General features: G+C 37.2%; 799 protein-coding genes, 26 tRNA genes, 3 rRNA genes, 1 other RNA gene and 15 pseudogenes (1 of these 844 only partly in view). 352 read left to right on the top strand and 492 right to left on the bottom strand.

Going from position 1 to position 805,261, the window contains the following annotated elements:
- Positions 1-961, top strand: a 961-nt coding sequence (locus tag CVT18_RS05425) for a hypothetical protein (protein WP_159071490.1), incomplete at its 5' end; no start/stop codon positions are given.
- Positions 962-1,081: 120 nt separating this feature from the next.
- Here CVT18_RS05425 and CVT18_RS05420 read toward each other — a convergent pair.
- From CVT18_RS05420 to CVT18_RS05400, 5 genes are read right to left on the bottom strand one after another with little or no spacing between them, the layout of a single operon-like run.
- A complete protein-coding gene (locus tag CVT18_RS05420; RefSeq protein ID WP_103629075.1) occupies positions 1,082-2,224 on the bottom strand; it encodes a GIY-YIG nuclease family protein in 1,143 nt (380 codons plus the stop codon).
- The gene (locus CVT18_RS05415) at positions 2,217-4,136 is read right to left on the bottom strand and encodes a DEAD/DEAH box helicase (protein ID WP_103629076.1); all 1,920 of its coding nucleotides are present in this window, start codon (positions 4,134-4,136) and stop codon (positions 2,217-2,219) included. The genes CVT18_RS05420 and CVT18_RS05415 overlap by 8 nt, the downstream gene beginning before the upstream one ends.
- Positions 4,129-6,849, bottom strand: a complete 2,721-nt coding sequence (locus CVT18_RS05410) for a class I SAM-dependent DNA methyltransferase (protein ID WP_107824310.1) — start codon at positions 6,847-6,849, stop codon at positions 4,129-4,131. The genes CVT18_RS05415 and CVT18_RS05410 overlap by 8 nt, the downstream gene beginning before the upstream one ends.
- A gap of 3 nt (positions 6,850-6,852) precedes the next feature.
- Positions 6,853-7,320 (bottom strand): type II toxin-antitoxin system VapC family toxin, encoded by a 468-nt coding sequence (locus tag CVT18_RS05405; RefSeq protein ID WP_103629078.1) that lies wholly within the window; start codon positions 7,318-7,320, stop codon positions 6,853-6,855.
- Positions 7,310-7,528, bottom strand: coding sequence for a hypothetical protein (locus CVT18_RS05400; RefSeq protein WP_103629079.1), 219 nt, complete (start codon positions 7,526-7,528; stop codon positions 7,310-7,312). The genes CVT18_RS05405 and CVT18_RS05400 overlap by 11 nt, the downstream gene beginning before the upstream one ends.
- A gap of 631 nt (positions 7,529-8,159) precedes the next feature.
- Between CVT18_RS05400 and CVT18_RS05395 the strand changes: the two genes are divergently transcribed.
- Positions 8,160-8,978, top strand: coding sequence for a Fic family protein (locus CVT18_RS05395; RefSeq protein ID WP_234410280.1), 819 nt, complete (start codon positions 8,160-8,162; stop codon positions 8,976-8,978).
- 272 nt (positions 8,979-9,250) lie between these two features.
- On the opposite strand, the gene CVT18_RS05390 is transcribed toward CVT18_RS05395, so the two are convergent.
- The 4 genes from CVT18_RS05390 to CVT18_RS05375 all read right to left on the bottom strand — a co-directional run bounded on the left by CVT18_RS05390 (position 9,251) and on the right by CVT18_RS05375 (position 14,217).
- Positions 9,251-11,266, bottom strand: coding sequence for an AAA family ATPase (locus CVT18_RS05390; protein ID WP_103629080.1), 2,016 nt, complete (start codon positions 11,264-11,266; stop codon positions 9,251-9,253).
- 140 nt (positions 11,267-11,406) lie between these two features.
- Entirely contained in the window at positions 11,407-12,681 is a 1,275-nt protein-coding gene (locus CVT18_RS05385; protein ID WP_103629081.1) for a DUF2130 domain-containing protein, read from the bottom strand.
- A 42-nt stretch (positions 12,682-12,723) separates the two neighbouring features.
- A complete protein-coding gene (locus CVT18_RS05380) occupies positions 12,724-13,620 on the bottom strand; it encodes a hypothetical protein (RefSeq protein ID WP_107824309.1) in 897 nt (298 codons plus the stop codon).
- A gap of 9 nt (positions 13,621-13,629) precedes the next feature.
- A complete protein-coding gene (locus CVT18_RS05375) occupies positions 13,630-14,217 on the bottom strand; it encodes a hypothetical protein (RefSeq protein WP_103629083.1) in 588 nt (195 codons plus the stop codon).
- A gap of 134 nt (positions 14,218-14,351) precedes the next feature.
- Between CVT18_RS05375 and CVT18_RS05370 the strand changes: the two genes are divergently transcribed.
- Positions 14,352-15,149 carry an agmatine deiminase family protein gene (locus CVT18_RS05370; protein WP_103629084.1) on the top strand — a complete coding sequence of 266 codons (798 nt, stop codon included), beginning with the start codon at positions 14,352-14,354 and terminating at the stop codon, positions 15,147-15,149.
- Between the two features lie 16 nt (positions 15,150-15,165).
- On the opposite strand, the gene CVT18_RS05365 is transcribed toward CVT18_RS05370, so the two are convergent.
- The gene (locus tag CVT18_RS05365) at positions 15,166-15,918 is read right to left on the bottom strand and encodes a hypothetical protein (protein WP_103629085.1); all 753 of its coding nucleotides are present in this window, start codon (positions 15,916-15,918) and stop codon (positions 15,166-15,168) included.
- A 104-nt stretch (positions 15,919-16,022) separates the two neighbouring features.
- On the opposite strand from CVT18_RS05365, the gene CVT18_RS05360 reads away from it, so the two are divergent.
- The 4 genes from CVT18_RS05360 to CVT18_RS05345 are packed head-to-tail and all read left to right on the top strand — an operon-like array spanning position 16,023 to position 18,760.
- On the top strand, positions 16,023-16,844 hold the full coding sequence (locus CVT18_RS05360) for an SIR2 family NAD-dependent protein deacylase (RefSeq protein WP_107824308.1): 822 nt from the start codon (positions 16,023-16,025) through the stop codon (positions 16,842-16,844).
- Between the two features lie 53 nt (positions 16,845-16,897).
- Entirely contained in the window at positions 16,898-17,815 is a 918-nt protein-coding gene (locus CVT18_RS05355) for a helix-turn-helix transcriptional regulator (RefSeq protein ID WP_103629087.1), read from the top strand.
- Between the two features lie 59 nt (positions 17,816-17,874).
- The gene (locus tag CVT18_RS05350) at positions 17,875-18,192 is read left to right on the top strand and encodes a hypothetical protein (protein ID WP_103629088.1); all 318 of its coding nucleotides are present in this window, start codon (positions 17,875-17,877) and stop codon (positions 18,190-18,192) included.
- Entirely contained in the window at positions 18,185-18,760 is a 576-nt protein-coding gene (locus CVT18_RS05345; protein ID WP_103629089.1) for a metallophosphoesterase family protein, read from the top strand. Before CVT18_RS05350 ends, CVT18_RS05345 begins: the two co-directional genes overlap by 8 nt.
- On the opposite strand, the gene CVT18_RS05340 is transcribed toward CVT18_RS05345, so the two are convergent.
- The 5 genes from CVT18_RS05340 to CVT18_RS05320 form a co-directional block, all read right to left on the bottom strand.
- The gene (locus CVT18_RS05340) at positions 18,742-19,074 is read right to left on the bottom strand and encodes a hypothetical protein (RefSeq protein ID WP_103629090.1); all 333 of its coding nucleotides are present in this window, start codon (positions 19,072-19,074) and stop codon (positions 18,742-18,744) included. The two genes, CVT18_RS05345 and CVT18_RS05340, sit on opposite strands and share 19 nt — an antisense overlap.
- Positions 19,075-19,256: 182 nt before the next feature.
- On the bottom strand, positions 19,257-20,468 hold the full coding sequence (locus CVT18_RS05335; RefSeq protein ID WP_107824307.1) for a PD-(D/E)XK nuclease family protein: 1,212 nt from the start codon (positions 20,466-20,468) through the stop codon (positions 19,257-19,259).
- Positions 20,469-20,524: 56 nt separating this feature from the next.
- On the bottom strand, positions 20,525-22,003 hold the full coding sequence (locus tag CVT18_RS05330) for a DUF2779 domain-containing protein (RefSeq protein WP_107824306.1): 1,479 nt from the start codon (positions 22,001-22,003) through the stop codon (positions 20,525-20,527).
- Entirely contained in the window at positions 22,000-24,084 is a 2,085-nt protein-coding gene (locus tag CVT18_RS05325; protein ID WP_103629093.1) for a DUF262 domain-containing protein, read from the bottom strand. The genes CVT18_RS05330 and CVT18_RS05325 overlap by 4 nt, the downstream gene beginning before the upstream one ends.
- Positions 24,074-25,849 carry a DUF262 domain-containing protein gene (locus CVT18_RS05320; RefSeq protein ID WP_103629094.1) on the bottom strand — a complete coding sequence of 592 codons (1,776 nt, stop codon included), beginning with the start codon at positions 25,847-25,849 and terminating at the stop codon, positions 24,074-24,076. The genes CVT18_RS05325 and CVT18_RS05320 overlap by 11 nt, the downstream gene beginning before the upstream one ends.
- Before the next feature lie 133 nt (positions 25,850-25,982).
- On the opposite strand from CVT18_RS05320, the gene CVT18_RS05315 reads away from it, so the two are divergent.
- Together CVT18_RS05315 and CVT18_RS05310 are read left to right on the top strand one after the other, a co-directional pair.
- Positions 25,983-26,213: a hypothetical protein gene (locus CVT18_RS05315; RefSeq protein ID WP_107824305.1), complete on the top strand. Its 231-nt coding sequence runs from the start codon at positions 25,983-25,985 to the stop codon at positions 26,211-26,213.
- 313 nt (positions 26,214-26,526) lie between these two features.
- Positions 26,527-26,886 carry a hypothetical protein gene (locus CVT18_RS05310; RefSeq protein ID WP_103629096.1) on the top strand — a complete coding sequence of 120 codons (360 nt, stop codon included), beginning with the start codon at positions 26,527-26,529 and terminating at the stop codon, positions 26,884-26,886.
- Positions 26,887-27,097: 211 nt separating this feature from the next.
- Here CVT18_RS05310 and CVT18_RS05305 read toward each other — a convergent pair whose 3' ends face one another.
- The 16 genes from CVT18_RS05305 to aroQ form a co-directional block, all read right to left on the bottom strand.
- Positions 27,098-27,973: a hypothetical protein gene (locus tag CVT18_RS05305; protein ID WP_103629097.1), complete on the bottom strand. Its 876-nt coding sequence runs from the start codon at positions 27,971-27,973 to the stop codon at positions 27,098-27,100.
- On the bottom strand, positions 27,966-28,643 hold the full coding sequence (locus tag CVT18_RS05300; protein WP_103629098.1) for a relaxase/mobilization nuclease domain-containing protein: 678 nt from the start codon (positions 28,641-28,643) through the stop codon (positions 27,966-27,968). Before CVT18_RS05300 ends, CVT18_RS05305 begins: the two co-directional genes overlap by 8 nt.
- Positions 28,644-28,645: 2 nt before the next feature.
- On the bottom strand, positions 28,646-28,963 hold the full coding sequence (locus CVT18_RS05295; protein WP_103629099.1) for a plasmid mobilization protein: 318 nt from the start codon (positions 28,961-28,963) through the stop codon (positions 28,646-28,648).
- Positions 28,963-29,217: a helix-turn-helix transcriptional regulator gene (locus tag CVT18_RS05290; protein WP_103629100.1), complete on the bottom strand. Its 255-nt coding sequence runs from the start codon at positions 29,215-29,217 to the stop codon at positions 28,963-28,965. Before CVT18_RS05290 ends, CVT18_RS05295 begins: the two co-directional genes overlap by 1 nt.
- Positions 29,218-29,544: 327 nt before the next feature.
- Positions 29,545-29,619, bottom strand: a tRNA-Asn gene (locus CVT18_RS05285).
- Positions 29,620-29,731: 112 nt separating this feature from the next.
- Positions 29,732-30,754, bottom strand: coding sequence for a tRNA 2-thiouridine(34) synthase MnmA (gene mnmA / locus CVT18_RS05280; protein WP_087576724.1), 1,023 nt, complete (start codon positions 30,752-30,754; stop codon positions 29,732-29,734).
- Positions 30,755-30,802: 48 nt separating this feature from the next.
- The gene (locus tag CVT18_RS05275) at positions 30,803-31,396 is read right to left on the bottom strand and encodes a TIGR00730 family Rossman fold protein (protein ID WP_107788241.1); all 594 of its coding nucleotides are present in this window, start codon (positions 31,394-31,396) and stop codon (positions 30,803-30,805) included.
- Positions 31,396-32,244 (bottom strand): flagellar motor switch protein FliY, encoded by an 849-nt coding sequence (fliY, locus tag CVT18_RS05270; protein WP_103629102.1) that lies wholly within the window; start codon positions 32,242-32,244, stop codon positions 31,396-31,398. The genes CVT18_RS05275 and fliY overlap by 1 nt, the downstream gene beginning before the upstream one ends.
- On the bottom strand, positions 32,234-33,337 hold the full coding sequence (gene fliM, locus CVT18_RS05265) for a flagellar motor switch protein FliM (protein WP_103629103.1): 1,104 nt from the start codon (positions 33,335-33,337) through the stop codon (positions 32,234-32,236). The genes fliY and fliM overlap by 11 nt, the downstream gene beginning before the upstream one ends.
- Positions 33,337-34,041 (bottom strand): RNA polymerase sigma factor FliA, encoded by a 705-nt coding sequence (locus CVT18_RS05260; protein ID WP_103629104.1) that lies wholly within the window; start codon positions 34,039-34,041, stop codon positions 33,337-33,339. Before CVT18_RS05260 ends, fliM begins: the two co-directional genes overlap by 1 nt.
- Positions 34,013-34,357, bottom strand: coding sequence for a hypothetical protein (locus CVT18_RS05255; RefSeq protein ID WP_021090750.1), 345 nt, complete (start codon positions 34,355-34,357; stop codon positions 34,013-34,015). Before CVT18_RS05255 ends, CVT18_RS05260 begins: the two co-directional genes overlap by 29 nt.
- Positions 34,358-34,370: 13 nt before the next feature.
- Complete coding sequence (locus tag CVT18_RS05250; protein ID WP_021090665.1) at positions 34,371-35,237, bottom strand: P-loop NTPase; 867 nt, start codon at positions 35,235-35,237, stop codon at positions 34,371-34,373.
- Entirely contained in the window at positions 35,230-36,588 is a 1,359-nt protein-coding gene (gene flhF, locus CVT18_RS05245; RefSeq protein WP_103629105.1) for a flagellar biosynthesis protein FlhF, read from the bottom strand. The genes CVT18_RS05250 and flhF overlap by 8 nt, the downstream gene beginning before the upstream one ends.
- 9 nt (positions 36,589-36,597) lie before the next feature.
- The gene (gene folK, locus CVT18_RS05240) at positions 36,598-37,074 is read right to left on the bottom strand and encodes a 2-amino-4-hydroxy-6-hydroxymethyldihydropteridine diphosphokinase (protein ID WP_107824304.1); all 477 of its coding nucleotides are present in this window, start codon (positions 37,072-37,074) and stop codon (positions 36,598-36,600) included.
- Positions 37,071-38,096: a M24 family metallopeptidase gene (locus CVT18_RS05235; protein WP_107824303.1), complete on the bottom strand. Its 1,026-nt coding sequence runs from the start codon at positions 38,094-38,096 to the stop codon at positions 37,071-37,073. The genes folK and CVT18_RS05235 overlap by 4 nt, the downstream gene beginning before the upstream one ends.
- The gene (gene aroQ, locus CVT18_RS05230; RefSeq protein WP_004317604.1) at positions 38,093-38,572 is read right to left on the bottom strand and encodes a type II 3-dehydroquinate dehydratase; all 480 of its coding nucleotides are present in this window, start codon (positions 38,570-38,572) and stop codon (positions 38,093-38,095) included. Before aroQ ends, CVT18_RS05235 begins: the two co-directional genes overlap by 4 nt.
- 85 nt (positions 38,573-38,657) lie before the next feature.
- Here aroQ and CVT18_RS05225 point away from each other — a divergent pair, with 85 nt between their 5' ends.
- Together CVT18_RS05225 and sppA are read left to right on the top strand one after the other, a co-directional pair.
- Positions 38,658-39,875, top strand: a complete 1,218-nt coding sequence (locus CVT18_RS05225) for a metal-dependent hydrolase (protein WP_107824302.1) — start codon at positions 38,658-38,660, stop codon at positions 39,873-39,875.
- Positions 39,863-40,726 (top strand): signal peptide peptidase SppA, encoded by an 864-nt coding sequence (gene sppA / locus CVT18_RS05220; RefSeq protein WP_103629108.1) that lies wholly within the window; start codon positions 39,863-39,865, stop codon positions 40,724-40,726. The genes CVT18_RS05225 and sppA overlap by 13 nt, the downstream gene beginning before the upstream one ends.
- Positions 40,727-40,773: 47 nt before the next feature.
- On the opposite strand, the gene CVT18_RS05215 is transcribed toward sppA, so the two are convergent.
- The 3 genes from CVT18_RS05215 to CVT18_RS05205 form a co-directional block, all read right to left on the bottom strand.
- Positions 40,774-41,670 (bottom strand): glutamate--tRNA ligase family protein, encoded by an 897-nt coding sequence (locus CVT18_RS05215; RefSeq protein ID WP_103629109.1) that lies wholly within the window; start codon positions 41,668-41,670, stop codon positions 40,774-40,776.
- A complete protein-coding gene (locus CVT18_RS05210; RefSeq protein ID WP_009294719.1) occupies positions 41,648-41,893 on the bottom strand; it encodes an RNA recognition motif domain-containing protein in 246 nt (81 codons plus the stop codon). The genes CVT18_RS05215 and CVT18_RS05210 overlap by 23 nt, the downstream gene beginning before the upstream one ends.
- Positions 41,894-42,116: 223 nt before the next feature.
- Complete coding sequence (locus CVT18_RS05205) at positions 42,117-42,668, bottom strand: DJ-1 family glyoxalase III (protein ID WP_103629110.1); 552 nt, start codon at positions 42,666-42,668, stop codon at positions 42,117-42,119.
- 84 nt (positions 42,669-42,752) lie between these two features.
- Between CVT18_RS05205 and CVT18_RS10660 the strand changes: the two genes are divergently transcribed.
- The gene (locus CVT18_RS10660) at positions 42,753-43,010 is read left to right on the top strand and encodes a SelT/SelW/SelH family (seleno)protein (RefSeq protein ID WP_265094534.1); all 258 of its coding nucleotides are present in this window, start codon (positions 42,753-42,755) and stop codon (positions 43,008-43,010) included.
- A 339-nt stretch (positions 43,011-43,349) separates the two neighbouring features.
- Here the strand turns inward: CVT18_RS10660 and efp are convergent, their stop codons facing one another.
- The 8 genes from efp to pheS form a co-directional block, all read right to left on the bottom strand.
- Complete coding sequence (efp, locus tag CVT18_RS05195; RefSeq protein WP_103629111.1) at positions 43,350-43,916, bottom strand: elongation factor P; 567 nt, start codon at positions 43,914-43,916, stop codon at positions 43,350-43,352.
- 18 nt (positions 43,917-43,934) lie between these two features.
- Complete coding sequence (serA, locus tag CVT18_RS05190) at positions 43,935-45,515, bottom strand: phosphoglycerate dehydrogenase (RefSeq protein ID WP_234410291.1); 1,581 nt, start codon at positions 45,513-45,515, stop codon at positions 43,935-43,937.
- Positions 45,509-45,937, bottom strand: coding sequence for a hypothetical protein (locus tag CVT18_RS05185; protein WP_234410279.1), 429 nt, complete (start codon positions 45,935-45,937; stop codon positions 45,509-45,511). The genes serA and CVT18_RS05185 overlap by 7 nt, the downstream gene beginning before the upstream one ends.
- A gap of 59 nt (positions 45,938-45,996) precedes the next feature.
- Positions 45,997-47,673 carry a 30S ribosomal protein S1 gene (locus tag CVT18_RS05180; RefSeq protein WP_103629114.1) on the bottom strand — a complete coding sequence of 559 codons (1,677 nt, stop codon included), beginning with the start codon at positions 47,671-47,673 and terminating at the stop codon, positions 45,997-45,999.
- A gap of 80 nt (positions 47,674-47,753) precedes the next feature.
- Positions 47,754-48,578 carry a 4-hydroxy-3-methylbut-2-enyl diphosphate reductase gene (locus CVT18_RS05175; protein WP_103604474.1) on the bottom strand — a complete coding sequence of 275 codons (825 nt, stop codon included), beginning with the start codon at positions 48,576-48,578 and terminating at the stop codon, positions 47,754-47,756.
- The gene (gene aroA / locus CVT18_RS05170; RefSeq protein ID WP_103629115.1) at positions 48,568-49,845 is read right to left on the bottom strand and encodes a 3-phosphoshikimate 1-carboxyvinyltransferase; all 1,278 of its coding nucleotides are present in this window, start codon (positions 49,843-49,845) and stop codon (positions 48,568-48,570) included. Before aroA ends, CVT18_RS05175 begins: the two co-directional genes overlap by 11 nt.
- Positions 49,842-52,178, bottom strand: coding sequence for a phenylalanine--tRNA ligase subunit beta (gene pheT, locus CVT18_RS05165; protein ID WP_103629116.1), 2,337 nt, complete (start codon positions 52,176-52,178; stop codon positions 49,842-49,844). The genes aroA and pheT overlap by 4 nt, the downstream gene beginning before the upstream one ends.
- Positions 52,175-53,170 carry a phenylalanine--tRNA ligase subunit alpha gene (gene pheS, locus CVT18_RS05160; protein ID WP_085657680.1) on the bottom strand — a complete coding sequence of 332 codons (996 nt, stop codon included), beginning with the start codon at positions 53,168-53,170 and terminating at the stop codon, positions 52,175-52,177. Before pheS ends, pheT begins: the two co-directional genes overlap by 4 nt.
- A gap of 118 nt (positions 53,171-53,288) precedes the next feature.
- Here pheS and CVT18_RS05155 point away from each other — a divergent pair, with 118 nt between their 5' ends.
- Positions 53,289-53,642: a histidine triad nucleotide-binding protein gene (locus tag CVT18_RS05155; protein WP_021091047.1), complete on the top strand. Its 354-nt coding sequence runs from the start codon at positions 53,289-53,291 to the stop codon at positions 53,640-53,642.
- A 40-nt stretch (positions 53,643-53,682) separates the two neighbouring features.
- Here the strand turns inward: CVT18_RS05155 and CVT18_RS10780 are convergent, their stop codons facing one another.
- The 3 genes and pseudogenes from CVT18_RS10780 to argH form a co-directional block, all read right to left on the bottom strand.
- Positions 53,683-53,991 carry a CZB domain-containing protein gene (locus CVT18_RS10780; protein WP_374048490.1) on the bottom strand — a complete coding sequence of 103 codons (309 nt, stop codon included), beginning with the start codon at positions 53,989-53,991 and terminating at the stop codon, positions 53,683-53,685.
- A 69-nt stretch (positions 53,992-54,060) separates the two neighbouring features.
- Positions 54,061-54,354 (bottom strand): annotated as a pseudogene (locus CVT18_RS10775) (methyl-accepting chemotaxis protein); the annotation flags it as partial.
- Between the two features lie 445 nt (positions 54,355-54,799).
- A complete protein-coding gene (argH, locus tag CVT18_RS05145; protein WP_103629118.1) occupies positions 54,800-56,212 on the bottom strand; it encodes an argininosuccinate lyase in 1,413 nt (470 codons plus the stop codon).
- Between the two features lie 205 nt (positions 56,213-56,417).
- On the opposite strand from argH, the gene CVT18_RS05140 reads away from it, so the two are divergent.
- On the top strand, positions 56,418-56,807 hold the full coding sequence (locus tag CVT18_RS05140) for a hypothetical protein (RefSeq protein ID WP_103629119.1): 390 nt from the start codon (positions 56,418-56,420) through the stop codon (positions 56,805-56,807).
- A gap of 2 nt (positions 56,808-56,809) precedes the next feature.
- Here the strand turns inward: CVT18_RS05140 and CVT18_RS05135 are convergent, their stop codons facing one another.
- Genes CVT18_RS05135 through CVT18_RS05120 form a run of 4 tightly spaced genes read right to left on the bottom strand, consistent with a single transcriptional unit; the run spans position 56,810 to position 60,286 of the window.
- Positions 56,810-57,349, bottom strand: a complete 540-nt coding sequence (locus CVT18_RS05135; RefSeq protein WP_103629120.1) for an oxidoreductase — start codon at positions 57,347-57,349, stop codon at positions 56,810-56,812.
- 3 nt (positions 57,350-57,352) lie between these two features.
- Positions 57,353-59,530: a heavy metal translocating P-type ATPase gene (locus tag CVT18_RS05130; protein WP_103629121.1), complete on the bottom strand. Its 2,178-nt coding sequence runs from the start codon at positions 59,528-59,530 to the stop codon at positions 57,353-57,355.
- A gap of 1 nt (position 59,531) precedes the next feature.
- Positions 59,532-59,735, bottom strand: coding sequence for a heavy-metal-associated domain-containing protein (locus CVT18_RS05125; RefSeq protein ID WP_087579699.1), 204 nt, complete (start codon positions 59,733-59,735; stop codon positions 59,532-59,534).
- On the bottom strand, positions 59,732-60,286 hold the full coding sequence (locus CVT18_RS05120) for a GNAT family N-acetyltransferase (RefSeq protein ID WP_103629122.1): 555 nt from the start codon (positions 60,284-60,286) through the stop codon (positions 59,732-59,734). The genes CVT18_RS05125 and CVT18_RS05120 overlap by 4 nt, the downstream gene beginning before the upstream one ends.
- A 150-nt stretch (positions 60,287-60,436) precedes the next feature.
- On the opposite strand from CVT18_RS05120, the gene CVT18_RS05115 reads away from it, so the two are divergent.
- Genes CVT18_RS05115 through CVT18_RS05105 form a run of 3 tightly spaced genes read left to right on the top strand, consistent with a single transcriptional unit; the run spans position 60,437 to position 63,017 of the window.
- Positions 60,437-61,144, top strand: a complete 708-nt coding sequence (locus tag CVT18_RS05115) for a YebC/PmpR family DNA-binding transcriptional regulator (protein WP_103629123.1) — start codon at positions 60,437-60,439, stop codon at positions 61,142-61,144.
- A gap of 11 nt (positions 61,145-61,155) precedes the next feature.
- Positions 61,156-61,650 carry a peptidylprolyl isomerase gene (locus CVT18_RS05110; RefSeq protein WP_103629124.1) on the top strand — a complete coding sequence of 165 codons (495 nt, stop codon included), beginning with the start codon at positions 61,156-61,158 and terminating at the stop codon, positions 61,648-61,650.
- Positions 61,651-61,661: 11 nt separating this feature from the next.
- A complete protein-coding gene (locus CVT18_RS05105) occupies positions 61,662-63,017 on the top strand; it encodes a cation:dicarboxylate symporter family transporter (protein WP_103559637.1) in 1,356 nt (451 codons plus the stop codon).
- Positions 63,018-63,359: 342 nt separating this feature from the next.
- Here CVT18_RS05105 and pckA read toward each other — a convergent pair whose 3' ends face one another.
- The 7 genes from pckA to CVT18_RS05070 form a co-directional block, all read right to left on the bottom strand.
- A complete protein-coding gene (gene pckA, locus CVT18_RS05100; RefSeq protein WP_180999686.1) occupies positions 63,360-64,934 on the bottom strand; it encodes a phosphoenolpyruvate carboxykinase (ATP) in 1,575 nt (524 codons plus the stop codon).
- Positions 64,935-65,040: 106 nt separating this feature from the next.
- Complete coding sequence (locus CVT18_RS05095; RefSeq protein WP_103629126.1) at positions 65,041-66,843, bottom strand: biotin/lipoyl-containing protein; 1,803 nt, start codon at positions 66,841-66,843, stop codon at positions 65,041-65,043.
- 122 nt (positions 66,844-66,965) lie between these two features.
- A complete protein-coding gene (locus CVT18_RS05090; protein WP_054196248.1) occupies positions 66,966-68,354 on the bottom strand; it encodes a TRAP transporter large permease in 1,389 nt (462 codons plus the stop codon).
- Positions 68,354-68,863 carry a TRAP transporter small permease subunit gene (locus tag CVT18_RS05085; protein ID WP_087579692.1) on the bottom strand — a complete coding sequence of 170 codons (510 nt, stop codon included), beginning with the start codon at positions 68,861-68,863 and terminating at the stop codon, positions 68,354-68,356. The genes CVT18_RS05090 and CVT18_RS05085 overlap by 1 nt, the downstream gene beginning before the upstream one ends.
- A gap of 9 nt (positions 68,864-68,872) precedes the next feature.
- On the bottom strand, positions 68,873-70,213 hold the full coding sequence (locus CVT18_RS05080; protein ID WP_107824301.1) for a sodium-dependent transporter: 1,341 nt from the start codon (positions 70,211-70,213) through the stop codon (positions 68,873-68,875).
- Entirely contained in the window at positions 70,213-71,544 is a 1,332-nt protein-coding gene (locus tag CVT18_RS05075; protein ID WP_107824300.1) for a sodium-dependent transporter, read from the bottom strand. Before CVT18_RS05075 ends, CVT18_RS05080 begins: the two co-directional genes overlap by 1 nt.
- On the bottom strand, positions 71,541-72,887 hold the full coding sequence (locus CVT18_RS05070) for a sodium-dependent transporter (RefSeq protein WP_107824299.1): 1,347 nt from the start codon (positions 72,885-72,887) through the stop codon (positions 71,541-71,543). The genes CVT18_RS05075 and CVT18_RS05070 overlap by 4 nt, the downstream gene beginning before the upstream one ends.
- Positions 72,888-73,092: 205 nt before the next feature.
- Here CVT18_RS05070 and CVT18_RS05065 point away from each other — a divergent pair, with 205 nt between their 5' ends.
- From CVT18_RS05065 to CVT18_RS05055, 3 genes are all read left to right on the top strand, one after another.
- Positions 73,093-73,395, top strand: coding sequence for a F0F1 ATP synthase subunit C (locus CVT18_RS05065; RefSeq protein ID WP_004317263.1), 303 nt, complete (start codon positions 73,093-73,095; stop codon positions 73,393-73,395).
- A 46-nt stretch (positions 73,396-73,441) separates the two neighbouring features.
- Positions 73,442-73,526: transfer RNA gene (locus CVT18_RS05060), tRNA-Leu, on the top strand.
- Between the two features lie 55 nt (positions 73,527-73,581).
- Complete coding sequence (locus CVT18_RS05055; RefSeq protein WP_103629130.1) at positions 73,582-74,445, top strand: VIT1/CCC1 transporter family protein; 864 nt, start codon at positions 73,582-73,584, stop codon at positions 74,443-74,445.
- Here CVT18_RS05055 and ribD read toward each other — a convergent pair.
- The 11 genes from ribD to CVT18_RS05000 form a co-directional block, all read right to left on the bottom strand.
- Positions 74,442-75,503, bottom strand: a complete 1,062-nt coding sequence (gene ribD / locus CVT18_RS05050; protein ID WP_103629131.1) for a bifunctional diaminohydroxyphosphoribosylaminopyrimidine deaminase/5-amino-6-(5-phosphoribosylamino)uracil reductase RibD — start codon at positions 75,501-75,503, stop codon at positions 74,442-74,444. The genes CVT18_RS05055 and ribD overlap by 4 nt on opposite strands.
- Before the next feature lie 51 nt (positions 75,504-75,554).
- Complete coding sequence (locus tag CVT18_RS05045) at positions 75,555-77,204, bottom strand: formate--tetrahydrofolate ligase (protein WP_103629132.1); 1,650 nt, start codon at positions 77,202-77,204, stop codon at positions 75,555-75,557.
- Position 77,205: 1 nt separating this feature from the next.
- A complete protein-coding gene (gene rimP / locus CVT18_RS05040) occupies positions 77,206-77,622 on the bottom strand; it encodes a ribosome maturation factor RimP (RefSeq protein WP_103629133.1) in 417 nt (138 codons plus the stop codon).
- A complete protein-coding gene (gene rbfA / locus CVT18_RS05035; protein ID WP_084108756.1) occupies positions 77,615-77,980 on the bottom strand; it encodes a 30S ribosome-binding factor RbfA in 366 nt (121 codons plus the stop codon). Before rbfA ends, rimP begins: the two co-directional genes overlap by 8 nt.
- The gene (gene infB, locus CVT18_RS05030) at positions 77,977-80,625 is read right to left on the bottom strand and encodes a translation initiation factor IF-2 (protein ID WP_107824298.1); all 2,649 of its coding nucleotides are present in this window, start codon (positions 80,623-80,625) and stop codon (positions 77,977-77,979) included. The genes rbfA and infB overlap by 4 nt, the downstream gene beginning before the upstream one ends.
- Positions 80,612-80,866: a hypothetical protein gene (locus CVT18_RS05025; protein WP_084108762.1), complete on the bottom strand. Its 255-nt coding sequence runs from the start codon at positions 80,864-80,866 to the stop codon at positions 80,612-80,614. Before CVT18_RS05025 ends, infB begins: the two co-directional genes overlap by 14 nt.
- Positions 80,867-80,887: 21 nt before the next feature.
- A complete protein-coding gene (gene thrB, locus CVT18_RS05020; protein ID WP_107824297.1) occupies positions 80,888-81,772 on the bottom strand; it encodes a homoserine kinase in 885 nt (294 codons plus the stop codon).
- Between the two features lie 8 nt (positions 81,773-81,780).
- Positions 81,781-82,182 carry a glycoprotease gene (locus CVT18_RS05015; RefSeq protein ID WP_103629137.1) on the bottom strand — a complete coding sequence of 134 codons (402 nt, stop codon included), beginning with the start codon at positions 82,180-82,182 and terminating at the stop codon, positions 81,781-81,783.
- Between the two features lie 41 nt (positions 82,183-82,223).
- Positions 82,224-83,108 (bottom strand): UDP-3-O-acyl-N-acetylglucosamine deacetylase, encoded by an 885-nt coding sequence (lpxC, locus tag CVT18_RS05010; protein ID WP_084041565.1) that lies wholly within the window; start codon positions 83,106-83,108, stop codon positions 82,224-82,226.
- 61 nt (positions 83,109-83,169) lie between these two features.
- Positions 83,170-84,540, bottom strand: a complete 1,371-nt coding sequence (locus CVT18_RS05005; RefSeq protein ID WP_103629138.1) for a M23 family metallopeptidase — start codon at positions 84,538-84,540, stop codon at positions 83,170-83,172.
- A 61-nt stretch (positions 84,541-84,601) separates the two neighbouring features.
- Positions 84,602-85,432: a prephenate dehydrogenase gene (locus tag CVT18_RS05000; protein ID WP_103629139.1), complete on the bottom strand. Its 831-nt coding sequence runs from the start codon at positions 85,430-85,432 to the stop codon at positions 84,602-84,604.
- A gap of 89 nt (positions 85,433-85,521) precedes the next feature.
- Here CVT18_RS05000 and bamA point away from each other — a divergent pair, with 89 nt between their 5' ends.
- The 7 genes from bamA (at position 85,522) to recO (ending at position 92,189) form a co-directional block, all read left to right on the top strand.
- Positions 85,522-87,777, top strand: coding sequence for an outer membrane protein assembly factor BamA (gene bamA / locus CVT18_RS04995; protein WP_103604258.1), 2,256 nt, complete (start codon positions 85,522-85,524; stop codon positions 87,775-87,777).
- A gap of 129 nt (positions 87,778-87,906) precedes the next feature.
- Entirely contained in the window at positions 87,907-88,821 is a 915-nt protein-coding gene (gene accD, locus CVT18_RS04990; RefSeq protein ID WP_103629216.1) for an acetyl-CoA carboxylase, carboxyltransferase subunit beta, read from the top strand.
- A 2-nt stretch (positions 88,822-88,823) separates the two neighbouring features.
- Positions 88,824-89,279 carry a 23S rRNA (pseudouridine(1915)-N(3))-methyltransferase RlmH gene (locus CVT18_RS04985; protein ID WP_084041273.1) on the top strand — a complete coding sequence of 152 codons (456 nt, stop codon included), beginning with the start codon at positions 88,824-88,826 and terminating at the stop codon, positions 89,277-89,279.
- A 10-nt stretch (positions 89,280-89,289) separates the two neighbouring features.
- Positions 89,290-89,646, top strand: coding sequence for an RNA polymerase-binding protein DksA (gene dksA, locus CVT18_RS04980; protein WP_035167251.1), 357 nt, complete (start codon positions 89,290-89,292; stop codon positions 89,644-89,646).
- Positions 89,647-89,655: 9 nt separating this feature from the next.
- The gene (locus CVT18_RS04975; protein ID WP_107769706.1) at positions 89,656-90,654 is read left to right on the top strand and encodes a uroporphyrinogen III synthase HEM4; all 999 of its coding nucleotides are present in this window, start codon (positions 89,656-89,658) and stop codon (positions 90,652-90,654) included.
- Positions 90,651-91,574: a tRNA dihydrouridine synthase gene (locus CVT18_RS04970; protein WP_103629141.1), complete on the top strand. Its 924-nt coding sequence runs from the start codon at positions 90,651-90,653 to the stop codon at positions 91,572-91,574. The genes CVT18_RS04975 and CVT18_RS04970 overlap by 4 nt, the downstream gene beginning before the upstream one ends.
- Complete coding sequence (gene recO, locus CVT18_RS04965; RefSeq protein ID WP_103629142.1) at positions 91,575-92,189, top strand: recombination protein RecO; 615 nt, start codon at positions 91,575-91,577, stop codon at positions 92,187-92,189.
- Between the two features lie 230 nt (positions 92,190-92,419).
- Here the strand turns inward: recO and CVT18_RS04960 are convergent, their stop codons facing one another.
- From CVT18_RS04960 to CVT18_RS04830, 27 genes are all read right to left on the bottom strand, one after another.
- A complete protein-coding gene (locus CVT18_RS04960) occupies positions 92,420-93,178 on the bottom strand; it encodes a tRNA 2-thiocytidine biosynthesis TtcA family protein (protein ID WP_103625008.1) in 759 nt (252 codons plus the stop codon).
- Complete coding sequence (locus tag CVT18_RS04955; RefSeq protein ID WP_107824296.1) at positions 93,175-93,858, bottom strand: 5'-methylthioadenosine/adenosylhomocysteine nucleosidase; 684 nt, start codon at positions 93,856-93,858, stop codon at positions 93,175-93,177. Before CVT18_RS04955 ends, CVT18_RS04960 begins: the two co-directional genes overlap by 4 nt.
- Positions 93,855-94,784 carry an ACP S-malonyltransferase gene (gene fabD, locus CVT18_RS04950; RefSeq protein ID WP_103629144.1) on the bottom strand — a complete coding sequence of 310 codons (930 nt, stop codon included), beginning with the start codon at positions 94,782-94,784 and terminating at the stop codon, positions 93,855-93,857. The genes CVT18_RS04955 and fabD overlap by 4 nt, the downstream gene beginning before the upstream one ends.
- Before the next feature lie 9 nt (positions 94,785-94,793).
- On the bottom strand, positions 94,794-95,384 hold the full coding sequence (locus tag CVT18_RS04945; RefSeq protein ID WP_223155480.1) for an FKBP-type peptidyl-prolyl cis-trans isomerase: 591 nt from the start codon (positions 95,382-95,384) through the stop codon (positions 94,794-94,796).
- A 56-nt stretch (positions 95,385-95,440) separates the two neighbouring features.
- Positions 95,441-96,283, bottom strand: a complete 843-nt coding sequence (locus CVT18_RS04940; protein WP_103629145.1) for a tetratricopeptide repeat protein — start codon at positions 96,281-96,283, stop codon at positions 95,441-95,443.
- Positions 96,284-96,300: 17 nt separating this feature from the next.
- On the bottom strand, positions 96,301-96,807 hold the full coding sequence (locus CVT18_RS04935; protein ID WP_107824295.1) for an OmpA family protein: 507 nt from the start codon (positions 96,805-96,807) through the stop codon (positions 96,301-96,303).
- A gap of 64 nt (positions 96,808-96,871) precedes the next feature.
- The gene (gene tolB, locus CVT18_RS04930) at positions 96,872-98,128 is read right to left on the bottom strand and encodes a Tol-Pal system protein TolB (RefSeq protein WP_103629146.1); all 1,257 of its coding nucleotides are present in this window, start codon (positions 98,126-98,128) and stop codon (positions 96,872-96,874) included.
- A 24-nt stretch (positions 98,129-98,152) separates the two neighbouring features.
- Positions 98,153-99,085, bottom strand: a complete 933-nt coding sequence (locus CVT18_RS04925; RefSeq protein WP_103629147.1) for a TonB C-terminal domain-containing protein — start codon at positions 99,083-99,085, stop codon at positions 98,153-98,155.
- Between the two features lies 1 nt (position 99,086).
- The gene (locus CVT18_RS04920; protein ID WP_021090535.1) at positions 99,087-99,485 is read right to left on the bottom strand and encodes a biopolymer transporter ExbD; all 399 of its coding nucleotides are present in this window, start codon (positions 99,483-99,485) and stop codon (positions 99,087-99,089) included.
- Entirely contained in the window at positions 99,486-100,070 is a 585-nt protein-coding gene (locus CVT18_RS04915) for a MotA/TolQ/ExbB proton channel family protein (RefSeq protein ID WP_051288435.1), read from the bottom strand.
- Positions 100,071-100,460 carry an ATP synthase F1 subunit epsilon gene (atpC, locus tag CVT18_RS04910; RefSeq protein ID WP_103629148.1) on the bottom strand — a complete coding sequence of 130 codons (390 nt, stop codon included), beginning with the start codon at positions 100,458-100,460 and terminating at the stop codon, positions 100,071-100,073.
- A gap of 18 nt (positions 100,461-100,478) precedes the next feature.
- The gene (gene atpD, locus CVT18_RS04905; RefSeq protein WP_002939420.1) at positions 100,479-101,876 is read right to left on the bottom strand and encodes a F0F1 ATP synthase subunit beta; all 1,398 of its coding nucleotides are present in this window, start codon (positions 101,874-101,876) and stop codon (positions 100,479-100,481) included.
- An 11-nt stretch (positions 101,877-101,887) separates the two neighbouring features.
- Positions 101,888-102,775, bottom strand: coding sequence for an ATP synthase F1 subunit gamma (gene atpG, locus CVT18_RS04900; RefSeq protein WP_103588936.1), 888 nt, complete (start codon positions 102,773-102,775; stop codon positions 101,888-101,890).
- Positions 102,776-102,784: 9 nt separating this feature from the next.
- Positions 102,785-104,302, bottom strand: a complete 1,518-nt coding sequence (atpA, locus tag CVT18_RS04895; RefSeq protein ID WP_107824294.1) for a F0F1 ATP synthase subunit alpha — start codon at positions 104,300-104,302, stop codon at positions 102,785-102,787.
- A 14-nt stretch (positions 104,303-104,316) separates the two neighbouring features.
- Complete coding sequence (locus CVT18_RS04890; RefSeq protein WP_087582694.1) at positions 104,317-104,847, bottom strand: F0F1 ATP synthase subunit delta; 531 nt, start codon at positions 104,845-104,847, stop codon at positions 104,317-104,319.
- The gene (locus CVT18_RS04885) at positions 104,847-105,359 is read right to left on the bottom strand and encodes a F0F1 ATP synthase subunit B (RefSeq protein ID WP_107824293.1); all 513 of its coding nucleotides are present in this window, start codon (positions 105,357-105,359) and stop codon (positions 104,847-104,849) included. The genes CVT18_RS04890 and CVT18_RS04885 overlap by 1 nt, the downstream gene beginning before the upstream one ends.
- Before the next feature lie 9 nt (positions 105,360-105,368).
- Positions 105,369-105,791, bottom strand: a complete 423-nt coding sequence (locus CVT18_RS04880; protein WP_107698148.1) for a FoF1 ATP synthase subunit B' — start codon at positions 105,789-105,791, stop codon at positions 105,369-105,371.
- A gap of 95 nt (positions 105,792-105,886) precedes the next feature.
- Entirely contained in the window at positions 105,887-106,747 is an 861-nt protein-coding gene (locus CVT18_RS04875) for a ParB/RepB/Spo0J family partition protein (protein WP_103592959.1), read from the bottom strand.
- A 15-nt stretch (positions 106,748-106,762) separates the two neighbouring features.
- The gene (locus CVT18_RS04870) at positions 106,763-107,545 is read right to left on the bottom strand and encodes a ParA family protein (RefSeq protein WP_021090449.1); all 783 of its coding nucleotides are present in this window, start codon (positions 107,543-107,545) and stop codon (positions 106,763-106,765) included.
- Complete coding sequence (locus tag CVT18_RS04865; RefSeq protein WP_103629151.1) at positions 107,542-108,177, bottom strand: biotin--[acetyl-CoA-carboxylase] ligase; 636 nt, start codon at positions 108,175-108,177, stop codon at positions 107,542-107,544. The genes CVT18_RS04870 and CVT18_RS04865 overlap by 4 nt, the downstream gene beginning before the upstream one ends.
- Before the next feature lies 1 nt (position 108,178).
- Positions 108,179-108,967: a bifunctional hydroxymethylpyrimidine kinase/phosphomethylpyrimidine kinase gene (gene thiD / locus CVT18_RS04860; protein WP_103629152.1), complete on the bottom strand. Its 789-nt coding sequence runs from the start codon at positions 108,965-108,967 to the stop codon at positions 108,179-108,181.
- A 16-nt stretch (positions 108,968-108,983) separates the two neighbouring features.
- Positions 108,984-109,889, bottom strand: coding sequence for a methionyl-tRNA formyltransferase (fmt, locus tag CVT18_RS04855; protein WP_103629153.1), 906 nt, complete (start codon positions 109,887-109,889; stop codon positions 108,984-108,986).
- 16 nt (positions 109,890-109,905) lie between these two features.
- Positions 109,906-110,241, bottom strand: a complete 336-nt coding sequence (locus tag CVT18_RS04850) for a GDP-mannose dehydrogenase (RefSeq protein WP_103629154.1) — start codon at positions 110,239-110,241, stop codon at positions 109,906-109,908.
- Positions 110,242-110,287: 46 nt separating this feature from the next.
- The gene (gene obgE, locus CVT18_RS04845; protein WP_103629155.1) at positions 110,288-111,346 is read right to left on the bottom strand and encodes a GTPase ObgE; all 1,059 of its coding nucleotides are present in this window, start codon (positions 111,344-111,346) and stop codon (positions 110,288-110,290) included.
- 224 nt (positions 111,347-111,570) lie between these two features.
- The gene (rpmA, locus tag CVT18_RS04840; protein ID WP_002942569.1) at positions 111,571-111,828 is read right to left on the bottom strand and encodes a 50S ribosomal protein L27; all 258 of its coding nucleotides are present in this window, start codon (positions 111,826-111,828) and stop codon (positions 111,571-111,573) included.
- Positions 111,829-111,839: 11 nt separating this feature from the next.
- Positions 111,840-112,154 carry a 50S ribosomal protein L21 gene (gene rplU / locus CVT18_RS04835; protein ID WP_107824292.1) on the bottom strand — a complete coding sequence of 105 codons (315 nt, stop codon included), beginning with the start codon at positions 112,152-112,154 and terminating at the stop codon, positions 111,840-111,842.
- A 107-nt stretch (positions 112,155-112,261) separates the two neighbouring features.
- Positions 112,262-113,224 (bottom strand): hypothetical protein, encoded by a 963-nt coding sequence (locus tag CVT18_RS04830; protein ID WP_103629156.1) that lies wholly within the window; start codon positions 113,222-113,224, stop codon positions 112,262-112,264.
- Between the two features lie 132 nt (positions 113,225-113,356).
- Between CVT18_RS04830 and flhB the strand changes: the two genes are divergently transcribed.
- A complete protein-coding gene (flhB, locus tag CVT18_RS04825) occupies positions 113,357-114,430 on the top strand; it encodes a flagellar biosynthesis protein FlhB (RefSeq protein ID WP_103629217.1) in 1,074 nt (357 codons plus the stop codon).
- A 53-nt stretch (positions 114,431-114,483) separates the two neighbouring features.
- Here the strand turns inward: flhB and CVT18_RS04820 are convergent, their stop codons facing one another.
- From CVT18_RS04820 to CVT18_RS04790, 7 genes are all read right to left on the bottom strand, one after another.
- Positions 114,484-116,151 (bottom strand): anaerobic C4-dicarboxylate transporter, encoded by a 1,668-nt coding sequence (locus CVT18_RS04820; protein ID WP_084108861.1) that lies wholly within the window; start codon positions 116,149-116,151, stop codon positions 114,484-114,486.
- 348 nt (positions 116,152-116,499) lie between these two features.
- Positions 116,500-116,575: transfer RNA gene (locus tag CVT18_RS04815), tRNA-Phe, on the bottom strand.
- Positions 116,576-116,737: 162 nt separating this feature from the next.
- Positions 116,738-117,514, bottom strand: coding sequence for an energy transducer TonB (locus tag CVT18_RS04810; protein WP_084108863.1), 777 nt, complete (start codon positions 117,512-117,514; stop codon positions 116,738-116,740).
- Positions 117,489-117,872 (bottom strand): TonB system transport protein ExbD, encoded by a 384-nt coding sequence (exbD, locus tag CVT18_RS04805; RefSeq protein ID WP_072593836.1) that lies wholly within the window; start codon positions 117,870-117,872, stop codon positions 117,489-117,491. Before exbD ends, CVT18_RS04810 begins: the two co-directional genes overlap by 26 nt.
- Positions 117,859-118,287, bottom strand: coding sequence for a TonB-system energizer ExbB (exbB, locus tag CVT18_RS04800; RefSeq protein WP_054196205.1), 429 nt, complete (start codon positions 118,285-118,287; stop codon positions 117,859-117,861). Before exbB ends, exbD begins: the two co-directional genes overlap by 14 nt.
- Before the next feature lie 135 nt (positions 118,288-118,422).
- Positions 118,423-119,367, bottom strand: coding sequence for a lipopolysaccharide heptosyltransferase II (gene waaF / locus CVT18_RS04795; RefSeq protein WP_103629157.1), 945 nt, complete (start codon positions 119,365-119,367; stop codon positions 118,423-118,425).
- Positions 119,364-120,407 (bottom strand): glycosyltransferase family 4 protein, encoded by a 1,044-nt coding sequence (locus CVT18_RS04790; protein ID WP_103629158.1) that lies wholly within the window; start codon positions 120,405-120,407, stop codon positions 119,364-119,366. The genes waaF and CVT18_RS04790 overlap by 4 nt, the downstream gene beginning before the upstream one ends.
- A gap of 119 nt (positions 120,408-120,526) precedes the next feature.
- Between CVT18_RS04790 and polA the strand changes: the two genes are divergently transcribed.
- Complete coding sequence (polA, locus tag CVT18_RS04785) at positions 120,527-123,163, top strand: DNA polymerase I (protein ID WP_103629159.1); 2,637 nt, start codon at positions 120,527-120,529, stop codon at positions 123,161-123,163.
- 75 nt (positions 123,164-123,238) lie between these two features.
- On the opposite strand, the gene CVT18_RS04780 is transcribed toward polA, so the two are convergent.
- The 14 genes from CVT18_RS04780 to ileS all read right to left on the bottom strand — a co-directional run bounded on the left by CVT18_RS04780 (position 123,239) and on the right by ileS (position 139,535).
- On the bottom strand, positions 123,239-123,637 hold the full coding sequence (locus CVT18_RS04780) for a DUF2809 domain-containing protein (protein ID WP_103629160.1): 399 nt from the start codon (positions 123,635-123,637) through the stop codon (positions 123,239-123,241).
- A gap of 380 nt (positions 123,638-124,017) precedes the next feature.
- Positions 124,018-125,106 (bottom strand): succinyl-diaminopimelate desuccinylase, encoded by a 1,089-nt coding sequence (dapE, locus tag CVT18_RS04775; protein WP_103629161.1) that lies wholly within the window; start codon positions 125,104-125,106, stop codon positions 124,018-124,020.
- An 8-nt stretch (positions 125,107-125,114) separates the two neighbouring features.
- Positions 125,115-127,028, bottom strand: a complete 1,914-nt coding sequence (locus CVT18_RS04770; RefSeq protein ID WP_107824291.1) for an EAL domain-containing protein — start codon at positions 127,026-127,028, stop codon at positions 125,115-125,117.
- 75 nt (positions 127,029-127,103) lie between these two features.
- Positions 127,104-129,308: an endonuclease MutS2 gene (locus CVT18_RS04765; RefSeq protein WP_107824290.1), complete on the bottom strand. Its 2,205-nt coding sequence runs from the start codon at positions 129,306-129,308 to the stop codon at positions 127,104-127,106.
- Complete coding sequence (locus CVT18_RS04760; RefSeq protein ID WP_107824289.1) at positions 129,305-129,649, bottom strand: hypothetical protein; 345 nt, start codon at positions 129,647-129,649, stop codon at positions 129,305-129,307. Before CVT18_RS04760 ends, CVT18_RS04765 begins: the two co-directional genes overlap by 4 nt.
- Complete coding sequence (locus CVT18_RS04755; protein ID WP_103629165.1) at positions 129,643-129,960, bottom strand: hypothetical protein; 318 nt, start codon at positions 129,958-129,960, stop codon at positions 129,643-129,645. Before CVT18_RS04755 ends, CVT18_RS04760 begins: the two co-directional genes overlap by 7 nt.
- A complete protein-coding gene (gene murC / locus CVT18_RS04750) occupies positions 129,960-131,267 on the bottom strand; it encodes a UDP-N-acetylmuramate--L-alanine ligase (RefSeq protein ID WP_103629218.1) in 1,308 nt (435 codons plus the stop codon). Before murC ends, CVT18_RS04755 begins: the two co-directional genes overlap by 1 nt.
- A gap of 85 nt (positions 131,268-131,352) precedes the next feature.
- Positions 131,353-131,706 carry an MmcQ/YjbR family DNA-binding protein gene (locus tag CVT18_RS04745; protein WP_103629166.1) on the bottom strand — a complete coding sequence of 118 codons (354 nt, stop codon included), beginning with the start codon at positions 131,704-131,706 and terminating at the stop codon, positions 131,353-131,355.
- Between the two features lie 73 nt (positions 131,707-131,779).
- Complete coding sequence (locus CVT18_RS04740; RefSeq protein WP_103629219.1) at positions 131,780-132,574, bottom strand: carbon-nitrogen hydrolase family protein; 795 nt, start codon at positions 132,572-132,574, stop codon at positions 131,780-131,782.
- A complete protein-coding gene (gene xseB, locus CVT18_RS04735) occupies positions 132,567-132,758 on the bottom strand; it encodes an exodeoxyribonuclease VII small subunit (protein ID WP_004317712.1) in 192 nt (63 codons plus the stop codon). Before xseB ends, CVT18_RS04740 begins: the two co-directional genes overlap by 8 nt.
- A gap of 3 nt (positions 132,759-132,761) precedes the next feature.
- Positions 132,762-133,868: a homoserine O-acetyltransferase MetX gene (metX, locus tag CVT18_RS04730; RefSeq protein ID WP_103629167.1), complete on the bottom strand. Its 1,107-nt coding sequence runs from the start codon at positions 133,866-133,868 to the stop codon at positions 132,762-132,764.
- Entirely contained in the window at positions 133,868-135,316 is a 1,449-nt protein-coding gene (guaB, locus tag CVT18_RS04725; protein WP_103629168.1) for an IMP dehydrogenase, read from the bottom strand. The genes metX and guaB overlap by 1 nt, the downstream gene beginning before the upstream one ends.
- Positions 135,317-135,320: 4 nt before the next feature.
- Entirely contained in the window at positions 135,321-136,679 is a 1,359-nt protein-coding gene (gatA, locus tag CVT18_RS04720) for an Asp-tRNA(Asn)/Glu-tRNA(Gln) amidotransferase subunit GatA (protein WP_107824288.1), read from the bottom strand.
- 99 nt (positions 136,680-136,778) lie between these two features.
- Positions 136,779-139,535 (bottom strand): isoleucine--tRNA ligase, encoded by a 2,757-nt coding sequence (gene ileS / locus CVT18_RS04715; protein ID WP_107824287.1) that lies wholly within the window; start codon positions 139,533-139,535, stop codon positions 136,779-136,781.
- A 95-nt stretch (positions 139,536-139,630) separates the two neighbouring features.
- Here ileS and CVT18_RS04710 point away from each other — a divergent pair, with 95 nt between their 5' ends.
- From CVT18_RS04710 to CVT18_RS04705, 3 genes are all read left to right on the top strand, one after another.
- Positions 139,631-140,728 (top strand): CinA family protein, encoded by a 1,098-nt coding sequence (locus CVT18_RS04710; protein WP_103629171.1) that lies wholly within the window; start codon positions 139,631-139,633, stop codon positions 140,726-140,728.
- An 89-nt stretch (positions 140,729-140,817) separates the two neighbouring features.
- Positions 140,818-141,054, top strand: coding sequence for a hypothetical protein (locus CVT18_RS10485; protein ID WP_234410277.1), 237 nt, complete (start codon positions 140,818-140,820; stop codon positions 141,052-141,054).
- The gene (locus CVT18_RS04705) at positions 141,018-142,067 is read left to right on the top strand and encodes a polysaccharide lyase family 1 protein (protein ID WP_234410276.1); all 1,050 of its coding nucleotides are present in this window, start codon (positions 141,018-141,020) and stop codon (positions 142,065-142,067) included. Before CVT18_RS10485 ends, CVT18_RS04705 begins: the two co-directional genes overlap by 37 nt.
- A 48-nt stretch (positions 142,068-142,115) precedes the next feature.
- Here the strand turns inward: CVT18_RS04705 and CVT18_RS04700 are convergent, their stop codons facing one another.
- The 15 genes and pseudogenes from CVT18_RS04700 to CVT18_RS04630 form a co-directional block, all read right to left on the bottom strand.
- The gene (locus tag CVT18_RS04700) at positions 142,116-142,670 is read right to left on the bottom strand and encodes a hypothetical protein (RefSeq protein ID WP_199907359.1); all 555 of its coding nucleotides are present in this window, start codon (positions 142,668-142,670) and stop codon (positions 142,116-142,118) included.
- 32 nt (positions 142,671-142,702) lie between these two features.
- The gene (locus CVT18_RS04695; RefSeq protein ID WP_103629172.1) at positions 142,703-142,966 is read right to left on the bottom strand and encodes a hypothetical protein; all 264 of its coding nucleotides are present in this window, start codon (positions 142,964-142,966) and stop codon (positions 142,703-142,705) included.
- Complete coding sequence (locus tag CVT18_RS04690; protein WP_103629173.1) at positions 142,947-143,627, bottom strand: ABC transporter substrate-binding protein; 681 nt, start codon at positions 143,625-143,627, stop codon at positions 142,947-142,949. Before CVT18_RS04690 ends, CVT18_RS04695 begins: the two co-directional genes overlap by 20 nt.
- A 66-nt stretch (positions 143,628-143,693) precedes the next feature.
- Positions 143,694-144,548 carry a TPM domain-containing protein gene (locus CVT18_RS04685; RefSeq protein ID WP_159071489.1) on the bottom strand — a complete coding sequence of 285 codons (855 nt, stop codon included), beginning with the start codon at positions 144,546-144,548 and terminating at the stop codon, positions 143,694-143,696.
- A complete protein-coding gene (locus CVT18_RS04680; protein ID WP_103629175.1) occupies positions 144,548-145,141 on the bottom strand; it encodes a LemA family protein in 594 nt (197 codons plus the stop codon). The genes CVT18_RS04685 and CVT18_RS04680 overlap by 1 nt, the downstream gene beginning before the upstream one ends.
- Positions 145,142-145,241: 100 nt before the next feature.
- Positions 145,242-150,272, bottom strand: a complete 5,031-nt coding sequence (locus CVT18_RS04675; protein WP_107824285.1) for a retention module-containing protein — start codon at positions 150,270-150,272, stop codon at positions 145,242-145,244.
- 454 nt (positions 150,273-150,726) lie between these two features.
- Positions 150,727-150,817 (bottom strand) — tRNA-Ser (locus CVT18_RS04670).
- A 106-nt stretch (positions 150,818-150,923) separates the two neighbouring features.
- A pseudogene (locus CVT18_RS04665) lies at positions 150,924-151,113 on the bottom strand (helix-hairpin-helix domain-containing protein).
- Between the two features lie 152 nt (positions 151,114-151,265).
- Entirely contained in the window at positions 151,266-151,946 is a 681-nt protein-coding gene (gene pyrF / locus CVT18_RS04660; protein WP_103629177.1) for an orotidine-5'-phosphate decarboxylase, read from the bottom strand.
- Positions 151,943-152,338: a transcription antitermination factor NusB gene (nusB, locus tag CVT18_RS04655; RefSeq protein ID WP_087585156.1), complete on the bottom strand. Its 396-nt coding sequence runs from the start codon at positions 152,336-152,338 to the stop codon at positions 151,943-151,945. Before nusB ends, pyrF begins: the two co-directional genes overlap by 4 nt.
- A 1-nt stretch (position 152,339) precedes the next feature.
- Positions 152,340-152,810, bottom strand: coding sequence for a 6,7-dimethyl-8-ribityllumazine synthase (gene ribH / locus CVT18_RS04650; RefSeq protein ID WP_021090940.1), 471 nt, complete (start codon positions 152,808-152,810; stop codon positions 152,340-152,342).
- Between the two features lie 10 nt (positions 152,811-152,820).
- The gene (locus tag CVT18_RS04645; protein WP_103629178.1) at positions 152,821-153,144 is read right to left on the bottom strand and encodes a DMT family transporter; all 324 of its coding nucleotides are present in this window, start codon (positions 153,142-153,144) and stop codon (positions 152,821-152,823) included.
- Positions 153,141-153,470, bottom strand: a complete 330-nt coding sequence (locus tag CVT18_RS04640) for a DMT family transporter (RefSeq protein ID WP_103629179.1) — start codon at positions 153,468-153,470, stop codon at positions 153,141-153,143. Before CVT18_RS04640 ends, CVT18_RS04645 begins: the two co-directional genes overlap by 4 nt.
- A complete protein-coding gene (kdsA, locus tag CVT18_RS04635; protein ID WP_103629180.1) occupies positions 153,460-154,266 on the bottom strand; it encodes a 3-deoxy-8-phosphooctulonate synthase in 807 nt (268 codons plus the stop codon). Before kdsA ends, CVT18_RS04640 begins: the two co-directional genes overlap by 11 nt.
- A gap of 10 nt (positions 154,267-154,276) precedes the next feature.
- Entirely contained in the window at positions 154,277-155,167 is an 891-nt protein-coding gene (locus CVT18_RS04630; protein WP_103629181.1) for a DMT family transporter, read from the bottom strand.
- A 152-nt stretch (positions 155,168-155,319) separates the two neighbouring features.
- Between CVT18_RS04630 and der the strand changes: the two genes are divergently transcribed.
- From der to CVT18_RS04600, 6 genes are all read left to right on the top strand, one after another.
- Positions 155,320-156,708, top strand: coding sequence for a ribosome biogenesis GTPase Der (gene der, locus CVT18_RS04625; protein ID WP_107824284.1), 1,389 nt, complete (start codon positions 155,320-155,322; stop codon positions 156,706-156,708).
- Positions 156,689-157,210, top strand: coding sequence for a shikimate kinase (locus CVT18_RS04620; protein ID WP_103629183.1), 522 nt, complete (start codon positions 156,689-156,691; stop codon positions 157,208-157,210). The genes der and CVT18_RS04620 overlap by 20 nt, the downstream gene beginning before the upstream one ends.
- A 561-nt stretch (positions 157,211-157,771) precedes the next feature.
- Entirely contained in the window at positions 157,772-158,734 is a 963-nt protein-coding gene (gene trpS / locus CVT18_RS04615; RefSeq protein WP_103629184.1) for a tryptophan--tRNA ligase, read from the top strand.
- Positions 158,735-158,746: 12 nt separating this feature from the next.
- Positions 158,747-159,187: a hypothetical protein gene (locus CVT18_RS04610; protein WP_021090475.1), complete on the top strand. Its 441-nt coding sequence runs from the start codon at positions 158,747-158,749 to the stop codon at positions 159,185-159,187.
- A 9-nt stretch (positions 159,188-159,196) separates the two neighbouring features.
- Positions 159,197-160,441 (top strand): serine--tRNA ligase, encoded by a 1,245-nt coding sequence (gene serS, locus CVT18_RS04605; RefSeq protein WP_103629185.1) that lies wholly within the window; start codon positions 159,197-159,199, stop codon positions 160,439-160,441.
- Positions 160,441-162,813, top strand: a complete 2,373-nt coding sequence (locus CVT18_RS04600; RefSeq protein ID WP_103629186.1) for a tetratricopeptide repeat protein — start codon at positions 160,441-160,443, stop codon at positions 162,811-162,813. Before serS ends, CVT18_RS04600 begins: the two co-directional genes overlap by 1 nt.
- 49 nt (positions 162,814-162,862) lie before the next feature.
- On the opposite strand, the gene CVT18_RS04595 is transcribed toward CVT18_RS04600, so the two are convergent.
- The 16 genes and pseudogenes from CVT18_RS04595 to selA all read right to left on the bottom strand — a co-directional run bounded on the left by CVT18_RS04595 (position 162,863) and on the right by selA (position 180,506).
- Positions 162,863-164,110, bottom strand: a complete 1,248-nt coding sequence (locus CVT18_RS04595; protein ID WP_103629187.1) for a DUF2920 family protein — start codon at positions 164,108-164,110, stop codon at positions 162,863-162,865.
- Positions 164,111-164,139: 29 nt separating this feature from the next.
- Positions 164,140-164,718, bottom strand: coding sequence for a hypothetical protein (locus tag CVT18_RS04590; RefSeq protein ID WP_103629188.1), 579 nt, complete (start codon positions 164,716-164,718; stop codon positions 164,140-164,142).
- An 8-nt stretch (positions 164,719-164,726) separates the two neighbouring features.
- Positions 164,727-165,221, bottom strand: coding sequence for a TlpA family protein disulfide reductase (locus tag CVT18_RS04585; protein ID WP_021090806.1), 495 nt, complete (start codon positions 165,219-165,221; stop codon positions 164,727-164,729).
- The gene (locus CVT18_RS04580) at positions 165,211-165,900 is read right to left on the bottom strand and encodes an ABC transporter ATP-binding protein (RefSeq protein ID WP_054196145.1); all 690 of its coding nucleotides are present in this window, start codon (positions 165,898-165,900) and stop codon (positions 165,211-165,213) included. Before CVT18_RS04580 ends, CVT18_RS04585 begins: the two co-directional genes overlap by 11 nt.
- A gap of 1 nt (position 165,901) precedes the next feature.
- The gene (locus tag CVT18_RS04575; protein WP_103629189.1) at positions 165,902-167,044 is read right to left on the bottom strand and encodes an ABC transporter permease; all 1,143 of its coding nucleotides are present in this window, start codon (positions 167,042-167,044) and stop codon (positions 165,902-165,904) included.
- Positions 167,031-168,323 (bottom strand): ABC transporter permease, encoded by a 1,293-nt coding sequence (locus CVT18_RS04570; protein WP_103629190.1) that lies wholly within the window; start codon positions 168,321-168,323, stop codon positions 167,031-167,033. Before CVT18_RS04570 ends, CVT18_RS04575 begins: the two co-directional genes overlap by 14 nt.
- On the bottom strand, positions 168,320-169,699 hold the full coding sequence (locus CVT18_RS04565; RefSeq protein WP_103629191.1) for a Fe-S-containing protein: 1,380 nt from the start codon (positions 169,697-169,699) through the stop codon (positions 168,320-168,322). The genes CVT18_RS04570 and CVT18_RS04565 overlap by 4 nt, the downstream gene beginning before the upstream one ends.
- Positions 169,700-169,749: 50 nt before the next feature.
- Positions 169,750-170,271: an iron transporter gene (locus tag CVT18_RS04560; protein WP_103629192.1), complete on the bottom strand. Its 522-nt coding sequence runs from the start codon at positions 170,269-170,271 to the stop codon at positions 169,750-169,752.
- Positions 170,272-170,291: 20 nt separating this feature from the next.
- Positions 170,292-172,232, bottom strand: a complete 1,941-nt coding sequence (locus CVT18_RS04555) for an FTR1 family iron permease (protein ID WP_107824283.1) — start codon at positions 172,230-172,232, stop codon at positions 170,292-170,294.
- A 269-nt stretch (positions 172,233-172,501) separates the two neighbouring features.
- Positions 172,502-173,062 (bottom strand): formate dehydrogenase FDH3 subunit beta, encoded by a 561-nt coding sequence (fdh3B, locus tag CVT18_RS04550; protein ID WP_103629194.1) that lies wholly within the window; start codon positions 173,060-173,062, stop codon positions 172,502-172,504.
- A gap of 11 nt (positions 173,063-173,073) precedes the next feature.
- The gene (locus CVT18_RS04545) at positions 173,074-175,728 is read right to left on the bottom strand and encodes a formate dehydrogenase subunit alpha (RefSeq protein ID WP_234410290.1); all 2,655 of its coding nucleotides are present in this window, start codon (positions 175,726-175,728) and stop codon (positions 173,074-173,076) included.
- Between the two features lie 60 nt (positions 175,729-175,788).
- Positions 175,789-175,983: pseudogene (locus tag CVT18_RS10770) on the bottom strand (hypothetical protein); the annotation flags it as partial.
- 77 nt (positions 175,984-176,060) lie between these two features.
- Entirely contained in the window at positions 176,061-176,267 is a 207-nt protein-coding gene (locus tag CVT18_RS04535; protein ID WP_009294906.1) for a twin-arginine translocation signal domain-containing protein, read from the bottom strand.
- A gap of 302 nt (positions 176,268-176,569) precedes the next feature.
- Positions 176,570-177,310 (bottom strand): thioredoxin domain-containing protein, encoded by a 741-nt coding sequence (locus CVT18_RS04530; protein WP_107686256.1) that lies wholly within the window; start codon positions 177,308-177,310, stop codon positions 176,570-176,572.
- Between the two features lie 53 nt (positions 177,311-177,363).
- On the bottom strand, positions 177,364-179,184 hold the full coding sequence (gene selB / locus CVT18_RS04525; RefSeq protein WP_107824281.1) for a selenocysteine-specific translation elongation factor: 1,821 nt from the start codon (positions 179,182-179,184) through the stop codon (positions 177,364-177,366).
- Complete coding sequence (gene selA, locus CVT18_RS04520) at positions 179,181-180,506, bottom strand: L-seryl-tRNA(Sec) selenium transferase (RefSeq protein ID WP_107824280.1); 1,326 nt, start codon at positions 180,504-180,506, stop codon at positions 179,181-179,183. The genes selB and selA overlap by 4 nt, the downstream gene beginning before the upstream one ends.
- Positions 180,507-180,660: 154 nt before the next feature.
- Here selA and CVT18_RS04515 point away from each other — a divergent pair, with 154 nt between their 5' ends.
- From CVT18_RS04515 to CVT18_RS04505, 3 genes are all read left to right on the top strand, one after another.
- The gene (locus CVT18_RS04515; RefSeq protein WP_107824279.1) at positions 180,661-182,334 is read left to right on the top strand and encodes a 4Fe-4S binding protein; all 1,674 of its coding nucleotides are present in this window, start codon (positions 180,661-180,663) and stop codon (positions 182,332-182,334) included.
- Positions 182,327-183,040 carry a molecular chaperone gene (locus CVT18_RS04510; protein ID WP_107824278.1) on the top strand — a complete coding sequence of 238 codons (714 nt, stop codon included), beginning with the start codon at positions 182,327-182,329 and terminating at the stop codon, positions 183,038-183,040. Before CVT18_RS04515 ends, CVT18_RS04510 begins: the two co-directional genes overlap by 8 nt.
- A 125-nt stretch (positions 183,041-183,165) precedes the next feature.
- Entirely contained in the window at positions 183,166-183,798 is a 633-nt protein-coding gene (locus CVT18_RS04505) for a DUF6803 family protein (protein ID WP_072593896.1), read from the top strand.
- Positions 183,799-183,829: 31 nt separating this feature from the next.
- Here CVT18_RS04505 and CVT18_RS04500 read toward each other — a convergent pair whose 3' ends face one another.
- From CVT18_RS04500 to gltX, 6 genes are all read right to left on the bottom strand, one after another.
- Entirely contained in the window at positions 183,830-184,519 is a 690-nt protein-coding gene (locus CVT18_RS04500; protein WP_103629200.1) for an MqnA/MqnD/SBP family protein, read from the bottom strand.
- Positions 184,516-184,788, bottom strand: a complete 273-nt coding sequence (locus CVT18_RS04495) for a barstar family protein (RefSeq protein ID WP_103629201.1) — start codon at positions 184,786-184,788, stop codon at positions 184,516-184,518. The genes CVT18_RS04500 and CVT18_RS04495 overlap by 4 nt, the downstream gene beginning before the upstream one ends.
- On the bottom strand, positions 184,785-185,291 hold the full coding sequence (locus CVT18_RS04490) for a ribonuclease domain-containing protein (protein ID WP_103629202.1): 507 nt from the start codon (positions 185,289-185,291) through the stop codon (positions 184,785-184,787). The genes CVT18_RS04495 and CVT18_RS04490 overlap by 4 nt, the downstream gene beginning before the upstream one ends.
- 9 nt (positions 185,292-185,300) lie before the next feature.
- Positions 185,301-185,927 carry a uracil phosphoribosyltransferase gene (upp, locus tag CVT18_RS04485; protein ID WP_103629203.1) on the bottom strand — a complete coding sequence of 209 codons (627 nt, stop codon included), beginning with the start codon at positions 185,925-185,927 and terminating at the stop codon, positions 185,301-185,303.
- Positions 185,928-186,011: 84 nt separating this feature from the next.
- Positions 186,012-187,265, bottom strand: a complete 1,254-nt coding sequence (locus tag CVT18_RS04480; protein WP_087585442.1) for a malic enzyme-like NAD(P)-binding protein — start codon at positions 187,263-187,265, stop codon at positions 186,012-186,014.
- Positions 187,262-188,641: a glutamate--tRNA ligase gene (gene gltX, locus CVT18_RS04475; RefSeq protein WP_107824319.1), complete on the bottom strand. Its 1,380-nt coding sequence runs from the start codon at positions 188,639-188,641 to the stop codon at positions 187,262-187,264. Before gltX ends, CVT18_RS04480 begins: the two co-directional genes overlap by 4 nt.
- A 70-nt stretch (positions 188,642-188,711) precedes the next feature.
- Here gltX and CVT18_RS04470 point away from each other — a divergent pair, with 70 nt between their 5' ends.
- Positions 188,712-189,542 (top strand): peptidylprolyl isomerase, encoded by an 831-nt coding sequence (locus CVT18_RS04470; protein WP_103629204.1) that lies wholly within the window; start codon positions 188,712-188,714, stop codon positions 189,540-189,542.
- Positions 189,543-189,629: 87 nt separating this feature from the next.
- Here the strand turns inward: CVT18_RS04470 and CVT18_RS04465 are convergent, their stop codons facing one another.
- Complete coding sequence (locus CVT18_RS04465) at positions 189,630-191,726, bottom strand: TonB-dependent receptor (protein WP_103629205.1); 2,097 nt, start codon at positions 191,724-191,726, stop codon at positions 189,630-189,632.
- A 293-nt stretch (positions 191,727-192,019) separates the two neighbouring features.
- Positions 192,020-193,078 (bottom strand): YedE family putative selenium transporter, encoded by a 1,059-nt coding sequence (gene yedE / locus CVT18_RS04460; protein ID WP_103629206.1) that lies wholly within the window; start codon positions 193,076-193,078, stop codon positions 192,020-192,022.
- Between the two features lie 135 nt (positions 193,079-193,213).
- On the opposite strand from yedE, the gene CVT18_RS04455 reads away from it, so the two are divergent.
- Both CVT18_RS04455 and CVT18_RS04450 read left to right on the top strand, forming a co-directional pair.
- A complete protein-coding gene (locus CVT18_RS04455; RefSeq protein ID WP_103629207.1) occupies positions 193,214-194,413 on the top strand; it encodes a molybdopterin molybdotransferase MoeA in 1,200 nt (399 codons plus the stop codon).
- A 17-nt stretch (positions 194,414-194,430) separates the two neighbouring features.
- Positions 194,431-195,432, top strand: coding sequence for a TerC/Alx family metal homeostasis membrane protein (locus CVT18_RS04450; RefSeq protein WP_103629208.1), 1,002 nt, complete (start codon positions 194,431-194,433; stop codon positions 195,430-195,432).
- Positions 195,433-195,552: 120 nt separating this feature from the next.
- On the opposite strand, the gene CVT18_RS04445 is transcribed toward CVT18_RS04450, so the two are convergent.
- The 9 genes from CVT18_RS04445 to CVT18_RS04405 all read right to left on the bottom strand — a co-directional run bounded on the left by CVT18_RS04445 (position 195,553) and on the right by CVT18_RS04405 (position 206,326).
- Positions 195,553-196,116, bottom strand: coding sequence for a MotE family protein (locus CVT18_RS04445; RefSeq protein WP_103629209.1), 564 nt, complete (start codon positions 196,114-196,116; stop codon positions 195,553-195,555).
- Entirely contained in the window at positions 196,116-196,538 is a 423-nt protein-coding gene (locus CVT18_RS04440) for a flagellar export protein FliJ (protein ID WP_103579631.1), read from the bottom strand. Before CVT18_RS04440 ends, CVT18_RS04445 begins: the two co-directional genes overlap by 1 nt.
- On the bottom strand, positions 196,535-197,785 hold the full coding sequence (locus tag CVT18_RS04435) for an adenylosuccinate synthase (protein ID WP_103629210.1): 1,251 nt from the start codon (positions 197,783-197,785) through the stop codon (positions 196,535-196,537). Before CVT18_RS04435 ends, CVT18_RS04440 begins: the two co-directional genes overlap by 4 nt.
- Before the next feature lie 2 nt (positions 197,786-197,787).
- Complete coding sequence (locus tag CVT18_RS04430; RefSeq protein ID WP_087576583.1) at positions 197,788-198,654, bottom strand: ATP phosphoribosyltransferase regulatory subunit; 867 nt, start codon at positions 198,652-198,654, stop codon at positions 197,788-197,790.
- Positions 198,654-202,739: a diguanylate cyclase domain-containing protein gene (locus tag CVT18_RS04425; RefSeq protein WP_107824277.1), complete on the bottom strand. Its 4,086-nt coding sequence runs from the start codon at positions 202,737-202,739 to the stop codon at positions 198,654-198,656. Before CVT18_RS04425 ends, CVT18_RS04430 begins: the two co-directional genes overlap by 1 nt.
- 147 nt (positions 202,740-202,886) lie before the next feature.
- On the bottom strand, positions 202,887-203,516 hold the full coding sequence (locus CVT18_RS04420; protein ID WP_103629212.1) for an NAD(P)H-dependent oxidoreductase: 630 nt from the start codon (positions 203,514-203,516) through the stop codon (positions 202,887-202,889).
- A 93-nt stretch (positions 203,517-203,609) separates the two neighbouring features.
- Entirely contained in the window at positions 203,610-204,632 is a 1,023-nt protein-coding gene (gene selD / locus CVT18_RS04415; RefSeq protein WP_413784328.1) for a selenide, water dikinase SelD, read from the bottom strand.
- Positions 204,629-205,228 carry a sulfurtransferase-like selenium metabolism protein YedF gene (gene yedF, locus CVT18_RS04410; protein WP_107824276.1) on the bottom strand — a complete coding sequence of 200 codons (600 nt, stop codon included), beginning with the start codon at positions 205,226-205,228 and terminating at the stop codon, positions 204,629-204,631. The genes selD and yedF overlap by 4 nt, the downstream gene beginning before the upstream one ends.
- 150 nt (positions 205,229-205,378) lie before the next feature.
- Positions 205,379-206,326, bottom strand: a complete 948-nt coding sequence (locus CVT18_RS04405; protein ID WP_103629214.1) for a formate dehydrogenase subunit gamma — start codon at positions 206,324-206,326, stop codon at positions 205,379-205,381.
- A gap of 461 nt (positions 206,327-206,787) precedes the next feature.
- Here CVT18_RS04405 and CVT18_RS04400 point away from each other — a divergent pair, with 461 nt between their 5' ends.
- Complete coding sequence (locus CVT18_RS04400; RefSeq protein WP_258032931.1) at positions 206,788-207,264, top strand: DJ-1/PfpI family protein; 477 nt, start codon at positions 206,788-206,790, stop codon at positions 207,262-207,264.
- A gap of 314 nt (positions 207,265-207,578) precedes the next feature.
- Here the strand turns inward: CVT18_RS04400 and nspC are convergent, their stop codons facing one another.
- Positions 207,579-208,718, bottom strand: coding sequence for a carboxynorspermidine decarboxylase (gene nspC, locus CVT18_RS04395; RefSeq protein WP_107824275.1), 1,140 nt, complete (start codon positions 208,716-208,718; stop codon positions 207,579-207,581).
- Positions 208,719-208,801: 83 nt separating this feature from the next.
- Here nspC and CVT18_RS04390 point away from each other — a divergent pair, with 83 nt between their 5' ends.
- The 9 genes from CVT18_RS04390 (at position 208,802) to CVT18_RS04350 (ending at position 216,220) form a co-directional block, all read left to right on the top strand.
- Positions 208,802-209,023 (top strand): MoaD/ThiS family protein, encoded by a 222-nt coding sequence (locus CVT18_RS04390; RefSeq protein ID WP_107824274.1) that lies wholly within the window; start codon positions 208,802-208,804, stop codon positions 209,021-209,023.
- 1 nt (position 209,024) lies between these two features.
- Positions 209,025-209,459, top strand: coding sequence for a molybdopterin synthase catalytic subunit (locus tag CVT18_RS04385; protein ID WP_084041651.1), 435 nt, complete (start codon positions 209,025-209,027; stop codon positions 209,457-209,459).
- 11 nt (positions 209,460-209,470) lie between these two features.
- Complete coding sequence (locus CVT18_RS04380; protein WP_107824273.1) at positions 209,471-209,932, top strand: molybdate transport repressor; 462 nt, start codon at positions 209,471-209,473, stop codon at positions 209,930-209,932.
- A gap of 218 nt (positions 209,933-210,150) precedes the next feature.
- Positions 210,151-212,004, top strand: a complete 1,854-nt coding sequence (locus CVT18_RS04375) for a TonB-dependent receptor domain-containing protein (protein ID WP_107824272.1) — start codon at positions 210,151-210,153, stop codon at positions 212,002-212,004.
- A gap of 11 nt (positions 212,005-212,015) precedes the next feature.
- Entirely contained in the window at positions 212,016-212,981 is a 966-nt protein-coding gene (locus tag CVT18_RS04370) for an ABC transporter substrate-binding protein (protein ID WP_103629035.1), read from the top strand.
- Positions 212,978-213,775 (top strand): ABC transporter permease, encoded by a 798-nt coding sequence (locus CVT18_RS04365; protein ID WP_103629034.1) that lies wholly within the window; start codon positions 212,978-212,980, stop codon positions 213,773-213,775. Before CVT18_RS04370 ends, CVT18_RS04365 begins: the two co-directional genes overlap by 4 nt.
- On the top strand, positions 213,775-214,464 hold the full coding sequence (locus CVT18_RS04360) for an ABC transporter ATP-binding protein (protein ID WP_103629040.1): 690 nt from the start codon (positions 213,775-213,777) through the stop codon (positions 214,462-214,464). The genes CVT18_RS04365 and CVT18_RS04360 overlap by 1 nt, the downstream gene beginning before the upstream one ends.
- Positions 214,457-215,563 (top strand): NnrS family protein, encoded by a 1,107-nt coding sequence (locus tag CVT18_RS04355; protein ID WP_103629041.1) that lies wholly within the window; start codon positions 214,457-214,459, stop codon positions 215,561-215,563. Before CVT18_RS04360 ends, CVT18_RS04355 begins: the two co-directional genes overlap by 8 nt.
- Positions 215,564-215,674: 111 nt before the next feature.
- Positions 215,675-216,220 (top strand): hypothetical protein, encoded by a 546-nt coding sequence (locus tag CVT18_RS04350; protein ID WP_087585424.1) that lies wholly within the window; start codon positions 215,675-215,677, stop codon positions 216,218-216,220.
- Positions 216,221-216,685: 465 nt separating this feature from the next.
- On the opposite strand, the gene CVT18_RS10765 is transcribed toward CVT18_RS04350, so the two are convergent.
- The 3 genes from CVT18_RS10765 to CVT18_RS04335 form a co-directional block, all read right to left on the bottom strand.
- Positions 216,686-217,132, bottom strand: a complete 447-nt coding sequence (locus tag CVT18_RS10765; RefSeq protein WP_258032909.1) for an MFS transporter — start codon at positions 217,130-217,132, stop codon at positions 216,686-216,688.
- Entirely contained in the window at positions 217,096-217,740 is a 645-nt protein-coding gene (locus CVT18_RS10290; RefSeq protein ID WP_234410273.1) for an MFS transporter, read from the bottom strand. Before CVT18_RS10290 ends, CVT18_RS10765 begins: the two co-directional genes overlap by 37 nt.
- Before the next feature lie 649 nt (positions 217,741-218,389).
- Entirely contained in the window at positions 218,390-219,601 is a 1,212-nt protein-coding gene (locus CVT18_RS04335; RefSeq protein WP_103629033.1) for a saccharopine dehydrogenase family protein, read from the bottom strand.
- Positions 219,602-220,258: 657 nt separating this feature from the next.
- Between CVT18_RS04335 and CVT18_RS04330 the strand changes: the two genes are divergently transcribed.
- Positions 220,259-220,705 (top strand): hypothetical protein, encoded by a 447-nt coding sequence (locus tag CVT18_RS04330; protein WP_199907357.1) that lies wholly within the window; start codon positions 220,259-220,261, stop codon positions 220,703-220,705.
- 63 nt (positions 220,706-220,768) lie between these two features.
- Positions 220,769-221,491 carry a tetratricopeptide repeat protein gene (locus CVT18_RS04325; RefSeq protein ID WP_103629032.1) on the top strand — a complete coding sequence of 241 codons (723 nt, stop codon included), beginning with the start codon at positions 220,769-220,771 and terminating at the stop codon, positions 221,489-221,491.
- Here the strand turns inward: CVT18_RS04325 and CVT18_RS04320 are convergent.
- Entirely contained in the window at positions 221,484-222,125 is a 642-nt protein-coding gene (locus tag CVT18_RS04320) for a non-canonical purine NTP pyrophosphatase (protein ID WP_103629031.1), read from the bottom strand. The two genes, CVT18_RS04325 and CVT18_RS04320, sit on opposite strands and share 8 nt — an antisense overlap.
- Before the next feature lie 113 nt (positions 222,126-222,238).
- Here CVT18_RS04320 and CVT18_RS04315 point away from each other — a divergent pair, with 113 nt between their 5' ends.
- The gene (locus tag CVT18_RS04315; protein WP_103592820.1) at positions 222,239-223,540 is read left to right on the top strand and encodes an MFS transporter; all 1,302 of its coding nucleotides are present in this window, start codon (positions 222,239-222,241) and stop codon (positions 223,538-223,540) included.
- Positions 223,537-224,673 carry an NAD(P)/FAD-dependent oxidoreductase gene (locus CVT18_RS04310; RefSeq protein ID WP_103629030.1) on the top strand — a complete coding sequence of 379 codons (1,137 nt, stop codon included), beginning with the start codon at positions 223,537-223,539 and terminating at the stop codon, positions 224,671-224,673. The genes CVT18_RS04315 and CVT18_RS04310 overlap by 4 nt, the downstream gene beginning before the upstream one ends.
- A 247-nt stretch (positions 224,674-224,920) precedes the next feature.
- Here CVT18_RS04310 and CVT18_RS04305 read toward each other — a convergent pair whose 3' ends face one another.
- From CVT18_RS04305 to CVT18_RS04280, 6 genes are all read right to left on the bottom strand, one after another.
- Positions 224,921-225,559, bottom strand: a complete 639-nt coding sequence (locus CVT18_RS04305) for an HAD family hydrolase (RefSeq protein WP_103629029.1) — start codon at positions 225,557-225,559, stop codon at positions 224,921-224,923.
- Between the two features lie 74 nt (positions 225,560-225,633).
- Positions 225,634-226,650, bottom strand: a complete 1,017-nt coding sequence (locus CVT18_RS04300; protein WP_103629028.1) for an OmpA family protein — start codon at positions 226,648-226,650, stop codon at positions 225,634-225,636.
- Positions 226,651-226,803: 153 nt separating this feature from the next.
- On the bottom strand, positions 226,804-227,193 hold the full coding sequence (gene rpsI / locus CVT18_RS04295; RefSeq protein ID WP_021084780.1) for a 30S ribosomal protein S9: 390 nt from the start codon (positions 227,191-227,193) through the stop codon (positions 226,804-226,806).
- Positions 227,194-227,195: 2 nt separating this feature from the next.
- Positions 227,196-227,624, bottom strand: coding sequence for a 50S ribosomal protein L13 (rplM, locus tag CVT18_RS04290; protein ID WP_002939292.1), 429 nt, complete (start codon positions 227,622-227,624; stop codon positions 227,196-227,198).
- 80 nt (positions 227,625-227,704) lie between these two features.
- Positions 227,705-230,524: a RecB-like helicase gene (locus tag CVT18_RS04285; RefSeq protein WP_103629027.1), complete on the bottom strand. Its 2,820-nt coding sequence runs from the start codon at positions 230,522-230,524 to the stop codon at positions 227,705-227,707.
- Positions 230,521-232,866: a PD-(D/E)XK nuclease family protein gene (locus tag CVT18_RS04280; RefSeq protein WP_103629026.1), complete on the bottom strand. Its 2,346-nt coding sequence runs from the start codon at positions 232,864-232,866 to the stop codon at positions 230,521-230,523. Before CVT18_RS04280 ends, CVT18_RS04285 begins: the two co-directional genes overlap by 4 nt.
- A gap of 151 nt (positions 232,867-233,017) precedes the next feature.
- On the opposite strand from CVT18_RS04280, the gene CVT18_RS04275 reads away from it, so the two are divergent.
- Positions 233,018-233,605 (top strand): flavin reductase, encoded by a 588-nt coding sequence (locus CVT18_RS04275; protein ID WP_103629025.1) that lies wholly within the window; start codon positions 233,018-233,020, stop codon positions 233,603-233,605.
- A gap of 123 nt (positions 233,606-233,728) precedes the next feature.
- Here CVT18_RS04275 and CVT18_RS04270 read toward each other — a convergent pair whose 3' ends face one another.
- The 14 genes from CVT18_RS04270 to CVT18_RS04205 form a co-directional block, all read right to left on the bottom strand.
- Positions 233,729-234,199, bottom strand: coding sequence for a FixH family protein (locus CVT18_RS04270; RefSeq protein ID WP_103629024.1), 471 nt, complete (start codon positions 234,197-234,199; stop codon positions 233,729-233,731).
- Positions 234,192-234,761, bottom strand: coding sequence for a hypothetical protein (locus CVT18_RS04265; RefSeq protein ID WP_103629023.1), 570 nt, complete (start codon positions 234,759-234,761; stop codon positions 234,192-234,194). Before CVT18_RS04265 ends, CVT18_RS04270 begins: the two co-directional genes overlap by 8 nt.
- A gap of 106 nt (positions 234,762-234,867) precedes the next feature.
- On the bottom strand, positions 234,868-235,080 hold the full coding sequence (locus tag CVT18_RS04260; protein ID WP_103629022.1) for a DUF4006 family protein: 213 nt from the start codon (positions 235,078-235,080) through the stop codon (positions 234,868-234,870).
- Positions 235,080-235,943 (bottom strand): cbb3-type cytochrome c oxidase N-terminal domain-containing protein, encoded by an 864-nt coding sequence (locus tag CVT18_RS04255; protein WP_107824271.1) that lies wholly within the window; start codon positions 235,941-235,943, stop codon positions 235,080-235,082. Before CVT18_RS04255 ends, CVT18_RS04260 begins: the two co-directional genes overlap by 1 nt.
- A complete protein-coding gene (locus CVT18_RS04250; protein WP_021090915.1) occupies positions 235,931-236,140 on the bottom strand; it encodes a cytochrome c oxidase, cbb3-type, CcoQ subunit in 210 nt (69 codons plus the stop codon). Before CVT18_RS04250 ends, CVT18_RS04255 begins: the two co-directional genes overlap by 13 nt.
- 9 nt (positions 236,141-236,149) lie before the next feature.
- Positions 236,150-236,815, bottom strand: coding sequence for a cytochrome-c oxidase, cbb3-type subunit II (ccoO, locus tag CVT18_RS04245; RefSeq protein ID WP_084041629.1), 666 nt, complete (start codon positions 236,813-236,815; stop codon positions 236,150-236,152).
- A complete protein-coding gene (gene ccoN / locus CVT18_RS04240) occupies positions 236,815-238,302 on the bottom strand; it encodes a cytochrome-c oxidase, cbb3-type subunit I (RefSeq protein ID WP_107824270.1) in 1,488 nt (495 codons plus the stop codon). Before ccoN ends, ccoO begins: the two co-directional genes overlap by 1 nt.
- A gap of 92 nt (positions 238,303-238,394) precedes the next feature.
- Positions 238,395-239,078, bottom strand: coding sequence for a response regulator transcription factor (locus tag CVT18_RS04235; protein ID WP_021090989.1), 684 nt, complete (start codon positions 239,076-239,078; stop codon positions 238,395-238,397).
- An 80-nt stretch (positions 239,079-239,158) separates the two neighbouring features.
- Entirely contained in the window at positions 239,159-239,824 is a 666-nt protein-coding gene (locus CVT18_RS04230) for a sulfite exporter TauE/SafE family protein (RefSeq protein ID WP_234410272.1), read from the bottom strand.
- A 1-nt stretch (position 239,825) separates the two neighbouring features.
- Positions 239,826-240,944: a glutamine-hydrolyzing carbamoyl-phosphate synthase small subunit gene (gene carA / locus CVT18_RS04225; protein ID WP_103629019.1), complete on the bottom strand. Its 1,119-nt coding sequence runs from the start codon at positions 240,942-240,944 to the stop codon at positions 239,826-239,828.
- Positions 240,944-241,495: a DUF507 family protein gene (locus tag CVT18_RS04220; RefSeq protein ID WP_103629018.1), complete on the bottom strand. Its 552-nt coding sequence runs from the start codon at positions 241,493-241,495 to the stop codon at positions 240,944-240,946. Before CVT18_RS04220 ends, carA begins: the two co-directional genes overlap by 1 nt.
- Positions 241,496-241,544: 49 nt before the next feature.
- Entirely contained in the window at positions 241,545-241,985 is a 441-nt protein-coding gene (locus CVT18_RS04215) for an isoleucyl-tRNA synthetase (RefSeq protein WP_103629017.1), read from the bottom strand.
- A 284-nt stretch (positions 241,986-242,269) separates the two neighbouring features.
- Positions 242,270-243,082, bottom strand: coding sequence for a DNA-methyltransferase (locus tag CVT18_RS04210; RefSeq protein WP_103629016.1), 813 nt, complete (start codon positions 243,080-243,082; stop codon positions 242,270-242,272).
- Positions 243,075-243,431: a DpnII family type II restriction endonuclease gene (locus CVT18_RS04205; RefSeq protein ID WP_103629015.1), complete on the bottom strand. Its 357-nt coding sequence runs from the start codon at positions 243,429-243,431 to the stop codon at positions 243,075-243,077. Before CVT18_RS04205 ends, CVT18_RS04210 begins: the two co-directional genes overlap by 8 nt.
- On the opposite strand from CVT18_RS04205, the gene CVT18_RS04200 reads away from it, so the two are divergent.
- Complete coding sequence (locus CVT18_RS04200) at positions 243,399-243,746, top strand: type II restriction endonuclease (RefSeq protein WP_234410271.1); 348 nt, start codon at positions 243,399-243,401, stop codon at positions 243,744-243,746. The two genes, CVT18_RS04205 and CVT18_RS04200, sit on opposite strands and share 33 nt — an antisense overlap.
- Here CVT18_RS04200 and CVT18_RS04195 read toward each other — a convergent pair.
- The 16 genes from CVT18_RS04195 to CVT18_RS04125 form a co-directional block, all read right to left on the bottom strand.
- Positions 243,702-243,896: a DpnII family type II restriction endonuclease gene (locus CVT18_RS04195; RefSeq protein ID WP_234410270.1), complete on the bottom strand. Its 195-nt coding sequence runs from the start codon at positions 243,894-243,896 to the stop codon at positions 243,702-243,704. The genes CVT18_RS04200 and CVT18_RS04195 overlap by 45 nt on opposite strands.
- A 7-nt stretch (positions 243,897-243,903) precedes the next feature.
- A complete protein-coding gene (locus tag CVT18_RS04190) occupies positions 243,904-244,095 on the bottom strand; it encodes a DpnD/PcfM family protein (RefSeq protein WP_103629014.1) in 192 nt (63 codons plus the stop codon).
- The gene (locus tag CVT18_RS10465) at positions 244,095-244,433 is read right to left on the bottom strand and encodes a hypothetical protein (RefSeq protein ID WP_234410269.1); all 339 of its coding nucleotides are present in this window, start codon (positions 244,431-244,433) and stop codon (positions 244,095-244,097) included. The genes CVT18_RS04190 and CVT18_RS10465 overlap by 1 nt, the downstream gene beginning before the upstream one ends.
- Positions 244,434-244,464: 31 nt before the next feature.
- Positions 244,465-244,809, bottom strand: coding sequence for a hypothetical protein (locus tag CVT18_RS10460; RefSeq protein ID WP_234410268.1), 345 nt, complete (start codon positions 244,807-244,809; stop codon positions 244,465-244,467).
- A complete protein-coding gene (carB, locus tag CVT18_RS04180; protein WP_103629013.1) occupies positions 244,806-248,066 on the bottom strand; it encodes a carbamoyl-phosphate synthase large subunit in 3,261 nt (1,086 codons plus the stop codon). Before carB ends, CVT18_RS10460 begins: the two co-directional genes overlap by 4 nt.
- Complete coding sequence (gene mreC / locus CVT18_RS04175) at positions 248,066-248,821, bottom strand: rod shape-determining protein MreC (protein WP_084109149.1); 756 nt, start codon at positions 248,819-248,821, stop codon at positions 248,066-248,068. Before mreC ends, carB begins: the two co-directional genes overlap by 1 nt.
- Complete coding sequence (locus CVT18_RS04170; RefSeq protein ID WP_103629012.1) at positions 248,811-249,848, bottom strand: rod shape-determining protein; 1,038 nt, start codon at positions 249,846-249,848, stop codon at positions 248,811-248,813. The genes mreC and CVT18_RS04170 overlap by 11 nt, the downstream gene beginning before the upstream one ends.
- Positions 249,849-249,857: 9 nt before the next feature.
- Positions 249,858-251,090, bottom strand: coding sequence for an ATP-dependent Clp protease ATP-binding subunit ClpX (clpX, locus tag CVT18_RS04165; protein WP_054196085.1), 1,233 nt, complete (start codon positions 251,088-251,090; stop codon positions 249,858-249,860).
- Entirely contained in the window at positions 251,090-251,878 is a 789-nt protein-coding gene (lpxA, locus tag CVT18_RS04160; RefSeq protein ID WP_103629011.1) for an acyl-ACP--UDP-N-acetylglucosamine O-acyltransferase, read from the bottom strand. The genes clpX and lpxA overlap by 1 nt, the downstream gene beginning before the upstream one ends.
- A gap of 26 nt (positions 251,879-251,904) precedes the next feature.
- A complete protein-coding gene (fabZ, locus tag CVT18_RS04155; RefSeq protein ID WP_004317884.1) occupies positions 251,905-252,351 on the bottom strand; it encodes a 3-hydroxyacyl-ACP dehydratase FabZ in 447 nt (148 codons plus the stop codon).
- Positions 252,352-252,501: 150 nt separating this feature from the next.
- Positions 252,502-253,575 carry an epoxyqueuosine reductase QueH gene (locus CVT18_RS04150; RefSeq protein ID WP_107824269.1) on the bottom strand — a complete coding sequence of 358 codons (1,074 nt, stop codon included), beginning with the start codon at positions 253,573-253,575 and terminating at the stop codon, positions 252,502-252,504.
- 26 nt (positions 253,576-253,601) lie between these two features.
- Positions 253,602-254,351, bottom strand: coding sequence for an ATP-binding cassette domain-containing protein (locus tag CVT18_RS04145; RefSeq protein ID WP_107824268.1), 750 nt, complete (start codon positions 254,349-254,351; stop codon positions 253,602-253,604).
- Positions 254,348-255,028 (bottom strand): ATP-binding cassette domain-containing protein, encoded by a 681-nt coding sequence (locus tag CVT18_RS04140; RefSeq protein ID WP_107824267.1) that lies wholly within the window; start codon positions 255,026-255,028, stop codon positions 254,348-254,350. Before CVT18_RS04140 ends, CVT18_RS04145 begins: the two co-directional genes overlap by 4 nt.
- Positions 255,025-255,825: an ABC transporter permease gene (locus CVT18_RS04135; protein WP_107824266.1), complete on the bottom strand. Its 801-nt coding sequence runs from the start codon at positions 255,823-255,825 to the stop codon at positions 255,025-255,027. The genes CVT18_RS04140 and CVT18_RS04135 overlap by 4 nt, the downstream gene beginning before the upstream one ends.
- Positions 255,822-256,772 carry an ABC transporter permease gene (locus CVT18_RS04130; RefSeq protein ID WP_234410267.1) on the bottom strand — a complete coding sequence of 317 codons (951 nt, stop codon included), beginning with the start codon at positions 256,770-256,772 and terminating at the stop codon, positions 255,822-255,824. Before CVT18_RS04130 ends, CVT18_RS04135 begins: the two co-directional genes overlap by 4 nt.
- On the bottom strand, positions 256,772-258,304 hold the full coding sequence (locus CVT18_RS04125; RefSeq protein ID WP_107824265.1) for an ABC transporter substrate-binding protein: 1,533 nt from the start codon (positions 258,302-258,304) through the stop codon (positions 256,772-256,774). The genes CVT18_RS04130 and CVT18_RS04125 overlap by 1 nt, the downstream gene beginning before the upstream one ends.
- Positions 258,305-258,476: 172 nt before the next feature.
- On the opposite strand from CVT18_RS04125, the gene CVT18_RS04120 reads away from it, so the two are divergent.
- Complete coding sequence (locus CVT18_RS04120; protein ID WP_107824264.1) at positions 258,477-261,785, top strand: DUF748 domain-containing protein; 3,309 nt, start codon at positions 258,477-258,479, stop codon at positions 261,783-261,785.
- Here the strand turns inward: CVT18_RS04120 and CVT18_RS04115 are convergent.
- The gene (locus CVT18_RS04115) at positions 261,782-262,186 is read right to left on the bottom strand and encodes a hypothetical protein (protein WP_103628306.1); all 405 of its coding nucleotides are present in this window, start codon (positions 262,184-262,186) and stop codon (positions 261,782-261,784) included. The two genes, CVT18_RS04120 and CVT18_RS04115, sit on opposite strands and share 4 nt — an antisense overlap.
- A 116-nt stretch (positions 262,187-262,302) precedes the next feature.
- Here CVT18_RS04115 and CVT18_RS04110 point away from each other — a divergent pair, with 116 nt between their 5' ends.
- The 8 genes from CVT18_RS04110 (at position 262,303) to CVT18_RS04075 (ending at position 267,614) form a co-directional block, all read left to right on the top strand.
- A complete protein-coding gene (locus tag CVT18_RS04110) occupies positions 262,303-262,506 on the top strand; it encodes a tautomerase family protein (RefSeq protein WP_021090801.1) in 204 nt (67 codons plus the stop codon).
- Positions 262,503-263,000 carry a thioredoxin-dependent thiol peroxidase gene (gene bcp / locus CVT18_RS04105; protein ID WP_103628307.1) on the top strand — a complete coding sequence of 166 codons (498 nt, stop codon included), beginning with the start codon at positions 262,503-262,505 and terminating at the stop codon, positions 262,998-263,000. Before CVT18_RS04110 ends, bcp begins: the two co-directional genes overlap by 4 nt.
- Before the next feature lie 9 nt (positions 263,001-263,009).
- On the top strand, positions 263,010-263,651 hold the full coding sequence (locus CVT18_RS04100) for a thiol:disulfide interchange protein DsbA/DsbL (RefSeq protein WP_103628308.1): 642 nt from the start codon (positions 263,010-263,012) through the stop codon (positions 263,649-263,651).
- Positions 263,652-263,755: 104 nt separating this feature from the next.
- Positions 263,756-264,670, top strand: a complete 915-nt coding sequence (locus tag CVT18_RS04095) for a branched-chain amino acid transaminase (RefSeq protein WP_103628309.1) — start codon at positions 263,756-263,758, stop codon at positions 264,668-264,670.
- A 17-nt stretch (positions 264,671-264,687) separates the two neighbouring features.
- Complete coding sequence (locus CVT18_RS04090; RefSeq protein WP_087586833.1) at positions 264,688-265,806, top strand: prohibitin family protein; 1,119 nt, start codon at positions 264,688-264,690, stop codon at positions 265,804-265,806.
- Between the two features lie 2 nt (positions 265,807-265,808).
- On the top strand, positions 265,809-266,543 hold the full coding sequence (gene hisIE, locus CVT18_RS04085) for a bifunctional phosphoribosyl-AMP cyclohydrolase/phosphoribosyl-ATP diphosphatase HisIE (RefSeq protein WP_103628310.1): 735 nt from the start codon (positions 265,809-265,811) through the stop codon (positions 266,541-266,543).
- Positions 266,533-267,063, top strand: a complete 531-nt coding sequence (locus tag CVT18_RS04080; RefSeq protein WP_087576542.1) for a DUF2393 family protein — start codon at positions 266,533-266,535, stop codon at positions 267,061-267,063. The genes hisIE and CVT18_RS04080 overlap by 11 nt, the downstream gene beginning before the upstream one ends.
- Entirely contained in the window at positions 267,063-267,614 is a 552-nt protein-coding gene (locus CVT18_RS04075; protein WP_021090969.1) for a DUF2393 family protein, read from the top strand. The genes CVT18_RS04080 and CVT18_RS04075 overlap by 1 nt, the downstream gene beginning before the upstream one ends.
- A gap of 120 nt (positions 267,615-267,734) precedes the next feature.
- Here CVT18_RS04075 and CVT18_RS04070 read toward each other — a convergent pair whose 3' ends face one another.
- The 24 genes from CVT18_RS04070 to mqnP form a co-directional block, all read right to left on the bottom strand.
- A complete protein-coding gene (locus CVT18_RS04070) occupies positions 267,735-268,394 on the bottom strand; it encodes a hypothetical protein (protein WP_103628311.1) in 660 nt (219 codons plus the stop codon).
- Positions 268,391-269,728: an amidophosphoribosyltransferase gene (gene purF, locus CVT18_RS04065; protein ID WP_103628312.1), complete on the bottom strand. Its 1,338-nt coding sequence runs from the start codon at positions 269,726-269,728 to the stop codon at positions 268,391-268,393. Before purF ends, CVT18_RS04070 begins: the two co-directional genes overlap by 4 nt.
- Before the next feature lie 107 nt (positions 269,729-269,835).
- Positions 269,836-270,054, bottom strand: coding sequence for a hypothetical protein (locus CVT18_RS04060; RefSeq protein WP_103628313.1), 219 nt, complete (start codon positions 270,052-270,054; stop codon positions 269,836-269,838).
- Complete coding sequence (dapB, locus tag CVT18_RS04055) at positions 270,047-270,817, bottom strand: 4-hydroxy-tetrahydrodipicolinate reductase (protein ID WP_103628314.1); 771 nt, start codon at positions 270,815-270,817, stop codon at positions 270,047-270,049. The genes CVT18_RS04060 and dapB overlap by 8 nt, the downstream gene beginning before the upstream one ends.
- A 146-nt stretch (positions 270,818-270,963) precedes the next feature.
- Positions 270,964-271,902: an NAD(P)/FAD-dependent oxidoreductase gene (locus CVT18_RS04050; RefSeq protein WP_103628315.1), complete on the bottom strand. Its 939-nt coding sequence runs from the start codon at positions 271,900-271,902 to the stop codon at positions 270,964-270,966.
- Positions 271,903-271,911: 9 nt separating this feature from the next.
- Positions 271,912-272,358, bottom strand: coding sequence for a hypothetical protein (locus tag CVT18_RS04045; protein WP_103594427.1), 447 nt, complete (start codon positions 272,356-272,358; stop codon positions 271,912-271,914).
- Positions 272,358-272,672, bottom strand: coding sequence for a thioredoxin (gene trxA / locus CVT18_RS04040; protein ID WP_012001054.1), 315 nt, complete (start codon positions 272,670-272,672; stop codon positions 272,358-272,360). Before trxA ends, CVT18_RS04045 begins: the two co-directional genes overlap by 1 nt.
- A gap of 72 nt (positions 272,673-272,744) precedes the next feature.
- Positions 272,745-273,086 (bottom strand): YraN family protein, encoded by a 342-nt coding sequence (locus tag CVT18_RS04035; protein WP_103628317.1) that lies wholly within the window; start codon positions 273,084-273,086, stop codon positions 272,745-272,747.
- Between the two features lies 1 nt (position 273,087).
- Positions 273,088-274,350 carry a homoserine dehydrogenase gene (locus CVT18_RS04030; RefSeq protein ID WP_103628318.1) on the bottom strand — a complete coding sequence of 421 codons (1,263 nt, stop codon included), beginning with the start codon at positions 274,348-274,350 and terminating at the stop codon, positions 273,088-273,090.
- On the bottom strand, positions 274,347-275,555 hold the full coding sequence (locus CVT18_RS04025; protein ID WP_084109200.1) for an LL-diaminopimelate aminotransferase: 1,209 nt from the start codon (positions 275,553-275,555) through the stop codon (positions 274,347-274,349). Before CVT18_RS04025 ends, CVT18_RS04030 begins: the two co-directional genes overlap by 4 nt.
- 9 nt (positions 275,556-275,564) lie before the next feature.
- Positions 275,565-276,347: a hypothetical protein gene (locus tag CVT18_RS04020; RefSeq protein ID WP_103628319.1), complete on the bottom strand. Its 783-nt coding sequence runs from the start codon at positions 276,345-276,347 to the stop codon at positions 275,565-275,567.
- Positions 276,341-277,282 (bottom strand): phosphatidylglycerophosphate synthase, encoded by a 942-nt coding sequence (locus CVT18_RS04015; RefSeq protein WP_103628320.1) that lies wholly within the window; start codon positions 277,280-277,282, stop codon positions 276,341-276,343. Before CVT18_RS04015 ends, CVT18_RS04020 begins: the two co-directional genes overlap by 7 nt.
- Positions 277,275-277,955 (bottom strand): 23S rRNA (guanosine(2251)-2'-O)-methyltransferase RlmB, encoded by a 681-nt coding sequence (rlmB, locus tag CVT18_RS04010; protein ID WP_103628321.1) that lies wholly within the window; start codon positions 277,953-277,955, stop codon positions 277,275-277,277. Before rlmB ends, CVT18_RS04015 begins: the two co-directional genes overlap by 8 nt.
- Positions 277,956-278,066: 111 nt before the next feature.
- A complete protein-coding gene (gene rsmI / locus CVT18_RS04005; RefSeq protein WP_103628322.1) occupies positions 278,067-278,882 on the bottom strand; it encodes a 16S rRNA (cytidine(1402)-2'-O)-methyltransferase in 816 nt (271 codons plus the stop codon).
- Positions 278,883-278,885: 3 nt separating this feature from the next.
- Positions 278,886-279,086 (bottom strand): 50S ribosomal protein L31, encoded by a 201-nt coding sequence (gene rpmE, locus CVT18_RS04000; protein WP_002942443.1) that lies wholly within the window; start codon positions 279,084-279,086, stop codon positions 278,886-278,888.
- An 83-nt stretch (positions 279,087-279,169) separates the two neighbouring features.
- On the bottom strand, positions 279,170-279,826 hold the full coding sequence (locus CVT18_RS03995) for a 16S rRNA (uracil(1498)-N(3))-methyltransferase (RefSeq protein WP_103628323.1): 657 nt from the start codon (positions 279,824-279,826) through the stop codon (positions 279,170-279,172).
- Complete coding sequence (locus CVT18_RS03990; protein ID WP_085657889.1) at positions 279,827-280,228, bottom strand: hypothetical protein; 402 nt, start codon at positions 280,226-280,228, stop codon at positions 279,827-279,829.
- Entirely contained in the window at positions 280,225-280,428 is a 204-nt protein-coding gene (locus CVT18_RS03985; RefSeq protein ID WP_085657890.1) for a hypothetical protein, read from the bottom strand. The genes CVT18_RS03990 and CVT18_RS03985 overlap by 4 nt, the downstream gene beginning before the upstream one ends.
- The gene (locus CVT18_RS03980; protein ID WP_103628324.1) at positions 280,428-281,009 is read right to left on the bottom strand and encodes a 6-pyruvoyl trahydropterin synthase family protein; all 582 of its coding nucleotides are present in this window, start codon (positions 281,007-281,009) and stop codon (positions 280,428-280,430) included. The genes CVT18_RS03985 and CVT18_RS03980 overlap by 1 nt, the downstream gene beginning before the upstream one ends.
- Positions 281,009-281,764, bottom strand: coding sequence for a 7-carboxy-7-deazaguanine synthase QueE (locus CVT18_RS03975; protein ID WP_107824263.1), 756 nt, complete (start codon positions 281,762-281,764; stop codon positions 281,009-281,011). The genes CVT18_RS03980 and CVT18_RS03975 overlap by 1 nt, the downstream gene beginning before the upstream one ends.
- Positions 281,764-282,732 carry a GTP 3',8-cyclase MoaA gene (gene moaA, locus CVT18_RS03970; RefSeq protein ID WP_103628326.1) on the bottom strand — a complete coding sequence of 323 codons (969 nt, stop codon included), beginning with the start codon at positions 282,730-282,732 and terminating at the stop codon, positions 281,764-281,766. Before moaA ends, CVT18_RS03975 begins: the two co-directional genes overlap by 1 nt.
- 138 nt (positions 282,733-282,870) lie before the next feature.
- Positions 282,871-283,377 carry a DUF6115 domain-containing protein gene (locus tag CVT18_RS03965; RefSeq protein ID WP_021091068.1) on the bottom strand — a complete coding sequence of 169 codons (507 nt, stop codon included), beginning with the start codon at positions 283,375-283,377 and terminating at the stop codon, positions 282,871-282,873.
- Between the two features lie 9 nt (positions 283,378-283,386).
- The gene (locus CVT18_RS03960; RefSeq protein ID WP_103628327.1) at positions 283,387-283,908 is read right to left on the bottom strand and encodes a hypothetical protein; all 522 of its coding nucleotides are present in this window, start codon (positions 283,906-283,908) and stop codon (positions 283,387-283,389) included.
- Positions 283,905-284,765 carry a menaquinone biosynthesis prenyltransferase MqnP gene (gene mqnP / locus CVT18_RS03955; protein ID WP_103628328.1) on the bottom strand — a complete coding sequence of 287 codons (861 nt, stop codon included), beginning with the start codon at positions 284,763-284,765 and terminating at the stop codon, positions 283,905-283,907. The genes CVT18_RS03960 and mqnP overlap by 4 nt, the downstream gene beginning before the upstream one ends.
- Before the next feature lie 105 nt (positions 284,766-284,870).
- Between mqnP and CVT18_RS03950 the strand changes: the two genes are divergently transcribed.
- Complete coding sequence (locus CVT18_RS03950) at positions 284,871-286,085, top strand: FAD-dependent oxidoreductase (protein WP_103628329.1); 1,215 nt, start codon at positions 284,871-284,873, stop codon at positions 286,083-286,085.
- Positions 286,086-286,087: 2 nt separating this feature from the next.
- A complete protein-coding gene (miaA, locus tag CVT18_RS03945) occupies positions 286,088-286,963 on the top strand; it encodes a tRNA (adenosine(37)-N6)-dimethylallyltransferase MiaA (protein WP_103628330.1) in 876 nt (291 codons plus the stop codon).
- Between the two features lie 30 nt (positions 286,964-286,993).
- Here the strand turns inward: miaA and CVT18_RS03940 are convergent, their stop codons facing one another.
- The 14 genes from CVT18_RS03940 to ccoG all read right to left on the bottom strand — a co-directional run bounded on the left by CVT18_RS03940 (position 286,994) and on the right by ccoG (position 307,917).
- A complete protein-coding gene (locus tag CVT18_RS03940) occupies positions 286,994-287,986 on the bottom strand; it encodes an iron-sulfur cluster assembly scaffold protein (protein ID WP_103628331.1) in 993 nt (330 codons plus the stop codon).
- Positions 287,987-288,003: 17 nt separating this feature from the next.
- Positions 288,004-289,194: a NifS family cysteine desulfurase gene (locus tag CVT18_RS03935; protein ID WP_107824262.1), complete on the bottom strand. Its 1,191-nt coding sequence runs from the start codon at positions 289,192-289,194 to the stop codon at positions 288,004-288,006.
- 414 nt (positions 289,195-289,608) lie between these two features.
- Positions 289,609-290,973, bottom strand: a complete 1,365-nt coding sequence (locus tag CVT18_RS03930) for a thioredoxin reductase (protein WP_103628332.1) — start codon at positions 290,971-290,973, stop codon at positions 289,609-289,611.
- 3 nt (positions 290,974-290,976) lie between these two features.
- Positions 290,977-294,762, bottom strand: a complete 3,786-nt coding sequence (locus CVT18_RS03925; RefSeq protein ID WP_107824261.1) for a hypothetical protein — start codon at positions 294,760-294,762, stop codon at positions 290,977-290,979.
- Between the two features lie 2 nt (positions 294,763-294,764).
- On the bottom strand, positions 294,765-298,265 hold the full coding sequence (locus tag CVT18_RS03920; RefSeq protein ID WP_107824260.1) for an Mbeg1-like protein: 3,501 nt from the start codon (positions 298,263-298,265) through the stop codon (positions 294,765-294,767).
- A complete protein-coding gene (locus CVT18_RS03915) occupies positions 298,266-298,925 on the bottom strand; it encodes a tRNA 2-selenouridine synthase (protein WP_107824259.1) in 660 nt (219 codons plus the stop codon). It abuts the gene before it with no gap.
- A 128-nt stretch (positions 298,926-299,053) separates the two neighbouring features.
- Positions 299,054-299,191, bottom strand: a complete 138-nt coding sequence (locus tag CVT18_RS03910) for a diadenosine tetraphosphate hydrolase (RefSeq protein ID WP_107824258.1) — start codon at positions 299,189-299,191, stop codon at positions 299,054-299,056.
- Positions 299,192-299,884 carry a tRNA 2-selenouridine synthase gene (locus CVT18_RS03905; protein WP_234410266.1) on the bottom strand — a complete coding sequence of 231 codons (693 nt, stop codon included), beginning with the start codon at positions 299,882-299,884 and terminating at the stop codon, positions 299,192-299,194.
- 27 nt (positions 299,885-299,911) lie between these two features.
- Positions 299,912-300,139 carry a hypothetical protein gene (locus CVT18_RS03900; protein WP_021090435.1) on the bottom strand — a complete coding sequence of 76 codons (228 nt, stop codon included), beginning with the start codon at positions 300,137-300,139 and terminating at the stop codon, positions 299,912-299,914.
- Between the two features lie 16 nt (positions 300,140-300,155).
- Positions 300,156-301,538 (bottom strand): efflux transporter outer membrane subunit, encoded by a 1,383-nt coding sequence (locus CVT18_RS03895; protein WP_103628336.1) that lies wholly within the window; start codon positions 301,536-301,538, stop codon positions 300,156-300,158.
- Positions 301,528-304,653: an efflux RND transporter permease subunit gene (locus CVT18_RS03890; RefSeq protein WP_107824257.1), complete on the bottom strand. Its 3,126-nt coding sequence runs from the start codon at positions 304,651-304,653 to the stop codon at positions 301,528-301,530. The genes CVT18_RS03895 and CVT18_RS03890 overlap by 11 nt, the downstream gene beginning before the upstream one ends.
- Positions 304,654-304,663: 10 nt before the next feature.
- Positions 304,664-305,824, bottom strand: a complete 1,161-nt coding sequence (locus CVT18_RS03885; protein WP_107824256.1) for an efflux RND transporter periplasmic adaptor subunit — start codon at positions 305,822-305,824, stop codon at positions 304,664-304,666.
- A 200-nt stretch (positions 305,825-306,024) separates the two neighbouring features.
- Complete coding sequence (locus CVT18_RS10735; protein WP_413784327.1) at positions 306,025-306,561, bottom strand: TetR/AcrR family transcriptional regulator; 537 nt, start codon at positions 306,559-306,561, stop codon at positions 306,025-306,027.
- Between the two features lie 30 nt (positions 306,562-306,591).
- A complete protein-coding gene (ccoG, locus tag CVT18_RS03875) occupies positions 306,592-307,917 on the bottom strand; it encodes a cytochrome c oxidase accessory protein CcoG (RefSeq protein WP_107824255.1) in 1,326 nt (441 codons plus the stop codon).
- 138 nt (positions 307,918-308,055) lie between these two features.
- Between ccoG and rpsU the strand changes: the two genes are divergently transcribed.
- The 26 genes from rpsU to CVT18_RS03745 all read left to right on the top strand — a co-directional run bounded on the left by rpsU (position 308,056) and on the right by CVT18_RS03745 (position 334,914).
- Positions 308,056-308,268 carry a 30S ribosomal protein S21 gene (gene rpsU, locus CVT18_RS03870; protein WP_009294994.1) on the top strand — a complete coding sequence of 71 codons (213 nt, stop codon included), beginning with the start codon at positions 308,056-308,058 and terminating at the stop codon, positions 308,266-308,268.
- Between the two features lie 103 nt (positions 308,269-308,371).
- Entirely contained in the window at positions 308,372-309,004 is a 633-nt protein-coding gene (locus tag CVT18_RS03865) for a DNA-binding protein (RefSeq protein ID WP_103628341.1), read from the top strand.
- On the top strand, positions 309,001-309,618 hold the full coding sequence (locus tag CVT18_RS03860; protein ID WP_087578236.1) for a UPF0323 family lipoprotein: 618 nt from the start codon (positions 309,001-309,003) through the stop codon (positions 309,616-309,618). The genes CVT18_RS03865 and CVT18_RS03860 overlap by 4 nt, the downstream gene beginning before the upstream one ends.
- Before the next feature lie 2 nt (positions 309,619-309,620).
- Positions 309,621-310,802 (top strand): glutathionylspermidine synthase family protein, encoded by a 1,182-nt coding sequence (locus tag CVT18_RS03855; protein WP_103628343.1) that lies wholly within the window; start codon positions 309,621-309,623, stop codon positions 310,800-310,802.
- A gap of 2 nt (positions 310,803-310,804) precedes the next feature.
- Complete coding sequence (locus CVT18_RS03850; protein WP_107824254.1) at positions 310,805-311,740, top strand: D-2-hydroxyacid dehydrogenase; 936 nt, start codon at positions 310,805-310,807, stop codon at positions 311,738-311,740.
- On the top strand, positions 311,740-312,498 hold the full coding sequence (locus CVT18_RS03845; RefSeq protein ID WP_103628345.1) for a hypothetical protein: 759 nt from the start codon (positions 311,740-311,742) through the stop codon (positions 312,496-312,498). Before CVT18_RS03850 ends, CVT18_RS03845 begins: the two co-directional genes overlap by 1 nt.
- Before the next feature lie 16 nt (positions 312,499-312,514).
- On the top strand, positions 312,515-313,012 hold the full coding sequence (locus CVT18_RS03840) for a YajQ family cyclic di-GMP-binding protein (RefSeq protein ID WP_021089472.1): 498 nt from the start codon (positions 312,515-312,517) through the stop codon (positions 313,010-313,012).
- Between the two features lie 313 nt (positions 313,013-313,325).
- The gene (locus CVT18_RS03835) at positions 313,326-314,117 is read left to right on the top strand and encodes a YegJ family protein (protein WP_103628346.1); all 792 of its coding nucleotides are present in this window, start codon (positions 313,326-313,328) and stop codon (positions 314,115-314,117) included.
- Positions 314,118-314,140: 23 nt separating this feature from the next.
- Entirely contained in the window at positions 314,141-315,820 is a 1,680-nt protein-coding gene (locus CVT18_RS03830) for a hypothetical protein (protein WP_103628347.1), read from the top strand.
- A 184-nt stretch (positions 315,821-316,004) separates the two neighbouring features.
- Positions 316,005-317,369, top strand: coding sequence for a coproporphyrinogen III oxidase family protein (locus CVT18_RS03825; RefSeq protein ID WP_103628348.1), 1,365 nt, complete (start codon positions 316,005-316,007; stop codon positions 317,367-317,369).
- Positions 317,369-319,003, top strand: coding sequence for a multidrug ABC transporter permease/ATP-binding protein (locus CVT18_RS03820; protein ID WP_103628349.1), 1,635 nt, complete (start codon positions 317,369-317,371; stop codon positions 319,001-319,003). Before CVT18_RS03825 ends, CVT18_RS03820 begins: the two co-directional genes overlap by 1 nt.
- 105 nt (positions 319,004-319,108) lie before the next feature.
- Entirely contained in the window at positions 319,109-319,498 is a 390-nt protein-coding gene (locus tag CVT18_RS03815) for an NAD(P)H-quinone oxidoreductase subunit 3 (protein ID WP_072593995.1), read from the top strand.
- Positions 319,480-319,992, top strand: coding sequence for a NuoB/complex I 20 kDa subunit family protein (locus CVT18_RS03810; protein ID WP_012001120.1), 513 nt, complete (start codon positions 319,480-319,482; stop codon positions 319,990-319,992). The genes CVT18_RS03815 and CVT18_RS03810 overlap by 19 nt, the downstream gene beginning before the upstream one ends.
- On the top strand, positions 319,989-320,747 hold the full coding sequence (locus CVT18_RS03805) for an NADH-quinone oxidoreductase subunit C (RefSeq protein WP_103628350.1): 759 nt from the start codon (positions 319,989-319,991) through the stop codon (positions 320,745-320,747). The genes CVT18_RS03810 and CVT18_RS03805 overlap by 4 nt, the downstream gene beginning before the upstream one ends.
- On the top strand, positions 320,744-321,973 hold the full coding sequence (gene nuoD, locus CVT18_RS03800) for an NADH dehydrogenase (quinone) subunit D (protein ID WP_103628351.1): 1,230 nt from the start codon (positions 320,744-320,746) through the stop codon (positions 321,971-321,973). The genes CVT18_RS03805 and nuoD overlap by 4 nt, the downstream gene beginning before the upstream one ends.
- On the top strand, positions 321,970-322,200 hold the full coding sequence (locus CVT18_RS03795; protein WP_103628352.1) for an NADH-ubiquinone oxidoreductase subunit E family protein: 231 nt from the start codon (positions 321,970-321,972) through the stop codon (positions 322,198-322,200). The genes nuoD and CVT18_RS03795 overlap by 4 nt, the downstream gene beginning before the upstream one ends.
- Positions 322,197-322,907: a hypothetical protein gene (locus CVT18_RS03790; protein ID WP_103628353.1), complete on the top strand. Its 711-nt coding sequence runs from the start codon at positions 322,197-322,199 to the stop codon at positions 322,905-322,907. The genes CVT18_RS03795 and CVT18_RS03790 overlap by 4 nt, the downstream gene beginning before the upstream one ends.
- Positions 322,904-325,204 (top strand): NADH-quinone oxidoreductase subunit G, encoded by a 2,301-nt coding sequence (locus tag CVT18_RS03785; RefSeq protein ID WP_103628354.1) that lies wholly within the window; start codon positions 322,904-322,906, stop codon positions 325,202-325,204. Before CVT18_RS03790 ends, CVT18_RS03785 begins: the two co-directional genes overlap by 4 nt.
- Positions 325,197-326,192, top strand: coding sequence for an NADH-quinone oxidoreductase subunit NuoH (nuoH, locus tag CVT18_RS03780; protein WP_021090442.1), 996 nt, complete (start codon positions 325,197-325,199; stop codon positions 326,190-326,192). Before CVT18_RS03785 ends, nuoH begins: the two co-directional genes overlap by 8 nt.
- A gap of 8 nt (positions 326,193-326,200) precedes the next feature.
- On the top strand, positions 326,201-326,848 hold the full coding sequence (gene nuoI / locus CVT18_RS03775) for an NADH-quinone oxidoreductase subunit NuoI (RefSeq protein WP_103628355.1): 648 nt from the start codon (positions 326,201-326,203) through the stop codon (positions 326,846-326,848).
- Positions 326,841-327,377, top strand: a complete 537-nt coding sequence (locus CVT18_RS03770) for an NADH-quinone oxidoreductase subunit J (protein WP_103628356.1) — start codon at positions 326,841-326,843, stop codon at positions 327,375-327,377. The genes nuoI and CVT18_RS03770 overlap by 8 nt, the downstream gene beginning before the upstream one ends.
- Positions 327,374-327,676, top strand: a complete 303-nt coding sequence (nuoK, locus tag CVT18_RS03765) for an NADH-quinone oxidoreductase subunit NuoK (protein WP_085657926.1) — start codon at positions 327,374-327,376, stop codon at positions 327,674-327,676. Before CVT18_RS03770 ends, nuoK begins: the two co-directional genes overlap by 4 nt.
- A gap of 3 nt (positions 327,677-327,679) precedes the next feature.
- Positions 327,680-329,518 carry an NADH-quinone oxidoreductase subunit L gene (gene nuoL, locus CVT18_RS03760; protein ID WP_103628357.1) on the top strand — a complete coding sequence of 613 codons (1,839 nt, stop codon included), beginning with the start codon at positions 327,680-327,682 and terminating at the stop codon, positions 329,516-329,518.
- Positions 329,518-331,029 (top strand): NADH-quinone oxidoreductase subunit M, encoded by a 1,512-nt coding sequence (locus CVT18_RS03755; protein WP_103628358.1) that lies wholly within the window; start codon positions 329,518-329,520, stop codon positions 331,027-331,029. The genes nuoL and CVT18_RS03755 overlap by 1 nt, the downstream gene beginning before the upstream one ends.
- Positions 331,026-332,516 (top strand): NADH-quinone oxidoreductase subunit NuoN, encoded by a 1,491-nt coding sequence (nuoN, locus tag CVT18_RS03750; RefSeq protein WP_103628359.1) that lies wholly within the window; start codon positions 331,026-331,028, stop codon positions 332,514-332,516. The genes CVT18_RS03755 and nuoN overlap by 4 nt, the downstream gene beginning before the upstream one ends.
- A 22-nt stretch (positions 332,517-332,538) precedes the next feature.
- Complete coding sequence (locus tag CVT18_RS03745) at positions 332,539-334,914, top strand: tetratricopeptide repeat protein (protein ID WP_103628360.1); 2,376 nt, start codon at positions 332,539-332,541, stop codon at positions 334,912-334,914.
- Positions 334,915-335,473: 559 nt separating this feature from the next.
- Here the strand turns inward: CVT18_RS03745 and CVT18_RS03740 are convergent.
- The 19 genes from CVT18_RS03740 to tig all read right to left on the bottom strand — a co-directional run bounded on the left by CVT18_RS03740 (position 335,474) and on the right by tig (position 344,775).
- Positions 335,474-335,548 (bottom strand) — tRNA-Glu (locus tag CVT18_RS03740).
- Positions 335,549-335,556: 8 nt separating this feature from the next.
- Positions 335,557-335,632, bottom strand: a tRNA-Lys gene (locus tag CVT18_RS03735).
- A 121-nt stretch (positions 335,633-335,753) separates the two neighbouring features.
- Positions 335,754-335,830 (bottom strand) — tRNA-Asp (locus tag CVT18_RS03730).
- 8 nt (positions 335,831-335,838) lie between these two features.
- Positions 335,839-335,914: transfer RNA gene (locus CVT18_RS03725), tRNA-Val, on the bottom strand.
- Between the two features lie 18 nt (positions 335,915-335,932).
- Positions 335,933-336,008: transfer RNA gene (locus tag CVT18_RS03720), tRNA-Glu, on the bottom strand.
- 12 nt (positions 336,009-336,020) lie between these two features.
- Positions 336,021-336,096, bottom strand: a tRNA-Lys gene (locus CVT18_RS03715).
- A gap of 137 nt (positions 336,097-336,233) precedes the next feature.
- Positions 336,234-336,318, bottom strand: a tRNA-Leu gene (locus CVT18_RS03710).
- Between the two features lie 15 nt (positions 336,319-336,333).
- A tRNA-Arg gene (locus CVT18_RS03705) sits at positions 336,334-336,410 on the bottom strand.
- 15 nt (positions 336,411-336,425) lie between these two features.
- Positions 336,426-336,502, bottom strand: a tRNA-Arg gene (locus CVT18_RS03700).
- Between the two features lie 6 nt (positions 336,503-336,508).
- Positions 336,509-336,585: transfer RNA gene (locus CVT18_RS03695), tRNA-His, on the bottom strand.
- A gap of 9 nt (positions 336,586-336,594) precedes the next feature.
- Positions 336,595-336,672: transfer RNA gene (locus CVT18_RS03690), tRNA-Pro, on the bottom strand.
- 425 nt (positions 336,673-337,097) lie between these two features.
- On the bottom strand, positions 337,098-337,820 hold the full coding sequence (locus CVT18_RS03685) for a TerC family protein (RefSeq protein ID WP_103628900.1): 723 nt from the start codon (positions 337,818-337,820) through the stop codon (positions 337,098-337,100).
- Positions 337,813-338,400: a phosphoribosylglycinamide formyltransferase gene (purN, locus tag CVT18_RS03680; RefSeq protein ID WP_103628899.1), complete on the bottom strand. Its 588-nt coding sequence runs from the start codon at positions 338,398-338,400 to the stop codon at positions 337,813-337,815. The genes CVT18_RS03685 and purN overlap by 8 nt, the downstream gene beginning before the upstream one ends.
- Positions 338,382-339,785, bottom strand: a complete 1,404-nt coding sequence (locus CVT18_RS03675) for an NAD(P)H-hydrate dehydratase (RefSeq protein WP_103628898.1) — start codon at positions 339,783-339,785, stop codon at positions 338,382-338,384. Before CVT18_RS03675 ends, purN begins: the two co-directional genes overlap by 19 nt.
- A 2-nt stretch (positions 339,786-339,787) precedes the next feature.
- Positions 339,788-341,293, bottom strand: coding sequence for a YifB family Mg chelatase-like AAA ATPase (locus CVT18_RS03670; RefSeq protein ID WP_103628897.1), 1,506 nt, complete (start codon positions 341,291-341,293; stop codon positions 339,788-339,790).
- Positions 341,290-341,808, bottom strand: coding sequence for a peptide deformylase (gene def / locus CVT18_RS03665; RefSeq protein WP_103628896.1), 519 nt, complete (start codon positions 341,806-341,808; stop codon positions 341,290-341,292). The genes CVT18_RS03670 and def overlap by 4 nt, the downstream gene beginning before the upstream one ends.
- Before the next feature lie 14 nt (positions 341,809-341,822).
- Entirely contained in the window at positions 341,823-342,845 is a 1,023-nt protein-coding gene (locus tag CVT18_RS03660; RefSeq protein ID WP_103628895.1) for a GGDEF domain-containing protein, read from the bottom strand.
- Positions 342,846-342,853: 8 nt separating this feature from the next.
- Positions 342,854-343,444: an ATP-dependent Clp endopeptidase proteolytic subunit ClpP gene (gene clpP / locus CVT18_RS03655; protein WP_103628894.1), complete on the bottom strand. Its 591-nt coding sequence runs from the start codon at positions 343,442-343,444 to the stop codon at positions 342,854-342,856.
- A complete protein-coding gene (gene tig, locus CVT18_RS03650) occupies positions 343,444-344,775 on the bottom strand; it encodes a trigger factor (RefSeq protein ID WP_103628893.1) in 1,332 nt (443 codons plus the stop codon). Before tig ends, clpP begins: the two co-directional genes overlap by 1 nt.
- A gap of 137 nt (positions 344,776-344,912) precedes the next feature.
- Between tig and folE the strand changes: the two genes are divergently transcribed.
- Positions 344,913-345,485: a GTP cyclohydrolase I FolE gene (gene folE / locus CVT18_RS03645; protein ID WP_103628892.1), complete on the top strand. Its 573-nt coding sequence runs from the start codon at positions 344,913-344,915 to the stop codon at positions 345,483-345,485.
- Positions 345,482-346,789 carry a flagellar protein export ATPase FliI gene (gene fliI / locus CVT18_RS03640; protein ID WP_103628891.1) on the top strand — a complete coding sequence of 436 codons (1,308 nt, stop codon included), beginning with the start codon at positions 345,482-345,484 and terminating at the stop codon, positions 346,787-346,789. Before folE ends, fliI begins: the two co-directional genes overlap by 4 nt.
- Positions 346,790-347,551: 762 nt before the next feature.
- Here the strand turns inward: fliI and CVT18_RS03635 are convergent.
- The 5 genes from CVT18_RS03635 to CVT18_RS03615 are packed head-to-tail and all read right to left on the bottom strand — an operon-like array spanning position 347,552 to position 353,518.
- A complete protein-coding gene (locus CVT18_RS03635) occupies positions 347,552-349,285 on the bottom strand; it encodes an ATP-binding protein (RefSeq protein WP_107824253.1) in 1,734 nt (577 codons plus the stop codon).
- The gene (locus CVT18_RS03630; protein ID WP_107824252.1) at positions 349,285-350,961 is read right to left on the bottom strand and encodes a fatty acid--CoA ligase; all 1,677 of its coding nucleotides are present in this window, start codon (positions 350,959-350,961) and stop codon (positions 349,285-349,287) included. The genes CVT18_RS03635 and CVT18_RS03630 overlap by 1 nt, the downstream gene beginning before the upstream one ends.
- A gap of 12 nt (positions 350,962-350,973) precedes the next feature.
- On the bottom strand, positions 350,974-352,203 hold the full coding sequence (locus CVT18_RS03625; protein ID WP_103628888.1) for an OmpP1/FadL family transporter: 1,230 nt from the start codon (positions 352,201-352,203) through the stop codon (positions 350,974-350,976).
- Positions 352,200-353,051: a deoxyribonuclease IV gene (gene nfo / locus CVT18_RS03620; RefSeq protein ID WP_103628887.1), complete on the bottom strand. Its 852-nt coding sequence runs from the start codon at positions 353,049-353,051 to the stop codon at positions 352,200-352,202. The genes CVT18_RS03625 and nfo overlap by 4 nt, the downstream gene beginning before the upstream one ends.
- Positions 353,048-353,518, bottom strand: coding sequence for a hypothetical protein (locus tag CVT18_RS03615; RefSeq protein WP_103628886.1), 471 nt, complete (start codon positions 353,516-353,518; stop codon positions 353,048-353,050). Before CVT18_RS03615 ends, nfo begins: the two co-directional genes overlap by 4 nt.
- A 68-nt stretch (positions 353,519-353,586) precedes the next feature.
- Between CVT18_RS03615 and CVT18_RS03610 the strand changes: the two genes are divergently transcribed.
- Positions 353,587-353,661, top strand: a tRNA-Glu gene (locus CVT18_RS03610).
- Positions 353,662-353,744: 83 nt separating this feature from the next.
- Here CVT18_RS03610 and CVT18_RS03605 read toward each other — a convergent pair.
- Positions 353,745-354,305: a manganese efflux pump MntP family protein gene (locus CVT18_RS03605; protein ID WP_103628885.1), complete on the bottom strand. Its 561-nt coding sequence runs from the start codon at positions 354,303-354,305 to the stop codon at positions 353,745-353,747.
- Positions 354,306-354,413: 108 nt separating this feature from the next.
- Between CVT18_RS03605 and CVT18_RS03600 the strand changes: the two genes are divergently transcribed.
- Entirely contained in the window at positions 354,414-355,163 is a 750-nt protein-coding gene (locus CVT18_RS03600) for a DUF4197 domain-containing protein (protein ID WP_103628884.1), read from the top strand.
- On the top strand, positions 355,160-356,035 hold the full coding sequence (locus CVT18_RS03595) for a DMT family transporter (RefSeq protein ID WP_107824251.1): 876 nt from the start codon (positions 355,160-355,162) through the stop codon (positions 356,033-356,035). Before CVT18_RS03600 ends, CVT18_RS03595 begins: the two co-directional genes overlap by 4 nt.
- A gap of 1 nt (position 356,036) precedes the next feature.
- Here CVT18_RS03595 and CVT18_RS03590 read toward each other — a convergent pair whose 3' ends face one another.
- Complete coding sequence (locus tag CVT18_RS03590) at positions 356,037-356,762, bottom strand: class I SAM-dependent methyltransferase (protein ID WP_107824250.1); 726 nt, start codon at positions 356,760-356,762, stop codon at positions 356,037-356,039.
- A gap of 46 nt (positions 356,763-356,808) precedes the next feature.
- On the opposite strand from CVT18_RS03590, the gene CVT18_RS03585 reads away from it, so the two are divergent.
- A complete protein-coding gene (locus tag CVT18_RS03585) occupies positions 356,809-357,201 on the top strand; it encodes an acyl-CoA thioesterase (protein WP_021090236.1) in 393 nt (130 codons plus the stop codon).
- On the opposite strand, the gene CVT18_RS03580 is transcribed toward CVT18_RS03585, so the two are convergent.
- The gene (locus CVT18_RS03580) at positions 357,192-357,551 is read right to left on the bottom strand and encodes a Fur family transcriptional regulator (protein ID WP_084109795.1); all 360 of its coding nucleotides are present in this window, start codon (positions 357,549-357,551) and stop codon (positions 357,192-357,194) included. The two genes, CVT18_RS03585 and CVT18_RS03580, sit on opposite strands and share 10 nt — an antisense overlap.
- A 147-nt stretch (positions 357,552-357,698) precedes the next feature.
- Here CVT18_RS03580 and CVT18_RS03575 point away from each other — a divergent pair, with 147 nt between their 5' ends.
- The 4 genes from CVT18_RS03575 to CVT18_RS03560 are packed head-to-tail and all read left to right on the top strand — an operon-like array spanning position 357,699 to position 361,733.
- Complete coding sequence (locus CVT18_RS03575; protein WP_107824249.1) at positions 357,699-358,634, top strand: metal ABC transporter solute-binding protein, Zn/Mn family; 936 nt, start codon at positions 357,699-357,701, stop codon at positions 358,632-358,634.
- Between the two features lie 3 nt (positions 358,635-358,637).
- Positions 358,638-360,143 (top strand): nickel/cobalt transporter, encoded by a 1,506-nt coding sequence (locus CVT18_RS03570; protein WP_107824248.1) that lies wholly within the window; start codon positions 358,638-358,640, stop codon positions 360,141-360,143.
- The gene (locus tag CVT18_RS03565) at positions 360,140-360,925 is read left to right on the top strand and encodes a metal ABC transporter ATP-binding protein (RefSeq protein ID WP_107824247.1); all 786 of its coding nucleotides are present in this window, start codon (positions 360,140-360,142) and stop codon (positions 360,923-360,925) included. Before CVT18_RS03570 ends, CVT18_RS03565 begins: the two co-directional genes overlap by 4 nt.
- A gap of 1 nt (position 360,926) precedes the next feature.
- The gene (locus CVT18_RS03560) at positions 360,927-361,733 is read left to right on the top strand and encodes a metal ABC transporter permease (protein ID WP_107824246.1); all 807 of its coding nucleotides are present in this window, start codon (positions 360,927-360,929) and stop codon (positions 361,731-361,733) included.
- Here CVT18_RS03560 and CVT18_RS03555 read toward each other — a convergent pair.
- Together CVT18_RS03555 and CVT18_RS03550 are read right to left on the bottom strand one after the other, a co-directional pair.
- A complete protein-coding gene (locus tag CVT18_RS03555) occupies positions 361,714-363,045 on the bottom strand; it encodes an MATE family efflux transporter (RefSeq protein ID WP_107824245.1) in 1,332 nt (443 codons plus the stop codon). The two genes, CVT18_RS03560 and CVT18_RS03555, sit on opposite strands and share 20 nt — an antisense overlap.
- Before the next feature lie 247 nt (positions 363,046-363,292).
- Positions 363,293-363,730 (bottom strand): type II secretion system protein, encoded by a 438-nt coding sequence (locus tag CVT18_RS03550; RefSeq protein ID WP_107824244.1) that lies wholly within the window; start codon positions 363,728-363,730, stop codon positions 363,293-363,295.
- 140 nt (positions 363,731-363,870) lie between these two features.
- On the opposite strand from CVT18_RS03550, the gene CVT18_RS03545 reads away from it, so the two are divergent.
- Together CVT18_RS03545 and CVT18_RS03540 are read left to right on the top strand one after the other, a co-directional pair.
- Positions 363,871-364,743: a cytochrome-c peroxidase gene (locus CVT18_RS03545; RefSeq protein ID WP_107824243.1), complete on the top strand. Its 873-nt coding sequence runs from the start codon at positions 363,871-363,873 to the stop codon at positions 364,741-364,743.
- Positions 364,733-367,153 (top strand): GGDEF domain-containing phosphodiesterase, encoded by a 2,421-nt coding sequence (locus tag CVT18_RS03540; RefSeq protein WP_107824242.1) that lies wholly within the window; start codon positions 364,733-364,735, stop codon positions 367,151-367,153. The genes CVT18_RS03545 and CVT18_RS03540 overlap by 11 nt, the downstream gene beginning before the upstream one ends.
- Positions 367,154-367,156: 3 nt before the next feature.
- On the opposite strand, the gene CVT18_RS03535 is transcribed toward CVT18_RS03540, so the two are convergent.
- A complete protein-coding gene (locus tag CVT18_RS03535) occupies positions 367,157-367,915 on the bottom strand; it encodes an exodeoxyribonuclease III (RefSeq protein ID WP_107824241.1) in 759 nt (252 codons plus the stop codon).
- A 53-nt stretch (positions 367,916-367,968) separates the two neighbouring features.
- Between CVT18_RS03535 and CVT18_RS03530 the strand changes: the two genes are divergently transcribed.
- Positions 367,969-368,334: a diacylglycerol kinase gene (locus CVT18_RS03530; protein WP_107824240.1), complete on the top strand. Its 366-nt coding sequence runs from the start codon at positions 367,969-367,971 to the stop codon at positions 368,332-368,334.
- A gap of 1 nt (position 368,335) precedes the next feature.
- Entirely contained in the window at positions 368,336-368,563 is a 228-nt protein-coding gene (locus CVT18_RS03525) for a replication/maintenance protein RepL (protein WP_087577237.1), read from the top strand.
- A gap of 27 nt (positions 368,564-368,590) precedes the next feature.
- Here the strand turns inward: CVT18_RS03525 and CVT18_RS03520 are convergent.
- The 4 genes and pseudogenes from CVT18_RS03520 to rpsT form a co-directional block, all read right to left on the bottom strand.
- Positions 368,591-368,828 (bottom strand): annotated as a pseudogene (locus CVT18_RS03520) (FAD-binding protein); the annotation flags it as partial.
- Positions 368,829-368,988: 160 nt separating this feature from the next.
- Positions 368,989-369,408, bottom strand: a complete 420-nt coding sequence (locus CVT18_RS03515) for a TOBE domain-containing protein (RefSeq protein WP_087578186.1) — start codon at positions 369,406-369,408, stop codon at positions 368,989-368,991.
- A gap of 343 nt (positions 369,409-369,751) precedes the next feature.
- Positions 369,752-370,819, bottom strand: a complete 1,068-nt coding sequence (prfA, locus tag CVT18_RS03510; RefSeq protein WP_103628977.1) for a peptide chain release factor 1 — start codon at positions 370,817-370,819, stop codon at positions 369,752-369,754.
- Positions 370,820-370,832: 13 nt separating this feature from the next.
- Positions 370,833-371,102, bottom strand: coding sequence for a 30S ribosomal protein S20 (gene rpsT, locus CVT18_RS03505; RefSeq protein WP_004317319.1), 270 nt, complete (start codon positions 371,100-371,102; stop codon positions 370,833-370,835).
- Between the two features lie 157 nt (positions 371,103-371,259).
- Between rpsT and glmM the strand changes: the two genes are divergently transcribed.
- The 6 genes from glmM (at position 371,260) to CVT18_RS03475 (ending at position 375,952) form a co-directional block, all read left to right on the top strand.
- A complete protein-coding gene (gene glmM / locus CVT18_RS03500) occupies positions 371,260-372,600 on the top strand; it encodes a phosphoglucosamine mutase (RefSeq protein ID WP_087585081.1) in 1,341 nt (446 codons plus the stop codon).
- Complete coding sequence (gene lspA / locus CVT18_RS03495) at positions 372,593-373,045, top strand: signal peptidase II (RefSeq protein WP_103628978.1); 453 nt, start codon at positions 372,593-372,595, stop codon at positions 373,043-373,045. The genes glmM and lspA overlap by 8 nt, the downstream gene beginning before the upstream one ends.
- The gene (locus tag CVT18_RS03490; protein ID WP_107691818.1) at positions 373,035-373,397 is read left to right on the top strand and encodes an NINE protein; all 363 of its coding nucleotides are present in this window, start codon (positions 373,035-373,037) and stop codon (positions 373,395-373,397) included. Before lspA ends, CVT18_RS03490 begins: the two co-directional genes overlap by 11 nt.
- A gap of 9 nt (positions 373,398-373,406) precedes the next feature.
- Positions 373,407-373,841, top strand: a complete 435-nt coding sequence (locus CVT18_RS03485) for a CopD family protein (protein WP_004317437.1) — start codon at positions 373,407-373,409, stop codon at positions 373,839-373,841.
- Positions 373,842-373,850: 9 nt separating this feature from the next.
- Positions 373,851-374,396, top strand: coding sequence for a hypothetical protein (locus CVT18_RS03480; protein WP_103648588.1), 546 nt, complete (start codon positions 373,851-373,853; stop codon positions 374,394-374,396).
- Between the two features lie 116 nt (positions 374,397-374,512).
- Positions 374,513-375,952, top strand: a complete 1,440-nt coding sequence (locus CVT18_RS03475; protein ID WP_054195976.1) for an acetyl-CoA carboxylase subunit A — start codon at positions 374,513-374,515, stop codon at positions 375,950-375,952.
- A gap of 239 nt (positions 375,953-376,191) precedes the next feature.
- Here the strand turns inward: CVT18_RS03475 and CVT18_RS10285 are convergent, their stop codons facing one another.
- Entirely contained in the window at positions 376,192-376,479 is a 288-nt protein-coding gene (locus CVT18_RS10285) for a PQQ-binding-like beta-propeller repeat protein (protein WP_178140545.1), read from the bottom strand.
- Between the two features lie 270 nt (positions 376,480-376,749).
- On the opposite strand from CVT18_RS10285, the gene CVT18_RS03465 reads away from it, so the two are divergent.
- Together CVT18_RS03465 and gdhA are read left to right on the top strand one after the other, a co-directional pair.
- Positions 376,750-377,337, top strand: coding sequence for an SMI1/KNR4 family protein (locus tag CVT18_RS03465; RefSeq protein WP_103628981.1), 588 nt, complete (start codon positions 376,750-376,752; stop codon positions 377,335-377,337).
- Between the two features lie 194 nt (positions 377,338-377,531).
- The gene (gdhA, locus tag CVT18_RS03460) at positions 377,532-378,890 is read left to right on the top strand and encodes an NADP-specific glutamate dehydrogenase (protein WP_107824239.1); all 1,359 of its coding nucleotides are present in this window, start codon (positions 377,532-377,534) and stop codon (positions 378,888-378,890) included.
- Between the two features lie 522 nt (positions 378,891-379,412).
- Here gdhA and infC read toward each other — a convergent pair.
- From infC to CVT18_RS03445, 3 genes are all read right to left on the bottom strand, one after another.
- Positions 379,413-379,931: a translation initiation factor IF-3 gene (infC, locus tag CVT18_RS03455; RefSeq protein ID WP_103628983.1), complete on the bottom strand. Its 519-nt coding sequence runs from the start codon at positions 379,929-379,931 to the stop codon at positions 379,413-379,415.
- Positions 379,928-381,748: a threonine--tRNA ligase gene (gene thrS, locus CVT18_RS03450; protein WP_107824238.1), complete on the bottom strand. Its 1,821-nt coding sequence runs from the start codon at positions 381,746-381,748 to the stop codon at positions 379,928-379,930. Before thrS ends, infC begins: the two co-directional genes overlap by 4 nt.
- Before the next feature lie 350 nt (positions 381,749-382,098).
- On the bottom strand, positions 382,099-382,665 hold the full coding sequence (locus CVT18_RS03445; RefSeq protein ID WP_103628985.1) for a YbaK/EbsC family protein: 567 nt from the start codon (positions 382,663-382,665) through the stop codon (positions 382,099-382,101).
- Between the two features lie 64 nt (positions 382,666-382,729).
- Here CVT18_RS03445 and ung point away from each other — a divergent pair, with 64 nt between their 5' ends.
- Positions 382,730-383,422 carry a uracil-DNA glycosylase gene (ung, locus tag CVT18_RS03440; protein ID WP_103628986.1) on the top strand — a complete coding sequence of 231 codons (693 nt, stop codon included), beginning with the start codon at positions 382,730-382,732 and terminating at the stop codon, positions 383,420-383,422.
- Position 383,423: 1 nt separating this feature from the next.
- On the opposite strand, the gene CVT18_RS03435 is transcribed toward ung, so the two are convergent.
- Positions 383,424-383,717, bottom strand: a complete 294-nt coding sequence (locus tag CVT18_RS03435; protein ID WP_103628987.1) for a hypothetical protein — start codon at positions 383,715-383,717, stop codon at positions 383,424-383,426.
- A gap of 80 nt (positions 383,718-383,797) precedes the next feature.
- On the opposite strand from CVT18_RS03435, the gene CVT18_RS03430 reads away from it, so the two are divergent.
- The 3 genes from CVT18_RS03430 (at position 383,798) to CVT18_RS03420 (ending at position 387,466) form a co-directional block, all read left to right on the top strand.
- On the top strand, positions 383,798-384,325 hold the full coding sequence (locus CVT18_RS03430) for a pyridoxamine 5'-phosphate oxidase family protein (protein WP_103628988.1): 528 nt from the start codon (positions 383,798-383,800) through the stop codon (positions 384,323-384,325).
- A gap of 28 nt (positions 384,326-384,353) precedes the next feature.
- Positions 384,354-385,520 carry a replication-associated recombination protein A gene (locus CVT18_RS03425; RefSeq protein WP_234410286.1) on the top strand — a complete coding sequence of 389 codons (1,167 nt, stop codon included), beginning with the start codon at positions 384,354-384,356 and terminating at the stop codon, positions 385,518-385,520.
- A 527-nt stretch (positions 385,521-386,047) separates the two neighbouring features.
- Positions 386,048-387,466, top strand: coding sequence for an alanine/glycine:cation symporter family protein (locus CVT18_RS03420; protein WP_103628990.1), 1,419 nt, complete (start codon positions 386,048-386,050; stop codon positions 387,464-387,466).
- Between the two features lie 74 nt (positions 387,467-387,540).
- Here the strand turns inward: CVT18_RS03420 and CVT18_RS03415 are convergent.
- From CVT18_RS03415 to CVT18_RS03305, 22 genes are all read right to left on the bottom strand, one after another.
- Positions 387,541-387,616: transfer RNA gene (locus CVT18_RS03415), tRNA-Val, on the bottom strand.
- A 569-nt stretch (positions 387,617-388,185) separates the two neighbouring features.
- Entirely contained in the window at positions 388,186-389,316 is a 1,131-nt protein-coding gene (locus tag CVT18_RS03410; RefSeq protein ID WP_103628991.1) for a glycosyltransferase family 4 protein, read from the bottom strand.
- 21 nt (positions 389,317-389,337) lie between these two features.
- A complete protein-coding gene (locus tag CVT18_RS03405) occupies positions 389,338-390,318 on the bottom strand; it encodes a glycosyltransferase family 2 protein (protein WP_103628992.1) in 981 nt (326 codons plus the stop codon).
- Between the two features lie 10 nt (positions 390,319-390,328).
- Positions 390,329-391,078: a glycosyltransferase gene (locus tag CVT18_RS03400; protein WP_159071488.1), complete on the bottom strand. Its 750-nt coding sequence runs from the start codon at positions 391,076-391,078 to the stop codon at positions 390,329-390,331.
- 12 nt (positions 391,079-391,090) lie between these two features.
- Positions 391,091-392,116, bottom strand: a complete 1,026-nt coding sequence (gene rfbB / locus CVT18_RS03395; RefSeq protein WP_103628994.1) for a dTDP-glucose 4,6-dehydratase — start codon at positions 392,114-392,116, stop codon at positions 391,091-391,093.
- Positions 392,113-392,988, bottom strand: a complete 876-nt coding sequence (gene rfbA, locus CVT18_RS03390; RefSeq protein WP_103628995.1) for a glucose-1-phosphate thymidylyltransferase RfbA — start codon at positions 392,986-392,988, stop codon at positions 392,113-392,115. Before rfbA ends, rfbB begins: the two co-directional genes overlap by 4 nt.
- Positions 392,985-394,070, bottom strand: coding sequence for a DegT/DnrJ/EryC1/StrS family aminotransferase (locus CVT18_RS03385; protein WP_103628996.1), 1,086 nt, complete (start codon positions 394,068-394,070; stop codon positions 392,985-392,987). Before CVT18_RS03385 ends, rfbA begins: the two co-directional genes overlap by 4 nt.
- A complete protein-coding gene (locus tag CVT18_RS03380) occupies positions 394,071-394,430 on the bottom strand; it encodes a sugar 3,4-ketoisomerase (RefSeq protein ID WP_103628997.1) in 360 nt (119 codons plus the stop codon).
- Positions 394,431-395,381 (bottom strand): glycosyl transferase, encoded by a 951-nt coding sequence (locus CVT18_RS03375; protein WP_103628998.1) that lies wholly within the window; start codon positions 395,379-395,381, stop codon positions 394,431-394,433.
- Complete coding sequence (locus CVT18_RS03370) at positions 395,381-396,175, bottom strand: TIGR04325 family methyltransferase (RefSeq protein WP_107824237.1); 795 nt, start codon at positions 396,173-396,175, stop codon at positions 395,381-395,383. The genes CVT18_RS03375 and CVT18_RS03370 overlap by 1 nt, the downstream gene beginning before the upstream one ends.
- Complete coding sequence (locus CVT18_RS03365) at positions 396,159-397,616, bottom strand: hypothetical protein (RefSeq protein WP_103629000.1); 1,458 nt, start codon at positions 397,614-397,616, stop codon at positions 396,159-396,161. The genes CVT18_RS03370 and CVT18_RS03365 overlap by 17 nt, the downstream gene beginning before the upstream one ends.
- Positions 397,589-398,305, bottom strand: a complete 717-nt coding sequence (locus tag CVT18_RS03360) for a cytidylyltransferase domain-containing protein (RefSeq protein WP_103629001.1) — start codon at positions 398,303-398,305, stop codon at positions 397,589-397,591. The genes CVT18_RS03365 and CVT18_RS03360 overlap by 28 nt, the downstream gene beginning before the upstream one ends.
- Entirely contained in the window at positions 398,302-399,225 is a 924-nt protein-coding gene (locus CVT18_RS03355) for an NAD-dependent epimerase/dehydratase family protein (RefSeq protein WP_159071487.1), read from the bottom strand. The genes CVT18_RS03360 and CVT18_RS03355 overlap by 4 nt, the downstream gene beginning before the upstream one ends.
- Complete coding sequence (locus tag CVT18_RS03350) at positions 399,218-399,868, bottom strand: hypothetical protein (protein WP_107824236.1); 651 nt, start codon at positions 399,866-399,868, stop codon at positions 399,218-399,220. Before CVT18_RS03350 ends, CVT18_RS03355 begins: the two co-directional genes overlap by 8 nt.
- On the bottom strand, positions 399,865-400,638 hold the full coding sequence (locus CVT18_RS03345) for an aldolase/citrate lyase family protein (protein WP_103629004.1): 774 nt from the start codon (positions 400,636-400,638) through the stop codon (positions 399,865-399,867). Before CVT18_RS03345 ends, CVT18_RS03350 begins: the two co-directional genes overlap by 4 nt.
- A 338-nt stretch (positions 400,639-400,976) precedes the next feature.
- On the bottom strand, positions 400,977-402,293 hold the full coding sequence (locus CVT18_RS03340; RefSeq protein ID WP_234410264.1) for a flippase: 1,317 nt from the start codon (positions 402,291-402,293) through the stop codon (positions 400,977-400,979).
- On the bottom strand, positions 402,283-403,338 hold the full coding sequence (locus CVT18_RS03335) for a GDP-L-fucose synthase family protein (protein WP_103628562.1): 1,056 nt from the start codon (positions 403,336-403,338) through the stop codon (positions 402,283-402,285). The genes CVT18_RS03340 and CVT18_RS03335 overlap by 11 nt, the downstream gene beginning before the upstream one ends.
- 3 nt (positions 403,339-403,341) lie before the next feature.
- Positions 403,342-404,484 carry a GDP-mannose 4,6-dehydratase gene (gene gmd / locus CVT18_RS03330; protein ID WP_103628561.1) on the bottom strand — a complete coding sequence of 381 codons (1,143 nt, stop codon included), beginning with the start codon at positions 404,482-404,484 and terminating at the stop codon, positions 403,342-403,344.
- Between the two features lie 3 nt (positions 404,485-404,487).
- Positions 404,488-405,858, bottom strand: coding sequence for a mannose-1-phosphate guanylyltransferase/mannose-6-phosphate isomerase (locus CVT18_RS03325; RefSeq protein ID WP_107824235.1), 1,371 nt, complete (start codon positions 405,856-405,858; stop codon positions 404,488-404,490).
- A 111-nt stretch (positions 405,859-405,969) separates the two neighbouring features.
- Complete coding sequence (locus CVT18_RS03320) at positions 405,970-406,857, bottom strand: DNA-binding protein (RefSeq protein WP_103628559.1); 888 nt, start codon at positions 406,855-406,857, stop codon at positions 405,970-405,972.
- Between the two features lie 66 nt (positions 406,858-406,923).
- Positions 406,924-409,197 carry a 5-methyltetrahydropteroyltriglutamate--homocysteine S-methyltransferase gene (metE, locus tag CVT18_RS03315; RefSeq protein ID WP_107824234.1) on the bottom strand — a complete coding sequence of 758 codons (2,274 nt, stop codon included), beginning with the start codon at positions 409,195-409,197 and terminating at the stop codon, positions 406,924-406,926.
- A 539-nt stretch (positions 409,198-409,736) separates the two neighbouring features.
- A complete protein-coding gene (locus tag CVT18_RS03305) occupies positions 409,737-411,233 on the bottom strand; it encodes a C69 family dipeptidase (RefSeq protein ID WP_103628557.1) in 1,497 nt (498 codons plus the stop codon).
- Positions 411,234-411,435: 202 nt separating this feature from the next.
- Between CVT18_RS03305 and rpmI the strand changes: the two genes are divergently transcribed.
- Both rpmI and rplT read left to right on the top strand, forming a co-directional pair.
- Positions 411,436-411,627: a 50S ribosomal protein L35 gene (gene rpmI, locus CVT18_RS03300; RefSeq protein WP_054195943.1), complete on the top strand. Its 192-nt coding sequence runs from the start codon at positions 411,436-411,438 to the stop codon at positions 411,625-411,627.
- A gap of 100 nt (positions 411,628-411,727) precedes the next feature.
- Positions 411,728-412,084 (top strand): 50S ribosomal protein L20, encoded by a 357-nt coding sequence (gene rplT, locus CVT18_RS03295; protein WP_009295119.1) that lies wholly within the window; start codon positions 411,728-411,730, stop codon positions 412,082-412,084.
- 236 nt (positions 412,085-412,320) lie between these two features.
- Here rplT and dapF read toward each other — a convergent pair whose 3' ends face one another.
- Both dapF and coaE read right to left on the bottom strand, forming a co-directional pair.
- Positions 412,321-413,064 carry a diaminopimelate epimerase gene (dapF, locus tag CVT18_RS03290; protein WP_103628556.1) on the bottom strand — a complete coding sequence of 248 codons (744 nt, stop codon included), beginning with the start codon at positions 413,062-413,064 and terminating at the stop codon, positions 412,321-412,323.
- A 47-nt stretch (positions 413,065-413,111) separates the two neighbouring features.
- Complete coding sequence (coaE, locus tag CVT18_RS03285) at positions 413,112-413,708, bottom strand: dephospho-CoA kinase (protein ID WP_103628555.1); 597 nt, start codon at positions 413,706-413,708, stop codon at positions 413,112-413,114.
- 80 nt (positions 413,709-413,788) lie between these two features.
- Here coaE and purM point away from each other — a divergent pair, with 80 nt between their 5' ends.
- Genes purM through CVT18_RS03270 form a run of 3 tightly spaced genes read left to right on the top strand, consistent with a single transcriptional unit; the run spans position 413,789 to position 415,453 of the window.
- A complete protein-coding gene (purM, locus tag CVT18_RS03280; protein ID WP_103628554.1) occupies positions 413,789-414,772 on the top strand; it encodes a phosphoribosylformylglycinamidine cyclo-ligase in 984 nt (327 codons plus the stop codon).
- Positions 414,772-415,029 carry a hypothetical protein gene (locus CVT18_RS03275; protein WP_103628553.1) on the top strand — a complete coding sequence of 86 codons (258 nt, stop codon included), beginning with the start codon at positions 414,772-414,774 and terminating at the stop codon, positions 415,027-415,029. Before purM ends, CVT18_RS03275 begins: the two co-directional genes overlap by 1 nt.
- Before the next feature lies 1 nt (position 415,030).
- The gene (locus tag CVT18_RS03270) at positions 415,031-415,453 is read left to right on the top strand and encodes an RDD family protein (RefSeq protein WP_103628552.1); all 423 of its coding nucleotides are present in this window, start codon (positions 415,031-415,033) and stop codon (positions 415,451-415,453) included.
- Positions 415,454-415,457: 4 nt separating this feature from the next.
- Here the strand turns inward: CVT18_RS03270 and CVT18_RS03265 are convergent, their stop codons facing one another.
- The 7 genes from CVT18_RS03265 to CVT18_RS03235 form a co-directional block, all read right to left on the bottom strand.
- Complete coding sequence (locus CVT18_RS03265; protein ID WP_084041757.1) at positions 415,458-416,192, bottom strand: hydroxymethylpyrimidine/phosphomethylpyrimidine kinase; 735 nt, start codon at positions 416,190-416,192, stop codon at positions 415,458-415,460.
- Between the two features lie 92 nt (positions 416,193-416,284).
- Positions 416,285-416,857, bottom strand: coding sequence for a hypothetical protein (locus CVT18_RS03260; RefSeq protein WP_103628551.1), 573 nt, complete (start codon positions 416,855-416,857; stop codon positions 416,285-416,287).
- 93 nt (positions 416,858-416,950) lie between these two features.
- Positions 416,951-417,631 (bottom strand): response regulator transcription factor, encoded by a 681-nt coding sequence (locus tag CVT18_RS03255; RefSeq protein ID WP_084109786.1) that lies wholly within the window; start codon positions 417,629-417,631, stop codon positions 416,951-416,953.
- A gap of 1 nt (position 417,632) precedes the next feature.
- Positions 417,633-419,282 carry a sensor histidine kinase gene (locus CVT18_RS03250; protein WP_107824233.1) on the bottom strand — a complete coding sequence of 550 codons (1,650 nt, stop codon included), beginning with the start codon at positions 419,280-419,282 and terminating at the stop codon, positions 417,633-417,635.
- 45 nt (positions 419,283-419,327) lie between these two features.
- On the bottom strand, positions 419,328-419,948 hold the full coding sequence (gene dsbI, locus CVT18_RS03245; RefSeq protein WP_107824232.1) for a protein-disulfide oxidoreductase DsbI: 621 nt from the start codon (positions 419,946-419,948) through the stop codon (positions 419,328-419,330).
- Positions 419,949-419,956: 8 nt separating this feature from the next.
- Positions 419,957-420,613: a thiol:disulfide interchange protein DsbA/DsbL gene (locus CVT18_RS03240; RefSeq protein ID WP_107824231.1), complete on the bottom strand. Its 657-nt coding sequence runs from the start codon at positions 420,611-420,613 to the stop codon at positions 419,957-419,959.
- A gap of 115 nt (positions 420,614-420,728) precedes the next feature.
- Positions 420,729-421,475: a carboxymuconolactone decarboxylase family protein gene (locus CVT18_RS03235; RefSeq protein WP_103628548.1), complete on the bottom strand. Its 747-nt coding sequence runs from the start codon at positions 421,473-421,475 to the stop codon at positions 420,729-420,731.
- 276 nt (positions 421,476-421,751) lie between these two features.
- Between CVT18_RS03235 and CVT18_RS03230 the strand changes: the two genes are divergently transcribed.
- On the top strand, positions 421,752-423,587 hold the full coding sequence (locus CVT18_RS03230) for an aryl-sulfate sulfotransferase (RefSeq protein ID WP_103628547.1): 1,836 nt from the start codon (positions 421,752-421,754) through the stop codon (positions 423,585-423,587).
- A gap of 141 nt (positions 423,588-423,728) precedes the next feature.
- Positions 423,729-424,685, top strand: a pseudogene (locus CVT18_RS10760) (ABC transporter substrate-binding protein).
- A 227-nt stretch (positions 424,686-424,912) separates the two neighbouring features.
- Here CVT18_RS10760 and CVT18_RS03220 read toward each other — a convergent pair.
- On the bottom strand, positions 424,913-429,055 hold the full coding sequence (locus tag CVT18_RS03220; protein WP_103628546.1) for a beta strand repeat-containing protein: 4,143 nt from the start codon (positions 429,053-429,055) through the stop codon (positions 424,913-424,915).
- Between the two features lie 270 nt (positions 429,056-429,325).
- Here CVT18_RS03220 and CVT18_RS03215 point away from each other — a divergent pair, with 270 nt between their 5' ends.
- The 4 genes from CVT18_RS03215 (at position 429,326) to CVT18_RS03200 (ending at position 434,245) form a co-directional block, all read left to right on the top strand.
- Entirely contained in the window at positions 429,326-431,407 is a 2,082-nt protein-coding gene (locus CVT18_RS03215; RefSeq protein WP_107824230.1) for a TonB-dependent receptor, read from the top strand.
- Positions 431,408-431,481: 74 nt separating this feature from the next.
- Positions 431,482-432,516 (top strand): ABC transporter substrate-binding protein, encoded by a 1,035-nt coding sequence (locus CVT18_RS03210; RefSeq protein WP_103628544.1) that lies wholly within the window; start codon positions 431,482-431,484, stop codon positions 432,514-432,516.
- The gene (locus tag CVT18_RS03205) at positions 432,516-433,478 is read left to right on the top strand and encodes a FecCD family ABC transporter permease (RefSeq protein WP_103628543.1); all 963 of its coding nucleotides are present in this window, start codon (positions 432,516-432,518) and stop codon (positions 433,476-433,478) included. Before CVT18_RS03210 ends, CVT18_RS03205 begins: the two co-directional genes overlap by 1 nt.
- Complete coding sequence (locus CVT18_RS03200; RefSeq protein WP_103628542.1) at positions 433,469-434,245, top strand: ABC transporter ATP-binding protein; 777 nt, start codon at positions 433,469-433,471, stop codon at positions 434,243-434,245. Before CVT18_RS03205 ends, CVT18_RS03200 begins: the two co-directional genes overlap by 10 nt.
- A gap of 200 nt (positions 434,246-434,445) precedes the next feature.
- On the opposite strand, the gene CVT18_RS03195 is transcribed toward CVT18_RS03200, so the two are convergent.
- From CVT18_RS03195 to CVT18_RS03090, 21 genes are all read right to left on the bottom strand, one after another.
- Positions 434,446-438,579 carry a retention module-containing protein gene (locus tag CVT18_RS03195; RefSeq protein ID WP_107824229.1) on the bottom strand — a complete coding sequence of 1,378 codons (4,134 nt, stop codon included), beginning with the start codon at positions 438,577-438,579 and terminating at the stop codon, positions 434,446-434,448.
- A gap of 238 nt (positions 438,580-438,817) precedes the next feature.
- A complete protein-coding gene (locus tag CVT18_RS03190) occupies positions 438,818-441,682 on the bottom strand; it encodes a type VI secretion system Vgr family protein (protein WP_180999669.1) in 2,865 nt (954 codons plus the stop codon).
- Positions 441,682-442,230, bottom strand: a complete 549-nt coding sequence (locus CVT18_RS03185; protein WP_234410263.1) for a hypothetical protein — start codon at positions 442,228-442,230, stop codon at positions 441,682-441,684. The genes CVT18_RS03190 and CVT18_RS03185 overlap by 1 nt, the downstream gene beginning before the upstream one ends.
- Positions 442,227-442,787 carry a hypothetical protein gene (locus tag CVT18_RS03180; RefSeq protein WP_234410262.1) on the bottom strand — a complete coding sequence of 187 codons (561 nt, stop codon included), beginning with the start codon at positions 442,785-442,787 and terminating at the stop codon, positions 442,227-442,229. The genes CVT18_RS03185 and CVT18_RS03180 overlap by 4 nt, the downstream gene beginning before the upstream one ends.
- Positions 442,784-443,338 carry a hypothetical protein gene (locus CVT18_RS03175; RefSeq protein ID WP_234410261.1) on the bottom strand — a complete coding sequence of 185 codons (555 nt, stop codon included), beginning with the start codon at positions 443,336-443,338 and terminating at the stop codon, positions 442,784-442,786. The genes CVT18_RS03180 and CVT18_RS03175 overlap by 4 nt, the downstream gene beginning before the upstream one ends.
- 113 nt (positions 443,339-443,451) lie before the next feature.
- Positions 443,452-443,973: an Hcp family type VI secretion system effector gene (locus tag CVT18_RS03170; RefSeq protein WP_054195925.1), complete on the bottom strand. Its 522-nt coding sequence runs from the start codon at positions 443,971-443,973 to the stop codon at positions 443,452-443,454.
- 65 nt (positions 443,974-444,038) lie between these two features.
- Positions 444,039-444,959: a hypothetical protein gene (locus tag CVT18_RS03165; RefSeq protein WP_085658348.1), complete on the bottom strand. Its 921-nt coding sequence runs from the start codon at positions 444,957-444,959 to the stop codon at positions 444,039-444,041.
- A gap of 9 nt (positions 444,960-444,968) precedes the next feature.
- Positions 444,969-448,457, bottom strand: a complete 3,489-nt coding sequence (tssM, locus tag CVT18_RS03160; RefSeq protein ID WP_107824228.1) for a type VI secretion system membrane subunit TssM — start codon at positions 448,455-448,457, stop codon at positions 444,969-444,971.
- A 78-nt stretch (positions 448,458-448,535) separates the two neighbouring features.
- Positions 448,536-449,432 carry a type VI secretion system baseplate subunit TssG gene (locus CVT18_RS03155; protein WP_103628536.1) on the bottom strand — a complete coding sequence of 299 codons (897 nt, stop codon included), beginning with the start codon at positions 449,430-449,432 and terminating at the stop codon, positions 448,536-448,538.
- Complete coding sequence (tssF, locus tag CVT18_RS03150; protein WP_103628535.1) at positions 449,429-451,147, bottom strand: type VI secretion system baseplate subunit TssF; 1,719 nt, start codon at positions 451,145-451,147, stop codon at positions 449,429-449,431. Before tssF ends, CVT18_RS03155 begins: the two co-directional genes overlap by 4 nt.
- A complete protein-coding gene (locus tag CVT18_RS03145; RefSeq protein ID WP_054195920.1) occupies positions 451,147-451,536 on the bottom strand; it encodes a hypothetical protein in 390 nt (129 codons plus the stop codon). The genes tssF and CVT18_RS03145 overlap by 1 nt, the downstream gene beginning before the upstream one ends.
- Before the next feature lie 7 nt (positions 451,537-451,543).
- Positions 451,544-452,992 (bottom strand): type VI secretion system contractile sheath large subunit, encoded by a 1,449-nt coding sequence (gene tssC, locus CVT18_RS03140; protein WP_103628534.1) that lies wholly within the window; start codon positions 452,990-452,992, stop codon positions 451,544-451,546.
- A gap of 2 nt (positions 452,993-452,994) precedes the next feature.
- Positions 452,995-453,480 carry a type VI secretion system contractile sheath small subunit gene (gene tssB, locus CVT18_RS03135; protein ID WP_103604109.1) on the bottom strand — a complete coding sequence of 162 codons (486 nt, stop codon included), beginning with the start codon at positions 453,478-453,480 and terminating at the stop codon, positions 452,995-452,997.
- A 78-nt stretch (positions 453,481-453,558) separates the two neighbouring features.
- On the bottom strand, positions 453,559-454,833 hold the full coding sequence (locus tag CVT18_RS03130; RefSeq protein ID WP_103628533.1) for a type VI secretion system domain-containing protein: 1,275 nt from the start codon (positions 454,831-454,833) through the stop codon (positions 453,559-453,561).
- A complete protein-coding gene (gene icmH / locus CVT18_RS03125) occupies positions 454,834-455,598 on the bottom strand; it encodes a type IVB secretion system protein IcmH/DotU (RefSeq protein ID WP_103628532.1) in 765 nt (254 codons plus the stop codon).
- An 8-nt stretch (positions 455,599-455,606) separates the two neighbouring features.
- Complete coding sequence (gene tssK, locus CVT18_RS03120) at positions 455,607-457,001, bottom strand: type VI secretion system baseplate subunit TssK (protein WP_103628569.1); 1,395 nt, start codon at positions 456,999-457,001, stop codon at positions 455,607-455,609.
- A gap of 1 nt (position 457,002) precedes the next feature.
- Positions 457,003-457,470 carry a type VI secretion system lipoprotein TssJ gene (tssJ, locus tag CVT18_RS03115; protein WP_054195914.1) on the bottom strand — a complete coding sequence of 156 codons (468 nt, stop codon included), beginning with the start codon at positions 457,468-457,470 and terminating at the stop codon, positions 457,003-457,005.
- Positions 457,471-457,991: 521 nt separating this feature from the next.
- Positions 457,992-458,114: a hypothetical protein gene (locus tag CVT18_RS10655; RefSeq protein ID WP_265094533.1), complete on the bottom strand. Its 123-nt coding sequence runs from the start codon at positions 458,112-458,114 to the stop codon at positions 457,992-457,994.
- 257 nt (positions 458,115-458,371) lie between these two features.
- Entirely contained in the window at positions 458,372-458,542 is a 171-nt protein-coding gene (locus CVT18_RS10185; protein ID WP_159071486.1) for a hypothetical protein, read from the bottom strand.
- 360 nt (positions 458,543-458,902) lie between these two features.
- On the bottom strand, positions 458,903-460,429 hold the full coding sequence (locus CVT18_RS03095; protein ID WP_107824227.1) for a hypothetical protein: 1,527 nt from the start codon (positions 460,427-460,429) through the stop codon (positions 458,903-458,905).
- Positions 460,430-460,488: 59 nt separating this feature from the next.
- A complete protein-coding gene (locus CVT18_RS03090) occupies positions 460,489-460,794 on the bottom strand; it encodes a hypothetical protein (RefSeq protein ID WP_103628527.1) in 306 nt (101 codons plus the stop codon).
- A 572-nt stretch (positions 460,795-461,366) separates the two neighbouring features.
- Here CVT18_RS03090 and CVT18_RS03085 point away from each other — a divergent pair.
- The 5 genes from CVT18_RS03085 (at position 461,367) to CVT18_RS03070 (ending at position 467,018) form a co-directional block, all read left to right on the top strand.
- Positions 461,367-463,508 (top strand): tyrosine-type recombinase/integrase, encoded by a 2,142-nt coding sequence (locus CVT18_RS03085; protein WP_103628526.1) that lies wholly within the window; start codon positions 461,367-461,369, stop codon positions 463,506-463,508.
- Positions 463,509-463,645: 137 nt separating this feature from the next.
- Complete coding sequence (locus CVT18_RS03080; protein ID WP_103628525.1) at positions 463,646-464,842, top strand: ATP-binding protein; 1,197 nt, start codon at positions 463,646-463,648, stop codon at positions 464,840-464,842.
- 346 nt (positions 464,843-465,188) lie between these two features.
- The gene (locus tag CVT18_RS10180; protein WP_155463265.1) at positions 465,189-465,356 is read left to right on the top strand and encodes a hypothetical protein; all 168 of its coding nucleotides are present in this window, start codon (positions 465,189-465,191) and stop codon (positions 465,354-465,356) included.
- A gap of 9 nt (positions 465,357-465,365) precedes the next feature.
- Entirely contained in the window at positions 465,366-466,121 is a 756-nt protein-coding gene (locus CVT18_RS03075; RefSeq protein WP_103628524.1) for a disulfide bond formation protein B, read from the top strand.
- 9 nt (positions 466,122-466,130) lie between these two features.
- Positions 466,131-467,018 (top strand): hypothetical protein, encoded by an 888-nt coding sequence (locus tag CVT18_RS03070; RefSeq protein WP_103628523.1) that lies wholly within the window; start codon positions 466,131-466,133, stop codon positions 467,016-467,018.
- A 26-nt stretch (positions 467,019-467,044) separates the two neighbouring features.
- Here the strand turns inward: CVT18_RS03070 and CVT18_RS03065 are convergent, their stop codons facing one another.
- The 8 genes from CVT18_RS03065 to CVT18_RS10280 all read right to left on the bottom strand — a co-directional run bounded on the left by CVT18_RS03065 (position 467,045) and on the right by CVT18_RS10280 (position 476,080).
- Positions 467,045-469,753 (bottom strand): ATP-dependent DNA helicase, encoded by a 2,709-nt coding sequence (locus tag CVT18_RS03065; protein WP_103628522.1) that lies wholly within the window; start codon positions 469,751-469,753, stop codon positions 467,045-467,047.
- 111 nt (positions 469,754-469,864) lie between these two features.
- Complete coding sequence (gene nrfD, locus CVT18_RS03060; RefSeq protein WP_103628521.1) at positions 469,865-470,752, bottom strand: NrfD/PsrC family molybdoenzyme membrane anchor subunit; 888 nt, start codon at positions 470,750-470,752, stop codon at positions 469,865-469,867.
- A gap of 10 nt (positions 470,753-470,762) precedes the next feature.
- Positions 470,763-471,401, bottom strand: coding sequence for a molecular chaperone (locus CVT18_RS03055; protein WP_054195903.1), 639 nt, complete (start codon positions 471,399-471,401; stop codon positions 470,763-470,765).
- Between the two features lie 10 nt (positions 471,402-471,411).
- Positions 471,412-471,963: a 4Fe-4S dicluster domain-containing protein gene (locus tag CVT18_RS03050; protein WP_012140509.1), complete on the bottom strand. Its 552-nt coding sequence runs from the start codon at positions 471,961-471,963 to the stop codon at positions 471,412-471,414.
- 11 nt (positions 471,964-471,974) lie between these two features.
- Positions 471,975-474,266, bottom strand: coding sequence for a molybdopterin-dependent oxidoreductase (locus CVT18_RS03045; RefSeq protein ID WP_084110003.1), 2,292 nt, complete (start codon positions 474,264-474,266; stop codon positions 471,975-471,977).
- Positions 474,267-474,288: 22 nt separating this feature from the next.
- A complete protein-coding gene (locus tag CVT18_RS03040) occupies positions 474,289-475,182 on the bottom strand; it encodes a hypothetical protein (protein ID WP_103628520.1) in 894 nt (297 codons plus the stop codon).
- A 10-nt stretch (positions 475,183-475,192) separates the two neighbouring features.
- The gene (locus tag CVT18_RS03035; protein WP_084110001.1) at positions 475,193-475,903 is read right to left on the bottom strand and encodes a disulfide bond formation protein B; all 711 of its coding nucleotides are present in this window, start codon (positions 475,901-475,903) and stop codon (positions 475,193-475,195) included.
- 9 nt (positions 475,904-475,912) lie between these two features.
- Positions 475,913-476,080, bottom strand: coding sequence for a hypothetical protein (locus tag CVT18_RS10280; protein WP_169748866.1), 168 nt, complete (start codon positions 476,078-476,080; stop codon positions 475,913-475,915).
- Positions 476,081-476,376: 296 nt separating this feature from the next.
- On the opposite strand from CVT18_RS10280, the gene CVT18_RS03030 reads away from it, so the two are divergent.
- Positions 476,377-477,525, top strand: a complete 1,149-nt coding sequence (locus CVT18_RS03030) for a hypothetical protein (RefSeq protein ID WP_103628519.1) — start codon at positions 476,377-476,379, stop codon at positions 477,523-477,525.
- A 2-nt stretch (positions 477,526-477,527) separates the two neighbouring features.
- On the opposite strand, the gene CVT18_RS03025 is transcribed toward CVT18_RS03030, so the two are convergent.
- Positions 477,528-478,124: an effector protein gene (locus CVT18_RS03025; protein ID WP_103628518.1), complete on the bottom strand. Its 597-nt coding sequence runs from the start codon at positions 478,122-478,124 to the stop codon at positions 477,528-477,530.
- A gap of 310 nt (positions 478,125-478,434) precedes the next feature.
- On the opposite strand from CVT18_RS03025, the pseudogene CVT18_RS03015 reads away from it, so the two are divergent.
- From CVT18_RS03015 to CVT18_RS03000, 3 genes and pseudogenes are all read left to right on the top strand, one after another.
- Positions 478,435-479,000, top strand: a pseudogene (locus CVT18_RS03015) (DUF4391 domain-containing protein).
- Positions 479,001-479,051: 51 nt separating this feature from the next.
- Positions 479,052-479,432: pseudogene (locus CVT18_RS10445) on the top strand (hypothetical protein).
- A gap of 303 nt (positions 479,433-479,735) precedes the next feature.
- Complete coding sequence (locus CVT18_RS03000) at positions 479,736-480,950, top strand: ATP-binding protein (protein WP_103628513.1); 1,215 nt, start codon at positions 479,736-479,738, stop codon at positions 480,948-480,950.
- A 42-nt stretch (positions 480,951-480,992) separates the two neighbouring features.
- Here CVT18_RS03000 and CVT18_RS02995 read toward each other — a convergent pair whose 3' ends face one another.
- From CVT18_RS02995 to CVT18_RS02975, 5 genes are all read right to left on the bottom strand, one after another.
- The gene (locus CVT18_RS02995; RefSeq protein WP_103628512.1) at positions 480,993-483,443 is read right to left on the bottom strand and encodes an aminotransferase; all 2,451 of its coding nucleotides are present in this window, start codon (positions 483,441-483,443) and stop codon (positions 480,993-480,995) included.
- Positions 483,433-483,795, bottom strand: a complete 363-nt coding sequence (gene mobC, locus CVT18_RS02990) for a plasmid mobilization relaxosome protein MobC (RefSeq protein WP_103628511.1) — start codon at positions 483,793-483,795, stop codon at positions 483,433-483,435. Before mobC ends, CVT18_RS02995 begins: the two co-directional genes overlap by 11 nt.
- A 156-nt stretch (positions 483,796-483,951) precedes the next feature.
- Entirely contained in the window at positions 483,952-484,494 is a 543-nt protein-coding gene (locus tag CVT18_RS02985; RefSeq protein WP_103628510.1) for a hypothetical protein, read from the bottom strand.
- A complete protein-coding gene (locus tag CVT18_RS02980; RefSeq protein ID WP_103628509.1) occupies positions 484,472-484,774 on the bottom strand; it encodes a hypothetical protein in 303 nt (100 codons plus the stop codon). The genes CVT18_RS02985 and CVT18_RS02980 overlap by 23 nt, the downstream gene beginning before the upstream one ends.
- A 629-nt stretch (positions 484,775-485,403) precedes the next feature.
- Positions 485,404-486,105 (bottom strand): IS1595 family transposase, encoded by a 702-nt coding sequence (locus CVT18_RS02975; RefSeq protein ID WP_103628508.1) that lies wholly within the window; start codon positions 486,103-486,105, stop codon positions 485,404-485,406.
- 788 nt (positions 486,106-486,893) lie between these two features.
- On the opposite strand from CVT18_RS02975, the gene CVT18_RS02970 reads away from it, so the two are divergent.
- The 5 genes from CVT18_RS02970 (at position 486,894) to CVT18_RS02950 (ending at position 491,622) form a co-directional block, all read left to right on the top strand.
- Entirely contained in the window at positions 486,894-488,675 is a 1,782-nt protein-coding gene (locus CVT18_RS02970; protein ID WP_107824226.1) for a site-specific integrase, read from the top strand.
- A gap of 82 nt (positions 488,676-488,757) precedes the next feature.
- Positions 488,758-489,009, top strand: coding sequence for a type II toxin-antitoxin system Phd/YefM family antitoxin (locus CVT18_RS02965; protein WP_009295321.1), 252 nt, complete (start codon positions 488,758-488,760; stop codon positions 489,007-489,009).
- Complete coding sequence (locus CVT18_RS02960) at positions 488,999-489,286, top strand: type II toxin-antitoxin system RelE family toxin (RefSeq protein WP_009295458.1); 288 nt, start codon at positions 488,999-489,001, stop codon at positions 489,284-489,286. Before CVT18_RS02965 ends, CVT18_RS02960 begins: the two co-directional genes overlap by 11 nt.
- Before the next feature lie 366 nt (positions 489,287-489,652).
- Positions 489,653-489,994 (top strand): plasmid mobilization protein, encoded by a 342-nt coding sequence (locus CVT18_RS02955; RefSeq protein WP_009295459.1) that lies wholly within the window; start codon positions 489,653-489,655, stop codon positions 489,992-489,994.
- Between the two features lie 35 nt (positions 489,995-490,029).
- Entirely contained in the window at positions 490,030-491,622 is a 1,593-nt protein-coding gene (locus CVT18_RS02950) for a relaxase/mobilization nuclease domain-containing protein (protein WP_009295460.1), read from the top strand.
- A gap of 667 nt (positions 491,623-492,289) precedes the next feature.
- Here CVT18_RS02950 and CVT18_RS02945 read toward each other — a convergent pair.
- The 6 genes and pseudogenes from CVT18_RS02945 to CVT18_RS02905 form a co-directional block, all read right to left on the bottom strand.
- Entirely contained in the window at positions 492,290-492,463 is a 174-nt protein-coding gene (locus CVT18_RS02945) for a transposon-encoded TnpW family protein (RefSeq protein ID WP_009295461.1), read from the bottom strand.
- A 61-nt stretch (positions 492,464-492,524) separates the two neighbouring features.
- Positions 492,525-493,341 (bottom strand): annotated as a pseudogene (locus CVT18_RS10755) (ATP-binding protein).
- Positions 493,342-493,560: 219 nt separating this feature from the next.
- Positions 493,561-493,905: a hypothetical protein gene (locus tag CVT18_RS10275; protein ID WP_009295465.1), complete on the bottom strand. Its 345-nt coding sequence runs from the start codon at positions 493,903-493,905 to the stop codon at positions 493,561-493,563.
- Between the two features lie 757 nt (positions 493,906-494,662).
- Positions 494,663-494,851 (bottom strand): annotated as a pseudogene (locus tag CVT18_RS10425) (DUF3847 domain-containing protein); the annotation flags it as partial.
- Between the two features lie 501 nt (positions 494,852-495,352).
- Complete coding sequence (locus CVT18_RS02910; protein ID WP_009295467.1) at positions 495,353-495,706, bottom strand: cupin domain-containing protein; 354 nt, start codon at positions 495,704-495,706, stop codon at positions 495,353-495,355.
- Positions 495,707-495,783: 77 nt separating this feature from the next.
- Positions 495,784-496,701, bottom strand: coding sequence for a type II restriction endonuclease (locus tag CVT18_RS02905; RefSeq protein ID WP_107824225.1), 918 nt, complete (start codon positions 496,699-496,701; stop codon positions 495,784-495,786).
- Between the two features lie 102 nt (positions 496,702-496,803).
- Here CVT18_RS02905 and dcm point away from each other — a divergent pair, with 102 nt between their 5' ends.
- A complete protein-coding gene (gene dcm / locus CVT18_RS02900; RefSeq protein WP_009495138.1) occupies positions 496,804-497,985 on the top strand; it encodes a DNA (cytosine-5-)-methyltransferase in 1,182 nt (393 codons plus the stop codon).
- A gap of 2 nt (positions 497,986-497,987) precedes the next feature.
- On the opposite strand, the pseudogene CVT18_RS10270 reads toward dcm, so the two are convergent.
- Positions 497,988-499,830 (bottom strand): annotated as a pseudogene (locus CVT18_RS10270) (DUF4368 domain-containing protein).
- Between the two features lie 74 nt (positions 499,831-499,904).
- Between CVT18_RS10270 and CVT18_RS02880 the strand changes: the two are divergent.
- Both CVT18_RS02880 and CVT18_RS02875 read left to right on the top strand, forming a co-directional pair.
- Positions 499,905-500,900: a Cj0814 family flagellar-dependent secreted protein gene (locus CVT18_RS02880; protein ID WP_234410260.1), complete on the top strand. Its 996-nt coding sequence runs from the start codon at positions 499,905-499,907 to the stop codon at positions 500,898-500,900.
- 115 nt (positions 500,901-501,015) lie between these two features.
- Positions 501,016-501,852, top strand: coding sequence for a polyribonucleotide nucleotidyltransferase (locus CVT18_RS02875; RefSeq protein ID WP_087584840.1), 837 nt, complete (start codon positions 501,016-501,018; stop codon positions 501,850-501,852).
- A gap of 81 nt (positions 501,853-501,933) precedes the next feature.
- Here the strand turns inward: CVT18_RS02875 and CVT18_RS02870 are convergent.
- The 14 genes and pseudogenes from CVT18_RS02870 to dnaG form a co-directional block, all read right to left on the bottom strand.
- Positions 501,934-502,736 (bottom strand): annotated as a pseudogene (locus tag CVT18_RS02870) (cell surface protein).
- A gap of 12 nt (positions 502,737-502,748) precedes the next feature.
- Positions 502,749-503,915: a Cj0814 family flagellar-dependent secreted protein gene (locus tag CVT18_RS02865; protein ID WP_107824223.1), complete on the bottom strand. Its 1,167-nt coding sequence runs from the start codon at positions 503,913-503,915 to the stop codon at positions 502,749-502,751.
- A 16-nt stretch (positions 503,916-503,931) separates the two neighbouring features.
- The gene (locus CVT18_RS02860) at positions 503,932-504,723 is read right to left on the bottom strand and encodes a cell surface protein (protein ID WP_413784326.1); all 792 of its coding nucleotides are present in this window, start codon (positions 504,721-504,723) and stop codon (positions 503,932-503,934) included.
- Between the two features lie 12 nt (positions 504,724-504,735).
- The gene (locus CVT18_RS02855; RefSeq protein ID WP_103607123.1) at positions 504,736-505,869 is read right to left on the bottom strand and encodes a Cj0814 family flagellar-dependent secreted protein; all 1,134 of its coding nucleotides are present in this window, start codon (positions 505,867-505,869) and stop codon (positions 504,736-504,738) included.
- Between the two features lie 91 nt (positions 505,870-505,960).
- Positions 505,961-507,715 carry a response regulator gene (locus CVT18_RS02850; protein WP_107824222.1) on the bottom strand — a complete coding sequence of 585 codons (1,755 nt, stop codon included), beginning with the start codon at positions 507,713-507,715 and terminating at the stop codon, positions 505,961-505,963.
- Positions 507,716-507,819: 104 nt separating this feature from the next.
- Entirely contained in the window at positions 507,820-508,971 is a 1,152-nt protein-coding gene (locus tag CVT18_RS02845) for a Cj0814 family flagellar-dependent secreted protein (RefSeq protein WP_107824221.1), read from the bottom strand.
- Positions 508,972-509,239: 268 nt separating this feature from the next.
- Positions 509,240-509,316, bottom strand: a tRNA-Met gene (locus tag CVT18_RS02840).
- A gap of 105 nt (positions 509,317-509,421) precedes the next feature.
- The gene (locus CVT18_RS02835; RefSeq protein WP_103628502.1) at positions 509,422-510,411 is read right to left on the bottom strand and encodes an argininosuccinate synthase domain-containing protein; all 990 of its coding nucleotides are present in this window, start codon (positions 510,409-510,411) and stop codon (positions 509,422-509,424) included.
- A 59-nt stretch (positions 510,412-510,470) separates the two neighbouring features.
- Entirely contained in the window at positions 510,471-511,694 is a 1,224-nt protein-coding gene (pepT, locus tag CVT18_RS02830; RefSeq protein WP_107824220.1) for a peptidase T, read from the bottom strand.
- An 11-nt stretch (positions 511,695-511,705) separates the two neighbouring features.
- On the bottom strand, positions 511,706-513,016 hold the full coding sequence (dcuC, locus tag CVT18_RS02825) for a C4-dicarboxylate transporter DcuC (protein WP_103628500.1): 1,311 nt from the start codon (positions 513,014-513,016) through the stop codon (positions 511,706-511,708).
- 14 nt (positions 513,017-513,030) lie between these two features.
- On the bottom strand, positions 513,031-513,729 hold the full coding sequence (gene pepE, locus CVT18_RS02820) for a dipeptidase PepE (RefSeq protein ID WP_087586487.1): 699 nt from the start codon (positions 513,727-513,729) through the stop codon (positions 513,031-513,033).
- Positions 513,726-515,045, bottom strand: a complete 1,320-nt coding sequence (locus CVT18_RS02815; protein WP_087586488.1) for an amidohydrolase — start codon at positions 515,043-515,045, stop codon at positions 513,726-513,728. The genes pepE and CVT18_RS02815 overlap by 4 nt, the downstream gene beginning before the upstream one ends.
- 10 nt (positions 515,046-515,055) lie before the next feature.
- Positions 515,056-516,291, bottom strand: a complete 1,236-nt coding sequence (locus tag CVT18_RS02810; protein WP_087586489.1) for a M20 family metallo-hydrolase — start codon at positions 516,289-516,291, stop codon at positions 515,056-515,058.
- A 104-nt stretch (positions 516,292-516,395) separates the two neighbouring features.
- Entirely contained in the window at positions 516,396-518,075 is a 1,680-nt protein-coding gene (gene dnaG, locus CVT18_RS02805; protein ID WP_107824315.1) for a DNA primase, read from the bottom strand.
- A 55-nt stretch (positions 518,076-518,130) separates the two neighbouring features.
- Here dnaG and CVT18_RS02800 point away from each other — a divergent pair, with 55 nt between their 5' ends.
- Genes CVT18_RS02800 through aroC form a run of 4 tightly spaced genes read left to right on the top strand, consistent with a single transcriptional unit; the run spans position 518,131 to position 521,318 of the window.
- The gene (locus CVT18_RS02800) at positions 518,131-519,162 is read left to right on the top strand and encodes a tetratricopeptide repeat protein (protein ID WP_234410259.1); all 1,032 of its coding nucleotides are present in this window, start codon (positions 518,131-518,133) and stop codon (positions 519,160-519,162) included.
- A complete protein-coding gene (gene rnhA, locus CVT18_RS02795) occupies positions 519,140-519,574 on the top strand; it encodes a ribonuclease HI (protein ID WP_107824218.1) in 435 nt (144 codons plus the stop codon). The genes CVT18_RS02800 and rnhA overlap by 23 nt, the downstream gene beginning before the upstream one ends.
- Positions 519,571-520,242: a ribonuclease III gene (rnc, locus tag CVT18_RS02790; RefSeq protein ID WP_107824217.1), complete on the top strand. Its 672-nt coding sequence runs from the start codon at positions 519,571-519,573 to the stop codon at positions 520,240-520,242. The genes rnhA and rnc overlap by 4 nt, the downstream gene beginning before the upstream one ends.
- Before the next feature lie 8 nt (positions 520,243-520,250).
- A complete protein-coding gene (gene aroC / locus CVT18_RS02785; RefSeq protein ID WP_107824216.1) occupies positions 520,251-521,318 on the top strand; it encodes a chorismate synthase in 1,068 nt (355 codons plus the stop codon).
- A 43-nt stretch (positions 521,319-521,361) separates the two neighbouring features.
- Here aroC and CVT18_RS02780 read toward each other — a convergent pair whose 3' ends face one another.
- Positions 521,362-521,988, bottom strand: a complete 627-nt coding sequence (locus CVT18_RS02780; protein ID WP_107824215.1) for an autotransporter outer membrane beta-barrel domain-containing protein — start codon at positions 521,986-521,988, stop codon at positions 521,362-521,364.
- Positions 521,931-522,113, bottom strand: a complete 183-nt coding sequence (locus tag CVT18_RS10165; protein ID WP_159071483.1) for a hypothetical protein — start codon at positions 522,111-522,113, stop codon at positions 521,931-521,933. The genes CVT18_RS02780 and CVT18_RS10165 overlap by 58 nt, the downstream gene beginning before the upstream one ends.
- A gap of 138 nt (positions 522,114-522,251) precedes the next feature.
- Between CVT18_RS10165 and CVT18_RS02775 the strand changes: the two genes are divergently transcribed.
- Together CVT18_RS02775 and CVT18_RS02770 are read left to right on the top strand one after the other, a co-directional pair.
- The gene (locus tag CVT18_RS02775; protein WP_107824214.1) at positions 522,252-523,514 is read left to right on the top strand and encodes a DNA repair protein; all 1,263 of its coding nucleotides are present in this window, start codon (positions 522,252-522,254) and stop codon (positions 523,512-523,514) included.
- Positions 523,504-523,812 carry a YolD-like family protein gene (locus CVT18_RS02770; RefSeq protein ID WP_234410258.1) on the top strand — a complete coding sequence of 103 codons (309 nt, stop codon included), beginning with the start codon at positions 523,504-523,506 and terminating at the stop codon, positions 523,810-523,812. Before CVT18_RS02775 ends, CVT18_RS02770 begins: the two co-directional genes overlap by 11 nt.
- Positions 523,813-523,843: 31 nt before the next feature.
- Here the strand turns inward: CVT18_RS02770 and CVT18_RS02765 are convergent, their stop codons facing one another.
- The 6 genes from CVT18_RS02765 to typA all read right to left on the bottom strand — a co-directional run bounded on the left by CVT18_RS02765 (position 523,844) and on the right by typA (position 531,602).
- Entirely contained in the window at positions 523,844-526,285 is a 2,442-nt protein-coding gene (locus tag CVT18_RS02765; RefSeq protein ID WP_107824213.1) for a molybdopterin-dependent oxidoreductase, read from the bottom strand.
- A 20-nt stretch (positions 526,286-526,305) separates the two neighbouring features.
- A complete protein-coding gene (locus CVT18_RS02760) occupies positions 526,306-526,875 on the bottom strand; it encodes a hypothetical protein (RefSeq protein ID WP_107824212.1) in 570 nt (189 codons plus the stop codon).
- A gap of 413 nt (positions 526,876-527,288) precedes the next feature.
- Positions 527,289-527,978 carry a tetratricopeptide repeat protein gene (locus tag CVT18_RS02755; protein WP_107824211.1) on the bottom strand — a complete coding sequence of 230 codons (690 nt, stop codon included), beginning with the start codon at positions 527,976-527,978 and terminating at the stop codon, positions 527,289-527,291.
- A gap of 20 nt (positions 527,979-527,998) precedes the next feature.
- Positions 527,999-528,913: a pyrroline-5-carboxylate reductase gene (gene proC, locus CVT18_RS02750; protein ID WP_107824210.1), complete on the bottom strand. Its 915-nt coding sequence runs from the start codon at positions 528,911-528,913 to the stop codon at positions 527,999-528,001.
- A complete protein-coding gene (locus CVT18_RS02745; RefSeq protein WP_107824209.1) occupies positions 528,910-529,539 on the bottom strand; it encodes a hypothetical protein in 630 nt (209 codons plus the stop codon). Before CVT18_RS02745 ends, proC begins: the two co-directional genes overlap by 4 nt.
- Positions 529,540-529,799: 260 nt before the next feature.
- Positions 529,800-531,602, bottom strand: coding sequence for a translational GTPase TypA (gene typA / locus CVT18_RS02740; RefSeq protein WP_107824208.1), 1,803 nt, complete (start codon positions 531,600-531,602; stop codon positions 529,800-529,802).
- A 161-nt stretch (positions 531,603-531,763) separates the two neighbouring features.
- On the opposite strand from typA, the gene CVT18_RS02735 reads away from it, so the two are divergent.
- Genes CVT18_RS02735 through CVT18_RS02725 form a run of 3 tightly spaced genes read left to right on the top strand, consistent with a single transcriptional unit; the run spans position 531,764 to position 535,487 of the window.
- Positions 531,764-533,164, top strand: a complete 1,401-nt coding sequence (locus CVT18_RS02735; protein WP_103628485.1) for a flagellar hook-length control protein FliK — start codon at positions 531,764-531,766, stop codon at positions 533,162-533,164.
- An 8-nt stretch (positions 533,165-533,172) separates the two neighbouring features.
- On the top strand, positions 533,173-533,880 hold the full coding sequence (locus CVT18_RS02730) for a flagellar basal body rod modification protein (RefSeq protein ID WP_107824207.1): 708 nt from the start codon (positions 533,173-533,175) through the stop codon (positions 533,878-533,880).
- A gap of 8 nt (positions 533,881-533,888) precedes the next feature.
- Positions 533,889-535,487, top strand: coding sequence for a flagellar hook protein FlgE (locus tag CVT18_RS02725; protein ID WP_103628566.1), 1,599 nt, complete (start codon positions 533,889-533,891; stop codon positions 535,485-535,487).
- A gap of 45 nt (positions 535,488-535,532) precedes the next feature.
- Here CVT18_RS02725 and CVT18_RS02720 read toward each other — a convergent pair whose 3' ends face one another.
- Entirely contained in the window at positions 535,533-535,958 is a 426-nt protein-coding gene (locus CVT18_RS02720; RefSeq protein ID WP_087586502.1) for a hypothetical protein, read from the bottom strand.
- Positions 535,959-536,070: 112 nt separating this feature from the next.
- Between CVT18_RS02720 and ffs the strand changes: the two genes are divergently transcribed.
- Positions 536,071-536,168: signal recognition particle sRNA small type (ffs, locus tag CVT18_RS02715), an RNA gene on the top strand.
- Here ffs and CVT18_RS02710 read toward each other — a convergent pair.
- The 5 genes from CVT18_RS02710 to dnaA form a co-directional block, all read right to left on the bottom strand.
- The gene (locus CVT18_RS02710; RefSeq protein WP_103628484.1) at positions 536,155-537,390 is read right to left on the bottom strand and encodes an HD domain-containing protein; all 1,236 of its coding nucleotides are present in this window, start codon (positions 537,388-537,390) and stop codon (positions 536,155-536,157) included. The two genes, ffs and CVT18_RS02710, sit on opposite strands and share 14 nt — an antisense overlap.
- Positions 537,390-538,004, bottom strand: a complete 615-nt coding sequence (gene queF, locus CVT18_RS02705) for a preQ(1) synthase (protein ID WP_234410257.1) — start codon at positions 538,002-538,004, stop codon at positions 537,390-537,392. Before queF ends, CVT18_RS02710 begins: the two co-directional genes overlap by 1 nt.
- Before the next feature lie 17 nt (positions 538,005-538,021).
- Positions 538,022-540,331: a DNA topoisomerase (ATP-hydrolyzing) subunit B gene (gyrB, locus tag CVT18_RS02700; protein ID WP_103628483.1), complete on the bottom strand. Its 2,310-nt coding sequence runs from the start codon at positions 540,329-540,331 to the stop codon at positions 538,022-538,024.
- A gap of 14 nt (positions 540,332-540,345) precedes the next feature.
- Complete coding sequence (gene dnaN, locus CVT18_RS02695; protein WP_103628482.1) at positions 540,346-541,419, bottom strand: DNA polymerase III subunit beta; 1,074 nt, start codon at positions 541,417-541,419, stop codon at positions 540,346-540,348.
- 154 nt (positions 541,420-541,573) lie between these two features.
- Complete coding sequence (dnaA, locus tag CVT18_RS02690) at positions 541,574-542,884, bottom strand: chromosomal replication initiator protein DnaA (protein ID WP_054195855.1); 1,311 nt, start codon at positions 542,882-542,884, stop codon at positions 541,574-541,576.
- Between the two features lie 122 nt (positions 542,885-543,006).
- Here dnaA and ruvC point away from each other — a divergent pair, with 122 nt between their 5' ends.
- The 4 genes from ruvC (at position 543,007) to CVT18_RS02670 (ending at position 545,951) form a co-directional block, all read left to right on the top strand.
- Positions 543,007-543,486 carry a crossover junction endodeoxyribonuclease RuvC gene (ruvC, locus tag CVT18_RS02685; RefSeq protein WP_180996827.1) on the top strand — a complete coding sequence of 160 codons (480 nt, stop codon included), beginning with the start codon at positions 543,007-543,009 and terminating at the stop codon, positions 543,484-543,486.
- Positions 543,487-543,503: 17 nt separating this feature from the next.
- Entirely contained in the window at positions 543,504-544,193 is a 690-nt protein-coding gene (locus tag CVT18_RS02680; protein WP_107824206.1) for an MOSC domain-containing protein, read from the top strand.
- Between the two features lie 134 nt (positions 544,194-544,327).
- On the top strand, positions 544,328-544,843 hold the full coding sequence (luxS, locus tag CVT18_RS02675) for an S-ribosylhomocysteine lyase (RefSeq protein WP_107824205.1): 516 nt from the start codon (positions 544,328-544,330) through the stop codon (positions 544,841-544,843).
- 1 nt (position 544,844) lies between these two features.
- On the top strand, positions 544,845-545,951 hold the full coding sequence (locus CVT18_RS02670) for a DNA adenine methylase (RefSeq protein WP_107824204.1): 1,107 nt from the start codon (positions 544,845-544,847) through the stop codon (positions 545,949-545,951).
- A gap of 52 nt (positions 545,952-546,003) precedes the next feature.
- On the opposite strand, the gene thyX is transcribed toward CVT18_RS02670, so the two are convergent.
- From thyX to CVT18_RS02655, 3 genes are all read right to left on the bottom strand, one after another.
- Positions 546,004-546,633 carry an FAD-dependent thymidylate synthase gene (thyX, locus tag CVT18_RS02665; protein ID WP_107824203.1) on the bottom strand — a complete coding sequence of 210 codons (630 nt, stop codon included), beginning with the start codon at positions 546,631-546,633 and terminating at the stop codon, positions 546,004-546,006.
- A 118-nt stretch (positions 546,634-546,751) separates the two neighbouring features.
- Positions 546,752-549,229 (bottom strand): flagellar hook protein FlgE, encoded by a 2,478-nt coding sequence (flgE, locus tag CVT18_RS02660; protein ID WP_107824202.1) that lies wholly within the window; start codon positions 549,227-549,229, stop codon positions 546,752-546,754.
- 121 nt (positions 549,230-549,350) lie between these two features.
- Entirely contained in the window at positions 549,351-550,718 is a 1,368-nt protein-coding gene (locus tag CVT18_RS02655; protein WP_107824201.1) for a Na+/H+ antiporter NhaC family protein, read from the bottom strand.
- A gap of 119 nt (positions 550,719-550,837) precedes the next feature.
- On the opposite strand from CVT18_RS02655, the gene pyrE reads away from it, so the two are divergent.
- The 15 genes from pyrE (at position 550,838) to CVT18_RS02580 (ending at position 566,491) form a co-directional block, all read left to right on the top strand.
- Positions 550,838-551,446: an orotate phosphoribosyltransferase gene (pyrE, locus tag CVT18_RS02650; RefSeq protein ID WP_107824200.1), complete on the top strand. Its 609-nt coding sequence runs from the start codon at positions 550,838-550,840 to the stop codon at positions 551,444-551,446.
- A gap of 244 nt (positions 551,447-551,690) precedes the next feature.
- Positions 551,691-552,380, top strand: a complete 690-nt coding sequence (locus CVT18_RS02645) for a response regulator transcription factor (protein ID WP_054197345.1) — start codon at positions 551,691-551,693, stop codon at positions 552,378-552,380.
- Complete coding sequence (locus CVT18_RS02640) at positions 552,370-553,797, top strand: DUF3365 domain-containing protein (RefSeq protein ID WP_107824199.1); 1,428 nt, start codon at positions 552,370-552,372, stop codon at positions 553,795-553,797. Before CVT18_RS02645 ends, CVT18_RS02640 begins: the two co-directional genes overlap by 11 nt.
- 96 nt (positions 553,798-553,893) lie before the next feature.
- A complete protein-coding gene (locus CVT18_RS02635; RefSeq protein WP_087578086.1) occupies positions 553,894-555,960 on the top strand; it encodes a multiheme c-type cytochrome in 2,067 nt (688 codons plus the stop codon).
- Between the two features lie 44 nt (positions 555,961-556,004).
- Positions 556,005-556,763 carry an FKBP-type peptidyl-prolyl cis-trans isomerase gene (locus CVT18_RS02630; RefSeq protein WP_072595292.1) on the top strand — a complete coding sequence of 253 codons (759 nt, stop codon included), beginning with the start codon at positions 556,005-556,007 and terminating at the stop codon, positions 556,761-556,763.
- A 20-nt stretch (positions 556,764-556,783) separates the two neighbouring features.
- Positions 556,784-557,455, top strand: a complete 672-nt coding sequence (locus CVT18_RS02625) for a 4Fe-4S dicluster domain-containing protein (RefSeq protein WP_021090331.1) — start codon at positions 556,784-556,786, stop codon at positions 557,453-557,455.
- Between the two features lies 1 nt (position 557,456).
- Complete coding sequence (nrfD, locus tag CVT18_RS02620) at positions 557,457-558,422, top strand: NrfD/PsrC family molybdoenzyme membrane anchor subunit (RefSeq protein ID WP_103628473.1); 966 nt, start codon at positions 557,457-557,459, stop codon at positions 558,420-558,422.
- Between the two features lie 14 nt (positions 558,423-558,436).
- Positions 558,437-561,052 carry a cytochrome c biogenesis protein gene (gene ccsA, locus CVT18_RS02615; RefSeq protein ID WP_103628472.1) on the top strand — a complete coding sequence of 872 codons (2,616 nt, stop codon included), beginning with the start codon at positions 558,437-558,439 and terminating at the stop codon, positions 561,050-561,052.
- Between the two features lie 8 nt (positions 561,053-561,060).
- Positions 561,061-561,885 (top strand): SEL1-like repeat protein, encoded by an 825-nt coding sequence (locus tag CVT18_RS02610; protein ID WP_103628471.1) that lies wholly within the window; start codon positions 561,061-561,063, stop codon positions 561,883-561,885.
- 77 nt (positions 561,886-561,962) lie between these two features.
- A complete protein-coding gene (locus CVT18_RS02605; RefSeq protein WP_103628470.1) occupies positions 561,963-563,084 on the top strand; it encodes a nitrous oxide reductase accessory protein NosL in 1,122 nt (373 codons plus the stop codon).
- Position 563,085: 1 nt separating this feature from the next.
- Positions 563,086-563,271, top strand: coding sequence for a hypothetical protein (locus CVT18_RS02600; protein WP_103628469.1), 186 nt, complete (start codon positions 563,086-563,088; stop codon positions 563,269-563,271).
- The gene (locus CVT18_RS02595) at positions 563,261-564,370 is read left to right on the top strand and encodes an ABC transporter permease (protein ID WP_103559505.1); all 1,110 of its coding nucleotides are present in this window, start codon (positions 563,261-563,263) and stop codon (positions 564,368-564,370) included. The genes CVT18_RS02600 and CVT18_RS02595 overlap by 11 nt, the downstream gene beginning before the upstream one ends.
- Positions 564,367-565,035, top strand: a complete 669-nt coding sequence (locus CVT18_RS02590) for an ABC transporter ATP-binding protein (RefSeq protein WP_103628468.1) — start codon at positions 564,367-564,369, stop codon at positions 565,033-565,035. Before CVT18_RS02595 ends, CVT18_RS02590 begins: the two co-directional genes overlap by 4 nt.
- Positions 565,032-565,985 carry a hypothetical protein gene (locus CVT18_RS02585; RefSeq protein ID WP_103628467.1) on the top strand — a complete coding sequence of 318 codons (954 nt, stop codon included), beginning with the start codon at positions 565,032-565,034 and terminating at the stop codon, positions 565,983-565,985. Before CVT18_RS02590 ends, CVT18_RS02585 begins: the two co-directional genes overlap by 4 nt.
- Positions 565,982-566,491, top strand: a complete 510-nt coding sequence (locus tag CVT18_RS02580) for a hypothetical protein (RefSeq protein WP_085658404.1) — start codon at positions 565,982-565,984, stop codon at positions 566,489-566,491. Before CVT18_RS02585 ends, CVT18_RS02580 begins: the two co-directional genes overlap by 4 nt.
- A gap of 64 nt (positions 566,492-566,555) precedes the next feature.
- Here CVT18_RS02580 and CVT18_RS02575 read toward each other — a convergent pair whose 3' ends face one another.
- The 5 genes from CVT18_RS02575 to rsmA all read right to left on the bottom strand — a co-directional run bounded on the left by CVT18_RS02575 (position 566,556) and on the right by rsmA (position 572,270).
- The gene (locus CVT18_RS02575) at positions 566,556-567,521 is read right to left on the bottom strand and encodes an SEL1-like repeat protein (protein ID WP_107824198.1); all 966 of its coding nucleotides are present in this window, start codon (positions 567,519-567,521) and stop codon (positions 566,556-566,558) included.
- A gap of 73 nt (positions 567,522-567,594) precedes the next feature.
- Positions 567,595-568,368, bottom strand: a complete 774-nt coding sequence (locus tag CVT18_RS02570; protein WP_103628465.1) for a pseudouridine synthase — start codon at positions 568,366-568,368, stop codon at positions 567,595-567,597.
- A 1-nt stretch (position 568,369) separates the two neighbouring features.
- Positions 568,370-569,323, bottom strand: a complete 954-nt coding sequence (locus CVT18_RS02565) for a KpsF/GutQ family sugar-phosphate isomerase (RefSeq protein WP_103628464.1) — start codon at positions 569,321-569,323, stop codon at positions 568,370-568,372.
- 9 nt (positions 569,324-569,332) lie between these two features.
- A complete protein-coding gene (locus CVT18_RS02560; protein ID WP_180999666.1) occupies positions 569,333-571,462 on the bottom strand; it encodes a ribonuclease J in 2,130 nt (709 codons plus the stop codon).
- Positions 571,428-572,270: a 16S rRNA (adenine(1518)-N(6)/adenine(1519)-N(6))-dimethyltransferase RsmA gene (gene rsmA, locus CVT18_RS02555; RefSeq protein ID WP_103628564.1), complete on the bottom strand. Its 843-nt coding sequence runs from the start codon at positions 572,268-572,270 to the stop codon at positions 571,428-571,430. The genes CVT18_RS02560 and rsmA overlap by 35 nt, the downstream gene beginning before the upstream one ends.
- A gap of 106 nt (positions 572,271-572,376) precedes the next feature.
- Between rsmA and CVT18_RS02550 the strand changes: the two genes are divergently transcribed.
- Genes CVT18_RS02550 through rlmN form a run of 4 tightly spaced genes read left to right on the top strand, consistent with a single transcriptional unit; the run spans position 572,377 to position 578,235 of the window.
- Positions 572,377-575,661 (top strand): DEAD/DEAH box helicase, encoded by a 3,285-nt coding sequence (locus CVT18_RS02550; RefSeq protein WP_103628463.1) that lies wholly within the window; start codon positions 572,377-572,379, stop codon positions 575,659-575,661.
- On the top strand, positions 575,658-576,413 hold the full coding sequence (gene hisF / locus CVT18_RS02545) for an imidazole glycerol phosphate synthase subunit HisF (protein WP_103628462.1): 756 nt from the start codon (positions 575,658-575,660) through the stop codon (positions 576,411-576,413). The genes CVT18_RS02550 and hisF overlap by 4 nt, the downstream gene beginning before the upstream one ends.
- Positions 576,413-577,093, top strand: coding sequence for a purine-nucleoside phosphorylase (locus CVT18_RS02540; RefSeq protein WP_103628461.1), 681 nt, complete (start codon positions 576,413-576,415; stop codon positions 577,091-577,093). The genes hisF and CVT18_RS02540 overlap by 1 nt, the downstream gene beginning before the upstream one ends.
- Positions 577,090-578,235, top strand: coding sequence for a 23S rRNA (adenine(2503)-C(2))-methyltransferase RlmN (gene rlmN / locus CVT18_RS02535; protein ID WP_103628460.1), 1,146 nt, complete (start codon positions 577,090-577,092; stop codon positions 578,233-578,235). Before CVT18_RS02540 ends, rlmN begins: the two co-directional genes overlap by 4 nt.
- Before the next feature lie 166 nt (positions 578,236-578,401).
- Here the strand turns inward: rlmN and CVT18_RS02530 are convergent, their stop codons facing one another.
- On the bottom strand, positions 578,402-578,767 hold the full coding sequence (locus tag CVT18_RS02530) for a hypothetical protein (protein ID WP_103628459.1): 366 nt from the start codon (positions 578,765-578,767) through the stop codon (positions 578,402-578,404).
- Between the two features lie 164 nt (positions 578,768-578,931).
- Between CVT18_RS02530 and CVT18_RS02525 the strand changes: the two genes are divergently transcribed.
- A complete protein-coding gene (locus tag CVT18_RS02525; protein ID WP_087581237.1) occupies positions 578,932-579,135 on the top strand; it encodes a transcriptional regulator in 204 nt (67 codons plus the stop codon).
- Here the strand turns inward: CVT18_RS02525 and CVT18_RS02520 are convergent.
- On the bottom strand, positions 579,122-580,042 hold the full coding sequence (locus CVT18_RS02520) for a pseudouridine synthase family protein (RefSeq protein ID WP_103628458.1): 921 nt from the start codon (positions 580,040-580,042) through the stop codon (positions 579,122-579,124). The genes CVT18_RS02525 and CVT18_RS02520 overlap by 14 nt on opposite strands.
- A gap of 184 nt (positions 580,043-580,226) precedes the next feature.
- Between CVT18_RS02520 and purB the strand changes: the two genes are divergently transcribed.
- The 16 genes and pseudogenes from purB (at position 580,227) to CVT18_RS02430 (ending at position 595,408) form a co-directional block, all read left to right on the top strand.
- On the top strand, positions 580,227-581,558 hold the full coding sequence (gene purB / locus CVT18_RS02515) for an adenylosuccinate lyase (protein WP_103628457.1): 1,332 nt from the start codon (positions 580,227-580,229) through the stop codon (positions 581,556-581,558).
- Between the two features lie 219 nt (positions 581,559-581,777).
- On the top strand, positions 581,778-584,153 hold the full coding sequence (locus tag CVT18_RS02510; protein WP_103629042.1) for a ribonucleoside-diphosphate reductase subunit alpha: 2,376 nt from the start codon (positions 581,778-581,780) through the stop codon (positions 584,151-584,153).
- 307 nt (positions 584,154-584,460) lie between these two features.
- Positions 584,461-584,781: a hypothetical protein gene (locus CVT18_RS02500; RefSeq protein ID WP_103629044.1), complete on the top strand. Its 321-nt coding sequence runs from the start codon at positions 584,461-584,463 to the stop codon at positions 584,779-584,781.
- 42 nt (positions 584,782-584,823) lie between these two features.
- Entirely contained in the window at positions 584,824-585,063 is a 240-nt protein-coding gene (locus CVT18_RS02495; protein WP_103629045.1) for a hypothetical protein, read from the top strand.
- Positions 585,064-585,304: 241 nt separating this feature from the next.
- Positions 585,305-587,587: pseudogene (locus tag CVT18_RS02490) on the top strand (ribonucleoside triphosphate reductase).
- A gap of 84 nt (positions 587,588-587,671) precedes the next feature.
- The gene (locus CVT18_RS02480; protein ID WP_103629047.1) at positions 587,672-588,346 is read left to right on the top strand and encodes an anaerobic ribonucleoside-triphosphate reductase activating protein; all 675 of its coding nucleotides are present in this window, start codon (positions 587,672-587,674) and stop codon (positions 588,344-588,346) included.
- 74 nt (positions 588,347-588,420) lie between these two features.
- Positions 588,421-589,566, top strand: a complete 1,146-nt coding sequence (locus tag CVT18_RS02475) for an iron-containing alcohol dehydrogenase (RefSeq protein ID WP_103629048.1) — start codon at positions 588,421-588,423, stop codon at positions 589,564-589,566.
- A 29-nt stretch (positions 589,567-589,595) separates the two neighbouring features.
- Complete coding sequence (locus CVT18_RS02470; RefSeq protein ID WP_103629049.1) at positions 589,596-590,237, top strand: NAD(P)H-binding protein; 642 nt, start codon at positions 589,596-589,598, stop codon at positions 590,235-590,237.
- Positions 590,234-591,004, top strand: a complete 771-nt coding sequence (locus tag CVT18_RS02465; protein ID WP_103629050.1) for an SDR family NAD(P)-dependent oxidoreductase — start codon at positions 590,234-590,236, stop codon at positions 591,002-591,004. Before CVT18_RS02470 ends, CVT18_RS02465 begins: the two co-directional genes overlap by 4 nt.
- Before the next feature lie 69 nt (positions 591,005-591,073).
- Entirely contained in the window at positions 591,074-592,510 is a 1,437-nt protein-coding gene (locus CVT18_RS02460) for a subtype B tannase (RefSeq protein ID WP_103629051.1), read from the top strand.
- Positions 592,511-592,525: 15 nt separating this feature from the next.
- Positions 592,526-593,206 carry a putative quinol monooxygenase gene (locus tag CVT18_RS02455; protein ID WP_103629052.1) on the top strand — a complete coding sequence of 227 codons (681 nt, stop codon included), beginning with the start codon at positions 592,526-592,528 and terminating at the stop codon, positions 593,204-593,206.
- Positions 593,207-593,354: 148 nt separating this feature from the next.
- A complete protein-coding gene (locus tag CVT18_RS10650) occupies positions 593,355-593,483 on the top strand; it encodes a hypothetical protein (RefSeq protein ID WP_258032912.1) in 129 nt (42 codons plus the stop codon).
- Between the two features lie 15 nt (positions 593,484-593,498).
- Positions 593,499-594,059, top strand: a complete 561-nt coding sequence (locus CVT18_RS02445; protein ID WP_103629053.1) for an NAD(P)H-dependent oxidoreductase — start codon at positions 593,499-593,501, stop codon at positions 594,057-594,059.
- Positions 594,056-594,280, top strand: coding sequence for a DUF2798 domain-containing protein (locus tag CVT18_RS02440; protein ID WP_103629054.1), 225 nt, complete (start codon positions 594,056-594,058; stop codon positions 594,278-594,280). The genes CVT18_RS02445 and CVT18_RS02440 overlap by 4 nt, the downstream gene beginning before the upstream one ends.
- Positions 594,281-594,373: 93 nt before the next feature.
- Positions 594,374-595,018, top strand: a complete 645-nt coding sequence (locus CVT18_RS02435) for a ferritin family protein (RefSeq protein ID WP_103600576.1) — start codon at positions 594,374-594,376, stop codon at positions 595,016-595,018.
- Positions 595,019-595,117: 99 nt separating this feature from the next.
- A complete protein-coding gene (locus CVT18_RS02430) occupies positions 595,118-595,408 on the top strand; it encodes a DUF5339 domain-containing protein (RefSeq protein WP_103629055.1) in 291 nt (96 codons plus the stop codon).
- Positions 595,409-595,437: 29 nt separating this feature from the next.
- On the opposite strand, the gene rmuC is transcribed toward CVT18_RS02430, so the two are convergent.
- Both rmuC and ilvD read right to left on the bottom strand, forming a co-directional pair.
- Positions 595,438-597,006 (bottom strand): DNA recombination protein RmuC, encoded by a 1,569-nt coding sequence (gene rmuC / locus CVT18_RS02425; RefSeq protein WP_103629056.1) that lies wholly within the window; start codon positions 597,004-597,006, stop codon positions 595,438-595,440.
- A gap of 80 nt (positions 597,007-597,086) precedes the next feature.
- A complete protein-coding gene (gene ilvD / locus CVT18_RS02420; protein WP_103624969.1) occupies positions 597,087-598,760 on the bottom strand; it encodes a dihydroxy-acid dehydratase in 1,674 nt (557 codons plus the stop codon).
- A gap of 243 nt (positions 598,761-599,003) precedes the next feature.
- On the opposite strand from ilvD, the gene CVT18_RS10160 reads away from it, so the two are divergent.
- Positions 599,004-599,207 carry a hypothetical protein gene (locus CVT18_RS10160; RefSeq protein WP_159071482.1) on the top strand — a complete coding sequence of 68 codons (204 nt, stop codon included), beginning with the start codon at positions 599,004-599,006 and terminating at the stop codon, positions 599,205-599,207.
- Positions 599,208-599,282: 75 nt separating this feature from the next.
- Positions 599,283-599,633 carry a hypothetical protein gene (locus CVT18_RS02415; RefSeq protein WP_087586550.1) on the top strand — a complete coding sequence of 117 codons (351 nt, stop codon included), beginning with the start codon at positions 599,283-599,285 and terminating at the stop codon, positions 599,631-599,633.
- A 35-nt stretch (positions 599,634-599,668) separates the two neighbouring features.
- Here the strand turns inward: CVT18_RS02415 and CVT18_RS02410 are convergent, their stop codons facing one another.
- The 4 genes from CVT18_RS02410 to CVT18_RS02395 form a co-directional block, all read right to left on the bottom strand.
- Positions 599,669-601,438 (bottom strand): aryl-sulfate sulfotransferase, encoded by a 1,770-nt coding sequence (locus CVT18_RS02410; RefSeq protein ID WP_107824197.1) that lies wholly within the window; start codon positions 601,436-601,438, stop codon positions 599,669-599,671.
- A gap of 265 nt (positions 601,439-601,703) precedes the next feature.
- Positions 601,704-602,828 carry a cytochrome d ubiquinol oxidase subunit II gene (locus tag CVT18_RS02405; RefSeq protein WP_107824196.1) on the bottom strand — a complete coding sequence of 375 codons (1,125 nt, stop codon included), beginning with the start codon at positions 602,826-602,828 and terminating at the stop codon, positions 601,704-601,706.
- Positions 602,821-604,356, bottom strand: a complete 1,536-nt coding sequence (locus tag CVT18_RS02400) for a cytochrome ubiquinol oxidase subunit I (protein ID WP_107824195.1) — start codon at positions 604,354-604,356, stop codon at positions 602,821-602,823. The genes CVT18_RS02405 and CVT18_RS02400 overlap by 8 nt, the downstream gene beginning before the upstream one ends.
- A 1-nt stretch (position 604,357) precedes the next feature.
- Complete coding sequence (locus CVT18_RS02395) at positions 604,358-604,573, bottom strand: DUF4492 domain-containing protein (RefSeq protein WP_021091886.1); 216 nt, start codon at positions 604,571-604,573, stop codon at positions 604,358-604,360.
- A 125-nt stretch (positions 604,574-604,698) separates the two neighbouring features.
- Here CVT18_RS02395 and CVT18_RS02390 point away from each other — a divergent pair, with 125 nt between their 5' ends.
- The 6 genes from CVT18_RS02390 (at position 604,699) to CVT18_RS02370 (ending at position 611,987) form a co-directional block, all read left to right on the top strand.
- Positions 604,699-606,333, top strand: a complete 1,635-nt coding sequence (locus CVT18_RS02390) for a CTP synthase (protein WP_107824194.1) — start codon at positions 604,699-604,701, stop codon at positions 606,331-606,333.
- A gap of 105 nt (positions 606,334-606,438) precedes the next feature.
- Positions 606,439-606,990 carry an NAD(P)H-dependent oxidoreductase gene (locus tag CVT18_RS02385; protein WP_107824193.1) on the top strand — a complete coding sequence of 184 codons (552 nt, stop codon included), beginning with the start codon at positions 606,439-606,441 and terminating at the stop codon, positions 606,988-606,990.
- Positions 606,991-607,229: 239 nt separating this feature from the next.
- Positions 607,230-607,352 (top strand): hypothetical protein, encoded by a 123-nt coding sequence (locus CVT18_RS10645; RefSeq protein ID WP_265094532.1) that lies wholly within the window; start codon positions 607,230-607,232, stop codon positions 607,350-607,352.
- On the top strand, positions 607,342-608,916 hold the full coding sequence (gene recJ / locus CVT18_RS02380; protein WP_107824192.1) for a single-stranded-DNA-specific exonuclease RecJ: 1,575 nt from the start codon (positions 607,342-607,344) through the stop codon (positions 608,914-608,916). The genes CVT18_RS10645 and recJ overlap by 11 nt, the downstream gene beginning before the upstream one ends.
- A 226-nt stretch (positions 608,917-609,142) precedes the next feature.
- Complete coding sequence (locus CVT18_RS02375) at positions 609,143-611,140, top strand: TonB-dependent receptor domain-containing protein (protein ID WP_107824191.1); 1,998 nt, start codon at positions 609,143-609,145, stop codon at positions 611,138-611,140.
- A gap of 262 nt (positions 611,141-611,402) precedes the next feature.
- The gene (locus CVT18_RS02370; RefSeq protein ID WP_107824190.1) at positions 611,403-611,987 is read left to right on the top strand and encodes a hypothetical protein; all 585 of its coding nucleotides are present in this window, start codon (positions 611,403-611,405) and stop codon (positions 611,985-611,987) included.
- A 36-nt stretch (positions 611,988-612,023) separates the two neighbouring features.
- On the opposite strand, the gene CVT18_RS02365 is transcribed toward CVT18_RS02370, so the two are convergent.
- The 6 genes from CVT18_RS02365 to CVT18_RS02340 all read right to left on the bottom strand — a co-directional run bounded on the left by CVT18_RS02365 (position 612,024) and on the right by CVT18_RS02340 (position 616,474).
- On the bottom strand, positions 612,024-612,656 hold the full coding sequence (locus CVT18_RS02365) for a protein-L-isoaspartate(D-aspartate) O-methyltransferase (RefSeq protein ID WP_103629066.1): 633 nt from the start codon (positions 612,654-612,656) through the stop codon (positions 612,024-612,026).
- A 60-nt stretch (positions 612,657-612,716) separates the two neighbouring features.
- The gene (locus CVT18_RS02360; RefSeq protein ID WP_103629067.1) at positions 612,717-613,484 is read right to left on the bottom strand and encodes a carbon-nitrogen hydrolase family protein; all 768 of its coding nucleotides are present in this window, start codon (positions 613,482-613,484) and stop codon (positions 612,717-612,719) included.
- Positions 613,485-613,973, bottom strand: a complete 489-nt coding sequence (locus CVT18_RS02355; protein ID WP_103629068.1) for a hypothetical protein — start codon at positions 613,971-613,973, stop codon at positions 613,485-613,487.
- A complete protein-coding gene (locus CVT18_RS02350; RefSeq protein WP_009494790.1) occupies positions 613,963-614,985 on the bottom strand; it encodes a ribonucleotide-diphosphate reductase subunit beta in 1,023 nt (340 codons plus the stop codon). Before CVT18_RS02350 ends, CVT18_RS02355 begins: the two co-directional genes overlap by 11 nt.
- Positions 614,986-615,056: 71 nt before the next feature.
- Entirely contained in the window at positions 615,057-616,181 is a 1,125-nt protein-coding gene (locus CVT18_RS02345) for a PepSY-associated TM helix domain-containing protein (protein ID WP_103629069.1), read from the bottom strand.
- A 217-nt stretch (positions 616,182-616,398) separates the two neighbouring features.
- A tRNA-Ala gene (locus tag CVT18_RS02340) sits at positions 616,399-616,474 on the bottom strand.
- Between the two features lie 106 nt (positions 616,475-616,580).
- Between CVT18_RS02340 and CVT18_RS02335 the strand changes: the two genes are divergently transcribed.
- The 5 genes from CVT18_RS02335 (at position 616,581) to CVT18_RS02320 (ending at position 617,167) form a co-directional block, all read left to right on the top strand.
- A tRNA-Gly gene (locus CVT18_RS02335) sits at positions 616,581-616,655 on the top strand.
- Between the two features lie 8 nt (positions 616,656-616,663).
- Positions 616,664-616,750 (top strand) — tRNA-Leu (locus CVT18_RS02330).
- Between the two features lie 6 nt (positions 616,751-616,756).
- Positions 616,757-616,830, top strand: a tRNA-Cys gene (locus CVT18_RS02325).
- A 33-nt stretch (positions 616,831-616,863) separates the two neighbouring features.
- Positions 616,864-617,019, top strand: a complete 156-nt coding sequence (locus CVT18_RS10265; protein ID WP_178140176.1) for a hypothetical protein — start codon at positions 616,864-616,866, stop codon at positions 617,017-617,019.
- Positions 617,020-617,077: 58 nt separating this feature from the next.
- Positions 617,078-617,167, top strand: a tRNA-Ser gene (locus tag CVT18_RS02320).
- Between the two features lie 524 nt (positions 617,168-617,691).
- On the opposite strand, the gene frr is transcribed toward CVT18_RS02320, so the two are convergent.
- The 5 genes from frr to CVT18_RS02295 all read right to left on the bottom strand — a co-directional run bounded on the left by frr (position 617,692) and on the right by CVT18_RS02295 (position 620,671).
- Entirely contained in the window at positions 617,692-618,249 is a 558-nt protein-coding gene (gene frr / locus CVT18_RS02315) for a ribosome recycling factor (RefSeq protein WP_103629388.1), read from the bottom strand.
- Positions 618,239-619,198, bottom strand: a complete 960-nt coding sequence (locus tag CVT18_RS02310; protein ID WP_021091141.1) for a polysaccharide deacetylase family protein — start codon at positions 619,196-619,198, stop codon at positions 618,239-618,241. The genes frr and CVT18_RS02310 overlap by 11 nt, the downstream gene beginning before the upstream one ends.
- Positions 619,199-619,200: 2 nt before the next feature.
- Positions 619,201-619,530: a preprotein translocase subunit SecG gene (gene secG / locus CVT18_RS02305; RefSeq protein ID WP_021091090.1), complete on the bottom strand. Its 330-nt coding sequence runs from the start codon at positions 619,528-619,530 to the stop codon at positions 619,201-619,203.
- 66 nt (positions 619,531-619,596) lie between these two features.
- Complete coding sequence (locus tag CVT18_RS02300) at positions 619,597-619,980, bottom strand: thiamine-phosphate pyrophosphorylase (protein WP_103629387.1); 384 nt, start codon at positions 619,978-619,980, stop codon at positions 619,597-619,599.
- On the bottom strand, positions 619,973-620,671 hold the full coding sequence (locus CVT18_RS02295) for a Bax inhibitor-1/YccA family protein (RefSeq protein WP_103600672.1): 699 nt from the start codon (positions 620,669-620,671) through the stop codon (positions 619,973-619,975). The genes CVT18_RS02300 and CVT18_RS02295 overlap by 8 nt, the downstream gene beginning before the upstream one ends.
- A 170-nt stretch (positions 620,672-620,841) precedes the next feature.
- Here CVT18_RS02295 and CVT18_RS02290 point away from each other — a divergent pair, with 170 nt between their 5' ends.
- Genes CVT18_RS02290 through CVT18_RS02275 form a run of 5 tightly spaced genes read left to right on the top strand, consistent with a single transcriptional unit; the run spans position 620,842 to position 625,663 of the window.
- Positions 620,842-621,486: a carbonic anhydrase gene (locus tag CVT18_RS02290; RefSeq protein ID WP_072595207.1), complete on the top strand. Its 645-nt coding sequence runs from the start codon at positions 620,842-620,844 to the stop codon at positions 621,484-621,486.
- The gene (locus CVT18_RS02285) at positions 621,479-623,323 is read left to right on the top strand and encodes a mechanosensitive ion channel family protein (protein ID WP_103629386.1); all 1,845 of its coding nucleotides are present in this window, start codon (positions 621,479-621,481) and stop codon (positions 623,321-623,323) included. Before CVT18_RS02290 ends, CVT18_RS02285 begins: the two co-directional genes overlap by 8 nt.
- A 10-nt stretch (positions 623,324-623,333) precedes the next feature.
- Positions 623,334-623,492: a hypothetical protein gene (locus CVT18_RS10260; RefSeq protein ID WP_021091126.1), complete on the top strand. Its 159-nt coding sequence runs from the start codon at positions 623,334-623,336 to the stop codon at positions 623,490-623,492.
- 46 nt (positions 623,493-623,538) lie between these two features.
- Positions 623,539-624,618, top strand: a complete 1,080-nt coding sequence (locus CVT18_RS02280) for a GGDEF domain-containing protein (protein ID WP_234410256.1) — start codon at positions 623,539-623,541, stop codon at positions 624,616-624,618.
- On the top strand, positions 624,611-625,663 hold the full coding sequence (locus CVT18_RS02275; protein ID WP_107824189.1) for a GGDEF domain-containing protein: 1,053 nt from the start codon (positions 624,611-624,613) through the stop codon (positions 625,661-625,663). Before CVT18_RS02280 ends, CVT18_RS02275 begins: the two co-directional genes overlap by 8 nt.
- A 25-nt stretch (positions 625,664-625,688) precedes the next feature.
- Here CVT18_RS02275 and CVT18_RS02270 read toward each other — a convergent pair whose 3' ends face one another.
- From CVT18_RS02270 to CVT18_RS02260, 3 genes are read right to left on the bottom strand one after another with little or no spacing between them, the layout of a single operon-like run.
- A complete protein-coding gene (locus CVT18_RS02270; protein ID WP_103629384.1) occupies positions 625,689-626,972 on the bottom strand; it encodes a TRAP transporter large permease in 1,284 nt (427 codons plus the stop codon).
- An 11-nt stretch (positions 626,973-626,983) separates the two neighbouring features.
- Positions 626,984-627,526, bottom strand: a complete 543-nt coding sequence (locus CVT18_RS02265; protein WP_103629383.1) for a TRAP transporter small permease — start codon at positions 627,524-627,526, stop codon at positions 626,984-626,986.
- Entirely contained in the window at positions 627,526-628,518 is a 993-nt protein-coding gene (locus tag CVT18_RS02260) for a DctP family TRAP transporter solute-binding subunit (RefSeq protein ID WP_103629382.1), read from the bottom strand. Before CVT18_RS02260 ends, CVT18_RS02265 begins: the two co-directional genes overlap by 1 nt.
- A gap of 441 nt (positions 628,519-628,959) precedes the next feature.
- On the opposite strand from CVT18_RS02260, the gene sodB reads away from it, so the two are divergent.
- Complete coding sequence (gene sodB, locus CVT18_RS02255) at positions 628,960-629,577, top strand: superoxide dismutase [Fe] (protein WP_107691603.1); 618 nt, start codon at positions 628,960-628,962, stop codon at positions 629,575-629,577.
- Between the two features lie 500 nt (positions 629,578-630,077).
- On the opposite strand, the gene CVT18_RS02250 is transcribed toward sodB, so the two are convergent.
- Positions 630,078-631,244: a MalY/PatB family protein gene (locus CVT18_RS02250; protein ID WP_103628659.1), complete on the bottom strand. Its 1,167-nt coding sequence runs from the start codon at positions 631,242-631,244 to the stop codon at positions 630,078-630,080.
- Positions 631,245-631,343: 99 nt separating this feature from the next.
- Here CVT18_RS02250 and CVT18_RS02245 point away from each other — a divergent pair, with 99 nt between their 5' ends.
- The 3 genes from CVT18_RS02245 to tpx all read left to right on the top strand — a co-directional run bounded on the left by CVT18_RS02245 (position 631,344) and on the right by tpx (position 633,697).
- Positions 631,344-631,799 carry a DIP1984 family protein gene (locus CVT18_RS02245; RefSeq protein ID WP_103628658.1) on the top strand — a complete coding sequence of 152 codons (456 nt, stop codon included), beginning with the start codon at positions 631,344-631,346 and terminating at the stop codon, positions 631,797-631,799.
- A gap of 216 nt (positions 631,800-632,015) precedes the next feature.
- Entirely contained in the window at positions 632,016-633,158 is a 1,143-nt protein-coding gene (locus CVT18_RS02240; RefSeq protein WP_103628657.1) for a trans-sulfuration enzyme family protein, read from the top strand.
- A gap of 14 nt (positions 633,159-633,172) precedes the next feature.
- Positions 633,173-633,697 carry a thiol peroxidase gene (gene tpx / locus CVT18_RS02235; protein ID WP_084109897.1) on the top strand — a complete coding sequence of 175 codons (525 nt, stop codon included), beginning with the start codon at positions 633,173-633,175 and terminating at the stop codon, positions 633,695-633,697.
- A gap of 45 nt (positions 633,698-633,742) precedes the next feature.
- Here the strand turns inward: tpx and CVT18_RS02230 are convergent, their stop codons facing one another.
- The 4 genes from CVT18_RS02230 to CVT18_RS02215 all read right to left on the bottom strand — a co-directional run bounded on the left by CVT18_RS02230 (position 633,743) and on the right by CVT18_RS02215 (position 639,343).
- Positions 633,743-634,294, bottom strand: a complete 552-nt coding sequence (locus tag CVT18_RS02230) for a ribonuclease HII (RefSeq protein ID WP_107824188.1) — start codon at positions 634,292-634,294, stop codon at positions 633,743-633,745.
- Positions 634,294-635,148: an S-adenosylmethionine tRNA ribosyltransferase gene (locus CVT18_RS02225; protein WP_107824187.1), complete on the bottom strand. Its 855-nt coding sequence runs from the start codon at positions 635,146-635,148 to the stop codon at positions 634,294-634,296. The genes CVT18_RS02230 and CVT18_RS02225 overlap by 1 nt, the downstream gene beginning before the upstream one ends.
- 78 nt (positions 635,149-635,226) lie before the next feature.
- A complete protein-coding gene (locus CVT18_RS02220) occupies positions 635,227-636,321 on the bottom strand; it encodes an ATP-binding protein (RefSeq protein WP_107824186.1) in 1,095 nt (364 codons plus the stop codon).
- Positions 636,284-639,343, bottom strand: coding sequence for an Eco57I restriction-modification methylase domain-containing protein (locus CVT18_RS02215; RefSeq protein ID WP_107824185.1), 3,060 nt, complete (start codon positions 639,341-639,343; stop codon positions 636,284-636,286). Before CVT18_RS02215 ends, CVT18_RS02220 begins: the two co-directional genes overlap by 38 nt.
- A gap of 257 nt (positions 639,344-639,600) precedes the next feature.
- Between CVT18_RS02215 and rpsJ the strand changes: the two genes are divergently transcribed.
- The 43 genes from rpsJ (at position 639,601) to CVT18_RS02000 (ending at position 665,856) form a co-directional block, all read left to right on the top strand.
- Positions 639,601-639,909 (top strand): 30S ribosomal protein S10, encoded by a 309-nt coding sequence (gene rpsJ, locus CVT18_RS02210; RefSeq protein WP_009295257.1) that lies wholly within the window; start codon positions 639,601-639,603, stop codon positions 639,907-639,909.
- A 20-nt stretch (positions 639,910-639,929) separates the two neighbouring features.
- The gene (rplC, locus tag CVT18_RS02205; RefSeq protein WP_002941563.1) at positions 639,930-640,508 is read left to right on the top strand and encodes a 50S ribosomal protein L3; all 579 of its coding nucleotides are present in this window, start codon (positions 639,930-639,932) and stop codon (positions 640,506-640,508) included.
- Entirely contained in the window at positions 640,505-641,119 is a 615-nt protein-coding gene (gene rplD, locus CVT18_RS02200; protein ID WP_012140561.1) for a 50S ribosomal protein L4, read from the top strand. Before rplC ends, rplD begins: the two co-directional genes overlap by 4 nt.
- Before the next feature lies 1 nt (position 641,120).
- On the top strand, positions 641,121-641,402 hold the full coding sequence (locus tag CVT18_RS02195; RefSeq protein ID WP_103628652.1) for a 50S ribosomal protein L23: 282 nt from the start codon (positions 641,121-641,123) through the stop codon (positions 641,400-641,402).
- A gap of 1 nt (position 641,403) precedes the next feature.
- On the top strand, positions 641,404-642,237 hold the full coding sequence (rplB, locus tag CVT18_RS02190; protein WP_103599323.1) for a 50S ribosomal protein L2: 834 nt from the start codon (positions 641,404-641,406) through the stop codon (positions 642,235-642,237).
- 2 nt (positions 642,238-642,239) lie between these two features.
- Positions 642,240-642,521, top strand: a complete 282-nt coding sequence (gene rpsS, locus CVT18_RS02185) for a 30S ribosomal protein S19 (protein WP_002941639.1) — start codon at positions 642,240-642,242, stop codon at positions 642,519-642,521.
- An 11-nt stretch (positions 642,522-642,532) separates the two neighbouring features.
- Positions 642,533-642,865 (top strand): 50S ribosomal protein L22, encoded by a 333-nt coding sequence (rplV, locus tag CVT18_RS02180; RefSeq protein ID WP_009295259.1) that lies wholly within the window; start codon positions 642,533-642,535, stop codon positions 642,863-642,865.
- Position 642,866: 1 nt separating this feature from the next.
- The gene (gene rpsC, locus CVT18_RS02175) at positions 642,867-643,565 is read left to right on the top strand and encodes a 30S ribosomal protein S3 (protein ID WP_002941650.1); all 699 of its coding nucleotides are present in this window, start codon (positions 642,867-642,869) and stop codon (positions 643,563-643,565) included.
- Between the two features lie 2 nt (positions 643,566-643,567).
- Positions 643,568-643,993 carry a 50S ribosomal protein L16 gene (gene rplP, locus CVT18_RS02170; protein WP_021091116.1) on the top strand — a complete coding sequence of 142 codons (426 nt, stop codon included), beginning with the start codon at positions 643,568-643,570 and terminating at the stop codon, positions 643,991-643,993.
- Positions 643,980-644,174, top strand: a complete 195-nt coding sequence (rpmC, locus tag CVT18_RS02165; RefSeq protein WP_002941625.1) for a 50S ribosomal protein L29 — start codon at positions 643,980-643,982, stop codon at positions 644,172-644,174. The genes rplP and rpmC overlap by 14 nt, the downstream gene beginning before the upstream one ends.
- A 1-nt stretch (position 644,175) precedes the next feature.
- Positions 644,176-644,427, top strand: coding sequence for a 30S ribosomal protein S17 (rpsQ, locus tag CVT18_RS02160; protein WP_021091107.1), 252 nt, complete (start codon positions 644,176-644,178; stop codon positions 644,425-644,427).
- Positions 644,427-644,795, top strand: a complete 369-nt coding sequence (rplN, locus tag CVT18_RS02155; RefSeq protein ID WP_021091075.1) for a 50S ribosomal protein L14 — start codon at positions 644,427-644,429, stop codon at positions 644,793-644,795. The genes rpsQ and rplN overlap by 1 nt, the downstream gene beginning before the upstream one ends.
- Positions 644,795-645,031, top strand: a complete 237-nt coding sequence (gene rplX / locus CVT18_RS02150) for a 50S ribosomal protein L24 (RefSeq protein ID WP_009295260.1) — start codon at positions 644,795-644,797, stop codon at positions 645,029-645,031. Before rplN ends, rplX begins: the two co-directional genes overlap by 1 nt.
- Before the next feature lie 5 nt (positions 645,032-645,036).
- On the top strand, positions 645,037-645,582 hold the full coding sequence (gene rplE / locus CVT18_RS02145; RefSeq protein ID WP_103628651.1) for a 50S ribosomal protein L5: 546 nt from the start codon (positions 645,037-645,039) through the stop codon (positions 645,580-645,582).
- Between the two features lies 1 nt (position 645,583).
- Complete coding sequence (locus CVT18_RS02140; RefSeq protein ID WP_002941532.1) at positions 645,584-645,769, top strand: type Z 30S ribosomal protein S14; 186 nt, start codon at positions 645,584-645,586, stop codon at positions 645,767-645,769.
- Between the two features lie 9 nt (positions 645,770-645,778).
- Positions 645,779-646,174 (top strand): 30S ribosomal protein S8, encoded by a 396-nt coding sequence (gene rpsH, locus CVT18_RS02135; protein WP_021091129.1) that lies wholly within the window; start codon positions 645,779-645,781, stop codon positions 646,172-646,174.
- A 193-nt stretch (positions 646,175-646,367) separates the two neighbouring features.
- Complete coding sequence (gene rplF, locus CVT18_RS02130) at positions 646,368-646,904, top strand: 50S ribosomal protein L6 (RefSeq protein WP_021091127.1); 537 nt, start codon at positions 646,368-646,370, stop codon at positions 646,902-646,904.
- Positions 646,905-646,914: 10 nt separating this feature from the next.
- Complete coding sequence (gene rplR, locus CVT18_RS02125; RefSeq protein WP_021091120.1) at positions 646,915-647,271, top strand: 50S ribosomal protein L18; 357 nt, start codon at positions 646,915-646,917, stop codon at positions 647,269-647,271.
- A gap of 15 nt (positions 647,272-647,286) precedes the next feature.
- A complete protein-coding gene (rpsE, locus tag CVT18_RS02120) occupies positions 647,287-647,730 on the top strand; it encodes a 30S ribosomal protein S5 (RefSeq protein WP_002941646.1) in 444 nt (147 codons plus the stop codon).
- Positions 647,731-647,745: 15 nt separating this feature from the next.
- The gene (rplO, locus tag CVT18_RS02115) at positions 647,746-648,147 is read left to right on the top strand and encodes a 50S ribosomal protein L15 (protein WP_021089212.1); all 402 of its coding nucleotides are present in this window, start codon (positions 647,746-647,748) and stop codon (positions 648,145-648,147) included.
- Positions 648,147-649,409, top strand: coding sequence for a preprotein translocase subunit SecY (secY, locus tag CVT18_RS02110; RefSeq protein WP_103628650.1), 1,263 nt, complete (start codon positions 648,147-648,149; stop codon positions 649,407-649,409). Before rplO ends, secY begins: the two co-directional genes overlap by 1 nt.
- Position 649,410: 1 nt before the next feature.
- Positions 649,411-650,169 (top strand): type I methionyl aminopeptidase, encoded by a 759-nt coding sequence (map, locus tag CVT18_RS02105; protein WP_103628649.1) that lies wholly within the window; start codon positions 649,411-649,413, stop codon positions 650,167-650,169.
- A 34-nt stretch (positions 650,170-650,203) separates the two neighbouring features.
- Positions 650,204-650,422 (top strand): translation initiation factor IF-1, encoded by a 219-nt coding sequence (gene infA, locus CVT18_RS02100; RefSeq protein WP_002848031.1) that lies wholly within the window; start codon positions 650,204-650,206, stop codon positions 650,420-650,422.
- Between the two features lie 189 nt (positions 650,423-650,611).
- On the top strand, positions 650,612-650,725 hold the full coding sequence (gene rpmJ / locus CVT18_RS02095; RefSeq protein ID WP_002941545.1) for a 50S ribosomal protein L36: 114 nt from the start codon (positions 650,612-650,614) through the stop codon (positions 650,723-650,725).
- Between the two features lie 3 nt (positions 650,726-650,728).
- Complete coding sequence (gene rpsM / locus CVT18_RS02090) at positions 650,729-651,097, top strand: 30S ribosomal protein S13 (RefSeq protein ID WP_002941610.1); 369 nt, start codon at positions 650,729-650,731, stop codon at positions 651,095-651,097.
- A 23-nt stretch (positions 651,098-651,120) separates the two neighbouring features.
- Positions 651,121-651,513, top strand: a complete 393-nt coding sequence (gene rpsK, locus CVT18_RS02085; RefSeq protein WP_021091081.1) for a 30S ribosomal protein S11 — start codon at positions 651,121-651,123, stop codon at positions 651,511-651,513.
- 25 nt (positions 651,514-651,538) lie between these two features.
- The gene (gene rpsD, locus CVT18_RS02080) at positions 651,539-652,165 is read left to right on the top strand and encodes a 30S ribosomal protein S4 (protein ID WP_103580103.1); all 627 of its coding nucleotides are present in this window, start codon (positions 651,539-651,541) and stop codon (positions 652,163-652,165) included.
- 14 nt (positions 652,166-652,179) lie between these two features.
- Positions 652,180-653,196 carry a DNA-directed RNA polymerase subunit alpha gene (locus CVT18_RS02075; RefSeq protein ID WP_103628648.1) on the top strand — a complete coding sequence of 339 codons (1,017 nt, stop codon included), beginning with the start codon at positions 652,180-652,182 and terminating at the stop codon, positions 653,194-653,196.
- Between the two features lie 11 nt (positions 653,197-653,207).
- Positions 653,208-653,564: a 50S ribosomal protein L17 gene (gene rplQ / locus CVT18_RS02070; protein WP_103628647.1), complete on the top strand. Its 357-nt coding sequence runs from the start codon at positions 653,208-653,210 to the stop codon at positions 653,562-653,564.
- Between the two features lie 279 nt (positions 653,565-653,843).
- Positions 653,844-654,845, top strand: a complete 1,002-nt coding sequence (locus tag CVT18_RS02065) for a hypothetical protein (protein ID WP_103628605.1) — start codon at positions 653,844-653,846, stop codon at positions 654,843-654,845.
- Between the two features lie 123 nt (positions 654,846-654,968).
- A complete protein-coding gene (locus CVT18_RS02060) occupies positions 654,969-655,577 on the top strand; it encodes a hypothetical protein (protein WP_103628604.1) in 609 nt (202 codons plus the stop codon).
- Positions 655,574-656,323, top strand: coding sequence for an ABC transporter permease (locus tag CVT18_RS02055; RefSeq protein ID WP_103628603.1), 750 nt, complete (start codon positions 655,574-655,576; stop codon positions 656,321-656,323). Before CVT18_RS02060 ends, CVT18_RS02055 begins: the two co-directional genes overlap by 4 nt.
- A complete protein-coding gene (locus CVT18_RS02050) occupies positions 656,320-657,012 on the top strand; it encodes an ABC transporter ATP-binding protein (protein ID WP_103628602.1) in 693 nt (230 codons plus the stop codon). The genes CVT18_RS02055 and CVT18_RS02050 overlap by 4 nt, the downstream gene beginning before the upstream one ends.
- A gap of 75 nt (positions 657,013-657,087) precedes the next feature.
- Positions 657,088-658,005, top strand: a complete 918-nt coding sequence (locus CVT18_RS02045; protein ID WP_103628601.1) for an NrtA/SsuA/CpmA family ABC transporter substrate-binding protein — start codon at positions 657,088-657,090, stop codon at positions 658,003-658,005.
- A 208-nt stretch (positions 658,006-658,213) separates the two neighbouring features.
- The gene (locus tag CVT18_RS02040) at positions 658,214-658,489 is read left to right on the top strand and encodes a NifU family protein (protein WP_103628600.1); all 276 of its coding nucleotides are present in this window, start codon (positions 658,214-658,216) and stop codon (positions 658,487-658,489) included.
- Positions 658,476-659,030, top strand: a complete 555-nt coding sequence (locus tag CVT18_RS02035; RefSeq protein WP_103628599.1) for a histidine kinase — start codon at positions 658,476-658,478, stop codon at positions 659,028-659,030. Before CVT18_RS02040 ends, CVT18_RS02035 begins: the two co-directional genes overlap by 14 nt.
- Complete coding sequence (locus tag CVT18_RS02030) at positions 659,008-660,291, top strand: UDP-N-acetylmuramoyl-L-alanyl-D-glutamate--2,6-diaminopimelate ligase (RefSeq protein ID WP_103628598.1); 1,284 nt, start codon at positions 659,008-659,010, stop codon at positions 660,289-660,291. Before CVT18_RS02035 ends, CVT18_RS02030 begins: the two co-directional genes overlap by 23 nt.
- A gap of 2 nt (positions 660,292-660,293) precedes the next feature.
- Positions 660,294-660,641, top strand: a complete 348-nt coding sequence (gene panD / locus CVT18_RS02025; protein ID WP_002941539.1) for an aspartate 1-decarboxylase — start codon at positions 660,294-660,296, stop codon at positions 660,639-660,641.
- A gap of 3 nt (positions 660,642-660,644) precedes the next feature.
- Positions 660,645-660,959 carry a YbaB/EbfC family nucleoid-associated protein gene (locus CVT18_RS02020; RefSeq protein WP_002941513.1) on the top strand — a complete coding sequence of 105 codons (315 nt, stop codon included), beginning with the start codon at positions 660,645-660,647 and terminating at the stop codon, positions 660,957-660,959.
- Positions 660,956-662,065: a PDZ domain-containing protein gene (locus tag CVT18_RS02015; protein WP_103628597.1), complete on the top strand. Its 1,110-nt coding sequence runs from the start codon at positions 660,956-660,958 to the stop codon at positions 662,063-662,065. The genes CVT18_RS02020 and CVT18_RS02015 overlap by 4 nt, the downstream gene beginning before the upstream one ends.
- Positions 662,062-662,961 carry a polyprenyl synthetase family protein gene (locus CVT18_RS02010; RefSeq protein WP_103628596.1) on the top strand — a complete coding sequence of 300 codons (900 nt, stop codon included), beginning with the start codon at positions 662,062-662,064 and terminating at the stop codon, positions 662,959-662,961. Before CVT18_RS02015 ends, CVT18_RS02010 begins: the two co-directional genes overlap by 4 nt.
- A gap of 132 nt (positions 662,962-663,093) precedes the next feature.
- Positions 663,094-665,004: a transketolase gene (gene tkt, locus CVT18_RS02005; protein ID WP_103628595.1), complete on the top strand. Its 1,911-nt coding sequence runs from the start codon at positions 663,094-663,096 to the stop codon at positions 665,002-665,004.
- Between the two features lie 57 nt (positions 665,005-665,061).
- Positions 665,062-665,856, top strand: coding sequence for an undecaprenyl-diphosphate phosphatase (locus tag CVT18_RS02000; protein WP_087577491.1), 795 nt, complete (start codon positions 665,062-665,064; stop codon positions 665,854-665,856).
- Between the two features lie 109 nt (positions 665,857-665,965).
- Here CVT18_RS02000 and CVT18_RS01995 read toward each other — a convergent pair whose 3' ends face one another.
- Genes CVT18_RS01995 through moaC form a run of 3 tightly spaced genes read right to left on the bottom strand, consistent with a single transcriptional unit; the run spans position 665,966 to position 667,932 of the window.
- Complete coding sequence (locus tag CVT18_RS01995) at positions 665,966-667,204, bottom strand: hypothetical protein (protein WP_107824184.1); 1,239 nt, start codon at positions 667,202-667,204, stop codon at positions 665,966-665,968.
- A 10-nt stretch (positions 667,205-667,214) separates the two neighbouring features.
- Complete coding sequence (locus CVT18_RS01990) at positions 667,215-667,481, bottom strand: DUF493 domain-containing protein (RefSeq protein ID WP_103628593.1); 267 nt, start codon at positions 667,479-667,481, stop codon at positions 667,215-667,217.
- Entirely contained in the window at positions 667,456-667,932 is a 477-nt protein-coding gene (moaC, locus tag CVT18_RS01985; protein ID WP_178140250.1) for a cyclic pyranopterin monophosphate synthase MoaC, read from the bottom strand. The genes CVT18_RS01990 and moaC overlap by 26 nt, the downstream gene beginning before the upstream one ends.
- Positions 667,933-668,348: 416 nt before the next feature.
- Between moaC and CVT18_RS01980 the strand changes: the two genes are divergently transcribed.
- The 14 genes and pseudogenes from CVT18_RS01980 to CVT18_RS01920 all read left to right on the top strand — a co-directional run bounded on the left by CVT18_RS01980 (position 668,349) and on the right by CVT18_RS01920 (position 682,677).
- Positions 668,349-669,167, top strand: a complete 819-nt coding sequence (locus tag CVT18_RS01980) for an ATP-dependent protease (RefSeq protein ID WP_103628591.1) — start codon at positions 668,349-668,351, stop codon at positions 669,165-669,167.
- Between the two features lie 12 nt (positions 669,168-669,179).
- Entirely contained in the window at positions 669,180-671,768 is a 2,589-nt protein-coding gene (gene nosZ / locus CVT18_RS01975) for a Sec-dependent nitrous-oxide reductase (protein WP_107824183.1), read from the top strand.
- 82 nt (positions 671,769-671,850) lie between these two features.
- Positions 671,851-672,606 (top strand): cytochrome C, encoded by a 756-nt coding sequence (locus CVT18_RS01970; protein WP_103628589.1) that lies wholly within the window; start codon positions 671,851-671,853, stop codon positions 672,604-672,606.
- The gene (locus CVT18_RS01965) at positions 672,599-673,855 is read left to right on the top strand and encodes a nitrous oxide reductase family maturation protein NosD (protein ID WP_103628588.1); all 1,257 of its coding nucleotides are present in this window, start codon (positions 672,599-672,601) and stop codon (positions 673,853-673,855) included. The genes CVT18_RS01970 and CVT18_RS01965 overlap by 8 nt, the downstream gene beginning before the upstream one ends.
- Positions 673,848-674,525, top strand: a complete 678-nt coding sequence (locus CVT18_RS01960) for a 4Fe-4S dicluster domain-containing protein (RefSeq protein WP_084041224.1) — start codon at positions 673,848-673,850, stop codon at positions 674,523-674,525. Before CVT18_RS01965 ends, CVT18_RS01960 begins: the two co-directional genes overlap by 8 nt.
- Positions 674,522-675,070, top strand: a complete 549-nt coding sequence (locus CVT18_RS01955) for a c-type cytochrome (RefSeq protein ID WP_103604539.1) — start codon at positions 674,522-674,524, stop codon at positions 675,068-675,070. The genes CVT18_RS01960 and CVT18_RS01955 overlap by 4 nt, the downstream gene beginning before the upstream one ends.
- A complete protein-coding gene (locus tag CVT18_RS01950) occupies positions 675,070-675,531 on the top strand; it encodes a c-type cytochrome (protein WP_084109871.1) in 462 nt (153 codons plus the stop codon). The genes CVT18_RS01955 and CVT18_RS01950 overlap by 1 nt, the downstream gene beginning before the upstream one ends.
- A gap of 2 nt (positions 675,532-675,533) precedes the next feature.
- On the top strand, positions 675,534-676,433 hold the full coding sequence (locus CVT18_RS01945) for a NapH/MauN family ferredoxin-type protein (RefSeq protein ID WP_085658493.1): 900 nt from the start codon (positions 675,534-675,536) through the stop codon (positions 676,431-676,433).
- Between the two features lie 9 nt (positions 676,434-676,442).
- Positions 676,443-677,096: an ABC transporter ATP-binding protein gene (locus CVT18_RS01940; RefSeq protein WP_103628587.1), complete on the top strand. Its 654-nt coding sequence runs from the start codon at positions 676,443-676,445 to the stop codon at positions 677,094-677,096.
- Positions 677,089-677,916 carry an ABC transporter permease gene (locus tag CVT18_RS01935; protein ID WP_103589143.1) on the top strand — a complete coding sequence of 276 codons (828 nt, stop codon included), beginning with the start codon at positions 677,089-677,091 and terminating at the stop codon, positions 677,914-677,916. Before CVT18_RS01940 ends, CVT18_RS01935 begins: the two co-directional genes overlap by 8 nt.
- Before the next feature lie 135 nt (positions 677,917-678,051).
- Positions 678,052-678,459, top strand: a complete 408-nt coding sequence (locus CVT18_RS01930; protein WP_103628586.1) for a tetratricopeptide repeat protein — start codon at positions 678,052-678,054, stop codon at positions 678,457-678,459.
- Between the two features lie 394 nt (positions 678,460-678,853).
- Positions 678,854-679,903, top strand: a pseudogene (locus tag CVT18_RS10255) (PepSY-associated TM helix domain-containing protein); the annotation flags it as partial.
- A gap of 69 nt (positions 679,904-679,972) precedes the next feature.
- Positions 679,973-682,048 (top strand): TonB-dependent siderophore receptor, encoded by a 2,076-nt coding sequence (locus tag CVT18_RS10250; protein ID WP_199907361.1) that lies wholly within the window; start codon positions 679,973-679,975, stop codon positions 682,046-682,048.
- 95 nt (positions 682,049-682,143) lie between these two features.
- Positions 682,144-682,677: a chemotaxis protein gene (locus CVT18_RS01920; protein WP_103628584.1), complete on the top strand. Its 534-nt coding sequence runs from the start codon at positions 682,144-682,146 to the stop codon at positions 682,675-682,677.
- 7 nt (positions 682,678-682,684) lie between these two features.
- On the opposite strand, the gene CVT18_RS01915 is transcribed toward CVT18_RS01920, so the two are convergent.
- Both CVT18_RS01915 and CVT18_RS10245 read right to left on the bottom strand, forming a co-directional pair.
- On the bottom strand, positions 682,685-682,897 hold the full coding sequence (locus tag CVT18_RS01915; protein WP_180999670.1) for a molybdopterin biosynthesis protein MoeB: 213 nt from the start codon (positions 682,895-682,897) through the stop codon (positions 682,685-682,687).
- Positions 682,897-683,460 (bottom strand): hypothetical protein, encoded by a 564-nt coding sequence (locus CVT18_RS10245; protein ID WP_180999672.1) that lies wholly within the window; start codon positions 683,458-683,460, stop codon positions 682,897-682,899. The genes CVT18_RS01915 and CVT18_RS10245 overlap by 1 nt, the downstream gene beginning before the upstream one ends.
- A gap of 105 nt (positions 683,461-683,565) precedes the next feature.
- Here CVT18_RS10245 and CVT18_RS10420 point away from each other — a divergent pair, with 105 nt between their 5' ends.
- The 3 genes from CVT18_RS10420 to CVT18_RS01895 are packed head-to-tail and all read left to right on the top strand — an operon-like array spanning position 683,566 to position 685,495.
- Positions 683,566-683,943 (top strand): FecCD family ABC transporter permease, encoded by a 378-nt coding sequence (locus CVT18_RS10420; protein ID WP_234410285.1) that lies wholly within the window; start codon positions 683,566-683,568, stop codon positions 683,941-683,943.
- 56 nt (positions 683,944-683,999) lie between these two features.
- Entirely contained in the window at positions 684,000-684,689 is a 690-nt protein-coding gene (locus CVT18_RS01900) for an ABC transporter ATP-binding protein (RefSeq protein ID WP_234410255.1), read from the top strand.
- Complete coding sequence (locus CVT18_RS01895) at positions 684,686-685,495, top strand: class I SAM-dependent methyltransferase (protein ID WP_103628581.1); 810 nt, start codon at positions 684,686-684,688, stop codon at positions 685,493-685,495. Before CVT18_RS01900 ends, CVT18_RS01895 begins: the two co-directional genes overlap by 4 nt.
- 293 nt (positions 685,496-685,788) lie before the next feature.
- Here the strand turns inward: CVT18_RS01895 and CVT18_RS01890 are convergent, their stop codons facing one another.
- The 32 genes from CVT18_RS01890 to CVT18_RS01745 all read right to left on the bottom strand — a co-directional run bounded on the left by CVT18_RS01890 (position 685,789) and on the right by CVT18_RS01745 (position 707,262).
- On the bottom strand, positions 685,789-686,442 hold the full coding sequence (locus CVT18_RS01890) for a hypothetical protein (protein WP_107824181.1): 654 nt from the start codon (positions 686,440-686,442) through the stop codon (positions 685,789-685,791).
- A 77-nt stretch (positions 686,443-686,519) separates the two neighbouring features.
- Entirely contained in the window at positions 686,520-687,065 is a 546-nt protein-coding gene (locus CVT18_RS01885; protein WP_107824180.1) for a hypothetical protein, read from the bottom strand.
- Positions 687,058-687,666, bottom strand: coding sequence for a hypothetical protein (locus tag CVT18_RS01880; RefSeq protein ID WP_103615272.1), 609 nt, complete (start codon positions 687,664-687,666; stop codon positions 687,058-687,060). Before CVT18_RS01880 ends, CVT18_RS01885 begins: the two co-directional genes overlap by 8 nt.
- Positions 687,667-687,676: 10 nt before the next feature.
- Complete coding sequence (locus tag CVT18_RS01875) at positions 687,677-688,231, bottom strand: putative peptidoglycan-binding domain-containing protein (protein ID WP_107824179.1); 555 nt, start codon at positions 688,229-688,231, stop codon at positions 687,677-687,679.
- Between the two features lie 10 nt (positions 688,232-688,241).
- Complete coding sequence (locus CVT18_RS01870) at positions 688,242-688,604, bottom strand: phage holin family protein (protein ID WP_107824178.1); 363 nt, start codon at positions 688,602-688,604, stop codon at positions 688,242-688,244.
- Positions 688,605-688,742: 138 nt separating this feature from the next.
- Complete coding sequence (locus CVT18_RS01865; RefSeq protein WP_159071481.1) at positions 688,743-688,952, bottom strand: hypothetical protein; 210 nt, start codon at positions 688,950-688,952, stop codon at positions 688,743-688,745.
- Positions 688,918-689,271 carry a hypothetical protein gene (locus tag CVT18_RS01860; RefSeq protein WP_107824176.1) on the bottom strand — a complete coding sequence of 118 codons (354 nt, stop codon included), beginning with the start codon at positions 689,269-689,271 and terminating at the stop codon, positions 688,918-688,920. The genes CVT18_RS01865 and CVT18_RS01860 overlap by 35 nt, the downstream gene beginning before the upstream one ends.
- Complete coding sequence (locus CVT18_RS01855) at positions 689,258-689,902, bottom strand: hypothetical protein (protein ID WP_107824175.1); 645 nt, start codon at positions 689,900-689,902, stop codon at positions 689,258-689,260. The genes CVT18_RS01860 and CVT18_RS01855 overlap by 14 nt, the downstream gene beginning before the upstream one ends.
- Positions 689,902-690,042 (bottom strand): hypothetical protein, encoded by a 141-nt coding sequence (locus CVT18_RS10240; RefSeq protein ID WP_178140373.1) that lies wholly within the window; start codon positions 690,040-690,042, stop codon positions 689,902-689,904. The genes CVT18_RS01855 and CVT18_RS10240 overlap by 1 nt, the downstream gene beginning before the upstream one ends.
- A complete protein-coding gene (locus CVT18_RS01850) occupies positions 690,039-690,305 on the bottom strand; it encodes a hypothetical protein (protein ID WP_107824174.1) in 267 nt (88 codons plus the stop codon). The genes CVT18_RS10240 and CVT18_RS01850 overlap by 4 nt, the downstream gene beginning before the upstream one ends.
- Positions 690,302-690,640: a hypothetical protein gene (locus tag CVT18_RS01845; protein ID WP_107824173.1), complete on the bottom strand. Its 339-nt coding sequence runs from the start codon at positions 690,638-690,640 to the stop codon at positions 690,302-690,304. The genes CVT18_RS01850 and CVT18_RS01845 overlap by 4 nt, the downstream gene beginning before the upstream one ends.
- A 14-nt stretch (positions 690,641-690,654) precedes the next feature.
- Complete coding sequence (locus CVT18_RS01840) at positions 690,655-691,932, bottom strand: gp53-like domain-containing protein (protein ID WP_107824172.1); 1,278 nt, start codon at positions 691,930-691,932, stop codon at positions 690,655-690,657.
- Positions 691,926-692,060, bottom strand: a complete 135-nt coding sequence (locus CVT18_RS10640) for a hypothetical protein (RefSeq protein WP_265094531.1) — start codon at positions 692,058-692,060, stop codon at positions 691,926-691,928. The genes CVT18_RS01840 and CVT18_RS10640 overlap by 7 nt, the downstream gene beginning before the upstream one ends.
- Positions 692,047-692,430: a hypothetical protein gene (locus tag CVT18_RS01835; protein ID WP_107824171.1), complete on the bottom strand. Its 384-nt coding sequence runs from the start codon at positions 692,428-692,430 to the stop codon at positions 692,047-692,049. Before CVT18_RS01835 ends, CVT18_RS10640 begins: the two co-directional genes overlap by 14 nt.
- A 2-nt stretch (positions 692,431-692,432) precedes the next feature.
- Positions 692,433-693,416 carry a DUF5309 family protein gene (locus CVT18_RS01830; protein WP_107824170.1) on the bottom strand — a complete coding sequence of 328 codons (984 nt, stop codon included), beginning with the start codon at positions 693,414-693,416 and terminating at the stop codon, positions 692,433-692,435.
- Positions 693,417-693,548: 132 nt separating this feature from the next.
- Positions 693,549-696,767 carry a hypothetical protein gene (locus CVT18_RS01825; RefSeq protein ID WP_107824169.1) on the bottom strand — a complete coding sequence of 1,073 codons (3,219 nt, stop codon included), beginning with the start codon at positions 696,765-696,767 and terminating at the stop codon, positions 693,549-693,551.
- A gap of 10 nt (positions 696,768-696,777) precedes the next feature.
- Complete coding sequence (locus tag CVT18_RS01820; RefSeq protein WP_107824168.1) at positions 696,778-698,007, bottom strand: hypothetical protein; 1,230 nt, start codon at positions 698,005-698,007, stop codon at positions 696,778-696,780.
- Between the two features lie 26 nt (positions 698,008-698,033).
- Positions 698,034-698,351 carry a hypothetical protein gene (locus tag CVT18_RS01815; protein WP_180998521.1) on the bottom strand — a complete coding sequence of 106 codons (318 nt, stop codon included), beginning with the start codon at positions 698,349-698,351 and terminating at the stop codon, positions 698,034-698,036.
- 11 nt (positions 698,352-698,362) lie between these two features.
- Positions 698,363-699,013: an HIT family hydrolase gene (locus CVT18_RS01810; protein WP_107824167.1), complete on the bottom strand. Its 651-nt coding sequence runs from the start codon at positions 699,011-699,013 to the stop codon at positions 698,363-698,365.
- A gap of 157 nt (positions 699,014-699,170) precedes the next feature.
- Positions 699,171-700,745, bottom strand: a complete 1,575-nt coding sequence (locus CVT18_RS01805; RefSeq protein ID WP_199907355.1) for a phage head-tail adapter protein — start codon at positions 700,743-700,745, stop codon at positions 699,171-699,173.
- Positions 700,732-701,031, bottom strand: a complete 300-nt coding sequence (locus CVT18_RS01800) for a helix-turn-helix domain-containing protein (protein ID WP_107824166.1) — start codon at positions 701,029-701,031, stop codon at positions 700,732-700,734. Before CVT18_RS01800 ends, CVT18_RS01805 begins: the two co-directional genes overlap by 14 nt.
- Positions 701,028-702,317, bottom strand: coding sequence for a phosphatase (locus CVT18_RS01795; protein WP_107824165.1), 1,290 nt, complete (start codon positions 702,315-702,317; stop codon positions 701,028-701,030). The genes CVT18_RS01800 and CVT18_RS01795 overlap by 4 nt, the downstream gene beginning before the upstream one ends.
- Positions 702,310-702,843: a hypothetical protein gene (locus CVT18_RS01790; RefSeq protein WP_107824164.1), complete on the bottom strand. Its 534-nt coding sequence runs from the start codon at positions 702,841-702,843 to the stop codon at positions 702,310-702,312. Before CVT18_RS01790 ends, CVT18_RS01795 begins: the two co-directional genes overlap by 8 nt.
- Positions 702,843-703,223 (bottom strand): DUF1064 domain-containing protein, encoded by a 381-nt coding sequence (locus CVT18_RS01785; RefSeq protein ID WP_107824163.1) that lies wholly within the window; start codon positions 703,221-703,223, stop codon positions 702,843-702,845. Before CVT18_RS01785 ends, CVT18_RS01790 begins: the two co-directional genes overlap by 1 nt.
- Positions 703,192-703,452 carry a hypothetical protein gene (locus CVT18_RS01780; RefSeq protein WP_107824162.1) on the bottom strand — a complete coding sequence of 87 codons (261 nt, stop codon included), beginning with the start codon at positions 703,450-703,452 and terminating at the stop codon, positions 703,192-703,194. The genes CVT18_RS01785 and CVT18_RS01780 overlap by 32 nt, the downstream gene beginning before the upstream one ends.
- Positions 703,452-703,754 (bottom strand): hypothetical protein, encoded by a 303-nt coding sequence (locus CVT18_RS01775; RefSeq protein ID WP_107824161.1) that lies wholly within the window; start codon positions 703,752-703,754, stop codon positions 703,452-703,454. The genes CVT18_RS01780 and CVT18_RS01775 overlap by 1 nt, the downstream gene beginning before the upstream one ends.
- The gene (locus tag CVT18_RS01770) at positions 703,751-704,419 is read right to left on the bottom strand and encodes a DNA-methyltransferase (protein ID WP_107824160.1); all 669 of its coding nucleotides are present in this window, start codon (positions 704,417-704,419) and stop codon (positions 703,751-703,753) included. The genes CVT18_RS01775 and CVT18_RS01770 overlap by 4 nt, the downstream gene beginning before the upstream one ends.
- On the bottom strand, positions 704,419-704,601 hold the full coding sequence (locus CVT18_RS01765; RefSeq protein ID WP_107824159.1) for a hypothetical protein: 183 nt from the start codon (positions 704,599-704,601) through the stop codon (positions 704,419-704,421). Before CVT18_RS01765 ends, CVT18_RS01770 begins: the two co-directional genes overlap by 1 nt.
- 1 nt (position 704,602) lies before the next feature.
- Positions 704,603-705,241 carry a hypothetical protein gene (locus tag CVT18_RS01760; protein WP_107824158.1) on the bottom strand — a complete coding sequence of 213 codons (639 nt, stop codon included), beginning with the start codon at positions 705,239-705,241 and terminating at the stop codon, positions 704,603-704,605.
- Entirely contained in the window at positions 705,238-706,077 is an 840-nt protein-coding gene (locus tag CVT18_RS01755; protein WP_107824157.1) for a phage replisome organizer N-terminal domain-containing protein, read from the bottom strand. Before CVT18_RS01755 ends, CVT18_RS01760 begins: the two co-directional genes overlap by 4 nt.
- Positions 706,078-706,902: a hypothetical protein gene (locus tag CVT18_RS01750; RefSeq protein WP_107824156.1), complete on the bottom strand. Its 825-nt coding sequence runs from the start codon at positions 706,900-706,902 to the stop codon at positions 706,078-706,080.
- Between the two features lie 90 nt (positions 706,903-706,992).
- Positions 706,993-707,262, bottom strand: a complete 270-nt coding sequence (locus tag CVT18_RS01745; protein WP_107824155.1) for a hypothetical protein — start codon at positions 707,260-707,262, stop codon at positions 706,993-706,995.
- A gap of 84 nt (positions 707,263-707,346) precedes the next feature.
- Here CVT18_RS01745 and CVT18_RS01740 point away from each other — a divergent pair, with 84 nt between their 5' ends.
- The gene (locus tag CVT18_RS01740; RefSeq protein WP_107824154.1) at positions 707,347-707,532 is read left to right on the top strand and encodes a hypothetical protein; all 186 of its coding nucleotides are present in this window, start codon (positions 707,347-707,349) and stop codon (positions 707,530-707,532) included.
- Here CVT18_RS01740 and CVT18_RS01735 read toward each other — a convergent pair.
- The gene (locus CVT18_RS01735; protein ID WP_107824153.1) at positions 707,529-707,744 is read right to left on the bottom strand and encodes a hypothetical protein; all 216 of its coding nucleotides are present in this window, start codon (positions 707,742-707,744) and stop codon (positions 707,529-707,531) included. The two genes, CVT18_RS01740 and CVT18_RS01735, sit on opposite strands and share 4 nt — an antisense overlap.
- Positions 707,745-708,058: 314 nt before the next feature.
- Between CVT18_RS01735 and CVT18_RS01725 the strand changes: the two genes are divergently transcribed.
- The 4 genes from CVT18_RS01725 to CVT18_RS01705 all read left to right on the top strand — a co-directional run bounded on the left by CVT18_RS01725 (position 708,059) and on the right by CVT18_RS01705 (position 710,953).
- Entirely contained in the window at positions 708,059-708,769 is a 711-nt protein-coding gene (locus CVT18_RS01725) for an XRE family transcriptional regulator (protein ID WP_107824151.1), read from the top strand.
- Between the two features lie 439 nt (positions 708,770-709,208).
- Positions 709,209-709,679, top strand: coding sequence for a Panacea domain-containing protein (locus CVT18_RS01715; RefSeq protein WP_107824150.1), 471 nt, complete (start codon positions 709,209-709,211; stop codon positions 709,677-709,679).
- A complete protein-coding gene (locus tag CVT18_RS01710) occupies positions 709,666-710,574 on the top strand; it encodes a hypothetical protein (protein WP_107824149.1) in 909 nt (302 codons plus the stop codon). The genes CVT18_RS01715 and CVT18_RS01710 overlap by 14 nt, the downstream gene beginning before the upstream one ends.
- Positions 710,492-710,953, top strand: a complete 462-nt coding sequence (locus CVT18_RS01705) for a thermonuclease family protein (protein ID WP_107824148.1) — start codon at positions 710,492-710,494, stop codon at positions 710,951-710,953. The genes CVT18_RS01710 and CVT18_RS01705 overlap by 83 nt, the downstream gene beginning before the upstream one ends.
- On the opposite strand, the gene CVT18_RS10415 is transcribed toward CVT18_RS01705, so the two are convergent.
- Positions 710,950-711,756 (bottom strand): sel1 repeat family protein, encoded by an 807-nt coding sequence (locus CVT18_RS10415; RefSeq protein WP_107824147.1) that lies wholly within the window; start codon positions 711,754-711,756, stop codon positions 710,950-710,952. The two genes, CVT18_RS01705 and CVT18_RS10415, sit on opposite strands and share 4 nt — an antisense overlap.
- Before the next feature lie 551 nt (positions 711,757-712,307).
- Here CVT18_RS10415 and CVT18_RS01695 point away from each other — a divergent pair.
- The 16 genes and pseudogenes from CVT18_RS01695 to CVT18_RS01620 all read left to right on the top strand — a co-directional run bounded on the left by CVT18_RS01695 (position 712,308) and on the right by CVT18_RS01620 (position 719,862).
- On the top strand, positions 712,308-712,655 hold the full coding sequence (locus CVT18_RS01695; RefSeq protein ID WP_107824146.1) for a hypothetical protein: 348 nt from the start codon (positions 712,308-712,310) through the stop codon (positions 712,653-712,655).
- Positions 712,656-712,717: 62 nt separating this feature from the next.
- Positions 712,718-713,524: a PD-(D/E)XK nuclease-like domain-containing protein gene (locus CVT18_RS01690; protein WP_107824145.1), complete on the top strand. Its 807-nt coding sequence runs from the start codon at positions 712,718-712,720 to the stop codon at positions 713,522-713,524.
- Between the two features lie 69 nt (positions 713,525-713,593).
- Positions 713,594-714,052 carry a hypothetical protein gene (locus tag CVT18_RS01685; RefSeq protein WP_107824144.1) on the top strand — a complete coding sequence of 153 codons (459 nt, stop codon included), beginning with the start codon at positions 713,594-713,596 and terminating at the stop codon, positions 714,050-714,052.
- Entirely contained in the window at positions 714,052-714,534 is a 483-nt protein-coding gene (locus CVT18_RS10410; protein WP_234410254.1) for a helix-turn-helix domain-containing protein, read from the top strand. The genes CVT18_RS01685 and CVT18_RS10410 overlap by 1 nt, the downstream gene beginning before the upstream one ends.
- Positions 714,535-714,677: 143 nt before the next feature.
- On the top strand, positions 714,678-715,418 hold the full coding sequence (locus CVT18_RS10230) for a hypothetical protein (RefSeq protein WP_199907354.1): 741 nt from the start codon (positions 714,678-714,680) through the stop codon (positions 715,416-715,418).
- A 4-nt stretch (positions 715,419-715,422) separates the two neighbouring features.
- On the top strand, positions 715,423-716,313 hold the full coding sequence (locus CVT18_RS10405) for a hypothetical protein (protein ID WP_234410253.1): 891 nt from the start codon (positions 715,423-715,425) through the stop codon (positions 716,311-716,313).
- A 1-nt stretch (position 716,314) separates the two neighbouring features.
- Positions 716,315-716,584, top strand: coding sequence for a hypothetical protein (locus CVT18_RS01665; RefSeq protein ID WP_107824143.1), 270 nt, complete (start codon positions 716,315-716,317; stop codon positions 716,582-716,584).
- Positions 716,577-717,050: pseudogene (ssb, locus tag CVT18_RS01660) on the top strand (single-stranded DNA-binding protein). The gene CVT18_RS01665 and the pseudogene ssb overlap by 8 nt, the downstream one beginning before the upstream one ends.
- Positions 717,051-717,059: 9 nt before the next feature.
- The gene (locus CVT18_RS01655) at positions 717,060-717,626 is read left to right on the top strand and encodes a hypothetical protein (RefSeq protein WP_107824142.1); all 567 of its coding nucleotides are present in this window, start codon (positions 717,060-717,062) and stop codon (positions 717,624-717,626) included.
- Complete coding sequence (locus CVT18_RS01650; protein WP_107824141.1) at positions 717,626-717,973, top strand: hypothetical protein; 348 nt, start codon at positions 717,626-717,628, stop codon at positions 717,971-717,973. The genes CVT18_RS01655 and CVT18_RS01650 overlap by 1 nt, the downstream gene beginning before the upstream one ends.
- 208 nt (positions 717,974-718,181) lie before the next feature.
- Complete coding sequence (locus tag CVT18_RS01645) at positions 718,182-718,421, top strand: hypothetical protein (protein ID WP_107824140.1); 240 nt, start codon at positions 718,182-718,184, stop codon at positions 718,419-718,421.
- The gene (locus CVT18_RS01640; RefSeq protein ID WP_107824139.1) at positions 718,418-718,795 is read left to right on the top strand and encodes a YopX family protein; all 378 of its coding nucleotides are present in this window, start codon (positions 718,418-718,420) and stop codon (positions 718,793-718,795) included. The genes CVT18_RS01645 and CVT18_RS01640 overlap by 4 nt, the downstream gene beginning before the upstream one ends.
- On the top strand, positions 718,792-718,995 hold the full coding sequence (locus tag CVT18_RS01635) for a hypothetical protein (protein ID WP_107824138.1): 204 nt from the start codon (positions 718,792-718,794) through the stop codon (positions 718,993-718,995). Before CVT18_RS01640 ends, CVT18_RS01635 begins: the two co-directional genes overlap by 4 nt.
- A 58-nt stretch (positions 718,996-719,053) precedes the next feature.
- Positions 719,054-719,236 (top strand): hypothetical protein, encoded by a 183-nt coding sequence (locus tag CVT18_RS01630; RefSeq protein WP_107824137.1) that lies wholly within the window; start codon positions 719,054-719,056, stop codon positions 719,234-719,236.
- Positions 719,233-719,649 carry a hypothetical protein gene (locus CVT18_RS01625; RefSeq protein WP_107824136.1) on the top strand — a complete coding sequence of 139 codons (417 nt, stop codon included), beginning with the start codon at positions 719,233-719,235 and terminating at the stop codon, positions 719,647-719,649. Before CVT18_RS01630 ends, CVT18_RS01625 begins: the two co-directional genes overlap by 4 nt.
- Positions 719,650-719,676: 27 nt before the next feature.
- Positions 719,677-719,862: a hypothetical protein gene (locus tag CVT18_RS01620; RefSeq protein WP_107824135.1), complete on the top strand. Its 186-nt coding sequence runs from the start codon at positions 719,677-719,679 to the stop codon at positions 719,860-719,862.
- Here CVT18_RS01620 and CVT18_RS01615 read toward each other — a convergent pair.
- From CVT18_RS01615 to CVT18_RS01595, 4 genes are all read right to left on the bottom strand, one after another.
- Entirely contained in the window at positions 719,836-721,026 is a 1,191-nt protein-coding gene (locus CVT18_RS01615; RefSeq protein ID WP_107824134.1) for a tyrosine-type recombinase/integrase, read from the bottom strand. The genes CVT18_RS01620 and CVT18_RS01615 overlap by 27 nt on opposite strands.
- Positions 721,027-721,235: 209 nt before the next feature.
- Positions 721,236-721,323 (bottom strand) — tRNA-Ser (locus CVT18_RS01610).
- Positions 721,324-721,788: 465 nt separating this feature from the next.
- Positions 721,789-722,643 carry a M48 family metallopeptidase gene (locus CVT18_RS01600; RefSeq protein ID WP_234410252.1) on the bottom strand — a complete coding sequence of 285 codons (855 nt, stop codon included), beginning with the start codon at positions 722,641-722,643 and terminating at the stop codon, positions 721,789-721,791.
- Positions 722,644-722,955: 312 nt separating this feature from the next.
- On the bottom strand, positions 722,956-723,924 hold the full coding sequence (locus tag CVT18_RS01595) for a putative transporter (RefSeq protein WP_103628580.1): 969 nt from the start codon (positions 723,922-723,924) through the stop codon (positions 722,956-722,958).
- A gap of 108 nt (positions 723,925-724,032) precedes the next feature.
- Between CVT18_RS01595 and CVT18_RS01590 the strand changes: the two genes are divergently transcribed.
- Positions 724,033-724,479 (top strand): DUF411 domain-containing protein, encoded by a 447-nt coding sequence (locus tag CVT18_RS01590; RefSeq protein ID WP_103628579.1) that lies wholly within the window; start codon positions 724,033-724,035, stop codon positions 724,477-724,479.
- A 44-nt stretch (positions 724,480-724,523) separates the two neighbouring features.
- Here the strand turns inward: CVT18_RS01590 and CVT18_RS01585 are convergent, their stop codons facing one another.
- Positions 724,524-725,837: a sodium-dependent transporter gene (locus CVT18_RS01585; RefSeq protein ID WP_103618680.1), complete on the bottom strand. Its 1,314-nt coding sequence runs from the start codon at positions 725,835-725,837 to the stop codon at positions 724,524-724,526.
- Positions 725,838-726,038: 201 nt separating this feature from the next.
- On the opposite strand from CVT18_RS01585, the gene CVT18_RS01580 reads away from it, so the two are divergent.
- The 3 genes from CVT18_RS01580 (at position 726,039) to CVT18_RS01570 (ending at position 729,010) form a co-directional block, all read left to right on the top strand.
- Complete coding sequence (locus CVT18_RS01580; protein ID WP_234410284.1) at positions 726,039-727,349, top strand: hemolysin family protein; 1,311 nt, start codon at positions 726,039-726,041, stop codon at positions 727,347-727,349.
- Positions 727,350-727,594: 245 nt separating this feature from the next.
- Entirely contained in the window at positions 727,595-728,440 is an 846-nt protein-coding gene (locus tag CVT18_RS01575) for a fumarate hydratase (RefSeq protein ID WP_103628577.1), read from the top strand.
- Positions 728,441-728,449: 9 nt separating this feature from the next.
- Entirely contained in the window at positions 728,450-729,010 is a 561-nt protein-coding gene (locus CVT18_RS01570; protein WP_084109801.1) for a Fe-S-containing hydro-lyase, read from the top strand.
- A gap of 32 nt (positions 729,011-729,042) precedes the next feature.
- Here the strand turns inward: CVT18_RS01570 and CVT18_RS01565 are convergent, their stop codons facing one another.
- Positions 729,043-729,516, bottom strand: a complete 474-nt coding sequence (locus tag CVT18_RS01565) for a cysteine permease (protein WP_103628576.1) — start codon at positions 729,514-729,516, stop codon at positions 729,043-729,045.
- Positions 729,517-729,612: 96 nt separating this feature from the next.
- Between CVT18_RS01565 and CVT18_RS01560 the strand changes: the two genes are divergently transcribed.
- The 7 genes from CVT18_RS01560 (at position 729,613) to CVT18_RS10750 (ending at position 736,346) form a co-directional block, all read left to right on the top strand.
- On the top strand, positions 729,613-729,987 hold the full coding sequence (locus tag CVT18_RS01560; RefSeq protein ID WP_103628575.1) for a RidA family protein: 375 nt from the start codon (positions 729,613-729,615) through the stop codon (positions 729,985-729,987).
- A gap of 447 nt (positions 729,988-730,434) precedes the next feature.
- A 16S ribosomal RNA gene (locus CVT18_RS01555) occupies positions 730,435-731,945 on the top strand.
- A 94-nt stretch (positions 731,946-732,039) separates the two neighbouring features.
- Positions 732,040-732,116, top strand: a tRNA-Ile gene (locus CVT18_RS01550).
- A 12-nt stretch (positions 732,117-732,128) separates the two neighbouring features.
- A tRNA-Ala gene (locus CVT18_RS01545) sits at positions 732,129-732,204 on the top strand.
- A gap of 327 nt (positions 732,205-732,531) precedes the next feature.
- A 23S ribosomal RNA gene (locus tag CVT18_RS01540) occupies positions 732,532-735,435 on the top strand.
- A 132-nt stretch (positions 735,436-735,567) separates the two neighbouring features.
- A 5S ribosomal RNA gene (rrf, locus tag CVT18_RS01535) occupies positions 735,568-735,686 on the top strand.
- Together the 16S, 23S and 5S rRNA genes with 2 tRNA genes alongside form the textbook arrangement of a ribosomal RNA operon.
- Before the next feature lie 216 nt (positions 735,687-735,902).
- Positions 735,903-736,346 carry a helix-hairpin-helix domain-containing protein gene (locus CVT18_RS10750; protein WP_103628976.1) on the top strand — a complete coding sequence of 148 codons (444 nt, stop codon included), beginning with the start codon at positions 735,903-735,905 and terminating at the stop codon, positions 736,344-736,346.
- A gap of 324 nt (positions 736,347-736,670) precedes the next feature.
- On the opposite strand, the gene truA is transcribed toward CVT18_RS10750, so the two are convergent.
- The 7 genes from truA to glmU are packed head-to-tail and all read right to left on the bottom strand — an operon-like array spanning position 736,671 to position 743,043.
- Positions 736,671-737,402, bottom strand: a complete 732-nt coding sequence (gene truA / locus CVT18_RS01525) for a tRNA pseudouridine(38-40) synthase TruA (RefSeq protein ID WP_103628361.1) — start codon at positions 737,400-737,402, stop codon at positions 736,671-736,673.
- The gene (locus tag CVT18_RS01520; protein ID WP_103628362.1) at positions 737,402-738,430 is read right to left on the bottom strand and encodes an LptF/LptG family permease; all 1,029 of its coding nucleotides are present in this window, start codon (positions 738,428-738,430) and stop codon (positions 737,402-737,404) included. Before CVT18_RS01520 ends, truA begins: the two co-directional genes overlap by 1 nt.
- Positions 738,423-739,211, bottom strand: coding sequence for a prepilin peptidase (locus CVT18_RS01515; RefSeq protein WP_103628439.1), 789 nt, complete (start codon positions 739,209-739,211; stop codon positions 738,423-738,425). The genes CVT18_RS01520 and CVT18_RS01515 overlap by 8 nt, the downstream gene beginning before the upstream one ends.
- Positions 739,212-739,218: 7 nt before the next feature.
- Positions 739,219-739,890 carry a polyprenyl diphosphate synthase gene (uppS, locus tag CVT18_RS01510; protein ID WP_103628363.1) on the bottom strand — a complete coding sequence of 224 codons (672 nt, stop codon included), beginning with the start codon at positions 739,888-739,890 and terminating at the stop codon, positions 739,219-739,221.
- Between the two features lie 3 nt (positions 739,891-739,893).
- Complete coding sequence (locus CVT18_RS01505; RefSeq protein WP_103628364.1) at positions 739,894-740,580, bottom strand: hypothetical protein; 687 nt, start codon at positions 740,578-740,580, stop codon at positions 739,894-739,896.
- Positions 740,577-741,749 carry a bifunctional phosphopantothenoylcysteine decarboxylase/phosphopantothenate--cysteine ligase CoaBC gene (gene coaBC, locus CVT18_RS01500; RefSeq protein ID WP_103628440.1) on the bottom strand — a complete coding sequence of 391 codons (1,173 nt, stop codon included), beginning with the start codon at positions 741,747-741,749 and terminating at the stop codon, positions 740,577-740,579. Before coaBC ends, CVT18_RS01505 begins: the two co-directional genes overlap by 4 nt.
- A complete protein-coding gene (glmU, locus tag CVT18_RS01495) occupies positions 741,736-743,043 on the bottom strand; it encodes a bifunctional UDP-N-acetylglucosamine diphosphorylase/glucosamine-1-phosphate N-acetyltransferase GlmU (RefSeq protein WP_103628365.1) in 1,308 nt (435 codons plus the stop codon). Before glmU ends, coaBC begins: the two co-directional genes overlap by 14 nt.
- A 136-nt stretch (positions 743,044-743,179) precedes the next feature.
- On the opposite strand from glmU, the gene CVT18_RS01490 reads away from it, so the two are divergent.
- The 8 genes from CVT18_RS01490 to CVT18_RS01455 are packed head-to-tail and all read left to right on the top strand — an operon-like array spanning position 743,180 to position 752,576.
- Positions 743,180-743,947, top strand: coding sequence for a motility protein A (locus CVT18_RS01490; protein WP_021091276.1), 768 nt, complete (start codon positions 743,180-743,182; stop codon positions 743,945-743,947).
- Positions 743,947-744,726 carry a flagellar motor protein MotB gene (locus CVT18_RS01485; protein ID WP_035167452.1) on the top strand — a complete coding sequence of 260 codons (780 nt, stop codon included), beginning with the start codon at positions 743,947-743,949 and terminating at the stop codon, positions 744,724-744,726. Before CVT18_RS01490 ends, CVT18_RS01485 begins: the two co-directional genes overlap by 1 nt.
- 11 nt (positions 744,727-744,737) lie before the next feature.
- Positions 744,738-745,460: a flagellar type III secretion system pore protein FliP gene (fliP, locus tag CVT18_RS01480; RefSeq protein WP_374048483.1), complete on the top strand. Its 723-nt coding sequence runs from the start codon at positions 744,738-744,740 to the stop codon at positions 745,458-745,460.
- Entirely contained in the window at positions 745,460-746,725 is a 1,266-nt protein-coding gene (locus tag CVT18_RS01475) for a TolC family protein (protein ID WP_107824133.1), read from the top strand. The genes fliP and CVT18_RS01475 overlap by 1 nt, the downstream gene beginning before the upstream one ends.
- Complete coding sequence (locus CVT18_RS01470; RefSeq protein ID WP_103628368.1) at positions 746,722-747,465, top strand: efflux RND transporter periplasmic adaptor subunit; 744 nt, start codon at positions 746,722-746,724, stop codon at positions 747,463-747,465. Before CVT18_RS01475 ends, CVT18_RS01470 begins: the two co-directional genes overlap by 4 nt.
- Positions 747,462-750,488: an efflux RND transporter permease subunit gene (locus CVT18_RS01465; protein WP_103628369.1), complete on the top strand. Its 3,027-nt coding sequence runs from the start codon at positions 747,462-747,464 to the stop codon at positions 750,486-750,488. Before CVT18_RS01470 ends, CVT18_RS01465 begins: the two co-directional genes overlap by 4 nt.
- A complete protein-coding gene (locus CVT18_RS01460) occupies positions 750,485-751,720 on the top strand; it encodes a TolC family protein (protein ID WP_107824132.1) in 1,236 nt (411 codons plus the stop codon). Before CVT18_RS01465 ends, CVT18_RS01460 begins: the two co-directional genes overlap by 4 nt.
- Complete coding sequence (locus tag CVT18_RS01455) at positions 751,713-752,576, top strand: EamA family transporter (protein WP_103628371.1); 864 nt, start codon at positions 751,713-751,715, stop codon at positions 752,574-752,576. Before CVT18_RS01460 ends, CVT18_RS01455 begins: the two co-directional genes overlap by 8 nt.
- Here the strand turns inward: CVT18_RS01455 and CVT18_RS01450 are convergent.
- The 7 genes from CVT18_RS01450 to CVT18_RS01420 all read right to left on the bottom strand — a co-directional run bounded on the left by CVT18_RS01450 (position 752,573) and on the right by CVT18_RS01420 (position 759,318).
- Positions 752,573-753,847, bottom strand: a complete 1,275-nt coding sequence (locus CVT18_RS01450; protein ID WP_103628372.1) for a ComEC/Rec2 family competence protein — start codon at positions 753,845-753,847, stop codon at positions 752,573-752,575. The genes CVT18_RS01455 and CVT18_RS01450 overlap by 4 nt on opposite strands.
- Positions 753,847-755,259: a replicative DNA helicase gene (locus CVT18_RS01445; RefSeq protein ID WP_072594392.1), complete on the bottom strand. Its 1,413-nt coding sequence runs from the start codon at positions 755,257-755,259 to the stop codon at positions 753,847-753,849. The genes CVT18_RS01450 and CVT18_RS01445 overlap by 1 nt, the downstream gene beginning before the upstream one ends.
- A gap of 10 nt (positions 755,260-755,269) precedes the next feature.
- A complete protein-coding gene (ispG, locus tag CVT18_RS01440) occupies positions 755,270-756,328 on the bottom strand; it encodes a flavodoxin-dependent (E)-4-hydroxy-3-methylbut-2-enyl-diphosphate synthase (protein ID WP_107824131.1) in 1,059 nt (352 codons plus the stop codon).
- A gap of 240 nt (positions 756,329-756,568) precedes the next feature.
- The gene (locus CVT18_RS01435) at positions 756,569-758,422 is read right to left on the bottom strand and encodes a primosomal protein N' (RefSeq protein WP_107824130.1); all 1,854 of its coding nucleotides are present in this window, start codon (positions 758,420-758,422) and stop codon (positions 756,569-756,571) included.
- Positions 758,422-758,838, bottom strand: a complete 417-nt coding sequence (locus tag CVT18_RS01430; RefSeq protein WP_103628375.1) for a type II secretion system protein — start codon at positions 758,836-758,838, stop codon at positions 758,422-758,424. Before CVT18_RS01430 ends, CVT18_RS01435 begins: the two co-directional genes overlap by 1 nt.
- Before the next feature lie 2 nt (positions 758,839-758,840).
- Entirely contained in the window at positions 758,841-759,071 is a 231-nt protein-coding gene (locus CVT18_RS01425) for a hypothetical protein (RefSeq protein WP_103628376.1), read from the bottom strand.
- A 13-nt stretch (positions 759,072-759,084) separates the two neighbouring features.
- The gene (locus CVT18_RS01420; protein ID WP_021091279.1) at positions 759,085-759,318 is read right to left on the bottom strand and encodes a cell division protein ZapB; all 234 of its coding nucleotides are present in this window, start codon (positions 759,316-759,318) and stop codon (positions 759,085-759,087) included.
- A 125-nt stretch (positions 759,319-759,443) separates the two neighbouring features.
- Here CVT18_RS01420 and uvrB point away from each other — a divergent pair, with 125 nt between their 5' ends.
- Positions 759,444-761,420 (top strand): excinuclease ABC subunit UvrB, encoded by a 1,977-nt coding sequence (uvrB, locus tag CVT18_RS01415; protein ID WP_103628377.1) that lies wholly within the window; start codon positions 759,444-759,446, stop codon positions 761,418-761,420.
- 177 nt (positions 761,421-761,597) lie between these two features.
- Here uvrB and CVT18_RS01410 read toward each other — a convergent pair whose 3' ends face one another.
- From CVT18_RS01410 to CVT18_RS01400, 3 genes are all read right to left on the bottom strand, one after another.
- Entirely contained in the window at positions 761,598-762,965 is a 1,368-nt protein-coding gene (locus CVT18_RS01410) for a hypothetical protein (RefSeq protein ID WP_103628378.1), read from the bottom strand.
- Positions 762,966-763,065: 100 nt separating this feature from the next.
- A complete protein-coding gene (locus CVT18_RS01405; RefSeq protein ID WP_103628379.1) occupies positions 763,066-764,223 on the bottom strand; it encodes an MFS transporter in 1,158 nt (385 codons plus the stop codon).
- On the bottom strand, positions 764,224-766,767 hold the full coding sequence (locus tag CVT18_RS01400; protein ID WP_103628380.1) for a tryptophanyl-tRNA synthetase: 2,544 nt from the start codon (positions 766,765-766,767) through the stop codon (positions 764,224-764,226).
- A 168-nt stretch (positions 766,768-766,935) separates the two neighbouring features.
- Between CVT18_RS01400 and groES the strand changes: the two genes are divergently transcribed.
- The 18 genes and pseudogenes from groES (at position 766,936) to CVT18_RS01310 (ending at position 783,803) form a co-directional block, all read left to right on the top strand.
- Positions 766,936-767,196 (top strand): co-chaperone GroES, encoded by a 261-nt coding sequence (gene groES / locus CVT18_RS01395; protein ID WP_103628381.1) that lies wholly within the window; start codon positions 766,936-766,938, stop codon positions 767,194-767,196.
- A 17-nt stretch (positions 767,197-767,213) separates the two neighbouring features.
- Positions 767,214-768,848 (top strand): chaperonin GroEL, encoded by a 1,635-nt coding sequence (gene groL, locus CVT18_RS01390; RefSeq protein ID WP_103628382.1) that lies wholly within the window; start codon positions 767,214-767,216, stop codon positions 768,846-768,848.
- A 133-nt stretch (positions 768,849-768,981) separates the two neighbouring features.
- Positions 768,982-770,382, top strand: coding sequence for a phosphomannomutase/phosphoglucomutase (locus tag CVT18_RS01385; RefSeq protein WP_107824129.1), 1,401 nt, complete (start codon positions 768,982-768,984; stop codon positions 770,380-770,382).
- A gap of 2 nt (positions 770,383-770,384) precedes the next feature.
- A pseudogene (locus CVT18_RS01380) lies at positions 770,385-771,726 on the top strand (mannose-1-phosphate guanylyltransferase/mannose-6-phosphate isomerase).
- Between the two features lie 32 nt (positions 771,727-771,758).
- A complete protein-coding gene (locus CVT18_RS01375; RefSeq protein ID WP_103628384.1) occupies positions 771,759-772,793 on the top strand; it encodes a GDP-mannose 4,6-dehydratase in 1,035 nt (344 codons plus the stop codon).
- Positions 772,794-772,812: 19 nt separating this feature from the next.
- Positions 772,813-773,835: a dehydrogenase gene (locus CVT18_RS01370; RefSeq protein ID WP_103628385.1), complete on the top strand. Its 1,023-nt coding sequence runs from the start codon at positions 772,813-772,815 to the stop codon at positions 773,833-773,835.
- Positions 773,823-774,419, top strand: a complete 597-nt coding sequence (locus CVT18_RS01365; RefSeq protein ID WP_103628386.1) for an SIS domain-containing protein — start codon at positions 773,823-773,825, stop codon at positions 774,417-774,419. The genes CVT18_RS01370 and CVT18_RS01365 overlap by 13 nt, the downstream gene beginning before the upstream one ends.
- A 2-nt stretch (positions 774,420-774,421) precedes the next feature.
- Positions 774,422-775,111 (top strand): nucleotidyltransferase family protein, encoded by a 690-nt coding sequence (locus tag CVT18_RS01360; RefSeq protein WP_103628387.1) that lies wholly within the window; start codon positions 774,422-774,424, stop codon positions 775,109-775,111.
- Entirely contained in the window at positions 775,101-775,631 is a 531-nt protein-coding gene (gmhB, locus tag CVT18_RS01355; protein ID WP_103628388.1) for a D-glycero-beta-D-manno-heptose 1,7-bisphosphate 7-phosphatase, read from the top strand. Before CVT18_RS01360 ends, gmhB begins: the two co-directional genes overlap by 11 nt.
- Complete coding sequence (locus CVT18_RS01350; protein WP_103628389.1) at positions 775,615-776,550, top strand: GDP-L-fucose synthase family protein; 936 nt, start codon at positions 775,615-775,617, stop codon at positions 776,548-776,550. Before gmhB ends, CVT18_RS01350 begins: the two co-directional genes overlap by 17 nt.
- A 3-nt stretch (positions 776,551-776,553) precedes the next feature.
- Positions 776,554-777,285 (top strand): hypothetical protein, encoded by a 732-nt coding sequence (locus tag CVT18_RS01345; RefSeq protein WP_107824128.1) that lies wholly within the window; start codon positions 776,554-776,556, stop codon positions 777,283-777,285.
- Between the two features lie 107 nt (positions 777,286-777,392).
- Complete coding sequence (locus CVT18_RS01340; protein ID WP_159071480.1) at positions 777,393-777,659, top strand: hypothetical protein; 267 nt, start codon at positions 777,393-777,395, stop codon at positions 777,657-777,659.
- Position 777,660: 1 nt separating this feature from the next.
- Complete coding sequence (locus CVT18_RS01335) at positions 777,661-778,623, top strand: NAD-dependent epimerase/dehydratase family protein (RefSeq protein WP_107824126.1); 963 nt, start codon at positions 777,661-777,663, stop codon at positions 778,621-778,623.
- On the top strand, positions 778,620-779,846 hold the full coding sequence (locus tag CVT18_RS01330; protein WP_103628392.1) for a hypothetical protein: 1,227 nt from the start codon (positions 778,620-778,622) through the stop codon (positions 779,844-779,846). The genes CVT18_RS01335 and CVT18_RS01330 overlap by 4 nt, the downstream gene beginning before the upstream one ends.
- Positions 779,843-780,637 carry an ABC transporter permease gene (locus CVT18_RS01325; RefSeq protein WP_103628393.1) on the top strand — a complete coding sequence of 265 codons (795 nt, stop codon included), beginning with the start codon at positions 779,843-779,845 and terminating at the stop codon, positions 780,635-780,637. Before CVT18_RS01330 ends, CVT18_RS01325 begins: the two co-directional genes overlap by 4 nt.
- Positions 780,634-781,368: an ABC transporter ATP-binding protein gene (locus CVT18_RS01320; RefSeq protein ID WP_103628394.1), complete on the top strand. Its 735-nt coding sequence runs from the start codon at positions 780,634-780,636 to the stop codon at positions 781,366-781,368. Before CVT18_RS01325 ends, CVT18_RS01320 begins: the two co-directional genes overlap by 4 nt.
- A gap of 15 nt (positions 781,369-781,383) precedes the next feature.
- Positions 781,384-782,502: a glycosyltransferase family 4 protein gene (locus CVT18_RS01315; RefSeq protein WP_103628441.1), complete on the top strand. Its 1,119-nt coding sequence runs from the start codon at positions 781,384-781,386 to the stop codon at positions 782,500-782,502.
- Entirely contained in the window at positions 782,499-783,803 is a 1,305-nt protein-coding gene (locus CVT18_RS01310) for a sugar transferase (protein WP_103628395.1), read from the top strand. The genes CVT18_RS01315 and CVT18_RS01310 overlap by 4 nt, the downstream gene beginning before the upstream one ends.
- Before the next feature lie 37 nt (positions 783,804-783,840).
- Here the strand turns inward: CVT18_RS01310 and CVT18_RS01305 are convergent, their stop codons facing one another.
- The 4 genes from CVT18_RS01305 to CVT18_RS01290 form a co-directional block, all read right to left on the bottom strand.
- Positions 783,841-784,701, bottom strand: a complete 861-nt coding sequence (locus CVT18_RS01305) for a cysteine ABC transporter substrate-binding protein (protein WP_107824125.1) — start codon at positions 784,699-784,701, stop codon at positions 783,841-783,843.
- Positions 784,702-784,794: 93 nt separating this feature from the next.
- Positions 784,795-785,532 (bottom strand): amino acid ABC transporter ATP-binding protein, encoded by a 738-nt coding sequence (locus CVT18_RS01300; RefSeq protein ID WP_103628396.1) that lies wholly within the window; start codon positions 785,530-785,532, stop codon positions 784,795-784,797.
- A 1-nt stretch (position 785,533) separates the two neighbouring features.
- On the bottom strand, positions 785,534-786,202 hold the full coding sequence (locus tag CVT18_RS01295; protein WP_103593871.1) for an amino acid ABC transporter permease: 669 nt from the start codon (positions 786,200-786,202) through the stop codon (positions 785,534-785,536).
- Positions 786,189-786,842 carry an amino acid ABC transporter permease gene (locus CVT18_RS01290; protein ID WP_103628397.1) on the bottom strand — a complete coding sequence of 218 codons (654 nt, stop codon included), beginning with the start codon at positions 786,840-786,842 and terminating at the stop codon, positions 786,189-786,191. Before CVT18_RS01290 ends, CVT18_RS01295 begins: the two co-directional genes overlap by 14 nt.
- Positions 786,843-786,952: 110 nt before the next feature.
- Here CVT18_RS01290 and CVT18_RS01285 point away from each other — a divergent pair, with 110 nt between their 5' ends.
- From CVT18_RS01285 to CVT18_RS01270, 4 genes are read left to right on the top strand one after another with little or no spacing between them, the layout of a single operon-like run.
- On the top strand, positions 786,953-787,198 hold the full coding sequence (locus CVT18_RS01285; RefSeq protein ID WP_103628398.1) for a CBU_0592 family membrane protein: 246 nt from the start codon (positions 786,953-786,955) through the stop codon (positions 787,196-787,198).
- Entirely contained in the window at positions 787,195-788,163 is a 969-nt protein-coding gene (locus CVT18_RS01280; RefSeq protein ID WP_103628399.1) for an agmatine deiminase family protein, read from the top strand. The genes CVT18_RS01285 and CVT18_RS01280 overlap by 4 nt, the downstream gene beginning before the upstream one ends.
- Positions 788,164-788,165: 2 nt before the next feature.
- Positions 788,166-789,092, top strand: coding sequence for a cation diffusion facilitator family transporter (locus CVT18_RS01275; RefSeq protein WP_103628400.1), 927 nt, complete (start codon positions 788,166-788,168; stop codon positions 789,090-789,092).
- 1 nt (position 789,093) lies between these two features.
- The gene (locus tag CVT18_RS01270) at positions 789,094-789,966 is read left to right on the top strand and encodes a carbon-nitrogen hydrolase (protein ID WP_103628401.1); all 873 of its coding nucleotides are present in this window, start codon (positions 789,094-789,096) and stop codon (positions 789,964-789,966) included.
- A 26-nt stretch (positions 789,967-789,992) separates the two neighbouring features.
- On the opposite strand, the gene CVT18_RS01265 is transcribed toward CVT18_RS01270, so the two are convergent.
- Genes CVT18_RS01265 through CVT18_RS01250 form a run of 4 tightly spaced genes read right to left on the bottom strand, consistent with a single transcriptional unit; the run spans position 789,993 to position 793,204 of the window.
- Positions 789,993-790,658: a phosphate ABC transporter ATP-binding protein gene (locus CVT18_RS01265; protein ID WP_103628402.1), complete on the bottom strand. Its 666-nt coding sequence runs from the start codon at positions 790,656-790,658 to the stop codon at positions 789,993-789,995.
- On the bottom strand, positions 790,627-791,484 hold the full coding sequence (locus CVT18_RS01260; protein WP_103628403.1) for a PstA family ABC transporter permease: 858 nt from the start codon (positions 791,482-791,484) through the stop codon (positions 790,627-790,629). Before CVT18_RS01260 ends, CVT18_RS01265 begins: the two co-directional genes overlap by 32 nt.
- Positions 791,471-792,328 (bottom strand): phosphate ABC transporter permease subunit PstC, encoded by an 858-nt coding sequence (pstC, locus tag CVT18_RS01255; RefSeq protein WP_103628404.1) that lies wholly within the window; start codon positions 792,326-792,328, stop codon positions 791,471-791,473. Before pstC ends, CVT18_RS01260 begins: the two co-directional genes overlap by 14 nt.
- 3 nt (positions 792,329-792,331) lie before the next feature.
- Positions 792,332-793,204 carry a phosphate ABC transporter substrate-binding protein gene (locus tag CVT18_RS01250; RefSeq protein ID WP_103628405.1) on the bottom strand — a complete coding sequence of 291 codons (873 nt, stop codon included), beginning with the start codon at positions 793,202-793,204 and terminating at the stop codon, positions 792,332-792,334.
- Between the two features lie 315 nt (positions 793,205-793,519).
- On the opposite strand from CVT18_RS01250, the gene CVT18_RS01245 reads away from it, so the two are divergent.
- Entirely contained in the window at positions 793,520-794,461 is a 942-nt protein-coding gene (locus CVT18_RS01245) for a TAXI family TRAP transporter solute-binding subunit (protein ID WP_103628406.1), read from the top strand.
- Between the two features lie 83 nt (positions 794,462-794,544).
- Positions 794,545-796,611: a TRAP transporter permease gene (locus CVT18_RS01240; RefSeq protein ID WP_103628407.1), complete on the top strand. Its 2,067-nt coding sequence runs from the start codon at positions 794,545-794,547 to the stop codon at positions 796,609-796,611.
- Between the two features lie 139 nt (positions 796,612-796,750).
- Here CVT18_RS01240 and CVT18_RS01235 read toward each other — a convergent pair whose 3' ends face one another.
- The 3 genes from CVT18_RS01235 to CVT18_RS01225 form a co-directional block, all read right to left on the bottom strand.
- Positions 796,751-797,236 (bottom strand): tetratricopeptide repeat protein, encoded by a 486-nt coding sequence (locus CVT18_RS01235; RefSeq protein ID WP_107824124.1) that lies wholly within the window; start codon positions 797,234-797,236, stop codon positions 796,751-796,753.
- A gap of 73 nt (positions 797,237-797,309) precedes the next feature.
- The gene (locus CVT18_RS01230) at positions 797,310-797,993 is read right to left on the bottom strand and encodes a SprT family zinc-dependent metalloprotease (protein ID WP_103628409.1); all 684 of its coding nucleotides are present in this window, start codon (positions 797,991-797,993) and stop codon (positions 797,310-797,312) included.
- Positions 797,948-799,267 carry an MATE family efflux transporter gene (locus tag CVT18_RS01225; protein WP_103628410.1) on the bottom strand — a complete coding sequence of 440 codons (1,320 nt, stop codon included), beginning with the start codon at positions 799,265-799,267 and terminating at the stop codon, positions 797,948-797,950. Before CVT18_RS01225 ends, CVT18_RS01230 begins: the two co-directional genes overlap by 46 nt.
- Before the next feature lie 102 nt (positions 799,268-799,369).
- Between CVT18_RS01225 and abc-f the strand changes: the two genes are divergently transcribed.
- From abc-f to CVT18_RS01205, 4 genes are all read left to right on the top strand, one after another.
- Positions 799,370-801,301 (top strand): ribosomal protection-like ABC-F family protein, encoded by a 1,932-nt coding sequence (gene abc-f, locus CVT18_RS01220; RefSeq protein WP_103628411.1) that lies wholly within the window; start codon positions 799,370-799,372, stop codon positions 801,299-801,301.
- Positions 801,302-801,344: 43 nt separating this feature from the next.
- Positions 801,345-802,862: a DKNYY domain-containing protein gene (locus CVT18_RS01215; protein WP_107824123.1), complete on the top strand. Its 1,518-nt coding sequence runs from the start codon at positions 801,345-801,347 to the stop codon at positions 802,860-802,862.
- Positions 802,859-804,304 carry a DKNYY domain-containing protein gene (locus CVT18_RS01210; RefSeq protein WP_103628413.1) on the top strand — a complete coding sequence of 482 codons (1,446 nt, stop codon included), beginning with the start codon at positions 802,859-802,861 and terminating at the stop codon, positions 804,302-804,304. The genes CVT18_RS01215 and CVT18_RS01210 overlap by 4 nt, the downstream gene beginning before the upstream one ends.
- Before the next feature lie 125 nt (positions 804,305-804,429).
- Positions 804,430-805,261: the 5' portion of a BCCT family transporter gene (locus CVT18_RS01205; RefSeq protein WP_107824122.1), read on the top strand. It continues 1,109 nt past the right edge of the window; 832 of the gene's 1,941 nt are visible here — the first part of the coding sequence; its start codon is at positions 804,430-804,432; the stop codon falls past the right edge of the window.

Genomic DNA, 805,261 nt, shown 5'->3' with positions numbered 1-805,261 from the left:
ATTTAGTATTTATAAAGACAATATTGGCGAATTTTCAAATGACTACCTTAAATTTTTAAATTTAAGTAAGGATGAAATTACCGAAAATACATATCAAGCCATCATGCTTCCGTTTATAGACAAAATTGGCAATAAAAATTTATCTGATGAAGTTAAACAAATTATCGTAAGATTAGTTGATATTTTACTTAAAGAAGCTCCCGATAATTATATAGACAATGTAGTGACGATATTGAGCTTAAACCAGCAAGATAGTGAAAAACTCAGATACATAGAGGCAAATTACGGGATAATAAAGGCGATATCTGAAAAAGAAAAATATATTAGTAGAATAGATTTTTTAAATAGATTATCAGAATTAGTAAACGGCAAGAAAAGTAGAGCAGTAAAAGAACGAACTATGCTTCATCATATTATAGATAAGTATCTTTGGATATTTGATGAAAAATTTGAAAATATTGATAGAGGCAACTTCGCTAGCGATGAATCATTGAAAAAGATATTAGAGAATGAGAAATTTTTTCATTTCGATTCTGACGAGCTCGAAAAAATTATAAGCAGTCATGATGTAAAGAAAATTCCAGACATATTCATTCCAATCTTCGCTAATGACACCATTTATATAATAGAACTTAAAAAGCCTGGCATTGCAATAAATCCAAAAATATTAGAAGAAGTTAGAACAAAATATGTTAGAACACTTAAAGAAATTAACAAAAAATATGACAATAGAACAAAAAAGAAAATATATGCAATTGCGGTATCGGATACAAAAAACGAAAACATTTATACTATAGGAAATATCGATAGCGATGGTTTTACGATAATACCTAAAAGTTGGGACGAGATTATTACCGATGCAAGATTAAGATGTAATGAAAAAATAGACATTTTAAACCATAAAATTCAAACTAGTAAGTGGAAGGATTTGGAAAGTTTTGTTTTGACACACAACCAATAAACTTACCATTTAATTCAATATCTATTTCATAAATATTAATATTCAATACGGCCACTCTATCAATTTTGATCTTGCACTCGCACCTACTACCAATCGCGCAGTATCAAGCCTTTTGCGCTATTACTGTATCTGCATTTTTAAAATAATATCGTTAATAGCCTCCTCAATTTCCTCTAGTTTTACCACAAACCACTCTTGCGGTTTTACTATTTTGCCGTTTGGAAGCGTTATTTCCGCTTGTAACTTTTTTTGGCTAAGCATATGATGTAAAGCGACTTCCAGTTTTTGAGGATTAAAGTTTTTCACTTCATATTCTCGTACTATTTCTACGGGGGCATACAAATAAGTCGGTTCGTTTTGAGCGTTAGCTATACGCTCCCTGATGCTGTTTTGAGCCGTTACGCCTATTTTGTATAAATTTTTTATATTTAAAATTTGCTCGTTATCGCTTAGGGATTTTAATACGTATATAAATCCAGTAGATACATCTTTGGCGCTATCGCTATTTGCCTCTACTCTATAAGAATCCGAGCGCCTAAATCCGGCCGCTAGAGAATTTAACCTCAAATCGGCATACGTTCCGTTTTCGTATATTACTTTAAGTTTGGAATTTTTTTGTCCGCTTTGTGACTTAAAGTCGTCGCTCTTGTCCTCTATATAAAGCATTACGCCTTTTAAGATAAAAATATCGCCCGCTTTAATGTCTTGCGAATTACCAACCGGTATAAGTTTTCTAGCGCCGGAGCTAATTTGCGAATGTATGCGAGAAAAAATTTTCTTATATTCGTCAAAATTTTCCATCCGCTTGGTTTGGGCATAGTCTTTCGGTTGTAGCCTTTTTTGCTTAGGTTTTTTGATGTCCGAAACGTCCAATAACGAATCTGCAAGATCGGGCAAGTCGATTATGTCTCCAAGACCGGCTAAAGCATCATCTAGGCTAGTAAAATCGTCTTTGAGCATAGTAGGGAGATTGTCGTCCCGCTCTAGCACTGTTCCTAAAAGGTTAAATTTATCCAGCGGTTTTAGCTCTTTGCATTTTTTAGGATCGCTTCGTATGCCCTCTAGCGCATTGTAAAGCTTCCTTTCATTGCTACCGATTTTGGCCTTTTGCGGCAAAGCGTTATTTTTTGAGATAAATTCGTTTATACTTTCGAATATTACTTCATCTTCGCTTGTCGGCTGAGATTTTTTTGGTGTCTCTTTTAAAATATCTACAAAAAACGGATCGTTTAAAATTTCGTCTATACTTTGATAGTTAGCCATCTTTTTGCTTCTTTTTCGTAGCTAATTTAGCTAATGCGTAAGCCAGCCTTCGCTCAAATTCATCCTGCGAATTTTTATCCGGCAAATGTCCGTTTTCATGGAAAAAGTCTTTTATTTTATTGGCCGCCACCAAAAGCTCCTCATCGGTTATCTCGATTTTTTGAGAGTCGATTACTCGCTGTATTATTTTTAGCGTAGGCGCATCTAGCTTTTTAGACATCATTTTATAGGCGTCTTGGAAAGGACACACGCTTTCTATTAAATTTATATCTAGCTCATCGACGAGGACGAATTTGCTAGCCAGCCTTATAAATTCTTTATTTCCGCTTGTAGTTTCAAATTTGGCATTTTTTAGCACGAGATCGGTTATGACGTGTTGTCTAACCTCGTCTATTTCGTTATCGCTTAAATTCGGATACGTCTTTTGTATAACTTTAGGGATTAGCAGGTTGTTTATTAGCTTAGGATCTTTGCCTGCCATCGCTCTTTGCACGTCGTTATCGCTTAGTATGCTAGCTCTTAGTTCGTGCAGATCGTTTTGGATGATCTCTTTTACTTTTGCCGTCGATGGTTCTTTTAAGCCTTTTATGTAGATATAATCCTTAGAGTCCCCTTTTTCGCTAGGGTTACGGCGAGGTTTAAATTTGATATCCGGCGCTAAAACCTGCTCCATTAACAAAGATGCCGAGATTGCTTTTAGCATAGTATTTACGCTACCTTTCGTCTCGTCTTCGCTGGCATCCGGACTTGCGATCAAATTCGTAAATTGAGCCCTAGTTTTGTTCGAGCTATCTCTCGTGCAGCGTCCGATTATCTGGACTACTTCTGTTAAAGAGCCGCGGTAACCGATAGTGAGCGCATGCTCGCACCAAGGCCAATCAAAGCCTTCCTTTGCCATATTTAGCGCTATTATTATGTCTAGGTCGTCAAGCTCTTTCATCTGCCTAAGATACGCCGAGACCTTTTCTCTATCCGCGTTATCTGTAACCAGATCGGCCACTTTTAATATTTTACCGTCGCTTCTTTTTACGTGATATATACCGTTTTCGTCGGCATACTCAAATTCACCTATTATGTCTATTATGCTATCTACTTCGTTGTATTTATCTTTGGTCGATTCGATGGAATTTACGCTGGGTATATGGATTATCGTCTTTTTATCTGTATCTAGCACCTCGTGTAAAGCGCTTAAATACTCGCCTTTATAGAAATGATAACCTATACCGAAGCTTTTTAGATATTCGTATCCGTTTAGTTGCTCGTAGTAGGTGTAGGTTACTTTTGCGAATTTATCCTCGTCCTCAGGCTCCAGTATCACGGCGCTGTCGCCCCTAAAGTAAGAGCCCGTCATTGCTATCACGTGAGCGTCTGAATTACGAAGTATATTTTTTAAAGCCTGTCCCAAAACCGAGCTATCCTCTGATGAGACGTGATGAAACTCGTCTATGGCTATGACGCAACCGTCAAATTTAGAGTCGCTTTTTATCTCTTCGTAGGCAAATCTAAACGTCGCGTGAGTGCAGATTAAAATTTCGTCGCTTGAGTTCATAAACTCCATAAACGCCTTTACTTTGCCTTTATCTCCGCCTGCCGTTACTAGGTTGTTTCTAGGCTCCACCGTCCAGTCGTAGTAAAATCCTCCGCTTTTTAAGTCGGTATTTTTAAAAGACGCTCCTATTGATTTTTCCGGCACCGCGACTATGACCTTTTTTATGCCCTGCCTGTGCAGTTTATCGAGCGCGACAAACATCAGGGCGCGAGATTTGCCCGATGCGGGCGGAGCTTTTATGAGTAGATACTCTTCGTTTCGCTTTTCATAAACTCTGCGCTGCATATCGCGCATACCAAGCATATCCGTGCTCTTACTAGAGCCGTTTTTATCGTAGTTTATATCGATTAAATTTTCACTCATTTTCCAGCTCCTCTATACGTTGTTTGTATAAATTTAAAAGCAGCGCCAGCCTCTCCTCGTCGTTTTTAAACTCGGCTCTTTGATAGATACTATCCACTAGCCTATCTAGGCGTTTATGTAAATTTAAAAGCTCTTCGTTCATAGGCTTTGGATTGTTTTCGGCTAGCGGCGAGCCGTAAAGACTAGCGAGCGAGCCGCCCAAAAAGTCTCTTTTGTCTAAAATTTCGCCCATTTGCTCTTCGAGATTTTCTTTCATCTGATCTGAAATTTCGGGCACGACGAAGGTATTATAAACCAAACTTGCCGAATATCTATAACGAGTTTCTAATTTTCCGCCGATAGCTCGCAGCCAAACCATATGCATGCGCGAGGACAAAATCCCCAAAAGCCAAATCGGCGCATCGTAGATGACGGCACAAGCATTAGATATAATTTCATCCTCGTACATTAACCCCATAGGAACATACAATCTATTTTCGGATGAAACGCGGGGAATAATGATGTGAATCATGTCCTTTTTTGAATCACCGCACTCCTCTTTTATTATTCTGGTAACAAAAAGATGGGGTTTGTCTGCGTATTTTTTGGTTTGTTTATCTGAACTTTTAAGACGATTTTGCCTAACCGCTTGTAGTCTGGGCTTTATAAATTCATGCTCTTGAAAATCTTTTATATTGTCATCCGTCAGCCAAATACAATATCTAGGAATTAAATTTAAGAGTTCATCGGAGCCAATATATCTTTTTAGAATTTTTGATATCTCTGGATATTTATTAATAACTTTAATGTATTCATCGTAATTTAAAAGCAAATTTCCGCCATCTATAGGTTTATTTCCGCCATACATTACAGGTAAATTTTTATTTATTTGAGTAGTGGTAAAATTTACGATGATATTTTGAGCATCTGCTAAATATGGATTAATATTCCTAGCTAAAATTTTCTCGCTACCGATAAAAATTGTTTTATCAAATTCGGTCTGCAAAGATTTTAATCCTACGACTATAACGGTTACGCCAGCATTGTGAGCTGCATTGTTTTGCCATTTAAATGAAGTATAGGCAAAACTAATTTCGGCAAAATTTAAAATTTCATTCCATAAATAGCCGACTTGTTCGCCTTGAGTGATTGAATTCGTACTAACGAAAGCCAAAAGAGAATTTGAATCCTCTATATACCTTGCCCCCAGATAAAACCACGCAGATATATAGTCTAATTCCCCTACACCATAAATATTTCCGAATACATATTTTATGTCAGACTTTTGACTCTTATCTTGTCGCCTCGCTCCAAGATACGGCGGATTGCCGAATACGAAAACCTCATCGTCTTTATTTTTCGGGCAAATTTCGTTCCAATCGACCCTTAAAGCGTTAGCGCAGGTTATACCGCCTATCTTTTGAAGCGGAAGGGTTTTGCGAATGAAATTCGGGATTTTACCGTTTAGTTCGGTATTCATCTGATGGTCGCTTATCCAAAGCGATAGTATCGCTACCTCATGAGCAAAATCGTCTATCTCTATGCCGTAAAACTGACTAAGCTGCACGATAGGATCAAAAAGCATTATTTGCTGATCTAACCTTATGATCTCTTCGTAAATTTCGATCTCCAGTCTCCTCATTTCTTTATAAGCGATGATTAAAAAGTTACCCGAACCGCAGGCTGGATCGAAAAATTTCATCCTGCCGATGCGAGAAAGTAGCTGTTTTAGCTTCGAAATTTTAGTTTCGTTTTTATAGCTTGACGATGAAATTTTGCGCAGTTCGTCTTTTAGTTTATCCAAAAACAGCGGCCTGATGACCTTCATGATATTCTCGACGCTGGTGTAGTGCATGCCTAAATTTTGACGCAAACTCTTGCTGGATGCAGTCTGGATCATAGAGCCTAAGATGTCGGGATTTATCTGCGACCAGTTAAGCATCGAGCCTGCCTCGATAATTAGCTTTTTGGCTTTTGTGGTAAAATTTAAACGCTGGTGAGGCGATGCAAAAAGATTGCCGTTTACGTACGGATACTTTTGCAGCCAAGCTGCATCGTCCACATTTTCCTTACGGGATAGTTTTTCAAAAATTTGAGCTATGGGCGCGTTTAGATCACTGCTAGCCACTTGCGCGAGCCTTTTTACATCGGAAGTAAAGGAGTCTTTTTCAAAAATGCCAGTATCCTCGGCAAATAGGCAAAATAAAAGCCTAATAAGAAATAAATTTAAAACCTTAGGGTCGATGTTTTTATTTGCCGCTGCTAGCTCGTCATAAACTCGTAAAAATCTACTTGCAGCCTTTTGATCAAGTGGATTCTCTTTATCGTATTCGACCTTTTCGACGCCCATTAACGGCAAGAAAAAATCAAAATACTTTGGCAAATCTGCAAAATTTATATCTAGCGTATCGCCTGTTTTGACGTCTTTTGCATTGATATTTTTAAAATCCGTTGCAAAGATAAATCTAGTAGAGTCGTTTACGCCGAGTTCTTCGGCGATATTTGCGAATGTTTCAAGCGTTTTACCGTGCGGCGAAACGGCAAAATAAATTTTGTTTTTAAGGTGCTTTACATTTTCTAGGTTTGAAAGATTACTCGTGCCTTGTTTTAGTTTTGAAATCGTGGCTTTAGGCAGTCCACAAAGAGATAAAAACTCGTATATAAAATTACTCTCGTTTAAATTTTCTACGATGCTTTGAAGCCTATCTTCGAATTCTAAATAATTATAACCCATAACTTATGCCTCTTGATAAGTTCTAATAAGCTTAATATCAATATCAGGAAAATTTTTATCGTTAGTTATTATAGCTTTACAATTATGTTTTAAGGCGCAGAAGTATTGGAGCGCATCTTCGTAGTCCGCGTCATTTTGAATACAATAATTTAACGCGGCTTCTCTTATGGTGTCACCTTCGCAAACAACCGTAAAAAGCTCTTTTTGTTTATGTAAATTTAAAATTTGGCTAGCAACTAGGCTTTTACTTATTTTTTGCCTATTCGTTAATATAAAAAATACGTTGGTTACGGTAGTCGTGTTTATGAATAGCTTTATGTCGGGATTGTTTTTTATAAGCTCGGCTATGTATATTTTAGTTTTTAATGCCAGCTTCGCGTCGCTTCTTATTTTATCATATGTAGTCGGCGTTTCATAATCGACCAAGATGTCTATTAAAGCATTAGTGTCCAAAAATACGTTATAAGACATATTTTTTAGCTCTTGCTTCTTCTAGTTCTTCAGGTTCGATGGGAATGTTTAATTTAACGCTACCGCATACGCTATTAAACGCTTCTAGCTTTTTATTGGTTATATTTTCTTCTTTTACCTTGATATCATTGCCTAGGCTTTTTAAAAATTCCTTAACCTTGGCGAGCACATCAGGTTTTTCTATGGATAGTTCCAGTTTGGCTAGCATATTAATCCTTTTAGACTTTTAATAATTATAGCATATTTCCACTTTTTAGCCTTGTGTATTTTTATATTACGGTAAAACACCTTAAAAGCATCAAGACATAGATAATTACAAAATCGTTTAGATAAGTAAAAGCCGCAAATGATATACTAAAATAGGATTTACAAACTGGTTCAATACCTCAAACAAAAAGCTAATGAGCAACTTTTTGGTTGAGGTATTGGCACGCCGATTACATAAAAATCAGCCGTTTAATTTTTTCTTAAATTAAGCTGATTTTTATAGTAGCCGCTAGGCTATTTGCCCGTCTGGCTAAGACCTTACTGCACTATCGTTTGAAGATGGTGCCAAAACTTACTTTATTAAACAAATAGGTTGTATAAGAATAAGTTTTTAAAGACTAAAATGTTTTTCTAGGAGACATACTCTATTTTTAGAAAAACATATTTTTGTCTTTTTATACTTTTGCAAAAAAGTAAACGTTTTAAGAACCAGAACAATGTATCATTTTTTAAAAAGCATAGTTAAAAAATAATGTAGAAAAATAAAAGTAGAAGCTTGGGTTACCCATCGGGTTACCTTTTAAAAGATTAAGTCTTGAAATACCGTATTTTAGGGAATTTGGTTGGTGCGGATGAAAGGACTTGAACTACGAAATCGCCTTAAAAAAAGCTACTCGCTTATAAAAAAAGATAATCTATTTTTAACTCGTCATATAATAGAGATTCAAAAACGCTTACAGCGTAGTAACGCCGGATTTCGCACCCAAAGTGGAACTATGCTTAAAAATCCCGCCACGGGCGAGATAAAACATATACCGCCGCAACACATAGACGATATAAATAGGTTGATGGCAAATTTAGAAAAGTACATAAACGACGACATGGACGATCTTGATCCGCTAATTAGACTAGTGGTGATCCACTATCAGTTTGAAACCATACATCCGTTTTATGGTGGAAACTGTAGAACCGGACGCATCATAAACGTCTTATATCTAACGCATAAAAAGCTTCTTGATCTACCGATTTTATACCTAAGCGCTTATATCATAAAAAATAAATCCAGATGCTACGAACTTTTAGAAAACGTAAGTAAAAACGGTGAGTGGAGTGCTTGGATAGAGTATATGCTAAACGACATAGAGCATACCGCAGAGGCGTCCGTCACGCTCATAAAAGAGATAGACGATGCCATAAGAGAATTTAGCGAGCTCTTGCAGGGAAAAGAGCGAGGCGTATATAGCAAAGATTTTGTGGAGTTACTTTTTTCATATCCATATACAAAGATAGAATCGGTGGAGAAAAAACTAAATATCTCTAGACAAACCGCTTCTAAATATCTTAAAATTTGCGAAAAATTAGGAGCGTTTAAATGCGTAAAGCTCGGGCTGATAAACTACTTTGTAAATTTAAGGTTATTTGAAATTTTAAAACGAGGCTTAATCTTATAGCTTTTTGATTTACTGATAATATATAAAATTTTCAATATTTTTAACATATTAAGATACCATCCAAAATCACACAGAAATATTTTGTGGTCATGATATAATTCTTGAATCGTATTTTTAATATTACCTTAAACGGATCAAAAAATAATCTATAACAAGCTTACAATTTGCACATACATGACAGCCACTATCAAAAAGCTATTTTCTATTTTTATCAGGGCGAGGATACTTTTTGTCTGACAAGTCAGACAAAAATACCTCGTTAGGGATAGTCCCTAAAACCCTATTTTCACGCTCTTTTCTTCATTTTTTAGTGCAACTTCAAGCTCAAGTCTATGGCAAAAGTCATCGCCATTTTTTATAGGTCTAAATTTAGCTTGTCTTCTCACACTGGCAAAGTCTCCAGGAGCTAACAAGCCTAGACTTGAGACCTTTTTGCTTGTATCTTCATCAAATTTGACTTTTAGCAGTGCGCACTCTTTTTTAAACAAATTTCGCGCTTGCTCTGGCAGCAAATACCCAAACTCAAGCTTTAGATCAAATCTTCTAAGACAGGCTTTATCTAGATTATCGATCAAATTCGTCGTAGCGATAAAGATGCCATCAAAGCTCTCCATTTGTACAAGCATCTCATTTACCTGAGTTATCTCCCAGCTTCTTGCAGCCATACTTCTATCTTGCAAAAAGCTATCTACTTCGTCAAAGACTAGCACAGCATGTTTTTCTTTGGCTTCTTTGAAGGCTAGTGCTATATTTTTTTCAGTCCATCCTACAAACATAGATAAAAGATCACTTCCTTTTTTAATAATGATTGGCTTTTTAAGACTTTTAGCGATAAATTTAGCGTAAGCACTTTTGCCAGTTCCAGGCACACCATAAAGACAAATTCTAGCATTTTTACTTATTTTTATGCCTTGCATTAGCTCGTTTAGATCGCAGTCCGAGTTTACAAAATTTGGATCGTAGCTACTTGGCAGATCATCTCTTGGATTGTAATCTCTTATCTCTTCGTAACCTTGTGCTTTTAAAGTGTTGTTTATTACTCGCTCAAAAGCTTTATTTTTGTCCTTTGTGTTTAAATTTGAGACTACTACGCTCGCATTGCTGATGAGTGCTGGAGCTATAAAGTCATTTTTGGCCAGCTTTTTTATGAGCTTATTGTCTATCAAATTTTCACTATATTTTTTTATGATCTTTGCTCTTACATCTTCAGTTGGTATGCCTATCTCTATGGCTAGGTTAAACCTTCTAACTACGGCCTCATCCATATCAAAAATATTATTTGTTATCCAGATGGTTGGCACCTCGTTATTTTCAAGAGATCTATTTATAAAGGCTTTACCATACTGTCGTTTTTCGTCATTATTTGTGTTAAATATATCCTCTGCTTCGTCATACATGAGCAAATTTGATCCAGCAGACAATACATTTTGTGCAAGACAATATGACCTTAGCCTTCTATCCTCAGTCGCATATCCGTACTCGTCATCATAAGCTACTTCATAAAGCTTTAAATTTAGCTCACTGGCTATCACTTTACTAAGCTCTGTTTTACCAGTTCCTGCTGAGCCATATAGGAGTACATTTACTCCTTTTTGCTTTTTGCTAATGGCGCTTTTTAGAAACGAGAGCAAAATTTTCACATCTTCTTTTATGTGTGGGTAGTTTTTTGTGGTCAAATTTGTCTTGTTGCATGGCTTTATCGCACTTTCAAATATCTCGTCCATGCTGTCGCATTTAACAAACAAATCACACATAAAGTTATTGTTTATGGCATCGATTTTATATCTTATTCTCTGTCCGCCATTATCTAGTCTTATGATCGATGTCTTGGCAAAAATTCCATCTTTTCTAAAAGCATTTTGAACATCAATAAAATTTAAATTTAATATCTTTGAGATGACTTTTATGGCTTGTATGTTATTTAACTCTCCTAGTGTATTGCAGGCATTAGAGACTACTTCATAGTTGTACATGATTGCGACAAATCTCAAAATATCTCTCTCGGTACTATTTAGACCTAAATTTTCTTGAAGTAAATTTAGGTTGTGTTCAAGATCTTTTAGCTCGCATGAAATTTGACTTTTTTCAAGAATTTCAAGTCTGTTTTTAAGATTTTGGATATCTTCTTCTTTAGGCTCTTTTGCCTCGATACCCAAAAACTCTAAGACATCGTCGTATCTGTCTTTTAATAATTCTTTTTCTCCTGCGAGATCAAAAATAGCACGAAGCACCCAAAGTGTCGTAAGCTCGTATATCTCACTATCTACGTAAAAATTATCTTTTTTCATGACAAGCTCCTTTTGCTTTTGTTTGGAGCTATTTTACTCAGCATAAAAGACATTTTTATGTCCATAATTATAAAAATTTGAGAAATTTGTTTTGAAAGGTGAATTTAAAAAGAGCGTTTTGAAATGCTCTTTATTTATTCCTACGTATCACCACCATATGGCAGCTCCAGAGCTTTTATATTTGCCACTGCTTTTCCAGCGATGCCCTTTATAGAGCCGTACATATTTATGGTGTTATCTAGTACCTTTTCGATCTGCTTCTCTCTTTGCTTCCATATCTTTTGCATCGCGCGCTTTTCACTATCTAGGTCGCTTTGCATGGTTGAAAATGCCTCTACTATCGCTTCTATTTGCATTTTAAATTCATTGCTGGTTAAAAAGTGACAGAGCAAGCTCATCTTGTCGCTTTTGTTCTCTTGCGCGATCAAGACGTGGTGTATCCTTATGAGTTGTTCCCTTAAAACAGCACTTAAGCCTTTAAATTCCTCAAAAGTGCAGACCCAAACCCCCTCATACAGCCCCATCCTTTGCATCTCGCTTGGCATCGCGTCAGTAACGATGACACCGATATCAGCGCCTTTTTCTCTCATGTCAGCCTTAAATTTCTCTATCCAAGACCTTTGGAATTCTTTTGTTCTCTTGCTTTCATAATATATCGTTCCACAGTTTTGAGACTCCCTTGTATGCACGATCTGTACGCAGTCAGCGCCTCTCGCACCTTTTTTGATCTCATCAATAGTATCAAATGGAAATTTCTCCCTAAGCCACTCTTCTATCGCGAGCTCCTGCACCTCACCTTGAAGCTGCATGCTGCCTTGCTCGGCCTTTCTTTGGGCTATTTGAAGTTGCTCTTGAAGCTGTTTTAGCTGTTCCTCTTTTTGTCTAAATTTAAGCTCATTTTGCTCATCTGCAGCCTTTTGTATCTTCTCTTTTTCTTCTTTTAGCTTTTCATTTAATGCCAGCTCAGCCTTTGCAGTTATGGCTGACTCCATCTCCTCTTTTTCTCTTTGAAGCTGCAAAATTTGGGCCTTTGCTACATTTAGCTCTTTTACTTGATTTGACTTCTCTTCAAGCTGTTTTTGTAAAAGTGCGACCGACTCATTTTGCTCATCAAGTATCTCTTTTCTCAGCTCATCTTGAAGTCTTGCTCTTTCCATTTTTAGCTGTATTTGCGTAGCTTTTTTGATCTCTTCCTCAAATTTCTCTTTTTGTTCTTGCAGCTGTTGCTCTTTTGCTCTTAAACTCTCAAAATAAGCCTCCTGTTCCTTTCTTTTAGCCTCAAGCTCAGCTTCAAGCTGCTTTTTTTGCGCTAGGTATTCACCTTTATATTTTCCCTCTAACTGATGATATAAAGCATCATTTATATCTATCTCACTCCCACAGTTTGGGCACTTTATTGTTGTTTGACTTGTCATACTTCATCTCCTTTTATGATCTTTATCTTATGGTATCTTACTTTAAATTTCATAGTATTCATCCCAGCAAAGCGCCATATCAACAGAGCCTATGCGCAGTATGTCTTTGATCTTATTGATATGTGTGTTGTTTTCAAAAGCTGCAAATAGATAGCAAAAATATGCCTTCTTATCAAAATAGACAGAGCTACCAAAATATTCATTACAGTTTTGCGTCCAACGGCTCTTTTTCTTGCTCATTTCGCCAGGGACGATAGGCTCATTGATGATAGCTATGAAATTGTCGTCATTTTCATCATAATCTGGATCGTCTTCGCACAAATAAAAGACCAAACGAAATTCCATAGCATAATCCTCGATAAATCCACCCTCAACCCTTGCTTTTAGCCGGTTTTCAAGCATTCTTGCATCTCTTATTAGGATATCTTGGTAGTTAGCTAGCGCTTTATTTATCTTTTCTATCTGCTCCCACTGATCTTTGTTGGCATCAGAGATATACTCTTCCCTCTCGCTGCACTCTAGCTTCTCCAGACAAAGATCTATAGGCGCATAGTCATACCATGAGCGAAGCTTGCCCTCCATCTTATCAATAGTCAAAATTTCATCCCAGCCAAGACTTGTGTGATCGTATAAGCAGTGGTAAAACCAGCAGTGCCACTCGCCAGACATCTCATGCGTTGGCCAGTTTTTAAATTCGTTTTGATTTTCCGTATAAAAGTAGTCATCTATGTGATTCATGAACCGCCCATATCGCATAAGAAGTTCGTCTTTTGAGTAAAAAGAGAGCAGTAGCTCACAAAAATGATCATATGCCTCTTTTATATCTTTTGCGCAGAGGTCTATCTGCTTTGCACGTGGCACGACACGGCGCTCAAGGTCATAGAGCCTTTCGTTTATGCTATTTAGCTTTCGCCTTTGTTCCTTTGCAAATTTTCCCATTTTTGTCCTTTAAAATTTAATCACTGCAACTTGTTCGTAAATTTCTTTATCAATAAATTTGCCATCCGTATCAAGCGAGTAGTTTTTGCCTAGAAAGTAGAGCTTAAAGCCAGTTATAGCTCCAAAAATAGGTAGAGTTTGCGTTTTTTGATAGTAGCTTTTAGTGATCTTTGAGATAGCTTTTAGCTGCTCGTCTAGTGCTTTAAAACAGAGCTCATCTAAAAACGGCGTTAGGCTGATATACCTTAGGTGTTGCGCCATAGCAAGAGCAAATATAGGCTCACCCTTGCGCTTAAAATCCGTATCTATGTAGATATATGAGCCTCTAAATTTTACTCGCTCGTTGTAGAGTTTTTGCACCTCGCCAAGCTCTGCGTCTATGTTAAGAGCAAAGTGCTTGCTAAGGGCTAGGATGAGCGTTTCTGAGCTATGTGCCCAGTCAAAGTGCCCCTTTGTGATAAACTCATCTAAGCTCTTTGCCGCCTCTAAATTTGCAAGTGCTCTTGTGAAATTTTGCTCTCTAACGTAGCCAAGTGCTTTTGAGAGCGCTTTTTTGTCGCTGTTTTGTGTGAGAATTTTAAGTTGCTCGTAGATCATTGATTATCCTTTTTTGATTTTTATCGCCGATACATTTTTTGCGATTTGTGAAATTATAGCTACTCAAATGGACAAAAAATGTCTAGAAATTTATTAGTAAAATTTCACAAAAACTATCAAATTTAGGAGCAAATATGCAGCCAACTATCCTACTTTCCGCGCTTTTGGCAAAGCACCACACCAAAACAGCCAAAAGCTTGCGCCAGATATTTGACAGATACGAGGTCAAATACGAGTTTTTAGAGACTAAAGACATCTGGACGAGGGACTTTATGCCGATTTTGCTTGATGATGGGCGCCTTATCTCTTATGACTACGATCCAGACTACCTAAAAGATGAAAAATATAGTCACCTAAGAACAAATATCCAGCCATTAAAAGAACATATAAATTTAGTCTTAGACGGCGGAAATTTCGTAAGGTTTGGAGGCAAAGCCATCATGACCGATAAAATTTTTAGAGAAAATCCCCTGAAAACAAAAGCCGAGATAGTGGAGATCATAAAGCAAAAATGCGTGCTAAATGAGCTTATAATCATACCAAGACAGCCATACGATATGCTAGGACACAGCGATGGCATGGTGAGGTGGATAGATGAAGATAGCGTGCTGGTAAATGACTTTTCAAATGAGAGCAAAAGCTTTAATGATAGGCTCACAAAAGCCCTTAAAAAGAGTGGCTTGGATGTGAAATTTATGAAGTACAAAGAGGGATTTTTCACTAAAAAGAGAGACTGGGGCGCTTACTTAAATTTTATTAAAATTAAGAATATTTTAATAGTTCCAATATACGGCATAGATGATGACGATATTGCGGTGGAGCAGATCAAGAAATTTTATAGCAGCTATAAAGTAGAGACGATAAATTTAAGCGAGATTATAGAGCTTGGCGGTGCACTACACTGCATAACGGCAGAGAAATTTGGGCGGTAGAGCTACCCGCCTTTTACTATTTTGTTGAATTCATTTCTTTATTAAAGTCTATTTTCCAAAATTCTTCATCTGATTTATATTCTATTTCTGCTTCACCAATATCTTTAAGCCTTTCATTCCAAACTTCTCTAATGCCTTCAGCAATAGGCTTAAATTCCATTGGCGAAAATTCATCGGTTTTTGCATTATTACACCAGTAACAAGCCATACAACAATTATCTTTACTATACTCCAAATTTGGCAGCATTCTATCTATCTCTAGCGTATATCCGCGTGTATCGCTTCTTTTGTTATTTAGCTTGCCGTTTTTGCCAAGCTCTTCGATCTGAGTTAGGCTTATGCCGCAATATGAGCAAGTTGTTTTATCAAGCATCTTATTAAATTCTTCTTCAGGAAAAATTATCTGAAACTCTTTTTCATATTCTTTCTCTAATTCTTCTAAAATTTTTGGAAAATCTTTGGATTTTTGAACAAAATATTGTCTTTGCTCGATCACCATGATGTTTAGCTCTTTGCCCTTATGCTTTATTTTGCTTTCATCGCTGTTTAGCTCTAGCTGGTAGTATCTGCTACTATATAAATTTGCCACTTCATTACTGATTTTAAAATCATTAAAATCCTTTTTTATAGTCTCAATATTACTTTCAACATAGTAATCCTTGTATTCTTTTTCATCCAAGTTATCCCAAGAAAAAGCATTGTCGAATAAAAATAGCTGAACTTTCGTTTTAAAGCTATCTTCCATCTTAGTTTTATATTTTTTTGTCATCTTCTCTCCTTCATAAAATTTTCACTATTTTACCAAAAGGGAGCGGACACAAAAATGTCTGATCAGTTCATTACAATTACCCAAATTTCTTTGAAAGGATCAAAATGCAAGAGAAAATAGACAGGATCAAAAAGATCATCGCAGATGCTGATGCGATCATCATCACAGCAGGTGCTGGTATGGGTGTGGATAGTGGATTGCCTGATTTTAGAGGAGATCTAGGTTTTTGGAAAGCCTATCCACTTTTAAGGGATAAAAATTTAAGCTTTGAAGATATGGCAAATCCGCAGTGGTTTTTTGATGATCCAAGGCTAGCTTGGGCATTTTACGGACACAGGCTAAATTTATACAAAAATACAGAGCCTCACGAGGGCTTTAGGCTGCTTTTAGATCTTGTAAAAAGTAAAAACGAAAACTACTTTGTCTATACCTCAAACGTCGATGGACACTTTGCCAAGGCTGGCTTTAACAAGGATAAAATTTACGAAGTTCATGGCTCGATCCATCACGCCCAGTGCATCCACAACGACGATGGGATGATATGGAGCATGTGTGAGAGTAGCGTAGAGGTCGATGAGGCTAAATTTATCGCTACAAAGATGCCAGTTTGCCCTGAGTGTGGCTGCGTAAGCCGTCCAAATATCATGATGTTTTACGATCATGAGTTTAACTCAAAAATAACCTTGGTACAGCACAAAAGATATGAAGCGTGGCTGGAGCAAAACAAAGATAGCCGCTTTGTCATCATAGAGCTGGGCGCTGGGCTTGCGGTGCCAACAATTAGAAATTTTGGCGAGAAATTCGTTAAACGATCAAAAAAAGCAACTCTTATCCGCATAAATCCAAGAGATAACTACATCTCAGAGTATATCGGCATAAGTCTAAAATGTAGCGCACTAGATGGCCTTAGGCAGATATTATGCTAGAAAAGACATCCTCTAGTCCTAATTTGGATATAATCCCCAAACTAGGAGGTCAAATGAAACCCATCATAACAAAACAAGAAAACAGCAAATTTGAACGCATAAATTTAATAGCCTTAAAGCTAAGAGAGAGGCCGCACACGATAAAAGAGCTAACAGCCATGCTTGGAGTGACCTCAAAGACTATCCAGCGCGACCTTTATGACACATTAAGAGAGTATGGCGCCGTCAAAAAGGGGCACTACTGGAGCCTAAATGACGAGGACGCGAGCGACGGACTAGACGGCGATGATAGAGTGGTGCTAAATATCCTTGATAACGTGGCAAAAAACATGGGCTCAAATTTTTATAGCAAAGCTCACGTGCTGCTAGAGCAAATTTCTCAGCAGCTAAACCACCCGATACTTACAAACATAAACAACGAAAAGCTAAGCGAGGATGACCTCATAAATTTTCAAGCGCTTGAGGATGCTATAAGAGAAAAAGCAGAGATAACATGCACGTATAACGGCTTTGAGTTTCTTGTAAAGCCTCTAAAGCTGGCACTTTTTGAGGGATTTTGGTATCTGCTATTACTTGATAGCAAAAAGGGCAATAAATTTAAGAAATTTCACCTAAAGAGCATAAAAGATATAAAGCATAGCGGGGATAAATTTGAACTAAGTAGCGAGCTAGATGAGCGTATAAAAGCGATGAACTCAGCGTGGGCAAACTTAGAAGCTCCAAAAACAGCAAGGCTATTACTAGCACCAGAAGTGGCAAAATACTTTGAGCGAAAGCCGCACGCAAAGCAGCGTATAACTGGCCAAGATAGCGACGGCTCAGTCGAGATAGAGATAGAATTTACTCATATGATGGAGATAAAACCGCTCATATACTACTACCTGCCATTTATCAAGGTGCTTGAGCCAAAAGAGCTAGCTAATAAAATAAGAGATGAAGTAGGAAGTTATTTTAAGGAAATAGATATTTAACAAGACAAGATACGTCCAAATTCTAGGCTAAAATATCTAAAATTTTTAAAGGAGTAACGATGGGTGTTATTATAGACTTGCACGATATAATGAAAATAATGTCTTATGATGGTAAGATAGATGGCTTTGTCGGGACTTTTAAAATATCTAAACTTAGCAACACAATAAATAAAAGATTAAAAAGCGTGATTTCAAAAGCTAATGCAATATTTATGCATGTTGAGATGAATGAGAACTTATCATTTGCTAGCATTGAAGAAATTACTAGTAAACTTTTTGAGCCTGAGCTAGATTTTATATTTATGACTAGTACAGACAACAATCTAGATACGGATACAGTTAGATTTAGCATATTGGCAACCGGTATAAATGAATAATCTAAAACTTTTTCACGCTAGCGATCTGCACTTTAATACTAGCTATTTTGACTATATTTTAGCCTTTCAAGACAAATTTGACATTTTTTGTTTTAGCGGTGATTTTTTATACAAAGAAAGTGCGCAAGAAAAAGAGCAAACTACTTTGTGGCTAAAAAACTTTAAAAAGCCAGTGTTTGTATGTTCTGGAAATCACGATACGCCAGCATCTTGGTTAAATTCCATAAGTACCATATACTCTGATGGCACCATAAAAACTATCAATGGTGTTAAATTTGGCTGCGTACCTTACTTGTGCGACGATCTGCTTGAATTTGCAGAGTGTGATATCTTACTGACCCACGTTCCTCCAGCAAAGACAAGTACGAGCATCAGCAAAAACGACAAGGATCACGGAGATATAGAGCTTGCAAGGCTTATCAAAAACAATCTTTTAAAGGCAAAGATCATCCTTTGTGGGCATATCCATGAGCCAAAATCTCACATAGACGTTTTAAAAGGAGTTAAAATTTACAACTCAGCAAGTAGTAGCACAAAAGAGCCATTTTATCAAGAGATAGAGCTATAGTTTTCTATCATTTTAGCCACCTCTTGATGCTCGTATGGCGTCATTTCTATATCTAAAATTTGCAAGCATATCTCTTTTATAAATTCGCTCTCACAGCCAAAGTCGTTTTTTAGATTTTGCAGTATAAATTTAGCCTCAGTAACAACATCATACGCATTATTTAATGCCTTAACGGCTTGCCTGTAAAAATCTTTTGACATCTCTGTGTTGCTATATTTCATAAAATTTGCGTTATTTACGTAGTCATAGCTTGACTTAGCCTGCGCCAAAAAAGAAAACTCATCATACTCTTGCCAAAGTTCTTGCTCACTCATTTTTGCTCCTATGTTTTATTGTAAATAAAAAAATGGACAAAATTTGTCTATAAAGTATCCTCATAGCAGCTTTTGGCATAGTTTAGGAATAGATAAAGTCAAGATCGGTCAACCAATCGCCAACTCTTTAAATTCGCATTAGCGATTGAGGCGACCCATCTATCCAAAAATAACTATTTGACCTATACTATAGCTAACTTAATGATTTCATCAGCCAATGACTCTAGCTTATCTTTCATTTTTACGAACTCTTCAGCTAGTTCAGCTTCGGTATACTTGTTTATAATTATCTCTCTCAAAAACTGAGTTTTGTTAAGCATTTTATATCTAGCAAATCTTTCGCCTACTTTCCACTCATTGGATAGAGATTCAACTTGTATATTGTCCACATATTCTTTTTTTATTCTCTTTGTATCATAAGCAAGTCCAATGTATGGATTTAAGAAATTTCCGCTATCAAATTCTAGTCTAAAATTTATAACACCATCCCAGCTATATTTATAAAAACTTATTGGCGAAAAAAGTCTTTTAGTCGTTTTAGCATCTCTTACCTCAATGCACCACTGATCTTGTGATAACATTTTTTTAAGTTCTGTTTTTACATTTGGCATAAATGTATTAATTTTATGTATATTAGCCATATCGAAGTATCTATTTCTTATATTATCGACCAGATCATAGTTCTCAAGTATTATTTCACGTATTTTTTTGGCATCCATCTCTACTCCTTTATAGGTTCCATAAATTTTTTCAATTACGTTTTTGTATTGCGATATCACAGCAGCTAAATTTGCCAAATTCCCAGCCTCATCAAGACATGAGTCAAGCCACTCCATTATCTCTTTATCATAAGAGATCGCCTTAAATTTAGCTACTTCATTGCTGTATTCATCTAATATTTTACTCTTGCTGATTTTTAGTCCATCCAAGCTGTAGTTGCTAGGCTCATGCTTATCTGGCGATAAAAATAGCACATAAATTTCAGCTTCGCCGCTGTTTTCTTTTTGGACGGTTTTTATATATCTTTTTATCTGAGCCTCTTGATCGCCAGCATTTAATTTATTTTCTAGGATGATATGTTTTGTGTCGTCAGTTATATAGATATCTATGTTTTCGTATTCTTTATAGACTTTTGCGCTTTGCGGATCTAGTCCAAAATTCTCTAGCCCACACGCCTTTATAAAAAGTTCCAAAAATAACTCTTTTTGGTAGTGCAATGAATTTGGATCAAGCAATGAGTAGATAAATCGTGAGTGCAAACGCACTTCGTCGTTTATATCCAGAAGTGATAAAAACAAGTTATAGTCGTTATTACCGCGTAGTTTTTTGATCTCTAGCTTGTCATTTAGGACTTTGATTTGCTTTAGCATAGATTCAAGTTTTTCTATATCCATACCTTTCTCCTTTAATTTTTAAAGCATTATAGCCGGCAAAACAGACACTTTTTTGTCTATTTTGCCACTTCACGCAGTTTTTCTAAAACCTTAACCATTGCTAATGTGTCTAGCTTGCAGTATGCCAAAAGTGCCTTTTTATAGGCGTTGCGCTCCTTGTCTGGCATATATGCCATAGCCTCATAGGCCTGCATCGCTTCGCCACCATGGTGGATCAAATTTAGATCCTTGTATGCCGACTCAAACTCAGGCACAAGTGCTGGTAAGACATATTTTATAGAGTAGCTGCCTTGCATCTTTGGGTGGTAGTAGCTTTTGCTAACAAATGGCGCCATGAGGTCTTTTATGTTGTCGTGGATAGCCATAAGCTCATTTGAAATTTGCGGATAGTTTGCGGCAAGACGCCTTATCACTCCTTTTTCAAAGCTCATATTAAAGGCTAGCACGCAGGCGTCCTGCGGGATAAATTTGATCAAAGTTAGCGCCAGCTCGTATCTAGGATCGGCTCCGGCCTCGGCCAGAAACTCGAAATGCTCTGAATTTCCATTGCCGTCATCTTTATGGATAGAAAACTGAAAAGGTATCTGCTCGTAAGGTCTAAGCCCTATAAACTCAGGCACGGCCTGCTGAAATGTCTCAAAGTCAAGGTGATAGAGCGGATAGCTAAGCGTATCTAGAAATTCTTTAATGGCACCTTTGTCTATGATCTGCTCCTTGGATAGTTCGGAGCGGATTTGGATCTGCTGGGAGGCGTTAAATTTATCTAGCTCTTTGATATCTTCAAATTTAACTATGCCGTTTTTATAAAGCTCGAATTTCTTATCGCTTCTTAGCCTAGATATGTCAAAGACGCTATACTCCGGTATGCCTCGCTGCTCGAGCCAGCAGTACTCCCAAGCATCGCAAGGATATGGGTTGGAGCACTGAACTCCGATATCAATCTCTGGTTCAACGTCTTTGCTAAGAATTTCATCAAATTTACTTAAAATTTGAGGGATATCTGCTTGCTTTTGCTTTACTTGCTCTGTTACATCTTCGGTATGAAAAAACTTCTCAAGCTCTAGCTTCTCGCCTCTTACGTAGCTGTTATCTATGTGGATGATATTTACGGCGCTCACCTTGTAGCCAAGCGAGCTAAGGACGTAGTACTGAATGCTTGCATCATCGATATAGACGTCTTTAACGGAGGTGCTGCTCTTTACTTCGTTGATGATAAGCTCGTCCTTGCCGATACGAAGGATATCGACCATCACAAGGATGCCGTCAAAGCAAAAAGTGGCCTCGTAGATGACCTTTGCGCCGTGCTCGATAAGCTCTTTCGTTTTTGCCATTTGTGCGTTAAAATCGCCGGTATACTCTATCCTCTCACCGCCGCCAAAAAGCTCACAGGCTAGCTCACCTACCGATGTGCCGGTGTCAAATACCGCTTGCGCGCCATCATCTGGAGCTTGCAAAACATCAGGCTTTTTCTTTTTAAGCCACAAGCTCTTTTCACACTGAAGACCACGAATGTAGAGGGATTTAGATAGTGTCATAATATGCTTCTTGCAATTTCGTATACTTTATCTACTATGGGTGGTAGCACATCCCTGTCTGGTAAGCACGGGTCAAATATTTCCCCTATTTGTTTGTCATCTATCATCCAGCAATATTTGTTGTCATTGGTTTGTATGAACGTAATTTTATTACCGTCTATTAAAACATAAGGAATTTCACCATAAGCCTTTACCCATTCATAATCCAATTTTTCATCGGACAAATTTTGAAACTGTTTTTGTAGCATTATAAATAAAGAATAGGTGTAATACTCTACATGATAGCTATTTGTAAGTTTTCCTGTTAAAACCCTAATCGTATAGCCATATGCCCATATCCAAAAATTCGTGCATTCTTTTAAAATTTCAGGATACTTTATAAAATAATATCCCCAATAATTTTTATCATTAAAATCCTCTATGATTTGTTTTAAATCTCTATCATCATCTAACAATTCTTTTAAATTTTCGTTCTTTTCTTTATCAAAAAATACACTTCGCCAGTTATCATCTTTTTCACGAGCGCTTGCATTAAAATTACAAAATGTAAAATAGCCACTATCTTTGCGTTCAGGCAGATAATCACCTTTTGCCAGCAATGCCCTTTGAAAAAAGAAGTTTTCCCTATCCTCTTTAAAAATCTCATCAAATTTCTTATAATACTCTTTAAATTTTTCTACATCATTTTCTGCAAAATCAATAAGAAACGTTAAATTTGAGCCAAGATACCAATGTTTTTCGCCTTTATTGATAGCGTCAACCCATCTTGGATCACTTTGCATAAGCTCTAATTTCTTTTTCTCTTGCCACCTGTAAAAATTGATTACTTTAAAACTTCCTGGCTGCTCGTTCTGAAAATCAGCTAATAGATCAAAAATATTCTCACTCTTGCATTTGTCGCAAATTTCATTTATAAACTCAAAAGTCTGTTTTAGATTTGAAATGCTATCTATATTAAAGTCTCTTGCTACATTTGAAGTTATCCTTTCATACTCTTTATAAAAATCTCCGCCAAGCTTTTTGGCTCCAAATTTTATCAAAAACATAGATAGTGCAAAAAATTTAGCCCTTGTTTCATAAGTAATATCTTTGCTGGTATCGGTAAAATTTTTAAGAAGCTCATAATTTGAAACTTCACACAACTCATCTAAAATTTTTATTACATTGTTTACATTATTTTCGTTACTGTTAAAAAACTCTAATGTGTCTAGTGTATCAAACTCATCAAAATCAAAATCTTTTGCCCCTTTTGTATCTTTTATATTAAGAACGGTAAAATTTGAAGCTACTCCTTTAAAAAATGCCATGTATCGTTTATCAACGCTACTCAAATCTACGTCTTCTTTATCACCGTCCTTTAATCCCCAAAACAAATCAAGCCACGCATTATCTAGCTTTGCTTTTATCTCTTGAGGTAGTTCTTTCTCAAATTCTGCTTTAAAATTTTCAAATTCACTTAGTAGCTTTCCTCTGGCATTCATTTTTATATATAGGTCATCTGTTAGCCCAAACTCTTTAAGCTCTAGAAAGCTAAATTTTATATTTTCGAGTCTGTCGTAAAAATTTGAATTTTTAAATTTATCGTGTATCGCGTCTAGCATCACGAGCATAGATTTTACGGTCGGATCATTTTCCCAAAATGGCATAAACCAGCTACTATCTTTTATATCCGGAGAGATTTCATCTTTGGTAAAATCAAGATCCTCAACCACTAGTTTTTCGCAAAATTCTCTGGAGCTACTTCTAGTCTCATAGGTAAAACCCTTTAAATACTCACAATCTTTCCTTTCTTTTTTGGCAAAGTACAAGTGCAACAAAAAAAGAGTAGTGAGGCGTTGCTGTCCGTCGATTGGTATAAATTTATCATCTTCTATGCTACCATAAACAAAATCTAAAAATAAATTTTCGTTATTATCTAATCTATTAAAAATCTCATCTAAAAATTTATCTCTTATAGTGGCTGCATCTTTTCTACCTTGCGCATAATCCCTTTGGATTATAGGTATTGAGATTTTTAGTTTATATGAATTCTGAACTTGAACTTCTCGAATATATTTATTAAAAATATCTTTAAATTTCATCATTTTTTCTCACAAAAAATTCTTCTAATGTTTCTATTATGGAATTTTTATAATCTTTTTGATCATCTTTGCTCCAAAAATATACATTGGATAGCTCCTTGCTGTAATACTTTAAAAATACATTTTTTGTACATATTGGTATAAATTCACCATTTTTATCCATCTCTATAATCTTTGCCCGTTTGTCAACAAACGGACCATTGCTTAAAGAGCTATTATTGCCAGCCGACAGTAGGGCCAAATTCTCTATTCCATGCATATTTACCATATCGCCAGATTTATTTAAAATTTCCATTTGAAGCTCGTCAAAGCGATTATTTTCATTACCTTTTATAAAAATATCGATCTTTTCTTTAAGATCACTTTCATAAATATATTTTTTTGAGTTTTCTAGCCACTCGTCCTGCGCTTTTTTGTCTTTTAGTCCTTTGTCGTTTTGGGCGTGTATATGCTCTAAACTCCATTTTTTACCATTGTATTCGTTAAATGAAAATCTAGTATGAGAGCCTTTACTATTTATAATGGTAGCTATATTAAAAAGTAGCAGTATCTTTTCTATATTTTTTTTATCTTTATCGTCGTCATAACTTAACCCACTAATATTATCTATTTTAATTTCTTCTTCTTTTAAGTTCAAGGAAAGTCTTAGATTGTTTTTTATTGTATCTTTTAAGAAATCTCTCAACTCGTTTTTAGTTTTATCTTTTGTGGCGTTGTATGTTTTTTCAATGCTTAATATATTAGACGCTACCAAAAATCCAACTAAATGATAGTATTCAATATCTTTAAACCAAAATTTAAACGTCAAAAATATCTTTTTTATATCGCCCCACAAACCTTCTTCTTTTTCTTTTACCCTGTTCGCAAGATGCAATAATCCACCCTTTTCTTTTGCTTCTTTTGCAAAATGCCTATATATCGCATATCTATCCGACTCTATGCTTTTTACTCTGGATAAAATTTCAAACAACAGTTCTATTCTGGCCGGATAGTCGTTTTTTGTTAAAAATTTAAAAAACTCGTCATCTTGCAATGCGTATTCTATCTCATCCCACTCTTTTGATATCTCTATTTGTTTTGTAATAATCTCATTTTCACTACACTCTTTTGGGAAGTTTCTAACATTTAAAAATAACGCCTTGATAAGCTCTGCGTTAGTAAGTGGAATTTTGCCACTGTTTAGTCTGGTGAATATCTTGACTTCGTCGTTTTCGCTATTTTCAACTTCATACCATATAAACTCGATATGTTTTTCATCTTCTGAATTTGTAAAAATCTCAAGCATCTTTCTCTTAGTGGTTTTCTTTTCTTTTATTTTTTCTTCAAACCAATTTTCTACTGCCTTATAAGCTTGATAAATATAAAAATAGTCTATATTTTCATTACTCTCATCTTGCGTTTTGATTGTGATTTCTTTCAGAAATTCTTGACTGCCTTCCCTTGTTTCGTAGTCAATGGCATAAATTTCATTTATGCCATTTTCCTCTTTTAAAAGATTTTCTAAATACCTTAATATAATAAAAATCGTAGTAAGCCTCTGCTGGCCGTCTATGACGTTATATTTATTGGTGTTAATATTTTTTTTAACAACTAGCGGCTGCAAACAATAAAATTTACCACTATTGGGATCTTGCATAAATTCAAGCAAATCATCTAGTAAATCTTTAACATTTCTCTCATCCCAACGGTAGCCTCTTTGATATGAGGGTACCGTGAAATTTATTTTTTTGTCTATTATGTCTCTAACTGATTTTTGAACTATCATTTTTCTCCTTTTATTCTTCTATATCGTCAAAGATATCTTTGCTTTTAACATCCTTTTACAAAAATTATATCAACAAAATAGGAATAAAAAATGTCTGCTTTTTACTTTAAAATTCATCCCAAAAGGAGTGATGATGAAAAAGATAAGGCAGATAAAAGAGCTATTTGAGGCTGGGAAAGAGAAGCAAGCAAAGGATATGCTTGGTCACTTATTAAACGACTCGACAAATCAATGCTTTGTCTGCACAAGATGGATATACCGCGCGATGTGTGGTAGGCCCAAAAACGGCATAACTGGTACAGCCGCTATATTTAAGCTCATGCAAAAAAAACAAAAGCGCCGAGGTATTTGGGCGAGTATATGAACTATAGAGGATGATCTTTTTTCACATATAGGCTTTCACAAATGGGCTCGTGAAGTTTTCAAAAAACTCATAAAAGCCGCCACAACAAAAGAAGAATTTTTCGTTGTAGCTGATGAGGCAGAAAAATATATCAAAAGCGAGATAAAACCGCTCTCATACTACAAAGAGATCGTGGACCAAATTTCAAAAAGCGAAGTGGTGAAAATAATCCCATTGTAAAACTCGAGCACAAGCTATTTAACTATTCTATAAGAGCTTCTATGAGAAGCTGGCAAACTTACGTCATCTGTAAAAATGCAAAGATAAAATTTGAGTGGTTTTAAGACCTGATGCTAAATTTGACGCTTATAATGGCTGTAGTATAGAAGAAAATATATGCTTGCATAAAATTGGCCTTTGGGATAGCAAGATCTACTTTGAAAAAGACACGCTAATATGCATAAAAATAGCAGAAATTTTTTATGAAAATGAAATTTTTGATAAGGCGAAAATCATGCTACTTCAAGCACTTGGCGTGACATATTATACTCGATATGGCGACACTTTTATAAAAAATGTCATAGCTGTTTTAAAAAGCACGGCACTAAAATTTAGCAGCGACAGGAAATTTATAAGAGAGGTTTTAAGACGCGTGCTAAGCCTTAGATATGAGCATCTTGAGAAAAAGAACTAGCGCAAGCGCTAAAAGAGCTTGAATGCTTTGAATACTGGGCACAAGATGAGAGCGATGAAAAAGAATATAGTGATTCTGGCTCACTTGACTATTTGCTGAAAAAACTAGATAAATAAAATTTAGTATTTATAAATAGATAGCTGATCTAATCATCGCGCCTATATTAGCATAGATAGATTAGGAGATAAAAAATTTATGTTTAATCTCCTAATTAAAAGTCAATCCCTATATCACAAATATCTCTCTGTTTTATCCTATTCGCATCCATTTGAATATCTTTTTGTGCACGACTTAATACATATCTTCTAGCGACTTCTTCAAATTCTCTAGTTGTATTATGTATTTCTCTTGAAAAAACGTCCGATTTTCGGATTCCTTCTGCAAGTTTGTTAATTGTATTTGTACATTCTCTAATTTTTGGGATAAAGAGCTTGTGTTGTTTGTTAATTGTGTTTGCAACTTGGCTAATTCGTTGTTTAACGAATCGTATTCCATTAATAGCTGCTTTAATAGAATCATAGTATCTTGCTCTTGCTTCTCTTTTTCTTCTAATTGCACCAACAATGTTTGCTCTAGTAGAGTCATTATCAAAAATCCTTTCGTTTAAAATAGTGTGTTTATAATTTATTGCTTGCCATTTGTATTTTGTTCTATATATGCTATCATTTGCTGATTTATTTGCTAAAGCCAGATCTTTTGCAGATATGGGATCCATATGTATATCAATACTAGTATTATTAGTACACCAATCAGTATCCAAGACATGGCTTCTAAAAACTTTGCTTCGCTTCGGCACTCTGCTAACCTGGACTTCAAGCCACTTATCTCGCTCTTGTATTTGTTTGTCGAGCTCTCTTTTGAGTCTTGCAAGCTCTTGATCTCGTTTTGATAAGCTTTGTTTGAATTTGATAATTCTAAATTCTCTTGATTCTTTTGATTTAAGATAGTCTGCAGATATAAAACTTCGTCCTGAAGCGTCGACATTCGCTTGTTCGTCTGCTCTATTTCTAAATTCCGTTGCTCTTGTTTCAGTTTTACCTCGGAGTTGCTCCAAGCTCTCAAAGTCTCTAAATTCCTCACTAAACATATCCCCCTTGAATCTTTTTGCTATTTGGTAACTTGACCGATATATAGTCTTTGCCTATTCTAGTTATATCTATGTCGCTACTTTTTAAAGCATTCAAGATGTCGTCTCTGCAAGTAAATTCTTGATTTATAAATTTCTCGGTTAGTATTTTTTCTAACTCTATGTAGTCTTTGATAACACCGATCTCTTTTCTTGAGCCTTGAAGCATATGGGCTTTTGCTGGATCTTTTGGATCGCTAAAGTTAAATTTGAAATTTGCAAGGTTTTGCCAAGCGTCTATTAAAGCTCTATCTTTTTTGTCATAATATGGATTAAAAGCCATTCCGCTTTCTAAATCAATTTTTGGTATGGCAAAATTTAACTCAAGCCGACCTTTATCGATATGTTGAACCCAAAGGATATTAAATCTCTCTTTGTATTCTCCAAAAAGCAACGTTTCAAATTCGTCTATGACCTTTTGCTTGATATCCAAATCAATGTCAGCTTCTTCAAAGCTCAAACAACCAATACAAAGTTTTTGTTTTTTAGTCATATTAGATACTATCTGTCTGGCAACCACTTCGCTACCTTTCAAAACGAATGCCGTCCCATCTTTCACTCTATGATTCAAAAGATAGTTGATACCAGCAACACTACCACCGTTTTTGTTTTTAAAGAATTTTGCTAACATGCTTAACTTCCTGGATTTTGCTTTTGCAGCATTAAGTCGTCTAATTTTTTATTAACGTCAACTATCTGTTTTAAAACGATACCGTCTATGGTTTTATGCATATTAGCATGCTTTGCGATTTGATTTAGGTTGTTGCCTATTTTTGCCACTTGAATTATCATTGCCTTATCAAATTTATGAATAGGTGGCTTAGCATTTATTGAAACATATCTTATATATGACGATTTATTTAGCCCAGATATTGAAGCATTTAGATTCACTTGATTAAGTTCATTATCATCAAGTCTTATAGTGAGTCTGTTCTTTTTGTTTTGCTTCATCATAAAACCTTTTGTCTTTGATTTGTTAAAAACTCAGCTATTGAAAGCAAAGGAAAAACTATCCTTGAATTTTTAGCATCACCTATTTTTATATATCTAGGCAAATTCCTGCCATCTTTGATGCGCAAGTCCAATGTTGAAAGTCCGATTCCAATCGCCTTGGCCGTTTGCTTTCGATCTAGAGCTTGCATAGCTGGAAATTGTCTTTCTAGACTTTGTAGTACTGTATTTAAAAACTCATTACTATCGAGCATAAAAATCCTTTTTGCTTTTACTACTAATTATACTAATTGAGGTATTTTTTCATCACAGAATGAGGTACTTTTAGAAATTCTTTATAAAATATAGCTCTTTAGGGCATTTTAGAGTGAATTAAAGTAAAATATTTTATGCTTTTTGACTACGGCTCTTTAAAAAATCAAAACAGTATATATAAAAATACATTAGAGTAAAATAGAGAATTTTAAAACATTAAACAAATCCGAGGGGAAATAAAGGGGAAAATTACAAAAAAATAATAAAACTTAAAGCTCTTGAAACATTGTAAAAATCGGGGTTTTAGAAGGATTTTTGAATATAAATGGCTCCGGATGCTGGGTTCGAACCAGCGACCAAGTGATTAACAGTCACCTACTCTACCGCTGAGCTAATCCGGAACACTTGAAAAGAGCTCGTATTATAGACGAAAAGATATGTTTTGTCAATAAATTTTAGCTTAATTTAGAAAAAATCGCACAGAGCCCAATAAATTTTTATAAAAGGCTAAAACTAGCCTTTTATAAATCCACTTGCAATAACCTTATCGCCATCATACATAACACAAAGCTGACCTTGCGCCACACCAAGTGCATTTTGATTTAGCGTTAGTTTTGCTGTTTTATTCTCTTTATCAACCTCAACAAAAGCATCAAGTTTAGGGCTTCTATATCTTATCTTGGTTTCGCACTCAAATTTATCTTTATCTATAAATAAATTTACGTTTTCAAGCTCGACTACCTTTTGAGCCAAGTCATCTTTTGTTCCTACGACGATCTCGTTTTTATCGGCATTTATCTTTATAACAAAATGTGGCTCATGGGCGCCAAAAACCTCAAAACCACGGCGCTTGCCGATAGTATAGTGCATATAGCCTTGGTGGCGACCGATTATTTTGCCGTCTTTATCAACTACGTTTCCTGGTAAATTTGTATTGTAATGCTTATTTAAAACTTCGATATAGGTATCTTCCACAAAGCAAATTTCACTACTTTCTGCCTGCGTAGCAAATTCTTCAAGCACTTTTACACTTCTTGCAAGCTCTTTTATATCTTTTTTAAATTTATCCCCAAGCGGGAAAATAACATCTTTTAATATCTCTTTTGGCACTTGGGCTAAAAAGTAGCTTTGATCCTTGCTAGGATCTTTTGCACATGTTATAAATCCATCAATAACTTGCACATAATGCCCAGTAGCAAGCTTCTCACAGCCATTTGCCTTTGCAAAATCAAGCAACGCACCAAGCTTTATAAATTTATTGCACAAAGCACAAGGGTTTGGCGTCTTGCCCTCTTTATAGAGCTTCACAAAAGGATCATAGACAAACTCGTTAAATTTATCTTGCAGATCCAAAATATGTACCTTTATGCCAAGATACTCGCCCACTTTTTTCACTTTTCTGATATTTTCTTCGTGATATCCTGGCTTTTGATGTAGCATCATATAGCAACCTTGCACTTCATGACCAGCTTCTTGCAGAAATTTAGCCGTCATAGTGCTATCTACACCACCGCTCATTGCGACCATTATTTTCATATTTTTTACCTCTTTGAAATTTAAAAGGGGATATTTTATATCTTATTTTTAAATAGCCAAAATTTCATTCACAATAAGCTCTAAATCATCGGTGATTTTGTATAAATTTATATCTTCTTTTTTTATTGTTTTTTGGCTAACTAGCGTATTTTTTATAAACTCATCAAGCCCTTGCCAAAATTCACTCCCAAAAAGAAAAATTTTTACTTTTTTGCTACCAACTTGAGCAAGTACTAAAATTTCAAAAAGTTCATCAAGAGTGCCAAAGCCGCCCGGAAATACGACAAATGCGACTGAACGATCGGTGAGTGCAAATTTTCTTGGGCTTAAATTTGAAAAGAGATATTTTGCCGTGACGTAAGGGTTTGTATTTTGTTCAAACGGAAGTCTCACATTTAGGGCTATGCTTGGCGATTTTGCACTATCAAACGCGCCCTTGTTTGCGGCTCTCATTATACCGTCCCCACCACCAGTTAAGATGGCATATCCTAGCTCGTTTAGTTTGTAAGCTAGCTCATAAGCCTTTTTGCAATAGAAATTTTCTTCGTCAAATCTAGCCGAGCCAAAGAAGGTAACATTTTTATTTTTATATTTTAAGACGTTTGGAAAATTTAAAAGATCACTAACTAATTCATTATTCATTATTTTAACTGTTGAAGCCTCTCGCGTTTTGAGCCTATCTGAGTGATCTGGATGCCAAAGTTTCCATCGATTATTACAACTTCACCAAGAGCTATTACCTTATCGCCGATCAAAATTTCAAGCGGATCGTTTGCTAATTGGTTTAACTCGATAACTGAGCCAATATCCATGGTAAGCACATCTTTTAAAAGCATTCTTTTTGAGCCGATACGAACACGAATAGGTAGCCTAACATCCATTATAAGCCCGATATTTCTCATCTCTTCAGCGCTAAAATCGCCCTTAGCTACGTGAGGAGTGCTCGCTGGTGCAGCTGGTGCTTCGGTCTTTGTTGGCTCAAAAAATTTCATCAACGAATGATCGCAAGCAAAACCGATATGCTCGCTTAAATCTTCGATTTTGACATTAAATAAAAATAACTTTTCATAAACACTAAAATCAAGCGAAGAATTTTCATCTAAAAAATTTACATTTATTACTTCAAAATTTATCTTTGGCATGCCCTTTTGAGCGCCCAAGGATGTACTAAAAGCACTAAAAAGATTTGAAAATATCTCTTTTGCGGCGTCAAGCTCATCACTACCTAAATTTTCATTCTTTGAAATTTCCTCTTCGCCCATCATCCATTCGCTAATGGCACTTATTAAAACCGGAGTGCATACTATCTCTGTTTTAGCATTGATGTCGCCACTTAAAGCAACGCTAGCCATTACCACTGGAGGCTTTATACCGTTTTGTGTTGGTGCATCAAATTCGTTTCTCTCACCAACCTCTGGAGCTCTACCTGTAAGCCCTTCGATAGTAGCTTTTAGTTCATTAGAAAATATATTAAAAAAATCATTCATCATCTTCGTCACTCTCTTCTTCTTCCATATTGCGTTCGTTGGCTTCATAGGCCATTAGTTTTGCTTTTCTCTCTTCTTCATATTTTTCTAGGATGTTTTTGATCTCATCTTTATCGGAGCGTATTAACTGCTCAATTCTTATAGATTTTCTAAATCTATGAAGTCCGACCTCAGCCAAGAAAACTTCTTTTTTATCTATACAAACGATCGCCTTATCATCAGCTCCTCTATCAAGCCTTAAAATATCGCCTTCTTTTAAATTTAAAAACTCATTGACACTAATGATCGATTTGCCAAGTATAGCTTCATATAAAATTTCTGCCCGTCCGATAAGTGTTTTTAGCTCTTTATTTCTACTTTTTTTTGCACTTGTTTCACCAAGCATAATGTCTCTGTTTGCAAGGCGTGAGAGTATCGGTTCAAGGTAGATAACCGGATAGCATAAATTTATCATACCGCTTGAGCCACCAACTATGATCTCCATAACGACCATGATGACGATCTCATTTTGAGAGACGATCTGTACGACATTTGGACTGCTCTCTTTGGCTTCCACATTTGGGTACATATCAGTTATCATTGACCAGCTCTCTTTTAGACGCTGCATGATCATTCTAAGCACCGCATCAAGCAAATTTACTTCAATGTCGGTTAGTTCTCTATTTGCCTCAAAATTTTCACCAGTTCCGCCAAGCAAACGATCTATCATAGGAAAGGCAATGCTTGGATTTATCTCCAAAACACAGTTTCCATCAAGCGGTTTTATAGAAAAGACGTTAAAGCTCGTTGGACTTGGCAAGCTCATTAAAAATTCGCCATAAGTCATCTGATCAACACTGTGAAGTCTGATCTCAACAATACTTCTCATAACACTAGAAATTTGACTAGCTAAATTTCTAGCAAGCTTATCATGGATGCCTTTTATCGCACGGAGTTGCTCTTTACTAACGCGGTTTGGACGCTTAAAATCATAAATAATAATCTGCTTTTGTTCGCCTTGCGATCTCTCTTCAACCTCGATGTTGCTCGTATCGCCATCTTCATCAACAACTTCAAGTAGCGCATCTATCTCTTCTTGACTTAAAATATCAGCCATTAAACCCCCAAGCTACGCCTGATACGATCAAGCAAACGTTTATGAATTTGTGAAATTCTACTCTCGCTGATATTCATGATCTGGCTTATCTCTTTTAAATTTAGCTCTTCATAATAATAAAGCTGAACCAACATCTGATCTCTTTCGTCAAAATCTTTTAAAGCTTCTTCTATTTTTAAAATAAGATCTTCTCTTTCAATGCTCTTTTCGACATCGCTTTGACCAATTAGCTCCATTTGCTCGTCTATTGGCAAAATAGTGATAATACCGCTAACGCCTCTTGCCTCTCTTATCTTCTCAATATCTTCATTAAGCTTTTCAGCCAAATATTCATCGCTTGGCTCTTCTTCATGCTCATTAAAGTAGTTATCTATCTCACTATTTATACTCTTTACAAGTTTTCTATCACTTCTGCTAACAACATCAAGCGTCCTTAGATAATCAAGCATAGATCCATAAATTCTCTTCTTGCCATACCCCCAAAAAGAGTCATTTTGCTCTTTGTCATACTTCCTACTAAGCTTTATCATCTCTTCAACGCCAATACTTATCAGATCATTTGCATCTATACTTGATGGCAAACGCTCCTTTAGTCTAAACGCCATTGCACGCAGTGCTGGCATATATTTTAAGACGATCTCGTCTTGTTCTTTTTTTATCGTGTTTTTATAAGCGTTAAGCTGCTTTTGCTTTAACTCGTGCATTTCGTTTACCAGAATCAAAATTTTCAGCAGTCATTTTTACCATAATATTTTCCATACGCTTTTCTCTAGTATTTAGCTCAGAGATGAGATAGTCTGCGATCTCTTCGTGTTTTTGTTTGTCAAAAATTTTAGTTAAAGCCCTTTTCACATCGATGTAGTTCATGATAACAATGTGAATTATAAGATAAAAAAACAAAGTAATAACTAGTGTATAAACTAGCATTTCGATAGGCTCACTCACCTTTAACAAGGTAAAAACTATACCTACAAAAAAACCACAAACCGTAAAAAATGCTATAAAATTTTCTGCACGCAAAGCTCAATCTCCATCAAAATTGTTCTATTAAACGCTTAAAGAAGCCCCCAAAGCTCCTGCTTTGCTCATCGTTAAGCACTTTTCGTTCCAACCTATAAAGCAAATTCGAAGCTATCTGTTTTATCTGAGCGCTAGGCTCAGCATAAGCAGCGTCGTCTGTAAAAAGCGTTCGTTGTTTTATACTTCTTGAAACATTCTTATCAGAAGCTACAAATCCTATAAGCTCTAAATTTAAGCTAGGCCCGATATTTGCATTAGCAACACGTTTGATATTTTCATAAATTCTAGTCGCTTCTGCCTCATTTTTTACCATATTTAAGAGCAAAAGCTCGCTATTTTTAAACCTTGAGACGATCTTTATGACAGCGTATGCATCAGTTATCGCCGCAGGATCAGGCACAGTTACCACTACTACCTCATCAGCCGCTTCTAAAAATAGCTGTGTGCTACCGCCTATGCCGGCTCCAGTATCGATGATCAAAAAATCAAGCTCATCAAGCTCGCTCGCCTCATCCAAAAACCTCTCAAATAAAAATTGATTGTTAAATTTCAAAATTTCATCACCGCTTTCGCCAGGAATGAGGATCAAATTTTTATTTATAGGTATCAAGATATCTTTTAGGCTGCACTCGCCTTTTAGCACGTGAAGTAAATTTTTACCCATTTTTACATTTAGGATGACATCAAGGTTTGCAAGGCCGATATCAGCGTCAAATAGCCCTACTTTGTAGCCATTTTTTGATAAAACATTTGCCAAATTTGCACTTATCGTACTCTTACCAACACCACCTTTGCCGCTAGTTATCGCAATAAAATGTGTATTTTTGCTCTTGCTTTGAGACTGGACTAAATTTTGTAACTTTTGCGCTTGATTATTCATCGCTAGCCTTTTGCTTTGTAAAGCCGTCAAACACGCACTCTACTAAAAATTCGCTCTTTGCCTCCACAAGATCATCAGGCACCTCTTGACCCACGCTAAAGTAGCTAACTGGCGTGTTTGTCTCATATATGAGCGAAAATACGTTGCCAAAAATTTTGGTCTCGTCAAATTTTGTGATTATTAAAGTATCGATCTCTAAAAATGAAAATCCATTATAAATTTCTATTAGATCCTCAACCTTTGAGCCAGCCGAAAGGACCAAATTTACATCAATCTTTGCACCGCTATGCTTTAAAAATTTATCAAGCCTTTCAAGTTTTTCTTTGTCATACTGCGAATTTCCAGTCGTATCAATAAGTATCACATCACAATAATTAAGCTGCTTTATAGCATTTTGAAAGTCATCTATCTCGATAACATCGAGAATAGGCAGCTTCATCATTTTAGCGTATTGAAATAGCTGTTCAACCGCTCCAATACGATATGTATCAAGCGTGATGATACCTGTTTTATAGCGTTTTTCATTGCCGTAAGCAAAACGAGCAGCTAGCTTTGCAAGAGTCGTAGTCTTACCAACTCCAGTTGGGCCAACTAGCATCATGATACGTTGTTTTTTATCGCTTGGCTCTTTTCTGCAAGGTAGCATATTTCGCAAAAGCGAATAAAAATATCTCTTTACAGCAGTTGGATTACTCTTCATTGAGACTGGTAAATTTTCAAGCGTCGTTTGCATGATAGCCTCTAAATGCTCATCTTTCATGCCACTTTGTTTTGCGAGTTTATAGATGCTAGCAAACTCTGGTGGGATCGAGAGATTGTTGCGATTTGGGGCTTTTTCGTCCCAGATCATGTCAGTTATCAGCCCTATTTTCTCGCTTAGCACGCTTACTTGCTTTGCTACGTCGTCTATTTTTTTATTCATGCCATTTGTGTTTGGCTCTTTGATCTCGTTCATATCGACATTTGCGATCGCACTTATCTCTTTTGCGACGTCTGAGATATTTAAAAGCACGCTCTCATTTGGATCATAAGGCTCAGGCGACGTCGTCTTTGCCTCAAATTTAGCAGGCTCTTCTTTTATCTCAAATTTTGGCTTAGCAGGTTCATAGTTTTTGCTAAATTTAGAGTAGGCATTCTCGTAGTTTATGGCTTTTGCATTAGGCTTTGGTGGTTGTTTAACATCGTCTTCTTCAACACTTACTAAAATCTCATAAAGCGGTTTTTTGTTTATAGTTTTTGCTTGAATTTGCTTTGTAGTAACTAGTATGGCCTTCTCGCCGCACGTCTCTTGAGCCTTTTTCAAAGCCTCGATAGTGCTCTCACCTGTAAAAGTATGAAATTTTGTAGCCATTTATATCCTTTAACCTCTCATAAGCCCTAGTGGCACGATCACGCTAAGCCTCTTATCGGCCCCTGGGTGCGGAACGATAAGGCGCGGCGTCTTATAGACTTTTTTACTAAAATACAAAATATCCAGATCAAGCGTGCGTGGCGCATTTTTAAACGTCCTCACGCGCTTAAATTTACTCTCATAATGCCCCAAAATTTTTAGCAAATTTCTAGGACTCACAGATGTTTGTAAATTTATAACAGCATTACTAAAGTCATCCTGCGCTTCGTAGCCAAACGCCGCATTTATAAGGATCGGCGAGACTTCAACTACGTGAAAACGCCTATCTTCATTAACCGCTCTTATAAATTTATCAAACCTCTTTGCGCTATCACCGATGTTGCCACCCATGCCAACTAGCGCCTCATACTTAAACTCATCTCTTTTTTGAAAAAAACTAGGGCAAAAACGGCTTTTTACGATCTTTCTTGCTCCAGCTAGCCTCATAAGATTTCGCACCCACCTTCTCTTGCGACCACGACGTCTTCGATGCGCACGCCAAATTCATTTTCTAGATAAATTCCAGGCTCCACACTAAAGACCATGCCCTCTTTTATGAGTGTTTCGCTCCTTGCTGAAATGACTGGAAGCTCGTGTATATCGACACCCACGCCGTGTCCTGTCGAGTGAAAAAAGGCCTTTTCATATCCAGCCTTTGCTATCACGCTTCTTGCTGCAATGTCTATCTCACACGCCCTAACGCCAGCTCTAGCGACCTTTATCGCAGCAGCCTGAGCCTCTTTTACTATCTCGTAAATTTCTTGCATCTTGGCGTTTTTAAATTTCTGCTCCTTTGAGAAGTTAAAATTTTCATCAAAGCAAGCAGTTCTGGTGCGATCAGAGCAGTAACGCTTAAATTTAACCCCAGCGTCAAGTAGCAATAAATCGCCCTTTTTTAAAATTTTATCTCCAGGCAGCGCATGAGCCTTTGCGGCATTTTCGTTTATCGCTACGATCGGATCAAAGCTAAGACCTAGCTCGTTTTTTTGCCTAAAGATGAGCGAGGCGTTGAAATGAAGCTCTTTTTCGCTCATCCCCTCGCCATTTTCACGCACAAATTTAGCAAATTCATCAAAGCATTTTGCCCCAAATTCGCTAGCCTTTTTTAAAATTTTTATCTCATCTTCGCTCTTGCAAATTCTCTTTAGCCTAGAGAAATTTGCCTTTGGCTTGAAATTTATCTTAAAACCCTTGCTAAGCGCGTTATACTCGCTTAAGCTTAGCTCATCAGGGTTAAAAACAAGGCTGTTTGGCTTCATCTTTCTTAAAAATGCCCTAACCTCGCTTATTAAATTTCTCTGCGCTAAAAGAACGACCACGCCTGCATTTACGCAGCTTTTTGCCTCAAAATAGTACCTCGCATCCGTAAAAAAGTATTTCACGCCATCAAGGCATAGCAAAAACTCATTATCGCAGCTATAACCGCACTCGTAAAATACGGCATTTTCGTCCTTTAAGATGAAATTCATTGTGCTTTTTGATTTGCTCTTACTGCTTTGATTTGCTCAAAAATTTGAAGCATGCCTATCATCGCCAAATGATAGCCAACTGGTCCAAAGCCCACGATCTGGCCTGCTGCAACTGGTGCGATGAGGCTTTTATGGCGGAATTCTTCTCTTCTATAAACGTTGCTGATATGCACCTCGATAACTGGCAGCGCAACCGCACTTAGTGCGTCACGGATAGCGATAGAGGTGTGAGTGTAAGCGGCTGGGTTTATGATGATGCCGTCAGCATCGCCCAAGCACTCTTGGATCTTATCGACTAGCTCGCCCTCAAGGTTGCTTTGAAAAAACTCGATCTCAACGTCATTTTGATCGGCAACGATCTTCATTTGAGAGTGGATATCCTCCATCTTCATAACGCCGTAAATTCCTGGCTCTCTAGCGCCAAGCATATTGATATTTGGGCCTTGGATAACCATTATTTTTAGCTTCTTATCCATGTCACTCCTTTTTGATTAAATAGCCCAAATTATACATTTTCGTTCCTAAATTTTCGCTACAATAACAAAAATTTAAGGCTCAAATGTGGAAATTTTAAAAGCAAAAAAGATCATCACTGGCGGAGAAAATCCAAAAATTTTAAGAAATTCTTGTGTCGTTATTGATGATGATAAAATTTTAGAAATTTTAAGCGAAAAAACAGCGATTGAGAAATTTAAAGGGGCGAAAATTTGCGACTTTGGTGATAGCGTGATCGCCCCAGCCTTTATAAATACGCACGTCCATTTGGAGTTTAGCTCAAATGTCAGCACTCTAAAGTACGGCGACTTCATAAAATGGCTTGGCTCTATCGTCGATAAAGGTGGCGAGCTAGCCAAAATAGACGCTAAAAAGGCGATGAATGAAGCTATAAATTCGATGCTAAAAAGTGGAGTTTGCACCGTTGGTGAGATTTCTAGTTTTGGCTCTGAGCTTGAAATTTTAGCCGCTAGCCCTTTAAAAGTCGTACTTTTTAGTGAAATTTTGGGCTCAAGCGAGCAGATGACTCACCAAAATTTGCAAAATTTCTTAGCTAAATTTGAAAAAACAAAGGGCTATAAAAGTAAAAATTTCACCCCAGCCATATCGCTGCACTCGCCCTACTCTGTGCACCCAAGGCTAGCCAAAGCCGCCCTTGAGATAGCTAAAAAAGACGATCTTCTTGTTAGCACGCACTTTTTAGAGAGCAAGGCTGAAAAGCAGTGGCTAGAGCACGGCAGCGGTGGCTTTAAAAAGCATCTTTTAAGATTTAGCCCTGATCCAAAGCCGATGTATGACGCGGAGGGCTATTTTGCGATGTTTCGTGAGATAAATACTCTATTTACGCACTGTGTTTATGTGAGCGATTTTGCTAAATTTAAGCCGCATCACAGCTTGACACACTGCGCGGTTTCAAACAGGTTGCTTGGCAAAAAGGCACTAAATTTAAAAGAAATTTTTAAAAACAACGTTAGCCTAAACATCGGCACAGACGGCCTTAGCTCAAATATCAGCCTAAATTTCTGGCATGAGCTAAGAGCCGCCCTATTTACCCATACAAGCCTTGATCTAAACGAGCTTGCCACGAGGCTTTTTGTCGCTGCAACACATGGGGGCGCAAAGGCGCTTAGGATAAATAACGGTGAGATAAAGGCAGGACGCGCAGCTGATATCGCAATCTATAGCGACCTAGAGTGCGATGACAGCGAGCTAATTTTGCAGCTCATACTTCACACAAATGAAGCCAAAAAACTATATATTGGAGGTAAAATTTGCAAATTTTAAGGCTTATTTTTAGAGGAATTTTGGGAATTTTTAAATTTATCAACAACTACTTTAAGGCGCTCATATTTTTACTGATCTTATTTTTCGTATTTGCGCCAGATGGTAAGATGAAAGAGCCAAATTTAGCCCGCATCGACATCACAGGCACGATAATGGACACAAGCGAAATTTTAGATGCGCTCGAAAAAGCAAGGCTGGATAACAACATCAAAGGCGTACTGCTCTACATCGACAGCCCAGGCGGCGCGCTAAGTCCAAGCGTGGAGCTAGCTATGGCAGTCAAGCGACTAAAAGAGAGTAAAAAAGTACTCGTATACGCAGCTGGCAACATGGCAAGTGGTAGCTACTACGCTGGCGTAAACGCCGACACTATCGTAGCAAACCCGGGTGCTTTCATCGGCTCCATTGGCGTCATCATGCAAGGGGCAAACATCGAAAATTTAGCCAAAAATTTAGGCGTGAGCGAGCAGGTAGTGAAGGCTGGCGAGTTTAAAGAGGCTGGCACCTTTATGAGGAGCTGGAGCAAGCAAGAGCGTGAGAGCTTGCAAGGGCTCGTAAATGACGCTTATATGCTCTTTGTAAGCGACGTGGCGGAGGCTAGAAATTTAGACATCAACAAAAAAGACGAGTGGGCAAACGCAAGGGTCTTTTTGGCGCACAATGCCCTAAAAATGGGGCTAATAGACAGCCTTGGTAGCTACATAGACGCTCAAAACGAGCTAGCAAAAATGAGCCTCGTAGATGAGCCCGTTTGGCAAGAAAAACCGCAGATCGAAAAGATAATGGAGAAATTTACAAAGCAAGGCATAAACTCGCTTTTTAACGCATTTTTCGAGACAAAGCTTAGATAATCAAAGCAAAGATCAGGGCGGGGACAAACTGCATATATAGTATAAATTTAGCTCATACTTTGCAAAAATTTTTTGGCTATATTTTTTAGCTTAAACTCATAAAGTAGATTTTGGATTTTGTCCGTTGATTTTATATCTAAACCAAGATCATTTGCTAAAATTTTGTAATAAATTTGCGGGCTATCTTTTAGATTAATTGGTGGTGATTTCGAGCTTTTTGAGAGCTTTTTATCATCTTTTAAAAGTAGCTTATGATGAATAAAATTAGCATTAAAAAATCCAAAATTTAGCCTTTTTGCAAGGTATCTTTGAGCTAGCGTGCAAGCCTTTAAATCCTCACCTCTAACAACCAAATTTATACCCATATCCTCGTCATCTATCACGCTTGCAAAGTTGTAAGCAGGAGTAAAATCTTTTTTGTAAATCACAAAATCGCCCATTTGCTCTGCCACAAGCTTACCAAGAGGATCACCCTCATCCACGCTTAGTCTAATAGCGGTCTTGTCTTTTATAAATTTTAGATTTTTATTTTTACAAATTTTAGTGTAAATGCCGTTTATGTAGGCATTTTTTGTAGTCCTTGAACATTCGCAGATATAAATTTCATTAAGCTTTTTTAGCACATTTTCATATCTTTGCGATCTCGTTTTAAAGCTAAAATTACGCTCAAAGTCACTTACACTAATTGGACCTTTATCGTATTCAAGCTCCAAAAATTCTAAAACATCAAAGATATTTTGAACAAATTCTTGTCGGTATCTACTAAGATCATAATCATCAATACGCAAGTGCAAAACGCCATTTGCCGAACGTGTCAAAAGATAAGTCAGGATGAAGTTATAAGCATTGCCAGCATGCAAAAACCCACTAGGCGTAGGAGCTATGCGGGATGCTATGCCACCATTTGGTGGCAAATAGTCATTAATCCCTTGGTCTGGCCTCATTTACCCTTAAAGTACGTCCGCCTAGTTCTTTTTCATTTAGTGCGTCTATAGCTTTTTGTCCCTCATTTGCATCGTCCATTTCAACAAAGCCAAAGCCTTTTGAGCGATCAGTTTCTCTATCTTTTACTATTTTTGCTCGCCTTACTTCACCAAATTGTGCAAAGGCTTCCTTTAATTCTGCCTCTGTCGTTCTATACGACAAATTTCCTACATAAATATTCACAGGAGTGTTCCTTAAAAAAATTACCGATTTATTCGGTTAGTGTGATAATAGCTAATTTTCGTCAAAAAGATGTAAAAAATCAAAAATTTATTATATTTTTTTGAAAAATATTCTTAAAAGCTACAAACTCGTATATATAGAGTTTTTATAACTATCACTAAACAAAATTTAATCTTAAGTTTAAAAAGAATAATTAAATAAAAAATTATTTTATCTTTATAAGCTATTTATAAAGTAAATCATTCTTTACTTTAAGATATACTTCATCGCCAAGTAAATTTTTAACTATAAAAAGTGCAAATTCCATTGAAAAAGCAGGACCCTTTGCTGTGATGATGTTTTGATCTTTTAGCACGTTTTTATCGCTCACGTAGCCCCTTTTATCACTTCTTACATTTTCTTCAAATCCTGGATAACAAACAAAATGATCTTTTAGCACACCAGCACTCTCAAGCACCATAGGAGCAGCACAAATGGCACAAATAAGCTTATTGCTTTTATCAAAATTTTGTAAGATTGCTTTGAGCCTTGTATCGTTTGCTAGATTGCTAGCTCCTGGAAGTCCGCCAGGAAGGACGATCGCATCGTAGTCTAGCTCTTTCATCTCGCGAAGTGTCACATCAGCTTTTACGCATATATTGTGACATCCTTTGATATTTACGTCATTTAACCCAACAATAGAAGCTATCACTCCAGCTCTACGTAAAACATCAACAGAAGTTAGTGCTTCTATCTCCTCAAATCCTTCAGCTAAAATCACAGCAACTTTTTTCATAAATTTATCCTTTCAAGTAATATGTTTTATTTGTTAAATAAAATTTTATATAATGTTGGCTTATTTCACAAGAAAGGACAGAGCATGCAAGTAAAAATTATTTACTGCAACTCTTGAAACTATCGTCCGGTAGCTTCTCGTGTAGAAGATGAAATAAAAGCGAACTTTAGTGATGCAAGAGTCGAAAAGGTTATAGGTGGCGGTGGAAATTTCATCGTCGAGGTTGATGGAGATGTTATATTTTCTAAGAAAGATCGCATCGGAAATGATGAAGCGAGATTTCCTCACGGTGAAGAGATCACAACTCTTATAAACAAACATCTTAAAGAAAAGTCGGCTTAATGCTAGCTACCGAGACGGGAAACCGTCTCGTTTTTCCCCTGTTTTTGACTTACGGTTCTACTATCCTAATATAAAATTTTATAGTTAAAACATTTGCTTATCTCGTTAAGAATTTTCATTATTTTATATATTTTTTGATTTTTGAAGATTTTATTAACTGATGTTTGATTATGTTTATTTTTTCGAGCATAAAAATTTTATGCATTCTATACTAGTGCTACTTAAAATTTTACAATGTATGAAATGAAGTTTTTGCTAAAGCCAATACTTTTTAAATAGTGACTTTAGCTAAGCATTGGGCTTACTAAACGTAAATTTAGCAAGAAAGATTAAGCTGCTTTATTTATTCGCACGTTCGATATACTCGCCGCGAACAGTATCCACACGGATAACCTCGCCCTCAAGTACGTGAAATGGTATCTGAACTACCGCACCACTCTCAAGTGTAGCTGGCTTTTTGCCGCCTTGTGTATCGCCCTTGAAATTTGGTGGAGTCTCAACTATCTTTAGCTCAACTACTTGAGGCACTTCAACACCGATCGCATTGCCATTGTGAAATAATATTTCAACCATCATGCCGTCGATCATCCATTTCTTAACGTCACCCACATCCTCATCGCTAATAGCAACTTGTTCATAAGTAACCGTATCCATAAATTGACAATATTCACCATCATCATAAAGATACTGCATCTCTTTTTCTTCAAGATGTGGTTGCTCGCACTTGTCACCTGCGTGAAAAGTCTTTTCAAGCACCTTTCCATCAATGAAAGATTTTATCCTTGCACGAACAAAAGCTGCACCTTTGCCCGGTTTTACGTGTTGATATTCTACGATTTTATAAGGAACACCGTCGATTTCTATCTTTAATCCCTTTTTTAGATCGCCCATTGAATATGAAGCCATTTTTTATCCTTTCAAAATTTATATAACTGCGTATTGAGCCCAAACGCAAGCTTCAAGCGCGTTTAATCTCTCTAGCGTTTCTGTTTTTATGTGTTCATCGACCAAGATAACCGCAAGCGCCATACCATGCTCATCTCTGCCAAGGCGGAAGTCTGCGATGTTTATCTTCTCATCAGCTAAAATTTTACTGATCTGAGCGATAACACCTGGTACGTCATGGTTTTTAAAGATGATCATCTTGCCTTTTGGCTTAAAGTCAGTCTTAAAGCCATTGATTGTCACGATGCGTTGCTGATTTTCACCAAACACCGTGCCGCCAACCGTTGCGATGCCTTTTTCGGTCGTGATGCGAACAGTGATTTTATTTTTAAAAATGCTATCACCACCAGCAATGGTTTCTGTCACTATGCCTTTTTCATCGCATAAAAATTTGGCATTTACGTAGTTTATCGCATCACCTAGACTCTCTTTTAGCGCGCCAACTATGGCAAATGTTAGCAGTGAATTTGCGTATTCGCTGATTTGACCGTGAGTTTCTATGCGGATAGCCTTGATAGCGCTTTTATTGATCTGTGCTGCAAGAAATGCCATCTTGCTTGTAAGCTCGATATAAGGCTCAACAAATGGCGGTAGATCTTCTGTTTTTATAGGTAAATTTAACGCATTTGGATAGCTTATACCGCGAGCTGCTAAAATAGCTTGCTCGACTGCCTCAACTGCGATATTTCGCTGTGATTCAAGTGTATTTGCTCCAAGGTGTGGGGTGACACTTACATTATTTAGATCAAGAAGTGGATGATCAGTTGCTGGCTCTTTTGTAAAAACATCAATACCGGCAAATGCTATCTTGCCACTTTTTAGTCCTTCATAAAGCGCTTCTTCGTTATAAAGACCACCTCTAGCGCAGTTTATAAGTCTTACGCCATCTTTCATTTTTGCGATCTCTTTGGCGCCGATTATATTTGTTGTCTCTTTAGTTTTTGGTGTATGTATCGTGATAAAATCACATGCTAAAATATCATCAAAATTTTTAGTATAAGTACCGCCCATATCGATAACTTTAGATGGATCAATATATGGATCATAAGCGATGATCTCCATACCAAAAGCTTTTGCACGAACAGCTACTCTCGAGCCAATATTTCCAAAGCCGATCACACCAAGCTTTTTCTTAAAAAGCTCAACCCCATACCATTTCTCACGCTTCCAGATTCTATCTAGCTTTAGATCATTATGAGCGTATTCAAGGGATCTAGCTGAAGCTAGCATATGCGCCATTGTTAGCTCAACTGCAGCAATAGTGTTTGCAGTTGGAACGTTCATAGCTATTATGCCACGCCTTGAGCATCCTTCTATATCGACATTATCTACACCAACACCAGCTCTAACAATAGCTTTTAGTTTTTTACCAGCATTTAAAAACGCCTCGTTTACTTCAGTTGAGCTTCTTGTTATAGCAACATCCGCCTCACCTAAAATTTTTAAAAGTTTATCTTTGGGAGTATTAACTGCGTCTATTACGTTTATATCTTGCTCTTTTTTTAAAAGTTCAAAACCTACTGGATGTATCGCATCGCAAACAATGATAGTTTTCATAATTTTACCTCTCTCACACTTGAGTGGATATCATAAACTCTTAGTTCTAAAATAATATTTTGTAGAAGCTTAGAGTCTTGAGTATTTAAAAATATCTGGCTTTTTGCACCATCTTTTACAACAGTAAAATCGACCTCACTTTTTCTTAAAGTCTGCATCAAACAAAACATTGAATAGATATCATTTTTATCTATCAAAAGCTCATATGCAGTAATCTTTGGCTTTTCTATTTTGGGTCGGTTGTATTCTATAAAAATTTCATTTACAGGCAGCACATAATCTTTTTTTCTAATAGTTGCTAGCTCACTCATCCAGTTGGTATTGCTGGTCGTGTTTTTGGTTAAATTTTGCTCATTTGTGATATTTTCTTCAGATATTTGGCTGAAATTTACACTTGCAAATTTAACAAGAGAAATTCCAACCAAACCCAATATTACAAATAGCAGGACAACTACTAATAAAAGTATGCGTCTGCCCATTTAAACTAAAGTAATTGTTCTTTTATAATATCGCCAAGTGTTACTTTATCGTCGTTATCATTGATCTCATTTAACACTTCACGCTCTTTTTGTTTTGCTAAACGGCGTATGCTAAGGCGAATTCTATTTTTCTTCTCATCGATAAATGCGATAGCTGCTTCGATCTCATCGCCAATCTTAAGTGTGCTAACATCTACACTACCTAGATCTTCTTTGCGAATCAGCGCATCAACGTTATCACCAAGCTCTACAAACACGCCAAAGTCTTTAATGTCACGAATCGTTCCTTTTACGATATCACCTACATTAAATTTATCAGCAAATGCTTGAACTGGACTTTGTTTTAGATCTTTTAGGCTGAGTGAAACTTTTTGTTCAGCGCTATCGATTTTAATGATTTTTACTTCAAGCTCGTCACCGGCTTTAAACATATCTTTGCATTTATCGTTTCTATCCCAAGACGCGTCTTCATTGTGCAATAAGCCCTCAACGCAACCCACTCTAACAAATGCACCAAAATTTGTGATAGTTGTCACAACGCCTTTAACAACATCACCCTCTTTAAATTTAGCTTTAAACTCATCAAATGGCTTTGGAAGTAAATTTTTAAGGCTTACTCTTAGGCGGTGCCCTTTAGCATCTATCTCAATAACCTCAACATCAATCTCTTGACCTTCATTGATGTGATCTTTTGGATTTTTGATATTTTTGTCCCATGAAATTTCAGATATATGTAAAAATCCTTCAATATCATTTCCAAGATCAACAAATGCGCCATAAGGCTCGATATTGCTAACTGTTACTTTGATAGTGTCACCAACTTCTAGCCCATCATTTATGATCTCTTCCCAAGGATCTGGAGTAGCTGCCTTGATAGATAGAGACAAGTGGCGTTTTTCGTTGTCATAGCTGATAACTTTAACTAAAACTTTATCGCCTTCTTTATATAGTGAGCTAGGATTTACTGGACCTTTGTAGCTTATCTCGCTGTAGTGAACAAGTCCGTCTACACCACCAACATCAACAAACATACCATAAGTTGTGATTTTTTTAACTGTGCCCTCTATAACGCTATCATTTTCTACTATGCTTGATAGAGCTTCTTTACGTTTTTTGCGGTCATCATCTAAAATTTTCTTTCTAGAGACAACTATGCTATTTTCTTCTTTATCAATTTTTATAACTCTTACTTTATATGTTTTACCAACTACGCCCTCAGCGTTTTTAAATCCACTGTGCGTTCTTGGTAAGAAAAATTCAACGCCATTTGCATCTTGAGTTATAAAGCCACCTTTATTTTTTCCAACTACTTTTACGTCGATTTCGCCAGAATTTTCAGGATCGTAAGCTTCGATGAAAGCTTTAACTTTCTCTTTTCTAAGTGCTTTTTTGTGCGACACTATAGGTCTTCCATTTCTTGATCCAGTTATTACAACTTTGATCGTATCGCCAACTTTATGTGTCAGGTTGCCGTTTGCATCAGTGATCTCAGAAACATTTAAAATACCTTCTGACTTCTTGCCAACATCGATTAAAACCTCATCGCCATTGATACTGACGATCTTTGCGTCACTATCTTCTTCAGTCTTTTTAAAAGACTCCTCTAACATCGCAGCAAAATCGATATCTTCGATATCTTCGTCTTTTGCTTTTCCTAATTGAACACTTTTGTTCACAGCCATCTTGATCCTTTAAATTTTATTATGCCAGTAGAGGCAAATTGGCTTATTATAGTTAATTGTGGCTTTAGCTAGGATAAATTTTATACTTTTTTGATTCTGTCAACGACTTTTTGTATGATCCAGTCAGGCGTACTTGCACCAGCACTTATGCCACACAAATTTTTGCCATCAAACCATGATTTTTCAAGCTCTTCTTCGCTTTCAATGAGGTAGCTATCTTCGCAGAAATTTTTAGATATTAGATAGAGTTGTTTTGTATTTGAGCTATTTTTTCCACCGATGATTATCATCACATCAGCTCTTTTTGCTAAATTTTTGGCGGCCTCTTGGTTTTCAAATGTTGCGTTGCAAATGGTATTAAAAACGCGTACCTCTTTTACGTGAAGCATAAGGTAGTTTGCGATCTGCATAAATTTCTCGACTTTTCTAGTCGTTTGGCTAACAAGTGCGACCTTTTGCTTAAATTTAATGCCCTCTAACTCGCTCTCATCAAGCACGACATAGACGTTACCCTTGGCATATGACTTCACGCCCTTTACCTCAGGGTGGTGTACGTCACCATAGATCACCACATCATAACCCTCTTCGCTCATTTTTTCACAAATTTGCTGTGGCTTTGTCACAAACGGGCAAGTTGCGTCGATTACTTTTATATCTGTCTTTTTTAGCTCTGCAAGGTCATTTTTAGTGATGCCATGAGTACGGATGATCGCCTTTTTCTCATCCTTTAGCTCGTCTATACCCTCAAGTGTTTTTACATTGTAGTTTTTCTCAAGCCTGTTTATCTCTTCGTTATTATGTATGAGTGGCCCAATGGTCGCAGCATCTCCTGCATTTTCAGCAATCTTTATCGCCCTTTTTACACCAAAGCAAAATCCATAACTACTAGCAAGCTCAATCTTCAACTCTAGCTCCCATTTTCTTTAAAATTTCAGCAAAATTTGGAAACGATGTGGCAATAAATTCGCTCTTTTCTATCTGCATGCCACATTTTAGTCCAAGTATGGCAAAGCTCATCGCGATCCTATGATCTCCGTGGCTATCTATCGTGGCAAATTTAGCCTCAGATCCATTTATAACAAAACCATCTTCAAGCTCGCTTGCCTCGATACCGCATGCTTTTAATGCATTTATCGTGACAGCTATCCTATCACTCTCTTTTACGCGAAGCTCTTTGGCATTTGTCAGCTTGCTTTGGCCTTTAGCGCAGGCAAATGCGATGGCTAAAGCTGGAGCTTCGTCGATGAGCCACGAGATATTTTCGCTAACTTCTACACCTTTTAAGTTTGGTGAGTATTTAACCTCGATATCACCGATATCTTCGTATTTGCTTGAGGTTTTGTGAAATTTTATCTCAGCACCCATTTTTTCTAAAATCCTGTAAGCTTCGATGCGAGTTTTATTTAGCAAGATATTTTTTAAAATGATATGCGAATTTGGGATGATTAAAGCTGCGACCGCAAAGAAAAATGCTGAACTTGGATCATTTGGCACGTCTATATCAAGTGGCGCAAGTGGAGCTTTCATCGGCTCTAAAGTGATCTCTAGGTCGTCACGCTTTATATCAGCTCCCATGCCAGCTAGCATACGCTCAGTATGATCTCTGCTTAGCTCTGGCTCACTAAATTTGCAGCCATTTGAGTAAAGAGCCGCCAGCAAAAGCGCACTTTTTACCTGAGCTGAGGCGATCTTGCTCTCAAAACTAAATCTTTCAAATTTTGTCCCTCTTATACAAAGAGGAGCGTTGTTTGCGTTGTTTGCACCATCTATCTTTGCACCCATATCGTTTAGAGGTTTTGCTATTCTAGCCATTGGACGTGAGTTTAAATATCTATCACCACTTAGCACGAAAAAGCCGTTCTGCGCGGCTAATAGTCCCATAAAAAGCCTCATTGCCGTACCTGAGTTGCCACACTCTAAAATTTCATTTGGCTCTTTTATCTTTTGTGGCGGCATGATCGCTATTTCAGAACCATTGTCCTCAACTTTTGCACCTAAAAGCTGGACTATTTTTAAGGTATTTAGTGTATCGCCTGCTCTTAGATAGTTTCTAACGCGAGATGGCTTATCGCTTAAAAGCGAAAAAATCGCACATCTATGCGAGATGGACTTATCCGCTGCGATGTCGTCAATAGTTAAATTTAGACTTTTTTCTAATGGATAAATTCTCATCTTATTCCGATATTTAGTTTCTCTTTTAGCTCGCTTAAAATTTTATCCATAAGTGCATTTATATCATCATCCTCAAGCGTTTTTTCCATATCTTGGAATGTAAATTTGAGACTAAGACTGATCGAGCCATTTAGCTTTGCATCTTTGTAGATATCAACTGGTAAAAATTCTTTTAGCTCTTTTAGATTTAGCCCTCTTATGCACTCATAAATTTGTCCAGCCTCGAAATTTTCAGGCACAATAAGGCTAAGATCCCTTGTTGTACTTTGAAATTTAGAGTAAGGCACTGCCAAAATTGGCTCAAATTTAAGCTTAGCAAAATCAATCTCGCAAACATATGTTCTTGGCAGATCTCTCTTTGCCTCAACTCTTGCGTCAACTCTACCGATATAGCCGATATTTTCGCCATTTTGATAGATGTGTGCTTGCTCGTATGGGCTAAGATATGAGATGCCCTGGCAAGGTTTTAGCTCAAATTTACCTATGACATTTTGCACCATCGATGCAAATGCGTAGAAATTTGCCTCCTCGCCTTTTGCACCGTTTATCAGTGTTGGCTCTTTTAAAAGTCCAGACACAACAAAGCCTAAATTTAAGCCTTGATTTGCGTCTTCATCAAAAACTTCTCCAAGTTCAAATAATCTAACTGAGCGTTTCGAGTTTTTGATATTTTTCTCGCTTGAGCTTAGAAGGTGATTAACAAGCGTCGGCCTAAGCGTGTTTAGCTCGTTGTTTATAGGATTTAATATCTTAACTTTGCATGGTTTAAAATTTAGCTCACTAAGCTCATCAAGGCTGTCAAATACGTAGTGCACGCTTTCAAAAAAGCCATTATCAGCTGCTCTACGCCTTAAATTTAGGGCGTTTTTATAGTCAAAATATGTCTTATTTAGCCTATTTTTCTCAGAGAAATTTAGTGGTTTTGAGGCGATATTATCTATGCCTATTATCCTTACGATCTCCTCGCAAACATCGTGAGAATTTACTATATCATGGCGAAATAACGGCACTTTTACGTTAAAGCTTTCTTGCTCAACATTTACTGCGATCTCAAAGCCAAGTTTCTTTAAAATTTTAACGACGTCATTTCTAGCAATATCTTGACCGATCATATTTTTAAGCTCAAAAAGAGAGATGCTTAGTGTTATAGGCTCGGTGTTTAAAAGCGACTGCTGTGAGCCAGCAAAGAGATTTAGAGTATCTTTAAAATTAGCAAGTCTTCTAAATAAATAATCCGCTCCATAAGCTAAATTTGGCTCGCTACCACGACTTGAGCGATAAATTTGATCACCCTTTGGTAAATTTTTATTTTCAAAAATAGCTTTTGAAACAACATCTGGCTTTACGTAGCTAGCTTCTACTAGGATCACTTTTGACTTCTCATCTACTCTTGCTGCGTCACTTTGGTAAATTCCAGCAATGCCTAAATTTTTATCCTCACAATAAACGACACATTCGCCATTTTCACCATTTTTTATATCAAAAACAGCCTTTTCACCTTCACTTACTAGTTTAGCGTGATCATAAGCTCTAAATAAAACACCCGTGCAAAATGTCGCGTATTCAAGCAGTCTCTCAACTAAATTTGTCTTTTGGCACTCTATTAATGCTAGACGCATGCGAGTTATTAGATTTTCATATAGTCCTTCTTTTAGCTCAAAAGCCTTATACAAAAATGACCCATTTACTTTATCCTCTGCTCGCACAGAAGCTATTCTGCCAATACCTAGTAAATTTTCGCTTTCATCGTCTTCGTGGCTATCTTTTATATTTAGATCAAGCGCTGCACAAATTTCTCTTGCGATGCCATGTAAATTTTGGCAATCGCCTCTGTTTGCTGTGACATCAACTTCGATTATCGTATCTTTAAATACCTCAAATTCACTAAGGCTTGTACCAAGTTTTAGCTTGCCGATGCTCTCATCAAGTGGTAAAATTCCATCATTCACCTTTGGAAGTCCCAGCTCACTTGAAGAGCAGATCATGCCACTTGACTCGATACCTCTTAGCTTTGCTTTTTTTATCTCAAGACCATTTGGCATAGTCGTACCAATAAGTGCAACTGGCACAAACTGGCCAGCTTCAACGTTTTTAGCCCCACACACGATCTGAAGCGTCTCTCCACCAACATCGACTTGACAAACGCTTAGCTTATCGGCATCTGGGTGCTTTTCTCTACTTTTTATGTAGCCAACCACAATACTCTTTGGTAAATTTATCTCTTTATAACTATCAACCTCTAGCCCAATAGAATTTAATGTCTTTGAAAGTGTCTCGCCACTAACCTCGCTAAGGTCGATCCACTCGTTTAACCAATGCTTTGAAATTATCATTTAAACTGCTCCAACAATCTTAAATCTCCCTCAAAAAGCGACCTTAGATCAGGCACTCTATGAAGCAACATCGCAAATCTCTCAACGCCAAGGCCAAAGGCATATCCGCTTACGTTTTTATAGCCAACCGCCTTAAATACGTTTGGATCGACGACGCCGCATCCAAGTACCTCAAGCCAAGTAGTCTGCTTGCACACTCTGCAGCCCTTGCCGTGGCAGAATATACAACTAATATCAACCTCTGCGCTAGGCTCCGTAAATGGAAAGAAGCTAGGGCGAAAACGCACTTCAACGTCGCCGAACATATGCTTTAAAAAGCCCTCAAGCATTGATTTTAAATTTGCAAAGCTAACTTTCTCAGCATCCTCCACCACAAGGCCCTCGACCTGGTGAAACATCGGTGTATGCGTTAAATCCATATCACGTCTAAAGACAGTACCTGGCGCTATCATGCGAATAGGCGGCTTTTGATTTAGCATAGTTCGCACCTGAACTGGACTCGTATGCGTCCTTAAAAGTCTAAAATCATCTAGGTAAAATGTATCTTGCATATCTCTTGCTGGGTGGTATTTTGGTAAATTTAGCGCCTCAAAGTTGTGAAAATCATCTTCTATTAGTGGTCCGGTCTCGAGCGAGAAATTTAGAGCCAAAAAGTATTCAATTATCTTATCCATCGTAGCCATCACAGGATGAAGTGCCCCGCTAGCAACAGGCTCATTAAATAGCGTGATATCAGCGGCCTCTTTTTTCATCTTGTTATCTATCTCTTGCTCGCTAAGCTCAGCCTTTTTAGCTTCTATTAGCGCGCCAAGCTCATCTCTTTGCTTGTTTAAATTTGCTGCAAATTCCTTTTTCTCATCTTCACCAAGCTCTTTTAGCTTTGCAAAGCCTTGCGCCAAGATGCCCTTTTTGCCAAAAATTTCTACCCTGACTTTTTCCAAATCATCAAGCGTTGAAATTTCATTTTTGATTTTATTAACGAAATCTTGCAATTTTTTGCCTTTATAAATTTTTGAGTCGATTTTATAGAAAAAGAGTTAAAATCAAGATAAAGAGCACGAAATTTAAGCACACTTTGATATAATTTTGCAAAATTTCAAAGGAGCTAAAATGACCATATTTGAAAAGATCGTAGCTGGTGAAATCCCTTGCAACAAAGTGCTTGAAAGCGAGAAATTTCTAGCTTTTAACGACATAAATCCAAAAGCACCGATCCACATCCTAATCATCCCAAAAAAACACTATAAAAATTTCCAAGAGATGGATCCGGTTTTAATGGGAGAGATGACTAAATTTATCCAAGAAGTGGCGACCTTAATGGGCGTTGATAAGAGCGGATACCGCCTCATCACAAACTGCGGTGAAAACGGCGGTCAAGAGGTTATGCATCTACATTTTCACCTGCTTGGTGGAGCGAAGCTTGGCTGGAGCGAAGGCGTAGCTGATCCACAAAGCACATTTTAATAACTTCTAAATCTTAGACTCAAAGCATGAGTCTAAGATTTTATTTTCTTGCAGACTTAATAGCTTCAAGCAACTCTTCAAAACCTACTTTACTTGAGTTTTCGACATCTTTTAATATTTCAACGCCAGGTAGATTTCCTTTATCTTTATCAGCAAAAATAACCATCGCTTTTTCTAGTCCATGATGAACATTTTCATGATGAGCTGCGATACTTGAGAGAATTTTGGCATCTTTTACAAGAGTATTTTTCACATCTTTTTCATACCATTTGCCAAATCTACACTCATGAACATCTTGAATTTTATTAAATTCATTTAAAAGCACGCCTCTATATCCATTTAGCTTCATATTTATATGATCTATTTTTCCATTGCTTACATAGACTTCATTTGTAACATTTAAGGCCTGATTTAGGATATTTTGCGTATTTGAGTTTACGCTTGAGATGTTTCCTTCAAATCCACCTAAAATTTTCATAGCATTTGCAGAAATTTTTGAGAAATTCTCACTCATTTCGATCATTGTATTCGCACTTTGCTTAAGTCCATTTATATTTACTTCTACTTCAAGTGTCGCTTTTTGGGTACGTTCAGCAAGCTTTCTAACCTCATCTGCCACGACAGCAAAACCTCGTCCATGCTCACCAGCACGGGCCGCCTCAATAGCAGCATTTAGAGCTAACAAATTTGTCTGATCTGAGATATCTTTAATAAGATTTATAATCTCAGCAATCGAATTTACGCTTCCATTAAGCGAAGAAGCGTCATTTGAAAGGTCATTGCTCATCTGGCTTACTTGCTCGATCGAGTTTAAAATCTCAGCCGTTTGCGACTTGAGTTCGCCCGTCTCTTTGAAAGTCTTTTCATTTAATCCGTTTATACTTTCAAGCATTTTTAGGTTTTCTTCCATTGTTAATTGCAAGAAATTTATACCATCTTGATAACTTGAAAGCAATAAATTTACAGCTTCTTGCTTATCCTTGGCTTGCTCTTTTGGCTCGCAAGTTTTAACGTTTTTTAGCTCATTTTTAAGTGCTAAAATTTCAGCCTTTAAAGCTTCATTTTCTCTTTGTAAAGCTTCATTTTTACTAGAAAGCTCTTTATTTTTGCCATCAAAAAACATTTTTCATCCTTTAAAATTTGTAGATTTTGCGTAATTATAACTCTTTTTTCTTAAGCCAGTAGTCTAAAATTTCTATCTGCTCATCAACGCTTTTATTTGCCGTGCCGCCTTTTGAAGTGCGAGCCTCTTTGGAAGCGTGCAGATCTAGAAATTTAATGGCATTTTCGTCCAAATTTTCATCGACACTTTTTAGCTGCTCTTCGTTTAGCTCACTTAGATCAAGCCCCAAGCTTTCAGCCTTTGCGACAGCTTTGCCGGTGATAAAGTGCGCCGTTCTAAATGGGATATTTTTCTCACGCACTAGATAGTCCGCCAGATCAGTTGCACTTAGATGCCCTGTTTTTGTCGCTTTTAACATATTTTTTTCATTAAATTTAGCCGTTTTTATCATCTCATTTAGGATAGTAGCCGAGCTTAAAATGGTCGCAACGCTACCAAAAACACCCTCTTTATCTTCTTGCATATCTTTATTGTAAGCAAGTGGCAAGCCCTTCATCGTAGTTAGCAACGCTACTAAATTTCCATTTACACGCCCAGTTTTGCCGCGTATGAGTTCAGCGACGTCTGGATTTTTCTTTTGAGGCATAATGGAGCTGCCCGTGCTATAAGCGTCACTAATGCTTACAAAGCCAAATTCCTGCGAGCTCCAGAGTATGAGCTCCTCGCAAAGTCTAGAAGCGTGCGTCATGAAAACGCTAATGTTAAATAAAATCTCCAGCGCATAGTCGCGGTCGCTCACGCTATCCATCGCATTTTGCGTGCAGCCTGCAAAGCCAAGCTCACTTGCAACGATACTCCTATCTATCTTGTGCGGCGTGCCTGCAAGGGCTGCTGAGCCAAGCGGACTTAGGTTGTTTCGCTCATACGAGCTGACAAATCGCTCAAAATCCCTCTTAAACATAAACGCGTATGCTAGCAAATGGTAGCTAAGGCTTACTGGCTGGGCGTGCTGAAGGTGCGTGTAGCCTGGCATTAGCGTATCTTTGTGGTTTTTGGCTAAATTTGTAAGCGTGGCGATGAGCTCTTTGATGAGTGAAGAAATTTCTAAATTTTTCTTCAAAACATAAAATTTAAAATCAAGCGCAACTTGGTCATTTCTACTTCTAGCTGTGTGCAGTCTGCCTCCAAGCTCGGCGCCGATGATCTGGCTAAGTCGCTTCTCAACTGCCATGTGTATATCTTCATCTTCTAACTTAAACTCAAATTTACCTGCTCTTATCTCAGATAAAACCTCATCAAGCCCCTTTATGATCGCCTCTGACTCATTTTTTTTCAAAATTCCACAAATTCCAAGCATCTTTGCGTGAGCCTTACTACCGGCAATATCTTCTTCAAAAAGATTTTTATCAAAATTTATAGAAGCATTAAATTCCTCAAGCAGCTTCGAGCTAGCCTCGCTAAATCTACCCTCCCACATCTTTTTATGTGCGTTTTCATCTTTTTTCATAGCTTTACCTTTGATTAGTTTTGCGTGATTTTAACAAAATAGCACTTAACTGGGTATTTTAACTATAAAGTTGCAAAAAAGTTATAAATATAATTTATCTTTAAGAATATAGAAATATAATTCAAAATATAACTTTTTAAAAACTATTTTAATTTTCTATTGAATATAGTTTAAAATAAAAATAATCTATAAGAGGAAGGATGATATGCAAATAGACGCAAATATGAACTCAAATATTTTTTATCATGATGGCTATACATCTATCTCTTCAAATAGCTCAAAAACAAGCATGCTAGTATCTTCCGGCTATGACAAGAAAGATATTGTTAGAAGCAATGAAGTACATGTAGAACAAAGAGAAGATGCTAAAATTTCCTCTATAATTATTAATAAAGCAAGTGCCATACAGTTACAAAAAGACTTAGAAAAATTACAAGATCAAAAGCTAGATATTTCGCATCAAATTTCAAGCATCCAAAGCCTAAAAGATCGTAATTCTATGCAAATGCTTCATTACTTAAATTTAGAGCAGTCAGTCATCCAAAATAACATTTTAAGCATTAAAACTCAAATGATAGAAATGGCACAGGCTTAAAACTAAGCCTTACCAATAATAGTTTCTAAAACTAGGCAAAAATCCTCTAAAAAATATCCCATTGATTTATAAAAATTGCTAGTTGCGTCTTTTTGGATATCTTTTGAAAGCTGTTTAGCATAAGGCAAGAAAAATGAGACACTAAAAGCTGCAAGAAGTTTCATAGACTCCTTAGATGCTTTGCTTTTTAAAATATTTGCTATTAAAATTAGCTGATTTGAGATGCTATCAACCTCGCCAATTTTTGGCTGAAAATTTATAGCCTTATAAAATTGAACTAGATCATCTTTTGCAGAAGAAAAATAGTAGCTTGCCTCAAATTTTGACTTTAAAATGACAAAATCGTCACATAAAGCAGCACTACTTTCATCTTTGATAAATTTGGCATAAAGCTCGTTACCTTTTTTATTTGTTTCGTTATTTGTCTGCGTTATCCACGCATTTGTCTTTTTGATACGCATAAAAGATGAAACATCCAAAATACCACTAAAATTTGCAGCAAGCGCAGCCGCTACAACGCTATAAAGTTCTCCAAGTTTCAAATTTTAATCCTTAAGTCGTAGATATCTAAGTCTAAGTGCGTTTAAAACAACAGTAACAGAGCTAAGACACATCGCCATTGAGCCATAAACTGGGCTTAAAAGTAGCCCAAAGACTGGATAAAATACGCCTGCAGCCACCGGGATACAAATCGCGTTATACATAAACGCCCAAAATAAATTTTCTTTTATGTTTGCCATAGTAGCATTTGCTAATCTAACTAGTCCAGTCACTCCACGCAAATCATTTTTAATAAGCACGATATCTCCAGCACCTTTTGCTATATCTGAGCCCGAGTTCATAGCGATACCAACACTTGCTTCTTTAAGTGATGGTGAGTCGTTTACGCCATCTCCAACAAAGATAACGCCACCATGATTTGTAAGCTCTTTTATCTCATTAAATTTATCTTCAGGCAGCATATTTGCGTGATATTTACTCACATTTAGCTTCTTGGCAATACTTGCAACCACCTTCTCATCATCGCCTGAAAGGATCACACTTTGTAAATTTAGACTTGTAAGCTCGTTTATAACATCGCTTGCCTCGTCTTTTAGCTCATCACTAAGCGTTAAAAAACCAACAAATTTTTTATTTATAGCACAAAGTATGACGCCGCTTCCATCGTTTGTAGCCTCTTTTATAGCGTTACTTTCATCCGGATTTAAACTTACTTCATTTTCCAAAAGCAGCTTTTCGTTTCCGATTATTATCTGATTATTCTCATCCTCATAGATGATGCCTTGCCCGACAACATTTTGAAATTTTCCATTTAGCTTTTGTAAATCTATACATTTTTGCTTTGCATATCTAACGATAGCTTTTGAGATGAGATGCTCACTTAAATTTTCAGCAGAAGCGATAAGAGCTAAATCTTGCTCGCTTAAATTTGAGCTTTTGACGCTGATTTGCCCTTTACTAAGTGTGCCGGTTTTGTCAAAAGCTACAAATTTAGCATCTTTTATTAGCTCTAAAACTTCTGGATTTTTTACTAAAATTCCAGCTTTTGCACCGCGTGCAAGCGAGCTTACTATTGCTATTGGCGTAGCAAGTCCAAGAGCGCATGGACATGAGATTATTAAAACGCAGATCGCGCTAGAGATCGCATAGGCGAAATTTCCACTAAAAATTATCCATATTAAAAATGTAAGAACTGAGGTCGCCACGACACTTGACACAAAGATGTTTGCTATCTTGTCAGCCAGCCGTCCGATAGGCATCTTTTTAGAGCTAGCGTCGCTTAGTAGGTTTAAAATTTGAGATAGCAAGCTCTCGTAAGAGCTCTTTGTCACCTTGACGCTTATGTAGCCATTTGTGTTTAGAGTGCCGGCAAATACGCCATCTCCCACCTCTTTATAAACTGGCAAGCTCTCTCCTGTAAGCATAGAAGCATCTATCTCAGCGCCACCTTGAACTATCACGCCATCACTTGGGATGTTGTAGCCATTTTTTACGATGACGATGTCGCCTACTTTTAGCTCATTTACATTTACCTCTTTACTATGTCCATCTGGCATGACCAAAAAGGCGGTTTTTGGAGAAATTTTAAGTAGCGTCTTTAGGTAGTCGCCTGCCTTTGCCTTTGAGCGCTCTTCAAGATACTTACCTAGCAAAACAAAGGCTATTATCATCGCTGCGCCCGAGACATAGACATTTTTTAGATCATCTGGGATGAAATCTGAAAAGATCACAGCAAAAAGCGAGTATAAAAATGCACTGCCGCTTCCAAGAGCTACAAGCACGTTCATATCGTAGTTTTTGTTTTTAACAGCCTCTATGGCGTGAGCAAAGAAGTCTTTGCCACTAAAAGCTAGCACCAAAAAGCCAAGCGCTAAAATGGCTAAATTTACAACCACGCTAGGCCTTACAAACATCTCAAGCGCCATGATGACCATGCTCGCTAGAAATGCAAATATAAATTTATTTCTGATCGCAGTTATATGCTCGTCTCTTTTGGCTTCAAATTCATCAATATTTGTCGCCACAAAATAGCCAAGCTTCTTTATCTTTTGCTCTAAAACTTCACGCACGCTAGCGTCTTTTAGGACAAATTCGCCGCTTGCATTTGCAAAATTTACATTTGCTTCAAGCACCCCATCTATCTTTTTAGAAACTTTCTCGATAGCGTTTGAGCAATTTACGCAGCTCATTCCCGCTATATTTAGCTTGACTTTTAAAGGCATATCAAAGCTCCTTTATAACGTCAAATCCAAGATCAGCCATTTCAGATTTAAATTTTTCAACTTCACTATCTTTAAGATCAACCCTAACTTGTCTTGGCTCTTTGCTAAGATCAACTTCTATCTTGCCAAAGTCATCTTCAAGTGCGTTTTTTATAGTGTTTGCGCAGTTTTGGCAGTGGATATTGTTTGCTTCAAATGTTTTCATATTATCTCCTTTATCATATGGTCGTATTCATGTAAATTTACAACTTTCTTGACATTAAATTTAAAACCCAAACTCTCGTAAAATTTACGAACTTTTGGCTTATTTGTATCTACTATTAATGAAACCTTTTTATGCCCTAGCTCTTTTGCCTTGACAAACGAATGCCTTATGAGCTCTTTTGCAAGCCCTTGGCCTCTAAAATTTTCATCAACAGCGATACTATCTATATAAAACTCATCGTCAAAACACTCTTTTTCTACCTTGTCATCTTTGCCAAGAGCCATTAAATGCTGTGAAATTTCTCTATCAAGTTGCTCCACGTCGCCACCAAAGTAAGCACACATAGCAGCTATAATTTCCTCGTTATGCTTATAAACAAAGACATTTTTATAGCTAAGTCTATTTGTCTCGCTTTTAAAAAATTTCTCTAAAATTTCATCGCTTTTTGTAGGATCGTCGTAGCCACTTAGCTTGTAGGCGATATCCTCCATCGCTAAATTTAGTAGTTTTATGCAGATTTTTGCATCTTGTTTTTGAGCATTTTTTATCATGGTATGATTATATGCCTTTAGCTTAAATTTTTACCAAATATTATTTTCAAATTTACAAATTAAACGCTTTGGCAGGCAAACTAAAAATGTTTTAAAAAAGTATAAAATTTTTTTAGTTATAATCCGTAAAAAATTTATTTAAGGATATTTATGGGACGAGCATTTGAGTACCGAAGAGCAGCAAAAGAAGCTAGATGGGATAAGATGAGTAAGGTATTTCCAAAACTTGCAAAGGCTATAACAGTAGCGGCAAAAGATGGCGGATGTGATCCGGATATGAACCCTAAACTTCGCGCAGCTATCGCAGCGGCAAAAGCTGAAAATATGCCAAAAGATAACATCGATGCAGCTATAAAAAGAGCAAATGGCAAAGATAGCGCCGATATTAAGACTATTTTTTATGACGGCAAAGCAGCTCACGGTGTACAGATCATCGTTGAGTGTGCGACCGACAATCCAACAAGAACGGTTGCCAATGTTAAAGCGATATTTAGCAAAAATGGTGGAGAAATTTTACCAAGTGGCAGCCTTAGCTTTATGTTTACAAGAAAGAGTGTTTTTGAGCTTGAAAAGCCAAGCGCAGATATCGAAGAGATCGAGCTTGAACTAATAGATTATGGTCTAAGCGATATCGAGGCTGACGATGAGACGTTATTTGTTTATGGCGATTACGCAAATTTTGGCACACTTCATGAAGGCATAGAGAAGCTAAATTTAGTAGTTAAAAAAGCTTCACTTCAATACTTACCAAATCAAACCGTGAATCTAAGCGAAGAGCAAATGCTTGAGGTTGAGAAACTTCTTGATAAGCTAGAAGACGATGATGACGTTCAAGCGGTTTATACAAATATCGAATAAAAGGGAAATACATGCGTTTTGATGAATTAAAAGTTTATGATATAAATTTAGATGAACTTAAAAAAGATAAATTTGTAGTTTTAGAGACAGACAAAGGCGATATCAGACTTGAACTTTTTGCCGAAGAAGCTCCACAAGCTGTCGCAAATTTTATCCATTTGATAAAATCAGGCTTTTATAATGGTCTAAATTTTCACAGAGTTATACCAAATTTTGTCATCCAAGGCGGTTGTCCAAATGGCACAGGTACAGGCGGTCCTGGCTGGAGAATAAAATGCGAATGCGACAACCAAAAGGTAAAACACGAGCGCGGTAGCCTAAGCATGGCTCACGCGGGGCGTGATACTGGCGGATCACAGTTTTTCATCTGTCATAGCAAACAACCTCATCTTGACGGCGTGCATACAGTCTTTGGAAAATGCGTTGATGAAGAGAGCCTAAAGGTGCTTGACGCTATAAGACAAGGCGATAAGATCATCTCTGCTAAGATCAGAGAAAGCCTATAAAGGGGAAATTTATGAATAATACTAAAAAGCAAGGAAATCTTGCTGTAAGATTATTTACCAATCTTGCCTTTTGGGTTGTGATCGGTATTGTTGGTGGCGTTATCGTTGGCATGGTCGCACCTGAGCTTGGTATAGCAAGCAAGCCAGGCATTGATTATTTTATAAAAGCACTTAAAATTTTGATTGGTCCTATTATCTTTTTAACGATCGTTTCAGGTATCGTTGGGCTCGAGAGTTTAAAAGATCTTGGGTCTATTGGATTAAAGGCATTTATCTATTTTGAGATAGTTAGCACACTTGCACTTGCTGTCGGTATCATCTTTGGCGAGACACTTCGTCCGGGACATGGTATGAATCTTGACTACACTCAGCTTGATGCCTCAAGTGTGGCTAAATTTACATCTCAAGCTGCAAATATGGACGCAAATAGCGGATTTGTAGCACATACACTTCATCTTTTAAGAGGTGCTGTGCCAGTAGATGATATTTTCCCTTACGTGCATATACTTGATCCATTTATAAAATCAAACACACTTCAAGTACTTTTCATGGCTATTATCGTTGCCATCGTACTTTCGCTGCTAGCTCATGATAAAAAACAAGCTTGCCTAAAGCCACTTGAATTTATTCAGCACTATGTCTTAAAACTTCTTAGTTGGCTTATGCTCTTTAGCCCAGTGGCTGCATTTTCAGCTATGGCTTATCTAATCGGCAAATTTGGTATCGGAACGCTTCTTGGCATGATGGAGCTTTTGGTTGTTATGGCACTTGCAAGTTGCTTTTTTATCTTTGTGGTGCTTGGCATTATTTGCTATTTTGCAAAAATCAATGTCTTTAAATTTATGCGTTTTATTTCAAAAGAGGTATTGGTAGTCTTTGCAACAAGCTCGAGCGAAACAGCTCTTGCGCCACTTATGCAAAAGCTAGAATCAGCTGGTATAAATAGAGGCGCAGTTGGACTTATCATCCCGACTGGCTACTCATTTAACCTTGACTGCACCAACATCTATCTAAGCTTAAGCGTTATCTTCTTAGCGCAAGCCTTCAACATCCCGCTAAGTTTTGAGCATCTAATAAGTATTCTAATCGTGCTAATGATCACAAGTAAAGGCGCAGTTGGCGTTACGGGATCTGGTTTTGTCGTCCTTGCAGGCACACTAAGTGCACTCCCAAGCACTGGCATACCAGTTGTCACCGTGGCTGTGCTACTTGGCGTTGATAAATTTATGTCAGAGATGCGTGCAGTTGGTAATCTCTGCGGTAACGCTGTTGGTTGCATGATAGTTTCTATCTGGGATAAAAAAGTCGATATGGATAAATTTAGATACGCACTAGATCATCCAGAGGAATTTCACTTTCACTCATAATATACATTTATAACTATAAGGGCAACTTTGCCCTTATTTTTTCTTTTTCCCCTAAATTTATGCAATCTATCTCCTACTCAAACCTATAAAAATTTTTAGAAAACAGTAGCACAATAAATGATATTTGATACTTGGTTCAAGCACAGAAAAAACTAGGCTAAGTGTAATAGGAAAATTTTATTAGTAACTCATATATTTGGCAATATCTAATATTTTGTTACTTAATAGAATAAATTTACAAATGTAACAATTGAACTTGGAATTTAGAAGAAAGATACTTTAATATCAAAAATGCCAACTAAAAAAACTAGCCTTGCAAAATTTTTTGCAAGGCTATGCAAATTAAGCCTTTGGACCAGCTTTAGCGTACTCAACGCCCTCTTTTACATCTTCGTAACGTTTGAAATTTTCAACAAACATTTTAGCGAGCTTATCACGTGAAGCGTTATACTCAGCCGGATGCGTCCATGTGTTTATAGGATTTAGTAGCTTTGTCTCGACGCCATCGAGCTCTTTTGGGATAGCGAAGTTAAATTTATCAAAATTTTCAAATTCACATTTTGTGATACTGCCATCAAGGATCGCATTTATGCAAGCACGTGTTGCTTTTATGCTCATACGCTTGCCAACGCCGTAAGCACCGCCGCTCCAGCCTGTATTTACAAGATAGACATTTACGCCGTGCTTATCTATCTTTTCGCCAAGCAATTTTGCATAGACAGTTGGATGAAGTGGCATAAATGGCTCGCCAAAGCAAGCGCTAAAAGTAGCGACTGGCTCAGTTATACCGCGCTCTGTGCCAGCAACTTTTGCTGTGTAGCCACTTAAGAAATAATACATCGCCTGCTCTTTTGTCAGCTTTGCAACTGGAGGGAGCACGCCAAAAGCGTCAGCACTTAAAAAGATGATATTTTTTGGATGACCAGCGCTTGAGCTTGGCTCGTAGTTGTCGATGTGATAGATCGGATAGCTCACGCGTGTGTTTTCAGTCTTTGAGCCATCTTTGTAATCAACCACGCCATTTTCGTCAGCCACGACATTTTCAAGTAGCGCATCACGCCTGATCGCTGCGTAAATTTCTGGTTCGCTACTTGGATCAAGGTTTATACATTTTGCGTAGCAGCCACCCTCAAAGTTAAACACGCCATCATCGTCCCAGCCATGCTCGTCATCTCCTATTAGCTTGCGTTTTGGATCGGTTGAAAGTGTCGTTTTACCAGTGCCAGATAGGCCAAAAAATAGCGCTGTATCACCTTTTTCGCCTACGTTTGCAGAGCAGTGCATGCTTAGCTTGCCCTCAAGTGGCAACCAGTAGTTCATCATAGAAAAAATACCTTTTTTCATCTCGCCACCATACCATGTGCCGCCGATCACTGCAACATTTTCCTCGACATTAAAGATAACAAAGACATCTGAATGTAGTCCATCAGCCTTGTAGTCCTCATTTTTTGTCTTACAAGCGTTATATACTACAAAATCAGGCTCAAATTTAGCTAGCTCTGCCTCACTTGGGCGGATAAACATATTTTTTACAAAATGTGCTTGCCACGCTACTTCGGTAACAAAACGGACTGATTTTTGGCTCTTTTTGCTAGCTCCACAAAATGCATCTTGGATGAAAATTTCTTTGCCACTTAGCTGCTCTTTTGCTTTTTTAAGAAGTTTATCAAATAGCTCTTTTGTAATAGGCTGATTTATCTTGCCCCAAGCGATATACTTCTGACTTGGATCTTGTTTGACAAAGTACTTATCTTTTGGGCTTCTTCCAGTAAAAATTCCCGTATCTACCATAAACGTGCCGTTGCTTGAAACCCTGCCCTCGTTATTTGTCTTTTCAAGCTCAAAAAGCTCGTCGTAGCTTAGATTGTGATTTATCTTTTTGATCTCTTTTAGACCTAGCTCGTCTAATTTATTTATCATGTTGTTTCCTTTAAAATTTTCATTTCTTTATAACTTCTGACCTAAAAGTCATCAAAATGTTAATCAAATTTCGCTTAACACTATCTTTTTAAAAGTGGCAAATTTATTTAAATTTAGCCACCACTTGATTGTTCGCGACGCTTTGACCTTTGCTAACTTCAATAGATCCTATCACACCATCTTTTGGGGCTTTGACCTCTATCTCCATCTTCATTGCTTCAAGCACGACTACAGCTTGCCCTTTTTTGACTTGATCGCCAGGACTTACTAAAATTTTATGCACAGCACCCGGCAAGCTAGCAACGATATCATTTTCAGTTGCACCTGCTGCTGCACTTTTAGTATTTTTTACGCTCTTGCCTTCAACTCCGGTGATTGATTTTACTTGGATGCCATCGTTAAAACCTTCGCTTACTTCGACATTGTAGCGGCTACCATTTACAACGACACTATATCTGCCACTTTGAGTTTGTCTGCCCTCGTTTGCTTTAGCATTTGGGTCGATCTTTCTAACATTTACTTTGGCTTCGCCTTTTAAGAATGCGATACCCTTTTCTTTACAAGCTGCTGCTATAAATATATTTTCTTCGGTAGTTTTTATATTGTTTTGCTTTAGAATTTCTTTTACGTGAGCAAGCGACTTACTCTCATCTTTATCAGCTATATCAACTGCGTGTTTTGTAGTTGGTTTTAAGCCTAGTTGCTCGCTTGCAAGCTTGATGATCTCTTTATCAGGCGTAACTGGTGTCTTGCCAAAGTAGCCAAGCACCATTTTACCGTATCCCTCAGCTATCTTTTTCCACTTGCCAAACATTACATTATTAAACGCTTGTTGGAAGTAAAACTGGCTAACAGGAGTCACTGAAGTACCGTATCCACCCTTTTGCACCACTTCACGCATCGCAAGGATAACCTCTGGAAATTTATCTAAGATGTTGTTATCTCTCATCATCTGGGTATTTGCTGTAAGCGCGCCACCAGGCATCGGTGAAAATGGTATGAGTGGGCTTACTTGTACGGCCTCAGGTGGCAAGAAATACTCTTTTAAGCAATCATTCAAAACGCTTTCATATTTTAAAATTTTCTCCACGTCAAGTCCGCCAAGATCGTAGTTTTTGCCTTTTACTGCGTGAAGCATAGTTAAGATATCTGGCTGACTTGTACCACCACTTACTGGGCTTGCGGCTAGATCTATTCCATCAACGCCGGCTTCAAGCGCTGCAAGATAGCAAGCCACACTTACGCCTGCTGTTTCATGTGTATGAAGTCTGATATGAGTTTTTTCTGGCAATAATTTTCTAGCCATTTTTATGGTTTCATAGACCTTTTGTGGGCTACTTGTGCCACTTGCATCTTTAAAGCAAACACTGTGATAAGGGATGTTTGCATCTAAAATTTCTCTTAAAATTTTCTCATAAAATTTAACATCATGTGCTCCCACACAGCCACTGGGCAGATCCATCATCGTAACAACAACTTCATGTTTTAGTCCGTGATGAGCGATCCTCTCGCCTGAATATTTTAAATTTTCAACGTCATTTAGTGCGTCAAAATTTCTAATGGTGGTGGTTCCATGTTTTTTGAAAAGCTTTGCGTGAAGGTCGATTAGCTCACGGCTGCCAGTATCAAGTGTGACGGTATTTACGCCCCTGCTTAGGGTTTGAAGATTTGCTTTTGGTCCTACGATGCTTCTAAATTTATCCATCATCGCAAAAGCGTCTTCATTTAGGTAAAAATAAAGGCTTTGAAATCTAGCCCCACCGCCAAATTCAAAATGCTCTATGCCAGCCTCTTTGGCTGCTTCAAGCGCAGGCAAAAAGTCATTCATAAGCACTCTAGCGCCATAAACTGACTGAAAGCCATCTCTAAAGGTCGTATCCATAACATCGATAAATTTCTTCGCCATCACCCACCTCATTAATTTTATAAATTTATTTAAAGAGTTCATAGAAAATGGCTAAATTGATTAGAAACTCAAATTAGCCATTTTGCTTGTTTTTTGGTATTTTACAACCAAAAACTTTTATATCATTTAAAAAGTGAGAGTAAGAAGTTTAATAATCCGCCGTGGCTCGCATCAAGCATTGGCTTTAATTCCATTAGAAAGACGCAGAAAAATACAAGTACAGCAAGCTGAATAAAAATATAAGGCACAACGCCTTTATAAATAGCAGTCGTTTTTATCTCAGCTGGTGCGACTGACCTTAGGAAAAATAAGCTAAAACCAAATGGCGGCGTCAAAAATGAAGTTTGTAAATTCATAGCAACTAAGATTGCTAGATAAATTGGATTTATACCAAGCTTTGCGGCTATTGGCACCAAGATAGGAAGCACAATGTATGAAATTTCAACAAAGTCGATAAAAAAGCCAAGTACAAAGATGACAACCATACTAAAAATGATAAAGCCCCACTTCTCGCCTGGCAAATTTGTCATAAATTTTTCAACAATCTCATCGCCACCAGTGTAACTAAATACCATAGAAAAGGCTGTCGCACCAACAAGTATGGCAAAGACAAGTGCTGTGGTTTTTACGCTTTCAGCCAATGCCTCTTTTATCATAGAAAATGAAAATGTCCTATAAAAAATAGCTAAAATAATGGCTCCGACGCAGCCAAAAGCTGAACTTTCAGTTGGTGTAGCGATACCTGCAAATATAGAACCCAATACGCAAATAACCAGTAAAAGTGGCGGAAAGATAGCGATTAGTGCTCTCATGATCTGCTTAAATTTACTAACACCGCTCTCATCTTTTACTACTGGTGCGGTATCTGGTTTCAAATAAGCAACAATCAAAATATAAATGATATAAACTGCTACTAGCGTGAGTCCTGGGATGATGGCTTGATGAAAAAGCTCACCAACTGGCACTGAAAATATATCACCCAAGATAATTAGCACGATAGAAGGTGGAATGATCTGTCCAAGCGTACCAGCGGCACATATAGTGCCACAACCTAGCGCTTGGTCGTATTTATACTTTAACATAACAGGTAAGCTTATAACGCCCATTGCAACGACACTTGCACCAACAACACCAGTTGAAGCTGCAAGAAGTGCTCCAACCAAGATAGTGCTAATAGCAATGCCTCCGCGAATTTCTCCAAAAAGCATACCCATACTCTCAAGTAGCCTCTCAGCTAGTTTTGACTTTTGAAGCACGACGCCCATAAATACAAAAAGTGGAACTGCTATAAAAATTCTACTCTCCATGATAGAGAAAATTCTATATGGCATGAAGTTAAACATATCTTTGAAAACTTCGATACTTCCAAGTAGCCCATCTCCGTCTCCAATACTCTCAACAATACTACCAATCATGCCAAATATCATAGAAACCGCACCAAAGGTAAAGGCTACTGGAAAGCCAATGCCTAGCATCAAAAGCGCAGCTATAAACATTATCAAACCAGCCATTATTCCCCCTTTTTAGCTTTTTTGTAAAGATTAAAATTTCTTATAAAAAAGCCAATCGCAAAAAATACAAGTAGATAAAAAGAAAAAGGAATAAGTGCTTTTATGATCCATCTGTGAGTAAGACCGCCTGGATCCGCACTAGCTTCAGCTGAAGTATAAGCATCACTCACAAATTCAAACGATAAATTTGAAACTAAAAGTGCAAATGGAATTACAAAAATAACAGTTCCTATCATATTTACAAGAGCTTTGTTCTTTGGTGAAAATTTAGCATAAAATATATCAACTCTAACGTGTGCATCTTCTTTTAATGCATAGCTCATACCAAGCAAAAATATCACAGCAAAAAAATGCCACTCAAGCTCCTGAAATGCAACGTTTCCATAAGAGAAAAAATATCTTGCCACAACGTTAAAAAAGACGTCTATTATCATCAAAGCCATAACAAACATGCAAATATAGCCGACTATATCGCCAACCTTATCAAAAAATTTCTCAACTTTTTGCATAAACAACCCTTAAAAAAACAATTTATTTATCATGATGATAAAGACGCAAACTGGCGCCACATATCTTAATAAAAAATACCACGCACTAAATACAAAGTCACTCATATATGGACTAAATAGCACATAAAGTGCCTCTCTTTTCATAAAATATCCAACAAATATCGCTCCACCTATACCACTAATTGGAAGCAGAACATTTGAAGCGGTAAAGTCAAGAAAATCAAAGAAATTTTTACCAAAGAGCATAAATTTGTCGCCAACATTTTCTATATTTGATAAAAGACATAAAAATCCTAATACAAAAACACCAGCTCCAACTATGCTAAGAGCTTTTATCCTGCTAATGCCATACTCTCTGATCAAGAAAAATACAAACGGCTCTACGATAGAGATAGCCGAAGTAATGCCAGCAAAGATAAGTGCAGCAAAAAATGCCACAGCTAAAATTTGACCTATCACACCAAGCTTTGCAAAGAGCGTTGGAAGCGAGATAAAGACAAGTCCTGGTCCTTGAGACGGCTCTGCGCCAAATTCAAATATAAATGTAAAGATAACAAGACCCATCATGATGGCTAAGACGATGTTTATAAAAACGATACTTAGCGTAGAAGTGGCTAAATTTGTATCATCGCTTAGGCTAGCTGAATATGTAATGATCGCTGCCATACCAAGAGATAGTGTCCAAAAAGCAAGCCCAAGAGCAAGCAAGAGCGAGTTAAATGAAATTTTGCTAAAGTCAGGAACAAGTAAAAACTCAGCCGATTTTGTAAAGCCATTCATCGTCATAGAAAAGATAAGCATGATTAAAACCATGATAAATAGGCTTGGCATCATCCAAACATTTAGCTTTTCAATACCACTTTTCACACCTTTTGAAAGGATAAAAAAGCAAGCTACAAATGCTATAACAAAATAAAGCGTCTGCTCGCCAAGACCATGTGTAAGAAGCTCGTTAAATATTACTTTTGAACTTTCTATATCGTTTGGAAGACCGGTAAAAGATAGTGTGAAATACTTAAAGACCCAGCCGATGATAACAATATAATAAGATGAGATTATAGCTGCGGTTACCATAGCTAAAATTCCAACTAGTTGCCATAAATTTTTATTTTTATCCGCCAACTTTCTAAAGGCATTTACACTATCGCTCTCACTAAGTTTGCCAATACTTAGCTCTGCCATAAAGATAGGTATGCCAACTAAAAACGTTATCAAAAGATATAAAATAACAAATGCCGATCCGCCATTTTCACCGACCATATATGGAAATTTCCACGCATTGCCAAGTCCAACAGCTGACCCTGCAACTGCTAAAACATAACCTATTTTAGAAAACTGTTCTTTTGCCATTATGCAATCTCCCTTACTAACACCACAAAAACTAGAACTGGTGCCACAAACCTTATTAAAAAATACCAAATTTTAAAAACAATCTCACCCATATAAGGCAAGAAAAGTTCTTTTAAAAGCTCAAATTTCATAAAGTACCCAACAAAAATGGCAAATATAATGCCACCAAGTGGGAGCATAATGTTTGAGCTAAGATAATCAAGCAAATCAAAAAAGCTCTTGCCAAAAAATGTAAGTGCTTCTTTAAAATCGCCAATGCCGCTTAATGCACATAAAATCCCTAAAAGATAAACTACGGCGCCGACAATAATAATTGATCTATTTCTACTAAATCCCAAGCTTTTATTTAAGAAAAATATAAATGGTTCAACTAGTGAAATAACCGATGTTATACCAGCAAAAAATAAAGATGTAAAAAATGCAAAAGCTAAGAAATTTCCAAGCAAACCAAGCTTTGCAAAAAGCGTTGGAAGCGAGATAAACGCTAACCCTGCGCCCTTTGATGGCTCTGAGCCAAATTCATAGGTGAATGTAAAAACTATAAGTCCGATAATCACACTAATAATTATATTTGCAAAGACTACATAAAGTGATGAAGTAAATAAATTTGTATCATTGCCTAGGCTTGATGAGTAAGTTAAAATGCAGCCAATGCCAATACACATCGTAAAAAAAGCTAACCCAAGAGCATTTAAGATAGCGCTTTGATCTATCTTTGAAAAATCAGGTACAAGTAAAAATTTAGCCGCCTCATCAAATCCATTCATGCCAAAAGAGTAGCCAAGCATAAGCAAAAGCAAAATAAAAAGCGCTGGAATAAGATATACATTTATACGTTCTATTCCACTTTTTATACCTTTTGTAAGTATAAAAAAGTAGGCAAAAAAAGCGATACTAAAGTATAAAATTTGCTCCTCTATGCCCTTTGAAGTAAAATTTACAAAAAGCGCTTCTGAGCTTGCCATATCTTTTGGAAGCTCACCAAGACTTAAGATAACGTATTTTAAAACCCAGCCGATAATGAGCGTATAAAAAGATGCGATGAATAACCCTGTCACCATCACAACACCAGCAAATTTCCAAGAATTTGCCCCCTTTGCAGCTAGACTTTTAAATGCCCCAACCGTATCAAGACGAGAAATTTTACCCATCGCCATCTCGGCAAAAAATATGCTAAGCCCAACGACAAAAGCAAAAAATAGATATATAAGTATAAACGCTGAACCACCATTACTACCGACCATATATGGAAATTTCCACGCATTACCAAGGCCAATAGCTGCTCCAATGATAGATAGAACAAAACCAACTTTACTAAATCTATCCATCATTTACCTGCTATTTGATAGATCATGATGGCACAAATTGCAACTGGAACGATGTATCTTAGAGTGAAGTACCAAATTTCAAAAAATACTTTTCCCATAAATTCACCAAAGAGTAGATATAGGCTCTCTTTTTTAAGTTTATAGCCAACAAAAAAACTAAAAATTATGGCACCTATTGGCATCATTATATTTGAAGTAAGAAAATCAAGTGCATCAAAGACTGGCTTACCAAAAATACTAAAGATATTAGCCGTCTGCGCATAATATGAAAAAATACAAAAAAGGCCTAAAATATAGACAAAAATTCCAATATAAACAAGAGCCATTTTGCGTGAAATTTCAAATTTTCTAACCAAATAATAAGCAAATGGTTCAATCATTGAAACAGCACTTGTAACACCAGCAAATAAAAGTGAAACAAAAAATGCGATGGCCATAATATTGCCAACTATCCCAAGCTTTGCAAAAAGCGTAACAAGCGAGATGAAAATAAGCCCTGGTCCACTTGCCGTACTATCAGCTCCATAAGCAAATATAAATGTAAAGACCACAAGTCCCATTATAATGCCTATTAATATGTTTATAAAGATGATAGAAAGCGTTGATTTTATAAGATTTGTCTGCTCCGGTAAATTTGCAGCGTATGTCGGTATGACGCCGACACCCATAGATAGCGAGAAGAACGCAAGTCCAAGAGCTTGCAAAACAACATCTGGCGTGATCGCACTAAAATTTGGCACAAATAAAAATTTAGCCGCCTTAACAAAGCCATCACCCATGCTAATTGCATAAAAAAGTATACAAACAAGCAGTATAAAAAGACCCGGCATCATCCAGATATTTAGCTTTTCAATGCCACTTTTCACACCTTTTGAAACAGCAAAAAATACCATTAAAAAAACCAAGCTAAAACAAACAATAGCACTACTTAAATCATTTGATAAAAGCGTATTAAACTGCGCTGCTGCTTCTTTAGTATCAGCCAAAAGTGGCGAAAAGCCAAGATAAATATACTTTAATATCCAGCCAATGACAACCATATAAAACGAAGCAATAAGTATCGCTCCTATCATAAAAAAGCCTGAAAGGGACCATATTTTTTTATGTTTTGGAGCAAGTTTATAAATGGAGCTTACAACGTCACTCTCACCAAGCTTACCAATGCTAAGCTCCGCTAAAAACGCTACAAAAGCGATAGCAAACGTGAGAAGTAAATATAAAATTATAAACGCTGAGCCACCATTGTTTCCTACCATTGTTGGAAATTTCCATGCATTACCAAGTCCAACAGCCGATCCTGCCATAGCAAGAACAAAGCCTATTTTTGAAAATTTTTCATTTATCATTGATTACCTGAGATTAAGAATAAATTAATTTTTTCAAAGATAACATAAAAAAACTTTTATTTTTCTAAGCCAAGAATTTTTTATGGGCAATTTAAATTTTTAGTGTTTTTATTTGAAACAAAGTTTTGTTTTTGTAATATTACGGCTCACAAAGTTTAAGTAGGGGACAGATCCGAAAGAGCTTTAAAATTTTAAAGGAGCAACGATGAAAAAGATCGTGTTTTTAATTCTTGGTCTTGCTGCATTTGCATTTGGCGCTGATGGCGAGATGATTAGATCATATTCAGTTATCGCTGGTGGTATTGGTCTTGGCCTTGCAGCCCTTGGTGGTGCTATTGGTATGGGTAATACAGCTGCTGCAACAATTAGCGGAACAGCTAGAAACCCAGGTGTTGGTAGCAAACTTATGACTACAATGTTTATCGCTCTTGCGATGATCGAAGCACAAGTTATCTACGCACTTGTTATTACACTTATTGTTCTTTACGCAAACCCAATGCTTGGCTAAGCGTAAAGCTTAAATTTAGCCCCTTTTTGGGGCTTTTACTCTTTTTGCGATCATGGTGGAATTGGTAGACACGCTATCTTGAGGGGGTAGTGCCGCTAGGTGTGCGAGTTCGAGTCTCGCTGATCGCACCATACTAATATTACACTTCAAAATCCAAAATCTTACAAAATTTAAAAAGGGGAATTTATGCTAGATAAAAAACGTGCTTTAAAACAGCTACAAAATGAAGCAGATGATACCGCTATCTATACGTTACTCGAAGCTAGTGAAAAAAATGAAGAAAATAAAAAAATACTTCGTAAATTAATCACTGAGGAAAAACGACATTATGCTTTTTGCCAAAAGATAACAGGTGAGAGCAGAAGTGCAAATTTATTCAAAGTCATTTTCTACACGATACTTGTTAAAATTTTTGGTACATCTTTTACTTTAAAATTTATGGAGTCACGTGAAGAAGACGCAGAGCAATTTTATCTTGGTATCGTTGATGAGTATCCTGAAGCTAAAGATATTTATGAAGAAGAAGTAAATCATGAAAACAATTTAATCTCTATGCTAAAAGACATAAAGCTCATAAATGCCGGCGGCATTGTTCTTGGTATGAATGACGCATTAGTTGAGTTAACTGGCACGCTAAGTGGCATCGCTCTAGCTTTTTCAAATACAAAATCAGTTGGTGCGACGGGCCTTATCATGGGTATTGCAGCTGCACTTTCCATGGCTGGCTCAGCATATCTTGAGTCAAAAGAAAATCCAAGCGACGAGATCAAACCGCTTACCTATTCGCTCTACACAGGTGGTTCTTACATCATAACAACGGCGTTTTTGATACTTCCATTTTTCATCTTTTCAAGTGGTGTTTACGCTGTCTTGTCGATGTTTTTCTTTGCCTTTGTTGCCATTATCACTTACAACTTTTACATAAGCGTGGCAAAAGAGCTTAAATTTTTACCAAGAGTGATTGAGATGTGTGTGATAACTTTTGGTGTTGCGATCATTTCGTTTGGTATTGGCTTTTTAGTCAAGCACTATTTTGGCTTAGATATTTAATCCAAAATTTCATACCAGGTGTAGCTATCGTCTCCAAAATTCCCACTAAATAGTGGCTTTAAATTTAGATCAAGGCTCAAGCTTTTACCATCCTTAAAATTTGAGCTTTGATAGATAAGTAGCCACTTTACATTTGCTAGCTTGCCCTCTTTTGCAAGTTTTAAAAACTCACCAGCCCCTTCAAACATGCAAAGTCCTTTTAGATTAAACTCTTTTTGAATGCTAACTTTGCGCCCTGACACGCTAAAAAGTGGTATTGTCCTATCAAATTTATCACTTCTTGAGTAGATTATGACATCTGGATTTTTGCCGCCACTTACTAGCCTACTATCAAGCTTTGGGCGATCAACTCGCACTGTGTTGCCGCCGATCACTAGCGTATCTATGACGCTTCTTAGTTTATGGACATGCGTGCGGCTAAGCTCATTTGTGATGATGCCACCACTTGCCACGCCATTTTTACTAAGAGCTATTTTTAAAAAACTAAATCCACCATTTTGATAGGCTAAAAATGGCTCAAGTAGCTTATCACAATGCTCTTTTAAAACGCCAAATTTAACTTTTATACCAGCGCTTTTAAGCAAATTACCACCGCCACTTGCTACCTTATTTTCATCGTAGCTACCTATTATCACCTCACTAAAACCAAGCTCTTTTAGTAAATTTGCACAAGGTGGCGTTTTGCCATGATGCGAGCAAGGTTCAAGAGTGACGTAGGCTTTTGCGTTTTTTAGTAAATTTGAGTGGTTGTTTAGTATAAATTCGTAAGTAAATTTTGGCTCTAAAAGGCTAAATTCGCCCTCTTTTATATTAGAGCTAAATTTATCGTTATAAGCTTTTATAAAATCTTTTTTAAATTTTTCACTTTTTTTGCAAAGTGAAAAAAATATCGCCGTTGGCTCAGCGTGCAAATATCCAGCCTTTTCATGGGCCTTACAAGACAGAATTTGCCAATTTTCATCAAGTATAAGGCATCCAACGGCTGGATTTGGATAGGTTAATATTTGAAATTTCCAAGCCTCGCTTAAAGCAAGATCCATGTAAAATTCGTCGTTCATCTATACCTCTTAAAAAAGATACTGGCGTTTGCCAGTATCTTTTTCATAAATTTACGACAAGCCGTCGATCTTGCCATCTGCGTCTATCTTCATATTGACCGCAGCTGGCACTTTTGGAAGTCCTGGCATCAGCATGATCTTACCGCAAACCGCGACGATAAAGCCAGCTCCCGTTCTAATATCAAGGTCTTTTACGCTAAATGTAAAACCCTTTGCTCTACCCAAAAGCTTCGCATCATCGCTAAATGAGTACTGCGTTTTTGCGATACAAACTGGCAAATGGCTTAAATTTAGCTCTTTTATCATCTCAAGTTTTTTAAGAGCGGCCTCTTCAAAGACTACCTCACCAGCTCCATAAATTTCCTTAGCGACTTTTTCTATTTTAGTTTTCGTATCATCACTCATCTCGTATGTGAAATTTATCTTGCTTGGCTTATCACACGCTTTTAAAACTAGCTCAGCAAGCTCAAGTGCACCTTTACCACCTTTTAAGAAATTCTCACAAACTGCCACTTCTACGCCAAGCTCACGGCAGTACTCTTTTACGAAATTTATTTCTTCATCAGTGTCAAAGCCAAATTTATTAAGCGCTACGACTACATTTTGTCCGAATTTGACTTTTAAATTTTCGATGTGTCCGCCAAGGTTTTCTATACCTTTTTTAAGGGCGTTCATATCTGGTTTTGTGATCTCATCTTTGTTGGCTTCACCGTTATATTTTAGCGATCTGATCGTACTTACAAGCACCACAGCGCTTGGCCTTATATCAGCGATCCTGCATTTTATATCTAAAAATTTCTCCGCACCAAGCTCCGAGCCAAAGCCGGCCTCAGTGATGACATAGTCTGCTAAATTTAGAGCTGTTTTTGTTGCGATGACGGAGTTGCAGCCGTGTGCGATGTTTGCAAATGGACCACCATGCACGAGCGTAGGTGTATGTTCAAGTGTTTGAAATAAATTTGGCTTGATCGCATCTTTTAAAAGTATACAAACAGCGTCTTCGCAGCCTAGATCACGTACATAGATAGGCTTTTTGTCGCTATCATAGGCGACCATGATGTTTGCCACGCGCTCTTTTAGATCAGAGAGGCTCGTAGCCAGACAAAGCACAGCCATAATCTCGCTTGCAGCAGTGATGTTAAAGCCATCTTCTCTTGGCACGCCGTCCGTTCTACCACCCTGTCCTACTGTGATAAATCTAAGCGCGCGATCATTCATATCCATACAGCGCTTCCATAAAATTTTCTCTATTTTGAGTGGGTTTTCTTGATAAAGACTATTGTCTATCATCGCCGAGATAAGATTATTTGCCGATGTTATAGCATGAAAATCGCCTGTAAAGTGTAAATTTAGATCTTCCATCGGCGCAAGCTGCGAGTAGCCGCCACCTGCTGCTCCACCCTTTATGCCAAAAACTGGTCCAAGAGATGGCTCGCGAAGTGCTAAACAAACCTTTTTATTAAGTGAATTTAGTGCGTCAGCTAGACCGATCGACATAGTCGTTTTGCCTTCGCCGTATGGGGTTGGGTTAGTCGCGGTGACTAAGATGAGCTTTGAGTTTGATGGCTCAAGTCTAGGGGAAATTTTAGCCTTAAATTTTCCGTAAAGCTCGAGCTCTTCTTCACTTAAGCCTAATCTTGCGGCAACTTTACTGATATGTTCTAGCTTTGTTTGATGAGTTATCTCAATGTCGCTTAGCATTTTACCACTCCAAATATGTTTTTGCTTTTTTTATCTCACTGATGTTGATCTCAAAAATCCCCTCTTCGTTTTCAACTACAATGTTCTCTTCATCTGCTTTTATGAGTCTTCCTGTAAATTTATCAGCCTCGGTTTGAACTTTCACAAGCTCGCCAACACTCGCTTTAAAATGAGACGGCTTACTAAGTTTTCTTTCAAGACCGGGTGAGCTAACCTCTAGGTTGTAGTCTCCACTAACTGGCGGGGTCACGTCAAAAATAGGTGAGAGCAGACGGCTTACTTTTTCGCAGTCATCAAGACTCACTCCGCCATTTTTTGTGATGTAAACTCTAAAAATAGCCCTGCCGTTTTCATTTGCGATCTCGCTGTCGTAAAGCTCGACGCCACATTCGCGTACTAGTTTGTCTAAATTATCCATTTTTGTTTAAATCCTTTGAAATTTTATCAAACAACTTATCCATATGGTTTTGATACTCTAATCTATCGTCAAATTTAAAGTGAAAATTTGGACATCTATACCAACCCTCAGCTGCCATGCAGTGGTTTTGCAAATGCCTACAAACTCGCTTTAAATGTCCCAAAATATACTCTTGTTCACGCTCATCAAAAGCCATTTTATCAAGATAAACAAAGGCGTCGTATCTGCCCTTTTTACATTCGACATCAGTGACACAAAGCCCCTTTAAAATACCATCTTCAAGAGTAGCTAGAGCCTCTGGAATGAGCTCTTTTAGCACACTCTCTGTTCTCATACGCTTTATTTCGTTAGCGTTCATAGAGTAGCTTTCTCCTTGACTTCTTTAAAGCTTTCGATATAGTCGTTTTCTCTGATGTCGTTGAAATTTTCGATACCAACGCCACACTCATAACCTTTAGCGACCTCTTTGACATCATCCTTGAAGCGTTTTAGTGAGCTTACTAAGCCCTCATAAACGACCACGCCTTCTCTAATAAGGCGAATTTTTGCACCTCTGTTTATTGTGCCCTCAGTGACGATACATCCAGCAATAGCACCAACTTTTGGTACATGGATCACTTGGCGAACCTGAGCTTGACCAAGCTGCTCTTCTCTGATGATCGGCGACATTAATCCACCCAAAATCGCCTTCACATCGTCAATTAAATTATAAATAACGTTATAAGTTTTAATCTCAACGCCACTCTCTTTTGCTTTTTCTTTTATCTCGCCAGTTGGCCTTATGTTAAAGCCAAGAATTACGCAGTCCTCACTCGCACTAGCAAGTGCCACGTCGCTCTGTGTGATGCCACCAACACCTGAGTGGATGACATTTACCCTGATCTCATCATTTGCTAGTTTTTCTAGACTTGCTTTTAGTGCCTCAAGTGAACCACCAACGTCAGCTTTGATGATGACTGGAAGCGTCTTTAACTCACCCTCAGCGATCTTAGCACTAAGCTCGTCAATACTAACTTTCGTGCTCTTACTAAGCTCTTTTTGGCGGATATATTCAGCCTTTTTCTGCGCGTATTCACGAGCCTCTTTGTCAGTTTTTACGCCTATTAATGTCTCGCCTGCCTCTGCTATCTCGCTAAGACCTACTATCACGCCACATTCACCTGGTTTTATATCTTGCAAAGGTTTACCTTGATCATCAAGTAAGCTTCTTATCTTTCCATACGCAACGCCAGCTACGACAGTATCCCCAACATGAAGCGTGCCATTTTCAACGATGATGGTAGCTACTGGACCACGGCCTTTTTGAAGTGAGCTCTCGATAACAGTTGCTTTTGCATTTGCCTTTGGATTTGCTTTTAGTTCTAAAAGATCAGCTTGTAAAAGTACGATCTCAAGTAGATCATCTATACCCATGCCTGTTTTTGCAGAGATTGGCACAAATTCATACTTTCCGCCCCACTCTGTTGGCATGATATCAAGCTCGGCAAGACCAGTCTTTACTAGGTCAGGATTTGCTGACTCTTTATCCATTTTATTTATAGCAATGATTATTGGTACGCCTGCAGCTTTTGCGTGACTAACCGCCTCTTTTGTTTGTGGTTTTACGCCGTCATCTGCTGCAACAACAATGATAACTATATCAGTTACACCAGCCCCTCTTGCACGCATAGCAGTAAACGCTTCATGACCTGGAGTGTCGATAAATGTGATATTTTTGCCGTTTTTGTTTACCATGTAAGCACCGACATGCTGAGTGATACCACCAGCCTCTCCTGCTGCTACACGTGATTTTCTTATGTAATCAAGCAATGAAGTTTTACCATGATCAACGTGACCCATGATGGTTATGACTGGTGCTCTTGGCTGGAGATTTTCATCGTCTTTTATCTCTTCTTCATAGGCTGCTACGTAGTCAAATTCTTTTTGATCGTCGATGATATTAACCTCTACATTAAACTCATCAGCCAAAATTTCTATCGCATCTTCATCCAAAAAGTCATTTTTTGTTGTCATCATACCAAGCATAAATAACTTACCTATGATCTCACTTGGCTGCTTATTTAGCTTTTCAGCAAATTCATAAACACGAATTTCTTTTGGAATATTTACAGACGTCACAGCTTCATTGTTTTGTTTATTTTCAGGCTTTTTGTGTTTTTTTCTAGCTCTTCTTTGAATACCACCTTCGCCAAATGAATTTATCGTATTGTTGACCGTAGTTCTCATAACATTTGGCTGTTTTGTCTTTTGAGCAGGTACTGGTGCTGGGGTTTTAAAGCTAAAATCAGGAAGAACAACTACATCTTCATCTTCTAGTACGATGTCACCAAAATCACTTCCGCCAAGCAGATCCATCTTCTGGGCGCTATCCTTTTTACTTGCAACAACTACTTTTTTATCTTTTTTCTTTTTCTTAGCTAAATTTTCATCATTTGCTGAAAACATACTTTTAAAATCGCTTATGTTAGCTATGCTTGGTTCAGGCTTTTTCTCTTCTTTTGTAGCAATTGGCGCTTCATAATCTTTTTTCTTTTTTACTATCACAAGACCACGTCTTTTTTGAGTCACATCAGCCAAACTCTCTTTTGGTCTTGGAGCTTCGACTTGTTTTTGCTCTACTTTGATTTCTTCTTTTTTAGGCTCAATTTTTTGTTTTTCTTCTAAAATTTGTGCCTCTTTCTTAGGCTCAGCTTTTACTGACTTTGACTCAGTTTTAGTAGTAGCTTTTTTAGGTTCGCTTTTTTGTTTTTCTTCTTTTTTTACTGACTCTTTTTCTACTTCTTTTTTAGGCTCTTTTTTTGATTTAGGTTCACTCTTTTTCTTTTTAAATTTATCTGGTATCACGCCAGTTTGAACATATTCATATATAGCTTCGGCCTCTTCAAGGCTAACTGCATTTGAGTGAGTTTTGACTTTTAATCCTAACTCTTGAGCTTTTTCTACTATCTCTTTACTTGGATAGCCAAGCTCGTTTGCGATCTCTGAAATCCTAACATTGCTCATTTAAGAGTATCTCCTTTAACTTCGGTGCATCACAAATAAAAGCACCTTTAGTTTGTTTATCAATTATTTTTTTTAAAATTTTTATATCTTTTTGTATACATTTGTCACACAAATAAAAGCTACGACCATTTCCTTTGCCATGCTCTAAATTTTTACCTACCAAGCGGTATCTTTTTAGCAAGCTCTGAGAAATTTTAATTTTACAAGCGACACATGTCCTTACAGGATTATTTTTGTTCATTATATCTTTTTAAACTTGTTTTTAGCTTTGCGTAATTTCGTATCCATCGTTATCAAATGAAAAAACCTCAACCCTAAAATCACCAAATTTACTCTTTAAAATATCTTGTAAATTTTTAGCATCATCTTTGTAAGCGATGTTTAAAAAGCTTGAACCTGAGCCTGAAAGCGTGCTCATTAAAGCACCATTTTCATAAGCTACTTTTCTAACTTCAAAAAGTTCTTCTAAAGCGTGCATTCTACGCTCTTCATGCATCAAATCTTTGCTTGCTATTTTTAAGAGATCATACTTTTTTTCATAAAAACAAGACGTTAAAAAAGCAGCATGAGATAAGTTATTTACACACTCTTTCATCGTATAGTTCTTTGGTAAAATTTGTCTTGACGAGGATGTACTCATTGGTTTATTTGGGATAACAACTACTGCTTTTATCTCGTCACTTAAATTTATTTTATTTGCGTAGACATTGCCATTTTTTACGATCGCGCTGATAAATCCGCCGTGAACTGCTGGCGAGATATTATCAGGATGGGTTTCATAGATGATAGCTTTATTTAAAACTGTATCTTTACTTGCCTTAAAGCCAGCCATTTCGTACGCTGAAGCAATGGCCCCAACGATAACAGCGGAGCTACTGCCAAGTCCCCTTGAAAATGGAATATTATTTTCAAAAACGACTCTAAAATTTCCATTTTTTCCAGTTAGCTCAAAAAAAATTTCATTAAAAATACTTAAGAATATATTATTTCTCTTTAAATTTACACTTCCACTGCCTTCGCCGTTTATCGACACTGAGCTAAATTTTGCTGGCTCGATTTTCACACTATTAAAAAGCTTCAAACTAAGCCCCAAAGCATCAAAACCAGGGCCCAAATTCGCACTTGTTGCAGGCACTAAGATATTCAAAATTTCTCCTAAACTGCTTGGATGATATAATCTGGAAGTGTATCTGAATTTAGTTTTAATTCATCTAAATTTAAAGGCAACCTAAATCCTACTGGCCCTACTTTTTCAAGTAAAATTTTGCCATCTTTTAAAATGAAGCTTAAATTTTTATTTGCTCTGATCGCTTGGCCTCCATTTAAGCTAAAGCCGCTAACCGCATAAAATTCGCAACCCTTTGCTAAAGAGAAAGTCTTTAAGATAACATAGGCCACCTTTAACCCCATAAAGCTTCCTGGCGTATTTGCATAGATAATTTTTGTGATATTAAATTTAGAGGATAAATTTTCTAAGATTTTTATCAAAGCTTCACTGACATGTTCATCAGTAGTAATTTCATCAAATTTTACGCCGTCTTTATAAACCCCAACCAAGAGCGGAGTCGATAAAGAGACAACTAAAATTTCAATACTTTCTATGCAAATACCTTTTGATACTCTTTTAGAAGTTCGCCATTTAAGGTTGCGATCTCGTAGTTTTTCTCATCGGCCATCAAAGCAAGAGTTAATTTGTGATTTAGATCATGACTTCCAGCAAATGCTGTATAATCGCCCAATAAAGGCGCCCCAAGCAAGCTCAAATCACCAATCGCATCTAAAATTTTGTGCCTTACAAACTCATTTTCAAATCTCAAACCTTCTGGATTTAGGATATGCGTATCATCGATTGCCACGGCATTATCAAGCGATGCACCAAGAGCTAAATTTTGAGCTTGCAAACGTTGTAAATCTTTCAAAAATCCAAAAGTTCTAGCACGAGCTATATTTTTTATAAATGAGCTTTTACTAAAATCAAAAACATATCTTTGTTCACCAATAACTGGATGATCAAATTTTATCGTATAGTCAAATTTTGGACTTCTTGAAGGTGAAGTTCGTACAAATTTAGAACCCTCAACAACCTCAACTTCACGTCTGACAAGAATTACTTTTTTGCCAGCATCAAGATATCTTATGCCAGCCTCATCAAGTAGCATACAAAAGCTTATTGCACTACCATCCATCACTGGAATTTCATTTGCATCAACAGAAATTCTAATATTATCAATGCCATAACCATTTATGGCTGACATTAGATGCTCAATCGTACTAATAAAGCCCTTTTCGTTGCCAACAACAGTTGCCATCTGCGTATTTATAACATTTTTAGGTTCAGCTTTAAAACTAATACCAAGATCTTCGCGGTGCAAAATAATGCCAGAATTTGCATCAAGAGGTTCTAGTATAAGTCTTATCGGCTCACCTTTATGAAGCCCTATACCAACGGTCTCAACGCGTCTTGCGATAGTAGTTTGTTTCAAGAATTTTCCTTATATTTTTAATCCGCTTATGATAGCACTAAAAAATCAATTTTGCAAATTTTTAGTTTTTATCTATCATCGCTTTTGCAGCATCTAAAACACTTGTGATATTGTCTTTTATCCACTTTTTATCCATCCATTGTTGAGGTCTTACCTCTTCGCCTTGGACTAAAATTCCAAAGTGAAGGTGATCACCAAGTGCAAGACCACTAGTTCCAGTAGTGCCTATTTGATCACCAGCCACCACCATATCGCCCTCTTTTACTCTAGTGCTTGAGCAGTGTCCATAAAGCGAATAAAGCCCAAATCCATGATCAATCACAATATTTAATCCATAAATTCCATTTTCAGATGCAAGTACGACACGGCCGGCATTGCTAGCTATTATAGGAGCTGCGGCCACACTTGCAAAGTCTATTCCCATATGCCATGATTCGCTTACTTGCTCGTTATTATATGTATAGTATCGGTGATCGGCGAAGTCAGCCACTTTTTTACCATTTCTTAGTGGATAAAATGGTGTCGCACTAAAGCCAGTTAACATCTCATCGCCAGGGTTTGTAGTAAGTGCTGTTATTTTTTCTTCGTTTGAATTTCTAAGCGTTTCATTGACAAATCTCATTTTCTCAAGCCTTGAAAGCGCGCTTGGATCTTTTGCATATTGATCAGTTAGATCAACTATCTTACCATCTAAAAATCTATCATTTAATGCAATAGTTGAAGTTTTATACTTTACATTTTCATAAAAATATCTAACATGAGACTTGCTTTCATTGCCTGCAAAGTCTCTTGCAATGACCTCAGCACTAAAATTTTCAACCTGAACTGGCCAAGCAACGAGTGCTGCATAAAAGCCCTCTTTATAAAATGGTACAGCCTTAAATTTTTTACCAAAATTTGTCTGGACATAGACCTCTTTTAGCTGATTATCAGTTGCCCTAAAGACCACAACCGCGCTACCACCTTTTGAGATAGAATAAGACTGCGAAAGCACGTAAAGATCAGGTTTTGAAGTATCAAGCACGACTTCAACTTTTTTGCTAGCTTTGTTGCCAGTAAAAAAGCTCCATTTACTGGTATCCACAGCCTCAATATTCATCTCATAAGTATCTTTTTGAGCAAAAAAGCCAGTCTTTGGGAAGGTCAAATTTACATCAAGCTCAGTACTTGGATTTTGTATGATTTGATTTAACAAATTTAGATCATTTTTCCCATCATTCATACTAATTCGTACAAATTTTATACCGCTATCATCTTTAAATTTGATATTCATTGGAGTTCTAAGATTCCAATAAACTTTATCAGCAACACCAATTATCGGCTCGTTTCGCTCAAAATCTTTTGACATCAAAGCATAGCCAAAACCACCGGCTAAAATTAAAATTAGTAAAAGCACAACAATACCAAAACCACCAATTCCACGTCTATACATATATTTTTACCTTAAATTTTATTTGCGAAATTTTACATTTAATCAATAAATTTTTAGTTAATTACAAAATTTCTCTTACAGCTCTAGCATCGCTCATCCAGGCAAAAAGTTCATCCCAGTGTTCATCTTTGATGAGATCTTTGCACAAATTTAGCTCTTTTTCAAACATATTTATGGCTTCAACAACATTATTTTTATTTTGCTTAAAGATATCGCTCCACATAAAAGGCGAGCTCTTTGCAACACGTATCATGCCCTTAAATGTAGGTCCACCTAGTGCCACAATATGCCTTTTATCCTCTTCTTTTAAAATCCCACTCGCAAGAGAAAATGCAATCGCATGAGGCAAATGCGAAATAAGACCCACGTGATGATCATGTTCTTTCGCACTCATAAAAATAATCTTCATGCCAAGGCAAGAAAATAGCTCAACGCTTCTTTTTACATGTTTTTCTGCGCTCTCAGCAAAGTCACAAACGATAACAGTTGCTCCTGTGTAAAGTGATTTGAAAGCAGCCTCTGGACCAGAATACTCAGTACCTGCCATTGGATGAGCTGGAATGAAATTTTTACGAATTTTTTCTGGTACTGCCTCGATGATCTTTTGTTTAGTTGAGCCAAAATCAATGATAGTTGTATCTTCGCTGATATCAGTTAAATTTTGCACGATGCTCACGATAGCCTCGACTGGTACAGCCAAAAAGATGATGTCACACTTCTTTTTCATCTCATCTATACTTAAAATTTCATGCACCAAGCCAAGCTCTAAGGCCTTTTTGCTATGATTTTCATCTTTGTCATATCCGCTAACACAAGAAATTAATTTTTCATCTTTTAATGCTAACCCAAGTGAGCCGCCCATAAGACCAAGTCCGATGATACCTATTTTCATAAAAAACCTTCAAAATTATAAAATTTAAATTTATTAAAAATAAAATATGATATTATACGCACTTATACTAAAACTCTAGGTTAAATTTAATGAAAAAGAAATTATTTTTATTAGCATTAGCTTTCAGTGGCCTAAGCGCACAAACAATCCAGTCAATAAATTTTAAAGGCCTAATTCACCTTTCGCCTGAAGTAGCAAGCCAAATAATGGGCCTAAAAGTCGGTCAGGATTTGACTCCAAAGCTTAGCGATAAGGCGATCACAAATTTATACAAACAAAATTATTTCGACGATATCTACATAGAAGATACAGGCAATGGCAATCTTTTAGTAGCTGTAAAAGAGAAGCCAAGTGTTGCGAGAGTCGATCTAAAAGGCGTCGTAACAAATGATAAAACTGCGATCGAGTCACTAATCAACATCAAACCAGGCAATATGTATGATGAGCTTACAATAGAAAAAACTAAAGAGAGAATTCGTCAGTATTATGAGTCAAAGGGTTATTTTGATACCGTTGTAGACGTAGAAAAACAACCAGTTGCAGATAACGACAGCTCACTTTTTATAACACTTAACATAAACCGTGGCGAAAATATGATAATCAAAAATGTAAATTTAGTCGGTGCAAAAGAGTTTGATTATGACGACATTGAGCCAGTAGTTGCAAATAAAAGTAGAGAATTTATGGGTTGGCTTTGGGGTAGAAATGACGGTAAAGTTAAACTTTTTGAGCTTGAAAATGATCCAGCAAGAATACAAGACAAATATTTCCAAAAAGGCTATTTAGACGCGACTATTTCGTCACCTTATTTAAATTCATCGTTTGATAATTACACAGCCGATCTTACTTATTATGTTCATGAGGGTGAGCCTTATAAGGTTTCAAATGTAAGCATTACAGCACCTGAGGAGCTAGAGCTTGATACTAAAAAGATTATAGATGACTTTAGGCTTGAGGCCGGTGATACGATGAACTCAGCAAGACTTCGCCAAGATATGAAAAAGCTCGATGATATGGTTGCTGATAAAGGTTATGCATTTGTAAAAGTCTATCCAAAGACTGATAAATTTGATGAAAATAAAACTGTCGATATTGACTACGAAGTCGATCCTGGTGAAAAAGTATATATAAGAAATGTTCAAATTTCAGGAAACGATAGGACTGTTGACCGCGTTGTAAGACGCGAACTTTATCTAACTGAAGGAAATTTATATAGTAGAACTGACCTTCAAGACTCAAAAGACGCACTAAAAAGAACAAGCTACTTTGATGATGTTGAGATAGAAGAAGATCCGGTTGATAAAAATACAGTTGATCTAAAAGTAAAAGTAAAAGAAGCCTCAACTGGCTCAATAAGCGGTGGTATCGGATACGGTAGCAGTGACGGACTACTACTAAACGCAGCACTTTCTGACACAAATATCTTTGGCTCTGGTCTTCAAGGACAAGTAAGCGTAGATAAGAGCGACAGAGAGCTTTCAGGTCAGATAAGTCTTACAAATCCAAGAATTTTTGACTCAGAGTATAGCCTTGGCGGAACACTTTACGCAAATGACTATGACTGGAGAACATATAAAGAGAGAAGCTATGGCTTTAGCACAACATTAGGTAGAAAACTAACTAGAAATTTAAGCGCATCGCTTACTTACAATATTGAGCAAAGCAAAATTACTTTAAAAGATGATGAACTAAGAGATATCAACACAAAAACTAAAAAAGAAATTTATAGAGAAGGTAAAGCTATAAAAAGCGCTATAACTCCAGCTTTAACATATAATAGCACTGATGATTATTACTTGCCAAGACGTGGCATCATAGCTGGCACATCATTTGAGATAGCTGGACTTGGTGGCGATATAGACTTTATCAAAAATCGCACAAATTTTAACTACTATCTAGGTCTTAGAGAATACATCGACTACGATCTTATCTTAAGATATAAAGCAAGCTTTGGCAAAATTTGGGAAAGAGGATATACTCCGATTAACGAAAGACTTTACCTTGGTGGCATAAGAAGCTTACGTGGTTACGAGAGCAGAACTGTATCTCCAAAGGTAAAATATAATGGCGACTACTACGAATACGGCGGCGAAACTTCATTTAATAATTCAGCTGAAATAAGCTTCCCTATAATAGATCGTGTCAAAATGCGTGGCGTTGTATTTTACGACTATGGTATGATCGGTGAAAATAGTCTAAATGAGATAAAAAGATCGTCAGTTGGTACTGGTATCGAGTGGATAACTCCTATTGGGCCACTTCAACTAATCTTTGCAAAAGCTCTTAAACCTAAAGAGGGCGACGATACAAATACATTTGAATTTACTATCGGAAGACGCTTCTAATAAGATACTTTAAAGGGGCTAACTTGCCCCTTTAAACCTCTACAAATAAACAAACTTTAAGTCATATAAGAAAAAGCAAGGCAAACATTAGATATAATCCCACAATTTTTAATATAAGTGGGTAAAAATATGAATTTCTCAGATATTTTTTCAAAGATAAGAAAAGCTCAACCTCGTCCAGAAGAAGCACCTACACACTGGGTAAAATGCGATAATTGTCACTCACTGATGTACTACAAAGAAGTTGAAGCTTGTTTTAATGTATGCCCAAAATGCGGCTATCATATGAGATTAAAAGCTACTGATCGTATAAATTTGATCTGTGATGAAGATAGCTTTGTAGAATTTGACGCGAATTTAAAGCCGGTAGATCCATTAAATTTTGTCGATAAAAAATCATACAAAAAAAGAATCACAGAAAATAAAGAAAAAACAGGACGCACAAGCTCAGTGATATGTGGCGAAGGCAAATGCGACGGACAAGAGATTCAGCTGGTTGTTTTTGACTTTGGCTTCATGGGCGGTTCGCTAGCTTCAGTTGAGGGTGAAAAGATCGTAAGAGCGATAAAACGAGCGATAGAAAAACGCCAAGCTTTAGTCATAGTGAGTGCTTCAGGCGGAGCTAGAATGCAAGAGAGTACATTTTCTTTGATGCAAATGTCAAAGACATCAGCTGCTTTAAAACTACTTGATGAAGCAAAATTACCTTATATCTCAATACTTACTGATCCGACAATGGGTGGCGTTAGTGCCTCTTTTGCTTGGCTTGGAGATCTAATAATCGCTGAACCTGGCGCTTTAATAGGCTTTGCTGGTCAAAGGGTCATCAAACAAACCATTGGTGCTGACCTTCCAGAGGGATTTCAAAGAGCTGAGTTTTTGTTAGAGCATGGCCTAATCGATGCTATTGTGCCAAGAAGCGAACATAAAAAATATATAAGCGATATGGTTAAATTTCTCACAAATAATAAGACAATACATCAAAAAGATAACCAAGATGAGAGTGGAAACAACTTTGAACTAAAGCTAAAAACCAAAGGCTAAATTTGGAAATTTCAGTTTTTAGCATTCAAAAATCATCACGTGACAACTTTGAAAACGAGATACAAGAATATATAAAAATGAGTGCAAAATTTGCCAAGATAAACGATAAAGTCTTTTTCAATGAAAAAATAGCAAAAGCTCAAAGTACTGGAAAAAGCGAAGCATTAAGAGCTTATGATGAAATTTATGAGCCAAATTTAAAAGGCTTTTGCGTAATGCTTGATGAAAATGGCTTGCAACTTGACAGCCAAGAATTCGCACAAATTTTAAACTCAAATTCACAAATTAACTTTTTCATAGGTGGAGCTTATGGCCTTAGCCAAAATTTAAAGAATAAAGCGCAAAAAATTGTAAGCTTAAGCAAGATGACGATGGCACATAAGGTTGCCAAGCTTGTACTTTTTGAGCAAATTTTTAGAGCACTTTGCATAAATGCAAACCACCCATATCACAAATAAAGGAATATAAATGACACAAACTGAGCTAAATTTTTTTAAAAAATTACTTGAAGAAAGAAAATTACAGATCAAAAAAAATATCTATGATTCATCTGTTGAAGTAAATGGCTTAAGAGATAGTGGTGTAAGCGATGAGTTTGATATAGCCTCGGTAAATACAGACCAGCTAATAGAGCATTCCATCTCGACGCAACAAAGAGCGGAGCTATCAGAAATAGATGAAGCACTAGAGAAGATAGCAAACAAAACTTATGGAATTTGTGATATGTGTGAAGAGGAGATCAGTATACCGCGACTAAAGGTAAAACCACATGCAAAATACTGCATAACTTGCCGTGAAATAATCGAAAAAACAGCAAAAAACTAAGGAGAAAACATGAAAACTAGAAAATTTCTCGTCTACTGCATAATCTACATAGTAGTTGTTGCAGGGCTTACTTATTCTCTTAATAGTTCTGATTACACATTTGAGCTTTTAGGCCAAACTATAACTTTGCCAATTGCTATTTGGGTCGCTCTTCCAGTAGCTGTTTTAGCACTTCTTGCCCTACTTCATATCGCTTATCATGGATATGCTTTTTATAGATATAAAAAATGGATCAAAAAAGATAGCCAGCTTTATAAAGACTTAGCCAAAGAGACGCTTCTTGGCTTTGAGAGCAACAAAGACTTCAAAACCGACACTTACAAGATCGCCTCACAGCTTACTCGTTCTATCTCACCAGTAGGCGAGCTTAAAGATGTCGGTGTAGATGATGCCGAGATAAACAATATCTTACAAACTATAAAAAGTATAAAAAATAAAGAGATCGTCGATCTAAAGAAATTTAGACTAGCAAAAGATAGCAAGTTGAATATCCTAAATGAGCTAAATAAAATCGAGCAACTACCTACTTATTATCTTGACATACTTAAAAATCAAGATCAAAACGAGAGCCTTAAAAAAGCTGCATTTGATAAACTCATAAAAGTAGCTTCTTTTAGCGAAATCAAAAGATTAAATTTTGAGCTAGCAAGTGAAGATATAATGCTTATTATTACCCGATTTGTAAATGACGAGATCGATCTAAGCAGTGATGAAATTTTTGATCTTTTAAACAACGTAAAAGTGACAAAAACTCAATACGACAAAGCAGCCATAATGCTTAAAAATAAGCTAAAACCAGATGCATTTATCGGCATATTTGAGAAGCTAAAAAGCATCCACGCTGACGCTGATGAGGCTTACGTATATGCGCTATTTGAGCTTCAGATGCTTGATAAAGTAAGAGAGGCTATCGAAGGTAGCGACCCAGATGAGTTTAAAGAGATAAAGGTCTTGCTGTTTTTACGAGATAACGGCAAAATGGTACCTAGCTCATTATTTTTTAAATGATAGACTTTAGTAAAAAGCCACTTTTCTTAGCGCCTCTTGCTGGCTTTTCTGACTTGCCACTAAGAAGCGTAGTTAAGAAATTTGGCTGCGATGTCACTGTTAGCGAAATGATCAGCGCAAATGCCTTGGTCTATGAGAGCAGTGACAAAACGCTTGAAATGCTTAAAAAATCCCCAAACGAAGAGCCCTACGTCGTTCAAATAGCTGGTAGCGATATAGAAAATATAAAAAAAGCCGTGCAGATAATCAATAAATTTGATGGAATTTATGGGCTGGATCTAAACTGCGGCTGCCCTGTGCCAAAGGTCGTTAGACAAGGTGCGGGATCGGCTTTGTTAAACGATCTTGACAAACTTCAAAATATAATCTCAGCCATAAAAAGCGTCTCAAACAAAGAGAGCCTAAGCGTTAAATTTAGACTTGGCTTTAACGATAAAAATGAAGAAAAAATCGCAAAGGCCTGCGAAGAAGCCGGCGCAGACTACATCGCAGTACATGGACGCACAAGAGCTGGCGGATATAGTGCAAAGGTTGATTACGAAGCGATTGCTAGAGTAAAGGCAAGCGTAAAAATCCCAGTCGTCGCAAATGGCGATATAAACGCACAAAATGCAGATGAAATTTTAAATTTCACAAAATGCGACGCCCTAATGATCGGTAGAGCAAGCATTGGCAATCCTTGGATATTTCACGAGATAAAGACCAAAACTAGCGTGGATAAGGCACTAAAGCAAGAGATCATACTGGCTCACTTTGACGCGATGATCGAGCACTACGGCGAGCACGGACTTTGCATATTTAGAAAGCACTTGCATCAATACAGCAAGGGCATCGACGGCGCAACAACCTTTAGAAACGATATAAATTTCATCAAAGACGTGACAGCGATGAGAGAGTGTATAAGGGAGTTTTTTGCCTAGATGCAAGGCTATATCCTGCGCGTGCAAAAGGTCAGAGATGAGGACCTTTTAGTCTTTGTGCTAACGCCAAATTTGCTTGTAAAGTCGTATAGATTTTTTGGCGCTCGCCACTCAAACATCATGACTGGCTACAAGATCGACTTTGAGCTAGAGCAAGAGGCAAAATTTCTACCAAAGCTTAGAAGCATACTTCATCTTGGATTTAAATGGCTGTTAGAGCGTGATAAACTTATCATTTGGCAGCAGTTCATGCGCCTACTTTATGATCATCTAAAAGAGGTCGAGCAGCTTGATGAAATTTATTTTAACGAGCTTGATCGCTGCGCCAAACAGATGCAGCTGCAAAATCCAAAACGCCTTATCATCGAAAGCTACGTCAAAATTTTAGAGTATGAAGGCAGGCTTCACAGCGAGCTTGAGTGCTTTATCTGCGATGAGGAGATAGAAAACGAGCTTTGCCTAACTCGTGGCTTTTTGCCCTCTCATAAGCACTGCCTTGATAGGAGCGAATTTGACACTAGCAAGATCAAAAATTTGTTTGATACAAAAAGCACGATCGAGCTAAATGACGATGAGATAAACCGCCTTTATAAAATTTTACTTGACGGGCTTTAAACTCTATTATGACTATTTTTTAAGCTTAAATTTTCTAAGTTATAAAATTCTAACCAGTAGTTTTTGTACTAAATGCATTTGTATTTATTGTATATTACACTTTTGATTTATGCACAAGTACAAAAATTTTATCGATTCATACATTTTTTATTTATTTTGATAAAAGCCAATTAAGATAGAAATATTTATAACTTGCTTCTTGGGATTAGTCCCAAGAAGCAAGTAAAATTTTACTCTTCACTACTACTATTGAGAGCAAAAAAAGTATCAGTATGGATATTTTCAAATGCTGCTTTTAGCGAAGTAAAAAGTTTTGGATTTTCTTTTTCTAAGGTTGCTAAAAGCTGTTTGGTTTCATATCTAGCATGTGGCATCTTCACGTCAAACCTCATTGCAGGACATGCTTCATCACCGATAACTCTTAATTCATTTTTGATAGCATTTTCGCGAAGCTGTCTCTCGCGAACGAAGATAAATGGCCTAATAACCGTGATGCCATTTTTTGCAATATATTTTGGAGCAAGCGTCCTTAGTGCACCATTATATGTAAAGTTCATAAAAAAGCTCTCCGCTGCATCGTCTAAATGATGAGCAATCGCAAGTTTATTAAAACCATGCTTTAAAGCGTAAGTATAAAGATAGCCTCTTCTCATACGAGAAAAGAAGCTACAAAAGCTAGAATTTTTACGGATTTTCTCTTTTGAAATTTCAAAAATTGAGCTATCTATTACTTCGTGCTCTATTCCGTGCTCATTGCAATGCTTCGTAAGATAAGCGTAGTCCTCACCCATGCCGTAGCTTAGTGTTACTGCTTTAAACTCAAATTTCTCAGGTGTAACGTTTTGGATATGCTTTAGTACGTGAGCTAGTGCGAGGCTATCTTTACCACCGCTAAGACCAAGCAAGATCTTATCTCCGCCCTCTATCATCTTGTATCTGGCGTTTGTCTGACCAACTTGCCTAAGAAGCCTTTTACTAAGCTCTATCATAAGCTTTCTACCATTTCAAGTATAAATTTTGCACTAACATTTGCTGAATCTTGCAAAAATTTATCAAAGTCAAACTCTGCTGCATCACCAGCTCCATCACTAATAGCTCTTAGTATAAAAAATGGCACGCCAAGTGTTTCGCAAACTAACGCAACGCTAGCGCCTTCCATCTCGGTAGCGCTCGCATTAAATATCTTTTTAATCCAAGCTTTCTTTTCATTATCGCAGATAAACTGATCTCCGGTCGCAATAATACCAGCGCTTAAGCTCATATCTTTTTTATCAGCTATCTTTTTTGCCAGTTCATTTAGCCCTTCATCACTTTTGACAAAAATACTTGTGCCTGGCACATAGCCATAAGGATGGCCAAAAGCCGTAATATCAAGATCATGTTGCACTAAGCTAGTAGCATAAAGCATATCGCCTATTTTTAAACTCTCATCAAGTGAGCCAGCTACGCCGGTAAAGAGCAATTTTGAGGCCTTAAATTTTTCTATCATCAAAGTTGCTGTTATAGCTGCATTTACTTTACCTATCTTTGAATAAGCAATGACTAGCTCTTTTCCTTTGTAGTTTACTAAGTAAAATTTATTATTTGCATATTGAACAGTTTTATATTCACCAACCATTTCAAGGATCGGTGTTATCTCCTCTTGCATAGCTCCAAGTATCGCTATCATCTCTCCTCCAAAATTTTCACAACTTCTTCAAGACTTGCCATATCAGTAATACTATAAGTTGGCTTTTCAGTAATTTTTTTATTGATGCCCTTTAACGTCGCAGCACCAAGCTCGATAAAACAATCAACATTATTTTCATAGTTTTTAATGCTCTGTTTATAGCAAACTGGTTTTATTAGCTGCTCTTTTAGTAGGACTAGTGCTTCGCTTTTATCAGTATAAATTTCAGCATTTACATTTGAGACAACTGGAGAAAAATTGGTAGCCAAAGTACTCTCAAGCTCGCTTGCTAGTCTAACACTAGCTGGCTCAAGTATCGGACAATGGCTTGCTACTGACATATTTAAAAGCATTGCTCTTTTTGCGCCAGCTTCTTTAAATTTTGCTTCATAGCTAGCAAGATCAGCTCTTACGCCAGCGACAACGATTTGTCCATCGCAGTTGTAGTTTGCAGCATAAATTTGTAAACCTTCTTCTCTTGCTTTTTTACAAATTTCTTCAACCACTTCATCACTAAGTCCAAGAACTACCATCATGCCAGCATCTTTGCCAACGCAGGCTTCTTGCATAAATTTACCACGTAAATTCACAAGCCTAATCGCATCAATAAAATTAAATGCTCCACTAACTGCAAGAGCGGTGAATTCTCCAAGTGAGTGCCCAAGACTAAATTCTGGTTTTTCTTTAATAAAATTTGAAAAAGCCAAATAAGTCATTAGCGAGTTTAAGACGATAGCTGGCTGAGTAAATTCTGTTTTATCTAACTTATCGTTTTGTGTAAATAAAAGCTCTTTGTAATCAATGCCAGTATCATTACAAGCATCATTTAAAAGTAATTTAGCAGTAGAAAAATTTTCGTAAAAGTCTTTTCCCATACCAATACTTTGCGAGCCTTGGCCCGCAAAAACAAAAGCAAATTTTTTCATTTTAGCTTCTTAGTGATGGTGATGTCCATGTCCACCGCAACCGCAACCGCCATCCTCATGACCGTGTCCATGACCTCCGCAGCACTCATGTTCATGCTCATGATCGTGACCACCACAACCGCAAGTATGAGCCCCAGCTACCATGCCTGTTGCTTTTTCATCTTCTGTCGCATCTCTAACTTCTAAAACTTCAACATTAAATAACAAATCTTTACCAGCATATGGGTGATTAAAATCAACTGTTACTTCGTCATCTTTGATCTCTTTAACAATAACACGAACGCTTGAGCCATCCTCATTTTGACCAAAAAGCTCCATTCCTTCATGTAAATCTATACCAGCAAATTGCTCTTTTGGTAACGACTGAATGGCTTCATTATTATATTCACCACAACCCTCTGCTGCCTTTACACTTATAGTTGCTCTTTCGCCTGATTTTAATTTGCTTACTTCTTCTTCAAGCTTTTCTATAATATGGCCATGCCCTGTTATAAATGAAATTTGGCCACCTTCTTGCATGTTTGACTCTAAAATTTCACCAGTGTTAGCATCTTTTAGTTCGTAAAACATAGTTATAACTTGATCTTTACTCACAATAATCTCCTTAGATTTAGTTTTTTGATTAATGTGGGATTATATCTAAAAAAGATTAAAATTTAGTTTCTATTGGGAGAGGCTTTGGCTTCTTTGCTATCTGGATAACCGACTTTTAAAGCCTTATAAAATCTATTTGCACTTTGCGTATCACCTATCTTATCAAAGCTTATAGCTGTGTGATATAGAAGTTTTGGTGTATAGTCAGCCTTATCTTCGTCCTGTATGCTTTTTTTGTAGTATTGTATAGCTGTGCTGTATGATTTTTGACTGTAAGCAACTTCACCTAAATAATAATTTGTTGCACCAGTTTTATAGCCTTTTTTATTTAAATATTCAAAATATTCAGCTGCTTCTGTGCTATTGCCAGAATTTAGAAGTTTAATGCCATCAGCCAAAATATCTTTATCGCTTTTTCCACTAAAATTTGAAGTTGGCTTACTTTGTTGTTTTGGATTTGCATTTTGCTTTGGTTGAGCAGCATTTTTATCCATTATTGCACCTAATTTATTTAAGGCAGCAGTAATATTTTTGTAGTTTTTGTCTTGTATATCTCTAGTTTCATCAACATAAGCCTTCAATGATGTCAAACTTACACCAGAATCACTTATGCCACCATTTACCTTCGTCTCTATATCATTTATTCTTTGCTCAAGCTTATTCATTCTAGCACTCATGCTCTCAATCAAGCTTTGCAAACCTTGAAGTTGTTCTAAAACATTATTCATATTCTCTTCAATATTTTGAACGCTTCGCTTATTATTTAAGGTAACTTTTTCATTATCAGTTAGACCATATGGATTCGCACTATCCATATTGCCTGCATCAAAAGCTGAAATCTCTTGGCCAGAGGTAATGGAGATAGTGGCTCCAATCAGAGCCACTACAATTATTTTTTTGTTCATTATTATTTAATTATAAATTATGGAAGTACTTTGAAATCTGCACGTCTATTTTGAGCATCGCAAGCTTTTGTTTTGTCTGTACAAACTGGATTGCTTTCTCCAAAACTAACTACAGCGATTCTATCAGCACTAACGCCATTTCTTACAAGAGCATCTTTAGCACTTTTAGCACGTTTTAAACCAAGAGCATAGTTATACTCATCTGTACCCCACTCATCGCAGTTACCTTCTACTTTTATAGAAAGAGCTTGAGCGTCAGCTTGGTTGAATACTGATGCATTTGAGCTAACAACACCTTGCTGATCAGCTTTTATGTTAAATTTATCAAAGTCGAAGTATACACTTTTAACTTGACTCTCGATATTAGCAATAAGAGCTGCTAATCTATCAGCATCGCTCATGCTACCTGAATTGTCTGCAGATTGATTTGAATTTGAATTCATATCAACTTCAGGGTTTTTTGAGCTACAACCGCTAAACAATAAAGTTGCAACTGCAACACTTGCTAGAACTACTTTTTTCATTCCTTATCCTTTTTTAGAAATTTGGTCGAATTATATCACAAAAATTTTAAATTTTATCAGAATATTACCAATCTATAGATTGAATTTTTCCTACTTTTAAAGGAAACTGAAAACTTCTGTTTTCATTTAACCTAACAACCCCTAGTGAACTTTGACCGCCAAGCTCTTTTATAAAGACGACACTTTGCCCATCGCTTGAGAATCTTGGATAATTATTTTTGCCATTTGCTGTAAGCTGGCGTATAAAATCCGTTTGAGTTGAAATTAGATATATATTAAAACTACCGCTTGCTTCCCTGCTTGAATAAACAACATAATTTTCAAATGTACTTACAGAGTTGTTATTTTTACCATGAAATACCATTTGTTCAACACTTCCGCCAGAAATCGCAGGAGTTGCAAAAACATTAGGATAACCAAGCCTATCTGATACAAAAACTATCTTACTATCATTATCTACAAAATTTCCATTTACATCTATACCTGGATAATTAGTAATCTGCGTCAAATTTTTACTATTTGTATTATAGATAAAGATATCTGGTTGATCTTTTGGCGCCATAGTTAATAAAATTTTACTTCCGTCCTTACTAACATCTGAGGCTATAAGCATGCCAATACTATCAATTATCTTTGTTTTTGTACCAGAATTTAGATCATATCTAAATAAAGTTGGCTTATTGCTTACATAAGATGTATAGTAAAATTTACTTTGATCAGCTCCAGCCCATTTAGGGAAAATATTTAGTCCACCACTTACTATGGTCTTTTGATATGTAAGTGTATAATCAGCAACTATGATAGAACTTTGGCGAGCTGAAGTATATTTTGAAAGAATAATAAATTTTTCCATCCAGCCAACTGGTGGTAAATTTAGTTCATTAGTAAGCTCAACTATACTTTTATGCGCTAAAAACGGATACTTTGCACCGTCTGGCATTGTATAAACCTTCTCATATCTTGTAGTTGCTGTCTTAGCGTTTATCAGTTTTACTCTTAAAGTAAGAGGCGAGCCCATAGAGCCTTCAAGAGCATATCTAAAGATAAGCTCGACGCCTTTATCACTCATTGTATTAGTGGTTGCATCTCCTTCATAGGTAGAAGGCACATGATCTTCGATTACTTCAAAATCGGAACTAACCTTTAGATCTCCTAGCATGATTTTAAAGAATTTATCTTTAAAAGCCATATCGCTAACAGCAGTTGTTGCATCTTGCAAAGCTATCTTTGGCAAGGCAATACCTTGATTTACAACAGATATCGTCGCATCAGCAGCATAAAGCCCTAAAGCAACGCATAAAAAAAGAAAAATTTTCTTCATCTCTACTCCATAATTTTATAAATTTTAGTTTATTTTATCTTCTAAATTTAAATTAAAAGTAGTGCTCTTGTCTGGATTGAAAGGAAATTTCTCCGTCGTAAGCTTTTCAAGACACTCTTTTACTTTTGCATTAAATTCTTCATTGTATGATAGCTCTAAAATTTCATAGCTAAAATTTCCACTTTGATCTATCATAACTTTAACTTTAGCCAAATTTGCAGAATCAGCCTTATAGCTTTGCCATCTTCTTTGAATTTGTTTTGTTATCGCACCCATTAGTGGATCGTAAGTACCGGTAGATTGTGATTTTGGAGCGGTTGGATTTTGATCTATCTTTAGGCTTTTTATAATATCACTAGCCTCTTTTGCAGCCTTTGAGCTAGAAGCCTCGCTCTTTTTACGGCTTTGCACTTTATTTTCAACCTTTTTTATACCATCATCTTTTTTAAGTTTTGTAGGGTCTATGTCACTAAAGAGATCTTTTATATTTGGCTCTTTGGGTTTTGGCTTTTCAACTGGCTTTGGTGTAGGCTTAGGCTCAGGTTTTGGCTCTGGTTTAACATCTTCTTTAGACTCTTCACTTGGTTTTGGGATTTCAGGCTTTGGTTCTGGTTTTGGTTCCTCTTTTGGAGGAGTTGGTAAGCTTGGCGTAGGCAATGGTTCATCTGGTACAACAGGCTTATTTGTAGTCTCTTGCTTATCTTCTTCAGATTCCTTTTTAGGTTCAGGCTTTGTCTCTTTAACTACTTCATCTGCTTGTTTTGGAGCTTTAATGGTTTGATCAACTTCTCTATCAACCATAACCACATCCATAATAGCATCTTTATCATCGGTATATTTTTTAGGAGGTTCTACAAAAAATGTAAGCTTTATAAATAAAATAAGTATAATAGTAACGTAAATACAAGACGCTACAAGAAACGAACTAAGCGTTGGAAATTTAACTTTATTTGACATCTTAACCGTTTGTCTCTAAAGCTACTTTATTAAAACCAGCACCTTTCAAAGTCTTTAATACAAACATAACATCATCGTATTTTAAATTTTTATCAGCTTTTATATAGATAGGCGAGGTTTTATCGTATTTTGTACTCATTAATGCGATATTATCGGGAAACTCAGCAAGGCTCATAGTACTCTGATCAACTCTAACTTGTCCTTGTGAATTTATGGATACTATAAGGTCTTTTTGCTTAGATGTTGAAGTTTTTGCCTTTGAACCATCCGGAAGAGTAATATCCTCTTGATATGTTATGGTTGGCATAGTAACCATTAAAATGGCTAGTAAAACAAGCATAATATCAACAAGAGGAGTTATATTTAGCTCTGGTGTCTCATCGGTAAATTTAACGGCCATTTATAGTATCTCATCATCTTTTTTAAGTGCTATCATAACATCAGCCTGACGCTCAATAACACTCATTAATTCATAAGCTTTTCTTTTTATGAGTAAATTAAATGTATATGCTGGGATGGCAACAAAAATTCCGCAACCAGTTGCAACAAGTGCCTCTGAAATAGCTGGAGCAATAATACCAAGTGATGAACCTCCACCATTTCCAAGCTGTGAAAATGTCTCTAAAATAGAAACAACGGTTCCAAAAAGACCGATAAAAGGCGAAGTAGATGCTATTACACTTAGCCACGTTAGTCCACTTGTAGCATTTTTCTCGGCTATGCTTATACATACATTTAGCTTTTCTCTTGAGATTCTTCCATTTGCACATTTTCTCAAAGACGAATCATTTGGAATATTTTTAGCACCCATAAGCAGTGCTTCAAGTGCATTTTGCTCACGTTTTTGCCAAGCTCCAATACCAGCCATTCTTGAAAAAAGAATTGTGAAACTAACTATAAAATATATTGACAGCCAAGTTAAAACAATAATTGTAATAAAACTACTTCTTTGAATGTAATTTAAAAATAAATCTATACCGCCCACTTATCTAGTTCTCACTACATTTTCCATTTTAGATATAGTTGCTGCAAAAACATTTGTGTCACTACTCATACTCTCTATCAAATTTCTAGCAGCTTCCAATGAATTTGCAAGCTCGCTTTCACTATCACCAGAGACGTAAACCGCACCGTCAGCAAGTATTACTACCTTACCTTCGTCAATCTTTGCATAGCCCCAGTTAATCGCAACAACATCATGTTTTTTATTTTTATGTTCTATATCTATAATACCTGCTTTTAAAAGAGATATTAATGAGGCATGGTTTGGTAAAACACCAAACTCACCCTCGCTACCTGGAAGCACTACACTGCTCACGTCATCATTAAATATCTGACCTTGAGGAGTTACGATCTCTAAATGTAATTTATCCATTACGCTTCCTTTTTAAATTTAAGCCTTAAGTTTCTCAGCTTTAGCTAAAGCCTCATCTATATTTCCAACCATATAAAATGCTGCTTCTGGTAAATGATCATATTTACCCTCTAAAATTCCCTTAAAGCCAGCTATATTTTCGTCAAGACTTACATATTTGCCAGGGCTACCTGTAAATACTTCAGCAACGAAGAAAGGCTGAGATAAAAATCTCTCTATCTTTCTTGCTCTATCAACTGTTAGCTTATCTTCTTCGCTAAGCTCGTCCATACCAAGGATAGCGATGATATCTTGAAGATCTTTATATTTTTGAAGCACAGCTTGAACGCCACGAGCTACCTTATAGTGATCTGCTCCTAAAATTTGAGGATCGAGCATTCTTGAAGTAGAATCAAGCGGATCAACAGCTGGATAGATACCTTTCTCTGCGATCGATCTGTTAAGAACTGTCGTAGCATCAAGGTGAGCAAAAACAGTAGCAGGAGCTGGATCCGTAAGGTCGTCAGCTGGAACGTAAACAGCTTGAACAGATGTAATCGAACCTTTTTTAGTTGATGTGATTCTCTCTTGGAATTTACCCATCTCACTTGCAAGAGTTGGTTGATAACCAACAGCTGATGGGATACGTCCAAGTAGAGCTGACATCTCTGCACCTGATTGAGAGAAACGGAATATGTTATCGATAAACATCAAAACGTCAAGTCCCATCTCATCACGGAAGTACTCAGCCATTGTAAGACCAGTTAGTGCGATACGGTTTCTTGCTCCTGGTGGCTCATTCATTTGACCATAGCACAAGGCAACTTTATCCAAAACATTACTTTCTTTCATTTCATGATAAAGGTCGTTTCCTTCACGAGTTCTCTCTCCAACACCAGCAAATACAGAATAACCGCTGTGTTTAAACGCAACGTTGTGGATAAGCTCCATAATAATAACCGTTTTACCAACACCAGCACCACCAAATAGGCCTACTTTACCACCCTTTGCGTAAGGAGCTAGAAGGTCAACTACTTTGATACCAGTTTCAAAAATTTCACTTTTCGTACTTTGCTCTTCAAATGGAGGAGGATCGCGGTGGATAGACCAATGCTTATCAAAATTTATACCCTCGCCCTCGTCGATCAAATCACCAACTACGTTAAAAATTCTACCTAGAACTTTTTCACCAACTGGCACACTAATAGGTGCACCAAGTGCTTTAGCCTCTAAGCCACGAGTCAAGCCCTCACTCATATCCATAGCGATCGTTCTGACTCTATTATCGCCTAGGTGAGCAGCAACTTCTAATATTAGTTTATGTTTCTTGCCCTCAACCTCAAAGAAAACTTCGATAGCTTCATTGATCTTTGGCAAGTAGTCATTAAAGTCAACATCGACCACAGGGCCCATAACTTGACTAATAACACCCTTCATTCATACTCCTTTTATTTCATTGATTCAACACCACTGATGATCTCAATAAGCTCAGTGGTAATAGACTCTTGTCTTGCTTTATTGTAAGCAAGATTTAACTGTTTAACGCGTTGTTTAGCATTGTTTGTTGCATTATCCATAGCTTGCATTCTAGCACTGTGCTCAGCCGCCAAAGAGTCAACTAAAGCATAATACATACTATACTCAAAATATTTATTGAGCAATTCATCCATGATCTTAGTATAATTGTCTTCTGGCTCAAATTCCATCAAAGAATTTGTCTCAACAGCAACTATCTTAGACGGCTCAATAGGCACAATATCATTTACCCTAATCTCTTGAGAAATCATATTTTTATAGCCATTGTGTATTAGCACGACTTTATCAGTTATGCCATTTGTAAAGTCATCAATGGCGTCTTTTATGATATTTTGAGCTTTTTCATATGTAGGAGAAGAGCTAGCTCCGACATAAGTCTCAAGTAGTTCAACGCCTTGGAAATTGAAAAATTCTATACCTTTTTTACCAACAGCTCTTAGTCTGACTTTGACCTTTTTTGCTTTTAGCTCATCAATCATGCGCCTAACTGTCTTTATAGTTTGGACATTAAAGCCACCGCAAAGCCCTTTATCAGCGGTAACAAATATAATATCAACCTTTTCTACACTCTTTGTTGTGTTAAAAAATTTACTCTCAGTCATAACTGAAGCATATTGATTGATCTTATAAGCTATCTCTGATAAAACCTCATTGATCTTAAGAGCGTAAACTCTAGAGTAGCGAGCAGCCTCTTCAGCTTTGCGAAGCTTTGCTGTAGAAACAAGCTTCATCGCACGTGTCGTCTTTTGAGTATTCTGGACGCTCTTAATCTTTCGTTTTATATCTTTTAAATTTGACATATCTTAGCCCTAGTTAGCAGCAAAAGTCGCTTTAAAATCTTTCAACGCTTTATGTAAAATTTCTTCTACTTCTTTATCAAGAACCTTTTTAGTTCTGATTTGCTCAAAAATTTCAGGGTATTTTGCCTCAATATATGGATATAGCTCAGCCTCAAATTTTGTTACATTTGCAGTTGCAACATCATCTAAATAACCCTTAGCACCAGCAAATATGATAATTACTTGATTCTCAACTGGAAGTGGAGAATATGGAGGTTGTTTTAGTACTTCAACCATCTTTTGACCACGCTCTAGTTGTTTTCTCGAACTCTCGTCAAGGTCGCTTGCAAATTGAGCAAACGCTTGTAGTTCGCGGTATTGAGCAAGGTCTAGTCTTAGTGTACCAGAAACTTGTTTAATAGCTTTTATTTGAGCCGCACCACCAACACGAGATACAGAAAGACCAACGTTGATCGCTGGACGGATACCTGAGTTAAATAGGTCACTCTCAAGGAAAATTTGACCATCTGTAATAGAAATAACATTTGTTGGGATATAAGCTGAAACGTCGCCCGCTTGAGTCTCGATAATAGGTAGAGCCGTTAAAGATCCCGCACCTAGTGCATCATTTAGCTTACTTGCTCTTTCTAGAAGTCTTGAGTGAAGATAGAAAACATCACCTGGATAAGCTTCACGGCCTGGTGGTCTTCTTAAGATCAAAGACATCTCGCGATAAGCAACCGCGTGTTTTGACAAGTCATCATAGATGATTAATGCGTGGCGAGAGTTATCTCTAAAATATTCACCCATTGTTACGCCAGCATATGGAGCAAGGTATTGAAGCGCGGCTGCGTCACTAGCACCAGCATTTACAACTATCGTATAGTCCATAGCGCCGTATTCTTCAAGTTTTTTAACGACTTGAGCAACGGTTGATTGTTTTTGGCCGATAGCTACATAGATACAAATAACATCTTGACCTTTTTGGTTTATGATAGTATCGATAGCAACTGTTGTTTTACCAGTTTGGCGGTCGCCAATGATTAGCTCTCTTTGACCTCTACCAATTGGCACAAGTGCGTCAATCGCTTTGATACCTGTTTGAAGTGGCTCATGAACGCTCTTTCTAGCCATAATACCTTTTGCTTTTTCTTCGACGAAGCGAGATTCGGTAGCTTCAATTGGGCCTTTTGCGTCGATTGGCTCACCTAGTGAATTTACAACACGGCCGATCAATGCGTCGCCAACTGGCACACGTAGAAGTTTTTTTAGTCTTTTTACAGAGCTTCCTTCTGTGATACCACTAGTTTTTCCAAGGATAACTATACCAACACTGCTCTCTTCAAGGTTAAGAGCCATACCCTTTTCGCCGCTTTCAAATTCAACCATCTCACCAGCCATAACGTTTTTCAAACCATAAACGTTAGCAACGCCATCAGCGACTGAGATGACTTTACCGGTCTCTTCCACATCAACACTTAAATCAAAATTTTCAATACGCTCTTTGATTATCGTGCTAATTTCGTCAGCTTTAATTTTTGCACTCACGCTTTCACTCCTTTTTAAATTGCTTTTAATATATATTCACTCATTTGACTTTTTAGTCTGTCGATAGAGAAATTTACCTCGACACCTAAATCATCTAACTCAACTTTTACACCGTTGTAATCGCTCTTTGAGCCATCAAGCTTAATCTTAGAGTTAAATTTCTTAGAGAAATTCTCTTCCAAAGCTTTTAGCTGCTCAGCGCTTAGATCAAAATTTCCAACAACCTCGCCGCGATATGTATTTTCAAGCAAAGATTGCTCTATCTTCATCTCATCTAGTATCGCAGGTATAAGCTCTAGCCTTTTGTTTGCACCAAGAAGCTTTATAAAATTTGCAAATTTAATATCTTGATTTTTAACCAAAGATAGTACAAATTCAACCTTTTGTGAAGCCTTTAGTGTCGGCAAACTTATAATGCTTTTAAATTTATCGCTAGCAAAAGCAGCAGCTAGCTCTGATAAATTTTCAACAAATGCATTAAGTTCATTGGACTTTACGTCGCTTAAGATCGCTTTTACGTATTTTTTAGCTACTACTTCATTCATTAGCTAACCTTTTTAAGTATGATATTTACAAGCTCTTTTTGATCGACTTTTAGGCTATCGCTTGAGAAAATGTCGCTCAAAATTTCATTTACAACGCCTTTTATCATCTTGCGCTCTTCAAATTCTTTTTGCTCTTTATAGCCTTTTTCGATATTTGCGATATCGTTTTGAGCCTCTTTTTTAACTTTAGCAGCTAAATTTACAGCCTCTTTTTTTGCGGTTTCGATTAGAGCATTTGCATTTTGCTTAGCCTCTTCTACACGTTTTAGAGCGTCATCTTTTTTAGCTTTTGACTCACGAAGCTTCTCTTGGATACTCTCAAGCTTATTTGCGATCCTATCGATCCTGCTTTGATAAAGAGCTTTTAGTGGCTTAGCAGCAAAATAGACCAAAATAGCAAAGAAAAGTAAGAAGTTTAGCGTTCTCTCGACTATGTCGTAGTTTGTTCCACCATGCTCGCTAGAGTATGCTAGAAATGGAAGTGCTAGAAAAAATAAAATTTTTATCTTCATAAAATTCCTTTAAATTTTAGAGAGCTTGGCATTTAAAGCCGCTCTAAGTTCAGGTAGTTTAGCTGATAGATCTGCCTTTAGGTTATCTTTTTGAGAGCTTAGAGCATTTAAAAATTCATTGTAATCAGCCTCTAAACTAGTTTTTACGGCATTTACTTCTTTTAAAGACTCTTCTTTTGCCAAATTTAAGGCTTCTTGCCTTATTTTATTGGCCTCAGTCCTTGCGTTTAATATAATCTCTTCAATCTCTTTTTCATGAACACTTAGATCACTTGCATTTTTACTAGTACTCTCTTCATCATTTTTTATAGAGGCATTTCTGTCATCTATAAATTTGAGCATTGGCTTATAAAGCAAGGAATTCAAAATAACGATCAATACCAAGAAAACGATAGCCGTTAAAAGCATCAATGGCACATCTATTTCTAACATCCACTCTCCTTATTTTATCATTAAGTTTTATTTAATATTCAAATTAAAGTCTGATTTTACAATAAATTACTAAAAATAAAAATAAATTTGTAATTCTATTTTAGCCTAGCAATAAATTCTTCCACCTGTGAAATATTATTAAATTCTAAAACTAGATTGCTAGATTTTACTTTTGCTTTTATCTTTAAATTTTTAAAAATTTCTTGTAAATTTGATAGTTTTTTACTCATTTCCTCAGAAATTTTTGGCTTTTTGTCTTTTATCTCTTCCTTATTTTTTATCTTTTTTACTAAAATTTCTGTGTCTCTAACGCTTAGCTTTTGACCAATTATCGTATCAACAACCATCTTTTCTTCTTCGGCGCTAAGTCCTACTATGACTTTAGCGTGACCTTGCGTTAGCTTATCTTCTTGTAAAAGTTTTTGCGTGTAGTCACTAAGAAGTAAAAGCCTCATCGTATTTGTTATTTGTGTTCTACTTTTATGAATAATATTTGCCAAGCCGTCTTGTGTGATCTTATACTCATTTATGAGCTCTTTATACGACTTTGCAAGTTCGATTGGGTTTAAATTTTCACGTTGAATATTTTCAATAAGTGCAAGCTCTCTTAAATTTTGAGACTTGATATCAGCGATGATCGCCTTTATCTTGCTTGCTCCGAGCATCTTTGTGGCGCGGTATCTGCGCTCACCGGCTATTAGCATATAACCATCATCTTTTTTGATAACAATTATTGGCTGGATCAGTCCGTGCCTTTTGATGCTAGCACTTAGCTCCTTTAAGGCTTCTTCGTCAAAATGCGTTCTTGGCTGGTATGGGTTTGGTAAAATTTCATCTATATTTATCTCTTCGACTATCTCAGAGTCGTTTAAATTTGCGATCTCTTTACTGTAGGCCTGCTCTACATCTTCAAGTATCGCGCTAAGACCGCGCCCTAATCCACCTTTTTTAGCCATTTTTTTCCTTATTTTTTAGTTTAAAATACAATATGCCAAATTTTGATACGCGATCGAGCCTGGTGATTTTATATCATAAAGTATCACTGGCTTGCCGAAACTTGGGCTTTCAGCAAGTTTCACATTTCTTGGAACGACCACAAATTCCTCTTTGCTGTCCTTACTCTTAAAGAGCTTATTTTCAAAATGCTGCTTTAAATTTGCAATTGTCTCTTTTGAGAGATTGTTTTGCGAGCTAAACATAGTCGGTAAAAAGCCCTTTATGTTAAGCTTTGGATTTATCGTTTTTTTGATGATCTTAACTGTATTTAGGATCTGCGCTAGTCCCTCAAGTGCATAAAATTCACATTGAATCGGGATAATAACGCTATCGCTTGCACTAAGAGCATTTATCGTGATGCTGCCAAGTGCCGGAGGGCTATCAATGATAATAAAATCATAGTCGTTTACAACTTCTGAAATTTTATTTTTAAGGATTAGCTTATAGTCCTTATTTTGATCGTTAAATTCTTGCTCGATGCCGACAAGTCCGATATTTGATGGAGCTAAAAAAAGTGTTGGGATCTCAGTTTTTAACACGATTTGCGAGAGCTTTTTTCTATCTGTTAATACGTGATAGATATTAAACTCATAGTCACTTCTACTAAAGCCAAGTCCGGTTGTCGCATTTGCCTGTGGATCGATGTCTATTAATAATACTTTTTTCTCAGCAACCGCCAGTGATGCGGCTAAATTTACGGCTGTTGTGGTCTTGCCAACGCCGCCTTTTTGATTAGCTATTGTTATTATCTCGCTCATCTTAAAGAATATACCTTTTCCCCATTTAGTAAGATCGCTCCATCATCGCAAATTTCAGCATCCTGAAGCGAAACAGCTCTATTTGCAATATGCGTAATAAAACCTTTTGACTTGCAAAAGTCTATCCTAAATTTGCTAAAAATTGGCTTCCATAAAATCTTTTTATCAAGCATACTAACAAAGCCCCAAACTAGCTCATCTACGCTAGTTTTTATATCCAAAATGCCCGCATTCTCGGGCGCACTTGTTAAATTTATTCCCATACCGCAGATGTAAATTTCATCCACTTTATTTGTCAAAGTGCCACCTATTTTACGCTCGTCCACGTAAAAATCATTTGGCCATTTTAGCCAACACTTTGAGCCAAGTTCGCTCAAAACTTCGCGCATCAGCATAGAAAAATATATCGAGATCGAGGGCGGAGGTATATCGCTTGGCAGCTCATCTTCGCTCATGCAAAAGGACATAAACAAATTTCCGCCAAGCCCCTCCCAGCTGTTACCGCGGCTGCCGATGCCTTTGGTTTGATTATACGCCACAACCATATGTGGAGGTTTTATCTCGCCGTTTTTTAGGGCCTCTATCAAAAATTCCTGTGTCGAGGGCAGACTTTGAAAAAACTCTACTTTCAAATCACACCTTAAATTTATAGAAGTGATTTACCGGATTTTGTCCACCGCCGATGATGACCGCGTTTTTGATAGCGTTAAAGATATAATCATGCGCATTTTTTACGCTCTCTTTTAGGCTTTGGCCATTTGCTAAATTTGAAGCGATCGCGCTTGATAGCGAGCAGCCTGAGCCGTGAGTTGCGGTCGTTTTTATACGCTCATCGCTAAAAATTTCATACTCGCTGCCATCATAAAATATATCAAGCGACTTGCCGTCAAGCTCGCCACATTTTAGATAGACGCTCTTTGTGCCAAATTTCAAAAGATCCTTGCAAGCCTCTTTTAGCTCACCCTCGCCTTTTAGCTCACGCTTTAAAATTTCGCGCGCTTCAAAGATATTTGGCGTGATCACGCTTGCAAGCGGGAAAAGCTCCTCCACGATCGCGTCTTTTGCAGCGCCCTCTAGCCAGATGTCGCCATTTTTACAGCTCATAACAGGATCAAGCACGACTGGCGGTAAATTTTTGATCTCTCTTAGCGTTTTTGCGACGCTTTTGATGATCTCAACGCTTGGGACAACGCCTATTTTTACCACATCAACTCTTATATCATCAAATATCGCCTTGATCTGGTCCTCGATGAGCTTAGTATCGACTAACTGCATACCAAATATGCCCTTTGTATTTTGAGCGGTGACCGCTGTGATCGCTCCCATCGCATATACGCCGTGTGCTATAAATACCTTTATATCAGCTAAAACTCCAGCTCCGCCACTTGGATCAACGCCTGCTATGCTTAGCGCATTTTTCATAACCGCTCCTTTAAATTTATTTTAATTCATCGCCAACGCTAAGGCGCTTACCATTTATATATGCTTTTGCGTTTGTTGGCTTTTTGCTTGGCTCTTGAAGCTCATAAATTTTGACTGCCCCACCCTTGCAAGCAACCACAACGTGATCTTTTTCTATACTTAAAATTTCTCCGCTTTTGCCACTTTTATCGCTTAGCTCAAGCGATAAAATTTTTAGCCCACTTGCCAAATAAAGCCCCGGCCAAGGTGTGAGCGCACGAAATTTATTATAAATTTGCCCCGCATCTTCATCAAAGCTAAAAAGCCCGTCGCTCTTGCTTATCTTTTTGCAGTGCGTGGCCTGCGCATCGTCTTGCTTTTGTGGCTTTAAATTTTCAAAATTTTTAAGCACTTTTACGATTAGCTCACCGCCAAGCTCGCCAAGCTCACTAAAAAGCTCGCTTGACATCTTCGTCTCGCAAGGCGTGTAGGCAAAATCAAGCATATCGCCCATGTCAAGCCCCGCATCCATCAGCATCGCCGTCACGCCCGTCTGCTTTTCGCCAGCTAGTAGCGCGCTTTGAATGGGGCTTGCGCCGCGGTATTTAGGCAGGATCGAGGCGTGTAAATTTATACAAGTCGCCACGTCAAGCACGCTTTGCGGCAAAATTTTACCGTATGCGGCAACCACGATAAATTTAGGCTCAAATGCCTTTAGCTCGGCAACAACCGCCTCATCTTTTAGTGTATTTGGAGTAAGGACAGGCACTCCTGCTAGCTCGTTTTGCGCGTAAATTTTTACCTCGCTTGGAGTTAAAATTTGCTTTCTACCAACCGGCTTATCAGGCTGAGTAAAGACTGCTTTTATATTAAAGCCAGCCTCTTTTAGATGCCTAAGTATCCTAACAGCATAATCAGGCGTCCCCATAAAAACTACATTCATCACTTTCCTTTAAATTTCAACGACTTTTATTTTGATCTACGTTTTTACTGCCAGTCAGCCAAGAGGCACATGGATCTTCTTGCCAGTCAATCTTTTGAAATATCAAACTTCCTAGCTCATTAATGCTAACTTTGCCACTACGATCAAGATCCAGCCTCTTAAATTCCTCACTAGTGCATAGATCTGGTGCTATTTTTAGCGCTGATGGCACTTTGCAGGACGTCCACTCATCTAAATTTAGCATGCCGTCACGATCTATGTCATTGTAATCCAAAAACATATATGCCGGATCCGCTGGATCACAGCTATATGCGCTAAAGTAAAATAGCATAATGTAAAAAAATTTCTTCATTTTATACTCTTAAAAATCTATGCCCAAAGCACTAAAAAGTTGCAACTCAAAGCTCATTTTTAAGTAGCTCAAGAAGTGCAAATTTAAGCTCGTCGATGTTCTCATTTGTCGCTGATGAGATCGGCAAAATAAAATATGGCTTTGAATGATCAAAGCTGAGTAAATCTTGTTTGTAGATAAATTTACCGTTTTGCTCTGGCTTTAGCTTTAAAAATTTCATAAATTCTTTTATATTTTCATCTAAATTTTCCGCCGCATCGACTCTGGTGATAGCGATAGCATAGTCCCTGCTAGCAAGTACGCTTGAAAATTTAGCGACTTCTTCTTTCAGCACACTAAACTGCTCGCTCATACCTCTATAGTTTGCTCCATCTATCATAAAAAGTAAAATTTTATTTCGCTCGATATGTTTTAGAAATTTAACGCCTAAACCGCGTCCATCGCTCGCCCCTTCGATGATACCAGGGATGTCAGCCATGACAAAGCCACTAAACTCATCGACCTCGACAAGTCCAAGCTTTGGCGTAAGCGTCGTAAATTCGTAGTTTGCGATCTGTGGTTTGGCATTTGATACTGTTGAAATAAGCGTTGATTTACCAACATTTGGAAAGCCCACCAAACCAACATCAGCAATGAGCTTTAACTCGAGCCTTACTTCAATGCTCTCTTCAGGCATGCCTTTTTGTGCGTATTCTGGAGCTTGATTGATAGAGCTTTTGAAGTGGAAATTTCCGAGTCCGCCTTTACCGCCCTTTAAAAATAGCGTCTTTTGACCCTCGCTAACTATATCACAGAGTAGTTCATTTGTCTGTGCGTCATAAACAGCTGTGCCAGGAGGGACTATGAGTTCTAAATTTTCGCCCTTTTTGCCGGTCATTCGCTTGCCCATGCCAGCTTCACCATTGCCAGCCTTCATGGCTCTTTTACCCTTATAATTTGCTAAAGTATGGGTATTGTTGTCACAAACAAAATAAACATCTCCGCCATCTCCGCCATCTCCGCCATCAGGACCGCCTAAAATGACGTGTTTTTCACGGCGAAAACTCACAGCTCCAGCTCCACCATGCCCCGAACTTAGAGTCAATCTTGCACTATCTATAAACATTTTTTACCTTAAATTTTTTATTTGGATTATATCCAACTTTACTGAAATTAAATCGTGATATCTTGATTAAAATAAAGCAAATATAAGTACCATGAAGCTCGAAATATAGAGTTGTGATTGATTTAAAATTTCTCTCAAACAGCTATTTGAAAAATTCTAAACACTAAATAAAAATTTTGATTTTTGAATAATTTTAAGAAAGAAAGGGGCGATTGCCCCTGAGATTATGCAGCTGGATAAACAGATACTTTTTTTCTGTTTTTATCAAGTCTTTCAAATTTTACAAAGCCATCAACTAATGCAAAAATAGTGTGATCTTTGCCAAGACCTACGTTATTTCCAGCGTGAGTTGCTGTTCCTCTTTGGCGGATGATTATATTTCCAGCACGAACGAACTCACCACCAAATTTCTTAACACCTAATCGGCGTCCGATACTATCACGGTTATTTTGGGTTGAACCTTGACCTTTTTTGTGTGCCATATCTTATCTCCTTAAGCTACGATACTTACGACTTTTACACGTGTAAATTGTCTTCTAAAGCCGCGTTTTAGTTTTGAGTCTTTACGTCTGCGTTTTTTGTAGATAACTACTTTTTTGTCTTTGCCTTCATTTACGACCTCAAGAACAACTTTTGCACCCTTCACAAATGGCGCACCTACCTTTACTTCGCCGTCATTTACAGCCAAAACTTCTGTAATCTCAACGGTTGATTTAGCTTCAGCACTAAAGTGATCTAGCTTAAGGTACTCGCCCTCGCCAACACGATATTGCTTACCGCCATGCTTAAATATAGCGTATTTTGACATACTCTACCTTTCTAAAATTTGGTAAGACCAAAAAGCACTTTTTTGCAAAAGATTTATGGAGCTTTGTTGGTTGTAAGGTGTGAATGTTAACTAAAAGTTTATAAATTCTACTTTAATGCCCCTGATTTTATGATCTCACCCACCAAATTTCTTATCATAGAGCTATGATCTAGGAAAAATGTTTTGTCATTTGGTAAATGTGGCTGATATATCAGTGTTTTGGCTGCTGGTGCGCTTAAGATCACATTTATCAGTTCAAATTCAGGTGGCAAAGTAAAATAGAGTTTTGGCTTAGGAATTTCATTTTGAAAGAGCCTTTGTGCGTAAAATTTACTGAAATTTTCGTTTTTTGGTAGCTTTATCTCTTTAAAGAGCTCAAATGGCAAAAAGTAGCGCGCTAGTGCGTGAAGTCCGTGAGCGAAGATGTAGAGGCGTTTTTCAAATTTAGGCGCCTCCGTCCTACCAAAAGTGGAGCAAAATTTCTGCAAATGCTCGCTCATAGCAGCCGTATCTTTTTCGTGTAGGGCGAGCATAAATTTAACCGCCTCTCTTTCGTTTGTTGGCTTTTTAGACTCTGCAAAAGTGCGGGCTTTTTCTAGGGCAGGGGCAAGTAAATTTTCATCTTGCCAAAGCATCGCTGTGAGCAGATCGTGCATGACGCATAGAAATTTATAGCCGTTTTTGCTAGGTGGCAGGTCTTTTGGAAAGATCCTCTCCATGCTATCTGTGTCGTCACAAGCGATAGCAAAAAACGCTGGTATGAGCTTCTCGCACTGATCGTATCCGCCGCTACATCCTGGGAGTAAATTCAGCTTAGCGTATTGAAAGATAAGATCATTTAGTGCCTCGGCGTCGCCCTCAGCTAGGCACTTTTCAAGGCAAAAGTCGTAACTTCTAGCTCTTGAAAAAGAGAGTGATCGTATGAGCTCACATAAAAAGTCGTATTCGTTTAAATTTTTCTCTTTTACCTCGGCGTAAATGCTTGCATACTCGTCTAAAAGTAGCTCTTCATCGCTTTTTGGTGGCTTTTTGGTTTTGAAAATGTTAAATAAGCTTTCTAAAAATGACATTTTGCGTCTCCTTATTTTTGCTAATTTTAGCCAAAAATGCCTAATTTTCCACGTGCAAAAAGGTGGCTTTGCGGATAGTTTAACCGCATTTTGGCTATAATCGCCCCAAATTTAAGCAAGCTTAGGATAAAGATGGCAGGCGAAGATCAGGAAAAAACCGAAGAAGCGACCCCCAAAAAGATAGAAGATGCCAAAAAGGATGGTAACGTCCCCAAAAGTCAGGACCTAGCTGGGTTCGTGACCCTTGTTATCGCTATTGGTGTACTGCTTGCGATGCTAAATTTTATGAAAGAACAGATCATCTCACTTTATATCTACTACTCAAAATTTATCGGTCAGCCACTGACCTTACCGACAGTGAAACTAATCGTCGTAAATACCTTTGCAAGGTCGCTTCTTATGATACTTCCAGTTTGTATCTGTGTGGCGATCGCTGGTGTCATCGCAAATGTAATGCAGTTTGGATTTATCTTTACCACAAAGCCTATAATGCCAAATTTTGGCAAAATAAATCCACTAAAGGGACTAAAAAATTTATTCTCGATGAAAAAAGTGATAGATAGCATCAAAATCGTGCTAAAAGTTAGCATCGTCTTTGGAGTTGGATTTTATTTTTTCTTGCAGTTTATAAAGGAGCTACCGCACACGCTCTTTTTTTCTATGTTTGATCAGCTTGCTTGGCTAAAAGAAAAGCTCATCATTCTTGTTAGTGTCATGCTTTTTATACTTTTTGTGATCGGACTTATCGACCTTCTAATTGTGCGTTTTCAATATTTTAAAGACCTTCGTATGAGCAAGCAAGAGATAAAAGATGAGTATAAGCAAATGGAAGGAGATCCTCAGGTAAAAGGCAGAATTCGTCAAGCGCAAATGCGTGCAGCCAAGCGTCGAATGATGCAAAATATCCCACAAGCTGACGTAGTCATCACAAACCCTACTCACTACGCCGTGGCGATAAGATATGATAAAAGTCGCGACGAGGCGCCGATAATACTTGCCAAAGGTGTTGATTTTTTAGCACTGCAAATCAAAAAAATAGCCGTTGAAAATGGCGTGCAAATTTATGAAAACCCACCACTCGCAAGAGAGCTTTATAAAATTTGTGAAGTCGATGATACGATACCAGCACATCTTTTTAGAGCCGTGGCCGAAGTGCTAAGCTTCGTTTATATGAGCAATAAACAAAAATTTAAAGATAAGCTTTGATAAATTCTGCTCTTGCCGCTAGAAATTACTAGCAGCAAGAGAGAATTTATCTATTATAGATATCCAAAAGCAGTTGCAAAAATATAGCCAAATATACAAGAGGATATAACACCAATAAGACCCGGAATGATAAAGCTGTGATTGATAACAAATTTACCAATATGTGTCGTACCACTTCTATCAAACTGAATAGCCGCAAGGTCGCTTGGATATGTTGGCAGGATGTAGTATCCGTAGCAAGCTGGCGCAAAAGCTAGAATGATAGCAGGATTAACATCGATATTTAATGCTAATGGCACAAAAGCAACCAAGGCTGCAGCTTGAGAATTTACAAATTTTGAGATAATCAAAAGCATAACCGCATAAGTCCAAGGGTGCTCTTTTACGATGCTTCCTAGCGCCTCCTTCATCATCGGAGTGTGTACTGCAAACATAGTCTCAGCCATCCAAGAGATACCAAAAACTGCAACAAGAGCAATCATACCTGATCTAAATATCTCGTTTTTACCGATCTTGCTAGCATCTGTTGGTGTAAAGATTAAGATGATAGCACCAGTTAAAAGCATGAAAATTTGGATAACATGAACCATGCTTAGGCTTTTTGAAGATGCTTGTTTGTTGCTTATATTGATGTAAGCACCTTGAAATTCTTCTTTTGCGCCTTTTTCATTTATATATGTTACTGCGCCATCAGCCGTACGAGTAAGAGTTTGATTTGCATCTTTGCCGATGATTTTGACTGATTGAGCTTTTTGATTAGCATTTAGCTTATCGTTTGCTACTTTTAGCTCAGCCGCCTCTGTTTGGATGCTAGCATCTTTTATTTTTAAGGTTTTTAAGACTTTTTGCTCAGTTGGAAGGTTGGCTATTACTTGAACGACTGTTGCGTCTTTGTAAGTAGTCCAGCTTGGGCGAAGATCTTTAAAATATCCAAGAAGCGCAACTACAAGGATAGAGCCTAAAAATATCCACATCGCAGCCCATTGATAGCCAGGAAGCTTTTTACCTAAAAGTGTCGCACTATCGCCATAAACATATTTTTTAAACTCAGGATCTTGAAGCTTTGTTTGAAATACTTCGTCTTTATCAAGATCTTTGCCTCTAAACCAGCTAAAAATTCCTACCGCCAAAACACCGCAAAATGTTGATGGAATTGTAATCTTTAAAAGATCTAAATATCCATCAAAGCCAGCTAGGTGAGTTTTAGCATTAATAAGAAAGCTTGTAAGAGTTACAACAGCAACTGAAACTGGGCTAGCGATGATACCCATTTGTGAAGCTATTGAGCTTGCTGCCATTGGTCGCTCTGGGCGGATACCATTTTTGATAGCGATATCATAAACGATAGGAAGCACGGTATAAACAACGTGTCCAGTACCGCATAAAATAGTAAGCGTACATGTTACAAATGGAGCCAAGATACTTACATACTTTGGATTTTTTCTAAGTATAGTTTCTGCTATTTGAAGCATAACATCAAGACCACCACTAGCTTGAAGCGTAGCACTTGCCACAACAACAGCGAGGATAGTTAGCATAACATCAATAGCTGGCTTACCAGGCTCGATATTAAATCCAAAAACGAGGACTATAAGACCGATACCGCCTAGCATACCAAGCGCGATACCGCCTTTTTTAGCTCCGTAGAACAAACAGATAAGGACGATGAGAAGCTGGATAACAAACTGCATGCCTTCACTTAAATTCATGAGAAAATCCATGAAACCTCCTAAGTTAATATAAATTTAATCAAGATTATATCTCTTATGGATTTAGATTAAACTTATATTTTAAGGATGATTTGATACAAATATAACATTTTGATTAATAAGGCTTATTTAGGATAAATTTTTACAAGATTGTCTTTTACAAAATTTTTATTTGATCTTGAAGATTTTGTTTGTCTTAGAATATATAAAATGAAAATAGCATTGTTATATTTTAAATTTATTAATAATAAAAATTTATTTAAATTTTATAAATAACCTAGAAAAATAGTATAAAAGCCTTGTAAATACGAAATTTAATAGAACCAAGAGAAAAATGATTGATGTTTAAGGAAAGGTTAATGGTGGTTAGAGGCAGAATCGAACTGCCGACACGCAGATTTTCAGTCTGCTGCTCTACCGACTGAGCTATCCAACCACTCGTTAAAGAAAGTCAGATTATACATGTTTAATATTTAAAGCAAGTTTAAAATACACACTTTTTTAAATAAAATAAGTTATGTTTTTCTATTTTGACTTGAAATATAAAAGAAATTCTACAAAACAGATAATAAATTACAAGCTTAAATAAGCTCGTAATTTATTTTAGTGTATATGAAATAGGAAAGCGCAGATAACGATCTTGTTTAGGCTTTGGAAACTCAGAACTTGCTCTTTGGATATTTTCTAAAGCACCATTATCAAGCGACTCAAAACCAGAGCTTTTACTAACTTTAAGTTCATCTATGCTGCCGTCTTGCTTGAGTAAAAACCTAACTTCTACAACTCCTTGATGTTTCATACGTCTAGCATTATTTGGGTAACTTTTATGCCTCTTAACTGCGATTATAACTTTCGTAAAATCTTCATCGCCTTGTGAATTTGATAAATTTAGCTCAGGTGTTACATTTTGAACTGGAGCTGCAGCGATAGACTTGTTATTGGCTGGCAAATTTGTATTTACACTAGCTGGCGGTACAATAGGCTGCACTGGCTGAGCAATTACCGGTTCAGGCTTAGGCTCTATTTTTTTCTCTTTTTTAGGCTCTACCTTTTTTATTTCACGCTTTGGTTTCTCCACCTTTTTAGGTTCAGGTTTTGGTTCTGGCTTTGGCTCAGGTTTTGGTGGCTCTGGCGGTGGTGGTGGAGCTGGTGGAGTTGGCTCTGGGATAAGCATTTGCTCCGCTATTTGAGGTGCTGAGACTTGTGGCACTGGAGTAAATGAATTAAGAGCTATTTTTATCGGTTTTTGCTCACCTATTTTTATCTCATCAAAATCATGTGAAAGCAAAAAATATACTGCTGCTCCATGCACTATAAGCGAAACAGCTAAGCCGCTGTAATTTGAAATTTTATTCAGAGATTGTTTGGATTGCAAAATTTTCGTGGCCCTTCTCTTTTAATATATCAATTACTTTGACAAAGCTATCAAATTTCGAATTTTTATCGCTTTTTAGTTCGATCAATGTCTTTATATCAACCGCATTTAGCTTATCTTTGAGTTCATTCTCAGAAATTTCTACATCATCTATAAAAAATTTATTATCCTTATCAATTACTACGCTTACCTTTTTATCGTCCTCTTTGCTTTGCTCAGCACTGTTTGCACTTGGAAGATCAATAGCTATCTTGCCTTGAGCAATAAAAGTCGAAATGCTAAGCACGATAGCAAGCAAAACAAGCATAATATCAATAAATGGGACAATATTTAGCCCATCTTTTTTATTTAGACGCATTTTCAGCCTTGTATCTATTTAGCATTACATCTACTTTTCTGACAAAACCATTGTAAATCATCAAAGTCGGTATCGCCACAAGTAGTCCAAAAGCAGTTGCTTTTAGCGCAAGAGAGAGGCCGACCATTATGCTTTTAGTATCGATTCCGCCTGCCATACCCATATCATAAAATGTGATCATAATTCCAGCAACTGTACCAAGAAGTCCTACATATGGTGCATTTGAGTAGATAATGTAAAGTGTGGTTAAATTTTTGGTTAGTGCCTCTTCAAGCGATTCGATACTTTTATAGCCTTTTATATCAACGCGTGAATAAAAAATAATACGCTCAATCGTATACCAAAGTACAAAAAAACTCATAATGCCTAAAATCGCAATAATTACATGATCAATGTGATGTTTAATTAGCTCCATAATACCTTCTTTAGTAAAAATTTTTGCGTGATTATAGCTATATTGATAACCAATGTCAAATATTTAGTAAAAATATAATCAAATAAAAACTAAAATTTTTAATTTTGTATGTATATATTTAATATTTTTAGAATTTCAAAAATTTAATTTCTTTCTTAATAGCTCTATTTCAGTGATGACTATTTCTGGCACAAGCTCCTTCATACAGGCATGTGTTTTTATAGGACATACTCGCTTCATACATGGCATACACTCTAAATTTAAATGCACTATCTTTGCGCTTTCATCTTGCCATGGGCTAGTCTCTTTAAATTTAGTCGGTCCAAAAAGAGCCACAAGTGGCACTTTATAAGCAGCTGCGATATGCATAGGACCACTATCATTTGTCAAAAAGATGCCATTTTTTATAGAGCCTATTAGTTCACAAAGCTCTTTTATACTCGTTTTTCCAGCTAAATTTTCACATTTCATACCATTTTGTAAGAGTATTTGCTCGATTTCATTGCAAATTTCAAGCTCAGCTTTTGAGCCAGTGATCTTCACATTAAATTCGTCTTTAAAATGAAGTGCAACATCTGCAAAATAGTGCGGGTACCACCTCTTGGCACTTCCGTAGCTAGCACCTGGATTTAGAACAAGAAGTTTTTGCTCGCTTTTTTGTGCATCATAGTAAATTTTTAGTTCGTTTGAAATTTCTTTTAAATTTAGGCTTTGCTTTATGAAATTTAGATATTTTTGTACCTGATGCAAGCCTTCACCACTCTTTTTAAAGCAAAATTTTTGCGTTGCTTTTAGAAAAAATAGCAAAAATTTACTAGCAAATGAGCTTCTAAAACTAATAGCAATATCAAATTTTCCAAGCTTGCTAGCTGTTTTTATAAGACTTAAATATCTTGAGTTTTGCTTTTTACTATCATCAATAACTACTTTTTCGCACTTTGGATGTGATTTATAAAGCTCGCAGGCCACATAAGAGCCAAAAAATACAATATGTTTAGCATTTTTACTTAAATTTTCTATCGCCCCGCTCGCCATCACAGCATCTCCAAGCCAAGTTGGAAGCTCTATAAACACTCTCACTTTTGCTCCAAATTTAGCACTTCGTTTATGATTTCAAGAGTTTTGCTTGCATTTTCTTCTATACTAAATTTTTGTGAAAGTAAAAATGACTTCTCTTGTAGCTCTCTCATCATGTCATTATCATTAAGCACCTGCTCCACTAGCTCCAGTATACTTTCATCATTTGGTTCACGCATGATAAAACGATTTTCTAAAATTTCAGCTGCCCCATTTTGAGCCGTTGTAAAGACAATGTTTTTAAAGCTAAGTGCCTCTAGAACGACATTTGAAAATGGCTCATAGTGTGTTGGAAATATAAAAATATCGCTTGCTTCATAAAATTTTGCAGTCATTTTTTGCTCGCCTGTAAAAAATGCCTTTATCTTTAGCTTTTTTGCTAGCTTCTTATATGAATTTAAATTTTTATCTTTGCCTACTATTAGCGCATTTACTGGCGTTTTTAGCTTTGAGACGAGAAGCAAAAAGTCCTTTGCTCCTTTTCTCTTAAAGCCATTTCCGACAAAAAGCACAATTGGTAAATTGTAATCGAGTCCAAATTCTTCGCATACGCTAAGTTTTGCTTCGCCCTTTTCCACTTTTTGTGGCAAATTTATACCATTATAAATAGTGACAATCTTCGACTCGTCGACACCATAGGCCGAAATGATTTGCTCTTTTATGTAGTTTGAATTTGCGATTATCTTTTTAGAATTTTTAAAGCAACGTTTTTCTAGATATGGATAGACAAAATTTAGAGGATTAACCCACCAAAATGGCTTTGTGGCACGATAAATTTTATGCACGCCGTCCCCTGCTCTATAAATATCTGCGCAGCTCACTCGCTCCAAGCTAAAATAAACTTCATCGCTTTGTTTCTGACGTTTTACCTGTGAGTTAAATCTCAAAGCCTTTTTCCATGATGAGATCCTAGCCTCTCCTAGATATGAGCGTATAGATGTGTCTATACCTACGTCTTTTAGGGCTTTGGTAAGCCTTCTTAAATAGCGTTCGGCACCACCGACTGCGTTTGGATTGATACGTAAAAAAACTATTTTTTTCATGACCTCAAAGCTTTTTATTTTTGTGATTTTTTATTTGCAATGTCCGCCATAATATCAAAAATTTTTATAAATCAGCCTATTTTTTGCCTAAATTTCATAAAATTACACAAAGGATAAAAATGAAAACACTTACGATTATTGACACTTTTGGTTTCTTTTTTAGGCTCTACTACGCCATGAGCGGACTTAAAAACAGAGAAGGCAAACCAAGCGGTATGATTAGTGGCTTTGCAAATTTTATAGCAAGCCTCAAAGATGAATACCAAAGCGACTATCTCATCTTCGCACTTGATAGCAAAGGTAAGACCTTACGTCACGAAATTTTAGGTGATTACAAAGCAAACAGAAACGAGCCTCCAGCTCAGCTAAAAGAGCAACTTCCAGTTTGCATAGATATGATAGAAAAAATGGGGCTTTACAGCCTTAGCCGTGAGGGCTACGAGGCCGATGACATCATCGCAAGTGCGGTTAAATTTTGCAAAGACAAAGATATATTTGTGCGAATAGTCACGCATGATAAAGACCTTTACCAACTTATAGAAGACGGCAAAGTGAGCATTTACAGCCCGCAAAGTAAGATCGATCATGATAGTGCAAGCTGCTTTGAAAAGTATGGCGTCTATCCAGCTCAGGTGAGGGACTTTTTAGCGATCGCAGGCGATAGCTCAGACAACATCCCAGGTGTCAAAGGTATCGGCGCAGTGGGAGCTAAGAAGCTTTTGGCCGAGTATGGCAGTTTAGAAGGGATCTATGAAAATTTAGCCCTTCTTAGAAACGAGCGCACCAAAAATATGCTAGCAGCCGCAAAAGAAGAAGCATTTTTGAGTAAAAAACTAGCCACGCTCTTTGATGATGCGATCACTTCACTTGATCTTGAGCACTCTAAATTTCCAGAGCAAAATCCTTTGATAAACATCTCAGAAATTTTAAAAGAGTACGATCTAAACAGGCTTCTTAAGAGCTTGCAAAAAGAAGAAAATGCTGAATTTAAGCTTGGCTTTAGAGCAAATTTACTACTTGATGAGGCAAGCATCGAAAAACTGCTCTCAAACGTCACGCCAGAGACCATCGTCGCCTTTGACACCGAGACCACGGGCGTTGATAGCAAGAGCGCAAAGATCGTTGGTTTTAGCTTTTGCTTTAACGACGAGGACGCCTACTACGTGCCGGTAGCTCACAACTACCTTGGTGTGCCGCAGCAAATCAGCCTAAAATTTGCCACTTGGGCGATAGAGCAAATTTATAAAGGCTGCGTGATCGGACAAAATTTAAAATATGACTTTGAGATAGTTAAAAATAACCTAGACCTAAATCCTCCAGCAAATTTTAAAGACACAATGATCCTTGCGTGGCTTAGCGATCCAAACTCAAGTGTGGGCATGGACGCGCTGGCAAAGAGGCTTTATGACTATGACACGATCAAATTTGAAGATGTGGTCAAAAAGGGGCAGACTTTTGGCGATGTGCCCCTAGAAAATGCCGCTAAATACGCGAGCGAGGATGCTTGGATAACGCTTAAATTTTATAAAACTTTTCAAAACACGCTTGATAAAAATTTACTAGCGCTTGCCGATACACACGAATTTCCTTTTATCCTCACGCTCTTTGACATGGAGCAAAACGGCATCAAGATAAATGAAGCAAAAATGCAAAAGCTCATCCTTGAAAACGACACCAAACTAAAGGCGCTAACAAGTGAAATTTACGAGCTAAGCGGTGAAAATTTCAACATAAACTCAGTAAAACAGCTTGGCGTCATACTTTTTGAGCATCTAAAGCTTCCAACGAAAAAGAAGACAAAAACAGGATATAGCACCGATGAGAGCGTGCTAGCTGAGCTCATAGACGCTCACCCAGTGATCGAGAAAATTTTAGCCTACAGAGAGCTATATAAACTACAAAGCACCTACTGCGAGCCACTTTTGGCACTTGCGAAAAAGGATGAGGGCTCGCGAATTTACACGAGCTTTTTGCAAACTGGCACAAGCACTGGCAGACTTTCAAGCAAAAATCCAAATTTACAAAATATCCCAGCTCGTGGTAGCCTCGCAAAGGACGTCAGAGAGTGCTTTGAGGCGCGCGAGGGCTATAGCTTTGTGGGGCTTGACTACAGCCAGATCGAGCTTAGGCTGCTAGCTCACTTTAGCCAAGATCCTGCGCTTCTTGAGGCGTTTAAAAATGACGAGGATATCCACGCAAGGACGGCTATTAGCATATTTGGCAGTAGTGATGGGCAAAATAGAGCCGTGGCGAAGAGCATAAATTTTGGCCTTATTTATGGCATGGGTTCAAGCAAGCTTGCCAATCAAGTAAATATCACAAGAGCCGAGGCAAAAGAGTATATAGAGCGCTATTTTAAGGCATTTGAGACGATCAAAGAGTTTTTAGAGGGGATAAAAATTTCAGCTAAAAACGACGGCTTTGTGCAGACGCTACTTGGCAGAAGGCGCTACTTTGACTTCAAAAGTGCCACACCTATGCAAATAGCTATGTTTGAGCGCGAAGCGGTAAATACGGTTTTTCAAGGCTCGGCAGCCGATCTAGTCAAGATGGCGATGGTAAAAGTTAGATCGAATTTAGATGAAAATGCAAAAATGCTGTTGCAGATACATGACGAGCTAATCTTTGAAGTAAAAGACGATTTTGCGCAGGAATTTGGCAGAGCGACACAAAAGACGATGGAGGAAATTTACACGCTAAATGTACCGCTTAAAACATCGCTAAATATCGCCAAAAACTGGGGTGAGCTAAAATAGATAGATAAATTTTGCTGGAGCTTTTAAGATGATTAGTTCCTGCTTTATACTTAAAAATAAAGTTGTAATTTATCACTATATCTTTGGACTTTTATACTTTTGCAGAAAGCAAATGACATCAATCAAATAAGCCAGCAAGCAGCCCAACGCGTAACATACGATGTCGCTAACGTCAAATGTTCCGCCAAAGACTATGCGTATTATTAAATTATGAATATCTAAAATTTCAAGTACTTTAAAGTATTGTAAAATTTCTATAGATAGCGAGAAGATAAATATTTTAAATGCTAAAATTTTTGGTGCAGTTTTAAATATAGCTCGTCCAAATGCGTAAAGCATCACCGTAACTAGTACATCACCCAAATAATGACGCACAAAGCCACCTTTAACAAAAGCTGCGATATAAATTTCGATTGCCAAAATCACGATTGCCAAGACTAAAAAGAACAATCTAGCTAGCAAACTATGTCTCATTTTCTCGTATTGAAAAGATTTGTATATTTTTCGTTTTACTTGCATTTTTTTATTTATTTGAAATTTTACTTTTTACAAATTAGAAATGATATCCATACCATCTTTAAAGCTAGGATTGTGCTGGATATATTTTTTCGCCCACAAACGTATTTATAACTTCTACCTTATGCTCATTAAAAAGAGCATTCCATTAGGTTTTACTTGAAATGGCTAAAACCCGGCTATTTCATAAATTGTAACAGATAATAGCAATATTGCCAAATAAAGAAAATTTCTTAATTTTAAAATTCTTTGACAAGAAATATCAATCAAAATAGCTTTTAAAAATATTTTTTAGACAATTAATAACTTTTTGGTTTAAAAATAATGAATTTTATGGATTAAAATTTTTCTATCAAATCTTTAAAAATTTCATAAAGTTTATTTACTTCACCAACACTAACTCGCTCATTTTTGGCGTGTATGCGGTCGTTTATGACGCCAAATTCTATCGCATCTACACCAAATTCAGCAAAGTGCCTTGCATCGCTCGTGCCGCCCTTTGTATTTAGAACCGGCGTGACTCCGGTGATCTTTTTGACAGAAGCTATTAAATTTTTTACGATTTTGCTATCTTTGTTTGTTAAAAATCTCTTTGAGCTTTGCTTTATACTAAGCTCGTAATCAAGCCCTTTTAAGACCTCTCTAAGATAGCTCTCAACGTCATTTACATCGGTTAAATTTGAGTTTCTCACATTAAACATTATGCTAAGCTCACTTGGAGTGACGTTGCAAACTTGTATGCCACCTCTGATATCAGTTACCACGATCTTGCTTGGGCTAAAAAACTCGCTCTCAGCGTCCATATCGTGATCAGCTATCTTATTTAAAAGTGGAGCTATCAAATTTACCGGATTTACACACTTTTCAGGATATGCCACGTGCCCTTGAATGCCCTTTATCACGATCTTGCCATTTATCGAGCCACGTCTACCAACTTTTATGCTATCGCCAAATTCTTTATCGCAAGTTGGCTCAGCCACTACGCAAAATTTTGGCAAATCATTTATTTCGCGTAAATATTCAAGTGCCAAAGGCGTTCCATATGTGCCATCGCCCTCTTCGTCGCTTGTTAATATGAGGCTTAGCTTCCCATCAAATTTTGCGTATTTAGCAGCGCAAACAAAAGCAGCCACGCCACTTTTCATATCCTGTGCGCCTCTTGCGTAGATGTAGCCATCTTTTTCTAGTGGAGTAAATGGCTCACTATCCCAGCCCTCACCTGGAGGTACGACATCAACGTGTCCAGCAAAAGCTAGATGCTCGCCGTCTCCATAAATTTTAGAAAGTATGAGATTTTTGGTGCCATTTTTTTCTATAAATTTCGCCTCAAAATCAGGTAAAAATTTAGCGATAAATTCTAAGCTTCCAGCATCATTAGGTGTGATAGAGCAAAAGCTTAAAAGCTCTTTTAAAAAGCTAATTACCACTAAGTGCCTTATGAGCCAGCACGCTCTGGTGCACCAAAGTAAAAGCCCTGGAACTCATCTACACCGATCTCTTTACAGATTTCAAATATCTCTTTTGAATGCACATATTCAGCAATAGTTTTTATACCAAGGTCTTTTGCAAATGCCACGATCGCACTTGCAATAGAGTGTGAATCTTTATTTATGTCTATATCTTTTATAATAGAGCCATCGATCTTCACGTAGTCAGGCTTAATCTTTATAATGTAAGAAAAATTTGAATATCCTGAGCCAAAATCATCAATAGCGATCTTTGCACCCATGCTTTTTACACGCTCGATAAAATTTGAAACTCTCTCTAAATTTTTAAGTTCTTCATCTTCAACGATCTCAAATACTACTCTACCAGCAACATTGTGCTTGTTCAATAAATTTAAAACAAGTGAGCTAACATCACCATCGATCATATCTCTACTGCTTAAATTTATAGAAAGTACTAAATTCTTATCCTCTACAAGCTGTTTAAAACACTTTACAATGAGTTGTTTCTCAAGATCAGCATAACGCTTAATACGCTTTGAGATATCTAAAAAGACATTTGGTGATATAACATCGCCTCTATCTAAAAGTCTTATCAAGCATTCGTATTTTACGGGTACCTTTTGGTCATTAACTATCGGCTGAAAATAAGGAACAATATTGTTATTTATAGTGGCGTATTGTATCAGTTTAGAGCGTTCTATTTGAGTTGCGTATTCCTCTTTTTGATTTAGCCCTTTAAAATAGCAAACATAGTCTTTATCTTGCTCTTTTGCTGTTTTTAATGCTATTGTTGCTTTTCTTAGTGTTTGATCACTATCAAGGGCAAAGCCTATTGTACTATGTATCTCGATACCTTCTATCTCCCTACCATCTTCATCGACTATACTTAGCATACGACCTTTAAAAATTTCTATCAAATCTTCAACCATATCTTCATATCTATCGATAAAGCTATCGCTATCTTCTACCAGAGCAAACCTATCTGCTTCTATGCAGTAAGCTTTCATATTCTCATTTTTGGCAAATTCACTGATCAAATCAGCCATTTTGACCAAAATCTGATCACATGCAAATTTACCGTAAAAGTCATTCATCTTGCCAAAATTGTCAATATCTATAAGCACTACTTTAGGATTTTCATAGCTATTAATATCACGCACCAATGCTGTTTTATTTAAAAGTCCAGTCATCGGATCGATATAAAGCTTTTCTCCAAGCTCTTCTATCTGTTTTTTAGTATCTGTTTTTAATGCGTTATAGTTATTTTTTTCTTTTATGTATTTGACCGCATACCATATACAAGTAGATAAAGCAACTATTGCACCAACGAAGCTTAAGATGAATGTTAAAGCCATATTGTTTAAAAGCCACTCAAAAAAGTACTCATCATGCGTGCCAGTAATACGCTGATCGACCTTTCCTTTAAAGCCTAATATATACTCTCCAACTGGCACAAACATACAAACTTGAGCGGCGTTTTCTGGCAAAATTTTTGACCAAAAATAATCTTTTTGGAAATTATGAGCAAAGATATTTCCACAGCTTTTATCGTTAAATTCTTGATTTATTATTCTTTTATCTGAAGACGCTACGACCTTGTATCCATTTTTATTATCATCCTTTAATAAAAGGACATCACCCATAGCGCTATCGTTAATGTAAGATTGAAAATTTGCGACATCATATTTGCTGACATTTTTGAAATAATCAACATATTGATATGTCAAATAATCAACTTTCTTTCGAAGATTAAAACCATTTTCAGCAGAAGCATTATTAAATTTAAAATAAAAAACTGCCAGGTTTTCGACTAAAAAAATACTTCCCAAAACAAACACTAAACCTATAATCGTTTTAGTGATATTTAGATTTTTACCCGTTTGCTCGTCCTTGTTACTCAAAAGTTACTTCCCTTATTTTGTGTACTTGTCCTGATTATATCAACCTTAAAATAAATTTTAACTTTTGGGAAAAAGTTAAAGCCTGACTATTTTAGCTCCATATCCGCCTTGATTTGCCGGTGCGTCAAAAAATTCTTTCACGCTTGGATGCTCTTTTAAGAAATTTTTGACAGCAAAGGCGAGCTTGCCAGTGCCGATGCCGTGAAATACGCTAACCTCATCAAACCCCATAACAAGACTATCTGAGATAAATTTATCAAGCTTTGCTATCGCCTCGTCAGCTCTCATGCCGTGCAGATCAAGCGAGAGTGAGGCCGTTTTTGGCTTATCGACACTTAAACTCACGCCACCTTTTTTAGGTAAGACTACTTCGTTGCCATTTTTTCTTAAAAGCTCAAGTGGCACGCGTAAATTTATACCATTTGATTCGATCGTTGCATCATTTTTTGAGATGCTTAAAACCGTGCCTTTGATATTTTCATACTTCACTCTATCACCTACTTTTAGGCTCTCGCGCTCAGTTTTTTTAGGCTTAACGATAGCAGCTTTTTTCTCATTTGCCACATTTAGCGCTCTTTGTTTGTCTTTTATATCCTTGAAATTTATAACCGCTTTTGCCGCATTTATCGCTTCAAAATACTCTTTTTCCAGGCGCGAAATAGTCGCATTTAGTTTGATCTCATTTTTCTCTTTTAGCTCTTTTTGCTCCTCAAGCAAGCGCTCCAGCCGCTCCTCTTTTGCCGTGACCTCTTTTATCCCCTCATCAAGCTTGGTTTGCAAATTTAGCGTCTTTGTGATGATCTCGTTTAAATTCTCTTTATCTTCGCCATAAATTTTCTTAGCCTGTGCCACTAAATTTTGAGATATGCCGTATCTTGCCGCCGTTTCAAAGGCATAAGACTTGCCGATCGTGCCTTTTAAAAACTCAAATTTTGGCCTTTGTGCCACCTCGTCGTAAAGTGCTGCCACTAGCTCAACCTCTGGGTTTTTAGCTAGCAACATCGCAAGGCGTTTGTGGTGGGTCGTGATGATCATTTTGATATCTTGGGTAATGAGTCGCTCTATCATAACACCATACAAGCTCGCAGCCTCTTCAAAGTCGGTGCCAAGCTCGATCTCATCGATGCCGATGATGATTGACTTTTTAGTAAAAAGCCTTGCAAAGTGCACCATCCTGCCAGCAAAGGTCGAGATGTCATTTTTTACGCTTTGCGGATCTTCGATAATGGCGTCAAATTCTTTAAAAGAGCCGATTGTTGAGCGGTTGGCGTCTATACGCATAGGTAGTAAATATTTTGCAAGTAGCGTGGCTGAGATGATTGATTTTAAAAGCATCGATTTACCGCCAGCATTTACGCCGGTTATTAAAAGTACCTTTTTGCTAAAGTCCACACTCACGCTTTTTGGGTTTTTTAGCGCCGGGTGGGCAAATTTCTCAAGCTTGATAACATGCGAGCTATTTGGCAAAACAAACTCATAGTCAAGCGACCTAGCCAAATTTACACGCGCCTGATATGCGTCAAACTGATCAAAAGCGTTATTTATAAATTTCAAAAAGAGCAGGCTCTTGTTCATCTGTAGGCTAAATTTCTTGCAGTGTTCAAAAATAATCTCCTCTTTTCTATCAAGCAGCTCGCTTTGCTCCTTTTTTAGGCGCTCGGTGTTTGCAGGTGCGACGTAGAAGTAGCCGCCTGAGCTTCTAGCGATCACGGTGCCTTTTAGGGCGTGATTAAAGCCGCCACGCACCAAAAGTGCCTCTTGCGAGTTGATGTAGTGCGTCTGGGTATCGACTAGATAGGGCGTGATATGCTTTGAGTAGATGAGCTTTTTAAGCTCGGCGTCGATCTGGCGTTTTTTCTCACTAAAAGCCTGCTTTATCGCGTGAAATCTCTCATCCACGCTGTCGCTAAACTCGCCGTTTTCATCAAAGCTGTTTGCCATCTGGCTCATCGCTTCAGGGATTTCAACTTTAGCTATCCACTCGCCAAGCCTGCCTTCAAATTTTTGCTTTTTTAGATATGAAAAGTATCTTATGATCTTTGCAAACTCGTAAATTTCGCTGATGTGAAGCACTGCTTGCTTGCTAAGTCTCATAAGCGTGTCATCAAGCTCTTTTATCTCATCAGGCGCCTTAAAATCATACTTTGAAAGCTCGCTAATGTTTTCAAAGTGGATTTTGCTGTCACCTTGTAAAAATAGCGGTTTTTGCCTTGCTAAAAAGGAGTTAAATTTATCCAGATACTCGCCTAGATCTAGCTTTAAAAATATCTCTTCAGTCATTGCTCACAACTTTTTATCGGCACGATGACGCCTGAGAGATCGCTAAATTCTCTTTTAGCCAAAAATGACGCCGTGCCAAATTCGTAGTTAAATTTCTCAGCGCTCACGTTGTATTCGCCACATTTTAGTGTTTTACCCTGCTTAAAATCGCTAACTAGCTTTGAGATGGCGTCCTCATTTTTTGATAAATTCTCTTCGTAAAAATAGACGCAAACAAGGATCGCTACAAGCACTGCGTTAACAAGCACTTTTATGCGTTTGCTGATCTTTTCATCTTTTATCGCCCAGATCGCCCCAAAAAGTAGCATCACACCGGCGATTATTATCAAATTTCTTACCATTTCACGCCTTTATACTTTGCGATGAGCTCTTTGTAAAGCTCAGCATGAGGCTTGATCTTTTCTAAAATTTCTGCCATAACCTCACTGATATCTTGTTTTTCAACTAGCAAGCAGACAGCCATATACGGGGCATTTGGCAGCATATCTTTTATCTGAGCGCTACTTAACTTTTGCTCCCTTGCAAGTGCGATCAAGATATCTTTTTTACCTAAATTTATGAGGCTTGAAATTTCATCCTCACTTAGCTCTTTTTCTTTTATCTCTTTTAAAATTTCATTTTCATCTTGGTGCTTGAAGTTACCTAGATCCATTAGTAGCCGCCTCTTAGATGCACGCTGATATCGCCCGCTCCAAAGCCAACTACGATGCCATCACTCAGGCGGTTTTTCACGCCAAATTCATCTGTAAATTCTATGCTCTCTTCAACCCTCTCGACCTTATCGGTAAAGATCGGGTTATACTCGCTAAATTCGCTCTTCATATCAACTTCGATCGGACTTTCTCCAGCTGCATAAACTGGCAAGATGACAAGCTCGTCAACGCCTTTAAAACACTCTTTAAAGCCAGGCAAATTTGTGCTAAGCCTTGTGTAGCGGTGCGGCTGAAATATTGCTGTGACACTGTTTATGCCTAAAATTTTGGCGTATTCAAAGACTGATTTTAGCGTCGCTTTTATCTCGGTTGGATGGTGTGCGTAGTCATCGATTAGGACGAAATTTTTATTTGCACTAAGGATGTCAAAACGCTTTTTGATGCCTTTAAAATTTAGTAAATTTTCTCTTATGTCTTTTAGAGGTGTCTCGTGCATCGCAGCAAGAATTGCCAAAGATGCGTCTATGGCGATGTGCTCACCCATGCCAAAGGCTTCAAATTTGCCTAAATTTTTAAGATTGAAGCTAGTGTATGGTTGATAGTCTCTTACAACCATCGTAAGCTCGGTGATGTCAGTGCTTGGAAAGAGTCTAATAGCATCAAGCTTAAGCGTGCTTAAAAACTCATCCTCAGCGTTTATCACTCTAACCTTTGCGCGCTCTAAAAAGCCCTTGTAGGCTGCGTAAAATTTAGCTAGATCGTAGTCGTAGTGCTCCATGTGCTCTGGCTCTGCGTTGGTGACGATGGCTAGATATGGGTTTGAGTTTAAGAAGCTCGAGTCGCTCTCATCTGCCTCAAATACGACGTTGTCGCTTTTAGCGTAGCGCATATTTGAGCCAAACTGCTTTGAGATGGCGCCAATAATCACTGATCCTTCAATGAGGCTTGCTAACATCGCAGAGGTTGTGCTCTTGCCGTGTGCGCCAGCAACTGCAAAAACGCACTTATCTTCAAGCACATAAGGTAAAATTTCTTTTCTTGAAAAGCACTTTATGCCCTTTCGTCTGGCCTCCACTAGCTCGATGTTATCCTCTTTTATCGCAGCTGAATAGACCACGAAGTCTTGGTCTTTTATCGCCTCTTTGCAGTGCGGCGTGATGACCTCGATGCCTTCATCTTTTAGCTCCAGTGTCGTTTTGCTCTCTTTGATGTCGCTGCCGCTTATCTTATGACCTTTTTCGTGTAAAAATCTAGCGATGGCTGAGATGCCGATGCCGCCGATACCGATGAAATGGACTTTTTTGATCTCGTTGTTTAGCTCTTGCAAATTTTATCCTTAAGTTTTTCGTGATTTTAACAAAAACTACTAAATTTAAGGCTGAAAATGGCTTTTATTTGCTTAAGGTAAAGCTTTCATCTATCAGATCAAAAACGGTTTTTTGTGAGATTTTGGAGTTTAAATTTACACTTATCCAGTGCTTTTTGTTCATGTGATAGGCTTTAAAAATTTGTTCCTCGTCAACTAGCACCATCGCTAGATCAGGGCTGCATTTTAGATTTAAAACATCGATCATTTCGTCACTTTCAAGGCCAAGCTTACTAACGCTTAACTGCATAAGTAGCGCAAACCACTTCTTGTCTTTCTTGTGACGAAAGACACTAAATTTTGGATATTTTGGGAAAATTTGCTCACCTAAAATGTCAAATTTCTCTTTTATATATCTCTCAACGTCACTTCGTTTCAAAATTTACTCCAAAATTCCTTTAAAGAGCACTCATTCTTGTTAAGCTCGCTTCCCGTCCAGTTACGGTCTTCTTTTATCTTTTAAATTTAGCCTCTATATGCATAAAGCCCCAAGTGCTTCTAGCCTCGCTAAGCTCCTTTTTGCTAAGCTCATCGATCATCATCTCTTCGTTCTTGCCGAGTTTATTTTTAACTTCACCAAACGGATTAATAAGCATCGAATCGCCGTAAAAGCTCCACTGCGTATCATCGCTCTTGTGGCTTCCTACGCGGTTTACGCGCAGCACGTAGACATTATTTGTAAAAGCTCTAACCTTTAAAAGCTCCTCCCAGCGCGCCTGCGAGAAAAATGTACAAGCCGTTGGCACGAGCACGATATCGACCTTTTTAGCGCTCATATACGCCCAGCACACATCAAAGTGCGCCTCATAGCCAAACATGACGCCGACCTTAAATTTATCATATGTAAAGACAGGCAAATTTAGCTCATCGCTTGTGTTATTAAAGAATTTCGCCTCATTCCAGTGAGCGTAAGGCATGAGAATTTGCTGATCATATAGCTTGACTTGTGTTGGGGTAAATTTAGCTAAACTTTTAAAAATTTCCTTACCTTTTAGATTTACAATGGGTGCAACGATATTTAGATCATACTTTTTTGCCATTGCAAAAAGAGCCTCTTTCTTGCGCTCGCTTTGCTCTTTTATAAGGCTTTTTGGCATGCTAATGAGCTCTTTAAAGAAGCTATTTAGCACATATTCACCAAGTACAACTAGCCTTGCGTTTTCGTCCGCACAAATTTTTAGGTAATAATCAAGCCTTGCCTCACTTAAAGGCTGAGTTGGTAGCTGAAGAGCACAAATTTTACTCATCATCCACCTGCTTTATGCTAAGTTTTGCATTTTCTAAAATTTCTCTTGCTTCATTTAAGAGCTTTTTGCCTTGTTCGTGCAGCTTTATGCTATTTTCTAAGCTCACATCATCTTTATTTAGATCATTTAAAATTTTATCTGCTAGGGCTAATTTTTCTTCAAAGCTTTGCTCTTTTTGCTCCATTTTCTATCCTTTTAATATATTTTTTATATATCCATCAAATTTTTCTATCTCGACCAAAAATGCGTCATGGCCGTAGTTACTATCTATCTCTACGAAATTTGTATTCTCTCCTCGCCCCATCTCACAAAGTGTGTCATAAATCTCTCTCATACAGCATGGCGGAAAGAGTAGATCGCCTTTGAAAGCGATTAGATGCAAGTTTGCTTTTATCGGCGCAAGGGCGTCTTTTAGGTTGTCATAGTGTCTTGTACAGTCAAAGATATTCATCATCTTTACGATATATAGGTAGCTTAGTGGATCAAACCTCTTTGGGAAGTTGTAACCGTTGTACTCCATGTAGCGATCTACCTGAAAACGTCCAGAAAGCTCGTAAAGGCCGTCAGTTTCTACGTAATTTCGTCCAAATTTCTCATCCATGCTATCAGGGCTTAAAAAGCTGATGTGCCCTGCCATCCTGCCGTAAGCCATACCCTTTAGCCCATTTTTTCTTATAAATTCTACGTCGTATTCGCCGTTTTTGAAATTTTCATCGTTTAAAATGGCTTCGATGGCGATTTTGTTAAAAGCTATCGCCCATGGCTTGGTCTGATAGGTACTTGCAAGCATTATGATATCCTGCGCAAATTCTGGAAACTCGATAGCGTAGCAAAGTGCTTGCATACCGCCAAGACTACCGCCGATCACAGCTCTTGCTCTTGTGATACCAAGCTCGTTAAATAGCCTCATCTGCGCCTTTACCACGTCACTTATGGCAAGGACTGGGAAATTTAGCCTATACTCTTTGCCGCTACTTCTATCAACACTTAGCGGCGAGGTCGAGCCAAAGCACGAGCCTAAGATATTTACGCAAATAACGTAAAATTTATCCGTATCGACCGCCTTTTTGCTGCCTATTAGCCCGTCCCACCAGCCAGCTTTCTCATCGCCTGCGTAGGTGCCAGCAGCGTGGTGCGAGCCAGTTAGGGCGTGGCAGATGACAATAACGTTGCTTTTATCGGCATTTAACGTGCCATAAGTCTCATAAATAAGCTTAAAATTTGATAGTATACGGCCACTCTCAAGATAGAGTGGCTCGTTAAATTTAATAGTTCTAGTCTGCAGGTCTAACACTAATTGACTTTGTAGTTTGGTGCCTCGTGAGTGATAACGACATCGTGGACGTGGCTCTCTTTTAGTCCTGCGCTTGTTATCTCGACAAATTCAGCTTTTTCTTGAAGAGTTGGGATATCTTTTGCGCCAACATAGCCCATAGCGCTTCTTAGGCCGCCTATTAGCTGATGTATCACATCTTTTATACTACCAGCAAATGGCACACGGCCCTCGATACCTTCAGGCACAAGCTTGTCTTGAGCGGTGCCCTCTTGGAAGTAGCGGTCTGAGCTGCCCTTTGTCATAGCACCGATCGATCCCATGCCACGGTAAACTTTGTACTGGCGACCTTGAAATGTTATAAGTTCGCCTGGACTCTCTTCGCAACCTGCTAGCAAGCTTCCTGCCATAACGCAAGCAGCACCTGCTGCAAGGGCTTTTGCCACGTCGCCTGAGTATTTTAAACCACCATCTGCGATAACTGGGATGCCATATTTTGCTGCTTCGCTTGCGCAGTCGTCAATCGCAGAAATTTGAGGCACACCAACACCAGCAACGATCCTTGTAGTGCAAATAGATCCAGGTCCGATACCCACTTTTATGCCGTCCGCTCCTGCTTCTGCTAGGTCTTTTACGGCCGCTGGGTTTGCGATATTGCCAGCTACGACGTCAACTTTAAAATTTGCCTTTATCTCTTTTAAAGTGTCGATGATACCCTTTGAGTGGCCGTGAGCTGAGTCGATGACTATTACGTCTATGCCAGCATCAACTAGTGCTTTAGCACGCTCTATCTGACCCACACCAATAGCCGCTGCTACGCGAAGTCTGCCGTAGCTATCTTTGTTTGCGTTTGGATACTCTTTACGTTTTTTTAGATCTTTTATGGTGATAAGCCCGTCAAGTCTGCCGTCTTTATCGACGATAGGCAGTTTTTCTACTCTATTTTGAGAGAAAATTTTCTCCGCATCATCAAGCGTGCAGCCCTTTGGTGCAGTTATAAGCGGTGCTTTTGTCATGCGGTCTTTTACCAAAGTGCTCATATTTGTCTCAAATCTAAGATCGCGGTTTGTTAAAATTCCTATTAATTTGCGGTCCTTATCTATAACTGGAACGCCTGAAATATGAAGATCAGCCATAAGGCTTAGAGCTTCAGCCACGGTCGCTTCTGGATTTATAAAGATAGGATCGATGATGACGCCACTTTCGCTTTTTTTAACGCGTTTGACCTCTTTTGCTTGGCTTTCGATGTCCATATTTTTGTGGATTACGCCGATACCGCCCAGCCTTGCCATCATGATAGCAGTTCTATGCTCAGTCACCGTATCCATCGCAGCAGAGACGATCGGGATATTTAGCGTGACGTTTTTGCTGATCCTGGTTTTGACATCAACTTGCTTTGGCAAAATTTCAGAGTATTGCGGCACAAGAAGCACATCCTCAAATGTTAAAGCTCTCTTTACTATCTTCATATTTTTATCCTTTTATTAAATTTTCTAGGCTCTTAGCACCATTTATCAAGGTCTGTTCGTCCCACGCTTTCGCGATAAGCTGGGCGCTCACGTTTAAATTTTGATCATCTTTGCCAACTGGCACAGAGATAGCTGGTAGGCCTGCTAAATTTACGCTAATCGTGTAGATGTCGCTTAAATAGGCTTGAAGTGGATCACTGTGAGCTCCAAATTTATAAGCTGTGCTTGGAGCAACTGGCATGAAAATGAGATCATTCTCTTCTAAAATTTTCTCGTACTGAGCTTTTATATGCGCTCTTGCTTTTTGCGCTTTGATGTAGTAAGCATCGTAATATCCGCTACTTAATACAAACGTACCAAGCAAAATTCTTCTTTTTACCTCTTCACCAAAGCCTTCAGAGCGTGAGTTTATATATAGCTCTTTTAAATTTCTAGCTTCTGCGCGTCTGCCGTATCTTACGCCATCATAGCGGCTTAAATTTGCGCTTGCTTCTGCGGTTGCTATTATATAGTAGGTTGCGACGTCGTATTTTGAGTCTTCAAAATTTGTGTAAGTTACGCTGTGGCCGTGTGATTTTAGCTTCTCGATCGCTAAATTTAAAGCAGCTTTTGTCTGTTCGCTTGCATTTTCAACATAGTTTTTAATGACGCAAATTTTTAGCTTCTTCTCGCTATCTATCTTGTCGCTAATGCTCGCAAAAGGCACATCTGCGCTCGTGCTATCTTTTGGGTCGTGTCCAGCGATAGCATCATATAAAATGGCTGCGTCTTCTACGTTTTGAGCGATCGGGCCTATCTGATCAAGGCTACTTGAGTATGCGCCAAGGCCGTATCTGCTCACTCTGCCATAAGTTGGCTTAAAACCTACGCATCCACAAAATGCCGCTGGTTGGCGGATCGAGCCACCAGTATCGCTACCAAGTGCAGCTACTGCAAGGCCAGCTGCGACTGCTGCTGCTGAGCCGCCACTACTGCCACCTGGTACGTGAGCGTGATTTAGTGGGTTTAGTGTTTTGCCGTAAAATGAGCTCTCAGTCGTGCTTCCCATCGCAAATTCGTCCATATTTGTGCGGCCAAATGGAGCTAAATTTTTGCCAAGTAGCTTCTCTATAACGGTTGCGTTATAAGGTGCTACGTAGCCTTGTAAAATTTTTGAAGCGCTTGTTACATTCCAGCCTTTTACTTGGATGTTGTCTTTTATAGCGATAGGTACGCCCTCGCCTAGTTTTGCGATCTCTAAATTTGCTAGCTGCTCGACATAAGCGCCAAGCTCTTTTTCTTTTATGATCTTTGCCTCAAGCTCAGCTCGTAAATTTTTTATCTCTTCAGCTGAAAATTTCAAAGCTTCTTTTAAAGTTACCACTATTTTTATCCTTTAAATTTATTAACCAAAAATATGCCAAACAAGCTAACAACGACCACCGCGGCGATCGTTGCGACTATGATAGTTGTGCTTACTGGCTCACTTAGCACTTATGACCTCTTCGCATCTTGGGCAAAGTGCATCTTCTTTGCTAGCGTTAAATTTCCAGCATCTTGGGCATTTGTGAAGGTTGCTTACTATGATCTTAAATTTATCGCCCTCTAACTCAAACTCGGCTAATGGCTCGCTATCATCATAAGCCCTGACCGAGCTTACCATGTAAAGATCGGCCACTTCGCGCTCGTCGTAGCTTGTGATGTTGTGGTTGGTGGTCTCTAGGCTTAGCTCTAGAGTTGATTTTATCTTCTTGTCTTTTTTAAGAACATCCACGATCTCGTTAAATTTCTCCCTGCTGGCAAAAAGCAGCTCATCTTCAAAGCTAAGGTCAAATTTGATTGGCTCATAGACTAGATCAAACGCGTCTTTTGCGTCGCCTTTGATGATCTTTGGAGCGTAGTCCATCACCTCATCGACGGTGTAAGTAAGCGTTGGAGCGATGAGTGGCAAAAGTGCCTTTGTGATGATCGCCATCGCACTTTGAGCTGATCTTCTTCTTGGGGCGTCTTTTGCGTCGCAGTAGAGTCTATCTTTGCAAACGTCAAGATATACGCCGCTAAGATCGGCTGATAGAAAATTTAAAAGGATGTTAAAGCCCTTTGAAAAGTCATAATTTTTAAAGCAAGCGCTCGCCTCGTCAAAGACCTTTTTAGCACGCGCTAATATCCATTTATCAAGGATATTAAACTCTGTATTTAGGCTCTCAAGATCATTTACGTTTGCTAGCAAGAAGCGGATCGTGTTGCGGATTTTGCGGTATTGCTCGCTGATTTGTTTTAATATATCTTCACTTATCTTTAAATCGCTTGAATAATCACTCATGCCAACCCAAAGGCGTAAAATTTCCACGCCGTGAGTCTTAGCCACGTCTTGTGGAGCGATGACGTTGCCCTTGCTCTTGCTCATTTTCTCGCCCTTGGCATCGACAGTAAAGCCGTGAGTTAGGATGCTCTCGTAAGGTGCGTGAGAATTTATAGCTGTGCTTACTAGAAGCGAGCTTTGAAACCAGCCGCGGTGCTGATCTGAGCCCTCTAGATACATGCTTGAAGGGTATTTGCCAGCGTCGTAGTTGTCGCTTTGCAAGACCGCATGCCATGTCGAGCCGCTATCAAACCAAACGTCAAGAATGTCCATCACTTTTTCTAAATTTTCAGCCTTGTATTTTGTGCCCTTTGGTAAAAGCTCATCTATGCTTAGCGCCCACCACGCATCAGCGCCTTTTTCCTTAAAAATACCTGCAATGTGGTCTAAAATTTCACTATCAAATATAACTTCTTTTGTCGCTTTATCTCTGAAAAACGCGATCGGCACACCCCAGTCACGCTGACGAGAGATACACCAGTCTGGGCGATTTTCTATCATTGAGCCTATTCTTTTTATGCCAACACTTGGATAAAATTTAACCTTTTCAAGCTCTTTTAGCGCTGTTTGTCTAAGTGTTTTTCCGCCTAGTTTAGCCTCGTCCATAGCTATAAACCACTGCTTTGTAGCTCTATAAATAACAGGCTTGTGCGTTCTCCAGCAGAATGGATAAGAGTGCCTAAATTTAGAGACGCTAAGCAAGCTTTTGCCAAGTAGCTCTAAAATTTTCTCATTTGCTTTAAAGATGTGCATACCGACAAACTCATCTACCACGTCACTTCTAAATAGTCCGTGATGTTTTATGCTCTCATCGTAGCAGCCACCATCATCAACTGGCATCAAAATTTCGCTAAAGCCATATTTTAAGCAGACGTAGTAGTCGTCCTCGCCGTGTCCTGGAGCTGTATGAACAAGTCCAGTACCACCATCCATCATGACGTGATCGCCTAGTAAAAATCGCGACTTTCTGCCGTTTAGCGGATTTATCGCGTGAGTGTTTTCAAGCAGGCTTGATTTAAACTCTTTTTTGACCTCGCCCTTGCTTAGGCCGCTCTCTACAACACTTTCTAGTAGTGGCTTTGCAAAGATCAAATTTTCAGCTGTTAGCACATAAATTTCATCTGGTTTTAGGCTTATGGCTTGATTTGCTGGGAGTGTCCAAGGCGTGGTCGTCCAGATGACAGCGCTTGCCTCTTTTACGCCAAGCTTTTCTAGCGCGTCGCTGTCAAGCTCAAATGCTACGTAAATAGAGTAGTCCTCTTTTTCCTCGTACTCGACCTCAGCTTCAGCTAGCGCCGATCTAGCTGCCCAGCTCCAATAAACTGGCTTGCTTCTTTCAACCAAAAGCCCCTTTTTAGCGATCTCGCAAAGTGCTTTGTAGATGTCAGCCTCAAACTCAAATTTCATCGTCATGTATGGATTTTCAAAGTCGCCGATGATGCCAAGGCTTTTAAACTCATTTCGCTGAATGTCTATAAATTCTCTCGCGTGCTGTCTGCAAAGCTCCCTGATCTCGACCTTGCTAAGCTCTTTTTTCTTATCACCAAGCTTAACTTCGACTTGTTGCTCGATCGGCAAGCCATGGCAGTCCCAGCCTGGCACGTAGCGGACGTTTTCGCCGTAAAAATAGTGCGTTTTTGTGATGATATCTTTTAAAATTTTATTTAACGCGTGGCCGATGTGAAGGTGGCCGTTCGCATACGGAGGGCCGTCGTGGATGTTGAAGTTTTTAACCGCTTTTTGGCGATTTTTCTTCATTTTTTCATAAACCTTGCGCTCTTCGTACCATGATTTTAGTCTTTGTGGTTCATTTTGTGGGAGATTTCCGCGCATCGGGAAATTTGTCTCTGGGAGTAAAAGTGTCTCTTTGTAGTCCATTTTTTACCTTGATTTTAAAATTTGCTAATTTTACACCTGTGCTGGTTAAATCACACTGAAAAATAGTATAATGGGGCAAAAAAAGGAGCTTAAAAATGAGACAAAGTATCTTGATAATAGGCGAAGATCTTGAGATAAATAGAGAATTTCTAAATTATATTTTTCAAAGTTATGAGGATCATTTTGGCGAGCTTGGAGTGGTCAGTTTTGCTCCAAAAAATAGCAAAGAGCTACCTTTTATAATCGAAAATTTATCAAAAAATTACGATTTTGTAAGCATTTTTGGCTCGGATGAAAATTTTGCCATCGCCGCAAAGATCGTAGCGACGCTAACTGGGGGCTCGCTCGAGCTAAAAGATAGCACGACACTTGCACTTAAAGATAGCTTAGACTACTCAAAAAATAGCTTTTTAGCTAGCCTAAATAACGCCCAGATAAATCTCATAAAAGCTAATCCAAATGAAGAGCTGGGCGAGTTTTTAGTCGAGTACGAGCCTGATTTTAGTTACTTTCATCTAATAGACATCGACGCTGATAGCGCGAGGATCCTTATGCTGCCGCTTGCTAAAACTTACGAGGTCGATATAACCCTTGCGCAGATCCTACCAAATTTAATACTAGTAAGAGCAAAAAGTAATAAATTTGGTCAGATCGAGAGCTTTTTGCAAGGGGTAAAAACGCTATTTTCGCAAAAATTTATCCCACAAAAAGATGTGATCAAATTTGTAGCAAAAAGGCTCATGCAAAATGGGCTTAAAATTTCATTTGCTGAGTCTTGCACGGCTGGGCTTGCCGCGGCTAAATTTGCAAGATATGGCGGCGTCTCAGCCAGCTTTGATGGCTCACTAGTAACCTACGCAAACCACATAAAGCACGAGTGGTTGGGCGTTGAGGATGAAATTTTAGAGACTTACGGAGCTGTGAGTGAGCCTTGCGTAAAAGCAATGGTAAAAGGTACGCTAAGTACGACAAATGCGGACTTTGCACTTGCCATTAGCGGCATCGCTGGACCAGGTGGTGGCACAGCTAGCAAGCCGGTTGGCACGGTCTACGTCGCAGCTGGTGACAGAAACGGCAACATCGAGGTTGAGAGGCTTCTTTTAAAAGGAGATCGCAACTACATAAGAGAGCAAAGCGTGCTAAGCGCCTATCTATGCCTACTTCGCCTAAAAAGCGAGATATTTTTCGCGTAAATTTTGCCTTTTTAAAAATTGCACTAAATTTAACGGCGATATTCGCAACAAAATATCAAGAATAAAAAGCCAAATTTAGGAGGCTAAAGATGTTTAAAAAGATATTGTTTCTAGCCGTTTCTTCGTTATTTGCATTTGGTGCTCTAGCTCAAGCAGGCGAGATAAAAGCAAGCGACTCGCCCTTTGGTTACGCTAGCATTGGTGCAGAGCAAAATTTTGGCGGATATGCCGGCAAAGAGAGTAAAGAAGTCGTTGTAAAAGATAGACAAGAGCTCGTAAAAACGCTCAAATGGGTGGTTACGTCATCTATGTGGATGGGCTCATAGACCTTAGCGAAGGCAAGATCCCACAAAATGGCAATAGCGATGGGCTGGATAAATTTATAAGTGAGATTAGCGGTGGCGAGTTTAGCTCTTATGCCAAATTTATGCAGGCTTACGGCGCTTCATGCCGTGCAAATTTAGATGGTTCGCAAGATCCAAAGTTAGCAGCACTTCGCAAAAATTTAGCCAACGAGTACAAAAAGCTCATCATAGTGCCGGTAGCTAGCAACACCACGATAATTGGCTTAGGCAAAAACTCAGGCATAAAAGGTGGCTCGCTTTTGTTAAAAAATGTCCAAAATATCGCAATCCGCAATATGAAGATCGAAGATGCTTTTAATCCATTTCCAGATATACAAAAAAATGACGGCTTTAATGCGCAATATGATGGCGTCAGCATAGAGTCAAGCAAAAACATCTGGGTAGATCACTGCCATTTTAAGGACACGGCCGAGCTTAGTCATGTGCATTTAGCAGGCGGAGAGCTTACCAAATGGCAGACTTACGACGGACTATGCGACATCAAGGGAGATAGTGCAGCTATCACGATCTCGCACAACATCTTTGAAAACCATGATAAAACGATGTTAATTGGCTCAAGAGACTCTGACGGCAGCAGCGAAACAAGGACTATAACGGTCGCTCATAACGTTTTTGACAGCTGCGCGCAACGCCTACCTATGGCACGCAATGCAAAGGTGCACGTCTATAACAACTTTTATGACTCAAAAGATGACTTCTATGACCAAAAATACGCCATTGGCGTGCGCTTTGACTCGCTAGTATACGCTCAAAACAACTACTTTACAAATGGCGTCAAAATAAGCTACAAGTGTAACAAAGGCACCATTTTTGAAAGCGGCAACATAGACCTTTCAAAAAAAGGCAGCGTTTGCGAAAAGCTAACCAAGCCGCCATTTGAGCCCCCATATAAATTTGAGCTCCTCAAAGCCTCAGACGTCCAAAACGAGGTAAATAAAAACGCCGGCACAGGCAAACTAGCCGTTATAATGTAAAAACCAAAGCCCCGAGCTAGACAAGCCACTTGGAGCCTGAAAATCAAACTAAATTTTTATATTTTTACAAGATAAAACGCTAGCACATAGCCCGTATATCAGCACGCAAAGGCTAACGCTTAATCCAAATACGCTAAGAGCCGCGGTCTGGCTAAAAGAAAGAGTAAAAAACGAGATAAAACTCGTGATAAATGCGCAAAATATCCCATAAATTCGCTCTTTTTCACTAAGGCTCTCATTTAGCGCAAATATTATGTAATCAATCCCAACAGCACTTGCAAGCATGAGTCCAAAGACACCAAAAATGCTTAAATTTACGCCAAAAATGGCAAAGATAAAGAGCGTAAGAAGCACCCTAAAGATGATGATGCCCATCACAAGTGCCGAGATAAGCGCACTAAAATAAACCCATAGCAGTAAAAAGGCGATCACAAGCGCTGCTATTTTTAGCTTTAGAGCAAGCTCTTTTGCCTGAGTTAGACTCTCATTTAGCGAATCAGCAAAATTTAGACTAAAAGCGTTGTGGCGCTTCAGCACCTCATCACTTTGCGCCCCTTTTACAAAGCCGCTCGCGTAAGCCACACTTGCATTTTCATCAAGCATAAATTTCTTAAAATCCTTCATTGATTTTAGAGCTAAAATTTCTTTTTTAAATTTTCGACTCCGATCTTTTCTTTTGAAATGGCTAAAACTGCGATATTTTCTTTATGAGAAAGACAGATTTTGCCTCGCATCTTTGCTTTAAATTTTAAGTAGCGAGATATTTTAAATGAGTTTTGTTTTATTAAATTTGGGTATTTTTTTACTCTTCTGCGATCTTTTTTATCTAGCATTTTTGGGCTAAATTTCTCACCACAAAAGCTGATAAAAAGATAAATTTCACCCCTTTTTATAGGCATTTAATCTCTTTTTATAATTTTCATCAAACTCTAAGGCTTTTTCAAACTCAGCAGTAAATGCTCTAAGGCAATCATTTTTTTGCTGATTTTCATCGCTAAATGATCTAATACGTGGCGTAAAAGTAATCTCATCTTTTCTAAAATCAACCTCTTTTAGATCAAAATTTAAATTACTAATTTTGCTATTTAAGATATGTAAGGCACATTTTCTTGGTCCAAAGATAAAATTTTGCCCGTTTAAAGGCTTTAGGCTTCTTACTAAAACGCCACCATAAAGCGATGGCTCGCTTTTAAAAGATATGTCAAAGCCAAAATTATGAAAGTAAATCTCTCCTGCCTCACACTGCCTTTTGTAGGTATTTGCGTCAAAACAAGTATAAATTTCAAGCTCGCTAAATTTATACTCTTTGCCAGAAACAATCAAAACTTTACTTTGCATAAGCTCGCATAAAAAACTCTGAAATTTATCGTCAAAAAACTCTTTAAAACCAGTAGTACCAACTATCTCTTGCTTTATATTTTTATCTAAAATTTTAAAGTTATTTTGTTTGAGCAGATCAAATTTTTCTTTATCAAAATGACTTTGCTCTAAAAATTTACTAAGCACTGCCACCAGATCAAATTTAGAAAAATGGCTTTTAAGCAACTCACCAGCTAGCATCTTTGCTCCTAAGTTTTTATATATTTTAAAGGGTTTGAGTTTTACAAACTAATCTTTGATGAAATTTTACCAACTGCCACTTGCTCCACCTCCGCCAAAACCGCCTCCGCCGCCACTAAAGCCACCACCTCTTGAACTGCTTGAATGGCCGTTGCCACTGCTATTTGAGTCTGATCTATCACGCCCGAAATCACTGTGTGTATTTTTGCTTTGAGTATTTTTTTTAAAGGCATTTTTTAAAATAATAAAAAATATTACAAACACAATGGCAAAGACAATGAAGTAATTTTGCACGCTAGAAAATTGCTCAAATACCGTAGATATCAGCCCTGCAAAACACGCGCTAAAGCCAACTCGCATAAAAAATTTACCTAAAAAGCCAGAGATAAAACACGAGATCATGCCAGCAAAAAAGGCAACTATTCCAAACGGTATCTCTTCTTCATCACTCTCGCTTTCAAATTCTTCGCCACTAGCTACCTTTATGATGGCTCTTATGCCCTCTATCACGCCACCGCCCATATCGCCTTGCTTAAATTTAGGCACTATCACATCATTTATGATCTGGCTTGATATAGCGTCAGTTAGCACACCTTCGAGTCCATAACCAACTTCTATACGTACTTTTCTATCGTTTGGAGCGATTATTAAAAGCACTCCGTTGTTGCTTTGTTTTTGTCCCAGCTTGTAGCCTCTAGCTACCTCAAGGGAGATCTCTTCTATGCTTTTATTTTCTAGTGATTTAAGCGTCACGATAGCAATTTGCGTCGTACTATTTTGCTCATAATTTTGCACCAAGCTTAAAAGCTCAGCTTTCTCATTTTTAGAGAAAATTTGAGCCTCATCATTTATCTGCTCGTTAAAATTTATGGCAAAACAAAAGCAAAATGTAAAAAATAAAAGAGCAAAAATTTTCTTCATCATTTCTCAAATGAAACTTTTGGATTTATCTTCTCTTCGTTACTTATTTCAAGATTTTGTTTTGGCTTTAGCTCGGGATAAAAAGTATTTGCTATAAATTTATTTGGAAAGCTTCTAAGGGCTACGTTATACTCTTTTACAGCTTCGATATAATCATGCATTGCTACGCTTATACGGTTTTGCGTACCTTCAAGCTGACTCTGAAGAGATAAGAAATTTTGATTTGCTTTTAGTTCTGGATAGTTCTCGCTAACTGCCATAAGCCTACCAAGCGCCAAGCCAAATGAGCTTTGTGCTGTCATAAATTCTTTCATCTTAGCTTCATCGCTAAGACCACTTGCATCAACGCTTACTTGCATGCTCTTGCTTCTAGCATTTGCCACATCTTCAAAAATTTTTTGCTCATGAGCTGCGTAGCCTTTTACAGTTTCAACTAAATTTGGCACAAGCTCAGCCCTTCTTTTATATTGATTTAACACCTGCGACCACTTTGCATTTACATTTTCATCAAGTGCAACAAATGAATTTATATACTTAAAAGCACCAAAAGCAAGTGCAGCGATAACTATAATAACGACTATTAAATTTTTCATATTTTCTCCTTTAAGGAGCAAATATTAGTAAAACAAGACTTAAAAAATAATGTGAGTTTGAGTTTGAAATGAGTGCGAATTTACGCACTCATTTTGGGGATTAAAGATCGGTTTGGATTTTGTCGTCTATTTGGATATGGATAGTTTTTCCATTTATTTGATCTATGCTTGAGTAGCCTTTAAATCCAGCAGTATCATATGAATGATCTTCAGTCCATTTATGAACTAGATCAACTTTTGTGATTTTATTGCCATTAGCATCAACATCACCACCTTTTATCTTGAGCACAGTGTCAGGATTATCAGTGATATCAAGGATGTTTTGTGCATTAAATTTGATCTTTGTTTCTCCTTTAAGCTCAAGGTTTTCAAAGCTTTCCACTTTTGAATCAAGATTAGCAATGCCTCTAAGATCAACTATTTGCTTATCAAACACCAAAGTATCATGACCTTCGCCACCTTTCATATCTTTACTTGCGTCAAATTTAACCGTATAGTTTTCAACGCCTATATGAAGTGGTTTATAAGGCTCGTAAGACTTAGACACTAAACCGTCCGAATCCGAGGTCTTAAGAGTAGCTTTGACTTCCAAATCATAAGCTGATCTAGCATTAATATCTAATGATTGCTCGAATACACCTTTTGTTATATCTTCAGCCGATAAAGTATGTGTTGCAGTCTTGGTTAATGCATGGGTGTCTGGATCAGTGTATTTAAACTCTACCGTATCTCCATTTCTGGCATCTTCATTAAGATAAACTTTAACCGTAGTAGATCTCTCACCACTTTCTGAGGTTTTTATATCTTTATTAAACATGATACCTCTTATAGCATCGATCTCAGCATGTGCCGTATCGCTTACTGTTTTGCTCTCACCAAATGTGTCAGTTAGAGTAACTTCAGCTTTTGTTTCTTTATCAACTGCGATAGTAGCATTGAGATCAAGTGGATTATCTCTATCAAGCGTTTGTTGAGAATTATCATCTAAATTTTTAAGTGTAATTTTTCCATTTACATCTTTTCCCATAACTTTATAATGTTTAGTTAAGATAGATCCGTTAGGATTTGTTATCTTGACATCTATCTTATCACCAGCTACAACACTTCCTGGGATAGAAACATGAACCTTTGAAATTTTACTACCTGACTCATCTCTTGAGATAATGCCATTATCATTTTTATCAGCAACTATGCTTACACTTAATCCCGCTTCACTTAAAGGTGCAAGTTTAGCTTTTGCTTCGCTGCTAGTTGTAGTCTCAGCACCATTTGTTATAGTAGCTACTGCACTAGTTTCACGACCTGGAAGCATAGCAACGCCAGGAATTTTTATAGTGTTATTTTCTAGTTCATGTGGAGTATGAGTAGTATCACTATCATCTGTTAATGAAATTTTACCATTAGCAGTTTTTGAAACTGTATAAGTTATGGTTCTAGACCCTGTTGTGCCATTAGCTTGAGGCTCTTTTATAGTTACTGCTATCTTATCACCATTTGTGACATTATGCGGCACCTGAACGCTTATAATTGTCTTTTTTATATCATTGTCCAAAATAGCTTCATCTCTGTCTATTACATTGTCTCTACTTGCATTATCTTCAACAAATTCAATCTTTAAATTTTTAGTATCTACTGACTCCAATGTAGCTTTAGCTGTCTTTGTTACTCCATTTATAGTAGCTTCAACCACTGCTGGATGATCTTTATCTATATGAACATTAGAAATTTTTAGTTTATTTCCTGGCTCAAGTGCAACAATGCTGCCACCCGCATCTTTTATAGTAACGTTTGTACCATCATTTGAAGCAACGGTATAAGTTTTCTCTGCCCCACCATTTACCTTAACTTTTATAGTATCGCCACTATTTACAGTGGTTGGGATTTGAAGTATTGCCGAAGTGGTATTTAAATTTCCATCCTTCATGGCTTCATCTCTACTTAGAACTCCGTTTCTATCTTTATCCTCATCAATAAATAGCCTAAAGCCTGTTCCAGAACCGCTACCTTGAGCATCAAGCGTAATATCGCTATTTGTCTCAACCTTATCAGCACCAGTATTATCAGTAACCTTGGCATTAATGATAGTCTTATGATCTTCTGTTAAGCCAAGTGTATATTTGACCACCTTATTGCCATCAGTATCATCGGTAATATCAAGCTCTTCACTACCATTTTTGGCTATTAATTTGCCGTTATTGTCTTTTACTATCTCATATGTCTTGGTCGTTTTATTATTTGGTGTGTCTTCGTTGTGTGACTCTACTATTAATTTATCACCTAAAACAAAATTTGAAGGAAGCTTGATAGTTGCTATAGTAGTCGCTCCAGTTGCCTCTGTGCTGCCCAAAATACCATCATTATTGGTATCTTTTTCAAAAGTTATCTCCATGTCTTCATGAAGCTTTTCAAGAGTATTATGATTTTGAGCTTCGGCCTTCTTGCCGCCACTTGCATCGGTGGTCTCAGTAGTTACATTGATGGTCTTGCCAGCAATGATCTCTACGCCAGGAATTTCTATCTCATTTTTATCACTTGCAGTTATAGAAGCATGAGTAGAAGTATCTTCTAGCATGATTTTACCGCTTGGGTCTCTACCTGTAACCTTATAAGTTTTAGGTGAAGTGCCATTATCTATTTTTACAGTTACCACATCGCCAGCTATAACGTTATTTGGCACTTTTACTACTACTGTCGTTTTATGTAGGTCGCCATCCGCGTCCTTGCTCTCTGCTCTCGTTAAAGATACGTTACGGTCAGCATCCTCTTTGAAATATACTGCCATATCGTTTATATTTGAGATAGTAACCGTGCTTGTATCTTCTGCATGCTGAATACCATCTTTATCTTTTATCTCGGCTGTTACTTTAGTTTCTAGACCAGTTGCTGTTTTAATGCCAGAAATTTTAAAGCTTCTACCATCTGTTTCTGTATCTATTTTATTGCCATCGCTATCTTTTACAAAGAACTTACCATTATTATCTTTTCCAATAGTGTATTTTATTTCTCTAGCAGTAGCTTCATTTGGCTCTTTTATAGTTACAGTTAGTTTATCTCCACTTACTGCATTTTTAGGAAGCTTTATAGTGACTGTTGTGCTATTAAGATCATGATCACTCATAGCTTGCTCTCTACTCATACTCCTAGTGCCATTAGCCTCTCCAAAGATAACTTCAGGTTTTTTTACATATTCTAAACTGGCCGATACTTCTGGCTCATTTATAGATGTATGTCTATTTGGATTTAAATTTGTAACTTTGGCCTTAATAGTCGTATCTTCTCCATGCTTTAGTTGGATACCAGAAACATTGATGATATATTGATTATCACTTGCTTTTATAGGCGTTAAAACATTAGAAGTTCCATTTTCTGTTACACTAGTCACAGCACCTTTACTATCCATATGTATAGTAAATTCTCTTGTATAAGTTTTAGATGGATTATTTACAGGATCATCAGGATCAGGTCCAGTAATAGTTAGCGTAAGCTTATCGCCATTATCAATTTTATTTGGCAGAGTAATCCTTGCTGTGGTTTTATTTACTTCATTGTCATCAGTACTTTCTTGTCTTGAAATTTCATGAAGAGTCTTTTCCTCTGGTAATGTCATTTCTAAATTTCTACCAATAGGCATTACACTATCTTGATCTGACTCTTCACTTTTTCGAACATTGTTTTTATCTACCACATGAACACTAGCTGATGTTCTTACATCTGGAAATATCGGAAGAGATGTATTTACCTTTTGATTATCAATCATCTCTTGTGTAAGAGAAATTTCTTTTGTTGTATCTTGCCTAGTTAATGGATCGGTATAAGTTATAACGATTTTATCGCCAATAACTACATCTTTTGGTAGAGTTATTTCTACTGTCGTACTTCTAAAGTCGTTATCTTGCTTATTTTCATTATCATATAGATAGATATTATCGTCTGTATCTTCAGTAAATTTCAAAGTCGGTTTTACATCAAGAGTAGTAGAGTCACTTGCAACTGCACTTCTCATCGTGTTTGTACTATCTGCTACGTAAGCTTCTACTTTTGAAGGCTTACCGTGCTCAACTGGCATATTACTTATCTTATATCCATTATCTATTATGTTTTGATCAATAGATACATTTTTAACCTCAGTTGTGCCATCAGGCTTTGTTAAAGTCACGTGAAGCACATCTCCGACAATCACATCTTTTACAGTTATAAGTACTGGAGTTTCATTTAATTTACCATCTTTAGCATTTTCAGTATATGTTAATAGATTATTATCAGGACTGTTATCTTCTGTAAATTTAACCTCTGGAGCACTAAAGCCACTTGAAGTTACGCTATCTTCACTTCTACCACTAATATTTCCTTGAAAATTTATAATAGTTGCATCAACTTTTGAAATTTTACCAGTCTGTATTGGTGCATCAAACTGATAACCATTGCTTATGATAGTTGGAGTGATAGGAATTGTTTTATTTTCAGTATTACCATCTGGCTTAGTTATAGTGATATTTAGTATATCTCCGGCCCTTACTGTGCCATCATTTGGAATTGTAATAAGAACTTTTGATGTATTTAAATTTGTATCGCGTGCATGCTCAACCCTACTTAAAGTACCATCGTTATTAAGATCGCTTATAAAAGTTACAAGAGGATTGCTTGGGATTATAGTATCATCTCCACCATTGTAACCGCTTATTGGGCTATCATATGATGCAAAAGCTCTGTTTGTATCACTTAAATTTCTATATGTTGCATTAATGTTTGAATAGTGTCCACCCTCAGCAAATTTAGCATCACTTAGGCTAACGCCATCTCCACCACCAGCAGCAGTGTTTCCACCAGCAGCAGTCTCTTCAAGTTTTGTTAAATCTCCACCATTTAAAATAGCATTTTGCAAATCACTAACATCTGCCAAGCCTTCCGCACCTATAGTACTTTGATTTAAAGCAAGTGTATCATTTCCTACGATCGTAATCTCTTTTCCATTATTTGAAACAATTGTTATTTTATCAGCGGCATCACTTGTCTTGATGCTCTCTCCCATATAAAGGATGTCACCTACTTTTAGCTCTCTCTCGTTTCCGTTTTGATCGATAGCGACCGCCTTGCCACTAATAAATTTTACTACTCCAGCTTCTTTAGCCAAGATTACTCCTTATTATTATTTTTTGTATTATTTAAATTTTTGCGTGATTATATACTATCTTTATAGGATATAACTTTATGTGAGAAATTTTATCTTTTAAGAAAAAAATATATTAATTAAATATATAAATTCCAAATGTCAATAGTTTGTAAAAAGCGAATTATAAGCTTTTATCAAAAAATAGCTTTTTGATTATCAATATAATTAATTAAGCAAAATATAATATTTTTTATAATAAAAACTTAATTTAAGATATTTTTAATTAGTTTGAAACAACAATATAACCGAAAAAATTATATTTTTTAAAAAATGTGTGATCACTATAAAATTTTTACTTATAGTTAAGTTTTACTAGGTAAGCAATTTTCTAACGCAGAAATAATTTAATTTTATATAAAGATATTCAAAAAATAATGTGAAATGATAATAAAAATTTATGATTATCTATAAGTAGTGGCGGACAGAGAGGGATTTGAACCCTCGAGCCCCGATTAAGAGCTGCACCCTTAGCAGGGGTGTGGTTTCAGCCACTCACCCATCTGTCCATAAAAAGAAATCGCATTATAATTGAAGGCCGCTGATATCTTGCTTAAATTTACATTTCGCAATTGCAGACCTTAGATAAAAAATCTAAAACAAAAATTTACAAATTTAGTCCTTCCAAAGCCACCATTTTAGCTTGGCTTTGTCTGGGTGTGGCATATTTACATAGTAGTAAACCATACGGTAAACATAGAGGATACACCTATAGCTGCCGCGTCCGAGCGCCTTTGTGCGCTCAAACATCTCGTCAGAATCTGCGCCATTTAGTAAAGCGATATCCTTAACCAAGTGCTAGTATATCTGCTTTAGTCGCCTAGCTAACATAGAGAATTTTCTTAAAATCACCCAGATTCGACTCTTCATCTCGCTTTGGCATCGTCTTTGTGTAACATTTTATAAAAAATTTACATAAAAGCTATGATTAAAATAACTTAATAACAAGCTCAAATATTAAATTTGCTCCAAAATTCGTTCACAAATTTCTCTTGGATTTACATTCTCATAAATCGGCCTACCAACAACGATAAAATCACTACCCTCTTGCTTTGCGCTCACTAAGTTTGCTACTCTTTTTTGATCTCCAGCGCTCTCGCCAAAAGGCCTAACACCAGGGCAAAGAGTGATAAATTTCTCATTTGTTACATCTTTGATGAGCTTGCTTTCAAAAACAGAACAGACCATTCCATCAAGCCCTGCTTCAAAACTCATCTGACTAAATTTTCTAACAGCTCTTACGATCGTATCGTTATAAACAGCGTCAAACTCGCTCTCACTAAAGCTAGTAAGTGCCGATACTGCGAGCACCAAAGGACGGCTTCCAAGACCAGCTAGCCTATCCATAACTGTTTTCATCGCACATTCACCAGCGCTAGCATGCACATTTATCATATCTACGCCGATTTTTGAGACTACTTCGGCCGCATCTGCCATCGTATTTGGGATATCATAGAGCTTTAGATCAAGGAAGATTTTAAAATTTCCAAGCCATTTTAGCTCTTCTATAAATTTTACTCCGTCCCTAAGATAGCTTCTAAGCCCTACTTTTAGCCAAAGATCAAGCCCTTTTAGCTCGCTAGCAAGGGCTAAGTTCTCTTCACGACTAGCCATATCAAGTGCGACACAGAGCCTCACAGATCGTCCTTTAGCTTATCAAGTACGCCATTTATAAATTTTGGCGCCTGATCACTTCCAAGTTCTTTCGCAAGCTCGATTGCTTCGTTTATGATGACAGCCTTATCAGTTTGGCTAAATTTCATCTCATAAAGCCCAAGTCTAAGAATGGCAAGCTCAGTCGCACCAACCTTGCTAAAATCGCCATCTTTTAGATATGGCTTTAAAATTTCATCTAGTTTTTCTTTGTTTGCGAGCACCTCTTTAAAAGTCTGCTGCGCCTCATGTTTACGCTCGTTTCTTATCTTTTTCTCTTCTAGAAATTCCTCTTCAAATGCAGCAGTTACCGGATTTATCTCATTTGAGTAGAGCAGCGAAACGACGGCCTGCCTAACCTGATGACGAGTCGCCATTTTACGCCTCCAAATTTTTATATAAGCTTAGCATCTCGATCACGCCCGTCATCGCTTCAAAGCCCTTATTTCCAGCCTTTGAGCCCGCTCGCTCGATGGCTTGCTCGATGCTATCAACTGTCAGCACGCCAAAGGTCACCGGTTTTCCGTATTTTAGCGTGACGTTTGCGATGCCCTTGGTGGTCTCGGCGCTAACGTAGTCAAAGTGAGGCGTAGAGCCGCGGATAACCGCTCCCACGCAGCAAACTGCGTCAAATTTACCGCTAGCTAGCGCCTTTTCAAGCGCCATCGGTATCTCAAACGCGCCCGGCACCAAAATGAGGCTCAAATTCGCCTCATCCCCGCCGTGACGCAAAAACGCGTCCCTCGCGCCCTCGACCAGCCTATCGGTGATGATATGATTAAATCTAGCACCCACTATAGCGACCTTTTCGCCGCCTTTTAGAGCCAAATTTCCTTCGATTATTTTCATGGTTTCTCCTTTAAATTATCTTTAACATTATCGCGCTTAGCGTTATTAGCGATAGATAAAACGCCTTTAGCGCGCTCATTTTTTCACCGTTAAAAATCACTCCGACGCCCACAGCTCCGATCGCTCCGATACCCGTCCAGATCGCGTACGCTACCGACATCGCCATCGCCTGCATTGCGTAGCTCAAAAGCCAGAGCGAAAGGGCGAAATTCGCGGTTAAAATCAAAAAATTCGCCGCCTTTTTCACGCCGACGCTTTTTTGAAATTTAGTTAGAAAAAACACGCCCAAAACCTCGCAGCACCCGGCCGCCAAAAGAGCTAAAACGTGCATCAAGATTTTAGCCTTTTTAGCCCCAGTACGCCGGCAACTAGCGTCGCTATGAAAAATAGCCGCAAAGCATCTGGCGCCTGGCCGCTTGAGGTGTATTCGCTAACGCTTTCGGCGACCACGATAAAAAACGCTCCAAATCCCACAAATACGGTATATGCGACGCTAACGGGCAAGTATTTCATAGCCTTCATAAACGATACGAAGCTAACGCAGACTAACGCGGCGGTAAGCGCGAATCCTACGGCGTTTTGGGCGTGTTTTAGCCCGTATGCCCAACCGCACTCGGCGACCGCGCCACCTAATACCCACAAAAAGCCCTTAGTTTGCATCGCCTAGGGCGTCTTTTATCTTAAAAATTTGAGCGATATTTGCGTCTAGCTCGTCCAAATTTAGCATATTCGGCCCGTCGCAAAGCGCCTCGCAAGGATTAATATGCGTCTCGTAGAAAAATCCGTCCACGCCTGCAGCCGCCGCGGCTCGCGCAAGATACGGCACGAATCTCGCGTCCCCGCCACTTTTTTCGCCCAAAGCCGACGGCATCTGCACGCTGTGAGTAGCGTCGAAAATCACGGGCGCAAATTCCCTCATCAGCACCAAATTTCGCATATCTACGACTAAATTCCCGTAGCCAAAGGTGCTGCCTCGCTCCGTTAGCCACACGCCGTTTTGTTTAGCAACCTCGTATCCCTCGCCGCTAATGCCCCTTGTTTCTAGCACTTTTTTGACCGAGTGTTTCATTGCAGACGCCGCTAAAAACTGCCCTTTTTTGATATTTACGACCGCTTTTGTTTTAGCCGCAGCTACGAGCAGATCGGTCTGACGGCACAAAAACGCCGGGATTTGCAGCACGTCGGCCACTTCTCCAACAGGCGCAGCCTGGTAGCTCTCGTGGATATCGGTTAAAATTTTAAAACCAAATTCCTTTTTGACCTTGGCTAAAATTTCGCACCCTTTTTCAAGTCCGGGCCCGCGAAACGAGCTTATACTCGTGCGATTTGCCTTATCAAAGCTTGATTTGAAATAAAAATCTATCCGCTTATCTTCGTTAAATTTAACCAGCCTTTTTGCCACGTCAAAAACGAGCTGCTCGCTTTCTATGACGCAAGGTCCTGCTATTAGTATCATTTTTTCTCCTTTATTTTTCTTTAACAACTAAAATTCCACTCACTATTACTAGCAAGATACCTAAAAGTGCCGTTTGATTTGGCAATACATCACCCATAAAATAGCCAATTATAAGCGTAAAAATGACGTCTGCGTAGCTAACTGCAGCGATCACTCCAGCCTTTTTGCCAACCGCAAACGCCTTTGTCATGTACGACTGAAAAAAATATCCGCTAAGCCCCATTAGCAAGATAAAAATAACGTTATACCAGCTTGGCATGCTAAATTTTGAAAACAAAAAATCAAGTGGCTCGTAGGTGAAAAATTCTGCCAAACCCATGCAAATAAGTGGCAAAAACGAGCCCCAAAGCATAAAACTTAACACTATAATATTTGTACCGTAACTCTTGTTTAGCTCCTTAACGCTCGTGTATGCGATCGCCGCACCAAGACCGCTCCAAACACCGATAATATCAGTCTTGCTTATGCCTAAATTTGGCTGGATAACAAGCAAAATTCCACCAAATCCCAAAAATACAGCAAACCAGCCAAGTGAGCTTAGACGCTCTTTGAAAATAAAAGCTGCGAGGATGGCTGTAAAGATTGGATTTGTCTTTTGAAATGTGAAAGCTGTGGCCAAATTTACATGAGCGACATTGTAAAAAAAAGCAAAAAGTGCGACCGTGCCCACAAAACCGCGAAACATCAGCAAAAAAAAGTGTCCGCCAGCTTGCTTAAATGGAAATCTATAAATGGCATAAATAACAATAAAAAGGCCTATTAAATTTCTAAAAAATACAACTTCGATAGATGGCATATCTTTGCTAAGATACTTTGCAAATGCGCCAGTAACGGCAAACATAAAGCAAGCAAATAGCATATAAAAAATGCCAAGATGCGAAATATAAAACTTTTTTAACATCACATGACCTTTAAATTTAAAGTAGCCATTTTAATGAAAAGTGGCTTAAATTTTGGTTGATTTTTTCTTTTATTTTGGCGCTTTTAAGCAAATTTTTATACTTTATATAAGTCAAAAATTTGTATAATCAGCCATCACGAAAAGGACAAAATTTGCAAAAAGTAATATTAGTAGGCAAGCCAAATGTCGGCAAAAGCTCACTTTTTAACCGCTTAGCTGGTCGTCGTATCGCTATAACAAGCGATGTTAGCGGCACGACAAGAGATACGAACAAAGCTAAGATCGAGGTTGAGGGTAAAGAGTGCATATTAATCGACAGTGGCGGCCTTGATGATAGTAGCGAGCTTTTTAAAAATGTAAAAGCAAAGACCTTGGCAGAGGCTAGAAATTCAGACGTCATCTTATACATGGTCGATGGCAAAATGATGCCAGATGACGAGGATAGAGCCATTTTTTACGAGCTTAGCAAGCTAAATTTACCAATCGCTCTAGTCATCAATAAAATAGACAGCAAAAAAGATGAGCAAAGGGAGTGGGAATTTGTAAGCTTTGGCGCTAAAAATTCCTTTGGAATTTCTGTAAGCCACAACACAGGCATAGATGAGCTTAGCATGTGGCTAGCAAAGCACTTAGAAAACAAAGTGCAGATAAAGGCCGATACAAGCGAAGATTTTGATGATTTTTTAGAAAACTATAACGACGAGGGCGAGTTAAGCGACGAGATAGACTATGAAAGCAAAAACATCAGAGTTGGTATCATAGGACGTGTAAATGTCGGCAAAAGCTCACTTCTAAACGCTCTTGTAAAGGAGAGTCGCGCCGTCGTTAGTGACGTGGCAGGCACTACGATCGATCCGGTCAATGAAATTTACGAGCATGATGGCAGAGTTTTTGAGTTTGTCGATACTGCTGGTATTAGAAAGCGTGGCAAGATCGAGGGCATCGAGAGATACGCACTAAATAGAACTGAGAAAATTTTAGAAGAGACGGACGTAGCGCTACTAGTGCTTGATAGCTCTGAGCCACTAACCGAGCTTGATGAGCGCATCGCTGGCATCGCCTCGAAATTTGAGCTTGGCGTCATCATCGTGCTAAACAAATGGGACAAAAGCAGCGAGGAATTTGACGAGCTTTGCAAAGAGATAAAAGATAGGTTTAAATTTTTAGCATATGCGCCGATCATCAGCGTTTCGGCTTTGGGCGGCAAAAGAGTGCATAAAATTTATCCACTTATTATTGAAATTTACAAAAACTACACCCAAAAAATCCAAACTTCAAAGCTAAATGAAGTGATCGGCGAAGCGACCAAAGCGCACCCACTGCCACGAGATAAAGGCAGGGTCGTGAAAATCTACTACGCAGTGCAGTTTAAGACAGCACCTATCATGATAGCGCTCATAATGAACCGCCCAAAGTGCCTGCACTTTAGCTACAAACGCTATTTAACAAACAAGCTTAGAGAGAGTTTTAATCTAACTGGCGTGCCTATCGTGCTAATCCCTAAAAAACGTGGAGAGAGTGATGAAGACAAAGAACAATAATATCGTTTTGATAGGGTTTATGGGTGTTGGCAAGGGCACAACCGCAAGGGCGCTAAGCAAAGCTTTAAAGACGATGAATCTTGACTGCGACGATCTTCTTGAGAGCTCACAAAACATGAAGATAAAAGCTATTTTTGATGAATTTGGCGAAGAGTATTTTAGGCAGCTTGAAAAGGATCTGGCTAAATTTCTAGCAACAAATGTCAAAAATGCAATCATCTCAACTGGCGGAGGCTTTGCGAAGGTTAAAAACTTAAACAAAATTGGTACCGTGATCTATCTAAAAGCTAGTTTTGATGCGATCATGCAAAGACTAAAAAATAGTAAAAATAGCGAGAAAAAACTTGCCAAACGTCCACTTTTAAGTGATCTAAAAAGAGCCAAGGCGTTACATCTGGAGCGAGAGGAGCTTTATGAGAAAAAGGCTGATTACATCGTCGAAGTCGAGGGTAAAACTCCAAAGCAAATCGTAAAAGAGATAAGGATGCTTTTAAAAATTTAGTTGTAAAGTGGTAAGGGCTGCTTGCAACGATAAATTTTAAGATCAGGCTAGATGGCTGTCTGGCGTGGTGTTAAAATTTGAAATGTTTGAGTTAAATTTAACGTTTTGTAGTTAGAAATTTTAGCGAAATTTTGAGATGAATTTGCTTTACTTTGCTAGAGCGCTAAAGCGGCAAATGTTGTGCAGTCAAATTTTAATCAAGACTAGGCATTTAGCCTTCCAAGCTAAATTTTAAGATCAAGTTGGATGCATAAAGTCTAACGTGATGTTAAAATTTAAACGTTTTGGCAAAGATTTTTTGTTTAGGCAAGGCGAAATTTTGTTTTTAAGCCGAGGCTAGAAATTTAGTCTGCGAGATAAATTTTAAGATTAGACTAGATAAAAGTATCTACTCTGATGTTAAAATTTAAAAAAAGCATTTTGGCGAAGTATCGTGAGATGATTTTGATAGTTGTGTAGAAATTTTAAGCCGAGGCTAGACACATAGTCTGCTGAAAGCTTAAAATTTCAAATCTCTATCAAAAGCGCTCGCGAGAAAAAGCCAAAATTTGAAAGGATAAGATGAGAGTATTAACCGGCCTCCAACCCTCCGGCAAACTACACCTTGGCAACTACTTTGCCTCGATAAAGCAGATGGTTGATATGCAAGAGCAAAATGAGATGTTTATGTTTATAGCAAACTACCACGCGATGACGAGCCTTAGCGAGGCCAAAGCCCTAAAGCAAAACACTTTTGAGGCTGCGTGTGCGTTTTTGGCACTTGGGATCGATCCAAATAAAAGCATATTTTGGGTGCAAAGTGACGTTAAAGACGTGCTTGAGCTTTACTGGGTGCTAAGCCAACACACGCCTATGGGCCTACTTGAGCGCGCGCATAGTTACAAAGATAAAGTCGCAAAAGGTCTTAGCTCGCACCACGGACTCTTTAGCTATCCAGTTTTGATGGCAGCTGACATTTTGCTTTATAACGCGCAGGTCGTACCCGTGGGCAAGGATCAGATCCAGCACGTAGAGATCGCTCGTGATATTGCGATAAAATTTAACAACGAGCATGGAGAAATTTTTACATTGCCTGAGGCGAAGATCGATGAAAATGTCGCCACCGTGCCTGGCACAAACGGCGAAAAGATGAGCAAAAGCTATGGCAACACTATTGACATCTTTGCCGATACTAAAACGCTTAAAAAGCAAATTTCTAGCATCGTGACAGATGGCACACCGCTTGAAGAACCAAAGCAGTGGCAAAACTGCAACGTCTATAATATCGCTAAGCTTTTCTTAGACGAGAGTGGGCAAAAAGAGCTTCAAGCTAGATATGAGCGTGGTGGCGAGGGTCATGGACACTTTAAAGCTTATCTAAACGAGCTTATTTGGGACTATTTTAAAGATGCGAGAGAGAAATTTGAACATTATCAAAATAATCCTGACGAAGTGTCTGGAATTTTAGAAATAGGAGCCAAAAAGGCAAGTAATGTTGCTCAAACAACGATAAAAAAAGTTCGTGAAGCAGTCGGAATTTATTAATAAAGGAAAAATATGCAAAATTTATATCCATACGCACAGATAGTTCATCTTTTTTGTGCAATCATCTTTGTTGGTTACCTCTTTTTTGATGTAATCATTTTTAAGGCAGCTTGTAAAAAAATGCCACCTGAGCTTGCTCAAAAGGCAAAACAGGCTATCGGTTCAGTTGCTATTAAGATAATGCCACTTTGCATCTTGCTTTTGGTATTAACTGGAGGCATGATGATGAGTAACTGGGTCGGATCAAAGGCTGGAGGCTACTTTGAGACAAATTTACAAATCATTTTTATGATCAAATTTTTCTTAGCAATGCTAATCGTAGCTGCGGTTATAACAAATTTGAGCTGCAAATTTATATTTAAACGTCCTAGCCCACTTGGCAACATTCACCCATTTGCGCTAACAGCGGCAGTTTTTATCGTACTTTTTGCAAAAGTTATGTTTATGGTTTAAGGATACGGAATGATTAATTTAAAACTACTCGAGACAAATTACGATGAATTTGTAAAAAAACTTGAGGGAAAAAATGTAAAAGCTGGGCTACTTGACGAGCTTTTACAAACTTTTAACGAGCTAAAACAAAAACGTAAAGCACTTGAAAATTTCCAAGCGATCCAAAATGCAAAGAGTAAAGAGCTTGGCATAAAGGCAAGAGCTGGCGAAGATGTAAGCGAGCTTAAAAATGAGCTAAATTTAAATAAAGCTGCACTTGCTGATGCTGATGATATCGTTAAACAATATGAAGAAAAGCTTGAGCAAATTTCATTTAACGTGCCAAATATCACCGATGATGACGTACCATTTGGTAAGGACGAGGATGATAATGTCTGCATCAAAACAGTGCTTGAGCCAACTAAATTTAACTTTACACCAAAAGAGCACTGGGAGTTAGGTGAGAGTCTTGGCTGGCTTGACTTTGAAAGGGGCGCAAAGCTCTCAGGATCTCGCTTTACCGTGCTTCGCGGCATGGGAGCAAGACTTAGTAGAGCGCTTGTTAATTACATGATCGACTTTAACAGCTCACGTGGCTTCGAGCTTGTAAATGTCCCTTATCTAGTAAGCTCAAACACACTTTTTGGCACCGGTCAGCTGCCTAAATTTGAAGAGGACCTTTACAAAGTGCGCGACGAAGACCTCTACCTCATCCCAACCAGCGAAGTACCTGTGACAAATTTATACAATGACACGATTATTGAGGCCGAGCAGTTACCTATAAAGATGACTTGCTACTCAGCATGCTTCCGCCAAGAGGCAGGCTCAGCAGGACGTGACACTAGAGGTATGATCCGCCAGCACCAGTTTGAAAAGGTCGAGCTAGTAAGTATCACAAGACCTGATCAAAGCGAAGACGTGCTAAATGAAATGGTAGCGTGCGCAAGCGATCTACTAACTAGCCTTGGGCTTCCTCACCGCCATATGCTTCTTTGCAGTGGCGACCTTGGCTTTAGCGCGGCAAAGACGATAGACCTTGAGGTTTGGCTACCTGGTCAAGGCAAATATAGAGAGATTAGCTCTATTTCCAATACTCGTGATTTTCAAGCAAGGCGTGCAAAAATTCGCTTTAAAGATGGTAAGAAAAATATGCTTGCAAATACGCTAAATGGCTCAAGTCTAGCTGTGGGTAGGACTCTTATTGCCATCATGGAAAACTACCAAAAAACAGATGGCACTATCGAAATTCCAGAAGTTCTTAAAAGGTATATGTAGTGGCTGAAGAAGAGGTTGTAGTTTTAAAACCACCTGGCGAGCAAGCAGAGCAAGAAGCGCCTGAAGAGGCAAAAGCCGAGGCACCTGAAGAGATCGTTTCACTTGAGAGTATCGCAAGTGAGGGTGTGCTGCAAGACGAGAGCATCCCAGAGCCAATCCCTGTAAAAAAGAGCAATAAAAAGCTCTTTATAATAGCAGGTGTGGTCACTCTAGTGTTTATCATCTTGATAGTGGTTTTGCTAGTTATCTTGCTAAAGAAAGACAAAAAAGAGAACATAGATGCTGCAAGTATCGTAAAAAATATAGAAAACAACTACCAAACGCAAAATTTTGGCGCTTCAAAGATCGATGAAATGATAAATAAAGCCAATCAGCTTTATGAGCGTGGCAATAAATTTGAGGCTCTAAAAATTTATGAAAACATAGCTGTTTATAACCAGTCTCTCTCAAACTACAACCTTGGCGTTTCGCAGATGAAACAAGAAAGATGTGATGAGGCGATTGTATCTTTTAATAAAGCAATAACCGATAGAGAAAACACAGCAGTTAGCGCCATAAACGCTGCTGTTTGCTCGCTCGAGCTAAATAATACTAAAAATTTTAACTACTACATAGGACTTGCTGATTCATTTTTGCAGTATGAAAACAACTCGCCACTTTATAGCTATTACTACGCGCTTATAAACTATTATAAAGGCAACTATTACGAGGCGCTTCAAGCACTTTCTCATCCAAATACTGCGGATTATAAAAATGAATATGCGTATTTAAGTGCAAAGATTTTATCACTTCTTGGAGATGATGAAAGAGCAATAGCCAAACTTGAGAGCCAAAAGGCATTTAAGGCCGACTTCACGCTAGCACAGCTCTATGCAAGACTTGGCAAATACGACAAGGCAAGGGATTATCTAACAAAAGCTTCTAAAAATACGCCAAATATCGATCTTATCAAGATGACTGAGGCGCTAATTGATCTAAAAACTGCTGACTACGGCGACGCGGCTGCATTTATCAAAGATGTTTACGACTACAATGCTTCTTTGCCAAGCAAAATTTACAAGATAAAAACGATACTAAAGCCTGATCTTTTTGATGTCAGCCTAGCTCAGGCACACTTTAGCGATGATATGTTTTTTGATAGAACAAGGCGCTATGAGACCCTTTTTTACTTCGCACCTTACAAGGTCTTTGATGCAAAACAGAGTATCGAGCAGATAAGAAAAGGTGGTGTTAGCGTCTTTTTAGATGACACCTCAGCGGCAAATGACTACCTTAGCCAAAGTGCGGCTGCTTCAAAAGTAAATGCAAAACTTAGCGAAGCTATCGCAAAAGCGCTAAGCTACCGCTTAAAAGAAGCAAATAAAGAGTTTGAAGAGCTAGCCAGCACTTATCCAAATCACTCTATCTTGCAATACAATCTCGCCTTAAGCTACGCTCAGCTTGGAAATTTTAGCCTTGCAGCAAAGCACTTCATAGCAAGCTATCATCAAGATGTAAATAACCATCTTGCAGGCATTTTTGGGGCGATTTGTCTAGATATAAATAGAAATTTAAACCCAAAACTCATTGAAGAGATCGGCGAAAATTTAGAAAACGATAAGAGCTTAAAGCCTGTAAATTTATATGCCTCACTTCTAAGTCTGGTTAGCGGTAACCAAAGTGCGATGATAAGATGGCTTGAAGAACCAAAAGAGCAGACAATGCTAAATTTAGCCTTTGATATCATCATCGCAAAAGTAACAAACAATGACGAACTAATGGCAAAGAAAGCTGATGAGCTACTAAAAATTTTGCCAAATGATATTATTGCAAATATCTTAAATTTCATCTCGAAAAACAAAGAGCAAAATGTCAAAGAGTATGCAAAAGCGATACAAATTCACTTTAATGGCAAGCAGCTTGATTCAAACGCTTTCTATCACGGTGCTGATATCATCAAAAAGCAATACATCAAGCTACTTCAAATTTCAGGCTTACTTACAAGAGAGCGTGATAAGTTAAGAGCCGAGCTAAAAAATGCTCCAAAGAATATAAATTTAATCCAAACTCTAGCCTATGTCGATATCTTTACAAACGACTTTGATGAGAGCTATAAACTTTATAATCAAGCAATCGATGAGTTTAAAGTAAATGACGCTAGCACATTGTTTTTAGCATCTGTGGCTGCAACAGGGGCTGGAAAAGTATCAAACGCGATCGCACTTTTAGAGCTAACAAAACTAAATGATGCTAGTGCTATCGAAAATAGAATAGCTCTTGGCCTAATGTATCAGCAGATAGATAATATAAAAGCAGCTCTTATACAATACAGCAAAATAGGAAATGTTAAGTATGAAAGCGAATTTTACGACTTTGAGATAGATAACGACTGATAAAAATTTAACTAGGCCTTTATGAGCCTAGTTTTAACTATTTTAAATACTAAGCAATATCTAAAATTTCAAGATTTATTTGATCTAAGACTTCACTAAATTTATAGATCGTATCACCGCATTTATACTCAATACTCTTGCTGCTCTTTTTATTTTTTTGAGATAAAATTTTCTCCATCATACTGGGAAGCTCTTTTTGTAAAAGTAGTTTATAAGACATCCCCATTCCATGCGTTAGAGACTTTATAAATTTGCCATCAACCTCGCTCCCATCTTTTATCATATGTAGTGTTGCGTCAAATTTAAGTTTCTTAAGAGCCTCGTAAAGCTCGATTTTATCCTTTGCTGGAGCTATTTCTTTATCGCAAATACAGTGATAGCTCACGTAAATTGGCTTTTTATAGCTGCTTTGAATATTTAAATGATCTAAATTTAGGATGTTTCTTATCTCCTCTCTTGCGTCAATAAAATAGTATGGTGATTTTTCATTAAGCGTCCAGTAGGTCTTATCAAAAAAATAAAGATATAAATTTTTATACAAAATGCCAGTACCAAAACAAAAATAGTTAGTAAAATCTATCTCTTTACCAAAGCCAATAAGACGCCATAAAAATATGGCATAAGAGCTATTATCTATCACGGCATCAACTAGCCATGGAGCGATCTTAGCACACATATGTGCCAGATATCCACCATGTGAGCTGCCTACCATTATCACTGGCAGATATTCAAATTTGGCATTATTTATATATTTTTTTGTGTAAAGCACAGCATTTAGCACATCCATTGCTTGCATAACGCCAAAATTTTGATATTCATTTTTTGTTGGCACCATCGTAATGCTAGCATTTAGTCTAAAATCAGCCGGCAAAATACCTCTCTCTTTTCGAATAGTAATCTCTTTGCTGAGAAATTTAAGTAGCAAATCAACCTTCTCGTGGCAATCGATACTTTTTAGATCAATTGGTAAATTTATACCTATACTTGATAGTTCTCTTGTTAAGATTTCGCGATCTATATCATCAAGTCCAAATTTCGCCCCAAGCTGTGGGCGGTTGCCTATGCAGTGATAATCCACGCTAATGCATGCAACATCATAAGTCTCTGCCATAGTCCGAATAAGATTAGCTCTATATCCAAGGTCAGAGTCTTCTCCAAGCCCAGGGATAATCACCAAAAGAGCTTTTGCATCCTTGGCATCGTCATAACAGGAATAAAAGGAGAGAGGAGAGCTTCTTTTTATACCAAGTTCAATATCATCACAAGATGAAATTTCATAGCTTCCATCAACTAGCATTTAAATCCTTTTAAATTTACTAATTTCTCCTATTTTTGCGAGACATTATAAAAAAAGCTAACGATCTGTTTTGCTAGGCGTTCTTTAAAAAACGGCCAGATGTAGCTTGGCGAATAGACATTGCCAGCTTGCATAAGCGAGATATTTGTTGCCTTTTCGCCACCATTTTTTGGACGCACTAGCACGCTTACTTGCATGTGATAAGTATAGCTATTCGTGCTAAAGTCATCATCATCGTAATAGCCAAATGGGAAAAACATCGAGTAGCCAAAGCCAAAGCTTGGTCTACCAAAGCCATATCCCATGCCCATTGAAAATCTAGGATCTCTTTTTATTATCCTAGAAAAGCTTTGCACATCGCCAAGGATGATGAAGTCGGCATTTTTGATATTTGGTTCGTTTCTAAAGCCAGCCTTTGCAAATTCGCTTAAAATTTCAGCATTTACATCTTGCCCGGTCGCACTATTTTTAAAATTTACATAAACGCTTTTGTTTGATTCATTAAGCGTAAAAAATATAGGCTCGCTCGTTTTGACTGAGATATTTGGAGTACTACTAGCACATCCAACAAAAAATACCGCCAAGACAAATAAAAAGAAATTTTTCATATTCACTCCTACAAGAGCGATCTTATAGCACTTTCAAGTACGCTTTTTGGCGTAAGACCGATAAATTTTGATCGCATCTTACCATCTTTATCAAAAAAATAGATAACTGGCACACCCATGACGCCACCAACTGCCTTACTAAAGTAATCAACTGAAACCTTGTCACTCGTAGTTTTAAAGGTGATGTTGTGCTCTTTTAAAAGCTCAATATCTTTATCAAAACCTTTACTAGGTCCTAAAACGCCAATGAATTGAACCTCTTTACCATACTCTTTTTCAAGCGTATTTAGATCAGGTATTGCGGCCTTGCACACTCCGCAGTCCGTACCAAAGAAAAATAGCATATATGGCTTATCGCCTATCTTTAGCCTCTTTTCTGTTGGAAAAAACTGCGTATCAATGCCGCTTGAGTCATTTAGCGTAATGTGATGCTTCTCATACTGCTTGACGCAGCCCATAACTAGGGCTGAGACTAGACATAAAAATAAAATTTTATATCTCATTTGGCACCTTTGGGTTTTCAATAGTGCGAATTTTTTCTAGCTTACCATGTCTTAGATATACGATCTTATCGCCATACTCGCCAAGATCAGGGTTGTGAGTTACTAGAAGAATGGTTTTGCCATCTTTTCTTAGCTTGCAAAATAGATCAAGTATAACTCTTTCATTTGCTTCATCAAGGTTACCAGTTGGCTCATCTGCTATTAAAATTTCAGGATCGTTTATGAGCGAGCGTGCGATACAAAGGCGTTGTTGCTCACCACCACTTAGCTGACTTGGTCTGTGTGTTAGTCTGTGAGAAAGACCAACTGCCTCAAGCGCTTTTTTAGCATCCTCTTCATCAACTGAGCTGTGATAGTACTGAGCGATCATCACATTTTCAAGTGCGCTAAGATATGGCACTAAGTGAAACTGCTGAAAAATAAGACCGATCTTTTCACGTCTAAATTTAAGTGTATCATCAGCATTTAGATTGCTCGCATCATCGCCACCGAGCATATAAGTACCACTACTTGGAGTATCCATTAGAGAAAGTATATTTACAAGCGTACTCTTACCACTACCACTTGGTCCCATTACGCTGACCCACTCACCTTTTTTAACCTCAAAATTTATATCATCAAGTGCTTTAACATCGCCAAAAATTTTACAAATATTTTTTAATTCTAGTGCATTTTGCATATCATTCTCCTCTTAATGTATCTGCCATTTTATTATTAAGTGCCCGTTTGATCGGATAAAATGCTGCGATCGCTGCAAATAAAAGCGATATTATCACAGCTACTGGGATGCTTAAAATTCTAAAATCAATACTAGAATCAAATATCGCATAACCTAAAATTTGAGCTAGTAAATATCCTAAAAATGCACCAACTAATGCTGAGATGAGTGCTGTCACAAATGTCTCAAAGCCAAATAGCTTTAGTACATCTTTTTTGCTTGCACCTATGGCTCTTAGAAGTGCGATCTCCTTTGAGCGAGAGAGCAAGATAGCACTAAGCGTTGTGTTTACGCACATTGAAGTAATGAGCAAAATAACAAGGCTAACAAGTGCCATTAAAAGCTTGATCTTCTCTAAGATGTAGCCCTCAGACTTTGAGACCTTTGCCACTGGTTTTGCAGCTATTTCTTCATTGCTTATAGTCTTTGCAAGCGATGTTATCTCATCAAAGTTACCAAGCACAACAGCTTCAGCATAGTTTATTTTGCCAGCTTTATTTGAAATTTTTTGAGCCAAAGATAGTGACGTGATCAAAAGCGCATCCTCTTTGTCACCACTTGCAACTACACCTTTTATCTTTACATTTATGCTCTCATTTGAGCCAATGGCACGAATTTCTATATCATCGCCTGCTTTAAAGCCAGCCTGACGAGCTAGATCGACGCCTATTAGCACGTTTTTATCGTCAAAATCGACATTTATCATCGTTCCATCTCTAACATCTAAAAATGGTTTAACTTTTTTTAGATTGCTAAATTTTGTTCCCATGACGATAGCGTTTGTTGGACCGATATTTGCCTGAGCAAAGAGATAACCGCTCTCACCAAGAAGCTTATCTTTTGGTACCTTAGCGATCATTTCATTGTAAGTTTTTTCACTCATATCATCGCTTGAGGTCATATCTTTTGGAGCAAAGATCATATTTGCGCCATAAGTTTTTAGCTCGCGTGAGACTTTAGAGTCAATGTCAAGATAGACATTAACAAACGCTGCACACACGCATGCTCCAAGCAAGATAGAGATCACGATGACCATTACTCTTGATGAGCCATTTTTTAAACTTTTATAAATTGTATTGTAAAAGAATTTGCTATTTGCGGTCATATAGCACCTCCGCAGGTAGTAAATTTATGACGTTTCTCATTGGCATTAGCGAGCCAACAACTGAGATAAGTAGGGCAAATGCCACGCTAATTGGTAGCACGATCCAAGCTATGCCTATGCCGTGTGAGAAGATAATGTAAGACATCACGTAGCTTAGCGCGTATCCTAAAAATGCTCCAGTGATACCTGCAAAAAAGGCAACCACAAGGCTCTCGCTCGCAAAAAGGGTGTAAATTTCAAAGTTACTTGCGCCTATGGCTTTTAAAAGACCGATCTCTTTTTTACGACGGTAAATTTCACTTGTCATTAGCGATGTTATGCCAATGGCTGAAACCACAAGAGCGATAATGCTAACAATGCCCATTAGGCTTTGGATTTTCTTTACTATGTTACTCTCAGCATCACTTACTTGAAGGCTTGCCTTTGCGCTAACGTTTGGTAAATTTTCTTCTATCTGAAATGCGATCGAGCCTGCGTAAGCCGAGCAATACCATTTGTCGTACTCTGCACTATCAAGGTTGTCTAAATTTCTTCTTGCTTTTAGCGATAGGTCATTTTCTGGGATTGTCATAGCTGATACTTCAGCCTTTGTGTATGAGTTTGCATGCCCAGAAAGATCTCCAGCAAGCTTTAGTGAGCCAACTAGCTTATGTGTCTCGTCACTAGCTCCTTTTAAAATTCCAACTATTTTAACCTCTCTTGTACCATTTTTGCCCACAAGACTAAGCTTGTCGCCAACCTTTAAATTTTTAGCCTTAGAAAGTTCTTCGCCAACTAAAATTTCATCCATACTTTCATCTTTTGGCCAAACACCCTCAACGCCCCAAAATCCATACAAACTCTTAACGCCTGTACTAAATTCTGGCTCATCTTTTAGACCGATATTTTTATCAAAATAGGTTCCTTCAAAGGCAAATTCAATTCCTTTTTCATCTTTAACTTTTGCCTCTAAAAACGGCGCAAAAGCAACGATATTGTTTCTCCAAAAGATCTCTTTTATCTTATAGATATCAGCCTCTGGAAGTAAATTTTGTGATTTTAGTGGGGTGAAATTTTTACCCTCGATCTCGATGCTTAGGCTCTCACCTCGTGGCAAAACAACGATATTTGAGCCATATCCTCTAAGCTCAGTTGCTACTTGATCACCGATTTTTAGCGTGATATTTAGCATGCAAGCTATCAAAAGAGCAGCTAGTAGTATGGTGATAAATGCCATCGTCTTTTGCACCTTTGAGCCCGTGATCGAGCTTTTTATCATTCTTAGTTGCATATTTTTCATTTTAACGTTCCATTTATTTCTACATATTTTTCTGGATTTGCTTCAAATTTCGCCTGAGTTTCGTTATTTTCAAAGAAATATGTGCGTCCGTAGTATAAATATGATCTTGACTCAAGATTGCTCACTTTTTTGCGACTAACTGGGTCAAGCACCATCTTTTCGACAACCTTACTAAAGAAATTTGCTCCATCTGTAATAGTTTTATAATCAACTATGATATTTTTGCCATCAAAGATAAATGGCATTGGTATCGGATTGCAACCACCCTCTTTGCCAACTGATGGCAAGAAAATTCTAACATTACAAGAGATACAAATAAGGTCATTTCCTCTTTTTATATAGCCCATATCGCCACATATCATGCATGAATCAAAGACGATAACAGGTGATACACGGTCGCTAAAGCGGTTTAATAAGAAAAATCTTATCTGTTTGCCCTCGTCTGTTATATAAGCAAATCTGTGAAGTTCATTATCTTTTAGCATATCAACATCAAATATAAATTTATCTCCCACTGGCTCAACCAAGACTGGCTCTGAAATTTCAGGTGGACGAGATGCGTAAAGATCATAATAGAGCGAAAATCCAAGTGCTATCAAAATACTACAAAATGCAAATTTTGCATTATCAGAAATATTTTCTCTAATGGCTTTTGTAAAGCGGTATTTGATAGAACCAAATTTATTTTTATCAATACTTTTTGGCATAAAGAAAAGTGCGGTGATGCATAAAAGTAAGATCACAAAGATATAAAAATAAGTACCAAATTCTGATACGTAAATACCTTTTGCACTAACAGATAGAATCTGAGAGTTTAACTCACTACTTATTTTTAAAGCCCCAGCACGTAAAAGCTCAAGCGCTGTCTGAGAACTTCTATCTATTAGTAAGAAAACTAAAGTGATAATAGCTAAAATTTTAGCTATTAATGGAGAAATGCTAGATTTTAAATTCGAAATAAAAAAGAATAAAAATACGAGCAAAATCATTGCAAATATCATTAGAAAGAAGCTAATGACCGAAAGCGTATCTAGTAGCTCACCACCAAATAGCGGGAATAACACACTGCTTGAACTATAGCCAAAGCCAAAGCCGATGCCTAAAATAAAAAACGTTACAATTTTTGCTATCTTAAGCTCAAGAAATATCCATAAAATGCTAATTAGTAGAAAAACTAGCGTCACTAAATCGATGAAAATTTTAAACTGATCATCTACAAGTGCGTGACGAACGACTTTAAAAATAAATATGCCAGCTACGACTCCAAAAAGTGACGGTAAAAAGAGTGTTTTTAAACTTTTATCCTTGTTATTTAAGGCAGCAAAAAGCGTAAATCCAAGGAGGGCTAAAAAGACCTGATAGAAATAAATTGACATAACTAAACCCTGTGAGAATTTTTTAAAAGGGGCGAGAACGCCCCTGGTGATTATTTAACAGGACCACCTGTCCATTGAAATTTATAAGTTGTTGTGAAAGGCTCAAACCATTTACCAACACCGCTCTCTTTGTCAGCGTGGCGACCAAAACCTTGTTTTTCTGGATTATCAATGTGGAATTTAAGCTCATAGTTGCCTACGCCTGTATCCATTTTTACGTTAGCACCGTAGTGTGGGCCATCGCTTGCAACCATTGGCATAAAGGTACCTTTTTTAACTTTGCCGTTATCAAGGTTTTTTAGCTCGTAGTTAATCTTTAGGTATGGGATCCACTCACCTTCGCCAAAGCCGTTTTTATTACCAGCAATAGCGTGTATGTCAGCTTCTAGGTGAAAATCAGCTAGGCTTGGAGCTAGGTCAATACCCTTTGGTTCCATGTCGATTGGTTGCAAATAAACTGCAGCTATCTCCATGCCATTAGCCTCTACAGGCTCGCCAATTGGGTGCTCTCCAGCAAGTGCAAAACCAGCTACTAGGCTAAGTGCTAGAGCTGAACTAAGAATTTTATTCATATTCTCTCCTTTAAATAAGATTAATTTTTATTTTGTTTTGATTTCATGATAACTATGCCTATAATTAGGGCAAGCACCATAATGATCTGAGGTACTAAGCTCTCATAATATGGCATAAGTCCTAGCCAGTCTCTCATCCAGTCAGGGAAGCTAAGTCCTTTTATGATAGTTGGGATGAAAATTTTACCCTCAACTAACTCACCAACGCCTTTGCCAACAAAGACGATCGACATGTAAAAGATGATCGCTGATGTAAATATAAAAAATGGTTTAATAGGAATTTTAACAGCAAAAATTTTAAATAAGAAATAGACTATCAAAAGAACGATAAGACCTACGACAAAGCCAGCTGCGATCATTGAGTAGCCAGCTGAGTCTTTTGCGTCAAAGATAAGTGCTTGATAAAATAGCACTGTCTCAGCGCCCTCTCTAAATACGGCTAAAAATACAGTCCACCAAAGCGCTGTACTTGAGCCACTTGAGATAGACTCAGATACATGTGATTTGATGTAGTCGTTCCATTTTTTAGCGCCAGCATTTGAAAGAAGCCAGAAACCAACATAAAATAGAAGTCCCACTGCAACAAGCATTGTGATGCCTTCCATAAGCTCTCTTTTTTGACCTGCTGCCTCGCCAAAGATGACGTTCATGATCCACGCCATAACAAAGCTTAAGATGACAGCCACGCCAACTGAACTATATACGACCTTACCCATAGCTTTTGCATTGCCAGTTTTTACAAGGTATGCAACGACGGCTGCAACGATGATAAGAGCTTCAAAGCCCTCTCTTAAGATGATAGTTAGCGCCCAGATAAATAGCGTCCAAGGTGAGCTTGAACCATTAGTTTTCTCAAGTGCGGCTGCTAGCTGAGATGACATTTTGCTTGCACTCTCTTCAAGTGTTTTTTCATCTGCGCCTGATTTCATAAGGGCTACGAGGTTGCCAAATGTAGCTTCGATAGCTGTTTTTAAATTTACATCTATTGCGCCTACTTTATTCTCCATGCCGCTACCTTCAAACTCATCAAAGTAGATGTCTTGGATATCGCCCATGGCTTTTTTTGCATCACCATTTTTATAAAGTGTGATAGCAGCTTGAATTTTGTCGTTTATGTTTTGAACGACTTTGGTATAATTTACACCACTATCTTCTTCAGAAGCTGCTTCTACATCGCTCATATCAACTTTTGCAAGTTTTGCAGTATCAGCTGGTAGTTTTGAGATTGCCTCATATGCTAGCTTTTTGATCTCATCTAGCTTAGTTTTAAAATCATCTTTGCTTATACCATTTGTGATGCCGCTGATCGCTTCGCCCATCTTTCTTTGGATATCAGAATCTATGCTTTTACCATTTTCTATATGCTGGCGAATAGCGATTTCAAGTTGAGTATTTCTGTAGTCTGTAAATTTAGCATCTTGGATAGCACTTTTAGCATCATCTTGCTTATCACTCTCATAGCTTGCTATTGCTTTATCTAGATCGGCTGATAAATTTGTAAATGCTACCTTCCACTCAGGGATAAATTTAGAAGTATCATAGTCAGTTGCAGCAGCTTGAGCTGGGCTGTCTGAATACTCACCAACTAGCCTATGTCCTTTTAAAATAACCGGTAGAACTTCAGCGATCTCGCTATTTATCTGGTCAATTCTTTTTTGAACATCATCAGGCGCTTCACCTGCTTTTATCGCCTTTCTGATCTCGCCAAACTGCTTCTCCATTGAGTAAGCTTTTTTCTGACCTAAATTTATTCTGATGCCAGCTTCGACATCTTCAAATAAGCCAAAATAAGCATTTTGAGTATCACTGACTGCTTGTTCAACATTGCCAGCTCTATACTCTGTTATTACTTTTTGTAGCGACTCTTTTATCTGAGCTGCGACCTGCTCATAGTCGTCATTTTTTGCCACGAGCCAAATAGGCAACAACATAATTAGTATAAATTTTAAGAATTTATTCATTAAATAAACCACCTGTGAGATTTTTTTGAAGTGAATATTACCAAGGCTTTACTTTGATTAAAATAAAAACGATTATCATAAAATAGAGCAAATTGAGATAATAAAGAGAAATTTGTCTTCAAATAGCCAATTTTAAATAGTTTTAGAAATTTTCTAATGTAAATTTAAAATTTATCTTTTGAATAAAAAATAGTAGCTTTATAAAATAATGAAAAGGTTTTTAAGTTTAAAATTTAGAATTTAAAGGAGAGCAAATGCTCTCCTTCTTGTTAGGCATTTAGCCCAGTGTTTCTTAGCATAACGCGTTTACGATATACATTTGAAACCTCAGCAGCGTCGCCAACTAAAAGCGCGTTTGTAGAACAGATAGCCGCACACATAGGCACTTTGCCCTCAGCCATTCTGTTTTGACCGTAAAGCTCTCTCTCCTCATGTGAGTTAGTTGGCTCTGGACCGCCTGCGCACATAGTACATTTATCCATTACGCCTTTTACGCCAAATGCCCCATCTTTAGGAAACTGTGGCGCACCAAATGGACAAGCATATAAGCAGTATCCACAGCCTATGCACTTGTTTTTATCGTGAAGCACGATGCCATCAGCTCTAATGTAGAAGCAATCAACCGGACAAACTTGCTCGCAAGGTGCATCGGTGCAGTGCTGACACGCGATAGTGGTTGAAACCTCTTTGCCCTCGATACCATCGTGAAGTGTGATAACCTTTCTTCTATAAATTCCTACTGGAAGCTCGTGAGCAGAAGAGCAAGCGACTTGACAACCAAAGCAGCTGATACATCTATTAGTATCTACAAAAAATTTCATTCTTGCCATCTTATCTCTCCTTACTCTTTACCTAAGGCGTCTCTCTCGCCATACTCGTGATAAAACGATGTTTTAAAGGTGTTCTCTTCAGCTTTTTCTATGCGGCAAAGACCTGCGTTAAACTCTGAAATTTGAGTAACTGGGTCAAATCCGTAGTTAGTAACTGTGTTAAAGCTCTCACCGATAACATAAGGCTTAGTGCCCTCTGGATAGCGAGCTGAAAGATCAACGCCTTGCATAATGCCAGCGAAGTTGTATGGCATACAAATTCTATCTGGAGTTACCATCTGGCTGTGATAGCATCTTACTTTGATCTTTGTGCCTTGTGGGCTGTGGATCCACATCATATCGCGGTCTTTTATGCCGTATTTTAAAGCTAGCTCTGGATTAACATTAGCAAACATTTCTGGCGTAATAGCTGATAGATATTTACTAGTTCTTTCGATCATACCAGCACCACTTAGGTTTACGACGCGTTGCGTACTAAATACGATAGGGAATTCTTTCGACCAATCTTTTGCTTGTTGCTCTGACTTAAACTTAGTAGAAACACGGAAATTTCTAGCTTGATCATCAAATGTCGGATACTTTTGAACAAGATCCCAGCGTGGTGAGTGAACAGGCTCTCTATGTTTTGGAATAGGATCGAGGAATTCCCAAACGATAGCTCTTGCCCTTGCATTACCATAAGGTACAACACCTTTTTCACGGCATTTTTCAAAGATAATACCACTATAATCCATACTCCAGCTTGGTCCCATCTTAGCTTTCTCTTCTTCAGTTAGAGTTATACCTAAGACTTTTTCTATATTCTCTTTTGTGATTTGTGGATAGCCACCTTTTATAGCTGAGCCAACAAGTGTTGTCTCTTCGCTAGCTAGCTGACTAACGCCATTATGTTCTAGTCCAAAGCGATTTCTAAAGCCTGAACCACCCTCAACATAAGGCTTGCTCATATCATATAGTATTGGTGTTCCAGGGTGTTTTTCATCCCATGCCGGCCATGGTTTACCGTAGTACTCGCCTTTGACTTCACCACCAATACCTATTAGCGTATCTGGATCAAATTTATCCCAGTTTGCTTGATGGCGTCTAAACATCTCGGCTGTTCTACCACCATAACCTATAGAATTTCCAATTCTAGCTATCTCATTTGTCGCATCATCAGGCCATACAAAATCATCTTTTACTTGTTTTATTTCATGATCTACGATACCCATTTTCATGCCTTTTACGTATTCATCGTAAAAGCCAAATTTCTTAGCAAATAGGAACATCACTTCGTGATCGCCCTTGCTCTCATAAAGTGGATCAACAACTTTTGTTCTCCATTGTCCTGAGCGGTTTGTAGCACTTAAGTGACCTTCATTTTCAAATGCAGTCGCTACTGGCAAGATATAAACACCATCTTTTCTGTCTGAAAGGATAGAAATTTCATTTACAAATGGCTCAGCTACAACGATCATATCTAGTTTTGAAGCTGCTTCTTGGATTTTAGCTAAGTGCGCCATAGATGTTAGACCAGTTCCTTGAACCCAAAGAACTCTTAATGCACCACTACTAAATGTATTCTCCTCTTTCAAGACGCCTTGCCACCATTTTGAAAGTGACCAGCCTTTTTCGTTTCTCCAGTTTCTATCTTCTGGATGTTTAGGATCGTGGTAATAATACTCTTCAAAGACTGTGTTTTTAACAGGAGTGCCGCCTTGTTTTGGCTCTTTTGTTGAGACCGCAAAGCGTTTAATAAATTCGTCATAATCAACGCCCCAGCCTTTGCAGTAATATTTCCATGTTGCATCAGTTAAGCCATAATACATTGGCAAGCTATCTGAAAGGTTACACATATCAGTTGAGCCTTGAACATTGTCGTGGCCACGAATGATATTACAGCCACCACCTGCTTTACCCATATTTCCTAGAATTAGTTGAAGGATAGGTAAAATTCTTGTATTTGATGTACCAACTGAGTGTTGAGTGATGCCAAGTGCCCAAACAACAGTACCTGGTTTTGTGTGAGCTAGAATGTCTGCAGCTTTTAGTAGCTTATCAACTGGTACTCCAGTAACATCAGATGTAACCTCTGGTGTCCAGTGCTCAGCCTCTTTTCTTATCTCATCAATACCGTAAGTTCTATTTTCTATAAATTCTTTATCTTCCCAACCATTTTTAAGAATGATATGAATAAGACCATAAACAAGCGCAATATCAGTTCCTGATCTTTGTCTCAAATAAAGATCAGCATGTGCAGCTGTCTTTGTAAAATTTGGATCAGCTACAATTATTTTTGCATTGTTTCTATCTTTTGCTTGTAAAGTGTGCTTCATGCCACCAACTGGGTTTGCCACAGCTGGGTTTGCTCCTATGATAAATATACATTTTGAGTTCGCAGCCATATCTCCAAAGTGGTTTGTCATCGCGCCATAACCCCAGGTATTCGCCACACCGGCGACTGTTGCGCTATGTCAAATTCTTGCTACGTGATCGTTACTGTTTGTACCCCAAAATGCACAAAATTTTCTAAAGTAGTAAGACTGTTCGTTGTTAAATTTAGCCGATCCTAAGAAAACAACACTATCAGGGCCATCTTCTTTACGGATCTGAAGCATCTTATCGCCGATCTCGTTTACAGCTTGATCCCATGAAATTCTTTGCCATTTACCATCAACTTTTTTCATAGGATATTTGATGCGTTGTTTGCTGTGTGTAAGATCGATCTGGTCGATACCTTTTGAGCAGTGTGAGCCCTGAGATATCGGATGATGCATCGCCATATCTTGACGAACCCAAACACCATCTTTTACCTCAGCCTCGATACCACAGCCTGCTGAGCAAATAGAACAAATCGTTCTAACCTTTTTTGAGCCAGGGAAAGGATTTTTTATCTCCTCATCACTTGCTTTTCTTATCGTTTCATTTTCTCCAAAAGCCATTGTGCTTCCAGCACCAAGTGCGGCTAGCTTTAAAAATGAACGTCTTCCTATACGTGCATCACTCATGGTTTTCTCCCTTAGTAAGCGATTTTATAGTAGGTTTCCCAGTTCTTGCTTTTTTTATAAAGCACCTCTTTTTTGTTTGACTTGCCAACGACGACACCATTGTCATCAGGAGCTAAGTCGTCACTAGTCACTTTTGCTACGGCTGAGACTGCGAGTACTCCGCCGGCAGCACCGACTTTTAGAGATTTTTTGAGAAAATCTCTTCTTGATCCTTGCATTTTTTCTCCTTAGCTCTCAAACTTAAAAATTTGAGAATTTGGTTTGATTGGTCTTCACAATTTGCAACTTTAGAAATTCTAAAATATTGCAAGGCCTATTTCAGGGCTTTTTATAGCCTAGATTTAAACTCTGCAAATTTAGCATAATTGCAAGATAATCAAAGTAAATATAAAGCTTTAATTAAATATGTTAAGTTATTGTTAAAAATATAAGAAAATATATTTAATATTTTAACTTTTATGAATTTTGAGAGAAAGGCTAATTTAAAGTATAAATTCTAGGGAGAGCTCCCTAGAAAAGATTATTTTAGATCACTTTTATTTATTATAAATGGCACTGATCTAACGCCAGCCGAGAAATATTTTTTTCGTAGAGTATCGATCTTGTCGCTCTCTTCTTTACTAACATTTTTTTCATCTACGTTATAATCTTCAGAAAAATACTTTCTTAAAATTTTAACCTTATCGCTATCACTTTTTGCATTTTTTATATCTTTATAGATCAAAGCACTTTTTTGCAAAGATGATAGTTCATGCACTGGAGTTAGGATGATTTCAACGTTATTGTCTTTTAATGTCGTTTCGATCTTTGCTAGCTCGGCTCTACAATATGGGCATTCAGGATCTGAAAACATAATAAGAGTTGGCTTTTTGCTATCATTGCCAAGAGTTATAACATTTGCTTTGTCTTCATTTTTATAAATTTTAGCTAGTGATTTTACTAAATCAAGTGCTGCTTTTTCTGCGATTACCTTTTTTTCTTCAGCCAAATAAGACTTTTGCTCCTTTAAATTTACAACATCAGGAAACATAAGATCGCCCTTAACAAAAGTCACATCTTCTTGAGACATATCTCCTTTGCTAAATTTTAAGCTTACTTTTTCTATATCATCTAAAATTTTAGTGCGTTCTACGACTTTTACATTAACACCATCGATATTTTGATTTTTAAAAACTTCTGAGTAAAAATCTTCTATTTGCTTATTGCTAGCTGCCATTAGGCTAGTTGCCGCTAATATTGAGGCCAAAACCACTTTTTTCATTTTTTTCCTTTTTAAAAATTTGGCGGATTATATTTGCTTTTTGTAAATAAATACTAACCACGAAAGACTCTATCATTTCCTTGCTTCATTATGTCACTCTCAAGGTCAAGTTGCTCAAGATAAGCGATTACATATTTTCTGCTTAAATTTAGTGCATCCTTGGCGTTTGTGACATTTACAAAGCCTTGATTTTTGATGATCTCTCTTAGCTTATCAAGTGCCATTTTTAGCGAATTTCTAGTGATGAAAAGGTTATGCTCCAGCCTTACAACTCTGCCCATTGCAGTTAGTTTTTTAAGGGCATTATCGCCACTTAGCCTATCTATTTCCAGCTCATCATATATATTATAAGGTGCCGTTGGAGCTAGCTTTCCGCTTTCTAAAATTTCATAAATTTTCTCTTCAAGCCTTACTTTTAGTTTGCTTATATCAACGCCTTTTTTTGTATAGACGCCATCATTTTTAGAGATTAAGTTTATACTTTCAAGCTCATCAAGTGCTTTTTGAGCCAAATTTTGACTAGCCCAAGCAAGCTTTAAGCTTATACTTTGAGCTGAGAAAACGGCAAATTCATTTTTCTCTATCATAAATTTAACCACAGACTTTATCCGCTCAACCGCGCTTAGATCGTAGATATTTAAAGCCTTTTCATCAACAAAGACGTTTGAGACTTTTTTGGCCACATTTACGGCCTCTTCGTGACTTAGTCCAAACCTTTGATAAGAAGAGATGATGCCAAAGCCATTTTTGTGAGCCTCTTTTAAGATAGAAAAGGCTCCAACAAAATCATGCTTTAAAAGTGCAGCCAAGAAGAGAATTTTACCAGCCTTTTTTAGTGGCTCAAGCACAGGATTTAGCACTCTGCCGCCACCTATCACACGAGCGTCTGATATGAGAACAAATGCCTCGTCAAATTTCAAAAACATATCGCTTTGAAATTTAAAGGTAACAAAGTAGCTATCATCTTTTTGGCTAAGGATTAGCACCTTTGCAGGCACATTTTTAGCTCCTACGCAAAAGGTTACGCTTTGCGAGTGGATGAGACTCTTAGCAGTTACGACCGCATCAACCTCTCTAAATCCCCTAAAATAGCCTTTTTTACTAAGCAACTGCCCCTTTTTTAGCTCATTAAGCTCAATGCCAGTTAGATTTAGCGCCACACGGCTGCTAACTCCTGCGCTATCTACGAATTTATCATGGCTTTGCACACTTCTTACTAGCACCTCTTTGCCAGCGTCATAGTTAAAAAGCTTCTCATTTTTACTAACGCTTCCCTCTATAACGGTGCCAGTTACAACATTTCCGATACCTTTTAGGCTAAAAACCCTATCGATGTAGTATCTAAAAACGCCCTCCTCATCGCGTTTTTTAGCTCTTAGCGTAAAGAGGTAGTTTCTAAGCTCATCTATACTTGCCTTATCCTTTATACTAACGGCAAAAATTTCTAAAATTTGCAGGTTTTTAAATTTAGAAATTTCATCTCTTATCTCTTTTTTTCTTAAATTTATAGTCACTTCATCTACGAGGTCACACTTAGTAAGTGCCACGATCAAAGACTTCACACCAAGAAGATTTAAAATTTCAAGGTGCTCCAAGCTTTGAGGCATAAGTCCGTCATTTGCCGCCACCACAAATAAACACGCGTCAAAGCCATATGCACCACTTATCATCGTTTTTATGAGATTTTCATGCCCTGGCACGTCGATAAACGCGATATTCTCATCATTTTTACTTAAATTTGAAAAGCTTAGATCGATCGTTATGCCACGCTTTTTCTCCTCTTCGAGATTGTCCCCCTCAAAGCCGTTTAGCTCCTTTATAAGTGCGGTTTTGCCGTGGTCGATATGTCCTGCTGTTCCTATTATTAAACTCATTTTTCTTCCGTTTCATTTATTATTTTTATTAGTTCATTTACATCTTCATCCAAAAGTGTTCTTAAATCAAGCAAAAATTTATCATTTTCTATACGGCCGATCACCTTTTTTTGCCTAAATTTCTGCTCATTTAAAACTGCATCTCCACTAACTGCCAAAGCCATACTTGGAATTTTTTTATTTGGCATCGCACCACCTCCTACAAAGGTTTGTGTACGAAGTATCTCAAGCGGGGTTTTTAAATTTTTATTTATAAAATTCGCTAAGTTTTCAAGCTCTTTTACGCTTTTGTAAAGTAGTTTTTGTGTTGTGATTAGCTCAAATTCTTTATTTAAATAAGCTTTCATGCTCTCAATCAAAAGCGAGATGATCACTTTATCTACGCGAAGCATTCTTAAAAGCTGATTTTTTCTAAGTTTTGCGATGAGCTCTTTTTTGCCAACAATGATGCCGCACTGCACCGCACCAAGCAGTTTATCACCGCTAAAGCTAACTAGCGAAACATCTTTTAAATTTTTTAGATCTGGCTCATTTTTGTCTAAGTTAAACGGCAAATTTCCATAAAATCCACTGCCAAGATCAAAATAATCTATCAAATTTTGCTCGCATGCCAATTTACTTAGTTCATTTGCTGTAACCTCTTCACTAAAGCCCACGATGTCAAAATTTGAGCGATGAACCTTTACAAGCATCGCCGTATTTTCACTAATTGCCTCTTCGTAGTCTTTTAGCTTAGTTTTGTTTGTCGTGCCAACTTCTTTCAAAAAGCAACCCGCATTTGCCATCACTTCAGGCACTCTAAAACTACCGCCGATCTCAACTAGCTCACCTCTGCTAACGACGACCTCCCTGCCCTTTGCAAAGGTGTTTAGCACTAAAAATACAGCGCTTGCGTTATTATTTACGACGATGGCGTCTTCAAAACCAAAAGCTCTTGCGATCATCTCACCGATATAGTCGTATCTGTTGCCACGGCTGCCTGTTTTTAGGTTGTATTCAAGGTTTGAATACCCTGTGATTACCGGAGTTGCACGGCTTAAAATTTCTTTATCTATGACGCTTCTAGCGAGGTTTGTGTGAATGGTCACACCGGTTAAATTTAGCACTCTTTGAAGGCTTGATTCATTAAATTTATGATATTCGTTTAGGATTAAATCTATTATTTCTTGCAACGCAAAATTTGCATTTTCATTTAAAATTTTAGCCCTAACTTCATTTAAAATTTGCCTTGCAAGCAATGTGACTAAATTTATATCAAATCCTGAAAATGCTTCGTTTTTTATGATCTTATCAACTTGTGGGATATCTCTTAAATCGCTCAATTCGTGCTCCTAGTAAGTTAGTTTTACCAAGCCGTGATTTTAACATAAAAAATATTATAAATTAAACCTTAGAGCAAAAAGGAACATATAAAATTCAGAGTCTATTAATCCCATTAATATTAAAATAAGCCTGTTTTTGATAATAGGAGAAATTATGAAAGAATTTGGCTTTTATAACGATTTTGACGATACTTTGATGTTAAATGAACAGATAGAAATAAATAACGAAAAGGAAGAATATTTAGTTTCTAACTCGCCAAAGCTTAAAGCAAACATTATCGCACCTGAGATAAATTTTTATCTAAAAAATACAACTGCAAGCGTATTAGAAAAAGCTAAAAATACACTTTTACTTTATGAAGCAAGAGCAACTGCATTTGACATGGCAAAGGATGTTGATTACGAAAAAGAAGTCGGAAAAAATGTCGTAATAGTAAGCAACTCAGGCCGTGAGGAACTAGCAAATTTATTAAAAGAAAATGGCTACAAAGTCATTGAATTAACGCATTTTGAAGTAAAATTTATTTATGGCGCAGCTGGCGAGCTTAGTGTTTTGATACTTAGGGCAAATGACGAATTTGAGGTCGATTGTGACTTTTTCTTGGTTGAAAATGCAAGGGATTATATGCTAAAGCAAAGCGGCTGTTATGAAATAGCTGGGCTAGAAGATGAAGCTGTGCTTAAAATGTTAAATGAAAAAACTCCAAAATTTAAGTACAAAAGCCTAACTCAATATGACTCTTCGATCTGCCAATATCATGAGCGAAGAAATGAAATTTGCGGACGCTGTGTCGATGTTTGTCCAACTGTAGCCATTTTAAAAGAAGACGAGACAAAGCATCTTATCTTTTCACAGATAGACTGTACAAACTGTGGAAACTGCATAAGCGTCTGCCCTAGCGGCGCACTTGATTATACTCTAATGCCACAAAGCTCATTTGCTGCTGTGGCAAAGCTTTATAAAGGCAAGATTGCACTCATTGTGCCAGAAGAGATAAATTTAGAAGATCTTAGTGTTAGCCTACCAGAAAATGTCCTACCTTTTGCCATTTCAGCTGCACATTTTCTAAGCCAAACGCACTTTTTGACACTTCTTCAAGAAAGCGGTGCAAGTGTGATTTTATTTAGCAAAACTCTTGGCAAAGGCGAAAAAGACGCCATTAGCATCTTAAATCAAATTTATGAGCTTAAATTTAAAGAGACGGCGATCTATCACGCCAAAGATAAAAATGAGCTTGAAGAATCGCTCAAAAAGGCAAAATTTATAGCTGACTCACAACACACAATAAACGAATATGCCTTGCCAAAAAGAGAAATTTTTGCAAAAAGGCTCGAGTTTTTAGTAGGTAGCGAAGATCTTGGCGTGGTAAAAAGCGGCGAGATGATAAGATACGGCGATGTCAAGATAAACACTGATAGCTGTACACTTTGTCTAAGTTGCGTTGGCGCTTGTAACGTAAGCGCGCTAGTGGCTGATAAAAAGACAAATTCGATTTTATTTAATCCAAGCGTCTGTACAGCTTGCGGATACTGCGAACTAAGCTGTGCTGAAAAAGATACCATAAGCCTTGAGGTTGGAAAAATTTCTCTTAAGCCTGAGTTTTTTACATATAATGAGCTGGCACGAGATGAGCTTTTTGCCTGTGTTGAGTGCGGAAAAGAGTTTGCGACTAAAAAAGCTGTCGAAAAGATCGCAACTATAATGCAACCAAGATTTGGCAACGATAGAGTTAAGATAAAAGCGCTTTACTGCTGTGCTGACTGTAAGGCCAAACTAATGGTTCAAGCCCAAATAAACGCGATGAAAGAGGATTTATTAAATGGATAAAAACATCATAAAAGCAAGATCATATTTTTACGAATTTCTAGCATATCCTATGTTTTTTTACACAAATGATGAGAAATTTTCAAGGTGGAAAGAGCAGTTAAGATACTTAAGCGCAAATCCTTTAAGCGAGGATAGTGATGCTGCGTTTAAAAATTTAGATAAATTTAGCTTTGAAGAATTTTCAAAAGAACAAAATGACGTTCTTTTTGGCTTTACAAATATCCCTTTAAGTGCCTCATTTTATGAAGAGGGCAGAGATAACGGCGCAGCTAGGCTTAGGGTTATTGAATGTTTAAAACTAAGCCCATATAGACGTGATAGCGAGCTTTGCAAAGATAGCGAGGACTACGTTGGATTTATATTTTTAGCGATGGCTACATTTTTAAAAGATGAGTTTGATGATGCAAAAAATATTAGCAATAAGCTCTTTGGCGAGACTTTAAATTTATTTGTAGATGAGTTTTATCAGCTACTTTCAGCTCACAAAGAGGCAAATTTCTTTAAATCATACATAGTCATTTTAAAAGACTTCATCGAGCTTGAGCGCTCTATACTAAACGTAGAAGCACCAGCTAAGCCAAAAGGCGATAGTGTCGCTATGGCGGCACTTAAGAAAGAACCATTTCAAAGCAAGATGCCAACAATCAAAACCAAACTTCATTGGGAAGAATTTTCTCCAGTCATCTCACACGAGTTTAAAGACTAGCTTAAATTTACTCTTAGCCAAGCTAGGAGTAAATTTAACATCCGCTTAAATTTGTTATCTTGATATTTTATAATTATTAGCAATTTGGCGTTAATCTTCTTTAAATTTTTTACAAAGGACTTACAATGGTAATGACACACTACATGGAGCTTTTATCGCTCAATCAACCTTACAATCTAATCCTCTTCATGGTGATACCTGTGGGGCTTACGGAGCTTTTAGTGGCGATGGAGTTTCTCACTATGTATCACATGGATAGCGGTAAAAATGCTGGCTATAAGGCTGTTGGCAAATTTGCTGGCATAGTGCTTGGGGTCTATTTTACAGCTCTTGTGATCTATTTTATGGCAAAAATTTATCCAAGTATAAAATGGCGTGGATATGCCGATGTCATCGCTGTCTACTCATATCTCATCAGCGTCATACCACTTCTTGGCATCGCGCTTTTAGAGCTAAATTTGATCTACAAAAACGCAAGCGAAAAGGCAAAGCTAAAGCTTCACTTTTTCCTACTCATATTTGCCTTGATCGTCGCACACGTCGCAATGATATTTGGCATGGTTGATCCTACCATAACTGGCTACAAGGCTGAAAACGGTGAGATGGGTATGCATATGAATATGCCAATGAACATGCCAGCAGATATGCCAATGCACGATCACCACAAGATGATGCAAAATATGGGTGAGATGCATATGAATATGATGATGCAAAATATGAGTGATGATAACTCAACTAATATGCACATGCATCACTAAATTTTATAGCTTCTTGGCAGCTGCTAAGAAGCTATAAAAATTTAATTCTTTTTGCTACTTTTAATAATCTATTTTCTTTAAAAAATTTTCTGAGTGATTTTTGCTCTTTTGCACCGATCTTGTAGCTTATAAATTTAAGATACCACTTGATATCTTGCTCACTTATGCCGCGACTTTTAGCATACTGGGCTAAGATATAGTTTGGGATCTTTATATTTTTTTGCAAAAATTTTGCGACCAATCTTTTATAAAATGAGCCATTTTTTACATATGAAAATCTACCAAAAACAAATGGCAAATTTGTCTTTTCGTACCAAATTTTACCAAGGTCGTAAAAGCACTCTTTGCCCTCACTTAGGTATGCCTTTAGTGCCCTGTCGCCTATGATCACCTCGCCATTTAGACGAAGCACCTTAGCTAGGGCGTTTGAGCTAGCAGAGGCAGGATCTGGCTTTGGGGCTGAGTTTTTGCGCACAAGCACGCTTTTTACATCGTTTTTGGCGACTATTCCAAAATTTAGCTTCTTTAAATTTGCCTTTTTACTAGCTATACTTGAGATCACCGCAGCGTCGATCTTTCTAGCATTTAGCGCCCTATTTAGCTTACTTGGCACGCCCTTTTTAAACTCGATCGCCTTTTTTATCTGAGAGCTTAGTGGGGCTGATTTTAAAAAAACGTGAAATGGGAGTAAATTTAGATAATCAATCTTTCCAAATATCATTTTTCATCTTTTACAAGCTCAAATTTAACTAGCTCATTTTCGTTGCACACATCGCGAAATAGCCGAATCAAGCTCTCTTTTGCACTATCATCCAAAAATTCTTCATTTTTTAGCTTTATAAGCGTTGGCTCATTTATCTCGCAAAGACAGTCAAAGAGTGCGTCTAAATTTCTACCGTAGTACTCTGGCAGGTCAAATTTCTTAGCAAAATACTCATGCATATTCTCTTTTTCAGCCATCTTTTTGGCATCTAAGATCACGATTTTCATTGCATCCTCTTTTCATAAAGCAGGTAAAAATGCTCGTAGTGGTCGGGCGTGTAGTAGATAAGTCCGTCGTTTGAGTATAAAATTCTCTCAGCGCCGCGCCTACCACCATTATAATTTACATCACACTCAAACCACTTTCTGCCATCAGCCTCTGGCAGCCTCTTTTCTCTGTTTGAAAATCTATCTCCGCCGATGCTTTTGCCACCGCTTATCTGCCATAAATTTCCGCTTTTTGCATCCCAGCCAAGATCGAGTGCCTCTTTTTTGGTTATGAAATTTTTTGGTAGCTTGTTAAATTTATAGATATAAAGAGCGACCTCATCTTTTGAGGTGTATGAGCCGTTTTCTACAAGATTTTGGCTCTTTTGCCCCTCTTTGTTTAGCTGCTCAAGTAAAATTTGAGCGTTTTTGTTTGCCTCGTCGCCATCTTTTGAAAAAAAGAAAGTACCGATGATGATAGCAATGACAAAGGCAACTAAAGCTGGCAAAAGTCTTTTATTCAAATTTAGCCCTTAAAGCGTGTTAAAAACTCTATCGCCAGCATCACCAAGACCAGGAACGATGTAGTTTTTCTCATTTAGTTTCTCATCGATCGAAGCTGTATAGACCTCGACGTCTGGGTAAATTTCACTAAATCTCTTTAGCCCCTCAGGAGCGGCAATGATAGAGATAAATTTGATCTCTTTAACGCCCTTTTCACGCAAGAATTTGACTGCGTCTATCGCCGTGCCACCAGTTGCAAACATAGGGTCGATTATGATCGCCATGCGCTCTTTTGCATCTTTTGGAAGCTTTGCGTAGAAAAACTCAGCCTTCGCTGTCTCTTCATTTCGCTGAAAGCCCAAAAAGCCCACGCTTGCATCTGGGATGATGGTAAAAACGCTATCAAGCATACCAAGAGCAGCCCTTAAAATGGGACATATCATAACTTTTGTAGTAAGTCTCTTTGCATCTGCCACCGCAACTGGAGTTTGGACTTTTACATCTTTTACTTTTAAATTTCTAGTCGCTTCAAAGATCATAAGATAACTGATCTCATCAACTAGCATACGAAACTGAAAAGGCTGGGTATTTTTATCACGTAGAATGGTTAATTTATGCTCGATCAGTGGGTGCGAGATGAGTTTAACGTTTTGCATTTTTTATCCTTAAATTTACTGTTTTTACAGGGTTTATCTTTACAAAATGCCAAAAAGAGTTTAGCCCAAAATTTGGGCTAAATTTTAAAATCCTTTTGCAAGTTTGGCTCTATAAGCCTCAACATCAAAATCTTTTACTCTCGCTACGCCATCTTCAACTGCAGCTTTCGCAACTGCTGGAGCGACTGCTGTTAGCACGCGTTTGTCAAATGGTTTTGGGATAATATACTCTTTGCCAAATTTTAGCTCACTAACGCCACTTGCCTTTAAAACTTCAGCTGGCACTGGCTCTTTTGCAAGTTGTGCAAGCGCTCTAGCTGCAGCCATTTTCATATTTTCAGTGATCTTTTTAGCTCTAACGTCAAGCGCACCTCTAAAGATAAAAGGGAAACCTAAAACATTATTTACTTGGTTAGGATAGTCGCTTCTGCCTGTACCCATCATTACGTCACTTCTTACAGCCTCAACATCCTCTGGATAAATTTCAGGCACTGGATTTGCCAAAGCAAAGATGATAGGCTCTTTATTCATTGACGCAACCATCTCTTTTGTAAGCACACCAGGCTTAGAAAGACCTAAAAACATATCAGCACCCCTCATCGCATCAGCTAGAGTTCTATCCTCAGTTTCAAGTGCAAACTCTACCTTTTCAGGCGTTAGGTCTGTTCTTTTTGAATGAATGACACCTTTACTATCTATCATCACGATGTGTTTTGCACCAAGTGCTTTATACATCTTCGCGCATGCAATGCCAGCTGCACCTGCGCCGCTAACTACGATTTTTATCTTTGAGATATCTTTGCCAGAAATTTCCATCGCATTTATCATGCCAGCGCTTGTTATCATCGCTGTGCCGTGCTGATCGTCGTGCATGACCGGGATATCGACTGCTTCTTGAAGCTTTCTCTCAATCTCAAAGCACTTTGGAGCACGGATATCTTCTAAATTTATACCACCAAATGTCGGAGCAAGAGCCTTGCAAATCTCAACGATCTTATCAGGATCATGCTCGTCTAGCTCGATGTCAAAGGCATCAACATTTGCAAATTTTTTAAATAAAACTGACTTTCCTTCCATAACTGGCTTACCAGCGATAGCACCGATGTCTCCAAGTCCAAGAACAGCCGTACCGTCAGTGATAACGGCTACTAGATTTGCTTTATTCGTATATTTATAAGCTAGTTCATTATCAGCTTCTATCTCTTTGCAAGGCTCTGCAACGCCAGGTGTATAGGCCATTGAAAGGTCTCTTGATGTTTCGCAAGGCGTCTTTACCTTTATCTCGATCTTACCGCCTATGTGGTAGTTTAGTGCTTCTTCTTTAGTTACATGTGTCATTTTTCTTCCTTTAATAAATTTTGTATTCTATTTTTCGTCTCGCTACTGCCTACTACTTCAAGCACTTCAAATATGCTTGGGCTAACACTTGAGCCAGTTAGCGCTATCCTTAGAGCCTGAGCTAGGTCTTTTAGCTTTAAGCCATTTTGCTCTAAAAATTTATTAGTTAGCTCCTCATAGCCCTTCACGTCGAGGTCACGGTCTAAAATTTGAGCAAATTTCGCCAAAATTTCTTTGCTATTTTCATTTATAAATTTAGCCCAAGCTTTCTCATCGTAGCTTTTTGGAGCGTTGATGATCGCATTTGCGCTGTTTGCCATCTCTATTAGCGTCTTTGATCTCTCACGGAGCGAATTTAGCAGTAGCTCACCCTTTACCAAAGCCTTAAAATCAACGCCAAACTCAAGCATATCGTGCGCTAGCCTCTCGTAAGGTAAAGTCTTAATGTAGTGAGAATTTAGCCAGTCAAGCTTTTGAGCGTTGTAAGTGCTTGAGCTTTTGTTGATATCGTTTGGATCGAAGTATTTAAGCATATCCTCAATAGTAAAAATCTCATCATCGCCGTGGCTCCAGCCAAGACGAACGAGAAAATTTAAGAGCGCTTCAGGCAGGTAGCCCATCTTTTTATACTCCATAACATCAGTTGCACCATGCCTTTTGCTAAGCTTTTTGCCATCCTCGCCGTTTATCATAGCGACGTGATAAAATTTTGGAACCTTAAAGCCAAGTGCCTCGTAAAGAACGATCTGTTTTGGGGTATTTGAGAGGTGGTCATCGCCGCGAATGACGTCTGTTACGCCCATTAGTGCGTCATCTATCACAACCGTGAAGTTATAAGTCGGTGTGCCGTCGCTTCTTGCGATGATGAAGTCATCTAAGATATCTTCAACCTTAAATTTAACCTCACCTTTTATGCCATCATGTATGACGATATCACCGCTAAGCGGGGCTTTTATACGGATGACTGGCTCAATGCCAGCTGGAGGCGTGCCAGTAAAATCTCTATATCTATTATCATATTTTGGGCGCTCTTTTCTAGCCTCTTGGCTGGCTCTAAGCTCCTCAAGCTCCTCTTTGCTCATATAGCATTTATATGCTTTGCCTTCTTCAAGTAGTTTTTTAACATACTCTTTGTAAAGATCAAACCTCTTTGACTGATATGTCACTTCGCCATCGTGATCTAGCTTGCACCAAGCAAATGCCTCTTTTATGGCTTGCGTGGCTTCTTCTGAGTTTCGTTTTAAGTCAGTATCTTCGATGCGAAGTAAAAATTTTCCATTATTAGCTCTTGCGTATAAATAATTATAAAGGGCTGTCCTAAGTCCGCCTATATGTAGGTATCCAGTAGGCGACGGAGCAAATCTAGTAACTATCATTTTGTGCCTTATTTTTATGTTATAATTGCCCAAAATTATATTTACTAAATACTTAAATAAAGGTTTTATTATGAAAAAAATGCTCTTTTTGGCTGCTGGCATGCTAAGTGCTTTAAATTTATATTCGGCTCAGATGATAAACGGTATCGCAGCTATTGTAGAGAACGAACCAATCACGCTTTATGAAGTTTATAGCTTGAAAGAGCAGCTAAGAGCTAGCGAACAAGATGCTTTAAATTTACTCATAAGAGATAGACTCGAAGATGCTCAGATAAAAAATTTAAACATTAGCGTAACGCCATTTGAGCTAAACGATAGAATCGAATCAATCGCAAAGCAAAATGGTATGACAAATTCGCAGTTTAGAAACTCTATCCAAGCCCAAGGCATGGACTTTTTGGAGTTTAAAAACAACATAGAAAAAAAGATGCTTCAAGAAAAGCTTTATAAAAGCATTTTGGCTGAAGCTGGCAAAAATGTAAATGAACAAAAAGCAAAGATGTATTTTGACGCTAATCCTGATAAATTTAAGGTCTTTAGCACCGCTAGAGTCGTAGTTTATAGAGCAAAAGATCCTGAGCTACTTGAGGCTCAAAAGACAAGTCCGAAGCTACTAGACGGCGTGCAAACACAAGAGGTTAGTTTGGACTATCAAAGCATAGATCCAAGGCTTGCTGCGATCATCTCAAGCACAAATAACGGTGACTACACACAGCCTTTGCAAGGGCCTGACAGCTTTGATATGTTTTTAGTAAAAGAGAAGATCGGCTCATACACTCCAAGCTTTGCAGATGTTAAGGATAATGTTATAAACGAGCTTTATCAAGGCGAGCAAGAAAAACTTATGGCTGATTATTTTGATAAACTCCGCGCAAAAGCAAAGATTCAAATTTTAAGATAACTTCTCTTAGCCGTCATTTGGCGGCTACATCTAATTCAAATTCTATACCACATTATTACACCGCTAAAGATAGCGGTGTAAATTTAGTTAAAACGTATAATGCATATTTATCATAAACGATCTCTCATCACCAGGTCTTGAGTCTGAACGCCAGTATTTTTTATTTAAGATATTATTTATTGCCAGTGTTATTTGAGCATGTTCACTAAAGTTATATCCAGCACTTGCATCAAGCCTTACAAAGCCTGGCAAGTGTTGATCGGTTACGCTTGTTTTATTTACTTGGTAACTATATCTTTTAGAGTACCCGGTTACGCCACTTTCGACATACCATTTATCATTTTTAGCATATCTTAAAAAAACATTGCCCTGCCAGTTAGTTGTATTGTTTAGACTAAGTTTTTCATTTAATGGATTTGACTTGTCATTTACTATAATGGCCCTCATATATCCAAGAGAGCTTCTAAGATATAAATTTTCATAAATTTGACCCAAGATATTTAGCTCTATACCACGGCTTCTCTCTTTACCACGCTGCGCCCAAGTATATGGATCATTTGTAGGATCTGGTCTATATCTTATATTATTATGCTCGATCTGAAATATCGCTAGGTTTGAGCTAAATCTATTATCAGCCCATGTGCTTTTTAAGCCGATTTCATATTGCTCGTTATTCTGCGGTTTTAGATCAAGCATTGTTGTATCGCCTATACTTATACCTATATTTCCACGACCACCATATGGTGCAAAGCTCTTTGAGTATGAGGCGTATGCGGTATGTTCTGGCAAAAAGTCCCACAGTAAGCCTACTCTTGGACTAAAAGAGTGCCCTTTGTAGCTATTTGTCATATCTGCAATATTTCTTGTTTTAAACTTATAAAAGTCAAACCTTCCACCAATAAGTAGCCTATATTTGTCATCTAAACTTATTAGATCTTCTAAAAACACTCCATTATTTATAGCTTTATGCTTATTATCAGTATTAAGTGGTATGTAGCCCACACTACCCCAACTTGATCTTGATGCATATGGATTTATAGTTACATTTTTTGCACTATCAAACCAAAGCCTCGGATGGCGAGTTTCTACGCTGTTGTCATATCCAAAAGTAAGATTATGCTTAAATCTTGTAAATTCAAGCTCTTTTGTAAGTGTTATAGCATTTGAGAGTGTGTCATTATCAGTTTGTTGTTTAGCATAGTTTTGCTTTAGTCTATTTCCGGGCATGATGGTGCCACTAAAATAATGGTCAAAATTTTGACTAGCTTTTCTATAACCAAAAACCCATTTTAAATTCATATCCTTTACTAACTCTGCATTTAGCTCGGTACGAAAGAAATGAAGCTTATCTTCAACAAAGTCTCCATCGTGAGAAAATCCCTTTGTATAGTCGATACCAAGCTTGTCATAGACACTTTTTGTTGGCATTCTATCAGGTACACGCCAAGCATTATCATATGTGTATTGCGCCTCAAAACTAACCGTTCCGCCATCATTTGTCACGACAACGCTTGGGCTTACCATAAAATTTTTATATTTTACGCCCTCTCTCCATGATTTTCCACGCTCCATATCAGTCGTTAGCCTTGCGGCTAGTTGATTATTTACTACGTGATTTATATCAACACCACCGCCATATCTACTCCAACTACCAACTCTTCCTGAAAGCTTATAAACAGGCATAAAATTTGCCTTTTTACTAACTAAATTTACAACCGCACCACCGTCACTTCTTCCATATAAGATCGAAGCTGGTCCTTTTAAAATTTCAACTCTCTCAACATTTGCTGTACTGCGCCTTATCTGGCCAGAGTCCCTAACACCATCTCTATATATATCACCGCCATCAACACTAAATCCTCTTATCTTAATGCTTTCGCCTCTCATATCATAGCCTGCATCAATACCAGCATTTCCTTCTAGGATACTTGAGAGATCATTTGTACCGTAGTTTCTGTTCTTTTGTATATCTATATTTTCGATAGTTTGTGGCGTCTCTTTGTTGCTGAGTCCATTTCTATTGATATCCGCACTATCATACGCGATATAACCTTTTAGGGTATTTTGCTCCGAGATACCTTCCACCTCGATAGTTGGTAAAATAACTGAATAATCACTGTTATTTGTATCTAAAGCCCACAGCGAGCTAAAGATCAGTGATGAAGCAAGTATACTAAACTTCATAGAATTCCTTTAGATAAAATTAAAATCGATATTCTATATCAAAATAGCTTAAAATATTTACGTTATATTGATACTTATTAAACTTTGCTAATTTATTGTTAAAATTTAGTTCGATTTGGAATTATCGTTTGCCATATCTTAAAACAAAATGCATTACTATTGCCGCTAAAAAATTTTAAGATTAAGGCTAGTATTTTAATGATCACATATCAACGCGAGCTCTTTAAACTTTTTGATGAGGTGATAGATATAAAAAGTGAGTAAATTTGACCGCAAAAGCAGCCAAATTTATATTATGCTTTTTTAGTAAAAACTCCGACATAAATAGCATAGATAAAGCCGATCACTACGGCATATGGAGCGTAAGGAGTGATGCCAGCTCCAGAGCTTGCAAGTATGAAGTTGTGGCTTATCGCAGCGCCTGCTCCCATACCTAAAACAAATACAGCTGAGCTTAAATTTCCAGCTCCCATTTGCACTAAATGTTTGCCTGGGCAGCCATAACTTAGGCTAAAGCAAAGACCAGCCAAGCTCATGCCAAGGAAATTCCAAAGGACATCATTATGAGCGATAGGTTGAGCTTCAAAGCCAAATTTATATTGTCCAAGAGCTAAATTTGTGATACTTGCAAAAACGATGATAGATACAATGCCATAAAACATTGAAAGATCACGCTCAAAAACTTTGCTAATCGCTCCAACTGAGCAAAATTTGCTTCTTTGCATAAAAATGCCAATAACAATGGCGCAAATAAGTGAGATAAGGATATTTGCATGCTGTGAGCCTGGGCCTTTTTCTGAGCTAAATAAAGCACCATTATCGCCAAGTTTTAAACCAAAGACAAGGGCTATTAAAAGCAAAATGGCAATGATTAATGGCAAAAACGCAACTGGCTTTGTCGTGGCATCATTTTCAGGTATGACGTAACCATTTTTTTTGAAAAATCGTCCAACAAAAACACCAGCAAATAGACCGACAAGACCAGCAATAGCAGTCATATCTCCGCCGCCAAGGCGCAAAAACGCTCTCCATGGACAACCCAAAAAGATAAGGCAACCAATCATAGCAAATACACCTAAGAAAAATCTAGAAAATGCCGCACTGCCAGATACTGGAGTGAAATTTCTACTCCAAAGCATACTTGCTAGAAAGCCTCCGATGATAAGCCCTAAAATTTCAGGCCTTAGATACTGTACCACTTTGGCTTGATGAAAGCCAAAAGCACCTACGCTATCCCTTAAAAAGCAAGCCGCACAAACGCCCATGTTTGCTGGGTTGCCAAAATAAACAAGCACTGGGCCAAGAATGCCAAGGCTCGCACCTGCGATGATGTAAAGCACTGTTTTATTCATGAATATTCCTGTGTATAGGGTAAAATCAAACTGATTTCTTAAACGACATTTTAATAATCATTAAATAAAACAAAGATTAATTTTTTTAAGAGCAAAGTAGATAAAATATGCAAAAATTTCATAAAAGGGATAAAAATGAAAGATTTTATGAGTTACGCAGATAGCCTAAAAATTCTAAAAGATACAATAAATGCGTGGGAAAAGGTCGAAAAAGTAGCCATCACGGACGCACTTGATAGAAATATCGCTTACGACGTGACAGCTGCTGAAAACTACCCAGCAAAGCCAGTTTCAGCGATGGATGGATACGCTTTTGCCTTCAAAGATGGTCTAAGTGAGCTTGAGCTTATCACAGACCTTCCAGCAGGTAGCGACAAAGGACTAGTCATAGAGGGTAGTAAATGCGTCAAAACTTTCACTGGCTCACTAATGAGCGAAGGCACTGATACTCTTGTGCCGGTAGAAAATGTCGAGGTTAGCGGCTCGAAAATAATCATCAAAAAAAGCGTACCAAAGGGTTTTGCTGTGCGCGAAGTAGGAGAAAGCTACAAAAAAGGTGAAATTTTGATCAAAAAAGGCACACGTCTAACCTACGCCGAGATAGCACTTCTTGCTGAGCTTGGTGTCTTTCACGTAAGCGTTTTCATACTCCCAAGAGTGGCAATACTTGCAACTGGTAGCGAGATAAAAGACCTTGGCGAACCTCTAGAAAATCCGGCACAAATTCACAGCTCAAATCACGTAGGCATCGCTATGCAGATACGCAAAATGGGCGCAGAGCCGATCCTTTGCGAGATCGTAAGAGATAAGGCCGAGCTTGTCGAAAAAGCGATCATAAACGCACTAAAATCAGCTGATATATTAGTGACGACTGGTGGCATAAGTATGGGGGACTATGACTTTGTAAAAGGCGCTTTAAATGAAAATTTTAGCCTTATCATCGAAGGTGCTGCCATAAAACCGGGTCGTCACATCAGAGTGGCAAAGTCAGGCGATAAATATATCTTTGCGCTGCCTGGATTTCCGTACTCGGCAATGGTTATGTGTGTGCTTTACGTGAGGGTCTTAATAAATGCGTGGTTTGGTCAAGAAGAGCCAAAGATCACGGCGATAATGGACGAAGACTATAAAAAACGCTCACCATTTTTAGAATTTACAGCTGTAAATTTAGAAAACCGTGAAGGAAAAAATTTTGTAAATCTAAATGGCAAAAAGCTTGGCAGTTCAGCGATCGTAAATAATTTAACAAACAAGGCCGCACTTTTAATGATCCCAATGGATAAAGAATTTCTAAAAAAAGGCGAGATAGTAGAAGTATTGATGATGCCTTGTTAAAATTTTAAGGATAAAAGTTGAACGCATTAGAAATTCAAACAATTATAGTTTTTCTGCTAATGGCATCACTTGCCTTTGGAATAGATCTTTTTGCTCATAAACATGATGAGAAAATTTCACTAAAACAAGCTGGTATTTGGTCTATTTTTTGGATAGGAGTTTCGGTACTTTTTGGCATATATTTATATTTTGAGCGAGGCAGTGAAATAGCAAGTCTTTATTTTGCAGGATATGCGCTAGAAAAGTCGCTCTCAGTAGATAACCTTTTTGTGATGATGGCGATTTTTTCATGGTTTAATATACCTGAAATTTATCGCCACAGAGTGCTTTATTTTGGCGTTATAGGAGCTATGATATTTAGGCTCATCTTTGTAGCCGTAGGTACGATGCTTTTTGCCATCTCGCCTTGGATGGAGCTAATATTTGCAGCAATAGTCGCATATAGTGCTGTAATGATGATAAAAAAAGATAAGTGTGATGAGGATATAAAAGATTATTCAAACCACATAGCTTATAGGGCAGTTTATCGCTTCTTTCCGGTTTTACCACAGCTTTTTGGACATAGTTTTTTTGTTAAATTTAGCGAAATTTCTAAGCAAATTCCAGATAGTCAAAAAACTACTCTTAACGATCAAATTTTAAGGCTAAAAGCCACTTGGATAGCAACACCATTATTTTTGTGTCTTTGCGTGATTGAGCTAAGCGATGTGATATTTGCTTTTGATAGCGTTCCGGCTGTCATTGCTGTGAGCAAAGATCCTGTGATTGTTTATTCAGCGATGATATTTGCGATACTTGGGCTAAGAACGCTTTATTTTGTGCTTGAAGCACTCAAAAATTTTTTAAAGTATTTAGAAATTTCTGTGATCGTGCTTTTATTTTTTATAGCAGTAAAGCTAGCTGTAAATGCGACTGCTAATATCTTTCATCATGGTTTTGAAATTTCTGCACAAATTAGCCTTTTTATCATTCTAGCTATTCTTGGAGTTGGGGTCGTAGCAAGTTTGGTTAAAAAATAGCCACCACAAAAGTATGCAAGCTAAAGTTAGGCAAGCTTAAAATTAAAAAATTATAAGCATAGTGCTTTATGTTTGGTGTCTAAATTCTTTAAAATTTTACTTGCTTGTGTAAAAGATTAATTACTGTATATTTATGCTACCAGCTGGAGTTGGCATATCGCCTTTTTCATCAGCAAATGGTGGCCCTTTTTGAAGCAAAGTGGTGATCTCGGATGCTACTTTTGGATCCATTTTTGCCATGATAGTAGATATCTTTTTGGCATCAAGAGCATAAAGTATGGTGGCCGCGTTTGATCTAGGCATTTTAGAGAGCACCTCAGCTGCCGCACCATCTTTCATCTTAGAATACGACTCATTGACTTTATCGCTAGTCATTGTGCGAAGTTCTTTTAAAATTTTCTCATTTTTGGCGACCACTTCATCGATCTCTTTGCGTTTTTGCTCGATTACTTTCATTGTCGCATTTAGGTCAGCTTCTTTTTTGGCAAGCTTTTTATTGTTTTCTTCATAGGCTGCTGCCGAGCTTGCGCGAAATACTTCTAAAGCTTGGCGCTGTTCATCTATGACCTCAAGTTCCTTCGAAATTTCTTCTTTTCTAGCTTCAAAAATTTGCGTACAATCAACTGGCACTTCAAAACAAAATGCAAAATTTAAAATAATGAAGAATAATAAAACCGCTCTCATTAAAACTCACTCTTAGTTGTAAATTTCATCACTGCAAACTCATCAAGCGCAAGTGCTTCGGCTTTTTGTATGCGTTTTATCTCTTTTTTAAACTCTTCTTTTTCTAGATATTTCATCTTTTCGTACTCTAAATTTGCATTTTTATATTTATGTTCGTAATGCGAAACCTCTTTTTTAGCTATTTCAAGGCTCTCTTTGCAGGCATTTAGCTCTTGCCTTGCTATCTTTATAAACTCTAAATTTTCCTTTAGCTCGCCTATATTGCCACTTTTTGGCAAGCAAAACTCCTCAAGCCTTGCTCTTAAATGTACTAAATTTTCTTCAAAATTTCTTACATTAAGCCTAGCAACGGCAAGCTTTGCCTCTACCTTATCCATCTCTTGTTTTTTTACGCGGACGATAGAGGTAAATTTGCTTTTCATCTAATGATCGTATCGCTTCTTTCAGGGCTTGTTGAGATATAGCCGATCTTTACGCCAGTTAGCTCTTCTATTCTCTCGATATAAGCTCTTGCATTTGCTGGCAAATCTTCATATTTGCTTATACCTTTTACGCTATCCCAGCCTGCAAGTTCTTCATAGATAGGAGTTGCATTTTCAAGATCTGTCGGCATATAATCGATAGTTTCACCATTATATTGATAAGCTTTGCAAATTTTTACCACTTCAAATCCATCAAGTACATCAAGTTTCATGAGCGCATAAGTATCTACACCATCGAGTCTTGAGGCATATTTTACACTCACAGCATCAAACCAGCCACAACGTCTGCGGCGACCTGTTGTTGTGCCAAATTCCTTACCGATATCGCACATCTTATCGCCACTTGTGCCTTTGTCTTCTGTTGGGAAAGGACCAAAGCCAACACGAGTCGTATATGCCTTTATGACGCCTATTACTTCACCGATTTCTTTTGGATTTAGTCCAAGACCTGTGCAAGCACCTGCACTTATGGTATTTGAGCTAGTTACGTATGGATATGTGCCATGGTCGATATCTAAAAGTGTGCCCTGAGCGCCTTCAAGTAGGACTTTTTTATCTTCATCTAGTGCTTTCCAAACTAAATTTGTAGTGTTTGCGATAAATGGAGCAAGCACCTCTTTATATCTTTTTAGCTCTTCAAGGAGCTCACTTTCAACAGGAATTTTTACACCAAGTGCGTCAAATACGCATTTGTTTGTCTCAAAATCATGCATCAAAGCATCACACAAACGCTCTGGCTCAAGTAGTTCGCCTACTCTGTGGCCACTTCTACTTATTTTATCAGCATAAGTTGGTCCTATGCCTTTGCCAGTCGTACCGATTGCTTTTTCGCCTTTTAGTCTCTCTTTTGCTTGATCGATTTGACTATGATAGCTTAGATTTAAATGTGCTTTATCGCTAATATAAAGTCTTCCTTCCAAATTTTCAAACTGAGCCATTTCGGTGATTAACACTTCTGGACAAACGACAACGCCATTGCCAATGATATTTATGATATTTTTATGCAAAATTCCGCTTGGAACAAGATGAAGCGCGTATCTAACGCCATCAACCCAGATCGTATGACCGGCATTATGGCCGCCCTGTGAGCGACAGATCATGTCATAGTTTAGTCCTAGCATATCAACTATCTTGCCTTTACCCTCATCACCCCATTGAACTCCAACTACTAAATCAGCCTTTCTCATTCTTACTTCCTTAAATTAATTTTTTCTTCTATCAATGCATCTGTATAAACAGCAAAGCCACTATTTATTTTTCCGTCTATTTCGTAGCTACCGCCACTTGCTATTATGCTGTTATTTCTTAAAAATCTAAAAAATAAACTATCGTAATATCTCATTTTCGAGTAATATAGCGGAACTATTCTTAAATTTTTATATTCTAAAGCACTGGCTAAATTTCTCAAATTTTCAAGCGGTTCTTTTAGCTTGCTTGGAGAAATTTTAATCACTTCATCCAGTTCATCAACTGACTTTAAAAGAGCAAGAGCACTTAGCCATGGAACATTTTGAGATAAAATTTTTTCCATTTGTCCATTTTCAAAAATTTCAATAGGCACGCTTAAAATTTCACAAATCACTCTTGGAATTTGTATATTGCTTACTTGCAAAAATGTATCCATTTTTAGCTCATCAATAAGCTTTGCAACGATATTGATACTTTTTAAAACATCATTTTCGCCAATTAGCTCAGCTCCAATTTGATAAATTTCTTGGCTTGGATAGCGAAAGACCGGCTGGATATAAAACCACCTTTTTGATTCGTTTGCTTTTAGCCTTCTAAGCACGATCCTTACAGTATCTACCGTACTATCGGCCCTTAGACTTATCTCGTGATTTAGACTGTCGCTAAAACGTAAAAGATTTGTAGCATCTACACTTAAATGTTGATGATATGAAAAAAATGGCGTTACGATCTCGCTAAAGCCTTCATTTTCTAAAATTTCACTAGCTTTTTGTTCGATCTGCCTCTTTAGCTTTGCGCTACTGGCAAAGTATAGCTTGCTTCCATTTGGGATTTCGTGCTCATAAACATTTAAAGCATTTTCATTCATTATTTGTTCGCTCCACTCAAATTTAGATCATTATCGCATAATAAAATTGCCTCATTAGCTAAATTTATTACGTTCTCTTTGTCTATTTTTACAAGGATCGTATCTAAAATTCCAGCTAATTTTTCATTTATTATTCTGATATCATCTACTTGATTTGCTATTTCGTCTTTTAATTTTTCGCTTACTTTTTCATCGCATTTAAGCAAATTTATCAAACGAGTCATAAGCTCTTTTGCACCTACTATTTTGCAAAGCATATTGTAGTTCTCATCATCTTGAAAATTTCTTACATTTAGCGGAGATGATAGAGTGAATTTAAATTTGAGCACATTATCCAGGCTAAGCTCTGGCGCAAAAAGTCGTCCTTGAAATCTACTAAAGCCAAATCCAACAAAAATTTCAAGCATGCTTTTATCTTCTAAATTTTTTATCATGACATCAAAATTAAATGTATCTGATACATACTTTATCATGCGCATGGTCTTTAGTGCTTCTACTGAATCAAAAATTTGTTTGCAAAACCTTTTATCTATATTAAATCTATTTGTTTTTAACATGCCTAAAGCTTCTACCGAGCCTGAATAAGACGCAAAATCATCAAGCGAAAAGCTAACGCCTAGCTCCTTATAAGCATCGATATATCTAACAACATCATCTAAATTTACACCACTTGCGGAGTCAACGATATCTATGATTAGCCCATTTGCATCTAGCTGCTCATCTTTTAAAAGCTTTTTAAATTTCTCAAAAAACTCAGAAGTCATTAGCTTTTTAATGCATAAATTTACTCTAACTTTTGCATTTATTCCCTCTTTTAGCCATACAGCCCTAGCTTTTAAAGCATCTTTTAGTGTAAATAGTGCGATAGCAACAACTGCTTTTGAGCCTTTTGCAAGCGGTAAGAAGTCTGATGGCCTTAATATCTTATCGCCATTTTTCCATCTAATAAATGCCTCAAAGCTGCTAACTTCCCCGCTTTTTATATCAATCTCAGGCTGATAAAGCAAGAACATCTCGCCAGCATCGATAGCTTCAATGATCTTTGAGTCATCTCTATATTCATTTTTAAAGTATGTATCTTTTTTAGAATTAAATACATAATATTTATTTTTTCCATTAAGCTTTGCTTGATACATAGCCCAATCAGCTCTTTCAATTAGATCATCAACGCTAAGCGCATCGCTACTTAAGCTAATACCAATACTTACGCTAAGTTTTTTCTCATCATCATCAATAGAAATTTTACTCTTAGCTACCCTTAAGATGTTTTCAGCAGTTTCGTAAATTTCTCCCAGATTTTCATAAGGCATAGCACCTATAAACTCATCTCCGCCTATTCTCGCAAATATTCCTTGTTTTGGAAAAATTTCATCTATTTTTTTTGAAATTTCTATTAGGATTTTATCACCTACTTGATGTCCGTATCCGTCATTTATCGATTTAAAATTATCAAAATCAACATAAAATGCTGCTATTTTTAAGCTTTTTTTCGCCTGTTTTAGCAGATTTTCTAGCTTATTAAAAAGTAAAAATCTATTTGGTAACCCAGTCAGCGTATCGTGATACGCGATAAATTCAAGATATTCTTTATTGTAGCAGTCATCATTTGCGCTTGAAGCTAACAAAATATATCCCTCTTGATCGCCAAACGCGTTTAAAAGCTTACTTATACTTATGACTTCGAGTCTATTTTTGCTTCGAACATCATGAATAAGACCTTGCCAAAAGCCAGTTATTTTAAGTGAATTTAAAATTTCATCTTTAATGTCTTTTAGTCCGTTTTTAAAATTTATTATATCTTTTGAGTAAATTTTCTCTATAAAATTTTTATCTCTAGAAATGTTAAGCGTATCGAAAAAAGCGTCATTAGCATCTATAATCCTAAACTCATCATCAAGCATGATAATTTGCTCTTTTGCGTATGAGAAAATTTTTGCTAAAAGATCTTGATAAGAAAAAAAGCTATTTTGCACACTAAGATCTTGCATTGTGCCCTTTATGACGCTTACTTCACCATCATAAAAAGCTATTGCTTTTGCTCTAATTCTTACATAAATAATCTCTTTGTCAGCCCTATAAAAACGCACTTCGCCATCATATACTTCACCTTTTTTTATAAGGTCAAAAAAGTCCTTAAAGCTTACAAATTCATCTACAAATATAGTTTTCGCACGTTCAAAATTTATACTCATATCCCCATTTAATGCATATCCGAGCGACTTGGCGATAGCATTTGGGATATAAAGGGTGTCGCTTTTTTTATCCCATGAAAAGACAAGCGCTTGGCTTGCCCAAAGTATGCTTTGAAAATATTTTAATTCAGCATCATATTTTTCTTGCAACTTTGCTATATCACTTAGGTCATTAAAAAAGTAGATGATTTTTTGCTCTTTGTCAGCACCATTACCTATAAATTTTACTTTTATCTTAAATGGCGTTTTGTTATTTTCATTTGTTTGCATATTGGCTACGAGATTTATCTCGCTATTTTTGCTACCTTTTTCAAAGAATTTTTTAGATTCATTAGAAACATTTACAGCAAACTCATCTAAACTTTCAGGGCTTATTAGATCTTTTAAATTTATAAGCTTCTTATCTTGCGGGACTTTAAAGACACTATCGATATTTTGCGTACTTCTTACGATAGAAAATGGATCGCTGCTTAATGCTTCTGCTATTACATTTGGCGATAAAAATGAATAATCATTTATTGCTTCGTTATCCTTTTTCGTAAATTTTCCATCGTCAAGCTCGTGTATAAGCATAAAATTTAGCCTAGAATCCCTTAGCTCGATCTGCGACTCTTGTAAAAATCCCTCTTTAGTGCCGCCATCTTTTGTTTTTAGCTTGATTTTAAAACTCATATCGCTATTTTGAGCATCTTGTTTCATTTGCATAAACAATGCAAAATCGCCATCTATTAAATCATTTAAATTTAGCTCTATAATCTCATCTTTTGTATAAGATAAAAATGCATTACTAGCATCAATAATATCGCCGCTATAAGCATCATAAACTACTATTTTCAAAAAGCTTTGTTCAAAAATATAGCCAAATCTGCTTTTGTATTCTTCTAGTCCGTCAGTTGCTTTTCTGGTTTCTATCTTTAGCTTATTTATTCCATTTTTTATATCTTCAAATTCTGTTAAATTAAGGCTTCGTCTTATCTCGTATTCATCGCCATCTAAAGTATCTCTTACCTCTTTTAAAGCTGGCATTATTCTATTTTTTATAAATTTTACATCTCTAACCCATAAAATTAAAGAAGATATAAAACAAAAGATTGATAGCCAAAATAACACAAACTGCATAAAGATGTGAAAATGCTTCGTTGAAGCGGTAATAACAAAAATTTTATACTCTGGCATATAGCTTATGAGATAAAAGCCCATATGGCTTAAAGAAAATATTATTTTATCCTCTTTAAACTCGTCGCCAAGACTTACATAAGGCAAAAACATCGATTCATCAAATTTTTTATAAAACTCATCTCTTGATAAATTTCCATATTTATCTACTAAATAAGCATAAGTTTTACTTTTATCATCGTAATCTACATTAGTGTAGTTTTGCAAAAATTTTATATCAATTTGAACTAAAATACTGCCTCCATTTTTTAGTCCATAAGATGCATAAATATCTTTAAAACGACTGTTTTTATAGACTCGATCTGATACTGTAAATTTCCCAGCATCTGTCTCGTTTAAACTAAGCCACGATAGATCCTTTTCAGCTATGTCATCAGCACCTAAAAATCTCTTTGAATAGATTAAATTTCTATTTTTATCAAAAACGTAAAAAGCTATATAAAGATCATTTTTTGTTGAATTTTTATCAAATAGCATATCACTAAGACCTGCTTCAACCATTTTTGATTTTAAAAATAGATCATTTTTTATTATAAAAAAGCTATTTGAGATTGATGATTTTATATTTGAATTAGTTGAGCTAAGGTCATACTTTATATCGTTCGTGCCAGCACAAACTACAAATAATGCTAAAAATATAAATGAGAGTAAAAGTAAAATAGACTTTGTATAAAACATTTTTACTATTTGAAGGCTGGTTTTTTGTTTCTCAAGCACGATAGACACCTCGTTAGTTTAGGTTTTGGCTCTGATTTTATCCCATTTTTACTTGATTTGGGTTTATAAAGGTAAGTATTTATTTAGAATTTATTGATTTATTTAAAATTGAGCCAAAAATTTATTTAAAATTTTGGCTCAAATATCTTAATAGATCCAAGTAACGATATCAGAAATTTCTCTACGAAGTTTTTTTGGTTGTGGATTTAGGCGGTAGCCAAATGGCACCATGATAGCCACTCTTTGAAAGCTCTCATCAAGCCCCAAAAGTTCATTTAAAGCGTGTCTGTCAAAGCCTTCTATCGGGCAACTATCAATGCCCAAACTTGCAGCTGCATTCATCATATTTGTGGCAATTATCATGCACTGCTCATGCGACCACTGAAATGTTAGCTCATCATCATTTTTAAAATTTGCTAGCAAAAAGTCATGATAAAATTTTTGCCTTGCAGCAATGGCTTCAGGATCTTTATTGGTATTTCTAGCGATCATTTTATTAACGTATGTGCTTCCAAATTTCACCTCTTTGATCTTAGCTAAAACGACAACTAAATGCGAGCAAGATGTGATTTGCGCTTGATTCCATGAAAAAGCTTTTATTTTTTCTCTAAGCTCTTTATTTTGAACGACTAAGATATCCCACTGCTCAAGACCGGTTGAGCTAGGGCTTAACCTACCAGCTTCTAGTATAAAATCAAACTCTCCAGCACTAATTTTTTTGCTTTCGTCAAAAACTTTGCAAGCATGACGAAATTTTAAAATTTCAAGATAATTCATCATCTCTCCTTTGTAGTTTTTGAAATTATAGAATGGTTAAGTAAATTAAAAGATTTCACTAACGCAATGAGATAGCATGCTATTTTTAAAAATTTATCTTAAAAATATACCAAACTCGCTCTTTGGCACCGCAGAGCCAACAATAGCCGAGCTTTCATAGCCTACTTCTTTTAAGCGTTTTACTACGAGCATCGCGTCCTTTTCGCCAACTGCGAGCAAAAGCCCACCTGAAGTTTGTGCGTCAAATAGTAAAATGTCAGCTTCTTTGTCTATAAAATGCTTTGCAAATTCGCGGTTTTTATAGCTTCCTTCTGGAATAATGCCCATATCTGCAAATTCCTTTGCGCTTGCAATGATTGGCACGTTTTTTTCATAAATTTCAAAACTGATATTTTCATTTAGCATTTCGCTTAAATGTCCCAAAAAGCCAAATCCAGTCACATCAGTGGCACCGTAGACTTTGATGCCATCAAGTGCTTTTAATGCATAAAAATTTAGCTGTGCCATGATAGTTGCAGCCTCTTTTATTTGCTCCATGCTTAATAAATCAGCCTTTATTGCTGTACTTAAAATACCGCTTCCAAGTGGCTTTGTAAGTATCAAAACATTGCCATTTATAGTTGTATTATTTGCCCAAAATTTATCAGGATGCACCCTTCCAGTAACGCTAAGCCCATAATACATCTGCTGTGTCTCGATCGTATGTCCGCCAACAATAATGCCACCACACTCTTTTACTTTATAGGCTCCGCCTTGCAAAATTTCTCCTAAAATTTCAGGTGCCAAGTTGCAGCTATCAAAACCTACGATATTTAGAGCATTTATCACCTCACCACCCATTGCAAAAACGTCGCTTAGGCTATTTGCAGCAGCGATTTGTCCGTAAATAAATGGATCATTTACCACAGGCGTTATAAAATCAAGCGTTTGAACAAGTGCAAGATCACTTGAAATTTTAAAAACACTCGCATCCTCATTAGAATTGGTGCTTGAGAGCAGATTTGGATGAGATAAATTTAAACTACTAATCGTTTTGTTTAGACCCGACGGGTCAAGCTTAGCAGCTCAACCAGCGGCTCTAACGAACTGCGTAAGCTTTTTATCGTGATAGATCATAGTTTGATTTGCTCGTGAGTTGAGAGTATGTCGATGATCTCATAAGCATTTGAAATTTCGCCAATCGCAAGATCACTTACTAGCTTATAAGCCTCCAAGCAACTTCCGCAGCTTAAAATTTTAACACCAGCAGCTTCAAGATCTTTAAGCGGCTTAAAGCTTGGGTGTGAGCGATTTGTTGTCATTTTCACAGCGTTATTTACGCAGATTATTATCTTTGGTTTTTTCTCGACTTGAAGAAAAGCTCCTAGGAATTTTGATAGTAAATTTATTCCCACTTCGCCACTTCCCGCGCGCTCTTCATTCAGATAGAGTACTTTATTATTTTTTGGTGTTATGTCGCAGACAAACTCATCAAAATTTATAAGCTCAAGCGCATTTTTGCCTTTTGTAGCTAAAATTTTAGTCTCGTTGCCATTGCTTTCTAGGCTAAATTCTATATTTTGATTTTTTAAAAATCTTGAAATATTTTCTTTTGGGGCTAGTGCATTTACCAAAATTTCTAAGCTTTCGCCTTCACTTAAACTATCAAGTGCATTTTTTGTCATTATGACTGGTTTTGGACACTCTAAATTTCTACAATCAATTGTTGTCATGATTTTCCTTTTGCAATTAGTATTTCAAACCTTGAAACTAGTTTGGATTATAGCCAAAAAAATATTAATTATTTTAAAAATTTTAATGTATAAATTTGAGATAAAAGAGAGCTTTGACCTCGCTTACTAGCAAGGTCAAAGTAAAGTTAATTATTTTAAATTTGTATAAGACTTTTCATAATCAGATACTGGAATTTTATTCTCTCTAACGAGCTCTTGATACCAGTAGTGATGAAGAACATAAACTTCTTCTTCCTCTTTATATCCAGTAATCATCGACCAAATAGCACCATGAATAGCAATAGCTGCCATATAAATATGAACTAAGAAAAATACTGCACATGCGATGCCAAGACAGTTATGGATAATTACGCTGTATCTTAAAAGATCAATTTGTGTAAGACCAAACCAAGAAGCAACTGCTGGCTCTTTGAAGTCTAAGAAATACATAATCGCGCCAGTAATTATCATAACGATACCACCAGGGATAGCGATCCAGTACCATGCTTTTTGACCAGCATTAAATTTACCAGCCGGAACAGGTCTCTTTTTCTTTGATAAATAGCCACCAACTATCATCATCCATCTGATATCATAAATTGCCGGAAGCATTCTCTTTGTCCAGGTAAATAACATAGGAAGCACAGAAACAGCAAAGATCACAGTTGCTATATCGTGCAAATATCTACAGAAACGCACAAATGTTCCACCGCCAAGCTCTGCACCCCACATAATGATGATACCAGTTGGCACTAAAATGATCCATGAGATAGCTGCCAAACCATGAGCTATACGTATGATCAATGAAAAAGCAAATACCTTTTTACCATCATGACTAAAATGTTTTGGTCCAATGATTAAAAAGTGTAATGCAAATGCTCCAATAACAGCCAAAATGATAGAAAGTGCTGCTATTGCAAAATAATCATTACCTTGGATAAAAGTAAATATCGGACCCCAGCTATGCTCATAAGGCTTGATATTTTCTATCCTCTGTGCTGCCCAAATGGTGCTGTCAAATTGATTGACGCCAGTTGGTCCCTCAATGGCCATTGCCGCAACAGACAATGTAAAAAGTAGAGTAAGAATTCTCGTCATTTTATTCCTTTATTTGCATAAAACTTAATGATTTGAGCTTTTAGTTAAATATGCTAAAATCACATAGTTATGCTGTTTTAGTTGTTATTATATCAGAGCTAATCACAAGTAAACCTTAGTAAAAAAAATTACTAATAATTTGATAAAATATATTTAAGTTTTGTTAATTTTTTACTAGAATATACCTAAAAATTTATTATCTAAATTTTAAAAACAATTTTCAGTTATCTCAATTTTTTAGATAAAAATTCTTTCAAAATTTATATTTTCCCCTTTATTTCTTAAAAATTTAAACTAAAATATCAAAGTATTTTTGAAATTTCTATCCAAAAGGCAGAGCGATGAATCTATTTTGTCTTCTTTTTGATGATTACGAGACACTTGATCTCATGGGTCCTGTAGAGTTTTTTAGCAAGAGTACCTGGAATAAATCTAAATTTTGTATCGTTTAATGGTAAGCAATAAAAAGTAAGCAAGGCTTTGAAGTAAAAACAAAAAAGCTGGTCACTTTACCAAAAAATAGTATTTTGCTGGTACCTGGTGGTCAGGGCACAAGGATTTTAGTAAAAGACAACGAGTTTATATCACATCTTAAAGAGTGTGTTTTGGCTTCAAAATTTTGCCTTAGTGTCTGCACTGGCTCAGCTTTGCTAGCTTGCACTGGAGTGCTTGATGGGCTAAAAGCCACATCAAATAAAAAGTCGTTTGAATGGGTAAAACAGTGCCGTGATGCCGTAAAATGGCAATCACACGCCAGGTGGGTAAAAGATGATAAATTCTACACCGCCTCAGGTGTAGCCGCTGGCATGGATATGGCTCTTGGCTTCATAAGTGACCATTTTGGTAAAGAATTAGCTCAAAATATTGCAAATGAAACCGAATACAACTGGCAAAAAAGCTCAAAGATAGATAAATTTGCCAAAATTTATGGGTATTAAATTTAAGGTGGCTTGTGACTTTTTGATAAAGTTAGAAATTTACTAAATTTAAAAAGGATAGTAAGCCAAGATAGCTTTACAAAAGTATTGAGCTAAATTTTATAGATAATAAATTTAAATCAGTTTGGAGTTCGTAATCGGGCTTTAAATTTGCCAAATTTAATTAATAAGTTTAAATTTTGAAAACGAAAATAGCTTCAAGATAAATTTTAAATTTAGGCAGCTCAAAGCCCTTTTAGCAAAATTTGCAAGGTAGATAAATTTGACCTATCTTAAATTTAAAAAGCCAAATTTACCTTCAAAAAAGCAAAATTCTAGTTCCTGCGCCTATACTCTTCGTAGTCTAGCTCGCGGATCATTTTTATCTCGCCATTTTCTTTTAAAAGAAGAAGATCAGGCAGTTTTATGCCGTTAAATGTCGTGTTTTTCACGATAGTGTAGTGAATTTGATCTTCAAAGATGACTCGGTCACCAATTTTTAGCTCGCTATCAAATTTATACTCCGCATCGTCCGCTTCAAGACCCACTATATCGCCAGCTAAGCAGGTATTACCACCAAATCTATAAGCAAATTTGCCATTTTTACTCTCACCTCTAACTGCTGGGCGGTAAGGCATGAGCACGGTATCAGGCATGTGCGCCTCGGCTGAGGTGTCAAGGATGGCGATATCTTTCTCGTTATGCACGATGTCAAGCACGCTACTTATCAAAAAGCCAGTCTGCCAGCCCACGGCCTCGCCAGGCTCCAGATAGACCTCTACGCCATATTTCTCGCGAAAGCGCCTAACTATCTTTATAAGTAGCTCCACATCGTAATCAGCCCTCGTGATGTGATGTCCTCCGCCCATGTTTATCCATTTCATCTTTGGGATAAACTCGCCAAATTTCTCCTCAAATGCCTCTAACACGGTCTGCAAGCTACTCGCACTCTCTTCGCAAAGCGCATGAAAATGAAGCCCAGTGATGCCATCAAGAAGCTCTGGCTTAAAATTTGCCCTTGTGATGCCAAGCCTGCTAAATTTACCGCATGGATTGTAGCTGTCAGTCGGTGCTAGCGAGACCTCTGGATTTATGCGCAAACCGCAGATGATGCCATTTTGCAGGGCAATACCCTTGAATTTTTGCCACTGAGCAAAAGAGTTAAATGTGATGTGCTTTGAAATTTTTAAAATTTCATCAAAGTCCTCGTCTTTAAAGGCTGGACTATACGTGTGGATCTCGCCTTTTACGTATTCGCTTGCAAATTTTGCCTCATGAAGCCCACTACAAGTCGCGCCGTCAAGATAAGAGCCAACCATATCCATCACGCCACTAAATGCAAAGCCCTTAAGTGCTACTAAAATTTTGGCACCGCTTTGTTCTTTGACATATTTTAAAAGCTCTAAATTTTTACGTACTTTTGCCTCTTCACAGACGTAGGCTGGGGTTTTTATGCTCTTTAAAATTTCGTTCATTTTTACTCGCTTTTTAAATTTTTAAATAAGTATATCTAAATTTATTTTTAAGTAAAATCAGCAAAAATCTCAAAGGATAAAACGTGATAGAGATCGAATTTCTTGGGCCTATCGGGCTTGAAAATATAAAAGTAGAGGCAAAAAATTTAGGTGAAGTAAAAGCAGCTTTAAGCGAGAAAGAAGAGCTTAAAAAATGGCTAAATATCTGTGCTGTGGCTGTAAATGACGAGATCGTAAGCGATATAAATTTTGCTCTTAAATCAGGTGATAAAATTTCTATTTTGCCACCAGTTTGTGGGGGCTAAGATGCAAATTTATAATGGAAGCTTAGATGTTCAAAGCATCACAAACGAGTGGTATGAACGCTTTAAAGATAAAAACTGCGGTGCGCTCATCACTTTTGTTGGAATCGTAAGAGAAGAAGGTGGTATTTCGGCGCTTAGCTTTGATATCTATGAGCCGATCCTTAAAAAATGGCTAGATGCTTGGCAAGAGCGAGCCAAAAAAGAAAATGCCTACGTACTCTTTGCTCACTCAAAAGGTGATGTGGCCGTACATACGAGCTCTTATGTAGCAGGCATTGTGAGCCCTCAAAGAAAAGTCGCGCTAAGGCTTATAAACGAGTTTGTCGAGGACTTTAAGGCAAATGCGCCGATCTGGAAATATGATGTGATAAATGGCGAGAGAATTTATGCAAAAGAGCGCAGCCAAGCGATAAATGGCGCTGGAATTTTAGCTTAAAAGGAAAAATGATGATAACAAAAGAGAGTAAAAAAGATGTTTTTTGGGCGCTTGCGTTTGGGCTTGGACTTTTTATATTTAGTATCGTTGGCTACTTTTATATATCTCTTGGCACAGTGTCTCTCTTTGGCATCATCATTGGCGCTCTCTCAGTGTTCTTTTGTGTTAGAAAAATTTTTCAAAACAACTTTTTACGTATTGAATATGATGGATTTATCATCACAAAAGGCTCAAAAAGTATAAAATTTTACTTTAAAGATATCGACGAAATCGCCATTAAAAGTTTTGGCGATAAGAAAAAAGTCGAAACTTTAAGCGTAAAATTTAAGAAAAACCGTCTTGATAGAGATGCTTGCTTTGGGTTAGTGCAACCACTTGGTGATGATTTGATCATCATTTTTGATAAATATGAACTCTCAAAATTTACCATTTCAAAAGAACTAAGAGATAGGCTTAATAATTTTAGAGCATAATTAAATCAACCTATGATTTAAAATTTTATACATTTTTCACATTAAATTTACACCATTTAGCTACTCTTGCAAAAATAAAATCAAGCATTTTATCTACAATAAGCTCGTAAATGTGGATTAAAAATTTAAAGGATGACTTACATCAACTTTTATAAAGGCTTTTGCTACTACAATTCTGATAAAAGAAATCATAATTATATCTTTAAAAAGGAGTTTACATGAGGCCCATTTTAAGCCTAGCAGTTCTTTCATCACTGCTTCTAGCAAATGAAGCAAATTTAGACGTTATAAAGCCTATTAGAGAATTTGTACCGCCACCAGTCATCACGCCAAACGTTGCACAAAGTGCCTTTGTGGAAAATCAATTTGACCGCACTCAAAGAGGCGAATACCCATTTGTTACAAATTTGCTTGATAACTCAGCTGATATGTTTCATATCTCGGCTGGAATGTATGGCAAAAGCTTTTACAATTCATCACTTTTTAAATATCGTGGCGCAAATTTTTACACCATCTTAAATGCAAATTTCACCAAAGCAAATAATTATAAAGATGGAAGTGGCAAAAGATGGAACTATGGCTACAATAGACAAGGTCAAAGCGCTATCTTAGGCTTCGTGCCAAATGATCTTAGCGAGCTTAGACTTACGTTTTTAAGGGATAATATCGATAAAGACAAGCAGCCAGAGCACGTGATGGATGCCTTTAAAACGACAAGAAAAGTTGGCAAGCTAAATATTAGATTAGGCGAAGAAGATCTTTCAAATACGCTAAATTTCGAATTTATCCTAAAAAAGGTTGAGCGAAAAGCTGATAATTTTCATCTAAGAGATGCCACCCAAAATGTAAAAGTGGATTTAAAGAGAAATATATTTGAGGCAAATTTAAAGTATGACGCTGACTTTGCAAGCTTTCACAATCAAATAGGCGCTGGCTTTGAAAAAGATAAACATGACGGCAAAAGATACATGAAGCAAGGCAATAACTGGGTCTTTAACGGATACAGATTTGCTGATGTTAGAAATGATAAATTTATGCTCTTTGACACACTTGCTTATAAATTTAATGAAGCAAACGAAGCTTCTCTTGCCTTAAAATATGAAGAGCAAAGAAGTAAATTAAATGGCATCGACACTAAATTTTTTGTGCAAAATCCGATCGCACCTAATACCACTCGCAAATTAATTCGCCAAATTTACGGTGAAGACGTAAGTGATAAGATCAAAAAAGACGCTTTTAGTGCAAGCCTAAAATATAAATTTACACCAAACGACAAGGATAGCTACTTTGCAAAGCTTGAGAGTTTGTCTCGTTTGCCAAGCAACATGGAGCGTTTCAATGCACTTTATGGTGCAGGCGATAATGGCTGGATAGCAAATCCAAATTTAGAACCAGAAAGACACAATAGAGCGGTTCTTGGCTTTAAATTTGGTAGTGAGTTTTACAAAGAGTATCTAAATTCGCTTCAAAACAAAGATGCTTTTAGCTTTGGAGGACATTTCATCGCTGATAGCGTTAAAAATTTGATCATTTTTGATAGACGCCACTCAAAAGCCCCAATGCCACTAAATAAAAATGCCGTCATCTCAAGAAACGTTGATGCAACGCTTTATAGTGTAAATTTCAATACAGAATATAGCTTTGCAAGGCACTTTGGCTTAAAAAGCTCACTTTACTACAACTACGGACAAAACAAAACCGATGGTAGGCCGCTTTATCAAATAAGGCCTTTTGAAGCAAATTTTGCATTTGACTACAAAGACTATGCAAGCTTTGGCAGCTATAATCTTGGCACCGCACTAAGGCTAGTTTCAAAGCAAACTAGAGGCGATTTTAGCAAGCAAAATGGCCTAGGTATCGACAAAAAAGAGGCTGCAAAAGGATTTGGTTTACTTGATCTTTATGGTGGTGTAGAGTTTAAAAATAAAGTTGGCATAAGATTTGGCGTAGCAAATTTATTTGACAAAGATTATGCAGAATTTATCAGCGGTGATCACGTAGCAGCACTTGATCCAGTAGTCGTTCATGCCCCTGGCAGGACATTTTTCATTAGCTTTCACAGCAGTTTTTAAAGGAGAAAAAGATGTTAGATAGAAGAAAATTTTTAGGACTTAGCACAGCTTTAGGCGTTAGCGCATTTGCACCAAATTTATTTGCAAAAGAGAGCTTTACTATGTGGGGCGCACCAGCGATCCCAAGCGTTATCATGGCAGTTGCTGCACTGCAAGGCGAGTTAAATAAAACTTATGATGTAAGTCTAAATATCTGGAAAACACCAGATCAGCTTCGTGCAGGTGTGGCTAGTGGAGATATCAAGGTTACGATGTCACCATCAAATGTAGCTGCAAATTTAAGAAACCAAGGGCTTGATTTTGCGATGTTAAATTTACTAACTCTTGGCGTTATGAACGCTATGGTCAAGGATGAAAAGATCAAAAATTTAGAGGATTTTGTAGGCAAAAAGCTTATCATGCCATTTCGAGGCGACATGCCTGATCTTGTTTTAAGAGCACTTTGCAAGAAGCGAGGCATAGACGTTAGCAAAATAGACATTACCTACACAGCAACACCGCCTGAGGCTCTGCTTTTATTTTTACAAAAAGATTTTGACATTTTAATAGTCCCACAACCTCTTGGTGAAGCGACTATTTTGCGTGGTAAAAAAGCAGGCGTTAGCGTGCATTACTCAGTTGATTTTCCAAAAATTTGGGGCGAGAGCTTTGGCACAAAACCGATAATCCCAATGGCAGGCATTATCGTAGAAAGAGGCTTTTACGAGAAAAACTTAAGTCTATTTGACACGCTTCATAGCGATCTTAAAAATGCACTTTCATGGATACTTGAAAATAAGCAAAGTGCAGCAAAGATAGGCTCAAGCTACTTGCCAGCTCCAGAAGTAGCACTTGCAAATGCTTTTGATAAGGCAAATCTAACAGTAACAAAAGCAAATGAACTACAAAATGAGATCATGGCATTTTTTGAAGAAATTTATCAGTTTAATCCAAAATTTCTAGGTGGCAAGATGCCAGATAAAGGTCTATTTTTATGATACTAATTGATGGCATCAAAAAAGATCGCTCAAGCTTTTTAAAAATAATTGACTATTTTTGGGGCGGATTTAGCGGATTTGCCGTAGTTTTTTTGATCTTAGCCATTTGGCAAGTGGGAAGCGAGTTTAGCTCCCCACTCTTGCTTCCGCCACCAAAAGATGTATTTTTAAAAGCCTGTGAAATTTTAAAAGATTACAAAAACAGCGAGATAAACATAACGCTTTGCAGATCACTGATCGGAGTTTGCTCGGCAACATTTTTTGGTATATTTTTAGGGCTAATAGCAGGTAGTTTTAAAAGTTTTGCAGCCTTTTTAAAGCCTGTTATCACCTTGCTTTTGTCAATGCCACCAATTATTTGGATAGTACTTGCTATTTTTTGGTTTGGATTTGGAAATTTTAGCACCGTTTTTACTATCTTTATAACCGTTTTACCGCTTACTTTTGCAAGCTCAGCAGTTGCTATGAGCAGTGTAGATGAGGAGCTAAAAGAGATGTTTGATGCTTATAATCTAGGAATTTTAAAAAAGATAAGACACCTTTATATCCCGCATCTTACGAGCTACATAATAAGCTCTATTAGCGTAGCTATCGCAATGGGCGTAAAGATAGTCATAATGGCTGAGCTACTAGGTGCAAATAACGGCATGGGAGCAAAGATAGCAAATGCAAGGGCAATGCTTGAAACAACCGAGGTAATGGCGTATGTTCTTTTAAGCATCACTCTTATCATGCTTTTTGAGTACCTCATAATTGAGCCACTAAAAATAGCTTTGATGCCTTGGAGAAGATGATGCTTGAGCTTAAAAATGTAGAGTATGAAATTTTAAGAGATAAGGTCGTAAGGAATTTTAGCCTAAACGTAAAAAGTGGCGAAGTAGTGACGCTTTTTGGACCATCTGGATGTGGTAAGACGACGATACTTCGGCTTATTAGCGGACTAAATGAGCCTAGAAAAGGAAAAATTTTTAATAACTTTAAAAAGACTACATACTTTTTTCAAGAAAATCGCCTACTTACATGGAAAAATGCTCTTGAAAATGTGCTTTTAGTTATGGATAAACCAGATGTTAACGCTGTTTTAGAGCTTTTTAAAAAGGTTGGATTAAGCCAAAAGGATACTTTAAAATACCCAAGTGAGCTAAGTGGCGGTATGAGGCAAAGAGTCGCTTTCGTAAGAGCGGTCGTGACAAAGCCTGATCTGCTTTTGATGGATGAGCCTTTTTCTGGACTTGATTATGATATGAAAGAAATTTTAATTGAAATTATTGGCCAAAGAGTAAGTGAAGGTATGAGTGTGGTTCTTGTCACACACGATAGAATGGAAGCTGTAAAGATGTCAAATAGAATTTATTTCTTATCAAGTAAAGGCGCAGTCATACAAAGAGAACTTGAAATAGACAAAGATTTCAAAGAGCGCGATTTTACGTTTATTAGCAAGATGATAGATGAAAATTTCAAAGGGCAAATTTATTATGATTAATAACTTTTTTACTCATCCTATGAGAATATTTTTCTTAATGAGCGCCGCCTGTGCGGTGCTTGGTGCTAGTGTGTTTTTTACTCCAACTGATTTTGTGAGTTTGCATAAATTTATATTTTTGCAACTTTTCTTAGCGCTTGCTTATGCTGGATTTTTGCTAACTGGACTAACTGATTGGACAAATTTTCAAGCATCTTTAAAAATACACGCCTATATATTATTTTCACTCTTTTTTACAAGCTTTATCTTGGCATTTTTTAGCCTATTTTTAGCACACTGCTTTATCGCTCTTTTTTGGCTATATTTGGTTTTGCTTTGTCTTTATATGATCTGGCAGGATAAAAACGATGATCAATTTGGCGTACTTGGTTTTTTATTTGGCATTCTAGGCTTTGAAATTTATTATCTAATAAGCGGCAACGAAAAATTTCTAAATTTACAAGTTTTTATCCACGTGATCGCTATCTTACTCATCTCCTACCGCGTTAGTGTTGTACTTGGAAAAGAAGCGCTAAAAAGAGAAAAAGGTATGGATGAAGCTGTTTTTGTGCCAAATTTTATCTATAAAAATATCGCTATTTGCTGCGTTTGTGCCTTTTTACTTTTAAATATATTTTTTGAAGCAAGCTTAGGTGTCTATTATGCTGCGATAGCTTGTGGAAGTGCGGTACTTGCAAAGCTTAAAGAATGGCACTATAAAGAGCTTTTTAGGCATAGTTTTGTGCTTTTATACTATTTTATGCAACTATTTTTAGCGGTTGGATTTTTAGGGATCGGCTTTAGCGGTATTTTTGAGCTCCATCTTGAAACAAATTTTATGCATCTAATAGCGATAAATGCAGTAATTTTTAGCGTAATGCTTATATTTAATGTCGCAGGACTTCGTCACAGCGGACAAGAGCTTGAGTTTTTACGCCTTAGTAAGGTTGCTTTTATTTTAGTTCTTTTAGCTGGCATTAGCAGAGGAATTTTGGCTTATTTTTGGAGTGGCTTTTATATTCATTTACCAGCAACACTCATAATAATTGCTTTTGTTTTTTGGCTCATAAATTTTTATGTGATCTTTAGAGATAACGATTTTAGCGATGATCCAGAGTAAAAAGATATTAAAAATTTATTCATTAATTAAAAAGAGTTTTTAAGTCTTTTTTGAAGTAAGTGGATATATAATTTGCGATATTTATTATCAATATTATAAAAAGGATTCTTTATGAACAAACTTACTTCTGTTGCTTTAGCAGCTTCATTTTTTGCAGTTTCAGCTCTTGCATTTAGCGTAGAAGGTGAACCAAAGGTAACATTTACTGGTTACAAGCTAGCAAATAAAACAGCCGTACCAGGTACTTTTAAAACAATAAATTTTAAAAGTCAAGAAAATGCAAATTTTGCTGATTTTTTAAAGAGCTTTGAATTTAAGCTTGAGCCAAAAGATATCGACACAAAGCTACCTGACCGCGATAAAAGGATTGGCATTATTTTCGATGGCAAGGCCGTAGATGGTAAGATCGTAGCAGTAAATGGCGATGATAAAGCCGGAGAAATGGATGTTGAGCTTAGCATAAATGGCAATTCAAAAATTTTTAAAACAAAATATGAAGTGCAAAATGGCAAGCTAATGGCAAAATTTTCGGTTGATCTTGTAAATGATTTGAAGCTAAATGAGAGCTTTGATAAATTTGCCGCTGCCGCCAAACCATTTCACGGCGGAAAGAGCTATCCAGATGTAGATGTTGGCTTTGAAGCAGTGATAAAATAACTTTCAAATTCGGCGCCAGTAAATTAGCTTGCGCCGAAGTTACCTCTTTATCCTAGTTTCTTATTTTGTGATACCGAAAAATCGAAGATGACGGATTTTTCATACAAAAAGGCGGCAAGAATGAGAAATTTTATTTTAAAGATATCGATGAAATCGGCATCCCCGAGATAGACGCCAAGCGCAAAATTAGTGTTTTTAATATAAAATTTAAAAAAGGTGGGCTAGCATACGACCTCATGCAGCCCACCGACGATGACGCCGTGATATACGACAAATACGAGCTATCCAAGCACGAGATTTTTAAAATTTAAAGCAGAAATTTGAGGCGCTAAGCGCGCAAAAAAAGCGAAAATAAGAAAAAGTAAAATTTGGCTAGGCCTGCCAGCGCTAAATTTGATTTTTGGCTTTGGCGACCGAAATTTTACGAATTTGACCAAAATTTGAGTCAAACCCGCAAGGCTAAATTTATTTATTAAAATACGCCGCGAGTGCGCTTAGCCAAACAAACAGAGCTATTATCCAAGACATCGTCCACGGCGTAGCCGCAGAAAACGCCGCAAGCATCGCCGAGGAGAGGATGCCGCTGCCGTATTGCAGCGAGCCGATGAGCGCAGCGGCCGAGCCCTTCATCTCCTGCGGCACACTATCAAGAGCGGCGGCATTGGAGCAAGAAGCTATAATGCCGTTCATGCTAAAAACGAAAAACATCGGGATTATCACGCTAAGAACACCGCCCGTTTTGAAAAACGCAAACGCAAACAGCACGCTGGCAGCAAGCGCGGCAACGAGCGTGGAGACTATGAGTAGGCGGTTTAACGCATAGCGCTTTACCAGCTTTTTGTTTACGAAACTTAGGGCCATGACGCCCACGATGTTTATGCCGAATAAAAATCCGTAGTATTTGCTAGGAATGCCGAAATAATCGATATAGACAAAGCCCGTGATAAAGGCATAGAAGACAATGCAAAAAACGTAGCGCTAAGCGTATAGCGCATAAATTTGGCATCTTGTAATAATCTTAGATAGTTTCTAAAAGACGATACAATGGGCTTTGTGGAGCGCTTTTGCGGCGGCAAGGTCTCCGGTAGAGAAAAAATCATCGCAAACATAACCGCGCTAGCTAGCGCCATCAGCCAAAATATCCCGTGCCAAGAGCCAAATTCCAGTATCGCGCCGCCCAATAACGGACCCGCTACCCAAGCTATCGCCATGATGATAACTAGCGTAGAGAGCATCTGTGCGGCCTGCGAGCTACCGAAAAGATCGCTGCATTTTACGACTTTGGCCAGGCTTAACATCGGTCCTACGCACGCGCCCACGGCCTGAAACACGCGCCAGAGCACTACGCTAGCCATATTGTCCGACATCGCGCATCCTACTGATCCGATCGCAAAGAGCGCCATACCGATGAAAAGCTGGATTTTACGCCCGGTCCTATCGCTGATAGGCCCCCATACGAGCTGCGCTATAGCAAAGCCGATCAAAAAGCCCGTTATCGTGAGCTCCGTATCGCCATGCAACTGCCGCTCCATCGTAGGAATAGCGGGCGATATACGTCCGTAGATAGCGATGTACACGCCATAAGCGCGCTTAGCACGACTAAAAAAGATAGTGAAGTTTTTGAAGAGTTTAAATTTTTCCTTTTGTTGTTATTTGAGTGGGCGCAGAGTTTGCGCGACTGGAGATTGGAAGCTTTAAATTTGCTCAAATTTGTTTTGATAAAATTGGCGCGATTATAGCTAAATTTAAACGTTTTTCGGTGTGGAAGCTTGGAATAAATTTGATGTAAAATTTGAATACTAGCGGTGCAAAATTTAAACTAGAAATTTAAATGCAGTAGAGCAAGGCGCAGTATTTTTTGCCTTAATCAAGACGGATTTAAATTTTACGACGGAAGCGTATATGAAATACGTGACCGAGTAAAATTTAAATGCAAGATTATAAGGCAAAGTATCGCGAGATGATTTTAAATGTTTTCTATGTCGCTATGCTCGTAGCTAAATAGAAGAAGTAAATTTCGTCCCAAGATTAAATTTAATAAAAATCAGGCAAAGTATTTTTCGCTTAGACGAGGCGGTTTTAAATTTTGTGACGGGAGTTACCGAGTGGGTAATGACCGAGCAAAATTTAAAACCAACGAAGTATAAGTAGAAAAAGACGAGCCTAAATTTAGACTTCGTATCTTTCTCCTGGTTTCATTTCGATTATCTCCCACGGCAAGCCCTGCTTATTTAGCTCGTCCATGAAAGGCTTGGCGTCGAAATTTTCCATATTAAAGACGCCTTTTCCGCTCCAGATGCCCTTTGCCACCATCATCGAGCCGATCATCGCAGGCACGCCCGTCGTGTAGCTCACGGCCTGCGCGCCCGTCTCGGCGTAGCAAGCCTCGTGGTCGCAGACGTTGTAGATATAGACTTGGCGCTCTTTACCGTCTTTTAAACCGCGGATAACGCAGCCGATGTTGGTTTTACCCTTCGTGCGAGGGCCTAGGCTTGCAGGATCTGGTAGCAAGGTCTTTAGAAACTGTATCGGAACTATTTTTACGCCGTTGTGCTCGACCTCGTCGATACGTAGCATGCCGACGTTTTCTAGACACTTCATGTGAGTTAGATAGCTCTGTCCAAAGGTCATAAAAAAGCGGATTCGCTTTAGCCCTTTGATGTTTTTTACTAAGCTTTCAAGCTCCTCGTGATAGAGCAGGTAGCTATCTTTGACGCCTACTTTCGGGTAGTCCCATTTGAACATTATTTCCATCGGCTCGGTCTCTTTCCACTTGCCGCGCTCCCAGTAGCAGCCTTTTGCGCTCACTTCGCGCAGGTTGATTTCGGGGTTGAAATTCGTCGCAAATGGATAGCCGTGATCGCCTGCGTTGCAGTCTAGGATGTCGATCTCGTGGATCTCGTCAAAGAGATTTTGCTGTGCGTAGGCGCAAAATACGTTCGTCACGCCCGGATCAAAGCCGCTTCCCAGCAGCGCCATCGTGTTTGCGGCTTTAAACTCGCCGTCCTTCGCCCACTGCAGCTTGTATTCAAATTTGGCGGTGTCGGGGTGCTCGTAGTTTGCGGTGTCGATGTAAGGTATGCCAGCCTTTACGCAAGCATCCATAAGAGTTAGGTCTTGATATGGCAGCGCGACATTTAGTAGCAAGTCAGCCTTTGTTTGTTTTATGAGCTCCACAACAGCCGCTGTATCGTCAGCGTCGATCTGCGCGGTTTTTATCTCTACGCCAAGGCGCTCTTTTATAAATTTAGCGATCGCGTCGCACTTGCTTTTGGTGCGGCTTGCAAGGGTGATCTTGCTAAAAACGTCCGCGTTCATCGCGCATTTTACGGTCGCGACTTGGCTCACGCCGCCCGCGCCTATGATTAAGATATTTGACATTTTGGCTCCTTTAAATTTTAATGATTTTAGCAAATTTAAGATGAATTTTAAGAGACGGGGTGCTATTAATTATAAAGTTGGCTATGGCCAGCACAAAGTCTAACAAGAAAGACAAAAAGCAGATAGCACTAACACAGATAAGTAGCATATCAATTGCCGGCGGCAGAAAATTAAATTTACCTCCTGACAACGCACGATGAATTTTCTCTCAGATTCTATTTTTTAGTTTGAGATGGGTTGTATAATAAATAAGCTTAAATTTTTTAGGTTTAATTTTGTCGCTAAAATTTGAGTGCCTAAATTTATTCTAAAGCGTACAACGATACATTATTAAGTTAGCTGTTTTGGGTATAATCAACATATTTAAATCTAGGAAAATATAGCAACCGATTTAAAAAACTTGGATGGATTAGCGCCTGGCTAGAGGACACAAAGAGAGATACCGATGATTGAAAATTGCAAGCAAAGACCGAATAAAAAAGAGGTAGAAGCATTAACTCTTTTTTATAATAGATTCTATTTTTTATATGATGAAATTTCTAATGAAAATTTTAAAACTCAAGAGCCATATACTTTAGATTTTATAGACTCAGAGAAGCATTTTCGGTATTTAAAGAGATTTCTAACTATGAACCAATTAAAGAATATTTAAAGTGGATGAAAAGAGGAGGACGACCCTTTTTTGAAGGATTGATTGCCGATGATCTATTTAGTTTTATTAGAAACCTCTTATTGCACTTTCCTATTTTTGACACATGGGATGAAGTATATATAAATAAAAGTCTTGCCACTTGGGATAAGGCTGGGCAAATAAATAAATTTCTCATCAAGGCAAAAGAATATAAAATTGATGATAAATCAGAGGTCAAATATAGAATATGGGAAGTAAAAAAGAAAAAAATGACTTATTTTTCTGTTAAATTTCCCAGTAAATACAATGAAATAACAAATATTTATCTAAAAGATATAATCGCAGAAGAGATGGGTATGAAATTTTGCATGGCGCTAATGAGGCAGATAATTAATACTCAAATCGAAAATCCAGAAGAAGACATAAAAATAATGTCACAAGTTTATTTGCCAAGAAACAATAATGATTTATGAGGCAATACTGAACAAAATTTGCTTTTAATCGCTACAATAGCGTGAAATTTTAAAGGAAAAAAGATGAAGAAAATTTTGCCATTTTTAGCGCCTATTTGCCTCTTTGCAAGTAGCTGTGACGAGCTAATACAAGAGAGTGTGAGAGAGTTTTATAAAAGCGATAGAAATTTGGAGAGAGCCATAAATTTAGCCGAGCAAGCGACTGATGTCTGCTTAAAAGAGGGCAACACCGAGCAGGCGATCACTTCGCTCATAAATAGCGCTAGCATTTGCATAGTAAATAAAGAGCCACAAAAGGCGTTAGAGCTCTCACAAAGAGCCCTAGAGCTTGCGGCAAACGTTAGCGACAAGCTGCTACTAGCTCGCTCTTATCACAGCCTAGGTGCGGCACAAAAGGCGCTAGGCAGATACGACGAAGCACTTGCTAATTTTCAAGAAGCTCTAAAAATTTATGACAACGCGCCAAATGCCCCAATGAACGACGAACTCATCTGTATAAAAGGCATCGCTAGCGCCTACTACCTAAAAAACGACTTTGACAAAGCCCACGAAAACCACCTTTTAGCGCTAAATTTACTTGATATCACGCCGGAGTTAAGTGGCAACGAGCTTGTGCGATCAGAGCTTTTAGTAGAGCTTGCTAACGACCTAGCAAAGCTTAATCAAAAGGACGAAGCTACCCAAAACTACAAAAAAGTGCTTGAAATTTTAAATGGAAAAGAGCAAAATCCTCGCGCACGGGATCTTTTAGAGCGAGCCAACAAAGGACTAAAAGAGCTTAACTAAAGTTTTTCTTTAGACTTTTTAGCACGAAATTTGCAAGCTCAAGTCCCTTTGAACGGTGAGAAATTTTAAGCTTCGTCTCATTATCTAGCTCGCCAAGCGTTTTAGTAAAGCCATCTGGGATAAAGAGCGCGTCGTAGCCAAAGCCATTTGTACCACGCTCCTCATCTATCGCTTTGCCATACATAAAGCCATGAGTTGTGTAGTCGCCAAATTTCGAGCTAATAGCGATACAGGCGGTGTAATGAGCTGGTGAGCTCTTTAAATTTAGCGCCTTTAGCTTACTAATTAGCTTTGCTCTATTGTTTGCGTCATTTGCGTTCTTGCCGCATACCTTGCCATTTTCATCAAGGTCAAAATAGCGCGCAGAGTAGATCCCGGGCTCGCCACCAAGTGCATCCACACTAATGCCACTATCATCGCTAAGAGCGATAAGCTCATTATCAAGCCCCTGCTCTTTAAGCTTTGCAAAGACAGCTCTTGACTTTATGAGCGCATTTTGCTGAAAAGTACTACCATCTTCAACGATCTCAAATGGCTTTACAACCTCGCTTAAGGCGTAAATTTCATAGCCTTTTAAAAACTCTTTTATCTCTTTTACTTTGTCTAAATTTGATGTCGCAAGCACAATCTTCATTGCAAGAGCTCCTTGATTTTTGGGCATATTTTACAAAAAAGTAGATTAAATTTTTAAATTTAAATTAGTGTTAAAATGATAAACTTAGTCCTTTTAAAAATAAGGAAAATTTTATGTTAAAAAGCGTTTTACCACTATCTTTTATCATAGCAAGCAGATTTTTAGGTCTTTTTATAGTTTTGCCAGTGCTTAGCCTTTATGCCTTAAATTTACGCGGAGCAAACGAGTTTTTAGTAGGGCTAATAGTAGGCGTCTATGCGATCTCACAGATGATATTTCAAGTGCCTTTTGGAGCGCTCTCGGATAGGATAGGACGCAAAAAAACATTAACGATCGGACTTTTGGTTTTTATCATCGGTTCAATAATTTGTGCACTTACAAGCGATATTTTTACCATGCTATTTGGTAGATTTTTACAAGGCGTAGGTGCTATCGGAGCAGTTGCAACTGCGATGATAAGTGACTATATAACAGAAGAAAAACGCTCAAAAGCTATGGCGATAATGGGTGCTTTTATAGGGCTTAGTTTCACACTTTCTATGGTGCTTGGGCCGCTTCTTGCCAAAGACTATGGACTTTCAAGCCTCTTTTACCTAAGTGCCGCTCTTAGCCTACTTTGCATTGTACTTCTTTACACCGTTGTGCCAAAAGAGATAAAAGTGAGTGCTAAAAGTGAAAAAGTACCATTTGGTAAGCTTTTTTTACAAAAAGACTACATGATCATAAATTTCACCTCTTTTATGCAAAAGATGCTAGCAAGCATCGCATTTTTGGTGATCCCTATCGTTTTGGTAAAAGAGTATGGCTATGAGAGTAGCGAGCTTTACAAGGTCTATACGCTTGGCGCCGTGCTTGGCTTTTTAGCTATGGGGTTAGCAGGCGCCCTTGGCGATGGTAAGGGACTTAGCAAGGTTATCTTGATAGCTGGCACGCTGCTTTTTGCTCTAACCTACACTATTTTTGCCATTAGTTTTACACTTTTTATCTTCGTTTTGGGAGTTGCTATATTTTTTATAGGATTTAACCTTCACGAGCCCATCATGCAATCAACCGCAACAAAATTTGTAAAATCCTCACAAAAAGGCTCAGCCCTTGGCGTATTTAATTCATTTGGCTATCTAGGAAGCTTTGTTGGAGGTGCATTTGGTGGGTATATCTTGCACGCCTTTGGCTTTAAAGTACTCGCCATCATCTGCGTGGTGCTTTGCGTGATCTGGCTTGTTTTGCTCTTTAGCCTAAGCGATCCAAGAATTTTTAAAAATATCTATCTAAGCCCTGAAGTAAGCTTAAATTTAGAGTCACTAAATAGCCAAAAAGGTGTAGTCGATTATTACAAAAACGAGAAAAATCAAGTAATCAAATTTGACTCTCGCCTAACAAGCGAGGCTGCTTTAAAAGAGAGTTTGAAGTTTTGATCTATGACATCATCATCATTGGCGCTGGTGCTAGCGGACTATTTTTAGGAGCAAATTTAAAGGGTAAAAAAATTGCCATCTTAGAAAAAAATAGTAGTGCTGGCAAAAAGATCCAAGCAAGCGGTGGTGGCAGATGTAACATCACAAACCGCTTTATAAGCGCTAAAAACTACCTTGGCGAGCAAAAATTTATAGAGGAAATTTTAAAAGTACTGACCCCAGATCAAGTTTTAAATTTTTTTAGCGAGCTTAGATTTAGTGAGCAAAAGCAAAATCAATTTTTTTGTGATAGCGGCGCAAAGAGCGTCTTGAGCGTACTTTTAAAAAGGCAAAATGCAGATATTTTTTACAACAAAGAAGTTCTTGGTGCTAAAAAAATAGATGAAATTTTTGAAATTTTAACAAAAGATGAGAAATTTAGAGCTAGAAATTTAGTCATCGCAAGTGGAGGATTAAGCTATAAAACCCTTGGCGCAAGCGATATTGGCTATAAAATAGCAAATGATTTTGGCATTGAAATCTTAGCTCTTGCACCTGCACTTGTTGGATTTAGCGTGCAAAAAGATGAGTTTTGGTTTAAAGAACTTAGTGGCGTCAGCCTAAACGCAGACGTAAAGATAAATAGCAAAAACGAGAGTCATAAATTTAGTGGCAATTTGCTTTTTACGCATAGGGGCATAAGCGGACCAGCGATACTAAATACCTCGCTATTTTGGCAAAAGGGGCGAATTTGCATAAATTTTTTGCCCAAATTTAGTGAGAAAAATTTAATAGATGGCAAAAAGCAGCTTAGCTCGGTTTTGCCCTTGCCAAAGAGATTTGTGCTAGAGTTCTTAAAAAATTTTGGCTTAAAAGATAGAGCCTTTTATGAATTTAATGACAATGAGAGACAAATCATAAAAAGGCTTTTTGCTTATGAATTTGCCCCAGCTGGGACATTCGGCTTTGAAAGAGCGGAAGTTACAAAAGGCGGCATAAAGATTGAATTTTTAGATGAAAATTTACAAGCTTCTAACGTTAATGGACTTTATTTTATTGGTGAAGTCTTGGAAATCACTGGCATGCTTGGCGGATATAACTTACATTTTGCATTTGCAAGCGCTCTAAAGGTGGCTAGGGTCTTAAATCTATGATCTCCTAGAAGTTTAGCTAACTTTTAGACAAATTTTCATATTTTAAATAAGATAGATTTACTATGAAAGTAGGCTTTTAAGAAAATCAATTTAAGTAATTTAGATGTTAAAAATTCATAATAAATACTTTAAAAAGATTTTGTACCAAACAAAGGTAATAAATTTTGGAGTAAATTTTATAGCCAAGCAAGCTAAACGTTATGTTGAATTTAATTTAAAATATAAGCAGTTTAGGAATATTAGATTATTAAACCTCTTTTATAAAGCTAACGGCTTCAAATGGGTTTGAGAAAATATGTTTACTAAATTTCTCCAAATCACTCTTTTGACCATATCCACAAGTTAGACCCACGCCTGTAATAAAAGCAGCTTGTGCAGCCATTAGATCCATAATGGTGTCACCTACCATAAATGCATTATTTTTATCTTTATTAAGTCTATCTAAAGCCAAATTTATTGGCTCTGGATTTGGTTTTGGATTAGTAACATCGTCTCTTCCAATAATAGTTTTTATATATTTCATAACTCCTAAATGCTCAAGCAAGATAATAGAAAATTTTGAAGTTTTAGTAGTAACTATACCTACATCAGCAAAGCTACTTGCCTCCTTCAATGCTTCATTTGCATAATCTAAGAGTACTGTCTCATCAAGATAAATTTTTTCGTAGCAAGCTTTATATTCTTTTATATAGCTATCAATTAAATTTTTGCTTGCACCAAGTCTTTCAAACATTATTTCAAGCGGATGACCAACCAAAGACTTTAATGCATTATGGTCTGGCTCTTTTTTACCATGGGATAAGAAAGCTCTATCAAATCCTTTTAAAATAGCAGAAGTTGAATCAATAAGCGTACCGTCCAAATCAAAAAGTATGGTTTTTTTCATCATTTTCTCCGTAGAAATAAAAAAGGGCCTAGCCGAAGCTAAGCCCCTAAAAGAAGTAACTTTAAATAATAAGATTATTTATTGAAAGTAGCTTCAACGCGTCTATTTTGTGCGCGACCTTCTTTAGTTTTGTTTGTAGCAATTGGTTTAAGCTCACCATAACCAACTGTTGAAATTTTATCCTCACTTACCCCATAACCAGCAAGAACATCAGCTACTGCTTTTGCTCTTTTTTCAGATAGTTTTTGGTTGTAAGCTTCTGCACCTACGCTATCAGTGTGACCAGCAAGTACAACTTTATAATCTGGGTGTTCGCCCATAAAGTCAGCTACTTTTTTGATCTCAGCTGCGTATTTTGGTCCAACTTTATAGCTATCAAATGCAAAGTTAACATCTAGATCTCTAAGAACGATAACTTTTTCACATCCTCTTTCATCAACAACCACGCCAGCTGGAGTATTAGGGCATTGATCTATATCATTTGGCACGCCATCATTATCATCATCAAGAACTGGAGTTGCTGCTGGAGCTGCTGCTGCAACTGGAGCTGCTGCCACAACTGGAGCTGCTTTTGAGTCAAGACCGATACCAAAGCCTAGTGAATAAAATAGGTTATGATCAGCATGTTCAAATTTGATAGCGTCTCTTGCTTCTGCTTTAAGAGCAAATCTATCAGTTACTTGATATCTTAAGCCAAAACCATATTGGCCAAAACCGCCATCTTCATTTTTAACAAAAATAGCTGGAACATCTTCATAACCAGCACCAACTAAGCCATATAGATTAACTGGTCCAAAATCAACTATATCTTTTACAAGATTTGCATGATATCTAAGGACTCTTCCTTCTCTTGTTAAGCTACCTGTTTTTTCTTTTGCTTTTTGAGTGTAATCAACACCAAGCTCTACTTGATCAAAGAAAAAATCTTCAAGATTTCTAGCAGCTCTAACACCAACGAAGTTGTGGTCTTTTACACGTAAATTTCCCTCTGGGTGAACGCCACCAATAGTTGGAGTAACTTCATAATTATATGCTGCGTTAGACGCAAAAACCGCTGTTGCGGCAACCATAGCTAAAGCAATCTTTTTCATATTTAGAATTCCTTTCTTAGGATTTATTTTAAAGTGGTTACATTTTAACTGAATAAAATTTAACCGACTCTAAATCATAATTTAATTAACAATGTAAATTTGAAATTTACACAACTTAAATTTTGCAAATGCAAAAGCACTTGCAAAAAATCATTAACGTTTAGAGAATTGTGGGCTTCTTCTAGCCTTTCTTCTACCAAATTTCTTACGTTCAACAACACGAGAATCTCTAGTTAGCAAGCCTTTTGGTTTAAGTGCTGCTCTAAAATCAGCATCCATGTCAGCTAAAGCACGTGAAATACCGTGTCTTAAAGCCTCAGCTTGTGCTGAATAACCACCACCTAAAGTTGTAGCTACTACATCTATTAAACTCTCTTGTTTAGTAACTAGAAGTGGCTGAATTACTTTAAGCTTTATAGCTTCATGTCCGCCAAGCCAAGTATTAAGATCCATACCATTTACTACGATTTTACCGCTTCCAGCTTTTATCCAAACCTTTGCTACGGCAGTTTTTCTTTTACCAGTTGCATAAACTTTTGCCATAATTATTTTCCTTCTTTTTTAGCTATTTGTGCCGTATGAGGATGCTCACTGCCAGCATAAACTTTTAGTTTTTTTATCATCTCTCTTCCAAGTTTAGTTTTTGGAAGCATTCCACGAACAGCTAATTTAAATAGTTTTTCTGGCTTATTTGCTATCAAATCGCCAAATTTCTCGCTCTTTACGCTGCCAAAGTATCCTGAGTGTCTGTGATAAAGTTTATCTTCAGCTTTGTTATTACCAGTAAATTCTACTTTTGAAGCATTTATGATGATAACATAGTCGCCACAATCTACGTTTGGCGTGAAGCATGGTTTGTTTTTGCCACGAAGTATAGTTGCTACCTCAGTTAGCAATCTACCAAAACGTTTACCAGCTGCATCAACAACGATCCAGTCTCGTTTAACTTCGTTTGGCTTTGTTATTTTTGTCATTTTCTTACCTTTGCCAAGTTAATTTTTGAGTTGTGATTGTATTTAAACAATGCTTTTATAAAGCTTAAATTAAGTAGTATTTAAACTTCAATATATGAAATTTTTCCATCAAGAGCATAGAAGATGACGGCAATTATACTATGCTTTGGATAAAATTTACTTAATGCCTCTTTGTATTCTTCAACTTGTTTTTTATTTTCCTCGATATTTTTATCGGTCGTTTTATAGTCAATCACACAAATTTCGTTCTCTTCAATACAAAATAAATCCATCTGTTTTAGTTCGTTTTTTACTTTAAATGGCTGTTCTTTGTAAATTTCTTTATCTATTATGCACTCTAGAAATTTTGGCTCATTTATTAGCATTTTTGCTCTTTTAAAGGCACCTTCAAGTCTATCAGGTGAGAGAAATTTATAAAATTTATTTAGCATTAAACTCTTGGCTTTTAAAAGCGAATTTTCATCAAATTTCTCACTCATCTCAAGCAAATAGTGAAACGCTAAGCCAAAATAGATTGCCTCTAAATTTTTACCGCTCGTTTTTTGCTCTCTTGCCTCTACCTCTTGCCTTTCTATCTTTAAAATTTCAGGCATTTTTTCATCTTTTTTTGCCTCTTTTTGCTCACCCTTGCTAGGTAAAATTTTACCAAAGCTAAACTCTTTTAGATCAAGATAGTCGTTTACTTCGCTTTTATCACTTCTAGTATAAAAAGAAAAAAAGCTAGGACTATTTCCACTTGGAGCAGCTTGTTTAATGATGATAAGCGACTTTGTGGCTCTTGTAAAGGCGACGTAAATTTTATTGATATTTTCTTGCTTCTCAAGCTCTCTCATTTGCTCTAACATACCAGCATACTCAGGGTCAAAATTTTCTCTACCTGAGATTTTACTTTTTACGATCCACTCGCCTTTTTCACTATATTCGGTTATAAAATTTGAATCGTTACCTCTACCCTTACTGATCATATCGCAAACTATAACGTGATCAAACTCGAGTCCTTTTGATTTATGAACAGTCATAATTTTCACACCATCACTGCTTTTAGGGCTAATTTTTGAGCTAAAATTTTCGAGATTAAATATAAAATCACTTAAATTTTTATAGCCACTGCTTAACTCAAAAAGCCTTAATATATCAACATCTGCTAGATTTATGCTCAAATTTTTGGCTAGATAAAATAAGCTCTTTGTCGCGCTATCCTCTGCTCTTATTTTTAATTTTTTAAAATTAGCATTTACAAGCGCTTTTACATTTTTTTCATAAATTTCTTCACCAAATAGACAAAATTTTACATACTCTATGATAGCTGCAACAAACGGCGTTCTCTTTAGCTCTAAAGTACTTTCGTTTACGCTCTTTATGCCCTCTTTACTAAATTCATCAGAAATGTGTGTTATGTCACTATTTTTCCAGCAAAGAACCGTTATATCACTTGGATTTACGCCAGATTTTATGAGATCATGTGTCTGAGAAAGGACATCGGCCACAATATCTTCGCTACCAAGCACACGAAGATATCCGTAGTCATCATCCTCTGTCTCAAAATATGGGCATTTGTCACTTACTTTATAGTCTAGCTCATCATCTTTTTTTGCTGGATTTTGAGGCACAAACTCAAGCCCATATCTATGATAAATTTCTTCAAAAATCGCATTGTTAAACTTCACCAAAGCTTTTAAACTTCGATAATTGCTTGGCAAATTTTCTATTTGAATTTGTTTAAAATCCTCCCCGAGCTTGTCAAAAAGCTCTTTTTTCCCACCTCTAAATTTATAGATACTTTGCTTTGTATCGCCCACATAAAAGAAGCTTCCAAGCCCATTTTGTCCATATCCAGATACGATCTCAGCGATGAGTGGTAAGATGATCTCATATTGGATCACGTTTGTATCTTGAAACTCATCAACCAAAAGATGATTTATCCGCCCATCAAGTCTAAAGTAAAGTGCGTCTTTTCTCAAATTCTCAACTAAAAGCTTAAAAACCAGTTTGTTTATATCGGCAAAACTTAGTGCATTTATCTCTTTATTTAACTCCAAATTTGAACGCTTGTAAATTTCCAAAAGCTTACTAAAGCCACTAAGCCTATATCTTTCAACATCCAAGATATAGTCTTTTATTGCCTCTTTTAGTTCATCAAAAAGCACATCAAGTTTAGGCTCGTAAATTTTACTAAAAGTGCGGTAATCTAGACTATCTCTTTCAAAAACCTTGTTTTTAAAAAGCTCGAATAAATTCTGCTCTTTAAATGTCTTTTTAGCTGTATCGCTAGCACCAGCTTGAGAGCAGATATGCTCATTTATCGCTTTTTGAGCGGCTCTTACTTTGCTGTCATCTGGATAATTCGCGCTAGTTTCTTTTAGTTCACCGCCAAAGCTTTCATAAAATTTTGCCAAAGTCTCTGAAAAGCTCGCCTCTTTTTGACTTGAGATGATCATCATCAATGCTAGTTCGCTAAGTAGATTTTGATCCCTACTCACCTCTTTTACAAATTTTTTCCACGAAAGATCTTGCAGGCTATCTCGCACGCTATAATCTGGACTAAGGCCTAAATTTTGGCTAAATTTCTTTAATATTCCAGAAAAAAATGCATCAAATGTATAAATTTTTAGCTCACTTTGCAAAAATGCTCCAAGCCTCTCATCTCGCCTTTTTATCACTTCATCCTGACTTAAACCAAGCTCTTCGCTAACCTTTTCAAGCTCACCTTTTTTATTTTGCAAATCCAAAAAAGTTGCGATTATCCGCTCTTTCATCTCATTTGCTGCTTTTTTTGTAAAAGTTAGAGCGATGATCTCATTTATATTTTCACCTCTAAGCACCAAAGCGATATAACGAACACTAAGAGCGAAAGTTTTTCCACTTCCTGCACTTGCTTTTAGGGCTAAAAAATCTTTCATAACTCTCTCCTACAAAGCATGGCATACTCGCAAAATTTACAAGCTCCGCTTTTTCTTTCAAAATTTATCTTGGTTTTGTTTATTTTTTTTAGATTTTCTATCTCAGTCTTTAGATCATCTACGCTCTTTTTTGAGCTAACTAGCGTTGGCTCGTTTTTTAGGGCATAATATGCACTTTTTGCATCGCTGCCATAAAGTGCCTCGTAAAAAGCAAGCTGAAGAGAATTTGCATTTGCATCGCCAGTTTTATAATCGAGTATAAAAGGCTCGCCATCGGGACCAGCATCGATCCTATCGATATATCCGTAAATTTGTACGCCACAAAAATCTCTTTTTACCTCTTTTTCACACTCCAACACCTTAAATCCTGCACTTAAACGATTGTTTTCAAATTTTTCATAATCTTTAAATTTCTGTGTCCAAATTTCAAGCTCAAGTGGCGAGAGATCCTGCTTTGCTAGCATTTTTTTAAATACAGAAAGATCAAAGATATTGTTTTGCCTGTAAAAATCGCTCATATAGTACTCATAAAGTGCCTTGTGGACGCTATTTCCTTGCTTTGATCCCGGCTCAGTTGCTATGCCTTTTGCAGGCCTTATGCCAGCTATCTTTGCGTAATAATACTTCCTTGGGCAAGTTAGAAATAAATTTAATGTTGAAAACGAAAGAGGTTTCTCAAAAAAATCATGCTCCAAAACGATCTCATCATCGCTTAAATTTAGGCTGGCATTGCCTTTTAAAAATAGTTTTAAATAGGCTTCATCGCTAAAATTTTTATCTTTTATAGTTCTAAAATTTTTTAAAAATCTCGAAGGAATACTCTCCTCATTTAAAACACAGCTTATGGCGACCTTTTTGGCATTGTTTATAAGACTTTCATAGTAAAATCTCTGCAAATTTTCACGCTCAAGGTAGCTTATAAGCCCAGCTTTTTGCCTCACTTTTGAGTTTAAAAACATCTCATTTGTGCTTCTTGCTGGGATGAAGTTATCATTAAAATCAACTATGATCACACCATCAAATTTCATTCCACGGCTCTCTAGCATGCCCATGACACTGATCTTTCCACCGCCCACATCATCGATACTAAGGCGCGAGATATTTAGCAAGAAAATTTCACTTAACTGCTTTAAGCTAAAGCCAAAATACCTGCATAAATTCTCAATCCTAAAAAGCTCAAGCGCAAGCTTCTCTTCGCATCTTGGCTCATTTTCAAGCGTTAAAAGCTCATCTATTAGCTCTTTAAATTTGCCAAATTCACACAGCTCAAAATAACTAGCCTTAAATTTCTCAAAAAGCTGCTCGCTAACACCAAATTCGCTTAAAATAAAGCCAAGCTCCTCGTAGCTTTCACACTTGCTTTGATCAAAAACCGGCCTTACCTCTTCGTTTATCGCTCTTGTAATGTAAAAAAGCGTCTCATAAAATTTTGTATTTTTAAAGCTCTCACCCATAGCGTAGTTAAAAATTTTATCTCTATCATGTAGCCTTAAAATTTCACTAAAACTCTCATCTGGTAATATAACAGCGATGTTTTCAGGCTTTATTCCATCACGCACAAACTCGCTCACCTTTGCCATAGCGTAGGCACATTGCAGGCTTCTAGTGGCAAATCGCTTTTCTAAGACTGGCTCAAATTTTTTGATATTTTCTAAGCAAATTAGCTCATTTGTCTTTAAATTTAGCTCATATTTTTTGTAATTTTCAATCTCACTAATAGCTGAAATTTGCTTTATTTTATTGATTAGCTTTGTGTTGAAAACACTAGTTTGAAAGATAATTTTTAGCGTAGTTAGCTTTGAGATTTTCTCTAAAATTTCCCACTCAAACTCGCTTAAAATTCCATCTATGTGCAGTAAAATTTCACTAAAGCTTTTGATGTAAGCTTCATTTACGTTATAAATTTTTGGCAAGGTTATATCATCATAGAGATTTTCTTGACCAAGCAAGCTCTCATACTCTTTTAAAACCGCTTCAAGTATGTCTAAATGTTCCTCAAAGTCAGCGTAAATATCGTTAAATTTAATCTCAGCAATACTCTTTTTACTAATAGATAGCTCTTTAAAAAATGAAAAAAGATAGTCATTATTTTTCAAAAATTCAAAAAACTCAGTTGGAATTTTAAGAACCGAGTTTGCCTTTTTGACACTGGCACAGGCTCTATTCATAAGCACTAAAGCATAGGTGCTATCAATCTCAAACCTACCATCTACATAAACTATCTTTTTATAAAACTCGGCAATGCTTAGGCTTTTTGGGATTAGCTCATCATTAAAACTTGCATTAAATTCACGAATCTTACGCGAGTTCGTAAAGACAAAAAGTTGGTTTAGGTTATGCATTTTTCTCTCTTAAATTTTTAAGCAATGATAGCTAAATGCTGATAAAAGAGCGCTTTTTACGCTTAGCCAAAGCTTTAAATTTTCATCTAAATACATTAAAATTTTAAGCCTTAAAGAGCCAAAAGCTACAATCACAAAAAAAGGAGCAAAAATGCATAAAGAGTTAAACAGACAAGGTTTTTACTACGGCTTTCCGGTTTTGCTAGCCACTACAAAAGATAAAAATGCAAACGATGATATCACGGTGCTTTCATCTTCTTGGACGTTAGGAAATACAGTAGTGCTTGGCATAGGCATTGAAAATCAAGGCTTTAAAAATATCAAAAACGGTTCAGATATCACGCTAAATTTATGTGATGAAAGCCTGCTAGAAGCTGTGCAAAAAATGGAAAAACTAACTGGTGATAGTGACGTGCCAGAAGAAAAAAAGAATCTTGGCTACACCTACGAGCACGATAAATTTAAGGTAGCAAATCTCAGCAAAGAACCTGGCATAAATGCAAAAACCGTCAGGATAAAAGAGTGTAAGATACAGATAGAAACGGTTGTAGAAAAGATAGAGTTAAAAGAGTGGTTTAGCATAGTTACTTGCAAGATTACAGGCATTTTTGTAGATGAAAATTTACTAAAAGATAAAAAGATAGATACGCAAAAATGGCATCCATTAATCTATAAATTTAAAGAATATGTCGGTACTTGTGAGCGTTTGGGATTAAATTTTGGATTTAAAGAGATTTGATTTATAGTTTTATTTGATAAAAACTTAGTATTTTGGTTTTAGATTTAGCTAAAAAGATTAGTTTATTAAAATTTAAACTCGGCTTTGAAATCTTTTCCAGATGCCAAAGCTGCGATTTTAAGATCATTTTGTGACATTAAGGTCAAATTTATAATACCTTGTATCATTAGTGTCACTTAGCCTTAAAAGTAGCTGCCATCTACCTTCTCTTAGACTTGTTTCTTCACTTACTAGATCATTTTCTTGCCATGAAGCTCTTAAAATTTTATTTTCTTTATTTGTCTGTGGGCGAGTAAGTAAAATTTCATATTTTAAAGCTGAAATTTCTCCTTTTTGGGGAGTTAGATGAAATTTAAACTTAGCATTTAGGGCATTAAAATTTGGCTCAAATTTTAGATCAAATTTCTCATCAAAGCGTTTTTCACTCTCTTTGATAAAGGTTATGTTTTCATCGACATTTTGGTAGCTTTGCATATAAGAGCTATCCATCTCGACTGGATGTTTCAGTGCTATGATGATCGTTACTGCGCAAGCGATAATGATAGCAATGAAGCTAAGCACGATAGCATAAGGCCAAAAGGTTTTTTTATCCATTTTTTACCTTTTTATAAAAGATAACAATTATAAAAAATGCAACCAAGCCATAGATGAAAAATCTTAAAAAATTTAACGTAGTTTTGTTTGAATTTCCAACACTACTTTCAAGCTGTAAATTTAAGTTAGATGCGATTTGTTCGGCAATATCAGCGTAGCCATTTAATATAGCAGCATTATAGACATCTTTACCATTTTTAGAAACTAAAATAGGAATTATCGTCCCTGATTCTGGATTTACACTTAAAATTTGTTCTTTATTAAAAAGTTTTGAAGTATTAGCATCGGCAAAAATTTCTACTTTCTTTTTATCTTTTATAAGCAGTAAAAAAGCATAAGGCGAGCTAAGGTTTTGCTCTTTAAAAAGAGCTTCTAGCTCACCATCTTTATATACGCCAACTACTAAATTTATATCGCTTTTTGCGTAAAGCTCACTGCCGATCTCATTTAGCTTTACACTTACTTTTTGGCTTAGAATTTCATCATTATTTACCACAAAATTTGCTCCCAAAGCCAAACTTTGTGAGAGCAAAAATATAAAAATGAGTATAAATTTTCTCACACCTAGCCTACAAAAAGGTGGTTTGATGTAAGCACTGACCACGCACAAATAGCTCCTGCAACAACTATTAGCAAGATTATGGCTTTTTCTATTATGCCTAGCATCACTACTCCTTTATAATGACATGTTTAGCGTTGTTAACGCTCTTCATCTCAATGCTACTTGCATCTTTTAATGAGTAAGGCTTGGTTGCTACATCTTTTTGCAAGCCAATACCAATATAAGTAAGTACGCCAAGGATAGATAGCAAAAGCAAAACTGCCACCAAATAACCGCTAATGCCATTTAAAGCAAAGATGTTTCTATTTTTATTTTCCATTATTCGCCCTTTGATAGCGATATGACATATTCGCCAACTGCTTTTTGTTGTATCTCGTTTAATCTGCCATCATTAAATTTAGGCATAACACCTATGTTGCCGCTTTTACCACGATTTAGTACATCCACTATAAACTCACTTGAACCATATTTACTAAGATCAGCCGACATACCATCCATGCCTTTGCCATCATCTCCGTGACAAGCTGCACAAGCTGCGTAAAGCTCTTTTCCCATAGCTACTAAATTTTCATTTTTTGTACTTTTTATAGCACTTATCTCTTTTGCAACATAAGCTGCGATAGCCTTTGCTCCATCAGCATCGGCTAGCCCTGCTGGCATCTCGCCCATAGGATAATCAAGCCCTTTTGAGCCATTTAGTATCGTATCAACTATTCCTTGTTCGCTACCCCAAATTTGTAAATTTGCAGCTTTGCCACCAATGCCATCGCCTGTGATGCCATGACATGCTGAGCATTGCACTAAAAATACGCTCTCTCCCATAGTATGAAGTGTTTCTTTGCTTGGGTTTGCATACTCTTTTTCAAATTTAGCGTTTGCTTCTTTTACCTCTTTATTATATTCACCGATTTGTGAGTAAGAATTTAGTGGATAACCAAGTAAATAATACCAAATTGCCCAAACAAGAGTTAGTAAAAAAACTACCGCCCAACCAAATGGAACTGGGTTTTTATACTCGCCTATCCCATCCCAGTTGTGCTCGCTAAGCTCTACGCTTTCATCTTTTTTAACTTTCATTTGACCAACATACTTGCCAGCTACAACGACAGTTAGTACGATAATTAAGATGGCACCTATTAACGCAAGTAAATTTATATTATCTTCTAAATTTAGCCATTGCATACGCTCTCCTTTGTAGCCTTTTGCTCTAAAATTTTACTACCGATCTCATCATCTAGGGCTAATCTTGAATACTTCTCATAATTTCTTCTACCTTGCTTTTCGCTTTTATAAAGATGAAAAAAATAAGCGTACAAAGTGATAGCTAAAAATGCTGTCAAAATAAAATAGCCATAAGCTTGAAGTTCTCTAATATCCATTATTAACTCCTATTTTAGGCTATTTAGATAGGCGATAAGTGCCACGATCTGGCGAATTTCACCCTTTGCAAAAGCACTTTTTACTTGCTCGTCTTTCATACTTTCAACGATACTTGCAGCCTGCTCTTTTACATTAGCATTTGCTTGCTCAAAAGTGCCAAGAGCTGGCATATCTTTCTCATCATAAGGTGTGTTAAAAACCTTTTTAACAGTTAGTGCTTCAGCGTAAGCGGTCTCTATGTCAGCATTTTTCTTAAATAAAAATGGATATGCCGGCATGATCGAGCCTGGCACAACAGAGGCTGGGTTTAACATATGATTTTCATGCCAATCTGTCGTTCTATAATTACCCACACGCATAAGATCTGGGCCCGTTCTTTTTGAACCCCAAAGATGAGGACGATCATAAGCAAATTCGCCGCTTAACGAGTACATGCCGTATCTATCAGTCTCTGCTTTAAACGGACGTATCATCTGTGAGTGGCAGGTGTTGCAACCATTTTGTATATATATATTTTTTCCAGCAAGCTCTAAAACTGTATAAGGTTTTGTACCCTCAAGTGGTCTAGCTCTATTTGCAAAATCAGGTAAAATTTCTACCACGCCAGCATAAGCTATGACGATAAAGACGCAAACTGCAAAAAAGAATGGATTTTTTTCTAACCAAGCAAACATCACATCACCTCCGCATTGGCTTTAGCACTACCCATAGGCGTTGCACTTTTTGGCTCTACCAAAATAGCTTTAGCAGAAGTTGATTTGTAGATATTGTAAGCAAACATCAAAAAGCCAATCAAATACAAAAGTCCGCCAATAGCTCTAATGTAATAATAAGGTATAAGCACTACAACAGTATCAATAAATGAGTAGAGTAAATTTCCATAGCTATCAGTTGCTCTCCACATCATGCCTTGCGTAATACCAGCAATCCACATCGAAGCAAAGTATAAAACGATACCTGTTGTTTGTATCCAAAATTGAGCTTCCATTAAGGATTTTGAATAAATTTCACGTTTAAAGACACGTGGTGTCATATGATAAAGTGCCGCCATAGTCATAAAACCAACCCAGCCAAGTGCGCCATCATGTACATGTCCTGGTACCCAGTCAGTATAGTGAGCTAGTGCATTTACAGATTTGATAGCCAAGATAGGGCCTTCAAGAGTTGAAAACATATAGAAAGTTGAAGCTAGAATCATAAATTTAATAAGCGGGCTCTCGCGAAGTTGTGTCCATTCGCCTTTCATTGTAAGAAGCATATTAATAGCTGAACCCCAAGAAGGTAAAATCAAAACAATAGAAAAAACCGAACCCATAGTCTGCATCCAATCAGGCACAGCAGTATATATTAGGTGGTGACCGCCAGCCCAAAGATATATAAACATAAGGCCCCAGAATGAAAATAACGAAAGCTTATAAGAAAATATTGGCTGTCCGCTCTCTTTTGGTAAGAAATAATAAATTTGGGCGATGATCGCTACTGTAAATACAAATGCAACTGCGTTGTGACCGTACCACCACTGAACCAAGGCATCGTTTGAGCCAGCATACATCGAAACTGAGTGTAGCCATGAGCCATATCCACTAACTAGTCTTGTTGGAATTTCCATGTTATTAAATAGATAAAGCATAGCAACGCCAAGAAATGTAGCAATGTAATACCAAACCGAGATATAAAGTGTTTTCTCGCGGCGTATACCAATAAGCCCAAATATACTTACACCCCAAAGCACCCAGACTACTACTACTGCAATATCTAGTGGCCATTCAAGCTCGGCATACTCCTTAGATGTACTCTCGCCCATAAAAAGCGTCACAACAGCCAAGATCATCACAAGCATATAAAGCCAAAAGTGAAGCTTACCAATAAACATCAAAAATGGCGACTCACTCATTGAGACCTTTAAAACACGCTGTCCAATATAGTACCAAGTAGAAAAAATACCTGAAAGCATAAAACCAAATATAATGCCATTGGTATGAAGAGGACGCAACCTTCCAAAGGCCGAATACTCACCTGCTATGTAGTTTAAATCTGGACAGGCAAGCTGAAAAGCCACTACTACGCCAATAGCCATGCCTACGATACCAAAAAATATCGTTGAGAACATAAATAGTTTTGCTACGCTATAGTCGTAGTGTAGCAACTGGGATGGTCGCATAAATTTTCCTCCTAGTTAAATTTATATTAATTTTCGGTTATTTTAGAGTAGAAAAACTATAAAAAGACTTAATTAATATAAATTCTCTTTTACTAGGAGAGTCTTCTATCTATTTTGTAACCAAGCCCAGGAACATTTTTTATAAAATTACTGCCGACTTTATCCCTGACACGTTTAACAAAGGTCCTAATAGCAGCCTCCGTCACGCTCTCGCCAACCCAAACAACATTTTTTATTTCATCATGAAGCACAAGCGTACCAAGTCTTTTTATGAGTAAAGATATAAATGCAAGCTCTTTTTTTGTAAGAGAAATTTCAACACCATCTCTGATAAGCACACGTTTTATTTTATTAAAACTATATCCATTTGTAACCTGAATAATATTTGCTGTTTCTATCTTATTTTTAGCGACATTTTCTAACGTAACTAAAAAATCATCAAGATCAATCGGCTTTAAAACGTATTTATCAATACCAACATCTATCGCTTTTAGAAGTGTTTCTTTTTCACTATTTGTACTAAAAACTATAATAGGTGTATCTTTTGAAATTTCTTTAATGCTTTTAGCCATATCAAGACCATTCATTATAGGCATAAAAACATCTGTTATAACCATATTTGGATTATATTTTTTAAATTTCTTAAGTCCTTCATCGCCATTTTGAGCAGTGATAACTTTTTCGAATTTATCTCGCATAACTTCTTGTACTATTTTTTTACCATCTCCCTCATTCTCAACGATAAGAACAGTTAGATTATTAAGAATCTTGCTCATTTATTCTTCCTTTTTGGTTATATTTATCAAACATCATAAATTTTGACGCAACTAACAATTATTTCTCTTATTTTTCTATCTTAAGCATTTGCTCTATATCCTAAAAATGATAGATAAATTCCATTTATTATCATTATGCTAGCTGAGATCTTAAACATTATGTCTTTAAATTTTTCATTTAAAATTCCAAATACAAAGCTAGCTAAAAGCATAGCTGGCAATGTACAAAGACCAAATACAAGCATTATAAAAACCGAATCAATAAAATTTGCACTTAAAATCCCAAGTGCCAAAAAATAATAAACCACACCACAAGGCAAAAAGCCATTTAAAAAACCAAGTAATAAAAAATTTGTTAAATTTTTCTTTTGAATCCTTGTTTTTGCAATTCTTGCTACAAAATTAAGCGCCTTTTGATTCTCTACAAATTTTAAAAGTTCACCCCTAAAAAGTAAGGCAATGCCGATAAACGCGATCATTAAGCCAACTATGAAAAATATCACGCCTCTTGCTTGCATGTTAAAGCTAATAACAGCTCCAAAGGCGCCAAGTAAAGCTCCTAAAACTATATAAGCAAAAATTCTAGCTAGACTATAAAGCGTACTTAGCATTAAAATTTCTATTTTATTCTTACCTTTAAAAAATAGAGTCTGTAAACTCAAAAATCCGCTGCACATACCTACACAATGACTAAAGCTACTTAAAAATGCAACTGAGATAATCATGTAAAGGTTTATGTTTTGCATCTTATAAAATTTCTAAAAACTGCTTAAATATATATTTGCTCTCGCTTGGACCGCCACTTGCTTCTGGGTGGTGCTGAACTGAAAAGATCGGATATTCTTTGTATCTCACACCTTCGATCGTGTTGTCAAATAAATTTCTATGCGTCACAACTGCTACTTCTGCGATACTTTCAGGTACGTTGTAGTTGTGATTTTGTGTTGTTATCTCGATCGCCTTTGTCTCTAAATTTAGCACTGGGTGATTTGCTCCATGCTGACCAAATTTAAGCTTATATGTCTCGTATCCAAAGGCGTTTGATAGTAGCTGATGTCCAAGACAAATGCCAAATATAGGTATCCTAGCCTCAATCATCTTTTTGATCTCGCCTATTTCAGCCTTTAAATTTTTTGGCTCACCAGGACCATTTGATAAGAATACCCCATTTATCTCGCCATTTTTAAATTTTTCTATCAAAATTTCAGCCTTAGTGTCGTGTGGCACGACAATGACTTCAAGACCAGTTTCACATAGCTCATTTAAGATATTTCTCTTTACACCAAAGTCAAAAACAGCTATCTTTTTACCAATACTTTTTAACGGCTTATATGACTTTAAATTTCTATCCCAAGCGCCTTTTTTATGTTCGTACTCGTCCATCGCACTAACTGTTTTTACGTAGTTTATATTTTCGATACGCCCACTACTCTCAAGCCTGCGTTTTAGCTCATCTTTATCACTTATTTGCGTTGAAATATAGGCCATAAGTGCGCCCTCGTCACGTAGCATCTTTGTTAAATACCTAGTATCAACGTCATAAACGCCAAATTTGCCCTGCTCTTCGAAAAATTTACCCAAAGATTTTTGCGAGCGGTAATTTGACGGAGTCTCGTTGTAGCTCCTCATTATGACGCCACTTGCGTGAATTCTAAGGCTCTCCATATCATCTTCATTTATACCTACTATGCCTATTTCTGGCATCGTAAAGACGATAAACTGACCAGCATAGCTTGGATCGCTCATGATCTCTTCATAGCCAGTCATCGAGGTATTAAAAACGAGCTCACCTGCACACTCACCATGAGCACCAAAAGCTTTTGCTTCTAAAAAAACACCATTTTCAATGTAGATATAAGCTTTCATTAAAGCATGCCTCTTTTTTTAAGCTCATCTTGATATAAACGCTCAAAGACAAGATCATATTCATCAGTTCCTGGAATTAGCTTATGTTTATAATTTTGTATCATTTCATAAACATCATCTTCTATCTTCTCATAGCTTTTTAAGTACTCGTCTATTGAGTTATAAATCACATTTTTTACACGATTTTCAGATACATTATAATCAACAAGACCACTCTTCCAAATAGTTTCAAGCACTTTGTGAGCGATATTACTAAATCTATCTTCGTGGGTTAAGATTACATTAAATTCGCCTGCAAGCTTCTTTTTAACGAGCCAAAACATATTTTTGCGGTCAATTTGCATAGTTTGCATCTCGTCTTCATTTTTCTCCAAAAGCTCATTTACTCGCTCATCTAAAGCTCTTTCTTTTTGAATATCGACTGTTAAAATTTCACTTGTTTTTGCTACGATTGGCTCAATGCCTTTATTTAGTCTTACGAAACCACAATTTAGAAGATCTATTGCTATTTTATGTGAAATATACGGAACGTGTGGGAGTTTTAAACGCATTTTAAACCTTTAAATTTTTATGCCATTTTAACTAAATAAAGGTAAAACTTTACTTTGAAATTTTAACGACTTTATTATTATCGCTTCTTAAAAAATAAATTTCTCTTCGTCCATCATAAAGTATCTTTCCATCAGTCTTTTGCTCATTTTCTAAATTTGATGAGATATCTAAAGATAGCGATTTGCTCATAAAATAATTCTCTCCTAAAGTGCGTCCAAAGTCAGGATACCAACTAAAAGCACAAACTATCAGCAAAACTAAATAAAAGGCTCTAAAAATTTTTCTAAAAGGCGCGTAAAAAAAGCAATACCCAAATATAAAAAATACTGGCAAAAGCCATAAGAAAGGCACGTTATCAACAAAAATAACATTAAAATACTCGTTTATGCCATAGTAAGAAAAGTAGTTGTTGTAAATTCCAACAAATAGCGTAAAAATAGGAGCAAGGACAAATATAATACCCGTAAAAAAAGCATTTAAAATTTTCATAATCTCTCCTTTGGGTGAGATTATATTAAACATAAGCTTTAATATTACTAGATTGATGAAAGCTAGACTAAAATTCAAAGCAAAATGCCATATATGGACATCTGTTGCTTCTAATAATACTTTAAAACAGTTTAGCTATAAGCTAAACTGTTTTAAATTTATTATTTTTTAGATAAATACTCTTGCAAGCTTTTTACCTCAAGTGCTTTGCCGGTTTGTACCGAGCTTAGCGACTTAGCAGCCGCTAGTGCTGCGCGGGTCGTTGTAAAGTAAGGTATCTAAATCTAGACAAATTTTAAGCTCTCAAGCATTTTTATATCACTAAATTTATCTCTAAAATTTATAAAATTTGCTTCTAGCTCAGCCTTTCGCTTAAGTGCAATATCTATAAATTCTTGCCCTTTTTCAATACCTACAAAATTTCTACCTAGTAAATTTGCAGCTATACCAGTTGTTGCAGAGCCTGCAAATGGATCACAAATGACACTATTTTCATTACTTGCCATCAAAATAAGCCTTATCAAAAGCGAAAGTGGTTTTTGTGTAGGATGCTTACCACATGCTTTCTCCCAAGGAGCAATCGCAGCAAAACTCCACACATCTTTCATCTGCTTATCTCCATTTATCCGCTTCATAAGCTCATAGTTAAAGATGTGTTTATGTCTCTCATCTTTTCTAGCCCAAATGATCTGCTCAGTACTATGCGTTAGATACCTACAGCTAAAATTCGGCGGCGGATTAGTCTTTTGCCAAGTGATGACGTTTAGGATTTTGTAGTCTAGTTTTTGCAGCGCCCGGCCGATCGAAAAAATATTGTGATACGTTCCGCTTATCATTACGCTGCCGTTGTCCGTGAGTGCATCTTTGGCAAGTGCTAGCCACTCGAGGTTAAATTTATCTATTTCGTCAATACCGTAGCTTTTGTCCCAATCACCTTTATTTACACTTACGATTTTTCCGCTTTGAATGCTAAGTCCATCATTTGAGAGAAAATACGGCGGGTCGGCAAAAATAAGGTCAAACTCTCCCTTAAATTTAGGCAAAATCTCAAAACAATCGCCTTTAAAAAGCTTAAAATCATCGGATAGCTTAAACATTTTTAAGCTCTTTTACGAAATAATGAAGCGTAGAAAGATTATAAATTTTAACGCTTTTGTATGCCTCTTCAAGCTTGTTTTTAGCGGCACACCAGCCCTGTCCGTCCGTTATCCAAATAAATTTATATCCGCCGCAAAGCGAGATTTTTTGCGCTATTTCGATGTAAGATCTTGCGACCTCGTTTAGCTTCGAGCCGCCCGTGCTATAAAAATTCGCCTCTATCAGATACGTTATGCCGTCCGCGGTTATAACGAAATCAAAAATCTTTTGATCGCTTCCTAAATTTAGAGCAAATTTTTTACTACTAACTTCGGTTTGAAAGCCGATATTTTCACTCTTTTTAAGCAAAGTAAAGAGTGCTTTGATACGCTAAATTTGCTCATAGCCGTTCGAGATAAAAATACGGATGTGGTCGCGACAAGCGGCGAATTAACAAAGCTGAAAGCGTATTTTGAAAGCCCCGATAAAATTTACGAGTTTTGTAAAGAAACCGGACTGGATAAAATTTTTATGGATGCAAAGATAAAAAATTTACACGATTACGTATTTGGCGTAGAAGTCGGACTCGATACGAACGCGCGAAAAAATCGAGGCGGCGTAAATTTCTCGCGAACGATTTCAGAGTATTTTAAGAGTGAAAATATCGGTTTTCAAATCTTTTGAACCGAGTAAAAAATCAAGCGTATGAAGCTTGATAGAAACGGCTTTTAGATTTTCGCCGCATTTGTTAAAGTCGGTAAAGTAGCCAAGGCTCGCGTTCGTCTTTCTAAGCGAGCGTAAAAAGTCGCTAAAATTCGTTAAATTCGGTTCCATAAAATCCCTATAATTTAGTTTTCGGCTCGTCCGCGATCGTCGTTTTAAAATCCGCACAAACGAAGTCCTCCGCACCTAAAACGATCTCGCTATTTTCGTAAGCCGCCCGGGCGATCTTACACGCTTCTTCTTTATTTTTCGCTTTAATAACGACTCTCTTCGCCGAGGTTTCGACGATCTCTACTTCAAATTCTTTCATTAAATTCCCATTTTAATAAATGCTTGCTCACTCTCTCTTTCAAGCTGCCTTAATATATCTTCATAACTAGCAAATTTTACCTTTTGAGCTATCTGCTCGTAGATGCTAGCCATCAAAACGCTTTCATACTCTCTTTGCCTCTTTTTATCTGCGATTATAAACACCCTAGTATTAAAGTCTTGAAGCTGAAAAAAATTGTTTAGTGAATTTTTAAAGTCTGTACTATGTTCAACTTCGTAAAATGAGTTTGGTAAATTTCTTTCGTTAAACCATATTGCATCTATTGTTTTTGCTCTTTTAACGATATCTTCATAACTAAATTTATATATCTCACTCAAGCTCGCAAGTTCGCAAAGTTTCTTATCTGATTTATAAAATTTTGTTCTTATCTTGAGCTGGGATGAATGTTTGAAAATGTCTTAAATTTCCTATCTCAACGATAACGCCTTGAAAATAAGAATGTGTAAATTTCTCATTTTGCTCACTCTTACTATCACCTGTTTTGGCTAAATTTTTATCTCTAAACTCACAAAGTTCCCAAAGTCCGGCTCTGATCTTATAAAATTCTTTATTAGTCTGCACTATCCGTCTTATACTAGCAAATGGAGTTTTGCTACCCCAAGTGCTAACGTCAGTTTTATGGTAAAGATCAAAAAGCGTTGTCATGCCACCAAGGCTAACTAACACTTCTACTACGCACTCTTTTTGGTTCATTTCTCGCTTAGATACTCTTGCAAGCTTTTTACCTCGAGTGCTTTACCAGTTTGAACCGCACTTAGGGACTTAGCAGCCGCTAGTGCTGCACGGATCGTTGTAAAATATGGAATTTTAAATCTAAGCACATTTTGGCGGATCTTTTTGCCATCATCCACGCTTGATTTTGTATCGCTTGTATTGATGACAAGTGCGATGTCGCCGTTTTTAAGCCTATCTTCGACATTTGGTCTGCCCTCACTTATCTTATAGACAAACTCAGCCTCCACGCCAGCTTCGCTTAAAATTTTATGCGTACCACCAGTTGCGATGACACTAAAACCAAGTGCTATTAGCTCTCTTGCAAGGTCTGGCGCATAAGATTTGTCGCCATCAGCCAGCGTTAAAAAGACCCTGCCCTTGCTTGGCAAAGTGTTGCTCGCAGCGATCTGGCTCTTTGCAAATGAGCTTGCAAAATCGTGGCTTATGCCCATTACCTCACCCGTACTCTTCATCTCAGGGCCAAGGATGAGATCGGCCCCACTTAGCTTGTTAAATGGCAATACACACTCTTTTACACAAATATGCGAACTTACGCGAGGTTTTAGGATGTCACCGTCCTCATAAACAACCCTGTAATCATCATAAAATTTGAGAGCCTCACGTAAATTTCCTTGCCACATGACTCTCGTAGCCACCTTTGCCATAGGCACGCCAGTAGCCTTGCTCACAAACGGCACAGTCCTACTCGCTCGAGGATTTACCTCTATCATATAAAGCTCGTTTTCATAGATGGCAAACTGGATATTCATAAGGCCAATAACGCCTAAATTTAGCGCGATATCTCTGGTTTGCTTCTCCACTTTTTTTATCATTTCATCACTTAAACTCATCGGTGGTAATATGCAAGCTGAGTCGCCAGAGTGAATTCCAGCCTCCTCGATGTGCTCCATTATCGCGCCAATATAGACCTCTTTGCCATCACATATCGCGTCTACGTCGAGCTCTTTTGCATCTTGTAAAAATTTATCAAGTAGTACTGGTGAGTGATTACTAACTTTGACCGCTTCGCTCATATACTCTTTTAGCTCGCTCTCGTTATGCACCCTTCTCATCGCCCTACCGCCTAGAACGTAGCTTGGGCGAACAAGCACTGGATAGCCGATAGTAGTGGCCTTTTGTAAGGCTTCTTCTAGGCTTGTGGCGGTGTCATTTTTAGGCTGAAGAACGCCAATTTTATTTATAAATTCGCTAAATTTCTTTCTATCTTCGGCCACGTCGATCACTCTTGCAGTTGTTCCGATGATCTTTGCGCCGATCACGCTTAGGCGTTTTGCAAATTTAAGCGGGGTTTGACCGCCAAAATGCACGATCACACCGTCTGGCTTTTCACGCTCAATGACTGATCTAACGTGCTCAAAATCAATCGGCTCAAAGTACAAGATATCGCTCGTATCGTAATCGGTTGAGACGGTTTCTGGGTTGCAGTTGTACATTATCGTTTTTACGCCAAGGTCTCTTAGGGCGTAGCTTGCATGCACGCAACAGTAGTCAAACTCTATGCCCTGTCCGATCCTATTTGGGCCGCCGCCTATTATCATCACCTTTTTAGCATCTTTTGCTAGCTCTTTTTTAGGAAATTTAGTGATATTTGTAGATGAATAGAGATACGGCGTTAGCGCCTTAAATTCGCCCGCACAAGTATCAACCTCGTTGTATTCAAGCTCGATGCCAAGCTTTTGCCTAGCAAAATAGATATCATTTTGACTAAGCTCAAGATCATCTTTTTCATTTATAAGCACAGCTATCATCTTGTCTGAAAAGCCCATGCTTTTAGCCTCTCGTAGCAGCTCTTCGTTGTTTAATATATCCATGTCGATCTTATCTTCAAATTTAACTATCTCGTAAATTTGCTCTAAAAACCAAGGATCGATCTTGCTAAACTCATGCACTTCAGCCACACTAAAGCCATCTCTAAAGGCTTGCGCTAGATATAAAATTCTCCTCTCATTTGCATTTCTGATGCCATAAATCAAAGCGTTTTTCTCTAAACTAAGGCTGTTAAATCCGCAAAGATCACGCTCTAAGCTGCAAAGCGCCTTTTGGATACTCTCTTTAAATGTCCTGCCAATGGCCATAACCTCGCCAACTGACTTCATCGCAGTGCCTAGATATGGGTTTGATCCTGGAAATTTCTCAAATGTAAAGCGTGGAATTTTTGTCACGATGTAGTCAATCACCGGCTCAAAGCTAGCAGGCGTGCCTGTGATGTCGTTTTTGATCTCATCTAGACTAAAACCAACTGCAAGCAGCGTCGCGACTTTTGCGATAGGATAGCCAGTAGCTTTACTTGCTAACGCTGAGCTGCGGCTTACGCGCGGGTTCATCTCGATAACGATCATGCGGCCACTTTTTGGGTCTATGGCAAACTGCACGTTGCTGCCACCAGTATCAACACCGATCTCACGAAGTATGGCAAAGCTAGCGTCACGCATAGCCTGATACTCTTTATCTGTGAGTGTGAGTGCTGGTGCGACCGTGATGCTATCACCTGTATGAACGCCCATTGGGTCAAAATTTTCGATCGAGCAGACGATGATGCAGTTATCGTTTCTATCTCTAATGACCTCCATCTCGTACTCTTTCCAGCCAAGCAAGCTCTCTTCTATCAAAATTTCATGTATCGGGCTTGCGTCAAGGCCGGTGTTGGCTAGCTCTTTAAACTCGTCCATATTATAAGCCACGCCACTTCCTGCGCCACCAAGCGTATAGCTAGCTCTTATGATGAGCGGAAAGCCTATCTCATTTGCTGCATTTAGCGCGTCGTCCATGTTATAAGCATATCTACTCTCAGGCAGATCCATACCGATCTTTTGCATGGTTGCTTTAAAAATTTGTCTATCTTCACCCTTTTTTATCGCTTCTGGGTTTGCACCAAGAAATTTCACATCCTTTAAAAGACCGCTCTCAAAGACCTCCATAGCAGCATTTAGTGCTACTTGACCACCCATCGTTGGTAAGATAGCATCTATTTTTTCTTTTTCGATGATCCTTAAAATACTATCTTTTGTGATCGGCTCAATATACGTTGCATCGGCAAAATTTGGGTCAGTCATGATGGTGGCTGGGTTTGAGTTGATAAGCACTACGCGGTATCCAAGCTCCTTTAGCGTCTTGGCTGCTTGCGTGCCTGAGTAGTCAAATTCGCAGGCTTGACCGATGACGATAGGTCCTGAGCCGATTAGCAAAATGGTATTTATATCTGTTCTTTTTGGCATTATTTTTCCTTTGTAACAACGTATAGGTAGTTTGGTATGTTTAGCTTTGCATAGGGCTCAACTATCACACTTTGATAGGAGCTCTCTTTTAAAATTTTACTCACGCGCCCTACTGGCACCCCACTAAAAAATATCCCGTCAAGCCCACTCGTAAAGACCTCGTCGCCCTCTTTTGGGCTGAGCCATTGTGGGATAAATTTCACCATTATTTGGCCTTGATTTCCATGCGCGACGCCTGGAATTTTGTCATTTCCTATATAAACCGCAAATATACTTTTTGGGTCATTTTGCAAGTAAGCTAGCGGCTTGCCATCTTTTGCGATGACGATACCAGCGCTATTTCCTTGATAGATGAGCCCGTAAATTTTATTTGGGTCGTATCCTTCAAACTCACTTATCCAAATTTTATTATAATCCCCGATATGCACGTAGCTAAGCCCTTTTACTAGCTTTACAGCTGGGGCGTAGGCAGTCGAGTTTTTATCTTTTAAAATTTGATTTAGCTCGTTCGCAAAAGTAGAAAGAAGCGTGGCTGAGCGCTCTAGCTCTTCATTTTGCGCTCTTAGTTTTTCTATCTCGCTAGCCTGCCTAAAATATTCGTTTATATAGTCTTTCACACTTTTAGCAAAATTGTCGTATGAATTTGTAGCATAGTTACTAAACCCGATAGAAAGATTACTTAAAATTTCTCCCTTAAAAACTGAGGCCGTAGCAAGCAATGCTATAAAAACAAAAAGAACAATCTTACTCTTCATTTGTCAGCTGTTGTAAAAGCCCAATCTCTTCAAGTGCCTTGCCCGTTCCTCTAGCAACCGCAAGGAGTGGCTCGTCAGCTACAAAAACTGGAAGTTTAACGATATCAGATAAAAATTTATCAAGTCCTCTAATAAGCGCTCCGCCGCCAGTTAGTACGATACCAGTCTCCACGATATCGCCAGCAAGATCAGGCGGCATCATCTCAAGCACGGTTTTAAGCGCATCTGCAATCTCTTTTAGTGGCTCTCTCATCGCCTCTCTCACATCTTCGCTTGTTAGCTCGACTCTACTTAAAAGACCACTTACCTGGTCGCGACCTTTTACCACTACGCTTAGCTCTTTTTCAAGCTGCACGGCAGAACCTACGGTGATCTTTATCTCCTCGCCTGTTCTCTCACCTATTAGTAAGTTATATTTCTCTTTTATATAATTAACAATGCTAATATCAATCTTATCGCCAGCTGTGCGGATTGATTTTGAAATAACTAGACCACCAAGCGAGACAACGCCTATCTCAGTCGTACCGCCACCGATATCAACTACTAGGTTACCTTGTGGCTCACGAACTGGTAAATTTGCGCCAATCGCTGCTGCCATAGGCTCTTCGATCAAAAATACTTCTCTTGCTCCAGCGCTTAAGGCACTTTCTCTAACGGCCTTTCTTTCGACCTGAGTTAGTCCATAAGGAACCGAGATGATGATCCTTGGGCGTAAAAAGCTTTTTCTTTTGTGTGTCTTTTCTATAAAATAGCGTATCATGCGCTCAGTCATATCAAAATCCGCAATAACACCATCTCTCATCGGCCTTATCGCCTCAATATCGCCTGGAGTTTTTCCTACCATCTCTTTTGCAGCATGTCCGACCGCTAAAATTTTTTGTTTGCCATATTTCTCACGCCTTACTGCAACAACAGAAGGTTCATTTATTATTATGCCTTTATCTTTTACCAAAACAAGTGTATTTGCCGTACCGAGATCTATGCCCATATCACTTGAGAAAAAACCTATAACCTGATCTAAAAACATCTATTTCCTTTACGCTATTTTCTTATCGTGCTTTATTAAAATTGGCTTTGCCTTATCTTTTACAGTCTCTTTTGAGATAACAATATCATACTCTTTTAACTCTGGCAGCTCATACATTATGTCCGTCATAAGCTCTTCCATTATACTTCTAAGCCCTCTAGCCCCGGTTTTTCGCTCGATAGCTAAACTTGCTATCTCTTCAAGTGCTTCATCATCAAATTTAAGTGTAGCACCGTCAATCGCACAAAGCTTTTGGTATTGTTTTAATATCGCATTTTTTGGCTCAGTTAAAATTTTTACCATGTCATCTTTTGTTATTTCATTTAAAGTGGCTACTACGTGAAGTCTGCCGATAAGCTCTGGAATGAGGCCATATTTTACAAGATCGTCTGGCTCAAGTAGGCTTAGTAAATTTTCTTTTTCATTTTTACCACGTTTTTCTTGGTTAAATCCAAGTACGTTTTTACCAACCCTTCTCTCGATAATATCAATAAGCCCGTCAAATGCACCGCCACAAACAAATAAAATATTTGTCGTATCTATCTGGATGAAGTCTTGGTTTGGATGTTTTCTGCCACCTTTTGGTGGGATATTTACAACACTTCCTTCAATGATCTTTAAAAGCGCTTGCTGTACACCTTCACCTGAAACATCCCTTGTAATGCTTCTATTTTCACTCATTCTAGCGATCTTATCAATCTCATCTACAAAAACAATGCCCTGCTCCGCCTTTTTCACGTCACCATTTGCAGCTTGTAAGAGCCTTGTTAGGATGTTTTCAACATCCTCACCGACATATCCAGCCTCAGTTAGGCTTGTGGCATCACAAATTGCGATAGGCACATCAAGAAATCTCGCTAAAGTTTGAGCCATCAACGTCTTTCCGCTTCCAGTTGGGCCAACAAGTAAGATGTTTGATTTTGAAATTTCAGTATCGTCTTTGATGTCGCTTTGTTTAAAAATTCTCTTATAGTGGTTATATACGCCGACGCTAAAGACCTTTTTAGCCCTATCTTGACCGATCACATAGTTATCAAGTACAGCTTTTAGCTCCTTTGGAGTGAGCTTTTGATACTCTATCGTTTCGTCGTTTTTACTCTCTTCTACGCTAGTATCTCCATGTATCATATCGTATGCAGCAGCGATACAATATTCGCATATATAGGCATTTCCTTCGATATCAGCGAGTAATCTTCTCTCAGCAGACTCTGCCTCTCCACAAAAATTACACTTTCTAGCCATTAATCTCTTCCTTTTGCAAGCGGAATTCCTCTTGTCGTTTCTAATATAAATTTACACATTTTTTTAACATTTTCATCGCTGGTTTTTGCGACTAGCTCGTTTGCTTGATCTTTTAGGCTAATGCCTTGATTAAACAAAAATTTATAAGCGCGAACTAGCTCCTCAACCTGCTCTTTATCAAATCTGCGTCTAATGCCAACTAAATTTAAACTTCTTATATAAGCTCTGTTGCCCTCAGCTAGGCAAAATGGCACTACGTCTTGGCTGAGCGCGCTTGCACCTGCGACCATGCAACTCTCGCCAACCCTAACAAACTGATGAATGGGCGTAAGACCGCCCACAACTGCGTAGTCGCCAAGCTCAACATGGCCTGCTAGAGTTGCGTTGTTTGCCAAAATGACGTTGTTACCGATGATACAGTCGTGTGCGATGTGAGAATACGCCATAATAAAGGCATTATCACCGATCCTTGTTATACCATCGCCTTTGTGCGTGCCTGAGTTTATCGTGCAAAACTCACGTATAGTTGCGTGCTCACCGATAATGACACCGGTATCGACCTCATCTTTATAACTGATATCTTGTGGTATGTCACCTACGATCGCATAGCTAAATACACGAGAGTTGTCGCCGATCTTAGTCTTGCCAAGCACCCTTGCGCCTTGCTTTATCGTGACGTTATTACCAAGGACTGCATCTTTGCTAACAAATGCGTAAGCCTCGATGTTTGCGTCATCTCCGATTATCGCTCCATCTTCTATTACAGCTGTTTTGTGGATGTTTTTCATTGTTTCTCTTTTTCTTAAGCAAAAGCCTATTTATCGACTATCATCGCTTTTAGTTCAGCCTCGGCGCATAGCACATCATCGACGTATGCTTTGCCCTCGAGCACCCAGATATTTCCTTTGTGTTTTAGCACGTTTAGTCTATACTCTAGCCTATCTCCAGGGCGGACTGGATGGCGAAATTTTGCTCCGTCTATGCTCATAAAATAGACTACTTTATTCTCGATACCAGCTTGATGCTCATCACTCATGCTCTTAAAAGCTAGCACGCCGCCAGCTTGTGCCATGCCTTCTATTATCATTACGCCAGGATATATCGGATGGCCCGGGAAGTGTCCCTGAAATATCGGCTCGCCAATGGTTACATTTTTATAAGCCACGATATTCTTAGCTGGCTCTAGCTCAACAACTCTATCTATAAGTAAAAATGGAAATCTATGTGGGAGAATTTTTTGAATTTCTACGACGTCTATCACGTTTTAGCCTTAGTAATGTAAATTTGTGGCGATTGTAACAAATTTATACTAAGAAAAAAATTATTAGCCTCTTTTAAAAATCTCTAAATTTCGCCTTATGTGGCAAAAATTTAATTCACTGCTTTAAGATAAATTTTATAAACTCGCCTTTTAGTCTAAAACCAAAATTTCTTCGCTATCGTTATAAAAAACAGCCTTTGCGTAAATTTCGTAGCTACCTTTTTTGACCTCGTCTAAGATAATGATAGGATTTTGCGAAAATTCTCCGCTTATCTCACGGCGAAATTTCATCTCAGCGCCAAGCTCAAGCGACCTTTTGCAAAGCTCATCAACGCTTTTAAATTTGCTGTTTGTAAATTTATTAAATCGACTTAAGCTCATAAAAACTACGCCCTCTTTTAGCTCATCGTCCATTTCGCAGGAATTTTCTACATTTAGCTTTAAATTTTCTCTTTTAAAGCCAGAGTAGAGTACAAAGTAGCTTGGTACCACAACTCCGCCAAATTTAACACTAGCGCGTAAAAGCCTGTAGTTTAAAAATCGCCTTCTAAAAAGATGAAATTTCTCACCTCTCGCCTCGCAAAGGCGCACCTTTTTGTAAAGCTCAAGCCTCGCTTCTATGCTGCCATAAAGCGCCCTTGCGTGCAGCTCGCTCATTAGCTCACTTTGGGGCAAATTTTGCGAGTCGCGCTGTTTTTTTAGCGCAAAGACGCAGCCACAGTAGTTTTGGTGATAGAGTTTGTCTTTTTTAGCGAGGATAAACTGCTCGCTTGTGCCGCCATTTTTTCTATAATCAACCGCAACCGCCTCTAAATTTGAGCCAGCCACCGCTTCATCAAGCGCCTTTTTAAGCTGAGAAAAGTCCTTTTTTGGGCTCATCAAAAGTGTCGTTGTGATCTTACTAAGCCCTAGCTCAAGCGCCTTTTTAGCAGAGTCTTTCATACGAAAGTCAAAGCAGTATTCGCACCGTTTGCCCTTTTCTGGCTCATCTTCAAGTCCCCTTGTGCCGCCAAGCCACGCTTCGTAGTCGTATTCGCCGCATATTAGCTTGATGCCTAGCTTCTCGCAGCTTCGCTTCACGTCCTCAAAACGCAGTAAAAACTCGCTATATGGATGTATGTTTGGATCGTAAAAATAGCCTACTATTCGTTCATTTGGATGATCTTTTCGTAGGCGTTTTAAAAAGTAGTGGCTATCGACCGAGCAGCAGATATGAACTAGCAAATTTGACCTTTTTTGCTTGCATTATATCAAAGATTATTTTTATAAATTTTTGCAGCATCGAGGTATTTTTTAAGGACATTTTGGCTTGTGAGATCTTCAAATTTACCCCACGCCACCTGCTTGCCAGCCTCGATTATTAGCACTTTTTGCGCTATCTTCATCGCACTTAAAATATCGTGCGTGATAAAAATAATGCTGATTTTTTCATCTAAGCTTAAAAGCAAATTTATGATCTTTTGCTTTGTTTCATTATCAAGCCCACTTGTTATCTCATCACAGATTAGGACTTTTGGCTTTGAAAGAAGTGCTAGCAGTATCCCGACTCTCGTCGCCTCGCCGCCACTTAGCTGAGATGGGAATTTTTCTAAAATTTCATCTTTTAAATTTAGATTTGCCAGAAGTTCTTTGAGCTCATTCTCACTAAAGCTAAGCTTAAGATATGACCTCACGTGAACGATCGCGGTTTTTACTTTTAGCGCTGGATTTAGGGCTTGCTTTTGATTTTGCAAGATATATCTGATGTCCTTTTTGAGCTCATTTTTATCCGTGATCTCCTCATCGTTTATGTAAATTTTGCCCCCACTTTTTGGCTCACTAAATGATATGAGCTTTGCAAGTGTGCTTTTGCCACTGCCACTTTGCCCCAAAATGGCTAAATTTTCGCCATCATCAAGCTCGCAACTTATCCCCTCCAAAAGATGCAGCACTTCAGCTCTAGCGTTAAAATGCTCCTTAAAGCTTAAACTTTTTGAGACGTTTTCAAGCCTGATTTTCACGCATTTTCCTTTAAATTTAACCGCCCATCTCTCATCTGCCAAATCTCATCACTAAGATAGCTTGTCAGCGCCTCATCGTGCGAGATAAAAATGACGTTCATCTTGCCTTTTAGGCTCTCTAAGATGCCTGCCACGTGGCTACCGCTAATGCTATCAAGTCCGCTTGTTATCTCGTCGCAGATTAAAATTTTTGGCCTCAGGCAAAGTGCAAGAGCTATCTGCACGCGACTCGCCTCACCACCACTTAGCTCGTATGAGTATTTGTGCCAGATGAGATTAGCATTACCCAGCCCAAACTCCCTAAAGTAAGCAAATGCAAGCTCTTTATTTGATTTATTATCGCCGCCAAGATAGGCGTTGAAGTGATCACCCACGTTTAAGAGCGGATGAAGGCTGGCGATAGAGTTTTGAAAAACGAGCGCGGCGACCTTTCTTCGGTGCTCTTTTAGCTCATTTTGACTAAGTTTTAAGATATTTTTTTTGCAAATGCTAAATTTATCCGCCCTCACTCTAAAATCGTCATCAAAAAGCCTTATTAGGCTCTTTGCAAAGAGCGATTTACCACTGCCACTAGCGCCCGTGATACCTATAAATTTACCCTCACTCATGCTAAAATCAAGCTCACGCAAAAGCCTCTTATCCTTATAAAGAACGTTTAAATTTTTAATCTCAATCATATTTTTATATTGCCATTTTTTGAATTTGACGTGATGATCGAGGTTGCAAGGATGAGCAAAAAGAGCGTCACGCCAGGGAAAAGCACCATCCACCAAGAGCCCAGAAAAAGCGCTTCTTTGCTCTCATTTAGCATGATGCCAAGGCTTATTTTATTTGCGTCACTACCCACGCCAAAAAAGCCAAGCGTGGCCTCCATGACGACTGCATTTATCGCGTTTATGCCAAAGATGCTAACTATTAGATGCTTTAAATTTGGCAAAATTTCAAAGCAAATAAGGCTAAATTTACCAGCTCCATTTATCACGGCTTGCTCGGCATAGTCGCACTTTTTATTAAGTCTAAAATTTTGCATAAAGACTTTTGCGCCCTGCATAAACGAGCAAATGGCGATGATAAAAGAGGTGATAAGTAGATCTCCACTACTAAATGAGCTAAAAAGCATGATAAAAACGATGTTTGGTATGCTTAAGAAGGCATCAAGTCCCTTGTCAAAAAGGCTCTCGCAAGCTTTACTATTGCTCGTGCCAAAATATGCGTAGATGAGCGAAAAAAGCGTCGTTAAAAAGCCAGCTAGCAGCAAGATAAGAAGCGAGTTTTTAAGCGCGCAGGCAACTCTTATGAGATTGTCCCTGCCTAGGATGTCAGTGCCAAAGATGTGCTCGCTACTTGGGGCTAAATTTACCGCCATAAAGTCAGTGAAATTTGGCTCGAATTTAGAAAAAAATGGCGTCACAAAGGCAAATGAGACAAGTGCCAAAAATACAAAGCAAGCTAGAAAAAATATGACTTTTCTCATAAATTTCTCTTATCTGCCAAAATAGCGAAAATTTTTGCTAGCAAATTTGCAAAAACGACAAAAACGGACGTTAGCAAAATGGTCGCAAGTGCGACTGGATAGTCTTTGGCGATGACTGCATCAAGGCTAAGCTTGCCTATGCCTGGAAATGAAAAAATGCTCTCAATGACGTATGAGCCAGCAAAAACGCCAGCTACAAGGGTTGCGAAATAATAAACTATATCGGTGCTTGCGTGCTTTATCGCAAAGAGATAAATTTTTCCACTGCCCAAGCCTCTAGCACGTGCCGTCTGGATAAAGTCAGCGTTTAGGCTTTGATTTAGCCTGTATCTTACAAATTTCATGTTTGCGCCAAGGTGTGGCAAGATGATGGCAAGAGTTGGTAAGATGATAAATTTAGCCCCTACTCCGCTAGATCCCAGCTCGTTTGCCCCAGAGCTTGGCAGCAAATTTAGATAGACACTAAAGATCGCTATTAGCACAAGGGCGATGTAAAAATGCGGCAATGAAGCCAGCAAAAACGAGCTAAAATTTATAAAGATGTCGGCAAATTTATTCTTATAAATGGCGCTTAAAAGCCCCAAGAAAAAGGACAGAATGGCTATTAAAACAAATGAGCATACAAATAAAAAAAGCGAGTTTATAAGCCTCTCTTTAATTAGCAGAGAGACGCTTGCTCCGCTTACAAAGCTCGTGCCAAAGTCGCCTGTGACAAAGTGAACCAGCCATCTAAAATACTGCACGAAAAAGTTATCTTTTAGCCCTAAATTTTTTAAAATTTGCTCTTTTATGGCTAAATTTACCGCCTCGCTCCTTGAAAACATCGCGTCAGTGATGTTTCCTGGCAAAAAATATATGAGCAAAAATAGAAAAAACGAGATAAAAAACAGCAATCCAAGACTTGAGATCGCTGTTTTTAAAATGGCTCTAGACAAAGTTTTTTCCACTATTTTACTTGCCACTCTCTTATATTCCATAAAAATCCAGCCCCATGGTGGCCTAAAATTTGCGTCTTTATGCCTGAAATTTTGTTGTTAAAGACGAGCGGATAGTCAAGATAGGCTATGAAAATGTAAGGTGGATTTTCAAAAAGTGCTTTTAGAAATTCTTTGTAGTATTTTTTTCTAAGCTCCACATCCTTTGTATATCTTGCATTTTTTAGGGCAAGATCGACATTTGCGTCTTTGTAGTGGTTAAAATTCCAGCCATTTTCATTTATGCTCACATCGGCAAATCCGCCAAAGATCCTGTATGTGTGAAAATCTGGGTCAAATGGGCTTCCCCAGCCAATAATAAAGCTATCAACCTCGCTTATGCTAAAGGCTGTTCTTGGCTTTGTGTAGGCTTTGGCTCTCACGCCAAATTTATTTAGCTCGCTGCTTAAAATTTTGGCTAGATTGACCCTTAAGATGTCGTTATTAAAGGCGTAGATGTCAAAGCTAAGCTCCTTGCCGTCCTTTTCAAAAAAGCCAGCCTTGTTTTTCTTAAAGCCGCTCTTTTCAAGCAGCTCCCTAGCCTTTTGCGGATTGTAGCTAAATTTAAACTCGCTGTCATTTGCAAAGCTTTTTTCTATCGGATTGTTCGCTACGCTTGCATATCCGTGAAATAAATTTTTAACTATCTCATCTTTATTTACCGCGTAGTTTAGGGCGATTCTTACATTTTTATCTTGAAAAAGAGGATCATTAAAGTTAAACATCAAAGCTCTATAGTCCGCACTTTTAAATTTAAGCAGGCTTAATTTTTTATCATCTTTTATGAAATTTACACCAGTTGGAGAAATGAGCGCAACGTCGATCTCACCGCTTTTAAGCCCAACGAGCCTTAAATTTTCATCAACAACAATTTTAAAAAATACCCTTTTTATCTTTGGCTCGCCCTTGTAAAATTTCTCATTTGCCACAAATTCCAAGCTCTCATCTTTTTTCCATTTTACAAGCTTGTATGCGCCAGTGCCAATGGGAGCGTCGTTAAATTTATCAGTTGCGATATCTTTGCCCTTTAAAATGTGCTCAGGCAAAACGCCAAAACTAAGCGCGTCAAGAAACGGCGGAAAAGGCTCTTTTAGCGTGATCTTTACCTTATAATCACCTAAAATTTCAACGCTTTTTACGACTTCATAGTTTGAGATAGCAGGCGCATTTAGCTTCTTATCTTGAGCCGCTTCAATGGTAAATTTCACATCTTTTGAGCTAAATTTTACCCCGTCATGCCAAAAGGCATCATCTCTTAGCTCAAAAACATACTCCAAGCCATCGTCGCTCACCTGCCAAGACTTCGCAAGCTCTGGCACAACGCGGCTATTTTCATCGTGGTTCGTAAGCCCCGAAAAAACGAGCGAAAGCGTAGGATCGTGATCCTCGTCATAGAGTGGATTTATACGAGGTGTTTGCTCCTCGATAGCGACTACAATGGCATTTTCATTTGCATAAGAAAGAGCACCGAACAACAAAAAAAAGACAAGCAAAATTTTCTTCATCACAATCCCCTTTGTTTAAAAATATTTCTGCATAGTAATACGAATCTTATAAAAGTGTTATTAAGCTAAATGTAAATTTATAGTATAGAAGTTTTAAATTTCTAACTATCTTTTAACCTTTTTTAAAGTAAAATCTCTCCCTATTTTAGATAACAACAAGGCAAATTTTACAATGAATAAAAATAAAAAAACAGCACTTATTTCAGCCATCTGCCTAGTTTCACTTTTAGTTATTTATACTCTTCTTGGATTTTTTGGAGTACCTTATGGCATTAAAAATATCGCTCCAAAATATCTAAAAGACTACAATGCAACGCTTTTTGTGGAAAGTGCTAAATTTAATCCTTTTACCTTCGAGCTAAATGCGACAAACGCTGAGCTAAACAGCACTTCGCCACTTTTTAGCACAAAGCAAATTGACGTCAAGCTAAAGCCATTTTCTATCTTTAAAAAATTAGTTGAAGTTGATATTTTTAGGCTTCAAGAGCCAAATGTCAAAATTTTAAGGGATAAAAATTCAAAATTTAACTTTAGCAATTTTATAAGCGACGATAACGCAACTACCGAAGATAACAGCACTAGCTCTATAAATTTTGCCTTAAATAACGCAAAAATCATCAAAGGCTCATTTTCATATAGCGATCAAAATTTAACAAATCCATTTAACGTAAATTTTGATGATATAAACTACGAGCTAAGCTCGCTAAATACTAAGAAAAATAGTGCAGGTAGCCATATCTTTGACTCAAACTCGACTCTAGCTCACAAGATCGATCTAAATGGCGATATCAAGCTAAATCCCTTAAAAATCGAGGGCAATATCAGCATAAAGAACTTTAGTATCGATCCAGTCGCGATTAGCTTTATCGATAATGACACACTAAATCTTAAAAATGCGGTCATAAATTTAGGAATAAATTACGCTTTAATTGCCGACGAGAACGCTACAAATATAAATTTAAAGGACAGCTTTTTAAATGTAAAATCACTAAGCATAGATGAGGGCAAAAATGAACTAAGCCTTGGTGAGCTAGAGCTTCCAAAATTTAATCTATCAAGTAAGATAGCAGACAAGATAGATGCTAAATTAGAGCTAAATACCATAAATTTAAGCTATGTGTCATTTAAAAATGCAATAACAGCAAGCTTAAAATCACTAAATTTAAACGATATTTCGCTTTTAGCAAATTTAAATGAAAAAAGTGAGCTAAACGCAACAGCTACGCTAAATAGCATAAATGCAAACGGCCTGAAAATAGACGAAACCAGTAAAAATTTAGTAAATCTAAAAGATATAAATGCCTCAAATTTAAATGCAAATTTAGCAAATAGCAAAACCACTCTAACGCTTGAAAAAATAGCGTTTGATGACATCAATGCCCCGCTTAGTAAAAATGCGAATGCAAATGTGACAGGGGCTAAATTCTCAAATATTAGCTTCACTCAAGATACTAATAAAAGCCTTGCAACTCTTGATGAGATTAGTATAAATGGTATAAATTTAAAGGCAAAAAATAAAGAGATTTTAGATATCGCTAATGTGCTTACAAAAACGATCAAATTTGATATTTTAAATATGGCTTTGAGTGCTGAGAATATCGATGTAAATAGACCAAAATTTAACTCAGAGTTAAATGATAGCGGCTTAAGCGTGATAAACCAGCTTGGACTTGGTGAGAAAGAGCCGGCAAAAACAGCTAATCATCGCACTAAAACTAAAAAAGAGAATACATCAGCTTCAAAAAGCAAAGAAAATGAGTTTAAATTTGATATAAAAAATATCAATGTAAATAATGCTAGTATCGCTTTGACGCATCTTTTTGAAGGCGAGAAAATCGCTCATAAATTTGATAATTTGTTTGTAAAAATAGCAAATTTAAGTAGCGATTTTAGTAAGCCATTTGACGCGAAAGTGGATATAAAAAGCTCGCAAAAGCTAAATTTGGACCTAACCTCAAAGATCAAACTTGAACCACTTGATATAACTGCTAAAATCAAACTTGAAGATAAAAATTTGCCAAAATATTTTGCCTACGCAAAGCCATTTTTAGAGGCAGATCTTTCAAGTGGAGAGATGAGTGCAAACGCCGAGCTTCACTATGCAAAAGATATAAAAGCAGATGCAAAACTTAGTGTAAAAGATATTAGATTAGATGATAAAAATAAAGAAGAGCTAATCGCGTTTAAAAGTTTAGAAGTGGATAAAATTTCACTTTTTAAAAATAATCTTGAAATTACTGGAGTTGCTTTAAATTCGCCGTTTATCAAGGCTCATCTAAGTAAAGAGCGCGAATTTAATCTAAGCAAAATCGTAAAAGAAGATAAAAATAAAGTTCAAAATGAGCAAAAAACCGAGAGCAAAAAGGTGGCTAGTAAAAAAGATGACGAGCTAAATTTTAGCATCAAAAATTTCTCACTTAACAACGGCGAGGTTGATTTTTCAGATGCGTCACTATTTATGCCATTTGCTACAAAAATTTCAAATCTAAATGGCAAGCTAACTGACATCGATAAAAAACGTCCAAGTTCTGGTGAGTTTAAAGGCATAGTTGGCAAAAATGGCTTTTCTCAGATTACAGCAAAATTATTTCCTTTTGAGCTAAAGCAAAATACCGATATTAAGCTTGATTTTAAAGATATCGATCTAATCGACATAACGCCATATAGCGGGCAATTTTTGGGCTATAAAATAAAAAAAGGCAAGTTAAATTTAAATCTAAATTATAGCGTTGTTGATTCAAAACTAAACGGCTCAAATCTTATAAATTTTGACACACCCACACTTGGAGAAAAGGTTGATTCAAAAGATGCTGTAAATTTGCCACTTTCGCTTGCTATATCGATATTAAGCGATCAAAATAATCAAATAAATATCGACCTACCAGTTGAAGGAAATTTAGACGATCCAGACTTTAAATATGGCGGTGTCATTTGGGCTGCTGTTAAAAAACTCTTTGCAGACATTACGTTAGCTCCGTTTAGATTTTTAGGTAATGCTCTAGGGCTTGGCAGCAAGGATCTTAGCTCTATTGATTTTCTTGCTGGAAGTAACGAGCTAATAAGCTCAGAAGCACCAAAAATAACTGATTTTATAAAGCTAACTAGTGCAAAGCCTATGATGAAACTTAGTATCACACCTACTTACTCTGAAATAGATGTGCTCTACTTTAAAGAAAAAAAGCTTGATCAAAAGATAAATCAAATAATCGCCTCAAGCGGTAAAGATTATATTACCGTATTAAATTCTCTCGTTCCAAGCGCTAAAGATAAAAGCGATAAAGCCTTAAGAGAAGAGGCAATAAAAGCTATCGAAACGGATAAGGAAAAGCTAATTGAGCTAGCAAATGAGCGTGCAAATGCAGTAAAAGAAGCACTCATAAAAGCTGGGCTTGAGGCTGGCCGCATAAATATAAACAATGCAACAAGCTCAGAGCCTAAACAAAACACCTACACAAGTGTGCTAATGGGAGTGGTGAACTAAATTTCATTTATCTCGCTGCTTCTTGCGTTGTAAACAAACCAACTAAGAAGCATGAGCATCATAAATGCGCCAAAAACTAGGCTTGCGTAAAAATATAAGCTAAAGCCTTCGCCTAGTAAATTTGCATTGTGAAGAGCGATCATAACGCCAGCAAGTGAAATTAAATATCCAATTAGCTTGATGATGAAAATTTTTGGATTTACAAGTATGAGTAAAAGCCCGCAAAGCATGACACCAATGGCTATTTGTAAATTTAAAATGTTAGCTTGAGCACTTGAGCCAAATGTCAAAAAACCAAGCAAAAATATGACTAAAACCATCAAAACAGCATAAACCGCTCTGTTTCGTCCAAAGCCGTACATAAAGCAAACAAAGCCTTTGTTATGTTTGTTGTAGTCCATTTTTCGCTCCTATGTAACAAGTTTTTGTATTTTAATGCCAAATTCTTAAATAAAGGCTTTAATCTGAAATTTCACTCATTTTGGCTAATATTTTGCATCTTAAAAAAGGAGCAAAAATGCCTTATGTTAATATTAAAATAGCAGGCCCAGAGCCGACAAAAGAGCAAAAAGATCAAGTTTTTAAAGAGGTGACTGAGACGCTTGTAAGAGTACTTGGCAAGAAAAAAGAGGCGGTGATGATTTTCATAGAAACTCACGATGCTAGCAACATCGGCGTAGGTGGCGAAAGCGTAGAAGATAAGAGAAAGGGGATAAAATGAGCGAATTTAGCAAAGCAGACATAGAAAGAAAGATAACGCTTGAAGTTGGCGACAAAGCGCCAGAGTTTGAAGCGCTAAATCAAGACGGTGTAAAGGTCGCATTAAAAGACTTTGTGGGCAAAAATGTAGTGCTTTACTTCTACCCAAAGGACAACACTCCAGGCTGCACGACTGAGGCTTGCGAATTTAGCGCAAACTACGATCAGTTTATCAAAAATGACACCATTATCATCGGCGTTAGTCCAGATAGCGTGAAGTCACATGTGGGTTTTATCGCAAAGCAAAATTTAAAGCACATCCTCTTAAGCGACGAGGATAAGGAAATTTCTAAACTCTATGGTGTTTGGCAGGTTAAGAAAAACTACGGCAAAGAGTATCTTGGCATCGTTAGAAGCACATTTGTGATCGGCAAAGACGGCAAGATAGTTAAAATTTACAAAAGCGTAAAAGCCAAAGATCACGCCGCAAAAGTGCTAGCTGATCTTGTAAAATAAGGAGCAAAAATGAAGCTTATAAAAATGCTAATTTTAAGTGCGTTTTTTGCGCTAAATTTATCAGCACTGACTGAAGGCGTGAAGTATCAAACTCTAACAAAACCGCTTAACGTACCTAAAAACTCGGTCGTTAAGGTCTTTAGCTACGACTGCCCACACTGCTATAAATTTGACCGAACGATTACAAAAAAGCTGATGTCAAAGCTTGAAGATGTGAAATTTATCCCATATCATCTAAGCACAAAAGGCAAGCTTGGTGAGACCGCGAGTAAAATTTTTGCTGCCCTTATATCGATAGATGAGGCAAATGGCACTGATCTACTAAGCGATGAGTCAAAATTTAAGCAAGCAAAATTTGCGATCTATAAAGCAAGACATGACGAGAAAGATGATTTTGATGATGGCAAAGACAAAGAGAGATTTATAAATTTAGCCCTTAAAGCAGCTCACGTGAGCAAGGACGACTACGAAAAAGCACTAAATAGCGACCGAGCAAAAGAGCTTTTAGACGCATGGTTCGCCTCTTATGATGTTGCTAGCATTAGCGGTGTGCCAGCTTTTGTAGTAAGCGGCAAATACTTAATAAATTTAAGCGCAGCTTCATCAATCGATGAGATGGCAAAGATCATACAAGAGCTTTTAGATAAGTAGTTTTGGCGGGTAATATCTGCAAATTTTGGTCTTAGAAATGTAAATTTAAAGCAATTTTAGATAAACTCAGACCAAAATTTCTAAGAAAAAAGAAAGGTTTAACAATGAATGCTTCAGAATTCATCTGGATGGATGGAAAATTAGTCAAATGGGACGATGCAAAAGTACACGTTCTAACTCACTCTTTGCACTACGCTAATGCCGTATTTGAAGGCACAAGAGCTTATAAAACAAAAAAAGGTCTAGCTATTTTTAGACTTCAAGATCACACAAAAAGACTTTTAAAATCAGCAAAAATGACTGTTTTAAATGTACCTTACACCGAGGAAGAGCTAGAAAAAGCACAAATAGAGCTTCTTCGTGCAAATAAATATAATGGCAATGTTTATATCCGCCCACTTATATTTTTAGGATACGGCGTAATGGGTGTAGCTCATACAAAAGCACCAGTGCAAACCGCTATCGCTTCATGGGAATGGGGTGCTTATCTTGGCGATGAAGGCCTAGAAAAAGGCATCAGAGTTAAAATTTCAAGCTTTGCCAAACTCGCACCTGCTGCTCAAATGAACAGGGCAAAAGCCAGCTCAAACTATTTAAGCTCACAAATGGCAAACTACGAGGCAAAAGAGGCTGGATACGACGAGGCACTACTTCTTGATAGTGAGGGCTTTGTGGCTGAAGGTCCAGGCGAGTGCTTCTTTATCGTTGAAAATGGCGTTTTAATCACTCCGCCAAACGACAACAGCCTACTTAGCATCACTCAAGATACAGTCATAAGACTTGCTCACGATCTTGACATCGAAGTAAGAAGAGAGCGCATCACAAGAGATCAGGCATACACAGCTGACGAGGCGTTTTTCACAGGCACAGCAGCTGAAGTAACACCGATAAATAGCATAGATAACCGCATAATCGGTAACGGCGCTAGAGGAGAAGTGACAAAGAGACTACAAAAAGCTTATTTTGACGTAGTTTATGGACTAAATAAAAAATATGAATCATTTTTAACATATATTTAAAATTTTAAAGGAACGAAATGCCCGCTGATTTAAACGATTATTTCAATAAAAAAAAGCCAGGTAATGACAACAGAGGCTCAGGTCAAAATAGCGACAAAGAGCCACCTTTTAAAAAGGATTTTAAAATGCCAAATCTACCAAGTGGTTTTGGTAAATTTGGAGCACTTGCCTACATTGTAATTGCAATTATTGCTATTTTTGCTATCACACAGCCATTTAAAGTGATTCACTCAGGTGAAGTTGGCATCAAGTCTACAGCAGGTAAATATGAGCCAAATCCTTTACAACCAGGCTTTCACTTCTTTTTACCTTTTATCCAAGACATCATCATCGTGGACACCAGAGTTAGGATCATAAACTATACTTCTGGCGAGGATATGGGCGAATCAATGCAAAAATCATATCAAGGCGTTGGCGCTGGAATTTTACGTAAAAATTCTATTTCAGTGCTTGATGCTAGAAATTTACCAGTTAGCATTGATATTACTGTGCAATACCGTTTAAATCCAGAAAACGCCCCTCAAACTATTGCCTCTTGGGGTCTTAGCTGGGAGAGCAAGATAGTTGATCCTGTCGTTCGTGACGTGGTTCGCAGTATCGCTGGTAAATATACAGCAGAAGAGCTTCCAACAAAGAGAAACGATCTAGCAAGACAAATCGATGATGGCATAAGAAAAGATATCGATTCTCAGCCAAATAAGCCAGTTGAGCTTTTAACAGTGCAGCTTCGTGAGATCATCTTGCCTTCAAAGGTAAAAGAGCAAATCGAGCGTGTTCAGATCGCAAAACAAGAAGCTGAAAGAACAAAATACGAAGTAGAAAGAGCAAATCAAGAAGCCTTAAAACAAGCTGCACTTGCAGAAGGTACCGCTAAAGCTGCGATCATTGAAGCAAAAGGTAAGGCTGATGCCATTAAAATCGAGGCTGACGCAACTGCGTATGCGAACAAAGAGGTTGCAAAAAGTGTCGATCAAAATCTACTAAATTTAAAGCAGATCGAGACGCAAAATAAATTTAACGAGGCTCTAAAAGAAAACAAAGATGCTAAAATTTTCTTAACACCTGGTGGAGCTGTGCCAAATATCTGGCTAGACGCAAAAGATAAAGCAAGAGCTAGCTCAGTAAGCGAGAAATAAAAATGAATAGCGTAATAAAAAGTATAGACTGGCAAAAAGTTGGTGGATTGCTTCCAGTAGTAGTTTGCGATCATGCCACAAATGAAGTTTTAATGCTTGCTTACATGAACGAAGAAGCATTAAATTTAAGTCTATCTAGCCGTTACGCTCACTATTTTTCACGCACTAAAAATAGAATTTGGAAAAAAGGCGAAGAAAGTGGCAACACTCAGGAGATAAAGGCTGCTTTTTTAGACTGCGACAACGATACTTTGCTTTTAAAGGTGATTCAAAACGGAGGCGCTTCTTGTCACACTGGAGCAAGGTCGTGCTTTTTTAATGAGATAAATTTGCATGACGGCAAAATTTTAGATACAAAAGTTGAAGTCAAAAAAATAAATTATGGTGTGCTTGATGAGCTTTACCATGTGATAGAAGATAGAAAGCTAAATGCTAACCCTGAAACTTCATATGTGGCAAGTCTTTTTAAAAAAGGCAAAAATCAAATTTTAAAGAAAGTTGGCGAAGAGGCTGGCGAATTTATAATGGCCGCAAAAGATCTTAGCTTTGCAGAAAACTCAAAGCAAGATGAGCAAAAAGCAAAAGATGATCTGATCTACGAAGCAGCCGATCTTTGCTTTCATGCACTTGTAGCACTTTCAGCCCATAATATCCATCCAGATGCTATAAAAAATGAACTTGCAAGGCGTTTTGGTATGAGCGGCATTGAAGAGAAAAGATCGCGAGATGTTAAATAGCATTAAGCACAACTTGCTTTTTGTATTGCAAAATGCAAAGCTCATTGATTTTCTAACCTATGGCTGGATATTTTTAGCATTTATACTAATTGTGCTTTTAGGAATTTTTATCGCGATAAAGTCGTGGTGGCAGATAGGATTTTTATTTATTTTGGCTGCTTTTTTCGGACTTTTTGTAGGTAATTACTACGCAAACAAATATATAAATGAAAATTTAAGACCAGTTAGCATAAGCAAAATAACCACCAAGCAGCTTCAATATGTTGATGCATTAATGGTTGATTTTAATATTACAAATAATTCAAATAATGCACTTAGTATCTGTAAAATCGAGCTTGACTTCTATCTAAGCTCAAGGCAAAATACGAAAGATTTTTTTAACTCGCTTAATCCATTTGCTAGAAAAAGAATCATCTTAAACGAGGAATTTTTGCCAAAGCAAAGCATTGAAGTTAAAGAATTTGTCAATGATTTCGCATTTATAGACTACAATATCTCTAAAAAAGTGGAGTGTTTTTGATGAGCTCAGCATATTTTACGATCGTTCATATTATCGTTCTTTTTGCGATCGCTCTGCTTTCTATTTTATTTCTTGTTCTCTCGCTTAGAGCTGAGCGAAAATTATTTTTATCACTATTTTTTACAAACATTCTAGTCTCAACCACACTTGCTGTTTTTTTGATGCTAGTGCTTGACAAATATACAAAAAAAGGCATGCTCGAAAATGTAAAAAGTGAGCGAATTTTGCGAAACGAGAGTATTGTTTTTAAGGGGCAAGTGAGAAACATCGGTAAATTTACAATTAGCAACTGCACACTGACAGTTAAACTAATCAATCAACCGCTAAATAAAAATGACCTTGGCGGTGAAGCATTTTTTAAGCCAAGTGGGCTTTCATTTTTCTCATGGGTTCTTGGCACAGATAAGGACGAGAGGCCAAATACAGTTGAATATAAATTTGATGTAGCCAAAAATTTACCAAAGCAAAAAAGCACACCATTTACCGTATATATGCCATATCCACCTTACTTTAAAAACGGTATGAATATCACAAAACTAAATTGCTACTAAGTCAAATTTAAAGCAAATTTTCACAAATTTCATAGGATAAAATGCTAAGTCTTAGTTTGATTTTATATTAATTTTTTCTTTTTAGTATCTGCAATGAACACTAATTTTTAAGATAAAGATTTAAAAAGTACAAAGTATATCAAGTAGCCTTCCCAATTTTTGTAGGTCATTTAAGAAAAGTTGCTTTGTCTTTTGCGTAAATTCTTTTGCTTCTTTTAGGGTTTTAGCCTCAGCTATATTATAAACAAACTCTTTTTTTAGGATCTTTGCACCTTTTTTATAAAAGAAATTTGCCTCTATTAAGCTTGTAAAAAAACTATCATCTCTTAAATAGTAGTTTGTTGCTACATTTACATGCACTGACTTTTGTAACAAAAAATCGCCACAAACACTATTTTGTGAGCTAAATTTAACGCTCTCAATCACATCAGGCCTTATCTCATAAAATTTTATCTCATTAGCTTTTTTTAAAGCCAGAATATCACTTGATTTATTTAAATTTATAGAGCTATTATTTACTTCAAGTACGTTTATAGTGCCTTTTGCAAGCGAATAAGCATTTAAAATTTTATCTTCTGCTAAAAAATTGACTACACCAAAAAATGGCACACTAGCATTTTGTTCTATAAAATTTTGAACGGTTTTTATTTGCAGCTGCTGTTTTGTGCCATTTATCTCATAGTAGCTTACGTAAATAGAAACGTCTTTTTTGCTTGGATTCTTTTGTGAGCAACCACTAAAAAATAGTACAACAAGCAAAAAAATGGCTAAATTTTTCACTTTATGAAATAGTCACCATCAAAGCTTACAAGCGAATATCTTCGCTCATTACCGATACTTTCTTTAAGTTCGTCTATACTTAAAAATTCTAAGCTATCTGCACCGATATATTCTCTTACTTCCTCTGCATTTTTTTTAGAGCTTATCAACTCTTCAAAGCTTGGCGTATCGATACCGTATCGCTCAGGGTATTTAAGCTCAGGGCATGCGACTCTAAAATGAATCTCTTTAGCGCCCGCATGTCTTAAAAGATCAACCACCTTTTTTGAAGTAGTACCGCGAACGATACTATCATCTATAACAACGATACTTTTACCTTTTAGAACCGACGACATCGGGTTAAGTTTTAGCTTGACTTTTAAATTTCTCATCTCTTGGCTTGGCTCGATGAAGGTTCTACCCACATAGTGGTTTCTGGTGATAGCTAGCTCAAAAGGGATCTTGCTCTCGTTTGCATATCCGAGCGCTGCTGGCACACCGCTATCTGGTACAGGTACGACGAAATCTGCTTTAATTTTGCCCTTCTTAGCTAGTACTTCACCCATTTTTTTTCTAACTTCATAGACACTTTTACCTTCTATCACGCTATCTGGACGTGCAAAATAGATATATTCAAATGCACAAATTCTAGGATCTGGATCATAAATTTGAATACTTTGAAACTCACTTTTTCCATGTTCAAAGACTATCATCTCACCAGGCCTAATATCTCTTATAAAGCTAGCCCCCACAAGATCAAAAGCACAAGTCTCGCTAGCTACGATATATCCACCATCTTTTAGCCTGCCAAGACTTAGTGGCCTAACACCCCATCGATCTCTTATAGCAAAGGTTTTATGGCGTGACTGGATAAGCAGACAATAAGCACCTTTTATCTTGTCAAGTGCTGCAATAATACGATCCTGCAAGTGTTCGCTATGGTTTCTTGCGATTAGATGGATGATATTTTCAGTATCCATATTTGTCTGAAATATCGCACCATCTTTAATAAGCTCATCTCTAACCTCATCTTTATTTACCAAATTTCCATTATGGACGATTGAAATTTGTCCCAAAGAGTAATTAGCGGCTATTGGCTGGGCATCACGACCCGAGTTTTTACCAGCCGTTGCATAGCGGTTGTGACCGATCGCCATATCGCCTTTTAGCGATCTTAAAATTTCTTCATTAAAAACCTCTGTAACCAGACCATTACCCTTGTGAGTAGAAATTTCTCCGTCATCACAAACACTAATACCGCTAGCCTCTTGACCGCGATGCTGCATAGAAAATAACGCATAATAGGCAGTCTTTGCTGCATCTTTAGAATTTATAATACCAACTATTGCACACATTTTTTTCCTTTAGTTTTCATCATCTTTGTAAATTTCAAGAACATTTTTATAGTTAAACTTGATCTCATCGCCAGCATTTAAATAGCCTTTTATAAATGGTTCATTGTCTAAAATACCGGTATACCGGTAAATTCGCCGTTATTTGTTTCGCTAACGACCACCCACATGCGCTCAACCTGAGCAATTTCATCATCTTCAAATCTAAATATAAGCTTTACTATATCGCCGGTTCTTAAATTTTGACGCTTTTCACGCTCTGGCAAGTAGAATTTATCACCAAATTCTAGCTTATAGCTTTCTATATCATCAAGCTCAAATTTAATCATCAAGCCCTAAACTATCGTCTATCGAGTAAAGGCCACTATTTTGATCTTTTAGCCAAATGGCAGCCCTGATCGCACCTTTTGAAAAGGTTGCCCTACTCGTTGCGGTGTGATTTAGCTCAATAAATTCGCCGTCATTATAAAAGCCAACCGTATGGCGACCGACTACATCGCCACCACGAAGCGCCACGACTGCGATCTCGTCCTTGCTTCTTTCGCCCACCATGCCAGCTCTACCAGTGACTAAAACATCTTTTAAATTTAAATCTCTTGCCTCAGCTACACTTCCTGCAAGTGTCATCGCAGTGCCACTTGGAGCATCTTTTTTATGCCTGTGGTGTTGCTCTACTATCTCTATGTCAAATTCTCTTAATGTTTTTGAAGCGATCCTTGCAAGGCGGTTTAGTACAGCTACGCCCAAACTCATATTTGTTGCGTAAAGAATAGGCATAGCTCCAGATGCTAAATGGAGTAAGTTTTTATCTTCGTCATTTAACCCGGTCGTACCGATAACTAGTGGTTTTGGATTAGTTCTAGCGTAGTTTAGCAGTGCTACTGTAGCCTCTTTTTGGCTAAAGTCGATTATCACATCGCATGCTTCAAAAAATTTAGCAAAGTCATTTGTCAAAAGTTCGTTACTTAAATTTTCAACCTGATTTTTTTGGCTAAAAGCAATGCTTAGAGTGGCATCTTTTTCATCTTTTAAACAAGAAATGATACTTTGAGCCATCTTTCCACTAGCACCATAAAGGCCTATTTTTACCAAAATTTATCCTTTGATTTTTGGTTGAAATTTAACATAAAATTTATTATAGATAGATTACAAACAGGCTTTAAAAATGCGTATAAAATCAAAATTTTAATAGAAAAAAGAAGAAAAATTTAGCCAAAAAATTTGGCTAAATTTTAGTATTAATGCAAGCTTTCTATGTAACTCATAGCACTAAGTGCAGCCACTGCGCCGTCACCTGCTGCTACAATGACTTGCTTTGGAGCGTCTTCTCTGATATCACCTGCTACAAAGAGTCCATTTAGGCTAGTTTGCATCTTAAGGTTTGTCTTAACCTGTCCACCATCAACCATCTCGCAGATAAATTTGCCATTTTCATCTTTTAAAATTTCGTTATTTACATTTAGTCCAACGAAAGTAAAAATTCCCGGCACATCAAGCACACGCTCGCCATTTTTGGTATCAAGCACGATCTTTGTGAGACCCATTTTATCGCCAAGTGCCTCTTTTATCGTCGCACTTGTTATGAACTCGATCTTTTCATTTTTTCTAGCTTTTTCAACCGTAGTTGGCGCCGCTCTAAATTCGTCACGTCTATGGATCAGATAGACTTTTGAGCAGATATTTGCTAGATAAAGTGCCTCTTCAACGGCTGTGTCGCCACCACCAAGAACAGCCACTTCTTTATTTTTGTAAAAAAAGCCATCGCATGTTGCGCATGTGCTAATACCTTTGCCAAAGAATTCATCCTCACCTTTAAAGCCAGCACGTCTTGGAGTAGATCCTGTAGCTACGATAACTGCCTTTGCCTGCTCACTCTTGCCGCCTTCAAGTAAAATTTCAAAGCTACCGTCACTATTTTTTCTAACACCAATGACATTTGCCCACTTGTGAACTAACCCAAATGCGCTGCACTGTTTCCACCAAGTGCTCATAAAGTCAAAGCCACTTTCGCCAGGGGCTTTTTGACCTGGGTAGTTTTCTATCTCTGAGCTAGAGGTGATCTGACCGCCAGGCTCGCCTTTTTCAAACATTACAACATTTTTTAGTCCGCCTCTAGTGGCGTAAAGTCCGGCGCTTAGTCCTGCTGGACCGCCTCCGATGATCGCTAAATCAAGCATAAATTTCCTTTATTCTAAAACATTTATGGGCGAATTTTGTTTATAAATTTCACCCCTTTGATGAACTATCTCAACACTACTTGGAAGCTTTGTGATGCTCAAATTTCGCATCAGCTCCAAGACTGTATTTATATCTGAGCTTATGTATTTTAGTGTCGAGTTTGACTCATATCTTTTTTGAAAGATATCGATTGCCACGACTGTTTCATTTTTGGTTGGTAAAATTTCGTCTAATTTTGATTGATTTGAACTGAAGATTAAAAGCGTGTATTTTGGCTCTTTTGGAGTGAAAATTTCGCTTTTTTCGTAGAAAACTAGCTTCGCAAAATCAACAAATTTATATTGTGAAAAACGATAGTTGCTATACGCAAATGCAGCCGCTATCATAGCTGCACCAAAAAATGAACCAAATATATATGTAAGAGGAAGTAGGCTTCCTCTTCTTTTTTCGCTCATTAAAGAAGCGAATTTAGTTTATCAGTTAAGGCTTGTTTTGACTGAGCACCGACCATTTGCTCAACTAGCTCGCCATTTTTGAAAAATAGTAATGTTGGGATAGATCTGATGCCAAACTCAACTGCAAGATCTTGCACTTCATCAGTGTTTACCTTGCAAATTTTTGCTTTGCCATCAAAGTCTTCAGCAAGCTCTTCGATCACTGGAGCTAGCATACGGCAAGGTCCGCACCATGGAGCCCAAAAGTCTACTAAAGCAACGCCTTCTTTTGTAACATCAAAATTTTCTTTTGTAAGTTCGATGTATTTTCCCATTTTTTCTCCTTATTTTTAAAATGTGGCAATTATACAAATTAAATTTAAATTTTATCTAAATAATAAATTTTATTATAAACTAATATTTTCTATCAGTTCTAAATCTTCATTTTTTATGACGAGTAAATCGACTTGAAAATCTCTATTTGGCTCATTTTTCATCATATAAAAATTTATAGTTTTTAAAATTTTCATATATTTTGCCTTGTTTAGCCTATACTCTACTTCGTATCCTCCGCTAGTTGCTTTTACCTCTATAAAGTGTAAAATTTTATCGCTACTTAGCGCGATGATGTCGATCTCACCAAATTTAGAGTGAAAATTTCTCTCTAAAATGACAAAACCAAGCTTTTGTAAAAATTTACACGCCCTATCTTCTGAGCTTTTGCCAAAGAGATACTCTTTTAACCCCAAGCTACTCCTCGATCCTCATCATAAATGGCTCTTCTTTTATATACTCTTGCTCTTTTAAAATTTCAATTGTCCTTCTTACATCAGCCTCAAGACTCGTATGTGTCGTAAAGAACAATACCGCAAATTCGCTCTCATCTTTTGGTTTTTGAAGTATGCTATCGATCGATAAGTTATTTTCGCTCATTAAATTTGTGATCTTTGCTAGCACACCCATTTTATCTTCGACTTTTAATCTAAAGTAATACTTTGTCTTTATCCTATCGCGGTCAAGTAGCTCAAGCGTATTTAATTCAAACGGCGCTTTATATCCAAGCATCGGCGATTTGCTATCTCTTGCGATGTCGATAAGATCGCTGATCACCGCGCTTGCCGTTGCATCGCCGCCAGCTCCAGGTCCATAGTACATCGTCTCGCCAACGACCTCGCCAACGACACTGATCGCATTTGTCACACCGCTTGCCTTTGCTATCATTTTATTTTGCGGTACAAGCGCTGGATGTACGCGTAGCTCGATTTTACCCTCGCTTTTTTTGGCAATTGCTAGAAGTTTTATAGAGTATTCGAAATCTTTTGCGAAAAATATATCTTCAGGTGTAATATTTTGAATACCTTCGATCAAAATATCCTCTGGATCGCCATGCACACCGTATGCGATACTTGCAAGGATTAGCAGCTTGTGAGCTGTGTCAAACCCACCCACGTCAAATGTTGGATCAGCCTCAGCGTATCCAAGCTCTTGCGCCTTTTTAAGCGCGTCTTTAAAATTTGAACCCTCATCCATCATCGAGGTTAGGATAAAGTTACTAGTTCCGTTGAGTATGCCATTTATACTAACGATATGGTTTGCGCTTAAGCCTTCTCTTAAGGCCCTAATGATCGGTATCCCACCGGCCACACTTGCTTCAAAGCCAAATGGTATATTTTTGGCTAAATTTTGCAAAGCATATCTGTGATAGGCAAGAAGTGCTTTGTTTGCGGTCACAACTGCTTTTTTTCGCTTTAAAATTTCACTCACAACCCTAAAAGGCTCTTCCACACCACCCATAAGTTCGACAAAAACATCGATATCATCGCGGTTTATAACGCTATTTATATCGTCAGTCAAAGGGATGCCAGCATTTCTTTTTTTATTTAAATTTCTGACCACTCCAATGACTGGTACGATCTCTTCGCCACTTCTTGCTGCGATTAGCTTTTTGTTTTTTAGTAAAATTTTTGCAACTGCCTCGCCAACGGTTCCAACGCCTAATATCGCTACATTCATTCAAATTCTTTCAAATATTTTTTTATATTTCTTGCTGCTTGTCTTATTCTATTTTCGTTTTCGATAAGAGCTAGACGTACATAGTCGTTTCCGCCCTCGCCAAAACCAATACCCGGACTAACTGCGACTGATGCCTTTGTAAGAAGCTGCTTTGAAAACTCAAGGCTGCCCAGATGACTAACTTTTGGTGGTAATTTCGCCCAGATAAACATACTAGAGCTTGGTTTTTTAAGCTCCCAACCAGCCTGAGCAAAGGCCTCTATCATCACATCTCTTCTTTTTTCATAAATTTGGCGTATCTCTTCAACGCAGCTTTGATCGCCGTCAAGTGCGACTGTAGCAGCCACCTGTATCGGCGTAAACATGCCGTAATCAACCCATGATTTTATCTTTTTAAGTGCTGCGCAAAGTCTTTTATTTCCACACATAAAGCCAACTCTCCAGCCAGCCATGTTATAGCTTTTTGAAAGTGTATAGCACTCGACTGCGACATCTTTTGCGCCATCTACTTCAAAGATACTTGGCGTTTTGTAGCCATCAAATGTAAGATCAGCGTAGGCGATGTCAGATATGACGTAAAATCTCTCTTGTTTTGCGATGCTTACAAGGCGCTCGTAAAAGCTCTTTTGCACTGTTACGGTCGTTGGATTGTGCGGGAAATTTACGACTACGTATTTTGGTTTTGGCGAGCTTGCGTGTATCGTCTGGATTAAATTTTCAAAAAATTTATTCTCATCTAGCTCAAATTTATCATTGTAGTGAAGTGGCATCTTTGCGACACTTCCACCAGCAAATAAAAACGCTTGCGTGTGTATCGGATAGGCAGGATCAGGCACGATAGCAACATCGCCTGGGTTTATCACGGCTTGAGCTAAGTGAACAAAACCCTCTTTGCTACCCATCGTGGCGACTGCTTCAGTGTCTGGGTCTAAATTTACGCCGTATTTTCTTTTATACCAGTTGCAAATGGCAAGGCGAAGCTTGTAAATTCCAGCACTGGCTGAGTAGCCGTGAGTCTTGTCCTTTTGCGCGCTTTCGCATAGTTTATCGACGATGTGCTGTGGTGTTCTGCCCTCAGGATTACCCATAGAAAAGTCGATGATGTCCTCGCCAGCTCTTCGTGCAGCCATTTTTATTGCATTTACTTCAGCAAAAACGTAGTTTGGCAAACGCTCAATTGTATTAAATCTTATCTCATCAAACACTGCTTACTCCTATTTTATAAGCTTGATAATTATCTCATTTTTTATATTATTTATATCAACATTATCGCTAATTAATGCGTATTTTGCGCCTATTGCTAAATTTATAGAAATGGCGGTTTTTGCTTGCTCCTCTTTTATAGAGTCAATCTGATTTAAATTTTTATCATAAATTCTAACAAGTGGCATCCATCTATTTGACTCTTTTGACACGATATCTAGACTACTTGCACCCTCAACATCAACAAAATAAGTACCACCGCTTTTTAAAAGTGGCGTCTCTTCATCAAAATTTACCTTTGTAGCCTTAAGAATCATATTCTGAGCATCTAAAAATATCTCTAAATTCCCATCAACTCTATCAAATCCTAAAATTTTAAAACCGCTTTGACTAAGTGCTAAGCTTAATAAGCTTGGATCTATTCCACCATTTTTTATGGCCGAAATTCCATAAGAAATTTTATCTCCATTTTTTAGAGAATTTATCCTTGAAATACTTATGTTGGCATCATCCAGAGTTGAATTTATTGATTTTACAAATAATGCAGAAGGAACCTTTTGCTCGCTTATAAATTTTAAATTCAAACTATTTGAACTAAATGAAATGCTATCGTAACTTGAGTTTTGTTTTAATCTTGATACTAGCTCATTGACATTGAGTGAGCCATTTTGGTCTAAATTTTCTAAAGAGATTTGCACATTTTCAACATTGCTTAAAGCACTTGCACTAGTTTGTAAGCTAAAAGCATAGGCAAATACACTAAAAGCGGTAAAAATCGCTATTTTTCTTACCAAGATTTGCCCTTGTTAAGTTCTACAAACTCATCATAGCTCACAAATTTCATCTCTCCATTTTCTACTAAAAATCTAGCTGGACGGCTTGGATTATATTTTGTCACCTTATCGCCGATCTTTAGCTCAATGTTGCCATTTCCACAAACTACGAGCTGTCTTTGGTCTAAATTTATATTTATGCTTTTACTTGTGTCGTTTGATACTTTTTGACCATTTTCAAGGTTAATGATACCTATCCAGACGCGTTGTTTTGGTGTAATGACCGCCTCATTTAGTGGCTTTGTAATATTTTGCTCTATCTTAGGAGCTGGCTGAGCTGCCATGCTTGGCTTCACAGCATTTTGCTCCATGTTTGCAGGACTTGTTGTCACATTTTGCTCAACTGGAGCTGAAATTTTTACGCTTGATATGTTTGCTTCTATTTTAGGGCTATTTTGAGAGATGGTGATATTTGTATCGATGATATTTTTCTTCACCTCATTTACTATGCTTGACTGCGAATAGTTCACGCTTTTATTCTCATCATTTAAAAACGATAAAAAATTCTCGATATATTTGTAAGCATCAAAATGATATGCCCCACCAGCGATAATAGCTAAAATGATAAGCCAAAATAAAAATCCAACGCCGCCAGTACCGCTTTGTTTTTGTATGGTAATATCTTTTGGAGTGTAAGATGAAATTTTTGGAGTAACTTTAGTTTTGTGACTCTCATCTGGAGTGTTTTCTTGCATAAAGGCATCGTATTCAGCGAGCAATTCGCTCAAATCAACATCATATTCACGTTGTAAAATTTTGGCATAGCCTCTAATGTTTAAACGTGATAATTTTTCAAAATTTTTATCAAAAATATATTGTAAAAATGTAGGCTCAATATGCGTTTTACGTGAAATTTCCTTTATACCTATCTCTTTTAAATTCTCTAATTCATTCATCTATCATCCTGTCACAAATTATTGCAAAAGCTGCACTTACATTTAAGGAGTCCCAGCCCTCTTTTAACTTTATACCGATACACTCATCGCACTTTGCCAGAGCCTTTTGCGGTATACCTTCGCCCTCTGAGCCCATCACCAAAGCTCTCTTACCAGCAAACTTCATCTCTTTTACGTTTTTGCCATTACTTGCTGTTGCATAAATTTTAAAACCAAATTGCTTTAGTTCATTTAACAAACTAAGTCCGTCTTCAAAAATCGCTATTGGTATCTCATAAGCAGCACCACTACTTGATCTTAAAACGCCTTGCATATTTATACTTTTTGCCACTATCACAAGACCTTCGCAGCCTAAAGCATAGGCACTTCTAGCGATAGCACCGATATTGCCAACGTCGCTTATGCCGTAAAGAATGGCGATAAAATTTAGCTTTTTAAGCTCAGCAATGTCTGAAAATTCAAACTCACTAACATTCGCTAAAAAACCTTGATGGTTTCCACCGCGAGCTAAAGACTGCGCTTTTTGATTATCCACGCGAATAATTTTTTTGCCTATGCCACAAATTTTAGAGAAGAGTTTTTTGTCACACTCTTTTGAGAGATATATCTCTTCTAATATCTGTGGTCGCTTGTTCAAAATATGTAAAAATAGTTGTTTTCCGTATATTATCATGGTAACTTATGGTAGCTAAAGTCAATTAAAATTTAACTTATTTTTGTATGTAACTAGAGTAAATTTTGCACTTTCGTTTTAGTGTCACTTAGTAGTTTTGTAGCCTATAATTTAAGCTTTTATAAGCTCATCATATATCTTTTTTACATCTTCTCCAGTTATTTTGTTAAGTAATTTTGCTTTTACTTTTGGGGCAAGATCAAGCGAAAGTATCTCATCTTTTGTGATATTTTGAGTGGCTGTTTTGTCACTTTTTGAGATGACGATTGCCCACTCTCCACTTAAATTTACCTTTTCTAAAATTTGAGCTAAATTTTGAGCCTTTTCTTTAAATTTAGTCTCAAATTTTTTTGTGGCCTCTTTTATGGTAAAAATTTCTCTCTCAGGTTCTAGATTTGCGATACTTTGTACTAAGCCTAGTATGCGTTTTGGGCTTTCGTAAATAACGGCTGGATAAGCTAAATTTAGAGCATTTTGGATAGCCAAAGACCTATCTCTACCAGTATTTGGCAAAAAGCCTAAAAAGACAAATTCCTTATCACAAAGTCCACTTGCGACCACACTTAAAAGTGCGGCATTTGCTCCACTTAAAATTTCATATTCGATGTTATTTTTTTGAGCGTATCTTACTAGACTTACTCCAGGATCGCTGATGCCTGGCATGCCAGCATCGCTCATGTAGGCTACATTTTTACTAAAAAAATCATCACTTAAATTTGTGAAAAAGTCATCTTCGTTATGAGTGTGAAGTGGGATAAATTTTGAAATATTTATACTTGCGTCAAAGCGTTCATTTAGCAAGTTTATAAGACTTTTGCAAACTCTTGTATCTTCGCAAATAGCTATCTCGCATTCACGCAAAATTCTAATCGCACGAAGCGAGATATCTTCTAAATTTCCTATTGGAGTAGGAATAAAGTAGAGCAAGGCTTATTTTTGAGCGTATTTTTTCTTAAATTTCTCAACACGGCCAGCACTGTCAACTATCTTTTCGCTGCCTGTGAAAAATGGGTGGCACTTGTCGCAAATGTCAATTCTGATCTCGCTTTTGTTTGACTTTGTTTTAAAAGTGTTTCCGCAAGCACAAGTTACAGTGCAATCTACGTATTCTGGATGGATATCTTTTTTCATCATTTTTCCTTTATTATTTTTGGGCTAATTATCTACATTAAAAGTTGCTGATTATATAAAAAGAAATCTAAAAATCAAATAAATTAAGCCAGGAATTTTGCAGCTACTGAGATAACCGCGGTCTGCGATCTTAAAATATTTTTTGTATTTAGGCCGTAGCTATTTTTAAATTTAGCCGTTTCTTCCTCACTAAATCCACCCTCTGGACCAATTATTAAAAGCTCGTCATCTTTTTTTTCATTTAAGCTTTTACCACCAAAATTTATAGCTGAGACATTTTTATAAACGCTCATTAGCTCGTCCAAATTTTTATAAATTTCAAACTCCATTAGCGATGTTCGTCCGCACTGCTCGCAGGAGAGAGCATTTATATAGCTTAGCCTTTCAATATCTATATTAAAATTTGCTTGAGAAAATTTAGTATAGACAAAAGCTATTTTACCAACGCCAAGTTCATTTAAAAATGGCAATGTCTTTTCTATCGTCTTTGGATCGACGATAGCCCAAGCGATCGTAAAGTCGAATTTTTGCTCGCCATTTGAGCTGGCAAAGACAAGACTTAAGCTCGCACTTCGCCTATCAATCTCATCAATTTCATAAATATACTCTTTAAAGTCTCGTAAATTTCTAACACTTATTCGCTCACCAGCTTGCATTCTTCTAGCTTTTAGGTGCAAAAAAGCTTCATTTACTATCTTTAAGCTTTCATTACCTGCATTTTTATCATATAAAAATTTCATCTAAATCCCTGCAACTACAACTAAAACAAGATCACAAAATCCCTTAATAAGGGCAAATTTTTTAAATTTTTCTAAATCGCCATTAGCTGCATAAATTTTTAATCTTTTAAAACCTATGGCACTAAGTGCGATTAAAATTATTAAGATAATTAACATTTTTATGGCATTAAATTTAAACTCATATCCGTAATACGCCCATAAAATAAGTCCGGTTAGCACAAGAAAACTAAGTAGCATATGATAAATCGGTAAAAAATATCTTATACGAAGTACATAGTTTTTACTATTGCTACTAAACTGAGTAAGTATTAAATAAAGTATATTACAGGCAACTAGTGCATAAAAAAATATCACATGAAAAGGCAAAGTGTATGCAAAAAGCGAGGAGAGATGTTCGTTCATTTCTTCTCTTTAGGAGACTCGTTCTCTTCGACGACTGGCTCAGGTGGGAGTTGTTCATCGATTGTGACATTTGCGTCTGGTTGAGCTATAGTCACGTCACTCGGTACTGGCTCGCTAACATCGTTTTTAGCCTCATCTTTATCTCCACAACCCGCAAATAGACCAGCTATAAATAAAAAAGAAGTTATAATTTTTTTCATCAAACGTCCTTTGGAATTTCTATTTTTAACCTATTTTTCATCTTCTCGAATAAATTTTTATCTTCCCACTCTTCTATGATAGCGTCTGAAAATTTGATCTCATCTAGCTTTATCTCGCCCATTTGCGCATTTACGGAGTCCTCTTTAAAGCACTGTGCATAGCCTGTATCAGTCTCATGCACGATAATGCTATGAAGCTTCACTTCACGCTCACCGTTATTCATCACGCTAAGTTCAAGCAGTCTTTCTATTAGTACAAAAAATATGCGGCAAAACTGCTCTGCACTTGGATTTAGCGGAATCTCGATCCATCTTGCCGAGTGCTTTTTTAGATCATTTTTATACTCGTCATTATCGCCTGAAAATATTGTTGTAGCGTGATCAAAACTATCAATGATCGTTTTTATATTTTGCTTCATCAAGCCAAAATCATAAACCATGCCGGCGTTATCAAGAAAATTTGAGCTAAGTAAAATTTCAGCCACATAGCTGTGCCCGTGGATGCTAGTCCTACAACGCTTTGAGCTACAAAATCTCACAATATGTGCATTTTCAAATCTAAAAAGCTTTCTAATAATCATCAAACACCTTCTTTATCGCCCCAAAGCCTGATGTGGATACGCTCTGAATAATTAAATCCATGCTTTATGGCAAATTCTGCTGTTTTTAAAGCATTTTCATTTAGCTCAGCTCTATTTGCTCCTATTGCCATACACCAAACTGGCAAATCCAATCTATTTTTTATATTTATAATCTCGTCCAACTCGCTTTTGTCAAAGTGCGAGAGGACAAATTTTAAAAAGCTGCTTCTTGCATTATTTTTAATAGCCAAAATAGCATCTAAATTTATGCGTTTTTGCTCGCTAACTCCGCTATTTACTAGCTTTACACCAAGTGCAAAGTGGCATTTTTTATAAATTTCATATTTAGCAAAATTAATTAAGATAGTGCCATTTGTCTCAAAATGCACTTCATAATCTTCAAGCAATTTCTTTACCAAATTTATAAAATTTTCATTTTCATGCCAGATGAGCGGCTCGCCACCGGTTAAAACAATGATCGGTTTTTGCATTAAGCCTTTGCATAGGTTGTCAACTATGCCTAAAATTTCATCTACACTGTAAATTTTATAATTAAAATGCCCTTTAAAAACAGCCCTTATGCTATCACATCCTAGTAAGCTTTCGCCAGTTTTTAAAGATTTTGTTTGCACGCCAAAGCCAGAGCAGTTTAAGTTGCAGCCTAAAAAGCGTAAAAATATGGCGAGTCTGCCTTGGTAAGCTCCCTCGCCTTGAATACTTAAAAACGCTTCAACTAGCTCTAGCTCTTTGCTCATCAACCACCAGTTTGATAAAAGGCACGCGAAGAGGTTTCATTGTTAGCACCTATCGCCCATTTGTTCTCTTTTGGCTTGTTTGCTAGTACTTGCCTTAAAACTTCACTTGCAGCTACGATATCACCTTTTTCAACCGCTTTTTTGATGCTAAGAGCCTCTTCAAAGTAAAGGCAAGGTATCAAAAGTCCCTCAGCACTTAGCCTGATGCGGTTGCAACTCTCGCAAAAGTCGTGCTTGTGCGGATCAATGATACCAAATTTATAACCATCATCAAGTCTATAAATAGACGCAGGCGCATTTGGTAGTTTTCCATCTTTCGTGACATTATATTTTTGTGAGATGATTTTTAAAATTTCATCGCTACTTAGCCCTTTTAAATCATCTTTTGCGTGTGAATTTTCCATATACTCAATAAATCTGATCTGAGAATCTCTAAATTTAGCAAACTCAAGCAAATTTATAAGCTCATCATCATTTACGCCTTTTAGTGCAACAGTATTGATTTTTACCTTTAACCCAGCATCATGGGCTGCTTCAAAGCCAGCTAGAACTTCGTGTAAAACGCTTTTTTGTGCGATAAATTTAGCCTTTTGCTCATTTAGTGTATCAAGCGACATATTTATGCGCTTTAGTCCAGCGTCTTTTAGCCTTTTGGCAAAGTGCGAAAGCATATAGCCATTTGTAGTAAGTGCTAGATCGATGTCTGGATTATAATCACTTATCATCTTTATAAAAACATCCAAATCCTTACGCACAAGCGGTTCGCCACCAGTGATTCTTATCTTTTTTATACCTTCGTCGATAGCCACTTTTACAAATAAAAATAGCTCCTCAAAGGTTAATAAATTCTCTCTTGGCGTCCAGCTAAATGGCGTTGTAGGCATACAATACCTACACCTAAAGTTGCAACGCTGAGTTACAGAAATCCTTAAATAATCAACAACCCGACCATATTTATCGATTAGCATAAAGCACCTTCTTAAGCTTGGTTAGAGCTTTTTATAATTTTTTCAATTATATGTTAAAAGATTTAAATCAAAATAAAAATTTAAGCCAATTCTTGTAGTTTAAGAGTAGATTAGTCTTTTTAAAATTAGCCTGTAAATTTAGGCTAATTTATGAAATTTAAGCACAAACTCGACTCGCCCCATTCCAACATGAAGGTCCTTTGCGATCATCGCTGCACTTTTTCCGTCTTTAAACATTTTTAAAATTTGCTCTTCTTCATTGATGACGCTTGGGGCGATTTTATTAATATCTCTTGTTCGCTCTTCAAGACTAACTATCCTATCTTTTTGCTCTGTTGCAAAATCATCAATTACTCGCTCAATGCTCTTAATCGCACGAATTATTGGCACAATTTTCTCATTTATTTGTAAATCAATATTTTCTTTTATCTGTTTTTTAAGTGGCTCATATTGTTCGCTATTTTTAAACGCCTCGCCCTCAAGCATTGAAATTTGCTTTTTTAGATTGAAATTTTCTTGCATAACGCTTTCTATCGCTCGCTCAAATCTCGCAAATTTTTTATTTGTCTCACTATCTTTTATCAACATCAAAGCTACTATTATCGCCAAAACGATACCAAAGCCTAAAAAAATATAAATTTCCATATTTTTCCTTTACGAATTCGCTCTCATTTCTCTTATCATTACACGCTCTCTAGCTGTTACGTAAGCGTTCCAATCGGCTTCATCCTCTTCATGCATATTTTCTATCTTTACTAAATTTTCACTAACAGCCCTTAAATAAAGGCTCAAATTTCTCTTTGGAAAGATAGGCATAGCAATCCTTGCGTAGTAAATTTCATCTTTTATAAATTTCTCTTCACTTATTTTGATGTGTGTAAAGCCGATTTCTTCGATACTCGTCCTCTCTTTTAGTGGCAAATATTGCTTATGTTCGTTTTTAATATAATCACTCAGAGCATCGACTTTTCTATGAAGCTCGATCAGTAAAGTTAATAAAACTTGATCGCTCTCTTTGGTTTCGCCACGCGATTTAGCTCGTTTTAGCCAAGCCCCAAGCGCATCCTCTTCACCCGGCAAGATGGAGTCAAACTCTCTTTTAAATTTCTCGCTTCCATCTTTATCAGACTCAAATTCCATATCAAGAGGTGCTTTAAACAGCTTAATCTCGCTCATAATACGCTAATCCAAACAAAGATAAAAAATAAAATTCCCAAATAACCATTTAATGTAAAAAATGCTCTATCTATCTTGCTAAAGTCGCGTCTTACGATCCTATGCTCAAAAAATAAAATAACGCCACTTACTAAAATTCCAAAAAAGGCCATCGCTCCAAGCCCAGCCGCCCAAGCAAAAAGTAGCCAAAATATAAAAGCCAAAGCGTGAAAAATGGCCGATAAAAAAAGTGTAGCCTTGTCGCCGTAAATAGCTGGTATGCTAAAGAGCTTATTTTCTTTATCAAATTTCATATCCTGAAGTGAATAAAGCAAGTCAAATCCAGCTACCCAAAATGTTACACCAAGGCAAAGTAGCACACTCCAAAGCGGTATAGCAGCGCTCACTGCGACTACGCCAGCGATGGGAGCAAGACCTAGGCTAAGGCCAAGCACCAAGTGTGCTAGCTCGCTAAAGCGTTTAAATAGCGAATATCCACCAAGAACAGCTAAAATAGGAAAACTTAGCCAAAATGCGAGCGAATTTATAAAATAAGCACATACGATAAAAATAAACGCATTTGCCACTATAAAAAGCTGCATATTGCTCCTACCGATACGACCATCAACGCTTGGGCGGCTTGCGGTTCGCGGATTTAGCTTATCGATATCTTCGTCTTTATATCTATTAAAAGCCATAGCAAAATTTCTAGCACTAACAGCGCAAAAAGTACCTAAGATAAGTAGTTTTAAGCCAAACCAAGCCGAGCCACTTTCTATCTTACTAGCAACTATCATCGCAACAAAAATAAAAGGCAAAGCAAAAACAGAATGCTTAAAAACGATAAGTTCAGCGATAATTTTTAATTTTTCTATCATTTGATAAATTTCCATTTTCTTTAAAAATGGTTGATTTTACACCATTTTGCTTTAAATTTGAATTTATATTATCATTACAAGATTAATTTAAAACAAAGGGTTATTATGGGCAAAATAGCGATTATTGGAGATAGTTTTAGTGCGTTATTTACGGCTTACGAATTAGCTAAAAAAGGTGAAGAAATTTTAATTATTAGCAACCAAAAAGATGATTTTACAAATGGAATTTTAGCAGCCTTTGGTACACACGCTCTTGCAAAAGATGGAGCGATATCTAGCTCGTTTATGGGGCTAGTTAGCAAAAAAAGCGAGCTTGATATAAGTATTTGCTTAAATGAAAATTTTAGAGCTTGGATGACAAATTTTACACTTAAATCAACCAAAGCTCACGACAAAAAGATGCAAATTTTGTTTTCAAAATTTGGTAGGAAAAGCTTTGAAATTTTAAGAGATTTAAACAACAAATATCCGCAGATAAATTTCGATGAGAGCGGCGTTTATCTACTTTTTAGCAATGACGAAAGCTTTAAAAAAAGGCTTGATGAGATAAAGGTTGCCCATAGCGAGCAAGAAATTTTAAGCATAGATAAAGAGCTTGCAAATTTTGGGCTAATAAATAAAAACATAAAAGGCGCTATAAATTTAGCCAACAACGCAAGTATTGATACAAATGAGCTCAAAAAAGCTTTGATAAATGAGTTAAATTCTCTCGGGGCAAAATTTATAAATGATGAAATTTATGAGCTAAAAACGCAAGGGCAAATAGTGCAAAAAGCTACCGGCAATAACGGAGAATATGAGGCCGATAACTTTGTGATTGCCTCAAAAAATTTAGAGCTTTCAAATAAACTAGGCACGAGCTTAAATGCGATTTTGGCTAAATTTTATACCATTGATCTTAGCCTAAATGAAGGGCAAATCCCTAAAAAACCAATCATTTTAAATGATTTATTTGCCAAAATTTATCCAACTAAAAATGGCGTTACAATTATTACAAATTTACAAGTCGGCGCTATCGATACGCTTGTTAAAACTGAAAAGATTAATGCATTTTTAAATGAGCTAAAGATACATCTTGGCATAAGCGAGCTAAAAGAGCCTAGTTTTAGGGCAAACTACGTGATTCTTAGCTCAAACGATAAGCCAGCTCTTGGACGCGATAACATATATAGTAACTTGATCTATAACCAAGCTTATGGACTAAATGAGCTTAGCTTTGCTCCGTATTTTGCTGGCGTTTTAGCAAGTCTTATAAAAGATAGCAAAAATAACGAGGAAAATGATGAAATTTTACTCTTTAGCTCGTTTTATGAGGGCTAGACTTGTTTAAAGAATTTGCAATAATTGGCACCACGGCAAGTGGCAAAAGCGATCTTGCATTTGAGCTTGCAAAGAAGCTTAACGGTGTCATCTTAAGTCTTGATTCGCTCGCACTTTATAAAGAGATAGATATCGCCAGCGCAAAGCCAAATAAAGAGCAGCTTGAAACTATAAAGCACTTTGGTGTAGATGAGATTTATCCTGATGAAGAATTTAGCGTTGGGGCATTTTTTGAAATTTATAAAAATGCAAAGGGTTTTGCACGCTTACAAGACTGCCCGCTCATCATTACAGGAGGCAGTGGCTTTTATCTAAAATCAATGCTTAGCGGACTTGCACCAGATGTGCCAAAATGTGAGCTAAATTTAAGCAATGAAGAAATTTACGAGTTAGCTGTAAAAATCGATCCTGAGTTTGCAAGCAAATTTAGCCAAAACGACTCTTATCGCCTCGAAAAATGGTATCAAATTTATAAATTTAGTAGCCAAATTCCAAGCATTTGGCTAAGAGAAAATACTAAAGAGAGCATCATAAAAAAGCTAGCAATATTTGAAATTTTATGGGATAAAGATGAGCTTAGAGAACGTATCAAAAAGAGAACAAAAGGCATGCTTGAGGCTGGGCTTATAGATGAGGCGAAATTTTTGTTTAATAAATACAAAAGTGAGCCAAAACCACTAAAATCAATAGGCTTAAAAGAGTGCAAGCAATTTTTAGATAAAGAAATTTCTCAAAACGAGCTTGAAGAGCTCATAGCTACGCACACGGCTCAGTTAGCAAAACGTCAGCGAACCTTTAATCGCTCACAGTTTGAAAAAAAATTTGTAGGTGATTTGAACCAAATTAGAAGTGAAATTTTAAAATTTTTAAGAGAATAAAAACTAGCCCACAAGGGCTAGTTAATAAAATCAAATAGGCATAACCCTAATTTTTGGACTTAAGCTCTCTTGTAAGACATTTTCAATCGCATAAAGAGTGCCAGTTGAGCCACTTGCACAGCCTGAGCAAGCACCAAGATAGCGTATATAAATATCAGTATTTTCGCCGTTATCATTTCTAATATCTAAAATTTCTAAATTTCCGCCATCCATCTCGAGCATTGGGCGAATTTCTTTATCTATGATAGACTCTACTGCCTTTAGCTGCCCTACCATCGTCATATTTTCAAAGCTAATGTCGCCTAAAGTATGATTTGCTTGAGCATTTGCCTGAGCTTCGATCTTCTCACGCTCCATCTCAGCCCTAGTATCACGCAAAATATCCACCAAATAATATTCTCTTTTTTCATGGCCACCAGGCTTTACACAAGACTTGCAAAATGCACCAGCTTTCGTGTATTGCGTGATCTCCTCAACTGTGTGAAGGTCATTTAGTCTTATCACTTCTTTAATCGTACCAAGGCTTACTCTCGCGCACTCGCAAACGATGATCTCATCTTCAAAATGCTCTGGGTCTATGCCTTTATAGCTTGCAGCTGCTGCTTTTATAACATCATATGCCATAACTGAGCAGTGCATCTTTTGAGGTGGGACTGCTGGCGTATCTGGATTGTCACGCATAGCCTTTTCTACATCAAGGTTTGTGATCTTGACTGCTTCATCGACTGTTTTGCCGATACAAAGCTCAGCCATCGTATCAGAGCTAGCTATCGCTGTGCCACAGCCAAAGCTTTTAAATTTAGCATCTATTATTTTGTCTGTCTTTTCATCAACAAGCCAGTATAGCCTAACCGCATCACCGCAGCTTTCTGCACCAAAGTCAGCCACAATAAGCTTTGCGTTTGCCTTTTTAGCATCTTCTTCGGTTATCTCTCCCATAAATTTAGGATTATTCATCCTGTCTTGCACTACCTTAGAATACTCATCCCAAATAGAGCCTCCGATCAAATTATTCTTTGCCATGTTATTTCCTTTAAATTTTATAATCCACTCTTATGCCATTCTGGGGCGTAGGCAAATGTGCTAGATATACCTCTTAGTCTATTTACTGCTTTTGTTATATGCTCGATCGCATAATCAATCTCTTCTTCTGTATTAAATCTAGAAAGAGATAATCTAAGTGCGGTGTGAGCCAGCTCCTTATCTGCCCCTATGGCCTCCATTATTGGGTTACTCTCTAATGTTTCACTTGCACATGCTGAGCCAGTTGAAGCTGCGATGCCAGCTTTGTTTAGATCCCAAAGCATCGCTTCGCCTTCAACGCCTTTTATAGAAGCTAAAATGGTATTTGGCACACGTTGTTCTTTTTTTCCTACAACGCTAACGTCAGGAATTTGTAAAATTGCATCTTCAAGCTTATCACGCAAACGGCGAACATGAGAGTGCTCATAATCCATAAATTTATTTGCCAGTTCAAGTGCTTTACCCATGCCGATGATACCAGGAACATCGAGCGTGCCACTTCTGCGTCCACCCATGTGCTCACCACCATGAAGTAAGCTACTTAGTGGCATGCTATTTTTTATAAATAGTGCTCCAACACCCTTTGGTCCGTGAAATTTATGCGCAGAAAAGCTTAAAAAATCAACATTAAGGTCTTGAACATTTATCTTTATCTTACCAACTGCTTGAACCGCATCCGTGTGGGATAAAGCTCCATATTCATGAGCAATACTAGCAAGCTCTTTTATAGGAAAGATCATGCCAGTTTCGTTATTTGCACTCATTATAGAAACAAGTGCTACATTCTCATCCATTACAGCTCTTAACTGTTCTGGAGTGACTATGCCATCGTTATTTACATCTAAAACAGTAAGCTCTACGCCATATTTTTCTAAAAATTTACAAGTCGCCAAAATAGCTGGATGCTCAACTGCGGTTGTTATGATACGCTTTTTCTCGCCAGTTGCTATTTTGTCAAAGTAGATACCTTTTACTACCCAGTTGTTGCTCTCAGTCGCGCATGAAGTAACAACGATATCATCGCTATCTTTTGCGTTTAGTCCGGTGTAGAGTTGATCTAGCGCTGTTCTTAAAGCTGGATGTGTTTCAGAGCCAAATTTATGAAGCGAATTTGGATTGCCGTATTTTTCACAAAAATATGGCTTCATAAGCTCAAAAGCTTCAGGATCAACCATTGTTGTAGCGTTATTGTCTAAATATACTCTCAAATTTAAAACCTTAATTAGGATAAAAAATATCCTTTTTATTTTTGATGGGATATTATAACAAAAAAGTTAAAAGCAAGTTTAAAAATATGCTTTAATTTTTTCAAAATTCAGCTCATTTTGATATTAAAATATATTGAAATTCTTTATCAAAATTTGTATAGATCGCTATTTGCGATTTTTCTTATAAAAAAGTCTAATTATCTCCTAAAATTAATTTATTTTTTTAAGTTAATAGTGCGACAAACATATTGCCTACGTGCATTATCTCTTTATAATTTTCTTCTAGTTTTTCATATTAGGTTTTATAAAGTTCTATTAGGCCGGTTATCATAGAGATGCCTATGTCCTTGATTGTAGTGGCTTAATATATTTATATTTGGCTCCGTTTAGAACCATAGATATTAAATTTATTATTTAATCCTTTATATTATGCTCTTTAGCATAGCTTAATATCTTTTGCCTAAGATCTTCAGGAAAGCTTTCTCTATACATTACTGGTATTAGAGGATTTAGCTTTTTATCTAATTTACCAGCTTCATATAGTCTTATTAGCTCTTCTGGAGTGTTATAGTATGGTGCATTAGGATAGCCCTCAGGTGGGGTTAGAGACATTATTTTAGCTTCTAGGAGGGTGGAGTCGATGTAGAGACTTAAGTCACGATCATCCCATGTGTTTGGAAAAGCATATTCATCAAATTTATCTTGGTAGAATTTTATTTCTTTATTTACGTAGTTCGCAAATTCTTCTCTTGTAGTCTCGTTTGCATCAAGGTCTCTAGGGTCTAGTAATTTGCCTTCGTCTTCTACTAATTTTCTTAAGTGTCTATGCATTGAACCAGAAGTGTTTTGCGCTATCCCACCCCTATTAAAATCCATCACGAAATAGTTTCCCACTATCTCATCAAGATAAGGCATCATACCATATTCATCTAGTGGAGGATTGCTGGCTACTTTTCTAAATTCTTTAGCCATTTGTAAATTTTTGTATAGACCTACTAGATAGGTAGAGTATTCAAACAAGTCTGCTAGTCCCGCTAAAGCTTCTTTTTTACCAAGCTGAGCTGATAGAAACATTGATTGATATGCTCTTGCTTTAAATCCTGCATAACCTAATCCAACCCCCCTTGAAAATCCAGCTGTATTTCCTAATACTCCAGCACATATATTCCACTCTGCTGCAAATAGTTCTGATTTTAGAGTTTTTCTATTAGCATTTATTTCATTATAAATTTCAGCATATTCAGGTTTAGTTAGTTTGCCTTTACTATCTACTCTAGCTATGGCATCATCTGGGATATCTATCATAGTACATTTTAGATTACTTCTTTTTACTAGATAGATATATCTATCTCTTTTATCTTTTAAACTTTCATAATATGCTTTTTCTGATTTAGTCCAAGGTGATAGTTTATTTGAGCTTGGTTTATAGCTAATATCTAGCCAAGGTTTAAATGATAGATAGTCTGTTTGACCTAAAGAGTTTGGTTTAGGGTTATAGTATAGTGGTTTATAGTTTTTATATGGAGATGAGTCTAGGATGGAGCGGGAGTCAAGGACTAATTTGGCTGCAAGATCTGGAGCTAGTTGTCTATTACTATCATGCTTTGCAACTATTAAATTTGTCTTTTTATCAAATTTTACCTCTCTACCGTTAAGTGCTATAACCGTATATGTATTATTGTTATCCATTAAATTTCCTTTATTTATTCTTTTATTTACTACTATTAGTGATATAGCTATTACTAAGATAGCTAAAGCTGCAAATACAATCTTTTTCATCTATTATCCTATGTAAAGACCATCTTCCATAACTATGGTGGTGGCTAGACGACCTACTAGGCGAGGGGGTATCACTTTATCCCCCTTATCCTCATTGTTTGTTTTACACCCCACGTATATCCCCTTTATGTTATTGTTGCCAATAGTATCAAGTGCTTCTACTAGATCTCTTGATAGGTTAGAGTGATTGTTTTCATCACTGGTGTTAAAGATTCCTTTTTTAAATAAATTTATGATTTTTACTGCTTCTTGATAAGAGTCTATTGCATACTTAACTTCGTCGCTTTCTGTTTGTAGAGTATTTCCTTTATATATCATATAAATTTCTTTCTCCTCTTTAACATCCAAATTTAACCCTCTTATCTCTACATCTGAGTTTGTATATCTACTTCTTGCATATTTAAAGTAGTTTGCATCTACTTCATTGCCAGCTCCTCTTAGTTCATCTAAACATAGATAAGCACTAAGGTTATTTAGTGCTAGCTTTGAAGCAAGGTTATGTGAGAGTTTACTTTGTTTATTGTTTATATCATAGTAGATAAATGAGCTATAGTCTAGTCCTCCACTACTTATATTAGCTCCTAGAAATAGTCTATTTAAATTTAGACTTATATAGTTTTGATAGATCATTACTGGATAGTAGCAATAGCTATTTGTACTATTTTTATCATAAGCTTCTTTTATAGACATAGGTTTATATGAGATATTATTTAGTGCGTAAGCTTCATTAAATTTATATGTATATCTTGTATGCATTATTTCGTTGTAGTTTTCTTCTAGTTTTTCATAGGATGTTTTCCAGAGTTCTATTAGTCCGGTTATCATAGAGATGCCTATGTCCTTACCAAGAGTTTTAGTATAGTCTTTGATTTCTTTTTTCATAAGCTCTACATCTCTTATATTAAAGCTATACGTGTATCTCATAAAAGTATATGTCGTTATCTCGCTGTAAGATATATTTAGTTTAAAATGTTCTATCGTTCTATAAAGCATAGAGGTATTTTGGGCTTGTAAAATTAAATTTAGCTTTGATCTTTGAAGTACTATATTTGTAGTTTTTAATCTTATGATATACAATAAATATTCATCTATTTGTTTAGTCTTTTTTGCACTAAATAGTTTTTTTATTAAATTTAATACTCCAAGCTCGTCTAAAAAGGCATCTTTTAATTTCTTTGCATCCCTTTCAAATATAAAAGAGCTAAGCATCTCATAAATTTTAGATATGCCATCTTCACTTGCAAAGCCTGCTATTGGGAATAATCCTTCAATGGCTGTTTTTACGAGTAAGGAGCTTACCTCTTTATCCATATCTCTATCATTATGATAAGCCTTATCTTCTAAGTCTATGGCTTTTTTTAAGACGTCTTTATCCTTAGAAGCTATCACTTCTTTTATCAAAGCTTTATCTTTCTTGCAGCTTTCATCTATATCATTGGCTTGCTCTATTAGAAGCTTCATTAGATCACTTTGTAAAGGATCTTTTATATTTGTACTTACACTACTATCATTTTCTTCCAAAAGTTCTTTTATGCTATATACATCCTTAGTATTTCCTGCGCCATCCATATAATCACTAATCTCTTCTATACATAGATACTCATTTTTGTTTAATCCACTACTTTTAGCACTATCTTTATAAAAGAATAATCTTATATCACTATCACCTAATTTTACAAGAGAATTTACATTTATAGTACTTATCTCTTCATCACCTATTTTTATATATTCACGAGAGTTTTTTATAGATTTTTTTAACAACTCTCCTGAATAGCTCTTAGTCATTATAAAGTAAGCCACGCCAAGGCAAAGTACTTCTAAAAGAGAGTAGTACGGAGTTGGCTGATCATCTAGCGCCTTCTTTACTAAATAGTCTATATCTTCTAACCCATTATACTCTTCTACCTCTTCTGTCTTATTGTAGTCATGCTCTTCAAATTTCATCCTGTCAATAACATTTTTATTAACCCTATCAAAGACTGCTTTAAATGCTATAGTTGATTTTTCCATATACTCTTTTTCACTCTCTTTTATCTTTTCCATATCATTTGGTTGCTTTGCATAAGCATTTATATGAGAGACATTTATATCGAAAAGCTCATCGTACTTTAATTTGTTTAATTGAAAATCATAAGCATCGCTACTATTTTCTTCTGTATAGCTTTCACTATATTTTTCTTTATTCTCTTCAATATTATCTATATAACTTTTTTCTATCCTTGCAAATGGAGATAAATTTAAAACAAGAGTTGATTTATCATTGTTTTGATCTATATCTATACTATATTTGCTATAGTCTTTTACTGGATTTAGAGTCTTTATGTCACTAAATTTTTGTTTTACCAGGTTACTACTTTTTGATCTATTTATATCGTCTTTTATAGTTTGATCAAGACTATTGCTAATAACTTCCTCTCTTAATCCTGCACTTGATCTAAAAGGAGAGTTTGAAAGAACGATGTAGTTTTTATTTAAATTTGAGAAGTCTTTACTATTCATCTCATCATTTACTGAGGTATTATTTTTATCGGATTTATCTGCTATTAGATTAGCTAACTTTATAGAGTTAAAATTTGAAGCGCAGATGAAATTTAGATTTGCATTTGTACTTTTTATCTCATCTTTTAATCTACTAAATAAGGTATCATCACTTGAGCCAAATCCTAAGTTTTTATTTATGATATCGTAAGAGCAAATATCTTTAGTATATTCAAACACTAATACATCATCTAAATATCCATATATGCTATATCCTTCATCTGTATTATAGTTTGTCTCTTTTTCGTTAATGCTATATTTAAAAGGGCGGTAGTCTAAATTTAAGTGAGTAAAGTCCAAGAAAAAACCAGATCTAGAATTTTTATCACTTTTAAACACCAAGACATTGCAGTTTGAACTTATATTTAAAGTATTTACGACAGAAGCAAACCTAGATGTAAAAAAACTTAGTATTGGTAAGGATACACCGTAAAATGCCCTATTGCTATCATATTCATGAATTGCATACGCCATCTTTCCAAGCTCATAAGCCATAAAACCAAGATTTGATTTTTTTATTATAGCCTTTGGATCGGTTATATCGACTAGACTTAATATAAAAAGAGCTATTTGTTTTATTATAAATTCTCCATTTTCCGAGCTTAGCTCTTTTAAATTTTTATCTAGCTCATCAAAACACTCTTTTATGCTTCTTTCAAATTTGGACTCATCCAATCCTTCACTAGCTATCAATGATTTAGCATCATTTAGTAGATCGTTTTTTAGAGTATTTAAACAATCTCTTAAAATATTTTTAGCCTCATTATAATTAGAAACAATAAGCTCAAACATATGATAAAAACTTGATGGTTTATCTTCTACTTCATTACCATCTTTTAGCAACTCTCTATCATGCTCATCTTGAGCTAAATCCAATATCTCTTGATTATGTATTTTTGTTTGTAAAGGAGTAAGCCCTTCTCTTAAATTTTCAAAGAATTTATCAATAGCACTTTTTTTATGAACTACTTTTACTAGAATGCCTTTATATTTAAACTCCCTTACTCTATTTAGTTTGCTATCTTTAAAGCTCTCTTTGTCTACATAAAAATCAGTTATTATTGATATGTCTTTATCTTTACCTTTACAATAAATAAGATCTGATACAATCTCCGCAATTATATTGCCAGAATATGAAGAGAGATAGTTTAAACTAGACGTATAAAGCGTCACGCTCTTTGCATCAGCTATGTACTCTTTTATCTTTTTTAAACTCTCTTCGCAAGAGTAGGTTATATTTATATCATTCATCGTTATGCCACCACTACTGTTTTAATTATATTTATATCATCGCTATATTCACTATCTAACCCATAAGCAAATTTTATACATACTGTTTTCGCCCTACTTGGCGTAATATAGATAAGATTGTTATCGTCGCTAATATCATCTACAAATTGAAAAAATCCTATTCCACTCTTAGGAAGCGTCATATCTTTATAGATAGGCTCAGTATATTTAGGGGTAATAAAAATAAAATTTTTATCCATAAGCGAGTATTTAAAGTTAAATGATGAGATACTAAATTTATCATCTCTAAATCGAGCCTTTAGATACTCTTTTAGCTTCTTATCTTTTATATCAGAGCCTTCGTCTAAATTTAGCTCCATCTCTTTAAATCCCTCTTGGTTTTTATATTCCACATCATTTAGCTTATATATACAAACAGCAAGATTATCTGTTTGATTAAGGGCTGATTTTATATGAAGCCTTATGTAGGCATTATTTAAATTTATATCTTTTATTATTTCGCTACTATCTTGCATACTAGGATTACTTAAACTATGCTCTAGTTTAAGTTTATTCTCTTTTTTTATGCACCTTAGCGAAGAGCCCGTGTTACTTAGGCAGTTTGGCACTAGATCTTGCATTACAGCGTAGTGATCATTCATGCTTTTTAAACTAAGTGCCGATCTTGGCACATAAGCTACTATGACGCATGGAATCCTAGCTGAACAGCCTACTATTGGCGAGTTTATAAAATCAACATCGAGTATCACGCCTTGATCGTCTGATCTTATGCTCCTGCCTGCCCTACTTTTTAAGATCACGTGACCACCATGTGGGCAAATGATAGTGTCATCCTCTATGACAGGGCATGAAGTCGCAGTGGATAAAATTTCTTTAAATTGATTATCTTTTTGTAAATTTTGCCTTTGATCTAAATTTGAAAGAGCCTCTTTAGTCTTTTTGCTCATTGGTTTTAGATTGATATTTAGACTCTTATTTAATAGTGAATAATTTAATATATTTGCTTGAGAATTTCTATAAGCAACATTTAGCCTTCCTATATCTTTATCCTCATCTCTTGGCTGATGAGTAAAATTTAGAGGTATATTCTCATCACTATTATATTTTTCGTCTTTAAAATAAAGTGGGTAATCCTCCTCTTCATTGGCTTTAGACAAAAGGGCAGAGTTTAGATATATTCTTTGATTCATATTTTTGCTATCTAGCTTAAATATCTCCTTTAATACCTCGACATCAACGATACTTTTATCTACTGCACTTACACTAAGAGTATCGTTATTTTTATAAAAGATACTTCCCACACTCTCATTCATAAGAGCTTTTATATCATCGGTTGCTACTTTATTGTTGTAAGCTACATCATCGTTATTTTGAGCAGATTTATTGTTAGCTATTACTATGGCTTCATCGCTAGAGCTTATATCCTTAGAGTCTATACTAGCCAAGAAATTTTCATTTTCTTTTAGCTTTGCTAGATCCGCATATTTTAGATTTATTATGCTCTTTAGCATATCTATTCTATCTTTTACGAAGATGCTAGCCTCTGCTATATCCACTCTATTATCTCGTAGTATCGTTATATTTTTATAGATATTTTTGCTATAAGAGAAGTATTTACCAAGCTCATTTACCTCTATCTTTTTTTCAAATACAAATAAATTTAAAGCACAAATAGCCACTAGCATATCTATATCGCCAGCTCTAGCATCGCTTACTATCTTTGTCGCATCTAGTTTATCTAGATCATCTATATCTAGTATCTTTACTAGATGTGCCTCTTTGTTGCTATTTTTATCTATGTTGCTACCTAAATTTTCTATTATATACCCGACCATATCTTGCTTAAAATTTTCATCACTAAATTTGCCATATTCATAAAAGAGATTTAAATAAGCATAAAAGATATATAAAGGCGTATCTAGCATAGAAGCATCACATATATCATCTATATTTACATCCAAATTTAACTTCGATCTTATGCATTTTAGTTTAAATTTAAGCGACTGGATATATTCATTTAGATAATCAAGTGCTTCAGCTATATCTTTGCCTTCTATTTTTGCTTCATTTTCTTTGTTTTCCAAGAGATAGCACAACATATATAAAACCAAAACGCTCTCTTTTAAAAAATGAGATCTAACCAATATATTCACCAAGTGTCTATTCTCAGTATTTTCATACTTTACTTCGCCAGTTGTATCTATGCCTAGCTTATAGCCTAGATCAGATATTACTGAAAAGGTAGGCTCTATCAAAACAGCTACATCTTTTGAAAAGCTATCTTCATCTCTATTTATACTTTGTTTAACGCTCTCTACGTGATGTATCTCTATGTCTATATCTTTTTCTTTGCTAGCTTTATTTATATTAGAGCTCACCTTTTTATCTGCAAGAGTCTTTTGAGCTTGTTCATTATTTTTAACTACATCTACATATTCATCTACGCTGCTCTTATCATCTTTAAAGCCAAACATACCTTTTATCTTATTAAAGACTGAGCCTACCATCTTTCCTATAAAGCCATCTTTGTCTATGACTCTTGCTATCCATCTTGCACCTTTTGCTATGGCTTTGGCTACAAAGCTAAGAAGCCTTAAGCTCCAAGTAAAAGCTGAAGCTAATATGCCACCATAAATTCCTGGAGCGTTATAAGTATAAAGTTCTTTTACTCCGCTATCTTTAAAGGTTACTGCATATATTTGAGCTAGATGACCTCCTAATGAGTGACCTGATAAAATGATGTCTTTAGCGGTGTTATCTAAGCCACTTAAGTTTTGACTATGAGAATTTATAGCTTCATGCATAGAGGATTGAAGTGATTTTAAAGCAGATATTTGCATAAGCGCTCTTGATGTGATGGCCATAAAGGCATCATCTAAGAGATCGTTTATTTTCATCTCTGTTCCTCTAAAGCCTATTATATAGTTTGACTTAAGAGTGTCATAAAATATAGTTGAGCTAAAACCTGATTTTTGATTAGGTATGTGCTTTACTAGCTCATAGCGATTAACAAATAGTTTTGTGCGAGGAGAGAGGGATTCAGGCTTATAAAAGATATAGGGTGGCTGATCCGGTACCAAAGCTATAAAATTTTTTACATCATTTTTGAGTTCAGTATCTTTTGTTTCTCCATTTGCCCCAACTGGTTTCTTTACTATTTTATCTGCCATAAATCTTGCTTCTATACAAAGAGCATAAGCGGTAAGGTCACCAAATTTTCTATTGTTTGTTTGTGATGTGTCTGTTTCATTGCTTATATCAATTTTATCACCCAAGGTAATATCATCTGCATATCTCCAAACAGGCTTTTTCTTTTCATTTTCTCTATAAGAATTTACAATGTTTTCAGGGACATTATCTTTACCAAATTTATCATAAAGCTCATCAAGTCCATTTCTTTCATTCTCAAATACATTATGAAGCATTGCATAACTTGCATCAGCTATATCAATATAGTCTTTAAAGCAATTTATTAGCTCTTTATTTGATTTTTTAGTTTGCACTTACTTGTCCTTGTTTGCTTTTATAAATTTGTTGTTTATTAGAATGAATTTGTTTCCACCGCTTACTGGAACTATACTTTTTTTACTAAAGCTTATTCCCATTCCTTCATCACCAAATAGTCCATATTTGGTACTATATGTTTCATAATAAACATCTATGCTTATAGGAACTATTTCTCCATTATCATCTACATATAATTTTCCTAAATCTAAATATGGTTTTTCTTTGTTAAAATTTTCTAAACCTATAAACTCAATTATTTTATTTATATAGACTTCAGAGATTTTAGCTTTTTTACTAGTTTGGTTTTCATAATATATCCAGCGAGTGTAGTATTTTTTACCATTTGAGAGGGTTTGATCCATTTTTGGATTATCGTAAAACTCTGTTTTTAAAATTTCTCTCATTTTTTGATTTCTTTCATTTTTATTAGGTATTGTCTTTATTCTCTCTAAAATTTCTTTTCTTTTACTATCTCTTATTTGTTCTTGTCTCTCTATCTCTTTCTCAAATTTCTCATCAAATATATATACTCCACCATATTGTTTAGCTAAGTTTTCTAGTTCAGAGTTACTTATCTTTTTGTTTGCTTGATTAGCTGAGCAAGCTATTAAGAATATACTTGTTAGAAGTAAGAGTGTTATAGCTAGAAATTTCATTGATTATCCTTTTATGTTTGAAATTTTAGTTTGGATATTTTATTGTTATTGTATTTATAATATTATTAATTTATTATGTGCTGTTTGGGGTTTATTAAAATTTATTTCAAGTATTTTTATAGCTTAGTTCATTTATTATAAAGCTCATCAAGTCCATTTCTTTCATTCTCAAATACATTATGAAGCATTGCATAACTTGCATCAGCTATATCAATATAGTCTTTAAAGCAATTTATTAGCTCTTTATTTGATTTTTTAGTTTGCACTTACTTGTCCTTGTTTGCTTTTATAAATTTGTTGTTTATTAGAATGAATTTGTTTCCACCGCTTACTGGAACTATACTTTTTTTACTAAAGCTTATTCCCATTCCTTCATCACCAAATAGTCCATAATCTGTTTTTACAATATAGTAATCAACTGTCATATCTATTACTTCGATATTGCCTTCTTTATCTATACAAAAATAACCTAGATCAAATCCTGGTTTATATTTGTTGTAATTATCTATACCTATAAAATTTATAACCTTTTCTTTGTATTGTGTTGGAATTTTTATCTTTTTTTTGGTTTGGTTTTCATAGTCTGTTGAATTTTCATAATATCTTTTACCATTTGAGAGGGTTTGAGGGAGTTTTTGATCCATGATTTCTAGATCAGCTCTTTTAAAATTTCTTTTGTTATTTCTAAAGAAATCATCCATATAATCGCTTCTTTCTTTTTCTCTTCTCTCTATCTCATCAACAAATTTTTGATTAAATATATATACTCCACCATATTGTTTAGCTAAGTTTTCTAGCTCAGAGTTACTTATCTTTTTGTTTGCTTGATTAGCTGAGCAAGCTATTAAGAATATACTTGTTAGAAGTAGTAATATAAATGCGGTAAATTTCATAAATAAATTTTTAAAATAAATAATCAAAAATCTAAGAATTTTACATAATGAAGTCAAGGAGTTCATCTAAGGATTTTGTCCTTAGATGAAAGATTAAGATTTTTTGATCGCTCTAATAGGAATAACAAATATTGCTGCGATCACATAAAAAGCAATACAAAAAACAGCCGCCATCATAAATATCTCACCGATATCATAAAAGCTTGACTCAAGCCTAAATGTATCCACGTAATTTATCGCAAACCATAATGCTACGCCAAGAGCGATAGCAAAAACGAAAAAACCCCAAGAAAACAAGAAATTTAATATCTTAGTTCCCAATTTCTCTCCTTTTTAATTATTTTTCTAACTTAAAACCGCCACCAAAAGCTCTATAAACTTCGACTGCACTATCGACCTCATCAAGCTTTGCTGAGACGTCTTGTAATTTTGCCTGAAGCAAATTTCTCTGTGCATCAAGAAGCTCTAAATGTCCAATATAGCCAGCATCATATTGCTCTTTAGCAAGCGAGTAAATTCTTTGTTGGGATTTTAGCAAATTTTTCACTTGTTCCAAAGAAATTTTTGCATTTTGCCTTGAAACAAGCGCATCTCTTACTTCGCCAAGAGCCGATTTTACCGCTGCTTCATAATTAACAGCGGCAATTTGTTCATTTGTTTTAGCCACTGCTACATTATTTTTTGTCCTACCAAAATCAAAAATTTTCTGTGCTAAAGAGCCCCCTATGCTCCATGTATTGGCATTTCCAACAAAGATATTTTCAAAATCAATACTTGAAAAGCCAAAAAGTCCAGTCAGTGAAATGCTTGGAAAATACTCAGCCCTTGCAACACCAACAAGAGCATTTGTAGCTTTTAAATCAGCCAGTGCCCTTGCTACATCGCTTCTTCTTAGCAAAATTTCAGAGCTAATGCCAGCACTTATCTCGGGAGAAGTTGGTAAATTTTGTGAGCTAGTAACAGCTCCATTTAAAATTTCATTATTACTTTTACCAGTCAAGATAGTTAGTGAGGTAATAGCCTTTGACTTTGCATTTAATATAGAAGTAAGATTGGTCTTAGCGCTTTCTACTGCTGCCTTACTTTGCAAATAAGTCATCTCATTTATACTTCCAAGATCAAGCTGTGTTTTGCGAAGCGCTAGTGTATCTTCATAAGTTTTTAGAGTCTCTCTTAGCACAGCTTCTTGCATATTTAATGAAACTAACGCAAAGTAGCTTTTTGCAACACTTGAGCTGATACTTAGTCTCGCGCTATCGTAGTCAAATTTGGTTGCATTTAGACTTTCTTCGGCTGCTGCTACATTATTTCTTACTCTACCCCAAAGATCAATCTCATAGTTTAATCCTAAATTTATATCTGATTTTCTATAACGAGTTTGTGGTTGTTTAGTATATGTTTCCCCGCTACTTTTTGCTTTTTCGTAGCCTATATTTAAATTTATACTAGGAAGCAAATCCGCCTCAGCTATGCCAAGGCTTGCTTTTGCTTTCTCTAAATTTAAATAAGCAACACGTAAATTTGTATTTTTCTCAAGCGCACTTTCAACTAGAGCATTTAAATTTTCATCGTTAAATTCTCTCCACCAAAGATCCCTTATATCGCTTGTCTCATAAGTGTAAGTAGATGTGAAATTTGTATCCACGTTTGGCATATCTGGACGAAATGAGCAACCAGCTAAAAACGCCGCCGTTATAAGTATAAACGCCTTATTTTTCATCTTTTTTTGCTCCCTTTTTCCAGTATTTCTCATTTAAATTTTCAAGCAAATAATAAAACATTGGCACAAAAAATATAGCTATCGTCGTAGAAGCGATCATACCACCAACCACGCCAGTTCCTAATGAGTGGCGAGATGCAGCGCCTGCGCCTGTGCTTATAACCATCGGGAAGACGCCAAGAGTAAATGCGATTGATGTCATTACAATTGGTCTAAAGCGAAGTCTAGCTGCATTTATCGCTGAGTCAAATATGCTCTTACCGCTATCACGCTCTTGCATTGCAAATTCTACGATCAAAATGGCATTTTTAGCCGCCAGACCAATAAGCAACAAGAGTCCGATCTCAAAGTAGATATCGTTTGTTAGCCCTCTTATCCAGACTGCTAGCAATGAGCCAAATACCGCAAATGGTACAGCTGTGATGACCGCAAGTGGAATGAGCCATCTTTCGTACTGAGCTGCAAGGATCAAAAAGACAAAGATCATACCAAAGATAAAGGCGACCGTGCCTGTTCCTTGAGAATTTACCTCTTGATACGCAGTTCCTGCCCAGCTTATAGCGTAGTCCTCGCTGCTTAGCGTGTCATTTACGACCTCTTGGATCGCCCTTATCGCATCACCTGATGTATAGCCAGTTTTTGGATCGCCCATGATCTTAGCTGATGGAAAGAGGTTAAATCTATCAACAATGTCAGGTCCGATCGTTCTTGTAAGTGTTGCTACTGAATTTAGTGGCACCATGCCGCCATCATATGAGCGGACGAAAATTTTTCTTAGATCCTCAGGATTATTTCTAAAACTTTCCTCAGCTCTTGCATATACTCGGTAAGATTTACCAGCAAGATTGAAGTCATTTATATAGTAAGAGCCAAAAGTAGCTGCTACCGTGCTAAAAATTTCGCTCTCACTTACACCAAATAATTTAGCTTTTTCTTTATCAACTGTTATCTTAAACTGACGATAATTTGTCTCAAGCGTGGTTCTGACATTTGTTAGTTCAGGCCTTGCATTGGCTATTGCTGATACTTTTCTAGCGTCTGCTTCTATCTCATTGTAGCTCTTGCCGCTTTTATTTTGCAGATACATCTCAAAGCCACCAGTCATTGAAAGACCCATAATAGGTGGTAAATTTACAACAAATGTCATTGAGTTTTTAGAGCTCCAAAGCATACCATTAAACTGGCCAGCCAATGTATCAGCTCCATTGTTAGCACCTTTTCTCTCACTCCAATCTTTTAGCTTTATAAAGCTAACGGCTGAATTTTCCCTAAGCGAGCTAGCTAGTATGTCATAACCTGCAAAAGCCATAGTGAACTCAACATTTGGATTGCTTAAAATGGCGTTGCTAATCGAGACTACTTCTTCTTTTGTCTTTAGCATATTTGTTGAAGGCGGAAGTGAGGTGATAACCATTAAGGCACCCTTGTCTTCTGAAGGCACAAGTCCTTTTGGCACAGCATCAAATAGCTTATAAGTGGCAAATCCTAAAATACCAATTACAATAAAGCTAATAATAATATGCCTTAAAATTTTAGCCACTCCAGCCGTAAAGAGTCTGGTGCTAAAGTCAAAGAAGTCGTTAAATTTCTGAACTATCCAAAATGGCTTACTCTCTTGTTTCTTAAGCATAACCGCACAAAGCGCTGGCGTAAGAGTAAGAGCAACAAAGCCTGAGATACAAACAGAAACAACAAGTGTTAGCGCAAATTGCTTTTGTATAACGCCAACAAAGCCCTCCATAAATGAAACTGGTACGAAAACCGCACAAAGTACGAGCACGATAGAGATGACTGGAGTTTGCACCTCTTCCATCGCCTTAAATGTGGCGTCTTTTACGCTTATATCTTTATCTTCATGTAAAATTCTCTCGACATTTTCTATGACGATAATAGCGTCATCTACGACGATACCGATGGCAAGGATCAGGGCAAAAAGCGTGATCAAATTTATACTAAAGCCCATCACATAAAGTCCGCCAAATGTACCTATGATAGAAACTGGCACAGCAAGCATTGGGATGATAGTTGCACGAAAACTTTTTAAGAAAAAGTACATTACGATTAAGACGAGTACCATCGCTTCAATAAAAGTTTTTATAACCTCATCAATTGAAACATCTATAAATTCTGTTGGATTGTAAGCTATGGTGTGCTCTAGGCCAACAGGATAAGTTTTCTTTAACTCGTTAAGCTTTTCTTTTACAGCATTTGCGGTAGCAAGAGCATTCGCATCGTTTTGTAAAAATAGCAAAAGAGGAATAACCGGTTTGCCGTTTAACATCGCGTCGTTAGCATAGCTAGCTGCTCCAAGCTCTATGGTAGCTACATCTTTTAGCTTCAATACTGATCCATCAGAACTTTTAATTATTATATCGCCAAACTGAGTTGCATTTTTAAGACGTCCATCGGTACGAACAGAATAAACATAAGGGTTGCCACCATCTGATGGCTGTTCGCCTATCTTGCCAGCAGCGTATTGTGAGTTTTGAATTTTTACTTGAGAAATGACGTCACTTGGAGTTAGTTTAAAATGAGCTAGTCTATCTGGCTTTAGCCAAATTCTCATAGAATACTCTTTAGTGCCTATCAATACTGTATCACCTATACCACTAACCCTTTTTATCTCATCAGCAATATTTAAATTTACATAGTTATATAGTTCAATCAAATCCATATTTGGATTTGTAAAGCCAACAACTTGAAGGATCGAACCACTTCTTTCACGCACTGTTACGCCCATATTTTGCACTTCTTGGGGCAATCTTGAGAGGGCGGCTTGCACGCGGTTATTTACATCGATCGTAGCTTGTTTTGACGATGAGCCGATCTTAAAATATACGCTTATATTCATAGTACCTGCTGAGCTTGATGTGCTTTGCATATAGAGCATATTTTCTACACCATTTATCTGATCTTCGATCGCACTTGCTACTGAGTCGGCGATAGTCTGCGCATCAGCACCGCTATATGTCGCACTTACAGAGACAGTAGGCGGAGTAAGACTTGGATACTCCTCTATAGGAAGCCCCTTGATACCCATAAAACCTGCTATAACTATGATGATAGATATAACAGTCGCAAATATCGGGCGGTTTATGAAAAATCTTGAAAACATCTATCTGCCTTTACTTGCTACTTGTAGCGTTTGCATCTTTGCCATTTATAAATTCCGCACTTAGGTCTTTATCAGTTTCAACTGGTGCACCAACTCCAATTTTAAGGAAATTATTAACGATTATCTTATCACCCTCTTCAAGGCCTTCAGTGACTGCTACCATATTTTTTGTTTGATATCCTATTTTTACATTTTTTTGGCTTACCTTGCCATCTTTTACAACCAAAACATAAGTGTTTGTAGCGCTTTGTTGAAGGGCAACTTGTGGGATGTTAAAGGCATTTTTTTGAACAAAGCCGCTCATCTTTATATGGCCAAACGCACCTGGTAAAATTTTACCCTCGTTGTTATCAAAGCTAGCCTTTGCTAAAACGCTACCAGTTGCGGTATTTACGACATTATCTATAAATGTCACCTTGCCAGTAAAATCTTCATTGTTTAAATTTAAAACAGCCTCGCTATTTAGTTGCTGCCAAGCGCCACTATCTAAATTTGCTTTTCTGCTTAGATTATCCACATCAGCGATATAAAATTCTGCTTCAATAGGATTTATTTTTGTAAGTCTTACAAGTTTTGTTTGGTTTGCTATGACAAGCGAGCCAACATCTACTTGATTATCGCCCACTACGCCATCAAATGGCGCTGTAATAGTCGTGTATCCTAGATCGATTTTTGCATTTTTTAAATTTGCTTTTGCACTTACTAAATTCGCATTTGCAATGTCATAGGCTGCAACTGCTGCGTCATAGTCTTTTTGAGAGACTGCATTTTTCTTATAAAGGGCAGAAATTCTTTTAAACTCGGTCTCGGCATTTTTCAAATTTGCATTTGCTACGCCAACAGAGGCATCAAGTGAGTCAAAGCTAGCTTGATATTTTTCTGGATCTATCAAAAATAACTTATCGCCCGCTTTTACTTTACTTCCTGGCCTAAAAAACTGCTTTATGATAGTTCCGCCAACTTTTGGATATATAATAACATCTTGACTACTTGTAGCCGTTGCGGTGTAATCAAAACTAATAGGTATGTCTGTTTTTTGTGCAGTAAAAATATCCACATGAGATAGCGGCATCTGGTGACCTGCTGCCGCTTTATTCTCTTTATTTTCAAAACAACCACTTAGAAATAAAACTGCAACCGAAAGCACAAGAGCACTTTTAAAAAGTGCCATAAAAACCTCTCTTAATTTTAAATTTTAATATCATATTTAGTTTTTGTAATAATTGTTACAAAAATTTAAAGTTCTCGATTCTATTAGAAAACAAATAAAAAGTCAATTTTATTTTTTACTAATTCCATCCAAAAACAACTCAACACACAAGCCAATATGCTTTTTACGCTCTCTTTCACTAAGCTTTGGTTCTTCATTTATCAAAAAAGCGAATCGTAGTAATAAGCCCCAATCACACTTTGTATAAAGTACTTTGCAGCAAATTTGGCTGAAAATTTTGAATCAAGTTTGGCTTTTACCTCATCTCTTTCAAAGAAATTTATAAGCACAAGATCGATCTTTTTTAAAATTTGATCCAAAAACGTCTTACCGAGTTTGCCACCATTTTTAGAACCCTCGCTCATCATTATCCTACCAAGAGAGATGTGTCTTTTGCTACAAGTAATAGAAAATATTATGGTTGCAAATTTGGTTAAAAATTCCTCCAAGCTGTGAGAAATTTTAAGATCTATTTTCTCATCGATCTCTTTTATAAGGCTATCTATCTCTTGCTCAACGATCGCCTCAAAAAGCCCCTCTTTGTTCTCAAAAAATGTATAAATGCTAGAAAGCGATCCACCACTTATCGCTACGATATCACTTAAGCTTGTCTTTTCGTATCCTTTTTCTAAAAATAGTTCAAGTGCTGTTTTTACGATAAGTTCGTATCTTTTTTTACCCTTTTCTGAGATCGCCATCTTATTTCCTGTTAAATTTTTGCCATTTTATCATCTTTTAGGATAGATAAAAGTACTTTGCCTTTGCACGCTGATAGCTGGCTCGTCAGTGGCGTAGGCTTTTATATTTATATGTTTTAAAAGATCTTTATCGCTTAAATTTTCATTTTTTGATTTTAATGTGACGATTACTCGTTGCTTTGCGCCAGCTTTTAATATAAATGGCTTATTTGGACGAGAAATTTCTATATTCTTATCATCTACTTCAAAGTAAAAGGCGTGCTCTTTATTTTGTGTGTTTTGCACCAAAAATACGTAAGAATTTTCGACTTCATTTTCACCTAAAATTTTATAAAGCTCGCTTGTTCTATTTATGTTTAAAAGCATGCTTTCTTTTTTGCCACTCATCAATACCCCAGCTGTCAAAACAATGCCCAAAATGACAAGGTAAGCAACCGTTCTAAAGCGTAAAATTTTGACTCTTTTTTGCTCTTTTATAGAATTTATACTTCTCCACTCAATAAGCGAGCTTTCATCAAAATGCTTCATCACTTTAGCGCAAGCATCGCTGCACTCTAGACAATTTATACATTCAAGCTGCATACCTTTTCTTATATCAATGTGCGTTGGGCATACTCTTACGCACGCCTCGCAGCCAGTACACAGCGCGCCTTCTTCTTTTGGCTTTTTAAATTTCTCTTTTCCGTTATAGATTACGCCGCCTCTTTTTTGATTGTAAATAACTTGGATAGTGTCGTTATCAAACATCACTGATTGCACCCTAGCGTAAGGACAGACATAAATGCAAAAATTTTCTTTTAAAATGATGACATCATAAACTAACCAAATAGCTATAACAAGCCAAAATGCAAGCAAAACTCCGTGCTCACTTGGCTCTTTTAAATAAGCAAAAAAATCAAGCGGTGGTACAAAATACCATAAAAAATTTGCCGAAATAACAAGAGCTAAAATACACCAAATTCCAACTGCTAAAGCACGCTTTAAAATTTGTCCTTTTGGCTCATTTTGTTTATTTTGGATATTTTTTCTAATCTTTAAAATTTTAGTTTGCAAAAGGTCACGAAATATCGTTCTAAAAATAGTTTGCGGACAGCTCCAACCACACCAAACACGCCCTGCAAGTGTCGTTAGAAAAAATATGCTTAAGAACAAAATGATAAACAAAAATGGCAATAAGTAAAGCTCTTGCATATCAAATTTTGTAAAAAAGAGATCAACTCTACTTTTATCAAAACTTAGCAAAAATAGCTGCGCATCATTTACTCTGATAAATGGTAAAACAAAGACAAATAGCGTAATACAGGCGAAAAAAATGTAACGCCTCTTGGCGTAGCTAAGATGAAAATCCTTTGACATAATAAGCCTTTTTTGAAATTTTATGATTATAAAGCTTATGGCATTAAAAGAGTTTTAAAAAAAAATAGTTAAAAGCTTAAATTTATGAAAATTAAACTATACTCACGGCTTATTTTAATCTGAAAGGTGGTGAGGACGTTGCCTGGTATTAAGGTACATCCTAACGAGTCATTTGACGAGGGTTACAGAAAGTTTAAGAAACAAACTGACCGTAACTTAGTAGTAACTGAAGCAAGAGCTAGACGCTTCTTTGAGCCTAAAACTGAGATCCGCAAAAAACAAAAAATTGCAGCTCGTAAGAAAATGCTTAAACGTCTTTATATGCTTAGACGCTATGAGTCAAGACTCTAAAACCAAGACAAAGAGGGCTTTGCTCTCTTTGTTTAACTCTTCTTTTAGCCTTATTTTTTTATAATCAAAGCAAATTTTTTATTTTATTTTAAACGGAAATTCGATGCAAAAGCTAGCTATAAACGAAGCTGCAGAAATTTTAGGCATAACAAAAGAAGCAGTCTATAATAGAATCCGCCGTGGTTCGATAAATACAGTCATTGAAAATGGCACAAAATTTGTCATCCTTGACGAGAAACCAAGTAGCGAAAAGGCCACAAAATCCACTCCAAAAAGTACAAAAACCAAATCCCAAAATGATGAGTTTGTAAATTATTTGCTAAATGAGTTAAGCGAGTTAAAGAGCTTAAATTTAAACTTGCAAGCTGATAAAGATAGGCTTTTTAAAGAAAAAGAGCAGATGCTAATCGAGCGAAAAAATGAGATTTTGCAAATTTATAAGGACAGGGATGAAAAGCTCATGCAGTTTCTAAATGCTATGCAAAGGCCACTTTTAGCACAAAAAAACGACGATATACCAAATAATGAAGCGATAGAGGCCGAGATAGAAAATGAGTCAAAATGGATAAATTTAAGTGAATTTTTAAAGGAGCTAAATCTAAAGCCAAAGGCAACGAAAAAGGCCAGTGAAAAGATAATAAAAGCGATACACCACTCAAAATTTATAAAATTTAAACGAGGCGTGATACTTGTTAGAAGACATAAAAATTTAAAAGAGTTGATAGGAGAGATATGAAACACATTAAAAAGATAGCTACTTATGCTGCAGTAGGCGGATTTGGTGCGATCGTTATGGCTGGCCTTGCTGGTTGTGGCAGTAATAATGGCGGTGATGAAAACGCACTAAATGAAGTTGCGCAAAAAAACGGTGCCTTTGTCATCATTGAAGAGAGTGCACCTGGCGTTTATAAAATTTTAGAAGAGTATCCAAGTACTGAAACTAGAGTCGTGTTAAAAGATATCAACGGCACTGAGCGTGTGCTAAGCAAAGACGAGATCGATAAACTCCTAGCTCAAGCAAACGCAAATATCGACAATGGCACTTCAAATTTAACAAAAACGAGTGACGCACAACTAAGTAGCGGTGGGCTAAGTCTTGGTGAGACGATACTTGCCTCAGCAGCCGGTGCGATACTTGGTAGCTGGATAGGTAGCAAGCTTTTTGGAAATCAAAATTTCCAAGCTACTCGTCAAAATTCTTACAAAAATCCAAGCGCATACACAAGAAGCGTTGATAGCTTTAATAAGCAAAAAGCAGCAAATTCTGCTGCAAGAAGTAGTGGTGGCAAGAGTGGATTTTTTGGTGGTGGCTCAAAATCAAGCTCTAGCTCATCAAGCTTTGGAGGCTAAAAATGATAAATTTAAGAAAAATCACTCCGTTAAATAACGAATTTATGGAAAAAATCGGCTTTGCGTGGCATACAGATAACGATAACAGCTCATATATCTCAGATGAGATCGTACAGGTGAAAGCAAGCGAGGCAGATGCTTATTATGAAGCAGCAAATGAGCTATACGATATGTATGTAAATGCTGCTCAGCACGTCATTGACAACAACCTTTTTCACGAGATAGGCATACCGTTTAATCTCGTTGATAGCATCAAAAAAAGCTGGGAAAATGACGTTCACTGGCATCTTTATGGTAGATTTGATCTTGCAGGTGGGCTTGATGGCAAGCCGATAAAACTGATTGAATTTAACGCCGACACGCCAACGGCAGTCTTTGAGACGGCGATCATCCAGTGGGCGATGCTAAAACTAAATCATATGGATGAAGCAGAACAATTTAATAACCTTTACGAAGCTCTAAAGCAAAATTTTAAACGCCTTATCACGCTTGGCGACGATAATGTAAATTTTGAGGATGTTTACGAAGGCTGGGGGATACTCTTTAGCTCTATCGCTGGTAGTATCGAGGATGAGCAAACCGTGAAATTACTACAATACATCGCAAAAGAGGCTGGATTTAAAACAGACTTTGCTTACGTTGATGAGGTCGTTTTTAACGATGATGAAGGGATTTTTAAAGGTGATGAAAATTTCGAGTACTGGTTTAAACTCGTGCCTTGGGAGAGCATAGCGATCGATGAGGGCGAGCTGGCACTCATACTATCAAATATCATCAAAAATCAAAAAGCCATCATAATTAATCCCGCCTACACGCTACTTTTCCAAAGTAAAGGGATATTAAAAATCCTTTGGGATCTTTATCCAAATCACCCGCTCTTGCTTGAGACCTCAAACGAGCCACTAAAAGGCAAAAAATATGTGAAAAAGCCGGTATTTGGTAGAGAAGGTGCAAACGTCTCTATATACGATGAAAACGGCGCACAAATAGCAAGCAGTGATGGCGAATACGACTCAAACAAAGCCATCTATCAAGAATTTTACGAGTTTAACCAAGATGAGAAGGGCGAGAGCTACCAAGCAGGCGTGTTTTACGCTTATGAGGCGTGTGCGCTTGGATATAGAAAGGGCGGCAAAATTTTAGATAACTACTCTAAATTTGTAGGACATTTCATTAAGGACTAAAGATGAAAATCGTTTGTTTAGACGCGGCCACGCTGGGAGAGAACGTAGATCTTAGTGTTTTTAAGAAATTTGGCGAGTTTATCAGCTATCAAAAAACAAAAAGCGAAGAGATCGTGCCTCGTCTAAAGGGCGTTGATGTGGTCATCACAAACAAGGTCATCATCGACAAAGCCGTGATGGAGGCGACAAATTTAAAGCTCATTTGTATAAGCGCAACTGGCATGAATAATGTCGATCTAGAGCATGCAAAAGTTAAAAATATAGCTGTTAAAAACGTCGCTGGCTACTCAACCGCAAGCGTCGTGCAACACACGTTTGCGATGCTTTTTGAGCTAACAAATCACATCAAATTTTATGACGAATACGTTAAAAGCGGTGAGTGGGTGAAGAGTGAAATTTTTACCTATCTTGGCGCAGATATCAGCGAGATCGCTGGCAAAGAATTTGGCATCATCGGACTTGGCGAGATAGGTCGTGGCGTGGCGGTAGTGGCGCGTGCATTTGGCGCAAATGTGAGCTATTACTCGACAAGCGGAGCAAATAAAAATAGCGAATTTAAGCAAAAAAGCTTAGATGAGCTACTAAGAAACAGCGACATCATCAGCATCCATGCACCGCTAAATGAAAAAACTAGAAATTTACTGGGCGCAAACGAGATAAATTTGCTAAAAGATGATGCGATAGTGCTAAATTTAGGACGCGGCGGCATAGTAGACGAAGTAGCGATGGCAAGAGCGATAGATGAGAGAAATTTACGCTTTGGTACGGATGTTTTAGAAAGCGAACCGATGAGCGAAAATAGCCCATTTTTAAATGTAAAAAACAAAGAAAATCTACTCATCACGCCGCACGTAGCATGGGGCAGCTTGGAGGCTAGAAAGACGCTCATCACAAAGATCGCGGCAAACATCGAAAATTTCATCAATGAGAGTAGATAATGGGCTATGATATAAGCTATCACGCCATTAGCGAAGACGAAATTTCAAAGTGGTACTTTAAGGCACTTGAGCTTACAAAAGCTGGTAAATTTGACGAGGTTTTAGCACTTGCTAGTAAGGCTGGCGTAGAGGAATTTTACGCGCAAAAGTACAAAGATACGCTAAGTGCTGCGTTGCAGTATAAAGACGATGAAATTTTTAACAAAACTCACGGCTTTTGTATCGCTGTCACGCAAGGATTTTTTAGAAAATATTTCTACACTAGGGGCACAGCGCTAAGCTCTTTGGCCCGGCAAAATGAGAAATTTAAAAACTACATTAGCAACTGGCGAAAAATTTTACCAAGTGAGTTTTTGGATAAATTTAGTGGCGAAATTTATAATGAGATCACCGAAAACTACTGTTGTGGCGCTTATGTAAACGCTAAAAGCGTAGCTAAACTAAAGGCTGACTATGAAGCAGGTGGTGAGATAAAAGATGCGATTGATGGCTTTTACGCTCAAAATTTACCTGCATTTTTAGATGCGCTAAACTACGCATGCGAGCTAGAAACAGGCCTGCTCGAGGCCACTGAGGTAGTGGAGCCAAATCCTCTTGATCTAAACAAATCAAACTCATATTCAAACCTCTTTAACTGCGATCCAAATGGGGCTATCATCTACGCACAGACCGCTGTGCAACAGATTAGCGAGGCGATAAAGCAAGAAGAGACTGGCAAAAAGTCACTTTTTGATAAGATCAAAGGGCTATTTAAATAAATTTGAAAGGATAAAAATGGCAACCGAACATAGCTTTGATATAAGTGCCGAGGTCGATATGATGGAGGTTAAAAACGCTCTTGAGACGGCGAAAAAAGAGATCGCGGCGAGATATGATTTTAAAGGACTTGCAGCTGAAGTTGAGCTAAACGAAAAAGAGAAATTTATCACGCTTCTTAGCTCAAGCGACAATAAGATCGATGCGCTAAAAGACATTGTGATCTCAAAGCTCATCAAGCGAAACATCCCGCCAGTAGCGATCACAGAAACAAAAAGAGAGCCAGCGAGCGGTGGAAATTTAAAGGCGACACTAAAGCTAAACGACACGCTTGATGGTGAAAACTCAAAAAAGATCACCAAAGCGATCAAAGACTCAAAGATCAAGGTGAGCGCACAGATCAGGGGCGAAGAGATCAGAGTGACAAGTAAAAGCATAGATGATCTGCAGGAGTGTATAAAGCTCGTTAGGGGGTTAAATTTAGAACTTCCGATAAGCTTTAAAAACCTAAAGTAACGGCCTCTCGTGAGTGCCCTTAAATGAGCTAGAAAAATTTTCACTCCGCAGGCTGTATGCCTAGCGCACGCTTATTTTTTCGTCGCAACATTTAAATCCATCTCACGACATTTTTGTTTAAATTTGAAGTTGGTAGGCTAAATTTTGAAATCATCACGTAACTTTTGGATTTAAAATTTTGTAGGATTTTGGGCTAAATTTGAGAAATTTCGCATAGTTTTTGTATTTAAAATTTGGCGTATTCGTGGATGAAATTTTGCCTTATCGTTTTATTTAAATTTGATCTATCTAAATTTAGAAATAAGGACAAAAAATGAGCTTTTTTAAGAAAATTCTCGGTAAACAAATCGATCTTGGCAAGCAAATGCCAATCTATTTTGTAAGTAGCGACGAAGACTATATGCAGCGTGCGTTTGAGCAGGCCAGAGAGAGCTTTAGATATTTTTGGCGTGAGGTTTACTGGGAGCGCCGCAGGATCGTACCTATGCTTGACTATGCAATGGTAAAAATTTGCTTTTTAGATGTCGTAAATGGCGAAGAAGTCGGAGAACACATGTGGGTAGACGATGTGGAATTTGACGGCGAAACGATATATGGCACGCTCGTAAATGAGCCAGATAGCGTGCAAAACGTAAAATTAGGCGACCAAATAAGCGCAAAGATAGACGAGATGAGTGACTGGCTCTTTTCGATAGATGGACGCGCATACGGCGGATTTAGCGTGCAGGCTATGCGCTCACGCATGCAAAAGAAAGAGCTAAAAGAGCACGATAAAGAGTGGGGGCTTGATTTTGGCGATTTTAACGATATTTTGGTAGTTTACGAGCAAAAAGAGCACCCTGAAAATTTGATAGAGCATCCAATGAGCAAAAATACATATGAGCAAGTAAAGCAATATATAAAAGAGCACCCAAATATGGTCACAGACGCTGATGAGTTTGGTTATACGCAGCTTCACAACGAGGCGATCGCTGGGAATTTAAATCTTGTAAATCTTTTGCTAGAAAACGGTGCTGATAAAAATGCCCAGACAAAAAGTGGCAAAACAGCAGCTGAATTTGCTGAGAATTTGGGCTGGAGCGAAATCGCAAAGGTGCTTAGCTAGTTAAATTTTTATAGGAGATAACTTTGAATTATCAAGATAATTTAAAACAGAAAGAAAATAATATTGCTAGGATAGACGAATTCATACTTTTTTTAAGAGAAACTTTTGAAAACTTGGATAAATATGATAATAAATACGGTCAGTTAATAGTTCTTTTAAACAAGGAAAAGAGATTATATAGTGGTTCGGATAAAGATGATCCTGATGTTTTTTATAAAAAACTAAGAGAAATAAAACATCAAATATATTCCAAAATATCCGAGATAAAAAATAGGATTAAATTTGATAATATAAACATTCATGAAGAACTAACTTTATCATATCAAGACCTAATATTAAAAGAAAATATATCCAATATAAAAAATAGTTTACAAAATAGCATTAACGATCAAAATTTTTTATCATTATCAAATTTACCAAAAAACAACGACGACAAAGACAAGGTAGAGGCAATTAAAAACTTTAAAGATTTTTGTAAGAGTCATTTTCCAGATTTTGAGTACTTGAAGTACAATATTTCAGACTTATTATCAGATTTAGAAAAGAACATTAAAGAAGGTGCAGAAAAAGAAAAATATACAAGAACAAAAATAGATCAATTGATATGTGAAATAAAAAATAAAATTTCAAATTCTAATTCTATAAGGGATTTAAAAGAGCAAGTAAAAATCACTGATAAGTATATTAATGATAAAAAAAATGAATTACTGAATAAGGATAGCATTAAAATAAAAAACAAACTACTTTCTAACGAACATTTTAAATATTATTTAACAAAATCTTTTGAAGAAAGAGGTACAAAAGACTATTTTAATGCTCTTTTAAAATTTCATCCATTGATACTATCTGGCATTAGCTTGGTTGGCATGATCTATTATTTTGCATATTTTGGATTTGAGTTGAAATATTTTCCTGATTTAGGTGGAGCAGATGTAGCATATGTTGGTGTATCATTATTTTTTATGCTAGCAACTATTTCTCTTTTCTTTATTTTGCCTTGTTTATGTTATCCAGGCTATCACAAGAAAGATATAGGATGGATATTTTTCTTTGGGCTTTCTTTGCTTCCTCTTTTTACATTGGTTTGTATGGCAACATTAAATACTATTATAAACAAATCACTTGACGTTTTATTTTGGTTTTCTTTGATAGGATCATTTATTTATTTGATTATTGTTATTTGCACAGATAAATTTACAACTTTCTCTTTATGTAAAGTTGCTATATTAATAATAATCTTTCCCGAAAATTTTAGTTTCAATGGATGGTTTTTTTCTTCAATAGTTGGACTTTATCTTATGACACTTGTATACTTTAAAGGTTTGGAATATTTTTATAACAATAATGACTTACTTCAGTTTGTAGTTGCTTTCATAATTGTAGTATTTGCAATTCTTTCTTGGTTTGTAACAAATGAATTCGCAAATAGGCTTGGCATAGCAAATGTTGAATATAAATATTTATCTATTGAAAAAAGTGCATTAGGGGCTTTGCCAAAAGGAATTTGTAAAAAAACAGAAAAAGATTTAATAAGAACTTATTATGACGCAAACGATATAAGTAATGTTGTAATACTTTATAACATCAAAGCATTATCGACTCTTGGTAAATTTTATTATTTAGAAGCAATAGGTTGTGAAAATAATGAGAAAATAAGATTTGAGCTAGATTCAAGCAAAATTATCTCAAGATCTAAGGAGTAGCTTCCTTAAGCTTTGGGGCTAAAATTTGATCGATATGTGAAATTTATAGATTTAAAAAATTAAAATTTATAGGCCAAATTTATCTGGCTAAGCTAAAATTTTCTTTAGCACAAGGCTAAATTTATTAAAAGTTAGCTATCCTAACGCATCAATTTAAAACCAAACTTATTTAAGGCGATTAGTTATGATCTTTAAAAATATTATCGAGAATTTTGCCGTAAATTACGCTCATAATTCTATTCAAAGATCACTATATAATGAATTTAATATAGACATTTTAACCACAACCTACACCAAAACTCCCAAAAAAGACAAAAAGTATATGCTCTACGCGCATGTACCATTTTGTCACACATTCTGTCCATATTGCTCGTTTCATAAGTACCACTATGAGCAAGAGCTTGCAAAAGCTTACTTTGAAAATTTACGTGAGGAGATGAGGCAGGTTAAAGAGGCTGGATTTGACTTTGATTCACTTTATGTTGGCGGTGGTACGACGCTTATAAATGAGCCTGAGCTTGAGAAAACGCTTAAGCTTGCAAAAGAGCTTTTTAGTATAGATGAAATTTCAGCAGAAAGCGATCCAAATCACATCTCACCCGAGAGTTTAGCTAGATTTGATGGATTAATTGATCGACTAAGCGTTGGCGTACAAAGCTTTGATGATGAAACGTTAAAAAGAGTTGGCAGATATGAAAAATTTGGCTCAGCCAAGGAGATAAAAAGAAAGCTTGAGCTCGCTCTTGGCAAAATTCCAGTCATTAGCCTTGATCTCATCTTTAACCTCCCAAATCAAACGAAAGAGCAGCTCATAAACGACATAAATACCGCAAAATCGATCTCTCCGCAACAAATCACCTTCTATCCGCTTATGAAATCAGAGCTAACAAGAGAGAATATAGCTCGCTCGCTTGGTGTTTCAAACGTAGATAATGAGCGTGAATTTTATGAGATAATCACTGAAGAATTTAGCAAAAGTAACTACAAACAAAGCAACGCTTGGGCATTTTCAAATGAAAAAAGTGCTGACCTTCGTGACGAATATGTTGGTTCAAATTTAGAGTATCTAGGCGTTGGTAGCGGGGCATTTAGCTTTCTTAACGGTGAGCTTGTAATAAACGCGTTTAATCTACTTGAATACGGCAAAAGGATAAAAAATAGACAAAGCCCAGTCATCGCAAAATGTGGTTTTAGCAAGAAAGAGCGACTTAAATACACGTTTTTAACAAGGCTTTTTGATGGCGGAGTTGATATTAAAAGATATAACGATGAAAATAACACAAACATTAACAAGGCCTTATTTATGGAGCTTAGCTTGCTTAAGCTTGTAAATGCGGTATACGAAGAAAATGGCATTATTAAACCGACATTTTTTGGCAAATATATCTGCATCGTGCTTATGCGTGATTTTTACGCTGGTATGGACAAAGTTCGTGCGATATTTAAAGATGACGCGAAGATAAAACGAAGCAAGGTGCTTCGTATAATGAGCGAAAACACTGAACAAAAGTATGAGCCAAATATCATTCAGCCACGAGCTGCGATGTAATGCTTGCAAATTTAATTAAAAAAAATATCTACCAAATTTCTAAAATAGTGTTATTAACACTCGTATTTAGCGGACTTGGTGTTTGGACCCTTTCATTTATAAATAATGAGCTTGTAAGCTTAAAGGAATTTGATCCAATTCTTGCGATTAAATTTATAGCAGTTTTACTTTTATTTTTTATAAGCGCCATCGCCGCAAATATATCGCTTACAAATTTTGGGCATAAATTTATCTACGAGCTAAGGTATCAAAGCGTAAAACAAATTTTAGACACGCCAAATAGCGTGATAAACGAGATCGGCAAAGCAAAGATCATAGCTAGCCTAAATAATGACATAAAAACGATCACATTTGCCTTTATGAGTGCTACTGGCTTTATACAAAGCCTAGTTTTTATCGTCTGTGCCAGCATCTACCTTTGTGTAATCGCTCCAAAAATTTTTATCTTTTTATCCGTTTGGATCGGTGCGACTCTTTTTATAAATACGCTTTTTATGAAAAAAATTCATCTTTATTTTAAGTATTCTAGAGTTCAAGATGACGCATTGCAAAAGCACTATGACGATATCGTAGAGGGGCATAGAGAGCTTAGTTTAAATAGAGTAAGGGCAAGTGTCTGCTTTGATGAGTTAAATTTTACAGGCGATAAAAAACGTCAAAATATGGTAAAGGCCGATATTTATCACGCATTAAGTGATAATTTCACGAACATTATGCTTCTTGGCTCAGTAGGACTTTGTGTATTTTTGTGCGTGGCATTTGACTGGGCGAGCCTGCAAACGGCACTAAGCATTAGCCTAACGATACTATTTTTAAGAGGCTCATTTATGAGTATGGTTGGCTCCATACCAGCTGCACTTAGCGCAAAAGTGAGTTTAGAAAAGATCATGAGCTTAAATCTAAATAAATTTAAGGAAGGCTTTAAATTTGATGATAGCCTAAGCGATAATTGGCAAAACATAAAACTAAAAGATATAAATTTCAACTACACTCACGGCAAATTTAGCCTAAAAGACGTAAATTTAGAGATCAAACGCGGTGAGATAACGTTTATCATCGGTAAAAATGGTAGTGGTAAAAGTACGCTTATAAATTTACTTTGCGGGCTAATACGCCCAAGTAGTGGCGAAATTTACCTTGATAGCACAAAGATAGATGAAAGAAATTTACAAAGTTATCAGGCAAAGATTAGCGCTATTTTTGCTGATTTTTATCTATTTTCGCAAACGCTCTCTCATAATGGCTTTGCTAGCCAAAGCGAAATAGACGAGCTTTTAGCCTTGCTTGAGATCGACAAAAAAGTAAGTGTCATAGATAATAAGCTTAGTACCACGCAACTCTCAACTGGCCAGCGAAAGCGTCTAAGTCTTTTAATAGCCATCTTAGAACACCGCTCTATCCTTATCCTAGATGAATGGGCAGCCGATCAAGATCCACTCTTTAAGCGAAAATTTTATAAAGAAATTTTGCCATTTTTACAAAATAAAGGCATAAGCATAATCGCTGTTAGCCACGATGATAGCTATTTTGATGTAGCAACTAGGATCATCTTGGTAAAAGATGGCTTTGTGCGTGAGCTAGACGAGAGCGAGCGAATAAGTGCTGCAAAAGATGCAGTTGAGAAGATAAAATAGGAGTAATTTTTACACAAAAGCACAATACTCACCCTACTCTTAAGCCGTTTCAAGCTCAAATAAATTTAAATTTAGTAGAATCTTAAAAATTAAAAAAGGCAAAGTATGTCACATTCAGAGCTTGAAAGTACCTATTTTGGTGCATTTATCATACTTTTACTAGCGACTTGTTCATTTTGTTTAATAACATTCTTATCTTCAAAAATAAGCAAAAAACTAGCCAACCGCAATACCGAGCGCTTAAAACTTGGCTTTTATGAGTGTGGTCCAACCACCGTAAAACAGCCAAATAAGATAAATATCCACTACTTTTTTTATGGAATTTTATTTATTTTGTTTGATGTTGAGGTCATTTTTATGTATCCGTGGGCGGTGGATTTTAGGCTACTTGGAATTTTTGGACTAATTGAAATGTTGCTTTTTGTGGCGATTTTACTTATCGGCTTTGCTTATGCTTGGCAAAAAGGAGTCTTTAAATGGCAAAGCATCAGATAAATTACGCTGCAAATGGTGGCTTGCCAGTCGTTTTAACAACCGTTGATAAGCTCGTGCAGTGGGGCAGGAGTAACTCACTTTGGGCGCTTAGCTACGGGCTTGCTTGCTGTGCGATCGAGATGATGGCAAGTGGCGCTAGCAGATATGACTTTGATAGATTTGGCACCATTTTTAGGGCTAGCCCAAGACACTCAGAAGTAATGATCATAGCTGGCACGCTAACTAAAAAACACGCTGAGTTTACAAGGCGTCTTTACGACCAGATGCCTGAGCCAAAGTGGGTCATCTCGATGGGTAGCTGTGCAAACACTGGCGGCATGTTTAATACCTACTCTACCGTTCAAGGTGTAGACCGCATAATACCAGTTGATATCTACATCCCAGGCTGTGCCCCGCGCCCAGAGACGCTTCAATACGCACTTATGATGCTTCAAAAAAAGATAAGAAAGCAAAGTGCATTTAGGGCGCAAAAGCCAAGGAAGCTTGAGATATGAGAGAGTATAAGCCAAAGAATGATCTGCAAAAAAAGCAGTATTACAAAGAAAAATTTTACATAGAAAAGCAGACGCCAAAAGATGAGGTAAGAGGTTCTAAATTTGATGAAGAGCTAGCTATCTTAGAGCAAAGCAGAGTAGAAATTTTATCTAGTTATGTGGAGTTTGATCAGCTTGTACTTTATATAAATTCTAGTAAAAACTACAAAACACTTGAGGTGTTAAAAAACTTTGGCTACGAGCAGCTTAGCGAGCTTGCTGCGGTCGATTTCATAAGTCAAAACGGTGGGTATGAGGTCTTTTATCAGCTTCTTAGTATCAGTAAAAATAGACGCACTCGCATAAAATGCTTTGTTAAAAAGGATGAAATGCTAAAAAGCGTTTGCGAGCTTTACAAAAGCGCAAACTGGGCTGAGCGCGAGATGTATGATTTAAGCGGCGTTCTCATTAAAGATCATCCAAATTTAAAGCGCCTCATCATGCCTGATGACTGGCACTCACACCCGCTCTTAAGGAGCTATCCGCTAGTGGGCGACGAGGCTGCTAAATGGTACGAGGTGGATAAAATTTTTGGAAGCGAGTTTAGAGAGCAAATTGGCGAAGAGAACCGCGATCCAGCTTATATTGAAGAGAAAGATACCTTTGGATTTTCAAGAGTATTTAACGAAGAGTACGAGTATCAAGAAGAAGGTGGCGTAAAATTTGTCAAAAAGGCTAAATTTAGCCAGAGCCAGATAGTAAAGGAAAGACCTTGAGCCAGTCACCAAACCGCTTAAAACCATTTTTTGAAAATTTAGAATTTGAGCAAAATGACGGCAAGATGATACTAAATTTTGGCCCACAACACCCAAGTGCTCATGGTCAGTTAAAGCTTGTGCTTGAGCTTGATGGCGAAAAGGTCGTGCGCGCTATGCCAGAGGTTGGCTTCATGCACCGAGGTGTTGAAAAGATGGCTGAAAATATGACCTATCAGGAATTTATCCCAGTAACTGATAGAGTGGACTACATCGCATCAAGTGCGAATAACTATGCATTTTGCGCGGCCGTGGAGAAGCTTTGTGCTATAGAAGTGCCTCGCCGTGCACAGATCATTAGAGTGATGCTTTTAGAGTTAAACCGCATTAGTTCGCACCTTTTATTTTTAGCCACGCACGCCCTTGACGTTGGGGCTATGAGCGTCTTTTTATACGCATTTAGAGAGCGTGAATACGTCCTTGATCTAATAGAAAAATACTGCGGCGCAAGACTAACACATAGCTCGATAAGGATCGGTGGTGTGCCGCTTGATCTGCCTGATGGCTGGTGCGAGGAGCTGCTTAAATTTTGTGAGAAATTTCCAAGCGACATCACGCTTTATGAAGATCTGCTAAGCGAAAATAGAATTTGGCAAGCAAGGCTTGTAGATGTGGGCGTAATTAGCAAAGAGCTAGCCCTTAGTAGCGGCTGTTCTGGCGTCATGCTAAGAGCGAGCGGCGTCGCACGTGATATCAGAAAAGAAGAGCCATATCTCATCTATGATGAGCTAGAATTTGACGTGCCTTATGCGACACACGGCGACTGCTACGCAAGGTATCTGCTTTACATGAAAGAGATGCGCGAGTGTGTAAAAATTTTAAAGCAGTGTGTTAGCAAGTATCAGACAAGTAGCCCCGCCATTATCGCTGATGCGCCAGATTACGTGAGCGCTTCAAAAGAGCAGATAATGAGCCAAAACTACTCGCTAATGCAGCATTTTGTGCTAATAACTCAGGGGCTAAAGCCTCCAAAAGGTGAAATTTACTTTGCTAGTGAGTCGCCAAAGGGAGAGCTTGGAATTTATATAAACTCAGACGGCAGCGCAAGCCCATATCGCCTAAAAATTCGCACGCCAAGCTTTTGGCACTGCGCTATTTATGAAGATTTATTGGTAGGCCAGTACATCGCTGACGTCGCTACGATCATAGGTAGCACAAATATCATCTTAGGTGAGGTCGACAGATGAGAAGGGTCGATCTTAGGCACTTAAAGAGTGAGTTTTTGAGCACTCTTGGTCAGCAAATAAAGGCTAGCGAACCTAATGAAGTGATTATATTTTTATTTGAGATAGGCGATTTTAGTGGTGTGACAAAGGCTGTAAATTTAGCCTATAATCTAAACTGCGAAGTGATGAACTCGCTTAAATTTAACCAAGTTGATTGGGTATTAACTATAAAAAAGGGCAAGATATGAAATTTAATGATTTAATAGCAGGTAAAAGCTTAAGCATTGCAAATTTACTAAGCTTGAGCGACAAAAATTTAGCAAAAAAGATAAAAGAATACGAGTTTAAGTACATTTCTTGCATCGAAGATAGCGAGCTTGGCGGCGAAAATTTAATCCGCTGCGAAATAGGCTCAATAAGCTACGTCTTAGCTCTTCTTTGCAAATACGCAAATTTATCTTGCGATGAGTTTTTTAGCGAGCTTGATGATGGGCTGATAAGTGGCGAGTGCAATGTTGGTGAAGAGGAATTTGAAGAGCTAGGCGAGTGGATAAAGGACGTTAAAAACATCGTTATTGATGATTCATTTTTTACTCATCCAGATAAAGATGCGATCTTTTGGCTACTTGAAATTTTAGGCAAAAATGTCGTTTTAGCTGGTGGTCGCAGGAAAGAATTTAATGATTATCACAAAATATACGAGCTAAAAGAGCTTGAAAATTTTGACGGAGCGGTCGTTTATCTAAACAAAAATGCAAGCGATGAGATCGTAGGTGGTGTGCAGTTTGGTATCGTAGCAAAGGCAAAAGATGGCGATACGCTAGAGCTTAAAGCAAAAGATTTTAGCGTGAAGGCAAAATTTAAACTAGACCATTCACTAAAAGGCACAGTTGCGATATTTGGCGCAAAAGAGTTTGATGGATACGCATTTAAACAAGTAGTAGTTAGTAAATGAAAATAAGCATAAATGATCAAATTTTAGAAGCAGATGAAGGCGAGAGCATCCTAAATATCGCAAGAGCAAATGGAATTTATATCCCAGCTCTTTGCTATCTTAGCGGCTGTTCACCAACTCTTGCTTGTAGGCTTTGCATGGTCGAGGCAAATGGCAAAGTAGTGTATAGCTGCAATGCCAAAGCAAAAGAGGATATGCAAATTTATACAAACACGCCAGAAATCGCTGCCGAGCGAAATGCGATCATGCAGACTTACTGCGTAAATCATCCGATTCAATGTGGCGTTTGTGACAAAAGTGGCGAATGCGAACTACAAAATTTAACCACGCGTCTAAAGGTAAATGAACAAAAATTTGCCATCGCTGACACGCACAAACCACATAAAAAATGGGGGCTAATCAACTACGATCCAGCTCTTTGCATAGTCTGCGAAAGATGTGTCACTGTTTGTAAAGATAGGATCGGTGAGAGTGCACTAAAGACCGTACCAAGGGGCGTTGAGGTACCAAAAGAGCTAAAAGAGAGTATGCCAAAAGATGCCTACGCAGTTTTTAGTAAGATGCAAAAAAGCTTAATAGGTCCAAGCGTGGGCGAGAGTCTTGACTGCTCATTTTGTGGCGAGTGTATCAGCGTTTGCCCTACTGGAGCGCTTATTAGTTCGCATTTTCAATATAGCACAAATATCTGGGAGCTAAACCATATACCAGCAGCAAATCCACATCAAAGCGATTGCGAGCTAATTTACTATGACGTAAAAGAAAAGAGTACTAGCGACAGAAGTAAGCAAATTTACCGCGTCAGCAATGATTTTACATTTGGCGAAATAAGTGGAGCAGCTAGGTTTGGTTATGACTTTCACAACGAGCTTGCCTGTAAAAATGAAGAGAAATTTGAAGAGATTGTTTTAAATATTAAAAATGGCGCGATCAAAAATATAAAATTTAATAGCTTTATCACGAACGAAGAGGCCCTTATTTTAGAGCGTTTAAGAGAGAAATTTGATCTAAATTTAATAAATAATGAGGCGCTAAATTATCAAAAATTTTTAAATAAATTTAGCGAATTTAGCGGGCTTAGCTCATATAATGCAGACTATGAAGATATTAAAAAAAGCGATTTTATCATCAGTGCTGGTAGTTTTTTAAGACACGAAAGCCCAGTGACAAGCTTTAAGTTAAATAACGCTTTAAAAATGAATAAAGCAGCTGGAATTTACTTTCATCACATAGCCGATGAGATCGTTAAAAAATATTCTAAAAATTTTATCTATGTAACGCATGAAGCTGGAAAATTAGAGCAAATTTTACTTTTTATACTTAAAAACTGGGGTAAAAATTTACCTAGCGCACTTACATCAAAACTTGAAAATTTTGATGAAAATTTTGGCTTAGATGTACCAGCTTTAAGTGAGGGCAAAAGCAAATTTACGCTCATTTTAGGAAGCGATTTTTACACGGATGAAAATGCGAATTTACTAGCAGCACTTACTGGAGTGATCGCAAGAGCTACGCCTTTTCGTGTGATGCTAATACCACCACGCACAAACTCACTTGGCGTTGCTAAAATTTGCACTCTTGCAAGCGAGAAAAAGCCTGGCAAGACGCTTGGCTATAACGAAAATGGCGAATTTAAATTTAGCATTTTTGAAGGCGATATCGATGCTAGCGCGCTAAATCAGCAAGAAGGCACATTTACAAGCATAAATAACGCCCTAGTGCCAACAAATGTGGCGATACCGCACAAAGGTTATTTTCTAAACGATATTGCAAACGCACTTGGACTAATGGCTAAAGATACGATTGATTACACGCCACTTTTGCCAAAAGAAAAAGGATATAGAGGCATTAAATTTGATGATTTAGAAAATTTTTACGCAAACAACGGCACAAGTCACAGAGGCTATAAGCTTGAAATTTCAAATTTCACACCAAATGATGATATAGAGCCACTTTTAAAAGAAAAAAATGAGCCAAATTTAAAAGATGGCGAAGCTCTAGTTAACCTTACAAATCCTATAAATTTGCCATCATTTTTTGCAAACTATGCCACACAAACAGCCAAAAGAGCTAAGCTTTATGCAAGTAGCGAATTTATGGCTAAATTTGAAATTTCACAAAATGAAGCAATTATTTTAGAAAAAGATGAGCATAAGCTTGCCATTTGCGTGGAGCTTGATAGCGAACTTGGCGGAGTCGCTGCGTATTTAGGCGATTATGACGATAAGCTTGATGTGGGGGTTATATTTAATGGCAAAAGCTACGCCGTAGTTAAAATTATAAAGGCAAGAGATGAGTGAAACACTATTTTTTGTGCTAAGCACTATCGTTAAAGCCGTGGTCATCTTAGCCGTCATGGCAAGCCTTGCAGGACTAGCAACTTATGCTGAGAGAAAGGTACTAGCCTACATGCAGCGCCGCGTGGGACCTGATATGGTTGGACCTGCTGGAATTTTACAGATAGTAGCTGACATGATAAAACTCTTTACAAAAGAGGACATCGTGCCAGCAAATACGAATAAATTTATCTTTTTAATAGCTCCACTAATATCAGCCATTGCCGCATTTGCAGCGCTTGCACCTGTGCCGTTTTTGCCTGAGTTTGAAATTTTTGGACATACATTACGTCCGATTCTCTCAGATATTAATGTTGGTATTTTATACATCGCTGGTGTTGCTTCAGTTTGCGTTTTCTCTCCACTTGCAGCAGGTCTTGCTAGCTATAATAAATTTGCACTAATTAGCGCGGCTCGTGCGGTCGTCTCACTTCTTAGTTTCGAAATAGTCGCTGGCATGGCTCTTTTAAGCGTCGTAATGGTAACTAGCTCACTCTCACTTGTGGATATAAACAACTATCAAAAAGGAATTTTTGGCTGGCTTATATTCAAGCAGCCCCTTGCCTTTTTGCTCTTTTTAATAGCAAGCTTCGTAGAGTGCAATAGAACGCCATTTTGCTTAACAGAAAACGAAACAGAGATAGTAGCAGGCTATGGCACCGAGTATAGTGGCATGAGATGGGCGATGTTTTTCATCGGCGAGTACACAAATATGATCGCTGCTAGCATCATCATTACGATTTTATTTTTAGGTGGATTTAACGAATTTTTATTTATCCCAGGTGCTTTGATGATCATCTTAAAATCAAGCATTGTCTTTTTCTTTTTTCTTTGGGTAAGGGCTTCATGGGCACATTTAAGAGTTGATCAGTTAAGTGCATTTTGCTGGAAAATTTTGCTTCCTCTTGGAATTTTAAATATCGTAGTCACTGGCTTTATGCTACTAATCTAAGGCGAAAAATGAGTGAGAAAAAATATATTTTAATAGATGAAAAGTTAAAGCCAAAGAGCACGTTTGATAAATTTAAGCACTTCATCGCTATCACATTTAAGCCTGATCTTTTGATCGGACTAAAAGTCACGATAAAGCAGATGCTCTTTAGCAAGTCACATACTTTAAAATACCCTATGCAAAAGATGGAGCTAAATGCTAGATATAGGGGCATTCATAAGCTTTTGAAATTTGTTGAAAGTGAAAATGAACGTTGCATTGGGTGCGGGCTATGTGAGAAAATTTGCGTTAGCAACTGCATTTCGATGAAGACTTCACTTGGCGAAGATGGGCGCAAAAAGGTCGCAAGCTACTCAATAAATTTAAGTAGATGCGTGTATTGTGGATTTTGCGCTGATGTTTGTCCTGAGCTTGCGATAGTTTGCGGACAAGAGTACGAAGTCGCTAGCAAGAGCAGGATTATATTTGGCACGAAAGATGAGTTTTTAACAAAAGATAAATTTTTAAAAGATCAAAGCGAATTTGAAGGCTATGGCGCACTTGGTAAAAATTCTGACAGCTTGGTCAAAAAGACTCCAAATGCATTTATAAGCGAGAGTGAAAATGAGACAAAAGTGGTGAGCGATATAAATTTAGAAGGGGCAAAAGATGTATGAGAGCTTTGCATTTTATCTTTTTAGTACCTTGATTTTGGTGAGCTTTTCTTTTAGCGTATTTTGTAAAAACGCATTAAACGCGGTCTCAGCTTTGGCTGCTGGCATGGTCTTTATCTCGGCTATATTTTTCTTGCTTGGAGCGGAGTTTTTGGGTGTAGTGCAGATAATAGTCTACACAGGTGCTGTGGTCGTTTTATACGCATTTGCAATGATGTTTTTTGATAGCAGCAAAGAGTGTGAACCAAAAAGTAACAAAAGGGCGAAGATTATTGTCTATCTTTTAAGTAGCTTTGTAGCACTGCTTTTGATATTTATATTTCTAGCGCCTATTTATAGCGTTAAGCTTGAGAGTTTAGATCCAGTGGTTAGTGAGCTTGGCAATATCGAGGCTATTGGAATTTTGCTTTTTAGCAAGTATTTGATCGCTTTTGAGATGTGTGCTGTAATGCTTCTTGTGGCAATGGTTGCTGGCATTATCTTGATACACAAAGACCTAAATACTCAAAATACGCTAGAGGAGATGCTATGATAGGACTTACTCACTACCTCATCCTTGCAAGTCTAGTCTTTGTCATAGGGCTAATTGGCATAATGCGAAGAAGAAATTTAATCATGCTATTTTTCTCAAGTGAAATTTTACTAAACTCGGCAAATATCGCACTCGCGGCTATCTCAAAATACCACTTTGATCTAACCGGGCAAATAGTTGCATTTTTTATAGTGGCTATCGCTGCTAGCGAGGTCGCCGTGGGGTTAGGGCTACTAGTGCTTTGGTACAAAAAGACTGGCAGCATTAGCCTAGATTCGATGACAAATATGAAAGGCTAAGAGATGACTTTATTTTGCATTTCACTATTTTTCCCACTTCTTAGCTTTATCATTTCTGGACTTTTTTCACATAACAGTAAAAATTTTTTACTTGGTATCTTTTGCTCACTTTTAATGATAATTAGCACAACCGCCTCACTCATGCTAACAGCTAGCCTTGGCATAGATGAACCGCTAAATTTATCACTAAAAGAATTTATAAATTTTGGCGGTCTGGATTTAAATTTTGGCTTCTATCTTGACGCCATTAGCCTTGTTATGCTTAGCACCGTTGGTATCGTGGCAAGCATCGTGCATATCTACTCGGTTGGCTATATGAAAGATGATGCAAGCTTTAACCGCTTTTTTAGTTATCTTGGGCTCTTTGTCTTTTGCATGAACGTCCTTGTCTCAAGCGATAACTTTATAGGGTTATTTATTGGCTGGGAGGGCGTTGGACTTTGCTCGTGGCTACTCATTGGCTTTTGGTATAAAAGGCCTAGTGCAAACGTCGCTGCAAACGAAGCCTTTATTATGAATAGAGTCGCTGATCTAGCCATGCTTGTTGGCATTTTTTATATATTTTATAGCTTTGGCTCACTTAAATTTAGCGAGGTTTTTAACGCTAGAAGCGACTTTTCTGGGCTAAATTTAGGCATCATTGCCACACTTCTTTTTATCGGTGCCATGGGCAAAAGCGCGCAGTTTCCATTTCACACCTGGCTCGCAAACGCTATGGAGGGGCCAACTCCAGTTTCTGCACTCATCCACGCAGCGACCATGGTAACAGCTGGCGTCTATCTAGTCGTGCGAGCAAATTTTATCTTTATAAATGCACCTGAAGTCTCGCACTTTATCGCTTACCTTGGCACATTTGTAGCGATATTTGCGGCTAGCATCGCGCTTGTGCATAATGACCTTAAAAAGATCATCGCTTACTCGACACTTTCGCAACTTGGCTATATGTTCGTAGCTGCTGGACTCGGCGCTTATAAGATCGCACTTTTTCACCTTGTCACGCACGCATTTTTTAAGTCGCTTCTCTTTTTATGCGCTGGTAACGTCATGCACGCGATGAATGATGAGCTAAATATCAAAAAAATGGGCGGACTTTATAAATTTATGAAGCCAACTGTGCTACTTTCTATCATCGCAAGCTGTGCGCTGGCTGGCTTTTATCCATTTGCTGGCTTTTTCTCTAAAGATAAAATTTTAGAGGTTGCTTTTAGTGAGAATAAATTTTTATGGATTATTTTACTCTTTGGTGCCGTACTTACGGCATTTTATAGCTTTAGGCTCGTTATGCTCGTCTTTTTTACAAAGCCAAAGAGCGAGAAACACGTGCATGAAGCTAAAAACTACATGCTAGCTGGCATGGCAGCGCTTGGTGTGCTCTCGATCATTAGCGGCTTTTTTTGGAGCAACTTTAGTGTATTTTTAGAAAAAAGCTTAAAAGATTTTCCACTAAATTTATCTCACGGCAGCGAAATTTTTTTACTTATTTTAACACTTGGTCTAGTGCTAACAAGTGCTGGCTTTGCTGTATTTGCCTATAAAAAAGAAATTTTTAAAGAGAACATTTGTGAGAGTAGAATTTATAAAATTTTGCAAAGTGCCTACTTTATCCCAAAATTTTATGAGAAATTTTTTATAAATGGCTACATTTTGATCTCACAAATTTGTAAAAAGATTGATGAGATTATAATCGATCGTAGTGTCGATCTAGTCGCAACAGCGCTAAATAAATTTGCATTTTTAGCAAATAAAATGCAAAGCGGCGACTTAAGCATCATGCTTAGATTTATGGTCGCAGGATTTGCCTTGCTTTTAAGCTTTATATTTTTATTAAACGGAGCCAAATAATGCTAAGTGTAATCATATTTTTCCCTGCAATAAGCGCAATACTTGGCTTTTTAATAGAAAATAAAAGCATAAAATTTTATGGAGCAAGCATCGCTCTCATAGAGCTTTTGCTAGCCATTTTTATCTGCGTCAATGTCGATTTTCAGGGTTATGACTTTGTTCTAACGCATCAAGTCCAGCTTATACAAAGCCTAAATATCAGCTATTTTGTCGGCATCGACACCATTTCGCTAGCACTTATCGTACTTAGTGCATTTATGAGTTTCATCTCTATCGCAGCCCTTAGCGATGATGGAAATTTAAAGCACCTTGTTATTAGCGTACTATTTTTAGAGAGCACGATGATGGGCGTCTTTAGCGCGCTTGATATGATCTTGTTTTACAGCTTTTGGGAGCTTAGCCTCATACCACTACTTTACATCATCGGCGCATTTGGTAGTAAAAATAGAATTTATGCTGCGATTAAATTTTTCATCTATACATTTTTAGGCTCTGTCTTTATGCTAGTAGCGATCATCTTTATCGGCTATTTGTGCTATCAAAAAAGTGGCGTCTTTAGCTTTAGCCTGCTTGACTGGTATAAGCTTGGTATCGGACAGAGCACTCAAATTTGGCTATTTTTAGCATTTTTCTTCGCCTTTGGTGTGAAAACTCCGCTATTTCCATTTCACACGTGGCTACCTTACGCACACGGACAGGCTCCGACTATCGGTTCAGTGCTACTTGCTAGCGTGCTTTTAAAGATGGGTACTTACGGCTTTGTGAGATTTTCACTTCCACTTTTTCCAGATGCGAGCCTGCTTTTAAGTGGCTTTGTCTGTGTCATAGCTATCATTATGATCATCCACGCAGCCCTTGTTGCCTACGCACAAAGCGACATGAAGCAAGTGATCGCTTATAGCTCCATTTCACACATGGGCGTCATCATGCTTGGCATCTTTTCACTAAATTTAATAGGCCTTGGTGGCTCAATATTTTTGATGATAAGCCATGGCATCGTAAGTGGTGCGCTATTTTTGTTAGTTGGTGTCATCTATGAGAGAGCTCACACAAAAGAAATTTGCGAATTTGGCGGCCTTGCTAAGGTTATGCCAAAGTATGCGCTTATATTTTTTATAGCAACGCTTGCAAGTATCGGTCTGCCGCTAACCATTGGCTTTGTGGGCGAGTTTTTGAGCCTGCTTGGCGTCTTTAAGCTAAACAAGCTCTTTGCGCTACTTGGTGGCTTTAGCATCATCGTGGGCGCTGTTTATATGCTAGTGCTTTATAAAAGGGTTTTTTTTGGCGAGTGTAAGGAGAAAAATTTAAGCCTTAAGGATCTAAATTTTAAAGAGTTAGCCGCTCTTGTGCCACTTTGCTTGCTCATAATCGCTCTTGGTGTTGCTCCAAATTTAATCCTAAAACCACTTGAGCCAAGCGTGCAAAATATCATAAGCAAAATGCAAACTAGAGCCGTAAATAGCGACACAAAGGATAAAATTTTATCTTTAAATGGTGGGAGCAAACTATGAACGAAATAGCCTTTTTAGATCTAAAAGAAATTTCTTTATCTTCAGTTGCTCCAATGCTTAGTATGATAATCTTTGCGCTTTTTATCTTAATCGTTGGCACCATAAAAAAAGATCTTTCAAGAAATTTCTACTGCGTATTTTGTATCATCGCAATATTTGTAAATTTGGGCCTAATACTTGATTTTAACGGTCTTAGCCTTAGCTTTTGGGATATGCTTTTGGTTGATGGCGTTTCGGTCATTTCTCAAGTCATTATCTTAATCGCCTCAGCCCTTTTTATCCCACTCGCACTTAGCACAAAAGAGTATTTTGAGTATAAAATTTACGAGTACTACGCGCTATTTTTGTTTATGATCGCTGGATTTTTGTTTATGGTGAGCTCAAACAACCTACTCATCATCTTTTTAGGTCTTGAGATCAGCTCGCTTTGCCTCTACACCCTAATCGCCCTTCACAACAAGGCAAAAAGCGTCGAGGCTGCTATCAAATACTTCGCGATGGGCTCGCTCTCAGCTGGCTTTTTTGCGATGGCAATAGCGATGTTTTATCTAGCGACAAACTCAATAGACATCGCTCGTATCGGCGTTGTGATAAAAGATCTTAGCCTAAATCAAAATTTGATCATCTTACTTGGCTGCGTTTTCATCGCCTCGGCCATTGGCTTTAAGCTCTCACTCATACCATTTCACACATGGATACCAGACGTTTATGAAGGCTCAAATGCCCCACTTGCTGGCTATATGTCGATCGTGCCAAAGGTGGCAGCTTTTATCGTCGCGTTAAGAATTTTCGCGATGCTTGAGGGCTCACAAATTTTGTGGATAAAAGATATGCTCTACATCATCGCCGTGCTTACGATGAGCCTTGCGAACATCATGGCGCTAGTGCAAAAAGACGTAAAAAGGATGCTTGCTTTTAGCTCAATAGCTCACGCTGGTGTCGTACTCTGTGCGCTTGTGGCAAATTCTCACGAGGCAAATGTCGCCTTATTTTTTTACTGGGTTATGTTTTTGTTTGCAAATTTGGGCGCATTTTCTATGCTTTGGGTGGCAAGGTGCGATGATGTCGTCTGCTGGGACAAGCGCTTTAAACACCCATTTGAGAAATTTTCAGGGCTTATAAAAATTTTACCAAGTTACGCCGTAATAATGGGAATTTTTATGATCGCCCTTGCTGGCATACCGCCTTTTAGCGTCTTTTGGGGCAAGATGGCGCTTATCTCATCGCTCATAAAATCTGATTACGTCGTGCTTGGCGTTATAATCATGATAAATTCTGCCATTGCGATTTATTACTATTTAAAGCTAATCGTCTTTATGTTTTTAAAAGAGCCGATCGTAAAAGATAAAAATCTCTACACCGCAAATATCTCGATGGCGCTAAAAGTAATTGTTGGCATTGCGGTAGCTGGAACGGCCTTTTCGTTTTTATTTTCTGGAGCTATTTTGGAATTTATTGAGCATTTTGTCTTTGCTTCAGGATTTTAGAAAATTTAACTATAATTGCGGCATGAAAAAGCTCTTAATTATTTTATTTTTTCCGCTTTATCTAACCGCTTTTAATCTTAGCCTAAATAGCGGCGCAAATGGTGATAAACCTTATAGCGTCCTTCAGCTAAGCGATGAGCAAGAATTTGAATGCGTGGAGCAAATTTTAGCTTACGACACCAAACGCTATGTCTGCATGCTTGATGATGAAATTTTGCCAAAAATTGAAGATACGACACTGCCATTAATGGATATAAAATATAAAAAGCAAGATGGCAAGCTTTTTATCGTCATAATGCCAAAAGCACCGTCAAAACTGCTAAATATAAAAACTGAGCTTTATAATAGCCAAAACGTACAAGATAGCCCAAGAACAACCATTTCAAAACACTTTAGCATCATTATAGATACTTCGCTCAGTGAAAATAGCAAGAGAAAGTCTGGGCTAAATTTTAAACCTGATTTTAAAGATATGCTAAATCCTAGTATTGGAGCGCTTGATCTTAACAAAGCCCCTATTGCTGGGCTTGATAGTAATGACATTGATATCTACATAAGCATAAAAAGAGCTTATGAAAAGGGCGCTTATGAAAATGTAGTAAAAGATACTCAAACAGCGATAAAAAGGCATCCAAATAGCCTTTTTTCAAGTGAATTTTTACTATTTCGTCTAAGGGCTCTTGATAAAATTTTTGAGACAAAAAATGAGTTTGAAGAGATCGAGTCAAAAGATATCGTAAGCGAAGGTAGGGCTTGGATCAGAAAATTCCCATCTGATGAAAACTATCCAGAAGTGCTATATCTAATCGCTAGAGCCTACCTAAAAGATAGCATCGCAAGTGATGCAAAATATATGCTTGATATCTTAAACGAAGAGCACACAAACTCAAAATTTACGAAACTTGCAGCACTTGATTATGCTGATTATCTCTACAAGATAGGCAGACAAAAAGAGGCCCTAAAAGACTATGAAAAAGTGCTTTACTCCACAAACGACATCGACCTTGCAAGTAGAGCAGCACTAAGCCTAGCTGATGCAAATATTGATAAAGAAAAATTTGATGAAGCAAAGAAATTTATACTAAAAATCGCAAATGCGAATGAAAAATTTTTTATGAACAACCCAACAAAGTCGATGAATCTTGCAACCACATTTGCCAGTAAAGATATGCCTGATGTGGCTGCTAAAATTTATGAAATCTTGATAAACAATAGCGATAGGACGAAAGATTTTTATGAAGTTGCTTTAAAAAATTTAGCACTAAATCTAGCCAAAACAAAAGATGAGAAAAAAGCATACGAATACTTAAATAGATATGAGACAGAGTTTAAATATGGTGATTATATCGATGAAGTCACCAAGGCAAAAGATGGTTTATTTTTTGAAGAAGAGGATAAAAATGCTACTGCACTTCATGCAAGATATAAAGAGCTAATTGAAAAATATGCTGGAACAAATATTAGCCAAAAGGCTTTAATAAGCGAGCTTGAGCTAGATATTAAAGAGCGTAAATTCTCCGATGCACTATCTTACAAAACCATGGCAAAAGATGGAAATTTAAGTAAGGCAATGGAGCTGATAAATGAGGCTGCGCTAGAGCTTACAAAAGAGTATTTTATAAAAGATGATTGCACGGCTGTTATAAATTTACTTGAAAACTACGATATAAATAAAATCTCATTACCACAATTTAAGCTCTTTAACTGCTATTACAGAACGGCCCGCTATAACGATGCACTTGAGCTTGCAAAAGCTCATGCAAAAGATGAAAATTTAGAAGATAGGGTCGAGTGGCTGGTAAATTTGAGCAAAATTTTATATAAAAACAAAGACTATGAGCATGCAATCATTGCTGCAAATGATGCGCTTTCACTTGGCTCATCAGTCGAATACTCAGATCCAACACCATCTCTTTTTGACAGGTTTTACTCATTGCTTGCATTAAAACGCTTTACGGAGGCGATCTCAACCATAAGCGCTATCGAGCAGCTAAGAGGCCAAGACTTTAAGATTATCGAAGCATATACAGCTATAAGTGACTACGCGATAAAAAGTAATGACTATGCCATAGCTACAACATATGCTAAAAAAGCTCTTGAGCTACAAACAAAAGCCAAAATAAATACATTTTCGCCAAAGATAAATTTTAACTACTCAGAAGCATTATTAAAGACAGATAACCTAAACGAGGCGCTTGACGAGGCGAAATTTATACTGAACATGAAGCTTGAGCCAGAAGACCGCTTACACGCTTTAAATTTGATAAGTGAAATTTATATAAGACAAAAGCAGTTTAAGTTGGCTAGGCCTTATTTAAATGAGTGCTCTGACTCAAATTTTATAAGCCCGTATAAAGATGCCTGCAAAGCTAAGCTTGATATGATAGGCAAAAACTAAAAGCAAAGAAATAGCTTGCTTGCTAAGTTTTATATTTGAGCTTAAATTTTAACCTTTATTTTTGCTATTTGAGTTGAGCTTTCTTTAATTACATATTTAATATCTTTTTACATTGCTACCAAATGCTCTTTATATTATAAAAAGAGCTATATTTTATCATAAGCCTTAATGTGTTTTTAATGCATGAGACCTGGTATGATCTTAAAATTTTAAGCATCTTTCTTTATTAACAAATGTAGGCTGTTTTACGTTTTATAAGCTTAAAAATTAAAAATGCTTAATAAGTTTTTTGTCCAATAGATCAAAGCAAAAACAATTTGCAATGCTCTGTAATTATGTTTGTATGATGTACTTTTATTATATTTATAAAGGTTTTTTAGCTTAATTGTAAAATAGCTTCTAAAATTTATCACTTACTACACGCTAATTAAACAACATTATAAAAATTAGTTTTTACATTTTAGTAGCAATTCGCTAAGCAAATAAGTACACATTTTTAAGAAATTTGCTATAAAAATTTCTGTGTAACAAATTAAAAAGAAAAAAGGATTAGAAAAAATGGTGACCCATACGAGACTCGAACTCGTGTTACCAACGTGAGAGGCTGGTGTCCTAACCGCTAGACGAATGGGCCAAAATGGATGGTGCCCCGTGTAGGCCTCGAACCTACGACCCCATCATTAAGAGTGATATGCTCTACCAACTGAGCTAACGAGGCAAGATTAAATAGTAATAATAAATCTTAAAGTGTTATCTTAGAACTTATAATCTTAAAATTTAATTTGACACTCAATAATGGGTGCTTTATTAGACACGACCTTAACCTAAGGTTTAATGGATGGCGCAGCGGACGGGGCTCGAACCCGCGACCTCCGCCGTGACAGGGCGGCATTCTAACCAACTGAACTACCGCTGCACCTAAAATGGTGGTCGCTATAAGACTCGAACTTATGACATCCACCTTGTAAGGGTGGCGCTCTACCAACTGAGCTAAGCGACCTAAAATTTAAAAAATATCTGGCGACCCTTAGAGGATTTGAACCTCTGTTTCTACACAGAGAAAGTAGAGTCCTGAGCCACTAGACGAAAGGGTCATAAACCCAAAATGGTGTCCTGCGTTGGATTCGAACCAACGGCCCCCTCATTAAAAGTGAGATGCTCTACCGACTGAGCTAGCAAGACATTTGCTTAGAAAAGAATTGAGATTATACAAAAAACATTATTACATGTCAAGAAACAATAAAAATATCTAATATTTTCTGCAATAAAGGCAAACTTTAATTTTAACAACATAAGGTTGTCTCAAATTATAAAAAGAATGGTGCGGATGAAAGGACTTGAACCTTCACGCCGTGGGGCACCAGATCCTAAGTCTGGCGTGTCTGCCAATTTCACCACATCCGCACAACAATAATAAAGTGGTACGCCCATCAGGATTCGAACCTGAGGCCTACGGCTTAGAAGGCCGTTGCTCTATCCAGCTGAGCTATGAGCGCATAAAGTATTTTAAGTGGCGCGCCCGATAGGAGTCGAACCCATAACCTACAGATCCGAAGTCTGTCGCTCTATCCAATTGAGCTACGAGCGCCCAAAATGGGGTGAGTGATGGGAATCGAACCCACGACCCTCAGGACCACAATCTGATGCTCTAACCGACTGAGCTACACTCACCATTTAACATGGTCGGGGTGAAAGGATTCGAACCTTCGGCCCTCTGGTCCCAAACCAGATGCGCTAACCAGACTGCGCTACACCCCGCCTGAGTCGTGTTTGTAAGTTTATGCCACTACCTCATTAAAAAGTCGTATTTTAACTTGTTTTTTTTATAAAGTCAATTAAAAAACACTTAAATTAATAGAAATTATATATAAAAAATAATTCAATCAAAAATATTAATTAATACTTCACCAAATACTTAATTTTTTACACAAACCATATTTTTTTGCTTCTCTATCTTATTGCTTAACCATAAAGTATGACCTTTATTTCAAGGATTTTAGTAGCTTGACAAGAATATTTTACACTAATATTACAACGGAATAAATATCAATCTATTATATATTATGCATTTTATGCTTATCAAAATTTTACCTTCAAATTTTAACAGATTTATCTTTTCGGGCTAGAATTTTTTGATTGACATTTTATCCATCATATCATTAGCTTTTCATCATCGTAAAATATTATTTAGCTAACATTTTCTTTTTAGCATAGATATTTATACTTTCCACTGCCAATGAAAATGCCATCGCAAAATAGATATATCCCTTTGGAATATGAAATCCTAATCCCTCAGCAACGAGCGTCATGCCTACAAGCACCAAAAATGCAAGTGCTAAAATTTTTATAGTCGGGTTATTATCTACAAAATTAGAAATACCTTTTGACGCTATCATCATTACGCCAACTGCTAAAATAACAGCTATGATCATTATCTCTATATGCTCAGCCATTCCAACAGCTGTGATAACACTATCAAGAGAAAAAACAATATCCAAAACAGCTATCTCACTTACAATAACCAAGAAATTTGCATGTGTTTTTTTACTATTTTTATGCTCTTCGCTTTCGCCAGAAACACTAGAATGTATTTCAAGAGTTGATTTCACAAGTAAAAATAGACCGCCTAGTATAAGTACCAAATCTCGGCCGCTTATGCTAAATTCCGCGATAGTAAAGAGTGGCTTCGTAAGCTTCATGATCCAAAACAATGAAAGTAAAAGTAAAATTCTAGTCACCATAGCTAGCCCTAGGCCGACAATCCTACCACTGCCGCGCTGCTGCGGAGGTAGTTTACCTACCAAAATAGCGATAAATATAATATTATCTATGCCTAAAACTATCTCTAAGCCAGTTAACGTAAGTAGTGATATCCACGCTTCTGGCGAACTAAACCATTCAAACATTTGCTTCCTTTGTTAAAATTTTTATTATGCTATCAGGCAAAATTTCATGCTCTATCGCATGGATTTTACTCTCCCAATCCTCTAAGCTCATACCATCTTCTCTTTCAAACGCTCTTTGTGCGATGAGTTTACCTCCGTCAAGCTCCTCGCTCACGTAGTGCACACTAACTCCGCCTATCATCATATCGCTCTCAAAGCTCTCTTTTATCGCATGAGCGCCTTTAAAAAGTGGCAATATAGAAGGATGTAAATTTATGGCTTTTATCTGCGATGTAAAAACAGGAGTTAATATCCTCATAAATCCAGCAAGCACCGTTAGTTCAGCGCCGCTTTTTAAAATTTGCTCCACAACTGCAGCGTCAAATTCTTCTCTATTTGCAAATTTGGCACTCTCTATTATCGTCGTATCAAGCCCAAATTTCTTAGCACGCTCTATGCCATATGCACCTGGCTTGTTGCAGATACAAAGGCAAACTTCGATTTTTATGCCATTAAAAATTTGATTATGAACTTTTTTAAGTATCGCTTCTAAATTTGAGCCACTACCGCTAAAAAGTACGGCTATTTTTTTTGTAAGCATTTTACTCCTTTTATAATGTCTGTTGGGCTAAGCGCATAGCTATTTTTTTTGAAATTTTTAAGGCTTAGTGCATGAGCTAGCGTAGCCGAGATGGCAGCACTCAGTGGCTCGTAGCCTTGAGCTAAAAGAGCAAGTATAAGTCCGCTTAGTACGTCACCACTGCCACCTTTTGCAAGTATATTTTTACCATAAGGCATAACAAAAATTTGCCCCTCTTTGGCGATTATAGTGTTTGCTCCTTTTAGCACAAGTACTGCCTTAAATTTCTCACTCCAAGACTTAGCGTAAGCAAATCTATTTTCTTGTAATGTTTTTACGTCGATATCTGCTATATTGCAAAGTCTTAAAAGTAAGCAAAATTCCTTTGGATGGGGCGTCAAAACACAGTTTTCATTTAGTAGATCAAGTACTTTTGCACTGTAAAAAATATCAGCGTCAAGCACTAGCTTTTTGTCCTTTAAAATTTGTGCATCAAGCTCTTCTATGCCCTTTTTGCCAAGCCCCATACCAACGGCTCCGGCATTCATTTTTTCGCTTATCTTGCTAGCTTGCATGATATGTGTTGGTAAATTTAAACCCTGCTCGTCTATCACGCTAACTAGCCCGGTCCCAAAGGCAAATGCTGCCTTTGCGCAAAGTTTGCTAGCTCCTATGTGCTCGCCAGATATGATAAATGCGTGGCCAAAGTCGCCCTTATTTACGCACTGATTTTTTCTATTTGGGAGCACAAGGTCGAATTTTTCAAGCAAGTAATAGCCGCTCTCGCATTCGTAGTTTTGCGCGCTTATGCCAAGACTAGCGACCTTTATCTTGCCAACAAAGTCTTTTGCAGCGTCACTATAAAGCCCAAGCTTTCTAGCTCCCATCGTGATAGTGGTGTCTGCTTTTACGCAAGCACCTAGCACCTTGCCATCGTTACTTAGTCCACTTGGCACGTCGCAAGCGATAGTGTAGATAGAGCTTTTGTTTATCTTTGAGATAAGCTCTATGTGATTTTCATCTAAATTTCTATTTAAGCCAGAGCCAAAAAGCCCGTCTATGACGCACTTTGCACCATTTAAACCATTTTCTACATCTTTACACTCACGCACGCCAGCAGATTTAGCTCGCTCAAGCTGCTTAATGGCTAGTGGCTTTAAATTCTGACTAGCTAAGATAAATTCGCATTCAAACTCGCCCTCAAGCATTCTTAACGTGCAAAGCACGTCAGCACCGTTATTCCCACCACCGCAAACGCCAAGCAATCTCTCGCCTTTTTTAAATTTTTTACGGATAAAAATTGCTACGGCTGCGGCTGCATTTTCCATTAAAATTTCTTCACTGAGGTCAAATTTCTCGCTCGCCCTCTCGTCTAAAATTCTTGTATCCAGATATAAATTTTTCATCTTTATGTCCTAAAACTAAGCGCCTCTAAGATGTGGGGCTTTAAAATTTGCTCACTCTCATCAAGGTCAGCGATACTTCTAGCCACTCTAAGTGTCCTTTTTATGCCTCTTTGAGAAAGATTGTACCTCGAGGCTGCCTTTTGTAAAATTTCTCTTGCTTCATTATCCAGTAGACAAAATTTTTCTACTTGTGCGTCATTTAGCTTGCCGTTTAGCTCATCTTGACCACGTTTTTTTTGAAAGATAAAGGCTTTTAAGACCATCTCACTCATCTGCTGTGAGCTCAAACTTGACCTATCATTTGGCGAACTCTCGTCCATAGCAACTTTTAAGTCAATGCGGTCAAGTACTGGAGCTGAAATTCTTGATTTATAGTTTTTTATCTCATTTTCGCTGCATTGACAATTTAGATTGTGAGAGAATAAATTTCCGCAAGGGCATGGATTTTGAGCTGCTACAAAGATAAATTTCGTTTCATAAGTCACTTTTGAATTTACTCTTGCAATGTGAATTTGATTGTCCTCTAGTGGCTCTCTCAGGCTTTCGATGACTTGCTTTGAAAAGTGAGGGAACTCATCAAAAAATAGTACTCCACCATTTGCAAGTGCGATCTCACCGATCTTTGCGACATTTGAGCCACCGCCAAAGATCGAGCTTTTTGTTGAAGTGTGATGGGGCGAGCGAAAGGCTCTAGTGCTTGTAAATTCACTATCTTGAAGGTTTAAAGAGCGGTAGGCGGCGGACTTTAGCACCTCTTCTAAGCTTTGTGGTGCCATGATGTAGACGAGGCGTTTTGCGCACATGCTTTTTCCGCTGCCTGGGCTGCCTTCAAATAAAATATTGTGCATGCCAACGGCTGCAATAACGCAGGCTCTTTTGGCTCTTTCTTGACCCAAAACGTCCTTAAAATCAAGCTCGAAGTTTAAATTTGGAACATATCTTTTGCCAGAAATTTCTATCACGTTTGAAAATAGCTCATGCGTAGCATTAAAATGTATGCTTTTTGCAAATTCTTCATCGCTAAAAAATCTAATCGCCTCTTTTAGAGTACTAACAGCATAAATCTCTAAATTTGGGATCATAGAAGCTTTTTGTGCTATCTCTTTTGGTACTAAGACTTTTACGTTTTTTACCTGCGTGCTTAAAAAAAGAAGAATCGAGAATAAATTTGCTGTGCTTTTTACGCTTCCATCAAGCCCAAGCTCACCAAAGACAAAAATTTTCTCTAAGCTTTTTGCCTTTTGAAGAGCTATAAGAATAGCGATAGCTAGGTCAAAATGTGAGCCACTCTTTGGTAGATCTGAAGGGGATAAATTAATGGTTATCTTTTGTGCTGGAAAAGAAAAATCAAGTGCTAGAAGTGCTGCTTTTACGCGTTCTGTACTCTCTTTGATACTTGTGCTTGCAAGCCCAACGATGCTAAAACCAGGAAGCCCACGAGAGAAGATAGACTCAACATCAATTATCTTTAGTCCATCGCCGTAAGTAGCACATCTTAGGGACTTCATGAAGCTTTTTCTTTTTTTTGCTTTTTGTATTCCTTATCAAATTTTTTACGTTTATTAAAGCCGATTTTTTCTATAAAAAGATGTCCGTCCAAATGATCATTTTCATGCTGAATAGCAATAGCCAAAAGCCCATCAGCCTTTAAACTTTGCTCTTTGCCAAAACGATCTTGATATTTGATGGCCACAACTTCATTTCTTTTTACATCTTCATAATATCCAGGCACGCTAAGGCAACCCTCTTGGTAGACGCACTCACCCTCACGTAACTCAAATTTTGGATTTATTATCTCGATTAGATTTTCTTTATCTTGCACGCCTTCTTCGTTAACTAAATTTATAATAAAAATTCTTTTTGCAACGCCTACTTGAATGGCAGCAAGACCGATGCCCTCTTTTGCTATCATCGTATCATACATATCATCGAGCAGCTTGTGAAGCTCTTCGTCGAAAATTTTAACTTCTTTAGAAATTTCGTAAAGCTTTTTATTTGGATAAGATAAAACCTCTAAGATCAAGCTCAAACTCCTACTTATTCACCCAAAAATATAGGCTGCTCATCATCTTGTGTTAGTATTAGTTGATCTAACGAGTAAGAGATTAATTCTTCAGCACTTCTTGTTTTTGTTATCATGCTTGAAACCACTTGGATATCAAGCTTGCACTCTTCACCATCAATCTTCCAAGGTATAGATGAAAGCATATTTAAAATTCTGCTACCGGCTTGTTTTGTGCCATTTTCATCAGTATATTTCATAACCATAGCAAAACAGCCATCACCGTAATGAGCTACTATATCACTTCTTCTAGAAGTTCTTAAAAGAAGCTGTGATATAGCTTTATACATATTGTTTCGCTCTTTTAAATTTTTAACACGATTTGTAAATCTATCTTTTGCTCTTACTAGTAAAAAAGATGCGTTATAGCCATATCTTTTAACGGCTTCTACTTCACTTTGCACTGTGGCTACTAGAAATTTTTTATTATAGACGTCATATGTCGTATCATAAATCGACTGCTCTTCAATAGATTTAAGCATCTTGGCTACTTCGTCATAGCTTACTTTAATGACATCAAGATGTTTATCCATAAGGCTGTTTAATTTTATTAGGTCATGATTAAATGCGCTTAAAACATTTTGAAGAGCTAGGATATTTGTATTGTTTTTGAGTGCATCCATACGCTTTTGCACTAGGCCTCTCATGATGCCTAAATTTTTATAGATTAGCACCACGGCTTGAAGCATACTTTTTATCTGGATAAATCCTTGCTTTATCTCTTTTTCAATAGAGATATTACTACCTGATGGTACTGAGATCTCGGAATTTATAACTATCATATCACCGATCTCTTTTCTAAATTCATCAGGCTGTCCATCAAGCATTTTCTCAAAATAAATAGAGTAATTGTTTGGCGTAGATGGAACATTATCGTCACTTAATTCATGCAAAACATTTTCTGAAAATCTGTAGATATCTACCTTTTCTTTTTCTAGAGTATGTTTTACTTCAACCGCTTTTTTCTTAGGGTCTGGTGCATTATCTATCTTTATCACTTTGGGCCTTATTTAAAACTTTTCTCCAAAATTTTATCAACAAGTCCGTACTCTTTGGCTTCGACCGAACTCATAAAGAAGTCACGTTCAGTATCTTTTACGATCTTACTTAGCTTCTGACCTGTATTTTTGGCCAAAATTCCATTTAAAATCTCTTTCATGCGCAAAATTTCACGAGCTTGTATCTCGATATCAGTCGCTTGTCCTCTAGCGCCGCCAAGGGGTTGGTGTATCATGATGCGAGAATTTGGCAATGCATATCTTTTACCTGGTGCGCCACAGCTTAGCAAAAATGCACCCATGCTAGCCGCTTGACCGATGCATATCGTGCAAACATCTGGCTTTATGTAGTTCATCGTGTCATAGATACTAAAGCCGCTTGTTATCACGCCACCTGGTGAGTTTATATATAGATAGATATCTTTATCTGGATCCTCAGCCTCTAAAAATAGCAGCTGAGCGACGATAGAAGCGGCCATGCCGTCTTCTATCTCACCACTTAGCATAACGATCCTGTCTTTTAAAAGACGGGAATATATATCATAGCTTCGCTCACCTCTACTAGTTCTTTCAACTACGACAGGAACGTAATAGCTCATTACTCGGCCTTCTCTTTTTTACTTGCTTTTTTTTCGTCTTTTTCTTTGTTGAAAAGCTCGCTAAATAGCTTCTCTTCGATCATTGACATCTTTATAGCTGGAAGCATGCCTTGGTTGCGGTACATATCAAGGTGTGCTTTTGGATCTTGACCGCTTCTATACGCCTCAAAATAGATCGCTTGAACAACCTCTTGATCGCTTACTTTCACGCCTCTTACGCGAGCTAGCTCATCAATAATGAAAGTTAAACGAACGCTATTTTCAGCGTCTTTTCTAAACTCGTCACGTTTTTTAGAAAGAGCATCTTTGTCCTCTCTAAATTTTTTCATATCATCTGGAGTAAATGAGCTCCATGCGTTTCTAAACTGCATATCAATCTCTTGCTCGACAATATTTTTTGGCACGTCAAATTTAAATTTCTCAACCGCAGCTTCAGCAAATTTTGGCTTAAGCTCATCATTTATAAGTTTATAAATTTTCTCTTGGCGGATTTGCTCTTTTATACGCTCATCAAGTAACTCTTCAGTTGGTTTTTCTTCATTTGGAAGTAGAGTTTTAAGCATCTCTTCATCTAGTTTTTCAGGAATTTTTCTCTCTTGAATTTCATGAAGTTTGACTTTAAAAACAGCATCTTTGCCAGCTAAATGTGCAGCGCCATAGTTTTCTGGGAATTTAACCTCGATATCTTTTTCGCCACCAGCTTTTATGCCTACCATACCATCTTCAAAGCCTGGGATAAATTGATTTGAGCCTATCTCAAGCACATAGTTTTCAGCCTTGCCACCATCAAATGCAACGCCATCAACAAAGCCTTCAAAGTCAAATTTAGCAAAATCGCCAACTTTTAGACCTCTTTTGCCATCAATTTTTTCAAGTGGAGCTATCATTTTTAGAAGTTCAGTTTTTTTCTCATCGATATCTTTTTTCAAAACACGTGGGTTTGAAAACTCAGGTATCAAACTCTCATAGCCGCTCACATCGACGCTTGGTTTAAATGAAACTGTTAGCTCAACATCGATCTTACCATCTTTTCTATCAAATTTTGAAACGATAGGCTCGCCGATAAGATCATCGTTTTTCTTGCCTGCTTGCTTTATAGTCTCATCAACAACATCTCTTAAGACATCTTGTTCAGCGTCGTTTGTTAGCTCTTTCTCGTAGCGTTTTAATACAACAGCAACTGGAACGTGACCTTGCCTAAAGCCATCTACTTTCATAGTTTTTGCTGCTTTTTTTGCTAGCTTTTCTACGCTAGACTTTATAGCATCTGCACTTATAGTCGTGCTAGCTAGGGTATTTACGCTATCTAGAGCTTTTGTTTTGATTTCCATCTAATTCCTTTATGAATACAAATTTTTAACCCAAAATATAGCAGAATTTTCCTTATTTCATTGTAAATTTGTAAATTTTTATAGATATAAAAGGCGTTTTAACGTAGAATCTAGCAATAAAATTATGGAGAAAATTTATGCAAGAGAGTTTTGAAAATTCGGTTAAAAATATGCTAACTATTATTGGTGAAGATCCAAACAGAGAGGGGCTTTTAAAAACTCCTGAGCGCGTTTATAAAGCTTTTAAATTTCTAACTAGCGGATACGATCAAGACCCAAAAGAGGTGCTTGGCGATGCGCTATTTACTAGCTCAAATAATGAAATGGTTCTCATGCGAAATATTGAGTTTTACAGTCTTTGCGAGCACCATTTGTTGCCTATTATTGGCCGAGTACATGTAGCGTACATCCCAAATGGCAAAGTCGTTGGCCTTAGTAAAATTCCTCGCATGGTAAATATATACGCAAGACGCCTTCAAATCCAAGAGCAGATGACCGAGCAGATCGCAAAGGCACTCGAGGACGTTATCGCTCCAAAAGGTGTTGGAGTAGTTGTTGAGGCTAGGCATATGTGCGTTGAGATGAGGGGTGTGCAAAAGATAAACTCAACCACTACGACCTCGGCTCTTAGGGGCTGCTTTATCAAAAACGCAGATACGAGACGAGAATTTTTCTCGCTTATAAATTCTCCTAGGGAAACGCATTTTTGAGCTTAGAACATATAAATTTAAAGCTTCAAGAGGGTGTGAAACTCTCAAACACCTTTGGCATCATAACTAAAATCACAGCTACGACTATCGAGATCACTGGACTTCGTCCAAGCATCGGCGACATCGTGCGTATAGTTGCAAAAGACAAAAGCAAAAACGGCCTTGGCATGGTTACGCAGATAAAGACAGATGGCGCTTATATCAGCCCATTTGGCTTTGTTGAGGGATTTAGGATAGGTGACTTTGTCTATGAAAGCGATCAAGGTATGAATATACCAGTTGGTCCAAATTTGCTTGGGCGCGTGGTTGATCCGTTTATGAAGCCAATAGACGGTAAAGGGTCGATTGATACGACTGAGTATGTGCCAATCATGAGAGCACCAATTGACGCTATGAAAAGGGGGCTTATAAACGAGCCTTTTAGCGTTGGGATAAAGACGATAGACGGGCTACTTACTTGTGGTAAAGGGCAAAAACTGGGAATTTTTGCAGGTTCAGGCGTAGGCAAATCAACCCTCATGGGCATGATCGTAAAAAATACGCTAGCTCCCATAAAAGTAGTCGCACTAATAGGCGAGCGTGGTCGCGAGGTGCCTGAATTTATCGAAAAAAACCTAGGCGGCGACCTGGAGGGCACGGTCATCATCGTAGCAACCAGTGATGATAGCTCGCTCATGCGAAAGTACGGCGCATTTTGCGCGATGAGCGTGGCTGAGTACTTCAAACAACAAGGCAATGACGTGCTTTTCATCATGGATAGCGTGACACGTTTTGCTATGGCACAGCGTGAGATCGGCCTTGCACTTGGCGAGCCACCGACCTCAAAGGGCTATCCACCAAGCTCACTCACACTTTTACCTCAACTAATGGAGCGCGCTGGCAAAGAGGAAGGCAAGGGCAGTATCACAGCGTTTTTCACCGTGCTAGTCGAGGGCGATGATATGAGCGATCCGATAGCTGACCAAAGCCGCTCTATCCTAGACGGCCACATCGTGCTAAGCCGCGAGCTAACGGACTTTGGCATCTACCCACCTATCAATATCCAAAACTCGGCCTCGCGTGTCATGGGAGATGTGACCAGTAAAGAGCACAAGCTAAATGCGATGAAATTTAAGCGTCTCTACTCGCTTTTAAAAGAAAATGAGGTCTTGCTTCGTATCGGCGCATATCAAAAGGGCAGCGACAAGGAGCTTGACCTTGCGATCTCAAAAAAAGAATTTATGGAAAATTTCTTAAAACAAAGCTCAGAAGAAGCCTTTGCGCTTGAAGAGGTCGAAGAGCTGCTTGATAAAATCAATCAGTAAATTTTTAAAACTTATAAGCCTTTTTACAAAATTTGGCTACTAAAAATATATCAATTTTTTATACTAATTGTTAAAGTGATCACGCATTACTTCTTTACTTCGGATGTAAAAATTGCGCTCAAAGACCTATAAATTTATATTTTCTAATCTCTTTTTTAATTTTAAAAAGTGCTACTATAAATATCATGAAAGAGAATTTGAAATTTATGAGGCTTTTTATTTTAGACTTCGTGAGACGGCTATTTTTGTATTACACAAAATGACAAGGTTTTAGTAAAACTCTTTCTAAAGTACCAAATGTACAAATATACATTCCAAGTAGCGGTCGCAGAGTGGGTAAATTCCAAAATTTGGGTCTTACAAAAACTGCGGTAGTAAATTTGAGACAAGCAAACAAGCTAAATTTATACTAAGTAATTATGTGCTGATATCTGTCTTGCTGTAAATTTTGGTAGCAATCATGGCGTAAATTTAACTATAAAAGCAAAATTTTACATTTAGATCAGTAATCTCTGACACTTTAAACTTCGCCTAGCAACTAAAAGTATATGCCATATAAGGTGTAAATTTTGGAAGAGCTTAAGAGCCAAGACCTATTTTTTCTCATCAAAGCTTGAGTTTAGCTCACACTTTCCCTAGCTTTGGCGGTGACAAACGTGCGAATTCTAACTAGATAAAAGCAGATTCCTCGCCAATGTCAGTGACTCTTGCTTATTTATATTTATTTAAATTTATACAAACAATAAAATCAAGAGAGAAGGCTTAAGAGCCAAATCCCATCTTTTTATCTTCGCCAAAGCTTGAGTTTAGCTCACGCTCTATCGTCATTTTGAAGTCCTCAAAGGTAAAAATCCCATCATCTTTTATAGCAACTTTTAGTGCAGTATTTTTTAGCGCGAGGACGATCTGCGCACCACTTAGGTTAAACTCAGCCAGCCTTTCTACGCTAAAGCCATCTTCAAAGCTCGCATTTTCAGGCAAAATTTTACGCCAAATGGCAAGCCTGCCGTTATAATCAGGCTTTTTAAACTCGATCTTATAGTCAAATCTTCTAGAAAACGCCACATCAAGGCTTTGTAAGAAATTTGTCGTTGCGATAAGCACGCCCTCAAAGCGCTCGATCTGCTCTAAAAAGATATTTTGCATTTGATTATGCATCTTTTCAGCCCCGCTCGAGCTCTCTACTCTTGTGCTTAAAAACTGATCGGCCTCGTTTAGTAAGAGCACTGGCTCGCTGCCACTTTTTTTGCAAATTTCTTTGTAAGTATCAAAAATTTTCCTTACATTTTGCTCGCTCTCGCCGACATATTTGCTTAAAATTTTTGAACAGTCAAAGCTTAAAATTTGCTTCTTTAGGCTCTTTGCAAGCCCAACGGCGCTCATCGTCTTACCAGTGCCAGGCTCGCCGTAAAAGATGATCTTAGCGTCTATGTTTTTTCTAGTTTTTATGCCCCAGCTGCTAAGTCTAGCAAGCACTTTTTTATCGACTTGCTTTAGTATCGTGCTTAAAAGCTGCTTTGTCTTTTCGTTTAGCACGACGTCTTCTAGGCTCGTTACTGGCTCAATGAGCTCAAAAATTTCTTGCTCTTTTACCAGGCTTTCGATCTTGATTTTCTTGCTATTTTTGTCATTTTTTGGGTGCATTATGCTTTGCAAAATTTCTTCATTTATAAAAAAGCTCTTGCTTACGTTGCCATAAGCGTTTAAAACCTCGTCGTAGTCGATTAGCGCGCCTTCGATGAGCCTTGAGCCCTCCTCTAAAAGAGTACGATTTTTGATGCGTTCAAGCTCGTCTTTGCTTATTAGCTCAACTAGCGTGTTTAGGTCGCGGCCATTTTCAAAATCTCCCGCGTACTCCTCTTTTAAAAGGGCTAAAAATATAATCTGCTCTTTTTCGTCAAGTGAGTTTTCTTTAAAAATTTGCTCTATCTTTAGGCTGATCTTGCTTAGTTTTACGCGCTCGTTGATTCGCTTTGTAAGCTCAGAAATTTGCTCATTTATGCGCTTTTTTGCATCACTTGAGCCATCGCCAAAAATAGCAGCCTTTGAGTAAAGCTCTACTTTTAAAAACTGATCTTTTAAATACTCCAAATGATCCTCATATGGCGTAAGCTCTGGTAAATTTATATCAGCGTTGCCATCTTCAAGAATTTTTAAAAATGTGGCTGATAGAGAAATTTCAGAATGAAGCAACGAAAGAAGTCCTTGAGCTGAAGCCCTTTGCGTGCTCTCAGGTATTTTAAAAAGACTATAATTTTGTACAATCCAACCGCTATCAAGCAAATTTTTTATAAATTTTAGATACAAAAGCTGCTTATCATTTTGCGTGCCAAAGACTGCTCCAAGTAGCTCAAAAACGCTCATATTAGCCGTTCCTTGCACATAAGCTTTACTTAGATATTTTAAAATTTCTCCCTCTTCATCGCCGCACTTTATCAGCTCGTAAATTTTACTTTTTTTGAGGTCCTGGTTTAAAAAATCAAGCAAGTATTTCACTAAAATTTATCCTTCATCTGCTCTATTTGCTCTTTTAATACACGTTTTAGCACCTTGCCAGTAGCATTTCTAGGCAACTCTTCGGCAAAATAGATACTCTTTGGTATCTTGAAATTCGCTAAATTTTTCTTCAAATGCTCTCTTACTGTTTTTTCATCAAGATCCATGCCCTCTTTTACTTGTATGAAAGCGACGACCTCTTCATCGGCATGTACGTCTTTTACGCCAATTACCGCTGTTGCTTCGGCTGCTTCAAGTTTGTAAATAACCTCTTCGATCTCACGTGGATAGATGTTAATGCCCTTTGATATGATAAGGTCTTTTTTACGATCAACGATATAGATAAAGCCCTCTTCATCGACTTTTCCAAGATCTCCGGTCTTTAACCAGCCGTTTATTATGGTCTCATCAGTGATGCTTGGCATACCATAGTAGCCTTGCATGACGCAGTCGCCCTTTATGATGATCTCACCGATCTGTCCAACTGGAAGCTCCATCATCTCATCATTTACGATCTTTACCTCATAGCCATCAAGCACAGGCCCTACACTTAAAAGCTTTTGTTTATCATATAAATTTGCAGCTACGACAGGTGAGCATTCGCTAAGTCCATATCCCTCAACAAGTGTTGCACGCGGAAATTTCACCCTAAAGTCATCTATCGTCTGCTTTGCAAGCGGAGCTGCACCACTTACAAATAATCTAATGCGGTTAAACCATCTAAAATACCAAGGAATTTTAGCCTTACCAATAGCTGTATAGATGGCTGGAATTCCTAAGAATACAGTTACACGCTTTAGCAAAGTTTGTTTTAACACATTTGAAAATGGGAATACCGACTTTACAAGAACCATCGAAGCACTCGCAAATATCGGAAGCAACACCATTGCAGTTAGCGTAAAACTATGAAACATCGGTAAAAAGACTATGAAACGATCGCTTTTTTTCACTATGAAACGTTCATGAGCTCCAATTAAATTTGAAAAGATATTTTTATAGCTTATCATCGCACCTTTTGGCTTGCCAGTAGTGCCTGAAGTGTAAATTATATGCATTAAGTCTTCTATTACCGGATACTTTGTGATACTAAGAGCGTATTTGTGATTTAGAGTTTCTATAAAATTTATGTTTTTAACAAGGCCATTATTTTCATAACCCTTACTCATATCCTCTTTTGAAATTTGAGGTGTTGAAGTAAGATACGCACTCTCGCCATACTCTTCGTCAGTGTCTATATATTCATCCTTTGAGGCACTTTGAAGTTTCTTTGGTATTGCTCCGATCCAGATTATCTTTCTTAAAATTTCAAGCTCATTTAATGCGATTAACTCTTTTGCAAGCGAGCTAGACGCAAAAAGCACCTTTGCACCGCAATCATTTATGATATATTCAAACTCGTTTGCTTTTAAAAAAGTATTCATAGGCACTGCGATACCGCCTATTGCAGTTATCGCAAGGTATGAGATGATAAATTCTTTCGAGTTTGTAACCGCCATAGCTACTTTATCACCAAATTTTACTCCAGCAAGTTGCAAATAAGCTGCCACTTTATCGACATTTTGCTTTAATTCGCGATATTTTAGCTTCTCTTTTTCTTCAAAAAGAACTACTTGATTTGGATTTTCCTTTGCTACTTTGGTTAAAATTTCATAAAAATTATTATAAGAGTATCGCATTATTGACCCTAACTAAAATGTATATTTAAAAGTCGTACCAAGAATTTGGATCGTACCAGTATCAAATTCCCCTGACATTTTTCCATTAGCTGTTGAAATACTTGTTGCACGCTTCTTATCACGGTGTTGATAAACATATCCAAGTGCTATTTCAAGATTTGGTGTAAATTTATAATTTACTCCAAAAGAATATACCTTAGATGTAGTATTTGGAAGCTCTAAGCCAGTATGCTTGCTACTTGTAATGTCTTCATCATAGGCAAAGCCAGCCATTAGCCTAAATTTTTCATTTACGTCATAGGCAAGACCTAGTCTATATGTATTCGTATCTTTTGCATTTTTAATGACTGGATCATCCATAAATCTTGCAAAAGCCGGATGCGAGTGAGCTGGACCTTTATCCATGTATTCAAAGTCATAGCCTTTAAATTTAGACCAATACGTCCTCTCAAAAGCTAGCAAAACGGTTAGATCACTAAATTTATATCCAGTTGCAAGTACAAGCTGAGCAGGAAGCGGGATCTCGACTTTTGTTTTGCCATGATAGCTTATAGGAGATAGCGCTCCGTTAAAATCAGCATCTGTATGGCCTTTAAGTTCTAAATTTACATTTGAGCGGTAAGTAACAGCAAAGCTCAAATCCTCAATAGGTCTATAAGTAAGCGCAACATTGTAGCCATAACCCATACCATCGCCTTTTATCTCTCTGTAGCCTATTCGTCCAAAGTCACTTGCTATCTTACCTTTGGTGTAAACACCTCTAGCACCAAGAGCAATGGCAAGTTTATCGTTTATGCGGTAAGCTACGGTTGGATTTAACTCAACAACTTGTAGCTTAAACCTTTTAGCGGTAAATGCAGTAGCTGGATCCTCCCATGATACACCAACAGCAGCAGGAACGGCAAGAGCTAAACCAAATTTCCAGTTTTCATAAATTTCTGGCGTTACAAAACTAAATGTACCAGCTAGCGAGTCAAATTTTTCTGATCTATAGCTTTTGCCACTATCACTTTTAAACTCAAGCTTATTTATATGAAACCAGCCAAGGGTACTTTCTATGTGATGGCGTCCATCTAAAAACATCATATTTGCAGGGTTAAAATACGCCGCATCAGCCCCAAAACTAAAGGCTACGTTACTAGCAGCAAGCCCTAAAGAATCAGCACTTTGCTCAGGGACCTTATAACCTCCAGCATTTAGCAAAGTAGATGCCATAATAATGCTTAATAGCGCTTTTTTCATAGTTTTTCCTTTTCGAAATTTCTTAGAATTTTTATCTCTTCTTCCCAAATACTCTCGTCAATCGTCTCTAATATTAAAGGAATTTCGCCTATTTTATCATCATTTATTATATTTTTAAAAGCACTAAATCCAAGCTCACCCTTGCCAAGACTCTCATGTCTATCTTTTTTCGAGCCAAGCCCAAATTTTGCATCATTTAAATGCATGCCAGATAAAAATTTATAGCCGATGATCGCATCAAATTCTCCCATCGTCTTATCGTAGGCCTCTTTACTTCTTAGATCATATCCAGCAGCAAATGCGTGACAGGTATCAAAGCAAACACCAACCCTACTCTCATCGTCTACTCGCTCTATCAAATAAGCAATCTGCTTAAAACTAAAGCCTAAATTTGAGCCTTGTGCAGCTGTATTTTCGATGACTAGCTTTACACCGCTTGTGCGTTTAAGTGCCACGTTCATGCAGTTTGTGATATTATCTAAGCACTCTTTTTCGCTTATTTGTTTTAGATGTGAGCCTGGATGAAAATTTAAAAGCTCTAGCCCAAGCTTACTGGCGCGATCTATCTCATCTATAAAGGCTTCAAGTGACTTTGCTCTTGCCTCCTCATCTGGATGGCCTAAATTTATCAAGTAACTGCTGTGTGGCAAAACATGCTTTGTGCTTATGCCAGAAATTTTTAGATTTTCTTTAAACTGCTCTATTTCGCTAGCACTTAGCTCTTTTGCATTCCACTGGCGTTGATTTTTTGTAAAAAGCGCAAAAGCATTTGCTCCTATTTTTGCAGCATTTAACGGAGCGTTAAACACGCCTCCAGCCGCACTTACGTGAGCTCCGATGTATCTCATTTTAACTCTTTTATTATAACTCTTATTTTGTTTTTGCTATCTATAAATTTGACGTAGTTGTCGCAAACCTCGTATTTTATAAAATATGAACTTAGATCTTGACTAAAACCACACTCCGTATTTATCAAGCCTTTGCCGTCGTAAATCTTTTCTTTTTGCAAAATTTCTTCAAAAAGGCTCTCATAATGCGGGGCTAGAAAAAATTTCTCATTAAACTCAGTCTTGTTAAAACAAGCGCTATTTATGCAAATTTTATCTCTTATGCTTATGTTTGCGGTGTTTACGCCAGAACTATAAATTTGCAAATTTAGCTCATTTTTATATTTATGGAAAAATCCAACGTCATTTATCTTGATCATCGGAGAAAATAAAGTAACTTGAAAAGCTTGTGAATTTTGCGGCGTTTTGGTAGCCACGCAACCTGTAAAAATAAAAACAGACAACAAAATAAATAAAATTTTTTTCAAAAATTTTTCCTTATTAATCTAAAATTAAGTATAAAAGAAATATAATCCCAACTTCATAACCGACATGTGGCCCATTCGTCTAGCGGTTAGGACATCGCCCTTTCACGGCGGTAACACGAGTTCGAGTCTCGTATGGGTCACCACTTCTAAAAATCAAAATCTTATCCATATAAGCTTTAAAATATAGTTAATCTTAAATATTATTTTTAATTGTTATTTTAAATTTTTATTGAACTGTGCCGTTCTCAATTAAATGCGTTATTAAAATTTTAAAACCTAGAAAAATTAATATCGCTCCTCCCAAAAAGAGCGCCTTTTTTTCTAAAATTTCACCCATAAATTTACCTATATAAAAAGCAATCAAACTTAATGCAAAGCAGACTACACCGATGATGAGCGAGCTTTGAAAGATATTTATCTCTTCAAAGCTAAGTGTGACGCCAACGGCAAGAGCGTCTATACTAGTGGCAAATGCCCCATACAAAATGGTCTTAAATCCTATCTTAAGATACTCACACTCCTCTTTGCTACAGGCTTCTTTAAACATTCTAAAACCAAGAAAGCAAAGTATAAAAAATGCAATGAAATGATCAACCGAGCTTATAAATTTTGCAAAACTAACACCTAAAAGATAGCCAAGAAGCGGCATAAGAAACTGAAAAAAACCAAGTATAAAAGCAATAAATAAAATTTTATTAAGAGCTAAATTTTTATACCTTGCGCCATTTGCCATATTTAGTGCCGCACTGTCCATACTAAGAGCGAAGCTAAGAAGTAAAAGTTGCATAGTCTTCCTTTAAAAAAGGGTAAATTCTAGTGCAAAAAGATTAAATTTATTTTAAGTGTTTAGATATTTTTTGTATGATTTTGCTTTAAATTTAAAAAAGGAGAGAAGATGAAAAGATCTCTTGTTATTCTTTGTGGCGCGCTTGCTTTAAATTTACAAGCCGCAAGCATGGACGATATGATAAATAAAGGCGTTAAAATCGCCACTCACGCATCAAGTGGCGACTATAAAAGCCTAGTTAGCGAGGCGCTAAATGCCGCTGTTAGCGAGCTTTCAAAAGATGGCTTTATAAACAATGCTACGGCCAAAATTCCACTTCCAAAAAGCCTTGAAATGGCATCAAATTTAGCCAAAAAAGTAGGTGGCGAGAAGTGGGCGCAGGACCTTAGCAAGTCGATAAACAACGCCGCGACCACAGCCGTACCAAAGGCTGCTGAAATTTTTAGCGAAAGCATAAAAAATATGAGCGAGGCTGATATCAAAAAGCTCTTTAATGGTGGCAGCGACAGCGTTACGAAGTATTTGCAGCAAAGCTCCAGCCAAAAGCTAAAGGCGGCATTTACTCCGATAATTGAAAAAATGATGAGCGAAAATAGCTTCGCGACTGCCTATAATGGGCTAAATTCTTTCATTGGTAGCTCAGCAAAAAATAATGAAACTATAAAATCAGTAAAGAGCCTAGCTAAAAATTTAGGTGCAAGTGAGTATGTGCCAGATGACGGCGAGGATCTAAACGCATATATCACAAGAAAGACGTTAGATGGGTTATTTAACATAATGAGCGAGAAAGAAAAGGGGCTAAGAAGCGGCTTTAGCCTAGATAGCGGCAAAAAGGTACTTGACTCGATCCTTAAATGAAAAATTTAAGCGCGCAAAACAAAGCCGACATCGCACTCATCGTAGTTGCCATCGTTTGGGGCACTACGTTTTTACCTATGGCAAACGCGCTAAAGACAAATGGCGTCTTTGTCATGCTCTTTTGCCGGTTTTTTCTCTCGGCTATCTTTATGGGACTTATAGCATTTAAATTTTCTAAAATTTTTGATAAAAAAAGTGTGGTTTATGGCACTATCCTTGGCGTAGTTCTCTTTGGCTCGTTTGTTGCTCAAACTTACGCTCTAAAGCTTACTTTTAGCTCAAGTGTTGCTTTTATTACAGGGCTTGAATGTGTGATTGTGCCTTTTATGACAGCACTCATTTTTAAAAATAAAATAACCGTTTTTGCTATTTTTGGTGCGCTTATTGCTATTTTTGGGCTTTGGCTTTTAAGTGGAGCCACTCTTACTTTAGGAGCTGGCGAGGCACTTGCCCTACTTTGTGCCATATTTTACGCACTTTACACGAGCTTAAATGGCCACTTTGTAAGAAAATGTGAGCTTTATTTGCTTGTATTTGTGGTATTTCTTACCGTCTCTTTACTCTCATTTATCTTTGCGTTTATTGAAGGTAGTGTGGTGCCAAATTACGATAGGGAATTTTTTATAGCAATTTTTATCACTGCATTTATTGGCACAATTTTTTGCTACTTTGTACAAACCATCGCTCAAAAATATACAACAGCCAGCAAAGCAGCTTTATTTTTCTGTCTTGAGCCAGTTTCTGCTGGCTTTATTGGCTATTTTTTCGCTGGTGAAAAGCTAACACTTATACAAATTTTTGGCGCGATCTTAATAATCTTTGGAGTTATCTTTAGCGAATTTGGTAAAAAATTTTCTCTAGGTCAAAACTAGCTTAAAAGACAAAAAGCTTCATCTGCGACTCTATCTTTTCATCTATAAATTCGCCATCAAATCTCTCTTTTAACATCGCTAAAACCGCCTTTTCATCGTAGTTTTTGGCTCCGTTTATCTCAAGGTGCCAGCAGATATTCTCAGCAGCTTCTTGCACACTTCGTCTTGCGATCCTTGTTTCGTTTAAAATTTCACTCTTATAAGCGATGCCTTGCTCATTTAGCCACGCTTCAAGCCTATTTACAACATTTTTTTGAGAGAGAGTGCGTCCAAATTTTTCAAAAAATGGCTCAATCAAATCAGAGCTTCTAGGCTTATCCCAGCCAAGATAGAGTTTTTGCTTTGCGATATTATGAAATTTAGCAAAATCTTCATCGCTAGCAATCGCTGGACTCATCGTGCAAATGGCGATATCAAAGCGCTTTGCGGGCTTAAATTCTCTCCACGAGCAAACCTCGCTAGTTAAATTTGTCACCCCAAATCTTTTAGCATCTTCATTTAAAATTTCTATCATATTTTTTGAGCTATCAATGCCAGTTATATTTTTTGCAGTTTTTGACAAAAATATCGTCCAAACACCGGTACCACAGCCTATATCAAGAATTTCTTTACCGCTAAAATCAACCCCCCAACACAAAGCTTTAGCAAAAATTTGTTGCTGAATAGCACTTACTTTGCCATCAAACCTTTGATAATTTGACGCCTTTTTATCCCATAAATTTTGCATTTTAGCTCCTTATTTTTGGTTATAATTCTAGCAAAAAAGGCCAGAAATGAAAGATTTTATTTACAAAGTAATAATCCCACCACAAGCCATAGATATGCACGGACATATGAACAATGTCTATTATTTCACGCTTATGCAAGAGGCTGCATTTGCGCACTCTGCAGCGGTTGGCGACACGGTCGAGGCGCAGTATAAAAGAGGCGAGATCTGGCTCATTAGAAAAAATGAAGCCAAATATATAAAAAGCGTAAAATTGATGGACGAGATAGAAATTCATACTTACACACAAGCTGAAGGCAAGGCGACTTCGTGTAGATATTTTGAGTTTAAAAAAGATGACGAGTTAATAGCAACTGGCAAGACCGAGTTTGTTTATGTTGATCTAAAAACAAATCGTCCAAAAGCCATTCCGGCTGAGATAATCGCTCTTTACTCGTGATCACACTCATCACAAACGCCTTTTATCACGGCACTTTTTATATTTTTAGCGACGTTTAGATGAGGCATATCGATGTTTGTGACTTTATGACAAACATCGCAGATAAAGTACGCTTTTGCCTCATTTGCTAGTTCGTAGTAGCTTTTATGATTATTTTCGGTTTTTATGACAAGGCCCTTTTTTTCAAAAATTTCTATGCTTCTATAAAAAGTGGTTTTATTTGCATTAAGGCTTTCTAAAATTTCATCATAGCTTAATGGAGTTTTGGCATTTTGCAAAATTTCAACGAGCTTTATGCGAAAAGTAGTTGCTTTGATACTATGCTCTTCTAAGAAATTTCTTGCATTCATCCTTGCCCTTTTTATTTTTTGTATATTAACGCTAAAAGTTTTAAATTTCATTTAAAAAGCACTATATTTAGGCTTTCGTTCTTTAAGTTGCAACCAAGTTGCAATTTGCTAAACTTCCGCAATATTTTTTCAAATAAAGGAGAGATGGTGAGAAAGATTTTTGTTTTTTTAGCAGTTTGCGCTTTGTCACTTTTTGCAAAGCCAGTTGTTACGACTAGTATATTGCCTACAAAATTTTTTGTTGAGCAAATCGCTGGTGATACACTAAGTGTAAATACAATGGTTGGCAAAGGTGCTGATCCGCACACTTATGAGCCAAAGCCAAAACAGATGAAGGAGCTTGAAAAGAGCGAGCTTTACTTTGCTATTGGCATTGAGTTTGAAGATACTTGGCTAGAGCGTTTTTCAAAATCTTTTAAAAATTTACACATTGTAAAAACACAAGAAGGTATCGAAAAGATAGCTATGAACGATGAACATGAGCATCATGAACACCATGAACATCATGAGCACAAGCATGAGGGTGAGCATAAACATGAGCATCACGAGCACCATGACCATGACCACGAAGCTGGCGAGCATCATCACCATCATCATGATGGCCTTGACCCACACATCTGGCTTGACCCTATCCTAGTAAAAACACAAGCTGATAACATAGCAAAGGCGCTAATAGAGAAATTCCCGCAAAATGCAAAGCTTTATGAGGAGAATTTGGCTAAATTTAAAGCTAGCCTTGACGAGCTTGATAGCTTTATCAAAAATACTCTAAAAGATGTTAAAACTCGCGAATTTATCGTATATCACCCATCTTGGGGATATTTTGCAAAACGCTATAACTTAGAGCAAATTGCCATCGAGATAGAGGGCAAAGAGCCAAAGCCAGCTGAGCTAAAAGAGCTCATCGAAGAGGCTAAAGAGCACGGCGTAAAGGTCATTTTTGTAGCTCCACAGTTTCCAACAAAGGCTGCGAATTTAGTGGCAAAAGAGACTGGCTCAAAGGTTATAAGCATTGATCAGCTACCGGAAAATTGGCTAGATGAGATGAAAAAAACAGCAGAAATTTTTGCTAAGAGTCTATAAAAGATGTTAGCACGCCTGATTGTCATTTGCTTCTTTGCTATAAATGCCTTCGGGTGTGCTCTTTGCTCGCTTTATAGCCCGACCGCTCACGTGAGCGTAAAATTTGACTCAAACGAAAACAATATCACTACAATTGCTTTTTCATGGACATTTTCACAAAATTTCTCAGAGCTTATGAGGCAAAATTTTGACCTAAATCAGGATGAAAAGATAGATGAAAGCGAGATCAAAAAGATCCGCTTAAATTTACTTGATTATCTTGTGCCAAGGCACTATTTAACGAATATTGAGTACTTTTACAAAGATGAAAATGCTACGAAGCTTGAGTTAAATTTAAAAAAGTATAAACTCTATTTTGATGAGGGTAGATTAAAATTTGATGTTAGTTTTAAGACAAATTTGCTTATCAAAGATGGCTTTGTGGTGTCTGTCGAAATGGACGATAAAGAGGGATATTTTAATTTTAAATTTACGCAAAACAACGCATTTTTGGTATCAGATCAGTTTTGGACGATACCAAATCCAAATGTAAATTTAATATTTTTTACATTTTCAAGTAAGGCTGCAGCCAAAGCTCATAACGAAAAACCTGCATTAAAAGAGCTTCTAAAAGAGCCAAACTCAGTAAATTTTGAAGATGAAAATTTAAGCCAGATCGATAAAATCGATGAAGCTAAGTTTGATCTTGTTTCAAAAACAAGTCTAAGCATGCTTGATAGATTAAAGCAAATTCTAAGAAATTTTGATCAAAAAAGTCCGCTAACCCTGCTATTTTTAGCGCTCATATCATTTGGTTATGGCTTTTTACACGCTGCATCTGCGGGACATGGCAAGGTGCTTACAAGCTCTTATTTTGCTGCAACTGGTGGAAGCTACGCCAAAGCCTTTTTCTTCTCTTTAAAGATCGGATTTTTACATGTTGTGGGCGCGTTTATTTTTGTGCTTGCTAGTTTTATGATATTACGTGAGATCAGTAGTGATCTGACAAAAGATACAGCAAGCGCTACGACAGCATTTTCTGGCGTTATTATCTTTTTTGTAGCGATTTTTATGCTTTATAAAAAGGTCAAAATTTATCTTTCAAGCAAAAAAGAGTTAAATAAATTTTATATTTTTAGCTCAAGTTTAAGCCAAAATTTGAGTAAAAATACAAAATTTACTAGCGACTGTGGCTGTAATATCTGTACTACAAAAAAACCAAAAAACAAAGAAGAATGGCTGGTTGCGGCTGCTGCAGCACTTATTCCTTGTCCTGGCACGATACTTGTCTTTGTGCTAGCAAATGAGCTAGGCAGCTATTTTGCAGGCGTTATAAGTGGCGTATTTATGGCGCTTGGCATGAGCGCAGTGATATTTTTAGCGGCTGTTTTTGGAGCCAAGATAAATGAGAGCACAAACATTAAGTTAAAAAAGTTTAAAATCTATGCCGAATTTATGGCTCTTAGCGTTATGCTTTGGCTTGGACTTTTTATTTTTACTACGACATTTACGCAAAAGAGTCTGTTTTGAAAGAAATTATAAAAATTAAAAATTTAAACTTTAGCTACGATAAGCAAGTGGTTTTAGAAGGTATCAATTTAGATTATAGTAGCGATGAGTTTTTAGCTATTATCGGTCCAAATGGTGGTGGCAAAAGTACGCTTTTAAAGCTTATCTTAGGACTACTTAAGCCTCAAAGTGGCGAGATAAAGCTCTTTGGGAAAGAGCCAAGCGAAGTCAGTAAATTTATAGGTTATGTGCCTCAAAATTTCCTATCAAATCAAAGCTTTCCGATGATGGTTTTAGAAGTAGTTTTAATGGGGCTAATCGATAAAAAAATTTTTGGTTTTTATTCGCGAGATGAGAAACGAATGGCTCTTGCCGCCCTTGAGAAAGTTGGCATGAAAGAATTTGCAAACGCTAGAATTGGTGAGCTAAGTGGCGGGCAAAGACAGCGTGTATATATCGCAAGAGCGCTTTGTGCAAATGCAAAAGTCCTCGTTTTAGACGAGCCAACAGCCAGTATCGACACAAAGGGTCAGGCTGAAATTTATGAAATTTTAAAAAATATAAATGCAAGTGGTGTTGGTGTAGTTTTAGTAAGTCACGATCTAAATATCGTGCTAAATTATGCTACAAAAATCGCCTACGTGAGTAAAAATTTACATATTCATAGAACTCATGAAGATACTGCAAAAAGAGAATTTATAGAGCATTTAGCAAAATCTCATAGCCATTTTTGTGATGTCGAGATCGCACTTGGCGAATGTGAGTGCAAAATCAAAAGTAATGTTTTTAAGCTAAAGAGATGAAATGAGTGAAATTTTAGAGTTAAATTTTATGCAAAATGCCTTTATTGCTGGCATTTTAGTTAGTATCATTTGTGGGCTCATAGGCTCGCTCGTTGTTATAAATAAAATGACCTTTATCGCTGGTGGTATCGCGCACGGAGCATATGGCGGCATAGGACTTGCCTTTTTCTTCTCGCTCGAACCACTTCTTGGAGCTAGCATATTCTCACTCTTTTTAGCCCTTATAATCGCCACTATCACGTTAAAAGATAAAACCAACATCGACTCAGTTATCGGTGCTATTTGGGCATTTGGTATGGCTATTGGTATCATTTTTATCGATTTAACTCCGGGATACAATGCCGATCTCATGAGTTATCTTTTTGGCTCTATCTTAGCAGTAAGTGGGCAAGATATAACATTTATGAGTATTTTAGATATCTTATTTTTAGCACTCATTGCCCTTTTTTATCGTCAATTTGTAGCTATTAGCTTTGACACAGAGTTTGCAAAGTTGCGCGGCGTAAATACAACATTTTTTCACTATTTATTAGTGTGCATGATGGCACTTTGCGTGGTGGCTACGATTCGTGTTGTTGGGCTTATTTTAGTCATCGCTCTTCTTACTATACCGCCATATTTAGCACAAATTTTTGCCAAAAGACTTGGACTGATGATGTTAATCTCCACTATCTTTTCAGTCATTTTTTGCTTTAGTGGCCTATTTATTAGCTTTTATTTTAACCTAACAGGCGGAGCTAGCATAATCTTAGTTGCTTCACTTTGCTTTTTTGCTTTTTGTTTTAAATTTAAAAGCTTACGTCAGTAGCCATTCTTAACTGATAAAGCGTCCAAAAGACGAAACAAATGGCTGTGAGATAGACGCTAAAAAATAGAGCCAGCCATATAAATTTTATCTCAAGACCAAAATAGAAGACTACCGCGTAAAAAAGTGATCCTTGAAGCACAAATTGCCTAAATCCATTTAGCAAAAAAATGGTCACTGGGCGTTTTATAGCCTGAAGAGTGCTGCCTGAGACATTTATCGTGCCATAAGCTACGTAAGCAAGAGAATTTATACCAAGATAAAGCCCTGCTATCTCCAAAACTGCCGGCGTATCATCAAAAATTCTTATCATATCTTCACCAAAAAATCTAATAAAAACGCAAGCGAATACACAATAAATAAGCAAAAAAAGAAGCGAAATTTTATAGCATTGTTTAGCTCTTTTAAAATTTTTAGCGCCATAGTTTCTTGAAACGATACTTAAAACTGCTGCAGCCATACCAATGGTCGGCAATACCAAAATTTGCTCTATCCTTAAAGCTATACCATATCCTGCTACGGCATTTACGCCATAGTAGCTTATAAATTTTAAAAGCACAAGTGAGCCAAACGACATCGATAGATAGTTCAAACAAGCTGGTAGAGCTTGCTTTGTAATCTTTGCCCAAATGCTAAAATTTGGCACAAAATAGCTTAAATTTCTTGGCTCGATCATCTTAGCTTTTTTAACTTTTACAAAAAGGTAGATCATGCCCAAAAGCTGAACACTCGCTGTTGCTAGAGCAAGTCCTTTTACACCAAGATCCAAAATGAATGCAAAAAAATAGCAAAAAAATGCGTTGATAAAAAGGCCATAAAATAGCCAATTGCGGTAACTTTTTGTATCTCCAAGTGCTACAAGCACTCCGTTTAGAGATTTGATAATCAAGAAAAACGGTGCAGCAAGAAAGATAACACCTGCGTAATCAAGCGCCTCTTTTAAATAGTGATGATCAGCCCCTAAAAAAGTGAGTAAATTTGGTGCTAAAAAATAGCCACAAAACCCCATAAAAATAGCAAATACCAGCACAAAGATAACTCCATTTGCCGCATAAAATTTAGCCATTTTTATCTTTCCTGCTCCAAGACTATTGCCTATTAGCGCAGTTAGTGCTGAGCCAAAACCAAGCCCAATGCCTACAATACTTAGATAAAGCAAAAAGCTCATAGCCATACCAGCTACGGCAAGGGTAGAAATTTTTGCTGCAAAAAATGTACCAGTAACGTTATAAAGAGTATTAAACATCATTGCGGTGCCAGCTGGAAGCGAAAGCGAGATGATGAGCTTATTTAACGGGTCTTTTAGTAAATCCATGGTTTGATTTTACGTTTTTTATCTTTAAAATTTGTAAAGAAGAAAATCAATTAAATTTAATAAAAAGCTTGCCTATTAGTATAGTTAGGATTGATACCTTTTGGCAACGCATTAAATCTTAGAAAGCTTTTATTTTATGTATATAAATTATTTGTGTAAAAAATTCGTATTTCTATCAGGCTTTGTTATATTAAAAATTTAATAGGACAAAAATCATAAAAAGCAAGGAAAAAACCTTGCTAAAATTTTATTTATATTTTATGCCCATACCGCCAAATTTAAGCGTATTAGCTGTCTTATTATCGCTACTTTCAATTAGAGTTTTAACATCTGCCAAGCCAGGTAATTCCCAAACTTGTTTGCAAAGGCCATCTGTTTTTATGGTGATGCCTATCTCTCCATTAGTATTATTTCCAGTACCTACTTCTAAACACTCATCATTTTTTGCTTTTACTGGTGTTTTTACATTTGACATCTTCTTAACAGCATCTGAACCAGAAGCAAATTCGCCTTGTGAAGTATAGTAAGAACCCAAGTCCGAAATAAGCGTTTGTATATTTGAAGCAGTTTTTGATATCTCTGCATCATCCCTTGTTAAAGCTAGTTTTGGTATAGCAACCGCAGCTAATATGCCCAATATAACGATCACGAAGATCAACTCAATCATCGTAAAGCCTTTTTTCATGACTTCTCCTCCCTGAAATATAAATATTTTCTAAATCGAGCGAATTGTATCATAAATTTCAAAAAACAATAAAATAATGTACTATATAAAAAATCAAAAATTTGCCGATATAAAAAAGGAAATTAAAATTTAGGGGCGTTATGAAGGGCGTTATACTTTGTCTATTTATCATCACGATTTCATTTTGTAAATATGAATCCTACAAACCTCTCACAGTAGTAAAATATAATGAAGAAAAGGCTCTGCTTGGCAAAAAACTCTTTTTTGACAAAAGACTAAGCCCAAATGAAAACTACTCTTGCCAAACTTGTCACAACTTGTATTGGAATTTAAGTGGAAGCAACCAAGATAGCATGGAAAAAGGCACTTTAAATCCTCCAACCATATTAAATGCTGCAGCAAACTATCTATTTTATAGCGATGCAAAGATTAGCAATTTAAAAGATCAAGTAAAAGAGTCCATAACTTCTAGAATAGAACTAAACTCGGATAACGACAAGATAGTCGATTCTGTAAATAACATCTCTGAGTACAAAATTTTATTTAAAAAAATTTATAATGACGGAATTAATTTTGATAATATTGCAGATGCGATAGCTGAGTTTGAGAAGGCTGTCTTGAGTGTTGATTCGCCATTTGATCGTTTTATATCAGGTGATAACAATGCCATAGATGATAGTGCAAAGAAAGGATTTGAGATATTTAATAATATAGGCTGTGCCGCTTGTCACAATGGTAGAAATTTGGGAGGAAATTTGACACAAGATATTGGACGAGAAAGAATTTCTGCCTTAGATACAAGCAAAAGATTAAGAAAAGTGCCATCACTAAGAAATATTACAAAAACTGCTCCATATTTATCTCATGGAGAGATAAACGATCTAAAAGAGGCTATAAGCTTTATTGGTAACTATCAGCTAGGATACGTTCTTAGCAAAGATGAAATTGATGCTTTATACTCATTTTTTCTGACATTAAATGGTAAAAAGCCTAGGATACTAAATGAGTACTAAACGAATAAAAACCATACTTAGCGTCTTAACAGCTATATTTTTCATTAGTGCATTTTTTATATATAAAGCAAATATAGCTATTGGTGCAGCTCATAAATTTGATGACGGGATTTTAAATCTAAAATTTATAGACAATGAGATAACTTTTTCTTTAAATAATATTTATGACATCTCAAACTACGACAAACTCAATGCTGACATAAATTCTTTTGATACAAATTTGAGCAACCTTTCAATGCTTAGTGATGAGATGCTGTTATTTCATCAAAATGAAATAACAAAAGATCTACAAAACATAAGAGATGTATTTAGTAAAAAAGTATTTTTTTTACAAAGATCAGCTTATGTAAACTCATCTATAGATTCTTATATCCAAATAAGTCAATATGAAATACAAAATCTCGCACTTCCAAACAAGCTTGAGCCTATATTTTATGCGATAAAAGGTGCTTTGATGCTTAGTCCTGAAGTAATAGATGAAATTTCAAAGCAAATAAAAATGTATAAAAACGAGTATAAAGATAACCAAAAAGCTCAAAATCTATTAGACAAGATACTTTATGCAGCTCAAGCTACAAAAACTTTACATACAATCTCAAATAGTGTAAAAGAGCTACATCTTGATAATCTGATAGAAAATTTTAGAAACAAAATCCTAGAATTTCACTCTGATGAGGTGAATAACGCAAAAATAGCTCAGATAATTTGCCTACTTACATTTATAATATTTTGTTCATTTGGTCTCTATCAAATCAAAATGGCCTCAGGACGCTTAAGACAGATAAAACTCCTAAGTTCTACAATTGAAAACGATCATAGTTCTATTATCTATTGTGACAAAGACAATAGAATTTCATATGTAAATAAAACCTTTGAAGAAAAAACTGGCTACAAGCTAAAAGAATTAATAGGCAAAAACCCTAGAATACTAAAATCATATATGCACCCGCAAAGCTTTTATGAATCCATAAAAGAGGCTGTGCAAAAATCTCTACCTTGGGAGAGCGATGAGCTTATAAGTAGAACAAAAAGCGGTGATTTTTTATATGAAAAGGTAAAATTTTTACCATTTTTCTTTAAGAATAAATTTGAGGGCTATATAGCGGTAAAACTTGATAGGACTAAAGAGACACTGATATTAAACGAGCTAACCCAAAAAAATGAACAAATAAAAATACAATCTTCAATCGATAAGCTAACAGGCTTTGGCAACTACTTTGCTTTAACTGAAATTTTAGACGCACAAAAAGATGGAGTGCTAATTTGCTTAAGCATTAAGAATTTTAAAATTTTAAGATTCTTTTATCAAACTAAGATTATCGATGCAATGCTAAAAGCAGTAGCTGATACACTAAAGCTTTGTATAGATACTTCTGAGATAAAAGCAAAGCTATTTAGATTTCAAGATGACGCATTTTATATATGGTATGAAGGTGATAATATCGTAAGAGATATTGAATATATAAGAGAATATTTTGGTTCAAATAGAATAAATGTCGCTATTGATGAAAAATTTGAAAATTTACCAGGCATAAAGATGGTATTTGGTGTTTCATTGCCAAATGATACCCCACAAACTAACCGCCTAATGCAATCAGTCCTTGCAAATCAGCTCGCAATAGAAAATGGTAGCAATATTTACTACTATCTAGAAAATGACGCCATTGAGATGAAATATCACAAAAACCAGCTGGCAGTTCAGCTAATCGAAGATGCGTTAGAAAACGATAGAGTCATAGTAGAAGCACAAGGTATCTTTAACTTAGAAGAAAATGAGACCGAAGCAAAATATTATGAAGTTTTGGTTCGTATAATCGATCAAAATGGCAAGATACACTATCCGGGCGAATTTTTAGATATTGCCATGAAAACGCAACTATATCCGCAGATAACCAAAAAGGTGATAAGTCTTGCGTTTGATCTAGCCAAGAGATATCCAGATTATATGTTCTCGATAAATTTATCAATTACCGATATTGCTGATGCTAGTATGAGGGAGCTTATAGAGAGCAAGCTAAACGAGTGCAAAGATCCTAATAAAATTTGCTTTGAAATGCTAGAGAGTGAAGAGCTTAGCGACTATGTTGCGGTAAATTCTTTTATAAAACGCGTCAAGGGCTATGGATGTAAAATTTCGATTGATGACTTTGGCTCAGGATACTCAAACTATTACCGAATTTTGGAGCTTGATATAGACACTATAAAGATAGATGGCTCGATAATCAAGAAACTTCCATTTGACGAAAATGCTAGAGTTCTAGTAGAAACCATCGTAAGCTTTGCAAAAAAACAAGGCTACAAAATAGTAGCCGAGTTCGCAAGCTCAGAAGAAATTTTAAACCAAATCAAAAATTTTGGAATACCTTACGCACAAGGTTTCTTACTGGGCAAGCCTCGCAGAATGGAATAGTGGCTAAATTTCTATATCTATCCCAACTGGGCAGTGATCGCTGCCTGTGATCTCTGGCAAGATAAATGCGTCTTTTAGCCTATCTTTTAATCCTTGCGAAATAAAAAAATAATCAATTCTCCAACCGACGTTTTTAGCCCTTGCATTAAAGCGGTAGCTCCACCACGAGTAAGCGTCTGCTACGTCGCCATTTATAGCTCTAAAAGTATCTATAAAGCCACTTTTTAGCACCTCATCGATCCATGCTCGCTCGATAGGTAAAAAGCCAGAAGTTTTGGCATTTGCCTTTGGATTTTTAAGGTCGATCTCACGGTGAGCGGTATTTACATCACCGCAAAATATCACCTCTTTACCGCTTTTTACAAGTTCTTTGCAGTAAGCTAGAAATTTCTCGTAAAAGTCCATTTTATAGGCTAGGCGCTCGTCATCCTTTTGTCCGTTTGGAAAATAGATATTAAAAAGTACAATATCGCCAAATCTATGCTCCAAAACACGCCCCTCCGTGTCATCAAAGAAGGCTGCCTTTTGTGTAGAAATGTCAAAATTTGCTAGGCTCATCACACCAGAGTATCCGGCCCTCTCGCCTGAGTTTACGCTTATATCTTTAAAGCCAAGGTTATAAATTTCTTTTGGCACATCACTTTCTTTAACTTTAATCTCTTGAAGCGCCAAAAAATCAGGCTTTTGCTCAGTAAGCCATGCAAAACCATCTTTTGTTACAAGTGCTCTAAGGCCATTTACATTCCAGCTAATAAGTTTCAAATTTCATCCTTTTTTTAATTATAATTATGCCAAAAATCACAAAAAGGAAAATTATGAGAAACCAGCCAGAGTATAAATTTTTTAAAAATTTTGGCTACGCAAGAGAGGGTTTGGCTGAAATTTTTAAAAACGAAAAGAGCTTTCGAATAGAAATTTATATATTTTTGGTAACTACGATCTCGCTATTTTTTTGGAATTTTGGCCTTGTTTTTAATCTATTTTTGATCTTTAGCATGGCATTTGTGCTAGTTTGCGAGTGCCTAAACTCGGGCTTAGAGCGAGTAACTGATCTTGCAAGCCCAGACTATCACACCCTAGCAAAGGCGGCAAAAGATGCAGGAAGTGCAGCTGTGATGATCGCAAATTTCTTATGTGGCGCGCTTTGGTGCGTGGCAATAGGGTATAAAATTTGGGGCTAGTATGAATGAAGAAATTTACAAGGCAATCATTGGTGAGAAAAAGGTAGAAATTATAAATTTGCTAGTTAAAAGCTGTGATGAAAATGGCTTTATTGTAGTAAAAATTTCAGAAATTTGTGAAAAGCTAGATGTGAGCAAACCAACCGTGATAAGCACGTTTAAGTTACTTGAAGAGAAGAAAATTTTTGAACGAGTAAAAAACGGAGTTTATAGATTTAAAAATTTATAGTGGCAAGCAAACGCCTGCCACCTCTTTCTAGCCGATAGTCTCAGCAGCGATCATACCAAATGTCAAGCGGTCAGTTATCACGACGACCCTAGACGGCTGTGGCTCATGAACGCCACCTGTGATCTCACCAGCTACATATAGATTTGGTATAGGCATAGCCCGTTTGAGAGCTTATGACTTGGGCTTTTGTATTGATATTTAGGCCACCCTTTGTATGATAAACTTTTGGTATGCTACACTCTGCGTAAAATGACGGATAGGATATAAAAGTAAAAAATAATATAAATTTTAGCTATAAATTTTCTAAAAAATATTCACTACGACTTATTTAAATTTATAATTTCGTTGATAAATTTTATAGTATTTTAGATCTTAGCTTAAGAATGGGATTTAGTTAGAAGAACGGAGCAAAATTGCTCCGTAAATTATTTAACACCAACTATAATTTGAGTTGCTTTAATGATCGCAGTTACTTTATCTCCCACTTTTAAAGCTAGGCTGCTAACTGACTCTCTTGTGATGATAGCTGAAATTTTGCTGCCATTTACATCGATAATAACTTCAGCATTTACAGCTCCGTCTTTTATCTCGCTAACAACACCTTTGATTTGGTTTGTAGCGCTAAGTTTGATGCTGTCATCTTTTGAAACGATAACGCTTGAAGCTTTGAATAAAAAGATAGCTTTTTTGCCAACTTTAAGATCAAGACCTTTTTCACTATCAACTGTAACAGTTGCTTTTAGCACCTCACCGCCTGCAAGCTTAGCAGATATTAGTGAATTTACCGCACCTGTTCTTACCTCTGTGATCTCAACATTTAGTTGATTTCTTGCACTTATTGACATTTTGTCTCCTTTTTTTAATTAATTTATGGTGAAATTGTAAGGTAGAATTATTAAGTAAAACTTAAAAATCATTTATGCAAAATTATAATATCAAAAATAAAGATTTTATACTTTTAAATACCCTAGAAATCGCTATTTGAAAAATAAAATCTAAAAACCTAATTTATATTATTTTGAAAAAAATGAGAAAAAATATTACTAACTACTACTTTTAAATATCTATTTTTGTAAAATTCTTGTAAATTTGGCTTTAAAGCTTGGTAAATTTAAAAGTATTTTAATCTAAAGTAATATTTTTAGGTAAAGAAATAAATTATAAAATTTGAAATAGAAATTTGAAAGTTTAAATGCCAGCTTCTAGCATAGCTTCTGCTTGATAATGCGTAATAAGTGGCTCGATGATCTCGTCAAATAATCCCGCAGCCATAATCGCATCAAGGCGATAAAGTGTTAAATTTATACGGTGATCGCTTATGCGGTTTTGCGGATAGTTGTATGTCCTTATCCTGCCAGAACGATCTCCGGTGCCAACTTGGCTCTTTCGCTCACTAGTCTCTTTTGCAAGCCTCTCTTGCTCTTGAAGCTCATAAAGTCTAGCCTTTAGCACCTTCATCGCAGCTTCTTTATTTTTGTGCTGACTCTTGCCATCTTGGTTTGTGACAACAAGGCCTGTTGGTATATGTGTGATCCTAACGGCGCTATCGGTTGTATTTACTGACTGACCGCCATGGCCCGAGCTTCTCATCACATCGACTCTTATATCATTTGGATTGATCTCGATCTCACTATCCTCGACCTCTGGCATAATAGCCACAGTAACAGCCGAAGTGTGCACCCTGCCCTGGCTCTCGGTCTCTGGCACACGCTGAACTCTATGCGTGCCACCTTCAAATTTTAGCCTCGAGTAAGCACCTTTACCTTTTATAAGCACTATGATCTCTTTAAAGCCGCCAGTGTTACCCTCGCTTTGGCTAACGATCTCAAATTTATATCCTCGAAGCTCCGCATATCTAATGTAAGCATTAAAAAGATCTCCAACAAATAGTGCAGCCTCATCGCCACCAGTACCTGCGCGAATTTCTAAAAATATATTTTTATCATCGTTTGGATCTTTTGGAAGAAGTAAAATTTTGATCTCTTCTTCAAGCTTCTCTCTTGAAATTTCTAAATTTTTAAGCTCATCTTTTGCAAGCTCGCCAAGTTCAGTGTCCTCAAGCAGGGCTTTATTTTCGTCGATGTCTTTTAAAATTTCTAGATATTTTGTTGAGGCAGTTGCGACTGGCTCGATAGATGATTGCTCTTTTGAGAGCTTTGTCATCTTTTCGATATCGTTTGCTATATTTGGATCACTAAGAAGCGTAGAAATTTCATTATAGCGGTCCAAAAATGGATGAAGTTTATCAGCAAACATTAAATTTTATAAATTAAGCAGCTTTTAGAGTATTTACTAATTGTGCAAGGCGACTAACACGGCGAGCAGCAGTTTGTTTCTTCAAAAAGCCTCTACTTACGAAGCTGTGGATGCTTTTGTTAGCAACTTTTAAAGCTTCATTTGCAGCATTTAGATCTTTAGCTTCTACAGCTACACGCACTGCTTTTGTGATGTTTTTAAGTCTAGTGCGGTAAAATCTGTTTCTTTCTGTTCTTTTTATAGTTTGTCTAGCTCTTTTTTCAGCAGATTTATGGTTTGCCATAATATACCTTTTTTGATAATTTTAGTCCGTGATTATATGAAAAATATATTTAATTGTAACTGAATTTAAGTCAGCTTTAAAACAAATAAAATTTTAGATTTTAAATTTGATAATTTCTGATAAAATAGCACCATTTTATAATAAAAAGGATAAATTGATGAAACTTTTTGGAACAGACGGAGTTCGTGGTAAGGCTGGCGAAAAGCTTTCAGCTCAAACATCTATGCGCCTTGCAATGGCTGCTGGAATTTACTTTAGAAAGACCTCAGCGACAAATGTGATTTTGGTTGGAAAAGATACTAGAAAAAGCGGCTACATGATCGAAACTGCCATCGTTGCAGGGCTAACTGCAGTTGGCTACAACGTCCTTCAAATAGGCCCTATGCCAACACCTGCGATCGCATTTTTAACAGAAAATATGCGCTGTGACGCTGGCATAATGATAAGCGCATCACACAACCCATACTACGACAACGGCATCAAATTTTTTGATAGTTTTGGCAACAAACTAGATGAAAAGATAGAAGCTGAGATAGAAAAAATCTTCTACGACGACGAGCTCATCGCAAACGCCCAAAAGACGATGACAGAGATCGGCGCAAACAAGAGGATCGACGATGTTATCGGCAGATATATCGTGCAAATCAAAAATTCATTCCCAAAAGAGTTAAATTTAAAGAATTTACGAGTAGTTTTAGACGTGGCAAACGGAGCTGCTTACAAGGTCGCACCAACCGTATTTAGCGAGCTTGGAGCCGATGTCATCGTCATAAACGACGAACCAAATGGTAGCAATATCAACCAAAACTGCGGCGCACTTCACCCAGAAGATCTAGCAAGCGAGGTAAAAAGGCTTCGTGCTGACATCGGCTTTGCATTTGACGGCGATGCTGATAGACTTGTCGTTGTCGATGAAAACGGCGAAGTTGTACATGGCGATGCGATACTTGGCTCGTTGGCTGCATTTTTGCACGAGCAAAAGGCGCTAAAAGGCGGTGCCATCGTGGCTACAGTGATGAGTAATGCCGCGCTTGATGACTATCTAAAAGCTCACAAGATCAAGCTACTTCGCTCAAACGTAGGCGATAAATACGTACTTGAGATGATGAAAGAAAATGGTATAAATTTTGGCGGTGAGCAAAGCGGTCACGTGATATTTAACGACTACGCTAAAACTGGAGATGGTCTTGTTACCTCGATGCAAGTTGTCGCGATGATGCTTAAAAAAGGTAAAAAAGCTAGCGAAATTTTTGGAGAGCTAAAGCCGTATCCGCAAATTTTACTAAATTTAAAGATCACAGAGAAAAAGCCGCTTGATAAGATAGAGGGGCTAAAAGAGCTTGAGGCTAGCCTTGCAAAAGAAGGCATAAGATCGCTCTTTAGATACTCTGGCACTGAAAATTTGATCAGACTTTTGCTTGAGGGTAAAAATCAAACTTTAGTCGAAAAACGCATGGATGAAGTTGAGAAATTTTTCATAAAAGCCTTAAATGCGTAAAAACTTAGTTAAATTTTTCATTGCATTTTTTATCATTTTTATCGTTGATCAAGCAATAAAAATGATATTTATAGATGGTTTTTCGTGGGAGGGCGAGTTTTTTTCGCTAGTTCTTACATATAATAAGGGCGTTGCATTTTCGATGTTAGCCTTTTTAGATGAGTGGCTGAAATTTATCCAGATAGCCCTCATTTTAGGCGTTTTTGTCTATCTAGTCGTTGAAAAAAAGTTGCTTTGCTCGCATGCCATTTGGCTTGGAGCTTTGCTAGGAGCTGGCAGCTCAAACATCACAGATAGATTTATCCATGGCGGCGTCGTGGATTATGTCTTTTGGCATAAGTGGTTTAACTTTGCGGTCTTTAACTTCGCTGATGTGATGATCGATCTTTGCGTCGTGATGATACTTTGGCAAAGTTTTAGAAAAAGGAGAGAGAGTGGGAAATAATATCTACGTCGCATACGCTCTTTGGCTACTTACTGGCTGGCTTGGAGCGCATAGAATTTACCTTGGTAAATTTATCACTGGCTTTTTGATGATGGGACTATTTTTTATCGGTTACTCTTTACAAATCATCCTCATTGGCTACTTATTTTTGGCTATTTGGGGCATTTGGTGGATCATCGATGCATTTTTGGTTGGCGCTTATGTCGAGAAAAATTTACAAAAAGTCGAGCTAAAAGAGAGACTGAAACTAAAAGATAAAGAAGAGGACTTAAAAAGGCTTTACGAGCTTTTTGAGAATGGTGCGATCAGCAAGGCTGAATTTGAAGCTAGAAAAGAGATACTTTTTAGATAAGGAGACGTTATGGCAGAATATTATCTTTACTTAAAATACCTCCACTATTTGTTTTTCATATCGTGGATGGCAGTGCTGTTTTATCAGCCAAGGCTCTACGTTTATCACGTAGAAAATATGGACAAACCTGACTTTGTAAAAGTAGTTGAGGTGATGGAGTACAAGATGTATCACTACATCGGCTGGGTCGCACTCATTGGCTCATTTGTTACTGGCATTTTGATACTTATCGCGATGCCTGATCTTATAAAAACTGGTCACATCCATGTTAAAATTTTGGTTGTCATCTTAATGGCTATCTATCACCTAGACCTTGGACGCTACATGAAGCAGCTCAAAGAAAAACGCTGTAACAAAAGTGGCATCTTCTTTAGAGCTTACAACGAAGTGCCAACTATCGCGATGCTTATCATTATCTGGGTCATGATAGTAAATCCATTTTAAGGGAATTTGATGAAGAAATTTTTAGCATTTATCGCTTTGCCAGCACTCTTGCTTGCAGCGACTCAGTACTTTGAGCCGATGCAGATAAAATTTGACAATAGACTATATTCACTAGCATATTCAGCCAAGCCTGTGCCAAATTTATTCACGCAGGAGTACTTGCTCCCTGGTGAGAAGTTAGATAGTTTTAGCTACATGCTCTCGCTAAATACGCTTAAATTTGACGCTACACCAGAGCAAGCAGTCGAGCAAAAGATAAATGATCTAAAAGAGCTAAAAGCAAAAGGACTAAAAGTGGCTTATAAAAAGGGCTCGCTGGCAAATGAAATTTATCTTGATATCACGATATTTTCAAATCTAAATGGCGTGCCAACAGCTGAGCACTCGATATATCGCTACACCAAGCAAGGCGGAAATTTAGTCCTTTTTACCATCCAAAGGCGCGCTTATAAAAAAGAGGGCATTCAAAGATTTGCTACAAATTTCACGATCGAGTCGCAAGATTTTAGCAAAAAAGCCCTAGCCACACCTTTTCCACAAATCATCAATAGATAGAAAAATTTGAGTGTAAATTTAGCCTTTGCACTCAAATTTTAAAACCAGACTTAATAAATTTATCTAAAAATAAAACGAATAGTTATATGATAAGCAAAACTCAAAAAGGATAGCCTATGATACATAAAATTCTTATCGCAAATCGTGGTGAGATCGCAGTTAGAATAGTCAGAGCTTGTAGGGATTTACACATTCAAAGCGTAGGAATTTACACAGCACCAGATAGCGAGTGCTTGCATGTAAGGATCGCTGATGAGGCCTATCAAGTGGGCGAAGATCCGATTAAGGGCTATCTTGACGCCAAAGCGATCGTAAAGCTTGCTAAAGAGTGCGGGGCTGACGCGATACACCCAGGATACGGCTTTTTAAGCGAAAACTACGAATTTGCAAAGGCAGTCGAGGACGCTGGGCTTATCTTTATCGGTCCAAAGGCTGAAGTGATCAGAAAAATGGGTGATAAAAATATCGCAAGATACCTGATGAAGAGAAACGGCATACCAATCGTTCCAGGCACAGAAAAGCTAAATGACGAGAGCATGGATGCCATAAAAGAGCACGCTAGACGCATCGGCTACCCAGTCATCTTAAAAGCAAGCGGTGGTGGTGGTGGCCGTGGTATCAGAGAAGTTTGGCAAGAAGAAGATATGCAAGATGCCTTTGAGTCTTGCACCAGAGAGGCAAAGACCTACTTTAACAACGATGAAGTCTTTATGGAGAAGCTTGTCGTTAATCCTCGCCATATCGAGTTTCAAATTTTAGGCGATAACTACGGCAATATCATCCACCTTTGCGAGCGTGACTGCTCTATCCAAAGGCGCCACCAAAAGATCATCGAGATCGCACCTTGCCCATCAATTAGCGAAAATTTAAGAAAGATAATGGGCGTAACCGCGGTGGCCGCTGCAAAGGCTGTGGGCTACTCAAACGTAGGAACGATTGAGTTTTTGCTAGATGACTACAATAACTTTTACTTTATGGAGATGAACACTCGTATACAAGTGGAGCACGGCATCACTGAAGAAATCACCGGCCACGACCTAGTCGTTAGACAAATAAGAATCGCTGCGGGTGAAATTTTAGAGATCGAACAAAGCGACATCAAACCACGTGGCTACGCGATAGAGGCTAGGATCACGGCTGAAAATGTCTGGGAAAATTTCATCCCAGCACCAGGCACGATCGAGGGCTACTATCCAGCTCTTGGTCCATCTGTGCGCGTCGATAGCCACGTCTATAAAGACTACACCATACCGCCATTTTACGACTCACTTATCGCAAAGCTGATCGTAAAGGCGACCGACTACGACCTTGCTGTAAATAAGCTTGAAAGAGCACTTGAAGAATTTACCATCGAGGGCGTGCGAACGATCATCCCATTTTTACTAACGATCAGCAAAAGTAAGGAGTTTAGAAGAGGATTTTTCGATACTAGCTACGTTGAGAAAAACTTAAAAACTATCCTTGAAAACACCTATGATGATATGAACAAAGAGCCAAATGACGACCTAGAAGAGGTCATCGTAGAGGCGATAAAAAGATATAAAAAGAAGAGATAAATTTATCTCATTGCAGCTTTGGCGATAAATTTCGCCAAGGCTAAATTTCCACGCAAACTGTATGCGTCTTAGCTTTATCATTTACCATAGCGTAGAGTCTACTGGAATGATCTGATCTGTAACTAAGCCAAAATTTCAAACTATATCTTTTTTAGTAGCAAGCCATCTTTAGCACTTATCAAAACTGGCTTATTTTTGTGATTTGCGAGCAAAATTTAACCATTAGTCCAAGCAAAGTACTATGTGCCGCTGGTTTTAAATTTGAATATCACCTCGCCACTTTTCGCCTCAACGGCATAGAGATGTCCTTTATTGCCAGCGGTGCGAAAGTAAAGCACACCCTCATACAGGTAAACTGGCGTGTAGAGATATGTGTCAAGCTTTAGCCACCAGATAGTTTTGCCTATTCTTGTACTATGATGCTCTTTAGGTGGCATAATCACGTTTAAATTTTCATCTTTTGCTTCACTTTTGAACTCTGAGCCACCCAAAATTTCTTTGCACTCCATCATAAATGGTGAGCTCATGCGCACGCAAAAGCCATCAAATTCATACGTTTTAGCGTCGTTATAAATCTATTTTATGGGATACGCGACTTTACCAAGCCAATTTACTTCATCATTAATCCTTTATAACATCTCACATTTAGTGATTGCTAGTTTTCTTAGTTGTCTCTGCCAGCTTCTTAAATTTATGAAGATCGTGGTCTAAATTTGGCGACAAATGGGTCAAAATTAAAAGCGCACCGAGTTAAATTTGATAAAATTTGCCAAAATTTAGCAGATTAAAGGACTGATATGTTTTTAAAGTTAAACCAGATAGCTCAAAAGTTAGATCAAATTTTCTTGCCACTAGAGCAAGAGGGTATGGCTGGCATGAGACTCTTGCTTCAAAATGATGTTAAAGCCACCACACAAGCACTTAAAAACGCAGAAAAGGCTCTTGGCGTAAATTTTCCAGCTAAATTTACAAAGCTTTTAAGCAAATTTGACCTTGGAAATTTTGAAATTTGCAATGTCAAATTTGGCTCCAGAGGTGACTACGCGAGTGAGCTAGTACGACTAAATAGCGTAGATGAGTTTGGTGGCAAATGGTGGCAAGGTGAAGCTCGCCCTTTAAATCTGATAGTTTTTGCCGTAGGTGATCCGTGGATATTTTTGCTTGATTGCACGAGTGGCGCGGTCTACGCATGGCTTCTTGATGATGAAGAAATTTGCAACAGGTGCATTGCGAGTGACTTTGAAAAATTTTTCATAGCGCTTGCTAGCATCGATATAGCAAGGCTAAACGATGAAGCTATGCCATCAACCGAGCAAATCCTAAAATTTGTCCAAGCAGATGGTAGAGCCCTTCTTTTCTGGCAAGAGATGGCATATGAAATTTAGCAAAATTAGGCTTCTTGGCCTAAAATCTCTTTTATAAATTTATCCCAGCAACCAAAGCAAAAACCACTTTTTGTAAATTTAGTTTCGATATGTAACACTCATTGCCCAAAATAAAAATATTAAAATATCTTTAAATAAAAATTTTTTCTAGCCGAGCTAATATTTAACTACAAAAAAAGGAAAAAGGAGCAAAAATGAGCGAGTACATCGAACAAACGATGGAGTGGATAAAGAAGACCAACCCAGGTCAAGGCGTCTTTATCCAAGCTGCGACTGAGGTGCTAAACAGCCTAGAGCCGCTTATTAAAAGAGAGAGCAAGTACCAAAAACACGCGATCCTAGAGCGCATCGTCATCCCTGAGCGCACGGTGATTTTTCGCGTCACGTATACGGGCGACGACGGCAGACCGCAGGTAAATAACGGCTACCGCGTGCAGTTTAACTCAGCCGTTGGCCCATACAAGGGCGGTCTAAGGCTCCACCCAAGCGTCGATCTTGGCGTGCTAAAATTTCTAGGATTTGAGCAAATTTTTAAAAACTCACTCACGGGCGTAAATATCGGCGGCGCAAAAGGCGGCAGCACCTTTGATCCAAAAGGCAAGAGCGAAGGCGAGATAATGCGCTTTTGCCAAGCATTTATGAGCGAGCTTTACCGCCACATCGGCAACACCGTAGACGTACCCGCAGGCGACATCGGCGTGGGTGCTAGAGAGATCGGCTATATGTTTGGCCAGTATAAAAAGCTAACTGGCAGATTTGATGGCATCCTAACTGGCAAGGGGCTAAACTGGGGCGGCAGCCTAGCGCGCACAGAGGCCACTGGATACGGGCTGGTATATTTCACACAAAATATGCTAAAAAAAACTGGTCTATCGCTTGAAGGCAAAAAATGCAGCGTCAGCGGTAGCGGAAACGTCGCCATCTACACGGTCGAAAAGCTCTATCAAGTAGGCGCACTGCCTATCACGGTTTCTGATTCAAACGGATATGTCTATGACGCCGAGGGCATAGATCTAGCGGTGCTTAAAGAGCTAAAAGAGGTCAAGCGCGCTCGCCTTAGCGAATACACTAAATTTAGACCAAATGCAAAATATGTAAGTGTGAGCGAGTACAAAGAGGGCAGAAACGGCGTCTGGGACGTGCCATGCGACGGAGCCTTCCCTTGTGCGACACAAAACGAGCTTCACCTAGCCGACATAAAAGTGCTTTACGCAAATGGCTGCCGCTTCGTGGCTGAGGGTGCGAACATGCCAAGCACGCTTGATGCGATAAATTTCATGCTTGCGCAAAAAGACTTTCACTTTGCTCCGGCAAAAGCAGCAAACGCTGGTGGCGTGGGCACAAGCGGCCTTGAAATGATGCAAAACGCCGGCATGACTTCGTGGAGCTTTGAGGAAGTCGATCGCAGACTTCATGGCATCATGAACCACATCTTTGAACTAAGCTATGAAACTAGCAAAGAGTTTGGCGATGAGGGCAACTTGGTGCTTGGCTCAAATATCGCTGGCTTTAGAAAAGTGGCTGATGCGATGATAGATCAAGGATATGTATAGGGCTGATTTTGCTCTTAGCTCTATAAATTTGCGTCCAAGTTAAATTTGGACGTAAATCAATATGAAGTTACTTTGGTTTTTAGCTAGAAGCGAGTTTTCTTTTAGCAAGAGATAATTAAAAAATTTTATAAATTTAAGCTATAAACGAGCGAATTTTTTATCAAATTTAATCTGCTATTAAGCGAAATCTAACTTAAAACACTAAACAAAAGTAGCATGGGCTTACAAACCCGAAAGAAGTTGATTTCACCCCTCCCAGATTATTTTCAGCACAACGCCCATGCGAGCGATAACAAAGCGGGTAAATTCCAGCAAATAAAGACCAAAATTTACTAAATTTAAACCACATCCAAATTTTGCCTATCAAATTTAACCATAAGGTATATCAACCCTGCAAACGCCTTTGCGTAAATTTAACACATATAAAAATGATAGGATTTTTGGAAAATAATTATTTATAAGTTTTTGTATTTAAAATTTAATGTAAGAAAGAGCAAGCCCTAGCCCGCTCTTTGTGAAAATTTAACCCTTTTTTGGAGTTACTAGCATATTTACATAACGACCTTCTATCATAGGCTCTTTGTCACGATCAGCTTCATCTTTGATCATCTCCCAGACCTTTTCAAGCATAGCTACGCCAGCTTCTGGAGTGCTCATCTCGCGACCCTTTAAAAATACACGAAATTTAACGTGTTTGCCATCTTGCAAAAACTCGCTTGCGTGTTTAACCTTGTAATTTATATCGTTTTGGGCGATCTTGACAGAGAGTTTTATCTCTTTTATCTCGATGGTTTTTTGCTTTTTCTTAGCCTCTTTTTGCTTTTTCTCTTGCTGATAGCGGAATTTACCATAGTCCATTATCTTGCAAACTGGTGGCTTCGCATCTGGCGCTATAAGCACTAGATCAAGCCCAAGCTTATTTGAGATCTCTAAAGCCTCATCTCTTGAGATGACACCATATGCCGTGCCATCATCCCCTACACATCTTACCTCTCTCGCCCTTATGTCCTCATTGAGCAATACTTCATTTTCCTTACTCAAAAATGTACCTCACTAAGTTTCTCCTTCGTTAAATTTATAAATTCCGCCAAGCTCATGTCGCTCTGCGTCCTAGCCTGTCTATCGCGCAACGCAACACTCTTGTTCGCCACTTCGTTGTCTCCTAGCACGACTATCATAGGCACCCTTTGTTTTTCTGCCGTTCTTATTCTTTTATTTAAACTCTCATTTTTACTTGCGATCTCGCTATCAACGTTGATCTTTCTTAGCTCACGTGAAATTTCTTTTGCGTACTCTAAATGTGCGTCGCTAATAGGCACGATAACAACCTGTGTAGGTGCGATGAAAAATGGCAACTCACCAGCAGTGTGCTCAAGTAAAATTCCTATAAATCTCTCAAAACTGCCAAGCAAGGCTCTGTGAAGCATTACAGGACGCTGTCTTTCGTTGTTTGCGTCGATGTAGCCAAGATCGAAACGCTCAGGTAAGTTAAAATCAACCTGGATCGTACCACACTGCCATTTTCTCTTAAGTGCGTCGGTGATCTTAATGTCAATCTTTGGTCCATAAAATGCGCCACCGCCCTCATCAATGCCGTATTTAAAGCCATTTTCATCAAGGGCCTCTTTTAACGCTTTTGTAGCAGTTTCCCAAATTTCATCCCCGCCGATTGCTTTGGCTGGTTTGGTTGAAATTTCCATCTCGTAGTTAAAGCCGAAATTCTCCATTATCTTGCCAGCAAATTTTAAAATTTCTAAGATATTTTCTTTGATCTGGCTTGGCATACAAAAGATATGTGAGTCGTCCTGGGCAAATTCGCGCACTCTGAAAAGTCCGTGCAAAACGCCGCTTTTTTCATGTCGGTGTACCACGCCGTATTCGAAAAATTTAAGCGGCAAATCGCGGTACGAGCGGATGTCGCTTTGATAAACCTTGATGTGACCGACGCAGTTCATCGGCTTTATGCCATACTCCGCGTCGTCAATAGTCGTAAAGTACATATTTTCTTTATAATTTGCGTAGTGGCCGCTCTTTTTCCACACGTCAGCTTTTAAAAGCTCTGGCCCACGCACTGGCTCATAGCCGCGGTCGCGGTGAGCTTTGTATAAAATTTGCTCTAGTTTTGATCTCAAGCGTCCGCCGTATGGCAACCAGATCGGCAAACCGCCGCCTACTTCGTCGTCAAATGTAAATAGCTTCATCTCGACGCCAAGCTTTCTGTGGTCGCGCTTTTTAGCCTCTTCGATGATGCGGATGTGCTCTTTTAGGCTCTCTTTATCTGCATATGCTGTGCCATAAATTCTAGTTAGCATCTCGCGATTCTCATCGCCGCCAAGATATGCGCCAGCCACGCGTGTAAGTTTGAAAAATTTTAAAAATTTAGTATTTGGCAGGTGTGGTCCACGGCAAAGATCTTCAAAATCGCCTTGCGAGTAGCTGCTCACTTCGCCATCTGGAATTCTTTTTAAGACCTCTTGTTTTAGGTCGTCATCTTTAAATTTATCGCTCATATTAGCTTTGGTTGAGCAGGTTTTAACTATGTCAAATTTCTTCTCAGCAAGCTCTTTCATCTTATCTTCGATCGCTGCTAGATCACCCTCGCCTAGCTTCGTACCCTCATCATCAACTCTAAAATCATAATAAAATCCATCTTCTACGTTTGGTCCGACAAAGAATTTCGCCTTCGGATAGAGTGATTTGATAGCTTGTGCCATGAGGTGTGCACAGGAGTGTCTGATAACGTGCAGTGCCTCTTTTGAGTTGTCAAAATAGATAGGCTCAGCACTACTCTCACGCCCTGCGATACTTTGAGTATCGACTATTTCGCCATTTAGTTTGTATGCGATGATATCGCTCATTGTTTTTCCTTATATCAAATTGTCTTTTTTACGATAAAAGAACGTTTAAGGATTTTATCTAAATGGGCTTTAAGCTAAACTTAATATTTACTAAGCAAATTTTTGTAAATTCTTTTTAAATCCACAAGCTTTAATCTATAAATTTGTTTATAAAATATATATATTTATATTTAAATGTGTAAATCCCTAAATTTAAAGCTTTTTATTTATATAATTTATTATATTTTAAGATTATGCCTGATAATATTTGTTCTTGAAATGAATTTAGCAATTTCTCGTCTTTGCATTATTTAAATTCATTTTTCTCCCGACAATATTTAGTGCTAGGAAGTGGTTAGCCTAGCACTTTTTTATTCTGCAAAATTTATTAGCGTTGGTTGCACTATCTTTGTATAATCTTTTGTATTTAAAATGATCGATCTATCAAGTAGCCCCGCATTAAACGCGATCTCATCGTTTCTTTGTAGCAACCTTTCATCAACTACGATGTGTAAATTTTTATGAAAGCTAAATGGTGGCACTGAACCAAAAACACAATCTGTCAATGCCAAAACTTCATCTGGACTAGCTAGGCTTGCCCTTTTGCCGTCAAATTTTTGTGTCAAGCTATCAAGATTTGCTTGCATATCGGCTGGCAAAATAGCCAAAATATAAATTTTACCAGCCTTCATCGCTGGCTTTTCATCGCTTAGCAAATAATCATTTATCACATTTTCATCTTTAAAAATTTGCCTAAATTTCTCCTCATCTACCCCTTTAATAGAGCAAACTAGAGCCTTTGCGCCTTGGCTCATCTTTGTTCCTCTAAGTTTTGCTACCTCCTCTGAAGTGGTCGCACTCTCATGGTTTAGAACTTTAAATTTGGCTTCATTCTTGCTAAGAAGCTCATATATCTTATTAAAAATTTGCTCTGACACAGCTCTTTCCTTTGGATAAATTTTAGTTAAAATTATACCGCTAAAACTTACAAAAGGCAGGAAAATGCAGATAAATTTAGATGATATAAAGATCGAGCCAAGCTGGAAAGAAGCGCTAAAAGATGAGTTTTTGAGTGAAAATTTCGCGCGTATCAAAGAAAATTTCTTAAAAGCAAAGAGTGCTGGCACCGTCTATCCGCCAAGTGCGCTTATATTTAACGCATTTAATCTAACGCCGTTTCACTCTGTCAAGGTCGTCATCCTAGGCCAAGACCCATACCACGGCGCAAATCAAGCCATGGGATTAAGCTTTTCAGTACCTAGTGGCGTGAGAGTCCCGCCAAGTCTTATAAATATCTATAAAGAGATTTACGCTGATCTTGGCATAAAAGAGCCAAATAGCGGCGATCTAACAAAATGGGCAAAGCAAGGCGTGCTGCTTCTAAACTCAACTTTAAGCGTTAGTGCTGGAGTGGCAAATTCTCACGCAAGCTTTGGCTGGCAGGGCTTTACAGACGCCGTCATAAAAAAGATAAGCGAAAATTTACAAAACGTAGTTTTTATGCTTTGGGGCAATCCAGCTAGAGCCAAAGCACCGCTAATAGACGCCAGCAAGCACCTCATCTTAGAGGCAGCACATCCAAGTCCACTGGCTCGTGGAGCATTTTTTGGCTGCCGTCACTTCTCAAAAGCAAATATCTACCTAGCAAACCACGGCAAAACTCCAATAGACTGGGATCTAAACGTAAAAATTTGATCTATTTTTTTAGATCATTTAAAAGCTTGTTTGTCTCTTCAAGCTGTCTTTTGCAAAATTTCTCATCTTTGTTTTGCAAAATTATGGCTTCTTGGCCGCTTTGTCTTTGTTTAAACTCATCAAATTTAAGCTCAAAAAGCCTTAACGCCTTTTCATCATTTGCGAGTCGCTTGCTCTCTTTGGCATAAAGCTCGTCAAGATAGAGCCTACTTTGCTTGATATATTCATTGCAAACATCGTTTGCATGGACTAAATTTACGCCAAGTAAAATGGCAAAGATAGCTATTTTTTTCATGTTTTTCCTTGAAATTTTTGCGTTATACTAGCCTTTAAGCACTTAAATTTTAAAATGCTTTTTCAAAAAAAGGATAAAAAATGAGACGAAAAGATAGAGAGCTAAGCCGTGAAGATGGCTTAAAAATCATAGATGAATGCGAATATGCGGTAATTTCATGCGTGGATGATGAGGGAGAAATTTTTAGCGTACCGATCTCGCCTGTTAGAGTTGGCGAAAGTATTTTTATACACGGAGCTACCGCTGGCTGTAAGGCAAAACTACTTCAAGATGGACGAAAAGTGGAATTTGTCTGCGTTAGTTTTAACAAGGTCCCGCATCTAAGCGAAAGTGAGCTAGATGCGATAAAAGATGATGGCAAGGCACTTGGAGGTAAGGTTTTTACGACTGAGTACAAAAGCGCCATCGCAAAAACTAGAGTTTATGAGATAACAGACGAAGCTAAAAAATATGAAATTTTAAAAATTCTCAGCCTAAAATATACAGCTTATGCGATGAACACCTTTGAAACAGCGGCTCAGTATGGGTTAAAGATCACTAAAATTTATGAGTTTAAGATAGAAAGTCTTAGTGCAAAGGCTAAAATTTTGCCAAAACCAGCAAATTAAAGGAGTAAATTTGAGCTCACTTGCACTGATGTTTAGACCCAAAAACTTGGATGAAATTTGCGGACAAAAGGCAGTTAAAGCGGCATTTTTAAAATTTATAGCCTCTAGCAAAATCCCACACTCCATCTTTTATGGTCCAGCAGGCTGTGGCAAGACGAGCTTTGCAAGGGCAGTAGCAAGTGGTGCAAACTACGACTTTTGCGAGTTTGATGGCGGAAATTTAAAGATAGATGACTTTCGCAAAATTTTAAAAAACTACGAAAACGCTCTAAATAAACCGCTCTTTTTCATAGACGAGATCCACAGGCTTAGCAAGACCCAGCAAGAAGCGCTACTCATCCCCATGGAAAACTACAAGGCCCTAGTTATCGGCGCTAGCACGGAAAATCCCTTTTTCACGCTAAGCTCAGGCATCAGAAGTCGCTCGATGCTCTTTGAGTTTAGACCGCTTAGCAGTGGCGATTTTGAGGAGCTTCTTGGCAAGATAAGAGAGCAAATTTCATTTAGCATTGACGAAGAAGCAAAAGAGTATCTCTTTAAAAGTAGCGGCGGCGACGCAAGAGCTATGCTAAATTTACTCGAATTTGCCATCACGCTTGATGAAAATGTGAGCCTAGAAAATTTAAAAACACTTTGCCAAAACGCCCTAAAAGAGGGGGCAAAAGAGGACGACACGCACTACGAGCTAGCAAGCGCTTTTATAAAAAGCCTGCGTGGCAGCGACGAAAATGCCGTCATATACTACCTTGCAAGGCTCATAGACTCTGGCGAGAGTGCGGACTTCATCGCTAGAAGGATGGCGATATTTGCCAGCGAAGACATCGGCAATGCAAACCCAAATGCGCTAAATTTGGCCGCAAGCACGCTAAGCGCGGTAAAAGAGATAGGCTTTCCAGAGGCTAGGATCATACTTGCTCAGTGCGCCATCTATCTAGCTAGCTCGCCAAAGTCAAACTCCAGCTACAACGCGATAAATGCCGCCCTAAGATACGTGCAAAGCGAAGAAATTTTAAAGATCCCGCCATATCTAAAAAATCACACAAAAGAGAGCAAAGACTACCTTTATCCGCATGATTTTGGCGGCTGGGTCGAGCAAAAATACCTAGAAAAACCACTCGTTTTTTACAAAAGCAAGGGCATAGGCTTTGAAAAAACGCTAAATGAGTGGCTAGAGAAAATAAAATCCAAGGGTTAAATATTAGGCTTTACTCTGTCAGATTTATGGAGTAAATTTTAAAAGAAACGTAGATGAACTAGCAAAATTTAGCGTACATCGCAAATTTAAAGATAGAATACGTGCCTTGGGGTAGATTAACGACGGCTTACGGCAGAGTAAGCGAGTTTACAGAAATTTTTAAACAACTTTAGGCAGCGATCGGCAAGAAAAATTTGACGCAAAGTTTGGCTACCAGCAAGTCAAACAGCGGACAAAATATGGCAAATCAGCAAATAACAATGAAGTAAAATTTAGCGTCAAAGCCTTTTAAACGCCTTTGATAAAATTTTTAGCAAAACCAATAGCCAAATACGTTTTACCAAGTTATATCCGCGCAATAAAGATTGCGAATTTCTCACAAAAGCCATCTAAAACGCGCTTACCATGAATAAGCCAAAACTAGCATGAAATTTTAAGCCAAGCTAAAAAATTTTTCTTATTTATTTTAATTTTATATTTTTTTAAATATACTCGCTCTCTAAACTACACCAATGAAAGTCAAGAAAATGCCTACAAATTTTGCTGAAATTTTAAATAATTGTGTTGAAAGTATAAATTCATTTCTTTGGGGTCCATACTTCCTTATCGCCCTACTTTGCGGCACTGGACTATTTTTTACTATTAGGCTTGGGTTTGTTCAAATTTTTAAGTTTAAAATGGGACTAAGAGAACTTTTTGGGAATTTTTCACTTCACGGCGAAGCTGCTGGTAAGGCTGGCATGAGCCAATTTCAAGCAGTTGCAACTGCGATCGCTGCACAAGTTGGCACTGGCAATCTAGTAGGTGCGACAACAGCACTTATCATGGGTGGTCCTGGAGCGATTTTTTGGATGTGGTGCGCTGCATTTTTAGGCATGGCTACAAATTTTGCTGAAATTTGCCTAGCTCAAATTTACCGCACGAAAGATGACAGCGGTCACACGATAGGCGGTCCGGCATTTTATATAAGTCGTGGATTAAAGGGTAAATGGGCGAAATTTCTAGCTGGCTTTTTCGCTATCGCTATCATTATCGCACTTGGCTTTATCGGCAATATGGTGCAAGCAAACTCGATCTCAGACGGCTTTAAAGGAGCCTTTGGTATACCTCAGTGGATAACTGGAGCTTTTTTAGCAATCGTCTGCGCAGTAATCTTTATAGGTGGCGTAAAGGCGATCGCAAGAGTGGCTGAAAAGATCGTGCCTCTGATGGCTTTACTTTATGTAGGTGTTGGACTAATCATTATCGCTTTAAATTTTCACGAAATTCCAGATGCAGTTTTGCTTATCTACAAAGCAGCATTTGATCCTTCAGCTGCGTGGGGTGGAGCTACTGGAGCTAGCATAGCAGCTGCGATGAGATACGGCATAGCAAGAGGGCTTTTTAGCAATGAAGCTGGCATGGGCTCAACTCCGCACGCACACGCTGCGGCTAATGTCAAACACCCGGTCGATCAAGCAGTACTTGGCATAATGAGCGTATTTGTAGATACTTTTATCGTTTTAAATATCACCGTTTTTGTAGTGCTTACCGCAAATGTCATCAGCTTTGAAAACGGCAAGGCAGTCTTTACAGGCATAACCTTGGTACAAGAGGCTTTCTCATCGCATATCTTTGGTAAGGTTGGCGGATATAGTTTCGTAGCTGTTTGCCTATTTTTCTTTGCATTTACAACGATTCTTGGATGGTACTATTTTGCTGAAATCAACGTAAGATACCTTCTTGGGGCAAAAGCAGTCAGAGCTTTTCAAATTTTAGTAGTCGTTTTTGTATTTTTGGGAAGCTTGCAAAAAGTTGATTTTGTCTGGAGTCTAGCAGATATGTTTAATGGCTTGATGGTAGTACCAAATTTAATTGCCATCATAATTTTAAGCCCTATCGTGGCAAAGCTTTTAAAAGATCACGATGCTGGAAAAGAGTATGATGTGAAAGATTATTTGAAATAAATCTTTACCGCATCTTTAGAAAATTGACTAACAATTAATTTTTAAATCTTTTATTTAGGATATTTTATTAGAAGTGGTGGCCCCGAATGGACTCGAACCATCGACCACTACCATGTCAAGGTAGTGCTCTACCAACTGAGCTACGGGACCAAAGATTTGGGATTATATTTTATTTTCTATTTTATTTAGCTTAATTCTTTAGTAATTAAATTTATTTATAAGCAGTAAATGTAATGGATAAATTTAGAATTAGCTAACGCTTGATTCGCAGTTATCGGTAAAGATGAAAACTACCCGGTCAATATCGGCAACTCGCATGTCGTCATAAAAACTCCTTGATAGCAATAAAGAGCCAAAATGTGCAAGCCATCACTATGATGTAGGATATAGCACTAGCTTTAGAAATTACCTTGAATACTAAAAGCCGATATATAAAAATTCATGAGAAGAAGATGCTAGAGCAAAAAATTAATGCTAAAAAATTTTTCAAAGATGAGTATAACTCTACAAAAGAGGAAGAGGAATTTTTTTAAAAAAGGCTAATAGGAACAATACAAAAACTGTTGGTGGACTAGTGGGTTAGAAGTCTAGTTTAAAAAACTAACCAGCTTGTCTTGGTTTTATTATTTAAATCATGATAAGCCCGCTAAAGATAAGTCTAAATTTTTAAATTAAAATCTTTAATACTATAAATTAAAAAAGTAAAAAATAGTAATGTGCTATTTTCCAATAATAATCTTTGCAAGTCTTCCATTTTTTTCATTTATATTAAATTTTACTTCAGCTATTTTTCTGCTTTCTATACCCATTTGGACTATCATTTCTGGATTTTGTATAAAATAAATCATCTTTTGTGCCAAAATTTTACTATCGAATGGTGGCACCAAGAATCCATTTACTCCATCTTCAACAGTTTCTCTACATCCTACGCTATTTGTGGTTATTACTACCCTTCCTATTGCCATGGCTTCCTGCGTACTTCTTGGCACACCTTCTCTGTAATACGAAGGCAAGACAAAAATGGAACTATTCACTATCCGTTCTTTTATATCATTTACGAAGCCAGGATATATAACTACGCCACTATCAAGATAAGGTTTTAGTTCTTCTTGTGTTAATCCAAATGGATTGTGCTCATCAAAACTACCAAATATATAAAATTTTACATCTTTATATTTTTCTTTTACGATTTTAGCTGCCTCTAAATACTCAAATATTCCCTTTTCTGCAAGAAGTCTTGCTATAAAAATAAAACTTATAGGATCAGTAGGTGCTTTAGTATATGAGAATTTATCAAGATCAACACCTATACCACCTAATATATTTATGGACTTTACTTTTATATTGTATCTATCAATCAAATCCTTTTTATCGTCATTATTTAAAAATATAAGCTCGTCAAGAGATGGTAGTGAAATTTTATATAAAAGAACTTGTATAGTTTTGATAATTTTCGCCTTTTTTGTTTGCCCATTTTTATGAACTGTAAAAGCTCCGCCAAGCCCTTCTATCATGCCTACTATTCGTGATACTCTTGCTATTTTTGCGGCTATAGTTGCAAAAATAACTGGTTTAACAAAAAAAGAAAAAACCGCATCTGGCCTATGCTGCCTAAATAGCTTAACCAAATCATATATAGCAATGATATCTTTAAATGGATTTAGCCCTTTTGTATTTAAAGTATGGTCAAGCGGTGTTGCACCCAATGAGATTATTTTTTTTCTACTTTCTTCATTGTAGTCACTAACTAAACAGTAGACATCATGCCCTTTTGATACAAGTAGTTTTATGAGCTCTTCTCTGAAATTTATCATCATAGACGAGACATTACCAATTATAAAAATTTTCATAGCAACTCCAATCATATGAGTCTAAAAATTTCTAAGCCTAATAAATACTTTTTTTGCAAAAACAAAAATTTGCGGAAACCCCATAAAAACAGTGCTATATAAAATTTTATAGATTATATTTCTATTGATTTGAAAAACATATTTTATATTATTTGCTTCTGGGCATATGGCATTTATTTGTTTATTGAAGTCACTTTCAGAATAATCCAAAGTAAATTTTAAAATAGTAGGAATATGAAATTTAAAATATTCATCAAAAAGATCTTTTTGTATCAAAAAATTCTTTACAGCTCTGCTAAAATCAGCAAAATCATCAAGAGCTTTTTTATTATTTGAAAAACTACTAGAAAGTGAATTAGGATTTGTTCTATAGTGATAAAATGGTTTTGCAATGTAAGTAATTTTTTTTGCTTCATAAAAAAGTTGTAAATTTACAAAACTATCTTCACAGTGCGAAAAATGTGGAAATTCAACATTTTCATAAAGCTCTCTTTTAACCAATTTATCACACATGGAAACAGAAATTTCATGAGATAAAATAGCTTTTACGAAGTTCAAATTAGACTTTGGATGATTTTTTGTATAAAAAAAACTTTTTACAATGCTTTTTTTATTAAATTCTTTAATATAGTCAAAACAAACCATGTCTGCATAACTTTTTCTAGCTTCACTCATCAAAGAACTTACCATATCTTTATCGACCCAGTCGTCACTATCTACAAACAAAATATATTTACCACTTGAAGCATCCAAACCGTATTTTCTAGTAAGACTTGATCCACTATTTTTTATATTGTTGATAATTTTTATATCATCTTTTCTATTTGGGTATCTTTCAATAATATCCTTCAAAATTTTCATAGAACTATCTGGAGTACAATCATTTACAAAAATATACTCTATATTGTTATAGTCTTGCTCTAAAAGCGTAGTTACACACTTTTTTATATATTTCTCCACATTATAAATAGGCACTATTATGGATATATCATAGTCTTTCATTTATATATCTTTATAATTTTCTAAAATTTTTAATAAGTCTTAAAATAAATAGAGTAGTTTGTACAAATTTATTTTCACCCATAGCTATTTGAACTCTATAAAATTCACAAAGAGTTCCTAACATATCAATGCTACTAACTCCATCATTTGAAAATTTACCGACAATACTTTTTATAACTTTTATCTTTGCTCCATAATTTGCAGCAGTTAGTACAAATAGCTGATCTGCTACTATTGGAAATTTTCTTGAATAGTAACCAAGTTTTTGATGAAGACTTGTGCGATATATTGAGCCTACAGCATGTCCAGAGATGTAGTGAGCTTGTGCCTTTAGCCATCTTGGTCCACCATTTGGCTCAATTTTGCCATTATTAGTATCAATACAAGCTGTTATTATGTCCACATCATCTCCTATGGCTTTCTTATAATCTTGAATGGCATTTGGATAAAGCTCATCATCAGCACCGATAACAAGATAGAATTCTCCATTACAAGCTTTTATACCTCTATTTAAAGCATCATAAATCCCAAAGTCATCGCTAGAAATCACTTTTATGTTTATCCCATTCGTATTTTTTAAAATTTCTAAAGTATTATCGCTAGACACTCCATCAGAAATGATCCACTCAAAATCTTTATCGACTTGCTCTTGTAGACTTTTTATTAATCTAGGTAAGAATTTTTTTGCATTATAAGTTGCTGTAATTACGCTAAGTCTTGTGGGTCTTTCTTCATAATTTTTATAATAAATTTCTTGCAACACTAATAGGCCTTAATATACACATTGATACTTTCTTAAATACCACTTGATAGTTTTCACTATTCCGCTATCAAAATTCTCATCCGCTCTCCATCTTAGATCATTTTCTATCTTGCTCGCATCAATAGCATATCTCCTATCATGTCCGGCTCTATCTTTCACAAATGTGACTAAATCCTTATATGAGAAATTTGAAATCGGTACCTCTTTGTCCAAAATAGTTGTAATGGCATTAACTATTTCTATATTAGTCTTTTCGTTTCTTCCTCCAATATTATATGTTTCACCACTTTTCCCGCCATGAAATACGGCGTCTATTCCCTTGCAGTGATCAAGTACATATAACCAATCCCTTACATTTTTACCATCGCCATAGACCGGTATTGGTTTTTTTACAAGGGCATTTTTTATAATTGTCGGTATAAATTTCTCGTCGTGTTGCTTTGGACCATAGTTATTTGAACAATTTGTAATTACCGTATTTAGTCCATATGTCTCATGATATGATCTAACTATCATATCAGATGAGGCCTTAGATGCTGAATACGGAGAATTCGGTGCATACGGTGTTCTTTCGGTAAATAGTTCATCTGGATCAAGGCCAAGGGTTCCATAAACCTCATCTGTGCTAATATGATGAAATCTCGAGTTTTTATACTCCTCCTTATAGCTAAACGGGCCTTTCATCCAATGTTTATAAGCCACATCTACCAAGGTAAAAGTTCCATTTATATTTGTCTGTATAAATACGTCTGGACTTTTTATTGAGTTGTCCACATGAGATTCAGCAGCAAAATGAATAACACTCTTCACATCATATTCTTTAAATATAAATTCTACCAATCCTCTATTACAAATATCTCCTTTGATAAATTTATAATTTTGATTTTTTTCGCACTCTTTTAAATTTTCTAAATTCCCCGCATATGTCAGAAGATCCAAAATTACCAATCGATAGTATGGATGCTTCTCTAAAAAATACGGCACGAAGTTTGACCCTATGAAGCCGGCACCGCCAGTTACTAAAATGGTGTTCATGTATTAGCTACCTTTAGAAGATATTTCCCATAGCTATTTTTAGATAACTCGTTTCCTAACGCTATTAGCTGTTCTTTTGAAATATACCCCTTTTTATAAGCTATCTCTTCTATACAAGCTATTTTCAGCCCTTGCCTTTTTTCTATTACCTCTATAAAATTACTAGCTTCCAGCAAACTTTCATGCGTTCCGGTATCAAGCCATGCATACCCCCTACCTAAAACCTCTACATATAGCTTTTCTTGCCTTAAATACTCTTGATTTATAGTAGTTATTTCCAACTCACCTCTATCTGACGGCTTAACATTTTTAGCTATTTGCACGACGTCATTTGGATAAAAATACAAACCTATTACAGCATAGTTACTCTTTGGGCTCTTTGGTTTTTCCTCAATGCTTATAGCCTTTTTATTTTTATCAAATTCAACAACGCCATAAGCCGATGCATCATCGACGTAATAACCAAACACAACTCCCTTTTTATCATTTTCTACTTTTTGTTTGCTATTTTCAAGTAGTTTTATTAGACCTTCGCCATATATGAGATTATCACCAAGTACCAAACAAACGTCATCATTTCCTATAAATTTTTCACCTATTATAAAAGCTTCTGCAAGTCCATTTGGATGATTTTGTATGGCATACTGGATATCTAATCCTAAACCGCTTCCATCTCCGAATATATCCTTAAATCTATCTATATCTTTTGGAGTAGAAATGATCAAAATTTCTTTGATATTAGCAAGCATAAGTACTGACAATGGATAATAGATCATTGGCTTATTGTAAATTGGCAACAACTGCTTAACTATACCCTTTGTAATTGGATAAAGCCTGGTCCCGCTTCCGCCGGCTAAAATTATTCCTTTCATTTATACCACCCATTCATAATATCGCAAATTTTTAATATATTTTCTTTCTTGTGAAAATAAGATATTGGCAAGCTTAGGGTTGTATTGTGTATCTCCTCGCTTATCGGATACCGTCCCTCTATTATGCCTTGCATAGATTTTTGTCTATGTGGAGGCAATGGATAATGTATTTCGGTTTTTATTTCATTTTCAAAAAGATAATTTTTCAGTTCATCTCTATTTTTATGTCTAACATTGAATATATGATAAACATCAAAATAATCCCTATCCACAACAGGTTTTACAAACCTATCATCCAAATTTTCTAAATAGATCTTAGCCAACTCTCTTTTATGATTTGTAATGTCATCTAAAATTTCAAGCTTGGCTGATAAAAACCCAGCTTGAATTTCATCCAATCTTGAGTTATAGCCTAGCTCATCATTATAGTATTTTATAGCAGAGCCGTAGTTTCTAAGAGATCGAAATATCTTTGCTAAATTCTCATCATTTGTAGTAATAGCTCCGGCATCACCCAATGCCCCTAAATTTTTTGTTGGATAAAAACTAAAACATCCTATGCCAAAGCCACCAACCATTTTGTCTTTGAATTTAGCTCCATGTGCCTGCGCTACATCTTCAATTATCTTTAAATCATATTGATTTGCAATAGAGCAAATTTTATCCATATCACAAGCTTTGCCATATAAATGCACAACTATAATCGCTCTTGTATTTTTAGTTATTTTTTCTTCAATTCTATTTGGATCTATATTGTATGTATTTATATCAGGCTCAACCAAAATAGGTTTAAATCCATTTCTAACAATTGCCAAAATAGTTGCTATATACGTATTAGACGGTACTATTATCTCACTATTTTTAGGAAAATTACATGCGTCTATCGCCAAGATTAGAGCGTCAAGGCCGCTTGCAACCCCTATGCAGTGTTTTACATTACAAAAAGAGGCAAAATTTTCTTCAAATTTTTTTACTTGATCTCCTAGAATAAACCAACCGCTATTCAGAAAATCGTTAAAACTCTCTTTATACTTATTAAATAACTTTTCATTCGCTAGTTTTAAATTTTCATACTCAATCATTCAATACTCCTCACTAATATAATCATCTTTATTATAAAACTCTGAGGCAAAAACTAATAGAGTAGAGCCTTTCGTAAATTTATCCATAGTATGCCAATCTTCTGGCTTGAGCAACAAGCACTTTGAAGGGCTATCTAGTAAAAATATTCCTTTTTTTTGCCCGTCATTGACATATACTTCACAACTTCCATCAAGACATATTAAAGCTTGAATAGTCTTTTTATGCCTATGGCCACCCCTTTTTTGAGTCACGCCATATATGCAATAAAATCTCTTTATCTCAAATGGAAGCAGCTTTTCCATGACTGTAAGCCCACCTCTTTCATCTTTAAATGTCGGCAAATCGATAATATAAGCCATTCATAGTCCTAAAATATAATTTTTATCGTAAACATTATAAGTATTTCTTATCCATCTTTTAATTTTTATAAGTGGCGTCTTCCAACTTTTTTTAAGTTTTGTCGTTCCATGAAAATCATATTTATACCCTAGCTCTTCTAACCGTATTTTTATATCTTCCAAGTGAGATATATATGGCTTATATAAATTTTTTAAATCGAATTTTCTTAGTTTATAATTTCCAAATTCTAACTTGTTATTTTCTAAAAATTTAAAACCATGAAAATGATAAAAAATTAGCTCAAATTCTTTTTTAGAAAGATCATATTGTTGAATATTCCAAGGTGCAACTCCGCCGCCTAAATTTTTTAAAGAGTAGACCCCATTAAATCTATTTAACCAATCATCTAAATATTTTTGATCGCCGAATTTGCCATCTTCAAATCTAGCATAACACCACTCATTACAAGCATTTCTCCACCAGTTTAGTACTTCTATTCCATTTTTATCATTTTTAAAAGTCATAAACTGTACACAATATATCCCGCTAGTTTTACTTTGATCATATTCTTTAGTATATCTATGCTCTGTTATTAAAACGGACTTTTCACCCAGCTCCTCAATAAGAACGGTTGGATTTGAGAAAAAATACAAATCTGCATCAAGATACGTACAACTACTAAGATTATATTTTTCTATGCAGTACTTAATAATCGAAGGTGTACAAGTCCAGCAATATTCGCCTGGTGTTCTACTTTTTTTTATATTTAAAAGTTCATCATCTTCAAATTCTTCAAGCTGAATTATTGTCGCTGCTTCTAATTTTAACTCTTTTAGAACTTTGTAGCTTCTATCATCAAAAGAAAAAATATATAGATGAAATTTATCGCTATTTTTTTTAAGAGACTCATACATAGCTAAGCCACGAGTTAGATAATTGCTATCAAAAAGAGTACAGTAATTATATGACATTAGAATCCTTTTAAAATATATCCTTTGAAATAGCAATCTTCACATTTTCCGTCTAGGGCATCATACTCTTCGATAACAACGTATCCTTGGTCTTTTAAGAAATGCAGTAACTCATTTTCTTCAAAGAACCAACATGGATAACTAGCATCATAAATTTGAGGCGGAACCATTTGTAGTCTGATTTGCCTCTTTTTTGCAAAAGGAGTTCTGTCTATCAAAATAAAATCAAAACTATTTTTTAATATACTCTTTATCAATTCATAAGGCTTTTCAATATACTGTAAAACACTTGATAAAACTAAAATATTTGGATTCTGTTCTTTCTTACAAGTTTCTATATCATAATAGAATTTTAGCCTACTATCTTGAAAATCTTTTTTACCAACGTCAACAAAATGCTTTTGCTCAACAATACCCCAAGAAACTTCATCAATTTCATCTAAGAATTTTTTATTTTGAAAATAAGTGCTTCCTAAACTTCCACCAAAGTCAAGTACCCTAAGCTCTCCTTTGGATTTTACACAAGCATACATTAGTCCAGCTAGTAGTGGCCAAGAATATTGGATCTTATCAAATATTACACTATCTCTCTCAAAAACAGCTTCTTTGTTTTTAACCTTTAAAAGAGAGGCTCTGACCTTTTGGAGTATTTCTTTGCTATCATAGCCAATGGATACCTTTTGGGCTTCTTCCCAAGTATTATAACTACCCTTCCAACCGTATTTATTTGGTTTTATTTTTCTAAAGATATCCATTAAAACTGGAGGTATTAAATTTTTAACTATTTGCTTCATCTCTTATTCCAAGAAATTGTTTTTGTAATTTATTAAATTTTTCAACAGCCAAATTTTGTTTTTTTATCTTAAGAAACAAATCATCTGATATCTCTTCAAAAAAAGCTACAAGTAATTGTAAATTTTCCACCGTTAAAAAACCAAGCTCAGAAAAATCTTTCATGAAATTTCTACGATTTGTTAAATTTACTATCAATCCCAACTTTCCAATCTCAAATCCTTGAACAAGTACATTTGAATATTCGCCTACAATTAAGTCGTTATTAAATAAATCATCTTGTAAAGAACTCTTTGATATTTTTAAATTTTTTAAGTTTAGGTATTTAACATATTCAGTAATTCTATTTATAGAATTTATCCCTTCATGCTCAGAATGTATCATTGTAGGATGTGGTCTAATAGTAAATTTCATAGAAGAGAATTTTTTTGCTAAATTTCCAAAAGCAGAAACTAAAAGATCAGTATCGCTTCTATTTATAAGCGATGTCCAATCTCCAGCATGATTTAATACTAATAAAACACTAGTGATACTTTCGGTCTCAACTTTTTTAAACAGTACTTTTCTTTGAAAGTTAAATATAGGTCTAGTTGCTCTACCAAATAGTCGAAACCATTTTTTATTTACAAAAGTATCTGGCACAAATACAACGTTATCATCAAACATATTCAAATAGCTCTCTGGATAATTTGATGGAAAAAAACCATCAGTAAATACGTAAATTCTTTCAAAATATTTAAATAGCCGCCTATTATATTCATGAATAGTTGTACAAATTGTCGTACTTTTTTTTATACCCAAGTAAGATAAATACATAATGTTAACGAATTTTTGAAAAGATTTTATAGACCGTAATTTTAAACGTCCTATATTGCCATAAAAGATATACTTCATATTTTTAAACTCAAATATATTAATTTCTAACTTATTAGTAAGGATCGAATTAATCTTCTCAATAATTTTTATAATAATATTTTTTTTAAAATTAATACATTTTCTTTTACCAAAATATTCCACCGGTATTGTCTGATATTGACTAGCAAAAACATTATAATCAATACCTAAACCATCATCGGATATAACCGAGTTTATATCGTATTTTTTATTTATTTGATCTATAACCTCTTTGTTTTTATATTTTACAATTTGATCCATATACAATCTAAAATCAAATAAATGCCTACCAATATGCTGCAAAGCCATATAGTCAATTGTCTCCATTATGGTATCATTTAAAAAATCACTAAATGTATAAAAAATAAATTTATAATCTCCAAGTATTTTAAAATATTCAATTTCATTTTCATACATTTTATGTGTTGTAAGAACCAATATATTATTACACTTTTTTAAATTTAATAATTCAAACACTTGCAATAAATTACTATCCGAATTTAGAACAAAAAGGATATCTATTATTTCTTTTGATTTTTTAATATCCAAGCCTCAGACTCCTTTAAATCTTCAATTGTATGTATGTCAAAACATTTTTCTACAAACATTGGCTTAATATTTTTACCTAAAAAAGTCCAAGGTTTTTGTCCATCTTTACTATAAAGTGAATTTTTCATGTTTAAAATCCAAAAGTTGTGACATAAAAAATAACATGGTTCTAGCTCCTGCCTATTTGTAGAAACCTCCATATCTGAAAAATCAAAAAAGGTATCTAAACTGCCATTTTCATTAAGCCTCTTCGCTCTATATGGATGATGGTCTTGGTCTTGATATACTGGAACTACAGATGTTATAGAAGGATCATTTATTATTTGTCTAATTCCTCTTTCAATCCACTCACTCTTTAATGTTACAGAATTGGCTAGAAGCACTATCAAAATATCTGGTCTCAAGTTATCATGTTTATTCATAAACTCAACTGCATGAAGTATGGCGTCTATATGTTTTGCTGTTGGAATTGCCAGCTCATTCGGCCTCTTTATTTTTTTATAACCTAAATTACAAGCAATATCTAATATCTTATCATCATCACTACTCACATAAAAATATCTTACTAATTCCGTATTTTTCGCAGCATTTGCAGGGTAACTAATAAGAGGATGACCCAACACCGGCAATATATTCTTATCCTTAAGAGTATTATTGCCTCTTCCAGTTAAAAGAGCAACTACATTCATACTAAAATCTCCTTTGCATATATATACATTTTTTCTAATCCTGATTTTAAATCCATTTTGGGTATCCAGCCTAATTTTTTTAATTTTGATATATCTGCAATTGAACCAAATTGATCACCTTCATGAGATCCTATATTTATAATCCTAAATTGATTTTTTGGTTTATCATTTAATTCTATTATTAAATTTATGATTTCTTTAACAGTAGTAGCCTTACCTGACCCTACGTTATAAATTTGTCCATCTGTTGTACCATTAAGTCCAAGAATCAAAGAATCTACTACATCATCAATATAAATAAAATCTCTATACCTATCAAAAGAACCTGTAACTTTTATCTCATTTGATATGATTGACTGTGCCATGAATATGCTTGCCATTCCTTGTTTTAAATTTGACATGTCTTGACCTGGCCCATATACGTTAAATAGTCTGAATATAGTATTTTTTATACCAAACTGATTAAACATTTTTATGTAATATTCCCCTGCTATTTTTGACACGCCATAATTAGATAACGGTATTTGCATGTCAGTTTCTTTTATTTTGCCATTTATATTGCCATATGTTGCCATAGATGAAGTAAAAATAATTTTTTTAGCACCACACTTTCTGGCGTAATTACAAATATTTAATGTGCCCTTAACATTTGTATCTACATCCAGTGTTGGATTTTCTTGCGATATTATACTTGCTGTTTGAGCCGCCAAATGGAAAATATAATCAATTTTTAAATTTTCTATTTTTTTAAAATTTTCACATTCCCTAATATCCAAAGAATATTTAACAAAGTTATTATGCATAGGTATAAATTTTTTATCTAAATCCACAATAGTAACATTATGATTTAGATGTTTTAGTCTTATGGCTAGTGCGGTTCCTATAAATCCAGCACCACCTGTTATTAGTATATTAGCCACAAATTTCCTTTCTAAAGTATACATTAATTAGTTCTTTAGCAAAAGCATAATCTTCTATATCTTTTATTTCTATAGATTCAAAAGAATCTAATTCAAATAAAAATGGTTCTTTTGTAAATAAATTTTTGTTCTTTAAAGCTATTTCTTTCTTGATTATATAACAACCATTTGTAACCATATAAACAGGCTCTATATCTCTTCTTGAAATAAAATTAGTGGAAAAGTTTAACATTCTATTTCTAAAAAACAAATACTCCTGCTGTTTATGTACAGAAATTACCGATTCCAGGCATCTACCCTGAAACGTATCTGCCATTAATCTATAACTTTTACTATTTAAAAAAGGTGAAGTACAATTCGTCCATATTATGTTTTCTTCTTTAACTTTAAAAATTGAATCTAGAACCATATCTATATAATTTAACCTTGGCTCCCTTTCAATAAAATTTACATTTGACCTTATTGCTATCTCTTCAATATTTTTACTCTCAGAGTTTATATAAATTTGAGATGACCTTATAAATTCTTTACATTGTGCTATTTTCCATTCTAAAAGTGTAGTATCCCCAAAAGGTGCTATATCACCTGATTCGTGATATCTATTCTTTTCTTGCGCTGGTATTATTACTGCAAAATTATTCATTGCAATCTCCTTTTTAGCTCTGTTAGCCTTGATAATTCTGATCCAATCTGCATATCACTAAATTCTTTTTTTGATAATATATATAACTCTTCAAATTTCAAAGCTTCTTTTATTGCATTTTCTTTTTCTAAGAATATTTTTGTTGGTAGTATAACTTTCCTAGTTTCAAGTTTATATATCAATTTTTTTAGTTTTTGATATTTTTGATCTAAAATTTCTATTGTTCTAGCAGAAACACTACCGCCAACCGTAAAAGTCATATCTGTGGCATCCATTTTAAGAGCAACTTTTTTTAAAAGTTCAAAAGTAAAGTCACTATCTGGCTTGATATTTTCATCAAAATATGATGCAGTTAAATCGCTCCTACCAATAGTTATGTTATTGAATTTGCCATTTGCGTACTCTAAAATTTCATCAAAATTTTCTATTGCGCTTTTTGTTTCTATATTTAATGTAGTATGAATTTCATGCCCACCATAAATATTTAAAATACTATCATAAAATTTTTTGGCACCAAATTTACTCTCCACCATTGGGGCTATCAATCCATCCACATCAATCTCGATGGCATCTTTTATATCCCTTATAGCTTCTACACCACCTATTTTTAAATATAGTTTAACCCCCACCTTAGAAGTTAGTCTTCTTAACCTCATCAAATCTCTAAACGAAGATCCTTCTGCTTCAAATTCTGCTTTTATGCCTTGTAAATCATACTGATCCCTAAGAAAACACAATTGCTCATATAATTTTTTTTCTATACTATACATACAATTTCCCTCTAAAGTATTTTTCTATATTTAATATATGGTTGCATAGACGATATATTATTTTAATACTATTTCAACTATAAGTTATTCCAAAAATAATCTTTAACTTACCTACACCAATCGTGTTCATTATCCACTCTTTATTTTAATATTTAAATTAAATATTTAACTTTATTAAAAATAAATACAAAATATCAAACTCAACCCAATTTAGATCTTTTGTATAAAAAATTTTTACAAACTATAAACCTTATTTACTATTTATAAAAAACTATATCCATTGCTTTTGACTATATTAATATCAAAAATTCATAATACATTATCCTTGTGAAAAGCTTCTATATAAATCTTATGCTAAAAAAAGAATATAGACTCTTAATTTTTATAATTAGTATATCTTTTGTCTCTTTAAGAAAAAAAATATCTGACACAAAGACAACAAAAAATTCAGCAACCAATAAGCTTATAGCTCCACCTTTCAATCCGTAATGCGGTAATAAAATGATACTAAAACAATATAATACTACTAGCCCAAGTATTGCCCTAAATAAATATATCTTTCCTAGATTATAAATAATAAATATTCTACCACTCAAATATCCAATAAACGAAAATACACAAGAAAATGACAGAATCTGTAAAATTTCAATTGCTATATAATACCCGTCTCCATAAAGCATAATTATGATCTCTTTTGCAAAAAAGCAAATAAATATAGAATACAGAAACGCGAGTAATACTAATAAATTTGATAGAGATTGCAACCTGTTGATATAACTTAGTGAATATTTTTTTAAATTAACAATTGTTGGGAATAATGAACCAACTATAATTATAGGAATAAAATCAACCAAAGTACAAATCCTATACGCTACAGAATAATATCCCAATTGCTCATTACCTAAAAAATTAGCTATTAGTATTTGATTTAAGTTAGAATAAGACATTATCACCAAAATAGTAATCGCCATAGGCCAAGAGTCTTTTAGTAAAATAATTGCAACTACTTTACTAAATTTTATTTTTTTTATCTCTAATGTTGAATATTTCAAGAAAAAATAAATAAATCCTAAAGCCAAAACTATACTATCAAATAGGATAGCCCATGCAAAAGCTACAAGTGGAGCGTTAATTAAAATGAGTGTAATCTTTATTATACTACCTATAAAAAGAGAGATAATATTAGAAAATACTACATATTTTGATAAAACTTTTGATTGAAAATACATATCTACTACATTAAATGATTGAAATATAGTAGCGCTAGCTATGATAAATACTAATAAATTTGTATACCTATCATTTGAAGTAAACTGGGTAGCAATTACCAAAACTAATAGCGTCAAAATAGCACCGATGAGCTTAAGGTAAAAAGCAGTACCTATTAGCTCATTTGTTCTACTTTCATCCTTTACTAGCTCCCTTACTACTATACCATCAAGTCCGAGCGTAGCAATGGCAACAAAAAGCCCTACAAAGCTTTGAGCATATGAAAAAAGTCCAAACCTCTCAGGACCCAAGTATCTAGCCACCCAAATCCCCACAAAAAGCCCAACAAACATACGAAGTATTTTTTCAAAAAAAAGCCATGATGTATTTTTAAAATACTTCATAAAGCCTTGATGATTTTTTAATGATATTATTTTATCTATCATTTATTTTCAAATACCACTCATAAAGTGTTTTTATTCCATCTTCAAGCTCTATTTTATGTTTCCAACCAAGAGAGTGGAGCTTAGATGGGTCTGTTAGTTTTAGTATCGTACCATCGGGCTTGCTATCATTAAAGCATAGCTCACCTTTAAAACCAACTATATTTTTAACTAAATTTGCTAGCTCTTTTATAGAGATATCTTTGCCCGTACCTATATTTACATGAGTATTTCTTATCTCTTTGCTATTTTTATCATAAGTATCTTTAAAATCTCTATTTTCCAATAAAAATACACAAGCATCAGCCATATCTTCTGAGTGCAGAAACTCTCGTCTAGGTTTTCCTGTGCCCCAAATTTCTACTCGCTCTTTTGAAATGCCAAATTTACTAAGACAAGTTATGCCTTCGTTTGTATCTTTTGCTTTTATATCTTTTACCACTTCATCAAATTTTTCTTCGCTTAAAAGTTTTGCTAGGTGTATCTTTCTTATAAGCGCCGGCAAAACATGCGAGGTTTCTAGATCAAAGTTGTCGTTTGGACCATATAAATTTGTAGGCATAACAGATATAAAATTTGTGCCGTACTGTAAATTATAGCTCTCACACATCTTCATGCCAGCTATTTTAGCTATTGCGTATGGCTCATTTGTGTATTCAAGTGGAGATGTCAAAAGCACATCTTCGCTCATTGGCTGTGGGGCATTTTTAGGATATATGCAAGTGCTTCCCAAAAATAATAGTTTTTTTACCTTATGCACATAACTTTGATGGATCACATTATTTTGAATTTGTAAGTTTTCATAGATAAAATCAGCCCTATAAGTGCTATTGGCCACTATTCCACCGACCTTTGCAGCAGCTAGCACCACATACTCAGGCTTTTCTTTTTCAAAAAATTCATAAACAGCTTTTTGATCCATTAGATCAAGCTCGCCATGAGTTCTTGTGATTATATTTTCATAGCCCTTTGATCGTAAATTTTTCACTATAGCAGAGCCTACCAGACCCTTGTGTCCTGCTACATAAATTTTGCTATTCTTATCCATTTCTTACTCGAAATAGCTCATTGTCTCATATCCGCCATCTTTTAGATAGACATCTTTTGTCATGAGCTTTAAGTCCGACTTCATCATATCGTTTACTAGATCTTGAAGGTTAAATTCTCTCTTCCAGCCTAGTTTTTTCTCTGCTTTACTAGGATCTCCAAGCAGTAAGTCAACCTCTGTTGGCCTAAAATATCTTGGATCCACACAAACCACAGTTTGCCCGATACTTAAATGGGACAAATTTAAATTTAACTCTTTTGCTTTTTCAAAATTTAGTGAGTCCACGACTCCTACCTCATCTACGCCAGCCCCTTCAAATCTCAAATTTATACCAGCATAAGCAAATGCAAATTTTACAAAATCTCTAACCGCTGTTGTTTGGCCAGTCGCTATCACCCAGTCTTCTGGCTCTGGGGCTTGCAGTATCATCCACATCATCTTCACATAGTCTTTTGCATGGCCCCAGTCTCTTTTGGCGTCTAAATTTCCAAGATAAAGCTTGTCTTGAAGCCCAAGCGCTATCTTACTAGCTGCTCTTGTGATCTTTCTGGTTACGAATGTCTCGCCTCTAACTGGTGATTCGTGATTAAACAATATGCCATTACAAGCAAAAATGCCATAAGCCTCTCTATAATTAACAGTTATCCAGTACGCATACATCTTTGCGACCGCATAAGGACTTCTTGGATAAAATGGAGTCGTTTCGCTTTGCGGCGTCTCTTGCACTTTTCCGTAAAGCTCAGATGTAGAGGCTTGATAAATTTTAGTCTTTTTCTCAAGCCCTAATATCCTTATAGCTTCAAGCAATCTAAGAGTGCCTGTACCATCAGCATTTGCGACATATTCTGGTGTCTCAAAACTAACATGTACATGGCTCATGGCAGCTAGGTTGTAAATTTCATCTGGCTGCACCTCTTGGATGATCCTTGTCAGATTCATAGAGTCCGTCATGTCGCCATAGTGCAAGAAAAAGTTTCTATTATCAACGTGCGGATCTTGGTAAAGATGATCTATCCTGTCTGTATTAAAAAGACTCGTTCGCCTTTTTATACCATGGACTATATAGCCTTTTTTTAGTAAAAATTCCGCCAGATACGATCCATCTTGACCCGTTATACCAGTTATTAACGCTACTTTTTTATCCATAAATTACCTTTTAAAATCATCATCTAGGCGAATTATATCATCTTCGCCTGTATATTCGCCGACCTGAGCTTCTATTAAAACCACAGGAATTTTTCCTTCATTAGATAGTCTATGAACTTCACCCATTTTTATATAGATAGACTCATTAGGACAAACAAGCCTAGTTATCTCACCGATCGTCACAGTGGCACTTCCTGATAGCACTATCCAATGCTCATTTCTATGAAAATGCTTTTGCAAAGATAGTCTTTTGCCAGGTTTTACCTCTATTATCTTTATCTTATAACCATCTTGATTTTCAAGAACAGTGTAGTTTCCCCATGGTCTATTTGTCGTGACATGGGCATTACAAAGCTCAGAGCTCTCATCTTTTAAAATTTCCACCACATTTTTTACTTTTTGGCTAGACGATTTTTTAGATATTAAAAGAGCATCTTTTGTATCAACTACAGTTAGATCATCGACATCTATTAAGGCTATTTTTTTGCCACTAGATAGGACTAGATTATTGTGAGAATTTATCTGTAAAAGATCACTATTTATTGTATTACCACTGATATCTTTTGGCAGCTGCTCATCCAAACTATCAAAGCTTCCAAGATCACTCCAAGGCGCATCTAAAGCTACCATTTTTACGATATCTGACTTTTCCATCACAGCATAATCTATGCTATTTTGTGGGATATTTTGCATGTCGATAACGTCTATTTTGATATCAATTTCATCTTTTTTTGCGTTATCAAAAGCAAGTTTACACGCTTCAAGTATCTCAGGAGCAAAAATTTTCATCTGATCCAAGAAAACGCCTACCTTAAAGACAAACATACCTGAATTCCAGTAGAAATTTTGATCTTTTAGAAATTTTACCGCCCTTTCATAGTCTGGCTTTTCATAAAAAGCCTTTACATCACCATTATAGCTCTCTATATATCCAAATCCTGTCTCAGGTGACTTTGGCTTTATACCAAAGGTAACCAAGAAATTTTGCTCTGCCAGTTTCTTTGCAGCTTTTACACTTGTGTAATATACTTTAATCTCTTTTATCAAATGATCTGAAGGGGTTACTAAAACAATCTCATTTGGATCAAGTGCAAGGCAAGCTAGCGTGATCGCTGGTGCAGTATTTCTACCAACTGGCTCGAGCAGATATTTAAAATTTGTGATATTTAAATTTTCTATCTGATCCATCGCCAAGTAGTAGTGATCGATATTTGTTATCACGAATGTATTGTCACAAATTTCACTATTTCGTAGTGCAGTTAGCTGAAAAAGTGACCTGTCATCAAATAATTTAATAAATTGTTTTGGCATTAAAGTCCTGCTAATAGGCCATAACCTCGTACCAGAACCACCACATAATAATATATTTGTCATAAATTTTATCTACTTTAAAATGAGCTTAAAAATCTTATATAATTAAAGCCAAAAAAGACTAAGAACTTACTAAAATCATCTAAAATATAAGTTTTGATAGCTTTTAAACTATCAAAACACCTCTCTCATCTTGTGTGTTAGCTCTAGGCTCGCTTCTATCTCAGCTCTTTTTGCCATTACACTTTCAACATTGACACCGACATTTATACCAAGCTTTTTAGCAAATTCATAAAGCTCTGCGAAATTTTCAAGGCAAATTTGCGATGCCGTGGCTAAAAGATCATCACTCCCAAGCATCCTTTTTTCGCTCTTTTCATCAACGCTTATGCCAAGCCACTTTATAAACTCTAGCGTTTTTGGCGTGCCACAAGTAGTAAAAGTCAAAATAATAGGCAAATTTAACCCACTTTTTGCCACGCTTGTTAGTAAATTTTTAGCCAAATTTATATCAAAAACCGCCTGTGAGATGAAAAATTTTGCTCCCATTTTGGCCTTTTGGCTCATCCTTTGCTCTTCATCACCCTTTTTAGCGTGCCTCTCAGCTATGCAAACACCACCCACTACAAGCTCTTTAAACTCATCTCTAGCGATCTCATAAGCACGCTCTAGGCTCATTTTGGGCTCTACTTTACCAGAAGCAACGCCAACAAAAACATTTATATCGCTACTACTTTTGGCTAAATTTGCTCTAAATTCACTCTCATTATATTTATTCGCGACCCTATAAAAGATGCTTGGTGTCTTTAAATTTAGATATTTTGAGTAGTAAATTTCAGGGCTTAATGTATCACTAAATTCAAAAGTTCGCTCGCTTTTTATACGGCTACTTTCATCTTGGATCTCATAAAGCACCAAGCCATCAGCCTGCACATCTGTAATCCTCTTGTCCCATTTTGCAGCGATCTCTTTAAGCTTCACCTCGTCAAATTCAGCCTTTGGAGGCGTTAGGCCATAAAGCACTATGCCACTTTCATTGTTTATGATCTTATCTTTTAACATTTTCTAACTTTTTTTGAAATTTAAACGGAGTTTAGCGCCTAGGCTTACTAGACGCTAAAATTTGTATTATAGACCTCTTACGATCTTGACGGCTTCTACCATGTTTTTAAGGCTTGGCTCGACCTCTTCCCATTTTCTAGTTTTTAGGCCACAATCTGGGTTGATCCAGAGTTGCTCTTTTGGCAAGACTTCAAGTAGAGCTTTGATCTGAGCGACGATCTCCTCAACACTTGGCACACGTGGGCTGTGGATGTCGTAAACGCCAGGTCCGACCTCTTGTTTGTAGCCAACGGCTTTGAAAATTTTAAGTAGTTCGTTGCCGCTTCTTGCAGTTTCGATACTGATAACATCAGCGTCCATTGCTTCAATGGTCTTAATAATATCGTTAAATTCAGAGTAGCACATATGCGTGTGGATCTGAGTTTTCGCCTCAGCCGAGCTTACTGAAAGCTTGAAGCAATCAACCGCAAATTTCTCATAAGCTGGTATATTTTCGGCTCTTAGCGGATAGCCCTCTTTAAATGCTGCCTCATCGACTTGGATCACTCTGATGCCTGCATTTTGAAGGTCTGCGATCTCGTCATAGATACAAAGCGCAAGTTGCTTTGCCACCTCGCTTCTTGGAAGATCGTCACGCACAAAGCTCCAGTTTAGCATAGTCACAGGACCTGTTAGCATGCCCTTCATTACGTGTTTTGTGATGCTTTGAGCGTATTTCATCCACTTAACAGTCATCGGCTCTGGGCGGCTTACGTCACCAAAGAGAAGTGGTGGCTTGACGCAGCGGCTGCCGTAGCTTTGTACCCAGCCATTTTGGCTAAATGCATATCCGCTGATCTGCTCGCCAAAGTACTCAACCATGTCGTTTCTCTCTGGCTCGCCGTGTACTAGCACGTCTAGGCCGATATCTTCTTGAAATTTCACGCAGTGATCGATATATTTTTTGATACCTGCTTCATAAGCAGCTGCGTCGATCTCGCCTTTTTTGAAATTTTGGCGAAGTACGCGAAGATCAACAGTTTGAGGGAAGCTACCTATCGTTGTTGTTGGCAAGATACCATATTTTAGCGTTTCACGTTGAATTTTGATGCGGTCTTCAAATTTCTCATCACGCTCAAATTTACTTAAATTTTTAACGCGCTTTTGGACGCTTTCAGAGTGGATGAGCTTCGAAGTAGCGCGAGTTTTAACTGCATTTTTGTTCTCTTCGTAAATTTTTGCTTCAGCCTCATCAAGTTTCTCGCCGTTTGCTAGTTTTGTGATGATCTTGATCTCATCAAGCTTCTCAACCGCAAAGCTTAGCCAGCTTTTTATCTCTGGGTTTAAATTCTCTTCATATTTTAGAGTGTATGGCACGTGAAGAAGTGAGCATGAAGTGCCGATATAAAAGTCTTTGCCGCCTATTTTTTCTGAAATTTCACGAACAAGTTTTACCTTATCATCAATGTTGCTTTTCCAGATGTTTCTACCATCGATCACACCAGCAAATAGTGTCAAATGGCTATTTTTGATAGTCTCAAGTGCCTCGAAATTTCTCTTGCCATGGATGAAGTCAAGTGCGATGCCGTAAATTTTAGTTTTAGCCACTTCGCTAACTGCTTTAATCGCATGCTCAAAATATGTCGCAAATACGATTTTGATATTGCTAGCAATGCCCGTTAGCTCGTTATAAACCTTAGTTATAAGTGGCAAAAGATCGCTTTCATTTTTGTCAGTTACAAAGATCGGCTCGTCAAACTGCACTAAAATTTCATCATCAAGCTTAGAAATTTGCTCAAGTAGCTTTTTATACTCGCCTACAAGCGCGTCAAGGTGCTTAAATGGGCAGCTGCCGTCAGTCGTCTTTGAAAGGGCCAAAAATGTGATAGGACCGATCAAATTTACCTTGCCTTTTACGCCGTTAGCCTTCGCCTCTTTGTATTCATTTAAAATTTTGTCCGCTTTTAGGCTAAATTTACTCTCGCTGCTAAGCTCTGGCACGATGTAGTGGTAATTTGTGTTAAACCACTTTGTCATCTCCATCGCAACGCCATTTTTATTGCCTCTTGAGCAAGCAAAATATTGCTCTAAGCCGCTTAAATTTGCAAATCTTGGAGGCGTAGCGCCAAAAGCGATGATGTTATCAAGCATTAGGTCGTAAAATGAAAAATCATTAACGCTAATAGCCGAAATGCCAGCGTCTTGTTGATATTTCCAGTGTCTTTGGCGAAGTGTCTTTGCAGTCTCTTGCAAATTTTCTTCACTAAAGCCCTCTTTACCAGCCCAAAAGCCCTCTAACGCGCGCTTTAACTCTCTTTTCTCTCCGATTCTTGGAAAACCTAAAACATAACTTTTTATCATTTTTATCCTTTTTAAATTTCTTTTTTTAATTAAATCTGTACCCTGCACAGCAATCTTGAATATTTTTATGCAGGTACAAGGGGGCTAGAATTACGAAACCGCCCCCTTATCCCTGCGGATCCAAACCCCCAGCACGTTCAATGTTGTTGCGCTGCGCACAAGTCTGGGTCATACCACACGTGGTGGATGACACCCACTTCTTCTTAAGCTAAAGTAAAATTTATAAAAAACCCTGCTAAAAAGATCCTTGCCAAATTTCAAACACTGCTTAGCTTTGCTATTAAAAATGCAGTTACAATGCAACGGACCTGCTAGCAAAAAAGGATTTATTTCAATATAAAAAAATGTGAAATTGTTTAAAAATTTGCGTGTTTTTTGAAAATCGCTGATATGTTTTTTGCCGAGATTAATGAGCTTTATGCATGGGACAAGGCATCAGCGTTTTTCCTTTGAGATAAATTTTGTCCGGCATTATAAACGCTCTTTGCCAAATTTTTGTTTAAAGCTTGGGCGCTACTAAATTTCACGCCCAAAAATTTTTAGTCTTTTTTGCCTTTATTTAGGGATTTTAGCTTAGCGTCCATATCAGCTGTAAGCATCGTAAAGACCTTATTTGTAAGCTCCTGAGTTAGATCCTTAGCCTCTTGCATCATCTTTTTACTAAATTCATTTAGGAGTTTGTCTGCTTTTTTCTTATCTTTTTTATAAAGCTTTACGTACTCATCTTCAAATTTAGCCTGTTTTACCGCCAACTCTTTTTCAAATTTAACATAGGCCTCTTTTACCACTGGCGAATACTTCTCATAGTCAGTCATCACAAGGGTTTGAAGCTTTCTATAAACCCAGTATATTGAAGTATCATCAGCGTCATAAGAGCCATCTGAGTAGCCTTTTATAAAGCCATCAAGCCCCTCGTAATACGGCAAATAAACACTAAGATCGGCCATACCAAGAGCGACGTAAGTTACGCGTCCAATCTCTTTTGGTAGCCATGGGCGTACCTGCATGACGTGAGACTCGTATGTTCTAAAGACGCTTATAGCGCGGTAGACATTTTTCTTATCTTCATCTTTGCTGGCGTAGTTATCAAACGCAGTGCCGTTGTAGTGGGCTCTCATCGCAGCTTTTAGGTCTTCAACACTTAGTTTTTTCTCTGGTTTTAAAAATACTGGAAATTTCTGACCATCTGCGAAGTCTTGTTTTAGGCTTGGGTTAAACATGCTTTGCACCCAGCAAACACGTGGGTAGTTATAAGTCACATCCCTCTCATCGTCCCTTGTATAGGCCTTTGTGAAGTTAAATTCTCCGTCTTTTGCAGGGTCATAAGTCTTGTTATCGATCGCAAATTTGATCACATCTTTTGCTCCCATAAAATTTGGATCGTTCTCTTTATAGTTTTGAAGGCGGCCTTGATTTGCAGTAACAAAATACTCATCTGGAGCGATCTTTGTAGCGATCCATTTGTGGCCTGTGCCAGTTTCAAAGTACCAAAGCTCGTTTGCGTCGATAAATACCACGCCAAAGCCCTCGCCAGCGCCCTTAGTCTCGACTATCTCACCAAGAAGCTTAACGCCCTCTTTTGCACTCTTCATACGTGGCAAAAGTACGTCCGGGATGTCATCTTCGGTGATGCCACTCTCTTCGTTATATGGGTCGATCTTTAAAAGCTCGTCTTTTGCGTATATGGTCTCAGTGCCGCTTAGTCCAACGCCAGCTTCATTGTAGCCGACCGCTCCGTGAAGTTTTGTGTGAGAGTTTGCGATGGTTGTGTATCTCATACCATCTTTTGGAAGCGGATATGTAAAGTCATTTGCGCCATCATGTGCCTTTGAGCTGTGCATGCCAGTTTGATTTTTTGTGGCCGGATGGATCAAAAAGACTTGTGCCTTCACAGCCTTACTATCTGCACTCCTGGCAACCAGCATGGAGCCGTCGTTTGAAGCTTTATCTCCTACTAAAATGGTAGTGCATGCCAAGCTACTTGTGCCTAAAATCGCACTCATAGCAACAATTGATGCAAGAATTTTCCCTTTCATTCTTTACTCCTTTAGTGAAATAAAATTTCTTTATGTGATTATATGCAATTTTTAATAATTTAATTATAAATTTTAAAATTTTTTTAAGTTTAATGTAAATTTATTGCAAATTTTGTCTAAGTGAAATTTAAATTTTCTAAAGGTATTTTCGCTATAATCCAAAACTTACGCAATTGCGTATAAAATTTCAAAAAGGATTAGCATGCCAAAGATGAAAACCGTTCGCGGTGCTGCTAAGCGCTTTAAAGTAGGTAAAAATAAGATAAAAAGAGGCTCTGCTTTTAGAAGCCATATCTTAACAAAAAAACCTAGTAAGCGTATGAGAGACCTTCGTGGGCCACACTATGTGGATAGCACAAATGTCTCAGCTGTTCGCAAAATGCTCGGCGTATAAAGCAGCTTAGATTTAAGTTTTTGACAAAAAAGTCATTCAAACTCCCCCAAATTTAGGGGCAAGACTCACTTCGTGAGCGCCAATTTGTAAAAGGATAAATATGGCAAGAGTAAAAACAGGCGTAGTTAGAAGAAGACGCCATAAGAAAGTTTTAAAGCTAGCACGTGGCTTTTTTAGTGCTAGACATAAACACTTTAGAAAAGCTAAAGAGCAACTAGAGAGAAGTTTAGTTTACGCATACCGCGACAGACGCCAGAAAAAACGTGATTTCAGACGTTTATGGATCGTTCGTATCAACGCAGCTTGCAGACTAAACGACATTAGCTATTCAAGATTTATCAACGGCCTAAACAAAGCTAACATAGAACTTGATAGAAAAATTTTAGCTGATCTAGCTATGAATGACGCGAAGGCATTTGCGGCACTTGCAAAACAAGCAAAAGATGCTTTGAAATAACACCTTTTCTCCGCTTCGGCGGAGATTTTCTTTTTTTTAAATTCCTATCAAATTTTTATTAAAATTTATTTTTCGAGTTTTTAACTTAGTTATTTTGTATTCAAATTTTAAATTAATACCACTATAAAATTTTACTTCATCAGCTAGGTACAAATTTAGTAATATAAATTTGAAAAATTTACTTACCATTACTAGCCAAACTAGCCAAGAGTAAGTATAAAACTCGCTCTAAATAGCTAAATTTCGACACTCGTATCAAAACAGTGTTTCACCGCTCCGCTAAATAAAATTTTATCATTTTCTAGCCTAAGTCCAAGCTCCTCGCCGCTTTTTGGATAGACTTTTAGACATTGTGGTGCGTTTAAATTTAAAGTAGCGCTGTAAAAGCAAGCTGCCATACCAGTGCCACAAGCTAGCGTCTCGTCCTCCACACCCCTTTCGTAGGTTCTCACCTTTAAAACTTCGCCATCAAATTTGGCTAAATTTACATTTGCATTGTATTTTTGACGAAGCGCCCTGCACTCTTTGACGTCAAATTCATCTAAATTTTGCGTGAAATTTACAAGATGAGGCACGCCAGTATCGTAAAAGTACCAAGTTTTGCCGTTTTCATTTAGTGGCTCACTTAAAATTTTTGGACTTGTTAGCACAACCTCGACACACTCGTCTTTCACGCTTGCCATCACCTCGCCACTGCCAGTTAGCAGAGCAAATTCGTTTGAACTAACAAGACCATTTAGATAGGCATATCTAGCAGCCGCGCGCGAGCCATTGCCACACATCGCAGCGTAACTTCCATCGCTGTTGTAAAACTCCCATTTCACGCCCTTTTCGTAAGGCAAAAGTACGATGAGCCCATCAGCTCCAACGCTGTTCGTTCGGCTGCAAATTTGCCTTGCTAGCTCGCCTCTATCTTTGCTCAAAAATGTATGAAATATTACAAAATCGTTGCCACTAGCGTTGTACTTTGAAACTTGCATTATTTTTCCTTTAAAATTGCTCTACTTTTTGCCAAATTTATATAAGCTCAGCCATAAATTTGCCATAGAAATTTCTCTAGTTCCTGCTCTAAATTTTCTTTATCACCGCTGTTGTCTATAACAAAATTTGCCTTTTCTCGCTTTTGCTCGATATCCATCTGAAGCTCCACTCTAGCTTTTGTATCCTCTAAACTTAGACCATTTCGGTTCATTAAGCGGCTTAGTAAAAGCTCTTTTGGTGCGTAAATCACGGCAACATTTTTAAACTCAGCGTAGCGATCCTCTTTTTCAAAAAACAAAGGGATATCGACAAAATAAACCTGCCCCAAGCACTCAAGCTTCGTAGCGCGAGATAAAATTTCTTCCTTTATCTTTGGATGTAAAATTTGCTCTAAAATTTTTAACTTTTTTGGCTCACGAAAGACGATCGTGCCAAGCTTTTTACGATCGATTTTACCACTTTCGTCTAAAATTTGCTCTCCAAAAACTTCAACTATCTCACATTTACAAATTTCAAGCTGCTCATGAGCGATCAAGTCAGCATCAATCACGCTAAAACCTCGTTCTTTTAGCAAATTTAAAACAGTGCTTTTGCCACTAGCAATAGAGCCCGTGATGACATAAGCGTTTGGAAATTTCTGCAAACTCGCTCCATTTTTGAAAATTGATAACAATTTTAGCAACTTTTGGCTAAAGTTTTAGAAAATTACAAAAAAGGGCAAAGATGATAAGCTATAAAGATGCTGGAGTGGATATAGATGCTGGAAATAGCTTTGTTGAGGCGATAAAGCCTTTCGTAAAATCTACACAAACACCAAACGTTATAGGTGGCATTGGGTCATTTTCAGGAGCAGTCAGACTACCAAACGGATATAAAAATCCAGCTATTTTGGGAGCGACTGATGGCGTTGGCACGAAGCTTCGCCTAGCTATCGACGCTAAAAAATTTGACGGCGTTGGCGAGGATCTAGTCGCAATGTGCGTAAATGATCTCATCTGCAACTTCGCTACACCACTCTTTTTCCTAGATTACTATGCGACAGCAAAGCTTGAGATAGAGAGTGCCAAAGAGGTGGTAAAAAGCATCGCAAATGGCTGCAAAAAGGCGCAGTGCGCACTGATAGGCGGTGAGACAGCGGAGATGCCATCTATGTATGAAAAAGGTGACTTTGATCTTGCTGGATTTGCCGTTGGTATCGCCGAGTCTGATGAGATCGATAGGAGCAAATTTGTAAAATATGGTGACGTTTTAGTTGCACTTCCAAGTAGTGGCCTGCACTCAAATGGCTTTTCGCTTGCAAGAAAAGTAGTAAGCGAACTTGGGCTAAAATTTGACGAAAAAGTGGGCGATAGAGCGCTCATCGACGTGCTTCTTGAGCCAACAAGAATTTATGTGAGCGACTTTTTAAGTTTAAAAGACAAGATCACAGCAATGGCGCATATAACAGGTGGTGGCATAGTTGAAAACTTGCCTCGCGTATTCCCTGCTGGACTTGGTGCAAAAGTACAAAAAAGCGTTATAAAAACGCCTGAAATTTTTAAAATCATCGCTCAAAAAGTAGAAGATAGCGAGATGATGAGAACCTTTAACATGGGCGTTGGCATGATATTAGTTGTGCCTAAAGAAAACGTTGACGCTGTCCTAGCTAGTAGCGATGGCTACGTGATCGGTGAAGTAGTAAATGGCAAAGGTGTAGAGCTAGTTTAATGCAAGAAAATAGCAAAAAATGCTTGCTAAGGACCGAAAATAAAAGCTTTTTTGATCTTAGCATTTATGAATATATAGGCTGTTTTGGCGTGCTAGAAAGTGATATCAAAAAACTTGATCTCTATAATCACTGGTGCAAGGTCTCACGTGCCTCTACTATGCTCTGCGTCACGCACGATAATGGCAAGAGCGATAACCTAGTCTATCTATACGACTGGGAGAAATTTAGCCGTATCTACATAAACACGGGAAATTGAGTTGGCAAAACAAAAGGCAAAAATCGCACCTGTTTGGGCTAGAGCAAAGGCATTTATCATCGATCTTTTTATCATCGGTATGCCAATATTTTATGCGACAACATATCTTGTGCTCGATGGCAAAGAGGCATTTTTGCATAACCAAATTGCCATTTTTGGTGCAAATAGCTTAATTTCATTTATAATGTGCCTTTTTTTTAGCATAAAAGCACAAACTCCAGGCTACAAAGCACAAGAAATTTATCTGATAAACCTAAAAACCGGTAGAAAACTAAGTTTTTTTCACACCATCTTACGCCAAATTTGCTTTGCCTTTGCTGGCTTTAGTATACTTGGACTTTGCCTTTGTTTTTTTAGAAAAGACAAACTAAATCTGCACGACATCATCACTCACTCAGCTGCCGTGCAAAGATCAGAGGGATAAATTTTTACTTCGCTCCATGCCAAAGTAGGCGATTTTTGCCAAGTTTTGTATCTATGCTCTCTTTTATAATAGAACAAATATACTCTTTTGAAAGTTGTATAGACTCCTCTAGGCTCTTGCCCTTTGCTAAAAAGCAAGCAAGTGCAGTTGAGAAGCTACAACCAGTTCCACTCATTACAAGCGGATTAACAAGTGGGGTCTTAAAATTTCTTAGCGAACCATCTTTTTTATAAAGTGTGTCTATACTGCTATCTTCGCTGATATGTTTCTTTACGATAACATCACAAGGCAAATCTTTATAATCATCACCAAAAAGCACATTTGCCTCATCTAAATTTGGAGTAGTTACCGTAGCTAAGCTCATTAGCTCTTTTAGTTTTGCCACCGCACTATCTTTTATAAGCTTGTGTCCGCTTTTTGAGACGCAAACTGGATCAAGCACTACTTTGGTATTTTGAGCTAGTAAAAACTCACGCACCACTTCCATGATCTCTTCACTAAATAGCATGCCAATTTTTATCGCATCAAAGCTAAATTCTTCCGCAAGCGTATTTAGCTGATCTTTGACAAAACTAGGCTCTAAGCAAACCACGCTTTTTACAGCATCCGTAGTCTCAGCGACCAAAGAAGTTACCGCTGTTGCACTATAACAATTAAGCCTAGCACATGTTTTTATATCTGCTTGAAGTCCAGCTGTGCCACTATTACAAGAGCCTGCGATGATTAGAATTTTTTTCATCGTTTTCCTTTGAAATTTTTGGCTTATTATAGAGGATATTAGATAAATTTGAGTTTTTTAAAACAGAAGAAATTTGAGCAAAAAGCTCAAATTTATGAAAGTTTATTTAAGTCGTTATCGATATCTATATATATCGTAGTTGCGTTAAGATTTGTATGCTCAAAGCTAGGATCTATCATCTGCTTATCGCTCTCTTTATGTTCGTTTATTTTAGCTAAGAGATCATCTTCTCTTAATCCATGCTCATTTGCTAAATTTGGATATATTTCATTAAAACTAATATTTACGCTAGCCTCATCATTTGGCTCTTCTTGCTCTAAATTGGTTGTACTAAGAATATCATCTACTTTTTCATTTATATGATCTAAAATCGATACATAATCATTGCCAAGAAGCGCTTTAAACAATGCGTCAGTATCTATGCTAGACTCACCAACATCATCGCTTACTACGCTACTGTCTAGCCAAAGAGTATCGTATCCGTTTATTGATATATCTTGTCCATCATTTGCAGTGATTGTAATGCTTGAGCTTTCGCTCTCGCCCTTTATAGCCTCTCCGATATATACTTTATCATTTACGTCTAAAACTCTTACATGATCATTTTGGTCTATCGCTATAACATCAGATGAAACGCTTTTAACTATACCAGCTACTGCTGCCATCTTCTTTATTCCTTATTTTTATTTGTCGGTATTTTAGTATATTTAATTACTTTTGTATATTGTACTATGGTACAAGGTGGCGATAATTCTAAATCATTCAGATTTTGTGATTAAAATATATCCACTCTCGCTGATGTTTTTAAATTTTACACCAAGCTCGCGTTTTAGGCGAAGTATCACATTTTGGATAGCCGCCTTGCTAACATCGCTCTCATAGACAAATTCTTCTATCATCTCATAAGTAACTAGCTTATTTAGGTTATAAGCAAAGAGCCAAAATATCTTATTTTGCAAAAAGCTAAGATAAATTTCAATGCCGTTTTTATAAATTTTCTCTCTTTTTAAATTTATACTCACCTCATCACTTAAATAAACTAGCTTTTCATCTCGTTCAAAACTTAAACTAATAAGCATTGATCTAAGATCCTTCATATCAATAGGCTTTTTTAAAAAAAGCATCGCCCCTTCCTCCATGCTTTTTATCAAATTTTCATCGCTATCATAAGAGGTAAAGACGATAAATTTTTGGTGTGGCTTTGTGCGCTTCATCTCATTCATCATCTCAAAGCCATTAAGCACTGGCATATGAATATCGCTCATCACGATATCAAAACCTTGCTTTTTAAATTTCTCCACGCCATCTTGTCCATTGCAAGCACCAATTACCTGCTCGCAATAAGGTTTAAGCCCGCTAATAATAAGCTCTCTTGCCATATCATCATCTTCAACTACCAAGACGGACGTCTTTTTTAAAATTTCTAAGACTTCTTGCATTTTAGTCCTTTAAATTTATATCAAAACTTAGCTCAAATACCGTTGGTTTTGCGTTATTTACGAGTCTTACGTCACCATTTAGCTTTTCTTGCGCTAGCTTTTTAGCAAAATAAAGCCCTATGCCATTTCCTTGCTTTTTGGTGGTATTTAGCCAAGTAAAAATTTTCTCGCTCATTTGCTCGCTTACGCCATTCCCATTGTCATAAACTCCGATGTAGCACTTATCTTCAAAGCTTCTAAATTTTATCTCAATGATACGTTTTAGTGGCTCATTTTTGTAGCTTTCGACAAGTGAGTCTTTTGCGTTATGTATTAGGATTAGTAAAATTTGTTGGATTATATTTTCTATCTGACGAACTTTTTGTTCGTTAAAGCCACTAAATTTTACACTAACATTTGCACGGCTTAGCTCTGTGTGCATGAGAGTTATTAGGTTTTTAACGCTTGTTTGCACCTCAAATTCGCTCACATTTTCAGCGCTTTTGTAAAAATTCCTAAAAATTTCAATAGTACTTGAAAGAAGTTTGACTGAGCTTTGTCCTTTTTCAAGTAAATTTATTAGCTCCTCATCGCTTAATTTACCTTCTTTTTTTAACATTATGCACGAGCTTAGCATTAGTTTTAGCGAATTTACAGGCTGAATGAATTGATGATTGATACCACTTATTAGCTCGCCAGCCTCACTCATTTTGGCTCTATGAGTCAGCAATGTTTCATACTCATCTTGTATCTTTTTTATCTTGTTATACATAAAATTATGAAGGATGTTTGCCAAAAATGTGAGCGCAACGAAGGCAAAGAGTAAGCTTAGAGCATTTTTTAAAGCTTCTTTTGTTAAAGCTGAAATTTCCTCTTCGTTATTTGTGCCAGCTCCTATGAACCAATTTATCGTTGGTATCTCAGCTACTTGGATTAAATTTTGTCCTATTTTTAAGCTTGTAATGTCTTCGTCTTTTAAAAACAACTCTTTAAATTTCTCCTCGATCTCTTTTTTTAAAGCAAGATCAGGTATCGATGTTAAAATTTCACCACTATGAGTCACTAAAAATGAGTAAGAATTTGGCGCAAGGCTAAAATTTTTAATGCTGTTAAAGATATTTTCTATACGCACGACGCCACAAAGTGCTGCTTTAAATTTCGCTTGTTTTGTGACTGGAACGCATAAATTTAGAGTTGAGCCTTTTAAAATTTTATGTTTTTGCATGAAATTTACACTTGGAGCATTTGTATTTTTTGTCTCCACATACCAGATAAGCCCTGCTCTTTCACTCTTTGGCATAACTTCTTCTAAAATTTTTTCTCCATCTACAAAAATTTCTCCATCATCCCTTAAAAGCTGCATTAGATCAAATTCTTTCGCGTTTTGTTTAAAGAGCTTTATAAAGCCAGCTATCTTTTCATCGTCATCTACGATGTCTGCATTTTGTATAAATTTTGACGCACGAACGAGTGAATTTATACGCTCATCAAGCCAAATTTGAAAGTTATTTACGATATTTTTGCTAACTGCTATGTTATTTTTATCAGATAGCTCTATGATTTTCTCTTTTGCATTGCTGTAAATATTTAGCCCAAGAAGTATTACAAAAAGGCTAGCAAGCAAGATGATGGCGTAGATTTTAATATTTTGTGATTTTAAATTAATACCCATGCGTGCAGTATATCCTAAGTTAGCCCAAATTTGGGCTAACTAAATTCATTTTAAAAAGGATAAAAGCTTTGAAACGAGCATAAGCGCAAGTACTACAAAACAAACACTAAACCCAAGCAGCGTGCAATCAGCCATCGACATAAATTTAGATGATGGCACAAGATACCAGCCGTCCGCATAAAGATCAACTATGCTCTTTTGTAGATCGCTTAGCACCGCGCCATCAGGCACCATAGGGCTGTCATATCCGCAGTCGCCTGTTGGCATAAACCAGTCAGGCGCCCACTTCTCAAGCGGCAAGCCAAATGGATAGTGTGGCTCAGTAGAGCAGCCCTGCACACCAAAAGGATCATCGCCATGCACAGCATCGTGGATTTTGGCTAGCTTTACGCTATACATTATGCCCTGTACCGCTCCCCAAAAGGCAAAGACGTAGCCAATTAGAGCAAATAGTAAATTTTTAGGATTTATCATAGCGATCACACCGCCAAGCGCCATGCATAAAAATGCAAAACGTATATAGACGCACTGCTCGCAAGGAGGCATATAGGCGTAGTTTTGAAAGAGCGAGTGCGCGATAACGACAAGTGCAACGCTTACAAAGACTAAGGTCGCCCAAGAGATACGTGAGTCTTGAAATTTAGCCATTTTTTTAAAAAAGCTCATGTGACACCTTATTTTTTAAGAAGCTCTTCGATGAGTGCTGCCATGCCATCAAGCGAGCTGATTGATTTTGTCATGATGAGATATTTGCCATTTACGACAAATGCTGGCACGCCTTGAATTTTAGCCACATCATAGCTCTCATCCCACTTTTTAAGTAGCTCAGTCACTTTTGGATTAGCTAGCTCTTTTTCATAATCAGCCTTGCTAACGCCAGCTGCCTCAAGACCAGTCTTTAAAAAACCCTCAGCGTCTTTGCCATCGCCCCAGCGCTCTTTTTTGTCGTGATAAGCTTTGTAGTAGGCAAATTTAGCCTTTTTAAATAGCGAATTTTCATCAAATAAACTAACACCCTTTGCCTCGTCCATAGTGATAAGCACGGCAAAAACCTTGCTCGCAACCTCGCCGTAATCACCCTTTGTCTTTAGGTGAAATGGCTCGTATTTTAGGCCAGGAATTTTCTCAACTACCTTTGGAGTGACGCTCTTGTCGTATTTATAGCAAAATGGGCAAGCGTAGCTAAAAATTTTAACTAGCGTATTTTGTCCCACACTTAGTGGCTTTTCAAGCTTGACGTAGTCCTCACCCTCGCTAAATGCACTAGCACTAATCGCACCAGCAACTGCAACGGCAAAGATAGCCTTACTAAATTTAGATAGAAAACTCATAATAATCTCCTTTAGATGATTTATTTTGAGTTATTCTACAACCAAGCTCAACCGCACTTTTAACGCTAGAATAAATTTTGGCTGAAATTTATAAGATATCGCATTGATTAAAAATTTAATTTTTACTAGAACTTATCTCATTTATTGCTGATAATGCATTTAAAGCGCTCGGATAGCCTATAAATGGTATAAGTGTCGTAACAACGCTTATTAGTTTAGCTCTATCGTTGCCGATGCCAAAATTTGCAGCAATGTGCCCTAAAAGCTGTGGCTTTGCAAAGCCAAGAGTCGTGATATAGACAAATGTCAAAAGCTCTCTAAGCTCTAAACTAAGCCCATCTCTTGCATAAAAATCGCCAAAGCAGTTTTGCGATAAAAACTCCATTATATGTTTTTGATCATTTGGCATTGATGCGATAAATTTATCAACCGCTGGGAAAAGTTTTCTTTGTATCTCAAGGCCTCGTTCACCTCTGCCCTCTCTTGATTTTTTAGGCATATTTTCAGGCTCTATATAGCGCTCATTAAAAATTTCATCAGCTAAAAATATATAATCTTCTACCTTGCCAAGCCCAGCATAAGGCACTGCTTGATATAAAATTTCTCTTATCTCTTTTACTGATATGCCCACATTTAAAGCAGCCCTAATGAAGCTTTTAAATGAGCTTTTCGCACCTTTGCTCACACAAAGAGAGGCGATGATAACTGAAAGTCTCGTTTTTTCATCAATATTTATCACTTCACTAATATCGCCTAAAAAATTTAAATAATCCTCTAAAAAGCTAGCATTGCTCTCTTCAAGCTCACTTTTTGAGTCAAACCAAATTTCATAAATTTTCTTTGCATTGTAAGTTAGTGTCATAAGTTTTACTCCATTGTTTGGGCTGATTATAAGTGCTAAAGCGTAAATGCTAGCTTAATATCCAAAAAGGCAAAAATTTTTAATATAAATTTAGATTTTAAGCCATTATAAAGTTTATCGTGATTTTTATGTTATAAGGTTTTATTACAATTACGAAGGACGCAATATTTTTTATTACTCCTTTTACCTATTTTAAGCCTTGGGCATTCCAAGGCTTTTTCTAAATTTTATAAGCTTTATGAGTAGAGTTTATAAAATTTATCCAAAGGAGATGTTATGAAAAAGACTTTGAGTTGTGTTGCACTAGCTTCGGTGCTTTGCTCGAGCGCTTTTGCGATAGGCGGTCCAAGCGGGGCTAAACTAGACTACGCTATAACTGGACAAATAGGCGAAGTAGTGGTAAATCCATACGATACTGCCCCACTTACAGCAGTCATCAAAAATGGCGGCTATACACTAAGCAATGCAAAAGTAACCATCGTGCCAAAACAAGGCGGTCAGGTGATAAGCTACAAAGTGGCTGATAAGCATCTTCGCACACATGGCGGCATCCCAGTTTTTGGCATGTATCCTGACTATCAAAATACCGTTGAGGTCGAGTACGACAAGAGCTACAAGGGCAAGACTGAGCATATAAAAGAGAGCTATAAAATTTACGCCCCAGCTATCTATCTAGAAAGCGCTGGCACACCAAATCAAAAGGGCGCGCTCTTTGATAAGATCGAGGTTACCAAGCCTGCGACTGCCAAATTTGCAAACAGGCTTTACTATGTAAATAACTTTGTAAATAAAACTGGAAAAGGCACAAAAGTCGTTTGGAACAACCCAGCTGGCGGTGCTATCGAGTGGAACTACAGCCCAAATAACTTCATCCTTGATACAAAAGGCGAGGTTAGATGGTACCTTGAGCCAAGCAAAATTTACGACCTAAAACAGCCATTTCACGCTGGCGTAATGATGGGCTTTAAACAAAATGACGACGGTGCTATGACTTGGGGATACGGCCAAAGATACGCAAAATACGACATCATGGGTAGAGAAATTTTTAACCGCGAGCTACCAGCTAGCTACAACGACTTCTCTCACTCGATGGACGTAGCACAAAATGGACACTACTTCTTGCGCGTTGCAAATGCTGACTACAAAAGGGCTGACGGCAAAAACGTAAGAACAGTGCGCGACGTGATCGTTGAGCTTGACCGCGACGGCAACGTAGTTGATGACTTTAGGCTTTATGAAATTCTTGATCCTTACCGCGATATCGTGCTAAAAACACTTGATCAAGGCGCAGTTTGCTTAAATATCGACGCTAAAAAAGCAGGCCACACTGCAAGCTCTGATGAGCTTCAGTCGATGGATACTCACGATAAGTGGGGTGACATCGTCGGCGCAGGCCCTGGACGTAACTGGGCTCACGTAAATAGCGTGGATTATGACCCAAGCGACGATAGCATCATAATCTCAAGCCGCCACCAAGATGCAGTCATCAAAATCGGCCGTGATAAACAAGTAAAATGGATAATGGGTGCTCATAAAGGCTGGAGCGATAAATTTAAAGATAAACTTCTTCAACCAGTCGACACCAAAGGTAACAAAATAGTCTGCGAAGATGAGTACTCAAAATGTCCAGGATACGAGAGCGAAACAGGCGGCTTTGACTGGCAGTGGACGCAACATACGGCATTTAGGATAGATAGCAAGTCTAAAAAAGGCGAAATTTATCTAAGTGTCTTTGACAACGGCGACACAAGGGGCATGGAGCAACCAGCCATCGCTGGTATGAAGTACTCTCGCGCGGTCGTTTATAAGATCGATGAGAACAAAAAGACCGTTGAGCAGATCTGGGAGTACGGCAAAGAGCGCGGTAAAGAGTGGTATAGCTCGGTTACTAGCCTTACGCAGTATCAAGATGACCTTGATAGCGTTATGGTCTACTCAGCCGTTGCTGGTATGCAGTTTGACATCGCAAAAGGTCGCCCAGTGGGACTTCCTAGCCCGCACATCGATGAGTTTGAGTGGGGTGCAAAAGAGCCTAGCATCGAGATAAAGATGACAAATGCTATGGGCTATCAGGCATTCCCATTTAGCTTACAAAAAGCGTTTGAGAAATAAGCAATTTACTTCTTGATTAATTTTCCCCTCCATCTTGTATGGAGAGGGAAATCTTTCTTATAAATTTTAAAAATTTAGCCATTCTTATATCCGATAAAATTCTTAAACTATAAAAATATATATTTCATAAAAAGGAAGAAAATGAGAAAAATTTTTACTGCCTTAGTAGCGTTAATGGCTGCTTTTAGTATAAATGCGGCTGAGTTTAGAGATGTCAAAGATATCACTGGCAACGTCGTAAAAATTCCCGCAAAAGTAGAAAAATCGCTACGCTTTGGTATGCGAACAATCAAATCGTATTAATGCTAGGTGGTGCTGACAAAATAGTCGCAACAACCGATCTCATAAAAAACAACAAATGGTTTGCATATATATACCCTAGAATTTCAAGCATTCCAAATTGTGTAAGCGGCAAGAGCCTGCAAGTAGAAGAGCTAGTCAAGCTAAGTCCTGATGTAGTCATAGCCGCAGACAAAAAGAACAAAGAGGAGCTAACAAAAAATGGCTTTAACGTCCTTTATCCGTCATTTACAAACCATGCCGACATGAAAAAGAGCGTAACTATCATGGCTGATGCCATAGGAGGCGATGCTCCAAAGATAGCTCAAAATGAGAGGCCAAAAGTGCTTCACATAGCAGAGGGTAAAAAATTTATTCAAAGTAGATGGCTCAAATACAATAATCGATGAGTGGATTACCGTCGCAGGTGGCATAAATGCAGTGCAAAAAGCCAGAAATATGCTTGAACTAAACGCAGAAGAGATCCCAAATATAAATCCAGATGTTATCATCATAGGCAGAGCCAAGTCACCTGAAGCCATACAAAAAATATATGAAAATCCTATCTACGCAGGCACTAATGCTGTGAAAAATAAAAAAGTTTACGTAAATCCTACCGGCGTTTTTAGCTGGGATAGATATGGTACCGAGGGTGTTTTGCAAATTTTGTGGGCGGCTAAGATATTACATCCTGAAATTTTTAAAGATATAGATATAGCAGCTGAAACAAAGAAATTTTATAAAGAATTTTTACACTATGAGCTAAGCGATGATGAAGTAAATTACATCTTAAATGGCTTAGACCCAACTGGAAAATAATTTATCCTTGCGGCAGTAAATTTATCTACATTTACCGCCAAATTTTAATCCATTTTCAGCCTTTGTTTATCATCCAGACTTACTAATTTATATATACCAACCACTTAAATAACTAAAAATTTGTGGATTTGGTTGCTAATTAAAAAGATAAAAAATTATGAGGAATTTAATGATATAAAAATATCCCAAAGGAATTTTCCTTTGGGATTAAAGTAGTTAGTTAAATTTTAAAATACTTGTACTTGGTCTTTAATTTCTAAAGTTACGGTGTGATTTCCATTAACATCGGTATAAGTAGCCTCATATCGGTGATAGGTTATTCCATTTTCGATTAAATCGGCTTTCTGAGTAAAGCTACTATCTATATCTACCTTATCGTTACCATCGCCATCTATTCTTAGCTTATTATTATTATCAGTCATATCTAAAACATCTTTAGCTGATAGTGTTACGACATTGGTATCGGCCGAAGTTTTATTAACATCTGTTATATCTAGTTTTTCGATATTTTTAACATGGCTAAAGTCTATGCTATTGTCAGCAACTTTTAATGTATCATATCCGGCTCCGCCGTCGATAGTAGAGCTACCGTCTATACTTGCATTTTTACCGATAGAGATAATGTCGTTACCGCCGCCACCGCTTATTATAGAGCCGCCGCTCATAGTTAAATTATTACCTATCGTGATGATATCATTTCCGTCTCCGACTTTATTTTCCGCGCTTCCGTTATTTCCCCAGTCGCCGTGTATACCCGCGCCATTAATAAGCTTTAGGTTGTCGCCCGCAGTAATAGTATCGACTCCACCGCCGCCTTTGATATCCGCCCAGTCTTGAAGGGTGACATTATTTGCGATATTTATGGTATCGTTGTATCCTTGACCACCGTCGTCCATATGGATATCGGAAGCTGATACTACTCCGCCATTTCCTATATTTAAGGTATCCGCGCCGTATCCTAAATCCACATGCGTGTCTCCGCTAACGGTACCGTTTATATTTAGTGTATCGACGTCGTCTCCGGTTATAAGCTGAGAATGTTCTACGGTAGCGCCCGATGCTACGGTTATAGTATCGCTACCTCCGTTAAGATCAAATGTCGCGTTTTTAACGATAGCTCCGGCATTTACGTTTACGTGATCTTCGCCATCGTAGTTTACTATCTTGGTTTGATATTGCCTATTGACTATAGCGTCCGATTGATCGCCGAATACCGCTCCGGAATTTATATTTACGGTATTTTTTGTTCCTTGTAATTCTACGGTAGTTTTACTAAACGTACCTCCGGCGATATTTACGACATCCCCATTGCCCATATACTTCCCGTTTCCAGTACTTATCTTAGTTTCGGTAAAATTTCCGCCGTTTATATTTATTTTATCGTCTCCGTCGCCGCCGGTTATTTCTGAATTTTTAATTACACCCCCGTTTATGTTTATCTTGTCTTCTCCGTAAGCGCCTAAAATTTTCGCATTCGTAAGAATTCCGTCATTTATATTAGTCGTCGTTTTGCTATGAGATGTATGAATTTCAGAGTCCATAATCTCGCCGCCGTTAATATTTATGGTATCTAAGTCTCTTCTATCGCCGTCTTTATTATCTAGTCCGGAATAAATCTTACTACCGTTTATTACCTTAGAACCCGCATTAATATTTATAGTATCGCTACCGTATCCGGCTATAACGTTTGAGTTGTCTATTATCGCTCCGGTACCGATATTTATCCTGTCGTCTCCGATTTTGGCGTCTATTTTACTATTTTGTTCAAATTTAGAATTTGTAATGTTTATAATATCGTCGTCATCGTCGCTATACCAAGCAGGTTGATCAGATACGCCGGCGCGTAGTTCCGCGCCATTAGTAAAGGTAATGCCGTCGATATCGATTTTATCGTTACCCTCGCCGAAATCTATTAAACTTTTTTCTATAGTTATCCCTTTTTTGAAATTTATCGTATCTTCGCCATTACCCATCTTTATATTAACCGTATCTAGATTTTCATTTATATATGCGGTATCATTTCCGTTTCCGGCAGATATAGTGGCACTAGTTACGCTTGAGCCTTTCTTAATATAAATAGTATCGTTACCGCCGCCCATACTTACGCTACTACCTCCGCTTAACGTAGCTCCGCTCTCTATATGAAGTTCGCTGTGTTTATCGTCATTATCGACATCGCCCGCTTCTATTCTAGCTTTGCCGTCGACGGTTCCTCTAACGTATACGGTATTGTTACCCTCGCCGGCTTTTATTCTTGATTCTCCGGATACGTGCCCGTTTATATTTATCATATCATCGCCACTTCCAGTACTTATCTCATTAAAATGATTTGGAGTACCGATCATATTGCCGTCTATATTTACGGTATCGTTTCCGGCTCCAGTTTTTATACTTCCCCAAGATAAATTTGCACCGTTTTTAATATTAATCGTATCATCGTCCTCGCCGGTGTCTACTCTAAGAGATTTGCTAAAAGTTGCTCCGCTTTCGATATTAAACGTATCTTTTCCGAGTCCGGTATTTATTGTGGCATATCCACTCGTTTCTCCGGCAAAATTTACGATATCGTCGCCGTCTTCGGTATCTATCATCGCACTATCGCCTAGCTTGCCCTTGATATTGACTACGTCGCCTCCCTCGCCGGTATTTATATTGCTATTTTTTATTTCCGCTCCAGCATTTATGTTTACCTTGTCGTCGCCGCTGCGAGTATTTATCATCGACGAGTTCTCTACCGTTCCGTTTATGTTTACGGTATCTACTCTCGCGCCGCCGTATACGTTAGAGTTATTTCTAACCGTTCCGTCGATATTTATTTCGCTACCTTCGTCAAAAATAAAGTCTTCATTTTCGTTGTCGCCGTATACCGATGAATTATCTATTACCGCACCGGATTTAATGTTTATAGTGTCGTATCCTCCGTTACCTTCGATTTTCGCTCCGTTTTCAGCCGTTCCGTCGAAATTTATAGTATCTTTACCTTCGCCAGCGTAAATAGTCGCGCCGTCCTTAAGAACTCCGGTCGAACCTACGTTAAACGTATCATCGCCGTCATCGCCGTAAACAAGTCCGCCCTTGATCTCTCCGTCCATGTTAAAGGTATCGTCGCCGTCTCCGCCGTATATTCTAGTGCCGGAGCTACCGCTAATCCCTACAAATGAGCCTTGATTAAGATTGATCGTGTCGTTACCGTCACCGGCATCTATTTGAGCGTTTCCGTAATTCAACACGGAGCCTGATTTTACGTTGATAACGTCATCGCCGTCTTCTGTGCTAACATACGAATTTACATCGCTAAACGCTCCGCTCATATTTACGGTATCGTCGCCGTCGCCCGTAAATACCGCTTCGCTTAGCCCCTCGTTAATATTTACGTAATCGTCGTTATCGGTAATTTTGCCGTTAGCTTGAGAGTTAATAATCTCGTCGTTATCGGTAGTTACGTTTAGGGTTAAATTTCTTTTATACACGCCGTACTCTACTCCGTTTAGATTAGAATACTTGCTTCCGTCTTGTTCGCCTTGGTTTTGATTGGCGCTTTGAGCCGTAGGATTAGTAGCTATATCTACGCCATTGTGTCCGTAGTTATCTATAGTAGTTACTCTTACTTTGACGTTATTGATTTGATTTGCGTCGGCAAGATTTACGGTAGTGCCGCGCGTCCAAGTATTGCCGCCGTCGATAGAATACTCTACAGAGTTTGCGTCGTAATCTACCCCGGCTACTCCGCCGCTAAAATTTAAATTTAACGTAGTAGGTCTAGCCGTTAATGCAGTAGGTAAAGATAGGTCGTAAGTCATAACTCCACCTTCGTTAGAGCCAGCAGAGCTTATATTTATACCAATTTTAGGTGTAGTTGCCCCAGCTCCAGCACCAGCTCCAGCCCCAACAGCACTTCCTCCACTTACACCAAAGCTATTATCTCCACCTGCTGCTAGAGATAAAGCATCTATGCTTCCTACATTAGCATTGATGTTACTAATGTGGCCTCCTTCTGCAAAGCTAGTAGAAGATAAGCTTACGCCATCTCCACCATTACCACCTGCTTGTGGACCACCTGCAGCAGTTTCTTCTAGAGCATTAAGATCTGTTCCTTTTAAGATGGCTTGTTGTAAAGCTGAGATATCAGCTACTGTTTCGTTATTATTAGAGTCTTGGTCTAGAGTTAGAGTATCTTTACCTATTAAAGTTATATCTTTACCATCAGTTTGAGTTATTGTTACTTTAGAGTTAGAACCCTCTGTAACTATCTTTTCACCTTGGTATACAATATCTCCTACACTTAATTGTCTTACCTCTCCTGTTAAGTCATTAAGTGCTCTTGCTATTCCTCCGTTTATACTTTTAACTACTCCGGCTTCTTTAGCCATCATGTTCTCCTTATTGTTTATAGTATTTGAAATTTTGAATGAATTATATAAATTTTAGAAGGGCTTGTCTATTGTACTGGGGTACAATGGGGGGGTACTATTTAGCACATATCATAAATATTACACCAGTCAACATGTATATTTTAGTGCCTTGATATATAGCATAAATGTAGCAATTATGGCTTTTTAAAATATAATATCATTTTTATACATATTGAAAATCATTATATATTTCTATATAATTACTCAAATATTTTAAAAGGAGTTTAAATGCAAAGAAAAATCGCGCTTAGCCTCGCTTTGGTCGGCGTTTTGGCCGCCGCGCAAAACGAAGTAGAGCTAAAATCGCTAGAAGGCGTAACCGTCACGGCGCAAAGATCATCTCAAAGCGTAGACGAGATAAGCAAAAGTGTCTCGGTAGTAGATAAAGAGACGATAGAAAGAAAGCTTGGCAAAAGCGTACCGGAGCTAATCAGCGAGGCGCCGGGAGTTTCAATCGTAAACGAAGGCATGGACTCGGGCACCGTAAACGTGCGAGGTTTTAGTTCGTCTGATTACCGCGTGCCTATGTTTGTAGACGGACTTAGATTTAGAGGTAGGCCGGCGTTTGAGTACTCGATATTTACGCCCGATCAAATCGAAAGGATAGAGATAATAAGAGGTCCCGCCAGCACGCTTTACGGCACGGATGCCTTTGGCGGCATAGTAAATTTAGTCACCAAAAGAGCTAGCGGAGACGTGCACGGCGACTGGGCGCTATCTGATATGTATCTAAGCACCCAATATCAAAGCGCGAACAAAGGCGTACAAAATCGCTTACAACTCGGCGTAGTCGGACACGGGTTTGACGCATTGCTCGGCTTAAACTACAAACACGGCAAAGACTACGACACTCCTGCGGGTAAAATCCCAAATACAAGGTATAACTACCGAAGCCTTGATTTTAAAGGCGGATATAGCTTTGCCGATTTTCACAGACTTGAGCTCGTGACCAGATATACGGAGTCCGAGCGCGGCGTAGTCGGTACGGCGGTCGGCGCTCCGGGAACGGCGAATAAAAAAGGCTTTCAAAAATACATAAAAGAAGCGCCTCTTAGAGAAAAATACGTAGCGATAAACTACGAAGGCAACATAAACGACAAATTTATATTAGATTCTAGCTTGTATTACAGAGAGCTTTATACGCACCTAAATATAAGGCCCTACATCGGCTCGTTTTCGCCTAGACAAGTCGATAACTACGTAAACGGCCCGAAGGTCTACGGCGGCAAATTTATCGGTAAATTTATAGGCGACAGCCTAACCCAAACCTACGGCGTGGATTTTTATTACGAGGACTGGGATAGCGTGTATCAAAGCGTAAACAAAGGCCCTAGCGTACGCAACAGGCTAAGAACCAAACAGCTTGACGTCGCTGGGTTTGGATTGCTTGAATACGCATTTAGTAACGACGCGATTTTGAGCGCAAATTTACGCTACGACCGCATAAAAACGTCATTTGATATGGATAGCTCGATGAGCCCCGCCGTAAGGGCGCTATATGAAAACGCCAACGATAGAAAAGACGGCAGAGCGAGCTACGGACTAGGGCTTATTTACCCTATCGCCCATGGGTTTGAGTTCGTAGGAAATTTCTCTACTTCGTTTAGAGCTCCTATGAGCGGCGAGGTTGCTCCAATACTTACGTTTTCAGGCAGCGAGGCGTATCTGCCAAACCCTGATCTAAATATCGAAAAAGGCGTCACCTATGAGGCCGGACTTCGCTATACGGATAAGGCGCTTAGGTCAAATTTGATATTTTACACGGGAGATTATAAAGACCTGATCGTCGAGCGAAACTGGCAAAGCGGCGGCGTGACCTACTATCAGTCGCAAAACGTAAATAGAGCCAAGATAAGCGGTGCGGAATTTGACCTCGCTTATAAAATTTTGTCAAATTTGGAGCTTAAAACTAACCTTGCCTACACGCGCGGCAAAAATAAACAAACCGGCAAACCGCTTCCAGAGATCGCTCCGCTTAGCGGACACGTGGCCGTTTCTTATTCGCCGGAGTTTTTGGCAAATTCTTACATAGAGTATAGCGGCGACTGGGCGGCGAGAAAGACGCGTATAGATGATAGCGTAGAGCGCGAACGAGCGGGATATTTCGTGCATAACCTATACTTTGGCAAGAGTCTGGGCAAACTAGGCTTCTTAAAAGATTTTAGCCTAAATTTCGGCGTCGAAAATATCTTTGACAAAGAATACGCCCCAAGCCTAAGCTACGAGCTAATCAGCCAACCTAGAAGCGCTAGCAACCCGCTAATAAATCCGGGTAGAAATTTCAAACTAGGCTTTAAGGCTAGCTTTTAAAATTTAAATTTGCCGAGCGGGTTTTAAACAGACCCGCTCAAAAACCCTAAAATTTACAAATTTAAGGATCAAATTTGAGAAAAATCATACCTGCTTTATTGCTACTGGCAGCGACGCTGGGTGCGCTTGAATTTACCGATCAAAACGGCAATAAGCTTCGCTTCGACCGCTCCGTTAAGAGCGTAGCGCTGTTTCCGGTGCCACTAGCTTCGTTTTCTCTTAGCGTCGAAAACAACGTATCTCGCCTAGCCTCCGTCCATCCCGTAGCCAAGAAAAACATCGAGCGCGGAATGCTGGGAAAAATGATCAAGGGCGCAGCTAGTATCCCAGCAGGCGGTATAGGAGAGGATTTTACTCCAAATATCGAGGAGCTACTAAAACTATCTCCGGATCTAGTAGTGCAGTGGGGCATGAGAGGCGAAAAGATCATCGAACCGCTGCGAAAAGTAGGCCTAAACGTAGCTTTGGTAAATTTAAGCGGCACGGAGGAAGCCCCACTTTTTTGGTTTGGTATGCTGGGTAAAATTTACGAAAAAGAGCAAAGGGCGGAGCAAATTTTGCAAAATAGAGCCGAGGTAAGAGCTAGGATCGAAAATTTCGTAAAAGGGCTTAGCAAAAAACCGAAGGTTCTTTTTATATTCGGCCGAGATAAAAGCTACGAGGCAGCCGGCGGCGGGACGTATTTTGATTATGAGATCAAGCTAAGCGGCGGAGCAAATGCGGCGAATTTCGGGGGATTTAGAATTTTAAATAAAGAAGAAATTCTCGCTCAAAATCCAGACGTTATCTTGCTTAGCAACTTTGATGAGCTAGCTCCGCGGGACTTTTTTAATGACAAAATTTTAAAAAACGTAAAGGCCGTCAAGCAAAAAGCCGTCTATAAAATGCCCCTTGGAGGCGATATGTGGGAGCCTCCTACGGGCGAATCGCACCTGGGCTGGGCTTGGTTTAGCGTGCTATTTTCGGGGCAGGCGCATATAAATTTAAAAGACGAGATGAAAAAGAGCTACAAACTGCTCTACGACTACGATCTAAGTGACGATGAGATAGCTCAAATTTTACGATTCGACCTAAACGGCGAGAGCAAATTTTACGAGCTTTTTAGATAATGAAAAAATATCTATTTTTATCGCTTTTGCTAGTTTTTGCGGTTATTTTTTCGCTGCTTGCGGGCAGGATTTCTATTGACGGGCTAATTGATTATTATCAAAACGACAAAGAGACGCTTTACGCCTTGATATTGGACCTGCGCTTACCTAGGCTGATAGCGGCGTTTTTGATAGGCGCCAGCCTTAGCGCGGCGGGCGTGATATTTCAGGCGATGTTTGCAAATCCTTTGGTAAGCCCGAATATCCTGGGCGTCGGCAGTGGAGCGGGATTTGGCGCGGTGGTTTGCATTTTAGCCTTCGGCAGTCCCGTAGCCACGCAAATAGGCGCTTTCGTTTTTGGCTTTTTAGCTGTCATGATAGCTTACGCGTTGGGTGTTTTGGCAAACAAAAACTCAAAGCTCATGCTGGTGCTTGCCGGTATAATCACGGGCGCTATCTTTGAGGCGCTGATCTCCGCCGTAAAATACGTCGCCGACACGCAAGAAAAGCTACCTAGCATCGTATATTGGCTAATGGGAAGCCTAAGCGCCATATCTTGGAGCGACGTGGCAGCGCTTGCTCCCGTTTGCGTTAGCGGGCTTGTGCTTTTGAGCCTAATGGGCTGGAAGCTAAATATTTTATCCCTAGGCGGCGAACATGCAAGTATTTTGGGCGAGAGTAAATTTTTAGGCTTTATCTTTATCGTGCTTGCTACGCTGATAACGGCCGCAAGCGTAGCGATAGCGGGTATCATCGGCTGGATCGGGCTTTTAATGCCGCATGTTACTAGGCTTATTTACGGTTCCGATAACTCGCAGCTAGTTCCGATTTCGGCGATTTTAGGCGGGATATTTTTGATGCTAACCGACGTTGCGGCTAGAAGCGTGAGCTCGGCTGAAATCCCTCTAAGTATCCTAACCGCTCTTATAGGCGCTCCTATGATCGGCATCATCATCGTTAAAAAGGGCAAAAGATGGTCTTAAGCGTAGAAAATTTAAGCTTTTCATACGAGCGCAAGCAAATTTTGCAAAATTTGAGCCTTAGCCTAAAAAGCGGCGAAACGCTTGCGATTTTGGGCCCAAACGGCATAGGCAAATCTACGTTTTTAAAGATTATTTTAGGACTCTTAAAGGCAAAAAGCGGCCGAATTTTGATCGATGACCGCGATCATGCCTCTCTTAGCGGTAAAGAGCGCGCCAAGCTCGTAGGATACGTGCCTCAAAGCGAAAATATCGCTTTTAGCTTTAAAGTAAAAGATCTGATTTTAATGGGCGTAAACGCAAACGTCGGTATGTTTTCAAGGCCGAGCGCGAAGGATAGAGCGATGGCTGAGGAAGCCGCGCGGATAGCGGGCGTTAGCGAGTATTTAAATTTAAACGTAGACGAGCTAAGCGGCGGCATGATGCAGCTGGCGCTTATAGCTCGCTCGCTAGTACTACAGCCTAAAATTCTCGTCATGGACGAGCCTACGTCGTACCTCGACGTCTTTCATCAAAATGCCGTTTTAAGCCTAATCAAAAAGCTAAATAGCGAGCGAAAAACCTGCGTGATCTTTACCTCGCATCACCCCGATCACGCGCTTGCGGCGGCGGATAAAACCTTGCTTTTAAACGGCCCCTTAGGATATGAATTCGGCGCAACGGGTCAAATTTTAAAGGGCGAAAATTTAACGAAACTTTTCGGTATCGATTTTATAAATTTAAACGTCGAAGATAAAAGAAGGTTGCTGGTTAGGTGGAACATCAATTAATTATAGAGTGCTTAGGCCTTTATAATAGCTTTTACCAGACCATAAGCCATAAAACTATTATTAAGCATTTATAAATTTATACAAAAATAGACAAAAGGTTATTTTATATAGATTAAAAAGATAAACAATTATAAAAATTTAATGACAAGAAAGAATATCCCAAAGGAATTTCCTTTGGGATTAAAGTAATTAGTTAAATTTTAAATCTCGTGTACTACTACGTCTTTAATTTCTAAGGTGACGGTGTGACTTCCTTCTGTTTTTGTATAGACTGTATAACCATCGCTATTAGGGATAGCAGATTTATTCCATGTACCTATACCTCCTTGTAGCGTTACGTGATCGTCACCATTACCATCTATTCTTAACTTGTTATTACTATCAGTCATATCTAAAACGTCTTTAGCTGATAGATTTATATTGTTATTGCCTTGGGTTAAATCTAGTTTTTCGAAATTTTTAACTCTGCTAAAATCTATACTGCCGTCGGCAATTTTTAGCGTATCGATGCCGGCCCCGCCGTCGATAGTAGAGCTGCCGTCTATACTTGCATTTTTACCGATAGAGACGGTGTCATTGCCTGAGCCTAAGTTTATGTTCGAATTTATAACCGTACCGTCTATATTTAAAGTATCTTCTCCACCATAAGTTTGTATTTCGGCATTTTTGACGGTAGCACCGGCTTTAACGTTTATAGTATCTTCTGAATTTTGACTAGCCCTATGATCTGATCTTATATAAGTTTTATGCTCGCCATAGAAAAGACTCGGATCTTGGTCGCCAAATACTGCGCCAGACTCTATATTTACTTCATTTTTACCCTTGTCTAGTCCGATCTCTGCTTCGCTAAACGTACCGCCTCTTACATTCACCGTATCATTACCGTCACCGGTATAAATTCTTGTGCCGGTTAAATTTGCTCCGGCATTTATATTTATCTCGTCGTTACCGCCGTCCATATTCACAAGAGAATCTTTAAATGTAGCATTATCTATTGTTAAAGTATCTTTGCCATCGCCCATATCTACACTAACTTTTACCGTAGCTCCGCCGTGCATCTTTATCTCATCGTCTCCGCCGTGAGTTTGAAGATGATTGGCATTAGTATAAGTAAAGTCGCCCGCTATATCTATAACGTCTTTATTTTGGCTACCCATAAGGCTTTTTACTTTAGCTTCGCCGCTTTGATGGAAATTCATATATTGCTCGCCTAGAGATGAAGATGCCTGTATAGATATATCTTTTAGTACGGCGTTTCCGGTTACGTTTAGAGTAGCTTTATCTGTTGATTTACCGCCTTCAAACTGTAATGTAGTGCCATCCAACTCGGCATTATCTTTGATTTCTATCTTATCATCCGCTCCAGCTCCGGTGTTAAAATTACCACCTTTAGCCTTAACGTTGCCGCCTATAGTTATAGTATCGCTACCTTGTTCTCCTTGAAGATACGTGTTATTTAAGATTGCATTGCCGCTTACTGTTATAGTATCATCGCCGCTTCCGCTCTTGTTATATCCGCCGGTTAAATTTGCGTTTCCGGTTATGGTTATCTCGTCATTACCATTACCGGACTTAATATTAGTGTACTTAAGTTTCGCATCCTCGATTTTTACAGTATCTTTAGCTCCGCCAACCGCATTAGCATTAGCATCGCCAGTATCTATATTTACGTTATCTAGAACGGTATTTGTACCTGAAATAGTTATCTCATCATTTCCCGGTCCATTTATAGGATCAAGCGTAGCTCCGCCGTCGCCCAGTATAGAGCCGCCGGTAAATTTAGTTCCATCGTTAATGAAAATTTTATCGTTTCCAGCTCCGCCGGATACGCCGCCTATACCTCTAGGACCGTTAAATTCTGCTCCGTTAACATGTATCTCGTCATCTCCGTCATCAGCCCAAACGGCAGCTTTATTAAACTGAACGCCGCTTTCCAGATATACTCTATCGTTGCCTCGTCCAGCTGTAATGACTGAATTATCTTGGAATATAGTTCCCTCTTTTATAGTGATTTTATCGTCGCCGTCACCAGTATTTAGATTAGATGATTCACCGTTACTACCCTTCTTGAACATAGTATTTGTGATTTCTACTATATCTTTATCTGCTCCAGTATCCAAAGAAGATCCTTCAAATGTTATACGATCTGCAACACCTGTTTTACCAGCATTGATCTTTATAGTTTCTTCTCCAGCACCCGTGCTAATAACAGTACGAGTTAGCGTTACTCCACTAGCGATATTTATAGTATCTATACCGCCCTCGGTCATAATATTTGATTGCTTGCCAACATCAGCGGTAATGTTGGCATTGACATTTACAGTATCTTTGTCAGCTCCAGTATTTATACTAATATTATTTATTGTCGCACCAGCGTTAATATTAACTGTATCCTCGCCCTCAACAGTTATAATAGTAGAATTTTTTAGCGTTCCGTCAATATTTACGGTATCTTTAAATTTATTACCCCAAATAGTTTTTGCATCTAAATTAGTAACATTTGAGATATCTATATTATTTTCACCAAAACCACCAGATATTCCGCCTATATGAGAATTTTTAATTTTTATTCCGTCATCACCGGAATAATTATTTCGCATACTACCTTCTACATTACCGTCAACTATAGCATTTTCAACAGTGATATTATCGTTATCTGATTTTTCAGCTCCGCCGTATGCGCTAGGACTTTCGCCGCGTCCGCCGCTAACGTATCCTTTTACTCTCGCACCGTCTAAAATTTTAATAGTATCGCTATCTTCTCTACCTTCAACGTTTCTTAGTATCGTAGTTCCTTGACCGCGTACCGTAATCTCGTCATTTCCCCACATACCCCATACATAACCTGCTTTAGCGCCATTTTCTACAAATATCTTATCGTCGCCGCCTCTACCATTTATGTAAGCAGCATAAGCATCTTTACCACTTACGGTTATAGTATCCCCGCCTTCGTCGCCTTGGATGTAATTAGTCCTTGCGCCATCTTTTACCGTGATGATATCGTCACCGTCTCCACCGGCTATGAATTTTGCACTCGTTCCTCTGCCGCTTAGCGTTATAGTATCGGCATCGGCACCTTTATCTTCTATATCCAAGCTTGGATTTACTGCCTTTTCATACTTATCGTTCTTTGTCTTCGTGTCTCCGTATATAATACCCTCTACTTTAGCACCGCTATCTACGGTTATAATATCTTTTCCCGCATTACCGTATACGTTTCCGTTTATTCTAGATCCGTTTTGTAAAGAGATCCTGTCTACGCCGTCGCCACCGCTAATAGCATCTGTGGTATCATCTCCCATATAATCTTTAGCAGCTCGTCCACTTACCGTAGAATTATTTACGGTTATACCATCATTTCCAGAACCACCAAAAATTTCTACTGCCTCTGCACCGTTTTTGAGATCGATATTATCGTTTCCAACTCCACCATATACAGATTCTATTTTTGCATTGTCTACTGTTATTTTATCTATGTTATCCGACCCAAACACCTTTAAACTTGGATTAGGATCTACTATCTTAGCTACTGAGCCATCATCTGGATAGTTTGAAGCTTTTGCTGTGCTAGTTACCGCTAAATCTTTAGCATTATCTTGACCTATAGCTAGCTTACCGTCATTACTTACATACCAACCTTCTTTATATTCAAATGCACTAGGAGCAGTAGGATCGTCAGGAGTTAGATAATCTCTGCCATCAGTATGTCTATATAAGTGGTATCCATGAGGTATAGAAGAGTGAAATGAAGTTAATAATCCTGATGATACATCCTCTCCTGTATAAGCTGACAATGGAATTTTTATACTTCCTGCTGGTAAAGTAGGTCCTGTTGCTCCAGCTCCAGCCCCAACAGCACTTCCTCCACTTACACCAAAGCTATTATCTCCACCTGCTGCTAGAGATAAAGCATCTATGCTTCCTACATTAGCATTGATGTTACTAATGTGGCCTCCTTCTGCAAAGCTAGTAGAAGATAAGCTTACGCCATCTCCACCATTACCACCTGCTTGTGGACCACCTGCAGCAGTTTCTTCTAGAGCATTAAGATCTGTTCCTTTTAAGATGGCTTGTTGTAAAGCTGAGATATCAGCTACTGTTTCGTTATTATTAGAGTCTTGGTCTAGAGTTAGAGTATCTTTACCTATTAAAGTTATATCTTTACCATCAGTTTGAGTTATTGTTACTTTAGAGTTAGAACCCTCTGTAACTATCTTTTCACCTTGGTATACAATATCTCCTACACTTAATTGTCTTACCTCTCCTGTTAAGTCATTAAGTGCTCTTGCTATTCCTCCGTTTATACTTTTAACTACTCCGGCTTCTTTAGCCATCATGTTCTCCTTATTGTTTATAGTATTTGAAATTTTGAATGAATTATATAAATTTTAGAAGGGCTTGTCTATTGTACTGGGGTACAATGTTGAAAAATTTGTGTGGCTAGCTTTTATCTTAGCTCTAAATTTGGCCTTTGCCTTTAAAATTTTTAGTTTTAGCAGAGTTAGCAGAGATTGATTTTATTTAAAAATTTAAAGACCTACTAAAATACAAAGTAAGTCTTTAAATATGATCTTATAAAGCCTTTATATCTCCACCGATAACTCTTAGCCCTCTACTATCAAATATCGCCTTTACGCCAGCTACTTCTATCACGACGCTTGATCCTTCTATCGTTACTTTTGTGCTACCCACTTGATGGATTATCTTATCTTTGGCATTTACCTCATAAGTCGTCTCTATATTGCTAAATTTTGAATCAGCAATCTCAGTGTGCTGGGCAGCTGTTTTTGTTGTAAAATTTGACTTAGCATTTATATCAATGTAGCTATTTGCCTGAAGCACGATATGCTCATTACTAAATTCATTTATACCTTTTTGTGAATTTAGTTTATAGCCACCATCTATGTTCTGCTCTTTTGTGCCTTTTACCTCTTTCATCTCATCGTTATGTATGGTCGTATTAAGATTTGATTTTACTTCTACAAATTTATCATGTCCTACAAATTCATGACTATCTTGACCTACTCTTGTGTTATTATCAATAGCTACGTTTAGCGTATTTGAGACACCCACTACTGTATCTTTTGAAAGTCCAACTGTTGTTAGATACTCAGCTCCCACATTTACATTTTTTGCTAGATCTATCGTCTGAATGTGGGCTTTTTTTACTCGTTCAGTATAACTTCCATGCACTTGTGAGCTTTTGTCGTTTAGTATTGTTTGAGAAAAGTCGTTATTTACAAGCTCGTCATAGTCCTTTTCTGCTTTTACATAAATTTGCTCTTTATTTTTTAAATTTGATAAAGTGATCTCGTTTATACCAGTCTCATTTGCGCCGATTGTCTTTGAGCTAAGAGATGTTTGGTGATAGTTACTATCTACATTTACAAGTGGCGCATTTGAAGCATTATATAGGCTGCCACTTACTACTGGGTTGTCTATGTCATTTTGTAAAAACGAGATGATAACCTCATCGCCGATCCTTGGTATGGCAAAAAATCCTGAGCTATTGCTAGCAATAGGCGTTATCACCCTTAGATAAGCACTCTTGTGATAGCTTGCGTTGATGGCATCGTCTTTATCGATTATCTCTTGTGTACTAAAAGCATTTAACCTCACCTTTACCCTACCATAGCTATCAGTATGGATCGTATTATTTTGGCTATTTAGTCCATCTTGACCGACTACAAGACCTAGCGTGATGTCTGGTGCCTTTGGCTTTTGCTTGTAGCTTGGGACAAATTTCACACTACTTGGAATGATGCTTATCTCGTTTGTGTATGAGCTTATAAATTTTTTATCTTTAAATGGGACATTGTCGCCTAAATTTAAAGTATTTTCTAAAACGCTCTCATCAATATAAGTATGCTTTAAAGCTATTATTTTAAACTCATATTCGCCCTTGCTAGCGTCAATGGCTACCGAGATATTGTCATTTAAATTTAGTGCAAATACATTTGAGCTAGCGGTAAATTCTTTTAAAAGCATATCGCTTCTTAGTTTTTTAAGGTAGGTGCTAACTTCAAGCAAGCTAGTGTCACTAAATGAATACTCATCTAAATTTATATGCTTGTCATAGATATTTACCTGTTCGTCAAATATCTTTTCATTTTTACTCTCTAGCACATTTGGATAAGCTGTATTTTGAAAAGAGTGCGTAAAGCTATTTGCCTTTAGCGTCTCGCTCTTTGTTATTTTATTTATATGCTCGGTTGCTAGATTATTATTCAAATTTACATTAAAGCTTACTTTTCTAGCTTCCTTGCCACTACTTGTATCGCTTGAAGTAAAATTTTCATTTTGATTGCTATAAGCTAGTATAAATGTATCATGAAAGTAAATTTTTTCATTGTCTTCATAAAAATATATACCGCTATCATGACAAAGCCTTGTTATGAAAGCTAGATCACTCTCATTGTACTGGGCTATAAATTCTCTTTTGTTGTAGTTATTTTTGATATTTGAGAAGTCTAGCTCTTTGGTTAGTCTTTGTTTATTAAAAGCTAAAATATCCTTTACTACTTCTAAAATACTCTGGTCTGTATAAATTCTATTTGCTCTATTTATGCTTAGTCTATATAGTGGCGAAGTTAGCTTGAATTTAAAGAAGTATTTTTTATCTATATTTGTACTAGTCTCATCATCTACTCCAAGATACTCTACATCGCTTACTATTCCACTAAAGTGCATATCGTTTGAGCTACCATCTGGAACGATATTTTTATTTGTTGAAGACGGCCTTTTTATGCTTAGCTTTATACTTTTATCAAGATACTTATATATGCTTGAGTAGCTTTTATCGTTATTGTAGATAGTGTCTAAATTTTCATAAAGTGGGTTTTTTACCAAATTTATATAAGCAAAGCACTCTATTCTAAATATACTTTCTAAATTTTCATAAATATCTGCACGTGTAACGATAAATTTATCGTTTGACTCGTTTGCTATCTGAAGAGTTGAGAAGGTATCGTTAGATACGTCGTAGTCCATAAAGCCGTCTGTTGCTACTGAATTGCTAGATGCTAGCATGACAGGCTTAGTCAGTGATGATGTTGGTGATGTTAAATTTTTGTCCATTTGTTGCTCTTTCAATCTTTTTTCGTTTTCTTCTTCTTGTTGTAATGCCTTTTCAAACATTTCAATATCGGTGTCGGTGAGGTTACGATAGTTTTTAAACCACTCCACTTGATCCATTTTTTTAATTTCTTTAAATTCTCTGTAGTCTTTATCTTTTGTAATATCAATCTGTCTTTCGGCTATATCAGCAGCTTTCTCATAAACAAAACCACCAGGTCCAGCAATAGTACTAAATGCACCACCAGTAGCTTTTATTGCTCTTGTTGCATCCCCATATTTGCTTTTTTTATCAACACCTACTATTTCATTATTTTTATTTTTTATATCTAACTTCTTTTTATTTATATTTAAAAAATCCACTACTTATTCTTTCTGTTTAATATTTTTTCTAGATCTTTTTCATCATTTATAAGCATTAATATGTTTTTTAAGAAGCCATAATCTTTTGGATCCTGTCCATAATCTAATAGTCTTTTGATTAATTTAAATTTCTCTTCTTTAAATTCTTTATATTTTGGAGTTTTAATAAACTCAAGTAACCCAGGACTAGCTTTTTTATTGTCTATACCAACACCATTTTCCCTAAAAAAAAATGCAAAGTCAAATCCTATTGATGTAGCTAATTGCATATTTGGCTTAGCACCATTATTCAAAAGCAGATCAAAAGTCTCATTTTTTTTATAATCATGTGCAAATTCGAGCAAATCATATGTTCTATTAGAAAGTTTTTCATTTTTCAAAGTTATATCTGTCGTACATTCATATTTTTTAATATATTCCTCAATATTTTTTCTTGTATCATTGTCACTTATATTTTCATCAGCTATTATGTTAAACATATCAGCACAACTTATTGTATGCGAATATAAAGATGTTATGAGAAATATGATTATTGCCAATTGCTTCATTGCACTAATTCCTTTTGAGTTTCATTCTTTAATAAATTATCTAAATCCTCTTCATCATTTACAAGCGTTAATACTTTCTGTAAAAGGATATAGCCTTTTGGATCTTGCCCATGTTCTAGGAGTTTTTTGATTAGCTTAAATTTCTCTTCTTTAAATTCTTTATATTTTTGAGTTTTTATAAATTCTAGTAGCTCAGGGCTTGGTGACTGCCCTTCTAACTTAACACCATTTTCTTCAAAAAAAAGCAAAAAGTCTAATCCTATTGAACCAGCCAACCATACATTAGGTACTGCACCTTTTTCTAAAATCTCGTCAATACTTTTAGGCTTATTTGCGCTATATGCAAATTCTAATAAACTGGCTTTCATTGTGAAATTCGGTAAATTTATACTAGCATTAGCATCGCATCCGAGATCATCTATGTAGTATTTTATATATTTAGCCGTTTCAGTGTCACTTAAATTTTTATTAAAAATAAGTCCAAACATATCCGTGCAGTTTGCTTCGTGTGAATATAAAGATGTTATGAGAAATATGATTATTGCCAATTGCTTCATTGTGCTAATTCCTTTTGAGTTTCATTCTTTAATAAATTATCTAAATCTTTTTCATCTCCTACTATCTTTAATATAACTCTCAAATAACCATAATAATAAGGATCTTGCCCAAGATCTAATAGTTTTTTGATTAATTTAAATTTTTCTTCTTTAAATTCTTTATATTTTAGTGTTTTAATAAATTCTAATAGCTCAGGGCTTGCTTTTTTGTCTTTTATGCCATCACTATTTTCTCTAAAAAAGACTAGGAATTCTGTTGCTATAATTGCAGTTAGCCATTTATCTGGCGTAATATCTTTATTCAAAAGTAAGTCAAACGTTTTAGTCTTATTATTTTCATAAGCAGCATCTAGTAAATTGAAGTCATCATTAGTGAAACTTGGGACTATATTAGCATCGCATCCAAGCTCATCTATGTAGTATTCTACGCATTTAGCAGTATTCTCATCGGTCGTATTTTTGTCAAAGATCACAGCAAACATATTTAAATAATTTGCTTCGTGTGAATATAAAGATGTTATGAGAAATATGATTATAACTAGGTGTTTCATATCGCATTTCACATATCATGTTAATTTAAAAGATAAAGATAAAAAGGGCTCATCTGTGTCCTTCTAGCTAGAAGATGATTTTATTAACCCTAGGGGTAAACCCTAGGTTGGTTTTAAGCTTTTTTAGTAGCTTCTCTCCAGTCGTCGCTTCCGCTTGTGCCTGCAGCTACGTGTTCCCAAACTATCTTTCTATAGTTCATTGAAACTTTGAAAAGCTCTGTTTTGTCGCTGTTTAGCTTGTCTTGAGCATTTGGACTTACTAGAGTAATATCTGTTATAGTTGCATCTTCTAGTTTTGTAGTAAAGAAATGCTCCGCACCACCACTAGTTGATGTTCTATACCAATAGATCTCAACCTCTGGAAGTCTTTCACCTTGTGTTAAAGCATTGTAAAGAAGTGGAACAGCTTTATTTAGTGATGTAGTAAAACTAAATGGCTTATGGACTCTTTGACCTGATGGTTGGCCACTTTGTGGATCAGTTGGAACTGTTACTATATGAGAAACCTCTTGAGCCATGATCTCATCTTCGTGACCTGACTGATAGCGATTGCCTATACTAGCTTCTGTTGAAGCACCACTTGAAATAAGTCCTTGTGTAGAACCTTTCACTTTAATATACACTGGTTGTGACATATTTACTCCTATTAAAAAGTTTGGATTATTCTATCTTTTATTTACTTTCTGTTTTATTAAAAACATTACTTTTTTAACATATAGCTTTGAAGAGCTTTATGCAATAGATAATTAAACGCTTCCTTATCTTCCTTAGTGCTTTTTAGTACGGCTCCTGAAAGATATTTAAAAAATGAGTTATTCTCGACTATATCATACATTTGGCTATATAGCTCTTTGCATATAAGCTTAACCAAAACAGTATTTATTAGTTCTGTCGAGTCACTAAGAGGAAGAGTTTTCATGATTGTTTCCATATCTTTTGTATTTAAAGTCCTAGTCTGCTCACTTATAGGGCTCATATTTGGTTGCAATTTTATACTCTCAACTATCTTTGTCAAAAGCTCATCCATGCTTTTTGCAGTTAGCATATTTTGATTATTTGCATTTTCTTCTTCATCAAAATTTTGAGCTATCTCATTTAAATTTAAAACTGCATCGTGCGCATTTTCATTTAAAGTGATATCTTTTTTATCATTTATCAATGAGTTTATCTTTGGCTCTTCTTTAAAATCAACATTTGAAATTTTACCAACTGGCTCAAAACGTTTATCATCAAGCTTATCAAAATTTTTCGTATTTTCTATTATCTTATGGGCTTTTCCTATATATTCATCAATCCTAGAAGGGTCTATAAATATAAATTTTAACTCCCCTATCCTAAAGACATCACCCAAATTTATGACGCTCTCATAGTCATCTGGAAGCTTTGAATATGAATCACTATAAAAAATTTCACAATCTTTATAGCCACAAATTGTGAAAACCCCCTCTTCAAATCCAACATGAGCGTGTTTGGGTGCGATTGAATCGCTCATATCATTACAAGAAAATTTTGTAGTGTCTAATGAGCCTATATCACCGCCATTTTCATCAAAAATGATAAATTGAGCTGAAAAGCTTGACGCTTTATCGTAATTTTGTATAACTGCTGCTATTTGTTGCATATTTTATCCTTAATAAAGCATCTTCTTTGGTAAATTTATCGTTGGTATGATATCCATAAGCTCTAAAAGCTCTCCTCCATTTGGTGTTACTTCAAAGCCAAAATACGAATCTCTTCTACCATCAAAATTAAGCGTACTAACGCCAACGCTACTAAAATTTGAAGCCTTTAATATCTTATACCAGCCCCATTCTCCATCAAAACTTAGCTCTTTTCTCTCACTTCCAGTGCTTGAAACTGCATTGAATTTAAACTGTGTTGATATATCAAAATTTTTACTTGAAACTATCAAATTTGAGGCGATTGTATGATCATAAGTCAAAGAGTTATTAGAATAACTAATATTTATATGACTAAAATTTGCCGATAAGTCGACAGCTTTTAAATTATAATTTAATTTTAGCTCATCATTTGAATCAAGCATTAAATTTGAAATTCTGTCTATATAGGCAATATTTTTAAGGAAATCCCTACTAAATCTTAGCTCTTTTGCATATTTTGGTCTTATTTTATAACCATCAGCAGTTTTACTTAAGATTTGTTTTAGATATTTATCATAAAAGCTATTCCAAGTTCCGTTTTTGCCAAAGAATCTTTTAAATTCTTCTATGCTGACAGCCTTTGGAGATTGTTCGTTAAATGGATAAAATGGCTTGATAAGACTTTCAAAATCATCAAAAACATCATCTCTATATGCTGTTGATAAAAGCACCGAAGCACCATTTTCTACTTGTTTCCATGCAAGTGTCGATAACTTTTGATAATATTCATTTAACTCATCTGGAAGCTTCTTAGCATCATTATTTAAGACAACAAATGGGTCGTTTTCATTTTTTATACCATTTATTGCATAAACTATTTTATCATCGTTACTTTGAAGCATTTCGAAGTTATAGTCACTAACTTTTTTATAAACGCTTGTTACATCGTTGCTTATAATATCTAGCAAGTCATTAGAATTTAACGTATGGTAATTAGTAAATTTAGCACTAAAATCACTGAAAACACGTTTTATCTCACTTGAAGCAAATCCTAGAGAATAGATATATTTTAGTAAATTCTCATCATTTAAATTTGTATTTTGATTAGTTAATTTTATTAAAGAATTTAAAGGATTTTCTCTCTTTGACAAGATGTCGAGCTCTTCTATGACCTCTTTTTTTGTGCTAAATTCATTTGGTTCTATTTCTCTTAAAATTTGGCTCCACTTATCAGCATAATTTTGCAAATAAAGCTCTATTACAGCAATACTTAGCTCTTTCTTATCATTTGAGCTAATATCTTTTAAAGAAGAATTTGTCTCCATTAGCCAAGATTCTATTCCAGCTGTTTGATCTATGTTTGAGCTAAGCTTTGATAAGAAATCTCTTAAATTTTCTTTTGTATAAATTTTATTAAATGGCTTAAATGCTTCTTTTTCTTGGACTACTGTGTATAAATTTTCAACATCTTTTTTAATATCGTAAAAAGATTTATCATCCTTGAATGATATGAACTCAAGTATGTAGTATAGTCTTTGTGCTCTTTGAACAGGTGATAGTCTCGTATTTGCTATACTTTGAGCAACTGTATCTGCAGTTATATTTAAATTTTCTGCCTTTAAGATAGCCTCAATATGTGCTAAAAATTCATCTTTTGCAACACCATATTTTTCAAATTTATCCCAGTTTGTGCTAATCCAAATTTTAAATAAGTCCACATTTGTATAGTCTTTGTCAAAGAGCGAATCATACATATAAAATGCTTTTATTAGCTTATCTGGATCACTTTCATTTTTTAGTATATTTTCCATTTCAGTTAAAACTGTATTTTTGAAAAAATCAGCATTTAAATCATAGTAAAGTGCTTTAACTGGAGTGAAGCCTTTATAAGAAGTATCTAGTGTTATATACTCAAATTTAGTATCACCGCTAAAAATTCTTGGATAGTCATTTAGACTTTGTTTTAGTAAATTTAGAAGCTCAATCTTTTGCGTTGGAGAGAGGTCCTTGTATTTTTTACCATCAAGGTATGAGGAAATTTTATTTGCATTATTTATAGCATTTTGCTCTTTTATATTTTTGGTATCTAGAATAAAACTAGAACCCAAATATACTCCAGCACAAAGTATGGCTACTAAAATAAAATTTGCAAATTTTGTAAATCTATTTTGAGCACCAAATTTATTTAAGTTGGCTTTAAAAGCTATCTCTTTTAAAAATGATTTTACAAAATAGCTTTGTTTGCTATAGTTATTTACTGCTCTTAAAAGTGGTTTTTTGATGTTATATCTATCGCAAATAGTGTTTGTAAGGTAGTTTATAGGTATATTTTCTTGATAAGCACTTACGAAATAAATTCCATTTATGGTTGAGCTATTTTTAAGTGCATTTTGAGAGCTTAGCTTTGCTACAAAATCTTTCACTAAAGCAAAAAAATTATCAAGTTGTTTTAAAAATAGATATGAACGTTTTTTATCTTCCAATAGGTGTGAAATCGAGTTCTTACTCATAAGATGTTTAAATAGCGACTCACTTAGGCCTTTTAGTTCAGTTTCTAGTGATTGTTTTGAGAAATTTGGATCTAAGTTTATTCCTAAAGCCTTATTTGCCACATCTTCATTGAAAAGCCTAAAATAATCTCCCATACCATCTATTAAGTCAAGTTTGCTAAAAACAATATAAATAGGAAATTTAATGTTTAGATGTTTCTCACAGTCATTAACCCTTTTTATCATATATCTAATTAATTCATCAAAATATTCTTGAGTGCCTTCGAGGAATTTTTTAGTATCTATTATTAAAACCGCACCACTTAATCTAGCGTTAAAATCATTTCGTTTTAAAAAGTGTAAAAATTCACTCCAGATGCTTTTTTTAAGCAAGTAATCCCTATTTTTATCCACATCATCCTCAGGAAGCTCTTCAGTAGCTGTTGGCTGATATAAGCTCTCTTGTGCAAAATGTATACCCTCGGTATCTAAAAGTGCACCAAATTTTGAAATATAAAGATTAAAGTTTGTTGTGCTTTTATGTATTTTTTTATAAGTATCTAAACTATCAGATAGTGGAAATTCGATATTTGAGTAGTTTATAAATGCACTCTTTCCAGCACCTTCGTTACCCATTATCATTATTAAAGGTAATTTTTTAAAATTTATATCTTTTTTCCAAGTTGTTTTGGCATCTTTCAAAGAAAGCATAAAATTTCTTTTTGCCTTACCAAAACTATCCATAGACTCTTTTTTTATCTCTTTTAGCTTATTATTTTTTTCATCTTTTTGAGATGCTAAATAGTGCATTAATGGTTTGATTAAAACAAAAAATAAAATAACTACCCAAAATGCAATTAATATAGTGACTCTTGAACTTATGCTAGCAAAGCTATATACATCATTAAAAGCTATAAGTGGAGCATAAAGCCAAAATAAGATACTTAATGCAATAGAAGCTACCAAAATGGTGCTGTGTTTAAATCTAAAAAAGACAAAAAATCTTCTTAGGTAATCGATAAATGCCATTGATGCACATCCTTTTACAAATAAATATATTTCTTTAATGTAATAATAACAAATATTTTAGATTTTATATCTAAAAATTTAAGAGCAAAGCCTAAATTTTATAAAATTTGACATATTTTTATTACTTTTAAGCCTTGCACCAAGGCCTATTTTACTATAACTTTCATCCATTCCAAGCTTTAATTGCATCTTTTGAGAATAGTTTATTTTTATGTATAAATCGGCAACAAATTCATTGTTTGTAAAAAAGATAAGAGTATCTTGAAGCTCTTTAAATTTTCTTCTTTTTGGGAAAAAATCAATAGCTTCTTCATAATCTATGCCATTTATATAAACTGCTATCTTAGTTTGTTTCTCAAAAAGCTTTTTACCAAGTATAAAATTTCTGCCCAAAGTCCTATTTTTGATACCAAGCGAATTTAAATTTGAAGACGCTATGAAAATTTGATTTGGTAGATTTTCTAGCAAAAATAGCTTATTTTTTAAATTAAAATGACGCTGCAAGGCGAACTCGATCTCTCTTTTAGGCCTTCTTTGACTAATAATAAGCGGAGAAAATGGTAAGAATTTTTTTGCTAATTTTTTATTGCTTATGTTTAATATATCCAATAAAATCTTTGAAATTTTATCATCAAGCTCTTTTTCAAAGGATCTTGCATAATTTTTTAGACTAATGCTATCAAAGAAAAGCCAAAGCAAGTAATTGTCAAAAAAGTCAAAAAATTTCTCAAAATTATTATCGCTACTCTTTGAAATCTTCTCCAAAATATAGCTTGTAAGATGCGAGCCACTTCCCAAAAGACCCATAAAATTTACGACGATTTTTACTACATCCTCTTTATTTAAGCTTTCAAGCTCATTAATTGGATAAGCAAAACTTGGGCTATTTTTTAAAAAAACATCCCTTCTATCGTGGTGCTTTAGGCAGTTCTTTACTAATTTAAAAAAAGAAGCTTGATTTAGTTCTTTGTTCATATTAATCTTTTTGTACCACCTAAAAAGTCATAATTAAGCAAAATTTTACTCTTTATACACTTTATTTTAAGCTCGCAAAATGAATTAATTGATACAAATTTTGATAAAAATTTAGCCAAATTTATACCTAAAACATAAACATTTCCGATACTCTCAAATTCACTTTCATCTATATAGAATATGCAAAGCAACCCTCTTTTTGCAAAGCCTTGATCAACTCTATAAATTTGCTTTGTTTTTATATCATAAAGTGAGTTTGCAAATTTTTTTAAAAACTCATCATCTGACGCGCTAAAGGTATTAAGAAGTGCTAGAAAAGAGCCCTTCTCCAGTATACTTTGATAGCTAAAAGATAATATGCTAACTAGTTTCCAAAGAAGATTTCCATCTATTTTTACTCGCTTTACACTAGTTGGAATGGTTAAATTTTTAGTTGTTACACCTTGATGAGATAACACTCTATCTATCTCGCCAAGTCTTAGCTTACAAGGCAAATCACCATTGCAGCAAAGTGCATCTATGCTAATGGTTTGATCTTTAGAGTCACTTTTGAAAAAAGAAATTTCTTTATAAGAGTTTAGTTTTATATCTGTTTTATTACTAACAAAATAATAATCTTTTGCTCGCTCATCATTTAAAAATTCAAATCTCTCAAAACTTTTATAGTTTTTTAATATCCTTTTTTCATTATTACTGCTGTGGGCGACCACCTTACTGATTGAAACGATTTCATAAGCATCGATATTTGAGCGATCTAGAAAAATTCTATATTCGCTTCGCCTATTGTTATTTAAAATAGGCTCGGCACTCATTGCAAATAAATTTATTGCAGGCGTAGCAAAAAGAGAAAAATACTCTAGCCTTGGCACATATCCACTTGGCATATCTTTTGAAAATATAAATTTAATATTAAAGCTTTTTGCGGAAAAATTTTTAAGAAAGCCAAGTCCATTTAATCGCATAAAATTTAACTTTGAAGGAAAAAATGATAGCTCTTTTAAAAGCTCAAATGCTTCAAATCCAAACTCATCACTCTTTATCAAACGCTCATCAAACTCATCTAAACTAAGTTTATCAGGGCTTAACTTTATCTCTTGATCGCTATCTTCAAAACTTATTGTAATAAATTTCAAGTAATTTTTTAGCCACATTAGGAGCGTAGAAGAGAAGTAAACATTATTTCCAAGATATAAATTTAAAAAATCTATATCAAGTTCTTTAGTGCTAAGCTCATCCTTTATAACGCTTATATTTAAATTTAGAAGATAATCACTCTTATTGTTTGACATAAAAGCTTTTGTTATCTTTAATGGAAGCAAATTTATGTCAAAGATCGTTTGGAATTTGCACGTTATGCCATTGATCTGCTTTGACTCAACTATACTTCCTTTTGGTATAAATTCTCTCACCCCAGAGAAGTCATCTCTTAAGGTAAATTCTTGCATACAAACTGATGGAAAAGGATTTGTATAGCTTGGCATTAAGATATTTACTAAAGACTCAGCGATTAGTGGGATATTTTCATCTAGTTCTTGCCTGATCCTAGATGTCAAAATAGCCATATTTTCTATTATGCTCTCAACATCAGGATCTTTGCTTTTAGTATCTAAAAAGGGTGCTACTTTTGGAAAATTTTTAATAAAAAGAGCTCTTGTTTCATCAAGATATGCCATCTCTTTTTGAAAATAAGCTAGATTATTTTCATTATAATCCATTATAAAATCTCACAATATCTATTGTTTTTAAAAATAACTTTTAACAAATACTCTTTGAAATTATCGTTTTTATGCTTGTAATTTATATTAAAGATAATACGCCAAGGCTTTAGTGAGTCATCGTATCCAATAGATGTTACTTCTATTCTATTCTCATTTGAGCTGATTAGTTCATATATCGCCATGCCAAGTTTATGACCAAGCTCATTTATTTCAACACCCATCGACCAAAGATCGATAATACTATCATTTAATCGGCCGTAGTTACCAAGTCTAGAGTTTAAAATGGTATCAATGTGATCTTTTATGTCGCTGTCCAGATCTTTAAAATATGGACGTAGTTTTGATTCATCACTAAATTCATATAAAATTTTATCTATCAGCGACATAGTAAGCTTACTCTTTGTCTAGTTTTCCGACCAAAGAAAGCTCGAAATTTGCTCCCATAAATTTAAAGTGAGGTCTAGCCAAAAGCTCTATTTTATACCATCCAGGCTCGCCGGCTATATCACTGACGATTACTTTTGCGCTTCTAAATGGCCTTCTACTTCTAACATCTGCTGGTGGGTTTTCCTGATCTGAGATGTATTGTCTTAGCCATTCATTTAAGCCGCGCTCAACATCACTACGCTCTTTCCATGTACCTATCTCTTCTCTTTGAAGCACTTTTAGATAATGAGCCAAACGAGAGATCAAGAACACATAAGGCAGTTGAGTTCCGAGTCTGAAATTTGTCTCAGCAGCTTTACCTTCTGGAGTATTTGGGAAAATTTTAGGCTTTAACGCAGAGTTTGCAGAGAAAAATGCAGCATTATTGCTATCTCTTCTTAAAGTAAGAGCAATAAATCCATTTTCTGAAAGTTCAAATTCTCTTCTATCTGTGATCAAAACTTCGGTTGGAATTTTTGTTTGGACACTTCCATAATTTTCGTAAGTGTAAGTTGGAAGATCTTTTACAGCACCGCCACCTTTTGGCCCAATGATATTGCCGCACCATCTATAATCAGCAAAACTATCTGTAAGCCTTGTAGCAAACGCATAAGCTCCATTGCCCCAAAGCATATCATTGTGATTATTTACAGTTTCTCTATAATTAAAGCTCTTTATAGGGTTATCTTCTGGCACATAAGGAGATCTTGTAAGAAATCTATTTACCATACAACCTGTGTATTTTGCATCTTCATTTTCTCTAAAAGTTCTCCATCTTGTATATTGTGGGCCTTCTAGCATGCTTTTTAGATCTTTTATATTTTCAAGCTCACCAAAATTGTCAAGTCCGAAAAATTTAGCAGAAAGAGATGTAAGAAGCGGCGAATGGCTCATTGCAGCAATTGATGACATTTTATTTAAAAAAGTCATATCTTGATTTGATTTATCTAGCTCATAGTCAGCCACTATCGCACCAACTGGCTCTCCACCAAACTGTCCATATTCAGCTGAATAAATTTGTTTATAAAGTGTACTTTGAGTTATGTCTAGGTTGTTTTCAAAATCATCTAAAATTTCTTCTTTTGTGGCGTCTAAAAGATCAATTTTTACATTTTCATTAAAATTTGTTCTCTCAACCAAAAACCTAATTCCACGCCAAGTTGATTCTAGCTCTTGAAAAGATTTATTGTGCAAAATTTCATCCATTTGAGCAGATAAAAGGGTATCAATGTGAGCTATCATCTCATCAAGTGCGAGCTTGTTTATTTTATCTTCGGCATTATTTGTTGTTATTATATTTGAAATAAACTCAGCAACTCCTTGCTTTACAACACTATAACTCTCGTCATCTTTTGAATATTTACTCCTTTGCATTATGCTTTCAATGATAGGAGTTTTAACTTTAGTTTCAGACATTTTTATTCCTTATCTTGTTCGTCTTTAATCTCTAAAAGAAGTTGTTTTCTACTATCTTCATCTTTTATAGCTTCTAAAACCGCTTTTCTAAAATCAGGCATATTGCCCATAGGACCTTTTAGTGCAACTAAAGCTTTTCTAAGCTGTAAGAGTTTTTTTAGTTCAGGGATTTGATTTATAATATTATCTGGATTAAAATCATGGATGCTTTCAAAATCAAGATCAACATTTAAGTCTTCATTGTTAGAATTTAGCTTATTTTTTACAGAGAAATTTGTATGAATATCTAAGCTTTTCATAACCTGATCAAAATTTATTTTATTGATAGAGATTACTTCACGATCTTCAAGTGGAGTTTGGTTTTCACCAGTTAAATTTGCAACTACCATAAGTTTTAATGGAAGCTCTACATCAGCCTCTTGGTCATTTGTCTTAGTTTTATAAACTATATTTATGCGTTCTTTTGGTGGGATTAGATTATCTGCCATAGTAACATCCTTTTTTCGTAAATGATTTAAGAATTATATTTAAATAAAATTAAAGGTGATTTAAAAAAACATATTTTATCACACAAATGTTTTTGCCTTTATATATATGTCTGATAAATAATCTTTAAGCTCGGTATTTTCTATGAAATTAACTATTTGTGCATAGGTAGCTTTTGCATTATTATTCATGCCTTGAGCAGTAAAAATTTTTGATAATTCAAGCATAAAATTAAGCTCGTTTTGAGCACTTGAAGCATGCTTGCTTTTGTCTAGTTCTTTTATTAGATCTTCAAAACTCATATCTTTTTTACTATCACTGCTGGAAATAAATTCCAAAGAGTTGCTTTTAATAAAAAATTTATTTATATCTTCACTAAAAAAAGCTTCTCCGCTTTGAAATTTAAGCTTTTTTATATCTGGAAATTTATCAATAAAATTTAAAACCATATCACAAATAAGATCACTTTGCCTTGCAAGTCCAGCACTATTTAAAAACTCGCAAAACATCTTAATGCCTTCTATCCAAAATGGGTTAAGTGCTAAATTTCTTATAAATTTTTCTAAATTGTCAAGATTTAGTTCGTTACTTTTTTTAAAAAGCATAATTAGATTTTCATCAGGATAACGTATCTGCGTTATTTGATCGCTACTTGATGGAAGCACCTTTATTCTGCCCCACATTGCTTCAAAAATTAAAGCATAAGCGGTAAAATTTTTAATATCACTCTTTAAAAGCATTAGTGATAAATTTATAAAATGTTCTCTAAATTCTCTATCATTAAATGTACTAATGTCATTGCTACTAAACGAAACGCTTTGATGGTAAGTTGGCTCAGTTTTAGTGACGACTTTTGGCTCTTTAGCTTTTAAAATTTCTTCTTTTTTTTCTTCTATATAAAGCGTATCAAAATGTGTACCAAGCTCTTGCGAAAGCTCAGGCACAAGATCATTAAAAGCTTTTGCGTCAGCTTGATCCAAAGCCTTATCATTAGCTTGCGTAAAAAGCTCTATTGTTTGAGCTATTATCTTTTTTTTAGCAGGTAGTTGTTTTTCATTTTTCGCAAGTAAATTTGGCTCTTTTTTTAAAATAGATAGAAAAAAGGCAAAAGCTTTTATAAGTGTCTTAAAAGCCTCTTTGTCATTTAAATTTATGGCAGAAATCGCTAAGAAATTTAAAAGCTTAGCATCAAGGCTAAACTCACTTAGGGCTTTTAAAGATGAGCTAAATACATAATCCCACTTTATGCTATCATGCATCAAAGTTTTATACTTTGACATTTCATCAGTTAAACTAATATAAAGCTCATTCTCTAAAAAATCTTCATTAAATTTATTACAAAAAATATCTTGCACTTACTTGTTATCCATAAAATTCTCTATCTTATTATTTAGGACACTATCGTTTCTGATATTGTTTTGATCCATAGAATATGTACTATATAAAAATGCAGCTGCAATCATAGCAATGGTCAGCAAAATAAAATAAAATTTTAAACGCTTTAGCGAAAATACCTCAAGAAAGCTTTTCTTTGTCTGTTTTAAGTAACTCTTTTCAAATACATTTTCATCAGCCTTTATTAGCGGAGAAACGGCCGCAGCTATATTTTCACAAAGATAAGAAATTTTTTCATTGCAATCTTCTTGGGTTTCATATTTTCCTTTATAACCAAGCACCAAACAAGCATATATAAATTCTAAGAAATCTTTATTTTTGCCAACATTTTCAAACCACTTATCCATAATGCCAAAGAATTTATTTCCACCTAGATTTTCATTAAAAAATCTTGTTGTCAGGGTATTATTGGCCCAAAAGCTGTTCATAAAAATTTCATTTTTTAGCAAGCTCTCATCTATAAAAACACAAAGGCAATATCTAAGCCTAATAATATCGTCTTCCTCATAAATGCCTAGGTTTGATATCTTTGAAGTAGTGCTTAAGATATCGTTTATCAATTTTTCACGTAAATTTGCCATTTCACTTTGTGAAAAATTTTGTAATTTTGAAACCCTATTTGCCAAAAGAAGCAATGGCAACACATGATCTAGTGCAAGATTTGTGCCAAGACCCAAAAGATTTGTTTGACTTAAAACTGAGGTTTCATTTTGATTTTCATTCATTTTTATCCTTATAATAAAGCCCACATTTTAATATCAGCATTTGGTAAATTTGCCGTTATATAAACGCTAATCACATTTTGATTTGCAAAGCTTTTAAAAATTTCATCTTTTTTGTCTATCTTGTAATAGATATAATCGTTTAACTTCGGTAAAGTACTAGGAACAACAGAAATTTGCTCTACGTTTATACCTCTTAGCTGTGAAGAAACTATGCCTTTTATATTTGATTGAGTATGGATTTTACACTGCTCTTTAAAATTTTTAAGAAGATACTCATTTTTCGTATCACTGTGAATAGCAAAATAAATTTCTGAGTTTTCAATAATGCTTGGATTATCAAAAATACAGTCATAAAAGCCGTGATTATTTTTAACAATTTGTGCCATTATATATTTTGGAGATAAGATATGCGAGAATAAAAGTCTTAGATTATTTATCAAAGGCACAAAAGTTTGAGTTAGATTATTGTGATCGTAGGCTATAAATTCACTAAAACTATTATCGTGACTAAGTGCCAGCAGATCAGCCTGAAAATCAACTAATTTTTCATACAAATACTCTGGGTGAAATTTATCTTTCTTTAACAAATAAGAGAATATCAAATACCATTTTTTTAGCATATTTAGTGTTAAATACGTTGAAAAATCAAGTCTATTTTTAGCTTGGTCAACACCTCCTAACAACCCAAAATAACTCTCTTGATGTTGCTTTGTAGCAAAACTAAGTTCCTCTATAAAATTTGTTATGAAGGTGTTTTTACTGATGTCAATACAAGTTGGAATAAATTTTTCGTCAAGTGTTATTTGCTTATTTAGGTCTATATTTTTTATTTTACAAATTGGTATGCTAAGCTCGTAAGGCATCTTTGAGCCAAATACTCCAAGAGATGATCTTTGGCTTGCTAGGATTAGATTTTCTTTATCTTGTGTAAAGGCAGAAGATAGTTCAAAATCATCTTTATCATCTAGCTCGTTTAATATATCGTTGCTAGCTTCATCATGCACTCTTGAGCTAATAAGTGCTTGCTTGGCTGTAAATTTTAGGTTTGGTAAATTATTTTGCAAGCTAATATCAACCAGACCTGAGCTAATAGGTAGTTTTAGTACTATAATGGCTGAGTTTAGTTCACTTGGGCTTATCTCAAGCGGTTCTGGCAATTCATCTTGATCTGGCGCGTTAAAAATCGTACCATCTTGAGAGATACAAGAAATTTTAGTTAGCCCTATTTTGCCTTGAAGCAAAAGATCGCTTGAAATTTCTAAATCTAAAACACCATATAAATTTGAAAAAGAAGAGATGGTTTTTAGGTTTAAATTTCTCTCAAAATATCTTTCTTGCTGCTCGAAATGAACCTTATCAACGTTCATTCCGTTATACCAAACGACTTTTAGCTTTTCAGACATTTTATTTGCTTGCTTGTATTTTAGAGCTACTAGCATCTAAAACATTTACACCATTTTTTGTTATTTCAAAAACTATATTTTTTTCTTTTATCTCTTTTGTTGCCTTGTAAGCCTTGATATTTGTCTTGCTCTGATCAGCATAAAGTACCAAAATACCAACATACGGAACTTCGTCAGGATATACATTTGTAAAAGCATATCTATTTGTATTTGGCTGAATTTGTGTTTTTATAGAGTCAATCTTGTCATAGCCAAGTATTTCACCATTTCTCTCAGCTAGATCTATAATGCTAGCTTCTTTAAATTTAGCCACATCTCTTAATTTATAAGCTATGATAGTTATAGGAACATTATCGCCATGATAGTTTAAATTTGAATTTGGCATATTGCTTATAATAAGATCTTTTGCACATCCTGTAAGAAATAGCATAAATACTAAAAAAGATAGAAATTTAAATATTTTTTTCATGAGTTCCTTTGCCTGATTTTAATAATATTATTTTTGCGTAATTATATCTAAAAAATTTAGATGATGCTCATTTTAAAATTAATGTTCTTAAACAAAACTTTTATATAAGTTCTCATTCTTTTTTATCGTCTTTATTATTTTTATTATCTTTGCTGCTCATACTATCTACAGCCACCTGTGTTATTCCGGTAAAATATACTTGCTCCAGTTTCAGCCTCAGTCTGTAAATCCTAATTGCCTACTTTTTTATATTTATCCTTTTGTGGCGTTGTAACCAATCCACATTATAAATACAAATATCATCTGTATCAAAGAGACGCCACCTATTGTAACGTCCATTGTCTTAAAATTCTTTTTTTGAAAGTCACTCTTTTTTATGCCGTTTTTAATTATGTAATATATATTGGTTAAGATTATCCCAGCAAAAATAATATCTCCATAGTATTCTCCAAAGAGAAGTTTTAGGATTACTATAAAGCCGATACATAAGATGCTACCAAAAAAAATAATTAGAAATTTTTTCATTTTTTGTTATCTTTCTTCTCTTTGTCATTTTTGCTTTTTATGCTATCGGCTACTGCTTGACTTGTTCCTGTCACAACTGATACTATGCGCCAACTTTTATGTTTATCCTCTTGTTGCATTGTAAAGAAGCCAAAATACAAAAACTAAAAAAGAGTGGATTAAAGCGATACCGCCTCTTTTTATTTCCATTTTTTGTATATATTCTTTTTTAAAATCGCTCTTTTTTATACCGTTTTTTATCATAAAACATACATTGGCAAATATTAGCAATATAGCCATAGCATCAATATAGTGTTCTCCAAATAGAAGTTTTAGGATTATTATGCAAATAGCACCTACTATAAAAAATGCTATTGATCCAAAAAATACAATCCAATTATTCTTCATTACTTATCTGCTTTTTTGTTTTATCTTTTTTACTTTCTATACTATCTGCAACAGCTTGTCCGGTTGTAGTAAGAAAATTTGCTCCTACTTCAGCTGCAGTCTGTAAATTTCCACCACCGACTTTTATGTTTATCCTCTTGTTACATTGTAGCCAACCCACATTATAAATACAAATATAGCTTGCACTAAAGAGACGCCACCTATTGTGACGTCCATTGTTTTAAAATTCTTTTTTAGAAATATCTTATACAAATTAGCATTAACCAAATTAAAAGAATTATGATCGTGTAAAATAATGCTACACTACCGTAATTTATATCTATATTTTCTAGGTTCTTCTTGGTAAGGTCGCTTTTTTTAATATCATTTTTTATTGCAAAAAAACCATAAAAACATACCAAGATAAAACCTAGTGCGTCTATATAATAAATCTCTCCAAAAAAGTATTTTAATAGCTTTACAAATAGTAGCGCTATGATACATATTGCTATAACGCCACTGAATACTATCGCAAATTTCTTCATTGTTTATTATCCATATCTGACTGTATTACGCCGCCTACTAGTCCAGTACCTACTTCAAATATAGTCTTATAGTTGCCATCTTTGCCTCTTGGTATCTTCTCGCCTATATTTCCTAAACCGCTTGTACTAAATCCCAAAAAACCACCAATACCAGTTTTTAAAAGAATTCTTTTTCCATCCATATTTTTTGAAAGATCAGTTGCTTGAGAATATATTTCACTAGCTGCATTTCCAGCAGCACCTCTTGTTATAGCGCTTAGCATACGACTAGCTCCGCCCGTATATAATCCTACGGCAGTATTTATAACAGCCGATAACGGGTCGTAGTTATTAAAGCTATTGTTGTTTTTAGTATACTGTGAATATGTATCTATGCCCGCACTTATAATGCCACCTGTTACTATACCTGGGGTTTTTGAGCTATCATAAAATTTAATATCTTTTGTTGCATCTTTTATTAAAGTACTAGGACTGCTTTGCGAAGCAGAGAGCTTTGGTTTAGAAGCTGTCACTAAATAACCTTTATCGTTAGTAATTTTATAAACCTCTACCGGTTTATTATTTTTACCTAATTGTTGATATATCACTTTATTTCCCGTTATATCCATACTATGAGCTACATACTCTTTGCCGTTATGTCTTAATATACCGTCGCTACCCAACTTTCCTCCTTTTGGTGTATTGGCTAATAGTTTTTCGTTTATCTTTGCTTGCATCTCTACAAATGGAGCTTTTATCGCATTCTTTGAGCCGGAGTATAGAGCCGACGATAGTTGCTTTGTAGCGCCGACGGCCGGTTTAGTAAACGGTATAAGTATATCGCTTGTATCTCCTAGTCCTATGGTATGCTCCGGGTTCCAATCTTTGTCCTCATACTGCTCTTTGGTTGCGGTGTATAAAGGATAACTCGTCATACCCTCTTTATAAACGTCTGTAAAGTATAAATTTCTCTCTTTGGCAGTAGTTGTCAATATATTATACGCCTCATCTATTTTATCTCTATCAAACACCATACTATACCCGGGCGCCTCGCCTTCGTCGGCGCTTTCTAGGGTAGATACGGTATGATCGAAGGCCTCTTTTTGAGATTTATCGACATTCGTTTTAGCTGCAAGCATAAAAAGGTTTATTGCCTGAGTATAAGGTACGTTATTTTCTTTACTATATCTATATGCTAATTCCATTGCAAGATCATGTTCATTGCTTGTTAGTATTCTATTCGCTCCCAAATTCCTATCTAGCTTTGCAAATTCTTTATTGTTATTTACCATACTCGGCGTTACGGCCGTGCTTAGAGGCATTTTAGAGAAGCTCTTATCGTTTAGCCATAGAGCGTGAGAGAAATATCTAGTCGCAAAGTTTGAGAAATTTGATGCGTATTTGGTATCATCGTCTCTATTTTTATTTATATCTCTATGATCTTGTATATCCATCGATCTTTGGTTTTCATGGGTTATGGTCTTTACTAGATCTTTCATATTGGTTATGTTTTTGAAATTTATATAGCTAGATCCGGTTTGCAAACTCGTATAACCTTTTATTTCTTCGTCATTATATCCTCTTTCATTTTTTGTACGTAAGGCTATGCGGTATAGTCTTTCTCAAAGCTTTCTTGAAAGCCTTTAAGAAAATTCTTTACAAAGGCTCTACTATGAAGCTCTTCATCTTTACTGTTAGCATCTCTCATATTGCCATTTCCATTAAACTCGCTTAGAAGTTTGTAACGATTAAGAGTGGTTGGATTTTTGTTGAGATACTTTATATGCTCGGTTTGATTTTTCTCACGACATGCATGTGCAAATCTACCTATGGCTCTACCATATGTTAAAAAATCCGACCTTACGTTTATAACTAGGTTGTGGTCATTTATTTTATATGCATTAGCCATAAAAAATCACCTCAATATATATACTCTCTTTCATACTAGCGGTGCTGGTTACTATTAATGAAAATTTTTTCATTTTTATCCTTTTAAAAGATATTTATAGTAATTACACCAATTTTGGAAAAAATTTTAGCTAGAAATGCAAATTTTTGTAAAAAAGTTTATTTTTCAAGAAAAAAATTAAAAATATTAAAATAATGGAGATTAAAAGTACGTATTTAAAGGAGTTTGAGATAAAAAGCCAGGAGTAGAAATTTAAAGCGAATTTATTTTTATGGTATTAAAAGGGTGATGGCTTTATAATCATTGGAATTTTTAAGAGACTGTCCCACTTTAGTAACTAAGTGTTCCACTCTTAAAGGAAATTTTAAAGAAAGGGAAAGAACAAAAGCATCACTGCTAGTGCCTAAAATGGGGTGTTATGGTGTCACGGGGGAGACTTGAACTCCCGACCTCCGGCTTATGAGGGTTTAAAAATAAACCTTGTGTAAGCACCAAAAAGACGGCACACAGCTAGTTTCACACTAGATATCTGCTACATTTTGCTACAAAGTTATATTGCATAGGTAACAAAGATGCAATATCTAGTCAAACGAAATGGCATATACTACTTTAGAGTAGCTATACCACTATATCTAAGGCCATATTTTGGTAATAAAACCGAATATATAACCTCCTTCCTCACAAAACGCTTTGATACAGCAAAAAATCGTGCTAAGATCTACTCTATAATTTTTAACGCGATCAAAAAGGCATGGAAGATGAATTTGAGCAGCGAACTTATAGAGCACTTGGTGCTTATGCTTTTAAAAGCCAAGGAGGCCAAAAGTATCAAAGAGCATGATATGCTTGGCAGATATATAAATTTAGATGGACTACTATCACTAAATTTGTTTTTAAAACAGAGTTTAAAAGAAGATAGCTTGCCCAGTGTCATATCAAAAGAGGTTGATGAGATCTGTAAAAAGCTATCTTGCGCCGATCCTCACACCAAAAAGCTTCTTGGTAAAAGAGTGCTTGAGGCAACGATAGATAACATAAATCACATATCATATAAGATGTGCAAAAACCAAAAGCTACTAAATGATAAGCAACAAGCATTTGTGCCACTTGGTAAAAAACATAAGAGCACAAATTTAGATAATGGCACCAAAGACGAGATAGCAAAATGCGTTAAAGATAGTAACTTGCATAGCTATCAAGACGACATAGAGACTTTAAAAAGGCAGGATTTGGTGCTACCTTTTACTAAAAAGTCCTTAAAACACTCTGTTGGTGAGCTAAGAGATGCTATAAATGAGCTAGCTAAGCAAAAAGGCGCACTCACACAAAACGATATCCTAAGAATATTTGGTTGTGAGTTATTGCCAGATGGAGACAACGAGCTAAGTGATGATCTAAAATTTGGGTATGGAAATTTAAATGATCCTACCTTTGGTGGTCAGGTGAAGCTATATAAGGCAGATAAATATGAAGATAAGGGCATAGTTTTAAGTGACATTGAGGCTAAAGACCTTGAGATAGATGATACAAGTGATGCTAGTGGTATGACTTTCAATGAAGCTATAAATTTCTTTCAAAAGCTCTTCTCAAATAGAGCTAAAAGCTTTAAATCACAGCTAGTCTCATCTACCAAAAGCGAGAGTAAAGCTGACATGGTCACACTAAAGAGTGCATTTGAAAACTATGTATCAAACACGAGTATTTCAAACAATTGGAGTGATAGCACATTTGGCCTTGTTGGACATGTAGGACGGCTAATGTCTATGAAATTTGGCGACGAGCTAGATATCAAAAAGATAAAAAGAGATGACTTGCTAAATTTTAGAAATATCTTGCTACAACTACCAACCAAGCTCTCTCAAAATAGTCTCTATAAAGATAAAAGCTTAGATGAGATCATAGCTTTAGCAAAGGATAGACCAAAAATTTCTAAATCAACCATCAAGAAGTATATTGTTAGAGTTAGTGAGTTTTTTAAATACTGCTACGATAGTGACTATATAGATAAGAATCCAGCTATAGATCTGCAAATAAACATAAACCAAGATGATGTTACAAATAAAAACCCTTATGAAGATAGTGACGTAAACGCGCTTTTGGATATTGTGAGTAAGATTAGATCAAGTGGTGATACTAAAAGTCAGAGGATTAGCAAAGATGAGCTATTTTTCGTTACTCATATAGCAGCTTACTCTGGCATGAGACTAAATGAGATAATCCAGCTAAACACAGATGACATAGTTGAAAAATATAACATAGTATGCTTTAGTTTAAATACAAAAATAGATGTAAAAACGGGCAAGAGTAAGACTTTAAAGACTAGAAACTCTGCTAGGATTGTTCCTATCCACTCTAAGCTAAGTAGCATTGGGCTGTTTGAATTTATAGAGAGCAAAAAGAAGCTAGCTAGGAAATGCAGCAAAGCTGTTAGGTTATTTAGCTGTGATAATAAAGACTTTTCTGAGTATTTTAGAAAAAAGATCAATACTAAAGTTATAAAAGATAGTGATAAGACAAGGACATTTCACTCATTTAGACACACATTCATAAACAAGCTCATCCAAAGTGGCCAGAGGGTTGAACATATAGCTGCCCTTGTAGGACATGAACAACAATATAAGATCACTATGAATACTTATGGTGAACCAGTAACTCCTAAAATTCTAAAGGATCTAGTTGAAGAGGTAAAATTTAATCAAGGAGGGGAAGGGTGAGCGCTTTTTGATTGTAAATGTATATAGCCGTTTACAATAAAGAAGGGTTTATACTTTTAAGATCAACCACATTTGTAGTATATTACATATATTTTTATGATATAATTGTATTGTATTACATAATTCAGGGATATGCTATGCTAGATCAACTTTTTTTAAAGAGCAATGACCTTATAAGGTTAAATAACCATAAATTTAAAAGATACTTTATAGATTCTAAAGATTTATCTCATAGGCTTATTGTTATTCTTGGGCAAAGAGGTATAGGTAAAACAACCACTCTGGCTCAGCTAGCTAGTAAAAACAAAAATAGTCTTTACCTAAGCCTAGATGACATAGAGATATCAAACGATATAACCTCAATCATAAGAGAGTTTGTTCTAATTGGTGGCAAATATCTATACCTAGATGAGATTCATAAGGGTAAAGATATATCGGCTGTATTGAAATTTGCCTATGATAATTTTAAAGAGTTAAACATAGTAGCTACTGGCTCGTCCGCTCTTGAGGTACTAAAAAGCTCTCATGATCTAAGTAGAAGAGCAATAGTGTATAAGATGAGCGGAATGAGTTTTAGGGAATATCTAGGGTTAAGATATGGTATAAATTTGGAGGCAGCCAAGCTTGCAAATTTACTTGCAAATCATCAGGATATGGCTATTGATATTATTAATACTTTAAAACAAAAAGAGCTAGCCGTCATTAAGCTTTTTAGAGAGTATCTAAAGGTAGGCTACTATCCATATTATAATGATATGCAAAATGATATGGCCTTTTATCAGACTCTAAGACAAAGCATAGAAGCAACTATAGATAGCGATCTTTTAAGTATATATCCAAATTTAAACGGCAACACGGCAAGAAAGCTAAAAATCCTAACTCATGCTATAAGTACAAATGTCCCGTATCAACCAAACTACTCAAGTCTAAAATCACTTGTTGATATAAAAGACGATAGAACACTAAAAGAGTATCTTGCTATGCTTGATAGTGCTGGGCTAATAAGGCTTTTAATGAAAAACGAGCTAGCTATAAAAAATATGGATAAGGCGGACAAAATTTACCTTGAAAATACAAATTTAATGTATCTAAATAATCCCGATATGGGCAATGTGAGAGAAACTTTCTTTGCCAATCAGCTTGGAAATATCACTGAAATTTACTCTGGTAAAAATGGAGATTTTATAGTGGGAGAGTTTGTCTTTGAAATTGGCGGAGCTAAAAAAGGCTTTGAGCAGATTAAGGATATGCCAAATTCTTTTATAGCGGCAGATGATATTGAAGTAGGGGTTGGAAATACAATTCCACTTTGGCTGTTTGGGTTTTTATACTAGCACTACTTTGGCAATAAACTATTGCTAGTATAAAAAGCAATTGTGGAAAAATCACCTTGACTCAAGACAAATTAAGCGTTTAGTTATGACTTCTTCTTACTGCTTGTTAAATCTCTTATTAATTTCAATTGCACAAACCTACAAGAGCAAAATCAAATTAACACGCCTGAAATAAGTTTAAAATAAGCTTTAATATAAAAAAATTATTAGTAATATATATTTTAATAGCATAAAAATATAACAAAAAAATATATTTATACTTGTAAAAATATATTTTTTAATGTATATTTAATAAATAAAAGCCTAATATTTTATGATATTAAATTTCAGCAAGAAAGGAGAAAACATGGAATTTTTAATGGTTCTTATGTTTTTCGTCGCAGCTCTTTTGCTGTGGCTCAAGCCTGAGAAAAAGCGCGCGGTTATGGGCTTTGGTATTGCAGGTGTCGCGATACTCGTCATCATGATGGCATGGGTAAATAAATTTGCCGTCGTGCCTATGGGAAATTTCTAGGAGCGAGCGATGGAAAGTATGCAAGATAAAATGTCTCAAAGCTTCACCCGCAGCACCGAAATTTCTGCGGGCTGGGGCGATGATGAGAAGCTATTTTTCAACCTTTTTGCCCTCGCGGCGCTCGCTCTCATCGCTTTGCCGGTAGGTATCGCATGCCTTGTTTTGGGCTTTGGTATGGGCGATAGTCCCTGCATTATGTGTTGGCATGAGAGATTTTGCATGGTAGCGATCTCGTTTATGGCGCTAGTTATCGTTAGATACGGCCTTAAGGTCAAATACCTCGCTGCAATCCTCTTTTTAGCGTGCCTTGGGCTTTACGACGGCTTTTTACACTATAGCCTTGACGGCACGGGCGGCGGCTACCTCGACATCAAGCAGGGCTTCGGGCTTGAAATTTTAGGCGCACACACGCAGTTTTGGGTCGTAGTGGTACATTTTTGCGTCATTATATTTTTGGGTGTGATTTTGCTGCTAGGCAAAAACGTAGGTAAAATAATGCAAAAAAGCGAAGAGGGCGCATACGGCGCGGTTTTACCCAAATTTGCGCTAGGCAAGATAGCCGTGGTGGCCTTTGCTATCATCATGGCTTTTAACTGCGTCCAGGCTTTCATCACGGCAGGCCCTCCGCCCTATCTAGCCTCCGCGACGCCTTCGCGCATGAGCATCGATCCGTCAAAGTGGTTTTGGGAGCTTGATCACTGGGAAGAAACCGAAATTGATTTTCGCGAAAGCTGGAATCCAAAACTACCGAATTTACCGAAGTGAGGTCGCGATATGAGAAAAATTTTAACCTTAACCCTTTTGTGCGCTGCACTAGCGCTGGGCGGCGAGTTTAATCTAAATCCTGCGGATGGCGCAGTGGTAAATTTAACGCCGCTACGCAAAATCGGCGAGGTAACGCCAAATTTAAACAACAATAATCCCGTCACGGGGCTTGACTACGACGCGGCAAGCGGAAGCTTCTTGCTCGGTACGCTAAAATTCGAGCTCTACGAAATGGACGGCGAGCTAAAAACCGTAAAAAACTATCTACGAAGCACACCCGATTGGATAATCCAAATGGAGGAGACCGTCGCAGCGAGTTTTTTTAAAGGCTCGGTAGGGCTCATGAGCTATAATAAAACCTATGAGTTTTTCAAACCCGCACCGAATCAAAGTAAAGAGGAAGCGAACAAAGCGTGGCGCTATCTGCACGACGGATACGAAAATTTCACGCTCGATTTCAAGGACCGCTACTCCACTGTGCGCGCCAAACAGCAGTTCATCCTTTCATGGGATCACTCGGATTTCTATGGTGAGTTTTTCATCGCGAGCGTACCCGATGACATCAAGCAAAGCTGGAGCGTGGCGAGCTTTAGTGACGCCGATAATCTGCTCTCGACCGAGTTCGTGCCGAGCTTCGATGAGGCTCTCGGCGTAAAGGACGGCAGGGATATAAACGACTACTATATCACGGGTATGGATGCGAGCGGCGAGTTTGTTTATCTACTCTCGAAGCAATACTCAAGCATCCTAAAGCTTGATCCGCGCAGCAGAAAGATCGTGGAGATTTATAGCTTTGAAGGCGCGAGCGATGCCCATGCGCTCGCTATCAAAGAGAGTAAATTCTACGTCGCGTCCAGAGAGGACGGTGTGAATAAAATTTTTATTTTCGAGAGATAAAATTTAAGCCGTCTTGCGGGCGGCTTTTATTTCTTTAATTTCTGCAAAAAATCAATATCTTTATTGCTGTTTCTTTTTTTGAAGCTTTCTAGAATTTTCTTTTCGACTTCCGGCGACCAATATATTTGTAGATTTTCCTTCGCTCTGGTTATTGCTGTATAAAAAATATTATGCGTTATCATTTCATCAACTTCGCTACTTATTACTACTTTTACAGTTTTGTACTCCAAACCTTGTGCTTTATGAATTGAAATGGCGTATGCCACATGGAACGGTACAACAGTTTCTTCATCATTATTTTCAGGATTCCCCTCCTCATCAGCCGTTCCGTATTGATTAACATAAAATTTTATCACCGATTTATCGCTGTTCTCCAATAACTCAAAATCATACTTTTGTGCATCTAGTCCAGTTATTGATTTTTCAAGTTCGATGCTAAACCAAATTCGTTTTTCTTCAGGCTCGATATTAACAATTTTTCCTTTCATATTATTGTAAATAAGCGGTTTAAATCTTTCTACCTCATTAAACAAAATGGGATCGTCGATCTTATATCTATGAAGACCCCATTCTACAGCTTTTGCTTTATTGGTTTCTTGTAAAATAGTATTTAGGTTATTAATACCATATAATCCATCGTAATTAAGACATAAAACAATCTCATCATCACTAGCTTCGAAACTTAAATCTTCTAATTTTTGCGAATAGCTTTCTCTTTGTAAAATTTCACTAATACAATCACCAAAACTTCTTACTTCATCCCAAAGCTTTAAAAGTTTTTTATCTTTTGTTCTATATGTTTTTTCAAGTTTAAAGGCTACTTTCCCAATAAAATTAGGAGCGATTTTAAACCAATTTCCAAAAGATATTGCCTCTATCTGATATATGTCTCCTACTAAAAGAATGAGCCCAAATTCTACTTTGTTTAGTACTTTTTGCATATCGTCATTGCTTATAGTGCTACACTCATCGATAATTAAAATATCGCATTTTGTATTTTTGCTCGCTATTAATTTAGCAACCGTTTTAAATTCGCTATTTGAATCTGCAAAAATACGTCTTTTTAAATTATCTATCGCAGTATTTGTATTGGCTAAAAATATTTTACTATTTTCTTTAAAAAATTGTGATACGTAATCGATTAAAGTCGTTTTACCAGTACCGGCTGCTCCATAAATTAAAGCAACTTTTGATTTCTCAAATAGATTAATAACAATATTTTCTTTTTCTTTATCATCAATTAGCGTCGAATTTTTCTTTATCCACTCTTTTACAGAATTTGAGTAGTTTTGAATACCGCTCTGTGTCAATTTGTCAAGCCCATCAATAATTTCGATAGATTTTTCGACATATTCTTTGATATAAAAGTAACTTTGAAATTCCTCAATTCTCCTACCAGTATGCCCTTTTGGATTCTTTTCGTTTCCTGTCCATAATTTTGAGTTAAATTGAGATCTTAGATTATCTATATTGTTGAAATTAAATTCCTTTTTATCAACAAACAGGCTTCCACTATTTTCAATCCTACTTTTTACTGCTCTAGCAAATAATTCATGTTCTCTTCCACTTGTATCTATACATTCTAACAAATCATAAAAGTTAGGATTGTGATTTATTAAAGATGTAGCAAACGGCATTTGCTCAAATGGGAGGCATTTTGAATTTAACTCCAAATTTGACAAGCATCTATCTTCATTGTTTGGAAGCTGCTTTTTTATTACTTGATTACGTAAGTTGTGTAGTAAATACCTAATTGTATTTCTACCATCTTCGGTAACTGCCTTTGCCTTATCTAAAATATCAAAAATATGCGAAACTTGTCCTTTAGAAATAATGTTTCTTTTTATATCTTGGTAATCATAGCTATCAATCAAATCGACTAGGCTAATTTTCTTCCGTGTCAAAAATCGCATTAATTCTTTATATTCGCTTGTTCTATTTATTTTTTGACTACATTCAAAAATCTTACCAAAATTTTGCAGTTCAGCTGGTCTAATAGAAACTTCCCAACTGTCAATGATTTTTACCTGCAGTGATTTGTTTAGAATTTCTATATTTTCATTACGAATCCATAAATTGACAGCATAATTATCAAAAATTCTAAATTTACAAAATGCAATTAGTTTATCAAATTTACTAAAATTATCTACTGCATTAACAAATGTTACTTCATAATAAATTTGTCCTTTTACAATAAATGGCTTTATTTTTGTTATGTAGTAAACACCGTTTTCTTTATAATAATTATTTAAAATACCCTGATTTTCTAGTTTCTCTGCAATCTTTTCATAATATTCCATAAATTTCTTATCTAAATTAAGCGGGAATTTGTCAAGATTTCTAAGTACTTCAATCTTATATCGCTCTCTTAAAAAATTTTTACACTCTACCAAATACATAAAATACTTAAGCATTAAACGTTCAGATGAATTTTCAGTAAGTGTATAATGTGAGACAGATTTATCTAAAAAATTATGGAAACGAATTAAAAAAGTAAAATTTCCGCCCCTTGATTTGATGTATTTAATAGCATTTTCATTAATTGTCTGCTGATACTCATTAGTATCTATTTTTTCTTCGCCGGAGTGAATTTTTTGAAAAATATACTCTACTAAATTTCTAAGCTGAGATAAGATAACTTGACTAACGAATCCTCGTTCATCACACAAGTTATTATTTGCAAGATTTTTATCTATAATTTCACAAGTTCTTAATATTTGGTCCTCAAAATCCATGTTTATTCCTAAATAAAGTATTTACGTATTTTATCGAATCTTTTAAAAATATTTTTAAGATATTTTAATAGGTCGGACTTGCGCCCGACCAGTATCAGAAAAAGGGAGAAACTAAAATATATATACCGCGCCGAGTACGATAAATGCTCTTAGGCAAAAGCCGCCCACAAGCACGCCGTATTCGTTATAAACACAGCTTTTTACCTCCTCGCCACCGTACGCGCAGACACTGCCGTCCGCATTCACGCTGCAGCTGCGAAGCATAAATTTGCTTCCGCCTAGCAGCGGCAAAGCAAGCCCAAACACGACAAAGCCTATCCAAAACATCGGCGCAAGCGAGCCGCTGACTATCTTAGTCACGCTAGCCATGCCCGCAGCCTCGCTTCTCACGCTAGCAAATAGCGCTAGCACCGCAACAATCTCAAGTGCGACTAAAATGACGTGAAATTTATGCGCGCAGTGGCTTAGCCCGTGCCCCGCATTTAGCGTAGCGGCGGCATTTGCGCTAAGCCCTGTAGAGATCGCGGATATCGTAAATAAAATCGGCAGCCACACGCTTGCCCAAAGCGGGATCGCCTTTACGACGTAAAGCAGTAGCCCCGTATATCCCATCACTCCAAGCGCCAAAATAGCTCCGAGCGTGAGCATCATATCGCAAATTTTACCGCTCTTCTTGATCTGCAAAAGCACCAAAACGCTGACTACGATGAAAAACGTAAGTAGATACGTACCTATGCTCATCATCGAAACCGGGCGCGTATAGAGCTGTAAAATTTTAAGAGGATTTATCGCGGCGCTCGGTGCCAAGTCAAATAGCAAAAGCGCAGTTCCTATTATTACCGCAACGGGTGCTAGCAGAAAGCCGAATTTATAAAATCTCTCGTTTAACGAGCCCAAAAAGCCCTTATAAGCCAAAGCCGAGCACAAAAATGCCCCGGCGCCTAAACCGCCCAAAAATAGATAGATGACTATGAGCCATCCCCAAGTTGTTTGTTCCATTATCTATCCTTTAACTCTTAAAAGTTAGAAGAGCTCTTGATTGCTCTATCTCGTTTTCAAGATATAAATTTAAAAAATCAGCAAAGCTCACATAAGCTTCTAAATTTGTAGCTTCCTTACAGCGAGAGCTAAATTTATAAAACCACTCAAACGGATGAGTGCGGATGAAGTCATATTTTTTATGTAAAATTTCATCCATTTTCTCTTTTTCGTCTGCTTGTAAGGCATTGAAACTTAGAAAGTAAAGGTATTGCAGCTCGTATCCGATGAAGTCATCTGGAAATTTATCAAACTGCTCTTTACTAAGCTTTAGTCCAGAGCTTTCATAAAAGCTTCGCACCTGCATAGTCTTCTCGCCAAACATCGTTTTATAATCAAAATAAACCGACTCATATGGCTCAGCTTTTGGGTGTCTTGGCCCTACAAAAAGCCTGTTAAATTCATATCTTAGCTCGTCTAGCAAATTTAGATCATCTTTGCACTTATTTAGCCAAAGTATGAAGTTGTGATTTTTAAATTTATCACTAAAATTAAGGCTTAGGCTTATGAGCTCATCTAAATTTTGCTCTCTAAGCTCTACTAAGAAAAATCGCCTTAAAAAGTCTTCAACACTAAGGCTAACGCTAAGCTTTTCTTTGATCTTACCCATCTTTTACTCTTTAGTGTATGAATTCGTTTCGCTTCATTCTTGGATAAAAGCGGATGTTTGGCTTGGTAAAGAAGTGCTTAAAGCCTGGCATCTCTTTTTGCATACCAGCGCTGTCGCTGACGTTGCTATCAACCAGTTTTAGTACTCCACACGGACAGCCTGCTACACAAGCTGGCTCTTCGCCACGCTCAAGTTTTTCAGCGCAGAGATTGCACTTTTGAGCTTTACCGTCCTTGCCTTTTGTGATAGAGCCATAAGGGCAAGCCATCAAGCAGTATCCACAGCCTATGCACTTATCATGAAGTGGCTGTACGACACCATTTTCTAGCTTGATATATGCTCCAACTGGGCAGACATCCATACAGGCTGGCTCATCGCAGTGATGGCAAGAGTGAGTTATAAAGATCTCTTTTTCTATGCCATCTTCGTGTATCATAAGGCCATCAACATGTCTCCAGTTGATATCTGGATCTTGGTTGTGATAGACTTGACATGAAATTTCACAAGCCTTGCAGCCTATACAAAAGTTATAATCAAATAAAAAACCTTGTTTTCTTTTCATCTTAGACCCCTTTACATCTCTTGTTTAGCTGCTTTTTTTACTTCACAAAAGCTAGCTGTATAGGTTGAGCCATTTCCTAGGTCACTAACGCCATCAGAGCAAAGTATATTTGCCCCAGTTCTTGATTTAGTCACTTTTACCCAGATGTTGTTCCACGCATAGACTATGCCTGGGTTCATTTGATTTGTCTCGACTGCTGTAAAGACGGCTGTTCCCTTTTCATTTGTTGCCTCAACTGTGTCTCCGTTTTTGATACCGCGAGCCTCCATATCTTCACGTGTCATAAATAACTCAGCATTGCCTTTAACGATAACCCTTTTTAGGATATAAGGCATATTGCCCCAGTTTGAGTTGTCTTGGAGCTGAGTACCTGGCGTCATGAAATAAAGCGGATATTTTTTGAGATAGTCTTTTCCAAATTTATTGCTCTTTTCATAGTAGTCCCAGTCAGTTTCAAGGTCTATTACTGGATGATATCCTGCGTCTTTAAAGGTTTGTGAGTAAAGCTCGCATTTTCCACTCTTTGTACCAAATATTAGTTTGTCTTTTGGTGTATAAGGGTAGTACGGGAACTGATCTTTCATCGTTTCAGGCGTTCTAAATGGCTTGATCCAGCCGACTGATTTTAGTTTTTCATAGGTGATGTTTTGTTTTTTGGCAAATTCTGTATCCAAAAAGCGTCTGCAAACTGTTTCGCTATCCCAGTTAAAGCACTCTTCTGTATAGCCCATCGCTTTTGCAAGAGCGTTGAAGAACTCTAAATTTGTCTTAGCTTCGCCAAGAGGTTTTACACTTTGAGCGTTGTAACAAACATATCCAGAAATTTGGTCGTTTTGGATATCCTCACTCTCCATAAATGTAACACCAGGTAGCACATAGTCAGCATAGTCGCAAGTATCGATATCATATGGATCAAGGACAACTAAGAAGAAGTCATCGTCCATTATGCGTTTTTTGATCAAATTTGTATTTGGCGCTGTTACCATTAAATTTGAGTTGTAGTTGATACATGCTCTAATGACCGTGTTTATAGGCTTGTCAAGATATGTTGGATTTTCTTTTTGTATGCCTTTACCAAATTCTATATAGCTTACTTGCTGTCTTTCTATCTTTTTGCCATCTTTATCTTTTGGAGATAGGTCTGGCATACAGTTGTCGAAATTAAAGCAGCCTTTTACATGCACATATGCCCAAAATAGTCCGCCACCAAGCTTTGTCAAGGCGCCAGTTAAAACTGGTAAAAATGTAACCGCACGAACAAGTCTTGCTCCGTTAAAGTGTCTTTGTCCGCCGTCGCCGTGCATGATAGCTGGTGCTTTTGCGTGAGCGTACTCTCTAGCAAAGACTTTTATCTGATCCACACTTGCTCCGCACATCTCAGATAGCTCGCCATAGGTATAGAGTGAGCACTCGTGCACTAGATCTTCAAAGCCTGTTGTGTATTTTTCTACAAATTCATGATCATATAGATCTTCTTCTATTAAAAATTTACAGACCGCTAGACAAAATGCAGGGTCACTAGATGGTTTTAGCTGGATAAACATATCAGCTTGGTTTGCAAGAGGAATTCTTATCGTATTTATAACGATGATCTTTCCGCCTCTTTTTTTAACGCGGTGAGCAAATCTTATCCAGTGTACGGCTGTGTAAGCTTCGTTTGATCCCCAGCTAATGTACATATCACTCTCATCGATCTCAAGTGCATCTTTTGAGAAGTCAGTACCTATAACGCTAGGAGTACCCGCGTATCTTGGCCAGTCACAAGGGTTTCTAACAAGCCTTGTGGCTCCATATTTTTCAAAGAAATTTCCCGGTGCGATAGTTTTCGAGATATGTCCTTCGTTGCCAGAGTAGACAAACTCAGTCAAAGCCTCGCCGCCAAATTTCTCTTTTATCTCAGTTAGCTTTGCGGCTATCTCTTTTAGGGCTTGATCCCAGCTTATCTTTTCCCATTTTCCTTCGCCCTTTTTGCCGACTCTTTTCATAGGGTGCATGATACGGTCGGCGTTATATAGGTGCATGGCGTAGGTGTGACCCTTGACGCAGACTGTGCCTTGCGTTAGAGGGTGTTTTGGATCGCCTTTTATGCTTACCATTTTGCCGTCTTTGATCTCAGCGATCATCGAACAGGCATCACGGCAGTTTCTAGGACAGGTTAGGTAGTGGTACTCTACATTTTCCTCGTTCTTATAGGATTTTGGGTTAAAATCCACCTCAAATTGCTCCATACCAAATAGACTAGGAGCTGTTCCAGCTGCTGCTAGAGCTGCTCCGGTGCCTTTTAGGAAAGAACGTCTTTGCATGTTTTCTCCTTAAATTTGATGGCTATTTCATCTCAAAGATAAAAACTTTATTCTCTTTGCCTTCTCGTGAGAAGATGTAAAATTTATTATCTTTGATCGCTAATGCTCTTGGGTTATTTACCCCACTAAAACTAAATGCCTCGTCTATCTCTTTGGTGGTCAAATTTAACTTTAAAATAGTTGAGAAATTTTTGCTTAAAAGATAGAGCGCATCGGGCTCTACGTCAATGCCAGTAATGTAGTAGTTGTTTAAATTTCTACCCTCTTTTAGCTGTAAATTTGCTCCAGCTTTTGGTACAAATTCTTCTAAGATCATCTTATCGTCGCCGTCAAATATAGCGACACTCCAGTAGTCTCTAACGTCATTTGGCACGCTAGCTGTGAAAAATTTATTCTCACTTTCTAGGTAGTCCCAGCCTAAGATGTACTGCTGTTTTGATCTAATGGTAGAAAATCTGCCCTTGTTACCAAGGTCATTTAGCTTCCACGCGTCATATCCAGCCAATAGGTGCCTCCACTGGCTATTTTGCTCATCTTTACTAAGGTTGCTAGCTGGCTCATAGAAGACAAAAGTCTTGTTGTAACTTATCATGCCAAGCTCTTTTTTGTACCAAGTAGCTCCGACTGTTGCTTCCATCTCCATTATAAAATGGCGGTCGTGCTTAGCATAACTTAGAGGCTTTAAATTCTCATCTGCGATGTAAAATTCATTGTCGTTTGAGACAAGAGCGAACTGCTTTTTGCCTTCATCGTAGTCAGCTCCAGTTATTGCATTATCATTTTGCAAATTTAGAGTGAGCGTATCTTTAAGGCCTAACTCTTTTATGTTTTGGATAGCTCCATTTTTGCTATCCATGTCAAAGCTAAAACCAAAAGCAAGGCTTGCTAATGCGATAAAAAATATTATCTTTCTCATCTTTTACTCCTTACTTTACTAGGTCTGGAAGCTCAGGGTTCCAGTCAAATCTAAAGTCAAGTGAGCTATCCCAGTGGTCTTTTTCCCAGAACCATTTTGAAGGATCGATGCTCATTCTAGGTGGTGTGCTAGATCCTAGATATGGTGGTGGACCAGAAGCTATAAAGGCTTGAACGCAGTTTGCAAGTATGATCACGATAAAGACCAAATTTGCAAATTTGCCAAGTGGCAAGTAGCTTAGAAAGTCGCCGTATTCGCCATTTGAGCTTTTTTGCATTATAAGGCCTAAGTTTTTGCTAAACAAAAATATAAGAGCCAAAAATATGATCACACAAAAATCAACAACCATAACCCAAAACTGAGTGTGGGCACCTAAAATTTCAAGGCCAAAACCTTGTTTGATGTCAAGATAGCCACCAAATGTTCCATCTAGGCTGTAGTGGATAAAGCCGTTAAATATGCCCCAGCAAGCCATTAGTAAAAGTGCTGCCAGATAGCCAGGCTTTAGTCCGTACCTGATGATGAAAAGTGCTATTAGGCTGATAGCTATCATCGTGATCCTCTCGGCCCAGCACATTATGCAAGGGTTATCACCTAGTCCAAAGCCAAGCACCAAGCAGGCGATACCAACTGGAAGTGCCACAAGAGCGGTGATGGCTAGTGACATAAGGTTGAAAAAGCCTTGTTCGTTTGCTGGGATTTCATTTTGTTTCGTTTGCATCTTGCCCTCCTAAAAGTTGCCTATTGGCAAGACTACCCATAAATTTACGTAAAACTCTAGTGCAACCAGTATTACGCACCCCAAAGCCAAGCAGGACGTTGCTATTTTTTTCATCTGCGGCTTTATATATAAGATAAGACCACTGATCAGAAATAGCGTCAAAATTAGAAATTCCATTTTGAGCTCCCAATTTGTAAATTTTAAAATCTAAGCATGCTTATCTGAGAAAAATAATATAACTATATTTATTAAATTTAGTTTAAAAAATATATTTTTATAGCTAATTTATACTTTATAAAATAAAAATTTGTAAATAAAAATAGATTTATACAAAAATATTTTATATAATTAATCTATATTTAATTAAATTAATATTAATTTTTATAGAATTATTTTTATTAGTTAGTTTGTAAATTCAAATTAGCTTAAAGAATAGTTATGTAATATTTTTGCAAAGGTAAAAAGGGGCAGTAATGGAAAATATATTTTTAGAATCATATGATGTTTTTAAGGTATGTAAATCCCCAAGCAAATTAAAAATTTATGATGAATTTTTGCAAAATAATAAAAGGTACTCTATAACGCGTTGCTACTACGTCATCGTGGTGGATAATACATTTTTAACCTACTCACATCTCATGGTCTATGAGCAGCTACTCTATCTTTTGTACTCACAAAATAAACTAAAAAATGGCGACTTTTCACTCACCCTTAAAAAAGCAGAGCTTGCTAAGAAATTTAAAACAGATATCACAAAAAGTGCCACCGATACGATAAAGTGCTTTTATGAGATGCAGGACGTGAAAATTTCGATCTTTGTTAAAGACAAGATCGAAAAGCAGATGAATATAATCGAATTTATAGATGCAGAGCAAACCGACAAATATGGCGAGCTACAAGATGAGATAAATGTTAGGCTAAATCCAGAATTTGTAAAGCTTTACCGCTGCATCTATCTTGATAAGATCGAGTATTTAAATAGCTTTGATATAGAGCAAGGTAGCTTCATAAGATACTTCATGCAGCACGAGCTAGATGGTGGCGTAAGAAGCTCAGCTATTATCGATAAAATGGGCGTTTTAAACTATCTCTCTTTTGCTTATAAAAAGCGCTTTGAGCAAGAAGTGGCAAATGTTAGCTTTTATTATAAAAATGAAAAATACGAGATAAAAGATGGCTTTGTAGTAATCACAAATCACGAAAACAGAGTGATGGATAATCAAAATGCCTCTATTGAGCTTTTTGGTCTTATTTACGAGCAGATCACTAAAAACTGCACCAAAAACATCGTACTAAATGACGCAAATTTGCAAAATTATTATGCTAGATTTGGTAAATTTGAGACAAATCAAACAATCTTTAAAATTTTTAGCAACATGGAGCTCATGCTAAATCACTCAATGCAAAAGGAAAATACCAAAATTTCTTTCTTCTCTCACTTTTTTGAAAGCATAGTCTGCAAAAGAGATACGGAGCTTGAAATTTTGATCGAGCTAAATCAAAAAGGCTTTGAATATATCATCTCACGAAGTGCAAATTTGGACTTTTATAACGTGGAGTCGGCTGACTACGGACTTACTTCATATCCAGCTAGCTCTTGTGCTGTGGGTGGAAATTTCTAAATTTAGTTGATTTTATCTTTTAGTTTAGCAATAATTTCGTCAAGCTTGCAGCCATCTTGAGCGTTTTTTAGGCACTCATTTATCTCGGTCATCTTTTTGGTAAATTCGTTTTTTATAATGCCAGCTACAAATTCCTCGCTGTTAGTCTCGTCTAAGATAGGATACATATCTCGCCAGATATCTTTGATCCACCAGCCGCATTTTGATATGCAAGGAAACTCTTTAAGCTCGCCAAGCTTTAGGGCCATCATAACTTCATCAGAGTGCTTGATATCGTCTGTGACAAAGTCTTTATGTATGCTATCAAAGCTCGTAAACATGCGGTAGCCAAGGCTTGATACGTTGTTTTCAGAGCAAATTCTAAACTGAAAAACATTATCTTCATAGTCTAAATTCGATATGCAAATTTGATGTTTTTGGGTGAAATTTGGAAACGAGTCAAACCTCTTGTCATCTATACTAAGCTGCCATTTGGAGCTGTTGTCGTTAGCTAAGAACTCTTCAAAGCTTAGTTTTACAAATTCTTTATGGCTCATCTCATCGGCTGTGAAAAAGTCATAGTTGCTACTGTTTTTTTCTTTAAAATCTTTAAATTTCATATTGTTTCCTATTAAATATCATCTCGAACTTATCCAAAACGATATTTCACTATTCTATGATAATTTATCTTATTGATCTTTAAAATTTTAATCAGATTTTCTAAAACTTATTCTATATTCTTTATCCTTTTTTGAGTGCTATAACGACCTTTGAGTCTATTTTAGTATATTAGAAACCACACGATTTATTAGTTACCTTATAATTAATAAGAGAATTGTTCACTGTGGATAAAAAAGTTAAAATTAATCTTGCTAATATGGATTATAAAACATGTAAGATAGAACTTAGAATTTAGATATATCACCTGCTTTGAAAAAAATATTCATAGGGCAAGTAGATAAAATTATTTGGAGCAATAAAATTGCATCCTCAACTACCAATCTTGCAGCTGGCGATCTCGCAAAAGAGTTCGAAGTCTTTGAGGTATCTTTAAAGAGCCCAAGCCTAGATGGTGAGCTATTGCGCCACATAGATAGGCTGGTGCCATATCATATAGTTTTATCTTAGAGTACCAAGACAGATATAAAGTTTGCATTAGCTACAAAGAGGCCACTATATCTGGAAATATGGCTTTTAAAGTAAATTCTTACTACTATACCGACTGGCAAAACAAGCAAGATTTGCATTTAAAGCTAGAAAGCTTAAATCTTGACACAGCCTATGAAAATTTTATTCGTCAAATAGCTGGCGATAAATTACAAAATTTGATTTTAGGCGAAAGCCTCAAAGAGTCTGTAGCTAGGTTGGAGCAAAAGGAGCTTTTACAAAGACAAATTTTAGCGTTAGAGTCTAAAATTCTCAAAGAAAAGCAGCTGCTCTTAAGAATGATGAAAAAGCGACGGCGATTATACAGCATATTACTTATAATGCGCTAGATGAAAAATACGATACCGCGGTTTTTACGGATCCTACGATAAAAGGTCAGCTTGAAAAAAAATGCGGTTAAAATAAAAAAACATCTTTACGATCATGTCGTATATGACTCGACGAATGAGAAGAATTTTGCAATGGAACTAGATGCAAGCAAGGACGTTGCGGTTTATGTTAAGCTTCCAAGTGGCTTTATATAAGCACGCCTGTGAGAAAATACAACCCCCGACTGGGCGATCGCGTTTTATGAGGGCAATATTAAGCATATTTATTTTGTTGCAGAGACCAATGGGTCTATGAACTCTATGCAGCTTCGCCAAGTCGAAAAGTCTAAAATCCACTGCGCAAAGGAGCATTTTAAGGCTATAAGTAGTGATAGTGTGGTCTATGACGTAGTAGATAGCTACAAATCGCTACTGGATAAAGTTATGAGGTAAAAATTTATTGGTAAGTTAGGTCGCAGCATAAAAGAGCCTGTGCAATATTCCAAAAATGGTTATTGCGCTGCTCCTTTTGAGAGAAAATTTAACTGCCATTTGTCAATATTAAGATCTGAGGTGATATCGCTTAAAACTCTACCAATAAAATACTCAGTGTGATAGAAAATCACAGTGGCTGACTTAATCTTACCAGTTTTAGTTCGAATTAAATTTAAATATACAATTATCTTAACCAAACCATCCTTGTAAATTTATATATATTGTAGTATTATACTCCTAAATATTTAAGGATAAAATACTATGTACATCAAACGAGCCATAGTCAATGAGATAAAAGAGTATATGAAAAGCTTTCCGGTGCTTTTGATAAGCGGGGCTAGGCAGGTTGGCAAATCAACCCTTGCATTAAATTTAGATATACCAAATTACGTAACACTTGATGATATAAATATCTATGAAGCAGCGAGAAACGACCCCAAAGGCTTTATAGAGCACTGTAATAAGCCTATCGTGATAGATGAGATACAAAGAGTGCCTATACTGCTTTTAGCAATAAAAGAATTTGTAGATAAGGATAGAACAAATGGACAGTTCATACTAACTGGCTCTGCAAATTTAAAAGGCTTTAAAGATATATCAGACTCACTTGCTGGTAGGATAGGCATAGTGGAACTCTATCCGCTTTCTCAAAAAGAGTTAAGTCATAGTGATGAAAATTTGATAGATATTTTAAGTAGCGATATAGGCCATCTGGTGTTTAGAAAATATGACAACGACGGCTTATCTGAAAAGATCATAAATGGCGGTTACCCAGAGATCACAAAGATAGGCTCTGAAAAATCAAAATATCTCTGGTTTAGCTCATATATAAGAACATATATAGAATCAGACGCCAAAGAGATAGGTAACATAAGAAACATGGATAAATTTATCACTATGTACCGCCTATGTATGCTAAGAAGTGGCAATATCTTTAACAAAAACGAGCTATGCCTAGAGTCTGGGCTTGATAATAAGACATTTGATAGCTATTTTAGCGTGCTTGAACATACTTATCAGATCCAAAAGCTTCAGCCGTATTTTAATAACGCTCTAAAAAGACTTATTAAAACTCCTAAAATTTTTGCCACCGACACAGGGGTGCTGGCACACTTGCTACAAATTTCTTCAGCACAAGAGCTTGCGAATTCTCCTTATAAAGGTGCTATATATGAGACGTTTGTATTTGACGAACTACTAAAGGCAAATACAAGTAGCAAAAAAAGAGCAAATATATACTACTATAGAACGAGCGATCAAAAAGAGATTGATTTTATACTTGAGATATCAGGTAAGCTCATAGCCATAGAGGTCAAATCCTCAAAAACAATCAGCAAAGATGACTTTAAGCACATCTATCATCTAAAAGATAATTTGCAAAATAAATTTGATAAGGGCATAGTTTTTTATGCTGGAGACAGAGCTGTAAAGCTAGATGAAGATATGTTTGCCTTGCCGTTTAGTTTTATGGGGTGAGAGATGGCTAATAATTTGGCTTCTACAACAGCTCATAATAGTCTACCTCTCCAAACCATCATACCCTGACTTTACATTTTGTTCTTTAGTCTCTATCATATTCGATGGTTGTGTTGATTGCTCCACTCCAAAGTCCTTATCAAGTCCTTGATCGTATAGCTCTTGCTTTGTTATTTTTAGTGAACCAAAAGATATATGATTATTTGTTAGATATATCTTATCTGTTTTATAACGCTCCTTTAGCTTATTAAAACCTTGTATATCTTGCCAATCTTTCATATATGTTTTTATGTTATAAATTAGGCCTTTATAGTTAATCTTAGCTATATCTGATAGATATTTTTTAAAGTTTTCTATTCTATTGATAAACACCAAATAGTACCCATTTATATCTAGATGACCATCAATACCTTTTGCAAAGCCTTCATATTCATTTTGTTTAAGTTCTAGCTTTTTAATGACGTCATCATTTAAAAACCCGGTTTTTATCTTTCTGGCTGCTTCATAAAATTTATCTCTAATGTAGATATATGGGGTATAGTGTCTATTTTGGTTAAAAGAGTAGGCTGTATTTTCTTGTGGTAAGTATAGATATCTGCCACTTTTATTAGAAAGTATTTGGTGATTTTTATGTGTTTTAACCACAGTGCTCTCGTCAAAGTATTCTATTAACTCTTTTATTGGAATCTTTGATGATATAGCTTGATAGCTTGCTCTTTTAATATGCGAGTTGGTATCTTTTGTTTCATGGCTAAGCTCATATTTTCTTAGATTTTGTAAATCTTCATATATGGCTTTAATATCCATATTATTAATATCTGTTTTTAAGCCCGCATCTTCAATGGCTCTTGTATTATCAAAAGTTTTTCCACTAATGCTTACAAGTTCAGATCCTGGCACTGGAGTGTAGTGAAATTTACTAGGATGCAAGCTGGAGTTATTTACTATGTTATATAACCCAAGCTCTCTTGTTATCTCTTTTATGTATTCATCATATTCATTTAAGCTTGGAGCATCTGTTGTGGGTATGATGAGTTTAAATTTCTCTATTTTTGTGTCTGGCGCTTGATAGGTGGTTGGGTATATGAAGCCTTTTATTCCTTTACTTTGTAGTAAATTTTGAGCATCATTTGCAGTAAATTTAGAGTTATCTATATCATATATAAGCGTAGGAGTTATGCTATCAATACTGCTATCTTCTTCATTTTTATCTTTGAAACTTGCCACTGATATAGCTGAATAGTTTTTCAGTATTGATTTTAGATTGTATGGCTCTATTTGTATCGTTTTCCAACTATTTAACACTTGAGCTTTTGGGTCTTTATTTGGCGTGCTAAAGTCACTGCTCACACTCAATGTTATCTTTGGTTTATTTTTATTGGCTTGAAGTTCTATAAGCATTTGCTCTAGCTCATTAACTACGTGAAATAACGCTCCTTTTCTACCATTATAGACTATCTTACACATTAGATCAGTTAGATTATAAGTTCCATTAAAACCATCTACTCTTACCTTATATTTGTCATTTACCATTTCAGGTTTTGCGGTGATGTTAAATTTTGCATTGATCATAGGTAAAAATTCTCTTATATCCACTGCATTAAGTCTCTTTGCCCTATCATAGTAGTCTTTTTTGAAACTCTCATCTTCTTCTATCATTCTTAATAGATAATCAGCTGTAGAATTTTTAGCATCAGCTAGTAGTTCTTCAACACTTATATTTCGCTCTTTTGTATTGGCTTTTGGCTCGATCACCACATCTGTTTCTATCTTTATCTGCGTATCTTTTTCTTTGCCTTTCTTAACCTTTTGTGCTGCATTTTTAAAGCTTTCATATTGCTTATTTAGTTGGTCTTCATCCATACCTAAAGGCTCTATATTATTTAGACCATACTTGTTAGATAAGATGTCATTAACCACTCTTTTAAATTTCTCTGCTGATTTAGCCATAACAGCTTTTATTTGTTGCTTGGCTGCACCTTTTGTATATATAACTCCACCGGTTTTTACACTATGGGTAAATTTCATATTTTCAAAAGAGACTATTAGATGAACATGAGGCTCTCTTTTTAGTGGTTCACCATTTTTATGTTTCTTGTTTAATGTTCTATTTTCTAGTACCCCTTCTGGGCGAGGAATATATGGCTCTTCTTTGATTATAGGCAGATGAGCTTCAGCATAAAAAAGTAGCTCATCTATGTCGTGATTTGGGAAAGTTAGCCTCAAAAAATCCATTATAAGCTCATCTATATTGCCACTTTCATATAGTCTGCTCCACTCCTCTGAAGTAAATGACAAGGATATATGATAGTAGTTATGTTTCTTATTCTTTTTCTTGCTCTGGTGCTTTTCAGACATCTCGATAAGATCTAAATTTCCAACCAGTGGCAATCTATCATCTTTTTCATCTCTAGTTAGCTTTGAATCTCTTTTCTTGCCAGTTTTTAGATAATCAGCTACGCCTTTTTCTCCCTTTGAGATCTTAACTATCATAGCTACTCTTTATTAGGCTTAAAATTTCAGTTAGTACTGATTGAACTTTGTACAACTCTTCTTGTGTCTGCAGTATCACTTCTAAAGCTATATTACCACTAGTCTTATAAGCTATATTTAGTTTCTTTGCTATTTGATTAATGTTATTAAAAGGTCTAGCAAAATATGTAATGATTGTTGGATATAGCTCTTTCTTTTTTATGGATTCAGAATTTATATTGCCATTATCTATAAGATAGGAAATGATTTCTGATCTTGATATTTTTAGTTCTCTAGCTATATCAGATAATTTGCTATTTTGCTGAGAAGTAATCCTTATAGAGAGTACTTTATCCTTAATATTTTTTAGCATATGATATCCTTTTATAAAATGTGTTAGCGAGATGAAGCGTTTTTAACGCTTCTTATATCTCGCATTGTAGCCCTCGGCAGAGCAAGATTATACAAGGTATGAAAACGAAGTGTCATACATTGTATGTGTCTTGCTATTAGAAAAATTTGCTTACTACTAAACATTGCTATCACCATTTGTGTTTAGCCATTTATTAAAATCTTCGCTAGCTTTTTGGCTATCTTGGTTGTAAATATGGATAATAAAGCCTTGAAGATTAGACACGTTATAAAGTGCTTTATCTAGCCTATTTTGTAGTGCAGATTTGGTTTCATTTGTCTTATGGCTATCATAAAACAAGTAGCCAAAAAAGAAGAGTGCTTCTATAAACACAATGGTAATTAACACATATGCTATCTTTTTCATCAAAGAGGTAAAAGATGAGTTAATCTTTGATATAGTTTTATCTGCACTCTTTAGAGTATTTTGAAAGTTGTTTTGGACCTCTTTTGCTGCATTTATAAGTTCGGTACTTCCTTGCTTTATTAGCTCTATTTTTTCTTTAAAATCTCCATTAAAACTATCCGTAGTTTTATTAAAAAGCTCAATATTATTTCTAATATTTTCACTAACCTTATTGCCCATTTCAACATGTTCTTGTAGTGCAATTACGGCATTTGCCGCAACTGCTGTATCACTACTCTTGATTGTTAGCGCCATTGCTTAGCTCCTCATCGTTTTTTTCGTCTTCTTTAACCTCAGAAATTTGATCTGTATGAGAGGTTTGATGTGTATCTTTTGCATCATACTCTTTCTTCCGTTTGGAAAATTCCTTATTTGATAACTTGATGTTAAAACGATCTTCGATTACTAGCCTACACTCTTTGATCGTAGCTTGTTGTGGAAACAAGACTTCAAAGCATGCTTTTTTAATCTCCTGTTTTGTTTTATTTTTTCTAATAGCTTTTAAATCATTTAAAAGCATTTTTTTATTCGCCATATTTTTCTCCTATGACTTTTTAAATTTTTACAAAGATAGCAATAGCCATCTCACCAAATAGGCATACTTATAGTGTGCCTATTGCTTTAATATAGTAGTTGTTGATAAGGTTTTTATTTAAGTAGTTTAAAAGTAGAGAACGATTACAATAGGAATGCTTACAACCTATTGCAGAGGTTTTACTTAAAATACTTAAATAGAACTTCTGCTTCTAACTAATTTTAATCATCTTAATCTCCTTTGGTTAAAAATATTTTATTTTTAAATTTGTGTATATTATAAGATATTTTGATGGCTAGATTGTTTAAACGGTCAATAATTATTGATTTTTGTTTCAAAAGCACGATATATCAAGGGGTTTTTGCTTATAATTGATTATATAGCATAAAAATACTTATAAATTACTTAATGCTCGTATTTATACGAGGAATCGAAACAAATATCTTAAAATTACAGACCAAAAGTGACTTTTTTTGAGTATAAAAATAAAAATATTATTAATAACACATATATTTTTAAATTACCAAATAAAAAATTATTACATAATCATCAATTGCGTACCAAATACTCTCCAAGTAAATTCTCAAATTTTACCTTTAGATATTTTGAATCTTTTATTTTTATAAGGCTCAAGATAAGTTAAGCGGATTCTCTCTTATCAATTTCAACAGTTTCTGATATAAGTTTTCCTGTGTAGTTTTAGTATTATATCTAAATTCACACTCCTTTAGATGAAGCAAAAAATTCTCTTTCTTGATGCCTTTAAATTTAGCTAGTCTATGTTTAGCGTATCCCCAGAAATTTTCTATGCCATTTATATGGTTTTTACCATTAGCAAATTCATTTTTAGAGTGTTTTACTCTGTAGTGTGCTTTGGCTCCATAATCCACTAATCCATCATAGGCTTTCCAGCAATCAGAGTAAATTACACTCTCGTCTAATTCGCTAAATTCCGATAATATCGGTATTAGTTCATTTGCAGAGCAGTTTTTAACTATCTGGGTATAGACTTTGCCATCTCTTTTAAGCATACCGAATACCGGAGTTTTATTTGCCGCTCCTCTACCTCTCTTACCTCTTACTCTTTTAGCTCCAAAGTAACTTTCGTCAATCTCTATCTCACCTGAAAACTTACTTATTTTTTCACACTCGCTAGCCATTAAAATTCTGATATTTTTTAGAATTTTATTGATGGAAATTCTAGAAATCCCGGTTAAATTTGCTATTTTAGTAGCCTCTATATCCTCTGCAAAATACTTGAGAATTTCTCTAAATTTCTTCTGCGAAATTCGGGAACGGACTATATACTTATTTTTCATCGGCAGGATCATAGTTAAAACTCCTTTGAAAGTTTTTAACTTATCTTGAGCCTTTTATAAATGTGAGCCGGTATTTGACCACGCGCAGGATCTCGTGATGCTTATGCAGCCTATCTCTATTTTGTGTTTTATTGCTAGGAAATATGAATAAATCATAATCATCAAAAATATTTTTTAGCCCATATTCAATAGTTATAAACGCCATTTTTACTACACATCTATACTCATTTTATTTAAGTTATGGTAAAAATTTAACCCAGTAGAGTGACAGATTATATCATAGTAGATGATTCGTTAAAAAATTTTACTTGTTTTTTAAAATTTTACAAAAAACGTGTTAAAATTACTGCAAGCTTAAAAATTTGCTACATAAAATTTTGTTTTGCTACAAACATTAAGCTATATTTAATGAAAGGTAACTGCAATATAATATTGTAGAAACATCGTAGTTTAGGTATTTATGGTGTCACGGGGGAGACTTGAACTCCCGACCTCCGGCTTATGAGGATTTTTTATATGAGCTCACAAAAGCCTGAAATACGCACTTTAGACGATTTTTTACTTAGTCATTACGTAAAACTGTTCCATTTTTGACCGGTTGACTATTAAATATGGGACAACACTTAAGGGAGCGAAACGGTATATATTACTACCGAGCTACACTTGCTCCAAGCATCAGAAAATTTTTTAACGAAAAGCGAGAAATTTGCTTCTCCACATCCACTAATCTCTTGGAAAAAGCCAGAAAAAGGGCTAAAATTCTAGATAATAATCTTTACCTGATAAAAAGGGCGGTTCACATGAATCTTAGTGATAGCATAATCCAATCTTTTGTAAATTCGTTTATGAAAGTGAAGCTTAGTAAGAGTATCAAAGAGCACTCTCTTCTTAACAAGAAGATGGATGTAGAATTTCTAAATGCGCTCAATGACTACTTTAAACAAAGTTTGATAGATGGCGATCTACCTCAAATTTTAATTAAGGATATAAGCAATATCACTAACACTGCTGGCGCTCTTGGTAGTAAGGATAAAGAGAACATAGGGCAAACTCTTTTAGAGAAGAATATACTAACACTTAACTATCTTGTATCAAAGCTTGAGAAGAGCAGCGTGCTCTTTGATGATAAGCGTGAGCAATACTTTCTCGAAGATGATTCTAGCGATAACTTAGCCAAACATGCCAAACCTAGTTCGTTTGACGCTAAGGACATAGCTTCATTCCAAGAAAATATAAAAGAGCTTGAAGATAGTGGTTGTTTGCCCATTACGGATGGACAGCTTAAGGCTATGGCTCAGAGGATTAGCGAGACGGTTTATGCCATACTAGATCAAAAGTATGGCTCAACTTCAAATTTAAAGCTAGTAAGAACAAAGAATGACCATAGAAGCATGGAAGATATTATAATGGACCCAAATCCACCAAAAAATATCAAGATAAAATTAGATGACGATAGTAGCTTTAGTATTTTTAATCCTAGCGCCAAAATAACCAAAGAGTATGAGATCAGGCAAGTACTGCAAGCGACATCTGGCTCTAGCAATCAATTCTCAGCTTTAAATTTAGAAGATCAAAAGAGCTTAAAGGATGCATTCAAGATATTTGAGACAAACACTAAAAGAGCTGACAAGTGGTCGCCAGATACGCAAAGACTAGTTACTGGCGTAAAAAAGCTCTTATTTTTATACTTTAACGAAGATACGCCAGTTTATAGGATCACAAGAGATAACTTGCTTGAATTTAGAGATCTTCTTTATAAAATTCCAACTAAGCTAGCTCAAAAGAGCAGGTATAAAGATAAAAGTTTATCTCAGATACTTAAGCTAGGAGAAAATGACGATAAACTCTCTGAGCCTACTATCCAAAAATATATGATAAGGGTTATTCAGTTTTTTAACTACTGCTTTGATAGCGGCTATATAAGTAAAAGCATAACTGCAAAAATGAATGTCAAGATAGACATAGACCCTAGCGAAAGGGCAGTGCTTCCATACGAAGCATCAGAAGCTAGAAAGATCTTTGAGATAGTAACTAGTATCAAACAAAGTGGTAAATCACCAAGTTCAAGGATAGAGGCTAGTGAGCTCTACTACGTCACAATGATAGCTGCTTATAGTGGCATGAGGATAAAAGAGATCACACAGCTTCATAAGGAAGATATAGCTTTAAAAGATGGGATTTACTGCTTTAACATAAACACAAATGATGGTAAAACCACCAAGACCAAAAACAGCATTAGGTTTGTGCCTATTCATAGTAAGCTCATAGATCTAGGTCTGCTAGAATATGTTAATAGCAAGAAAAGCGGAAATATATTTAAGGTAAGCAATAAGGACTTCTCTGAAATTTTTAGAAGCCAGATCCAAAGAAAGTTTATAGACAAAGACTCTAAAAAGACCTTCTACTCTTTTAGGCACTACTTTATAGACTATCTAGTGCAACGCGAGGTAGAAGCTAACCTTATAGCCCAGATAGTAGGACATGAAAAGCAGTATAAAATTTTACTAAACACTTATGCCAAGCCTATTAATGCAAACACACTAAAGGCTAAAGTAGAGATGGTATCGTATGATAATGAGTAGGGATAAATTTCAAAGCATAAACTTTTAAGACTATCTTTATATCTTATTTAGTATTATTTTAGGTATTAAATAAAGGATAAAAATGCAAACTATACAAGCAAATTTTACAGCTAGCATAAGTGAGCTAAAAAAGTCTCCAGCTCAAATTTTAAAACAAGCTGGAGATAATGTCGTAGCTATACTAAACCACAATGTCCCTAGTGCATATCTAGTGCCTAGTGCTGTCTATGAAAAGATGGCAGAGATAATAGAAGAGTATCATCTAAGTAAAGCAGTAGATGCTGCTCTAGCAAGTGGTGAAAAACCAGTAAAAGTAAGCTTAGATGAGCTATGAGTTAGAGTTCTTACCAGGCGCTTTAAAAGAGTGGCAAAAGCTAGACAATAGCATAAAAGTGCAGTTTAAAAAGAAGCTAAGTGAGCGTCTAGAAAACCCAAAGGTTGCCAAGGACAAGCTACGAGGCTACGAAGATGTCTATAAGATCAAGTTAAGAGATGTCGGCTACCGCTTGGCATATCAGGTAAAAGATAGTGAGATAGTAGTGTTAGTGCTAGTTGTCGGCAAAAGAGAGAACAACGAAGTATACGAGATGCTAAAGGATAAATTTAACTAAGCATAAAGCTAGACTTTAGTTATCTGTGATTTGCTAGTAACTAATTTTATGTTATTAGCTTGTCCTATCTAAGTGCTCTTTTATGATGAGCATAACCCCTTACATTTTTATTATTTTATTTTCTTAATTTCATACTAGACTAAATTTTTAAGAGAAATCCAGAAGCTACAAAAATTATATTATATATTTCATAGTATTTTTAAAAAAACACGCATTTTAGCGGCCTGAAGCCTACCGAATTCCTTGTTTTAGGCTGTGAAATTTTATAAAATAACCTTAAAAGATATTTAAAGAGCAAGTCTGACAAAAATTTTTATGGCATAGGATTTTTTGAGTGGCTTCTTCTTAGATTGGGAGTAAATTTACGTGAGTTCTGAAAAGATAAAAAAACGCAAGGTAACCAAAGTCATAACTAAAAGACTTAGGCTAAGTAATGCAGAATGGTTGGTGATTAATAATAAATTACAAGAAAGTGGCCTAACTTTCTCAAAATTTGCCCTAAGAGCTATGTTGTCTAAGCAGATTTATGCACCAATTATAAGGGAACTTCTAATTGAGCTATCTAGACAAGGACAAAACATAAACCAAATAGCCACCAAATTAAATAGTGGGCAAAGCCTAGATAGAGTTGGTATTGAGATCATAGCCGACGATAATAAGATCTTACATAAAATTTATGAAATATTGGGTAAAAAATATGTTTCTTGATTCGCCTTGTATCAATACAAATAAAGGCACTAGTGATGCTAGTTAAATTTCTTCGTACTTATACTGGTGGTGGCCTTGGGAGCATAAATTATCTTTTAAATGAGAGAAAAGCTGCTGGAACAGCAAGAGTTATAAAAGGTGATGAAAATTTAACTAGAGCTATTATAAAAGGCATCACCTATAAACAAAAGACCTGTTTTGGTGTTTTATCATTTGAAGAGAGGCATGACTTTTTAACTGAAGAGCAAAAACTAAAAATTATTAAGGATTTTGAATATGCTCTTTTGGGTGAATATATGCTTGAACGTACAAATGTATTATGGGTAGAACACTCAGACAAGGATGGACGGCTTGAGTTAAATTTCCTTATCCCTAAGATAGATCTTGAAACAGACAGGTCATTTAATCCTTATTTTGCCAAATATGATCAAACGAGAATAGATCTAATCAAAAAGATCATTAACGATGAGTATGGACTATCAAGTCCAGATGATCCAGCAAAAGAGCAAACTATATTGTCTAGCAAGAAAAACATCAATCATTATAAAAATTTAGAAGAGCTAGACCAAAAGTTGCACGATCTGGTTAAGCAAGGCTATATTAAAAATAGAGACCACATGATTGAACTTCTTAAACAAAATGGTATCGAAATAACCAGGATCAACAAAAAAGGCATAACGATCATACTGCCTACTAAAAAAACAAAAAATCGTCTAAAAGGAGGAATATACGATGCAGACTTCACCAGTGCTCAAAGACTTGGAGAACTCAGCCAAAGCTCAAGCAGAAGAATTAGAGAATTCCATGATAGAAATACACAAGCAGAGTGCAGAGAAAATAGGCGAAAACTTGAGGAGCTTATTGCTAAAAGAGATAGATTTAATCAAGAAAGATATGTCGAAAGAACTTCAAAAAACAATATCCTTGCATCACAAGGACAGATCGGTGATAATCTCGCTATCAGCGGCTACCGCACTAATTTTGGGAATAGCAATTGGCTGGGTAGTGCACGCAATGATATTAAAGGAAGAAGTAGCTTGGACGATACCAAAACAATGGAGATACAGCCAACCTACTGCGGACAAGACCCAGAGGGAGTATTACATATCGATTCCAAAAGACAAAGAGATAATAGAGAACGAGAGCAGGAAATTTATATTAATGAAAATGGAGTAGAGGATGACAGCATTAGAGAAAGCATTGCTAGAAGAGAACGAGCGCTTGACGAAGACGATCGAAGACGAAAGGAGCAAGCACGAATTAGAAACAATGAATTTGCAACAAGACTGCGAGAAGAAGCTCGCGATATTACAGACAAATGTGACAGAGCTAACAAAGAAAGTCAAGAGCTTGAACAAAGATTGCAACGACGCCTTAACGGAATCTTTGCAGCAACAAAGAGATATGTACGAGAGTTCAATATCTTGCTTGGAAGAAAAATTAGAAAATTTAGAAGAAAAATTCCAAAATTTGAGAGAAGAATACGAGAGCTTACAGATAGAGCACAAGATGCTACAAGAATATGTAGAGAATTTATAGAGGAGCGTGAATACTCCCAAAAAGCCAGCATATATCACCATGTGGGTGATGTATGCAAGGAAAAAACTCAAAGTCTAGATATGTTTTAAACGTAGAGACTCTACTAAGTTTATTACATAATCATCTCATTTATTACTTCCAAACATTATTTGTTACGTTGCCATTTTAAAAATATACTAAAATATATTTTGTAGATCATAAAAAATAATTTAGTCTAATTATTTTTGTTCTTATGGCTGCCTTTAATCAACTTAAGCTTTTATTAAAAAAAGCCTATCTTGCATGGCCACTTTAATAAAGAAAATATTTTTTAAGCGTGGGTCAAGGGAGCGGCAAGCTATCCTTGCGAGCCTCTATGGAGATGCAAATGGTAACATTTTGTAGCTACATAGAGTATGCTCGCCCTAATATCTGAATTGAATTTTGGCGCATACTGGAATTAAATCAGTCCCACCAAAGAATGACTTAGTAAAAGTAAATTTTTGTAATTTTTGTGATTGGCATATTTGTCACTTGTTTATTTTGACTGATAAATTTGGATAGTCAATTATTTTATGGTTACTTTAATTAAAACTTAAAAAGCAAGAAGCTAGGAGGCAAACCACGAATGATATTAGCATCTTAAGCACCAATATAAATTCATACACTAAGCAACAGCACAAACAAGGCAGGTCTGCAAATTTTAGTGATATTTTTAACCAAAAGACCAAAGAAAAGATTAGCGAGCCAAACCTGTAACAACTTGTCAAGGACTTTCTAATCATTTTTATCATTTTTTTGATGTTTTTCACTCTCAATTTCTCTAAGCATTATGCGTTTCAATTTGTCTTGCATTGTTTCAGTAGTATTTTTATTAAAATGTACAACAACTTCATAGGTAGTTTTTCCAATCTTCTTTATTGTTTTTGTTTCTGTATTATTTTTTTGCATATCATCATTCCTTTTCTTGCAATTAAAAAGCGATTAGAATTTTTTACTTTTCCAATCGCTCTCATTCATCTATTAAGTTTTGTGCTTTCTTCAGCTTTTCTTTGCTCTGTATTTTTCTTCTATCAAGTCCCGTTATCCTAAGAGGTAAACACATCTCGATTATCCTTGAATAAATCCTGCCAAGCATTATATCTTCCTGTTCTTTTTCTATATCTTTGAAATTAAGGTTAGTAGTTATAATGGTTGGTCTTGCCTTTAGGTATCTTGCATTGATTACATTGTAAATTTGCTCTAAGGCATATTCTGTATTTCTCTCTATTCCAAAATCATCAAGAATTAGTAGGGTAGGGCTTGTTATCTATTCGATATATTCGTTTCTATCAAGATTAAAGCCGCCTTTTTGTAAGTCGTTTAATATCTGTGCAAAGTTCCTCATTTTTACTGTATGGCTATATTCTGTAATTATAGCGTTGGCAATAGCACAAGCTACATAGGTCTTGCCACTTCCTACATTTCCGTAAAGTAACAGTCCAACATTATCTTTTCTCATTTCTTCAAAATGTTTTACATAGTTCTTTGCTTTTTTGATGATTTCCTTATCTGTATCTTCATCGGCATTTTTAAAGGTGTAGGCTATTTGATTTTTGGATATAAAGCAGCTTTGTCTCAACCTATCTTGTTTTAACAGTTTTTTCTTGTTCAGCTCTATCTCTATCACATTTACAAGCCGTTCTGATAATCATAGGCTTATCCAACATCGGAATTACCTTACCGTCTATTCTTTCATTACAAATCTTGCAATAGATATGTCCGTCTTCTTCATAGTGAGTATCTTTGTTGTAGATAAAATCTGTCCCTTGAATTTTTGTAGTAATCATATTTTCTTTATCATTCATAATTTTAGTCTCCTTTTCTACATCAGGCTCTATAATGCGTTTTTAAGGCTTATTTTTATCTTAACCATAGTCTGACACCTCTTTTATGATTAAACCCTTAAAAACACCTTTTATAGGCTGTCGCTGTCTTCATAGTTGGTTGAATAGGTTCTATGGCTTTTATTTTGATTATTTTTCTGTGATAGCTTTTCTTTATCCTGTTCATACCAATTCATACCAATTAAGGATTGTTACATAGTGGTCTTTGTAGTCTGTGCCTTTACTTTTGATATATCTTAATAGCTTTTCAGTCATTGTATCTGTATGACCTTTCAGCCTATCTTTTAGATTTTGGTATTTTTCATCGGTTAAATGAATATTTTGATACTCTCCATAAAGGGACACTGGGGCAACCTGTTCTATTCTCCTCTTATCTAATCTACCCTTAACTATACTATGCGGACAAACGGTTGACACTTGGTTGTCATTTGGTATACCAAGATTTTCAACCTTGATATATGCTCCATTTTCCGTTTGCGTTATACTTTGCTTTTCTTCAAGATACATCGTTTCTTTTCGTCTGTCATTTCTGATGTAGTTATTTATCTTCCAATAGGTAATGACTATAACCCCTCTTTAAAAGACAATTACAAAACCTTTTGTAATTAGAATTTTTAAGTCATCATCATCTGCCCTCATAGATAGATGAAAATACAGGCATTGGCTACTTAATGGCATATCCAAAAATAAGTCGCTATCCACTATCTTTATTGAAAACATCCTTTTATCTGCCATTTTTCTCTCCTATCTTTTGTTATGAAAATGTAGCAACAAATCGTTACTCCTTTTATCTTTTAAGGAAGTCGTGTTTCACTACCCCCTTTGATTAGTACTGTCTTTGATTTAGGTACACTCCCATTTTGGGAATGTGGCATTTGTCATCTTCTTATTTTTCTTTTGTTGTTTTAGATGTCGGTCTTAAAAATACTTTTGCTTTTCTATAAACTGAATGAGCGTTTTGAAACGGTACAATAGAAAAAGCCGACTTTTGTTGTTTCAGTATGTCGGCTTAATGTAAGCTATCTGTTTCAAATTTTTATTGTCAAGGGTGAGCGATAGTGAATGTGCTTTACCCTTGATGATAAAAAAGCGAATGAATTATATTCAGTTGTCTTTTGCCTTTAATACGGAAAAATGCTTCGGCTTTTTTCTTTGCTCCCCGCAAGGGTAAAAGCACCGCAGGTCGCAAGGACACCTAAAGGGTGTATAATTGCGCCCTTAGAAAATCTAAGGGAATTACAATTATACTATGTCCTTGCGTTTCTTAGTCTTTTTGAAATGCTCTTTGCAAAATAGCCTTTATTTCTTCATTACTTTTCTCGCTTGCTCCCTCAATTAAACTTTCTAAGATTGCTCCTCGCTCTATCAATCTATGGTTTCGCTTTTTTCTTTCTTCAAGGCTCGTTTGCTTTCTGATTTTCTTTTCCTGATTTTTAAGCTGAGATAGTTTCTTTTCATATTTTTTTTCTTCTTACTTGCTTTCAATCTTTTCTTTTACTTTTTCTAATTCTGTTTTTATTGTCCATAAATTTCATCTCCTTTCAAGTTTTTTTCATAAGAAAAGACGATAGATGTTTTACTTTCTATCGTCTTGAATCTGTATTATTCAGCTCGACAAACTGAAATTTGACTTACTTCTTGTATTTCTCAACGATTATGCCTGCTACAATACCTACAATAAATCCCGCCGTAGTAACAGCCGAAAACTTAAACTTACCCCAAAGAGAAGGAAGCGCAGAAATCGCAAGTGCATACCAAAACAGATTACTACTGAGCAACCAACCATATAAATAACTATGCTCACCAGTTGAAATATTAGTAAATAGCCAACCAATCAAGTTGCTCTCACCAATATATCACCAGATATACAGCTATGTATCCCAATGTTATATAAACATTTTTCTTTCTCAAGTATAATCACAATCCTTTGTCAAACGGGAATTTTATTTTCCTGTCACTCGTTTATAGGATCATAGTCGGAAGGGACAGGTGCTACTATACTTACAAAGATGATATCCTCATCTCCAGTATTTTTTGCTCCGTGGCAGGAGTCTTTCTTCGATACTATGACATGGCCTTTCTTGAATGGAACCTCTTCATTAGGCTGGGGGTAGAATATTCCCTCTCCCTGAAGGACGATCCATATATCGTCGGAATTGTGGTGATAGTGCTTTTGCAATGTCTGACCGGGTTTGATAACCCAGACCGATCCGCCTGTAGATTCTGTCTGATAAAACGGTGTTCTGACAGCCTTTTCCGGATCCTCTTTTTTTACAAGGTCCATGCAATAGATTCTCTGTTCGCTCATGATTATTTGCTCCTTTGTATTCCATAGTTTAATCGAAAAAATGCGATTTAATGATATACCGACAAATTCTAATTTGTCTACTTCTTTATGTTTTTTAATCTCTCATCATAATATTCTTCTACAAATTTATGATTTTGGTGTTTTTCAATTTGCTTAGTGATAAGCTCTATCATTTGCTCATTTTGTTCTACTGTGTAGTTGAAATTTTTCCAATGAGAAACATTGTCTAAACATATTTCAACCAACTTTTCAAAGGTTAATACCCTTTCATTATCGGAATAATATGTTTCTTTTATATTTTTTGTTGTTGTAACTTGTATATTAGCCTCATATAGAGTGTTCAATACATCAGAGCTAATAGAAGTATCAAGAGTTGCTAAAAACATTTCTCTTGCACCTGTTCTTCCCATTTCTTCAGGTACTTCTTGCCATCTTTCTCTTAATGTGGTTTTTGCACTAATTAAGACAGTATTTCTCTTATTTACAATGTATTCTAAAACACCCAGAGAAACTAAATCTACCAATTTACCAAGACCTTTATTGACAAACTCTTGTTTACCTATATTACCTTGACTGTCAAGTGGAATCCCTGCACCAATCAAAATGAGTTCTATAATACTTTCAAATTCTTTACCTGCTCTACTCCTCCTACTTTGAGTATTTGACAAAGTCAAAGCATATATATGTTCCGGAAATTCTTCCACAAACCAAGTAATTGCCTCTATTGGTGTAAGAGTTTTGATATACTCATCATCAACTAACTCTTTTAGCATTTTTGAAGTAAAGTCTTTTTCTAATGGCTGAAATTCACTCCAACAGCTATTTCTAAGTTTTTCAACAACTTCACTTGCATTACTTAAAAAGAATTCTTTAGGGACTTTGTCGTATCCTAATGTAATAAAATTATCATAAACTAAGTCATAAGGCTGTTTAAAGCCTTCTTTCCTTTTTTCTTTAACTAAGTTTTTATATTCATCAAGAGAAATATTTGCCATAACTCTTTTCCTTTCTTGAAAAATTTTCTTCTATATGGTACAATAGTGTCAAATAGAGGACAGTTAGTCCTTGAAATAACATATATAAAAAGGAGAATATATATGAATATTATACCACAAATCATAGATAATTCCCCTGCTATTTTAATAAAAAATAAGCGTATCAGATTACAAATGACTCAAAAAGAATTAGCTGATGCTGTTGGTATGTCCAAATTCGGAGATAGGACAATTCGCAGATGGGAAAATGGAGAAAGTCAGCCATCGTCCATTGAGCTGAAACATATTTTATCATTTCCTGAAAAAGTACCTTTCCCTAATAATGAAAATGCCCCCTATAAAATCATTGATTTATTTGCCGGAATTGGTGGTACAAGGCTTGGATTTTACCAAACAGGTAAAACAAATGTCGTATTCAGTAGTGAAATTGATAAATTTGCAGTAAAAACATATAAGGCAAATTTTGGTGAAACTCCTTTTGGAGATATTACAAAAATATCTGAAAAAGATATTCCTAATCATGATATTATTGTCGGTGGTTTTCCTTGTCAAGCATTTAGTCAAGCCGGTAAAAAGCTTGGTTTTGAAGATACTCGTGGAACATTATTTTTTGAAATTGCAAGAATTATTAAAGAGAAACGACCTAAGGCATTTCTTCTTGAAAATGTCAAAAACCTAAAATCTCACGATAAAGGTCGTACCTATAAAACAATAGAAAAAACATTAAAGGATTTAAACTACGATGTTCATTCTATTATACTTAAAGCAAAAGACTTCGGTGTTCCACAAAATAGAGAGCGTATTTACATTGTTGGATTTGATAAGGATAAAATAGATAACTATAAAGATTTTTCTTTTCCAATTCCTCCCTGCCCAGATGTTTCTGTGGGAAATATTTTAGAGCAAAATGTTGATACTAAATACACCATTTCAAATGCACTTTGGCAAGGTCATCAACGACGAAAGAAAGAACATAAAATAAAGGGAAATGGATTTGGTTACACATTGTTCAATGAAAACAGTCCTTATACAAATACATTATCTGCAAGATATTATAAAGACGGGAGTGAAATACTTATTGAGCAAAAAGGAAAAAATCCACGAAAACTAACACCTCGTGAAGCTGCAAGACTTCAAGGCTTCCCCGAAAACTATATCATTCCTGTAAGTGATACTCAAAGTTACAAACAGTTTGGTAATTCTGTTGCCGTTACTGTTATCCATGCAATTGCAAATAACATAATTGATATACTTGATACCTGTACTAAAAAAGAGATTGACTAACTTCAATCTCTTTTTTCTAACTTATTAACTTGTATACCTGCCCTTTTCAGAACCTTTAATTTTTCTTGTTTTCTCTGTTCTCTCCTTGCCTTATACCTTTCCTCATATTCCTGTTGTTTTCCATTTACTTTACGCTTTAAGTAGTTTTGATGAAGTCTATCTTTTCTTTCCTTGATTTTTCTCTTTTCTTCCTCAATTTTTAATCTTTCTTCTTCTTCAGTCAATTCTTCTTTTGGTGGCTCATAGTTACCGATAAAATTAAAATATATCTCTATTTTTTTGCTTTGATGTTTGACTACCTTTTCTATTCCTTTCATGAACAATAATCTTTTCTACAAACTCATTTATCATTGTAGTTGTAAGTTCATCAAAATTTTCATATCGGCTTATTAGAGATATAAACTTTTTCGCCTTATCTGTTTCTTTTTCATATCTTGATATTGCAAACTCTAAGTCTTTAATTTCTTTGCTTAAAGCTATTTGCTCTGTTTCATATTGACTGTTAAGTATCTCATATCTATTACTTGGTATTTTTTCAAGTATCATATCTTCGTAAATACGGCACATCAATCGTTCAAGTTCCTGAAGCCTGTTTTTACTTTCCATTAATCTTATTTTTTTCTTTTCTATCTCTACTTTTTCCTTTTCTTCCATTTCATTTTAAATGGAACGGATAAAGGCTTCGTGATCTTCATCAAGATATTTTTTAATGTCTTTTAAGGTTTCCTGTATAAGGTTTAAGACTGCTTCCGCTTTTATCCTGTGAGTAGATGGACAAAGCGTTCCACAGGGTACTTTCGTGTAAGCACTGCAAGTGTAGTAGGGAATATTTTTGTAATTACTTGTTCTATGAACATACATTTTACTGCCACAATCTGCATAATACATAAGCCCAGTTAAAGGGTGATATTCTCCCCAACCATCGGGATACCTTTTTACATTTCCTCTTATCCTTTGCACATTATCAAAGGTTTCTTGGTCTATAATTGCCTCGTGGGTATTTTCAAATATCAGCCAGTTTTCTTCAGATACATATTTGCTTTTCTTATCCTTGAAATGCTTTCTTGTTTTGAAGTTTACAGTATGACCTAAATATTCCTGTTTCTTTAAGATACTTACAATTGTAGAACTGCACCAACGATAAGGATGTTCAAACACTTTGCTTTGATGTAGTCCATATCCTAATTTTTGCTGATGGTAAGCAGGTATATCTACTTTTTCACTTTCCAATATCTTTGCTATTCGATACGGACCATTGCCTTGCATGGTCAGATTGAATATTCTCCTTACTATCTCCGCTGCTTTTTCATCTACAATCCACTTATCTTTGTCTTTTTCATCTTTGATATATCCATAAGGTGGAGAGCTTGCCGTATGCTTTCCGCTTTCCCCCTTTGACCTGAATGTAGATTGTATTTTTCTTGAAGTATCTCTTGTATACCATTCATTCATAATATTTCTAAAAGGGGTAAAATCATCTTCTCTATAAAAGCTATCTACATTATCATTGATAGCAATGAGCCTAACTCCCTTTTGTCTTAAGATTTCCATACATTGACCGACTTTAAGATAGTCTCTGCCAAGTCTACTCATATCTTTTACGATTATACAACCTATTATATTACCTTGATTAACTCCGTTCATCATTGCCATAAAGCCCGGTCTATCAAACTGTGTTCCGCTTATTCCATCATCTGTAAAATGTATGATGTTGCTTAAATTATTTTTACCTGCATATTCTTCAAGGATTTTCTTTTGATTTACAATAGAATTGCTTTCTCCTTGAAGTTCATCATCACGACTTAATCTCTCATAGAGTGCTGTTATCTTTTCATAATTCCTCATTTTTACCCCCTTTCTCTTAGTTTCTTAAATAAAAAAGAATTAAGAAGTACATATTTCACTAATATAGTGATTAAGTGTTCTCCTTAATTCTATTACTCCAAGAGCCAGCTAAATTTACTTATACTACTTCTTCACAAAATAGTCTCAGCTCTTTAAATTTTAATGACCTTCAAGCTTATGGCTACACAGTAGATAAAGCTGGCTTTATGGGAGCTGATTTTAACAAAGCAGCAGGTTTGCCAAAGGACTTTAAAATCCATAAAAGCACGCTTGATGAACTTAATAGATTTGCCGAGCGCAACCATGTGCTAAATCGCATCAAGAGCAAGGACGAGCAGATAAAGATCTTTGATAATATTGATATGGCTGACACCATAAAGCACTACTACAGACTATTTGACCAAATGACCTCTGCCTTAGGTGATGATAAAAAGAGCTACACCCTTGCAGATATAGGCAAACTACCAAAAGGCTACAGCACAAAAGGCACTAGCTACGATGCCAAAGGACACCTACTAAAAGATCTATCAAACTCTACTATCTCAAACATCTACTCTAGCACTGATGAGCTAAATAGCGCTAAGTCTATAAGTAAAGAGCTTTCAAGTGCAGGCGTTAGGCTCATAGTAAAAGAGGTTGATTTTACGATGAGCGAAGCAGGTGATGAGTTTAGCTTTAACCCTGATATGTCGGTATATCAAGCAGATGAAGGTTACAGTAAAGAGGCTCTTTTTATGGGATTTTTGCGCAGCTCTAGACCGCTACCAAGTGATAGTGCAAAGACTAAGCTAAGTAGCGCTGCCTTAAATGATATCTCAAGCACTGGAGAGCATAAAGAGTACTTTGTGGATTTTGAAAAAGTGGGTAAAGATAGTGAGAGCATAAAAGCGCTCATAAAAGAAAGACTTAAAGAGCTAACTCTTTTAATGTATGCAAGATCAAAGAACACTAGCGCAGAAAGTGTTACCTCAAACGAATATGAGAAATTTAAGCCAACTAGCGAGGATATAAATTCTCTAGCAAATTCTTGGAGTGGGAGGATAAGCGCTATCAGCAATACTTTTGTGTAGAGATAGGCTATATATAAACTAAATTGTTGAAAGGTCGATTTAAATCAAAGAAAAACCTTACTCAAACAAATTTTGAAAATCGTTGAGTAGTTTAAAATTTACTAAGGATAGTAAAATGCAAATTTCTAGCTCGCCATATCCTTATCTGTCTAGAGAACACATAGCTAGTGAGATGGGGTTTAAATTTAACGATATTAACGAGATACTTAGTAACGACATGGGATATGGTATGAGCTTTCCTAAATACGCAAGGCTTGATAGAAAAGCTCAAGCTGCGGCTTACGATAGACACATATATCCACTATCTGGCTTTACAAAAGGCGATGAAGCAAAAGTCACTATCATAGGAAAGCTTAGAGGCTATGATCCTGATTTTACAAGCGAGCAGCTATCAGATCTTAAAAATTTCATAAATGAAAGCAAGGGTTTGTTTGTAGAGTATATACAAGGTCAGCAAGCAAAACCAGACAGTGATAAGCCAAAAATTTTAAGAGATATCCCATACACTGTAAATGAATTTTTAAATGAATATAGTGGCGATCGACAACTGCTATTTATGCAAAACTCAAGGACTGTTGATCTGCTTGATAGCGATATGAGCGTTGATGAGTTTAAAGAGGAGTGGGCTAAATATGCATTAAAAGAGCGGTTTAACATAACTTTATCTGGCGAAGATGCCAAAAATGCTGTCAATATACTAAAAGAGATGAATGAAAAAGGTCTTCAGGATATAGAGAGCGTTGAAGAAGAAAAAGACGACACCAAAGAGAAAAAATTTACTCCCATCCAAGCTGAAAGCAAAAACACTGAAACTTATGACATTACTAAGGATGAGAAATTCTCATATTTACTTAAGCTTCAAGAACTTGAGAGAGAACGAGGTATCGATGTGCTTCGTATCATGCAAAAACTTGAAGAAAATGGTAAAAAGGTTGTCGATAAAAAGGTTTAAATTTATCTTTGTATTTAGCGCAAGCCGCCACTAAGTCATCCTATGACAAGATAGAGGATTATCCTCATTCTGTTTTATTCATCAAACCATCTTATTTAAAATTGGCTTCTTATCTATCTTTTGCATAAGCTCTAAGACGTCTATGCCTCTTTTTTCTTTGAAATTTAAAAGCTCTCTTGCATAGAATCCTTGTTTATATCATAGGTCTCATACTTCTTCTTAACCTGCATAGGTTTAAATTTCTTCTCATTTTGCTCTTTGGCAAAATTTGCATTGTATTCTTGTTCTTCTTTGTGTAGTTTAGTTAGAAATTCTTTATGCTCTTTCGTAGTTTTTTCTACATCTTCTCTATAAAGCTTTTTAAACTCTTCTATACTTAGATCAGCTCTAACAAACAAAGCAGCACCATCATTACTCATCATTGTGTCTTCAGAAAATGATTTTACAAAAGCTTCTAGTTCCGCCTCTTGTTCTGCTGTGCCAAGACCAACCATTTTACCAACTATCGTTGGTTTGCCGTCTATAGAGTTTGTAAGCAACCAGTCCATGTAATCTTGGAGTTCGCGAACTCTAAATTCTTCCATGTTTTCTGGCTCTCTTTTTGCTGATAGAGCTCGTCTTTCTTGAATGGTGTAATTAGATAGCATATTATCAATTCGATTTATAGTATCTGCTATCCAGCCCTCTTTACTTTTGTCTATATCTATAAATTCTTTTATAGTTTCGCTCCAGGGTTTAAAAAGATTCTTTGAGTAGTCAAATTTTTCTTCGGTAGCGTTTTTGTCTTGCTTACCTTCTTTGGTTATATTTTCTGTTGCATTTTCTTTTTGGATAGTGTTATCTTGTATCGGTGTGTTGCTAGGTCCGTTTATGCTAGTTATCATTTTAACTCCCCCTTACGCCTTTATATCAACATCTCTTTTTATACCAAGCATATCTACTAGATATTTTCCAGCTGGGTTTTCGTTTAGCTCTTTTACTAAATTTAAAGGCGGCATGCTAAATTTTAAAAAGCTATCCATAAAGTCTTTGCTCTTTTTGCCATCTTTATCTATCTCACCAAAGAGTAGCTTTAGCATTTTTAGATTATGCTCCATCATCTTTTTAAATGATAGTTCGTCTTCTTCATCTGAATACTTACCAACAAACCCAGTCGTTAGATCTACATAGACAAGGTCTCTTTTATACTTAACATACTCTTGCATGTATTCAGGCATACCAGCTAGATCAGAGTCGCTTGCTTTGTTGAAATTTGCTCCAAATTTCATCTCACCCATAAGCTCAAATAGCTCAAATGCCCTACTAAATTCTTTACTATCTACGCTCTTATCAAAGCCTTGCTTCTTTCCAAAAACGGTGGTTTCACCTTCTTTGACGTCAAGGTTGCTATTTATGACGGCTGCTAAAAGCCCGCCTCTAGTTATAGAGCCATCTTTATTAGTGTATTTCTCTCCATGCGGATCGATAAAAACACCACTGCCTACACTCTCTTTGCCGCCATTGTTATTGTTAAAGATATCTGTTGTTGGCTTTAGTGGCTGCCTGCCATCTCCACCATTAAAGCTTGGGTTGAAAAAAAGCGTGCTTATCATCTGCTTATTTGACTCTTTGCCGTTAAAATCAGCCGCAGCCGAGCCAAATTCATGAATGGAGTTATGGATTTTAGTTACTTGCATACTTTGGCGGTTATAAGAAAAGCCTTGAGGGAAATTTCTTATCTCGTCTAAGCTAAAGCTATCCTTTGAATTTAATGTATCTTCGCCAACTACTTGTGAGAGGATTTTGTAGGCATTGCCAGCAGTCTTTGCTATATCTATGCTTTTAAAGGTGCGACTAAAAAACGATGTCCCCTCTGCAACATTTACTAACGACTCCAGCGTGCTTGAGTGAATTTTATAATCACTTGGGATGCCAGCTTGTTTATTAAACTCATCTGTAAAGTAGCCATCCTTATTTACCTTGTAGCCTAAAACCTCTGAGCTGGTTTGGTTGGTAGAAACTTTGGTTGATACCTTTATGTTCTGCTCTAAATTTAAGTGGTAGCTACCAAGTGTGTTTATCATCTTAGATCCTTTAAATTTAAACCATCTTATTTAAAATTTGCTTCTTATCTATCTTTTGCATAAGCTCTAAGACATCTATGCCTCTTTTTTCTTTGAAATTTAAAAGCTCTCTTGCGTAGAGAAATTTTTGATCCTTGTTTATATCATAGGTCTCATACTTCTTTTTAACCTGCATAGGTTTAAATGTCTTCTCATTTTGCTCTTTAGCAAAATTTGCATTGTATTCTTGCTCTTCCTTAATTATCTGCTTTCTTTGTTCTTCAACATCCTTTGTTGCTTTTTCTCTTGCTTTGGCAAATAAAGTCTTAAACTCTTCTATGCTTAGATCAGTTCTACTTAAAAGACTAAGAGACTCCTTGTTATTATTTGGATAAAGAGAAGACATACTGTCCATAAATGCTCTTAGATCGGCCTCTTCTTCTTTTGTACCAAGACCTATCATCTTACCTTCTATTGTTGGTTTGCCGTCTATAGAGTTATCCCTCAGAAAATCCATATAGCCTTGAAGTTCCCAATCTATCGCTTTTTCTATGGTTTCTGGATATTTTCCGTATAGAGCTCTTCGCTCTTCTGGGGTGTATTTGTTTGATAGCATACTATCTATTTTATCTATGGTTTTTGTTATCCAGTCTTCCGTTCCTTCTTCTATACCGATTATCTTATCTAGTCCAACACCAAATGATCCTTGCATATAAGCATCAACTTTAGCTTTCTCATCTTCTGCAGATAAATTTTTATTGCCATGAGCTATGTAGTCATCTAAAATTTCTTTATATTGCATCGATCCATTATAGGTAGTAATAAACATTTCAACTCCCCTTTATGCCTTTATATCAACATCTCTTTTTATACCAAGCATATCTATTAGGTATTTTCCAGCTGGGTTTTCATTTAGCTCTTTTACTAAATTTAAAGGTGGCATACTAAATTTTAAAAAGCTATCCATAAAGTCTTTGCTCTTTTTGCCATCTTTATCTATCTCACCAAAGAGTAGCTTTAGCATTTTTAGATTATGCTCCATCATCTTTTTAAATGAGAGTTCGTCTTCTTGGTCGCTAAATTTATCAAGGCTTTGTCTGTGTCTCACATAATCTTGCATATAATCAGGCAGCATAGAGACAGCACCATCATCTGCTTTTGAGAAATTTACCCCATAAGCCATTTGCCACATAGCGTTAAAGGCATTAAATGACCTTTGAAATTCTTTTGTGTTGATGTTTTTATCATAGCCGCCATATTTGCCTATCGCAGTGGTTTCGCCCTCGTATATGTCTAGGTTGTGATTTAGCACGCCAGCTATAAGACCACCTTTAGTTATGGAGCCATCTTTGTTAGTGTATTTTTCTCCGTGTGGATCCATAAATATACCAATGACCGTGTTTTCTTTACCGCCATTTGCGTTGTTAAAGATGTATGTTACGTTTTTTGGATGTATCTGCTTATCTGCCGCAATAGACAAAGAGCCATTGTAAAAGAGCGTGCTTATGGTCTTTGTTGGCGTATGCACAAAGCTATCTTCTACCGCAGAATACTCACTAGCACTAGCATATCTTTGATCTACTTGCAGACTTTGACGATCATAAGAAAAGCCTTGAGGGAAATTTCTTATATCTTCTGCGCTAAAGCTGTCCTTTGAGCTTAGTGTATCTTCGCCAACCACTTGAGCTAGCAACCTATAAGCGTTGCCAACTGTTTTAGCTATATCGATACTTTTAAAATTCTTGATGTCTGGGTCTATTATGTCGTTTGATCTGACTAACGACTCCAGTGTACTTGAGTGAATTTTATAATCAATTGGTATGCCAGCTTGCTTGTTAAACTCATCTGTAAAATAACCATCCTTATCTACCTTGTAGCCTAAAACCTCTGAGCTGGTTTGGTTGGTGGCAACTTTGGTTGATACCTTTATGCTCTGTTCTAAATTTAAGGGGTAGCTACCAAGTGCGTTTATCATCTAATATCCTTTTAGCTTCATGCTAAAGATATCGTCTTTTTTGTAAAAAGATTTATTTTGCAAAGGGTTTTTAGTCTGCATAAATTTACTCCTAAACTCTCGCATCTATCTTTTTATAAAGCCTATCTTTACTAGATAGTTCTTTAAAGTTTAGGTCATTTTCAAGATAGGTGATGTTGTAAATTTCTTTGGTGGTGATGCTTTTGCCGTTTTCAAGTCCGATCAGAAATTTGCTTGTAAATTTATCAGAGAGGTTTTTAACCAGCTTTGCTCCAAGCTCTTTTAGGCTAGATATCTTCTCATCTTGCTTTATGCCTATATCTTTAAAGTCAAGTCTATTTAGCTCTACATCATTCATGCTCTTAGCATCTAAATTTATACTTGCTCTTTTGCTATCCTTGTCATCTTTGCTGATTAGCTTGCCAGTGTCGCTATAAATTTCTTTTACCTCTAGCTCTCTTCCGCTATCAAATTTAAGCGTGATCGTGCCATTTTTGTTTAGCTTCATAGCTATTACGCTGTCTGTGTCCTTTAGCGCAGCTGCTGCCTTGCTAGTATCACTCTCAAAAGCATGCTTTGCTCTTTCTAAATTTTCTAGGCTAAACTCCAGTCCAGTCGCTTTTTCAAACTCACTCTCCATAGCGATTATATAAGATGACTTTGTGACTTTTAGCTTTGAGATGAGATCATCTGCGTCTTCTACATCATTTTCTTTTAAATTTTTGCTTATCCACTCTACGTCTTTGCTGTGAGCGCTAGACTCTTTTTGGTAGTCGTTATAAAATTTCATAAAGCTATCTTTTTGATAGCCTGCGTATGAAAAGCTCTCATCTTGTTTAGGCCCAGAAGGCTTTATGATAGGGTTAAACTCGCTAAGCTTTTTCTTGCCGTCAAAGCCAACTTTCTCATAGGCAAAGTTATTTAAGCCGCTCTCTTCGTTAAATATCTTATTATCCCTAAGATCTACCCAGCCGTCTTTGTCTGCATGGTCTTTGAAAAATTTATTAGTCTCTTCTTTGTCTATCTTTTGGTAGCGATATTCGGCTGAAAATAGAGTATAAGGGTTTGAGTTATTTAAACTAACTCTGTAATCAACCGTGTTTTTGCTAGCAAAGTCCATAGCCTCATGGCTTAAATTTCTAATATCTTTTTTGATAAAGTCGTTAAGGTTTATCTCGCTTACAACTTCGCTTAGTTTGAAAATTTTCTCATTTCCGTCTTTATCGTAGCCTCTAACTTTTAGCTTATCAAAGTATTTATCACCAGAATTTATCACTCCGTCCTTGTTGCTATCAAAGTTAAATAAAAATCCATTTGCATCTAGCTTGCCTATGCCTAGTTTGTCATTATCGTTATAAAGATCCAAAAAGACCTCTACATCACCCAGTGAAGTTTTTATCGTTTTTTCATAGGCGTAGTCATTTAAATTTGTAAATTTAGTATCTGCTGCCGCAATGGGCTTAATGGGAGTTTTTGAATTTATAGATGAAAAATAGGTGCTAGTTTGATCCACTTTCCTTAGTGCTGAGGCATCTTCGCCAAAGAGATATTTGTTTTCAAAGTCCTTTTTGTCCCAGTTTCTCCGCTGGATATCCACGTAAGAAAAAGCATCGTTTGTTCCGTTGTCTGCTTTAGCATACTCTGACTTCACGCCACTGGTGCTAGCACTTTGGATGATAGAGTAGGTGCTATTTGAGATGAGCTTAGTAGCGATGTCTTTAAGCTCAGACTTTAAATTTATGTTGTCTAAAGTTTGCACTCTATCTACACCAAGAAGGACCCTTGAATAGATCATATCTTTGGGTAGATTTATATTTATGGGCTCTAAATTTGGTGATATCGTCATTTTAAATCCTTTTAAAATATATAGCTTATATCGGCAAATATAAAAAATGTTTAGTAGTATGGGGGCTAAAAGGGCTTAGAGCGAATGCCTACTATGTTATATTTTTAAAGCTCTCTTGTCTTCGTCCTCTCATCAAATTCTTTTAAAACGTCCATTATTTTATTTGCTAGCCCCTCAAGCGTTTGATCTTTTTTAAGCTCTAAATTTCTAAGCTTTAAAATCCTAGCTAGTATATCTTTTAGATCTTTCTTACCAGATAGTATCTCATCATAATAAGCCTTTGGTATGCCTATCTCGCTTCTATCTTGCTTTGTAAGTATGAGTTTGTCTCTATATACATTGCGAGCCTCATCGGTTATCCTTGTTGTACCACCTTGCAGCACAAGACCTTGCTCGTTTTTTAAAAATGCTACAAAGATTTGCTCCTTTGTATAGCCTTGTTCATTGTCATATACAGACATATCAGGCTTAAAGTCATATCCAGCACTACTAACCCACATATAAGGGATAGTATGCTCAGTTGTCATCACTTCTGGAGAAAAGTCAAGGAAATTTCCATTAACTTCTACATTTATATCGCTTAGATCATCCCACAGCCTATGTGCATCTTCTGCCTCTTGAGTTGTCCTAAAGATATGAGTTACCTTCTCATTACTCCTATCAGTTAGCCCATCTAGCTCATCGCTAGTCATCCTACCCATTAGGTATTCATAATGCTCTATTTTTTTATCTTTTGAAAAGTAGCCCTTTGGCATCTTTGCTAGATCTTCATTTGAGTAAAACTCTTTACCTTTACTAATAACTCCAGCTGAAATTTGATCAAAAATTTTATAGTATTGCTTGATGGTATTTGCTAGATCGATATTTGCAAAACTATCCTCTCCAAAGAGCGCATTATCTTTTTTTGTTTCCATTGAAAAATTTATACTATTTGGGTGCTTTTGATTGTGCAGCACTATCGCATCAAGTGTGCTTTTGTGGATTTTAAAGTCCTGTGGCAGGCCTGCAGCCTTGTTAAAATCAACCCCCATAAATCCTTTAGCATCTACACTATATCCGTAACCCTCTTGTGAAGTAAATTTAGCCTGATAAAGAGAGTCGATACTACTAGATGAAACAAAGTCATTTTTAGGAGTAGTGGTTTGGCTGATTGAATTTATATTTGTAGTGTTAGGTAAGAAGCTTGCAAAGCCTTCGCTTTTTGTATGTTTTTGGTAGTGTTGTTTTGTTAAGATGGAGTTATAAGAGATTTTCATAGCTTACTCCTTGAATTTAGCTTCAAAGAGTAAGCAAAAGTTGTGCCGAAAATTTAAGAGTGAGATAAATTTAAGTTTGTTCACTTTGAGATAAAAATTTTATCTATCAGTAAAAATAAAAGCAAATTTATAGAAATCATCTTGTAAAATAAATCTATCCTGAAAAAATGTACCACTTTTTATAAAAACTGTACCATACTTTTAGGAAATTTTAAAGAAAGGGAAACTGCAAAAAGGGCAGTTAAAGTATCGATAAGTAGGACATCTATGGTGTCACGGGGGAGACTTGAACTCCCGACCTCCGGCTTATGAGACCAGCGCTCTAACCAGCTGAGCTACCGTGACACTTTAAAATAAGTTTCGGATTATATAATTTTTAAACTTATTTGTAGATAAAAACCATCTTTATCTACAAACACAAAGTAAAAGCACCAAGAATCGATAAAATATCTATTTTACGAAATAATTTTGAGCTAGAGATTTATCCTCGGGTGTGATACTAAATTTCTCGCTATCGATGCTAACTTCAAATTTATTTTCTCTGCTTGCTTTTGTATAAGCTAATGCAAGCCTTGCAGCTAGCTCTTTATCAGCTTTACTAGCATTTTTGCTTATGAAGCTAACGGCTCCTACGATGTCATCACTCTCTTTAAAATTTACTTGATCAAATTTATCATTTGGATGCGCTAAAAGAGCGTTATTATCGCTCTCGTCACGTCCTATTATCATTTTTGCACCATCTGGCAAGCGCAGATGCCTACCAAGTTTTAGCCACGTTACATCGATATCTCGCATCTCTTTATCAAAATTTAGATAATCCTTTATCTTCACAGCAAAACTCTCGATCGTTAGCAAACATCCGCCCCCAGGCGTTGCAAAGTCCTCAAAGCCAAATTCCTTTGCCAAAGCAAGCTGCGGCTTTCTATCGCGCCCGCTTATATCAAGCAGCTTCTCTCTATCGACCCAGCCCTCGCGCTCTGGCTTAGTTGGTGGCAAGAGCTTAGCGCACATCGGACGAAGCACTAGATCATCCTCGTCATCAGCTAGGCGCTTAACCTGAAAGAGTGCGTCCCTACGCTGACTCATCGGTCTTTGACCCAAAACTTCGCCCGTAATGATGAAATTTGCATTTTCACTTTTTAGCATATTTAGAGCTGTTTTAAACATATATCCGTGACAATCAATACAAGGGTTAAACTGCTTGCCATAGCCGTATTTTGGGTTAAAAAGCACATCACGAAGATACTCATTTCTCATATCAACCACTTTTAAGCTAGCTCCGGCCAAAGCTGCACGGCGTCTTAAAATTTCATGTTTTTCTTCATCTACGCCAAATCCAGTATCCATATAAAGTGCGACCACTTCGATGTTTTGATCACTTATTAATTTCATTGAGAGCATGCTATCAAGCCCTCCGCTAAACAAAGCTAAAGCCTTCATTCTTATCCTGAAAGTAAAATTTAAAGCCTAAATTTACTAAATCTAGGCTTTTATGAAGTTTATTTAGCAGCGTTAATTACGATTTTTTTGATGACTTCGCTAGCAGCTTTTAGACTGCTAACTGGCAAATACTCGAAGACGGAGTGAAAGTTATTTGCCCCTGTGAATAAATTTAGCGTTGGCACACCTTTTGCAGATATCACAGCGCCGTCATATCCACCACGCATCGGCTTTATATTTGGCGTGATATTTAGCTCGCTAAAGGCATCTTTTGCTAGTTTTATCGGAAGTGAGTTTTCGTCTTTTAAAAATTTAAAGACGTTTTCATAGCGTGTTTTTAGCGTAATCTCACAACGCTCACCATAAATTTTGTTAAAAGAATTTGCCATATCGCTTAAGAACTCAAGCCTTTTTTGAAACTTAATCTCGTCAAATTCTCTTATATCGATCTTAAGAGTTGTTTTCGCACTATTTCCGCTAAGCTCTTTCACCCAGAAATAGCCCTCTTTGCCCTCGGTGCACTCTGGCACTTCGCCGCCTGGCAAAAGCGAGATAAATTTATGCGCAAGAAGTAGCGAATTTACAAGCTTACCCTTTGCATTCATTGGATGAGCCGAAACGCCTTTAAAGACCATTGTGCAGTCAGCCGCATTCCAGTTTTCATATATTAGCTCGCCTATCTCGCAGCAGTCTAGGCAGTAGCCAAAATCTGCTCCCAGCAAATTTACATCAAGCGCCTTTGCACCAAGCAAGCCCTGCTCTTCATCTGGCACGAAGCAGATCACGATTTTGCCGTGCTTTACATCAGGATTTTGCATAAAATAGCTAGCCATATTTACGATACTTGCGATCGCCGCCTTATCATCAGCCCCAAGCAGACTAGTACCATCAGTCACGACTATATCGTCGCCAACGTATTTTTTAAGCTCTGGGTTGTCACTAAATTTTAGATAAATGCTCTGCTCTTCGTTTAGGCAGATGTCACCACCTGTGTATTTTACTATCTTGGCTTTAGTATCATTTTTTTGCTCACTACTTGTATCTAAGTGCCCAAAAAAGGCGATACTTGGAGCATTTTCACAGTTTGCAGGAATTTTTGCTATCAAGATAGCATTATCTTGTAAGATGATATCTTTTATGCCTAGCGAGCTAAGCTCTTCTTTTAAAAACTTAGCCAGCTCGTACTCGGTTGGATTAGAAGGCATGACACCTTTTAGTCCATTCTCTTTATTTGTTGTAGTGTTAAATTTTGTGTAGTTTAAAAACCTCTCTACGATATCCATTTTTCATCCTTTTAGATGACAAAAAATGCAATCGCTACAACAGAGATAAACATACCTAAAAATGTTCTTTTAGCGATTTCAACTGGACTAACCATCGCAATGCCTGCACAAACGATAGCAGCACCAGCGATCGGGGAAGCCGATCTACCTAAAGCACCAGCAATAGCTGCGGCCATACCAAGCTTATCTTGCTCAAAGCCAAGTGCAGCGGCGTTTGTTGTGACAGCTTCGTTAAATGCAAATGTAGCGGCGTCGCCTGAACCTGTAACTATACCCATGATAAATGGCACAAACGTTCCGCCAAATTTAACGTAACTTTGATCTGTTTTTAGCCATGCGATGACCACATCAACGGCTCCACATGCCTTTAGGCCAGCGACAAAGACACCAGCTGCGATGATGATACCCATAACATCAGCATAAGCGTGGCCCATTCCGTTAAAAAATTCTTTTGTGATCTTTTGCGGATTTGTAAGCGTAGCAAAAATAGCTATGATAGCACCTAGTATCATCGCCTCAGCAACGCCCATCTTTGTCCACGCAAGAAAGCTATAATCTTTCGCAAGGCTTGTTCCACCAATAACCAAGATAACAAGTGGAACTAGAGGCATAATGGCGTAGATGAAATTTACTTTAAATAGTGGCTTCTCTTCGCTAGCAGCACTACTTTCAAGAGTGAAATTTGTATTTTTTTGATAGTCTTTAAGTAGTATCGCAACAATAACTAATGCGATCACTACGATAACAAGAGCAGTAAATGCACTTGGAATTTGCACTTTTATGACATCTTGAACTGTGTAGCCCTCAACCGTCTTTTTAACAAGATCAGTCACATAGACGTTGTGAGCCGATCCTGGGCTTAAAACTCCACCAAATGTCCCTGCAAAAACAGCAGCACCAGCCATAGCTGGGCGGATACCTGAGGCCATTAGAAGCGGTATAAGTGTCGCACCAACAGCGGCGGAGCATCCTGCAGCTGAAGGAATAGCGATATTTATAAAATAAGTTAGCACGGTTGTTGCAGGGATCAAGATAAAGCCCACATTTTTAAGTGGCTTTGTAAGAAGCGCAACAAGGTGTTTATCGCACATTGTATATTTCATAACAAAAGCAAAACCCATACTGGCACATATAGCTTTTATAAGCCCTGCTTTAGTCATATAGTCAGTAAAAGCACTTAGTGCCCCCATTGGTTTTAGTGCGATTATACAAAGCACCAAACCAACACCTATTAGCACCGTTCTTGTCTCTTTTTTTAAGACAAGAAGTGCCACAACAGCTGCGATGCCAAGAATGGCAGCAATTAGCTTAAATGTTTCCATACCTCTCTCCTTGCTTAGATTTTAAATTTAGTTCCAACTTCTATTTTTTCTATCTCTTTTTGATACTCAAATTTTAAAATTTCACTGTGTCCTATGACCTGGGCCTCGCCACCCTCTATGAGCAGAGCCGTACCTTCAGGCAAAGCGTAAATAGTCTCTTTTGGATTAGCTATTAAAAATTCCTCCAACCTCTCCTCTCTGCTCTCGCCGTTATGGCCTGCTAGCTTGCCACTTATGAAGTGCGGGTTGATCTGATATGGGAAGATATTTAAGCTATCAAATGACTTTGGCATGATGATAGGCATATCATTTGTCGTCATCATCGTCTTGCCAGCGATATTTGCACCGGCTGACCAGCCAAAATATTTTGTGCCATTTGCCACAGCTTCTTTTATAGGCTCGACTAAATTTAGCTTATAAAGCATGTGAAGCAACATAAAGGTATTTCCGCCGCCAACTGCGATACTACTAGCATTTTTGATAGCAGAAATTTTATCCTCGTAGTGATGGATTGATTTTATATTGCTATTTTTTAATCTATCAATTACTTTTTGCTCATACTCGTCATTTGTTCGTCTAACTCCAGCGTAAGGGATAAATAAAATTTCTTCCTTGCCGCATTCACCTAAAAATTCCTTAACCCAGTTTTTGCAGTGTCTTAAGTAGCCAGTATCTTGATAGCTTGAAGCACTGATTAGTAAAGCATTTTTCATTTTTTTACTCCATTTAATTTGTAAGCAGATCTTAAATAGGCATCAACTCCAGCCACCAAACACTCCTCATCAAAGTCAAATTTGCAGTTGTGATGGCCTGCTTTTAAATTTGTTCCTATCATCATGTATCCGCTCTTTGCGCCCCTATCTTGCAAAGCTCTCATAAAATGAGCAAAATCTTCACAAGCACCAAAATCAAGCTCTTTTACGATCTTGTCATCATCTATAAATGGACTTTGCTTTGCTGCTTCATAGAAAATTTCAGTTACTTCTTTGTCGCTATCGGCTCCATTTGTGCCACCAGTTTTTACGACTTTGCTCTCTACGCCATAAATTTCACTTACGCCCTTAACAATATCCATGCATTTTTCATACATAAAATCATTTAAATTTGTGTCTTCACCCCTTGTTTCGCAAGCTAGATAGCCGTTTGGTGCTATGACGTTTCTACCCTCACCTGCTTTTAAAACGCCTACGTTTATCCTAGTCACGCCTTTTGCATGTCTTGTGATACCATGCATGCTTAGTGCCATTTGAGATGCAGCTAAAAGGGCATTTGCGCCATCTTGAGGTGCTCCTGCTGCATGAGCTGAACGACCGGTGATATGTACGTCAAATTTTGAAGTTGCAAGTAGCTTATTTGTCCCGCAGATGATGCCTCTATTGGTTTTTGCTTGAAAGCCGATGTGACCACCCAGTAGATACTCTATACCATCAAGCACACCAGCAGCTTCCATAGCCACAGCTCCTCTTGTGCCCTCTTCTGCTGTTTGGAAGATAAATTTAAATTTACCGTTAAACTCATCTAAATTTTCAGCTATAAGTTTTGCCACACCAAGACCTATTGACATGTGACCATCATGCCCACAAGCATGGGTGATACCAGCGATATCTGCGCCAAAGCCCTCTTTACAAGGTCTGTGATCAGCGTCTGCACTCTCCGTCACATCAACACTATCAATATCAAATCTAAATGCTGTAAATTTACCAGGTCTTTTTGTGTCGATGAAGGCTGTTAGGCCAGTTAGTCCATCTTTCATATAAGGAAGATATTTTGCTTCTTCAGGACTTAGGAGTCTTTTGGCTCTTTCTATTGCTTTTTCGCATTGCTCTTTTGAGCCAAGGCCAAGCCTTGCATCAGCTTTAACGACTTTGTCACCAAGGCTTATTTCATAACCAAGATCACTAAGTCTCTTTGCTAGCACAGCGGTTGTAAAAAATGTAAACCAGCCAGTCTCTGGATGTGAGTGAAAATACCTGCGATCCTTGATCAGCTCATCTTTTAAAGAAAGAGCCAAATTTGCTATCTTATCCATAGGTTTCTCCTTATTCATTTGATAGTTTAATTAGTGCATTTGTTAAAATTTGTGTAGCTTTGAAAGCATCATCAAAATTTATAGCCTCTGCTATATTGTGACTGATGCCACCAACGCAAGGTATAAAAAGCATGCCAACACTACTTGCAAGTTTTGTTAGATTCATCGCATCGTGTCCAGCTCCGCTTGGCAAAGTAAGCGTTTTTATGCCCAGTTTAGCAGCCTCTTCGCTTAGTAAATTTATAGCATGCTCACTAAGTTTTACTGGCTCATCACTGCTTAGTTCTCTTATCTCATAACTAAAATTTAGCTCACCGCTTAGCTCTTTTATAAAATTTCTAAGCTCTAAATTTAGCTCTTCTAAGCTTACCTTATCAATATCTCTTAGATCGACTCCAAGTCTCGCCTCGCCTGGCACGACGTTTAAAACGCCTGGCTTTGCATGTGCGTAACCAACAGTAGCCACAGCTGTTTTTTTGTTTTTAGCAAATTTATTGGCTGCGATTATGATGTGTGAAGCAGCCAGCAAAGCATCACTACGCATATTCATCGGAGTTGCACCGCTGTGATCTGCCTTACCATGAATAATAATTTCAAATCTAATAGGAGCGGCGATACCGCTTACTATACCAACGCTTATGCCACTTCGCTCAAGCACTGGACCTTGTTCAATGTGAAGTTCTAAATATGAATGAAGTGAGTGTTCTTTTAAAATAGAATCATTTAAATTTTGTGGCTCAAGTCCAAATTTACTCATCGCTTCAAAAAGCGAAATGCCATCTTCGTCTTTTAATTCATGAAGTCTTTGTAGACCAAGTTTGCCGCTTATTATCTTGCTACCAATGGTCGCTGTCTTGAACCTACTTGACTCTTCACAGCAAAAATTTATAAGCCAAAGTGGGCGTTTTAGTTTAATGCCAGCTTCTTTTATCGAGGTTAATGCTTCAAGTCCAGCCATAACGCCAAGCGTACCATCATAAAAGCCGCCATTTGGCACGCTATCTATGTGAGAGCCCACGCAAACTGGCTTCTCGCCTGGCTCACAGCCATCATCATAGATGGCAAAGATATTGCCAACATTGTCAATTTTAAGTTTAAAGCCATTTTCTTCTATTAAATTTATAAGAAAATTCCTAGCCCCCAAGTCTTCTTTACTAAATGCAAGCCTTGTTAGCCCTCCACCTTTTAATGCTCCAAATCTGCTTATAGCATTAAAAGTCGCCTCAAATCTTTTAAAATTTATCATAATAAATCCTTAAAAATAAAACTAATCTTAAAAATATTTATTACTTTAAACATTTTACATTTAGTTTTATGATTTAAAGCTGAATAAGTGTTAAATTTTGAAATCTAATTTTTTTGTAGCTTGTTGTGTAAGCCTTTAATGATCTCTGAAATTTTTTGCATTATTTCGATTTTATTTGGTTTTTGTGATTTTCTGGTATCTTCGCGAAACTTCTCATAGTATTTTAGCTTTAGCTTTAAAATGGCCTCTTTAAGGCTATCTTCACTAGAAGCTATGTTTGAGCTTTCATCAACATAAATTTCTCTAACAAGTACCGCATTATCTTCAATATTTGGCAATAAAACAGCTTGAAAATAATCTTTATGATGCAAGAAGAATTTCTCCTCAAGCTCGTTTAAAACGATAGTTTCGTAATTTTTATTTGCAAGCATGCTCTTTAAAACGCTAAATTCTAAAATATCGGTTTTATCTTTTTTTTGAGCCATTTGTTTATTTGTCGTTGCAGCATTTGTAAAATTTTGATCTTGTCTGTTTATATATCTTTGTCCATGAAGACTAAAAGTATTTAGCTCTATTTTGAGTAAATTTGATACCAGCAATTCGTAGCTTTTTGCGATTATTGGCTTTAGAGAATTTGTAAATTCCACTATCTCTTCTAAACATTTTTGCTTTTGCACTGGGCGCGTAATATCATATTTTTTTACAATTTGCTCAATATAAAACTCGCCAAGCTCAGTCCCTGAGCCAAACATCTCTTTTAGCTCGTCGCTTCTCCCTGCAAAAACCATATCCGCTGGGTCTGCACCATCTTTTATAATAACAACGCTTCCATCTATTTCGTTTTGAACCAAAAGACGAGATGATTTTATAGCTGCACCTATGCCAGCACCATCACCATCAAAACAAAGCACAACACTTATCTCTCCTCTTTTTAAAAGTGGTAAGTGATTAGTCGTAAGCGCAGTCCCAAGCACGGCAACAGCGTTTGTAAAGCCTGCAAAGTGCAGCATGATAACGTCTAGGTATCCCTCTGTGATGATAATCTGCTTCTTTTCAAAAATACTTTGTCTAGCTAAATGATAGCCGTAAAGCAGCTTTGACTTGTCAAAAACCATGCTTTGTGGAGAATTTACATATTTTGCAGGATGATCTGAGATCGTTCTACCGCCAAAGCCAACTAGTTTTGCCGTGTGTGCATATATGGGAAATGTGATACGCTCGATAAAACTAGCATAAATTCCCTTCTCGTTTTGCTTTACTATGCCAACTTCAAGCGCCTCTTTTGGCTCGATATTTTCATTTTGTAAAAGCCTGATAGTACTAGCGCTCTCCCCTGCCCAGCCAAGCTCAAATTTCTCGATCATCGCATCATTTATACCGCGAGAATAGATATATCTCACAGCGGCTTCATGCTTAAAAAATTCGCTCCTATAAAAGGCGTTTGCTTTTTCTAAAATGTGTTTATTTTCTTTTTGTGTTGGGGCTTTATCGCTTGTGTATTCGAGGCTAAAATTTACAAGGCTAGCTATTCTCTCGATAGCTTCTGGATAGGTTAATTTCTCATAATCCATTACAAATTTGATCGCATCTCCACCGGCCTTGCAAGCAAAACAGTGAAAAATTTGCTTACTTTGACTTATGCTCATACTAGGATTTTTGTCGTCGTGAAATGGGCAGACGCATTTATAGTTTGCACCCATCTTTTTGACTGGCAAATAGTGTTCTATAATGTCAACGATATCGATTTGATTTTTGAGTTTTTCTATGGATTTTGGATCTATCATAAGCAAAATTATACAACCGCTTTGTTATAATTAAAGTAAAATTTTATCACAAAGTATGAGCGTGGATATTTTTTTCATTGGGCACAGAGATCCGATATTTAGCCTTATTATTTTATTTAGCATTATTTTGATGATAGCCGCATTAAGCTATGCTTGGGGTATCTTTTCAAGCAAAGATGAGAAAAAACGCATTGAAAAATTTATAAGAAAATTTGATAGCAAAGATGGCATAAGTAGCGAACATAAACAGATGCTACAAAGCCCAGAGATAGACGCCCAAAGCCTTTGCATGCTAGGGCAAACTTTTGCCAAAAATGGTGATTTTGAAAAATCAATTAGTGTTTATCTCATCGCACTTGGCAAAGTTAGAGATAAAAATGAAAAAGAATTTATCCTAAACGAGCTTGGAGAGGTCTATTTTAAGGCTGGATTTTTAAAAAAAGCTAGCGAAGTCTTTGAAAAAGTGCTTGAACTAAGCCCAAGAAATGTGCTTGCACTTCGCTTTTTAACGATGATAGATGAAAAACTTAAAAACTACAAAGAAGCTCTTTATGCGTTAAATTCTCTTGAAGAACTTGGTGTAAATATAAAAGATCAAAAGGCCTATATAAAGGCGATCAGCACGCTTGATGATAGAAATTTAAGTTTTAATGAAAAGGTAGAAATTCTCTCCCACCTTAGCCAAAATTTTGAGCTTTTAAAACGTATGATCTTAGCACTTTTCATAAGGCACAATGAAAATTTAGAAAATTTAAAAGATTTTGCTCGTTTTGAAGATGTGATTGATCTGCTTTATAATCTAAAAACGCCTATAAATTTAAGCGATCCAAAGTACAAATCACTCTTTTATGCAAAGGGCGATATAGATGAGCCATGTGAAATTTACGGCTTTGAGCTAAATGTCATCAAAAAACTAAAAGATGCTAAATTTGACGCGGCTGGGTTAAGCTTTAACTACGTTTGCAAAAGCTGTAAAAACTCATTTCCTATGCATTTTTACCGATGTCCGGTCTGTCACGAGCTAGGAAGTGTCAAAATTTTATCCCACATCACAGAAAAAGTAAGTGAAGATAGTAACACTTTTTAGCGACGGCTCGTGTCTTGGAAACCCTGGAGCTGGCGGCTGGGCGTATATATTGAGATTTAACGAAGCGCAGAAAAAAGCAAGTGGCGGCGAGGCATATACGACAAATAATCAAATGGAGTTAAAAGCTGCGATAATGGGGTTAAAAGCGTTAAAAGAGCCTTGCGAAGTAAGACTCTTTACCGATAGCTCATACGTGGTAAATAGCATAAATGAGTGGCTTTCTAACTGGCAAAAGAGAAATTTTAAAAATATAAAAAATGTCGAGCTTTGGCAGGAGTATTTAGAAATTTCAAAGCCTCACAAAGTCGTGGCAAGCTGGGTTAAGGGGCACGCTGGACACCCTGAAAACGAGGAGTGCGACCAGATGGCAAGGGACGAGGCATTAAAAATAAAAGATGAGAATGAAAGATGAAAATTTTAGAAGAATTTGAAAAGAGTCTTGGGTATAAATTTAAAAAAACTGAACTTTTAGAAGAGGCGCTAACGCACAAGAGCACCAAACAGGCGTTAAATAACGAAAGGCTTGAGTTTTTAGGCGATGCGGTGATGGATCTGCTTGTGGCTGAGTATCTTTTTAAAAAATTTAGCAAGATCGCAGAGGGCGATATGAGTAAGCTAAGAGCCGCACTTGTAAATGAAAAAAGCTTTGCAAATATGGCAAGGCATCTAAAAATGGGTAAATTTTTAAAGCTAAGCACGGCTGAAGAGAACAATGGCGGTCGTGAGAAAGATAGCATTTTAAGCGATGCGTTTGAGGCAGTGATGGGCGCTATCTACCTTGAGGCTGGACTTGATAAGGTGCGAGAAATTTCGATCGCTCTGCTTGAACTTTGCTATCCACAGATCGACTTTGCACACCTAGAAAAGGACTACAAAACCGCTCTTCAAGAGGTCACTCAGGCCAGTCTTGGCGTCATACCAACATACGAGCTCATCAGCACGTCAGGTCCTGATCACAAGAAAGAATTTGAGATAGCCTTGCTACTAAATGGCAAAGAAATTTCACGCGCCGTTGGCAGCTCTAAAAAGCAAGCCCAACAGCTTGCAGCAAAAATCGCACTAGAAAAAATCAAAAAATAGGAAAAATTTTGAATACATTTGGCAAAAAACTAACCTTAACAACCTTTGGCGAGAGCCACGGGGTGGCGATCGGTGGCGTGATAGACGGACTTCCAGCTGGGCTAAAGATAGATACAGATTTCATCCAAAGTGAGCTAGATAGACGCCGTCCTGGACAAAGCAACTTTACAACCGCAAGAGATGAAGCCGATAAAATAGAAATTTTTAGCGGTGTCTTTGATGGCATAAGCACTGGAGCGCCGATAGGTTTTGCTATTTTTAATAACAACCAAAAGTCAAACGACTATGAAAATTTACGTGAAATTTTCCGTCCGGGTCATGCTGATTTTACATATTTCAAAAAATATGGTTTTAGAGATCACAGAGGTGGTGGACGCTCAAGTGCAAGAGAAACGGCCGTTAGAGTAGCTGGTGGAGCTTTTGCGCAGCTGCTTTTAAATGAGTTTAATATAGAAATTTTAAGTGGAGTACTTGGTATAGGCAAAGTTTTTAGCGACAAAATAGACTTTAACTTTGCTAAAAATTCTCAAATTTATGCTCTTGGCAATGAAGAAGCGATGAAAGAAGTGGTAAATAAAGCTAGAAGCGAGCACGATAGCGTGGGAGCTGTGGTTTTAAGCGTGGCTAGAGGCGTGCCAGCTGGTCTTGGTGAGCCACTTTATGATAAGCTAGATAGCGCTTTAGCAGCGGCTTTGATGGGAATAAACGGCGTAAAAGCCGTAGAGATCGGTGCTGGCGTAAATGTAAGCTCTATGATGGGCTCAGCAAACAACGACGAGATGGACGAACTTGGCTTTTTGAGCAACAACGCTGGCGGGATACTTGGGGGCATAAGTAGCGGCGCTGAGATCGTACTAAAGAGCCATTTTAAGCCTACACCTTCGATATTCAAAGAGCAAAAGACACTAAATTTGGCTGGCGAGGCGGTAGACTTTGAGTTAAGAGGCAGGCATGATCCATGCATAGGTATACGAGGAAGCGTCGTTGCAACCGCGATGATAAGGCTAGTTATCGCCGATATGTTACTACTAAATACTAGCACAAAGCTTGAAAATTTAAAGAAAATTTACGGCTAAATCTATAAAAAAGTAAATTTAGTGGCCTAAAAGCCACTAAATTTTAGAATCTATAAGCAAACTGAAGTTTTGCGCTGCTTTGATCTTTTTTACCAAAAGATTGTGCTATGCCAAAATTTATGAGTGTCACATAAGTTGGCGTATATCTTAGACCGACCTCAACCTCTGAGCTTGTGCCTTTTTGAGTTAGACTGATCTCCTCGTCTTCTTGGATCACCGCTATTTTTGACTTGGTGTTAAATTTATACTCAGCACTAATTTTTCCATAAGGATTAAATTTGCCAGCATCATAGGCTATTTTTGAGTAAATTTTAGCTCTACTTGATGTAACGCTGCTAAATTTTAATGTGCTTTGTCCGGTATCTGCCTCATCGCTACCGACATAAGAGAGTGCGTAGTTTAGCCCACTATCAAGCATAAAACTATCAAATTTTATCTTTTTGCCGACGCCAAAGCTAGCATTGTAGTATGGCATTGAGATTTTATAATCAACATTTTTCGCATCAACCTTAGTCTGGCTCCTACCAGCTTTTGCCATGAGATCGATATAAAAATCACGTGGTAAATTTAGCCTTGAAAAAATACCAAATCCATAGTTTCTAACTCTGCCATCTATTTTGGCATCTTCATCGCTGTTATCAAATGTTGATATAGCAAAAGCCCCAAGCATAGACTCGCCATTTTTATTTTTACTTTGCTAGAATTTATATCACTTCTATCTGTTAAACCACCATAAACACCTGATTGTCCGCTTTTTTCAATAGAAGGGATAATTATATTAACTTCTTTATGCATTGCATTTACCATAACTCCGCTAGTAAAATTTATCCATTTTACTTATTTTGTTTCTAAAAAATTTTTTATTAGAAATTTTAGCCTTAAGATCAATTTTCCAAAAACGAACTTTTACTAATTTTCATCTATAATCACTCCATGAAAAACGAAGCACAAAAATTTTATGCCGTCATTGATCTAAAGTCCTTTTACGCCTCAGTTGAGTGCGTAGAGCGAGGACTTGATCCGTTTAAAGCCGATCTGGTCGTGGCTGACGATAGTCGTGGCAACGGAAGTGTTTGCCTAGCCGTTAGCCCAGCTCTTAGAGCCAAAGATGTGAAAAATAGATGCAGGCTTTTTGAAATACAAAAGGCTATAAAATTTATCATTGCACCACCTAGAATGCAGTTTTACATCGACTATGCGGCTAAAATTTATGAGATATACCTAAAGTATGTCTCAAAAGATGATATCTATGTCTATTCTATCGATGAGGCCTTTATCGATCTTACTTCTTATGTTAAATTTTATAATACCGATGCAAAATCCATAGCCAAAAAGATAATGGATGAAATTTTAAAAACTACTGGCGTGACAGCCACCTGTGGCATGGGCACAAATTTATACCTCGCAAAAATCGCCCTTGATATCCTGGCTAAGCACAGTGATGATGGGATTGCATTTTTAGACGAGCAGCTTTATAAAGAACGTCTTTGGACACATCAACCGCTAGATGACTTTTGGCGTATCGGTAAGCAAACTAGGCTAAAGCTGGAAAAACATGGAATTTTTTGTATGAAAGATATAGCAAATGCTCCGCGAAGCCTACTTGAGAAATTTTTTGGAGTTGATGCCTATATAACGATAGATCACGCAAATGGCATAGAGCCAACGACAATAGCTGACATAAAAGCATATAAACCAAGCACAAAATCCTACTTTAGCTCTGAAATTTTACCAAGAGATTATGAGCGTTGCGAGGCGGTAGTCGTACTAAAAGAGATGGCTGATAGGCTAGCGCTTAGGATGATCAACAAAGAAGTAATGGCAAGTGGAATAACGATAAATATAAAATTTGCCGACAAGCTTGAGCCACACCAGCGTGCCAGCGTTCGGTTTAAGACACCAACAAATGTCTCAAGCGTGCTGATGAGTTTGGCCGAAGAGCTACTTTTAAACAAGATAAAAAATGTTGGGCTGATTAGGCAAATTAGCATCAGTGCAAATGACGTAGTAAAAGAGAGCCTAGCTCACTCTAGTCTTTTTGAGGATGATACTAAAGAAAAGGCAGTTTTAAAGTCCCTAAATCTCATAAAAGAAAAATTTGGTAAAAACTCGGTTTTAAGAGCGATCGATCTACTACCAGAAGCCACTGGGCAAGATAGAAATAAAAAGATCGGAGGGCACAAAAGTGGCGAGTAAAGATAGAGCAAAAATTTTTAGTTCGTTTAATCCTCTCTCAACCTTAGAGCGAGCCCTGCGACAAAAAGAGCGAGAGAAATGCGAAAAACTAGAGCTTGATGAGAGCAAGGTCGATGAAATTTTAAAAAAGATAAGCGAGCTAAGACCAGCTGATGAAGTATATGTGAGCTATCATGACGGCTATACCTATGCAAGTGCTAGAGGGCTAATCTCTGACGTAAATTTCAAAAATAAAACTCTTATGGTTGTAAAAACTAGGATCAAATTTGAAGATATAAATGACCTAAAAATAATTTAGCCCCCATGCGAGGGCTAAATTTATATAAATTCTACAAAGATTGTAAAATTTTTGGTTTAGAAAATGCAGTTATTGGTTTGATCTCGCCTTTATATTTTTCAAGATCCGCTAGTATCGTATGTCCGCAGTTGCTTTGAGCGATGCTAGATGTGCCTTTGTCACGTGTTAGGACATTGATGCAGCCATGCTTACAAAGACTCCTCTCGCCAAGCACTTCAGGATCATACCATGCGCCCTCGCAGATGGCGATGACGTGCTCTGGGATGATGTCAGTGACAAGCGCTCCTACTAAAATTTCACCCCTGTCATTAAAGACTCTCACTACATCACCAGTTGCGATGCCTTTTTTCTTAGCGTCGTTTGTATTTATTAACATCGGCTCTCTAGCACAAACTTCAGCGTAGTTTCTGATTATTGAGTTATTTAGCTGAGAGTGGAGGCGATATCTTGAGTGTGGGGTTGTGATGCTAAATGGATATTTCTTAGCTTTTTCACTACCAAGCCACTCAAACGGCTCGATCCAAGCAAAGTGTGGCGCAAAGTCTTTGTAGCCAAATTTAGCAATAGTTGGAGAGTATATCTCTATCTTGCCTGATGGCGTGCCAAGGCGATTTTTGTGTGGGTTTTCTCTAAATGCACTAAGTCTTGTGTAGTATTTTGTCTCTTCATTGTCTTTGTCAAATTTGACATATCCCTCTTTCCAAAACTCATCAAAGCTTGGCATTTTAAGATCTAGTGCTTTGGCTTGCTCTACGGCATCTGCGTAAAATTCTTTTGCCCAGCCAAGCTCATCTTTACCCTCAGTAAAGACCTCTTCTCTGCCCCAGCGTTTGCAAATTTGTGAGCATATCCAGTAGTCGCTTCTACTTTCGCCCATTGGCTCAACTACTGGTTTGTATGCCACGATGTATTCGCTTGATGGGACACTTTGGTTGATGTCATTTCTCTCGACTTCTAGTGCCACTGGTAAGACGATATCACTTAATTTAGCTGTACTTGTCCAAAATGGCTCAGCTGTGATAACAGTATCAAATTTACGCCATGCTTTTACGGCATTATTTACGTCCTGATGCCTTGTAAACATCGATCCAGACGCCATGTAAGCCACTCTCATGTGTGGAAGTTTGATCTTAGAGCCATCATAATCTATCTCTTTGCCAGGATTTTGCAAAGCTTCGATTGATCTTGAAGATGGGATGGTTACGTTTTTAAATTTCTTCCATGGAGCACCATCTACGTTTTCATATTTCTCGCTTATCCTAGTGCTGATACCTTTTAGAGCAGGTGCTATCTTATCAGTGCTGCCGTTTCCGTAGTAGAGGTTAAACTCAAATCCAAGACCCTCTTTACCGATGTGGCCAAGCATCGCACTAAGAGTTACGATACCCCAAAAGCCCATCTCGCCGTGATCTTGTCTTTGAAGAGATCTGCCAGCGATAATAGTGCTTGGCTCTTTTGCAAGCACTGTTGCAAATTTAGCGATATCTTCAGCTTTTACACCGCAAATTTTACTAGCCCAGTTGATATCTTTTACCACTTTGTCGGTTGTACCAAGCAGATAGTCTTTAAATTTATTAAAACCAACTGTGTATTTTTTTATAAATTCCTCATCATAAAGCTTGTTTTCATATAGGTAGTGGCACATGCCAAGCATCATTGCTACGTCAGTGTTTGGACGAACGATGATAGCTTCAGAGCCAAGGTATCTTGTGGTGTCGTTTTTAAAGACGCAAACGCTATAAGTTTTTATGCCTGCCTCTTTTATCTTTTTGATGCCAAGATAGCCATCGTGTGTTGGTGGCTGCCATGAAATTTGACCAGTTACAAGCGGATCAGTACCCCAAAATACAATGTTTTTAGCATTTTTAACCATAGCTTCCCATTTTGTAGGAGCGTCATAAACTGCACTATTTCCAAGGACATGAGGCATGATGACAAGGCCAGCTCCAGTTGAATAGTCGCCACTCTCTTCGACGTATCCGCCAAGCACTTTTAGCATCCTGTGGCCAACAGTCCTACCCCAGCTGATCTTACCGCTACCGCCCCACCAATAGCATTCGCCGTAGATGCTCTCAGGGCCATATTTGTCAAAATTTTCTTTTAAGGCTTTTGCAGCAAGGTCAAGTGCCGTATCCCAGCTAACACGCACAAATTCTTCCTTACCACGAAGCTCACTTTTTGCCGCGCCTTTTGCCTTTAGGTAGCTTTTTCTTACGTATGGATAGAGTACGCGACTTTCATTTTGGATGAGATCTGGCAAGCTGTTATTCATTGTATTTGGGAATTTATCGCCCTCAAATGGATCGACAGAGACGATTTGATTTGAGTTGGTATTTGCCCAAAATAGCCCAAATCTATTTGCTCCAAAAGTTTTCTTTTGGTCAAAAATGGTTTTTGTTACACCTTCAATCTTGTTCGCCTGCGCTGCTGTGGCAGCAAGTGCAGAAAATTTTATAAAATCTCGTCTTTTCATATTTTCTCCCTTATGAAAATTTATTTTACTTTTTTGGCATTGTGTTGTAAGTATTTGAGCACTAAATTTAGGTCAGTTTCGTCTAGTGCTACAAATTTTGCATCGACCATTCCAGCTAAATTTGCTGGCCACTGAGCCGCTGTAAAGCTATTTGGCTCATGAAGTCTATGACATGCGGAACAAGTCTCTTCGTAAATTTGCTGTGCTTTTACGTAAAGCTTTTTTGTGTCGCCACCAAGTGCGTCATTTGGCACTTCGTAAACGCCCTCAGCTTGGTACCAAACCTCGCCGTAGTCATCTTCAAGATCTTTTACTTTTTTGAAATTTGCCTCGCTCTCGTCATTAAAAGCTACAAAAACTTCCGGATCTTCTATACTTCTTTGAAGTTGGGCTAAATAGTTTGCCGAAACTACGCCATTAACCTTGATCTTGCTCGTTTTATCGCCTTTTTCGACGACTTCAACTGGTGTTAAAACCTCGATCTTTCCAATCATTTTGCCATCTAGCGTTATATTGGCATCTTTTGCGATGACATCGGCACTAAAAGCAAGACTACATGCTAAGACAGGGACTAAAAATAGCATTTTCATGTTGCAATCCTTAAAAATAAAATTTAAAAAAATCTTATAACCTAATGGCTTGAAATTACATTGTTATATTTAGCTTTATTTAAGAAATTTAATATTCATTTTTATTAAAAATAAGGTTTAGTAGAAAATTTATCAATGAGTTTTGTTGATTGTCTTAATGATTAAAAGTATAAGCAAACACAAGCTCTGTAAAAATTTTACTTTTGAATCTAGTGAAGTAAAAATTTAACTTTACTTCACTATCTACTATAAAAAGTATGGTAGAGCTTTTATAAACTTAAAAATACAAACTAGTAAACTTCCTACAGAATTCAAAAATATACTAAAAGTTACTACTCTACATTGCTGGCTATGCTAAGACTTTCTAGAGTTTTAACATTTTAAAATTTTTATCAAAACGCCTTATTGTCAATTTAACAGCTTTGCTTATCGCCTAGCTCGCACGCTTTTTTTCGCATTTGCTTTGCTCTTTTAGCGTCTTTTTTTACTTGCTCGTATCTGTTTTCGTTGAAATTTCCCTCATACAGCCACGCCGCCCTCTCGCAGCCGCCTACGTAGCCTAGCTTACACGAGCGCTCGTAATACTCCATCATCTCGCCAATATCGCCTCCCGTTCGCTCTATCATCCAACCCACGTTGTAGCATCCGGGAGCGTATTTTTTGTTGCATAGGGTATTGTTTATCGCAAACGACTGCACCTCGTCGCCCAGCTCTTCTTGCATGAAATTAGCTAACGCCAAGCAACCGGGCAAATACTCGTAAAGGACGCAGCTAGCCTTGTAATACGCGCTAATCTTGGTCTCGCGCTCGCTCTTATCCGCGGCTTTTACTAGGTTATTTTTATAAAGTTCGCCCAGATAAAAGCAGCCCTCACCGTCTCCTTTGGCGCAGGCTAGGCTAAATAGCCCCTCCGCCGCGCCGTAGTCTTGCTTTAAGTTTGCCGCTACCATGCCCGCTTGCACGCACTCTTTGGTGGCGTTTAGGTCGGGGTTTTTGCATTTTTTGACCTTTTCTAGCGTATCTGCGGCCAGCAATGGCGAAAGGCTGGGCTCGCTAGCAAATAAATTTAACGCCGCAAATAGCGCAAATAATAAATTTTTCATTTTTATCCTTAAAATTTTACCTAACCCCGCGCTTTGGCGATGCAAGCGGCGACGGCATCCATCAAGGCGCCGCGAAATCCGCCTTTTTCAAGCGCGGCAAGTCCCTCGATCGTGGTTCCCGCTGGCGAGCACACCTCGTCTTTTAGCGCGGCCGGGTGCTTGCCGCTTTGGATTAGGCGCGCCGTTCCTTCCGCGGCTGCCGCAACGACGTCGTAGCAAAGCTGTCTAGGCAGTCCGCCCCGCACGCCGGCATCGGCCGCAGCCTCGATAAAGGCGCACGCATACGCGGGCAGGCTGCCTGCGATGCCCGTAAATGCGGCAAAGCCGGTCTCGTCTATCTCGTAAATTTTACCGATTTTAGCGATTATCTCGCGCACGGTCTCTTTCTTGGGCTCGCTAAATCCCGCGTCAAAGCAAAGAGCCGTGGCCGACGCGTCGATGCTGGCTGCGACGTTCGGCATCGCGCGAGCGATATAAACGCCCTCGCCGGCGATTTGCCTAGCGCGCTTTATGTCAAAACCCGGCGCCAAAAGGAGCAAAATTTTGCCCGCAAGCTCGGGTGCGATCAGGCGCAAGATAGCCTCGTAACTAGCGGGCTTAGTAGCCAGTACGACCGCGTCCGCTTCGCGCGCTAGATCCGTTTCGCTCGCGGCTATTTTTACGCTAAATCTCTGCCGTAAAGCCTCGTTTTTGCTTCTGGCGCAGACTATGATTTCAAATTTCGTCTTTTTTTCGCATTCGCGCGGGCTCGCATTTTTATCCATTTGCGCTAAATTTTCCGCCCCGTGCGCCTCGCTACCGCCGTCAAATTTTCGCTCGTCCTCGGCCAAGTTTCGCCCCGAGTTAGCCTCACCGCACTGCGCTCGCCAAAGCGCCTCTATCATCGCGCCGCCCATATTTCCGCCGCCGATAAAGCCGATTTTTACGCTTTTCATTTCGCCGCCTTTTTTAGAGTGCCGATTTTGACCGCCTTGCTCGCGATCGCCTCGCGTACCGCTGCGCTATCCGCCCAGATCGCGCCCGTGACCTGCCCCGGCGCCAAGGTATAAACGCCGCCCGTCTGCGCCTCGTCGCTCGCCTTAAACTCGTTGCCCACGACCAGCTCATAGACGTCCTTCGTGTCGTTTTCAAATTTGATCGCCGCTTTTAGCGTCGGCTCCATTTTCTGCTTCGCCGCGCCCGCGTACTGCTCGAGTATGTTTTTGCTAAGCTTGCCGTAGACGTCGCCATCTTGGCTTAGATATATCCGCACGGCGCGCTTATCCGAGTTTTTGCCGCCCTTTTCGCCCTTGCCGGCGCTAACGCTCATCTCATAGGCGGTTTCTCCGGTCGGAAAATCCTTAAATTTAGCGTCGGGAACAAAAACCCGCACGTTGTCCGTTACCGTTTTCGTAACGTACGTCTGTGGCGTTATATCCGTTAACACGATCGTGGATTTCACGTCCACGCCTTTATCAGAAATAAGCGCAGAGATCGGCACGCGAGTAAGCAGCGTCGTCTCGTAGCAGCCGCTAAAAATAAACGCCGCGGAGAGAGCAAAGATAAATTTTAGTTTTTTCATCGGTTTCCTTTAAATTTTCGCCGATTTTAGCATAAACTAGGCATTTTCATATTGATTACATTAAAAGCAAAAATAGAAAAGTAAGTATGGTATTTTAAAGTATAAATAGTTTTAAGATTGATAAATTTTAATCGTCTTAAGCAAAGCCAACTTAAATAAATAATGCAAAAAAGATATGAGAAATTTATATAAATTTATTTGCTGTTTTTAGAGTTCAATTATTAGCCCCTTTACAAAGGGGCTAAAATGATAAAATTTGATTAGAGTTTTGCTTTTCTTTTGCGCTCTGTTGGGTCTAAATAGCGCTTGCGAACGCGAATATTTATAGGCGTAACCTCGACTAGCTCGTCATCTTCTATCCACTCTAGCGCGCGCTCAAGGCTTAGCTTTCTAGGTGGGACAAGCTTGATCGCATCGTCGCTACCGCTTGCACGCACGTTTGTTAGGTTTTTACCCTTGATAGGATTTACGTCAAGATCGTTTGGACGGCTGTGCTCACCGATGATCATACCCACATAAACTTTTGCTTGCGGATCAAGGAAAAGCGCGCCACGATCTTGTAAGTTAAATAGCGAATAGGCAAGCGTTACGCCGTTTTCCATAGAAACTAGTGCGCCATTTGTTCTGTGCTCGACGGTTCCACTAAGTGGTCTAAACTCCAAAAAGCTGTGGTTCATAACGCCCTCGCCTTTTGTATCAGTCAAAAACTGGCTTCTAAAGCCGATAAGTCCGCGCGCTGGGATCTCAAACTCGATCCTTGTTTGGCCGTCCCCTGTTGGGTTCATAGAGACCATTTCAGCCTTTCTTTTGCCTAGTTTTTCTATGACTGTGCCTGTCGTATCATCGGGCGCATCGATAACCAAAAGCTCATATGGCTCGCATTTTACGCCGTTTATCTCTTTTACTATAACCTCAGGTCTGCCAAGTAAAAATTCATACCCCTCACGGCGCATATTTTCAGCCAAAATAGTAATCTGAAGCTCGCCACGGCCACTTACTTTAAATTTGCCCTCGCCGATGTTTTCGTATTTCATCGCGATATTTGTCTTCATCTCGTTTGCAAGGCGCTCATCGATCTTATTTGATGTGACGTGTTTACCCTCAGTGCCTGCTAATGGGCCGTCATTTACAGAAAATACAACGCTAAGTGTTGGCTCTTCGATGTGAAGAGGATCTAGTGGATGAGGATTATTTGGATCAACGACGCTATCGCCAACGTCAAGCGCATCAAAGCCAGCGATCGCTACGATGTCACCAGTACCAGCTTCGTTAATATCGGTTCTTTCAAGACCCATAAAGCCAATTAACTTTGAAATTCTACCAGTTGTCTTTGTGCCATCAGCCTTTGCAAGCATGACGTTTTGGTTTTTAGATATTTTGCCATTAAAAATTCTTGCAATACCGATCTTGCCGACGTAGTTGTCATAATCAAGCGTGAAAACTTGAAGCTGAAGTGGGTTCTCGTCGCTGCCACTTGGAGCTGGCACATGAGCTAGGATAGTTTCAAAAAGTGGCTGCATATCTTTGTTTTCATCGCTTAGTTTTAGCTTTGCGTAGCCATTTTTAGCAGCTGCATAAACGACTGGAAACTCTAGCTGCTCGTCGTTTGCGTCAAGTGCGACAAAAAGGTCAAAAATTTCATTTATAACGCGGTCTGGATCGCCTGCAGGTTTATCTATCTTATTTACGACAACAATTGGACGAAGCCCTAGTGAAAGCGCCTTTTTGACGACGAATTTAGTTTGTGGCATAACGCCTTCTTGCGCATCGACAAGTAGTAAAACGCCATCAACCATCTTAAGAACACGCTCAACCTCACCACCAAAGTCGGCGTGGCCCGGAGTGTCGATGATGTTGATCTTTGTATCTTTGTAGCGAATAGCAGTGTTTTTAGAAAGGATCGTGATACCACGCTCTCTTTCGATATCGTTGCTATCCATTACACGCTCGCCAAGGTTTTGATGCTCATTAAATGTTCCTGACTGTTTTAAAAGCTCATCAACCATTGTTGTCTTACCGTGGTCGACGTGCGCGATAACGGCTATATTTCGTATCTTTTCCAAATGTTTCTCCGTTTATTAGTTTGATATTTTTCGCTTTATCAGTTTTAAAATAGGGGCAGATTATAGCCAAATTTTTATAAATTTTAAGCTGATATCAAGAAATTAATTTTTGGAATAGATTTTGCATGTAAGCGTTAAGTTTTTAAATTTAAAGGGATTAAATGCAAGCTTACACAGCGAAAAATAACGTAGATTTGCTGGCTCCTGCTGGAGGTAAAAAGCTCTCTGTTTCTAAAAAATCTCAAAACAACGGCGAATTTTTGTCTATGGTTTTAGATGCAGCTGCGAGTAAGGCAAATAGCGGCCAAAAAATCACTGAAAAAGATGTCAAAGAGATAGTAAAAACGGTTACCACTCAAAAAGAGACGCTGCAAAAAGCTCAAAGTGAAAGTGCGGCAAAAATTTCAACCACGCTTGAAGAAAATTTGGACGAAAATACAAAAAATGAGCTCTATGAAAATGCAAATTTCATGCAGCTTTTGCAAGTTTTAGAAATTCTAAATGGCAATGAAAAAGTAAGTAAATTTCCAAATTTCAGCGACAAAATAGCAAATTTCTTAAGTGTACCTGAAAACGTCGAAGAGCTTAGCAACGTTAAAAGTGTTAGCGATCTTATCGACCTTGCTAAGAAATTTGACCTTGGCCTTGAAAATATAGAAATTTTAAACGAAGATGTGCCAAAACTAAATGAGATGTTTAAAAATTTAGGTAAGAAAGAATTTTTCACACCGATAAAGACCGAAGAGAAGCCTTTTTACCTAAAAGAGCTAAAAAATGAAGTCGAGCAAACTATCATCAAAAACGAGCCAAAAGAGGTCGTAAAGCTTGATACTTTGTTAAAAGAGGTAGTGGCAAATCCAACTAATGAAACTAAAAATTTAGTAAAAGAAGAGCCTAAAAAGCTAGATAGCGAAGTAAAGCTTGATGATGAGATAGTGGATGTTGAGCCAGAGGAGCAGCCAAAAGAGCTAAAAGTAAAGGTAAATTTACACGAGCAAAAGGCGCAAAAAGCCCCAACTTTAGAGTCGCTACTCTTCCCTGAAAGAGAACAACAAAAAAATGAGAATTTAGAGAGCAAAGAGACATTTAATAGCGATAATAAATCAGAACTAAATCAAATGGTAAAAGATATCGCTAGTAGCGCCAAACACCAGCTTCAAACAAAGGCTGAGATAAAAGAGACGCTTAGTAACTTCTCTTCTACGCTAAAAGAGCAGGTTCAAAATTACAAAGCTCCGATCACTCGTTTTAACATAACGCTTAATCCTCTAAATTTAGGCGAGGTTGAGATCACGATGGTAAATCGCGGCAATAACTTACATGTAAATTTTAACTCAACTACGGCTACGATGAATCTCTTTTTACAAAATCAAGCTGAGTTTAAAAATAGCCTTGTAAATATGGGGTTTACCGAGCTTGAGATGAATTTCTCAGATCAAAATCAAAGACAAGATAAAAAAGAACAAGCAAAAAACAAATACAGCTCAAATCAAAGCGATGAGAGCGAAAACACTCAAGCGGAACAAAGCTTGCTTGAGCTAGTAATACCAAGATATATTTAGGAGAGATCATGGCTTCAGTTTCAGATATAACTACACAAACAACTCAACAAAAAAACGCCGAGAAAAAGGCAAAAGCAAAGCAAGATGCGGCAGCTGGCACAGGAACTAACCCAAATGCGCAGCTAGATAAAGATGCATTTATGAAGCTACTTTTAACAGAGCTTCAGTATCAAGACCCAACAAGTCCTATGGATACTGAAAAGATGCTTACGCAAACTAGCCAACTGGCATCACTAGAGATGCAACAAAATACAAACTCAGCTATGAAAGAGCTTGTAAATCAATTAAAATCAAATGCAAATGCCTACGCCATATCAGCTCTTGGCAAAATGGCCTCAACTGGTTCAAACTCAGTTTTACTAACAGATGAGCAAAAAACTGTAAATTTTGCACTTTATTTTAAATCAGATCTTGCAAATGGTAAGCTCGAAATTAAAAATGCAAATGGAGAGGTCGTTCGTTCAATCGATATAAAAGATCTAAAATCAGGAGTTCGCAGAATATCTTGGGATGGCAAAGATGATTCTGGAAAACAATTACCAAATGGTGCATATACAGTCTCTGTTAATTACACTGGAAAAGATGGTAATTCATACAAGACTCAAGTAGGTAGCTATCCAGTCGAGGCAGTAAAATTTGTAGACGGCAAAGCTATGATAAAAATCGCAGGCGAATATGTCCCAATGGATAAAATATCTGAATTTTACGAAGGATAAAAGCCATGATGAGAGGTTTTTACAACGGAATTAGTGGCATTAAAACACAAAGCTTTGGCATGGATGTTTGGGCAAATAATATCTCAAATATCAACAACGTAGGTTTTAAAGCTTCAATCCCTGAGTTTAAAAATTTAATTAATCAACATATGGCTTCTGCTGGAAGTGGTCCAACTAACAATCAAGTAGGTCTTGGAGCTACAAAACAAACGACAGCTTTAAAGATGACAAATGGTAGTTTTCAAAATACTGATAATAACTTTGACCTAGCTATAGGCGGTAAAGGCTTTTTTGGTGTCGTTGATAAAAATGGTAGAAATTACTACACAAGAACAGGTAGCTTCGATATAGATGGGGCTGGAAATTTAGTAGATAATAAAGGCAACTTGCTTCTTGGTACGTTAACAAGTTTTACTCCAGTCACTCCAAGTGCTAATGCTCTTAGAAAATATGGTCAGACAAAAGGTACCACGCAGGCATTTACTGCAAAAGAAGAGGATCTAAAACTAGGCGATACTGGCTCACAAAAAGGTATAAATTTACCTCATTTTTTATATATGCCAGCCAAGCAAACAAAAAATATAAATTTAAAAGGTAACCTAGACTCAAGCCTTATAACAGATAAGCGAACAACAGCCATTGATGCGGCAAATTTTAATTATACACTCGATAATACAAACAAAACTATCTCACTAAATGGACAAATTCCGCTAAGTCAGACAAGATTTGGTGCGAAAGCAGGCGATAGCGTAGTGGTAAAAGTAAAAGACGGTGATGGTAAATTTAGTGAGTTTTCAACCACACTAGAGAGCGATGGTAGCTGGCATATAAACAATAAAAGCCTAAAATTTATGAATTTTGCTAGCTTAGATGTAAAAGCCGAAGTTACATCACTAGTTGAAGTAGCTAATAAAGAAAAACTAAGCTCAGAGATATATAACAGTGATGGTACAAAGAGCTTAGTAACTATAAATTTTACAAAACAAATCCCTCAAGGTGGCAATCAAACTACCTGGAATGCCACAGCTACGATAACTGATGCTAATGGTGTTGTACAAAATACAGCTATGGGAACACTTACTTTTGATGGTAGCGGTAGGCTTGTTACAAATACATTAACAAGCGTTGGAAACGTAGCTTTAAATTTTCTTGGCGATGGAGATGCAAATGTCTATAATGGCATAACAAGCTCGGCTAATTCAAAAAAAGACTTTGTCATAAAAGCAGATGGCTACGCCGAAGGAAATCTCTCAAAATATAGCGTCGATGACCGTGGAAATATCATGGCAAATTTTGACAATTCTCGTTCATTTATAGTTGCAAAAATAGCTCTATATCACTTCCAAAATGAACAGGGCGTATCAAAAGTGGGCGATAATCTCTATGAAGCAACTCCAAATTCAGGTGAAGCATTTTTTTATAAAAATAAAGCTGGTGAGACCATTTATGGAGCGCAAATTTTAGCAAATAAACTTGAAATGAGTAATGTCGATCTTGGTCAAGCGCTAAGTGAGGTTATAGTCACACAAAAGGCTTATGAGGCTAGTGCAAAAAGTATCACAACAAGTGATGAAATGATCCAGACTGCTATTCAGATGAAGAAATAATTTTTATGCTAGTTGATGATTAAAAATTTAAAATGAATGATAATTTTAAGAATAGAGTTTGACTTCGTTTATTAAAAACTCATAAACTCTTTGCTGAACTAAAATTTCTTCCTCACAGCCACTCATCAAGCGACGAAGGTGAGAAAAATCTATCTTTTTGGCGTATCTTTTGTGATCTTTTAGGTCTTTATCAATGCTTAAAAGTAGTGCATCAAGTGTGATTCTATCGTTTCTTTTAACTCTTACTACATACTCTTTAACAGTTTGGATCAAAAAGTCTTTTCTGGTTTGGTCATTTTCATAAATTTCATTTGTAATGTCATTTAAAACAAAAAAATCATCTTCGTCTGGGTCAAATTTAGCAGAGATCATAGCGGCAAAAATTTTTGCACGAAACTCTAAAGATTTGTGATGATAGATAAAAAAATCTCTAAAAGCTGATAAAAAACGAAGTTTAAACTTTCCAGACATTACTCTACTTTTTATGAAATTTGGGCTGATTATATACTTTTAAAGCTAAATTTTTAAAAATGTAACTATAAAACTAAATTTAAGTATAGTTTCTGTATGATTGCGAAGCTCCTTCTTAGACCTGTGCAATGCTTTTTATGAGCACCGCTTCAGGGTGGGAACACAGCAGAGCACTTGTATTAAGTGTGTGCCGCAGTTATCTGAGAGGGGGTCTTTCTAAACCAAAATGTCCATTAAAATCATCACAAATTTCTAAAAAATCCACTCCGTCGATCTTAGGTTTTTCGCTAAAAAATTTATACATATTATTAAAGCCGTCAGTTAGCTCTTTTGACTTGACACCGTAGCTTATAGAAATTCCAGCTTCAATGTAGGCTGAGAGTTTGTCGCAGTATTTTAGTGCTTTGCCATCGATTGGGTTAAATTTATCCTCATTTACGTTTTCCATAGTCCCTTCGTGGCAGATGATCTTACGCTCATAAGTTCTATTTTCAAACTCATCTTTTATAAATTTCTCGCCATCTTTTCTGATGCCAAGGATGTAGCTAAACTCATCTTTGATCTTTTCTGGTACAAATGGCAAAATCCTCTCATCAATAAGCCTCATCTCATACTCGCTGATGATCTCATTTAGCCCTTTTACGCCGTATTTTACAGGGCTTATGATATCCCTTGTAAGGCTCTCTGGCAGATCGTGAAATAGCGCGCAAAAGAAGTTATTTTCTAGGCGTTTTTTGCAAGCTTTTACTTTGAGTGAATAAAAATAGCTAAGTATCGCGACTACTAGCATATGTCCTAAGACCGCAGTTTCAGGGATACGAGGCGTTTGCGCCCAGCGTTTTTGAAACCTTAGCCTACCACTTAGATCAACAAGGCGGGCTAATTTTTGATTCATAGCGATCTTTCTAACGCCAATTAGCTCGTAATAATCCTCCATCTCCTCCTCAACCTTCGCCTTAAGCTCGTCGATGTCGCTTAAAAACTGGCTTGTTTGATAGACGATAGAAAATTCCCACCTAGTGGCAAGATAGCTGGCTGCTTTTAGGATTAGGCGTTCTTTTTCATGCTTTTTATCACTTTTAAAATAACTTTTAAATCTCTCTAAGAACTCGCCATTTTCAATATCTGAAATAAGGCTATCAAGATTACTTAAAACCCAGCTATTTATCTGCTCTTTTTTTGTCTTTTGGATGTGGTGAAAGACGTCTGGACGTATGTCTGTGACTACGACCCTACTTAAAAACTCAAAAATTCCAGCCTCAATGATATAGTTCATATCGGCGTCTTGCTCTTGTTTTGCTATGAAATAAGCGATGATAAATTTATGAGCTTGCTTATCAAGCTCTACTAAATTTGTCATCTTTGGATAGTCGTTCCAACGTGATATAGATGCTGCTTTAAAGATATGTTCTATAAGCTTAGCACTTATCATTATTTATCCTTTTTGACTACTTTTGGCTTCTTATCATCAGCGTAGCTTATTTTTCTAAAGCCCTCTTTGTTTGAGCTTCTTCTTGGCTTATCATCTTTTTTAAATTTATCATCTCTGTTGCCCCTGCTACCACGATCACCTGTACTTCGTCTCTCACGTGGCTTGTCACTAAAGCTTCTCTCCCTACTTCTTGGAGCGTATTCTTTCTCTTCAGCTGGCTTTTTTACCACTAGATCAGAGCTGATCTCGATAACCGTATGGACATTTCCACGTGGGTTAAAGTCGCCAACTATCTTCATAAATTTAGGCTCAAGCTTTTTCTCTAAAACAGAGTAAATTTCATTTATACTATCTTCGTGGCTGATGTTGCGGTTCATAAAGCTATTTATATAAAGCTTTATCGCTTTTAGCTCGACAACTAGCTTATTTGGAATATACTCAAGATAGATTGTGGCAAAGTCAGGATAACCAGAGCGAGGGCAAAGGCAGCAAAACTCAGGCAGAGTGATCTTTATGACATAGTCCCTTGTTTGCTTATTTTCCCAGACCTCAAGGTCACTCTCTACGTCAAATTCTTTTAAAATTTTCTCGCCGTATTTCATCTCTTCGCTCATCTTTTATCCTTTTTCTTTTAAATATCCAAGTGTTTAACGTCTTTTGCGTGATCTTGGATGTAGTTTCTTCTTGGCTCGACCTCATCGCCCATGAAGAGATTAAACGTATCAGAAGCACTTATAGCGTCATTTATATCGATCTTTAAAAGTCTTCTGTTCTCAGGGTTCATCGTAGTCTCCCAAAGCTGCTCAGGGTTCATCTCACCAAGACCTTTGTAGCGCTGGATATATGCACCTTTTTTAGCATTTTTCTCTACTTCATCAAGTACGTCTATAACGTCACTATGCAAGTCTAGGCCGCGCTCTTTTATCTTTTGGCTGATATAAAGTGCCTCTTCGTAAAGTGGATTTGTGAATAAATTTTCATTTACTATAAGCTCTTCTAGGCCGCTTTCAGTTTGGACATAAATTCTAACCTCATCATCGCTAACGTAGTGGTTTAGAATGTTGTGACCCTCAGCTTTTAAGAAATTCTTTAAAATTTCAAAAATTTCATTGTAGCTTTTTGAGACGATGTCTGGATTTTCTATCATATAGCGGATCGCCGAAAGGACGTTAAAGCGTTTTTCAAGCTCTTTTAAGACGCTTCTATAAGCTGCAACGATCTTTAAGAAATCAATCAAATCAGCACTTCCGATACCCTCTATATCAACACCTTCTATGCCAGTTTCGATAAGAAATTCGTTTAATGCCTTTTCATCTTTTAGATAAATTTCTTTCTTACCTTTTTTATATCGGTAAAGTGGCGGCTGAGCTAGGTAAATGTGGCCATTTTCTACAACTTTATTTAAAAATCTAAAGAAGAAAGTTAAAAGTAGCGTCTGAATGTGGCTACCATCGACGTCGGCATCGGTCATGATGATGATCTTATGATATCTAAGCTTCTCAGCGTCAAATTCATCTCCGATGCCACACCCTAGCGCTGTTATCATATTTTTTATCTCATCAGACTTTAAAATTTTATCCAGTCTTGCCTTTTCAACATTTAGAATTTTACCCTTAAGCGGCAATATCGCTTGAAAAACCCTATCACGTCCTTGCTTTGCAGAACCGCCCGCAGAGTCGCCCTCCACTAGGTATAGCTCGCTAATTACTGGGTCTTTACTCTGACAATCAGCTAGTTTGCCAGGAAGTGTGCCTACACTCATGCTCTCTTTTTTGCGAGTTAGATCCCTAGCTTTTTTAGCGGCTTCTCTACCACGAGCTGCCATTAGAGCTTTATCCATTATCGCTCTTGCTTCGATAGGATTTTCTTCAAAATACTTTGTAAGCACATCAAAAACCATCTTTTGAACGATAGGTTTTACATAGCTTGAGCCTAGTTTACCCTTTGTTTGTCCCTCAAACTGCGGCTCTGGCACTTTTACACTAACAACTGCGATAAGTCCCTCGCGGATATCTTCGCCAGTTATCTTTGTATCTTTTTCACGTGCAGCAGCATTTGCTTGAACGTAGTTTGTGATAACTCTTGTAAGGCCTGCTCTAAATCCAGCCTCATGTGTACCACCATCTGGAGTTTTGATGTTATTTACAAAGCTTAGTAAATTTTCACTATAAGTGTCGTTGTAAAGTAGTGCAAAATCAACAAGTACGTCATCTTCACCACCGCTAAATGAGACCGCTTTACTGACAGCATTTGCCTTGTTCATATCAGTTACAAAGCTCTCAAGTCCGCCCTCAAAATGAAAGCTCTCGCTTCTGCCATTTCTTTGATCTTTGAAATTTATAGTTATCTTTGGGTTTAGATATGCTAGTTCGCGAAATCTTTTTACTAAAATTTCATCGTCAAATTCAGTCACTTCAAATATGCTATCATCTGGCCAAAACTCGACTTGCGTGCCTGTACGGTTTGTAGTTTTTATGACTTCAAGATCGCTTTGTGGGATACCTTTTGCAAATTCTTGTCTGTGAAGCTTGCCATCACGCTTGATATTTACGACTAGCTTTTTAGAAAGGGCATTTACGACAGATACACCAACGCCGTGAAGACCGCCTGAGACCTTATAAGTGTCCTTGTCAAATTTACCACCAGCGTGAAGCACAGTTAAAACAACAGTCGCAGCTGAAATTTTTTCAGTTGGGTGCATATCCACTGGGATACCACGGCCATTATCGCTAATGATCGCTGATCCCTCACGTGTAAGCTCAACATCTATCGTATCGCAGTATCCTGCCATCGCTTCGTCGATAGAGTTATCAACTACTTCGTAGATCATATGGTGAAGACCACTTATGTTAGTATCGCCTATATACATGCCTGGGCGTTTCCTGACCGCTTCAAGCCCTTTTAGTACTTTGATATTTTCTGCGCCGTAATTATTTTCCATAATCTTGCCTTATCTTATAAATTTATCGGCATTATTACTGTTGTTAATTCTTTTGAATTTACAACAAATGCTAGTGAGCTTTCATTAAATCCAAGCTCAAAATTTTCATCTTCGATACTAGTTAAGAAATCAAGCAAGTATCTATTTTTTATACCTATGAAAAATTCATCTCCAAGCTCTAAACCAGTTTGATAATCTATCGTAGTTTTTGCTTCAGAATTATCTTCTATAACACTTTCAAATGTTATATTGTCTTTTGCAAAAGATATTTTCATTGTATCACTTAGCATTGAGATAGTTTTTATACCTTCTATCATCTTATCTCTACTTAGCTGAAGTCTTTTTCTTACCTCTTTTGGTATTACACGCTCGTAATCTGGAAATTTACCATTTATAAGTTTTGTAAAAAATTCAAAATTTTGACTTTGAGCGATTAAGATATTTTCATCATAGTAAATTTCTATCTTGTCAAAAAATAATTTTTGTATTTCATTGATAGCTTTTTTAGGGATTATTAGTGAAAATTCTTTTTCAGTTGGTGTTTGAAATCTAAATACACTAAGTCTTCTTGTATCAGTACCAACGATATTTATAAAGTCTTTTTTAATATCAAGAAAAGCTCCGTTTAGTTCAAATTTTGGGTTATTGCTATCAATACTTGGTAAAATTTTCTTTAAACTTCTTCCTAACATAACAGCGTCAACGTCAAATTTTGATTTACCTTCAATCGTTGGAAACTCTGGAAAATCTTCAAATTTATACATTGGAAGTTTGTATTTTGAGTTTTTTTGTTTTATATAAAGATAGTTATTTACAGTTTCTAACATTACTTCTTCGTCTTTTAGACTTTTTATAATGTCAAGTAGTTTTTTACCATTTGCAGTTGCGTAACCTTCATCAACGATTTTTACATTACTTAGCTTATATGCTAGACCTATTTCATGATCAGTTGCTTTTATGTTTAAAACTCCATCTTTTGCCGAGATATAAATGTGAGAAGTTATAGCACTAAGATCTCTTTTTTCAAGATATGGGTTTGTATTTGTTACTATGCTTTCAAGCATATTTTTGTTTATTAAAACTTTCATTAAAAACTTCCTTCTATTTTTAAATTTAATTTTTTTGTTTTAGTAGGTGATGTTAAAAAGTGAAAAGTGCTTTTAAACACCGAAATACAGCTATTTGAAATGTGAAAAATTATATTTTCTTTTTCACATTTATTCACAAATTTCATATTGTATTTTATCCTTTTGTCAAAATTTTGTTTTTTAATTCAGTAACTTTTAGACTAAAAATTTCATTAGTTTGTATTAGCTCATTTATCTTTTTAATATTATGACTAACGGCACTGTGATCTTTCATACCAAAATAGTTTGCAATTTGTGGCATTGAGTTTGTTGTAAGCATCTTTGCAAGATATATGATGATTCGTCTTGCTTCTACGATATTTGTAACTCTTGATTTGCTTTTTATATCACTTTGTTTGATATTTAGCTCTTTACTAACTATTTCAACGATAGTATCGAAATTTATATTTTCACGTTTTTCTTTGATCAAATCTTTTAATATACTTTTTGCAAGATCGAGTGTGATCTCTTCTTTCATAAGAGTTTTAAATACGTTTAAATTTATGATAGCTCCCTCGATCTCACGGATATTATCTCCCATGTTTGTAGCTATGTAGTTTATGACCTCTTTATTTAGATCGATTTTATCAAACTCGCATTTTTTGATGATGATAGCTATCTTTGTATCAAGTTCAGGCGGCGTAATATCAGCCATAAAAGCCTTATCAAATCTTGAAATCATCCTATCCTCAAAGCCTTTTAGCGTTTTTGGAGGTCGATCTGAAGTCATAACTATTTGACCATTTTTTGCTAAAAGTTCATTATATGTGTTGAAAAATTCCTCTTGGATTTTATCAGTTTTACCAAGAAACTGCACATCGTCTATTAGTAAAACATCGCAGTTTCTATATTTTTCACGAAATTTTGGCATTGAGTGGTTATTTATGTGACTGGTAAAATCTATCATAAATTGTTCGCTAGTTACGCAAATAACGGTTTTTCCTTTATTTAGGCAGTGATTTCCGACTGACTGGAGTAAGTGAGTCTTGCCAAGTCCTGTTGTGCCATAGATAAAAAGTGGATTGTAAAGTACACCAGGTTTTTCAGCGGCTGCTTTTGCGCTTAAAAATGCGTATTGATTTGAAGCTCCACAGACAAAATTTTCAAATGTGTAGCTTGGATTTAAAATGCTGCTTTGTGTTTTTATCTGCTTAACATTTATTTGATTTTGTTTTGATACCTTGCTACTTTTAGTAGATGAAATTTCTATATTTGGTTTTATGCCTGTTCTAACTTCATATAGATGAGCGATTTTATCAGCATATCTTGTATTTATAAATTTAGCCATCAACTCATTTGGTGCAGTAAATACGATAATATGATCGTCTGAAGCCTTTTCGTTAAATTTTAATTGCTTGATATAACTTTGGTATTCTTCAGGTGAAATTTGTGTTGAAAGATTTTCTAAAATTTCGTCTGCTATCAAATTTTTATGCCTTAAATTTCGAGAATTTTTATAGTGATACTATCTTAATTTTAATAAAACCTTTGTTAAACTCCAACAAACTTTTTCACATCGTGAAAAAGTCGTGAAAAAGTATTGAAAAGATAGTGATGAAAATTTTAGGAATCGACCCAGGTACGAAGAATTGTGGTTATGCAATACTTGAAAAAAATAAATTGAAAACTATTCTTCTTGAAGCAGGACTCATAAAAATAAAACCAAACACACTCCAATATCAGATTACCGAGCTTTGCGAGGGGCTTGATCTCATCTTTAAAAACCATAAATTTGACGAGGTCGCGATCGAAGATATATTTTTTGCCTACAATCCAAAAACGGTTTTAAAGCTTGCTCAGTTTCGAGGGGCACTTAGCCTTAAAATTTTACAGCTTCATGGTGATTTTGCCGAGTATACACCGCTTCAGGTAAAAAAAACTGTCACTGGCAAGGCTAAAGCTGATAAAGAGCAAGTGGCATTTATGGTGAAGAAAATTTTAGGAATAAATAAAGAGATAAAACCGCTTGATATCACCGATGCGATCGCGATCGCACTAACTCATGCAAATAATTTAAGAATAAGCTAAATTTTGATAGGAAAAAGATGGCAATAGTAAAAGCATTACTAATTGGCGAGGTGAAAAACTATGGCTCGCAAAGTGCAACTGATAAGTTAAATACACCATGGAGTTCAGCTATATTTAAAGTAGCTCAAAATGGTGAAATTTTTGCAAATGAACTTGGCTTTGAGGGTGATAGTGTTGCTGATACAAAGCACCATGGCGGCCCTGAAAAAGCTATATTTGCAAATTCGTTTGCAAACTATGCCCAGTGGGAGAAATTTTTAGGATTTAAAAATTTAGCTTATGGAGCTATGGGGGAGAATTTATGTGTTGATGGGCTTGATGAGAGCTGCGTTTATTTGGGCGATATCCATAAGATTGGCTCGCTTGTGCTTCAAGTCTCGCAGCCTAGAAAACCATGCTTTAAGCTCTCAAAAAGATGGGGTAATGAAAATATGGCTACTCACATCTTTGAAACAGGTCTTACTGGCTGGTACTACCGCGTAATAACACCAGGATCGTGCAAAGTGGGCGACGTGATAGAAGTTATAGAAAAAGATCCAGTTCATATGAGCATTTTAGAAGTAAATAGACTTTTTTGCGCTCCAAGTAAAAATTTAAATTTACTAGAGAAATTTAATTCTCTTACCACTCTTCCAAAAAGTTGGTATGGTGACATGGAAAGACGTATTCAAGGTATTTATAGTACGGAATATATGAGAAATTTATAATAGTAAGTAAAAGTTTTGTTATTTTAATACTCACAAACATTCAGATATTACAAGGTTTATCTGAAATTTTGTATGAGCCTTTAAATTTTAAACATTTTTTACGCTAGAATTACCAAAAATTTAAAGGAGAAGATATGCCATTACTTGATAGTTTTTGTGTAGATCATGTAAAAATGCAAGCCCCAGGAGTAAGACTAGCAAAAAGTATGAAAACTCCAAAAGGCGATGATATCAGTGTTTTTGACTTGAGATTTTGCAAGCCAAATGAAGAAATTTTGCCAGAAAAGGGCACTCACACTTTAGAGCACCTTTTTGCTGGCTTTATGAGAAACCATCTAAACGGCAACGGCGTAGAGATCATAGACATCTCGCCGATGGGCTGTAGGACTGGCTTTTATATGAGTGTCATTGGCACATCTAGCGAAGAAGCTGTAAAAAAAGCATGGCTTGCCTCTATGAAAGACATCTTAGAAGTCAAAGACCAAGATAAAATCCCAGAGCTAAATAAATTCCAATGTGGTACTTATAAGATGCACTCTCTTGATGAAGCTCATGCCATAGCAAAGAAGATTCTTGATCTTGGCTTAGTTATCATAAATAACGACGAGATCAAACTTGACGTTGATGCTATGGGACTAAAAAAGCACTGATTTGAAGCTAGCTAAACAAGAAAATCAAGCCTATTTAAAAGAGCAAATTTTAACCTATCTTGGTAATAAACGCTCTCTTTTAGGCTTTATAGATCTAGGTGTAAAATACGCAAAAGACGAGCTTAAAAAAGAGAAGCTTAGCTGCTGCGACCTCTTTAGCGGAAGTGGTGTGGTGGCTAGGTTTTTAAAGCAAAATAGTGAATTCCTAGTCGCAAACGACTTGGAGCTTTACAGCTTCATAACAAACTCATGCTACTTGCAAAATGCCACAAATGAGCTAAGAGATGAGATAAATTTCTGGCAAAAAAAGCTTGAAAAAGAGATAAAAAATAACCTTTCTGAAGGCTTTATAACAAGGCTTTACGCTCCGCAAGATGATAAAAATATTACCGAGGGCGAGAGAGTCTTTTATACTAGGAAAAATGCCATATTCATTGACGCCGCAAGAAGGCTCATAGATGAGCTAATGCCGGCTGAGATGAGAAAATTTTTCATAGCTCCACTACTTTATAATGCAAGTGTACATGCAAATACAAGTGGAATTTTTAAAGGTTTTCATAAAAATAAAGATGGCATCGGCCAGTTTGGAGGACAAGGGCAAAATGCCATCTCAAGGATCACTTCTGATATAAATTTAGCTAAGCCAATTTTCTCAAATTTTAACGTACCTTTTGAGGTCTATCAAAAGGACGCAAATTTACTAGCAAAAAAGCTTGATGGGCTTGATCTAGTTTATCTTGATCCGCCTTATAATCAGCACCCATACGGCTCAAACTACTTCATGCTAAATCTCATCGCAAGCTATGAAGAGCCAAACAATATTTCAAAAGTTTCAGGCATCGCAAAGGACTGGAACAGATCAGTCTTTAATAAAAAATCGTCAGCAAGCGAGGCATTTTTCGAGCTGATAGCAAATTTAAAGGCGAAATTTGTTCTGATTTCATTTAACTCAGAAGGCTTTATCAATCAAGATGAATTTGATAAAAATTTAAACAAAATGGGCAAGGTTCATCTGCTTCGTAAAAAATACAACGCCTACCGTGGTAGCAGAAATTTAAAAGCTAGAAACATCCACGTAGACGAACTTCTTTACGTTTTAAAAAAGTAAATTTAGCTCTCGCTTCATCACTTCTAAACCACAAACGGCACTAACTCAAATGTTAGTTTGATTCATCTTCTGGCAAACATCTCTCAAATATAAATTTATGTTCTTCAGGTAAGACATCGTAGATGGCATTTGCTAAATTTCTTATCTCCCAAAGAGCTGATTTTGAGCTTCTAAGAGAGATGAAATTTTGCAAGCTTCTAGCATTTATACTCCATGTAAGCTCTGTCTTATAGCACTCTGGCAAGCAGTATTTAACTATATCAAGGCTTTTTGTAGTTGAGGCTAAAATTTCACGCAAATTTTCAAGTGCTTTTATGCTTGCGTTATCGACTAGTTCATCATTTGTTAGCACGATAAATTTAGCCGCACGCTCAAACTGCCCTACTTCAAATTTTTCCTCTTTTTTTAGCTCTTTTAGTGTGTAGCGAGTTGATTTGACGCTTAGGCTCGCTAAGCGGTGGCGAGCTAACTCTTGAAGTAGTGCTCGTGAGATGCCTTGGATGTAAAAGTTATAGTATAGGTGCTCTAAGGTCGAAGCGTGTTTAAATTTATTGCCTACTCTATCTATTAGCTCAATATCTTTTTCGCCGCCGTTATCACCTTTTTCAAAGCTTTGCCAGCATGTGCGGATAGCGTGAGAGCAGATATTTAGTGGAGTATGATTTAGTAGTGTTACTTGCATTTTTTCTCTTTTGTAAAATTTTTTAACATTTTACAAAAAGAAGGCTGATTTTATTTGTAAATTTAAAGCATAAATTTCAAAGGGAGACAAACGCTCCCTTTTGTAAAAGTCTTAGTTATTATTGTTTTAATTGAAGAAGTGTATTTAGCATCTCATCGCTTGTTGTGATCGTTTTTGAGTTTGCTTGGAAACCTCTTTGGATAACAATAAGATCTGTTAGCGCACGGCTTAGATCGACGTTACTAGCTTCAAGCTTTGAAGCTGCGATCGTTCCCTTATCGCCTGTACCAGCTGCACCGATGACTGCTTCACCTGAGTTTGCAGTTTGTGAAAAGACATTTCCGCCCTCACTTTGGAGACCTTCGTTGTTTGTAAAGGTAGCAAGTGCTACTTTAGCTAAGCCAAAGCTTTGACCATTTGAAAATGAGCCTATTATCGTTCCGGTCTCATCTATTTTTATGCCGTTTAGAGTGCCGCCTGTGTAGCCATCTTGCGAGATTGATTCAGTTGATGAGTCTTTATCAAAGCTTGTTAAGCCGTTAAAATCAGTTCCAAGACCAAAATTTAAACTAATGTTTTGGCCACTTTGTGAGCCGTTGTTAGCTGAAAATGTTATCGTTGCTGGATGAAAACTTGCAAGTGAGCCATTTGCGTTAAATCTAGCTGTTCCAGTTATAACGTTATCTGGACCTTCACCTGTGTAGTTTATCTTAGCTGGCTCTGGTACTTGTATAACCATGCTCCACTCAGTTCCGCCATCTGTTGTAGTACCTGTCTTTGTCCATTTGATACTAACTGTGTGTTTTGAGCCAAGTGAGTCAAAAATTTCTGCCGTTGAGCCGTGGCTTGACATCATCATCTTTCCACTTGCTCTTAGAGCTTGGCCTGGGCTTAGTGCGCCATCAAGTGCTTTCATAATAGTTGTAAGTCTAACATTTTCATTTACAGCTGAATTATTTGTACCTTGAGCTGGCTTTGTAAGACCAGTTGTTGTCATATAAAGTGCATGATCTGCTACTTCATTTGATGGATTTTCTAGTTGAAATTGACCTAGCTTATTTACAGTAATCTTTGTGCCATCATTTAAATCATCAGCAAGTTTTTTAAGTGCTGCAATACCAGCTGCGTGCTTTTGATCTGGGGTACCAGTAGCAGCGGCATATGCTGTATTATAAGCTGTTTGGCATGTTGTATCAGCTATAGCTGCTCCACCAGTACCCGGAGTTATATTATGAGCTTCTGTTGCTTGTTTTATAGCATTAGGTACAGCTGAGTTTACTCTTATTTGACCGTCGCCATTGTAGTCAACGTAACTCCTTGCATCTTTTTGCATAGCAGCACGAAGATCTTCTGTTGTAGTTACTTGTCTTTCTTTCGCATCATTATATTCGTGAACTGCTGTTGTTTGTGAGCTCGTATAGACATATTGATAAGCTGTGATAATATCTCGATTTTTTAAACCGGCATCTGCTGGAGGTACTCCCATTGCTGTCGTTGCTGCTACTAATTCATCACCAGCATTGACAGTTAAGTGAATATTTTTTGTCTCTTTTGTAGTGCCAGAATTATTTCTATTTATAAGTGTTAGTTTATTACCTTCTGAAATTTCAGCTCTAACACCAGTTTTATTGTACTGAGCATTGATAGCAGCAGCAACATCACTTATGTTTGTTACATCTCCGGTTATATTTACACCATTTAATGTTATATTTAATTTTTTTGCAGTTCCATTAGTAAGTGAACCAACATTATTTGGTGATCCACTACCTATAGTAAATTTTTCAGTTTTGGCATTTGCATAGCTCACCCAGATGCCTTGTCCATCTCTTAAAGCAAGACCATTTCCAAGCTCATCAAATGTAACACCTAGATCTACACCACGCTCTGTTAAGCTTTGTTCTTTTCTTGAGTTTGTATAAAATTGATCATTATTTACATCATTTTCATTGTGGACTTCATTTGGATCTAAAATCCCGTCATTGTTATAGTCACGTCCGCCAGCAACAGAGTCTAGTGAATAAATAGGCGTGCTTCTTTGACCGATGGTGTTGCCTGAGTCAAGGTTGCCTTTTATCTTTACTTCTGTTGTTGCTCTTGCTGGAGTAGTAAGACCCTCTTTTATTACGATATTTTTTATCGGTCCAGTTGAGTCGATAGTGCCAGTTTCTTCATCTCTTGTCCAGCCTTGAACGATATAGCCACTATTGTTTACAAAATTTCCAGCTTTATCACGGACAAAGTCACCATTTCTTGTATAGTATCTTGTTGTTCCGCCATCTGGAGATACGACGAAGAAACCATTTCCTTGAAGTGCAAGGTCTGTTTGCTTATCAGTAGATGTTAGTGTGCCTTGTGAGAAAATTCTTGTAGTTGAGTTTATAGTCGTTCCTAGACCTATTTGCATAGCATTTTGACCGCCTAGCTGACCTTGTGGAGCAGTAGCGACTCTTGGAGTTTGGCTTAGTATATCAGCAAAATTTGCACGGTTGTATTTATAACCATAAGTATTGACGTTTGCGATATTGTTGCCTTCTACGTCCATGGCTATCTGGTGGGCTTGTAGGCCTGAAACACCAGACCAAAGTGATCTCATCATTGACTTATCCTTTTTGCGTTTTAAATTTTTATATTTTTCAAAAGCAAAAGATGTTCCAAAAATTTATATTGATAAAAAGTAGAAGAAATAAAAAGAAATTTGGCGTAATTAACGCCAAATTTTATCCAAGTATCATAGCTCCAACGATGCCACCGATGATAAGTGGGATATTGAAAAATACAAATGTAGGTACACAAGTATCATATATGTGGTTGTGTTCACCATCAGCATTTAGACCGCTTGTTGGCCCAAGTGTGCTATCACTTGCAGGACTTCCAGCATCTCCTAGAGCTGCAGCGATACCAACTAACAAGATGATGGCTGGTACGCCAAAGCCAAGGCTAACGCATAGTGGCACATAGATAGAAGCTAAAATAGGAATAGTACCAAAGCTAGTGCCTATGCCCATCGTGACTAAAAGACCGATAAGTAGCATCAAAAATGCTCCGCCTATCTTGCCACCAGATACCAAGCTAGCGTATTTTACAAGCTCGTCTATGCCGCCACTCTCTCTTAAGATAGTGCCATAACCTGCAGCAACTAGCATGATAAAAGCGATAAATCCCATCATAGCAAGGCCATTGTCCATGATCTTATCTACTTTTTTATACTCGATACCGCCAAAAACGACCATAACCAAAAGTCCAAGTAGTGCGCCAAGAGGTAGCAGCTCAGTATAAATTTGCACACCAAAAGCCACAACTGCACCAGCTAAAACTGCCCACTCCTTTTTAGTCATCTCAAGGTTTTTTGCGCGCTCGATCTCATCAAGCTCTTCTTTTTCAAATTTTGAAGTTTTATAGTCTCTTTTTTTACCATAAAAAAGTATGGCGAGGATAAGTCCGATAAGCATAGAAGCACCACCTATCCACATAACAGAAGATATATCAGAAATAGATGTGGTTATGCCGTTATTTGCTAGCTCTTTTTTTAAGATATTGTGAAAAAGCAGACCAAAGCCAACACTAAGGCTTACATAAGGTGCTTGAAGACCAAATGTCAAAGCACAAGCCACTGCACGTCTATCTATCCCCATTTTGTTCATAATAGCAAGAAGTGGTGGGATCAAAATAGGTATAAAAGCTATGTGAACTGGGATTAAATTTTGAGATAAGCACGCTATAAATGCGATAGTTAGTATAAAAATCACTTTATTTGAGCTAAGGAATTTACTCAAAGCATTTATCAAGATAGCAGTTAAATTTGTATTTGCGATGGCGGCTGCTAAAGCACCAAGCAAAATATAACTAAGCGATGTTTCAAGATTGCCTTGCATACCGCTTATGAGGCTTTGTGTAGTCTCTTTTAGGGCTGTAAAGAGGCTATCGATCCCACCTGCAATGCCACTTTCAAATCCACTAAATCCATGCTTATACATTACTCCCGCAACAAGAGCAGAGATAAGGATAGAAAGCAAAATGTTAAAACGCAATAGACAAAGTATCGTCATTACCAAAATGCTAAAAACAACAGGGTTAAATATAAGCATGAGCGTCCTTTTTGTGAGTGTTGAGAGATTATACAAATGTGTGGCTTATTAAATTTTAAAAAGAGTGGCTTAAGTGGGCTTGTGTTAAGATTTTGAGTAAATTTTAAAAGGAAAAAACGATGGATTTAGAGAAAATTTATAAAGAGGCTGGGGCATATTTAGAGGGACATTTTTTACTAAGCAGTGGCAATCACTCGCAGTTTTATCTCCAAAGCGCAAAGGTGCTTGAAAATCCAGCTTTGGCTGGAAAGCTAGCTGATGAGCTTGCCCGTGTGATAGAGAAATTTGGCATTAAATTTGATAGCGTTTGCTCGCCTGCACTTGGAGGAATTTTAGCTGGCTATGAGCTAGCTCGCGCAGCAAAGAAGCGTTTTATCTTTACAGAGCGAGTTGATAGAGTGATGAGCTTAAGACGCGGATTTGAAGTGAAAAAAGGCGAGAAATTTATCATTTGTGAGGATATCATCACGACTGGCGGCTCGGCACTTGAAGCAGCGCACGTGATAGAGAGCCTTGGTGGTGAGGTAGTTGGCTTTGCAGCACTTGCGAATCGTGGCTTTTGTAAGGTTGCAAATTTAGACAATAAGGCTAAACCAAATGCCAAACTACCAAGCGATAAGCCGTTTTTTGCTTTAGGAAATTTTGAGTTTGAAATTTATGAGCCTGAGCATTGCCCACTTTGTAAAAATGGAAGCAAAGCGATCAAACCTGGAAGCAGAGGCAACTAAAATTTAATACCATAAATATAGCTATCTTTCTTTTTTAAATTGATCGATAGCTAAAATTTTTAGAAAAATCCAAAAATAGTATTCATAGAAAATTTTAATCAAGACTTCAAATCATTTCAACAAAAATTTATAGTTTAATTTTTAAAAGTAATCTGTTTTTTATATTGGTATGAATTATTTTTTAGATAATCTTATTTTTTAAGCTACCAAGTGATAATATCTGCTCAAAAAGCGAGATGAAGCTATGCAAGAATATGATATTTTAGACGTTTTATCAAATAAAAAGGTCCTTTGCCTTGAAGATGAAGAGGCGATTTTAAAAAATATTTGTGCTTCTTTGGAACTATTTTTTGCCGAGGTAAATGGCGTAACAGATGGCTATGATGCACTTGAGCTAGCGATGAGCGATGCTTATGATGTTTTAGTACTTGATATAAGCGTGCCAAATATCGATGGGCTAGAGATCGCTAAAAAAGTAAGAACTATAAATCAAAAAATTCCTATCGTGATCTTATCAAGCCACATCGAGCAAGAGTATTTGTGGAGAGCAGTTGAGCTAAAGATCACAAGATATCTTGCAAAGCCATATGATAAAAAATCATTTATAAAAGCCCTAGAAGACGTTGCTTTAGAGCTTGTTGGACGTAAGCCGACTCTTAGGCTAAATGATGAATTAGAATACGATTTTGGCAAAAAAGTACTTTATATAAATGGTGAAATTTCTCATCTAAGTAAGAGTGAAAGTAGGCTTTTAGAGTATTTTTTAAACAACAAAAATCAAACTATAACTTATGAACAAATTTTTGATTATATTTGGGAGTATGAGCAGCCAAGCAAAGAGGCGATAAAGACGATCGTAAAAGAGCTTAGAAGGAAGCTTGGCAAAGATGTGATTAAAAATTTATACGGTGTAGGTTATCTTTGTGAAATATAAATTTCAGCTAATCGTTAGTGTTTTTATCTTTGTTTATCTCTTAATATCCGCACTTGTTTTAAATTTTTATAATAATCTTGCAATGAAAGATGCCAAAAAAGAGGCGTATTATGTGCTTGAGAGTATAAATTCTGTAAGAGAATACATTGCAGGCGTTCAGCGTCCGCTAATAGAGCAGCTAAAGCATGAGGGCATTATAAAAGAGGATTTTTTTGATGAGAGATTGCTTTCATCTTCGTATATAAGCCGTGAAATTTATAATATCCAAAAGAAAAAATACAATCTTGACTTTGACTACAAACTAGTCGCCATGGCACCTTTAAATAAAGCTCATGAGCCAAATGAATTTGAAGCGCAGGTATTAAGAGGCTTTAAAGAGAATAAATTTAGTGAGTTTTCAAAGATTATAAAAGATGAAAACGGCTCACAATTTTTTGTAGGGCTTCCTATAAAAAGTCAAAATACATCTTGCCTAGCCTGTCACAATAGCGAAAGTGCTCCAAAACAGATGTTAGATCGTTATGAAATTTCAAATGGAAAAATTTCTGAAGCAAGTGAGATGATGGCAATGCTATCTTTTAAAATCCCACTACGTGCCATTTTTTCTTACCATTTAAAAGAGGTTGTCATCATAATGAGCGCGATAGCCTTTGTATTTGGGATATTTTTACTACTTGTTTATAAGATGCATAGGCGCGGAGAAGAGAGTAAAAGGCAGACCGAGCAGCTAATGATACATCAAAGCCGCCTAGCCTCAATGGGCGAGATGATAGGCAATATCTCACATCAGTGGAAGCAACCTTTAGCTCAAATCAGCTCAGCTTTAATAAATTTAGAGCTCTATCAGGAGCGAAAAAAGCTTGATGAAGCAAAAATTTATGAGTTTATAGAAGAGACTAGCAAACAGATAAATTTCATGTCTGAAACGGTTGATGATTTTAAAAACTTTTTTAAGCCAAATACTTTAAAAAGGGAGTTTAGCGTAGAGGAAGTGATAAATCAGACTATAAAAATTCTAAACGCCTCACTTAAGAAATATCAAATCGAAATAGAGATCGATATAAGAGAAAATTTTACGATTTTTGCAAATTTTAATGAAATAATCCAAATTTTAATAAATATTATAAATAATGCAAAAGATGCATTTAAACAAAGCTATGTAAAGCCAAGAGTAATAAAAATTTATACTTTTGTAAAAGATAATCGTAAAAATTTATGCGTGCAAAATAATGCAGGAGCGATAAAAGCTTCGTTTTTAAAGGTTATCTTTGAGCCACACTTTAGCACGAAAGAGTCTGGCAGTGGGCTTGGTTTATATATGAGCCGGCTAATCGCTAGCAAAAATAACGCCCTAATCTTTGCTAGAAATGTAGATGAAAATAGTATTACATTTACAATTAGTTTCGAAAATTTATAATTTATTAAAATTCCCCCTTTTCTACCCTTTTTTGGTGTTAGTATTATCAGTATGAAATCATTTTGATTTTAGGATAAAAAATTTAAAGGAGGGCACATGAGAAATCTACAAAAAGCCTTAGCTGGTTTGCTCATGGGTGTTAGCATCTTCGCTTCACAAGCCTGTTGCGAAGAGCATAATATGCAGATGTCCGATAAAGCACGTGATGTTATCGCAAATCCTAAAGGCACACTGCAAAGTAGAGGTGTTATCTCCTTGCAAGACTACGTCGTAGAAGAGCAAGAGATGTATAACTGGTTATTTAAAAACCACCCTATTTTTACAAAATATGGTGGTAAAACCGTCGGTAAAATGGTCGTTCATGACCGTGGCTTAGAGTGGCTTGCCGAGGGACATGGCTTTGATATGTCAAAGCTTAGTAAAAGAGATGGCGGTAAGGGCTATAGCTCTATGATGTATAGAATTCCAGCCACTTCATCACTTCAGTTTCCTAACAAATTTGTAGGTCCAGAAAAGTGCGGTGAGTGTCACCCAGCCCAGTATGAAGTGTGGAGCAGATCTCGCCACGCAACTACTATGCGTTTCCCTGGCGAGCACCCAGAGGTTAATAACAACCTAACTGAGCCAGTATTTGACAAAGATACCGCTTCTATCCTTCCAAAAGGTATCACTCCAGATGTTATCTATGCAACTGTTGGTCACTTAAGAACAAAAATGGGCTACGTTGATGCGTGGCTACTTCGTGGTACTTACTACGTTGAGGGCGGTTTGCTAAGAGATGGCACAGGTCAGATCGTAGCTGGTGGTAACCAATGGCAAAGAACATGGGCGTTAAATTTAGACGACGCAACTGTTAAAAAGATAAAAGAGCTTGTCCCAGAATTTCCTGGCACTCTTGAAGAGTATGGCGACAATGGCGGATATGTTAGAGGTCTAGCTTCATACGCCGCAAAACACAAAAAGTCGATGTTTTTCCAAGCGAACTCATCATATTGTGAAGTTTGTCACCCAGTTAAATTTGATTTCAAATCAAAAGCAGAATTTTACGCAGCACTTGGTAATGCTAAAGAGCTTCAAAAACACACTATCTCAAAAGGTGTAAGCTGTGAGGAGTGCCACGGAGCTGGCGGTCACCTTGATGGGGCTACAAATTTTAGAACATCAAACTGCGAACGCTGCCACCAAAGATTTAACTTTAGCCCAGATTTAATGCGAGCTAATCCGCTTAACAACGGCAAGCTTGATCTTTCTTTAAGCTCTAAATTTAAATCAATGGGACCAGGATGCGGATCTGAGGGTTCACAATCATACTTTACGGCTCACTATGATAAAGGTATGAGATGTGTTACTTGCCACGATCCACACGATAACACAGGCCCAGTTGTAGGCGATAAGAGCGTAACTGGTATGAACTATAACTCAGAACAAGGTTATCTAAGCTCATTCTATACTAAACCAAAAATTAGAAAAGAGTGTAAAGATTGCCACGAGACTCAAGCATATATCGCATCTAAAGCAGATACTCACAAAGATAACACTTGTGCATCTTGCCACATGCCATTTATGATGAGTTGTGAGAATTTCTACGCTGTTCAGTTCCAAGACAACGCTGGCTTTGATACTCAAAGAAGATCTCACATCTGGAAGATCATGGTTGATCCAAAAGAGAAATCTCTAGTACCAGGCGATGCTGCTAAAGGTCCAAGAGATGCTAAAGATTGGCACTTTGAAAGAGATAAAAATGGCCATAACTACGTTGACTTGATGTGGGCGTGCGCTAGAACATCTTGGGCTGATAAAGACATGAAAGATACCAAAGGCTGCCACAGCCCAGTACTATCTGAGCTAAAACCAACACTTCACTTCAAAAACCAAAAACAAGTTTATGATGAAGTTATGGGATGGCAAACTCCAGTTAAGAATGAATTCTCTGAAGTTAAGATTGGTATTGAAGGACTTTACTCACTACTTGAGACTAAAAAACTTGATGCAAGTGATAAAGTAAGAGTTTATGAGCTTATCCAAAATGCTCAAGAGATCATCGATATGGTTGAAAAAGATGGTTCGTGGGGTATGCACGGATTTAAATTTACTAAACAAAAACTCGATGCATCAAAAGAGTATATAAAAGAAGCTCAAAGAATTTTGAATAAAAATTTATAGCATTTAGGGGCTAGTTTTAGCCCCTTTAATCTTAAGGGTTTGATATGAAAAATAAGGTTTTAAAATTTACGCTACTTCTTAGCTTAAGTGCTTCTGGTTTGCTTGCAAATGTAGATTCAAATGAGTCTTATGCTATGGGAGCAACAAGTGGTGGATATGTTTTAAAAGGGTTACTTGAACAAAAACAAATAGGCATTAGCTACGATGCTGAGGCCGTTATCAAAGGTTTTAGTGATGCACTAAAAGGAGAGCTAAAACTAAGCGATGATGAGATAGCAAAGCTACTAAACAAAAGAGCTGAAAATTTAGACAAGATAGTAAAAGAAAAAGAAGCCGCCATACTTAAAGAGAATTTAAAGCAAGGCAAGGCTTTTATGGATAAAAATGCAAAAAATAAAAATGTAAAAACGACAAAATCAAAATTGCAATATGAAATTTTAAAATCAAGCAAAAAGGGAGCGACTCCAAAACAAGAGAGTATCATCATAGCAAACTACAAAGCTAGCTTTATCGATGGTAAGGTCTTTGATGAGACAAAAGAGGCTCCAGCTCATCTTTCTATGCTAAATTTGATCCCAGGTCTTGAAGAGGGCTTAATGCTCATGAAAGAGGGCGATAAGTTTAAATTTGTTATCCCGCCAGAACTTGCGTACGGCGATAGCGGCATGGAGGGCATACCTGGAGGCGAGACTATCGTTTTTGAGATAGAGCTTGTTAAGGTCTTAAAGCCAGGTGAGTTAGCCGAGGCTGCAAAGAAAATTCACGAAAAAGAACTAAATGAGGGCATCAAAAAGCCTCATTAAGATAAAAAATGGAGTTAAAAATGCAAAATCAAAAAAATAGAAGAGCCTTTTTAAAAAGCATGGTAGTTGTGGCTGCTGGTGCTGGTGCGGCAAGTAGTGGTTTTGCTTTTAAGAGTGAAGAAAGTGTAAAAAAACCACATTTTGGTATGATATTTGACCAAAATAAATGTGTTGGCTGTACAGACTGCGAGATAGCTTGCAGAAAGGTAAATTTAGTCCCAAAAGGGCAGATGAGACTTTTTATAGAAGATAAGACTAATCCTAAAAATTTACTCGATAAAAGATTTGTAAGGGTATCTTGTCAGCAGTGCGTCGATGCGCCTTGTGTAGCTGTTTGTCCGACCAAGGCTTGTCATAAAGACGAAAAAACTGGCATACAAACTACAAACATAGATGATTGTATCGCCTGTAAATATTGCATCGTAGCCTGTCCGTATGATGTGAGATATATCGATAAGGTTACGCACTCAGCTCAAAGCTGTAACTTTTGCGTAGATACAAATTTAAAGGACGAAAAAGAACCAGCTTGCGTAGAAGCTTGTAGATATGAGGCGATCGTCTTTGGTGATCTTAACGATGAAAATTCGCACATCAGTAAGCTACTAGCCGTAAAAGATAGCATAAGGCTAAGAGCAGAGCTTGGCACAAAACCAAGCCTTAGATATATTCCTAAAGTAAAAATGGGGGTGTAAGATGGATGGTGCATTAAATTTTACTGCAACATTTTCGCATGGAGTAGAGTGGGGCTGGCCGATCGCTGTTTATCTTTTGCTAGCTGGTATGAGTGGTGGTGCGCTAATCGCTGCCATACTTTTAAAACACTATAAAAAGCAAGAGAACTTTAGTCCATTTTTCAAGGCTGCTTCGCTTTTAGCATTTGTTAGCATCATGCTTGGTATGGTTTGTTTGATAGCTGATCTTGAAAAGCCACTTTTGTTTTGGAAAATTTTGATTAATTATAATTTCACATCAGTTATGTCTATCGGTGTTGCTGGACTTTGTGTATTTATACCGCTTAGCTTTTTGATGTGCCTTTATGCATTTAATGATGAAATTTCAAATTTCTTAGCCAAAAGTTTAAAATCCTTTAGCACTCTTTTTGCGCTAATAATGAAAATTTTAATACCGCTTTATCCATTTTTAAGTCGTATTTGTCTTATTTTTGCTGTAATAATTTGTGCTTATACTGGATTTTTGATCTCAGTTTTGATTAGATTTCCACTCTTAAACACAGCTGTGCTTCCAGCTTTATTTATAGCTTCAGGACTAAGTGCTGGCATAAGTGGTAGTAGCTTGGTCGCAGCAGCTTTATTTAAAGAAGATCCACATTCAAGCGACCTTCATTCGCTTCATAGCGTAGAATTTAGCGTTTTGGGAGCTGAAATTTTACTCATTTTAATGCTTTTTGTATCGCTTTTACTTGGTTCAAGTTATCAGCAAAATGCAGCTGTTGCTTTTTATAGCGGTATTTGGGCAAATTTCTTTTGGCTTGGTGTTGTGCTAGTTGGCTTTATTGTGCCTTTTGTTTTAAATTTTGCATTTGGCAAAAAAGTAGCTAGCCTAAAATTTAGCTTTTATATCAGTTCATTAGCGGCTGTTATTGGTGTTTTACTGCTTAGGGTGTTTATACTTTATGCGGGACAAACTTATAGCATTTAAAGTAGAGGCGAGCGATGAGAATTTTAAATATCTACCGCTTGTCTTTGATATTATTATTTATTCTTGCTTTTGGTGCAGGACTTGCGACCTTTTTAGAAAATTTTTATGACACACAAACGGCCAGAGTGCTTGTTTACGAAGCGCTTTGGTACGAGTGTGTTATGTTTGCTTGTGCCATTTGTTTAGCCATTAGTATCGTAAAAACCAAGATGTATAAAAAATTTGGCGCATTTTTGATACATCTTGCTTTTATCGTTATCTTCATCGGGGCTGCGCTTACAAGGTATTTTGGCGAAGAGGGCGTGCTACATCTAAGAGTTGGCGAGAGCGGCAACACCATGCAAAGCGTAAAGCCTTATCTTATAGTCGAAATGCTTGGAGAAAATTTTAGTTATCCATTAAAATTAAGCTTGTTTGGTAAAAACGACTTTGAGTTTAAAAAATTTATAGACGGCAAAGAATTTATAATTAACTTGCTTGGATATAAAAAAGATGAGAAAAACGCTCCTGCTACGCTTAGTTTAGAAATAAGCTTTAACGGCGAAAAAAAGAGCGTTAAGCTAAAAGGCGGAGCCGGATATGAGCTAGAGCCTAGTGTACTAAGTTTTGGTGGGCAAGAGGTGAAATTTTACTTTAGCTCAAAGGCTTTAAATTTACCATTTTCATTAAAACTTGATGAGTTCATTTTGGAGCGATATGCAGGGCTAAATACTCCATCATCTTATACAAGTAAAGTAAGTATCGCTGGCGGCAAGTACGACATCTCGCTAAATAATCCACTAACGATTGATGGCTATAAAATTTTTCAGTCTTCATACGATCCTGATGAGCTTGGAAGCGCTTTTGAGATCAGCCGTGATCCTGGCAAAATCCCAACTTACATAGGATATTTTTTGCTTTGCCTTGGCTTTATGACAAATTTATTTAGCAAAAAGAGCCGTTTTTTTAGGCTACTAAATTTTATAAAATGTTCGCAAATTGCATTTTTGGCTATCTTGCTTTTAAATGCTACTCCAAATTTTGCTAATGAAAATAATAAAAATTTAGATGCTCATGCAAGCAAATTTGCCAAAATTTTGACTCAGGCTGATAGCAGAATCGCTCCAGCTGGCTCTTACTCTAGAGCTGTGATAAGTAAAATTTCAACCAAAACTACGCTATTTGGGCTTAGTAGCGAGGAGCTAATGCTCTCTTTTGCCATCTTGCCAAAAGAGTGGATGGATAAAAGGATAGTAAAGATCACAAGTGAGCGTGTGGGCGAGCTTTTGGGAGTTAATGAGAAATTTGCTAGTTTTAACGACATTTTTAATGAAAATGGCGAGTATAAGCTGGCTAAATTTGTAGAAGCTGCAAATGAAAAATCCGCCTCAAAAAGAGATAAATTTGACAACGATGTTATCAAATTTGACGAGAGATTAAATGTCTTATATCTTGCATTAAAGGGAGAAATTTTAAAATTTATCCCAGCTAAAAATGGTGATAAATTAACTTGGCTAGGCGTAAATGAAGCCTTTGGCTCAAGCGAAATTTCAAGCGAGTTTAAAAGTGTTTTAGGCGCTTATATAGAAAATTTAAGCCTTTGCGTAAAAAGTGGCGAGTGTGAGGGAGCTGATAAGAGCTTGGAGAAAATTTCAAGCTATCAAAGAAGCACTCTAGGCTCTCTTGCACCAAGCGAGGCAAAGGTGGAGCTTGAAGTGCTTTATAATCAAATGGAAATTTTTAAATTTCTTATATATTTTTACATGATCCTTGGGCTAGTTTCGCTTGCTCTTGGCTTTTATAGGCTATTTTCTGGAAAGAAATTTAGATTTGAAAAAGCACTTAGCCTTGCATTTTATTTTGGCTTTGTGGTGCATTTGCTAAATTTAGCTCTTCGTGCTTATATCTCAGGGCATGCACCTTGGAGTGATGCTTATGAGAGCTTAGTGTATATCTCGCTTGCAAGCGTACTAGCTGGAGTTTTATTTTTTAAACATCAAAGCTTTGCTCTTGGAGCTGCTTCACTTTTTGCAAGTGTGAGCTTGCTTGTAGCTCATCTAAATTTTATAAATCCACAAATAACAAATCTAGTCCCAGTTTTAAAGTCATTTTGGCTTAGCGTGCATGTAAGTGTCATCACAGCAAGCTACGGCTTTTTGGGCTTTAGCTTTGTGCTCGGGCTTCTTGGGCTTCTTTTAATGGCTATAAAAAACCAAAAAAACGAGCAAAAGCTTAGTGAGCAGATAAGATACCTCGCTGCAACTGATGAGCTAAGCCTCATCATAGGACTTAGCTTGCTAACTATTGGAAATTTCCTTGGCGGCGTCTGGGCGAATGAGAGCTGGGGTAGATACTGGGGCTGGGACAGCAAAGAGAGCTGGTCGTACATTACGATAATTATTTATGCTATTGCACTTCATTTAAGATTTATCCCAAGATTAAAAAATATTTTTACTTTTTTAGTAGCTAGTGTGCTCTCTTTTGGTTCAGTTATTTTTACCTATTTTGGTGTAAATTTCTATCTAAGCGGACTTCACTCATACGCAAATGGCGATGGATTTAGCGTTTCAAATTTGCTTTATTTACTTTTAATGCTCTTGGCTTTGCTAATCGCCTTTGCTTATAGAGGTAAGGATATAAAAGAGATTTAGGAGATATGATGAAAAAGAGTTTGGTTTTATTGTTTGCTTGTTTGGGGCTATTAAATGCTGGCTATATCAAAGAGGCTTTAAGCGCAAAAGACGATCACAACAAGCTAGCACAAATTTATGAAGATGCTTGCGACAAAGAGAAAAAGGCATCAGGCTGCTATAATCTAGCTGTGCTTTACAGCAGAGGTGATGGCAACGTCAAAAAGGATGAAGCAAAGGCGGCTATGCTTTATGAAAAAGCTTGTGATCAAAATTTCTCTATGGCTTGCAGCAACCTTGGCTACGTCTATGAAAAAGGCAAAGGTGTGGAGAAAGACCTAACAAAAGCAGTTAAATTTTATGAAAAGGCTTGTAAGGATAATGAGGGTTGCACGGAACTTGGCTTGCTTTATGCAAATGGCACCGGCGTGACAAAGGATCTTAAAAAGGCAAAAGAGCTTTACGAAAAGGCTTGCAAGGCAGGGGATGGCATAGGATGTAGTAACCTTGGCTATCTATACGCGCAGGGTGAAGGTGTCGAGAAAGACTATGCAAAAGCCAAAGTAAACTACGAAATGGCTTGCGCAAACGAAGCTGGCATAGGGTGTGATAATCTTGGCTTTTTATATGTTTATGCACAAGGCGTTGATCAAAACCTCACAAAAGCCACAAAACTTTATGAGCAAGCGTGTATATATGGATATGAAAAGGGCTGCAATAACTACGCTATCATGCTAGCTGAGGGCAAAGGTGTGAAAGAGGACGTGGAGAAAGCACGTGAAATTTTTACTAGAAGCTGCAAAAATGGCTTAAAAGAAGCGTGCGAGAATTTAGAAATTTTAGGAAAGCATTGATGCTTTGACGGAGCCAAGCCAGTGGCATTTAAGGCTTATGTAATATAAAAATGAGACAAAATACTAAAGGAGATAATATGATTTTACGTTCTATCTTGGGTTCAGCACTGTTAGCTACCTTGATTTTTGGTGCCTCGGCAAATGAGCAAACTGTCAAAATGAAACCGATGTTTCAAAGCGTGGATCCTAGCAAGGCTACACTAGTAGGAAGCGGCGAGGGCAAGGAGTACTGCGCCGTTTGTGGAATGAATTTGGTTAAATTTTATAAGACTAATCACGTATATAACGGCAAGCAAGTAGCATCACTTCACTGCTTATACGAGCTAACAAAAGGCAAGATCCCAAGTGACGCGCAGGTTGTTGATACTAAAAATCTAAATTTGATCGATGTAAATAAAGCTTTTTATGTCGTTGGTAGTAGTGTTAAAGGCACAATGACTAGAAATAGCAAATACGCCTTTTCAACTGAGGCTGACGCAAAAGAATTTCAAGCAGAAAATGGCGGCGAAATAATGAACTTTGCTAAAGCTTACGAGATCGCTGGACAGGATTTTGAAGGCGATAATAAAATGATAAAAGCTAAACGCGAAGACGGCGTTTATGCGCATGGTAAAGAATTTTATGAAGCAAACTGCAAAAAAACAGATCCAAAAAGCTTTAAGGCTATCTCTGAGCTAAAAGCTCATCTTAAACAAGTGTGTGACTCAAAAGAGGCTAACAAAGCTCCTGAATACGACAAGCACCTACAAGCTGCCGCTTTGTATCTATGGGATGCTCCAGCAAATTTAGGTACTAGCAACCAAGCTTCAAAAGCTAAACAAGAAATAAAAAAACCTGAGAGGATAGTCGTGCCAAAGGGCGCAAGATGTGCGGTATGCGGTATGCTCGTCAAAAATTCTCCATGGGCGACACTCATCAAAGCAGATGGCAAGGATTATTATTTTGATGGCGTAAAAGATATGGCACAATTTTATTTTGCGGATGGCAAAATGAAAGATGCTTATGTGAGCGATTATTATACGTTAGAAAAGCTTGATGCAAAAGATGCGTTTTATGTTCACGGCTCAAACGTTTATGGACCAATGGGCGATGAGTTTATTCCATTTAAAGATGAAGCAAAGGCAGAGAGCTTTTTAAAAGATCATGCTGGCAAAGGTGTCATAAGATTTGACGAGATAAAGAATTTTATCGGTAAATAGTGTGAAATTTCTAGTTTTTTTGGCGTTATTTTTTGGACTTTCTTATACACTTTTAGCGGCACACTATCTTAGCTTTGATCATAAAGCAAAGCAAAATGAGCTAAGAGAAATTTCTAAGATAACAAGAGCAAATGCTGCTTTTAGTTTTAACCAAAAGGGGCAAAAAGGCTTTGTCTATGATAGGTAAAAATTTTATAAACTATGCTGTGGTTCTGCTTTTTAAAGATAGGAAGGATCACCTTTTTAGCTTCTGCCTCTTTGCACTCATTATTTTTGTGCTAAGCTCGGTGCTTTTCATCTCTGGATCGATCCAACATGATCTTATAAATTTAGTAAAAGATAGATCAAGTATCGTAGTGAGCGCATTTCGTGCTGGCAAAAATGATCTAATGCATCCTGGCTATATCTACGATATCTCGAAGATTGATGGCGTGGCTGACGTTAGGGGCGTGGTTGATGGAGAGTACTACTTTGTTCAAAAGCGTGTTTGGTTTCATCTATATGAAGATGATAGCTTAAAAGAAGATGAGATGATCGTCGGAGAAGGTGTCAAGGCAGCGATGAATGAGCTTTACTACGATGAGAGCTTTAATTTTCTAACTGAAGAGCGCATGATACCAGTAAAGATATTAAAGACCATGCCGGCACAAAGTGGTTTAATCTCAAATAACGCTATATTTTTGCATCCAAATACGCTAAGGGCTATCTTAAATTTAAAAGATGAAGAGTATACAAAGCTCTATGTTGAGGTGCCAAACACCGATGAAATCAGTGAAGTAGCTTTAAAGATAGAGAATTTATACCCAAATTCTTTCGCTCTTAGTATAGAAGATGAGGTGGCTAAAGTTAGGCACCTTTACTATTATAAGGGTGGAATTTTTATGAGCATTTACGTTAGTGTTATGCTCATATTCTTTGTCTTGCTTAAAAACCAAATTTCACTTGCCTATGGTAGTAAAAAGCGCGAAATAGCTATTTTAAGAAGCATTGGTTTTTGTATAAAAGATATTATATTTTTAAAATTTATACAAAATTTCATCGTGAGCGTTAGTGCTTTTTTACTCGGTGTTATGCTGGCTTATCTCTTTGTTTTTGTATTAAACGCTCCACTTTTAAAAGGGATATTTTTAGGTGACGAGCTTTTAAATTTTACAAATTTTACGCCTATTTTAGAGTTTGATAAGCTCTTTTTGATCTTTGTTTTTGGTGTGATACCATTTTTGGCGTTTGTGCTCATACCTTCATGGAGAGTAGCAAGTAGTGACATAAATGAGGGGCTAAAATGATAAATATAAGAGGTGTTAGCCTAGTTTATAACCAAAACAAACAAAATGAGTTTTGTGCTTTAAAAAATATAAATTTAGATATTAATGACGGCGAGCTAGTGATACTAAAAGGCATTAGTGGAAGCGGTAAAAGCACCCTACTTTCGCTCATTGCCCTACTTCAAAAGCCAACTAGTGGAGAAATTTTGATAGATGGCACTAATATCGCAAAGCTACCTGATGCCTTTTGCTCTGAGCTTAGACACAAAAGGCTTGGACTTGTATTTCAAAATTTTAACCTTATTGAGGGTCTAAGTGTATATGAAAATTTACTAGCTCCATTTGCTTTAACAAATTTCAAGGCAAATGTGCGAGATGAGATGATAAAAAAGGCTCTAAGTCTCGCAAATATCGCTCATAAAAAAGATGAGAACGTATCAAATTTAAGTGGTGGCGAGCGTCAAAGATGCGCGGTAGCTAGAGCTTTATCTATGGATGCTGATATCATCTTGGCTGATGAGCCAACGGCAAATTTAGATAGACAAAATGCACGTGCATTTTTGGGCTTACTAGAGTCTTTTAAAACTCTAAAAAAGAGTGTCATTGTCGCTACTCACGATAGTATTTTTGATGAGCTAAGTGCAACAGATAGGGTTGTCAGCTTGCAAAACGGAGAGATAGTATGAGTGTCTTTTTATCAAATGCCGTTATTGCCTTTTTGTTAGCGGAGTTTGTACTGTTAGTTTTGATGAGTATTTCGCTCTTTTACGTCGTTAGGATCGTGAGGTCGTGGGACTACAATGCACTAACATCGCTTCAATACTCGCTTGAAAAACAAAACTACCTTGTAAATACGATCTTACTTTTTTGTGTCTGTATCAAGATCGTATTGTTTATGTTTTTTGCACTTTGCCTAAATGAACTCTCTGATATTGTACCCGGCGCCATGTGCTCAGCTGGCGTGATTGGCTCAAATAAATTTGGTGGTATATTGATGCTCACTAAAATTTTACTGATCTTTGGGCTTGGCATTTGGCTGGTTATAAATAAGCTTGACTTGCAGGCTCTAAATTTCCCTTATCTAAAGAAAAAATATGCCATTTTCATCTGCCTTTTTGTCATGATACTACTTGAGCTTGGCATAGAAATTTCGTTTTTTTACAATATCCCACTAAAAGTGCCGGTCTTTTGCTGTTCTGTTACTTTTCAAGCTCCAAAGCTACCATTTGGCTATACAAATTTTGGCTTAGTAAGCGTCTTTTTCGTGCTATTTTTTGTCATTTTGGTGCTAAATTTTTTAAAGCAAAGTATGGCGAGCTTCGTGGCAAATTTGTTGTTTTTGGTGCTTAGCTACTATGCCATCACCTATTTTTTTGGCCTTTATGTTTACGAGCAGCCGAACCATAAATGCCCATACTGCATGCTAAAAGGTGACTATTTTTATGTTGGCTATCTCATTTGGGGCAGTTTGTTTCTGGGCGTTTTTTACGGCCTTATGCCGTATCTTGTTGAGATTATCACAAAGACTAACTACTCACACAAGCTTAAATTTTCATCGATCTGGCTAGGTGTTTGTGTGCTGATCTGCGCGCTTTATGTCCTAAAATATTATTTGCTAAGAGGATTTTTATTTTGATAAAGCAAATTTTTTCTTTGTGTTTGTTAGCCCTAGTTTTAGCCGTGCTTGCCTATAATGCCGACATAAGTGATGATAAAATTTTAGTTTTAAATAACGGCAAATCAGAGCCGATCGAGCAACTTACGCCAAATAAATTTATATGTTATGAGAGTAGGACGCTTATCGCTGATAACAACGACACAGCCCAAGCCATCATGCCAAATGGCGACATCTACTTTTTTAACGACATCACAAATTCTTTCATCTGGTATATGGCACAAAAGAGCAAAGATAAGATAAAGCTATATGTTTATTCAAGAGATACGAATCGCTATATTCTAGCGCAAAATGCTTGGTACTCAAGGGTTGATATCACGCCTATGGGATACGGCATAGGGGCATATGAGTTTCACACCTATGGCATAAATGATAACTATTTTAAAGAGGTCTTGCTTTACGCAGCACGTGGTGAGACGCTACTAAATCCATATATAAACATCCTACTTTCAGAAAATAAGATATAAATTTGCATGAGCTCTAAATTTAGCAGAGCTCGTTTGATTTAAATTTACTGCCTAAAATCTACTACTAGTTTATTCTTATTATGTCTATGTTGCTATTGTTTATTTTTTTATAATAATCACATCCTGTCTGATATCCTAAATCACAAGCTTTTTTAAATAGTTTAATTGCTTTGATATAGTCATGTTTTATACCCTGGTCTTTTAAATATAAAACTCCCAAATTAGAACAACTTTGGCCAATTTCATCATCACATGCTTTTTGCCATAGTTTGGCTGCTTTTAGGTAGTCTTGTTTTACTGATTGCCCCTTTGAGTAAAAATTTCCTAAATTATTACAGCTTTGAGAATATCCATCATCACAAGCTTTTTCAAACAATTTGGCTGCCTTGTGAAAGTCTTGTTGCACACCTTGCCCATTTTCGTATAAAACCCCTAAATTTGAGCAGCTCTCACCCACATCGGCTTCACAAGCTTTTTCAAACAATTTGGCTACTTCTATATAATCTTGCTTTACACCATTGCCATTCATATACAAAACTCCTAAATTGTGGCAACCATTGGCGTATTCGCTATCGCAAGCTTTTTCATAGAGCCAGGCTGCTTTATAGTAGTCTTGTTTTGTTAGTTGTCCATTTTCATAAAAAAATCCCAAATAAAAACAACTTTCAGCATATTTGCCTTCACAAGCTTTTTCGTATAGCTCAATCGCTTTACGAATGTCTTGTTTTACACCTATTCCGTCCCTATATTGGTCTCCCAAATTACTACAAGCGATAGCGCTTTTGCCATCACAAGCTTTTTTATATAGCCAGGCTGCTTTATGATAGTCTACTTTGACGCCAAGACCATCTGAGTATAAAGCCCCTAGCATATTGCAGCATTCAGCATTTCCATCATCGCAAGCCGTGCTAAATATCTCGGCCGCCTTATAATAATTGCCTTGATCATAGGCTTCAATTCCAAGCTCCACTATATCCTTAGAGAAGCTGGTAGTTAGTAGGATCACGGATAAAAGAACAGCCTTTTTCATTTTTTCTCCATTTTTGTAAATTTGTAGTTATTATGGTTTGGCTTGCCTCTTTGTTGGAGAAACAAGCCTGATGTTAGTATCTAACGCTATTAACCTTTAAAAAGTCTCTTAGGTCTTCGTATTCGCTATTTTCAAAGTAGCGCCATTTGCCAGGCTTTAGCATATCAAGGCTGACTCGCCCAAAGCTAACCCTTTTTAGATCCATCACTTCAAGGTCAAAGTATCCAAAGAAGCGGCGAAGCTCCCTATTTTGCCCCTCGTTGATGATGACCTTTAGTTTTGTATAGCCACCACTTGAGCCAAAGACTTTATAGGCTAGAAATGGCTTAAATTCCATTGATTTTATAGTAGTTTTTGCATGTGCGCCTTTGGTGGCGTCCTTGGCGAAAAAGCCATTTGTCATCGCTTCTATCACCTCTTTTGTCACCTCGCCTTTTACTTTTAGGTAGTATTCGCGCTCTAAATCGCTATTCATGAGAGCTGTGGCGATCGCTGGAGCATCAGTTAGTAAAAGCAGCCCCTCACTTGCATAGTCTAAGCGCCCTACGCTAACAAATTTTGCAAATTTCTTATCCAGCGTGTCATAGATCGTCTTTCGTCCGCGGTCATCTTTTTTGCTAACTAGTTCACCCTTTTGTTTATGATAGACGATAACAGTAAATTCCTTTTTTAGCTTTATCAAACGACCATTTATACGTACTTTGTCATCTTCATCTACGCTTGTGGCAAGGTCGCTAACCACTCGTCCTGCTATGCTAACCTTACCAGCTTTTATCAGCTCATCTGCCTCACGGCGTGAGTAATTTGTGTTATGTGAGATAAATTTATTTAGTCTTGTTTTTTCCATTTTATAGTCCTAAATTTGCAAGGTCATGGATGTGTAAAACACCCACGGGCACGCCATTTTCTACAACGGCTAGAAGCTGAATTTTATATTTTTCTATCAGGGCTAATGCATCCACAGCTAACATTTCCTTATCGTTTATCTCTTTTGGATGCAAAGTGGCATATTTCATAGCTGGCTCGTCTAGGTCAAAGTCTTCTCGCATAAGTGCACGTCTAAGATCGCCGTCGCTTAAAATAGCATCTAACACACCATCTTTATCGACGATTAGGACCGTGCCAAGTTTACCGTGTGTCATAGTATCGATTGCTTTTTTTAGGCTCGCATTCCAGCGAACTATCGGTAAATTTTCGCTTCTCATCACATCTTTGACCTTTAAAAATAGCCTCTTGCCAAGGCTGCCACCTGGATGAAAATTTGCAAAGTCCTCTTTTTTAAAGCCTCGCCTTTGCATCAAACAAACAGCCAATGCATCGCCAAGAGCTAACGTTAGTGTAGTTGATGCTGTTGGAGCGGCATTTAGTGGGCACGCCTCTTTTTCTACATCTATGCTAATAAATGCATCGCTAAATTTACCAAGCGAGCTTATTTTGCTCCTTGCCATTGCGACGATCTTTACACCAAAGCGCTTTACGTGAGGTAAAATTTTGATAAGCTCATCGCTTTCGCCACTGAAGCTAATGGCTAACAAAACATCATCTTTTTCTATCATGCCAAGGTCGCCATGCATAGCCTCTGTTGGGTGTAAGAAAAAGCTTGGCGTGCCGGTGCTCGCAAGCGTGGCAGCAATCTTTGCACCTACATGACCGCTCTTGCCTACGCCTGTTACTATGACCTTGCCTTTTGTATTAAATATCAAATTTACAGCATCTTCTATCTCTAAGTTTTTAGCATGTCTTAAAAGCTCGTTTGCTTCTATCTTTAAAACTTCGGCTGCGATTTGGTTGATTGCTTGCATAAATTTCCCTTACATTAGATAGATAATCGGCACGATAGTTGGGTACTTTTTGACCTTTCTAAAGATATGCTTTCTAATCACTTGACGCACTTGTGACTCGAGCAGTCTGCCATCTTTTAAAAGCTCCTCTTTGACGTTGCTTAAAAACTGCGTCAAAATTTCTTGCATCTCTTTGCTAAACTCCGCATCTTGTTTATTGCCCACAAGGCCGTAGCTAATGACACGAGGCTTGTTTATGAGCTTTGCGCCATGACGTGAAATTTGAGCGATTATCATGACAACACCTGCTTCAGCAAGGTTTTGTCTATCGATGACGACATCGTCTGAGATTTGTTTATTTATTTGATTGTCTATGAAGACTTTACCAGTTTTTACCGTTTTTACACGCTTTAAGTATTTTTGACAGATCTCCATTTGATCGCCATCGCTCATTAGATAGATATTTCTCTCATCTACGCCGCAGCTTATAGCTGTCTCTTTGTGCTTTGCGATATGATTGTACTCGCCATGCACCGGTAAGAAAAATTTTGGTTTTATGAGGCGAAGCATCAGCTTTTGCTCTTCTTGTGCTGCGTGACCGCTGACGTGGATCTCGCTAAAGTCTTGATAAGCGACGCTTGCGCCTGATTTTATTAGGAAATTTAATACAGTTGAGATACTGCTTTCATTGCCAGGGATCGCCTTTGAGCTGATTATTATCTGATCGGTTGGCTTTATTTTGATGTATTTGTGTTCATCAGTAGCCATTCTGTAGAGTGCACTCATAGTCTCACCCTGAGAGCCTGTGGTAACGATCAGCACTTCGTTATCTTTAAATTTGCCAACCTCGTTTGCATCGATAAAAATTTTCTTATCAAGCTTGATATAGCCAAGCTCCATTGCAGTATATAAATTTCTCTCCATTGATCTACCGATGACGCAGACTTTGCGGTTGTATTTTAGCCCCCACTCGATCGCTTGATAAACGCGGTGGATGTTGGAGCTAAATGTACTCATTATCACGCGGCCTTTGGCTTTAGAAAATATCGCGTCAAAGGTCTTGCCAACGCTGCTTTCGCTCTTTGTAAAGCCCTCTTTGTAGCTGTTCGTGCTATCGCTCATGAGACACAGCACGCCGCGCTCGCCGTAGTATGCGAGTCTGCCAAGGTCTGTTGGGTAGCCATCTATCGGCGTGTGGTCAATCTTAAAGTCACCCGTATGGATGATGGTGCCTGCCTTTGTCGTGATCGCAAGTGCGCTAGCGTCGATGATGGAGTGGGTGATATGTATCCACTCGACCTCAAAGTCGCCTATTAGATATGGCTTTCTTTTCTCGACAGAACGGAAAAGTGAGCGCTCCTGCTTTAAGCCGTGCTCTTCAAATTTGTTATTTATCATACCAAGTGGCAAAGGTGTGGCGTAAATCGGAAATTTAAACTCTTTATAAAAGTAGGGCACCGCGCCGATATGATCCTCGTGCGCGTGAGTGATAATGACGCCTTTTATCTTGTCTTTTATTTTTCTAACATAGTCAAAGTCCGGGATTAGGATATCCACGCCGTGCATACTCTCGCTTGGAAAACTCATGCCGATGTCAACGATGATAGCACTCGTATCGGTCTCAAATATCGTCATATTTCCGCCGATCTCGCCAAGACCGCCAAGTGGCGTTATACGAATTTTGTGTTCGCTTGAGTTTAGATACTTCATAGGCTCCAGACGAAGCTCGTGAACGGCCTTGTTTGCCACCATTGCACTTGCAATGTCTTGCTGCCATTGTTCATTACCATTTAGTTTTGCAGGTAAATTTTTCTTTGGCTTTTTAGCTTTTTTAGGCTTTTCTTTTTGTTCTTGTGTTTTGGTTTTTGTTTCTTGTGATTCTTGTTTTTGCTCTTTTGGCTTATTGTTTTCGCCATTTTTGTTTTGATTTTTGTTATTTCTTGGCTTTTTTGGGCGAGAATTTTGGCTCTTTGGCTCGGCGTGCGTTTTGGCTTCAGCCTGCTCTGCTGCAAAGAAGTTATCTATTACGCTTTTGCTTGCTAGTGAAGCTTGCTCGGTAGTTTCGCCCTCTTGTTTTGGTTTATTTTTTGGTCTAAATCTTCGTCTTTTGTTGTTTTTGCTTTGGTTAGTTACAACTTTCTCTTCGTTTTTGTCGTTCATTATCTTCCTTTAATCTTTCAAATACTTTTAGATAAGAATCGACATCTAGCTCGTGTGGACGTAAATTTTGAGCTAAGCCTAGGTCTTCAAAAATTTCTTCTAACACCTTTTTGTCAAAATTTGTGGATAAATTTTTCAAAAGCGTCTTTCTTGGAGAAGCAAACGCAGCTCTTAAAAATACTTTAAAAGCCTCGTATTGTTTTGCATCTTTGAAAATCCCGTCTTTGCCAAAAATCTTTTTTGTTTTTTGTAGTTTGATGACTGAGGATGTGACCTTTGGAGGTGGATTAAAAAGCTTTGCATCCACGTCAAACAAAAGCTCACACCTGCCTTGGAGTGAGGCGAGGATCGATAAAGCGCTAAATTCTTTATCCCTGCTCTTTGCACTAAATTTAAGAGCAACCTCTTTTTGTATCATCACGATAAGTCCAAGGCATTTTTCGTCATCTATCGCATTTATTATCATCTTCGTAGCAACGTAATAGGGTAAATTTGCGACTAAAAAGTAGTTCTGGCTACTTAGTCCGCCCTCTTCTTGCCACTGCTCTAATGCATCTTTACAAAAAAGTTTTAATTGTCCATTTTGGATCTCATTTGCAAATTTAGCCTTTAAAATTTGAAACAGCTCACAATCTATCTCAAAACAGGTCGTCTTGTAAATTTGCAAAAGTCTAAATGTCAAATCACCTAAGCCAGGCCCAATCTCAACAACGTTTTCTACGTCATTGGGTATCGCTTGGATGATCTTATCTAGTGTCGCTTTGTCCTGTAAAAAATTCTGTCCAAAGTGCTTTTTTGCCTTTATCATAGCCGCGATATTAGCCAAAAATTACTTATACAATGATTACAAGTTTAGTTTAATCATATATAAAATGGATTATAATCACTAAATAATAACGAAATAGGGCATAAATTTGAGCAAGGCAAATACCTTAAAATACTTTTTATTATCACAATATTTAGAGCCAAAAACCTTAGACGAGCCAAAAAGGACAAATACCAAATTTAAAAAATCAATAGACCTTGACATTACAAATTTTGATGAGAAATTTCTACAAATTTTAAGGGCATTTGATAGCTCGCTTTTAAAAAATGGTATAGAAATTTCTATTTATGGCGGTATTTTTGAGACTGATTTGCTTGCCATTTATATCTCAAAGCTAGCAAATTCAAAATTTGAAAAAGAGCAAATTTTGGATGAGCTGCGATCTGAGCAAACGAGCTTTGATAAGGCATTTTGCTATAAATTTAAGCTTACTGGTGATTTGGTATTTTGTAAAGATGATCAAAATTTTGCTTTAAAAGATGTAAATTTAGATGATGATTTAACTCCGTTTTTTACACCAAACTCGTCTGATGATCTTTTCATCTCAACAGCTCCTTGGGCAATGGCTCGCCTAGATCATCTAAAAGAGATAAGCCAAAGTGACTTTAGCAAAGAGTGCGAGCGCATAAAAGACAAGCTATCTATCTATAAAGAAAAAATGGAATTTGGCAAATATATAAAGCTTATAAACGATGAGCTAAAAAGTGCACTTAAAACACCATTTTGTAATGATTTCTTAAGGCTTGAAATAAAGATTATAAATCCAAATTTTAAAGAAAATGATAGCCTTTTAAATAGCTTTTTTATAGATGATATAAATTTGCTTATAAAATTTTACGAGTCAGGCAGGACGCATGAGCTAACGGATCAGTTTTTGGACGAGGGCAGTGAGAATAAATTTGAAAGACTTGATGTAAGGGATGAGCAAAATAAAAGGCTTGTTAGAGATTTTTTTAAAGCAGAAGAGTATCCAAGATCGGCCTTTGCTAGTGACTTCGCTCTAAATTTTTCACAGCAAATTGCCGTTAATAACATCATTAAAAAATTTAAAGAAAAAAGTGGTGGAATTTATAGCGTAAATGGCGCTCCAGGCACTGGTAAAACAACGCTTTTAAAAGACGTAATGGCTGAAGTTGTTACACTTAGAGCGATGAAGCTCGCACAAATGAGTAGACATGATATCTTTTCTCCAGTTCGAGATAGTAGCGATAAGGTGCTTTATTTTACTCTAAATAAAGAACTTCAGGGCTATGAGATGGTTGTTAGCTCTTGTAATAACGGTGCGGTTGAAATTTTAAGTAAAGAGCTTAGCCAATTAAAAAGCATCGGTAGTTACGCAGGCGAGATTGATTATTTTAAATTTATAGCTACAAGGCTTCTCTCGGCCGATGAAAAGACAAATTTTGGAGAAAAATCTTTTATCTCAAAACCTGCATGGGGACTTTTTTGCATACCTCTTGGCTCAAAGCAAAATAAGTTAAATTTTATTTTTAACGCGATTAATGGCGTAAAGATCGAAAAAACGCATAGTCAGTTTGAAGATGTTTCAAAAGAATTTAAAGAATTTATAGAACAAGATGGTTTTTTGATGGGGCTTGGCAAATACTTGGCTACTGGAGAAGGAATTGATGATTACGACGAGGCAAAGGAGAAATTTAATCAAGCCCTATACGAAGTAAATCTACTTTTTAGCGAGATCAGGATCAAAGAAGAGGAGCTAAAAAGTATAAATAGTGAGCTTATAAATATCGATAAAAGACTTGATAACTATAATTCAGCAAGGCAAATAGACGAGCTTTTAAGGCCACTAATAGATGAACTAGATTTGAGCAAAAATGAGCTAGAGCAAAAGACTACTGAAGCTAACGAGCTAACAAAGCTTATTGACCAAAATGAAATTTTACAAGAGTATCTCAGTGCGCCTCCAAAGCCATTATTTTTTATTTTCCAGCAAATTTTAAAGACACAAGCTTTTGAAAAATATAACAATGAAGCGCAAAAAGTTAGTGAGATAAATCGCCAAATAGCTGAGCAAAATTTGAAAGCAAGTAAGCAAAATAGTGAAAATAAAGAGAAGAATGAAGCAAAATTAAACGAACTAAAAGCTCAAATAACTCAGCTTGAAGAGAAAATTTTAGAACTTAACACCAAGATAGACCATCTCAACAAACTTAATGGTGACTTTGTTAGACGTCAAAAATTAATTGGCAGAAGTGAAGAACTTGATAGCTTTTTAAATGGTACTTTTAATCAGAGCAATGAAGAAATACAAAAGAGTATGCCATTTATGATGGAGCTTGATCTTGATGAGAAATCCTACAAGACAAAGCTTTTTAACGCAAGAATCAAGCTTTTTAAAGAAGCACTTAATCTGCATAAAGCTACTATCTTTGCTTGGAAAGAAGCTGTTAGAACAAATTTACGAGCTCTTAGCGTTATATTTAATGATGAAAAAATGGCTGAGAAAAACGGGCTTGAGGCTAAAGATAGACGTGAAATAATAAAAGGATTATTTTTACTAACGCCAGTTGTTAGTTCTACTTTCGCATCTTTTAATAATACCTTTAAAGAGCTACTAAATGGCGATATAGGTTTGCTCTTAATAGATGAAGCAGGGCAGGCAAATTTAACTAACGCATTAGGTGCATTGCTTCGTTCGAACATGGCTGTGGTGGTTGGTGATCCACTTCAACTTGAGCCCGTTGTAACATTGCCACCAGCTTTAAATAACGCCATTTTACGCTACTGCGATGCAAAAGATGAGTTTAATCTACTAAAATCATCAGTTCAACTTCGAGCCGATAAAGTACAAAATATTGGTACATATATAAAAGGAGATGGTAAGTCCATTTGGGTTGGTTCGCCACTTATCGTTCATAGAAGGTGCGCCAACCCTATGTTTAAAATTTCAAACGAAACAACATATGATGATATGATGATACTTGGTAGAGGTAGTGAAAGCAAACTTAGTGATCCTAATATCAAAACAGAATGGATTGATGTTAGTAGTGATGAATGGATAGGTAATTATAATAAAGCTGAAGGCATGATCATTAAAGAGCTTTTAGATGGTAAGCTAGCCAAGCTAAAAGATAGCATTAAAATAATAACACCTTTTAAAGATGTTTGTAAAAATTTAAAAGGGGCTGGTACCATTCACACTATGCAAGGCAAAGAAGCCGATGTTGTTATCTTTGTCCTTGGCGGTGCCACAAAAGGCGCTAGAGCATGGGCTGCTAGTACGCCAAATTTACTAAATGTAGCACTAACAAGAGCAAAAGAGGTTGTTTATATAGTTGGTAACCGAGAAAATTGGTCTAATTTGCCATATTTTAAGGTAGCAGCTAGAAAAATAGATAAAGGACAGATTTGAATCATTTTGCAAAACGCATAATCCCATGCCTTGATGTAAAAGATGGCAGAGTCGTAAAGGGTGTAAATTTTGTAGGGCTTGTCGATGCTGGAGATCCTGTCGAAATAGCCAAAAGATACAATGACGAGGGCGCTGATGAGCTTTGCTTTTTAGATATCACTGCCTCTCATCTTGGGCGTGATACGATAGTTGATGTCGTAAAAAAGGTCGCAAGTAAGCTTTTTATCCCACTAACAGTTGGCGGAGGTATACGCACGATCGATGATATCTCTCGCCTTTTAAATGCTGGCTGCGATAAAGTAAGCTTAAATTCATCAGTTATACAAGAGCCAAATTTGATTGATGAGGCAGCTAAGAAATTTGGCTCACAATGTGTCGTAATTGCGATCGATGCGAAGAAGATCGAAAATGGTTATAGTGTTTTTATAAATGGTGGCAGGATCGATACCAAAAAAGATGCCTTTTCTTGGGCGAAAGAGGTCGAGTCGCGTGGAGCAGGGGAGATATTGCTAACGTCCATGGATAACGACGGTGTCAAACAGGGTTTTAACCTTGAGCTAACAAAGGTATTTAGCACGCTTTCTATACCAACTATCGCAAGTGGCGGCGCTGGTAAGATGGAGCACTTTAAAGAGGCTTTTGAAGTCGGGGCTGATGCGTGTTTAGCTGCTTCGATCTTTCACTTTGGCGAAATCGAGATAAAAAAGCTAAAAGAGTATCTCAAGACAAATGGCGTTGAGGTTAGGCTTTGATGTTAGTTATCTCAGCAGGAAAAAATGAAATTTTTGACTTTGCTTTGCCAATGGGTGTGGGGCTAGTTGATATGGCGATAAATTTGACAAATTTTTTGCAGAAACGAGCATGTATTGGAGCGGAAGAAAAGGGCATAAATTTAAAAAACATTGATCCTCACTATCTTGCAAAGATCGAGGCTAAATTTGCAAACTCATCAAATCCAGAGCTGCAAAATCTAAGCCAAAATTTGTCAAAAAATCCTGAACGAAATTTATACCAGATGCCAGAAAAAATAGTTTTCGTTGGCTCGGCAGGTCTTTATAAAGACGGTGAAATTTTACAAATTTATGAAAGTTCGGTTGGGGCAAATATTGAAATTTCTAGCGTAGAAAATAGATCTTATTCACCGATTGAGTATGAAATTTCTTCTATAGTTTCACGTGGAACTATCAAAACAAATTCATCAAATTTCATAACTACAGACAAAAATTTGGCTCATAAGATGTTTGAAAAGGGTTATTTTTTAGAAAATATGGAGTTTTTTTCTGTTCTAAAAGCGGCTCAAATTTTTAAAATTCCGGCTTATGGAATTTTCATAGCGACAAATTTTTGTAATAAAAATGCACATACTGATTTTATAAAAAATCACGCAGAGGCCAAGAAAATTCTAACAAAATATATAAAGGAAAATATGTGATAAATTTGCTTGATCTTAGTATCGATGAGCTAAAAGAGTTAGTTTCTCCATCATTTAGAGCAACACAAATCTATGAGTGGATATATAAGAAAAATGCAACCGATTTTAGCCAAATGCTGAATTTGCCTAAAGATATGCGTCAAGATCTAGCTGAAAAATTTTATATCGATCCTTTAAAATGTGTAAAATTTGAGCAAAGTAGCGATGGTTCGATTAAGTATCTTTTTGAGCTAAAAGATGGGCTAAAGATAGAGAGTGTCTTACTCCCGATGAAGGAGGAGATTAGTGATGAGAATGGAAAGGTCAGTCGCCATGCTCGTTATACGGTTTGTGTTAGCTCACAGGTTGGCTGTAAGATGGGATGTGCTTTTTGTCTAACAGCAAAGGGCGGGCTTGTTAGAAATTTGACTGCAGGCGAGATCGTTGGACAAATTTTATGGATAAAAAGAGAGAATAAGATACCTTATGAAAGACGTATAAATGTTGTTTATATGGGTATGGGTGAGCCACTCGATAATCTTACTAACGTTAGTAAAGCTATCAAAATTTTAGCTCTTAACGAGGGTCTAGCCATATCGCCACGTCGTCAAACAGTTTCAACTAGTGGCCTTGGTAGCCAGATAAAAAAGCTTGGTGAGATGGATCTTGGCGTGTTATTGGCCATATCGCTTCATGCTGTTACTAATGAGCTTAGAAGCCGTCTAATGCCGATAAATAAGGCGTATAATATTGAGGCTGTTATGGATGCCGTTAGGGGATTTCCTATCGATATGCGCAAGCGTGTAATGTTTGAATACCTTGTTATCAAGGATTTAAACGATAGCGTGAGTGATGCTAAAAAGTTGGTAAAACTACTTCATGGTATAAAAGCGAAGGTAAATCTTATATATTTTAATCCACATGAGGGTAGTGAATTTGGACGACCTGAGCTTACCAGCATGCTAAAATTTCAAGAATATCTAAGAGATCACGGTGTTACTTGTACGATCAGACAGAGTAAAGGCCTTGATATAAGTGCGGCTTGTGGACAGCTAAAACAGCGAAATGAAAATCCAAAATTCAGAATTAACGTTAGCGATAAGAACGTAGCTAAAATAGAAGAAAAACCGACTAACGATAAAACTAACGTGAGTAAAAAATGACAGCTCTTGATATCGCTGAGATAGTTTTTATATGTATCGTAGTTGGAGTTGGAGTCTTTGGACTTATTAAAGTTATATCTGGAGAGAAATAGTAGTTTTAAAATTTTTGATTAAGATATTAAAGCCAAACTTATGCAAGTATAAACTAAAGTTTAGCTTATAAAATCTACTCGTCAAAGGTTTTATTTTTGCTGTGATAGTAGTAAAGATATATAAGTCCAATAGGCGCGATAAATATAGCAAAGCCAAAACATATAAGCATAGTTATAATTTTGGTTGCAAGTAAAAATAATGCATTTACAAAAAAGACATTATTCCCAAAAATAAAATCGACTATACTTTCATAAACAAAACGCGAATACGGATAAATTAGAGCATTTATCGCAAAAACAATAGCCACTAAAATCGATGCTCTACCTAAATTGTAAAACATATATATAAAAAATACCGCCATTATAGCGCCAAAAAATAGATGTCTTAAATAATATGACATACTAAGTCCCCCAAATGTCTTTTTGATGATTTTATTCATCTTGCCTCCTTTTAAATATTTAAATGGAAATATTACCTGTTATGTTCTTAATAAATAATAAATTAAAGGAATAGTTACTTATATTTAAATATAAGTAAGAAATATTTACTTTGTTAAAAGTTATAAAGCTTTACTTTAAAATCTCCCAAAAAGTAGGATCAAGAATGGCAAATTTAACACAACGTGATATGGCTGGGATTTTAAAAGTAGACGCAAAAACTATCTATAATTGGAGAAAAAATAAACCAGAGCTTTATAGAATAGTAGTGCTAGGTTTTAAATTTGATGAGTTTTTAGCACAAAGTAGAGAAAATTTAATAGAGTTAGAAAAACTTGCAGAAGAAAATAAAACCCTTAGGCTAAAATAAAACTTTCTTTTGCAAATTTATAAAACTCACTTTCGGCTTCAAATTTGCTTTTAATATTGTAAAAAATTTCATCAAATTTAAAAGAGATCTCATCCGAGTGAAGTAAGAGCCTCTTTGCCCCAGTTAAATTTATCCGCTCACGCTCGCTTATCTCTTTGTCTAAAATTTTCTCGATCTGCGGACGCGACAAACCATAAAGTGGTTCGCCAAGGATCTTGTGTTTCACATGAAACAAATGCAAGCGAATTTGATGCTGCCTGCCAGTGAGTGGTATAGCACGAACCAAAGTCGTATCGATATCGTCAAAATACTTTATAGGCAAAATTTTAGTCACAGCGCTCTTGCCGTTTTCGCAAATTTGCATTCGCATTTTCACATCGTCGTAGTTGTTTGCTAGATCCATCTTAGCATCGATCGTAAATTCTCGCTCGACCTTGCCTTGCACCATCGCGACATAGCTTTTAGAAACCTCTCGGTTTTCAAAGATTTTCTTTAGTTTTATCGTAGAATTTCTATCTTTGCCCACGACTATCACGCCACTTGTTTCAAAGTCCAGCCTATGTGCCACGCTCGCATCTCGTCCAAAAAGCGTGTAAATTTCGTCATTTAGCGAGTAGTTGCAGTGTCTGCCATTTGGGTGGCTCAGCACACCGCTTGGCTTGTCAAATACCGCAAAGCTCTCGCACTCAAAGATCGGCTTTAGTCCCTTTGGCTTGGCCTCATAGTCGATCAAAAAAACATCGCCACACAAAATGGCATTTTTCTCGCTCACGACACTGCCGCCACAGATCAGCCTACCTTTGTCGATGAGACACTGGGTTTGGCTCATGTTAAAGCCATTTTGCAGTAAAATTTCGTAAGCTTTTTGATGATCTGCAGTGACGATAAATTTATTTACATAGGGCAAAATTGATCCTTTGAAAAACGAGCGAGCTATCTTAAGCCCAAATTTATAAGCGTATAACCGACATTTCAGCCCGGATTTTATATAATCAAAACTTAAATTTTATAAAATTATACTATGTGATTTTTAGCTTTCAAGGCTAAAATTTACTTTTATGATAAAGAAAACTAATACAAAAGGTTCAACAATGGTCGAAAGATACTCACGCAAGGATATGGCTGAAAAGTGGAGCATACAAGCAAAATACGATGCTTGGCTCAAGGTAGAAAAAGCTGCCGTTAAGGCTTGGAATAAGCTCGGCTTTATAAATGACAGTGATTGCGAGAAAATTTGCAAAAACGCTAAATTTGAAGTGGCTCGCATCGACGAGATAGAAAAGACGACAAAGCACGATGTCATCGCTTTTTTAACAAGCGTCAGCGAGAGCCTTGGCGAGGAGAGTAGGTTTGTGCACTACGGTATGACCTCAAGCGACTGCATCGACACAGCCGTCGCACTTCAGATGAAAGAGAGCCTAGAGCTCATCATTAGTGACGTAGAGGAGTTCATGCAGGCGGTCAAAAACAGAGCAAACGAGCATAAGCACACGCTCATGGTCGGCAGAAGCCACGGCATCCACGGCGAGCCGATAACTTTTGGCCTTGTGCTTGCCATCTGGTATGACGAGATCGCAAGGGCTCTAAAGCTCATCAAAGATGCAAAAGATACTATCAGCTACGGCAAACTCTCAGGCGCTATGGGAAATTTAGCCCACGCTCCGATGGAATTTGAAGAGCTGACATGTGAGGAGCTAGACCTCAAAGCTGCCCCAGCATCAAATCAAGTGATCCAGCGCGACCGCTACGCACATGTGGTAAGCGCTATCGCTATCTTGGCTTCTACTTGCGAGAAGATCGCAGTTGCCATTAGACACTACCAAAGGACGGAGGTTTATGAGGCGGAGGAGTATTTTAGCCCAGGACAAAAGGGCTCAAGTGCTATGCCACATAAACGCAATCCAGTCCTTAGTGAAAACATCACCGGCCTTTGTAGAGTGCTACGCTCATACGTCACACCTGCACTTGAAAACGTCGCCCTTTGGCACGAGCGTGACATCAGCCACAGCTCGGTCGAGAGATTTATCCTACCAGATATGTTTATCACCGCTGATTTTATGCTGGTTCGCATCAAAAATTTGATAGCAAATTTAGTCGTCTATCCAGAAAATATGATGAAAAATTTAAATTTAACAGGTGGCTTAGTCTTTTCACAGCGCGTGCTTTTGCAGCTACCACAGCGTGGAATCTCTAGAGAGGATGCTTACAAAATCGTTCAGCGCAACGCCATGAAGGTCTGGGCGGACTTACAAGAGGGCAAAAAAGCGATAGACGAGCAAGGTCACAGTCTATTTTTACAAAATTTGCTAAACGACGAGGACCTAACTAAGAGCCTTAGCAAAGATGAGATCAAAGAGTGCTTTGACTACAACTACTACACCAAAAATGTAGATAAAATTTTCGCTAGAGTCTTTGGTAAGTAAATTTAAATGCAAGAGGCAAATTTATGCTTCTTGCTTCAAGACATCGCTTCAAAAATTTTTACAATCATTTTAAAATAAGATCAAATTTTTTAATTTTTTAAAAATAAAATATTATTTTTCGAATTAAATTTTATATCTAAAATCACTTTTTTAACAAAGAGAGTTTTTATCTCCTTTTGGATAAAATCCCAAATTAAAATTTAACATGGAGAGATATTTTTGAAAGTTATAAAACGTAATGGCAGAACAGAAGAGCTTGATATAAGTAAGATTAAAAAATATACAAATGAAGCCGTTTTTGGCCTTAGCAACGTAAGCCTTAGTGAACTTGAAGTAGATGCGAAAATCCAGTTTAGAGATATGATAACGACTGAGGAAATTCAGCAAACTCTTATAAAAACAGCAGTTGATAAGATCGACATCGACCGTCCAAATTGGACATTTGTCGCTGCGAGACTATTTTTGTTCGACCTTTATCACAAAGTAACCGGCTTTAATGGCTACAACCACCTAAAAGACTACCTCGCAAAGGGCGAAAAGGTAGGCCGCATCATCCCTGGGCTAAAAGAGAAGTACGACTTAGAGGATCTAAACGCTTACATCAAGCCTGAGCGCGACCTTCAGTTTGCATACCTTGGTATCAAAACGCTTTATGACCGCTATCTCATCAAAGATAAGAATGGCATGCCAATCGAGCTTCCACAGCATATGTTTATGGCGATCGCGATGTTCCTTGCGCAAAATGAGCTAGACAGCCAAGGTTGGGCGAAGAAATTTTACGATCTCATCTCTAAATTTGAAGTGATGCTCGCCACTCCGACGCTCTCAAATGCCCGTACGACGCGTCACCAGCTAAGCAGCTGTTACGTAGGCAGCACGCCTGATAATATCGAGGGCATTTTTGATAGCTACAAAGAGATGGCGCTACTTTCAAAATTTGGCGGCGGTATCGGCTGGGACTGGAGCAAGGTGCGTGCGATGGGCGGCAGTATCGACGGACATAAAAACGCAGCTGGCGGTATCATACCATTTTTAAAAGTGACAAACGACATCGCAGTAGCGGTCGATCAGCTAGGCACTAGAAAGGGCGCGATCGCCGTTTATATCGAGCCTTGGCACATGGACGTGAGCGATTTTCTCGATCTTCGTAAAAACTCAGGCGAAGAGAGACGCCGTGCGCACGAGCTTTTCCCTGCACTTTGGATAAACGACCTATTTATGAAGCGTGTCAAAGAAAATGGCCGCTGGAGTCTTTTTGACCCAGCTCAAGTAAGCGACCTTTGCGACCTTTACGGCGAGGAGTTTGAGAAGAGATACTTGGAGTATGAAAACGACGAAAATATCCAGAAAAACACCATCCTTGCAAAAGAGCTTTGGAAGAAAATTTTAACTAGCTATTTTGAAACTGGCATGCCATTTTTGTGCTTTAAAGACAATGCCAACAAAGCAAATCCAAACGACCACGAGGGCATCATCAGAAGCTCAAATTTATGCACTGAAATTTTCCAAAATACAGCGCCAAACTACTACAAGATCAAGATCACTTATGAAGATGGCGGCGAGGAGCTATTTGATGAAGAAGAAGACGTCACGGTCGATAGCGGCATAACTAAAAAAGCCAAAAAGCTTAGCGCGCTTGATAGCCTAAAAGGTAAGCAAATTTTTATCGTAGAAAAAGAGAGTATCGAGGGCAAAACGGCGGTTTGCAACCTTGCAAGTATAAATTTAAGCAAGATAAATAGCAAAGAGGACATCGAGCGTGTCGTGCCGATAGCTATCAGGATGCTTGATAACGTTATAGACCTAAATTTCTACCCACACAAAAAGGTAAAACACACAAACCTATCATCTCGCTCGATCGGCCTTGGTGTCATGGGCGAGGCGCAAATGCTAGCTGAGAAAAACGTAAAATGGGGCAGTTATGAGCATTTGGCGCTCATTGATAGCATAATGGAAAACATAAGCTACAACGCGATCTATGCTAGCTCAAATTTAGCCGTAGAAAAGGGCGTCTATCCAAAATTTGAGGGCTCAAAATGGAGCAAAGGCATCATGCCGATAGATACCGCGAACGAGAACGCAAAAGCCCTTTTAAACGACAAAGGTGGGCTATTTGACGAAAATGTCTGCGACTGGGACAAGCTAAGAGAAAGGGTCAAGCGTGACGGCATGAGAAACGGCTACCTAATGGCGATCGCTCCAACTAGCTCGATCTCTATCCTTGTCGGCACTACTCAGACCATCGAGCCAGTCTATAAACGCAAGTGGTTTGAGCACAACCTAAGCGGTATGATCCCAAATGTCGTGCCAAATTTAAGCCCTGACACTTGGCAGTTTTACACGCCAGCTTACGAGCTTGATCAGAGAATTCTCATAAAAGCAGGTGCGATCCGCCAAAAATGGATCGATCAAGGGCAAAGTCTAAATATCTTTATGAGCCTAGACAAAGCAAGCGGCGGCTATCTAAGTGAAATTTATATGCTTGCATGGGAGCTTGGACTAAAATCAACTTATTATCTACGCTCTGAGTCGCCAGATAGCGAAAAGCTAAACGACGTAGCTGACCGCTCGATCGAATGTGAGGGATGTCAGTAAATCTTATTGGATATCTATGACTTTTTACCATAGGTATCCTTTGTATCCACATTAAAAACAAAAGGTAATTATTTTGTCCAGCTTAACAGATATTGAAAAAAGATATTTAGAAACGCTTTTTGAAATGGATACTGGCTATGTTTTAGATTTTACTGATCGGACTTTTTACGATTTTATACAAAATATCACTGGAATCGATATACATGCTATTAAATATAACATTTATGGAAGTTCCAAGGCCAAAAAATTAAGAGCCTTTTGGTAAACTGAAAGCGACACAGTAAATGGAAGAGTATTAAAGAATTTATTGGAACGCTATAAATTTAATGTTGATAGCGGAAGGATTAAATTTAACGAAAAAATTTACAGTGAATGCATAAAAATCACCAATAGGCTTCTTGGTGTTCAAAATACTATAGATTCGAAAGATGAATTATTAAAGAAAAAATTTGATGACATTAATATTAAAGATTTAACTTTGGATTATGGACTAGAAAAGGTCTTGGAGTATAGAGTTACAGAGATAGATAAATGCTTGGGTATCGGTGCATATATGTCAGCAATTATACTATGTGGAAGTATCTTAGAATGTCTTTTGTTAAACTTTATGCTAAAAAATCCAAAATAATTTAATGTATATAACGAATCTCCAAAAGACAAAACTGGCAAAGTGAAACCCTTTCAGGATTGGAAACTAGCAGAAATGATAGATGTATCTGGCGGGATAGGGATTTTGTCTCAAGATACTAAAAAATTTTCACACGAATTAAGAAATTTTAGAAACTATATACATCCTATGGAACAGATGGCTAATAATTTTAAACCTGACGACCAAACGGCTAAAGTTGCTTTTCAGGTTTTAAAAATGGCTATTTTAGATTTAAAAAAGCAAAGAGATACGAAACTATAATAGTATTAGTCTAACCTAATTATCTTATAAGAAATGATTAATTTTTAAAATTAATGTAACAAATAATAATTTATATTATATACCCTTAATAAAGTAAATATATCATTTAAGAAAACTTTCCAAAATTTTATATTTTTTGATAAATATTATTAAACAAAATAAAATAGTTATCTATTGTTTAAGCTTTCTTGTCCTATACTTTTAAACTTTATATTGAAAAATTTAGAAGAAAGAGCGAGTAATGCGTGAGATTTTGAAGAGAGATGGCACAAGACAAGAATTTGTAGCATATAAGATAGTAGATGCGATAAAAAAAGCATTTGCTAGCGAAAATTTAGCTTATGATGAGAAAGTTTTTACAAATGTTGTCCAAGATATCTTTCAAAAATCAAGCGCGATAACAGTCGAAGACATCCAAGATGCGATCGAAAAAGAGCTATTTAATAGCGGATATTTCGACGTTTTAAAGAGCTTTATGCTCTACCGCCACACTCATAAGCTTCAGCGTGAGCAAATTTTAGGCCTAAATGACGATACGACTTACATAAATTCAACTCAAACGATAAATGAGTATATAAACGGCACTGATTGGAGAATTTCTGCAAACTCAAATACAAGCTATTCAAACGCAGGCCTTATAAATAACACCGCTGGCAAAGTTATCGCAAACTACTGGCTAGACGCTGTTTATAGTAAAGAAGAGGGCCTAGCCCACAGAAACGGAGACTACCACATCCATGACCTTGACTGCCTTACAGGGTACTGCGCTGGCTGGAGTTTGCGAGCCTTGCTAAATGAGGGCTTTAACGGCGTTCGTGGCAGAGTTGAGAGTAAAGCACCAAAGCATTTTAGAGAGGCACTTTATCAAATGGCAAATTTCTTAGGAATTTTGCAAAGCGAGTGGGCTGGCGCTCAGGCGTTTTCTAGCTTTGATACCTACCTTGCACCTTATGTTTTCAAAGATGATCTAAGTGACGCTGAGATCAAAAAGGCGATAACTAGCTTTATTTTCAACCTAAATGTGCCTGCACGCTGGGGACAAAGTCCATTTACAAACGTAACTATCGACATCACTTGCCCAAGCGACCTAAGGGATCAGATCCCAACGAGCGATGATATACACCTCTTTACAAATATAAAAGATGAAAAAATTTTGAAAAAAGCAAACGAGCGTGGCAGAGAAAAACTAATCGATATGACTTACAAGGACTTCGAGCCTGAAATGGCACGCATAGATAAGGCATTTTACGAGGTTTTAACAGCTGGCGATAAGTGCTCACAGCCTTTTACATTTCCGATACCAACGGTAAATATCACAGAGGATTTTGACTGGGATAGTGAAGTGGCGGATGTGCTCTTTGAAAATACTGCCAAAATGGGCTCAAGCTACTTTCAAAATTTTATCGGCTCACAATACACTTATGACGAACATGGCAATAAGATAGAAAACGAAAAAGCCTACAAACCAGGACATGTTCGCTCTATGTGCTGCCGTTTGCAACTTGATCTAAGGGAGCTTTTAAAACGAGGCGGCGGTCTTTTTGGTAGTGCTGAGATGACAGGCTCTATCGGTGTTGTCACTATAAATTTAGCTCGCCTAGGATACAACTTCAAAGGTGATAAAGTCGCGCTTTATAACAGGCTAAGCTATCTTTTGGAGCTTGCTAAATCGACACTTGAAAAGAAGCGCAAATTTATACAAGAGATGTATGACAGAGGGCTTTATCCTTATACGGCTAGATATCTAAAGCACTTTAACAACCACTTTAGCACGATCGGTATAAATGGCATGAATGAGCTTCTTAGAAATTTCACAAATGATAAGGAGAATATCTCAACAAAATTTGGACGTGATTTTGCTATTGAGATGGTCGAGTTTTTACGCGACAAGATAAGGACATTTCAAGAAGAGACTGGAAATTTATACAACCTTGAGGCGACTCCAGCTGAGGGCACAACATACCGCTTTGCCAAAGAGGATAAAAAGCGCTATCCAGACATCATCCAAGCAGGTGGCGGGGAGAATATTTACTACACAAACTCAACCCAGCTTCCAGCAAATTTTACAGATGATGCTTACGAGGCACTTGATTTGCAAGATGATCTTCAGACTTCATACACTGGTGGCACAGTATTTCACCTTTATATGAAAGAAAGGATCAGCTCACCTAAAGCTTGCAAGGAGCTTGTAAAGAGTATAATCTCAAATTATAAGCTTCCATATATCACGATAACGCCTGTGTTTAGTGTTTGTTCAAAACATGGTTACATTGCAGGAGAGCATGAATTTTGTCCGCTTTGTGATGCAGAATTAATAGAAAAAGAGAAAAACAATTCCAAATAAGGAGAGGAAATGACAGAAAAAGAAATTTTAGAAAAAGTACAAGATAAACGCACAAAATGCGTAGTCTATACTCGTGTTATGGGTTATCATCGCCCAGTTGAGAGCTTTAACCTTGGTAAAAAAGGCGAGCATAAAGAGCGTATTAAATTTGATGAATACGCAAGTTGCTGCAAAAGATAATCACTGCAGCCAATAAAAATATAAAAACTCAAATAAAAAAGGCACAATCTTCTGTGCCTTTTAAATCTCAAAAGGTCCATAAATTTGCATAAAGTCTTTAGTATAACGCCATTTACTACGCTTGATTATCCAGATAAAGTGGCTGCAGTAGTTTGGTTTGCAGGCTGTAATATGCGATGCGTGTATTGTTACAATATAGAAGTTGTAAATTCAAATGGCAATATAGAAATGGATGAGGTTTGTAACTTCCTAGATCGCCGTATAGGTAAGCTAAACGGCATCGTCTTTAGCGGTGGCGAATGCACGGCAAATCCTTTATTTTTAAAACTTGCAAGAGAGGTTAAGTTAAGAAATTTTTGCCTAAAGGTCGATACAAATGGCTCTCATATTGAGATTTTAAAAGAGGCGATAGGCGAAGGGCTGATTGACTATATTGCACTTGATTTTAAAGCGCCAAAAGAGAAATTTACGGGCGTAACTGGCTCAAATTTATATGAAAAATTTATTAGCACGCTAAAATATCTACTTGAGATAAATTTTGATTTTGAAGTAAGAACAACCGTGCATGCAGATTTTTTAGATGAAACAGATATTTCTTTGATGTCTGAAATTCTTTATGACCTTGGATATAGAGGCAATTATTATTTGCAAAAATTCCTTAGCACAGGTGAAAATTTTGGAAATTTAGTTGATGCTAAAAGTAGCTTTGATCCGAAAAAAATCATCTCAAAACTTCCTATCAAACTAAGAAATTTTTAAATTTCTACTCATTATTTTTAACAAAAATTTTTGCTTTGCAAAACTATAATCATTAAAACTAATAAGGAGAAAATATGCAAAATTTTAGCTTTTTAAACCCTACAAGAATAGAATTTGGCAAAGACAAAGAGCAAAATATCGGCAGATACATGAAAGAATTTGGCGTTAAAAAGACGCTTATCATCTATGGCAGCGATAGGATCATAAAAAATGGCCTTTTTGATGTCGCAGCAAAGAGCCTAAGTGCAAATGGCATCGAGTTTTGCAAGATAGGCGGCGTGAAGTCAAATCCAGTGCTAAGCAAGGTAAATGAGGCTATAAATTTAGCAAAAAAGCAAGGTGTCGATAGCGTGCTAGCCATAGGTGGTGGCTCTGCGCTTGACACGGCAAAGGCCGTGGCTGCTGGAGTTAAATATAGTGGCGACGTTTGGGACTTTTTTACCGGTAAAGATCCAAGCGAAGCGCTTATGATCTTTGACATCATAACGCTTGCAGCAACTGGCTCAGAGATGAACGGCGGCTCGGTCGTCACAAACGAAGCCACGAAACAGAAATTTGCTATGCACGGAGCTTGTCTTTACCCAAAAGTATCGGTGGTAAATCCACTACTTCAAGCAAGTGTAAGCAAGGAGTATTTGGTCTATTCGGCTTCCGACATCATCGCTCACAGTATCGAGGGATACTTTACGGCAAGCATTCAGTCTGAGATCATAAATTTATACATCGAAGCAAATATTAAAACTGTTATGAAAACGACTGAAATTTTACTAAAAGAGCCGGGTAATTACGATGCTAGAGGCGAGTTTGCCTGGGCTGCTACGATGGCGCTAAATGGCTTAACTTACGTTGGCACAGCTGGCTACTCATATCCAAATCACATGATCGAGCACGCCATAGGTGCGGTGGTTGATTGCGCGCATGGGGCTGGGCTAAGTGTAGTGATGCCAGCTTGGATGAAGTGGTATAAGAGTAGAAATTTAGAGGCATTTAAGCGCTTTGGCAAAGAAATTTTTGGCGTGGATGACGCAGACGCAGGCATAGAGAAGCTAAAAGAGTGGTTTAGCAAGATCGGCACGCCAACAAGCCTAATTGAGATCGGCGTTGATGAGTCAAATTTAGACGAGATCATGGCGCTAGTTTATGACTACGCCAAGGGTAGGGGCTTGGAGCAAATTTATACAAAAGAGGCAATAAGTGAAATTTTTGCCTTAGCGAGATAGAATTTATCTAAATTTTACAAAGGAAAGATATGAAAAAGATCGCCCTTATAGCTGGAGCTAGCGGTGCTTTGGGAAGTGAGATTTTAAAAAATTTATGCGTGAGCGAGCACTATAGCAAGGTTATCGCCCTTGCTAGGCACGAGCTAAAATTTACTCATGAAAAGCTTGAAGTAAAGATAGTAAATTTTGATGATTTTAAAGATGAGGTGCCATTTATCGCTGATGACGTATTTTGCGCGCTTGGCACGACGATGAAAGCAGCAAAGCACAAAGAGCAGTTTTATAAAGTCGATGTGACCTATCCGATAAATTTTGCGAAATTTGGCTTGGAGTGCGGTGCAAAACGTTTTGTCTTGCTCTCGGCTGCAGGTGCTAGTAGAAAGTCAGGCTCGTTTTACCTAAAGGCAAAAGGTCAAGCAGAAGCAAAGATAAAAGAGCTTGGATATAGCTCATTTCACGTCGTTAGGCTGCCGCTTATTGAGGCTGAGAGGAAAGAATTTAGACTTGGCGAGTACATGGCGATAAAGGCGTTTAAATTTATCCCAAAAGGCTTTTTTGACGAGTATCGTCCGATGAGAGCGGCTGATATCGCTAAAGTGATCGTGCAAGTAGCGCAAGATGACCACAGCGAGGGTGTGAAAATTTATAGTCCGATGGAGTATGTGAAGTGAAAAGATACATCGCCATCACTGGAGCTAGCTCAGGCATAGGAGCGGCCGCGGCAAAGGCATTTGCAAGGCGCGGGGAGAATTTGATCCTTGTTGCAAGACGGGGCGAGCTTTTAGAAGAGCTAAAAAGCGAGATAGCTAAATTTGCAAATGTCGATGTGGTCATAGAGCTTTGCGACCTTTCAAAACAAGAAAATGTCCTCTCTCTTTGGCGAAATTTAGAAAAATTTGAGCTAAAAGCGCTTATAAACAACGCTGGCTTTGGCGACTATAACAAGGTCGGCGAGCAAAATTTAGAAAAAATCACGCAGTTGATAAATTTAAACATCATCTCACTTGTCACGCTCTCAACGCTCTTTACTAAAAAATACAAAGACAAAGATACACAGCTTATAAACATCTCTTCGATAGGTGGCTATAAGATCGTGCCAAACGCCGTCACATACTGCGCTAGCAAATTTTTCGTAAGTGCCTTTAGCGAGGGACTTTACCACGAGCTAGCACAGGACAAGCAGGCAAAAATGCAGGCAAAAGTCCTAGCTCCAGCTGCCACAAAGACAGAATTTGGCATGGTAGCAACTAGCAAAGAGAGCTACGACTACGACAAAGCGTTTAAAAAGTATCACACGAGCGAGCAGATGGCGGAGTTTTTGCTTCGTCTTTATGATAGCCATTACTGCGTTGGCTCGGTGGATAGAGATAGCTTTGAGTTTAGTCTAAGTAGTCCTAAATTTGACTACGCTATCAAATACGAGCCAAAAGATAACTAGGTCTTAAAGCCCTGGTAGCCTACGCCAAGGCTAGTAAAGCAAAAGTAGGATAAAATAAAAAGGCAGATCATGAAATGCGTTAGAGTTGTTATTTTAGGGGTTTGTTTAGTAGGCGCTTGCTTTGGTAGCGAGCTTAAATTTGATGAAAAGAAATTTGAGCTAAAAAGCGTGCAAGTTGGCGATAGGATGCTTAAATTTAGAGCCTATGAAGGCATAGTCTATGTGGCAAAGCCAGCTAGCGACTATGAGGTGCTAAATTTTTACGTGCCAGAGGGTAAATTTAGCGACCAAAAAGGGGCTATCTTTATGCCAAACGCTATCGGTGGCTACATGAGCGCAATGCCACAAAAGCCAGAAATCCAAAACGAAAAGCCAAATGCCACCCTTGAAGCGCTTCTTAGAGGCTACGTCGTGGCAAGCGTTGGCGCTAGGGGCAGGACGCTAAAAGATGGCGAGAAATTTATTGGCAAAGCCCCAGCTGCGATAGTCGATCTAAAAGCGGCTGTTAGATATCTTAAATTTAACGACAAATTTATGCCAGGCGACGCAAATAAAATAATCTCAAACGGCACGAGCGCAGGCGGCGCGATGTCGGCACTTCTTGGCGTTAGCGCAAATGCAAAAGAGTATGAGCCATATCTTAAAGAGCTAGGCGCTGCAAAGGCGGACGATCAAATTTATGCCGCTTCAGCCTACTGCCCTGTGACAAATTTAGAGCATGAGGACGAGGCGTATGAGTGGATGTTTGGGGATTTGGATAAATTTGAAAGGCTTGATCTTTCAAGTCTTAACGCGAGCACTTTTAACGACAGGAGCAAAAAGCCAAAGACTATCACAGGCGAGCTAAACGCCACACAACAAGAGCTCTCGCGCGAGCTAAAGAGCAAATTCCCAGCCTATCTAAACTCGCTAAATTTAAAAGACGCCAAAGGCCACGCGCTAAGCCTTGATGAAAACGGCGAGGGTAGCTTCAAAGAGTATATAAACGCCCTTATCTCAAAGGCATTTACCGCTACAAAAAGTAGCGACAAAAACATGCTCACACCTAAATTTATAACTCTTGACACGCAGGGCTGCTCGCTTGGATATACATTTAAGCTTGAAGACTTCATCGCCTCGCTAAAGCGTGCCAAAGAGGTGGTTGCATTTGACGGCCTTGCGCTAGAAAATCCTGAAAACGACCTTTTTGGTGACAGCAAAACGCCTGCAAAGCACTTTACTAAATTTGCAAAAGAGCGAAGTGGCGGCGCGATGGCGGAGACTGGCATCATAAAGATGATGAATGCTATGAGCTACACTAAAAATAAAAATTCGGCGAAATTTTACCGCATAAGGCAGGGCACAAACGACACCGACTTAGTCCTCGCCGTGCCTGCTATGCTCGCACTTTCGCTTAAAAATGCTGGCAAAGAGGTTGATTTTGAAGCGGTCTGGGGACAAGTACATGGCGGCGACTACGATTTAGACGAGCTTTTTGCTTGGATGAAAAGAGTGGTTGAGAAATAAATTTAAGGAAATTTGATGATTAAAAAGCTATTTTTATTAGTATTTTCGGCAGCTTTTGCCTTTGGGGCGGAGGCGAAAGTGAGCTTATATGAGCTGCTTTCAACGCCAAATAACAAGAGCTTGCTAAAAGAGCTTGGCAGGGAAAATATCCTTAGTTCAAAGAGTGAGCCAGGCACGCAGGCGATCTTTTTTATGAGCGCAAAGAGTAAGCCGGAGCTGTTTTATGTGCTTGAGTTTTACAAGGACGAGACGGCTTATAAAAAACACGTAGCCTCAGCGCACTACAAGAAATTTGCAAGTGCGAGCGCTGAAATTTTAGCTAGTAAAAAGGCTTTTAGCGTAAAAAAATGGGCCGCTTTTTCTAAAAATTTAACGCCAGAGCGCCTAAAAGATGCCTACTTTCACATGACAAATTTAAGCCTTTTGGCAAAAAGCGATGCGAAATTTGAAAAGCTAGTGAAAAAATATATGCAAAAAAGCATCGATGAGGGTGCTTACGCGCAGTTTGCCTTTAGTCAAAAGGACGCACCTAGCAAATGGATCTTGGTTGAAATTTACAAAGACGAAGCTAGCTTTGAGAGCTACCGCCACAGTGAAAACTACAAAGCTTACGCCAAAGAGCGAGCCGGACTAATAGATGGATTTGACGGCTTTGGTCTAAAAAATGAGATTTCGTTTAGTAAGATAAAATTTTAGGGGATATTATGAATAAAATTTCACTTTTTACGCACTAGCACTTGTGCAGCACGGCTTTTATCATTGATAAGACAGGATGCGAGAGCTTAAAAGATGTGAAAATTTTAAACAACGAGATGATAGATACGGTGTGGAATGAAGGGGCGAAGTGCCAAAGAGCATGCTAGCTAAAAGCACAATCTACGCTAGCAAGGGATCTTTGGTATGCGCGTATCCAAAGGTGGCTACATATGTTGGCGGTGACGCGAGCAAGGCAAGTAGCTTTGTTTACAAGTAAATTTAAGGAGAGAAAATGAGTGAAATTTTAGTCGTATCAGGTCACACTGACCTTGAAAATTCCTTTGCAAATAAGATTATATTGGGCGAGCTAAAAAAGTACGTGTCAGAGGCTAAATTTGACATACTAAGTGAGCTTTATAAAAACTACGTGATCAATGTAAAAGCCGAGCAAGAAAAGCTAGTAAAGGCTGATGTGATTGTGCTTGTTTATCCGTTTTTTTGGTACGGTGTGCCATCACTTTTACAAAAGTGGTTTGAAGATGTGCTAGTTCATGGCTTCTCTCATGGTAGCAAGGGAGATAAGCTGCGTGGCAAGAAGCTGGTGCTTTCATTTACCTCTGGAGCGCCTGAGGAGCTTTATAAAAAAGAGGCACTTCAGCGCTACGAGATAGAGGAATTTTTGCCGCCACTTAAGGCTCTAGCGAATACTTGCGGAATGGAGTTTGCAGGATATGTTTATAGCGGAGGGCTATCATATCAGAGCAGGCACGATGAGGCAAAACTTGCTTTGATGAGGCAAAATGCGCTCGATCACGCAAAAAGACTAGAGGAGCTGATAGGCAAAATTTCATGATACCAGCAAAATTTTATAAATATGTTTTTGCGTTTATAATGTCAGCATTTATGGCATTTTTTATGTCATTTGTGCTGACATATCTAAACCTTGGTTTTGTTGATGGCTTTGTTAAAATTTGGCTAACTGCTTACATGAAAGCCTTTGCGGTAGCGTATCCTGTGCTTTTGTTAGTCTCTCCATTTGTAACAAAACTCACACAAATTTTATGCAAAAAATAAAATAATAATATACGTTATCAATAAAAATTATTATTTACTTATTTTAATTATTTGGTTATAATCCACTCAAAATTTATCAAAATAGGAGTAAAAATGAGACAGTACGAAACATACAAATGCGAAAAATGCGGCAATGAGATCGAGGTTCAAAAAGTTGGAGGCGGCACACTAACCTGTTGCGGCGAAGAGATGAAATGCATCACTGAAAATTTAACAGCGGTAAATTTGATGAAGGCATTTGCTGGCGAGTCACAAGCTAGAAACAAGTATGAGCTTTACGGTGATCTAGCCAAAGAAGCAGGCTATCATGCTATTGCTAGACACTTTTACGAGGCAGCTGAAAATGAGAAATGGCACGCAAGAGCTGAGTTTAAAAAATATCACGAGCTAATGAATGATCCGATCGATAAGATGGATAAAAATTTACTTGATGCGGCAGCTGGCGAAAACTACGAGCATACGACTATGTATCCAGACTTTGCAAAGATCGCAAAAGAAGAAGAGCTAAGAGATGTTGAAAGGCTATTTAATGCGATCGGTAAGGTTGAGGTTGAGCATGAAAGAGAGTATTTGGAGCTTAAAAAGATGCTTGATGAAGAGGGATTTTTTGAGAGCGATGAGGAAGATATCTGGGTTTGCGAGGTGTGCGGACACGTTCATAGAGGCAAAAAAGCTCCAGGTGCTTGCCCACTTTGCAAAGCTCCAAAAGAGTATTTTAAACGCGAATTTCTAGGCTAAAAGCCAAAATAGTCAAGGCGTTTACCTTGACTATTAATTTAAGTCATAAAATATTATAAAAATGATACAATTCTTTCAAATTTTCACAAGGAGAAAGAGATGAAAAAATCACTTTTAGTTTTAACTACTCTTGGCTTTGCATTAAGCCTAAACGCTGCAGATCTTACAGATACTTGCAAATCATACTTCTCAGACATCGACAAAATGGTTGAAGCTTACAAACAAGCTGGTCAAGAGCAACAAGTAAAAATTTATGAAGATCAAAAGAAACAATCAATGGATCAACTTGCTTCTTTACCAAAAGAGCAACAAGACGCTACTTGCAAACAAGCTAAAGAGATGTTTGCTCAAGTAATGGAACAAATGAAAAAACAAGGTCTTTTAAAATAAATTTTATGGCTAGTTTTTCTAGCCATATCCTAATCCTCTTTTTCTAACTCGTTGTTTACGCCTATCTCTTTTACTTCTATATCTTTTTGATCGTCTGGGGACAAGCGTTTAAAATTTTCAAGTCTACTAACAAGACCATCTCTACCACTAAAACTTGATGCAAGGGCGTTAAAATGTTTATTCGCAGTATTTAGTGTATTGCTAAGTCTATTCATATGCTCGGCTACATTGCGGACTTTATCATAAATTTTAATCGCACTCTTTACGATATTTTTGGCCTCTTCATTGCCACGCTCTATTCGCCATAAATTTGCCACTGTACGAAGAATAGGCATAAGCGTAGTGTGAGATACTAGTATTACACGCTTTTGAAATGCGTAGTCAAAAAGAGAACTATCAAATTTCATAGCCTCGATATATGCTGGCTCAATTGGTATAAACATCAATACAAAATCAGGGCTATCAGGTACGATATCACCGTAATTTTTGCTATTTAAGCTATCTATGTGATTTTTCATAGAAGCAATATGCTCTTTCAATGCTAAATTTAGCTCCTCCTCATTGCTGGCTGTGATAGCTTTTTCGTAAGCTATAAGTGAGACTTTAGAATCAACTATTAGGTGTTTGCCATCTGGTATCTTTACTATAAAATCAGGAATAAGACGTTTGCCTTCTTCGTTCTTGAAATTTTGTTGTGTCAAGTAATGCTCATCTTTTACAAGTCCAGAAGCCTCAAATGTGCGTTCAAGCTGTATTTCACCCCAGTTCCCAAGTGTTTTATTGCTACCTTTTAGTGCAGTGGCTAGCGAGTTTGCCTCTTTTGACATTGAGATACCAATCTCACTTATGTGCTTAATCTGCGTTCCTAACGCGCTCATGCCTTTAACTGACTCGTCATGGACCACATTTACGCGCTCTTGAAAGGTTGAAATTTGCTCCTTTAGTGGCTTTAGTAAAAGATCTAAAGAATTTTGGCTATTTTGTGTAAAATTTGCACTTTTTTCTTCAAATATTTTATTTGCAAGATTAGAAAATTCCAAATTTAACTCATTTTTTACTTTTAATAAATTTGCCTCTTGCTCTTTTAGGCTATTTTCTTTTGCTTCTATTTCATTTCTAAGCACAGCCATATCACGTTTTAATCTATTTTCTCTCTCATTTGCTTCAGCTAAAGTATTCTTATTTTGATTTAGCTCGGCTAGAGTTGCAGTGAAATTTGCCTCGTTATTCTTAGCTCGTTCATTTGCTGTACCGATACTCTCTTTAAGCTCATTTATCACGCGCTCCATCGCATCTTCAGCTTCTTCTTTTTGTGCTATTTTGGTTTTTAGTGCATCGATCTCGCCGATGAGCTCGTCTATTCGCTCGTGATTTGACATAAGCCTTGCTTTTTGCTCACTGATTAGCTGCAGATTTTCACTATTTTTAGATACTAAATTTGTTAGATTTGATGAAATTTCAAAATTTTCTTGCTCTTTTTGCGCCAAATTTCGCTTTAGCTCGAGTTTGTCTCTATTAAATGAATAGATGACAAATATCGCAATCAAAAATAGTACTCCAAAAAATATGGCAACATAAAAATAGAAATCTTGTTGCATTTAGTATCCTTAAAAAATGAAGAAATCTTTATATTTTTGCAAAAGCAAAGAGACTACTCCTTGCTTTTGTAGTAAATTTTTTATGCTTCTAGCACCGCTCCGTTGCTTGCGTTTGTGACTAGTTTGCGGTATTGCCTTAGCCAGCGAGAGGTTAGCGCCTTATCAACTGGTTTAAATTCTGCTCTTCTCTTTGCGATCTCGGCTTCGCTTAGGCGAACGTTTATCTCGTATTTATCGACGTCTATATCGATGATATCGCCATCTTTTAGCAAGCCTATCATACCGCCTTCAGCCGCTTCTGGGCTTACGTGGCCGATACTTAGACCTCTTGTCGCCCCGCTAAAGCGACCATCTGTGATGAGCGCCACGTCTGCGCCAAGGCCTCGTCCCATGATGAGTGAAGTAGGGCTTAGCATCTCTTGCATGCCAGGGCCTCCGCGTGGACCTTCGTAGCGGATGACGACGACATCGCCTTTATCTACTTTACCACTTGAAATGCCAGCTATGGCTTCATCTTGTGAGTTAAAGCAGACTGCTTTACCACTAAATTTACGCTCGCCAACGATGCCAGCTGTTTTTATAACACAGCCTTGCTCGGCTAAATTTCCAAACAAAATGGCAAGTCCGCCAACTTGTGAATAGGCGTTTTCTACTTTGTGAATGATGCTTTCATCTTTGATGTCACTTACCTTTACGCGCTCTCCCAGAGTTTCGCCACTAACTGTGAGATTGTCTAAATTTAGCATGCCATTATCTCTGCGTGAAATTTCTTTTATCACTGCATTCATGCCACCAGCTCTGCCGATATCCTCCATATGCACATTTGGTAAACTTGGGCTGATCTTAGCGATATGAGCGATGTTTTGGCTGATCTTGTTTAGCTCTTTGATATCTAAATTTACGCCAGCCTCTCTTGAGATGGCTAGCATGTGAAGAACGGTGTTGCTGCTACCACCCATTGCCATATCAACGACAAGTGCGTTGCGGATCGCTTTTTCGTTTAGTATGTTTCTGATTTTAAATTTCTCATCAAGTGCGATCTCGCAGATCCTGCGAGCAGCCTGCCTGATGAGCTCCTCACGCTCTGGGGTTAGTGCAAGGATAGTGCCGTTGCCAGGTAGTGCTATGCCCATCGCTTCGCAAAGTGTGTTCATAGAATTTGCTGTAAACATACCGCTGCAGCTGCCACCGCTTGGACATGCGTTGCACTCGATATCTTTTAGCTCAGCCTCATCTATCTCTTTGGTTTCAAATTTACCAACCGCCTCAAACGCAGTCGCAAGGTCGATTGGCTTGCCATCTTTTGTGTAGCCTTTTTTCATAGGGCCACCGCTTACAAACACGGTCGGTACATTTACTCTTAAAGCACCCATAACCATGCCAGGGACGATCTTGTCGCAGTTTGGCATACAAACAAGCGCGTCAAGTGCATGAGCGTTCATCACGGTTTCTATAGAGTTTGCGATGATCTCGCGGCTAGGCAAGCTATATAGCATGCCTCCATGCCCCATCGCGATGCCATCATCCACGCCGATACAGTTAAACTCAAATGGAATACAGCCATTTTTGCGAATTTCATCTTTTAAAATTTGTGCGTATTTATTTAAGAAAAAGTGGCCAGGTATGATCTCTATAAAGCTGTTTGCAACGCCGATAAAGGGTTTAGCAAAGTCATCGTCTTTTAGTCCAGTCGCACGTAAAAGTGAGCGGTGTGGGGCTCTTGTGTAGCCTTTTTTGATTATGTCGCTTCTCAAATTTGATCCTTTTTTAAAATTTGAGAGGATTTTATCACATATAAAGTATCAAAGATTTTAAAAAAATTTTGCAAATTTAAAAATTTTTTTATTACATAAATAACACATTAAATTTTTAAAATTTATCCAAAAAGGATGAGCTAAATAGCTACGAAATTTCGGTAATTTTAATCAAAGCAGTATGCAAAATAATAACGTAAAAATATTATCAATGTGTTATAAATATTGATTTATAGGGCTTTATTGTACCATGGTACAATTTACAAGACCTATGAAAATTTATACAATGCGATAAAATTTTTTAACAAGGATGAGAAAATGATCGCAAAAACAGAGGGCATAAAAGTGATGCCAATGCAAACTAAAATTTTAAATTCTGGCGCAAACTTTTATGAAAATAACTTCACAAATACAACTTTAATTTTTCCTTTTTACGCGAAGAAGTAAAACAACTTCTAATCTCCAAAACAAGAGCGATTTAGCTTTTATTTTAAATTTAATTTATAGTTAAGAGAGTTTTATATGCAAAGTGAAAAAACAGAAATTTTACTTGATGAAGTGAATGAAACAATAGATTCTATATTTAGAACCTGTAATAAAAATGGCGGAACAAAGAAAGCTTTGGAAAATAGAAAGCTAAATAAAGAAATTTTAAAAGATAAATTTGTATCGATCTTTTTAAAATTTGACCAGATAGACGATGATAATTTTAAAAGCACAGTTCTTGCAAGTGATGAGACAAAAGAGCTAAGCGATATGGTAAAAGCATTCGAAGCGGATAAAGATATAGACTTGCCAGAACTAGAGCGAGCGATAAATTTTAACCTTACTAGAATCAAAGAAGCAATCTATAAATTTCAAAACAACAACTAAAAGCTGGTGTGAGAAAAGTCTCACACCAGATACTGCTAATAACTAAATACCTCCGGATCAATAACCATCGCCCTATAAGCAACATCATCTCTTGAAGCAGAGTCCACGTCCATCTCAAATTTGACCTCATTTGTCTTTGGATCGATCTCTACTAAGACCATTTTGATAGTCTTATCTGGCTTAAGCAAATTTACGTTTGAGCTTGAGATAAAGTAGGTATTTTTATCTTTTTGCCACTCGACGTTGCTAGTAACTGCGCTATAAAAGTCAAAGCCACGCTCTTTGCCAAACTGCCAAGTTTGTTCAACCGTGCCCTTTTTTTCATCTATCTTGTACTCAACCGCGCGGGAGTATTTATCCTCTTTAAATGCCGGCTGCTCCATGCCCCTTGCATCACCATTGTCAAAGACGCTTAGGTGTTTTATGCTGCCTTTATTGTCGTATCTTGGCGTTAGCCATGCAGTGTGCTGAGTCCATGACCAGTCAAATTCGCCCTCGCATTTTGAGTTTTCACATTTTATCTTATTGCCTTTGCTATCGACTGGAGTTAGCACTTTGGCTTTAAATTCTTCACTCCAGCCTTCAGGTGAAGCTAATATCCATTTTACTTTTTTATCGCGGCCGATTTTAACGATACCTTGGTGGCGAAGCGAAAGGATGATGCTATCATCGCTCTCATCGTATGAGATAGAATTTACATGCGCCCAGTTTCTACCTGTGCCAGTAGAGGTGATGTCGCCAAATGGTAGATCATTACTTATCTTTATCTCCTTTGCGTCCATGTCGATGTTTAGGCAAACAGCTCTTGCGTCAAGCGCTTTTATGAGGTTGCTGCGGTAGACGTTGTTGCCAAAAATTTCATTTAGATCCCACTCTTCGACCACTTTACCGGTGCTATCGACCTCGATGATGTGATCTCTTATAGTGTGAGAAATTTTGCCATCTTTGTGGTGGTAGTTGTATTTGCCAACCCTAAGAAGTGCGTGATCATCCTTTAATGGCATAACTTCATGGCTTAGATCGATGTAGCCTCTTGGAAGCGGGCGATTATAAATTTCTTTTCCCATAAGGTCATATCTTAGATATCTTTGCGCCATGCCAAAGCTGATATCGCCATTTTTGAGCTGATGAAAGCCCATCATCATACCCCCGTCCATCACTCTGCGCTCACTACGATCGTAAAATTTTTGATAGTCAAGGTACCATCTGACTTCGCCTTTTGTGTCTACGATGTAGTTTTCGGTAAAGTCGTTCCAGCTAGCAGCTCCGCCATTTTTCCAATCAAGCGGTTTATATACGCTTGTGATTGTATTGTTTATGAGATAGAGCCTATTTTTAAACGCAGGATCGACCTTTTTGACGCGAGTCTTTTGCATGTGAGAAAATCTAAAATCACGGCTATATGTGACGATAGGCTGGGCGTAAATTTTATACGTTTCTACCTTTTTAGCTCCGTTAAATGTGTAGCTTACGACTACTTCGTTTAGATAGTCAGGATAAAGCCCCCAAACAGGCACGCCGTCATGTGTGAGCAGGGCATGCTCTGAAACGTTGTAGTCGATGTCTATGCCGCCGTCTGGCTTGCCTTTTACCTTGACGTGGATATCTTTGATATCTTTGCCGGCTCTATCGATGATCGCAGTTAGCGGAGATACGTCGTAAGGATTGATAAAGACTGATCCAAGCTCGCCTTGAACCTTTACGTGATGAGCCAGGACTCCAGCCTCTAGTGGCGTGATGCCTACACTAATACCACCAACCAAAACAGCCGCAAGGGCAACAGAACCTAAGAAATTCTTGCTCATTTTCGCTCCTTTAATAAAATTTAATGATATCTTACTACCCAAATTTCACACAGAACTAACGCTTATATGAAAAGTGGCTTAAGTAAATTTATAAAGAAGTCGTTTTAAAGAGTAAAAATAAAAAGAAGAATTTAGGAGCAAACGCCCCTAAATTTTAGTTATTTGCTTCAAATTTCTTAAGAGAAAAAAGAACAAATTTATAGCTAGCAAATAGCGTCACTGGCCAAAGTATCAAAAAAATTCCTGCTTCTAACATCTTTTATCCTTAGTATGCGTGATGATCGTTTTTAATCTCGTCTTGCGTGATCTTCTTGCTATCTATCGCTCGCCAAACGACGATGATATAGGCAAGCACTACTGGCACTAGTAAGCTAACATAGGCCATAACGCCAAGTGTGTAGTGGCTAGAGCTTGCATTTTTGATAGTTAGCGAGCTAGCAAGGTTGCTAAATGACGGATAAAATGCAGTGCCATTTAGTCCTGTTATCAAAAATAGCGCGGTTACAGCTAGCGTTACGCCAACGCCATAAGCAAAAATTCCACGAATGCTTTTTGTAAATGCCCCTTGGAAAATTCCAACAAGTACCAAAACAACGCCAACAAGAAGCAATATACCGACGATAGGCATCTCGATCAAATTTATAGCGTATTTGTAAGGCATAAGGCTAACTACGCCGTTTGCGTCGTATGCAAAGCCGTCTTTTGTAAGCACCCAAGCAAGAAATCCTAGAAAAAATGGCAAGAATAGCACGGTGTTGATAAGTAGCTGTTTTCTAGCGTTTTGTATAAATTCGCCATCAGCGATGTTGTTCATAAGATATAAGCAGCCACCTATGCGAGATAAGAAAAACATCGCTATGCCAAGCAAATACAAGTAAGGATTTGCCAATGCTTCAAGACCGCGAAATGGAGTCTTCCACTCGACAAAGTTGTGTTCATTTAGTACAAAGTCGCTACCGCTAAAAAATGTACTAACCGCCATGCCGATAAGAATAACGCCAAGTGAGCCATTTATGAAAAGGAAAATTTCATAAGTTCTAGCGCCCAAGAAGTTATCAGGCTTTTTGCGGTACTCGTAGCTTACAGCCTGGACGATAAAGCAAAATAAAATAGCCAGCCAAACCCAGTAAGCGCCACCAAAGCTAGTAGCGTAAAATAGTGGAAACGCCGCAAAGCACGCGCCACCAAACATAACAAGCGTCGTAAATGTAAGCTCCCATTTTCTACCGATAGAATTTATGAGCATATCTTTTTTAAGCTCATCTTTGCCAAGGCTAAAGATTAGCGACTGGCCACCTTGAACAAACATCATAAATACCAAAAGTCCGCCAAGAAGGCTAACTATAAACCACCAATAAATTTGTAAATTTTCTAAGCTTAAACTATGCATGGTCGTTAAATCCTATCTTTATTTGCTTAAGCATGATTTTGATCTCAGCAATTAGTAAGACCGTAAATAAAACAGCAAATAATATAAATGAAATTTTGATATTTGAGTCAGATAAATTTGTAGCTCCTACACCAACGGTCATGAGATCTTGTATCACCCAAGGCTGACGACCGACCTCTGCTACTATCCAGCCAGCTTCAGCTGCGATGTAGCCAAGCGGTATGGTAAAGAGACAGATCCATAAAAATGCTCTTATGTTTTCAAATTTATATTTTCTTGAGAGATTTAGATAGAGCGTAATAGCAAAAAGAGCTATGAAGTAAGTGCCAAGTACAACCATGATATGGAAGCTATAAAATGTAAGCGCAACTGGCGGTACAGCTTCTTTTGCGTCTTTAAGATAGCCATATCCTAAGAAATTTAGGTTGCTTTCTAAATTTGAAAGCGAAGTTTTCATTAGACTCTCGTCATTTGCTTTTTTGGCTTCTTTGTAGTTTTTAAGAGCTTCGATAGCTACTTTGCCCTTTGCCATCTTCTCTTCAACGCTTATTAGATTGTGCTCGCTATTGCCATAAAGTAGGTCATTTATACCTGGTGTAAATGAGTCAAGCCCTCTGTTTGCCATGATACCAAGTGCGTAAGGCACCTTTATCTCAAGCAAAAAGGCATCGCTCTCGTCGCCAAGCTTTTTAGCTAGGTTTAAAATACCAGCAGCAACTAGGCCAGCGTTAGTCTCGCCCTTGTAAAGTCCCTCCATGGCTGCAAGCTTCATAGGCTGCTTTTGAGCTACAAAATATGCGCTCTCATCGCCACTAAGTAACAAAAATGCCGAAGTGATAAGGCCAAATGCGCTAGCGACCACGATACTTTTTTTAGCTAGCAAGATGTGGCGTTTTTTGATTAAAAACCAAGCAGAAATTCCTATCACAAAGATAGCTGAGATGGTGTAGCCGCTAGTTACTGTGTGTAAAAATTTGCTAATGCCAAGAGGATTTAGCGCAACTTCAAAGAAATTTTCCATCTCCATTCTAGCGGTATCTGGGTTAAATTTCATGCCTATTGGATACTGCATCCAACCATTTGCGATTAAGATCCAAAGCGCGCTTAAATTTGAACCGATCGCGACAAGCCAAGTTGAAAGCAGGTGAAATTTCTTGCTGACTTTATCCCAGCCAAAAAACATAATGGCAAAAAATGTACTCTCCATAAAAAATGCGAGCAAGCCCTCAATCGCAAGTGGAGCGCCAAATATATCGCCTACAAACCAGCTGTAATTCGCCCAGTTTGTACCAAATTCAAACTCCATAATGATGCCAGTAGCCACACCGATAGCGAAATTTATACCAAAGAGCTTTAGCCAAAATTTCGTTATCTCAAGCCAGGCTTTATCGCCAGTTTTGACATATATCGTCTCCATAATGGCGATGATAAAACTTAGCCCCAAAGTAAGTGGGACAAACAAAAAGTGGTAAATGGCAGTCAGCGCAAACTGAGCCCTAGACCAGTCAACAAAATCCATCTCAGACATTTTATTCCTTTATTAAATTACGAATTACAAATTCGCTTTTTTCTTCGTCGGTTTGAAATTTGGTATTTAGAGTCTCGTTAAAGATGAAGGCTTTTAAAATTCCAAACATGATGATAAGCTTTATTATTATGAGAAGCCATAATTTTTTGCCTATTTTCATATTTTTAAAGCCCTCTATATATAAAGAGGCAATGATGTTTAGGTAGTTTTTTATCATAGTTTGTGAAGTCTATAACAAAAAGACTTAAAGAATAATTTTTAAAATTTATACGATTAATGCCTTACTAAATATTTAAGGGGTATAATCCGCAATTAAAAAATAAATAAATTTAAGGAAATTTAATGGCAAAAGAGACGAAGTATATTTTTATCACAGGTGGCGTTTTAAGCTCACTTGGAAAAGGCATCGCAGCTGCGTCTATCGCGACTCTTTTAAAAAATTCCGGACTAAAAGTAAGTGTTTTAAAAGCTGATCCATATATCAATGTAGATCCTGGCACGATGAGTCCGCTTGAGCACGGAGAAGTCTTTGTCACAGACGATGGTGCAGAGACAGATTTGGATTTGGGGCATTATGAGAGATTTTTAGATGAGAGCCTAAGTCAAGACAATAACTTCACAACGGGCAGAGTTTATAGCTCAGTGATCGAAAAAGAGCGAAGAGGCGATTACCTTGGAAAGACTATTCAAGTGATCCCTCACATCGTTGGAGAGATAGTTGATCGCATCAAAAAAGCAGGCGAGGGTAAAGATGTGCTAATCGTTGAGATCGGCGGAACCGTTGGCGACATCGAGGGACTACCATTTTTAGAGGCGATAAGAGCGCTAAGGGTAGAAGTTGGCAAAAAAAGAGCGCTAAATATCCACCTAACGCTTGTGCCATTTATCAAAGTGGCTGGCGAGCTAAAAACAAAACCAACCCAGCATAGTGTAGGTGAGCTAAGACGTATAGGCATAACGCCAGACATCATCATCTGCAGATCTGAAATGCCACTAAACCGCGAGCTAAAAGATAAGATAGCAGCAAGCTGTGGAGTAGAGAAAAACTGCGTTATAGAGAGCTTAGATAGTGCAAGTATCTATCAAATTCCACTTTCATTTTTAAAGCAAGACATACTAACTCCAATCGCTGAAAATTTAGGCTTTAATGAGCTAAAACCAGATATGGTAAAGTGGGATAGCCTAGTAAAAAGGATAATTGCTCCAACAAATGAAACTACAATAGCATTTGTGGGCAAGTACATCGATCTAAAAGAGAGCTACAAGAGCCTAACTGAGGGCATTATCCACGCTGGAGCAAATTTAGACGCTAGGGTAAATTTACGCTGGATAGATAGCGAAAAGATAGAAGAGAACAATGTAAATGAGCTTTTAAAGGACGTAGATGGCATCTTGGTCGCTGGCGGCTTTGGCGAGAGGGGCGTTTTAGGCAAGATGCAAGCCATTAAATTTGCTCGTGAAAATAAGATCCCTTATCTTGGAATTTGCCTTGGTATGCAGCTAGCACTAATTGAATTTGCAAGGGATGTTTTGGGCTTAGAGGATGCAAATTCTATGGAATTTGACAAAGAGTGCAAAAATCCTATCATCTATCTAATAGATAGCTTTATCGACGCTCACGGCAAAAAACAGATAAGAACGCACACAAGCCCACTTGGCGGCACAATGAGGCTTGGAGCATATAACTGCGACATCAAACCAAAGACGCTTCTAGCTGAAATTTATGGCAATGCAAAGAGCGTAAAAGAGCGCCATCGCCACCGCTACGAGGCAAATCCAAAATATAAAGAAATTTTTGAGAAAAATGGTCTTTTGGTAAGCGGTGAGAGCGATGGACTGATAGAGGCTATCGAGCTAAAAGGCCATCCGTGGTTTGTGGGCGTGCAGTGTCATCCTGAATTTACTAGCCGTCTAACTAAACCAAATCCTGTGATATTAGGCTTTATAAAGGCAAGTTTAGAAAACGTCAAATCTTAAATTTAGAGCCATCTGGCTCTAAAAATTCTTTTAAAAATTTTGCTGTTTTATTCAATTATTTGCCAAATAAATCCCACTTCTTTCTATAAATTTTTAAGGAGAAAAATGAAAACTCTAATCATCTTAGCACACCCTGATATCCAAAACTCGGTCATAAACAAACGCTTGCTACAAGAGGCTCTCAAAGAGCCGCAGCACTTTAGCATTCATGATTTGACGCAGGTTTATGGGGGCGAAAGTATCGACGCTGCGCGCGAGCAAGAGCTCATCAGAGCCCACGATGCCCTCGTTTTGCAGTTTCCACTTCACAACTTCTCCTGCCCTCCGATTTTAAAATCGTGGATCGACGCGGTGATGACGCATGGCTTTGCCTACGGACGGGGTTCGGACGGCATAGCGGGGCGCAAGGTAGCTCTAGCCGTGACCGCAGGCATCAAAAAGAGCGATTACTGCCCGCAAGGACGCTATCATTTTAGCTTGCGCGAGGTTCTTACGCCGTTTGAGCTTGCATTTAAATACTATTTTCGCGCCGATTACCGCGACTTTTTCGCATTTTACGGCGCCGAAGAGACTCCGGGTGTGGACTACGTATCGAGCCAGGACGATTTAGAGCAAGGCTCTAGAGAATACGCGGAGTTTTTGCGAAATTTGGAATAAATTTTTATAAAAATGGTTTAAATTCCCTAGCATAAGCCATTTAAAAATTTATAAATTTGATTGTATAAATTTTGCTAATACTTACCATTTTTGGTGTGCTAAATTTGTAAAGACTATCAATTTAACAAAGCTTTTAAGCTTGCTATGAGCCCTAAAATCTTACTTTCATTTAAAATTATAAGAAATTAAATTTCAAAAAGATATAATCCAAGCATTCAAAATAAAGACGAAAGATTGCGATGAAAAAGAAGTATTTTTATAGCCAAATTTTTGGCAATATGGGTGTAAATTTAAGTGAACAAGTGGCATTAAATAAAGTTGGCAGGTTCTTTAAAAATTCTTGCCAAAACCATGCTAAATAAAGAGGATATAAGGAATTTACTAGCGCATAGATTTTGTAACGACATACATAAAAAAATTAGTGAAATTCCGACACCAAGTGCCTTAAAAGATATATACAAAGGCGCTAATCGCATAAAAGAAGCGATCGAGAAAAACGAGCGCATAGCCATTGTGGGCGATTATGATGTTGATGGTGTTGTTTCGAGCGTAATTTTGGCTGAGTTTTTTGATGATCTTGGCGTGAAAGACTACCTAGTAAAAATTCCAAATAGATTTAAAGATGGATATGGGCTAAATCCTGAGATAATAGACGAACTCTCAGCCGATGTAAGCTTGATTATCACCGTTGATAACGGCATCTCTGCAAACGATGCGGCCATTATTTGTAAAGAAAAAGGCATCGATCTTATTATTACTGATCATCACATGCCACCAGCTGTTCTCCCAGAAGCTTATGCGATCATTAATCCAAAACAAGAAGATTGCAACTTCCCAAATATCGAAATTTGTGGCGCTGAGGTCGCTTGGTATTTGGTTGGAGCGCTAAAGGATGTTTTTGGACTAAATTACGATATGAGCAAATTTCTAGAGCTTTTAGCTATCGCGATAATCGCTGATATGATGGAGCTAAGAGATATGAATAGAATGCTTGTTCGTCTTGGTATTTGTAAGCTAAATGCGTCTAGGCGTTCCGCATTTCACGCTATAAAAGAGTTTTATGGTAAGGAAAAATTTGAGTGCGATGATATTAGCTTTCTTATAGCCCCACTTATAAATTCAGCCGGACGCATGGATGATGCGATGAATTCATTTAACTTTTTGCGTGCAAAGAGCATCGAAGAGGCTTACAACTACCTTGATACCATTATCGAATTTAACAACTCCAGAAAAGAGGAGGAGCGCCAACTCTTTGAGTGCTCGCTAAAGGACGTAAAAGAAGACGACGAAGTCATCATCACTTGGGGAGAGCAGTGGCATGAGGGTGTGATAGGCATCGTAGCTAGCCGCCTTGCAAAGCACTTTGCAAAGCCAGCTATCGTCTTTAGCATCGATAAAGGCCGTGCAAAAGGTAGCGCTAGAAGCATTGGTAAGCTTGATATCTTATCTCTTATAGCAAGCCACGAAAATTTACTAACAAGCTACGGCGGTCACAAAGGAGCGGCTGGACTTACACTTGCGCCTGAAAATTTGGTTAAATTTAAAGAAGCGATAAATAAAAGTTGTTCTTGTTTAAATATGCAAGATTGCAAAAGCTCAGACGAGCTACTTGGCGACATAATGCCAAGCGAGATAGACTTTGAGCTGCTTGAAATTTTAGAATTTTATGAGCCATACGGGCAGAAAAACCCTCGCCCAGTCTTTAAGATAAAAAATGCTCTTGTTAAAAATGAAAGACTTATAGGAAGAGATCAAAATCACTTAAAGCTCATCTTGCAAAAGGATAATAAAACACTTGAGGCTCTATTTTTTAACTTTACAAGACATGCTAGAGTTGGCGAGATGATAGATATTATCTTTTGTATATCAAAAAATTCATTCCGCGGACTTGTTACTCCACAGCTACTCATAAAAGAGATTTTATAAATTTTATCTCGGTTTTATAATGCTAAAATTTTAATAAAACCGAGATTTCTTCGGTTTTAATTCACCAAAATCGTTTCTTTATATATTTAATGCAGTCCAACTAAAATAATACTATTTGAGTCAAATTTCTGTATTGTAAAATTAATGTTATATAAATATTTATACTTTATTTAAGTTCATTTTTGCTTTAATTTTAATTTTAAATATTAATTTCATAGGACTAAACATGAAAATTTCTTACGTTTTAGCATTTGCTTTAGTACCAAATTTAATGCTTGGTGCTGAAGAAACGATAGACTTGGCTCCGGTTACCGTTTCTGCAAAGATACAAAAGTCCGTTCTTGACGAACCGACAAAGGCTCAAATAGTAGGCAAAGGCGCGATACTAGAAAACGGCGACATCGCTAAATCGCTTTTAAATTTGAGCGGCTTTACGATGGAGCGCAAGGGCGGAGGCGGCAGCGAGGTTTATTATCGTTCGCAGACGGCGGCTAGACTGCCGGTGCTAATCGACGGTAGCACGCTAAACGGCGGTTGCGGTATGCGCATGGATACGCCCATTACTTACATCTCGGCGCAAAACTACAGCTCGGTTCGTATCGTAAAAGGCCCGCAAGACGTCAGATACGGCGCGCTCATTAGCGGCGGTATATTTTTCGATAGAGAGATAGCAAGGCTATCAAAACCGAGCTTCGGAGGAAACGTAAGCGTGCTTGGCGGTAGTTTTAGAAGATTTGAAACTGCTGCAGACGTAGCGGCGGGCAACGAGATGGGGAGCTTAGAAATTTCTGGCGGACACTACCAGAGCGGCGATTATAAAAGTGGCGACGGACAGAAAATGCATACGCACTATAAACGCAACAGCGTCTCAATCGTAGGCACGCTAACGCCCACGGAAACTACCGCCTTGCAGTTAAGCGCGGATCTAGGCGATGGCGAAGCGGCGTATGCCGACAGGATGAGGGACGGCATACAGTTTGACCGTAAATCTTTCGGACTAAAATTTGAACAAGATGTCGGTGAGCACAAGATCAGGCTAAGTTCGTACTATCATCAAATCGATCATATAATGGACAACTTCACCATGCGTCCGGTGGTGCCGGGCACGGGGCGCGGCAAGGGATATAGCATCAGTCACCCGATACGCGATATGTACGGCTTTAAGCTAGAAGGCGAGTTAAATTTCGATAATCTAACCAGCTTCATTGGCGCCGGTTATTCGCAAGACTCCTTTAAATGGCGAGGCGCCGGAACGGGCGGAGCCGGCGTATCTAAAGCCGACATGGACGCCGCCCTATCAAAGCCGCACGTAAAAGAGCGCAAGGTAACGTATAAAACGATATACACTCAAAACGAATACGTCCTTGAAAACGACTACGGGCTTTTTGGCGGACTTAGGCTGGACGCGGGCGAGAGAAAGCAGCTGCTAACGCATAAAAGTAGGAGCGAAAATTTATTCTCCGGCTTTTTTAGATACGAAAAATATCTACAAAATTTAACGCTTTATGCGGGACTAGGTCACGCGCAAAGGTTACCGGATCACTGGGAAACGAATAAAGACGATAATCTTAAGCTAAATAAAGAAAGAAACACTCAGCTTGACTTTGGTACCGTGCTAAAAGATAAAAATTACGAGCTAAACGCGAATTTCTTCGTCTCGAAGATGGATGATTACATAATGATAAAGTATAACCCTATGGGTATGTCTTCAAACGTATTTAATACCGATGCTTTACTATACGGCGGCGAGATCGAGGGCGATACGCTACTGGCCGATATATTTAGACTGGGGGCGGGCGTATCCTACGTCTACGGCAAGGTGACTAAAAACGCGGGCGGCCTAAAAGACGGCGACGCGCTGCCTAAGGTTTCCCCTCTAACGTTTAAACTAAGCGCCGGTTTAGAAAAGCCCGACTGGTTCGTTAAAGCCGACTTCTACGCTAACGCGTCGCAAAATCGCGCGCAAAAAGGCTATGGCGACGTGGGCGGCATGGACCTGGGCAAGAGCGATAGCTTTTGGACGCTGGGGCTAAGTGCGGGCTACAAATACAAAAATTATCAATTCTTGCTAGCGGCCGAAAATTTAAACGACGCCAAATATGCCTATCATAACTCAAAAGGCGGCTACGGCGGCGGTATCGCAGGCTACGAAACTATCCCGAACGGCACGAGGCTTTATGAGCCGGGCAGAAGCTTTTGGGCGAAATTTAAGGTGCATTTTTAGGGCGTAACTTAATAAATTTGGCATGGCTGTGGGCTTAGGATTTACCCTAAAGCCGTGCTAAATTTAAGTATTTTTGCTCTTATCTTCTTAATAATACTCATACTTACTACATTTACTATTAGTAATAAATTGGCACTTGGTATAAAATTTCTTATTAAATTTAAAAGCCAAAGGATGATTAAAATGGGGCTTTATTAAATTTAAATTTTATATAGATTAAAAGCTTAGATGTAAAATCTCAGAAATTTTTTAAAGGAGAGGTATGAAAAATTTAATTGTAAAATCAAGCTTGATTCTAGCTTTGGTAAGCTCAGCTGCACTAGCTCAAGGTGCATTTGTTGGTGGTGAGGGTGATTATTCGTTTAACTCAAAAATCAAAACAAAAAACATAGCAAGTAGTGAGAAAAATAACTTCAAAAAAGGTCACTATGGTCTTGGCTTTTATGGCGGTTATGATTTTGACAACTATAGAGCTTATGGTGGTTATTATTATGACTTTAAAGCTAGGAAAAATGCTGGTGAATCAGATGCAAAATGGAGTAAGCATAAATTTTTAGGCGGCATTGATTATACGCCAAGCATCACTGAAAATTTTAAAGCCGTTCTTGGCGGATACACAGGCCTTGGCTACTTGAGCGTTAGAGAGAGATTTGAAAATGAAACGAGCAAGAAAAATTTCAAAGGTTTGCTAGTCGGCGCAAAAGCGGGAGGTGCCTATTCATTTGACGCACACAATGCTATTGAATTTGGTTTAAAAGCTGATAAAACTTTTTATAAGAAAAATAGTGGAGCTCAACTAAGAGATACGACTATAGGAATTTATACAGGCTATACTTATAAATTCTAACTTTTAGGCAAGGCTTAGGCTTTGCCTTATTTTGGGCTACTCTCTACCTTCAAGAAGTGGCACAAAAAGGCACTCATCTAAGTACTCTTTTTCTAAATTTCCATCTTTATCTTTTTTAAATTTAGCGATAAATTGCTTGCCATCTTTTTTCATCGGAGCTACTAAAATTCCACCATTTTTAAGCTGCTTAAATAAATTTGGCGAGATCTCATCAGCAGCTGCCGAGAGCAGGATACGATCAAATGGTGCGTAGCTTCGCCAGCCATTGTTGCCGTCATCATACCTTACATGCACGTTTTTTATTTTTAGTACCTCGAAGCGTTTTTTTGCCTCCATGGCTAGCTTTTCTATTCGCTCGACGCTAAAAATTCTATGTGCAAGTTTGCTTAAAATAGCTGCTTGATAGCCACTGCCGCAGCCTATCTCTAGGATATTGTCCATATTTTCGCACTCTAGTGCCATTGTCATCTTTGCCACAGTTAGTGGAGAGCTGATCCACTGGTTGCCCAGTATGGGCTGAGCGTCAAGTTTATAAGCATGTGCAGTAATTGGTACAAAAATTTCACGCTCAGTGGTAGCTATCGCATCGAACAAAAGTGGGCTTAACGTGATCTCATCGGCTATATCGCTAGCCAAATTTTGGCATTTTATCGCTTCTAGTTGAGTCAAAATTTATATCCTAAATAAAAATTAAATCGTTATTATACGATTTAAAACTTATCTTAAAATTTATAAAATCGCTAAATTTGTCTTGATCTCTTTTATTAAATTTGCATCAAAAATCGTCTCTTTAACAAGTGTGCCATTTGGTAAAAATACCCCAGCAACTTCTAATGCAAGAGAGCTTGAGATCATGACATAGCAGTTGTTTGCGATAGCTAGAGCCTTGCAAAGGCTAAGATAAGCATCCTCCCTAGCCTTACCCCACATGGCTGGTATCATGATGATATCACATCCTTTTAGCTTTGCCCAGAGTGTGCTATCGCGTAGTTCAAAACAGATTAGCACCCCAAGTTTGAGCCCTCTAAAATCAAAGGCATTTATATCGCTCACCTCGCCAGCCGCAAAGATCTCGTGCTCTAAATTTGGTCTAAAAAGCTCAGCCTTAAACTGCGAGTGAAAGACGTTGTTTGAGTTAAGAAGTAAAAACTCGTTATAAATTTTTGGTTGGTGCGGATTTAGATTTGAAATTTGAGCGAGCCCTGCGCTTTTGTTTAGGCTGCTAAGGTGCGTAAAACCAAGAAATTTATCTGGGCTAAGCGCCTCTTGCAAGCGCTCAAGTAGCATCGCATCAAAGCTACCTATCATGCCACCAAGCATCGCTTTGTTCGTCCCAGCAAAAAAGCCATCAAAGTCATAGCCGCTGATGCAAAGCTCGCTTGCAAGCAGGAGCGAATTTTCAGGCGCAGCCTCAACTAAATTTGCAAGCTCCTCTAGGCGATCTGTTGCATTTTTTGCCTTTAAAGTTAGGCTTATTAGGTTTAAATTTTCGCTCATTTATTTTCCAAATATAAATATCACAGGTTTCTCGTCGTGGCAGTCTTTTGGAATTTTGCAGTTTATATCCGTGCCACCGATGTTTGGTGTAGCTTTTAAAATAACGCTTATAGCTGTGATCTTATCATCACGCTGTGAGAGTGGATCATTAAAAACCCAGACTTCAAAGCCAAAACCTCTAGCCTCATCATGCGAAACTATTCTTACCTCTTTTAGATCTTTTGCTTCAAAGCCACACTGTTTGTTTATGCCAAACATCACGTCATTTCCTAGCACAGATCCTAGCGGTGCGAAACTTGGTGCAATTTCACCGTTTGGCATCTCTTGATAGATTTCCGCTTGGCTTGTCTCTTTTACCTTAACAAGCTTGTAGGCGTAGAAATTTTCGAGATTATTTTTATTTGCTTGATCAATTATTCTTTGATTGCTACTCGCACACCCCACAAAAAGCACGCAAGCAAGGGCTAAGATGCTATTTTTAAAAGTCATCAAAGCTGATACTTCCCTTGCTGTAGTTTGTCACTTTTGCTTCAAAGAAATTCGACTTTTGGTCGTTAAATTTCGCAAAGTCATCAACCCATTTGATCGGATGAGCGACGTTGTATTTGCGTTTTAGGCCGATCGCAACTAGGCGCTGGTCGATGAGATAGTGGATGTACTGCTCGATGATATCATCAGTAAAGCCCATTATTTGGTTTTGAGTGATGTATTTGCCCCATTTGATCTCTAAATTTCCAGCTTTTTCAAACATATCATAAATTTTTGCCTCAGTCTCAGGTGTGAAAAGGTCAGGTCTTTCCTTGCGGACCGAATTTATCATGTTTTGAAACAAAAGTAGGTGCGTGATCTCGTCACGTTGGATGAAGCGTATCATCTGCGCTGAGCCTAGCATCTTGCCAGCGCGAGCTAGAGCGTAGATCGCTGTAAAGCCACTGTAAAAGTAGATACCCTCTAAAATTTGGTTCGCAACCATCGCAAGAAGTAGCTTCTCGTCAGTCACTTCGCCCGCAAGCTCCTCATAGACGCTTGAGATGTAGTCGTTTTTCTCACGCAAGACGTCGTCGTGCTTCTCCATTTCGTAGATGAGGTCGGTGTTGTCGCAGATCGCCTCGACCATGACAGCGTAAGACTTGCTGTGGTTTGCCTCTTCATAAGCTTGGCGGCTTAGCACGGCGTTGATCTCTGGTGCGGTGATGTAAGGGTTGATGTTGTCAGCCAGGTTGTTTGTCTGGAAGCTATCCATCGAGATGAGCTGGCTCCAGACAAGGTCGTACATGCGTTTTTCGGCCTCTGTGAGGTTGTAGGCGTAGTCGCGCACGTCGTCGGTGGTATCGACCTCTTTTGGAAACCAGGTGTTTGCCTCCATGAGGTCCCAAAGCTTTAACGCCCACTCGTATTTTGCCTTGGTGAAATTTAAAATGCCGTGTGGGTTGCCGTTAAAGACTCTTCTGTCGGTCAAATTTTCATTTGAACTTGGGTTGTAGATGCGTTTTCTGTTCATAAATTTCTCTCTTGTTTGTGGTAAAAATTTCTTAAAATATTACCCAAAGCAAGGTAAAAATTTACTTTTATTTAGAGTGCCTTAGTCCTTTTTATGGTCATCAAAAAGCCAGTTATGATCAGCAAAACTGCGATCACGCATGATACTGCAAACACTACCTGACCGACCTCGCCAAAGATCTCCCCAGTATGCACACTAAGTACTTTGCGCCCAGCTTTTTTGGCCTCTGGGATACTTTCGCTCTTACTAACAAGCTTGTTTTCTTTTATCTTGCCAGAGCTTGCGTCAAGCTTTAGTTTGCCAACCTGATCTTCAATCGTTTCGTAGTTTATGGTGTAGGTGCTTTGGTTGTTTTCAGGCACATTTATCGTGAGCGATTTTAGCTCTAGCGTGACGTTATCTTTAAAAATTTGCTTCGCAGTCTCGATCTCTTTAAATTTCTCGTCGCTTATTGGGAGTAAATTTGATTGTGGTAGACTTTTTTTCATTGGAGCTGTTTTTAGGTCAAAAAATATACTATTTACACCGCTTCTGACCCATCCATAAGACCAGTAAAGTCCAGTTAGTGACATCACCACAAGCAAGATCGCCACGTAGGTGCCAAGGCTGGTGTGAAGATTGTAGAAGCAGGCGTAGCCCTTTGCTTTTGGCTTAATTTTTAGAGAATTTAAGAAATTTCGCTTGATCGCTGGTGCGTAGAGGATGAGACCACTGATAGCAAGTAGAGCCATGATGATAGAGCTAACGGCGACTATTTGCTTGCCGATATTGGCTGGGACTTTGCTATCAAGCAGAGCAAGGCCTAAATTTCTATGTAGGCTTAGTATTATCATGCGAGTCTTTTCGCCCCAGTCCTCGCTGATCACCTCGCCACTTCTTGGATCTATGAAGAAATTTAATTGCTTTTTATCCTTTGTAATGCTTATACGATAAGCTTCATTTGCTCCACCTATTTGTAAACTTTCGAGCGTATCAAATTGAATCTCACTTTTTGCTTTAGCTAGGAGTTCATTTAAGCTTAAATTTTCTTTTTCGCTAGGAACTAAGTTTATAAAATTTTTATTTATTGCACTTTTGATCTCTTCTCTATAAGACGCAAATGGTGCTGAAAGAGTCATAAATATTAGCGGAATAGCCGCAATTAGTCCGATTATTAGGTGGATGTTGAAGATGATTTTTCCTCGTTTTAAAAACATTTTTTTCCTTTGAATTTTAATAGCGAATATTATTTTATTTTTTGTTAAAGCAAGATAAAAATTTATAAAATTATTTTTTAGTTATTAACTTTTACTAATGTTGATAAGAGTCTTAATATCAATTATTTATTAAATTTTTACATATTGGCATCTTATTTTTTGGTAAAAAGTTATTTTTAGCAAAAGGTATAAATAATGATAGATGTATTTAGATTTATGGTGGAGTTAAGCGGGATCGAACCGCCGACCTCTTGAATGCCATTCAAGCGCTCTCCCAGCTGAGCTATAACCCCAAAGTAGATTTTGACATTTTATCTTTTTATGCCTTACAATATTTTGAAATTAGTTTTAGTAAAATAAAATTTTAAGCAATTTTTGGATAATATTGCAAACTTTAATGCGGGAATAGCTCAGGGGTAGAGCACAACCTTGCCAAGGTTGGGGTCGCGAGTTCGAATCTCGTTTCCCGCTCCATTAACTTAGCCCGAGTGGCGGAATGGTAGACGCAAGGGACTTAAAATCCCTCGGTAGTTTTTACCGTACCGGTTCAAGTCCGGTCTCGGGCACCACGATATGGCGACATGGCCAAGTGGTAAGGCATGAGCCTGCAAAGCTTTGATCCCCGGTTCGAATCCGGGTGTCGCCTCCAAACTTCAAAAATAACTACTCAAAGGAATAACAAGTGAGAGATTTACTTTTAGCAGTGTGTATAGCATTTTTTGTAGCTGGTTGTTCAAATACTTGGCATGGCGTAAAAGAAGATACTTATAATGCTAAAGAATGGACCAAAGAAAAGATAAATGATGGAGCTACATATATTAAAGAAAAAACAGAGTAAATTTTAGAGATTATAGTAAATTTTAAGCAAAGTTGGTTATAATCATAAATCTTTAATTCGGGAGATGGCTGAGCGGTCGAAAGCGGCGGTCTTGAAAACCGTTGAGGTGTGAAAGCCTCCTGGGGTTCGAATCCCTATCTCCCGGCCACCTATCTAGTTCCTTATATATTTTATAAAGCATTGCCTAGATTTATTTTTCATAATGGCTATAAGAAAATTTCCATAAATATTCAGTCCAAAATTTATTAAAACTAAAAATAGTAGCAAATTTCTTATTTAAAGTAAGATACTGTAATATAAGGGAAAGTTTAAGAGTTTTTATATTTGATTTTTGGCTATCTTAAATTCTCAAAATAATATTTGTAGTAGCACATCCAAAATACATAATAGGTCGTAATCCTATGTATAAATATATGTAAAATTAATAATATTGAATAAAGAATTTAGGACGAATCCAAAATAAAAATTTAAATTAAAGCAATCCATGAAAATAGTTTGAAGTTAAAATGGTGGCTATATTTTATGTAGTCTAGGTTCTATTTATATTTAATAGATAAAAGTACAACAGATAAAAAATTAAACTACTTGCTGATAAATATTTTTTTGAAATATTATTTTGAGAGAATATCTAGCCACATAAGAGTAGCTAGATAAGGAAAATTTCTAAAAATTTTAGATTTTTAAAAGCTCAGCCTCTTTTTCTTTTACAAGAGTATCGATTTTTGCAGTGTAGGCGTCAGTTATCTTTTGAACCTCATCTTGTCCCTTTTTACTCTCGTCTTCAGTTATAGCTTTGTCTTTTTCAAGCTTTTTGACTTCATCATTTGCATCTTTTCTTACGTTTCTTATACTGACTTTGGCTTTTTCTCCCATTGATTTTGCATGCTTTGCATTTTCTTGGCGTTGCTCAATTGTCATAGGTGGAAAAAATAGCTTTACACTCTCGCCGTCACTATTTGGATTGACGCCAATATTTGCTGCTTGGATAGCTGAAGAGATCGCTTTTATCATACTCTTTTCCCAAGGCGTGATAGCGATAGTTGAAGCGTCGCTTGTAAGCACAGTGGCTACTTGGTTAAGTGGAGTTGGCGAACCATAATAATCAACCATTATATGATCTACAATATTAATGTTTACCTTGCCCGTTCTAAGCGTTGTAAAGTCGCGTTTTAATGAAGCTATTGCTTTTTCGCAGCCTTCTTTTTGTGTTTCGTAAATTTTATTTAGCATTGATGTCCTTTATTAGAAGTTTTGTACTTCGTTGATGATCTACTTTTAGTGATATTAAAACTTTGCGTTTATCAAGAGGTGGGTTAAATTTACACTCAAAAACACCATTTGTCATAGGTACTTTTTTAAAGCCATTAAAGCCAGTCATGAAAAAACTACCTTCGCTAGCATTTGTATCAGTTTTTATAATGAGTTTGTCTATTGCATTATTTTGTGGATAGCTATCTGGAAATATCCACTGGGCATTTAAAAATTTGCTATTAAACGTTAGTGCTATTTTGGTACCGTTCATTACGGGCGTTCTATAAAGATCGTAAACATCACTTTTGTCTGAAACTGCACCTGAGTTTTGATTTAAAAGTGCTAAAAAACCAAATTCTTTTGCAAGTTTTACGACTCGACTATCGATCTCACCATAAGGTACTGCAAAGAATTTTGGCTTATAACCCATATGTTTTTCAAAGGTCTCTACACCCTTTTGAAAATCCTCTCTTAATGCCTCATCGCTAAGTTTTGTCATCCTTGGATGAGCGTACGAGTGGTACCCAATCTCGCCATAAGCCTCAAGTTCTTTAATCTGATCAAAATCCAAATAATCACCATATTTATTTGCACTGGCTTCCACATAAAGCATTAGTGCAAATGGATAGTTATACTCTTTAAATACACTAAGGGCCTTGTCATAGAAACTTTTATAACCATCATCTACAGTGATGACAATCCAGTTATCAGGTATTTTTTCGCCAGCATTTACAGCATCGACTAGCTTTGAAAGTTTAACGACTTCATAGCCATTATTTTTGAAATATTCAAACTGCTCTCTTAAATTTTTAATAGAAATATCAGTGCTTGTATGTCTTGGATCGTCAAAGCGATGATAGACTAAAATATGAGCGTCTGCTAAAGCAAATGTTAGCGTCAAGAATGACGCTAAAAGTGTTTTTATCATTGTTATTTTGCTGGAGTTTGTGGTGCACTAGGAGCTGATGGTACGTCGTTTGACTTTGGTATGACTAGAGATTTACTATCGACGCTATCAACGATAGAGCGTTTTAGATCTTTATTGTAGAAGTATCCAAGTGCAAGTGTATTTAAGATAAATAAAATACCTACAATAAAAGTAAATTTAGCTAAAAACCCAGCTGGTCCTTTTGCTCCAAAAAGACTTTCGTTGCTTCCGCTATATGCCCCAAGTCCGATAGATGAGCTTTTTTGAAGTAAAACAGCGATAGTTATTATGACAGCTAGCGCAAACTGTAAGATCAAAAATATTAAACTCACGAAATTTCCTTTAAATTTTTAAAAATAATTGATTGCGATTATACAAGAAAAGATTTAAATTTTTAGTTAAAGTTCTTTTTCAAGCTCATAAAGCTCGTATCTTATGCCTTTAAAAAGCTCGGCTTGTTCTAAATTTATGAGCTTAAAGCACTCTTCAAGCACGCGAGCACTCTCCTGGGCGCGCTTGAAATTTGCAGTGATTATCTCATCTAAATTTTTTCTAGCTTGCTCGCTTTTTGTGCTAGTTTTTAAAACGTCGTTTTGAGAATTTCTAAATTTTAAAAATTCTGTTTGTGGTATCTTTGCTTTGTGGCGGAGGGATTTTATCTTATAGGCGAGCTTGGCGTTATCAAAGACATATCTTTTTATATCTTCAACAACACGAAGCCCTTCTTTTAGCCTATTTAGATTCGCATCTATTACTCGGTAGATGCGCTCATCTTTAGTCATTTCTATTAAAAATTCCTAAAATTTGTAGTAATGATGTAAATAGATTTACAAAATCAAGATACAAAGCAACTGCGCCTTCAACTGGTGTTTCGTAGTTTCCACGGATAATATTTTGCGTATCAAAAAGTATATATGCGCTAAATAAGATCGATGAAATACTTGCGATTACAAGTTGAAACATTGTACTTTTAACGAAAATATTGATAATAGCTGCTGCAACGATAACAATTAAGGTTATGAACAACATTTTACCCATTGTTGTAAAGTCACGTTTTGTATTCATCGCAAAGACGCTTAACGCACCAAAAGCAACTGTTGTTAGTCCAAATGCTTGAGCTACGATACCAGCTCCACTTGGCATAGCCAAGATCGCTGAAAGTAGCGGAGTTAGTGTAAGGCCACTTATAAAAGTAAATGCAAATAGAAGTATTAAATTTAATCCCTCTTTACGTTTAGCTGCCATTAAGCCAAAAAGTAGTGCAAACTCGACTATAACAAGTCCCCAGAACAAAAATCTATTTGCTGCAAAAACGCTAGCAATGCTAATGCCTACATAAGCGCCAGCTGTTGCTGAAAGTAGTGATGCTGCAAAAAGTTGATAAGTTTGTTTTATAAAAGTGCTTAGTGAACTTTGAGAATACGCAAGTTCTTCTTGATTTTGTTTTGCGTAGTTCCTATCATACAGACTCATTTTATCTCCTTATGAATTTTTGAATGAGTTTAGCCTAAAATAATTAAACAATGAATAAAAAGAATTTTAACAAATTATATTAGTTAAAAATTTATATATTAAAGTATTTTTTAGATTAAATAAAAGTTGCTATAATCGCGTAAAAATATAAAAAATGGAGATAAATTTCTATGGATGACTCGCTACTTGAAGGTGCGGTAAAATTTATGGAAGATGGCTTTTTGGAGCATGAAGAGCTCTTTAAAAGTCTACAAAATAGACAAGACCCACATACCCTTTTTATATCCTGTGTTGATTCAAGAGTAGTACCAAATTTGATAACAAACTGCCTCCCAGGCGAGCTTTTTATGGTGCGAAATATTGCAAACATCGTGCCACCTTATAGAGTGAGCGAAGAATTTTTGGCAACGACTTCGGCTATCGAATATGCATTAGAGCTTTTAAATATCAAAAATATCATTATTTGCGGACACTCTGATTGTGGTGGATGTGCAGCGCTTTATATGGATGAAAAAAAGCTCAAAACTACGCCAAATGTTAGAAATTGGATAAAGCTAATAGAGCCGATCAAGCGAGAAGTGCTTAAATTTACAAGCGACGATCCAGCAAAGATGGCGTGGCTAACTGAGAGATTAAATGTGATAAATTCGATCGAAAATATAATGACTTATCCAAATGTAAAAGAGGAGTATGAAAGAGGAAACCTTCAAATTTATGGCTGGCACTACATTATAGAAACTGGTGAAATTTTCAGCTACGATTTAAAAGAGGGCACATTCAAACTTTTAGCAGATAAAAGGGGTGAAAATGCGTAAAATTTTAACCATCGTCTTGCTCTCATTTTTAACTCTTTTTGGTGCCGAAGATAATAAAACGCAAGAAGAAAGCATCATAAGCCTAACAAATCAGATCTTAACTTTAAATAATCAAATCCAGATTATAAAAGCACAGCAAAAAGATACAAACTCTTCAAAAACAGATAATTCAAATTTAGCCAGCCTTCAGAAGAAGAAGAACGATCTTTTGGAAAAAATTCCGCTATATATCATGCAGATTGAAGTGACTCAAAGCGATATTGACAAATTTATTTTGCAAAAAAATAATCTAGAAAAAAAAGTAGCTAGGCTAGAAAAACAATCAAATAAAGATGCTTATATCCAAAGCGCCATTGAACTTGAGAAGATGAAGGTTGACTACGCTTACTACTCGGCACTCATCAGCCTTGAAGAGATATTTAAAAAGGGTGCTAAGGCAAATTCTATCAAAGAGGTGATAGGTAACGGACTTTTAAATTTACAAACAAATTCTTACGTCAGTATAAAAGAGCTAAAAGATTCTCTAAATGAGACTTCAAGCTCTTACGATAACGCATTTGCCGAGCTTGATTTAAAAAAAGAGACTGATGAGGAAATTTTAATATATCTTAAAAACAATGCCGATCTTCTAAGCTCAAGCATGATCTTATCAGAGCTAAATTTAGTCGATACGGTCGAATATATAAATAAGCTAACTTCTATAAATTCGGCAAAATTTAACGTTGGTAAGATCGTAGTTATAATCGTAGTATTTTTATTTTTTGTCTCACTTACAAGAATTCTTGCCAAACTCACGTACTGGCTTATGTCACTTATTGCCTCTGGTGAAGGTGTAAAGGAGGCAAAGGATCAGATAGTAGATATCGTTAAAAAGCCTATCTCTGCACTTCTTATCATTTATGCGCTAAATATTTGTATCGGTGTTGGCTTTTATCCAGTGCCAGTACCATTAACTCTAGCAAATATCTTCTCGATCGTATATATAGTCGCGTTTTCATGGCTTGTTTTAACTATCCTAAATGGTTATGGCATAGTAATAATCGATAAAATTGCACAAAAGAGTAGACGAAAAGAGGTCGTAAATTTAGTTTTAAAAGTAGTATATGTAATTGTATTAATAATCGCACTTTTACTAATTCTTCAAAAGCTTGGCTTTGATATATCAGCGCTCATAGCTTCACTTGGTATCGGTGGTCTTGCTGTTGCATTTGCCGCAAAAGATATCATCGCAAACTTCTTTGCTTCTGTCATGATGCTCTTTGATAACTCATTTTCGCAAGGAGACTGGATAGTTTGTGGTGATATAGAGGGTACTGTTGTTGAGGTTGGCTTTAGAAAGACGACTATTAGAAGTTTTGATAATGCTTTAATCTTTGTGCCAAACTCAAAACTAGCAAGTGATCCTGTTAGAAACTGGAGTAGAAGAAAAGTCGGTAGACGTATCAGAATGCTAATAGGCATTGAATATGGAGCGACAACTGATGAGATTAAAAAATGTGTAGATGATATAAAAACTATGTTGATAAATCATCCAGATATTGCCAAAAGTGAGGATATAACAGCAAAGAAAAAAGGGCTAAAATATAGACAAAGTATAGTTTCAGTTGATGATTATGCTGGATATAAATCAAATTTATTTGTCGTGGTTGATGATTTTGCAGATAGCTCGATAAATATCTTAGTTTATTGTTTTGCAAAGACTATCGTTTGGGGAGAATTTTTAGATGTCAAACAAGATGTAATGCTAAAGATTATGGATATTTTAAAGCAAAATGGTCTAAATTTCGCATTCCCAAGCCAAAGCTTGTATATTGAAAGTGTCAAAGATAAAATTTAAGGAGAAAACAATGAGTGATGATTTTGACTATGAAGAAGTAGAAGAAGACTACTCTGAATTTAATGACGATGAGGACGATAGTAGCGATAGTTATGACTATAATTACGATGAAAATGACTACAACTACGAAGATAGTGACGAGGACGAAGATAGTTACGACTCTTATTAGAATGACTTAATGAAATTTAATGGAATAAATTTACAGGGAGTTTTGTTTGACACACGATTTTGTAGATCAAAGTAGTTATAAAGCGATCGATGATATCTATAAAACGATATTAGACGTTATGATAGCTACGAATGCACTATCTTTGTTCCTTTTTATGATCATAGCTACACCACTACTTTTTATGTGCTTATTATTTATAGCAGCTGGTATATTGCTTAGAATAAAATTTGACATAAAATATAGAGTATTGATATCCCTTGCATTTCACCTAAATATCATATTACTTGTTACTATTATTGTTACTACTATGGGTTGGAATACTGGAATTTGGATAATACTTGTTGGTGTAATTTTTATAAACTACTTTCTAGCGTTTGATTCAAAGAGTCTTACTTATATAATGGCAATTTTAGAATTAATCTTGCTTATACTTCTTTATTTTATTCATAAAGATGAGGCGCCGCTGATCCCACCAGCTATACGAGGGACGATAGTCGTGTGCAGTATTGCTTTTGCTTTTTTTATTGTTTTAAGACTTTCAATGTTTGCAGATGTTATCACGTCTAGTGGATATCAGCAAATAAGAAAAGAGACAGAAGAGCTTGAAAAGGACTCAAAGCATGATTTTTTAACGCAGCTTTTAAATAGAAGAACAATAGAAAAAACTTTAAGATTTGAACTAGTTGCTAATAAGGAAAGAAGTGGTAATACAAATTTAGTCATAATGCTAGGCGATATTGATAATTTTAAAAAAATAAACGATACATACGGGCATGACTGCGGTGATGAGGTCTTAAAAGATGTAGCCAGTGCTTTAAAGAAATCATTTAGAGGTAAAGACTATGTTTGCCGCTGGGGTGGAGAAGAATTTTTGATAATCTTGCCCGATACAAAGATAGAATTTATCCACGAAGTGAGTAAAAGACTTAAAAAACAGATAAACAACGCAAAGCTTCCAGATAAAACTCCAGTTACTATGACCTTTGGCATGCTAATATGTGCAAATGGTGTTGAGGTGGATTTTGAGCAAGCCATAACTTTAGTAGACAAGCTGCTTTATGAAGGCAAGCTAAATGGCAAAGACCGTATCGAATTAGAAATTTTAAAAAAGGGCTTGGATGCGTAGAATTTCACTCTATACGGCTCAAAAAATTATTATATTTTCAATATTATTAACTCACGTCTGTTATTTTTTTATTTTTTTATTTATGAAAGAAGAAATTCTAGCAGTTATGAATGTATTTTCAGTAGCAACCTATCTTTTTCTTTTAAGGCTTATTTACGATAGCCCTGAAAATAACAAGATAACAATGGTAATAGTCCAGCTTGAAATTTTATTTCATGCATTAGTTTGTATGCTGACACTTGGATGGGGATATGGATTTGGGTTATTGTTTTTAGCGTCGTCGCTAATACTATTTTTTACTTCATTTACCTATAAATTTTTTAACTACATAATAGTTGCAGTGCAAATAATTTTATCCATAGCCTGCTATGTATATTTAGATGGACAGCCTGTAAAAAATTTTGACGGCTTTAGAGATCTACTTTTTGTTTTTAACTTAAGTATGGTTTGTATATTTTCGGTTGTTGTTTCGTACCTTTTGGAAAGCTCAAATTTATTTATATTTTTAAGTATCTTAGAGGAAAAAGAGATGGCTGAAAATATCTTAAATCACGATCCATTAACAGGGCTTTTAAATCGTACTTCGATGCAGAAAATTTTAAGCCAAAACGATCTATATAAAAATAGGGACTTTGCTATCGTTATGTGCGATATTGATAACTTTAAAAAAATAAATGACACTTATGGACACGGCGCAGGAGATGCTGTTTTAAAAAGCTTATCAGGCATATTTAAAAACACATTTAGAGATAAAGATAGAGTAGCTAGATTTGGTGGAGAAGAATTTTTAGCAGTCGTCTTGGGCGTAAAAAAAGATGCAGCTGTAAGTATCGTAGAGCGTGTTAGAGAGACTTTGAGTAAAAATATAGTTGAGTTTGAAAATATAAAGATCAACGCAACTATGACTTTTGGAGTAGTTGCTCATGATGGTACGGGAGAATTTAGCTTAGAGAAGATGATAAAACAAGCTGATAATCTACTTTATGCTGGCAAGCGAAGTGGTAAAAATATCGTTATGAGTGCGGATTACGATCCAAAAGCATAAATTTAGAGGCAAGAGCCTCTAAATTTTAATGTCCATACATTATGTTTGGCAACCAAAGAGAAATTTGTGGTATATAAGTAACCAAGATAAGGCCAAAAAACAAAGTAAGTGTCCACGGCAAGCATGCCATGATGACCTCTTTTAGATTCATATTTGTAAGACCGCTTGCGACAAATAAATTTAGTCCAACAGGTGGAGTCACCATACCTATCTCCATATTTACAACTAAGATAATGCCAAAATGTATCGGATCTATGCCAAGTTGCGTTGAAATCGGAAGCAATAGTGGCACCATGATCATGATGACGCTTGAAGGCTCCATAAATTGACCCATGATAAAGAGCAGGATATTTACAAATATCAAAAATCCTATCATGCCGATATTTGCGTCAAGTATCATCGATGCGATCGCTTGTGGGATCTGCTCGCTAGTTAGCAAATACGCAAAAACAACGGCGTTTGCGATGATGAAAAATATCATAGCTGTTGTAAGAGCCGAGTCTAAGCAGATATCCCAAAGATCTTTTATCTTTATATCTCTATATATAAAAAGCGAGATAAATAGCGCATAGACTGCACTTGCCGCAGCAGCTTCAGTTGGAGTGAAAATTCCTCCATAAATTCCGCCGATGACCACAACGACGATCAAAAGCGCCCAAAATGCTTTTGCAAATTTTTGCACTCTTACTTTAAATGGTTCAGCTTTAGTTGCTTTAAAGCCAAGCTTTTTTGCTCCGACATAAGTTTGAACAAGCATAAAAGCTCCAAGCATAAGACCTGGCACAACGCCTGCCATAAAGAGCTTACCGATACTTACTTCAGCGGTTACGCCATAAACTATCATAACAACTGAAGGTGGGATCAAAATTCCAAGCGAGCCAGCCGTAGTTATGCCACCCACCGCGTACTCTTTTGGATAGCCAGCCTCTTTTATCGCCACAAACATAATTGAGCCAATAGCCACAACCGTCGCAGGTGAGCTTCCAGAGACTGCTGCAAAGATGATGCAGGCAAATATCGCGCTCATAGGCAAACCACCTGGCAAGTGTCCGACCATAGACTTTGCAAAGTCGATGATACGCCTTGCTGAGCCACCTTTACTTAGTAAATTTCCAGCTAAAATAAACATCGGTATCGCCATTAGTGAAAATTTATTGATACCATCAAATATGAGCTGCGGAATCGTAGCGACGTCGATATCTGTAAAAAATATCATCGTCAAAACCGTACTAGTTCCCAGCGAAACCGCCACTGGCACGCCTATTAGCATCAGTGCAAAAAGTAGGATAAATAAAAATGCTATTGTCATCTTTTTTCTCCTTAATCTTTGACTACGCTTCCATGAGCTAGCTCGTGCGCTTCATTGCTCACGACATTTTCTGCAGGCGTTAGAGCTACTTTTATGGCTTTTTCAGTCGAGCGGTAGCTAGCTGTAACGAAGGCTATTGGAAGCACTAACATAGGGACCCATTGAGGTATGCCAAGGTCTATTATCATCTGCTCGATCTCGTGAAGAATTTGTAGATAATCGATCGAATAGACTGCGATAAATAACAAAAACACAGTAGTTAGCACATGAGAAAAGATTAAACACGCTTTTGCAAGGGCTGGTGGAAATTTTTCCACCAAAATAGTTACACTGACGTGAATACCCTTATTAAAGCCGTATGCCGCGGCAAAAAATGCCGACCAGATAAAAAGATAGTTTGATAGCTCGCTCGCCCATGACCAGCTTTTATCGAAAAAATATCTAGCCATAACATTTGCAAAGGCCAGCAATGTTCCACTAGCTAGCCCGACTACTGCGATAGTTTTATTTAGTGAGGCTATCGCTATATCAAGGACATTAAAAAAACTCTTCATTATTTTGTCCCAAGAGCCTTTTCTATGAGATCTTTACCGATAACATCGTAAAATTTAGGATAGATTGATTGCATAACCTTTTGCCACTCAGCCTTTTGTGCATCATCGATCTTATAAATTTCTAGTTTTTTACTAGCAGCGATGTATTTTTCAAGTTCAGCTATGACGTGAGCGTCCTCTTTTGCTGTCTCTTCTCTCTCGAAAGCTGTTGCTTCGCTTAGAGCTTGTTTTATATTTGCTTTTAGATCATCTGGTAGCTTGCTCCAAAATTTATCGCTCATAACGACTAAATAGCCCAAATATCCATGACTTGAAAGTGTAAGCGAGCTTTGAACTTCGTGAAATTTTGAGTTATAGAAATTTGAAAGTGGGTTTTCAGTCGCATCGACTACACCTTGTTGAAGTGCAGAATAAACCTCTGAAAATGGTAAAACTTGTGGGTTGCCACCAACTACTTTAATTTGTTCTTCAAGTACCTTTGAGCTTTGGATTCTAAATTTTTGTCCTTTTGCATCTTCTGGCACAAGAACTGGTTTTTTGCTTGAGCTAAAATGCTTAAATCCAGCATCCCAATAATCAAGCGCTACAAAGCCTTTTTTTGTAACAAGGGCTTTTAGCTCCTCACCGACCTTGCCATCTTGGACCTTATGAAGGTGCTCTGCGTCTTTAAAGATGAAAGGCAGGTCAAATAGCTGAAACTGCGGCACAATAGGCGTAAATTTTGAAAAACTTGGAGCTGCCATTTGAACATTGCCAAGCTTTAGCGCACCAAAAACTCTATCATCATCAAGTAGCTGAGCTGATGGGAAGACTTGAACTTTTAATTTACCGCCACTTAGCTCCTCAGCACGTTTAGCGAAAAAATCAGCCGCTTTGCCTTTTGGTGTAGAAGCTGCAACAACGTGAGCAAATTTGATCGTATAGACCTTGTCTGCACCAAATGCTAAGCCACTGATGGCACAAGTGAAAAGTAAAGCTTGTAAGAATTTCATCTTTTATCCTTTGTAATGGTTTTGTTAAACGCATTATAAATTTCAAAAATAAAAATTTAGAAATTTTGTTTCGTAAATTCACAGCTATTTATTTTTATATGTGTATTTTAGTAACAAATATACTTCAAAAAGATAATTTATATTTTTGAAAAATTTTTATAATTTTTCTATAACTAAACTTTTAAAGTATATTTGTTACTTTTTTACACATAAAATTTATTTTATTTTTACTTTTAATAAATTTTTGAATCCATTTAAACAAATGTATGGGATATTTTGCTCTAAATTTGCTTTTTCATAAGTTTAAAAGCTAGCCAAAAATGTAAGTTTAGGTTTGCTTAAATTTAACCTATATTTTGTGGCTAAATTTAAAAGATTTTTGTTTATTAATTTTTTATGGCTATAATACGAAACAACAAATTTTATTATTAAGGAATTATTATGTTTGAACTTAGAAAACTTCCATTTGATGCAAATAGCAATGCAGTAGTTAGCGCAAAAACCTGTGAATACCACTACGGCAAGCATCATGCAACTTACGTAGCAAATTTAAACAATCTTATAAAAGATACAAAATTTGCCAATGCATCTTTTTATGAAATTCTAACAAATAGCGAAGGTGGGCTTTACAACAATGTCGCTCAAGTTTACAACCACGACTTTTACTGGGACTGCATCGCTAAAAAAAGTGAGATGTCAAGCGAGCTAAAAGCTACAATCGAGGCAAATTTTGCAAATTTCAAAGAGGAATTTTTAAAGGCAGCTACAACACTTTTTGGCTCAGGCTGGGCGTGGCTTGTATTTGATCCAAGCAGTAAAAAGCTAGAGATCGTACAAACTAGCAATGCAAAAACTCCAGTGAGTGACGGCAAAGTGCCACTTCTAGTTGTTGACGTTTGGGAGCACGCTTACTACATCGATAACTTCAACGCTCGTCCAAAATACCTAGAGACATTTTATGAGAACATAAACTGGGAATTTGTAAGCAAAGCTTACGAGTGGGCGCTAAAAGAGGGCCTTGGCTCAGTTGAGTTTTACACAAAAGAACTTCATAAATAATATCTGGCGGGAACTTTCCCGCCTTTAAATTTCTACTTTTATCTAAATTTTTAAAATCATCAAATTTATTAGCAAAAACTACCTTGTTTTAAAAGAAAGTGTAACTTCAAAAATGGCTCAAAATTTCGTTTTGGCAAACAATTTCTCTTAAATTTAAAGCCAGCGTGAGCTATCTCAACTTCAAATTTCTGCTTTGTTGAAAATTTTAAACCACTGCTAAATTTTTTAAGCCATGGGTATAGAATTTATCACTTCAAAAAGGTACAAATTGCTCGCTTTAATCTACTATATCGTGATTGAGAGAGGTTATATACTTAAATTTAAGCAAGCAAATAAAAACTAGTGTAGGTCATCTTGCCTTTAAAATTATCAGTACAATTTGATTTGATATTTAAAAATATTGGGGCAATATTTACTGCTTCAAAAATGCCCCGAGCTGTATCAATATTAGGCAGGAGTAGCTTAAAATTCAAAAGCCACCCAGCCAAATTTGGTCAATTTTATTTTCTTGAAGTGTATAAATTTATACCATTTTGTAAGCGTTTTAGCCCTTCAAGCACTCTGGCTCTTTGGGTTGCGATATTCATACGGAGGAAAAATCTATCTCCCCTGTAAGCATTGCCATCATTTAGCCAAAGCCCAGCTTTATCACGCAAGAAATTCATAAAGTCGCTCGAATCCTCGCAAAATGCGCTACAATCAAGCCATAAAAGATAAGTCGCATTTGAAGGCAGAAGTTTTACTGGCAAATTTTGCTCTTTTATGAAATTTATAACGATTTTTTTGTTTTCAAAGAGATAATTCCTAAGCTCATCAAGCCATGTTTGGCTATCGTTAAATGCCGCTATTGTCGCAGTTATTGCAAATGCGTTTGCTTCACCTATCTCATCATAATTTACAGCCGCATTTATTCTGGCGCGTATCTGTTCATTTGGTGTGACGATAGCTGAGCTTTGAAGTCCTGCGATATTAAAAGCTTTTGTAGGTGAGATGCATGTGATTGAGTTATTTTTACACTCTTCACTAACGCTGATAAATGGCACATAGCTTAGACCAGGATCAGTTATATCGCAGTGGATCTCATCGCTGATAACCAAAACATCATGCTTATAGCAAAGCTCGCCTATCTTTTTAAGCGTCTCTTTGTCCCAAATTTTTCCTATTGGATTGTGAGGATTGCAAAGAAGCATCATAGTTGTTAGTGGTTGAGCTAGCTTTGCCTCAAGGTCTTCAAAATCGATCTCATAAGAGCCATCTTTATAGACAAGGTCGTTTGATAAAATTTCGCGGCCATTATTTTTAATGCAGTTAAAAAATACGTGATAGACGGGAGCTTGAACTAAAATTTGATCTCCTGGATTACTAAATCTTCTAATCGCAGTAGAAATCGCTGGTATAACGCCAGTGCAAAAGCACATCCACTCGTTTTCAAAGCTAACGTTATGACGCCTTTTCCACCAGCCTTTAATCGCTTCATTCCACTCTTTTGGGATAAATGAGTAGCCAAAGACGCCATTATCAAGACGCTTTTGTAGGGCATTTAAAATTTCAGGTGCGGCCTTAAAATCCATATCAGCAACCCACATTGGCAAAACATCGTTTTTCATTCGCCACTTCGACGAGTTGGTGCCATCTCTGCTAATAAGCGTATCAAAATCGTACTTCATAGCTTTTCCTTAAAATAAAATTTTAAATCAATTATAACCCAAAAGATACTAATATAATTTGAAATTTTCTCTCAATTTAATATTTCAAAAGGAAAAATGATGAAATTAGCTCAGGCTCTCATTTTAAGAGCCGATACACAAAAACGTTTAGAGCAGCTAAAGGGTAGGTTGCTCGATAATGCAAAAATGCAAGAAAATGAAAGACCTAGCGAAGATCCAAAGCTTCTTTTAAAAGAGCTTGATAGGCTAAGCGATGAGCTATTTAGGCTGATCTTGGCTATAAATTTAACAAACTCGAGTGCAAAATTTGAAAATGTGAGTCTAACTGAAATGATCGCTAAAAAAGATACGCTAAGCCAAAAAGCAAGCGTGCTTAGGGAATTTGCCAAAAGCGCAAGCCAAAAGGTCGATCTTTACTCAAATAGTGAGATAAAAATTTTAAGTAGTGTTGATGTAGCCATGCTTCAAAAGCAAATAGACGAGTTATCCAAAGAGATCAGAGAGCTAGACATGAAGCTACAAGAGGCAAACTGGCAAGTTGATCTTGTAGAGTAAAATTTATGGTGAAAATGTAGCTAAAGGCGAGTAAAAAGAAAAATTTATTAGGCTTGCGGGGAGAGAGCAAAAGCTTAAATTTATCCCAGCAATTTAAAAAATGCATTCTTAAAAATAAATGTTACTACCACTTACTGATTTAGCTACGTTTTGGGTGGGTTTGGGGAAGATTAATCTTTATTATGTAAGATTTCACAAATTTTTAAAAGGAAATTTATGAAACTTGACACATTGATCGTAAAAGGCATTGAAGCTAAGAATAATCCAAATAAAGCTGTCATTCCGCCTGTTTTTTTAGCAAGTACGTTTGTGCAAGATGATCTTGAAAATTTTCAAGAATTTGCATATTCGCGTGGTAGCAACCCAACCAAAAAAGCATTTGATGAAATTTTTGCAAAGGTTGAAGGCAGCAAATACGCTTTTAGTTTTGGCTCAGGCATGGCAGCAACAGCGGCGGCACTTAGCCTTATAAAAACTGGGCAAAAGGTCCTACTAAATAGCAACGTCTATGGTGGCACTTATAGATATGTTACAACTATTTTTGAAAGCCATGGCATAAAGAGCGAATTTATAGACGATCTAAATTTTTTGAGCGAAGATGACATTAGTGACGACGTGGCGGCTATCTTCATCGAAACTCCGTCAAATCCTCTCTTAAGAGTGACAGACATTGCTAGAATTTCAAAGATCGCTCACAAAAAAGGCGCTCTAGTCATCGTGGATAACACATTTTTAACGCCTTATTATCAAAGAGTGCTTGATCATGGAGCTGATATCGTGGTATATAGCGCTACAAAATATATCGGTGGACACGCCGACGTGATCGCTGGTATCGTCACACTAAACGATGATGCTTTGGCTGAGAAGATAAAATTTGCTAAAAATACGCTTGGTGGCATCATAAGCCCGATGGATGCCTACTACCTAATACGTGGGCTTAAAACGCTTAGCGTTAGGTTTGATAGACAAACGCAAAATACTCATAAAATAATCAAATTTTTGCAGAATAATGACGCTGTTAGCGTTGTGCATTTTGCTGGTTCATATAGCGAGCAAGAGGCTAAGATGCAAGCAGCTCAAGCAAGCGACATCGGTGCACTTATCTCATTTGAGCTTGATGAAAAATATGATGTAAATAAATTTGTAAAATCGCTAGAAATTTTTGATCTAGCAGTAAGTCTTGGAGGTGTAGAAAGCCTTATTTGCAGGCCTGCAACTATGACGCATGAGGCATATCCAAAAGAGGTGCTAGATAAGATCGGCATAAAGCAAAACTTGCTTCGTTTAGCAATCGGTATCGAAAACGCTGATGATCTAATAGCAGATCTTGATCAAGCATTTAAAAAAGCAAAAAAATAATAAAGGAGATAGATATGGCAACTACAAAATTTAAAGGTAGTGAGGTAAATTTAAGTGGAAATGAGGTTTTCGTAGGCTCTTATGCGCCTGAAGCAAAAGTCGTAGCGCAAGATCTTAGCGAGTTTAGCGTAGGCGGAAATAATGGCGTAGAAGTACTTGTTTGCCTGCCGTCACTTGATACTGGCGTTTGCGCGGCAGAAGCACGTAAATTTAACGAAAAAGTAGCTGGAAAACATGGTGTAAAACTTAGCATCATCTCAAATGATTTGCCATTTGCGATGGGGAGATTTTGCACGACTGAAGGCATAGCAAATTTACATGTTGGAAGCGACTTTAGATACGGAGAATTTGCTAAAAACTATGGCGTTTTAATGAGCGATGGCCCACTAAAAGGACTACTTGCAAGAGCGGTATTTGTTATCAATGATGGCGTAATAATTCACAAACAAATCGTCCCTGAAGTGACAGAAGAGCCAAACTACGATGCTGTATTTGATGCTATTAAAAGTAGCGGTAGTTGCGGTTGTGGCTGCCATTAAAAAAGACGTTATCTAAGCATCTATTTGATGCTTAGATAATTAATCTTAGTCAAATAGAGATTTTTCAAAAGATTTTACTACAAAGCTTTTTCTATGAAAGCTTGAATAGCCAAACTTGGCAATGGCATCTAGGTGAGCCTTTGTGCCGTATCCTTTGTGCCCAGCAAAGCCATACTTTGAGTAAATTTTATCCCAGCCTTTCATCAAACTATCACGACTAACTTTTGCTAATATGCTAGCAGCGCTTACCCCAGCGACTTTGCTGTCGGCTTTTATCATCGTTGTGATACCAACGCCATAGTCTAAATTTCCATCATAAATAATCTCAAAACCCTCAAAGTGCGCCTTAAAAATTTTGAGCGCTCGTCTTAAGCACTCGCTTAGCCCAAGTTCGTCTATTTGCGCATTTGAGAAGTAGATGATGAGAAAATTTGAGCTTTTTATGATCTCTTTAAAAAGCTCCTCACGCTTTTTTGCGGTTAGTTTTTTGGAGTCGTTTAGGCCTGAAATTTCTTTATTAAGCACGCAGGCCGCTACGCTTAAAGGCCCAGCTAGAGCCCCACGTCCAGCCTCATCTATGCCACAAATTTTTGCCATTAAAGTCCGATTTCATCGCTAAAGTAAGGTCTTAGCTCATCAAGTGGCACGCTAATTTGCTCCTCGTTTAAAAAGGTAAGCCCAAGTGGCGAAAGTACAAAATTTTCACTAACGCCTGCTGTTGCGAGGATTGCTTTTAGATGAGGGTCGTTCATATCTTTAAAAATCTGCTTTAACTTTAGCTTTTTGTTGGTTTTAAGTAAGACGACATCGCAGCTAGTTTTATTATTTTTATAGGTGCAGATGCTTTTTATTTTGTCATTTATATAGTAGATGTTATCTAGGCTTTCAAATTGGTTATTTGGCCATTTTTTACGCTCGCTTTTTAGGTCATAAAGTGTCGAGAGTAATTTATTTTTATTTTTTTTAGCCGATTCTTTGGCAAATATATCGTTAATTATAGCTTCGTATCTCGTGCCATTTGCTTCGATCATTTGGATGCCAATATTTAGCATTTCATACTCTTTTTCTTTTTTGATAGTTGCATTATAGGCTTTGTTTTTAACGATTATTTTGCCCTTTAGCTCACCATTTTCATTTTTAACGTCTAAATTTATCTTATCAGATACAGCATTTAGCGATGAAATTTCACTGCTATTTTGCTCAAGATTACCTTTTTCGTAGTCATATTTTGTACCATCAAAAAAGATATGTCCGCTTATCTTGGCCGGCACTTTAAAGCTCTTACTTTGCTTAAAATTTTCAAATTCATCTTTAAAATAGTTCATACAAACTTCAAATTTTATGCCATTCGCCTCACCAATAAATTTATAAAATTTTGCCCAGTTTTCGTGATTTATCTCATAGCCAAATAGGCTTACTATAAGTATAAAAATCCCAATAAATGCTCTCATATCTGTCCTTCATAGTTTTGTTGATTATAGCTTCTTTACTTTAAGCTTTTAAAACAATAATCAAATAAAGGTTTAAATTTATAAACCTAGACTCCACCTAGAAAATGGCAAAATTTCGCATTTTATGCCCTCAAAGCTAAGCTCAGCTTGGTTTGCGACGCTGATTATCTGAAGCTTACTTACGCCTAGCTCTTTTAAGCTTGCGTGGAGTTTTTTAAATTTTAAAAAGATGATCTCTGGCGCAGAAAACGGCACGCAGATGATCGCGATCTTCCTTTTACTAAGGAAGAAATCAATCTCTTTCGTGTAGTAAATTTCATCTTTAAATTTAAGCAATTCGCAAAAAACAACATTTGCAAAGACGGCCAAAAAGTCCTTTTTTAGATACAAAGCATTACGAAGTGCAAAATTTGTAAAGTAGAGCTTTTTGCTCGTGCTGCTCTCATCTAAATTTGGTACTAATTCTATAAAGCCATTTTCATTAAGGCTGGTTACCGCGTTATAGACACTATCTTTTGAGATTTTCATCTGCTCTTTTAGGTTTTTGTAGATACCAAAAGTACTAAGCACATCGTGGCATTTTGGAGCACATTCTTTTAAAATCGCAATGCTTTGCTCGCTTAAATTTGCTTTTAAGAGCTGCTGTAAGTGCGCTGTGACCTCACTCGAGTCCAAAAAAGCACTTGCTATCTCGTTGCCGTGAGCCAAAAAGTAGCTAAAAAGCAGGTCTTGATCCAAATTTTTCTTAAAAAATAGTATAAATTCCTCGTAATCGAGATAGTTTAAATTTATGCGAGCAAAGCCGTCAATCGTGAGTGAAAATTCCTTGCTTGTAAGGATGATATTTTCAAGTGTTGCGCCCTTTAAAAAGCTTAAATTTATAAGATCAGTGGCTTGTAAATTTTCAACTGCAAGAACCTTTATCTGGGTATTTTTTTCTAAAAATTCTTTTAGATTTGCTAAAAGTAAGGCTCTGTCTATCCTTAGATCGTCTAAATTTACATAAAGTCTCTCCTCGCTTTTATAATGGCTCAAAAACTCATAAACAAGGGCTGTTTTGCCACTTGAAATGGCGCCTATTATAAGCGTCTTTGGCGAGATGATTTCGTATTTTCTGGGGATAAATTTACTTGATTTAAGCGGCTGATTGTAATAAAGCTCTAATTGGTTCATTTTCTCCCCTTTGTAAGATGTATATGTAAATTTTTGTTATACCGTCAATTCCCCCCCCCCTTGTTATAAGCGCGATCTCATCGCTTGTTAGTTCATAAAGCTCAAAAACAAGTTTGTCTATTTTTTTGTCACTTGCCTTGATTTTGTCGTTTAGCGCGTCGATATTTTCTTTAGCTTCTAGCTTTTCATCAAGAGTTAAAGTAGGCATATGCTTCTCGTAAAGCTTGATTTTTTCATTAGCTTTTAAAATTTCATCAACCAAATTTATTATCTCGTTTGATAAATTTTCATTTTGTGGCGTGATTTGTGGGATAGGTAAAATCTCTAAGCGATTTATTTTTATTTCGCCTTCAAGTCCGCCTCCAGCATAGAAAAAGTTGAAAATTTTATAAACAGCTGTTGAATTTAAAAAAGCTAATAAAAATTTTAAATTTTCGCCAGTTATGCAATATGCAGTATTGTCTGGAATATTATTATTTATATCGTAAGCAAATTTTGGGCTTTGCACCATTCTTGCACATAAAATTTTCTCTTTTTCGAATTCTTCATAATAAGCGATGTTATCTTGCGTCTCAAACCATTTATTTGATGTTTTTTTGCGGCATTTTTTACCATTTATGGTTTCGCCACTTTGTGCTATATAAGGCAAGAAATTTTGTAAATATCCCTTAAGACTTGGAAAATTTTCAATATCTATCTTTAACGCCGGAAATGTGCAAATGAGCCATAGCCCAGCCCACTCATAGTCATAACGCTTTATATCTCGACCCCTTAAGATCGGTCTTATGAGCTTTTGTGTCTGTTCTCTTTCTTCTCCAAAGCAGTTATTTAAAATTTTATCACGAGTGCTATCGTCGATGATAAATGCTTCGTTTAGTCCAGTTTTGACACCATAATTGATATTCACACCCCAATCTTTTAATGGCTTTGCGACTTTTTCGATCTTGCTTTTTAGTTCAAATTTGCTGCTATCTAGGAAAGTGAAATTTGTTTCGCTTAGTGTGGATTGTGGTATTTGGATAAATTTTTGTGTTTTTAAATTTATGCTGTTTGAAGCTAGGAAATTAAATTTTGAATTTCCACCGGCTCTTATTTTTTTAAAAATAGTAATCGCGCTATCTATGCTCGCGTCTTCAAAAACTTTAACCCCAGCAAAATCGATAATATGTGTTATTTGCGTATTTTCTAATATAAATTTACGTAAATTTTCACCATAGCTGGCACGGAAAAATTTATTTGAACATATAAAACCTAAAAGCCCATTTTCTTTTAGATGCGTAATGCCAAGCTCATAAAAATAGACAAATAAATCAGCTGTGCCGCTATAAACTTTATATTTTTGTAGAGCTGGCTTTTGCTCTTTTATCGCCTCTTGTCTAACATAGGGAGGATTGCCGATAACGACATCAAATTTAAAGTCAAAAGGAAATTCTAAAAGCGAGTTTACTGCTACTAAATTTTTACTAAGATCTGTTAAAACTCGTCCTTTTGCAGCTGTGCGGAGCCAAAGAGATAGTCTGGCGATCTCGACCGCATCGGCATTTATATCTACACCGTAAAGGTTATTTTCTAAAATAGTGCTTTCTATATCGTAAAGTCCCAAGCCCTCGCCCTCATATACTTTGCGGTAAGTGTCTAATGCGCCATGCTCGCTAATGAGAAATTCTAAAGCTTGGTTTAAAAACGCACCAGAGCCACAAGCTGGATCAAGTATCTTAAGAGATAAGAGCCACTCACGGTAAGCATAAATTTTGTCTTTGATCTCACTTTCTGCTTTGGTTAATTTTTTGGGATTTTTTGGTGCTAGTAACTCATTTAGATCAAGCCCTAGCTCATCTTTTTTGGCTTTACAAAGCGCACCAAGCGAATTCTCAACTATAAATTCTGTTATAAACTCTGGTGTATAAAATATGCCATCTTTTTTGCGTTTGCTCTGTTTGGCATCAAATTCATTACCATTTATTTGTGCATTTAACTCTTCAAGGTCGTTTAGTGAGCTTTCAAAGATATGTCCTAGGATATTTACACCGATGTCGCTTAAAAAGTCATAGTCACTTAAAAACTGCACTTCAAGCACGCTATCGTCTATTTTTAGCGCATCAAGCTCAGTATCTGTGGCAAAAAGCCCGCCATTATAGCGTTTGATATCAAGACGTTCACTGCCTTCATCGATGGCTTTAAAGTAAATTTTGTAAAAGTCATAAAAACTAAGCTCAGTAACTTGGTTTTGAAATTTATCTTTTATCTCGGCTATCGTGCGAAGTCTTAGTAGTCCGCGGTCTTCAGCAAATAGTATAAAGACAAACCTATCACATAGTTTTTGAGTCAGGCTTAAAAGCCTATTTTTATCAATACTAGCATTGTTTTTGCAAATATTTTTAAAAAGAGCAAGTCTAAATGCGCTAAAGTCTTTATAAAATTTATTTGAAATTTCATGCTCGTGAGTGGTAAATTTCTCTTTTAGCTTTAGCGGCAGATCCGTGCTAATGCTCTCAAAGCTAAGCAGCAAATGAAGTCTTTTAAACTCGTCAAAGTTTGCTGTAAAAAGGTCAAATTTTTCAAATGTTGTTTTATTACCGATGTAAAAGCGCAGTTCATTAAAATTTGAAACAACGGCATATTTGGCATTTTCATGTGAGATAAAATAGCGAAAGGCTTGATCTACCGGGCTAAGCTCGCGGTTGGACGGAGTTTTATCAAGATGTTGTGTGGTCTGATCTTTTAGCTCGATCACGCATCTAACTTCGCCATTTATCAGTATCGCCCCGTCTGCCTTTTTGCCGTCAGTTTCGTTCTTTTTCTCACGTTCAAGATTGAAATTTGTAGGATTAGTAGTGTCCAAAGTGTAACCAAGGCAGTTTTCAAAGATATCTTTTAGAAACTGCGTTTGAAATTTCTCTTCTTTGAAGCGCTTAATCTCGCTAGCTTTTGACTGATATATTTGCAAATTTACATAACGCTTTTTAAGCTTTTCTTCGTTTTGGTTCTGAGTTAGTAAGAATTTTGGATTAAAGATCGGCATCTTTTCTCTTTAAAATTTTAATTTCTTGGAATTTTATCTTTTTAAATTTTATATCTTCCTTATTAAAAGGAAATAATTAATCAAAATTCATCAAAAAATAGCGTTTTTCTTGACAACTATAATAGCTTTTTTGTAAAATCGCGTTCTCTTTACGAAAAGACAAGCGTCTTTGCTCGTACGATCGCTTGATCCTATGCGAGTTATTTTGATGTAAAGAGGTCGCGAGTTTGCGACAAGTTCTTTTTAAAGGAAAACACATGGAAAGAATCAGGTTAAAGCTAAAAGCTTACGACCATAGAGTTCTAGACCGCACTGTTGCAGCAATCGTAGAAGCTGTCAAACGAACAGGTGCCGACGTTCGTGGCCCGGTACCAATGCCTACAAAGATCAAACGCTATACAGTCTTAAAATCTCCACACATCAACAAAGACTCACGTGAGCAGTTTGAGATGAGAATACACGCTCGTATGCTTGACATCGTAGCTGCTACTCCAGAAACTGTAGATAGCCTAACAAAACTCGACCTAGCTCCAGAAGTTAATGTCGAAGTTCGTGCGATGAAATAAGCGGACAAAAGGATAAGAGTATGGAATATATTGTAGAAAAAATAGGCATGAGTAGAACGATTGCCACGAAGAGTACGCCAGTTACACTACTTAAGCTAGTTGAGGCTAAAGTATGTGAGATCGACGAAAACAAACGTGCTATCGTAGCGTATGCCCACACTAAAGCAAACAACAAAGCTATCGCTGGTCAGCAAAAGAAATACAATCTGACAGCAGAATTTAACAAATTTGCTACGCTTGAAGTAGCTAATAGCGAAGTTGGAAACCTAGACTTTACACCATTAAATGAGGCTAAAATTTTAAAAGTTAGCTTTAACTCAAAAGGTAGAGGATACCAAGGTGTGGTAAAAAGACATGGTTTCGGTGGTGGTCCAAAAAGCCACGGCTCACGTTTCCACAGACGCCACGGTTCAATTGGTAACTGCGAATGGCCAGGTCGTGTTCAACCAGGTATGAAAATGGCAGGACACATGGGCAATGAGAAAGTTACTGTTAAAAACGAGCTAATAAGCTTTGACGCTCAAAATGGCATCGTAGTTGTAAAAGGTTGCGTTCCTGGTCACAATGGTGCAATGGGTAAAATAAGGATTGTAAAATGAGTAAAATTCACGTATTAAACGATAAATTTGAAAATTCAGGCGAGTTAGAGCTTCCTGCAAGCTACGCTGAAGTAAATCCGCACAACCTATATCTTTATGTAAAATCTTACCTTGCTGGTATAAGAGCAAATTCGGCTCATACTAAAAGCCGTGCTTTTGTAAGCGGTGGTGGTAAAAAACCATGGAGACAAAAAGGACGTGGTGGTGCAAGAGCAGGTTCAACTAGAACTAACGTTTGGGTAGGCGGTGCAGTTGCATTTGGTCCAACAAACGAGAAAAACTATTTTCAAAAAGTCAATAAAAAACAAAAAAGACTAGCTCTTGAGTACGCTTTGGCAGTAAAAGCACAAGATGGTAAAATTTTCGCAGTAGATAGCATCTCAATCGAGTCTGGAAAGACAAAAGATGCAGCCAATATCATCAAAAATTTAAAAGTAAAAGATGCGCTTATCGTTAAAGATTTACTAGACGATAAAACACTACTTGCTTTTAGAAATTTAGCAAACTGCTATGTAGTAGATGCAAATGAGGTAAATGCTTATCTTGTCTCTACATTTAGTTCGGTTATCATTGAAAAAGCTGCACTAAAAACTATAACAAAAGAGGGCTAAAATGGCGGATATAACTGATATCAAAACAATTATTTATACAGAAAAAACTCTAGGCCTTCAAGAACAAGGCGTTGTTGTTATCCAAACTTCACCAAGAGTTACAAAAAACAGCTTAAAAGCGGTTTTACAAGAGTATTTTGGAGTAACGCCTGTTCGCGTAAATTCACTTAGAATTAGCGGCAAGGTTAAGCGTTTTAGAGGAAGAGTAGGCCAGCGTGACGAAATTAAGAAATTTTACGTTAAGTTGCCTGAAGGCGTAAGCCTAGAAAGTACGGAGGCGTAAGATGGCTATAAAATCATATAAACCATATACACCTAGTCGTAGATATATGACTGGACTAAGCTCTGAAGATATAACAGCTAAACCAAGCGTTAGAAGCTTGCTTGTTAAACTACCTGCATCTGGCGGTAGAAATAACAATGGTCGTATAACTTCAAGACATAAAGAAGCAGGTGCAAAAAAACTTTATCGTATCATCGACTTTAAACGTCGCAAATTTGGTATAGAAGGTAAAGTTGAAGCGATCGAGTACGATCCAAACAGAAACTGCCGTATCGCTCTTATAGCTTACAAAGATGGTGAAAAGCGCTATATCATTAGACCAAATGGCCTAAATGTTGGCGATGTTATCGCATCTATCGATGAGGGCTCACTGGATATTAAACCAGGTAACGCTATGAAATTAAGATTTATCCCAGTAGGTACTATCGTTCATAACGTAGAGCTAAAACCTGGCAAAGGCGCTCAGATAGCTCGTTCAGCTGGCGGTTATGCTCAGCTAATGGGTAAAGAAGAGAAGTATGTTATCTTAAGAATGCCAAGTGGCGAGATGAGACAAGTACTAGCCGAGTGTATGGCAAGTATCGGTGTAGTTGGTAACGAAGACTGGGCTAACATCACTATCGGTAAAGCTGGACGTAATCGCCACCGCGGTATCCGCCCACAAACACGTGGTTCTGCTATGAACCCAGTTGATCACCCACACGGTGGTGGTGAAGGTAAGAAAAATTCAGGCCGTCACCCAGTTACTCCATGGGGTAAACCAACCAAAGGTGCTAAGACTCGCCGTAAAAAAGCTAGCGATAAGCTTATAATTTCAAGAAGGAAAGGAAAATAGAGATGGCAAGATCACTCAAAAAAGGTCCTTTCGTAGATGATCATGTAATGAAAAAAGTTATTGCCGCAAAAAATGCAAACGATAACAAACCAATCAAGACTTGGTCAAGACGTAGCACGATTGTACCTGAAATGATTGGACTAACATTTAACGTTCACAATGGCAAGAGCTTTATTCCTGTATATGTTACAGAAAATCATATAGGCTATAAACTTGGCGAATTTGCTCCAACACGCACATTTAAGGGTCATAAAGGCTCAGTGCAAAAGAAAATCGGCAAGTAAGGGGAGATAATATGAGTAAAGCAATTATAAAATTCGTAAGACTTTCTCCTACAAAAGCAAGACTTATAGCAAGAGAAGTTCAAGGTATGAATGCCGAGCTAGCACTTGCAAGCTTGCAATTTATGCCAAATCGTGGTGCTAAATTTATAGCAAACGCTATTAGCTCAGCAGTAGCAAATGGCGGATTTGAGCCAGAAGAGGTTGTAGTAACTAGTTGCCGCGTTGACGCTGGTCCTGTATTAAAGAGATTTAGACCAAGAGCAAGAGGAACAGCGAGCAAAATTCGCAAACCTACTTCTCATGTAATGGTAGAAGTATCTAAACCTGAAAAGAAGGAAGCATAATATGGGACAAAAAGTAAATCCAATAGGTCTTAGACTAGGAATTAACCGCAACTGGGAATCTAGATGGTTTCCAACCAAGCAAAGTCTTCCTGAAAATATCGGTGAAGATTACAAAATTCGTGCATTTTTAAAGAAAAAACTTTACTATGCAGGAATTAGCCAAATTCTAATTGAAAGAACGGCTAAAAAACTTCGTGTAACCGTAGTTGCAGCTCGTCCTGGTATCATCATCGGCAAAAAAGGTCAAGATGTTGAAAATCTAAAGAACGAAGTTAGCAAGCTTATCGGCAAAGAAGTAAATGTAAATATCAAAGAAGAAAGAAAAGCTCAAGCTTCAGCTCAACTTGCTGCTGAAAACGTAGCTATGCAACTTGAAAAGCGTGTCGCATTTAGACGTGCTATGAAAAAAGTTATCCAAGGTGCTCAAAAATCAGGTGCTAAAGGTATCAAAATTTCAGTTGCTGGTCGTTTAGGTGGCGCTGAGATGGCAAGAACCGAGTGGTATCTAGAAGGTCGCGTTCCGCTTCATACTCTTAGAGCGAAGATCGATTACGGTGTAGCTGAGGCTCATACGACTTATGGAAACATAGGTATTAAAGTATGGATTTTTAAAGGTGAGGTTCTTCAAAAAGGTGTTCAACCTGAGAAAACTGAAGAAGAGGCACCTAAGAAAACACGTAGAGCAAGAAGAGGTAAATAATTATGTTGATGCCTAAAAGAACGAAATTTCGTAAGCAAATGAAAGGTCGCAACCGTGGTTATGCGACTCGTGGAGCATCTTTAGCAACTGGCGAATTTGCACTTAAGGCTGTTGAAGCTGGTAGAATAAATTCACGCCAAATAGAAGCTGCTCGTCAAGCTCTAACTCGTCACGTAAAAAGACAGGCTAAAATTTGGATTAGGGTTTTCCCTGATAAGCCACTTACTAAAAAACCTCTACAAACTCGTATGGGTAAAGGTAAGGCTGGAGTTGAAGAGTGGGTTATGAATATCAAACCTGGTCGTATAATATTTGAAATGGCTGGTGTTAGCGAAGAGTTGGCTCGTGAAGCTCTAACTTTAGCTTTACACAAACTTCCTTTCAAATCAAAATTTGTAACGCGAGAGAGTGAAAATGAAATATACTGAGTTAAAAGATAAGAGCGTTGCAGAATTAAACGCGTTGCTAAAAGAGAAAAAGGTGCTTTTATTTACTTTAAGACAAAAGCTAAAAACTATGCAGTTAAGCAACCCTAATGAGATTAGTGCTGTTCGCAAAGAGATAGCTCAGATCAACACTGCAATTAGTGCAACAAGACAAGGGGCGTAAAATGGCATTAAAAAGAGAAATTCAAGGTGTTGTTTTACAAAAAGCTGGAGATAAAACAGCTACTATTTTGGTAGAAAGACGCGTTATGCACCCAAGATACCATAAATTTGTAAAACGCTTTAAAAAGTATTTAGTTCACGATGAGAAAAATGAGACAAGAGCAGGCGATACAGTTGTTGCGATCGAGTGCAGACCACTTTCAGCTCGCAAGAATTTTCGCTTAAAAGCTGTATTGGCAAAGGGAGTTGAGTAATGATTCAAAGTTTTACAAGACTTGCAGTTGCTGATAATAGTGGTGCAAAAGAGTTAATGTGTATAAAAGTTCTTGGTGGCAGCAAAAGAAGATACGCTACACTTGGCGATATCATAGTTTGCTCTGTTAAAAAAGCTCTTCCAAATGGTAAGATCAAAAAAGGACAGGTTGTAAAAGCTGTTGTTGTAAGAACTAAAAAAGAGGTTCAAAGAGATAATGGTTCGCTAATCCGCTTTGATGAGAATGCAGCTGTTATACTTGATAGCAAAAAAGAGCCAGTCGGCACTCGTATTTTTGGACCAGTTGGACGTGAAGTTAGATATGCTAACTTTATGAAGATTGTTTCGCTAGCTCCGGAGGTTTTATAATGGCTAATGTAAAATTTAAAGTCAAAAAAGGCGATACTGTTAAGATCATCGCTGGTGACGATAAAGGCAAAACTGGCAAAATTTTAGCAGTTCTTGCAAAAAAAGGTCAGGTTATAGTTGAGGGATGCAAAGTAGCTAAAAAAGCTATCAAGCCAAGCGAAAAAACTCCAAATGGTGGTCACGTAAATAAAGAGATGCCAATTGACATATCAAACGTCGCGAAAGTTGAAGGATAAGAGATATGAGTAGATTAAAAGATAAATTTAACGAAACTATCAAGCCAGCTCTCGTAAAAGAATTTGACATCAAAAATCCAATGCTTATCCCTGCACTCGAGAAAATTGTGATCAGTGTAGGCGCTGGAGACTCTGCTAAAGATCAGAAAGTGCTTCAAAATATGGCTGATACCATTTCACTTATCGCTGGACAAAAAGCGGTTATAACTGATGCTAAAAAATCAGTTGCTGGCTTTAAAGTTCGCGAGGGTTTTCCTGTTGGTATCAAAGTAACTTTGAGAAAAGAGCAAATGTATGCTTTCTTAGATAAGCTGATCAGCGTTGCTCTTCCAAGAGTTAAAGACTTCCGTGGTCTTCCAAAAAATGGCTTTGATGGACGTGGAAACTATAACTTCGGTCTTACCGAGCAGCTAATGTTTCCAGAGGTTGAGTATGATAAAATTTTACGAACTCATGGTATGAATATTACGATTGCTACTACGGCTAAAAACGATAAAGAGGCATTCAAATTGCTAGAGCTATTTGGTGTGCCGTTTGCAAAAGGAAAGTAAAATGGCAAAGAAATCAATGATAGCAAAAGCTGCACGCAAGCCAAAATTTGCGGTTCGCGGCTATACTAGATGCCAAATTTGCGGTCGTCCGCACTCTGTTTATAAAGATTTTGGAATTTGCCGTGTTTGCCTAAGAAAAATGGCTAACGAAGGCCTGATACCTGGTCTTAAAAAAGCAAGTTGGTAAGGAAGAGAAATGTTAAACGATTTAATATCAGATGGATTAACACGCATTAGAAATGCAAGTATGAGAAAGCTTGAAACTGCGAAATTGCTTCATTCTAAGGTTGTTGAGGCTACTCTTTCTATCCTTGCAGCAAAAGGCTATGTGGAGAGCTACAACGTTATCGAAGAAGGTAACAAGAAATTTATAAATGTAGTTTTAAAGTATGATGAGTACGGTAGAAGCGTTATAAACGAGCTTAAAAGGGTTTCAAAACCTGGTCGCCGTGTCTATCAAGGCAAAGACGACATTAAGCGTTTTAAAAATGGTTACGGAACAGTTATTGTTAGCACAAGCAAAGGCGTTATGAGCGGTATTGAAGCAAGTAAAGCTGGCGTTGGCGGCGAAGTTCTTTGCACGGTTTGGTAATAAACTGCATTAAAAACGCTATTTTAGCCCTATAAAGGTAAGATTAAATTTTTAGCTTGGTAAAATTTTAGATTTTGCCAAAGCTAAATTTAGAAATTCAAATGAAGGTTTCGTCAAATCTGACGATAAAATTTACGGCATTGTGGTGTTTATTCGTAAATGTAGGAACACCCTAGACAAGTAAAGGAAAAAAATGTCACGTATTGGAAAACAGCCTATCGCTATCCCAAGTGGTGTAGACGTTAGCGTTGAAAATAATGTCCTAAAATTTAAAAAGGGCAATCATATAAAAGAGCTTGACACAAAAGGTCATGTTGATGTCAAGATAGAAAATGGTCATATAGTTTTTGCTCCAAAGGGCGAAGATCGCCAAAGTAGAGCTTACTGGGGAACATATAGAGCACTTGCTAATAATATCGTAACTGGTATCACTGCGGGATTCACTCGCCAGCTTGAGATCAACGGCGTTGGTTATAAAGCAGCTGCAAAAGGTAAAATTCTAGAGCTTTCTCTTGGTTTTTCACACCTTATCAACTATGAGCTACCAGCAGGCGTTGAAGCTAGTGTTGAGAAAAACGTTATTACTATCAAAGGCGATGACAAACAAGTAGTAGGTCAAGTGGCTGCTCAAGTTAGAGGATTTAGACCACCTGAGCCATACAAAGGCAAAGGCGTTAAATATCTAGAAGAACGCATCATCCGCAAAGCGGGCAAGACATCTAAGAAGTAAGGAGCGGTAAATGACAGCAAAAGTACTAAAAAGAAAAATCGCTCTTAGAATTAAGAGAAAAAGAAGAATCAGAGGTAAAATTTCTGGTGTTGCAACTTGTCCAAGAGTTTCTATTTTCAAATCAAACAGAACTCTTTATGTTCAAGCAATTGATGACGTTACAGCTACTACACTAGCTGCGGTTGATGGCAGAAAGATAGGCATAAAAGCAAATAAAGAAGGTGCGGTCACTTTAGCTAAAGAATTTGCTAAGGCTTTAAAAGCTAAGAAGATAGATGTTGCAGTTTTTGATAGAAATGGTTATTTGTATCATGGCGTTATCGCAGCATTTGCTGAAGCTTTAAGAGAAAATGGCATCAAGCTATAACCCAAAGGAAAATCGATGGAAAAATATAATAGAGAAGAATTTGAAGAAGTAATCGTCGATATCGGTCGGGTTACAAAGGTTGTTAAAGGTGGCCGTAGATTTAGATTTACAGCTTTAGTTGTTGTTGGTAATAGAAATGGTCTAGTTGGCTTTGGTTATGGTAAAGCTAAAGAGGTACCAGATGCGATGAGAAAAGCGATTGACGACGCATTTAAAAATATTATCCACGTTAAGATCAAAGGCACAACTATCCCTCATGATGTAGAGGTAAAATATAACGCAAGTAGAATGCTACTTCGCCCAGCTAGCGAGGGTACTGGTGTTATCGCTGGTGGTAGTGCACGTCCTATTATCGAGCTTGCAGGTATTAAGGATATCCTTACTAAATCACTTGGCTCAAATAACTCAGCAAATGTCGTTCGTGCTACTATAAAAGCACTTAGTTTGCTAAAAAGCTAAGAGAAAGGAGTTAAGATGGCATTAGAAAAATTAACACCTGCTGCAGGTTCAACTCATGCAACCAAAAGAATAGGTCGTGGCCAAGGCAGTGGCAATGGCAAAACTGCTGGCAAAGGTAATAAAGGTCAAAGAGCAAGAAAAGGCTACAATGAAAAAAGAGGTTTTGAGGGCGGACAACAACCACTTCAAAGACGTCTTCCAAAGGTAGGCTTTACTTCTAAATTTGAAAAACCTTATGTTATCAATGTTGAAAAGATCGCAGCTATAAAAGAGCTTGCGGAAATTTCAATAGCAACAATAGCTAGCGTTCATAAAATTTCAAAGAGCGTTACTAAGATAAAACTAATCGGTGCAAGCGCAAAAGCTCTTGCTTCAAAGATCAAAGACGAGAACGTTAGCGTTAGCGGAACAAAATAATGGATAAAACACTGACCAACAAGATTTTAATCACGTTGGCATTTTTGTTCGCATACAGGATACTGGCTTATGTGCCAGTTCCTGGTGTTAATGTCGACGTAATTAAAGAATTTTTCAATTCAAACAATAGCAACGCCTTGGGTCTATTTAATATGTTTAGTGGTAAAGCTGCTGAGCGTTTAAGTATCATATCTCTAGGCATCATGCCTTACATCACAGCTTCGATCATCATGGAGCTTTTAGCAGCAACATTCCCGAAATTAGGTCAGATGAAAAAAGAGCGCGACGGTATGCAAAAATATATGCAAATCATACGTTATGCAACTATCGTTATCACTCTTGTACAATCAATCGGCGTTTCTATCGGACTTCAAAGCTTAAGCGGTCGTGGCGGCGAGCAAGCTATCATGATAGATATGAATTTATTTATCGCGATCTCTGCTGTATCTATGCTAACTGGTACTATGCTACTTATGTGGATAGGCGAGCAGATTACCCAGCGCGGTATAGGCAACGGCATAAGTCTTATCATCTTTGCGGGCATCGTCTCTGGCATACCTAGTGCGATCGGCGGAACTGTAAATTTGGTAAATACTTCTGAGATGAATTTCCTAACAGTCATCGCTATTTTGGTGATTATTTTAGCTACTATTGGTGCTATTATCTTTGTCGAGATGGGCGAAAGACGTATCCCTATTTCTTACTCAAGAAAAGTGATAATGGAAAATCAAAACAAGCGTATAATGAACTATATACCGATCAAAGTAAATTTAAGTGGCGTTATCCCACCTATATTTGCTAGTGCGATTTTGATGTTTCCAAGCACTATCTTGCAGGCTAGCACAAATCCAGTAATCCAGGCTATCAACGACTTTTTAAGTCCAAATAGCTATATGTTTAATGTTTTAACATTTTTATTTATTATCTTCTTTGCGTTTTTCTACGCATCTATCGTCTTTAACACAAAAGATATAAGTGAAAATTTAAAGAAACAAGGCGGGTTTATCCCTGGTGTTAGACCAGGCGAAAGTACTGCTAGCTATCTAAACGAAGTAGCTGGCAGACTAACTTTAGGTGGAGCTTTATACTTAGGTGTCATTTCAACACTACCTTGGGTACTTGTAAAGACTATGGGTGTTCCATTTTATTTTGGTGGTACATCAGTACTTATCGTGGTTTCAGTAGCACTTGATACGATGAGGCGTATAGAAGCTCAGTCTTATACAAACAAATACCAAACTCTAAGTGCAGTAGGTCTATAAAATGGCTATCACGCTAAAAAGACCGGCTGAGATAGAGAAAATGAGAGCGGCGAATAAGATCGTCGCTCAAACTCTTGATCACGTTTCTACGATCATAAAGCCTGGAATTTCCCTTCTTGAGATAGATAAAATTTGCGAAGATATGATAAGGGCTGCTGGGGCAAAACCTGCTTTTAAAGGTCTTTATGGCTTTCCAAATGCAGCTTGCATAAGTGTCAATGAAGTGGTGATCCACGGAATTCCAAATGAATACAAACTAAAAGAGGGTGATATCGTTAGTGTTGATATTGGCTCAAATTTAGATGGTTATTTTGGTGATTCGGCTAGGACTTTTGGAGTTGGTAAAATTTCAAAAGAAGACGAGGCTTTGATTGCTTGCTCAAAAGATGCACTATATTTTGCTATTGATTTCATAAGAGCTGGTATGCATTTTAAAGAAATTTGCTACGAGCTTGAGAAATTTATACTAGGCAGAGGCTATGTACCTTTACGTGGGTATTGTGGCCACGGCATAGGCAAAAGGCCACACGAAGAGCCAGAAATTCCAAACTACCTTGATGGAAACAACCCAAAAGCTGGACCAAAGATAAAAGAGGGAATGGTATTTTGTATAGAGCCGATGATTTGCCAAAAAGACGGCATGCCAGTTTTAGGAAGCGATAACTGGAAAGTAACCTCAAAAGATGGTTTAAGAACCAGCCATTATGAGCATTGTATGGCGATAGTTAATGGCAAAGCTGAAATTTTAAGCCAAGCGTAAAATTTATAGCAAAAATTTAAAGAAAGGAGAATTTGTGGCAAAAGACGATGTCATTGAGATTGATGGAAATGTTGTTGAAGCACTGCCAAATGCAACTTTTAAAGTTGAGCTTGACAATAAACATATAATTTTATGTCATATCGCCGGAAAAATGAGAATGCATTATATAAAGATAATGCCTGGCGACCGCGTAAAAGTAGAACTTACGCCATATAGCCTAGACAAGGGCAGGATCACTTATAGATATAAGTAAATTTAGCCCCTTGGCAAATATGCTAAGTAAATTTAAAGCTGGTTTTAGGTAAAATCCAAGCTTTGCGAAAAGCTGTATGAAGAATTATTTTCAAAGTTCCCCACTTATTTTGAAAATAGTTGGTTTAAATTCTTTCTTTAGACCTGATGCAGCCCCTAAAAAAGTGGAATAAATTTTTAGGAGACTAAAATGAAAGTTCGTCCTTCTGTAAAGAAGATGTGTGACAAATGTAAAATTGTCAAACGTAGTGGCATAATTCGTGTTATCTGCGAAAATCCAAAACATAAACAAAGACAAGGATAAGGCATGGCACGTATTGCAGGTGTAGATTTACCAAACAAAAAGAGAATCGAGTATGGTTTGACTTATATTTATGGTATAGGTCTTTATAAATCTCGTCAAATTCTTGACGCAGCTGGAATTTCTTACGACAAGAGAGTTTATGAGCTTAGCGAAGATGAAGCGGCAGCCATCCGTAAAGAAATTCAAGAGCATCATATCGTTGAGGGTGATTTGAGAAAACAAGTTGCTATGGATATCAAAGCTCTTATGGATCTTGGAAGTTATAGAGGTCTTCGCCACAGAAAAGGTCTTCCTGTTCGTGGCCAAAAGACTAAAACTAATGCTAGAACCAGAAAAGGCAGACGTAAAACTGTCGGTGCGGCTACTAAGTAAGGCAAGGGTTTAAAGGATAATAAATGGCGAAAAGAAAAATTGTTAAGAAAAAAGTAGTTAGAAAAAGCATAGCCAAAGGTATCGTTTATATTAGTGCAACATTTAACAACACTATGGTAACTGTAACTGATGAAATGGGAAATGCTATTGCATGGAGTAGTGCAGGTGGCTTAGGCTTTAAAGGTAGTAAAAAATCAACTCCTTATGCAGCCCAACAGGCAGTTGAAGATGCTCTAAATAAAGCAAAAGAGCATGGCATAAAAGAAGTTGGTATTAAGGTTCAAGGTCCAGGTAGCGGACGTGAAACGGCTGTTAAAAGTGTAGGAACTGTTGAAGGAATTAAAGTATCTTTCTTTAAGGACATTACACCTTTACCACACAATGGTTGTAGACCGCCAAAACGCCGCCGCGTATAATTAGAGAAAAATAGGAGAAATTATTATGGCTAGATATACAGGACCTGTTGAAAAATTAGAAAGACGTCTTGGTGTGTCTCTTGCGTTAAAAGGCGAAAGAAGACTTGCTGGTAAAAGTGCTTTTGAAAAAAGACCTTATGCGCCAGGACAACATGGACAAAGAAGAGCAAAAATAAGCGAATATGGCTTACAACTTCGTGAGAAACAAAAAGCTAAATTCATGTATGGTGTTTCTGAAAAGCAATTTAGAAGATTATTTCAAGAAGCAGCACGCCGCGAGGGCAATACTGGTGCCCTTTTAGTCCAGCTACTAGAGCAAAGATTAGATAATGTTGTTTATAGAATGGGCTTTGCAACAACTCGTCGTTTTGCTCGTCAGCTAGTAACCCATGGACATATTTTAGTAAATGGCAAAAGAGTAGATATACCATCTTACAGAGTTGAGCCAGGTGCAAAAGTAGAGATTGTTGAAAAATCTAAAAATAATCCACAAATTATTCGTGCAATAGATCTTACAGCACAAACTGGTATTGTTGCTTGGGTAGATGTTGAAAAAGAGAAAAAATTTGGAATTTTCACTAGAAATCCAGAAAGAGAAGAGGTTATCATTCCTGTTGAGGAAAGATTTATAGTAGAGCTTTATTCAAAATAATAGAGGGTATAAAGATGAGAAAGATTACTACATCAGCTTATATGCCAACTGAAATTGAAGTTAAAAGTGTTAGTGAAAATGTTGCTAACATTACAGCATATCCTTTTGAGGCGGGCTATGCTGTTACCTTGGCTCACCCATTACGCCGCCTTCTTTACACAAGTACAGTAGGTTTTGCACCTATTGGTGTAAAGATCAAGGGCGTTAGCCACGAATTTGACAGTATGCGCGGCATGCTTGAGGACGTAGCATTTTTTATTATAAATTTGAAAAAGATCAGATTTAAATTAAAAAGCACCAGTGAGCGCGAAGTTATAGAGTATAGCTTTAAAGGACCAAAAGAGATAACCGGTGCTGATTTAAATAATGATCTAGTTGAGATCGTTAACCCAGATGCATACCTTGCTACAATAAATGAAGATGCTGAGTTAAATTTTTCAGTTATCATTCAAAAAGGTATCGGATATGTTCCTAGTGAAGAGATCAGAGAAGAGATCGAAGACGACTATATCGCACTTGATGCTTTCTTTACACCTGTTAAAAAAGCAGTTTACGATATACAAAATGTCTTGGTTGAGGATGATCCAGACTATGAAAAGATTGTATTTACTATAACAACTGATGGTCAAGTTAGTCCGATAGAGGCTTTTAAAAATTGTTTAGAAGCTATGTATCAACAAATGTCAGTATTTAAAGGAATTTTAGATATTGATGTTAGTACTCCAGTTACTAGCTCAACTGCAGGTGGCGAGTTTTCAAAGTTACTTTCTAGTGTAGAAGATCTAAATTTAAGTGCTAGAAGTTTCAACTGCCTTGACAAAGCTGATATTAGATTTATTGGCGAGCTTGCATTAATGGACGAAAATGAGCTTAAAGAGCTTAAAAATTTAGGTAAAAAATCTCTTGAAGAGATTAAAGCGGTTATGGAAGAGATAGGCTATCCAGTTGGTGCCGATGTGTTAAAAGATGGCAAAGAGCAACTAAGAAAGAAAATAACCGAGCTTAAAGCACAAATGAGTGTAAAAGAATAAAAGGACAATAGATGAGACATAAACACGGATATCGCAAACTTGGTAGAACGTCATCTCATAGATCTGCATTGCTTAAGAATTTGGCGATAGCTATCATCAAAAGCGAAAAGATAGAGACGACTTTACCAAAAGCAAAAGAGCTTAGAAGCTATATTGAAAAGCTAATCACAAGAGCTAGAAAAGGTGACTCTAACGCTCATAGAGCAGTATTTGCTTCTTTACAAGATAAAGAAACAACAAATAAATTAGTTACTGAAGTAGCTCCAAAATTTAAAGAGCGCAATGGTGGCTATACAAGAATCATCAAGACTCGTGTTCGTAGAGGCGACGCGGCAGAGATGGCTTATATAGAGCTAGTAGCTGAATAATTATTAGAGAGCTTCGGCTCTCTTTTTTTTAATTTTTTATATCAAATCTCCCACTTTTAAAATAAATCCTTCTTCTAAAAGGTTTCAAAAGCTATAAATTTCTTTAATCGTCTATCAAATTTTATTAACCAAAAAATATAAAATTTCTAGTTAAAAGTTGTAAGTCTTTTAATCTAAAATTATACATTTTAAATTTTTACCTTTGAACCCTATGCTAAAATTTTATTTTATAAAGACGATATTCGTTTCAAATATCTAATAAATTTCAAAGGATTTGAGATGATAGGTAGTGTAAATGGAGTTGGCACAAATTTTTATGTTGACTCGCGAAGTAGTAGAGCACAAGAGCTTGATACCAATAACTCTAAACCCAATATAGACAAAAATTCTTTAAATGATTTATCTAGCAGTTTGGTTGATGAACGAAAAAGTCATACCGATACTAGAGCTGACTTAATAAATTTAAATGAAACAAATACGACAAAATTTCAAAAAAATAGTGAGAATCTAACATTTGCTAGCAATTTCTCGCTATCAGGCATAGCTGCTAATGGCAAGATAAGCATCTGGGGCAAGCTCATGGGATATGACAAACAAATCAGCAAAGATGAGATAAATGATCTCAAAAATTTTATCAACCAGACCAAAGCACTTGGCTTTGGCAGAGCTCACGAAGAGATCATAGGATATTATCCAACAGATGTCGATCTCTTTGCAAAAGAGTATACATCAAAACTTGATAACACACTTCTTGGGCTTGGTCACAAGAGCCACGTGGAAGGGTTTGAGATACTTGATAAGGACCTAAACATAGACGAGTTTAAAGATAAGTGGATTGATTATGCGCTTAGGCAGTATCTTGGCGAAAGAGTCGGCGTGGAGAGTATCACAATAGGCAAAAAGAGTATTTCCATGCTAACTAGTACAAATAAGCCTCCAGTTGAGTATCAGACTCTACAAAATATAAATTTCATTGACGAAGAGAGTAGACAGAGATTTCTTACGCTCATGAAAGCTGGGATGAAAAGCGGAGCAGATTTTAAAGAGGTGATAGAGGGCGTTCTCTCGCTTTATAATGTGCAAAATACGGACAAACTTGATGGCAACAAAGTCTATGCCTCAGTGATCGGACGAAGCGAAAAGCTAACTACTTACGACATCAACAAAGATGAGAAATTTGCCTATCTTAAGGAGCTGATGCAACTTGAGAAAAACGGAGTTGATATACTAAAGCTAATGGAAAAAGTGGAGCAAAAACAGAAATTAGATATAAAAGTGTAGGCTAAATTTAGTTTTTTTGCACCGCTTATCTTTATGCTTTTAGTTATAAGCGGCTCTTTTTACTTGGTTTAAATTTTTAAATGATAGAATCTTGATTTCTATTATTAAAATTACGGAGAACTCGTGAGAAAGCTACTTTGGCTAAATCCCGTTGTAAAAAATATGTATGACTTCTCTGCGTTAAAAGAGCTTTTGCAAAATAAGGGCTTTAACATAGTAGAGTGCGAAAAAGATCATGTTCGTGATGTCAAAGTTTCATATAAAAATTTATGCTCTAAAGGCATGGTTTTAGACAGCCGCTGTCCAAGAGCTGTAAATTTTATAAGATCAAATTTCAAAGAATTTTCAAATAATATTTCAAGCTTAAATCCCATTTTAATTGAAAGCGCCATTGAACTTAGCTCGAAGCTAAAAGAAAATGAGTGGCTTTATATAACAACGCCTTGTGAGGATTTGGCTGAGCTTGGAAATTCTTTAAAATTAGAGCAAACTACATTTTTAACATGGAAAAAATTTAAAGAGCTAAACGACATAAATTTACAAATAAGTAAAATAGAATCAAGTCCGATCCCGCCTGGATTTTTTGAAAATTTAGACATAAAAACGCTAAGCTTATGCAGCAAAGAAAAGATACAAAACGCATTTTCATATAAATTTAGTGAGCTTAAAAACTATCAGATCATCGAGCTTTTATACTGCGAAAACGGCTGCCACAATGGAGATGGGCTGTGATAGAAATTTTTAAAAAGAGCGTTTTGATCCTAGTGATCTTTGCTCTCTGGCAGGTTGTTTGTGAGCTAGAAATTTTCACGCCCTATATCTTGCCAAGTCCTATTACGACACTTAAAACGATGTTTGATATGAGCTTAAGTGGCGAGCTAATAACGCATGTGATGATTAGTTTTAAGCGTATATTTGTTGGCTATGCTTTTGCATTTATTTTGGCATTTACTTTTGGCGGAGTAGCGGCGCTATTTCCAAAAGCTAGTATTTATTATGAGTGGATACTAGAGTTTTTTAGAAATGTTCCACCACTTAGCCTTATTGCTATTTTGGTACTTTGGTTTGGTATAAATGAAACACCAAAAATTATTATTATCATCCTAGCATCGTTTTTCCCAATGTTTTTAAGCATTTCAAAAGGGCTAACTAGCTGCGATGTGAAGCTTATTGAAGTTGGTAAAATTTTTTGTTTTAGTAAATTTGAAATTTTTTACAAAATCATCCTAAAAAATGCCATAAAAGATATTTTTGTCGGTATGCGTATAGGTTTTGGCTACGCTATGCGAGCGATTGTAGGAGCGGAGATGATCGCAGCTTCTAGCGGGCTAGGCTATCTCATACTTGACGCTGAGGAGCTTTCACGCGCAGATAGGATATTTGTAGGTATATTTACAATAGGAATTTGTGGCGTACTCATAGATAGAGTATTTTTATTTTTGATATCTAAATTTAGCCTTTTACGAAGTGAAAAATGATAGAAATTTTAAATTTATCAAAGCATTTTTTTATTAATGACAAGCGTATCGACGTTTTAAGAGAGCTAAATTTAAGCATAAAAAAGGATAAGATCACCGTAATACTTGGCAGAAGTGGTTGCGGTAAAACAACTCTTTTAAGGCTTATTGCTGGACTTGAGAGCGTAAGTCTAGGTGAGATAAAATTTAAAGAGCAAGTAAAGATCGGCTTTGTCTTTCAAGAGCCTAGGCTCATGCCTTTTTTAAATGTCTATGAAAATATCGTATTTGCGCTTAAAAAGTATGAGATAGACGAGGCAAAGATAGATAGGCTCATATCAATGATAGGGCTTAGCGACTTTAAATTTGCCGCTGTTTCGCAGCTGTCTGGTGGCATGAGCTCGCGCGTTTCTCTTGCAAGAGTGCTTGCATACGAAGCAAATTTGATCCTCATGGATGAGCCATTTGCAGCACTTGATACTTTTACGAGAGCCAGCATGCAGGCTGAAATTTTAAAGCTCCAAGCCGACAAAACCATCATTTTTGTCACTCATAATGTCGATGAAGCTCTATATTTAGCAGATGAGATCATTTTGCTTGAAAAAGGCGGGATGAAATCAAATTATGACCTGTCAAAACTAGCTAAGCCAAGAGATTTGCTTTGCGATGAGCTAATAAATTTAAAGCGTAAAATTTTAAGTGAAATTTAGCATTTTATAAAATGATAATTAAAACCAAAACAAAGCAAAAAGTTATATAATTTGAAAATTTTTAAAGGAGCAAATATGAGAAAGTTTTTTAAGATTTTGTGTGCAGCCTCTTTGTTTTGTCTAGTCGTAAACGCAAGTGAGCTAGATAAGATTGGCATGACCTACGTCAAATCGCCACTAAACGTCCCTTCAATCGTCGATAAATTTAAAGGCTTTTATGCTAAATCTTTTGGCATGCCAGTCGAGTACTCTGAGATAACATCAGGTGCAAAGCAGACTCAAGCTCTAGCTTCAAATTCGCTCCAGTTTCTAAACTGCGTGGGCGGAACTTCAGTCATACTTGCCGCAGCAAACAAAGCTGACATAAAGATCATAAGTGCATATTCAAGAGCACCTGAAGCTTTTGCAATATTTGCTAAAGATAAAGGTATAAAAACCGCTAAAGACCTAAAAGGTAAAAAAATAGCAGGCCCAAAAGGTACGATATTAAATGAGCTTTTGGTTAGGTATCTTGCTCTTGGTGGACTTGGCATAAATGACGTAGAGTTCGTTTCTATGGGCATCCCAGCTGCACAAGCTGCACTTGAAAATGGTAGTGTCGATGCAGCACTTCTTGCTGGACCAACTGCTTATAATGCTAAAAAATCAGGACTTAGTGTCGTAACAACAGGTAAGGGCGTCATCACTCCAGTCATCGTTACTGCCACAAGCGGAGAATTTTACAAAAAGCATAAAGATCTAGTTGAAAAATTTAAAAAGGCCCAAGATGAAATTTTGGCTTTTATGAAAGCAAATGAGGAAGAGGCATTAAAATTTACAGCTGAAGAGACCGGGCTTAGCATAGAGGCGGTAAAGAGTATGTATCCGCAGTATGACTTTAGTCCAAAGATCACGCCTGAAGATATAAAAGCACTTGAAGCTACGCAAAAATTTATGCTTGAGAGCAAGATGATTGAACAAAAAGTAGATATAAAATCACTTCTAATAGATTAAACAAAAAGGGCTAAATTTGCCCTTTTATCCTAAAGCTAATAATTAAAAATTTACTAAATTTTAGCTCAAATATTTAAAAACTAAAGCTGACTAGGCGCATCAGAATGGTTTAAATTATAAAGCAAAATTAGCACTAAGCAAAAATATAGCCATTATTTTTTGCATTTTTATTTTGCTATAATAGCCCAAAAATTTAATAGGAAAAAATATGATCCCATTTAGCGATGAAGAACTTTTAAAACCAGTCAGTGCGAGTTTGCAAAAGGTATTACCGATGCTTGAAAATGATGGCGGTGGTATGGAGCTACTTGGCATAAAAAACGGCAAAATTTACGTAAGACTTACAGGGCATTGTCATGGATGTGCAGCTAGCACAACTACACTAAAATATGGACTCGAAAGACAACTTCGTATGGATATTCACCCAGAGCTTGAGGTCGTAAATATCCCGATCGGCGAGGAATTTGACATTGATAGATCATAAAAAAATAGGCATTAAACACTTTAAACGCTCAAAATTTAAAGAAGCGATCTTTTACTTCTCTCTAGCTTACGAAAAGACACAGGATAAAAATTTACTATTTTTGATACAAATTTGCTCCCTTGGCGAGAAAAATGCAGAGGAAGCAAAACTTTTATTTGACTATTTTATGGATAAACTAAGAGCTGGCGAAGATGATGAAGGAATGGATGAAATTTTAAAAATTTTAGAATCAAGATTGGCTAGCGATGAGTATTTTGAAGAGCAAGACGCGATCAGCTATGAGGACTTTAAAAAGGCTGTTTATAAGGATGGGAGCTTCAAAAAGGTCTTTGAAAATATCATGTTCTCAACCAAGGTCATGATCTCAAACAAAGATGATTTTTTAGAATTTTTGGAAAATTTGATAAAAAATGACTTCATCGAAATGAGTATAAACTATCTTGAGAGTGCGGCGGTGATGTTTGGCGGTGATGAGCGCATAGATCAGCTTTTTAGAGAGATACAAAAAAGACAAAACAATGAAAATATCAGTAGAAAATAGCTTCATAACAGATGACTCAAACGAGTGCGAAGAGGGCTCGTTTTTTGTACAAACTATTGCAAATACGAGATTTGCAGAGGCTGCGGTAAAAAATGGCGCAAAGATAATTACTCTTGAAGAGTGCAAAAAGCTCTTAAATATCGATAAAAATTTAAAGATAGTTGGCATCACAGGCACTAATGGCAAGACCACAACGGCTGCCGCTATCTATGAAATTTTGCGAAATTTAGGTAAAAAATGCGGGCTAAGTGGCACCAGAGGAGCTTTCATTGAGGGCGTGCAGATAGATGACAAGGCGCTTACGACAAGTGCTATTTTAAGGACGCTTTCTTATCTCAAAGTAGCTAGTGAGCAGGGCTGTGAGTACTTCGTGATGGAGGTTAGCTCACACGCGATCGCCCAAAAACGCATAGAGAGCTTGAAATTTGCTCTAAAAATTTTTACAAATTTGACTCAAGACCATCTCGACTACCATAAAAGCATGGAGGAGTATGCTAGGGTAAAGTCGAGCTTTTTTGATGATGATTGCATGAAGCTTATAAATGCTGATGATAATGGCATTAAATTTAACCCAAAAAACGCTTATACGTATTCGCTCAAAAAGCCAGCCAGATTTGCGCCGATAGTTTATGGTTTAAAGGACGGCATAGACGCGGTTATCAAGACGCCAAATGGCGATGTGGAGATAGACTCAAGCTTGCAAGGCGAGTTTAATCTTTACAACCTAATTGCAGCCCTTGGCGCTGTTTGCTTGCTAGAGCGTCCAGACGCGACCGCGCTTTCAAATGCGATAAGCAAATTTAAAGGGGTTAGTGGCAGAATGGAAGTGGTTAGCACCGATCCGCTAGTCATCGTGGATTTTGCTCATACGCCAGATGGTATCGAAAAGGTGCTAAACTCGCTTAGACATCTAAATTTGATCGCAGTCTTTGGTGCAGGCGGTGACAGGGATAGGACAAAGCGCCCAAAAATGGGAGCGATTGCCCAAAAATACGCAAGAATTTGCATCGTCACAAGTGACAATCCGAGAAGCGAAGAGCCAGAGAGCATAATCGATGAAATTTGCGCTGGTATGAGTCAAAATGAAAATTTGATACGAAATGCCAACCGCAAAGAGGCGATCGCGCTAGCCATTAGCAAGCTAGAACCCGGCTGGGCGCTTGTCATACTTGGCAAAGGCGACGAGCCATATCAAGAGATAAAGGGCGTCAAGCACCCATTTAGCGACAAAGAAGTAGTAAAAGAGCTTTTAAAGAGGTAAAAATGAATATAGAAATTTTAGCTAGTAAGATCCACAGAGCCGTCGTAACAGACGCAAATTTAAACTATGTTGGCTCGATCAGCATCGGCGAGGAGCTTATAAAGGCTGCAAATTTGATAGAAAATCAAAAGGTTGAAATTTTAGACGTAAATAATGGCGAGAGATTTGCCACATATGTGATAAAGGGCAAAAAAGGCGAAATTTGCCTAAACGGCGCAGCTGCTAGAAAAGTCTGCGTAGGAGACGTGGTCATCATCGTGGCATACGCTAGTATGAAATTTAAAAAGGCTAAGAAATTTAAGCCAACCATCGTGCATGTAAATAACAAAAACGAGATCATAAAGGAGTAGGCGATGTTTGAGGGATTTGACTTTTCAAAGATGGGGCAGATGCTCGAGGATGTGCAAAAGCAGGCCAAGCAGATGGAAGAAGAGAGCAAAAATAAAGAATTTGGTGCAAAAAGCGGTGGCGGACTAGTAAGCGTGAGAGCAAACGGCAGCGGTGAGATACTTGATATCAGCATAGATGATAGCTTGCTTGAAGATAAAGAGAGCATGCAAATTTTGCTAATAAGCGCCGTAAATGACGTGCTAAAATCAGTTGAGGCTGATAAGAAAAACACCGCTTCAAGGATGCTTGGCGGTCTTGCTTCGATGGGGATAAAATGAGACTAAAATATAAATTTGCCCTTGCATTTTTGCTATCAGCGCTTTGCCTAAACGCCGATCCTAGGCCTACGCAAGAGGACTTTAACGCCTGCTTTGAAAAGAACAAAAACTCAATCGTCTCGGTAAATAAACACTTTGGCGTGGCTATCACTAAAAATTTGATCGCAGTGCCAAAAAGCGAGGGAGCCCCACTTGGCGAATATGTCAAATTTGACCCATATTTGCAGCTTTTCTTAGTGCGCTCTAGCAAGGAGCTAAGCCCCGTTGTGATGGCTGATGAGACTAATGAAGAGCGCATCAAAAAGAGCACTTGGGTTGGCATCTTAAATGACTCTAACAACACCGTCATGGGACATATCAAGTCTTTAGGGCAAAATTTAGGCGATTTTGATACGCTAAGCTTCGAGTATAACGCAACTGGCGAGATAAACACACCTTGTTGCAAGATGATAGGCATAGCCGTTGGAGCTGATAAATTTATACCAAATCGCTACCTAAAGCACTTTGTATCTTATGATGACGTCTATTACGGCGATATCGGCGTGAAGTTCTTGCAAAAAGAGGATAAATTTTTTGTGGGTCTTGTTGATCCTTTGGGTCGCGGTAAGATGATGATGGTCGATGATGAGCTTGTGAGTGTAAATGGCATCAAGCCAAAGAGCCTAAGAGAGCTAAATGAAATGGTGCTTTTTGCTCCAAAGGGCGCAAAGCTTGACATCATCGTGAAGCGCGATAAGCAAGAAATGCTCTTTCAGGTGCCAGTAAGTGGGGATGTGAAATTTAACCAAAGCCTCGATGTAGACGCCCCTTCAAGCCTTGATATACCAAATTTCAACATCATGCCAAAAGAGCCACAAACAATGCTTGATGATAAGATTTTGGTGGATTATGGTATCACGGTGGATAAAAATTTAGTCGTTACCAAGGTCGAGCCAAAGTCGAATGCAGAAATTTTTGGCATCAAGATTGGTGATAAAATTTTGGGTTTTGATAAACAGAGCGTGAGTAGTCGTGAAGAGCTTTTAGAGAAGCTTGGTGAATTAAAAAACTTTACGCTTCTATTTACTAGAAATGATTTTCAGTTCTTTGCAAGAGTACCAAAATGAGCTTACTTGAGGACTTTGTAAAATTTCTAAACGCAAATTTGCCAAAGGCACCGAGCTTTCACCCTTACTACGAGGAGGCGCTTGGCGTTATGCTAAAGGCGGGAGGTAAGCACTTTAGGGCGCTTTTGTTACTTGGCGTGGTGGAAAACGTGGATAAAAGCCTCACGCAAAAGGCTATGAGGGTGGCTTTGGGGCTTGAGATGATGCACACTTACTCACTCATCCATGACGACTTACCTTCGATGGACAATGCAAGTCTAAGGCGCGGTACACCAACGCTTCACGTCACCTACGATGAGACGACTGCTATACTTGCAGGAGATGCGCTAAATACACATGCTTTTTATGAAATTTCACGTGCTAAACTGCCAGCTCAAACACGTATAAAATGCGTGGAAATTTTAAGCGAAAATGCTGGCGTTAGCGGCATGGTGCTAGGTCAGGCGCTTGATTGTTTTTTTGAAAATACAAACAAAGAGGATATCAAAAGAGCAAAGGCTAAATTTGGTCTCTCTGGCAAAATGCTAAGCTTTGATGAGCTAGTCTTTTTACACATCCACAAGACCGCAAAGCTCATCGCCACTAGCCTAAAAATGGGTGCTGTGATAGTAAATTTAAGCGAAATAGAGTGTGATAAAATTTATGATATCGGCCTAAAGCTTGGGCTTGCTTTTCAGATACAAGATGACATCATCGATCTTACAAGCGACGAGGCAGCTGCTGGAAAGCCTGTGCATAACGACCTAGCTAAAAACTCATTTACAAATTTGCTTGGCCTTGAAGGTGCAAAAAAGAAAAAAGATGAGCTAATTAGTGAGATAGAAGAGGCGCTAAAACAGATAGATGCAAACATCGCAAAGATGATTTTAGAGCTTACAGATAAACATCTCAGATAAAAGCTAGAAATTTCTAGCTTTTTACTACTAAAAATTTAAAAATTTATATCACTATTTAGACATTTTGGACAAAAATGCAAGGCAAGTTTTAATCACTTTTTTGTATAATCTAGCGCAATAAAAGGAGATCATATGCTAAAAAAACAAGCCGATACTATAAGATTTTTGTGCGCTGACATGGTGCAAAACGCTAACAGCGGACACCCAGGCGCACCTATGGGTCTAGCTGATATTATGGTGGTTTTAAGCAACTTTTTAAAACACAATCCAAAAAATCCAAAATGGCTAAATAGAGATAGGCTCGTTTTTAGCGGTGGTCACGCTTCAAGTTTGGTTTATAGCTTCTTGCACCTAAGCGGCTACGATTTAAGCCTTGATGAGCTTAAAAATTTTCGACAACTTGGCTCAAACACTCCAGGACACCCAGAAATTCACACTCCAGGCGTTGAGGTTGCTACTGGCCCACTTGGCCAAGGTATAGCAAATGCAGTTGGCCTAGCTATGGCAGAAAAATACGCTGCAAACGTGCTAAATGAACCAGACAATAAAATAATCGATCATAAAATTTACTGCCTTTGCGGCGACGGCGATCTTGAAGAGGGTATAAGCTACGAGGCATGTTCGGTAGCCGGAAATTTAAGACTAGATAACCTTGTGCTCATTTACGACTCAAATAACATTACGATCGAGGGCGACACGGCGATAGCTTTTAGTGAGGATGTAAAAGCGAGGTTTGAGGCGCAGGGCTGGGAGGTCGCGCGTATCGATGGACACGATTATGACCAGATCGAATTTGCACTAGAGCAGGCAAACGAGAAAGAGTCGCCATATCTTATCATCGCAAATACACGCATAGCACGTGGTGCAATGGAGCTTGAAGGCAGCCACCACAGCCACGGCGCCCCACTTGGCGAAGAGATCATCAAAAAGGCAAAGGCTGCAGCTGGTTTTGATCCCGAGAAGAAATTTGCCATTGACGAGGACGTGCTTTTAAGGTTTAGAGGCGCAGTTGAAAAGGGCGATCTTGAAGAAGCGATGTGGAACAAAAAGGTTGAGGCACTAAGCATTGAAGGCAAAAATTTACTAAACTCGCTTCTTAATCCAGACTTTAGTAAGATCGAATTCCCTGACTTTAGCGACAAAAAGCTAGCCACAAGAGATACAAACCATGTCATTTTAAATGAGATAGCTAAAAAACTACCTGGCTTTATCGGCGGTAGCGCTGACTTAGCTCCTTCAAATAAGACTGAGCTAAAGGGTATGGGCGACTTTCCAAATGGCAAAAATATCCACTACGGCATCAGAGAGCACGCTATGGCGGCCATCAACAACGGTATCGCCAGATATGGCCTTTTCTTGCCATTTTCAGCGACATTTTTCATCTTCAGCGACTATCTAAAGCCAAGTGCGAGGATAGCAGCGCTAATGGCCATAAAACACTTTTTTGTCTTCACGCACGATAGTATCGGCGTTGGCGAAGATGGTCCGACGCACCAGCCTATCGAACAGCTTAGCACATTTAGAGCGATGCCAAATTTCTACACTTTCCGCCCAGCTGATGGCAACGAAAATGCAGCTAGCTGGAAAGTGGCTCTAAATTTAAACGCTCCAAGTGCCTTTGTGCTTAGCCGTCAAGGGCTTGATCCACTTGCAAAAGGCGAATTTGGAGAGGTGAGTAACGGCGCATATCTTTTAAGCTCGTCAAAAGATGCGAAGATCACATTTATAGCAAGCGGTAGCGAGGTCTCACTCTGTGTAAAAGCAGCTGAAATTCTTGGCGAACAAGGCATTGGTGCAAACATCGTGTCAGCTCCTTGTTTTGACCTACTTTGCGAGCAGCCAGATGAATACGTGGCTAAAATTTTAGATAAAAATACAACCATCATCGCAGTTGAAGCTGCAACTGGCTTTGAGTGGTATAAATTTGCCGACGCGGTTTATGGCATGAACAGCTTTGGTGCCAGCGGCAAGGCAAATGAGCTATTTGATCACTTCGGATTTACTCCGCAAAAGCTTGCAAATTTTGCTAGCGAACTTATATAAGTTTAATCTTGGGGAGTAAAATCCCCAACTGCAATCTAAAATCAAAAAAGGCATTTTATGGAAATTTCTCACGTTATTGTTTTGGCCTTGGTGCAAGGTATAAGCGAATTTTTGCCGATATCTAGCTCGGCTCATCTTATCTTGGTGCCAAAGCTACTTGGCTGGCCAGATCAAGGTCTTGCTTTTGACGTGGCAGTGCACGTTGGTACGCTAAGTGCGATACTTTTTTATTTTAAAGATACGATTTTTAAGCTACTTCGTGACTTTTTTGCCTCAATCGCACAAAGAAAGATGGTGGGCGATAGCTTGCTTGTCTGGTGCGTGGGATTTGCTACCATTCCAGTTGGGATCTTTGGGCTTTTATTTAACAACATTATCGAAGAATACGCAAGAAGTGGCGTTGTGATCGCTATTACTACGATCGTCTTTGGCATAGCACTTTACTTTGCTGATCTTCGCTCGACAAATAAAAGCGAATATGAAATGACCATAAAATTTGCACTTATTATCGGCCTTGCCCAGGCCGTAGCGCTCATTCCTGGCGTCTCAAGATCAGGCATAACGATGACGGCAGCCTTATTTTTAGGTTTTAGCCACAAGGGAAGTGCGAATTTCTCATTTTTGATGTCGATCCCAGTCATCATCCTAGCCGGCGGACTTGAGAGCATCAAGCTTATAAAAGATCCAAACGCTTTGCCATGGAGCGACATCGCCCTTGGTGTCATTATAAGTGCAGTTAGCGCTTATCTTTGCGTTAAGCTATTTATGGGTATCATCTCAAGGATCAGGATGCTGCCCTTTGTCATCTACCGCTTGATCTTGGGAGCATTTTTACTTTATCTATTTTTGTGATTTTAAAGCTTTAGAAAGTAAAAGCCAAGTGTGGAGAAATTTTTTACACTTGGCAAGAATATTTAGCGTGAGTATCTTTCAGGAAAAATTTCAAGATAAGCTTGATAATTTAATCCTCTTTTTTATCTTTTTTAATAACATTTAACAGATCTTTTGCGGCTTGATAAGCCCTATCTCCAAATTTCTTGGCTTCTGATTTGATGTCAATTTGTTTGATGTCTTCAAATTTTTCATTGGCTTTCTTCTCAAGATTAGCGATCTCTTGTTTGATCTCTTCGATTTTATCGTTTGTATCAAAATTTAGTTTTAGCTTTTTGCTCTTGTCATTTAGCTCTTGCTTTAAGGCTTCAAATTTATTATTTGCCTCACTCATAAGCTTTGCCATGCCGTTTGACTTTAGCTCTTCTATCCTTGAAATAATCTGCTCTCTTGCTTGATCGCTAATGCGTTTAAATTTTGCTAGGTTTGTATCTAGCTCGCTATTTATCACATTTTCGATCTCATGTCTTGCTACACCTTCAAATTCCTTTTCAAGCTCCCTAAGCAAGGATATAAATTCTTCATCAATATTTTTTAAATTTAGTAGTTGTGAGTTTAGCCTAAGCTCGTCTGGAGCAAATTTCGCCTCATCTTTTAGCTTTTCTATGGCTCTTAAAATGCCATCTCTTGTACCACTTATCGCTCCACTTATCAACTCTTTTGCAAAGATATGACCCTCGTCTGCTAAATTTGCTGCTGCTATGATGATGTTTTTTGAAATTTCAAGTATCCGCTCTTTGCTAAACTCTCCTCCAATTATCGCAACATAGGTCATATTTTTAGCTATCGCACCAGCTGTTTCCTCGACATCTTTTGCACCTTCAAGAGTTGTCAAAAATGCAATCTGAGCGCTCTCTTTTAAGATACCAAGAAGCCTTGTTTCTCTAATGATCGCATTATTTAAAAGTTCTAAAATTTCCTCTTTTTCACTAAAATTTCTATCTTTTACGACTTCTTCAGCTGCTTCAAATGAAATTTTGAGCCTATTTTTTATCTCTTCACGTTTTGCTTCTATTGCACGGTTTAGCTCATCTTTTTTATCAAGTAGCTCGTAAAGTGCCTTTTCCTCAGTACCGACAATGGCTTGATTTATTCCCTCCATGGCACTTTTTAGATTTTTTGCATTTATGAGATCTTCTTTGTTCATCTTGTCATAAAGCTCGTTCATTTTAGCCTTTAAAATTTCTGGCAAAGCATTTATATCTTTGTTTGCAGTATCTTGAAAGAAGTTATTGCAAAGAGCTTTTATGCTTATTAATAAGCCATCGCTGCTTTTATAATCATGTAAATTTTGTTCTAAATTGTTCATATCTTTTACCTTATAAAACGTATTTTGCTTCGTGTTTTAGTACTGAAAATATCTCTAGCCTCTCTTCTTCGCTCAAAACTAGTACGGCTAGGTCATAGCTTGCGTACTTTTTATCTTTGCTAAATTTTGAAAAGACTAGCTTAAATTCTCTATCTTTTACTATCTCTTTTACCTTTTCTTCTGCATTGACATCTGCATCAAATATTATTTTATATTCCCAATGTGTTGGGTAATCAATTTTTGCTTTTTTGTTATTTAGATCGCATATACTCGCCACTTTTTCCTCCTGTCTTACTCTCTAATACGATATTACTTATTTCCATGCTTTTATCTATAGCTTTTACCATATCATAAATCGTTAAAAGCCCCACACTAACGCCAGTTAATGCCTCCATCTCAACGCCCGTTTTACCTTCTATTTTTACACTCACATAAAGCTTAAAAGCACAAATTTCAGATAGCTCTTCGATATCACAATCCACACCTAAAATAGCTAGTGGATGGCACATCGGAATTAGTTCGCTTGTCTTTTTCGCACCCATTATCGCAGCGACAACGGCTGTTTGGATGACCGGACCTTTTTTGCCGGTATTTTCTTTGATCGCTCTAAAAGCCTCTTTGCTCATCTTGATGATCCCGCTAGCAGTTGCTACTCTTTTTGTAGGATCTTTTGGGCTTACATCAACCATTTTTGGACGATCTTTCTCATCTAAATGTGTTAGCATTATCTCTCCTTTTTTGGCGGATTATAGCTTATTTAAACAAATTTAAATTACCAATGGCTTTAAGCTAAAAATATATCAAACACATAAAATTTTGGCTTTTGCTTAAATGCTAAAGATTTCTCATTACTTAATATAATTATTTAATTTAAATAATTTTCTTAAGAAATAATTCAAATTTAAATTTTTATGCAAATTAGTACTAAAAATAAGCGATTCAATAGATAATAAATTTTATTAAAGTCATATTAGTATTGATTAAATCATAATGTCTATATAATGTAAATAATAAAATTTAAAAAAATTTATTGATATTTTTCTTTAAAAGCTTAAAAAAATAAATTAATCGCTAATTTGCTTTTAAGAGTTAAGTATGTATAGTTTTTTTACTTATTAAATTTATGATGAAAGTGCCTTGGATTATGAGATTTCTGCTTTGTATAAGTTTGTTTTTGATAACAGCTTTTGCCCAGCAATTAGGCTGCTTTATTAATGAAAGCAATCAAAGCATCGTTTTTATAAAAGATGGACAGATTAAAAATTTGGATCTAAAAGATACGATTTATAAAAATCAAGAATGCGGAAATGATGGAGAATCCTTTTATATCGCAAATTTAAACAATGAGATTATTGAAGTGGCAAATGAGAGAAATTTCTTATTTGCTATGCCAAATGTTGGCTGTAAAATTTCACAAATTGTGGCAATTAAAAATAAAATTTACGTAGCTTGCGATATGGCAAATGAAGTCAGCATAGGCGTTTTTGATAAAAATCTAAATAAACTTTTAACTAAAAATTATAAAGATGTTTATAAAATTTCAAGCCTTTTGCCAATTGATGACGAGCTATTTTTTACAAGCTTTAATGGCAAAGCATTTTTGCTTGATAAAGAGCTTAATTTAAAAGAGAAAAAGCGTGTTGGCTTTGCTCCACTTAGTGCCTGTAAATTTAAAGGGAATGATATTTTGCTTGGCTTTAGAGATGGAGAAATTTTAGATTTTAAAACTGGAATCAAAAAGCAAGTTTTAAAATCTAAAATTTCAGCTCTTGCGTGTATGGAGGATGAAATTTTTATAGGCGATGGGGATGGGGTAGTCTATAAATTTGACAAAGATCTTAAGTTAAAAGGACAAAAGGCTCTTTTTAATAATGAGATAAAAAGAATTTTTATAGATAAAGGCGTCCTAAATGGCGTAAATTTAGACAATGAGATAAAGAGTTTAGAGATAAATTCATTTTAAAAAGGAGAGTAAATGCAAAAGTTATTTTGTGTCGCAAGTGCTGCGTTGCTTGGGCTATCTTTAACGACTGCTTGTGCTGCTAGTAGTGACCTTGAAAAAGTCATGAAAGAGCGTGGGCTAAGCGAAAAAGATGTTCTTGCCGCTGCTAAAACTTATCAGCCTAGCGGTAAAAAAGATGATTTCATCGTCTTTTCATCTGGCGGGCAAAGCGGTCAAGTGCTAGTTTATGGCGTTCCGTCGATGAGAATTTATAAATACATCGGCGTTTTCACACCAGAGCCTTGGCAAGGATATGGCTATGACGATGAGTCAAAAGCTGTTTTAAAACAAGGCAACATCAGAGGCAAAGAGATAACATGGGGCGATACACACCACCCAAATTTCAGTGAGAAAAATGGTGAGTATGTTGGTGATTATCTATTTATCAACGATAAGGCTAACCCAAGAATCGCAGTTATAAATTTGCATGACTTTGAGACAACTCAAATCGTTGTAAACCCTATCATGAAGAGTGAGCACGGCGGTAGCTTCATCACTCCAAATAGCGAGTATGTTATCGAAGCTAGCCAATATGCAGCTCCACTTGATAACAACTATCACTCAATAGACGACTATGAAGCAGTCTATAGAGGTGCTGTAACATTTTGGAAATTTGACTATCCAAAAGGTAAGATCGACGAGAAAGAGTCATTTTCTCTTGAGCTTCCACCATACTGGCAAGATCTAAGTGATGCTGGTAAAGGCGAGAGCTACGGCTGGGGCTTTACAAACTCAATAAATACTGAGATGTATACTGGCGGTATCGAAAAAGGTCTTCCTCCATTTGAAGCAGGCGCAAGTAGAAATGACACTGACTTCTTACACGTTTATAACTGGAAAATTTTAGAAAAACTCGCACAAGACAAGAAAAACTACAAAGTTATAAATGGCCACAAGGTAGTTACAATAGACGCTGCTGTAAAAGCTGGTGCGCTATTTTTGATCCCAGAGTCAAAGAGCCCACACGGTTGTGACGTAAGCCCAGATGGTAGATACATAATTATTGGCGGTAAGCTTGATACTCACACATCAGTTTATGACTTTAGAAAGATCAAAGAGCTAATCGACAAAAAAGAGTATGCTGGCACTGACCCATACGGAATTCCTATCTTAGATAGAGAAAAGTCAATGCACGGACAAGTCGAACTTGGCCTTGGACCACTGCATACATCATTTGACTCACAAGATGGCGTACTTTATACTTCACTTTACGTTGATAGTCAAATCGTAAAATGGGACTATAAAAATTTAAAAGTGCTTGATAAGATAAATGTTCACTACAATATCGGCCACCTTGATACAATGGAAGGCAAATCAGCAAAACCAGTTGGCAAATATGCAATCGCTCTTGATAAACTTTCAATCGATCGCTTTAGCCCAGTTGGCCCACTTCATCCACAAAATCACCAGCTAATAGACATCACTGGTGCAAAAATGGATCTAATCTATGATATGCCAATACCACTTGGCGAGCCACACGATGTTGTTTCAATAGCTGCTAGTAAACTAAGTCCAGCGCTTACCTACAACATGGGTACAAACTCAAGAACAGGCGAGGCTAGCCCATATGCAACTCTAGCTGGTCAAGAAAGAGTTGAAAGAAACGGCAAAAATGTAACTGTCTATGCGACAATGATCAGAAGCCATATCAACCCAGAGCACATTGAGGTAAATAAAGGTGATAATGTAACAATTCACTTAACAAACCTAGAGCGCGCTCAAGACGAGACTCACGGCTTTGGCATCGACCTTTACAACATTCACGCTTCACTAGAGCCTGGCAAAACTGCTTCAGTAAATTTCGTAGCTGATATGGAAGGTGTCTTCCCATACTACTGCACCGAGTTTTGCTCAGCGCTTCACCTAGAGATGATGGGTTATTTACTTGTTAAAGATCCAAGTAAAAAATATGAATCTGCAAAAAATAACAAGCTAAAAACTCTAAGCCCAGAAGCTTTAAAAGCCGAATACGACAAAGTAATCGCAACTAATAAGGCAACTGACGATGTTATCCAAGAGGTTGTTAAATACCTAAAAGAGAAACATTATGAGAAATATCCAAAGGTAAAAGCTTTAGTTGATGACGCACTTGATCAATATGGTCACATCAAAGAGGTAAAAGCTAAAGCTGACGAAGCTTATAAAAAAGGCGACGTAAACGGCGCTATCCTTTGGGAGTACCAAGTATGGCAATACATGGTTAAAACAGCTGACGTTGGCTTAAGAGCTAAAAATAACCTAGCTAAAGAGATCGCAACTCCGATGAGCCCAGCTGCTGCAAAAGGTGAAGAGGCTTATCTAAAAGGCGGTTGTAATGGTTGCCACGTTATCGGTCAAGTAAGCTCAGGTCCAGACCTAACAGGCGTTTTACTAAGACATGAAAATGGCGAAAAATGGGTAGCAGAATTTATCAAAGATCCTGCTAAGTTCTATAATGACGACTACATTAAATCAATGATTGATTACTTTAACCTTAGAATGCCAAATCAGCATATGAGTGATGAAGAGATCAAAAATATCATCGAATACCTAAAATGGGTAGATGAAAACGCTGGTATGTAGTTTTGAAAGGGGCATTTTGCCCCTTTTTAAATTTTAAAATTTAACTCTTTTGAGTGAAATTTTAAAATTTAAAGGAGAGATCATGAGTAAATATAAAATTTATACCATTGTTGCACTTGTCTTAATGACTGTTTGTTTTACTTTGCCTGTTCTTGGTTGGCACGGAGCAAAAGAGCGTATAGCTGATGGTGATGAACTACCATCTTATACTTACGGTATCTATAATCTTTATAGCTCATTTCAGTATAAAAATCACCTTTTATCAAAAGATGTAGCAAGCGATCTTCATAAGATGATCGAGCAAAAAGCAGAGATTGGTACGCCATCTTTTCCTATCTGGTACGTCTCTCTTGAAGCTCCAAATTATCCAAAATCAGCCTTTCCTGATGGAATTCCTGTATATTTTCACGTAGATGGATATAGTGGCGACGTACATGAGATGAATACGATAAATCACTATATCGGTATGTATCCTATGGAGCATGGTGGAAATTTAGAGCGAGCGATAGCGCCTTATTATTTGCTTATTTCAATGCTTTGTATGCTTGCATTTTTATATTACAACGGCAAATTTAACTCGCTTCTTATGGTTCCAACCATTATCGCGCCTGTGCTATTTATGAGTGCATTTGCAGGATGGCTTTACTGGTATGGACACAATATGCAAGAGTGGGGTGCATTTAAGATTAAACCATTTATGCCAACAGTTTTAGGCGATGGTAGCGTTGCGCAATTTACAACGCACTCTTATCCAAGTATCGGATTTTGGGTTATGATCGCTATGAGTGCATTTTGCATACTTGCAGTATTTTCAAAGAAAAAAGAGCTAAATGCGTAAAATTTTTATTTTTGCCCTTGCTTTCTTGCCTATTTTTAGCTCTGCAAATATACTTCAAGATGCAATAAACAACGCTAGCCCTGGCGATGTTATAAAGCTAGGAGACGGTATCTATGAAGGAAGCATAACTATAAATAAGCCGCTTAGTATCGTTGGTGAGGGCAAAAATGCTCACATAAAAGGAAATGGTAAAGGCACAGTCGTAAAGATTATTGCCTCAAATGTTACGCTTAGAAATTTAAAGATAAGTGGTAGCGGAAATGACCTTGGTGAGCTAGATGCTGGCATTGGCTGTGATAAAGCAAATAATGTCTTGGTTACGCAAAATGACTTGAGTGATGTGCTTTTTGGGATTGATTTTAAAGAGTGCAGTAGCTCAAAGATCACTGAAAATAACATCACTTCTAAAAAAGGGGCCAGTCTTGGCTTTAGAGGTGATGCGGTTAGACTCTGGTATAGCCATGAAAATTTAATCGAGGGCAATTATGTTTATGATAGCCGCGATATGGTTGCATGGTATGCAAGTCACAATAAATTTTTAAAAAATAAAGCGATTCGCGGTAGATACTCGCTTCACTTTATGTATGCAAATCAAAATTTAGTAGAAAATAACGAATTTACTGGTAATGCGGTTGGTATGTTTTTTATGTACTCAGCTGCCTCAAATATAAAAAATAATCTTGTTATGGATAGTGATGGCGCTTTTGGTATTGGCATTGGTCTAAAAGATGTCTCAAATTTTACTATCGAAAATAATACGCTTATCTATAATGCGAGAGGAATTTTGCTTGATAACTCGCCTTTTCAGCCAGGCTCAACGATAAATTTCTTAGGCAATAAAATTTTACACAACGTAGTTGGCGTATATTTTCACGCTACTCAGGGGACAAGCATATTTGAAAATAATGATTTTATAGGCAATATGGATATCGTTGCAAACGATACTCCAGGTGATAAAATGGCATTAAATCGGTGGAGTAAAAATTATTATGATGAGTATGAGAGCTTTGATAGAGATAAAGATGGCTATGGCGATACGCCGTTTATGCATCTATCGTATGCCGATCAGCTTTGGCAGTATTATCCGAATTTGCAGTTTTTCTATGGTTCAAGTGTCTTTAGTATCTTAAATTTTTTAGCCAAACTCGCGCCATTTTCTGAGCCAGTAAAGCTACTTGAAGATAGCACGCCAAGGATAAAACCACTTGATGCTTCAAATTTTAACGCGTTAAAGGCAAAACGTGGATAGAAGAAAATTTATAATCTTAGGCTCAGTCGCAGCTGCCGCAGGATATGGCATAGGTAAAATTTTGCCAAAAAGTAGCGGCGATAAACTCTATCTTAGACCACCAGGCGCGGTTGATGACTTTGATGATCTTTGTGTTAAATGTGGTCAGTGTGTGCAGGTATGCCCTTATCACAGTATAAGTTTGCTTGATATAAAAGATGGATATTCAAATGGTACAGCATACATCGATCCTAAAAAGAGAGGTTGCTATTTATGTGATCTTTTCCCATGTGTGCTCGCCTGTCCAAGTGGTGCGTTAGATCATGCTACAAAAGTTGTTGATGATGTGAAAATGGGCGTTGCTGTCTTGAGTAATGCAAATGCCTGTATGTGCCTAAAAAGAGAAAAGCTAAGCGAAGATAGCGTTGAAGATTTGCTTGTTCGCAAAGTTTATAACGATAGAGAAGAGGCAGAAAAAGATAAGATAAAAGGCAAAATCGGTCAAATTTGTGACCTTTGTGTCAGTATTTGCCCAGTTGGCGATAGTGCAATAGTAATGAGTGAAGCAAATTTACCACTCATAAAGCATGGCTGTGTTGGGTGTGGGGTGTGTGCTGAGGTTTGTCCTGTAAAAATTATAAATATTGCCCCAAAAATGAGTTATGATGAAATTTATAAGGAGAAAGAATGAGATTAATAATGTCTTTAGTGGCTGCTGCTTTGCTATTTGTCGGCTGTGAAAAGAGCGATGACAAAGCGCAAAAAGCAGCTAGCGAGCAACCAATAAATGTAGCCACGAGTGCTAGCATAAAGGTTGAAAAAAAAGAAAATAATCAAAGTACAAATAAACAAAATGATTTCATAAAATACGATATGCACGGCGAAAAGAGCGTAAAATTTGGACTTGAAGATAATAACGTAAGCCGTCAAATCGGTGCTTTAGTAATGGTAAGAACCCCTCTTCAAACTATAAATTTAAGACTTATAAAGGGCAGACTTAGCAAAAATTTCATTACAAAATGTTCAGCTTGTCACGATGATTACGCAAATGGCATCATCGGGCCATCACTTTTAACAAAAAGTGAAAATGAAATTTATACAATGATAAATGCTTATAAAAATAAAGAAAAAGTCAATGTTTTAATGCGAGACCTTGTTAAAAAAATGGATGATAGTGAAATCAGAAATTTAGCTAAAGAAATCAGTGATTTTAATACACAATTTAGGAGCAAATAATGAAAGTAGGAAAGATTATAACCATTATTTTAGCAGTAGCAATTTGCGGTATCATGGTGTTTATGTTAAGCCAGACTCCGCCTAAAAAGGAAAAAGTAGCAACTAATGCTCAGCCAAAAGTAGAGCAAAATTTTACAAAAGAACAGCCAAAGTCTAGTGAAGAATTTGCCAGCGAAGATGAGCTAAAAAAGGTAAAAGAGCTAAGTCTAAGTGTGGCTAAAGTACACAATGAAGGCGTTAGCAAACAGTATCTAACAACTTGTGCTCCGTGTCATGGTGCAAATGCAAAAGGCGTCGTAGCTCCTGATATAACGCATCTAAGTAAGGATGAATTACTTAAAAAGCTGGCTGATTATAAAGCTGGCAAAGTGCAAAACTCACTTATGAAAGGGCTACTTACAAATGTTAGTGATAGCGAGCTTGAAAGCCTTGCAGATGAAATTTCTAAATTTAAAAAGTAAAAATGGACAAATATAACACTCGTGCGACGATTAGAAATGTAAGCTTTCTAAGCACGTTAATCACAACTACAAAAGATGGCAAGAAGCGTCCTAGCATACGTTTTTGGCGTATTTTTACCATCGTTTTAGTTCATCTTTTATTTGTGCTTTCATATAGAGTTGATATACAAATTTTAGAAGGCGACATCAGTGCGTCAAGGATATTTGGTTTTCACTTGGCAGATGCTTTTATGAGCTTGCAAGTTTTTCTGGCGACGCATGAAATCCATGTAAATTTAATAATTGGCTCACTTAGTATCTTGGCCTTTTATATCATTTTTGGCGGTAGAGGCTTTTGCTCTTGGATCTGTCCATATTCATTAATAAGCGAAATAGCTGAGAAGATCCATGAAAATTTGCGTGCTAAAAAGATAGTAAAGCCACGAGTTTTTGACACAAAGTGGCGATATGTTTTCACCATTTTATTTTTAACCCTTAGCTTTGCTAGTGCAAGCCTTACATTTGAAATTTTTAATGTTGTTGGGATTTTTTCAAGATTTATTATCTATGGCTATTTTCATGCTATTTGGTTCGTTGTAGCCATGCTTATGGTTGAAATTTTCTTCTCACGCAGAGCTTGGTGCAGGTATGTCTGTCCTATTGGAGCTACTTACTCAGTGTTAGCTAAACCAAATGCCATAAAAGTTAGCTGGGATAAAGAAAGGTGCGATCACTGCTTAGTTTGCACTGATGTTTGTCTAGTGCCTCACGTACTTTTTATGACAAAAAAAGGGGCAAAGCTTGACGAGAGCAAAAATATCTTTAGGATAGCTGGTGCTGATTGTACACTTTGTGGTAGGTGTATTGATGTGTGTCATCAAGATGCACTGAAATTTGACAACGGCTTTAAAAAACTCATATAAGGAAAATTTTTGATAGATATAAAAGAAGTAACGAAAATTTTTGGCTCGCAAAAGATACTTGATGGTGTTAGCCTAAATGTAAAATCTGGCGAAAAAATAGCAATACTTGGACAAAATGGAGCTGGCAAAAGCTCGCTCATGCGTATCATTTTAGGCGAGTTTATCCCAAATAGTGGAAGTATCGCGATAAATGGCGTAAATACTCTAAAAGATAGAAAAGGGGCTTTGAAATTTATCTCATTTGTGCCACAAACCCCACCACCGCTTAAATTTAATCTACGCGAGCTTTGTGAGTTTGTTTGTAAAAGCTCAAATGTCAAATTTGAAGATATTGAGAAATTTAGCAAACTTTTGGAGCTTGATCTGCATGCAAATTTAAATAAACCATTTTATAAGCTCTCTGGTGGCATGAAACAAAAGATGCTAATAGCCATCGCATTTGCTAAGGATAGTGAAATTTTGATGTTTGATGAGCCAACGGCAAATCTTGACGTGAAAGCAAGGCTTTCTTTTAAAAATTTACTTGATAACTTCACGCAAAACAAAACACTTGTTTTTATTTCGCACCGTATTGATGAGATAGCAAATTTATTAGATAGATGCGTCTATATGGACCTTGGTAAGATCATCAAAGAAGAAAATTTAAGGAGCAAGAGTGAATAATCTTTTTTTAATAGCAAAGCTTGATGTAAAAGAGTCTTTTCGCTCAAGATGGTTTGTGATATATGCTGCGCTTTTTTCTGCTTTGATGATAGGATTTTTATTTAGCGGTGTGACTGACTCACGTGTGCTTGGCTTTTCTGGGCTTACTAGAGCACTACTTTTGTTTATTCAAATTTGCGTCATCATTGTGCCTATTTTTATTCTCATCTCAACCGTAAGAAGCATAAATCAAGATAGAGATACAAATTTGCTTGAATACATCCTTAGCTTCCCACTAAGCCTTAGAGAGTATTACTTTGGCAAGGCACTGGGCCGTACATTTGTTGTTTTTGTACCACTTTTGTTTGCTCTTTTGCTTTGCGTGATCGTCGGTTTTATAAAAGGTGTTGCGATACCTTGGAGTGTATTAACGCTTTATTTTGGGCTACTTTTTAGCTTAAGTATCATTTTTCTATCGCTTGGATTTTTTATCTCAAGCGTGATTAAAAATCAAGAGACAGGCCAAGGCGTGGCGTTTTTACTTTGGCTTATAATGCTTGCATTTATCGATCTAGCATTAATTGGACTTCTTATGCGAAGTTCAGTCGATGAGTACGTTATTTACGCTATTGCTATACTAAATCCGATAGAGCTTTTCAGGATAGCAGCACTTAGTCTTTTTGATCCAAATTTAGCAGTTATCGGTACTGCATCTTATTTTATTTTAAGCACCTTTCCAAAGGCGACATTTGTAGCTTATGCGATTATTTATCCGCTCTTATTAGGCATTATTTTGCTAGTTTGTGGCTATTTTGCCTTTAGCAAAAAAGATTTGGTTTGAGATTGTTTTTTGTTAAAGAAAAGTTGGTTTTAAATTTAGACGAAACTTGTATTATTCCACTTGTCCAACAAGAAACCTCCTTTTTGTAATAGCTCCCTTTCCCCCAAAGGGAGCTAACTTCTTCCAAGGAAATTTATGAAAAAATCCATTTTATTTTTAGCATTTGCTCTTATATCTTTGAATGCAAACTGGGATATAAATATGCAAGAGTGTATTAATAAAAGCAATATTGAAGCTTGCGAGAGTTTTGCTAAAAAGCTTTCAAGTGAGTGTGAGAATAAAGATAAAATTTCTTGCTTTATCTATGCAGATATGCTAGGACGCGGCCTTGCCGCAGAAAAAGATACGCAAAAATCTTTTGAGATATTTAAATCGCTCTGTGACGATGGTAGTAGTGAAGCTTGCTATGAGCTAGCGACAAAGTATCTTCAAGGAAATGGCACTGAGCAAAGCTTTGATCTTTCTGCAAATGCTCTTAATAAAGCTTGCAAGATGGGCAGTAAGCGAGCTTGCAATGTATTAGAGCTTGTACCTAAAAATTAGCCTAATTTTATGCTTGTACTAATTAAAAGAAATTTCTTAAATATAGCTTTTTTAAAGTTAAATTTACTTTAGTATTACTTGGAATTTCTTTTTTATTAACTAAAAATTTTATTAAAATTTATGCTTAAATAATACTATTTCATCGTCCTGAATGGACCCTCCTTTTTGTAACTGATAAGTCTTTGCTTCCCCCTTTTCTGGCTTTTCGTATACACAAAGAGGAGTTGTTTATTCTTTTAAAAATCAAATCTATTTATTTTTTTCAATTTACATTCTATAAGAATTTTTCTTTTTGAAATTATAATTGATAATAGTTTTAAATATTATCAAAGTAAATTTTGTGTAAAATTGCGAGGCATTATCAAAATCTACTACTAAAAGGCTTTAAAACAAAGTGAAATTTCTAAATCAAAAAATTTTTTATAAATTGCACACTTATTTATCTCTTTTATTTTTCATTCCACTTGCAGTAGTTTGTTTTAGCGGTGCGATCCTTGTTTATAAAGATGAGCTAAACAGCTTTCTTGCCCCAAATGTCGTAAATGTAAATTTAAACAAAGAAAATTTAAACAAAAGGATTAGCTTTGATGAGCTAAGAGATATCATTGCAAGCGAGCTTGGCGGCTACGAGATGGTTGGCATCAACATCGATGCAAACCCTAAAAAATGTGACAAAATTTGGTTAATCGAGCACAATGACAGCCAAAAGGAGTGGAAATTTATCTATTTTGATGCTTTTAGCGGTAAGATAAAGAGCGAGCCACTCGCACATGATGAGGGATTTTTTGGAGTTTTAACAGAGCTTCATGAGTCGCTATTTCTAGAAAAGAGCGGTCACGTTATCCTTACTTTAACCGCTATTTTTACGTTTTTTATCTGCATAAGCGGTTTTGTGATTTATAGAAAATTTTGGCTGACACTACTTAAGCTTCGTGTAAATAGGCTAAATGTTTTTATGAGTGACATTCATAAAATGATAGGAATTTTTTCTACACCTATTTTACTACTCATTTGCATAAGTGGTGTTTGGTGGGAATTTCAAATGGCACGCATGCCAGAGTTTAAAAATGACTTCGTTATAGATGCAAAAATTTATAACAAAAGCCTATCTCTTGACGAGCTGGTAGCCCACTCAAAAAATGATCTTGCTGGCTTTGAGCCACACTTCATCTCACTGCCTTTTATGCAAGGAGCAAACATACGCCTTTTTGGCTATGTAAAAGATCAAAATTTCTTACATAACGAATATTCAAGCATATTAACTTACGATAAAGATAACGGCGAATTAGTAAGCATTTTGGACATAAAAAATGCAAATCTAAGTGAAGAAATTCTCTCAGCATTTAGAAAATCGCACTTTGGCAACTACAACCAAATCACAAAATTTATCTGGTTTTTGGTTGGTATTTCACCGCTTATTTTAAGTATTTCAGGGCTTTATTTGTGGATTAAAAGAAATTTTAAAAGGAGAAAAAATGAAAAAATTTTAATTAGTTTGGTTGCATTAAATTTGATGCAACCTCAAATTTTTGCTAGCCAAAGCGATAAAATTTTAGAGGCAATCGATGTCGTAGAAAGCGAGCGAAGAGACGATGCAAACTACTTTGCAAAAGAGCTTGTAAAGAGCACAACTAGGCTAAATTTAACCTCTCGTCAAACGCCCCAGTCGCTAACTGTGCTAACAGAGGCTAGGCTAAAAGATCAAGGCATCAAGGACTATCAGGTGCTTCTTAGAAATACCCCTGGCATTACGCTAAATAAAATGGATGAGCGCGTATATCCGACAGCCCGTGGCTTTGAGATAGATTATTGCTTGCTTGATTCGATGCCTAGCCTTGGTAGCTTTAGTCTTGCTACAAATGATATGAGCTTGCTACCTTATGAGAGAGTTGAGGTGGTAAAAGGGGCAAATGGCCTACTTGCAGGTGCTGGAAATCCAGCTGCAAGCTTAAATTTCATAAGAAAAAGGGCGGACTTAAAAGAGCTAAAAGGGAATTTTGGTGTAAGCGCTGGATCATACGATAGATACGGCGTAAATGGTGATGTGCAAACGCCAGTAAATGAGAGTGGAAGCGTTAGAGCAAGACTCTCTTTTATGCATGAGAAGTCGCACTCTTATATGGATTATTACAACCGCAAAAATAGCGCGATTTACGGTGTCGTAGATAGCGATATAGGCGATAGCTCATGGCTTAGCCTTGGTGCATTTTATCAAGAGCTAAAACGCCACGGGGTTAGATGGGGTGGCATGCCAGCATTTTATACAGATGGCTCTAGGACAAATTTTAGTAAAAATGAAATCTTCTCTCAGCCTTGGACGAGGTGGGATATAAAAACACTTGATTTTTACGCTGATTTTAAGCACTACTTTGAAAATGAAGCGAGTTTAAATTTAAGCTACTCGTTTAGACGAGCAAACACTGACTCAAATCTACTTTACTACGGCGGAGCGGTAAATTTAGACGGTACTGGCAATATAAACGATCTTAGCGTTTATGCAAACAAAAGAGAGGAGAATATCCACAACGTAGATGCATACGCAAATATCCCTTACGAGCTAGCAAATTTATCTCATGAGTTTGTCTTTGGTGCTATGTATAACAACTACAAAAAAAGTAGCGATAAGGTAAGTAGCTACTGGCTGCAAAAGACCACGCCAGCTGGACTTGCTTATACAGCTAGAAGCAGGATAGATTTTAAAAATTTACACCTCGATGATCCAAAATTCCCTTACGAAGATCAAAATAACAAAGACAAAACGATACAAAAGGCATTTTATGCGTCAAATAAATTTTCACTTACTGATGAGCTAAAGCTCTTGCTTGGAGCTAGGGTGAGCTACTACAAATACGAGATAGAGGGTGGTAAAGACAATAGAAATTTCACAAATGAGATCACGCCATATCTTGGCGTCACTTACTACATCACAGCAAACCACACTCTATATGCTAGCTACACGAGTATATTTAAACCTCAAAACGTAAAGGGCGCAAATGACAAGTATCTTGATCCGATCCAAGGCAAGGACTATGAAGTGGGCATCAAAGGCGAGTATTTTGACGGGGCGCTTCAAGCAAGTCTTGGCGTATTTAAGATCGTGCAAGACAAGCTTGGCATAGATACTGGCAAAATAAATCCAGCGACAAATGCCTACATATATGAATCTAGCAAAGGCGTGACAAGTAAGGGTGTCGAGCTAGATCTAAATGGCGAGATCGCCAAAGGCTTAAGTCTAAGCTTTGGTGCAACGCACTTTAACGCAAAAGATGCCAAAGGCGAGAAATATGCCACCGACTCATCAAGAAGCACGGCAAATTTATTTGCAAAGTATGAGATCAGAGACTTTAGAGTAGGAGCTGGCGCTATGTATAAGAGTAAAATTTACACTGGCAAAGGCGCAAGAGAGATCACTCAAAAGGGCTATACTTTGGCTAATTTAATGCTTGGTTATAAATTTGCTAAAAACTTTGACGTACAGCTAAATATTGATAATCTCTTTAACAAAAAATACTACGAGGGCATCGGTCCAACCAAGATGGTTTATGGTGATCCACGCACATTTAATCTCAGTTTTAACTATAAGTTTTAGCTAAATTTACTCTAATGCGCCAGCTAAATTTCTAGTTGGCGCCATTCATTTTTTGCATAGTAGGTGTATAATTTCAAAAAACTAAGGAATTTGCATTGCTTAAAGCGGAAGTGATATATAAATTTTGTATCGTCTGTGTTCTTGCCTGTGGGATCTGCCTGCTTGCATTTACTGGGCTAAATTTCGCCATGGGCGAGTATAATGAGTGGATGATGAGCGCGCACAAATTTGCAGGGATTTTGATATTTTGCGCAGCGATCTTACACGTCTTTAACCGCAGAAGAAAGCTAGTAAAGCTCATAAATGAGATGATCGATGTCACCACGCACCGCAAAAATCCAACGATCTGCAACATGGACCGCATCATAGCCTCGCTTGAGCCTTACAGCATCAGTGAAATTTCACGCATGCTTGGCTTTGATGAGGTCCAGTTTTGCAAGAGCTTGCGAGAAAATGGGGTTAAATTTAATGATGCTAACCAAACTCTACGCCAGATCGCACGGCTAAATGATGAGAAGATATTTTTCGTGCTCGTTCTCATCGTTGAAGCCAAATTTGGCAAGAGATTTTGCGGTGAGCTAAAGTATAAACGTGGCGGAAAACTTAAAGATAAAAAAATGGTCGCGTAGAGCTAGCTCAGTCTTTGCTGGCTCGTGCCATGCAGATGAAGCTATCTTTGCTCCAGCGTCTAAACGCGCAGTCATAGCAGCTTCTCTCACCTCTACAAACCATCTCTTCTTCGTCATTATCTAGCTTAAATTTAGCGCAGTTTTGGGCTATTTGATGAGCTTTTTCGTAGTTAAATTTGCCGTATTTAAACTCATTTTTCTCATTGAAATTTTGCATCATCAAAATTCTCGAAGCTCTTTTATATTTAAATTTCTAAACTCGCCATTTTTGTCTTTTTGCACGAGCAAAGTTGCCTTGTGATGCCAAAATATAGGCTTTAAAGTGCCACCTAAATTTATCATCTCATCTTTTGCTAGCTCTTTAAAATTCTCATCCAAAACCGCTTCTATAAAAGGAAGCTCTATGAGCTTAGCAACGCTTAGCTTTGACTCTTTTAGTTCAAATTTGCCTCTGATTTTTCCGTCGCTTCCGCTAAGCCTAAGCCTTATGCCAGCAAGCGCGCCGATAACGCCATTGGCATTTGGCATAAGAGCTTTTAAAAATACATTTTGCGCCATAGCTATCTCAAAAGCTTGCTTTGTGGTTAGGAACATATTTTTTGTATTTTTGCCAAAATTTATTAGCTCTTTCATATCGTTTATATCGTCTTTGAAAACAGCTGCGATACCGGGTTCAGCGCTGTATTCGCGCAGCGGCAGCGTCATCGTGCTGGTACTGGGCGGCGTCATCAGCGGCTCGCTCTTTACCTCGCTGCTCTCGGTGCTAAAACACGCCGACCCCAATGACGCACTTCCTGCGATCACCTATTTTTTTGATGGGCAGCCTCGGCTTTGCGTCCAAGAGCTTCATAGAGATTTCAATCCTGCCGATGTGCGTGAGCATTTTCGCTGCTAGCGCTTAGCGGCAAATATCTAAACGCGCTAAGCCTTGGCGAAGAGGAGGCAAAGAGCCTGGGCGTAAACGTGGCGCGAGTTAAAATTTTCATCATCCTCGTCGCGACCTTCGTTAGCGCGCTTAGCGTGACGATTGCGGGCATCATTGGCTGGATCGGACTTATCGTGCCGCACATCGCGCGCTTTACATTTGGTGCCGACAACCGCGCGGTTCTGGCTAGCTCGGCGATGATCGGCGCGATATTTCTGCTCTTTTGCGACAGCTTCTCGCGGCTCATTTTTACCTTTGAGATCCCTATCGGCGTCGTCACATCGCTATTTGGCATTCCGATGTTTATCATCGTGCTGCGCCGCGCCAAGAGGAGCTTTTGATGCGAGAAAATTTGATAGAAGTGTGAAATTTACGCTTTGCTTACCAGGGCAAGCCCGTGCTAAAGGACATCAGCTTTGACATTGCGACGGGCGATACGCTAAGCATCTTAGGCGCCAACGGTAGCGGCAAAAGCACCCTGCTTCGAATAATGCTCGGATTTTTAAAATTTGAAGGCGAGGTGCTAATCGCAGGCAAAAGCGTGCGCGACTACGGTAAAAAGGGACTCGCCTCACTCGTCGCCTATGTGCCGCAGACGCATGCGTCCTCATACGACTACAGCGTCTTTGATGTCGCGCTGATGGGTGCTTTGTGCAGGACGCCGCTATTTTCTAGCTTTAGCACGGCGGATAAAAAGCTAGCCGAACAGGCGCTAGAAAAGATGGGTATCGCGCATCTAAAAAACGCGCCCTACACAAAGGTTAGCGGCGGCGAGCGGCAGCTGGCGTACATCGCGCGCACGCTGGTTCAGGGCGCGAAAGTGATCTTTATGGACGAGCCTACAAACGGGCTGGATTTTGGCAATCAGATCAAACTGCTCGAGATGATAAAAGCGCTGGGAGATGAGGGCTATACCTTCGTGCAGACGACGCACTATCCGCGGCATGCGAAGTTCGTTTCAAATTTAACGCTATTTATAAAAGACGGCGAAATTTTAGCCTTCGGGCGCAGCGAGCAGCTCATAAACGCCCAAAATATTGATAAAATTTACGGTATAAACTATGAAAAATACGAGGATAGATTATGATTTTACCTTCAAACTACGACGAGATCGACTTTGACGCGCTTTATAAGGCGCAAAAGGCAAGAAGCTCGTTTGGCAAAAAATTTGCCGAGGACTGGGACAAAAAGGCACCCAGCTTCAACGAGGGCGTGATGAAAAGCGCCTACGCGCGAGAATTTATAGATAAAGTTGATTTTACGGGCGTCTCTACGCTGCTTGATTTTGCGTGTGGATCGGGTGCATTAAGCGTGCTGGCGGCGGAAAGGGCGGATAAAATTTACAGCTACGACTTTTCGCCTAAGATGCTAGAGTTTGCCCGCGAGAACGCTAAAATTTACGGCGCTAAAAACGTTAAATTTGCGCAAAAAGCTTTCGAGGACGACTGGTCGGACGTGCCTGAGTGCGACGCGGTTTTGGCCTCGCGCTGCCTTGAGGTGGACGATCTAAAAGCTGCGCTTAATAAGCTTCTTTCAAAGACCAAAAAATTGCTTTACATCACGTTTAAGGTCGGCGGCAGCTTCGTGGAGGATGAAATTTTGGATGCGATAGGGCGCAAGGTGGAGCAAAAGCCAGACTTCGTCTATCTTCTAAACATCTTGTTTCAAATGGGCTATTTGCCAAGCCTTAGCTACATAAAAGCTAAGTGCCATGCGGGTCCTGAAACAAGCGCACAGGAGCTCATACAAAAGACGCGCTGGGGGCTTGGCGGCGAGCTAAGCGAAACTGAGGAGGCGCGGCTGGCGGAGTATTTTAGCAGCGGCAAATACAAGCCGAAACAAGAATTTATGGACTGGGCGTTTATAACTGTCCATAAGGCAAATAGAATTTAAATCGAAGAATATAGTTAAAATTTTTCCTAGAATGGAGCAAATTTGATGCTAGTTATATGCCTAACTATGGCAAATCAAAAGATAATTGGCAAGATTTTAGTAAGTTTTATAAAGTGGTTTTTGTTTAGTACCAATGTTTTGAGCAATAAAATAAAGGTCAGTAGACTTTAAGTTGTAGATAGTTTTCTGGCGGGTAGAGAGGGATTTGAAAAATTTGATTTTAATACGCAATAAACATCATTTTAAAAATATTAGTCAGCTAAAAGGTCAGCAAAAAAGATATTTTATAAGAATTATACTTTGTTATTTAATAAACTTCCATCATTGCTCATTATAGTTCCTGCTTCTAGCCCTAGATCGTATTCTACATCTCTGTCAAAGAAGCGTCGGACAAAAAATCCTTCTTCCTCCAATACATCAAGGTTCTCACTGACGCCTACTATATGCTTTTCATCATCTGTTGCATTAGACAAAGGCATGTCCTCGTCTTTATACGCGTTTGGTTGCCTAAATGGAGCGATGAGGTTTTTTACAGCATTTATTGTATCTAGTGTATCACTAACAAAATTTAGCCCCTTTGTAATGTATAAAAAAGAATTATTTAATGATTTTAAAGAATTAATGGGAGAAGCAAAGCTGGCGACTGAAACATTTTGATAAAGAGATGTTGTTTGACTTAGCGCCTGAGAATTAGCTACACTGTAATTTGGCAAAATAGAAGCATTTGCATTTGCGGCAGCTGGGGTTGTAAATGTAGAAATACTACCACCAAAAGACATAATTGCTCCAGCGGCACTAATTTTGAGCCCAATCGCTCTAAGTGTTGTACTCCCTGCTATATTTCCAAAGGTGGTTATTACCCCACCAATGCCAGCCACTACTCCACCAATAGCCCCAATGCCAGCAAGTGACGTTAATGCAGTGCCTGCTTTTAGCGCTGCGCCCAATGCTGCACCAGCATACCCCAATACCCAGACACTACCAACAGTAATAAAAGAATTTATCGCCCCCTTAAGTGTTACCCCTACGCCATACCATTTTCTTTTTTTCTTTTTTTCTTTTTCTTTTTCTCATACCCAGAAAAGATTGAAGGCATTCTTTCAATAAATTTTTTTGCACCACAAACAGGCATATTGTTCTCTTTAAAAAAAACAAAAGTAACATTAGAAGACATGCCTCTCCATTTGCCGTAGAGCTTATTTTCATTCTGCATAATAGCATATCCTAAATCAGTAAAATAAGCCCATTTTCTATTATTGTAATATTGTGTGTGAATTATTTTCCCATAACCAGAGGTGTTATATTCTGACTTGCAATTTTTTATTACTGTGCTACCTTCTCTTGCTTGTAGTAGCTGACAATATACCTCTCCCCACCCCTCAATTTTTGCATCAATCCTCCGCCCATCGTCTTGGATGTTGCCGTCCCATTCTACATAAAAAATAGACCAGCTATATTTAGAAAAAAAATTTTTAACCGCCCTAGTTGCTGCTTGTGTTTCTGAAATAAGGTTGTTTATGGCTTGCTCTACATAATAACCAGTAGGAGAAAAATCATGTTGTTTAGGCATTTGGCGTTATGGCATCTATGGAGTTAAGCATTTTTGTGATCATGTCAGCTGGCGGATTTAACGCCCCAGCGGTATACCCAAACACAGAGTCTTTTAGGAGTGTTGCTTTCTGTATCCGTAGTCTTTCATCAAAAGACTTTGTTTCTCTTTCGATCGCAACTTTTCTTGCCTCTTCGCTCAAAGCTTGTTTTTCTATCAGCTTTGCCCTTTCCTCATTAAATTTTGCCTCTTTTTGTGCCAGTTCTAATTTCATTTTAGCAAGTGCTAGTTCTTCGGCTTTGATTGGTAGTTCCGCTTGAGCTAAGGCTTTTTGTGCTTCAACAAGTGCAGTATTTGCAGCTATTTGAGCCAATTCTGCTTCTAACCTATCACTCTCCATCATCAACCTTACCGCTATGTCTTGGCTGGACAAGGTTATGCTTTGCGTAGCTTGGCTTAAAGTTGCCGTAATTGTGTCAATCCTTTTGCTATCATTTAAAGCAAATTTTTCATAATATTCGTCGAGCTTTTTTATTAACCTATCATAAGGAGAATTTTCAGCCATTGTATCACTTAATACTTTTTTGTAAATTTCACTATATTTTTCTATATCTAAACTCATTTTTTAATCCTTATATTTTCCTTGCTCTATTAATCCAGCCTCTTTCATAAATATAATATGCTGGTTTTACTTTCACTAAATTTCTATAATAGGCGATCTCTGCTCTATCAAAATCAACATCAAAGGCTTGTTCATTATAGTTGTTTAACGCTTTAAGAGTCTGGGCACCCATAATGCCATCCACCACCACACCTAAAAGCCTTTGTAAAACCCTAACTGCTGGTGCTGTATCTACGTTTGCACCAAAAATGAAAAGCTCACACGCTTTTAATTCACTATCTACCTCATCAAGCCTCATTTTGTCCCAAAATTCTTTTTTATAAAATATTTTTACTTTTTCGATTAATGCGTCATCATTATATAGGGCGACGCTAGCCTTTTCAAGATCGCCGTATGCGTTGATCGCTGCCCGCACTTGCCCCCAGCCTTGCCAATTTGGGTGAGCAGCTTCATAAATACCCATAAAAGTTAAGCCTTTTTCGTTTGGGTTTTTGTGTAGTGCGTCTTTAGGGCTGTTAAACTCTAGGCTCATTAATGTATAAAATGCATTAGTAAAATTTTTCATTTTTTATCCTTTAAAAATTTAAATCTCTTGGCGGTTTTGTAGAAAAATCATCATAGCCGCCACTGCCAAAGCTCTCTATTTTTTTATCAATCGCTTTATCAACTATTGCACATATCCAAGCTGTGCCACGCCAAGCAAAAAAGCCACCTACTGCAAGACTAAAGCGATCATTATTATTTGTAAAAAATGATGTTATTTCAAAGAATATCCAGCAAATAAAACCTGAGCTAATAGTGCCAACTATAAAATTTACTACTTTACGCCCTCTATTTATGGTTTGTTCTTTGTTGTTTATAGACCCTAGCGCTCCACCCAAAAAGCCAACTACTATAACCCAAAAATAAATACCTACTTTGTTTATAAGATCGTCCATTATCCGCCTCTTTTTTTAAAATTTATAAGTAAAGATGTACATTATTATGACGGATAGGATTATTTCAATTACAACCATTTTATTAAGCCAAAATTTCTTAGTCCTCTTTATGATCGCTTCCATTTGCACATCCTTATATTATTTTCGTCCATCCCTTTTTCTTTCATAATCTTTTATGGCTTCTAGCTGGTCTATGCAGGTCTTATACCCACTATAAACATCTATTAGGAGCACACCGGCATCGCTTTGGTTTGTTACGTTTCTGTCAGCTATCATAGGAGCTTGTAGTAAGTAGCTAGGTATCTTGTCATACTTATTTAGAGCTGTTTGTTTGCTTTCGCAACCCATCAAGCACATAAGAAACACTAAGGTTAAGAGCATTAGACATATCCTTTTTGTCCTCATTTAGTACCCTTTCTTTGACTTTATTTGATTTTTGTTCTATGGCTTGTCTTTGCTTACTAGCTTTTTCTATAACGTCAAGCTTAAGAGAGATGAGCTTATCTTGCTCGTTTATCTCGTCTTTTAGCTTTAGGTTCATCTCGTCACTAGCCTTTAGGTTAGCTCTTGTAACGCTAAGCTCATTATCTAAGCTTTGATACCGATAGCCTAGAAACAAAGTAGTAAGCAACAAGAAACCACTAAGATATAAACTAGGACTTAGCATTATTGCTCCCTCGCACTCTCTTAAATGGATTAATCGCCCACACACTCTTAAGGTATTCTTTATCATCCGGCTGCATAAATGTATCTTTGTTGTATTCGTTCATCTCTGCCACGTCGGCCAATTTCCAGCCGACATAAATGCGACAATAAAAGCCACTTAAAAAGCCTTTGTATCTGATAGTTTTATATAAACCAAAGCGTGAGCGGCCATTTTTTAATCTTAGCGTTACTTTGCAAAAGTCACTAACCGCTCCGCCGTTGCTAGTTACCTTGATATTGCCTTGTGTTCTCACGCTCGACGGCTCTATCTCACTTACTTTGACGCCGTTTATTCTGCTTGAAAAGTAGCCTATACGATTTCTATATAGCCACCTTAACCTTGCAAAGTACGTCCTATTTTTGCCATTTGGATAGTGTTCTTTGCGCCAACCACTATCGCCGTTTATCGCTGAATTTTCATTGTCATAGTAGTCATTTGCATCTTCAAACCACCTAGCCCACTTTGGCAGGTGTTCGCTTTGCTTGTTGCAAAACGCCAAAGCGATTGGCACTACTATATAGCCAGCTATCTCAAGCGGTAACTCAACGATTACTATACAAAAGAGCTGTAATATCTCTTTAAATTTAAGCATTACTCATCCTTTTTATCTTTTGGCTTTTCTTGCTCTTTTGCTTTATAACTAGGGCACTTAGGACACTCGCTCCACGTGCAGTTACTATCTTTGTCTAGCTTACTCGCACACACTTCACATCTTTTTATTCTTACTCTCATTTATCATCCTTTTGTGTTGGTCTAGTTTTCACAATATCCGAAAATTCATCACCACTCAAATACCAAAATGGCTTTTGTCCATCTTCGTATTGCATTTTGGCGAAGTCATCAGGGTGTGTCGCCAAGTGGCTAAACACTCTTAAAATGTTTGTCATGTTTGAGTTGTCCCACTGGTCGCACTTGCGTGCTCTTAAAAAAATCACGATAGGGCATAGTAAAATGCCCAAAACTAGCGATAAAATACAGATTAAGAAATAGCTCATTTTTTTAGCTCCTCTCTTTGTACGATTAACGCTTTTAACTCCGCCCTTAAGCTCTCTAACACGGCAGTGTTACCGATAATAAGAGCATGCTTTATATCATCCTCGCACTCTTTTATATCCGCTTCGAGCTGTGCTAGTTGTTTAGCTTTTTCATCTACCTTTGGCTCTTTTTTAATTAGCTCGCCGTTTTGTATATGGTCTGCTCCGATAGATAAAGCCTTTTTCCACTCATCATCACTGATTTTTATATTTGGCTCAGGGATGCTACCGTGTATCTCGTCGTCATAAAAGCCTAGTATCTTATTTGTCTCTTTATCGTAGTTTGCATATTTCATTTTTTTCCTTTCTTTTAGTATCCAATAGCTATGTATGCTACCGCCGTAGGCGTGTATTCCCAGTTGTGGCGAAATATAGCTCCAGTCCTTGTCGGCGCTCCGTAACTCATCGCGCTTACTTCTTTTCCAGCTCCATAGTGTGCTACCGTCATAGCAAGGCAGGCGGTAGGAAACGCGATAGGAAACAGTGTAGGCTTTATGTTTTCGCCTTGCGAAACGTTTGTATCAACTCCCCACTGAATAATCAGTCCGTTTGGTAGTTTTGTATATCCGTTTTGTACGTTGGAGCTTAGAAAGTGTGAAAACTGCGTAAATTTCCCATCGCTCTCTGCTTTTGTGTATGCGTCTATTTTTGGAAGCTGACTACTTGGGACTTTACCACTATTATCTAATGTAGCCAGCCCATTAGCCACTCCTTTTAAGTTACTTGCTATTTTATCCTTTAGACTATTTGAAAGGCTATTTAGCCCGCTATTTAAAGAGGTCTCTAGTGTACTTATGCTTTGAGATAAAGCGGTATACTTGCTTGTGCTTTCATCTTTTAGCTCGAAGACATCACTACTCTTACCATTAAGTGTGGTGGCATTTATATCAGGTAGTAGCTCTGATTTTATCTTGCCATTTTCTAGTGAAACATATTTGTTTTTCTCACTAGCATCTAATTTTGCTACAAGCAAGCTATCAATTTTTACGCTTGAATAAGTTGTTGTTGCGCTTGCACTAGTGTCGTTTATTAGTCCGTTTGTGCTTATTTTTTCAAGGGATTTTTTTAGCTCAAGCAGTGTTGTTTTTAAAGCATCTAATTCAGTAAATTTGTTTTGAGAATTAGCCAATGTTTCAAGCGCTGTTTGAGCCTTTTGCTCTATTGGCTTGATTGTTTCTAAAATAGATTTTGCCTCAGCTAATAGATCGCTTGTTTTATTAATTTTTTCTACATTGCTGGCGATAAATGCAAAATTGCTTAGTGCAGTATTATTTTTACTATCGAAATCTGCCTTTTTCTCATCGAAATCTGCCTTATCATTTCTAAAAGTGCTAAGATTGGTGTCAAAATTTTGTTTTTTCTCGTCAAAATCTGTTTTTTTAGAGATAAGCTCTGTGTTTATGCTTTCAACTGCCGCTTTAACATCTTGTAGCGTCACTATTTGTTGTTTTGTTAGAATATTTGCGTCTTTTATTTCGCTTATATTTATTTGGCTTATTGCTGTTTCTAGCTCAGTTATTTGAGAGAGCAAGAATTTTAATGCTTCTAGCGTTCTATTGCCGAGTTTTAATTCCTCTATCGTTACCATTGTTTAGCCTTTATAGTTTCTTTAGCTTTTTTTAGTTTTTCGCCTAGTTCTTTAAAAAAACGCAAAAGGTCTATCTTGCTTAAATCTCTTGCGTTTTTCAAAACTCTTATAAGTTCATAATCTGTCATAGTCACTCATTTCGTTTGTGTTGTAGTCTGCTATCGCTTCAAGTGCTAGCGTGCGAAAATAAGTGTCTTTGTTGATCAAAAAAGCTACATAGTTAATCACTGCATAGCTCAGAGCTTCGTCTATTTGTAAATGCTCTTTTGGATCACTAAAATTTGGCACGTCTGGCACGCAAATGAAGGTTTGTTTATCAATATTCCTATAAGGCCTTTCTTCGCTCCCAAAATGCCTTAGTAAAATAGTAGGTACACACTTATCGCAGCAAAAAAGCATAGCCTCCAAGAATAGTGAGCCAAGCATATCATCAGCAGGGAGTTTAATCCCTACTGTCGTTTTAAAGCTCAAATGTTTTTTGGCTTCAGCGCAAAGCATTGTTACGCCTTTAAGCCAACGCCTATTGCAAATGCATCTGCGTTTCTTACTTCGATACAACTTTCTGTATAGTATCTCTTTTGGATAGCTGTTTTTGAAGTAGTCACGTCTTTTAGTTCAGTTGGCACTAATAGACCATTTTTCATATAATCAAAATCTCCTGCGATGATACAATCACCCAAGCCGTATTTAGGACTTAAGAAGCGATGAAGTCTAAAATTTACCCTACCAAAGTCAGTGTCTAAGCTAACAACGCTTGAATTAATATTTTTCTCGTTGCCAAATTGACGAGTTGCTATTTTGTTAATAGCTGGCTTTAGATCAGCACCAATGAATACATCTTTTGGAGTTGTGCCTGCGTCCCAAATATTTTGTAATAGTCCAGATAACACAGCCTCAGTTAGTTCTTTTGGTGTTCCTTTCCAATCGCCTGAGCTATCAAATGCTACAACATTGCCACGTCTGCCAGCAGCAAATGCAGCTGCACCTTTAGCCAAGAAATAAAATAGTCCTGCCATTTCTCCAGCTGTTGCATCAGTTCTAACACTCGGTGCCTTAAAGACACTCTTTTTAACATCAGCATCACGGCCTAGCCCAAAAATAGCATATTCCATATCTAGCTTATGCTCTTTTGCTCTTTTAGCTGTCTCGCGCTCTAGCTCTTTGCCACCATAAGTAGCCACTGCTTGCATACTTCTTGAAACGCTAACGTTTGAAGTGAAAATTTGCACTGCGTTTGAAGTCTTTTGCACGCTTGATTTGATCTGATCGTCAAAGTCAGAAATCTCTAGTTGTGCGTTTTTCTTTGGGGCAGCTAAGCTGTCAGTTAGCCAAGAGTGCTCTATGCCTTTAACACTTGAAGTGCCAATAAGTTTAAGTATAGGCGTCTCATCAGCACCTATTAAAATTATATTTTCATATACCGAAGGCTTTAGCCCTTCTCTTTTTGTTGCCGGGGCTTGAAACCCAGTAGTTGTTATTGCCATTTTTGCTCCTTTTATGCAATTTAATGGCAATTTATCATTTGTGGCTGTGCCAAATCTACCCAATTTTGGCAAAGTTAGAATATTTTTTGTTTTTGATTTTAAAAAGAGAGTAAGCCCTAAAAGATAGGGCTTTTAATTATTATTTGAGTTTTTAGTTACTTGGCTAGTTTTATTTTTAGTTAGCCTATTAACTGCCTTAGCTTTTACGCCGTCGCTTATATCTTTGTTTAATAGCACTTTCTTAACTAAGCCTGCCTTATCACTACTATTGTCTATTGCATCAAGTAGATTTTCTACTCCTTTTTGGTTATTTTTTGATATAGTAGCCATATCGGTATCTACCCTCGTTTTCTTGTTATAATCAATAAAGTTTCTATTGCTATAGTAGTCAAAGATTTTTTTGCCGTCATTATATTCATCGACAACTACTTTTAGTTTTACATCGTTTTTCCCTAATGTGTACGCATATCTTATTTTGTCTGGTAACTTCTCAAAGCTCTCACTATTTATGTCTCCACCCCTTATCACGTCCATAATATTTAAAAGCTCATTATTGTTAAGCCCCCCAGTTTTTTCTACTCCAGCGTGTTTTATCATTATTTTTTTTGCTCCAGCATTTCTTGAACCATACTCAAAAGAATAAAGATCATTTAGGTCGTGGCCTTGCAAAACTATTTTGTCTTTTTTTCCAACAAAGACATCATATATATTTTTTTGCTCACTATTGAGTGTGCTAATATCAACTTTTTTTAATTCTTTTATTGCATTATTTACTTTAGTATCTTTTAAGACTTTTTGTTCTACTATATCATCGTTGGGGCGGATCATAGAGTGTTGTCTATACGCCCCATTATCCATCTTCATTAAATCACTCTTTGGCGCTGGGCTTTGCTTTGTAATAAAATTCTCGCCTTTTATCTCTCCAGTTTGAGCCTCTTCTCTTAACGCCTTTACCTCGTTTTTAAAAGCTTCTAGTAGTTTAGTTGAGTTCTCTGGCACATCTTTTATCTCTATCTTTTCAAGATTATTAATAACACTTTTTAGATCGCCTGCATTATTAATTGCATTTCTTATATGATTTTTTAATGATGCGTCATTGCCTAATACCGGGAGTAGTGATTTTAACCTTTCAATAGCTAAATTTCTCTTCATTGTCATAAGTGCTCCAGTTACTGAATGCCCTATGCCTTGTTGTAGTTCTTTAGCCTTTGGGTTAATTGCTGTTAGTTTTTCAAGTAATGAAGACGTGTTATTTAGTATAGGAGCTTTTTTGTTTAGCTCTCCCATTATCTCCACCGCTCTTTTACTCTCAAACGGAGCATTTTTTAAAGTATCACTCACCTTAGAAAAGTCAGTTATTCCATCTTTGGTAAATTTTTCTATTACACCACGGATTAAGTTAGTTTCTAATGCTTCTTGTTCGCTACTGCTTAATCTAGCTGTAAGAGCTTTTAAATCTAAGCCATTTTCTGCATTGAGAGCTTTTAAGAGTGAGTTTGTTATATCACCACTACTCTTTAGCTCCCCTATTACATCATGGTAAATTTTAGAGTTTTGAAGTTCTTTAAAAAGAGCATATTCGCTCCTTGCTTGCTTTAAAACATCTTTTGCTTTTTGGCTAAGAGCTGGGTCGTTAAAGGCTTGCTCGGCGACATTGTCTATTGCACTATCTACTGCTTCTATCATCTTGCCAAGCGTCTTTTTGGTGCCTGCTGTGATAGCATCAGGAGCAGTTAGCCTTGCCATATCAGCACTTAGCACGTTTCTTACTTCGTTAAGCCCTTTAAAGCCTTTGGTGTTTCCTAATAGTTCCAATGTGCTATCTCTATACCCTGCTGGCAGTCTTAGCGCCTGAGTGCCAAGTTCATGCTTCGCTTGCAGTAAATTTGCGCTTGCTTCTTTGCCTACAAAGGCATCGTCAAGAGCGTTTATCACCTCGCCGAAGTTATCTTTTGTGCGTTTTTCGTATCCACTTAAAATATCTGCTGTCTTTTTCTTTTCTATCATATTAAGAAAAGCATTTTTTGCGTCTGTGTTTAAGTCGCTTGACATTTTATAAATTTTTGAAAAGCTTTTTGGGTCTCTCGCTACTGCATCGGCAATTATATCTGCCCCTTTAGCGTCGTTGCCAAGAGCAGTTAAAAATATATCCATTTCTCGTTCTCTTGTCCCCTCGCCCTTTATCATATCTCTTGTTATTTTTTGGGCTGGAGCTAAGATATTATCGTTTACGTAGTTAATACTTTTTTGTATCTTTTCATTACCAACTTTTGGTAAAGTATAAGTTTGATCGTCGTTTAGTAAAGTCTTATAAAGGTCATCGCCAAGTGCATTTTTAGATAAATTTTGAGCTGCTGCCGCGTTTGCTTCTCCGCCTAATTTATCTATTATTGCTTTTTCGGCTCCACCGATATTGTCATTTATCACGTATCTTGCAACTGGTTTTACTATTGAATAATCACTAGCCTTGCTAACTCCTTTTTTAAGTGCTTCTTTTACTGCTGGAGATGCCATTGTTGCAAGCGGGCCTGAGATCAAAGCGTCATCGCTTGCTCCACGCAAAGCGTGTTTTAAATAATCATCGCCATTTATCGTCTCATCGCCAAGTATTCTTTTATCGGCCATTAAGTCCATAGCCGCTCCAGCTCCACTTGCTCCAGCTGTTGTTAATGCTGTGCTTATAGCTTTTTGTGCTGTGCTTAGTTTTTTGGTTGGCAAAAGGGCTGAAGCTACACTTATCGCACCCATAGGCACGCCCATTTCATTTAGATATGTTGAAAGACTATCACCGATACCAGGCTCATCTACTGGGATAAATTTATCCCCTTTTTGAAGATAATATTTTCCGTTTGCTTCCCTCACATCATCATAATTATTCTTTTTAGCCCAGTTGTAGAGCAAATTTTCAGTTCTATCCTTTACCGCTTTTTCTTTGTCTTCATAACCTGCCATTTGAGATAAAATATTTCTATCATCACCTGCATGTTTTGCTCTTGCTAACGCTTCAGTAGCCTTTTTCTTTTCTAAATCTTCACCACTTGCTCCGTCGTAATGGTAATAATCAAGCATTCCCCCAATCTCTTTGCCAACGCCTTTTATGACATTTATTGGAGAGATTTGATCCGCAAATTCGCCAACTTTGTCATACCACGTCTTCTCCTTTGGCGTAGCATCTACTGCCTTACTCATATCAGGGGCAGGCGGCGCATAAGTTGGTGCGCTATTTGCTGCTGGTTGTGCGCCTAATAAATTATCAGGTATCTCGACTTCTTTTGCTCCACTAGGTATTTTTATCCAGTTACCACCTATTTGCATTTCACTTTTATTTTCAGGTATTTTTATCCAAGCCATTTTTATTTCCCTATCTAAAACTTATGCCAAGTGCGTCAGCATCTACATAGTTTTTTTGTGTATTGTTTCTCTCACTCTTCAAACTTCGCCCCTCTTGTGGCGTTTGTGGTGCTTGCGGTTTGCTTTTATCTATACGTTTGCCACTTGCATCAAATTCTCTAAATTTAGGGTCGAAAAAGCCATTATCAAAATAATACTGATATTTTTGTGCTGCTGCTTTTTCAATATCCTCTGTATCTATCCCACTATCTTTTAGCGCTTGTATTTTATTTGTGATTTGTGATAGCCCCATATTTATTGAACTATCATTCTTTACTCTATAAGTTGTATCAGTCCAAGAGTTAGGACTTGGCAAGACCTCCATTAAGTCTTGATATTGTAAGTTTGACATCTTGCCTGTGCCAACTAAATCTTTTGCCCCTTGTTGTATAAATCCTAAATCGTTTTTAAATTTTTCCGTTTTTGGGTCTTGCATATTAAACCCTTTAGCGACAAAGTGACCTAAATTTTGTATAGCCCCTTGCTCGCCACCAGTAAAGCTATTTTTTGCATCAACTATTCGATCGAGCAGGCTAAAAACCCCTGCTATCTCGTCTCTCTCTTTTTGTGTTGGTTGTTTTTTCTTTATTGCAATGTTTGCATTTAGCCCTGCGTTATCACCAAGCAAGGCACTTATCCCATTTTTTGGATTATTGATATTTAAAATCGCCTTTTTGTATCTAGTTTGCACTTGTGGGCTTTGATCTTTTATGTTCTCAGGCAAAGTAAATCCTGCTGCATCAAAGGCTAAATTTGTCTCTAGCTCATCATCATTTAGACCACTATTATATTTTTGCACGTCAAAATTAAGTCTATTTGCGTTTGTGTTTGCGTTTTGCAAAGCAACGTTTGCCATTAGATGGTTATAGAGGGCATCATTTTGGTATTTATTTGCTTTTAGCCCTAGTTCTTGACCTTTTAGCCCAAGCTCATCACGCCTAAGCCCTTGCATTATAGAGTTATTATTTGCCGTTTCAGTTTCGGTTGTTGTGTGATGGCGAATATCTTCGTTTAGTTTATTTATGTTGTGTTGCTCGGTTGCTAAATTTGATCTATTCTCTTCTGCTAACTTTTGCTTAGTGAAGTTGTTTTTTACGCTGTCTTGGTAAATATCCCACAATGCTCTACCAGTAGCGCCCACTGCGTCTATTGTGTTCGTGTTATAGTTAAAATCTACCTTGTTGGGGTTAAAATATGGCATTTTTGCTCCTTTTTGTGAGGCTTAAATTAATAAGCCTCATCCTCTTGTTGTTTATGAAAGTTTGATGCGTTCCAAGCATTGACTAAATTTTGGTTTGCCTGATTTTCTCTTTGCAATTGCCTTTGTGAAAGCATCTTGTTAAAGTCGTAAGCATCTTTATTTAGATTAAATGCTTTTTTCGCCATTTTGCTTTGATTATAAGCGCTCCATAACGCACCACCAGTTCCTAAAGCTGTTAGCCAGTTAGGTGTGCCACCTGCGTCACCACCAAGCCAACTTAAAAAGCCACCGCCATTTTTGCCAAGCCCTTGTGTTATATTGCTTCCGCCCCAATCCCAACTCATTTTTTAACTCCTTATAGTCCTGCTAGTTTCAAAAGCTCTGCACCATATTCTACGTCGCTCACGTTCTCGCCTTTTTTGGCTCTATCAAACGCCGATAGCTCACTGCTTGCATTTGAGCCGCTTAAAATTTCGTCTGGCTTTTCTTTGCTTTTTGCCACATTGATCATCCCCATTGCGACTGCTTTCCAACCCACATAATTTTCGCCAAGTAGATCACTCATACCATGAGCTTTTGCAAACTCTGCTAAATCATCAGGGCGAATAGTTGGGTAGTCTTTTTTAAACTCTGCTAGGTTTTTATCAAAGACCGCTTGCCTCCTAGCTTCCTCTGCTTGTGCTGCCTGAGCTTGTGAGATTTGATCCATTTGAGCTTTTAGTGCGTCAAGATTTCCAAGACCTAAGCTATCAAGCAAAGCTTGTTTTTCAGGGTCAAGCTGTGGCTGTGCTGGCTCTTGTGGCTGTTCTTTTGCAGCCAAGGCTTCAGCCATTGCTTGCTTAATTGCTTCAATATTTAACTCCTCTTTCTTTTGCTCCTCTGGCGCTGCTACTTGTTCCGCTGGTTGCTCTTGTGGTTCTTGTGCCACTTCGTTTGTTTCAGGCTCTACCTGCTCGTCACCATTTACGATACTTACCAATTCGTTTAGTGCTTCTTGCTCTGTCATTTATTACTCCTCTTTGTAATTTTCAAAAAAACTTAAAAGGCTTTCGAGTGTTTTAATATTCTCAATCGCCCTTAACCTTATTTCATCGCTGTTCTTTTCATTTTGGCTAGCGGTCACACTTGCCGCATAAAGCCCTAATAGATATTCTGAAAAATCCCTAAACGCTTGGCATTGCGTCAGCTGGTAAAGCTCCTGCTTCTGCGATAGGCTCTGCCACGCTTGGTAAAATAGCCTGTGGCTTAAGTTGTTTAGCAAGCTCACTCTCCTTTCCGATAAAATTCTCTGGGTCTTTTATGCCATATAGTGGCAATAGCTCTAATAGGATTTTCTCGTTTGCTTCTTTCATTCTATTTGCACCATCGCCGTCCCCAAGTTGTAAGCACATACCGAATTGAGCTGATATAATCCCGCTAGCATCCATTAGACTTTTCTTTTGCACCTCTTTGTTTAATGCGCCTATCCCAGTGTTTAGGTTTATGTTAAAGCTCGGTGCTTCACCACGATTAAACCCTGCAAAAAATAATGGATCGCCATATTTCCAAACTAAAAATGCAAGGCGTTCAAATATAGGCTCAAAAAAGGTCTCATTGTAGGTTCTTATATACCCTTGAAGCCTTACGCTACCCTCATTTGCCATAATTGACGCCATTGTTGCTGTTTCTTGCCTAGTTGTTGGTGCTCCGTTTTGCTGTGGGCTTACTCCGCTTACTTCGCTCATCTCCTGCTCGATCACTTGAAGTGTAGCCATTGAAGCGTTGATGTCGCCAGGCGGTATTATCTTGATGTCTGCTGGGCTATCAGTAAAAATCGCACCACTTGGGCGCTCTAAATCAGCCCTTGATATACTTGCACTTCGGTTAAAAATGATCTTTGGCGTTGCTTGGTTTCTTGTTACGTCCGTAATTGAGTTTCTGATCGCATTTAGCTCATCTTGTAAAGGCAAAAGCGAAGCAAGAGCAGGCTCGCCATAAGCGCAAACAAACATTTTATCGGTATTGCGTTTTGTTTGTGGCAGCATATAGCCAAAAATAAATGGCTGTCCGTCTTTTAGTTCTACTTTATCTCTTAGTAGTTCGCTATTGTAAAGCGTGCTAACGCTCCATTTCTCATCGTTTAGTTCGTATATCTCATTTAGGCAAATTCTCTTATAAGGTCTATTCTCGCTTAGATCAATTTGCTTAAATGTTTTATTTTTGATTAGCTTTTTGATGTCGTTTGTTGTAAGGTAAATTCTGTGCACGATATAGCGGATGTCGTCTGTATTTTTGGCATCAGGATCAAAATAGATGTCGTTTATATCCACTTCCTCTATCTTTGCTTCATCTTTTCCCAAAAACACTTTTACAACCGAGCTTGCCGAGAAAGCAGCTTTTAAAAAGATAGGCGAAAAGATCTTATACAAATTTATCTTGTCGCAATAGAAATTTAGTGCCTCTTGCCACTTGTTGATCACGTCATGTGTTGAGTTTACATAAGGCTCTAGCTTGGCAAATGTGTCATTGTTGAAATATGTTTCGGTTAGGCCGTCATATATCCTTTTTGCTTTTGAATTTAGCTTTGGTGTGTAGTTTTTGCTCTTGTTTCTCTCTTTTAGGCTGTTATACTGCTTGCTTTCTAACACAAGCAAATAAGCGTCATTTAGCTTGTCAAAAAATGGTTTATACTCCGCATATCCGTTGTATGCTGTCTGCACTAACTCCTCGAGGTAGCTTATTCTTTCATCGTTCGTCATTTTCGTGTCCTAATCTGTAAATTGTTCTTGTGCTGACGTTCGCTAGCTCTGCCACTCTTTTTCTACTAAGCCCTTTTTGTTTTAGGGCCGTTGCAAGTTTTACTCTAGCTTGCTTTGTAGGGATAAATTTTGCCCCTTTTAGCCACTCACAAATCATCACACAAAAACATAGACGCAAGGCCTCATCATCAAGCGTTGCCACTTTTCTAATTAGCTCTACGTCGATACGCTCAAAAATATACTCGATTTGTTTTGCCAAATCTACCCAATTTTGGCACTCTTTCACCAAACGCCTCCGTCATCGTAGTTGATTGTGTTTATTTTTGCTGGCAATGGGTCAAAAAACGTAAGAGCAAGGGCATCCGCCAAGTCAGGGCTAAAGCCAAACTCTTTTTTGATATTCTCTTTTGGTAGTAGCAAATACCGCTCTTTCTTGTCGTAATAAAAACTAATGGTACTAAGCTGTTTTTTTAGTTTGTCATTTGGCACAATGCTAAGCAGCCTAAATTTCTCTTTGAGTGTGAAATATGCTTCCGCTCTCTTGTTGGCGTAAAGCTTCTCATTTGTTGCCTTGTATGAAAATTTTGCCTCTCTGACTATCCCACGCAAGCCAAAATCTATCAAGGTGTCAAATACTCCAGCACCCACGCCAACACTATCAATAAAAATAGCGTCTGGCTTCTCTTCACTTCTCTCATAAATGCTAAAAATCTCTCTTGCTAAGGCGGTAACACTATCAAGTCTAAATGTGTAAAAGTTCGTAACGCCGTAACCTCGCCTAATACAAAGCACGCTTTCGTCATCACCCTCACGTGCCACATCTAACCCCCAAATAATGCTAGCTTTTTCGTTTGGCATCTGAGTGCTAAAGGCATTTTCTATCAAAGCAAGGTTAAATAGCACATTTGAGGTTGTGTCTAAAAACTCGCCGTATATCTCTTGGCGTACTACGTCGCTATCTATACCGCCAAGCTCTGCGACCATTTCGTCTATTTGTTCTTTTTTAAGCAGTGGGTTATTAAAGCTTGATATTTGAAAATTTACCCAGTCTTTCTCGCCACTCATTCCACGTTTAGCAAGGTCATAAAAGCGGTTTTTGCCTTTTGGCACGCCGCCTATAAACGCTCTTGATTTTGGGTTGTCTAGTAACATTGCCCTTATGGCGTTGTCCCAAAGGTAGGCATCCTTTAGGATTATGCCGGCTTCGTTTAGGATCACTATGTCATAGCCAAACCCCTCGATATTTTCTGGACGTTCTGCACTTCTCATATCAAGGTAGCCCTCGCCGATACTTAGCTTTTTATCTTGTGCGTGAAATTTATACAGCTCTTTTGGCAGGGCTTTTAGCTCAGGTAAAAAATAGCGCTCATAATATCTTTGTAGGTTTGATGTGATAGTATCTACCCAAAGCACTTTTTTACCCTCTAAAAGCCACTCGATCGTAGCGTTTGCAATACCTTTGGTAAATCCTACACGCCGACCTTTTTCTATCGTCGTAAAGCGTGCGGTATTTTCAAAAAAGACTTCTTTTTGCCACGGCGTATAAGTTAGACAAAGTGTTGTTTCACTCATCACCTTTTATTTCCTTTCGCTCAATAATTATCTTTTGTTCGCTTTGTACGTTTGCATTATTAATCTGTGTTGCAGCAACTCTTTGATTAACCCCAAGCGTTAAACTAGCCTTGTCAATCATATCTTGCAGTGTTTTATAGTCGTTTGCGTTTAGCTCTATGGGCTCGAAAGTCTGCACCCCGTCACCGACGCCAACTTTTTCGTATTTGGTGTTTTTATCTAGCATGTCCATCACTCGATTAAGATTTTTTTGAGTAGCATTAAATATTAATCCGCGGTTATATGCCTCATCTTTAGCAGTGCTCAAAATACTGCTCATTTCTATTTCTGATTTTTGAGTTTGTGCCGACAACAGCGTTATTTGAGCTTCCACTAAATGCTCATTTTTTGGCGTTAATCCTTTGAGTAAATTGGCCACAGTGCCATTTGATACACTATGTTTTTTTGCTAGCTCCCTTTGTGAAAATTTGCCCGTATGAAAGTCAGCCAAAATTTTCTCTTTTATCTCATCTGTTATCTTCGCCATCAATAAATCCTAAACTCGCCCTCTATTACTCCAAGGGCTATTTTCCTCTCTAGTAGTTTTCGCTTGATCTTAAAAACTTCCGTCTGCATCCCCTTTACGTCCTCAATGATGCGTGTGCCATCTTTAAGGCGATAGGTAAAATCTGCTATGTATCTGATCTCACGCACGGTTCTAAAGCCTTGCCTCGTTGTTTCGTCTGCTATGGTGTAGCTAGGCATTAGCACAAACGGTACTTGGCGGTTTAACTCGCTGATCTCACCAGCTCGTTGTAAGGTTTCTAACTCTTGGTTTCTGCGCCATTCCTTAGCACTATCAAAGCCCTTGGTTTTTTTGTTGCCATATTTGCTTTTAACAATCGCCGAAACGTTGCCAATTCTCATCAGCTACCTCCTCATATTTTTCTATGCTTTTCTTTTTGTGTGCGTGACACCATTGATGACACTCTCTACAAACGGCTATTTGCTTGCTGTCGTCCTTATCTGCTCCAAATCTACCATATCTTACGTGGTGGCACTCTATGCTTTGTTGTTTCTCGCATATTTGACAAAGTGGATATGCTTCAAGTAGTCTTAGCTGATAGGCTTTATTTTTGCTTCTAGTTACTCGCATTAATATCCTACCTCTACATATTCGCCCATTTCTGTGTCTAATGAGTAGTGTCCACGAGTGCAAAAGTAAAAATAATCCGAGTTTGAGCTTAGTCCCGCACCCTCGCAGAACTCTATAGCATCTTGCTCGCTTGCGAATAAGGCCACTAACCAACCTTTTTCTATATCGCCCGCTTCTTTGAGCGTATCAAATAAAAACCGCTCTTTGTATTTTAGCCGTCCATTAGCATCAAACCAATCGTCGCTACCCTCTATCTCATCAAGTTCTAGTTTATAAACTGCATAATTTAAGATTTCACTCATATTAGCCCCCTTATCGTTTCTCTTAACCTTTTTTCGGCCATTTCGCAGTATTTAGCCTCTATCTCACAGCCAATGAAGCTTCTATTTAACTCCTTGCACGCCGCCGCCGTTGTGCCACTACCCATAAATGGATCAAAAACCAACTCACCATCGTTTGAGCTAGTTAAAATCAAGCTTTTGATAATACTTAGTGGCTTTTCACTAGGATGTCCGTATTCGCTCTTTTTTGCGTTTTGAGTAAAGAGCTTTGATCTTCCTCTTATCTTGACGCCTTTTGCTCTTATGTAGATAATATTTTCGATGTCACTTTTAAAAGTATTGTTTGTAAAAGGTGCTGCGTTAGGCTTGTGCCAAAATAGCTCAGCTACGTTATACCATTTTTCATAAGCCCAGCTCATTATCTCAGGCTTTTGTTTGGTAGAGCAAAAGATAAAAATATTTGTTTTTTTACAAATTCGTTCAAGCTCATTTAGTGTTGTTTTTACATCAAAGCCATCAGCTATCTTTGCCAAATCGCCCTTTTCATAGACAGGGCGCTTACCTAACCCACCGCCTTTTGTGTTTATGATGTAAGGTGGATCAGTAACGACCAAATCAACGCACGCATCAGGCATATTTTTCATAAAATCTAAGCAATCAATGTTATAAATTTTATTTAGTTCCATTAAAAAAGCCCCCTTGTTTTCTCATCCTTGTGCTTCTCATTCCACTTTCTCATTACTTCAAGCACGCCACTTGCATCCTTACGGCTTATCTCAAAGCTATCAAGTATCTTTTTATTTTCGTCTGCTACTTTTGCGATTATGCTCGCTCCGCTTTCGGCTATTGTGATATATACCGCTTTCATCTCACGCTCTCTTTGCAATATTTTTACGTATCTCTAAAAATTTTTGGCGTATCTCGTCGCTCATTTTGAGCGGTGCGTCTGGGTCAGCTGGGAGTAAATTTGTGTTATTCGCCGCTATTTGTTTTTGTTTTACTTCGCTTTCTCTTGTCTTGATCTGCACAACGCCTATTTTTTCTTGGTGCTCTAGCAGATATTCAAACAAGTGTGTTTCCTCGTCGTTTGTTAAGCGTTGAAATACGCCGTTTTCTAATACCCACTCATTTCTTAGTACGCCGTTTGTATCAACTGAAATTATCGTGCTTTCTAAAAAGCCACTGCCAGTTCCGCCATTACAAAGCCTTTTGCCTCTGTAAATTTCTTTACAAAACGCCGCTAAGGTATCTACATCGTTAAAAAATCTAAGCCCCTTTTCTCGCATTTTTAAAAAGACGATCTTGCTCCACTCCATTGTCGCCCTAAAAAGCAAAGCATCTGTGTTTTGATACTCTTTACGGTACTTCTCCGCAAAGACTGAAAATTTAATTAGCTCATTTGTAGCCACGTTTTTTAAAAGCAAAGAGTATTTTGCTAGCCTCGCAGGTGTTAAAAACCCCCTGCTATCGCCAAATAGTTCGCAAATGATTTGTTCTCGCTCACTCATAGCGCCATTTTCCTTTCACCGCTAATTATTTCGTTCGCTACTCTCTCGAAGTATGCGTCGTCCATTTCGCCTGCCACCATTGTTTCTCTTGCGGCTAGGCTGGTATTAGTTGGTGTGTTTTTACACTTGCCCCCTCGCTCTCTTTCCGTGCGATCCCAATTTCTCATAGCGGCTTGCCAGTCTTTCATCGGATTTTTGCCAACTACCCAGCCTTTGCTTTCGTAGAAGTCATAAAAGGCTTCACAATCAACTAGAGCTAAATTTGCTTTTTGCTTGTAGGCAATTAGTTCATCTAGCGTTGGTTTTTGAAAACGTTTAGCTGGTTTTTTCTCGCTCTCGCACGCACGCGCACATGTAGAAGCGTTAGCTTCTTCTGTCTCTAACTCTTTCTCTAACTCTAACTCTTTCTCTAGGGTTACGTTTTCGTTACCGCTCGTTACTGCGCCGTTACAATGTAACGCTTTAACCTCTTTTTGTTTAGCTCTAAATTCCCTAACTCTCTTTGCGCTGTCGCATTCTTTGCCACTTAGGCTTGCTGCTTCGGGGAGTCTCACATCTTCACCTTCGCCTTTTTGCAATAATCCCAAACTCTCAAAGATGGCCATAGCGGCTTTGACATTTATCTCTTGCTCTCTTATTTTTAGTGCGATCTCGGCTTCTATCGTCGGCTCTATACCATCAAAAAATATAACACCGTCATTATCTAGGCTTTTTAATAAAAGCTTAAGATAGATGCAGGTGTAAGTATCTCCACCAGCTACGCTCCTTATTTTTAAAATTTTAGGATCGTCGAAAAAATCTTTTTTTAGCTTTAGCCAATAGTATGTTTTACTCATCTAAACCCCCTTTAAAATTTCTATACCGCTTTGAGCTCCTAGACTGCTTATATATTCGGTTCTAGGTTCGTATTTGCTCTTTTTTAGTATTGCATTGATTTTTACCTTACTTACTCTAGGCACGTGTCTAGCACTAAATTTAGCCTTAACCGTTTGTAAGTTTAAACGATAGCCGCAAGTACACTCCATTCTCACTGGATAATCCATTTTTAAAAACATTGATTCCTCTTTGCACTTAGGACAAGCTCTTGGGCTACCTAATTCAGGATAAATAGCTAGTTGATCTTTTAAATTTAGAAATATCTCGTTAAAAAACTCGGTTTTTCGCTTTTTTATCTTGTACCAAAACATATCGCGCCTTTGTCCTGCTGGGACGTTCAAGCTTTCATATAAGCTCCAGCCTCCTTGGCGACGTTTATTGCAAAAGTGATAGCACACATCTTTAAAGTGCTTCTTTTCGTATTGGTTTTCGTAAAGTCCGCCATGTTTGGCATAAATGCGAAAATTAGGCGTATCTTTGCCTTGCTTACCTACAAAATTTTCTACGCAGTTCTTGTGGCGTGACACAAAACGCACATTTGAGGGCTCATAATCTCCGTCCGGATCTATACGATCTATCGTAAGCCCCTCGCGTCCTTTGTTTTCTTTAAGTGCGAAAAGATAAAAGCTAGTTGGATTGTTCATCCACTCCTCGCAGATTTTTATACATCTAGCACCATAAAATTTGTAGTCTTTGTTTTTAGGATCGTTGCAACGCCTCTTCATATCTGATAGTCGCCTGCGTTCTCTTAAAATTTGCTCTTTACTAAAGTCGCTTAAATTCATGTTTTCATATCCTAAAGTTGAAGTAATTTATCAACTCAAACAAGATGGCGCCAGCTACAAGCGATGTAATCGCAAGCTCTATACCAGGCATTACGCTATCCTTTCAGTGGGTTTTAGTATTGATGTACTACACCCACTTATTGCGTCTTTTTTTGATCCGATCTCGATCAGGAAGCCGCGCGCTATTAGCTCATTAACACGGCCGCAGACGCTGTTTATTGCTATGTTATACCAGCGTGAAATTTCTTGCCTGGTCGCACCCTCTTTGTGCTGGCAAAACATTTCATAAACGGCTCTACGTTTGCCGCTTAGCTCTGGCTTTAGTTTGTTATATGCCTCTAGGCTGTTACTTGCTATCATCGCACGCTCCTTAAGTTATCTTTCATATAAGCCCTTTTAAAATTTCTAAGCGACCAAGCCAAGAAATCCATAAAAAGGACTTATATGACAGATAAAGAGATAGCATTTGAGCTAACAAAATATTTCCTAGAAAAAGGCATCTTAAAGCCTTACATCATAGTAAGCGAAGAGCCTTACGCTAAGAGAGATAAGCCTACTTGTGACTTTGTAAAAGAAGTTACCGACACATATAGCCTTATCTTGAAAGAAATAACAACAAAACAAGACTAAGCTTTAAATGCCTGTGGAAATACCCACGAAATAGTCTTCAACCTTTCAAACTCTAGGTGCTCGTTATAAGAAAATCTATCCATAACGAGCGTTATCATCTTGATTTGGTCGTTTCTTTCTAGTTTTCGTAATGTTTTTGATATGTCTATGAAAGTTTCATCAAAAAGCCTTATTCGCTCTTCAATTTTTATCTTTTCTTCTACTTCACTCATCTTTGATCTCCTTTTGCTTTAGCTTGGTTTCTTGTTCAGATAGCCATTTAGGGAATTCTTTACCCCATTTATTAAATTGGACAAGCCGCCTATTACGATTTCTAAAATTTGGGTTTGGCTTTCTGTTTCCATTCATAACGCTTCTAGGCATTGACGTTTTGCCATACTCTTTCAATAGTTTTTTTCTAATAGTTTCTCTTAAATTTTCCATACGCAAATGATACAATACGTGTCTTTATATTTTTCTTAAAAAGAAACCAAACGTGTTTTTATTTCTTGTATAATGATACAAACAGTATCGAAAAGGAGACGTTATGGCGTTGGCTGAAATACTCAAATACTATTTGAATAAAAGTGGTGACACGGCAAAAAATATTGCCGAAGAGTTAGGCGTAACTAGAGCAGCTGTAACTAATTGGAGCAACGGCATAAGAAGTCCAAAAGACGCGGCTCAGTATAATGCTCTATCTGATCGCATGGGAGTTCCAGTTGATAAGCTATTAGATGATACTTTTTTGGAAGACCACGAAATAGCAGAGCTTTTTTCTAATGATATTAAAAATAAAAAATGGCAACTTAAAAGAATTAAAAATTTAATTACGATTAACTATTATGAAGACGTTGAAGCCTCTGCTGGGTACGGCGTAGTTAATGCAGAAATAAAGCCATTGCAAGTAGATGTAAGCCCTGAATTTTTAGAAAATGTCTTATCTATTCCCCACTATGGTAATATTGATGTAATCAAGGTGCGTGGCGATAGCATGGAGCCTTTTGTGAGTGATGGGGAAAGGGTAGTTATAGAGCGCGAAGCGGAACCAAAAAATGGGGATGTAGTAATAGCAAACTATAACGGCGATATTTACGTCAAAAAATTTTTTAAGAAGCCACCAAAAAAATATATAAAACTAAGTTCAATGAATAGTTTTTATCCTGATATTGAGCTAGAGGGTGACGAGGTTGATAGTCTCATTATTGTTGGGGTAGTTCGTGCCAAATTTAATCTAAAAATTAAGCTTTTTTCATAATAGTTGATTTGTGAATGGAGGCTGACTTATTTTAAAAAATAATTTCTGCCCACATAAAGAGGGTTACGAGTGCGAAATACTTGGCAAAGTCTGCGGTAAAGTCCATTGCGAAGTATATAAAGGGCTAACGTTTGAGGATTATGGGATAAAATAGACGCATAGTCGGTAGTTACTCCATAAATTCAAAGAGGTTTAGGGGAAGGCTTGATCTGAAAGAGCAGGTATCGTTCGAGCCTGCTTTTAAAAAAAGATCAATTTCAGCTCAATATAGTATATTTTTTGCTAAAATAAGTATAAAAATAGTTTATTTTTTGATATAATTCACAATTTTTTTTTAACAGTTCTTTTAAAATTTTATACTTTTAAACCATAATTAGACACAAAATGTCTTAAAAATTTAATATAATTTCATTGATTTTTTTATTGAAAGGAGCAAAAAATGAGAGCCATAGACTTAGCCAGAAGAATTATAAATATAGGCATTAGCAATGGAACCCCCGTAAGCAATTTGCACCTCCAAAAAATATTATATTTCGTAAATTTAATTTTTTTGCAAAACAATAGACTATTTTTAGTTGATCGCACATCTTTTGAAGCATGGATGCACGGTCCAGTAAATCCAGAAACATATTACCAATACTCCGTATACGGAGGAACGCCCATTCATACGCAAGAGGTAGAAACTCCTTTTTCTATGACTAACGAAAACGGAATGCCTTTAAGCGATGAAGAGAACGAAAACGTCAATCAGACGATTTTAGGGCTAATAAGGATAAACCCGTGGGTTTTGGTAGATTATTCCCATAGGGTCGGTGGTGCTTGGGAGAGGACATACAGCCAAAGGCCGTTTGGAGCAATCTCTCCTGAATTCATATTACAAGAGGCGGGAGTGCAAAATGCCAGAGGATAGCGCCGCTAAAAAGGAAGAAGAACAAGAAAAGCTTTTAAATAAAATACTTGAGGTTTTGGCAAGCACAAGCAGTAAAAAAATTAGTACTGAAACCAATATTCTAAAAGATCTTTCAAATTTAGAAGACAATAAGGATACTGAATACGAATTAGTCATAGATCTTTTGGGTAAATTATATGAAGATAGCAATTACAGACATCCATACACAATAGTATCTAGGTTTATTATAAAAAAGAAAAATGATCTTTTAAAAACTAAGAATATCGACGGAGTAGGCAATAAAATAGAAGAGGCATTATTACAATCTATTGCCAGTAAAATAGAAATGGTATATATAAGAGCAAGAGCTGGCGGCGGATTTGCTCACATGGAAAAATTATTTAAATTAAGAGATCATATTAATCTAGAAATAGCCAGAATAACCGACAATACAAGAGTGCAGCTGGCTTTAGAAGAGAAAATTATGCAAGCAAAAACCTCCCTTAATGAATTTTCTGCCACTTCTAAAAACATACAAAGAGATTATATTACTATCTTGGGTATATTTGCCGCAATTATCCTTACTTTCGTAAGCGGGCTAGTTTTTTCAAATTCCGTTTTGCAAAATATAGATAAGGCAAGTATTTATAAGCTTTTGCTTATATCTATAATAATAGGCTTTTTTATAACGAATATTTTATTATTTTTATTTAATTTTGTAAAAAGCATAACAAGAAATAATGAAAATAATAGCGTATTAGACCCACATATTTCATATTTTAATTTGGCTGCGATAATACTAATATTGGTGCTTTTTGCAGTATCTGTATCACATGAAAGTATTTATAAAAAATACGATAGCAACTCTACTATTAACGTTAATACCGCCAACATCAGCTTTAGCTCTAATCGTTAAGGTCATTTCCGTCCACGACGGCGACACTATCACTGTGCTAAGCGGCAAAGAGCAAACAAAGGTCAGACTATACGGCATTGACGCTCCAGAGAAAAAGCAAGACTACGGACAAAGATCAAAGCAGTTTTTAGCAAATTTGATCGCAGGACAAATGGTAGAAGTAGAGCCAAAGGGCAAAGATAGATACAAACGCACGCTAGGCAATATTTACTATAAAGGGCAAGATATAAACGCTCAAATGGTGCTAAATGGCTACGCTTGGGCTTATGTAAAATACTCTAAAATATATGTAGATCAAGAAAAGCTGGCTCGTGAGAATAAGCGAGGGCTTTGGCAGAGTAGTAATCCTACTCCGCCGTGGGAGTGGCGAAAACGTTAATAAGATAAAGCCTTGTATTTAGAACATCCGTCTTGGTTGCCATAATCGCAAGCTAGTCCAAAGAATTCTTTTGCTTTTAAAATGTCAAACCTAACACCAAGCCCATCTTTATACGCTATACCAGCTACAAAACAAGATGCATCATCTTTATATTTTTTACATAAAAGTTCACTAATTTTTGTAGCCGTCAAATAATCCCCTTCTTTTATAAGCAATTGTTGTTTTAAAAGACACAAACAAGCATCATTTATTTTATCGTCTGGCAAGAAAGGTTGCGTTTTAGTTGGGTCGTATTTATCAGGGCAAGCAGCAAACGCAGAAACCATTAACATGGCATCAGAAAGATCACTTAGCGCTTTATACTGCTCTTTTGTAAAATATCCACTATCATGCAAAGCTTTTACTACTTCTCTTTTGTATTGTACTATAGTAGCAATTTTGTAATTTGAAAAATTTGCTTCTGTCTCTTTCTTAGTTTTGTCTTGCGCTATATAAAAGTCTATAATGTTATCCAATACATTAATAATGTTAATTTTAGATACATTTTTATTCTCAAAATTTTGTTTCAGAATGTTTTTATAGAGATATATGCATGAGGGGATCGCTGTCGGTTTATTTCCCTCGCATTCCTTGGCTGCGATATTCCAAAGTTCATCATCTGTAGCATTTTTATGGGTTGCTTTGAATGTCGATATTTGTTGGAATTCGTATTCTTGTAACTTATATTGATAATCCTCACAAACTTCGGCACAAGAAAAAATAGCACCAAGGCACAAAACCAACAAAACTCTGGACACTTGCATTGCAACTCCTTTAAAACAAATTAATCAAAAATTATATCACAAACACCATTTTAATACAGCATCTGTTTTTGACACATAATGTATCATTTTTAAGGAAACAATAAGGACACGTATTGTATCATTCTCTCATCAAAACAAAAAACGTTTTGTAGGCTTCAAGCGTAAGCTGACAGAGTGAGCCTCCTGCGAGTTGCAGGTTAATCACGTTTCAATCTGAAGCGGATATAGCGAGCCGAAACGTCGCTATTCGGTATTAGCCCTGATTTAGGATAGTTTTTCACAGGGTTATTAATAAAACGAAAAACACTACTTTTTCTAATAAAAGCCTTGCTTGCTTAGAGTAGGCGAAAGCCTGCTACACATTATTTCATATACAAATTTTTCCTTTAAGTATAAATTGATTTCTAACATCTAGCTGGCGGTGGCGAGCAAGGTTTCTATTAGGAAAAGGAGCTAGAGATGAAAAAGCTAATTAAATTTTTTAGGGTGCTTTTCAGTAATGGCGGCGAGATAAAGAATATTGCCTATTTAAATATCAAAAGGAGTTAAAAATGAGTTTGAGCCATGACTTAGCGTGTGCCGAAAGTGACGTAAAAAATATAAATTTCGAGCAAGAATACGACGAGCTAATAAGTGATATTTTGGCAGTTTATAACCGCTATGACGACACGTTTAAAAACGCTCTTTTTGAGAACACTGGAGCGATAATCGACTTATTAATAGAAAGGTGCAGCCAAGACTTTTTTGCTTATGCAGCTTTGGTGTATGTACTATGCGTTGAAGTAGGTATAAGCAACGAAGCTTTTTTAAGTTACACGACTACTTATAAGCAAACACTCAAAAAACTAAGAGAGGAGACAAAAAAAGATGAGTTACTTAGTATTCAAGAGGCTTGTTGAGTTTTTTGGTGAGCCTGGTATGACCTGGGAAGATTTTAAAAAGATATTAGAAAGGTTAAAAAATGCTAACAAATAAAGAGTACCACGCACGCCCTGAAATATCAAAGAGCGACCTTGATCTACTTGCACGTAGCCCACTTCACTTAAAAATGAAAAATGAGCTTAAAAGTGAGCCTACAAAGGCTTTGCTTCTAGGCTCTGCGGTGCATAAGCTAGTGTTAGAGCCAAAGGATTTTTCAAATGAGTTTAGTGTAGAGCCTGATGTTGATAAACGCACCAAAGAGGGCAAGGCAATTTATAACGACTTTTTAGAAAATTTAGGCGATAAAACCTCGCTTGATATTGATACTTTTGGCTCAGCCGTAGAGATAGCAAACGCTGTTAATTCTATGCGTGAAACAGCTATATTTCTAAAAGACGGATTAGCCGAACAAAGCTATTTTAGCGAGATAGAGGGCGTAGCGGTCAAATGTCGCCCTGATTTTTATAATGAGAAAATGGGTGCAGTGATCGATCTAAAAACAACCTCAGACGCTTCGGCTACTGGCTTTGCTAGATCGGTCGCTAGTTTTAACTATCACATACAAGCAGCTTTTTACAGTGATATTTTAAGAAGCTTAGGCAAAGAAGTAAATTATTTCTTGTTTATAGCCGTTGAAACAAAAGCCCCTTATTTTGTAGGTTTTTATGAGCTTGACACCGCAGCGATAGAGCAAGGACGGAAAACATATCTTGAATTACTAGAGCTTTACAAATATTGCCGCGAGCGTGACGAGTGGTGGGGCTATGCAAAAAAAGACGGCGACAAGATAGAGGCGGTGCAAACTTTGAGCCTGCCAACGTGGAAATTTTACGAACAGATAGCGTGATTTAAAGAAAAAGTTTATTTTAAAAATCTTTAAATAAAATTTGAAAATTTTTGTCTAAAGGTATAAGAAATGGCGCTGCTTAGATGTTGGTATATCAATAAAAGGCTAAAAAAAGAAGAGGAGTGGCTTATCCCAAAAGAAAATTCTTTAAAAAAAGAAGAGTTTTTACAAAAGCTTGATCTTTACGACAAAGCCGATATTTTTTTACAAGAAACTCTTTTTAAAGAGCTAATAAGCTTTAAATTTGTAGCGTATGCGATTATAAAATACATTGCAGTTTTTTTTACTACTCTTTTTATATTCGATAAGCTTTCTTATAGATCAGGTGATGATGCTTTTATGCTTGCTATTTTTTTAGCAGTGATCATAACTATCCTTTATAAAAACAAGGACGAACAAATAATTATCAATAGAATAAATGAGGCACGGATACAAATAGGAGCAAGCAGAACTAGAATACTAACTGAAGCGGTAGAAATTCTTTTAAATAAAATAGAAAAACAAGAAGAAAGAGAAAAGGACTTATAATGGCAGAGGAAAAAGAAATATATTATGACAATGAAATAGACCATGTAGTAATTGTGTCTGGCAAATATGTCGATAAAATAAAGTTAGATACAGAGCCAAAGTACTCGAATTATACAAAAATAGAGGAAGAGCTAACACAAAAAGTTTCGGCACTATACGGGTCACCTATTAGTCCGTCTAAGAGCGGTGGTAAGCATATAGCGCTTAAAACCGAAAACGGGGATGAGCTTTATGTGGTAAAGTGGCATTTTGAGAAGCAAAACATAGTTAAGCGTGTATGTAAAGAGCTAGGCATAACTCAAAGAGAGTTAGCAGAGAGGATAGGAATGAGCGCGGATAGCTTAAACACTGCTGTATCTAACGGAAAAATAAGCAAGATGACAGAAGCTGCCGTTAAGCTAGTCGCAGAAGTTGAGGGTTTAAAAAAAGACTTGGAAAAATATGAAAACTTACGCAATGCGATAAAAGACGCCATATCATAAGAGCGGACAAAATGTCCGTTCTTAGTTATTCTTAGATTTTTATTTTTAAAATCTAAAAAATACTTAGAAATCTCTTGACATATTCTAAATAATAATATATAATTCCGACATAAAATCTAAATATTACTTAGAAAGGTCGGAAAATGAACTCATTATTTTCAAGTCAAGATTTTCAGACAGAAAATAGACTTCAACCCACAGTACAAGTTGCCAACAACTACGGCGTAAGCGAAAGTGCAATCTCAAAACATTTCAGTAGAAACAAAGACGAGATTATAGAGGGCATTCATTATCTCTTAGATACCAACTCAAAATTTGGCACAAAAACAATCAAATGGACTTTAGAAGGCGTGTATATGCTCGGCTTCTTTGTCAAAAAAAGCAAAGTAGCGAAAGAATATCGCAGCAAAGTAGCAAAAGCCATAGCGCAGGCTAGAGAAAAACAGCTAGCCGAAGCGAAAGAAACAAAAGCCCGTAATATCGAGCTAGCTCATAAATATGCAGACCTTGAAGCCTATGCTAAATTTGAAGTCAAACGCCAGGCCGACCAAATCAACGGCTACAAATCCCAAATATCTCAACACAACGCCGTGATCGCTAGTTTAAAAAACGAACTAGCCGAATTTAAACCTAAAAACGGCGAACCTAGATATGAAACCTTAAAAACACTACTAGAACACGCGAGGAAAGAGCGGGATTTTTACAGAAAGAAGAGCATAAAACTAGAGAATGAAAAAAGGGATAAGGAATTGAGGACATTTAGAGCGTTGCAGCAGACGAAAGAACAACTAGAACACGTCTATACGGCAATAGGCGCGGTCGAAGCATACGTGGCGAACGACGACCGCTTTTTTATGGAACAAAATGAAATTTTGAAAGGATAAAAAAATGAACCAACTACAAGAATACCAAGATAGAAAAACGGAGCTTGAGGTAAAGAAATTTGAGCTTGAACAAAGGAAAGCCAAAGCTTTCGTGGCTACTGATTTTTTCCCAGCTCATTTACGCAAGGGTAACGAAACAGCAAATATCGGAACGGCGATTATTGTGCTTGATTTAGCCCAGCGTATGAATATAGGCGCTTTAGAGGTAGCACAAAGTATTTATATCATTCATGGCAAGCCTAGTTTTGAAACGAAATTTTTAGTTGCTAGGCTAAACTCAAGCGGACTTTTAAAAGGACGATTGCAAACTATTGTAAGCCCTGATGACAATAGCGCACATTGTGAAGCCATAGATGCCCAAACTGGACAATTATTAAAAGGCACAACCATAACAATGGAAATGGCAAGGCGCGAGGGCTGGCTAAGTAAAAACGGCTCAAAATGGCAAACAATGCCAGAGCTAATGATGAAATATAGAGCGCAAAGTTTTTTCATAAATGAATTTTTCCCAGAAGTAAAATATGGGCTTAAAACATCTGATGAAGCGGAGGATATTGTTACATTTGAGCCTAATGAACAATCAAAAACACCGCCAAAAGCTGGACTAAACGAGCTTTTAAATAGTTTGGAAAAACCGAACAGCTCAGTTGGTGCAAAAAATTCACAAACTGAATACATCGAAGCTGCGCCCCTTGAAGTTGAAATCGCAACTGTAAAAGAAAATTTGACAGTTGAGCCAATGCCTCACGATCTACTACAAAGCGAACTGGTAAAAAGAGGCGCTAGTGAAATAGAGGCTGAAAAATTAGTTGAGAGGTTAAGTATTGATGACGCTACTGCCTATCTAAACGACCCAAGCAGCATAGACAATTTAATAGAAAATTTAAGGGGCTGATATGGACAAAACACCACTAGAAAAAGCCGAAGTTGTTTTTTTCATAATTACAAAAAATTTGGAAGCTATGGGACTTATGAATTTTCTTGTTTATACCATTTTTCTAGCAGTCTTTTATGTTAGCATTAATTCTTTAGTGTGCATTATAGAAAAAGCTATCGGCGTGGTAACTGTGCCGCGATGGTATGACGTAATAATATTAACCATTTTTATACTATTGTGGGTATATGGGATATACATTTATAAAAAATGGGGGTACGCAAATGTTTAACAAAGTAATTTTAGTGGGGCATCTCACGCGCGATATTGAGCTTAGATACACTCAAGGCGGCGCGGCGATAGGTAGCTCTGGCATAGCCGTAACCCGAAAATACACGCTAAACGGCGAGAAGCGCGAAGAAACGTGCTTTATCGATATAACGTTTTTCGGGAAACAAGCGGAAGTAAGTAACCAATACCTACAAAAGGGAAGTAAGCTTTTAGTCGAGGGTCGATTAAAATTCGACCAATGGCAGGATAGCAACGGGCAAAACAGAAGTAAGCATAGTGTCGCTGTGGAAGTAATGGAAATGCTAGGCGACGCAAAATAAAACAATCAAGGCTATCAGCAGGGTGGCTATTCGCACTCGCAGCAAGTAGCGCCTAAGAAACCGCAACAGCAAAAACCGCCTGCCGATGACTACGAAATAGACATTGATGCCGGCAAATACGACAACGACGAAACGATACCGTTTTAGGGGCTAAAAATGGGCAAAAATTTTAGTGGCAACACAAACAAGCGCCGATCAAAAAGCGACTTCTACCAGACGCCGTATAACATCACGCGGCGGCTTTTAGAAGTTGAGAAATTTAAGGGGCGCATACTAGAGCCTGCTTGCGGGGCTGGCGCGATAACGGCGATTTTAAAAGAGGCTGGCTATGATGACGTCACAGCTTACGATTTGCTACTAAATGGCAAAGACTTTTTAACTGAAACTCGTAAATTTGATGCGATTATCACAAACCCGCCGTTTAGTCTAGCCAAAGAATTCATTTTAAAAGCCTGCGAAGTCGCGCCCAGATTTGCTTTTTTACTGCCGCTAAACTATCTGCACGGCAAAGAGCGGCTAGACGAGATTTATTCGCGTGAGATTTTAGAAAAAATCTACATATTTGTGCGCTACCCTTTGTTATCTCGCGAGATTAGAAGTGACGGCAAATACGATACAGGCATGATGGTGTATGCTTGGTATATTTTCGATACTAGACACAAAAGCGCGCCGACCATACACTGGATAGACAACGATAGCGACGTAGTGAGGAAAGGGAAATAATGTTTTTTGGAATATCTGAAAAAATTAGACGAAAAACGAGAAAGAATTTTAGCGATCTACTCAAAAGTCATTGTGGTATGAGCGAATACTCTATCGATGATTTGATGGATATGATAGATAGAGAGGAAGCTATTTATTATGGGTTAGCAAAATTTGAGAAGACTGAAAAAGACGGCAAGGAATTTTATATCTGCGATTTGCTCGGCGAAGAGTATCTTTTTGAGCGCCAAGACGATTGCTTGGTGTGGCAAAGAGGCGGGATGTGCGAGGGAAGCTATTACGGGCATATCGCCCATGAGCGCAAAGATGGCAAATGGGTGGTTTTTGAGATCGATTATTCTGTCTAGTGGTATCATACCCCAAGCTTATGCTAGAAAGCTAAGCATCGAGCAAAGGGCAAAGACTGGCTCCGATACTGGCTTATTTTTATGCGGCGAATAAAGAAAAAATAGCGTATATCTCAAACAAAAGCTGCGACACAAAATACCGCAAAGAGGCAGAGGATAGCCAAACGCTGGCTTATTTTTATATTGAGAATATTTGAAAGGATTGATGGTGTTTTGGCAAAAAACAGACAAAGAAAAACTAATGGAGCTTTTAGAGTGGTTTTTGAGCCACAATTGGAAAGTTGAAAAAGACGACTACAAAAATCTGCAACGTCTCAATAAATTACTTTTAAAATTTGACATACCGCCAACTTGGATAAATTTTTCGCCTTACGATTACTTTTGCCTCAAACAAGACGAGCGAGAAAGGCTACTTGAAGCATACAAAAAATTAAAGGATAGTAAATGAGAGAGATTAAATTTATGGCGTGGCACAAGGAAAAGAAAATCTTGAGAGAGGTCTTTGAGATAAGTTTTTCAGGCGGATACGTCATTTTAGCGGGCTTTGGTAGTTTTGGCGAAATAGAAGCCCCAATAAGAGATGTCGAGCTTATGCAATATACTGGACTAAAAGACAAAAACGGCGTGGAGATTTATGATGGATATATTCCCCGGTTCTCTAATGGAAGCTTAGGAGAAGTAATCTGGTCTAACTTACGAGCAGGTTTTGATGTAGCTTTCTCCAATGCTATGCCTGAAGAACTAGACAATAATTTAGCTAGTGATTGTGTGGTAGTAGGCAATATTTACGAAAATCCAGAAATTTTAAAGGACACAAAATGAGTATTATATACGTATGTGATAGCTGCGGCGCACAAAGCGATGACGACGTTAAGGTATATGAATTTAGTGAAGAAGTTAAAGAATATACTGGAATTAACGAATACGACCATTTATGCGCAGAATGTCTAAAAGATATAAATGAAGATAAAGAGTTGTGTGTAATAAAAGGTGTCATAAAAGTTAAGGCAAAGAAAGCTTAATTTTTTGCAAGCCTAATATTTTTGAAACAACTTATGAAAAAGCTATAAAGGATAATCAATGAGTAGCCCAGAAAAAGAAAAACACCTAACAGCCCTTGCAAGCCTAGAGGCGTTTTGCGAGGCACACAATGAAAAATCTAAATTAGTTGAGCAAATACAAGGTTTGCTCTTTAAATGTGACGTCCGTTTTTTACGGCACGCTCTGCGAGATTTGAAAGATTATATAAAGGATAAAAGATGAATGCAAAAGGTGTTTCCGTAGAGGAAATATGTGGATTAGGATATGGGGAAAATAAACTATTTAAGGAGAGTTTTATGTGTCTTAGTGACTTAAGAGAGGTGCTGGCAAAATTAAGCCTCTTGGGGGACAGGATAAGCAAAATACAAACAAAAAATGCGCGCGTATCTTGCAGCATCAGCTTTAATTGGGAGTTTGAGATCTATATTGTGTGCCGTTCTTTTAGAGGCAGCCGATGCCGCTTCAAGCCTGAGGAGACAGGGCTTGTATTTGAAATAGATTTGGATGTTCCCGATCTAGAAGTAGATGAAATCTTAGAAAAACTCTTTGAAATTTTAAAGGCGCCAGAATTAAAAAACGCAGGCTTAGGCGCATATTTTGCTCGAGAAAAAAGGAGGTTCAATAAAGATGTTTAGATTACCGCGAAATTTAAAGGATAAAAAATGAGCGATAAATTTATTACTCGTGATGAAGCCTTAAAGGAGCTAGGGCTAACATCGCCTATCAGCCTAAGGCGATTGGTGCTAGCAGGCAAGATCACAGCAAGCAAGATCAACTCTAAGATAATTTATTATTCTCAAAACTCTATTTCTGCCTACAAATCAGGCAAAGCCACCCAAACTATCTAAATAATCGCTCCACCACTGCATGAGCCTAGCCCTTGCTTTTAGGTTTTTAGCGTGGTTGTAAGCCTCTTTAACTTTGTTACTTTCAACGTGAGCGAGGCAAAGCTCGATAACATCACTATTGCAGCCGTGCTTATCTATGTTTTCGTTGGCGATCGTGCTAAATGTAGCCCTAAAACCGTGTGGCGTTACCATATCTTTGTTAAAGCCCAAATTTCTAAGCATTATGCGGATAGTATTGTCACTTAGTGGAGCAACGTTTGATTTTATGGACGGAAAAATTAACTCACTTTTTAAAGGCAAGCGCTCACGATATGTTTTTAATAGGTTGATTACACTTTTACTTAAAAACACTTCGTGAGGCTTTGCCGTTTTCATCTCACTTGCTGGGATATGCCAAACGCAATTTTCAAAATCTATCTGCGACCATTTGGCATTTCTGGCATTTTGTCCTCTTACTGCGGTGTATAGTTGAAATATCGCACACGTTTTTACTCTTATATCTCCAAAATAATCTCTTATCGCCATTAATACGGCTCTTATCTCATCATCGTTTTTTAGGTAGGCAAAATGCCTAACTTCTCTACGCCCTAGTAGTGCCTTTTTGTCAATATCCGCTATTATGTTGTGATCAACATACTCGTGCAATAGAGCATATTTTAAAAAGCCGTTTAATATACTTAGCACTCTATCGGCTGTTTCTAGTTTTTCATCCTCTAGTAGTGGGCTAATGGCGAATATTATGTCTCTTCTGCTTATCTCTTTTATATCCATTTCGCCAAGTTTTGGCAATAATAACGTTTCAAACCGCCTTTTCATCCAAAACTGCTGTTTTTCACTCAATTTCCCCTTTGTTTTATACCACGCTTCAAATACTACTTTAAATTTTGTTTTTTCTGCTGTTTGCGTTAGGCTCTCGCCTTGATTGAGTTTTAATCTTAGCTCGTTTCTTTTATCCCTTGCCTCACTTAGGCTTATTCCATCATATTTGCCCAGTGTTAGGCGGTGGCGCTTGCTATTTTCTCGAAACTCATATATAAAAAATTTTGTACCGTTTGGCATTATCTTAATCAGTAGGTTATCGCCGTCACTGACAAAATATGGCTTCTCTTTGGCTTTTAAATTTTTAAACTGCGTGATCGTGAGTTGGCGTGATAGTTTAGGCATTTATAATCCTTTTTGGCTGACTATTTTTATATTTTTAGCTACTTTTTTGGATGTAATCAGCCAAAAGTCAGCTAAAAAGTTGTGATAATAATAGTTTGCTATTGTTTGTAATAGTTTGCAATTTTATGGATAAAGGCTTTAAAATAAAGTTAAAATCGCGGCTCAATGTTTGCAAAAGTTGATAAAAGTTTGTGATTATTTGTAAGTAGTGGCGGGTAGAGAGAGATTCGAACTCTCGGTGAGTTGCCCCACACACGCGTTCCAGGCGTGCTCCTTAAACCGCTCGGACATCTACCCATGAAGAAGTAGAATTATATCTTTATTTACTTAATGGTTTGCTTTTAAAGTTTAGCCCCAAGATAACGATATTTTTGTACTCATTATCCATCAGACAAATGCTGGGCAGTTCACCCCATTTTTCAAAGCTAAATTTTAAAAATAGTCTAAGAGTTGCTTCATTTTCACTAAATATTAGAGCAATAATTTTTTAGATTTAGCTCTCTAGCTTCATTTAGGCTGTGGGCTAAAAGTTGCTTGTCAATGCCCATGCTAAGAGCCTTTTTGGCTACATAGATGCTTATTTATACACTTATTTTGTAAGTTATTTTAGGATTAAAATTACTAAGCAAAACACCAGCCTAAAATTTCACAATTTTTTTATAGACAAAGATTGAGCGAAAGTTGTTATGGGCTTTAAGCCAAGGCTCTCGCTCCTTTGTGCTAACTGGCTGCATATCAGCGGTCGTAGTTTTTTAAAATGTACTAGTTATAAATTTGAGCAACCATTTCAAGACCGCTCAAATTTTTTTGAAGCCTAGCCTTTTTGGCAGCTTGATAGACTAGCTCAAGCTTTGCTGCAATCTCTTTTAGATCTTTTATCCTACTCTCGTTTGATGGGTGAGTGCTTAAAATTTCAGGTACTTTTCCGCCACTCATCTTGCTCATTTTTACCCAGACTTCGACCGCTTCTTTTGGATCATATCCGGCTCTTGCCATTAGCTCAGTACCGATGTGATCAGCCTCGGTTTCATGCGAGCGAGAAAACGGCAGAGATATGGTGTATTCGCTAGCTAAATTTAGAGCATTAGCTCCAAGATCGCCAAGGCCAGTAGCTGTGGCTATTGCAAAGATACCTATGCTTTTCATCTGATCAGCACTTGCTTGCTCTCTGCTGTGCTCCCTAAGGGCGTGTGCGATCTCGTGTCCCATGACCGCAGCTAGCTGCGCATCTGTTAAATTTAGCCTTTTTATGATGCCACTATAAACGACTATCCTTCCCCCTGGCATACACCAAGCATTTAGCGTATCTTCATTAATGACATTTACTTGCCACTTCCATTTTAGAGCGTCATCCCTAAAAACGCCAGTTTGGGCGATGAGCCTTTTGGCGATATCTTGAACTCTTTTTGTAAGGATAGGATCAACATTTAGCTCGCCTTTACTTCTAGCAGCTGTTAGCGTCTTGACGTAGGCTTGGGCTGAGCTTTGCTCCATAGCTTCTGATGAGACTAGCATAAATTGCTTACGATCAGCACCAACAACGCCTGCTTTTGTAACGCTTGAGCAGCCAGTAAAGAGCAAACTAGTCGCTAACAATGTAAGTAGAAATTTTTTCATTTTTATCCTTTTTGGACTAAAATTATAGCCTGAGTTAGATATGCATTGTTAAACGAATGGATAAATTTAAATTTTGTGATATCAAAAATAGTAATTTACTTTTTTGCAAATTTTAAAATCTCATTCACTCGCCTTAGCAGACTGCTAAATTTAGGTCTCGTAGCTACTTGCCACTAAATTTAGAGCCGTGATATGCCAGCTCTAATTTTAAAATTTGCCTGATACTTACCTGATGACAAAGTGTATTCAGTGTGCTGCTTGGTTTATGACCGCATAAATCAAAATTTAGACGCTATATCTTAAATTTAACCCTTACGCCTTATAGTTTATATTTCTCTCAAATTCTCTCAAACGCTTATTTACAGACCTTAGCTCTGTTATTGTCGTCCAGTTATCGATAAAGACGCTAAAACTCTCTCTGACCTGCGAGAAGGCATTGCTAGCTTGTATAAGCACACCAAGCGTTATAACGCCGCTAAATAGGCCATTGCCCATGATGATGTAAGGCACGATGACAAGAATTTGTGAAAAAGAGATGAGCCAAAGGTTAAAGTAGCCATAGTGCAAAAATAGTTTGTAATAATTTAACTTTACGCCCGTAAACAGCTCTAGCATGACGTTTGGCTGGCAAAATTTAGACTTATCATCCTCGCCGTAAACCAGCTCTTTTCTAAATGCAGCTTCTGCTTTTTGGTTATTATACTCGATATGTGGGAGTTTAATACCAACAAACCACGAAATAATTAAGCCACCGATGCTAATTATTAAAGCGATATAAACAAGCGAGCCTTCGATATCTTTGATGTAAGGCAAGCTCACGCTCTTACTTAGCTCCCAAAGCACTGGTATAAAGGCAATTAGCGTCATGATCGCCCTTAAAACCTGCACGCCAAGACTTTCCATTATCTTTGCAAAGCGGTAAACATCCTCTTGAATACGCTGTGAGCTACCCTCGATATCGCTCTTACAGTTTTGCCAAAATTTTAGATATCTAAATGTCATCGCCTCTCTCCAGCGAAAGACCCAGTGGCTAGCAAAAAACGAGATCACAGTGTAAGTCACGACGTAAGGCATAGCGATTTTTATAAAGTTAAAAATTTCTCGCCAAAACTCACTTACATTATGATCCTTTGAGTTTTGTACGATGTCGTAGAAATTTTTATACCACTCGTTTATACGGACATTTAGGTGCGTTTGATAAACAAGAAGCAAGATGATAAATATCGCTCCGCCATAAGCCCAGAGTGCCCATTTTTTATCTTTAAAAAATGATGAAAACATAAAGTGCCTTTTGTAAATTTTGGCGAATTATAGCAAGCAATATTAAGCATTTATATAAAATTTAAATGTGAGCTATATCATTTTGCAAATTTTACGTAAAGGAAAATGATGAAGAAATTAGTATTTTTGGCCCTTGGCTTTTTTGCAACACTTGCGTTCGCGGCTGATATGAAGGTCTATAAAAGCCCAACTTGTGGATGTTGTACTAGCTGGGGTGAGGCGATGCAGAAGGCTGGATTTAGCGAAGAGGTCATAAAAGTAGATGATATAGCTAAAGTTAAGAAAGAATTTAACGTGCCGCTAGAGCTTTCAAGCTGCCATACAGCAATCATCGATGGATATATCATAGAAGGTCATGTTCCAGCCGATGAGGTAAAGCGCCTACTAGAGCTTAAGCCAAAAGATGTAGTTGGTATCGCAGTACCTGGCATGCCGATGGAGAGTCAAGGCATGGAACAAGGCAGTAAAGCCGAGCAATACGATGTTATTTTATTTAAAAAAGATGGCTCACAAGAAATTTTTGCCACTTATATTGGCACAAAAAAACTAAGATAACTTCAAAAATTTTTAAATTTAGCTTATTTTTTGGTGAGCTAAATTTAAAAAGAAATTCCCTTACTTACGGCTATGATACAAAGTAAAAATGTTAGTGGAACGTAGATAAATTTACCTACAAAATACCAGAAGTTACCATAAGATTTATTTGCTCCAGAATTTATCTCATCTAAAATTTCATCTTTTTTAATAATCCAAAACCAAGAAATAGCACCGATTACCGCGCCGATTGGAATAATATAGATCGACACAAAGTCCATCCAAGGCCCCCAACTGCTAATAGGCTCCATAAATGCTCCTATGCCAAAGCAAACTGCACAAAGTAGTGTGAGTGTCCAAAATCTACTAAGAAACGGAAATTTATGCATTAGTGACTCGGCGACTACTTCAAACATATTTTGAAGCGAGGTGATACCGCCAAAGATAACAGCTGTAAATAAAATAATGGCAAAAATTTGTCCACCGATCATGTTTTGTAAAATTTTTGGAAGCGTTACAAAAAGCAGCTTTGGACCTTCGGCTGGATCCATAGCATAGGCAAAGACCGCTGGGATCATAACAAGAGCGGCCACAAGAGCTGCGATAGTATCAAAAAAAGCCGTAGTTTTAGCACTTTCAACGATATCTTCATCTTTTGAAAGGTAAGCCCCATAAACTATCATGCCAGATCCTGTGATAGAGAGCGAGAAAAAGGCTTGACCCATCGCAGAAACCCATACCATTGGGTCTGCAAGCTTACTAAAGTCAGGGATAAAAAGGAATTTATATCCATCAAATGCATTTGGTAGCATCGCGACATTTATAGCCAAAATGCTAAATAATACGAAAAACAGTGGCATCATTATTTGATTTGTTTTTTCGATACTTTTTGCCCCAAAAAATAGTGTAAGAAGCGTGCCAACAACGATGATAAAATGATAAGGCAAGACTGAATAATCTTGAAGTGCAAATGAGTTAAACCAAACGTTCGTATCAACGCTCATAAATGAGCCAGTAAGTGCCTGGGTAAGGGCTTTTAGTACGTAGGCGATGATGACTGCGTAGCCGATGGCTATACAAAGTGAGCCAGCAAGCGGAAGCCAGCCAATAATACTGCCAAATACGCCTAAATTTCTACTTTGCCAAGCATATTTATATGATCCAAGCGTACCAGTTTTTGCACGTCTGCCGATTGCATACTCCGCACTTAGACCAACGTATGAAAAAAGAGCTATGAAAAAAACATAGATGAGTAAAAACGCTGCACCGCCATTTGTGCCAAGTTTATAAGGAAAGCCCCAGACATTCGCCATGCCAACTGCTGATCCAACACAGGCCAATATAAATGCCCAGCGCGATGAAAAATTCTTTTTGCTCATTATGAAATCCATGAATTTATTGATAAAAATAATGTTATCAAAATATAATTTAAGAAGTTTTTATAAATCTTAAATTTAAGAAATGTTGTTACTTTTGGGCGTGGCTAATTTGACCGCTAAATATAAATTCGCTATAATCAGGCAAAAATTTTTAACTCTTAAGGATCATAATTGAACCCCAGTAGCGATAATTCGCTTTTAATGGTAATACTTGCCGTTGTATTCATTTTACTAAATGCCTTTTTTGTTTTATCAGAATTTTCTCTTGTTAAAGTTCGTAAGTCTAGACTTGAAGAGCTTATCAAAGAGAAAAAGCCAAATGCTCAGCTTGCTTTTGAGATGTCAAACAAGCTTGATACTTATCTTAGTGCCACTCAGCTTGGCATCACACTAAGCTCACTTGCTCTTGGTTGGATCGGTGAGCCAGCAGTTGCAAGACTTATAGAAGCCCCACTTAAAAATTTCTTCAACTTTAGTGATATCTTAGTTCATACGGTTGGTTTTGCGATCGCATTTACGCTTATTACGTTACTTCACGTTGTAATGGGCGAGCTTGTGCCAAAGTCAGTTGCTATCGCAAAGGCCGAGACTTCAGTACTAAAAATCGCTCGTCCTCTTCACTTTTTCTGGGTGCTATTTTCTCCTGTAATTAAGCTTTTTGATATTTTAGCGACCATTGGACTTAAAATTTTAGGTATCCAGCCAGCTAAAGAAAATGAGCTAGCGCATTCTGAAGAAGAGATAAAAATCATCGTTGGCGAGAGCTTAAAGGGCGGCGTGCTTGATAGCTTTGAGACTGAGATCATTAAAAATGCAGTCGATTTTAGTGACACAGTCGCAAAAGAGATCATGACACCAAGGCGCGATATGATCTGCATAAATAAACAAAAGAGTTTTGAGGAGAATTTACAAGTTGTATTTGAGTCGAAATATACTCGCTTTCCTTATATAGATGGCTCAAAAGATATTATTTTGGGCATGATACACATTAGAGATATTTTGCAGCTCCACTTTAGCAAAGACAAAGAGAAGAGTTTTGACTCAATTGTTCGTAAATTTGTCATAGTGCCTGAAAGCCTTTCTATTTCAAAAGTACTTGTAATGATGAATAAAGAGCAAATTTCAGCAGCACTCGTAGTCGATGAGTACGGCGGTACAGCCGGACTTCTTACGATGGAAGATATCATGGAAGAGGTACTTGGTGATTTTAATGATGAGCACGATGAAGTCGATCAACACTACAAAAAGATAAATGACAATATTTACGAATTTCAAGGCAGATATGATCTAGAGAGCGTAGAAGAGGTTCTTGGTATAAGCTTTGACGAAGAGACAGATCAAGTTACAATCGGTGGATATGTCTTCAATCTAATCGGTCGTTTGCCAGTAGTTGGGGACAAGATCGAGGATGAAAACTGCTACTACGAAGTAAGAAAGATGGATGGAGCTAGTATCTCACGCGTAAAAGTTAGAAAAAAGATAAAAAATGAAGAGGAGAGCATTCGGTCTTAAATTTATATATTTATGGCTTAAATAAGCCATGTTATGTAAATTTCTATTAATATTGTAATGCTCTAGACTCAGTTTCACCATCGCTTATTTCATTAAATTTTTTGTTTTAGATAAGTCTTCTAGTTGTGGCCAAACAAAATAAACTCATATAAATTTTTTTCGAGTAGATATCCAGCAGTAAAATTTAATCTTAAATTTTAAATATAGTTAATATAATTAAAAATTGTTTTTTACGAGGAGTAAAGATGAGAATAATAAATACAAAAGATATAAGAGAAGTCGTTGCTAAGCTTTGCAAACAGGCCTGTTATGTTGTAACACCAGATCTAAAGGCTGCTTTTACAAAGGCTCAAAGTAATGAAAGTTCGTCACTAGGTAAAGACATTTTGTGCAAAATTTTACAAAATGCTAAGCTTGCGGAAGAGGGTGTTGCACCTATTTGCCAAGACACCGGTATGACGGTTGTTTTTGTGCAGATCGGCCAAGATGTGCATATTGAGGGTGGATATATTGAAGATGCGATAAACGAGGGTATTGCGGAAGGCTACACTGAAGGTTATCTAAGAAAGTCAGTTGTTGCTGAGCCACTTTTTGAGAGAAAAAATACCACAAACAACACTCCAGCCGTCATTCACACTAGAATCGTGCCAGGAGATAAGCTAAAGATAAAAGTAGCTCCAAAAGGTTTTGGTAGTGAGAATAAATCGGTTTTAAAAATGCTTGTGCCAGCTGATGGTATAGAGGGTGTAAAAAAAGTCTTTTTAGAGGCTGTAAAATACGCTGGACCAAACGCCTGTCCTCCACTAACAATAGGCGTTGGCATAGGCGGTACGATGGATAAGGCAGCACTTTTGGCAAAAGAAGCAGCAGTTCGTTCAGTCGATAGTAAAAATTCTGATCCAAGATATGCCAAATTAGAAGACGAGCTACTAGAGCTTGCTTGTAAAACTGGCGTTGGTCCTCAAGGACTTGGTGGTGACACTACTGCCGTAAAAGTAAATGTCGAGTGGTATCCAACCCACATAGCAGGTCTTCCTGTTGCTATAAACATTAACTGCCATGCTGCGCGCCACGCAGATGCCGAGCTTTAAGGAGAGAAAATGTCAGAAGTAAAAAGAATAACAGCACCATTTGATAAAGAGGTGGTAAAAAGCCTAAAAGCAGGCGACAATGTCCTAATATCAGGCACTATCATAGCGGCTCGTGACGCTGCACATAAGGCACTTACTGAAACATTGGCACGCGGCGAAAAACTACCAGTTGAACTAAAGGGTGAGACTATCTACTACGTCGGACCAACTCCAGCCAAGCCAAATCAAGCTATTGGAGCAGCAGGCCCAACAACAAGCGGCAGAATGGATAAATACACCCCAACTATGATAAATGAAGTTGGTATAAATGGTATGATCGGTAAAGGCTACAGGAGTGATGCAGTAGTCGAGGCTATGAAAAAATCATGCTGTGTTTATATGGTTGCTATCGGTGGCATCGGAGCGCTCATTAGCCAAAGTATCAAAAAATATGAAGTGCTAGCTTACCCAGAACTAGGACCAGAGGCAGTTGCTAGGCTTACAGTTGAGGATTTCCCAGCAATAGTTGCCATTGACTGCGAGGGCAATAACTTCTATGAAGTTGGCCAAGCACCTTACAAAAAGATATAAATTTATCCCGCTAGCAAGCTAGCTAGCGGACTTTAATAATATCCAAGACACATCGTTTCAGTTAATTTTATGCGTTTTTCAAATGGAGCAGGTGAGAAAAATTTGCACTTTTCAATGTAAATTCTATAAGAATAGCTAAGATTAAAATCATCATAGAATTTCTTCAAGTCTATAAATTTGATACCGCAAATCTCATGAAATTTAAAGAGCTCGTAGATATTAGAGCCATTTTTTGCTACAAGATGAGATGGAGCAAGCGAAGTAAAAGAGCAAAATACGCCTGTTGGAATAAGGCCATTTAAAGGTGTGCAGGTTTTTATAATGTTTTGAAATTTGATCGGAATGCTATTTTTTCTAAGAAAAACTATTCTTGAGTTTTCAAATTTAGCGCTTATGACGTTTTTCCAAAAAAGATAAGCATTTGATGAGATGCCGGCATTTTTAGCTAACTCAGCACCGAGTACATAATCATCTAAAAACTCATTTGGTGCGAGTATATTTTGCATCTTCATCCTTTTGAAATTTTGTCCATTATAGCTTTTGGAGACTAAAAATTTAGAAAATTTATAGTAGGATTTTAAAAAATTTCAAAAGGAGAAAATATGAAAAAACAAATCTCAACAAAAAATGCTCCACAAGCGATTGGACCATATTCTCAAGCTATTAGCGTAAATGGATTTTTATTTATCTCAGGTCAGCTTGGTGTCACACCAGCGGGTGAGTTTGCAGGTAGTAGCGTAGAGGCCCAAGCTGAGCAATCGCTTGAAAATTTAAAAAATATCTTGGCTGAGGCAGGACTTACTTTTGATAATGCTGTAAAGACTACAATATTTTTAGCAGATATGGCAGATTTTGTTAAAGTAAATACTGTGTACGCTAAATTTTTTAAAGAGCCTTATCCTGCTAGAAGTACAGTAGCCGTTAAAACCTTGCCGAAAGATGCACTTGTGGAAATAGAGCTCATCGCGGCTTATTAATAGAGATTGTGTAAAAGTTCACATAATTTTAATGTTTAAATGATGGAGAGCAAAAGCTCTCCAAATTTATACTTCAAAAACTAAACCCTATAAACCTACTAATAAAAATACATACTTTAAAATTTTTAAGTGCCTAACAATTTTTTCTAAAATTCCCTAAATATTTCAACTATCTTTAAGTATTGCTCGTATATAATTCCAGCTCACGAAACGAGAAACCACCTTTAACTTCATTGGTTAATAAAGCCTTTTCTTTTTATCGTTGTTCTTTTAACTTACAATTGTTAAACTATTAGTCAATCTTTGAAATCTAAACAAGTGATCGATTGAGCCAGTCTATTATTTTATAATTTATAATAGATTAGACAAACTAATAAATAAAACTAAAAGTTTTTTGATTAAAAACTTCATAATAAAATCCTATCAAATAAATTTTGATAGGTAATTAATATGGAGAGTTTGATCCTGGCTCAGAGTGAACGCTGGCGGCGTGCCTAATACATGCAAGTCGAACGGACAAGTAAGAGCTTGCTCTTATGAGTTAGTGGCGCACGGGTGAGTAATGTATAGCTAATCTACCCTACACTAGAGGACAACAGTTGGAAACGGCTGCTAATACTCTATACTCCTGTCTTACATAAGTTAGATAGGGAAAGTTTTTCGGTGTAGGATGAGGCTATATTGTATCAGCTAGTTGGTGAGGTAATGGCTCACCAAGGCTATGACGCATAACTGGTCTGAGAGGATGATCAGTCACACTGGAACTGAGACACGGTCCAGACTCCTACGGGAGGCAGCAGTAGGGAATATTGCTCAATGGGGGAAACCCTGAAGCAGCAACGCCGCGTGGAGGATGACACTTTTCGGAGCGTAAACTCCTTTTGTTAGGGAAGAACAATGACGGTACCTAACGAATAAGCACCGGCTAACTCCGTGCCAGCAGCCGCGGTAATACGGAGGGTGCAAGCGTTACTCGGAATCACTGGGCGTAAAGGACGCGTAGGCGGATTATCAAGTCTCTTGTGAAATCCTATGGCTTAACCATAGAACTGCTTGGGAAACTGGTAATCTAGAGTGAGGGAGAGGCAGATGGAATTGGTGGTGTAGGGGTAAAATCCGTAGAGATCACCAGGAATACCCATTGCGAAGGCGATCTGCTGGAACTCAACTGACGCTAATGCGTGAAAGCGTGGGGAGCAAACAGGATTAGATACCCTGGTAGTCCACGCCCTAAACGATGTATACTAGTTGTTGCTAAGCTAGTCTTGGCAGTAATGCACCTAACGGATTAAGTATACCGCCTGGGGAGTACGGTCGCAAGATTAAAACTCAAAGGAATAGACGGGGACCCGCACAAGCGGTGGAGCATGTGGTTTAATTCGAAGATACGCGAAGAACCTTACCCGGACTTGATATCTAACAAATCATCTAGAGATAGAAGAGTGTCTGCTTGCAGAAATGTTAAGACAGGTGCTGCACGGCTGTCGTCAGCTCGTGTCGTGAGATGTTGGGTTAAGTCCCGCAACGAGCGCAACCCACGTCATTAGTTGCTAACAGTTCGGCTGAGCACTCTAATGAGACTGCCTTCGTAAGGAGGAGGAAGGTGTGGACGACGTCAAGTCATCATGGCCCTTATGTCCGGGGCGACACACGTGCTACAATGGCATATACAATGAGAAGCAATATCGCGAGATGGAGCAAATCTATAAAATATGTCCCAGTTCGGATTGGAGTCTGCAACTCGACTCCATGAAGCCGGAATCGCTAGTAATCGTAGATCAGCCATGCTACGGTGAATACGTTCCCGGGTCTTGTACTCACCGCCCGTCACACCATGGGAGTTGATTTCACTCGAAGCCGGAATACTAAATTAGTTACCGTCCACAGTGGAATCAGCGACTGGGGTGAAGTCGTAACAAGGTAACCGTAGGAGAACCTGCGGTTGGATCACCTCCTTTCTAGAGTACATATAGATATTCTCTCACAAGATATCTATAAGAAAGATATTCTCAATCATCCTTGTTTAGTTTTGAAAGATTGATAGACCTATAGGGGCCTATAGCTCAGCTGGTTAGAGTGCACCCCTGATAAGGGTGAGGTCACAAGTTCAAGTCTTGTTAGGCCCACCAGAGAATTTAATTGGGGAATTAGCTCAGCTGGGAGAGCGCCTGCTTTGCACGCAGGAGGTCAGCGGTTCGATCCCGCTATTCTCCACCATAAAATAGTTTAACTATATTAAGTCTAATTAGAGAGCTTAAAAATTTAAACTTTCTAATTAGACTTTTGTCTAAATGTTCTTTTAATTAATATTGTTAATAGTCACAAGCAAGTTTTAAAAACAATTTTACAGGACTTGTTAAAGATTTAAATTTCTATTTTCTTTGCATTTAATGCAAAAGTTTGATATCACAATCTATTTAGGATTTAAAACTTATCTAAATAGTAGTCAATGCTTTCCGTCTTGAGAGCTAGAATTTAAATATAGTAACATAAAGTTATCTTTAACAAGGAAGTGATGCGAATTAGAATAATCTAATATAGAAAAGGTAAGCTACAAAGAGCAAGTGGTGGATGCCTTGGCTAGTAGAGGCGATGAAAGACGTGCCAGGCTGCGATAAGTCTCGGGGAGCCGTCAAGGGGCTTTGATCCGGGAATTTCTGAATGGGGCAACCCAGTTAAGCGCGAGCTTAACTACCTAATATGGAGCGAACGAGGGGAATTGAAACATCTTAGTACCCTCAGGAAAAGAAATCAAAAGAGATTACGCTAGTAGCGGCGAGCGAACGCGTAAGAGGGCAAACCGTTAGTTTACTAACGGGGTTGTAGGACTGCGATATAGACTAAACTTAGCTAATAGAATAATCTGGAAAGATTAAGCATAGAGGGTGATACTCCCGTATATGAAAGCTTTGTTTTACTTAGCAGTATCCTGAGTAGGGCGGAACACGTGATATTCTGTCTGAAGCTGGGTAGACCACTATCCAACCCTAAATACTACTACTAGACCGATAGTGCACAAGTACCGTGAGGGAAAGGTGAAAAGAACTGAGGTGATCAGAGTGAAATAGAACCTGAAACCATTTGCTTACAATCATTCAGAGCCCTATGATTTATCAGGGTGATGGACTGCCTTTTGCATAATGAGCCTGCGAGTTGTGATGTCTGGCAAGGTTAAGGAAACCCGGAGCCGTAGCGAAAGCGAGTCTTAATAGGGCGTTTAGTCAGACGTTGCAGACCCGAAACGATGTGATCTATCCATGAGCAGGTTGAAACCGGTGTAAGAGCCGGTGGAGGACCGAACCCGCTAGCGTTGAAAAGCTATGGGATGACTTGTGGATAGGGGTGAAAGGCCAATCAAACATCGTGATAGCTGGTTCTCTCCGAAATATATTTAGGTATAGCGTCATGTAGTAACACTAGGGGGTAGAGCACTGAATGGGCTAGGGCATACACCAATGTACCAAACCCTATCAAACTCCGAATACCTAGTGTGTAATCATGGCAGTCAGGCGGCGAGTGATAAAATCCGTCGTCGAGAGGGGAACAACCCAGACTAACAGCTAAGGTCCCTAAATCTCATTTAAGTGGAAAACGATGTGGAGTTACTTAAACAACCAGGAGGTTGGCTTAGAAGCAGCCATCCTTTAAAGAAAGCGTAATAGCTCACTGGTCTAGTGATTCTGCGCGGAAAATATAACGGGGCTAAAATGAGTACCGAAGCTTTAGACTTAGTTTTACTAAGTGGTAGGAGAGCGTTGTATTTGCGTTGAAGGTATACCGGTAAGGAGTGCTGGAGCGAATACAAGTGAGCATGCAGGCATGAGTAGCGATAATTGGGGTGAGAATCCCCAACGCCGTAAACCCAAGGTTTCCTACGCGATGCTCGTCATCGTAGGGTTAGCCGGGTCCTAAGCAAAGTCCGAAAGGGGTATGCGATGGAAAATTGGTTAATATTCCAATGCCAACTATAATGTGCGATGGAAGGACGCTTAGAGTTAAGCAAGCTAGCGGATGGTAGTGCTAGTCGAAAGGTGTAGGTTAAGATCCAGGCAAATCCGGATCTTTTTAAGCCGAGATCCCACAGGCGTTTGAAGTTCTTCGGAACGGATAGCGAATTGCCGATACTGTCGAGCCAAGAAAAGTTTCTAAGTTTAGTTATAGTTGCCCGTACCGTAAACCGACACAGGTGGGTGGGATGAGTATTCTAAGGCGCGTGGAAGAACTCTCTTCAAGGAACTCTGCAAAATAGCACCGTATCTTCGGTATAAGGTGTGCCTAACTTTGTGAAGGATTTACTCCGTAAGCATTGAAGGTTACAACAAAGAGTCCCTCCCGACTGTTTACCAAAAACACAGCACTCTGCTAACTCGTAAGAGGATGTATAGGGTGTGACGCCTGCCCGGTGCTCGAAGGTTAATTGATGACGTTAGCTCTGCGAAGCGTTTGATCGAAGCCCGAGTAAACGGCGGCCGTAACTATAACGGTCCTAAGGTAGCGAAATTCCTTGTCGATTAAATATCGACCTGCATGAATGGCGTAACGAGATGGGAGCTGTCTCGAAGAGGGATCCAGTGAAATTGTAGTGGAGGTGAAAATTCCTCCTACCCGCGGCAAGACGGAAAGACCCCGTGGACCTTTACTACAGCTTGACACTGCTATTGGGATAAAAATGTGCAGGATAGGTGGGAGGCTTTGATCCATAGACGCCAGTTTATGGTGAGCCATTGTTGAGATACCACTCTTTTTTATTCTGATAGCTAACTAGCTTGAGTTATCCTCAAGTAGGACAATGTCTGGTGGGTAGTTTGACTGGGGCGGTCGCCTCCCAAAATGTAACGGAGGCTTACAAAGGTTGGCTCAGAACGGTTGGAAATCGTTCGTAGAGTATAAAGGCAAAAGCCAGCTTAACTGCGAGACATACACGTCAAGCAGAGACGAAAGTCGGTCTTAGTGATCCGGTGGTTCTGTGTGGAAGGGCCATCGCTCAAAGGATAAAAGGTACCCCGGGGATAACAGGCTGATCTCCCCCAAGAGCTCACATCGACGGGGAGGTTTGGCACCTCGATGTCGGCTCATCGCATCCTGGGGCTGGAGCAGGTCCCAAGGGTATGGCTGTTCGCCATTTAAAGCGGTACGCGAGCTGGGTTCAGAACGTCGTGAGACAGTTCGGTCCCTATCTGCCGTGGGCGTAAGAAGATTGAGGAGAGTTGACCCTAGTACGAGAGGACCGGGTCGAACCAACCACTGGTGTACGAGTTGTTCTGCCAAGAGCACCGCTCGGTAGCTATGTTGGGATGTGATAACTGCTGAAAGCATCTAAGCAGGAAGCCAACTCCAAGATGAATCTTCTTTTAAGAGCTCATATAGACTATGTGTTTGATAGGCTGGGTGTGTAATGGATGAAAGTCCTTTAGCTGACCAGTACTAATAGCTCGTCTGCTTATCTTTTAATAAGCATCACTTCCTTGTTAAGGATAAAAACTTAATAAGATATGTTTTTATAAAACTTTGTTTATGACTTTTAACTTTATACGTAGTGTTAAATAAGAGATTTATCTAATGTATCTTTTATTTAACACTGCCCGTGACTATACAGACGAGGAAACGCCTTGCTCCATCTCGAACCAAGAAGCTAAGCTCGTCCTGGCTGATGATACTCTCCCTTACTGGGATGTTGGAAAAGTAGGTCGTTGCGGGCTTTGTTAATTTTTAATCTTCTTTATCTAAATAATCAACTTCTAATATTATTTCTTAATTTATAACAAAATATCAAATCTTAAATTTATTTATGTTTTTAAATAATTAGATATCTTTACATTTATAAATATCTTTTAGTCTATGCTTCTATACGAGTGTTGACTAAAAACACCAAATATGATAGACTCCAAACCCAAATTTACCTAAAAAGGACAAAAATGAAAAAGATTATATTCTCACTATTAGTAGCAGCTTCTACATTACTAGCAGCCATAAATTTAAACACCGCCACAAAAGAAGAGTTAATGAGTTTAGATGGTATAGGATCTTCAAAGGCAGATGCAATAATTGAATATAGAAAAGCAAATAAATTTAACTCAATAGAAGATATAAAAAATGTAAATGGTATAGGTGATAAGACATTTGAAAATCTAAAATCAGATATATCAGTATCAGGTGCTACAAAGATAGACGAAACAAAAGCTAAAACAAAATCTAAAAAAGATGAGATAAAAGAAAAAGTAAGTAAAAAGAGTGATGAAGTAAAAGAGAAAAAAGATGGTGCTAAAGATAGCGTAAAAGAAGTCAAAGATAAGAAAGAAAGCCTAAAAGATAAAACAGAGAAAAAGAGTAAAGCTAAAAAAGAGAAGAGTAAAGAGTAATAAAAACTAGAAATTTATAAAAATTCTTACATAAAATATATAAAAATAGTTAGGAGCGCATAGCGTTCCTAATAAATAAAATAGATTGGTTTTTTATATATCTACCTACTTTTTAATTCTATAACCTAGTTTGTCTATTTTTTAAATTTTATAAATTAATAAGCTCATCTAATAGATCTTGTAAAGTAATACTTCTTAAACTATCTTCTAAAGCTTCTTGTGCTTTTAGGAGAGAGAGGATGCGCAAACTAGTTATAAATTCTGACTTATAAGATTCTCTATTTAATATTTTTAAATAAGCCTACTATTGAATATTCTAAAAACCTAATTAAATTTATAAAAAACTCTATTTAGATAAAGTCCTTCAGCCGGAGCTGGGATACGAGTTAAGGCAAGGTCTCCATTAAGCGAAGCATTGATGAGCTCACCACCATTTTTTATACTTAAAGCTTTAAGCAGATTTGCAATCATAAGCCGTACTTGAGCGCGTAAAAAGCCATTCGCTTTAAAAACTATGATAGTTTGGTTTTTGTATTCATAACAAAATGCCTTAAAAATTTCTCGCACTGGACTTTTTGTATCACTTCCTGTTTTCATATAGGAGCTAAAATCATGCTCGCCAACAAAATTAGATAAAATTTCATTTGCTTTTTTGATATCAAATTTTGGCAAAAAGACTTTATAATTTGAGCCAAAAACATCAAATTCTCTATGATCTATAATGTATCTATAAGACCTTGCTACGGCGTCAAATCTTGCTTGAAAATTTTCATCAACTAAATTTATACATTTTATATGAATATTTGGATGAGCATGGCGGTTGATTAGCTCTTTTAAGTGCTCTAAATTTTTAAAATGATCGCCACAAATTACGCTTGAACTTTGATTGATCGCATGGACTTTTTTATCTGTACGCGAGCTAGAGACTATTTTTTCAAATATTCCAACGTGAGCTAGAGCACGCGAAAGCTCATCTTCTACGCCATTTTCATGTGGCTGAGTTTGCGAGCCTTGAAATTTGGAGCCATCGTAGCTATAAATTAGTTGGATTTTCATTAGTATCTTCGTATGATCTTGGTTTTAAAAAGCAAAATTCCTGCCAATAAAAAGACGAAAAATATGAGTGGAATCGCAAAAGCTGGTTTTGATGAAAATAGCATTATGAGCGTAAAATACCCAAATAAAACACCAAACGTACCAACATAAACCATGCCCTTTTCATATCTATAAGTAACGATGCCAAAGCTTATGGCAAAAAGTGTACTGGCAAGTGGAAATAGCGCAACAAGCACATATGTGCTAAGGTCTTTTCTTCTTTTTTCACTACTATTTGCCTCCGTCCAGTACTCTTTTATGCCGCCTATATCGCTCACCTCTTCACTTTGTGCAGTCCTTATCTTCATAGATTTGAAGTTGCTTTGATGATAAATTTCATCTTTTATGTCATACATTTTTCCATCTATTAAAGAGAGTTCGATGCTTTGATTTGTATTAGTGATCTTTGCGTTTTTAGCAGTGATTAAGCGTTGGGAGTCTTTAATGTAAGGATTAAACATCACGATATCTTTATAAGTAGTGCCGTTGTTATCTTGCATTTCACTACCCACATAAACCATCCAGTCAGAGAATTTTTGTCCAAACTGAGTTGGCTTTAAATTTAGCTTTGCAACAGTCTTTTTATAATCAATAAAATTTGCATTTAGCTGTGCGGCTATTGGTATCATTATGGTAGCGATTATAAGTAGAGCGGTGCTTAAAAATGCTGAAAATATTAAGAAAAATTTAGCAATCTTATTTGGTGAGCCACCAAGCGTAAAAATAACGATACTTTCATTCTCTTTTGATAATCTAAAAAGAGTCATCGCAAGTGATACAAAAAATGCGATAGGCACGACAAAAAGTAGCACGCGTGGAAGCATAAATGAGTAGAGTTTAAAAAGCTCGCCAAAACTGATCTCAATGTAAGAAGTGATGCGCGCGATCTGGATGAAAAATACGATCGACATAATCAAAAAAAGCGTGCTAAATAGCGACGCAAAAGTCCCTAGGAAGTTAAACAAAAGATATCTATTCACTCTACTCATAAATAAACCTTAAAATTTCTAAAATTTGCTCTTTAAAAGCGTATGTAATAAGTAAGCCAAGACTTAAAAACGGCACAAAAGCTAGCTCATAGCCCTTTTTTTGAACGACCGCATAGACTGGAAGTGTAAAAAGTGCTGCAAGATAGATCGCCACTAGAGCCAGTTTGACTGGCAAGATAGCTCCGATGATCGCTGCTATAAAGATATCTGCACTACCCATCGCTTCTTTTTTTATAGCAAAGCTTACGACAAATCTAAGCACCCAAAAGATAAATGCAAAAAGGAATAAATTTAAAATTTGGGCAAAATTTCCTTTAACTATAAAAAACATCAGAGCATAGATAAATGCGAAAAATAGCGCCGCAAAAAGAAGAGGATCTGGTACAGCTTTATATCTTATATCTATGATGCTAAGAGCTAGTAGCATTATAAAACAAAGCCCTAAAAATAGCGCGTAAAGCAATGTTTCTACACTTAAAATTTCGCTGCATTCTTTAAAAAAACAGATCAAAAAAAGTATCCCAGAAACTAGCTCGATTATTGGATAGATGGGGCTTATTTTTTGCTTACAAAAGGCACATTTGCCACCTAAAAATAGCCATGAAAAAAGCGGAACATTGTGATAAAAATTTAGCTTATGATCGCAGTTTGGGCAATGAGAAGCTGGAAAATTTATACTTTCATTTCGTGGCAAGCGATATATCAGTACATTTGAAAATGAGCCCACACAAATACCCAAAACAAAAGCAAAAGCGGCAAAAAAAATGACTAAATTATCCATTATCCCGCTAAACTCCGCCAAATCTTCGCTCTATGTTTTTAAATTTGCTAACGATATTTGCAAGCTCATCCTTGCTAAAGTCAGGCCAAAGTGTAGGCGTAAAAAATAGCTCTGCGTAGCTTGCTTGCCAAAGCATGAAATTTGAAAGCCTGCTCTCGCCACCAGTTCTAATGAGAAGATCCACCGGCTCACTCTCATCAAGTGCTGCATTTAGGCTTGCTTCGTTTATCTCGCTACCTTCTAAATTTAGCTTTTTCACAGCTCTAATGATCTCATCTTTTGAGCCGTAGTTTATCGCTAAATTTAATAATAAATTTTTATTCTCTCTTGTAGCATTTTTGGTGATCTCTATCTCGTTTTTTAGCTCATCGCTAAATGGCGAAATGTCACCGATCGTGTTAAATTTGATCCCATTTTTTATAAAGTCAGCACGCTTTAAAATGAGAAATTTCTTAAGCAAATTCATCAAAAACTCGACCTCTTTTTGTGGCCTTTTCCAGTTTTCAGTACTAAATGCGTAAAGACTTAAAATTTTCACCCCATTATCGATACAAAATTCGCACATATCGCTTACTATATTTGCTCCAGCTTCGTGCCCGTTTGTCCGTAAAAATCCACGTTTTTTAGCCCAGCGTCCATTTCCATCCATGATAATAGCAATGTGGTTTAATTCATTCAATCTTTAGCCTTTTATATCAATAATTTGTTCTTTTTTGCTCCAAAGAGTACTCACATTTTGCACTGTTATGTTGGCGTTAAATTCTCTTTTTAGCAAGCTAGCTACATTATTAAATGGAGTCGTGATCTCGTATAAAACTTCATCTTTAAATTTAAAAATAAGTGGAGCAAAATTTGAAAATATTAAAAAAATTTTCATATCATCCTCCTCTTTTTTTAGCTGAAAAACGCCGTTTATGCCATTATAAATAAATGGTATATGCAAGACATTTTCTTGCAGAGCAAAGAGCATTTTCGCTAGCACTTTCATCTCGTCTTTTGTCTTAGCTTCACTTAAACTTTTAAATAAATAGTCATAAAACCACGATAAATTCTCATTTTCTATCAAATTTTCGATAAGATTTAGCCCATCGGTCAAGACATCTTCGTCTAAAATTCTTGGCTTTTCGTATAAATTTTTTATGACGATATTCTCGCCTTGGCTTTGCACCTCGCCCCAGTATTTCGAGCCTACGTTTAGCTCTTTTGTGCTTTTTGTATTTAAATTTCTATTTGCAAAATTTAAAATGTATCTGTTAAAACCGATCTTTTGGCTTACCAAGATACTAAGTGGAAGTGACGAATTTATAGCTACTAACGGTGAATTTGCATTTTTTGCTATTTTTTGAATGCGAGAAATTTTCTCTATCATAAATTTGCCGCTAGCTCCACGATATGTCTTGCGATCTCGTCTTTTGCGGCAAGCGGCAGCAAAGTTTCACTATTTTTCGTGATGAAATTTACCTCATTTTGCTCGCTTGCAAAGCCATTTTTCTCACCCAAGATATTTAGACAAACTGCGTCAAGCCCCTTTTGCTCTAGCATTGCTCTAGCATTTTTGTGTGCGCTCTCGCTTGAGATTTCAAGCTTAAAGCCGATATTTTTGCATTTAAACTCTTTTAAGCTTTGCAAAATATCGACATTTCTCTTTAGACTTAAGCTTAAAATTTCGCCAACATCCTCTTTTTTTATCTTGCCATCAATTTTTGTCGGCACAAAATCGCTTACTGCAGCACACATTACAAGCAAATTCGCACTCTCGCACTCGCTTTTGCAAAGCTCTAAAAGTTCACTACTTGAGCCAAATTTCAAAATCTCAAATGGCTCGTTTTCTGCTTCAAAGCTAGCAAGTAGTTTTACCTCTGCGCCTGCATAGTAAAAAGCCCTTGCAAGCGCCATCGCCATCTTACCGCTTGAAAAATTTGTAATGGCTCTAACATCATCTATCTTTTCTATCGTCGCACCACCAGTGATCACTACTTTTTTGCCTACAAAAAGTAGCTTGCTAAGCTTTTTTATCACCGCTTCTACTATTACTTCAGGGCTTGCAAGACCGCCTTTGCCAACGTCGCCACAAGCTAGAGTTTTAAGAACCGGCTCAACTATTAAAGCGCCGTTTTTCTTTAAAATTTTAAGTGAGTTTTGCGTCGCGAAGTGCTCTATCATATTGTTATTTGCAGCTAGTGCGACAACCAAAGGCACGTGTGAGGCGGCGATTAGCGTTTGCATAAAGACATTGTCACAGATGCCAGCTGCTAGCTTGTTTATCGTATTTACAGAGGCAGGTGCGATGAGAACTAAATCCATTTTAGAGTAGGCTATGTGATTTACGCCATCTTGCCAGTTTTGCGTTTGTGAGCTTAAAATTTTATGCTCACTTAGTGCCTCAAAGCCGCTTACACTGCAAAAATCAAGCGCTCCGTCACTTAAAGCCACGTAGACATCAGCGCCTTGTTTTTTAAGTAGCGATAAAATTTCGAATGCCTTATAAAAGGCAATACTACCGCAAACGGCAAGTAAAATTTTCTTATTTTTTAACATCGTCTTTGCCAAAGAATTTCTCAAAAAAGCCGCTTTTGTTCTCTTGTCGAGCTCTGCTAATCGCTAGCGCTCCACTCTCAACATCTTTTGTGATGGTGCTGCCAGCTGCGATGATGACATTATCAGCGATATTTACAGGGGCTACTAGTTGCGTATCTGAGCCAACAAAGACGTTTTTGCCGATTTTGGTTTTGTATTTTGCCTTGCCGTCGTAGTTGCATGTGATCGTGCCACAACCGATATTTGTGCCACTTTCTATCTCACAGTCACCAAGATAGCTTAAGTGTCCAGCTTTTACGCCGCTAAGAACACCTTTTTTAACCTCGACGAAATTTCCTATATGTGTGTCAGAAATTTCAGAATTTGGCCTTACATGAGCTAGCGGACCGATGTCTGAGTTTTTGATGACGCTACTTTCTATCACCGATGAGCTTTTGATGATGCTCTCAGTGATGACGCACTCGCCAAGGATACTTACATTTTCTTCAAGCACGCACTCGCCTTCGAATTTGGCCCTGCTGTCTATGAAAATGCTCTCTGGCATGCGCATCAAAACGCCAGCTTTCATCAAATTTTGCTTGATCTCATCTTGCATGATCTTTTCTGCAATGCTAAGCTGAAATTTATCGTTTATGCCCATGAAATTTTGCTCATTAACATTTACTGCAACGCACTTTAAGCCCTTTTCATTTGCTATTTTTATGGCATCAGTTAAGTAGTACTCTTTTTGTGCGTTTTGGTTGCTTATGAGCGGTAAAATTTGCTCTAGCGCCTCGCGTTTAAAGCAGTAGCAGCCAGCATTTACGCTTTTTATGGCAAGCTGCGCTTCACTAGCATCTTTTTGCTCGACGATGCCTTCAACTTTGCCGTTTTTTATGATGACTCTACCGTAGCCAAAAGGATTTGCCGCTTCAAATGAGCTCATAACCACGTCCGCTTCAGCGTTTGCTAGACGCATTAGATCGGTTGATTTTACAAGAGGCATATCGCCACAAGTTACAAGCACCTTTTCGCCACTTAAATTTACGCTCTTTATCGCACCAGCAGTGCCTGGGAAATTTGCTAGATCTTGCTCAAAAATTTTAGTTTGAGGGAAAATTTCTTTTATCTTTTTGCTAATTAACTCTTTTTCGTAGTGAAGCACGACGCTAACGTCATTTGTGATCGCATAAGCTTGCTTTAAGATGTGAATGATCATTGGCTCACCGCAAAGTTCAAATAGGACTTTTGGACGTTTTGATTTCATTCTGGTGCCAAGACCAGCCGCCAAAATTATGATTGAAGTATTGTTCATTTTTAAGCCTTTTAACGTTAAAAATTTCGCAGATTGTAGCAAAAAATGCCAAACATTTTTTTTAATTTAACGATTGTTTCAACAAAAAGCTAATAAAATAGCAATTCTTAAGAATTTATAAATAAAGTGAGCTTAAATGGATTTAGGAACCGTCGTCGGCTGGGTTTTGACCCTGGTGCTTTTGTTTGGATCAATGGCGATAGGCGTTGGTATAGGACCATACATCGATATTCCTTCTGTGATGATCGTTTTTGGTGGTACTATCGGCGTTATGATGGTTGGCTTCAAGATGGAGACGCTTAAAGGAATTGGTAAATTTTATGGCATTGCTGTTAAGCCATCAGTCGTAGTAAATTTACCTGAGACTATAAAAAAAATAGTCGATTATTCAACTAAAGCTAGACGTGATGGTATCTTATCGCTCGAAAGCGAAGTAAATAATGAAACAAATCAGTTTTTAAAAAGAGGCCTTTCAATGGCAGTTGATGGCAATGAGCCAGATGCGATCAGAGCACTTTTGGAGATCGATATCGATCAAACTAGCACAAGACATTCAAATAACATTAAAATTTTTGAGCAAGTCGGCGGTTTTGCGGGTGCTATGGGTATGATAGGAACGCTCATTGGTCTTGTTGCGATGCTTCTTAACATGTCAGATCCTAGTGCAATCGGCCCATCAATGGCGGTTGCCTTGCTTACGACGCTTTATGGTGCGATGATAGGTAACATCATAGGTGCGCCTGTGGCAAACATCCTCTCTATTCGCGATGCTGATGAAGCGCTTGAAAAACAAGTCGTACTTGAGGGAATCATGTCGATACAAGCAGGCGATAATCCAAGAACGCTTGAAGCTAAACTCTTAGCATTTTTACCACCAAAAGATAGAAAAAGTCAGTTTGAATAATGGGTAAGTTAATAAAACCAGAAGAGTGTCCAAAATGTATGCCTGAGTGGCTAGCTGCTTTTGGCGACCTCATGTCACTTTTGCTTTGTTTTTTCGTTTTATTACTTTCTATGGCGACAATGGATGCTAAAAAGATGGAGGCTGCTGTTGGCTCACTAGCTGGTGCTTTGAGTGTGCTTGAAGGTGGTGCTAGACCTGAAAATCAGATAGAAAAAGAGACGGATCCAGAAAATACTCGTGCAAAAAAGATAAGCAAGCAAAAGGGCTCACAAAGTGAGCTAAATATGAATGTTAAAAAGATAAATGAATTACTAGCTGCTAGCGGGGCACCTGAGATCACTATGGAAGAGAGCGAAGATGGCTTTATCGTAAGGCTTCCAGCGGCTATGCTTTTTGATAAGGATAGTGCTGAAATTTCTGGTGAAGATGCGAAGCTATTTTTAAAACGAATAGGCATGATTGTGGCAAAAATGCCTAATGATGTAAAAGCCGATATTATCGGCCATACAGATAATATAGAACCAAGCAAAGACTCAGCCTATAAAAATAACTGGCAGCTCTCAACTGCAAGGGCTTTAAGCGTGGTTGAAGAGCTAATCAACGATGGCGTACCACAAAATAGAATAATAGCTTCTGGCAAAGCTTCGTTTGATCCGATCGCTAGTAACAGCACAGAAGATGGTAGAGCTAAGAATAATAGAGTAGAAATTCATTTCATATCGCTTGAGCCAAAAAATAAAGAGGCTACTAAGAAAAGTATCCTTGATATGAGGAATTAGTCGTGAAAGCACTGCTTGCTTTAGCGGTTTTACTTTGCACGGTTTTTGGGGCTGATCCTGCGCTACCAACTATAAATTTAAGTCTAAATTCTCCAACAAATGCCGAGCAGCTTGTAAATTCTTTAAATGTTTTACTAATCCTCACTGCACTTGCACTTGCTCCTTCGCTCATTTTTATGATGACAAGTTTTTTAAGGCTTGTTATCGTATTTTCATTTTTACGCCAAGCGATGGGCACACAGCAAGTACCTCCTTCAACAGTGCTTATCTCGCTTGCGATGGTTCTTACATTTTTTATCATGGAGCCAGTTGGGCAAAAGAGCTATAACGATGGCATAAAGCCTTATATAGCTGAGCAGATAGGCTATGAAGAGATGCTTGATAAAAGCTTAAAGCCATTTAAAGAATTTATGGTAAAAAACACAAGAGAAAAAGACCTTGCACTTTTTTTTAGGATTAGAAATTTACAAAATCCAGCAAATATCGAAGAGATACCGCTAAGTATCGCAATGTCAGCTTTTATGATAAGTGAGCTAAAGACATCTTTTGAGATAGCGTTTTTGCTCTATTTGCCATTTCTTGTCATCGACATGGTCGTAAGCTCAGTGCTAATGGCTATGGGTATGATGATGCTTCCTCCTGTAATGATCTCACTGCCATTTAAACTGCTCATATTTGTGCTTGTTGATGGCTGGAATTTACTAATAGGAAATCTTGTAAAAAGCTTTCACTAATGAAAAAATTTTTATTCATTTTTTTGCCGATATTTTTGCTTGGGTCAAATTTAAGTGTGATCGCAAACAAGGCAACGCAAAATGAAATTTCAAAGATCAAAGAGCTTGAGTTAAAAAGAGCAAATTTAAACGATGAAGCTACATTAAGCTCATATATGCCAAGTCTTAGCCTAGAGGGTTCATATGGCAAAAATGCAAGCACTTTTCCAAGTGTAGTCGCTAAAGAGTCAGCTGGCGTGCTAGCTAGGATAGATTTTTTGCTTTATGACGGCGGAGCGAGAGAGGCTAGGCTAAAGATGAGCCAGCTTTTAAAAAACAAAGCCGCCATCGCTAGCGATGAAGCTAAAAATTATCTTGCTTTTAAGGCCGTAAATTTATACTTTAATGCAGCTGCACTTGAAAATATAATCGCAGCCAAGCAGGCTCAAGCAAATTTTTTAAAAGGTGTTTTAGATAAGCTTGAAAAGGCAAACATTGCAGGCCTTGCCGCAAAAGATGAGCTTGAGAATGTAAGGGCTAAATATTACTTAGCTAATAGCACACAGCTTGAATACAAAAACAAAATGGAGCAAATTTTAAATGAGATAAATTTGCTAACTGGTGAGAAAATTTTGCCAGTAGCTGGAGCAAAGATGGCTGATATTAGCTCAAATTTAGCTTCAAAGAATGCTGAGCTTGATAGACTAAGCCAAGATATATTTTTAAGTGAAGCTAAGCTTAGCGAGGCAAAGGCTGGTTTTTTGCCCCAAATAATGCTTTATGACACATATGGATTTTATAAAAATAATTACGATATCGATCTAGGCAGGCTTAGTTCTTACCGCTCATACGTGGATAAATACTTAAAAGAAGATACGCACGGCAATAAATTTGGCGTTAGCTTTAGATGGAAAATTTTTGACTTTTTTGCCACTAGTAAGATGAGTCAAGCTAGCAAGATCGCGCTTGATGAGGCAAGGCTAAATTTAGAGTATAAAAGGCGTGAAAACGAGACAAAGCTTAAAAATTTGCAAAATGAAATTGTGGTGCTTATTTCAAAAATCGCTTCACTAAACGAATATGTAAGAGTAAGCGATTTGGCATTAAAAGCTAGCTATGAAAAGTATAACTCTGGGCTTTTGGGATATAGCGACCTGCTTGAGGCACTCTCTCAAAAATTTGACGCCATTAGTCTTTTTGAGAGTGCAAAGGATGAGCTTGAGATCAAAAAAGCGGAGTTCTTTTTTGAAAATGGCGAGCCGATTTTAGAGAGGATTAGGGATTGAAAAAGATACTTTTTTTGATGATATTTTGCGTTTTTTCATTTGCGAGCGAGGAAATTTTTGCTGATTTTGAAGTCTATGCCAAGCAAAGTTCAAAGCTTGCATTTGAGAGCAGCGGCAAGGTAGATAAAATTTTTGTAGATGTTTCAAGCCGCGTTAAAAAAGGTGACGTTTTAGCTAGTCTTGATCAAACAAGCCTTGAGATCGCTCTAAAAAAAGCAAAAAACGACCTAGCGCTTGCCAAAAACGCCAAAGAATTTGCTAAAAATACTTTTAGTAAATTTAGCCAAGTAAAAGAGGTCACTTCAAAGCAGGAATTTGATGAGGTAAAGTATAAATTTGACGAGGCAGCTCTTAGGGTAGAGAGTGCCCAGATTGCCATTTTAAACGCAGATGATCATCTTAAAAAGGCTCTTTTAAAAGCTCCTTTTGATGGCGTCATAGCTAGTAAAAATGTCGAGCTTGGCGAGAGCGCTTCGCCACTTCAGCCAGCCTTTGTCTTAAACTCCGAAGAGGTTAAAATTTTAATAGCGATCGATGAAAAATATGCAAATTTAGTAAAAGTTGGCGACATATTTAAATTTAAACTTGACGCAACAAGCGATGAAAAAGAGGTAAAAATCGCACTCATCTATCCAGAGATTAAAAGAGAGACCAGGAAATTTTACGCCCAGGCTTATGACAGCGGACTAAAGCCAGGCATGTTTGGTCAAGGCAGAGTGCTAGTTAGTAAAAGAAAATGATAAAAACAGCCATCAACCGCCCCATAACTACGCTTATGATATTTTTAAGCCTTGTTGTCTTTGGTATCTACTCACTAAAGACGATGAATGTAAATTTATACCCACAAGTAAATATCCCAATAGTAAAGATCACGACCTACGCAAACGGCGATATGAACTATATAAAAACTAAGATCACACAAAAGATCGAAGATGAAATTTCAAGCATTGAAGGTATCAAGAAAATTTACTCAACAAGCTTTGATAACCTAAGTGTAGTTAGCATCGAATTTGAGCTAAACAAAGACCTAGAGAGCGCTACAAACGACGTCCGCGACAAGATGCAAAAAGCACGCCTAAACGCAAACTACGAGATAGAAAAGCTAAATGGGCTCTCGTCATCTGTCTTTAGCCTCTTTGTCACAAGGCTTGATAATAATCAAACTAAACTCATGCAAGAAATCGATGACGTTGCAAAGCCATTTTTGGAGCGAATTAGCGGTGTTTCAAAGGTCAAGACAAATGGTTTTTTAGAGCCAGCGGTGAAAATTTTACTAGATAGATTTAAGCTTGATAAAAACGCTCTTAGCGCAAACGAAGTGGCAAATTTAATAAAGGTTGAAAATTTAAAAGCGCCGCTTGGCAAGATAGAAAATGAAAAAATCCAAATGGCTATCAAGTCAAATTTCAGCGCCAAAAGCATAGATGAGATAAGAAATTTAACGATCAAACAAGGGGTCTTTTTAAAAGATATCGCAAGCGTTGATCTCTCTTACAAAGACGCAAACGAAGCAGCGATAATGGATAAAAAAAGTGGCGTCTTGCTTGGTCTTGAGCTAGCTCCAGACGCAAACGCTCTAACCGTGATCGCTCTAGCTAAAGCAAAACTAGATCAGTTTAAAAGCCTGCTTGGCAGCGAATACGACGTAAAAATAGCTTATGATAAGAGCGAAGTGATACAAAAGCACATCGATCAAACCGCCTTTGATATGATCCTTGGCGTCTTGCTAACCATCGTAATCGTCTATCTATTTTTAAGAAATTTCTCTATCACCATCATCTCAGTCGTAGCGATACCAACTAGCATCGTGGCGACATTTTTCATCATAAATGCCCTAGGCTACGACATCAACCGCTTAAGCCTCATAGCGCTCACACTTGGCATCGGAATTTTTATCGATGATGCGATAGTCGTCACTGAAAACATCGCAAGCCGGCTAAAAGATGAGCCAAATGCCCTAAAGGCAAGCTTTGCAGGTATAAAAGAGATAGCGTTTAGCGTCTTTGCGATCTCGCTCGTGCTGCTTTGCGTCTTTGTGCCAATAGCCTTTATGAGCGGCATCGTTGGCAAGTACTTTAACTCATTTGCGATGAGCGTAGCAGCTGGCATCGTCATCTCGTTTTTTGTTAGTATATTTCTTGTGCCAACGCTTAGCGCTAGGTTTGTAGATGCTAAGGAGAGCAAATTTTATATAAAGAGCGAGCCATTTTTTGAAGCGCTTGAAAATTTCTATGAAAAGCTTTTAACTTTAGCGCTTAAATTTAAGCTCATATTTTTAGCCATAACGCTTGTGGTCGTTGTTTGCTCGTTTGGGCTGGCTAAATTTGTAGGCGGTGACTTCATGCCAAGCGAGGATAACTCGGAGTTTAACATCTACTTTAAGCTTGATCCCTCACTTAGCCTGCAAGCTAGCAAAGAGAGGCTAAAAGATAAAATTTCACTCATAAACGCCGATCCTCAGGTCGCTTACGCTTACTTCATCCTTGGCTACACAGACGCCAAGCAGCCCTATCTTGTAAAGGCTTACGTTAGGCTAAAGGAGCTAAAAGATAGAGCTAATCACGAGCGACAAAACGCTATCATGCAAAGTTTTCGTGACAAGCTAAAAAGTGATGATATGAGCGTCATTGTAGCTGATCTTCCGGTGGTTGAAGGTGGCGATGTGCAGCCAGTTAAGCTTACTATCACATCTGAAAATGGCAAAGAGCTAGAGAAATTTGTGCCAAAGATCAGCAAGATGCTAAAAGAGATAAATGACGCAACGGATGTAAATTCGCCAGAAGAAGATCTGCTAAAGCGTGTGCAAATTTCTATCGATGAAGATAAGGCAAAAAGGCTAAATTTAGATAAAGCTAACATTGCAAGCGCCGTTTATAGCGCATTTAGCGAGAACGAGGTCTCTGTTTTTGAAAACGAAAATGGCAAAGAATATGAGCTTTACATGCGTCTTGATGATAAATTTAGAAGCAGTGAAAGTGATATTTTAAGGACAAAGATCAGAAACAAAGAGGGCTTTTTTATCACACTCGGCGACGTAGCAATACTAAGTTTTGAGCAAAAGCCAGCTAGTATTTCGAGATTTAATAGGGCTGATGAGATCAAATTTCTAGCAAATACTAAAAATAACGCTCCGCTAAATAGCGTGGCAAATGAAATTTCAAAGAAGCTTGATGAAATTTTGCCAGCAAATTTCAAGTATAAATTTCTTGGATTTGTTGAGCTCATGGATGATACAAACGCTTCTTTTATCTTTACGGTAAGTGCGAGCGCGGTGCTTATTTACATGGTGCTAGCTGCTCTTTACGAGAGCTTTTTGCTGCCATTTCTCATCATGCTTGCCATGCCGCTTGCATTTTGTGGCGTTGTGATAGGACTTTTTATAAGCGGCAATCCATTTAGTCTTTTTGTCATGGTTGGCGTTATATTGCTCTTTGGCATGGTCGGTAAAAACGCCATTTTGGTAGTTGATTTTGCAAACCACTTTGCAAATAGCGGCATAGAGGCAAACGAAGCTGTAAAAATGGCTGCAAAAAAGCGCTTAAGGGCTGTTTTGATGACCACTTTTGCGATGATATTTGCCATGTTGCCACTTGCGCTTAGCAGGGGTGCTGGCTATGAAGCCAACTCGCCTATGGCTATAAGCATCATCTTTGGGCTCATTAGCTCGACCTTGCTAAGCCTACTTGTTGTGCCAGTGCTCTTTGCGTGGGTTTATAATCTTGATAAATTTATAAGAAAATTTTATGAAAGGGAGAGAATTTGAAGAAGATTTTGGCAGTTTTGCTCTTTGCTTTGCCTCTTTGGGCTGGAAATTTACTAGAGATCATCGCTCTAGCGCAAAGTGCGAAGCTTGAGAGTTTGAAAGAATTTAATAAAAACGAATATATAAATAAAAACAAGAGTAACAAACTAAATTTATCCCTTGATGGCAGATATACCTTTGTGCCTGACGAGCTAAAGGGCGGGTATATGACAAAGTCTGGATCGATAACCGCAAAGGTCGAGTATCTCATCTTTGACGGCGGTGCGAGCGAGGCTGCTGATAAAATTTTAGACCACAAGGGCGTGGAGAAAATTTATAAAAATGAAGAGCTGATGAATCTCACTGCTTTTCAGGTCGCAAAGGTCTATTTCAACGCTATTGCACTAAATTCGCTTATAAATTTAGAGACAAAATTTGTCGATAGCTTTGCTAAGGCTGCGGCTGAAAATGAGTTTTGGTTTGAGTATGGCGAGATAAATAAAGCTGAGTTTGATGCAATAAATTTCACTCTTAGTAAAAAAAGAGCTGAGCTTGACGAGCTTGGGCTTAAGCTAGCCGAGCTAAACTCAAGGATAAATTTGCTCTCAAACGGCGAGATCGGCTTTAACGCTGGCTCAAAGATAATGGTGCCTGATTTTAGCAAAGATGATCTAAGTGCAAAACTTGGAGCAATGGAGCAGGAAAAATATATAAAAGAGCAAGAAAATGAGAAACAAAAGAGTAAATTTGCTCCAAGAATTTACTTAAAAGATACGCAAAGTGTGAATAATAACAGCTTTAAAAAAGGTGAGAGAACGACTTCGCAGATGATAGGCGCTTACGCTGATGCGAACAGGCCTAGAGTGGAGTTTGAGTGGAAGCTGCCTGATAGCTTAAGTCTTAGTAAGCAAAGTCAAGTTAAACGCATTGAAGAGCAAAAGGCGGCACTTGATTTAAGCGATGAAGAAAATAGGATAATCACTCGCCTAAAAGAGCTAGAAAGCACAATCAAAGGCTTAAATGCAAAGTTAAATTTGCAAGATTTGAAGCAAGATAAGCTTGATAGTGATTTTATTGATCTGCTAAATGGCTATCTTAATGGCGAGATAAAATATGAAGAATTTTTGTTTGTGAGTGAGAAAAATTTTAGCGATAGGGCAAATTTTATCCTTGATGGCGATTTACTTGAGCTAAACAAGCTTGAGTATTTTTTTGAATGTGCAAGAAAAATAAATGAGGTGATAATTGAATAAACTGATCTTTGTGACTATTTTATGGGCGTTTAGCTTTAGTTTGATAGGTGAGTTTTTAGCTGGCAAGGTTGATAGCTATTTGGCTGTTTTTATTCGGGTTGCGCTTGCGAGCTTAGTCTTTTTGCCATTTACAAAATTTCGTGGCATCAGCCCAAAGCTAGCATTTGGCATAATGGCGATCGGAGCGGTGCAAATAGGACTTATGTATCTATTTTATTACAATTCATTTTTGTATCTAAGCGTGCCAGAAGTCGCACTTTTTACCATTTTTACGCCGTTTTACGTGACGCTCATATACGACGCATTTAGCTTTAAATTTAGGCCACTTTATCTATTTAGCGTTGGCGTTGCGGTTTTTGGAGCTTTGGTTATAAAATATGGCGCTATAAACGATGGTGTATTAAAGGGTTTTTTGCTAGTGCAAGCGGCAAATATCTGCTTTGGAGCAGGGCAGAGTGCATATAAGGCACTTTTAGAAAAATTTGACGTGGACCAAAAAAATGTCTTTGGCTACTTTCACTTTGGGGCATTTTTTGTAGTTATCGTTGCGCTTCTTACTCTTGGCAATCCAGCCAAATTTTCACTTACTTCAACGCAAATTTTAGTGCTTCTCTGGCTTGGCATAGTCGCTAGTGGAGTTGGATATTTTATGTGGAACAAAGGGGCTTGCGAGGTCGATAGTGGCGTACTTGCTATCATGAATAATGCTCTCATTCCAGCTGCTATCATCGTAAATTTAGTCTTTTGGCAAAAGGATACAGATTTAACTAGGCTAATTTTAGGCGCTGTTATAATGTATATATCTTTGATAATTCACAACAAGATAATGAAATTTTATGGTATGAAGATCGCTTAGGCGTAAATTTTATAGCTGGCAATAGCAAAACACAGAAGTCCAAATAGTGGCAAAATGTAGAATATTGATCTAAATTTTATAGCTAGAAGTGAAGCGATATTATAAAAGATAAAAATAATGGCTGGCACGAAAATTTTAGTCGAGCTTAGTCTAAAATTTAAAACATTATTTAGCAATCCATCAAAGATGTCGCCATACGAAGCCATATGAAGTGCGGCGCTTAATGGATAAAAAATGCTAAAGATGTAGTTGATGGTAAGGACGCTAAGCTGCTGTAAGCTAATGAGTGGAAAGAAATAAAGCACGCAAATTTCCATTGCAAAGCAAACATATAAATTTAAAAGTATAAGATGAATGAAGGGTGAAAATTTATCTTTTAGATGTTTAAAATATAAAAATATGTAAAAAACGCCCATAAGCGAAAAGTAAAAACCTACGCTAAAAAGTAGCTGCGGAAAGAGTGATATACTAACAAGTGCCACTATAAAAAGTGTTTTGAAGTTTAAAATTTTAACGCCTTTTAACGTGCAATAAAATCCTAAAATGCTCATTAAGAACGCTCGCAAAAAGCTTGGTATAAAGCCTATTATAAAAAAGTAAAATGACAAGACTATAAAAACGACAATGGCTAGATCAAAGTTGTAGTTTCTAAAAGGTAAAAATCTTGCATATAAAATTTTTAAAAGCGGCCTAAATACAAAAAATATAACTGCGCTTATAAAACCTAAATGATAGCCACTTATGGCTATAAGATGCGCTATACCAAGGTGCGAGACGTCATCTCTTAACTCTGCATCGATACTTGTGCCTAAAAATAGAGCCGAGTAGAGTTGTGAAATTTTACTATTTTCATGCTGGGCGTAGATTAGTGATTGTAGTTTTTGATTGATATTTGGTGTGACTTTTTGTGGTAGTTTTTCGCGTGAAAAGCTAGGCATGTAAAAGGAGGAAGCGAGATAATCTTTAAAACTAACGTCTAAATTTATGACGCTTAGAAATATATTATCTCCAGCTTTAAAGTCATCTGTTTTGGCTCCAAGCGTATAAAATAAAAACTCATCAGTCTTAAGCTTTAAAATTTGCCTTTTCTTGCCGTCATCTCCAAGCTTTTCGTAGCTAGAAATCACGGTTGCTGTTAGCTCTTGTTCGCCTTTGTCCATAAAAATTTGATATTTATGGTAGCTAATAGCCAAATTTATAGAAAAAATACAAAGGCAAATCAGACAAAATATAGTAAAAATTTCTCTATTTTTTAAAGCTTTAAAACGCATCAGCCTTCAAATGAAACATCAGATACTGGCATTGCAGACATATCTTCAAATCTTGAGTGTTGCTTTTGAAAGAGCACATCAACTGAGCCAGTTTCGCCATTTCTGTTTTTGCCAACGATGATCTCGGCCTTTTCTTGAAGCTTATTAAAGACGTGATTACTCTTGTACTCTTTGCCCTCGGCACTTGCGCGTTTTTCTTTCTCTTTTTCTTCTTGTTCTAGATAAAACTCATCTCTATAAACAAAAAGAATGATGTCAGCATCTTGCTCGATCGCACCTGACTCTCTTAGATCGCTTAGCATAGGGCGTTTATTTGCGCGAGATTCAAGGCTTCTATTTAGCTGAGAAAGAGCGATGATTGGCATATCTAGCTCACGTGCCAAAAGCTTTAATCCACGAGAAATTTCAGCTATTTGGACGTGACGATCAGCGTAGTTATTTGTACTCATCATAAGACCGATGTAGTCGATCACACAAAGTGAAATTTCAGGATGCATAGCCTTTAGTTTTCGCATTTGCGTTCTTACTTGATGGATATTTACATAGCCACTATCATGCACAAAAAGCTTGCTAGCAGCAAACTCCTCGCAAGCATCGCTAAATCTAGCCAACGCTTCATCATCCATCTTTGCAGTCATTATGTCTTGAAGTGGGATAGAGGTCTTGCTCGCTAGCATTCTCATCATTATCTGCTCAGCTGGCATCTCGAGCGAGAAAAAAACAACTCCAGCATTATTTTTTAAAACCTGACTCATAAAATTTAAACAAAGTGTCGTTTTTCCCATGCCTGGACGAGCTGCGACGATGATGAGGTCTCCATTTTTAAAGCCCTTTATCATCTCATTTAGCTTCTTAAATCCAGTATCAAGTCCAACGATATCTTTTTCGCCAAGTAAAGCTTGAGCATTAATATGATCCATCATTTTCATGATGATCTCTTTGCCTTCTTTTATGACTCCAGTGCTTCCACCTTCTATCAAAGAGTAAAATTCCTGACTAAGATCATCGACCATATCGCGACTTGGCTTATCTTCATTTACTTTGCTTGGTATATTGTGAGCGATCTTTACAAGACTTCTTTTTATGGATTTTTCTCTTAGTTCGTTTGCGTATTTTTGAATGTCTATTAGGGAATTTGTGCCCAAAATATCTAGTATTAGCTCTTCGTCGTATTTTTCGCCAAGTCTATTTTTTAAAAATGGCATAGTTATAGGATCATCGCTATTTAGGCATGCTACCATTGCATCATATATTTGCGAATGCCCTTTTAGATAAAAATCCTTTGCCTTAACAATGTCAAAAATTTCACCTAAAATATCGTTGTTTTGCAAAATGGAGCTTAGTATAGCTCGCTCCATATCAATGTCGTAAAGGTTGGTAAATTCTATCTCGTTAACTCTTTGCTTTGCCACAACTTTTCCTTTAGTCTCTACTTTTTATCTCATCATCGATCTCTTGTAAAAATCTATCTACAAGCTCGCTTTCAGGCAGTCTTGCGACCACTTCGCCGTGACGCATTATCATGCCATTTCCTTTGCCAAATGCTATGGCAACATCCGCACCTTTTGCTTCACCTATAGCATTTACCACGCAGCCCATGACTGAGACGTTTAATGGCTCTTTTATGCCTTTTGTTTTTTCTTCTACGAGCTTTACTGCCGCCATTAGATCAGCTTGCAAACGCCCGCAAGTTGGGCATGAGATGATATTTAGTCCCTCTTTTTGGCGGCCGCTATCTTTTAAGATCGCCTTTGCAACTTTGATCTCTTCTTCAAGCTCGCCAGTGATGCTAACTCTCATCGTATCGCCTATACCCTCAAGCAAAAGCCCACCAAGAGCGATCGCGGACTTGATAGTGGCGTGAAAAGTGGTACCTGCCTCAGTAACGCCAAGATGAAATGGATAATTTGTCTTTGGACGAAGCGCTCTATATGCTTGCATAGTGCGCTCTACGTCGCTTGATTTAAGTGAAATTTTAATGTCTGTAAAGTCAAAATCCTCAAGAAGCTTGATGTTATACATGGCACTCTCCACCATCGCCTCCACCGTGCGGCCGTATTTGTCCTCAAACTGCTTTTCAAGCGAGCCAGAATTTACGCCGATACGGATAGGTAAATTTCGCTGTTTGCAGGCATCAACTACTGCTTTTATGTTTTTGGCTGAGCCTATATTGCCGGGATTTATGCGGATAGCATCGACAAATTCGCTAACGATGAGCGCATAGGTGTGGTTAAAATGAATGTCTGCAACGACTGGAATAGGTGAGCCCGCAACGATTTGCTTTAGCGCGCTGGCGTCCTCTTTGTCAAAAACTGCGCAGCGCACGATGTCACAGCCCGCAAAATAAAGCCTCTGTATCTGCTCTAGCGTGCCTTTTACGTCTTTTGTCTTTGAAAAAGTCATTGATTGCACGGATATTGGCGCGTCGCCACCTATTAAAACATTGCGAATTTTTATCTGTTTTGTTGGGTATCGTTGCAAAATTTTGCCTTTAAATTTTTATTGGGGATTATAAAGAAAAATGGCTTTTAAAAGGCTTGAAAATTTATTTTTAATAGTTTATAAAAATTAGTATTTTTATTAGATGTAGTTTCTAAAATTTTACTTACTCTTTATAGCCAACTTATCAAATTTCATAATACTTTCATAAGCCTTAGGTTTCTCTATTATCTATTTTAAAATTTACCATGTCTTTGTTGGATAGTTTTTAGACTAGCATTTTTAACTAAAATTGACCGGGTCTATATCAATATCGCTAAGCTCGCTTTTGCAGAGGTTTGCAGCTTTTAAAAGAGGTATATGAGAGTTTGAGCGAAGTAAAATTTCATATCTAAATTTGCTTCCAAGATACTCTATCTGGCACTTTCCGTATCCTATGATCTCAAGCTCATCGCTTCTTAAAGATTCTATTCTTTGCACAAATTCATTCAATATATTTTTTACTATGTGTTCATCTTTATGTGAGATGATAATGCGAAGAAGCCTAGTAAATGGTGGATATAGCCCCTCTCGGTAGCCAATCTCTTCTTTTAAAAATGCGTCGTAGTCGCTAATGAAGCCTTCAAAAAATTCTCTTTGTTTACTTTGGATGATGACTCTACCAACTCCGTTTCTACCGGCTCTGCCAGCTACTTGCATAGCAAGGGCAAGAGTTCTTTCTCTGGCTCTGTAATCAGGAAAGTTTAAAAGCTCATCAAAGCCCATAATAACAGCAAGCTCGACGTTGTGATAGTCGTGCCCTTTGCTTAGCATCTGCGTGCCTAGCAGGATGTCTATCTTGCCGTCGTTAAATTCTTTTAAGGCCTTTACAAGCTTGTTTTGCGTCGTTATCTCATCCCTGTCAAATTTAGCGATTCTGGCATTAGCAAATTCGGCTTGCAGTCGCTCTAAAAGTTCGCTCGTACCGATCTTTTTGGCCTCTATCATCTCGCTGCCGCACTGGTGGCAAGTTTTAGACACTGCCATTTTATGCTCACAGTATTGACACTTTAGCACGTTTTGTTTTTTGTAATAGCTCATACCGATACTGCAAAATGGGCACTTTAACGTTTCACCGCAGTTTTTGCAGACTAGATATTTAAAATTTGCCCTTGTTGGCAGGCAGATGACAGCTTGTTTTTTATTCGCGAGTGTCTTTGAAATTTCATCTTTTAAAATTTCACTAATTCCAGTCTCGCTCTCATCGAAAATGTAATTTTTTTGCGAATCAAAATATGTCCCTTTTAAGCGAAAGTGCTCCTGCTTGTAAAAGCTAGTAAGGCTTGGCGTGGCACTTCCAAGCACCACTTGTAGGTCAAATTTGCTAGTTAGAAAGAGGGCAAGGTCTCTTGCATTGTAGTGGGGCTTTGAGCCTGTATTTTTGTAGCTATCGTCGTGTTCTTCGTCGATGATGATAAGTTTTAGCCTCTCAAGTGGTAAAAATAAAGCCGACCTCGCACCTGCAACGAGTCTAACTTTCCCACTTTTTATATCTTTTAAAATTTGCTCTTTTTTCTTTGACGTGATCTTTGAGTGCCAGACTGCTACTGCCTCGCCAAAGAAGTTCTCAAGGCGTTTTTGCATTTGTGGCGTGAGTGAAATTTCGGGCATTAAAAATAGCGCCTGAGTACCTGCATTTAAAATTTCTCTGATCTTTGCTATGTAAATTTCGCTTTTTCCGCTTCCAGTGTCGCCAAAGATGAGTGAAATTTTACGTTTATTTATAAAATCCAAAGCCTCTTGCTGTTTTTCGCTTAGTTTGGGTGCCACATTAAAATTTTGATTTTCATAAAATTTATCTACTGCAATAGTGTTATTTGGTTCAAATAAATTTAGGCTGACGCCAAGCTCGCATGTGTAATATTTTGAGATAAATATTGCCAATTCGCTTTGCATTGAAGTTAGATTAATCGGTAGAATTTCTAAAATTTTACTTGTTTTAAACTCTGGTTTGCCAGTCTCTTTTACGATAAAAGCAGTAAGAATTTTGCCTTTTAAAGAAGCCTTTACGCCTTGAAATTTTTCTAGTTTTTGATCGCTTTCATAAGTGAGTGGGGCTAAATTTAGCCCATAAAATGCGAGTATATAATAATGCATTACTGAAGTGATTTGCAAATTTCATTTTCATCGCTGCAACCAAAATCGCCAGTATTTTTATCGTATTTGAAATTTGCTACTTTGCCATCTAGTCTAAATGTATATTTGTCATCGTTTATTCTGTGCCAGCCATTTTTGCTACCGCTATCTTTTATCGGTATATTTATAACATTTTTAAAGAGTTTGTTTGGATCGCCATCATCTAGTTTTTGTGGAAATTCTGGCTTTGCTTGCAAAATATTGTCATTGTATTTTAGTGAAATTCCACTTCTTATAGCGGCAAGTTGAGTTTTGGCATTTGAGATGGTAGCATCACTTCTAGAAAAAAATAGCCTAGGTATAGCGACTGTGCTTAAAATACCTAGTATAACTACTATAAATATCAGCTCAAGCAAGGTGTAAGCTCGTCTTTTCATCTCTATTCTCGCTTTAATATCTCATCAACGTTGCCAGTTAAATTTTTTACTGCCTTTATCACAGCATAATTTTCATAACATTTTTCTATAAAGGCATTTAAAAGCTCTTTTGGCTCGATAAATTGGCGTCCGCCCATTAAATTTTGCCAGTCATCTTCAAAGAATTTAGCAAAATCATCATCAAGCGTGATCGTGTAGTCGCGAGATGATATCGTGAGCGTTATTTTTTTCATATTTTAGCCAAGCTTATCTGCCAAGGACAGCTTCGATTTTTCTCATTACATCGTCAGCTTCGGTATTTTTCTTGTCAAGATCCTCTTCTAAACGCATGATTTGATTACTTTTTGCCTCATTTTGTGCTTTTAAAGTTACGATCTCGTTGCGTAACTCTTCGTTCGTTTTGCAAAGTTCGTCATATTTTGTAATCAGGTCATTTACTTTATCGCTTAGTGTGGTTAAGATCGCATTATCTTCAAACATAAAAGTTCCTTTAAAATAATAATTAGGCTCGTATTCTAACACGCAGAGGCTAAATTCTTATTAAAATTCTCATTTGACAAAGCACTATCTTTGCTATAAAATTCGCCCAAATTTAAAGGCAATCAATGAGTAAATTTGAAATTTCATCTAAATTTAGCCCAAGCAGCGACCAAGCAAGAGCGATAAAAGAGATAGTAAAAAGCATAAATTCAGGCAATAAATACCAAACACTTTTAGGCGTGACAGGGTCCGGCAAGACCTTTACCATGGCAAACGTCATACGTGAGCTAAATATGCCAACACTTATCATGACGCATAACAAATCCCTCGCCGCGCAGCTATATAGTGAATTTAAAGGTTTTTTTCCAAAAAACCATGTGGAGTACTTCATAAGCTACTACGACTACTACCAGCCAGAGGCCTACATCCCAAGAAGCGACCTATATATAGAAAAGGATAGCTCGGTAAATGAGGAGCTTGAGCGCCTGCGTCTTTCTGCGACGGCTAGTTTGCTAAGCTTTGATGACGTCATCTGCGTGGCCTCAGTCTCCGCAAACTACGGCCTTGGCAATCCAAGCGAGTATAAAGGGATGGTAGCCTATCTTAGCGTAGGGGAGAAAATAAGCCAAAGAAAGCTTTTAGAGCAGCTTGTGGATATGGGCTACAAGCGTAATGACAACTACTTTGACAGGGGTGATTTTCGTGTAAATGGCGATGTGGTGGACATTTATCCGGCTTATTACAACGACGAAGCCCTAAGAGTTGAGTTTTTTGGCGATGAGATAGATGCGATGTATCATTTTGACGTGCTTGATAACAAGAGACTCAAAGACATTTCTAAATTTACGCTTTATGCCACCAGCCAGTTCATCGTGGGCGCTGATAGGCTAAAGATCGCTATGAAGGAGATCGAAGAGGAGCTTGATGTGCGCTTAAAAGAGTTTAGCGAGCAGGGTAAGCTAGTCGAGGCTCAGAGGCTAAAGCAGAGAGTTGAATTTGATCTCGAGATGATGGCAAGCACTGGTATGTGTAAAGGTATCGAAAACTACGCGCGACATCTGACCGGTCAAAAGGCTGGAGAGACGCCGTACTCGATGTTTGACTACTTTGAGATAAGTGGCGAGGATTATCTGGTCATCGTCGATGAGAGTCACGTGAGTTTGCCACAGTTTAGGGGCATGTATGCAGGTGATAGGAGCCGTAAAGAGGTGCTTGTAGAGTATGGATTTCGCTTGCCTTCAGCACTTGATAACAGGCCGCTTAAATTTGACGAGTTTATAAGCAAAAAGGCGAAATTTCTCTTTGTCTCAGCCACACCAAACGAGTACGAGCTTGGTATCAGCCAGGGGCATGTATATGAGCAAATTTTGCGTCCTACTGGGCTACTAGATCCGCTCATCGAGATAAAAGATAGTGACAATCAAGTCGAGGCGCTATTTGACGAGGCAAAGGCGGTCATCGCTAGAAATGAGCGCGTGCTAGTTACGGTGCTAACTAAAAAGATGGCCGAGGAGCTAAGCCGCTACTACATAGAGCTTGGCGTCAAGGTCAAGTATATGCACTCAGACATCGACGCGATCGAGCGAAATGAGATCATTAGAGGGCTTAGAAGCGGGGAATTTGACATGCTAATAGGTATAAATTTGCTCCGTGAGGGGCTTGACCTGCCTGAAGTGAGTCTAATAGCCATAATGGACGCCGATAAAGAGGGCTTTTTGCGCTCGACAACGAGCCTTATACAGACGATGGGGCGTGCAGCTAGAAATGTAAATGGCAAGGTGCTAATGTTTGCTAAAAAGATAACAAAATCAATGAAAGAGGCGATCGATACGACGACTGCGAGGCGTAAATTTCAAGATGAATACAACAAAGCTCATGGTATAACGCCGCACTCTGCCAGCAGAAATATCGAAGAGAGCTTGCACGTCGAAGATGATGGTGAAATTTATAAGCGTGGTAAAAATTTAGAGAAGATGCCAGCTAGTGAGCGAGCTGCGATAGTAAAAGAACTAAGAAAGCAGATGCTTGAAGCGGCGGCGCAGCTCGAGTTTGAGAAGGCGGCGGCATTACGCGACGAAATAGCAAAGATAAGAAAGCTTTAAGGCGATTTTGTCTTTTTCTGCTATACGTCGTTGAAATTTCACTCTACTTCAGTCACATACTACATGTATGCTCCTTTGTATCGTAAAATTTCGCCTCGTCTCCTCATAGCGAAGCTAAAGACAAAAATCATCTTGTCTTTAGCTGTTTAAACTATAAATTTATCGCCAAATGCCGTTTTATGATCTATCCTGTTCTCTTGTGTCTTTTTTCACGCTATACCAAGCAATTAGTAAAAAGAAAAACTCTGCTATATTAAAAAGGTCTATGTTTTTGGTTAAAAGGCCTATAAAGTCTGGCTTACCCGGAAATAGTAGTGCTAAAAGTATGACTGAACTTACCACAAACAATATAAAATTTATCCAAAATAGCCTACTTTTAGTTGCGCTCACTAATCTTGTTGTAAATAAAAATAAAAATACTATAGCTAACAAATGAGCAAATACTCCAATGTATAAGATTGTATTGGCACTAGAAACTAAAGATTTAATTGAGGCATTGTGTGTACCAAAGATATTTAAAAAATTATAATCGTAAGCATATATATACATGTAGTCAGTTGTTGCTTTTGCTATTGTAAATATCACAAAAAGGATAGAGAAAAATAAGAAATTTGTATGTAGTCTTATCTCATTTAACGTATGTGCTATCTGCTTAACGGCAGAGTAAATAACCGCTAATACTACCACATAAACAAGAGGCTTTATAAATATTATTGGTCGAAGTGACATTCTTTCTTGATGTGCTAACAAATATTCAAAAAATATATAGTAAAAAAATATTGCGATAAGGCCAACTAAGCAGGCTTTCGCGGCTAATTGGCTTGAAGATTTGATAGTAGTCACATTTAAAATCCCATTTTCGCTAATTACTTGAATTTCGTCACTACTTGCCTGTATCTTTAGTCGCCACCATGCGATTAAAGCAATAAAGAAAGCTCCAATATCAATATAATCATAAATTTTGTGATCAATTTTAATAAAGTAGCTTGCTATATGAAATGCACCAAATAATGCATAAGCCCAAAACATTTTTTCTTTTATTATTTTTGTTAATTTTGCGATAGATATAAATAAAAATAGTGATGCTGTTACGAATAATACTCTCAATAAATAACTACGATAAATGAGTAGCTGTTTAAATAGGTCATGATTATACATAATCTCTTCGTTGCTATAAAAATAATTCAATATCGTAAAGATAAAATCATTATAGTTAAAATTTCTTTCTCCCAGATACATGACAATTTTAAAAGTCAAAAAAGTTAAAATGACATATATCAAAATGAAAATAGTAAAAATTTTAAAATATGTTCTTAGTTTTGAGGAATTATAAACAGAGCATATCAATGAAATAGCAAAAAATAAAAGTATCCAACTGATAGAGTCGCAGCATGCTTTGAGGATAAGACTGAAATCGCGATCAAGGGTTTTGTAAAGTCCTGAAACGAAAACTAGATACTTAAATATCGCCATGATACAAGATATAAGCCCCAACTCTCTGGCGCTTTTTAACATATATTTTTTTTCTTGTTGTAACTGTTCCAAATTTGTTCCTTAAATTAAATTAGTTATTTTATTGTAATTGATTTAAAAAATATTTAAATATTTTTTAAATCAGGTTAATTTATATTAATTTAGTATTTATTTATCGTGCAACCGGCTTTAAAAAGTAGCTCGAAGCTGCACTAATGATCGAGACTACGGCTATAAAATAAAATGAGTGCGTCAGGCTAAATATATCAGCGATCTTGCCGATGACCGTCGCAAATATGCCGCCGATTGTGATGCTAAGGCCAAGCGTTACGCCTGAGGCTAGGCCTATCTGGTTTGGCAAATAAAGCTGTGCAAGGGCGATTGAAGGGCTAAAAGATAGGCTGATGCAAGCACTTACGCAGATCGAGGCCGCGAGAAATAGCGCGTAGCTGTCGATAAAGAGCATTAGCACGACTAGCGGCGCAGCGACGCTTAGGCTTATTTTAATGAGTCTAACTAGACCGTACCTATCTGCTAGCGCTCCGCCAAATAGTGTAGAGATCGCACCTGCGGCGAAAAAGAGGCTTAAATTTACATTTGCCACCTCTTTGCTGATGCCAAAAATTTTGATGAGATATATGCTAAAAAATGCTGTAAAACCAAAGGCTACGATGGAGCGTGAAAATATACAGACGCAAAGCCTCAAAAATGCGCCCAGATCGTCTTTTAGAGCGATCGTTTTTTGCAAAATTTGCTTTTTGTGATTGCCCTCTAGTGCTTTTATAAATTTGCCCTTTTTAAGGTACAAAAGTGTCAGAAAAATTTGAGGTATGATGAAGACCAGCGTCCCTTTTAGACCAAAATTTCCCACAAAAACAGCAACCAAAATAGGTCCAACCGCAAAGCCAAGGTTGCCACCAAATGAAAATATGCTTATGCTTTTGGCTCTATTTTTGGCGTTTGAGGCGTAGTTTACGATCCTTGCAGCACTTGGGTGAAAAAGCGCGGCGCCGATACCGCTTATCATCACACAAACTAAGATGAGGTAGTAGTTTGTGACAAAGCCAGTTAGGCTCATGCCTCCGCCAGCTAACAGCAGCCCAAGCGGGATGACGTATGGAAGCTCCCTTTTGTCGCTTAGGCGGCCGATTAGTGGCTGGATGAGCGAGCTTGCTAAATTTGTGGCGGTCACGAGCGAGGCGGCCGTGGCGTAGTCGTAGTGGTAGCTCGCGATGAAAAATGGCAGCATTGCGCCAAGAGCACTTTGGTTTATGTCGCTGCAAAAGTGCCCAAGCCCCATTAGATACTTTAAATTTTCCGCCTTTTTCATCTAAAATAACCCTTTTAAAAGCCCCTTTAAATTTTGCTTGTCGCTGCTTGAGTTGCTATCTTTGCCGCCTAACTTTTTATCTAAAAATCTACCTATCTCTTTTTTGACTTTGTTTTCTAAATATTGCGAGCCGACGTCGTATTTTAGGTTATCTGTCGTGCCTGAAATTTTCACGTTTAGGTCGGTCTTTTCGAGTCTGCAAACAAGTGGCGCGTTTAGCATTTTCGTGGCAGTATTATAAGTGCCTTTTGAGACATTTATGTCGCTCTTTGGTGAGCTTAAATTTACGTTAAAAACGACGTTGTCGCCCTTTATGTCGCCGTAAATTTTGCCGTCTTTGTAAATTTCTTTTGTGATGTCCTTGCCGGTGAATATTTTTATGTTGTTTGTGAGATTTGTGCTGGCTAGGTGACCCTCTTTTAGCAAGATGTCAAATTTACCCAGCCTTTGCTTTGTCTCATAGTCAAATTTCGCATCGCCGTTGCCATCATAGAGATGATCAAGTGCTAGGGTCTGCGTTAGTCCTTTGATATCGAAATTTTTTAGCATCACATCAAGCGCGCCGCCTTTGTAGGTTGCCTCGAGCTTGCCTTTAAAGAGATCGTCTGAAGTGGCTTTTACGCTTAGATCATCTACTTTGCCATTTGCGGTAATGAGCGCTGCAAATTTACCGTGAAGCTCGCGGCCAGCTAAAAATGCAAGCTTATTTAGCTCTGAAACCACCGCTTGAAGCTTTAAACTTAGCGTGTTTTTGCCCACGTCAAAGCTGCCATCTATGCCCTTTATATCAGCTAGCGAGCTAAGAAAGTCGCCACTAAATTTCGCTACTTCGCCTTTGTAGTCTAGGCTCAAATTTGAGCTAAATTTCTCGTTTTGTGGGAATTTTTTATCAAGCATTCTGCTAAGCACTGCGGCGTTAAATTTGCCCTCGTTTAAAGCGATCGTTGCGGCGATGCTTGGACTTTTACTAAAGATATTTTGCCCCTTTGCCTGGACATTTGCCTTGGCATTTGCCAGTCTGTCGTTGCCGCTAAGTGCCAAGATATCTCCCAACTGCGCCTCTTTTAGGCTAAGATCAAGATTTTCATTTTTTATGGTGGCGTTTAGCTTGCCAGCAAAGGCATCGCCGCCTAAATTTAGCTCATCTATTTTGCTTTCTTTGACCTTTATATCGCCCGCAAGCGCCATTTTTGAGCTCACCTCAAAGCCACTAACCGCTTTAAATTTCTCAGGGTCGCTAATGAGCAGGGCAAATTTGCTAAAAATTTGGCTGTTTTTTAGGTCATAAATACCCTTTATATCCTTTAGCTCGCCAAGGTCGCTAAGCACGTTTGCGTCAAAATTTACAAGCTCACCTTTTGCGGTAGCGCCGCCTTTTAGCTCAAATTTAGCCGCATTTTTAAGCTTTGCAAGATCTTTGTTTATAAGGCCGTTTTTTATATCAAATTTAGCCTCTCCAGCAAGCTTTTTTAGCTCGTCAAAGCCGCTAAAATTTGCGTTTAAATTTATCTGCCCGTCTGCGTAGCTAGGCTGCAAGGCAAGTGCTAGAAGCTCTTTTAGCTTGATATTTGCTGCATTTAGGACTAAATTTTTACTATCAAAATTTGCATTTATCTTGCCGCCAAGGCCGTTTATCTCAGTTTTTAGATTTTTAAGAGCATTTTCTTGCATTAAAATTTCGCCGTTTGCGTCCACTGCGCCATTTAGCTGCTCGCCCAAGAGCTTGCCAAAAAGGGCAAGATCAGGCACATTTAGCGAAAAATCGCTCTTTAAATTTTTGCTAGCTAGATCATAAGTCGTCTCATTTGCTTTTAAAGTGGCTTCAGGCGCAATGATAAGGGTTTTTGCCACTACTTTTTCATTTGCAAATTTAGCATTTATGCCGCCTTTAAAGCTTATATCTTTTGCCAAATTTAGCCCAAATTCGTTTTTAAGAATTTCTTTGTTTATTACGCCATTACTTGCTAAAATTTGAGCGTTAATGATGGGCTCATTTTTCTCATCAACCCCTTGCATGTTGCTCGTTAGATCAAGCTTGCCGCTAGCTAAATTTGGCTTTTGCGCAAGGGCTGATATCTCAGAAAGTTCGATATTTTTAGCGTCAAGATTTAAGGCTTTTGGCAGGTAGTCTTTTAAATTTGCGTTTAAATTTATATTTGAGCCAAGCGCCGTGCCAGTTGCTACTAGTTTGAAGTCGCTAAATTTACCAGCCACGTTTGCTTTAAGCGCTACATCTCTTTTTAACCCAAGCTCGCTAGCCTTTGCCTTGTCGGCATTTATATCTATGTTTAAATTCATGCTTTGAGCAAGCAAGGAGAGGTCGCCATTTGCTTTTAAATTTATGGCATTCATCACGGTCGCTTCTAAATTTAAGGTGCTAACCCCCAGGCTAAAATCTTTAAATTTGACATCAATACCACGAGCGAGTGCCTCTTTTTCGATCTTGCCAGCGATAAATGTACTCCCAAATGGGCTAAAGATAAAGCCAAAGATGCAAGCTATTGTCAGCACGAGTGCGAAAATTATATAGGCTACTTTTTTCATAAAATTCCCTTATATTAGTTTTATATATCACGAAACTTTAGTCAAATAGACTAAAGATTTAATTAAATTTGCTATAAATTCATTGACTTTTTTAGAAAAAAATGCTAGGATTTCATCACTCAAAAATAAAGAGTGCTAAAAAAGACAATTAAACTAAAAGGATGAACAATGAATTTTCAACCATTAGGCAAGCGTGTTCTAGTCGAACGCGTAGAGGAGACAAAGACCACAGCTTCGGGCATTATTATACCTGATAACGCAAAAGAAAAACCTTTAAGCGGTGAGGTAAAAGCAGTCGGTGCTGAAGTAGAGGGTGTAAAAGTTGGTGATAAAGTTGTATTTGCAAAATACGGTGGCACTGAGATAAATTTAGATGATAAAACATATCTTGTTTTAAACATCGACGATATTTTAGGCGTGATTAAATAATTTAAAAAGGAAAAACAATGGCAAAAGAAATTTTTTACTCTGATGATGCAAGAAACCGCCTATACGAGGGCGTAAAAAAACTAAATGATGCTGTGAAAGTGACAATGGGACCAAGAGGCAGAAATGTCCTTATCCAAAAGAGCTTTGGCGCTCCAAACATCACAAAAGACGGCGTTAGTGTGGCTAAAGAGGTTGAGCTAAAAGATACTATCGAAAACATGGGTGCAAGCCTAGTTAGAGAAGTAGCAAGCAAGACAAACGACCAAGCAGGCGACGGCACTACAACAGCTACTGTACTAGCTCATGCGATATTTAAAGAGGGTCTTAGAAACGTAACTGCTGGCGCAAATCCTATCGAAGTAAAACGTGGCATGGATAAAGAAGTAGCAGCGCTTATAGATGCACTAAAAAATATCTCTAAAAAAGTATCAGGCTCAAAGGAGATCGCTCAGATCGCTACTATCTCTGCAAACTCAGACGAGAGCATCGGCAAGCTTATCGCTGATGCGATGGAGAAAGTCGGCAAAGATGGCGTTATAACAGTAGAAGAGGCAAAGTCTATCCAAGACGAGCTAAGCGTTGTTGAGGGTATGCAGTTTGACCGCGGATACCTAAGCCCATATTTCATCACAAACCCTGAAAAAATGCAAGTTGAGCTAAGCAATCCATTCATATTGCTATTTGACAAGAAGATTACAAATTTAAAAGACTTACTTCCAGTGCTTGAGCAAGTACAAAAAAGTGGCAAACCACTTCTAATTATTGCTGAAGATATCGAGGGCGAGGCACTTGCAACGCTTGTTGTAAATAAACTTCGCGGCGTGCTAAACATCTCAGCTGTTAAAGCTCCTGGCTTTGGCGACAGAAGAAAAGCGATGCTTGAAGATATTGCTATCTTAACAGGTGGCGAAGTCATCAGCGAAGAGCTAGGCAGAACACTAGAAAGCGCTACTATAAACGACCTTGGTCAAGCTTCAAGCGTAGTTATCGACAAAGATAACACAACTATCGTAAATGGCGCAGGCGAGAAGTCAGTGATCGACGCTAGAATAACTCAGATCAAAGCGCAAATCGCAGAGACTACAAGCGACTATGACAAAGAAAAACTTCAAGAGCGCCTTGCAAAACTAAGCGGTGGCGTGGCAGTTATCAAAGTAGGTGCTGCGACTGAGACTGAGATGAAAGAGAAAAAAGACCGCGTAGATGACGCTCTAAGTGCTACTCGTGCAGCTGTTGAAGAGGGCATCGTAGTAGGTGGCGGTTCAGCTCTTATCCTTGCTTCAAAGAGTGTAAATCTAAATTTACAAGGAGATGAGGCAATCGGTGCTGAGATCGTTAGAAGAGCGCTTCGTGCTCCACTTCGCCAAATCGCTGAAAACGCTGGCTTTGACGCAGGCGTAGTAGCAAACGCAGTTGAGACAAGCAAAGATGCAAATTTTGGCTTTAACGCTGCAACTGGCGAATATGTAAATATGTTTGAAGCTGGCATCATCGATCCAGTGAAAGTTGAGAGAGTTGCGCTTCAAAACGCTGTTAGTGTGGCTAGCTTACTACTAACAACTGAGGCAACTATCAGCGAGATAAAAGAAGAAAAAGCAATGCCTGCAATGCCTGACATGGGCGGAATGGGTGGTATGGGCGGCATGATGTAGCCCGAATTTACCCGACTTTCCGTCGGGTAAATCTCTAAAATCTCAAATTTCTAAAAAATGGCTAAAATTAATAAAAATTTAACTTCTTTTTATCTATAATCCTAAAATTATTTAATTAAAAGATAAAAAATTTATGATACAAGAAATTTTTAGAGAATACGATATACGCGGCATTTACGAGCGCGATCTAAACGAAACGAGCGTCAAAGCGATCGGGTTAAATTTGGGCCGAGAAATGCTACGACGAGGCGCAAAAAACGTTAGCGTGGGGTATGATGCTAGGCTAAGTGCAAATGAGATTTTTGGCTGGCTGGTTAGCGGGCTAAATTTAGCCGGGATCAGGGTCTACAATATCGGCTTACTGCCGACGCCGGTCGGGTATTTTAGCGTGTTTTCGGATAAATTTGACGCAAACGTAATGATAACCGGCTCTCATAATCCAAAAGAGTACAACGGCTTTAAAATCACGATTTTTAAGGATAGTTACTTCGGCGAGGATTTGCAAAAGTTAAAAGTCGCCGTGCTAGCAGGCATCGCGGCAAAAACGCAAATCCCCGATGATTTGAGAGCCGAGAAATTCGACATCGCGACGCCTTATAAAAATTTTCTTATAGAACAGTTTGCACATCTAAAAGCCTTGCCGCTTAAAATCGTCATCGACTGCGCAAACGGCGCGGTCGGAGCGGTTCTGCCCGAAATTTGCGAGGCGTTAAATTTGAACGCTCAAATTTTATATGCCCAGCCCGACGGCAACTTCCCAAACCATCACCCAGACCCTAGCGAGGAGAAAAATTTAAGCGACCTAAAGGCCGCGCTAAAGGGCGAATTTGACATAGGATTCGGTTTTGACGGCGACGGCGACCGCATTGCGGTTCTAACCAAAAAACGCAACATAAAAGGCGACGAACTAGCCTATCTATATAGCCTTGCGATGAAAAATCCGCGAGTTCTCGGCGAGGTCAAATGCTCGCAAAATATGTACGACGAGATCGATGCGCACGGCGGCAAAAGCTTCATGGGCAAGACCGGCCACAGCAATATCAAAAAGGCGATGAAGGAGCTAAATATCGACATGGCGGCCGAGGTGAGCGGTCATATTTTCTTTAAGGAGAGGTATTTTGGCTTTGATGATGCGACGTACGCGATGTTTCGCGCGCTGGAGCTTGTGGCTAAAGGCTTTAACCTAGACGGCGAGCTCGATAAATTGCCAAAGGTCTTTAGCACCGACGAGATCAAGATAAAAACGACCGACGCGCAAAAATTTAAGCTGGTTGCAAAGCTAAAAGAGGTTTTGGTTGAAATTTACGAGAAGGGCGACGCGCAAAATTTGCTAGCAGGTCTAGGCAAGATAGCCGAAATCATCGATATAGACGGCGTTAGAGTGAGATTTGAGGACGGCAGCTGGGCGCTAGTGCGAGCCTCAAATACTACGCCGGTTATCGTCACGAGATTTGAGACCAAGGATCAAAATTTGCTTGTAAAATTACAAGAAACATTTTTAAATTTGGTCGAAAATTTAAAGCAAAAGGCGTAAAAATGACAAACGTTATACTTTGCGGAGGTTCGGGCACGAGACTTTGGCCGCTATCTCGCACTCTGATGCCAAAGCAATTTATCAGGCTTTTTAACGGCAAATCTCTCTTTGACCTTACGCTTAGACGCAACGTACACGCGCAAAAAACGATCATCGTTTGCAACGAGGCGCACTATTTTTTGGCGCTTGATGAATGCGGAAGTAAAAAAATAGATAAATTTATCCTCGAGCCTTTCGGCAAAAATACTGCCGCGGCGATTACGTTTGCGGCGCTTTGCTGCGATGAGGACGAAATTTTGCTCGTTACTCCAAGCGACCATCTAATCGAGAACGAAGCGGAGTATAAAAAAGCGCTTTTGATCGCGCAAAGCTACGCAAGTCAGGGCTTTTTAGCGACGTTTGGCATAAAGCCTTGCGAGCCAAATACCGGTTACGGTTACATCAAGGCCGATAAAAACGGCGACGTAGAGCGGTTTATCGAAAAGCCTAATCTTGAAACCGCGACTAAATTTATAAAAGAGGGCGGATATTATTTTAACAGCGGTATGTTTTGCTTTAAGGCGGGCGTGTTTTTAAGCGAGATGAAAAAATACGCGCCAGGTATCGTAAAAGACGTTACGGCGGCGATAGAGGGCTCGGCAAACGAACCGAATTTGCTAAAAATTAGTCCGAATTTTATGGATAAGATCGAGGATATCAGCATCGACTATGCGCTAATGCAAAAAAGCCTAAATATCAAAATGGTGCCACTTGATGCAGGCTGGAGCGATATGGGTAGCTTTGACGAGCTGAGTAAAAAGATAAAAAATATCGGCGAATCGCTACAAATCGACTCAAGCGAAAATTTTATCCTGACCAAAAAACCTACCGCGCTCGTGGACGTGCAAAATTTGCTCGTAGTCGATACCAAAGACGCGCTTTTGATCGCCAAAAAAGGCAGTTCGTAAAAGGTAAAAGAGGTTTATAAGCACTTTTTGAATTCATTTCCTGAAATTTGCGAAGCGCACACGAGCGTATACCGTCCGTGGGGCAGCTACGAGGTGCTGCGAGGGTAGCAGCTATAAGATGAAAAAGATAGTGGTTAAACCCGGTAAAAGACTGAACTTGCAAAAGCATCTTTATAGAAGCGAATACTGGACGGTTGTATCTGGTGTGGCAACCGTAACCGTAAGAGGCGAAATTAGACTAGTTGAGTCAAACGAATCGACATATATAAAAACAGGAGAAGTTCATCGTTTGGCAAACAATGGTAATATGCCGGTTATTTTAATAGAGGTGCAAGTGGGGGAGTATATAGGAGAAGATGATATTATTAGGATAGAAGACGATTTTGATAGAAATTGATAAATAAAAATTTTATATAAAAGGATTATATAGTGGGTAAAGTGGCGTTAATTACCGGTATTACAGGGCAGGTTGGTTCACAGATGGCTGATTTTTTGCTAGAAAATACTAGCTATGAGATAGTTGGAATGATGCGTTGGCAAGAACCTATGGATAATTTATATCATCTAAATGACAGGATAAATAAAAAGGATAGGATTAGTATATACTATGCTGATTTGAATGATTATGCATCAATTAATAGGATGATTAATGCAGTGAGACCAAATGTAATATTTCATTTGGCTGCACAATCATTTCCAAAAACATCTTTTAATATTCCAATAGAAACACTACAGACGAATATCATAGGAACTGCTAGCCTGCTGGAAGTTATTAGACAATTTAAAGAGACAGATGGTTATGACCCAGTGGTTCACATCTGTTCTTCGAGTGAGGTTTATGGTAGAGCAAAGCCTGGTGAAAAACTAAATGAAGATACTAAATTTCATGGAGCAAGCCCATACAGTATTAGTAAAATTGGAACCGATTATTTGGGTAGATTTTATGGCGAAGCTTATAATATAAAAACTTTTATAACTAGAATGGGGACGCACACTGGGCCTAGAAGAAGCGACGTATTTTTTGAAAGTACGGTTGCAAAACAGATCGCACTAATAGAAGCTGGGCTACAAGAGCCAGTTATCAAGGTTGGAAATTTGTCAAGCGTTAGAACTTTTCAGGATGCAAGGGATGCTGTTAGGGCTTATTATCTTTTATCATTAGAGAGCGAAAAAGGGAATATTCCTTGTGGCGAGGCGTTTAATATTGCTGGTGAAGAAGCCTATAAATTGCCAGAAGTTGTAGATTTATTAATCGGTTATAGCACCATGAAGGATAAAATAAGGGTTGAAACGGATACAGACAGATTAAGGCCGATAGATGCCGATTATCAAATGTTTGATAATACCAAAATTAGACAATTTATAGATTGGAAACCTGAAATACCGACCAAAAAAATGTTCTTAGATCTACTGAATCACTGGAGGGATGAGATTTCAAAAGGTAAGATTCCTTTAAATAGATAAATATAGCAAAGGATATTGTATGATAATTAGATCAAAGGCACCGCTAAGACTGGGGCTTGCTGGCGGTGGTACGGATATAGAATTTTATTACTCTACTTATGGAGGGGCTGTTTTAAACGCTACTCTAAATTTGTATGCCTATTGTAATATAGAAGTTACTAATGACGACAAGATAATTTTTAATTCATTAGATCAAAATGAATTCGTAGAAGTTGCAAAGACCAATTTTATTAGTTGTGATGGAAGGCTGGATTTATATAAAAGCATATATAATAAGATAATAGAGTGCTATAATAATGGCAATGCGTTATCATTTAAGCTCACCACATATTCTGATGCTCCATCCGGTAGCGGTCTAGGAGGCTCATCAACCATGGTGGTAGCAATAATAAAAGCATTCTGCGAATGGTTAAACTTGCCATTAGGAGAATATGAAATAGCCTATCTTGCTTATGAAATAGAAAGAATTGATGTTGGTATAATTGGTGGTAAACAAGACCAATATGCTGCAACTTTTGGCGGATTTAATTTTATAGAATTTTATGATAATAATAGGGTGATAGTAAATCCATTAAGAGTTAAAAATTGGATTATTAATGAATTTGAATCATCAATAGTTTTGTATTTTACCGGGATAAGAAGGTCTGCATCCGCTATAGAAGAAGAAAAGAAAAATACCGCAACAAAAAATCCTAAACCATTGGAGGCCATGCACCAAGTAAAAGATGATGCCCGTTTAATGAAAGAGTTTTTATTAAAGGGTGATATCAACGGCTTTGCTAAGATATTGGGCAAATCTTGGGAGTCTAAAAAAAATATGGCAAAATCTGTTACGAATAGTGAAATAGATAAAGTTTTAAATATTGCGCTTGAAAATGGTGCATATTCTGGCAAGGTTAGCGGTGCTGGCGGCGGCGGCTTTATGTTTTTTATGGTCGATCCCATAAAAAAATATCAGCTTGTTAAGGCATTGAACAACAGCGGTGGAAAAGTTATAAATTTCAATTTCACAAAGGAAGGAACTACTGCATGGAAAGTATGATTAATGATTTTATAATAAATCAGTTTGGGAAGTCCTTGGAGCTAAAACAAGCAATTTACAATTCTAAGAATATCGGTATGGTTGTAAGAGAAGTATCATTGGCGATAGTCAAAGCATATAAAAATGGAAATAAAACCATAATAGCTGGCAACGGTGGTAGTGCGGCAGATGCCCAGCATATTGCTGGAGAATTTGTTAGTAGATTCTATTTTGATAGGCCAGGACTAGCATCTATCGCCTTAACGACGGATACGTCGGTTTTGACGGCCATTGGAAATGACTATGGGTATGAAAAAATTTTTGTAAGGCAACTTCAAGCAAATGGGAAAGCTGGCGACGTATTTTTGGGTATTTCTACCAGTGGAAATTCTAAAAATATAATAGAGGCTTTAAAGTATGCGAGAGAAAATAATATTTTAACGGTTGGGCTTACTGGTGAAAATGGTGGTCTTATGAAAAATATCTGCGATTATTGTATATGCATGCCATCTAACGAAACGCCGAGAATACAGGAGGGGCATATTCTGATAGCTCACACCATATGTGCAGTTGTAGAAGAATTTATATTCGGTAAAGGTTTTTAGTTTTGGAAGCGATAATTTTAGCTGGAGGTCTTGGTACTAGACTTCGGGCAGTAGTTTCTAATGTCCCGAAGCCAATGGCTCCAATAATGGGTATACCATTCTTGGAATACATTTTTAGATACCTTAAAAAAAATAATATTAATAAAGTGGTATTGTCTGTTTGCTATAAAAGAGACACTATTATTAAATATTTTAGTGATACGTTTTTTGATATAAGTATAAAATATTCAGTAGAAGAAGAACCATTGGGCACCGGTGGCGCAATAAAGCAGTCGTTAAAATTTTGCAATAACGAGAATGTCTTGTTGCTTAATGGCGACACGTTTTTTAACGTAAATTTGGATGCGCTATTCAAAAGTCATCTAAATAATTTAGCAGACTTAACTCTATGTTTAAAGCCAATGTGTAACTTTGATAGGTACGGTATTGTAAAGTTGGATTCCGCAAATAGGGTTATTGGATTTAATGAGAAAAAGTATTGCGAGAACGGTTTAATAAATGGTGGTTTATATATTATAAGGAAAAATTTTTTAGATAATGAAGATGTACAAAAATTTTCTTTTGAAGATTTTATGAATAAAAACTATAAAGAAAAGAAAATTTATGGAGTAATAGATAATGGATATTTCATTGACGTAGGTATTCCGGAGGACTATTATAAGGCGCAAAAGGAGCTAAAATATGTTATATAAAGCTCTATTTTTGGATAGAGACGGGGTTATAAACATAGAAAAAAATTATCTTTATAAAATTTCTGAATTCGAATTTATAGATGGTATATTTGATGTTTGTAGATATTTTCAAAAGCTTGATTATTTTATAGTAGTTATCACAAATCAGGCCGGTATAGCAAGAGGATTATATACGGAAGACGATTTCATTAAATTAAACAATTGGATGATTGGTGAATTTAAGTCAAATAATATTAATATTACAAAAGTGTACTACTGTCCGCATCATCCAGAATTCGGTGTAGAGTGCGAGTGTAGAAAGCCAAGGCCTGGTATGATATTAAGAGCAAAGGCAGAAATTGGTATAGATTTGCAAAATTCTATACTAGTCGGTGATAAAATTTCAGATGTTGAGGCTGGTATAAATGCCGGTGTAGGGAGAAACTATTTGATTACAACTGCTTCAAGCATAAAAGAAAGTAGATATTTTAATAAAATTAGCAATATAAAGGAGCTTGTGAAACATGCAAAAAGATTCTAGAATTTTGATTACCGGTGGCAATGGTTTGGTTGGGTATGCCTTAAAAAAATTATTGCAAGAACAAGGATATACACAGATATTTACGCCAACCAGCAGAGAGTATAATCTAACAAATATGGAACAAACATTGAAAATGTTTGCAGAATTGAAACCAGATTATGTTTTTCATAATGCAGCTAGAGTGTATGGTATAATGGGAAACATGGAAAATAAGGGATTATCTTATCTTGATAATGTTATGATAAATACTAATGTTGTCGAGGCCAGTAGGATTTTTAATGTTAAAAAAATAGTAGCGATGGGCTCTGGATGTGTTTACCCATACCCGTCTCCTGGGTTACCGCTAAAAGAAGATATGATGTGGATGGGGTATCCACATGATTCTGAGGACTCTTATGCTATTTCAAAAAGAGCTATGTACGCACAGTTGTGTGCCTATAAAAAGAGCTATAATACCAATTTTGCTTTTGTTATTAGTTGTAATTTGTATGGTCCTCATGATAAATTTGATGAAAATTTCGGACATGTTACACCGGCTTTGATTAGTAAATTTTATAGAGCTTATAAAAATGGTGATGATATTGTTGTTTGGGGCGATGGATCTGCTCAAAGGGATTTTTTATTTTCCTATGATGCTGCACAAGCACTTATAAATATAATGTTTAATATAGACGGTGCTGTGAATATTGGTAGTAGTAGCGTTATAAAAATAAAGGATATAGTGGATAATTTAGCAGATATAACCGGACTTCATTGTAAGGTCAAATGGGACAGTACGAAGCCTAATGGACAAGATTATCGTGCATATGATTTAACTAAACTAAAATCAACTGGTTTTGAGCCAAAATATGATCTTTATAAAGGTCTAAAAATTACCTGGGATTGGTTTTGTGAAAATATTCAAAATATAAGAAGATGACGTATGCTAAATAGATTTTTATTAAGAAATAAAACTAATAGTATAGCCGTTGTTTGTGATTTTTCTGAAGATAATCCAGTTAAACTATATGCCACAAGGGTATCTAGAGCCATTGGGGCAAGATTAGCGTTTGCCGATACCGGAGCCATAAATAACATATACAATCCAGTACTAAGAGACAAGTCTAAATTTAATAATAATATTGAAAATGTTATAGGGATTGTAAAAAGGTCTGATGTTACACATTTGCATTTGGAACTTGGTATGTATGGTGATACATTGGAAGATATGAGAAGAAATATTTTTAATATATTGGAAAATTCAAGCAAATTGGTTTTATTTGTTCATTCTTTTCATATTCAAGATGATACCTTTACTAATTTATACCTAGACATAATTAGTTTTGTAAATAGTATTAATAATAAAAGTAAAATCTGGGTTAATAATATAAAAGACTATAATGCTGTTAAGAGAATATATAATGGAGATATAGTTTACTATCCGGTAACATATTTTAGCAACAAGATAAGATCTTACTTTTGCAATTACTCTAAAACGTGTATTAATGATAAGGCCAATTATGTAGATATTGGCATGTTCGGCTATATTAATGCCCATAAGGATTTTGAGACTGCCATAAAAGCATTAACTATTTTACCAAGTAATTATAGGCTCCATATAGTAGGTGGAGCTCATCCTGGTGAAAGACAGATTTGTAAGAAAATGTATCCATAGAAAAATTAGATGAAATTTTATGGAAGTTTAAAGATTTTGATATTGCAAATAGGGTCCTTTTTTATGATAAACTTGGAAATGTTGACTTTTTCAAAGTAATGTCTAAAATGGATATAGTCTTAATTAGCTATCTGGAAACATATATGAGTGCAAGTTCTGTTTTATCACAAGCATATGAACTTAAGAAGAGTATAGTAGCAACCAGATGTACAACATTTGAAATGGCTGAGATGCATTTTGGTAGAGCAATTAGTTTTTTTGATCCAGGTAATAGTATACAGTTAATGCAAGTTATAAAAAGAACCCAAAGAGATAAAGTTAATTATAGTGCCATTTTTAGCCTAGAAGAATTTGTAAATAGGATAAACATATAAAATGAGTAGAATTTTAGTATTAGGCTGGGCGGGACTAATAGGGGCTTCCTTATTAAAAAATTTGATCAAAAAAGGATATAAAGACATAACCGTACTTGATGATTTATCTAGAGGAAAGATTAATAATATACCGCTGGAGTGCAATTTTATTAAAGATAATATATGTAATATCGAAAAGTATAATTTAGGTAGTTTTGATGTAATATTTCACTTAGTCAGTTTTATGCTGGGATTGGGGTTTTCTGAAAAAAATCAATTAAAACTTTATGATAATAATGTAAAGTTGAATGAGAATTTTATATCATTTTTGCTAAAGCAAAATCCAGACAGGTTGCGCCTTATTTATATTAGTTCATCTTGCGTATATTCTGATGACGGAGAAGATATCGTTGATGAATCCTCTCCCTTGGGTAATTTTCCAGAGCTCGCAAATATAGGTTATGGTTTTTCAAAGCGATACCTTGAGGATAGATTAAAATTACTATCTGTAGTGAATAAGTTTGAACTTTCAATAGTTAGGCCATTGAATATTTATGGCGAGTCATACAGATGGGCCGGCGAATTCTCACAGGCTATACCGATGCTTATAAATAAGGTTATGACTAGTAATGACGTAGAAGTTTGGGGTAGCGGAAATCAAAAAAGGTCGTATGTTCATGCCGACGATTGTGCGGAACTATTGGTAAGAATCGCTTTTAATGATCAATTGATCCCATTGCTAAATATAGGACACGAAAAAGTTATATCTATGAATGATTTGGTTATGTTAGTGGCAGAAATCGCAAATAAAAAAATTACCATCATTAATAATCTAAAAAAGCCAGAAGGAAGAAGAGTTAAGGGTTGCTCTTTAAAATCCATAAAAATCTATTTTCCTGATTTTAATTTTAACGTATCTTTAAAAGAAGGGTTGTATAGAATGATATATAAATGGTATATTAACAATAAAGGTAATCTGATATGAAAAAGAGCAAATTGGCTATAGTAAGTAGCTATAATGAATTGTGTGGAAATGCCACATATGCATTTGCATTAAAGAAAGAATTTGAAAAATACTATAATGTAGATGTACTTTCGCTACGCGTTAACTTGTTGCGATCCGAAAATAGACAATATAAAAAATTGGCGCAGCAGCATATTGATGATCTATGTAGTAAACTTAAAGATTATGACTATGTAAATATTCAGCTAGAAGTTGGATTGTTTGGTATAAAAAGAAGAGATATATATAGTAGATTAAAGAAAATTGTTGAGAGTTCTAAAAACCTAATTATTACAATGCATAGAATTGACGTGAAAAATAGTTTTTTATCGGTTGATTTTTTAAAAAAAGTTATAAATTCTCCAATGAAGGCAATAAAGGAATACAGAGATAGCTCATATTATCCAAGCCTATATGCAAAACTAATACTTTTTTTTAAGTATGCTTCTAATGAGCGGAATGTAAATATTATAGTTCATACAAAGAGGGAAAAAGAGATTATTAAGTATATGTTTGGTTTCGATAATGTTTTTGATTTTCCAATAACTTTTTTGAATCGTAATGAGATAAAATATTATTGCGACAAAGCTATAGAAAGTAATAAGGTATTTAGGAATAGGTATAATTTAGGCGATAGCGATGTTATAATAGGCGTGTTTGGTTTTATTAGTGATTACAAGGGGCATTTAACAGCCATTAAAGCATTGAGAATTTTGCCAGAAAACTATAAGCTTATGATTTTTGGAAGTCAGCACCCGCAGTCTATACTAAGCAATAGCGATATTGATCCATATTTAGAAATACTTATAAAGGAAATAAAAAATAGAAGAAAAGGTGATTTATCTAATAGGGTATATTTTTGCGGCTCTTTGAGCGATGATGAATTTATCACCGCGTTGAATCAAGTAAATTTTACTGTTTTGCCATATAAGGAAACGGGGCAATCTGGGTCTGGTGTAGCCTCAATTACATTAGAAACAAGAGCAAAATCAATTTTTTCTAACAATAAGGCGTTTTTTGAACTATCAAAATATGCGCCAGGTGCATTTGAGACATTTGACATCGGGAATTATGTCGAGTTGGCTCAAAAGATATTATTTTATAGAGATAATTATTCAAAAGGGCTAATTGAATATTACGATAAATATAACATTGAGAATAATATAAATTTGCACATTAGTCTGTTTGAAAAGGATAAAAGATGATGTATTTTATATTAAATAATTACCAAAAATTAATTGTAATAGCATATATGGATTTAAAGTTAAAGTATCAAAATAGCTTTATTGGTTTTTCATGGTCTTTTATAAAACCATTACTGCAGTTTTTTGTATACTTTACAGTCTTCGGTGTATTTTTACAAGTAGATACTGGTGATGGCTACGCATTAAGATTGTTCTTTGGTGTATTAATATGGACATTTTTTTCAGAAGCGACATCGCTGGGGCTAAATTCATTTGTTGGCAAAGCTTCAATAATAAATAAGATAAATGTCAATAGACTCATACCGCCTATTGCCGCCTTTTTAACGCCATTATTTAACTTTTGTATAAACTTTATTATCTTTATAATTATATATCTGGTTTCATATAATTCTATATCGGATTTTAATATATTTAAATTTTTTATTATTACCGTTTCTTTCCTGCAGATTAGTATATTAATATTAAGTTTAAATATAATCCTATCTTTTTTAAATGTTTTTTTTAGAGATATAAAACAGATTTGGGAAATTGTCCTTATTTATGGCGTTTTTTTAACTCCGATTATTTATAAATTACCTATTCCGAAAGAATATGAAACTTTATATTATTGCACCAATTTATTATCCTTTCCATTAGAAAATATTAAATATTGTTTCTTTAATGGATATACGCCTATTCTAATATATGATATTTGGCTTTGGGTATTGCATAGTGCTGTAATTGTATTATTGTTTGTAGTATCATTAGTTATTGAAAATAAATTAAAATCAAAAATTTCGGATTTTCTATGATAGTATTTAAAAGTGTTAGTAAGTCATATAAATCATATGGGGTTCATACAAATTCGTTGAAAAGTTTCGCTATAAATTACAAGAATTATTTTCGAAACATAAATAGCATACCTACTATTGATGTTCTAAATAATATGTCGATGAGTATTGACAATGGGGATATATTATGTATAGTTGGTAGAAATGGTGTTGGAAAATCTACTTTAGCCAAGCTTATAGCAAAGACATCAACTCCTACGAAAGGTGATATTGTTGTAGATGGTAAAGTTATACCATTTTTAGAGCTGGGTGTTGCTTTTAGTGATGAATTAAGTGGTCGTGACAATGCTTTTTTAAATGGCGTATTATTAGGAATGGATATATGCTTTATAAAGGATAATATGCAAGAGATATTTTCATTTGCTGAAATTGAGAGGTTTGTGGATACTCCATTGAAATACTATTCGTCTGGAATGAAAATGAGATTGGCATTTTCAATAGCGCGATGTGCCAATGGTGATATATATATATTTGATGAAATTTTAGCAGTTGGCGATGAGAAATTTCAGAAAAAATGCTTTGATTTTTTTGATAATTTACTGGTTAACAAAAAAACAATTATATTTATAACTCATGATATAAATTTTGTAAAAAAGCATGCAACTAAGTTATTGGTTCTAAGGGGTGGTGGAGATTATATCTTAATAAGCAATAAAGAAAAAATTTGTAATTTTACCTTTGAGAGTTTATAGTTTGTATTAATGATGATAAAAAAAGCTTTAATATGCGATTGGCTCAATGTTTACGCTGGTGCAGAAAGATGTGTGGAGAGCTTCACAAATATTTGGGCTGACTTTGAAATTTATAGTTTGATCGATTTTTTGAATGATACAGATAGGTATGGAATATTAAAAAATAAGTATGCCCATACGAGCTTTATTCAAAATTTACCATTCGCTAAAAGTAGGTATCGTGATTATTTACCGCTTTTTCCATATGCTATTGAGAATTTTAATCTAAGCGAGTATGATTTAATCTTATCCAGTTCTCACGCGGTTGCAAAGGGGGTATTGACTCATTCGGATCAGCTTCATATTAGTTATGTTCATACGCCAATTCGTTATGCATGGGATTTATATTTTGAGTATTTGAAAAATAGCGGGCTGAATAGTGGATTAAAGGGTTTTTTTGCGAAATATTTTCTACATAAAATTCGTATTTGGGATTTGATTTCCACAAATCGTGTGGATTATTTTATTGCAAACAGTCGCTATATTGCCAGTCGTATAAAAAAAATTTATGGTAGGGCGAGCGATGTAATATATCCCCCAGTAGATACCGATAAATTTGAAGCCAAGGAAAATAAAGATGAGTTTTATTTGACTGTTTCAAGGCTTGTGCCATATAAAAAAGTAGATGTTATAGTGGAGGCTTTTTCACAAATTAATAGAAAGCTTGTGCTTATCGGCGATGGTCCAGATATGGACAAAATAAAAAGTAAGGCTAAAAAAAATATAGAAATTTTAGGATATCAAAGCAACGAAACAATAAAGCATATGATGCAAAATGCGAAAGCTTTTATATTCGCAGCCAAGGAAGATTTCGGTATCGCTCCAGTAGAGGCTCAGGCGTGCGGCACGCCCGTTATATGCTACGGCAATGGCGGAGTACGTGAGACGGTGATAGATAACGTCAGTGGTGTTTATTTTTATGAGCAAAGCGTTGAGAGCCTACTTGGAGCGCTGGATAAATTTGAACATAATGTGGATAAATTTGATCCATCTTTTATTCGCAGAAACTCACTTAGATTTTCTCGTAAAAGATTTGAGGAGGAGATAAAAACTTACATAGAGCATAAATTTAATGAATTTAAGGCATTAAAATGAGGCAAATTTTATCATTTTTATTGCTGTTGCTAGCTGATATTTTTGTTATTTTTGGCTCTATATTTTTAGGCATTTTTGTCAAAAATCTTATTTATGGAAGCCCATTATTTTTTGATATATTTACATATCGAGAGTACATCTACGTTTATATTACTATAATATCTTTATTTGCTTATCAGGGTATTTATATTAGGAGATTTGATTTTTGGCATGAAAGCAAAATTATAATAAAAAGTTGCATATTAGGCTTTTTACTTTGTCTTGTGCTTGCGATAGAAAATAGTTTGTTTTCAAAAGTAACCCTATTATTTAGTTTTTTATCTATGATTATACTTTTACCCGGATTTAAATTTATATTCAAACGTATACTTTTTTATGTAGGCATCTGGCAAAAAAAGGCTAGAATTTTATGTGTAGAAAATAGCGAAGAGCTTGAATACGCAATATTTAATAACCATTATTTGGGTTATGTAAAAGCCGTTGGAAAAAGCTATGATGCTCTTTTGATAGGATATAACAATATTAAGCCTAAAACTCTAAATACTATTATAGAACAGAACATAAAGGATAACAAAGAAATCTTATTTACTCCAATACTTAATAGTTATGACTTTTCAAGGGCCTGTGTTTATAATATTTTTAACTCCCGCACGAATCTATTTGCTATTCAAAATTCCCTTCAAAGCAAATTTAATTTAATTTTGAAAAGATTGTTAGATTTATTAATATTATTGCTTGCTTTACCCTTTTTGATAATCATATTTGGCGTAGTTATCTTAATCATAAAGGTAAAAGAACCAACCGGCGATATTTTTTTTGGCCAGTACAGAATAGGTTTGGATGGAAAAATATTCAAATGCTATAAATTTCGTTCAATGCATACTGACCAAAGTTTTATGCAAGAATGGTTGGATAAAAATTCGGAAGAAGTAGTATATTATAAAAAGTATAAAAAATATAGAAATGATCCCCGAGTAACTAAAATCGGCAGCTTTTTAAGAAAAACGTCACTTGACGAATTGCCGCAGCTAGTAAATGTTCTAAAAGGGGAGATGAGTCTGGTTGGTCCAAGGCCATGTCTTCCGAATGAAATGGAAGATTTTGGAGAATACCTACCGCTTGTTTTATCTTGTAAGCCCGGGCTTACTGGACTTTGGCAGGTTAGTGGTCGAAGCAATGTGGATTTTGCTACACGAGCCCAAATGGACATATGGTATATGAAGAACTGGAATATTTGGATGGATATTGTAATAATTATAAAAACATTTAAAGTAGTATTCCTTAGGTATGGTGCTATGTAAATAAAGTTTAAGATGAGGTGCTGCAACACCTCATTATTTATAGTTTGCCACCTTCAACGACAAGTGATTCTGGATTGACACTGTCGCCGTAGATCGGTTTTAGTGTAGCATCATAGTCTTTGTGGAAGAAATTTTCTTTGCCTAACTCAATGATCTCATTATTTAGCCAGTCAAGTAAAACTTTGTTGCCTTTTTTAACAGCTGGTGCTATTACATCCACATCACCAAGTGCTTCAACGCCTACAACAAAACCTGGAGTCTCTTTCGCCCAGGCAAAAAGTAGGGCGTTATCATGCGCTAGTGCAGCACCTCTTTTATCAACCAAAGCTGCAAATGTTTCAGTATTTTGGTCGTATTTTGCAAGCTTAATGTTAGGATAATTTTTTGTAAAAAACGCGTCTGCGGTTGTGCCCTTATTTACGATTAGGGTTTTGTCTTTTAGCTCATCGATGCTCTTTATCACTGCACCTTCAGGGCTTACGATGCCAAGTGAAACCTTCATGTATGGAAGCGCAAAATCAACAACTTGTGCACGCTCAGGTGTTTTTGTAAAATTTGCAAGCGTGATATCTACTTTATCAGCTACTAAAACTTCAACTCTACCAGCAGCCTCGACTAGCTCAAATTTTACCTTGCTCTCATCGCCTAGTAGGTCTTTTGCGATACGTTTTGCAAAGTAAATATCATAGCCTTGGTTTTTGCCGTCTTTATCGACATAGCCAAATGGTGGTTTGTCGCTGAAAACACCAATTCTTACAAATCCGCGCTCTTTGATCTTTGCGATCGCATCAGCTTCGTTTGAAGCAGCTTTTGCCGTGTCGGCACCTTTGTCATTACCACAACCCGTTAGAAAGACGGTAGCGATTAATGCTAATAAGAAAAATTTAAATTTTCTCACTCTTTCTCCTTGTAAAAAAGTTAAATAAATAAGAGCGTTAAAATTTCGCTCTAAACGCATTTTGAAAAAACGGCAAATTATCTCTTATTTTTTCTAAAACGAGAATAAATTTAGAAATTTCTTCGCGCGATCGCTCTTTGGGTTGGTAAAAAATTCCTCTGGTTCGCTGATCTCCACAATCGCTCCAGCATCCATAAATACGATCTTATTTGCAACCGCCCTTGCAAAGCTCATCTCGTGGGTGACTATTAGCATCGTCATACCATCTTTGGCTAAATTTAGTATCACGTCAAGCACTTCTCTAACGATCTCTGGATCAAGCGCAGCCGTAACCTCGTCAAATAGCATAATTTCAGGGTTTAAGCAAAGGCTTCTTACTATAGCTATGCGTTGCTTTTGACCGCCACTTAGCTCCTTTGGATAGGCAAATTTCTTATCAAGCAGTCCAACCTTGCTTAACCACATATCAGCGGTCTTTTCGGCCTCGGACCTATCTCTTTTTTGTACTTTTAAAGGCCCAAGAAGGACGTTATCTATGACGTTCATATGATCAAACAGCTCGTAGCTTTGAAAGACCATGCCGACCTTTTGGCGGATCCTTTGCCAATCATTAAATTTAGCATCAATCACTTCGCCATCGATTATTATCTCACCGCTAGCGATGCTCTCAAGGCCATTTATACATCTAAGAGTTGTGCTTTTGCCACAGCCTGATGGGCCAAGAAGTACGACCACTTCACCGCTTTTTACCTCTAAATTTATATCTTTTAAGGCGCGAAGCTCTCCATAAAATTTGTTTATTTTTTTAAGTTCTAATATGTTTTCGCTCATTTTAACTCCATTTTTCTTCTAGTTTTTTCGATAGTTTTGAGACTGGATAGCAGATCACAAAATATAAAAAGAATATGAGCGTGTATATCCAAAATGGCGCCATAGGATTTGTAAATACATTTCGCTCTATGATCTGCTGACCGACCTTGACTACCTCTACAACGCCAATTAGCACGACGATAGAGGTCGTTTTTATCATACGGCTTAGTAAATTTACAGCTCCAGGCACTAGCCTTCTTGTGGCAAGCGGGATGATGACGTGAGAGTAAATTTGAAATTTACTAAGTCCAAGTGAGGCGGCTGATTCAAATTGATGTTTTGGTATTGATGTTATTGCGCCACGCACGATGTCCATCATTTCAAAAATTCCCCACAAGCTAAAGACAATGAGTGAGGCCGTAAATGCTGAAATGTGAATATCAAACGCCTTGCTGACACCAAAATAAAATAAAAATAGCCAAACAATCTGAGGCATTATGCGAACGATTTCTAGGCAAATTTTTAAAATAAAATAGATAAATTTGTTTTTCATGCTCATAAGCACGCCAAGCACTAAGCCACCGATTATAGAGATAAAAATAGAGATAAATGAAATTTCTGTGCTAACGACTAGACCTTCAAAGAGTCTTAGTAAATTTTGCGTGTCAAATAAAATACTAACTCCTTGCATTTCTCACCCTTTTTTCGATGTAGCTAAGCACCAGCGAGACTGGCAAGATGATGATGAGATAGCTAATTACTAGCATAAAAAGCGCTTCGTCTGTTTTGTAATAAAGCCCAATGAGATCCTTTGCGACGTAGACTAGATCGGCAAGTGCCACGATACTAACGATACTTGTCTCTTTTAGTAAAAAGATAATATTTGCACTAATGCTTGGCACCGCTACGCTAAATGCTTGAGGCAAGATAACATATCTTAAGAGCTGATTTTTGCTAAGTGCGATGCTAAGACCTGCTTCTATCTGCGACTTTCTAACCGCCTCAAAACCAAGTCTAAAGCTCTCGCTCATATAACTACCGCCAAGAAAGCTAAGCCCAGCGACCGCACAGGTAAAGCCGCTCATCGATACACCAAGCTTTGGCAAGCCATAATATAAAAAGAAAAGCTGTATAAGAAGTGGCGTATTTCTTGAGAGTTCGACGTAGCAGTCAATCACTTTTGATAGAAATTTTAGCTTGTAAAATTTCACAGCCATACAAAAAATACCGATCAAAATAGAAAAAACGATCCCTAAAAAGGCAATCTCACAGGTAAGCACTCCGGCCTTAACATAAAGCGGATAAAATTTCTCAATAAACTCAAAATCCATAAAACTTTAATCCAATCTGAAAAATGGAGTTATTTTATCTTATAATCATAAATTTAAAACTAATTAGATATGATCTTGCTTTAAATTTAAGCTTGCAAAAAGGATAAAATTTGATCGATCTTTTTCAGATCATCGGCTTTTTAGGGATGATTTGCATCGTGATGGGTTACTTTTTACTTCAGATTGGCCGCCTAAATAGCCGCGATCTGGCCTATCAGATAATAAATTTAGTAGGTGCTATACTACTCATCATCTCGCTTTTTGTGCACTTTAACCTCGGTTCATTTTTGATAGAGGTCTTTTGGATAATCATTACTATTTATGGAATTTATAAAATTTACAAGGAGAGAGCGTGAGAGCATACGCAGAGTGGGAAGAGCAGGAGCTTTTGTTTTTATCGCTGCCACATAGCAAGAGCGACTGGGAGCCTTATTTAGAGGAGATTTTGGCGAGCTATGAGGAGCTTGTGGCTGCTGTTACGCCCTATCAGAAGGTGGTGCTCATCTGCCCCGATGAGGCAAATTTTGCTAGGTTTAAGAAATTTAAAAATGTTGAGTTTGTTAAGCTTGAGACTGACGATACTTGGATCAGAGACTACGGTATGATCGACGTTTGTGCTGAAGACGGCGTAAAGAGCTACGACTTTAAATTTAACGCTTGGGGCGGTAAATTTAAGAGCTCAAAAGATGATGCGATAAATTTAGAGCTAGCTAAAATTTACAAAACCAAGCTTGAGTCAGTTGATATGATACTAGAGGGCGGAAGCATCGAGTTTAACGGAGATGGCGTGCTTTTAACCACCTCAAAATGCCTGCTAAATGAAAATAGAAATTCCTCTCTTAGCAAAGAGCAGATCGAGGAGAAGCTTAAAAATTTATTTGGCCTAAAGCGTATTATCTGGCTTGAAAATGGCTTTATAAAAGGCGATGACACAGATAGTCACATCGACACTTTAGCGCGTTTCATCACGCCTGATACTATCGCTTATGCGAGCTACGAAGATGAGAGCGATGAGCACTTTGATGAGCTAAAAAGGATGGAAGATGAGCTTAAAAAGACAGGCTTTAAGCTGCTTGCTCTGCCGCTTCCTAAGCCTAAATTTTATGAGGGCAAAAGGCTTGGCTGCACCTATGCAAACTTCATCTTTATAAATGGCGCACTGATCGTGCCAACATATAACGACGAAAACGATGAAAAGGTGCTAAATTTACTAGCTCAGGCACTTCCAGACAGAAAGGTCATCGGTGTAAATTCGCTAGTTTTTGTCCGTCAAAATGGCTCGCTTCACTGCTCAAGCCAAAATAGATATAAAAGGGCTTAGCCTTGTCAAGTCCGTTTGATTATGAGTTTAACCGCATAAATAAGCAGGAGTACACGCAGGGCGAAAATAAGGCAGTTATCGCAGCTGGAGCTTGCGCCTTTTTGCTCGCACTTGTGAAATTTGCAGCCGGACTTTTTAGCGGCTCGGTCGCTGTACTTGGCTCGGCGATCGACTCGATGCTTGATTTTATCGTGTCGCTTTTAAATTTATTTGCGCTTAGAAAGTCAAGAAAACAAGCTGATGAGAGATTTAACTTTGGCTACACAAAGCTAGAAGCCTTGGCAGCGCTATTTGAGTGCGTTATCATCGTTGTGGCTGCTGGATATATATTTTATGAGAGCGTTAAGAAATTTAGCGAGCCAAATTTAGAGATAGACCTTGGCTTAAGCCTTGGTGTGATGGTATTTTCGGTCATAGTGACGTTATGTTTGGTGCTATTTTTAAACCAAATTTCTAAAAAAAGTGGCAATCTTATAATAAAAGCAGACGCGCTGCATTATAAGATCGACCTTTTTAGTAACCTTGCAGTCATCATCTCGCTACTTATCATTAAATTTAGCGGATTTGTGATGATAGATGCGATCTTTGGTATCGTGATAAGCGGCTACATCGCTCAAAGCGCGATAAGCCTTGGCAAAGACGCTCTTGGTATCTTGCTAGATCACGCAGCAAGCCCTGAGGTCACAGCTGAGATCATCAAGATGATAAAGGCAAAAGAGAGGATTTCAGACTTTCACTACCTAAACACAAGACAGAGCGCAAATACCATATTTTTAACGCTGCATTTAGTTTTTGACAAAGATATCTCGCTTTACGACGCGCACGAGGTGGCCGACTCGCTTGAAGCTGAGATAAGAGAGAAATTTAAGGAATTTTCGTGGCAGATAACCACGCATTTAGACCCATATAACGACAAAGAAGGGAGATGAGATGAAAGTAGCACTACTTCAACAAGAATTTAAAGGGACAAAAGAGGCAACCATCGCAAAGACGCTTGAGCTAATCGCCGAGGCAAAAAAAGGTGGCGCTGATCTAGTTGTCTGCCAAGAGCTGCACCAGACGCAATACTTTTGCCAAAGCGAGGATACAAATTTCTTTGATCATGCAAACGAGTGGCAAGAAGATGTCGCTTTTTGGGGCAGGGTGGCAAAAGAAAATGGCGTGGTTTTAGTCACTTCTCTTTTTGAAAAGAGGGCTGATGGACTTTATCATAACACCGCTTTTGTCTTCGAGCGTGACGGTAGCGTGGCTGGCAAATACCGAAAAATGCACATCCCTGATGACCCTGGATTTTACGAGAAATTTTACTTCACGCCTGGCGATATCGGCTTTGAGCCAGTTGAGACTAGCCTTGGTAAGCTTGGCGTTTTGGTGTGTTGGGATCAGTGGTATCCAGAGGCAGCAAGGCTAATGGCGCTAAAAGGGGCGAAAATTCTCATCTATCCAACGGCTATTGGCTGGTTTGAGGGCGATAGCGATGATGAAAAGTCAAGACAGCTTGAAGCGTGGGTGGCAGTGCAAAGAGGTCACAGCGTGGCAAATGGTCTGCCAGTAGTCGCAGTAAATCGCGTCGGTTTTGAAAAAGATGATAGCGGCGTGATGGATGGGATTAAGTTTTGGGGAAATAGCTTTGTTTTTGGGCCACAAGGAGAGCAGCTTTTCCGCGCAAATAGCACAGATGAGTTTTGCAAGATCGTTGAAATAGACATGAAAAGAAGTGAAGAAGTGCGAAGAATTTGGCCATTTTTAAGAGACCGTAGGATCGATGCCTACGCAAATATCACAAAGAGGTTTATCGACTAATTTTAGAGCTAGAATTTCTAGCTCTTTTAAAATGTAAATTTCTTATCTAATATGCGGACTATCCTGCCGCCAAGCCTTTTTGCCTGCTCTTCATTGTGCGTGGTGATGATGATAGTGTATCTTTGCGACAAGTTTTTTAAAAGATCTTCTACGATCAAGACATTTTTCATATCAAGCGACGAGCAAGGCTCATCAAGCATGAGCACTTCAGGCTTTGTGGTTAGCATCCTTGCGATGCAAAGTCTTTGCTTTTGACCGCCGGAAAGCTTGCTAGCTGGCATATCTAGGTCACTTATCTCATCTAGTAAATTTACGCTTTTAAGTAGCTCTTCTACTCTTTTTTGCTTATCCTTTATGCTGCCCTCATAAAATTCCATCGCATAGGTCAAATTTCTTTCTACACTAAAAGGAAAGAGGGTGGCGTCTTGAAAGAGTATGGCTAGCTTTCGTCTTAGCCAAATTTCGCCCTTATTTTTGATATTTTCACCTTTAAATAGTATCTCTCCGCTATATCTGCCGCCCTTTTGCTCCAAAAAGCCATTTAACGCTGAAAGAAAAGTCGATTTGCCACATCCTGAGCTACCCATTAGGCAGATGATCTCGTTTTCGGCGACGCTTAAATTTAGATCTTTTAAAATTTCATTGTCTTGGTAAAAGATACTAAGATCTTTTATGTTTAAAATATCTGGCAATTTTCTCTCCTATATCAAATAAAACTACAGCTGAAAGCAGGTGCAAAATGATCAATATAAAAATAAGCACAAGTGCTGTGGCGTAGGCATTTTGCGTTGCGACTGACTGGCTTAGTAACATGTGCAGGTGAAAAGGCAGCGCCATGACTGGCGAGAGCAGGCCTTCTGCCTTTGCCATAAAGACAACCCCTGTTAAAAGTAGTGGTGCAGTTGCCCCTATGGCGTAGCTGCCAGCAAGTATTAAAATAGATATGATATTTTTTCTAATAGTTGGCAAAACAAGCTTTCTAGCCATGAAATTTTTATCAACACCAAGCGCGAAGCTATCTCTTAACATTTTTTCATCGATCTGTGAGATCACCTTTTCTGTGCTAACTTCAACAAAAGGAAAGACCATCAAAGCAAGTGTTATGCTAGCTGTTAGCAGGCTCTTTGGGATATCAAGGCTAACGATAAAAAGCCCATAAACAAACATCCCAAGCAAGATAGAAGGTATCGAGGCCATCGTTTGGATGATAAATTTAAGCCCAAGCTTGATCGTTCGAGAGGTGCAGTAAATTTGCCTATAAATAGCGCAGCTAACGCCAAGAAGTGCTGAAAATATTATCGAGAGTGTCATTAGCAAAAATGAGCCTATGATGGCGTCTTTTATGCCACCACTCTCACCTAAATTTAAACCTTGCGGGTTTTTTGTTAGAAAGTCTAAATTTATCTGAGAGATGCCATTTGCAAAGATGAAATAAAATATCCAAAATATCACCGCAACTATTATAAATACGCAAAGATAGGCGTAAAATTTTACTAGATGATCTTTAAAAGCGTTCATTGTTTTTCTCAAATTTAAAGATAAAAATATTTAGCATAAAGATAAAAACAAGCAGGACGAATCCGCTTGCAATAAGAGCATGGTAGTGCAGGCTGCCAGCCTCGCTCATGCCCATTTCAAGGGCTATTAGAGATGGTATGGTCTGAGCTTTTGAGAGCAGGTGCGGAAAAAGCGGGGTGTTACCTATGACCATCATCACGGCCATCGTCTCGCCAGCTGCTCTGGAAAATGCGAGTATAAAGCCTGAAATGCTAGCTTTTATCGACTTTCTTAAAATGATCTTACGTGTAAAGTATCCCGTGCTTACGCCAAGAGCGTCTGAGTTTATTTTGAAATTTTGCTTTAGCAGCTCGACACTTTGAAGTAGGTGTGATGTAAAAAATGGCAGTATCATTACGCTAAGGATCAGACTTGCTGCCAAGACTGACTCTCCAGCGGATATTTTTAGCCCTGATTCTAAAATTTTTACAACCGTGTAAAGTGCGAAAAATCCGTAGATGATCGAAGGTATGCCAGCTAAAATTCTTATCATCCAGTCCAGCACGTACCTAAGCCAGGCGTTCGCAAAAAAGCATATAAAAATGGTAACTCCAAGCGAGATGAAAAATGAAAATATGCAAGCTAAAAAGGCAACTACGAAATTTGCGACCAGGATATTAAACAGTCCAAAGCTAAAAGGCTCTGTGCTAACATCCCAGTCGCCATTTAGTAAGAAGTCAAAGAGACTTACTTCTGCAAAAAAACTCGTGGAATTTAGCAGTAAAAACCCCACGAGTAAAAGCAAAAGCATGGCGGATAAAAGTGTGAAAGCATATACCCCGCCTTTAAAAATTTGCCCTGTCATTGGCTATTTTACTGGTATAAATCCCATTTTTTCGATAGTCTTTTGACCTTCGGCTGAATTTAGAACGTCTACAAAAATTTGCTCGCTCTTGCTTAGATCGCCACTTTTTACGATGATAAGCGGACGAGAGATGTAGTATTTGCCATCAACTATATTTTTCACAGTTGGCTCCACGCCGTCAACATTTAGCGGTATTAGTTTGCCTTTGTTTTGATTTGTGATACCAAAAGATGCGTAGCCAATAGCGTTTTTATTTTCTATGATCTTTGATACAAGTGCGCCCATTGATGGTGATTGGATGACGTTTTTGCTAACTTTGACATCTTTCATGATCTTTTTTTGAAATACCTCGTGAGCACCGCCACCAAGATCTCTTGTAACTACGACTATTTCGTCATTTGGTAGGGATTTGTCAAGATCGCTCCACTTTTTGTACTCGCCTGAGAAAATTTTTACGATCTCTTCTTTGTTTAAATTTCCGCCCTTTAGCTTTATCACCTCATTTTCTGGGTTTACAGCCACGCAAAGTGCGTCTATGCCAAGCGTATAGGCTTTCATGTCCTTTATCTTTGCTTTTTCGCTATCTTTTATATCGCGAGCTAGCATGCCAAAGTCAGCGACATGATCAAGCACAGCTTTTACGCCAGCACCAGAGCCACCAGCTGAGACAAAGATGGTGATATTTTTGTTTGGCAAAGTGCTATCTACTTTGTCCCAAGTCTCGTACTTTTCGATAAAGTCGGTTGAAATTTTAGCGATGACTGGAGCTAGCGTAGATGAGCCACTAAAGCTAACTTGCGTTTTTTCGTCCGCACCAGAAGCGAAATTTAAAGATAAAAGCAGCATAGAAGCGGCCAACATAAGTGATTTTTTCATAAAAACCTCCAAAATTTGATTGTTATTAACATTTGTAAAAGCTATTGATTAGTTGTAAATTTGCAACAGTTTTTTCTAAAACTTAGAACTGCGGTGGATTATACAATAAAAAATGATATTTAAATAGCTGGTTTATCAAATTTATTTTGACTAATAAATAAATATAAATTTAGTCTTAAGAAAATATTTTTTTAAGTCTTGATTGTGTAGAATGGTTGCAACTTTACTAAAACGGCATGAAAATATCATATTAAATAAGGTAAAAAGCTAAATTTATAGAATAAAATAGCCTTAAATTTCTTGAAAGGATCTTAGATGAAAACTACTTCTTTGGCACTTGCTGGCTTGCTTTTAGCAACAACTCTTTCAGCAAAAGAATTTATCAGTATCGGTACTGGCGGCATGACAGGCACTTATTATCCGATAGGTGGAGCGATTTGCCGTTTAGCAAACAAAAATACTAATGTAAAATGCTCAGTCCAATCAACTGGCGGCTCAGTCTATAACGTAAATAACGTTTTGAAAAAAGAGCTTACATTTGGCTTTGTTCAAAGTGACGTTGTCTATGATAAATTTAACGGCACTGGCAAATTTGACGGAGCAAAAGATGAAAATTTGCGCTCAGTAGTTGCCATTTATCCAGAGCTTCTTGCATTTGTTGTAGCAAAAGATAGCGGTCTTACAAGTGATCTTGCTTCATTTACAGGCAAAAAATACAACGTCGGAAACCCAGGCAGTGGCAACGAAGTGAGCACGCTTGAAGTCTTTAAAGCAAAAGGCTTTGACGTTTCAAAACTAGGCTACCGCGGTGTTTTAACAGTTGGCGAATGCCCACATGCACTAAAAGATAAAAAGATAGATGGTTATAGCTTTGTTGTCGGCCACCCAACCGCAAACATCACTGATGCTGCGACATCTTTGCCGATCGATATCCTAAATATCGAAGGCAGCGAGATCGATAATCTTCTTAAAGAGAAGCCATACTTCGCGAAAGGTGTGATCCCAAAAGGTTCATATGACGGCGTTGATCACGATGTAAATACTATCGGTGTAAAGGCTGTTTTGGTAACTAATAAAGATACAAAAGATGAGGCTGTAAAAGCTGTGATAAAAGCTATTTTAGACAATTTTGATGAGTATAAAACTCTTCACCCAGCGCTAAAATCAGTAAACAAAGAAGATCTTGTTCAAGGTCTTTCAGCTCCGCTTCACCCAGCTGCAGAGGCTGCATTTAAAGAGGCTGGTATCTTAAAATAATCCATTTCCAGGGGCTTTTGCCTCTGGATAAAATTTAAATATACAAATTTTTAATTTATATATTTAAATTTTAAAGGAGAGAGATGAACGAAGTCAAAGACAACGAAGAACAATTTGTCGAAGTAAAGACAAGGGAGATAAATAGCAATTTTTACAACTATTTCATTGCGATTGTATGCTTTTCTTGGTCGGTTTTTCAGCTTTATATAGCGTATTTTCCGCTAAATACTAACATTTCACGCTCAGTGCACCTAGCTTTTGCGGTTGGGCTTGTATTTTTGCTCTATCCAGTCACTTTTCATAAAAAGGCACATTCTAGTTTGCCGTTTTACGATCTAGTTTTTTGCGTGGTAGGCGTTGTTGCCGTACTTTATCCAGCAGTATATTTCTACGAGCTTGCTGATAGGACGGGGGACTATATCAAGCAAGATGTGATCATCTCATTTATCGCTATTTTTATCTTGCTTGAGGGTGGTAGACGCGTGATGGGGCCAGCTCTTGGTATCATCTGCGCTATATTTTTGATATACGATCACTTTGGCCCTTATATGCCAGACATAATCGCTCACCAGGGCGCTAGCCTAGAAAAGATCGCAGGACATATGTTTTTAACAACAGAGGGTGTCTTTGGTGTGCCTATAGGCGTTAGCGTTAGTTTTATCTACCTTTTTGTACTTTTTGGCTCATTGCTTGAAAGGGCAGGAGCTGGACAATACTTCATAAATTTAGCCTTCTCGCTTCTTGGCAAATATAGAGGTGGCCCAGCCAAAGCCTCAGTCATCGCAAGTGGCCTAACAGGCATGGTTTCAGGTAGCTCAACAGCAAACGTCGTAACTGTTGGTACATTTACCATACCGCTTATGAAAAAAGCTGGTCTTTCGCGCACAAAAGCTGGTGCTATCGAGGTTGCAGCTGGCGTAAATGGACAGCTCATGCCTCCGATCATGGGTGCAGCTGCTTTTATCATCGCTGAGTTTTTAGGCATGACATATACAAATGTTATGATGGCAGCGGTAATTCCTGCATTTGCGTGCTATTTGTCGCTATTTTTTATCGTGCATTTAGAGAGCGTAAAGCTTGGGCTAAAAGGCATAGATCAGAGCGAATTTCACTCAAGATTTAAAATTTTTGTGAGCGGTCTTCACTACATAACGCCGATCTTGATTTTACTTTATACATTGCTAATCGCAAAAGAATCAGCTATCTCGGCGGCTTTTAATGCGATTGGATTTTTATTTTTAATAATGATCTTTCAAGAGCCAACTAAAAAGCTAGCAAGTGGCGAAAAAGTTGGAATAAATGATGTGTTAATAGGCTTTGAAGATATATTTTGGGCGATGGTTGCAGCTGCAAAAAGCATGACAACGATCGCTATAGCAACCGCACTTGCAGGTATTATCGTGGGCTCTATCTCTCTAACTGGCCTTGGTCAGGTGCTTTCAGATCTAGTTGAGTTACTTGCTGGTGATAATATAGTTATGATATTGCTTCTTACTGCGATGATGTCGCTAATACTAGGAATGGGTCTTCCAACGACGGCAAACTACATTGTAGTTTCAAGTCTTGTGGCACCTGTTATTTTATTTTTAGCGCACAAAAATGGCTTTTTAATCCCAGCCATTGCTGTGCATCTTTTTGTCTTTTACTTTGGAATTTTAGCTGATGACACGCCACCAGTTGGTATCGCAGCTTATGCAGCAGCTGGTATTGCTAAAGCAAATCCTATAACTGTTGGTGTTCAAGGATTCTTTTATGATCTAAGAACGGCGATCTTGCCATTTGCCTTTTTCTTTAACAACAAACTTATGCTGATAGAAAGCGTAAACGAGGGCGATCCGCTTGATTCAAAAGGGATCGTTTGGATGAGCAATCCGCTTGAAATTTTACTTGTCTTTGGTATGGCGATCGTAGGAATGTTTGCATTTTCAAGCTTACTTCAAGGCTACTATGTTACAAAGCTTAGGATCTGGGAGCGTATTCTTTTGATCCCTGTTGTGCCACTAGCTCTTGTACCAAATATATGTGCGAAATTTAATCTTATACCAAACGAATACACTGCTTATATCGTGGCTGCTGTACTTTATGGATTTGTTTTTATGACTCAATGGGGTATTAAAGATAAACCACTTGATCAAATAAAAATAATCTAATCTTAGGCAAGAGTACTCTTGCCTAAATTTCTAATATAAATTTTTAGAGCCACCTTTATACTTTGAGTAATTTTTATTTAAAATAAGTGTTTTTTGGATTTTTTGTTTTAAGAAATTTTTAGGCTCGTAAGCCTAAAAATTATAGTTGTTTTGAGCGTCTTAGATCTCCTGCAAATTCGCAAGACATCTTATCGCCTAATTCGCAGCCTTTTACTAAAAATTCATAAGCTTTTTTAAATTCTTTAGCTTCTATCAAGATAGAACCTACCATCTCGCAAGAATATCCATCATTCTTATTACAAGCTTTATTAAAAAGTTCTCTTGCTTTTTGCGGCTCAGTATTTAGATAAAGCCCACCAGCTGCCGAGCAACCTTCAACCTCACCAACTTCGCAAGCTTTATTATAGTACTCTAAGGCCTTGCTTGGATTAGGTAGAGCTGTTTTGCCTAGCTGATAAATGGCGCCAGTTTTTACACATGATTTTGCATCATTTTCTGCACATCCTGCTTTAAATTTTGCTAAAGCTTCTTTGAAATTCGAGCTCCCATATGCCTTTAGGCCATCTTCAAAGTTACCTGCAAAAGCACAAGCAGCTAATATTGAGATAAAAATCATTTTTTTCATTGAAATTCCCTTTTTTGTGAATTAACATGCAATTTTAGCATATTAATTTTTACACTTACTTGATGAAAAATAATTACGCTTTTAAAATTTGCTCTTGCTTTCTATAATCAGGCATGATTTTTTCTATAAAATCGTAAAAACTTTTTTGATGATGTGGATAGAGCATGTGTGTTAGTTCGTGAAGAACGACGTAGCGCACGGCTGAGAGCGGTTTTTCTATGAGTCTTAGGCTTAGGTTTATATAGCCTTTTTTGTGATTGCAACTACCCCAGCGAGTTTTGCTATTTCGTATGACGATGCGCTTGATTGGTTTGTTTATAAAAGGTTGAAAATAGCTTACAAGCTCTAAAAATAGCTCTTTTGCTCTTATTTTTTTAAAACTCTCAAGGCTTTTTAAATTTGGCGTAAAGACAAACTCGCCATCAAAAAATGGCTCTTTAAAATTTTCATCAAATTTTATCTTATAAACTTGCCCAAGAAATTTCATCTCATCATCTTTTGGTAAATTTGCAAGAGCTTTCTTGTAAGTATTTTCAAGCCAAATTCTGTGCATCTCAAGAAAGCTAAGAGCTATCTTTTGTGTGCTGTAAAATGGCATAGAAAGCGTGATTTTAGCATCTTTGCCAACTCTTAGGCGCATGGCTCTTACATTTTTTTTAAAATTTATTAAGACGCTTAGCCCATAAAAGTCTAAAATTGCGCTTTTTTGCTTCAAACTAGGCGTTTTGATTGCCATTTTTTGCTTCTCCAGCGCCATGTATTTGCAAGGCCTCTTAGCCACTCGTCAGCACAAAAACCTATCCAAACGCCGATGATCCCCCAACCAAGATAGATGCCCAAAAAGTATCCAAGTGGCAGCGAGAGCCCCCACATAAATATAAGGCCAGTTATGAGTGGAAATTTTGCGTCGCCGCTTGCACGAAGGGCATTTACGATGACGATGTTAAAGGTTCTGCCCGCTTCAAGAAATATCGAAAGTGTAAAAAGCGGTAGCATGATCGCACGTAAATTTTCGTTTAAATTTAGTGCGTCCATGATTTGATACTTTAGTGCATAAGCTATAAGCACGACTACGAGTGTGATAAAAACTCCAAGTCTTAGCGCTCTAAATGTCCTTGTATAGGCCTCGTTAAACTCGCTTGCTCCAACTAAATGCCCAACGATGACCTCGTTTGCCACACTGATACTCGCTCCACAAAGCAAGATAAGAAGCGTGATCTGAAAGTAAATGGTCTGCACGCTAAGGCTAGCCTCGCCCATGCTTGCCACAAAGCCAAAAGCGACCATGTATTGCGCCATCCAGAGTAAATTTTCACCTGCGCTTGGAAGGCCGATTGAGAGGATTTTCTTTAAAATTTCAAATGGCACGACAAGTAGCTTTTTAAAATAAATTTTAACTTTTGCCTTTTGACTTAGCATATAAGCTAGCACAAAAATGCCTACTAGTCTGCCAACAAGTGTTGAGATAGCAACTCCTTGTAGGCCTAAATTTGGCAGATTAAACCAGCCAAAAAGGGAGATAGCGTTGCCTAAAATCGTAATTACGTTCATTAAAACCGAAGTTAGCATTACAGCAGTTGCCAGGTTATAAACACGAAGCACCGCAGCTAGCACCATGCCGATGCCATCAAAAAGTAGGGCAAAGCCAAGGATGTGAAGATATGAGAAGCTATCATTTATAAGCTCTTTTGGCACGTTTAGTAAATTTAAGATGTTGTAGCCAAAGACGTAGATAATGATAGCTGAGAAGATACCAAAGAGCGTATTTGACGTGATACTTGCGTGTATAACGTTTGAGGCAAGATCGTTCTTTTTAGCTCCCAGCGCTTGGGCGACGACGACTGAACAGCCAATGCTTAGGAAGTTAAAAATGGTCATAAAAAGATCCATCACTTGATTGCCAGCACCCATTGCACCAACTAGATGCACACTCACTTTTGTAACCATGTAGGTGTTGATGATGAGCGTAATGAAGTGTAAAAACATATCCAAAAATATCGGAACTACGAGTTTTCTCATAGATAAGTTCATTAAATTTTCCTTAATTATTTCAAAATTTTGGCGATTATAGCCAAAATTAGGTTTTAGCTCCCTTTTGATATAATCGCGAGAAATTTAAAAAATGAGAGAAAAATGGCATTAATCGACCTGATAGACGTAAGTAAAAAATTTGGTGCAAATGAGATTTTAAACGCTGTAAATTTTAGTGTAAATGAAAATGAAAAAATAGCGATCATCGGTAAAAACGGCAGCGGTAAAAGCACGCTTATGAAGATCATCTCTGGCGAGGTGGCAGCTGATAGTGGTAGGCGCATAGTGCAGAGTTTAATAAGCGTCGAAATGCTGGCACAAACTCCAAATTTTAACGCAACTTTTACCGTAAGGCAGGCGCTAAATAACGAGCTAAAAGAGATATTTGACGCGATAAGCAAATATGAAAAGAGCGGCGTTTTGCTAGCAAATGACCCAGAGAACAAAGAAATTTTAAAAGAGCAGGAGAGGCTTTTAAAATTTATAGAGGCAAAGGACGGCTGGAATATCGAGCATAAGATCGAGCGAATTTTGCAAGAATTTAAGCTAAAAGAGTATGAGAACAGACCCATTTGCTCGCTAAGTGGCGGCGAGATCAGACGCGTGGCACTGGGTGCGCTCATCCTTAAAAAGCCAGATGTGCTGCTACTTGATGAGCCAACAAACCACCTTGATGTCTATATGGTCAAATTTCTTGAAGATATGCTTAAAAGCTCAAATCAAAGCATAGTTTTTATAAGCCACGATAGGTATTTTATCGATGCGCTGGCAACCAGGTGCGTTGAGGTTGAGGATGCAAGCTTAAAAAATTTCGAGGGTGGATATGCAAACTATCTAACCAAAAAAGAGGAAATTTTAGCAAGCCTTGCAAAGTCGCATGAGACTCTGCTAAAACAGCTAAAGGCTGAAGAGGAGTGGTTAAGAAGAGGCGTGAAAGCTAGGCTAAAGCGAAACGAGGGTAGAAAAGAGCGGGTGCTTGCTATGCGAGAAGAAGCCAAGAAAAACCCAGGCGTGATAAGGCGTGTGAGACTTGAGCTAGAGCGTGCGAGTAAAAATTTCAACCAAACGCAGAGCCAAAACCGCAAAAAAATGCTCTTTGAGTTTAAAAATTTAAGCAAAAGCATAGACGGCAAGGTGCTTTTTGAAAAATTTGACGCAAGGGTATTACAAGGCGAGAGGATCGCCATAGTGGGGCGAAATGGTAGCGGCAAAAGCACGCTACTTAAAATTTTGCTAGGACTTGAAAAGCCAAGTAGCGGCGAGATAAAAAGAGGCGAGGTGAGTATCGGCTACTTTGATCAAGCTAGAAATGTCCTTGACGATGAAAAGAGCCTTATAGAGACCTTTTGCCCAAACGGCGGCGATCACGTGCTTGTTCGTGGGCGAAATATGCACGTTTATGGCTATCTTAAAAATTTCCTCTTTCCAAAGGAATTTCTGGATAAAAAGATAGGCGTTTTAAGTGGCGGCGAGAAAAACCGTGTCGCACTTGCGATGCTTTTTACCAAAACTTACGATGTGCTGGTGCTTGACGAGCCGACAAATGACCTTGATATCGCAACTATTAATATTTTAGAGGACTACTTACAAAGCTTTGAGGGGGCGATCTTGCTTGTTAGCCACGATAGATATTTTGTCGATAAGATGGCGAGCAAACTCTGGGCGTTTGAGGGCACGAAGATAAATGTCTTGCACGAAGAGTATAGCGTCTATTTGGAGCTTGAAGATGAGATGAAAGAGCTTGATAAATTTGAAAAAGAGCTCTCAAATAGCCAAAATGAAACCAAACAAAAGAGTAAATCTGGCGTAAAACTAAGTTATAAACAAACGCAAATTTTAAACACATATCCAGATAAAATTTCAGCCCTTGAAATAAGAATAACCGAGCTAAACGAGGCTCTAAGCGACCCTAAAATTTATCAAGAACTAGGTCTTACCACGCTTTATAACGAGCTAGAAGCGGCAAAAGCCGAGCTTGAAGAGCTTGAAAATGACTATTTTGAAGTGCTAGAGATTGCCGAGGGGCTGGAGTAGGGAAGATAAAGTATCGCAAGATGAAGTCATTTGCAGGTTTAAAATGATAAAAAAATATCCAATAATCGTCATAATCTTATTTTTTGCTCTTATTTTGTTTTGTCTTTATGCGTTTATGTTTATTTCTACTGGCTATATAGATGAAGATAGGAATAAATTTAAAGAGATAAGAGGTAGTGTATTTTATACCACCGAAGATGATAAAGTCTATGCCATGGTTCCAAGTGGCGGTAGATTTGAGCTAATAGGCGTGAAGGCCAGTAAATTTAAATATCTAGACACTGGCAAATACGATAATAGAAACGTCGGCATGAGCGATGAGGCGGTGTATTGTGGCAACCTCGTTATGAGCGGACTTGGTCCTAAAAGCGTAAGAGCTCTTGGGAATGGATACTTTAGCGACGGTAAGATGACTTATTTTTGCAATAGCGCAAGTGTACCAAATCTTGAGATAAGGGGAGTTATAGAAGCGTGGCAGATGATCTCGCACGCACTTTTAAACACACCAAAAGCACAAAGCCATATCTATAAATTTAGACAAGTTGATAGTCTAAATTTATCTCCAATCTTAGGCTTTGGCTATGCAAGCGACGGCGTGAGGGTCTATCATGAGGGCAAAGAGCTAGAGGGCGCAAATGCCAGCAAAATGCGTTACATCGAGCAGGCATCTGGCAGAAAGAGCGTGCATTTTACAACTGACGGAGAAAATGTCTATTATGACAGCACAAAACTAGGGATCAAATTTAGCCCGCAAATGCGTGATATCGGCGAGATATGGCGCATTCACTATCTTTATGAGCCAAATTCTGGCATGGTCTATGCAAATGATCACGAATTTGACCCACAATTTGCCCCGTACGAGCCGCTTTTTAACCTAGAAGACGAGCACGCCTATCACGCTCTTTTTCGTGGCAAAGGCGGTATCTATCACTGGGAGCGAAAGTGGCAGTGGTATAACAGCATAGATGAGGGCGAGTTTGTAAGAGACGGAGATGATCCATTTAAAGGCGAGATAACGCCGCTATATGGTGACGTGGTGATAAGTGATGGCAAGACATATTTTCTAAAAACCTATGAAATTTGGCACAACACGAAAAATGATCACAGCCTAAGCTCACGCCACACTTGCATCGTAAGGCTTGATACAAAAGAGCAGTGGCGAAAGATAGGGCTTGTAAGAAACGATGGCTACGGAGCGGTTTATGCAAACGGAGATAAGACATATTATTTTGATAACGTCGGCTACGGCTGGCATTTTAACAGCAGCGTTTATGATATAAACGACCTTGGCGTGGTTGAAATTCTCACTCGTCCTTATGGCCCAAATGTTAAGAATTTAAAACTTGATGAGATAGTAAAAATGGTAGATCAAGGCGCTATGGTGCCAGCTGATGGCGAGGTGGTGATCGATGCGATAAGCGACTTTGATGATTACTCGCAAAAATATGGCTACTGGATATTTTTAGCCATCGCATTTATAGTCTCGGTGGTTGGCTCTATTTTTAAAAATAAAAAGCAAGCAAAAAAGCTTAAAAAAAAGGTAGATGATTATAGATTATGAGAAAAATTGCGACTAAGATCCTTTATCTTTTTGTCATTTTGACACTATTTTTTGTTTTGGCTATGCTTTATCTGTGGCGTGAGGGAGAGCATCAAAGAGGCTTTGCAAACATTGATAATAGCGAGTTTTACCGCTCGCCTGAGGGTAAAATTTACGTTCAAATTTCAGGCAGTGGCAAGTATGAGCTAAAAGGCGTCGATGAGGCTAGTTTTAGGGTCTTAAAGCTAAAACACGCGTATGACTACTCAAACGCAGCGGCTGATAAAAACAGTGTCTATTGCGCTAGAGAAATTTTGCCTGGTCTTGATCCAAGCAGCACCAAAGCGCTTGGCAATGGCTATATAAGCGACGGCAAGATAAGCTATTATTGCAGCTCTAGAAGTGAGAAAAAGGCTGGATTTAATGAATTTATCGCCGTCATGAAAAGCCTTGCTCATGTCTTTATAAAAAGCTACGATGATAGCTCATATTTTTATAGGACAAAGCTGGTTGAAAGTGCAAATTTAGAGCCTATATTTGACGCTAGCTTTGCAAGAGATGGCAGCATACTTTACTACAAGGGCGAAAAGCTTGACGCGAAGCCTAGCGAGCTAAGATACATCACGGCAGAAAATGGCGCTCCTAGCGGATATTACACAGACGGCAAAAGCCTATTTTTAGGCTTTTATAAGCTTGATGCGAGCTACACAGATGAGGTGTGCCAGATATGTTACGACCCTAAGCATGACATAGAATATCTTTTTGAACCAAAAAGTGGGGCGGCGTTTGCAAATGAGCATAAATTTAACGCTCAAAATATGCCTTATAGTGCCATTTATAGCGTGGATAACGTGCACTCGTTTTGGCCTCTTTTTGCCAGCAAAGATGGAATTTACTTTTGGGATAGCAGCAAAAACGAGCAAGCTAAAATTTCAGACTACCAGCTAAAAGGCGAGCTAAAAAGGCTCTATGCTGACGTTTTTGTAGATGAAAATTCAGCATATTTCTTGCAGCAAGGCGAAGAGTGGCAGCGCTCAAAGCATGGCAGTCACTTAGAGGCACAAACTGTATCTTTATATAAATTTGCCCCAAGCAGCTCTTGGCGCGAAGTAGGGCTGGTAAAAGATGGCGAATATGGCGCAGTTTATGCAAATGGCGATAAGTTCTATTTTTTTAGCAAGATAAAGCCATTTTACTGCATAAAGCACAGCGTTTATGAGGTGGCAGAGCTTAGTGTCATAGAAATTTTAACAAGAGCGTCTAAAGAGCTCAGCGCAAAAGATATCAGCGAGATGATAAAACGCGGTGAGCTAGTGGAGGTAAGCGGCGAAGAGGTCGCAAGATCGAGGATAGAGTATGACTCGCCAAAGATCATTTTGTATATCACATTTGGCATCGCTTTTGTCGTCATAGCGCTAACAACTCTTGCAAAACCAAAGAGAGATAAAAGCGACTTGAGATAAATTTAAAAGTAGCTATTTTTGGTGGCTAAAGCTTAAAATTTCATAAAAATTTAAAGAGAAAATTTGGCCTATTTACTCTTTTTTGTTATTTTAAGGCAAAACTGAAATTTATAAAAAGGAGAAAAATGTTTAAATTTCAAAGGTCAAAATTTAATAATTCAGTATTTATCCCATCGCTTGTTATCATATTTTTAATAGCGGCATTTGCAGCGATATTTCCAAATTTCTCAAATGAGTTTTTTAAGGGTATGCAAAACTACATCGCGGCCAAATTTGGCTGGTTTTACATCCTGGCCGTCGCCGTCATACTTCTAAGCATCATCATCCTTGGCTTTAGCAAGCTTGGCGAGATTAAGCTCGGAGCCGATCACGTAAAGCCGGAGCACAAAAATATCTCGTGGTTTTCTATGCTTTTTGCCGCCGGTATGGGCATCGGACTTGTGTTTTTTGGCGTGGCCGAGCCGCTCATGCACTATCTAAATCCGCCGCTCGGCGACGCGCAAACTATCGCAGCGCAAAAGCTTGCTATGAATATCACCTTCTTTCACTGGGGTATGGGCGCATGGTCGGTTTATGCTATCGTGGCGCTAATTCTAGCCTTTTTCTCGTATAGGCACGGCTTGCCGCTCACGCTTAGATCGGCGTTTTATCCGATCATCGGCGATAAAATTTACGGCAAGATAGGTAGCGCCATCGACACATTTGCCGTCGTGGCGACGCTTTTTGGCGTAGCGACCTCGCTAGGATACGGCGTACTTCAGGTAAATGCCGGCCTTACGCACGTTTTTGGCCTACCGACCATGCATATTACGCTTCTTATCGTGCTTTGTTTTGCAGCGACCATCTCAGCGGCAAGCGGCGTGGATAAGGGGATAAAAATTTTATCAAACGCAAACATCGCGCTAGCTATATGTTTTATGTTTTTGATACTATTTTTGGGCGATACGACGCAGCTCT

It is taken from the genome of Campylobacter concisus, from assembly GCF_003048405.1.
In the GTDB taxonomy this organism is placed as follows: domain Bacteria; phylum Campylobacterota; class Campylobacteria; order Campylobacterales; family Campylobacteraceae; genus Campylobacter_A; species Campylobacter_A concisus_Q.
This window is presented reverse-complemented; position numbering and strand designations above follow the sequence as displayed.

Bases quoted from the DNA above. Each gene is read 5' to 3' on its own strand.
- CVT18_RS10640 (WP_265094531.1), bottom strand. From the start codon at position 692,060: ATGACAGATTATGAACTTATAAGAGTTTTGAAAAACGCAAGAGATTTA.
- atpC (WP_103629148.1), bottom strand. From the start codon at position 100,460: ATGGATAAATTACATTTAGAGATCGTAACTCCTCAAGGTCAGATATTT.
- queF (WP_234410257.1), bottom strand. From the start codon at position 538,004: ATGAGCGAAGAGATGAAATACGGCGAGAAAATTTTAAAAGAATTTGAC.
- CVT18_RS04360 (WP_103629040.1), top strand. From the start codon at position 213,775: ATGCTTGAGCTTAAAAATGTAGAGTATGAAATTTTAAGAGATAAGGTC.
- CVT18_RS02560 (WP_180999666.1), bottom strand. From the start codon at position 571,462: ATGAACGACAAAAACGAAGAGAAAGTTGTAACTAACCAAAGCAAAAAC.
- recO (WP_103629142.1), top strand. From the start codon at position 91,575: ATGCAAGGCTATATCCTGCGCGTGCAAAAGGTCAGAGATGAGGACCTT.
- CVT18_RS03905 (WP_234410266.1), bottom strand. From the start codon at position 299,884: ATGAACTCCTTGACTTCATTATGTAAAATTCTTAGATTTTTGATTATT.
- CVT18_RS02040 (WP_103628600.1), top strand. From the start codon at position 658,214: ATGATCCCATTTAGCGATGAAGAACTTTTAAAACCAGTCAGTGCGAGT.
- CVT18_RS03215 (WP_107824230.1), top strand. From the start codon at position 429,326: ATGCAAAGAAAAATCGCGCTTAGCCTCGCTTTGGTCGGCGTTTTGGCC.
- CVT18_RS04110 (WP_021090801.1), top strand. From the start codon at position 262,303: ATGCCTTATGTTAATATTAAAATAGCAGGCCCAGAGCCGACAAAAGAG.
- rfbA (WP_103628995.1), bottom strand. From the start codon at position 392,988: ATGAAAGGAATAATTTTAGCCGGCGGAAGCGGGACCAGGCTTTATCCA.
- CVT18_RS01760 (WP_107824158.1), bottom strand. From the start codon at position 705,241: ATGAGTGAGCGAGAACAAATCATTTGCGAACTATTTGGCGATAGCAGG.
- CVT18_RS02430 (WP_103629055.1), top strand. From the start codon at position 595,118: ATGAAAAAATCACTTTTAGTTTTAACTACTCTTGGCTTTGCATTAAGC.
- CVT18_RS03795 (WP_103628352.1), top strand. From the start codon at position 321,970: ATGAGAAGGGTCGATCTTAGGCACTTAAAGAGTGAGTTTTTGAGCACT.
- CVT18_RS02610 (WP_103628471.1), top strand. From the start codon at position 561,061: ATGAAAAAGAGTTTGGTTTTATTGTTTGCTTGTTTGGGGCTATTAAAT.
- CVT18_RS02195 (WP_103628652.1), top strand. From the start codon at position 641,121: ATGGCGGATATAACTGATATCAAAACAATTATTTATACAGAAAAAACT.
- nfo (WP_103628887.1), bottom strand. From the start codon at position 353,051: ATGAGATACATCGGAGCTCACGTAAGTGCGGCTGGAGGCGTGTTTAAC.
- CVT18_RS04700 (WP_199907359.1), bottom strand. From the start codon at position 142,670: ATGCTTGATGAAAATGCAAGTGTGGCTTACGCGAGCGGCTTTGTAAAA.
- CVT18_RS05390 (WP_103629080.1), bottom strand. From the start codon at position 11,266: ATGAAAAAAGATAATTTTTACGTAGATAGTGAGATATACGAGCTTACG.
- CVT18_RS05350 (WP_103629088.1), top strand. From the start codon at position 17,875: ATGGGTGTTATTATAGACTTGCACGATATAATGAAAATAATGTCTTAT.
- uvrB (WP_103628377.1), top strand. From the start codon at position 759,444: ATGAGTAAATTTGAAATTTCATCTAAATTTAGCCCAAGCAGCGACCAA.
- CVT18_RS03810 (WP_012001120.1), top strand. From the start codon at position 319,480: ATGGCAAAGCATCAGATAAATTACGCTGCAAATGGTGGCTTGCCAGTC.
- CVT18_RS04435 (WP_103629210.1), bottom strand. From the start codon at position 197,785: ATGAGAAAGGCTGATTTAGTAGTTGGAGTTCAATGGGGTGATGAGGGT.
- CVT18_RS05415 (WP_103629076.1), bottom strand. From the start codon at position 4,136: ATGAGTGAAAATTTAATCGATATAAACTACGATAAAAACGGCTCTAGT.
- CVT18_RS04925 (WP_103629147.1), bottom strand. From the start codon at position 99,085: ATGTCAAATAAAGTTAAATTTCCAACGCTTAGTTCGTTTCTTGTAGCG.
- CVT18_RS01690 (WP_107824145.1), top strand. From the start codon at position 712,718: ATGCTAACAAATAAAGAGTACCACGCACGCCCTGAAATATCAAAGAGC.
- CVT18_RS02410 (WP_107824197.1), bottom strand. From the start codon at position 601,438: ATGAGCAAGAATTTCTTAGGTTCTGTTGCCCTTGCGGCTGTTTTGGTT.
- CVT18_RS03545 (WP_107824243.1), top strand. From the start codon at position 363,871: ATGAAGGGCGTTATACTTTGTCTATTTATCATCACGATTTCATTTTGT.
- CVT18_RS03995 (WP_103628323.1), bottom strand. From the start codon at position 279,826: ATGAAATTTTTATATGATAAAAATGCAGGTAATGAAAGCTTAAAGATA.
- CVT18_RS05345 (WP_103629089.1), top strand. From the start codon at position 18,185: ATGAATAATCTAAAACTTTTTCACGCTAGCGATCTGCACTTTAATACT.
- CVT18_RS03465 (WP_103628981.1), top strand. From the start codon at position 376,750: ATGTTTTTAAAGTTAAACCAGATAGCTCAAAAGTTAGATCAAATTTTC.
- CVT18_RS04630 (WP_103629181.1), bottom strand. From the start codon at position 155,167: ATGTTAAAAAAGTTTTATATTTCGCATCTTGGCATTTTTTATATGCTA.
- dcuC (WP_103628500.1), bottom strand. From the start codon at position 513,016: ATGGAAACATTTAAGCTAATTGCTGCCATTCTTGGCATCGCAGCTGTT.
- CVT18_RS02985 (WP_103628510.1), bottom strand. From the start codon at position 484,494: ATGGCGCTAACAATCAAGAGTAGTGATACAGCAGTTGCGGCAAATGCC.
- CVT18_RS04560 (WP_103629192.1), bottom strand. From the start codon at position 170,271: ATGAATAAAATTCTTAGTTCAGCTCTAGCACTTAGCCTAGTAGCTGGT.
- CVT18_RS04045 (WP_103594427.1), bottom strand. From the start codon at position 272,358: ATGAGCGAAAAAAGAAGAGGAAGCCTACTTCCTCTTACATATATATTT.
- CVT18_RS01875 (WP_107824179.1), bottom strand. From the start codon at position 688,231: ATGAAAAATTTTACTAATGCATTTTATACATTAATGAGCCTAGAGTTT.
- CVT18_RS03175 (WP_234410261.1), bottom strand. From the start codon at position 443,338: ATGAAACACCTAGTTATAATCATATTTCTCATAACATCTTTATATTCA.
- CVT18_RS01950 (WP_084109871.1), top strand. From the start codon at position 675,070: ATGAAAGTAGGAAAGATTATAACCATTATTTTAGCAGTAGCAATTTGC.
- CVT18_RS02525 (WP_087581237.1), top strand. From the start codon at position 578,932: ATGGCAAATTTAACACAACGTGATATGGCTGGGATTTTAAAAGTAGAC.
- CVT18_RS04285 (WP_103629027.1), bottom strand. From the start codon at position 230,524: ATGAAAGATTTTTTAGCCCTAAAAGCAAGTGCAGGAAGTGGAAAAACT.
- ccsA (WP_103628472.1), top strand. From the start codon at position 558,437: ATGAGAATTTTAAATATCTACCGCTTGTCTTTGATATTATTATTTATT.
- CVT18_RS02810 (WP_087586489.1), bottom strand. From the start codon at position 516,291: ATGATAAATTTTAAAAGATTTGAGGCGACTTTTAATGCTATAAGCAGA.
- CVT18_RS03185 (WP_234410263.1), bottom strand. From the start codon at position 442,230: ATGAAGCAATTGGCAATAATCATATTTCTCATAACATCTTTATATTCG.
- CVT18_RS02630 (WP_072595292.1), top strand. From the start codon at position 556,005: ATGAAAAATAAGGTTTTAAAATTTACGCTACTTCTTAGCTTAAGTGCT.
- CVT18_RS02625 (WP_021090331.1), top strand. From the start codon at position 556,784: ATGCAAAATCAAAAAAATAGAAGAGCCTTTTTAAAAAGCATGGTAGTT.
- CVT18_RS01965 (WP_103628588.1), top strand. From the start codon at position 672,599: ATGCGTAAAATTTTTATTTTTGCCCTTGCTTTCTTGCCTATTTTTAGC.
- CVT18_RS01235 (WP_107824124.1), bottom strand. From the start codon at position 797,236: ATGAAAAAAATGATTTTTATCTCAATATTAGCTGCTTGTGCTTTTGCA.
- CVT18_RS03785 (WP_103628354.1), top strand. From the start codon at position 322,904: ATGAAAATAAGCATAAATGATCAAATTTTAGAAGCAGATGAAGGCGAG.
- rplT (WP_009295119.1), top strand. From the start codon at position 411,728: ATGGCAAGAGTAAAAACAGGCGTAGTTAGAAGAAGACGCCATAAGAAA.
- CVT18_RS04820 (WP_084108861.1), bottom strand. From the start codon at position 116,151: ATGGATTTTCTCATGAATTTAAGTGAAGGCATGCAGTTTGTTATCCAG.
- CVT18_RS03325 (WP_107824235.1), bottom strand. From the start codon at position 405,858: ATGACAAATATATTATTATGTGGTGGTTCTGGTACGAGGTTATGGCCT.
- CVT18_RS05095 (WP_103629126.1), bottom strand. From the start codon at position 66,843: ATGGCGAAGAAATTTATCGATGTTATGGATACGACCTTTAGAGATGGC.
- obgE (WP_103629155.1), bottom strand. From the start codon at position 111,346: ATGTTTATAGATAGTGCAAGATTGACTCTAAGTTCGGGGCATGGTGGA.
- rplM (WP_002939292.1), bottom strand. From the start codon at position 227,624: ATGACAAAAATAACAAAGCCAAACGAAGTTAAACGAGACTGGATCGTT.
- CVT18_RS04880 (WP_107698148.1), bottom strand. From the start codon at position 105,791: ATGTTAGAAATAGATGTGCCATTGATGCTTTTAACGGCTATCGTTTTC.
- CVT18_RS03420 (WP_103628990.1), top strand. From the start codon at position 386,048: ATGCCTACAAATTTTGCTGAAATTTTAAATAATTGTGTTGAAAGTATA.
- CVT18_RS03320 (WP_103628559.1), bottom strand. From the start codon at position 406,857: ATGTTAAAAGATAAGATCATAAACAATGAAAGTGGCATAGTGCTTTAT.
- exbB (WP_054196205.1), bottom strand. From the start codon at position 118,287: ATGGAGCTAATTAAACATCACATTGATCATGTAATTATTGCGATTTTA.
- CVT18_RS04565 (WP_103629191.1), bottom strand. From the start codon at position 169,699: ATGTCAATTTATTTCTATCAGGTCTTTTTAGCCCTCCTTGGATTTACG.
- CVT18_RS01345 (WP_107824128.1), top strand. From the start codon at position 776,554: ATGCTAAATAGATTTTTATTAAGAAATAAAACTAATAGTATAGCCGTT.
- CVT18_RS01615 (WP_107824134.1), bottom strand. From the start codon at position 721,026: ATGCCTAAACTATCACGCCAACTCACGATCACGCAGTTTAAAAATTTA.
- rplR (WP_021091120.1), top strand. From the start codon at position 646,915: ATGACAGCAAAAGTACTAAAAAGAAAAATCGCTCTTAGAATTAAGAGA.
- CVT18_RS01350 (WP_103628389.1), top strand. From the start codon at position 775,615: ATGCAAAAAGATTCTAGAATTTTGATTACCGGTGGCAATGGTTTGGTT.
- CVT18_RS03555 (WP_107824245.1), bottom strand. From the start codon at position 363,045: ATGGATTTACTAAAAGACCCGTTAAATAAGCTCATCATCTCGCTTTCG.
- CVT18_RS04405 (WP_103629214.1), bottom strand. From the start codon at position 206,326: ATGACGAGAATTCTTACTCTACTTTTTACATTGTCTGTTGCGGCAATG.
- CVT18_RS03885 (WP_107824256.1), bottom strand. From the start codon at position 305,824: ATGGCACTTTTTAAAAGTGCTCTTGTGCTTTCGGTTGCAGTTTTATTT.
- CVT18_RS02310 (WP_021091141.1), bottom strand. From the start codon at position 619,198: ATGATAAAAACACTTTTAGCGTCATTCTTGACGCTAACATTTGCTTTA.
- CVT18_RS05080 (WP_107824301.1), bottom strand. From the start codon at position 70,213: ATGGCAAAAGAACAGTTTTCTAAAATAGGTTATGTTTTAGCAGTTGCA.
- CVT18_RS05140 (WP_103629119.1), top strand. From the start codon at position 56,418: ATGCAAATAGACGCAAATATGAACTCAAATATTTTTTATCATGATGGC.
- CVT18_RS03200 (WP_103628542.1), top strand. From the start codon at position 433,469: ATGGTCTTAAGCGTAGAAAATTTAAGCTTTTCATACGAGCGCAAGCAA.
- CVT18_RS02445 (WP_103629053.1), top strand. From the start codon at position 593,499: ATGAGTGAAATTTTAGTCGTATCAGGTCACACTGACCTTGAAAATTCC.
- kdsA (WP_103629180.1), bottom strand. From the start codon at position 154,266: ATGATACTAATAGCAGGACCTTGCGTCATAGAAAGCGAGCAGCTCGTT.
- CVT18_RS03590 (WP_107824250.1), bottom strand. From the start codon at position 356,762: ATGCAAAATTTATGGGATAAAAAGGCGTCAAATTATCAAAGGTTTGAT.
- dnaG (WP_107824315.1), bottom strand. From the start codon at position 518,075: ATGATAGATCCAAAATCCATAGAAAAACTCAAAAATCAAATCGATATC.
- CVT18_RS10415 (WP_107824147.1), bottom strand. From the start codon at position 711,756: ATGCAAGTGTCCAGAGTTTTGTTGGTTTTGTGCCTTGGTGCTATTTTT.
- CVT18_RS04050 (WP_103628315.1), bottom strand. From the start codon at position 271,902: ATGCTTGATTTAGCGATCATCGGAGGCGGTCCAGCAGGACTAAGCGCC.
- CVT18_RS05065 (WP_004317263.1), top strand. From the start codon at position 73,093: ATGAAAAAGATCGTGTTTTTAATTCTTGGTCTTGCTGCATTTGCATTT.
- CVT18_RS01750 (WP_107824156.1), bottom strand. From the start codon at position 706,902: ATGAATTTAAGCGACTTTAGTAAAGAGCAAATTTTAAGAGAACGCAGG.
- CVT18_RS02250 (WP_103628659.1), bottom strand. From the start codon at position 631,244: ATGAAGTACGATTTTGATACGCTTATTAGCAGAGATGGCACCAACTCG.
- CVT18_RS01840 (WP_107824172.1), bottom strand. From the start codon at position 691,932: ATGGTAACGATAGAGGAATTAAAACTCGGCAATAGAACGCTAGAAGCA.
- CVT18_RS03000 (WP_103628513.1), top strand. From the start codon at position 479,736: ATGTACATCAAACGAGCCATAGTCAATGAGATAAAAGAGTATATGAAA.
- CVT18_RS04115 (WP_103628306.1), bottom strand. From the start codon at position 262,186: ATGGACTACAACAAACATAACAAAGGCTTTGTTTGCTTTATGTACGGC.
- CVT18_RS03260 (WP_103628551.1), bottom strand. From the start codon at position 416,857: ATGGCAGCAGTAGCTGGTATAGTTAAAAGCGTTTCATCTGATGTTATA.
- CVT18_RS04335 (WP_103629033.1), bottom strand. From the start codon at position 219,601: ATGTCAAATATCTTAATCATAGGCGCGGGCGGCGTGAGCCAAGTCGCG.
- CVT18_RS02290 (WP_072595207.1), top strand. From the start codon at position 620,842: ATGGATGACTCGCTACTTGAAGGTGCGGTAAAATTTATGGAAGATGGC.
- CVT18_RS01855 (WP_107824175.1), bottom strand. From the start codon at position 689,902: ATGCTTAAATTTAAAGAGATATTACAGCTCTTTTGTATAGTAATCGTT.
- yedF (WP_107824276.1), bottom strand. From the start codon at position 205,228: ATGACAACAATTGATTGTAGAAATTTAGAGTGTCCAAAACCAGTCATA.
- CVT18_RS03550 (WP_107824244.1), bottom strand. From the start codon at position 363,730: ATGAAAAAAGGCTTTACGATGATTGAGTTGATCTTCGTGATCGTTATA.
- CVT18_RS04385 (WP_084041651.1), top strand. From the start codon at position 209,025: ATGCAAATTTATAATGGAAGCTTAGATGTTCAAAGCATCACAAACGAG.
- CVT18_RS01240 (WP_103628407.1), top strand. From the start codon at position 794,545: ATGAACGAAGTCAAAGACAACGAAGAACAATTTGTCGAAGTAAAGACA.
- CVT18_RS05260 (WP_103629104.1), bottom strand. From the start codon at position 34,041: ATGCACGAGTTAAAGCAAAAGCAGCTTAACGCTTATAAAAACACGATA.
- fliY (WP_103629102.1), bottom strand. From the start codon at position 32,244: ATGATGAATGATTTTTTTAATATATTTTCTAATGAACTAAAAGCTACT.
- guaB (WP_103629168.1), bottom strand. From the start codon at position 135,316: ATGAAGATAGTAAAGAGAGCTTTAACATTTGAGGATGTGCTTCTTGTG.
- CVT18_RS02725 (WP_103628566.1), top strand. From the start codon at position 533,889: ATGAGAGGTTTTTACAACGGAATTAGTGGCATTAAAACACAAAGCTTT.
- CVT18_RS04535 (WP_009294906.1), bottom strand. From the start codon at position 176,267: ATGCAAGGATCAAGAAGAGATTTTCTCAAAAAATCTCTAAAAGTCGGT.
- CVT18_RS01665 (WP_107824143.1), top strand. From the start codon at position 716,315: ATGGACAAAACACCACTAGAAAAAGCCGAAGTTGTTTTTTTCATAATT.
- rpsI (WP_021084780.1), bottom strand. From the start codon at position 227,193: ATGGCAAAAGTTTATGCAACTGGTAAAAGAAAAACTGCCGTAGCAAAG.
- CVT18_RS01980 (WP_103628591.1), top strand. From the start codon at position 668,349: ATGAGATTTCTGCTTTGTATAAGTTTGTTTTTGATAACAGCTTTTGCC.
- CVT18_RS04575 (WP_103629189.1), bottom strand. From the start codon at position 167,044: ATGACCGCAAATAGCAAATTCTTTTACAATACAATTTATAAAAGTTTA.
- CVT18_RS10735 (WP_413784327.1), bottom strand. From the start codon at position 306,561: ATGGCGATCTCAGAAAAGGGTAAAAAAAGATACGAACTTATCGTAAAA.
- CVT18_RS10240 (WP_178140373.1), bottom strand. From the start codon at position 690,042: ATGAGAGTAAGAATAAAAAGATGTGAAGTGTGTGCGAGTAAGCTAGAC.
- ribH (WP_021090940.1), bottom strand. From the start codon at position 152,810: ATGAAAATAATCGAAGGAAATTTGGCTCTAAAAGGCGGCGAAAAGGTC.
- CVT18_RS03170 (WP_054195925.1), bottom strand. From the start codon at position 443,973: ATGTCACAACCAGTGTATATTAAAGTGAAAGGTTCTACACAAGGACTT.
- CVT18_RS03770 (WP_103628356.1), top strand. From the start codon at position 326,841: ATGTATGAGAGCTTTGCATTTTATCTTTTTAGTACCTTGATTTTGGTG.
- CVT18_RS04610 (WP_021090475.1), top strand. From the start codon at position 158,747: ATGCAAAATTTATATCCATACGCACAGATAGTTCATCTTTTTTGTGCA.
- CVT18_RS05000 (WP_103629139.1), bottom strand. From the start codon at position 85,432: ATGAAAATAGGTATCATCGGACTTGGTCTTATGGGCGGCTCACTTGGG.
- CVT18_RS01400 (WP_103628380.1), bottom strand. From the start codon at position 766,767: ATGAAAAAAGTAGCCTATATAATTTTCGCACTCGTGCTGACAATAGCT.
- CVT18_RS01210 (WP_103628413.1), top strand. From the start codon at position 802,859: ATGAGAAAAATTGCGACTAAGATCCTTTATCTTTTTGTCATTTTGACA.
- CVT18_RS04135 (WP_107824266.1), bottom strand. From the start codon at position 255,825: ATGAGAAAAGTCATATTTTTTCTAGCTTGCTTTGTATTTTTGGCACTT.
- CVT18_RS02050 (WP_103628602.1), top strand. From the start codon at position 656,320: ATGATAGAAATTTTAAATTTATCAAAGCATTTTTTTATTAATGACAAG.
- CVT18_RS05295 (WP_103629099.1), bottom strand. From the start codon at position 28,963: ATGAAGCAAAACAAAAAGAACAGACTCACTATAAGACTTGATGATAAT.
- CVT18_RS10280 (WP_169748866.1), bottom strand. From the start codon at position 476,080: ATGGAATTTCTAATTTTGACGCTATTTCTGATCAGTGGTCTTATCTTA.
- tpx (WP_084109897.1), top strand. From the start codon at position 633,173: ATGGCAACTACAAAATTTAAAGGTAGTGAGGTAAATTTAAGTGGAAAT.
- rplC (WP_002941563.1), top strand. From the start codon at position 639,930: ATGGAATATATTGTAGAAAAAATAGGCATGAGTAGAACGATTGCCACG.
- CVT18_RS04970 (WP_103629141.1), top strand. From the start codon at position 90,651: ATGATAGACTTTAGTAAAAAGCCACTTTTCTTAGCGCCTCTTGCTGGC.
- CVT18_RS05075 (WP_107824300.1), bottom strand. From the start codon at position 71,544: ATGATGGATAGATTTAGTAAAGTTGGTTTTGTTCTATCTATCATTGGA.
- CVT18_RS04275 (WP_103629025.1), top strand. From the start codon at position 233,018: ATGCATAAAGAGTTAAACAGACAAGGTTTTTACTACGGCTTTCCGGTT.
- CVT18_RS01450 (WP_103628372.1), bottom strand. From the start codon at position 753,847: ATGCGTTTTAAAGCTTTAAAAAATAGAGAAATTTTTACTATATTTTGT.
- CVT18_RS02850 (WP_107824222.1), bottom strand. From the start codon at position 507,715: ATGACGATATCACCAAATTTAGAGCCCATAAATATAAATCTACCCAAA.
- CVT18_RS03975 (WP_107824263.1), bottom strand. From the start codon at position 281,764: ATGAGCAAAGAGCTAGAGCTAGTTGAAGCGTTTTTAAGTATTCAAGGC.
- CVT18_RS03370 (WP_107824237.1), bottom strand. From the start codon at position 396,175: ATGAAGCAAATAGTTAAAAATTTAATACCTCCAGTTTTAATGGATATC.
- CVT18_RS05355 (WP_103629087.1), top strand. From the start codon at position 16,898: ATGAAACCCATCATAACAAAACAAGAAAACAGCAAATTTGAACGCATA.
- tig (WP_103628893.1), bottom strand. From the start codon at position 344,775: ATGGAAATCAAAACAAAAGCTCTAGATAGCGTAAATACCCTAGCTAGC.
- CVT18_RS03685 (WP_103628900.1), bottom strand. From the start codon at position 337,820: ATGTTTGAATGGTTTAGTTCGCCAGAAGCGTGGATATCACTACTTACG.
- CVT18_RS02230 (WP_107824188.1), bottom strand. From the start codon at position 634,294: ATGGCAAAAATTTGTGGCATAGATGAGGCTGGACGTGGGGCTCTAGCT.
- CVT18_RS01725 (WP_107824151.1), top strand. From the start codon at position 708,059: ATGGCGTTGGCTGAAATACTCAAATACTATTTGAATAAAAGTGGTGAC.
- CVT18_RS01810 (WP_107824167.1), bottom strand. From the start codon at position 699,013: ATGACAGAGCAAGAAGCACTAAACGAATTGGTAAGTATCGTAAATGGT.
- CVT18_RS01785 (WP_107824163.1), bottom strand. From the start codon at position 703,223: ATGAGAATTGGCAACGTTTCGGCGATTGTTAAAAGCAAATATGGCAAC.
- CVT18_RS05025 (WP_084108762.1), bottom strand. From the start codon at position 80,866: ATGAACAAAAATAATCCTGTAAGGACATGTGTCGCTTGTAAAATTAAA.
- gmhB (WP_103628388.1), top strand. From the start codon at position 775,101: ATGTTATATAAAGCTCTATTTTTGGATAGAGACGGGGTTATAAACATA.
- bcp (WP_103628307.1), top strand. From the start codon at position 262,503: ATGAGCGAATTTAGCAAAGCAGACATAGAAAGAAAGATAACGCTTGAA.
- CVT18_RS01590 (WP_103628579.1), top strand. From the start codon at position 724,033: ATGAAGAAATTAGTATTTTTGGCCCTTGGCTTTTTTGCAACACTTGCG.
- CVT18_RS03360 (WP_103629001.1), bottom strand. From the start codon at position 398,305: ATGAATGTAGTTGCTCTTTTAACTGGAAGAGGCAATAATACTCTTAAG.
- CVT18_RS04325 (WP_103629032.1), top strand. From the start codon at position 220,769: ATGAAGAAAATTTTGCCATTTTTAGCGCCTATTTGCCTCTTTGCAAGT.
- bamA (WP_103604258.1), top strand. From the start codon at position 85,522: ATGAAAAAGAAATTATTTTTATTAGCATTAGCTTTCAGTGGCCTAAGC.
- CVT18_RS03600 (WP_103628884.1), top strand. From the start codon at position 354,414: ATGAAAAGATCTCTTGTTATTCTTTGTGGCGCGCTTGCTTTAAATTTA.
- tolB (WP_103629146.1), bottom strand. From the start codon at position 98,128: ATGAAGAAAATTTTTCTTTTTTTATGCGTTGCTTTAGGGCTTTATGCT.
- CVT18_RS01290 (WP_103628397.1), bottom strand. From the start codon at position 786,842: ATGGATTTTGAGTTTATTGAGAAATTTTATCCGCTTTATGTTAAGGCC.
- metE (WP_107824234.1), bottom strand. From the start codon at position 409,197: ATGATAAAAAGTTATGTTTTAGGTTTTCCAAGAATCGGAGAGAAAAGA.
- CVT18_RS01560 (WP_103628575.1), top strand. From the start codon at position 729,613: ATGAAAAAACAAATCTCAACAAAAAATGCTCCACAAGCGATTGGACCA.
- CVT18_RS02590 (WP_103628468.1), top strand. From the start codon at position 564,367: ATGATAAATATAAGAGGTGTTAGCCTAGTTTATAACCAAAACAAACAA.
- CVT18_RS01430 (WP_103628375.1), bottom strand. From the start codon at position 758,838: ATGAAAAGACGAGCTTACACCTTGCTTGAGCTGATATTTATAGTAGTT.
- CVT18_RS02855 (WP_103607123.1), bottom strand. From the start codon at position 505,869: ATGATAAACGCACTTGGTAGCTACCCCTTAAATTTAGAACAGAGCATA.
- CVT18_RS01745 (WP_107824155.1), bottom strand. From the start codon at position 707,262: ATGATAGCAAGTAACAGCCTAGAGGCATATAACAAACTAAAGCCAGAG.
- rpsQ (WP_021091107.1), top strand. From the start codon at position 644,176: ATGGCATTAAAAAGAGAAATTCAAGGTGTTGTTTTACAAAAAGCTGGA.
- nuoK (WP_085657926.1), top strand. From the start codon at position 327,374: ATGATAGGACTTACTCACTACCTCATCCTTGCAAGTCTAGTCTTTGTC.
- tssC (WP_103628534.1), bottom strand. From the start codon at position 452,992: ATGTCTGAAACTAAAGTTAAAACTCCTATCATTGAAAGCATAATGCAA.
- CVT18_RS05070 (WP_107824299.1), bottom strand. From the start codon at position 72,887: ATGATAAATGAAAAATTTTCAAAAATAGGCTTTGTTCTTGCTATGGCA.
- rmuC (WP_103629056.1), bottom strand. From the start codon at position 597,006: ATGCAACAAGATTTCTATTTTTATGTTGCCATATTTTTTGGAGTACTA.
- CVT18_RS03515 (WP_087578186.1), bottom strand. From the start codon at position 369,408: ATGTCAATAAGTGCAAGAAATCAACTAAATGTTGAGATCACAGAGGTA.
- xseB (WP_004317712.1), bottom strand. From the start codon at position 132,758: ATGGAGCAAAAAGAGCAAAGCTTTGAAGAAAAATTAGCCCTAGCAGAT.
- CVT18_RS02045 (WP_103628601.1), top strand. From the start codon at position 657,088: ATGAGAAAGTTTTTTAAGATTTTGTGTGCAGCCTCTTTGTTTTGTCTA.
- CVT18_RS01320 (WP_103628394.1), top strand. From the start codon at position 780,634: ATGATAGTATTTAAAAGTGTTAGTAAGTCATATAAATCATATGGGGTT.
- CVT18_RS03825 (WP_103628348.1), top strand. From the start codon at position 316,005: ATGATCTTTAAAAATATTATCGAGAATTTTGCCGTAAATTACGCTCAT.
- CVT18_RS10285 (WP_178140545.1), bottom strand. From the start codon at position 376,479: ATGAGCTCACCATTTATGATGGAGTGCAAAGAAATTTTGGGTGGCTCA.
- CVT18_RS03055 (WP_054195903.1), bottom strand. From the start codon at position 471,401: ATGGGTAAGATCAAAGAAAAGCTTAGCGTTAGCCTTAGTGTTGAAGAC.
- CVT18_RS04760 (WP_107824289.1), bottom strand. From the start codon at position 129,649: ATGGTAAGAAATTTGATAATAATCGCCGGTGTGATGCTACTTTTTGGG.
- CVT18_RS04505 (WP_072593896.1), top strand. From the start codon at position 183,166: ATGGTAATGACACACTACATGGAGCTTTTATCGCTCAATCAACCTTAC.
- CVT18_RS05395 (WP_234410280.1), top strand. From the start codon at position 8,160: ATGAAAGGACTTGAACTACGAAATCGCCTTAAAAAAAGCTACTCGCTT.
- CVT18_RS04220 (WP_103629018.1), bottom strand. From the start codon at position 241,495: ATGCGTTTAAAACTCCCACACGTTCCGTATATTTCACATAAAATAGCA.
- CVT18_RS03345 (WP_103629004.1), bottom strand. From the start codon at position 400,638: ATGTATAGTATAGAAAAAAAATTATATGAGCAATTGTGTTTTCTTAGG.
- CVT18_RS01870 (WP_107824178.1), bottom strand. From the start codon at position 688,604: ATGGACGATCTTATAAACAAAGTAGGTATTTATTTTTGGGTTATAGTA.
- CVT18_RS05375 (WP_103629083.1), bottom strand. From the start codon at position 14,217: ATGATCTACGAGCAACTTAAAATTCTCACACAAAACAGCGACAAAAAA.
- CVT18_RS01270 (WP_103628401.1), top strand. From the start codon at position 789,094: ATGAAAGTAGCACTACTTCAACAAGAATTTAAAGGGACAAAAGAGGCA.
- CVT18_RS01685 (WP_107824144.1), top strand. From the start codon at position 713,594: ATGGCGCTGCTTAGATGTTGGTATATCAATAAAAGGCTAAAAAAAGAA.
- CVT18_RS04120 (WP_107824264.1), top strand. From the start codon at position 258,477: ATGAATAAAAATAAAAAAACAGCACTTATTTCAGCCATCTGCCTAGTT.
- CVT18_RS02240 (WP_103628657.1), top strand. From the start codon at position 632,016: ATGAAACTTGACACATTGATCGTAAAAGGCATTGAAGCTAAGAATAAT.
- CVT18_RS03605 (WP_103628885.1), bottom strand. From the start codon at position 354,305: ATGCAACTTTTACTTCTTAGCTTCGCTCTTAGTATGGACAGTGCGGCA.
- CVT18_RS05115 (WP_103629123.1), top strand. From the start codon at position 60,437: ATGGGACGAGCATTTGAGTACCGAAGAGCAGCAAAAGAAGCTAGATGG.
- rplN (WP_021091075.1), top strand. From the start codon at position 644,427: ATGATTCAAAGTTTTACAAGACTTGCAGTTGCTGATAATAGTGGTGCA.
- proC (WP_107824210.1), bottom strand. From the start codon at position 528,913: ATGAAAAGCGTAAAAATCGGCTTTATCGGCGGCGGAAATATGGGCGGC.
- CVT18_RS03165 (WP_085658348.1), bottom strand. From the start codon at position 444,959: ATGCAACAAATAGCAGCAGTTATACAAAATTACGATAAAGCGTCAAGC.
- fmt (WP_103629153.1), bottom strand. From the start codon at position 109,889: ATGAATGTAGTTTTTATGGGGACGCCTGATTATGCTGTTAGGATACTT.
- CVT18_RS01710 (WP_107824149.1), top strand. From the start codon at position 709,666: ATGCCAGAGGATAGCGCCGCTAAAAAGGAAGAAGAACAAGAAAAGCTT.
- CVT18_RS02020 (WP_002941513.1), top strand. From the start codon at position 660,645: ATGTTTGAGGGATTTGACTTTTCAAAGATGGGGCAGATGCTCGAGGAT.
- CVT18_RS03595 (WP_107824251.1), top strand. From the start codon at position 355,160: ATGAAAAATTTAAGCGCGCAAAACAAAGCCGACATCGCACTCATCGTA.
- CVT18_RS01385 (WP_107824129.1), top strand. From the start codon at position 768,982: ATGATACAAGAAATTTTTAGAGAATACGATATACGCGGCATTTACGAG.
- CVT18_RS02415 (WP_087586550.1), top strand. From the start codon at position 599,283: ATGCAAAGTGAAAAAACAGAAATTTTACTTGATGAAGTGAATGAAACA.
- CVT18_RS10165 (WP_159071483.1), bottom strand. From the start codon at position 522,113: ATGCATAAAGAAGTTAATATAATTATCCCTTCTATTGAAAAAAGCGGA.
- CVT18_RS01705 (WP_107824148.1), top strand. From the start codon at position 710,492: ATGAAAGTATTTATAAAAAATACGATAGCAACTCTACTATTAACGTTA.
- folK (WP_107824304.1), bottom strand. From the start codon at position 37,074: ATGAGGCTAGCTGGAGCAAGAAAGATCGTAAAAAGCCGTTTTTGCCCT.
- secY (WP_103628650.1), top strand. From the start codon at position 648,147: ATGGATAAAACACTGACCAACAAGATTTTAATCACGTTGGCATTTTTG.
- CVT18_RS05300 (WP_103629098.1), bottom strand. From the start codon at position 28,643: ATGTTAGCAAAATTCTTTAAAAACAAAAACGGTGGTAGTGTTGCTGGT.
- CVT18_RS02065 (WP_103628605.1), top strand. From the start codon at position 653,844: ATGATAGGTAGTGTAAATGGAGTTGGCACAAATTTTTATGTTGACTCG.
- CVT18_RS01215 (WP_107824123.1), top strand. From the start codon at position 801,345: ATGATAAAAAAATATCCAATAATCGTCATAATCTTATTTTTTGCTCTT.
- rimP (WP_103629133.1), bottom strand. From the start codon at position 77,622: ATGGATAATTTAGACAAACTAGTACGCGAATGTGGCGTCGAGCTTTAC.
- rpsK (WP_021091081.1), top strand. From the start codon at position 651,121: ATGGCGAAAAGAAAAATTGTTAAGAAAAAAGTAGTTAGAAAAAGCATA.
- CVT18_RS03540 (WP_107824242.1), top strand. From the start codon at position 364,733: ATGAGTACTAAACGAATAAAAACCATACTTAGCGTCTTAACAGCTATA.
- CVT18_RS02295 (WP_103600672.1), bottom strand. From the start codon at position 620,671: ATGAGTCTGTATGATAGGAACTACGCAAAACAAAATCAAGAAGAACTT.
- CVT18_RS10405 (WP_234410253.1), top strand. From the start codon at position 715,423: ATGAACCAACTACAAGAATACCAAGATAGAAAAACGGAGCTTGAGGTA.
- CVT18_RS03915 (WP_107824259.1), bottom strand. From the start codon at position 298,925: ATGAAATTTCTAGCTATAACACTCTTACTTCTAACAAGTATATTCTTA.
- CVT18_RS01475 (WP_107824133.1), top strand. From the start codon at position 745,460: ATGAAAAAATTTTTATTCATTTTTTTGCCGATATTTTTGCTTGGGTCA.
- CVT18_RS10750 (WP_103628976.1), top strand. From the start codon at position 735,903: ATGAAAAAGATTATATTCTCACTATTAGTAGCAGCTTCTACATTACTA.
- CVT18_RS04530 (WP_107686256.1), bottom strand. From the start codon at position 177,310: ATGAAAAAAGTGGTTTTGGCCTCAATATTAGCGGCAACTAGCCTAATG.
- CVT18_RS04680 (WP_103629175.1), bottom strand. From the start codon at position 145,141: ATGAAAAATTTAATAGTCGTTATTATAGTTATCGCTGCACTTGCTTTT.
- CVT18_RS04955 (WP_107824296.1), bottom strand. From the start codon at position 93,858: ATGATAGCGATACTTGGAGCTATGCAAGAGGAGATAACACCGATCCTT.
- CVT18_RS02835 (WP_103628502.1), bottom strand. From the start codon at position 510,411: ATGAAGGCTTTAGCTTTGTTTAGCGGAGGGCTTGATAGCATGCTCTCA.
- CVT18_RS02575 (WP_107824198.1), bottom strand. From the start codon at position 567,521: ATGAAAAAGGCTGTTCTTTTATCCGTGATCCTACTAACTACCAGCTTC.
- CVT18_RS02975 (WP_103628508.1), bottom strand. From the start codon at position 486,105: ATGATCCTGCCGATGAAAAATAAGTATATAGTCCGTTCCCGAATTTCG.
- CVT18_RS01850 (WP_107824174.1), bottom strand. From the start codon at position 690,305: ATGAGCTATTTCTTAATCTGTATTTTATCGCTAGTTTTGGGCATTTTA.
- CVT18_RS02645 (WP_054197345.1), top strand. From the start codon at position 551,691: ATGCAAGAATATGATATTTTAGACGTTTTATCAAATAAAAAGGTCCTT.
- CVT18_RS02635 (WP_087578086.1), top strand. From the start codon at position 553,894: ATGAGAAATCTACAAAAAGCCTTAGCTGGTTTGCTCATGGGTGTTAGC.
- CVT18_RS02865 (WP_107824223.1), bottom strand. From the start codon at position 503,915: ATGATAAACACACTTGGTAGCTACCACTTAAATTTAGAGCAGAACATA.
- tssM (WP_107824228.1), bottom strand. From the start codon at position 448,457: ATGGCATTTATCGATTACCTAAGAAGATTTTTTGTCTTTTTTAGATTT.
- CVT18_RS04445 (WP_103629209.1), bottom strand. From the start codon at position 196,116: ATGAGAGCGGTTTTATTATTCTTCATTATTTTAAATTTTGCATTTTGT.
- dcm (WP_009495138.1), top strand. From the start codon at position 496,804: ATGAATATTATACCACAAATCATAGATAATTCCCCTGCTATTTTAATA.
- CVT18_RS01630 (WP_107824137.1), top strand. From the start codon at position 719,054: ATGAGTAGCCCAGAAAAAGAAAAACACCTAACAGCCCTTGCAAGCCTA.
- CVT18_RS01600 (WP_234410252.1), bottom strand. From the start codon at position 722,643: ATGAAAAAATTTCTACTTACATTGTTAGCGACTAGTTTGCTCTTTACT.
- CVT18_RS03745 (WP_103628360.1), top strand. From the start codon at position 332,539: ATGAAAAAGCTCTTAATTATTTTATTTTTTCCGCTTTATCTAACCGCT.
- CVT18_RS01505 (WP_103628364.1), bottom strand. From the start codon at position 740,580: ATGATAGAGAAAATTTCTCGCATTCAAAAAATAGCAAAAAATGCAAAT.
- CVT18_RS03855 (WP_103628343.1), top strand. From the start codon at position 309,621: ATGATAAATTTAAGAAAAATCACTCCGTTAAATAACGAATTTATGGAA.
- CVT18_RS02285 (WP_103629386.1), top strand. From the start codon at position 621,479: ATGCGTAAAATTTTAACCATCGTCTTGCTCTCATTTTTAACTCTTTTT.
- CVT18_RS05105 (WP_103559637.1), top strand. From the start codon at position 61,662: ATGAATAATACTAAAAAGCAAGGAAATCTTGCTGTAAGATTATTTACC.
- CVT18_RS03075 (WP_103628524.1), top strand. From the start codon at position 465,366: ATGGAAAGTATGCAAGATAAAATGTCTCAAAGCTTCACCCGCAGCACC.
- CVT18_RS01295 (WP_103593871.1), bottom strand. From the start codon at position 786,202: ATGCAAGGAGTTAGTATTTTATTTGACACGCAAAATTTACTAAGACTC.
- CVT18_RS01815 (WP_180998521.1), bottom strand. From the start codon at position 698,351: ATGAGTTGGGATTGGGGCGGAAGCAATATAACACAAGGGCTTGGCAAA.
- CVT18_RS02075 (WP_103628648.1), top strand. From the start codon at position 652,180: ATGAGAAAGATTACTACATCAGCTTATATGCCAACTGAAATTGAAGTT.
- rsmA (WP_103628564.1), bottom strand. From the start codon at position 572,270: ATGATAAAGGCAAAAAAGCACTTTGGACAGAATTTTTTACAGGACAAA.
- CVT18_RS03835 (WP_103628346.1), top strand. From the start codon at position 313,326: ATGAGCTTTTTTAAGAAAATTCTCGGTAAACAAATCGATCTTGGCAAG.
- trpS (WP_103629184.1), top strand. From the start codon at position 157,772: ATGAGAGTATTAACCGGCCTCCAACCCTCCGGCAAACTACACCTTGGC.
- CVT18_RS01310 (WP_103628395.1), top strand. From the start codon at position 782,499: ATGAGGCAAATTTTATCATTTTTATTGCTGTTGCTAGCTGATATTTTT.
- CVT18_RS02965 (WP_009295321.1), top strand. From the start codon at position 488,758: ATGCAAACTATACAAGCAAATTTTACAGCTAGCATAAGTGAGCTAAAA.
- selB (WP_107824281.1), bottom strand. From the start codon at position 179,184: ATGAGTTTAATAATAGGAACAGCAGGACATATCGACCACGGCAAAACC.
- gltX (WP_107824319.1), bottom strand. From the start codon at position 188,641: ATGATAGTTACTAGATTTGCTCCGTCGCCTACTGGATACCTACATATA.
- CVT18_RS03755 (WP_103628358.1), top strand. From the start codon at position 329,518: ATGCTAAGTGTAATCATATTTTTCCCTGCAATAAGCGCAATACTTGGC.
- CVT18_RS01860 (WP_107824176.1), bottom strand. From the start codon at position 689,271: ATGCTAAGTCCTAGTTTATATCTTAGTGGTTTCTTGTTGCTTACTACT.
- CVT18_RS01880 (WP_103615272.1), bottom strand. From the start codon at position 687,666: ATGAGTTTAGATATAGAAAAATATAGTGAAATTTACAAAAAAGTATTA.
- CVT18_RS03950 (WP_103628329.1), top strand. From the start codon at position 284,871: ATGGGCAAAATAGCGATTATTGGAGATAGTTTTAGTGCGTTATTTACG.
- CVT18_RS02265 (WP_103629383.1), bottom strand. From the start codon at position 627,526: ATGAAGAGTTTTTTTAATGTCCTTGATATAGCGATAGCCTCACTAAAT.
- CVT18_RS02010 (WP_103628596.1), top strand. From the start codon at position 662,062: ATGAGCTTACTTGAGGACTTTGTAAAATTTCTAAACGCAAATTTGCCA.
- CVT18_RS01245 (WP_103628406.1), top strand. From the start codon at position 793,520: ATGAAAACTACTTCTTTGGCACTTGCTGGCTTGCTTTTAGCAACAACT.
- CVT18_RS03045 (WP_084110003.1), bottom strand. From the start codon at position 474,266: ATGCAAAGACGTTCTTTCCTAAAAGGCACCGGAGCAGCTCTAGCAGCA.
- CVT18_RS05180 (WP_103629114.1), bottom strand. From the start codon at position 47,673: ATGGCTGTGAACAAAAGTGTTCAATTAGGAAAAGCAAAAGACGAAGAT.
- icmH (WP_103628532.1), bottom strand. From the start codon at position 455,598: ATGAATGAAAATCAAAATGAAACCTCAGTTTTAAGTCAAACAAATCTT.
- rbfA (WP_084108756.1), bottom strand. From the start codon at position 77,980: ATGAACGCTAACGAAATAAAGCGTATGAGAACAGAGAGTGTGCTAAAA.
- CVT18_RS03860 (WP_087578236.1), top strand. From the start codon at position 309,001: ATGAAACACATTAAAAAGATAGCTACTTATGCTGCAGTAGGCGGATTT.
- prfA (WP_103628977.1), bottom strand. From the start codon at position 370,819: ATGTTTGCTGATAAACTTCATCCATTTTTGGACCGCTATAATGAAATT.
- groL (WP_103628382.1), top strand. From the start codon at position 767,214: ATGGCAAAAGAAATTTTTTACTCTGATGATGCAAGAAACCGCCTATAC.
- CVT18_RS02980 (WP_103628509.1), bottom strand. From the start codon at position 484,774: ATGGCGAATAAAAAAATGCTTTTAAATGATTTAAAAGCTATTAGAAAA.
- CVT18_RS03220 (WP_103628546.1), bottom strand. From the start codon at position 429,055: ATGGCTAAAGAAGCCGGAGTAGTTAAAAGTATAAACGGAGGAATAGCA.
- polA (WP_103629159.1), top strand. From the start codon at position 120,527: ATGAAAACACTTACGATTATTGACACTTTTGGTTTCTTTTTTAGGCTC.
- CVT18_RS02655 (WP_107824201.1), bottom strand. From the start codon at position 550,718: ATGCTTATATTTAACCCTGTTGTTTTTAGCATTTTGGTAATGACGATA.
- CVT18_RS03930 (WP_103628332.1), bottom strand. From the start codon at position 290,973: ATGAAAAAGATTGTATTTGCAGCTTTAGCTATCTTAGTAATAGCTATA.
- CVT18_RS04960 (WP_103625008.1), bottom strand. From the start codon at position 93,178: ATGATAGAGCTTAGTAAAAGGCTTCTTAGGCAAGTTGGTCAGACAAAC.
- ung (WP_103628986.1), top strand. From the start codon at position 382,730: ATGCAGATAAATTTAGATGATATAAAGATCGAGCCAAGCTGGAAAGAA.
- CVT18_RS03925 (WP_107824261.1), bottom strand. From the start codon at position 294,762: ATGAATGATATAAATATAACCTACTCTTGCGAAGAGAGTTTAAAAAAG.
- CVT18_RS02225 (WP_107824187.1), bottom strand. From the start codon at position 635,148: ATGAGAGCATTTATTGGGATTTTTATACTTATAGTAAGCCTATTTGGC.
- CVT18_RS02735 (WP_103628485.1), top strand. From the start codon at position 531,764: ATGCAAGCTTACACAGCGAAAAATAACGTAGATTTGCTGGCTCCTGCT.
- CVT18_RS03790 (WP_103628353.1), top strand. From the start codon at position 322,197: ATGAAATTTAATGATTTAATAGCAGGTAAAAGCTTAAGCATTGCAAAT.
- pepE (WP_087586487.1), bottom strand. From the start codon at position 513,729: ATGAAAAATGCTTTACTAATCAGTGCTTCAAGCTATCAAGATACTGGC.
- clpX (WP_054196085.1), bottom strand. From the start codon at position 251,090: ATGGCTAGAAAGTGTAATTTTTGTGGAGAGGCAGAGTCTGCTGAGAGA.
- CVT18_RS04195 (WP_234410270.1), bottom strand. From the start codon at position 243,896: ATGGAACCGAATTTAACGAATTTTAGCGACTTTTTACGCTCGCTTAGA.
- CVT18_RS04375 (WP_107824272.1), top strand. From the start codon at position 210,151: ATGAGGCCCATTTTAAGCCTAGCAGTTCTTTCATCACTGCTTCTAGCA.
- CVT18_RS02375 (WP_107824191.1), top strand. From the start codon at position 609,143: ATGAAAATTTCTTACGTTTTAGCATTTGCTTTAGTACCAAATTTAATG.
- serS (WP_103629185.1), top strand. From the start codon at position 159,197: ATGATTAATTTAAAACTACTCGAGACAAATTACGATGAATTTGTAAAA.
- rplV (WP_009295259.1), top strand. From the start codon at position 642,533: ATGAGTAAAGCAATTATAAAATTCGTAAGACTTTCTCCTACAAAAGCA.
- CVT18_RS04500 (WP_103629200.1), bottom strand. From the start codon at position 184,519: ATGATATTTGGAAAGATTGATTATCTAAATTTACTCCCATTTCACGTT.
- rplX (WP_009295260.1), top strand. From the start codon at position 644,795: ATGGCTAATGTAAAATTTAAAGTCAAAAAAGGCGATACTGTTAAGATC.
- CVT18_RS05110 (WP_103629124.1), top strand. From the start codon at position 61,156: ATGCGTTTTGATGAATTAAAAGTTTATGATATAAATTTAGATGAACTT.
- mreC (WP_084109149.1), bottom strand. From the start codon at position 248,821: ATGAAGAGTAAGATTGTTCTTTTTGTTTTTATAGCATTGCTTGCTACG.
- CVT18_RS01565 (WP_103628576.1), bottom strand. From the start codon at position 729,516: ATGCAAAATATACTCGCACCAAATGAGTTTTTAGATGATTATGTACTC.
- CVT18_RS03385 (WP_103628996.1), bottom strand. From the start codon at position 394,070: ATGATTGAGTATGAAAATTTAAAACTAGCGAATGAAAAGTTATTTAAT.
- CVT18_RS03195 (WP_107824229.1), bottom strand. From the start codon at position 438,579: ATGGCTAAAGAAGCCGGAGTAGTTAAAAGTATAAACGGAGGAATAGCA.
- CVT18_RS04380 (WP_107824273.1), top strand. From the start codon at position 209,471: ATGATAACAAAAGAGAGTAAAAAAGATGTTTTTTGGGCGCTTGCGTTT.
- CVT18_RS02845 (WP_107824221.1), bottom strand. From the start codon at position 508,971: ATGAAAATCTCTTATAACTCCATCTTAACAAAACAACACTACCAAAAA.
- CVT18_RS02395 (WP_021091886.1), bottom strand. From the start codon at position 604,573: ATGATAAAAAACTACCTAAACATCATTGCCTCTTTATATATAGAGGGC.
- CVT18_RS04470 (WP_103629204.1), top strand. From the start codon at position 188,712: ATGAAAAAAATGCTCTTTTTGGCTGCTGGCATGCTAAGTGCTTTAAAT.
- CVT18_RS03625 (WP_103628888.1), bottom strand. From the start codon at position 352,203: ATGAAAAAAGCGCTATTAAGCATTATTATGGCATCTACTTTGCTAAAT.
- CVT18_RS01515 (WP_103628439.1), bottom strand. From the start codon at position 739,211: ATGGATAATTTAGTCATTTTTTTTGCCGCTTTTGCTTTTGTTTTGGGT.
- CVT18_RS04850 (WP_103629154.1), bottom strand. From the start codon at position 110,241: ATGAAGAAATTTTTTTACATTATGCTATTTTACTTTAGCGCATATAGC.
- CVT18_RS03040 (WP_103628520.1), bottom strand. From the start codon at position 475,182: ATGAGAAAGATAATATTTTTTATCGCATTAGCAAGCCTTGCTTTTGGT.
- carA (WP_103629019.1), bottom strand. From the start codon at position 240,944: ATGAAAGCTTATATCTACATTGAAAATGGTGTTTTTTTAGAAGCAAAA.
- upp (WP_103629203.1), bottom strand. From the start codon at position 185,927: ATGCAAAACGTTAAACTCATCTCGCACCCACTGATCGAGCATAAATTA.
- CVT18_RS03080 (WP_103628525.1), top strand. From the start codon at position 463,646: ATGCTAGATCAACTTTTTTTAAAGAGCAATGACCTTATAAGGTTAAAT.
- CVT18_RS04350 (WP_087585424.1), top strand. From the start codon at position 215,675: ATGAACAAACTTACTTCTGTTGCTTTAGCAGCTTCATTTTTTGCAGTT.
- CVT18_RS01635 (WP_107824138.1), top strand. From the start codon at position 718,792: ATGAGTATTATATACGTATGTGATAGCTGCGGCGCACAAAGCGATGAC.
- CVT18_RS03580 (WP_084109795.1), bottom strand. From the start codon at position 357,551: ATGAATGCAAGAAATTTCTTAGAAGAGCATAGTATCAAAGCAACTACT.
- CVT18_RS04765 (WP_107824290.1), bottom strand. From the start codon at position 129,308: ATGACTGAAGAGATATTTTTAAAGCTAGATCTAGGCGAGTATCTGGAT.
- CVT18_RS10485 (WP_234410277.1), top strand. From the start codon at position 140,818: ATGTTTAAAAAGATATTGTTTCTAGCCGTTTCTTCGTTATTTGCATTT.
- CVT18_RS03570 (WP_107824248.1), top strand. From the start codon at position 358,638: ATGTTAGCACGCCTGATTGTCATTTGCTTCTTTGCTATAAATGCCTTC.
- CVT18_RS01795 (WP_107824165.1), bottom strand. From the start codon at position 702,317: ATGAGTGAAACAACACTTTGTCTAACTTATACGCCGTGGCAAAAAGAA.
- CVT18_RS03305 (WP_103628557.1), bottom strand. From the start codon at position 411,233: ATGAAAGGGAAAATTCTTGCATCAATTGTTGCTATGAGTGCGATTTTA.
- CVT18_RS02570 (WP_103628465.1), bottom strand. From the start codon at position 568,368: ATGGAAAAAACAAGACTAAATAAATTTATCTCACATAACACAAATTAC.
- CVT18_RS04095 (WP_103628309.1), top strand. From the start codon at position 263,756: ATGAATGCTTCAGAATTCATCTGGATGGATGGAAAATTAGTCAAATGG.
- dnaN (WP_103628482.1), bottom strand. From the start codon at position 541,419: ATGAAAGTTTTAATAAACAAAAATATGCTTGAAAGCATAGTAACAAAT.
- CVT18_RS02015 (WP_103628597.1), top strand. From the start codon at position 660,956: ATGAGACTAAAATATAAATTTGCCCTTGCATTTTTGCTATCAGCGCTT.
- CVT18_RS03335 (WP_103628562.1), bottom strand. From the start codon at position 403,338: ATGGATAAGAATAGCAAAATTTATGTAGCAGGACACAAGGGTCTGGTA.
- CVT18_RS04320 (WP_103629031.1), bottom strand. From the start codon at position 222,125: ATGAAGATTGTGCTTGCGACATCAAATTTAGACAAAGTAAAAGAGATA.
- CVT18_RS10410 (WP_234410254.1), top strand. From the start codon at position 714,052: ATGGCAGAGGAAAAAGAAATATATTATGACAATGAAATAGACCATGTA.
- CVT18_RS10180 (WP_155463265.1), top strand. From the start codon at position 465,189: ATGGAATTTTTAATGGTTCTTATGTTTTTCGTCGCAGCTCTTTTGCTG.
- CVT18_RS03265 (WP_084041757.1), bottom strand. From the start codon at position 416,192: ATGAAAAAAATTCTAATCATCGCAGGCTCTTGTAATAGTGGCACAGCT.
- CVT18_RS02745 (WP_107824209.1), bottom strand. From the start codon at position 529,539: ATGAAAAAACTAAAATTTATCTTTGCTCTCTCCGCGGCGTTTATTTTT.
- CVT18_RS04255 (WP_107824271.1), bottom strand. From the start codon at position 235,943: ATGCAATGGCTAAATTTAGAAGATAATATAAATTTACTTGCGTTAATA.
- tssF (WP_103628535.1), bottom strand. From the start codon at position 451,147: ATGGATTATAATGAAAATAATCTAGCTTATTTTCAAAAAGAGATGGCA.
- CVT18_RS04270 (WP_103629024.1), bottom strand. From the start codon at position 234,199: ATGGATAAAAAAACCTTTTGGCCTTATGCTATCGTGCTTAGCTTCATT.
- exbD (WP_072593836.1), bottom strand. From the start codon at position 117,872: ATGCGTCTAAATAAAAAAGATGGGCTAAATATTGTCCCATTTATTGAT.
- CVT18_RS03525 (WP_087577237.1), top strand. From the start codon at position 368,336: ATGAATGAAGAAATTTACAAGGCAATCATTGGTGAGAAAAAGGTAGAA.
- CVT18_RS10645 (WP_265094532.1), top strand. From the start codon at position 607,230: ATGAAAAAGAAGTATTTTTATAGCCAAATTTTTGGCAATATGGGTGTA.
- CVT18_RS03065 (WP_103628522.1), bottom strand. From the start codon at position 469,753: ATGGATTTTGAGGACCAAATATTAAGAACTTGTGAAATTATAGATAAA.
- pyrE (WP_107824200.1), top strand. From the start codon at position 550,838: ATGGATTTAGAGAAAATTTATAAAGAGGCTGGGGCATATTTAGAGGGA.
- CVT18_RS05330 (WP_107824306.1), bottom strand. From the start codon at position 22,003: ATGACACTATCTAAATCCCTCTACATTCGTGGTCTTCAGTGTGAAAAG.
- accD (WP_103629216.1), top strand. From the start codon at position 87,907: ATGAATTTCTCAGATATTTTTTCAAAGATAAGAAAAGCTCAACCTCGT.
- CVT18_RS03675 (WP_103628898.1), bottom strand. From the start codon at position 339,785: ATGAAAAATTTATATCTGGATACAAGAATTTTAGACGAGAGGGCGAGC.
- purB (WP_103628457.1), top strand. From the start codon at position 580,227: ATGGTCGAAAGATACTCACGCAAGGATATGGCTGAAAAGTGGAGCATA.
- CVT18_RS05305 (WP_103629097.1), bottom strand. From the start codon at position 27,973: ATGTTTAGTGAGGAATTTAGAGACTTTGAGAGCTTGGAGCAACTCCGA.
- dsbI (WP_107824232.1), bottom strand. From the start codon at position 419,948: ATGAGCTTTTTTAAAAAAATGGCTAAATTTCAAGACTCACGTATCTCT.
- CVT18_RS04570 (WP_103629190.1), bottom strand. From the start codon at position 168,323: ATGAAAAATATGCAACTAAGAATGATAAAAAGCTCGATCACGGGCTCA.
- CVT18_RS05055 (WP_103629130.1), top strand. From the start codon at position 73,582: ATGCTAGATAAAAAACGTGCTTTAAAACAGCTACAAAATGAAGCAGAT.
- CVT18_RS05400 (WP_103629079.1), bottom strand. From the start codon at position 7,528: ATGCTAGCCAAACTGGAACTATCCATAGAAAAACCTGATGTGCTCGCC.
- CVT18_RS03030 (WP_103628519.1), top strand. From the start codon at position 476,377: ATGGAAAATATATTTTTAGAATCATATGATGTTTTTAAGGTATGTAAA.
- truA (WP_103628361.1), bottom strand. From the start codon at position 737,402: ATGAAAATCCAACTAATTTATAGCTACGATGGCTCCAAATTTCAAGGC.
- rplE (WP_103628651.1), top strand. From the start codon at position 645,037: ATGAGTAGATTAAAAGATAAATTTAACGAAACTATCAAGCCAGCTCTC.
- CVT18_RS05380 (WP_107824309.1), bottom strand. From the start codon at position 13,620: ATGGGAAAATTTGCAAAGGAACAAAGGCGAAAGCTAAATAGCATAAAC.
- CVT18_RS03670 (WP_103628897.1), bottom strand. From the start codon at position 341,293: ATGAAGTCCCTAAGATGTGCTACTTACGGCGATGGACTAAAGATAATT.
- CVT18_RS04465 (WP_103629205.1), bottom strand. From the start codon at position 191,726: ATGAAGTTTAGTATACTTGCTTCATCACTGATCTTTAGCTCGCTGTGG.
- rlmB (WP_103628321.1), bottom strand. From the start codon at position 277,955: ATGATAATATACGGAAAACAACTATTTTTACATATTTTGAACAAGCGA.
- CVT18_RS03375 (WP_103628998.1), bottom strand. From the start codon at position 395,381: ATGTCATATAATTACTGTACTCTTTTTGATAGCAATTATCTAACTCGT.
- CVT18_RS02440 (WP_103629054.1), top strand. From the start codon at position 594,056: ATGATACCAGCAAAATTTTATAAATATGTTTTTGCGTTTATAATGTCA.
- CVT18_RS02300 (WP_103629387.1), bottom strand. From the start codon at position 619,980: ATGACTAAAGATGAGCGCATCTACCGAGTAATAGATGCGAATCTAAAT.
- CVT18_RS03235 (WP_103628548.1), bottom strand. From the start codon at position 421,475: ATGACACTAACTTACAATGCAAAGAAAATTTATGAAATTTGGTTTGAC.
- CVT18_RS04620 (WP_103629183.1), top strand. From the start codon at position 156,689: ATGAAGACAAAGAACAATAATATCGTTTTGATAGGGTTTATGGGTGTT.
- CVT18_RS03630 (WP_107824252.1), bottom strand. From the start codon at position 350,961: ATGCGATACTCTTATAATAATTTTTATGAAATTTTAACCAAAGTAGCA.
- CVT18_RS03960 (WP_103628327.1), bottom strand. From the start codon at position 283,908: ATGAGCGAGATTAAGCTGTTTAAAGCACCTCTTGATATGGAATTTGAG.
- nosZ (WP_107824183.1), top strand. From the start codon at position 669,180: ATGCAAAAGTTATTTTGTGTCGCAAGTGCTGCGTTGCTTGGGCTATCT.
- CVT18_RS01765 (WP_107824159.1), bottom strand. From the start codon at position 704,601: ATGAAAGCGGTATATATCACAATAGCCGAAAGCGGAGCGAGCATAATC.
- CVT18_RS01865 (WP_159071481.1), bottom strand. From the start codon at position 688,952: ATGGGTTGCGAAAGCAAACAAACAGCTCTAAATAAGTATGACAAGATA.
- CVT18_RS01885 (WP_107824180.1), bottom strand. From the start codon at position 687,065: ATGCCTAAACAACATGATTTTTCTCCTACTGGTTATTATGTAGAGCAA.
- CVT18_RS04090 (WP_087586833.1), top strand. From the start codon at position 264,688: ATGCCCGCTGATTTAAACGATTATTTCAATAAAAAAAAGCCAGGTAAT.
- CVT18_RS04075 (WP_021090969.1), top strand. From the start codon at position 267,063: ATGAGCTCAGCATATTTTACGATCGTTCATATTATCGTTCTTTTTGCG.
- CVT18_RS01735 (WP_107824153.1), bottom strand. From the start codon at position 707,744: ATGAGTGAAGTAGAAGAAAAGATAAAAATTGAAGAGCGAATAAGGCTT.
- CVT18_RS01250 (WP_103628405.1), bottom strand. From the start codon at position 793,204: ATGAAAAAATCACTTATGTTGGCCGCTTCTATGCTGCTTTTATCTTTA.
- rpmJ (WP_002941545.1), top strand. From the start codon at position 650,612: ATGAAAGTTCGTCCTTCTGTAAAGAAGATGTGTGACAAATGTAAAATT.
- CVT18_RS03340 (WP_234410264.1), bottom strand. From the start codon at position 402,293: ATGATAGATAAAATAATATCATTAAAAAATCATCAAGGCTTTATGAAG.
- rpsE (WP_002941646.1), top strand. From the start codon at position 647,287: ATGGAAAAATATAATAGAGAAGAATTTGAAGAAGTAATCGTCGATATC.
- flhF (WP_103629105.1), bottom strand. From the start codon at position 36,588: ATGGCTACAAAATTTCATACTTTTACAGGTGAGAGCACTATCGAGGCT.
- sodB (WP_107691603.1), top strand. From the start codon at position 628,960: ATGTTTGAACTTAGAAAACTTCCATTTGATGCAAATAGCAATGCAGTA.
- CVT18_RS04885 (WP_107824293.1), bottom strand. From the start codon at position 105,359: ATGAAGATAAAAATTTTATTTTTTCTAGCACTTCCATTTCTAGCATAC.
- CVT18_RS04230 (WP_234410272.1), bottom strand. From the start codon at position 239,824: ATGCAAAACATAAACCTTTACATGATTATCTCAGTTGCATTTTTAAGT.
- flgE (WP_107824202.1), bottom strand. From the start codon at position 549,229: ATGATGAGATCACTTTGGTCTGGTGTTTCAGGCCTACAAGCCCACCAG.
- CVT18_RS04590 (WP_103629188.1), bottom strand. From the start codon at position 164,718: ATGAAAAATTTCTTTTTATTTGTCTTGGCGGTATTTTTTGTTGGATGT.
- CVT18_RS03155 (WP_103628536.1), bottom strand. From the start codon at position 449,432: ATGAACAAAGAACTAAATCAAGCTTCTTTTTTTAAATTAGTAAAGAAC.
- CVT18_RS05250 (WP_021090665.1), bottom strand. From the start codon at position 35,237: ATGAATAATCAAGCGCAAAAGTTACAAAATTTAGTCCAGTCTCAAAGC.
- CVT18_RS04940 (WP_103629145.1), bottom strand. From the start codon at position 96,283: ATGAACAAAAAAATAATTGTAGTGGCTCTGATTGGAGCCACTATCTCC.
- CVT18_RS04280 (WP_103629026.1), bottom strand. From the start codon at position 232,866: ATGCATAACCTAAACCAACTTTTTGTCTTTACGAACTCGCGTAAGATT.
- flhB (WP_103629217.1), top strand. From the start codon at position 113,357: ATGGCAGGCGAAGATCAGGAAAAAACCGAAGAAGCGACCCCCAAAAAG.
- folE (WP_103628892.1), top strand. From the start codon at position 344,913: ATGCAAGAGAGTTTTGAAAATTCGGTTAAAAATATGCTAACTATTATT.
- CVT18_RS05315 (WP_107824305.1), top strand. From the start codon at position 25,983: ATGAAAAAGATAAGGCAGATAAAAGAGCTATTTGAGGCTGGGAAAGAG.
- coaBC (WP_103628440.1), bottom strand. From the start codon at position 741,749: ATGTTAAAAAATAAGAAAATTTTACTTGCCGTTTGCGGTAGTATTGCC.
- lpxA (WP_103629011.1), bottom strand. From the start codon at position 251,878: ATGAAAAACATCCACAAAACAGCTGTAATAGAAGATGGAGCGATAATC.
- CVT18_RS04740 (WP_103629219.1), bottom strand. From the start codon at position 132,574: ATGAGTAAAATTTGTGCTCTTCAGCTACCAACTCAGCCTTTAAGTGAG.
- thrS (WP_107824238.1), bottom strand. From the start codon at position 381,748: ATGAGCGATATCATCGCATACAAACTAAATGGCGAAATAGTCGATACT.
- CVT18_RS04355 (WP_103629041.1), top strand. From the start codon at position 214,457: ATGATTAATAACTTTTTTACTCATCCTATGAGAATATTTTTCTTAATG.
- CVT18_RS04935 (WP_107824295.1), bottom strand. From the start codon at position 96,807: ATGAAAAAAGTAGTTCTAGCAAGTGTTGCAGTTGCAACTTTATTGTTT.
- CVT18_RS02565 (WP_103628464.1), bottom strand. From the start codon at position 569,323: ATGCAAGCAATCAACCAAATCGCAGCCGAAGTTTTAAAGATAGAAGCA.
- CVT18_RS01225 (WP_103628410.1), bottom strand. From the start codon at position 799,267: ATGAACTTATCTATGAGAAAACTCGTAGTTCCGATATTTTTGGATATG.
- CVT18_RS02000 (WP_087577491.1), top strand. From the start codon at position 665,062: ATGGAAATTTCTCACGTTATTGTTTTGGCCTTGGTGCAAGGTATAAGC.
- CVT18_RS01930 (WP_103628586.1), top strand. From the start codon at position 678,052: ATGAAAAAATCCATTTTATTTTTAGCATTTGCTCTTATATCTTTGAAT.
- CVT18_RS02875 (WP_087584840.1), top strand. From the start codon at position 501,016: ATGCAAATTTCTAGCTCGCCATATCCTTATCTGTCTAGAGAACACATA.
- CVT18_RS05090 (WP_054196248.1), bottom strand. From the start codon at position 68,354: ATGGCTGGTTTGATAATGTTTATAGCTGCGCTTTTGATGCTAGGCATT.
- rpsD (WP_103580103.1), top strand. From the start codon at position 651,539: ATGGCTAGATATACAGGACCTGTTGAAAAATTAGAAAGACGTCTTGGT.
- nuoL (WP_103628357.1), top strand. From the start codon at position 327,680: ATGACTTTATTTTGCATTTCACTATTTTTCCCACTTCTTAGCTTTATC.
- rplU (WP_107824292.1), bottom strand. From the start codon at position 112,154: ATGTCAAAATACGCTATATTTAAGCATGGCGGTAAGCAATATCGTGTT.
- CVT18_RS01435 (WP_107824130.1), bottom strand. From the start codon at position 758,422: ATGCATTATTATATACTCGCATTTTATGGGCTAAATTTAGCCCCACTC.
- nusB (WP_087585156.1), bottom strand. From the start codon at position 152,338: ATGGCGACTCGTCATCAGGTTAGGCAGGCCGTCGTTTCGCTGCTCTAC.
- CVT18_RS05370 (WP_103629084.1), top strand. From the start codon at position 14,352: ATGCAGCCAACTATCCTACTTTCCGCGCTTTTGGCAAAGCACCACACC.
- CVT18_RS05320 (WP_103629094.1), bottom strand. From the start codon at position 25,849: ATGATAGTTCAAAAATCAGTTAGAGACATAATAGACAAAAAAATAAAT.
- CVT18_RS01575 (WP_103628577.1), top strand. From the start codon at position 727,595: ATGAGAATAATAAATACAAAAGATATAAGAGAAGTCGTTGCTAAGCTT.
- aroQ (WP_004317604.1), bottom strand. From the start codon at position 38,572: ATGGATAAGAAGCTAAAAATAATGGTTATCCAAGGCCCAAATATCAAT.
- nrfD (WP_103628473.1), top strand. From the start codon at position 557,457: ATGGATGGTGCATTAAATTTTACTGCAACATTTTCGCATGGAGTAGAG.
- rpmC (WP_002941625.1), top strand. From the start codon at position 643,980: ATGAAATATACTGAGTTAAAAGATAAGAGCGTTGCAGAATTAAACGCG.
- dksA (WP_035167251.1), top strand. From the start codon at position 89,290: ATGACACAAACTGAGCTAAATTTTTTTAAAAAATTACTTGAAGAAAGA.
- CVT18_RS10230 (WP_199907354.1), top strand. From the start codon at position 714,678: ATGAACTCATTATTTTCAAGTCAAGATTTTCAGACAGAAAATAGACTT.
- CVT18_RS02355 (WP_103629068.1), bottom strand. From the start codon at position 613,973: ATGACTTTTAAAAATAGCATCTTAGCCCTTGCTTGCGTGCTTTTTGTG.
- CVT18_RS02530 (WP_103628459.1), bottom strand. From the start codon at position 578,767: ATGAATAAAATCATCAAAAAGACATTTGGGGGACTTAGTATGTCATAT.
- rpsC (WP_002941650.1), top strand. From the start codon at position 642,867: ATGGGACAAAAAGTAAATCCAATAGGTCTTAGACTAGGAATTAACCGC.
- CVT18_RS03085 (WP_103628526.1), top strand. From the start codon at position 461,367: ATGCAATATCTAGTCAAACGAAATGGCATATACTACTTTAGAGTAGCT.
- CVT18_RS02455 (WP_103629052.1), top strand. From the start codon at position 592,526: ATGATTAAAAAGCTATTTTTATTAGTATTTTCGGCAGCTTTTGCCTTT.
- CVT18_RS04060 (WP_103628313.1), bottom strand. From the start codon at position 270,054: ATGATTAAATTTGAGCTTGATGATATAGAAAGCTATAAGCTAGAATTT.
- CVT18_RS05410 (WP_107824310.1), bottom strand. From the start codon at position 6,849: ATGGGTTATAATTATTTAGAATTCGAAGATAGGCTTCAAAGCATCGTA.
- carB (WP_103629013.1), bottom strand. From the start codon at position 248,066: ATGCCAAAAAGAACAGATATAAATACCATTTTGCTAATCGGCTCAGGA.
- CVT18_RS04495 (WP_103629201.1), bottom strand. From the start codon at position 184,788: ATGAAAATCGTGATCTTAGATGCCAAAAAGATGGCTGAAAAAGAGAAT.
- CVT18_RS04015 (WP_103628320.1), bottom strand. From the start codon at position 277,282: ATGAATGAATTAGAGAATTTAAAAGAGATAGGTATAAAGGAAATTTCA.
- CVT18_RS04710 (WP_103629171.1), top strand. From the start codon at position 139,631: ATGAGACAAAGTATCTTGATAATAGGCGAAGATCTTGAGATAAATAGA.
- CVT18_RS05290 (WP_103629100.1), bottom strand. From the start codon at position 29,217: ATGCTCGATAGTAATGAGTTTTTAAATACAGTACTACAAAGTCTAGAA.
- CVT18_RS02815 (WP_087586488.1), bottom strand. From the start codon at position 515,045: ATGGATAAGATAGCAAATTTGGCTCTTTCTTTAAAAGATGAGCTGATC.
- CVT18_RS05420 (WP_103629075.1), bottom strand. From the start codon at position 2,224: ATGGCTAACTATCAAAGTATAGACGAAATTTTAAACGATCCGTTTTTT.
- CVT18_RS02215 (WP_107824185.1), bottom strand. From the start codon at position 639,343: ATGCCGATCTTTAATCCAAAATTCTTACTAACTCAGAACCAAAACGAA.
- CVT18_RS02910 (WP_009295467.1), bottom strand. From the start codon at position 495,706: ATGAGCGAACAGAGAATCTATTGCATGGACCTTGTAAAAAAAGAGGAT.
- CVT18_RS02460 (WP_103629051.1), top strand. From the start codon at position 591,074: ATGAAATGCGTTAGAGTTGTTATTTTAGGGGTTTGTTTAGTAGGCGCT.
- purM (WP_103628554.1), top strand. From the start codon at position 413,789: ATGATAAGCTATAAAGATGCTGGAGTGGATATAGATGCTGGAAATAGC.
- CVT18_RS10460 (WP_234410268.1), bottom strand. From the start codon at position 244,809: ATGAACCAAAAAGAGTGCGTAGTAGAAGTGTTAGTTAGCCTTGGTGGC.
- ribD (WP_103629131.1), bottom strand. From the start codon at position 75,503: ATGAACGACGAATTTTACATGGATCTTGCTTTAAGCGAGGCTTGGAAA.
- CVT18_RS01580 (WP_234410284.1), top strand. From the start codon at position 726,039: ATGGTAATACTTGCCGTTGTATTCATTTTACTAAATGCCTTTTTTGTT.
- gdhA (WP_107824239.1), top strand. From the start codon at position 377,532: ATGAGCGAGTACATCGAACAAACGATGGAGTGGATAAAGAAGACCAAC.
- CVT18_RS04685 (WP_159071489.1), bottom strand. From the start codon at position 144,548: ATGAAGAAAATTTTTGCTCTTTTATTTTTTACATTTTGCTTTTGTTTT.
- rpsJ (WP_009295257.1), top strand. From the start codon at position 639,601: ATGGAAAGAATCAGGTTAAAGCTAAAAGCTTACGACCATAGAGTTCTA.
- rpsH (WP_021091129.1), top strand. From the start codon at position 645,779: ATGTTAAACGATTTAATATCAGATGGATTAACACGCATTAGAAATGCA.
- CVT18_RS02220 (WP_107824186.1), bottom strand. From the start codon at position 636,321: ATGAACCAATTAGAGCTTTATTACAATCAGCCGCTTAAATCAAGTAAA.
- CVT18_RS05405 (WP_103629078.1), bottom strand. From the start codon at position 7,320: ATGTCTTATAACGTATTTTTGGACACTAATGCTTTAATAGACATCTTG.
- CVT18_RS05205 (WP_103629110.1), bottom strand. From the start codon at position 42,668: ATGAAAAAAGTTGCTGTGATTTTAGCTGAAGGATTTGAGGAGATAGAA.
- trxA (WP_012001054.1), bottom strand. From the start codon at position 272,672: ATGGGAAAATACATCGAACTTACAAAAGAAAATTTTGATGTTACAAAA.
- rplO (WP_021089212.1), top strand. From the start codon at position 647,746: ATGGCATTAGAAAAATTAACACCTGCTGCAGGTTCAACTCATGCAACC.
- CVT18_RS02995 (WP_103628512.1), bottom strand. From the start codon at position 483,443: ATGATAGTTAAGATCTCAAAGGGAGAAAAAGGCGTAGCTGATTATCTA.
- CVT18_RS02595 (WP_103559505.1), top strand. From the start codon at position 563,261: ATGATAGGTAAAAATTTTATAAACTATGCTGTGGTTCTGCTTTTTAAA.
- CVT18_RS01230 (WP_103628409.1), bottom strand. From the start codon at position 797,993: ATGGCGCTGGAGAAGCAAAAAATGGCAATCAAAACGCCTAGTTTGAAG.
- lspA (WP_103628978.1), top strand. From the start codon at position 372,593: ATGCGTAAAAACTTAGTTAAATTTTTCATTGCATTTTTTATCATTTTT.
- CVT18_RS02960 (WP_009295458.1), top strand. From the start codon at position 488,999: ATGAGCTATGAGTTAGAGTTCTTACCAGGCGCTTTAAAAGAGTGGCAA.
- CVT18_RS02400 (WP_107824195.1), bottom strand. From the start codon at position 604,356: ATGTCTGAGATGGATTTTGTTGACTGGTCTAGGGCTCAGTTTGCGCTG.
- CVT18_RS05385 (WP_103629081.1), bottom strand. From the start codon at position 12,681: ATGACAAGTCAAACAACAATAAAGTGCCCAAACTGTGGGAGTGAGATA.
- CVT18_RS04690 (WP_103629173.1), bottom strand. From the start codon at position 143,627: ATGCTAGCTGGTGAGTTGCTTAAAAGCCATTTTTCTAAATTTGATCTG.
- moaA (WP_103628326.1), bottom strand. From the start codon at position 282,732: ATGCTAATCGATAAATATGGTCGGGTTGTTGATTATTTAAGGATTTCT.
- CVT18_RS03180 (WP_234410262.1), bottom strand. From the start codon at position 442,787: ATGAAGCAATTGGCAATAATCATATTTCTCATAACATCTTTATATTCA.
- CVT18_RS05215 (WP_103629109.1), bottom strand. From the start codon at position 41,670: ATGAGGCCAGACCAAGGGATTAATGACTATTTGCCACCAAATGGTGGC.
- CVT18_RS02030 (WP_103628598.1), top strand. From the start codon at position 659,008: ATGAAAATATCAGTAGAAAATAGCTTCATAACAGATGACTCAAACGAG.
- aroA (WP_103629115.1), bottom strand. From the start codon at position 49,845: ATGAGAATTTATCCATTAGAAAAAAGTCTAAATTTAACTATTGACGAC.
- CVT18_RS05120 (WP_103629122.1), bottom strand. From the start codon at position 60,286: ATGATAAAAAATGCTCAAAAACAAGATGCAAAAATCTGCATAAAACTA.
- CVT18_RS01370 (WP_103628385.1), top strand. From the start codon at position 772,813: ATGATAATTAGATCAAAGGCACCGCTAAGACTGGGGCTTGCTGGCGGT.
- CVT18_RS01945 (WP_085658493.1), top strand. From the start codon at position 675,534: ATGGACAAATATAACACTCGTGCGACGATTAGAAATGTAAGCTTTCTA.
- argH (WP_103629118.1), bottom strand. From the start codon at position 56,212: ATGAAAAAAGATGAAAACGCACATAAAAAGATGTGGGAGGGTAGATTT.
- CVT18_RS02710 (WP_103628484.1), bottom strand. From the start codon at position 537,390: ATGATAAGTGCTAAGCTTATAGAACATATCTTTAAAGCAGCATCTATA.
- CVT18_RS03815 (WP_072593995.1), top strand. From the start codon at position 319,109: ATGTCACATTCAGAGCTTGAAAGTACCTATTTTGGTGCATTTATCATA.
- CVT18_RS01520 (WP_103628362.1), bottom strand. From the start codon at position 738,430: ATGAGTAGAGTGAATAGATATCTTTTGTTTAACTTCCTAGGGACTTTT.
- fabD (WP_103629144.1), bottom strand. From the start codon at position 94,784: ATGAAAAAATTTGCTTTTGTTTTTGCGGGCCAAGGCTCGCAAAGTATT.
- rpsT (WP_004317319.1), bottom strand. From the start codon at position 371,102: ATGGCAAACCATAAATCTGCTGAAAAAAGAGCTAGACAAACTATAAAA.
- rfbB (WP_103628994.1), bottom strand. From the start codon at position 392,116: ATGAACACCATTTTAGTAACTGGCGGTGCCGGCTTCATAGGGTCAAAC.
- CVT18_RS04695 (WP_103629172.1), bottom strand. From the start codon at position 142,966: ATGCCTATAAAAAGGGGTGAAATTTATCTTTTTATCAGCTTTTGTGGT.
- CVT18_RS03275 (WP_103628553.1), top strand. From the start codon at position 414,772: ATGCAAGAAAATAGCAAAAAATGCTTGCTAAGGACCGAAAATAAAAGC.
- rpmI (WP_054195943.1), top strand. From the start codon at position 411,436: ATGCCAAAGATGAAAACCGTTCGCGGTGCTGCTAAGCGCTTTAAAGTA.
- tssJ (WP_054195914.1), bottom strand. From the start codon at position 457,470: ATGAAAAAAATATTTAAATTTCTATCTTTTTTAGTATTTATGCTATTT.
- rpmE (WP_002942443.1), bottom strand. From the start codon at position 279,086: ATGAAAAAAGATATCCATCCAGAATACGTAGATTGCACTGTAACTTGT.
- luxS (WP_107824205.1), top strand. From the start codon at position 544,328: ATGCCATTACTTGATAGTTTTTGTGTAGATCATGTAAAAATGCAAGCC.
- rplQ (WP_103628647.1), top strand. From the start codon at position 653,208: ATGAGACATAAACACGGATATCGCAAACTTGGTAGAACGTCATCTCAT.
- CVT18_RS03990 (WP_085657889.1), bottom strand. From the start codon at position 280,228: ATGAACGAACATCTCTCCTCGCTTTTTGCATACACTTTGCCTTTTCAT.
- CVT18_RS04580 (WP_054196145.1), bottom strand. From the start codon at position 165,900: ATGCAAAATGCACTAGAATTAAAAAATATTTGTAAAATTTTTGGCGAT.
- CVT18_RS04305 (WP_103629029.1), bottom strand. From the start codon at position 225,559: ATGAAAAAAACCATACTTTTTGATTTGGACGGTACGCTTATTGATTCA.
- CVT18_RS03820 (WP_103628349.1), top strand. From the start codon at position 317,369: ATGCTTGCAAATTTAATTAAAAAAAATATCTACCAAATTTCTAAAATA.
- CVT18_RS01420 (WP_021091279.1), bottom strand. From the start codon at position 759,318: ATGTTTGAAGATAATGCGATCTTAACCACACTAAGCGATAAAGTAAAT.
- CVT18_RS03985 (WP_085657890.1), bottom strand. From the start codon at position 280,428: ATGAAAAAAATTATAACTTCTTTTTTATTTATAGCTGGTCTATTTGCG.
- CVT18_RS04260 (WP_103629022.1), bottom strand. From the start codon at position 235,080: ATGGAAAATAAAAATAGAAACATCTTTGCTTTAAATGGCATTAGCGGT.
- CVT18_RS02140 (WP_002941532.1), top strand. From the start codon at position 645,584: ATGGCAAAGAAATCAATGATAGCAAAAGCTGCACGCAAGCCAAAATTT.
- glmU (WP_103628365.1), bottom strand. From the start codon at position 743,043: ATGAACAATACTTCAATCATAATTTTGGCGGCTGGTCTTGGCACCAGA.
- CVT18_RS04515 (WP_107824279.1), top strand. From the start codon at position 180,661: ATGAAAGAATTTGGCTTTTATAACGATTTTGACGATACTTTGATGTTA.
- CVT18_RS03090 (WP_103628527.1), bottom strand. From the start codon at position 460,794: ATGGCTAATGCATATAAAATAAATGACCACAACCTAGTTATAAACGTA.
- CVT18_RS01805 (WP_199907355.1), bottom strand. From the start codon at position 700,745: ATGACGAACGATGAAAGAATAAGCTACCTCGAGGAGTTAGTGCAGACA.
- CVT18_RS02385 (WP_107824193.1), top strand. From the start codon at position 606,439: ATGAAAACTCTAATCATCTTAGCACACCCTGATATCCAAAACTCGGTC.
- CVT18_RS04440 (WP_103579631.1), bottom strand. From the start codon at position 196,538: ATGAAAAGCAAATTTACCTCTATCGTCCGCGTAAAAAAACAAGAGATG.
- CVT18_RS01300 (WP_103628396.1), bottom strand. From the start codon at position 785,532: ATGAGCGAAAACATATTAGAACTTAAAAAAATAAACAAATTTTATGGA.
- thyX (WP_107824203.1), bottom strand. From the start codon at position 546,633: ATGCAAGTAACACTACTAAATCATACTCCACTAAATATCTGCTCTCAC.
- CVT18_RS01425 (WP_103628376.1), bottom strand. From the start codon at position 759,071: ATGAAAAAAATAACGCTCACGATATCATCTCGCGACTACACGATCACG.
- abc-f (WP_103628411.1), top strand. From the start codon at position 799,370: ATGGCATTAATCGACCTGATAGACGTAAGTAAAAAATTTGGTGCAAAT.
- thiD (WP_103629152.1), bottom strand. From the start codon at position 108,967: ATGAAAAATGCGCTAAGCATAGCAGGCGTTGATCCAAGTGGCGGAGCT.
- CVT18_RS03980 (WP_103628324.1), bottom strand. From the start codon at position 281,009: ATGATTATTAGAAAGCTTTTTAGATTTGAAAATGCACATATTGTGAGA.
- CVT18_RS03410 (WP_103628991.1), bottom strand. From the start codon at position 389,316: ATGAAAATTTTTATAATTGGTAATGTCTCGTCTATGATGATAAATTTC.
- gyrB (WP_103628483.1), bottom strand. From the start codon at position 540,331: ATGGAAAATAATTACGGCGCAGAAAATATCAAAGTACTAAAAGGGCTT.
- CVT18_RS01835 (WP_107824171.1), bottom strand. From the start codon at position 692,430: ATGCTTTGCGCTGAAGCCAAAAAACATTTGAGCTTTAAAACGACAGTA.
- CVT18_RS04190 (WP_103629014.1), bottom strand. From the start codon at position 244,095: ATGAAAGAATTTGAAGTAGAGATCGTCGAAACCTCGGCGAAGAGAGTC.
- CVT18_RS02585 (WP_103628467.1), top strand. From the start codon at position 565,032: ATGAGTGTCTTTTTATCAAATGCCGTTATTGCCTTTTTGTTAGCGGAG.
- CVT18_RS03070 (WP_103628523.1), top strand. From the start codon at position 466,131: ATGAGAAAAATTTTAACCTTAACCCTTTTGTGCGCTGCACTAGCGCTG.
- CVT18_RS01820 (WP_107824168.1), bottom strand. From the start codon at position 698,007: ATGCCATATTTTAACCCCAACAAGGTAGATTTTAACTATAACACGAAC.
- CVT18_RS01755 (WP_107824157.1), bottom strand. From the start codon at position 706,077: ATGAGTAAAACATACTATTGGCTAAAGCTAAAAAAAGATTTTTTCGAC.
- CVT18_RS03840 (WP_021089472.1), top strand. From the start codon at position 312,515: ATGGCAACCGAACATAGCTTTGATATAAGTGCCGAGGTCGATATGATG.
- CVT18_RS03850 (WP_107824254.1), top strand. From the start codon at position 310,805: ATGAAAATCGTTTGTTTAGACGCGGCCACGCTGGGAGAGAACGTAGAT.
- CVT18_RS03255 (WP_084109786.1), bottom strand. From the start codon at position 417,631: ATGCAAGAAGTCTTAGAAATTTTAAAAAAGACGTCCGTCTTGGTAGTT.
- CVT18_RS05130 (WP_103629121.1), bottom strand. From the start codon at position 59,530: ATGCCTTTAAAAGTCAAGCTAAATATAGCGGGAATGAGCTGCGTAAAT.
- CVT18_RS05045 (WP_103629132.1), bottom strand. From the start codon at position 77,204: ATGCTAAGCGACATTGAGATAACTCATCAAACAAAGCTAGAACATATC.
- CVT18_RS02755 (WP_107824211.1), bottom strand. From the start codon at position 527,978: ATGAAAAATTTATTATTTGCGCTATTTGCGGCGTTAAATTTATTTGCT.
- CVT18_RS02680 (WP_107824206.1), top strand. From the start codon at position 543,504: ATGGCAATAGTAAAAGCATTACTAATTGGCGAGGTGAAAAACTATGGC.
- CVT18_RS03240 (WP_107824231.1), bottom strand. From the start codon at position 420,613: ATGAGTTTTCTATCTAAATTTAGTAAGGCTATCTTTGCCGTTGCAGTT.
- CVT18_RS02370 (WP_107824190.1), top strand. From the start codon at position 611,403: ATGAAAAATTTAATTGTAAAATCAAGCTTGATTCTAGCTTTGGTAAGC.
- CVT18_RS03405 (WP_103628992.1), bottom strand. From the start codon at position 390,318: ATGAAAGACTATGATATATCCATAATAGTGCCTATTTATAATGTGGAG.
- CVT18_RS02475 (WP_103629048.1), top strand. From the start codon at position 588,421: ATGCAAAATTTTAGCTTTTTAAACCCTACAAGAATAGAATTTGGCAAA.
- CVT18_RS04920 (WP_021090535.1), bottom strand. From the start codon at position 99,485: ATGGCCGTTAAATTTACCGATGAGACACCAGAGCTAAATATAACTCCT.
- CVT18_RS03250 (WP_107824233.1), bottom strand. From the start codon at position 419,282: ATGGGTATTAATTTAAAATCACAAAATATTAAAATCTACGCCATCATC.
- CVT18_RS03560 (WP_107824246.1), top strand. From the start codon at position 360,927: ATGAGTGAAATTTTAGAGTTAAATTTTATGCAAAATGCCTTTATTGCT.
- CVT18_RS02780 (WP_107824215.1), bottom strand. From the start codon at position 521,988: ATGCTTGGGGCTTTTGCTATATCAACATTTGATAACAGCGATGAAGAT.
- CVT18_RS01330 (WP_103628392.1), top strand. From the start codon at position 778,620: ATGAAAAAGAGCAAATTGGCTATAGTAAGTAGCTATAATGAATTGTGT.
- CVT18_RS01825 (WP_107824169.1), bottom strand. From the start codon at position 696,767: ATGGCTTGGATAAAAATACCTGAAAATAAAAGTGAAATGCAAATAGGT.
- CVT18_RS03035 (WP_084110001.1), bottom strand. From the start codon at position 475,903: ATGCAAACGAAACAAAATGAAATCCCAGCAAACGAACAAGGCTTTTTC.
- CVT18_RS04640 (WP_103629179.1), bottom strand. From the start codon at position 153,470: ATGCAAACTAAGGGCTTTTTGTGGGTATTAGGTGGCGCGGTCGCCGAG.
- rplF (WP_021091127.1), top strand. From the start codon at position 646,368: ATGTCACGTATTGGAAAACAGCCTATCGCTATCCCAAGTGGTGTAGAC.
- CVT18_RS02405 (WP_107824196.1), bottom strand. From the start codon at position 602,828: ATGCATAGTTTAAGCTTAGAAAATTTACAAATTTATTGGTGGTTTATA.
- CVT18_RS05365 (WP_103629085.1), bottom strand. From the start codon at position 15,918: ATGACAAAAAAATATAAAACTAAGATGGAAGATAGCTTTAAAACGAAA.
- CVT18_RS01715 (WP_107824150.1), top strand. From the start codon at position 709,209: ATGAGAGCCATAGACTTAGCCAGAAGAATTATAAATATAGGCATTAGC.
- CVT18_RS10260 (WP_021091126.1), top strand. From the start codon at position 623,334: ATGAGTGATGATTTTGACTATGAAGAAGTAGAAGAAGACTACTCTGAA.
- mqnP (WP_103628328.1), bottom strand. From the start codon at position 284,765: ATGATAGAAAAATTAAAAATTATCGCTGAACTTATCGTTTTTAAGCAT.
- CVT18_RS01405 (WP_103628379.1), bottom strand. From the start codon at position 764,223: ATGAAAAAGGCGGAAAATTTAAAGTATCTAATGGGGCTTGGGCACTTT.
- CVT18_RS05005 (WP_103629138.1), bottom strand. From the start codon at position 84,540: ATGTATAGACGTGGAATTGGTGGTTTTGGTATTGTTGTGCTTTTACTA.
- CVT18_RS02470 (WP_103629049.1), top strand. From the start codon at position 589,596: ATGAAAAAGATCGCCCTTATAGCTGGAGCTAGCGGTGCTTTGGGAAGT.
- tssK (WP_103628569.1), bottom strand. From the start codon at position 457,001: ATGTCTGAAAAGCTAAAAGTCGTTTGGTATAACGGAATGAACGTTGAT.
- CVT18_RS02905 (WP_107824225.1), bottom strand. From the start codon at position 496,701: ATGGCAAATATTTCTCTTGATGAATATAAAAACTTAGTTAAAGAAAAA.
- CVT18_RS04300 (WP_103629028.1), bottom strand. From the start codon at position 226,650: ATGAAAAAGATTGCTTTAGCTATGGTTGCCGCAACAGCGGTTTTTGCG.
- CVT18_RS04890 (WP_087582694.1), bottom strand. From the start codon at position 104,847: ATGAATGAAGTAGTAGCTAAAAAATACGTAAAAGCGATCTTAAGCGAC.
- CVT18_RS05085 (WP_087579692.1), bottom strand. From the start codon at position 68,863: ATGCAAAAAGTTGAGAAATTTTTTGATAAGGTTGGCGATATAGTCGGC.
- CVT18_RS05275 (WP_107788241.1), bottom strand. From the start codon at position 31,396: ATGAATAATGAATTAGTTAGTGATCTTTTAAATTTTCCAAACGTCTTA.
- CVT18_RS02730 (WP_107824207.1), top strand. From the start codon at position 533,173: ATGGCTTCAGTTTCAGATATAACTACACAAACAACTCAACAAAAAAAC.
- CVT18_RS04080 (WP_087576542.1), top strand. From the start codon at position 266,533: ATGTTAAATAGCATTAAGCACAACTTGCTTTTTGTATTGCAAAATGCA.
- CVT18_RS04100 (WP_103628308.1), top strand. From the start codon at position 263,010: ATGAAGCTTATAAAAATGCTAATTTTAAGTGCGTTTTTTGCGCTAAAT.
- CVT18_RS02860 (WP_413784326.1), bottom strand. From the start codon at position 504,723: ATGTTTATTACTACCTATAATGGATCGATGCAATATAAAGAAATTTTA.
- CVT18_RS04370 (WP_103629035.1), top strand. From the start codon at position 212,016: ATGTTAGATAGAAGAAAATTTTTAGGACTTAGCACAGCTTTAGGCGTT.
- CVT18_RS04315 (WP_103592820.1), top strand. From the start codon at position 222,239: ATGTTAAAAAGCGTTTTACCACTATCTTTTATCATAGCAAGCAGATTT.
- purF (WP_103628312.1), bottom strand. From the start codon at position 269,728: ATGTGTGCAATAGTTGGTATTATAAATTCTAAAGATGCAGCAAAGACT.
- CVT18_RS01365 (WP_103628386.1), top strand. From the start codon at position 773,823: ATGGAAAGTATGATTAATGATTTTATAATAAATCAGTTTGGGAAGTCC.
- hisIE (WP_103628310.1), top strand. From the start codon at position 265,809: ATGAATAGCGTAATAAAAAGTATAGACTGGCAAAAAGTTGGTGGATTG.
- efp (WP_103629111.1), bottom strand. From the start codon at position 43,916: ATGGCTTCATATTCAATGGGCGATCTAAAAAAGGGATTAAAGATAGAA.
- mnmA (WP_087576724.1), bottom strand. From the start codon at position 30,754: ATGAAAATAATGGTCGCAATGAGCGGTGGTGTAGATAGCACTATGACG.
- CVT18_RS04365 (WP_103629034.1), top strand. From the start codon at position 212,978: ATGATACTAATTGATGGCATCAAAAAAGATCGCTCAAGCTTTTTAAAA.
- CVT18_RS04125 (WP_107824265.1), bottom strand. From the start codon at position 258,304: ATGAAGAAAATTTTGCTTGTCTTTTTTTTGTTGTTCGGTGCTCTTTCT.
- recJ (WP_107824192.1), top strand. From the start codon at position 607,342: ATGCTAAATAAAGAGGATATAAGGAATTTACTAGCGCATAGATTTTGT.
- CVT18_RS04480 (WP_087585442.1), bottom strand. From the start codon at position 187,265: ATGACACATGTAACTAAAGAAGAAGCACTAAACTACCACATAGGCGGT.
- CVT18_RS04420 (WP_103629212.1), bottom strand. From the start codon at position 203,516: ATGAATTATCTTGAAATTTTAAAATTTCGTCATGCTTGCAAAGTTTTT.
- CVT18_RS10655 (WP_265094533.1), bottom strand. From the start codon at position 458,114: ATGCAACAAGAGGATAAACATAAAAGTTGGCGCATAGTATCAGTTGTG.
- CVT18_RS03940 (WP_103628331.1), bottom strand. From the start codon at position 287,986: ATGGCAAAGAATAATTTGATCGGAGGCTCTATTTGGGATGAGTATTCT.
- frr (WP_103629388.1), bottom strand. From the start codon at position 618,249: ATGCTAAATAAAATTTACGAAACACAAAAAGAAGGCTGCGAAAAAGCA.
- rplB (WP_103599323.1), top strand. From the start codon at position 641,404: ATGGCTATAAAATCATATAAACCATATACACCTAGTCGTAGATATATG.
- CVT18_RS02950 (WP_009295460.1), top strand. From the start codon at position 490,030: ATGCTAGTTAAATTTCTTCGTACTTATACTGGTGGTGGCCTTGGGAGC.
- atpG (WP_103588936.1), bottom strand. From the start codon at position 102,775: ATGTCAAATTTAAAAGATATAAAACGAAAGATTAAGAGCGTCCAGAAT.
- CVT18_RS02245 (WP_103628658.1), top strand. From the start codon at position 631,344: ATGAAATTAGCTCAGGCTCTCATTTTAAGAGCCGATACACAAAAACGT.
- infB (WP_107824298.1), bottom strand. From the start codon at position 80,625: ATGAGCAATGTTAGGATTTCAGAGATCGCAAACGAGCTTGGCTATCCA.
- CVT18_RS01640 (WP_107824139.1), top strand. From the start codon at position 718,418: ATGAGAGAGATTAAATTTATGGCGTGGCACAAGGAAAAGAAAATCTTG.
- CVT18_RS01775 (WP_107824161.1), bottom strand. From the start codon at position 703,754: ATGAGTGAAATCTTAAATTATGCAGTTTATAAACTAGAACTTGATGAG.
- CVT18_RS02260 (WP_103629382.1), bottom strand. From the start codon at position 628,518: ATGAAATTCTTACAAGCTTTACTTTTCACTTGTGCCATCAGTGGCTTA.
- CVT18_RS05325 (WP_103629093.1), bottom strand. From the start codon at position 24,084: ATGAAATTTAAAGATATTTTTAATAAATATATTCGAGAAGTTCAAGTT.
- CVT18_RS01970 (WP_103628589.1), top strand. From the start codon at position 671,851: ATGAGTAAATATAAAATTTATACCATTGTTGCACTTGTCTTAATGACT.
- CVT18_RS01485 (WP_035167452.1), top strand. From the start codon at position 743,947: ATGGGTAAGTTAATAAAACCAGAAGAGTGTCCAAAATGTATGCCTGAG.
- ccoG (WP_107824255.1), bottom strand. From the start codon at position 307,917: ATGTCAAAGGATTTTCATCTTAGCTACGCCAAGAGGCGTTACATTTTT.
- CVT18_RS01650 (WP_107824141.1), top strand. From the start codon at position 717,626: ATGTTTTTTGGAATATCTGAAAAAATTAGACGAAAAACGAGAAAGAAT.
- CVT18_RS03895 (WP_103628336.1), bottom strand. From the start codon at position 301,538: ATGAAAAATAAGGCGTTTATACTTATAACGGCGGCGTTTTTAGCTGGT.
- purN (WP_103628899.1), bottom strand. From the start codon at position 338,400: ATGCTTACAAAAAAAATAGCCGTACTTTTTAGCGGTAGTGGCTCAAAT.
- glmM (WP_087585081.1), top strand. From the start codon at position 371,260: ATGAAACTTTTTGGAACAGACGGAGTTCGTGGTAAGGCTGGCGAAAAG.
- CVT18_RS05155 (WP_021091047.1), top strand. From the start codon at position 53,289: ATGACCATATTTGAAAAGATCGTAGCTGGTGAAATCCCTTGCAACAAA.
- CVT18_RS01655 (WP_107824142.1), top strand. From the start codon at position 717,060: ATGGGCAAAAATTTTAGTGGCAACACAAACAAGCGCCGATCAAAAAGC.
- CVT18_RS03350 (WP_107824236.1), bottom strand. From the start codon at position 399,868: ATGAATAATTTTGCAGTAATAATACCAGCGCAAGAAAAGAATAGATAT.
- CVT18_RS04140 (WP_107824267.1), bottom strand. From the start codon at position 255,028: ATGATTGAGATTAAAAATTTAAACGTTCTTTATAAGGATAAGAGGCTT.
- CVT18_RS01955 (WP_103604539.1), top strand. From the start codon at position 674,522: ATGAGATTAATAATGTCTTTAGTGGCTGCTGCTTTGCTATTTGTCGGC.
- CVT18_RS04455 (WP_103629207.1), top strand. From the start codon at position 193,214: ATGAAAGATTTTATGAGTTACGCAGATAGCCTAAAAATTCTAAAAGAT.
- CVT18_RS10250 (WP_199907361.1), top strand. From the start codon at position 679,973: ATGCAACCTCAAATTTTTGCTAGCCAAAGCGATAAAATTTTAGAGGCA.
- CVT18_RS01620 (WP_107824135.1), top strand. From the start codon at position 719,677: ATGAGCGATAAATTTATTACTCGTGATGAAGCCTTAAAGGAGCTAGGG.
- CVT18_RS03585 (WP_021090236.1), top strand. From the start codon at position 356,809: ATGAAAGATTTTATTTACAAAGTAATAATCCCACCACAAGCCATAGAT.
- nuoN (WP_103628359.1), top strand. From the start codon at position 331,026: ATGAACGAAATAGCCTTTTTAGATCTAAAAGAAATTTCTTTATCTTCA.
- CVT18_RS04330 (WP_199907357.1), top strand. From the start codon at position 220,259: ATGAAAAGAGGAGGACGACCCTTTTTTGAAGGATTGATTGCCGATGAT.
- CVT18_RS04755 (WP_103629165.1), bottom strand. From the start codon at position 129,960: ATGGATCTAGGTAACTTCAAGCACCAAGATGAAAATGAAATTTTAAAA.
- CVT18_RS02345 (WP_103629069.1), bottom strand. From the start codon at position 616,181: ATGTTTTTAAAACGAGGAAAAATCATCTTCAACATCCACCTAATAATC.
- CVT18_RS01845 (WP_107824173.1), bottom strand. From the start codon at position 690,640: ATGAAATATGCAAACTACGATAAAGAGACAAATAAGATACTAGGCTTT.
- CVT18_RS01490 (WP_021091276.1), top strand. From the start codon at position 743,180: ATGGATTTAGGAACCGTCGTCGGCTGGGTTTTGACCCTGGTGCTTTTG.
- CVT18_RS01335 (WP_107824126.1), top strand. From the start codon at position 777,661: ATGAGTAGAATTTTAGTATTAGGCTGGGCGGGACTAATAGGGGCTTCC.
- nrfD (WP_103628521.1), bottom strand. From the start codon at position 470,752: ATGGAACAAACAACTTGGGGATGGCTCATAGTCATCTATCTATTTTTG.
- CVT18_RS04705 (WP_234410276.1), top strand. From the start codon at position 141,018: ATGGGTGGTTACGTCATCTATGTGGATGGGCTCATAGACCTTAGCGAA.
- CVT18_RS05335 (WP_107824307.1), bottom strand. From the start codon at position 20,468: ATGGATATAGAAAAACTTGAATCTATGCTAAAGCAAATCAAAGTCCTA.
- mobC (WP_103628511.1), bottom strand. From the start codon at position 483,795: ATGCTAAAAAATATTAAGGATAAAGTACTCTCTATAAGGATTACTTCT.
- CVT18_RS04170 (WP_103629012.1), bottom strand. From the start codon at position 249,848: ATGTTTTTAGATCAGGTTATAGGTTTTTTCTCAAGTGATATGGGCATA.
- rnc (WP_107824217.1), top strand. From the start codon at position 519,571: ATGAAAATTTTAGAAGAATTTGAAAAGAGTCTTGGGTATAAATTTAAA.
- fliM (WP_103629103.1), bottom strand. From the start codon at position 33,337: ATGGCTGATATTTTAAGTCAAGAAGAGATAGATGCGCTACTTGAAGTT.
- CVT18_RS02765 (WP_107824213.1), bottom strand. From the start codon at position 526,285: ATGAAAAGACGAGATTTTATAAAATTTTCTGCACTTGCTGCCACAGCA.
- CVT18_RS02350 (WP_009494790.1), bottom strand. From the start codon at position 614,985: ATGAACAGAAAACGCATCTACAACCCAAGTTCAAATGAAAATTTGACC.
- CVT18_RS03530 (WP_107824240.1), top strand. From the start codon at position 367,969: ATGAGAAACCAGCCAGAGTATAAATTTTTTAAAAATTTTGGCTACGCA.
- CVT18_RS02360 (WP_103629067.1), bottom strand. From the start codon at position 613,484: ATGAGCGAAAATTTAAACCTAATAAGCCTAACTTTAAAGGCAAAAAAT.
- rplD (WP_012140561.1), top strand. From the start codon at position 640,505: ATGAGTAAAATTCACGTATTAAACGATAAATTTGAAAATTCAGGCGAG.
- CVT18_RS02435 (WP_103600576.1), top strand. From the start codon at position 594,374: ATGAGACAGTACGAAACATACAAATGCGAAAAATGCGGCAATGAGATC.
- rpsS (WP_002941639.1), top strand. From the start codon at position 642,240: ATGGCAAGATCACTCAAAAAAGGTCCTTTCGTAGATGATCATGTAATG.
- CVT18_RS04250 (WP_021090915.1), bottom strand. From the start codon at position 236,140: ATGGATATTAGAGAACTTCAAGCTTATGGCTATTTTATTTTGACAGCA.
- CVT18_RS04595 (WP_103629187.1), bottom strand. From the start codon at position 164,110: ATGCTAGTTGATGGAAGCTATGAAATTTCATCTTGTGATGATATTGAA.
- CVT18_RS01625 (WP_107824136.1), top strand. From the start codon at position 719,233: ATGAATGCAAAAGGTGTTTCCGTAGAGGAAATATGTGGATTAGGATAT.
- CVT18_RS04780 (WP_103629160.1), bottom strand. From the start codon at position 123,637: ATGAGACATAGTTTGCTAGCTAGATTGTTCTTTTTAGTCTTGGCAATC.
- CVT18_RS03475 (WP_054195976.1), top strand. From the start codon at position 374,513: ATGATACATAAAATTCTTATCGCAAATCGTGGTGAGATCGCAGTTAGA.
- CVT18_RS01915 (WP_180999670.1), bottom strand. From the start codon at position 682,897: ATGATGCAAAATTTCAATGAGAAAAATGAGTTTAAATACGGCAAATTT.
- CVT18_RS05235 (WP_107824303.1), bottom strand. From the start codon at position 38,096: ATGAATTTCATCTTAAAGGACGAAAATGCCGTATTTTACGAGTGCGGT.
- fdh3B (WP_103629194.1), bottom strand. From the start codon at position 173,062: ATGGCAAGAATGAAATTTTTTGTAGATACTAATAGATGTATCAGCTGC.
- CVT18_RS04555 (WP_107824283.1), bottom strand. From the start codon at position 172,232: ATGAATAAATTCTTAAAATTTATACTAATTATGTTGTTGCCTATTTGG.
- tssB (WP_103604109.1), bottom strand. From the start codon at position 453,480: ATGGCAGATAATCTAATCCCACCAAAAGAACGCATAAATATAGTTTAT.
- CVT18_RS01260 (WP_103628403.1), bottom strand. From the start codon at position 791,484: ATGAACGCTTTTAAAGATCATCTAGTAAAATTTTACGCCTATCTTTGC.
- pheT (WP_103629116.1), bottom strand. From the start codon at position 52,178: ATGATAATTTCAAAGCATTGGTTAAACGAGTGGATCGACCTTAGCGAG.
- CVT18_RS02945 (WP_009295461.1), bottom strand. From the start codon at position 492,463: ATGCAAAAAAATAATACAGAAACAAAAACAATAAAGAAGATTGGAAAA.
- CVT18_RS04510 (WP_107824278.1), top strand. From the start codon at position 182,327: ATGGATAAAAACATCATAAAAGCAAGATCATATTTTTACGAATTTCTA.
- CVT18_RS01340 (WP_159071480.1), top strand. From the start codon at position 777,393: ATGGATATAGTCTTAATTAGCTATCTGGAAACATATATGAGTGCAAGT.
- CVT18_RS02270 (WP_103629384.1), bottom strand. From the start codon at position 626,972: ATGACAATAGCATTTTTATTTATCCTACTTTTTGCACTGATGCTAATA.
- CVT18_RS03430 (WP_103628988.1), top strand. From the start codon at position 383,798: ATGAGACGAAAAGATAGAGAGCTAAGCCGTGAAGATGGCTTAAAAATC.
- CVT18_RS04870 (WP_021090449.1), bottom strand. From the start codon at position 107,545: ATGAGCGAGATAATAACAATAGCTAATCAAAAAGGCGGCGTTGGCAAG.
- CVT18_RS03230 (WP_103628547.1), top strand. From the start codon at position 421,752: ATGAAAAAGACTTTGAGTTGTGTTGCACTAGCTTCGGTGCTTTGCTCG.
- pepT (WP_107824220.1), bottom strand. From the start codon at position 511,694: ATGGATATCGTAGAGAGGTTTTTAAACTACACAAAATTTAACACTACA.
- map (WP_103628649.1), top strand. From the start codon at position 649,411: ATGGCTATCACGCTAAAAAGACCGGCTGAGATAGAGAAAATGAGAGCG.
- CVT18_RS01830 (WP_107824170.1), bottom strand. From the start codon at position 693,416: ATGGCAATAACAACTACTGGGTTTCAAGCCCCGGCAACAAAAAGAGAA.
- CVT18_RS03425 (WP_234410286.1), top strand. From the start codon at position 384,354: ATGTTTAGACCCAAAAACTTGGATGAAATTTGCGGACAAAAGGCAGTT.
- CVT18_RS03480 (WP_103648588.1), top strand. From the start codon at position 373,851: ATGAAGAAATTTTTAGCATTTATCGCTTTGCCAGCACTCTTGCTTGCA.
- CVT18_RS04210 (WP_103629016.1), bottom strand. From the start codon at position 243,082: ATGTTTAAGCTATCCGATGATTTTAAGCTTTTTAAAGGCGATTGTTTT.
- nspC (WP_107824275.1), bottom strand. From the start codon at position 208,718: ATGAACGAAATTTTAAAGAGCATAAAAACCCCAGCCTACGTCTGTGAA.
- CVT18_RS01695 (WP_107824146.1), top strand. From the start codon at position 712,308: ATGAGTTTGAGCCATGACTTAGCGTGTGCCGAAAGTGACGTAAAAAAT.
- CVT18_RS03435 (WP_103628987.1), bottom strand. From the start codon at position 383,717: ATGAAAAAAATAGCTATCTTTGCCATTTTACTTGGCGTAAATTTAGTC.
- CVT18_RS03050 (WP_012140509.1), bottom strand. From the start codon at position 471,963: ATGAAAAGAAAACAAGGTTTTTTATTTGATTATAACTTTTGTATAGGC.
- panD (WP_002941539.1), top strand. From the start codon at position 660,294: ATGAATATAGAAATTTTAGCTAGTAAGATCCACAGAGCCGTCGTAACA.
- CVT18_RS03485 (WP_004317437.1), top strand. From the start codon at position 373,407: ATGGCAGAATATTATCTTTACTTAAAATACCTCCACTATTTGTTTTTC.
- rplP (WP_021091116.1), top strand. From the start codon at position 643,568: ATGTTGATGCCTAAAAGAACGAAATTTCGTAAGCAAATGAAAGGTCGC.
- CVT18_RS04585 (WP_021090806.1), bottom strand. From the start codon at position 165,221: ATGAGATATAAAATTTTATTTTTATGTCTAGTCTCAGCCCTAGTTATG.
- yedE (WP_103629206.1), bottom strand. From the start codon at position 193,078: ATGAATAAAACAGTGCTTTACATCATCGCAGGTGCGAGCCTTGGCATT.
- CVT18_RS04215 (WP_103629017.1), bottom strand. From the start codon at position 241,985: ATGAAAATTTTAAATGCTTTTTTTACGGGTATTATATTTGTCCTTGCT.
- CVT18_RS04975 (WP_107769706.1), top strand. From the start codon at position 89,656: ATGAAAACTAGAAAATTTCTCGTCTACTGCATAATCTACATAGTAGTT.
- dapF (WP_103628556.1), bottom strand. From the start codon at position 413,064: ATGCAAGTTTCAAAGTACAACGCTAGTGGCAACGATTTTGTAATATTT.
- CVT18_RS01740 (WP_107824154.1), top strand. From the start codon at position 707,347: ATGACAGATAAAGAGATAGCATTTGAGCTAACAAAATATTTCCTAGAA.
- CVT18_RS01595 (WP_103628580.1), bottom strand. From the start codon at position 723,924: ATGTTTTCATCATTTTTTAAAGATAAAAAATGGGCACTCTGGGCTTAT.
- nuoH (WP_021090442.1), top strand. From the start codon at position 325,197: ATGAGTGAAACACTATTTTTTGTGCTAAGCACTATCGTTAAAGCCGTG.
- CVT18_RS10780 (WP_374048490.1), bottom strand. From the start codon at position 53,991: ATGAAGCTAAATGGATATAGAGGCGTGCTTTTAAATGAATTTAATAAA.
- CVT18_RS02605 (WP_103628470.1), top strand. From the start codon at position 561,963: ATGATTTTACGTTCTATCTTGGGTTCAGCACTGTTAGCTACCTTGATT.
- CVT18_RS02720 (WP_087586502.1), bottom strand. From the start codon at position 535,958: ATGTCTGGAAAGTTTAAACTTCGTTTTTTATCAGCTTTTAGAGATTTT.
- CVT18_RS04430 (WP_087576583.1), bottom strand. From the start codon at position 198,654: ATGAATGAAAATGCTTTAAATGTTTATGAGCACGAAATCCCAAATGGA.
- CVT18_RS03965 (WP_021091068.1), bottom strand. From the start codon at position 283,377: ATGGAAATTTATATTTTTTTAGGCTTTGGTATCGTTTTGGCGATAATA.
- CVT18_RS04875 (WP_103592959.1), bottom strand. From the start codon at position 106,747: ATGGCTAAAAAAGGTGGATTAGGGCGCGGTCTTAGCGCGATACTTGAA.
- CVT18_RS03145 (WP_054195920.1), bottom strand. From the start codon at position 451,536: ATGTCGCTGATAGATAAAATTTTATATGAATTTAGTGATGAATCAAAA.
- CVT18_RS01585 (WP_103618680.1), bottom strand. From the start codon at position 725,837: ATGAGCAAAAAGAATTTTTCATCGCGCTGGGCATTTATATTGGCCTGT.
- CVT18_RS05125 (WP_087579699.1), bottom strand. From the start codon at position 59,735: ATGAAAACATTTGAAGCAAACAATATCCACTGCCAAAACTGCGCAAAC.
- CVT18_RS03865 (WP_103628341.1), top strand. From the start codon at position 308,372: ATGCAAAAGCTAGCTATAAACGAAGCTGCAGAAATTTTAGGCATAACA.
- CVT18_RS03025 (WP_103628518.1), bottom strand. From the start codon at position 478,124: ATGAAATTTAAAGATTTTAAAGAAAAAAACAGTAGCAACTATGACTTT.
- CVT18_RS02800 (WP_234410259.1), top strand. From the start codon at position 518,131: ATGAGCGTGGATATTTTTTTCATTGGGCACAGAGATCCGATATTTAGC.
- CVT18_RS03380 (WP_103628997.1), bottom strand. From the start codon at position 394,430: ATGGCTTATATTATCGATTTGCCGACATTTAAAGATGAAAGAGGTGGG.
- CVT18_RS03845 (WP_103628345.1), top strand. From the start codon at position 311,740: ATGGGCTATGATATAAGCTATCACGCCATTAGCGAAGACGAAATTTCA.
- CVT18_RS02760 (WP_107824212.1), bottom strand. From the start codon at position 526,875: ATGAAAATGCTATTTTTAGTCCCTGTCTTAGCATGTAGTCTTGCTTTT.
- atpD (WP_002939420.1), bottom strand. From the start codon at position 101,876: ATGAAGGGTGTTATTAGTCAAGTTATGGGCCCTGTGGTCGATGTTGAC.
- CVT18_RS01780 (WP_107824162.1), bottom strand. From the start codon at position 703,452: ATGCGAGTAACTAGAAGCAAAAATAAAGCCTATCAGCTAAGACTACTT.
- groES (WP_103628381.1), top strand. From the start codon at position 766,936: ATGAATTTTCAACCATTAGGCAAGCGTGTTCTAGTCGAACGCGTAGAG.
- nuoI (WP_103628355.1), top strand. From the start codon at position 326,201: ATGAGTGAGAAAAAATATATTTTAATAGATGAAAAGTTAAAGCCAAAG.
- CVT18_RS03805 (WP_103628350.1), top strand. From the start codon at position 319,989: ATGAGAGAGTATAAGCCAAAGAATGATCTGCAAAAAAAGCAGTATTAC.
- CVT18_RS05340 (WP_103629090.1), bottom strand. From the start codon at position 19,074: ATGAGTGAGCAAGAACTTTGGCAAGAGTATGATGAGTTTTCTTTTTTG.
- CVT18_RS02970 (WP_107824226.1), top strand. From the start codon at position 486,894: ATGAATCTTAGTGATAGCATAATCCAATCTTTTGTAAATTCGTTTATG.
- CVT18_RS01790 (WP_107824164.1), bottom strand. From the start codon at position 702,843: ATGGCGAAGATAACAGATGAGATAAAAGAGAAAATTTTGGCTGACTTT.
- rpsM (WP_002941610.1), top strand. From the start codon at position 650,729: ATGGCACGTATTGCAGGTGTAGATTTACCAAACAAAAAGAGAATCGAG.
- ileS (WP_107824287.1), bottom strand. From the start codon at position 139,535: ATGGACTACAAAGAGACACTTTTACTCCCAGAGACAAATTTCCCGATG.
- CVT18_RS02775 (WP_107824214.1), top strand. From the start codon at position 522,252: ATGAAAAACGAAGCACAAAAATTTTATGCCGTCATTGATCTAAAGTCC.
- CVT18_RS01770 (WP_107824160.1), bottom strand. From the start codon at position 704,419: ATGGAACTAAATAAAATTTATAACATTGATTGCTTAGATTTTATGAAA.
- pstC (WP_103628404.1), bottom strand. From the start codon at position 792,328: ATGACAGGGCAAATTTTTAAAGGCGGGGTATATGCTTTCACACTTTTA.
- CVT18_RS02540 (WP_103628461.1), top strand. From the start codon at position 576,413: ATGTTAGTTATCTCAGCAGGAAAAAATGAAATTTTTGACTTTGCTTTG.
- tkt (WP_103628595.1), top strand. From the start codon at position 663,094: ATGCTAAAAAAACAAGCCGATACTATAAGATTTTTGTGCGCTGACATG.
- CVT18_RS02390 (WP_107824194.1), top strand. From the start codon at position 604,699: ATGGCAAAAGAGACGAAGTATATTTTTATCACAGGTGGCGTTTTAAGC.
- CVT18_RS03205 (WP_103628543.1), top strand. From the start codon at position 432,516: ATGAAAAAATATCTATTTTTATCGCTTTTGCTAGTTTTTGCGGTTATT.
- CVT18_RS03890 (WP_107824257.1), bottom strand. From the start codon at position 304,653: ATGTTTTCAAGATTTTTCATAAACCGCCCGATATTTGCGACTGTTATA.
- CVT18_RS05360 (WP_107824308.1), top strand. From the start codon at position 16,023: ATGCAAGAGAAAATAGACAGGATCAAAAAGATCATCGCAGATGCTGAT.
- clpP (WP_103628894.1), bottom strand. From the start codon at position 343,444: ATGAGCTATTACGTTCCTGTCGTAGTTGAAAGAACTAGTAGAGGTGAG.
- CVT18_RS04030 (WP_103628318.1), bottom strand. From the start codon at position 274,350: ATGAATGTAGCGATATTAGGCGTTGGAACCGTTGGCGAGGCAGTTGCA.
- CVT18_RS01570 (WP_084109801.1), top strand. From the start codon at position 728,450: ATGTCAGAAGTAAAAAGAATAACAGCACCATTTGATAAAGAGGTGGTA.
- CVT18_RS04235 (WP_021090989.1), bottom strand. From the start codon at position 239,078: ATGAGCAAGATTCTTAATAATCTAACTGTTCTTATCGTTGAGAATGAG.
- CVT18_RS01325 (WP_103628393.1), top strand. From the start codon at position 779,843: ATGATGTATTTTATATTAAATAATTACCAAAAATTAATTGTAATAGCA.
- CVT18_RS04790 (WP_103629158.1), bottom strand. From the start codon at position 120,407: ATGAAAAAAATAGTTTTTTTACGTATCAATCCAAACGCAGTCGGTGGT.
- ccoO (WP_084041629.1), bottom strand. From the start codon at position 236,815: ATGTTTGCTTGGTTAGAAAAAAATCCATTCTTTTTTGCAGTTTGCGTC.
- CVT18_RS01895 (WP_103628581.1), top strand. From the start codon at position 684,686: ATGATTTTACCTTCAAACTACGACGAGATCGACTTTGACGCGCTTTAT.
- gmd (WP_103628561.1), bottom strand. From the start codon at position 404,484: ATGGATAAAAAAGTAGCGTTAATAACTGGTATAACGGGTCAAGATGGA.
- CVT18_RS02275 (WP_107824189.1), top strand. From the start codon at position 624,611: ATGCGTAGAATTTCACTCTATACGGCTCAAAAAATTATTATATTTTCA.
- CVT18_RS04830 (WP_103629156.1), bottom strand. From the start codon at position 113,224: ATGTCATTTTTAGAAAGCTTATTTAACATTTTCAAAACCAAAAAGCCA.
- CVT18_RS10275 (WP_009295465.1), bottom strand. From the start codon at position 493,905: ATGTATCTTGAAGAAAAGCAAAGTATAACGCAAACGGAAAATGGAGCA.
- CVT18_RS01465 (WP_103628369.1), top strand. From the start codon at position 747,462: ATGATAAAAACAGCCATCAACCGCCCCATAACTACGCTTATGATATTT.
- rpmA (WP_002942569.1), bottom strand. From the start codon at position 111,828: ATGGCACACAAAAAAGGTCAAGGTTCAACCCAAAATAACCGTGATAGT.
- ccoN (WP_107824270.1), bottom strand. From the start codon at position 238,302: ATGCGACCATCCCAGTTGCTACACTACGACTATAGCGTAGCAAAACTA.
- CVT18_RS01995 (WP_107824184.1), bottom strand. From the start codon at position 667,204: ATGAACAATTTAGAACAAAATTTACATGATTATAAAAGCAGCGATGGC.